The sequence below is a fragment of the Pseudomonas sp. WS 5010 genome (genome assembly GCF_012985565.1).
In the GTDB taxonomy this organism is placed as follows: domain Bacteria; phylum Pseudomonadota; class Gammaproteobacteria; order Pseudomonadales; family Pseudomonadaceae; genus Aquipseudomonas.
In genome coordinates this window covers 57,243-932,405 of sequence record NZ_JAAQWQ010000002.1, presented here as the reverse complement: position 1 = coordinate 932,405, position 875,163 = coordinate 57,243, and the positions used below count along the sequence as shown (strand labels likewise).

710 protein-coding genes, 16 pseudogenes and 3 riboswitches (1 of these 729 cut by a window edge) are annotated in these 875,163 nt (G+C 61.1%); of the genes and pseudogenes, 367 read left to right on the top strand and 359 right to left on the bottom strand.

Annotation, left to right across the window (positions count from 1 at the left end):
* A pseudogene (locus tag HBO11_RS08810) lies at positions 1–181 on the bottom strand (ribonucleotide-diphosphate reductase subunit beta); the annotation flags it as partial.
* Between the two features lie 224 nt (positions 182–405).
* Here HBO11_RS08810 and HBO11_RS08805 point away from each other — a divergent pair.
* Complete coding sequence (locus HBO11_RS08805; protein ID WP_169955301.1) at positions 406–873, top strand: GNAT family N-acetyltransferase; 468 nt, start codon at positions 406–408, stop codon at positions 871–873.
* A 151-nt stretch (positions 874–1,024) separates the two neighbouring features.
* Positions 1,025–4,783, top strand: a complete 3,759-nt coding sequence (locus HBO11_RS08800; protein WP_169955300.1) for a hypothetical protein — start codon at positions 1,025–1,027, stop codon at positions 4,781–4,783.
* Positions 4,784–4,785: 2 nt separating this feature from the next.
* On the opposite strand, the gene HBO11_RS08795 is transcribed toward HBO11_RS08800, so the two are convergent.
* The 8 genes from HBO11_RS08795 to HBO11_RS08760 form a co-directional block, all read right to left on the bottom strand.
* Positions 4,786–5,574 (bottom strand): ABC transporter ATP-binding protein, encoded by a 789-nt coding sequence (locus HBO11_RS08795; RefSeq protein ID WP_169955299.1) that lies wholly within the window; start codon positions 5,572–5,574, stop codon positions 4,786–4,788.
* An 11-nt stretch (positions 5,575–5,585) separates the two neighbouring features.
* A complete protein-coding gene (locus tag HBO11_RS08790) occupies positions 5,586–6,347 on the bottom strand; it encodes an ABC transporter permease (RefSeq protein ID WP_169955298.1) in 762 nt (253 codons plus the stop codon).
* A 9-nt stretch (positions 6,348–6,356) separates the two neighbouring features.
* Positions 6,357–7,118, bottom strand: a complete 762-nt coding sequence (locus HBO11_RS08785; protein WP_169955297.1) for an ABC transporter permease — start codon at positions 7,116–7,118, stop codon at positions 6,357–6,359.
* Between the two features lie 205 nt (positions 7,119–7,323).
* On the bottom strand, positions 7,324–9,786 hold the full coding sequence (locus tag HBO11_RS08780) for a TonB-dependent receptor (protein ID WP_169955296.1): 2,463 nt from the start codon (positions 9,784–9,786) through the stop codon (positions 7,324–7,326).
* A 152-nt stretch (positions 9,787–9,938) separates the two neighbouring features.
* A complete protein-coding gene (locus HBO11_RS08775; protein WP_169955295.1) occupies positions 9,939–12,176 on the bottom strand; it encodes a TonB-dependent receptor in 2,238 nt (745 codons plus the stop codon).
* Positions 12,177–12,481: 305 nt separating this feature from the next.
* Positions 12,482–13,540, bottom strand: coding sequence for an ABC transporter substrate-binding protein (locus HBO11_RS08770; protein ID WP_169955294.1), 1,059 nt, complete (start codon positions 13,538–13,540; stop codon positions 12,482–12,484).
* Between the two features lie 53 nt (positions 13,541–13,593).
* Positions 13,594–14,625 carry an ABC transporter substrate-binding protein gene (locus HBO11_RS08765; protein ID WP_169955293.1) on the bottom strand — a complete coding sequence of 344 codons (1,032 nt, stop codon included), beginning with the start codon at positions 14,623–14,625 and terminating at the stop codon, positions 13,594–13,596.
* Positions 14,626–14,644: 19 nt separating this feature from the next.
* Positions 14,645–15,796 (bottom strand): LLM class flavin-dependent oxidoreductase, encoded by a 1,152-nt coding sequence (locus tag HBO11_RS08760; protein WP_169955292.1) that lies wholly within the window; start codon positions 15,794–15,796, stop codon positions 14,645–14,647.
* Between the two features lie 403 nt (positions 15,797–16,199).
* Here HBO11_RS08760 and HBO11_RS08755 point away from each other — a divergent pair, with 403 nt between their 5' ends.
* From HBO11_RS08755 to HBO11_RS08745, 3 genes are all read left to right on the top strand, one after another.
* Positions 16,200–16,640, top strand: a complete 441-nt coding sequence (locus tag HBO11_RS08755) for a cytochrome c (RefSeq protein ID WP_154842703.1) — start codon at positions 16,200–16,202, stop codon at positions 16,638–16,640.
* A gap of 3 nt (positions 16,641–16,643) precedes the next feature.
* Positions 16,644–18,065, top strand: coding sequence for a cbb3-type cytochrome c oxidase subunit I (locus HBO11_RS08750; protein WP_169955291.1), 1,422 nt, complete (start codon positions 16,644–16,646; stop codon positions 18,063–18,065).
* Positions 18,066–18,137: 72 nt separating this feature from the next.
* Complete coding sequence (locus HBO11_RS08745; protein WP_170058865.1) at positions 18,138–19,979, top strand: VWA domain-containing protein; 1,842 nt, start codon at positions 18,138–18,140, stop codon at positions 19,977–19,979.
* On the opposite strand, the gene HBO11_RS08740 is transcribed toward HBO11_RS08745, so the two are convergent.
* On the bottom strand, positions 19,973–20,173 hold the full coding sequence (locus HBO11_RS08740) for a protein DnrP (RefSeq protein ID WP_169955289.1): 201 nt from the start codon (positions 20,171–20,173) through the stop codon (positions 19,973–19,975). The genes HBO11_RS08745 and HBO11_RS08740 overlap by 7 nt on opposite strands.
* Positions 20,170–20,871, bottom strand: a complete 702-nt coding sequence (locus HBO11_RS08735; RefSeq protein ID WP_170041583.1) for a Crp/Fnr family transcriptional regulator — start codon at positions 20,869–20,871, stop codon at positions 20,170–20,172. Before HBO11_RS08735 ends, HBO11_RS08740 begins: the two co-directional genes overlap by 4 nt.
* A 513-nt stretch (positions 20,872–21,384) precedes the next feature.
* On the opposite strand from HBO11_RS08735, the gene HBO11_RS08730 reads away from it, so the two are divergent.
* On the top strand, positions 21,385–22,572 hold the full coding sequence (locus tag HBO11_RS08730; RefSeq protein ID WP_169955370.1) for an NnrS family protein: 1,188 nt from the start codon (positions 21,385–21,387) through the stop codon (positions 22,570–22,572).
* A 10-nt stretch (positions 22,573–22,582) separates the two neighbouring features.
* Complete coding sequence (locus tag HBO11_RS08725; protein ID WP_169955287.1) at positions 22,583–23,014, top strand: hypothetical protein; 432 nt, start codon at positions 22,583–22,585, stop codon at positions 23,012–23,014.
* A 40-nt stretch (positions 23,015–23,054) separates the two neighbouring features.
* Here the strand turns inward: HBO11_RS08725 and HBO11_RS08720 are convergent.
* A pseudogene (locus HBO11_RS08720) lies at positions 23,055–23,492 on the bottom strand (hemerythrin domain-containing protein); the annotation flags it as partial.
* Between the two features lie 190 nt (positions 23,493–23,682).
* On the opposite strand from HBO11_RS08720, the gene norR reads away from it, so the two are divergent.
* The 7 genes from norR to HBO11_RS08685 all read left to right on the top strand — a co-directional run bounded on the left by norR (position 23,683) and on the right by HBO11_RS08685 (position 30,368).
* On the top strand, positions 23,683–25,200 hold the full coding sequence (norR, locus tag HBO11_RS08715; protein ID WP_169955285.1) for a nitric oxide reductase transcriptional regulator NorR: 1,518 nt from the start codon (positions 23,683–23,685) through the stop codon (positions 25,198–25,200).
* A 100-nt stretch (positions 25,201–25,300) separates the two neighbouring features.
* The gene (gene pdxH, locus HBO11_RS08710; RefSeq protein ID WP_169955284.1) at positions 25,301–25,948 is read left to right on the top strand and encodes a pyridoxamine 5'-phosphate oxidase; all 648 of its coding nucleotides are present in this window, start codon (positions 25,301–25,303) and stop codon (positions 25,946–25,948) included.
* A gap of 92 nt (positions 25,949–26,040) precedes the next feature.
* Positions 26,041–26,595 (top strand): molybdenum cofactor biosynthesis protein B, encoded by a 555-nt coding sequence (gene moaB / locus HBO11_RS08705; RefSeq protein WP_169955283.1) that lies wholly within the window; start codon positions 26,041–26,043, stop codon positions 26,593–26,595.
* Positions 26,592–27,827 (top strand): gephyrin-like molybdotransferase Glp, encoded by a 1,236-nt coding sequence (gene glp / locus HBO11_RS08700; RefSeq protein WP_169955282.1) that lies wholly within the window; start codon positions 26,592–26,594, stop codon positions 27,825–27,827. Before moaB ends, glp begins: the two co-directional genes overlap by 4 nt.
* A 183-nt stretch (positions 27,828–28,010) precedes the next feature.
* Positions 28,011–29,006, top strand: a complete 996-nt coding sequence (locus tag HBO11_RS08695; protein WP_076960737.1) for a peptidase U32 family protein — start codon at positions 28,011–28,013, stop codon at positions 29,004–29,006.
* A gap of 10 nt (positions 29,007–29,016) precedes the next feature.
* Positions 29,017–29,907, top strand: coding sequence for a U32 family peptidase (locus HBO11_RS08690; RefSeq protein ID WP_169955281.1), 891 nt, complete (start codon positions 29,017–29,019; stop codon positions 29,905–29,907).
* Positions 29,901–30,368 carry an SCP2 sterol-binding domain-containing protein gene (locus tag HBO11_RS08685; RefSeq protein ID WP_169955280.1) on the top strand — a complete coding sequence of 156 codons (468 nt, stop codon included), beginning with the start codon at positions 29,901–29,903 and terminating at the stop codon, positions 30,366–30,368. Before HBO11_RS08690 ends, HBO11_RS08685 begins: the two co-directional genes overlap by 7 nt.
* Before the next feature lie 195 nt (positions 30,369–30,563).
* Here HBO11_RS08685 and ampC read toward each other — a convergent pair whose 3' ends face one another.
* The gene (ampC, locus tag HBO11_RS08680; protein WP_170058864.1) at positions 30,564–31,706 is read right to left on the bottom strand and encodes a class C beta-lactamase; all 1,143 of its coding nucleotides are present in this window, start codon (positions 31,704–31,706) and stop codon (positions 30,564–30,566) included.
* Between the two features lie 132 nt (positions 31,707–31,838).
* On the opposite strand from ampC, the gene HBO11_RS08675 reads away from it, so the two are divergent.
* A complete protein-coding gene (locus tag HBO11_RS08675; RefSeq protein WP_169955278.1) occupies positions 31,839–32,717 on the top strand; it encodes a LysR family transcriptional regulator in 879 nt (292 codons plus the stop codon).
* Positions 32,718–33,031: 314 nt separating this feature from the next.
* Here the strand turns inward: HBO11_RS08675 and cysC are convergent, their stop codons facing one another.
* The 4 genes from cysC to HBO11_RS08655 are packed head-to-tail and all read right to left on the bottom strand — an operon-like array spanning position 33,032 to position 39,772.
* Positions 33,032–33,652, bottom strand: a complete 621-nt coding sequence (gene cysC / locus HBO11_RS08670) for an adenylyl-sulfate kinase (RefSeq protein ID WP_169955277.1) — start codon at positions 33,650–33,652, stop codon at positions 33,032–33,034.
* Positions 33,653–33,683: 31 nt separating this feature from the next.
* Positions 33,684–34,691 carry an NAD(P)-dependent alcohol dehydrogenase gene (locus HBO11_RS08665; protein ID WP_169955276.1) on the bottom strand — a complete coding sequence of 336 codons (1,008 nt, stop codon included), beginning with the start codon at positions 34,689–34,691 and terminating at the stop codon, positions 33,684–33,686.
* Between the two features lie 4 nt (positions 34,692–34,695).
* Positions 34,696–38,799, bottom strand: coding sequence for an SDR family oxidoreductase (locus HBO11_RS08660; protein ID WP_169955275.1), 4,104 nt, complete (start codon positions 38,797–38,799; stop codon positions 34,696–34,698).
* Positions 38,800–38,836: 37 nt separating this feature from the next.
* Entirely contained in the window at positions 38,837–39,772 is a 936-nt protein-coding gene (locus HBO11_RS08655; protein WP_169955274.1) for a DMT family transporter, read from the bottom strand.
* Between the two features lie 91 nt (positions 39,773–39,863).
* On the opposite strand from HBO11_RS08655, the gene HBO11_RS08650 reads away from it, so the two are divergent.
* Positions 39,864–40,769 carry a LysR substrate-binding domain-containing protein gene (locus tag HBO11_RS08650; protein WP_169955273.1) on the top strand — a complete coding sequence of 302 codons (906 nt, stop codon included), beginning with the start codon at positions 39,864–39,866 and terminating at the stop codon, positions 40,767–40,769.
* A gap of 92 nt (positions 40,770–40,861) precedes the next feature.
* Here HBO11_RS08650 and HBO11_RS08645 read toward each other — a convergent pair whose 3' ends face one another.
* From HBO11_RS08645 to HBO11_RS08620, 6 genes are all read right to left on the bottom strand, one after another.
* The gene (locus HBO11_RS08645; RefSeq protein WP_170058863.1) at positions 40,862–42,004 is read right to left on the bottom strand and encodes an aromatic ring-hydroxylating dioxygenase subunit alpha; all 1,143 of its coding nucleotides are present in this window, start codon (positions 42,002–42,004) and stop codon (positions 40,862–40,864) included.
* A gap of 40 nt (positions 42,005–42,044) precedes the next feature.
* A complete protein-coding gene (locus HBO11_RS08640; protein WP_169955271.1) occupies positions 42,045–43,148 on the bottom strand; it encodes a mandelate racemase/muconate lactonizing enzyme family protein in 1,104 nt (367 codons plus the stop codon).
* The gene (locus HBO11_RS08635) at positions 43,145–44,515 is read right to left on the bottom strand and encodes an NAD(P)-dependent oxidoreductase (protein WP_169955270.1); all 1,371 of its coding nucleotides are present in this window, start codon (positions 44,513–44,515) and stop codon (positions 43,145–43,147) included. Before HBO11_RS08635 ends, HBO11_RS08640 begins: the two co-directional genes overlap by 4 nt.
* 23 nt (positions 44,516–44,538) lie before the next feature.
* Positions 44,539–45,468, bottom strand: coding sequence for an isopenicillin N synthase family oxygenase (locus tag HBO11_RS08630; RefSeq protein WP_169955269.1), 930 nt, complete (start codon positions 45,466–45,468; stop codon positions 44,539–44,541).
* 13 nt (positions 45,469–45,481) lie between these two features.
* Positions 45,482–46,156: a class I SAM-dependent methyltransferase gene (locus HBO11_RS08625; RefSeq protein ID WP_169955268.1), complete on the bottom strand. Its 675-nt coding sequence runs from the start codon at positions 46,154–46,156 to the stop codon at positions 45,482–45,484.
* A gap of 340 nt (positions 46,157–46,496) precedes the next feature.
* Entirely contained in the window at positions 46,497–47,408 is a 912-nt protein-coding gene (locus HBO11_RS08620) for a LysR substrate-binding domain-containing protein (protein ID WP_169955267.1), read from the bottom strand.
* 431 nt (positions 47,409–47,839) lie between these two features.
* Here HBO11_RS08620 and HBO11_RS08615 point away from each other — a divergent pair, with 431 nt between their 5' ends.
* Positions 47,840–48,529 (top strand): isochorismatase family protein, encoded by a 690-nt coding sequence (locus tag HBO11_RS08615; RefSeq protein ID WP_169955266.1) that lies wholly within the window; start codon positions 47,840–47,842, stop codon positions 48,527–48,529.
* Positions 48,530–48,593: 64 nt separating this feature from the next.
* Complete coding sequence (ycaC, locus tag HBO11_RS08610; protein ID WP_032861405.1) at positions 48,594–49,220, top strand: isochorismate family cysteine hydrolase YcaC; 627 nt, start codon at positions 48,594–48,596, stop codon at positions 49,218–49,220.
* 936 nt (positions 49,221–50,156) lie between these two features.
* Here the strand turns inward: ycaC and HBO11_RS08575 are convergent.
* The 10 genes from HBO11_RS08575 to HBO11_RS08530 all read right to left on the bottom strand — a co-directional run bounded on the left by HBO11_RS08575 (position 50,157) and on the right by HBO11_RS08530 (position 60,969).
* Positions 50,157–51,494 (bottom strand): cation:proton antiporter, encoded by a 1,338-nt coding sequence (locus HBO11_RS08575; protein WP_169955796.1) that lies wholly within the window; start codon positions 51,492–51,494, stop codon positions 50,157–50,159.
* A gap of 24 nt (positions 51,495–51,518) precedes the next feature.
* Positions 51,519–52,991: an amidase gene (locus HBO11_RS08570; protein ID WP_262381010.1), complete on the bottom strand. Its 1,473-nt coding sequence runs from the start codon at positions 52,989–52,991 to the stop codon at positions 51,519–51,521.
* Between the two features lie 5 nt (positions 52,992–52,996).
* Positions 52,997–54,667: a tryptophan 7-halogenase gene (locus HBO11_RS08565; protein WP_169955798.1), complete on the bottom strand. Its 1,671-nt coding sequence runs from the start codon at positions 54,665–54,667 to the stop codon at positions 52,997–52,999.
* 63 nt (positions 54,668–54,730) lie between these two features.
* The gene (locus HBO11_RS08560; protein WP_169955799.1) at positions 54,731–55,372 is read right to left on the bottom strand and encodes a peroxiredoxin-like family protein; all 642 of its coding nucleotides are present in this window, start codon (positions 55,370–55,372) and stop codon (positions 54,731–54,733) included.
* Between the two features lie 19 nt (positions 55,373–55,391).
* Positions 55,392–56,156, bottom strand: a complete 765-nt coding sequence (locus HBO11_RS08555) for a hypothetical protein (protein WP_169955800.1) — start codon at positions 56,154–56,156, stop codon at positions 55,392–55,394.
* A complete protein-coding gene (locus HBO11_RS08550; protein ID WP_169955801.1) occupies positions 56,153–57,790 on the bottom strand; it encodes an FAD-binding oxidoreductase in 1,638 nt (545 codons plus the stop codon). Before HBO11_RS08550 ends, HBO11_RS08555 begins: the two co-directional genes overlap by 4 nt.
* Positions 57,780–58,646, bottom strand: coding sequence for a class I SAM-dependent methyltransferase (locus HBO11_RS08545; RefSeq protein ID WP_169955802.1), 867 nt, complete (start codon positions 58,644–58,646; stop codon positions 57,780–57,782). The genes HBO11_RS08550 and HBO11_RS08545 overlap by 11 nt, the downstream gene beginning before the upstream one ends.
* 34 nt (positions 58,647–58,680) lie before the next feature.
* Complete coding sequence (locus tag HBO11_RS08540; RefSeq protein ID WP_169955803.1) at positions 58,681–59,610, bottom strand: GNAT family N-acetyltransferase; 930 nt, start codon at positions 59,608–59,610, stop codon at positions 58,681–58,683.
* A gap of 50 nt (positions 59,611–59,660) precedes the next feature.
* On the bottom strand, positions 59,661–60,173 hold the full coding sequence (locus tag HBO11_RS08535) for a MarR family transcriptional regulator (RefSeq protein WP_038441617.1): 513 nt from the start codon (positions 60,171–60,173) through the stop codon (positions 59,661–59,663).
* Positions 60,174–60,351: 178 nt separating this feature from the next.
* A complete protein-coding gene (locus tag HBO11_RS08530; RefSeq protein ID WP_169955804.1) occupies positions 60,352–60,969 on the bottom strand; it encodes a LysE family translocator in 618 nt (205 codons plus the stop codon).
* Between the two features lie 106 nt (positions 60,970–61,075).
* On the opposite strand from HBO11_RS08530, the gene HBO11_RS08525 reads away from it, so the two are divergent.
* Positions 61,076–61,528 carry an Lrp/AsnC family transcriptional regulator gene (locus HBO11_RS08525; RefSeq protein WP_169955805.1) on the top strand — a complete coding sequence of 151 codons (453 nt, stop codon included), beginning with the start codon at positions 61,076–61,078 and terminating at the stop codon, positions 61,526–61,528.
* 50 nt (positions 61,529–61,578) lie between these two features.
* Here the strand turns inward: HBO11_RS08525 and tatC are convergent, their stop codons facing one another.
* Genes tatC through tatA form a run of 3 tightly spaced genes read right to left on the bottom strand, consistent with a single transcriptional unit; the run spans position 61,579 to position 62,833 of the window.
* A complete protein-coding gene (gene tatC, locus HBO11_RS08520; RefSeq protein ID WP_169955806.1) occupies positions 61,579–62,325 on the bottom strand; it encodes a twin-arginine translocase subunit TatC in 747 nt (248 codons plus the stop codon).
* Complete coding sequence (gene tatB, locus HBO11_RS08515; RefSeq protein WP_169955807.1) at positions 62,322–62,618, bottom strand: Sec-independent protein translocase protein TatB; 297 nt, start codon at positions 62,616–62,618, stop codon at positions 62,322–62,324. The genes tatC and tatB overlap by 4 nt, the downstream gene beginning before the upstream one ends.
* Entirely contained in the window at positions 62,618–62,833 is a 216-nt protein-coding gene (tatA, locus tag HBO11_RS28800; RefSeq protein ID WP_346266504.1) for a twin-arginine translocase TatA/TatE family subunit, read from the bottom strand. Before tatA ends, tatB begins: the two co-directional genes overlap by 1 nt.
* A gap of 161 nt (positions 62,834–62,994) precedes the next feature.
* Here tatA and gspK point away from each other — a divergent pair, with 161 nt between their 5' ends.
* Entirely contained in the window at positions 62,995–63,960 is a 966-nt protein-coding gene (gene gspK, locus HBO11_RS08505) for a type II secretion system minor pseudopilin GspK (RefSeq protein WP_169955808.1), read from the top strand.
* Positions 63,961–65,186: 1,226 nt separating this feature from the next.
* Here gspK and HBO11_RS08500 read toward each other — a convergent pair.
* From HBO11_RS08500 to HBO11_RS08475, 6 genes are all read right to left on the bottom strand, one after another.
* Entirely contained in the window at positions 65,187–65,915 is a 729-nt protein-coding gene (locus HBO11_RS08500) for a hypothetical protein (RefSeq protein ID WP_169955809.1), read from the bottom strand.
* 16 nt (positions 65,916–65,931) lie between these two features.
* Positions 65,932–68,646, bottom strand: coding sequence for a magnesium-translocating P-type ATPase (gene mgtA, locus HBO11_RS08495; RefSeq protein WP_170058862.1), 2,715 nt, complete (start codon positions 68,644–68,646; stop codon positions 65,932–65,934).
* 207 nt (positions 68,647–68,853) lie between these two features.
* On the bottom strand, positions 68,854–69,138 hold the full coding sequence (locus HBO11_RS08490; RefSeq protein WP_169955811.1) for a hypothetical protein: 285 nt from the start codon (positions 69,136–69,138) through the stop codon (positions 68,854–68,856).
* 308 nt (positions 69,139–69,446) lie between these two features.
* On the bottom strand, positions 69,447–70,058 hold the full coding sequence (locus tag HBO11_RS08485; RefSeq protein WP_169955812.1) for a LysE family transporter: 612 nt from the start codon (positions 70,056–70,058) through the stop codon (positions 69,447–69,449).
* 38 nt (positions 70,059–70,096) lie between these two features.
* On the bottom strand, positions 70,097–70,924 hold the full coding sequence (locus HBO11_RS08480; RefSeq protein WP_169955813.1) for an AraC family transcriptional regulator: 828 nt from the start codon (positions 70,922–70,924) through the stop codon (positions 70,097–70,099).
* Positions 70,925–70,966: 42 nt separating this feature from the next.
* Positions 70,967–72,250 (bottom strand): arsenic transporter, encoded by a 1,284-nt coding sequence (locus HBO11_RS08475; RefSeq protein WP_169955814.1) that lies wholly within the window; start codon positions 72,248–72,250, stop codon positions 70,967–70,969.
* Between the two features lie 139 nt (positions 72,251–72,389).
* On the opposite strand from HBO11_RS08475, the gene HBO11_RS08470 reads away from it, so the two are divergent.
* From HBO11_RS08470 to HBO11_RS08450, 5 genes are all read left to right on the top strand, one after another.
* Positions 72,390–72,605 (top strand): hypothetical protein, encoded by a 216-nt coding sequence (locus HBO11_RS08470; protein ID WP_003212603.1) that lies wholly within the window; start codon positions 72,390–72,392, stop codon positions 72,603–72,605.
* Between the two features lie 116 nt (positions 72,606–72,721).
* Entirely contained in the window at positions 72,722–73,417 is a 696-nt protein-coding gene (locus HBO11_RS08465) for an alpha/beta hydrolase (protein WP_169955815.1), read from the top strand.
* A gap of 114 nt (positions 73,418–73,531) precedes the next feature.
* Positions 73,532–74,227 (top strand): AzlC family ABC transporter permease, encoded by a 696-nt coding sequence (locus tag HBO11_RS08460; RefSeq protein ID WP_057440118.1) that lies wholly within the window; start codon positions 73,532–73,534, stop codon positions 74,225–74,227.
* The gene (locus HBO11_RS08455) at positions 74,224–74,535 is read left to right on the top strand and encodes an AzlD domain-containing protein (RefSeq protein WP_169955816.1); all 312 of its coding nucleotides are present in this window, start codon (positions 74,224–74,226) and stop codon (positions 74,533–74,535) included. The genes HBO11_RS08460 and HBO11_RS08455 overlap by 4 nt, the downstream gene beginning before the upstream one ends.
* Positions 74,536–74,574: 39 nt before the next feature.
* Complete coding sequence (locus HBO11_RS08450) at positions 74,575–74,928, top strand: hypothetical protein (protein ID WP_169955817.1); 354 nt, start codon at positions 74,575–74,577, stop codon at positions 74,926–74,928.
* A gap of 137 nt (positions 74,929–75,065) precedes the next feature.
* Here the strand turns inward: HBO11_RS08450 and HBO11_RS08445 are convergent, their stop codons facing one another.
* The 11 genes from HBO11_RS08445 to HBO11_RS08395 all read right to left on the bottom strand — a co-directional run bounded on the left by HBO11_RS08445 (position 75,066) and on the right by HBO11_RS08395 (position 84,880).
* Complete coding sequence (locus tag HBO11_RS08445; RefSeq protein WP_169955818.1) at positions 75,066–75,770, bottom strand: YoaK family protein; 705 nt, start codon at positions 75,768–75,770, stop codon at positions 75,066–75,068.
* Between the two features lie 80 nt (positions 75,771–75,850).
* A complete protein-coding gene (locus HBO11_RS08440) occupies positions 75,851–77,485 on the bottom strand; it encodes an ABC-F family ATP-binding cassette domain-containing protein (RefSeq protein ID WP_169955819.1) in 1,635 nt (544 codons plus the stop codon).
* Positions 77,486–77,652: 167 nt separating this feature from the next.
* A complete protein-coding gene (locus HBO11_RS08435; protein ID WP_169955820.1) occupies positions 77,653–78,669 on the bottom strand; it encodes a DNA topoisomerase IB in 1,017 nt (338 codons plus the stop codon).
* A 64-nt stretch (positions 78,670–78,733) separates the two neighbouring features.
* Positions 78,734–79,819 carry a molybdenum ABC transporter ATP-binding protein gene (modC, locus tag HBO11_RS08430; RefSeq protein ID WP_169955821.1) on the bottom strand — a complete coding sequence of 362 codons (1,086 nt, stop codon included), beginning with the start codon at positions 79,817–79,819 and terminating at the stop codon, positions 78,734–78,736.
* A complete protein-coding gene (gene modB, locus HBO11_RS08425) occupies positions 79,819–80,499 on the bottom strand; it encodes a molybdate ABC transporter permease subunit (RefSeq protein WP_169955822.1) in 681 nt (226 codons plus the stop codon). Before modB ends, modC begins: the two co-directional genes overlap by 1 nt.
* On the bottom strand, positions 80,500–81,267 hold the full coding sequence (modA, locus tag HBO11_RS08420; protein ID WP_170058059.1) for a molybdate ABC transporter substrate-binding protein: 768 nt from the start codon (positions 81,265–81,267) through the stop codon (positions 80,500–80,502).
* A 110-nt stretch (positions 81,268–81,377) separates the two neighbouring features.
* Entirely contained in the window at positions 81,378–82,442 is a 1,065-nt protein-coding gene (locus HBO11_RS08415; protein WP_169955824.1) for a nitronate monooxygenase, read from the bottom strand.
* A gap of 83 nt (positions 82,443–82,525) precedes the next feature.
* Positions 82,526–83,602, bottom strand: coding sequence for a bifunctional DNA-binding transcriptional regulator/O6-methylguanine-DNA methyltransferase Ada (gene ada / locus HBO11_RS08410; protein ID WP_169955825.1), 1,077 nt, complete (start codon positions 83,600–83,602; stop codon positions 82,526–82,528).
* Positions 83,603–83,689: 87 nt separating this feature from the next.
* On the bottom strand, positions 83,690–84,358 hold the full coding sequence (gene alkB, locus HBO11_RS08405; RefSeq protein ID WP_169955826.1) for a DNA oxidative demethylase AlkB: 669 nt from the start codon (positions 84,356–84,358) through the stop codon (positions 83,690–83,692).
* Between the two features lie 25 nt (positions 84,359–84,383).
* Entirely contained in the window at positions 84,384–84,551 is a 168-nt protein-coding gene (locus HBO11_RS08400; RefSeq protein ID WP_169955827.1) for a hypothetical protein, read from the bottom strand.
* 26 nt (positions 84,552–84,577) lie between these two features.
* Positions 84,578–84,880: a DUF1883 domain-containing protein gene (locus HBO11_RS08395; RefSeq protein ID WP_003173824.1), complete on the bottom strand. Its 303-nt coding sequence runs from the start codon at positions 84,878–84,880 to the stop codon at positions 84,578–84,580.
* Between the two features lie 214 nt (positions 84,881–85,094).
* Here HBO11_RS08395 and HBO11_RS08390 point away from each other — a divergent pair, with 214 nt between their 5' ends.
* From HBO11_RS08390 to HBO11_RS08375, 4 genes are all read left to right on the top strand, one after another.
* Complete coding sequence (locus HBO11_RS08390; RefSeq protein WP_169955828.1) at positions 85,095–85,445, top strand: hypothetical protein; 351 nt, start codon at positions 85,095–85,097, stop codon at positions 85,443–85,445.
* Positions 85,446–85,627: 182 nt separating this feature from the next.
* Positions 85,628–86,278, top strand: coding sequence for a c-type cytochrome (locus HBO11_RS08385; RefSeq protein ID WP_169955829.1), 651 nt, complete (start codon positions 85,628–85,630; stop codon positions 86,276–86,278).
* Complete coding sequence (locus HBO11_RS08380; RefSeq protein ID WP_169955830.1) at positions 86,275–87,198, top strand: c-type cytochrome; 924 nt, start codon at positions 86,275–86,277, stop codon at positions 87,196–87,198. The genes HBO11_RS08385 and HBO11_RS08380 overlap by 4 nt, the downstream gene beginning before the upstream one ends.
* Before the next feature lie 74 nt (positions 87,199–87,272).
* Positions 87,273–87,503, top strand: coding sequence for a hypothetical protein (locus HBO11_RS08375; protein ID WP_169955831.1), 231 nt, complete (start codon positions 87,273–87,275; stop codon positions 87,501–87,503).
* A gap of 9 nt (positions 87,504–87,512) precedes the next feature.
* Here HBO11_RS08375 and HBO11_RS08370 read toward each other — a convergent pair whose 3' ends face one another.
* Positions 87,513–87,794 (bottom strand): hypothetical protein, encoded by a 282-nt coding sequence (locus HBO11_RS08370; protein ID WP_169955832.1) that lies wholly within the window; start codon positions 87,792–87,794, stop codon positions 87,513–87,515.
* Between the two features lie 144 nt (positions 87,795–87,938).
* Positions 87,939–88,124 (bottom strand): hypothetical protein, encoded by a 186-nt coding sequence (locus HBO11_RS08365; RefSeq protein WP_076960784.1) that lies wholly within the window; start codon positions 88,122–88,124, stop codon positions 87,939–87,941.
* Positions 88,125–88,435: 311 nt separating this feature from the next.
* Here HBO11_RS08365 and galU point away from each other — a divergent pair, with 311 nt between their 5' ends.
* Both galU and gorA read left to right on the top strand, forming a co-directional pair.
* The gene (gene galU, locus HBO11_RS08360) at positions 88,436–89,275 is read left to right on the top strand and encodes a UTP--glucose-1-phosphate uridylyltransferase GalU (RefSeq protein WP_029294645.1); all 840 of its coding nucleotides are present in this window, start codon (positions 88,436–88,438) and stop codon (positions 89,273–89,275) included.
* Positions 89,276–89,375: 100 nt separating this feature from the next.
* A complete protein-coding gene (gene gorA / locus HBO11_RS08355; RefSeq protein ID WP_169955833.1) occupies positions 89,376–90,734 on the top strand; it encodes a glutathione-disulfide reductase in 1,359 nt (452 codons plus the stop codon).
* On the opposite strand, the gene HBO11_RS08350 is transcribed toward gorA, so the two are convergent.
* A complete protein-coding gene (locus HBO11_RS08350; protein WP_169955834.1) occupies positions 90,735–91,742 on the bottom strand; it encodes a DNA-binding protein in 1,008 nt (335 codons plus the stop codon).
* Between the two features lie 196 nt (positions 91,743–91,938).
* Between HBO11_RS08350 and HBO11_RS08345 the strand changes: the two genes are divergently transcribed.
* From HBO11_RS08345 to ahpF, 3 genes are all read left to right on the top strand, one after another.
* Entirely contained in the window at positions 91,939–92,871 is a 933-nt protein-coding gene (locus HBO11_RS08345; RefSeq protein WP_169955835.1) for a site-specific integrase, read from the top strand.
* Positions 92,872–93,003: 132 nt separating this feature from the next.
* Positions 93,004–93,567, top strand: a complete 564-nt coding sequence (gene ahpC, locus HBO11_RS08340) for an alkyl hydroperoxide reductase subunit C (protein WP_010210361.1) — start codon at positions 93,004–93,006, stop codon at positions 93,565–93,567.
* A 126-nt stretch (positions 93,568–93,693) separates the two neighbouring features.
* Positions 93,694–95,247 carry an alkyl hydroperoxide reductase subunit F gene (ahpF, locus tag HBO11_RS08335; protein ID WP_169955836.1) on the top strand — a complete coding sequence of 518 codons (1,554 nt, stop codon included), beginning with the start codon at positions 93,694–93,696 and terminating at the stop codon, positions 95,245–95,247.
* Between the two features lie 127 nt (positions 95,248–95,374).
* On the opposite strand, the gene gloA is transcribed toward ahpF, so the two are convergent.
* Entirely contained in the window at positions 95,375–95,896 is a 522-nt protein-coding gene (gene gloA / locus HBO11_RS08330) for a lactoylglutathione lyase (protein ID WP_169955837.1), read from the bottom strand.
* 199 nt (positions 95,897–96,095) lie between these two features.
* Between gloA and HBO11_RS08325 the strand changes: the two genes are divergently transcribed.
* Positions 96,096–96,632 carry a DUF4946 domain-containing protein gene (locus tag HBO11_RS08325; RefSeq protein WP_262381009.1) on the top strand — a complete coding sequence of 179 codons (537 nt, stop codon included), beginning with the start codon at positions 96,096–96,098 and terminating at the stop codon, positions 96,630–96,632.
* Positions 96,633–96,834: 202 nt separating this feature from the next.
* Here the strand turns inward: HBO11_RS08325 and HBO11_RS08320 are convergent, their stop codons facing one another.
* On the bottom strand, positions 96,835–97,200 hold the full coding sequence (locus HBO11_RS08320; RefSeq protein ID WP_038441053.1) for a histone-like nucleoid-structuring protein, MvaT/MvaU family: 366 nt from the start codon (positions 97,198–97,200) through the stop codon (positions 96,835–96,837).
* 198 nt (positions 97,201–97,398) lie between these two features.
* Positions 97,399–98,940 (bottom strand): EAL domain-containing protein, encoded by a 1,542-nt coding sequence (locus HBO11_RS08315; RefSeq protein WP_169955839.1) that lies wholly within the window; start codon positions 98,938–98,940, stop codon positions 97,399–97,401.
* Between the two features lie 366 nt (positions 98,941–99,306).
* Between HBO11_RS08315 and HBO11_RS08310 the strand changes: the two genes are divergently transcribed.
* From HBO11_RS08310 to hppD, 6 genes are all read left to right on the top strand, one after another.
* Positions 99,307–99,870 (top strand): fimbrial protein, encoded by a 564-nt coding sequence (locus tag HBO11_RS08310; RefSeq protein WP_169955840.1) that lies wholly within the window; start codon positions 99,307–99,309, stop codon positions 99,868–99,870.
* Positions 99,871–99,897: 27 nt separating this feature from the next.
* Positions 99,898–100,647, top strand: coding sequence for a fimbria/pilus periplasmic chaperone (locus HBO11_RS08305; RefSeq protein WP_169955841.1), 750 nt, complete (start codon positions 99,898–99,900; stop codon positions 100,645–100,647).
* A gap of 18 nt (positions 100,648–100,665) precedes the next feature.
* A complete protein-coding gene (locus HBO11_RS08300) occupies positions 100,666–103,269 on the top strand; it encodes a fimbria/pilus outer membrane usher protein (RefSeq protein WP_170058861.1) in 2,604 nt (867 codons plus the stop codon).
* Positions 103,266–104,291, top strand: a complete 1,026-nt coding sequence (locus HBO11_RS08295) for a fimbrial protein (RefSeq protein WP_169955844.1) — start codon at positions 103,266–103,268, stop codon at positions 104,289–104,291. Before HBO11_RS08300 ends, HBO11_RS08295 begins: the two co-directional genes overlap by 4 nt.
* The gene (locus HBO11_RS08290; protein ID WP_169955846.1) at positions 104,288–105,007 is read left to right on the top strand and encodes a molecular chaperone; all 720 of its coding nucleotides are present in this window, start codon (positions 104,288–104,290) and stop codon (positions 105,005–105,007) included. Before HBO11_RS08295 ends, HBO11_RS08290 begins: the two co-directional genes overlap by 4 nt.
* A 295-nt stretch (positions 105,008–105,302) precedes the next feature.
* Positions 105,303–106,379, top strand: a complete 1,077-nt coding sequence (gene hppD / locus HBO11_RS08285; RefSeq protein ID WP_057440066.1) for a 4-hydroxyphenylpyruvate dioxygenase — start codon at positions 105,303–105,305, stop codon at positions 106,377–106,379.
* A gap of 119 nt (positions 106,380–106,498) precedes the next feature.
* On the opposite strand, the gene rarD is transcribed toward hppD, so the two are convergent.
* Complete coding sequence (rarD, locus tag HBO11_RS08280) at positions 106,499–107,380, bottom strand: EamA family transporter RarD (RefSeq protein WP_169955848.1); 882 nt, start codon at positions 107,378–107,380, stop codon at positions 106,499–106,501.
* 132 nt (positions 107,381–107,512) lie between these two features.
* Between rarD and HBO11_RS08275 the strand changes: the two genes are divergently transcribed.
* Positions 107,513–107,989, top strand: coding sequence for an Lrp/AsnC family transcriptional regulator (locus HBO11_RS08275; protein WP_169955850.1), 477 nt, complete (start codon positions 107,513–107,515; stop codon positions 107,987–107,989).
* A 33-nt stretch (positions 107,990–108,022) separates the two neighbouring features.
* On the opposite strand, the gene HBO11_RS08270 is transcribed toward HBO11_RS08275, so the two are convergent.
* From HBO11_RS08270 to HBO11_RS08225, 10 genes are all read right to left on the bottom strand, one after another.
* Positions 108,023–109,033, bottom strand: coding sequence for an aldo/keto reductase (locus tag HBO11_RS08270; protein WP_169955852.1), 1,011 nt, complete (start codon positions 109,031–109,033; stop codon positions 108,023–108,025).
* Between the two features lie 54 nt (positions 109,034–109,087).
* Positions 109,088–110,260, bottom strand: coding sequence for an acyl-CoA dehydrogenase family protein (locus tag HBO11_RS08265; RefSeq protein ID WP_169955854.1), 1,173 nt, complete (start codon positions 110,258–110,260; stop codon positions 109,088–109,090).
* Between the two features lie 8 nt (positions 110,261–110,268).
* Positions 110,269–111,909, bottom strand: coding sequence for an ABC transporter ATP-binding protein (locus HBO11_RS08260; protein ID WP_169955856.1), 1,641 nt, complete (start codon positions 111,907–111,909; stop codon positions 110,269–110,271).
* Positions 111,906–112,757: an ABC transporter permease gene (locus HBO11_RS08255; RefSeq protein ID WP_170041523.1), complete on the bottom strand. Its 852-nt coding sequence runs from the start codon at positions 112,755–112,757 to the stop codon at positions 111,906–111,908. Before HBO11_RS08255 ends, HBO11_RS08260 begins: the two co-directional genes overlap by 4 nt.
* The gene (locus HBO11_RS08250; protein WP_169955860.1) at positions 112,754–114,082 is read right to left on the bottom strand and encodes an LLM class flavin-dependent oxidoreductase; all 1,329 of its coding nucleotides are present in this window, start codon (positions 114,080–114,082) and stop codon (positions 112,754–112,756) included. The genes HBO11_RS08255 and HBO11_RS08250 overlap by 4 nt, the downstream gene beginning before the upstream one ends.
* A gap of 14 nt (positions 114,083–114,096) precedes the next feature.
* Entirely contained in the window at positions 114,097–115,365 is a 1,269-nt protein-coding gene (locus HBO11_RS08245; protein ID WP_169955862.1) for an acyl-CoA dehydrogenase family protein, read from the bottom strand.
* A 178-nt stretch (positions 115,366–115,543) separates the two neighbouring features.
* Positions 115,544–116,467, bottom strand: coding sequence for an ABC transporter permease (locus tag HBO11_RS08240; protein WP_169955864.1), 924 nt, complete (start codon positions 116,465–116,467; stop codon positions 115,544–115,546).
* Positions 116,464–118,176, bottom strand: a complete 1,713-nt coding sequence (locus tag HBO11_RS08235) for an ABC transporter substrate-binding protein (protein ID WP_169955866.1) — start codon at positions 118,174–118,176, stop codon at positions 116,464–116,466. Before HBO11_RS08235 ends, HBO11_RS08240 begins: the two co-directional genes overlap by 4 nt.
* Positions 118,177–118,192: 16 nt before the next feature.
* Complete coding sequence (locus HBO11_RS08230) at positions 118,193–120,322, bottom strand: TonB-dependent receptor (protein WP_262381006.1); 2,130 nt, start codon at positions 120,320–120,322, stop codon at positions 118,193–118,195.
* 205 nt (positions 120,323–120,527) lie between these two features.
* Positions 120,528–121,457, bottom strand: a complete 930-nt coding sequence (locus tag HBO11_RS08225; protein ID WP_169955868.1) for a LysR family transcriptional regulator — start codon at positions 121,455–121,457, stop codon at positions 120,528–120,530.
* 100 nt (positions 121,458–121,557) lie between these two features.
* On the opposite strand from HBO11_RS08225, the gene HBO11_RS08220 reads away from it, so the two are divergent.
* A complete protein-coding gene (locus tag HBO11_RS08220; RefSeq protein ID WP_169955870.1) occupies positions 121,558–122,262 on the top strand; it encodes an SDR family oxidoreductase in 705 nt (234 codons plus the stop codon).
* A 117-nt stretch (positions 122,263–122,379) separates the two neighbouring features.
* On the opposite strand, the gene HBO11_RS08215 is transcribed toward HBO11_RS08220, so the two are convergent.
* Positions 122,380–123,690, bottom strand: coding sequence for an MFS transporter (locus HBO11_RS08215; RefSeq protein WP_169955872.1), 1,311 nt, complete (start codon positions 123,688–123,690; stop codon positions 122,380–122,382).
* Between the two features lie 170 nt (positions 123,691–123,860).
* Here HBO11_RS08215 and HBO11_RS08210 point away from each other — a divergent pair, with 170 nt between their 5' ends.
* The 3 genes from HBO11_RS08210 (at position 123,861) to HBO11_RS08200 (ending at position 126,795) form a co-directional block, all read left to right on the top strand.
* A complete protein-coding gene (locus HBO11_RS08210) occupies positions 123,861–124,961 on the top strand; it encodes a sugar diacid recognition domain-containing protein (RefSeq protein ID WP_169955874.1) in 1,101 nt (366 codons plus the stop codon).
* A 112-nt stretch (positions 124,962–125,073) separates the two neighbouring features.
* Positions 125,074–126,222, top strand: a complete 1,149-nt coding sequence (locus tag HBO11_RS08205) for a glycerate kinase (RefSeq protein WP_169955876.1) — start codon at positions 125,074–125,076, stop codon at positions 126,220–126,222.
* Positions 126,223–126,282: 60 nt separating this feature from the next.
* Complete coding sequence (locus HBO11_RS08200) at positions 126,283–126,795, top strand: GNAT family N-acetyltransferase (protein ID WP_169955878.1); 513 nt, start codon at positions 126,283–126,285, stop codon at positions 126,793–126,795.
* On the opposite strand, the gene HBO11_RS08195 is transcribed toward HBO11_RS08200, so the two are convergent.
* Entirely contained in the window at positions 126,783–127,484 is a 702-nt protein-coding gene (locus tag HBO11_RS08195; protein ID WP_169955880.1) for an aspartate/glutamate racemase family protein, read from the bottom strand. The two genes, HBO11_RS08200 and HBO11_RS08195, sit on opposite strands and share 13 nt — an antisense overlap.
* 119 nt (positions 127,485–127,603) lie before the next feature.
* Between HBO11_RS08195 and HBO11_RS08190 the strand changes: the two genes are divergently transcribed.
* Positions 127,604–128,098, top strand: a complete 495-nt coding sequence (locus tag HBO11_RS08190) for a hypothetical protein (protein ID WP_169955882.1) — start codon at positions 127,604–127,606, stop codon at positions 128,096–128,098.
* A 775-nt stretch (positions 128,099–128,873) separates the two neighbouring features.
* On the opposite strand, the gene HBO11_RS08185 is transcribed toward HBO11_RS08190, so the two are convergent.
* Both HBO11_RS08185 and ccoN read right to left on the bottom strand, forming a co-directional pair.
* Positions 128,874–129,095: a cbb3-type cytochrome c oxidase subunit 3 gene (locus tag HBO11_RS08185; protein WP_169952532.1), complete on the bottom strand. Its 222-nt coding sequence runs from the start codon at positions 129,093–129,095 to the stop codon at positions 128,874–128,876.
* A complete protein-coding gene (gene ccoN / locus HBO11_RS08180; RefSeq protein WP_169952531.1) occupies positions 129,095–130,522 on the bottom strand; it encodes a cytochrome-c oxidase, cbb3-type subunit I in 1,428 nt (475 codons plus the stop codon). The genes HBO11_RS08185 and ccoN overlap by 1 nt, the downstream gene beginning before the upstream one ends.
* 239 nt (positions 130,523–130,761) lie before the next feature.
* Here ccoN and HBO11_RS08175 point away from each other — a divergent pair, with 239 nt between their 5' ends.
* Complete coding sequence (locus HBO11_RS08175; protein ID WP_169952530.1) at positions 130,762–132,432, top strand: nitrite/sulfite reductase; 1,671 nt, start codon at positions 130,762–130,764, stop codon at positions 132,430–132,432.
* Positions 132,429–132,956 (top strand): DUF934 domain-containing protein, encoded by a 528-nt coding sequence (locus HBO11_RS08170; RefSeq protein WP_169952529.1) that lies wholly within the window; start codon positions 132,429–132,431, stop codon positions 132,954–132,956. Before HBO11_RS08175 ends, HBO11_RS08170 begins: the two co-directional genes overlap by 4 nt.
* Here HBO11_RS08170 and HBO11_RS08165 read toward each other — a convergent pair.
* Positions 132,928–135,228 (bottom strand): cytochrome c3 family protein, encoded by a 2,301-nt coding sequence (locus HBO11_RS08165; RefSeq protein ID WP_169952528.1) that lies wholly within the window; start codon positions 135,226–135,228, stop codon positions 132,928–132,930. The two genes, HBO11_RS08170 and HBO11_RS08165, sit on opposite strands and share 29 nt — an antisense overlap.
* 193 nt (positions 135,229–135,421) lie before the next feature.
* Between HBO11_RS08165 and HBO11_RS08160 the strand changes: the two genes are divergently transcribed.
* Positions 135,422–136,093, top strand: a complete 672-nt coding sequence (locus tag HBO11_RS08160; protein ID WP_169952527.1) for a DUF3313 domain-containing protein — start codon at positions 135,422–135,424, stop codon at positions 136,091–136,093.
* A 207-nt stretch (positions 136,094–136,300) separates the two neighbouring features.
* On the opposite strand, the gene HBO11_RS08155 is transcribed toward HBO11_RS08160, so the two are convergent.
* The 16 genes from HBO11_RS08155 to HBO11_RS08080 form a co-directional block, all read right to left on the bottom strand.
* A complete protein-coding gene (locus HBO11_RS08155; RefSeq protein ID WP_169952526.1) occupies positions 136,301–138,790 on the bottom strand; it encodes a fused MFS/spermidine synthase in 2,490 nt (829 codons plus the stop codon).
* Positions 138,791–138,970: 180 nt separating this feature from the next.
* The gene (locus HBO11_RS08150; RefSeq protein WP_169952525.1) at positions 138,971–140,557 is read right to left on the bottom strand and encodes an arylsulfatase; all 1,587 of its coding nucleotides are present in this window, start codon (positions 140,555–140,557) and stop codon (positions 138,971–138,973) included.
* Between the two features lie 75 nt (positions 140,558–140,632).
* Complete coding sequence (locus HBO11_RS08145; RefSeq protein ID WP_169952524.1) at positions 140,633–141,634, bottom strand: HAD family hydrolase; 1,002 nt, start codon at positions 141,632–141,634, stop codon at positions 140,633–140,635.
* Complete coding sequence (locus HBO11_RS08140) at positions 141,631–142,686, bottom strand: BatD family protein (protein ID WP_169952523.1); 1,056 nt, start codon at positions 142,684–142,686, stop codon at positions 141,631–141,633. Before HBO11_RS08140 ends, HBO11_RS08145 begins: the two co-directional genes overlap by 4 nt.
* Positions 142,679–144,190: a VWA domain-containing protein gene (locus HBO11_RS08135; protein ID WP_169952522.1), complete on the bottom strand. Its 1,512-nt coding sequence runs from the start codon at positions 144,188–144,190 to the stop codon at positions 142,679–142,681. The genes HBO11_RS08140 and HBO11_RS08135 overlap by 8 nt, the downstream gene beginning before the upstream one ends.
* Complete coding sequence (locus tag HBO11_RS08130) at positions 144,171–145,172, bottom strand: VWA domain-containing protein (protein ID WP_169952521.1); 1,002 nt, start codon at positions 145,170–145,172, stop codon at positions 144,171–144,173. The genes HBO11_RS08135 and HBO11_RS08130 overlap by 20 nt, the downstream gene beginning before the upstream one ends.
* Positions 145,159–145,629, bottom strand: a complete 471-nt coding sequence (locus tag HBO11_RS08125; RefSeq protein ID WP_169952520.1) for a DUF4381 domain-containing protein — start codon at positions 145,627–145,629, stop codon at positions 145,159–145,161. Before HBO11_RS08125 ends, HBO11_RS08130 begins: the two co-directional genes overlap by 14 nt.
* Positions 145,626–146,549 (bottom strand): DUF58 domain-containing protein, encoded by a 924-nt coding sequence (locus tag HBO11_RS08120; protein WP_169952519.1) that lies wholly within the window; start codon positions 146,547–146,549, stop codon positions 145,626–145,628. Before HBO11_RS08120 ends, HBO11_RS08125 begins: the two co-directional genes overlap by 4 nt.
* Positions 146,546–147,520 carry a MoxR family ATPase gene (locus HBO11_RS08115; RefSeq protein ID WP_169952518.1) on the bottom strand — a complete coding sequence of 325 codons (975 nt, stop codon included), beginning with the start codon at positions 147,518–147,520 and terminating at the stop codon, positions 146,546–146,548. Before HBO11_RS08115 ends, HBO11_RS08120 begins: the two co-directional genes overlap by 4 nt.
* Positions 147,521–147,544: 24 nt before the next feature.
* A complete protein-coding gene (locus HBO11_RS08110; protein ID WP_169952517.1) occupies positions 147,545–148,054 on the bottom strand; it encodes a hypothetical protein in 510 nt (169 codons plus the stop codon).
* Positions 148,051–148,782: a DUF2092 domain-containing protein gene (locus HBO11_RS08105; protein WP_169952516.1), complete on the bottom strand. Its 732-nt coding sequence runs from the start codon at positions 148,780–148,782 to the stop codon at positions 148,051–148,053. Before HBO11_RS08105 ends, HBO11_RS08110 begins: the two co-directional genes overlap by 4 nt.
* A gap of 20 nt (positions 148,783–148,802) precedes the next feature.
* Positions 148,803–149,708: a transporter gene (locus HBO11_RS08100; protein ID WP_169952514.1), complete on the bottom strand. Its 906-nt coding sequence runs from the start codon at positions 149,706–149,708 to the stop codon at positions 148,803–148,805.
* 45 nt (positions 149,709–149,753) lie between these two features.
* Positions 149,754–151,154: a DUF1254 domain-containing protein gene (locus HBO11_RS08095; protein WP_169952511.1), complete on the bottom strand. Its 1,401-nt coding sequence runs from the start codon at positions 151,152–151,154 to the stop codon at positions 149,754–149,756.
* Positions 151,155–151,179: 25 nt separating this feature from the next.
* Positions 151,180–152,637, bottom strand: coding sequence for a DUF1254 domain-containing protein (locus tag HBO11_RS08090; RefSeq protein ID WP_169952509.1), 1,458 nt, complete (start codon positions 152,635–152,637; stop codon positions 151,180–151,182).
* 9 nt (positions 152,638–152,646) lie between these two features.
* Positions 152,647–153,408 carry a hypothetical protein gene (locus HBO11_RS08085; RefSeq protein WP_169952507.1) on the bottom strand — a complete coding sequence of 254 codons (762 nt, stop codon included), beginning with the start codon at positions 153,406–153,408 and terminating at the stop codon, positions 152,647–152,649.
* Positions 153,409–153,631: 223 nt separating this feature from the next.
* Positions 153,632–153,988: a response regulator gene (locus HBO11_RS08080; protein WP_169952505.1), complete on the bottom strand. Its 357-nt coding sequence runs from the start codon at positions 153,986–153,988 to the stop codon at positions 153,632–153,634.
* Positions 153,989–154,195: 207 nt separating this feature from the next.
* Here HBO11_RS08080 and HBO11_RS08075 point away from each other — a divergent pair, with 207 nt between their 5' ends.
* The 5 genes from HBO11_RS08075 (at position 154,196) to HBO11_RS08055 (ending at position 160,772) form a co-directional block, all read left to right on the top strand.
* A complete protein-coding gene (locus HBO11_RS08075) occupies positions 154,196–157,696 on the top strand; it encodes a response regulator (protein ID WP_169952502.1) in 3,501 nt (1,166 codons plus the stop codon).
* Positions 157,697–157,711: 15 nt separating this feature from the next.
* Positions 157,712–158,527: a protein-glutamate O-methyltransferase CheR gene (locus HBO11_RS08070; RefSeq protein WP_169952500.1), complete on the top strand. Its 816-nt coding sequence runs from the start codon at positions 157,712–157,714 to the stop codon at positions 158,525–158,527.
* Positions 158,524–159,129, top strand: coding sequence for a chemotaxis protein CheB (locus tag HBO11_RS08065; protein ID WP_169952498.1), 606 nt, complete (start codon positions 158,524–158,526; stop codon positions 159,127–159,129). The genes HBO11_RS08070 and HBO11_RS08065 overlap by 4 nt, the downstream gene beginning before the upstream one ends.
* Positions 159,123–160,316 (top strand): hybrid sensor histidine kinase/response regulator, encoded by a 1,194-nt coding sequence (locus HBO11_RS08060; RefSeq protein WP_169952496.1) that lies wholly within the window; start codon positions 159,123–159,125, stop codon positions 160,314–160,316. Before HBO11_RS08065 ends, HBO11_RS08060 begins: the two co-directional genes overlap by 7 nt.
* 78 nt (positions 160,317–160,394) lie before the next feature.
* The gene (locus HBO11_RS08055; protein ID WP_029290496.1) at positions 160,395–160,772 is read left to right on the top strand and encodes a response regulator; all 378 of its coding nucleotides are present in this window, start codon (positions 160,395–160,397) and stop codon (positions 160,770–160,772) included.
* A 73-nt stretch (positions 160,773–160,845) separates the two neighbouring features.
* On the opposite strand, the gene HBO11_RS08050 is transcribed toward HBO11_RS08055, so the two are convergent.
* The 4 genes from HBO11_RS08050 to HBO11_RS08035 all read right to left on the bottom strand — a co-directional run bounded on the left by HBO11_RS08050 (position 160,846) and on the right by HBO11_RS08035 (position 166,185).
* Positions 160,846–162,516 carry a response regulator gene (locus HBO11_RS08050; RefSeq protein WP_170058860.1) on the bottom strand — a complete coding sequence of 557 codons (1,671 nt, stop codon included), beginning with the start codon at positions 162,514–162,516 and terminating at the stop codon, positions 160,846–160,848.
* Complete coding sequence (locus HBO11_RS08045) at positions 162,513–164,015, bottom strand: ATPase domain-containing protein (RefSeq protein ID WP_169952490.1); 1,503 nt, start codon at positions 164,013–164,015, stop codon at positions 162,513–162,515. Before HBO11_RS08045 ends, HBO11_RS08050 begins: the two co-directional genes overlap by 4 nt.
* Before the next feature lie 142 nt (positions 164,016–164,157).
* Positions 164,158–165,216 carry a tetratricopeptide repeat protein gene (locus HBO11_RS08040; RefSeq protein WP_169952487.1) on the bottom strand — a complete coding sequence of 353 codons (1,059 nt, stop codon included), beginning with the start codon at positions 165,214–165,216 and terminating at the stop codon, positions 164,158–164,160.
* A gap of 75 nt (positions 165,217–165,291) precedes the next feature.
* Positions 165,292–166,185 (bottom strand): bestrophin family protein, encoded by an 894-nt coding sequence (locus HBO11_RS08035; protein WP_169952485.1) that lies wholly within the window; start codon positions 166,183–166,185, stop codon positions 165,292–165,294.
* A gap of 255 nt (positions 166,186–166,440) precedes the next feature.
* Between HBO11_RS08035 and HBO11_RS08030 the strand changes: the two genes are divergently transcribed.
* From HBO11_RS08030 to HBO11_RS08010, 5 genes are read left to right on the top strand one after another with little or no spacing between them, the layout of a single operon-like run.
* Positions 166,441–168,093 carry an AMP-binding protein gene (locus HBO11_RS08030; protein WP_169952483.1) on the top strand — a complete coding sequence of 551 codons (1,653 nt, stop codon included), beginning with the start codon at positions 166,441–166,443 and terminating at the stop codon, positions 168,091–168,093.
* A gap of 21 nt (positions 168,094–168,114) precedes the next feature.
* Entirely contained in the window at positions 168,115–168,882 is a 768-nt protein-coding gene (locus tag HBO11_RS08025; protein WP_169952481.1) for an SDR family NAD(P)-dependent oxidoreductase, read from the top strand.
* 12 nt (positions 168,883–168,894) lie between these two features.
* On the top strand, positions 168,895–170,088 hold the full coding sequence (locus tag HBO11_RS08020) for an acetyl-CoA C-acyltransferase (protein WP_169952479.1): 1,194 nt from the start codon (positions 168,895–168,897) through the stop codon (positions 170,086–170,088).
* Between the two features lie 9 nt (positions 170,089–170,097).
* Positions 170,098–171,225, top strand: coding sequence for an acyl-CoA dehydrogenase (locus HBO11_RS08015; RefSeq protein WP_115128144.1), 1,128 nt, complete (start codon positions 170,098–170,100; stop codon positions 171,223–171,225).
* Between the two features lie 14 nt (positions 171,226–171,239).
* Positions 171,240–172,013: an enoyl-CoA hydratase gene (locus HBO11_RS08010; protein ID WP_169952477.1), complete on the top strand. Its 774-nt coding sequence runs from the start codon at positions 171,240–171,242 to the stop codon at positions 172,011–172,013.
* Positions 172,014–172,079: 66 nt separating this feature from the next.
* Here the strand turns inward: HBO11_RS08010 and HBO11_RS08005 are convergent, their stop codons facing one another.
* Entirely contained in the window at positions 172,080–175,613 is a 3,534-nt protein-coding gene (locus HBO11_RS08005) for a membrane-targeted effector domain-containing toxin (protein WP_170058859.1), read from the bottom strand.
* 266 nt (positions 175,614–175,879) lie between these two features.
* Between HBO11_RS08005 and HBO11_RS08000 the strand changes: the two genes are divergently transcribed.
* Complete coding sequence (locus HBO11_RS08000) at positions 175,880–176,074, top strand: hypothetical protein (RefSeq protein WP_057440092.1); 195 nt, start codon at positions 175,880–175,882, stop codon at positions 176,072–176,074.
* 1 nt (position 176,075) lies between these two features.
* Here HBO11_RS08000 and HBO11_RS07995 read toward each other — a convergent pair whose 3' ends face one another.
* Positions 176,076–176,456 carry a fe2+ zn2+ uptake regulation protein gene (locus tag HBO11_RS07995; protein WP_169952473.1) on the bottom strand — a complete coding sequence of 127 codons (381 nt, stop codon included), beginning with the start codon at positions 176,454–176,456 and terminating at the stop codon, positions 176,076–176,078.
* A 252-nt stretch (positions 176,457–176,708) separates the two neighbouring features.
* Between HBO11_RS07995 and HBO11_RS07990 the strand changes: the two genes are divergently transcribed.
* Complete coding sequence (locus HBO11_RS07990) at positions 176,709–178,997, top strand: acylase (protein ID WP_169952471.1); 2,289 nt, start codon at positions 176,709–176,711, stop codon at positions 178,995–178,997.
* A 5-nt stretch (positions 178,998–179,002) separates the two neighbouring features.
* Here HBO11_RS07990 and HBO11_RS07985 read toward each other — a convergent pair whose 3' ends face one another.
* The 3 genes from HBO11_RS07985 to HBO11_RS07975 form a co-directional block, all read right to left on the bottom strand.
* Positions 179,003–179,527: an AAA family ATPase gene (locus tag HBO11_RS07985; RefSeq protein ID WP_170041626.1), complete on the bottom strand. Its 525-nt coding sequence runs from the start codon at positions 179,525–179,527 to the stop codon at positions 179,003–179,005.
* Positions 179,524–180,087, bottom strand: a complete 564-nt coding sequence (gene pnuC / locus HBO11_RS07980) for a nicotinamide riboside transporter PnuC (protein ID WP_169952469.1) — start codon at positions 180,085–180,087, stop codon at positions 179,524–179,526. Before pnuC ends, HBO11_RS07985 begins: the two co-directional genes overlap by 4 nt.
* Before the next feature lie 104 nt (positions 180,088–180,191).
* Complete coding sequence (locus tag HBO11_RS07975) at positions 180,192–181,826, bottom strand: methyl-accepting chemotaxis protein (protein ID WP_169952467.1); 1,635 nt, start codon at positions 181,824–181,826, stop codon at positions 180,192–180,194.
* A gap of 250 nt (positions 181,827–182,076) precedes the next feature.
* Between HBO11_RS07975 and HBO11_RS07970 the strand changes: the two genes are divergently transcribed.
* Entirely contained in the window at positions 182,077–182,907 is an 831-nt protein-coding gene (locus HBO11_RS07970) for an undecaprenyl-diphosphate phosphatase (protein ID WP_169952464.1), read from the top strand.
* Positions 182,907–183,290 (top strand): DUF1294 domain-containing protein, encoded by a 384-nt coding sequence (locus HBO11_RS07965; RefSeq protein WP_169952859.1) that lies wholly within the window; start codon positions 182,907–182,909, stop codon positions 183,288–183,290. The genes HBO11_RS07970 and HBO11_RS07965 overlap by 1 nt, the downstream gene beginning before the upstream one ends.
* Positions 183,291–183,380: 90 nt before the next feature.
* On the opposite strand, the gene HBO11_RS07960 is transcribed toward HBO11_RS07965, so the two are convergent.
* Positions 183,381–183,731, bottom strand: coding sequence for an MmcQ/YjbR family DNA-binding protein (locus HBO11_RS07960; RefSeq protein WP_057440098.1), 351 nt, complete (start codon positions 183,729–183,731; stop codon positions 183,381–183,383).
* Between the two features lie 11 nt (positions 183,732–183,742).
* The gene (locus HBO11_RS07955; RefSeq protein ID WP_169952462.1) at positions 183,743–184,651 is read right to left on the bottom strand and encodes a LysR substrate-binding domain-containing protein; all 909 of its coding nucleotides are present in this window, start codon (positions 184,649–184,651) and stop codon (positions 183,743–183,745) included.
* A 126-nt stretch (positions 184,652–184,777) separates the two neighbouring features.
* Between HBO11_RS07955 and HBO11_RS07950 the strand changes: the two genes are divergently transcribed.
* Together HBO11_RS07950 and HBO11_RS07945 are read left to right on the top strand one after the other, a co-directional pair.
* On the top strand, positions 184,778–185,389 hold the full coding sequence (locus HBO11_RS07950) for an FMN-dependent NADH-azoreductase (protein WP_169952460.1): 612 nt from the start codon (positions 184,778–184,780) through the stop codon (positions 185,387–185,389).
* Between the two features lie 181 nt (positions 185,390–185,570).
* Entirely contained in the window at positions 185,571–186,608 is a 1,038-nt protein-coding gene (locus tag HBO11_RS07945) for a dienelactone hydrolase (RefSeq protein WP_169952457.1), read from the top strand.
* Here the strand turns inward: HBO11_RS07945 and HBO11_RS07940 are convergent.
* Positions 186,602–187,774 (bottom strand): MFS transporter, encoded by a 1,173-nt coding sequence (locus tag HBO11_RS07940; protein ID WP_170041489.1) that lies wholly within the window; start codon positions 187,772–187,774, stop codon positions 186,602–186,604. The genes HBO11_RS07945 and HBO11_RS07940 overlap by 7 nt on opposite strands.
* A 177-nt stretch (positions 187,775–187,951) precedes the next feature.
* Complete coding sequence (locus HBO11_RS07935; RefSeq protein WP_169957312.1) at positions 187,952–189,538, bottom strand: ABC-F family ATPase; 1,587 nt, start codon at positions 189,536–189,538, stop codon at positions 187,952–187,954.
* Positions 189,539–190,005: 467 nt separating this feature from the next.
* Between HBO11_RS07935 and HBO11_RS07930 the strand changes: the two genes are divergently transcribed.
* Complete coding sequence (locus tag HBO11_RS07930; RefSeq protein ID WP_169957310.1) at positions 190,006–190,818, top strand: class I SAM-dependent methyltransferase; 813 nt, start codon at positions 190,006–190,008, stop codon at positions 190,816–190,818.
* A 118-nt stretch (positions 190,819–190,936) separates the two neighbouring features.
* On the opposite strand, the gene HBO11_RS07925 is transcribed toward HBO11_RS07930, so the two are convergent.
* The gene (locus HBO11_RS07925; protein WP_169957309.1) at positions 190,937–191,335 is read right to left on the bottom strand and encodes a TIGR03067 domain-containing protein; all 399 of its coding nucleotides are present in this window, start codon (positions 191,333–191,335) and stop codon (positions 190,937–190,939) included.
* A 390-nt stretch (positions 191,336–191,725) separates the two neighbouring features.
* Here HBO11_RS07925 and HBO11_RS07920 point away from each other — a divergent pair, with 390 nt between their 5' ends.
* The 4 genes from HBO11_RS07920 (at position 191,726) to HBO11_RS07905 (ending at position 195,951) form a co-directional block, all read left to right on the top strand.
* A complete protein-coding gene (locus tag HBO11_RS07920) occupies positions 191,726–193,069 on the top strand; it encodes a Wzz/FepE/Etk N-terminal domain-containing protein (RefSeq protein WP_169957307.1) in 1,344 nt (447 codons plus the stop codon).
* Between the two features lie 278 nt (positions 193,070–193,347).
* On the top strand, positions 193,348–194,247 hold the full coding sequence (lpxO, locus tag HBO11_RS07915; protein WP_169957305.1) for a lipid A hydroxylase LpxO: 900 nt from the start codon (positions 193,348–193,350) through the stop codon (positions 194,245–194,247).
* Positions 194,248–194,457: 210 nt separating this feature from the next.
* Positions 194,458–194,775, top strand: a complete 318-nt coding sequence (locus tag HBO11_RS07910; RefSeq protein WP_070996253.1) for a hypothetical protein — start codon at positions 194,458–194,460, stop codon at positions 194,773–194,775.
* Between the two features lie 18 nt (positions 194,776–194,793).
* A complete protein-coding gene (locus HBO11_RS07905; protein ID WP_169957297.1) occupies positions 194,794–195,951 on the top strand; it encodes a PQQ-dependent sugar dehydrogenase in 1,158 nt (385 codons plus the stop codon).
* A gap of 7 nt (positions 195,952–195,958) precedes the next feature.
* Here HBO11_RS07905 and HBO11_RS07900 read toward each other — a convergent pair whose 3' ends face one another.
* Together HBO11_RS07900 and HBO11_RS07895 are read right to left on the bottom strand one after the other, a co-directional pair.
* Positions 195,959–196,438, bottom strand: a complete 480-nt coding sequence (locus tag HBO11_RS07900) for a DUF1348 family protein (RefSeq protein WP_169957295.1) — start codon at positions 196,436–196,438, stop codon at positions 195,959–195,961.
* A gap of 44 nt (positions 196,439–196,482) precedes the next feature.
* Positions 196,483–197,046 (bottom strand): TetR/AcrR family transcriptional regulator, encoded by a 564-nt coding sequence (locus HBO11_RS07895; RefSeq protein ID WP_169957294.1) that lies wholly within the window; start codon positions 197,044–197,046, stop codon positions 196,483–196,485.
* Positions 197,047–197,170: 124 nt separating this feature from the next.
* Here HBO11_RS07895 and pssA point away from each other — a divergent pair, with 124 nt between their 5' ends.
* Complete coding sequence (gene pssA, locus HBO11_RS07890) at positions 197,171–198,514, top strand: CDP-diacylglycerol--serine O-phosphatidyltransferase (protein WP_169957292.1); 1,344 nt, start codon at positions 197,171–197,173, stop codon at positions 198,512–198,514.
* On the opposite strand, the gene HBO11_RS07885 is transcribed toward pssA, so the two are convergent.
* From HBO11_RS07885 to efeU, 5 genes are all read right to left on the bottom strand, one after another.
* Positions 198,511–199,713: an MFS transporter gene (locus HBO11_RS07885; protein ID WP_169957290.1), complete on the bottom strand. Its 1,203-nt coding sequence runs from the start codon at positions 199,711–199,713 to the stop codon at positions 198,511–198,513. The two genes, pssA and HBO11_RS07885, sit on opposite strands and share 4 nt — an antisense overlap.
* Before the next feature lie 426 nt (positions 199,714–200,139).
* Positions 200,140–200,952 (bottom strand): iron uptake system protein EfeO, encoded by an 813-nt coding sequence (gene efeO / locus HBO11_RS07880; RefSeq protein ID WP_169951419.1) that lies wholly within the window; start codon positions 200,950–200,952, stop codon positions 200,140–200,142.
* Between the two features lie 27 nt (positions 200,953–200,979).
* Complete coding sequence (gene efeB, locus HBO11_RS07875; RefSeq protein ID WP_169951421.1) at positions 200,980–202,269, bottom strand: iron uptake transporter deferrochelatase/peroxidase subunit; 1,290 nt, start codon at positions 202,267–202,269, stop codon at positions 200,980–200,982.
* Between the two features lie 14 nt (positions 202,270–202,283).
* The gene (efeO, locus tag HBO11_RS07870) at positions 202,284–203,411 is read right to left on the bottom strand and encodes an iron uptake system protein EfeO (protein ID WP_169951955.1); all 1,128 of its coding nucleotides are present in this window, start codon (positions 203,409–203,411) and stop codon (positions 202,284–202,286) included.
* A 78-nt stretch (positions 203,412–203,489) separates the two neighbouring features.
* Positions 203,490–204,323, bottom strand: a complete 834-nt coding sequence (gene efeU, locus HBO11_RS07865) for an iron uptake transporter permease EfeU (protein WP_169951424.1) — start codon at positions 204,321–204,323, stop codon at positions 203,490–203,492.
* Between the two features lie 190 nt (positions 204,324–204,513).
* On the opposite strand from efeU, the gene HBO11_RS07860 reads away from it, so the two are divergent.
* Positions 204,514–205,530: an AraC family transcriptional regulator gene (locus HBO11_RS07860; RefSeq protein ID WP_169951426.1), complete on the top strand. Its 1,017-nt coding sequence runs from the start codon at positions 204,514–204,516 to the stop codon at positions 205,528–205,530.
* A 78-nt stretch (positions 205,531–205,608) separates the two neighbouring features.
* On the opposite strand, the gene HBO11_RS07855 is transcribed toward HBO11_RS07860, so the two are convergent.
* The 4 genes from HBO11_RS07855 to mexE form a co-directional block, all read right to left on the bottom strand.
* On the bottom strand, positions 205,609–206,865 hold the full coding sequence (locus tag HBO11_RS07855) for an MFS transporter (protein WP_169951428.1): 1,257 nt from the start codon (positions 206,863–206,865) through the stop codon (positions 205,609–205,611).
* A 340-nt stretch (positions 206,866–207,205) separates the two neighbouring features.
* Entirely contained in the window at positions 207,206–208,621 is a 1,416-nt protein-coding gene (locus tag HBO11_RS07850; protein ID WP_169951431.1) for a TolC family protein, read from the bottom strand.
* A complete protein-coding gene (locus tag HBO11_RS07845; RefSeq protein ID WP_169951433.1) occupies positions 208,618–211,797 on the bottom strand; it encodes an efflux RND transporter permease subunit in 3,180 nt (1,059 codons plus the stop codon). The genes HBO11_RS07850 and HBO11_RS07845 overlap by 4 nt, the downstream gene beginning before the upstream one ends.
* A 15-nt stretch (positions 211,798–211,812) precedes the next feature.
* Entirely contained in the window at positions 211,813–213,057 is a 1,245-nt protein-coding gene (gene mexE / locus HBO11_RS07840; protein WP_170058858.1) for a multidrug efflux RND transporter periplasmic adaptor subunit MexE, read from the bottom strand.
* A 670-nt stretch (positions 213,058–213,727) separates the two neighbouring features.
* Here mexE and yddG point away from each other — a divergent pair.
* Positions 213,728–214,618 (top strand): aromatic amino acid DMT transporter YddG, encoded by an 891-nt coding sequence (yddG, locus tag HBO11_RS07835; protein WP_169951437.1) that lies wholly within the window; start codon positions 213,728–213,730, stop codon positions 214,616–214,618.
* Here the strand turns inward: yddG and HBO11_RS07830 are convergent.
* From HBO11_RS07830 to HBO11_RS07795, 7 genes and pseudogenes are all read right to left on the bottom strand, one after another.
* Positions 214,615–215,577, bottom strand: coding sequence for an arsenic resistance protein (locus HBO11_RS07830; RefSeq protein WP_169951439.1), 963 nt, complete (start codon positions 215,575–215,577; stop codon positions 214,615–214,617). The two genes, yddG and HBO11_RS07830, sit on opposite strands and share 4 nt — an antisense overlap.
* A gap of 134 nt (positions 215,578–215,711) precedes the next feature.
* Entirely contained in the window at positions 215,712–216,971 is a 1,260-nt protein-coding gene (locus HBO11_RS07825) for a carbohydrate porin (protein WP_169951441.1), read from the bottom strand.
* Between the two features lie 92 nt (positions 216,972–217,063).
* Positions 217,064–219,469 (bottom strand): glucose/quinate/shikimate family membrane-bound PQQ-dependent dehydrogenase, encoded by a 2,406-nt coding sequence (locus HBO11_RS07820; RefSeq protein ID WP_169951443.1) that lies wholly within the window; start codon positions 219,467–219,469, stop codon positions 217,064–217,066.
* A 50-nt stretch (positions 219,470–219,519) separates the two neighbouring features.
* Positions 219,520–220,953, bottom strand: a complete 1,434-nt coding sequence (locus tag HBO11_RS07815; protein WP_169951445.1) for a glycosyltransferase family 39 protein — start codon at positions 220,951–220,953, stop codon at positions 219,520–219,522.
* A complete protein-coding gene (locus HBO11_RS07810) occupies positions 220,953–221,939 on the bottom strand; it encodes a glycosyltransferase (RefSeq protein WP_262381004.1) in 987 nt (328 codons plus the stop codon). The genes HBO11_RS07815 and HBO11_RS07810 overlap by 1 nt, the downstream gene beginning before the upstream one ends.
* A gap of 572 nt (positions 221,940–222,511) precedes the next feature.
* Complete coding sequence (mntP, locus tag HBO11_RS07800) at positions 222,512–223,075, bottom strand: manganese efflux pump MntP (protein WP_170041471.1); 564 nt, start codon at positions 223,073–223,075, stop codon at positions 222,512–222,514.
* A gap of 7 nt (positions 223,076–223,082) precedes the next feature.
* A riboswitch (yybP-ykoY riboswitch) is annotated at positions 223,083–223,252 on the bottom strand.
* A gap of 52 nt (positions 223,253–223,304) precedes the next feature.
* Positions 223,305–224,258, bottom strand: a pseudogene (locus HBO11_RS07795) (ATP-binding protein); the annotation flags it as partial.
* Between HBO11_RS07795 and HBO11_RS07790 the strand changes: the two are divergent.
* Positions 224,250–224,873: pseudogene (locus HBO11_RS07790) on the top strand (sulfatase-like hydrolase/transferase); the annotation flags it as partial. The pseudogenes HBO11_RS07795 and HBO11_RS07790 overlap by 9 nt on opposite strands.
* Positions 224,874–225,436: 563 nt before the next feature.
* On the opposite strand, the gene HBO11_RS07785 reads toward HBO11_RS07790, so the two are convergent.
* From HBO11_RS07785 to HBO11_RS07775, 3 genes are all read right to left on the bottom strand, one after another.
* Positions 225,437–227,902, bottom strand: coding sequence for a TonB-dependent siderophore receptor (locus HBO11_RS07785; protein ID WP_169951451.1), 2,466 nt, complete (start codon positions 227,900–227,902; stop codon positions 225,437–225,439).
* Positions 227,903–227,999: 97 nt separating this feature from the next.
* Positions 228,000–228,962: a FecR family protein gene (locus HBO11_RS07780; protein ID WP_169951453.1), complete on the bottom strand. Its 963-nt coding sequence runs from the start codon at positions 228,960–228,962 to the stop codon at positions 228,000–228,002.
* Positions 228,959–229,474, bottom strand: coding sequence for a sigma-70 family RNA polymerase sigma factor (locus tag HBO11_RS07775; RefSeq protein ID WP_346266485.1), 516 nt, complete (start codon positions 229,472–229,474; stop codon positions 228,959–228,961). Before HBO11_RS07775 ends, HBO11_RS07780 begins: the two co-directional genes overlap by 4 nt.
* Positions 229,475–229,653: 179 nt before the next feature.
* Here HBO11_RS07775 and HBO11_RS07770 point away from each other — a divergent pair, with 179 nt between their 5' ends.
* Entirely contained in the window at positions 229,654–230,208 is a 555-nt protein-coding gene (locus HBO11_RS07770) for an adenylate kinase (protein ID WP_169951458.1), read from the top strand.
* Positions 230,209–230,250: 42 nt separating this feature from the next.
* Here the strand turns inward: HBO11_RS07770 and HBO11_RS07765 are convergent, their stop codons facing one another.
* Positions 230,251–230,814, bottom strand: coding sequence for a recombinase family protein (locus HBO11_RS07765; RefSeq protein WP_169951460.1), 564 nt, complete (start codon positions 230,812–230,814; stop codon positions 230,251–230,253).
* Between the two features lie 318 nt (positions 230,815–231,132).
* Between HBO11_RS07765 and HBO11_RS07760 the strand changes: the two genes are divergently transcribed.
* Positions 231,133–232,200 (top strand): fatty acid desaturase, encoded by a 1,068-nt coding sequence (locus tag HBO11_RS07760; RefSeq protein WP_169951462.1) that lies wholly within the window; start codon positions 231,133–231,135, stop codon positions 232,198–232,200.
* 140 nt (positions 232,201–232,340) lie between these two features.
* Positions 232,341–233,486: a serine hydrolase domain-containing protein gene (locus HBO11_RS07755; protein WP_169951464.1), complete on the top strand. Its 1,146-nt coding sequence runs from the start codon at positions 232,341–232,343 to the stop codon at positions 233,484–233,486.
* A 117-nt stretch (positions 233,487–233,603) separates the two neighbouring features.
* Here the strand turns inward: HBO11_RS07755 and HBO11_RS07750 are convergent, their stop codons facing one another.
* The 5 genes from HBO11_RS07750 to HBO11_RS07730 all read right to left on the bottom strand — a co-directional run bounded on the left by HBO11_RS07750 (position 233,604) and on the right by HBO11_RS07730 (position 240,461).
* The gene (locus HBO11_RS07750) at positions 233,604–236,009 is read right to left on the bottom strand and encodes a TonB-dependent receptor (protein ID WP_169951466.1); all 2,406 of its coding nucleotides are present in this window, start codon (positions 236,007–236,009) and stop codon (positions 233,604–233,606) included.
* Positions 236,010–236,085: 76 nt separating this feature from the next.
* Positions 236,086–237,021, bottom strand: a complete 936-nt coding sequence (locus HBO11_RS07745; RefSeq protein ID WP_169951468.1) for a FecR family protein — start codon at positions 237,019–237,021, stop codon at positions 236,086–236,088.
* Positions 237,022–237,026: 5 nt separating this feature from the next.
* Positions 237,027–237,533: an RNA polymerase sigma factor gene (locus HBO11_RS07740; RefSeq protein ID WP_169951470.1), complete on the bottom strand. Its 507-nt coding sequence runs from the start codon at positions 237,531–237,533 to the stop codon at positions 237,027–237,029.
* Between the two features lie 135 nt (positions 237,534–237,668).
* A complete protein-coding gene (locus tag HBO11_RS07735) occupies positions 237,669–239,081 on the bottom strand; it encodes an amidase (RefSeq protein ID WP_169951472.1) in 1,413 nt (470 codons plus the stop codon).
* Positions 239,082–239,168: 87 nt separating this feature from the next.
* Positions 239,169–240,461: an MFS transporter gene (locus HBO11_RS07730; protein WP_169951474.1), complete on the bottom strand. Its 1,293-nt coding sequence runs from the start codon at positions 240,459–240,461 to the stop codon at positions 239,169–239,171.
* 98 nt (positions 240,462–240,559) lie between these two features.
* On the opposite strand from HBO11_RS07730, the gene HBO11_RS07725 reads away from it, so the two are divergent.
* On the top strand, positions 240,560–241,543 hold the full coding sequence (locus HBO11_RS07725; protein ID WP_169951476.1) for an Lrp/AsnC family transcriptional regulator: 984 nt from the start codon (positions 240,560–240,562) through the stop codon (positions 241,541–241,543).
* 77 nt (positions 241,544–241,620) lie between these two features.
* On the opposite strand, the gene HBO11_RS07720 is transcribed toward HBO11_RS07725, so the two are convergent.
* Entirely contained in the window at positions 241,621–244,059 is a 2,439-nt protein-coding gene (locus HBO11_RS07720) for a membrane-bound PQQ-dependent dehydrogenase, glucose/quinate/shikimate family (RefSeq protein WP_169951478.1), read from the bottom strand.
* Between the two features lie 440 nt (positions 244,060–244,499).
* On the opposite strand from HBO11_RS07720, the gene HBO11_RS07715 reads away from it, so the two are divergent.
* From HBO11_RS07715 to HBO11_RS07695, 5 genes are all read left to right on the top strand, one after another.
* Positions 244,500–245,447: an AraC family transcriptional regulator gene (locus tag HBO11_RS07715; RefSeq protein ID WP_169951480.1), complete on the top strand. Its 948-nt coding sequence runs from the start codon at positions 244,500–244,502 to the stop codon at positions 245,445–245,447.
* A 107-nt stretch (positions 245,448–245,554) separates the two neighbouring features.
* Positions 245,555–246,931 (top strand): Rieske 2Fe-2S domain-containing protein, encoded by a 1,377-nt coding sequence (locus tag HBO11_RS07710; protein ID WP_169951482.1) that lies wholly within the window; start codon positions 245,555–245,557, stop codon positions 246,929–246,931.
* A complete protein-coding gene (gene benB / locus HBO11_RS07705; protein WP_169951484.1) occupies positions 246,928–247,416 on the top strand; it encodes a benzoate 1,2-dioxygenase small subunit in 489 nt (162 codons plus the stop codon). The genes HBO11_RS07710 and benB overlap by 4 nt, the downstream gene beginning before the upstream one ends.
* Positions 247,417–247,426: 10 nt before the next feature.
* Positions 247,427–248,449, top strand: coding sequence for a benzoate 1,2-dioxygenase electron transfer component BenC (gene benC, locus HBO11_RS07700; RefSeq protein WP_169951487.1), 1,023 nt, complete (start codon positions 247,427–247,429; stop codon positions 248,447–248,449).
* 10 nt (positions 248,450–248,459) lie between these two features.
* A complete protein-coding gene (locus HBO11_RS07695) occupies positions 248,460–249,221 on the top strand; it encodes a 1,6-dihydroxycyclohexa-2,4-diene-1-carboxylate dehydrogenase (protein ID WP_169951489.1) in 762 nt (253 codons plus the stop codon).
* 202 nt (positions 249,222–249,423) lie between these two features.
* On the opposite strand, the gene HBO11_RS07690 is transcribed toward HBO11_RS07695, so the two are convergent.
* A complete protein-coding gene (locus HBO11_RS07690; RefSeq protein WP_169951491.1) occupies positions 249,424–254,298 on the bottom strand; it encodes an RHS repeat-associated core domain-containing protein in 4,875 nt (1,624 codons plus the stop codon).
* A gap of 155 nt (positions 254,299–254,453) precedes the next feature.
* On the opposite strand from HBO11_RS07690, the gene HBO11_RS07685 reads away from it, so the two are divergent.
* Positions 254,454–255,398, top strand: a complete 945-nt coding sequence (locus HBO11_RS07685) for a Dyp-type peroxidase (RefSeq protein ID WP_169951960.1) — start codon at positions 254,454–254,456, stop codon at positions 255,396–255,398.
* A gap of 34 nt (positions 255,399–255,432) precedes the next feature.
* Here the strand turns inward: HBO11_RS07685 and HBO11_RS07680 are convergent, their stop codons facing one another.
* A complete protein-coding gene (locus HBO11_RS07680; RefSeq protein ID WP_262376890.1) occupies positions 255,433–256,329 on the bottom strand; it encodes a LysR family transcriptional regulator in 897 nt (298 codons plus the stop codon).
* A gap of 113 nt (positions 256,330–256,442) precedes the next feature.
* Between HBO11_RS07680 and HBO11_RS07675 the strand changes: the two genes are divergently transcribed.
* The 14 genes from HBO11_RS07675 to HBO11_RS07610 all read left to right on the top strand — a co-directional run bounded on the left by HBO11_RS07675 (position 256,443) and on the right by HBO11_RS07610 (position 275,309).
* Positions 256,443–257,309: an alpha/beta hydrolase gene (locus HBO11_RS07675; protein ID WP_169951493.1), complete on the top strand. Its 867-nt coding sequence runs from the start codon at positions 256,443–256,445 to the stop codon at positions 257,307–257,309.
* A 126-nt stretch (positions 257,310–257,435) separates the two neighbouring features.
* Positions 257,436–259,004, top strand: coding sequence for an ABC transporter substrate-binding protein (locus HBO11_RS07670; RefSeq protein WP_169951496.1), 1,569 nt, complete (start codon positions 257,436–257,438; stop codon positions 259,002–259,004).
* 11 nt (positions 259,005–259,015) lie between these two features.
* A complete protein-coding gene (locus HBO11_RS07665; RefSeq protein ID WP_169951498.1) occupies positions 259,016–259,957 on the top strand; it encodes an ABC transporter permease in 942 nt (313 codons plus the stop codon).
* Positions 259,954–260,823, top strand: coding sequence for an ABC transporter permease (locus tag HBO11_RS07660; protein ID WP_169951500.1), 870 nt, complete (start codon positions 259,954–259,956; stop codon positions 260,821–260,823). The genes HBO11_RS07665 and HBO11_RS07660 overlap by 4 nt, the downstream gene beginning before the upstream one ends.
* 2 nt (positions 260,824–260,825) lie before the next feature.
* Complete coding sequence (locus tag HBO11_RS07655; RefSeq protein ID WP_170058857.1) at positions 260,826–262,457, top strand: ABC transporter ATP-binding protein; 1,632 nt, start codon at positions 260,826–260,828, stop codon at positions 262,455–262,457.
* A 130-nt stretch (positions 262,458–262,587) separates the two neighbouring features.
* On the top strand, positions 262,588–263,868 hold the full coding sequence (locus HBO11_RS07650) for an OprD family porin (RefSeq protein WP_169951502.1): 1,281 nt from the start codon (positions 262,588–262,590) through the stop codon (positions 263,866–263,868).
* A 64-nt stretch (positions 263,869–263,932) separates the two neighbouring features.
* Positions 263,933–265,450: a serine hydrolase gene (locus HBO11_RS07645; RefSeq protein ID WP_169951504.1), complete on the top strand. Its 1,518-nt coding sequence runs from the start codon at positions 263,933–263,935 to the stop codon at positions 265,448–265,450.
* On the top strand, positions 265,447–266,772 hold the full coding sequence (locus tag HBO11_RS07640) for an aminotransferase class III-fold pyridoxal phosphate-dependent enzyme (protein WP_169951506.1): 1,326 nt from the start codon (positions 265,447–265,449) through the stop codon (positions 266,770–266,772). The genes HBO11_RS07645 and HBO11_RS07640 overlap by 4 nt, the downstream gene beginning before the upstream one ends.
* A gap of 14 nt (positions 266,773–266,786) precedes the next feature.
* Positions 266,787–268,205 (top strand): aldehyde dehydrogenase family protein, encoded by a 1,419-nt coding sequence (locus HBO11_RS07635; RefSeq protein WP_169951508.1) that lies wholly within the window; start codon positions 266,787–266,789, stop codon positions 268,203–268,205.
* A gap of 508 nt (positions 268,206–268,713) precedes the next feature.
* Entirely contained in the window at positions 268,714–270,984 is a 2,271-nt protein-coding gene (locus HBO11_RS07630) for a TonB-dependent siderophore receptor (RefSeq protein ID WP_222931743.1), read from the top strand.
* Positions 270,985–270,989: 5 nt separating this feature from the next.
* Entirely contained in the window at positions 270,990–272,147 is a 1,158-nt protein-coding gene (locus HBO11_RS07625; RefSeq protein WP_170058856.1) for an ABC transporter substrate-binding protein, read from the top strand.
* Positions 272,144–273,211, top strand: a complete 1,068-nt coding sequence (locus tag HBO11_RS07620) for an iron ABC transporter permease (protein ID WP_169951512.1) — start codon at positions 272,144–272,146, stop codon at positions 273,209–273,211. The genes HBO11_RS07625 and HBO11_RS07620 overlap by 4 nt, the downstream gene beginning before the upstream one ends.
* Entirely contained in the window at positions 273,208–274,014 is an 807-nt protein-coding gene (locus HBO11_RS07615; protein WP_169951514.1) for an ABC transporter ATP-binding protein, read from the top strand. The genes HBO11_RS07620 and HBO11_RS07615 overlap by 4 nt, the downstream gene beginning before the upstream one ends.
* A complete protein-coding gene (locus HBO11_RS07610; protein WP_169951516.1) occupies positions 274,011–275,309 on the top strand; it encodes an LLM class flavin-dependent oxidoreductase in 1,299 nt (432 codons plus the stop codon). Before HBO11_RS07615 ends, HBO11_RS07610 begins: the two co-directional genes overlap by 4 nt.
* A 153-nt stretch (positions 275,310–275,462) precedes the next feature.
* On the opposite strand, the gene HBO11_RS07605 is transcribed toward HBO11_RS07610, so the two are convergent.
* The 9 genes from HBO11_RS07605 to HBO11_RS07565 all read right to left on the bottom strand — a co-directional run bounded on the left by HBO11_RS07605 (position 275,463) and on the right by HBO11_RS07565 (position 286,446).
* The gene (locus HBO11_RS07605) at positions 275,463–276,737 is read right to left on the bottom strand and encodes an FAD-dependent oxidoreductase (protein ID WP_169951518.1); all 1,275 of its coding nucleotides are present in this window, start codon (positions 276,735–276,737) and stop codon (positions 275,463–275,465) included.
* A 296-nt stretch (positions 276,738–277,033) separates the two neighbouring features.
* The gene (locus HBO11_RS07600) at positions 277,034–278,137 is read right to left on the bottom strand and encodes a Glu/Leu/Phe/Val dehydrogenase (protein WP_169951521.1); all 1,104 of its coding nucleotides are present in this window, start codon (positions 278,135–278,137) and stop codon (positions 277,034–277,036) included.
* A gap of 2 nt (positions 278,138–278,139) precedes the next feature.
* Positions 278,140–281,034: a type I polyketide synthase gene (locus HBO11_RS07595; RefSeq protein WP_169951523.1), complete on the bottom strand. Its 2,895-nt coding sequence runs from the start codon at positions 281,032–281,034 to the stop codon at positions 278,140–278,142.
* Positions 281,035–281,047: 13 nt separating this feature from the next.
* A complete protein-coding gene (locus HBO11_RS07590) occupies positions 281,048–281,623 on the bottom strand; it encodes a hypothetical protein (protein ID WP_169951525.1) in 576 nt (191 codons plus the stop codon).
* A 4-nt stretch (positions 281,624–281,627) separates the two neighbouring features.
* Complete coding sequence (locus tag HBO11_RS07585) at positions 281,628–282,656, bottom strand: pyridoxal-phosphate dependent enzyme (protein ID WP_169951527.1); 1,029 nt, start codon at positions 282,654–282,656, stop codon at positions 281,628–281,630.
* Between the two features lie 43 nt (positions 282,657–282,699).
* On the bottom strand, positions 282,700–283,455 hold the full coding sequence (locus HBO11_RS07580; RefSeq protein WP_169951529.1) for an alpha/beta fold hydrolase: 756 nt from the start codon (positions 283,453–283,455) through the stop codon (positions 282,700–282,702).
* On the bottom strand, positions 283,452–285,074 hold the full coding sequence (locus tag HBO11_RS07575) for an AMP-binding protein (protein WP_169951531.1): 1,623 nt from the start codon (positions 285,072–285,074) through the stop codon (positions 283,452–283,454). The genes HBO11_RS07580 and HBO11_RS07575 overlap by 4 nt, the downstream gene beginning before the upstream one ends.
* Entirely contained in the window at positions 285,071–285,334 is a 264-nt protein-coding gene (locus HBO11_RS07570) for a hypothetical protein (protein WP_169951533.1), read from the bottom strand. Before HBO11_RS07570 ends, HBO11_RS07575 begins: the two co-directional genes overlap by 4 nt.
* A gap of 479 nt (positions 285,335–285,813) precedes the next feature.
* Complete coding sequence (locus HBO11_RS07565) at positions 285,814–286,446, bottom strand: TetR/AcrR family transcriptional regulator (RefSeq protein WP_169951535.1); 633 nt, start codon at positions 286,444–286,446, stop codon at positions 285,814–285,816.
* Positions 286,447–286,635: 189 nt separating this feature from the next.
* On the opposite strand from HBO11_RS07565, the gene HBO11_RS07560 reads away from it, so the two are divergent.
* Positions 286,636–288,120 (top strand): DHA2 family efflux MFS transporter permease subunit, encoded by a 1,485-nt coding sequence (locus tag HBO11_RS07560; RefSeq protein ID WP_169951537.1) that lies wholly within the window; start codon positions 286,636–286,638, stop codon positions 288,118–288,120.
* Positions 288,121–288,301: 181 nt separating this feature from the next.
* On the opposite strand, the pseudogene HBO11_RS07555 reads toward HBO11_RS07560, so the two are convergent.
* Positions 288,302–289,001 (bottom strand): annotated as a pseudogene (locus HBO11_RS07555) (integrase family protein); the annotation flags it as partial.
* A gap of 198 nt (positions 289,002–289,199) precedes the next feature.
* Positions 289,200–290,114 carry a LysR family transcriptional regulator gene (locus HBO11_RS07550; RefSeq protein WP_262376887.1) on the bottom strand — a complete coding sequence of 305 codons (915 nt, stop codon included), beginning with the start codon at positions 290,112–290,114 and terminating at the stop codon, positions 289,200–289,202.
* A gap of 247 nt (positions 290,115–290,361) precedes the next feature.
* Here HBO11_RS07550 and HBO11_RS07545 point away from each other — a divergent pair, with 247 nt between their 5' ends.
* From HBO11_RS07545 to pgm, 4 genes are all read left to right on the top strand, one after another.
* Positions 290,362–291,384: a zinc-dependent alcohol dehydrogenase family protein gene (locus tag HBO11_RS07545; RefSeq protein WP_169951539.1), complete on the top strand. Its 1,023-nt coding sequence runs from the start codon at positions 290,362–290,364 to the stop codon at positions 291,382–291,384.
* 689 nt (positions 291,385–292,073) lie between these two features.
* The gene (locus tag HBO11_RS07540) at positions 292,074–293,483 is read left to right on the top strand and encodes a hypothetical protein (protein WP_262381000.1); all 1,410 of its coding nucleotides are present in this window, start codon (positions 292,074–292,076) and stop codon (positions 293,481–293,483) included.
* A gap of 28 nt (positions 293,484–293,511) precedes the next feature.
* Complete coding sequence (locus tag HBO11_RS07535; protein WP_170041439.1) at positions 293,512–294,912, top strand: PLP-dependent aminotransferase family protein; 1,401 nt, start codon at positions 293,512–293,514, stop codon at positions 294,910–294,912.
* 114 nt (positions 294,913–295,026) lie between these two features.
* Positions 295,027–296,673 carry a phosphoglucomutase (alpha-D-glucose-1,6-bisphosphate-dependent) gene (pgm, locus tag HBO11_RS07530; protein WP_169951545.1) on the top strand — a complete coding sequence of 549 codons (1,647 nt, stop codon included), beginning with the start codon at positions 295,027–295,029 and terminating at the stop codon, positions 296,671–296,673.
* Positions 296,674–296,803: 130 nt separating this feature from the next.
* On the opposite strand, the gene HBO11_RS07525 is transcribed toward pgm, so the two are convergent.
* Entirely contained in the window at positions 296,804–297,499 is a 696-nt protein-coding gene (locus tag HBO11_RS07525) for a pirin family protein (protein ID WP_169951547.1), read from the bottom strand.
* A gap of 227 nt (positions 297,500–297,726) precedes the next feature.
* Here HBO11_RS07525 and HBO11_RS07520 point away from each other — a divergent pair, with 227 nt between their 5' ends.
* On the top strand, positions 297,727–300,180 hold the full coding sequence (locus HBO11_RS07520) for a UvrD-helicase domain-containing protein (RefSeq protein ID WP_169951549.1): 2,454 nt from the start codon (positions 297,727–297,729) through the stop codon (positions 300,178–300,180).
* Between the two features lie 46 nt (positions 300,181–300,226).
* Here the strand turns inward: HBO11_RS07520 and HBO11_RS07515 are convergent, their stop codons facing one another.
* Positions 300,227–300,499 carry a DUF1652 domain-containing protein gene (locus HBO11_RS07515; protein ID WP_169951551.1) on the bottom strand — a complete coding sequence of 91 codons (273 nt, stop codon included), beginning with the start codon at positions 300,497–300,499 and terminating at the stop codon, positions 300,227–300,229.
* 257 nt (positions 300,500–300,756) lie between these two features.
* On the opposite strand from HBO11_RS07515, the gene HBO11_RS07510 reads away from it, so the two are divergent.
* Genes HBO11_RS07510 through HBO11_RS07495 form a run of 4 tightly spaced genes read left to right on the top strand, consistent with a single transcriptional unit; the run spans position 300,757 to position 304,546 of the window.
* Entirely contained in the window at positions 300,757–301,581 is an 825-nt protein-coding gene (locus HBO11_RS07510) for a helix-turn-helix domain-containing protein (RefSeq protein ID WP_169951553.1), read from the top strand.
* Positions 301,582–301,630: 49 nt separating this feature from the next.
* The gene (locus HBO11_RS07505) at positions 301,631–303,037 is read left to right on the top strand and encodes an FAD-binding oxidoreductase (protein ID WP_169951555.1); all 1,407 of its coding nucleotides are present in this window, start codon (positions 301,631–301,633) and stop codon (positions 303,035–303,037) included.
* A gap of 27 nt (positions 303,038–303,064) precedes the next feature.
* Positions 303,065–303,406: a cupin domain-containing protein gene (locus tag HBO11_RS07500; protein ID WP_169951558.1), complete on the top strand. Its 342-nt coding sequence runs from the start codon at positions 303,065–303,067 to the stop codon at positions 303,404–303,406.
* A 60-nt stretch (positions 303,407–303,466) separates the two neighbouring features.
* The gene (locus HBO11_RS07495) at positions 303,467–304,546 is read left to right on the top strand and encodes a polyamine ABC transporter substrate-binding protein (protein ID WP_169951560.1); all 1,080 of its coding nucleotides are present in this window, start codon (positions 303,467–303,469) and stop codon (positions 304,544–304,546) included.
* A 294-nt stretch (positions 304,547–304,840) separates the two neighbouring features.
* On the opposite strand, the gene HBO11_RS07490 is transcribed toward HBO11_RS07495, so the two are convergent.
* Positions 304,841–305,635: a helix-turn-helix transcriptional regulator gene (locus HBO11_RS07490; RefSeq protein ID WP_169951562.1), complete on the bottom strand. Its 795-nt coding sequence runs from the start codon at positions 305,633–305,635 to the stop codon at positions 304,841–304,843.
* 213 nt (positions 305,636–305,848) lie between these two features.
* Between HBO11_RS07490 and HBO11_RS07485 the strand changes: the two genes are divergently transcribed.
* The 10 genes from HBO11_RS07485 to HBO11_RS07440 all read left to right on the top strand — a co-directional run bounded on the left by HBO11_RS07485 (position 305,849) and on the right by HBO11_RS07440 (position 323,395).
* Positions 305,849–307,213, top strand: coding sequence for an APC family permease (locus tag HBO11_RS07485; protein ID WP_169951564.1), 1,365 nt, complete (start codon positions 305,849–305,851; stop codon positions 307,211–307,213).
* Positions 307,214–307,222: 9 nt separating this feature from the next.
* Entirely contained in the window at positions 307,223–308,320 is a 1,098-nt protein-coding gene (locus tag HBO11_RS07480) for a P1 family peptidase (protein ID WP_169951566.1), read from the top strand.
* A gap of 425 nt (positions 308,321–308,745) precedes the next feature.
* The gene (locus HBO11_RS07475) at positions 308,746–310,194 is read left to right on the top strand and encodes a serralysin family metalloprotease (protein ID WP_169951568.1); all 1,449 of its coding nucleotides are present in this window, start codon (positions 308,746–308,748) and stop codon (positions 310,192–310,194) included.
* 66 nt (positions 310,195–310,260) lie between these two features.
* On the top strand, positions 310,261–310,635 hold the full coding sequence (locus tag HBO11_RS07470) for an AprI/Inh family metalloprotease inhibitor (protein ID WP_169951571.1): 375 nt from the start codon (positions 310,261–310,263) through the stop codon (positions 310,633–310,635).
* A 177-nt stretch (positions 310,636–310,812) separates the two neighbouring features.
* A complete protein-coding gene (locus tag HBO11_RS07465; protein WP_170058855.1) occupies positions 310,813–312,564 on the top strand; it encodes a type I secretion system permease/ATPase in 1,752 nt (583 codons plus the stop codon).
* Positions 312,561–313,883, top strand: coding sequence for an HlyD family type I secretion periplasmic adaptor subunit (locus HBO11_RS07460; RefSeq protein WP_169951575.1), 1,323 nt, complete (start codon positions 312,561–312,563; stop codon positions 313,881–313,883). Before HBO11_RS07465 ends, HBO11_RS07460 begins: the two co-directional genes overlap by 4 nt.
* A 2-nt stretch (positions 313,884–313,885) precedes the next feature.
* Positions 313,886–315,223: a TolC family outer membrane protein gene (locus tag HBO11_RS07455; protein ID WP_169951577.1), complete on the top strand. Its 1,338-nt coding sequence runs from the start codon at positions 313,886–313,888 to the stop codon at positions 315,221–315,223.
* 135 nt (positions 315,224–315,358) lie between these two features.
* Complete coding sequence (locus HBO11_RS07450) at positions 315,359–318,283, top strand: autotransporter serine protease (RefSeq protein WP_169951965.1); 2,925 nt, start codon at positions 315,359–315,361, stop codon at positions 318,281–318,283.
* Between the two features lie 31 nt (positions 318,284–318,314).
* Complete coding sequence (locus tag HBO11_RS07445; protein ID WP_169951579.1) at positions 318,315–321,446, top strand: autotransporter serine protease; 3,132 nt, start codon at positions 318,315–318,317, stop codon at positions 321,444–321,446.
* Positions 321,447–321,547: 101 nt separating this feature from the next.
* Complete coding sequence (locus HBO11_RS07440) at positions 321,548–323,395, top strand: polyurethanase (protein ID WP_170058854.1); 1,848 nt, start codon at positions 321,548–321,550, stop codon at positions 323,393–323,395.
* Positions 323,396–323,439: 44 nt separating this feature from the next.
* Here HBO11_RS07440 and HBO11_RS07435 read toward each other — a convergent pair whose 3' ends face one another.
* On the bottom strand, positions 323,440–323,664 hold the full coding sequence (locus tag HBO11_RS07435) for a YgdI/YgdR family lipoprotein (protein ID WP_076960938.1): 225 nt from the start codon (positions 323,662–323,664) through the stop codon (positions 323,440–323,442).
* Positions 323,665–323,852: 188 nt separating this feature from the next.
* Between HBO11_RS07435 and HBO11_RS07430 the strand changes: the two genes are divergently transcribed.
* From HBO11_RS07430 to HBO11_RS07420, 3 genes are all read left to right on the top strand, one after another.
* Positions 323,853–325,502, top strand: coding sequence for a VRR-NUC domain-containing protein (locus tag HBO11_RS07430; protein WP_169951583.1), 1,650 nt, complete (start codon positions 323,853–323,855; stop codon positions 325,500–325,502).
* On the top strand, positions 325,499–327,751 hold the full coding sequence (locus HBO11_RS07425; RefSeq protein WP_169951585.1) for an ATP-dependent DNA helicase: 2,253 nt from the start codon (positions 325,499–325,501) through the stop codon (positions 327,749–327,751). The genes HBO11_RS07430 and HBO11_RS07425 overlap by 4 nt, the downstream gene beginning before the upstream one ends.
* A gap of 79 nt (positions 327,752–327,830) precedes the next feature.
* Positions 327,831–328,766, top strand: a complete 936-nt coding sequence (locus tag HBO11_RS07420; RefSeq protein ID WP_169951587.1) for an alpha/beta hydrolase — start codon at positions 327,831–327,833, stop codon at positions 328,764–328,766.
* Positions 328,767–328,769: 3 nt separating this feature from the next.
* On the opposite strand, the gene HBO11_RS07415 is transcribed toward HBO11_RS07420, so the two are convergent.
* From HBO11_RS07415 to HBO11_RS07405, 3 genes are all read right to left on the bottom strand, one after another.
* Positions 328,770–329,207, bottom strand: a complete 438-nt coding sequence (locus HBO11_RS07415; RefSeq protein WP_169951590.1) for a nuclear transport factor 2 family protein — start codon at positions 329,205–329,207, stop codon at positions 328,770–328,772.
* Positions 329,208–329,441: 234 nt separating this feature from the next.
* Positions 329,442–330,392, bottom strand: a complete 951-nt coding sequence (locus HBO11_RS07410; protein WP_169951592.1) for an alpha-E domain-containing protein — start codon at positions 330,390–330,392, stop codon at positions 329,442–329,444.
* 2 nt (positions 330,393–330,394) lie between these two features.
* Positions 330,395–331,804 carry a circularly permuted type 2 ATP-grasp protein gene (locus HBO11_RS07405; protein ID WP_170058853.1) on the bottom strand — a complete coding sequence of 470 codons (1,410 nt, stop codon included), beginning with the start codon at positions 331,802–331,804 and terminating at the stop codon, positions 330,395–330,397.
* Between the two features lie 375 nt (positions 331,805–332,179).
* Here HBO11_RS07405 and HBO11_RS07400 point away from each other — a divergent pair, with 375 nt between their 5' ends.
* From HBO11_RS07400 to HBO11_RS28640, 3 genes are all read left to right on the top strand, one after another.
* A complete protein-coding gene (locus HBO11_RS07400; protein ID WP_169951596.1) occupies positions 332,180–332,725 on the top strand; it encodes a hypothetical protein in 546 nt (181 codons plus the stop codon).
* An 85-nt stretch (positions 332,726–332,810) separates the two neighbouring features.
* Positions 332,811–333,038 (top strand): hypothetical protein, encoded by a 228-nt coding sequence (locus HBO11_RS07395; RefSeq protein WP_169951598.1) that lies wholly within the window; start codon positions 332,811–332,813, stop codon positions 333,036–333,038.
* A gap of 4 nt (positions 333,039–333,042) precedes the next feature.
* Positions 333,043–333,171, top strand: a complete 129-nt coding sequence (locus HBO11_RS28640) for a hypothetical protein (protein WP_262380996.1) — start codon at positions 333,043–333,045, stop codon at positions 333,169–333,171.
* Positions 333,172–333,184: 13 nt separating this feature from the next.
* Here HBO11_RS28640 and HBO11_RS07390 read toward each other — a convergent pair whose 3' ends face one another.
* Complete coding sequence (locus tag HBO11_RS07390; RefSeq protein WP_169951600.1) at positions 333,185–333,628, bottom strand: Lrp/AsnC family transcriptional regulator; 444 nt, start codon at positions 333,626–333,628, stop codon at positions 333,185–333,187.
* Between the two features lie 131 nt (positions 333,629–333,759).
* On the opposite strand from HBO11_RS07390, the gene HBO11_RS07385 reads away from it, so the two are divergent.
* Positions 333,760–334,668 (top strand): DMT family transporter, encoded by a 909-nt coding sequence (locus HBO11_RS07385; protein ID WP_169951603.1) that lies wholly within the window; start codon positions 333,760–333,762, stop codon positions 334,666–334,668.
* 71 nt (positions 334,669–334,739) lie between these two features.
* Here the strand turns inward: HBO11_RS07385 and HBO11_RS07380 are convergent, their stop codons facing one another.
* Positions 334,740–336,743 (bottom strand): U32 family peptidase, encoded by a 2,004-nt coding sequence (locus HBO11_RS07380; protein WP_169951605.1) that lies wholly within the window; start codon positions 336,741–336,743, stop codon positions 334,740–334,742.
* Between the two features lie 94 nt (positions 336,744–336,837).
* A complete protein-coding gene (locus HBO11_RS07375; protein ID WP_169951607.1) occupies positions 336,838–337,212 on the bottom strand; it encodes a RidA family protein in 375 nt (124 codons plus the stop codon).
* A 230-nt stretch (positions 337,213–337,442) separates the two neighbouring features.
* Between HBO11_RS07375 and HBO11_RS07370 the strand changes: the two genes are divergently transcribed.
* From HBO11_RS07370 to HBO11_RS07355, 4 genes are all read left to right on the top strand, one after another.
* Complete coding sequence (locus HBO11_RS07370; RefSeq protein WP_169951610.1) at positions 337,443–337,772, top strand: lysozyme inhibitor LprI family protein; 330 nt, start codon at positions 337,443–337,445, stop codon at positions 337,770–337,772.
* Positions 337,769–338,386: a dTMP kinase gene (locus HBO11_RS07365; RefSeq protein ID WP_169951612.1), complete on the top strand. Its 618-nt coding sequence runs from the start codon at positions 337,769–337,771 to the stop codon at positions 338,384–338,386. The genes HBO11_RS07370 and HBO11_RS07365 overlap by 4 nt, the downstream gene beginning before the upstream one ends.
* Before the next feature lie 257 nt (positions 338,387–338,643).
* Positions 338,644–339,309 carry a TIGR02466 family protein gene (locus HBO11_RS07360; RefSeq protein WP_169951614.1) on the top strand — a complete coding sequence of 222 codons (666 nt, stop codon included), beginning with the start codon at positions 338,644–338,646 and terminating at the stop codon, positions 339,307–339,309.
* A gap of 158 nt (positions 339,310–339,467) precedes the next feature.
* Positions 339,468–340,565, top strand: a complete 1,098-nt coding sequence (locus tag HBO11_RS07355; RefSeq protein ID WP_262381017.1) for an alkene reductase — start codon at positions 339,468–339,470, stop codon at positions 340,563–340,565.
* Positions 340,566–340,611: 46 nt separating this feature from the next.
* Here the strand turns inward: HBO11_RS07355 and HBO11_RS07350 are convergent, their stop codons facing one another.
* Positions 340,612–341,496 (bottom strand): LysR family transcriptional regulator, encoded by an 885-nt coding sequence (locus HBO11_RS07350; RefSeq protein ID WP_169951618.1) that lies wholly within the window; start codon positions 341,494–341,496, stop codon positions 340,612–340,614.
* A 319-nt stretch (positions 341,497–341,815) separates the two neighbouring features.
* Between HBO11_RS07350 and HBO11_RS07345 the strand changes: the two genes are divergently transcribed.
* The 3 genes from HBO11_RS07345 to HBO11_RS07335 all read left to right on the top strand — a co-directional run bounded on the left by HBO11_RS07345 (position 341,816) and on the right by HBO11_RS07335 (position 346,577).
* On the top strand, positions 341,816–342,997 hold the full coding sequence (locus tag HBO11_RS07345; RefSeq protein WP_169951620.1) for an MFS transporter: 1,182 nt from the start codon (positions 341,816–341,818) through the stop codon (positions 342,995–342,997).
* Positions 342,998–343,743: 746 nt separating this feature from the next.
* Positions 343,744–344,775: a hypothetical protein gene (locus HBO11_RS07340; RefSeq protein WP_169951622.1), complete on the top strand. Its 1,032-nt coding sequence runs from the start codon at positions 343,744–343,746 to the stop codon at positions 344,773–344,775.
* A 155-nt stretch (positions 344,776–344,930) separates the two neighbouring features.
* A complete protein-coding gene (locus HBO11_RS07335; RefSeq protein ID WP_169951624.1) occupies positions 344,931–346,577 on the top strand; it encodes an AAA family ATPase in 1,647 nt (548 codons plus the stop codon).
* Between the two features lie 313 nt (positions 346,578–346,890).
* Here the strand turns inward: HBO11_RS07335 and HBO11_RS07330 are convergent, their stop codons facing one another.
* Positions 346,891–352,188: an AAA family ATPase gene (locus HBO11_RS07330; RefSeq protein ID WP_169951626.1), complete on the bottom strand. Its 5,298-nt coding sequence runs from the start codon at positions 352,186–352,188 to the stop codon at positions 346,891–346,893.
* Between the two features lie 454 nt (positions 352,189–352,642).
* On the opposite strand from HBO11_RS07330, the gene HBO11_RS07325 reads away from it, so the two are divergent.
* The 3 genes from HBO11_RS07325 to HBO11_RS07315 are packed head-to-tail and all read left to right on the top strand — an operon-like array spanning position 352,643 to position 359,695.
* Entirely contained in the window at positions 352,643–356,464 is a 3,822-nt protein-coding gene (locus HBO11_RS07325) for a hypothetical protein (protein ID WP_169951628.1), read from the top strand.
* The gene (locus HBO11_RS07320; RefSeq protein WP_169951631.1) at positions 356,451–358,751 is read left to right on the top strand and encodes an AAA family ATPase; all 2,301 of its coding nucleotides are present in this window, start codon (positions 356,451–356,453) and stop codon (positions 358,749–358,751) included. Before HBO11_RS07325 ends, HBO11_RS07320 begins: the two co-directional genes overlap by 14 nt.
* A gap of 2 nt (positions 358,752–358,753) precedes the next feature.
* Positions 358,754–359,695, top strand: a complete 942-nt coding sequence (locus HBO11_RS07315; protein WP_169951634.1) for an HNH endonuclease — start codon at positions 358,754–358,756, stop codon at positions 359,693–359,695.
* A gap of 640 nt (positions 359,696–360,335) precedes the next feature.
* On the opposite strand, the gene HBO11_RS07310 is transcribed toward HBO11_RS07315, so the two are convergent.
* The 6 genes from HBO11_RS07310 to HBO11_RS07285 form a co-directional block, all read right to left on the bottom strand.
* Positions 360,336–360,806: an NUDIX domain-containing protein gene (locus HBO11_RS07310; RefSeq protein ID WP_169951636.1), complete on the bottom strand. Its 471-nt coding sequence runs from the start codon at positions 360,804–360,806 to the stop codon at positions 360,336–360,338.
* A gap of 24 nt (positions 360,807–360,830) precedes the next feature.
* Positions 360,831–361,481: a hypothetical protein gene (locus HBO11_RS07305; RefSeq protein ID WP_169951639.1), complete on the bottom strand. Its 651-nt coding sequence runs from the start codon at positions 361,479–361,481 to the stop codon at positions 360,831–360,833.
* A 3-nt stretch (positions 361,482–361,484) separates the two neighbouring features.
* The gene (locus HBO11_RS07300; RefSeq protein ID WP_169951642.1) at positions 361,485–363,164 is read right to left on the bottom strand and encodes an adenylosuccinate synthetase; all 1,680 of its coding nucleotides are present in this window, start codon (positions 363,162–363,164) and stop codon (positions 361,485–361,487) included.
* Positions 363,165–363,167: 3 nt separating this feature from the next.
* Positions 363,168–363,707, bottom strand: coding sequence for a hypothetical protein (locus HBO11_RS07295; RefSeq protein WP_169951644.1), 540 nt, complete (start codon positions 363,705–363,707; stop codon positions 363,168–363,170).
* 469 nt (positions 363,708–364,176) lie between these two features.
* Positions 364,177–368,124 carry a hypothetical protein gene (locus HBO11_RS07290; protein ID WP_169951648.1) on the bottom strand — a complete coding sequence of 1,316 codons (3,948 nt, stop codon included), beginning with the start codon at positions 368,122–368,124 and terminating at the stop codon, positions 364,177–364,179.
* 330 nt (positions 368,125–368,454) lie between these two features.
* Entirely contained in the window at positions 368,455–369,447 is a 993-nt protein-coding gene (locus HBO11_RS07285; RefSeq protein WP_169951651.1) for a DNA-binding protein, read from the bottom strand.
* Positions 369,448–369,525: 78 nt separating this feature from the next.
* On the opposite strand from HBO11_RS07285, the gene HBO11_RS07280 reads away from it, so the two are divergent.
* The gene (locus HBO11_RS07280; RefSeq protein ID WP_169951654.1) at positions 369,526–370,701 is read left to right on the top strand and encodes a tyrosine-type recombinase/integrase; all 1,176 of its coding nucleotides are present in this window, start codon (positions 369,526–369,528) and stop codon (positions 370,699–370,701) included.
* A 74-nt stretch (positions 370,702–370,775) separates the two neighbouring features.
* Here HBO11_RS07280 and HBO11_RS07275 read toward each other — a convergent pair whose 3' ends face one another.
* On the bottom strand, positions 370,776–371,546 hold the full coding sequence (locus HBO11_RS07275; RefSeq protein WP_169951656.1) for a DUF6602 domain-containing protein: 771 nt from the start codon (positions 371,544–371,546) through the stop codon (positions 370,776–370,778).
* A gap of 172 nt (positions 371,547–371,718) precedes the next feature.
* Positions 371,719–372,417, bottom strand: coding sequence for a hypothetical protein (locus HBO11_RS07270; protein ID WP_169951659.1), 699 nt, complete (start codon positions 372,415–372,417; stop codon positions 371,719–371,721).
* Between the two features lie 439 nt (positions 372,418–372,856).
* Between HBO11_RS07270 and HBO11_RS07265 the strand changes: the two genes are divergently transcribed.
* The 7 genes from HBO11_RS07265 (at position 372,857) to HBO11_RS07235 (ending at position 382,259) form a co-directional block, all read left to right on the top strand.
* A complete protein-coding gene (locus HBO11_RS07265) occupies positions 372,857–373,693 on the top strand; it encodes a WYL domain-containing protein (RefSeq protein WP_169951661.1) in 837 nt (278 codons plus the stop codon).
* Positions 373,675–375,162: a Wadjet anti-phage system protein JetA family protein gene (locus tag HBO11_RS07260; protein WP_169951663.1), complete on the top strand. Its 1,488-nt coding sequence runs from the start codon at positions 373,675–373,677 to the stop codon at positions 375,160–375,162. Before HBO11_RS07265 ends, HBO11_RS07260 begins: the two co-directional genes overlap by 19 nt.
* Before the next feature lie 2 nt (positions 375,163–375,164).
* Positions 375,165–375,839 carry a DUF4194 domain-containing protein gene (locus HBO11_RS07255; RefSeq protein ID WP_169951666.1) on the top strand — a complete coding sequence of 225 codons (675 nt, stop codon included), beginning with the start codon at positions 375,165–375,167 and terminating at the stop codon, positions 375,837–375,839.
* Positions 375,836–379,285 carry an SbcC/MukB-like Walker B domain-containing protein gene (locus HBO11_RS07250; RefSeq protein ID WP_170058852.1) on the top strand — a complete coding sequence of 1,150 codons (3,450 nt, stop codon included), beginning with the start codon at positions 375,836–375,838 and terminating at the stop codon, positions 379,283–379,285. Before HBO11_RS07255 ends, HBO11_RS07250 begins: the two co-directional genes overlap by 4 nt.
* Positions 379,282–380,451 (top strand): Wadjet anti-phage system protein JetD domain-containing protein, encoded by a 1,170-nt coding sequence (locus HBO11_RS07245; RefSeq protein ID WP_169951672.1) that lies wholly within the window; start codon positions 379,282–379,284, stop codon positions 380,449–380,451. The genes HBO11_RS07250 and HBO11_RS07245 overlap by 4 nt, the downstream gene beginning before the upstream one ends.
* A gap of 403 nt (positions 380,452–380,854) precedes the next feature.
* Entirely contained in the window at positions 380,855–381,421 is a 567-nt protein-coding gene (locus tag HBO11_RS07240; RefSeq protein WP_169951674.1) for a hypothetical protein, read from the top strand.
* A gap of 4 nt (positions 381,422–381,425) precedes the next feature.
* The gene (locus tag HBO11_RS07235) at positions 381,426–382,259 is read left to right on the top strand and encodes an ATP F0F1 synthase synthase (RefSeq protein WP_169951676.1); all 834 of its coding nucleotides are present in this window, start codon (positions 381,426–381,428) and stop codon (positions 382,257–382,259) included.
* Positions 382,260–382,484: 225 nt separating this feature from the next.
* On the opposite strand, the gene HBO11_RS07230 is transcribed toward HBO11_RS07235, so the two are convergent.
* The 6 genes from HBO11_RS07230 to HBO11_RS07205 all read right to left on the bottom strand — a co-directional run bounded on the left by HBO11_RS07230 (position 382,485) and on the right by HBO11_RS07205 (position 388,254).
* On the bottom strand, positions 382,485–382,676 hold the full coding sequence (locus tag HBO11_RS07230) for a hypothetical protein (protein ID WP_169951678.1): 192 nt from the start codon (positions 382,674–382,676) through the stop codon (positions 382,485–382,487).
* 134 nt (positions 382,677–382,810) lie between these two features.
* Positions 382,811–383,347: a hypothetical protein gene (locus tag HBO11_RS28630; protein WP_047306840.1), complete on the bottom strand. Its 537-nt coding sequence runs from the start codon at positions 383,345–383,347 to the stop codon at positions 382,811–382,813.
* Positions 383,348–383,846: 499 nt separating this feature from the next.
* Positions 383,847–384,740 carry a TniB family NTP-binding protein gene (locus tag HBO11_RS07220; protein ID WP_169951682.1) on the bottom strand — a complete coding sequence of 298 codons (894 nt, stop codon included), beginning with the start codon at positions 384,738–384,740 and terminating at the stop codon, positions 383,847–383,849.
* 38 nt (positions 384,741–384,778) lie between these two features.
* Positions 384,779–386,587, bottom strand: coding sequence for a Mu transposase C-terminal domain-containing protein (locus HBO11_RS07215; protein ID WP_169951684.1), 1,809 nt, complete (start codon positions 386,585–386,587; stop codon positions 384,779–384,781).
* 298 nt (positions 386,588–386,885) lie between these two features.
* Positions 386,886–387,320 carry a hypothetical protein gene (locus tag HBO11_RS07210; protein WP_169951686.1) on the bottom strand — a complete coding sequence of 145 codons (435 nt, stop codon included), beginning with the start codon at positions 387,318–387,320 and terminating at the stop codon, positions 386,886–386,888.
* Between the two features lie 154 nt (positions 387,321–387,474).
* Entirely contained in the window at positions 387,475–388,254 is a 780-nt protein-coding gene (locus HBO11_RS07205; protein ID WP_169951688.1) for a FadR/GntR family transcriptional regulator, read from the bottom strand.
* A 165-nt stretch (positions 388,255–388,419) separates the two neighbouring features.
* Here HBO11_RS07205 and HBO11_RS07200 point away from each other — a divergent pair, with 165 nt between their 5' ends.
* From HBO11_RS07200 to HBO11_RS07145, 12 genes are all read left to right on the top strand, one after another.
* The gene (locus tag HBO11_RS07200) at positions 388,420–389,730 is read left to right on the top strand and encodes an MFS transporter (protein WP_169951690.1); all 1,311 of its coding nucleotides are present in this window, start codon (positions 388,420–388,422) and stop codon (positions 389,728–389,730) included.
* 15 nt (positions 389,731–389,745) lie between these two features.
* Positions 389,746–390,720, top strand: a complete 975-nt coding sequence (denD, locus tag HBO11_RS07195; RefSeq protein ID WP_169951692.1) for a D-erythronate dehydrogenase — start codon at positions 389,746–389,748, stop codon at positions 390,718–390,720.
* A 20-nt stretch (positions 390,721–390,740) separates the two neighbouring features.
* The gene (otnK, locus tag HBO11_RS07190; RefSeq protein WP_169951694.1) at positions 390,741–392,033 is read left to right on the top strand and encodes a 3-oxo-tetronate kinase; all 1,293 of its coding nucleotides are present in this window, start codon (positions 390,741–390,743) and stop codon (positions 392,031–392,033) included.
* Positions 392,030–392,668, top strand: coding sequence for an aldolase (locus tag HBO11_RS07185; protein WP_169951696.1), 639 nt, complete (start codon positions 392,030–392,032; stop codon positions 392,666–392,668). The genes otnK and HBO11_RS07185 overlap by 4 nt, the downstream gene beginning before the upstream one ends.
* Before the next feature lie 39 nt (positions 392,669–392,707).
* Complete coding sequence (otnI, locus tag HBO11_RS07180; protein ID WP_169951699.1) at positions 392,708–393,544, top strand: 2-oxo-tetronate isomerase; 837 nt, start codon at positions 392,708–392,710, stop codon at positions 393,542–393,544.
* A gap of 108 nt (positions 393,545–393,652) precedes the next feature.
* Positions 393,653–394,378 carry a molecular chaperone gene (locus HBO11_RS07175; protein ID WP_169951701.1) on the top strand — a complete coding sequence of 242 codons (726 nt, stop codon included), beginning with the start codon at positions 393,653–393,655 and terminating at the stop codon, positions 394,376–394,378.
* A 23-nt stretch (positions 394,379–394,401) separates the two neighbouring features.
* Positions 394,402–395,388 carry a fimbrial protein gene (locus HBO11_RS07170; RefSeq protein WP_169951703.1) on the top strand — a complete coding sequence of 329 codons (987 nt, stop codon included), beginning with the start codon at positions 394,402–394,404 and terminating at the stop codon, positions 395,386–395,388.
* Between the two features lie 64 nt (positions 395,389–395,452).
* Positions 395,453–398,263 (top strand): ATP-binding protein, encoded by a 2,811-nt coding sequence (locus HBO11_RS07165; protein WP_169951705.1) that lies wholly within the window; start codon positions 395,453–395,455, stop codon positions 398,261–398,263.
* Positions 398,250–399,443, top strand: a complete 1,194-nt coding sequence (locus HBO11_RS07160; protein ID WP_169951708.1) for an EAL domain-containing protein — start codon at positions 398,250–398,252, stop codon at positions 399,441–399,443. The genes HBO11_RS07165 and HBO11_RS07160 overlap by 14 nt, the downstream gene beginning before the upstream one ends.
* An 82-nt stretch (positions 399,444–399,525) precedes the next feature.
* Positions 399,526–402,708, top strand: coding sequence for a hybrid sensor histidine kinase/response regulator (locus HBO11_RS07155; RefSeq protein WP_169951710.1), 3,183 nt, complete (start codon positions 399,526–399,528; stop codon positions 402,706–402,708).
* Positions 402,709–402,781: 73 nt separating this feature from the next.
* On the top strand, positions 402,782–403,429 hold the full coding sequence (locus HBO11_RS07150; protein ID WP_170041395.1) for a response regulator: 648 nt from the start codon (positions 402,782–402,784) through the stop codon (positions 403,427–403,429).
* 147 nt (positions 403,430–403,576) lie between these two features.
* Positions 403,577–404,149, top strand: coding sequence for a fimbrial protein (locus HBO11_RS07145; RefSeq protein ID WP_170058851.1), 573 nt, complete (start codon positions 403,577–403,579; stop codon positions 404,147–404,149).
* 100 nt (positions 404,150–404,249) lie between these two features.
* On the opposite strand, the gene HBO11_RS07140 is transcribed toward HBO11_RS07145, so the two are convergent.
* A complete protein-coding gene (locus tag HBO11_RS07140) occupies positions 404,250–405,260 on the bottom strand; it encodes a tyrosine-type recombinase/integrase (RefSeq protein ID WP_077747747.1) in 1,011 nt (336 codons plus the stop codon).
* A 186-nt stretch (positions 405,261–405,446) separates the two neighbouring features.
* On the opposite strand from HBO11_RS07140, the gene HBO11_RS07135 reads away from it, so the two are divergent.
* Positions 405,447–406,496, top strand: a complete 1,050-nt coding sequence (locus tag HBO11_RS07135) for a DNA-binding protein (RefSeq protein WP_170058850.1) — start codon at positions 405,447–405,449, stop codon at positions 406,494–406,496.
* Between the two features lie 135 nt (positions 406,497–406,631).
* Positions 406,632–406,901, top strand: a complete 270-nt coding sequence (locus HBO11_RS07130) for a hypothetical protein (protein ID WP_033979952.1) — start codon at positions 406,632–406,634, stop codon at positions 406,899–406,901.
* A gap of 36 nt (positions 406,902–406,937) precedes the next feature.
* Here the strand turns inward: HBO11_RS07130 and HBO11_RS07125 are convergent.
* The 5 genes and pseudogenes from HBO11_RS07125 to HBO11_RS07110 form a co-directional block, all read right to left on the bottom strand.
* Positions 406,938–407,698, bottom strand: a pseudogene (locus HBO11_RS07125) (OprD family outer membrane porin); the annotation flags it as partial.
* Positions 407,699–407,857: 159 nt separating this feature from the next.
* On the bottom strand, positions 407,858–408,190 hold the full coding sequence (locus tag HBO11_RS07120; protein ID WP_033979951.1) for a DUF2790 domain-containing protein: 333 nt from the start codon (positions 408,188–408,190) through the stop codon (positions 407,858–407,860).
* 314 nt (positions 408,191–408,504) lie between these two features.
* Positions 408,505–408,950: pseudogene (locus HBO11_RS28625) on the bottom strand (DDE-type integrase/transposase/recombinase); the annotation flags it as partial.
* Between the two features lie 22 nt (positions 408,951–408,972).
* Positions 408,973–409,218: pseudogene (locus tag HBO11_RS07115) on the bottom strand (transposase); the annotation flags it as partial.
* Between the two features lie 43 nt (positions 409,219–409,261).
* Positions 409,262–409,519 (bottom strand): annotated as a pseudogene (locus tag HBO11_RS07110) (MerR family DNA-binding protein); the annotation flags it as partial.
* Between the two features lie 631 nt (positions 409,520–410,150).
* On the opposite strand from HBO11_RS07110, the gene ltrA reads away from it, so the two are divergent.
* From ltrA to HBO11_RS07100, 3 genes and pseudogenes are all read left to right on the top strand, one after another.
* Entirely contained in the window at positions 410,151–411,635 is a 1,485-nt protein-coding gene (gene ltrA, locus HBO11_RS07105) for a group II intron reverse transcriptase/maturase (RefSeq protein WP_169917227.1), read from the top strand.
* 351 nt (positions 411,636–411,986) lie between these two features.
* Positions 411,987–412,103: pseudogene (locus HBO11_RS28620) on the top strand (type II toxin-antitoxin system RelE/ParE family toxin); the annotation flags it as partial.
* A gap of 195 nt (positions 412,104–412,298) precedes the next feature.
* Complete coding sequence (locus tag HBO11_RS07100; RefSeq protein ID WP_017849619.1) at positions 412,299–412,514, top strand: co-regulatory protein PtrA N-terminal domain-containing protein; 216 nt, start codon at positions 412,299–412,301, stop codon at positions 412,512–412,514.
* 162 nt (positions 412,515–412,676) lie between these two features.
* Here the strand turns inward: HBO11_RS07100 and merR are convergent, their stop codons facing one another.
* Complete coding sequence (merR, locus tag HBO11_RS07095) at positions 412,677–413,117, bottom strand: Hg(II)-responsive transcriptional regulator (RefSeq protein ID WP_003131870.1); 441 nt, start codon at positions 413,115–413,117, stop codon at positions 412,677–412,679.
* 71 nt (positions 413,118–413,188) lie between these two features.
* Here merR and merT point away from each other — a divergent pair, with 71 nt between their 5' ends.
* The 8 genes from merT (at position 413,189) to HBO11_RS07055 (ending at position 417,392) form a co-directional block, all read left to right on the top strand.
* Positions 413,189–413,539, top strand: a complete 351-nt coding sequence (merT, locus tag HBO11_RS07090; RefSeq protein ID WP_017849617.1) for a mercuric ion transporter MerT — start codon at positions 413,189–413,191, stop codon at positions 413,537–413,539.
* A gap of 13 nt (positions 413,540–413,552) precedes the next feature.
* Entirely contained in the window at positions 413,553–413,831 is a 279-nt protein-coding gene (gene merP / locus HBO11_RS07085) for a mercury resistance system periplasmic binding protein MerP (RefSeq protein ID WP_003131880.1), read from the top strand.
* Between the two features lie 12 nt (positions 413,832–413,843).
* Positions 413,844–414,278 (top strand): organomercurial transporter MerC, encoded by a 435-nt coding sequence (gene merC, locus HBO11_RS07080; protein ID WP_003131881.1) that lies wholly within the window; start codon positions 413,844–413,846, stop codon positions 414,276–414,278.
* Positions 414,279–414,310: 32 nt separating this feature from the next.
* Positions 414,311–415,990, top strand: coding sequence for a mercury(II) reductase (gene merA, locus HBO11_RS07075; RefSeq protein ID WP_031633059.1), 1,680 nt, complete (start codon positions 414,311–414,313; stop codon positions 415,988–415,990).
* A 20-nt stretch (positions 415,991–416,010) separates the two neighbouring features.
* Positions 416,011–416,430: a hypothetical protein gene (locus HBO11_RS07070; protein ID WP_017849615.1), complete on the top strand. Its 420-nt coding sequence runs from the start codon at positions 416,011–416,013 to the stop codon at positions 416,428–416,430.
* On the top strand, positions 416,427–416,789 hold the full coding sequence (gene merD, locus HBO11_RS07065) for a mercuric resistance transcriptional repressor MerD (protein ID WP_017849614.1): 363 nt from the start codon (positions 416,427–416,429) through the stop codon (positions 416,787–416,789). The genes HBO11_RS07070 and merD overlap by 4 nt, the downstream gene beginning before the upstream one ends.
* Positions 416,782–417,018, top strand: coding sequence for a broad-spectrum mercury transporter MerE (gene merE / locus HBO11_RS07060; RefSeq protein WP_017849613.1), 237 nt, complete (start codon positions 416,782–416,784; stop codon positions 417,016–417,018). Before merD ends, merE begins: the two co-directional genes overlap by 8 nt.
* Positions 417,019–417,179: 161 nt before the next feature.
* The gene (locus HBO11_RS07055) at positions 417,180–417,392 is read left to right on the top strand and encodes a DUF3330 domain-containing protein (protein ID WP_032805095.1); all 213 of its coding nucleotides are present in this window, start codon (positions 417,180–417,182) and stop codon (positions 417,390–417,392) included.
* A gap of 293 nt (positions 417,393–417,685) precedes the next feature.
* Here HBO11_RS07055 and tnpC read toward each other — a convergent pair whose 3' ends face one another.
* The gene (tnpC, locus tag HBO11_RS07050; protein ID WP_017849612.1) at positions 417,686–418,048 is read right to left on the bottom strand and encodes a Tn3 family transposase post-transcriptional regulator TnpC; all 363 of its coding nucleotides are present in this window, start codon (positions 418,046–418,048) and stop codon (positions 417,686–417,688) included.
* Entirely contained in the window at positions 418,048–421,065 is a 3,018-nt protein-coding gene (locus HBO11_RS07045) for a Tn3 family transposase (RefSeq protein ID WP_026140367.1), read from the bottom strand. Before HBO11_RS07045 ends, tnpC begins: the two co-directional genes overlap by 1 nt.
* 304 nt (positions 421,066–421,369) lie before the next feature.
* On the opposite strand from HBO11_RS07045, the gene HBO11_RS07040 reads away from it, so the two are divergent.
* Together HBO11_RS07040 and HBO11_RS07035 are read left to right on the top strand one after the other, a co-directional pair.
* Positions 421,370–422,116, top strand: coding sequence for a molecular chaperone (locus HBO11_RS07040; protein ID WP_169951715.1), 747 nt, complete (start codon positions 421,370–421,372; stop codon positions 422,114–422,116).
* 79 nt (positions 422,117–422,195) lie between these two features.
* A complete protein-coding gene (locus HBO11_RS07035) occupies positions 422,196–424,730 on the top strand; it encodes a fimbria/pilus outer membrane usher protein (RefSeq protein WP_169951717.1) in 2,535 nt (844 codons plus the stop codon).
* 90 nt (positions 424,731–424,820) lie between these two features.
* Here the strand turns inward: HBO11_RS07035 and HBO11_RS07030 are convergent, their stop codons facing one another.
* From HBO11_RS07030 to HBO11_RS07020, 3 genes are all read right to left on the bottom strand, one after another.
* The gene (locus tag HBO11_RS07030; protein ID WP_169951719.1) at positions 424,821–425,414 is read right to left on the bottom strand and encodes a hypothetical protein; all 594 of its coding nucleotides are present in this window, start codon (positions 425,412–425,414) and stop codon (positions 424,821–424,823) included.
* Positions 425,415–425,437: 23 nt separating this feature from the next.
* The gene (locus HBO11_RS07025; protein WP_169951721.1) at positions 425,438–426,352 is read right to left on the bottom strand and encodes a tyrosine-type recombinase/integrase; all 915 of its coding nucleotides are present in this window, start codon (positions 426,350–426,352) and stop codon (positions 425,438–425,440) included.
* 108 nt (positions 426,353–426,460) lie between these two features.
* On the bottom strand, positions 426,461–427,261 hold the full coding sequence (locus HBO11_RS07020; protein ID WP_169951723.1) for a hypothetical protein: 801 nt from the start codon (positions 427,259–427,261) through the stop codon (positions 426,461–426,463).
* A gap of 451 nt (positions 427,262–427,712) precedes the next feature.
* Between HBO11_RS07020 and arnC the strand changes: the two genes are divergently transcribed.
* The 28 genes from arnC (at position 427,713) to HBO11_RS06880 (ending at position 459,577) form a co-directional block, all read left to right on the top strand.
* Positions 427,713–428,747 (top strand): undecaprenyl-phosphate 4-deoxy-4-formamido-L-arabinose transferase, encoded by a 1,035-nt coding sequence (gene arnC, locus HBO11_RS07015; RefSeq protein ID WP_169951725.1) that lies wholly within the window; start codon positions 427,713–427,715, stop codon positions 428,745–428,747.
* Positions 428,744–430,747, top strand: coding sequence for a bifunctional UDP-4-amino-4-deoxy-L-arabinose formyltransferase/UDP-glucuronic acid oxidase ArnA (gene arnA / locus HBO11_RS07010; protein WP_169951727.1), 2,004 nt, complete (start codon positions 428,744–428,746; stop codon positions 430,745–430,747). The genes arnC and arnA overlap by 4 nt, the downstream gene beginning before the upstream one ends.
* Positions 430,744–431,631 (top strand): 4-deoxy-4-formamido-L-arabinose-phosphoundecaprenol deformylase, encoded by an 888-nt coding sequence (gene arnD / locus HBO11_RS07005; RefSeq protein WP_169951967.1) that lies wholly within the window; start codon positions 430,744–430,746, stop codon positions 431,629–431,631. Before arnA ends, arnD begins: the two co-directional genes overlap by 4 nt.
* Complete coding sequence (arnT, locus tag HBO11_RS07000) at positions 431,628–433,283, top strand: lipid IV(A) 4-amino-4-deoxy-L-arabinosyltransferase (RefSeq protein WP_169951729.1); 1,656 nt, start codon at positions 431,628–431,630, stop codon at positions 433,281–433,283. Before arnD ends, arnT begins: the two co-directional genes overlap by 4 nt.
* On the top strand, positions 433,280–433,627 hold the full coding sequence (gene arnE / locus HBO11_RS06995) for a 4-amino-4-deoxy-L-arabinose-phosphoundecaprenol flippase subunit ArnE (protein WP_169951731.1): 348 nt from the start codon (positions 433,280–433,282) through the stop codon (positions 433,625–433,627). The genes arnT and arnE overlap by 4 nt, the downstream gene beginning before the upstream one ends.
* Positions 433,624–434,028 (top strand): 4-amino-4-deoxy-L-arabinose-phosphoundecaprenol flippase subunit ArnF, encoded by a 405-nt coding sequence (gene arnF / locus HBO11_RS06990; protein WP_169951732.1) that lies wholly within the window; start codon positions 433,624–433,626, stop codon positions 434,026–434,028. Before arnE ends, arnF begins: the two co-directional genes overlap by 4 nt.
* Positions 434,025–435,398 carry a UDP-glucose/GDP-mannose dehydrogenase family protein gene (locus HBO11_RS06985; protein WP_169951734.1) on the top strand — a complete coding sequence of 458 codons (1,374 nt, stop codon included), beginning with the start codon at positions 434,025–434,027 and terminating at the stop codon, positions 435,396–435,398. The genes arnF and HBO11_RS06985 overlap by 4 nt, the downstream gene beginning before the upstream one ends.
* A 3-nt stretch (positions 435,399–435,401) precedes the next feature.
* A complete protein-coding gene (locus HBO11_RS06980; RefSeq protein WP_169951736.1) occupies positions 435,402–437,009 on the top strand; it encodes a glycosyltransferase family 39 protein in 1,608 nt (535 codons plus the stop codon).
* A 205-nt stretch (positions 437,010–437,214) separates the two neighbouring features.
* Positions 437,215–437,382 (top strand): type VI secretion system contractile sheath small subunit, encoded by a 168-nt coding sequence (locus tag HBO11_RS06975; protein WP_262376917.1) that lies wholly within the window; start codon positions 437,215–437,217, stop codon positions 437,380–437,382.
* Between the two features lie 161 nt (positions 437,383–437,543).
* Positions 437,544–438,248: an HPP family protein gene (locus HBO11_RS06970; RefSeq protein WP_169951738.1), complete on the top strand. Its 705-nt coding sequence runs from the start codon at positions 437,544–437,546 to the stop codon at positions 438,246–438,248.
* Between the two features lie 158 nt (positions 438,249–438,406).
* Positions 438,407–439,513: an enoyl-CoA hydratase/isomerase family protein gene (locus HBO11_RS06965; protein ID WP_169951740.1), complete on the top strand. Its 1,107-nt coding sequence runs from the start codon at positions 438,407–438,409 to the stop codon at positions 439,511–439,513.
* 3 nt (positions 439,514–439,516) lie between these two features.
* Positions 439,517–440,668 carry an acyl-CoA dehydrogenase family protein gene (locus HBO11_RS06960; protein ID WP_169951742.1) on the top strand — a complete coding sequence of 384 codons (1,152 nt, stop codon included), beginning with the start codon at positions 439,517–439,519 and terminating at the stop codon, positions 440,666–440,668.
* Between the two features lie 97 nt (positions 440,669–440,765).
* Positions 440,766–441,215 (top strand): SRPBCC family protein, encoded by a 450-nt coding sequence (locus HBO11_RS06955; RefSeq protein ID WP_169951744.1) that lies wholly within the window; start codon positions 440,766–440,768, stop codon positions 441,213–441,215.
* A gap of 166 nt (positions 441,216–441,381) precedes the next feature.
* Entirely contained in the window at positions 441,382–441,828 is a 447-nt protein-coding gene (locus HBO11_RS06950; RefSeq protein WP_169951746.1) for a DUF411 domain-containing protein, read from the top strand.
* A gap of 3 nt (positions 441,829–441,831) precedes the next feature.
* Positions 441,832–442,263, top strand: a complete 432-nt coding sequence (locus HBO11_RS06945) for a YqaA family protein (protein WP_169951748.1) — start codon at positions 441,832–441,834, stop codon at positions 442,261–442,263.
* Positions 442,264–442,360: 97 nt separating this feature from the next.
* The gene (locus HBO11_RS06940; protein ID WP_169951750.1) at positions 442,361–443,374 is read left to right on the top strand and encodes an alpha/beta hydrolase; all 1,014 of its coding nucleotides are present in this window, start codon (positions 442,361–442,363) and stop codon (positions 443,372–443,374) included.
* Positions 443,375–443,398: 24 nt separating this feature from the next.
* Positions 443,399–444,352 (top strand): D-2-hydroxyacid dehydrogenase family protein, encoded by a 954-nt coding sequence (locus tag HBO11_RS06935; protein ID WP_169951753.1) that lies wholly within the window; start codon positions 443,399–443,401, stop codon positions 444,350–444,352.
* 557 nt (positions 444,353–444,909) lie between these two features.
* A complete protein-coding gene (gene glgA / locus HBO11_RS06930; protein WP_169951756.1) occupies positions 444,910–446,469 on the top strand; it encodes a glycogen synthase GlgA in 1,560 nt (519 codons plus the stop codon).
* Positions 446,470–446,483: 14 nt separating this feature from the next.
* Positions 446,484–448,241 (top strand): malto-oligosyltrehalose trehalohydrolase, encoded by a 1,758-nt coding sequence (gene treZ / locus HBO11_RS06925; protein WP_169951758.1) that lies wholly within the window; start codon positions 446,484–446,486, stop codon positions 448,239–448,241.
* On the top strand, positions 448,238–450,322 hold the full coding sequence (gene malQ / locus HBO11_RS06920) for a 4-alpha-glucanotransferase (protein WP_169951760.1): 2,085 nt from the start codon (positions 448,238–448,240) through the stop codon (positions 450,320–450,322). Before treZ ends, malQ begins: the two co-directional genes overlap by 4 nt.
* On the top strand, positions 450,319–453,072 hold the full coding sequence (locus HBO11_RS06915) for a malto-oligosyltrehalose synthase (protein ID WP_169951762.1): 2,754 nt from the start codon (positions 450,319–450,321) through the stop codon (positions 453,070–453,072). Before malQ ends, HBO11_RS06915 begins: the two co-directional genes overlap by 4 nt.
* A 23-nt stretch (positions 453,073–453,095) precedes the next feature.
* A complete protein-coding gene (locus HBO11_RS06910) occupies positions 453,096–453,326 on the top strand; it encodes a DUF2934 domain-containing protein (RefSeq protein ID WP_169951764.1) in 231 nt (76 codons plus the stop codon).
* 163 nt (positions 453,327–453,489) lie between these two features.
* The gene (gene glgX, locus HBO11_RS06905; protein WP_169951766.1) at positions 453,490–455,631 is read left to right on the top strand and encodes a glycogen debranching protein GlgX; all 2,142 of its coding nucleotides are present in this window, start codon (positions 453,490–453,492) and stop codon (positions 455,629–455,631) included.
* A gap of 1 nt (position 455,632) precedes the next feature.
* A complete protein-coding gene (locus tag HBO11_RS06900; protein WP_169951768.1) occupies positions 455,633–456,634 on the top strand; it encodes an acyl-CoA dehydrogenase family protein in 1,002 nt (333 codons plus the stop codon).
* Positions 456,631–457,389 carry a PIG-L family deacetylase gene (locus HBO11_RS06895; protein WP_169951971.1) on the top strand — a complete coding sequence of 253 codons (759 nt, stop codon included), beginning with the start codon at positions 456,631–456,633 and terminating at the stop codon, positions 457,387–457,389. The genes HBO11_RS06900 and HBO11_RS06895 overlap by 4 nt, the downstream gene beginning before the upstream one ends.
* Positions 457,386–457,985: an SAM-dependent methyltransferase gene (locus HBO11_RS06890; protein ID WP_169951770.1), complete on the top strand. Its 600-nt coding sequence runs from the start codon at positions 457,386–457,388 to the stop codon at positions 457,983–457,985. Before HBO11_RS06895 ends, HBO11_RS06890 begins: the two co-directional genes overlap by 4 nt.
* The gene (locus tag HBO11_RS06885; protein ID WP_169951772.1) at positions 457,982–458,641 is read left to right on the top strand and encodes a glycosyltransferase family A protein; all 660 of its coding nucleotides are present in this window, start codon (positions 457,982–457,984) and stop codon (positions 458,639–458,641) included. Before HBO11_RS06890 ends, HBO11_RS06885 begins: the two co-directional genes overlap by 4 nt.
* A gap of 174 nt (positions 458,642–458,815) precedes the next feature.
* Positions 458,816–459,577, top strand: a complete 762-nt coding sequence (locus HBO11_RS06880) for a PIG-L family deacetylase (protein WP_169951973.1) — start codon at positions 458,816–458,818, stop codon at positions 459,575–459,577.
* 37 nt (positions 459,578–459,614) lie between these two features.
* Here the strand turns inward: HBO11_RS06880 and HBO11_RS06875 are convergent, their stop codons facing one another.
* The 5 genes from HBO11_RS06875 to HBO11_RS06855 form a co-directional block, all read right to left on the bottom strand.
* The gene (locus HBO11_RS06875; protein WP_169951774.1) at positions 459,615–463,781 is read right to left on the bottom strand and encodes a hypothetical protein; all 4,167 of its coding nucleotides are present in this window, start codon (positions 463,779–463,781) and stop codon (positions 459,615–459,617) included.
* Between the two features lie 128 nt (positions 463,782–463,909).
* Positions 463,910–466,138 (bottom strand): 1,4-alpha-glucan branching protein GlgB, encoded by a 2,229-nt coding sequence (gene glgB / locus HBO11_RS06870; RefSeq protein ID WP_169951776.1) that lies wholly within the window; start codon positions 466,136–466,138, stop codon positions 463,910–463,912.
* Between the two features lie 43 nt (positions 466,139–466,181).
* Complete coding sequence (treS, locus tag HBO11_RS06865) at positions 466,182–469,496, bottom strand: maltose alpha-D-glucosyltransferase (protein ID WP_169951778.1); 3,315 nt, start codon at positions 469,494–469,496, stop codon at positions 466,182–466,184.
* A gap of 155 nt (positions 469,497–469,651) precedes the next feature.
* Positions 469,652–471,625, bottom strand: coding sequence for an alpha-1,4-glucan--maltose-1-phosphate maltosyltransferase (locus HBO11_RS06860; protein WP_169951780.1), 1,974 nt, complete (start codon positions 471,623–471,625; stop codon positions 469,652–469,654).
* Positions 471,626–471,994: 369 nt separating this feature from the next.
* On the bottom strand, positions 471,995–472,489 hold the full coding sequence (locus HBO11_RS06855) for an MgtC/SapB family protein (RefSeq protein ID WP_169951782.1): 495 nt from the start codon (positions 472,487–472,489) through the stop codon (positions 471,995–471,997).
* Between the two features lie 121 nt (positions 472,490–472,610).
* Between HBO11_RS06855 and HBO11_RS06850 the strand changes: the two genes are divergently transcribed.
* From HBO11_RS06850 to HBO11_RS06830, 5 genes are all read left to right on the top strand, one after another.
* Positions 472,611–472,850 carry a DUF3203 family protein gene (locus HBO11_RS06850; protein ID WP_169951784.1) on the top strand — a complete coding sequence of 80 codons (240 nt, stop codon included), beginning with the start codon at positions 472,611–472,613 and terminating at the stop codon, positions 472,848–472,850.
* Between the two features lie 195 nt (positions 472,851–473,045).
* Positions 473,046–474,461: a cytochrome c oxidase accessory protein CcoG gene (ccoG, locus tag HBO11_RS06845; protein ID WP_169951786.1), complete on the top strand. Its 1,416-nt coding sequence runs from the start codon at positions 473,046–473,048 to the stop codon at positions 474,459–474,461.
* Positions 474,462–474,596: 135 nt separating this feature from the next.
* Positions 474,597–476,006, top strand: a complete 1,410-nt coding sequence (gene mapR / locus HBO11_RS06840) for a GntR family transcriptional regulator MpaR (protein WP_169951788.1) — start codon at positions 474,597–474,599, stop codon at positions 476,004–476,006.
* Between the two features lie 95 nt (positions 476,007–476,101).
* The gene (locus HBO11_RS06835; RefSeq protein ID WP_262380990.1) at positions 476,102–476,563 is read left to right on the top strand and encodes a hypothetical protein; all 462 of its coding nucleotides are present in this window, start codon (positions 476,102–476,104) and stop codon (positions 476,561–476,563) included.
* A gap of 125 nt (positions 476,564–476,688) precedes the next feature.
* On the top strand, positions 476,689–477,834 hold the full coding sequence (locus HBO11_RS06830; RefSeq protein WP_169951790.1) for a GGDEF domain-containing protein: 1,146 nt from the start codon (positions 476,689–476,691) through the stop codon (positions 477,832–477,834).
* 41 nt (positions 477,835–477,875) lie between these two features.
* On the opposite strand, the gene HBO11_RS06825 is transcribed toward HBO11_RS06830, so the two are convergent.
* The 7 genes from HBO11_RS06825 to tpx form a co-directional block, all read right to left on the bottom strand.
* Positions 477,876–478,622: an SDR family oxidoreductase gene (locus HBO11_RS06825; RefSeq protein WP_169951793.1), complete on the bottom strand. Its 747-nt coding sequence runs from the start codon at positions 478,620–478,622 to the stop codon at positions 477,876–477,878.
* Positions 478,623–478,709: 87 nt separating this feature from the next.
* Positions 478,710–480,791, bottom strand: a complete 2,082-nt coding sequence (locus HBO11_RS06820; RefSeq protein ID WP_169951794.1) for an EAL domain-containing protein — start codon at positions 480,789–480,791, stop codon at positions 478,710–478,712.
* Positions 480,792–481,032: 241 nt separating this feature from the next.
* Positions 481,033–482,502 (bottom strand): efflux transporter outer membrane subunit, encoded by a 1,470-nt coding sequence (locus HBO11_RS06815; protein ID WP_169951796.1) that lies wholly within the window; start codon positions 482,500–482,502, stop codon positions 481,033–481,035.
* Positions 482,499–485,606: an efflux RND transporter permease subunit gene (locus HBO11_RS06810; protein WP_169951798.1), complete on the bottom strand. Its 3,108-nt coding sequence runs from the start codon at positions 485,604–485,606 to the stop codon at positions 482,499–482,501. Before HBO11_RS06810 ends, HBO11_RS06815 begins: the two co-directional genes overlap by 4 nt.
* On the bottom strand, positions 485,603–488,704 hold the full coding sequence (locus HBO11_RS06805) for an MdtB/MuxB family multidrug efflux RND transporter permease subunit (RefSeq protein ID WP_169951800.1): 3,102 nt from the start codon (positions 488,702–488,704) through the stop codon (positions 485,603–485,605). The genes HBO11_RS06810 and HBO11_RS06805 overlap by 4 nt, the downstream gene beginning before the upstream one ends.
* Entirely contained in the window at positions 488,701–490,005 is a 1,305-nt protein-coding gene (locus HBO11_RS06800) for an MdtA/MuxA family multidrug efflux RND transporter periplasmic adaptor subunit (protein WP_169951802.1), read from the bottom strand. Before HBO11_RS06800 ends, HBO11_RS06805 begins: the two co-directional genes overlap by 4 nt.
* A gap of 233 nt (positions 490,006–490,238) precedes the next feature.
* Positions 490,239–490,739 carry a thiol peroxidase gene (tpx, locus tag HBO11_RS06795; protein WP_169951804.1) on the bottom strand — a complete coding sequence of 167 codons (501 nt, stop codon included), beginning with the start codon at positions 490,737–490,739 and terminating at the stop codon, positions 490,239–490,241.
* A 166-nt stretch (positions 490,740–490,905) separates the two neighbouring features.
* Between tpx and HBO11_RS06790 the strand changes: the two genes are divergently transcribed.
* From HBO11_RS06790 to HBO11_RS06780, 3 genes are all read left to right on the top strand, one after another.
* Positions 490,906–492,198, top strand: a complete 1,293-nt coding sequence (locus HBO11_RS06790) for a glycosyltransferase (protein WP_169951806.1) — start codon at positions 490,906–490,908, stop codon at positions 492,196–492,198.
* A 72-nt stretch (positions 492,199–492,270) separates the two neighbouring features.
* A complete protein-coding gene (locus tag HBO11_RS06785) occupies positions 492,271–493,176 on the top strand; it encodes an AraC family transcriptional regulator (RefSeq protein ID WP_169951808.1) in 906 nt (301 codons plus the stop codon).
* A gap of 100 nt (positions 493,177–493,276) precedes the next feature.
* Entirely contained in the window at positions 493,277–497,044 is a 3,768-nt protein-coding gene (locus HBO11_RS06780; protein WP_169951810.1) for a hypothetical protein, read from the top strand.
* Between the two features lie 71 nt (positions 497,045–497,115).
* Here HBO11_RS06780 and HBO11_RS06775 read toward each other — a convergent pair whose 3' ends face one another.
* The gene (locus HBO11_RS06775) at positions 497,116–497,388 is read right to left on the bottom strand and encodes a chitin-binding domain-containing protein (RefSeq protein WP_169951812.1); all 273 of its coding nucleotides are present in this window, start codon (positions 497,386–497,388) and stop codon (positions 497,116–497,118) included.
* A 251-nt stretch (positions 497,389–497,639) separates the two neighbouring features.
* On the opposite strand from HBO11_RS06775, the gene HBO11_RS06770 reads away from it, so the two are divergent.
* The 8 genes from HBO11_RS06770 to HBO11_RS06735 all read left to right on the top strand — a co-directional run bounded on the left by HBO11_RS06770 (position 497,640) and on the right by HBO11_RS06735 (position 508,744).
* Positions 497,640–498,950, top strand: coding sequence for a sugar ABC transporter substrate-binding protein (locus HBO11_RS06770; protein WP_169951814.1), 1,311 nt, complete (start codon positions 497,640–497,642; stop codon positions 498,948–498,950).
* Between the two features lie 162 nt (positions 498,951–499,112).
* Entirely contained in the window at positions 499,113–500,000 is an 888-nt protein-coding gene (locus tag HBO11_RS06765) for a sugar ABC transporter permease (RefSeq protein WP_051903031.1), read from the top strand.
* Between the two features lie 10 nt (positions 500,001–500,010).
* Positions 500,011–500,841 (top strand): carbohydrate ABC transporter permease, encoded by an 831-nt coding sequence (locus HBO11_RS06760; protein WP_169951816.1) that lies wholly within the window; start codon positions 500,011–500,013, stop codon positions 500,839–500,841.
* A 27-nt stretch (positions 500,842–500,868) separates the two neighbouring features.
* Positions 500,869–501,972: a sn-glycerol-3-phosphate ABC transporter ATP-binding protein UgpC gene (gene ugpC / locus HBO11_RS06755; RefSeq protein ID WP_169951818.1), complete on the top strand. Its 1,104-nt coding sequence runs from the start codon at positions 500,869–500,871 to the stop codon at positions 501,970–501,972.
* A gap of 17 nt (positions 501,973–501,989) precedes the next feature.
* Positions 501,990–503,462, top strand: a complete 1,473-nt coding sequence (locus HBO11_RS06750; RefSeq protein ID WP_169951820.1) for a mannitol dehydrogenase family protein — start codon at positions 501,990–501,992, stop codon at positions 503,460–503,462.
* Between the two features lie 51 nt (positions 503,463–503,513).
* Positions 503,514–504,995: a xylulokinase gene (xylB, locus tag HBO11_RS06745; protein ID WP_169951822.1), complete on the top strand. Its 1,482-nt coding sequence runs from the start codon at positions 503,514–503,516 to the stop codon at positions 504,993–504,995.
* 12 nt (positions 504,996–505,007) lie between these two features.
* Complete coding sequence (locus tag HBO11_RS06740; protein ID WP_169951824.1) at positions 505,008–505,949, top strand: carbohydrate kinase; 942 nt, start codon at positions 505,008–505,010, stop codon at positions 505,947–505,949.
* A 140-nt stretch (positions 505,950–506,089) separates the two neighbouring features.
* Positions 506,090–508,744, top strand: a complete 2,655-nt coding sequence (locus HBO11_RS06735) for an autotransporter outer membrane beta-barrel domain-containing protein (RefSeq protein WP_169951826.1) — start codon at positions 506,090–506,092, stop codon at positions 508,742–508,744.
* A 4-nt stretch (positions 508,745–508,748) separates the two neighbouring features.
* Here the strand turns inward: HBO11_RS06735 and aqpZ are convergent, their stop codons facing one another.
* The gene (aqpZ, locus tag HBO11_RS06730) at positions 508,749–509,435 is read right to left on the bottom strand and encodes an aquaporin Z (protein ID WP_169951828.1); all 687 of its coding nucleotides are present in this window, start codon (positions 509,433–509,435) and stop codon (positions 508,749–508,751) included.
* Between the two features lie 134 nt (positions 509,436–509,569).
* Here aqpZ and HBO11_RS06725 point away from each other — a divergent pair, with 134 nt between their 5' ends.
* On the top strand, positions 509,570–509,950 hold the full coding sequence (locus tag HBO11_RS06725) for a hypothetical protein (protein WP_169951830.1): 381 nt from the start codon (positions 509,570–509,572) through the stop codon (positions 509,948–509,950).
* Here HBO11_RS06725 and HBO11_RS06720 read toward each other — a convergent pair whose 3' ends face one another.
* On the bottom strand, positions 509,951–510,208 hold the full coding sequence (locus HBO11_RS06720) for a DUF1652 domain-containing protein (RefSeq protein WP_169951832.1): 258 nt from the start codon (positions 510,206–510,208) through the stop codon (positions 509,951–509,953).
* A gap of 246 nt (positions 510,209–510,454) precedes the next feature.
* Between HBO11_RS06720 and eco the strand changes: the two genes are divergently transcribed.
* A complete protein-coding gene (gene eco / locus HBO11_RS06715; protein ID WP_169951834.1) occupies positions 510,455–510,937 on the top strand; it encodes a serine protease inhibitor ecotin in 483 nt (160 codons plus the stop codon).
* A 157-nt stretch (positions 510,938–511,094) separates the two neighbouring features.
* On the opposite strand, the gene ilvA is transcribed toward eco, so the two are convergent.
* The gene (ilvA, locus tag HBO11_RS06710; RefSeq protein ID WP_169951836.1) at positions 511,095–512,141 is read right to left on the bottom strand and encodes a threonine ammonia-lyase, biosynthetic; all 1,047 of its coding nucleotides are present in this window, start codon (positions 512,139–512,141) and stop codon (positions 511,095–511,097) included.
* 250 nt (positions 512,142–512,391) lie between these two features.
* Here ilvA and HBO11_RS06705 point away from each other — a divergent pair, with 250 nt between their 5' ends.
* Positions 512,392–512,592 carry a ParD-like family protein gene (locus tag HBO11_RS06705; protein ID WP_169951839.1) on the top strand — a complete coding sequence of 67 codons (201 nt, stop codon included), beginning with the start codon at positions 512,392–512,394 and terminating at the stop codon, positions 512,590–512,592.
* The gene (map, locus tag HBO11_RS06700; protein WP_169951841.1) at positions 512,592–513,347 is read left to right on the top strand and encodes a type I methionyl aminopeptidase; all 756 of its coding nucleotides are present in this window, start codon (positions 512,592–512,594) and stop codon (positions 513,345–513,347) included. The genes HBO11_RS06705 and map overlap by 1 nt, the downstream gene beginning before the upstream one ends.
* Positions 513,348–513,380: 33 nt before the next feature.
* Here map and HBO11_RS06695 read toward each other — a convergent pair whose 3' ends face one another.
* Both HBO11_RS06695 and HBO11_RS06690 read right to left on the bottom strand, forming a co-directional pair.
* Positions 513,381–514,322, bottom strand: coding sequence for a magnesium transporter CorA family protein (locus HBO11_RS06695; RefSeq protein ID WP_169951979.1), 942 nt, complete (start codon positions 514,320–514,322; stop codon positions 513,381–513,383).
* The gene (locus HBO11_RS06690; protein WP_178123665.1) at positions 514,316–515,902 is read right to left on the bottom strand and encodes a RimK family protein; all 1,587 of its coding nucleotides are present in this window, start codon (positions 515,900–515,902) and stop codon (positions 514,316–514,318) included. Before HBO11_RS06690 ends, HBO11_RS06695 begins: the two co-directional genes overlap by 7 nt.
* 92 nt (positions 515,903–515,994) lie before the next feature.
* Here HBO11_RS06690 and HBO11_RS06685 point away from each other — a divergent pair, with 92 nt between their 5' ends.
* Positions 515,995–517,086, top strand: coding sequence for a GNAT family N-acetyltransferase/peptidase C39 family protein (locus HBO11_RS06685; protein WP_169951843.1), 1,092 nt, complete (start codon positions 515,995–515,997; stop codon positions 517,084–517,086).
* Here the strand turns inward: HBO11_RS06685 and sfnG are convergent.
* The gene (sfnG, locus tag HBO11_RS06680) at positions 517,075–518,187 is read right to left on the bottom strand and encodes a dimethylsulfone monooxygenase SfnG (protein WP_169951845.1); all 1,113 of its coding nucleotides are present in this window, start codon (positions 518,185–518,187) and stop codon (positions 517,075–517,077) included. The genes HBO11_RS06685 and sfnG overlap by 12 nt on opposite strands.
* Before the next feature lie 273 nt (positions 518,188–518,460).
* On the opposite strand from sfnG, the gene HBO11_RS06675 reads away from it, so the two are divergent.
* The gene (locus tag HBO11_RS06675; protein ID WP_029291538.1) at positions 518,461–519,240 is read left to right on the top strand and encodes a TSUP family transporter; all 780 of its coding nucleotides are present in this window, start codon (positions 518,461–518,463) and stop codon (positions 519,238–519,240) included.
* Here the strand turns inward: HBO11_RS06675 and nudC are convergent.
* From nudC to HBO11_RS06655, 4 genes are all read right to left on the bottom strand, one after another.
* On the bottom strand, positions 519,208–520,041 hold the full coding sequence (gene nudC, locus HBO11_RS06670; protein ID WP_169951847.1) for an NAD(+) diphosphatase: 834 nt from the start codon (positions 520,039–520,041) through the stop codon (positions 519,208–519,210). The genes HBO11_RS06675 and nudC overlap by 33 nt on opposite strands.
* A gap of 6 nt (positions 520,042–520,047) precedes the next feature.
* Positions 520,048–520,860, bottom strand: a complete 813-nt coding sequence (locus tag HBO11_RS06665; protein ID WP_169951849.1) for a crotonase/enoyl-CoA hydratase family protein — start codon at positions 520,858–520,860, stop codon at positions 520,048–520,050.
* A gap of 255 nt (positions 520,861–521,115) precedes the next feature.
* On the bottom strand, positions 521,116–522,411 hold the full coding sequence (locus tag HBO11_RS06660) for an ATP-binding protein (RefSeq protein ID WP_169951851.1): 1,296 nt from the start codon (positions 522,409–522,411) through the stop codon (positions 521,116–521,118).
* 4 nt (positions 522,412–522,415) lie between these two features.
* Positions 522,416–523,117 (bottom strand): response regulator transcription factor, encoded by a 702-nt coding sequence (locus tag HBO11_RS06655; RefSeq protein ID WP_169951853.1) that lies wholly within the window; start codon positions 523,115–523,117, stop codon positions 522,416–522,418.
* 198 nt (positions 523,118–523,315) lie between these two features.
* Between HBO11_RS06655 and HBO11_RS06650 the strand changes: the two genes are divergently transcribed.
* The 4 genes from HBO11_RS06650 to HBO11_RS06635 all read left to right on the top strand — a co-directional run bounded on the left by HBO11_RS06650 (position 523,316) and on the right by HBO11_RS06635 (position 528,952).
* Positions 523,316–524,473 (top strand): efflux RND transporter periplasmic adaptor subunit, encoded by a 1,158-nt coding sequence (locus HBO11_RS06650; RefSeq protein WP_169951855.1) that lies wholly within the window; start codon positions 523,316–523,318, stop codon positions 524,471–524,473.
* Positions 524,474–524,491: 18 nt separating this feature from the next.
* On the top strand, positions 524,492–527,584 hold the full coding sequence (locus HBO11_RS06645; RefSeq protein ID WP_169951857.1) for an efflux RND transporter permease subunit: 3,093 nt from the start codon (positions 524,492–524,494) through the stop codon (positions 527,582–527,584).
* 81 nt (positions 527,585–527,665) lie between these two features.
* Positions 527,666–528,307, top strand: a complete 642-nt coding sequence (locus HBO11_RS06640) for a DUF1345 domain-containing protein (protein WP_169951859.1) — start codon at positions 527,666–527,668, stop codon at positions 528,305–528,307.
* Positions 528,308–528,490: 183 nt separating this feature from the next.
* Positions 528,491–528,952: a hypothetical protein gene (locus HBO11_RS06635; RefSeq protein ID WP_169951861.1), complete on the top strand. Its 462-nt coding sequence runs from the start codon at positions 528,491–528,493 to the stop codon at positions 528,950–528,952.
* Positions 528,953–529,016: 64 nt separating this feature from the next.
* On the opposite strand, the gene HBO11_RS06630 is transcribed toward HBO11_RS06635, so the two are convergent.
* From HBO11_RS06630 to HBO11_RS06620, 3 genes are all read right to left on the bottom strand, one after another.
* Entirely contained in the window at positions 529,017–531,281 is a 2,265-nt protein-coding gene (locus tag HBO11_RS06630) for an autotransporter outer membrane beta-barrel domain-containing protein (RefSeq protein WP_169951863.1), read from the bottom strand.
* A 259-nt stretch (positions 531,282–531,540) separates the two neighbouring features.
* Complete coding sequence (locus tag HBO11_RS06625; protein WP_170058849.1) at positions 531,541–533,559, bottom strand: hypothetical protein; 2,019 nt, start codon at positions 533,557–533,559, stop codon at positions 531,541–531,543.
* Positions 533,560–533,754: 195 nt separating this feature from the next.
* On the bottom strand, positions 533,755–534,987 hold the full coding sequence (locus HBO11_RS06620) for a hypothetical protein (protein ID WP_169951867.1): 1,233 nt from the start codon (positions 534,985–534,987) through the stop codon (positions 533,755–533,757).
* Between the two features lie 265 nt (positions 534,988–535,252).
* Between HBO11_RS06620 and HBO11_RS06615 the strand changes: the two genes are divergently transcribed.
* From HBO11_RS06615 to HBO11_RS06595, 5 genes are all read left to right on the top strand, one after another.
* Positions 535,253–536,272, top strand: a complete 1,020-nt coding sequence (locus HBO11_RS06615; RefSeq protein ID WP_169951869.1) for a LacI family DNA-binding transcriptional regulator — start codon at positions 535,253–535,255, stop codon at positions 536,270–536,272.
* 64 nt (positions 536,273–536,336) lie between these two features.
* Positions 536,337–537,119 (top strand): TIM barrel protein, encoded by a 783-nt coding sequence (locus HBO11_RS06610; protein WP_169951871.1) that lies wholly within the window; start codon positions 536,337–536,339, stop codon positions 537,117–537,119.
* The gene (locus tag HBO11_RS06605; RefSeq protein WP_169951874.1) at positions 537,112–538,056 is read left to right on the top strand and encodes a sugar kinase; all 945 of its coding nucleotides are present in this window, start codon (positions 537,112–537,114) and stop codon (positions 538,054–538,056) included. The genes HBO11_RS06610 and HBO11_RS06605 overlap by 8 nt, the downstream gene beginning before the upstream one ends.
* Positions 538,057–538,115: 59 nt before the next feature.
* Positions 538,116–539,411: an MFS transporter gene (locus HBO11_RS06600; protein WP_169951876.1), complete on the top strand. Its 1,296-nt coding sequence runs from the start codon at positions 538,116–538,118 to the stop codon at positions 539,409–539,411.
* Entirely contained in the window at positions 539,411–540,388 is a 978-nt protein-coding gene (locus HBO11_RS06595) for a D-glycerate dehydrogenase (RefSeq protein ID WP_169951878.1), read from the top strand. The genes HBO11_RS06600 and HBO11_RS06595 overlap by 1 nt, the downstream gene beginning before the upstream one ends.
* A 432-nt stretch (positions 540,389–540,820) precedes the next feature.
* Here the strand turns inward: HBO11_RS06595 and HBO11_RS06590 are convergent, their stop codons facing one another.
* Positions 540,821–542,446 (bottom strand): methyl-accepting chemotaxis protein, encoded by a 1,626-nt coding sequence (locus HBO11_RS06590; protein ID WP_169951880.1) that lies wholly within the window; start codon positions 542,444–542,446, stop codon positions 540,821–540,823.
* Positions 542,447–542,680: 234 nt separating this feature from the next.
* Between HBO11_RS06590 and HBO11_RS06585 the strand changes: the two genes are divergently transcribed.
* The 3 genes from HBO11_RS06585 to HBO11_RS06575 are packed head-to-tail and all read left to right on the top strand — an operon-like array spanning position 542,681 to position 545,144.
* A complete protein-coding gene (locus HBO11_RS06585; protein ID WP_169951882.1) occupies positions 542,681–544,108 on the top strand; it encodes a nucleobase:cation symporter-2 family protein in 1,428 nt (475 codons plus the stop codon).
* Between the two features lie 8 nt (positions 544,109–544,116).
* On the top strand, positions 544,117–544,590 hold the full coding sequence (locus HBO11_RS06580; protein WP_169951884.1) for an LEA type 2 family protein: 474 nt from the start codon (positions 544,117–544,119) through the stop codon (positions 544,588–544,590).
* 5 nt (positions 544,591–544,595) lie between these two features.
* A complete protein-coding gene (locus HBO11_RS06575) occupies positions 544,596–545,144 on the top strand; it encodes a GNAT family N-acetyltransferase (protein WP_169951886.1) in 549 nt (182 codons plus the stop codon).
* A gap of 17 nt (positions 545,145–545,161) precedes the next feature.
* Here HBO11_RS06575 and HBO11_RS06570 read toward each other — a convergent pair whose 3' ends face one another.
* Positions 545,162–545,413 carry a hypothetical protein gene (locus HBO11_RS06570; protein WP_038441493.1) on the bottom strand — a complete coding sequence of 84 codons (252 nt, stop codon included), beginning with the start codon at positions 545,411–545,413 and terminating at the stop codon, positions 545,162–545,164.
* Positions 545,414–545,578: 165 nt separating this feature from the next.
* Between HBO11_RS06570 and HBO11_RS06565 the strand changes: the two genes are divergently transcribed.
* Entirely contained in the window at positions 545,579–545,899 is a 321-nt protein-coding gene (locus HBO11_RS06565) for a DUF883 family protein (protein WP_169951888.1), read from the top strand.
* A gap of 39 nt (positions 545,900–545,938) precedes the next feature.
* Here HBO11_RS06565 and HBO11_RS06560 read toward each other — a convergent pair whose 3' ends face one another.
* Positions 545,939–546,970, bottom strand: a complete 1,032-nt coding sequence (locus HBO11_RS06560) for an Ldh family oxidoreductase (RefSeq protein ID WP_169951891.1) — start codon at positions 546,968–546,970, stop codon at positions 545,939–545,941.
* A 129-nt stretch (positions 546,971–547,099) separates the two neighbouring features.
* Here HBO11_RS06560 and HBO11_RS06555 point away from each other — a divergent pair, with 129 nt between their 5' ends.
* The gene (locus HBO11_RS06555; protein WP_169951893.1) at positions 547,100–552,241 is read left to right on the top strand and encodes a DUF6543 domain-containing protein; all 5,142 of its coding nucleotides are present in this window, start codon (positions 547,100–547,102) and stop codon (positions 552,239–552,241) included.
* A gap of 11 nt (positions 552,242–552,252) precedes the next feature.
* Here HBO11_RS06555 and HBO11_RS06550 read toward each other — a convergent pair whose 3' ends face one another.
* Positions 552,253–552,522 carry a PepSY domain-containing protein gene (locus HBO11_RS06550; protein ID WP_169951895.1) on the bottom strand — a complete coding sequence of 90 codons (270 nt, stop codon included), beginning with the start codon at positions 552,520–552,522 and terminating at the stop codon, positions 552,253–552,255.
* Between the two features lie 151 nt (positions 552,523–552,673).
* Between HBO11_RS06550 and HBO11_RS06545 the strand changes: the two genes are divergently transcribed.
* The 7 genes from HBO11_RS06545 (at position 552,674) to HBO11_RS06515 (ending at position 558,703) form a co-directional block, all read left to right on the top strand.
* Positions 552,674–553,672 (top strand): FecR family protein, encoded by a 999-nt coding sequence (locus tag HBO11_RS06545; RefSeq protein ID WP_169951897.1) that lies wholly within the window; start codon positions 552,674–552,676, stop codon positions 553,670–553,672.
* 328 nt (positions 553,673–554,000) lie between these two features.
* Entirely contained in the window at positions 554,001–554,459 is a 459-nt protein-coding gene (locus tag HBO11_RS06540; protein ID WP_169951899.1) for a hypothetical protein, read from the top strand.
* Positions 554,456–555,004, top strand: coding sequence for an adhesin (locus tag HBO11_RS06535; protein WP_169951902.1), 549 nt, complete (start codon positions 554,456–554,458; stop codon positions 555,002–555,004). Before HBO11_RS06540 ends, HBO11_RS06535 begins: the two co-directional genes overlap by 4 nt.
* Positions 555,005–555,072: 68 nt before the next feature.
* A complete protein-coding gene (locus tag HBO11_RS06530; RefSeq protein WP_169951904.1) occupies positions 555,073–555,828 on the top strand; it encodes a hypothetical protein in 756 nt (251 codons plus the stop codon).
* A 59-nt stretch (positions 555,829–555,887) separates the two neighbouring features.
* Entirely contained in the window at positions 555,888–556,568 is a 681-nt protein-coding gene (locus HBO11_RS06525; protein WP_170041332.1) for a C39 family peptidase, read from the top strand.
* A gap of 37 nt (positions 556,569–556,605) precedes the next feature.
* Positions 556,606–557,352, top strand: coding sequence for a hypothetical protein (locus HBO11_RS06520; protein WP_169951910.1), 747 nt, complete (start codon positions 556,606–556,608; stop codon positions 557,350–557,352).
* A 49-nt stretch (positions 557,353–557,401) separates the two neighbouring features.
* Positions 557,402–558,703, top strand: a complete 1,302-nt coding sequence (locus tag HBO11_RS06515; RefSeq protein ID WP_169951912.1) for a hypothetical protein — start codon at positions 557,402–557,404, stop codon at positions 558,701–558,703.
* A gap of 83 nt (positions 558,704–558,786) precedes the next feature.
* Here the strand turns inward: HBO11_RS06515 and HBO11_RS06510 are convergent, their stop codons facing one another.
* Complete coding sequence (locus tag HBO11_RS06510; RefSeq protein ID WP_169951915.1) at positions 558,787–560,112, bottom strand: sigma-54 dependent transcriptional regulator; 1,326 nt, start codon at positions 560,110–560,112, stop codon at positions 558,787–558,789.
* Positions 560,113–560,453: 341 nt separating this feature from the next.
* On the opposite strand from HBO11_RS06510, the gene HBO11_RS06505 reads away from it, so the two are divergent.
* Entirely contained in the window at positions 560,454–560,720 is a 267-nt protein-coding gene (locus tag HBO11_RS06505; protein ID WP_169951918.1) for a hypothetical protein, read from the top strand.
* 216 nt (positions 560,721–560,936) lie between these two features.
* Positions 560,937–562,439, top strand: a complete 1,503-nt coding sequence (nhaB, locus tag HBO11_RS06500; protein ID WP_169951931.1) for a sodium/proton antiporter NhaB — start codon at positions 560,937–560,939, stop codon at positions 562,437–562,439.
* Here the strand turns inward: nhaB and HBO11_RS06495 are convergent.
* Genes HBO11_RS06495 through gnd form a run of 3 tightly spaced genes read right to left on the bottom strand, consistent with a single transcriptional unit; the run spans position 562,427 to position 565,748 of the window.
* A complete protein-coding gene (locus HBO11_RS06495) occupies positions 562,427–563,251 on the bottom strand; it encodes an HAD family hydrolase (protein WP_169951933.1) in 825 nt (274 codons plus the stop codon). The genes nhaB and HBO11_RS06495 overlap by 13 nt on opposite strands.
* Positions 563,248–564,771 carry a glucose-6-phosphate dehydrogenase gene (zwf, locus tag HBO11_RS06490; RefSeq protein WP_169951935.1) on the bottom strand — a complete coding sequence of 508 codons (1,524 nt, stop codon included), beginning with the start codon at positions 564,769–564,771 and terminating at the stop codon, positions 563,248–563,250. The genes HBO11_RS06495 and zwf overlap by 4 nt, the downstream gene beginning before the upstream one ends.
* Entirely contained in the window at positions 564,768–565,748 is a 981-nt protein-coding gene (gnd, locus tag HBO11_RS06485) for a phosphogluconate dehydrogenase (NAD(+)-dependent, decarboxylating) (protein ID WP_169951938.1), read from the bottom strand. The genes zwf and gnd overlap by 4 nt, the downstream gene beginning before the upstream one ends.
* Before the next feature lie 266 nt (positions 565,749–566,014).
* On the opposite strand from gnd, the gene HBO11_RS06480 reads away from it, so the two are divergent.
* From HBO11_RS06480 to HBO11_RS06470, 3 genes are all read left to right on the top strand, one after another.
* A complete protein-coding gene (locus HBO11_RS06480) occupies positions 566,015–566,179 on the top strand; it encodes a DUF6026 family protein (RefSeq protein WP_169951417.1) in 165 nt (54 codons plus the stop codon).
* A gap of 147 nt (positions 566,180–566,326) precedes the next feature.
* Positions 566,327–568,072 carry a phosphoethanolamine transferase CptA gene (locus tag HBO11_RS06475; RefSeq protein ID WP_169951940.1) on the top strand — a complete coding sequence of 582 codons (1,746 nt, stop codon included), beginning with the start codon at positions 566,327–566,329 and terminating at the stop codon, positions 568,070–568,072.
* Positions 568,073–568,206: 134 nt separating this feature from the next.
* Complete coding sequence (locus tag HBO11_RS06470) at positions 568,207–568,428, top strand: hypothetical protein (protein WP_169951942.1); 222 nt, start codon at positions 568,207–568,209, stop codon at positions 568,426–568,428.
* Between the two features lie 43 nt (positions 568,429–568,471).
* On the opposite strand, the gene HBO11_RS06465 is transcribed toward HBO11_RS06470, so the two are convergent.
* The 8 genes from HBO11_RS06465 to HBO11_RS06430 all read right to left on the bottom strand — a co-directional run bounded on the left by HBO11_RS06465 (position 568,472) and on the right by HBO11_RS06430 (position 576,733).
* Positions 568,472–568,963, bottom strand: coding sequence for a GNAT family N-acetyltransferase (locus HBO11_RS06465; protein ID WP_169951944.1), 492 nt, complete (start codon positions 568,961–568,963; stop codon positions 568,472–568,474).
* 150 nt (positions 568,964–569,113) lie between these two features.
* A complete protein-coding gene (gene zapE / locus HBO11_RS06460; protein ID WP_169951945.1) occupies positions 569,114–570,220 on the bottom strand; it encodes a cell division protein ZapE in 1,107 nt (368 codons plus the stop codon).
* Positions 570,217–572,874, bottom strand: coding sequence for an aminopeptidase N (pepN, locus tag HBO11_RS06455; RefSeq protein WP_169951947.1), 2,658 nt, complete (start codon positions 572,872–572,874; stop codon positions 570,217–570,219). The genes zapE and pepN overlap by 4 nt, the downstream gene beginning before the upstream one ends.
* Before the next feature lie 13 nt (positions 572,875–572,887).
* A complete protein-coding gene (locus tag HBO11_RS06450) occupies positions 572,888–573,718 on the bottom strand; it encodes a DUF2797 domain-containing protein (protein ID WP_178121767.1) in 831 nt (276 codons plus the stop codon).
* Positions 573,715–573,975, bottom strand: a complete 261-nt coding sequence (locus HBO11_RS06445) for a DUF1315 family protein (RefSeq protein ID WP_029291449.1) — start codon at positions 573,973–573,975, stop codon at positions 573,715–573,717. The genes HBO11_RS06450 and HBO11_RS06445 overlap by 4 nt, the downstream gene beginning before the upstream one ends.
* A gap of 31 nt (positions 573,976–574,006) precedes the next feature.
* A complete protein-coding gene (locus HBO11_RS06440) occupies positions 574,007–574,876 on the bottom strand; it encodes a rhomboid family intramembrane serine protease (RefSeq protein WP_169951949.1) in 870 nt (289 codons plus the stop codon).
* Complete coding sequence (locus HBO11_RS06435) at positions 574,869–575,846, bottom strand: metallophosphoesterase (protein WP_169951983.1); 978 nt, start codon at positions 575,844–575,846, stop codon at positions 574,869–574,871. The genes HBO11_RS06440 and HBO11_RS06435 overlap by 8 nt, the downstream gene beginning before the upstream one ends.
* Positions 575,843–576,733 carry an NAD(+) kinase gene (locus HBO11_RS06430; RefSeq protein ID WP_010210870.1) on the bottom strand — a complete coding sequence of 297 codons (891 nt, stop codon included), beginning with the start codon at positions 576,731–576,733 and terminating at the stop codon, positions 575,843–575,845. Before HBO11_RS06430 ends, HBO11_RS06435 begins: the two co-directional genes overlap by 4 nt.
* A gap of 154 nt (positions 576,734–576,887) precedes the next feature.
* On the opposite strand from HBO11_RS06430, the gene HBO11_RS06425 reads away from it, so the two are divergent.
* A complete protein-coding gene (locus HBO11_RS06425; protein WP_169951951.1) occupies positions 576,888–577,835 on the top strand; it encodes a DUF1853 family protein in 948 nt (315 codons plus the stop codon).
* 26 nt (positions 577,836–577,861) lie between these two features.
* On the opposite strand, the pseudogene HBO11_RS06420 reads toward HBO11_RS06425, so the two are convergent.
* The 12 genes and pseudogenes from HBO11_RS06420 to cobW all read right to left on the bottom strand — a co-directional run.
* Positions 577,862–578,446 (bottom strand): annotated as a pseudogene (locus HBO11_RS06420) (type VI secretion IcmF C-terminal domain-containing protein); the annotation flags it as partial.
* Positions 578,428–578,604, bottom strand: a complete 177-nt coding sequence (locus HBO11_RS28615; protein ID WP_262380984.1) for a hypothetical protein — start codon at positions 578,602–578,604, stop codon at positions 578,428–578,430. The gene HBO11_RS28615 and the pseudogene HBO11_RS06420, both read right to left, overlap by 19 nt.
* 649 nt (positions 578,605–579,253) lie before the next feature.
* The gene (locus tag HBO11_RS06410) at positions 579,254–579,406 is read right to left on the bottom strand and encodes a PAAR domain-containing protein (RefSeq protein ID WP_346266487.1); all 153 of its coding nucleotides are present in this window, start codon (positions 579,404–579,406) and stop codon (positions 579,254–579,256) included.
* A 273-nt stretch (positions 579,407–579,679) separates the two neighbouring features.
* Positions 579,680–580,459, bottom strand: a complete 780-nt coding sequence (locus HBO11_RS06405) for a hypothetical protein (protein ID WP_169951953.1) — start codon at positions 580,457–580,459, stop codon at positions 579,680–579,682.
* Entirely contained in the window at positions 580,452–582,497 is a 2,046-nt protein-coding gene (locus tag HBO11_RS06400) for a glycoside hydrolase family 19 protein (RefSeq protein ID WP_346266873.1), read from the bottom strand. Before HBO11_RS06400 ends, HBO11_RS06405 begins: the two co-directional genes overlap by 8 nt.
* Before the next feature lie 119 nt (positions 582,498–582,616).
* Positions 582,617–583,504, bottom strand: a complete 888-nt coding sequence (locus HBO11_RS06395) for a hypothetical protein (RefSeq protein WP_169957405.1) — start codon at positions 583,502–583,504, stop codon at positions 582,617–582,619.
* Positions 583,504–586,263 carry a hypothetical protein gene (locus tag HBO11_RS06390; protein ID WP_170058848.1) on the bottom strand — a complete coding sequence of 920 codons (2,760 nt, stop codon included), beginning with the start codon at positions 586,261–586,263 and terminating at the stop codon, positions 583,504–583,506. The genes HBO11_RS06395 and HBO11_RS06390 overlap by 1 nt, the downstream gene beginning before the upstream one ends.
* Positions 586,264–586,293: 30 nt before the next feature.
* Positions 586,294–588,675 (bottom strand): type VI secretion system Vgr family protein, encoded by a 2,382-nt coding sequence (gene vgrG, locus HBO11_RS06385; RefSeq protein ID WP_169953298.1) that lies wholly within the window; start codon positions 588,673–588,675, stop codon positions 586,294–586,296.
* Between the two features lie 75 nt (positions 588,676–588,750).
* Positions 588,751–589,389, bottom strand: a complete 639-nt coding sequence (locus HBO11_RS06380) for a VWA domain-containing protein (RefSeq protein ID WP_169953324.1) — start codon at positions 589,387–589,389, stop codon at positions 588,751–588,753.
* A 53-nt stretch (positions 589,390–589,442) separates the two neighbouring features.
* Positions 589,443–590,441, bottom strand: coding sequence for an AAA family ATPase (locus tag HBO11_RS06375; protein ID WP_169953296.1), 999 nt, complete (start codon positions 590,439–590,441; stop codon positions 589,443–589,445).
* Positions 590,441–594,202 carry a cobaltochelatase subunit CobN gene (gene cobN, locus HBO11_RS06370; protein WP_169953293.1) on the bottom strand — a complete coding sequence of 1,254 codons (3,762 nt, stop codon included), beginning with the start codon at positions 594,200–594,202 and terminating at the stop codon, positions 590,441–590,443. Before cobN ends, HBO11_RS06375 begins: the two co-directional genes overlap by 1 nt.
* Before the next feature lie 3 nt (positions 594,203–594,205).
* A complete protein-coding gene (gene cobW, locus HBO11_RS06365) occupies positions 594,206–595,267 on the bottom strand; it encodes a cobalamin biosynthesis protein CobW (RefSeq protein ID WP_169953291.1) in 1,062 nt (353 codons plus the stop codon).
* 90 nt (positions 595,268–595,357) lie between these two features.
* Positions 595,358–595,560, bottom strand: a riboswitch (cobalamin riboswitch).
* Positions 595,561–596,224: 664 nt separating this feature from the next.
* Here cobW and HBO11_RS06360 point away from each other — a divergent pair.
* The 5 genes from HBO11_RS06360 to cobM all read left to right on the top strand — a co-directional run bounded on the left by HBO11_RS06360 (position 596,225) and on the right by cobM (position 599,428).
* Positions 596,225–596,935 (top strand): hypothetical protein, encoded by a 711-nt coding sequence (locus HBO11_RS06360; RefSeq protein WP_169953289.1) that lies wholly within the window; start codon positions 596,225–596,227, stop codon positions 596,933–596,935.
* 51 nt (positions 596,936–596,986) lie between these two features.
* Positions 596,987–597,194, top strand: a riboswitch (cobalamin riboswitch).
* A gap of 95 nt (positions 597,195–597,289) precedes the next feature.
* The gene (locus tag HBO11_RS06355; protein WP_131696627.1) at positions 597,290–597,478 is read left to right on the top strand and encodes a CbtB-domain containing protein; all 189 of its coding nucleotides are present in this window, start codon (positions 597,290–597,292) and stop codon (positions 597,476–597,478) included.
* Between the two features lie 11 nt (positions 597,479–597,489).
* A complete protein-coding gene (locus tag HBO11_RS06350; protein ID WP_169953287.1) occupies positions 597,490–598,191 on the top strand; it encodes a CbtA family protein in 702 nt (233 codons plus the stop codon).
* Positions 598,188–598,601: a cobalamin biosynthesis protein gene (locus HBO11_RS06345; RefSeq protein WP_169953285.1), complete on the top strand. Its 414-nt coding sequence runs from the start codon at positions 598,188–598,190 to the stop codon at positions 598,599–598,601. The genes HBO11_RS06350 and HBO11_RS06345 overlap by 4 nt, the downstream gene beginning before the upstream one ends.
* 80 nt (positions 598,602–598,681) lie before the next feature.
* Positions 598,682–599,428 carry a precorrin-4 C(11)-methyltransferase gene (gene cobM / locus HBO11_RS06340; RefSeq protein WP_169953283.1) on the top strand — a complete coding sequence of 249 codons (747 nt, stop codon included), beginning with the start codon at positions 598,682–598,684 and terminating at the stop codon, positions 599,426–599,428.
* A 203-nt stretch (positions 599,429–599,631) separates the two neighbouring features.
* Here cobM and nfuA read toward each other — a convergent pair whose 3' ends face one another.
* Both nfuA and HBO11_RS06330 read right to left on the bottom strand, forming a co-directional pair.
* Entirely contained in the window at positions 599,632–600,216 is a 585-nt protein-coding gene (gene nfuA / locus HBO11_RS06335) for a Fe-S biogenesis protein NfuA (protein WP_003190728.1), read from the bottom strand.
* A gap of 86 nt (positions 600,217–600,302) precedes the next feature.
* The gene (locus HBO11_RS06330) at positions 600,303–602,594 is read right to left on the bottom strand and encodes a fatty acid cis/trans isomerase (protein WP_169953281.1); all 2,292 of its coding nucleotides are present in this window, start codon (positions 602,592–602,594) and stop codon (positions 600,303–600,305) included.
* A 165-nt stretch (positions 602,595–602,759) separates the two neighbouring features.
* Here HBO11_RS06330 and metH point away from each other — a divergent pair, with 165 nt between their 5' ends.
* Positions 602,760–606,470 (top strand): methionine synthase, encoded by a 3,711-nt coding sequence (gene metH, locus HBO11_RS06325; protein WP_169953279.1) that lies wholly within the window; start codon positions 602,760–602,762, stop codon positions 606,468–606,470.
* Between the two features lie 98 nt (positions 606,471–606,568).
* On the opposite strand, the gene HBO11_RS06320 is transcribed toward metH, so the two are convergent.
* A complete protein-coding gene (locus tag HBO11_RS06320; protein ID WP_169953277.1) occupies positions 606,569–613,639 on the bottom strand; it encodes an NEL-type E3 ubiquitin ligase domain-containing protein in 7,071 nt (2,356 codons plus the stop codon).
* Positions 613,640–613,753: 114 nt separating this feature from the next.
* Here HBO11_RS06320 and HBO11_RS06315 point away from each other — a divergent pair, with 114 nt between their 5' ends.
* Positions 613,754–613,969 carry a DUF2970 domain-containing protein gene (locus HBO11_RS06315; RefSeq protein WP_169953275.1) on the top strand — a complete coding sequence of 72 codons (216 nt, stop codon included), beginning with the start codon at positions 613,754–613,756 and terminating at the stop codon, positions 613,967–613,969.
* Between the two features lie 6 nt (positions 613,970–613,975).
* On the opposite strand, the gene HBO11_RS06310 is transcribed toward HBO11_RS06315, so the two are convergent.
* Entirely contained in the window at positions 613,976–615,055 is a 1,080-nt protein-coding gene (locus HBO11_RS06310) for an ABC transporter substrate-binding protein (protein ID WP_169953273.1), read from the bottom strand.
* Between the two features lie 452 nt (positions 615,056–615,507).
* Here HBO11_RS06310 and HBO11_RS06305 point away from each other — a divergent pair, with 452 nt between their 5' ends.
* The gene (locus HBO11_RS06305) at positions 615,508–617,166 is read left to right on the top strand and encodes a nitrite/sulfite reductase (protein WP_169953271.1); all 1,659 of its coding nucleotides are present in this window, start codon (positions 615,508–615,510) and stop codon (positions 617,164–617,166) included.
* Positions 617,150–617,644, top strand: a complete 495-nt coding sequence (locus HBO11_RS06300; RefSeq protein WP_169953269.1) for a DUF934 domain-containing protein — start codon at positions 617,150–617,152, stop codon at positions 617,642–617,644. The genes HBO11_RS06305 and HBO11_RS06300 overlap by 17 nt, the downstream gene beginning before the upstream one ends.
* A gap of 122 nt (positions 617,645–617,766) precedes the next feature.
* Here the strand turns inward: HBO11_RS06300 and HBO11_RS06295 are convergent, their stop codons facing one another.
* Positions 617,767–618,324: an NAD(P)H-dependent oxidoreductase gene (locus HBO11_RS06295; protein WP_169953267.1), complete on the bottom strand. Its 558-nt coding sequence runs from the start codon at positions 618,322–618,324 to the stop codon at positions 617,767–617,769.
* A gap of 215 nt (positions 618,325–618,539) precedes the next feature.
* Here HBO11_RS06295 and HBO11_RS06290 point away from each other — a divergent pair, with 215 nt between their 5' ends.
* Entirely contained in the window at positions 618,540–618,764 is a 225-nt protein-coding gene (locus HBO11_RS06290; RefSeq protein WP_169953265.1) for a hypothetical protein, read from the top strand.
* Positions 618,765–618,856: 92 nt separating this feature from the next.
* Complete coding sequence (locus HBO11_RS06285; protein WP_169953263.1) at positions 618,857–619,747, top strand: LysR substrate-binding domain-containing protein; 891 nt, start codon at positions 618,857–618,859, stop codon at positions 619,745–619,747.
* A gap of 3 nt (positions 619,748–619,750) precedes the next feature.
* On the opposite strand, the gene HBO11_RS06280 is transcribed toward HBO11_RS06285, so the two are convergent.
* From HBO11_RS06280 to dnaQ, 3 genes are all read right to left on the bottom strand, one after another.
* On the bottom strand, positions 619,751–620,302 hold the full coding sequence (locus HBO11_RS06280; RefSeq protein ID WP_169953322.1) for a GNAT family N-acetyltransferase: 552 nt from the start codon (positions 620,300–620,302) through the stop codon (positions 619,751–619,753).
* 20 nt (positions 620,303–620,322) lie between these two features.
* Positions 620,323–622,578, bottom strand: a complete 2,256-nt coding sequence (locus tag HBO11_RS06275; protein ID WP_169953262.1) for an Orn/Lys/Arg decarboxylase N-terminal domain-containing protein — start codon at positions 622,576–622,578, stop codon at positions 620,323–620,325.
* Between the two features lie 189 nt (positions 622,579–622,767).
* The gene (dnaQ, locus tag HBO11_RS06270) at positions 622,768–623,508 is read right to left on the bottom strand and encodes a DNA polymerase III subunit epsilon (RefSeq protein ID WP_162947798.1); all 741 of its coding nucleotides are present in this window, start codon (positions 623,506–623,508) and stop codon (positions 622,768–622,770) included.
* Positions 623,509–623,709: 201 nt separating this feature from the next.
* On the opposite strand from dnaQ, the gene HBO11_RS06265 reads away from it, so the two are divergent.
* Entirely contained in the window at positions 623,710–624,015 is a 306-nt protein-coding gene (locus HBO11_RS06265) for a DUF2388 domain-containing protein (protein ID WP_169953260.1), read from the top strand.
* A gap of 19 nt (positions 624,016–624,034) precedes the next feature.
* Positions 624,035–624,976 (top strand): glycerophosphodiester phosphodiesterase family protein, encoded by a 942-nt coding sequence (locus HBO11_RS06260; protein WP_169953258.1) that lies wholly within the window; start codon positions 624,035–624,037, stop codon positions 624,974–624,976.
* A gap of 3 nt (positions 624,977–624,979) precedes the next feature.
* Here the strand turns inward: HBO11_RS06260 and rnhA are convergent, their stop codons facing one another.
* A complete protein-coding gene (gene rnhA, locus HBO11_RS06255; RefSeq protein WP_029291380.1) occupies positions 624,980–625,432 on the bottom strand; it encodes a ribonuclease HI in 453 nt (150 codons plus the stop codon).
* An 85-nt stretch (positions 625,433–625,517) separates the two neighbouring features.
* A complete protein-coding gene (locus HBO11_RS06250; protein ID WP_169953256.1) occupies positions 625,518–626,276 on the bottom strand; it encodes a methyltransferase domain-containing protein in 759 nt (252 codons plus the stop codon).
* A 65-nt stretch (positions 626,277–626,341) separates the two neighbouring features.
* Between HBO11_RS06250 and gloB the strand changes: the two genes are divergently transcribed.
* The 13 genes and pseudogenes from gloB (at position 626,342) to HBO11_RS06190 (ending at position 643,267) form a co-directional block, all read left to right on the top strand.
* The gene (gloB, locus tag HBO11_RS06245) at positions 626,342–627,109 is read left to right on the top strand and encodes a hydroxyacylglutathione hydrolase (protein WP_169953254.1); all 768 of its coding nucleotides are present in this window, start codon (positions 626,342–626,344) and stop codon (positions 627,107–627,109) included.
* Positions 627,110–627,207: 98 nt separating this feature from the next.
* A complete protein-coding gene (locus HBO11_RS06240; RefSeq protein WP_169953252.1) occupies positions 627,208–628,620 on the top strand; it encodes a lytic transglycosylase domain-containing protein in 1,413 nt (470 codons plus the stop codon).
* Between the two features lie 235 nt (positions 628,621–628,855).
* Entirely contained in the window at positions 628,856–630,685 is a 1,830-nt protein-coding gene (locus tag HBO11_RS06235; RefSeq protein WP_169953250.1) for an extracellular solute-binding protein, read from the top strand.
* On the top strand, positions 630,682–632,520 hold the full coding sequence (locus HBO11_RS06230) for an extracellular solute-binding protein (RefSeq protein ID WP_169953248.1): 1,839 nt from the start codon (positions 630,682–630,684) through the stop codon (positions 632,518–632,520). The genes HBO11_RS06235 and HBO11_RS06230 overlap by 4 nt, the downstream gene beginning before the upstream one ends.
* Before the next feature lies 1 nt (position 632,521).
* Positions 632,522–633,595, top strand: a complete 1,074-nt coding sequence (locus HBO11_RS06225) for a microcin C ABC transporter permease YejB (RefSeq protein WP_169953246.1) — start codon at positions 632,522–632,524, stop codon at positions 633,593–633,595.
* A gap of 1 nt (position 633,596) precedes the next feature.
* Positions 633,597–634,616, top strand: coding sequence for an ABC transporter permease (locus HBO11_RS06220; protein WP_029291368.1), 1,020 nt, complete (start codon positions 633,597–633,599; stop codon positions 634,614–634,616).
* 1 nt (position 634,617) lies between these two features.
* Positions 634,618–636,228 carry an ABC transporter ATP-binding protein gene (locus HBO11_RS06215; protein ID WP_169953244.1) on the top strand — a complete coding sequence of 537 codons (1,611 nt, stop codon included), beginning with the start codon at positions 634,618–634,620 and terminating at the stop codon, positions 636,226–636,228.
* A 628-nt stretch (positions 636,229–636,856) separates the two neighbouring features.
* Positions 636,857–637,246 carry a hypothetical protein gene (locus HBO11_RS06210; RefSeq protein WP_169953242.1) on the top strand — a complete coding sequence of 130 codons (390 nt, stop codon included), beginning with the start codon at positions 636,857–636,859 and terminating at the stop codon, positions 637,244–637,246.
* 103 nt (positions 637,247–637,349) lie between these two features.
* Positions 637,350–637,968: pseudogene (locus HBO11_RS28610) on the top strand (DNA adenine methylase); the annotation flags it as partial.
* Between the two features lie 203 nt (positions 637,969–638,171).
* A complete protein-coding gene (locus HBO11_RS06205; RefSeq protein WP_169953240.1) occupies positions 638,172–638,702 on the top strand; it encodes a sigma-70 family RNA polymerase sigma factor in 531 nt (176 codons plus the stop codon).
* A complete protein-coding gene (locus HBO11_RS06200) occupies positions 638,699–639,667 on the top strand; it encodes a FecR domain-containing protein (RefSeq protein WP_169953239.1) in 969 nt (322 codons plus the stop codon). The genes HBO11_RS06205 and HBO11_RS06200 overlap by 4 nt, the downstream gene beginning before the upstream one ends.
* A 133-nt stretch (positions 639,668–639,800) precedes the next feature.
* Complete coding sequence (locus HBO11_RS06195) at positions 639,801–642,269, top strand: TonB-dependent siderophore receptor (protein WP_169953237.1); 2,469 nt, start codon at positions 639,801–639,803, stop codon at positions 642,267–642,269.
* Between the two features lie 176 nt (positions 642,270–642,445).
* Positions 642,446–643,267 carry an AraC family transcriptional regulator gene (locus HBO11_RS06190; RefSeq protein WP_169953235.1) on the top strand — a complete coding sequence of 274 codons (822 nt, stop codon included), beginning with the start codon at positions 642,446–642,448 and terminating at the stop codon, positions 643,265–643,267.
* Between the two features lies 1 nt (position 643,268).
* Here HBO11_RS06190 and HBO11_RS06185 read toward each other — a convergent pair whose 3' ends face one another.
* Complete coding sequence (locus HBO11_RS06185) at positions 643,269–643,856, bottom strand: LysE family translocator (protein WP_169953233.1); 588 nt, start codon at positions 643,854–643,856, stop codon at positions 643,269–643,271.
* Between the two features lie 105 nt (positions 643,857–643,961).
* Entirely contained in the window at positions 643,962–644,558 is a 597-nt protein-coding gene (locus HBO11_RS06180) for an NUDIX domain-containing protein (RefSeq protein ID WP_169953230.1), read from the bottom strand.
* A 186-nt stretch (positions 644,559–644,744) separates the two neighbouring features.
* On the opposite strand from HBO11_RS06180, the gene HBO11_RS06175 reads away from it, so the two are divergent.
* On the top strand, positions 644,745–645,914 hold the full coding sequence (locus tag HBO11_RS06175; protein ID WP_169953227.1) for a GGDEF domain-containing protein: 1,170 nt from the start codon (positions 644,745–644,747) through the stop codon (positions 645,912–645,914).
* Positions 645,915–645,988: 74 nt separating this feature from the next.
* Positions 645,989–646,873 carry an alpha/beta fold hydrolase gene (locus HBO11_RS06170; RefSeq protein WP_169953225.1) on the top strand — a complete coding sequence of 295 codons (885 nt, stop codon included), beginning with the start codon at positions 645,989–645,991 and terminating at the stop codon, positions 646,871–646,873.
* A gap of 243 nt (positions 646,874–647,116) precedes the next feature.
* Here the strand turns inward: HBO11_RS06170 and HBO11_RS06165 are convergent, their stop codons facing one another.
* Positions 647,117–647,326: a DUF3079 domain-containing protein gene (locus tag HBO11_RS06165; RefSeq protein ID WP_169953222.1), complete on the bottom strand. Its 210-nt coding sequence runs from the start codon at positions 647,324–647,326 to the stop codon at positions 647,117–647,119.
* Positions 647,327–647,502: 176 nt separating this feature from the next.
* Between HBO11_RS06165 and HBO11_RS06160 the strand changes: the two genes are divergently transcribed.
* From HBO11_RS06160 to HBO11_RS06145, 4 genes are read left to right on the top strand one after another with little or no spacing between them, the layout of a single operon-like run.
* A complete protein-coding gene (locus tag HBO11_RS06160; RefSeq protein WP_169953220.1) occupies positions 647,503–648,033 on the top strand; it encodes an iron transporter in 531 nt (176 codons plus the stop codon).
* Positions 648,034–648,357 (top strand): cupredoxin domain-containing protein, encoded by a 324-nt coding sequence (locus HBO11_RS06155; RefSeq protein WP_169953218.1) that lies wholly within the window; start codon positions 648,034–648,036, stop codon positions 648,355–648,357.
* A 17-nt stretch (positions 648,358–648,374) separates the two neighbouring features.
* Entirely contained in the window at positions 648,375–649,217 is an 843-nt protein-coding gene (locus HBO11_RS06150; RefSeq protein WP_169953216.1) for an FTR1 family protein, read from the top strand.
* A gap of 32 nt (positions 649,218–649,249) precedes the next feature.
* Positions 649,250–650,575, top strand: coding sequence for a 4Fe-4S binding protein (locus tag HBO11_RS06145; protein WP_169953320.1), 1,326 nt, complete (start codon positions 649,250–649,252; stop codon positions 650,573–650,575).
* A 196-nt stretch (positions 650,576–650,771) separates the two neighbouring features.
* Here HBO11_RS06145 and HBO11_RS06140 read toward each other — a convergent pair whose 3' ends face one another.
* The 13 genes from HBO11_RS06140 to HBO11_RS06080 all read right to left on the bottom strand — a co-directional run bounded on the left by HBO11_RS06140 (position 650,772) and on the right by HBO11_RS06080 (position 668,040).
* Positions 650,772–652,391, bottom strand: coding sequence for a methyl-accepting chemotaxis protein (locus HBO11_RS06140; protein ID WP_169953215.1), 1,620 nt, complete (start codon positions 652,389–652,391; stop codon positions 650,772–650,774).
* Positions 652,392–652,490: 99 nt separating this feature from the next.
* Positions 652,491–653,186, bottom strand: coding sequence for an anaerobic ribonucleoside-triphosphate reductase activating protein (locus HBO11_RS06135; RefSeq protein ID WP_262380983.1), 696 nt, complete (start codon positions 653,184–653,186; stop codon positions 652,491–652,493).
* Complete coding sequence (gene nrdD, locus HBO11_RS06130; RefSeq protein ID WP_029291331.1) at positions 653,183–653,338, bottom strand: anaerobic ribonucleoside-triphosphate reductase; 156 nt, start codon at positions 653,336–653,338, stop codon at positions 653,183–653,185. The genes HBO11_RS06135 and nrdD overlap by 4 nt, the downstream gene beginning before the upstream one ends.
* 46 nt (positions 653,339–653,384) lie before the next feature.
* Positions 653,385–655,385, bottom strand: a complete 2,001-nt coding sequence (locus tag HBO11_RS06125) for a ribonucleoside triphosphate reductase (protein WP_169953213.1) — start codon at positions 655,383–655,385, stop codon at positions 653,385–653,387.
* 96 nt (positions 655,386–655,481) lie between these two features.
* Positions 655,482–656,534: a PDDEXK nuclease domain-containing protein gene (locus tag HBO11_RS06120; protein WP_169953211.1), complete on the bottom strand. Its 1,053-nt coding sequence runs from the start codon at positions 656,532–656,534 to the stop codon at positions 655,482–655,484.
* A 120-nt stretch (positions 656,535–656,654) separates the two neighbouring features.
* A complete protein-coding gene (gene moaA / locus HBO11_RS06115; protein WP_169953209.1) occupies positions 656,655–657,641 on the bottom strand; it encodes a GTP 3',8-cyclase MoaA in 987 nt (328 codons plus the stop codon).
* A 1-nt stretch (position 657,642) separates the two neighbouring features.
* The gene (locus tag HBO11_RS06110) at positions 657,643–658,557 is read right to left on the bottom strand and encodes a peptidylprolyl isomerase (protein ID WP_169953207.1); all 915 of its coding nucleotides are present in this window, start codon (positions 658,555–658,557) and stop codon (positions 657,643–657,645) included.
* Positions 658,558–658,567: 10 nt separating this feature from the next.
* Complete coding sequence (gene narI, locus HBO11_RS06105; RefSeq protein WP_169953205.1) at positions 658,568–659,245, bottom strand: respiratory nitrate reductase subunit gamma; 678 nt, start codon at positions 659,243–659,245, stop codon at positions 658,568–658,570.
* Positions 659,238–659,993, bottom strand: a complete 756-nt coding sequence (gene narJ, locus HBO11_RS06100; RefSeq protein ID WP_170041292.1) for a nitrate reductase molybdenum cofactor assembly chaperone — start codon at positions 659,991–659,993, stop codon at positions 659,238–659,240. The genes narI and narJ overlap by 8 nt, the downstream gene beginning before the upstream one ends.
* Positions 659,994–659,996: 3 nt before the next feature.
* Entirely contained in the window at positions 659,997–661,535 is a 1,539-nt protein-coding gene (gene narH, locus HBO11_RS06095; RefSeq protein WP_029291316.1) for a nitrate reductase subunit beta, read from the bottom strand.
* Between the two features lies 1 nt (position 661,536).
* Entirely contained in the window at positions 661,537–665,310 is a 3,774-nt protein-coding gene (locus tag HBO11_RS06090; RefSeq protein ID WP_169953201.1) for a nitrate reductase subunit alpha, read from the bottom strand.
* A 70-nt stretch (positions 665,311–665,380) separates the two neighbouring features.
* The gene (locus tag HBO11_RS06085) at positions 665,381–666,778 is read right to left on the bottom strand and encodes a NarK family nitrate/nitrite MFS transporter (RefSeq protein ID WP_169953198.1); all 1,398 of its coding nucleotides are present in this window, start codon (positions 666,776–666,778) and stop codon (positions 665,381–665,383) included.
* A complete protein-coding gene (locus HBO11_RS06080) occupies positions 666,775–668,040 on the bottom strand; it encodes a nitrate/nitrite transporter (RefSeq protein ID WP_169953196.1) in 1,266 nt (421 codons plus the stop codon). The genes HBO11_RS06085 and HBO11_RS06080 overlap by 4 nt, the downstream gene beginning before the upstream one ends.
* 310 nt (positions 668,041–668,350) lie before the next feature.
* Here HBO11_RS06080 and HBO11_RS06075 point away from each other — a divergent pair, with 310 nt between their 5' ends.
* The 5 genes and pseudogenes from HBO11_RS06075 to HBO11_RS06055 all read left to right on the top strand — a co-directional run bounded on the left by HBO11_RS06075 (position 668,351) and on the right by HBO11_RS06055 (position 673,428).
* Positions 668,351–670,156, top strand: coding sequence for an ATP-binding protein (locus HBO11_RS06075; protein WP_170041289.1), 1,806 nt, complete (start codon positions 668,351–668,353; stop codon positions 670,154–670,156).
* An 11-nt stretch (positions 670,157–670,167) separates the two neighbouring features.
* Positions 670,168–670,815, top strand: a complete 648-nt coding sequence (gene narL, locus HBO11_RS06070; protein ID WP_169953316.1) for a two-component system response regulator NarL — start codon at positions 670,168–670,170, stop codon at positions 670,813–670,815.
* Positions 670,816–671,250: 435 nt separating this feature from the next.
* A pseudogene (locus HBO11_RS06065) lies at positions 671,251–671,502 on the top strand (LysR family transcriptional regulator); the annotation flags it as partial.
* 47 nt (positions 671,503–671,549) lie between these two features.
* Positions 671,550–672,230, top strand: coding sequence for a Crp/Fnr family transcriptional regulator (locus HBO11_RS06060; protein WP_169953191.1), 681 nt, complete (start codon positions 671,550–671,552; stop codon positions 672,228–672,230).
* 49 nt (positions 672,231–672,279) lie between these two features.
* On the top strand, positions 672,280–673,428 hold the full coding sequence (locus tag HBO11_RS06055; protein ID WP_169953188.1) for a PatB family C-S lyase: 1,149 nt from the start codon (positions 672,280–672,282) through the stop codon (positions 673,426–673,428).
* 56 nt (positions 673,429–673,484) lie between these two features.
* Here HBO11_RS06055 and HBO11_RS06050 read toward each other — a convergent pair whose 3' ends face one another.
* The 5 genes from HBO11_RS06050 to HBO11_RS06030 form a co-directional block, all read right to left on the bottom strand.
* Positions 673,485–673,700 (bottom strand): TOBE domain-containing protein, encoded by a 216-nt coding sequence (locus HBO11_RS06050; protein WP_003173733.1) that lies wholly within the window; start codon positions 673,698–673,700, stop codon positions 673,485–673,487.
* A 220-nt stretch (positions 673,701–673,920) separates the two neighbouring features.
* Positions 673,921–676,311 carry a TonB-dependent receptor gene (locus tag HBO11_RS06045; protein ID WP_169953186.1) on the bottom strand — a complete coding sequence of 797 codons (2,391 nt, stop codon included), beginning with the start codon at positions 676,309–676,311 and terminating at the stop codon, positions 673,921–673,923.
* A 174-nt stretch (positions 676,312–676,485) separates the two neighbouring features.
* The gene (locus tag HBO11_RS06040; RefSeq protein WP_169953183.1) at positions 676,486–677,421 is read right to left on the bottom strand and encodes a FecR domain-containing protein; all 936 of its coding nucleotides are present in this window, start codon (positions 677,419–677,421) and stop codon (positions 676,486–676,488) included.
* Positions 677,418–677,936: a sigma-70 family RNA polymerase sigma factor gene (locus tag HBO11_RS06035; RefSeq protein ID WP_169953181.1), complete on the bottom strand. Its 519-nt coding sequence runs from the start codon at positions 677,934–677,936 to the stop codon at positions 677,418–677,420. Before HBO11_RS06035 ends, HBO11_RS06040 begins: the two co-directional genes overlap by 4 nt.
* 107 nt (positions 677,937–678,043) lie before the next feature.
* Positions 678,044–678,988, bottom strand: a complete 945-nt coding sequence (locus HBO11_RS06030) for a LysR family transcriptional regulator (protein WP_169953178.1) — start codon at positions 678,986–678,988, stop codon at positions 678,044–678,046.
* A 122-nt stretch (positions 678,989–679,110) separates the two neighbouring features.
* On the opposite strand from HBO11_RS06030, the gene HBO11_RS06025 reads away from it, so the two are divergent.
* The 9 genes from HBO11_RS06025 (at position 679,111) to HBO11_RS05985 (ending at position 688,586) form a co-directional block, all read left to right on the top strand.
* A complete protein-coding gene (locus HBO11_RS06025; protein WP_169953175.1) occupies positions 679,111–680,406 on the top strand; it encodes an MFS transporter in 1,296 nt (431 codons plus the stop codon).
* Positions 680,407–680,422: 16 nt separating this feature from the next.
* Positions 680,423–681,607 carry an L-rhamnonate dehydratase gene (rhmD, locus tag HBO11_RS06020; RefSeq protein ID WP_169953174.1) on the top strand — a complete coding sequence of 395 codons (1,185 nt, stop codon included), beginning with the start codon at positions 680,423–680,425 and terminating at the stop codon, positions 681,605–681,607.
* Between the two features lie 11 nt (positions 681,608–681,618).
* Positions 681,619–682,419 carry an HpcH/HpaI aldolase/citrate lyase family protein gene (locus HBO11_RS06015; RefSeq protein ID WP_169953173.1) on the top strand — a complete coding sequence of 267 codons (801 nt, stop codon included), beginning with the start codon at positions 681,619–681,621 and terminating at the stop codon, positions 682,417–682,419.
* A gap of 10 nt (positions 682,420–682,429) precedes the next feature.
* Positions 682,430–683,863 (top strand): aldehyde dehydrogenase, encoded by a 1,434-nt coding sequence (gene aldA, locus HBO11_RS06010; RefSeq protein ID WP_169953172.1) that lies wholly within the window; start codon positions 682,430–682,432, stop codon positions 683,861–683,863.
* Between the two features lie 69 nt (positions 683,864–683,932).
* A complete protein-coding gene (locus tag HBO11_RS06005; RefSeq protein WP_169953171.1) occupies positions 683,933–684,817 on the top strand; it encodes an amidohydrolase family protein in 885 nt (294 codons plus the stop codon).
* Positions 684,817–685,137, top strand: a complete 321-nt coding sequence (gene rhaM, locus HBO11_RS06000; RefSeq protein ID WP_169953170.1) for an L-rhamnose mutarotase — start codon at positions 684,817–684,819, stop codon at positions 685,135–685,137. The genes HBO11_RS06005 and rhaM overlap by 1 nt, the downstream gene beginning before the upstream one ends.
* A gap of 42 nt (positions 685,138–685,179) precedes the next feature.
* Entirely contained in the window at positions 685,180–686,238 is a 1,059-nt protein-coding gene (rhaT, locus tag HBO11_RS05995; protein ID WP_169953169.1) for an L-rhamnose/proton symporter RhaT, read from the top strand.
* A 71-nt stretch (positions 686,239–686,309) separates the two neighbouring features.
* Complete coding sequence (locus HBO11_RS05990; protein ID WP_169953168.1) at positions 686,310–687,080, top strand: SDR family NAD(P)-dependent oxidoreductase; 771 nt, start codon at positions 686,310–686,312, stop codon at positions 687,078–687,080.
* Positions 687,081–687,272: 192 nt separating this feature from the next.
* The gene (locus HBO11_RS05985) at positions 687,273–688,586 is read left to right on the top strand and encodes a carbohydrate porin (RefSeq protein WP_169953167.1); all 1,314 of its coding nucleotides are present in this window, start codon (positions 687,273–687,275) and stop codon (positions 688,584–688,586) included.
* 131 nt (positions 688,587–688,717) lie between these two features.
* Here HBO11_RS05985 and HBO11_RS05980 read toward each other — a convergent pair whose 3' ends face one another.
* A complete protein-coding gene (locus HBO11_RS05980) occupies positions 688,718–689,794 on the bottom strand; it encodes a sigma-54 dependent transcriptional regulator (protein ID WP_169953164.1) in 1,077 nt (358 codons plus the stop codon).
* 403 nt (positions 689,795–690,197) lie between these two features.
* Here HBO11_RS05980 and HBO11_RS05975 point away from each other — a divergent pair, with 403 nt between their 5' ends.
* The 7 genes from HBO11_RS05975 (at position 690,198) to HBO11_RS05945 (ending at position 699,640) form a co-directional block, all read left to right on the top strand.
* Positions 690,198–691,256 carry an ABC transporter substrate-binding protein gene (locus HBO11_RS05975; protein WP_169953162.1) on the top strand — a complete coding sequence of 353 codons (1,059 nt, stop codon included), beginning with the start codon at positions 690,198–690,200 and terminating at the stop codon, positions 691,254–691,256.
* A gap of 14 nt (positions 691,257–691,270) precedes the next feature.
* Positions 691,271–692,494, top strand: a complete 1,224-nt coding sequence (locus HBO11_RS05970; RefSeq protein ID WP_169953160.1) for an alpha/beta fold hydrolase — start codon at positions 691,271–691,273, stop codon at positions 692,492–692,494.
* A gap of 13 nt (positions 692,495–692,507) precedes the next feature.
* Complete coding sequence (locus HBO11_RS05965) at positions 692,508–693,710, top strand: LLM class flavin-dependent oxidoreductase (protein ID WP_169953158.1); 1,203 nt, start codon at positions 692,508–692,510, stop codon at positions 693,708–693,710.
* Between the two features lie 4 nt (positions 693,711–693,714).
* Positions 693,715–695,271 carry an ABC transporter substrate-binding protein gene (locus HBO11_RS05960; RefSeq protein ID WP_169953156.1) on the top strand — a complete coding sequence of 519 codons (1,557 nt, stop codon included), beginning with the start codon at positions 693,715–693,717 and terminating at the stop codon, positions 695,269–695,271.
* 129 nt (positions 695,272–695,400) lie between these two features.
* Complete coding sequence (locus HBO11_RS05955) at positions 695,401–697,962, top strand: TonB-dependent receptor plug domain-containing protein (RefSeq protein ID WP_169953154.1); 2,562 nt, start codon at positions 695,401–695,403, stop codon at positions 697,960–697,962.
* A 12-nt stretch (positions 697,963–697,974) separates the two neighbouring features.
* Positions 697,975–699,063: an LLM class flavin-dependent oxidoreductase gene (locus HBO11_RS05950; protein ID WP_169953152.1), complete on the top strand. Its 1,089-nt coding sequence runs from the start codon at positions 697,975–697,977 to the stop codon at positions 699,061–699,063.
* Between the two features lie 118 nt (positions 699,064–699,181).
* A complete protein-coding gene (locus HBO11_RS05945; protein ID WP_169953150.1) occupies positions 699,182–699,640 on the top strand; it encodes a transposase in 459 nt (152 codons plus the stop codon).
* Between the two features lie 97 nt (positions 699,641–699,737).
* On the opposite strand, the gene HBO11_RS05940 is transcribed toward HBO11_RS05945, so the two are convergent.
* The 7 genes from HBO11_RS05940 to HBO11_RS05910 all read right to left on the bottom strand — a co-directional run bounded on the left by HBO11_RS05940 (position 699,738) and on the right by HBO11_RS05910 (position 708,106).
* Positions 699,738–701,516, bottom strand: coding sequence for an ABC transporter ATP-binding protein (locus HBO11_RS05940; protein ID WP_169953148.1), 1,779 nt, complete (start codon positions 701,514–701,516; stop codon positions 699,738–699,740).
* Positions 701,513–702,349 carry an ABC transporter permease gene (locus tag HBO11_RS05935; RefSeq protein ID WP_169953145.1) on the bottom strand — a complete coding sequence of 279 codons (837 nt, stop codon included), beginning with the start codon at positions 702,347–702,349 and terminating at the stop codon, positions 701,513–701,515. The genes HBO11_RS05940 and HBO11_RS05935 overlap by 4 nt, the downstream gene beginning before the upstream one ends.
* Positions 702,346–703,416, bottom strand: a complete 1,071-nt coding sequence (locus HBO11_RS05930) for an ABC transporter permease (protein ID WP_169953143.1) — start codon at positions 703,414–703,416, stop codon at positions 702,346–702,348. Before HBO11_RS05930 ends, HBO11_RS05935 begins: the two co-directional genes overlap by 4 nt.
* Entirely contained in the window at positions 703,409–704,965 is a 1,557-nt protein-coding gene (locus HBO11_RS05925) for an ABC transporter substrate-binding protein (RefSeq protein WP_169953141.1), read from the bottom strand. The genes HBO11_RS05930 and HBO11_RS05925 overlap by 8 nt, the downstream gene beginning before the upstream one ends.
* Positions 704,966–704,967: 2 nt before the next feature.
* Positions 704,968–706,155 carry an LLM class flavin-dependent oxidoreductase gene (locus HBO11_RS05920; RefSeq protein ID WP_169953139.1) on the bottom strand — a complete coding sequence of 396 codons (1,188 nt, stop codon included), beginning with the start codon at positions 706,153–706,155 and terminating at the stop codon, positions 704,968–704,970.
* A gap of 160 nt (positions 706,156–706,315) precedes the next feature.
* Entirely contained in the window at positions 706,316–707,047 is a 732-nt protein-coding gene (locus HBO11_RS05915; protein ID WP_169953137.1) for a class II aldolase/adducin family protein, read from the bottom strand.
* Positions 707,048–707,062: 15 nt separating this feature from the next.
* Positions 707,063–708,106 carry an ABC transporter substrate-binding protein gene (locus tag HBO11_RS05910; RefSeq protein WP_169953135.1) on the bottom strand — a complete coding sequence of 348 codons (1,044 nt, stop codon included), beginning with the start codon at positions 708,104–708,106 and terminating at the stop codon, positions 707,063–707,065.
* Between the two features lie 351 nt (positions 708,107–708,457).
* Between HBO11_RS05910 and HBO11_RS05905 the strand changes: the two genes are divergently transcribed.
* From HBO11_RS05905 to HBO11_RS05895, 3 genes are all read left to right on the top strand, one after another.
* Positions 708,458–709,690: an acyl-CoA dehydrogenase family protein gene (locus HBO11_RS05905; protein WP_169953132.1), complete on the top strand. Its 1,233-nt coding sequence runs from the start codon at positions 708,458–708,460 to the stop codon at positions 709,688–709,690.
* A gap of 112 nt (positions 709,691–709,802) precedes the next feature.
* Positions 709,803–711,569, top strand: a complete 1,767-nt coding sequence (locus tag HBO11_RS05900) for an ABC transporter ATP-binding protein (RefSeq protein ID WP_169953129.1) — start codon at positions 709,803–709,805, stop codon at positions 711,567–711,569.
* Positions 711,562–713,418, top strand: coding sequence for an ABC transporter ATP-binding protein (locus tag HBO11_RS05895; RefSeq protein ID WP_169953127.1), 1,857 nt, complete (start codon positions 711,562–711,564; stop codon positions 713,416–713,418). Before HBO11_RS05900 ends, HBO11_RS05895 begins: the two co-directional genes overlap by 8 nt.
* A gap of 324 nt (positions 713,419–713,742) precedes the next feature.
* Here HBO11_RS05895 and HBO11_RS05890 read toward each other — a convergent pair whose 3' ends face one another.
* From HBO11_RS05890 to HBO11_RS05880, 3 genes are read right to left on the bottom strand one after another with little or no spacing between them, the layout of a single operon-like run.
* On the bottom strand, positions 713,743–713,997 hold the full coding sequence (locus HBO11_RS05890) for a cytochrome C oxidase subunit IV family protein (RefSeq protein WP_169953125.1): 255 nt from the start codon (positions 713,995–713,997) through the stop codon (positions 713,743–713,745).
* On the bottom strand, positions 713,961–714,527 hold the full coding sequence (locus tag HBO11_RS05885) for a cytochrome c oxidase subunit 3 (protein WP_169953122.1): 567 nt from the start codon (positions 714,525–714,527) through the stop codon (positions 713,961–713,963). Before HBO11_RS05885 ends, HBO11_RS05890 begins: the two co-directional genes overlap by 37 nt.
* On the bottom strand, positions 714,511–715,287 hold the full coding sequence (locus HBO11_RS05880) for a CbbQ/NirQ/NorQ/GpvN family protein (RefSeq protein WP_169953120.1): 777 nt from the start codon (positions 715,285–715,287) through the stop codon (positions 714,511–714,513). The genes HBO11_RS05885 and HBO11_RS05880 overlap by 17 nt, the downstream gene beginning before the upstream one ends.
* 302 nt (positions 715,288–715,589) lie before the next feature.
* Between HBO11_RS05880 and nirS the strand changes: the two genes are divergently transcribed.
* The 11 genes from nirS to HBO11_RS05825 all read left to right on the top strand — a co-directional run bounded on the left by nirS (position 715,590) and on the right by HBO11_RS05825 (position 724,461).
* The gene (gene nirS / locus HBO11_RS05875; RefSeq protein WP_262376912.1) at positions 715,590–717,158 is read left to right on the top strand and encodes a nitrite reductase; all 1,569 of its coding nucleotides are present in this window, start codon (positions 715,590–715,592) and stop codon (positions 717,156–717,158) included.
* 24 nt (positions 717,159–717,182) lie between these two features.
* A complete protein-coding gene (locus HBO11_RS05870; protein WP_169953116.1) occupies positions 717,183–717,497 on the top strand; it encodes a c-type cytochrome in 315 nt (104 codons plus the stop codon).
* Between the two features lie 16 nt (positions 717,498–717,513).
* A complete protein-coding gene (locus HBO11_RS05865; RefSeq protein ID WP_169953114.1) occupies positions 717,514–717,840 on the top strand; it encodes a cytochrome c in 327 nt (108 codons plus the stop codon).
* Positions 717,837–719,009, top strand: a complete 1,173-nt coding sequence (locus HBO11_RS05860) for a cytochrome D1 domain-containing protein (protein WP_169953112.1) — start codon at positions 717,837–717,839, stop codon at positions 719,007–719,009. Before HBO11_RS05865 ends, HBO11_RS05860 begins: the two co-directional genes overlap by 4 nt.
* Before the next feature lies 1 nt (position 719,010).
* Entirely contained in the window at positions 719,011–719,469 is a 459-nt protein-coding gene (locus HBO11_RS05855; RefSeq protein WP_169864180.1) for an Lrp/AsnC family transcriptional regulator, read from the top strand.
* Entirely contained in the window at positions 719,466–719,981 is a 516-nt protein-coding gene (locus HBO11_RS05850; RefSeq protein ID WP_169953109.1) for an AsnC family protein, read from the top strand. Before HBO11_RS05855 ends, HBO11_RS05850 begins: the two co-directional genes overlap by 4 nt.
* Entirely contained in the window at positions 719,974–720,417 is a 444-nt protein-coding gene (locus tag HBO11_RS05845) for an Lrp/AsnC family transcriptional regulator (protein WP_169953107.1), read from the top strand. Before HBO11_RS05850 ends, HBO11_RS05845 begins: the two co-directional genes overlap by 8 nt.
* Entirely contained in the window at positions 720,392–720,910 is a 519-nt protein-coding gene (locus HBO11_RS05840) for an Lrp/AsnC family transcriptional regulator (protein WP_169953105.1), read from the top strand. The genes HBO11_RS05845 and HBO11_RS05840 overlap by 26 nt, the downstream gene beginning before the upstream one ends.
* A gap of 14 nt (positions 720,911–720,924) precedes the next feature.
* Positions 720,925–722,103 (top strand): heme d1 biosynthesis radical SAM protein NirJ, encoded by a 1,179-nt coding sequence (nirJ, locus tag HBO11_RS05835; protein WP_169953103.1) that lies wholly within the window; start codon positions 720,925–720,927, stop codon positions 722,101–722,103.
* 67 nt (positions 722,104–722,170) lie between these two features.
* Positions 722,171–723,004, top strand: coding sequence for a uroporphyrinogen-III C-methyltransferase (gene cobA / locus HBO11_RS05830; protein WP_169953101.1), 834 nt, complete (start codon positions 722,171–722,173; stop codon positions 723,002–723,004).
* Positions 723,001–724,461: a cytochrome D1 domain-containing protein gene (locus HBO11_RS05825; protein ID WP_169953098.1), complete on the top strand. Its 1,461-nt coding sequence runs from the start codon at positions 723,001–723,003 to the stop codon at positions 724,459–724,461. The genes cobA and HBO11_RS05825 overlap by 4 nt, the downstream gene beginning before the upstream one ends.
* A 159-nt stretch (positions 724,462–724,620) precedes the next feature.
* On the opposite strand, the gene HBO11_RS05820 is transcribed toward HBO11_RS05825, so the two are convergent.
* The 3 genes from HBO11_RS05820 to HBO11_RS05810 form a co-directional block, all read right to left on the bottom strand.
* A complete protein-coding gene (locus tag HBO11_RS05820; protein ID WP_169953096.1) occupies positions 724,621–726,063 on the bottom strand; it encodes an outer membrane protein transport protein in 1,443 nt (480 codons plus the stop codon).
* A 98-nt stretch (positions 726,064–726,161) separates the two neighbouring features.
* A complete protein-coding gene (praB, locus tag HBO11_RS05815) occupies positions 726,162–726,671 on the bottom strand; it encodes an alkane oxidation protein activator PraB (protein WP_169953093.1) in 510 nt (169 codons plus the stop codon).
* A gap of 478 nt (positions 726,672–727,149) precedes the next feature.
* Complete coding sequence (locus tag HBO11_RS05810; RefSeq protein ID WP_169953091.1) at positions 727,150–729,252, bottom strand: EAL domain-containing protein; 2,103 nt, start codon at positions 729,250–729,252, stop codon at positions 727,150–727,152.
* 432 nt (positions 729,253–729,684) lie between these two features.
* Here HBO11_RS05810 and HBO11_RS05805 point away from each other — a divergent pair, with 432 nt between their 5' ends.
* Entirely contained in the window at positions 729,685–729,897 is a 213-nt protein-coding gene (locus HBO11_RS05805) for a hypothetical protein (RefSeq protein ID WP_346266482.1), read from the top strand.
* A gap of 32 nt (positions 729,898–729,929) precedes the next feature.
* Positions 729,930–730,268: a DUF6388 family protein gene (locus HBO11_RS05800; protein WP_169953087.1), complete on the top strand. Its 339-nt coding sequence runs from the start codon at positions 729,930–729,932 to the stop codon at positions 730,266–730,268.
* Positions 730,269–730,305: 37 nt separating this feature from the next.
* On the opposite strand, the gene HBO11_RS05795 is transcribed toward HBO11_RS05800, so the two are convergent.
* Both HBO11_RS05795 and HBO11_RS05790 read right to left on the bottom strand, forming a co-directional pair.
* A complete protein-coding gene (locus tag HBO11_RS05795; RefSeq protein ID WP_169953085.1) occupies positions 730,306–731,127 on the bottom strand; it encodes an aldo/keto reductase in 822 nt (273 codons plus the stop codon).
* A 57-nt stretch (positions 731,128–731,184) separates the two neighbouring features.
* On the bottom strand, positions 731,185–732,222 hold the full coding sequence (locus tag HBO11_RS05790) for an AraC family transcriptional regulator (protein ID WP_169953083.1): 1,038 nt from the start codon (positions 732,220–732,222) through the stop codon (positions 731,185–731,187).
* A gap of 217 nt (positions 732,223–732,439) precedes the next feature.
* Between HBO11_RS05790 and HBO11_RS05785 the strand changes: the two genes are divergently transcribed.
* Positions 732,440–733,378 carry a transporter gene (locus HBO11_RS05785; RefSeq protein WP_169953081.1) on the top strand — a complete coding sequence of 313 codons (939 nt, stop codon included), beginning with the start codon at positions 732,440–732,442 and terminating at the stop codon, positions 733,376–733,378.
* 56 nt (positions 733,379–733,434) lie between these two features.
* On the opposite strand, the gene HBO11_RS05780 is transcribed toward HBO11_RS05785, so the two are convergent.
* The 5 genes and pseudogenes from HBO11_RS05780 to HBO11_RS05760 all read right to left on the bottom strand — a co-directional run bounded on the left by HBO11_RS05780 (position 733,435) and on the right by HBO11_RS05760 (position 738,371).
* Positions 733,435–734,646 carry a DSD1 family PLP-dependent enzyme gene (locus tag HBO11_RS05780; protein WP_169953314.1) on the bottom strand — a complete coding sequence of 404 codons (1,212 nt, stop codon included), beginning with the start codon at positions 734,644–734,646 and terminating at the stop codon, positions 733,435–733,437.
* A gap of 68 nt (positions 734,647–734,714) precedes the next feature.
* Positions 734,715–736,043 carry a D-arabinono-1,4-lactone oxidase gene (locus tag HBO11_RS05775; protein ID WP_169953311.1) on the bottom strand — a complete coding sequence of 443 codons (1,329 nt, stop codon included), beginning with the start codon at positions 736,041–736,043 and terminating at the stop codon, positions 734,715–734,717.
* 74 nt (positions 736,044–736,117) lie between these two features.
* Positions 736,118–736,483 carry a c-type cytochrome gene (locus HBO11_RS05770; RefSeq protein ID WP_169953079.1) on the bottom strand — a complete coding sequence of 122 codons (366 nt, stop codon included), beginning with the start codon at positions 736,481–736,483 and terminating at the stop codon, positions 736,118–736,120.
* Positions 736,484–736,637: 154 nt separating this feature from the next.
* Positions 736,638–737,390 carry an outer membrane beta-barrel protein gene (locus tag HBO11_RS05765; protein WP_169953077.1) on the bottom strand — a complete coding sequence of 251 codons (753 nt, stop codon included), beginning with the start codon at positions 737,388–737,390 and terminating at the stop codon, positions 736,638–736,640.
* Positions 737,391–737,538: 148 nt separating this feature from the next.
* Positions 737,539–738,371 (bottom strand): annotated as a pseudogene (locus HBO11_RS05760) (arylamine N-acetyltransferase).
* A gap of 160 nt (positions 738,372–738,531) precedes the next feature.
* Between HBO11_RS05760 and HBO11_RS05755 the strand changes: the two are divergent.
* Positions 738,532–738,774 (top strand): DUF6555 family protein, encoded by a 243-nt coding sequence (locus tag HBO11_RS05755; protein ID WP_169953073.1) that lies wholly within the window; start codon positions 738,532–738,534, stop codon positions 738,772–738,774.
* 74 nt (positions 738,775–738,848) lie between these two features.
* Here the strand turns inward: HBO11_RS05755 and HBO11_RS05750 are convergent, their stop codons facing one another.
* Positions 738,849–739,055 (bottom strand): DUF6021 family protein, encoded by a 207-nt coding sequence (locus tag HBO11_RS05750; protein WP_346266872.1) that lies wholly within the window; start codon positions 739,053–739,055, stop codon positions 738,849–738,851.
* A 150-nt stretch (positions 739,056–739,205) separates the two neighbouring features.
* On the opposite strand from HBO11_RS05750, the gene HBO11_RS05745 reads away from it, so the two are divergent.
* Positions 739,206–739,727 carry a DUF3087 family protein gene (locus tag HBO11_RS05745; protein WP_169953069.1) on the top strand — a complete coding sequence of 174 codons (522 nt, stop codon included), beginning with the start codon at positions 739,206–739,208 and terminating at the stop codon, positions 739,725–739,727.
* A gap of 28 nt (positions 739,728–739,755) precedes the next feature.
* Here HBO11_RS05745 and HBO11_RS05740 read toward each other — a convergent pair whose 3' ends face one another.
* Positions 739,756–740,619 (bottom strand): Dyp-type peroxidase, encoded by an 864-nt coding sequence (locus HBO11_RS05740; RefSeq protein ID WP_169953067.1) that lies wholly within the window; start codon positions 740,617–740,619, stop codon positions 739,756–739,758.
* Between the two features lie 140 nt (positions 740,620–740,759).
* On the opposite strand from HBO11_RS05740, the gene HBO11_RS05735 reads away from it, so the two are divergent.
* A complete protein-coding gene (locus HBO11_RS05735; protein ID WP_169953065.1) occupies positions 740,760–742,385 on the top strand; it encodes an NADP-dependent glyceraldehyde-3-phosphate dehydrogenase in 1,626 nt (541 codons plus the stop codon).
* A gap of 139 nt (positions 742,386–742,524) precedes the next feature.
* Positions 742,525–743,589, top strand: coding sequence for an FUSC family protein (locus tag HBO11_RS05730; RefSeq protein WP_169953063.1), 1,065 nt, complete (start codon positions 742,525–742,527; stop codon positions 743,587–743,589).
* 142 nt (positions 743,590–743,731) lie between these two features.
* Here the strand turns inward: HBO11_RS05730 and HBO11_RS05725 are convergent, their stop codons facing one another.
* The gene (locus HBO11_RS05725) at positions 743,732–744,487 is read right to left on the bottom strand and encodes a TetR/AcrR family transcriptional regulator (RefSeq protein WP_057445041.1); all 756 of its coding nucleotides are present in this window, start codon (positions 744,485–744,487) and stop codon (positions 743,732–743,734) included.
* Between the two features lie 354 nt (positions 744,488–744,841).
* Here HBO11_RS05725 and HBO11_RS05720 point away from each other — a divergent pair, with 354 nt between their 5' ends.
* The 9 genes from HBO11_RS05720 (at position 744,842) to HBO11_RS05680 (ending at position 754,344) form a co-directional block, all read left to right on the top strand.
* Entirely contained in the window at positions 744,842–745,549 is a 708-nt protein-coding gene (locus HBO11_RS05720; RefSeq protein ID WP_169953061.1) for an ABC transporter ATP-binding protein, read from the top strand.
* Positions 745,546–746,745, top strand: coding sequence for an ABC transporter permease (locus HBO11_RS05715; protein WP_169953309.1), 1,200 nt, complete (start codon positions 745,546–745,548; stop codon positions 746,743–746,745). Before HBO11_RS05720 ends, HBO11_RS05715 begins: the two co-directional genes overlap by 4 nt.
* Entirely contained in the window at positions 746,738–748,219 is a 1,482-nt protein-coding gene (locus tag HBO11_RS05710; RefSeq protein WP_169953059.1) for a TolC family protein, read from the top strand. The genes HBO11_RS05715 and HBO11_RS05710 overlap by 8 nt, the downstream gene beginning before the upstream one ends.
* Positions 748,209–749,468, top strand: a complete 1,260-nt coding sequence (locus HBO11_RS05705) for an HlyD family efflux transporter periplasmic adaptor subunit (RefSeq protein ID WP_169953057.1) — start codon at positions 748,209–748,211, stop codon at positions 749,466–749,468. The genes HBO11_RS05710 and HBO11_RS05705 overlap by 11 nt, the downstream gene beginning before the upstream one ends.
* Positions 749,469–749,611: 143 nt before the next feature.
* Complete coding sequence (locus HBO11_RS05700) at positions 749,612–750,796, top strand: aminotransferase class I/II-fold pyridoxal phosphate-dependent enzyme (RefSeq protein WP_169953055.1); 1,185 nt, start codon at positions 749,612–749,614, stop codon at positions 750,794–750,796.
* 43 nt (positions 750,797–750,839) lie between these two features.
* Complete coding sequence (locus tag HBO11_RS05695; RefSeq protein WP_169953053.1) at positions 750,840–752,006, top strand: MFS transporter; 1,167 nt, start codon at positions 750,840–750,842, stop codon at positions 752,004–752,006.
* Position 752,007: 1 nt separating this feature from the next.
* Entirely contained in the window at positions 752,008–752,871 is an 864-nt protein-coding gene (locus tag HBO11_RS05690; protein WP_169953050.1) for a CoA ester lyase, read from the top strand.
* Positions 752,868–753,404 carry a MaoC family dehydratase gene (locus tag HBO11_RS05685; protein WP_169953048.1) on the top strand — a complete coding sequence of 179 codons (537 nt, stop codon included), beginning with the start codon at positions 752,868–752,870 and terminating at the stop codon, positions 753,402–753,404. The genes HBO11_RS05690 and HBO11_RS05685 overlap by 4 nt, the downstream gene beginning before the upstream one ends.
* A gap of 7 nt (positions 753,405–753,411) precedes the next feature.
* Positions 753,412–754,344 carry an ornithine cyclodeaminase family protein gene (locus HBO11_RS05680; RefSeq protein WP_169953046.1) on the top strand — a complete coding sequence of 311 codons (933 nt, stop codon included), beginning with the start codon at positions 753,412–753,414 and terminating at the stop codon, positions 754,342–754,344.
* Here the strand turns inward: HBO11_RS05680 and HBO11_RS05675 are convergent.
* Entirely contained in the window at positions 754,318–755,751 is a 1,434-nt protein-coding gene (locus HBO11_RS05675) for an FAD/NAD(P)-binding protein (protein WP_169953044.1), read from the bottom strand. The two genes, HBO11_RS05680 and HBO11_RS05675, sit on opposite strands and share 27 nt — an antisense overlap.
* A gap of 92 nt (positions 755,752–755,843) precedes the next feature.
* A complete protein-coding gene (locus HBO11_RS05670; protein WP_169953042.1) occupies positions 755,844–756,803 on the bottom strand; it encodes an AMP-binding protein in 960 nt (319 codons plus the stop codon).
* Between the two features lie 316 nt (positions 756,804–757,119).
* Here HBO11_RS05670 and HBO11_RS05665 point away from each other — a divergent pair, with 316 nt between their 5' ends.
* The 4 genes from HBO11_RS05665 (at position 757,120) to nfsB (ending at position 760,402) form a co-directional block, all read left to right on the top strand.
* A complete protein-coding gene (locus HBO11_RS05665) occupies positions 757,120–758,283 on the top strand; it encodes an L-dopachrome tautomerase-related protein (RefSeq protein WP_169953040.1) in 1,164 nt (387 codons plus the stop codon).
* Between the two features lie 46 nt (positions 758,284–758,329).
* Positions 758,330–759,223: a glycine betaine ABC transporter substrate-binding protein gene (locus HBO11_RS05660; RefSeq protein WP_169953038.1), complete on the top strand. Its 894-nt coding sequence runs from the start codon at positions 758,330–758,332 to the stop codon at positions 759,221–759,223.
* Positions 759,224–759,350: 127 nt separating this feature from the next.
* The gene (locus HBO11_RS05655) at positions 759,351–759,662 is read left to right on the top strand and encodes an antibiotic biosynthesis monooxygenase (RefSeq protein ID WP_169953036.1); all 312 of its coding nucleotides are present in this window, start codon (positions 759,351–759,353) and stop codon (positions 759,660–759,662) included.
* Between the two features lie 86 nt (positions 759,663–759,748).
* Positions 759,749–760,402: an oxygen-insensitive NAD(P)H nitroreductase gene (gene nfsB, locus HBO11_RS05650; RefSeq protein ID WP_169953034.1), complete on the top strand. Its 654-nt coding sequence runs from the start codon at positions 759,749–759,751 to the stop codon at positions 760,400–760,402.
* 53 nt (positions 760,403–760,455) lie between these two features.
* Here the strand turns inward: nfsB and HBO11_RS05645 are convergent, their stop codons facing one another.
* Complete coding sequence (locus HBO11_RS05645) at positions 760,456–760,881, bottom strand: ester cyclase (protein WP_169953031.1); 426 nt, start codon at positions 760,879–760,881, stop codon at positions 760,456–760,458.
* Positions 760,882–761,012: 131 nt separating this feature from the next.
* Between HBO11_RS05645 and HBO11_RS05640 the strand changes: the two genes are divergently transcribed.
* On the top strand, positions 761,013–761,906 hold the full coding sequence (locus tag HBO11_RS05640; RefSeq protein ID WP_169953029.1) for a LysR family transcriptional regulator: 894 nt from the start codon (positions 761,013–761,015) through the stop codon (positions 761,904–761,906).
* A 4-nt stretch (positions 761,907–761,910) separates the two neighbouring features.
* Here the strand turns inward: HBO11_RS05640 and HBO11_RS05635 are convergent, their stop codons facing one another.
* Together HBO11_RS05635 and HBO11_RS05630 are read right to left on the bottom strand one after the other, a co-directional pair.
* Positions 761,911–762,852, bottom strand: a complete 942-nt coding sequence (locus HBO11_RS05635; RefSeq protein ID WP_169953026.1) for a p-hydroxyphenylacetate 3-hydroxylase reductase component — start codon at positions 762,850–762,852, stop codon at positions 761,911–761,913.
* Between the two features lie 63 nt (positions 762,853–762,915).
* Positions 762,916–764,085, bottom strand: coding sequence for a p-hydroxyphenylacetate 3-hydroxylase oxygenase component (locus HBO11_RS05630; protein WP_169953023.1), 1,170 nt, complete (start codon positions 764,083–764,085; stop codon positions 762,916–762,918).
* Positions 764,086–764,366: 281 nt separating this feature from the next.
* Between HBO11_RS05630 and HBO11_RS05625 the strand changes: the two genes are divergently transcribed.
* A complete protein-coding gene (locus HBO11_RS05625) occupies positions 764,367–764,912 on the top strand; it encodes a hypothetical protein (RefSeq protein WP_169953021.1) in 546 nt (181 codons plus the stop codon).
* Positions 764,913–765,017: 105 nt separating this feature from the next.
* On the opposite strand, the gene HBO11_RS05620 is transcribed toward HBO11_RS05625, so the two are convergent.
* Positions 765,018–766,109 (bottom strand): NADH:flavin oxidoreductase/NADH oxidase, encoded by a 1,092-nt coding sequence (locus tag HBO11_RS05620; RefSeq protein ID WP_169953018.1) that lies wholly within the window; start codon positions 766,107–766,109, stop codon positions 765,018–765,020.
* 57 nt (positions 766,110–766,166) lie between these two features.
* On the opposite strand from HBO11_RS05620, the gene HBO11_RS05615 reads away from it, so the two are divergent.
* Complete coding sequence (locus HBO11_RS05615; protein ID WP_169953015.1) at positions 766,167–766,502, top strand: helix-turn-helix domain-containing protein; 336 nt, start codon at positions 766,167–766,169, stop codon at positions 766,500–766,502.
* Positions 766,503–766,512: 10 nt separating this feature from the next.
* On the opposite strand, the gene HBO11_RS05610 is transcribed toward HBO11_RS05615, so the two are convergent.
* The 18 genes and pseudogenes from HBO11_RS05610 to HBO11_RS05525 form a co-directional block, all read right to left on the bottom strand.
* Entirely contained in the window at positions 766,513–767,358 is an 846-nt protein-coding gene (locus HBO11_RS05610; RefSeq protein WP_169953013.1) for a transporter, read from the bottom strand.
* A gap of 86 nt (positions 767,359–767,444) precedes the next feature.
* The gene (locus HBO11_RS05605) at positions 767,445–769,544 is read right to left on the bottom strand and encodes a PQQ-dependent dehydrogenase, methanol/ethanol family (protein WP_169953011.1); all 2,100 of its coding nucleotides are present in this window, start codon (positions 769,542–769,544) and stop codon (positions 767,445–767,447) included.
* Positions 769,545–769,657: 113 nt separating this feature from the next.
* On the bottom strand, positions 769,658–770,599 hold the full coding sequence (feaR, locus tag HBO11_RS05600; RefSeq protein ID WP_169953010.1) for a transcriptional regulator FeaR: 942 nt from the start codon (positions 770,597–770,599) through the stop codon (positions 769,658–769,660).
* 80 nt (positions 770,600–770,679) lie between these two features.
* Positions 770,680–773,244, bottom strand: coding sequence for an EAL domain-containing protein (locus HBO11_RS05595; protein WP_169953009.1), 2,565 nt, complete (start codon positions 773,242–773,244; stop codon positions 770,680–770,682).
* A 126-nt stretch (positions 773,245–773,370) separates the two neighbouring features.
* Positions 773,371–775,272, bottom strand: coding sequence for an acyl-CoA synthetase (locus HBO11_RS05590; RefSeq protein ID WP_169953008.1), 1,902 nt, complete (start codon positions 775,270–775,272; stop codon positions 773,371–773,373).
* A gap of 73 nt (positions 775,273–775,345) precedes the next feature.
* Positions 775,346–775,495, bottom strand: a pseudogene (locus HBO11_RS05585) (amidase); the annotation flags it as partial.
* Positions 775,496–775,541: 46 nt separating this feature from the next.
* Positions 775,542–776,213 carry a type II secretion system protein N gene (gene gspN, locus HBO11_RS05580; protein ID WP_169953006.1) on the bottom strand — a complete coding sequence of 224 codons (672 nt, stop codon included), beginning with the start codon at positions 776,211–776,213 and terminating at the stop codon, positions 775,542–775,544.
* Positions 776,210–776,641: a type II secretion system protein GspM gene (gene gspM, locus HBO11_RS05575; RefSeq protein ID WP_169953005.1), complete on the bottom strand. Its 432-nt coding sequence runs from the start codon at positions 776,639–776,641 to the stop codon at positions 776,210–776,212. The genes gspN and gspM overlap by 4 nt, the downstream gene beginning before the upstream one ends.
* Entirely contained in the window at positions 776,638–777,747 is a 1,110-nt protein-coding gene (locus HBO11_RS05570) for a type II secretion system protein GspL (protein ID WP_169953003.1), read from the bottom strand. Before HBO11_RS05570 ends, gspM begins: the two co-directional genes overlap by 4 nt.
* Before the next feature lie 14 nt (positions 777,748–777,761).
* Positions 777,762–778,352: a prepilin-type N-terminal cleavage/methylation domain-containing protein gene (locus tag HBO11_RS05565; protein WP_169953002.1), complete on the bottom strand. Its 591-nt coding sequence runs from the start codon at positions 778,350–778,352 to the stop codon at positions 777,762–777,764.
* Complete coding sequence (locus tag HBO11_RS05560) at positions 778,349–778,714, bottom strand: type II secretion system protein (protein WP_169953000.1); 366 nt, start codon at positions 778,712–778,714, stop codon at positions 778,349–778,351. Before HBO11_RS05560 ends, HBO11_RS05565 begins: the two co-directional genes overlap by 4 nt.
* Positions 778,711–779,160 (bottom strand): type II secretion system minor pseudopilin GspH, encoded by a 450-nt coding sequence (gspH, locus tag HBO11_RS05555; protein ID WP_169952998.1) that lies wholly within the window; start codon positions 779,158–779,160, stop codon positions 778,711–778,713. The genes HBO11_RS05560 and gspH overlap by 4 nt, the downstream gene beginning before the upstream one ends.
* Before the next feature lie 2 nt (positions 779,161–779,162).
* Positions 779,163–779,606: a type II secretion system major pseudopilin GspG gene (gene gspG / locus HBO11_RS05550; protein WP_070994271.1), complete on the bottom strand. Its 444-nt coding sequence runs from the start codon at positions 779,604–779,606 to the stop codon at positions 779,163–779,165.
* 44 nt (positions 779,607–779,650) lie between these two features.
* Positions 779,651–780,853 (bottom strand): type II secretion system inner membrane protein GspF, encoded by a 1,203-nt coding sequence (gene gspF, locus HBO11_RS05545; protein WP_169952997.1) that lies wholly within the window; start codon positions 780,851–780,853, stop codon positions 779,651–779,653.
* Complete coding sequence (locus HBO11_RS05540) at positions 780,853–782,301, bottom strand: ATPase, T2SS/T4P/T4SS family (RefSeq protein ID WP_169953306.1); 1,449 nt, start codon at positions 782,299–782,301, stop codon at positions 780,853–780,855. The genes gspF and HBO11_RS05540 overlap by 1 nt, the downstream gene beginning before the upstream one ends.
* Positions 782,302–782,306: 5 nt before the next feature.
* Positions 782,307–784,250, bottom strand: coding sequence for a type II secretion system secretin GspD (gspD, locus tag HBO11_RS05535; RefSeq protein ID WP_169953303.1), 1,944 nt, complete (start codon positions 784,248–784,250; stop codon positions 782,307–782,309).
* Positions 784,251–784,263: 13 nt separating this feature from the next.
* The gene (locus HBO11_RS05530; protein WP_169952996.1) at positions 784,264–784,707 is read right to left on the bottom strand and encodes a pilus assembly protein PilZ; all 444 of its coding nucleotides are present in this window, start codon (positions 784,705–784,707) and stop codon (positions 784,264–784,266) included.
* The gene (locus HBO11_RS05525; protein ID WP_169952995.1) at positions 784,680–786,332 is read right to left on the bottom strand and encodes a lipoprotein UxpA; all 1,653 of its coding nucleotides are present in this window, start codon (positions 786,330–786,332) and stop codon (positions 784,680–784,682) included. Before HBO11_RS05525 ends, HBO11_RS05530 begins: the two co-directional genes overlap by 28 nt.
* Positions 786,333–786,564: 232 nt before the next feature.
* Here HBO11_RS05525 and HBO11_RS05520 point away from each other — a divergent pair, with 232 nt between their 5' ends.
* Positions 786,565–788,595, top strand: a complete 2,031-nt coding sequence (locus tag HBO11_RS05520) for a PhoX family phosphatase (protein WP_169952994.1) — start codon at positions 786,565–786,567, stop codon at positions 788,593–788,595.
* A gap of 47 nt (positions 788,596–788,642) precedes the next feature.
* Here the strand turns inward: HBO11_RS05520 and HBO11_RS05515 are convergent, their stop codons facing one another.
* Positions 788,643–789,377, bottom strand: a complete 735-nt coding sequence (locus HBO11_RS05515; protein ID WP_169952993.1) for a tellurite resistance TerB family protein — start codon at positions 789,375–789,377, stop codon at positions 788,643–788,645.
* A gap of 295 nt (positions 789,378–789,672) precedes the next feature.
* Between HBO11_RS05515 and HBO11_RS05510 the strand changes: the two genes are divergently transcribed.
* Positions 789,673–789,957 (top strand): hypothetical protein, encoded by a 285-nt coding sequence (locus HBO11_RS05510; protein ID WP_169952992.1) that lies wholly within the window; start codon positions 789,673–789,675, stop codon positions 789,955–789,957.
* Positions 789,958–790,007: 50 nt separating this feature from the next.
* On the opposite strand, the gene HBO11_RS05505 is transcribed toward HBO11_RS05510, so the two are convergent.
* Positions 790,008–790,439, bottom strand: a complete 432-nt coding sequence (locus HBO11_RS05505) for an MAPEG family protein (protein WP_170058847.1) — start codon at positions 790,437–790,439, stop codon at positions 790,008–790,010.
* Positions 790,436–790,747, bottom strand: a complete 312-nt coding sequence (locus HBO11_RS05500; protein ID WP_169952989.1) for a DUF2834 domain-containing protein — start codon at positions 790,745–790,747, stop codon at positions 790,436–790,438. The genes HBO11_RS05505 and HBO11_RS05500 overlap by 4 nt, the downstream gene beginning before the upstream one ends.
* Positions 790,748–790,859: 112 nt before the next feature.
* Here HBO11_RS05500 and HBO11_RS05495 point away from each other — a divergent pair, with 112 nt between their 5' ends.
* Entirely contained in the window at positions 790,860–791,669 is an 810-nt protein-coding gene (locus tag HBO11_RS05495; protein ID WP_169952987.1) for a helix-turn-helix domain-containing protein, read from the top strand.
* A 10-nt stretch (positions 791,670–791,679) separates the two neighbouring features.
* Here the strand turns inward: HBO11_RS05495 and HBO11_RS05490 are convergent, their stop codons facing one another.
* From HBO11_RS05490 to eutH, 5 genes are all read right to left on the bottom strand, one after another.
* Entirely contained in the window at positions 791,680–794,517 is a 2,838-nt protein-coding gene (locus tag HBO11_RS05490) for a TonB-dependent receptor (protein ID WP_169952985.1), read from the bottom strand.
* Positions 794,518–794,613: 96 nt separating this feature from the next.
* Positions 794,614–795,579: a FecR domain-containing protein gene (locus tag HBO11_RS05485; RefSeq protein ID WP_169952983.1), complete on the bottom strand. Its 966-nt coding sequence runs from the start codon at positions 795,577–795,579 to the stop codon at positions 794,614–794,616.
* Positions 795,576–796,082 carry a sigma-70 family RNA polymerase sigma factor gene (locus HBO11_RS05480; RefSeq protein WP_169952982.1) on the bottom strand — a complete coding sequence of 169 codons (507 nt, stop codon included), beginning with the start codon at positions 796,080–796,082 and terminating at the stop codon, positions 795,576–795,578. Before HBO11_RS05480 ends, HBO11_RS05485 begins: the two co-directional genes overlap by 4 nt.
* Positions 796,083–796,998: 916 nt before the next feature.
* Positions 796,999–797,355: a DUF1937 family protein gene (locus HBO11_RS05475; protein ID WP_169952980.1), complete on the bottom strand. Its 357-nt coding sequence runs from the start codon at positions 797,353–797,355 to the stop codon at positions 796,999–797,001.
* Positions 797,356–797,412: 57 nt separating this feature from the next.
* Positions 797,413–798,657: an ethanolamine utilization protein EutH gene (gene eutH, locus HBO11_RS05470; RefSeq protein WP_169952978.1), complete on the bottom strand. Its 1,245-nt coding sequence runs from the start codon at positions 798,655–798,657 to the stop codon at positions 797,413–797,415.
* A gap of 387 nt (positions 798,658–799,044) precedes the next feature.
* Here eutH and HBO11_RS05465 point away from each other — a divergent pair, with 387 nt between their 5' ends.
* The gene (locus tag HBO11_RS05465) at positions 799,045–799,824 is read left to right on the top strand and encodes a DeoR/GlpR family DNA-binding transcription regulator (protein ID WP_169952976.1); all 780 of its coding nucleotides are present in this window, start codon (positions 799,045–799,047) and stop codon (positions 799,822–799,824) included.
* A gap of 4 nt (positions 799,825–799,828) precedes the next feature.
* On the opposite strand, the gene HBO11_RS05460 is transcribed toward HBO11_RS05465, so the two are convergent.
* Genes HBO11_RS05460 through HBO11_RS05450 form a run of 3 tightly spaced genes read right to left on the bottom strand, consistent with a single transcriptional unit; the run spans position 799,829 to position 803,904 of the window.
* On the bottom strand, positions 799,829–801,244 hold the full coding sequence (locus HBO11_RS05460) for a glycerol kinase (protein ID WP_169952974.1): 1,416 nt from the start codon (positions 801,242–801,244) through the stop codon (positions 799,829–799,831).
* Positions 801,245–801,269: 25 nt separating this feature from the next.
* Positions 801,270–802,508 carry an FAD-dependent oxidoreductase gene (locus HBO11_RS05455; protein WP_169952971.1) on the bottom strand — a complete coding sequence of 413 codons (1,239 nt, stop codon included), beginning with the start codon at positions 802,506–802,508 and terminating at the stop codon, positions 801,270–801,272.
* Entirely contained in the window at positions 802,495–803,904 is a 1,410-nt protein-coding gene (locus HBO11_RS05450; RefSeq protein ID WP_169952969.1) for an NAD(P)/FAD-dependent oxidoreductase, read from the bottom strand. The genes HBO11_RS05455 and HBO11_RS05450 overlap by 14 nt, the downstream gene beginning before the upstream one ends.
* Before the next feature lie 591 nt (positions 803,905–804,495).
* Between HBO11_RS05450 and HBO11_RS05445 the strand changes: the two genes are divergently transcribed.
* The 4 genes from HBO11_RS05445 (at position 804,496) to HBO11_RS05430 (ending at position 813,558) form a co-directional block, all read left to right on the top strand.
* Positions 804,496–805,011: a sigma-70 family RNA polymerase sigma factor gene (locus tag HBO11_RS05445; RefSeq protein WP_169952967.1), complete on the top strand. Its 516-nt coding sequence runs from the start codon at positions 804,496–804,498 to the stop codon at positions 805,009–805,011.
* On the top strand, positions 805,008–805,946 hold the full coding sequence (locus HBO11_RS05440) for a FecR family protein (RefSeq protein WP_169952965.1): 939 nt from the start codon (positions 805,008–805,010) through the stop codon (positions 805,944–805,946). Before HBO11_RS05445 ends, HBO11_RS05440 begins: the two co-directional genes overlap by 4 nt.
* Positions 805,947–806,011: 65 nt before the next feature.
* On the top strand, positions 806,012–808,423 hold the full coding sequence (locus HBO11_RS05435) for a TonB-dependent siderophore receptor (RefSeq protein ID WP_169952963.1): 2,412 nt from the start codon (positions 806,012–806,014) through the stop codon (positions 808,421–808,423).
* Between the two features lie 140 nt (positions 808,424–808,563).
* The gene (locus tag HBO11_RS05430) at positions 808,564–813,558 is read left to right on the top strand and encodes a glycosyltransferase (protein WP_169952961.1); all 4,995 of its coding nucleotides are present in this window, start codon (positions 808,564–808,566) and stop codon (positions 813,556–813,558) included.
* 19 nt (positions 813,559–813,577) lie between these two features.
* Here the strand turns inward: HBO11_RS05430 and HBO11_RS05425 are convergent, their stop codons facing one another.
* On the bottom strand, positions 813,578–814,900 hold the full coding sequence (locus tag HBO11_RS05425) for a PLP-dependent aminotransferase family protein (RefSeq protein ID WP_169952959.1): 1,323 nt from the start codon (positions 814,898–814,900) through the stop codon (positions 813,578–813,580).
* Between the two features lie 91 nt (positions 814,901–814,991).
* On the opposite strand from HBO11_RS05425, the gene HBO11_RS05420 reads away from it, so the two are divergent.
* The 5 genes from HBO11_RS05420 (at position 814,992) to HBO11_RS05400 (ending at position 819,786) form a co-directional block, all read left to right on the top strand.
* On the top strand, positions 814,992–815,882 hold the full coding sequence (locus HBO11_RS05420) for a DMT family transporter (protein ID WP_169952957.1): 891 nt from the start codon (positions 814,992–814,994) through the stop codon (positions 815,880–815,882).
* A gap of 52 nt (positions 815,883–815,934) precedes the next feature.
* Positions 815,935–816,429, top strand: a complete 495-nt coding sequence (locus HBO11_RS05415; protein WP_169952955.1) for a PaaI family thioesterase — start codon at positions 815,935–815,937, stop codon at positions 816,427–816,429.
* Between the two features lie 46 nt (positions 816,430–816,475).
* On the top strand, positions 816,476–817,363 hold the full coding sequence (gene yghX / locus HBO11_RS05410) for a YghX family hydrolase (protein WP_169952953.1): 888 nt from the start codon (positions 816,476–816,478) through the stop codon (positions 817,361–817,363).
* Between the two features lie 42 nt (positions 817,364–817,405).
* Entirely contained in the window at positions 817,406–818,329 is a 924-nt protein-coding gene (locus HBO11_RS05405; protein ID WP_169952950.1) for a LysR family transcriptional regulator, read from the top strand.
* Positions 818,330–818,559: 230 nt separating this feature from the next.
* A complete protein-coding gene (locus HBO11_RS05400; RefSeq protein WP_169952948.1) occupies positions 818,560–819,786 on the top strand; it encodes an MFS transporter in 1,227 nt (408 codons plus the stop codon).
* Between the two features lie 44 nt (positions 819,787–819,830).
* Here HBO11_RS05400 and HBO11_RS05395 read toward each other — a convergent pair whose 3' ends face one another.
* The 4 genes from HBO11_RS05395 to HBO11_RS05380 form a co-directional block, all read right to left on the bottom strand.
* Entirely contained in the window at positions 819,831–820,799 is a 969-nt protein-coding gene (locus HBO11_RS05395) for a DUF2931 family protein (protein WP_222931747.1), read from the bottom strand.
* 92 nt (positions 820,800–820,891) lie between these two features.
* A complete protein-coding gene (locus tag HBO11_RS05390) occupies positions 820,892–823,306 on the bottom strand; it encodes a DUF3772 domain-containing protein (protein WP_169952944.1) in 2,415 nt (804 codons plus the stop codon).
* 104 nt (positions 823,307–823,410) lie between these two features.
* On the bottom strand, positions 823,411–825,129 hold the full coding sequence (locus HBO11_RS05385) for a hydrogenase maturation protein (RefSeq protein WP_169952942.1): 1,719 nt from the start codon (positions 825,127–825,129) through the stop codon (positions 823,411–823,413).
* A 162-nt stretch (positions 825,130–825,291) separates the two neighbouring features.
* Entirely contained in the window at positions 825,292–826,173 is an 882-nt protein-coding gene (locus tag HBO11_RS05380) for a LysR substrate-binding domain-containing protein (RefSeq protein ID WP_169952940.1), read from the bottom strand.
* 134 nt (positions 826,174–826,307) lie between these two features.
* Here HBO11_RS05380 and HBO11_RS05375 point away from each other — a divergent pair, with 134 nt between their 5' ends.
* From HBO11_RS05375 to HBO11_RS05365, 3 genes are all read left to right on the top strand, one after another.
* Positions 826,308–826,658, top strand: coding sequence for a RidA family protein (locus HBO11_RS05375; protein ID WP_169952938.1), 351 nt, complete (start codon positions 826,308–826,310; stop codon positions 826,656–826,658).
* 41 nt (positions 826,659–826,699) lie between these two features.
* Positions 826,700–828,091 (top strand): FAD-dependent oxidoreductase, encoded by a 1,392-nt coding sequence (locus HBO11_RS05370; RefSeq protein WP_169952936.1) that lies wholly within the window; start codon positions 826,700–826,702, stop codon positions 828,089–828,091.
* Positions 828,092–828,427: 336 nt separating this feature from the next.
* Positions 828,428–829,771: an MFS transporter gene (locus HBO11_RS05365; RefSeq protein ID WP_169952934.1), complete on the top strand. Its 1,344-nt coding sequence runs from the start codon at positions 828,428–828,430 to the stop codon at positions 829,769–829,771.
* A gap of 106 nt (positions 829,772–829,877) precedes the next feature.
* Here the strand turns inward: HBO11_RS05365 and HBO11_RS05360 are convergent, their stop codons facing one another.
* Positions 829,878–830,813 (bottom strand): AraC family transcriptional regulator, encoded by a 936-nt coding sequence (locus tag HBO11_RS05360; protein WP_169952932.1) that lies wholly within the window; start codon positions 830,811–830,813, stop codon positions 829,878–829,880.
* Positions 830,814–830,975: 162 nt separating this feature from the next.
* Between HBO11_RS05360 and HBO11_RS05355 the strand changes: the two genes are divergently transcribed.
* From HBO11_RS05355 to HBO11_RS05295, 13 genes are all read left to right on the top strand, one after another.
* Complete coding sequence (locus HBO11_RS05355) at positions 830,976–833,000, top strand: TonB-dependent receptor (RefSeq protein ID WP_170058846.1); 2,025 nt, start codon at positions 830,976–830,978, stop codon at positions 832,998–833,000.
* Positions 833,001–833,009: 9 nt separating this feature from the next.
* Positions 833,010–834,275: an MFS transporter gene (locus HBO11_RS05350; RefSeq protein ID WP_170058845.1), complete on the top strand. Its 1,266-nt coding sequence runs from the start codon at positions 833,010–833,012 to the stop codon at positions 834,273–834,275.
* A gap of 18 nt (positions 834,276–834,293) precedes the next feature.
* Positions 834,294–835,394 (top strand): hypothetical protein, encoded by a 1,101-nt coding sequence (locus HBO11_RS05345; RefSeq protein ID WP_169952926.1) that lies wholly within the window; start codon positions 834,294–834,296, stop codon positions 835,392–835,394.
* Positions 835,395–835,437: 43 nt separating this feature from the next.
* Positions 835,438–835,926: a PhzA/PhzB family protein gene (locus tag HBO11_RS05340; RefSeq protein ID WP_169952924.1), complete on the top strand. Its 489-nt coding sequence runs from the start codon at positions 835,438–835,440 to the stop codon at positions 835,924–835,926.
* Positions 835,927–835,949: 23 nt separating this feature from the next.
* Positions 835,950–836,438, top strand: coding sequence for a PhzA/PhzB family protein (locus HBO11_RS05335; RefSeq protein ID WP_169952922.1), 489 nt, complete (start codon positions 835,950–835,952; stop codon positions 836,436–836,438).
* A 23-nt stretch (positions 836,439–836,461) separates the two neighbouring features.
* Positions 836,462–837,679 carry a 3-deoxy-7-phosphoheptulonate synthase gene (locus HBO11_RS05330; RefSeq protein ID WP_169952920.1) on the top strand — a complete coding sequence of 406 codons (1,218 nt, stop codon included), beginning with the start codon at positions 836,462–836,464 and terminating at the stop codon, positions 837,677–837,679.
* A complete protein-coding gene (locus tag HBO11_RS05325; protein ID WP_169952918.1) occupies positions 837,676–838,299 on the top strand; it encodes an isochorismatase family protein in 624 nt (207 codons plus the stop codon). The genes HBO11_RS05330 and HBO11_RS05325 overlap by 4 nt, the downstream gene beginning before the upstream one ends.
* Positions 838,296–840,209: an anthranilate synthase family protein gene (locus HBO11_RS05320; protein WP_169952915.1), complete on the top strand. Its 1,914-nt coding sequence runs from the start codon at positions 838,296–838,298 to the stop codon at positions 840,207–840,209. The genes HBO11_RS05325 and HBO11_RS05320 overlap by 4 nt, the downstream gene beginning before the upstream one ends.
* A gap of 2 nt (positions 840,210–840,211) precedes the next feature.
* Positions 840,212–841,048, top strand: a complete 837-nt coding sequence (locus HBO11_RS05315; protein ID WP_169952913.1) for a PhzF family phenazine biosynthesis protein — start codon at positions 840,212–840,214, stop codon at positions 841,046–841,048.
* A gap of 38 nt (positions 841,049–841,086) precedes the next feature.
* Positions 841,087–841,713 (top strand): phenazine biosynthesis FMN-dependent oxidase PhzG, encoded by a 627-nt coding sequence (gene phzG / locus HBO11_RS05310; RefSeq protein ID WP_275941748.1) that lies wholly within the window; start codon positions 841,087–841,089, stop codon positions 841,711–841,713.
* Between the two features lie 280 nt (positions 841,714–841,993).
* Entirely contained in the window at positions 841,994–843,469 is a 1,476-nt protein-coding gene (locus HBO11_RS05305) for a 4-hydroxyphenylacetate 3-hydroxylase N-terminal domain-containing protein (RefSeq protein ID WP_169952909.1), read from the top strand.
* 145 nt (positions 843,470–843,614) lie between these two features.
* The gene (locus tag HBO11_RS05300) at positions 843,615–844,655 is read left to right on the top strand and encodes an NADP-dependent oxidoreductase (protein ID WP_169952907.1); all 1,041 of its coding nucleotides are present in this window, start codon (positions 843,615–843,617) and stop codon (positions 844,653–844,655) included.
* On the top strand, positions 844,655–845,851 hold the full coding sequence (locus tag HBO11_RS05295) for an MFS transporter (RefSeq protein ID WP_169952905.1): 1,197 nt from the start codon (positions 844,655–844,657) through the stop codon (positions 845,849–845,851). Before HBO11_RS05300 ends, HBO11_RS05295 begins: the two co-directional genes overlap by 1 nt.
* A gap of 188 nt (positions 845,852–846,039) precedes the next feature.
* Here the strand turns inward: HBO11_RS05295 and HBO11_RS05290 are convergent, their stop codons facing one another.
* From HBO11_RS05290 to tssC, 25 genes and pseudogenes are all read right to left on the bottom strand, one after another.
* On the bottom strand, positions 846,040–847,164 hold the full coding sequence (locus HBO11_RS05290; protein WP_169952903.1) for a type VI secretion system ImpA family N-terminal domain-containing protein: 1,125 nt from the start codon (positions 847,162–847,164) through the stop codon (positions 846,040–846,042).
* 22 nt (positions 847,165–847,186) lie between these two features.
* A complete protein-coding gene (gene tssE, locus HBO11_RS05285) occupies positions 847,187–847,627 on the bottom strand; it encodes a type VI secretion system baseplate subunit TssE (protein ID WP_169952901.1) in 441 nt (146 codons plus the stop codon).
* A 3-nt stretch (positions 847,628–847,630) separates the two neighbouring features.
* Complete coding sequence (gene tssJ / locus HBO11_RS05280; RefSeq protein WP_169952899.1) at positions 847,631–848,155, bottom strand: type VI secretion system lipoprotein TssJ; 525 nt, start codon at positions 848,153–848,155, stop codon at positions 847,631–847,633.
* The gene (gene tssG, locus HBO11_RS05275) at positions 848,136–849,233 is read right to left on the bottom strand and encodes a type VI secretion system baseplate subunit TssG (protein WP_169952897.1); all 1,098 of its coding nucleotides are present in this window, start codon (positions 849,231–849,233) and stop codon (positions 848,136–848,138) included. The genes tssJ and tssG overlap by 20 nt, the downstream gene beginning before the upstream one ends.
* Positions 849,197–850,966, bottom strand: a complete 1,770-nt coding sequence (gene tssF, locus HBO11_RS05270; protein ID WP_170057163.1) for a type VI secretion system baseplate subunit TssF — start codon at positions 850,964–850,966, stop codon at positions 849,197–849,199. The genes tssG and tssF overlap by 37 nt, the downstream gene beginning before the upstream one ends.
* A gap of 24 nt (positions 850,967–850,990) precedes the next feature.
* The gene (gene tssA / locus HBO11_RS05265) at positions 850,991–852,568 is read right to left on the bottom strand and encodes a type VI secretion system protein TssA (RefSeq protein WP_169952893.1); all 1,578 of its coding nucleotides are present in this window, start codon (positions 852,566–852,568) and stop codon (positions 850,991–850,993) included.
* Between the two features lie 76 nt (positions 852,569–852,644).
* Positions 852,645–853,925 carry a DUF6396 domain-containing protein gene (locus tag HBO11_RS05260; RefSeq protein WP_169952891.1) on the bottom strand — a complete coding sequence of 427 codons (1,281 nt, stop codon included), beginning with the start codon at positions 853,923–853,925 and terminating at the stop codon, positions 852,645–852,647.
* 23 nt (positions 853,926–853,948) lie between these two features.
* Positions 853,949–854,494, bottom strand: a pseudogene (gene vgrG / locus HBO11_RS05255) (type VI secretion system tip protein VgrG); the annotation flags it as partial.
* Positions 854,495–855,157: 663 nt separating this feature from the next.
* The gene (locus HBO11_RS05250) at positions 855,158–856,393 is read right to left on the bottom strand and encodes a hypothetical protein (protein WP_169952889.1); all 1,236 of its coding nucleotides are present in this window, start codon (positions 856,391–856,393) and stop codon (positions 855,158–855,160) included.
* 2 nt (positions 856,394–856,395) lie between these two features.
* Positions 856,396–856,659, bottom strand: coding sequence for a PAAR domain-containing protein (locus HBO11_RS05245; protein WP_122426824.1), 264 nt, complete (start codon positions 856,657–856,659; stop codon positions 856,396–856,398).
* Positions 856,660–856,800: 141 nt separating this feature from the next.
* Positions 856,801–857,340: a hypothetical protein gene (locus HBO11_RS05240; RefSeq protein ID WP_169952888.1), complete on the bottom strand. Its 540-nt coding sequence runs from the start codon at positions 857,338–857,340 to the stop codon at positions 856,801–856,803.
* Positions 857,337–857,804 carry a hypothetical protein gene (locus HBO11_RS05235; RefSeq protein ID WP_169952887.1) on the bottom strand — a complete coding sequence of 156 codons (468 nt, stop codon included), beginning with the start codon at positions 857,802–857,804 and terminating at the stop codon, positions 857,337–857,339. Before HBO11_RS05235 ends, HBO11_RS05240 begins: the two co-directional genes overlap by 4 nt.
* A gap of 2 nt (positions 857,805–857,806) precedes the next feature.
* Positions 857,807–860,401, bottom strand: a complete 2,595-nt coding sequence (locus tag HBO11_RS05230; RefSeq protein ID WP_169952886.1) for a hypothetical protein — start codon at positions 860,399–860,401, stop codon at positions 857,807–857,809.
* 268 nt (positions 860,402–860,669) lie between these two features.
* On the bottom strand, positions 860,670–861,179 hold the full coding sequence (locus tag HBO11_RS05225) for a hypothetical protein (RefSeq protein ID WP_169952885.1): 510 nt from the start codon (positions 861,177–861,179) through the stop codon (positions 860,670–860,672).
* Positions 861,176–861,406, bottom strand: a complete 231-nt coding sequence (locus tag HBO11_RS05220) for a hypothetical protein (RefSeq protein ID WP_169952884.1) — start codon at positions 861,404–861,406, stop codon at positions 861,176–861,178. Before HBO11_RS05220 ends, HBO11_RS05225 begins: the two co-directional genes overlap by 4 nt.
* Before the next feature lie 83 nt (positions 861,407–861,489).
* Positions 861,490–861,753: a PAAR domain-containing protein gene (locus HBO11_RS05215; RefSeq protein WP_169952883.1), complete on the bottom strand. Its 264-nt coding sequence runs from the start codon at positions 861,751–861,753 to the stop codon at positions 861,490–861,492.
* A 39-nt stretch (positions 861,754–861,792) separates the two neighbouring features.
* Positions 861,793–862,452 carry a hypothetical protein gene (locus HBO11_RS05210; protein WP_169952882.1) on the bottom strand — a complete coding sequence of 220 codons (660 nt, stop codon included), beginning with the start codon at positions 862,450–862,452 and terminating at the stop codon, positions 861,793–861,795.
* On the bottom strand, positions 862,436–865,219 hold the full coding sequence (locus HBO11_RS05205; RefSeq protein ID WP_170058844.1) for a hypothetical protein: 2,784 nt from the start codon (positions 865,217–865,219) through the stop codon (positions 862,436–862,438). The genes HBO11_RS05210 and HBO11_RS05205 overlap by 17 nt, the downstream gene beginning before the upstream one ends.
* Before the next feature lie 30 nt (positions 865,220–865,249).
* A complete protein-coding gene (vgrG, locus tag HBO11_RS05200) occupies positions 865,250–867,628 on the bottom strand; it encodes a type VI secretion system Vgr family protein (RefSeq protein WP_170058843.1) in 2,379 nt (792 codons plus the stop codon).
* A 2-nt stretch (positions 867,629–867,630) separates the two neighbouring features.
* Entirely contained in the window at positions 867,631–870,300 is a 2,670-nt protein-coding gene (tssH, locus tag HBO11_RS05195) for a type VI secretion system ATPase TssH (protein ID WP_170058842.1), read from the bottom strand.
* 155 nt (positions 870,301–870,455) lie between these two features.
* Positions 870,456–870,947: an Hcp family type VI secretion system effector gene (locus HBO11_RS05190; protein WP_065952232.1), complete on the bottom strand. Its 492-nt coding sequence runs from the start codon at positions 870,945–870,947 to the stop codon at positions 870,456–870,458.
* 23 nt (positions 870,948–870,970) lie between these two features.
* Complete coding sequence (locus HBO11_RS05185; protein WP_170058841.1) at positions 870,971–872,689, bottom strand: OmpA family protein; 1,719 nt, start codon at positions 872,687–872,689, stop codon at positions 870,971–870,973.
* A 7-nt stretch (positions 872,690–872,696) separates the two neighbouring features.
* Positions 872,697–873,380, bottom strand: a complete 684-nt coding sequence (tssL, locus tag HBO11_RS05180) for a type VI secretion system protein TssL, short form (RefSeq protein ID WP_169956510.1) — start codon at positions 873,378–873,380, stop codon at positions 872,697–872,699.
* The gene (tssK, locus tag HBO11_RS05175) at positions 873,377–874,732 is read right to left on the bottom strand and encodes a type VI secretion system baseplate subunit TssK (protein WP_169956512.1); all 1,356 of its coding nucleotides are present in this window, start codon (positions 874,730–874,732) and stop codon (positions 873,377–873,379) included. Before tssK ends, tssL begins: the two co-directional genes overlap by 4 nt.
* 23 nt (positions 874,733–874,755) lie before the next feature.
* Positions 874,756–875,163, bottom strand: partial view of a type VI secretion system contractile sheath large subunit gene (gene tssC, locus HBO11_RS05170; RefSeq protein ID WP_169956514.1) — the final stretch only. It continues 1,131 nt past the right edge of the window; the window shows 408 of its 1,539 coding nt (coding positions 1,132–1,539); the start codon falls outside the window, past its right edge — the gene reads right to left on this strand; the stop codon is at positions 874,756–874,758.

The window sequence follows — 875,163 nt, the reverse complement described above, 5'->3', positions numbered from 1 at the left end:
CGGCCTTGGCGCGCACGATGGCGGCGGAGTCATTGGCGGTGACGGCGCGGGCCTCGATGGCGGCGGCGGCACCGGCACCGTCGAGGCGGTCCATGTTGGCTTCGGTGGCGTGGCCGGCGTTGGCGCCACGGATCACGGCTGCACCGGTGTCTTCGGTGTCGACTTCATCCCAACTCAGCATGAAATACTCCTTCCTGGTCTGTTCTGACGGTGTGTGAGGCCGTCCAGAAAACTTGATAATTGCCGGCATCGCACACTATGTAGTGGTCGGCTGCGTGTGTGGGCACACTATATGGTGTGTAGGGAAGCTGGTCAACGCACAAGATGTGCGGTCTTCGGTCGCTGCCCGGCGCAAGATCAGCTATAACGCCTGGGTTTATTGGCCCTGCTCGGAATCTCAAAGGAATGAAAAATCTACTGATCCGCCCAGCCACCCAGGACGACGCCGAGAGCATCTTCCAGGTGCATAAAAACTCCGTCGAAAACCTGTGCACCGCCGACTATGGTGCCGAACAGATCGCCATGTGGCTTGATGGCCGCTCCCCTGAGACTTACCGCCCGGCCATCGCCGCCGGCAACCTGTGGCTGGCCTGCAGCGATGTGCTCCAGGGCTTCGTGGAGATCGAGGGTCTGGAAGTCAGCAAGTTGTTTATTCGTGGCGAGGCGGCCGGGCAGGGGGTGGGTAAGCGCCTGTTGGCCGAGGCTTTGCAGCAGATCGCCGCAGCCGGGCATACCAGCGCCTACCTGGAAGCGACCCTGACCGCCGAAAAATTCTACGCCGCGTGCGGTTTTCGCAAGATTGGCGAAGGCACCTTCAGCCGTGGCAACAGCCCGGTGTCTATCGAGATCATCAAGATGGCGCGCATTCTGTAGTGAGGGGCGCGCTGCATTTGGTAATACCTTGTGGTTTGCTCTCGGATTTGTCTGTCAGGGTGGCATTGCGTCTGGTGCTAGGTTTTATCACTCCAGGAGCCCTTCACATAAAAGGATATTGAATGAACAAAACCTGTTAGCTGGAGTGATTATGCACGTATCGTCCCTGCCCAATACCTTGTCGTTTATTAGACAAAATCAGTCCGCTCAAACCGCCCCTCCAACTTCCCATGAAGAACGTCGAGAACCATCACCGGGGCAACTGACGACGCAGAACGATGTGCCAGACAAGCGCCGCCTGCGTAGGGGAGTACCGGTGGCAGCTGTTCGCGAGACGGGCAGCGCAGATGATTTTTTTTCAAAAGTAGAAAGTGTCAAACAAAGCCAGGGCCGAGAGGCCTATATGCGAGGGTATAACTCACCGGGGTCCGTGCCGCTGCCGGCTGGTTATTCGGATTTGATGAGTAGTTCCGAGTTTTATAAAATGGCATTGCAGCCCGGGGTGACCGATGAGCAATTAGGCATGCTCAAGCACTTGGCCGAAAAGCGCACTATTATCAAAACACAAGAAAGGGTGATGGAGTTTTCGAACGTAGTTTCGGGTAAAGAAACTAAGTTGACACCCATGCCGCAAAGTTATTATCTGGCAATGATTAACCAATCGAGCGACGGAGAGTGTGCGGGCATATCGCACCTGCTGTCCTTGGCGACAAGGGAGGGCAAGGCTGATATTTTCCTGGGCAATATTTACCAGGCGCTGGCTTCTCCTGATACGCCTGAATCTCAAGCATTCTTTGCTGCAATTGCCAGGGCCCAGAAGTACGCCGGGTATGCCGACAAGGCTCATGATCCGGCCACTGACAGGCTCGGGTCTTACAAGTCAATCGTAGCGCAGCTCCTCAAAGCCCCAGCCCCGACGACGTTGATTATTTCCGCCAGTGGGCATCGTCTATCGGCAGGAGTGACGGCGGGAGCGGACGGTAAACGGACCTATTATTACGCCGACCCCAATATTGGTTTGGTCAGGTTTTCTTCTGCCAAGGCATTTGAAAGCGGAATGAAAAAAATCTTTACCGATCCAGATCTGAAAAAGTTAATTAGGCCATACAACAACGATCTGGATAATCCTAAATACAGGTTCAGCGTATTTAATCCAGAGCATGTCTCGGGGATTAGACCGACGTCCATGCGGATGCAACTGGCATATAATGCGCCCTTGGCCGATCTTGATACGATAAAAGTAGTTGATAGTGCGCACCTGCCTTCCTCGGCTGATTTTAGAAAACATGCAAGGCCTGTTGCGGGTATGGAAGCTGCGGTTTATCAAAATGTTCTGGAAAGCGTGGACAACATACATGCCAAGAAAGGTATGGCCCAGTATCACGCCACCTTCGATTCATTGAAAACCGTTCAGGGCTTTATAAAACAGTACCCCGGTTCCCCGTACATTGGCAGCATGCAGGGGCTTGAGCAAAAGTTGCTGCGCACCTTAGCCCAAGCAACCCCACCTCCCGGTTATCCGTACATCGACAAAGAGATGCAGCGCGATCGCCAGTTGTTTGCCACACACCAGGGGGCGGCGCCTCTTGCCAGGATGGCGACACCCACTGTCATCAACAATACGGGGGAAGTGCAGCGCCTTCAGGCCCTCGATGACAGCCAGCCGCCGATCCGTATCGGCACCCTGGATATCAGTCGCGTCGATCTTTACAAAATGGGCATCCATATCCACGGCAAGCCGATAGATGCCCAGCCTGCAGGTGACCCGAATGGCAAGCTGTTGGCCAATAACCTGCAAATTGATTTTGCGCGTTTCAAGGCATGGTCTGGTTCCGGTGATGTCCGGTTCAGTGACCAGGCAACCAAGCTGTTCTTTGAAATTGCGATTCATCGTGATCCGTCCGCTGGACCGCTGATCCCCAGTACCGAAGTGTCGAAGGTGCCTGACAACTTCGAAAAGCAGATGCAGCAAGTGCACAAGATTTCGGCTCAGATTCAAGAGATGGTTCGTACTAAACAAGCGATGCCTGCGAATTTCTTTGATGCAGGTGGGGTGGACAAGTTTGGAAAAACGCGGGCTGCGGGCTTGGGTTTCCAGGCATTCAGTACATTCCAGGGGCTGCGCAGCGCGATAGAGTCTTTTCACAATGGAGACGTGACCCAAGGCAGTATCAGTTTAGGTGCAGTGGCTGCCCAGTACGGGGGCGACGCGATTGGGGCTTCGCTCAACAAGTTGGGGCAAAGTGTCATTCATAAGGCTGCGCCTTCGATCATGGGATTTAAAGCGTCGAGTGTTGGGCAACTGATTGGCAAAGTCGGCACCGGGGCGGGTGCAGCGGTCAGCGTGCCGTTTGATATCTACAGTGCTGTCGATTCCTTTAAAAAGGCCAGTAAGAGCAGCGGTGCTCAAGCCCAGGACCATTATGTTGACGGTGCTTTCGCGGTGGCCAACGCCGCGACCTCGGTAACGTTGGGCGCCGCATTCATGATGGGGGCGGCGTCGGCTGGGCCGGTGGGCCTGGTCGTGGCCGGGACGCTCATGATGAGCCAGATGATTTACCACTCCGTGCGCAGCGTGGAAGACCTGGATAAGGTCACGCCGCTTTCGGGCGAACAAAAGGCCGTCACCGGTGTGAGGGCGTTCCTGGGTCTGGAGCCTGGATTCGATGTGCTCAAGCCTTACCTGCAGACCCAATACACCCACGAAATCGATGAGCAACGCCAAGCTTGCTATAAAGCGTTCCTGAGCGGTGATGCAAAGAACACCTTCGAGCGGGTGGTCTACGGCTCGTCGCAGGTTGAGGTCAAGCAAGTGGACGGCAAAGTCCCACTGACGCCAAGAGTCTGGTTTTCGCCGGTCACCTGGCTGCTGAATCTGATTCCAGTAACCGGCAGGGTCCCGTCGGTGGCGGTTCGTGATGGCACTGACCGGGTAGGCGTGGATGAAAGCTATTCATCATTTAACGGCAAACCGGTCAAACAGGTTGAAGGCGAGTTGGGTGATGGAAAAGCCACGTTATGGGACCTGGGTGGTGGTGATGATTATGTAAGAGGGGTGGAAAACAAACCCAACGTCTTCTTGCTAGGTACCGGCAAGAAAGTGGTCAGTGGCGGGCGCGCTGATGACACGGTGGTCATGAATGCCGATGCACGCCAGACACTGGAGCGGGCGCGGGAGGTCGAGAAAACGGGAAACAAAGATTTCAGTCCCCGGCAAATATCCCTGGAGGGTGGCGAGGGACGTAACACCCTGGTTTTTTCTGGAGAATTAAGTTCTCCACGCGACGATGTTGGAAAGAAAGAAAGTGTCAGCTACGTAGGGCATGTCATTAATCTGAAAGACCATACCGTCTCGGTAAAAACTGAAAAATCCAACACCGAGGGGGTGAAAAAAATCGCCAGTGTGCAGAACTTTTCCAATGTCACCACGGTGAAGAACGGCGAAAGTTATGTTCAAGGTGATGATCAGAATAATTTGCTGACCCTCAATGGCCGCGAGGACATTGCCCGCACAGGCAAGGGGGCCGATGTCGTGGTGATCAATGGGGGGGCCAGGGTGGTCGCTGAAGGCGGCAGCAATACGTACATCATCAATAAGGGGGCAGGCAGTGTTCACATAGAAGACCTGCAGGGCAGTACCGTTCAACTGGACTACACCGACGCCCAAATCTCGGACTGGCAGGTGACGCCCGCGGGGGATCTGAAGGTGACCTTGGACGGCGGCACTGCCGAGCAACGCCGGTCCGTCGAGTTCAAGGGGGCCTTTTCCAATGACCCGAAAGACCAAGGCAAGTCACGGCCAGTATTCATCACCAGCGATGGGGTGATGATGAGTGTCATTGACCCGCGCAAGCCGGGATCATCCACAGGCACGCCACAGATCCAGCGCCTGAAGGTTGCGGCGGGCTGACCTCAGTGGCCTGTCAGCTCCTCCAGCAATTGTCGCTTGTGCTGTTGCAGCACCGCTGAAGCACGATCCCGTGGGTGGGGCAGGTCGACACGGATCTCGTGCTTGATCCGCCCCGGATGGGCGTCCATCACAATCACCCGGTCGCCCAGGTACAGTGCTTCTTCGATGTCATGGGTGACCATCAGCACCGTGCAGCGCTGCTGCACCCAGATGCGCTGCAGTTCCCGTTGCAGGTGCACGCGGGTCAGGGCGTCGAGGGCGCCGAGCGGTTCGTCCAGCAGCAGGACCTTGGGCTTGTTGATCAGCGCCCGGGCAATCGCGGCGCGTTGCGCCATGCCGCCGGACAACTGATGGGGGTACGCATTCTCGAAACCGCTGAGGTTGACCAGGGCGATGTGCTCGGCCACCTGGCGGTTTTTCTCGGCCTGGGGCAGGTCATGGTTTTTCAGGGCCAGGGCGATGTTCTGGCTGACGGTCATCCACGGGAACAACCGGTGGTCCTGGAACACGATGCCGCGCTCCAGGCTGGTGGCGGCGATGCGTTTGCCATCGAGCAGGATATCGCCCTCGTACTCGGCCTCCAGGCCGACAATCAGGCGCAGCAAGGTGGATTTGCCGCAGCCACTGGCGCCGACGATGCTGACGAACTCGCCGGGTTGCACGTCGAGGTGAATATTATGCAGCACCGGCAACGAGCGGCCTTCGATCCGGTAGGCCTTGTTCAGGCCGCGAATCTGCAAGGCGCCGGTTTGCAGGTGCTGGTGTAAGGCGTGGTGAGCGATTGCATTCATGTCAGGGCCTTTCAACGAAGGTGGCGCCAGCGCAGCAGGTGGCGCACGAGGCGGTTAAACAACAGGGTCATGAGGTAGCCGAGCAGGCCGATGCACAACACGCAGAGCACGATGACTTCCATGCGCGAGCCGGCCTCGGCATTCATCATCAAGTTGCCCAGGCCCGCTGCGGAAGACAGGAATAACTCGCTGCCAATCGTCGTGACCCAGGCAAAGGCCAAGGCGTGCAAAACGCCGGTCGCGATACTCGGCAGCGCGGCCGGCAGCAGCACCTGGGTGAAGCGCTGCACGGGGCTCAGCACCAGCACCAGGCCCACTTCGCGGTAACGCTGCTCGACATGGGTAAAGCCCTGCCAGGTGTTCAGCACCATCGGGTAAAACGCGGCCAGGCTGACGATCAGCACCTTGGAGAACTCGCCATTGCCGAACCACATGGCGATGAGCGGGATCCAGCCAAGCATCGGCACCTGGCGAATGCTATGGAACAGCGGCCCGATCAAGCGGTTGGCCACGCTGGACAACGCCATCAGCACCCCCAACGCCACGCCGAACACAATGCCCAGGGCCAGGCCGCTGCTGGTGCGCGCCAGGCTCGCCAGCAGGTTGACCAGCAACTCGCCGTTGCCGAGCATATCCAGCAAGGCCGTGCCAATCGCCGACAGCGGCACGAACGCATAGGCACCGGCCGCGCCCTGGCGCGAGGCGTATTCCCAGGCAAGGACCAGCAGCAGCGGGAGCAACAGCCCGCGGGACTTTTTCAACAGGTTCGTCATAGAGGGCTCCTAGCGCGTCTGCCAGCGAAACAGGCGCTGTTCGATATGGCGCAACAGGTAGTCGATGGCAAAGCCGATCACGCCGGTGACCACCACCCCGACCATCACAATGTCGATGCGCAGCATCTGCCGGGCCATCTCGATCATCTGCCCCAGGCCGCTATCGGCCGCCAGCAACTCGGTGGCCACCAGCACCACCCAGGCGCGGGTCAGGCTGATGCGAAAGCCGGTGATGATCGGCGGCGCGGCGGCGGGCAGGGCCACCAGGCGCACAAAGCTCGGCCAGCGCAGGCGGTACACGTCGGCGACCTCGAAGTAGCTGCGCGGGATGCCCTTGACCCCTTCGCCGGCCGCCAGGGCCACCGGGAAAAACGCGGTCTTGGCCACGATGATGATCTTGAAGGTTTCATCGATGCCAAACAGCAGCACGAACATCGGAATCAAGGCGATGCTGGGGATCTGGCGCAGGGTATGGAACAGCGGCCCGCAATAAGCCTCGACGGTTTTCGACAAAGCCATCAACACGCCAAAGCCCAGGCCACACAGCGAGCCGATAGCAAAGCCAATGCCCAGCCGTGACAGGCTGTTGCCCAGGTGTTCCTGCAACTCGCCGCTGGCCAGCAGATCGGCAAAGGTCTGCAGCACCTGCGCGGGCGGCACCAGCAGGTTGCGCGGGAACAGCCCCAGGTGCGCGACCCACGCCCACACCGCCAGCAAGGCCAGGGGGGAGATCAGCCAGGTAAGAGGGTTCAGTAAGTGATTCAGGCGCATGGCAGGTCTTATTTCAGCGAAGTACCCAGCCACCATCGCAAGACATGTGCCATAAACCCGTAAACCCTGTAGGAGCCCGGCTTGCCGGCGATGGCGCCCTTCTGCCATGCGCAGGGCATGAGGCCGCAATCGCCGGCAAGCCGGCTCCGACAGGGGGAAATGGTGGTTGGGTGCTGCTGTGGCAACACCCGTTCAGCAGTCGCGTCTAGAAGTCGTAACTCACGCTGGTGTAGTAGAACGCGCCCTGGGCACCTTCTGGGCTGGTGATCGAGTAGATCGGCACGCCGTACAACTGCGCGCCATCGGCCTTGTCCGGGTGGCTGTCGAACAGGTTGATCGCGCCTACCGAGACCTTCAGGCCCTTGTCGAAGGTGTACGACAGGTCCACGTCCGTGACCCACTGCGGGCTGTAGGTCTGGTCCAGGCTGGGGTTGGTGGCATTGCGGCTGATCCATTGGCCATAGCGGCGTTGGGCAACCGTCAGGCCCCAGTTCTCATACAGCCAGTTGGCGCTCAGGGTCAGTTTGGTTTCTGGCGTGCCTTCTTCGATCAGGCCCTGGGTGTTGCGCCCGACAATCTGCGATCCCTTGATATTGCCCACGTCGCGCAACGCCGTGATTGTGGTGCGGTTCTTCGCAAAGCCGCTGCTCAGGTTCAGGCGCCCCCATTGCTGCAGGTTCCACTGATAGTTGCCGGTCAGCTCGATACCATCGGTGCGCGTATCGGCGACGTTGGTGTAGAACGCCGCGCTCTGGATATTGGCGTAGGGCGTGCCGGCAAAAATCGGCGTGACCACCGCAGACGGCAGTTGGTCGGAGAGGGTGATGCGGTTGTCGATATTGATCCGGTACGCATCCACCGTCACCGAGGCGTTGTCCAGCGGGCGCCATACCAGGCCCAGGGAGTAGTTGGTGGACTCCTCGGGCTTGAGTGCCTTGCCGCCCAGCAACCGCGCTTCCTGGCTGTCGGCACGCAGGGTGCGTTGCTGCACTTCCACATAGTTGCCGCTGCCGGGCGGCTGTTCCACCACCTGCACGCTGAACGACGACATGCCGCTCTGCACCAGCGACGGCGCGCGGTAGCCGGTGCTGGCGGTGGCGCGCGCGGCGATCTGTGGGGTGAAGTCGTAGCGCAGCGACAGCTTGCCGTTGGTGGTGTCGCCGAAGTCCGAATAGTGCTCGGTACGCACTGCCACCCCGGCCTGGAATTTCTCGGTGACTTGACCTTCGACATCGATATAGGCGCCCAGCACCTTGCGCTCCAGGGACGCGGCATCGACCTGGGTGATGCCCGAGTAATACCCAGGGATGCGGCGCCCGGTGATCGGGTCGACCGTGTTGAACAGCGGCCCGTTCTGCCAGCCCGCCGCATCACCGGCACTCAGTTGGTAGTTCTCCTTGCGCCAGGCCAGGCCGGCGGACAGGGTCAGCGGCTTGAAGAGCAGGTCGGTGGGGAAGTCGCGCACCCAGTCCAGGGTCAGGTTGGTCTGCTCGTTTTCGCGCTGGCCGGTGTAGATATTCGCCGGGCTGTTGGTGCCCCAACTGGGGTTGATCGCATTGCGATCGGTGGATTCGAGCGTGTTGTTACCGTGGTTCAGCGCCAGGTCGAACTTGCCCAGTTGCTCGTGCTCATAGCGCAGGCCGCCGGTCACCGCATAGTCCTGCAGACTGTAGCGCGTCACCGGCAGGCGTCCGTCGGGGTAACGCTGCAACGCGGTACTGCCGTAGTTGCTGCGCAGGGTGGTCGGCGGGTCGAAAAATCCTTCGGCGTCGGTGTTCTTGTGGGCGTAAGTGGCAAACCCATAGGCGGTCAGGCCGTCGCCGACGCCGATTTCACTGTTGGCCACGAAGTTGTACTGGTCGGAGACATTGCCCGAGCCCCAGCGCCAGGTGCGGTAGCGGTTGTTCTGTTCCCGGGGCGTGTTGATGCTGGTGGAACCTTGATAGAAGATCCGGTTGTCGGGGTTGGTGTCGCTGGCCGGATCCTGGCTGCCGGCGTCGAAGCTCAGGGTCAGGAAACCGTCGTTGGGCAGGCTGAAGCCTTTCCAGCCGCTGAGTTTGCGCTGGATACCATCGCCCTTGTCATAGCCGCCAAAACGGTAGCCGACGTTGCCGCCGTCGTCGTTTTCCTTGAGCACGATATTGATCACCCCGGCGATGGCATCCGAGCCGTATTGCGCCGCCGCGCCGTCACGCAGGATCTCCACGCGCTGGATCGCACTCAGGGGGATCAGGCTCAAATCCACCGCCGCTGCGCCCCGGCCATTGACCAGGCTTTGGCGGGTGATATTGGCGCTGCTGTGGCGGCGCTTGCCGTTGACCAGCACCAGCACCTGGTCCGACGCCAGGCCGCGCAGCGACGCGCCTTGGGCGATAGAGCCGGCGAAGGCACCCTGGGGTGACTGCGGGAAATTGAACGACGGCGACAGGGCGGTCAGCGCGCCAGACAGGTCGCTGGCGCCGGTCTCTTGCAGTTGCTCGCTGGACAGCACATCCACCGGCGCGGCGCTTTGCAGGGCGGTCAGGTCGCTGCGGCGGGTGCCCAGTACCACCACGGTGTCGAGGTGGTCGGCCTTGGCCGTGGGTTGGATTGGTGCGGCAATGGCGGGCACGGCAAGGCTGCCCAGGACCAGCGCGATGGCGCCGGCCAGTGGAGTGTGCTGGAACATAAACGTATTCCTTTCAAACAAGGCTGGCCCTCCAAACAATGCAGATCACCTGTAGGAGCCCGGCAAGCCTGCGATGGCGAGCTCAAGGACGCTATCGCAGGCAAGCCTGGCTCCTACAGTGGGTCTGTGTTGTTTGGGAGAGGGGCTTGGGCTTAGAAACGGCTGGTCACGCTCACGCCCACGGTGCGCGGGTCGCCGTAGGTGATCACGTACTGCCCCAGTCCACCGTTTGGCCGGCCATGCACCTGGTAGCGGCGGTCAGTGAGGTTGTTGACGAAGCCGGTGACGCTGAGTTTTTCATCGGCGCTGTACCAGCTCAGGCGGCTATTGACCAGGGTGTAGTGGGGTTGGCTGAGGGTCTTGTCGGCGCTGCTCTGGCGGTCGGCGAGGAAGTATTCCTTGTCGCGGAAACTGGCGTCGGCCCCGGCCACCAACTTGCCGCCGATCTGCAGCGCGATGGTGTAGTCGCCACCCACCGACACCACATTGCGCGGCGAGCGCACAAAGCTGTTGCCGCTGTAGTCACCGGTGACCGCGCCGGTGTTGGGGTTGGTGTTCTTGAAGTCGGTGTATTCGGTATCGAGGAACGACACCGCCGCCCGCAGGTGCAGGGAGTCGGTGGGCTGGCCTTCCAGTTCCAGCTCGGCGCCCTTGACCTTGCCTTTGGCGCCATTGGTCAGGGCCGTGGTCAGCACGCCGTTGTTGACTGTCAGCAGGTTGACCTGAATATCCGAATAGTCGTAGTAGAAAATGTTCGCGTTGGCGGTCAGGCGGCGGTTGAACCACTCGGACTTGACCCCGAACTCATAGGCGTCGAGTTGTTCCGGGTCCACCGTGGTCAACTGCGCCAGGCTGGTGGACAGCCCGGTGTTGAAACCACCGGAACGGAAGCCGTGGGCATAGCGAAAGAACACTCGTACGTTGTCATTGATCCGGTATTCGGGCGTGACATCGTAGGTCCAGGCTTCCCAGGTCTTGTTCTCCTGGCGGCTGCCATTGGTGCCGCTGCCGGCCAGGGGCACCAGCGGGCCGTTGGCGGTATTGCGGGTCAGTTGGGTGAGGTTCAGGTCGATGTCTTTCTTTTCCTGGGTCCAGCGCAGGCCGCCGGTCACGGTGAAGTTGTCGGTGAAGTCGTAGGTCAGGTTGCCAAACAGCGCGTAGCTGTTGGTCTTGTGGTCGTAATTGAGATCCCGCAGGTCGGTCGCGCCATTGATCTGGTTGGAACCGGTGCCATTGGGCGTCGGGCCGGGGGCAATGAAACGTCCGCCGCTGCTGTCCAGGTCTTCGTGGAAGTAGTGCGCACCGGCCAGCCAGCGCAAGGTTTCCTGCTGCGGCGAGGCCAGGCGGATTTCCTGGGAATACTGGGTGTATTTGTTATCGCTGGTGGACGTGCCGTTGACCTCATAAGGCGTGTAGTCGGCATCGCTGCTGGACTGGCCGCGAATGTAGTCATAGGCGCTGATGGAGGTGAGGGTGTAGTCGCCCAGGTGCCAATTGAGGGTCAGGGACGTGCCGTCATGGTTGAGCTTGGAATCGTCCTTGACGTTGAGCGCGATATTACGGCCTTCGGGGCGCTGGTAGCCGACGTTGTAGTAGCGGCCCAGGGTCAGTGCCCCGTTGGAACCGTCGCCCTTGAACTCGCGGCTGTGGATCTTCAGCAGCGCGTCCAGGTCCGGGTTGAGCTGGGCAAGGAACTGCAGGCGCACGGCCTTTTTGTTGACGTCGCCGTAGGTGTGATCGTCCACCAGGTTTTTCTGGAAGCCGTCGCGCTCCTCGGAGTACAGCGAGATCCGCGCGGCGAGTTTTTCGTCCACCAGCGCGCCGCCAAGGGCGCCGCTGAGGATCCTTTCATTCTTGCTGCCAAAGCCGATGGTGCCGAAACCGTCAGTGTCGAACGCGGGTTTTTTCGAAATGATATTCACCGCGCCCGCCGTGGTGTTCTTGCCATACAGGGTGCCCTGGGGCCCGCGCAGGATCTCGATGCGCTCCAGGTCAAACAGCGGGCCGCCGCCGGCAATCGGTGCGTTGAGGTAAACGTCATCGGCATAAATGCCCACTGGGTACACCGTGGCCGCCCCGGTGTCGCCGGTGCCCAGGCCGCGGATGTACCAGCGTGGGCGGCCGTCGCCGTCGGGGTTCTTCGCCGAGGCGTTGGGAATGAAAGTGGTGATGTCGCCCATCGAGCGCACGCCGTCGGCCACGATGCTGGTGCCCTGGACCGCCGACACGGCCACCGGCACCTCTTGCAAGGTCTGCTCCCGGTGTTGCGCGGTGACGGTGACGGTCTTGAGTGCCGGCTCGTTTTCAGTGTCGGCTGCCAGCACGTAATCGCTGCCAGTGAACAGCAATGCGAGCCACAGGCCCTTGGTGATTGGATTAAGTTTGTGCATGTAAATCTCCCCCGGAAAAGTGTCCTTGAAGGGGTTAGAGCAGAGATCGTGCCAATCCCGATACGAGTATTTATGTTGTTGATATTTAAGGATAAAAAGTTTCTGTTTGGACGTGATTAAACGCGGTGAATCCGGGCTGTCGAGGATCCAGCAAAAACTGCGTGGCCGGTGCTGCTGGAGCAGCACAGAAAGTGCTGCGTGGCCAACACTGTAGGAGCCGGCTTGCCGGCGATGGCGCCCTTGAAAGCACTGCATCACTCAGGGGCGTCATCGCCGGCAAGCCGGCTCCTACAGGTTGTGAGGGGTCAGACTGCGACGCGGGAGGTGGAGCCGATGACTTTTTCCAGCACGCTGAAGTCGATCCAGTCGCGCACATCGAAATGCCGTGGGATGAAGTGCCAGCGATGCAGGAAATCGGTGAAGTCCTGCAAGGCCTCGATCGAGCGGGAGTCCAGGGTGGTGCGCAGCCGCCGATGGGCATCCTCGCCATAGGCCGCCGTCACCCAGTACTCGCTGGTGTTCAGCTCCTGGGCGAGAAAGCGCCGGGTCTCGTCGGGATTGGCCCAGGCCCATTGCTCGGTGCGCAATACCGTATCGACAATCTTCACGCTGGCATCGAAATGCTCGTGCAGCAGGTGGGTATCTACCGTCAGCGTACGCGGCGTGCCGTTGTTGCTGCGGATCAACGGGTCCGGGTGAGAGCCGGTATCGACCACCACATGCAAGCCGAACTCATTGGCCAGGTGTACGGCGTGGGCGCCCTTGAGGAAAATCGCATCGATATCGCCGCGCAGCAGGCCGATCAACTCGTTGTTGCGCCGGCTGAAGCGGCTCACCCCGAGGCTGGCCGGGGTGCCGTACACGTACTGGGTCTGGTTGTCGCTGTAGGTGCCGCCGTAGGGATAGTCCACCAACTCCACATCCGCCACGTTCAGGCCTTCGAGCTTGAGCGCGTTTTCCAGGCCGCGCAGGGCCTGGGCGCGGGTGAAGTCGATCTGCACGTTGGCCCACTTGGGCAGGCCGAAGCGCCGGTTTTTCAAGTCGCGCACGCTTCTCACGCCGCTTTCGGCGGTGGTCAGGATCAACTGCACCTCATCGCTCCACGACAGCCCCAGCACACGGGTCTGGACCCCGCTGGAGTAGGCCCAGATCGCCGGGATATTGCCGCCGTGGCGCACCGAGTTCTTCAGGTGATGGTCGTAGTGGGCTTCGCGTACTTCGCGCTCGGTGGACTCGCGCAGGGATTGGATATTGGTGCCAAATGGCTGGAAGGCTTCGGCCAGTCGCCCGGACTGCACCGCAATGCCAAGCCCGGTGGGCACCGGGCTGTGGGTGTACCAGAGAGTATCGAGTGGTTTGCTCATAAAGGTCTTCGTTCAAATCCCTATGCCCTGTAGGAACCCGGCAAGCCGGGCTCCTACAACGATGTCAGGTGGTTGAGGGGCCGCGCATCGATCCAGGCGCGCACATCAAAGCTGTTGGGGATAAAGCGCCAGCGGTGCAGGAACTGCACAAAGTCCTGCAGCGCGGCAATCGCCTGCTCATCCAGGGCCGTATGCAGCCGCAGGTGGGCATCCTCGCCATAGGCGGCGGTGACCCAGTATTCGCTGCTGTTGGTTTCCCGGGCCAGGTAGCGCCGTGTTTCTTGCGGGTGGGTGTGGGCCCATTGCTCGGCGCGCAATACCGAATCGAGGATACCGGTGGCCACATCCAGGTGGTTGTCCAACAGGTTCAGGTCCACCGCCAGGGTGCGCGGCGTGCCGTTGTTGCTGCGGATCAGCGGGTCCGGGTGCGAACCGGTGTCGATCACCGTGTGCAGGCCAAAGTCATGGGCGTGCTGGGCGGCGCTGGCGCCCTTGAGAAAGATCGCATCCACCTCGCCGCGCAGCAGGCCGATCAACTCCAGGTTGCGTTCGGCCAGCGGCGCAGAGACCTGCGTGCCGGCGATGTTGCGCACCGGGCTGTCGCTGAAGGTGCCGCCATACCGGAAGTTCACCAGCTTCACATCGCCGACCTGCAAGCCTCCCAGCGACAGGGCATTTTCCAGGCCGCGCAAGGCCTGGGCGCGGGTGAAATCGATCTGCGCGCCGGACCAGTCGGGCAGGCCGAAAGTGCGGCCCTTGAGGTCCTTGACCGTTTGGATGCCGCTGCCCCGGCGGGTCAGGATCAATTGCACTTCATCGGCCCAGGACAAGCCGATTACCCGGGTCTCGCGGCCCTGGGCACGGGCCCAGATCGCCGGGATATTGCCGCCATGGCGCACCGAGTTGCGCAAGCTGTGATCAAAGTGCGACTCGCGCACGGCCTGGTCGTTGGACTCGCGCAGCGACTGCACCTCGGCGCCCAGGGCGCCGACGGTCTCTTGCAGCCAGCCTTTTTGCACGGCAATCCCCAACCCGGTGGGCACCGGGCAGCGGGTGTACCAGAGGGTATCGAGGTGTTGGCTCATTCAGGGTCTCCCGCAGCAGTCAGGCGCTGGCGCGCAAAGGTTGGGTGGCCGCCTGTCGATGCACCAGCGGCAAGACTTCCTGGCCAATGCGCAGGGCCTCTTCCAGGTGCGGGTTGCCGGCGAGGATAAAGGTCGAGAACCCGGCGTCGCGGTACTCCACCAGGCGCTCGGCAATGTTCTCGTGACTGCCCACCAGGCCCACGGTGGGCCCCGGCTTGGCCTTGGCAAACCCGGCCCACAGGTTGGGGCCGATGATCAGGTCGTCGAAGCGGTCGACATTCTGGTGATAGGCCGTCTGGCGCGCCGCACCCACCGAATCCGAACCGTTGGTGAAACCTTTGGCGAGCACGCTGCCCTGGCCTTCGAGTTTGTCGAACTGGCGGCGCAGGTCTTTCCAGGCCAGCTCTTCGGTCTCCCGGGCAAACAGGTCGACCCGCAGGCCGAAGCGCACGCTGCGCCCCTGTTTGTCGGCCAACTCGCGCACCCGCTCGATATGCGGCTTGAGCTTGTCGATGGGCTCGGCCCAATTGAGGTACACATCGGCATGCCTGGCGGCCACGTCCAGAGCGGCATCGGAGAACCCGGAAAAGTACACCCCCGGTTTGCGCTCATGGTGCAGGCCAGGGGGCAGGGCGCCGTTTTCCAACTGGTAGATATCACCGTCATAGGAGAACTTTTCCTGCTCCCACAGGCCCTGGATGATGTCGAGGAACTCCCCGGTACGTTTGTAGCGCAGGTCGTGTTCGAGGAAATCCCCATTGGCCCGCTGACTGGCCGGGTTGCCACCGGTGATGATGTTCCAGTCCAGGCGGCCCCGGCTCAGGTTCTGCAGGATCGCTGCTTGCTGCGCGGCGTAGGCGGGCAGGGTCCAGGTGGCCTGGAAGGCAATCAGGAACTTGATACGCCGGGTTTCCCGGGCCAGCGCGGCCGCGACGATCCATGGCTCGGGCCCGGTGGGCAGCAATGCCCCTTCGAAGCCGGCCAACTCGGCGGCCTTGGCCACCTGGGCGATGTAGTCGATGTAGGTGAAACCGTCCGGCTCGCCATTGGGCAAGCGCCCCGGGGCGATATGGCCGGGGCGGTATTGCGCATTGCCCCGGTTGTGTTTGTCAGTGGTCAACTGCGGACCATCGGTGCCCAGCGGCAGGCGCCAGAAAAATTCAGTGCTCATGGGTGCTCCTGATTCAGTCATGCAAGGTGCGAGGACCTGTTGCAGCAGCGAGTGCAACGGCCATGCCATGGCGGCTGCGGCCCCTGCGGGCGGGGGGATGCCTGCGGATGGGGGGCAGGAGCGATGTGGGGATTGCGTCTGTAGCAACACCTGAGCAGCAGTGGCTGTTCAGCGGGCAGCACAAAACTTTTGTCGGCGCTGGCTTGCCAGCGATGGCGGTGTATCAGTCGACACAGGTATTGACTGGGCCGCCGCCATCGCCGGCAAGCCGGCTCCTACAGGGGCACGCACGTCTCGACAATCAATACCCGACCAAAACCATCGGCATTTCTTGATCGCCATCAAGCAGCTTTTACCCCCCGGCTTTCTATCATGGCCCCTGCCAAGCAATGAGGAAGCGACCATGTCAGAGACCTTCACCAAGGGCATGGCCAGGAATATCTACTTCGGAGGAAGCGTGTTCTTCTTCCTGATATTCCTGGCCCTGACCTACCACACCGAACAAACCTTTCCCTCGCGCAGTAACCAGGACCAACTCACCGAATCGGTGGTACGCGGCAAGGGCGTCTGGGAGCGCAACAACTGCGTCGGCTGCCACACCCTGCTGGGCGAGGGTGCGTACTTTGCGCCGGAGTTGGGCAATGTGTTCAACCGCCGCGGCGGCGAGGAAGCGTTCAAGCCATTCCTGCACGCCTGGATGAAGATGCAACCCTTGGGCGTTCCCGGCCGGCGTGCGATGCCGCAATTCAACCTTAGCGACCAGGAGGTGGACGATATGGCCGAGTTCCTCAAATGGAGCTCGAAGATCAACACCAATGGCTGGCCGCCAAACAAGGAGGGCTAAGGGATGCGTACCGTCAATCCATATCTGAAATTCCAATCCCAGGCCGTGGCCAAACCCTACTTTGTATTCGCCCTGATCCTGTTCCTGGGCCAGGTGCTGTTCGGTTTGATCATGGGCCTGCAATACGTGGTCGGCGACTTTCTGTTCCCGTTGATCCCCTTCAACGTGGCCCGCATGGTCCACACCAACCTGCTGATCGTCTGGCTGCTGTTCGGGTTCATGGGCGCCGCCTATTACCTGGTGCCGGAAGAGGCCGACCGCGAGTTGCACAGCCCCAAGCTGGCAATCCTGCTGTTCTGGGTGTTCGCCGTCGCCGGCGTGTTGACCATCCTCGGCTACTTGCTGGTGCCCTACGCGGCCCTGGCCAAGCTGACCCACAACGAGTTGTTGCCAACCATGGGCCGGGAGTTCCTGGAGCAGCCGACCATCACCAAGATGGGCATCGTGGTCGTGTGCCTGGGCTTTCTCTACAACATCGGCATGACCCTGCTCAAGGGCCGCAAGACCACGGTGAGCATGGTGATGATGACCGGGCTGATCGGCCTGGCGGTGTTCTTCCTGTTCTCGTTCTACAACCCCGGCAACCTGGCGCGGGACAAGTTCTACTGGTGGTGGGTGGTGCATCTTTGGGTTGAAGGCGTGTGGGAGCTGATCATGGGTTCGATGCTCGCCTTTGTGCTGATCAAGGTCACCGGCGTCGACCGCGAGGTCGTGGAAAAATGGCTGTACGTGATCATCGCCATGGCCCTGATCACCGGGATCATCGGCACCGGTCACCACTTCTTCTGGATCGGCGCGCCCGAGGTGTGGTTGTGGGTCGGCTCGATCTTCTCGGCCCTGGAGCCGCTGCCGTTCCTGGCGATGGTGATGTTCGCCTTCACCATGGTCAAACAGCGCCGGCGCCAGCACCCGAACCGGGCGGCCACGTTGTGGGCCAAGGGCACCACGGTCACCGCGTTCTTCGGCGCCGGGGTCTGGGGGTTCCTGCACACCCTGGCACCGGTCAACTTCTACACCCACGGCACCCAATTGACTGCCGCCCACGGCCACCTGGCGTTCTTCGGCGCCTACGCCATGATTGTGATGACCTTGATCAGCTACGCCATGCCCCGCCTGCGCGGTATCGGTGAAGCACCGGATGCACGCTCCCAGACCCTGGAGATCTGGGGCTTCTGGATGATGGTCCTGTCGATGGTGATGATCACCCTGTTCCTCACCGCTGCCGGTGCCGTGCAGGTCTGGTTGCAACGCTGGCAAGTGGACGGTGTGGCGCTGCCGTTCATGGCCACCATGGACCACCTGACGGTGCTGTTCTGGGCACGGCTGGCCAGTGGCGTGGTGTTCCTGCTGGGCCTGCTCTGCTACCTGTGGAGCTTCCGGCAGCGGGGCAAAGGCTTGGACTCTGCCACCCCCGTGACCGCTTGAGCGGTCAACGTTAATCCCCAAGAGGGCGGCCCGGCAGGTACTGCGGGCCGTTTTACGTCTGGAGTACTTCACATGGCCTTTACCCTTGAGTTGGAAGAGTGGGTCGGCAGTGTCTGGCACCGCTTTATCACCCGTCGCGCCAATGCCGACTTCCCCGAGGCGCGGGTCGATCTGGTCGACCGCCAGCGCAGCCTGGCCCTGTTGTTCCGCGCCCTGGGCGGTGCCCATGGGATAGCCGTGGAAGCCGCCAGCGAGCGCGACCTGCTGCTGCGCCGCAACCTGTTGATGCGCATCGCCGGCACCTGCCGGCAGGCGCCCCTGGCCTCGTGCGACGGCCATCGCCTGCGCCTGCCGGCAAGCCTGGCGGTGTTTCCCTCGGTGGCCCTGAACCTGGAGCTGTACCGCTGGCTGGCGCTGCTGGCCGCCCATGCCGGGCCGATGACCCACTGGGCCCGGGATAACCAGCGCTGGACCTGGCTGCTGTTGCAGCGTTACCCGGCCATGCTCCCCAGCTATCAGCGCCTGGTGGACGCCCACCTGCAATTGCGCCCCGATCCCGCTACCCTCAACCCCGCTGAAGCCGCCGTGGAAAAAGCCTTGCGCAAGGCCCTGCGCGAACCCGGCAGCGTGCGCCAGCTACCCCGCAGCGAGCGCGCCGCCTGGCCGTTGCCGCTGTGGCTGTATCCACCCTTGCACCTGCACAGCCCACAGGCCGCAGATCAGGACGACGAGGGCGACGACCTGACGACGCGGCCTGGCGAACAACAGGGCGCGCCCAAGCAGGCCAACCGGGTCGACGACAACAGCCGCGACGGTGGCCTGTTGGTGGTGCGCCTGGAAAACCTGTTCAGTTGGACCGAGCACGTCGATCTGGACCGCTGGGCCGACGACTCCGAAGACGAAGATGCCGCGCGGGTCGCCGAAGACCTCGACCAGTTGAGCCTGTCACGCCAGCGCGTGCGCAAGAGCGGCGGGCTCAAGCTGCACCTGGATTTGCCGCCGGCCGATGTCGATGACATCCCCCTGGGCGCAGGCATCAAGCTGCCAGAGTGGGACTACCGTCAGCAGCGCCTGCAAGCCAACTTCGTCAACCTGCAACTGCTGCAACCCCGCGACAGCGCGCCCCAGCCGCTGCCGGCTCGCCTGCTGCCCCAGGCCGCGCGTTTGCGCCGCCAGTTCCAGCAACTGCGCACCGACCGCCAATGGCTGCGCCAACAGCCCCAGGGCGCGGAACTGGACCTGCAGGCGTGGCTGGATTTTTATGTCGAGCGCCAGCACGGCGCATGCGCCGAGCGCGGCCTGTTCAAGGAGCAGCGCCGCACCCGGCGCGACTTGGCCTGTTTGCTGCTGGCCGATTTGTCGATGTCCACCGACGCCCATTTGAACGATACGCAAAAGGTCATCGACGTGATCCGCGACAGCCTGCTGCTGTTTGGCGAAAGCCTGGCGGGCCTGGGCGATGCGTTTGCCTTGTATGGCTTTTCGTCCTTGCGTCGCCAGCAGGTGCGCCTGCAACAGCTCAAGTCATTCCAGCAACCCTACGACGACCACATCCGTGGCTGCATCCAGGGCCTGAAACCGGGTTACTACACACGCATGGGCGCCGCCATCCGCCAGGCCACCCAGACCCTGGGCGCCTGTAGACAACGGCGCAAACTGCTGCTGATTGTGACCGATGGCAAGCCCAATGACCTGGACCTGTACGAGGGCCGCTACGGCGTGGAGGACACCCGCCAGGCCGTGCTAGAAGCGCGGCGCCAGGGCCTGGTGCCGTTCTGCATCACGATCGATAAACAGGCCGGGGAGTACCTGCCGTACATGTTCGGCGCCCACGGTTACACCCTGATCCGCCAGCCGGAACAACTGCCGCTGCGCTTGCCGCAGCTCTACCGGCAGTTGACCGAAGATCAGTAAAAGTCCCGGGGCAGCCAGAAGAACATCGTGATGCAGAACACCGCCAGCCCCAGGCAGAACCATTGGAAGCGCTTGAGCCGCCGCGCCTCAAGGCTGGCGGTGGAGACGGGCAGAGGCATGGCGCAGCGTTCGCAGGCCGCGTGGGGTGGCGGGTTGGCATGCTGGCAATACAGGCAGACTCGCGCTGCGCTCATTCAAATTGCTCCAGGCGCAGGCGATCAAGAATGGCGATCTGCCGACCGTCCTGGGTGATGATTTTTTCATCGATCAGCCGGCGAATGATCCGCGAGAACGTCTCCGGCTGGATCGACAAGTGCCCGGCGATCAACTGCTTGGCCATGGGCAGTTCGAACGAACTGTCGACACTGTGCAAGCGCACCAATTGCGTCAGCAAGTAGCGCACCACGCGGTGGGTGGCGTTTTTCAGGGACAGGGTCTCGATCTCGTTGACCCGCTGGTGCAGGCGCACACACAACTTGCCCAGCAGGGCGAAGGTCAGGCGGCTGTTGCTGTGGAGCAGGCGCATATAGGTGGCGTTGGACAGGCGATACAACTGCGTGGGGCACACCGCCTCGGCGCAGGCCACGTAGTTGGGCGTGTCCATCAGCATCATCGCCTCGGCGAAGGTCTGCCGCTCGCCGATCACTTCAAAGACCTTTTCCTGGCCGTCCGGGGTCAGGCGGTAGATCTTCACCGCGCCGGCAATCACAAAGTAAAAGCCATCGGCCGGTTCGCCCTGGCGGAACAGCGGCTCGCCCTTGTCGACACTGAGCAACTGACTGCTGGCCATCAGCTCGTCCATCTGCTCTTCGTTGAGCGGCTCGAACAGGTGATGGCTGCGCAGGATCTGATGATGCACGCGGTGCAGGACCCTCGGCGTGTCGCTGATCATACAAGCCACAACGACAGGCCACTGGCCGCCGCCATCATCGAACCGAGAATCACGAACCAGGCCAGGGGCTGGATGACTTTTTTCATGGGGACTCCGTGGGGGCAGTAATAAGGGATAACCGGCTAGAGCAAGAGCTGGGCCAAGGCACGGGCCGTGTAAAACCTGGGCTGTAGCGCCTACATGGTCAGAATGACCCTGACTGTATGGGTCTTTTTAACCCTCTAATGGTCATTTACACCCTCCTAGGCAACGCTAACCCCCTGTAGGAGCTGGCTTGCCAGCGATGGCATCGCTGCGGTGTACCCACCAGATCGAGGTGTTTGCATCGCAGGCAAGCCAGCTCCTACAGGTGTAGGGCGGCGCACTGGGGCATTCGGCCCGGCCTTTGCAACACTGATTGCGCGACGGCCCCCAGGATAGTGCGCCGCCCAGGAGCCCTGCTTGATCTGCGACAAGGGCCAGGGGCGGGCAATCCCGGATGATCGGGCCGGCAATGACTTGAGGAGTGGTGGTATGCACGTGCTGGATCGACGCAAGGCCATGTCGATAACCCCGTTGTTTCGCCTGGCTTTCCGGCCATTTTTCCTCGGTGGCTGCCTGTTGGCGCTGCTGGCGATTCCCTTGTGGCTACTGGCCCTGGCCGGCGATGCGGGCTGGCAACCGGCGGGTGGCTGGCTGGCGTGGCATCGACATGAACTGCTGTTCGGTTTCGCCCTGGCAATCATCGGCGGGTTCCTGCTGACGGCGGTGCAGACCTGGACCGGCCGCCCCGGCATCAGTGGCGCGCCCCTCGCGGTGCTGGCCGGGTTATGGCTGGGCGCACGCCTGGCGTGGCTGTTCAACCTGCCATGGCCGTTGCTGGCTGTGCTGGAACTGAGCTTTCCCCTGGCGGTCGCCGGGCTGATGGGCTGGACCCTGTGGAAAGTGCGGCAACAACGCAACTACCCGATTGTGCTGGTCCTGCTGCTGTTGACCCTGGCCGATGGCCTGTCCCTGTATGGCCTGCTGCGCGGTGACGAAGGCTGGCAGCGCCAGGCGGTGTTGACCGGGTTGTGGCTGGTGGCGGCGATGATGGGCTTGATCGGCGGGCGGGTGATTCCGTTCTTCACCCAGCGCGGCCTGGGGCGCACTGAAGCAGTGAAGCCCTGGCCGTGGCTGGATTACCTGCTGTTGGCAGGCTCGGCGTTGGTGGCGCTGCTGTATGCCAGCGGTGTGGCGCTGCTGCCCAGCCTTTGGGTTGGCCTGGTGTTTGCCCTGCTGGGGCTCGGTCATCTGCTGCGCCTGGTGCGCTGGCACGACCCAGGCCTGTGGCGCGTGCCGCTGCTGTGGTCGCTGCACCTGGCCTATGCCTGGCTGGCCGTGGCTTGCCTGGGCATGGCGCTGTGGCATTTCGGCGTGCCGCTGAACCCGAGCCTGGCGGTGCATGCGCTGACGGTGGGGGCGATGGGCGGGTTGATCCTGGCGATGATCGCGCGGGTCAGCCTGGGCCATACCGGCCGCCCACTGACGCCACCCAAGGGCATGACCCTGGCCTTCAGCCTATTGAACCTGGCCTGCCTGAGCCGGGTGCTGCTGGTGCTGATCTGGCCGTATGCCGCGCTGTGGCTGGCAGGCCTGTGCTGGACCCTGGGCCTGGGTGTGTATCTATGGCGCTATGCCCCAATGCTGTGGCGTGCGCGGGTTGACGGCCATCCGGGCTAGGAGAACGGGAATGCTCTATTCGTGGTTATTGATCGTGCATCTGCTGGCGGCCATCGCCTTTATCGGCACGCTGTTCTTTGAGGTGGTTATCTGGCACCGCGCCCGTGATGAGCTGGCGTGGTCGGCTCAGTTCACCAGCGACCAGGCGATTGCCCGGCGTTCGCGGCAGGTGCTGCATGGCGTGGTGGTGCTGTTGTATGGCGCGGGCATCGGCTTGGCCTGGCACTACCGCGGCGTGCTGGGCGCGCCCTGGGCCAGCCAGTTTTCGGCGATGTTGAGCCTGAAGATCGTGTTGGCGCTGAGCATCATCGGGCATTACCTGTTGCTCGCGTACTGGCTGACGCAAAAACGCCTGAGCCCGCTGCGGGCGGTGTGGATCCGCCGCAGCATCCTTGGGCATATGGTGCTGATCGTGATCCTGGCCAAGCTGATGCTGCGCTGAGTCCTGTAGGCGCGAACAAGCTCGCGCCTACAGGCAGGGGTCAGGCTGTCAGCGCACGAACAAACAACACGTCATTTTCCAGATGAATATGCTCCAGCAAATCCCCATGAAACACCTCCAGCCCGTGATACAGGGCACGCCAGGTATTGCACGCGTCAGCGGGCGGCTGGATGCGATGGGTCAGCGCCAGCAACTGCTCCAGGGCCTGGCCGTGTTGTTCATGTTCATAGCGCATGACCTGGATCGGCGGCGCGGCCTGGGGACCCATGCCCATTTGCAGCATCGGGAACAGCACCTGTTCCTCCTTGAGCATATGGCCCTCCAGTTCCTGTTCGATATCCCGCAGCAGGTCGGCCAGGCCATTGGGGCACGCCAGGTGATGGCCGTGGACCTGCTCCACACGGCTGGCCAGGCGGATCAGTTCCGGCAGTTGCTCGCGGTGGCGAGCGTGGTAGCGCTCCAGCAAATGTTCGATCAGTTGCGCCTGGGGCAGGCTGTCCGGGGCGATGGTGTTCATCGGCTTTCCTCATCAAGTGAACAGATACACCGCTGATTGCATGCCGTGTGCCATTGCCAACCCATTGAAAAACCGCATTTAATTTTTTGTAGTGGTCAGGATCACCCTGATGCTGCACGGTAGAACCGACCATACAAGGGTAGTAATGACCATGTTGCGTGAAAGTCTGTCGGCCGACCTGATTGTCGAATTGCCCAACGCGGTGCGCCTGCAACGCCTGGTGCAGACCCTGCGCGAATATTTCCATAGCGGCGCCGTGGGCCTGTTGCGCCTGGATGGCGACGACAGCCTGCGTCCGGTGGCCACGGTGGGGCTGGTGCATGAGGCCCTCGGCCGGCGTTTTGTGATTGCCCAGCATCCACGGCTGGCGGCGATCATGGCGTCCCGCGAGCCGACCTGGTTCGAGCCCGACAGCCGCCTGCCGGACCCGTACGACGGGCTGCTGGACACTCAGGTCGGCGAACCGCTGCCGGTGCATGACTGCATGGGCGTGAGCCTGTTCGTCGAGGGCCGGCCCTGGGGCGCGATTACCCTGGATGCCCTGCACGCCGGGACCTTCGACGCCAATGCCCGCGAGCAACTCAAGCGTTGTACGTTGCAGATCGAGGCTGCGGTGCGGGTCACGCGGCTGGAGCAGGAGAACCGCAGCCTGCGCCTGTCACGCCATGAACCGCTGGCGGGTTTGCCCAGGGTCGAAGATGGCGAAATCCTCGGCCAGAGCCCGGTCCTGCACCAGTTGCTCAACGAGCTGGATGTGCTCGCCGATTCGGACCTGCCGGTGTTGCTGCTTGGCGAAACCGGGGTCGGCAAGGAGCTGTTCGCGCGGCGCCTGCATCGCCTGTCGCGGCGCAGTAAAAAGCCGCTGATCCAGGTCAACTGCGCGGCGCTGCCGGAGTCGTTGGCCGAGAGCGAGTTGTTCGGGCATGTCAAAGGCGCGTTCTCCGGCGCCACCAGCGACCGTGCCGGGCGTTTTGACGCGGCCAACGGCGGCACGCTGTTCCTCGATGAAGTGGGCGAGTTGCCGTTGAGTGTGCAGGCCAAACTGCTGCGCACCTTGCAGAACGGTGAGATCCAGCGCCTGGGCGCCGACAAACCGTTGCATGTGGATGTGCGGATCATCGCCGCCACCAACCGCCACCTGCCCGAGAGCATTCGCCAAGGGCTGTTTCGCGCCGACCTGTACCACCGCCTGTCGGTGTACCCGGTGCCGATCCCGGCGTTGCGCGAGCGCGGCCACGATGTGCTGCTGCTGGCGGGGCACTTCCTGGAGCTCAACCGCGCGCGCCTGGGCCTGCGCGGCTTGCGCCTGTCACCGGCAGCCGAGCAGAGCCTGCTTGGTTATGCCTGGCCGGGCAATGTGCGCGAGCTGGAACACGTGATCAGCCGCGCTGCCCTGAAGCAGTTGAGCCGTGGCGGCAATCGCAACCAGATCATGACCCTGGAAGCCGAGCTGCTGGATCTCGACAGCGCCACCTTGGCCCAGGCCCCTGTGCCTGAAGTGCCGGCGCCGGCATTCCAGACCTTGAGCGATGCGGTGGACGACTGCCAGCGCCAGAAGGTGCGCCAGGCCTTGAGCCTGTCTGGCGATAACTGGGCCAGCGCTGCGCGCATGCTCGGCCTGGACTCCAGCAACCTGCACAAACTGGCGCGGCGCCTGGGGCTCAAGTAGCCGGGCTGCGACCCCATGCCGCGGCGCGCAGTTGATCGCGATCAAGGTGCGCAGGGCGTCGGCTGATCAGACTGTGGCGAATTGACCGGAGGTTCGCCCCATGCCCCTTTCCCTGGCACAGATGCGCCGCAACTACACCCTGTACGGTTTGCGGGATGACCTGGTACAGGACGATCCCCTCGTGTTGTTCGGCCAGTGGCTGGAGCAGGCGCGCAAGACCGAAGTGGCGCCGGTGGAGGCCAACAGCATGGCCCTGGCCACGGTCGATGCCCAGGGCCGCGCCCATTGCCGGATCCTCTTGCTCAAGGGCTTTGGTGCCGAGGGCTTTACCTTTTTCGGCCACTACCAGAGCGCCAAGGGCCAGGAACTGGCGAGCAACCCCAGCGCGGCGATGACCTTTTTCTGGCCCGGCCTGGAGCGCCAGGTACGCATCGAAGGCACGGTCGCACGCCTGGAGCCGCAGCTGTCCGACGAGTATTTCCACTCGCGGCCGCTGGCCAGCCAGATCGGCGCCTGGGCGTCGCCGCAAAGCCAGCCCCTGGCCCATCGCGCCGAGCTGGAGGGGCACCTGCGTGATGTCACCCAACGCTTTGCCGGGCAATCACCGCCGCGCCCGGCAGAGTGGGGCGGCTATTGCCTGCAACCCGAGCGCGTGGAGTTCTGGCAAGGCCGCCCCGACCGCCTGCACGACCGCCTCGACTATCGCCGGCACGACGGCACCTGGCAGCGCAGTCGCCTGGCCCCCTGAATCCGCCTAGAGGTACCTCCTCGGAGGAATAGGCCCGCCGGCCTTTGCGGTGCAGGCTGGGGCCATTGCTCATTTATCCCGGGATTTTCACCATGGCACATCTGACTCAACGCAATTTTGTCTCACTGAACATCGCCGTATTGACCATCAGCGATACCCGCAACTTTGACAACGACACCTCCGGGCAAACCCTGTGCGACCGCGTGCAAGGGGCCGGGCATGCGCTGATCGACCGGGCCCTGGTGGTGGACGACATCTACCAGATCCGCGCGCGGATTTCGCAATGGATTGCCGACCCCCAGGTGCAAGTGATCCTCACCACCGGCGGCACCGGCTTTACCGCGCGCGATAACACCCCGCAAGCGGTGCTGCCATTGCTGGACAAGCATGTCGAAGGCTTTGGCGAGCTGTTTCGCCAGGTGTCCCTGCAAGAGATCGGCATGTCGACCCTGCAATCGCGTGCCCTGGCCGGCATGAGCAATGGCGTGCTGGTGTGCTGCATGCCCGGCTCGCCCGGGGCCTGCCGCACGGGCTGGGACAAGATCCTCTTGGGGCAGCTGGACAGCCGCACCGGGCCGTGCAACTTCGCCCCGCACCTCAAGGCCCAAGCCGCGCAAGCGCTGGAACCCTGCGAGGCGCGGTCATGAGCACCTCGGTGTGTGAAAGCGGCGAACTGATCCCGGTGGACGAGGCCATCGAACGCCTGCTGGCCCAGGCACCCCCTCCACCGTCCACCCAGCAGGTGAAAACCGCCCAGGCCCTGGGCCGGGTGCTGGCCAGCGATATCTTTTCCCCGGTCAACCTGCCGGCCTGGGACAACAGTGCCATGGACGGCTACGCGCTGTGCGCCGCCGACCTGCCGGCCGAGGGCGGCTACCTGCGCCTGGCCGGGCGCATCGCCGCTGGCGAGGGCGCAGCCACAGCGTTGAGCAGTGGGCAGACCATGCGCATTTTTACCGGCGCACCCTTGCCGGCCGGGGCTGACACCGTGGTGCCCCAGGAGCGTTGCCGGGTCTACGGCCAACGCATCTGGTGCCCGCCGATGCGCACGGGCGAGCATGTGCGCAAGCAGGGTGAAGAAGTGACCCAGGGCGCCTTGCTGCTGCCGGCCGGCAAGCGCCTGCGCGCCCAGGAGCTGGGCCTGCTGGCGGCGGCCGGGCTGGCCCAGGTCAAGGTCTATCGGCCGTTGCGGGTGTGCCTGTTGAGCAGCGGTGATGAACTGCGCGAGCCGGGCGATCACCTGGCGCCGGGGCAAATCTACAACAGCAATCGCCATTGCCTGGCTGCGCTGCTGCAAGGCTGGGGCGTGGAGGTACATGACTATGGGGTGATGGCCGACGAACTGGCCGTCAGCCGCGATGCGTTGACCCTGGCGTCCTCGGAATGCGACTTGCTGCTGACGTCTGGCGGGGTGTCGGTGGGCGAGGAAGATCACCTCAAGCAGGCGATCAAGGAGCTGGGGCGCGTGGATTTCTGGCGCCTGGCAATCCAGCCGGGCAAACCCCTGGCCTTTGGCGATGTGGCCGGCAAACCGTGGATCGGCTTGCCCGGCAACCCTTCGGCGGCACTGATTACCGCGTTGGTGGTGGTGCGCCCGTTCCTGTTGCGCGCCCAGGGTGTGACTGACGTCACCCCGGTGCCGATGCTGCTGCCCGCCGACTTTACCTGGGCCCAGCGCAACCGCCGCCGCCAATACCTGCGCGCACGCCTGACCCCGGGCATCGACGGCCAGGCGCGGGTCACGCTGCACCCCCGGCAAAGCTCGGCGATGCTCAGCGCAGCGTGCTGGGCCGATGGCCTGGCGATTGTGGAGCGTGAGCAGTTGGTGGAGAAGGGCGGGCTGGTGCGGTTCGTGTCTTTTGCCGAACTGATGCAATAACTGCCGGCGGTGCCGATGGTGGTGATGGTCAATGTGGGAGCGGGCTTGCTCGCGATAGCGGTGGATCAGTCAACATTTAAATTGCCTGACACACCGTAATCGCGAGCAAGCCCGCTCCCACACAAGCCCGCTCCCACAAGGGATATGCGGTGTTGATGATGAATTTTCTGATGAGGATCAACCATGCAACTGGTCTGCCCGGCAGGCAATCTGCCTGCGCTTAAAGCCGCCGTGCGCCAAGGTGCCGATGCGGTGTATGTGGGTTTTCGCGATGACACCAACGCCCGGCATTTTGCCGGGCTGAACATGGACGACAAGCAGTTCGACGGCGCCGTCGCCCACATCCGCCAGCACCAGCGCAAGCTGTATGTGGCGGTCAACACCTACCCGCAGCCCAAGGGCTGGGAGCGCTGGCAACGGGCGGTGGACCGTGCTGCCGACCACGGCGTGGATGCCCTGATTGCCGGCGATCCGGGGGTGCTGCAGTACGCCAGCAGCCGCCATCCGCAGATGGCTTTGCACCTCTCGGTACAGGGGTCGGCGACCCATGCGGCGGCGTTGCAGTTCTACGCCGAGCGCTATGGCATCCGCCGCGCGGTGTTGCCCCGGGTGCTGTCGCTGGCCCAGGTCAAACACGTAGCCGCCAGCAGTTCGGTGCCCATCGAAGTCTTCGGTTTCGGCAGCCTGTGCATCATGGCCGAGGGCCGTTGCCACCTGTCTTCGTATATCACCGGTGAGTCACCGAACCTGTGCGGCGTGTGCTCGCCGGCCAAGGCGGTGCGCTGGAGCGAAGATGCCGACGGCCTGAGCGCGCGCCTGAGCGAAGTGCTGATCGACCGCTACACACCGGACGAACCGGCGGGCTACCCGACCCTGTGCAAGGGCCGTTTCATGGTCGATGGCAAGCGCTTCCATGCCCTCGAAGAACCCACCAGCCTCGATACCCTGGACTTGATCCCCGAGTTGATCGCCATGGGCGTCGAAGCGGTAAAAATCGAAGGCCGCCAGCGCAGCCCGGCGTATGTCGAGCAAGTCACCGGGGTCTGGCGTGCGGCACTGGACGCGCACCGCAGCGCGCCGCAGCGCTTTGTGGTCAAGGACCAGTGGCGCAGCGTGCTGGCCGGTCTATCCGAAGGCAGCCAGACCACCCTGGGCGCCTACCATCGTTCGTGGCAATGAGGAGCCGTACATGAAACTCAGCCTGGGACCGGTGCTGTTTTATTGGGATAAGCAACAACTGGGGCAGTTCTACAGCGAGATGGCCAGCCTGCCGCTGGATGTGATCTACCTGGGGGAAACCGTGTGCTCCAAGCGCCGCGCGTTCAACCTCGACCAGTGGTTGGGCCTGGGCCGCGAATTGCAGTCGGCGGGCCATGCGCAAATCGTGCTGTCGAGCCTGACCCTGATCGAGGCCGCCTCGGAGTTGTCGAGCCTGCGTCGCCTGTGTGACAACGGCGAGGTGTTGGTCGAGGCCAATGACATGGGCGCCGTGCAACTGCTCGCCGAGCGCAAGCTGCCCTTTGTCGGTGGGCCGGCGTTGAATCTGTATAACGGCCATGCCTTGGTGCAACTGCTGGATGCCGGGATGATGCGCTGGGTGCCGCCGGTGGAGTGTTCGGCGGCGCTGATTGGCGATGTGCTGGAGCAGGTGCGTGAACTGGGGCGGCCGTTGCCGCAAGTCGAAGTCTTCGCCTATGGGCATCTGCCCCTGGCCTATTCGGCGCGCTGCTTTACGGCGCGGGCGGAAAACCGGCCCAAGGATGACTGCCAGTTCTGCTGCCTCAACTACCCCGATGGCATGGCCTTGACCAGCCAGGAAGGGCAGGCTCTGTTTACCTTGAATGGTATCCAGACTCTGTCGGCGGAGGTCACCAACCTGCTGGCCGACTACCCGGGGCTGATCAGTTGCGGCGCCGATCTGCTGCGCCTGAGCCCACGGGCGCAAGGCATGGTGGGCATCGTCGAAGCCTTTGACCGGGTCCGCCAGGGCGCCACGCCGCCGGTGTTTGTCGAAGGCTGCAATGGCTACTGGCATGGCCAGGCCGGGATGTTGCGGGTCGAGGAGGTGGGACTGTGCTGAATCGCAAGCAATGGCTGCTCAAGGGCGCCGACCGCTTACTGCCGTTGATGCGCAAGGTGCCGTTCGTGGTGCAGCGCCTGGCCTTGCAACAGGCGCTGAACCGCTGCCTGGCCGAACCTTTGCGCGATGGCGGTTTTGAACTGCTGCGCGGGCGCTGGATGTGCCTGCGCATTCCCGACCTGGGCTTGCGCTGGTACTTGACCCTGGGTCGCGACGGACTGCGCATCGCCGAACAGGCCCAGGCCCAGGTGACCATCAGCGGCAACTGGCGCGAGTTCCTGTTATTGGCCAGCCGCCAGGAGGATCCGGATACCTTGTTCTTCCGCCGGCGGTTGGTGATCGAGGGTGACACGGAGCTGGGTTTGAGCCTGAAGAATCTGATCGACAGCCTCGACCCAGACGTGTTGCCGCCCTGGTTGTGGCGCAACCTGGAACGAGCCGGCAAGGGCCTGGCCGCCTGAAGATCAAGCCCACGTAGCTGCGCCCCTGTGGGAGTGGGCAAGCCCTAATGCCAGTCAGTCAAGCGCAGATCCCCTGTGGGAGCGGGCTTGCTCGCGAAAGCAGTGTGTCAGTCACCGGATATGTCGACTGAGCCACCGCCATCGCGGGCAAGCCCGCTCCCACATTGGCAAGATGACGGGTTAAAAAAAGCTGGGCTATTGCTCCATGGCCTGCAGGATCGCGTGGGCGGCTTTCACCCGCTCGGCATTGGGGTAGTTCTTGTTCGCCAGGATCACCACGCCGATGCCTCTGCTCGGTACATAAGCGATATAGGCGCCAAAACCGCCGGTCGAGCCGGTCTTGTTCGCCAGGGTATTGGCGCGCAACGGCTGTGCCGGGGTCAGCCAGTGGACCGGGTGCGGCTCCATGGCCATGGGTGTGGAATTGCCGTCGACCAAGGCGTCAACACTCAGCGGGTAGGCGTACATCTCCCAACCAAGGCCCTGGGTGGTAGTGCCCACGGTGTAGTAACCGGTATGCGTGGTAGCGATGGCCTGTTGCAGCGGCTGCTCCAGTGACGTCGGGTCCATGTTCAGCGCCATGTAGCGGGCCAGGTCTGCCGGGCTGGTCTTCACCCCATAGGCTTCGCTGTCCAACGCTCCGGGGCTGACGCGCACCGGCTTGCCGGCCTTGTCGTAGCCTTGGGCATACAAGCCCATCTGGGGCTTGGGCACCTTGAGATAGGTGTGCTTGAGGCCGAGCTTGGGCAGCAGGGTCTGTTCCATCGCCACGTCGAACGGTTGCTGCAGGCTCTGCGCCGCCAGATAGCCGAACAGGCCCAGGCTGGGGTTGGAGTACTGGCGGTGGGTGCCGGGGGCGAAAGTGGCTTTCCAGTGCTGGAAGTAGCCGATCATCTGCTGCGCATTGTCCGCCTCGCCGGGGAACTGCAACGGCAGCCCGCCTGCGGTGTAGGTGCCCAGGTCAAGTACGCTGATGTGCTCGAACTGGCTGGCGCGCAAGGCTGGCAAGTAGTCGCTGGCCGGGGCGGAGAGCTTCAACTTACCGGTGGCCTGGGCATAGCCGGCCAGGGTCGCGGTGAAGGTCTTGCTGACCGAGCCGATCTCGAACAGGGTGTTTTCGCTGACGGGCTGCTGGCTGTCCTGCGCGGCGACACCGTAGTTAAAGTATCGGGCCTTGCCGTCCTGCACGATGGCGACAGCCAGGCCTGGGATTGCCTGCTGCTGCATCAGCGGCTTGACGGTGGCGTCCACCACCTGGCGCAGGTCGGTGGCGGCCAGGCAGTTGCCGGCGCCGAGCAAGAGGCTGAGAATCGTGACGTTGCGCACGTGTTGGTACATGATGAGGTCGCTTCCTTGAGGATTGTCGGGGGAATCACGGCCTGCGCAGGCGCCGCCAAGATAGGCAGTTTGCCGGTCCCGGACAACCGATGATATCTCGCACCAGTCATTAGAAAAATTTGGGTTAAGACCATGTTGCGTTCCCATTTACCCCTTAACGCACTGCGCGCGTTCGAAGCCTCTGCCAGGCATTTGAGCTTTACCCGGGCGGCCATCGAGTTGTGCGTGACCCAGGCGGCGGTCAGTCACCAGGTCAAGAGCCTGGAGGCCCAACTCAACGTCACCCTGTTCAAGCGCCTGCCCCGTGGCCTCATGCTCACCCGCGAAGGGGAGACGCTGTTGCCGGTATTGCGCGAGTCCTTCGATCGCATCGCCCAGACCCTGGGCCAGTTCCAGGCCGGGCATTACCGCGAGGTGCTGACGGTGGGCGCGGTGGGCACGTTTGCGGTGGGCTGGCTGCTGCCGCGCCTGGCGGATTTCCAGGCGCGCTACCCGTTTATCGACCTGCGTTTGTCGACCCACAACAACCGCGTGGATGTGGCGGCTGAAGGCCTGGATTATGCGATCCGCTTCGGCGCCGGCGCGTGGCATGGCACCCACGCCTGTGAGTTGCTGGCGGCGCCGCTGACCGTACTGTGCGTACCGGCGATTGCCCGCCAATTGCAAGGCCCGGGCGATGTGTTGAAGCACACGCTGTTGCGCTCTTACCGGGCGGATGAATGGAGCCTGTGGTTCCAGGCCGCGGGCTTGCCCGCCGACACCCTGGTGCCGCGCACCATAGTGTTCGACTCGTCCCTGGCGATGATGGAAGCGGCCTTGCAGGGCAATGGCGTGGCCCTGGCGCCGGCACTGATGTTCTCCCGCCAACTGGCCCAGGACGTGATCCGCCAGCCGTTCGACGTGGGCATCACCACGGGTAGCTACTGGCTGACGCGCCTGCAATCACGCGCCGAAACCCCGGCGATGCAGGCGTTCAAGCAATGGTTGTTGGAGCAGGTGACGGGCCTGTAGGTACCTGGCTTGCCGGACGCCATCGCTGGCAAGCCAGCTCCTGCACTGGGGGGGCCGTTCGTCGATTCAAGCCGGCCCTTGGGCCGGACTGAGACAAGTCCTAGGGGTTGCCCCGACCCTTCTAACTCCTATTGCGCCCCCCATCAACTGACCTCTACTTGCGGTGCGTAAAGTGTCATGGTGGTGGTTTTCTTTCGTGAATTACGCCAGTTGGCGCGGTTCATCGTGACCATGGCCACGGCGACCATAAGACCGGTCTCAAACACCAGGCGAGGGTCAATACGCCTCAGTTGGCAGGGGTGGCCATTGGTGGGTCAAGTCCACAGCCGTTGGCGCAGGACAAACGTCTCGATGGTGTGGGCGGCGTGTTCGATCGAGGTGTTGGCGCTGTCAATCACGATGTCGGGGGCTACCGGGCGCTCGTAAGGTGAGTCAATGCCGGTGAAGTGCTTGATCAGGCCTTTGCGGGCCTTGGCATAAAGGCCCTTGGGGTCGCGCTGTTCGAGGACCGGCAGCGGTGCGTCGATGAAGATTTCAATAAAGTCGCCAGGGGCGAACAGCGCCCTGGCCATGCGTCTTTCCTGTTCGAAGGGCGAGATCAGGCACACCAGGGTGATGACCCCGGCATCCACCATCAACCTGCCGACCTCGGCGGTGCGTCGGATGTTTTCCTTGCGGTCGCTGTCGGCAAAGCCCAGGTCGGCGGTCAAGCCCTGGCGCAGGCGGTCGCCGTCGAGCAGGCAGGTGTGCAGCTGTTTCGCGTGCAGGCTGGCCTGCACGCAATTGGCAATACAGGACTTGCCGGCGCCCGACATCCCGGTGAACCACAACAGCAATGAGCGATGCCCTTTAAGGTTGCATTGGGCCTGGCGCTCGACATCGAACGGGTGGGGCACCAGGTCCGGGGTTTCCTGGGGGCGAGCGAAGGGAGGCATCAGGGGCATCTCCTGGGGGCGCGCACGCCAGTCAAAACTCGATCACCGCGCGGTAGCGCACAGTGTTGTTGCGTAGGGCGTCGAGGGCCTGGTTGATCTGCGCCGTGGGAAAAATATCCACCAGGGGCCACACATGATGTTCGCTGGCAAATTCCAGCATCTTGAGCATGTCGTGGCGCCCGCCGACGTTGGCAGTGCTGACGGTCAGGGTCTTGTAGGTCATGGCCGCAATATCCAGCGTGACCGGGCCGGGCATCCCGGCAAAGCACAGGGTGCCGTGGGGGCGCAGCAGGGCGATGGCGCGCTCCCAGTCCTGGTCGTTGGAGGCGGTGACCAGCAGGAAGTCCAGGGTGTTTTCCTGGGCCTGCAAGGTGGCCGGGTCCAGGCCGTGGAAATGACGGGCCCCCAACTGCAAGGCCTGGGTTTTTTTGCTGGTGGAACTCGACAGTGCGGTGACGGTGCAGCCGAACTTGGCCGCAAACTGGATGGCCAGGTGGCCGAGCCCACCGATGCCCAGCACCCCCACGCGCATGCCCGGGCGGGTGCCGCGCAGCAGCGCGGTGAACACGGTCTGCCCGGCGCAGAACAACGGCGCAGCCACATGGGAGGGCAGGTTGTCGGGGATCGGGAACACGAACCGGCTGTCGCAGGTCATGAAGTCGGCAAACCCGCCTTTTTGCCCATCGGCGCAGGTCGCCACCACCGCCGCACAGTGTTGCTCCTCGCCCTTGAGGCACCATTCGCACGCCAGGCAGGCGCCCTTGTACCAGCCCACGCCAACGCGCTGGCCGGCAGCCAGGTGGGTGACCGCCGAGCCGCAACGCACCACCCGCCCCACGACCTCGTGGCCGCACACTTGAGGGTATTGGGAGGCTTCGCCCCAATGGCCTTCAATCAGGTGCAGGTCACTGGTGCAGGCGCCGCAATGGGTCACCTGGATTTCCACGTCGTTGGCCCCCGGGTCCGGGCGCGGGTAGGTGAAAGGTTCCAGTGGCGAGCCCGGGCCATAGGCGGCCCAGCCGTGGGTGGTGCGTGTCATGGGGTCACTCCTGTGTAAGGGTTAAGGCCGCGAGATAGTGCTGGGTCCATTCGGCGTCGATTACCGGGCACTTGAGGTGATCGAGCAGCAGCGGCGGTGGCGGGTGGAAGTGGCTGAAGTCGTCGATGATCATTTCCAGGATCAGCAGCGTGCGTTGCAGCACGGCCTGGCCCGGGGCCTGCGCCTTGAGTCGGGCTTGCCATTGCGCCAGGGGTAGGGGCGCGAACTGTGCGTGGCCCAGCAGCGTTTGCATCCAGGCGCATAGCTGCGTCCAGGGCAGGTTCGGTGCTGGGTTGTACAGGTGCTGGAGCGGCGGCAAACCCAGGGCCTGGCCGTGGAGGGCGGTGTGGGTGAACACCTGTGCGACATAGTCCACGGGGGTCAGGTTCAGCGACCAATGGGCTTCGTCAGGCCAGGCCTTGAGCGCCAGGCAGCTGCGAATCAGCAGCCCCACATAGTCTTCCTGGTTGATCGATGAACCACTGCCCGGGTTGGCGGGGGCGCTGATGTCACCGCAGCGCAGGATGTTCAGGCACAGCCCACGGCTTTGGCAAAAACCCAGCGCGAGTTGTTCGGCCACCAGCTTGGCGCGGTTATAGCCGGTGGAGGGGACCGGCTCTGGCAGGGTCGAGGCGAACACCACGGCCGCACCGCTTGCGGCGGCCAGGCCCAATACCTCGACTACGCCACCGACGTTGGTCTGGGCCAGGCGTTCATAACTTTTTAGCCAGTTGACGTCGGCGGCGCAGTGAATGATGCAGTCCACTTCCTGGCACAGGCTTTGATACGCCGCGCTCGACATGCCCAACCGTGGTTGCGCCAGGTCCCCGGCCAGGCCCACGACCCGTGCGCTGCCAGGTGTCAGGCCTAGTTCGGCGATGCGCCGCTGGGCCTGGGCCGGATCATCGGCGCGCACCAGGCACAACACCGTCTGCACCCCGGCGCTGTGTTGCAGCTCGGCAACCACCCTGCGCCCCAGATACCCGGTGGCGCCGGTGACCAGCAGCGTGCGTCGGGCCAGGCGGGGTGGCACCTGGGGCAGGTTCGCCACGGCCGTGTTCAAGTGCGCCAGATAACGCTTGGCGTGTGCCGCGACCGAAAAGGCCACTTCCAAAAGCGGCGCGCCTTGCAGCCGATGGGCCAACTGCCGGCTGATCCCGGCCAATGTCGAGTCACGGGTGATGTCGGCAATCGTCAGGTCGGTGTCGAACGCGCGGTTGATGCGATTGATCAAGTCCAGCAGCAACAGGCTGCCGCCAATCTCGATAAAGTCGCTGTCCGGCCCCAGGGTGACGCCTTGCAGGTTCATGCAGCGCGCCCATAACCGGGCCAGGCGGGTTTGCAGCGGCGTCAACGGCGGTTGCTCGTCGGCCAGCGGTGTCAGTGGCTGTTGCAGCAGGGCCTGGGCGCCCAGGCGCTTCTGGCTGGCACCTGCCGGAATCGAGGCGGCCAAAAAATACCCCAGCGGCACGCTGAAGGCGGGCAGGTGCTGGCCCGCCCACTGGCGCAGGGCGCCGGGAGTGGGGGGCTTGCCGGAGTCCACGGCGCAGATAAACGCTACCAGCTGCAAGTCCGGGCCTTCGCCACGGGTGGTGACCAGGGCGCTGCGCACCTCGGGATGGGCCATCAACACGCGCTCGACGTCGGCGCTGAAGATCTTGAAGCCGCGCACCTTGAGGTGGGTGGTCGCGCGCCCGATCAGGTAGACCTCGCCGGCCTCGTCCAGGCGGACTCTGTCGCCGGTGCGCAGCAGCCGCGGGGCCAGCGCTGGGCACTCCTGGGCCAGTGGGTTGGCCACGAATGCGCTGCGGTTGGCCGCATCGTCCTCCAGGTAGCCGACGCTGAGCCCCGGGGTCTGCACGTACAGTTCGCCGTGGCCACCCAGTGGGGTGCAATCGAGGGCCGGGTCGAGCACGTAGGCCTGGGTGCCAGGGGTCCATTGCAGATGGCCGTCGGGGGCGACTAACGCGACGTCGCCCGCTTCATTGGAGCCATACAGGTCGATCACCCGGCAATTGGGCAGGCAGCGCACCAGGTTCTGCCGCGTGGACGGCGGCAGTTGTTCGCCGCTTAGCCACAGGCACCGCACGCCGGCAAAGGCCTGTTTGAACGCGGGCTCATCGTGCATCAGGCCTGCGGCCAGGCTGGGGGTGATCATCAATTGGCTAAGCTGGCCATGCTCGACGAATGCCCGCAGGGCCTGGGGGTCGAGCACCATGGCGTCGGGCATCAGGCACACGGTGGCGCCGCTGAAAATCGGGTAATACACATACCCGGCCATCCAGGCGTTGAGGCCCACCCGATCACCCGGGCGGATGTGCTGTTGCCACAACGCCAGGGAGTCCAGGCGGCCGTGCTCGCCGATGGTGACGATCTTCGCCGTGCCGGTGGTGCCGGACGTGAGCAGGCCGTAGGCCAGGTCATTTGCCCCCGGTACCCGGTGGGGCAAGGTGGCGGGCCGGGCGGGCGTGGCGGGCAGTTCATCGAACACCAGGCTGGGGTAGCCGGGCGGCAGGTCATTGAGGCTGCTGCTGTCGCCGATCACCACCACCGGCCGCAGATTGGCCAGGGCCTTGGCAGTGGCCTCCAGCCCATACCAATGGGGGATGTCGAGGTAGGGCCAGCCCAGCAGGCTGCACGCGGTCATGCTGATCAGGCTGCGCAGGTCCTTGTCCAGGCGGATCGCCACCCAGCCGCCGTGGGCACACTGGCTCGACAGGCGCTCGGCCAGCGTCACGGCATGGGCGTGTAGCTGCCGCGCATTTAGCTGCCTGTGGGGCGTCATCGCGACCAGGCTTTCGGGAGCCTGCTCCAGCAGGCGCAAGAAGTGTTGCTGCCATGACAGGCCCGGTGCGATGGCCGCACTGGCGTAGCGGTTGCTGGCGATTTGGCGTGCGCGGCTGTGCAGGCTTGCGTTGCGCGCGAGGGTGGCCAACTGAGCACTGATTCGCGGCCCCTGTGCAGCAGGGGTGTTTGGCTCGAGGGTAATCAGTGGCAGGCCAAGGGCCCTGGCCGAGGCCGTATCCGGGGCCACCAGGCACAGGAACCGCTGGCGCGCCTGCTCGGGCGAGCAATAGGTCAAGTGCTCGTTGGCCGTCAGCAGCACCAGCGGCCCGTCCTGCAACAGCGCCAGTTCACGCAGGGTCTGGTCGCTCAGGGTGTGGCTGGCGCTGTCCAGCAGCCAAAGGGCATAGTCGTCGGGCAAATGCGCCGCCAGTTGCAGGGCGCGCTGGCACTGCTCGTCGGTGTGGGCCAGTAACAGCACCTGGAGCCGCGTGGTGGCGGGTTCATGCAGGCACTTGAGGTGATCGGCTGTATCAGCCTGGCGTTGCCAGGTGGCGCACAGCTGGAAAAACCGATAAGTCACCTGCTTGTCCCGGGCCGTCTGTTCGACGATAGGTGGGAAATCCATGGCCGGGTGCGTCACCTGGGCGAACCCGCACGAGCGCTCGGCGTCATCATGCCAGCCCTTGAAAAACTGCCATTGCGCGACCTGTTCCGGCTGCCACGCCAACAGCCTTGGGGAATACTCGATGCCGGCAAAATCGCAGAAGCGCAGCAGGGTGCCCTGGGGGTCTGCCATCAAGTCGGCGTCACTGTCCAGGTACAGCACGTGATCGCTGGGGCAATGCTCCAGTACCAAACCATGAATGCGTGCCAGTTCATCGAAACCCGACTCGTCGGCATCGAAATAGGTGGTGCCGCCGCCCTGGCTGACGCGATACAGCGACTGCATGACCGCCAGCGGCTGGCGCACCAGGAACACATGCTTGAATGCGGTCAACCAGGCGCCATCGATGGCCTGGAAGTCGAAGAAATAGGCGATCTCCTTGGCACATTGCAGGTGCTGGGGTTCGGCCGGACGTTGGCTCAGCAGGGCCAGCGCCTGGCTGTAGTGGGTGATCCCCGCAGGGCCTTGCGCGGCCTGGCGGTTGCGCTCGATCAGCGCATGCTTTGCCGGGAAGTGTCGGGCCAGGAACGGCTCCGACAGTTGTTCATGCAGCACCTTCACGCCCGGGTGTTGCATCACGGCGCGCTCGAAGGCGGTTGAGCGGCTCCTGGAAACGGCCCACACAATCACATTGGGCAGATGAGATGACGTCAGCATAAACAGCTCCTGGGCAGGGCCTGTGCACGTGAGGTATCTACAGCTCGCCAGCGGGTTTTTTCAGCGCAAGGAAACCCGAGAGCAGAATGAGGACCAGGCCGGTGGCGGTTCGGCCGTTGAGCATTTCGTTGAACAGCAGGGCGCCCCAGGCGATGGCGAAAATCAGGTAGGTGTAGTCAAACGCGCCGATGATCGAGGTCTCGCCAATTTGATAGGCCTTGGCGATCCCGATGCTGACCAGCACCATCAACACCGCCAATACGATCATGATCCACCAGTCGGCCTGGCCCATGGCCGACCAGCCGCCGATCAGGAAGCGCCAACCTTCATTGCTCGGGAAATGCGGGCCGGTCTGCATCACCACCAGGCTGCCGAGCACACCGATCACCAGCAGCGCGGCATTCATGGCCAGTGCCAGCAGCATGGGGTCCTCATCGGCACATTTGCCCTTGGTCACCACCACGGCGAGGGCGTACAGGATGGCGGCGAGTACCGGCAGCAGGGCATAGGTATTGAATTCTTCGGTGCTCGGCGCCAGGGTGATCAAGACCCCGACAAAACCCAGGCCGATCGCCAGCCATTTGCGCAGGGTCACGTCTTCCTTCAGTGAAAGGGCCGCGAACAACGCAATGAACAGGGGCGTGGTGTAGATTGCCAGGGCAGCGATGGTCAGGCTGATAAAGGGCAGGGCGCCGTAAAAGGCGATCCACATCAACGACAGCAGCAGGCTTCTTATCACCACCCACAGCGGGGACAGTGGGCGCAACTGCGCGGCGCCGCGCATGTGCACCACTAACGCCAGCAGAATGGCGCAGGCCAGGACGGAGCGGATCACATACAATTGCCACATTGAAGTATCGGGACTGGTCGCCTTGATGATGGCGTCTGACACCGACAGCAAAAATACCGAACCCACCACGATAAGAATGCTTTGTCGGTTATCGGTGGCGGTTATCGTAGTGCTTCCAGACATGAGTTTTCCTTGATTGGCCTGCAGTAAGGATTTTGGGTGAGCACTGGTTGTATTTAAAGTGACTTATGGTTACGCAGAAGGACTGAAAATTATGGATAATTTCAAACGCTCACTGCCTCCACTGTCCAGCCTTGTGCCTTTTGAAGCGGCGGCGCGACTTGAGAGCTTTTCCAAAGCCTCAGAAGAGTTGCACCTGACCCAGGCAGCCATCAGCAAACAGGTCCGTGCCCTCGAAGAATTTCTCGGTGTTGCTTTGTTTACCCGTAGAAACCGCGCGGTGTTCCTCACGGCGGCGGGGGTCGAATTTCGCGATACCGTGCGCACCGCCTTCCTGGGCATTGCGTCGCAAGCCGAAGACCTGAAAAAAGGCCGGGACAACAGCGAAGTGGTGCTGGTAGCGCAACTGTGCGAAGCCTTTTATTGGCTGACTCCCAATATTCCCGCGTTGCACAACAAGCACCCCGAGATCGAGGTGCGGCTTAACGCATCGACCCAGCCCATTACCGAAACCGCGGATAAATTTGATATCGCCATCCAGACCTCGGGCCGGGCATCTGGTGACCACACGCGGTTGTTTACCTTGAGCGACGAAATCTACCCGGTGTGCAGCCCCCGTTATCTCGCGTCCTTTGGCAGTACATCACTGGCCCTGGCAGACCTGGCCAACCTGCCGCTGCTGCACCATGTCGCGGTGCCGCAGGACTGGAGCACCTGGAACGATTGGTTGCTGGAGTACGGCATCAAGCTGGGCGACCCCAAGGGCAAGTTCTTCGACAGCTATCCGGTGATGATGCAGGCCTGCGTCGCGGGCTTCGGTTTTGCCCTGGGGTGGCGCAGGACCACTGAAAGAATGCTGGCCAGCGGTGAGCTGGTGCGGCCCTTTGCGCAATCGACCCACTTGCCGCAAGCCCTGAGCGTCTACAAGTGGCGAGACGCCAACCTGGGCCCGGCAGCCCGGCAGTTGCTGGAATGGTTGAAGTCGTCGTTCGCCGACTGAGGCTAAGCGCTGCCCAGCACATGGGGGGAGCGTTTGTGCCCTGGCTGAACCGGCAAGCCGGCTCAGTCAGGGGGCATCGGCCTACACGGGGCTTAGCGATCTTCGGCGAGCAGCAGGCCGAGGGCTGCCCGGGTTTTTTTCTGGATGTCATGCACGGCGTGTTCGCTGTTGGCGCCCAGGCCTGGGTCGACGATAAAGCGCCCCTGCTGGTAGCCATCACTGCTCAAGCCGCGCTGCACGCTGGCGCACAGCGGCACATCTTCTTCACGAATCACCGCCACAAAGTCGATGACTTCCTGTTCTTCGCGCGTGGGGGTGGCCGCCTCGCAGAACCATTCGACCACCTGCACGGTGTGATCCACCGCGAGCGGGATGTGATGCAGCACATTCATATAGCCTCCTGGGTAAACCTCCAGGCAAAAATTCGGCCATAGGTACCAGGCGCCAAACTGGCGGGACTGGGCTGAGGTCTGCTTCATCGTATATCCCTGGTTCTCACCGCTGTCGTGGCTGACATGGGCGTGGTAATGCTCATGGATCGCCACGTGGTAGCTCTTCAGGTCCAGGGTGGCCATGGACAGCGTCGGGTGGCACATCGGGCAGTGATAACACTCCGAATAGTTCTCCACCGAAACCTTCCAGTTCGACTGCACGCTGTAGTCCTTGGAGTAGGCATGGACCAAGCGTTCCGGTGCGGGGGCGAACGCGCGGATGGAGTCCTCCAGGCCGGGCAGCAGGGTTTGCATGGAGGCGCAGTGGCTGTCGAAGTTGATAAAGATAAACCCGCAAAATACCTCAAGGCGGATGGGTGCGAGTTGCACCTGCGCGGTGCTGAAGTTCTTGACGTGTTCGGACTTGCGCGCACTGATCAGTTGGCCCTGGGTGTTGTAGGCCCAGGCATGGTAAGGGCAGGTCAGCAGCCCGGGCACATGCCCGCGGCCCTCCACGAGCCGATGTGCACGGTGCTGGCACACATTGTGGAAGGCCTTGAAGGCGCCATCCTGGTCCTTGACCACCAGGGCACTCTGGCGGCCCAGGTCGCGTACGTAATAGTCGCCGACCTGGGCCAGGGCTGACACGTGGCATACGTACTGCCAGGTCTTGCAGAAAATCAGCTGCATTTCCTGCTCGAACAGCCCGCTGTCCACATAGTGTTCGCTGGGCAAGGTGAAGGATGCAAAGGGGTCGGCGGCAAAGCCTCGAGCCAGGTGCGGGGACGATGGGGCGCTGGACATGGAACCTCCATGGATCAACGGGGATAAAGGGGTGGGGGGCTCAGCTGTACTGGGCGAGCGCCGATTCGAAACACCGGGGGTCAAGGTCAAGCCCCAGCCCCGGCCTGTCCTGCACATAGGCGCGGCCCTGGCGAATATCGAACCCGCCCGCGGCCAGTTGCACATCGTGGTGGCGGCAACAGTTCCAGCTCGCACGATGAAAACGCGCCGGCGTCGCGGTGGCCAGGTGCATGACGGCGCTGTCGGACACCAGCGTGCCGCCGACGTCCTCGATGTTCATCTGGATCCCGTGATGGAGGCAGAAGTCGCGCAGTTGCCGGGCCTTGGTCAAGCCGCCGACCCGGCCGATTTTCAGCCCGATGACCTGGGTGATGTTATGGCGCTGGGCGTACACCAGGTCGGCCAGGGTCACGATGGACTCATCCAGGATGATCGGGTTGCGGGTCAGCTCGCGCACGGCGCGGCATTGGTCCATGGATTCACAGGGCTGTTCGAAACACACCGTGGGATCCTGCACGCTGTTCATCACCGCGACGGCATCGGCCACCGTCCAGGCGCGATTGACATCGAAGGTGATCACCTCGCCCGGCAGGCGTTGCTCGATCAGGCTGTTGATCCGCGCGACATCCTCCACGACACCGGTACCCACCTTGCACGAATGGGTACGATAACCCTGCTGGCGGGCGGCTTGCAGGTGCGTCGCCATGTGCTCGGGATCACCTGTGGGGATGCTGCTCTGCAAGGCAATCGAGGCCTGGAATTTGCCTCCCAGCAAGGCATACACCGGCAACTGGCAGTGCTTGCCCAGAATGTCCCAGCAGGCCAGGTCAATGGCCGCTTTTACATAGGGGTGCCCGGGCAGCATGACGTCCATGCGCTCGTTGATCTGCTCCAGGTACAGCGGGTTCTCCCCCAGCAGGTGCGGCGCCAGTTCCGCGATCCCCGCCCGTACGCCTTTGGCATAGGCCGGCAGGTAGGTGGCGCCCCATGGGCAGCTTTCACCCACCCCCTGCAAGCCGCTGTCGGTACCGATCACCACCACGGTGGAGTCCAGCGCGGCATAGTGCAGGCGCCCGCCGCTGAGGCTGTATTTTTCCTTGAGCGGCACATCGAACTGATAGACCTTGATCGACGTTATTTTCATGGCGCACATACCCCCTCGGCGAGGGCCAGGCCCGGTATCCGGCGTGGGATGGCCGCATCCAGGATCGATTGTTGGAAGATCCGGTTGATCACGCTCAGTTGCAGCGCGTGGCGTTTTTGCTCGACCACCGCGATGCTGTCGAAACACGGCTCGTAGCTGTCCAGGTGTTCGGCCACCCAGCTGGGGCCACAGCTCCAGTTGACCACCTGGGTGATCAGCGTCGGTGACAGGCCCATGGCGCTGCCGATCTCAGCCGCTTCGCCAAGGATGACCCGGTTGATGCAAGCGAGAAACTCCACCAGGTGCGCCGCCAGCTTGATCTTCTGATTGTCGGTAAAGGTGATGCCGCAATGGAACGCGTGCGGCAGGGTGGGGGTGATGCGACCGAAGGCATCCTCGGTAAAGGCGCCGCTATGGCGGTAGGCGCGATTGGCTCCGTAGGGCGAGGGCGCCTGGAAGCCCGGCAGGGCAAGGGCAATGCGATTTTCCTGTTCGCTCAAGGCGGCGATCTTGACGTGATTGTCCTGGCTGTCGAACTGTGCGCCTGCCTGTCGATAACGCTCAGCGACGATGCGCCCCAACGGCATCGCCACTCCCAGCTCATCGGCCAGCGCCTCGGTGAGGTTCATGTCCTTGACCGTGATCTCCAGGGTGCAGGAATGGTCATAGCTGGCGTCGAGCATAAAGGGGGTCAACTGGTTGCTGACAAAGCAGTTGCCACGGGAGGTCTTGACGAAATCCCACAGCCAATGCAGCGGGATCTCATGGGCCCTGGCCAATACCAGTAACTCGGCCCACACGGCGGTCGCAGCGTAGAACAGTAGGTTGGTCAGCAGCTTGACGGACTGCCCGGCGCCGATCTCGCCCACGTAAAACGCCTTGCGGCCCATGGTCTCCAACACGTTGCGGCTCAATTGATAACCGCGCTCATCGCCCCCGATGTAAAAGCACACGTTGGCGAAATCCACCCCCATGTGCGACAGGTTGCTGACCGGGGCTTCCAGGCTGTAGATGGATTTTTGCCGGGCCAGCCCGGCGATGTAGCGGGTGTTGTGGTAGTCGGTGGTGGAGGTGTCGATCCACACCGAATGCGCCGCCATCCCGGCCAGCGCGCCGTGCGGCCCGGTCATGTTTTCCAGTACATGATGGGGCAGAGGCAGGCAGGTCACGACCACCTCACAGCCACTGGCGCACAGTGCCGGGGTGGCCTTCCAGCAGGCACCGGCGGCGATCACCGAGCGTGCGTGTGCCGCGTCGATGTCATACACCTGCACGGCGTAGCCGGCGTGCAGCAGGCGCTCCACCAGGGGGCGGCCCATATTTCCGACGCCGATGAAGGCGATTTTGCTTGGCGTTGCGCTGTCCATATCGCTTCTCCTGTGGGGCTGCTTCAAGCGAACTCGCGCGCCCTGCCGGCGCCCTGGCCGGACACCCAGATGGAATTAAAGTTGTCGAGCATCACCTGTTGGCAGGCGACCGTTGCGTCGCCGCCCAGGGGCGTGAACACCGCATCGATGTTCGGGTACACAAAAAACGGCAACGACACTCTGGCGGTGCTGGCGCGGTGGATGACCTGGTGCGGTGTACTGGTGAACAGGCCGTTGCTCCACTTCATCAACATATCGCCGAGATTGACCACCACCTCGTGTTTGCGGCACGGCACGTCGATCCAGCGCCCCTGGGAAAACGCACTGAGGGCGCAGGCATCTCGCGGGTCCTGGAACAGCAAGGTGAACATGCCGTTATCGGTGTGCTTGCCCGCGCCGCTGCCCGACGGCGGGTAATACAGGGCGCGCTGGATCAACACCGGGTCGGAAAAAAAGCCCTGGAAAAATTCGCCATCCAGCCCCAGGGACCGGGCCAGGCCGCGCAACAGCGCGGGCACTACACGGCTCATTACTTCGTGTTGCAGAGCCAGCATGGCCATGGCAAATCCGGGCGCCTGGTCGTCGCTGGGCAGCAGGTTTGGCCCGGTAAAAGGCAAGTCGCAGGCCGGTGCTTCCCGGCCCATGTCGAAATGCTGCTTGCGGTCGGGGCCGGTGGGCGCATGCAGGGTCTCGCCAAACGTATCGACATACCCACGGCACGTCTTGGGGCTGACTACTTGGCGGTCCTGGCCGAACTGCTTTTTGATCGACAGTGGCAGCGCAAAGAACTGGCGCGCCGTGGCCAAGGCATCCTCTATCAACGAGAGCCGGATACCATGATCGGCCAGGTAGAAGAATCCATCATTGACGCAACAATCGCGCAAACGGCTGACTTCATAATCTGCTTGGGTCGATGCAAGGCGCTCAAGGGAGATACTTTTGAGCACATCCATGTTCGACTCCTGATTATTTGTTGACGGCGAACGCCAAGTAGTGGGCTTGCACGTCGTTTAAGTAAGCAGCGTTCATAAAGGAGGGCAGTGCACAAAGTTGTGCAGAGGCGGTTAACTTGTCCAGGAATTTGTCAAAGTGTTCGTCTTGATAAAAACTACAGCGAGTACTGAACAGAATCACTCCACCCTGAGTGGTAATGCGCATAAGTTCATGGATCGCCTCGATGGGTAAGTGGCCCTGGATAAACGCACCGCAACAAAAGGTCGCGTCATACTGGTTATCTGCAATCAATGGATTGTATTCCGTAAGGTCCACCCCGCCATACAGTCTGGCGTAGGCCTGGGTCTTGTGCGCCAGGTGGGTCATGGCCGGCGACAGGTCACACCCGTCTACCGGCGCAAACCCCCGTAGCATCAGCTCTTTACCCACCAGGCCAGTGCCGCAGCAGGCATCCATGATACGCAGCGACTGGCGCTCCCGCGGGGCTCGGTGCAATGAGTCGAAGAGATCTGCGAGCATGCTGGGGCCGCAGTAATTTTCTTCAGAGACATCATTGTCATAATCGGCTGACCAGGTCTCGTAGTAGTTCTTTAGACGCGAATAGTCACGACCAAAGTTGAGTGCCTGATTCACGGAAGTTAATGGTGCAATTGCGACGCCATTGCTTGCATAGTTTTCGCTGGCCATTCTGTATTCTCCGGAAAAATGTTTTTCTGGTTGAATTAGTTAATGGTACTGCGTGGGGTGTTCATTCTTGTTCGGTAACTACGATGGTGTAAAGCGGGGGATAGACGACTTATCCTACAAAATGCGCGACATGGTTAACTGGTCGTTATACATAACGTTTATTGCGCTGATGTAATTCCCCCCACTGGCGTCCAGTCACAGACGCCGGGGGCGATCAAGGGAGGTTGCCCGGGGTGCAGTGCTTTTCACGCCGTGGGAGGTACGCAGGATGTGGGCCGAGCAGGGGGCCTGGAAACACGGTTGGTGGTCGCGGTCACACTTCCTCACCTTGGGCGCGGCCTCAGCTGTGCTGCTGTTGCTGCGCGGCAAACGCCTGCGCCAGAAAGTCGATCAACGTGCGCACCGACGGCAACAGCCCCCTCCTTGAAGGGAAGACGGCGGTGATCACGCCTTCGGTGGGGCGCCAATCGGGGAGCAGGCTGATCAGGCGCCCGTGTCTGATCTCATCCTCGACCACCGCCAGCGGCAGGTTGGCGACCCCCACGCCCTGGAGCACCGCGCTTTTCAGGGTGGGCATGTCATCGCTGATCAGCCGTGGTGCGTGGCAGATCTCGGCCGTCTCGCCTGCTGGCCCGGTCAGGCCCCAGACGTACTGCGCTGTCGGGTTGCCCCAGCAGATGGTCGGCAGTCCTGACAAATCGGCAGGGACCAGGGGCCGTGGATGCTCCTGTAAAAACCCCGGGCTCGCTACCAGCACCTGGGTGCTCCTGGCGAGCAGCTTCATCACCAGGTCGCTGCTTTCCAAAGGTGGAAAGCACAGGTTCAGCGCAATGTCATAGCCCTCGCTGATCACATCGACCTTACGGTTGAAACTCTTCACGTTGAGCTCGACGCTGGGGCACTGCGCCATGAACTGGCCCAGCATCGGCGCCACCCAGTAATTGAGCAGGGCGGTGGTGCAACTCAGGCGAATCACCCCACGCGGCTCGGCCTTGTTGAAGGCGATCAGGTCCTCGGCCGACTCCGCCTCGGCGGTCATCGCCACGCAGTGGCGGTAATAGGCCAGGCCAATGTCGGTGACCTGGAACTGCCGGGTCGAGCGCTGTATCAAGCGTGCCCCCAGCCGCGCCTCCAACTGGCTGACCCGGCGGCTCAAGGTCGACTTGGGCATGTTGAGTGCCCGACCGGCCGCCGCGAAGCCACCATGCTCCACCACCTTGGCGTAGAGGAAGAGTTCATTCAGGTCGAACATGCGCATCGTTCCAATTTTGAGATGGTGAAGTCTAATTCAACCACTACCGAACACCTAGAGTGATGACTAAGGTGGAGCCGCTGTTTGTTTAAGGCCACACACGCGCAGTGAATCACGGTAGCGGTAGGGGGCATATGGGCTGGCACTTGATGGGCAGGACTGGCTCGGGTGGGCATGAGCATTGGCTCCGTTGGGGGTAAATCTGCAGGAATGCAAAAAATGATCGCTTTGCGCTAACAAAAATCGTTGTGCGAAGGCGTTCCATTGTTGGAATTGTCAGCTGTCGCCAGGCGCTTCGAGGCCTGAGGTCCGAAAGCGAACGAACCTGGCGAGTCGTAACCCATTCATATCTGCACAGGACGTGCAGAGCCTGCCGGGCATTTGGCAGGCAGTAATGCCAGGGAGGTTCATCCACGCAAGAGGAAATGCAAATGAGCGCTTCAGGTAACGCTGCAAACTTTAATGGTCAGAAGCCGACGATTGACCCCACCGACACCGCCATGTTGCTGATCGACCACCAGAGTGGCCTGTTCCAGATCGTCAAGGACATTGATATTCCTCAATTGCGCGCCAATGCCATTGCCTTGGCCAAGGCCGCGACTCTGCTGAAAATCCCGGTCATCACCACCGCTTCAGTGCCCCAGGGGCCGAACGGCCCGTTGATCCCGGAGATCCACGAGGCGGCGCCCCATGCCCAGTACGTGGCCCGGCGCGGCGAGATCAATGCCTGGGATAACCCCGAGTTCCACGCGGCGGTCAAGGCCACCGGCAAGAAGACCCTGGTGATTGCCGGCACCCTGACCAGCGTGTGCCTGGCGTTTCCGTCCATCGCGGCGGTGCATGAAGGCTACAAGGTGTTCGCCGTAGTCGACGCGTCGGGCAACCACTCGAAACTGGCCACCGACCTGACCGTCGCGCGCCTGGCCCAGGCCGGCGTGGTGCCGATCGACATCATGGGCACCCTGTCGGAACTGCAAGGCTCGTGGAACCGTCCGGATGCCCAGGAGTGGGCGAACGTCTACACCCAGGCCATGCCGCACTACCAGCTGCTGATCGAGAGCTACATCAAGGCCCAGGAAGTGGCAAACAATCACGAAGAGCTAGACTCCCAGCGCAAGTAAATACGGCTGACCTTCCCCGGTGCGGTCCATTTGGGCAAGCACCTTTTTTATCAGGAGCATCATGATGTCTAAACCTTACGTTCGCCTGGACAAAGACAACGCAGCTGTCCTGCTGGTTGACCACCAGGCTGGCTTGCTGTCACTGGTCCGCGATATCGAGCCCGACAAGTTCAAGAACAACGTCCTGGCCCTGGCTGACCTGGCCAAATACTTCAAGCTGCCGACCATCCTCACCACCAGCTTCGAAACCGGCCCCAACGGCCCGCTGGTGCCCGAGCTCAAGGCCCTGTTCCCGGACGCGCCGTACATTGCCCGCCCTGGGCAGATCAACGCCTGGGACAACGAAGACTTCGTCAAGGCCATCAAGGCCACCGGCAAGAAGCAACTGATCATCGCTGGCGTGGTGACCGAGGTGTGCGTGGCGTTCCCGGCACTGTCGGCCCTGGCCGAAGGCTATGACGTGTTTGTGGTGACCGATGCCTCCGGCACTTTCAACGAACTGACCCAGCAATCGGCCTGGGCCCGCATGACCGCCAACGGCGCCCAACTGATGACCTGGTTCGGCCTGGCGTGCGAGCTGCACCGCGACTGGCGCAACGATATCGAAGGCCTGGGGACCTTGTTCTCCAACCACATCCCGGACTATCGCAACCTGTTCACCAGCTACAACGCGTTGACCGAGGGCAAGTAAGCCCCAGCCCCCACCTCCTGTAGGAGCCGGCTTGCCGGCGAAAATCGTCAACGATAATGCGGGCAACCTGCAGAAACGCAGCCAGTTTGCGTTTTTCGTTGGCAAGCCAGCTCCTACAAAAAGCCGGGGCTCATCTGACCCTGTAGGAGCCGGCTTGCCGGCGAAAAACGTCAACGATAATGCGGGCAACCTGCAGAAACGCAGCCAGTTTGCGTTTTTCGCTGGCAAGCCAGCTCCTACAAAAAGCCGGGGCTCATCTGACTCTGTAGGAGCCGGCTTACCGGCGAAAATCGTCGACGATAATACGGGCAACCTGCAGAAACGCAGCCAGTTTGCGTTTTTCGCTGGCAAGCCAGCTCCTACAAAAAGCCGGGGCTCATCTGACTCTGTAGGAGCCGGCTTGCCGGCGAAAATCGTCAACGATAATGCGGGCAACCTGCAGAAACGTAGCCAATTTGCGTTTTTCGCTGGCAAGCCAGCTCCTACAAAAAGCCGGGGCTCATCTGACTCTGTAGGAGCCGGCTTGCCGGCAAAAAACGTCAACGATAATGCGGGCAACCTGCAGAAACGCAGCCAGTTTGCGTTTTTCGCTGGCAAGCCAGCTCCTACAAAAAGCCGGGGCTCATCTGACCCTGTAGGAGCCGGCTTGCCGGCGAAAATCGTCAACGATAATGCGGGCAACCTACAGAAACGTAGCCAATTTGCGTTTTTCGCTGGCAAGCCAGCTCCTACAAAAAGCCGGGGCTCATCTGACTCTGTAGGAGCCGGCTTGCCGGCGAAAATCGTCAACGATAATGCGGGCAACCTGAAGAAACGCAGTCAGTTTGCGTTTTTCGCTGGCAAGCCAGCTCCTACAAAAAGCCGGGGCTCATCTGACTCTGTAGGAGCCGGCTTGCCGGCGAAAATCGTCGACGATGACGCCGGGTGTCAGGTCTCTTATTTCACCGCAGCTTGGCCCATCGGTACGCGACGCTCCTCGCTCGTCAGCATGCGGATCAGGGGCGAGGCGATAAAGGTACTGATGATGGCCATGATCACCAGCATGGTGAAGTACTCCTTGGGCAACACGCCCAGGTCATAGCCCACGTTGAGCACCACCAGTTCCATCAGCGCCCGGGTGTTCATGCACACGCCGATCAGCGCGCTGTTGCGCGGTGTCTCGCCCAGCCAGCGGCTGGCGCCGTAGGCCCCGAAGAATTTACTGGCGAACGCCACCAGGCACACCAAAAAGCAATTGAGCAGCGCCGTGTCGCCGTTGAGCGAGCCGATGTCGGTGCGCAGGCCGGTGTAGGCAAAGAACACCGGCAGGAAAAACGCATTGACCAGGCCACTGACCTTGGCATTCCACTGTGTGACGAAGGGGCGGTGGGTGTGCAAAGCGACGCCGATGATAAAGCCGCCAATAATCGAAAATACGCCGATCAGGTTGGTAATCACCGCACTGCCAAACAGCACGATCAGCATCAGGGAAATACCCTGGGCCGACAGCGGTTTGCGCTCCAGGTCGCCGATGATCCAGCGCAGCACCAAGGGCCGCACCACCCACAGCACCAGCACGATAAACACGGCCAGCGCAAGGATCCTGCCCAGGGAGGCCCACACGCTGAAGTTGGACGCGATGATCGACGTCACCCCACCGAGGATCAGCCAGCCGCACACATCATCGATGGCGGCCGCGCCAATCGTCAGGGTGGCCACGCGGGAGCGGGACAGCCCCAGTTCCATGAAGATCCGACCGAGGATCGGCAGGGCGGTGATCGACAGCGCCGTGGCAAAAAACAGCTGGAAGGCCAGCAGCGGTGGCTTGTCGCCGACGATCTGTTGCCAGAAATACTCGGCCACCAGGAAGCCACTGGCAAACGGCACCAGCAGCCCACCCAGGCTGATCGCCATGATCGAGCGTTTACGCCCCTTGAGGTGGGCGCCGAATTCAAATTCCAGGCCCACCTGGAACATCAACAGAATCAGGCCGACCTGGGCCGTGGCGACAAAGGCGGTGGAGGTTTGCGGCACAAAGATACTGCTGAGCAGCTCCGGGAAAAAATAGCCCAGCAGGCTCGGGCCCAGGACCAGCCCGGCGAGAATTTCCCCGGCCACCGGGGTTTGCCCCAGGCAGCGGGTGCTGAGCCAGGAAATCAGGCGGCTGGCGCTGAAAATCACGATCAGTTGGATCAGGAACAACAGGGTCAAATGCTCGGCCTGGGAACCCACGGCCGATTGCCCGCCCGCAGGCGCAGGGGCTTGTAGCGTGATAGCGCTGGTGTTGGTTTGCATGGGGATGTCCTAGTACTTGAGGTGTCAGAGCGGGGGCTTGCGCCAGCCGCCGAATTCCATTTCCAGAAAGCGCGCGGCGTCCAGTAACAACGCGTCCTGTCCCAGCCCGGCGACCAGTTGCACGGCCACCGGGCAGCCCTCGTCGAGGCGCCCCATGGGCACGCAAAGGGCCGGGAAACCGAGCACATTGAACAGCGCGCAATAGCCGATATCGAACGGGCGCTTCAGGGCACTGCCATGCGCCGGCGCCACGGTCGGCGTGGCGGGCAGCACCAGCATGCTCTGGCCGTCGAACAGCCCGGCCAGGGCCTGCTGCAAATGATCGCGCTGCTTGAGGAACCGCGAGAGCCCGGGGTTGCCTAGCCGATCGCCGCAACTGTCCATCAGGCTGGCGAGCAGTGGCCCCCGGGAAAACTGCGGCTTGCCGGCGAGGGCGGCATACAACGCCCGTGGATAATTCAGTGGCTGCCCATCCCCGAGGTAGTCGGCCAGGTGGATGCGGGTCTCGCACTTGAGCACGGCCAGCCAGATAAAAAAGGCGTTGGCAAAACACCCTTCATTCCAGGCTTGCACATCCACGCCCTGGTCTGCATAGCGCTGGCCGGTCTCGATCACCGCCGCCGTCACGGCGGGCGAGAGTGGCGTACCCCACTTCAGAGGGTCCGGCAGGCACACGAACACGCGCTTGAGCGTTGTCGCCCGGGCCGGTTGTTGATAGTCCGAGTGGATATTGCGGTCGATTCCGTCGCTGCCCGCGATGACTTCCAGCACGGCGCCCAGGTCCTCTGCGTAGCGGCACAACGGGCCGGCCGCAAAGTGGCTGGCAACGGCCTGGGACACCGGCAGCGACACGCGGTGTTCGTCCAGCGGCAGATGCCCGCTCAGCGGCACCAGCCCCCGCGATGGCTTCAAGCCAAAGATCCCATTGAACGCCGCCGGGATCCGGATCGAGCCGCCACCGTCGGTGCCCAGGGCAAAGGGCACGCATCCGCTGGCCACCAGCACCGAGTCGCCGCCGCTGCTGCCACCGGCGGTGCGCGAGGTGTCGTAGGGGTTGAGTGTGCGGCCATATACCAGGTTGTCCGTCTCGGGCCACAGGGCCATTTCGGCCTGATTGCCCAGGGCCAGGGGGATGGCGCCGGCGGCCATCAGCCGTGCGGCCACCGTGGCGGTGCTGTGGGCGCGGGTGTTGCGGCGCAGGCGTGAGCCGCAGGTCTTGGGCTGCCCCGCAAGGCCCAGGCCCTCCTTCATGGAGAAGGGCACGCCATGCAAGCGTCCCAGTGGCCGCCCCTCAAGCACATCATTTCCGGCCTGGCGAGCGGCGTCGCGGGCCGCCGCGAACAGGTCGACCGCCATCGCATTGCACAGTGGCTGGACCTGCTCCAGGCGCGCAATGCATTGCTCGATCAGCTCCACGGGGGAAATCTGTTTGCCGCGGATCAACCCCGCCAGTTGCACGGCACTCAGTTCCAACAGGTCTGCCCCAACCTGCGCCATGCCGTTCATCCGCGAGGTACCAGGTCGAGGAAGCCACCTTCTTTGCCAAACGGCGACTTGAGCAGCTCCGGCGACTCGCCATATTTGTAGAACAGCGAAGGCCGCAGGCGCAGGACCGCCGCCCGTGCCAGGTCCTGCACGGCGCCACAGCCATGGCGCAGTAGCAACGTGAGGTGACGTGCCGACAGCGACCACTTGACCATTTTCATCAGCCGCACCCGCAGCAGTGCCGAGCGCAGGTAATAGTTGGATGCGTAGATCGGCCGTGCGCGGTTTTCGGCCTTGTACAGGTCGAAGTTGATGGTGCGCGAGTAAAGGTTGGGCATCATCGTCGGGCTCAAGCCCGGGTTGGAGCGGCGGATCTCTTGCAGCAGGCAGGCAAACGGCAGCGGCGAGGGTTGCATCTCGCGGGTATAGCGCGGCAGCAGGTCGGCAAACTGCTGGGCCTGGTGACCATCGAGAAAGTCCCCGGTCATGTACATCGGCAGCACCACATGGAAGTACGCCATGTTGGCGAACAGCAGGGTCCAGCCCATCATGAACGGGTCGTCCATCACCTCGTACCACTTGCTCCAGGTGTCCTGCAGGGCCAGTTGCGCCTGGATATGCGATTCCAGGCAGTTGACGTAGGCGGGCGTGAGGCTGCCATGGATGTCCTTCTCGATCATCGCCGCCACCTGCGGGATCTGCTGCGCCACATAGGCCAGCCCGGCGCTGTTGGCCGGGTCGAAGGTAAAGGCCGCGTCACCCAGCAGGAACCAGCCTTCGGTCGAGTAGTACTGCCGCGCCTCGTACATGTAGTTGTGCATGGCCTGGGTATCGACCAACTGGCCCGACTCGATCAGCTCGGTGATGACCGGGTGGTCGGCCATGACCTTGTTTTTGAAGGCCTCCAGGGTGCTGATTTTTTCCTCGATCATGTCTGGGCGGTAGGTGATACCGATGCTGATCATCTCGTTGCCATCATCGCTGCGCATCGGGATCATCCAGATCCAGTAGCCCTTGCCGTAGAAATGGTGAGTCACGTAGTACGGGTCGTAACAGTGATGCTTGTCCTTGTGCGCGGTGATGCTGGACAAGATGCTGCGGTCGAAGTCCTTGAGCCTGAGCCAGAAGGTACTGCGCTGGTAGGTCGCCTCTTTGTGCAGCTTGAGCTTTTTTGCCATGAAGCGATTGCGGCCTGTGGCGTCCACCACCCAGTCGGCGGTCAGTTGCTGTTGCTCGTCGGCGGCGCTGCGCAGGGTCAGTAGATGGGTGGCGTGCTCGCCGGCGTTGAGGTCGACGGCGGTGACGTCGGCCTCGATCATGTCTACTTGATGCTCGCCGACGATCTGGCGCAGGTCCTTGTCGAAACTGAAGCGGTTGAGGTTGTAGGCCGGCATGCGGATCACGCCGGGTGCCTCGTGGACCACGTAGTTGCGGCACTCGGGGTTGTTGCGCAGCTTCAGGTAGTAGGTCAGGCCGTACTTGTGGTAGTGCTTTTCTTCCAGCAGGCGCCCCAGCCCCAGGCCCTTGAAGAAGTGGGTGGTCAACTCGACCGTGGACTCGCCGACGATCGGGCGCTTGCGGTCCGGGCGCCCGATCAGGATGACTTCGACACCCGGTAGCCTTTTCTTGAAGTACAGCGCGGCCAGGTGACCGGCGACGCCGGCCCCCATGATTGCGATTCGTTTCATGTCGTCAGTCCCTGAACAAGTGGGGTCGCCGAAGGCGTGGGTGCCTTCGGCGAGCGTTGCCGGTTATGCGCGGCTGGCGGCCGTGATCAATACCTGTGGCTCTACCCGTTGCGAGTAGTCCACGTTGACGAAGGCGGCGCGGATCAGCCCGTCCTGGCCGATCACAAAGGCGCTGGCCATCGGCAGGGTCAGGGCGTCGGAGCCGTTGAACAGCTTGAGGTCGGCGCCCAGGGAGCGGTAGACCTCATCCAGTTCGTCTTCGAGCTTAAACACGATGCCGTACTGGCGCGCCAACTGGTTGTCGGCATCGCTGAGCAACAGGTAGTCGAGGCCGAGGGCTTCACGGGTCTTGCGCGAGAACTGCGGGGTCTGCGCCGACACCGCCACCAGGGTGGCGCCCGAGGCCGCCAGGTCCGCGACCATTTGCTGGTAGGCCGTCAACGCCTGCCCGCAGAAGGGGCACCACAGGCCTCGGTAGAACACCAGCACCAGCGGGCCTTTTTTCAGCAGTTGATTGAGGTCCACATCCTGCTCATCAGCATCCTTGAGCACCGCCAGGGGCGCCTTGTCGTTGGCCTTCAGGGCCTTGTCGTCCAGATGGCTGTCGAGCAGCGTCTGCAGCGATGCCTGGAACTTGTGCAGGACCTCGGCAGGCAGCTGGGCCATCTGGTCCTTGACGGTTTGTAGCTTTTCCTTGAGCGACATGGGTGACTCCTGTTCACGGCTATTGAGAGAGGCTGCGGGTAGCCCGGGTAAAAATCCTGCTGGCGGCTTTGCCGCTGGGTGGGTAGCGCTCGAACAAATCCCGCACCCAGTCCGGGCGGGTCTTGCTGGCGTCGTTGATCCAGTTGGCCACCGAGTCCTGGGCGTATTTGTCGGTTTCATCGAGCATGGCAATCAGCAGTGGCTCGGCGATTTGCGGCTCGCTCTTGAGTTGGGCGATGTGTTCGCACCAAACCCCGCGCGGGCGCAGGATTTCCACGCAGAAACGGCGGATCAGCGGGTCGTCGCTGCGGGCATGGCCGCGTAGTAGCACCAGCGCCGCCGCCAGGTCCTGGGCCAGCAGCGGTCGCAAGGCAATCCAGGCCCATTCGCGCACCCCAAAGTGCGGGTCGGTGGCGAACTGGAACTGGCTCAGCAAGGCCTGTTCCAGCTCGCTGTGGCGTTCGCAATAAGCGTTGGCGAAGGCGGCCCAACTGCGCACGGTGTCCGAAGGATGCTCCAGCAGCAGGCGCCAGGTCTGCTCGCGCAAGGGCAGGGCGGTGCTTTCCAGCCACTGCCCCAGCGCCAGGCCCAGGCCGGCGACTTTCTTGGAAATGCCCAGCGCCTGGCTGGCCTGGGCTGCGCCGAGCAGTGTTTGGGCCAGGGTAGGCTCCAACTGCGGGGCAATGGCGCGCGCCAGCGCCACCTGGTCAACGGCCAGGCATTCGCCCAGGTTGCGCGTGGCCAGGCGGCCCTGGTCAATCAGGTCTTTGCGTTCTTCACTCATATCGATACCACCGACGCGGTCGTGGGCTGTTCAGGGGTTGGGCTGGCGGCGCAATAGCGCCCCGGGGAAAGCAGGTTGTCGGGATCCAGTGCCGCCTTGATCCGCGCCCCAAGTTGCCAGGCGGGCCCCTGGGAGTCAGTCAACAGGTGCATGAAGCTGGCGGGCACGCGATACGGCAACACACCCAGCGCCTTGCCTTCGGCAAACAGCTGGCGATAGCACTCGTGGGCACGGGCCGAGGCTTGGGCGTGCGTGCGGTCGAACAGCAGCGGCACGGTGCAGTCAATGGCACGGCTCGACAGGCTGGTCAGCGTCACCGGGCAAGGCATTTGCTGTTGGCGGCACCGACGCTGCAGGGTGCGCACAAAGTCGGCGACTTCCTGGGTCTTGAGCGGCAGGATCGGCGCGTACCAGATCAGCCCGCAGTTATCCCGTGCCGGGTTCAGCGGCGCATCGGGCAGCGGCTTGGCGCCGGCGGTGTAGGCCAGCGGCAAGGCCACTTCGCTGGGCTGGCCTTCCATCAGGTCGATGCCTTGCAGCATTTTGCCCAGGGTCAGTTGCCAGCGCCGGGACCAGCCACCGGGCAGATACCCCAGCAGGCGCCGTGCCGCAGTCAATTGGCCCCGGGTCTTGAACAGCGATTTGCTGGCGAAGGGCTCAAGCTCAATGCTGATCATGCGTTTGAGCGAGGCGTGCTGCGCCTTCTGGCAATAGATCGAACCCACGCCCATCCACGCGGGCAGGCCCAGGGCATCGGCGGCGGCCCGTTGCTGTTCTTCGCTCATGCCCACCACCTGGGTGTCTTCACTGGCCATGGTGAGCAGCCGCGTACGGTTCATCAGGTTGATGCCGCCGATCTGCCCGGGGGCCAGGTCAAGCATGCGCTTGATACCCGCCAGGGCTGCTTCCAGCCCTTGTTCTTCATCCACCCAGAAGTAAAACGGCTGGATAACCTCGGGCTTGCGCACCAGGGCAATCGACATTTGCGTCACCACGCCCAGCCCGCTCTGGCTGAACAGGCCGTCGAGGTACGGCCCCACGCCCCATTTGAAACAGGGCGCGCTGCCTCCCAGGGCCATGGGCGAGCGGTACAAGGTTCCGTCTGCCAGCACCGCTTCAAGGCCCAGTACCGCCTGGAAATGGTCGGTATGGGGGGTGATGCCGAAGCCTCGCTCAAGGGCATTGCCGAGCACGCTGCAGGTCGGGCCGGCGCCGGTGACTGGCGTCATCCAGGGCAGGTTGTGCTCCTGCAGGTAGCGAGCGAGGTCGCCCTGGGTCACCCCTGGCTCCAGGGTCACCACCGACAGCGCCTCATCGAACGCCAGAATCCGGTTCATTGCGCTCAAGTCCATCAGCACGCAGCGGGCGTCGGTGGTCGAAGCGGTGCCGTAGCCCCAGTTGTGCCCGGTGCTGATCGGGTGCACGGCAACCCCATAGCGCCGGGCGATCGCCATGCACGCCGAAACTTGCTCGGTGCAGCGTGGCGCAATCACCACACTGGCATACGCGGCGGAGCACATGGTGTCTTGCTGGAAGCGCTCGATGCTTGCCGGGTCGACGCGCACCCCCGCGTCACCGAGCACCTCGCGCCACTGCTGCTGGGCGAGCGTCAGGTGGGCGGATTCAAAAGGCACTGGCCAAGCCTCCGAGGCGCAGGAACAGGCGCAACTGGTTCACATCCGCCTGGCGACTGGCGGGCAGCGCACTGTAGCGGCGGCGGAACTCGGGTTTGAGCACCCTGACGCAACGGCGCTTGGGCGTGCGGATCACCATCATCAACGGGCTGAACGCGGTGCTGTAGACCTTGGCGCAAGGGCCCAGGTAGCTGGCGGCCAGGGTCTGGAATTCTTCCAGGGAGAACGCGGCCAGCAGCGAATTGCGGTAGTCCAGCAGGGTTTCGGCGTCTGCGCCGTCGCTGGCGCGCTCGACAAAGTAGTCGACGGACTCGATGGTTTTCAGGCGCCCGAAGTCATTCAGGTAGATCGCCCGGTCATTGCGCAGCACCCGGGAGATATTGCGAAAAGTGCCTTCCAACTGGCCGAGGTTTTCCAGGTGATGCAGGGCCATCGACGAGATCACCACATCCACGCTGCGGTCAGCGATCGTGGCGAGCCGGGTCATGTCATCTGCAATCAGCTGGACGTTGTCGATGCCTTGCTGGTGGCACGCTTCACGGGCCACCTCCAGCATATTCTGCGACAGGTCCATGCCGATGAATTCGGCCCGTGGGTTGAGCCGTGCCACTTGCAGCAACAGGGCCGCCGGGCCGCAGCCGATGTCCAGCACCACGTCGCCGGGCTTGATCAGCGCGCACATCTGCGCACAGTGATAAAGGTGGGTGCCGGACAAGGCCTGGCCCTGGGCGGCGCTGTCGGCGTAGGACGCCACACTCTGCTGCTGTTCCATGACCAACGCAGGCTCGGGTATACGCTCGAAGGGCTGCTTGATCGTTATTTCTCTGAATATCGCGCGCAGCAATCCGCTGTCCATACTGCTTCCTCCATGAAATGACGTTTGAACGTGCTTACGCCAGGGCCAGCGCCCGCTGGATCCGTGGCGACAGGTTGCGGCCATGCACGCCGCAGCGGGCCATATGGGTCAGCACTTCGTGCGCGTCCCAGTGGCGTACGCTGCCGGTGGCGGGCAGGCGGATGTGGGCGTAGTCGCTGCGGCAGAAAAAATCGAAGAAGTGCGTGCGCTGGCCTTCCACGGCAAACCCCAGGGAGGGACGCTGATAGGCCTGCTGGAATATCGCCGGCGCTTCGCCCAGGTCCAGCGACAGGGGCAGCGACAAGGCGTTGTTGAGCTTGGTGTAGGGCTGCACCCGGCCCATGGGCGAGAAGAACAGCACATTGCGATAAAACGCCCCCGCCCGTGGGTGCACGGCGATCAGCAGCCGCTGCACCCCGCGAAAATGCATGGCCCAGCGAAACATCGCGTTGTAGAGCATCAACGGCACACCCTTGCCGCGATACCCGGCGGCCACGGCCAGGGTGCCGACCTCGGCCAGCCGCCCGCCCGCCAGGCGTTGCAGCACCACCTCATTGCCATGCACCTCTTCCAGGGGCAGGCCGAGCATGGAGTCTTCGATCAACGACACCGTGCCGACGATCTGTCGGTCCTTGATCGCCACGAAGGTGGTAGTGCTGGGCAGCAGATGAAACGCGCAAAAGCGCATGCCGGCCCGGCACACCGTAGAGATACCGCGCCGCGCATAGCTGTCGTTGACCAGGCGCAACGCCTCTTCGAGTTCGAACAGGCTTTGCACCGGGCGAAACTCAAAGCCTTCGATGGCCAGGGGATGGCGGGCGATACGCTGGATAAACAGGCGCCGATACAGCGCCGGGGGAATGTAGCGCTCCAGGGAAACCATGCTGTGGCGGATGACATCGACGCCACTGTGAATGCGTGGCTTCCTGCCGAAATTGGTCATCACTCGTTGACTGTGCAGCATCAAACACCTCCTTGTGTGACTACCGCGATTGAAGCAATTGACGCCCGGGCCTAATGCCCATCCGGTAGTTGCTGGGACAGCGCGTGGCTGGCCGAGATGCAATAGATCGACTCGGACAACGCCTGGCGCTGTTCAAGGCTCAAGCCCTGGATGATGCCGCTGATCCAATCGGTGTGTTCGGCAAACACCTCATCGACCACTCGCTTACCGTCGGCGGTCAGGCTGATGATCAGCTTGCGCCGGTCGGTAGGGTCGGTCTTGCGCTTGATAAAGCCGTCGCCCTGCAGGCCATCGAGCAAGCCGGTCACGGTGCCGGTGGTGATCGACAGGCGCGTCGCCAATTCCAGTGGCGACAGTTTCCCGCCGGCGCTCTTGAGGGTGAGCATGATGACGAAGCGGCCCTCCGACAGGTTGTAGCGGGCCAGGCGGATGGCACACACACGATTGATCGCGGCCGCAGCCGACAGCAGCTCGAAGCACAGCTTGACGCTGTCCCTGACCTCGGCTGGCACCCCGTCAAGCTCGCGCAGCATGATGTGGTGTTTGTTCTCTAAAATATTCATAAGGCGCAGTTTATCTTGGCGCCTTACTAAGTCAACATTTTGTTTATTCTTCGTTGCAAGCACGGGGCAGGGCGCTTCGATCGGCAAGGTTTGTGGTGCAAAACCACAGTGAGTATGTTTGAGGCGGATGCCAGTTTTTGGGCGAGCATTGTCAGTGGCCGGCAACTACTGACCGCGCTCAACCGAGGAGTTCTTCGCCGAGCAGCACCCCGGCAATCACGATCATTGCCGCGCCCGAAACGCCGCTGACATAGCGCGCGGCAACCGGACGTGCCTGCAACACGGCCTGCGCGCCAAACCCCACTAGCAGGTAGACCACCGCACAGCTGAGGGTATGAATCAGCCCTAGCAGCACCATCTGCAGCGACACCGGCCAGGTGGCGCCAGGCTCGGTGAACTGGGGCAACAGCGCGAGGAACAGCAGGAAAACCTTGGGGTTCAGTCCACTGATGCACAACCCCTTGAGCATCCAGCGCTGCCAGCTATTGGCCTCCCGGCTGGCGTGCGCATGGGGTGTGGCAGGGTGGGCCAGCATATTGATGCCGAGCCACAGCAAGTAGCCGGCCCCGGCAACCGTCAGCACTGACAGCGCAGCAGGGTGACGGGTCACCAGGCTACCCACGCCGCCCGCCACGACCAGGGTGGCAAGTAAGTGGCCGCACAGCAGCCCAGCCACCGCGGGGATGACCCTGCGCCCCTTCAAGCCCGCCGAAATCGCGTAGGCCCAATCGGCGCCGGGCGTCAGCACAAACAGAATCGACACTGCCCAAAAGGCAAGCACAGCGGTCCACGTCATTGTTTCGTTCTCCCTGTAGGAATGTGCAGGAAGAATAATGAAATGCAGTTAGAATTTGCTTTCAAAGATACCTGGCACAAGGCCTTGAATTGGGAGAATCTTCTAAGTGGACCGAATTGATCGAAAGATTCTCTGCGAGCTGCAAAAAGACGGGCGCCTGTCGGTCACCGAGCTTGCCGACCGTGTGGGGCTGAGCCTTTCCCCGTGCCATCGACGGGTCAAGGCCCTGGAGGAGTCCGGGGTGCTGCTCGGCTACCGCGCCTTGCTGGACCCCGGCGCAGTCGGCCTGAACTTCTCGGCAATGGTCTTTGTCACCCTGCGCGAAGGCGACCGGCCCGCAGTGGCGGCCTTTGAAGCGGCGTTGCTGGAAATTGCCCAGGTAGTGGATGCCCAGCGCCTGTTCGGCGAGCCGGATTACCTGCTGCATGTGATCACCCAGGATCTGCCGGCCTTTCAACGGCTCTACGATGAGAGCCTGTCGACACTGCCCAACGTGCAGCGCCTGACTTCGACCCTGGTGATGAAACGGGTGATCCAGGACCGTCCGCTACCGTTGTGATCATGGCGTAGCGCCTCATTGGTGCGGCGCTCCCATGCGCCGTGAGGCCCCTACGTCACCTCGGTGCGCGGCTTGCTCACCGACCGGCTGGCCAGCAGCCCCAGCTCGAACAGAATCCACATCGGCACCGCCAGCATGGTTTGCGAAAACACATCGGGCGGGGTCAGCAGCATGCCCACCACAAAGCAGCCGACGATCACATAGGGCCGGCTCTTTTGCAGGGTCTGGACATCGGTAATCCCGGCCCAGATCACCAAGAAGGTGGCCACCGGGATTTCAAAGGCCAAGCCGAACGCCAGCAACAGCGCGAGGATGAAGTCCAGGTACAGGGCGATATCGGTCATCATCGCCACGCCGTCCGGGGTCACGCTGGTAAAGAAGCCGAACATCATCGGGAACACCAGGAAAAACGCAAACGCCATGCCCGCGTAAAACAGCACTACGCTGGCGGCCAGCAGCCAGGCGGCGGTGCGGCGTTCCTGGCGGTACACCGCTGGCGCGATCATGCCCCAGGCCTGGTGCAGCAACAGCGGCATGCTGATGAACAGGGCGATCATCATGGTCAGCTTGAGCGGCGCCAGAAACGGCGAGGTCACCCCGGTGGCAATCATGGTTGCGCCGCTGGGCAGGAAATCGCGCAACGGCTGCGAGACGAAACTGTAGAGCTGCTGCGCAAAGGGGAACAACGCGCAAAACACCAGGAGGATCGCCAGGACGCAGCGCACCAGGCGCGAGCGCAGCCGGGTCAGGTGGCCGGTCACCGACAGGCGCGGGGCAGGCAAGGGCAGGTCGCTCATGGGGCAGGTTGTCCTGGGGAGGTGATGGTGGCTGGCGGCGGCGGGGCCTCCAGGCGGATACCGTCGCGCAGTTGCTGCTCCAGTTGCCGCAAGGGTTGCTGGTCGATGCTCTGCAACAGGTGCTCGTGGTCCAGTTCCTGGGTGACCTGGGCCTTGAGCGTATTCATCGCCCGCTTGGCCCGGCCCAGCCACAGCCCGGCATTGCGCGCGGCAATCGGCAGGCGTTCGGGGCCCAGCACCAGCAGAGCCACCAGGCCCACCAGCAGCAGTTCGCTAAACCCGATATCGAACATCAGTGTTTGCTGTCTGCAGGTCGCTGAGGTTCGCCTTGCACCTCAAGGCTGGTCTTTTGCGCCGCCTGGGCGCCGGGCTCGTTGCCCATGGAGGAGCGAAAGCCCTTGATGGCCTCACCCACATCACTGCCCAGGCCCTTGAGGCGCCGGGTGCCGAACAGCATCACCACGATCAGCAGCACGATGACCAGTTGCCAAATCCCTATACCACCCATAACGCCACTCCAAGCCATTGATTTGAAATATGAAGGCGCAGTTTGCCGAGGCTTTATGACGGCGCGGTGACGTTTTTGCGGGAATTGTGTGAGCCTGCCACCTGGTTGAAACATCCACTGTGTTGACTGTCGCCAGGATCTACATAAAAGGTGGCTGGGCAATGGACAGAAATCGGCAGCAGGGGGCGGCGTTGTTGATGGTGCTGGTGGCCCTGGCGATGCTGGCGGGCGGCATGGCCTGGATGGTCGAGCAGGGGCGCCAGCAGGTCGACAGCGTGCGTCTGGTGCAGCAGCGCGTGCAGGCGCGGGCGATCGAGCGGGCGGCGCTGGCCTTTACCGAGCAGGCCCTGCAAGACCCGTTGTGGCGCGCCAGCCCGTTGTTCTGGCAGGCCATGCGCGGGCAGCCGCTGGCTTATGACTTCAAGGGGGGCAAGGCGAGCATTCAGATTCGCGACCTGCACACCTGCTTCAACGTCAACGCGCTGATCGGCCCTGAAGCCGAGCGTGCCCAGCGTCAATTGGTGCATTTGCTGGGGGCGGACATGGCCGCCGAACGCCTGGCCCAGACCCTGGCCGACTGGCTCGACGCCGACCAGCAGACCCGCCTGCAAGGTGCCGAAAGCAACGAATACCTGCGCCAGTCGCCACCGCGCCTGGCGGCCAATCAACGCATGCGCGATATCAGCGAGCTGAACCTGCTGGCGCTGCCCGACCCACTGCGGGCGTTGCGCTACCCGCAGTTATGCAGCCTGGACGAGACCGCCGGCTGGCGCCTGAACGCCAATGCGCTGAACCTGGAAATGCTGCCGCTGCTGGATGCGTTGTACGAGGGCGAAGTGTCGCGTTCGGTGCTGACCCGCCTGGTCAGCGCCCGCCCGGCGGGGGGCTATCGCGATGCAGGCGAACTGCGCCAGGCGCTGGGGGCGATGGATGACGCGATGTTTGAGCGTTTGAGCGAAGGTCTGCAGCTCAATGGTGACCACTTCCTGCTGCAACTGGACATCGACCTGGATGGCCAGCGGTTTCGCAGCCAGTACCGTGTCGAAGCGCAGGGCGTGGTGAAATGGCATGCGCGAGTGCCGGCGCAGGGCATGTTACTGCGCTCGCGGGAGCCTTTGCCGTTATAGCGCGATAGCCCAGGCAGTGTAAGCGTTGGCTTGCCCGCGATGACGGTGGTGCAGTTACCATTTTTGCCGGCTGGTAGACCGCTGTCGCAGGCAAGCTCCCCCATGGATCTGCCCGGTTGTAGATTTTGAGTGCAGCATGAACCCTGTAGGAGCTGTCGAGCTTTAGCGAGGCGGCGATAGCGGTGGCCCAGCCAACATCAATGCCAGCCATACCGTCGCCATCGCAGCCTCGCTGGGGCTCGACAGCTCCTACATTATTTTTTGCCCGGCTGGCATGACGTGTTCGCTGTAGGTCGCCAGCGTCAAGGGTCCGCAGATCCCGATGAACCCTGTAGGAGCTGTCGAGCCCCAGCGAGGCGGCGATAGCGGTGGTTCAGCCAACATCAATGCCAGCCATGCCGCCGCCATCGCAGCCTCGCTGGGGCTCGACAGCTCCTACATTATTTTTGCTCGGTTGGCATGACGTGTTCGCTGTAGGTCGCCAGCGTCAATGCTCCGCAGATCCCGCAAACCCCAATGAACCCTGTAGGAGCTGTCGAGCTTTAGCGAGGCTGCGATAGCGGTGGCCCAGCCAACATTCGTGCCAGCCATACCGCCGCCATCGCAGCCTCGCTAAAGCTCGACAGCTCCTACATTATTTTTGCCCGGCTGGCATGACGTGTTCGCTGTAGGCCGCCAGCGTCAAGGATCCGCAGATCCCGCAACCCCCAATGAACCCTGTAGGAGCTGTCGAGCTTTAGCGAGGCGGCGATAGCGGTGGCCCAGCCAACATCAATGCCAGCCATACCGCCGCCATCGCCGCCTCGCCGGGGCTCGACATCTCCTACATTATTTTTGCCCAGCTGGCATGACGTGTTCGCTGTAGGCCGCCAGCGTCAAGGGTCCGCAGATCCCGGATGAACCCTGTAGGAGCTGTCGAGCTTTAGCGAGGCGGCGATAGCGGTGGCCCAGCCAACATCAATGCCAGCCATGCCGCCGCCATCGCCGCCTCGCCGGGGCTCGACAGCTCCTACATTATTTTTGCCCGGCTGGCATGACGTGTTCGCTGTAGGCCGCCAGCGTCAAGGATCCGCAGATCCCGCAAACCCCGATGAACCCTGTAGGAGCTGTCGAGCCTTAGCGAGGCGGCGATAGCGGTGGCTCAGCCAACATCAATGCCAGCCATGCCGCCGCTATCGCAGCCTCGCTGGGCGAGACAGCTCCTACATTGATTTCCCTCCGGTGTTTCAGAACCGCAGGGTAGCCCCCGTCGTCAGCCAGCGGTCGCGATCCCCGGTCAGGTTGTGCCCGACCACCAGGTCCACATCCACTTGCTGACCCAGATGCACTCGCGGCCCGGCTTGCCAGGCCTGGTCGCCGCCTTGCTGGCCATAGCGTTCTGCCAATAGCGTCAATGAGTCCGCCAAGCGGTATTCCAGGCCTGTGCCCCAGGTCAGTCGGTGGTTTTGTTCGCCATTGTCATAGGCATGGGCCCAGCCGGCATTGAGGTTCAAGCTCAGTGTCTCGAACGCTTGCCAGGTCAGCGGCAGGCCCAGGTCGGCGCCGTCGAACGGATGCCGGCGGTCCAGCGCGATATGCGCCGCCGCCGCCCAGGCGATCTCCACGCCCGCATCCTGCCAGGCCCACAATGAACCCTTGAGTTGCGGGCTGAGCTGGGTCTGCTCAGGGTCATCCTCGAGGGCCGTGCCCCATTGCAGGTTGGGCAATGCCCTCGACGTACAGGCTGTAGAGAGCGTGGTGCGCTGTGTTGAACGGGTGTAGCCGGCGTCGACATTGCATTCGCCGGGGGCGTTGATGGCGCCATCATCGACCACGTAGGAACCGCCTGCGGCGAACGCCTTGGACACCAGGCCAACGGCCAGGGTCGCGCCGATAAAGACCAGGTTGCGGCGCAGCGCTCGTTGCCGCGACGCCGGCAGCCACTCGAAGGCAGCCAGGAAGGTGTGTTTGTGCATGGGATTATGCTCCGGCTCAGTACCACTGCTTGAAGCGGCGGATGTAGATCGTCTTCATCAGTTGTGCCACGCAGCAGTAGGCGAGCAAGGTGCCGACCAGCCAAGGGAAGTACGCCCACGGCAACGGTTGCAGACCCACGATCGTGCCCAGGGGCGAGAAGGGCACATAGATCCCCAGGGCGATGACCAGGCTGGTCATCAGCAACACCGGCCAGGCGGCGGTGCTCTGGAAGAACGGGATCTTGCGGGTGCGCAGCATGTGCACCACCAGGGTCTGGGAGAGCAGCCCCTCGACGAACCAACCGGACTGGAACAGGGTCTGCATTTCCACACTATTGGCCGAGAACACGTACCACATCAGGGCAAAGGTGGTGATGTCGAAGATCGACGAGGTCGGCCCGATCCAGATCATGAAGCGCCCGATGTTCTGCGCGTCCCACTTGCGTGGCTTGGCCAGGTATTCCTTGTCCATCTTGTCCCACGGCAGGGCCAGTTGGGAGATGTCGTACATCAGGTTTTGCAGGAGCAGGTGGATCGCCAGCATCGGCATGAAAGGAATGAACGCACTGGCCACCAGCACCGAAAACACGTTGCCGAAGTTGGAGCTGGCCGTCATGTTCAGGTACTTCATGATATTGCCGAAGGTCTCGCGGCCTTTAAGCACACCTTCTTCGAGGACCATCAGGCTCTTTTCCAGGAGGATGATATCGGCCGATTCCTTGGCAATATCGGTCGCGCTGTCCACCGAGATGCCGACGTCGGCATCGCGCAGGGCGGGTGCATCGTTGATGCCGTCGCCGAGGAAGCCCACGGTGTGACCATTGGACTGCAAGGCCTTGAGCACCCGGGACTTTTGCAGCGGGGTCAGCTTGGCGAACACCGTGCGTTGTTCGACCTGCTGCTTGAGGGTGGCATCGTCCATGGCTTCGATGTCCACACCCAGCAGTGGTTCGCCGGGTTCCAGGCCGACCTGGCGGCAGATGGTGCGGGTGACCACGGCGTTATCGCCGGTCAGCACTTTGACCGCGACCCCGATCTCTTGCAGCGCGGCAATCGCCGGGCCGGCGGTTTCCTTCGGCGGATCGAGGAAGGTCAGGAAACCGTGGATCACCAGGTTGCGTTCATCGGCGGGAGTGTACTGCTGGCGCGCCAGGGCCTTGGGAATATTGCGGGTGGCCACCACCAGCACGCGGAAACCGTCCTCGTTGAACTCGTTGGCGGTGCGCAGCAATTCCTGGCGACGACCCTCGTCCAGGGCCACGGCGCTAGCGCCTTCCATCACATGGGTGGCAATGCCGAGCATTTCTTCCACGGCGCCCTTGCACACCAGCAGGTGATCGCCGTGGCTGTCCTTGACCACAATCGACAGGCGCCGGCGCACAAAGTCGAAGGGCAGTTCATCGACCTTGCTGTAGGCAAACGGCACCTGGAACTTGGGGTTGTGCTGGGAGAACGCGAGCACCGCCTGATCCATCAGGTTCTTCATGCCGCTTTGGTGATGGCTGTTGAGCCAGGCCAGGGACAGCACCTGGTCGTCCCGCTGGCCGAAGGCGTTGACGTGGTGCTCGAGGATGATTTTGTCCTGGGTCAGGGTGCCGGTCTTGTCGGTGCACAGCACGTCCATCGAACCGAAGTTCTGGATCGCGTTGAGGCGCTTGACCACCACTTTGCGCTTGGCCATGGCATTCGCACCCTTGGCCAGGTTGGCGCTGACGATCATCGGCAGCATTTCCGGGGTCAGCCCCACGGCCACCGCCAGGGCAAACAGGAACGCGTCGCCCCAATCGCCCTTGGTAAAGCCGTTGAGGAAAAACACGATGGGCACCATCACCAGCATGAAGCGGATCAGCAGCCAGCTGACGCTGTTCACCCCACGGTCAAAGGCGGTTTGCACCCGGGAGCCGACGATGGCCTTGGCCAGCGAACCGAAATAGGTACGCGGCCCGGTCGCCACGACCACCGCCCGGGCGCGGCCGCTGACCACGTTGGTGCCCATGAAGCAGATGTTGGGCAGGTCCAGCAGGTTGCTCTGGTCCGGCGCTTGAAGCGTGGCGGATTTTTGCGTGACGTCGCCCAGGGTGTCGTACTTTTCTACCGGCAAGGCTTCGCCGGTCAGCACGGCCTGGCTGATAAACAGGTCGCGGGAGTCGATCAGGCGGATGTCGGCCGGGATCATGTCGCCGGCCGACAGTTGCACGATATCGCCGGCCACCAGTTCACGCATCGGCACTTCACGCAGGGTGGGCTTGGCGCCGACCTGCTCGCGACGCAGCACGCTGGCGGTGGTGCGTACCATGGCCTTGAGGGCTTCGGCGGATTTTGCCGAGCGGTGTTCCTGCCAGAAGCGCAGCAGGCTGCTCAGGGCGACCATGGTCATGATGATAATGACCTTGGTCAGGTCCACTTCTTCACCGGCGCGCAGCGGCAGCCAGTAGTCGGTGACAAAGCTGATCACCGCGAGGGTCAGCAGTACGTAGATAAACGGGTTGTTCAGGGCCTGGAGGAACTGCACCACCGCGTGGGGCGGCTTGTCGTGGGCCACCTCGTTATAGCCTTCGCGTTGCAGGCGGGCGCTGGCATCCAGTTCGGTCAGGCCGTCCTTGGTTGCCCGGACATTGGCCAGGGTCGCTGCCAGGCCGTTTTGCGCTTCGCGGGCGGCACGCATCGACAATTTGCTGTCGTGGGCGGTGCTGTTTTTGTTTGCAAGTTGCGTGGTTTTTACGGAGCTCATGATTTTTACTCCTGTCGACATACCCGTTACTTGCCGTCAGGCAGGCGAACACAGGCACGCCGAGTCGCAGTTTTTGCGATCGGGTCTAATAACTTTAACGAGGCGAGTTAATTAACGGGCGCGCAGAAAACTACGGCTGGCTTAGTTCGCAAGGAACGCCAGTTAATTAATTGACCAATAATCAGGAAGTTGCTGTTTCCAGTCGGCTTATGCCGCGCGCGCGCTCAGGCTCAGGCGCACTTGGGCAAGCCGGCTGGAAACGTTCCGTCTCTGCGGATCTTGAGGGTCGGCATGGTCCCAATGCTGGACCAGATGGCCGGTGGTGGGGCACAGGCGCCAGTGCGCCTGCAGGTGTTGCACATTGATACGCGGGGAGGGGGAAGCCAAGGCCAGGCGCACCGGGGCAACGCCCATGGAAGCACGGCACAGCTTGGTACGCAGGGCTGAGGCCAGCGTGCGTACATCAGGTAGAACAAGGGTCTGGAAATTCATAACACACCTCGGGACCGGACTGCGCCGGCTCAAGGCAGTTACGTTGGAGCATCAAGCTCTAGCGCAGCTTACCCGGCCTGGAAGGCGAGTCCCGTCATTACTCTGGGTTTGGCGCCCGCCCCCTGTATTCACGGGGAGCGGACAGCGACTAGATACTGTGTCCATTGGCTTCTTTTGTGAGGTTGAAAAAAGGCCCTAGTTGCAGGCACGGGCAATTTACTCAGGCAGGCAGGGGATGTCAATCTGTAATGAACTTGTTTGTTGTCCGTTCAGACTTTATTCAGATTGGCCTGATTGGCTATATAAGTTCATAGACTGTATGCGGCCAATAGTGCGAGATAAATCAGTACTAAGCCGCAGGCACCATGACTGACCCGCTGCCAAGTTGCCGAGGCGTTCTTTCGCAAGACATTGACCAAGCCTGCAATCAAAAAACACGACAGGATCGAGGCCAGCATAAAACCGGCGAAGAACACCAGGGTCTGGCCATGACTCGGCGTGGCGCCGACGATGCCTGACAAGGCACTCCCCAGGGCGCCCCAATACACGATGTTCTTGGGGTTGGCCAACGAGATGGCGGCCCCCACCATCAGCGCATTGCGCCCGGTGCTGGGCGGTGCGCTGTCGGGTTGCGGCAACTGCCAGGCATCTTGCAGGCTGCGCAGGCCGAGCCAGGCCAGGTACAGCGCGCAAACGGCGGTCAGCGGCACACGTACCGCTTCGTGCTGGATCAGCAGGGCCATGCCGGTCAGGCCGATTACCGCCCAGGTCGCATCGCCCACCAGCGAGCCTATTTGCACCAGCAACGCTGGGGTGAACCCATGCAACAGGCCGCGGCGCAGGGTTTCCGCCAGCACCGCGCCAGGGGACAGGCAAAACACAAAGCCGAATACCAGTGCGCAAAAAAAGATCGTCAACATCGCCATCCCCATAACTGCCATCGCCGGCAAGCCGGCTCCTACAGGTCAGTCTGAGGCTGGGGGCACGCAGGGGTCTTGGACCAGATTGCGCTCTGATAGCGGCCAGGGGTAATCCCGTACGCCGCACGGAAGTGCCGGTTGAGATGGCTCTGGTCGGCAAAGCCCAGGTCATGGGCAACCTCGGCGGCGCTCAGGCCGCTGCGCAGCAAGCCTTTCGCGCGGCGGGTACGCAGTTGCATGGCCCACTGGCGGGGGCTCAGGCCGGTTTCTTTCTGGAAGGTGCGCAATACGTGGAATTTCGACAGGCCCAACTCGTCACCCAGGGCGTCCAGTGCCACACCCTGATGCAACTGCGCGGCGAGCAACTCCTGGGCCTGGGCGACTAGCCGTGACCCGGCGCTGGCGCCATCCGGCAGGCGCACACCACTGAGCTTGACCACCTCGCCCAGCAGCACCACCAGGGCATCTTCGTTCAGCCCCCGCAGCAGCGGGTCGGCGCTCAGCGCGCCCTTGGCGGCGTGTGCCAGTTGCGCCGCCAGGGAGGGGGCAAAACACAGCGCGCGATCAAACTCCAGGTGGGCCAGCCCCAGGTCGTCGGCCAGGCGATCGGCACCGGCGTACAGGCTGACAAAGTGCCAGGGCGCCCCCTCGGCAGCACCGCCGCCCTGGATCTGGCCAGGGTTGTACAGGGTGATGCTGCCGGGCCCGGCCTCGAAAGTGCGGCGCTCCAGCCACACCTGTTCGGTGCCCACCAGGTTGACGCCAATCACGCATTCGTCGTGGCTATGGCGGGCAAACGTCAGGCCGCTGCAGGTGGTGCTGCTGATTTCGTAATGGCCCAGCCAGGCGTGGTGCGGGGAACTCATGGGGTGGGCTCAGTGGCGGCGGGTGCGGCAAAGCATACCTGTTTAGATACTCAGGCGCAGGGCCAGCGCGGCCAGGGTGATCAGCAGCACCGGCAGCGTCAGCACGATGCCGACCTTGAAGTAATAGCCCCAGGTGATCCGGATGCCCTTGCGCGCCAGGATATGCAGCCAGAGCAAGGTTGCCAGGCTCCCAATGGGCGTGATTTTAGGCCCCAGGTCGCTGCCGATCACATTGGCGTAGATCATTGCCTCCTTGACCACGCCCACGGCATGGCTGGCCTCGATCGACAGCGCGCCGATCAGCACCGTCGGCAGGTTGTTCATCACCGAAGACAGCAGCGCCGTCAGCAAGCCGGTGCCCAGGGCGGCGCCCCACACGCCGTAATTGGCGAAGGCGTCGAGCCAGGTGGCCAGGTACGTGGTCAGCCCGGCGTTGCGCAGGCCGTACACCACCAGGTACATGCCCAGGGAAAAAATCACGATCTGCCAGGGCGCTTCCTTGAGTACCTTGCGCGTGGAGATCTTGTGGCCTTTGGCGGCGATCACCAGCAGGAGCAGGGCGCAGGCGGCCGAGATGGCACTGATGGGAATGCCCAGGGGCTCGAGGGCAAAGCAGCCGACCAGCAGAATGCCCAGCACCCACCAGGCAGCGTGGAAGGTTGCCGGGTCATGAATCGCGCTGGCCGGCTCGGGCAGGTCGGCGGGGTCATAACTGTGCGGGATATCGCGCCGGAAGAACCACAGCAGCACCGCCAGGGTCGCGGCGACGCTGACCAGGTTGACCGGCACCATCACCGCTGCGTACTGGTTGAAGCCGATGTTGAAATAGTCTGCCGAAACGATATTCACCAGGTTGGAGACCACCAGCGGCAGGCTGGCGGTGTCGGCGATAAACCCTGCACCCATCACGAAGGCCAGGGTAGCAGCGGGTGAGAAGCGCAGGGCCAGGAGCATCGACATGACAATCGGCGTGAGGATCAGGGCCGCCCCGTCATTGGCGAACAGCGCCGAGACCAGCGCCCCCAGCAACACCATATAGGCAAACAGCCGGCGGCCCCGGCCCCGTCCCCAGCGCGCCACATGCAACGCGGCCCAGGCAAAAAAGCCGGCCTCGTCGAGGATCAGGCTGATGATGATCAGGGCGACGAAGGTGCCGGTGGCGTTCCAGATGATCTGCCACACCACCGGGATATCCGCCAGGCTGATCACGCCACAGGCCAGGGCGAGGATCGCGCCCATGGTTGCACTCCAGCCTACGCCAAGACCCTTGGGTTGCCAGATGACCAGGACAATGGTGAACAGGAAGATGGCGAGGGCAGCAAGCATCAAGGCATTCTCTGTGGGGGGGATTCGACGTTTGATTGACCTGTGACAAGGTACCGAGGTTCTGTGCCAAGTGGTTGAAATTAAAATGAAACACAACTGTCCTAAAGTGCCCGCCATTGGTGATAAAGGAAGTAACGGTGTGACCCGTGCCACTCGCAACCTGCGCAAGACCCTCGATTCTGTCGCGGACAACAACGAAACCGCGGCTTTTGACTTGATGCGCGCCGTCGAAAAACTCAGCGATGAAGTGCTGCGTCAGCGCCTGCTCAACACCATTCACCGCCTTAACCAGGATGCCCATGAACTGCGTGAGGCCCGGGATGCGGTAGAGCGGGTGTCGGTCAAGCTGGCCTGATAATGGCACGTAGCCGTTCGGCGATTGGGGGGTGACGATCGAGCCGGCTGCGCTGACACTGGGCATGGTCGCGGTTGTCCGCAAGACCCCATGCTCAATCCACAGGAAGTCATCGAATGAGTGAAAAACCGGCAATTGTCCTGGTACACGGCTTTTGGGGCGGCGCAGCCCATTGGAGCCGAGTGATCGTCGAACTGCAGAAAAAGGGCTATCGCGACTTGCACGCGGTGGAAATTCCCCTGACTTCATTGGCCGACGACGCCGAACGCACACGCAAGATGGTGGCCCAGGTCAAGGGGCCGGTGTTGTTGGTCGGGCATTCCTATGGGGGCGCGGTCATTTCCCAGGCAGGCAACGAGCCCAACGTCCAGGGCCTGGTGTTTATTGCCGCGTTTGCCCCGGATGCGGGGGAAAGTCCGGGCGCAATCACCCAGCAACACCTGCCCGAGGCCGCCGCCAACCTGGTGCCGGACAGCGATGGCTACCTGTGGGTCAAGCCCGAGTTGTTCCATGAGAGCTTCTGCCAGGACTTGCCGCAGTCAGAGGGCGACGTGCTGGGAATTACGCAGAAGGCGCCCCTGGCCAGTACCTTTGGCGATGAAGTGAGCAATCCGGCCTGGAAGAACAAGCCGTCGTGGTATCAGGTGTCCACCCAGGACCACATGATTCACCCCGATAACCAGGTACGCATGGCCGAGCGCATCAAGCCCCGGGAGATTCTCACGCTGGACGCCAGTCACGCCTCGCTGGCCTCCAGGGCAGGCGAAGTGGCGGCATTTATCGACAAGGCCGCCACGGCCCTGCAGCCATAAATCAGGCAGGCAACATTCCTTCCTGGCGTCGGGGTGTTGCCTGCAAGATCGTTCAAGACAATCCTGTTTGGCGCTGCCATGCTTGCCGACTGTCTGTCGATGAGCCTGTTGTCCATGCCTACTGCCTTGCCGCATTACGCCTTCGCCCGTGGCGCGATTGCGATTATTCCCCTGTCGTTGGCGTGCGCCCCGTGGGGCCTGCTCGCCGGTTCCCTGGCGATTGACGCTCAATTCACCCCGCTGGAAAGCCAGGGCCTGTCGGCCATTGTGTTTGCCGGTGCCGCACAGTTGGTGGCGATTGGCATGGTCAAGAGCGGCGCGAGCCTGATCGCCATTTTGCTCACCACCTTGCTGCTGACCTCCCAGCACTTGCTGTATGGCATGCATATGCGTAGCACCCTGTCGCCCTTGCCGGCGCGCTGGCGCATGAGCCTGGGCTTTTTGCTGACCGACGAATTCTTCGCCCTGGTCAGCCAATACGACCGCCAGACCTTCAACCGCTGGTATGCCCTGGGCGTGGGCCTGACGTTCTACGTGGCCTGGAACCTGTTCACCCTGGCCGGCATCGTGCTCGGCAAGAGCATCCCCAACCTCGATCAACTGGGCCTGGAGTTCTCCATCGCCGCGACCTTCATCGCCTTGATCACCCCGGTTGTGCGTGATGTGCCGACGGTGGTGTGCGTGGCAGTGGCCCTGCTGTTTTCGGTGCTGCTCAGCTACTGGCACTGGGAGTCGGCGGTGGTGGTGTCGGGGTTGTTGGGGATGAGCGCAGGGTATGCCTGCAAACGCTTGGGAGTGGGGCAGCGATGATTTTTGTGATGATTATCGGCATGGGCCTGGCGGTGTTTTTCAACCGTTATCTGTTTCTTGAACCGCGCTTGCCGGTGCGCCTGAACCGCGGCGCCCGGGAGTTTCTCGGGTTCGCGGTACCCGGCATGTTGACGGCGATCTGCGGGCCGATCATTTTCCTCGCCGAGCACAAGCTCAACCTGAGCCCCACCAACCCCTACCTGCTGGCCGGGATCTGTGCGGTGGCCCTGATGTTCTGGACCCGCAGCGTGTTGACCACGGTGCTGTTGAGCATGGCGCTGTTCTATCTGTTTCGCTGGTTGTTGTAGGCAGTGGTACAGTCGCGTTTTTTTCAAGGAAGCGATGGCATGCGGAAGGTGGTGATAGGTGCGTTGGTCGTGGCGGCGCTGGCCGGTTGCGCAGGTTCGAAGATGAAAGACGCACGCGCTGGCGCGCCCTATAAAACCCTGGCGTCTGATAAGGCGGCCCTGGTCGTAGCCCAATGCATCCAGTTTGGCTGGCAGGACGAGGCGGTATTCGGCGTCGACGCCGGCGGCTTCATGGAGCCTGCGCAAGGCGGTGGCCATACGGTGTACACCACGGGCGGTGACTACTTTGTCGATGTGCGCAGCGCCGGTACCAGCACCACGGTCAGTTACTACGCAGTGCAGGACAATTGGGCCGCCAAGCGCCGTCTGGCCGCCTTGGCGACCTGCCTGTAGGTTGTTTCTTTAGAAATCTTCAGAAATGCCCAGCGGACACTGCGCCGGCTTTGTCTTAAAATGCCAGCGCTTGCCCGACATGATGGCTCTTTACCAGTACATGGATGTCGAGGCCTAAATGTCGGGCAGGCACCTTTTCAACGTGGCATATAGCCCAGGTGCCAGCGCCGCGGAATCTTCAGCGACACCAGGCCCAGCAGCGCCGACAGCAGGCCGCTGACCAACAGTGCCCGGATCCCCATCTGGTGCTCCAGCACAGCACCGATCACCGCGCCGACAAACATCCCGGCCCAGGGAATCAACTGCACGCGCCAGCCATTGCGGCGCTCCCCCAGCATCCAGCGCCCCAGGCCGCGACCGAAACGCGACAACGCGCCGGTCACGTAAGTCAGCCCCACGGGCAAGCCATTGACCTGTTCCACCGCCGCATTGAGCATGCCCATGGCAATGATCGCAGCCAGCACTGCCGGCAACTGCTCGGCCATCGGCCACGCCGCGGCGCCGCATAATAGCGTGGCAATACACAGCAACAACGGCAGCGCATGGCGCTTGCTCACGCGGCTGATGATCACCCCCAGCGCATTGCCCAGGATAAACGTTGCCACCAACAGGGTGAGGCGCCCGGTCAGCCCCAGGTCACCCTCACTGATTGCCACCGCCAGCCGCGTGGTGTTGCCGCTCATGAACGAGACAAAATCGCCACTGGCCATGAAACCGATGGCGTCGGTCATGCCGGCCAGCACCGAAAGGCTGGCCACCAGCGTCAGGCCGATGCGCCCCCGCCATTTGTGCTGGTGCTGCAAGGCAGTATTGACCATGGGCTTAGGGGAAGAGGGCAGCACGGCGAGAGGTTCCTCTATGAGATTATCCGGCCACTACCGTAGGACGCTTTCCGGTTGACTGCAATGACTTGGCACATCCTTCAGTTCACTTCCAAGCGCCAGCCCATGACGTCCCAGCTCAGAACGTGAGTCGGCGCCAGTGCCTTGAGAAACGCTGCGTCATGGGAGACCGCAATCAGCGCCCCGGTAAACCCCTGTAAAGCCTGTTCGAAGGCCATCACCGACTCCAGGTCCAGATGGTTGGTCGGCTCATCCAGGAGCAGCAATTGCGCGGGAACCTTGCGCCATAAGGCAATCGCCATGGCAGCCTTCAAGCGCTCGCCACCGCTGAGCTGGCCGATGGGCTGGGTGACGCGCCATGCATCCAGTTGCAACAGCGCCAGACGGGTGCGCAGTTCGGCTTCGGCCATTGGCGTGTCCATCAATTTCAGTTGCTCGACGATCGACTGCTGGTCATCGAGCAGGGTCAAGTGCTGGTCGAGATAGGCGCTGGGTACATGAACCGTGCATGCGCCGCTGACAGGTTGCCAATGCCCCGCCAGCAGCTTGAGCAGGGTGGACTTGCCGCAGCCATTGGGCCCGTGGACCGCAACCCGGACCGGCCCGCACAGGCTCGCGTTGATCAGGGTGCTCGGCGCGCGGGGATCGAGCCAGGGCAACTGGCAGTCGGTCAAGGTTGCCACTTGGCGGCCCGCCGGCAGGGGTGTGCCGGGCAAGGCAAGGAAGGTCGGCGTTTGGTCCACCACCCGTTCGTGGGCCGTGCGCACGCGTTCGTTCAAGGCCTGCTTGTGCTGCACATGGGCGCTGCGCACGTTGCTGACGATTTCATTGGCGGCGCCTTTCCAGCGGGATTTGGTGAAGGCATCGACATTGGCGGTCTCTGCATGTTTACGGGCACTGGCGGCGTGGCGCTGGAAACTGTCGATAGCCTTTTTCAGGCGCTGGTGCTCGCGCCGCCGATCCAGCCGGGCATGTTCCAGGGCGGCCTGAGCGGCCTGTTGCTCGGCATCACGCTGCGCCCGATAGTCATCGTAGTTGCCGCCATAGAGCCGGGCCCCGAGGGGCGACAGTTCGATGATCCGCCCCAGGGTATTGAGCAGGCGTCGGTCGTGGCTGACCACCACCAAGCCGCCGCGCCAGGCGCCAAGGGTCGCCAGCAGCCAATCGCGGCCGGCACTGTCGAGGTGGTTGGTGGGTTCGTCGAGGATCAGCAACTGCGGCGCGCCCAGCAGGCCACCAATCAGGGCGATCCTGGCCAGTTGTCCACCGCTGAGTTGGCCGGCGGGCTGATCGGGGTCGATCTCGGCCAGACCGGCGCCGTCCAGGGCCTGGCGCAGGCGTTCGGCCAGGTCCCAGCGATCATCGATCACTTCCAGGTCGTCGGCCTGCGCGCGTCCCGCGGCCAGGCGCTCAAGTGCCGCCAGAATAGGCGCGCAACCGCAGACCTGGGCCACAGTCTGCCCCGGTAACAGCTCAATGCTTTGTGGGACATAGGCGATACGCGCCGAGGATTTGATAACCCCATGGGATGGCTCAAGCACGCCGGCCAGCAGGCGCGCCAACACACTCTTGCCCATGCCATTCCGGCCGACAATCCCGGTCGGGGTGCAATCGATGGACAGGTTGAGGTCTTCCAGCAAAGTCTCGCCATCGGCGAACTGAAAACCCAGGTGATGCAAGGAAACAAGTACAGGCAGCCGGTTGACGTCAGTCATCAGCACCTCCAGAACAATGTGGCACAAGCCAACAAGCGCGCCAGGCGGCTCGTTGCGTTTACATGTTGGAAGGCTTAGTTGTTCACGTCGGCGGTCGTCCTGCAGTCGGGAGGGATTGGTAGCCTAGCGCAGTTCAGTCATTTTTCCTACATCGGTGGCGTCAGTGCCTACAGTTGCTCAAGAAACATCGCCAACCCCACTTCTTCGGCTTTCAAGCCCTTGCGCACCCTGGGCCTGGGCAGTTTCGCCAGGCCGCCCAGGCTGAAGTGCTCCAGCACGGCCGGGTGGATGTAGCATTTGCGGCACACCGCCGGGGTATTGCCCAGTTGCCGGGCGACATTCTTGACCATCTCCACCACATGCCGTTTTGCATCCGACTCCGGTTGCCATGCCAGTTCGCGCAACACGGCCAGGGCCAGGGCACTGCCGGCCCAGGTGCGGTAGTCCTTGGCGGTAAAGTCGGCGCCGGTGAGGCTGTGCAGGTAGGCGTTGACGTCGGTGGAGCTGACGGTATGCCGCTCGCCGTTCTCGTCCAGGTACTGGAACAGGTTCTGCCCCGGCAACTCCAGGCAGCGCTTGAGCACGGTGGCCAGGCGCCGGTCCTTGATACTGACCTGGTGCTCGACGCCGCTCTTGCCACGGAACTGGAACTGGATTTCGCTGCCCTTGATATCCACGTGGCGGGTACGCAGGGTGGTCAGGCCATAGGAGCGGTTATCGCGGGCGTACTGGCTGTTGCCGACGCGGATCAGCGTGGCATCGAGCAACAGCACGACGGTGGCCAGGACCTTCTCGCGGTTGAAGCCCGGCGCATCGATTTGCGCTTGTAGCTGCTTGCGCAATTTGGGCAGCGCGTTGCCGAACTGCTGCAGGCGCGAATACTTGTCGCTGTCGCGCACTTCACGCCAGCGTGGGTGATAACGGTATTGCTTGCGACCACGGGCATCGCGGCCGGTGGCCTGTAGATGGCCCTTGGGGTCGGCGCAGATCCACACATCGGTATAGGCCGGCGGGATGGCCAGGGCGTTGATGCGCTGGATTTCGTCGGCGTCGCTGATGCGCTGGCCGTCGCTCTGGAAGTACTGGAACTTGCCCCGCAGTTTACGGCGGCTCAGGCCCGGCTGACTGTCGTCAACGTAGTGCAGGTCACGGGGCAGGTCGACGGGCAGGGTGGAGTCGGGCATGGCAGAGTCCTTGGCAACAAATCAGGCCGGTATGCCTGATTGACCGCAGCACCGGGCCGTGCGTTCAAGCCAGTACGGCGACCGCCTTGATCTGTGCCCATAACGCCTGGCCGGGATGCACTTGCAACTGGTCCCGGGAATAACGGGTGATGCGCGCCAGCAGCGGCGTACCCGCCGCGTCGAGCCGTACCAGCACATGCGCACTGTTATCGGCAGGGATCTCCTGGGTCACGGTCACGGGCAAGCAATTGAGGATACTGCTGTGCTCCCCAGGTTGCAGGCTGAGGCTCACGTCCCGGGCCTGGACCTTGAACCGCAAGTGTTTGCCCAGCTCCAGCGGCGCGTGGGCTACGCGCATTTGCAGTGGGCTGTCGGGCAATTGCAGGGTCAGCAGTTGGTAATGGGCGTCATGCTCGCTGACCGTGCCGTTGATCACCACGCCGGCATCGTCGCCCAGGGCCAGCGGCAGGTCGAGCCGCGCCAGAGTCTCGCCAATCGGCCCGCTGGCCAGGGCCTTGCCCTCACTGAGCAGGACAATATGATCGGCCAGGCGCGCCACTTCATCCTGGGCATGGCTGACGTACAGCACCGGGATTTCCAGTTGATCGTGCAGGCGTTCCAGGTAGGGCAGGATCTCGCCTTTGCGCTGGCTGTCGAGGGCGGCCAGGGGTTCGTCCATCAGCAATAGCTGCGGGCTGGTGAGCAGGGCGCGGGCGATGCCTACGCGTTGGCGCTCACCGCCGGACAAATGCTGGGGGTGGCGATCCAGCAGGTGGCCGATCCCCAGCAAGTGCGTGGCGTGGGCCATGTCCACGCGACGCTGGGCCTTGGGGATCCGCTTGAGGCCGAACTCCAGGTTGGCCAGCACCGACAGGTGGGGAAACAGGCTGGCTTCTTGAAACACATAACCCAGGGCGCGCTTGTGCGGCGGCACAAACACGCCGTTGCGGCTGTCTTGCCAGACCTGATCGTTGATTTGCACAAATCCATCGCCGGCCCGTTCCAGCCCGGCAATGCAGCGCAGGCACGTGGTCTTGCCCGAACCCGAATGCCCGTAGAGCGCGGTGACGCCGCGCCCTGGCAGCTTGAGGTCCACGTCCAGGGCAAATCCGGAGTAGTGCAGTTGCAGGCGCACCTCAATCATCGACATCAGCTCCAACCCGCTTTGGTTTTACGGCTGGAGTAGAGCGCCAGCAACACCAGGAAAGAAAACACCACCATGGCCCCGGCCAGCCAGTGGGCTTGGGCGTATTCCATGGCTTCGACGTGGTCGTAGATCTGCACCGAGACCACGCGGGTCTTGTCGGGGATATTGCCGCCGATCATCAGCACCACGCCAAACTCGCCCACGGTATGGGCGAAGCCGAGGATCGACGCGGTGATAAAGCCGGGACGGGCCAGCGGCAGGATCACCGTGAAAAATGTATCCCAGGGATTGGCCCGCAACGTCGCGGCAACTTCCAGGGGACGGCTGCCGATGGCCGAGAACGCGTTTTGCAACGGTTGCACTACAAACGGCATGGAATAGATCACCGAGCCAATCACCAGGCCGGCGAAGCTGAACGTCAGGGTGCCCAGGCCCAGCCATTGGGTGAACTGCCCGAGGTAGCCATGGGGACCCATGGTCAGCAGCAGGTAGAAGCCAATCACCGTCGGCGGCAGCACCAGGGGCAGGGCGACCACCGCGCCAATCGGCCCGCGCCACCAGGAACGGGTGTGCGACAGCCACAGAGCGATGGGAGTGCCGATAATCAGCAGAATCACGGTGGTCAGCGACGCCAGTTTCAGGGTCAGCCAGATCGCGGAAAAATCGGCACTCGATAGTGGCATTTACAGTTGATAACCGTAGGATTTGATAACGGCAGCGGCTTTCGGCCCCTTGAGGTAGTCAACCAGTGCCTTGGCGGCCGGGTTGTCCTTGCCTTTGTTGAGGATCACCGCGTCCTGTTTGATTGGGTCATGCATCTCGCCCGGCACGATCCACGCCGAGCCGCTGCTGACTTTGCCGTCTTTATAGATTTGCGACAAGGCGACAAAGCCCAACTCGGCATTGCCGGTGGACACAAACTGATAGGCCTGGGTGATGTTCTGGCCTTCGACCAGCTTGCTCTTGACCTTGTCGGTCAGGCCCAGCTTGGCCAGGACCTGGGTAGCCGCGAGGCCGTAGGGTGCGGCTTTCGGGTTGGCGATGGACAGGTGCTGGTATTCATTTTTTTGCAGCACCGCGCCCTTGGCATCCACATAACCTTCCTTGGCCGACCACAGCGCCAGGGTGCCCACGGCATAGGTGAAGCGCGAGCCCTTGACGGTGTCGCCTTCGCTTTCGAGCTTTTGCGGGGTGGTGTCGTCGGCGCTGAGGAACACTTCAAACGGCGCGCCGTTCTTGATCTGGGTATAGAACTGCCCGGTGGCCCCGTAGGCGGCGACCAGTTTGTGCCCGGTGTCTTTTTCGAAGTCGGCGGCGATCGCCTGGATCGGCGCGGTGAAGTTGGCGGCGACGGCCACTTGCACTTCATCGGCGTGGGCTGTGCCCAAGGTAAAGAGGGCGATCAGGGTGGCCAGGCCGGTGGGGGCCAGGCGTTGGGCGCGAATCATCATGAAGCAGCTCCTTGGGGTGCCGACGTGGCGGCTTGTTATAGTTAATCGCTATGTATGGGAATATATAGCGGTTCGCCATCGTCGGTACAGTGCAAAGTTGTCTCAGGGGTCTAGCCCTTGTTGAGTTGCGCCAGCGCCTGGCGGGCCAGGCTCAGGGTCAGCTCGCGGGTGGACAGGTCTTGCCCCAGGCGCAGCGCCTGGCCGGCCCACAGGCTGCTGAAGTCGGCTGCATCCAGGGCGCGCAACGGCAGCAATGCACCACCGGCCAAGGGAAACGCCGGGGCGGTGGGATTGATTGGCCCAAGTTCGCGCATCACGCGATTGATGATCCCCCGCGCCGGGCGGCCGGTGAACAGGTTGGTCAGTGCCGTTTCGCTGGCCTGGGCGCTGTGCAATGCCTGATGGTGGGCGGGGGTGATAGTGGCTTCGGGCGTGAACAGATAGGCCGTGCCGATCTGCACCGCCGAGGCGCCGAGGGCGAACGCGGCAACCATGCCCCGCGCATCGCCAATCCCGCCGGCGGCGATTACCGGCACGCTGACTGCATCGACGATCTGCGGCACCAGGGCCATTGTGCCGATCTGGCTGGTGAGGCGGTCGCTGAGAAACATCCCGCGATGCCCCCCGGCCTCATACCCCATGGCGATGATTGCATCGCAGCCGTGCTGCTCCAGCCAGATCGCCTCCTCGACGGTGGTGGCGGACGACAGCACTTTTGCCCCGGTGGCCTTGACCCGGTCCAGCAGCGCTTTTTCCGGCAGGCCAAAGTGGAAGCTGACGACTTCCGGGCGGAATTCTTCCACCACCTCGCAGCTGGCATTGTCGAACGGTGCGCGGTTGGAGAGCGGGGTGGGCGCGTCAAAATCTGCACCCAGCTCACGGTAGTAGGGCTCCAGCAAATCCTTCCACTGGCGATCCCGCTCGGGGTTGGGGGCCGGTGGCCGGTGGCAGAAGAAGTTGACGTTCAAGGGGCGGGCGCTGGCCTGGGCAATGGTGGTCAACGCCTGGCGCAGTTGCTCGATGCTGAGTGTGGCCGTGGGCATCGAGCCCAGCGCCCCGGCCTGGCTCGCGGCGATCACCATCTCGGGGCTGGTGCTGCCGGCCATGGGCGCCTGGATGATCGGCAATTCAATGCCCAGCAGGTCGAGAATGCGGGTGTCTGGCCAGGTGCTCATGGATCGCTTCTCCAATGATGGAACGCTCAGGAAGGGCTGCCCGGCCCTTTTAACAGGGCCGGCCGGGGCAAGGCCAGTCTGTATTATTCACTGGACGCCGGCTGTGGTTCATGCGGGGTGTGGCGTTCGCGCTGGAGCAACAGCTGTTTGCGCTCCACGCCCCAACGGTAACCCGATAGATGGCCATCGCTGCGTACCACGCGGTGGCAGGGAATCGCCACGGCCAGGCTGTTGGCGCCGCACGCCTGGGCAACGGCACGAAAGGCGCTGGGTGCGCCGATGCGCTTGGCAATCTCGGCGTAGCTGGCGGTGCTGCCCACCGGGATTTCCCGCAGTGCCTGCCAGACCCGCTCCTGGAAGGCGGTGCCGCGCAGGTCCAGGGGCAGGTTCAGGCCCAGGGCAGGCGCCTCGATAAACCCCACCACCTGGGCAATCAACTGTTCAAAGCCGGGGTCGGCACCGATCACATTGGCCTGCGGGAACTGGTCTTGCAGGTCGCGCGCCAGTTGGTCCGGGTCGTCACCCAGGAGGATCGCGCAGACCCCGCGATTGCTCTGCGCCACCAGAATCGCCCCCAGGGAACACTCGCCGACGGCAAAGTGAATATCGTTATGGATGCCACCGGCTTTGTAGTCGCTGGGCTTCATGCCGAGCAACTGGTCGGCTGACGCGTAGAAGCGGCTGTTGGAGTTGAAACCCGCGTCGTACAGCGCATCGGTCACCGACTGGCTGTCCTGCAGGTGCGCCCTGACCTTGCGTGAGCGATGGGCGCGGGCATAGCCCCGGGGTGTCAGCCCGGTCAGGGTCTTGAACACGCGGTGGAAGTGGAACGGGCTCAAGCCGGCGCCGTTGGCCAGGTCTTCCAGGGCGGGCAGGGTCTGGGCCTGTTCGATATGACGGCAGGCGGCGGCAATCAGGTGCGCATGGCGTTGCGCAACCTGGGTCTGGTCGGCCGAGGTGCGTTTGTTGGGGCGGTACCCGGCGGCTTCGGCTTGCTGCGGTGTGTCGAAAAACTCGACATTCTTGCGCAGTGGCTGACGTGCGCTGCTGCTGGGGCGGCAATACACGCCGGTGGTCTTGACCCCGTAGACGAAGGTCAGGTCGGCCGTGGCGTCGCGGGCGACAATGGCTGCCCAGCGCAGATCATCTTCAGTGCTCATGGCAATAGCTCGGCAATGGATCAGTGGCCAGGATAATAAACCGGGGGCGCCCGGGCACTCCGTTGCTTGCGGTGGAATTCACCGGGGTCAGCCGGCCCTGCGAAACGTCAGGTTGATCCGTTGCGGCCCCATGCGCGGGTGCACGCCTTCCTTGATCGGCAGCACCCCATGAAAGCGCAGGCGATCGACGCCGCCCCAGACCGCTACGTCGCCATGGAACAGCGAGATCTTTTGTGTCTTGTCACTGCGCTGATGGCCGCCAAACAGAAACACCGCCGCCAGCCCCAGGGACAATGAGACCACCGGGGCGCTGTAGTCGCGCTCGTTCTTGTCTTGATGCAGGGACATTCTGGCGCCGGGTACATAGCGGTTGATCAGGCAGGCGTCGGGTGCAAAGCCGTCGAAGCCGGCAGCCCTGGCCGCGTCGATCGCCAGTTCGCGCAGCACGGCCGGCATGCTCGGCCAGGGTTGTTGGCGCTCGGGGTCCAGAGGGCTGTAGCGATAGCCCTGGCGGTCGGTGGTCCAGCCCAGTTCGCCGCAACTGCTCAGGGCTGCCGACATGGTAAAGCCACCGGGGGTGACCATCTGCCGGAACGGTGACTGGCCGAGGACGGCACGAAGCTCGGGCAATACACGCTCAAGCCAGGGCAGGGCATAGCCCCTGAGGACGTAGGATTGTTCGCCGATTTGCTCGCGACGGGCCGGTTGTTGCAAGGCCTCGTCGCTGAACAGGTCACCCGTGGAATCAGGTTGCACAATCACTCCGCTGCTGGTCGTAGTTTTACAGGGCCTTGCTCACGGTGATCTCAGTGATTTCGTCACTGGCATCGTGAATTTTCGCCAAGGCCTCTTGGGCCTCTTCGATGCTCGCCGCGTGCAGTTGGGCAAATTCGAAGCGGCGTTCGCCGTTGAGTTTGTACTTGATGACGTATTTGGTGGTTTGAGTCACGGTGATTCCTGTGGCTTGGGTGGCAATCAGCTGAGTTTGGTGCTGGTGCGGCGAACAATGCGGATCTTATGGGACAACGCTGGCTTGCGGGTAACGCTGATGGCACGGCGCGTCACCACATCCAGGGTGATGTTCCAGAACCCGGTGCTTGGCGCGGTGATCTTGGCCGGGAACTTGTCGAAGGCGCCACCGTGATAAGTGTGGCGACCGCCATTTTTGAAGCTGCGAAAATTCGCATCGCTCATCAGGCGGATATTGCAGGTCTGGGAGCATTCAATGACGACAATATCCCCTTCGTTCAAGTGTTCGCGCTGGTGGATGAATTTCATGGGGGGGTGTCTCCAGAAGGGCTTTTTCTGAAAAATCAGAACGATACGTAGGTTAAGATGGAGTTTATCAGCCCCAGCACGTTTATTATCGGGTCGTCGTCGACGTCTTCGACAATTTAAAACAGTTATTTACCGATATATCAGGGATAAATCCTACGTGGGCGGGAGAAAAATACCATCTCCGCTGTCGTAGGGTCTTTATCGGAGGTTTTGTATGAAGTGGAGTGTATTGGTTCTGGCCCTGGCAATAGGTGGATGTGCTTCGGTTTCAGACATCAAGCAGACACCGCCAACCCTGGCGGTTATCTCCGGGAAAAAACCGCAGGAATACGCGGCGTGTGTGGTGCAGAAACTGTCGTCGACCCGTCGTCCGCCGCAGATCGAGCCTCACAAGGAAGGTGTGCGGGTGATTGTGCCGCAGAAGTTTTCGGCTGACCCATCGGCCATTTTCGAGATTGAAGACCGCTCCAGCGGTAGCAGCATCAAGCTCTACGAGAGCATGTCCAATGTGCCGATTCGTCCGGGTGACGTGAAAAAAGCTGCGGAAGACTGTATTTCCGGCTGAGTCCACGCCGCCGCTCATACGCGATCAACTCCGATCAAAAAGCCCGGCCTGCGGTTGCAGTGCCGGGCTTTTTATTGTCGGCAATTTCTTACATGGCGGTTGTGACTGTCGGCTCATTACCCTACCATTTGTAGGCTTATGCATTGTAGGTCTAAGCATATAACTATAAAAATGGAGTCGTGATGATGTCTGTGGAGAGAGTGTTGATGGGTGGCGTCTTGCTACTCATGCTCGGCAGCGCGCAGGCGCTGGAGGGCAACAAGATATTCAGTGAAGGTGGCGCGCAGCCTGGCGCGGCGGCGTGCATGGCATGCCACGGGGCGGATGGCCTGGGGTTGGCTGCTGCGGGTTTTCCGAGGCTTGCGGGGTTGCCGGCGGCTTATTTGAGCAAGCAACTGCATGATTTCAAGAGTGGCACGCGCAGCAACCCGGTGATGACGTCGCTGGCCAAGGCGCTTACCGAGGAAGAAATCGCGGCGGTGACCCAGACACTGGCGGCGATGCCGGCACCTGCCGTGGCCGTCGGCCATCGTAGTGCTACGCCGAACAGTCCAGCTGCAAAACTGGCGCTGCAAGGCGCCTGGGAACGGCAGATTCCGGCGTGCGTCAGCTGTCATGGCCCCTCGGGCGTGGGGGTTGGCGAGGCGTTCCCGCCGCTGTCCGGGCAGTCCGCGGCCTACCTGGCTGCCCAGCTCAATGCCTGGCGCGGTGGCACTCGGCACAACGACCCCAATGACCTGATGGGGCACGTGGCCAAATCCCTGACGGATGACGAAGTGCAGGGTATCGCCAATTACTTCGCCTCCTTGCCTGGCCAGGAGGTCAAGCCATGAAGAATCTGTCATTTGCACCCGTGTTGGCCGCGTTGATCAGTGTGCCGGCGTTGGCCGCACCGATTGCCATGGAAGATCAGTCGCAACTGCAGGTGCCGGCTGCGGTGCCCGCCGCCAAGGCGTTCCAGCCGCCCCAGGAAAGCGAACTGCCTGACAACGCCTACGGCAAGCTGGTGATGCAGGGCTATGCGTTGTTCGTCGATACCAAGCGCCTGGCGCCGCAGTTTGTCGGCAACGGCCTCAATTGCAGCAACTGTCACCTGGATCAGGGGCGCCTGGCCAATTCCACGCCCCTGTGGGGGGCGTACCCTATGTACCCGGCGTACCGTAAGAAGAATGACAAGGTCAACTCCTTTGCCGAGCGCCTGCAGGGCTGTTTCCAGTTCAGCATGGATGGCGGCACGCCACCGGCAGCGGACAGCCATGAGATTGCCGCGCTGTCGACCTATGCCTACTGGCTAGCGAGCAAGGCACCCTTGGGCGTGGAGTTGCCGGGGCGTGGTTACCCGGAGGTGCCACAACCGGCCAAAGGCTACAACCTCGCGCAGGGTGCCGAGGTGTACAAGGCGCAATGTGCGGTGTGCCATGGCGCCGAAGGGCAGGGGCAGAAGGTGGGCGACAGCTACGTGATGCCACCGTTGTGGGGTAAGGATTCCTACAACTGGGGCGCCGGTATGCATCGGGTCAACACCGCAGCGTCCTTCATCAAGCACAACATGCCGCTGGGCAAGGGCGGCAGCTTGAGCGACCAGCAGGCCTGGGACGTAGCGGCCTATGTCAACCGCCATGAGCGCCCGCAGGATCCGCGCCTGGTAGATGGCTCGGTGGAGAAAACCCGCGTGAAGTTCCATGCCAATGATGGGGTGAACCTGTACGGGCAAACGGTAGACGGCGTGCTGATTGGCCAAGGCATCCGTTAAACTGTTGCCTGAACACAACAAATGCCGCTCAAGCCCCGGGGTTTGAGCGGCATTGTCATTCTGGAAAAGCAATTATGAAACGTGAGCGCGTCAAAGAGCGGCATGCAGAGGGTCATATCTCTGCGACCCATGTGATTCAAAATCCGGCCAATTCGGGGGAGTGGATCGTGTTTTTCAAGAAAAGCGGCGGGCGCAGCTTTTTCCTGGTGGATGACCAGGACGAGGTCGAATCCTTTGAAAAACTCGATGACCTGATCGACACCATTCGCAGCCTCGGCATCAAGTTCGCCGAGATTCACATGTAGCCGCCCAGCTTACTTGCAGACCACCACTACACTGCGACCCTTGAAGTTGCCCACATCGGCGCCCAGGGTCTTGTCGCTTTCCTTCAAGGCTGGCGTGCCTTCGGTGCCGACGATGCGGTAACCGGTGCCGGCGCAGGAGGCATCGGCCTTTTCGTAGCAACTGGCCCAGGAATTGGCCTCGCCCGAACAGTCAATGGTCAGGCCTTGTTCGCCGTTTTTCAGGTAAATGTCGGAAGTGGTGGTGCAGCCGGCGAGCGCCAGTACCGAGGTCAGTGCCAGGATCTTGTTCATGTAAGGTTCGTCGTTGAGAAGTGTTAAGGGGCGCGCTGACACTGTTGTGGGGCGTTTCAGCGAGATTATAGCGAACGGCCATCAAGGTACAGACAATCACAAAAAAGCCCCGTTCACCGGGGCTTCATGCGCAACCGCAGAGGCTTATTTGCCCTTGGGTCGCTTGCTCGACGCGTGGCCGGCTTCATCCACAAATACTTCGGCTACCGCAATCGCCTGGCTTTCGGTGGCGAATACGCCGGCAACGCTGTCGCCGTGAAAGTTGATCAGGTGCCAGCCGTCTGCTCGCTTGGTGATCAGGTAGCCGTTTACGCCTTTGGGTTCTGACATCTATTAACAATCTCGTGGTCTGGTGTTCAAGCTGGCAATGATAGCGCCAAATGCCATGGGGGCGCGTAAGTTGTTGCAGGTCAGTGCCGAACCCCATAAAGCGTGCTAAAAAGGATATGGCCCTTTGAAATCAGGGGATGCTGGGTTTTCTCCGGTGCCGTTGGGGCCGCTTGTTTGAACATGGGCGGAACTAACGCCGACATTTTTTCTCTATGTTGACATCGCAACGCCAGCAGCGCCCATTGTAAGGTGGCTGCGGCCTGATTAGACTGCGCCGAATTTCGTACGCACAGCCCTTATTAAGGACTTATATGATCAAGAAATGCTTGTTCCCAGCAGCCGGTTACGGCACTCGCTTCCTGCCAGCGACCAAGGCCATGCCTAAAGAAATGCTGCCGGTGGTAAACAAGCCACTGATCCAGTACGGCGTCGAAGAGGCACTGGATGCCGGCCTGAACGAAATCTCCATCGTCACCGGTCGTGGCAAGCGCGCCCTGGAAGACCACTTTGACATCAGCTATGAACTGGAAAACCAGATCAAGGGCACCGACAAGGAAAAATACCTGGTCGGTATCCGCAAGCTGCTCGACGAGTGCTCGTTCTCCTACACCCGTCAAACCCAGATGAAAGGTCTTGGTCATGCCATCCTCACCGGTCGCCCGCTGATCGGTGACGAACCGTTTGCCGTGGTCCTGGCGGACGACCTGTGCGTGAACCTGGAAGGCGACGGCGTCTTGACCCAGATGGTCAAGCTGTACCAGAAATACCGCTGCACCATCGTTGCAGTGCAGGAAGTCGATCCTTCGGAAACCAACAAGTACGGCGTGATCGCTGGCGACGACATTGGCGATGGCCTGATCCGTGTGCGCGACATGGTCGAGAAGCCAGCGCCGGAAGATGCCCCGTCGAACCTGGCGATCATCGGTCGCTACATCCTGACCCCGGATATCTTCAAGCTGATCGAAGAAACCGAGCCAGGCAAGGGCGGCGAAATCCAGATCACCGACGCATTGTTGAAGCAGGCCAAGGACGGTTGCGTCATTGCCTACAAGTTCAAGGGTCGTCGTTTTGACTGCGGTGGCGCCGAAGGCTACATCGAGGCGACCAACTTCTGCTACGAGCACTTCTACAAGACTGGCAAGGCTTACTGATTAAGCATGGCCTGTTGAGTCTCAAGAAAGCCACCTTCGGGTGGCTTTCTGGTTTTTTGGGTACAAGCGGGTATCCTGATGCCCTGCCGAGGAGAGTGAAATGGCCTACGATTTTGATCTTTATGTAATTGGCGCCGGTTCCGGTGGCGTTCGGGCGGCACGCTTTGCCGCAGGGTTTGGCGCGAAGGTCGCCGTGGCGGAAAGCCGCTACCTGGGCGGGACGTGTGTGAATGTGGGCTGTGTGCCGAAAAAGCTGCTGGTCTATGGCGCGCACTTTGCCGAAGACTTCGAGCAGGCCAGCGGTTTTGGCTGGTCCCTGGGCGAGGCGGACTTTGATTGGGCGACGCTGATCGCCAACAAGGACCGCGAGATCAATCGCCTCAATGGCATCTACCGCAACCTGCTGGTCAACAGTGGCGTGACCCTTCACGAAGGCCACGCGCGCCTGACCGGGGCGCACGAGGTCGAGATCAATGGAGAGCGCTTCACCGCCAAGAATATCTTGATCGCCACTGGCGGCTGGCCGCAGATTCCCGAGATTCCGGGGCACGAGCACGCTATTGGCTCCAATGAGGCGTTCTTCCTTAAAGAGCTGCCCAAGCGTGTGCTGGTGGTGGGCGGTGGTTATATTGCGGTGGAGTTTGCCGGGATTTTCCATGGCCTGGGCGCACAGACATCGCTGCTGTATCGCGGCGATCTGTTCCTGCGTGGCTTCGATGGTGCGGTGCGCAAGCATTTGCAGGAAGAACTGACCAAGCGCGGCCTGGACCTGCAATTCAACGCCGATATCGCGCGTATCGACAAACAGGCCGATGGCAGCCTCAAGGCCACCCTGAAGGACGGTCGTGTGTTGGAGGCCGATTGCGTGTTCTACGCCACCGGGCGGCGTCCGATGTTGGACAACCTGGGCCTGGAGCACACCGGGGTCAAGCTGGACGAGCGTGGTTTTGTCGCGGTCGACGACCTGTACCAGACCGCCGAGCCTTCGATCCTGGCCATTGGCGACGTGATCGGTCGCGTGCAGTTGACGCCTGTGGCATTGGCCGAAGGCATGGCCGTGGCGCGTCGCCTGTTCAAGCCTGAGCAATACCGCCCGGTAGACTACGCGATGATCCCGACGGCGGTGTTCAGCCTGCCGAACATCGGCACCGTAGGCTTGAGCGAAGAGCAGGCTAGGGCCGATGGGCATAACGTGCAGATCTTCGAAAGCCGCTTCCGGCCGATGAAGTTGACCCTGACCGAGTGCCAGGAGCGCACCCTGATGAAGCTGGTGGTCGATGCCGACACCGACAAGGTGTTGGGTTGCCACATGGTTGGGCCGGAGGCGGGCGAGATCGTCCAGGGCCTGGCGATCGCCCTCAAGGCGGGGGCGACCAAGCAGCATTTCGACGAGACCATCGGCGTGCATCCTACGGCGGCGGAAGAATTCGTCACCATGCGCACGCCAGTGGCTGGCTGATCAGGCCTGGGCCGCTGCCTCTGGCGTCGTTGCAACGACGGCAGCCAGGCGCAGCGCCTCGATGGTGGCCTGGGCCTTGATCAGGTCCAGTTCCACGGCTTTGTAGCTGTGCTGTTGCTCGGCCAGTGCCTCCTGGCGTGACTGGCTGTCCAGCACCGCTACCCGCAGGCGCTCCTGGAGCAGGGTGCGTTCGCTGTCGATCACGCTCACCTGTTCGCTCAGCTTGAGTTGCTGGGCCTGAGCCTTGCGGCTTTGCTCCTGCAGGGCAGCCAATTCCTTCGCCGTAACCCGGTGTTCAATCAATAGCCGCTCATTGTCGCGATGCAGTTGGGTGATCTCGTCCTGGCGCACCAGGGCGCTCTGCTGTGCCTGGCGCAATTCAGCCTGCAGTTGTTGCAGCTGGCCTTCGTGGCGGCGCTGCTCCTGTTCGCGCTGATCCTTGATGGCATTGCGGTAGTGCTCAAGGGCATCGCGGGCGTGCAGGTGCTTTTCTTCCAGCGAACGAATCTGTTCGTCCTTGTCCGAGAGCCGTAGCTCGTAGTCGCTGCACGCCTGGCTAAGCCCGGCGTTACGGGTTTGCTCGGTCTGCAGGCTGGTGCTGGCGGTTTGCAGCGCGGCGCTTTCTTCGGCGAGGGCGGTGCCCTGGATATCAAATTGCTGCTGGAGTTGGCTGTGTGCGGCTTCAAGCGCTTCTACCTGGGCGAGCAGGGCGCTTTTTTGCTGTTCGAACTGGGCCAGGGCCAGGTCGATGGGCTCCTGGGCTTTCTCTTTCAGGCGCTGGGCCAGGCGTGTCACCAGTTCGCCGAGCTCGTCGTCGATGGGGGCTTCGGTGATGGTGAGGCGGGTTTCGCTCTCGTCGAGCTCTTTTAAATAGCGGTGAATGGTGGTTTTCGAGCCGGTATTACCCATTTCGATGCGCACCGCATCAATGCTGGGGTTTTCGCCGCGGGCGAGAATTGCCATGCGTGCCGTTTGAACTACTGCTTTGTTGATGCCACCGCGTGCCATGGGGTCTCCGTCGATTTGATACTGTGGTATGTATTATGTACATACATACTATATCACGAATAAAAACACGTTGAAATTCATCATTTAACAGGTGGGATATTGGCGTATTATCCCGTGTCATGACTTGCCGGACTCTCTCCGGGCGCAGTTCCCGTACACCAACCTCTGTAGGAGCCGGCTTGCCGGCGATCGCGGCATGAGTGAACTAGATCGATACCTGAACGCCGCCACCCGCGATAACACCCGTCGCAGCTATCGCGCTGCCATCGAGCACTTTGAGGTGAGTTGGGGCGGCTTCCTGCCCGCCACCAGCGACAGCGTGGCGCGATACCTGGTGGCCTATGCCGGGATGCTCGCGGTCAATACGCTGAAACTGCGGCTCTCGGCGCTGGCGCAATGGCACACCAGCCAGGGTTTTCCCGATCCGACCAAGGCGCCGGTGGTGCGCAAGGTGCTCAAGGGCATCCGCGCCTTGCACCCGGCCCAGGAAAAACAGGCCGAACCCTTGCAGCTCCAGCATCTGGAGCAGGTGGTCGGCTGGCTTGAGCGTGATGCCGAGCAGGCGCGGGCAGAGGGCGATCGACCGCGCTGGCTGCGTGCCAAGCGCGACACGGCCTTGATCCTGCTGGGCTTTTGGCGCGGCTTTCGCAGTGATGAGCTGTGCCGTTTGCAGATCGAGCATGTCCAGGCGGTACCAAGCGCGGGCATCACCCTGTACCTGCCGCGCAGCAAGAGCGACCGCGAGAACCTCGGCCAGACCTATCAAACCCCGGCGCTGCTGCGGCTGTGCCCGGTACAGGCCTATAGCGAATGGCTGAGTGCCTCGGCCCTGGTGCGCGGCCCGCTGTTTCGCGGGATCGATCGCTGGGGCAACCTGGGTGAGGAGGGGTTGCATGCCAACAGCGTGATCCCGCTGCTGCGCCAGGCCCTCGGGCGGGCCGGCATTGCCGCCGAGCAATACACCAGCCACTCCCTGCGCCGTGGCTTTGCCACCTGGGCCCATCGCAGCGGCTGGGATTTGAAGTCGCTGATGACGTATGTCGGCTGGAAGGACATGAAGTCAGCCATGCGCTATGTTGAAGCGACGCCCTTTCTTGGCATGACTCAGGCCCGCGAACCGCTGCTTTAAGATTTCTTCTATTAATACAGCTGGTTGATAGCCAAAACCAATCGCAAGCATCAGGTTTGCCAATGAGCCATCGGCGATGAGACTGGGTAGGATTCACCCATCAACTTACTAACCCCTGACGGAGAGTCAACGATGCCTATCATCAACAGCCAAGTAAAACCGTTCAAAGCCACCGCTTACAAAAACGGCAACTTCGTAGACGTGTCGGACGCTGACCTGAAAGGCAAGTGGTCTGTCGTGTTCTTCTACCCAGCCGACTTCACTTTCGTCTGCCCAACCGAACTGGAAGACCTGGCTGACAACTACGCCGAATTCCAGAAACTGGGCGTCGAGATCTACAGCGTGTCCACCGACACCCACTTTGCCCACGCTGCCTGGCACAACACCTCGCCAGCCATCGGCAAGATCCAGTACACCATGATTGGCGACCCGACCCTGACCATCTCCCGCAACTTCGACGTGCTGATCGAAGAAGCTGGCCTGGCAGACCGTGGCACCTTCGTGATCAACCCTGAAGGCCAGATCAAGATCGTTGAGCTGAACGACGGCGGTGTTGGTCGTGACGCTTCAGAACTGCTGCGCAAAATCAAGGCGGCCCAGTACGTTGCTGCCCACCCAGGCGAAGTGTGCCCAGCCAAGTGGAAAGAAGGCGAGGCTACCCTGGCTCCGTCCCTGGACCTGGTCGGCAAGATCTAAGTCTGTGAAGTATCAAGGGCGGATTGCCGCACCTTAAGTAAGCTGCACCGCCCTCAAAAACGCCCGGGCGAGATTCGCTCGGGCGTTTTTTTTTACCGAATTGATTTGAAATAGGAAATCGCCCGTATGTTGGACGCCAATCTTAAAGCTCAGTTGAAGTCATACCTGGAACGGGTCACCCAGCCGATCGAGATCGTCGCCTCCCTCGACGACGGTGCGAAATCCCAGGAAATGCTTGCCCTTTTGCAGGACGTAACCAGCCTCACCACGCTGATTAGCCTGAAAACCGATGGCAATGACGCGCGCAAGCCATCGTTCTCCATCAACCGCCCGGGTGCCGATATCAGCCTGCGTTTTGCCGGCATCCCCATGGGTCATGAATTCACTTCGTTGGTGCTGGCCCTGCTGCAAGTCGGTGGCCACCCGTCGAAGGCCAGTGTCGAAGTGATTGAGCAGATTCGCAGCCTGAAAGGCGAGTTCAGCTTCGAGACTTACTTCTCGCTGTCCTGCCAGAACTGCCCGGACGTGGTCCAGGCGCTGAACCTGATGGCTGTGCTCAACCCGAACATCCGCCACGTCGCTATCGACGGCGCACTGTTCCAGGCTGAAGTCGACGAGCGCCAGGTCATGGCAGTGCCCAGCGTCTACCTCAACGGTGTGAACTTCGGCCAGGGCCGCATGGGCCTGGAAGAAATTCTCGCCAAGCTCGACACCAGCGGTATCGAAAAAGCGGCCGAGAAAATCAGCGCCAAGGACGCCTTTGATGTACTCGTCGTCGGTGGTGGCCCGGCAGGTTCTGCCGCGGCTATCTACGCCGCGCGTAAAGGTATCCGCACGGGGGTGGCCGCCGAGCGTTTTGGTGGGCAAGTGCTGGACACCATGTCCATCGAGAACTTTATCTCGGTACAGGAAACCGAAGGCCCGAAACTGGCCAGCGCCCTGGAAGCCCACGTGCGTCAGTACGACGTGGACATCATGAACCTACAGCGCGCCAGCAGCCTGATCCCGGCGAAAAATCCCGGTGAGCTGCACGAAATTCGCTTCGAGAGCGGGGCGACCCTCAAGTCCAAGACCGTGATCCTGGCCACCGGCGCGCGCTGGCGTGAAATGGGCGTGCCGGGCGAGCAGGAGTACAAGGCCAAGGGTGTGTGTTTCTGCCCACACTGCGATGGCCCGCTGTTCAAGGGTAAGCGCGTGGCGGTGATCGGCGGCGGTAACTCCGGTGTTGAAGCGGCCATCGACCTGGCCGGTATTGTCAGCCATGTCACGTTGCTCGAGTTCGACAGCAAGTTGCGCGCCGACGCGGTATTGCAGCGCAAGCTCTACAGCCTGCCGAACGTTGACGTGATCACCAGTGCGCTGACCAGCGAGGTCAAGGGTGATGGCCAGAAAGTCACCGGCCTGGCCTACAAGGACCGCGATACCGGCGAGTTCAAGACCATCGACCTGGAAGGCATCTTTGTGCAGATCGGTTTGCTGCCCAACACCGATTGGCTCAAGGGCACGGTGGAGTTGTCGCCCCGTGGCGAGATCATTGTCGATGCCCGTGGCGAGACGTCACTGCCAGGCGTGTTTGCCGCAGGTGACGTGACTACGGTGCCGTACAAGCAGATCGTGATTGCGGTGGGCGAGGGCGCCAAGGCTTCCTTGAGTGCTTTTGATCACCTGATCCGAGCGTAAGGCCTGAAACTAAAAAACCCATGAGAGATCATGGGTTTTTTGTGGCCGTTGCTTTTGTGGGCGCTGGCTTGCCTGCGGTGCAGGCAAACACCACGGTGATACCCTCCTGCTGGGGCATCAAGCCGGTTTACAGCGGTGCTGGCTGGATGATCTCAACCCAGTACGCGTCCGGGTCCTTGATAAACGCCAGGCTTTTCATGCGCCCATCCGTCAGGCGCTTCTGGAAGTCACAGCCCAACGCTTCAAACCGCTCGCAGGCCGCCACGATATCCGGCACCGAAATGCAGATATGGCCAAACCCGCGCGGGTCGGTGTTGCCATTGTGGTAGGCAAAGTCGGCATCGTTCTCGGTGCCGTGGTTGTGGGTCAGTTCCAGGATGCCCGGGATCGACTTCATCCACTGGGTACGTGCGGCGGCATCGGCTGGGATCTGCGCCTTGTCGACCAGGGCGAGGAAGTACAGGCTGAATTCGGCTTCCGGGAAGTCGCGCTTCTCAACCAGGGAAAAACCCAAGACGCGGGTGTAGAAGTCCAACGACTTGGTGATGTCCTTGACCCGCAGCATGGTGTGGTTGAACACGAAGTTCGCAGTGGCGGTGTCGGGTTGGGCGGTGACGCCCGGGAAGGTGTTCAATTCGTGCAGGCTCATGGGCCCTCCAGAAAAAATGGGGCAGACGCGGCTCGTGACTTGAGCGGTCCTTTGGCTTGCGGCTGACAGGCATCCGTGCAGCCGGGCCATGATACGCAAGCCGCGCCAGCCACGCCAAATGAAAAAGCTGACGCGGGCCTTGCGACTATCCTACGTGCAGGCTCAAACTTTGCGGCTTGAACTCCGAGTGTTTTTTGCAATGAGCCGACTGAACAAACCGCTGTTGAGCACCGTGTGCCTGATCTTGGCCAGCACTGCTGTATTGGCGGCAGATCCCGAGATTCACTGGCCCAGCGGTTGGCAGGTGGAGGAAGTGGTGGCGGATGCCGATGCACCGGCCACGCCGTCGCCGGTATCTCGCCAACGTGCGATAAAGAACAACGAAAACGGCGAGACACAGATGGTCATGGAGCTGACGGGCACCCCGATCGAGCCTGGGCATGTGGTCAATCTGCAAGGTGTGCTGCTGGAAATGCGCAAGTCCATCCAGAAGGACTTTGCCCGCAGTGGTTATCAAAGTGTCTGCAACAAGATGCACCCGACTACCTTGAGTCATCTTGAGGCCCTGGAAACTACCTGCGTGATTACCGAGAATGGTCGGCATGTGCTCTCGCAAACACTGGTAGGCGCTGTTGATGCGAATAAGGCCTATGTTTTTTCATACGCCGGGCAAGCTCAAGCCTATGAGTCGAGCAAGGAAGAAGTCAGTGAGGTACGTGCAAGCCTGAAACTTTGATGGGCGATGGCTAGATGCCTGACATGGCGCAGTTACAAAAAAACACATAACTATAAGGGCGCAGCGTACAGCCACTGGTCGGTGAATTTGTACCAAGTGGAATGTGTTTAGAAGTCCACGTTCCAAAGCCACGGGCCGCGAAATCGCAGTGCACAAACAAAAAAGCCCCGCATCTGCGAGGCTTTTTATTAGTGCGCCGGTATTAGCCGCGCAACCAGGAATCTACAGTGGCTGCGCCATACTGTTCTTTCCAGGCCTTCAGGCCGCGGTGGTTGCCGCCCTTGGTTTCAATCAGTTCGCCAGTGTGTGGGTTGTGATACACCTTGACCACGCGTGCGCGGCGGGTTTTAGGTGCGGCTGCCGCTTGGATTCCCGATTTGCCCGGGTTTGGATCAAGGATGGAGATGATGTCACGCAGGCTCTTGCCGTAGGTTTTCATCAGCCCTTGAAGCTTTTCTTCAAATTCGATTTCTTTCTTCAAGCCAGCATCGTTCTTCAGGGATTCCAGCTGGGCGAGCTGCTCTTGAAGGGCTTTTTCTGCGGCACGAAATTCGGCGAGTCTGGACAAAATATTTACTCCAATAGTGTATTTGGCTGATACCAACTGTAAACAAAGCTATAAGCCAAGAGCCTCAGCATGACTCGGTAAAAGTGGCTCTCCTGCCGATTCAGCACAGGCAGGAAAAATTGTAGTAGTTAATGAGCCACGAGTAAATCATGTCCTTTGTATAAATAACAATATTTCATGATGATGCTAGATCGATATTCAAGCACCACGCAAAGACTTAATGAATGCGTCAAAAGGCACTGGGCGGCCAAACAGGTAACCTTGCAAAAAGTCCACGCCTTGCGCTGCCAGATAATCGCATTGCTCTTGGGTTTCCACGCCTTCGGCGACGATGCCCAAGTCAAGCTTGCCCGATAACTCGATGATGCTATCGAGTATATGCCGCGATAAAGCATCGGCCCCGATCATTGCCACAAAGCTTTGATCAATCTTCAAGTAGTCAACATTGAAGTTGCGCAAATAACCCAGGCTGGAGTGGCCGGTGCCGAAGTCATCAATGGCGATCATCACCCCCAGTTCGTGCAGGGCCTGGAACAGCTGGCGGGTCACGTCGGTGGGCTCGATCAGTTCGCGTTCGGTCAGCTCCAGGGTCAACAGGACTTGCCCGGGCTGGAAGGCCGCGAGAAATTCCCGACAGTCCTGCACCAACTCCAGGTCCTGGCAGTGCCGGGCGGTGATATTGATCCCCACATGGAAATTACCGCCCAGGCGATCGGCATGGGGTGCCAGCTGTGTGGCCACCTGGCGCATCAATGCCCGGGTCATGGGCACAATCAGCCCTGAATGCTCGGCCAGGGGAATAAACAGGTCCGGGCGAACCAGGCCTTCTTTTGGATGCTTCCAGCGCATCAGCACTTCACAGCCGGCCCATTGCAGGTTGTCACCGCGCACCACCGGTTGGTAATAGGGCACGAATTCATTGGCGCCCAGCGCCCGCTGCAGTTCATGGGTCGGTGCGCTGGAGCGCTTTTGCAGCCAGTGCGCGAGCACGCCGGCCAATACGCCGAAAAACACCAGCAGGCTGAACAGTGGCGGGTACCGGGCTTGCATGTAACGCCAGACTTCCCCTTCGGGCATGCCGGCTTCCACGCTGTAGGCGTAACGCTGGGAGTCGAGGTGGTGATGGGCCACGGCAAACACCGGTAGCGCAGTGTCGCGCACTTTGCCGTCGCTACCCAGCCAATTGGGCCCGACCTGCAATACCAGGTCGGCATAACGGCTGATCAGGCGCAGGGCGTTTGTCAGGTGGTAACCGTCAATCGAGGCAAACGCCGCTTTGTCGCCGTCCACCAGCCGATAAACCAACAAGGCGGTATCGGGGGTGACGGGGTTGCCCTTCATCAGCCACAGGCGACCATTGACGTAATCGTCCGGGTTGACCGGTGACACATAGTCGCCGCCAAACAACGAGCTGCAATAAATGGACTTTTTAAACGACAGGGTGGTTGCACGGACAAAGGGGCGCCGGGTGACTTGCTCGCGCAGCGCCAGTTTTGCCGCATTGTCACAGTCCTGGCCCGCCAGCGGCAGTAGGTCCTGGGCGGCGAGGGCAGTGTTGTCGAGCATCAGGTCGAATTGGCGCACGGCCTCGATAGCCGTCTGCGCGGTGCTGTTTTCCAGGGTGCGCTGGGCCTGCAGGTACAGGATCACCACCCCTAGCAGAATCGGCAGCATGCCGCACAGGACCGTGATCAAGTAGCGGGCGGCGCGCTTGCGCGGGCCTTTGATGGTGAGTGGCATTTACGCGGCCTGTAGCAGAATGAGGGAGGGGCCTGGCAACGGCTACAGGCGAGGCGTCAGATACACGAATGAAATGATAGTTGCCCTATGGAAATAAGCACTTTAAACGCGTTGACCTAGCTACTTGGCCAGTTGTGCGTGTTTTTCAACCTTGCCAAACCTTGCAACATATTTTGACGAGGAAAAGCTGATTGGTCTATTGCGTTATTGCCTGGATCAATGCTTGTCAAAAAAACTGCAGCCCCATATAGACGCTGCATTCAAAAACCAACTCTTTCGCGTCATCAAGCCCAAATTGCGCGGGCGGGCTTATGCCTGCGTGGCGTTTGAGCGGGGCTCGATCTAACACATAGGAACACGTGCGTAATGAAAAACAATGTCCTGGCCATTGCCCTGCTGCTTGCTTGTGGTTTCGTCATACCTACGGCCTCTGCTGCCGACGGCACCATCACCCTGACCGGCGAAATCACCGGCACCACCTGCACCATCAGCGGTGGAACCGGCGGTGCCCCAGGCTCCGGGGCGAACTTCCCGGTAGTCCTCGACAAGGTCCAGGCCAGCGCCCTGTCCACGGCGGGGGCAACCGCCAGCTCCAAACCGTTCTTTATCTACGTGGGCGGCGGCGCCAGTTGCGCAGATGCGACCAAAGTGGCGGTGCTGTATGAGAGCACCAGCCCGGCCATCAACCCGGCCACGGGCAACTTGCGCAATACCGCGCCCAAGACTGCGGCGGCCAAAGTGGAAGTGCAAATTGTCGACGGTGCAACCCAAAGGCCCATGGATTTGCGCAGCGGCCACGCCTCGACCACGGCCACGGTCACCGGCGGGCTGGCGACCATGCCCTTTGCGGCACGTTACATCGCCACCGGCGGCGCGGCGGGAGTCGGGCTGGTGACTACGGCGGTGCAGTACTCGGTGATCTTTCCCTGATCGCCTGAAAAATCGAGGGTACGCAGCATGGGTTGCCTATCACGCCTAAAGGTTGCGCTGTGCCTGTGCCTGGCCTTCGCGCAGGCACAGGCCGGGGTGATCCTAAGTGGTACACGCCAGGTCTACGCCGAGGCGCGCAGGGAAATCACCGTACAGGTGCGCAACGATGATCAACAGGCCGCACGCCTGGTGCAGGTGTGGATGGACGACGGTGATGCACGGCAGTTGGCGGAACACAGTGAGGTACCGTTCAGCATCAGCCCGCCGGTGTTTCGCCTGGACCCGGGCAAGAGCCAGTCCATACGCCTGGCCTATACCCGGGAGCCGCTGGCCGGGGACAGGGAGTCGCTGTTCTGGCTCAACGTGCTGGAGGTGCCGCCCCAGGCCCGACCGGCGCAAACCGAGGCCGAGGAGGAGCGCCAGAACCAGCTGCGGTTTGCCTTTCGCATTCGCACCAAGGTGTTTTTCCGGCCCCAGGGCCTGACGGGCAACGCCCATGATGCGCCGGGGCAACTGACCTGGACCTTGCATACCGGCAAGCCGGCGGTGCTGCGGGTAACCAACCCGTCGCCCTTCCATGTGACATTCCATGAGGTCGCGCTGGTGATGGGCGGCCAAGCGGTGCCCACCGACCAGCAAGGCATGGTCGCGCCCTATGCCAGCCTCGACCTTGCCCTGCCTCCTCTGGTGCAGACGGTGCCCGCCGACGCCCGGGTGCAATTCCAGTACATCGACGATTTCGGTGGTTTCTCCGTGCCGCGCTGGGCGCCTCTTTAGTAACGCGAAGCCTGACTTATGTTTTTTTACCTGCAACGGTGGGCGCGGGGGTGTATTGCCCTGCGTGCCCTGTACTTTCCCGCAATGGTGGTGGCCTTGATCTGCCCCGAGGTCCTGGCAGCTTCGGTCACCTTCGACCTTGAGGCGTTTTCCAGTGGCCTTGCAGCGGGCGTGGATATTTCCCGCTTCAACCGCCACGACACCCTGGCGCCCGGCAAGTACCGGGTCGATGTACTGCTCAACGGCGCGCCTGCCGGGCGCCATGCGTTGGACTTTATTGCGGTGCAGGACGACGTCGTGCCGTGCCTGGACTGGCCGCTGTTGACCCGACTGGGCGTGGCGCCAAACCAGCCCGTCTCCCCAGGCCCATTGTGCGGGGATCTTGGCCAATGGATCCCCATGGCCTCCAGCAGCGTCGATAGCGGTGCGTTGCAGCTGGCCCTAAGCGTGCCCCAGCTCTACCTGACCCCGACGGCCCGTGATGCCATCGACCCCCGCCAATGGGACGAAGGCATCAATGCCGGCTTGCTCAGCTACAACTTCAGCGCCTCAACCATGACCGCCGGCAGTGGCGAAGACCGGGCCTACCTGGGGCTCAACACCGGCCTCAACCTCGGCAGTTGGCGTTTGCGCCACCAGGGCGCGCAGGCCTGGAACTCGCGAAGCGGTGCCGAGCGCTACCAAAGCAGCGCGATCTATGTGCAACGCAGCCTCGCGGCCTGGCAATCGCGCCTGACCCTGGGCGACAGCTTCAGCAGCGGGCAGATCCTGGAGAGTACCCGCATGCGTGGCCTCAGCCTGGGCACCGACGAGCAAATGCTGGCGCCTTCGCAACAGGGTTATGCGCCAGTGGTGCGAGGAATGGCCGACAGCAACGCCACCGTCACCGTCAGTCAGAACGGCTATACGCTCTACGAAACCACCGTGGCCCCCGGTCCGTTTGTGATCAGCGACCTGTACCCCACAGGTGGCGGCGACCTGAGCGTCAGCGTCAAGGAAATCGACGGTCGCCAATACAGTTACAGCGTGCCGTTTTCCGTGGCACCGCACCTGCTGCGGCGCAGCGCCAGCCGGTACGGCATGACCCTGGGCCAGGTCCGCCAGAATGGCGTCGAGGGCCGGGCCCCCCTGGCGTTTGAAGGGACACTCCAGCATGGTCTGCTGGACGACCTGACGCTGTATGGCGGCAGCAGTTTTTCTGAAGGTTACGCCCAGGGCAAAGCGGGTGTGGCGCTGAATACCACCCTGGGTGCATTTTCGCTGGACGCCACCGATTCGCGCACGCATGTCCCTGGGCAGGGGGTGCTGTCGGGGCAGAACGTCGGCCTGGGCTTCGACCGGCAACTGTCGCAAACCGGTACGCACCTGGTATTGGGCGCCTATCGTTTTTCCACCGAGGGCTACCTGAACCTCACCGACGCAGTCAATGTGCGGGAGCTGGGGCGCCGGGGCCAGGATATTGGCAGCTACGCCCGGCAAAAGACGCGCCTGGACCTGACCATCAGCCAGCAGGCGGGGGCGGGCACCCTGGGGTTCTATGCCAGTTCGACCCAATACTGGGGCCCGCGCCTGGGGCGCGAAACCGCATATCACCTGAGTTATGGCGCCAGTTGGCGCCGCCTCAACTGGAACCTCAGCGCCCAGCGTTCGCGGGTCCAAGCCCCAGACCGGAGCAATCATCAAGACGAACACGCGCCGGTATTGCTGGCCCGTTCGGATAACGCCGGCCACGTCGATAATCGCGTGATGCTGACAGTGTCCCTGCCCCTGGGCAGCAGCCCGCGCGCACCGAGCCTGACCAGCACCTTGACTCGCAGTACCGGAGGCAGTCGCGGCAGCCAGCAACAACTGGGCATCAACGGCATGCTCGATGATGACGCCACGCTCAACTACGGCATCGCCGGCACCCGCGCCTCGGCCGAGGGGGCGAGCCAGGGCAGTGTCAATGCCTATGCTGGGTACAACGCCAGCACGGCCGCCCTGCGGCTGGGGTATGGGCAGAACCGCGACAGCAGCCAGCTTTCATTGAGCGCCGACGGCGGCCTGGTGGCCCATGCAGACGGCCTGACGTTCTCGCACTACCTCGGCGAGGCGGCCGCCCTGGTCCATGTGCCCGCTGCCCAGGGTGCACGGTTGAGCAATGGCAATCACCTGCGGGTCGACCGCAACGGCTACGCCGTGGTGCCGTCGCTGCGGGCGTTCCAGGCCAATACCGTGGGTATCGACCCCGAGGGCAGCGCCTATGACGTGGAACTGCAAGAGACCAGCCAACGCATCGTGCCCACCGCCGGGGCCATCGCCCGCTTGCGCTTTGCCACGGTGGTCGGGCGGGCAGTGGTGGTCAAGGCCCTGCGCGAGAACGGCAAGCCGTTGCCATTCGCCGCCCAGGTGTTTGATGAGCACGGCAGCGAAGTCGGGGTGATTGGCCAGGCCAGCAAGGCCTTTGTCAGGGGCATTGCCGAGCAGGGCACGCTCACTGTGAAGTGGAGCGAGACCGCCGCTGACCGTTGCTACATCCACTATCGCCTGCAACCCCAGGCAACGCGGCGCCAAGCCCACGCCGACCTGTTGCAAGGGCAATGCGTAGGCGTGGCGGCCGGGCGCGAGGTGACCGCACGATGAGCGCCAAGGCATGCCTTCTTGGCCTGCTCGCGCTGCTGGCCGCCGCCGAGGTGCACGCCAATGCCAGTTGCACGCCCGCGCCCCCCGTGGCGCTTTCGATTGCCTCCATCAGCGTGCCGGCTAACCCCCGGGTGGGCCAAGTGCTGGGCGACCCCCAGGGCTATGCGCTGCAATCCCCAGACGCGCAGGATTGCACCTATGGCGTGGGCGTGAGCGTGGATCATTGGTCGTATATCAGCGTGGCAAGGAACATGCGCTTTACTGGCAAGTATTTTGGCCTCTCCGGGTTATCGCTGCCGATCTTTACCACCGGCCTGCAAGGTGTGGGCTATGGCTTGATGGCACAGGACCGCGATGGCGGTGAATGGAAAAGCATCAATCAAGGCGTGTCGATCCTGCGCGGGCCGCTACGTCCCGGCCTGGCCTCCTGGGGCGTGCGCGTGCGCGTGGTGTTTTTTGTCACCGGTGCGATCCAGGGTGGGGTGGTATTCGCGCAGCCCTTTGCAGAGTTCAGGGTCCATCCTGATTTTCACGCGGTCCATTTGTTCACCTTCGCCACCGTGGTGGTGGGGCCGCCGTTGAAACCTACCTGTTCGGTATCCACACCCTCGGTGCCGATCGATCTGGGCAGCGTGGCAGCCACCGCGTTCACCGGCGTGGGCAGCGTCGCCGGTGGTGCTAGCCGCGAGATTGAGTTGCAGTGCGCGGGCGGCACAGGGGGCAGGCTGGATGTGTGGGTGACACTCACCGACCAAACTCAACCGGCCAACCGTGGCGAGCGCCTGACGCTGACGCAAGATTCCACCGCCCGTGGCCTCGCCCTGCAACTGCTGCACGGCAACGCCGTCGTCAGCTACGGGCCGGACGCCAGTGGTATTGGCAACCCCAACCAATGGTCGGCCGGCAGTACGGGCAATGGCACGGTTCGCATACCGCTGACGGCGCGGTACCTGCAAACCGAGCCTACCGTGCATCCCGGCACGGCCAAGGGACTGGCCACCTTTACCTTGAGCTACCGATGAGCGGGGCCTGGGCACGTCTGGCAGCGGGCGTACTGGGTTGGCTGCTGGCCTGGAGTGCCCATGGGGAAATCGTGCTTGACCGCACCCGCCTGATTTACCCCGCAGCCGTGGGCCAGGTCACGCTCAACCTGAGCAATGAGGCGGATAACCCACGGCTGGTACAGGTCTGGATTGACGCAGGCGACCCCCTGGTGCGCCCTGAATACAGTGACGTACCGTTCACCGTGACCCCGCCGATCCTGCGCATGGACGCCGGCCAGGCCCAGGCGTTGCGCGTGGCCTATGATGGCGAGCCGGCGCAGGGGGGCGTGGAGCAGGTGTATTGGCTCAACGTACTGGGTATCCCGCCGCAGACGGATGTGTCCCACAGCGTGCAGTTCGCCTTGCGCAGCCGCATCAAACTGTTCCTGCGCCCGCCACTGTTGCCAGGGCGAGCGGAGGATGCCGTCGAAGGCCTGGAGTGGCGCTTGCCCAAGGCGGGCACTCTGCATGTGCACAACGCCAGTGCCTACCATGTGAGCTTGACCAGCATTGTGCTGGGGAGCGAGGGGCGCCAGTACCGCAACGATGACCCGCCGATGCTTGCCCCCCGATCCAGTGCAATCGTTACCTTGCATGGCGCGCCAGGGCAGGCGTCGGTCGCGGCGCTGGTGCACTTCACCACCCTGGACGACCATGGCAACACCCGCACTCATGTAGCGCACACTGTGCAATAAACCCCTTGCGTCCGTACGGGCATAAGGATTTGATAAGGAATACGGACAAAGCTGTTTACGCTGTGTAGAATCCGTTTACGCATACAAGAATAAGCGCCTGTTTCCATGCAGGCCTCGTCCGTCAGAGACGCCCGTAAGAGAATGACTCAACCATGAAGCTACTCGGGTTCCAACTCATCTACGGTGACTTCCTCGCCCGCAGCGTGCGGGGCATTTCCTGTGCGCCACCTGCCCACCTCATCCTTGCTGGCAATTAATTTACTTAATTCTAAAAAAGATGATGAGGCGCCAAATCATGGCAGATCTATACGAAAACCCAATGGGCCTGATGGGCTTTGAATTTATCGAATTCGCATCGCCGACCCCGGGCACCCTGGAGCCGATCTTCGAGATCATGGGCTTCACCAAGGTGGCAACCCACCGCTCGAAAAACGTGCACCTGTACCGCCAGGGCGCGATCAACCTGATCCTCAACAACGAACCCCACAGCATCGCTTCGTACTTTGCCGCCGAGCACGGTCCATCGGTGTGCGGCATGGCGTTTCGCGTCAAGGATTCGCAACAGGCCTACACCCGCGCCCTGGAACTCGGTGCCCAGCCGATCCATATCGAAACCGGCCCGATGGAACTGAACCTGCCGGCCATCAAGGGCATCGGCGGCTCGCCGCTGTACCTGATCGACCGTTTCGGTGAAGGCAACTCGATCTACGATATCGACTTCGTGTTTATCGAAGGCGTGGACCGCAACCCGGTGGGCGCCGGCCTCAAGGTCATCGACCACCTGACCCACAACGTCTATCGGGGGCGCATGGTCTACTGGGCCAACTTCTACGAGAAGCTGTTCAACTTCCGTGAAGCGCGCTACTTCGACATCAAGGGCGAATACACCGGCCTGACCTCCAAGGCCATGAGCGCCCCGGATGGCATGATCCGCATCCCGTTGAACGAGGAGTCGTCCAAGGGCGCAGGCCAGATCGAAGAGTTCCTGATGCAGTTCAACGGCGAAGGCATCCAGCACGTGGCGTTCCTCACCGACGACCTGATCAAGACCTGGGACGCGTTGAAGAAGATCGGCATGCGCTTTATGACTGCGCCGCCGGACACCTACTACGAAATGCTCGAAGGCCGCCTGCCAAACCACGGCGAACCGGTGGAGCAGTTGCAGTCGCGGGGTATCTTGCTGGACGGCTCGTCCGTGGCCGGCGACAAGCGCCTGCTGCTGCAGATCTTCTCGGAAACCCTGATGGGCCCGGTGTTCTTCGAGTTCATCCAGCGCAAGGGTGACGACGGCTTCGGCGAAGGCAACTTCAAGGCCCTGTTCGAATCCATCGAGCGTGACCAGGTTCGTCGTGGCGTACTGACCACCGACTGACATGGCTTTTTGTAGGAGCGAGCTTGCTCGCGATGGACGTCAACGATAACGCGTACTGCCTGAGGTGGCGCGGTGTCTTTGAGTCCTTCGCGAGCAAGCTCGCTCCTGCAGTTATTGGGTCAGGCTCTACGCTGGCGCATCAGGTGCTTGAAACCCTCGAACACCAGCACCATCACCGCCAGCCAGATCGGGATGTAGGTCAGCCATTCACCCGGCCCGATGCTTTCCCCCAGCAGCAACGCCACCCCCAGCAACAGCACCGGCTCCACATAGCTGAGCAGGCCAAACAGGCTGAACGCCAACAAGCGGCTGGCGATGATGTAGCACACCAACGCCGAAGCACTGATCAGCCCGAGCATCGGGATCAACCCATATAGCCCTTTGTGTGCATCCAGCACGGCGAAGCCCTGTTCGCCACTTTGGACAAACCACAGCGCCACCGGCAGCATCAGCGCCATGTCCAGCCACAGGCCGCCCAGGTGGTCGGTCGCCAGGCGTTTGCGCAGCACGAAGTAGATGGGGTAACCGATGATCACCAGCAGCGTGGCCCAGGAGAAGCCGCCCACCTGGTACAGCTCGTTGAGCACGCCAATCGCCGCGAACACCACCGCGATCAGTTGCAGCCGCGAGAGCTTTTCGCCATACACCAGGCGCCCGGTCAGGACCATGGTCAGCGGCAGCAGGAAGTAGCCCAGGGACACATCCAGGCTGCGGCCGTTAAGCGGCGCCCACATAAACAGCCACAGTTGCACGCCCAGTAGCACCGACGACAGCACAATCCCACCGATCAATCGTGGCTTGCCCGCGAGCAATCGCAGCAGTTCCCACACTTGGCGCCACTCACCGCTGACCACCATGAACACGGTCATGCACGGCACGGTCAGCAACATGCGCCAACCGAAAATCTCCAGGCCACTCAATGGCGTGAGCAGTGATGTGAAGTAATACATCACGGCAAACAACACCGAGGCCGCTACCGATAAAACAACGCCTTTAGACACGCAGTCCTCGCCAAACCGATTCAAACAAAAGAGGGGGAATTTCAGGTGGGAATATATTGCTTTTGAGGTGAGACGTTTGCTCTGTTTTGCGGCATCTTATGGGAAATTTTCTCACGCCCAAGGTTCGCCAGCATGCCCGTCAGCCCCCAGCCGCCCCTGGATGATTTCGACCGCGCGATTCTCAAGCACCTGCAACGCGACAACACCACCGCACTGCGGGTGATTGGCGAGCAGGTCAACCTGTCGACCGCAGCGGTACAGCGGCGCATCAAACGCATGGAGCAGAGTGGGGCGATCATCGCGAATACGGCGGTGATCAATCAGGATGCAGTGGGCAAGCCGATCACGATCCTGGTGGAGGTGCACGCCGAGCGCACCCATATCGAAGACCTCGATGTGCTCAAGGTGCAGATGTCGATCCCCGAGGTGCAGCAGTGCTATTACGTCACCGGCGATGCCGACTTCATGCTGGTGATCGTGGTGGAAACCATGAAGGCCTACGAAACCCTGGCCCGCACGCTGTTCTACGAGAACCGCAATATCAAATGGTTTCGCAGCATCGTGGTGATGGACCGGGTCAAGGTCAGCCTGGATGTGCCGCTGGGTTGATGTGGGAGCAGGCAAGCCAGCTCCCACAGGGGGTCAGGGGCGGTGAATGCGCCCCGAGACAAAGTGCCCTACATCATTGAACCCCGGTGTCGACGCATGCCCCGGCGTCACCAGTGAGTCAATAAACGCCTCATCCTCGGCACTGATCTTCACATCGAGCGCCCCGGTATAGGCATCCCACTGCGCCTCGGTGCGCGGCCCGACAATCGCCGAGCTGACCGCCTGGTTGTTCAAGACCCAGGCAATCGCAAACTCGACAATCCCCACGCCACGGCCCTGGGTGTATTGCTGGATCTGTTGGGCAATGCGCAGTGACTCCACGCGCCATTCGGTTTCCAGGATGCGTTTGTCCTGGCGTGCGGCGCGGCTGCCGGCTTCGGGGCTGATATCCGGTGCGTACTTGCCACTGAGCACGCCACGCGCCAGTGGGCTGTAGGGCATCACGCCCAGGCCATAGGCCGCCGCGGCGGTGATCTGCTCCACCTCGGCCTGGCGGTTGACGATGTTGTACAGCGGCTGGCTGATGATCGGCCGGTCGACCCCCAGGCGCTCGGCCACGCGCACCACTTCGGCGATGCGCCAGCCGCGATAGTTGGACAGCCCCCAGTAACGGATCTTGCCCTGGCGGATCAGGTCGCCGATCGCCGAAATGGTGACTTCCAGTGGGGTGTCGTGGTCTTCGCGGTGCAGGTAGTAGATGTCCAGGTAATCGGTGTCGAGGCGGGTGAGGCTGGCTTCCAGCGCGTTGAAAATGCGCTTGCGGTTCAGGCCGCTGCGGTTGGGCAGGCCGTCCGGCGGGCCAAAGCCGACTTTGGAGGCGACGACCCAGTCGGCGCGATGGCGGCTGATGGCTTCACCGACGATTTCCTCGGAGCGCCCGCCGGTGTAGACGTCGGCGGTATCGATGAAGTTGATGCCCTGGTCCCAGGCCTTGTCGATGATCCGCAGCGAGTCTTCGGTGTTGGTCTGTTCGCCAAACATCATGGTGCCCAGGGTCAGTGCGCTGACCTTGAGCCCGGACTGGCCCAGTGTGCGGTAAATCATGGTGAACTCCTCAAAAGCGCAGACAGTTGCTATGCAATACCAGAGAGCAAGGCTCTAGAACAAGCCCGACGTCGGTGGCTCGGTGCCCTTGAGCCGATAGGCGCCGACCACCGCGGCTTTCCAGTGCCGGGGATTGTGGTTGGCCACGGTGCGCGCATTGCGCCAGTGCCGGTCGAGGTTATGGCTGCGCCCGGTGGTGGAGGCGCCGCCGACGTCGAACAGCAGCTCGCCAGCCTTGAGTGCCGACTCGGCGGCGATGTATTGGGCCTGGGCCACATCGATGGCTGCGCGGGTCACGGCCTCATGGCTCAACTCCTCGGCCCAGGCCGCGTCGAGGGTGTCGGCGGCGCGCAACACCACCGCTTCGGCGGCAAACGCACGGGCCGAGATCTCACCCACGGAAAACTCCACATAGGGGTCGTCCACCGAGCGGCTGGCGCTGCTGTGCTTGATCGGCCGCGCATGGTCCCTTGCAAAGGCCACCGCATCGTTCAAGGCATTGCGCGCGATGCCGGCCTGCACCGCGCCGAGGAACAGTTGCAGGAACGGTGTGATGATCGAACGCTGGCCTTCCTCCACCACCCGCGTGCGGATTTCCTCGCGGCGCACCAGCACGTTGTTCAGGCGCGTGGTGCCGCTGGCGGTCAGGCGCTGGCCCATGGCGTCGAAATCATCCACCAGCTCCAGGCCTTCGCGGTCGCGGGGCACCACGAACGACACTGGCTCGTCGTTTTCATCCAGCGCCACCGCGCTGACCCAGTCGGCATACAGCGCGCCCGTGCTGTAGTACTTGCTGCCATTGGCGCGAAAGTGCTCGCCCTGGGGCACAATCCGCGCGCTGACCTGGCCGTTGGCGCCACCGATTTCCCAGCCGGCATTGCCGAACACCTCGCCCTGCAAGTAGTGGGCAAACCACAGCTGGCGCTCGGCTTCGGACTTCTGCACCAGCAGGCTTTCGATAAAGGCAAAGCTGGGGCGCAGGGACTGGGCGATATTGGAGTCCACCGCCGCCAGGTCGATGACGAACTGCACCACCTCGCGCACGCTGGACTCGCTGCCGCCGTAGCGCTGGGGAATACGCAGGGTCAGCAGGCGCGCTGCGGCCAGTTGGCGGATCTGCTCATGGGGCAGTTGCCGGGTGCGCTCGCGTTCGGCGGCGCCCTCGGCGATCTGCGGCAATAACACAGCGGCACGCTGCAACAGCTCTGGCACGGACAAAAAGCTCATGACAATCCTTATATGGCAATGGCGTAGGTAATGAAGTGGTGCTCGGGCACCGGGGCGGGCCGGTCGATCTGCGGGATGGCATCGAGCAGGGCGCGGGTGTAGGCATGCTGCGGGTGGTCAAACACATCGCGCACAGGGCCGCTTTCCACCACCTCGCCGTCCTTCATCACCAGCACCCGTTCGCTGACCTGGTTGATCACCCCCAGGTCGTGGGAGATGAACAGGCAGGCCAGTTTCAGGCGTGACTTGAGGTCGGCCAGCAACGCGAGGATCTGCGCCTGCACCGACACATCCAGGGCCGACACCGGCTCGTCGCACACCAGCACCTGGGGGTTGGGCGCCAGCGCCCGGGCAATGGCGATGCGTTGGCGCTGGCCGCCGGAAAGCTCCAGGGGGCGGCGCTCGAGCACGCTGGCGTCCAGGCGCACCAGTTGCAGCAGCTCCAGGGTGCGCGCCGGCCATTCGCGGCGGGGCAGGCCGGCCACCTGCAACGCCTCGTTAAGCACGCGGGCCACGGTGTAGCGCGGGTCGAACGAGCTTTGCGGGTCCTGGAACACCACCTGGATGCGTTGGCGCAGTTGGCGCCGTTGTTGATCGTTCAGGGCGCTCCAGGGCCGGCCGTTGAGCCACACATCGCCGGCGTCCGGGCGCTCCAGGCCCAACAGCATGCGGGTGAGGGTGGTCTTGCCGCTGCCGGACTCGCCGACAATTCCCAGGGTTTCCCCGGCGCGCAGGCTGAAGCTGGCGTTGTGCACTGCAACATGGGGCTGGCCGTCGGGGCCGATAAAGGTTTTTTGCAGGTTGCGCGCCTCGATCAACGGCAGGTCGAAGCGCTCGGCGCTGGCCACTTTCGGCGCCGCCAGGGCCGGGCGCTGGAAATGCACCGCTCGCCCGGCCCGCAGTAGCGACTGGGTGTAGGGATGCTGCGGGTCATGCAGGATCGCCTCCACCGGGCCTTGCTCGACAATCACCCCGTGATGCATCACCGCCACCCGGTCCGCCAGGCGCGACACCACCGCCAGGTCGTGGCTGACCACCAGCATCGCCATGGCCTGGGAACGCAGGGACTCCAACAGCGCCAGGACCTGGGCCTGCACCGTGGCGTCCAGCGCCGTGGTCGGTTCATCGGCAATCAGCAGGCGCGGGCCGGCGGCAATCGCCGAAGCGATCAGCGCCCGTTGGCGCAGGCCGCCCGACAGTTGATGGGGGTACTGCAAGGCGCGCAACTCGGGCTGCGGCACGCCGACCGCGCGCAGCAGTTCGATGACCCGTGCCTGGCGCTCATCGCGACCCAGTGGCGTGTGCAGGCGCAGCGGTTCGGTAATTTCCTTGCCTACCGGGCGCAGCGGGTCGAGGGAGCCGAGGGCGTCCTGCATCACAAAGCCGATCTGCGCACCGCGCAAGGTTTGCCAGGCGCGGTCGTCCAACTGGCGCAGGTCGGTGCCGGCAAACGCCAGGCGCGCGGCCTGTACCCGTGAGCCTTCGCCGCTCAGGCCGCTGAGGGTGCGCGAGGTGACAGTCTTGCCCGAGCCGGACTCGCCCACCAGCGCCAGGCATTCACCGGCGGCCAGGCTGAACGATATGCCCTTGATAATCGGCGTGTGGCCAAACTGTACCCGCAGGTCTTGTACCTCCACTAACGTACTCATCGGGATTTACCTTCGCTGCGCGCCAGCCAGTCCCGGCCAAGGGCGGTGATCGACACCACCGTCAGGATGATCGCCACACTCGGCCAGGCGACCAGCCACCAGGCATTGGCCAGGTAGTTGCGGCCCATGGCGAGCATCGAACCCCATTCCGGCGCGGGCGGCGAGGCGCCAAAGCCGAGGAAGCTCAGCGCCGCGCCGGTGATGATGTTGTGGCCGATGCCAATGGTGGCGAGGATCAGGATCGGCTTGATCGCATTGGGTAGCACATGCCGCAACACCACGGCTGCGCGATGCCGGCCGAGGGTGGTAGCGGCTTCGACGTAGGGTGCATCGCGCACCACCAGGGTCTGCGCGCGCACCATCCGCGCAAAGCGCGGGATGCTCGCCACGCCCACTGCAATCAGGGTGATCCACAGGCCCTGGCCCCAGAACGTGATGATCACCAGGGCCAACAGCAGGTCGGGAAAGGCCAGCAAAACGTCGATCAGGCGCATGATCGCGCCATCCACCAGGCGCGGGCCGAGGCCGGCCGCCAAGCCGAGGATGATCCCGGCGCCCAGGCCGATGGCCGTGGACACCAGGCCCATCAACAGTGAAGGGCGCACCCCGTGGATCAAGCGGGCGAGTACATCGCGCCCGTTTTCATCGGTGCCCAGCCAGTGGCTGGCGCTGGGTGGCAGGTAGGCGTTGCGGGCGGCGGCGGCCAGGGGGTCGACGCCGGTCAGCCAATGCGGCACGAGCGCCGCGATCAACAAGCCAATCACAAACAGCCAGGCCAGTGACAGGCCGGGGCGAAAGGTGCTCGGCAGCGCCAAGGGCAAGCGCCAGGGCAGGGTATAGGTGCTCATGCCCGGCTCCTCGCATACTGACTCTGTGGGTACGGCAACCCCAAGTGCTCACGCAGCGTGCTGCCACTGTACTCATGGCGAAATACCCCGCGCTTGCGCAGCAGCGGCACCACTTCATCGACAAATACCTCGACCCCCGAGGGAAACATGTCCGGCATGATGTTGAAGCCATCGGCGGCGCCCGCGAGGAACCAGTGTTCGAGGGTGTCGGCCACCTGTTCCGGGGTGCCCACCAGCAGGCGATGGCCGACCAGGATGCGCCGCGACAGTTCGCGCACCGTCAGGCCTTCGCGGCGGGCCAGGTTGAGTTGGGCTTCGAGAAACCCCTGGGAGCCTTTCTCATAGGTGCCCACTTCACCGATCCGCGCCCACGGCAGCGGCGCATCCAACTGCAGTTCCTCGGCGGGGATGCCGATCCGCGCGGCCACTTGCTGAATCAGGCCATGTTCGCCATGGTAGGCATTGAGTTGATCAAAGCGCGCATGGGCTTCGGCCTCGCTGCTGCCGATCACCGTGGACAGGCCCGGCATGATTTTCAGGTGCTCGGGGTTGCGCCCCCATTGGCGCGCGCGCTGCTTCATGTCGCGGTAGAAGTACTGGCCATCTTCCAGGCTGGTCTGGGTGGTGAAAATCGCATCGGCATACCGCGAACCCAGGGCCTTGCCACCCTCCGATGAGCCCGCCTGCACCAGCACCGGCCGGCCCTGGGGCGAGCGGGGCAGGTTCAGCGGGCCCTTGATGGAAAAATGCCGGCCGACAAAGTCCTGGCTGTGGATCTTGTCGGGATGTGCGTAGCGGCCGTTGCCGGCATCGCCGATGATCGCGTCGTCTTCCCAGCTGTCCCAGAGCTTGCACGCGATGTCGATGAATTCTTCGGCGCGGGCGTAGCGCTCCCCGTGTTGCAACTGGTTGGCCAGGCCGAAATTCTGCGCGGCGGCGTCAGTGGCGTTGGTCACCACGTTCCAGGCTGCGCGGCCGCCGCTGATATGGTCCAGGGAGGCGAAGCGCCGCGCCAGGTTGTAGGGGTCGTTGTAGGTGCTGGAGGCGGTGGCGATCACCCCGATGTGCTGCGTGGCCAGGGCCACGGCGGTCAGCAGGAGGGTCGGTTCCAGGCGGCCTACCGGTTGCGTGGCCACATCGCCCGCCAGGGCCGGGCCGTCGGCGAGGAAGATCGCATCCAGGCAGCCACGTTCCGAGATGCGCGCGATAGTGCGGTAGTACTCCACATCCAGGTAGGCATCGGCCGGCACTTCGCCGACGCGCCAGGCCGCCGCGTGGGCGCCGAAACCGAGGATGTTCATGCCAATGCTCATGTGCTTTTTCATGCGGGTTCCTGGGGTTAGACGGCGCTGGCTTCATCGCGGGCGCTGGCATGCTCGGGGTGGTCGGCCACGGCCTGTTCCTGGGCGGCGCGCCAGGCGGCAGCGGGGCTGACATCGTTGAGGTAGAAGTCGCCCAGGGCCCGCTCGCGGTAGATCGCCGGGTTGTGCGAGGCCAGGGTGCGGGCATTGCGCCAATGCCGGTCAAGGCGGCGCACCTGGCTGGTGGCCGAGGCGCCGCCGACTTCGAACAGCAGGCTGGTGGCCTCCAGCACCAGCGGCAGGATCACTTGCTGTGCCTGGTAGGTGCGCACATCCGCATCGACGTATTGCGCCTCGCTGATGGAGCCGTCGAGCACCGCCTCATGGGTGCTTTGCAGCACCTGCGCGGTGGCCTGTACCAGGCTGTCGGCGGCATAGGACAGGCTCGACAGCTTGCCGATCACCCGCTGCACCAGCGGGTCCAGGCGCGGGCTGGATTGCCCGGGGATGCCAAACGCGCGGGTGCGGCCCTGGACAAAATCGACGGCGTCGCGCAACGCGGCGCGGGCGATCCCGGCCAGGGTCGCGAGGTGGAACAGCTGGTAAAACGCCGAGATATACGATTCGGCGCGCAGCTCGCCGGGCTTGAAGCGCCGCAGTACCTGATGCTCGGGCACCGCCACCTGCTCAAAGCGCGTGGTGCCGCTACCGCTCAGGCGCTGGCCAAAACCGTCCCAGTCATCCACGCGGGTCACGCCGGGCGCATCGGTGGGCACCACCACGCTGATAAAGTCGGGCCCGTCGGCGGCGGCCACGGCGATCCAGTCGGCATACAAGGTGCCGGTGCAGTAGTACTTCTGGCCGTCCAGTTGCCAGCCTTCGGCGGTGGGTTTGAGCGTCACCGAGTTGGTGGTGGTGTCACTGCGCTCGGCCATGGCTGCGCCCCACAATTGCCCGGCGACCACCTTGGGGAACCAGTACGCCTGGGACTCGGGGTCCTGGCTCACCAGCCGGCCCTCGACGAAGCCAAAATGCGCGCGCACGATCTGTGGCAGGTTCGAGTCGGCGCTGCCCAACTCGATCAGCAGGGCGAACAACTCCGGCAGGCTGGCGCCCAGGCCGCCCTGGCTGCGGGGCACGCCCAGGCCGCCCTGGCTGCGGGGCACGCGCAGGGCGCCGAAACCTGCGGTTTTCAGCCAATCGACGGCGTCGAAGGCCAGGGTGCGTTCTTGCTCGCGTTGCACCGCGCCCTGGGCAATACGCTGGAAAACCGGGGCGAAGCGTTCGTGCAGTGGGGTGTCGCTCATGTTCGGTTCCTTACTTGAATACAGTATCTGAAGCTGTCGGTGATCCACTGTAGGAGCGGGCTTGCCCGCGATGACGGTGTATCAGTCAACTATTTATCAACTGACCCTCCGCTATCGCGGGCAAGCCCGCTCCTACACAAGCCCGCTCCCACATAAAGCAGCCTGTGTGAATCAGCCGTCATCGCGGTTTAACCCGTGGATCAATCAACCCGTTGAGTACATCCACCAACAGGTTCACCACCACATAAACCAGTGCCGCCAACAAGGTGATCCCCAGCACCACCGGCGCATCCTTGGCCACGGCTGCATCAAGCATCATTCGCCCGATACCCTGGCGGGCGAACAGCATTTCCGTGACCACCGCACCCCCCAGCAGGCTGGCGAAGATGAACCCGGACAAGGTCACCAGCGGCACCAGCGCATGGCGCAATGCGTGGCGCAGGCGCACGGCGGTCTGCGACAGGCCGCGGGCACGGGCCATGGCGATAAAGGGTTGTTCGAGGATGTCTTCCAGTTCCTGGCGCAGCACCTGGCTAAGCATCCCGGCAATCGGCAGGGCCAGGGCCAGGGTCGGCAGGATCAGGGTTTGCCAGCCGTTGGAGCCGGCTGGCGGCAACACCGGCCACTGGAACGAAAACACCAGCAACAGCAAAATCCCCAGCACGAATGACGGCGATGACGACAGCACCAGCTCGCTGGCCGAAGCCACGCGACGCACCCAGGGGTTGCGCTTGGCGGTAAGCACGGCGCTGGCCAGCGCCAGGCCGATAGCCAGCAGGGCGGCACTCAGGGCCAGTTGCAGCGTCGCGCCAATCTGCTTGCCGATGGCCTCGGTGACGGGAATGCGCAAGCGGTACGACTCGCCGAAATCACCGTGGGCGATCCGCCCCATATAGCGCCCGTATTGCACCCACAACGGTTGGTCAAAGCCGTATTCCTCACGGACCTGGGCCAGTTGCTGCGGGGTGGGGATGGCGTCCGGTCCGCCGAGAATCGCCAGCACCGGGTCGCCGGCACTGAAATGGATGGCAACGAAGGTCAGGGTGGCCGCGCCCCACAGCACGCCCACACCGGCCAGTAGTCGAGCGGCAAGCCGTTTCATGGTGCCTCCTGGTCCAGCCAGACGCTGGTAAAAAATGGGGTGTTGTGCACGGTGTCGAAAATCAAGCCCTTGACCGCCGTGCGATAGGCAATCAGCACCTGGCTCTCGAAGTCCGGCACCGCCGGCACCACTTCGGTCAGGCGTTGTTGCGCGGCGCTGTACAGGGCTTGCAGTTGCACCGGGTCATGGGAGCGGCGGGCGTCGCTGAGCAACTGGTCCAGGCGCGGGTCGCTGAGGTTGCTGAGGTTGTTGCCGCTTTTGCTTGGCGAGGCGCGCGAGTCGCTGTGGTACAGGATGTACAGGCCGTCGGGGGTGTTGGTGTGCCAATAGCCGCCGCCGATGGCGTCGTAGTTGCCCGCCGTGCGGCGGTCGGTGAGCTGGGCCAGGGGCATCATTTCGATAATGAACTGCATGCCGACTTTCTTGGCATCCGCCTGCACCGCCACCGCGACGCTGCTGGGGAACGGCGGGCTTTCAAAACCCAGCAAGTGCGCCGATAGGCGCCGGCCGTCCTTGACCCGATAGCCCTCGGCATCGCGTTGGGTCCAGCCGGCGTCGTCCAGTTGGCGGTTGGCGGCGTCGACGTCGTATTTCAATACGTCGCGGTAGGCCGGGTCGTAGAACGGCGTGTTCACCGCCAGGTAATCGCTCTTGGGCAAGAACTCACCGAACCCGGCAATCCAGGCCAGGCCGTCACGGTCGATGGCCTGGGCGATGGCCTTGCGCACCCGTACATCGTCGAATGGAAAGCGCAGGGTATTGAACGTGAGGCTGCGGTAAGGGCTGGCCATGCGGATCCGGTTGCGCACCACCAGGTTCTGCGAAGCACGCATCGCCGCGGTATTTTGCGCCGGTGCATCCAGGGTGAAGTCCGAGCGTTTGGATTGCAGGGTGCTGTAGCGGGTCATGGCCTCGGGGACGATGCTCAGCTCGATACGGTCCAGGTAAGCCGGGCCAATGTGCCGGGTCACCGGCGGTGCCCAGTGGTAATCGGCGCGCTTGATAAAGGTCGCGCCTTGTTCGCGGGTATAGCTTTGCAGCACGAACGGCCCGGATCCGATGGGGTGCTCGGCGATGCTCTTGGGCGCTTCGCGGATCTGTTTGGGCGAGACCATGCTCAGCCACGACTGCGCCAGCACATACAAAAACGGCGAGTAAGGCTCGCGCAGGTGCGCCTCAAAGGTGTAGTCGTCGATGATCCGGCCATCGACGTAGGGCGCGATGTACGCCGCCGCCAGCGGTGATTTGGTGGCCGGGTCGCGCATATGCTCCAGGTTGACCCGCAGCGCCTGGGCGTTGAATTTTTCGCCGTCGCTGAAGGTCACGTCGTCGCGCAAATGGAAGGTGTAGGTCTTGCCATCCTCTGAGACGTCCCAGGACTTGGCCAGCCAGGGCGAGAGCTTGCCGTTTTCGTCCTGGTACAGCAGGCAGTCGTAGACGATGCGCGCCAGCCATTGCACGTTGCCGTGGTAGCTGGAATGCACATCGAAGGTGCCGGTATCCAGCGCGGCCGACACGCGCAGGGTGCCGCCCGGCGTGCCCTGGCGGGTTTCGTGGTAGTCGCTGGGGTCGTAGCTGAGCAGGCCCTGGGCGTCCAGGTGGCCGTCCACCCGCTGCACCGAGCTGGGCGGTGGGGCGTCCGGCGAGCAGGCGCCCACCAGCAGCAACCCCAGGAGCAGGGCGTACCTGCTCCAGTGATTGATCGGCATCGTCAAGGCTCCCACCTTAGAAGTTGAACGCCACGCCGGTGAATGCGCCAAAGCCGTCCCCCGGATACAGCGCGGCAACGTCCTTGCCCTGGGCGTCATAGATCGGCTGGATGGCGGTGACGTAGTTCTGGTCGGTGAGGTTTTTCACGTCCAGGTACACCTGCCATTTCTTGCTCGGGGCTTCATACCCCAGCTTGGCGCCGAAAATCGTGTAGGAGGGCGCATACAGGGTGTTGGCGTAGTCCACGGCGGTACTCGATACCGAGCGCACATTGACCCCGGCGTAGAACCCGTCCGGATGGCGGTATTGCAGCTCGGCCTGGTACACGTGCTTGGGCAGCCCCGGCAGCTCGTTGGAGCCAAAGCGCGCGTCGTTGCGGTAGTAGAAGTCGTTGAGGGTGTAGGCCTGGCGCAGGCTGACGGTTTCGCCGCGCGCGCTTTGCCACAGCGCGGTATCCAGGCCGGCTTCGATGCCCTGGTGGATGGTCGGGCTGGCGTTGGACGTGGAGTTGACCGCCGCCGTGGTACGGGTGGCCGGAATCACTTCGACGGTGAGCAGTTCATCCTTGATCCACGAGCGGTACACCGCCAGGCTGCCATCGAAAATCCCGGCTTTGCCGCGCACGCCGAACTCAACGGTATTGGCCTTCTGCTCGGTGAGGGTCTTGGCGTAGTTGCTGGCCACCCCGGAGCCCGACGACGACCAACTGCTGGGCGGGTCGATGGAGCGGCTGACGTTGCCGAACACCTGGAAGTCCGGCGTGATCTCGTAGCGCAGGCCCAGGCGCGGCGCGACGTTCCAGCTGTCGTAGTCGTAGTGGTCCGGGTAGGGCGAGGTATTGGCGCGGTCCGAGTAGCGCACCTCGATATCGCGCTTGATCTGGCTCAACGACAGGCCGGTGGACAGCCATAGGCGGTCGGTCAGTTGCAGGTCATTGCCGGCGGCAAACACGCGGTCGAACGAGCCGGTGTAGCGTGCCTGTTTCTGCAAGGCGCCGTAGGTGCTGGAGGCCGGGTTGCCGTTGTAGGTCTTGACCCCGGCCTGCAGGTGCTGGGTGCTGGTCAGGCTCAGGGAGGTGTTGCTGGTGTGCCCCTGGATCTGGTCGCTGCGGTTATAGGTCAGCGACAGGTTCAGGTCGCGCCAGTCCCAGTAGTTGGGGTTGACCGTGCTCTTGCGGTACAGCACCTGGGGATAGTTGTGATAGACCAGGCCAAAATCCAGGGTGGCGTCATCGTCGAAGGTATAGGTGGTCTTGCTGCCGACCCAGGTCGAACCACGCTTGGTCGAATCATCGCGGCTGGCCAGGGCCACCGGGTTGGTTTGCGACGAGTCGTGCTTGAGCTGGGCCTTGGTCAGGGTGCCGGAGCTTTCGTGATACTCCTCGCGGTAGCGTACGAACAGGCGGGTTTCCAGCTTGGGGTTGAAGCGGTAGCCGAAGTTGGTGACCACGCCTTTGGCCTTGGTGAAGGTCCAGTCCTGGTAACCGTCGCGTTCGGAGTTGCTCAGGCTGACGTAGTAGTCGCCGTTGTCCACCACGCCGCCGGTGCTCAGTTGTTGCTTGCGCCAGCCAAAACTGCCGGCCTCCAAGCGCACGTGATTGCCCGGCGCAGTCAGGCCGGAGTTGGTCACCATATTGATCGCGCCACCCAACGACAGCGCGCCGTACTGGAAGGCATTGGCCCCGCGCAGCACTTCGGTGTAGTCCAGGCCCTGGGTTTCCAGCAGCTCATACGGCGTGCCGCCGGAGCCGGTCAGGGCCAGGCCGTCGAACAGGAACTTGGTGCCTTCGCGAAAATACCCCGGCGAGGTATTGGCCCCGGAGCCACGGATGGAAATCTTGATTGCATCGTTGCCACCCGCCGACTGCGCATACACGCCGGGCTGATAGGCGAGGGTGTCTTCCAGTGTTGCCGAGCGGCCGCGTTCGACGTCAGCGGCCTTGACCAGGCTGACGCCGCCGGCCACCTCGTCGAGCTTAAGCTGGGCTTCTTCGCTGGCGGTGACCTTGCTGGCCTGCACCGTTACGGTCTGCAGGCGCGAATCTTCGGCGTGGGCCCATTGGGCGGCGAGGATCAAGGTTAGGGCGCTGACGGTTTTAAACGAACTGGAGGCGAGTGGCGGCAGAGGCCTTGAGATCAACTTCAATTGTGCATTCCCTGTGATTGGCTACGAGTGGAGGCGAGTTTCTATTCGTATAGTCAATCTCTGGCAGGGATAGAGCAGAAAGCATGCCAAGCGCCAAAGCGGGTTTTTGCGGGGTATTTGGTTTTAATCAGCGGGTCTCTTATGCCAAAAAACCACACCTGTGTTGAACTGCTGTTGGATTTTGAACAGTGCCGAGGGGCCCGCGCTAGAGCGTTTTTGCCCTGTGTTGCGCTGATTCGGCGAGCAATTCGCCAGCGCGCGCCTGCAAGAAGCGATGCAGGACTTTGACCCGCTCCGACACTTGCAGGCGATGGGGGCACATCAGGTTGAAGGGCGTGGGTTCGCCTTGCCATTCGCCGAACAACGGCACCAGGCGCCCGGCCTTGATATCGCCGGCCACGTCCAGGTTCGCCTTGTAGGCAATACCGTGGCCGGCCAGGGCCCAGCGCCGCACGATTTCCCCGTCATCACTGAGGTAATCGCCGCCCACTTCGACCTCCTCAAGCAGCGTGCCCTGGCGAAAATACCAGGTGCTGTTGGCCCGGCCCTGGCGCATGTAGCGCAGGGTGCTGTGCTGCGCCAGCTCGGCCGGCACCTGGGGTGTGCCGTGGCGCGCCAGGTACGCGGGGCTGGCGCAGGCGATACGGCGGTGATCGGCGACCACCGGCAGCGCCACCAGGCTTGAATCCCTTGGCACGCCAAAGCGCAGGGCGATGTCCACGGTTTCGCGGAACAGGTCGGCGTTGCTGTCGTTAAGCAGCAATTGCAGGCGGATATTCGGGTGCTCGCGCTTGAACTGATCCAGCCAACCGAGCAGTACATTGCGCCCGAAATCCGAGGGCGCGGACAGTTGCAGCAAGCCGCTGAGGCTCTGGCCGTGTTGCTTGATCGCCTGTTCGCCTTCCGCCAGGGCTTCCAGGGCCACCCGCACGCTGTCCAGGTAGCGCCGGCCTTCTTCGGTGAGGCGCATGCTGCGTGTGGAGCGGGCCAGCAGGCGCATGCCCAGGCGGGTTTCCAGGCGTTTGAGGGCAATGCTGGCGGCGGCCGGGGTCAGGCTAAGGCTGCGGGCGGCCGCCGAGAGGCTGCCACTGTCGGCGGTGCGTACAAACACTTCCAGGTCGAGGATTGAGCTCATTTGTAAAAATCCCTTAAAGATCCTGTCGTTTTACCGGGATTTTTCCGCGATTGCCAAGCTGGGAAGATGAACGCTCATTTTTCCGCACGAGGCAGTTCCCATGACATCTCCCCTCAAGGGCAAAACCGTGGTGGTGATTGGCGGTAGCAGCGGCATTGGTGCCGAAGTCGCCCAACAGGCGGCATCCCGTGGCGCGCAGGTGGTACTGGCTGGGCGACGCCTTACGTCGACGGTCGACAACGGCGTGCGCAGCGAGCCGGTGGACGTCACCGACAGCGCCTCCCTGCAACGTCTGTTCGAAGCGGTGGGGCGTTTTGACCACCTGGTGTTCACCTCAGGCCCTGCGGTCCAGGCCAAACACCTGCAGGACACCGACCTGCCACTGGCCCAGGACAACTTCAATGTGAAGCTCTGGGGCGCCTTGCGCGCAATCCAACAGGCGCTGCCTTTTCTCGACGAGCGCGGCAGCATCGTCCTGACCTCGGGGCAGTTGGGGCGCAAGCTGGTTCCGGGGCAATTTATCAAGGTTGGCATCAATGCCGCGACCGAAGCGTTGGGCAAGCAGTTGGCCAAGGAGCTGGCGCCACGGCGGGTCAACGTGGTCAGCCCTGGGGTGATCGACACGCCGGCATACGCGGGGATGCCTGAGGAACAGCGTCAGGGCATGTTCGCCAAGGTGGGCGGGGCGTTGCCGGTAGGGCGGGTGGGGCAGGCGGAGGAAGTGGCGGCGGGTTATTTGATGGCCATGGAGAATGGCTTTATCACTGGCAGCGTGATCGATATCGACGGCGGTGGGTTGCTGTAAACACCGAACCCAATGTGGGAGCGGGCTTGCCCGCGATGGCGGCGTGTCAGTCAATATATAGGCTGACTGATCCACCGCTATCGCGGGCAAGCCCGCTCCCACATTTTTTGTGCCGTGTCAGGCCTTCAGGGTACGGGTCATGCGCAGCGCCAGCACACTACCCGCGACGATCACCGCCGCCAGCAGGTACAGCGCCAGGTCGGTGGAGCCGGTCGCATCCTTCACAAACCCCACCACATACGGGCTTAAAAAGCCCGCCATCTGGCCCATGGAGTTGATCAATGCCAGGCCGCCCGCGGCCGCGCCGGCGCTGAGCATGGCGGTAGGCACCGGCCAGAACATCGGCAGGCCGGTGAGGGCGCCCATGGTGGCGATGGTCAGGCCAAGGATGGCAATGGCCGGGGTGGTGGCGAAGTTCACCGCGATGATCAGGCCGACAGCGCCCATCAGCATCGGTACCACCAGGTGCCAGCGGCGCTCTTTGCGCAGGTCGGCAGAGCGGCCCACCAGCAGCATGAATACCGCCGCCAGCAAATAGGGGATCGCACTGAGCCAGCCGATCACCAGGTTATCGCTAAAGCCCATATTCTTGATGATCGACGGCAGCCAGAAGTTGATGGCGTACACGCCGCTCTGGATGCAGAAGTAGATCAGGCCGAACGCCCAGATCGCCGGGTTCTTGAATACTTCCAGCAGCGAATCAGTGGTGGTCTTGGGCTTGTTGGCCAGGTCGGTGGCCTGGTCGGCCTCGAGCACTGCGCGCTCATGGGCGGTCAGCCACTTGGCGTTGGCGAAGCTGTCGCTGAGCAGGAAGTAGGCGAGGGCACCGAGGATCACCGTCGGCACACCTTGCAGCAGGAACATCCACTGCCAGCCCGCGAGACCGCCCTGGCCCGCCGCGAAGTGGTTGAGGATCCAGCCGGAGAACGGGCTGCCGAGCAGGCCCGACACCGGGATCGCGGACATGAACAGCGCCATGATCCGCCCACGGCGGAAGGTCGGGAACCACTGCGAGAGGTACAGCACCACGCCCGGGAAGAAGCCCGCTTCAGCGGCACCGGTAAACAGGCGCAAGGTGTAGAAGTGCGTCGGTGTGGTCACAAACAGCAGGCAGGCAGACAGGGTGCCCCAGGTGATCATCATCAGCGCAATCCAGCGCCTGGGACCGAACTTGGTCAGCGCCAGGTTGCTCGGCACGCCACACAGCACGTAGCCGATAAAGAAAATCCCGGCGCCGAGGCCGTACACGGTCTCGCTGAACTTCAAGGCGTCGAGCATCTGCAGCTTGGCAAAGCCGACGTTGACGCGGTCCAGGTAGTTGAACAGGTAGCAGATGAAAATGAAGGGGATCAGGCGCAGGGTGATGCGCTTGTAGACGGCGTTTTTGTCGTCATCGTTGGCCAGGGTAGCGGCGGCGCTCTGTGACATGGCGTTCTCTCTTTATTATGATTTTTCGCGATGCGAGGGTAACGTTGATCGCCCCAAGAGTCTCGGTCACGGGACGGTGTCGTGTCTTTGTGCCCCCGCACAGCGATCCATCCATTGCGCTGTGCCTTTGAACAATCGCTTAATGCAGCGCTTTCAAGGAATTTAGCCCCATGTTCGAACTCGATCATGACCTGGCGCAGGATATCGTCAATCGCACGATGGCCATTTTGCCCTACAACGTTAACGTCATGGACAGCCAGGGCCTGATCCTCGGCAGCGGCGAGCCGGAGCGCATCAATACCCGTCATGAAGGCGCGCAATTGGTGTTGGCCAACGGTCGCGTGGTGGAAATCGACAGCCAGACCGCCAAGCACCTCAAGGGCGTGGCGCCGGGGATCAACCTGCCGCTGCTGCATGACCAGCGTCTGATCGGGGTGCTGGGCATCAGCGGTGAACCGCAGTTGCTGCGCACTTATGCCGAACTGGTGCGCATGACTGCCGAGATGCTGGTCAGCCAGCGCCATCAGCAGGCGGAGCAGCAGTGGCGGCGCCAACGCTGTGATGATCTGCTGGCGTTGCTGCTGGCCGACAGCGGCGAATCGCCGCGCCTGGTGGACGAGGCCCAGCAACTGGGGCTCAAGCCGCAGTTGCCGCGAACCCCCTATCTGTTTGAGCTGGGCCCGGGCCAGACCGCCGAAGCCCTGGCTGCCTGGCTGGCTTCGCGTTATCCGGACAGCTGGTGCGTCAGCAGCGCACAGTTTTCGTTGCTGTGGTGTCGCCCGGCAGCGGTGCCGATGGACAACCCGCGCCTGCTGGAAAAACTCGAGGCCTCGGGCTGGAACATCCTGCGGGTGGCCGTCGGTGGCCAGGCCGACGGGTTGGCCGGCTTGCGCCGCTGTTATCGGCGGGTGGCGGACTTGCTCGCCTATGGCCGCGATGTGCTGCCGCAGTCGCGCCTGCTGACCCTCAATCGCTACCGGTTGCCGGTGATGCTCTGGCGCCATCGCAACGACGATGCCCTCGACGAACTGCTTAACCCATTGCGCAAGGTCCTGGCCAAGGACGCCAACGGCCAACTGCAGGCGACGCTGCGCAGTTGGTGTGAGCACGACGGGCAAAGCCAGGCCTGTGCCGATGCATTGGGCATCCACCGCAACAGCCTGCGCTACCGCATGGAGCGCATCGCCGAATTGAGCGGTGTCGACCCGTTGACCTTAGATGGCATGCTCGCGCTGTACCTGGGCGTGCAACTGCTGCCCCAAACCCCTTAGGAGGCGCTTTTGTAGAAATGAACAACAAACCCCAGCCGCGCTTGTGCATCGGACAGGCGTCATTGCCGGTGCCAACTGGCAGCATGGGCGTCATAAAAATCGGAGAAAGCCCATGAAAGTCATCATCGCCCCCGACTCGTTCAAGGACAGCCTGAGTGCCGAAGGCGTGGCCCAGGCCATTGCCGAAGGCCTGGCTGAGGTTTGGCCGCAGGCCGAACTGATCCAGTGCCCGATGGCGGACGGCGGTGAAGGCACGGTGGAGTCGGTGCTCGCGGCCTGCCATGGCCAGTTGCGCAGTTGCACTGTGCAAGGCCCGTTGGGCGGCGCCGTTGAGGCGCGCTGGGGCTGGTTGGCCGAAAGTGCCACGGCAATCATCGAAATGGCCGAAGCCAGCGGCCTGCAACTGGTCCCGCGGGAGCAGCGCGATGCCTGTTCCAGCAGCACCTTTGGCACTGGTGAGCTGATCCGCGCCGCCCTGGATGCCGGTGCCCGGCGGATCATCCTGGCGATTGGCGGCAGTGCCACCAATGACGGCGGCGCCGGTGCCATGCAGGCCCTTGGCGTGCAACTGCTCGACGCCCAAGGCCACAGCCTGGCGCGTGGCGGCCTGGCCCTGGCGCGCCTGGCACGGATCAATCTTGAGCAGTTGGACCCGCGCCTGGCCCAGGTGCGTTTCGATATCGCCGCCGACGTCAACAACCCCCTGTGCGGCCCCCACGGTGCCTCGGCGATTTTCGGCCCGCAAAAAGGCGCCAACCCACACCAGGTCGAGCAGCTGGACCAGGCCCTCGGACACTTCGCCGACCACTGCGCCGAAGTCTTGCCCCGGGACGTGCGCGACGAGCCGGGCAGCGGCGCGGCCGGTGGCCTGGGCTTTGCCGCCAAGGCCTTCCTCGGCGCTAGGTTTCGTGCAGGCGTGGAGGTGGTCGCCGACCTGGTGGGCCTGGAACACGCCATGCGCGGCGCCGACCTGGTGATCACCGGCGAAGGCCGCTTCGACGCCCAGACCCTGCGCGGTAAAACCCCGTTTGGCGTGGCGCGGGTGGCCAAGCAACAGGGTGTTGCGGTGATCGTTATCGCCGGCACGCTGGGCGAGGGCTACGAGCAGATGTATGCCCATGGCGTCGACGCCGCGTTTGCCTTGCCTGGCGGGCCGATGAGCCTGGAGCAGGCCTGCAGCGAAGCGCCGCGGTTGCTGCGTGAGCGGGCGGCGGACATTGCGCGAGTGTGGCGCTTGGGCGCGCAGCGCAGTGGCGGATGACAGCGCTTGTTATCGCCGCCTACACTGATCGGCCACTTGTCTTTCAAAGGATGAAACACAATGCCTACACATGACACCAATATCGTGATCCAGCGCTTTGCCGAAAGCCATCTTCAAGGCATGCATGCGCTCTACAACGATCCGGCCGTGTGCCGTCAGGTGCTGCAGATGCCGTTCCAGTCGCTGGAGGTGTGGCGCAAGCGCCTGGCCGATACCAATGAGCGACTGCTCAGGCTGGTGGCGGTGCAGGCGGGTGAGGTGCTTGGCAGTTGCACCCTGGAGCAGTACGCGCGCAGTCGGCAAAGCCATGTCGGCAGCATCGGCATGGGGGTGGCGGTGGCCTGGCAGGGCAAGGGGGTGGGCACCCAGTTGCTGGGCGCGGCGCTGGAGGTGGCCGACAACTGGATGAACCTGCACCGGGTGGAACTGACGGTGTATGTCGACAACGAGCCGGCCCAGGCGTTGTACCGCAAGTTCGGTTTCGAGACTGAAGGCCGGCTGCGCGATTACGCCGTGCGCGACGGCGTATTTGTCGATGCCCTGAGCATGGCCCGCCTGCGTCAGACCGCCTGATCGCCCAGGGCAAACGCCACCGCAGCCTGCGCATGCAGCAAGGTGGTGTCCAGCAGTGGCAGCTCGCTGTGCTCAGGCTTGATCAGCAGGCCGATCTCGGTACACCCCAGGATAATCGCCTGGGCGCCACGGGCCGCGAGGTTGGCGATGGCCTGCTGGTAAACCTGGCGTGAGGCTTCGTTGATCACTCCGACGCACAACTCTTCATAAATGATCCGGTGCACGGCGTGGCGTTCTGCTGCGTCGGGCACCAGCACGTGCAAGCCCTGGGCTGCCAGGCGCGCCTTGAGAAAATCCTGTTCCATGGTAAACGCCGTGCCCAGCAGGCCAACGGTCAGGGTCTGGGCCTTGACCGCCGCCGCGCCCGCCGCATCGGCAATGTGCAGGAACGGCACCGACACGCCAGCTTCGATCTGCGGCGCCACCAGATGCATGGTGTTGGTACACAGCACGATGCAGTCCGCGCCACCGGCTTGCAGGCGGCGTGCGGCGTCTTGCAGGATCAGCGCCGCGTCATCCCAGCGCCCGGCGTGCTGGGCTTGTTCCACCGGGCCGAAGTCGACGCTGTACAGCAGGATTTGTGCCGAGCGCAGCGGCCCCAACCGGTCGCGTACCTGCTGGTTGATGATCCGGTAATACTCGGCGCTGGACTCCCAGCTCATGCCGCCGATAAGGCCGATGGTGCGCATGCAAAGCTCCTCAAGCTGTTGGGCGAAAGCTACACCTTACCCAACACGCGAGCGTTAGTCATACGCGCCGGTGCAGCATCTGCCATGATCGTTGTTTGCAGCCCCCGAGGAACACCGCAATGGACGATGTACAGCAATTGGGCGAGATGCTTCGTCATTACGCCGACAGCGAAGCGCACAAGCGCCAGCAGTTCGAGGTGCAGTCAGCCCGCTGGACCCAGAAAATCACTGAGCTGTACGGCGAGATCGAGCAGTGGTTGGCGCCGGTCAAGAGTGATGGTTTGCTGGAGGTTCAGCGTGAGGCTTATGTGGCGTCTGGCCCAAGCGTGCCGGTGGAGACTTCGACCTTCAAGACCGAGAAACTGACCATTCATATCGCGGGCAAACCGGTGGAGTTTGTGCCGGATGTGATGGGGGCGGGTGGGTTGATTTCGTTGTCGGTCATGGGGCTGACCGCGGCCCGTTACGGCAGCATATCCCTCGTGCTGCTGCCGGGGTCCAATGATTGGTTGTGGAAGAAAACCAATGGCTTGAAAGACCCGGACACCTTTGCCTTCGATGCCAACTTCCTGGCCTTGCAGTTGCAGAGCCTGATTCCGCGCGAACGCGGCTGATCCCCAGGCAAATGTGGGAGCAGGCTTGTGTGGGCTTGTGTGGGAGCGGGCTTGCCCGCGATAGCGGTGTGTCAGGCAAGTATTCCTGACCTGATATACCGCCATCGCGGCATGAGTATTTAGACCACTCTTTTCTGGGTTTGTGTACATATCCGTTGCTGCGGTCACGGCGGCTATTGGTTCCGCCCTTACGGCGGGTCACTTTTGGAAAAGAGCCCGGAGTGCCGGCCCAGCCAAAAGTAACCAAAAGGGCTCTTGCCCCACCACTCGGCACCTCGCCCAGGCTCGGATGACGGGCAGCGTGGTTTAACGGGGCGCCTAAGATCAAAATCACAAGCAAAGCGGCCTGACAGCCGACCTGATCGTCAAGGCGTGCGCGTACCCCTGTAGGAGCTGGCTTGCCTGCGATGGTCGTTAACGATGACGAATGAATACCAGATACTCTGATGTGTTCTTTCGGGCGTCATCGCAGGCAAGCCAGCTCCTACAGGGGAATGCAGCTTCGCGCTCTGGTTCTGCTGTTGCTGTTGCTCTGCTTTTGATCTGGCTTTTGATCTTAGGTGCCCCGTCAAACCACGATGGCCGCAGGCAGGTATTGCGCAGTGGGCACCCCGGCATGGATGCCGGGGTAGCCGCGACACCTCCATGACCGCAGCAACGGATATGTACTCACACCCAACTACAAAAAAAGAGCGAGTTGTGTAGACACCTATGGCCATCGCGGGCAAGCCCGCTCCCACACAAGCCCGCTCCCACAAAAAGCCAACACCGAGCTTTAGAGCTCGACATTACCCCAGCCCGGCTTGGCCTCCTCAGGTGCCACCGCCTTGACCTGTTTGCCCGTCGCCAGCTCCACCCGCCGCGCCACTTCCGGGTCGTCGGCAAACGGAATCAAGCTCGCCTCATCCAAGGTTTCCCCCGATTGCCCGCGCAGGCAGTACTCCACGGCGCCATACAGGCAGATCACCGCCGCCAGGTTGAAAATGACCTCCCACATCAGGCGATCTGCGCATCATTGTGCGCCACCTTCAGGTCGGCCACCCGTACGGTGCGCCAGGTGTTGTAGGCCATCAGCAACATGCCGCCAAGGAAGAACACCCCACCGGCAAACCGCACCACAAACCCCGGGTGGCTGGCCTGCAAGGCCTCTACGAACGAGTAGGTGAGGGTGCCGTCGTCGTTGACCGCCCGCCACATCAGGCCCTGGGTGATGCCGTTGACCCACATCGAGGCGATGTACAGCACCGTGCCGATGGTTGCCAGCCAGAAGTGCAGGTTGATCAGCGGCACGCTGTACATCTGCTCGCGACCGAAGACTTTCGGGATCATGTGGTACAGCGAGCCAAAGGTGATCATCGCCACCCAACCCAGGGCACCCGCGTGAACGTGGCCGATGGTCCAGTCGGTGTAGTGGGACAGGGCGTTGACCGTCTTGATCGCCATCATCGGCCCCTCAAAGGTCGACATGCCGTAGAACGCCAGCGACAACACCAGAAAGCGCAGGATCGGGTCGGTGCGCAATTTATGCCAGGCGCCCGACAGGGTCATCATGCCGTTGATCATCCCGCCCCAGCTGGGCGCCAGCAGGATCAGCGACATGGCCATGCCCAACGACTGCGCCCAGTCCGGCAGCGCGGTGTAGTGCAGGTGGTGGGGCCCCGCCCAGATATACAGGGTGATCAGCGCCCAGAAGTGCACGATGGACAGGCGATAGGAATACACCGGCCGCCCGACCTGCTTGGGCACGAAGTAATACATCATTCCCAGGAACCCGGTGGTCAGGAAGAACCCCACCGCGTTGTGCCCGTACCACCACTGCACCATGGCGTCGGTGGCGCCGGAATACACCGGGTAGGACTTGAACCAGTCCACCGGGATCGACAGGTGGTTGACCACATGCAGCATGGCGATCACCACGATAAACGCGCCGAAGAACCAGTTGCCGACGTAGATGTGCTGGGTCTTGCGCTGCACCACGGTGGTGAAGAACACAATGGCGTAGGCTACCCACACCACGGTCATCCACACCGCGCCGGAGAATTCGATCTCGGCGTATTCCTTGGTGGTGGTGTAGCCCAGGGGCAGGGTGATCAGCATGATCACAATCACCGACTGCCAACCCCAGAACGTAAAGGCGGCGAGCCAGTCGCTATACAGGCGCACCTGGCAGGTACGTTGCACCGCGTAGTAGCTGGCGGCAAATTGCGCGCTACCGGCAAAGCCGAAAATCACCAGGCTGGTGTGCAGTGGCCGCAAGCGGCCAAAGGTGGTCCAGGGCAGGTCCAGGTTCATGTCCGGCCACACCAGTTGGGAGGCGATCCATACGCCCATGGCCATGCCGATAACGCCCCATACCACGGTGGCGATGACGAATTGACGGACAACCTTATAGTTATAGGCCTGCCCGGTTGATGCTGTGCTCATGGTCAGTCTTCCACGGTTTCAAGTCCCGGGCACTGTAGGAAATCCATGAAAAACAAAACAGGCTCAGAAAAACTACATTAATACGGATCAGAATATATCCCTTAAAACATGGGGCATTGCCAGGCTGATATGGTTTTTTAGTTTTTAGCTGAATCTGTGACGCATTGAGCTGTAAGTGCATAGTCGCTCCCATAGAAACCGCTGCCGTCGAGCGCGGTCAGCCATGATGAGGTAGCGAGATGTATCGGTACGATGAGTACGACCGGGCCCTGGTCTTGGAGCGTGTGGCGCAGTTTCGTGATCAGGTCGAACGGTTTGTCGCTGGCGACCTGAGCGAAGAAGAATTCCTGCCGCTGCGCCTGCAAAACGGCCTGTACCTGCAAAAACATGCCTATATGCTGCGGGTGGCGATCCCCTACGGCACCCTCGGTGCGCAGCAGTTACGCACCCTGGCGAGCATTGCCCGGGATTACGATCGCGGCTACGGCCACTTCACCACGCGCCAGAACATGCAGTTCAACTGGATCGAGTTGCAGCAGGTGCCTGACATCCTCCAGCGCCTGGCCGAAGTCGACATGCATGCGATCCAGACCTCCGGCAACTGCGTGCGCAACATCACCACCGAAGCCTTTGCCGGGGTGGCCGCCGACGAGTTGCTGGACCCGCGCCCGCTCGCGGAAATCCTGCGGCAATGGTCGACCATCAACCCCGAGTTCCTGTTCTTGCCGCGCAAGTTCAAGATCGCCATCTGCTCGGCGCGCCAGGATCGGGCGGCGATCATGATGCATGACATCGGCCTCTATCTTTACCAGGACGCCGGCGGCCACATGCTGTTGCGCGTACTGGTAGGCGGCGGCCTTGGGCGCACGCCGATCCTCGGCTTGCAGATTCGCGATGGCTTGCCCTGGCAGCACCTGCTGTCGTACGTCGAGGCGGTGCTGCGCGTGTACAACCGCCATGGCCGGCGCGATAACAAGTACAAGGCGCGGATCAAGATCCTGGTCAAGGCCCTGGGCATCGAGGCGTTTTCCCGGGAGGTGGAGGAGGAGTGGCAACACCTGCGCGACGGCCCGGCGCAATTGACCGAGGATGAGTACCAGCGCGTGGCCTCGGCCTTTGTACCACCGCATTATCAGGCGCTGCCCGACACCGACCTGGACTTTGGCACACACATGGCTGACAGCCCGGCGTTCGCGCGCTGGGTGACACGTAACGTGCAGCCCCACAAAGTGCCGGGCTACAGCAGTGTGGTGCTGTCCACCAAGCCGGGGATTGCCGCGCCGCCGGGCGACGTGACGGCCGAGCAGATGGACGCCGTGGCGCAGTGGGCCGAGCAGTTCGGCTTTGGCGAAATCCGCATCGCCCATGAACAGAACATCGTACTGCCGGATGTGCCCAAGGCGTGGCTGCATGCGTTGTGGTCCCTGGCCTGCGAGCAGGGCCTGGGCAGCGCCAATGTCGGCTTGCTGACCGACATCATCGCCTGCCCCGGCGGCGACTTCTGTGCCCTGGCCAACGCCAAGTCGATCCCCATCGCCCAGGCGATCCAGCAGCGCTTCGACAACCTCGACTACCTGCATGACCTGGGCGATATCAGCCTGAATATCTCCGGCTGCATCAATGCCTGTGGGCATCACCACATCGGCAATATCGGCATCCTGGGCGTCGATAAAAATGGCAGCGAGTGGTACCAGATCACCCTGGGCGGCGCCCAGGGCAAGGCCAGTGCGCTGGGCAAGGTGATTGGCCCTTCGTTCAGCGCCGCACAGATCCCGGATGTGATCTCACGCCTGATCGCCACCTACGTCCGCTACCGGGAGAGCGACGAACCCTTTATCGACACCGTGCAACGCATCGGCCTGGAGCCGTTCAAGGAGCGGGTGTATGGCAGCGTGGTGCAACCGGTATGAACAATCTGCTGAGCCTGGAACAGGGCGTGGCCCGTATCAAGCAGGATGACCCCTGGACCCTGGTGCGCGACGCCACTGGACCGCTGCCCGATGGCCCGTTGATCCTGCCGCTGGCCCTGTGGCTGAGCCGGCGTATTGCGCCAGAGCCGCCGCAGGACGCGGTGTGGCTCGGCCCGGACGATGAAGTCGAACACCTGCAGCCGTGGCTGGAGGTGTTGCCGCTGATTGCCCTGGACTTCCCCAGCTTTCGCGATGGCCGGGCCTACAGCCAGGCCTATCTGCTGCGCACGCGCATGGGCTGGCAGGGGGAGTTGCGGGCGGTGGGGGATGTGCTGCGCGACCAACTGAGCCATATGCGCCAGTGTGGTTTCGACGGGTTCGCCGTGCGCGAGGACAAGTCGGCCGTCGACGCACTCAAGGGCCTGGCGGGCATGAGCGTGAGCTATGGCCGCTCGGTGATTGAGCCGCGGCCGCTGTTTCGGCGGCGGCAGGTGCTTACTTCAATGCCGGGTCGCCAGGATTGAGTTTTTTCCAGCCCTGCATCACCACTTGCGCCTTGGGTTCCTGATTGTTCTCCAGGTAGTACTGGATCAGCGACAGCCGCGCGTTACGGTTATACGGTTGGCGCTGGAGCAGTGCTTCCAACTGCTGGCAGGCCTTGTCGACCTGACCACCGTCGTGCAACGCCACCGCCAGCACAAAGCTGTACTGCCCGTTGCCCGGTTCCAGGCGGGCGGCTTCGCGCAAGTGCGTCAGCGCCGACGGCGTATGGCCCTGGCGAATCAGCATCAACCCTTGGGTATGTTGCAGCAGCGCGGCCTCGGGATGTTGCTTGAGGTTTTCGGCAACCAGGCGGCGGGCTTCTTCGCCCCGGCCATTGGCCTCCAGCCACTGTGCGAGGGTCACCAGCGCCGGGTAGAAGTCCGGGTCGCGCAGCAGCGCCGTGCGCAGTTGGGCTTCGACCAGGCCGGCGCGCCCGCTGGCCTGGTACAGCATGGCCAGGTTGAGGTTGGCTTCGGCGCGCTCTTGCAGGCTCCGTTGCACGTTCTCGTATTCACCGATGGCCTGTTCCCAGGCCGGGCCCAGGCCTTGCGCTGCGACGCTGAGCAGATCCCGCGCGGCGAGAATGCGCACCGCCCGCACCGGGTCCTTGAGCAAGGGGCGATACAGCGCCACGCGCTCGGCAGGCGGCAGCAAGGCGCTGGCCGCCCGAAGCGCACTCTCGCGCACCTGTGGGGCAGGGTGGCCCAGGTCTTTGGTCGCCAGCTTCAACGCCTGCTCACTGGGGTAGTTGGGCAACTCGGCCAGCAGCGTGGCGCGTTGGATCGCCGGCAGGTTGCTGCGCGCCAATTGCTCATACAACGCGTGTGCCGCACCCGGCTGGCCGCCGCGAATCAGCGCCAGGCTTTCGTCGTAGCGTGGGGCCTGGAGTGTCTGGCTGTGGTCCCACAGTTTGAATTGTGCACTGATCTTGTCGCCGGCCTTGCCCTGGTGGCAGCTCAGGCAGGCGTCCGGGGTGCCGAGCCTGGCGGCGCGCTCGGGGTTGGGGATGCTGAAGCTGTGGTCATGGCGAAAGTCGTTGCCCATGTAGAACTTGCCGGGCATATGACAATCGACGCAAAACGAGCCAGGCTGCCCGGCGACATGGCGCGTGTGTTCCGGCGCTTCGTAATTCCTGGCCTGCAACCCGCGGCCATCTACCGAGGCAACCGCAGTCTTGCCCGCCGTGTTGTGACATTGCAGGCACACACCGTTGCCGGGGGCCTTCAACTGGTTGCTATGGGGGTTATGGCAGTCGGTGCAGCGCACGCCCTTGTCGGCCATCTTGCTCTGGGCGAAGGAGCCGTGCTCAAACACTTCGTCCTTGATCTTGCCGTCCAGGGCATACAACTCGCGGGTCAGCACGCTGGGCAGGTAGTCATCCATCAGGCGCTTGCCCACGGTATAGCCGTCACCCAGTGGGGCGCGGCGTGCATGGCAGCGGGCGCAGGTTTCAAGCTCGACGGTGGCGTCCTTGTCCTTCAAGTCCACGGCAAAGCCTGCATGCAACAGGTCGCCTTTCTTCGCTGCCCATTGCATATGGTTCGAGGCCGGGCCATGGCAGGCCTGGCAGCCGACACCGAGGCTGTTCCACTGGCTGTCGAAGCGGTTGTTGGGCGCATCGAAATTGCGCTGGTAGCCGGTGGTGTGGCATTCCACGCACATGAAGTTGGCGTTTTGACTCGGCTTGCTCCAGTGCAACGGGTTCTTGAAGTTCACGCCCTGGCCGGGATAGAGGTGGAACCAGCGGTTTTTTTCGGTATCCCAGGCTACGCCCAAGGCCTGCAAGCGTCCGTCGCCGACCTCGATCAGGTACTGCTGCAAAGGGGCGATGCCGAAGGTGTAGGCGACCTTGAAGTCGGCAGGCTTGCCATCGACCCCCGGGGTGTTGACCCAGAACTCATCGCCCCGGCGCAGGAAGCGAGTGGTTTCGCCTTCGCCCTGGAACGAGGCATTGTTGAAATCGGCCGGTACCGTCTGGGGGGTTGCCTGCTGCATTGCCAGTTGATGGTGAGAACCTTGCCAGTCCTTGGCCTGGGGTTGATGGCAGCCCTGGCATTGCTGCTCGTCCACCATGTGCGCAGGCGGCGTCGGCGGTTTAGCCACAACAGCCACCGGTGTGGGCGCCGGCAGCGGCAGCTTGGGCGTACTGGCCTGGAGGAACAGCCAGATCGCGGCCATCGCCAGTAGCAAAACGGCAATCAACAGTGGGTAGAGATAACGACGGGATGAATCACGGTGGTTGACCTTGGGCATGCGACTTCCGATGTCCGATGCATTGACGCTCTATGGCGTGCTTAAGCTGTGTGCAGCTTTGACGCAGGTCAGGGCCCTGTCAAATCAGGGGTGTGAAATAAGCCGCACTTATGTGCCAGTAGTAGGATATTTTTCCAGAGTTGGCTATACCTGTTACTTCACGTTTCGACGATAAACGCCAAGGAGTTGCGCCATGAAGCTAGGGCTCATGATCAGTACGCTGTGTATTGCCTCACTCGGGGTGACCGGGTGTGCAAGTAAAGTCCCGCAGCCGGATGAGTATTCGGGATTTCTGTCCGACTACAGCCAGTTGCGCGAAGCCAAGTCGCCGTCGGGCGCAGAGGTGATGCGCTGGGTCGATCCCAAGCTCAATCTGAACCGCTACACCTCGGTGTATATCGAGCCGACTCAATTTTTCCCCAAGCCCCAGGCCACCGCGCAAATCCCCGAAGACACCTTGCGCAGCATCAACGAGTACTACAACCAGGCGCTCAAGCGTGAGCTGGTCAAGTCCCTGCCATTGGCCAACGCCCCGGGCCCTGGGGTGATTGTGGTGCGGGCGGCGATCACAGCGGTCAGCCGCAAGACCGAAAGCCTCAAGCCGTACGAGTACATTCCAGTCGCCCTGGTGGCAGCCGCGGTGAGCACCGGCACCGGGATTCGTGACCAGGAAACCACCCTGGGCACCGAGGCGCAGTTTCTCGATGGCGACAGTGGCCGGGTGATCGCCCAGGTCGTGCGCAAAGGCACGGGCAAGCCTTTGGACAACGATACCCAGGTGATGAAAGCGGCGGATGTGAAGGCGGTGATGGATGGCTGGGCGGCGGATCTGCACCAGTCCTACCTCAAGCTCAAGGCCAAGTAACCCACCCAACGCCTACAGGGAATGGGGCTTCGCGCTCCAGCTCTGCTTTTGATCCTGATCTTGGGCGCCCCGGCATGGATACCGGGGTAGCCGCGACACGCCCATGAGTGGCCGTTATCGCAGCAATGGATATGTGCACAAGCCCAAGAACCACTACACAGTTGTGTAGATACTCATGCTCATGGGCGGCAAGCCAGCCCCCACCCATCAATCCCCGACAAACCACCGGTAATACGGATTGGCCCCATCCTCCTGCAACACCTGGCGGATATCCCGGCCCCAGGCCGCACGATCACCGTCATAGGCGTGCAGGCTGGCGCGGTAGAACTGCATCAGGCGTTGTTGTTCGGCCTCCAGGGTGCGCAGCAATGCCCCATCGGCATTCAGCAAGGGCGCAGGCACTCGCAAGTCGAGCAAGGCCGGCAACACCCGCTTGATCTCCTGGCTGCGCACCCACGGGGCATATTCGATACGCGGCTGGTCATCGGTGACGGCCAGGGCCTGCCCGGCAAAGCGCTCCAGCCCGTTGCGATCGGTAACCCAGGTCGCCAGCAGGGTCGCGGCCGAATCAATGCCAACCTCGGCCAGGGCGCTGCGCACCGGGGCTTGCTCGAAGCGCTGGCGAATACGCGTGGCGTCCAGCTCGATTGGCTCCATGGAGCCCACCAACATCATCTCGTGGAACTCGCTGGTCCACAGCGTGGCGTAGGGGAACACGTCGAGGAAGCTGCGCACCAATGATTGCGAGTCTTCGATGTTCTGCGTCGGCAGCGGTAGCCACTGGGCCAGCAGGCCGTGTTTTTCCAGGCGCCGCGCGGCCAGTTGGTAGAAGTCGCGCGAGTACAGGTTGACCACGCCGGCGGCGGAGGGCGGTGGTGGTTCCAGGGTGATCAAGTCATAGGCCTGGGGGCTGCGCAGCAGTTCCTGGCGACCGTCGCGCAAGCGCACCTGCACGCCGGAATCGCTGGCAGCGTTGTAGTTGCCCTTGAACAGCGGCGCCGCTTGCACCACAGCAGGCAGCAGTTCTGCGACGACCCGTTGCTCCAGCCCCGGATAACGCAACAGTGCGCCGGCAGTGATGCCGGTGCCAAAGCCGATCACCAGCGCCGCACGGGGCTCGGCGTTATGGATCAGCAACGGCAGCAGGGCCTGGATGCGCATATAGCGCAGGGACGGCATGGCGTCGCCGGTGTTGGACACGCCCTGGATGTACAGGCGCTGAAAGGCCCGCGTGCCCTTGCCCTGGGTGACCACCGCGACGGTCGCGCCACGGCCTTCCTGGTAAAACGCCAGGCTGGCATTGCGTGCGCCGGGCAGCAGGTTGGCCAGGCGGTCCACCGGGGTCAGCAGGGCCGCGGCCAATGACAGCAGGCCGATGGCCACCACGGCCTGGCGGCGACCTTTTTTCACCCCATGGCCACGGCGCACCGCGATGTAGCCCACCACGCCGGCAATCACCGCCAGCAGGCCCAGGGTGCGCACCAGGCCGAGCCAGGGGATCAGCACAAAACCGCAGAGCATCACCCCGACAATCCCGCCCAGGGTGTTGAACGCCACCACCGCGCCCACGTCCCGGCCTACCTGCGCGCCGCCCACACTCAGGCGCAGCGCCAGGGGAAACGCCGCGCCGAGCAACAAGGTGGGCACAAACACAATGCACAAGGCGGCCATTGCAAAGCGTGCGCTCATGCCTGGCAATTCGCCGCCACCGAAGCTCAGTACCAGCGCTTCAGCCTGGGTTTGCAGGAGCACCAGCCAACGGCCCAGCAAGGCGATTTCCAGCAGGGCCACCAACCCGGCACCGGCAATCAGCAGACCGAAGACGCCCCACGGATCGCGAATGCGTGCGACCCGGCGCGCCATCAGTTGGCTGCCGATAAACAGCCCGGCCAGGTAGGTAGCCAGCACCACGGCAAAGGCATAGGTGCGGGTACTCATGAATTGCACGATGGACTGCGACCAGACCACTTCATAACCCAGGGCCACGCCGCCGGCGATGGCATACAGCACCAGCGCCAGGCGCGCCGGTTGGGTCTTGGACGGGGCATTGACCGACGTTGCGCGATGGCGCACGTACAACAAGGCGCCGACGGCGGCGAGCAGGTTGAGCAAGGCGGCCACCAGGGCACTGCCGCGCACGCCAAAGGTGGCGATCAGCACAAAGGCCGTGAGCAAGGTGCCAACGATGGCCCCGGCGGTGTTGGCCGCATACAGCCGGCCACCGGCCTGGCCCAGGTCCTTGGCATCGGCGTTGAGGGCGCGCACCAGCACCGGCAGCGTGCCGCCCATCAACAGCGCAGGCAGGCCCACCAGGGCGAAAGGCAGGACCCAGGCCAACAGGCCGATGCGCTGTTCCAGCCAGGCAAACGGGCTGGCGGCCATGCCCAGGGCCAGCGTGGCGCTGACTCCGAGCACGGCGACGAGAATTTCCAGAGCGGCGTAAAGCACCAGCGGCCGTGCGAGCCGATCGGCCCAGCGGCCAAACAGCCAGCTACCCAGGGCCAGCCCGGCAAAGAAGGCACTGATCCCGGTGGTGATGGCATAGACCTCGACCCCAACCACCAGTGACAGCTGCTTGATCCAGAGCACCTGGAACACCAGAGCGGCGCTGCCGGAGATGAACAGCAGCAGGGCGGGGATCAGCAGGGTGGAGGTCTGGAGACGGGCCAGGGGTTGGCTGGCAGTGCGTGAAGACATTGCAGATTGCCTTGTTCAAAGGGAACAAATATTTCAAAACTGGCGAAGATGCCCGGTGCAAACCGGGTTTAGTGTGGGAGCGGGCTTGCCCGCGATAGTGCAGTGTCAATCAATGCATTAGGTGACTGATCCACCGCTATCGCGGGCAAGCCCGCTCCCACACAAGCCCGCTCCGACCTTTTACTGCGCCGGCGCTGCCTTCATTTTCTCGGCAATTTTCGCATCCACCGCCGCGCGAATCTGGTCGATGCTGAAGCTCGCCGGTTTCTGGCTGGGTGGGTACTCGATGAAGGTTTCGAGGAAGGCCGCCGATTTGGTCACCGCGACGCCCGCCAGGTACACGTTCTTGGTGCTCCAGTCGTAATACTGGTCAGACACCACGTCCGCCCGCTCGTACGGGTCCATGCGCAAGTTGAGGATCTTCGGCACCCGCAGGCACACGAACGGCTCGCTCCAGACCCGGAAACCGCCAGGCTGGCGTTGTTCGCAGAACACCACTTTCCAGTTGTCGAAGCGCATCGATACCAGCACCCCGTCGTCGTTGAAGTAGTAGAACTCGTTGCGTGCGCCTTTAGGTTGCTGGCCGGTCAGGTAGGGCAGTTGGTTGAAGCCGTCCAGGTGCACTTTGAAGTTGGCGCCGCCCGCGACCGGGGCCCAGCCTTTGAGCAGCTTGTCCTTGACCTCGGTATCGCCGGCCGCCGCGAGCAGGGTCGGGAACCAGTCCATGCCCGAGAGCATTTCGTTGGAGACTTCGCCGCCCTTGATCTTGCCCGGCCAGCGAATGATCGCCGGCACCCGGTAGGCGCCTTCCCAGTTGGAGTTCTTCTCGTTGCGAAACGGCGTGGTTGCCGCGTCCGGCCAGGAGAACTGGTTGGGCCCGTTATCGGTGGTGTAGACCACGATGGTGTTGTCGGCGATTTTCAGGTCGTCGAGGGTCTGCAGGAGTTTGCCGACGTCACCATCGTGCTCCAGCATGCCATCGGCGTACTCGTTGCCGGGCATGCCGCTCTGGCCCTTCATCGAGTCGCGCACGTGGGTGAACACGTGCATGCGCGTGGTGTTCATCCAGACAAAGAACGGCTTGTCGGCCTCGGCCTGTTTCTTGATGAACGCCTGGGCGGCGGCGGTGGTTTCGTCGTCGATGGTTTCCATGCGCTTGGTGGTCAAGGCGCCGGTGTCTTCGATCTTGCCGTCGGCAAAGCTGTGGATCACCCCGCGTGGGGTGTTGGCCTTGACGAAGGCTGCGTCGTCCTTGGGCCAGTAAGGGCGTTCCGGCTCTTCTTCGGCATTGAGGTGGTACAGGTTGCCGAAGAACTCATCGAAACCATGGTTGGTGGGCAGGTACTCATCGCGGTCGCCCAAGTGGTTCTTGCCGAATTGCCCGGTGGCGTAGCCCTGGGACTTGAGCGCCTGGGCGATGGTGATGTCGCGCTTTTGCAGGCCTACCGGTGCACCGGGAATGCCGACCTTGGACAAGCCAGTGCGCAACGGCGTCTGGCCGGTAATAAAGGACGAGCGCCCGGCGGTGCAACTGTTCTCCGCGTAATAGTCGGTGAACATCATGCCTTCCTTGGCGATACGGTCGATGTTCGGGGTCTTGTAGCCCACGACGCCCATGGAATAGGCGCTGATATTGGTTTGCCCGATGTCATCGCCGAATATCACCAGGATATTCGGCTTTTCGGCGGCCAGGGCTGTCGCCCCGACCCCCATCACTGAAACCGCCACCAGGGCCAGTTTCGGTAGCCACTTGCATATGCGAGTCATGAGACCTGCTCCTTTATCGGCTTGAGTCGCACTGCTGCGACCAACGTTTACTACAGTCCATCGCGACGTCTTTGCTTATTGCACCTGCTTTTGCACAACCGGCTCGAACGGGTAGATACGCCGCCAGTCGGCGGCCATATCGACCACGGTCCAACCCTTTGTATTGGCCTCGTCCAGGGCCTTGTCCAGGCGCCCCACCGAAGAGTTGCGGTCATACGCCCACTCCCGCGCAGCGTCGGTGTGGTGCACCAGCCCCATGAAACGTTTCCCCGCGCCTGCCGCCGTCCATTGCAGCATCTGCAAGTCGCCGTCGGAGTTGCCGAAGGCGAGGATCGGTCGCCGGCCAATCACCGCATCGATGCTTTCCGGCTTACCCGGGCCATCGTCGTTATGGGCCAGCTTGGCGGTACGCAGGATCTGCGGCTTGCCGTCGTTGATCTGGAACTGCGTGACGAAGCTGCTGCCGATCACCTGTTCCGGCGGTACGCCATAGACCACGTCGGCAAAGGCGCGCATGAAGGCGGTGTCGCCGCCGGACACGATGTAGGTCTTAAATTGCTGGCTGCGCAGGTAGTCGAGCATTTCCAGCATCGGCTGGTAGATCATCTCGGTGTAGGGCTTGCCGGTTTTCGGATGGCGGGCCTGGGTCAGCCAGGCCTTGGCATTGGCGATAAAGGTCTCGGTGCTGATCCCGGTATGGGTCGCACCGATGATTTTCAGCAGGCCGTCCATGCCGCTCTGGGCCAGGGCCTGGTGGTCGTTTTCCAGCACGGCCTTGAACGGTTGGGTGGTTTTCCAGTCCGGGTGCTGGGGCGCCAGGCGCTTGATTTCATCGAACGCGAACAGCACCTGGAAGTACGCCGGCTGCTCGGTCCACAGGGTACCGTCGTTGTCGAACACGGCGATGCGCTCGGCGGGCTTGACGTAGTCCGTCGAACCTTCGGCGGTCACGGCCTGGACGAATTCGATGATGTGCTGTTTGCTCGGTCCTTCATTCCATGATGGCAGCGGGTCGCTGGCCCATGCGGGAAAGCTCAGGCACAGCAGCAGGGGCAGGGAGCGGCGCAGAGACGTCATGGGAAATCCTTTTCGCGACGGGGGTTCAGTGGTAGCAAGCGTAGTCGACGGCAGACCCGGCGCAATGTCGCCCAGGCGCGGCGCCACAGTGCTGGCAGCCGTGGCCAGAGCGAGTGGCCGAGGTAGCCGGCCAATAGCAGCAGCACCAGCGCCGCGCTCCAGGCCAGGCCGTGGCGCGACAGTTGCCAGCGCGTGTGTTGGCCCAAGTCCTTGAGGTCCTGGGCGATCGAAAAGGTCGGGCGGTAGTCGCTGCCAGCCAGGGCTTCGACGCTGATGGCGGGCAACTGCGCCACTTGCAGGCGATGGTTGCGGCTGTCCCACCATTTCACGCTGATGGCCGGTAACTGGTAATGGCCGCCCTGTTCGACCCGGTATACCCAACGGTCCACGCGCTGGCCGCCGCTGACAGTACCGCGCCCGTCGTCCAGGTTGCTGATCAGCGCCGCCTGCGGGTAAGCGCGCAGGCCTTCGATCGAGGCTTGAGGCGGCGCCGGCAAGGACAGCGCCGGGGTGTTGTCGGCTTGCAGGGTGAGGGTGCGGGTCAGGCTGTCGCCCACCTTCAGCGGTGTGGCCGAGGTGCTGAGGTGTTGGCTCAGGCGCACCCCTTCGGCCACCAGCAGGTTCTCGCCGGGGTTGAATCCGGGTGGCAGCGTGGCCTTGAACGCCAGTGGCGCGCTGTGCGCAGTCAGAGGGGCGCTGGCCTGACCGGGTTGGGCGCTGACGGCCAGGGACGGCACGTTGAACTGCTGTGCCACGTTGGGAGTGATGCGGTAGCGATAGCGCATGCCATAGAAGTTCTGGCCGTCGATCACCTGGGTCAGGTGCTCGGCCTCGCCCCCCGGTGCCTCGACCCGGGCGCCCGGCAATTGCAGGGCGGGCAGGCTGGCGGCAGTGGTGAACCAGGTGTCGGTCAGCACGTCCACCTGCAACTGCGCTTGCTCGCCCACCATCACTGCCGGGCCGGGCAGCAGTTGCACGTGCACCTTGAGTTGCGGCTCGCCGGCCATGAGCTGTGTGCAGAACAGCAGGCCGAGCAGGGCAGGCTTATTCATGGGCGCCGCCCTGGTCTTGCAGGCTGAATTTGCGCCGCAGGAAGTTGGCCGGCGAGGTGGTCAGGTTCTGCAACCACAGGGCGTCACTGCTGGCTTGTTCGGTCTGCACCGCCTTGGTTTGGCCCTTGCCGGGCGTCTTGTCGAACTTGATCGCGTCGGGCTTGACCTCGGGGGCGTTGTCGGCGGCGCTTTCGGTGTCTTTTTTCAGGGCCATGGCCAATGCCAGGTTGGCACTGGCCTCGGGGAACTGTGGCTGGCGCTGCAAGGCTTGCTGGTAGGCGCTGATGGCCTGGTCGAACTTGAAGCGGCGCACATGGATATTGCCCAGGTAGAACGCCGCCTGCGCGCTGTCGAGTTGGGCGAAGGTGGCCTGGGCCAGATCGTAGTCGGCGGCGTTATAGGCCGCGATGCCTTTCCAGTAGGGGTCGACAAACAGGCGGGCGGCGGCGGGGTAGTGGTGGTGCTCGAAGGCCCAGCGCCCTTGTTGATCGGCTGTCAGAAAAGCATCGGCCAGCCCGTTGGCCTGGGCCGGCGCGGGTTGCAGGAACAGGCCCAGCATCACCACGGCGGCCCAATTCAGGCTCCAGCCCCGGCGCACGCCGAACAGTGCCACCAGCAACAGCGGCCAACACAGCCAGTAGCCTTCGTCTTTCCATTGCAGGGCGCGCTGTTGTTCATCGGCCGCCTGGAAGTGCTGCTGCGCGTGCAGCTCCACCCAGTCCAGGTCGTCGTCATTGAGGGTCAAGCTGCCCAGCGGCGCATCGGTGGCGGCGGCCAGTTGCTTCAAGGCCGGGGCGTCGAAACTGCCGGGGTTGCTGCCCACCGCCAGGACCAACACTTGCAGCGGGCTGTCGGCCAACAGGGGCTTGAGCCGCGGCAGTTGGGCGACGTCGGCCCCGTCGCTGAGCAGCAGCAGGGTGCCGGGGGATTTTTCTGCGTCGAGCAGGCGCCTGGCTTGCTCGATGACCGCAGCCACGTCCTTGCCCGGCCGTGTGATCAGTTCGCTGGCGAGGGCCTGGATAAAGCTGTCCAGCAGCGCCGGGTCATCGGTGGGCGGCAACACCAGGTGCGCGCTGCCGGCGTAGACGATCAGTGCGGTTCTTGCGCCTTTGCGCCGCGCAACCAGGTCATGCACCTTGTGTTTGGCCGCTTCCAGGCGGGTGGGCGGCACGTCGATGTTGTCCATGGACGGGGACAGGTCGAGGGCAATGATCAACGGTGCGCGATTCTCCAGGAAAGCCGGTCGGTCCTGCTCCCAGGTCGGCCCGGCAGCGGCGAGGGCGCCGAGCACCAGCAACGCACTGGCCAGGTGCACCGGGCGCAGGCGATGGGTATCGCTGGGCGTGAGCAACAGGTGCGGCAACAGGTGCGGGGCGATATTGCCGCGCAGGCGGCGTTGCAGGTCGCGGTTACGCCGCCAGAGCAGGGGCAGCAGCACGCCGATCAAGGCCAGTAGCAGCCAGGCGGGGCGCAGGAAGTGCAAGTCACTGAGGTTGAACGCCATCCGGCACCTCCCGTCTGGTGCGGTACGGCCATGCTGCAGCGATCAGGTGGTATACGGCGAACACACTCAAGGCTGCGCCCAGGGGCAGCCAGAACAGATCGCGCTTGGGTTGGTGGCTGAGGGTCTGGACCTGATGGGGGGTGAGCTGGTCGAGGGTGCTGTAGATCTGGTCCAGGGTGTCGCGGTTTTCTGCACGGAAATAGCGCCCGCCGGTGGCGTCGGCAATCTGTTGCAAGGCGCCCAGGTTGACCTTGGCCTCGCCCGACGCGCCGGGGTCGCCAATGCCGATGGTATGGATTACCACGCCTTTGGCCGCAGCCATGCTGGCGGCGTGGTCCGGGGTGATTGCGCTGCTGGTGTCGTTGCCGTCGGTGAGCAGGATCAGCACTTTCTCCTGCTCGTGGGCCGCGTCCAGCAGCTTCAAGCTCAGGCCGATGGCATCGCCAATGGCCGTGTTGGGCCCGGCCATGCCGATGCCGCTGTCATCGAGCAGCAGCGCGAGGCTGGCATGGTCCAGGGTCAGCGGTGCCTGGGGGTAGGCGCCGCTGCCAAACAGGATCAGGCCCAGGCGGTCATCCTTGCGCCGCTGGATAAACCCCTGCACCACCTGTTTGACTGCGGCCAGGCGGTCAATCTTCTGGCCGCTGGCGTCGGTGAAGTCCTGGGTCTGCATGGACTGGGAAATATCGATGGCCAGCATCAGGTCGCGCACCGGCTGTTGGCGTTCGATAGGTTTTTCTACCCAGACCGGGCGCGCCACGGCCAGCACCAGAAGGGCCCAGACCAGCAGGTTGAGCAGCAGTTGCCCGCGATTGCTGCGGCTGCCGCTGGCTGCCGGGGCTTGCCCCACCGCGCGGCTCATCCCGGCGAAAAACGGCACCCGCACCGCGCTGCGCGCCTCGTGGTAGGCGGGCAGGTAACGCCAGGCCAGCCAGGGCGCTGGCAGCAGGAGCAACAACCAGGGGTAATCAAGCTGCCACATGATGCCCCTCCACCCAGGTTCGGCACTGGGCCAGCAGGCGTGCACGCTGTTCGGCGCCCAGCGCCTCGGGCGGCGCGTAAGCCAGTTCGGCCAGTTGCCGGCTGAGGTCCGCCGGCACCTGCCCAGCGCCATGGCGTTGCAGGAAGGCTTGCCAGTCGGCGCCACTCAAGGTCGGCACGCGTTGCAGCTCTTCGGGGGCCAGGGGCATCGACAGCGCCACGCGCTTGAGTAACACCGGCAGTTCCCGTAGATCCTCCAGCGCATCCAGGCGGGCCAGGGCCTCACGGCGATAGGCATTGCGGCGCCACGCAAGCCAGGCCCTGGCCGCCCACACCAGCAGGCCGAGGATCAGCAGGCCGAGCAGCAGCCACCAACCCCAGGTCTGCGGCCAGTAGCTGACGGGCGCGGGCAAGCCCAGCTCTTGCAGCTGTTCGATGCTCGGCACCTGGGCGTTCAACGGCGCCTGCCCAGTTCGTCGCGCAATTGCTCGGCGGCGGGCAGGGCGCTGCTGAACATCAGCACGGGCACCTGGCTGCGCCGCAACAGGTTGGCGACATCCTTGAGGCGGCCGCCGAGAAAATCCCCCAGGGGTTGGCGCACCTGCTGTTGTTGCACGGCCAATTCCACCTGCAACTGGCCCTGGGTCACGCGCAGTTGGCCACTTTTGGGCACGTTGAGGGCCAGCGGATCGTAGACCTGCAAGGCGAGCACATCGTTATGGGCCGACAGCTGGCGCAGCAGTTGCAGGGTGCGCGGCCCGGCGCCGGCAAAGTCGCTGACGATGCAGATCAAATGGTCATGCCCGGCCAGCGCCAGGCAATGCTGCAAGACCTTGTCCAGTTGCCCGTCGCCCTCATGGTCCGGATTGCGCGCATTGAGCGCCTGGTTGTGCTGCACGATACGGCTGCACAGGGCCTCGACCCGCTTGCGGCTGCGCAACGGGGCCACGGCGTCGATGCGCTCATCGTTGAACACCACGCCGCCGACCCGGTCGCCTGCGTTGAATACCATCCACGCGGCGAGCGCCGCCAGTTCGGCGGCGACGGCTGATTTGAAGCTGCGCACCGAGCCAAAGAACATCGACATGCGCTGGTCGACCACGATCAAGGCCGGGCGGTCGCGCTCTTCGGTAAAGGCGCGCACCACCGGCTTGCCGGTGCGCAGCGAGGCGCGCCAGTCGAGGTGGCGCAGGTCGTCACCGGGCTGGTAGCGCCGCAGTTCATCGAAGTTCAGGCCGCGCCCGCGCAGGCGTGACGCATGGTTGCCCGCCAGGATGCTGCCCTGGGGCTGGCGTGCCACAAAACTCAAGCCCCGTGCCTGGAACTGCAGGGCCATCAACTGCCCGAGGGACACGTAGACCTGACCGTCGGCGTTCATGCCGGGATCGCCACTTTGGCCAGCAGGCGGTCGAGCACCTGATCGGCACTGACTCCATCGGCCACCGCGTCGTAGCTCAGTTGCAGGCGATGGCGCAGTACTGGATGCACCACCGCTTGCACGTTGGCCGGGGTGACGAATGCCTGGCCCTGCAACCAGGCATCGGCGCGTGCGCAGCGGTCCAGGCCGATGCCGCCACGGGGGCTGGCGCCGAGGCTGATCCAGCGTGCCAGGTCCGGGTCGTAGTCGCCGGGATGGCGGGTGGCGTTGATCAGGTCGATCAGGTAGCGGTCGATGGCCGGCGCGACCTGCACGGCGCTGACTTCCCGGCGAGCGGCGAAGATCACCTCTTGTGCCAGGTTGAAGCCCTGAGTGACAGGGGCGTCGCCTGCCTGTTCTTCGGCCCGCAGCAAGCGCAGCACCTGGCTTTCATCGTCGGCGCTGGGGTAGTCGAGGAGGATTTTCAGCAAAAAGCGGTCCATCTGCGCTTCCGGCAGTGGGTAGGTGCCTTCCTGTTCGATGGGGTTCTGGGTGGCGACCACGATAAACAGTTCGGGCAGCGCGTGGCTGGCGCCGGCCACGGTGATTTGCCGCTCTTCCATGGCTTCGAGCAGGGCGGCCTGGACCTTGGCCGGGGCGCGGTTGATTTCATCAGCCAGGATCAGGTTGCCGAACAAGGGGCCGGGCTGGAAACGGATCTGGTTCTGCCCGTCCACCTGGTGCAGCACCTCGGCGCCGGTGATGTCCGAAGGCAGCAGGTCGGGGGTGAACTGGATCCGGCTCATCTGCGCGTCGAGGTGCCTGGCCAGGGCCTTGACCGTGCGGGTCTTGGCCAGCCCCGGCAGGCTTTCCAGCAGCAGGTGACCGTTGGCCAGCAGGCCCAGGAGGATCTGCCGGATAACCTGGTCCTGGCCCAGCACGCTTTCGGCGATGCTGGCTTGCAGGGCGTTAAGATCGTTGAGCGCTGTCATCACAATCATCCTTGAAGCATTGGATCACCAGGGTGCGGCGACCACGATGTACTGCACGGAACTGCCGACGTACTGCGGTTGGTACCAGGTCGGCCCGCAATGCTGGTAGGCCACGCCATTGGCGATGACCGACACGCAATCGACCGGCACCGTGTTGACCCGCGTGCCGATGGCCAGGATCGTCGCGGTGGTGGCGCCGATCACGGCGGCCGTGGCCCAGGGGTGATACCAATCATCCGGCGGCGGTGGTGGCGGTGGTGGCGGCGGTGGCATCGGGTAAGGATGCGGCCCAGGCCCTGGTCCCGGCCCGGGATACGGATGCGGCCCCGGCTGCGGGTGTGGCTCGGGATGAGGCGGCATGGGCCGGGGCGCCGGCATCGGGTGCGGCGGCGGTGGATGGAAACCGCCACCGCCATGGGGCACGACGAAGGTCCGTGCGCCACCACCGCCGCGCATCTGCCAGGCGTGGGCGGTCAGCGGGTTGAACAGGGTCAGCAGCAAGCTGGCAGTGAGCACCGCCGCCATGGGCTTCATGGTTGTGCTCCTGCGGGGGCCAGGGGGATTGCCCGGGCACCGGCTGGCGGGGTGAATTCAAAGTCGCGGTCGTTGCTCGGGGCGTCCAGCTGCCAGCGATAGTCGACGCTGTGGCGCGGCTGCCCGGCGCTGTCGCGGCGGCTGATCACCAGGCGGCACGGCAGTGGCTGCGGGCCCTGGCGCACCCACAGTTGCCAGTCGATGTCCGGTTGGCGATAGGCGTAGTGATCGCATACCTGGCCATTGAGGGTCTGGCTGTCGATCCATAGTGCGTCGCTCAGACCGGCGGCCTTGGCGGTAGTGGCGTCCCAACGGAACAGGTCGGCCAGGGGCAGTTCGATGCCGTACCGTTCACTTAATTGGGCGAGCAGGCTGGCGATATCCGTGGGAGCGGCCTGCTCGGTGAAGTAGCCGCTGCGGCTGTCGTAGAGGGTGAAGCGCTGGCCGTTATAGAACAGGCTGCGGCGCTCGCCATTGCGTTCCACCTGCACCCGCAGCTTGTCGGGCTGCCTGGCCTGCAGGTGAGTCTGGTGATTGAACTCGATGACCTGGCCGCTCTCCAGGACCTGGTCGGTGCGGCTGTCGGTATCGAGCCGTAACTGCTGCACGCTGCGCAGATAGCTGCCCATCTGCTCCAGGGCGGCCAGGGCCTTGGGCTCCAGTTCGCCGGCCACGGCACCGCCGCTGACAAGCAGCAGGCCCAGCAACATACGATGAAAGCGCGACATGGCGTACCTCACGAATGCGATTACCAGACGTATTGCATGCGCAAGGTCCAGGTGTTCACGTCGGGCGAGCCGCGTCGCTCGGCAATGGTGTCGGAATAGGCCAGCAACCCGCCGAATTGCGGCGTGAGCATAAAGCCCAGGCTTGCCCCCAACAGGCCGTTTTCCTGCTTGTTGTCCTGCCAGATGCCGTCGATCTTGCTTTCACCACCCCGGCTGTAGGTGGCATCCAGCGAGGCCCAGAGCGCGCGATTGATGGTGTAGCTGTAGTGACCCTCGATGGCGTACAGCGGCTTTTGCTCCAGCTTGCTGTCGCCGTGGTACTCGTCGTTGTCGCCAAACAGCGAGACCCAGGTATTGATCTCAAGCCAAGTGGGGCCCAACGGCGTGCCGAAGCCCAGTTCTGGCTTGACCACCCAGCGGTTGGCGCCGATGTTGATCACGCGGTCCTTGTCATAGTCACCGGTGGGCACGGTGACCCACAGGGCACCGGTCAGGAAGGTCTCGGGTTTCCAGCTGGCGAACTCCGCCGCCGTGAGGGCCGGGCCGCCGAAGATGTTATGGGCGAACACCACCTGGGCATCGCCCATGCCGCCGTTGTGCTTGGTGCCATCGAAGAAGCGCGCGTTATCGAAGGACGCCGAAACATCGGCATAGGGCTGGATAAACTGGATGGCACTGTTACGCCCGTCGATGCCAAACGAGCGCGCGTAGCGCAACAGATACACATCGGCGTTGAGCGACAGGCCATCGATGGGCAGCGTGGTGTCGATGGGGGTGTTGGTGTCCACCCGGTTGTAGTAGCCGAACAGCATATTCAGATCGGTAGGGGTGTTCTGCCAATCCCTGGCATTGTCCGCAACACTTATCCCTGGCACCAGCGCCAGCGTGGCGGCGGCGAATGCACTCAGTCGACTGCGTGAAACCATGGCGCTACTCCTTGTCTGGGCCTGATGTCAGGGGTGTCGGGGCGGTTATTTCACCGGGGTCAGCGCCGGTAGTTTCCACTGGCCGTTACCCACCTCAGGCTTGGGCAGGTAAATGCGCAGTACGGCGTAGAACGGACCGGGTGGTGCTGGCAGCCAGTTGCTTTGTTCGGCTTTGGGCGGTTCGTGATGCTGGACCTTGAGCGTCAGGCCGCCATCGGCATCGAGCTTGAGCTGGGGCAACATCCGCGAGTTGATCAGGTAGCGTTTCTTGTGGTTTGCCACCAGCAGCTTGTTTTTGCCGTTGTACATGGTCAGTGACCAGAACGCGTCGGCGGGCGGCAGTTGACCCTTGGCAAAGTGCAGGGTGTAGCTGTGCTTGGCGCCGTTGGCCGGCTTGCCCTCGCTGTCGACGAAGTAGCCCATGTAGGCGGCCTCATCGGTGGAGTTGCCGAAAATCCCCATGTCGGCACCGGCGTAGCGGTACAGGTAATTGTTTTGCAGGTGGTCGCGGCTGCCGAACAGGTCACCGCTGGCCACTTGATGGGTGTCGACCTTGTCTTTCTTGAAGGTGGCGAACTCGGCCTTGCCATCGGCGATCCCGTCTTCCAGGGCCTTGCGTTGTTCGGCGCTCAACTGGGCAACCTTGAACGGCGCGCCAGGGGCGATCCCGATCTTGGCAAAACGCGCCAGCAGCTCTTTTTCACTGTCCTGGGGCGCGGCGAAGGCCAGCATGAAGTTCAGGTAGCGGAACAACTGCGGGCTGTCGCTCATCTCGGCGACCGGTTTGGGCCACTCGATCTTCGCCACCTTGGCCGGCGCTGCCTGTTTGACGTAGCCGCTCAGGGGCTGGACCTTGTAGCCGGCCTGGATCTGCTTGACCTTGGCCAGGTCCTTGTCATCGAACAACTGGGTGCGATACAGGGCGTAGGCGATATTGCTTTCGCTGTAGACCACACGGTCCACATCCACCGGTTGCTGGCCCTTCCAGTCGGGCCCGGCGACCATGTAGTGCCCGCCATTGTTGCCGGTGCTGCGGGTGCCCAGGTAGGCGAAGTTCTGCGTATAGAGGTCGATCAACTGCACGGAGTAATAGCGGTTGTCCTCGATTTTCGGCAGGGTCAGCACCATCGGCTCGCGGCGCAGGTCCAGCCAGACAAAGGAGTAGGGGGTGTCCGAATTGGGGGTGACGAAGGCCGTGTCCTTGGGGGTGAAAACCTTGGCGGTGTTGCCGATGTGGTTGAACGGCGCCTTGAAGTTGGCGCCGCCCTTGTCCACCGCCTGGGTGTAGAGGGTCTTGTACATTTCCACTACCGGGAAGCCATACAGGTACGCTTCCTTGGCAATGGCCCGGGCTTCGCCGGGGGAGGCGGTAAAGTCCGCCCAGGCGCCGGTACTCAGCAGTATCGAGAGGCTCGCCAGCAGCAGGCGCGTCGGTTTTCCAATCATGTTGGTGCGTCCTTCCTTCAAACCGTCAGGGAACAGGGGTGATGTCGTCGAGCTTCCAGCGCTTGTCGAAGTAGGCCTCGGTAGGGGCATACAAGCGGAAGTAGCTGAACCAGTGTTTGCCCGGCAGAGTTTGCACCCAGTTGTTCTCGAAGTCTTTTGGCGCGGTGGGGCCAAAGTACAAATCCACCGAACCGTCGGGATTTTTCTTCAGGTCCTGGCGAGAAGACAGGTCGGCCTTGCGTTGCGGGTTGTCGATCAGGCAGCGGCTGTCGATGTCGTACACCGTCATCGACCAGAACTGCTTGGCCGGTGGGTTGGCGCCCACGTGCAGTTTGTAGTGCTTGGCGCCATCGAGCCATTGGCCCTTCTGGTCGGTGTAGGCGCCGAGATAGGTCTGGCCCAGGCCCGGAGTCTTGGAGACCATGCCCTTGGTGTTGGTCACCGCTTCATAGAACCAGGCGCTGCGCTCCCATAATTGGTCGTAGAAGGTCACGCGCTGGGAGGGGGCGGCGATGTTCAGCACCGTATCCCACTGGCGGTCCGGCCAGTACTGGGCCTGGGGGAAGCGCTTGGCGAAGGCGTTGGCCTTGGCGATCAACTCGCCCATCTGCGCACCTTGCTCCAGGGCCTGGCGCTGGTGCTCGTTGGGGTTGAACGGCCGGTCTTTCTCAATGCCCAGGCTGGCGAGCATGGCCATGTAGAAACGGTCGCGCTCGTTGACTGGCTCCTTCTGGATGATCCCGTGCAGGCGCTCCCAGTACGCCATGCCGCGCGGCTGGGTGCCGGACCACGGCTTGCCAGCGGGTGACAGCAAGCGCGTTTTGCCAGGGTTGGCGCGCTGGGCGTAGGGGTACATGCGAAATTGCTCGACCAGGGCCTTGCCCTTGGCCGGGTCGGGGTCGAGCACGCGAAAGCCCACCAGCACGTTCATCGTTTGCGACTTGGCCAGGTAATACTTGCCCGCATCGGCGGGCGGTTCGTGGCCCGGTGGCAGCACCAGGTACTTGCCGCCCTTGCCTTGGTCCGGGCCGGTCTGGCCCATATCGATGATTGCGCGCTGCCAGAAGTCGCCAATGCCGCCGGCGGTAGGCCCCGGTGGCAACTCGATCACCAGCGGGCCGGTCTCGTTGAGGTCGACAAACCCCAGGATATACGGGGTGGTGGCATTGGCCGTGATCACCCCGAGCTTGTCTTCGTAGGTGGTGAGCACCATCAGGTCGCCACTGCGCGCGCCGAGCTTGGTACTGAATTCGTCCTGCCATTGGGCGTAGGACACCAGCGGCAGAGCCCAGAGAAAACTCTGGGTGGCCTGTTGGAAATCCAGCTCGCCGTACAGCTTGGCGATTTCACTGTGGGCGGGCAATTCGCCCTCCATGGTGATCGGGCCGATGCGGGTGTCGAGGGTCTGGGCGTGCACGCCCACGCCACAACTGGCGGACAGAGCCAGGAGGGTGAAGCCGGCATTGCGCATCAGGGCCTGCATAAATCGTCCTTATTTCCCGAAAGTCACGTTGATCCCGGCGAACAGGGTGAACTGCGGCAGGCCATCGCCCTTGCGCGCCACCGTCCACTGCGGCTCGACGTAGGCGTTGAGAATATTGCTGCCGGCTTTCCAGGCCTTGCCCGCACCAAAGCCGATGGGGATGTAGTGGGTGTCGTTCTTCAGGTCGAAGGTCCAGGTGCCCGTGGAGCGCAGGTACCAGCCCTTGGGCAGGTTATGGATGATGAAGGGCTGGAAGGTCGCGCTTTCCACGTGGGCCCGGTCGCGGTCGCCGGCAAACGAGCTCTGGTACTGCACCAGCGCGCCCAGCAGGCCACGGGGCGAGGCGTCGATGGCCACGGCTGCCAGGCCGGCCTGCCATTTGCCGGTGCCCAGTTCATCGTGCTCGGCAGTCGGCGCGGTGAGCTGCGGGCCGATGCCCAACTGCACACCTTCGGTCTTGAGCAGGAAGATATCGAACAGGTTCAGGTCACCGATGCCGGTGCTGTAGCCGCTATGGGGATCGGGGCGAGTGCTCAGGGGCAGGGTGGCGCGCAGCAGTTGGGGCACGCCGATAAAGTCCGAGGGGGCAATGGGCAGGGTGCCGCGCAGCAACACGTCATTGGTATGGGCATTGGTGTCGTACAGCCTGGGGGTGTAGTAGTCCTGCAAGTTGGCGCCGGGTGCCATGTTGAGCGGGTTGTTGCTCTTGTTGGCGGTTTCGGCGTTATCGGCCTGGGCAGAACACGCGGGCAACAGTAAAGCGGCCAACATACATGCTGGAAGTCGCGGTGCTGTGAACATGATGATTCCCCAGTTCCTTGGTCACTGACCCGATAGCGCTTTCGTAGGGCTGCCGGTAGTCCTTATTCGAAAACCTGGTAGGACATGTCGTTTGAAGCTAGCAGTTAAATTCAGACTCGCTAGTCACTCGAACGAATTAATGACTTTGTGTGGGGGCAATCACGGTTTGTTTGCGGGGATACGGGGGGGTGAGTCAACCCAGCATGCTTTTGACTTTATCGCGCAGTTGATCGATGGAGAATGGCTTGGCAATCATCTGCACACCTGCGGGCAGCTCAATGTTTTCGGCATAGCCACTGGCAAGCAGGATGGGCAGGCTTGGGCGCAATGTGCGTGTTCGCTGCGCCAGCTCCTTGCCATTCATGCCCGGCAGGCCCCAGTCGGTCATCATCAGGTCGATCACATGGATGTTGTCTTCTATGAATACCAGGGCGGCTTCGGCGTGTTCAGCCTCGAGCACCTTGAACTCCAGTTCTTCGAGCACATCGACGATCAACATGCGCACGATGGCATCGTCTTCGACGACAAGGATGGTGGAGGCAGCGGACATAATGAGGGTTCCCAGATGATGGTGTTAACGAGACCATCCTCTAGTGAGTTGCGTCGATCCCGGCAAGTTCCCCAAGCGGGGTGGGTATTGTGCCGATAATCCGGCGCAATGTCCTGAGTGTGTCGTTGAAATACGTCATAAACGTAGCCCTTACCGACGATTTTGGGGCAAACTCCCGGTTTTTCCGCTCTTGGCCAAGGCACGCCCATGACTCCCGCATCGTCCGTCGATGAAAACAGTTTCCGCAAACTCCTGAGCCGTAACGTGGCCTTGCCATTGGGCGTGGGTGTGCTCAGCGCGGTGTTTTTCGTGTGCCTGATCACCTACCTGCTATCGGTGATCCAGTGGGTGGAGCACACCGATCGGGTGATCAATAACCTCAATGAAACCGCGAAACTGACCGTCGACCAGGAAACCGGCATGCGCGGTTTCCTGATTACCGGGGATGAGCATTTTCTCGACCCCTACGAAGTGGCCAAGCCACGGATCATTTCCGACCTGCGCAATTTGCAGGCGCTGGTGGCGGATAACCCCCAGCAAGTGGACCGACTCAAGCGCCTGGAGTCGCTGCAACTGGAGTGGAACAACTACGCCCAGACGATGATTGACCTGCAACGGCAGAACGGTGATTACCGTGGCGCGGTGAAAGCCGGGAGGGGTAAGCGCCTGACCGACGAAATTCGCAAGGAATACGACGCCGCGGTTGCCATGGAGCAGCAGTTTCGCATCGACCGCAATGAGGACGTGACTCGCACCACAGTCCTGAGCGTGACCTTCTACCTGCTGTTTGTGCTGGGCCTGAGTGGTTTCCTGGCCTACGTCGGCAGAAAGAATCTGATGGTGCTTTCCGACAGTTACAGCGCCAACTTGGCCTCGCAGATGAAGATCGCCAAGCGCCTGGAACAGCAGGCCTGGCTGCGCAACGGGCAGACCGAGCTGGCCGAACAGGTGCTTGGCCAACTGACCCTGAACCTGCTGGGGCGCAATATTTTGCAATTCTGTGCCCAGTACATGGGCTCGGTGGTGGCTGCGCTGTATGTGCGCGAAGAACATGGCGGCCTCAAGCGTGTGGCCGCGTATGGCTTTTCCCGGGAGCAGGAGCAGCAGGAGCAGGCGATCTACCGCGATGAGGGGATCGTCGGCCAGGCGGCACAGCAGCACCGTTTGATTCGCCTGGACGATGTGCCGGTGGATTACTTCAAGGTCAGCTCGGGCCTGGGTGATGGCGCGCCGCGTAGCGTGCTGGTGGTGCCGACCAGTGATGATGACCGGGTCAATGGGGTGATCGAGCTGGGCTTCTTGCGCCCCCTGGACGACCGCGATGTGGAGCTGCTGGAGCTGATCGCGGGCAATATCGGCACCTCCATCGAGGCGGCGCGCTATCGTCAGCGCTTGCAGGAAGTGCTGGCCGAGACCCAGCAGCTCAACGAAGAGTTGCAAGTGCAGCAAGAAGAGCTCAAGACCGCCAACGAGGAACTCGAAGAGCAGTCGCGCATTCTCAAGGAATCCCAGGCGCACCTGGAAACCCAGCAGGCGGAGCTGGAGCAGACCAACGAGCAATTGGCCGAGCAGACCCAGATCCTTGCCGACCAGCGCGACGCCATGGACCGCAAGAATGTCGAGCTCAATCGCGTGCAGGTCGAGCTGGAGGACCGCGCCGACGAGTTGCAGCGCTCCAGCAAGTACAAGTCCGAGTTCCTCGCCAACATGTCCCATGAACTGCGCACGCCGCTCAACAGTTCGCTGATCCTGGCCAAGCTGCTGGCGGAAAACTCCGAGGAAAACCTCAGTGCCGAACAGGTCAAGTTTGCCGAGTCGATTTACTCGGCGGGCAACGACCTGCTTAACCTGATCAATGACATCCTGGACATTGCCAAGGTCGAGGCCGGCAAGCTCGATATGCGTCCCGAGAACACCAGCGTGGCACGCCTGGTCGAGGGCCTGCGCGGGATGTTCGAGCCTATGGCCCGCGACCGCAAGCTGGGTTTCCAGGTGGAAGTGCAGGCCGGCGCGCCGCTGATGCTGTTCACCGACCGCCAGCGCCTGGAACAGATCCTCAAGAACCTGCTGTCCAACGCGGTCAAGTTCACCGAGAAGGGCCAGGTCAGCCTGACCATTTCCCGCCAGCCGGGGGAGGGCATTGCCTTTACCGTGCGCGATTCCGGCATTGGCATCGCGCCCGACCAGCAGCAAAGCATCTTCGAAGCCTTCCGCCAGGCCGACGGCACCACCAACCGCCGCTATGGCGGCACCGGCCTGGGGCTGTCGATTTCCCGCGACCTGGCGACCTTGCTCGGCGGCTACATCAACGTCACCAGCGAGCCGGGCCAGGGCAGCATTTTTACCCTGGTGCTGCCAGAGCAGTACGTGGAGCGCGACGAAGACGCGCCGCTTATCGAGCAGCCGCGGGCCATGGTGGCCGCCCCGGCCCCTGTGGCGCCGGTACGGGTTTCACCGTTGCCGGTGGCGGATGAAGCGTTGATCCCGCGCTTTGCCGACGACCGCGAGCAGGCACCGTTCGTTACCCGTTGCATCCTGGTGGTGGAAGATGAGCCGAACTTTGCGCGCATCCTCTTCGACCTGGCCCATGAGCTGGGTTACCACTGCCTGGTGGCCCATGGTGCGGACGAGGGCTATAGCCTCGCCGAACAGTACCTGCCCGACGCGATCCTCTTGGACATGCGCCTGCCTGACCACTCCGGGCTCACCGTGCTGCAACGCCTCAAGGAACACGCCGAGACCCGGCATATCCCGGTGCATGTGATTTCCGTGGAGGATCGCGTGGAAGCCGCCATGCACATGGGCGCCATCGGCTATGCGGTCAAGCCCACCACCCGCGAAGAGCTCAAGGACGTATTTGCGCGCCTGGAGGCCAAGCTGACGCAGAAGGTCAAGCGCATCCTGCTGGTGGAAGACGATGATTTGCAGCGCGACAGCATCGCGCGCCTGATCGGTGATGACGACATTGAAATCACCGCTGTTGGCTTCGCCCAGGAGGCCTTGGACCTGCTGCGCAGCACGGTGTACGACTGCATGATCATCGACCTCAAGCTGCCGGACATGCTCGGCAACGAGTTGCTCAAGCGCATGGCCACCGAGGATATCTGCTCGTTCCCGCCGGTGATTGTCTACACCGGGCGCAACCTGACCCGCGACGAAGAGGCAGAACTGCGCAAGTATTCACGCTCGATCATCATCAAGGGCGCCCGTTCGCCGGAACGGTTGCTGGATGAAGTGACACTCTTTCTGCACAAAGTCGAATCCCAGCTGTCCCAGGAACGACAGAAGATGCTCAAGACCGCCCGCAGCCGCGACAAGGTCTTCGAGGGGCGCAAGGTGCTGCTGGTGGACGACGATGTGCGCAATATCTTCGCCCTCACCAGCGCCCTGGAGCACAAGGGCGCGATTGTGGTCATTGGCCGCAACGGCCGTGAGGCGATCGAGAGGCTCAATGAGGTCGAGGACATCGACCTGGTATTGATGGACGTGATGATGCCGGAGATGGATGGCTACGAGGCCACCGCCTTGATCCGCCAGGACCCGCGCTGGCGCAAGCTGCCGATCATCGCGGTGACGGCCAAGGCCATGAAGGACGATCAGGAGCGCTGCCTCGCGGCGGGCTCCAACGACTACCTGGCCAAGCCGATTGACCTGGACCGGCTGTTTTCGCTGATCCGGGTGTGGTTGCCCAAGATGGAACGCATTTAAGTGGAAATACACTAAGTGGATCGAAGTAATGATATTGAACTGCGCTTGCTGATCGAGGCGATTTACCTCAAGTACAGCTATGACTTTCGCGACTATTCCGGGGCTTCGGTCAAGCGCCGTGTGGCCCACGCCTTGCGCCAGTTCGACTGCAAGACCATCTCGGCCTTGCAGGAGCGGGTGCTACACGATCCCACGGCGTTCATGCAGTTGCTGCAGTTCCTGACCATCCCGGTCAGCGAGATGTTTCGCGACCCATCGCACTTTTTGGCGATTCGCCAGGAAGTGGTGCCGCTGCTCAAGACCTACCCGTCGATCAAGATCTGGATCGCCGGCTGCAGCACCGGGGAGGAGGTGTATTCGATGGCCATCCTGCTGCGCGAGGAAGGCTTGCTGGAACGCACTATCATTTACGCCACCGATATCAACCCCAATTCCCTGGAGAAGGCCAAGCAGGGGATCTTTTCCCTGGAAAACGTGCGTGCCTACACCCACAACTACCAGCAGGCCGGAGGGCAGCGTTCGTTTGCCGACTACTACACGGCAGCCTACGATTACGCGATCTTCGACAAGACCCTGCGCGAGAACGTAACGTTCGCCGACCACAGCCTGGCGACCGATAGCGTATTTTCGGAAACTCAATTGATTTCATGTCGTAACGTACTGATTTATTTCAATAAAAAATTGCAGGATCGGGCGTTTGGGTTGTTTCATGAGTCGCTGTGTCATCGCGGCTTCCTGGTGCTGGGCAGTAAGGAAACCCTGGATTTCTCCGCCTACAGCAAGCAATTCGAACCCTTGGTCAAGCAAGAACGGATCTACCGCAAATCATGAACCAAGCAACTGCCAGCCCGGCCCGTGTGTCGGGTGTCCAAGCCATTGTCGTTGGCGCATCCGCCGGTGGGGTCGAGGCGTTGCTGAGTATTTTCGGGGCCTTGGCGCCTGGGTTCGACCTGCCGATCATTGCCGTACTGCACCTGCCGGATGAGCGGCGCAGCCAGTTGGCCGAGGTGTTTGACCGGCGCGTGGCAATGCATGTGGTGGAGGCGCGGGACAAGGAGATGATCCAGCCCGGCACCCTGTATTTTGCCGGCCCCGGCTACCACCTGTCGGTGGAGCAGGACCGCAGCCTGTCCTTGAGCCAGGAAGAGCGCGTGCATCACTCGCGCCCGGCCATTGACTATCTGTTCGAGTCGGCCGCCGATGCCTATGGCCCGCATCTGCTGGCGATCCTTTTGACCGGCGCCAACCAGGACGGCGCGCGTGGCCTGGCCCACGTCAAGCTGCGTGGCGGCACCACCGTGGTCCAGGACCCTGCCGAGGCCCGGGTGGCGGTGATGCCCAAGGCGGCACTGGCATTGCATGCACCTGACCAAATTCTTACCTTGAGCCGGATTGGCGCTTTGCTGGCTTCCCTGGAATCTTCCCCATGTTAAGTACTATCCAGGCCAAACTGCTGATCGTCGACGATCTGCCGGAAAACCTGCTGGCCCTTGAGGCACTGATCAAGCGCGAGGACCGCCAGGTCTACAAGGCATTGAGCGCGGACGAAGCCTTGTCGCTGCTGCTCGAGCATGAGTTCGCCATGGCTATTCTCGACGTGCAGATGCCCGGCATGAACGGCTTCGAACTGGCCGAGATGATGCGTGGCACCGAAAAGACCAAGAACATTCCCATCGTGTTTGTAAGTGCCGCCGGTCGTGAGCTCAATTACGCCTTCAAGGGCTACGAGAGTGGCGCGGTGGATTTCCTGCACAAGCCCCTGGACATCCACGCGGTCAAGAGCAAGGTCAATGTATTCGTCGACCTGCACCGCCAGAGCAAGGCCATGAAGCAGCAGGTCGAAGCCCTGGAGCAAAGCCGGCGCGAGCAGGAGTTGTTGCTCAACCGCCTGCAGGCGACCCAGGCCGAGCTGGAGCAGGCGGTGCGCATGCGCGATGACTTCATGTCCATCGTCGCCCATGAGGTGCGTACGCCCCTCAACGGCCTGATCCTGGAGACCCAGTTGCGCAAGATGCACCTGGCTCGGGACAACGCCGCTGCCTTTACCCTGGACAAGATGCACGCCATGGTCGATCGCGATGAACGGCAGATCCAGAGCCTGATCCGCTTGATCGAAGACATGCTCGATGTGTCGCGGATCCGCACCGGCAAGCTGTCGATCCGCCCGGGGCAGTTCGACCTGGCGCAGTTGGTGCGTAACCTGCTGGAGAACTTTGCCCCGCAAGTGGCGGCGGCCGAGTCGTCGGTGCAACTGGATGCGCCGCAGCCGGTGGAGGGCAAGTGGGATGAGTTTCGCATCGAGCAGGTGGTGTCCAACCTGTTGACCAACGCCCTGCGCTACGGCGCCAAGAGCCCGGTGGCGGTACGGGTGTATGCCGAACATGGCGAGGCCAGGGTGGAAGTCCGGGACCGCGGGATCGGTATCAGCGAAGACAACCAGAAGCGGATTTTCCAGCAGTTCGAGCGCGTATCGGCCAACCATGCGGTGGCCGGGCTTGGCCTTGGGCTGTTTATCTCCGAACAGATCGTTGCGGCCCACGGCGGCACGATTGAAGTCGAGAGCCAGATAGGAGAGGGCGCATTGTTCCGTGTGTGCCTGCCCCTGGGGGCCGGGGCGTGAAATCAATCGTCACCCCGACGCAACCTCTGCGTGACCCTATGGTCGTATCAGCAGCAATTGACCGGACAAAGGCTTCCCATGAGTGAAGATGCGCAAGATGTTGTACTGATCGTCGAGGATGACGAGTCGATCATGTTCGTGCTGGGCGAGTACCTCGCGGGCCTTGGGTACCGGGTTCTCAAGGCCATCGACGGCGAGCAGGCTTTCGAAATCCTCGCTTCCAAGCCGCACCTGGACCTGATGGTGACTGACTATCGACTGCCTGGCGGGATTTCCGGGGTGCAGATCGCTGAGCCTGCGATCAAGCTGCGGCCGGAATTGAAGGTGATCTTTATCAGCGGTTACCCGCAGGAGATCCTCGACTGCAACAGCCCGATCACCCGTAACGCGCCGATCCTGGCCAAGCCGTTTGATCTGGATACGCTGCATGAGCATATCCAGCGGCTGCTGGCCTGAAGCTTCAGGCGCGTGCTGGCAGGTCCTGACCGTGCAGCGACGCGGGAGCGTTTTTTGCAAATGCCCCCGCATGTCAGGCCTGAATCATCTCCCGCACCTTCGCCGTCAACAGGTCGAAGGTAAAGGGCTTGGTGATCAACTGCATGCCCGGGTCCAGGAACCCGCCGCGCACCGCCGCGTGCTCGGCATAGCCGGTAATGAACAACACCCTCAGGTCCGGACGGATCTGCCGGCCGATCTCCGCCAATTGGCGGCCGTTCATGCCCGGCAAGCCCACATCGCTGATCATCAGGTCAATGCGCTGGCTGGATTCGATAATCGGTAGCGCACTGTCGGCATCTCCCGCCTCGACAAAGGCATAGCCCAGCTCACTCAGTACCTGGCTCACCAACACCCGTACCGCCGGGTCATCCTCGACAATCAGCACACACTCGCCGGCGTTGGCAAACGGCAGCAATGCCGGGTCCTGCGGGGAATCGGCAGTGACTTCACCGACAAACCTGGGCAGGAACAGGCTCACCGTGGTGCCTTTGCCGACCTCACTGTGGATGATCACATGGCCACGGGACTGGCGGGCGAACCCGTAGATCATCGACAGGCCCAGGCCGGTGCCCTGGCCGATGGGTTTGGTGGTGAAGAACGGGTCGAAGGCGCGGCTGATCACGTTTTCCGGCATGCCGCAGCCGGTGTCGCTGACGTTCAGCTCCACGTAGTCGCCCGGGGTCAGGGTGCCGTAGGCGGCGGTGAATACGTTATCGAGGTGGCGATTGCGCGTTTCGACCACCAGTCGACCGCCGTCAGGCATGGCGTCGCGGGCATTCAGCGCCAGGTTGAGCAGGGCGCTTTCCAGCTGATTGGGGTCGGCTTCGGCGGTCCACAGCTGCCCGCTCAATTGCATCTCCAGCACGATGCTTTCATTGAGGCTGCGTTGCAGCAATTCGCCCATGGACGTCACCAACTGGTTGATTTCCACCGGCTTGGAGTCCAGCGACTGGCGGCGGGAAAACGCCAGCAGGCGGTGGGTCAGGCCGGCGGCGCGGTTGGCCGAGGTCACGCCCAGGTCGATCAGGCTGTCGAGGTCGTCCAGGCGGCCCCGGGCCAGGCGCCGGCGCAGCAGTTCGAGGCTGCCGATAATCCCGGTAAGCATGTTGTTGAAGTCGTGGGCGATACCGCCGGTCAACTGGCCCACGGCTTCCATTTTTTGTGACTGGCGCAAGGCTTCTTCGTTACTGCGCAGTTGCGCAGTGTGTTCTTCGACTTGCTGTTCGAGGGTTTCGAGAGTGCGTTGCAGGCGCAGTTCGCTCTGGCTCAGGTCGATCAGGCGGTCGCGGGCTTCGTATTGCCGTCGGCGCCCGCGCAGGGCGGTGGTCACCAGGCTGATCAGCGTCACCGGGTGAAACGGCCGCTCCAGTAAGGTGATGTTGCCCAGCCTGGCGCTCAAGTGGGATGAGGCGTTCTGTTCGGTGCCGCCATGGTGGGTCATCAGGACGATGGGCAGGTCCGACCAGGCTGGCTGCTGGTGCAGATAGTCCAGCAGCGGTTCCAGCCCGACCCCGTGCAAGGCTTCGGCGGCGATGATCAGCAGGCCCGCGCCCTGTTCCAGTTCGTCGCAGAGCATGGGCAGGTTGGGGGCGGCGATACCGCTGAAACCTGCCTCGTTGAGCATCATCAGCGCCAGCGAGCTGTCCCGTCCCAAGGGCGCGAGAATGATCGCGCGCTCGGAAACGGCCGGCAGGCTACTCACAAGCTCTCATCCTTGAGCAGCGGCTTGCCGGCACCCATGTAGGTGGGCACTCCGCGCAGCACGCCCTGGAAGGCTTCGAGGGGTTCGCCGATGGTCATGCCACGGCTGGCGATGCGGTATTCGCGGATGGTCGATTCATGGCTGCCGGTGCGTTTCTTGATGATGGAAATTGCCCGTCGTACCTTGCCCAGTGCTTCGAAGTAGCGCAATAGGATCACCGTGTCTGCCAGGTAGGTGATATCCACCGGCGCTTGCATGTCGCCGACCAGGCCGTGCTGGGCCACGGTCATGAAGGTCGCTGCGCCACGGCGGTTGAGGTACAGCAACAGCTCGTGCATGTGCAGCACCAGGGCGTTTTCCTCAGGCATCGCTGCCTGGTAGCCGTTGATGCTGTCGATGACCACGGTCTTGATCTGGCGCTCATCCACGCAACGCCGCACCCGGTGGGAAAACTCGCCGGGCGACAGCTCGGCGGCATCCACCTGCTCGATCAGCAGGTTGCCGGTGGCTTGCAGGGCGGCCAGGTCAATGCCCATGTTTTTCATGCGGTCGAACAGCAGGCCCAGCTCTTCATCGAAGATAAACAGCGCGGCCTTTTCGCCACGGGCCACTGCTGCTGCGGCGAAGATCATCGAGATCAAGGATTTGCCGGTACCGGCAGGGCCGAGGATCAGGGTGCTGGAGCCGGTCTCGATCCCGCCGCCGAGCAGCGCATCCATCTCGCGAATGCCGCTGGTCAGGGTCTGGCGGCTGTAACCGCTGCGGTGCTCGGCCGCCACCAGGCGGGGGAACACATGCACGCCATCTTCCATAATGGTGAAGTCGTGAAAGCCCCCACGGTACTTCTGGCCACGGTACTTCACCACCCGTACCCGGCGTCGTTCCGCGCCGTAGTTGGGGGTCAGTTCTTCCAGGCGGATTACCCCGTGGGCCACGCTGTGTACGGTTTTATCCAGGGATTCGGTGGTCAGGTCGTCCAGCAGCAGCACGGTGGCTTCGTAACGCACGAAGTAGTGCTTGATCGCCAGGATCTGCCTTCGATAGCGCAACGAGCTTTGGGCCAGCAGGCGGATTTCCGAGAGGCTGTCGATCACCACGCGGGTGGGCTTGACCCGTTCTACCACCTCGAAGATCTGCCGGGTGGCCTCGCCCAGCTCAAGGTCGGAGGAGTACAGCAGGCTTTGCTGATGCTCGGCATTGAGCAGGCTTTCAGGTGGGGTCAGTTCAAAGATATGGATGTGCTCATCCAGGTCCCAGCCGTGGGACTTGGCGCCCTGGCGCAGCTCGCGCTCGGTTTCCGACAGGGTGATATACAGCGATCGTTCCCCGGCCTTGGCGCCGGCCTGGAGAAACTGCAGGGCCACGGTGGTCTTGCCGGTGCCGGGCTCACCTTCGAGCAGGAACAGATGGCTACGCGATAGCCCCCCGGCAAGAATGTCATCAAGACCTTCGATGCCGGTGGCCGCCTTTGCTGTGAACAGCTCTTTGGATGTAGACAAGAAGTGCCCTCGGGTCACGTATAAGTTGAGGGGCGCGCCGGTCAAGGCGCGCCATATTCACTTGACCGTTGGGCTGTGGGGCGGTTCAACGTTTTCTTGTTTTTGTGCAAGGCAGTCCACAGATTTCAATGCCTGGCGCGCGTCACAGGCCTTGTTGCAGGGCCGGATCGTCCGGGTTTTGCTGCTCCAGCTGGGCCAGCAGCACCTGCACGTTCTGCAACTGGCCGCTTTCTTTCCAATAGTTGATCAACAGCACCCGCGCCTTGCGGTTGGCCGGGTGGCGCTGGACGATTTCTTCCAACTGGCGCTGGGCGGCTTCCAGTTCCTCCTGGTCGTGCAGGGTGGTGGCCAGGTCGTAGCGGTAATCCTGGTTGTCGGGTTCCAGCTCCACCGCCTTGGACAGGCCCAGCAGCGCGTACTCGCGCTCGCCATGGTGCAGCAGCCACATGCCCAGGGCATGTTGCAGGTAGGCTGACTCGGGGTGGGCTTGCAACTGGGTGGCGAGCACCTGGCGCGAGTCATCGACCTTGCCCTGTCTGTCCAGCAGCTCGATGCGCGCGACCACTGCCGGCAGGTTCTGCGGATCCAGGCGCAATGCCTGTTCCAGGGCATGTTGCGCCTCGGGCAGCAGGGCGCTGTGAATGTACAGGCGTGCCAGCTGGATCCAGCCTTCGGGGCTTTCAGGCTGGGTCTTGAGGTACTTCACATATTCATCCAGCACCAGCTGCAAGGGGCCGAAGTACAGGCCCAGGGTGTCGGGCGACAGGCCCAGCAGGGCATTGGCGGCGGCAAACCGTACGCTTTGTTCGTCATCATCGAGCAATGGGCCGAGCAACAGGGTGCGCTGGCCGCTGGGCACCAGGCCGACGATGCTGGCGATGGCCGCCTGGCGCACCAGGGGGGATTCGTGGCTCAGGTCCTTGTCCGCCAGCTTCAAGGCCTGGGGGCTTGGGTAGTTGTGCAATTCGCCGTGCAGGGCGGCGCGGCGGATGTCGGAGAGGTCCGGCCGGCCCAGTTGCTGATACAACACGCGCGCGGCGCCAGGCTCGCCGTTATGTGCCTGTTTCAGGGCCTTGGAGTAACCGTGGGCAACAGCCGGCGGGACGGACACGCTGGGGGTGCGGGAGAAATACCAAAAGATCAGTGCGACAAACAACAGGGCGCTCAGGCCGATGATCGCGTAACGGCGTGACTTTGACATGCAGGCGTCCGAAAGCTGGGCAGCTAGTGCAAAGTGGTCAGCTTCGGTCAGACACCGACGAGTGTCAAACCTGTGTCACGTCAGTACGTAGTCCACGGGCTCCAGGGGCGCCGGCAGGGTGGTTTCGCCGAGAGCCGCGAGGATCTCCCGCTCCAGGGTACGCACGATGGCATTGCACGGCAGGTCGTTTTCATCGAAGCCAAAAGGGTCTTCGAGATCGTCGCCGATCTCATCCAGGCCAAAGAAGGTGTAGCTGACAATGGCGGTGAAAATCGGCGTTAGCCAGCCCAGGGGCTCGGCCATGGCAAACGGCAGGAGGATGCAGAACAGATAGATGGTGCGGTGCAGCAGCAAGGTGTAGGGAAAGGGCAGCGGCGTGCTCTTGATCCGCTCGCAGGCAGCCTGTACCTGGCTCAGGCCGACCAGGCGGGTTTCCAGCTGGGTGTAGCGCCAGTCGCTGATCCGCCCCTGTTGCGCGGCGTCCGAGCAGTGGGCCCCGAGGGTTTGCAGGATGCGGTCGGGCGGGTTCGGGTGGCGGGGTTCCACGTTGATCCACGGCTTGATGGCACTGGCTTCGTCTTCCAGGCGCAGGCGCGCCACCAGGCCGTGGGCAAAGCCGCACAGGCCGCGCAACAGGCATTCGCGCTCGCCGGGCAGGGTAAAAACCTGGCTCTCACGGATCAGCGAGCGGATTTCAATGACCATCTGCCCCAATTGCTTGCGGCCTTCCCACCAGCGGTCGTAGCAGGCGTTGTTGCGAAAACTCATGAAGATCGACAGCGACAGCCCCAGCAGGGTGAACGGCGTGGCGTTGACCTTGGAGAAATAGGCTGGGTGCAGGGTTTCCACCAACACGATCACCGAGGCCAGCAGCGTGACCAGCAGGCTGCGCAGGGCAATGCGCTTGGCAATCGAGCCCTTGAGGGAGAACAGGATGCCGAACAGGTTGGGTTTGGGGCGAACAATCATCGAGGGGGCTTCTTCGGTGGCGCAGGCCCTCAGATTAGAAGCTGGTGGGCGGGGCGTCCAATCGCTTGGGTTGACCGGCTGATTGTTGGCCTCTATGACCCAACGGTTTGTTCCACGGCGCCATTGGCCAAACCAGTCAGCCACATTGAAAGCTTTGACCATTGTCCATGCGCCGCTCTGGCGCCACTATTTGCGCAGCTTCACCCCGCAAAAGCACGCCCCCCAAAACAACAAAAGACACAGGGATTTGCCACGATGCGCGATTATTTGGCTGCGACCACCCAGTTCAACTACCAGCAAACCGTCGAGGCCGCACTGGCCGGCCACCTGCAAGGGCTCAATGCCTGCGTCGAATGCTGTGACCGGCACGTGCTGCCGGGGCGCATTGCCTTGTTCTGGGAGGGCAAGGATGGTCGTAGCGCCACCGTCACCTTCAGCGAGTTGCAGGATCAGGCCGCGCGTTTGGCCAACTTCCTCCTGGCCCAGGGCGTCAAGCGTGGCGACAAGGTGGCCGGCCTGTTGCCGCGCACTGCTGAATTGCTGGTGACGGTGCTTGCCACCTGGCGCATCGGCGCGGTCTACCAGCCGCTGTTCACCGCGTTCGGCCCCAAGGCCATCGAACACCGTTTGAACAGCTCCGGCGCGGCGCTGGTGGTGACCGACGCGGTCAACCGCAGCAAGCTGGCCGAAGTCACCGACTGCCCGACCATCGTCACCGTGGCCGGCGCCAAGGGCGAAGGCATTGTGCGCGGCGATTTCAGTTTCTGGGCCGAGTTGCCCAACTATTCGAATGTGTGCGAACCGGTGTTGCTGGGCGCAGACGATCCGTTCCTGCTGATGTTCACCTCTGGCACCACCGGCCCGTCGAAGGCCCTGGCCGTGCCGCTCAAGGCCCTGGTCGCGTTCCAGAGCTACACCCGTGACGCCGTGGACCTGCGCCCCGAAGATGCGTTCTGGAACGTCGCCGATCCGGGCTGGGCCTATGGCATCTACTTCGGTGTGACCGGGCCACTGTCCATGGGGCATCCGATCACCTTCTACGATGGCCCGTTCACCCTGGAAAGCACCTGCCGGGTCATCAATAAGTACGGGATCACCAACCTTACCGGCTCGCCGACGGCCTACCGCCTGCTGATCGCCGGTGGCGAGCAGTTCGCGCGCTCGATCAAGGGCCGGTTGCGCATTGTCAGCAGCGCTGGCGAGCCGTTGAACCCGGAAGTGATCCGCTGGTTTGCCGATAACCTGGGTGTGACTATCCACGACCACTACGGCCAGACCGAACTGGGCATGGTCCTGTGCAACCACCACGGCCTGGAACACCCGGTGCATGTCGGCTCGGCCGGCTTTGCCTCGCCGGGGCACCGCATCGTGGTGCTGGACGACAACCACCAGGAATTGCCCGCCGGCCAGCCGGGCATCCTGGCGATCGACCGCGAGCAGTCACCCATGTGCTGGTTCGAAGGCTACGACGGGGTCAAGACCAAGGCCTTCGTCGGCAAGTACTACTTGAGCGGCGACACCGTGGAGTTGAACCCCGATGGCAGCATCAGTTTTGTCGGGCGCAGTGACGATGTGATCACCACTTCCGGCTACCGCGTGGGGCCGTTCGATGTGGAAAGCGCCTTGGTCGAGCACCCGGCGGTGATCGAAGCCGCGGTGGTCGGCAAGCCGGACGCCGAGCGCACCGAACTGGTCAAGGCCTTCGTGGTGATCAACAGCCAGTACCGCGCCGACGCCGAGTTGGCCGAGGAACTGCGCCAGCATGTGCGCAAGCGCCTGGCGGCCCACGCCTACCCACGGGAAATCGAATTTGTCAGCGACCTGCCCAAGACCCCGAGCGGCAAGCTGCAACGGTTTATTTTGCGTAACCAGGAAATCGCCAAGGTCCAGGCAGCGACCACGGCTTGATCCCTCTTCAAGGAAACAATGATGCAGATTGAGAACAAGGTATTTATGGTCAGCGGTGGCGCTTCGGGCCTCGGCGCGGCCACTGCCCAGATGCTGGTGGCGGCGGGCGCCAAGGTGATGCTGGTGGACCTGAACGCCGACGCCGTGGCGGCCCAGGCTGCAAAGCTGGGCTCGCAGGCGCGCAGCGTGGTGGCGGATATCAGCCAGGAAGCCGCCGCCGAAGCGGCAGTACAAGCAACGGTTGCAGCGTTTGGCGGCCTGCATGGGCTGATCAACTGCGCAGGCGTGGTGCGTGGCGAGAAAATCCTCGGCAAGAACGGCCCGCATGGGTTGGCCAGCTTTGCCCAGGTGATCAATGTCAACCTGGTCGGCAGTTTCAACCTGCTGCGCCTGGCGGCGGCGGCGATTGCCGAAACCCCGGCCGATGCCGACGGTGAGCGCGGCGTGATCATCAACACCGCTTCGGTGGCGGCCTTCGACGGGCAGATCGGCCAGGCTGCGTATGCGGCGTCCAAGGGCGCGATTGCCAGCCTGACCCTGCCGGCCGCCCGTGAACTGGCGCGCTTCGGCATCCGCGTGATGACCATCGCCCCGGGCATCTTTGAAACGCCGATGATGGCCGGCATGACCCCGGAAGTTCGCGATTCCCTGGCCGCCGGTGTGCCGTTCCCGCCACGCCTGGGCAAGCCGGCCGAGTACGCCGCGCTGGTCCGGCACATCATTGAAAACAGCATGCTCAATGGCGAGGTGATCCGTCTTGACGGTGCCTTGCGCATGGCGGCCAAGTAAGGAGGATTTGTCATGACTCAGCTCCACGATCCCATTGTTATTGTCAGCGCCGTACGCACACCCATGGGCGGCTTCCAGGGCGAACTCAAGGGCCTGACCGCGCCGCAACTGGGCGCCGCCGCGATTCGCGCTGCCGTCGAGCGCGCCGGTATCGCCCACGACGCCGTGGATGAAGTGCTGTTCGGTTGCGTGCTGCCCGCAGGTCTCGGTCAGGCGCCGGCACGCCAGGCAGCGCTGGGGGCCGGCCTGGATAAATCGACACGTTGTACCACCCTCAACAAGATGTGCGGTTCGGGCATGCAAGCGACGATTCTCGCCCATGACTCGCTGCTGGCCGGCAGCGTGCAGGTGGTGATTGCAGGCGGTATGGAGAGCATGTCCAACGCACCTTACCTGCTGGACCGTGCGCGCAGCGGCTACCGCATGGGCCATGGCCGGGTCCTGGACCATATGTTCCTCGATGGCCTCGAAGACGCTTATGACAAGGGCCGCCTGATGGGCACCTTTGCCGAGGATTGTGCCGAAGCCAATGGCTTTACTCGCGAAGCCCAGGATGCCTTTGCCATTGCCTCGCTGACCCGCGCGCAGCAGGCGATCAGTGCCGGGCGCTTCAGCGCCGAGATCGTCCCGGTGCAGGTCACCGTGGGCAAGGAACAAAAGACCATCACTGACGACGAGCAGCCGCCCAAGGCGCGCCTGGACAAGATCGCCACCTTGAAGCCGGCGTTCCGCGAAGGCGGCACGGTGACGGCGGCCAACTCCAGCTCGATCTCCGACGGTGCGGCGGCTTTGCTTTTGATGCGCCAGTCCGAAGCGCAAAAGCGCGGGCTCAAGCCCCTGGCAGTGATCCACGGCCACGCGGCCTTTGCCGATGAGCCAGGGCTGTTTCCGGTGGCACCGGTGGGGGCGATTCGCAAGCTGATGAGCAAGACCGGCTGGAGCCTGGGTGACGTCGACCTGTTCGAGATTAACGAGGCCTTTGCCGTGGTCAGCCTGGTGACCATGAGCAAGCTGGAAATCCCCCACGACAAGGTCAACATCCACGGTGGCGCGTGCGCCCTGGGGCATCCGATTGGCGCATCCGGTGCGCGGATCCTCGTGACCCTGCTTTCGGCGCTGCGCCAGCGGGGCCTCAAGCGCGGCGTTGCCGCCATCTGCATCGGCGGCGGTGAAGCCACGGCCATGGCTATCGAGTGCCTGGATTAAGGAAACTATATGTTGCCCAATGACGAACAACTGCAAATCAGCGATGCGGCCCGGCAATTCGCCCAGGAGCGGCTCAAACCGTTCGCTGCCGAGTGGGACCGCGAGCATCGCTTCCCCAGGGAGGCTATCGCTGAGATGGCCGAGCTGGGCTTTTTCGGCATGCTCGTGCCGGAACAGTGGGGCGGCTGCGACACTGGGTACCTGGCGTATGCCATGGCCCTGGAAGAGGTTGCGGCCGGTGATGGCGCCTGCTCGACCATCATGAGCGTGCACAATTCGGTGGGCTGCGTGCCCATCCTCAAGTTCGGCAATGACCAGCAGAAAGAACAATTCCTCAAGCCCCTGGCCAGCGGCGCGATGCTCGGTGCGTTTGCCCTGACCGAGCCCCAGGCCGGGTCCGATGCCAGCAGCCTGAAGACCCGCGCGCGCCTGGAGGGCGATCACTACGTGCTCAATGGCTGCAAACAGTTCATCACCTCCGGGCAGAACGCCGGGGTGGTGATTGTGTTTGCCGTGACCGATCCTGCGGCCGGCAAGCGTGGGATCAGCGCGTTTATCGTGCCCACCGACTCGCCTGGCTACACCGTCGCGCGGGTCGAGGACAAGCTTGGCCAGCATGCATCCGACACCTGCCAGATTCTGTTTGAGGATGTGAAGGTGCCGGTCGCCAACCGCCTGGGCGAGGAGGGCGAAGGCTACAAAATCGCTCTGGCTAACCTTGAGGGCGGTCGCGTGGGCATTGCCTCGCAATCGGTGGGCATGGCCCGCGCCGCGTTTGAAGCGGCCCGTGATTACGCCCGCGAGCGGGAAAGCTTCGGCAAGCCGCTGATCGAGCACCAGGCCGTGGCGTTTCGCCTGGCGGACATGGCCACCCAGATCGCCGTGGCCCGGCAGATGGTGCACTACGCCGCCGCCCTGCGCGACAGCGGCAAGCCTGCGCTGGTGGAGGCGTCCATGGCCAAGCTGTTTGCCTCGGAAATGGCTGAGAAAGTCTGTTCTGCCGCCTTGCAAACCCTGGGCGGATACGGTTACCTGAGCGACTTCCCGCTGGAGCGGATCTACCGTGATGTGCGGGTCTGCCAGATTTATGAAGGCACCAGTGATATTCAGCGCATGGTCATTTCGCGCAATCTTTGAAGAGGAACGGATCGATGAGTTACGAAACCATTTTGCTCGACGTTCAAGGCCGTGTCGGGCTGATTACCCTCAATCGCCCGCAAGCGCTGAATGCCTTGAACGCGCAATTGGTCAGCGAAGTGAACCAGGCCCTGGACAGCCTGGAAGCCAATCCCGAGATCGGCTGCATCGTGTTGACCGGCTCCAAGAAAGCCTTTGCCGCTGGCGCCGATATCAAGGAAATGGCCGAGCTGACCTACCCGCAGATCTACCTCGACGACCTGTTCAGCGACAGCGACCGTGTGGCCAACCGCCGCAAGCCGATCATCGCGGCGGTCAACGGTTTTGCCCTGGGTGGCGGCTGCGAACTGGCGTTGATGTGCGACTTTATCCTGGCCGGCGATACGGCCAAGTTCGGCCAGCCGGAAGTCAACCTCGGCGTCCTGCCGGGCATGGGCGGCACCCAGCGCCTGACCCGTGCGGTGGGCAAGGCCAAGGCCATGGAAATGTGCCTGACCGGGCGTTTTATCGATGCGGTGGAGGCCGAGCGTTGCGGCATCGTCGCGCGGATTGTGCCGGCGGACGAACTGCTGGACGAGGCGCTCAAGGTTGCGGCGCTGATCGCCAGCAAATCGGTACCGATCAGCATGATGGTCAAGGAAAGCGTGAACCGCGCTTTTGAAGTCAGCCTTTCGGAAGGTGTGCGTTTTGAGCGCCGGGTGTTCCACGCAGCCTTTGCCACTCAGGATCAGAAGGAAGGCATGGCCGCGTTCGTGGCCAAGCGCACTCCAGAGTTCAAGGACAAGTAATGCGTGGGTAGAATCATCTGAAATACAGGTCCGGCGTAGGACCTGTGTTTCATATCTATATGCTGATCAAGGTTGGGGGTGCCTGACCTGAAACGAGATTGTCAGGTCTCCCATCGGAGTCGTCGGACCCGGTACGTGGCCCGGTGGCACAACAAACGTATTGGTCAATCCATCGCTGGGACCGGTCATTTTTTTTGGAAAAATGCCGATGCTCAGGCCTCCAGTCAATTCAGCCATGCCGGGCACCCCCAACTGGGTATTTGTATGGAACCGGCCGACCAAGGCGATCCACTTCTCACCGCCGCTGGTTGCCTTGATGGTTTGTGCGGCGTAATAGTTGAATCGTTCGAGCCGCTCCTTGGCATCAGCAACGCTGTATTCTTTTGTGGAGAGTGTTGGGTTATATCGTTGTGTTAAATAGACATGGTCCAGAGGAAGCACCTCTATGCCATTTTCTTCGAACTTGCGTTTAAGCTCTTCAAAGTTCGGTTGGGTGCGTTTCTGGTTTGTATCCCCAAGCCAGCCAATACCGTCGTCCCTGATGCCTGAAGGGTAATCCGCCACGCCTTCGATATAGACCCTTTTTACTTTTTGCCGAACGAATAAATCCATGTTGTCGTAGAGGAGTTGGAAGCTGGCCCTTTCTCCATGGTTCTCTCCAAACACCAGGCCATCGGATGCCTGTAATCCTTTGGTGATTACTTCTGATGCTGGAACGGGGGTGGGGATAGATGGAATCGCAGGCCGTGGTGGGATGTTGCCTGCATTTGCCGAGTTGAAGTAGGCATGCATATCGCTCTCAAATTTCAACGCGGTATCGACTAATGCATTTTGGCTTGAGAAGTGCTCACCCTGCCATTTTCCCTTCATGCTGAGTGCGTAATCCCCGCTGGGTAGTGCTTTTGGCGGCGGCGGTGGGGCTGCTGGGTAGACCTTGCGCCAGATTCGTTGCAGCGGGTTGTAGCGCCGAGAGTGTGGATGATGCAGGGTGAGCCAATCACGATTGACTGGCATCAACGTGTTCAAGGGGGTGAAATCTTCAAGAGGGCTGCCATAGGCCTGTTGGGTACCTTCATCGTAGGCGTACCATTTGCCCTGTTGCTGCACCGCGAGCGTGTCGCCGGATTGGTCGGCGTACTTGAATGTGCCTGTTGCTGCAGCGTCGTATTTTTGGCTGGCGGCCACCAAGTCATAGCTGTCTGCGCTGCCCCGCAGCGCTTGTATCTTATGGGCTGCTCCCTTGGCGCCCGTTTTGGCGAGTCGCGCTGTGCCCATCAGCAAGTCTCCTACGCCGCTCAGAGGGTTCAGGACCTCGATAGCGCTGACGCCAATCGCTCTTGCCAGTCCCAGTGCCTTGGCCGTGCTGGACGTTGCCGTCGATACCACTTTCCCTGCCCTGGCAGACGTTGCCGCGCCTGCGGTCAGAAAACCCAGCAGGTCCAGCCCCAAATCCATCACGCCGTCGGCGTAGTTGCCCTGTTGAAAGTTGACAATGGCCGATCTCAGCGGAATCAGGTTCAACAGCAATTCATTGACCTTGTCTCGCGAGGCTTGCTCCTCGTCAAAGGTGGTGACCCCCCGCGCCTGTTTGAGCACGTCTGCGTTATCCAGGTCAAAGGCCTCGACAAACGCATCAGCGATATCCTGCGTCCTGACGCTGGAAAAACTCTGTGGCGGCAACGCACTGCCGGGAGTTGCGTCCAGCCGCGCTGGGCGTTCGGCATCGCCGATGTTGAACTCCTCTGTTCTATGGAGCCTGTTGGCGTTACGGAACTCTGTCAGCGACAGTTTTCCCCGGGCGATAGCACCTTTTGCCAGATCAACTTCATACACGATTGGAGGGTTATCGCGTCCGACTTTGATCAGCATTTTTTTGCTTTTTGAAGTGAGGGCGGGCGGCGAAAAAAAATCCGTCGCGATGGTATACGTCCTTTCTTGATAGAAGTGGATCTCCCCCGACTCAAGGTTTTTACGATCGGCTAACGGTAACTGGGCAATCATGTGTTTTATCGCGGTTTTAATGCCTTGTTTTTGTACGCTGATAGTGTCGTCGAATGCTGTTTTGAAACTGTCGAATACGTTGACTTTCTCGCGCGCGTTAAGGCTGTCGATCGGGATGCGACTGTCCGTCGCTTTCCATTTGGGAACGTCGTGATGGTCCATCATCGCGATGTCCAGCATCGAGTAGGTGCCCTGATGAATCTTGGCGCTGCGAAAGTAATAATCAGCCTTGATACATTTTTCTTCGAAGGGAATGCCTTTGCCAAATTGTTGCTCAAGCTTGGCCAGCGCGATTTGCTTCAGGTCGGGTATTGGCGTGCGCAGCTGGCTCGAAGCAGTTGCCCGCTCATCCAGTTGCTGGTTGAAGTCGCTGCGGGCGCGTTCGATTTCAGCGCTGCTGTAAAGGCTGTCATCTTTTTTATCGAGAACGCCGTTGGCAACCGCCCAGTCAATTAACACAGCCGTTTGGGTTGCATCGTAAACAGATGCATCGCTGGCATCGGCGATGCTCATGACCTGGGCGTAACTCATCTGTGGCGTAACGCCTGGTGTGCTGGCTTCTATCTTTGCCACCGCCAGGTGAAAGCTGGCCCAGGACTGGCTGCCATAGGTCACTTTGTCAGGGATATCCTTGACCAGGAACTGAGGTGCAAGACGCGCCAGCAACAGATGCGCTCCCAGTTGAGCGGTCGCCATGGTGGCCTTGCCGGTCGTGACCAGATGGTTGCGCAGGGCGTTGACAATAGAGGAGGGCGACTTGCCCCAATGTTGCTCCTGGGCGAGGTCAAAGCCTGCGACTGTATTTCTCTGGGGGTGGCTGATGGATTCTGAATCGAGCCCCAGGTTGATTGCTGTCAACACGTAGTCGCGGGTGCTGCTTGGTGTCTGGACACCGTTAAGATGAGTTTGGATTGCCTGCCCCAGCGCTTGCCCGCGGGGTGACTGGATAAGTTTTTCCAGCGCCTGGCCGGGGTCCTGGAGTTCGGCCCCGGACAACGGCACGGCGTCGGCAAGATAACCCAGCGGCCCGGCGCGATGGTCTATCAAGGGGAGGTCTGATAAGCCTGCCGAGTTGGTCGTGAAGAGCGTAAGGACAGACTGCTGTTGCGAAACGCTCAGGGGTAAAGGCCAGGACAGTCCACCACCGTAATTGCCGTATGGCGGCTGCAACGCCTGAATTGCCATAGCTTTAGCCAGGTCCGACAATTCGGTTCGGGTACGCGGCAGTCTGACGTCGCTCTTTATCAAGAACCGTTCAAGGTCGACGGTGGTTGTATCCCGGGAAGGTTGTTGCTGAACATACGAAGAGTCGACGTCAGGGGTAAACGTCACCCCGGCCAACGCTGACGCCACGGCTTGCGCGTCGGCTTCGGGTGCCAGGCCTTGGGCCGCCTGGTCAAGAAGCTGCGTCAGGGATTGCCAGTTACGCTGGTCCCCAAGGGCCCGCTTCAGGTCGGGGCTGCGGGTTTCTGCCTGGGTAGGTGGCGTGTTGTGCACGACGGTTGATGGCTCAACCGCTGCCTGGAGCGCCCTGGGGGAAGGGGATATTCCGTTTGTCGCAAAACCTGGAGTGAAAGGTATTACTGCAATTGGGGGCATCGCGGTTCACCTGTGTGGGACGACACTTCTGAAAGCATTCAGGCCTTCAGTTTTCCCAGGCTAAGTGGCGAAGCTGGTCCGATTTATCCCACGGTGAATTGTCAACAGAGATAACTGCCAGGTGATCGGGTGCAAGACAAGCCAAAGTGGCTGATCGCCTGTAACATGAATTCACGCCCACCCTGAGTCATCCCCGAAATAGGGTATGCCCTTGGCATGGCTTGCGATAAACAGTGGATACAACTTTCAGGTTTCAGGAACCCGTCATGACCCAGAAGCAACGCTTGATTTACTCGATTCTAATTTCCCTGGTCGTCCTCGGCACGATGTTTGGCCTGTCCTATTTGCAGAACATCGGCGCCATCAGTGAGAAGACGTTCCAGTACATCGCCATTGCCGTGGCAGTGATTGTGGTGGTGATCAACGGCATCATGCGCCGCAAGGTCAAGCCCAACCTGTAAGTCAGGCACCGGAATCCAGGACCTTCACAGCCTCTTCATGGAGGCTGTAGCTTTTATCGCTGTTGAGGGTGATCAAGCCCTCGCTGCACAGGCGCTTGAGCACCTCGCGCACACTGAGAAACGATAACGGGATGCCCAGTTCCAGCAAATGGCTGTGCACGCCCCGTACCCCCAGCGAGCGGCCGTTGTCGGCTGCCGTGAGCAGGGCGTCGATGACTTTCAGCCGGATCAGGCTGGTGCGCAACCCAAAACACTTGAGCAGATGCCGGATGCGTTGGTTGCCTTGATGCTCGGTTGCCTTGGCGAAGGCTTGGGTATCCGCGCCGAAAGCGGCGTCGTGTGCCATAAAATGTCCGTCCGTGGGCAGTTGCGGGTTGTACATGCAAAAACTCCTTATCAGAGCCTGATCAGGAAAATGATGGTGCTCTTAGTTAATAAGACGTATGAGCCGCGCAAATCATGAAGTCCAACCTGTATAAATTTTGTCAGTATCACGTCTGTCACATTCCTGGCGCCGGTAAATAAGCCGCGCGCGGCCTAAATTTCTGCGGATTTCTACGTCTCTATCCATGGGCTGGCATTGGCGAGTCGGCCCCGCCTTGGGCGTTCAATTTGGCTTGATGATGGGGTCTGCGTGATTATTTCCAACGGGTTGTCCAGGGTTTGCGTGGCGGGTGTGTTGCTGGGGGTGAGCCTGTGTGCGACGGCCCGCCAGGTGAGCGACGTGCAGGCGGGTGCGCTGAGCGCCGATATCCGCCGCACCGGGTTTGGTATCCCGCATATCCGCGCCAACGATGAGCGAGGCCTGGGGTATGGCATCGGCTATGCCTACGCGCAGGACAACCTGTGCCTGTTGGCCAACGAAGTGGTGACGGTCAATGGCCAGCGCGCTCGCTACTTCGGTGCCGAGCAGGCGACCCTGGAAGAGCGCAACAACCTGACCAGCGATGTGTTCTTTACTTGGCTCAATACGCCCGAAGCAGTGACGGCATTCTGGAAGGCTCAGACCCCGCAGATGCAGCAGCGTCTTGCAGGTTATGTGGCGGGGTACAACCGTTACCTGCAAGAACGCGGGACAAAGGACCGGCCGATGCAGTGCCAGGGCGCCTGGGTGCGGCCAATCACTACCAATGACCTGGTCAAGCTGACCCGCAGGTTGTTGGTGGAAGGTGGGGTGGGGCAATTTGCCGAGGCCTTGGCGGGGGCGACACCGCCCCAGCCAGGCGTGGCGGTGCAGGGCAATGTGCGAGCGTTTGAGGTCGCCACCTTGAAGCAGCAGCGTTTTGCCCTGGATCGCGGCAGCAACGCCGTGGCGGTGGGCAGCGAGCGCTCGTTCAATGGGCGCGGCATGTTATTGGCCAATCCGCACTTTCCATGGATCGGCGGCATGCGCTTTTATCAGATGCACCTGACCATCCCTGGCCAGTTGGATGTAATGGGCGCCGCCTTGCCGGGCCTGCCGGTGGTCAATATCGGCTTCAACCAGCATGTGGCCTGGACCCATACGGTGGACACATCCAAGCATTTCACCCTGTATCGCCTGACCCTGGACCCGAAGGACCCAACCCGCTACTTGCTTGACGGCAAGTCGATCCCCCTGCAGAAAACCCAGGTGACCGTGCAGGTCAAGGGCGCCGAGCCCCACACCCAAACGGTCTACAGTTCGCAGTTCGGGCCGGTGGTGCAATGGCCGGGCAAGCTCGACTGGAACGGGCAATACGCTTTCAGCCTGCGTGATGCCAACCTGGGTAATGACCGCGTACTGCAGCAGTGGTACGCGATGAACCAGGCCCGCAGCCTCAAGGACTTGCAAGCCTCGGTACACCGCCTGCAAGGCATTCCCTGGGTCAACACCCTGGCAGCGGACGATCAGGGGCAGAGCCTGTACATGAACCTGTCGGTGGTACCGAACGTCAGTGCAAAAAAACTCGAGCAATGCAGCGACCCGCGTGCTGGTCTGCAGATGATCATGCTCGACGGTGCCCACAGTGCCTGCGCCTGGGATATCGACCCGCGCGCGGCGCAGCCGGGGATCTTCGCCGCTGATCAACTGCCGCAGCTGGAACGCCGGGATTACGTACAGCACTCCAATGATTCGGCCTGGATGGCCAACCCCAAGGCGCCGCTGGCCGGCTTCTCGCCGGTGATCAGCCAGGATCACATAGCCCTGGGCGCCCGTTCGCGTTTTGCCTTGCAGCGCTTGCAGGACCTGGACAAACAGCCGATCACCATCGCCGACCTGCAACATATGGTGCTGGACAACCAGGTGTACCTGGCCGGCCAGGTGATGCCGGATTTGCTCAAGTTCTGCGCGCAACAGACGGATGAAACCCTGAAACCCCTGTGCACCCGCCTCAAGGACTGGGACCAGAAAGCCAACCTCGACAGCGGCCTGGGCCTGGTGCATTTCATCCAGGTCATGGAGCACATGCAGCAAGTGCCGGATGTGTGGCGCGTTGCGTTCGACCCGGATCACGCGCAAACCACCCCACGCGGCTTGCTCATCGAACAGCCGCAGGTGACCAAGGCATTGCGTGAGGCGATGCTGGCGTCAATCGCCCAAGTGAGCGAGTCGGGCTTGCAGGAGGGCGCGCGCTGGGGCGATATCCAGGTCTCGGGCAGCACGCCGATGCATGGCGGGCCGCAGGAGCTGGGCATCTACAACGCCATGCAAAGCGTGCCGAGGGCAGATGGCAAGCGCGAGGTGGTCAGCGGCAGCAGTTACTTGCAGATTGTCACTTTCGACGAGCAGGGGCCCAAGGCCGAAGGCGTGTTGGCGTTCTCGCTGTCCAGCGATCCGGCGTCGCCTCACTTCAAGGACCAGACCCAGGCGTTTTCCGCGAAAAAACTCAGCCCGTTGCCGTTTACCGAGCAGCAGATCAAGGCTGATCCGCAGTATCAACGGCAGGTGATCCACGAGTAGGGGATTTAGTCGGCGAGCAGGCGCGTCACGGCGGCAAAGGCCTGGTCATGCCGCGCCTGCCAATCCCCGCCAATCACCTTGAAGGGCTGGTGATGCTGCTCCAGCCAGTCGCGGCTGGCCTGGAAGAAGGCCTGGCGGTCTGCCAGGTCTGGCTGGCAGCGCTGGCCATCGGCGGTCCAGCCAATGCCTTCGGGCGACAGCAGCAGGTGCAGGTCGTAGTGGCGGGCCAGCAGCGCCTCATCGAGCCATGCCGGGGCATCGCCAAACAGGGTCAGGCTCCAGAGCTTGTTGGTCAGCAAGTGGGTGTCGAGGATCAACAGTTGCGGCTGCCGGGCGCGGCCGGCATCTTCCCAGGCCAGTTGGCCACGGGCGATGTCCGGGATGTCGGCCAGGGTCGTGTCACGCTGGTAATGGTCGATGAAATAGCGCACATATTCGCCCACCAGCACCGCGCCGAAATGCGCTTGCAGCTGCTCGGCCAGCCAGCTCTTACCGCTGGACTCGGGGCCTGCCATCACCAGCACCTTCATGTGCGCAACGCCGGGTCGGCGCGCCATTCGCGCCAGCCTTGCACGGCAATCACGGTGAACAAGGCGTAGAGCGCGGCTGTCAGGTACAGCCCTTTGTAGACAAACAGACCGACAAAAATCACATCGACCACAATCCACAGCGCCCAGCATTGCACGCGTTTTTGCGCCATCCACATCTGCGCCACCAGGCTGAAACCGGTCAGGGCGGCATCCAGCCAGGGTTGCGCGGCATCGGTCCAGTGGGCCATGGCAGCGCCCAGCAACAGGCTGCCCACGGCGCCAATGGTCAGGCTCAGGAGGATGGCCTGGCCGCCAAGGCGGGTGACCTGGCGCCCTTGCTTGACCTCGCCGGCGCGGGTCCACTGCCACCAACCGTAGACTTGCAGGCCGGCGTAGACCACTTGCAGCAGCATGTCCGAATACAGCTTCACTTCGAAGAACACCCAGGTGTACAGCAGCACCATGACCAGGCCGATCGGCCAGCACCATGGGTTCTGCTTGACCGTCAGCCAGACGGCAATCACCCCCAGCGCGGCGGCAAACAGTTCAAGCCCGGACATGGGATTCCTTGGAAGAGTCGAAGAGGAGGGCGATTGTACCCAACCTCCCAGGCAAATGCAGAACCCCTGTAGGCGCTGGCAAGCCAGCCCCTACACAGTGGGCGTTAGACCTTGAACTGGCGCAGCAGGCCGTTGAGCTCTTCGCTCAAGTCCTTCAGGTGCACGCTGGCCACACTCGACTGCTGGGCTGCCAGCGCAGTGCTGTGGGACAGGCCGGCAGCCTGGGTCACGTTCTGGTTGATGTCTTCCACCACATGGGCCTGTTGCAGGGTTGCGCTGGCAATCGAGGCGTTGAGGCCGTTGAGGTTGCGCAGGGCCTGGCCGATGGCATTCAGGCTGGCGCCCGCCTGGCCGGCTTGTTCGATGGTCAATTGCGAGGCCTGGTGGCTGTCGCTGATCACCTTGACTGCCGCTTCGGAATGCCCTTGCAGGCGTTCGATCATGCTCTGGATTTCGGCGGTGGACTTTTGCGTACGCTGGGCCAGCAGGCGCACCTCATCGGCAACCACGGCAAAACCACGGCCCTGTTCGCCAGCGCGGGCGGCTTCGATGGCGGCGTTGAGGGCCAGCAGGTTGGTCTGGTCGGCAATCGAGCGAATCACCTCCAGCACCCCGCCAATCTGCGTGCTTTCGGTGGACAGGGTGCGGATCACTTCCACCGCCTGGCTGATGGTGCCGGACAGCGCGTCGATCTGTTGCAGGCTGCCGTCGATATTGACCTGGCCCTGTTCGGCCTGGGTCTGGGCATCGCGCATTTCGCTGGCGGCGTGTTCGGCATTCTTGGCCACGTCCTGCACGCCGTAAGTCACTTCGTTAATAGCGGTGGCCACCAACTCCATCTGCTGGGACTGCTGCTGGCTGCGGTCATGGGCCTGGCTGGCGTTGCTGCCCAGTTCGGCGGACGACTGGCCCAGGGCATTGGCGCACACCTGCAACTGGCTGACCACCTGGCGCAGCTTGGCAGTGAAGGTGTTGAAGTGCCGCGACAGTTGCGTGACCTCGTCCTGGCCATGGGTGTCAAGGCTGCGGGTCAGGTCGCTTTCACCGCTGGCGATGTTGGCCATGGCATGCACCGCTTCTTGCAGCGGGCGCACGATGCTGCGGGCAATCAGCACCACCAGCAGGGCCATGATCAGCGCAATGCCCAGGCCGATCAGCGAGGCTTCCCACACCTGGCCACGGAACTGTGCCTGCACATCATCTACATAGACGCCGGAGCCGATGATCCAGCCCCAGGGTTCGAACAACTGGATATAAGAGGTCTTGGCCACGGGCTCAGCCGCGCCAGGTTTCGGCCAACGGTAATCGACCATGCCGGCGCCCTTGGCCTTGGCCAGGGTGACGAATTCGTTGAACACCGCAAAACCGTCCGGATCACGGATGGCCGAGAGGTTCTGGCCGTCAAGCTTGGGGTTGGCCGGGTGCATGATCATCACCGGCGTCAGGTCATTGATCCAGAAATAGTCATCCTGGTCATAGCGCAGCCCGCGCACCACGCTCAGGGCTTGCTTCTGCGCGGCTTCGCGGGTCAGTACGCCGGTGGTTTCGAGGCTGTGATAAAAATTCAGAATCCCGCTGGCGGTCTGTACCACATGCTGGGTCTGCTGGCTCTTGGCCTGGTAGAGGTCGTTGTGGATCTGCTTGAGCATCAGCAAACCCAGGGTCAGCAACATCAACACGGCGACTATCAGGATCATCCAGAGGCGCCGGCTGATCGACATATTGCGCAAACTATTCATAGTCTTGTCACTCCGCGTTCTTATAATTTTCGGTGCTGCGTTGATCAGCCAGTGATAACGCGAAGCGAAATCCGGGCTTGTCTGATAGGCTTTCGGCCCGGAATCAAAAAACCTGAGTGCTGCCTGATTTTTCACAGAATTTTTGCAGTTCAGCCTTGATCCTGCGCGCGGCCTTGCAGCGTGCTCATCGTTAGTGAACACCTAGAAAATATCAACGAGGCATGCCGTCGCATGACCTTTTGGGGGAATAATGGATCTTTGGACCGCCTTTCAGGCACTGATACTTGGCATTGTCGAAGGGCTGACGGAGTTCTTGCCGATCTCCAGTACCGGGCACCAGATTATCGTCGCCGATTTGCTCGACTTCGGTGGCGAACGCGCCATGGCGTTCAACATCATCATTCAACTGGGCGCCATCCTGGCGGTGGTCTGGGAGTTCCGGCGCAAGATCCTTGACGTGGTGACCGGCCTGCCGACCCAGCGCAACGCCCAGCGCTTTACCATCAACCTGCTGATCGCCTTCCTGCCGGCGGTGGTGCTGGGGGTGATTTTTGCCGACCTGATCCACGAATACCTGTTCAACCCGATCACCGTGGCCACTGCGCTGGTGATCGGTGGGGTGATCATGTTGTGGGCCGAGCGCCGCGAGCATGTCATCCATGCCGAAACCGTCGATGACATCACCTGGAAAGACGCCTTGAAAGTCGGCTTTGCCCAGTGCCTGGCGATGATTCCGGGCACGTCGCGTTCCGGTTCGACCATCATCGGCGGCCTGCTGTTCGGCCTGTCGCGCAAGACGGCGACCGAGTTCTCGTTCTTCCTGGCAATGCCAACCATGGTCGGCGCGGCGGTGTATTCGGGCTACAAGTACCGTGAGCTGTTCCAGCCTGCGGACCTGCCGGTGTTCGCCCTCGGCTTTGTGGTCTCGTTCATCTTCGCGATGATTGCGGTGCGCGGTCTGCTCAAGTTCATCGCCAGCCACAGCTACGCAGTGTTTGCCTGGTACCGCATTGCGTTCGGCTTGCTGATCCTGGCCACCTGGCAGTTCGGCTGGATTGACTGGGCGGCGGCCAAGGCGTGATGACCATCCAGCATCCGCGCTTCAAGGCCCTGGTGTTTGTGCTGTTGTGTGCCGTGCCGTTGTTTGGCGCGGCACTGCTGGCGTATCGCGGGGTGTCGCTGATCCCGCTGGCGGCCTATGGGCTGGTCAGTGTGGTGACGTTTTGCTTGTACTGGAGCGACAAGCGCAAGGCCCAGAGCGACAGCTGGCGCACCCCGGAAAAGATCCTGCACGCGATGGAGCTGGCCGGTGGCTGGCCCGGTGCGTTGGTGGCACAGCAGGTGTTTCGCCACAAGACGCGCAAGGTGTCGTATCAGGTGGTGTTCTGGTTGATCGTGGTGCTGCACCAGGTGTTCTGGATCGATCAGTTGTTTCTGGGTGGCACGCTGCTGGCGGTCTTCTAGCTGTGTGGGGCTTGGGAGCGAAGCTGCGCTCCCACAGGGGTATGTGCATGTCTCGATGATCAAGTTGTGTGCAAGACGACCTGGACTGGCTTACTCGTCCAGCCTCAGGCCGATCTGCGTACGCTTGGGCAGTTTGCTCACCACCAACTGGTGGGAGCGCTGCAGCAAACCGCGCAACTCCTCGCCGCCCAGCGGGTAGGGCAGTTGCATGATGATCCACTGCGCGCGTGCCAGGTACGGCGCCGGGTGGATGCCCGGGCGGTCCACGTGGCCGAGGAACAGCTCCTTGTCGACCTTGAACGCCAGGGAGTCACCCCGCAGGTTCTGCAACGCGAACATCTTGTTGCCGGCAATCGAGAACACCCGCACTCCACCCCATTTGTAATCCTCGCGCGCACCGGGCAGGCCCAGGCAGAACTGGGCGACGTCGTCTTCGGTCATGATCCGGGTGTTCATATCAGGCGATCTCCGCAATTGTTGAAGGCGTGGGCCAAAAAGTCGATCCAGGCGCGCACCGCTGGGGATACGCCGCGTCGGTGCGGGTACACCGCTTGCAGCCAGCCGCCAGGCAGTGACCATTCGGGTAGCAATTGCACCAGCTGGCCGGTTTCCAACTCCTGCTCGCAATACATCATCGGCAGCACGGTGAAGCCCAAGCCGGCGAGGGCGCTGGCCTTGCGCACCAGGAAGTCGTCGATGCCCAGGCGTGCCTCCATGGCCAGGTCGGTGGCATTGCCGGCAGGGTCGAGCATGCGCAGGTGGACCATGCGGTCGGCTTCCAGGGCGCCCAATACCGGCAGGTGCTTGAGGTCGGCCGGGGTGTTGATCTGATGGCCACGCACAAACTCGGGGCTGGCGACCATGGCCGTCTGCGCCTGACGCAGGCGGCGGGTCACCAGCAGCGGGTCTTCGTCCCCCAGTTCGCGCACGCGCAGGGCCACGTCCACGCCCTCGGCTACCAGGTCGACGCGACGATTGATCAGCATCATCTCCAATTGCACCAGCGGGTGGGCTGCGAGAAATTGCGCCACCACCGTCGGCAGGATTTCGTGGGCCAGGCCCACCGGGCAACTGACGCGCAGGCGGCCACGGGGCTCGCTGGACATGTTGGCCACGGCTTCGTCGGCCATTTCCGCTTCCAGCAGCATCGCCTGGCAATGCCCCAGGTAGCGTTCGCCGACGGCGGTCAGGGTCAGTTGCCGGGTGGTGCGCTGCAACAGGCGGGCGCCGAGGCGTTCCTCCAGTTCGGCAATGCGCCGTGACAGCCGCGACTTGGGGATCCCCAGCAGCCGGCCAGCGGCCGCGAAGCCACCGGCTTCCACCACCTTGGCGAAATAGTAGAGGTCATTGAGGTCTTGCATGTTGGGCCTATTGTCCTGTCAGTGGGACGAACTATCGCATTTTAACCGGCTAATCGGCTATTGGGTTGATCTGTAGGATTCTCTCCATCAGATCGCCCGGTGGCGGTCCTCACTTGGAGATCCCACATGAAACTCTTGCATATCGATTCCAGCATCCTCGGCGACAACTCGGTATCCCGTCAGTTGAGCCGCGAAGTGGTCAAGGCCTGGCAAGCGGCCGAGCCGGGTGTGGAAGTCACCTACCGCGACTTGGCCAGCGAAGGGATCAACCATTTTTCCGGGATCACCCTGGGCGCCCTGGGCACCGCTGCCGAACTGCGTGATGCGGTGCAGAAGCACGAAGCCGACCTGAGCGCCTCGACCCTGGCCGAGTTCCTGGCGGCCGACGCGGTGGTCATCGCCGCGCCGATGTACAACTTCACCATCCCCACCCAACTCAAGGCCTGGATCGACCGCATTGCTGTTGCCGGCCAGACGTTCCGCTACACCGAAGCCGGCCCGCAAGGCCTGTGCGGCAACAAGAAAGTCATCGTGGTCTCCACCGCCGGTGGCCTGCACGTGGGCCAGCCGACCGGTGTGGCGCACGAGGATTACTTGAAGGTGCTGCTGGGCTTCTTCGGCATTACCGACGTTGAGTTCGTACGTGCCCACGGCCTGGCCTATGGTGACGAAGCACGCAGCAAGGCGCTGAACGACGCCAATGCGCAGATCAGCGAGCAACTGTTCGTCGCTGCGTAGGAGATTTCACCGCGGCTCGCTATCAATCTGATTCGAGGCGCCTAAACTCTGTATTCTGCTGACCTGAAAACCAGCGGATTACGGAGTTTTTTGTTTTGGGTGGGCGAATCTGGCGCAGGTTATGCAACACAGGGCCATACCGCCCACTCGCAGGCGTCACGCAGCACAGGTGGACATCCCCATGATGCGTCTTTGTGCAGTCTTGCTGGTTTCCCTGTTCGGCGGCCTCGTTCCAGTGCACGCCGCCGTGGCCCCGCACCCCCATTGGAGCGTGGGCTATCACCGCATGAGCTTTCTCGACCCGCTGGATTCGCAGCCGATGAAAGCCATCGCCTTTTATCCGTCCACCGGCCGCGAACATATCAGCCAGGTGGGCGCCTATCGCGTCGCCGCCACCGAGGATGCCAAGGTCGCCATTGGCCGTTTCCCGCTGCTGATGTTGTCCCATGGCAACACCGGCACACCCCTGGCCTTGCACGATTTGGCGACGTCGCTGGCGCGCAAGGGGTTTGTGGTGGTGGCGGTGCTGCATCCTGGCGACAACTACAAGGACCACAGCCGCCTGGGCACCTTGAGCAACCTGTATGGCCGCCCGATCCAGATTTCGGCAGCGATTAGCGCCACCTTGGGCGACCCAATGCTGTCGCCGTTCGTCAATGTCGACCAGGTGGGCGTGATCGGCTATTCGGCGGGCGGCGAGACGGCGCTGATCCTGGCCGGGGCCAAGCCGGATTTCGAGCGTTTGCGCCGCTATTGCATGGAACGCCCCGAAGACCGTGACGCTTGCACGACCAAGGGCGAGCTGGTGGTCGACCGCGATGACCTGCAACCCCAGGCCGACTCCCGGATCCATGCGTTGATGCTCATGGCCCCGCTGAGCCTGATGTTTGGTCGGCACACCCTGGGCGACGTGCATGTGCCGGTGCTGCTGTATAGCGGCGACGGTGACAAGCTGGTGGCCGTGGATAAAAACGCCGCCGCCCTGGCGCGCAAGCTGCCGCAGCCGCCGGATTTCAAGCTGTTGGCCGGGGCCGGGCACTTTATCTTCATGGCTCCTTGCGATGATGAGCAGTTGGCGCTGATGCCGGCGCTGTGTACGGATGCCGATGGGGTGGACCGCGAGGGCATTCACCGTGACCTGATTTCCGAGGCCGGGCGTTTTTTCGGGCGCACCCTTGGCCAGCACTCGCGGGCCGGCCTACAGACCGCCGATCAATAGGCCCGGCGCATCAGCAGCAGGGTCAGGCCCAGGCCTGTGACGGACAGTAGCGCCGCGCCAAAGAAAATCCACGAGTAGCCCAGGTTCAACGCCACCGCGCCCATCAACGGCCCGGCAATCGCCAGCGCCAGGTCAAAAAACACCGCATAGGCACTCAGCCCCGCGCCCCGGCTGCTGTTGGGCACCTGTTTGATAGCTTCGACGCCCAATGCCGGGTACACCAGGGACAGGCCAAAGCCGGTGAGGCCGGCGCCGACCAGGGCGATGGCGGGAGAGGGTGCGAGCCATAGCAGGGCCAGGCCGAGGGTTTCCAGGGTCATGCAGGCAATCGCTGCGCGAAACCCGCCAAAGCGGTTGATGCTGGAGATAAACAGCAGGCGCGAGAGGATAAAGCAGATGCCAAACACCGTCAGGCACCAGGCGGCGCCGGTCCAGCCGCGGCTCAGGTAGAACAGGGTAATGAAGGTGGTCAGGGTGCCGTAGCCAATGGATGCCAGGCACAGGCTGGCGCCAAACGGCGCAATCCGCCCGAACACCGCCCAGAACGGCAGGCGCTCGCCGCGCACCACCGGCACCGAGGGCTTTTTGCGAATCAGCACCAGGCCCAGCCCGGCCAGCACCGCCAGCGCGATACCGAGGCTGTTGTAGCCATATTGCGCAACCATCACCACACCCAGCGGCGCACCAATGGCGATAGCGCCGTAGGACGCGATGCCGTTCCAGGAGATCGAGCGGGCGGTGTGTTCGGCGCCGACCTGGCCCATGCACCAACTGATAGTGCCGACACCGATCAGGCCCTGGGCCACGCCCAGCAGCACGCGGCCGACAATCAGAATTCCCAGGCTTAGATTGGGCAGGCTTTGCAGCGCAGTGGCGAGCAGGGTCAAGACGCCGCTGAGCAGGATGCCGCTCAAGCCGAGCACAATCGCGCGCTTGGTGCCGACGTTGTCCGACATGCGCCCGGCCATGGGCCGGCTGAGGAGGGTGGCCAGGTACTGCGAACCGATGGTGATGCCCGCCACTACCGCACTGAAGCCCAGTTGTTCATGGACGTAGCCGGGAATCACCGCAATCGGCAGGCCGATGCAGATAAACGCGATAAAGGTATAGAAGACGATGGAGACGATCTGCAGGGTGATCGACAGGGAGCTGGGGGCGGCAGGCATGGAGGCTCATTCGCGGCAGGGCGGTGAGCGCATCATGGCAAGGGCTGGGGAGAAAAGGAAGCAGGCTAACAATCATCGGCTGGACGCTCCGTTGGTCGAGCCTGGAAATGCAAAAAGCCCCGTCACTGCTGACGGGGCTTTTACTTGCAGCGTGTAGCCAGCCGCTATTGGCTGCCCTTAAAACACCACGCCCTGGCTACGCAGGTAGTCGTCATAGGTGCCGCTGAAGTCGATCACGCCGCTTGGGCTCAGCTCGATGATGCGAGTGGCCAGGGACGATACGAACTCACGGTCGTGGCTGACGAAGATCAGCGTGCCCGGGTAGTTCTCCAGCGCCAGGTTCAGCGCCTCGATGGATTCCATGTCCAAGTGGTTGGTCGGTTCATCCATGACCAGCACGTTGGGCTTTTGCAGGATCAGCTTGCCGAACAGCATGCGACCTTGCTCACCACCGGAGATGACCTTGACCGACTTGAGGATCTCGTCGTTGGAGAACAGCATGCGGCCGAGGGTGCCGCGGATCACTTGTTCGCCCTGGGCCCACTGGCCCATCCAGTCGAACAAGGTGACGTCGTCTTCGAAGTCGTGGGCATGGTCCTGGGCGTAGTAGCCCAGCTCAGCCGCGTCGGTCCACTTCACGCTGCCGGCGTCCGGGGTCAGTTCGTTGACCAGGGTGCGCAGCAGGGTGGTCTTGCCGATACCGTTCGGGCCGATGATCGCCACGCGCTCGCCCGCTTCAACCTGGAAGCTGAAGTCCTTGAACAGGGTCTTGCCGTCAAAGCCCTTGGCCATGTGCTCGACGATGACCGCCTGGCGATGCAGCTTCTTGGTCTGCTCGAAGCGGATGAACGGGCTCACACGGCTCGAAGGCTTGACCTCGGCCAGCTGGATCTTGTCGATCGCCTTGGCGCGGGAAGTGGCCTGCTTGGCTTTCGAGGCGTTGGCCGAGAAACGGCTGACGAACGATTGCAGTTCGGAGATCTGCGCTTTCTTCTTGGCGTTGTCCGACAGCAACTGCTCGCGGGACTGGGTGGCCACGGTCATGTACTCATCGTAGTTGCCCGGGAACAGGCGCAGCTCGCCGTAGTCCAGGTCAGCCATGTGCGTGCACACGCTGTTCAGGAAGTGACGGTCGTGAGAGATGATGATCATCAGGCTGTTACGCTGGGTCAGGACGTTTTCCAGCCAGCGGATGGTGTTGATGTCCAGGTGGTTCGTCGGTTCGTCGAGCAGCAGCACTTCCGGATCCGAGAACAACGCCTGGGCCAGCAGTACGCGCAGCTTCCAGCCTGGGGACACTTCGCTCATCGGGCCGAAGTGCTGCTCGATGCCGATACCCAGGCCCAGCAGCAGTTCACCGGCACGGGATTCGGCGGTGTAGCCGTCCATTTCGGCGAATTCGGTTTCCAGCTCGGCCACGGCCATGCCGTCTTCTTCGCTCATTTCCGGCAGCGAGTAGATGCGATCGCGCTCGGCCTTGACCTTCCACAGCTCTTCGTGACCCATGATCACGGTGTCGATCACGTTGAATTCTTCGTAGGCGAACTGATCCTGGCGCAGCTTACCCAGGCGCACGTTCGGTTCCAGCATGACCTGGCCGCCGGACGGGTCGAGGTCGCCACCGAGGATTTTCATGAAGGTCGACTTGCCGCAACCGTTGGCACCGATCAAACCATAACGGTTACCGGCGCCGAACTTGACCGAGACGTTCTCAAACAGCGGCTTGGCGCCGAACTGCATGGTGATGTTAGCTGTGGAGATCAATTACTTTACCTATCAATAGCTTGGGGTGCGCTTATTTGGGCCGGGACCCATTCGGAGCCCGGGCCAACGGGCATGCGTCAACAGCGACATCAAGGCGTGAAGCCCAGTCGCCGAGCAGAAAATATGGGGTGCATGTTGGAATTTGGCGCGCATTGTCGCATATGTGAGGCGCGAGTTATATGACAGGCAGGCTTGTCCGGCGCCAAGAAGTGCGGCGCGGGTCTTTTCTGGCGGGAAATTCTACAAAATTCATCGAGTTGTATCGAAATTGTATCGATTGTCAGGTTTGTGGTTGATAACAGTTGAACATCCAATGGCCGTGGATTAAGTTTCCACCGTTCGCCCTGCAGTGATGGCTCTTTACCGGTTCAAGGATGGCGAGGCTGTCGGTGCGGGGCGAACCACCTTCTTTTTTTGACGGCGCTCATTGCCATCCTGTTGCGCACGCTCAATGGTTTGGAGACGCAATGGACACGCTGTCTGCTCAACAGGCGATCGCCAGTAACAAGGCCGCCTGGAACGAATCCGCCGAACACCATAAAACCACCGAGCACTGGCAAGGCCTGCTCGCCGGCGTCGGCGAGCCCGACTTCAGCTGCCTGGATCCCACCCTGACCTCAGTGTTGTTGCAGGTGGGCATACAGGGTCGGGACGCCGTGCAACTGGGCTGCAACAACGGCCGTGAGAGCCTGTCGCTGTATGGGCTTGGCGCCCGCAGTGTGGTCGGGGTCGACCAGTCCGATGCGTTTCTGGCGCAGGCGGCGGAACTGGCCAGCCGCTCGCCGCATGCACCTGAATTTATCGAAGCCGATGTTCATCATTTGCCCGAGCGTGTGTTGGGGCGGTTTGATATCGCCCTGATCACCATCGGCGTGCTGGGTTGGATGCCAGATATCGGGCTGTTTATGCGGCATGTTGCCAGCACCCTGAAAGAGGGGGGCACGCTGGTGATCTACGAGACCCATCCATTCCTGGAAGTGTTCGACCCCGAAGCGGCCAACCCGATGCTGCCGGCCACCTCCTACTTTCGCCGCGAGCCTTTTGTGCAGAACGAGGCAATCGTCTATGAAGGCACCAGCAAAAGTGCCGCCGCCACGTCCTACTGGTTTGTGCATACCCTGGGGGAGACTGTCAGCGCGGCCATCGCGGCAGGGCTGCAGATCAGTCATTTGCAGGAATACCCGCACTCCAATCGCGAAGAGCTGTACGACCGGTACGAAAACCAGGCCGCGCAATTGCCCATGTGCTACACGCTGACTGCGGTAAAACGCTCGGCCTGAAGGCAAAAAAAAGGCCCGCTGGGGCGGCGGGCCAAGGGATTCATCTGAGGAGTTGGGTTTAACCTAACGCGTCAAAGGTGAACACTTTGTGAAAATCCTGTCGCAAAAACCTGCCTGCTCAAGACCTGCGCACAAACGTGCGCATGGTTTGCCCTGGCGTCGTACTGAAACGCGTTGGCCGGGGCATGCCTTCATCCGCTGCGATGAACACGAAGTGCCTGTCATCCAAGGTGTAGCTGGCCGGCAGGCATTTGCCGGCGTCGGCCCCTATGGAATCTATCCAAGTGATGCTTTTGGGCGTGGTGCTGGCGTCCAGGCTAAAACACCCCTCTAGCAGTACGTTGCCGTCGACGGTCTCGACCCGGAATCGATCACCGTCAATCGTGGTCAGCGCACCTGGCGCACTGTGCTCGTCCGGTGGATTAATGACACCACTGTCTTCCAGGGCAATTTGTTCCCAGGTGCCTTGCAGGGCCTGTCTATCCAGTTGCGTTGGGCTCGATATGGGTGATGGCATCAAAAGCTCCTTTTATTGATGGGCCGGGCAGGGCGGTTTGTCTACCAGCCAATTTTTTTAAAAACTGGCATGGAGCTTTCTGCAAGAAATGTCTCAAAAAAGCCAAGTAGTTGAGTTCTCCCCCTTGCAAGCAGCGATTTTGACATATCGTAAGAACGATGCTGCTCGATATGTCGTCTACGCTGATCAATGTCATGGACGACATTGATTTTTGTGAAGGAAAACAAACTCCATGCGATAGGGATTTTTTCAGTGACTAAATGGTCGGATGACCGTTGTCTCGTGTCGTACGAGCCATATACAGGGCGTTGTCCCTGCATTTTCAGTTGGTTATTCAGATCTATCGTGTAGTGGACAGCCAGCGTCCACTTTTTGAAGGGTGTCCCCATTTTGAATAGAACTCCCCAGGTGCACGCCCCCGTGGTGTCTGACGAAATTGATTTATTTGAGCTGTTTCACTCGATTTGGCGGCAGAAGAAACTGGTCATCGGCTGTACCTTCTTTGCCGGCCTGCTTGGTGTTGGCTACGCGCTGCTCGCTCCCCGTGAGTACCAGGTCAGCAGCGTGCTGAGGCCGGCAGCTATCAATGAACTGGACGCACTCAATCGTTCCGAGGTCTACAAGTTGCCACCGGCGGACGCGCTGGCCAAAGTGGGCGCGCAGTTGGATTCGTACGACGCGCGACTGAGCTTCTTCAAAGCCAACCCGGCGTTGTTCCAGGCGTTTCAGGAGCCGGGCCGCAGCCTTGAGCAGAGTTTCGAAGCGTTCAACCGCAACTCGATCAAGCTGATCCTGCCCGACCCGAAGAAAGCAGATTCCCTCAGTAGCTATATCCGTCTTGAGCTGCAATACCCCACCGATATAGACGGGGTCGCGATTCTCAACGGTTTTGTCGACTACGCCATTGCAGCCGAGCGCGAGCAAGTGGGCGCCGATCTCAAGGTGATCGTCAACAACCGCCTTACCGAGCTCAAGGGCAAGATTGACGCAGCGCGCGCCAATTATGAAACCGACAAGGAATCGAAGATCGCCAAGCTGCTGGAGGGCGACAAGCTCAAGCGCGCACAGCTTGAAGACGAACTCAGCGCCCTGCGCCTACAGATGAAAATGCAGCGTTCCAACCGCCTGGCAGAGTTGAACGAGGCCATCTCGATTGCCAAGTCCATGGGCATCAAGAACCCGACCACGCCGTCGTCCATGGCCGATGCCGGGCGTAGTGGCACAAGCCAGGTGATGCGCACCGAGGTCAACAACCAGCAGATTCCCCTGTACTTCCTCGGCACCGACGCCCTGGAAGCCGAGCGCACGGCCCTGCAGCAGCGTACCAGTGATGACTTCACCAACAACCGCGTCGCCGAAATCGGCAAGGAACTGCAGTTGCTGGAGGTCAATCGCCAGGTCGAGGTGATGAAGCGTCGGGGCAATGAAGATATTTTCCTGCAGGATGTCGAGCCCTTGCGCGCTGAAGTGGCGCGCCTGCGCAGCCTGAATATCGATATGAGCGCCTTGAAACTGGTGACCATTGACCGGCGCGCCCAGGAGCCCCTGAGCCCGGTCAAGCCGAAGAAAATCCTGGTGGTTGCGTTGAGCCTGGTGGGCGGTTTGCTGCTGGGGATATTGATCGCGCTGGTTCGCCATCTGGTGCTGGCACGCGGCAAGCCAGTGGCCTATTCGCCCCTGGACGACGACCGCTTTACCAAGCGCGAACGCAAGGATGACCAGCCACTGGGCTGAGTCACGCCGCTCCTTTGCCGGGCTGCGTCGCAGCCCGCAAGACCCGCCACCCCGCGTCCGAGGTGGCGCGGCTATACAGTTGGAAGACACCTTTTCACAATTCTTAGTTAACCTTTGGTTACAATCTATGGCTAAAATAACTGCCATTGGCCACTATCCGAACTGTCTCCAAGGCACTCGTGGGCTGTTAACGAATTGTGATTTCAGGTGCTGCATTTTCCCTCCCTGGCCCGGCCTGGAGGAGCAGCCTGTACTCTTCTGACATGTGACGAATTCCCGTGAAACTCATCATTGTTGCTCTCTACGTTGTCTCCATCGCGTATGTCCATCTGCGTGGCCGGGTGCGACATAAGCTGGGCCGTCAATTAAGCGACCACTCGACCTTCCTCGCCCCGGTCAATTGCTTCCTTTACCTATTCTCCAAACTGCCCGGCCGCCCGTATCTCTCGCCCAGCGATTTCCCCGACCTGAGCCCGCTCCAGGAGCACTGGCAGGAGATTCGCGAGGAGGGCCAGAACCTGATGCGCGCCGGTGAGATCAAGCGCTCGGACCAATACAACGACGTGGGTTTCAACTCGTTTTTCAAATCGGGCTGGAAACGTTTCTACCTCAAGTGGTACGGCGACAGCCATCCTTCGGCCATGAAGCTGTGCCCGCGTACTACGGAGCTTGTGCAAAGCATCGGTTCGATCAAGGCCGCGATGTTTGCTGAATTGCCTCCAGGCTCGAAATTGGTGCGCCATCGCGATCCTTATGCTGGCTCCTACCGTTACCACCTGGGGTTGGATACACCCAACGATCCAGGCTGCTATATCAACGTGGACGGTGAAAACTATCACTGGCGCGACGGCGAGGCGGTGATGTTTGACGAGACTTACATTCACTACGCCGAAAACACCACCCAGCAAAACCGCATCATCTTGTTCTGCGATATTGAGCGACCGATGAAATACCGTTGGGCTGCGGCGTTCAATCGCTGGTTCAGCCGCAATGTCATGGCCGCCGCCGGCTCGCCCAATGATGCCGGGGACAAGACCGGCGGCTTGAACCGCGCCTTTACCCGCCTGTACAAGATCCGCCTGCGCGGCAAGGAGCTGAAAAAGCGTAACCGCACCCGGTATTACCTGGAGAAGTGGGCGATCTTTGCTGGTTTGGCAGTGATTTTCATATTGATCTGAGAGTAAGGCCCCTTGCCACTGGCAGGGGCTACTCAGGCGGCTGGGTCCCCAGTTTCTGCCCTATCTTCTTGCTGAGCCGCTGCCGGTTGGCGTAGGGGCATTCGAAAAGCCGTGTTACACCTGCATGGAAAGTATTTGGTTACCAAATCCGAACCCAGGGCGTAGCGTGTTATCGAATGCAGGTATTCCTCACCCTACAGAGGTTTTGTCATGAACAGCCGTACGCGCAGCCTTGTAGTGCTGGCCCTGGGCCTTGCCTTGAGTGGCGGGGTGCAGGCGCAGAACCTGCCCGGCAACAACAACCCGTATAACAGCCCGATCAAACGGGCCAATCCCAACAGCATGCAGGGCACCCAGCCCAATACGCCCGCCACCCGCGGTACCTACACCGCGCCGGTGCCTCGGCCGCCGACCCTGGAAAATGGCGGTATCGGCAACCGCTATCCGCAACGTGATGCAGCACCTGCACGTCCCGCCACCCAACCTTCAGCCCCGACGCAAGATGCCAATGGCAATCGCCGGCCCTGAACGCAAGGAACCCACGGTATGTTTCTACGCACAACTCTTTTAGCGACCTGCTGCGCCAGCGCCCTGGCAAGCGCGTTGCCCGCGTTGGCCGCCGAGACCCGGCAGTTCCCCAGCGAGCAAGGCAGTATCACCGCGACCCCGATTGTCAAAGGCCTGGACCACCCATGGGCGGTGGCGTTTTTACCCGACAAACAGGGCTTTTTGGTCACCGAACGGCCGGGCGCGCTACGTTTTGTGGGCAGTGATGGCAAATTGTCCGCGCCGCTGAGTGGCGTGCCGCAAGCCTGGGCCAAGGGGCAGGGCGGTTTGCTGGATGTGGTGTTGTCACCGGATTTCAAGGAGGACCGCTTGGTCTACCTGTCCTACGCCGAAGGGGGTGGCAAGGGCGGTACGGCCGGCACGGCGGTAGGGCGTGGCCGCTTGAGCGACGACCTGAGCGGCCTCAGGGACTTCCAGGTGATCCTGCGCCAGGAGCCCAAGCTCTCCACCGGCAACCATTTTGGCTCGCGCCTGGTGTTTGACCGCGATGGCTACCTGTTTGTGACCCTGGGCGAGAACAATGATCGCCCGACGGCCCAGGACCTGGACAAGTTGCAGGGCAAGGTAGTGCGGATCTACCCCGACGGCCGCGTACCGGATGACAACCCGTTTGTCGGCCAGCCAGGAGCGCGGCCGGAAATCTGGTCCTATGGCCAGCGCAACCCCCAGGGCGCTGCGCTGAACCCGTGGACCGGCACTCTTTGGGAAAACGAACATGGCCCACGCGGCGGTGATGAGATCAATATCATCGAACGTGGCAAGAACTACGGCTGGCCCTTGGCGACCCATGGCATCAACTATTCCTTGCTGCCGATTCCCGAGGCCAAGGGCAAGACTGCCGAAGGCACGGTCGGGCCCCATCATGTGTGGGAAAAGTCACCGGCCATCAGCGGCATGGCGTTCTACGACGCCGACCGCTTCAAGGCCTGGCAGCACAACCTGTTTATCGGCGCCCTGGCCAGCCAGGAGCTGATCCGCCTGCAGTTCGACGGCGACAAGGTGGTCCACGAAGAGCGCCTGCTGGGCGAGTTGAAGGCGCGCATCCGCGATGTACGCCAGGGCCCGGATGGCTTCCTGTACGTACTCACGGATGAGGATGATGGCGTGTTGTACCAGGTGGGCTTGAAGCAGGATTGACCGGCTCCTACAGCCCCAGTTCAGACAGCCCCGGATGATCATCCGGGCGCCGTCCCAGGGGCCAGTGGAATTTGCGTTCGCTTTCCTTGATCGGCATGTCATTGATGCACGCATGCCGATTGGACATCAGGCCGTCCTGGTCAAACTCCCAATTCTCGTTGCCGTAGGAGCGGAACCAGTTACCGCAATCGTCGTGCCATTCATAGGCATAACGCACCGCGATGCGGTTGCCGGTAAACGCCCATAGCTCCTTGATCAAGCGGTAGTCCAGTTCCCTGGCCCATTTGCGGGTGAGAAAATCCTTGGCCTGCTCGCGGTTATGGGCGAACTCGGCGCGATTGCGCCACTTTGTGTCCAGGGTGTAGGCCAGCGACACGCGCTGCGGATCGCGGGAGTTCCAGCCGTCTTCGGCGAGACGGATCTTTTCAATGGCCGATTGCTCGGTAAAGGGCGGCAAGGGCGGACGCACGTGTGCATTGGCGGTCATTTGACTGCTCCTTTGGATCGTTAGTTGTTAAACCCAGACAACTTTCAAAGTGCCAATAAGTCCTGCGCCATGCATTGCGCATTATCAGCGGCGGTGACATCGCCCATGATCAGGGCGATGGTAATGGCGCCATCGACCAGGATCAGCAGTTGCGCGGCCTGCTTCTCCGGGGCCGGGGTGCCATGGGCCTTGCACAGTTCAAGCAGGTACTCGAACAGTTTCTGTTTGTGCGCCTTGGCCAGTAAGCGAACCGGGTCTTGCGGGTTGCCGGTCTCGCCGCTGGTATTGATAAAGGCGCAACCGCGAAAGTCCGCAGAGCCGAACCAGGCCTTGAGGGCGCTGAACACGCCGAGCAAACGGGCGCCGCTGCCGGCGTATTGCTCGACCTCGCTGCGCAGCCACAGCAGCCAACGCGCGTCGCGCCGCTGCAGGGCGGCGATCACCAGTTCGTCCTTATTGGCAAAGTAGCGGTAGATACTCTTCCTGGAGACACCGGCGGTTTTCACCAGCAGATCCATGCCGGTGGCTGCAATGCCATGCCGGTAGATCAACTTTTCGGTGACGTCCAGGATAATCTCGCGGGTTTCATTGTTGGCCATATCGTTCATGTTGCGAACAGTAGAACGATCGTTCTTCTTGGTCAATCAATTATTTTCAGCGGCCCGTGGGCAGACCTGGGGACCCCCATGGTGTAAGCTCTCGGGCTCTTCGGATTCGATCATTGCGAGCCCTATGCCGTCGTTATTCAAACGTTCCCTGTTGCCCAAATTGCGCGGTTTTCCCCTGAGCACCGATGCGATCGAGGTGCTGTCTGGCGCTGCCGAGTTTCGCCGCTGCCTGTTGGAGAAAATCGCCCAGGCCCAGCACCGTATCTACATCGTCGCCCTGTACTTGCAACAGGACGAAGCGGGCCAGGAGGTGTTTGACGCGCTGCATGCCGCCAAGGCCGCACGGCCCGGGCTGGATATCGTGGTGATGGTCGACTGGCTGCGCGCCCAGCGCGGGCTGATCGGCGCGGGCAAGCAGCCGGGCAACAGCGCCTGGTACCAGGCGATGACCCTGTCACACCCGACGCAAGTGCCGGTGTACGGCGTGCCGGTGCAGACCCGCGAGCTGTTCGGCGTGCTGCACCTCAAGGGTTTTGTGATCGACGACAGTGTGCTGTACAGCGGCGCCAGCTTGAACAATGTGTACCTGCACAAGTTCGACAAATACCGCTTCGACCGTTATCACCTGATCCACAGCAAGCCCCTGGCCGACTCCCTGCAACACCTGGTGGAACACGGCCTGGTGGCGTCCAAGGCGGTGCACCGCCTGGACCTGCCCAACCTGCCCAGTACCCGCAGCCTGCGCAATGACATCGGCGACCTGCGCAGCCGTCTCAAGCACGCGACCTATGACACCACGGCCGGCCAGGCGGGCATTGGCGGGTTGTCGGTCAGCCCGCTGCTGGGGGTGGGCAAGAACAACCCGCTGAGCCGGGTGATCTGCGAGCTGATCGCCAGTGCCCAGCAGCAGTTGACCATCTGCACCCCGTATTTCAACCTGCCGCTGCCAGTCACCCGGGAAATCAACCGCGCGCTGGCCCGGGGGGTGAAGATCGACATCATCGTCGGCGACAAGACCGCCAACGACTTCTACATCCCGCCCAGCGAACCCTTCAGGATCATCGCCGCGCTGCCCTATCTCTACGAGATCAGCCTGCGCCGCTTTGCCAAGCGCCACCAGCGCATGATCGACAGCGGCCAGCTCAACCTGCATCTGTGGCGCGACGGGGAAAACACCTATCACCTCAAGGGCATGTGGGTCGACGAACGCTATACCTTGCTCACCGGCAACAACCTCAACCCCCGGGCTTTCCGCCTGGACCTGGAAAACGCCTTGCTGATCGACGATCCCCAGGGCCAGTGGCTGGCACCACGGCGTGGCGAGCTTGCGCAGATTTTCCAGCACACCACGCGGATCCAGGGCTACCAGCAGTTGCAGACGCTGGTGGATTACCCCGAGGCCGTCGGCAAGTTTTTGCGCCGGGTCAGCCGGGTACGGGTCGAGCGGTTGTTGTATCGGATTCTCTAGTGGCGCGGTGCCGGCCAGATCGCTATGAGCAGCAGCAGGGCAGCGGCCACCAGGTACGGTAGCCGCGGCTCGACGGCATAGATCAGAGTCCCGGCCAGGGGCCCGACCACCACGCCCAAGCCTTGTGCGGCACCCACCGACCCGGCAGTAGCGCCTTGTTCCGAGGCTTCCACTGCGTTGGCCGCCAGTGCGGCGAACGATGGGAAGATCCAGCCCATGCCGGCCGCCGAGACGAAGAAACACAGCCAGAGGATCCACGCGGTATCGGCGAACATACTGCCGGCAAAGCCCAGGGCGGAAACAGTGGCGCCGACGCGGATCATCCGCAATGGCGGCCATTCGAGCTTGCGCACCAGCAATTGCGAGCAGATCAAGGCCAGGCCGACCATCGTCAGGGCAATCCCGGCGGTTTGTGCGGCATCGGCCGGGTTCATTTTCAGGCGGTCGAGGGCGAAAAAGCCCACGGTGATCTGGGCGATAGACACACAGAGCATGGCGGCAAAGGCCACCACCAGGGGCCGGCGCAGGCGTGGGTCAGAGAGGTTGACGGCCTTGGGTGGTTGCTTGAGGTGCAGTTCCTGGCGCGGCAGTTTCACCAGCAACACCAGGAAGCCGAGCATCGGCAACAGCGCCATGGCATAGAACGGCAGGCTCAGGCTGTAGCGGGCCAGCAGCGCGGCAACCGCCGGCCCTAGCACCAGGCCGCAGGCGTTGGCCGCCCCCAGCGAGGCCATGGCCTTGGCGCGGTGGGCCGGCTCGATATTGTCGGCGATCAACGCATAGCCGCCCACCGGGATTGCGGCGTAGAACACCCCGATCAACCCGCGCCCGAGCACCAGCCCGATAAACGCCAGCATGGCCGAGGGCAGTAATTGCAGGGACGCGTCGATAAACACGCACAGCGCCCAGTACGCCAGGGTGAAACCGCCCGTGCCCAGCAGCAGCACGCGCCGGCGCCCCAGGCGATCACTGGCCTGGCCCCAAGGCCGCGCCAGCAACATCCAGATCACCCCGGACACCGTCACCGCCGCCCCCGCCTGCCACGTCGCCAGCCCCAGCACCCGGGCGATGGGGCCAATCAGCGAGACAAACGCCATCATCGCCATGGTGCAGGCCATGTTGGCGATCAGCAGGGGACGCAGGTTGAACGACACAGAGGTGGGCAAGGCAGCATCGATGCTAGTGGCTGAATCGGGCATGGGGAATCTTCCGTGAGTGGGATCAATGGAACGTTATAGGTAAGACGGTTAAACGCACAGCGCGATTAACCTAGATGATAGGGATCTACAGCTTTGGGAGTGGGGTTGCTTGTGATGGCGGTGGTTCAGCCACCCATCTTGGATGACTGACACACCGCCATCGCAGGCAAGCCAGCTCCCACGTTTGATTTGCGGTGTGGCCCAAGTTTCAGCACCGACGAACATCCCCTGTGGGAGCGGGCTTGCTCGCGATCGCGGTGGTTCAGCCACTGTTTCCGGTGACTGACACACCGCCATCGCAGGCAAGCCAGCTCCCACATTTGATTGGCGGTGTGGCGAATATTTTCTGCTCGCTGAGCCCCCCTGTGGGAGCGGGCTTGCCCGCGATGGCGGTGTGTCAGGCTCAGAGCCGCTACCGTCGAGGTATCAGTTCAACCCCAGCTTGCCCCGCAGGGTCGACAGGTCTTCGGCCAGGGTATTGACCGGGCCGACCAGGGCCTTGCGGTCGTTTTCCTTGACCTTGTCATAGGTTTCAAAACCGCCATCGGCCGTCTTGTATTTGGCCAGGATGGTGTCCACCGTGGCGAAGTTCTTGTCGACCTTGGCCAAAAACGCCTTGTCCTGCTGTTCGATCTGCCCACGGAACAGGTCGACGATCTTCTTCGCCCCGTCAATGTTGCCCTGGAAGTCATACAGGTCGGTGTGGCTGTAGCGGTCCTCTTCGCCGGAGATCTTGGTGGCGGCCACTTCTTCGAGCAACGCGGCAGCGCCGCCGACGACTTTTTCCGGCGGGAAAGTCAGGCCGGCAACGCGGGTTTGCAGGTCTTTGACGTCCTTGTTCAAGCCATCGGCAAGGGCGCCCAGGCCCTGGGTGCTGTTCTCGGCGAACAGGCTGTATTCAATACGGTGGAAACCGGTGAAATCCTCGGCCTTCACGCCTTTTTCGTGATCGTCGACCCGTGAGTCGATCGAGGCATCGAGGTCGCTGAACAGCTCGGCGATCGGCTCGATGGACTCATAGTGCACACGGGTCGGCGCATAGAGTTTTTTCGCGGTGGCCAGGTCGCCTTTTTTCACCGCGTCGGTAAAGGCCTGGGTCTGGGTCACCAGTTCATCAATCTTGTCGGTGACATAAATCTTGTAGTCCGACACCGGACCCACCAGGTCCAGGGGCGCCGTCGCGGCAAAGGCTGCGAGCGGAGAAAGGGTCAACAACAACGCAAGAGACGACTTTTTCATGGGACGGTTTCCGCTGTGGGGAGGGGGTTAGGTGTTGGCAGTGGTGTGCAGCAAGGTGCGGCCGATAAAGTCCTTGGGCCCGGTGACCCCCGGCAGCGTGAAGAAGTAGCCGCCGCCCACCGGCTTGAGGTACTCCTCCAGAGGCTCGCCATTGAGCCGGGTTTGCACAGTAATGAAGCCTTTCTCCAGGTCTGCCTGGTAGCAGATAAACAACAGGCCCATGTCCAGCTGGCCGTTCTTGTTGACGCCATTGGAGTAGTTGAACGGCCGGCGCAGGATCAGGTTGGCCTGGGTCGACGCTGTGCGCGGGTTGGCCAGGCGGATATGCGCATCGAGCTTGGTCAGTTTGCCTTCTGGGTCCTTGCTGTAGTCGGGCACCTGGGCTTCGCTGTGACCGTCCATGGGCGCGCCGCTGGTCTTGATCCTGCCGATGATGCTCTGCTGTTCCTGCAAGGGCGTGCGGTCCCAGCGTTCGACGAAGTTGCGGATGATCCGCACCGCCTGGTAGCTGCCATGGGCGGCCCAGGCGGGCTCGTCACTGCCGGGCTGGACCCAGACCAGTTGGTCCATGGCCTTGGCGTCGTTGGAGTCCGGGTTGGCCGAGCCATCGCGAAAGCCCAGGAAGTTGCGCGCACTCTGTGCCGGCTGCCCGGCGCGGGCAGGGGCCTGGGGCGGTACGCTGCCTTCCTGTTTCCAGCGCACCAGCAGCAGGTCCGGCAGGTTTTTCACGATATCGCGCAGGGCGTGGATATTGGTATCGGGGGTGTTGGAACTCAACTGCAGGCTCAGGTCGCCGTGGCACTGCGCCGGTTCCAGGGCATCGTTGGGGAAGCCGACCATGCGGGTCAGGCGCTTGGGCTTGGCGGCGGCCAGGCCGAAACGCTCGTCGAACAACGACGCGCCCACCGACACGGTAATCGTCAGGTTATCCGGGGTGACCACCGGGCCGAGGATCCCGGAGTCGGTGGGCGGCAGTTTCGGGTCGACTTGCGGCACGCTGCCACCGGTCATCAAAAAGCTGATGCGCTCGTTGAGCGTGCGAAACAGCCGCTCCAGGTCCTCGCGGTCGCTGGCCAATACATCGAACGCCACTAGCATGCCGCAGGCCGGTCGCGGGGTGACGATACCGCTCTGGTGCTTGCCGTGGAAGGCATGGTGGTCCTGGGTTTTTTCGCTGCTGGGGGCAGCGGTGACCTGGGCCGCGCCGGCCGCCATCGCCGGGCAACTGAGGCTGCTGCCGGCAATTGCCGCGCCGGTGGCGGCCATGCCCAGCAACACACGGCGGCGCTGGGCGTTGAACTGTTCTGAATCACTCATCTATTTGGTCGTCTTCACTTAAGGCCGGAGAGGCCAAGGGCTGGGTCGATTCCATCGAGTGCGGCGGCCAGAGCCTTGGCCTTGTCGGCGATCTGCTTGCGCTGATCGGCGGTAACGCTGTCATAGGTGGGGTAGTGGCCATCGACCTGCAGGCCGTCGAGTTGCGCGGCGAAAGCGTTGATCGCGCTATCGATCCCCGGCAACAGGTCGGCGGCGGACTTGCCCAGCAGCGGCCGCATCAGGTCCACCACTTTGCGCGTCACCGTAAGGTTGGCGGCAAAGCCATTGAGGTCGAGGTGGCTGTAGCGCTCCTCTTCGCCACTGGCGGCGCGCACGTCGGCCAGGCTGTTGAGGTTGCGCACCAGGATGCTCACCAGTTGCTCGGGCGGCAGCGACTGTGCGAGCAGCTGTTGCTTGAGGGTGGTGACATCGGCCAGCAGGCGCTGGGCAATCGGTGCCAGGCCGTCGAGGCTGTGTTGCGCGAACAGGCCGTACTCCAGGCGATGGAAGCCGCTGAAGGCCGGGTCCTGTTCGCGTTTTTCGAAGTAATCGGCGCGGGCATTGATCGCGTTGTCCAACTCGGCCAGGCGCTGGGCGGCCGGGGCCAGTCGTTGGTAAGCCTCGCGAGCCGGCAGGTACAGGGCCTGGGCTTGGCTCAGGTCGCCGGCGGCAATCGCCTGTTGGAGGGCGCTGACGGTCTTGATCAAGGCGCCACCCTGGGTGTTCAGATACACGCGAAACTCCGACAGCGGGCCGACAAAGGCCACCATCGACGGCTTGGCTTTGGCCTGGGCGTCGGACTCGGCGGTCGGCGTTACGTGCAGGGTGCCGCGCGGGTTGCTCAACAGGCCGCAGGTGATGGCGTAGTCGCCCGGCAGCAGGTTGGCGTTGATCACCTGGCTCAAGCCAGGCGCAATGTTTTCGCGCTCTTCGACCACCAGCACGCCGTCGAGGATTTCCCACTCCACCGCGCGATCCGAGCGATTGATGATGCGAAAACTCGCACGGCCTGCCGGCACCGTCAGGGCGTTGGGCTCGCAGGCGTGGGCATGGATGATCACGGCGATTTCGTTGTGATTGACCTGGCGCTTGGCCGCGGCCAATTGCGAGGCGTAGTAGAACAGGCCGCCGGCGGCGATCATCACGATCACCGAACCGGCGACCGCCCAACGCAAGGCGCGGGGTGGCGAGGCAGGGGCTTGGTTTGGCAAGGGACGACCTTACTGGCTGGAAACGGAAGAGGGGGTGGCCGGCGCGGCGGGCATGAAGAACATCACCAGCGCCAGCACCAGGTAAATCAGGTAGGCGCCCAGGGTGCTGACGGTCGGCGCGTCCTGATAGCCGAACATGCCGGCCAGCACCGAGCCCAGCGGGCCATCCATCGGTAGCGTCGCGCTGAAATCGAACAGTACAGTCTGCAAGTGGTTCCACACCCCGGCTTCATGCAGGGCCTGCACCGAGTTGGCGAGGATGCCGGCGGCTACCACCAGGATGAACAGCCCGGTCCAGCGAAAGAACGCACCAAGGTTCAGGCGCATGCTGCCGCTGTAGATCAAGACTCCCACGACAATCGCCAGCACCAGGCCGAGCAGGGCGCCGATGGGCGCGGCCGGGCCTTCGCTCTGCTGGAACACTGCCAGCAGGAAGAACACCGTTTCCAGGCCTTCGCGGGCTACGGCGAAAAACACCATGGCAATCAGCGCAATCACCTGGTTGCGTGAGCCGGCCAGGGCATGATCCAGGGATTGGTGCAGGGAATGCTTGATCGAGCGCGCGACCTTGCGCATCCAGAACACCATGGAACTGAGAATGCCCACGGCCACCAGGCCGACAACGCCTTCGAACAGTTCTTGCTGCTTTTGCGGGAACTCGGCGCTGACCAACTCCAGCCCACCGCCGACCAGCAGGGCCAGGGCGGCTGCCAGAAATACGCCGATCCACACCGCCGGCATCCATTGGCCACGGCCGGTCTGTTGCAGGTAGCTGGCGATGATGCCAACGATCAATGCGGCTTCAATGCCTTCGCGCAGCATGATGAGAAAGGGGACGAGCATCGGGCACCGCAACGTAATTAGTTAGGGTGCTAAGTTGTAACATAATGATACTCATTACTAAACAGCGGATCTTGACGTTTTCTGAACACGGCCTGAACAGCCGCCTAAGTCGTTGCAGCGTGGGGTATGTGTTCCTTATCAAGCCCACACGCTCCTACAATGGCCGACCTACAAGATTGAGCCCTGGCCCATGTCGGAAAAAGACACAATCTCCATCCACCTGGTTCGTGAAGCCCTGTTGCAGAGTTGCGCCCCCGGTGCGGCGACGCGGGAGGCCCTGAACAAGGTCGGGATCGAGCCTGCTTTGCTGGAGCAGCCTGCCGCCCGCGTCCCGGCGCTGGCGTACGCGCGGCTCTGGCGCTTGCTGGCACGGCGTCGGGATGATGAGTTTTTTGGCATGGACCCGCGCAAGCTCAAGTCCGGCAGCCTGGGGTTCCTGTGTCGCGCGTCCATGGCCCAGCCTACCCTGGGCGAGGCCCTGGAAACCGGCCTGGGCTTCCTGTCGTTGATGCTCGAGCACCTGCCCGCGCAATTGGTGCGCCAGCAAAGCCTGGCGGAAATCGTCTTGCTGGAGCCCGAACCCGAACCGCGACGGGCGTTCACCTATTTTTGCTACTGGATGATCGTCCACGGCGTCGCCTGCTGGCTGGCCGGGCGACGCATCCCGATCCTGGCCATTGAATTGCGCTGCCCGCAACCGGACTTCTGCGACGACTACCAGGTGATGTTCTCCGACAACCTGCGCTTTGATCGCACGCGTACACGCATGATCTTTTCTGCCGACTGCCTCGACCTGCCGGTCAAGCGCAGCCCCGAGGAACTCAAGCGCTTCCTGGCCCAGGCGCCGGCCAACATCCTGGTCAAATACCGCGACCCCGACAGCCTGGCGATGCGCATCAAGCATGACCTGCGCCGACGCCCGGCCCAACAGTGGCCGGAAACCGAAAGCCTGGCCCAGGTGTTGTGCATGTCCGCCTCGACCCTGCGCCGGCGCCTGGCGGAAGAAGGGCAAACCTACCAGGGCCTGAAGGACAGCGTGCGCAAGGAACTGGCGGTTGTGTGGCTGGCCGAGGCCGATATCAGCTTCGCCGAGATCGCCAGCCGCCTGGGTTTCGCCGATGTGAGTTCGTTCTACAAGGCCTTTCGCAAATGGTCGGGCTCCAATCCCGGGCATTACCGCAGCTTGATTCTTAATGATGCTACGTAGGGCGTAATGGCGCGGATAAGGCTCAGTTAAAACTCCAAGCCGGCTTTCAATAGTGAGCCTGCAGAGGCTCTAGGAAATCTAGGGCGATTCAATCTTCTGGTTATTTAAACGGGTTTTTCGGCCACCTATCAGCAATGTGATGCTCACACCCAGCAAACCAAAAAAACAGGTTGCCGCAACTATAATTAAAGTCAATGAGAAGCCATATACATCTAATAGTCCGCCGAAAACGGTATAGGAGATACCAATAATCACCGAGTTGACTAGATTGGCAACAGAGAGACAGGAAGCTCGGATGCGTGAATCGACATTATCATGGATATATGTTTCATATGACGTCTCATATATCGCTGGGAGCGACATAATTAGAAGAAAGCTCGCGATTGAAGTGGTCGTTCCAATATTCAATGATAAAATGAAAAGAAGCAAAGTAACGGCAAGGGTGGTAGTGAAGGCAATTGCACCGAGAGAAAACCTGGCGCAAATAAAGCCAGCGCCCATGAACATTACTGCTGATATGGCTTCAACTCCAGCATAGATGCCGGCAATTATAGGTACTTCTAAGCCCTGAATGGAGAAAAATGGTTGGCCATAGATAAACAAAGGGATCGTTGAAAGCTCGAATAAAGCATATCCAATAAATAAAGGTATAAGAAAAGCGCCGTTTTTAGAGCGGAAGAAATTAATTAGCGCAGTAAAAAGACCCTCTGTATTTTTACTGCTCATGCCCCTTTCTTTATTGGTGTTCAGTGAGACAGGTGGAAGTTTGATTTCGGGGATTAATGTTACAGTCAGCGCTCCAATAAGCTTTGATATTGCAAAAAAAATATAAACACAGTTCCAAGACCATGTGTCTTGTAGTACACCGCCAAGAAGCATGGACAAGCCTAATGAAACCGCACCAATGGCACGGGCGCGAGATAATATCTTGGGGTAATCTTCAGCTCGATTTTCTGCCAGTAAGTTATCATACAATAATGCCCTGTCTGAACCGGAGCTCATGGCAATACTGGCACCGAATAGGCAAAATATAATTGCGAAAGGAATAAAGGAAGAGAACAGTAAAAAGCCAACGCCGCTTATAAATAATCCTAAGAAGCCTATTATAAGCGAAAATTTACGACCGTATCGATCTGCGAGTAAGCCAGATGGGATTTCCAATGCGACAGAAGAGAAGAATAAAAAAGATTGAAGAATACCTATTTCTCCTTGTGTGATTCCAAGTTGCAATAGGTAGAGCACAAATAAGCTTCTCTGAACATCCAGATTCAAAAATATCGACAATGAATAATATAAGTTGTCGTTTTTATTTTTTAAAAAATTGAATGAGCCCATTTTTATTTGAACGCCTGTCTTTTAATTCAAAAGTCTTGAAGCTTAAGGGGCGTACATCTCCTTTTGAAGGGGTGATTCTTGCTAAATGCTGAAAAAGCTGGCCAAGTCATGATAATGGGAGAACTGGCAGCTTCGATTTGAGCGCAGCAATAATAAGAATTTTTACCTTGCAGCCAAGTGCTGCACGGTACTAGGAAATTACTTACCAGGGACTTCTTGTTTAACTTACAGAAATAACTTTCAATATTTTAGGGCGCGCCAAACAAAAAAAGCCCCGTGACCGAATGGACCACGGGGCTAAAAATTGGCTGGATGCGACCAACCAAAGGAGCTCTTTACATCACTTTGCGCTGGCGACCACCGTCTCCGGCTGCCAGCCACCCCCCAATGCCTTGTAGATCGCCACGATGCCGCGATACAGGTCTACTTCGGCCAGGGCCTGGGCGTCTTCGGCCAGCAGGCGTTCACGTTGGGCGTCGAGCAGTACGAGGAAGTCGGCAGTGCCTTCGCGGTAGCGGATTTCGGCCAGGTCGGCCGCGGCACGGCTGGATTCGCTCTGGCGGATCAGCGAGACCAGGCGCTGCTGGCGCTTGCCGTAGTCGCTGAAGGCATTCTCTGACTCTTCCAACGCTAGCAATACTTGCTGCTCGTAGGTGGCCAGGGCGCCGTCGGCTTCGGCATCGGCGCCGCGCAGGCGGGCGCGTACGCTGCCCAAGTCAAAGGCGGCCCAGGTGATGCTCGGGCCCAGGGCCCAGGCGTTGGCGGCGGAGGAACCGATCTGCGAGCCACGGCCAGCGGTAAACCCAAGGAAACCACTGAGGCTGACCCGTGGAAACAAGTCGGCCTTGGCCACGCCGATACGTGCGGTAGCGGCGGCCAGTTTGCGTTCGGCACTGAGAATGTCCGGGCGCCGTTGCAGCAGTTGCCCCGGGTCGCCAATCGGCAAGGCCTTGGCAATTGCCGGCAGGTTGGCCGGGCTCAGGTCCACGCTGAGTTTGTCCGGGCGCTGGCCGAGGAGGGTGGCGATGCGATTGCGCTCGCGCACTTGCTCGGCCTGCAATTGCGGCACGCTGGCTTCGACCGCTGCCAGGCGTGCATCGGCACGTACCACGTCCAGTTGGTCGCCGACGCCGGCATCGCGCAGGCTTTCGGTGATGGTGCGCGAATCCTGCTGGTTCTTCAGGTTGGCCAGGGCGATTTTTTCCCGCAGTTGCGCACCGCGCAGTTGGCCGTAGGCGTCTACCAGTTCGGCAATCAGGCTGACTTGCAGTTGGTAGAGGTCGGCTTCGGCGGCTTGCTGGTCGGCGTCGCTGGCTTCGAGATTGCGCTGGATGCGGCCAAACAGGTCCAATTCCCAGGCCATATCCAGGCCCAGGTCATAGCGCTCGCTATTGACCCGGCGGGTGGTCTGGCCAGGGATCTGGCCCTTGGCCAAGTCGCTGCTGGCGCGGCTGGTGATGGTCGGCATCGCGTCATTGCTGGCGTCATCACGAATCGCCCGGGCGGCCCGCAGGCGGGCAAACGCGACCCGCAGGTCCCGGTTGCCGCTCAACGATTGGCTGACCAGTTGGTTGAGGATCGGGTCTTCGAATTGCTGCCACCAGATGCCTTCGAACTTGGCGTGGTCGTATTGCTTGGCATCGGCGGCGGCCGTGATGTTGGCCGCCTCCAGTTGCTGGGTTTTATAGTCCGGGCCCACGGCACAGGCGGCGAGCGCCAATACCAACAGGCTCGGCAGGAACACTTTCACATTCATTGCTGTGTCTCCAGCTGGAAGGCCTTGGCCGCTTTGCGCGCTTGGCTGCGCTCCACATAGCGGCGGATCAACACGTAGAACACCGGCGTCAGCAACAGGCCGAAGAAGGTCACACCGATCATCCCGGAGAACACCGCCACACCCATGGCATGACGCATCTCGGCACCGGCGCCGCTGGAGAACACCAGGGGCACCACGCCCATGATGAAAGCGAACGAGGTCATCAGGATCGGCCGCAGACGCAGGCGGCAGGCTTCCAGCACCGCAGCCAGCGGGTCGAGGCCTTCTTCCTGTTTATCCTTGGCGAATTCGACGATCAGGATCGCGTTCTTACAGGCCAGGCCCACCAGTACGATCAAGCCGATCTGGGTAAAGATGTTGTTGTCGCCACCGGACAGAATCACCCCGGTGATGGCCGACAGCAGGGTCATCGGTACGATCAGGATCACCGCCAGTGGCAAGCTCCAGCTTTCGTATTGGGCGGCCAGTACCAGGAACGCCAGCAGTACGCAGAGCGGGAACACGAACAGCGCGGTATTGCCCGAGAGGATTTGCTGATACGTCAGGTCAGTCCACTCGTAGGTCATGCCGTTGGGCAGTTCTTCTTTGAGCAGTTTCTCGATCGCCGCCTCCGCCTGGCCCGAGCTGTAGCCGGGGGCGGCGTTGCCGTTGATCTCGGCGGTGATAAAGCCGTTGTAGTGCATCACACGGTCCGGCCCCGAGGTGTCGCTGACCTTGATGAAGGTCGCCAGCGGGATCATCTCGCCCTTGTTGTTGCGCACTTTCAACTGGCCGATCTGGTCCTGGTCCAGGCGGAACTGCTGTTCAGCCTGCACGTTGACCTGGTAGGTACGGCCAAAGCGGTTGAAGTCGTTGGCATACAACGAGCCCAGGTAGATTTGCAGGGTGTCGAAGATGTCGCTGATCGCCACGCCGTGGGTCTTGGCCTTTTCCCGGTCGATAGCAGCATCGACCTGGGGCACGTTGACCGTGTAGCTGGTGAACAGGCCAAACAGTTCCGGCACGTTGTGGCTCTTGGCGATGACGTTCTGCACTTCTTTGTACAGCTCTTCATAGCCCAGGTTGCCACGGTCTTCGACTTGCAGGCGGAACCCACCGATGGTGCCCAGGCCCTGTACCGGCGGCGGTGGGAAGATCGCCATGTAGGCTTCCTGGATGTCGGCGTACTTGCCGTTCAGCGCCCCGGCAATCGCCCCGGCGGACATGCTGGGGTCCTTGCGCTCGCCGAACGGTTTCAAGGTCACGAACACAATGCCGCTGTTGGGGCTGTTGGTGAACCCGTTGATCGACAGGCCCGGGAAAGCGATGGCGCTTTCGACGCCGGGCTGTTTCAAGGCGATGTCAGACATGCGCTTGATCACGTTTTCGGTGCGGTCTAGGCTCGCGGCGTCCGGCAGTTGGGCGAAGGCCACCAGGTATTGCTTGTCCTGGGCCGGTACGAAACCGGTGGGCGTGTGGGCAAACCCGAAGAAGGTCAGCACCATCAGGCCGCCATACACGAACAGCGCGATACCGGTGCCACGGATCACCCGGCGCACGGTGCCGACATAGCCATGGCTGGCCTTTTCAAAGAAGCGGTTGAACGGGCGGAACAGCCAGCCACCGAAGAGCTTGTCGAGGAACCTGGAGAACCGGTCTTTTGGCGCGTCATGGCTGCGCAGCAAGACTGCGGCAAGGGCCGGCGACAGGGTCAGGGAGTTGAATGCCGAGATCACGGTCGAGATGGCGATGGTCAAGGCAAACTGCTTATAGAACTGCCCGGTCAAGCCGCTGATAAAGGCGGCCGGGATAAACACCGCACACAGCACCAGCGCCGTGGCAATGATCGGCCCGGTCACTTCGCTCATGGCTTTTTCCGTGGCCGGGAAGGGCTCCAGGCCCAGCTCGATATTACGTTCGACGTTCTCCACCACCACGATGGCGTCGTCCACCACGATCCCGATGGCCAACACCAGGCCGAACAGCGACAGCGCATTGAGGGAAAAGCCGAACAAGTGCATCACCGCAAAGGTGCCGATCAGCGACACCGGCACTGCGACCAGGGGGATGATCGACGCACGCCAGGTCTGCAGGAACAGGATCACCACCAGCACTACCAGGATCAACGCCTCGAACAAGGTGTGCACCACCGCCTCGATCGAGCCGCGCACAAACACGGTCGGGTCGTAGGCGATGCGGTAATCCATGCCTTCGGGGAAGCTCTTTTTCAGCTCGGCCATTTTGCTGCGCACATCATTGGAGATGTCGATGGCATTGGAGCCCGGGCGCTGGAAGATCGGAATCGCCACCGCCGGCTGATTGTCGATCAGCGAGCGCAGGGCATATTGGCTGGAGCCCAGCTCAACGCGGGCGATGTCCTTGAGGCGCGTGATCTCACCGTTGTCGCCGGCGCGAATCACGATGTTTTCGAACTCTTCCTCGGTGACCAGGCGGCCCTGGGTATTGACCGACAACTGGAAGCTGGTGTCGTTGGGCGCAGGTTGCGCGCCCAGGGCACCGGCGGCCACCTGACGGTTCTGTTCGCGAATCGCGGTTACCACATCCGTGGCGGTCAGGTTGCGTGAGGCGGTCTTGTTCGGATCCAGCCACACCCGCAGCGAGTAATCGCCCATGCCGAACAGCTGCACATCACCCACGCCGCCCAGCCGCGCCAACTCATCCTTGATATTGAGGATCGCGTAGTTGGACAGGTACAGCATGTCGTAGCGTTGGTCCGGGGAGGTCAAGTGCACGACCATGGTCAGGTCGGGGGAGGCCTTGTCCACGGTGATACCAATGCGTGTCACTTCCTCAGGCAGTTTGGGCTGAGTGCGCGTCACACGGTTTTGCACCTGCACTTGCGCGTTATCCAGGTCGGTGCCCAGGGCGAAGGTGATGGTCAGGGTGAGCTTGCCGTCGGCGGTCGACTGCGAGGACATATAGAGCATGTTCTCGACGCCGGTGATCGCCTGTTCCAGCGGCGAGGCCACGGTTTCACCGATGACCTTGGGGTTGGCGCCGGGGAAGTTGGCGCGCACCACCACGGTCGGCGGTACCACTTCCGGGTATTCGCTGATCGGCAGTTGGAACAGCGAGATTGCACCGGCGATCAGGATCAGCAGCGATAGCACCGCTGCGAAGATCGGCCGCGATATGAAGAACTTGGAAAAATTCATCTGGTGTGTAGTCCCTTAACCGCGTGGAGTCGCGACACTGGCGAGCTTGGGCGCGGTTTTATCCGGCGCCACTTGCTCCAGGTTGCTGGCTTCAAGCGCTTGTCGTTGTTGGGCCAGGGCGGCGAGGGTTGCCTGGCTGGCCATCGGGATGGTTTCTGGGGCAACCGGCGAACCCGGACGTACCCGCTGCAGGCCCTTGACGATAATGGTGTCGTCCTTGCTCAGGCCGCTGCGCACGATGCGCAAGCCTTCGATCTTCGGCCCCAGTTCCACGGCGCGGTAGGCGGACTTGTTGTCGGCGTCCATCACTAGCACAAACTTCTTGCCAAGGTCAGTGCCCACGGCTTCGTCGGTGATCAGCACGGCGGAGTAGGTGCCGCTGCCGACCAACTTGAGGCGCGCATACAGGCCGGGGGTGAAACGCCCGTCGCTGTTGTCGAACACCGCGCGCCCACGGATGGTGCCGGTGGCGGGGTTGACCTGGTTGTCGACAAAGTTCATCTGGCCCAGGCGCGGGTTGCCGTCTTCATTGGACAGGCCCAGGTATACCGGGGTGGTGGCGCCGCGACGGCCCTGGCGCGCCAGCTCGGTGTACTTGAGGTACACGCGCTCGTCAGCATCGAAGTAGGCATAGACCTTGTCGGTGGAGACCACGCTGGTCAGCTCGGTGACATCGGCGGTGACCAGGTTGCCGGCGGTGATCGCGGCGCGGCTGACACGGCCACTGATGGGCGAGGTGACACGGGTGAAACTCAGGTTCAGGCGGGCCAGGTCCAGTTGCGCCTGGATTCCGGCCACGGCAGCACGGGCTTCCTGGGCGGCGGTGGTACGCGAGTCGGCCAGCTCGGCAGAAATCGCATTGCTCTGGCGCAGGCGCTCGCCACGCTGGGCTTCATTGTCACTGCGCGAAGCAGCGGCTTTGGTCTGTTGAAGCTGGGCTTCCAGGCGGCGCACTTCAGCCTGGAATGGACGCGGGTCGATCTGGAACAGCAGGTCGCCTTTTTTTACCAGCGCGCCTTCGGTGAAGGCGACCTGGTCGATCTGGCCTGATACACGCGGGCGGATCTGTACGGTTTCCGGGGCTTCGAGGCGGCCGGTGAACTCGTCCCATTCATTGACCGGTTGTTCCAGGACCTTGGCAACGCTGACTTTGCTGGCGGGCATGGCGGCCGCTTGCTCGGGGGCCTTGCCGCATGCGCTCATCACCAGCACGGCCAAAAGGGCCAGGGGATAGCGCAAATGTTTGAGTGACTGTTCCATGAGGTGCATCCGCCAATGTATTTGAGATGGGCGGATCATGCTCGGCAGTGTGCTATCTCACGAATCGAATGAAACAAAGGTAACTATCATTCGGAATGATATAAGCGCCAGCCAAGCCCTCTAGCATGGGGCTTTCGTTAGGGTGCTATCAATCCCGTTAATGACAAGACACTGTTGCGCGAACTGCAACCAACCAAACAGCCTTGCCCTGAAGTGATCCCCCTGTAGGAGCGGGCTTGCCCGCTCCTACATTTGAATTGTGGTATGGCCACATTTTTCTGCTCGCTGAGTTCCTACTGTGGGAGCGGGCTTGCCCGCGATGGCGGCTGTTCAGTCACTATTTTTGGCGGCTGACCCACCACCATCGCGGGCAAGCCCGCTCCTACATTTGAATTGTGGTATGGCCACAATTTTCTACTCGCTGAGTTCCCACTGTGGGAGCGGGCTTGCCCGCGATGGCGGTAGGTCAAGTAAGGATGTGGCGGCTGACCCACCGCCATCGCAGGCAAGCCCGCTCCTACAGTTGATGTGTGGCGTGGTCATGATTTCTGCTCTCAATGAGATTGCTTGGTTGTGGTTCCTACAAGGAGACAAGCAATACCCCAGCGTGTACCGTTGCGGCCTTTGTGCCGCAGGTGCTGTGGCTGTGGACATTCTCAGAGAGGCATCCATGCAGATCAGGGGGGAGCGGGCCGCGACGGTGTGTGGTTTGGTCGCGATTGTTTTATGGAGCACCGCCGCCGGTTTGATCCGCAGTGTCAGTGAACTGTTCGGGCCCTTGGGGGGCGCGGCGCTGATCTACACGGTAGGCGCGATACTGCTGCTGGCCTGGCTGGGACGGCCGCGCCTGCGCGCCACGTCCTGGCGCTACCTGATCATGGGCAGCGGGTTGTTCGTGGCCTACGAGGTCTGCCTGTCCCTGGCCCTGGGTTTTGCCAGCAACCGCAACCAGGCGATTGAGCTGGGGGTGGTGAACTACCTCTGGCCGTGTCTGACGGTGTTGTTGGCAATCGTCATGAATGGCCAGCGAGCGCGCTGGATTATCGTGCCAGGCTCGGCGCTGGCGCTGTTTGGCATCCTGTGGGTGGTCAGTGGCGATGGCCTGGCATTGGCAACCATCGTCGCCAATGTGCAATCCAACCCCCTGAGCTACAGCCTGGCCCTGGGCTGTGCGATCACCTTTGCCTTGTATTGCAACGTCACGCGGCGCTACGCCGGCGGGCAGAACCTGGTGGTGTTGTTTTTCATCCTGACGGCGGCGCTGCTATGGGCAAAATTCGCCTTCAGTGCCCAAGTGCTGCCGGCTTTTACCTTGGGGAGCAGCCTGGAATTGCTCGCCACGGGCATCGCCATGGCGGGCGGCTATGCGCTGTGGAATATCGGTATCCTGCGCGGCAACCTGACCTTGCTGGCGACCGCGTCCTATGGCGCGCCGGTGCTGTCGTCGGCCTTTGCAGCGCTATGGCTGGGCGCTCACCTCACCCCGCAGTTCTGGCAGGGTGCGGTGCTGGTGACCGCGGGCTCGCTGGTGTGCTGGCACGCGACACGGGCGCAACCCTAGCGGCTGCGCCAGACCAGGGCCGGGATCACCCGGATATAGACCAGCTCGAACACCAACTCGATCAAGGTCTGGGTGATGACGGCGGCGGCGGCCAGGGCGCGGATATCTTCCGGCAGGGCCAGCGCCAGCGGCAAGACCACCAGTGAGTTGCGGGTCGCGCTGCTGAACGTGACCGCGCGCGCGGTGCTTGCCGGCAAGCGAAAGGCCCACGCCGTGAGTGCCCCGACCACGGGCGCCAACAGCATAAAGCCTAAGTAAACCGGCACCACCGGCAACAACTGCTCGATCTGCTGCGCGACAAACGCGATCTGCGAGCCAATCACCACGATCAGCACCGCCGCCATGGCCGGCACTGGCATCCATGCCCAGCCATCATTCCAGCGCTCGAGCAGGCGCGAGTGCCGGGCGCCCGCGCAGGTCAGCACCGCCAGCAGCAGTGGCGCCACGATCAGCAGCAAAAAGGCCTCGACAAACGGGCCGATAGAAATCGCCACCGCTGCGTCACCGGAAGGTATCAGCGCCAGGTACAACGGCAGCAGGGCCAGTTGCAGCAACAGCAACACCGGGGTGGCGGCCAGCGTCAGCCGCGCGTCGCCTTTGCCAATGTGGGTAAACACCACCACGTAGTCGATGCACGGCGTCAGCAGCACCAGCAACGCGCCGATCAGGATGGCCGGGCGCTCGTTCAAACCACGGGTCAAGCCCCAGACCAGCAGCGGGATCAACACGAAGTTGGCGATCAGCAGCGCCGCCATAAAGCGTTTATTGGCCAGCCCCTGGCGCAGTTGCAGAAACGGGATCTGCAGGAACATGGCGTACATCAGCACGGCGATTGCCGGGGTTACCAGGGCGCCAAGCCCCGCTGCGGCCTGCGGGGCGAGCAGGCCACCGAGCGCGGCGCCGATAACGGCGACAAGGTAGACGGGGATCTGGTTCTGCTCAAGTTGTTCTCGGGTCACGGGGTGTCCTTGTCACGGGGGGCTGTGCGCGCCGTGCAGGGTAACCGAAACCAGGCACTCATTTTTGACTGAGTGCCGCCACCGAAAGCCCGGACGCGACGAAGGTCAAATCCGACTGCCTGGAAGTCAGCACTTCAGAACGTCGCCTTCACCTGCAGTCCCAGTATCAGCGCATTGTCAATCTGCTTTGCGGCGAACGCCCCTGGCTCAATGATGTATTGCACATCCGGGCGCAGGGTCAGCCAGGGCGTGGCCTGGTAGCCGTAGCTCAGTTCGAGCAATTGTTCGGCACTGTCAAGGTTTGGCAAGGCACTGTCTTGGGCTTGGGCGGCCTGTTGCAGCACATCGCGGCTGCGCGGGTTGGGTACGGCGCGGCCGTACCCCAGGGCTACGGTGTCCCGTGGTCGGCTGGCGAACGGCTTGTACAGCACCAGGCCGGCGCCATACCAGCGACTGAACGGCGAGGCCGCCTTGCTGGCGGCCGAGTATTGGCCGAACGCATGCAAGGTCCGGCCCTCTGAGGCCTGGGAGTTCCACAGGGCCTGGTCGACCAGCAGATAATGGCCGCCGCGCCCGCTGACGTACTTGGCGCTGCCAATGCGCTGCACGTTGGAGCTGTCGTAGTAGTAGCCAAGCTTGTATTCGCCGGGCAGATCGCTGGCGTGCTTGTAGACCAGCTCGATGGGCACCACGGTGCCGGTCGTGTGCTTGGGCCCCAGGTGCCAGGCGCGGCTGGAGTTGCCGTTGCTTTGCGGGTCGACATTGAACGCCGCCACGCGTAATTGCCAGGCCGGCGAGAAGTCATACTTCACCCGTGCGCCCAGGTGAGCGTTGGGGTAGTTGGTCCAACCGCTGCCGCCGGACATGTTCAGGGGGTGCCCGCAGAAACCGGCGTTCATGAAGTTGCACAGGATCCCGCTGTCGAGGCCGCCCAGGTCGTTGCCCATGGCCATGTAGCCGAGCTTGAGGTTCAGGGCGGGCGTGAACAGGGTGCGCTCATAACTCAGTTCGGTCAGACGGGTGTAGAGCCCGCCGTAGTTTTCCTGGATCGGCAGGCGGTTGCCCACCAGGTCTTCGGAGGCGCTGTTGCCACGCCGGTCGTTGATCGTCAGTTGGATCTTGTCGCCGTTGTGCAGGCCATACAATTTGCCCAGGTCCAGTTGCACGCCAAGCTTGATGTTTTGCGAGTAGCGCGCCGAACGATGCTGGCCGCCATTGGCGTTATAGGCGGTTTCGCCGCTGTAGTCGCCGGTGAACTTGATACCTTGCTCGTCGAGCTGATGGCGCAGGCCACCCCAGTCAACGGTGAGGGGGCTGCCGTAGGCGGGCAGCGTGGCGCCCAGCAGCAGGCTGGCGAGCAGGCGCAGAGACAGAGTATTAAACGCGGGGGACATGCGGGGTCTTCCTGGAAAAATCACGATACCTGTGGGAGCCGTGCAGCCCGGCTCCCACATTCAAATGGCGGCGCATCAGCGCCGCGCGGGGCTCAAGGCAGGGCGTAGGCGATCACGTAGTCGCCACGGTCGGTGGATTGGCGCGCGCCGCCCGCAGTGATGACCACATACTGTTTGCCGGTTTTTGGCGACACATAGGTCATTGGCCCACCCTGGCTACCCACGGGCAGGCGGGCTTTCCAGGCTTCTTCGCCATTGGCGCTGTTGAAGGCGCGCAGGTAGAAGTCCTGGGTGCCGGCGATAAACACCAGGCCGCCTTGGGTCGACAGAGTGCCGCCCAAGGTCGGCAGGCCAACCTTGATCGGCAGGTGCATGCGTATACCCAGCGGGCCGGTGTCTTCAACGGTGCCGACCGGTACTTGCCAGGCAATCTGCCGGGTCTTCATGTCGATGGCGGTGAGGGTGCCGAACGGTGGCGCCTGGCACGGAATGCCGGCCACCGACAGGAAGCGGTTTTTGTTCACCGCGTAAGGCGTGCCCTTGAGCGGCACCGCGCCCATGCCGGTGTTCAACGCCTCGCCACCGGAGGAAGCCGGGGCCTTGTTTTGCGAGGGGATCATCTGGATCCACAGGCCCAGGCGCATGTCGTTGACGAAGATAAAACCATGCACCGGGTCGGTGGAGATACTGCCCCAGTTCATTCCGCCCAGGGAGCCGGGGAAGCTCAGTGATTTATCGGTGCCCGGTGCGGTGTACAGGCCGTCGTAGCGCATGCTCTTGAAGTCGATGCGGCACAGCAGCTGGTCATAGGGGGTTGCGCCCCACATGTCCGCTTCGCTCAGGGTCTGCGCGCCGATCTGTGGCATGCCCACGGACCTAGGCTGGGTGGGCGAGTACGGTTCATTGGGAATGTCCGCAGCCTTGACTGGCACCTCTTGTACCTCGGTCAACGGCTTGCCGGTAGCGCGATCGAGTACATAGATCTGCCCGGCCTTGGTGCCGATCACCACGGCGGGTACGGTCTTGCCGTCGGCCTGGGGGAAGTCGATCAGGCTCGGTTGCATCGGCAAGTCGAAGTCCCAGAGGTCATTGTGGACGGTCTGGTACACCCACTTTTCGGCACCGGTGGAGGCGTCCAGTGCCAGCACCGAGGCGCCGTACTTGTGATTGAGCTGGGTGCGCTCCACACCATAGATATCGGTGGAGGAACTGCCCATCGGCAGGAATACCGTGTTCATCAGCGGGTCATAGGACATCGGCGCCCAGCTGTTGGGGGTGCTGCGCACATAGGTGCTGCCGGCAGCGGGGGCCTGCTTGTCTTCAGGGGTGCCCGGGTCGAATGCCCAGCGCATCTGCCCGCTGATCACATCAAAACCACGTATCACGCCGCCCGGCATATCGGTCTGGACGTTATCGGCGACGCGCCCGCCAACCACTACGGTGGTGCCGGCGATCAATGGCGCGGAGGACAGCTGGTAATAGCTGTCCGGCACATTGCCCAGGCCGGCTTTCAAATCCACTTGGCCGTGGTTGCCAAAGTCCTCGCAGAACTCGCCGGTATCGGCATCCACTGCAATCAATCGAGCATCGATGGTATTGGTCAGCAGGCGCCGCTGGCACTGCGCACCGGCCGGCACGCTGGCGGCAATGATCGGCGAGCTGTTGGCCTGGGTTGGCTGGGCGATGGGGGCGGTGGCATCGAAATAGGCCATGCCACGGCAGCGCTGCCACACCGCCGACTGGGCGTTGATGGTGTTCTTCCACAGCTCTTTGCCGGTGTCGGCATCCAGCGCGATCAGGTTGTTATGGGGCGTGCAGATAAACACCTTGTTGCCGATCTGCAAGGGTGTGAGTTGATCTTCGGCGCCATTGCCGTCGCTGATGGCCACATCACCGGTGTGATAGGTCCAGGCCACCTTAAGCTTGTCGACGTTGGTGCGATTGATCTGGTCCAGCGCTGCAAAACGGCTGCCGCCTTCGGTGTTGCCGTAGTGCGCCCAGTCCTTCTGCGCCTCTGCCGGGGCCACGGGGGTCAAGCCCGGGCCCTTACCGTTGGGCGCGACACTGGGGTGGGCGACAAACATATTGCCCGCCGCCACGGCCAATGCCAGCGCCAGCACGCCCGCCACGCTGAAGGCGCCACGGCGGGTGCCCGGTGCCAGCAACGGATAGGCCAGCGCCACCGCAAGACCAATGGCGGCGAACATGAACAACCGCGAAAACAGTGGCCAGAACACCAGGCCTACATCCACCACAGCCCACACGGCAGTGCCAAGCAAAAATGCGGCGAACAACCAGGCACCTGCTCGTTTGCGCTTGGCAATCAACAGGCCGGAAATGGCCATGGCCACGCCGCCGATCAGGAAGTAGCCGGAGCCGCCCAGGCTCAGCAGTTTTGCGCCGCCGACGGCCAACGCCACGCCGAGCAGGGCGATGATTACGCCCAAGCCCAGCAACAGGAATCGAGAGGCGCCAGCGGCGCGGGGTGTGTGTTTCATGTCGAAAAACCCGAGGGTGATGGTCCAGGGGAGTAATGATAGCAAGCTAATTAACTGCTTGGTACATTTTGTATGGCATTTACAGATCCTGTGCCGCATTTAAACAACACACTCTGGCTGGCCCGCAGTTGTTCGACGCAGTTCAACGGCTGCAACCCCTGGAGACCGCGCTTGAGGTCACGTTCGCGGCGGGCGATGTAGAACGTCCGGTCATCGGGCAGGCTGCTCAAGTCGTCGATCTGGCGCGCCTGGCCCTTTGTGTAGAACTCTCCCGAATAGGAGCGGCGGCCCCAGTAGTAAAGGCTTCCCGGCGCGCTGGCTTGCAGTTGCTGCCAGGCGTAGGCGAGGTCGCGCTGGTTGTTGGGCCGATCAAAGGCACGGCCATCGATTGCGGCAATCGGCAGCCACACAGGCAAGAGCAGTGCCAGCATCAGTCCAGTGACCACTTTCCCGGTGCTCCAGCGCGCCTGATTGAGCGCCCCTGCCAGTAACAGGCTCCAGGCCGGTAGGGCCGGCAACAGGTAAGTCCACAGGATATTGCCGGAGAACGTGAAAAAGGCCGGGGTTGCCAGGGCCCACAGGGTGATGAACGCGTAGTAGCGTCCCGACAGTACCGAGCGGCGAAAGCCAATGTAGAGCGCGGGTAGCAGCAGGGTCCACGGGAAAAACGCCAGCAGCAGATCCAGCCAGATAGCACCGATTGGCCGGGCATGGGCACTGCCGTACAAGTCGCCGGCCCAATCGCTGACGACATAGCGCTTCCAATGCTCGCCCACGAGGAAGTAATCAAGAAAGCCGGGGGTGCGTTGTTCGGCAAGCAGGTACCAGGGCACGGCGATCAGCAGCATCAGCAAAACGCCGGTGAGCCAGGGCAAGCGCAAAAAAGCGCGCCACTGGCGATAACCAACGGTCCAGGCGAACGCGGGAATGGCGACCAAGACCACTGCCAATGGCCCCTTCGCCAACAGGCCAAGACCCAGGCCGGCGAATCCTGCCAGCGCCCACCGCCGGTCGCCTTGTGCCGCGCCGCGCCAAAAGCCGTAGGTGGCCAGCAGGACCGAGAAACTCAGTGCCGGATCAGTCAGCACCACCCCCGCTGACAGCAGGCCGAGGGTCGAGCTGGAAAAGATAATCGCCGCCAGCACGGCGGTTTTTTCATCCGCTTGCTCACGGGCAAAACGAATGATGATCAGGCAACTGGCCACATGAAACAGCCACGCCGGAACACGAATCGCGAATTCATTGATGCCCAGCCACTGCATGGCCAGCGCCTGGCTCCAGAACGACAGCGGCGGCTTGCCCCAAAACGGCACATCTACCTCGAACAGCGGGGTTACCCAGTTACCGAGTACCAGCATCTTGCGCGCCATTTCTGCATAGCGGGCCTCTGAGGTGTCCATCAGCGGGTAGAGCCCCAGGCTTGCCAGGCGCAGGCCCAAAATGGCGATCAATAGCAGCCATAGCGTACGGGTCGTCATAGTCATCAGCGGTTTTCTTGTTCGCGAGGGTGTGTGGGGCAGGTGTGTTCCGGGCGTTCGGGGGTTTCGCCGAGCAGCCTGTCGAGCAGGTAGATGGGACGCTGCCTGACCTCGCTCAATGTGGCGCCCAGGTATTCGCCGATCATCGCAATGCCCAGGGCGATGAACGCGGCGATGCCCATGATCACGTGATGGGAACTGAAGGTGTTGACGCTCACCTGATAGATGATCAGGACCAGGGTCGCGATGAAAATCACCAGGCTGAGCAGGCTGAACCAGCGCAACGGCTTGCGCGAGAGGGCCAACACACCTTCGATACCCAGGTCGATCAGCGCCAGCGGCCCCCATTTACTGAGGCCGGCGCTGCGTGGTTCACGGTCGTAGGGCAGCTCGATGGTATTGAACCCCAGCCAACTGATCAGGCCCTTCATGAACCGTGTGCGCTCGGGCATGCATCGCAGCGCTGCCAGGGGCGCAGGGCCAATCAGGCGGAAGTCGCTGACGTCGGCAGGCACATCAAACTTGTCGGCCAGGAAGTTCATCAGTTTGTAGTAGAGATGGGCACTGATACGTTTGCTTGACGTATCAGACAGTCGAGTGCGGCGCTGCATATTGACGATATCGCTGCCAGTCAGCCAATGATGAACCATTAATGGAATAAGTTCGGGTGGGTCTTGCAGGTCTGCGTCAATAAATAACAATCCATTGCCACCGGCATAATCAATACCGGCGACCATCGCCGCTTCCTTGCCGAAGTTGCGGCTCAGGTTCAGGCAGCGAACCCCCGGTACCCGGCAATAACCCGCCAGCAGCGCCAGTGTTTCATCGCGACTGCCGTCGTTTACATACAACACTTCATGGCGAATGGTTAATGTGTCCAGCACAGCCATTAATCGTTTATGAAAGAGTGGCAGTACCTTGGCTTCGTTATAACAGCAGACAACCACACTGAGCAGCGGGCGCAGAGGGCGCTCAGGTCTTGATGGGTTCATGGCGAAAGCTCCAGTGCTGATTGATTCGGTATGTGAGCAACGTCAGGGCGAGGGTGGTCAGCCCTTGCATCAGCCATAGGTGCCGGGGCCAGAGCGCCAGCAGCAAGGCCATCAGCCCCAGGTTTGCCGCGTTATAGGCGAGGGCCGTGATGCAAAAGCGCAACCATTGATAAGTATCGGGTGGGCGGGGGGGTGTGAACGTCCAGCGTTTGTTGCCTTGGTAACTTACGGCGGTGCCGATTAGTCCACCCAGTAAAGTCGCTATTAATGCCGGTAGCGCCAACGACAATAACAAAAGTGTTAGGTAGTGAGCGCCGGTGGCAAGTACTCCAACTGTCAAATAACAAGGTAGTCGCGCGCAGGTGTTGTGGGACGCAGGGGCTGTCATCGAGAGAGTTACACGTATTCAAGAGTCTGTATGGTGCTGACTTTAACGACTCATGAATGTGCAAATGTGAAAAAGATGTTTGAAGTGGCTCATATTGCCAAAGTGTAATTTTAGTGTTGGCTAGTTGTTATAAGTCACCTATAGAAAGGGGCAGTCGGTCCCTTTCTATAGGAAAGATGGAGGATTAGACCGACAGGTGCTCATACAAAATCGTTGCACCCACAATCATCAGCACGACCCCGCCCACGATCTCTGCACGTTTGCCGAACATCGTGCCGAGGACCCGGCCGAGCATCACACCAATGGTGACCATGGTCATGGTCGCCAGGCCGATGGCGGCAGCGGCCACCCAGATGTTCACATCGACAAACGCCAGGCCGACGCCCACCGCGAGGGCATCGATGCTGGTGGCAAATGCGGTGACGGCAAGGACCAGGAAGGAGTGCTGGGCGCTTTTCTCTTCGGCCTCGTCTTCGTGCTTGAGGCCGTTGTAAATCATGTGCAGGCCCAGTACCACCAGCAAGGTGAAGGCGATCCAGTGGTCCCAGTCTGCCACCCAGCGCGTGGCGGCCTGGCCGATCAGCCAGCCGATAATCGGGGTGATCGCTTCGATGACGCCGAAAATCAAACCGGTACGCAGCGCTTCCGACAGGCGTGGTTTGTGCAGGCTGGAGCCTTTGCCGATCGCGGCGGCAAAGGCGTCGGTGGACATGGCCAGGGCCAGGAGAATGAGGGAAACAGGATTCACGGGCGCTCTTCCAGTCGGGCTATGAGTCAACGACACAACCACACGCCCGACTTTAGGCATGGATGTGTCGCTGGTCTCACCAACCAAAAGGTGTTCGTACCACGGCAGGTTGCCGAGAATGTTGATACGAACGCTTGCGAAAGACTCGCAAGCAGGCTACTCCCCAACGAGGTGCGGAATCTTATGCGGGCAAACATGAAAAAAACGTCAAAACCGCCCCGCGGGCTGCTCAACCTCTCTGAAGCGGCGCGCCCTCGTTGATCCGCAGTTCAGCGCACAGCCCGCCCTGGGGCAGGTTGTACAGCTGCAAGGTGCTGCCGATTTTGCTGACGATCATCTGCACAATCGCCAGGCCCAGCCCGGCGCCATTGGCATGCCCCTGGCTGTAGAACCGCTCGAACAGGCGCGCATATTGACCTTCGTCGATACCCGGGCCGGCGTCCTCGACACTGATGTACACCGCCCCCGACGCCTGCGGCTGCACCTGCACGCGGACCTCGCTGCCGGGTGGGGCGAAGTTCAGCGCATTGGTCACCAGATTCTGCAGGGCGATCGCCAGGGCGACGGGGTCGGTCTTGACCAGGCAGTGGTGGTCGCTGTCGAGGATCAACTCGATACCTTTTGCCAGCGCCAGGGGCGTCAGTTCGGCCAGTTCCTCACGCACCAGCGCGGTCAGTTCCACATCGCATCGATCGGGGTTGGCCAGGCGCGGCTCGATACGCGCCATGGTCAGCAACTGGCTGGCAATGCGTGTGGCGCGGTCGACGGCGCTGACCAGGAACTCGAGAGCTTCCTCCCGTTGTTGTGGGGTGCTGGCCAACTGGGCGTTCTGCGCATGGATCCGCAGGATCGCCAGGGGCGTGCGCAATTCGTGGGCCGCATCGGCGATAAAACGGCGCTCCCGCGCCAGCAGGTTGTCGATCTGTTGCAACAGGCGATTGAGCGCGGTCTGCATGGGCTCCAGGTCGTGGGGCAGGGGGCGCAGGTTGAGCGGCTTGAGGGTTTCGGTATTGCGGCCACGGATGGTGTGGGCCATTGCGCGTAACGGCTGCAACCCCCAACCGATGGTCAGCCAGATCAAGGCGGCCAACAGCGGCACGCCAATCACACTGGGCCACAGCGTATGGCCGACGATGCGCTGGATCAGGTCCTGGCGGATGTCATCCCGCTCGCCCACCCAGATCTGTTTTTCTACGACACGCTCAAGGCCGGGCAGGCGCAGTTCGATGAGCAGCAGGTGCGCGAGCATTATCCGGTGGTTGCCCATTACCTGGGCGTGGACCGCCCAGACCCGCAAAGCCTGACGTTCGAGCGTGAGCAAAAGGCGCAGCCGTACCGGCTTGGCACCACGCCGAACGTGATGTTTGTGATGCTTGAATCCCTTGGCACCAGTGCGGTCGGCGCCTATGGCAACCCTCTGGACCCGACGCCAAACCTCGACCGGCTGGCGAGCCAGAGCTGGTTCTTCAAGCATTTCTATGTGCCGGTCACCGGCACCGCAAAGACTGTGTGGGCGAGCATCACGGGCGTACCGGATGTCACGCGTCAGGAGACGGCGACCCGCCACCCTCTGATCACTCGCCAGCACACGCTGATCAACGCTTTCACCGATTACCAGAAGCTGTACATGATTGGCGGTAACGCCGGGTGGGCCAATATCAATGCGTTGATCCAGCAAAGTATCGATGGCGTGCGCTTGTATGAAGAACGCGACTGGCAGTCGCCGCGAGTGGATGTGTGGGGCATCTCCGATCTGGACCTGTTCAAGGAAAGCGACCGGATCCTGCGCGATCTGCCCCAGGGAATGTAGCGGCGCAAAACCCCGAGCAATTCCAACGCCTGGTCGACCTGACCCGGGGCCTGCATGAAAGCGCGCGGTTGATGCTGTACCGCAATGTGCGCTGATGGCGGCTAGTAGACCGCTATCGCCGGCAAGCCAGCCCCCACATTTGATTGGTGATGTGGCGCAGATTCTCAGCCCTGCCGCGCCCCCTGTAGGAGCCGGCTTGCCGGCGATGGCAGTGGTTCAGCCGCAGCATCCGGTGGCTGGTAGACCGCTATCGCCGGCAAGCCGGCTCCTACATTTGATTGGTGATGTGGCGCAGATTCTCAGCCCTGCCGCGCACCCCCTGTAGGAGCGGGCTTGCCCGCGATGGCGGTGGTTCAGCCGCAGCATGCGGTGGCTGGTAGACCGCTATCGCCGGCAAGCCAGCTCCTACATTTGATTGGTGATGTGGCGCAGATTCTCAGCCCTGCCGCACCCCCTGTAGGAGCGGGCTTGCCCGCGATGGCGGTGGTTCGTGGTAGACCGCCATTGCAGGCAATCCAGCTTGGGGTCTGTGCGAAATCTCCTGCTGGTGCTTAGAAGGAGTATTTGGCCGTTACCGTGAAGTTACGCGGGTCACCAAACACGTCGTACGGGCTCCAGGTCGAGTTGCTGGCGATGCCCTGGTAGTACTTTTTGTCGAAGACGTTATTGATGTTCAGTTGGGTATCCAGATGTTTATTCACCTGGTAACCCGCCATCAGTCCGACCAAGGCGTAGGCATCCTGTTCGATATGGAACTTGCCAAACACGTTGCTGCCTTTGTTGAACGTTGCGCTCTGGCTATAGAGGTTGGCACCGATGCGCCACTGGCTCGTGTCGCCTTGCAGATGGTAGGTGGTATTGGCCTTGAACATATGGCGCGGGACGTCGGTGTCGAACAGGCTGCCTTCCTTGCTCTTGTCCGCATCCTTTTCGTACTTGGCCTGGGCGAAGGTATAGCCGGCAGCCACTTGCCAGTTGGGCGTCAGGGCGCCGTTGATCTCAAGTTCCAGTCCCTGGCTGCGCACCTTGCCGGCGGCTTCATAACAGCTGTAGCTGCCGGCGGGGATCACTCGGCAGACACTGGCGTCGGCCACTTCCGCTGCACGGTTGAGCTGGTCGATCTGGAACAGCGAAGCGCTGGCGTTCAGCGCGCCGCCGAAGTACTCGCCCTTGATGCCCACTTCGTAGTTTTCGCCGGTGATCGGCTTGATCCCGGCACCTTCACCGTTCTTCTCGGTCTGGGGCTGGAAGATGTCGGTGTAGCTGGCATACACCGAGTGGTTGTCGTCCAGGTCATAGATAACCCCGGCATAGCGGGTGACGTGGCGCACTTCCCGGGTTTTGCCCGAGGTGTAGTACTGGTCGTTGGTCTGGTCATAGATCGAGGTGGCGTCGTACCAGTCCAGGCGCGCGCCGAGAATGACTTTCAGCGGGTCGGCCAGGTTCCAGCGAGTGGTCAGGTAGAGACCTTCCTGATCCACTTTGTCATTGAGGGAGTAAACGTCCGGAACGGTCGGTCTAGCCAGGCCCTTGGGGCTGAAGCCGTTGATGTCCGGCACGCTGATGAACACGTGGCCGCCGGTGGCCTCGGTCTTGAGCTGGCGCTTGCTGGCGCCCACCACCAATTCATGCTGGCGACCTAGCAGCGAGAAAGGTCCGCTGGCGAAAAAATCATAGGTGGACTGATCAAAATCACGGCCCTGGTTGAAGACGCGCTGGCGGTAGGTGGCGTCGTTGTTGCGTTCGAGGACGGCGCCCATCATCTTGAATTCCGACCAGTTCTTCGAGGCGCCCAGGTGCAGGCGCCAGTCGTTGTCGAAGCGCTGGTCCAGTTCGACGAACACCGTCTTATTGTCGACGTCCTGGTGCGACCAGCTATAGCCGAAGGTCTTGGAGCGCGAGAAGCCCATATGGCTGCCATCCGGATTCACCGGCAAGCCGCCCCAGTTGATGTTGTTATTGTCGTTCTGGTCGGACGCCCCCACGGTCAGGGTCGTGCTGTCGCTCAGGTCGAACTCGCTGATGCCGTAGAACACGCCGCGTTCGCGCCCGGCGTAATCCTGATAGCTGTCCTTGTCGTTGTAGGCGCCGACAAAGCGCCCGCGTACCGTGCCGCTGGCGTTGACCGGGCCGGAAACATCCAGCTCGCTGCGGTAGTTGTCCCAACTGCCGGCACTGCCACTGATACTGGCCTGGAATTCCTTGGTGGGGCGTTTGCGTACCATGTTGATGGCGGCCGACGGATTGCCGGCGCCCTGCATCATGCCGGTGGCGCCGCGCACCACTTCGACGCGGTCGTAGGGGGCCAGGTCGGCAGTGGCGACCCAGTCGGCGTTGTAAGTGGTGGGCAGGCCGTCAAACATCAGGTTGGTGATGGGGAAACCACGGGCGAAATACTCACTGTTGGCCGGGCGCGAGGCCGACAAGCGCAGCCCGGGCGTGGCCTGGACCACATCGTCAAGGCTGCGCATGCCCTGGTCGTCCATGCGCTGGCGGGTGATCACCGTCACCGACTGCGGCGTCTCGCGCAGGGACAACGGCAGCTTGGTTGCAGTCTGCATCGCCCCTGTGGTGTAGGAACCGCTGTTTTCAGTGGTCGAGCCCAGGGCCAGGCCGCTGACGGTGGTCGCGCCCAGTTCAACAGCGCCGGTGGCTTGGCTGCGCGGTATCAGCAGGTAGTTGCCGCTGGCATTGCGCGTAACGGCCAGACCACTGTCAACCAGCAGGCGGTCCAGACCCTCATGCACCCCATAGTCACCCCGCAGCGCCGGCGCGCGCTTGCCCTGCACCAGGGCCGGATCAAAGGGCAGGGTGATCCCCGCTACCTGGGCGAAGCTGTTGAGCGACTCTTCCAGCGCCCCCGCAGCCAGGTCGTAGTGGCGGCTATCGGCCTGTTCGGCCTGCACGGCAAAGCTGGCCAGCACCAGGCTGCTCATGCCACCCAGCAAAATGCTCTGGAGGGTGAGCGCAAGAACGCTGCGTTGCAGGGGCCGGGGGGGATTCAAAGGGTGGGACATGAACGGTAAGCTCCTTTCGAATGACGAGGTGTATTGCCTGTCTGTCGAAGGGCTTGGCAAAACCCGTAAAAGTTTTTGCGATTTTTTCTCATCCGGCTTAACGAGCGAGGACACGGGTCCAAAGCGGGGTGAAGCGCTCGATGCGCACCGGCAGCGAATCACCCAGGGCACTCAAGGCACGGTCGATGTCGTCGAGCTGGAACACGCCCGACACCTCCAACTGCGCGACGGCCGGGTCACAGTGCAACCAGCCGTGGCGATAACGCGCCAGTTCGGCGGTCAGGTCGTGCAGGCGCATGCGTTTGGCCACCAACTGTCCACGGGTCCAGGCGCTGGCGTTGAGGGGGCTGGCTTCGACACGGTGGCTGCCGCTGGCATCAATCAGGTATTGCTCACCGGCAGCGACCTGGATCGGCTCGCCTTTTCCATGAATGGCCACCACGCCGTCCTCGACCCGCAGGCGCGTGCCATGCGGCTCGTCACGCACCGCAAAGGCGGTACCGATGGCTTGCAGCTGCGCATGCCGGCTGCTGACCCAGAAGCTGCGGCGCCCGCCGGGTGCGGCACTGTCCTTGCCGGTGTCGATGAAAATCTCGCCACGCCGCAGGGTGATCAGCCGGCGCTGGGCGCTGAATTGCACATCCACCGTACTGGCGGTGTTCAGTTGCAGGCGGGTGCCGTCAGCCAGCAGGAACTGGCGTCGTTCGCCGACCCCAGTGGCATAGTCCGCGCCCCAGGGCACCAGCGTGCTGTCGCGCAGCGACCAGCCGGTAACGCCGCTGGCAAGCAGCCCCATGCCCAGCAGCTTGAGCGCTTGGCGCCGGCTGCGCTGCCCGCTGTTCAGGCGCTCCAGCGTGTCCAGTGCCACGCTGCCGGGCAGCGCGGCCAGGCTCTGGAAGGGCGTGTCGATTTTTTGCAGCGCTTGCCAGGCGGTTTCATGCAGCGCATCGGCCTGGCGCCAGCGTTGGCAGGCTGCCAGGACCTCGGGGGTGGCGCCGCTGGATTCGATCCGCACCAACCAACCGATCGCCTGATCGAGCACGCCATCAGGAACGCTCATCGTTGCGCCAGGTAGCAGTGGCGAATGGCAGTGGCCATGTACTTCTCCACCGAGCTGAGGCTGATCGCCAGGCGCTCGGCGATGTCCTTGTAGCTGAGGCCTTCGAGCCGCGACATCAGGAAGGCCATGCGCACTTTGGGCCGCAGGCCATCGAGCAGGGCGTCGACGCGCACCAGGGTTTCCAACAGAATCAGTTGCGATTCCGGCGACGGCACCCCAGCTTCCGGCAGGTGGGCAATGGCTTGCAGGTAAGCCCGCTCGACCCGTTGGCGGCGCACGCGATCCACCAGCAACCCATGGGCCACTGTGCTCAGCCACGCCCGTGGCTGACGCAACTCCTGCAACCGCTGCGGCTTGCCGAGGATGTGCACAAAGGTGTCCTGGGCCAGGTCGGCAGCGTTGTCGCCGTGACGCAGTCGCTTGCGCAACCAGTCCAGCAACCAGGCGTGATGATCGATGTACAGCGCGCGGATATCGGCGTGAGGGGCTGAAGGAGTGGGTGGCGACGACACGAAAAGCCTCCGCGCGATAACTGAATGCATTTGAGAATTTGTCGCATCTTAGTGCGGGGCGACGGGGTTCAGCAAGAACAAAAGGGGACAGATCCATTTAATTAAACAGATCCCCCCCATTCCCGCTGCGTGGATAAAACTCGTAGACTCCAAAGCCGCTTACATTCATGGAGAGAACAGTGCGCATCTATATCACCGGCGCTTCGTGTGCAGGCGTCACGACCTTGGGGCAAACCCTTGCAGCGTCGTTGGGCGTACCCCATGTCGATGTGGACGACTTTTACTGGTTACCCACCAATCCGCCTTTCACAACCAAGCGACCACCCAACGAGCGCGTCTGTTTGATCAAGCGAACACTTGGCGATCAAGGCTGGGTGTTGACCGGCTCTGCTGATGGCTGGGGAGAAGCGCTTATCAGCCATGCCAGCCTGATCGTCTTTGTGACGACACCCACACCTGTGCGCCTTCAGCGCCTGGACCTGCGTGAAAAGGCGCGTTTTGGCGAGCGCATTGCCCAAGGTGGCGATATGCATGAAATACATATCGCCTTTCGCGAGTGGGCCTCGCAGTATGACGACCCACTTTTTAGCGGACGCAATCGAGCGCGGCATGAGGCGTGGATTTCAAGGCAGGTGGTGCCGGTGTTGCCTATCAACGGGGAGAGCGCTGCCGAGCACATGGTTGCGGATGTGCTGCATGCGGTTTCGCAAATAGCCCAGGAGCCGGTCATTTAAGGTCCATGCCATGGACTCTTCATTATGTGACTGACAAGTCCGCTATGTAGATTTCAAGTACCGATAAAGTGTCTGGCGACTGATTTCAAAATCGCGCGCTAGTTTAGATTTACTTTCTCCCGCACAGGCACGGTCAATTAAACTTACAACCTGATTGTCGGACAGTTTTTTCTTGCGCCCTCTATAAACTCCCCGCATCTTTGCGCGGGCAATGCCTATTGCCTGTCTTTCCATCGTCGCAGTGCGTTCGAACTCTGCGATCATCTCCATTACCGCAATGATGGGCTCCATAACTTCAAGGCAGTCGTGTCGGAAAACCAGGTTTTCGCTCAAAAATTCCAGGTTTACCTGCTTTTCAATCAACCGGCGAATCAGGGTACACAGTTGCTCGATGCTGGAGGTGAGCGCTGCCATGCTGTCGACAACCACGGTATCCCCGCACTGTGTATAGCGAATCAGCCGTTCAAGGCCTGGGCGATTTGCGGCATTGTCTGCAGCCTCATCGCAAAACACTGCGTCAAATACATCATGGCTCGTTTTTTTCTCCGCGCTACCCTCGGATTCTTGTAGAGAGAGCCGGAAATATTTGATGCGATGCAATCTCATAGTGCCTCCTTGGCAATACTTGTACGCAGTTGTTTTATCCTTGTACAAACTGTAACTAAATTATTAAAACTTACACAAATTCCTGTAACACTGAGCTCGCCCAAAATACACAGTTGCAAAGAATTGAACTTATCTTATCATTTTGAAGCTTGGAATGATCCTAACAAGTTTTCCGTAAACAGTCGATTTCATATTTATTGAGCGGTGCGCGTGAATTCGCGCAGTGAATTTGAATGTCTACTGTTTTATCGCTCAAACAATTGATGTGACCGGCTTGACGAAGCTGGTAATTCCCCGATGCAAGCAGAGGATGAATGGATGAAGGTCTTGGAAGAAGCCATCGAAATTGATCGCCTAAATACCGATCAGGAAAAGATTGATCATGTAACCCGGCGCATTACCGAACATGGGAACGACCTACGCAAGCGCTACCCGATCCTGCAGCATCAGGATGCTCTGGGAGCGAGTGTCATGGTGTTTTCCCTGGTAGGCATGGTGGTCACGGGAGGGCTCTATATCAAGGGTTTTATCCCTGGCTGGATGTGTATTTTTATTAACGCGCTGCTGACTTCTTTTATTCATGAAATCGAACATGATTTGATTCATCGGCTTTATTTCAGAAAAAAACCGCTGGCCCATAATGCCATGATGTTTTTTTGCTGGTTGGCGCGACCGGGAATGCCCAGCCCGTGGTTAAGACGCAGCCTGCACTTTCATCACCATAAAGAATCCGGAACTGACTCGGATGTCGAGGCCTGGATCACTACCAGTGGTAGCCCTTGGGGAATCCTGCGGTTGTTGAAACTGATGGATGGATTTGTCTTTGGTTTCCTAAACGCGGTTTTTGCTCCGGGATGGCGGCAAAAGGTAAGATTGTTAGGCAAAATCATTCGACTCAACACACCGTTCGGCCTTGTGTACTGGGGGTGCTGGTATGTGTTCCTCGGCTACCACCTGTATGTCTGGCTTGGGTCAATCAGCGGGGCGCAGGTTCATAGTTCTGCGGCAACGCTGGCGCTAATGGAGGTGGTCAATAATGTAGTCGTCATTCTTATCGCTCCAAACCTGATAAGGCAGTTCTGCCTGTTCTTTGTAAGTTCAAATATGCATTACTATGGCGACGTCGCCCCGCGTAATGCGTTACAACAAACCCAGGTAATGAACCCTTGGTGGTTGTGGCCGTTCCAGATGTTCTGTTTTAACTTTGGCAGCACGCACAGTATTCATCACTTCGTTGTGAGGGACCCGTTCTATCTGCGTCAGATGACGGCGCCTTATGCCCATAAAGTCATGGCGCAGGCAGGTGTCAGGTTCAATGACTTCGGCACATACAAGCGTGCGAACCGTTTTTCCCTGGATCACTCGCAAACACGGTCGCGCGGGTGAAGTTCGCGAAAAGTATTATCAGCTGATAGTTACGGCCCAGCCGTAATCCGTAAATGGGGCTGCCAGGCGGCATGTTTCTTGTCGCCTGGCAACTTTGTTAATGCTCAATAGCAATACTTCAAATGCGAGGAGTCTGAGGTATGAAGGCACAAGGGATGTGTGCAAAACAGTTCGAAGCGGTCAAGCAGGCTTTCGAGCAGATGTTTGATGATCCGCAGGAGCGTGGAGCCGGGCTTTGCGTGCAGGTAGGCGGGGAGATGGTCGTCGACCTGTGGGCCGGTATGGCGGATCAAGAGGGCACCCAGCCGTGGACGCGCGATACATTGGCCAATACCTTCTGCGTAGTAAAGCCCTATGTGGCGGTGGCGGTGCTGATGTTGGTCGAGCAGGGCAAGCTGGAGCTGGATGCACCCGTGGCCCGTTACTGGCCTGAGTTCGCCCAGAGCGGCAAAGCCCGGGTGACCTTGCGTCAGGTGATGAATCACACCGCGGGCCTGCCGGCGCTGCGCGCCCCCGACCACAACCCCATGATGTTTGACTGGGAACACATGATACGGGTGCTGGAGGCCGAGCCGCTGTGGTGGGAGCCGGGAACCGACCTGGGGTACGGCACCACCACCTTTGGCTGGATACTCGGTGAGTTGATTCGTCGGGTGGACGGCCGCGATGCCTGCGTCTTTATCCATGACGAGATTCTGGACCCTCATGACCTGGACGTTCACCTTGGCGTGGACGAACAGCACTTTCATCGTATCGCCCGGTTCGACAGTGCCACCGGGCGAGTCGGCGATCCTTACTCGCAAGCGTTGCGAGCAGTGCTGAAAAACCAGCCATCGCACATCGCGACATATGCCTTCACCAATCCCGGAATGGTGCCCAGACGCACCAGCGACCCTCGCTGGTGGGCCTATCGCCAACCGGCTGTGTGTGGACACGGTACCGCTCACGGCCTCGCCGGTTTCTACAGTGCATTGCTGGCGGGAAACTTTATCGGGCGCGAAATGCTCCGTGAGTTCACCCAAGAGCACAGTCACGGCATGGATCGCTCATGGATGCGCCCAATGCGCTACGGCCTGGGTTGCATGCTGGAGCAGCAAGTCGACCCGACGGCTTCCCTTGCAATGGGCCCCCGCGCCTTTGGTCATCTGGGCCTTGGCGGCCCGGTGAGTTTTGCCGATCCCGACAGTCGCGTGAGCTTTGGTTTTGTCACCACGACCTCGGGCAGCCATACGATGATTGATCCGCGTCCTGGCCGGCTATCCGCGCTTGTTTATGCGGCGCTTTGAAGGGGCGTTCATTTATCAGTTGCCTTTGCAGCTCGTCACTTGAGGATAAGGTCGACAAACTCGCGCCCTATCTATCCTGCTCATGTCCGTCCTTGGACATGAGCGTCGAGCCGCTTCTTAGAAGCTGTAGCGGGCAGTCAGTTTGAAGTTACGCGGGTCGCCGTAGACGTCATACGGTTCATAGCCGCCGTTGGCGATGCTGACGTAGTAGGTACGGTCGAACAGGTTGTTTACGTTGACCTGCAAATCCAGTTGCTCGCTGGCCTTGTAGCCTGCCACCAGGCCGGCCACGGTGTACGAGCCCTGCCGGTTTTGCCATGCACTGGTACCGCTGCCCCCTGCGGTGCGGATCTGGCTCTGCTGATAAACATCACCGCCAATGCGCCAGCGTTGCAGGTCGCCGGGCAGGGTGTAGAGGGTGGACAGCTTGAATAGCTGGCGCGGCAGCCGGCGGTTGAAGTCCTGGCCTTCCAGGGTTGCAGTGGCGTCGTTGACGTACTTCGTCTGGGTGTAGGTGTACCCGCCGGCCAGTTGCCAGTTTTCGCTCAGGGCGCCCTGGATTTCCAGGTCCACACCGCGGCTGCGCACCAGGCCGGAAGACTCATAGCACTCACTGTTGGCGGTTGCACCGCAGCCTTTGACATCCGGCAATTGCTGGGCGCGGTTCTTCTGGTCAATCTGGAAAACCGCCAGGCTGGCGTTCAGTGCGCCATCAAAGTATTCGCCCTTGATACCCACCTCGTAGTTCTCGCCCACGATAGGCACCACCACTTGTCCACCGAGGCCTTTCTCGGTCTGTGGCTTGAAGATATCTGTGTAGCTGACATAGACCGAGTGATTGGTGTCCAGGTCATAGACCAGCCCGGCATAGCGGGTCAGATTGCGCGTGACCTTGTAGCTGCTGGCAGGGTTTGCCCTGCTTTGGAATTCGTACCAGTCCAGACGGCCGCCGAGAATCAGCGACAGCGGGTCGGTCAAGCGCAGGCGGGTGCTGGTATAGAGGCTGTCCTGAGTCGTCGTCTCGAGACGGCCGTCGGGGCCTTTGACGATAGTGGGCTTGGTGTGGCCACGCGGGTCCCACGCGAACAGATCGACGTTGCTGTCGATGAACCTTTCCCAAATCTTACCGGTACGATAATCCAGCTGGCGCTTGCTGACGCCCACGGTGAAGTCATGTTCCTGGCCCAGTAGCTGGAAGGGGCCGCTGAGGGCCAGGTCATAGCCTTTCTCTTTCTGCTCCATGGCTTGCGTCCATAGATAGTGGCGGTTGTATCCCCATATGGAGGAGGCCAGCACGTCGGTGTTGGTCATCGACTGCATGGCTGCCATGCGCAGCTTCCAGTCATTGGCGAAACCATGCTCTAGGGTCGCGAAATACCCGGTGGTGCGGTTGTCCATGTATTCATAGTCATGCCCCAGGAACGTGTCCCGGGGTAGTCCTAGATGACCACCGCCACGGGCCATGGGCAAACCGCCCCAGACGTAGTTGGTGTAGTCCTTCTGCCGGTAGGCCCCCAGCGTCAGCGTGGTGGTATCCGTCAGGTCGGCGTCCACGACGCCGTAGTACAGATCGGCGTCGCTCTCTACCGACTCGCGAAAGCTTTTCGAGTCCTGCCGCGAGAGCACCGTACGGGCACGCAAGGTGCCGCTTTCGTTGAGCGGGCCGCCAATGTCCAGGGTGCTGCTGTAATCGTCCCAACTGCCGGCACTGCCGGTGAGCACGGCCTGGAATTTGTGGGTCGGGCGCTTGCGCACCAGGTTGATCGCCCCAGCCGGGCTGCCCGCGCCCTGGGCCAGGCCGGTGGCGCCACGCACGATTTCCACCCGGTCATACATGGCCAGATTGGCTTCGCTGCTGGGCAGGTAGGTGAGGAAACTGGTGGGAAAGCCGTCGTACATAATGGTGTCGACGTCGAACCCGCGCGCGCTGAACGTGGGTCGCCCAACGCCGCCGGAGTTATTCAGGAAAAAGCCCGGTGCGCTTTGGGCCACATCGCTGATGGTGGTCATGGCTTTGTCGTCTATGCGTTTGCGCGTGACCACGCTGACCGACTGCGGCGTTTCCCGCAAGGTCAAGGGGAGCTTGGTGGCGGTCTGCATGGCCCCGGTGGTGTAGGAGCCGGTGTTCTCGGTGGTTTCACCCATCTGCTGGCCGACGATTGCCGTCTCCCCCAATTGCAGGGTGCTGCTCGATTCGGGGGCCTTTTCCAGCATCACGCTGTTTGCGCCGGTCGTGCGCCAGGTCAAGCCGCTGCCTTTCAAGACGTCAGCCAGTGCCGCTTCTGGCTCTTTGGGGCCGACGACTCCAAGGCTGTTCTTGCCGACTACCAGCGTGCCATCAAAAATCACCTGTAAACCGCTTTGAGCAGCCAGGCGGTTCAGCGCGCTCGCCAGGGGTTGCGGTGCAATGTTGAAAGAGTGAGGGGCAGCCACTGCCAGGCCGGATATCAGCACGCACAAGAGGGCGAGCGGGGCGGCGGACAACGATTTTATGTGCAGCCCTTCAGGTAACGGATGGTGCATCAGTGGTCTCCCTAATACGAAGCATTATCGTTCTAGGGAAGGAAGACGGCTGACACGCCAACACCCGTAAAAATAGTCAAGTCTTGGAGGAGATCACCAGCAGATAGTCGGTGTAGCGCTCGATCTTGAGGGCAAAGACGTTCTCCAGCGTCGTCAGGCCCTCGTCCAGGTCGTTGAGCTGAAAGGTGCCGCTGACCTTGAGTGCGCCCAGGCGCGAGTCCCGCAGCACTATGATTCCCGGACGATAGCGTTCGAGTTGCTCAAGCACCTGCGCCAGCGGTGTCAGCTCGAAGACCAGGCGACCTTGCTCCCAGGCCAGCATCGTGTCGACGTCCACACGCTGCTTGGCGCCCAGGCCATCGGCACGCCCGCCAACGGTCTCGCCAGCGCCGAGCGTCACCTTGTCAGGCTCGCCCGTGACGGCCACACGCCCGCGGCGCACCGTGACATCCACGTGCTCTGCATCACGGCGCACGGCGTAGATCGTGCCCAGGGCCGTCGCGCTCAAGGCTCCCGCCTGCACACTGAAGGGCCGCTGCGGGTCCGGCTTCACGTCGAACACGGCCTCGCCTTTGCGCAGGGTAATGCGCCGCCCATCGTCAGTGAATTTCACATCAACGGCGCTGTTGGCATTCAAGGTGATCTGCGAACCATCAGCTAGCACGACCTGTCGACGTTCACCGGTGCCGGTGTAATAGTCGGCATCCAATGCCATTCGTTGCGCCCATGTCACGCCGAGCCCGAGCACCAACGACGCCGCGATACCCATTGCCCACAGGCGACGCGCGGACGGCTGTGCCGAAGCAGCAGGCTGGGCCAGATGCGCACTTAAGCTCCACATCCGACGCGCTTCGACAAACGCCTGCTGATGCTCCGGCGCCTGTTCGCACCATGCCCGCGCCGCCGCTACATCCGATGGCTGCACCGAACCCGAGGTGAGGCGAATCACCCACGCGTGGGCAGTGCGCTGGATTTCGCTGAGGGATGGCGTGGTGTGGGGTTGATCATGCATACCGGCTATCGTTGCAGGCATTGGCTGAGAAAGTCGAGCGCAATAGCCAATTGTTTTTCCACCGTACTGACCGAGACCTGCAGTTGCAGGGCCACTTCCTTGTGTGGCAGGTTTTGCAGCCGACACAGCGTGAATATCTCCTGGCACTGGGTAGGCAAGCGGTGCAGAGCGTGAGCCATCGCGGCCAGTTCTTGTTGCGCGACCACCACATCGAACAGCGCCGGGCTCTCGCCGGTCACCTCGTAGAGGTAGGCGGTGCCTTCGTCGAGGCGCTCTCGCGTCTGCCTGCTGCGCGCATGATCAATCGCCAAGTTGCGCGCAACTTTAAAGATAAAGCCGCGTAGATTGAGCACCGGCTTGCGGGGTGGCTGGCGGAGCAGGCGCAGGTAGGTTTCCTGGGTCAGATCGGCCGCAGTCTCAGGATTGCGCAACTGACGATGAAGAAACGAACGCAACTCGGTGGCATGGGCCCGAAACGCCACCTCAAGCTCTTCGGTGGTCATGCTCGACATTAGCAGAGATCACGCAGAGGAAAGTCCTGCACTTTAATGATAGTGCTTCGCATTAACAATCTTTTCTTGGGCTGCCATCTCGATCGGCCTGTGACTGGGACTGGTCGTTTTGGGCGATTGCTGTTTGTACCTGGTTTAAAGCCCCCATCGCTCAAGCTCAGGCGTGCGCCCGTCAAGTAAAAGCGAAGGCGCCATGGCGCTCGCTGTTTTCAGCAAGTGCATATCTGTAAATACCGGGCCTAGCAGCTGCACGCCAATCGGCATCTGGGCCTCATCGAATCCGGCGGGCAGGGCGATTGCCGGAGTGCCCAGGTAATTACTGGCTCGGCTGAACTTGCCAATACTGGCGTGATTGGCGTCCTCGTCATCCAGGGGCAAGGCACCGTGGCTGCTGACAGGCATCAACAACACCCCGGATGAGCCGATCGCGCGGGTGAATGCCGCGGCTGTCGTTGCACGCTGCGCAACGGCGTGTTCGTAGGCATCACGGCTGATATCCGCACCCGCCAGGATTCGATTGCGTACCACCTTCCAGAGTAGCTGCGCGGGGTCATGGGCCAGGTGCCCAAACTCGCGATAGCCCTCATAAGCAATGATCATCGAGTTGCATTCGGAAAGCTGAGCGATATCCAACTCAACATTGGGAGCCCAGCTTTCGAGCGTCCAGCCGGCCGCGTTCAGATTGCCCAAGGCCTGGTCCCATACCCGGCGGGTGCCAATGGACAGCGCACTGGGGAACGCACTCTGGTCCAGTACGAATATGGTGCCAGGCTTGGTGGGCACCCACTCACTGGCAAGTTCAGCCTGAACCTTCAACCCATTGCCCGTATACGGGCTGGCAATGATGGCGGTGAGCGCATGCGCGTCGTTTACGTCGCGGGCGATTGGGCCCAGCACATCCAGGCTGGGAGCCAGTGGAACGACACCGTCCAGGCTGATGAGGCCGCTGGACGGTTTGAAGCCAACCAAATGATTAAGCGATGCGGGAGCTCGTATCGATCCGCCGGTATCGCCACCGACGGCAATCGGTACCAGCCCGGCCGCGACAGAGACCGCCGCGCCTGAAGAGGACCCGCCCGGGGCGCGATGCAACTTGGCGTCCCAGGGGTTCCAGGGCGTGCCTCGGGTCGGGTTCTGCCCGGATAAGCCGAAGGCAAATTCGGTCATCTGGGTCTTGCCGACGATAACCATTCCCGCCGCCTGTAATCGTTGCGCGACGGCGCTGGTCGCGGAACTGATAGTGGTCAGGCGGCTTAACGAACCTGCCGAGGCCAGGGTGTTGGCGATTTCGATGTTGTCTTTGATGGCAACCGGCACGCCATGCAATGGGCTCAAGGGTTGGCCTGTATCGAGTGCACTGTCGGCGGCATCGGCGGCCGCCAAGGCTTGCTCTGCGAACACTATCGTGAAGGCGTTAAGCGCGCTGCTGCGTGCAATACGGTCCAGAAAGTATTGCGTGACGGCGCGCGAGGTGATCTGCCGGGTAGCGATCAGATGGGCAATCTGCAGGGCAGTCTGGAAACAAAGGGCTTCGGATCGTTCGCACATAATTTCTGGATTCTAAGATTTGTGAGTCGGTATCCCCGTGTTCGACGGGCGTTGACGGGGATCGCATCGCGTTGTTCGAGCCAGTGCCTATTTCAGTGGTTTTCCGGCGGTCTCTGGCATTTTGATGAAGGTCAGAAGGGTGAGCGCGGCGCCTGCGAGCACGTAATAGAAGAACCAGCTCTCTTGGCCGTGGCTCTGCAGCCAAGTCAGCAGGTATGGCGTAGTACCGCCGAGCAAGGCCACCATCAGGTTGTAGGGCGCACCAATACCGACGGCGCGAACGCTGCTCGGGAATTGTTCAGACATGATGGCTGGGGCGATCGAGGTATAAAGCGCGTAGAGCAACAGGCCGAACAGCTCCACCATCAGGATCGACGAGAACGTCGGCTGCATGTTGGTGATAATCGGGTAGAAGAACAGCAGGTAACCCAGGGCAAAAACGATCAGTTGCGGCTTGCGCCCGAACTTGTCTGAGAGCATGCCGAACAGTGGGTGCACGAGCATGAACGCAATCATGGCAACCGTATTTGCCGCAAAGGCTGTCGAGGACTCCACGTGCAGTGCTCGGATGGCATAGGTGGGGATGTAGATAACGAACAGGTAGAAGGCAAATGTGCTGAGGATCGAAAAGCCGACAATTCGCAGGGTCTCGCGCGGATAATCCCGCAGCAGGGTGCGTAGGGGTTGCTTCTCTACCTTTTTAGCCGGTTGCGAGGTGCAGGCTTCGGTTTCAGGCACCGACATACGCAGCCAAATACCAGCGACACCGCCCAAGGCACCGAGCAAGAACGGTATGCGCCAGCCGAACTCTCTCATCTGTTCGTCGGTGAGCAGGGTAGTAAGGGCCCAGCCGATCGCCGATGCGGTCAGAATGCCTGCGGCGGAACTGAAGAAGACAAAGCTGGAAAAGAAGCCGCGACGGTGGTCTGGCGCTAACTCGGCCAGGTAAGTAGAGGCCGACGCGTATTCACCGCCCAACGACAAACCCTGCATCAGTCGTGCAACCACCAGCAACACCGGCGCTAGCAGCCCGATCTGCTCATAGGTGGGGGTAATGCCGATCATCAGTGAGCCGCCAGCCATCAACATGATGGTGACGCCCAATGCTGATTTGCGGCCATAGCGATCAGAGTAGATCCCCAGCGCCCAACCACCGATTGGACGCATGAAGAAACCTACGGCGAAAATAGCGAAAGTCGCCAGCAGGGACGCCGTTTCGTCAGTTTTCGGAAAAAACTGTGTAGAAAAGAACACCGCGAACGACGCATAGATCGTCCAGTCGAACCACTCCACCGCGTTCCCAATGCTGCCAGCCGCAATTTTGCGCGCGATTGATACCTGCGGCTTTACCGCTTGGGACGTTTGAGTCGCATAATTCATTGGCTTGTGCCTTTGGTTTTTGAATTGTAATTATTTTTAGACATTTGCTGGTTTGTTTTGTTTTAATTTGGCCACTTGAGCGAAGGTATTGTAAGAATATGGTCTCGTCAACCGTTGAGTCGGATGAAAAAAGACATTTTGCGCTGGATGAAACCGATCTGGCCTGCCTGGTTGCACTACAGGCAAACCCCCGTGGCACTTGGCGGGATTTGAGTGCGTGCTGCGATGTGGCCGAGCGGACGCTTTCGCGTCGCCTGCAACGTTTGATGGACAGTGGATATATCCGGGTGATCGGCGAGCTTGATCCGGTTGTCGTCGGGAGTGGCCCGGTGCTGCATGCGTGGATTCGGGTAGCCGACGGGCGGCAGAAGGAAGTAGCGGAGCACTTGGCGCAACTGGCACAGACGCAGGTGGTGATGGCGACAACTGGAGAGTTCGACATCTTCACCGAGATCAATTTGCCGAATGTGGAAGCGCTGTCTGACATGGTGGTGCGAGCGTTGCCGCTGGTGCCGGGAGTAAGGCAGGTTCAATCGCAGGTGGTGCTCAGATCGTTCCGACGAGCGAGTCGCTGGCGGATTGACGGTTCGGTGCCTACTGAACCGGTGCTGGCCGGGCCTGTGAGCCTGAATGCCGATGAGATGCGGCTACTGGGCGCGTTAATGCTCGATGGAAGGGCCAGCCTGGGCGTGCTTGCCCAAACCTGTGGCGTCAGTGAACCGAAGGTTCAGCGGATGCTGAGTGGGCTGGTCGACAGTAATGCCCTGACCTTTCGTGTGGAGCTTGAACCGCTGTTGGTTGGCTATGGGGTAGAGGCGATCCTGTCGTTACAAACCCGACCGGGTGCGGCAGATGGCATTGCCCTGGAGCTGGCAAAGGATGAGCACACGCGTTGCCTGTTCGGTACCAGCGGACGTTCGCAGTTGTTTTGGCATGTGTTGTGTCGTGATATTCATGATCTGTGGGCCGTTTCAACGGCGCGGATGGGGTCCCTGGAGGGGATCATTTCTTGTGAGACCAACACGGTGGTCAGAGCCTATAAAAGGGCAGGGCGAGTGCGTCGCGGGCTTATGGTTGAGTAGTGTCCAGGCCTGCCTCCCAGCCAGCAAAAATAATCCCCGAAACCGGGGATTATTTTTAGACGGCACTAACCAACGATTTATGGTTTATCGGCGCTCTCTGGCAGCGCATACGCAATGATGTAGTCACCCACATCCGGCGAATGGCTCATGCCACCCGCCGAGATCACCACATACTGCTTGCCGGTGGCCGGTGACTTGTAGATCAGCGGTGCCGCAACCGCACCCACTGGCAGGCGGGCTTTCCACACCTCTTTACCGGTGGCCGACTCAAGAGCCCGCAGGTAGTAGTCCTGGGTGCCGGCAAAGAACACCAGCCCCGAGGCCGTCGAGGTCGGGCCCCCCAGCGTTGGCATGCCCAGCGGGATCGGCAGGTGGGTTTTGATACCCAGCGGGCCGGTATCCTGCACGGTGCCCAACGGAACCTGCCAGACCAGTTTCTGCGTGTTCAGGTCGATGGCACTCATGCTGCCAAATGGCGGGGTGTTGCACGGCACGCCCAGGGGCGACTGGAGGATGTCGATTTTCACCCCACCATAGATGCCGGCAACTTGTGGGCGAATGGTGCCCATGAAGCCAGGCACTTCATCGGTCGAGACTTTGAACTTCTTGGTGTTTTCCTTGGTAACCAGCGCCATGCGCAAAGGGACGCGCATGTCGTTGACGAACATCATGCCGGTGTTTTCGTCGATAGAGATGCCACCCCAGTTCATGCCGCCCAGCAAGCCCGGCCATTCGATGTAGGGCTTTTCAGTTGGCGGGGTGAAGGGCCCTACGTAAACGGAGTCCTTGAACATGATCCGGCAGTACAGTTGGTCGAAGGTGCTTACGCCCCACATGGACTTTTCGGTCAGTGGCTCGGCACCAATCACCGGCATGCCTACCGAATGGGGTTGCGTCGGCGACAGGTGCTCGCCTTCGGCCGCTGGCGAAGTAGGCACCGCCCGCTCCTGAACTTCAGTGACCGGTTGGCCGGTGCGGCGATCCAGGACAAAGATATTGCCGGTTTTGGTGGTCTGGATAAGCACCGGCGTTTTTTCGCCCTGGGCGTTCTTGATGTCGTACAGCACAGGTTGGGAGGGTAGGTCGTAGTCCCACACATCGTGGTGAACGGTCTGGTAAACCCATTGGGTTTTGCCGGTCGAAGCATCGACGGCGACGACAGCCGAGCCATACTTTTCCTTGGCCTGGTTGCGGTCGCCACCCCAATAGTCAGGCGGACCGTTACCGGTGGGCAGGTAGACCAGGTTCAATGCCTTGTCGTAGGTAGGAATGGTCCAGACATTGGGGGTTTCCAGGGTGAACTCTTGGTCGCCAGCGGTTGCATCCTGGCCCTCAGGCGCACCAATGTCCCATGCCCACACCAGCGCGCCGGTCAGCACGTCGAAGGCACGCACAGCGCCAGAAGGCTCTTTGGCGACGATGTCACGCACCCAGCCGCCGACCACGGTGAGATGGCCCATGACCACCGGCAGCGATGTGGGGTGATAGCGCTTGCTGTTCTCGGTCGGGCCCATGCCTTTTTTCAGGTCGACGTAACCCTTGTCGCCAAAGTTCGCGCACAGGCTGCCGGTGTGCGCATCAAGGGCAAACAAACGGGCATCCACAGACGACACCAGAATGCGCTGACGGCATTGTTGCTGGTCGCCGTACGACGTTTTGACTTCAGCGCTCAGACTGTCGTCCTTATCGATGTCGTAATAGCCCACGCCACGGCAAGTTACGTGCTCTGCGCTGCTGGCATGGGGATCGAACTTCCAGATCGGCTTGCCAGTATCGCCGTCGAGGGCGGTGATCAGGTTTTCCGGCGTGCACGAATACAAGACGTTGCCGATCTGCAGCGGAGTGTTTTCGTCCACACCGGCGCCGCCCCCTGTGGTTCTGCGGCCGGTTCGGTAGATCCAGGCAACTTGCAGGTCCTTGACGTTTTGCGGGGTGATTTGGTTGAACGGCGCAAAGCGGGTGCCTGATGCACTACGGCCAAAGGATGCCCAGTTTTCGGACGCCGAGGCGGGCTCCGTGGGTGCGGGCGCAGCCTTCGCGGCGACTGGATTGGAAATCGCACCGTGCGGATAGAACGCCGCCACAAACGTTGCGATCAGCCCCGCAAACACAACGAGCCCCATGCCGTTGGCCAAACGCCGGGCGCGTGATGAAGTGGTGGGGAACGTAGCGCCGACCCATAGGCTGAGCGCCAGGACAATTGCCGGAACGACCAGGCGCGGCAGCAGTTCCCAGTAACTGAACTGGCCCACTTCGTAAAACGCCCAGGCACAGGTTGCCAAGGCGATGATGACTGAAAGGGCAAGGCCTATCCCTTTGCGCAAGAACATCAGCGCCGCCAGCAGCAAATACGCCAGCCCCGCGATCAAGTAGTAACTCGAGCCGCCCAGCGCAACCAGTTTGAAACCGCCGTAAATCATTGCCAGCGCTACGAGCAGCACAAGCAAGCAAAACAGCACCCTCGCGGTCGTGCCAAGTGCAACTTTGCGAGTTTTGGGTTGATGATCATCCGTCATTTTTTTAATACGTTCCGTTAGTCAATGGAAAGTGCACGCAATCAATGTGCAGGGGGCAAGGCATTCAAACGGCAGCAGGCAGTCGCGCTGATCGGGGCTGGCGGGGAGGGGGTAGTCAATCGACGCGGGCGCCGCCGAGGGCTCTAGGAAAGGGGGTTTGGCGTTGGATCGCCTTATAAGAGTTAGCGCGTTATGGCTGCCTGGAAATTGCGCGCAGTTTAGGCGCAGGGTTTTTCCGGATAAATACTCAAGGTAGAAAAGCATTATTGATGAAACAGTAACAATGGACTGCATGCGCTGCGTGATCGCCGGCCTGGTGCGGACTACCGAGTCGCGAAAAGCTCACCATACCTTAAGGGTATCCATTTAGACCTTATCCATATTGGACGCTCGCGACATCACGCCTCAGCCTGAGGCCAATAACTATAAAGAGGCGCACCATGACCGTGCTATTGAGTGAGCGCAGCCAGATTTTCCAGGGTGCCGATGCCTACGCCGTGTCGGATTATGTCAACCAGCACGTGGGCAACCACTGTATCCGTCTGCCGCCCAAGGGCCGGCCCCTGGCGAGTATCAGCCACCGGACCTTTTCCAGCCTGGACCTGTGCCGTATCAGCTATGGCGCGCCGGTGCAGGTGACGTCGGTGGCGCTGGAAACCATCTATCACTTGCAGATCCTGCTGAGCGGGCACTGCCGCTCCAATTCCCGGGGCAACGCGCAGGTCTTCGGGCCGGGGGAGATCCTGCTGATCAATCCGGATGACCCGGTGGACCTGACCTATTCCGCCGATTGCGAGAAATTCATCATCAAGTTGCCGGTGCGCCTGCTGGAAAATGCTTGCCTGGCGCAGCACTGGACGCTGCCACAACCGGGTATTCGTTTTGCGGCGGCGCGCCATGCGCTGAGTGAGATGGATGGTTTTCTACAGTTACTGGGGCTGATCTGCCATGAGGCGGAAAACGCCGTCGAGCCGCAAGTGCAGGACCTGTATGAGCGGATTGTCGCCAACAAGCTGTTGGCGCTGCTGGCCAGCAATGTGTTGCGGGTGGTGCCCCAGGCGGCGCATGGCGGTGGTTTCGAGGCGGTGCGCGAGTTTATCGAGGAGCACCTGGGCGAGGACATCGGTATCGAGCAATTGATGGCGGTGGCCAAGGTCAGCGAGCGGTCGCTGTATAGCCTGTTTGCGCGCCAGGTCGGCCTGTCGCCCCGTGATTATGTGCGCCGGCGCAAGCTGGAGCGGGTGCATGCGCGTTTGCAACTGAGCAGTGCGCGCAGTGTGACGGAAGTGGCGCTGGACCATGGCTTCATGCACCTGGGGCGGTTCTCCGAGGCCTATCGCAAACGCTTTGGCGAGCTGCCTTCGCAGACCTGGAAGCGCCATCGCTAAGCGGCTCGCGCCAGCCGGATACTGATGTGCAGGAAGCGGATATTGAGGAGTGGGAGGAGCACGTACGGTGAGGGCGCCTGATACAAGAACAACGGAGGGCCTGCCCCATGACCACTACACTCGACCGCCTCGCTGCACAATTGCGCGAGTCCGTTCAGGAAGATCCCGCTACCGGGGTATTTCGCTGCCGCCGCGACATTTTTACCGACCCCGACCTGTTCGCCCTGGAGATGCAGCACATCTTCGAAGGCGGCTGGCTGTACCTGGCCCATGAAAGCCAGGTGCCGGCAATCAACGACTACTACACCACCTGGATCGGCCGCCAGCCGGTGGTCATCACCCGCGACAAACAGGGTACTTTGCATGGCCTGGTCAACGCCTGTGCCCACCGTGGCGCCATGCTGTGCCGGCGCAAACAGGGCAACAAGGGCTCATTTACCTGCCCATTCCACGGCTGGACCTTCAGCAACGCCGGCAAGCTGCTCAAGGTCAAGGACGGCAAGACCGGCGCCTACCCGGACAGCTTCGACTGCGACGGCTCCCACGACCTCACGCGTCTGGCGCGCTTTGAAAACTACCGTGGCTTTCTGTTCGGCAGCCTCAGCGAGGCGGTGCCGCAACTGAGTGATTACCTGGGCGAGACCCGGGTCATCATCGACCAGATGGTCGACCAGGCCCCCCTGGGCCTGGAGGTACTGCGCGGCAGTTCCTCGTATGTCTACGACGGCAACTGGAAGCTGCAGATCGAGAACGGCGCCGACGGTTACCACGTCAGCTCCGTGCACTGGAACTACTCGGCGACCATGGGCCGGCGCAACTACGAGGCCGAAGGCACGCGCACGGTCGATGCCAATGGCTGGTCGAAAAGCCTGGGCGGCGTCTACGCCTTCGATCACGGGCATATCCTGCTGTGGACGCGCCTGCTCAACCCCGAGGTGCGCCCGGTGCATGCCCACCGCGCGGCACTGGCCGAGCGCCTGGGCCAGGCGCGTGCGGACTTTATTGTCGACCAGACCCGCAACCTGTGCCTCTACCCCAATGTGTACCTGATGGATCAGTTCTCCACGCAGATCCGTGTGGTGCGGCCCCTCGCGGTGGACAAGACCGAAGTGACGATCTATTGCATGGCGCCAATTGGCGAAAGCGCCGAGGAGCGGGCAACGCGGATCCGCCAGTACGAAGACTTCTTTAACGTCAGCGGCATGGGCACGCCGGATGACCTGGAAGAGTTCCGCGCCTGCCAGACCGGCTACCAGGGCGCGACCACCCTGTGGAATGACCTGAGCCGTGGCGCCAAGCAGTGGGTGGAAGGGGCCGACGACAACGCCAGGGCCATGGGCATGCACCCGCAATTGAGCGGGGGCAAAACCGAAGACGAAGGCTTGTTCGTGCGCCAGCATGCGCATTGGGCCGCAAGCCTGCAGCGTGCAATAGAACGTGAACAGCCAGGCCTGATCGCCAGCGACCGGGAGGTGCAGCCATGAGCCTGTCCCGTGACTGCCTGCTGGACTTTCTGTACCGCGAGGCGCGGCTGCTGGATGACCGCCAGTGGGATGAGTGGCTGGCGTGTTATTCGCCCAAGGTGCAATTCTGGATGCCCGCCTGGGACGACTACGACACCCTCACCGAAGACCCGCAACGCGAAATCTCGCTGATCTACTACCCCAGCCGCGATGGCCTGGAAGACCGCATCTTCCGGATCAAGACCGAACGCTCCAGCGCCAGCACGCCCGAGCCGCGCACCGTGCACTTGCTCTGCAACCTCGAAGTGCTGGCCGACGATGGCGCCCAGGTGCAACTGCGTTTCAACTGGCACACCCTCAGCCACCGCTACAAGACCACCGACAGTTATTTCGGCACCTCCTTCTATAGCCTGGACATCCGCGGCGAGCAGCCGCTGATCACGCACAAGAAGGTGGTGCTGAAAAACGATTACATCCACCAGGTCATCGACATCTACCACATCTGAGGACACCGCCATGACGTATGCCATTGCCCTGAACTTCGAAGATGGGGTTACCCGTTTTATCGACTGCAAGGTGGGGGAGAAGGTGCTCGATGCTGCTTTCCGCCAACGCATCAACCTGCCCATGGACTGCTCGGACGGTGTCTGTGGCACGTGCAAGTGCCGTTGTGAAACCGGCGCCTATGACTTGGGCGATGACTATATCGAACACGCCCTGAGCGCGAATGAAGCCCAGGAGCGCCAGGTACTGACCTGCCAGATGGTGCCGCAGTCCGATTGCGTGATTGCCGTGCCGGTACCGTCCAGCGCGTGCAAGACCGGCACCACGCAGTTCGTCGCGACGCTGGCCAGCATCACGCGCCACGCCGATGCCGCACTGCAGGTGAGTTTCGAACTGGATCAGGCGCCGGTGTTTCTACCCGGCCAGTACGTGAACATCGGCGTGCCCGACAGCGGGCAGACGCGCTCCTATTCATTCAGCAGCCGCCCTGGCGACACGCACGCCAGTTTTCTGATCAAGCATGTACCGGGCGGGTTGATGAGCAGTTGGCTGGAGCGCGCCCAGCCGGGCGACAGCGTGCCGATGACCGGGCCGTTGGGCAGTTTTTACCTGCGTGAGGTGCACAGGCCGCTGCTGTTATTGGCCGGTGGCACCGGCCTGGCGCCGTTCCTGTCGATGCTTGAAGTGCTGGCCCTGCGGGGGGAAAGCCGGCCGATCACGCTGATCTATGGGGTGACGCGGGATCAGGACCTGGTGCTGGTCGAGGCCCTGGAGGCCTTCGCTGCGCGGTTGCCCAACCTCACGCTTGTCACCTGCGTGGCCGATCCGCAGACCGCGCACCCGCGCCAGGGGTATGTCACCCAGCATATGGCCGGCGACGTTCTCAACGATGGTGATGTCGACGTTTACCTGTGCGGGCCGCCGCCGATGGTCGATGCGGTGCGCGAACACCTCAAGCAGCAAGGCGTGAGCCCGGCCAGCTTCCATTACGAAAAATTCACCGCCAATGCCATGGCCAACTGCGATGCCGCCTGAGGAAACCAGCATGAATCTACGTTTTGACACCAAGGTTGCGCTGGTCACCGGTGCCGCCCAGGGCATCGGCCGGCGCGTCGCCGAGCGTTTGCTGGCGGAGGGCGCCTGGGTGGTCGCAATCGATCGCTCGGAACTGGTGCACGAGTTGCAGCATGCCCGGGCGCTGACCCTCATCGCCGACCTGGAGCAGCATGCCGAGTGTGCCCAGGTGATGGCCGCCGCCAAGGTGCGTTTCGGGCGCATCGATATCCTCATCAACAACGTCGGCGGGACCATCTGGGCCAAGCCCTTCGAGTATTACGCCGAGGCGCAAATCGAGGCCGAAGTGCGCCGTTCGCTGTTCCCCACGCTGTGGTGCTGCCATTGCGTGCTGCCCTACATGCTGGAGCAGGGCAGTGGCGCCATCGTCAATGTGTCGTCGGTCGCCACACGGGGGGTCAATCGCGTGCCGTATGGCGCGGCCAAGGGTGGAGTGAATGCCTTGACCGCCTGCCTGGCCCTGGAAACCGCCGGCAGCGGCATCCGCGTCAACGCCACTGCACCCGGCGGCACCGAAGCACCGCCCCGGCGCATCCCGCGCAATAACCAGCCGCAGAGCGCGCAGGAGCGCGCGTGGTACCAAAAAATCGTCGACCAGACCCTGGATAGCAGCCCGATGAAGCGTTACGGCAGCATCGACGAACAAGTGGGCGCGATCCTGTTCCTGGCCTCTGACGAGGCCTCCTACATCACCGGCGTGACCTTGCCGGTAGGAGGGGGCGACCTTGGTTGATTTGCCTTTTACCTGCAGGGTCTGCCGTGCCACTGGCTTGGGCATTCGAATACGCAATGTGACGGCGCGCTCAAACTACCGCAGCGACCTCAATGAGAACCGGCTGAACCTCCGTTACACCTGGACGCAGCTTTAAACCCTGAAAGAGCAGGGCCCCTGGCCTTGCTCGGTCAGTTTTTTGCAAGGCGCAGGGTGTACCGAATCATCTACCTTTACTGGTCAACCACAACCCCCTGAAACTGCCGAAGGGCAACCAAGTAATATCACCGATGAATGTATCGGCAAACTGAGCGGGCTCAGACTCAAGGACCCCCAGACCTCCCAGGACCCCCGAGGTCACGAACGAAAGCGTATTTACATCACCGGTATCGAACAGACTCGAAGTCCCCCGGGGGTGCAGTAGTGACGCATCGTTGTAGCGGACCTGCCAATTCACGGTTGGGCGGGGGAATGATTTTGCCCAGACGCGCTCCATTCCTCGGATTAGCCGCGACTGCCTGAGGGTGCCGGTCACGGCGTTTGATGTCTTGCTCATGAGGTTCCTGGCGACTGCTGGGAGAGACCGCCCCAGATACGCGCCAACCCTCACAACTTTCGCTGCCAGTGTGGTCAGCCCTGCTGCTGCTCCGGTGCTCAGGGATATCCAGGCCAGGATGCCGGAGGCCGCGGAATTGGTGTCCTGGATAACCACTGAGGCAATACCGGTCGCGAGCGAAGTGGCGGCGAGCCCAACAATCGCCGCCGTCAGTAACAGTGCCGTCCCTCCTGTCATCACGGCGGTCAATACACCGACCGCGCCCCACAGGTACGTATGAATCAAAGATCCTCCTTCGCCCAAGCCCTCCGGACCAGGCAGGTCGTCCCCCCAAATCGCCCGTAATTGCTTATCCACGGAAAAATGCCCGGTGGGGTCCTGATAATTGACCGGGTCCCCTTCGGCACAATAGCCATACAGATTGGGTCCACCCTTACCGAACGGGCTGAGGTCATCCTGGGTAAGAAACTGCATGCTGGATGCGTCATACCAGCGTTCGCCTGTGCCCAGCGGGTATTGGCCGGTGGTGCTGTCACGGTATTCGCCGTTGAAGCCCAGTACCGAGTCGGGCTCATCCGAAAAATGCTCGCCGTAGGCGGTATAGGCATGATGCTTGAGGGTCTGGGCCTGGACATCGTAGCTGACCAACACGCTGCCGTTGAGATCCCGCAGTTCAAACAGTGTTCTGTCGACCCCGGAGCGCTTGATTTGTTGGACCGTACAGGCGGCGCTGCCGGGGTTGAGGTTGCGGCTGTTGTCGTTACTGGCGGTGGCGTAATCCCCGCAAGCCTTGAGGCCGTCGTAGATCACTTGACTTGGCTCGTCACCGCCATTACGGGTCATCAGGCGTTTGGACGGGTCATAGCTATAACGCGCACTGCCAGCCTGGATGAGCCGCCCGAGCCAGTCATAGCTGTATTTTTTGCCCGTCTGGTCCTGGGTTACCCGTCCCGCTGCGTCATAACTCAAACTGGCAGACGCGATGTAGTCCGCGTGGCTGTTCTTGACTGTTGTAAGGCGGTAGCCATTGGCAGCGTCGTAGGTATAGGTTGCGGTGTTTTTCGCGGTGCCGATGGTGGTGATGCGGGTAAGCACGTTACCCAGTGCATCGTAGGTAAATTCCTGTTTGTCGATCTCCTTGTTCTTCGGCGTCCTTGGCCGCCAGACGCCAGTGGTGGTACAGGACTTGACCCGGCCGCCCGGCGTATAGGTCAGGCTGCGGGAGCCGAGGAGGGTGGCGCCCTGTTTCAATTGGGCCGATTTCAATTTGTCATCGGCGTAATAAGTTTGCTCCAGCAGGAGGTCAACTTTACCGGGGAGTATGAATTGGCGGCTGGTCTCACGTTGTTGCGGATCGTGGGTGTACTTCACATGGAATGTGATGGGGGAAGTGGGCTCAAGGTTGTAGGGGCCGGCAACGACTTCCTCCTGAAACAGCCCTTGATCATCGTAAATGTGGTCAGTGGTGTAGTGAAAGTTATTGCTGGCATAGCGCTGCCCGTTAGTCTTGTAGAGAAACAGTGTCTGGTTACTGAGTACGTCGGTACTGTCCAGCAAGCGCCCATTCATTGAGTGGGTGTAGAGCACTTCCTTGCTTTGACCTGGCTCGGTTTGCACCTGTTGCCGGGTGATACTGAGATAGAGGTCATGGTTGTACTGGAGGAACTGTTGGCCCTCGGTCGCCGTGGCAATACCTTGTGTGCCATAGGCGTAGGTAAAGGTGTTTTGCGCGCTGGCATCTGCGGTACTGGTCTTGGCCAGGCGATTGCCCAGCTCCTTGATGTAGTCATGCTTGAGCACGCGGCCGTCGGCGGTAGCAGTGGTCGCGGGTACTGTGCTTGTGCCGCTATAGGTGTAAGTCTCGGTGCAAGAGCCGCGTGTCAGCGAGGTTACCCGGCCCCAAGTGTCGAAGCTGCGCTTGCCCAGGACCTGCCGTTTGCCACCGGACTCAAGCTCGATTTGTGTGGCGTCCCTGAATAGCCAGTGCTGCGGGTAGGTGTAGTGGTAGGTATAGATGAAGGGCACGTCGAGCAACCCACGGCCTTTTTCGCTGCGCCGTTCACTCAGCAGGCGACCATTGGCATCGTAGATGTAGTTGATGGTGATAATTCCGAACTCGCTGTCGGTAACCAACTGTTTAATTTGCTTGGCCCGATTGTAACTGGCTGTCTGGGTTTGAAAGACGGCGCCGTTCTGGCCTTTCCATTCAATTTTCTTGATGGTTTCATCCGAGTTGTACGTCGTCACGGTGGTGTGCTTGTCGGCGGCCTTGCCGGTCCATTGCGTACGGGTCATGGCGACGGGGTCATATTGATTGAAGTCTTCCCGGCCATCGCTGTAGTGCTGGCTGCTGACTTCATTCCAGTCGTCGTATCGCATCTCTTGCCATTGGATGAGCTGGGTCCCGTGCCGGTCATAATCAAAACTTGATGTCCGTAGCTCACGTCCCAGGCTGTCATAGGTAACGGCCTTGGTTTGCTTACGCAGGTTACCTTCCAGCAAGTATTCACTCACCAACCGATCCTGCCCGTCGTATTGGGTCAAGTGGGTTTTTCCGTTGGGCTCGGTGACTTTCACTTGCCCGGGCGCGGGGTAAGCATAGGTGGTGACTTGGCGATACGTGGTGCTGTGCGCGCAGACGGTCAGGCTGAGTAACTGCCCGTATTGGCTATAGGTAAACTCGGTGCGATTGCCATCAGCGTCGACTTGGCGCAGGAGGCGGCCACTGAGGGTGCTTTGGGTTTGTGAAGACGTACGGGTCTTGCCGGTTGTGTCGGTGTCGGTGGTCGTGGTGGTCAGTTCGGTGTTACCAACCCCTCCCAGTGTGTAGTCAAAGGTGCGTATTGGATCGGTCTGCACGGGGCGTCGGTCCTTGGTCCCCAGGGTGCTCTGGGTAAGGGTCTTCACGCGACCCTTGCGAAAGTCGTCACCTTCGAAGTATTCGATAAGCTGGCCGATGAGTGCTGCATTGTAGTTCAGTTCGCTGGCGAGACTACCTTGTAAGGTACTGATGATTTTAGATTCGCTTAGATTGGGTATTTGTTTATAGGCGTGGTATTTAAAGGTGAAAATATTTAATAGTTGGGGGAATGTCCCTGGCAGCAGTTCTGGAATTATTGCCAGCAGCCCTGGATCGTCGACGATTTCAGTATCAACGTAAGTGGAAGGAAACAGCTGGGTGGGGAGTGTCAGGATAGGCGTCCATGATTCATCAGGCTCTTTGTCGGTCTGCTGCTCGGAAGTTAATGCGATCTGATTCAGCAAGTTTGTTAAGGTAGTCTCGCTCTCAGTAGATCTAATTTCACCTTTTTCTGGGGCAGGTATGTAGTCCACTACTGTAGTTACTCTTTCTTGTCGATTTCTGACAAGTGCAGAGTGGGTATTGAAGCGGTTTTCGTTTTTCTCTTCCCGACTCTTGCCGGCCTTGCTGTATATCGTCGATGTCGTGCGACTTAGTAGTTCTTCTTGCACAGTCATCGTGTATTTTTTTTGTGTTTGTGCCGCCCCTTGTACGAGCACTTCGGAGGTGACGTTGTGCTGTTCATTGTAGTTATAGGTCGTGGTGCGAATGGCCGGCACGCCCTCGCTCATGATCGTGCGGTAGTGATCCGGGTCCTGGCGCTGGTACACATAGGTGGTCACCACCGGTGTCCCGCCGCCATTGGGCGTCAGGGTATGGGTGCTGACACAGGGCAGGGCAGATAGCTTGGGGTTGTCCGGGAAGGTCAGTCCGTTGTCCTGATACTCCACCTGCTCCTGCAGCCCGTCAAAGCTGGTGATGTTGGTCAGCAGCCAGCCACAGGTCGGGTGATCGAGGTACTCGAAACTGCTTTTGATATCTGCTGCGAGGCTGACGGATTTAAGGGCATAATTCTCGATGGCCAGGCTGTAGCTCAGGGTTTCGGCGGCGTCGTCGGGCCAGAACGTCAACGTGGCCGAACTGATGACCGGCGTGGCGGCCGGGTCCCCTGGGGTGTATTGCACCTTGAGCAGGCTGCGGGTGGCGTCGCGGATTTCGGTCAACTGGATCTGGTAGTAGGTTGCGCCGCCGATCACATGGGCGGTGGTCATCCAGCTCAGGGTCACGCTGTTGTAACCATCGGTGGTCAGGGACTCGGGGACGTAGATGCCGGTATCTGGCAGCAGTACCAGCACTTCCTTGCGGCCACCTTTGCGGTGCACGGTCAACTTGCCGTTGTTCCATTGCGCAATCACGGCGGATTGCTTCAAATCTTTATCCTTTTCCACCGTCAACACTTCACCGGAATGCATCGTGAGCTTCTTGTGCTTTTCACTGTAGGTGGTCATGGCATAGAACCAGCCATCCCCCAGCGCTGCCTCGTTATTGACCACGGGCGTATTGTGCAGGCTCATTTCGATCACCGGCCCGTTGCCGGCATTGCCCGTCAGCGACGGCAAGGGCACGTAAACCTCAAACAACCCCGTGCGTGGGTCCACGACATTGCGCTTTTGCGTGGTGGCATTGAAGATCGGATCGTTTTCGTCGTCGGTTGGGTCGGTGCCCATGGGGTTGTGCGCCATCATCCTCTCCTTGATTTTTACTCTGTTCAAAAACTACGCGACGGCGAACGCGCACATAACTGTCAAATCTCACAGTCGTTTATATCGTTTAGTAATGGGTGTAGGATTTTTTACTCTCTCCTTTAACCGTGGAGCTGCGTGTGGAATCCGTCACGATGAACCCGAATATTGAACCTCAGGCTGTGTGCACTCCGATCACCCGCGCGGCCATTTTTATGGTCGCCACACTTGCTCCCGGTAGCGATGCGGCCAGGACGGTACGCCAGTGGTGCGGCGATATCGCCGCCCTTACGCGCTCCGTGGGCAAGCGCGTGCCCGACGGTAGCCTGACCTGTGTCTGCGGCTTCGGCTCGACGGCCTGGGACGCGCTGTTCGGCAACCCACGCCCGGCGTCCCTGCATCCGTTTCAGGCAGTTGGCGTAGCGGGGCGCATGGCGGTTGCCACGCCTGGGGATGTGTTGCTGCACATTCGCGCCGAGCGCATGGACCTGTGTTTTGAACTGGCCACGCAAATCATGGCGGCCCTGGGGGATGCGGTGGTCGTGGTGGATGAGGTCCAGGGATTTCGCAATTTCGACATGCGCAGCATCATCGGGTTTGTCGATGGCACCGAGAACCCGACCGGGCGCAAGGCTGTCGGTTTCACCATCGTCGCTGACGAAGACCCGGCGTTCAGTGGCGGCAGCTATGTGCTGGTGCAAAAGTACCTGCACAACATGGGCGCCTGGAACGCGTTGTCCACCGAGGCCCAGGAGCGGGTGATCGGGCGTACCAAACTGGCGGATATCGAACTGGCGGATGAGGCCAAGCCGAGCAACTCCCACAGTGCCTTGACCACCATCACCGAGGATGGCGAGGAAGTGAAGATCCTGCGCGACAACATGCCCTTCGGCCGGCCGGGAGCGGGGGAGTTCGGCACCTATTTCATTGGCTATGCGCGCACGCCGCAGCCGCTGGAGCTGATGCTGGAGAACATGTTTGTCGGCCGGCCTGCCGGCAACTATGACCGGCTGCTGGATTTCAGTACGGCGGTCACCGGTGGCTTGTTTTTTGTGCCGTCCGCGGATCTGCTGGAAGAACTGGCCGAGCGTGAGCCTTAGGGGCGGCCACGCTCGGCAATCTGCCAGGTAAGGCTCACTTCGCCACTGCCTGCATCAGCAACTTGCGAATCTCCCCGGTAATCGCACTTTTGGTGCCTTGCTCCAGAATCCCCACCCGGCGTACTGCCAAGTCCCCCGGCAGCGGCAGTACGCGCAGGCTGGGGTCTTTGTGCCAGTCAAAGTTCTTCAACAGCGGCACGATTGCCACACCGACTTGCTGGCGGACCAGGTCGGCGATACCGATGATCGAGTTCAGTTCGAGGATTTCCAGCGGCTCGACCGATTCACTCTTGATGATCGATTGCACCTTGCGGCCTACGGCGGTGGACCGGTCATAGCGAATGAACGGCTGGGTCCTGAGCAATTCCACGGCGTCGTTGATACCCGCGGTCTGCGCGGTGTTGGCGAGCATGACGATGGGCTCGTTGTAGAGCAGGGTCCAGCTCAAGCCGTCGAAGTTTTGCCGCGCCGTCTCGATCAACAACGCCGCGTCGAGCTTGGCGGCGTGTACCAGGTTGACCACCTCGTCGGAGCGGGCAGTCATCAGGTTGACCGAGATGCGCGGGTGCAGCTTTTTCAGTTGCACCAGGCAATTGGCGAGCAGACCCATGCCGGAGGTAATACCGCCGATGGACACTTCGCCCTCCATGGCCATGCCATCGGGCGCCTCGGCGATCATTTGCTCGTAGTCCGCCAACAGGCGCTTGGCCTTGGGCAGCAACAACACGCCATCGCGGCTGAGCTTGATCTGCCGCTGGCTGCGGTCGAACAGTGGCCGGCGCATCTCTTCTTCGAGGGCGCGCATTTGCTGGCCGACAGCGGCATTGGTCAGGGCCACCCGGTCGGCGGCGGCGGCGAAACTGCCGTATTCGGCGACGGCGATAAACGTCTTGAAGAAGCGAATGTTGCTCATGGGCAGGCCCGTGGTCATGGGTGTGCCTGAATCGTAAAGGTTTTGTTTACTCAGGTTAAAGTTAAATTAGTTTTTCTTTTTATAGGGCCCGGCCAATACTCAAGCCCGAACTGACTCGGCGAACTTACCCAATGAGCAATCCAGATATCAGCCCTGAACACGCAGCATTGCGTGCTGCAAAGAACGTGTATCACCTCGGCGCGACCACCGTGTACTCCCATCACGGGGACAGCCGGTTTGCCTACACCCTCTATGTGCCTGAAGCCATCGAGGACAGCACCCGGCCAGTCGACCTGGTGGTGTCGCTGCACGGTTCAACCCGTGCGATGGAGATTTACCGCAATGGCTTCGCCGAATTTGGCCGCTGGAACGATTGCGTGATCCTGTCGCCGCTGTTCCCGGTCGGCGTGCTGGGGGACGGCAATGGCGATGGCTACAAGCAGATGGTGGAAGGCGATATCCGCTACGACCAGGTGTTGCTCGACATGATCGCCAATGTCGGCAAGCGCTACGGCCGCCGCTTTGAAACCTTCGCGCTGTTCGGCTATTCCGGTGGGGGGCAATTCACCCATCGCTTCTGCTACCTGCACCCCGAGAAACTCTGGGCGGCGTCCATCGGTGCACCGGGCTCGGTGACCCTGCTCGATGCCGATCAGGACTGGTGGGTCGGCGTGCGGGACTTTGCCACGCGCTTCGGCAAGCCGCTGAACCTGCCAGCCTTGCAGCGCTTGCCGGTGCACATGGTGGTGGGTGATTCAGACCTCGAAACCTGGGAAATCACCCACCGTGAAGGTGGCAAACACTACATGGCCGGTGCCAACGCTGCCGGGCGCACGCGACCTGAGCGCCTGGCCACCTTGAAGGCGAGCTTCGAAGCCGCCGGCGTGCAGGTGCACTTTGACTTGCTGCCCAACGTCGCGCACCAGGGCGTCAAGGCCATGCCGGCCGCCCAGGACTTTTTTGCCAAGGTGTTGCGCCACAAGCGCAGCCTGGGCTGATACACCGTAGGTAGATGCACTCAGAACAGACCGTATAACAATAACCAAGGATTCACTCATTCTGATGCCGGTCCTGCCTTGGCCCTCGCCACTGACCGGAAAATTTCTTCAAGGAGTCTTTCTCCCGTGAATAGTTACGTAAAGACGGCAGTGGCCGTTGCGATGTCGGCGTGCGCCTTTTCCATGGCCGTTGCCCAAGACCAGGTCATCAGTGTCGGCATCAACGGTGATATCCGCAGCAGCGACCCAGGGGTCAACCGGGACGACAATACCGACGCGGTGATGATGCATATCGTCGAAGGCTTGGTGGCATACCGCGAAGACACCAGCATCGCACCGATGCTGGCCAGTGCGGTTGCCGTCTCGGCCGATGGCCTGCGCTACACCTTTACCCTGCGCGACGGCGTTCTCTTCCAGAACGGCCAGCCATTGACGGCCAAGCAGGTGCAATGGACCTGGCAGCGCTACCTCGATCCCAAGACCCAGTGGCGTTGCCTGGCGGAGTTCGATGGGCGCGGCGCGGCCAAGATCGTCGATGTCTCAAGCCCAGACCCGAAAACCGTGGTGTTCACCCTGGACCAGGCCAATGGCTTGTTCCTGGCCGCCATGGCCCGTCCGGATTGTGCCGGCAGCGGCATCCTGCACCCAGACTCCCTGGCCGCCGATGGCAGTTGGCGCGCACCGATTGGCACCGGCCCGTTCACCCTGGGCAAATGGCAGAAGGGCCAGTACGTCGAACTGGATCGCTTCAAGCAATACACCCCGCGTGCCGAAGGCGAGGCGGACGGTTACACCGGCAATAAGCAGGCGTTTGTCGACACCGTGCGCTTCCAGGTGATCCCCGATGCAGCCTCGGCCAAGGCCGCGCTGCTGTCAGGTGGCGTGGACCTGCTGCCGGACGTGACCGCGATGGATGCCGCGCAACTCAAGCAGGTCAAGAACCTGCAGATCCAGGTCAGCCCGATCATGACCATCAGCGGCCTGTTGTTCCAGACCCGCGACCCGTTGCTCAAGGATGTGCGCATCCGGCGCGCGGTGGCCTTGTCCCTGGATTACGCGCAGATGGTGGCGGCGTTGTCCGATGGCTTGTCGGTGGTCAACAACTCAGTGATTCCCACCGCGAGCCCTTACTACGACGGCATCGCGCACCAGGGTTACACCTACAACCTCGACGAGGCCCGGCGCTTGTTGAAAGAGGCCGGCTACCGCGGGGAAAAAATCCGCATGCTGGTCAACAAGCGCTACCCGCAGATGTTCGACATGGGCTTGCTCAGCCAAGCCATGACCCAGGCAGCAGGGCTGAACATCGAGATGGAAACCCTGGAGTGGGGCACGCAGCTGGAGCGTTACCAGAGCGGTAGCTACCAAATGATGTCGTTCTCCTATTCGGGGCGTTTCGATGCGGCGCAAAGCTACGAATCGGTGATCGGCGACAAGGACAAGGAGCCGCGTAAAGTCTGGGACAACCCCCAGGCCCTGGCGATTTTGCGCGAGGCCCAGCGGGAAGTTGACCCTGCCAAGCGCCGGCCACTGTTCGACCAGCTGCACACGCTGATGCTCAAGGATGTGCCCATGGTGGTCATCTACAACGGCACTGCCATCGGCGCCATGGGTAAGCGCGTTGAGGGTTATCGTTCCTGGCCCGTTGCCAAGCCGCGCCTGTGGGGCGTGAAGCTGGCCGACACTTCCAAGTAAGGCGTAGCGCTATGTTTCGATTCATATTGCACAGGCTCGGCATGGCGGTGCCGACCCTGTTGCTGATCTCGGTGATTGTATTTGCCTTGATCCGCCTGATCCCCGGCGACCCGGCACTGTTGATGCTGGGTGACATGGCCGACCCGCAAAGCCTGGCCGACATGCGCAGCAGCCTGGGCCTGGACCACTCAGTGGTGACCCAGTACCTGATCTGGATCAAGTCGGTGCTCAGTGGCGACCTTGGGGTGTCCATCAGCAGCCGTCAGCCGGTGCTGGAGTTGCTGGTCGAGCGTTTCAGCGTCAGTGCGACCGTGGTGCTGGTGGCGGTGTTGCTGGCGACCCTGCTCGCGGTGCCGGTGGGCTTGCTCGCAGCCTGGAAGCAAAACAGTGCGATGGACCTGGGGCTGGTTGCGACGGCAACGTTGTTGCTGTCGGTGCCGAGCTTCTGGTTGGGCTTGCTGCTGCTGTATGTCTTCGGCATTCAGTTGGGCTGGTTGCCGGTGATCGGTTACGTCGGCTTCGCCACCGACCCTATGAAGGCGCTGACCTATGTGGTGCTGCCGATCATCACCCTGACGCTGGTGGAGTTCGGCGCCATCGCCCGGATGGCCCGGGCCAGCACCATCGAGGTGCTACGCCTGGAGTACATCGCCCATGCCCGGGCCAAGGGCTTGTCGGAAAGCGCGGTGCTGTGGCGACACGCCTTGCGCAACGCATTTGCGCCGACCTGGACCTTGATTGGCCTGATCCTGGGCAACCTGCTCGGCGGCATTGCGGTGCTGGAAACCGTGTTCACCTTGCCCGGCATCGGCCGGTTGATGGTCGATGCGATCTTCTCCCGCGACTACCCGGTGCTGCAGGGGTGCCTGCTGCTGGTCACCTGCATCTATGTGTTGGTCAACCTGTTGGTGGATCTGCTGTATCCGCTGTTCGATCCAAGGGTGAAGCTATGAACCTCAAGACTCCTGCCGTGCCCACCGTGGCGGTGATCTCGCCTCGGCGGCGCCGGCGTTACCCGCCGCTCAATGCCCTGATCGGCGGCAGCTTGCTCGCGGTCCTGGTGTTACTGGCATTGCTCGGCGTGGTGTGGACGCCTTACGACCCGCTCAAGTTGGACCTGCTCTCACGCCTGCACGCACCGAGTGCCGTGCATTGGCTTGGCACCGACGAGTTTGGCCGCGATGTGTTCAGCCGCCTGATCATTGGCGCGCGTACCAGCCTGTGGATCAGCCTGCTCTCGGTCAGCGTGGCGGTGATCTGCGGCACGGTGATCGGCATGCTCGCCGGTTACCTGCGCGGCTGGACCGACCGGGTGCTGATGATGCTCAACGACGCGCTGCTGGCGTTCCCCGGCATCCTCATGGCCCTGGGCATCATGGCGATTGTCGGCGCCAGCCAGTACGGCATCGTGCTCGCCCTGGGCATCGCCTACACCCCATCGGTGGTGCGGGTGGTGCGCGGCAGCGTGTTGTCACTGCGTGAGCTGGAGTTCATCGAGGCTTCGCGGGTGATCGGCAACTCCGAGCTGTACACCATGTTCCGCCACATCACCCCCAACTGCCTGGCGCCCCTGTGTGTACTGGCCACCAGCATGTTTGGCTGGGCGTTGCTCTCGGAGAGCGCGTTGAGCTTCCTCGGCCTCGGGGTGCCACCGCCGGCCGCGACCTGGGGCAGCATGCTCTCGGCAAGCCGCACCTATATCTCGACGGCGCCGTGGCTGGGGATCTTCCCGGGCATCTTTATCAGCCTGACGTTGCTGGCTATCAATCTGTTCGGCGATGCCTTGCGTGATCGTCTCGACCCGCGCATGAGGAAATGAGCATGAGCGCTCCAGTGCCTTTACTGGCCGTTGAAAATCTGCAGATTCGCGTTGGCGTGGACGGTCCGCTGGCCGTCGACGACTTCAGCTTCACCATGGCCCCGGGCGAAATCGTCGCACTGGTGGGCGAGTCTGGCAGCGGCAAGACCATGGCCGCCCGCGCCGCCATTGGCTTGCTGCCGGCGCCCATGCAAGTGTGCGGCGGGCGCATCCTGTTCCAGGGGCAAGCGCTGGACAGCAGTGATGCCAAGGCCATGCGTGCGGTGCGTGGTGCGCGGATCGGCATGGTGTTCCAGGAGCCGATGGTCTCGCTCAACCCCGCGCTGACCATTGGCCGGCAGATGAGCGAGGCGCTCAAGCTGCATACCGCGCTGGATGCGGCGACGATCCACGGGCGCTGCATCGCCATGCTGCAACGCATCGGCATCAAGGACGGCGAAAAATGCCTGGCATCCTACCCGCACCAATTCTCCGGCGGCATGCGCCAACGCATCATGCTGGCTTCGGTGATGTTGCTGCGCCCGGCGCTGCTGATCGCCGACGAACCGACCACGGCCCTGGACTGCCTGGCGCAACTGGACGTGATCGAGTTGATGCTGGAGCTGACCCGCGAGCAGGGCACCGCGATCCTGTTCATCAGCCACGACCTGTCCCTGGTGGCGCGGTATGCCCATAAAGTGGTGGTGATGCGCTCGGGCAAGGCGGTGGAGCAGGGCCGTATCGAAGACATCCTCTTTGCCCCCAAGGCTGAATACACCCGGCAGTTGCTCGAAGCGCTGCCCCGGCGTGGGACGCTGGGGCCATTGCCGGCGGCCGACAGCCCGTTGCTGCAGGTCCGGGATGTGTGTATCGAGCACCCGGGGCCACGGAGTTTCTGGGGGCGCAGCGTGCCCAAGCGCGTGGTGCACTCGGTGAACCTGAACATTGCGCCGGGCGAGACCCTGGCCCTGGTCGGTGGCAGCGGTTCGGGCAAGACCACCCTGGGGCGTGCGGTCGTCGGGTTGGTCAACCCGTGCGCCGGGGCGATTCTGTTCCAGGGCGTGGATATCCTCAACGCCGCCAACCGCGCGCATCGCCTGCAATGCCAGATGATCTTCCAGGACCCGTATTCGTCCCTCGACCCGCGCATGACGGTCGGCCAGATCCTCGCCGAGCCGCTGCGCCATGAGCCGGCCCTGACGGCCGCGCAAAAACGCCAGCGGGTCACCGACACCCTGGTCGACGTGGGCTTGCCCGAACAGTTTCGCGAGCGCTTTGCCCATCAACTCTCCGGCGGTCAACGCCAGCGCGTGGCGATCGGCCGGGCGCTGGTGCGCCGGCCCAAGCTGGTGATTGCCGACGAGCCGATTTCGGCGTTGGACATGACCATCCAGAAACAGATCCTCGAACTGTTCGAGCGTCTGCAACGCCAATATGGTTTTGCCTGCCTGTTCATCTCCCACGACCTCTCGGCGGTGGAGCGCATCGCCCACCGCGTGGCGGTGATGAACCAGGGCGAGGTGGTCGAAATGGGCCCGCGTGACACGATTTTCGACACCCCGCAACACCCTTACACCCGCCGGCTACTTGCGGCGGCCAGCCCCTTGGAGAAACGCGCGGACGGCAGCTACCGCCTCCGTGCCAGTGTGATTTAGGTACTGCTGCACCCCAGGCCACGGCATCAAAACCCAACCCTTCGCAAATCGCCGATTTGCGAAGCGGGCGAAGCCATGGCCGAAGAAAACAAAAACAACCCCACTCAACCTGTCTGCCAGGAACCTACACATGAATAACCGCATCAACAAAGTCGTCGCCAGTGCCAGCGTCATGGGGGCCGGTTTCATGCCCCTGTTTGCCCAGGCCGACTTCATCGCCGACAGCAAAGCCGCGCTGGAATTGAAGAACTACTACTTCAACCGCGACTACCGCGAATCCAGCGGGCAGAACAAGCGTGCCGAATGGGCACAGGGTTTTATCCTTAAGCTCGAGTCGGGTTTTACCGACGGTACGGTGGGCTTTGGCCTGGACGCGGTCGGGATGTTGGGCATCAAGCTCGATTCGAGCCCGGACAACTCCGGCACCGGGCTGCTGGCGCGCTCCAGCATGGCCGAGCCCGGCGCTCCCAGCTACGCCCGCCGAGCCCATGACAACTACTCCAAACTTGGCCTCACCGGCAAGGCGCGCCTGGCCAAGAGCGAGTTGCGCGTGGGTTACATGGTGCCAGACCTGCCGACCCTGCAGCCGAACCTGAGCCGCCTGTTCCCGCAGAGTTTCAGCGGCACGGCACTCACCTCCAAGGACATCGACAAGCTGACCCTGACCGCCGGTCAACTGGATCAGGTCAAGCAGCGCGACTCGACCCACTACGAGGACATGGGGCTTACCAGCCAATACGGCGCCTACAAAAGCAGCGCCAAGAGCGATGAATTCCGCTTCGCCGGCGGCGAATACGCACTCACGCCGACGACCTTCGTGACTTACCAGTACGCACAATTGGAAAGCCTGTACCAACAGCATTACCTGGGCTTGAAAAACAGCCTCAAGTGGGGCCCGGGCACCCTGAAGACGGACATCCGCTACTTCAGCGCCAGCGAAGACGCCGCCGCCCTGGCCGGCAAGGTGGATAACCGGGCGCTGAGCACGCGCATCGGCTATGGCCTGTACGGCCACAACCTCAGTGGCGGTTACCAGGAGCAGTACGGTTCGACGCCGTTCACCTATGTGGACGGTACCAACACTTACCTGTTCAGCGAGTACCAACTGGCCAACTTCTCCCAGACCCGCGAGCGCGTGTGGCATGCCCGCTACGACTATGACTTCGCTGCGCTGGGCATTCCGGGCCTGCTGTTCTCCACGCGTTACGCCAAGGGCGATAACGCCAAGGTCATCGGCTTTGACGGCGAAGGGCGCGAGTGGGAGAGGGACTTGAGCCTGGGCTATGTGGTGCAGAGCGGTACGTTCAAGGACGTATCGCTGCGTTGGCAGAACGCCAGCGCCACCAGCAACTTCGCCCGTGACACCAACGAAAACCGAGTGATCCTGGGCTACACCGTGGCGCTCTGGTAGCGGTAATGGCGTGCAACAGCAGCCTGTTGCACGCCCAAGCAGTGCAAATGAGGGGATAGATCAGATGACGAGTTTGCCGTTGCGCCGGGCACTGCCCAGTCAACAACGTGTATCGGCGCGTGGCGTGAGTGATTTCATCGATGCGGTGAACGCTGCGGGCCTGGAGTTACACAGTTTCATGCTGTACCGCGATGGCGCGGTAGTGGCCGAAGCGTTCTGGGCGCCTTATAGCGCCGCACGCTTGCATGTTCAGCACTCGGCGACCAAAAGCTGGGTGTCCATGGCGGTCGGGCTGTTGGTGGATGACGGTGTGTTGTCGCTGGATGCCAAGGTGGTGGACTTTTTTGCCGCCGATTGCCCGGCCTCCATCAGCGCTAACCTGGCGGCCATGACCGTACGGGATCTGCTGACCATGCGCACCGGGCATCGCCAGGGCATCTCCGGTGGCGCCTGGCGCGGGCGCACTGACAGTTGGGTGCGGTTGTTCCTCAATGAGCCGGTCGAAGACCCGCCAGGGCAGCGGTTCATCTATAGCAGTGCGTCGAGCTTCATGCTCTCGGCGATTGTCAGTGTGGTCAGCGGCCAGACGGCGTACGCCCTGTGTAACGCGCGCATCTTCCAGCCCATGGGCATGGGGCCCATCGAGTGGGACCTTGCACCGGGCGGCTTCAACACCGGGGGCAACGGCCTCAGTTGCCGCACCGAGGACTTGCTCAAGTTCGGCGTGCTGCACTTGCAACAAGGCCATTGGGAGGGGCAGCAATTGCTGTCCCGGGAATGGGTGGCCGACGCGACCCGTGGGCATGTCGACGATGTATGGATGGGCGCCTTCGATGGCAAGCGCTACCTGGGCCGTGACGAGTCGAGCGACGCGGCTGTCACGCGCCGCGAAGGCTACGGCTACCAGTGGTGGATGACCCTGCACGGTGGTTACTACGCCTCCGGAGTGTTTGGCCAGCAGTGCATCGTGTTACCGCGCCATAACGCGGTGATTGCCTTCACCGCCGGGCTGGCGCTGGGCGAGCGGCGCTTGCACAGCCTGCTGTGGGAGCATCTGGTGCCGGCGCTGGGTGTGCCCACTGACGGCGCGACGGATGCCGGGTTGGCGGCGCTGCTGGCGCGGCAACAGCGGCCCGTCATGTCTGGCGCCGCGAGTTCGCCGCGCCAGGCCGAATTCAGTGGCACGTTCGTCATGCAGGCCAACGAAGACCAGGTCAGCGAAGTGCGCCTGGAGTTTGGCCCAGAGCATTGTGATTTCTACCTCACCGACCCCCGTGGCACCCATTGCATTCGTGCCGGGCTCGTGGCCGGCATCGAAAGCCGGACCAGCATGACCGGCCACTATCTGCATCACCAATACCAGCCGGAGCTCACCCCGGTGGTGGCGCAGGCGCGCTGGACCGAAGCGGGGGTGTTGAGCATGACCTGGCAGTTTGTCGAGACGGCGTTTTGTGACCGGGTCACCTGCCGTATCGAACACGGCAGGTTGTCTGTGGACCGCAGCGTCAACGTTAACGCAGGCCCGTTGCAGCGCCCGACGCTGACCGGCCATCCCATCATTGCTTTGCAGGAGTCTCTATGAACGATCTTTCCCAGCCTTCAGCGCGCGTGAATCGCGGGTTCTGGGCGCCATTCACGCCGATGCGCCAGTTCCAGCAACAGCCGATGATGTTCGCCAGTGCCGATGGCATGTACTACACCACCACCGACGGGCGCCGTGTACTCGATGCAATGGCCGGGCTGTGGTGCGTCAATGCCGGGCACGGCCAGCCGAAAATCGTCGAGGCGATTCGCGAAGCGGCGGGGCGCCTGGACTTTGTCTCGTCATTCAAGATGAGCCACCCCCAGGCCCTGGAGATGGCCGAGCGCCTGATCGACGTCAGCCCCGCCGGCATGGAGCAGGTGTTTTTCACCAACTCAGGGTCTGAAGCGGTGGACACCGCGCTGAAGATCGCGCGGGCCTTTCACCAGGCGCGTGGCGATTGCCGCCGGACCAAGTTTATCGGGCGCGCCAAGGGCTACCATGGCATGGGCTTCGGCGGGCTGTCGGTCTCTGGTATCGGCCGTCAGAAGCGTGACTTTGGCCCACTGCTGGGCGAGGTCTCGCACCTGCCGTTGCCCTATGACGCCGGCATGCGTTTCAGCGTCGGGCAGCCGCAACAGGGCGCCAGTTACGCCGACGCGTTGACACAGTTGTTGGATATCCAGGACCCGAGCACCGTGGCCGCCGTGATCGTCGAGCCCGTGACCGGCTCCGGCGGCGTTTATCCGCCGCCCCTGGGCTATTTGCAACGTTTGCGCGAGATCTGCACGCGGCACGGCGTGCTGCTGATTTTCGACGAGGTGATCACCGGCTTTGGCCGCGTCGGCGCCCCCTTTGCCGCGCAAGCCTTCGGCGTGCTCCCGGACCTGATCACCACGGCCAAAGGCCTGACCAACGGCGCGGTGCCCATGGGCGGCGTACTGGTCAGCGGTGCGGTGTATGAGGCGTTCATGGCCGGGCCGGCCAATGTTATCGAACTGATGCACGGCTACACCTATTCAGCGCACCCGCTGGCGTGCGCAGCCGGGTTGGCGACCCTTGAGGTGCATCGCGAATTGGGCATCAACCAACACGTCAACGCCGTGAGTGGGCTGTGGCAGTCGAGTGCACTTGCGCTGCAGGGCGTCGGCGCGGTGCTGGACGTACGTGCTATCGGCCTGCTCTGCGCCGTTGAACTCGAGCCGCGCCCAGGGTTTCCAGGCGCACGGGGCAGCGAAGTTGCGCAGTGGTGCTTCGAGAATGGCGTACTGGTGCGCGGCTCGGGCGACACAATTGTGATTTCGCCGCCACTGCTCATCAGCCCGCAGGAGATTGCCCTGGTGTTCGACACCCTGGGCAGCGCCCTGAAACACGTTGCCTGAAGGGAGTGCAAGGGATGTCGGATCTGTTTGAGTTCTACATTGACGGCGCCTGGGTCAAGCCCCACGGCACCACCATCGAATCCGTGGTAAACCCGCGCACCGAGCAGGTGCTGGCACGCATCATCCTTGGCGACAGCCATGACCTGGAGCGTGCGGTCGGCGCGGCCAGGCAAGCGTTTGCGGGGTTCGCCGCCAGTTCGCTCAAGGCGCGTATCGAACTGCTGCAACGCATTATCGAAGCCTACGAGCGCCACAGCGAAGCGTTGATCGAAGCGGTTCACCTGGAGATGGGCGCGCCGCTGTCCCTGGCCCGCAGCGCCCATGTGCCGGCTGGCCTGGGCCACCTGATGCAGGCATTGGAAGTGTTGCGCGAGTACCGCTTCGAACGGCGCCTGGGCAGCACCCTGGTGGTGCGCGAGCCCATCGGCGTGTGCGGCCTGATTACGCCCTGGAACTGGCCACTCAATCAACTCACCTGCAAGCTCGCGCCAGCGCTGGCGGTGGGCTGCACCGTGGTGCTCAAACCCAGCGAGCGTGCGCCGTTGTCAGCCCGGATCATTGCCCAGGTGCTGCATGAGGCCGAGGTGCCCGCAGGGGTATTCAACCTGGTCAACGGCGACGGCCCGGGGGTGGGCGCTGCGCTGGCGCGCCATGCGGAGGTGGACATGGTGTCTTTCACCGGCTCCACCCGCGCCGGCGTTGCAGTGGCCCAGGCGGCGGCACAGACGGTCAAGCGAGTGTCCCAGGAGCTGGGCGGCAAATCCGCCAATATCCTGCTCGACGATGCCAGCCTGCCCAGCGCAGTGCGCCATGGGGTGTTGGGCTGCATGCGTAACAGCGGCCAATCGTGCAATGCACCGACACGCCTGTTGGTGCCGCGTGCACAGCAACAGGCGGTGATTGAGATTGCCCAGCACGTGCTCGCGCAGATGTGTTACGACGACAGCAACCCGAGCACGGCCATTGGCCCTATCGCCAACGCCATGCAGTACGAACGGGTACAGCACATGATCGCCCAGGCCATTGCCCAAGGGTCGCGATTGGTCGCCGGGGGGCCAGGTCGGCCTGAAGGCGTTGAGTGTGGCTACTACGTGCAGCCGACGATATTTGCAGATGTCACCCCGGACATGCTGGTGGCGCGTGAGGAAATCTTCGGCCCGGTCCTGGCAATCATCCCGTATGACAGCGAAGCCGAGGCCATCGCCATCGCCAACGACAGCCCCTACGGCCTGTCCGGTTACGTCACCTCGGCCAGCCTTGAACGCAGCCTGGGGATTGCCCGTCAACTGCGTACCGGCATGGTCCACCTCAATGGCGCCCGCGCCGACCAGGCTGCACCGTTTGGCGGCTACAAGCAGTCGGGCAACGGCCGCGAGTGGGGGGAGTGTGGGTTTGATGAGTATCTGGAGAGTAAGTCGTTGTTTGGCTACTAGCGGTTTGCGCAGGCGTTTTTCAGAGGCTGTCAGAATCGCCGAAGAACATTTTGACTAGGCTCTAGCGCTGTGTTCTCAGGCAGATAAGTTTCAGATATGCCCCCGTTTTGCCCCCAGGTGTATCAGGTTCTTGAGTGGCGATTTCCGACAGAATGTCGTCGTTGATCGCTCATCAAAGGGTGGCCCGGGCACGCTACGCGGTGGTAAGCATCACCAAGTTCATGCATGTCTTGGATCACCCCATGATATTGAACTGTTGGCCAATGGGCATCGACATGATGCCTTATCCCTTCTGCGGAAAATGGTGGCTTTGGGGGCATTTTCACATCGTTGCGCAGGCGCGGCAGCACCCTCGTTGCACGGGTCCATACAAGTCCCGCCCGGTAATTGAGCTGCAGTGGTTACACAGGCACGCAAGGCACAGTTAATGTTACTTCTCATTTACATTGACTGTCAGTCAGTCAGTGGATAGGATTTGCCTCCCAATCCGCTTGACGCCGTGTACAGAATGAACAACTGGCCGCTGATTCATCCCTCTCCATGCTCGAAACCAAACTACTTTTTCCGCACCGCCCAGCAGTGTGCGGTGATCGCCTCTGCGCTAACCCTGTGTGCTTATCAAATGGCTCACGCTGATGACCTTGCGCAGCGCACGACCGAGAATGATCCAATCCCACCCGTTGCAGGTGTGGTCACCTTGCCGGCCACCAGTGTCACTGGGGTGAGCACCAAGGGAGGCGAATCCGGTCTCGTACACGGTTATGTTGCGGAACAATCCGGGTTGGGCAGCAAGACCGACACTTCGATCCTGGAAATTCCTCAATCCGTGTCGGTAGTCACGCGCGAGCAGATGGATACCCAGCAAATAAAAACGACCAGCCAGGCACTGCGCTATACGGCAGGCGCCAATAGCGAAAAATACGGGGCCTTCGGAGATCAGCTCGACTTCACAAAAATCCGCGGCGTCGAAGCCGATTACTATTTGGACGGGCTGCGCTTAATCAGTAACCCTGGCAGTTGGTCGCCCCAGGTCGATCCCTACACACTGGAGCGTGTCGAAGTATTGCGAGGACCGTCGTCCTATCTTTATGGGCAATCAACCGGCGGAGGCATAGTCAACCAGGTAACTCGCAAGCCCCAAGAGGTGGAGTCGCATGAGGTCACGACACAATTTGGCAGCTTCGGCCGTACGTTTCTTGGCGTGGATTCAACCGGTCCACTCGACAGTGACAGGACGCTGCTCTATCGCTTTACCGCGACAGGGTTGAAGGCGAATGACCAGATCGAAGATGTACACCACAAAAGGCTCTATCTTGCGCCTTCGCTGACGTGGCAGCCGACGGAGCAAACCTCTTGGACTGTCCAGCTTGTTCACTCTCGGGAGCCCGAAATACCGAACTACAACTCTTTGCCAGCCAATCTGCTTGGGCTGAATAAAAGTCCCTATCCATCAATAGATCGGGACAGGAACTACCGGGATATGTCGTTTGATGACTCGTCCCGTGAACAGAATTACATCAGCTCCAACTTCACCCACTCTTTCGACAACGACTGGAAGGTGACGAGCACTATGCGCTACATGCATATCGCCTCGGATTTGCAAAGAAGCGTTGTCTACGGGTATTCGGTGGTCAATGGCAAGCCACTGCTAAAAAACACTTATGAGATTTCCCCTTCCAGTTCCAATACGTTCTCGATGGACAACTATGTCAGTGGCAGCCTCCAGCTCGGGCCTACTAAGCACGACGTTATCGTGGGTGCCGATTTTGCCTCGGGCACTGTAACCAGTGCCCTCTATAGCAGTGGTCCTTATCTTGTTGACCCCTACGGCTCGGACTATCGCCCGCATGTCAAACCAGACTTCACGGCAAGCCGCGCAGCACCTTGGTCCGAGAAACAGGAGTTCGATCGCTTGGGCGTCTATGTACAGGATCAGATTTCTTATGACCGATGGCGTCTGACGTTGGGCACACGCTACGATAAATCCGAAACAGACGACGTGACGCGAAGTTATTCCCCTACTTCGGTCTCCACCAAGATGAACAACGGGAAGTGGTCGGGGCGAACAGGCCTGAGTTACCAGTTTGATAACGGCATTTCTCCCTATGTGAGCTATGCCACGTCTTTTAATCCGTTGATAGGCAGCGGTTACAACGGGAGTGCGTTCGTCCCGACTGAAACGACACAAACGGAGATAGGCATCAAGTTTCACCCCGCCGACTCCAGAACATTGCTGACGGCCGCCATTTACAATCTGGAACAGACCAACGTCAAAACCGCCGATGCGGCCCATCTGGGGTTCAACACCCAGGCGGGCAAGGTGCGCAGCCGTGGTGTCGATCTTTCAGCCACTGCCGAGCTAGTCGAAAATCTTAATCTGCTTGCCAGTTACAGTTACCTGGATAACGCCTTGGTCCAGGATACGACCTACCAAGGCAACAGCCTGACACAAACCCCCCGACACAGCGCTGCCCTGTGGCTTGATTACCTCATAGGGCGCGGATCTTTGTCCGGCCTGAAAATCGGAGCAGGCTCGCGTTACCTGGGCGCGTCGTACGGCGATCCAGCGAACACGTTCAAGGTTCCGGCGGTCACGCTTTTTGATCTGGCGTTGAACTATGAACTTGGTTCAATTGAGCCTTCGCTTGAAGGCGCTTCGCTGGCGCTCAACGTCAGCAACCTGACTAACAAGGAATACGTCGCAAGTTGTACCTCGGCCCTGTATTGCTTTGTCGGGCAGGATCGCACGGCCACCACTTCTCTCACTTACCGCTGGTGAGCCAAATGGGCGATGTTCTGTATTCAAGGCGCCGTGTTCTGGGGCGCCTGATGGCGGCTGGAATGTTGATCAGCCTTTCTCGAAGTCTCACCGCTGCGCCCGCACGTGTGTCATTCAAGGATGTTGCTGACCGTGATGTACGCGTAGATCGACCTGTGGAGCGGGTGCTGCTGGGGGATGGCACGCAGGCTTACGTCTTGGCGGTGCTGCTTCCGGACCGGCCATTTGCTGATGTTGTGGGTTGGGGCGAGAACTTCAAGGCTGCGGACCTGGATGGCTATCGGGCATATCTGCGGAAGTTTCCCGAGATGGGCCGCATTCCATCGTTTCCGGCCGCGACGCTTGACTCCATTGGTAGCGAATTAGCGATTTCGTTGGCGCCGGACGTGGTGATCATGAACCTCAGTTCAAAGGCCGCCGCCGAGTCGTCGGGCCTGATGGCACGGTTGACACAGGTGGGCATTCCGATCGTGTTCGTTGATTTTCGCACCAAGATGTTTGATAACACCGTGCGAAGCGTGCAGATCCTCGGTGCACTGCTTGGGCGAACCGATCGTGCCGACGAATTCCTGCGTTTTCGCCAAGAGCAGATCGAACGTGTCACGGTGCCATTGGAAAACGTTCGAACGCGGCCTCGTGTAATGGTCGAGCGTGCCGCAGGTCTGTATGACGACTGCTGCCTGACTTACGGCGAAGGCAATTTCGGTGAGCTTGTGACAGTCGCTGGAGGCGACAACCTCGGTTCCCATTTCCTGCACAGTACTTTTGGTACCTTGCATCCCGAGCAGGTTATTGCCAGCGACCCGGATGTCATCCTGGTGACCGGCGCAAATTGGTCGCTTTATTCGCCTGCGGGAGACTGGGTCAACCTCGGACCCGGCGCCGACTCCGCGCAAGGGCTCGTGCGTTTGCGCCGGTTGATGCGCCGGCCGGCATATCGTTCGTTGTCGGCGGTGAAGGCGGGGAGGGTCCACGCCATCTGGCATCCCTTCTATGACAATCCGTATTACTTTGTCGCACTGCAGCGGATAGCAAAGTGGCTTCATCCCGAACTCTTCGCATCGCTGGATCCGGACGCTACGTTTCGCGAGTTCCACGCGCGTTTTCTTCCGGTTCCTTATCAGCCCGGTTATTGGCTGAGCCTGGATGGAGCATCACTATGACGAAGCAAGCCATCGGCACACAGGCCGAACTCACCCGCGGGCGGAGCTTATACAGCCGCCTGGCGAAACGCCGCTTGAGCATGATCGTCGGCATTGGCCTGCTTACCCTTGTGTTTTTCATGATCGACCTTTCCATAGGCCCGGCGCATTACAGGTTGATGGAGCTGCTGTCCGTCTTGATGCAAGACGCGTCGTCGAGCCAGGTGAGCGTGATACTTTGGGACATCCGACTACCCGTGGCGCTATCGGCTCTGGTCGTCGGCGCGAGTCTGTCGATTGCGGGTTTGCAAATGCAGACAGTGCTCGGCAACCCCCTGGCGAGCCCGTTCACCTTGGGCTTGTCGGCCGCGGCGAGTTTTGGCGCCGCACTCGGTCTGATATTGGGGGTAAGCGTTCTGCCTGCTTCGGCTGTCGCCTACGCCATCCCCGTCAATGCGTTCCTCGTTTCGATGGCAGCGGCCTTGTTCATTCATCGCCTGAGTCGCAAACGCGGTATCACCACCGAAATGATCATACTGTTGGGCACGACCCTGGTCTTCACGTTCTCGGCACTGCTGGAGGCGCTGCAGTACATCGGTCCCGAACAGGCGCTGTCTGCTGTCGTCTTCTGGACAATGGGCAGTCTTTCGCGTGCTACGTGGCCCAAGCTCGGCATCATGAGTGTCATTCTCGTGATCGTATCGTTTACGTTCGCCCGCCAGTCCTGGGCGTTGACGGCATTACAACTCGGAGAGGCCCGGGCGACGGCTTTGGGGATTCCCGTAGCGCGCCTGCGCCTGCGCGGCATTCTGCTCAGCAGTCTGCTCGCCTCTATCTGCGTCTCTTTTGTGGGCACCATCGGGTTCGTTGGATTGGTGGGGCCGCATATTGCCCGAATGCTGGTAGGCGAGGACCAGCGCTTTCTCCTTCCGGCCTCTGCGCTATGTGGGGCATGCATGCTGTCGGCGGCCTCGGTACTGAGCAAATCGCTGGTCGCCGGGCAAACCCTGCCGATTGGAATAGTGACATCCCTGGTGGGCGTGCCCTTGTTTTTTGCGTTGATTCTGCGAGCGAAGACGCGATGACTGCACTGCTCAACATCGCTGACGTGTCGGTAGCCTTCGACGGCCATGCGGTATTGCAGAACGTCAGCTTCGGGCCCGTGGCAGCGGGTAGCATCACGGCGCTGCTGGGTTCGAACGCTGCCGGTAAGTCCACGCTGCTGCGCCGGATTGCGGGCGAGTTGGGTGGCGCAGGCACCGTGACTGTGGCAGGGCAGGCTGTCGAGACCTGGTCCATTCATCATCGCAACCGCCCCGCACACGTCCCCCAGGATATTTCCATGAACTCCTCGCTGCGAGTGTTTGAAGCAGTGCTGCTTGCGAGCAAGCAGGGCAGCGGCTGGGGCGTTGATGGCAGTGAGTTGGATGAGGTTACCCGTATGCTCCAGACGCTGGAGATTAACGTGCTCGCCGACCGCGAGCTGGCCGCATTGAGCGGTGGCCAACGGCAACTTGTATCGATTGCCCAGGCAATGATCCGCGCACCCAGTGTCTTGTTACTGGATGAACCCACGAGCGCACTGGATTTGCAAAACCAGTTCGATGTGCTCGATTTATTGCGTCGGTTGGCGCGAGCGCGCTCGATGTGCGTCGTCATGGCCATTCACGACATCAATCACGCATTGCGCTTCGCGGACCACGTGGTGGTCCTTCATCAAGGGCGGGTGCATGCCACCGGCCGCCCCCTCGATGTCCTGACACCGGCGTTGCTGGAAAAAGTCTACGGCGTGCAAGCGCGCCTCGAATACTGCTCGCAAGGGGCTCCATTCCTGATTGTGGATCGGTCTTTGCGAGCACCGAATTCCATGTCGAGCACCCTACAATGACCAGACCACTCAAGAAACTCATCCTGTTGGCCATGCCCAGCATTCATGCCGGTGCTTGGCGCTATCCGGGTGCCATACCCGACTTCCACAGACGCTTCGAGCACATGAAGTGGTTCGCCAGAATCCTTGAGAAGGGTCGGTTTGATGGGCTCTTTCTGCCTGACTCACTTGCGGTTCGCGCAGGTTCCGTCGACACGCTCATGCGAAGCTCCAGCGTGGTTACGCTTGATCCATTGACACTGCTTCCGGCGTTGGCGGCAGTGACGCGGCACATCGGGCTGATCGCAACCGCCAGTACCACCTATAACGAACCGTACATGCTCGCGCGCCGCCTGGCCTCACTGGATGTCATCAGTGCAGGTAGGGCTGGGTGGAATCTGGTCACGTCGAGTAATCCGAACGAGGCAGCCAACTTCGGCGCGCAGTCCCACCTTGAGCATGGCGCAAGGTACCGCCGCGCCCGAGAGTTCTCGCAGGTGATGGAGGGGCTTTGGGAAAGCTGGGAGGCGGATGCCTTCTGCATGGATGCAGCCAATGGCATCTACTTTGATCCTGCCAAGCTGCATACACTCAATCACCAAGGCCCTCACTTCGCGGTGAAAGGCCCGCTCAATGTAGCTCGACCTGTTCAGGGGCGCCCCGTCATAGTACAAGCCGGTGCGTCCGAAGCGGGGCGGCAGATTGCGGCAGAAACGGCCGAAGTCATTTTTACTTATCAGACCGATCTTGCATCTGCGCAGGTTTTCTATGCTGACATGCGATCACGAGCTATGGCAGCAGGCCGCACGGATGCGGTGAAAATCGTTCCCGCAGTCCTTGTCGTATTAGGCGACAATCTTGAGCAGGCGCAACGCAAAAGATCGAGGCTGGATGAGCTGGTAGATGATCAGAGTTGCCTCGCGACGCTCTCCATTGCGTTGGGGCACGACATTTCTGCCTACGATCCGGCAGGCCCACTGCCTGAAATACCCGAGAGCAATGCGAGCAAGAGCGGCCGTGATCGTGTGGTGCGGCTCGCGGCGCGGGAAAACTTGAGCGTTCTTGAGTTGGCAAGGCGGGTCTGCGGTTACCAGGGCCTGGAAATGGTGGGGACCGCCGAAATGGTCGCTGACCAGATGGCACTGTGGCTGCAGCAGGAGGCCGCCGATGGATTCAACGTCATGTTCTCCCACCTACCGGGAGGCGCGAGCGAGTTCGTGGCGCAGGTCGTTCCGCTCCTGCAGAAGCGCGGGCTGCTCAGAAGGCGTTACGAAGGGCGCTGCTTCCGGGAAAACCTGGGCCTGGTCAAGCCGTAGCCTGGTTGTTCTTTGGGCGGTACTTCAGGGGCTGTTGGCGTGCAGGGTGAACGGTGCCCTTGCCTGGAAGCAGGGCACCTACCGGTGTTGACGATGCGCAGACGAAAGGGAGAGCACCAACCGCGCTTCGTAGTGGGCCCCGTTTTAGCGCTGTTACGTTGAAGGTTCGAACAGCCCATCACGAGTGGACGAGAATATATCCAGGTCGTGCTGATACCGGGTGTGCCCATCGACAGCCAGTTCAACCAATATACGTCCAAACAATGGCGCGTATTTGAAGGCTCGGCCTGACTCCATAACGCACATCGAGGCGCCGGCATGGAATGACTGCTGGCCGGGTGCCGTCGGGATACGCCCGATCACCAGCTTGCCGTCCGGGCTCATCGAGTAAAGGCATGTCCCCGCATGCTGGTATTGAGTGGCGTCGACGGCATTGGGGGCAATCAGTTGATCCAGGTGCGTAACGAGTTCCTCCATCAATCTCGGGTTCACGCCCGGTTGAATTGCTGACGGCGCATCGTAAGTGTCGTAGGTGTAGTCGGCGCTCATTTTTACCATGTTGTGCCGGTCTGGCGAGAAGTCCAGGGGTGGGAAGCCGTAAAACGTACCTTGGTCGCTTGCATCGATATTCCCGAACTCAAACCAGATAGGAATCTTCGGAGGGTTTTCCTTGAGTGGCCAATAGGCGTAACTCATCTTCCAGATCTTCCAACCGGGCGCTTGCTTGAGACCAAAGCCCTTCAACACCGAATCTGCCCATACTCCCGGGCAAGTGATCAAATGTTTTCCGTGGACGGTCACGGAGCGACCATCAGCCTCAGTCAGCAGCGTATAGCCAGCCTGGTCCTTAAGAGGGGCGACCTGGATCACGGCATGCTTATCCAATACGTGCAGGAGGTCCGTCTGCCGGGCGGCGAATAGAAAAGTCCTGGCCGCTTCCTGCACGTTGATGGACGCGCTTGCCGCTTGCACCAGGCCTACGTAGTCGTCAGGCATGGCTGCCAGATTGAACATCGGAAATCTTTTGTGAATAGCGGCGGGGGAGTCCAGGTATTCGTAGGGCATGCCCATGCTATCCATGGTGTGTTTGATGTGTTGCACGTTACCTTCGGTAGTCATCGGCGCATCCCGATGGCCAAAGAAGATAAGGTCGTCCGAAGCAAGCAGGTTTTTTCCGCTCGCGCGCTGCAGTTCTGTCCATATTGCAAGTGACGCTTCGGCCAGCCGGGCTTCGGACTCGTTGTCTTGCATCAAGCGGAACATTCGCTCCAGGCCTTTGGAACTATTGGTGTCGTTGCCTATTCCGTACTGATCGACAACCAATGTTTTTAATCCTCTGGCTGTCGCATAGTAAGCGCTGGCGAGACCGAGTATTCCTCCGCCGATGATTAATACATCGTAGTGTGTCTCTGGCGTATTGGGGGACATCGTATCTTCCTGATAATTAGAGTGGGCGACAAAAGACGTCACTGCAATTAGTTATATTTTGGGGTTCGTCAGGTAATCGAGCGGCGTTATACGCGCGTGGGTCGTAGTGACTCGGTTGTAATGGAAGTCCCGGTTACTGCGTGATGCGTCAAGCAAATTAAATACGTTGGAAGAATGGCTCTTCCAGATAAGTTGGGTATGTGCGAGATCTTTAAAGTTTAAATGCTTGTGATGGGCCAGCGGTGCCGCCAAGTTATAACAAACCCACAGCTATCCCCTTCATTGTCCTCTTATGTCTAAACCGCGAAGCTGCGCGCGTCTATATCAGCGTGGATAGACGGATCGTGCCGTTGGGATACGTCGAGGTCTACATTATTTCCGGCATGAAAATAGGTTCGCGATAACAGTGTGGGAATATTGCATCCCAGCAGTTCTGCCCGTTTGATCAACTCGCCGGTCTTAGTACCGATCAATGCCCCTGTATAGTTGTTTGCCTGATCCTGTGTCATCGCACGAAAAACATCAGGGAACGATCGCTCGATGCTGTCACAGATAACCGCTCCGGCGTTGCTTACATAATCAGGAACATAACCAACCCCACGCGCCAGAAGCCTCGCTTCTGCTTGAGTACTGTCAAACGGTGTGTTGGAGCTACTGATAACCCAGCGCGCGCGTATACGTTCAACCGTGGGCAGATCAAGGATTCTGGAGAGGGACGCAATGCACAGCACATCCGGGGCGCTTGACCAGAAATCCTCCTCGCTCAACATGCACAGGCCGGCCGGAATATCGCTAATGGGCTTTACGTCGAAGCCGATCACGTTGTACCCATGGGCGAGACATTGCCTGGCAACTTCAAAGCCCACCTTGCCCATGCCGTGAATGGCTACAAGAGGCGTTCCGTTGATTCTCGGAGAGCACTTCAGTACCGCCTTCAGGGCACTCCAGACACCAAATCCGGTGGCAATTGACGTGCTGATCTGAGGGCTGTCCATGGCATCCAGAATCCACGGGGTGGATTTTCTCAGGTACGTCATATGCGCACTGCTTGTATTGATGTCACACCCTGTGTACATCGAGCCGGCATAGCGGTTCAGGGTTTCTCCGATGGCATCGAATACGTGTGGGGCCTCATCAGGTAGCGCACTGCTATTTACGACGATTTTCCCGCCGCTGAAGCCGGTTCGATAAAAACCATGTTTCAGATCCATCGCACTTGCCAACATGATTGCTTCATCTTTTTGATGTGACAGTGTTTTATATCGACTCCAACGGATACCTCCATTGCTGGGCATCGCATGCCGGTGGGGCGAGCAGGCGATGGTGAATGAACTCTGACTGTCTACCACTACAGTTTCGACTTCATAGACACCGAACGTTGGATGAGTGATGGTTGCCATGACTATGCGTTCCCTTCTTTAGGATGAATGTGAATGCTGTTAGCGGCGCCGGCATCCGTCAGGCATGTACATAGGCCCGACGGTGTGGGATCAGCCAGGAAGTCAGATACGTTCAACACGACCCCGAGTTCGGAGTCTGCAAATGCAATCAGTTGGAACGCCGCCAAGGAATCCCCGCCATCGTCACTGAACAACTGATACTGGCTGGATGGAGGCGTCCCGGTGACCTTCTCCCAAAGTGCGGCAGCGGCCTGTGCAACGGTGTTGTACCTTCGCGACTCAGGCTGCTGTGCGGGTTCGGCCGTACGAGGTGTGCTGCCCTGCGTCTCAAGCGTCACGCCGTGACGTTGTCGGTCGAAGGGGTAGGGCGTTAACGGGATGGTTCTGGCCGGCAGGTTCCACGACGGGCGCCAGTCAATGTCCACACCGGCCATCCAGATTTTCTGAAGCGCGGTATGCCACACCTCATGCTCTGGCGATTTGTCTCGCTCGCCACGCATCGTGCGAATCGCGGTGTCTCGCGGCCGCAGTGCCATTGTCAAGGCCGTCAAGGTCGTGCCGGGGCCCACTTCGACAAATAGCGTCCCTTCACGAACCGCAATGGTGGTAAGCGCCTCCAGGTATCTCACCGGCTCACGCGCGTGCCGCGCCCAGTAGGCTCCGTCGAGGCGGTCTGACGAGTCGAATGCTGTGCCGTGCAGGGTCGAGTGGAAGCGAATATCCGAAGGCGCCGCCTTGGCGGTCGGCGCGGCGGCTGCCAGTTCGTCCAGGATGGGGGCCATCATGGACGAGTGAAACCCATGGGATACCGTCAAACCACGGCAACGTATGCCGAGGCTGGTCAATGAGCGCTGTATGCGCTCGATCGCGGCCTTGGTACCGGAGAGAACGCAGGCCTCTGTGGCGTTGACGGCGGCTAGCGAAACGTCGTCCGCGAGCCAATCCCGGCAGGCTTGCTCACTCATGGAGACGGCGAGCATGGAGCCAGCTGGCAATTCAGACATCAACCTGCCCCGTCGAGCAGCGAACAGCAGTGCTTCTTCGGCGGTCAGCATTCCGGCGATGCAGGCGCCTGCGATTTCGCCCACGCTGTGACCGACGATTGCGTCAGGTACGACGCCGTGCCGAATGAGGAACCGGGCCATCGCGATTTGAACTGCAACGAGCGCGGGCTGTGCCGTCGCGGTATCGGTCAGGTCGGTGTCAGCATTTCCATCCAGCAGGAAGGAGACATCGACATCCGCTTGTTCTCGCAGCAGACGTACCAAGGCATGAAGATCACTTGCGAAATGTCGGTTCGACTTGGCCAGGCCGGTGGCCATGCCGAGGAACTGACTGCCCTGGCCCGGGAACTGGAAAACGATGTCCGGCTTGCGGCGGCCGGTATCGCGTACCGGGTCAGCGACCTGCAGTGCGCCGTCCTTGTCCGCACACAAGGTTGCGCGATACCTGAGCGCTCGACGCGTGGTTTGGGCGCTCCACGCCGTGCGGTCCGCGGGGAGCCCGGCGAGTTCTGCGCGGTAGGCCCGTATCAGCCTGTGGCAGGCAGCCTCGCTTTGCCCGGTTACGGGAATGACTGAAGGAAAATCGGTCGCGGCGGTCGTCGTCTCATCGAGAGCTTGTGGCGAACGCGCCAGCACTACGTGCGCATTTGTCCCGCCGATTCCAAAAGCACTGACCCCAATGGCGCTGCGACTATCCGTTGTATGCCACGGCTCAGCGATTGCGGGAAAGTAAAACGGGCTGGTATCCAATGCTATCGAAGGGTTTACCTCGTCCATGTGGATCTGTGGCGCTATGAAACCATGCTGGATCTGGAGCACGGCCTTGATCAGCCCTGCCATCCCCGCGCATGTTTCCAGGTGCCCTACGTTGGCCTTCACTGAGCCAAGTGCGCAGGAGTTGTGTCCTTTCCCGGGCATTGCAAACAGGTCGTTCAATGCGTTGAACTCAATGGGATCACCGGCAATTGTCCCGGTCCCGTGCGCCTCCATCGCCCGCATGTCCATGGGCGTGAGATGGGCATCGAGCATGGCCGCGCTGATCACGCGTCGTTGTCCGTCGACGCTGGTGGTGGTGAAACCCACCTTGCGGGCGCCATCGTTGTTGACGGCGCAGCCTTTGATTACGGCTAACACGCGTTGCCCCTCAGCGAGCGCCAGGGATAACGGTTTCAGAACCACTAGCGCGACACCGCTGCCAAACACCGTCCCTGTCGCTTTGCTGGAGAAAGGCATGCAGTGGCCATTCTGTGCGTAGATCATGCCTCGCTGAGTCCGGTAAGGCGCACGTTGCGGAAACCGCAACGTGCATCCACCGGCCAGCGCTACTCGACATCGCCCTGCGCGTAAGGCCTCGACGGCCTCTGCGACGGCGACGAGCGATGTAGCGCAGGCTGCCTGCACACCGAGTACCGGCCCCTCTATGCCCAGGTGCCACGCCGCCCGCGTGACCAAGTAGTCCTTATCATTGGTAATTTGCAGCTCGAACCCTGACGGCTGGAATTTTTCCATGAGGTCGGACGCTTGCAAGTGGCCAAGGTAGGCTGAGCTACTGCAGCCGGCAAACAAACCGGTGTCGGGCATTTGCCCGGGTTTGATACCGCTATGCTCGAGCGCATGCCACGCGCACTCGAGGAATAGTCGGTGCTGAGGGTCCATCAAGGCTGCATCACGATGACCCACGCCAAAAAACGTGGCATCGAATGACAGTACGTTGTCATTCAACGGTGCGGCAAATGGCATGGTCTGCGCATCGGTAGGCGTATCACCGAGTTCGATTACCGACTCGACGCCGTTCACCAGGTTGTGCCAGTACTGCTCAAGGGTGTTGGCGCCAGGAAACCTGCAAGCCATACCAATGACTGCAATGTCGCGGTCCACGTGCTGATCGTACATGCGACCTCCGAATTCAATCAGTCGTGTATCCGCGGCGTACCCGGCCCTGAATCGCTTCGTCGGCCGCTTCGATCGGAATCAGCAATACAAAGGCCCGATAGCGCTCGCGCGGGACCTCTTGATACAGTTGCCGTACCCCAATCATCCCGGTCACCTCACCGGTGACACCGGTGGCAAACAATGATTGCCATCGCCCTTGCCAAATGGCGGATGAATTCCAGACCCCCGCTGTCTCGATTCTGCCCAAGCGTGTATCTGCGGTTTCCCGATAATAGGAGATCACGTCTTTATCCAGGCTTGCGATCTTCCAACCTTCGCCGCTGATGGTGCCGATTTCGACGCCGTCATCCCCGATCCATCGATCAATATGCGAGTTGACATCGCCCACAGTGGGCCTGTCGTCAGCCTGTGCCTTGAACTGAATATCGCTGAGTTCAAGCAGTGGCAGCATGACGAAGCGATCGGTGCCTATGCGCTCTGCAACAATCTGCCGGGCTTTGTTGAGCCCGTCGGGAAGGTCCAACTGAGCTCTGGCCAGATCGGCCAGGCTCACCAGATTTGACATCATGTCCTGTTCATTAATGGGCATAGCATTAGCTCCTTGTCGTTTGACGCTCGTTATCGAGCAACTGCCGGCCCCGCTCGCGGTCGGCGTCGCTGCCGGCGTCGGGGAAGATGGTGACTACACTGGCCTCCTTGTCGAGTTCAGAGGCGACGTTACACGCGACGATCCAGTTGGCCGCGGCCGAACCGCCAATTGGGATGCCGGTTTCCTCGAAGAACCGGAACATGGCTTTGAGAGACTCCTCATGTGAGACGGTCTGGAACGGCACTTCGTAGGGAATCAACGAGACAAACGGTTGCCGGAACCCGAAACCAAATCCTCCTGCGCCTGCGAATCTGGCAGTTCGGTTTGGAGGTTCCATTGTGCCAAATGGCAGTTCGCGAGGCGTGCACCCGACGACGCGCAGGTCCTGGTTTTGCTGCGCCAGCGCTGCGTATACGCCGGCAAGCGTACCTCCAGTGCCGATGGCTGCTACCCAGGCATCGGGGCGTCGGCCGTCGAGCTGACGGCAGATCTCGGCGCCGGTGTGATACTGATGCACCGATGTGTTTACCAAGTTCAGATGCTGGGATAGCAAGGTCCAGCCTGGCTCCGTGCAGGCGATCTGCTGGCTGCGGGCGATGATGCCAAGCAGAAAATGGCTGCTGTCCACCTTCGTGACAATCGCGTTGCTATCGCTCAAGGATTGAAGCAATACCTCTGGCGCTGAGTCGGGTATCACCACGTGCACGGGCAGGCCGCATAGATGCCCCAAATGAGCTAAAGCCTTGGCCATGTTGCCACCCGACGAATCAAGAAGCTTGAGCGGGCCCTGATCAAAGTCGTGAGCATTGATCGCATCACAAAACAAGCCGAAGGCCACGCGATCCTTGATCGACCCGGAAGGGTTCTTCGACTCCAGCTTGGCGAAGATTCGACCTCCGTTCTGTGGCCCCGGCACTTCCACGAGCGGGGTGTTTCCCAGCGACGCACTGAAGTCCCTGAGTTGGGGAAACATATCCAGCGCTTTGGCAGGGCTGGGAGCTGCTGATTGAGCATTGAAAAGGTCGAAATCCATGACAAATTTCCCATTACGCGTTTGGGTTGAATGAACGTAGAGGTCACGCCGTACGAGAGGGGCCCAGGATGGTGTCCACTACCAACGGCTCATTGCCGAGAAAGTAGAAGTGCCCGCCTGGAAAAACCTCTAGCACTGGATGTTTGGGCAGCAATTGAGACCACTCGAAGAACTGCTTTCTGTCGATCAACGGATCGTTGTCGCCCGCGAATAGGCGGGTCGTGGGCAAGTCACCCACCGGCAACTTCGCAAGCTTTTGAAGAAGCGCCAGGTCTTGACGAACAGCTGAAGCAACAACCGTCTGAGCGGTGTCAGCGGAGGTGCTCAACTCGGGCACTTCGCCAAGCCCCATCGCACGCTCTGCAAGCTGGTCGACATCCTGCTGTGATTGAAGGATTGTCTGCAGCGACACCGGTGCCATCTGAGACGACAGGATGAGTTGAGCCACCCTGAATCTCGACGATGCCAGGGAGGACGCTATATGCAGTGCGAGCAAGGCGCCCATGCTGTGCCCAAAGAGTGTGGTGGGCGCGATGCCAAGAAGACTGGCCAACCCCCTCATGCAGCGTTGGATAGCTGCGTGTGGGTCGCTCCAGTTCACTGTCGCGTTGCTCGTGCCTGGTTGAGGGTATTGCATTATTACGAGGTCCACGTCCGCAGGCAGGTGGTCTCGCCACGCTCTATAGAACTCGCAACTACCGCCAGCGTGAGGGAACACAACCAGTTGATGTCGCACAGGCACTGAGGCCGCGAAGCTAAATCTAATGGCACCTTCGGCCTGGGCTTGTATGAGCTTCATAGCTCACCCGACCCGGATGCTTGTGCTTCGCTTTGGCGCTCGCCGTAGATTTGAGCGCGTAGAGACGCGCGGTCAATTTTGCCGATGCCTTTGCGCGGAATCGCCTCTATCAGGACTAGCCTCTCCGGCAGTTTGAATTGCGCTATACCAACAATCTCCAGGTGCCGTCGGACTTCGGATAACGAAAGCTGTTCTCCTTCGTGCACTACGGCAAACAGGCAAGGCACTTCGCCGAAGCGCTGGTCGGATATACCCACCACCGCGACGTCCTGGATCTTCGCGTGCTGTTTAGTAAGCGCTTCAATCTCTTCCGGGCTGAATTTTTCTCCACCGCGATTGATTGAGTCGGTCAATCGCCCATCGATATAGACGTTGCCCGCCGAATCAAGGTGGGCCATGTCGCCGGTTCGGTAATACCCGTCTTGCGTGAAGGCGCGGGAAGTCGCCAGCGGATTGTTGAAATACGAAGATATGGTGTAGGGGCCGCGGGTGATTAATTCACCTGATTGGCCAAGCGGGACCGGCGTGCCGTCGCTGTCCACAATCAGGACCTCATCTTGCTCGGACAACGGGCGGCCCTGTGAGTTGAATCGGACGCTGTCCGAATCAGTCTCGCGGGTGAAGCAAAGAAGCCCTTCGCTCATCCCGTAGCACTGCTGGATACGCATCCCTAACCTTGATTCAGCAAGGGCTGCGAGATCAGCAGGCAGGCGCGACCCACCGACTTGAATGTGCCTTAATGTCTGAGGTGCAATCCCTTGCTGATTCACTCGATCAAGCCACTGGGCCAGTAATGCTGGAACCAGCGTCGAATGTGTTACTTCATGGTTTGTGATCAGTCTCAAAGCCGTTTGCGCGGACGTGTCCGGGGACAGAACCACGGTTCCCCCGCAAAGGAGGGTGCCGAGAATGCCCGGGCAGTTGATGACAAAACCGTGAGATATGGGCAGCACCGCCAGATAGGAGGAGGAGTGACTGAGTTCGAATACCCGGCAAGCTTCAGCGATCATGTAGCTGTAGCCTGCGTTTTTTCTAGCGATGGGCTTCGGGAGTCCTGTCGTCCCGCTCGACAGCAGCATCATCGCTGTATCTTCTGCACCCATCTGTGTCGCGCGCAGTTCATGCGCTGACGCGTTGTCACATGACGCTGAGCAGAATTCCCTGAGCGCTAGCCAGTCTGAATTGTCGCCGTTGTCAGGCTCATCAATAAGACCCAGCACCACGTCCAAACCTTCTTCACGACTTACAGTGCTGGCCACACCCACTGCGCTGAAGCGACGGTTACCTTTGGTCATGGCCATGACACGAGGCCTGACCATTTTCAGGACGTGTCGCAATTCTTGTTCGCGATAGGCGGGAAGGAGTGGCACTGGAGCCGCGCCGGTTATCAGCGTCGCAAGCATCAAGATGACAGCATCGGCGCAGTTGGGTAACTGAAACGCGACATGATCGCCTTTCGAGATGCCTAGGGCTCGCAGCCGTGCGGCTGTAGAGGCAACTCGCGACTTCAATTGCGCATAGGAAATAATTTCGCCATCGGCAATTAAAGCAGGTGCATCTCCGCCCTTGTTTAGGACCACGGCCAACTGTTCGTTCAGTGATGCAGGATGAGGACTCATTTCGTACCCCCGGCACGAAGGCCGTCAGTTGCGTGTGCTGACTCGATCAGTCGCTCAAGCTCTCGCAAGGTATGGTCATGCGTATCCCAAAGCGAAAATCCGCCACATCCCAACTGCTCCAGCATCAGTTGCAGCTCCAGCGTTTCCGCCGAGCTCAGGCCCAGATCAGTGCGCAGCCTCCAGTCACCGGCGGCTGACGCGAGCAGCTCGGGCGGTAACCCTATTTCCTTCAGCAGCACAATTACCTGTGTCGACGTCATTCCTTGAACTCCAGATTAATCCTTAATGAGAATTATTAACTCATGACTGCCGGTCAGTCAACAAGGCGTTTATGAGTTTTTTTGGGTCGCAGGAAATGAAGGGGGCAACACAGGATTCGCGGCTTTTGTGAGTTCTACCGAAGAAGGCGAAGTGGTACGCAGGCAAGTGCTGCGCCTTGAGCCTGGGACGAGCGTTAATGTAGGTCGCGATTACAGCGAATCGGCGAGGACTTGAGTTAGCGCGGATCGCTGCAACGCCCGACGGGCACGAGAACGACGAATTGACGCTGGATATGGGGGCGGACGCAGCGACGAACCTGAATCGCCTGGGCGGAAAAACGCCACTGACGCCGATAAAACGATCACGTAACGTTCCGCAAGGTCAGGGAAGAGGCGGCCACCGGGGTTAAAGCGGAGTCGATAGGTGCCGCTTTGGAGATAACGCTTGCCACTGATTTTCAACATCAGCCGCCGGGCTTTCAGTTGGACTCCTCAGCCACGTTAATCAGGCGAAGGCATACGGAGGTAACATCACGAGCAAATTGCTCACAATCGGTGCCCTCATTAGCGATCGCATCATCGGTGACCCCATGCACGCCGGCATAGATTATCAAGGCCGTGATTCGGGGCTGATCAAATCGCCAGGTGCCTGCTTCATTGCCTCCCAGCAGAATGTCTTGCAACTGTTCCAGGATGGCATTTTTTTCTTGATTGCTACGATTGTGGTGATGGTGGTTTGTGTAAACGATGTCGTGCGTTCTATACGTTTCGACATAGGCAATAACGTTTGTATGGATCCAGGTGCGCAGGCGCGCCAGCCAATCTCCGGGAGCGCACTTATCCACCTCTTCCTCAAGACGACGCAGAAACTGCGCGGTGTAACGTTGCCCCATCGCTTCAAGCAACTCATTTTTGGAAGAAAAGTAAATATAAAAAGTACCCTTCGCTACCTGCGCCAGTTCGGCGATCCCGTCAATGGTAGTGGCTTCGACGCCCTGTGCTAAAAACAGCGTTTCTGCGGCGGCCATCAATTCATCGAGGCGTATGTGCGCAGGCTTGGTTCGCGGCGTTTTCGAGGTAGGTGGCTCGACTTGGCTTTTCTTATATTTCATCGCTGTTTGGGGCCCTGCATAAAAGTTGACTGGCTAGGAGAGGAAGAGGCATCTGTACGAGCCTTTCAGCCCTGACTATCGGTCGGTCAATTGTATCTTGGCGACGCCATCAAGCGAAGTCTTCTTATTGACTGACTGTCAGTCAGTGGATAGGATCAAGGTAAGTTCCTTAACGTAAGTTGGACTCCGATGCGCAAATATCGAATTCACGCCTTGGTCGCTGCCGCCTATCTCGGAACATTTCTCGCGACGCTGGACATCAGCATCGTCAACGTCGCACTGCCTACCCTTCAGACAGCGTTACAAACTGACTTGGCGGGTCTTCAATGGGTCGTCAACATCTACGCAGTCGCATTGTCCGCGGTGATGCTATCTGCCGGACCTCTTGGTGATCGCTATGGGCACAAACGGGTTTGGCTTGGTAGCGTTTTGCTCTTTGTGGTTGGATCGGTCATCTGCTCGCTGGCTAGCCAACTGCCGATGCTTTTGTGGGGGCGAGCTGTCCAAGGCGTTGCTGGCGCTATGCTTATACCGGGGGCAATGCCGATTCTGGCTCACGCATTCCCTGATCCCGGCCAGCGGGCGCGGGCGATTGGCGGGTGGTCCGCTTTTAGCGCACTCGCGTTGATTTGCGGGCCGTTAGTGGGGGGGATATTGGTCGAGCGTGTCGGGTGGCAGAGCATTTTCCTGGTCAATGTCCCGCTTGGCATTCTGGCAACTGTGCTGGGTGCGTATGGTATTCCCGAGCGCAAGCATCTCGATCACGCGGCGTTCGATCCAGCAGGGCAGGCGCTTAGCATGCTATGGCTGGGGGCACTCAGCTATGGCCTCATTGGAATCGGGGAACATGGCAGTTCGCCCGATAGGGTTTTAATCCCTTTGCTTACTGCCGCAGTGGGCTTCATCGCATTCGTATGGGTTGAGTTGCGCGTCGAACGGCCTCTGTTTCCGATCAAATTATTCCGTAGTCGCCCGCTGGTGCTGGCCAATCTGGCGTCGTTTATTCTCGGCTTCTCCAGTTACAGCAGCCTCTTCTTTTTGTCCCTTTTTCTCCAGCAAGTACAGGGGAGCAGCCCGGAGATTACTGGTTGGAAACTAATGCCGCAGTTCGTCATGATGGCACTGGCCTCCTTGTTTTTCGGGCGATTCGTGGCGTGGTTCTCGATGAAGTTCCTGATGGTCACAGGTTATGCGCTGATAGGTCTGGCCTTGTGCGCCATGGTCGTTTTCAATCCATGGACTCCCTATCTCGGGATTGGATTGATCCTTGCCGTACTGGGTTTTGGAACAGGGTTATCAGTACCCGCAACCGGCATGATGGTCATGGGCTGCGTCCCGCCTGAACGTGCCGGCATTGCATCCGCGACAATGAACGCCTTGAGGCAGACCGGAATGGCTTTGGGAATCGCTATTTTAGGTAGCACCATGAGTGTTTATGCGGTCAATAGGCTTACTGTTGAAATACAAGACAGTGGGCCAAGTCATGCAGCTAATTTGGCTCGGCGAGCGATAGTGGACCATGTTTTTCCGTCGACTCAGCCCTGGGTTGTCGATCTTTACAGGTCAGCGATGGCGGGTGGCTTTGGTCTCGTCATGATCTGCGCAGGCCTGGCATGCCTGGCGATATCAGGTCTGCTGTTTTTCTTTTTTACTCATAGGCCTGCGGATGCTTGAACTCGTGGAGCGGGGGGCTATTAGAAACGGAAACTTACGAACGCCCCTGCGCAAAACGCCAGAAAGCCGTGTGTTCAGTTTGTACCGGATCTGCCCTGCTGACTTTCGCGATAACGAGACTTATCTGAGTAACCTGCACAGCTCCCGCGCCTCTTCAGATGTCTGTTAAGTCTTTCGGTAAGTAAACCGGTGAGACGAACACCCAGCCTTTGCCTTCTTCATCCACCACGCGGATTCTATGTAGCTCGCGTAACAGAACCAAGGCTTGCTCAGGCAACGGCACTATGTGTTTGCTTTTGTCCAGGTGTTTGGTCTTGCTCACCACATAACGCCAATCGGCGCCCACCCAGTCGACATCTTCCCAGCGCATCTGAACCAGTTCGCCTGGGCGGACCGGTAACATGACCAGCAGGCGCATTGCGGCGGCAACGCTGCCGTCGTTGCAGTCATCAAGGCGTAGAAGAAACCTGCCTAGATCGGCCGGCCGTTCGTTCGCCGGGTTGCTGGTGACGACATGGCGGATCTTCAATTCCTCAATGTTGCTGAGCGCTACGTTGCGATCAATCCAGCCGCGCCCTTCAGCAAACCCCAGGACGGCGCGGATGATGGTGCGCACACGCCGGGCCATCGCCAGTGTGCGCTGGCGGCGCAGCTCGGTAATGATCGTGGCGTGCGCCGCGGGCAATGTCGCGCGCCTCCTTGAGACCAATGTCGGGGTATGCGCCGATGGAGAAGCGGTTTTCCTTGCCATGCAGGCGATACTTCAATCGCCAAACCTTGGAAGGGGATTTTCCGACCTTGCTCGACGCCCTTACCGCCAAGTAGAGCCCAGGGACTTCGCCATCGGCGTGTTTGCCGGGTTCGGTCAGCGAGCGGATCAAGGTATCGCTGAGTTTTCGTTTGAAAACAACCGCATTATCTGGAGCGTCGGTGGGGGCATCCTTTTAAGGAACCGGAATTTGCCCCCAGTTATGCCCCTATGAGTCGTGGAATCCATCGGATTTAGACAGACGGAAGTAGACTTAAATTATCAATAAGTCGTTGTTATAAACGCTTTTATGGAATTTAGTGGAATTGCATTACAGGCTATCGGGGTCGCCAAAGAACATCTGAATCCGCGACCGCAACCACCGCTCCCCCGGATCATTATCCTGGGAGCCGCGCCACGCCATGTGCAGTTCAAAGCTGCGCACCGGCAACGGCGGGTCTTCGGCGCGCAGGCCGCCGGCGGCGGTCAGGGCTTCGGCGGTGTAGTCGGGGACGGTCGCCAGGATGTCGGTGCCGGCCAGTAGGGTGCCCAGGCCGTTGAATTGCGGGACCGCGAGCACCACATGGCGTTTGCGGTCAAGTTTCTCCAGCTCTTCATCAATAAACCCGCTGAGATCGCCGGCAAACGAGACCAGGGCGTGGGGGCGGGCGCAGAAGTCGTCCAGGCTCAGGGCGCCGGGTACGCTGTCGGCGCGCAACAGTTTGGGCAGGCTGCGGCGCAGCAGTTTGCGCTTGGCGTTGGCCGGCAGGTCGGCGGTGTAGCTGACGCCAATGGAGATCTCCCCGGAGGCCAGCAGGCCCGGCATCAGGATGTAGTTGACGCGACGGATCACCAGCACGATGCCCGGCGCTTCGGCGCGCAGGCGCTTGAGCAGTGGCGGCAGCAGGGCGAACTCGACGTCGTCCGACAGGCCGATGCGAAACACTGCGGTGCTGGTGGCCGGGTCGAACTCGGCGGCGCGGCTGACGGCGGTGGAAATCGAATCCAGGGCCGGCGACAGCAGGGCGAAAATCTCCACGGCTCGGGCCGTGGGCTCCATGCTGCGCCCGGTCCGCACAAACAGCGGGTCATCGAACAGCCCGCGCAAGCGCGACAAGGCAGCGCTGATGGCCGGCTGGCCGAGGAACAATTTCTCGGCCGCGCGGGTCACACTGCGCTCATGCATCAAGGTTTCGAATACGATCAACAGGTTCAGGTCGACACGACGCAGGTCGTTACGGTTCATCTTGTGTCCTGGCAGATTCAGCGAACTTGACGTGAACGGCCACATGATAACAATGGCCGGCGTGAATCTTACGGGGAAAGGCTGGTACTCTGCACCGGCTAATTCAGATTTCCTACGCTGCCTGGTGTTTTTTCCTAGGCGGTGGAATCAATGACAGACATGACGACTATTAATGGCGACCGGTGGCCTTGCCCCGAAAGCCCAGATAAAGTTCATGGCATTAGAGGTTACTTTGGCGAGGTTTGCGATGTCCCGCACGATCCGTTTTCACAAGTTTGGTCCGGCCGAGGTGCTCAAGTGCGAAGAGCATGAAGCCACGTTGCCCGCACCGGGCGAAGTGCAGGTGCGTGTCGAGGCGATTGGCATCAGTTGGTACGACATTCTCTGGCGCCAGAACCTGGCGTCGTCCCACGCCCGGCTGCCTTCCGGTCTTGGCCATGAAATGGCCGGCGTGGTCGTGGCGCTGGGCGAGGGCGTCGAGGACCTGGCGGTGGGCGACAAGGTCGCTAGCTTCCCGGCCGAAAGCCCCAATGATTACCCGGTATATGGCGAGTTGATTGTGCTGCCCCGTTCGGCCCTGACCCGTTACCCGGACGTATTGAGCCCGGTGCAGGCCAGCGTGCATTACACGCCACTGTTGATTGCCTACTTTGCCTATATCGACCTGGCGCGGGCCAAGCCTGGGCAGTTCGCCCTGGTCACCGATGCCAGCCATTGTGCCGGGCCTTCGTTCGTGCAATTGGGCAAGGCCCTGGGGGTGCGGGTGATCGCGGCCACCAAATCACCGGACGAGCGCGAGTACCTGCTGTCCCTGGGCGCCGAAAAGGTCATCGTCACCGAAGAGCAGGACTTGCTGATGCAAATCAACAAGTTCACCGATGGGCGCGGCGTGGATGTGGTGTTCGACGGCCTGGGTGGCCCGCAGATGTCGCTGCTGGGCGATGTGCTCGCGCCACGTGGCAGCCTGGTGTTGTATGGCCTGCAAGGCGGCAACCAGACGCCATTCCCGGCCTGCGCCGCGTTCCAGAAGAACATCCAGTTCTTTGTGCACTGCATCGGCAACTTCACCGGCAAGCCGGAGCTGGGCATCGCCCAGGACCAGGCTGCGCTGCAACGGGCGCTACGTGAGATCAACCAATTGACTGCCGACGGGCTGCTGATACCCCTCAAGACCCGGGTATTTGCCTTCAGCGAATTTGTCGATGCACACCGCTATATGGACGAATGCCCATGTCGCGAGCGGGTGGCGTTGCAGGTTGAAGCCGTTTGATCTGTGGGAATGTTCGTAATCGGACATTCCGCCTACGCTGCCCATGGGGCAAATACGCCATTTGAAAGGACAGTACCTACGCCCTTGGCACCAGGACTGTCACCGTTTCCCCCCTGTAAAACCTGCCTTTTAAGCCGCCGCCGCCCTGAATCCCAGAGCCGCGGCATTTTGCGTGGGCCCCGCAACAAGTGCCAAGCTGTTGATCTGCACTGGTTTTTACGCTGAGTCTGTATCTTTTAATCATCAAGCAAGCGCTGATAATTGCCCGGTCACTTTCATCTCAAGGACTGAGCAATGATTGCAGAAAACAAATCACAACAGCGGTTCGCTGTAACTAGTAAGTCGCCTTGTATGCCGGGCAAAGGATGTTGGTCGGTAGATAGAGTGCGAACTAAATCCGGTAGTTTCCCTGCGCTGTATATGTCAGACCATTCTTGATTGTCTGAGTTAAATTCCACTAGGAAGCTGTAAGACCGTTCCTAGGCTGGCCAACAGGCCGGTGTAGGGGCTTTCTTCAACAGCTGATGGCATCTTCGCAGGGATGTTCCGACTGGCGCTTTGTTGTGCGGTGCTAACATTTAGCTATCAGCCTTAGTCGCAACAGGCGTCAACTCCAAGCAAACCGCAGGACGGACAGGCACGCCTAACTGCTTGCCCGGAACTGACAGTTAACTTCAGGTAGTAAAGCTATGAGCGCTATTCACGAACAAGCCATGAATTATGTTTACCAGCAAGTATTGCAACGCTTACAGGGCTACTTCTCGCGAGCGGAGCGAACTGCACTTCAATTATTGATTCAGCGGTTGATTGTGGCGGCAGGCGGCATCGAACAGATCGGTGACTACAAAGTATTGGTCGCCCATGGGGGCGGCAGAGGCAGCAGTTATGCATTGGCCTTCCTGCGTGCCGCCCAATTGACCATCGCCGGCCGGGCGCCGAGGAGTTTCCAGTTGCGCGTCGCAACCCTGCGGCATACGGGAATGACGCAAGCCGCGCTGGACAGCATTCATCGTGGCTACAGCGCATTGTTTTTCCATGACGACCCCCGGGTCGAGCTGATGATGGTGGAAAACCAGGAGGTCTTGCCCTTCAACCACCTGCGTCCGGCTTCGACAACTGGGCAGGATATCGGCCGGCGCAATATGTTGATGGTCGGGCATAGGAGTTGCGGGGATATTCGCACCAGCCTGTGTAACGATGGCTACTTGTCCCTGGGGGATTTCTATCGGCGCATTACCGCCTGGGACGGTGGGGTGCACGCCCTGGTCAGCAGTGATTCGCCGCGCAAGCAAAACCAATACCTGGCGTGGCTGGTCAAGACTACCCGTGCGGCGGGCATGAAAGGTCACTCTGGCCGGCCCCTGGCGCTCACCGCCCTGTTTACTCGCATGGACGATTGCAGCGTTGGCTATTACCGCGATGTGTATGGCGAGTACTATGCGGCACAGGATGCATCTTCCAAGGAAGTGCATCGCCACCTGGCCTACATCGGCGTCGCCGACCTGTTATGCACCGGGGAGCTGGACTGCACCGCATTGCTCAACGATTTCATGGGTTACAAGCAAGATGAGTTTGCCTTTCAGTTCAGCACCCCGGCCTACGCCAACCCATTGATGATGGCGCACATGCATGGCCTGCACGCCGAAGTGTTGCTGGGCATTGACTATCAGCAGGGCGTCAGAGGGTTTATCGAACAGGCCACAGGTTTTATGCGCCGCAAAAGAATCCCCGAACTGCTGATTGCCCAAGCCGGTACTCCGGACGGGCGCATGCTGGCGACGACTTACGCGCGCGAGTTTTTTGGCCTGGAAGAAAGCCAATTGGTCTGCCTGTTGTTTTCACCGTTTATCCAACAAGGCCAGCGGCTGGAAGCGTTCTTGCGCCGCTGCCACCCCGGCATGCTGGTGGCGCTGCCCGAACTGCACAAAGCCCTGGAGGGCAAGGCGTCGGCCGAATTGATCCAGCATTGGATTGTCGATACCAGCGGTTTGCCGCTGGCGTTGTTGCAGCATTTGTACCGCAACGATCTGGCGGCCAATGCCGCCTGCATCAACAGCGAGGAGCCGGTCACAGGGCCGCACGGCGTGCCAGGACGCTGAAGGTGGGTGTGCGACGGCAGAAAACGTCATGAGTGAGGACAAGCAGGCAGACTTCGCCTATCAGGCCGTGTATCGCTACATGATCAACCTGATCAATGAAGTGGGCGGTGAGGCGAGGGTCAAGCTGCCGTCGTTGCGACACCTGGCCGAGCGTTTGAGCGTGTCGATTTCCACCATTCAATACGCTTATTCGCTGCTGGAAAAGGAGGGCAGGGTGTACTCGGTGGCCAAGTCCGGTTACTACGCCTTGCCCATTGCCAGCACCACCCCGTGCTGCACCGCCGGTGATTTGCTCGAGCGCCTGTATGCCGGGGCGCGCAGGCCGGGGATGTTGGTGCTCAGTGCCGATGAGCCGGCGCAGCTGCTGTCCTTGGACGGCCCATTGCTGCAATTGGAGCGTGAGCTGGTGCGCCAGTACCCGCGCCAGTTGCAGCCCTATTCCCAGCCCTGTGGGATCTGGGAACTGCGTGCGGCTTTGGCGGCGCGCTACACCCGTTCGCCTACACGATGCTGGCAGGCGGATGACGTCTATATCGGCGCTGACCTGCGGGGCGTGCTGGCCATCCTGATCGAAGTCCTGGCCCTCAAAGGGGCGGCGGTGCTGGTGGAGTCGCCGTGTGACTGGCTCGTGCTGCGGCTGCTGCAAGACGCCGAAGTGCGGGTGATCGAGTGGCCGTGCAACGAGCAGGGACGGCTGGACCTTGCGTATCTGGAGCAGCAGTTGCGTAGCGAGGGCGTGCAACTGGCATTGTTATCCTCGACCCCCGGCCTGGCCACCGGCAAAGCCTTGACCCTGGCCGAGCAGGCGCAACTGGCAGGATTGCTGGAGCAACATGGCTGTTGGCTGCTGGAGAACGACATCCATGGCGGCTTGGAATTCGAGGCGTGCGCCGGCTACTTGCGGGACCTGGTGAATCCTGAGCGGCTGATGGTGTTTTCTACCTTCGAGAAACTCATGGGCCCGGAAGCGCCCTATGGTTACCTGCTGTCGCGGCACATGAGCACGCAATTGCAGCGCCAGTTCCTGTTGCGCGCGTTTCGTTTGTCGTCCATTCGCCAGCGGGCGATTGCCCGGCTGGACCACAATGGCCGCCTGGACCAGCACTTGCTGGAGCTGCGCGCACTGCTCAAGGAACACGCGGCAGCGATGCACAAGCGTCTGGAGCAGCATCTGGGCGAGCGCGTGACATACCGCCAGCCCCAGGCAGGCGCCACCTATTGGTTGCGCTCGACCGAGGCTGTGGATATGCGCCGGGTATTCCAGAACATGCTGGCGCGCCAGGTGGTGATCGCCCCTGGTGAGTTGTTCAGTGTCAGTGGCCTGTACCAGCAGCACTTTCGTTTGAGTCATGTGTTCAGCTCCCACCATAGCCTGGACCTGGTCCTGGAAGAGTTGGCGCGGGCACTCAAGCAGGGGCAGAATGGATGATTTGGTGTTGCGGGAAATATCCCTAATTATTGTGGGATAGATACCGTCGCATGGCGGTCGAACTCCCAGTAAACTGCATTCCTTTTCCGAATCCTTCTTTTCAGAGGTTTTTGCATGACTCTCAGTCCTTTTGCGGGCAAACCGGCACCGGCTCAATTGCTGGTGGACATCCCGCGACTGGTAACGGCCTATTACACCGGCCAGCCCGATGCAGCAATCTCCACTCAGCGCGTGGCATTTGGTACCTCCGGGCACCGTGGCAGCTCTTTTGACTTGAGCTTCAACGAATGGCACGTGCTCGCCATCAGTCAGGCCATTTGCCTGTACCGCGAGGCGCAAGGTATCAATGGCCCGCTGTTTGTCGGCCTCGACACCCATGCGCTGTCCACCCCGGCGGGCGCCAGTGCGCTGGAAGTACTGGCGGCCAACGGCGTGCATGTAATGCTCGCCGAGGGCGATGAATACACACCCACCCCGGCGATTTCCCACGCCATCATCTGCTACAACCGTGGCCGCACCAGCGGGCTGGCGGATGGCATTGTCATCACCCCGTCCCACAACCCGCCCCAGAGCGGCGGCTATAAGTACAACCCGCCCAACGGTGGCCCGGCCGATACCCATGTCACCAAGTGGATCGAGGCCAAGGCCAACGAGCTGCTGGCGGCCAAACTGGCCGGGGTCAAGCGCATTACCCACGCGCAGGCGTTGAAAGCCGACACCACCCACCGCCATGACTACCTCAACACCTACGTGGCCGACCTGATCAATGTGATCGACATGGACGCCATCCGCAGTGCCGATCTGCGCCTGGGCGTGGATCCGCTGGGCGGAGCCGGGGTGCGCTACTGGTCGGCCATCGCCGAGCACTACCGTTTGAACCTGGAAGTGGTGAACACCGAGGTCGACCCGACTTTCCGCTTCATGAGCGTGGATTGGGACGGCCAGATTCGCATGGACCCATCCTCCAGCTATGCGATGCAAGGCCTGATCGGCCTCAAGGACCGCTTCGACGTGGCATTTGCCTGCGACCCGGACCACGACCGTCACGGCATCGTTACCCCGTCGGGCGGGCTGTTGGCGCCGAACAACTACCTGGCCGTGTCCATCGACTACCTGTTCCAGAACCGTCCCCAGTGGCGTGCTGATGCTGCCGTTGGCAAGACCGTGGTCAGCAGTGGCTTGATCGACCGCGTGGCCGCGCGCATTGGCCGGCGCCTGTACGAAGTGCCGGTGGGCTTCAAGTGGTTTGCCGATGGCCTGTTCGAAGGCTCGCTGGGCTTTGGCGGCGAAGAAAGCGCGGGGGCTTCGTTTTTGCGTAAGGATGGCACTGTCTGGAGCACGGACAAGGATGGCTTGATCCCGGCCTTGCTGGCCGCGGAAATGACCTCGCGCAAAGGCCAGGACCCAAGCCAGATCTACCGTGGCCTGACCGACGCCCTGGGCGAACCCTTCGCCATTCGTGTGGATGCCAAGGCCACGCCGGCGCAGAAGGCGCTACTGGGCAAGCTGGCGCCGGCGCAGGTCACGTCCACGCAGTTGGCCGGGGAAAGCATCCAGCAGATCCTCAGCCATGCACCGGGTAACGACCAGGCGATTGGCGGGCTGAAAGTCATGACCGAAAACGGCTGGTTTGCCGCACGGCCATCGGGCACCGAGGATATCTACAAGATCTATGCCGAGAGCTTCATTGGCGAAGATCACCTCAAGCGCCTGGTGGAAGAGGCGCAGGTGTTGGTGGACGGCGCCATCACCCCGAACTGACACACAGTTGTAAAAAATGTGGGAGCGGGCTTGCCCGCGATGGCGGTGGATCAGTCAATGAATCGGTGACTGACCCAACGCCATCGCGGGCAAGCCCGCTCCCACAGTTTGTTTAGTGCCTGGCTTGGGATCAGGCCAGGTCCACCAGCACCACTTCGCTGTCTTCGAGCGCGGTCACTCGCAGCACGCGTTCATCCTCTACCGCAACGCCGTCCCGCGCCTGCGCTCGCAAGCCATTCACATCGATCACCCCAGTGGCCGGCACCAGATACGCGCGGCGTCCTGCATCCAGGTGATACTCGGCACTTTCCCCGGCCTTCAGGTTGGCCGCCACCAGGCGCGCGTCGGCACGGATCCGCAGGCTTTGATTGTCGCCGTGCTTGCCGCTGGCCAAGGTCACGAAGCCTTCGCGCTCGCCCTTGGGAAACGGCTTGGCACCCCAGGAAGGGGGCAAACCCGCTTCATTGGGAATGATCCAGATCTGGAAAATCTTGGTTGCCGTGGCTTCCAGGTTGTATTCACTGTGGGCTATCCCGGTGCCAGCGCTCATTACCTGTACGTCGCCAGCCTCGGTGCGGCCTTTGTTGCCCAGGTTGTCCGCGTGGCTTATGGCACCTTCACGTACATAGGTGATGATTTCCATATCCCGATGCGGATGCTGGGGGAAACCGGTACCGGGCGCGATGATGTCGTCGTTCCACACCCGCAGGTTGCCCCAGTGCATACGCTTAGGGTCATGGTACTCAGCGAATGAAAAGTGGTGATGGGCATCCAGCCAACCGTGATTGGCAGCGCCCAGGGAGGTAAAAGGTCGAAGTTCAAGCATGATCGTCTCCTGTTGATGGGCCTATCTTCTATCAGAGCATCATCGATAAAAAGCGTAAAAAATGCCTTATTTCAATCAAATTATTCGATTGGTTTGTGGTCGCGAGAACTCGACCCGATCTTCACTTCATCGCCTAACCACATGAAGCCAAAGCAATTGGCTGGAACTGTCGGAGGTTTCCGGCGACCATAGCGTCTCTGTCCGCTCAAGCCCCCGCAGGAGTCCGCGTGCCGCAACACACCCCCGATCTGCCCCCCGAACTGCGCCCGCTGGCGCAAATGCCGCTATTCAAGCGCCTGGCTGCCCGGCTGTTTGGCCATGGTTTAACGCGCCTGCGGGCCCAGCATCGTTTTTCGTGGCTGCATGGCCAGGCCGACGGGTTTCGCAGCGGGCATGAGGCGGGCGTGGAGTATGGCTACCAGGAGGGCAGGCGCGATGGCATCGAGGAAGGGCGCCAGGTCCTGTTGATCCGTGACTATCGCAGCGATGAGCATCGCGTCCCGGGTGTCGACGACAGCCTGTTCGACGATTGGCGCCTGCCACTGACCGCGGAGCTAAAAAAACGTATCAAGGCCGATGTGGCGCGCCTGCTACCGGCCCATGCGCAGCCCAGCGCAGCCCAGTGGAAGATGATCTTCAGCGACACCCCATCCACTTCGGTGATTGCCGGTGCCGGTGCCGGCAAGTCCACGTCGCTGGTCCTGCGGATCCTGCTGCTGACGCATTACCTGGGCTTTGAGCTGAGCTCCATGACCGTGGTGACCTTCACCCGTGAATCGCGCAAGGACTTCATCAACAAGCTCATGCAGATTCTCCAGCTGTGGGGCCAACCCCTTGGTTTGAAAGAAGCCCAGGCTGTGGTGCGCACGTTTCACTCGCGCATCCTGCCCATGGTCCGCAGCCTGCCGGGCTTAGAGCGGTTGCAGGCGTTCGAGAACCTGCACCACGGTACGTACGACGAGGAGGCCGATAGCAACCCCTTCGACCTGCGCATCAACGATGCCCAACGCCAGCAACTCAACGCCTGTTATCACGGGCTCCATGGTCGGCATGCGCGCTTTCGCGAGCTGATGGCGCCCATGGCCCGCCACGCCCTGCAGCTCAAGGAGCTGGAGCGCGACCACCCGGATGTACAAAAGCGCGTGGCGGTTACCGAGTTGGCAGCCAAGCGCGACGAAGAGCTGTGCGATGTGATCGAGGACCTGTGGTTGCGCGCCGGCGCATGGCCGATCCAGGGCATCGAGCCAAACCGCCAGAGCGTTGAAATCAATGGTGCGCCGTTCCATTGCCATGGCTACTGCGCCGAACTGGATGCCTGGGTGGTGCTGGGTTTCGACTCCCGGGAAAACCCGCAGATTGCCCGCCCTGGGGCCAAGCTGTCGGTACGCGCGGAATGGGCGGTCAAGCGCACCTTGTTTCAAGCTTTCTGTCGTAAGCCATTGATATGGATAGATAGCTACGAGTCATCCAGTCGCCTGTTGAGCAGCCTGGCGGCAGATACCACCTCGGGGCCGGGGTTTGATTACAAGGTCAAGGGTGAACTGGCTTCGGCGCCGCTGCTGGATTGTTTCGTCACCGCCGCCGGGTTTATCGAAAACCTCGGCCTGGACGTGCCCACGGCTGTAGGCCAGATGAGCTTTGCCAAGGATGACCCGGATCGCGGCTTCTTCGAGGCCCTGGGTATTTTCTGGAAGGCCCTGGAAGATCACCTGCTGGACCAGTCGCCGCCGATCATGACCTATAACCGCATGTTTTCGCTGTTTGGCGAGAACACCCCGGAAAACCTCAAGTTGCTCAACGATGGGCTGTTGCGCCCGCTGTCGCACTTGATGATCGACGAATTCCAGGATGTCTCGCCGCAGATCGTCTCGTGGATCCGCGCCAGCCTGCGCGAAATCCGCAGTCGTGGGCCGGCGATGCATGTGGGGCGCGGTGCCCAGCATTCCTCGCTGCTCTGCGTGGGTGATGACTGGCAGTCGATCTATGGCTGGCGCGGCAGCTCGCCCAAATACTTCATGGAGTTCAACAAGGAGTTCCCGTCACCGGCCACCACTCGGGTGATGCTCGGGGAGAACTTTCGTAGTCACCAGCACATCATCGATGCGGCCGAACACATCGTTAAAGCCGCACCGGCGATCAGCGGCAAAAAGGCCAAGGCCAGCGGCGTAGATCGGGCATTGGTGCCGGTACAGGTGCTTGATCGCGACGAGGCAGCCTTGGCCCAGCAGTTGTTGGCGCACTATCAGCGTGGCGAATCGGTATTGATGTTGTATCGAAAAGGTAGCGATAAGCTATTGATTCAAGAGCATATTCAAACTGTAGTTAATCTTGATTCTAGCTTGCCGCCCGCCATGCGCCGCCTCAAGCAACTGACCTACCACAGCGCCAAGGGCCTACAGGCGGATGCGGTGTTTCTGCTCGGCGATTGCCAGCACCTGACCCGCTCGCCGTACAAGAACCAGGTGTACCGCATGGCGGGCCTGGGCAAGGACGGTGATGCCGAGCCCTATGACAATGCGCAAAAAGACGAGGTGCTGCGCCTGGCCTATGTCGGGATTACCCGGGCGGTGAGCCATTGCTATTGGTATGTCGAAGGGCAGGATGGCCAGGGCACGAATGCGCCGAAGGCGTCGGATCGGGTGGTGGGGAGCAAGGCGTTCTTCGATGACCGCCGCCGTTAGATCCCTGTAGGAGCTGCCTCGCGAAGCGAAACAGCCCCTACGCAGTTCAGGCCTGCCGCAGTTGCGGGCGCACAAACGAGTCCAGCTCAGCCTCGATTGCCTCGATAATCCGCTCCACATCCGTGGCGTTCATCACCGTGGCGCAAGGAATGCCGGCGATGGCAATCAGGGTTTCGCCACTCTCTCGGTCAAACAATCGCGCGATCATGCTGCCAGGCGCGTCCATGCTGCCTTCAAAGCCAACCGGGTGAAAGTGCCAGCGCATCAACTGGCATGCATTGGGGAACGTCACTTTGTTCATGTTGCCAACCTTGTTCATTGAGCACTTCCTTTAGCTCGCGGCAAGGGCGTCAGGTCCATCAATAGTCCTGACGGTGAAGCTTAAAAAATAGCACTCGCTGGCAATAAGTACCGGGGTTTTTTCTGTCCGTTCGGCGCTTCCTTGCGAGAAGTTTGACGTGGGTCATGTCTTACAAATGCTTAGGCAAAAGGCCATTACTTAAAACTGTCAATTGGCCATTGAAGCACCCGGTAAAGTTGTGCAAGCTCCAGGCTTTAGCCGTTTTCGAGTGTTGTATGCCACAGACCGTCCCGGCCGATTGCCCGCAACAGACCCAAGCGACTGCCGACGTGGTATTGCGCCATCACTTGTGTTGGAAGCACCGCGACCTGGACGGGGTAATGGCGCACTATCACCCGGATATCCAGTACCACGACTTCTTCCAGAACCGCGTAGTGTGCTTCGACCAGTTGCGTGAGTACCTGCAAGCCAGCATGCCGCGCGACCCCGACGAGGCGATTGAGCACACCGATCGCATCCGCACCGACGGCGATACCGCATTTATCCAGTATCGCGTGACCTTGCGCGGTGGCCAGGGCCTGGTGTCGTTTCGCACCAGTGAGGCGATTACCGTACGTGACGGGCTGATCTGGCGCGTCAACGAATACGCGTCCCTGGTGCACGAGCCCGCCACCAGCCGTTCCCAGTCCCAGGCCACACGGCCGACCGTCAGCCGCCTGGGCCTGTCGCCCCAGCAACTGAGCTACCTGGCCAACGATTTGCAGCAGTACTTCCAGCGCCAGCAACCCTATCTCGACCCCGAACTGGACCTGCAACGGGTGGCCAAGGAATGTGGCTACAGCCGCAACCAGATTTCCTACCTGCTCAACCAGGTGCTGGGGCAGAGCTTCTACCGCTACGTCAACCAGGCCCGCCTGCAACATTTGCTGGCGGCACTGGATGGCGCCACGCCGCCGATCCGCATTGATGAGCTGGCATTTGCCGCCGGTTTCAACTCGTTGTCGGCGTTCTACAGCTGTTTCCGCCAGCACACCGGCCTGTCGCCCAAGGCCTACGTCAAACAAATTTCCCTGCGTGCACGCGCGCAAGACGACGACTGAAGCCAGGCACTAGGATCACGCCATCGACGTTTGGTGGTGGAGTTTCAGCATGCCGGCATGGCGCAAGATCAGTTTATGGATGGACCAGCTGCAAGAGCCGCTGGAGGCGCGTGCGTCCCTCGGGCAGGACCTGGATGTCGATGTGGCCATTATTGGCGCCGGCTACACCGGGTTGTGGACCGCTTATTACCTCAAGCGCCATGCACCGCAGCTCAAGGTGGTGATCGTCGAGGCACAGACCGCGGGCTTCGGAGCCTCCGGGCGCAACGGCGGTTGGCTGATGGGCAACCTCCTGGGCGAAGACCGCTTGCTGGCGGGGTTGCCTGCCGAGCAGCGCCGGGCCTCGTTTGATCTGCTGCACGGCATCCCCGATGAAGTCGGGCAGGTGTTGCAGCGCGAAGGCATCGACTGCGACTACCGCAAGGGCGGGGCCCTGCACTGCGCCGCCCGTTACCCCGAGCAGGAAGCCAGCCTGCGCGAATACCTGGCCAAGCTCCATGGCCAAGGCCTGACCGACGATGACTACCGCTGGCTCAGCCCCGAGCAACTGGCCGGGCAGATCCGCATTGCCTCGGCCTATGGCGCGGTCTACACGCCCCATGTGGCGACGATCCACCCAGCCAAGCTGGTGCGCGGGTTGGCGCGGGTGGTCGAGGCCATGGGCGTGGCGATCTACGAAAACAGCCCGGTCACCCATTGGCAGTCCGGCAGCCTGCGCACCGACAAAGCCCAGGTCCGAGCCTCGTGGGTGGTGCCGGCGGTAGAAGGCTATGCGCCGACGCTCAAGCCCCTGGGGCGCTATCAACTGCCGGTGCAGAGCCTGATCGTTGCGACCGAACCGCTGCCGGCCAGTACTTGGGAAGAAATCGGCCTGAACCAGGGCCAGGCCTTTGGTGAAAGCAGCCGCCAGGTCACTTACGGCCAGCGCACCGCCGATAACCGCTTGGTATTCGGTGCCCGCGGCGGCTATCAGTTTGCCGGCAAGCTGCGCCACAACTTCGACCTCACCGACAGCGAAGTGGAACTGCGCCGCTACCTGTTCTGCGAGCTGTTTCCGCAACTCAAGCACGTGCGCGTGACCCACTCCTGGGGCGGCAACCTCGGTATGTCGCGGCGCTTTCGGCCGCACATGCTGTGCGACCAGCAGAGCGGCATCGCCTTGTCCGGCGGGTATGGCGGGGAGGGCGTGGGCGCCAGCAACCTGGGCGGGCGGACCCTGGCCGACCTGATCCTGGGGCGTGACACGCCGCTGGTCCAGCAGCCGTGGGTGCTGCGTGATGGCGGCCTGACGGCGCTCAAGGGCTGGGAGCCGGAGCCATGCCGCTGGCTGGGCTACAACGCGATCATCCGCAGCTTTGTCCATGAGGACCAGACCCTCGCCGACCCGAACACCGCGCCCTGGCGGCGCAAGCTGGCCAGCGGGATGGCCGGCTTCATGGAAGGTTTCATGCACTAAGTCGCTTCATTCACCACAGGTATGACCATGAGCATTACCCAGTTCAAAGACACCCTTAACCGCCATCTGCCGGACTCCAGTCCGGTCGCCGTGCCCCTGGGCACCCCGGTCGCCGTGGCCTCCACCCTCAGCGTGGAACGCAACGATGGCGTCGAAACCGGCATCTGGGAATGCACCCCGGGCCGCTGGCGGCGCCAGATCGTGGCGCAGGAGTTCTGCCACTTCATCCAGGGCCGCTGCACGTTCACCCCCGATGACGGCGAAACCCTGCATATCGAAGCCGGCGATGCACTGATGTTGCCGGCCAACAGCACGGGGATCTGGGATATCCAGGAGACCGTGCGCAAGACCTATGTGTTGATCCTCTAATCTTTTGATCCTTGATCGCCTGCCATAAAAACAGCCCTATAACCGCCAGGAAATCGAACCATGAGACCCATTGCCCTGTTGCCCTTGATGTTAGTGGCCTCCCTGACCCAGGCCGCCGAAACGGTGAAAATCTACAACTGGTCGAGCTACATCGCGCCGGACACCACCAAGAACTTCCAGAAGGAAACCGGGATCGGTTTCAGCTATGACGTGTACGACAGCAACGAGACCCTGGACGGCAAGTTGATGACCGGCAACTCGGGCTATGACGTGGTGTTCCCGTCCAACCACTTCATGGCCCGGCAGATCCAGGGCGGGGCCCTGAAAAAGCTCGACAAGAGCCAGTTGCCGAACTGGAAAAACCTCAACCCGGTGCTGCTCAAGGCCCTGCAAACCAACGACCCGGGCAATGAGCATGGCTTCCCGTACCTGTGGGGCAGCACTGGCATCGGCTACAACATCGACAAGGTCAAGGCAGTGTTGGGCGAGGATGCGCCGGTCGACTCCTGGGACTTGATCTTCAAGCCCCAATACATGGAAAAACTCAGCAAATGCGGGGTGGCGATCCTCGACAACGGCCCGGAACTGCTGCCGATCGCCCTGAACTACCTGGGCTTGCCTCATCACAGCAAGAACCCCGAGGACTATAAAAAAGCCGAGGCGCTGCTGATCAAGGTGCGGCCGTACATTGCCTACTTCCACTCCTCGAAATACACCGGCGACCTGGCCAACGGCGACATCTGCGTGGCGGTTGGCTTCTCGGGTGACGTGCTGCAGGCCGAAAGCCGCGCCAAGGAAGCCAAGAATGGCGTGAAGATTGGCTACAACATTCCCAAGGAAGGCGCTGCGATCTGGTTCGACATGGTCGCCATGCCCGCCGACGCCCCGGATGAAAAGGCCGGTTATGCCTTCATGAACTACCTGCTGCGCCCGGACGTGATGGCCGACATCACCAACTTCGTGCACTACGCCAACGGCAACAGCGCCGCCGACAGCCTGGTAGACCCGGTGATCAAGAGCGACACCAAGGTGTACCCGAGCGAAGAAATGATGGGCAAGCTATTCGCCCTTGAAGCCATGCCGATGAAGATCGACCGCATTCGTACGCGGATCTGGAACACCATCCGTACCGGGCGTTAGATACCTGTGACTGATCTGCCGCCATCGCGGGCAAGCCCGCTCCTACAGGGGATCTCGGTTGGGCACAGGACTTTGCACACCACACACCAACTGTAGGAGCTGGCTTGCCAGCGATGGCGGTAGGCCAGTCAACACATCCTTACATGATCTACCGCCATCGCGGGCAAGCCCGCTCCTACACGAGATCTCGGTTGGGCACAGGACTTTGCACATACCACACACCAACTGTAGGAGCTGGCTTGTCGGGTCGCCGCATCGCTGCGATAGCGGTGGACCAGTCGATACATGGCCTGCCTATGGGTTATCCAGGTCATGCCCCAACGACTGGATAAACAACGAAAACAGCTCCGGCTGCGACGAGATATCCAGCTTGGCGTAGAGGTGGCGTCGATGCACCTTGACCGTGTCCGGCGAGATGCTCAGGCGTTCGGCCATGGCCTTGGACGAGAACCCGCGCAATACCAGGCGGGCGATTTCCAGTTCGCGCTCGGACAACACCCCGCTGCCAAAATGGCTCAACGCATCGCGGATCTGGCTGGCCATGGCCGCGCCGGCCGGTGCGCGCTGGGTGCTCTGCTGCCAATGTTGCTGCATCAAGGGCAGCACCCACGCCGCCAGCAGTGTCAGTAACCCGGTTTCCGTGGCGGTAAACACGCGCTGCATCCCCAACGACAACGACAAGGTGCCCACCCCGGGCAGCTGCAGGATGAATTGCACCTCATCCTCCAGCACGTTGTCGTGAAAGTAATTGAGGAAGTACTCACTCTGGCGGAAATGGTCCGGTGCCACCTCTTCGAGGCGATACACGCCACTGGCGTAACCTTCGCGGCAGGCCTGGAAGAACGGGTCGAGCAAGTACAAGCCATTGAGGTATACCAGCATCGACGCCGGCTTGCTGGTGGGCTGCGCGTCGTATTCCTCCAGCGCCTGGGGCGGCCCATCCATCGGGTAGAAGATCGCCAGGGCGTTATCGAAGGCCAGGTTCTGGTGCAGCAGCAACACCAGTTGCTTCCAGAAACGCTCGGTGCCAATTTGCGACACGGTGCGACCCAGGCCCGCATGCATGCCGATTTCCCTGAACAGGCTCATGTGATGGGTTCCGATGGCTGAAAGATCGGCCAAGGGTTCGGCTTTTGCACGAGCCCGTCAAGGGGAGTACTCCAATAGGGGAATTGGCGGGCGCCGGCACAGCGCCTAGATTCCCTGGCATTCAGCGGGAAACATATCCCGCACCCGCTTTCCCTTTTTCGTTTCTGCCTCAACCAGCTTTCCAATAAAAAGAACAACCATGAGGATAACGACATGAGCGCAACCCCCGCACCCGATGGCGTGCTGAAACCTACCTTGAGTATGTTCGATGTGGTGGCCATTACCGTTTCGGCGGTAACTCCGGCCAGTTCCGTATTTGTGATTGCACCGTTTGCGATCCAGCAAGCCGGCAGCGGGGTGTTCCTGGCGTTTGTGATGGCTGGGCTGCTGGCGCTGATGTTCGCCTTTTGCTACGCGGAGCTTGGGCGCGCCCATAACAGTGCCGGTGGCGAGTATGTGTATGCCAAGCGCGTGTTCGGCGGCATGGCCGGCTACGCGACCTTCCTGACAGTGCTGGTGATGCTGTTGTTTATCCCGCCGGTGCTGGCCACCGGCGCGGCGACCTACCTCAACAACGCCCTGGGCACGACATTCGATTCACAAACCGTGGCCCTGGTGATTGTGGTGTGCAGTTACGCCCTGGGCATTCTCAATATCAAGCTCAACGCCTGGATCACCGGCACCTGCCTGCTGCTGGAAGTGGCGGCGTTGCTGGTGATCGTATTTATTGGCTTCGGCAACCCGGTGCAGCCGGCCAGTGTGCTGTTCCAACCGCAGATCGTCGAAAACGGCGTGCTGCACCTGGCGCCCTGGGCGCTGGTGATCGGCGCGGTGGGCATCGGCCTGTTCTCGTTCAACGGCTACGGCCCGGCGGTGCTGCTGGCCGAAGACATGAAATGCGGCGGCAAGGGCGTGCACAAGGCGGTCCTGTGGTCCCTGGGCCTGGTGGTGGTGATCGAGTTGGTGCCGATCACCGCGCTGTTGATCGGCGCGCCCTCCCTGAGCGAGATGATCAGCAGCCCGGACCCGATCGGCTACTTGCTGACCAGCCATGGCAATGAAACCCTGTCACGCCTGGTCAGCGCCGGGATCTTCCTCTCGGTGTTCAACGCCATCGTCGCCATCGTGATCCAGATCGGCCGGGTGGTGTTCAGCAGTGGTCGCGATGCGCTGTGGACGCCGACCATCAACAAACTGTTCACCCGCATCCACCCGCGCTGGGATTCGCCATGGCTGGCCACGCTGTTCCTGGCGATACCTTCGGCACTGCTCAGCTTCAGCTCCAACCTGGCAGACCTGACGTCCTTCAGCGTGTTGTTGATCATGCTGGTGTACCTGATCGTGGCCCTGAGCGCGCTGATGAGCCGGGTGCTGTTGCGCGACCGCGAGCACCCGTACCGCATGCCCCTGTGGCCGGTGCCGGCGTTGCTGGCCGTGGCGGGCGCGGGTTATCTGTTGTTTACCTTGTTTATCGCGGCCTCCATGCGCGACATCATGATTATCATCGGCCTGTTGGCAATGTCGGTGATCCTCTATTGCATCAGCGGCCGGTCGAGTCCGGCGTTTCAGAAACTGTAAGGAGTGGTTATGCGCGCACGTCAATTGGGCATTACGTTGGGGTTGGGCACGCCCGGCGAATTGAATGCGATTACCGACGTCCCCGGGGTTCGGGTCGGCCACAGCACGCTCAAGGAGCAGATCGACGGCAAGCAGGTGCGCACCGGGGTCACATTGATCCAGCCGCGGGCCGGTGCGGCGCGGCTACAACCGTGTTTTGCCGGGTACCACGTGCTCAATGGCAACGGCGACGCCACGGGCCTTGAGTGGATCGGCGAAGCCGGGCTGCTGACGACGCCCCTGGCGATCACCAACACCCACAGTATCGGCATTGTGCGCGACACCCTGATTGCCCTGGAGCGCGACAGCCTGGCGGACCCGGCGGTGTACTGGTGCATGCCAGTGGTGATGGAAACCTACGACGGCCTGCTCAACGATATCTGGGGCCAGCACATCGGCCCCGAACATGTGCTGCAAGCCATGGCGAGCGCGGAGTCCGGCCCGGTGCAAGAGGGCGCCGTGGGCGGCGGCACCGGGATGATCTGCCATGAGTTCAAGGGCGGCATCGGCAGCGCCTCGCGCAAGCTGGCGGTGGAGCAGGGCGGCTGGACCGTTGGCGTGCTGGTGCAGGCCAACCACGGCAAGCGCCAGGAGCTGCGGGTGGATGGCTATCCGGTGGGGCGCCACCTGATGGACATTGCCTCGCCGTTTGCCGACCGGGGCACCCCGGGCATGGGCTCGATCGTGGTAATTATCGCCACCGATGCACCGTTGCTGCCGCACCAGTGCCAGCGCCTGGCGCAACGCGCATCCATCGGCATTGCCCGCACCGGCGGCGGCACCGAGGACTCCAGTGGCGATCTGTTCCTGGCGTTTGCCACCGGCAATCACCACCTGCCGCCGGCAGATTACGGGCGCAAGGACTTGCCCCTGAGCACAACCTTGAGCATGGTCAATAACGATCATATTTCGCCCTTGTTCAGCGCCGCGGCCGAGGCGGTGGAAGAGGCGATCATCAACGCGATCCTCGCCGGGGAAGACATGACCACCGCCGATGGCGTGCTGGTGCCGGGGCTGGATGGGCAGACGCTGCTGGAGGCACTGCGCCAGACGGGCTGGCATGGGTAAGCCTGAGGCCGCTATCACCTTGTAGTTGCCGGCTTGCCGGCGCTGGCTGTCAATAATAAAACAGTGGCTATTTAATATTTGCGAATGACACGGTGGCACTTTTAAAGTGCCGCCCAATCAATATATTGGATCCATTACGCAATAAGTGTGACCCGTCTGGCATTTAATTATTTAGCACTATTTAATATTTAAATAGCCGATTCTCCGTCTCTCGCCCCAAAACGAAGAATATAAACACTTAATTCCCAATGTTTGCAGCCGTTATTCCGTCCATGAACTTTTCCAACAAAAAAATCACTGGACGTGTGATTTCGAATTGTGTCAGTTTTCTTTCGCCTTCATAAGAGGCGAGTGATAGGACGATCTCGCCCGAGAGCGTCATATCGGACAAAAACTGTTCCACTTGCAAACAAGGAAGTACGTTTATGTCGAAAGTAAAAGACAAAGCTATTGTCTCGGCAGCTCAAGCAAGTAGTGCCTATTCACAAATCGATAGCTTTAGCCATTTGTATGACCGTGGCGGCAACCTCACGGTCAATGGCAAACCTTCGTTCTCTGTCGACCAGGCAGCCGACCATTTGCTGCGCGAAAACGCGGCATACCGGGACGTTGACGGCAACGGCAGGATCGATCTGACCTACACCTTCCTGACCCAGGCTTCCTCGGCGACCATGAACAAGCATGGTATCTCCGGGTTCAGCCAGTTCAGCAACCTGCAAAAAGGCCAGGCCGTACTGGCCATGCAATCCTGGGCCGATGTGGCCAATGTCACCTTCACCGAGAAAGCCTCGGGCGGCGACTTCCACATGACCTTCGGCAACTACAGCGCAGGCCAGGACGGCGCCGCGGCCTTTGCCTACCTGCCCGGCACCAATGAGAAGTACCACACGAGCGGCACGGATGGCACCTCGTGGTACCTGATCAACAACAGCTACACCGCCAATATCAACCCTGGCCTGAACAACTACGGGCGCCAAACCCTGACCCACGAGATCGGCCATACCCTGGGCCTGGATCACCCTGGCGACTACAACGCCGGGACCGGCAACCCGTCCTACAAGGACGCGGACTACGGCCAGGACACCCGTGGCTACAGCGTCATGAGCTACTGGGGTGAAAACAACACCAACCAGAACTTCACCAAAGGCGGGGTCGAGGCTTATGCGTCCGGCCCACTGATCGACGATATCGCGGCGATCCAGAAGCTCTACGGCGCCAACTTCAACACCCGTGCCGGTGACACCACCTACGGCTTCAACTCCAACACCGGGCGTGATCACCTCAGCGCCACGTCCAATGCCGACAAGCTGGTGTTCTCGGTGTGGGACGGCGGTGGCAACGACACCCTGGACTTCTCCGGCTTTACCCAGAACCAGAAAATCAACCTCAACGAGACTTCGTTCTCCGACGTGGGCGGCCTGGTGGGTAACGTGTCGATCGCCCAGGGCGTGACCGTGGAAAACGCCTTCGGTGGCTCGGGCAACGACCTGCTGATCGGCAACGCAGTGGCCAACACCCTCAAGGGTGGTGCCGGCAATGACCTGATCTACGGCGGTGGCGGTGCCGACAAACTGTGGGGCGGTGCGGGTTCGGACACCTTTGTGTTCGGTGCCAGCTCTGACTCCCGGCCAGGTGCGGCGGACCAGATCCTCGACTTCACCTCAGGTTCGGACAAGATCGACCTGACCGGCATCACCAAGGGCAGCGGCCTGCATTTCGTCAACGCCTTTACCGGCGCTGCCGGCGATGCCGTGCTGACCTACGCCTCGGGTACCAACCTGGGCACGTTGGCGGTGGACTTCTCTGGGCACGGGGTGGCGGATTTCCTCGTCACCACCGTGGGCCAGGCGGCCTATAGCGACATCGTGGCTTGATCAAGGCGTAACGAAGGGCGGCGCCCCGGCGCCGCTCTTTCCTTGCAACAGCCCCGTAAACGGGTAATGGTGATGACTATTTTTCGCAATGCAATCGCCTGGGTGATCCCGGCATTGCTCGTGTCGGCAGGAGCCAACGCAATGGCAAGCAGTCTTGTTTTACCCAGCACCGCGCAACTGGCTGGGCACTGGCAACTACACCAGCAGGAGCAGGTGTGCGAGCTGGATCTGATCGCCCAGCCCAATAGCCTGGCGGGTGATATTGAGTGCGCGCAACAGTGGCTGGGGCAAAAACCCCTGACGTGGCTGCCCACCCCGGATGGCATCTGGCTAATGAATGCCGAGGGCACCGGTATTACTCATTTGAATCGGCAGAAAGAAGGCGAATATACCGCGCGTTCTGCTTCTGGATTAGAGCTGTTACTGCAACGCACACAATAATTAACTATTACAGTTATATGCTTATAACTACCAGGTATAGAGCTGTTTGTTGGTCGTGACCTATATCCACCTGTCACTTCCAGCGCATTAAACACTATTGAAATAGTTGCCCGCCCCATCCATTGGGGCGCCCGGCAGACTATCGCGCGTATTTCAGCCCAGGGAAGATCAGGCAACATGGCGAAGACCACTCCCACTGCACCACTGTTTAAAGCCCTCGGCGATTATAAAAGTATCCTGATCAGCGTCGGTTGCTTCACCGCGCTGATCAATCTGTTGATGCTGGCGCCGTCCATTTACATGCTGCAAGTGTATGACCGGGTCCTGTCATCGCAGAACGAAACCACCTTGGTGATGTTGACCCTGATGGTCGTAGGTTTCTTTGCTTTTATCGGCACCCTGGAAGTGGTGCGCAGCTTTATCGTGATCCGCATCGGCAGCCAGTTGGAGCGCCGCTTCAACCTGCAGGTATACAAGGCCGCCTTCGAGCGCAACCTGCAACGGGGCGAAGGCCATGCTGGGCAATCGCTCGGGGATTTGACCCATATCCGCCAGTTCCTCACCGGGCCGGCGTTGTTTGCGTTCTTCGATGCGCCGTGGTTCCCGATCTATTTGCTGGTGATCTTTTTGTTCAACGTGTGGCTGGGGGTGTTGGCCACGGCCGGCGCCGTGCTGTTGATCGCCCTGGCATGCCTGAACGAATACCTGACCAAAAAAACCTTGCGCGAAGCCAGCGGCTACTCGCAGCAGTCCACCCAATTGGCCACCAGCCACTTGCACAACGCCGAGACCATCCAGGCCATGGGCATGCTGGGGGCGCTGCGCAGTCGCTGGTTCCAGGTGCATTCGCAATTCCTCGGCCTGCAAAACCGGGCCAGCGACACCGGTTCGGTGATCAGCTCCCTGAGCAAATCCCTGCGCCTGCTCCTGCAGTCGTTGGTGTTGGGGCTGGGTGCGTTGCTGGTGATCAAGGGCCAGATGACCGCCGGGATGATGATTGCCGGCACTATCCTGATGGGCCGGGTGTTGAGCCCGATCGACCAGTTGATTGCGGTGTGGAAGCAATGGAGTTCGGCCAAGCTGGCCTATCAACGCCTCGATGAGCTGTTGCAGGAGTTCCCGCCCGGGGCGCAGGCCATGGCGTTGCCGGCGCCCAAGGGCCAAGTGAGTTTCGAGCAGGTCACTGCCGGGCCGCCGGGGCGGCGGGTGGCGACGTTGCATCAGGTCAGCTTCAACCTCGCGGCCGGTGAAGTGCTGGGCGTGTTGGGGGCCTCCGGGTCCGGCAAGTCGACGTTGGCGCGAGTACTGGTGGGCGTGTGGCCGACCCTGGCGGGCACGGTGCGCCTGGACGGCGCCGATATCCATCGCTGGGACCGCGACGACCTCGGGCCCCATGTCGGCTACCTGCCCCAGGACATCGAGCTGTTCAGCGGCAGCATCGCCGACAACATCGCGCGCTTTCGCCAGGCTGACCCCGAGTGGGTGGTGCAAGCCGCGCAGCAAGCCGGGGTGCATGACCTGATCCTGCGTTTGCCCCAGGGCTACGACACGGTGTTGGGCGACGACGGCAGCGGCCTGTCCGGTGGGCAGAAACAACGGGTGGCCCTGGCCCGCGCACTGTATGGCGGGCCGCGCCTGATCGTGCTCGACGAACCCAACTCCAACCTCGACACCGTGGGCGAGGCCGCCCTGGCCAGCGCCATCATGCAGATGAAAGCCCAGGGCAGCAGCGTGATCCTGGTGACCCACCGCTCCTCGGCCCTGGCCCAGGCCGACAAGCTGTTGGTACTCAACGAAGGCCGCCTGCAAGCGTTTGGCCCCAGCCAGGAGGTGCTGCGGGCGCTGTCCGGGCAAGCGGAGCCACCCCGTGAAAAGGCCGGCGTCAGCTTGAACCGTCAATATCCTGCGGCAAGGAATCCAGGCCAATGAATACCGATAACAGCCTGCCACTCGAGCAGACCTTTCCCGAGCGCGATGCGCGCTTTTTCTCCCGCCTGGGCTGGGTGATGACGGTGGTTGGCGCCGGCGGATTCTTCCTCTGGGCCAGCCTCGCGCCGCTGGACCAGGGGATCCCGGTGCAGGGCACGGTGGTGGTGTCCGGCAAGCGCAAGGCCGTGCAAACCCTGAGCCCCGGCGTCGTCAGCCGGATCCTGGTGCGCGAAGGCGAGGTGGTCAAACAGGGCCAGCCGTTGTTTCGCCTCGACCCGACCCAAAGCCAGGCCGACGTACATTCCCTGCAAGCCCAATACCGCATGGCCTGGGCCAGCGTCGCCCGTTGGCAGAGCGAGCGCGACAGCTTGCCGGCGGTGGCCTTTCCGGCTGAACTGAGTAGCGCCCCCGATCCTGCGCTGGCGTTGGTGCTCGAAGGCCAGCGCCAGCTGTTCAGCAGCCGGCGCGACGCCTTTGCCCGCGAGCAATCCGGGATCCGCGCCAGTATCGAAGGCGCCAGCGCCCAGCTCAACGGCATGCGCCGCGCCCGCACCGACCTCAGCGCCCAGGCGCAATCTCTGCGTGATCAACTGGCCAACCTGCAACCCCTGGCCGACAACGGCTATATCCCGCGCAACCGCCTGCTGGAGTACCAGCGCCAACTGTCCCAGGTGCAGCAGGACCTGGCGCAGAACAGCGGCGAAAGCGGGCGCCTGGAGCAGGGCATCCTCGAATCGCGCCTCAAGTTGCAACAGCACAGCGAGGAGTACCAGAAGGAGGTCCGCAGCCAGTTGGCCGACGCGCAACTGCGCAGCCTGACCCTGGAGCAGCAACTGACCTCTGCTGGCTTTGACCTGCAACACAGTGAAATCAACGCACCGGCCGATGGCATCGCGGTCAACCTCGGCGTGCATACCATCGGTGCGGTGGTGCGGGCCGGGGAGACCCTGCTGGAAATCGTGCCCCAGGACACGCGCCTGGAAGTGGAAGGGCGCCTGCCGGTGAACCTGGTGGACAAGGTCGGCAGCCATCTGCCGGTCGATATCCTGTTCACCGCCTTCAACCAGAGCCGTACACCCCGGGTGCCAGGGGAGGTGAGCCTGATCTCCGCCGACCAGTTGCTCGACGAAAAAACCGGTGCGCCGTATTACGTGCTGCGCACCACGGTCAGCGATGTCGCCCTGGAAAAACTCCAGGGTTTGGTGATCAAGCCCGGCATGCCCGCCGAGATGTTTGTGCGCACCGGCGAGCGCTCGCTGCTCAACTACCTGTTCAAGCCGCTGCTCGACCGTGCCGGCTCGGCGTTGACCGAGGAATGAGCATGAAACCAGTGTTCATCGCCTTGCTAATGGCGTGCAGCAGCGCCCAGGCCGCCATGGGCCCGTTCGATGTGTATGAACAGGCGCTGCGCAATGATCCGGTGTTCCTCGGTGCAATCAAGGAGCGTGACGCCGGCCTGGAAAACCGCACCATCGGCCGCGCTGGCCTGTTGCCAAGGCTGTCGTACAACTACAACAAGGGCCGCAACAACTCCCAGGCCAACCTGCCCGATGGCCGTGGTGGCCACTATCACGACGACCGCAACTACAACAGTTTCGGCTCGACCTTCACCCTGCAACAGCCGCTGTTCGACTACGAAGCCTATGCCAACTACCGCAAGGGCGTGGCCCAGGCGCTGTTTGCCGACGAGAGTTTTCGCGACAAGAGCCAGGCGCTGTTGGTGCGGGTGCTGACCTATTACACCCAGGCACTGTTCGCCCAGGACCAGATCGACATCGCCCGGGCCAAAAAGAAGGCCTACGAGCAACAGTTCCAGCAGAACCAGCACCTGTTCCAGCAAGGCGAGGGCACGCGTACCGATATTCTGGAGGCCGAGTCCCGTTACGAACTGGCCACCGCCGAAGAAATCCAGGCGCTCGACGAGCAGGATGCGTCACTGCGCGAACTGGGGGCGCTGCTCGGCGTACAGAGCGTCGATATTGCCGACCTGGCGCCTCTGAACCACGACTTTGCTGCCTTCACCCTGGCCCCGGCCAACTACGACAGCTGGCACGAACTGGCGCTGACCAACAACCCGACCCTGGCCTCCCAGCGCCAGGCCGTGGAGGTGGCGCGCTATGAGGTGGAACGCAACCGCGCCGGGCACTTGCCGCGCATCACCGCGTACGCCAGTTCGCGCCAGCAGGAGTCCGACAGCGGCAACACCTACAACCAGCGCTACGACACCAACACCATCGGCATTGAAGTCAGCGTGCCGTTGTATGCCGGTGGCGGCGTCGCGGCGTCCACCCGCCAGGCCAGCCGCTCCATGGAGCAGGCCGAATATGAGCTGGAGGGCAAGACCCGCGAGACCCTGATCGAGCTGCGGCGCCAGTTCAGCGCCTGCCTGTCGGGGGTGAGCAAGCTGCGCGCCTATCAAAAGGCCCTGGCCTCTGCCGAAGCGCTGGTGGTGTCGACCAAGCAAAGCATCCTGGGTGGCGAGCGGGTCAACCTCGATGCCCTCAACGCCGAACAGCAGCTGTACAGCACCCGTCGCGACCTGGCCCAGGCCCGTTACGACTATTTGATGGCCTGGACCAAATTGCACTACTACGCGGGCAACCTGCGCGACACCGACCTGGCCAAGGTCGACGAAGCCTTCGGCCCGGCCCAACGCTGACCCTGTAGGAGCCGGCTTGCCGGCGATAAGGCCGTTGAGCCCGCCATCGCCGGCACGCCCGCTCCTACAGGCTGATAAACACAATAAAAAGAGGAAGTCTGGGTGAACGCAAAACAACGAAGCTATCACTGCGTCATGCTGTGTGGCCTGGCCAGCCTGGGTACCGCCCAGGCCGCGCCCTATGTGGAGACCGGCAAGCTGGGCGACCCCGCCAGTTGGCGCTCGACGGAATACCAGCGGGACTGGGGCCTGGGGCGCATGCAGGCCGATCAGGCTTACGCCGCGGGGATCAGCGGTGCCGGGGTGAAGATCGGTGCGCTGGACTCGGGCTTTGATGCCAGCCACCCGCAAGCCTCCCCGGAGCGCTTCCACCCGGTGACCGCCAGCGGCACTTATGTGGATGGCAGCCCGTTTTCCACCACCGGCGCCCTGAACCCCAACAACGACTCCCACGGCACCCACGTCACCGGCACCATGGGGGCGGCGCGGGACGGCAGCGGCATGCATGGCGTGGCCTACAACGCGCAGATTTATGTGGGCAACACCAATGCCAACGACAGCTTCCTGTTTGGCCCGACGCCCGACCCCCAGTACTTCAAGGCGGTGTACAGCGCCATGGTCGATTCCGGGGTGCGCGCGATCAACAACAGCTGGGGCAGCCAGCCCAAGGATGTCAGCTACCAGACCCTGGGCGACCTGCACGCGGCCTACGCCCAGCACTTTAACCAGGGCACCTGGCTGGACGCCGCCGCCGATGTGGCCCGCGCCGGGGTGATCAATGTGTTCAGCGCCGGCAACAGCGGCTATGCCAACGCCAGCGTGCGCTCGGCCTTGCCTTACTTTGAACCGCAGCTGGAAGGCCACTGGCTGGCGGTGTCCGGCCTGGACAAGGCCAATAACCAGAAATACAACCAGTGCGGCATCGCCAAGTACTGGTGTATTGCCACCCCGGGTGCGCTGATCGACAGCACCGTTCCTGGCGGCGGCTATGGGATCAAGTCCGGCACCTCGATGTCGGCACCCCACGCCACTGGTGCGTTGGCGCTGGTGATGGAACGCTACCCGTACCTGAACAACGAGCAGGCCTTGCAGGTGTTGCTGACGACGGCCACGCAGCTGGACGGTTCGGTGACCGACGCGCCGAACGCCAAGGTCGGCTGGGGCGTGCCGGACCTTGGCCGGGCGATGCATGGGCCGGGGCAGTTGCTGGGTGCCATGGACGTCAATCTGGCGGCCGGGCAGGGCGATGTGTGGAGCAATGGCATCTCCGACAAGGCGCTGCTGCAACGCCAGGCCGAAGACAGCGCCGAGCGCCTGGCTTGGCAACAGACCGTGCAGGACAAGGGCTGGGGAAATGGTCCGGGGGTCGGCGCCAGCCAGCAGGAACAGACCGACTACGCAGTGGGCATGGCCCGGGATGCGGCGGCGGCCCAGCGCATTTACCAAGGCAGTTTGATCAAGTCCGGCGCCGGTAGCCTGGTGCTCAGCGGCGACAGTACCTATCGCGGCCCGACCACGGTCAATGGGGGTGTGTTGAAGGTCGAGGGTGCGCTGACCTCGGCGGTCACGGTCAACCCTGGCGGGACCTTGGGCGGCTCCGGGCGTATCGGCGCGTTGCAGGCCAATAGCGGCAGCGTGATTGCGCCGGGCAATTCCATCGGCACCTTGAATGTGACTGGGGATGTGCGCTTCGACGCCGGATCCACCTATGCGGTGGAGCTGTCGAATGCCAGCAGTGATCGCATTGTTGCGGGCGGCAAGGCCACCCTCAACGGCGGCACCGTGACCCTGGCCCTGGAAAACAGCCCGACCTTGCTCAGCCAGCCCGAGGCGCAAAGCCTGATCGGTCGCCAGTACAACATCTTGCAGGCGGCGGGTGGGGTCACCGGCAGTTTCGGTGCGGTATTGCCCAACTACCTGTTCCTCGGTGGCAACCTCGACTACAGCGCCAATGGCGTGCAACTGGCTATCGCGCGCAATGACGCAAGCTTTGCCAGCGTCGCGGCGACCCGCAATCAGCGCGCCGTGGCCGCTGCAGCCGAGCAGTTGGGGGCCGGCAACCCGGTGTATGAAAGCGTGCTGAGTGCCGACTCCAGTGTGGTGGCCCGCCAGGCCTTCCAGCAGTTGTCCGGCGAGATCTACCCGGCAGTCGGCGCGATGTTGATCAATGACAGCCGCCATGTGCGCGATGCCGTCGGTGAGCGCCTGCGCCATGTGCCTGCCACCGGCGAAAGCAACCTGTGGATCAAGGCCCTCGGCGCCTGGGGCAAGGCCGACAGCAGCAGTGAATATGCTGGTTACACCCGCTCTATCGGCGGCATGCTGCTGGGGGTCGATGGCCAATGGGACGAACAGACCCGCGTCGGTGTGATGGCGGGCTACAGCGACAGCTCGCTGAACATGGGCGATGGCACGCATGCGTCGGCCGATGTCGACAGCTATCACCTGGGCACCTACGCCGGGCGTGAGCTGGGCAACTGGCGTGTGAGTGTGGGCGGCGCCTACAGCTGGCATCGCGGCGATGTGCAGCGCGACCTGCAATACGCTGACGTCAGCGCCAAGCAAAAAGCCAAGCTGGATGAGCGCAGCCTGCAGGTGTTCACCGAGGCGGCCTACCGCTTGGACCTGCAAGCGCTGGCCCTGGAACCGTTTGCCAACCTGGCCTATGTGCACCTGGACAGCGAAAGTTTCCATGAGACAGGCGATGGCGCCGCCCTGCAACGGGGCAGTGATCGCCGCGATGCGACCCTCGGCACCCTGGGCCTGCGCGCCCTCAAGACCCTGCCTCTGAATGACCGCCAGCAGTTGGAACTCTCCGGCTCGCTCGGCTGGCAGCACAGCCTCACGCCGGTTGAATCCGAGGAACACCTGGCGTTCGTCGCAGGCGGCCCCTCGTTTGCCGTGCGCAGCACACCGCTTCAGCGCGACGCCGCGCTGGTGGGCTTGAAGGCCAGCCTGGCACTGAGTGACACCACACGGGTCAACCTCGACTACAACGGCCAACTGGGGTCGAAGGAGAACAACCAGGGCGTGGGCCTGAGCCTGGACTGGCAGTTCTGAAGCGGCGCCAACAAAAAGAACAACAAACGCAATGAAACTAAGGAAGGTCACCGTGAACGCAAAACAACGAGGGTTTCACTCCGCCATCCCAACAGGCCCGGGCTACCCGCTCAAGGCCTTGAGTCGCGTGCCATACGGCGCGTTGCTGTGTTGCCTGGCCAGCCTGGGTACCGCCCAGGCCGCACCCTACGTCGAAACCGGCAAGCTGGGGGATGTCGCCAGTTGGCGCAGCAATGAGTTCAAGGCCGATTGGGGCCTGGGCGCAGTCAATGCCGATGTGGCATATGCCGCCGGTTACAGCGGCAAGGGCGTGAAGCTGGGGATTTTCGACCAGCCGGTATACGCCCTGCATCCTGAGTTCTCCAGCCCGGGCAAGGTACAGACCCTGGTCACTGAAGGGATCCGCCAGTACACCGACCCGTATATCCCGGTGAAGGCCGGTGACCCGTTCCGCTACGACGGCACACCGTCCCTGGGTTCCAACGGCAAGCTGGGCGACCACGGCACCCATGTCGGGGGCATTGCCGCTGGCGACCGTAACGGCGGGCCGATGCACGGTGTGGCCTACAACGCACAGATCCTCAGCGCCGAGAACGGCGACCCCGGCCCCGAAGACGGGATCATCCTGGGTAACGACGGTGCGGTGTACCAGGCCGGTTGGGACAGCCTGGTGGCCAACGGCGCACGCATCATCAATAACAGCTGGGGCATCGGCATTGGCGATCAGTTTGCCAAGGGAGGCAAGGACCCGGCGTTCCCCCATTTTGCTCTCAGCGATGCGCAGGCGCAGTTCGACCAGATCAAGCCGCTGTTGGGCACCGCACCAGGCGGGGCTTATACCGGTGCGATCAACGCGGCGCGCAGCGGGGTGCTGACGATCTTCGCAGCCGGCAACGACTACAACCTGAACAACCCCGATGCGATCTCCGGCCTGGCGTATTTTGTGCCCGAGATCGCGCCCAATTGGCTGTCGGTGGCCGCATTGCAACGCAACCCGGATGCCAACAGCCCCAACCCCTATGTGATCAGCACCTTCTCGTCGCGCTGTGGCTATGCCGCCAGCTTCTGCGTGTCGGCGCCGGGCACGGCGATCTACAGCTCGGTGATGGTGGGCACCACGGTCGATAACATGACCCTGGGCTGGAACAACAAAAACGGCACCTCCATGGCTGCGCCCCATGTGGCAGGCGCCGCCGCCGTGTTGATGGAGCGTTTCCCGTACATGAGCGGCGAGCAGATTTCCACGCTGCTCAAGACCACCGCCACCGACCTTGGCGCACCGGGCATCGACGCACTGTACGGCTGGGGCATGATCAACCTGGGCAAGGCGGTCAGCGGACCGGGAATGTTTATCACCGCCGAGGATATCCCGGCCGATTTCCGTATCGACGGTGGCTATGGCAGCGGCCAGTTTGTTGCGGACTTGCCGGGGGTTGGGGCGGTAGTTGACGCCGGCAAGCCCACCCAGCGCGTGTGTGACGATGTGCACTGCGGGCGGGATGTGTGGAGCAATGACATTGCCGGTCACGGCGGCTTGACCAAGCAGGGCATTGGGACGCTGGTGCTGACCGGCAACAACACCTACAGCGGGCCAACCCTGGTCAATCAAGGCCTGTTGGCGGTCAATGGCTCGCTGGCATCGCAGGTCACGGTGAGTAACAGCGGGGTGTTGGGCGGCTCCGGCAGCATCGGCGCGCTGCACGCGAAAAGCGGCGGTACGGTCGCGCCAGGTAACTCCATCGGCACCTTGAACGTGGCTGGGGATGTCAACTTCGACGCGGGTTCTACCTATGCGGTGGAGCTGTCCACTACCAGCAGCGACCGCATCGTCGCCGGTGGCAAGGCCACCCTCAACGGCGGCACCGTGACCCTGGCCCTGGAAAACAGCCCGACCTTGCTCAGCCAGCCCGAGGCGCAAAGCCTGATCGGTCGCCAGTACAACATCCTGCAGGCGGCCGGGGGAATTACCGGCACCTTTGCCTCGGTACTGCCCAACTACCTGTTTGTCGGCGGCAACCTGAACTACGGCGCCAACGGCGTGCAGCTGGATGTTGCGCGCACGGCCAACAGCTTCGCCAGTGTCGCGGCGACCGATAACCAACGCGCGGTGGCGGTGGCGGCCGAGCAACTGGGCGCGGGTAACGGGGTGTATGAAAGCCTGCTGCTGGCACCGAGTGCGGCCTCGGCGCAAGGGGCGTTCCAACAGTTGTCGGGTGAAATCTACCCGGCCCTGGAAACCGCGCTGGTCAATGACAACCGCTACCTGCGTGAAGCGGTGGGCGAGCGCCTGCAACAGGGTGAAATGGGCACCTCGCCACAAACCATCGACACGCGTGGCAACGTCTGGGTCAAGGCCCTTGGCGCCTGGGGTAAAACCGACAGCGCCAGCGAGACGGCGGGCTACACCACCTCCATCGGCGGCCTGCTGGCGGGTGTGGACGGTGCGCTGGACGAAGACACACGCCTGGGCCTGGTCGCCGGTTACAGCGATACCTCGCTGAACATGGGCGATGGCACCCATTCGCGGGCATCGGTGGACAGCTACCACTTTGGCGCCTATGCCGGTCACGACATCGGCGCCTGGCGCCTGAGCGGCGGGGCGACCTACAGCTGGCACCGCGCTGATGTGAAACGTGAGCTGCAATACGGCGAAGTCGCCGGCAAGCAGAAAGCCAAGGTCGATGCCCGTAGCACCCAGCTCTTCACCGAAGCGGCTTATCGCCTGAACCTGCAACCGCTGGCGCTGGAGCCGTTCGCCAACCTGGCCTATGTGCATCTGGACAGCGACGGCTTCGGCGAGAAAGGCGATGCAGCAGCGCTCAAGGGCGGCGATGACACCCGCGACCTGGTGCTCAGCACCCTCGGCGTGCGGGCGTTGAAGACCTTCAACCTCAGCGACCATCAGGCGTTGGACGTTTCCGGCACCCTGGGCTGGCAGCACAACCTCAGCGCCACCGATTCCGAGCGCCACCTGGCGTTTGCTTCAGGCAGTACCGCGTTTGCCGTGGAAAGCTCGCCGATGGTGCGCGACGCGGCCTTGGTCGGCGCGCGCGCCAGCCTGGCGCTGACCAAGGATGCGCGGGTGAACTTCGACTACAACGGCCTGCTGGCCAGCAAGGAGAAAATCCACGGCGTGGGCTTGAGCCTCGACTGGGCCTTCTAAACACCGCAGCTCCAAACGGTGGGAGCAGGTTTGCTCCCACCGTTACAGCATTCCAACTGTTTTGGCTTTCTCGACAATTCCAACAAAAGAGAGGCAATACCATGGGTGTCTATGACTACAAAAACCTTACTACCGAGGACTCCAAAGCACTGTTCGCCGATGCCATGGCGATCACCTTGTATTCCTACCACAACCTGGATAACGGCTTTGCCGTGGGGTACCAGCAACACGGCCTGGGCCTGGGTTTGCCGGCCACCCTGGTGCAGGCCTTGATTGGCAGCACCCATTCCCAAGGCGTGATTCCCGGGATCCCGTGGAACCCCGACTCGGAAAAGGCCGCCCTCGACGCCGTGCAAAAGGCCGGCTGGACGCCCATCAGCGCCAGCACCCTTGAGTATGGCGGCAAGGTCGACGCCCGGGGCACGTTCTTTGGCGAAAAAGCCGGTTATACCAGCGCCCAGGTCGAGGTCCTGGGCAAGTACGATGACGCCGGCAAACTGCTGGAAATCGGCATCGGCTTCCGTGGGACTTCGGGCCCCAGGGAAAACCTGATCCTTGATTCCATCGGCGATGTGATCAGTGACTTGTTGGCAGCGTTCGGCCCTGCGGACTATGCGAAAAACTACGCGGGCCAAGCGTTTGGCACCTTGCTTGGCAAAGTCGCCGCGTATGCCAGCGCACAGGGGCTCAGCGGCCAGGATGTGGTGGTCAGCGGCCATAGCCTCGGTGGCCTGGCAGTCAACAGCATGGCGGATTTGAGCAACGACAACTGGGCGGGGTTCTACCAGGACGCCAACTACGTGGCCTATGCCTCGCCGACCCAGAGCAGCAGCGACAAGGTGCTGAACATCGGCTACGAAAACGACCCGGTCTATCGCGCCCTCGACGGCTCCTCGTTCACGGGGTCCTCGCTTTGGGCCCACGATAAACCCCACGAATCCAGCGCCGATAACATCGTCAGCTTCAACGACCACTACGCCTCGACACTGTGGAACATCCTGCCGTTTTCCATCCTCAACCTGCCGACATGGATCTCACATTTACCCACCGGTTATGGCGACGGCATGAGCCGCATCCTTGAATCCAAGTTCTATGACCTGACCAGCCGTGATTCGACAATCATCGTCGCCAACCTATCGGACCCGGCGCGCGCCACTACCTGGGTGCAAGACCTCAACCGCAATGCCGAAGCGCACAAGGGCAGCACGTTCATCATCGGCAGCGACGGCAATGACCTGATCCAGGGCGGCCGGGGCAACGACTACCTGGAAGGCCGCGAAGGCAACGATACTTTCCGTGATGGCGGCGGCTACAACATCATGTTGGGCGGCAAGGGGTTCAACACCCTGGACCTGCAGCAGTCACTGAAAAACGTCGAGGTGGCCAACGACGGTGCAGGCACCCTGTATGTCCGCGACGGCCAAGGCGGCATCAGCATGACCCGTGACATGGGCGCGATAGTGAGCAAGGAAAGCTATCTGTTGCTGTTCAGCAAGGAGGTGACCCACAGCGTGACCGACAAGGGGTTGCTGGCGGGTAAGGACCTGACGGCCTACGCGGCATCGCTCAAGGGCGATGCCGGTGCCAATGTGCTCAAGGCCGGCGATGGCGGGCAGTGGTTGTTTGGCCTGGACGGCAATGACCATCTGATCGGCGGCAAAGGCAACGATGTGCTGGTCGGCGGGGCTGGCAATGACCTGCTGGAGGCGGGCGGCGGGCGCAATACCTTCCTGTTCGACGGCGACTTTGGCCAGGACCGGATCCTGGGCTACCAGTCGACAGACAAGTTGGTGTTCATGGGGGTGGCGGGGGTGGACGGGCAGTACAACTACCTCGACCATGCCAAGGCGGTGGGCAGCGATACGCTGCTGACGTTTGGCGATAACTCGGTGACGTTGGTGGGGGTCGGGCTTGGCAGCCTGTCGGCAGAGGCGTTCGTCATCACCTGAAACAACCCGTAGGAGCCGGCTAGCCGGCTCCTACGGTTATGCGGTCAGTCTTCCTTGCGCACGGTTGCGACATCCGCCGCCTTGACCCGTACGCGCTTGCCGGCGATATCGGTGAATTCGTAGAAACCATCGGGTGTCTTGGCATTCGGCGTGTCTGTGGTCAGGTACTGAGTACCGTTCTGCAAGGTCACGACGGTCGGCGTCGAGCAACCGGCCAATGCCAGAAACGTCAGTACGGCCAGCGGCAGGCCCCAGTTCTTCATGTTCATAACCCTTACTCTCATCCTTCGAAAACCCCGTGCTCAACGGCTGCGGGCAACAAATGTTACGCGGATCCCCCCCCATCTGATCACTTTTATGCAAAAAGTTGCGTGCGCCACTGATCTATTAGCCATTGCAACGCAAGCCTTGGGACGGCACTCTGTATGCATAACCAGTGTTTGTCCAAGTGCCCGTCATGTCCAATCCCCTCGAAGACCCGTTCTACTACCTGCATAACTTCCGGCAAGTGCTCGACTGGCTGGGCCAGCGCTATGCCGATGTGCTGGACGAACAGGAGCAGCGCTTCATGGCGCAGTTCGCCCAGTTGCCGCAACCGGCCCAGGCGTTGCTGGTGCGCATGGTGATGCGCAAGGGCGTGCATTTTCGGGCGAGCAAGCTCAACTACGGCGAGATCGGCCCGGTTGACGTGGCCGTGCAGCCGTTGCTGGCCCACGGTTGGGTCAGCGAGCAGGGCCTGCTGTCGCTTGATGAGCTGTGGGGGCAGTTGCAAAAAGGCGAGGTACTGCAAGCGTTCAAGCCATGGATCGAGCAGCCCAGGGGCAAGAAGTCCGATTGGCTGCCCGGCCTGTCCAGCCAGTTCACCGAGCCGCGTACGTTTGCGCAGTGGTCCCCGCAGTTGGACGAGCGCCTGTACAGCCTCACGGTGATGGATCTATGTGAGCGCCTGCGCCTGATGTTCTTCGGCAACCTGTACCAGGACTGGTCGGAGTTTGTCTTGGCGGACCTGGGGATCTACACCTACGAAAAGGTCGAGTTCTGCGCCGAATCCCGCGGGCTGCGCCATCGCGACGATGTATCTGGCCTGCTGTTCCTGCACCAATGCCAGCAGGCGTTCGAGGCGGGCGAACCATTGGAGGCTGTGCTGGCGCAGATTGCCACCCTGGCCACCGATAACCCCTGGCTGGAAAAACGTCGGGCCAAGCTGCTGTTCCAGGTTGGCCAGCATTGCGAGCGGCTCGCCGAACTGGCCCTGGCCGAGGTGATCTACCGCGATTGTGCCTACCCCGGCGCTCGTGCACGGCTGATCCGCGTACTGGAGCGCCAGGAGGATTTCGCCCAGGCCATGGCCCTGGCACTGGAGGCCCAGGCCGCGCCACAAAGCGCGGCCGAGCAGCAGCACCTGTTGCGGGTTTTGCCGCGGTTGCGGCGCAAGCTGGGCGAGCCGGCGTTGCCCAAGCCCAAACCCCAGGTGATCCAGCGCCTGGACCTGGAACTGCCGTTCCCGCAACCGTTGGCGGCCGTGGAGTTCTGCGTGCAGGCGCATTTGGGAGATGAAGAGGGGCCGGTGCACTACGTGGAGAACACCCTGGCCAACTCGCTGTTCGGGCTGTTGTGCTGGCCGGCGATCTTCGCGCCGTTGCCCGGCTCGTTCTTTCACCCGTTCCAGCGCGGGCCGGTGGATTTGCACAGTGAGGACTTCCAGCAGCGCCGCGCCGAGCTATTTGCCGTGTGCCTGGACCAACTGCACGACGAGCGCTACAAAACCACGATCCGCCAGCGCTACGTCGAAAAGTGGGGGATCCAGTCGCCCTTTGTATTTTGGAATGTGTTGAGCGAAGAGCTGCTCGAGCAGGCGCTCGATTGCCTGCCCGCCGCGCACCTGCGGCACTGGTTCGACCGGTTGTTGTTGGATATCCGCGCCAATCGCGCCGGGATGCCGGACCTGATCCAGTTCTGGCCGGCGCAAAAAACCTATCGCATGATCGAAGTCAAAGGCCCGGGCGACCGCCTGCAGGACAACCAATTGCGCTGGCTGGAGTTCTGTAGCGAACACCAGATGCCGGTCACCGTGTGTTACGTACGCTGGGCGGAGCAGGGCGCTTGAGCTACACCGTTGCCGTACGGGCACTGTGCGAGTTCACGGCCAAGGTGGGTGACCTCGATCTGCGGTTTACCCCCTCGCCCAGTGCCCAGGAAGGCATGCTCGGCCATCGCACCGTGGCCTCCCGACGCAGTGCGCACTACCAGAGTGAAGTGGCCCTGGAAGGTCTCTACCAACAGTTGACCGTGCGCGGCCGCGCTGATGGCTATGATCCGGATCGCAATGTGCTGGAAGAGGTCAAGACCTACCGTGGCGACCTGGATGCGCAACCGGCCAACCACCGGCAACTGCACTGGGCCCAGGCCAAGGTCTATGGCTGGCTGATGTGCTGCAAGCTGGGGATACCTGAGATCGAGCTGGCGCTGGTGTATTTCGATATCGTCAGCGAGCGCGAAACCGTGATCCGCCAGGTGTGTGCGGTTGATGAGCTGGAGACGTTCTTCAATCGCCAGTGTGGGTTGTTCCTCGACTGGGCCGAGCAACAGGCACAGCGGCGCCTGGCCCGCGATACCGCGACCAAGGCCCTGGCCTTTCCCCACGCGGGCTTTCGCCTGGGCCAGCGGACCCTCGCCGAGTCGGTGTACAAGGCCGTCAGCACCGGGCGCTGCCTGATGGCGCAGGCGCCCACGGGGATCGGTAAAACCATTGGCACGGTGTTCCCGGTGCTCAAGGCCATGGCGCCGCAGCAGTTGGACAAGCTGTTCTTTCTCACGGCCAAGACCCCTGGCCGCAAACTGGCGCTGGACGCGGTGCAGATACTGCACGCAAGTGCCGACCTGCCGCTGCACGTGCTGGAGCTGGTGGCGCGGGACAAGGCCTGCGAGCACCTGGACAAGGCCTGTCATGGCGATTCCTGCCCGCTGGCCAAGGGCTTTTATGATCGCCTTCCAGCCGCGCGCGAAGCGGCGGCCAGGGTGCGCCTACTGGATCAACGCACTCTGCGCGAGGTGGCGCTGGCCCATGAGGTGTGCCCGTATTACCTGAGCCAGGAAATGGCGCGCTGGTGCGACATGGTCGTCGCCGACTACAACTATTACTTCGATTTTGGCGCAATGCTGTTTGGCCTGGCCCAGCTCAACCAATGGCGGGTCGCGGTGCTGGTGGACGAAGCCCATAACCTGGTGGAGCGGGGCCGCGCAATGTATAGCGCCGACCTTGATCAATTTGCCCTGAAGACCGTGCGCGACAGCGCCCCCGAGCCGTTGCGCAAACCGTTGCAGCGGCTCAACCGTGAATGGAACGCGCTGCACAAAGAGCAGGTCACGGTGTATCAGGCCTATCCGAGCAAACCGGACAAGCTGTTGCAGGCCTTGGCCCTGTGCACCAGCGCCATGGGCGAGTATTTCAACGATCACCCGCAGGCGCTCACGGGCGAACTGCAAGGCTTTTACTTCGAAGCCTTGCAGTTCGCCAAGGTGGCGGAGCTGTTCAACGAGCAGTTTATTTTTGATATCAGCCAGCGCGACCCACTGGCCAAGCGTCGCTTCTCGCGCTTGAGCCTGCGTAATGTGGTGCCGGCCGAGTTTATCCGCCCACGCTTGACGGCCGCCCGCAGCAGCGTGCTGTTTTCCGCGACCCTCAGCCCCCGGCATTACTACGCCGACCTGCTGGGCCTGCCGGCGGATACCGCGTGGGTCGACGTGGAATCGCCCTTCGATGCCGCACAGTTGCAGGTGCGCATCATCGACCGCATCTCCACGCGCTTTGTGCATCGTCAGGCGTCCCTGGCGCCCATCGTCGCAGTGATCGCCGAGCAGTTTGAACGCACGCCGGGCAACTACCTGGCGTTTTTCAGCAGCTTCGATTACCAGCAGCAAGTGGCGCAATTGTTGGCCGAGCGGCATCCGTCGATCCCAACCTGGCATCAATCGCGGGGCATGGCCGAGGCCGAACGCCAGGCGTTCCTTGACCAGTTCACCCAGCACAGCCAGGGCGTGGGGTTCGCCGTGCTGGGCGGGGCGTTCGGCGAGGGTATCGACTTGCCGGGCGCGCGCCTGATCGGGGCTTTTATCGCCACCCTGGGCCTGGCGCAACTCAATCCGGTCAACGAGCAAATGAAGCTGCGCATGGGCGCAATCTTCGGTGCGGGGTACGACTACACCTACCTGTATCCCGGGATCCAGAAGGTGGTACAGGCGGCCGGCCGGGTGATTCGCACCCAGCAGGACCAAGGGGTAGTGATGCTGATCGATGACCGTTTTGCCGAACCCAAGGTGCGGCCACTGCTGCCGCGCTGGTGGTCGGTGACCTGAGGTATTTGCCCCATCAATGATGCTGGCGCAGGCCGTACCGCTGGGGCAATCTGCAGCAGTCCCCTGATGGAGCGGTGCGATGAGTGCTATCGAACAACAGACGATCCAGGTCAACGGTATTCAATTGTGCCTGCACATCGCCGGCCCCGAGAGCGGCCAGCCGGTGTGGCTGCTCCACGGCTTTCCCGAGTGCTGGCACTCCTGGCGCCAGCAGATACCGGCGCTGACTGCCGCTGGCTATCGCGTGTTCGTGCCGCAGATGCGTGGCTACGGGCACAGCAGCGCCCCCGCAGCCATTGCGGACTACGACCTGCTGACCCTGTGCGCGGATATCCAGGGTGCCATGGACCTGTTCGGGCATCGTCGGGTGGTGATGGTCGGCCATGACTGGGGCGCGGTGGTGGCCTGGCACCTGGCCTTGTTGGAGCCGCAGCGCATCAGCGCCCTGGTCACGATGTCGGTGCCCTTCGCCGGTCGTTCCCGCAGGCCGGTGATCGAGATCATGCGCGAGCTGTATGCCGAGCGGTTCAACTACATCCTGTATTTCCAGGAACCCGGCGTGGCCGAACAGGAGCTGGAGGCGGATATCGAGCGCAGCTTGCGCCTGTTTATGCAGGACCAGGATGTATTCCTGCAGCAAAAACCGGCCACCGCAACCTTGCTGGAAGGTGTTGCATTGCCTGGCGCCTTGCCGGCCTGGTGCAGCCAGCACGACCTGGATATTTATGTACAAACCTTCGCCAAGGGCTTTCGCGGGCCGTTGAACTGGTACCGCAACTTTGAGCGCAACTGGCAGCGCACCGAGTTCCTGGCGGGCCGGCAAGTGCTGCAACCGACGTTGTTCCTGATCGGCGACCGTGATCCTGTGGGGGTGTTTGAGGCTCATACGCTCAAGCGCATGCCCCAGGTGGTGCCGCAGTTGCAGCAGCAGGTACTGGCCAACTGCGGGCACTGGATCCAGGTGGAGCAGGGCGCGCAGGTCAACGCCCGGCTGCTGGAGTTCCTCGGGCGCTGAGGATCAGCCCTTGGCCTTGGCCTTGGCCAGGAACGGCGCCAGGCGCCGGCCCATTTCTTCACCCAGGGCCTGTAGCCCGCTCAAGGGGCGGACCATCACTTCAAACTCGATGATTTGCCCCTGTTCGTTGAAGCGGATCAGGTCGATGCCCTTGAGCTGCTTGTCGCCCACCCGCGCGCTGAACTCCAGCACTACGTTGTGGCCGTCGGCGCTGGCCAGTTCGCGGTGGTACTGGAAGTCTTCAAACACGGTAAACACAGTGTTGAGAATCATCGACACCACGGGCGCGCCGGGGTAGGGGGTATGCGCCATGGGCGAGCGAAACACGGCATCCGGCGCCAGCAGTTCGGGCAGGGCTTTGAGGTCGGCGGTGGCCAGCATGGTGTGCCAGCGCTTTAGGGTATGGGCGGCCGGGCTGGATAATTGCAGAGCTTCGGACATGGTCTGTACCTGTTCTTATGAGTGTCTGGCAACCATAAGAGCAGCCGCGAGATGGGATCAATGATCCAAACTGACAGTTATATGCCTGGAACAAACATCGCGCCTGTGGGAGCGGGCTTGCCCGCGATGGCGGTGTATCAGTCGATAAATCTATTGGCTGACCTGCCGCCATCGCCGGCAAGCCAGCTCCCACAGGAGAACGCGCACGGCTGTCAGGCTGGGGGGATGTGGGGGTTACACCACCTCCAGGTAGGAGCTGTGGATCGCCCGCGCCAGTTCGCGCACGGTGTCGATAAACTCGGTCAGCCGGCTGTGCAGGCCTTCTTCGAGAATCTCATCGATACCGGTGTAGCGCAGCCGCGCTTCAAACTCCGCCGCCAGGCGCTGGGCCGTGCGGCCGTAGCTGCCCGGCAGGTCGGCGAGGATATGGCTCAACTCCTCGATACACGCATGCAATGAGCGCGGCACATCGCTGCGCAGCAGCAGCAACTCCGACACCGAACGCGCATTCAGCGCATTGGGGTACAGCTCGGTGTAGGCCTCGAACGACGACAAGGCACGCAGCAGGGCGCTCCACTGGTAGTAGCCGCGGGCGGACAGGTCGCTGACTTCTTCGGATTCCTCGCCGAACATCTCGTAACGCGCATCCAGCAGGCGCAAGGTGTTGTCGGCGCGCTCGACAAAGGTGCCCAGGCGGATAAAACGATAGGCATCGTTGCGCATGATGGTGCCGGACGTGGCCCCCCGGAACAGGTGCGAACGCTGCTTGACCCAGTCACAGAAGTGGCTGATGCCATGGCGCGCCAGGCCGCCGGCGGCGATGCTGCGCATTTCCAGCCAGGTGGCGTTGAGGTTTTCCCACATGTCGGCGGTGATCCGCCCACGTACCGCGTGGGCATTGCCCCGGGCGGCGCGCAGGCAGTTGTAGATACTGGCCGGGTTTTCTTCGTCTAGGGCGAAAAAGTGCAGCATGCGCTCGGCGTCCAGTTGTTGATGGCGCTCCAGGTAGTTGTCCAGGGTGCCACTGCTGAGCAGCGACATCGCCAGTTCATCCAGGCCATCACTGCGCCCGGCCTGGGGCATCAGCGACAGCGAATAACTGACCTCCAGCATGCGCGCCAGGTTCTCTGCGCGTTCCAGGTAGCGCGACATCCAATACAGATCTGCGGCGGTTCTACTCAGCATACTCAGCCCTCCACCACCCAGGTGTCCTTGGTTCCGCCGCCTTGCGACGAGTTGACGATCAATGAGCCTTCACGCAATGCCACCCGGGTCAGGCCGCCTGGTACCAGGCGGGTCTCCTTGCCCGACAGCACGAACGGGCGCAGGTCGATATGCCGTGGCGCGATGCCGTTTTCGACAAAGGTCGGGCAGGTGGACAGGCTCAGGGTCGGTTGGGCGATATAGGCATGGGGCCGGGCCTTGATCCGTTGGCGGAAGTCCTCGATCTCGGCCGCCGAGGCGGCTGGGCCCACCAGCATGCCGTAGCCGCCGGAGCCCTGGGTTTCCTTGACCACCAGATCGGGCAAGTGCGCCAGTACGTGGGACAGTTCATCGGGTTTGCGGCACTGGAAGGTGGGTACGTTTTGCAACACCGGTTCCTCATCCAGATAGAAGCGAATCATCTCTGGCACATAGGGGTAGATGGATTTGTCGTCGGCCACCCCGGTGCCGATGGCATTGGCCAGCACCACATTGCCGGCGCAGTAGGCGGCCACCAGGCCGGGCACGCCGAGCATGGATTCGGGGTTGAAAGCCTGGGGATCGAGGAAGGCGTCGTCGATGCGCCGGTAGATCACATCCACGGGTTTCGGGCCGTCGGTGGTGCGCATGAACACCTTGAGGTCGTGCACGAACAGGTCGGCACCTTCGACCAACTCGACGCCCATCTCCCGGGCGAGGAACGCGTGTTCGAAAAACGCGCTGTTAAAGCGCCCGGGGGTCAGCACCACCACATTGGGGCTGTCCAGGCGGCTGGCGCTTTTCAGGGTCTTGAGCAGCAGGTTGGGATAGTGGTCCACCGGCGCGATGCGCTGCTTGGCAAATACTTCCGGGAACAGGCGCATCATCATCTTGCGGTCTTCGAGCATGTAGCTCACGCCGCTGGGGGTGCGCAGGTTGTCTTCGAGGACGTAATACGTACCGTCGCCATCGCGCACCAGGTCGACACCGGAGATGTGCGAATAGATATCACGGTGCAGGTCGAGGCCGATAATGGCCTTTTGATAGCCTTCATTGCCCAGCACCTGCTCGGCGGGAATGATCCCGGCCTTGATAATGCGCTGGTCGTGATAGATATCGGCGAGGAACATGTTCAGCGCATTGACCCGCTGGATACAGCCACGTTCGATCACGCTCCACTCACTGGCGGGAATGCTGCGCGGGATGATGTCGAAGGGGATCAGGCGCTCGGTGTCTTGCTCGTCACCGTACAGGGTGAAAGTGATCCCGGCGCGGTGGAACAATAGGTCGGCCTCGCGGCGGCGCTGGGCCAGCAGTTCCGGCGGCGTGTTGGCCAGCCAGCGGGAAAAATCCTGGTAGTGCGCACGGCACACGCCATTTGCGTCATTCATTTCATCGAAGAAAGATCGAGCCATTCCAATTACCTTGTCAGTGCCGGGTAAAACGCTGCAGGCACTGCCGCTTTAGAAAACGCATTGTTATGAGCCCGTGGCTTTTGGCGCCAACGGACCTTGTCCTTACTTTCTTGTGGAGTCGGCTCTGAGTCGGGGGGTAACAGTTGCTCCTGTGTTCACCCTGGCAAGTAGGCAGTAGCAGGAGTAAAGCAATGGCTGTGCCGCAAGCGTGTTTATTGGGATTACACGATGTATCAGCCCGTTACTGGAGCGGCCTGGGCAAGCGTGGTGCGTGATAGGCGCAGCATTTGCTTCATAACGGTGCAGGCGATTGACCTGAACTTCGGGCACCGCCGGTTCTTCTAAGTGGATTACGCCCTCTGAGGAATATCGATTGTGCCCAGGATCATCTCCCCGCACAGCCCGGAATCGGCGCTGGCCGACCACACCGAACACAACGCGAAGATCTTCGGCTCGCCCAAGGACCGGTTGGATTTCTATCGTCGGGAAATCCAGTACGAAACCACCATCCTCGCCAACCGTACCGATGCCTACCTGACGGCGCAGTCATTCCTGGTGATTGCCTTTGTGTCCTGCATGGGCAACCTCAACCCGGAGTGGGGCAAGCTGTTTACCCTGGTGGTGCCGCTGATGTTGTCGATGCTTGGCGTGTTCAGCTCGCTCAATGCCTGGCCGGGCATCCGGGCGGCCTACGACATCATTGACCATTGGCACTTCAAGCAGAGCGAACTGTTGCGCAGCGAGCCGGTGATGGGCCTGGCCTACGATGAGTCGCCGCTGTTCTGCGAGACCGAGTCGTCGCACAAAGGCTATCGCAAGTCATTGCTGTTTTCCGTGCGCACGCCGTGGTTGTTCACCGTGTTCTGGATGCTGCTGGCAGCGTTTGCGTTCTATATCCAGGTAGACAACCCGGGGGGGTGACCATTGATCAGCATGGGGCTTGCGCAATGAACTTCATCCCGCCGCGCGGCACCTTAACCTTACACCAACGAATAAAGAGGTTCCCATGAGCACCAATGACAGCCAAGACCTGCAAACCCGCGGCAGGAACGATCCAGCCATCGCTGACGATGCCCGCAAAGTGCCCACTCCAAGCAACGGGGCCAAGGCTCCCAAGGACCCGCAACCCGCCACCGACAAGGTGGCCAGGGACAACGAGTACAGTCCGGACTTCAAGCCCGAACGCGAACCCAAGCCCAAGACCGACGCTGACATTGATACCCAGGGCGGCTAGGGCCATGCATACCCCAACCGAAGAGGAGCCGATCAATGACCCGGGCAATGAAGACCCCGGATCGTTGATGGATGATGCGCAGGTGCCGCTGGTTGATGGGGATGACGCCCCAGAAGAGGTCAGCTCCGATTGATCTATACCGCCTTCTACGCGCCATCCAAGGGCGGCAACCGACGCTTGACCGGGGTTTTCTTGACGATGGCGGTGTTGGTCTCGGCATAGCCGTTGAGCCGGTCAAGCAAGGTATCCAACTGGTCCATGGTGCGCACGTGCAGCCGTGCGATAAAACAGTCGTCGCCGGTGACTTTGTCGCACTCGGTAAACTGCGGTATTGCCTGGATCTGCCGCTCCACTTCCTGTAATTGGCCGGGCAGGGGGCGGATGCGCACGATGGCTTGCAGCAAATAGCCGAAGTGTTTGGGGTCGATATCCACCGTATAGCCCTTCAGAACACCGCGTTCCTCCAGGCGTCGCAATCGCTCGCCAACGCTGGGCGAGGACAGGCCGGTAATCCCCGCCAGGGTCTTGAGCGTGCAGCGTGAGTCGTCCATCAGGGCGGCAATCAGTTGTTGGTCAATAACATCAATCATCCTGGGCTCCTTAACCAAACCTGCTATTTCACCTAATAAGAATAGGCGCTGACTACCTTTGGCCTTATTCAGGCGCTGGAGCCTGATCGACGCAGATTGCCATAATTTAGCCTCATTCGAGGAGCTTAATCATGGACACATCCATACGTCGCGGCTCATGGGAAATGGTCGGTGCCATGCTGATCTCCGGCACGATCGGCTGGTTCGTGCTGGTGTCTGGCGTGCCGGTCATTGAGGTGGTGTTCTGGCGTTGCGTCATTGGCGCCTTGACCCTGTTGCTGGTGTGCTGGCGCCTGGGGTATTTGCGCAGTACATGGCTGAGTTATTCAACACTCGGCTGGGCCATGTTGAGCGGCGTGGCCATCGTGGGTAACTGGCTGTTGCTGTTTGCGTCTTATGCCAAGGCGTCGATTGCCATCAGCACGGCGGTCTATAACGTTCAGCCATTTATGCTGGTGATCCTCGCGGCGCTGTTGCTTGGCGAGAAAATCACCGTACAGAAGCTGGCGTGGCTGAGCGTGTCATTCATGGGCATGTTGGCTATCGTCACCGCCCATGGCGAGCAGCAGGGCAGCGGTGATCAATACCTGTGGGGCGTGGCCCAGGCGCTGGGCGCGGCCCTTTTGTATGCCATCGCTGCACTGATCATCAAGCGCCTGAAGGCTGTGCCGCCCCATCTGCTGGCGCTGATTCAAGTGAGTACCGGTGCAGTGCTGTTGGTGCCGCTGGTTTCGTGGCACAGCCTTTGGGCGCCGGTTGATGCCTGGGCGGCGCTGTTGACACTGGGGGTGGTGCACACCGGCCTGATGTATGTGCTGCTCTATGGTGCGATTCAAAAGCTGCCGACGGCATTGACCGGGGCGCTGTCGTTCATCTACCCGATTGCGGCGATCCTGGTTGACTGGATGGCCTACGGGCATCGTCTGGGCTGGGCCCAATGGCTGGGCGTTGCGGCAATATTGCTAGCGGCGGCGGGGTTGCAGCGAGGCTGGTGGTGGCGTGCTGAACACGATCTGCCGCCATCCAGGCGCCCCTTGTAGGAGCCGGCTTGCCGGCGATAGCGCCTTCCAGATCGCCATCGCCGGCAAGCCGGCTCCTACAAGGGTGTGGGTCAGTGCGGTGCGCGGGGAATGGTCTTGAGCAGGTCCGCCGGGCTGATATGCCCCACGACCTGCTGCTGCACACCGCTGCCCGGCAACGGCAGGTCGAGGATATGGCCCTTGATCTTGCCCACCACGTGCATTTCACAAGGTTTGCAGTCGAATTTCAGGGTCAGTACTTCGTCGCCATGAATCAGCTGCATCGGCGCGACCTTGGTCCGTACGCCGGTCACGCCCTTGGCCTGCTTGGGGCACAGGTTGAAGGAGAAACGCAGGCAGTGCTTGGTGATCATCACCGGCACTTCACCGGTTTCTTCGTGGGCCTCGTAGGCCGCGTCGATCAACTTCACGCCGTGGCGGTGATAGAAATCGCGGGCCTTCTGGTTGTAGACGTTGGCCAGGAACGACAGGTGCGATTCCGGGTACACCGGCGGCGGTGTGGTTTCGGCCTTGCGACCACCACGGGGGTGGGCCTCGACACGGGCCACGGTCAGCGCTTCGATCACATCGCGGCGCAAGGCCTTGAGTTGCGAGTTGGGAATGAAGTACGCCTGCGGCGCATCCAGCTCGATCGCCGTGGCGTGATACTGGGTGGTGCCCAGTTGGCCAAGCAGGTCGCGCAGGGTGTCCAGTGCCTGTTCCGGCTTGTTGGCCACGCCGAACGGGCCGGGCAGGGTGGTGCTGGCGCTCACGCCTTCTTCACTGGTGGCGGTCAGTTGCAGTTGGTCTTCGCGCAGGCACGCCTGCCAGGACACGCCAATCCGGCGCTCGGCCGAGGTCTTGAGCAACGCTTGCTGCCAGTTATGGTCGAGGTTGCGGTTGAGCGGGTGATTCGGTCGTAGTTGATGCAGGCCCGCCGGCATTTCGTTGGGCTCGACACGGTAGCGGTAGCGCTTTTCGCCGTCTTCTTCGAACTCGCCTTTAGGCTCGGCGATATTGGCGCGAAAACCTACGACTTCGCGCTTGATCAGCACGTTCAGGCCGTCACCGTTGGACAGCGGCTCGTGGGTGATTACCTGCAAGTCGCGTTTGCCGGCTTTTTCCACCACACCTACCGGCAAGCCGGTAAAGGTCGGGGTGTCGAAGGCGCCGATATCGATCTTGCGGTCGCTGACGAAGTAGTCGGTGCTGCCGCGGTGGAAGGTCTTTTCCGGGTCTGGCAGGAAGAAATGCGCGGTACGGCCGCTGGAGGCGCGGGCCAGGTCCGGGCGGTCTTCGAGGATTTCGTCCAGGCGCTGGCGGTAATAGGCGGTGATGTTCTTCACATAGCCCATGTCTTTGTAGCGGCCCTCGATCTTGAACGAGCGCACGCCGGCATCCACCAGGGCGCGCAGGTTGGCGCTCTGGTTGTTGTCTTTCATCGACAACAGGTGTTTTTCAAAGGCGACGACGCGGCCCTGGTCATCCTTGAGGGTGTAGGGCAGGCGGCAGGCCTGGGAGCAGTCGCCACGGTTGGCGCTACGGCCGTTTTGCGCGTGGGAAATATTGCACTGCCCGGAGAACGCCACGCACAACGCGCCGTGGATGAAGAACTCGATGGCGGCATCGGTTTCATCGGCAATCGCACGGATTTCCTGAAGGTTCAGCTCGCGGGCCAGCACCAGTTGGGAGAACCCGGCCTGGTCGAGGAACTTGGCCCGGTTCAGGGTGCGGATGTCGGTCTGGGTGCTGGCATGCAGCTCGATGGGCGGGATATCCAGTTCCATCACGCCCAGGTCCTGGACGATCAACGCATCAACCCCGGCATCGTACAACTGGTGGATCAGCTTGCGCGCTGGCTCCAGTTCGTCGTCATGCAGGATGGTGTTGATGGTGGTGAACACGCGGGCATGGTAACGACGGGCGAACTCCACCAGTTGGGCGATCTCGCTCACGTCGTTGCAGGCGTTGTGGCGCGCACCGAAGCTCGGGCCGCCGATATACACAGCGTCGGCGCCGTGCAGGATAGCCTCGCGCGCGATGGCGACATCGCGGGCAGGGCTGAGCAATTCCAGATGATGCTTGGGCAAGGACATAGTTTTTTTAGTCAGGCTTGTCACGGTTGAGGTGCGCATTGTAGCCGTGAATCGCCTGACCGGCACCCGCTGGATGCCCAATAACCTGCCGGGCTCAGCCCTTGGCGGCCATCGCCGTGACTTCCACGCGCATGCCTTCGACCGCCAATGCGGCCACGCCAACAGCCGCACGCACCGGCCAGGGTTTGCCGAAGAAGCGCTTGTACACCTCGTTGAATGCGGCGCGGTCGGCCATGTCAGTGAGGTAGATGGTCAAGTGCATGACCCGGTCCATGGAACTACCTGCACGTTCAAGGGCGACCTTGAGGGCTTGCAAGGTGCATTCACTTTGCACGGTGATATCGCCCAGCTCCAGGCTGCCATCGGCACGCACGGGGATTTGGGTGGAGACCAGGATGCCGTTGAAGCCGATCACGTCGGATGAGATGGAATCGGGGTCGAGGTCGGGGGTGTAGTCTAGGTGGCTCATGGGGGCTCTTTTATTCAAGAAGTGGATCAGGCCGGCAGTTTACCCGGGGGCAACGTGTGCCACAGCTGATTTGAGAGTTAGATGATGTCGAAAGCGGCTGGCTAAAATGCCACTATTGCGCACAAGTACTTTGCTGGCCTGGACATTGGAGCTTTAAAGGCATGAAGGTTAAACATTATCCATCAAGGCTTATCCTAGTAGGCGAACCGAATACCGTTAGGAACCCCCTCATGCATTTATTTATCCGAGCGGCGCTGTTGCCAGTGGCCATTTTTGTCCTCGACGCACACGCCCAGACGGGACCTTCGTTCAAGTGCAGCGCGAACTTGAGCAGCTCAATAGAGACGCTGATCTGCGCCAGCGAAGCGCTTAGCGCCCTTGATCGCCAAATGGCGAGCACCTACAGCGCCGCGCTGAAAAAGGCCGGTAGCCAGGCCAAGATGCTCAAGGCCGAACAACGTGGCTGGATCAAGGGCCGCAACGACTGCTGGAAGGCTGACGACAAACAGGCCTGCGTGCGCGACAGTTACAAGCAGCGGTTGGTTGAACTGCAGCAATGAATCGTCTGCTGTTTGTTGCTCTGGATGGGCCCAAGGGCACCGGCAAAACCACACTGTTGGAAGCCGTTACCAAAGCACTAAGGGCGGACAACAAAAAGGTCATCCGACTGTGCGAGAAAAAAAGCGATCCCTTTAGACGGGAAACAATGGCCCTCGTTAACACGCTGGTCAGAAATCCCTCGCGGGACCTGGAGTGGGAGATTTGTGAACGCCTCGCGGACAGCCGTGCGTGGATTTCTCAACACGTCCTGGCTAAACAGCTACCCGGTAGCATTGTGTTGATTGATCGCTGGTACCCATCCGATGCAGCGTTTCGCCGCATAGTGCCGTTTGCAGAGGTTCTGCAATTGAACATTGACCGAAACGTGCAAGTACCGGACTTGCATGTGGGGATTGTCACCGCACCTGGGGTTTCATGGGCGAGGGCTGCGGCGCGACGGCGTGGGCTGAGCAGCACGGTGATCCATAGGTTGGAAGAACATGTGGCGTGTACCGAGGCGTTCGAGCGAGCGGTTGCGAATCACGGTTGGGTTTTATGTCGGAATGAAGGATCGATCGAAGACGCAACAAGGCAGGTGGTTGCTGAGATCTATAGAGTACTTAGTGTCTCGTGATTACTTTGGAAGTATAGGTTTACCGTATCCAGAGTATTTTGTGGTGTTTGCCGGGTTAACACGGGAGCCGGTCTTGTTTCTGTTGATAATTACCTGCGAACTTCGCGCGATTGAGGCGTGATCGTTAGCCGCGGGATGAAAGCTGATCAACTTATGTAGTTTGACTGAAGTCCATAAATTTTTAACAAAGGTTTACATATGTGCTTTAGTTCGTCAGGTAAGGTCTGCTGCAATTAACGCAACTTGGTCGACGCTCAATGCACTCCAGCAATAACCCGGTAAACCCTGAGCTGATAAACATCAGGCGACTGTTTGCAACTCCCCTGGCCTGTCTCCAGTACCCCGATGCAGAAGAACTCAATGCAGAGCTCAAAACCCTGATCACCTGTCGCATGGCGAGCGATCAGGGCGGCACGCAGCGTAGTAACGACGGCGGCTGGCAGTCGGCCAGCGACTTCCCGGAATGGGGCGGGCAGGCCTGCGATGCGTTGGTCGGCTTTGCCAAGGAGTTCGCCACTCAACTGACGGCGGTGCATAGCGAGCAGTACGGCTTAACTGAACCGAGTTTTGCATGGAAACTCAATGCCTGGGTAAACGTTAACCAGGCGGGCCACAGCAATGCGTTGCATGGCCACCCGGGGGCATTTTGGTCGGGGGTTTATTGGGTGGATGCGGGCGGGCGAGAGGAGGATCCGGCTGTTGGCGGTGACCTGGAGTTTATCGACCCACGCGGTATGGTTGCATCGACCTACAATCCTGCGTTGCGCATGAGAGTGGAAGATTGTCTTACCGCCGGTTTTAGTACGACTTATGCCGCTACCAGCGGAACGTTCATTATGTTCCCGTCGTGGCTGATGCATTCCGTAAGACGTTTTGAAGGGACGCGTCCGCGTATTTCTATTGCCTTTAATTTTGGCGCTTGAGTTACCCACCTTCTTTTGATCATGCTGGCTTTGCGTCTGCCTACCATCGCATTATCCGGATTCACCGGAATATATTTCCCGAACTGAGTCGATTATCAAGAAATCCCCTCATAGATATTCTGTGGTCATTGGCACCACCGACTATCTACGAGGAGACACTGATGTCCACACTTTTTACCCCTGGCGTTGTTGGCCAACTGCACACCCCCAACCGTGTAGTCATGGCGCCCATGACTCGCTCGCGCAGTACCCAGCCTGGCGATGTGCCGAACGCCATGAACGCGGTGTATTACGCACAGCGGGCGTCGGCCGCGCTCATTGTTACTGAAGCCACGCAGATCTCGCCCCAGGGCAAGGGCTATTCATTCACCCCAGGTATTTACAGTGACGAACAGGTCGCCGGCTGGCGCCTGGTGACCGATGCGGTGCATGCCGCTGGCGGGCGAATTTTCCTGCAGTTGTGGCATGTAGGGCGTATGTCGCACCCTGATTTCCACAATGGCCAATTGCCGGTCGCGCCGTCTGCAATTGCGTTTGACGGTAGCATCTGGAAAGTGGACGCCGAATCGGCTGTCGGCAGTATGGCCCCGTGCCCGACACCACGGGCGCTGGAGCGTAACGAAATCCACGCCATCGTCGACGATTATCGTAAGGCTGCGCGTAATGCCATGACCGCGGGTTTCGACGGTGTCGAAGTGCATGGGGCCAACGGCTACCTGATCGACCAGTTCCTACGTACCACGTCTAATGTTCGTACAGATGAGTACGGCGGATCGCGCGAGAACCGCCTGCGCTTTCTCAAGGAAGTCATGGATGCAGTGATTGATGAAGTGGGAGCCGCCCGTACGGCGATCCGCGTTGCGCCGTTTCTCACGGCACGTGGCATGGCGTGCCCGGACATTCTGCCCACCTTGTTGGAAGCAACCAGCTATTTGCAAGGCAAGGGCATTGCCTACCTGCACCTGGTCGAAGCGGACTGGGATGATGCCCCCAAGTTTCCCGAGGACTTCCGCCAAGCCGTGCGCGAGCGCTTTCGCAATGCGATTGTGGTGGCCGGTAAGTACGACCTGGAACTCGCAGAATGGGTCCTGGAAAAAGGCTACGCAGATTATGTTGCCTTCGGACGCAAGTTTGTCGCCAATCCGGATCTGCCTCTGCGGCTGGAGAAGGGGTACCCGTTAGCGGGTCTCGAAGGTGCCGAGCTATTTGGCGGTACTGAACGTGGCTACTCGGATTTTTCCGCCTGGGCTCAGTAGGGCGCAAGCTCTCAGGTCAGCTCTGAAACATCTCCTTGGAGCGCGCTCAAGTTGCCAGCTTCAAGGAGATTTCGTCCATCAGCAGTTTGACCCGGCGCGGCACTACGTGGCCGGAAGGGTAGACAATCTGCAAGTCCACGCCCGGCAGAGAGTAGCTCTCCAGCACCTCGACCAGTCGGCCTGCGTCCAAGTCATCACGCACATCGATGTAGGACTTGATACAGATGCCGTGACCGGCCAGGCACCACTGGCGCACCTGATCACCGTCATTGGCAATACGCCTGCCCGACACCAGCACCTTGAACGTACGGCCATCGGCGCGGAACTGCCATTCACGGTGGATGCTGCTGCCAAAGCGCATCAGGATGCACTGCTGTTGCGCCAGGTCCGATGGGTGTTGGGGCGTGCCGTGGGCCGTGAGATAAGCGGGGGATGCACACACGACCCTACGGCCCTCGCTGAGCTTTCTGACGCGCAGGGTGCTGTCGGACAGGGCGCCATATCGAATGGCGAAATCAATCCCTTGCCCCGCGAGATCCAGGTAGCCATCGGTCAGGTTCAGGTCGAGGCTGACGTTGGGATGCGCCTGCAGAAAGTCATCAAGGATCGGCACGATGCGGTTGCGGCCCAGGTCGACGGGGACGCTCAGGCGTATCAGGCCCGAGATCCTTTCGGTGCCCAGTTTGATATTGCTCTCGATGTCTTCAGCTTCGGCGAGCAGGCGCCGGGCGCCCTCCATCAGCATCCGTCCTTCGTCCGTCAGGCTGATCGAACGTGTCGTACGGGTCAGCAGGGTTGCGCCGTAGTGCCTTTCCAGAGCCCCGAGCCGTTCCGACACAGACGTGGGCGAAAGTCCGACCTCGCGGCCTGCCGCCGACAATCCGCCTTTCTCGACAATCAATAAAAACAGCGCGAGGTTCTCGAAGAGCATTATCCGGATTTCCCTGAATATGATTGTGCTTTTGAATGGATTCTACGCCTTGGGCTTCAAGGATATCGTTTCTGCATTCACTCTTGAGGAACGACATCGTGCATATCGATCACGTCACCCTACGAACCCGCGACCTTCGCGCTATCCGCGACTTCCTGATTCAAGTCTTTGACCTGGAGGAGGGCACTCGCCCCCACGAAATCCGTGGCAGCGGATTTTTTTGCGCACCCCGGGCGGGCAGTTGCTAGAGACCGTTTTCCCTGGCCCCTCTTCTGAAAACAGCTGGTAGCCCCCCAACCGCACCCGTGGAGAAACACCGATGACTGACTCAACCAAAATGCCTTTTCAAGTATGGATCCTCACGCTGGCGGCGTTCGCCATTGGTACGGCGGAGTTTGTGATCGCCGGTATCCTGCCGCAAGTGGCTGAAAGCCTGGCGATCAGCGAAGGCCAGACAGGATCGTTGATCACTGCCTATGCCCTATCCATTGTCGTGGGGGGGCCTTTGCTGACCCTGTGGCTATCGCGCTTTGAGAAACGCAATGTGTTACTGGGGTTGATGGTGCTGTTTATCGTCGACAACCTGATCACCGCGCTCAGCCAGGATTACACCGTGCTGCTGATCAGCCGTGTCCTGGCCGGCCTGACCCAAGGCCCGTTTTATGGGATCGGCGCGGTAGTTGCCACGCGTTTGGTCGCGCCGCAGATGGCGGGGCGTGCCGTGGGCCAAATGTTTGCTGGCCTGACCCTGGCCAATGTACTGGGTGTGCCGGCAGGGGCGTGGATTGGCAATGCGCTGGGGTGGCACGCAGCGTTTTTTGTGGTCGCGGCATTGGGGGCAGTGGCAGCCGTGGCGATTGCCACTAACATCGAGCGACAAGGACAGGAAAAGGCCGTCTCCGTGATGGGGCAACTGGCTGGGCTACGTGACCGTAACTTGTTGGCGAGCCTGCTGATTACCGTTCTCAGTTGGGTTGGCTTCATGACGTTCTACGGTTACGTGGCGCCCTTTGCCGAGCAAGTTGCAAGCATCGATCGCGGTAACGTCACGTGGGTGTTGATGATCGTTGGGATTGGCCTGGTCATCGGCAATAGCCTGGGTGGCAGGACCGCCGATGCCAACCTGCGTCTGTCGCTGATTGGCTGGCCTTTGGCGATGATCGCGTCGCTGGTCGTGGCGTACCTAGTGTCGAGCAACCCATACGCGTTTCTGTTGGCTGTTTTTGCCTTTGGTGTAACCTCATTTGCCAATGTCCCGGCGCTGCAGATGCGGGTGATGAACTACGGCGGTACAGCGCCGGAGTTGGCAGCCACGGCGAATATCTCGGCGTTCAATGTTGCCAACGCCCTGGGTGGCATGATTGGTGGCGCAGTCATCGACAGCCATTTCGGTGCACAAGCGATTCCATTTGCGGCGGCGATTATTCCTATCGTCGGTGTGTTGTTTATCCTGACCCAAGAGCGCAAGGGCCCAACTGCAGCGGTTTCGTTGTTTAAGTGATCAACAAGGGCGTCCCGTTCAGTTCACCTTCGGTGCGCAACGTTCAGCGTGCGAACGATCTGGAGTTGCGTATCTGTCAGGCTGCGGTAACGAGTGCGGGTCGGGACGAGCATTGATGATATGGCTCTCGAAGCGCCTCTAGGCTTGTACAAGCAGCGGTAGTCGTTGACCTGAAGAGAACCTGCATTGAATCAGTTTCATCGACAGCCACTTGATTTAACATAATATACATTATGCGAACCGTCCTATACGGAGCTGGGGGGCTCTTGTCGAGATTGTTTAAATATGCGAATAAACAGCTAAATATGAAACGGCTGCAAAATCAGCCCCTTAGTGACCTCCGCTCACTGCATCTAGAAAAATATTATTTAAATATGCGCATCAGCTTCATGCCGGGATCGGAAATCCTTAAACGCTAGCGTGAGAATCGAGTCTGGTGTCCTTCGTCGCGGGATCTGTTTGTAGATCACAGGTCAGGCAATCGTTTGATCTCTCAAAGGTCTAGCGTTGATCTTGCCGTATCCATCGTACCTAATCGACCTGTATGAACAGCGCTTCCAGGAATGTCACCAGCCACGACGCTGTGTGAAATCTGCAGCGTTCAGCGTTCAGCGTGGAGTTGGTAGTTGGTAGTTGGTGCAAAGATTTCAACTGCTGCCATCCGTGGTACCTCGACACCACGTACGCGCCTTGACGATAATGGGTTTGCCGACCATCGCTCATCCCATTCCCAGAGAATAATCATCATGGACGACTCGCAGAATACTTCCGCTGAACCCACCACGAAGTTTACCTCCAAGATGCCTGAACAGTTTGGTATCCAAGCAAGAGGCTTTACTGATGCCGACACGGCAACACGCCTTGCCACAATCGTTGGCGAAGCCGTGCGTGCACTGGGTGGGAAATTCGATTTGAGCGGCCTCGACGGCGTAACGCTTGCCGTCGACTACAACCAAGCTTTGCTCGATCTGGATCGCGGGTACGAAACGAACTACAAGCTGACCGCTACTAACTCGCACGTTGTAGGAGTTGCCATGACGCCTGGCGTTTTGCGTAACGGTGCTTTGAAGTCGCACATTGTCCTAAATGCACACCATATTTCGCCTCTTACTGACCTGGAAGACGCCCAAGGTCGAGATCATGCAATCCATATTTTGGCCCATGAGTGCGGGCATGTTGAAGTTACTAATGCGTTCGACCGCTGCTTCCCTAACGTGCTACTCCGTCAGAAAAATGGGTCGATTCTGGAACAAATGCAGTGGCAAGTAATTTTTGCCGTGTGGGACGAATTTGCGGTCACGTCCATTTCTGCTGGTTTTGGAGAAAGCCAGACTGAAGCCTATGAAAACACGTTTATCAACGACTTAGCTCAAGCTGACAAACGCTCCAATAGACTGATTTTGAACTACAGAGAGCATGGTTCAGTTGATCAGATTCTAGGTGAGATATACGGGTGCTACGGCGACGTTCTAAAGTTCGCTGCCTACCACTTGGGTAACCTCGAAGGTTTGGGAATTCGTTGGCAGGACTCTGAAAAAACGGCCTCAACTCTCAAAGATCATTGGTTTTTGCCATATTTTGAGCGCTTACAAGCTGCCTGTCTCGAAATTGCGAAAGACTATGGTGAGTGGAAAAATAAGGCCTGCTTTACTCTAATTGCAGACATCATCGATGACTTGGTTGAAAGAGCCGGTTTGTTGATAGAACCCATGGAGGATGATCGTTTCTGGGTGGATATCCCCTATACTCCTGAAACAGATCCCCTCCTCTGCAAATAACCTATGAGAATAGCTCAACTAAACATCTATTTAGTTGAGTTATATATTGATTTGCCGTACGGGCAACTATTAAAGACCAAGGAATGATGCATTAAGTGGTTGCCCTCCTCCAAACGGCGTTCACAACGCCCACACAGCCTGTAGGCCCATCATTGATGAAGCTTCAAAGTATTAGTTATCGCGGTATTCGTGCGCTCAATGCTAGCATCAATCCTTACAAAGCCGATATCCCAAAAGATACCGTTAATTTCGTGATTCCTTTTGCCGAGTTTGAAGTTGGTGATGTGAATGTATTTATTGGCGAAAACGGTTCTGGAAAATCCTCTGTCATCGATATGATCCGGGCCTCCTCCTTTCCCGAGATACTCGCCACCCTTGTTAGGGAAAATCCGATCGGATATTGCCCGCCCGCCTATTGCCTGAGCTTTAAAAATGGCCATCGTTCCATTTATAGCTTTCCGTTTGCCCCATTCGATTTGAATCTGCCTGTCGATTTTGCTGGCTGTGAGACCTATTTTGTTCGAGGGTCGTTAATTGAGCAAACCGAACAGGATTTGCACAAGTATGATCCCGCCCAGCACAAGAAACTTCCTCCTCCTTTTCTACGCGAGGACCAACTGCACTATCGACACTGTGGGCAAGTTATACCGGTTATCGATACGCATTGCGTAGAAGAGCTCAATCGAGCCCGGGCCGACTTGGCGGGGCTGGCAGACCGAAGCAAAGATTTCAACGATCCCGGACTGCGTTATGTGGATGACAACTCCTTGATCGACTGTGGTGACGGTACGGTAAAGGTATGCTTGGGTGACGACAGCGATGTCTTCAATCGCATCCCTGTGCAGTGTTTCCCTTCGGGATGGCAATCTTACGCCGCAACGGCCGCTTGGTTGGTTACGCGCCCTAAGGACTCCATCTGCCTGATCGAAGAGCCAGAAGTTCATCTCCACCCCAAACTGCAACGCCTGCTTTTACGTCGTCTATTAGCCATTGCCGAGCAAAACGTGCTTCAACTGTTTATTAGCACGCATTCCGCAGCGCTCATCAATAGCCTTGGCGCCAACGCTGATCGTAAGGTGAGCGTGAAATTATTCCAAACTACAAATGGTTTCGTTGAGCCGGCACTTGATTTGGCACCTACGCTCGACGCCTTGGGCTATAAGGCCTCGGACATTCTGCAGAGCAACTGTGTAATTTGGGTTGAAGGTCCTTCCGACCGGATTTACCTTAATTATTGGATCAAAGGGCACAATGTTGACCTGTTCGAAGGTGTCCACTACACGATCATGTTCTACGGCGGGCGGCTTTTCAGCCACGTTTCTGGGGCTGAAGCTTCCGAGGAAGCACTAGATGACGGAGAAGCGATCGACGACTTCATTTCGCTCAGATGCATAAACCGGCATTCAGCTATTGTGTTTGACAGTGACAAAGCAAGCGCCGACTCGCCTCTTTCGGAGACAAAGCTCCGATTGCAGAAAGAGTTCGGGAGCCAAGCATGGGTTACCCAGGGACGAGAAATAGAAAATTATCTGGACGAAGGGTTACTGTTCAACAGCATCAAAGCGGCCCACAAGCACGCAACTAACATGCTTCAGTCCGGTCAGTGGGCGAATCTGCTGAAATATGAGATAGCCCCTGAACCGAATCAGGCCAGCCAGAAACCACGCACAGCCAACAAAGTAAAAGTTGCCCGGGATTACGTTAAAACCAATCCAAAGGTGGATTTTACTCCACTAGACTTACGTAAGCGCATCACCCACCTCTGTGATTTTATTGTACGGTCCAATCATTACGACCTATGAAAAACCGGCATGGGGAGCTGATCCAAAGGGCACTGCAATCAGTGCCCTGCCCTCACCTACTGATTAACAGTCAACACTGTTATTTCTGAGATTCAAGCGGACAGCACGAGATTTCAGTCATAAGCGATTGTGGATGTGCTGACGCGGCTGCCGACACATCATGCGAGCGAGATTGGGCAACTGTTGCCGCGTCAGTGGTTGCCGGCCTGACTTACGCAAGGTGAGTTGGGCGGACGCTTACCTGGATTTGCGCGGCCGTTAACACCATTCAACTACCGCCGGTGCTGGGGACACACTTTCTGCCCTAAAACAGTCAACAAACTTTGCGAACCGCCCTGAACGCTTCGCTCTGCTCCAAAGCAGCACTTCTCCGGTCGCCAAGATCAATCAGAGCATCGAGTATGCGTAGCAAGCCTAGTGACTGGTCTTGATCCAGCGGGAAATATTTATCTGCAAGGCGTTGGACCACGGCGGCTATGCGGGCCGGTAGTGTCGTGCCCGTCCAGCTGCCTTGCGCCAATTCAAGTGAATCAAGAGCAGCTGATACCTGCCGAATGAACATATCCAAGGGATAGGCGTCGCCCGCGCGCTCGCAGAGGACCAAGAACTTGCCCATTACATATGATGACCAACCGACGGAGGCCATTATTTTTGTAATCAGCGGCATGATGACCGCGATCTGTGACCAGTCGCCGTTGGCGAATCGACTTGCTCCTGGAGCGTTCTCAACCGTTATGAATAGCAATGCTTCGACGAGTCGCGGTAGAGCATCACCATAGACAGAGCCGTCATTTCGCTTGGAAAACGCTGCATCACCGATGAGTCTGTCGGCGCACATCTCCAGCAGTGGCAGTGTATTGGAAGGAATGTTAGCCGCATCCACAACGTAACGGAGAGTCAAGGATTGGGCGATACGACTCAGCATTTGAAGCGCATTCCGCTCTGTCACCAAGAAAGGCGTCAAGCAGGCATCGATAAACCACCGCTGGTCTACCTGACATGCCGAGCGAACAATCAAATCGCTGAGTGTGTTGTGCCATACGTACCCGTCCGGGTGACGTTTATTTCTACCTGCAGGCTCAGGTGGGATCAACCGCGCAGTGGTCCATCCTGCAAGGCCGCCAAGCGCAGATTGCCAGTAGTCTCGATAAGAATCGGAAGCGCACCAACGCTCGACAGGGAAAAATCCGAAGATGCTCGCGGCGAAATGCCAATCAAAGGATGGGTCAGGATCTCGCAAAATCTGATCGTCTCCTTCCTCCCAATCTTCATTAGTAAGTCGTGAGATCTGCTCCCATGCTTCCGGCATGGCCGGAAACTGTGAGGGAAGCGTCTGCAAAAGTGCTTCCTGGGCAAGCAACAGACTCTGTTCGCGGCTCTCATGATCTTTCGAGTGATCATGACCACCTTCCTGAGTCCATACTGACCGCCAGCGGGTGGCCATACGCATGGCTAATTGAGCGGCCACCCAGGTTACTTCCAACTCACCATCCCGTAGCAAGCCCGCGAATGCCAGGGCGGAAATGTCCTCAAGCGGATGTGCAGTTAGCTCGATCAGTAGAGTTACTGCGTCTGGGGTCGGCTCTTCAGTTTGCCGCTGGTGGACCAACGCCACAATGAGGTGGTTAAACGGATGCCATGGAACCCGCGAGCCATTGAGGGGCAGCTCCTGCATGTTCAGGACTCGCCCCATGACTGTCCATGCCCAGTCATGGTCGTCACCTTCCTGAGCGCCAAAGCGTATAACGCACGCGGCGATACCAGAAATGGCACTCTGCAACGCATGGTCGCCTACGTCGTAGCGCACATCAAACATGTCATCGACATCATACTGCTTGGCAAATGCAATCGCGTTCACCAGATTCAAGCGAGACTGTAGGGAGTTTTTCTCCAGTGATTGGGTTGCCCAGTCAAGAACGCTTTGGGCACGAAGGAAGGCGTCCGCCTCTTTTATACGTGTCTGCTGTTCTGCATCCAACGGAACCGGAGACTCATAAGCGATTCCCTGCAATCCTGATTTCGTGAAGACGGGTTGGTAGTTGTCTCTATCTCCTTGGCCGGCCCACTGAGTTGCTAGCTCCAATAACCGCTTGGTGGTGGATGTATTTATAGCGTCCTCTTCAAATTCGAAAGGTAGATTGCTAGGGAAAGCAGCCAATGCCGTTCGGAAACGTGCACGCAACTGACCATCGCTCGCCATGGCAAAAACCGTTGCTAACTGCTGCACATTGCGAGTCCGGCTTTGCCGTGTCTTTAGAAAGTCTTGAGCCTTGGCCTTGTCGCCCGTCAAGCGTGAATGCAGGCCAAGCCCGAAGATGTCAATGTCCAAGGTGGGCGTTTGGACCAAGCGCTTAATGTCATGCTGCCAGAGCCTTTGGCAACCTACCAATGCCAGGGTGGTTTCTGACACATGCAGCGTTTCAAGCGCAATCACCAAGGCTAATCCAAGCGTAGCGATGCATTCCGAGTCTTGTACCAGCACGCGGATAAGGTCGTCAGTCGCCCGGCCTTGTTCAAGCTGTCGGTATGCCCAATAGCTCATTGCCAGAAATGCGCATTCCAGTGGTGCCGCCGTCAATTGGCCCTGAGACCAGCTGTAAACAGGCCAATCACCCCAGAATGTCTGCTTGCCCCAGGGGAATTCCACGACGACTGGCAAGGGTGTCTTCATGTCACCCCGTAGCGCATGGACTTGCCGCCACCCCGTCACCGCGTGGTTGGCCATATCTGTGATGAGCCCCAGCGCGCTATCTGGCGCGTGGGCAAAAAGGCTGGCAAAGGGCTCATGCAGCGCAGACGTGTCAGTATAAAAACCGTGGTATTTCCTGATGCCGATGTCATCAAGCTTAGGCAGTTGTTGGCCCAAAGAATAAAACGCGTGGTCAAGCAGCTGTTGTTGCTTACGGGTTCGGTCTGCTTCAGGGATTGCTCGTATGGCTTTCCTGCGCTCCATACGCCGTTGGTTTTCCTCTTCCTCACGCGCAAAGCTGTCACCTGGAAGCTCTTCTAGTAACTCTGACTTTGCCAGTGTAACGATGGCTTCTGGTGCGACGGTAGCCATGATGTGGGCGTAAGCCATTAGGTTTCCGTACGCGTCATCACGTGAGTGCTCGGTTTCTGCAGCACGTTTATAAAGTTCAATAGCAGCGTCTGGGAATGTCGGCGCGCTTCGTAGAATCGCCCGACGTAGTGTTGCTGCGAGCTGGCCAGTGGCCTCGCGTCCGAGATCGTTCCATTTACCATCGTCTAAATCGGCACGGCCGCTATTTTCCAGTTGCAATAGCCATTGGCTGCTTTGAGCCACGATGCCAGCAGTGCGCTTATTGGGGTGGTTAGCCCACATATTCAGCCACACCTCAAAGACCTCCGCGGCATGCAGTATCAGACGCCCGGGCAATGTAGCGGCAACTGACAACATCCAATCTATTAGTCGCCCCCAGCTTCTGACATCAGAGGGCCAACCCAGCATGTGGGCTATCCGGATGGAGTCCTCCCCGTCCTCGGCACTTCCTGCACGCCCAAGGATTACAGGATTAGGGATCGCATGTTCTGCCTGGAACCACACGAGCAGCTTTTCAAGCAGCTGAAAATTGGCTTCCTGCATGACCGAAGTAAATTCTGCCTGCGCGCCTGGTACCATGAAGGCTGCGGTAAATGGTGGAGCGGTCAGCCAGACTCTTCGCCATTGCGGTCTCAATGGCTTTCTCTCCAGTAAGCGATACCCTTTCGTCCAACGCCCGGAACTGCTCAGGCTCTGCTGGGCCAACAACCCCACCACTCGGCCCAGCAAGGGTGGTTCGCCGGATGCGGCGATCGCGTCGTGCCAATCAGGCCCGAGGTCGACCAACAATCGATAAAATGCCCACTCAAAGAAAATGTCGTGGGTAAAGGAGACGGCCGCTCCATCGTCTTGGTCGCGAACAATGAGGTCGACCTTGAGCGAGGCCAGCTGGGCAATAGTGCTTGGCTCCAATCTCCGAAGCCGAATGCTTTTTCCCAGCTCACCGACACCTTTTTCCGCTAGGTCAATAATGGCCCGCCGGCGTACGTCAGCAGAGTCAGGTGACGCATCGTAGCCGGCGCGCGACCACCAAGCTGCGATCAAATCGATTTCTGTCTGGGGAGCTGAGCCTTGAGTTGTGGTGCTGTCCCTTGCCAGCACGGCGGCGAAGAACGGTCTGCGTGCGATTTCCTTGACCACAGACGAACTGCTTAACAGTGAACGGAGTGCTGGAAGCTGGTCTGCCAGTTGATTGGCCTCTCCGTCCGAGAAGGCTTTTACGAGGACATCGCCAATCCCATCTTCTTGATAGAAGCTGCTCGGAAACCAAGCTCGGTAGGGTTCCATGCCTTGGTCTCGGGAGGTCGCTAGGACTTTCCAATCGCTGAGGCTGTCATGGGTTTCGATGACCCTCAGCAAATCGGTAATGACACCCTTCTGATCTGGCCGAACCCTATCAATGCCATCAATAAACAAGATCGGCGTTCCCGCGCTACCAATTTCTGCGAGTATTTCTTCTGCGGTATGCCGTAGGCCCAGCATTGCTGAGAAGGCAGACCAACTGTTGCCGAGTAAACGGTCTGACTTGAGGAACAGTAACGGCCCCTTAGCGGATGCCCTCTTGGCGAACTGCTTTAAAGCCACAGACTTGCCACAGCCTGGCAAGCCGGTGAGATTCACTAGCCGAAACTTCTCTAGACGCGCATCAATCTCCTCGCAGACGCTGGGACGCTCGACGTGGCACCCGCCTATGGTTTCCAGGATATCGGCCATGCCCTCAGAGGAAAACCGTTGAACCAGGTCAAGGTCAGCGACGTAGCTCGGCGCGCAACGGAGCAATACGACGCCCCGTAATTGCTGTACAAGCGTTGCACGGGTCCATTTTCTAGCCTGACCAGATCCATCGCTTGCAAGCCGGCACAACCGATCGAACATCAGCTCCGCTAAGCCGCCCTGATCATTCGCGATTAAGCCCTGTAACTGAGTTACTACGGCGCCTCGATTGATTCCGCCCTCGCCGAGCCCATCGATACGTAGCGCGACAAGGTGCTGATAGAAAGCTACTTCCTCGTCGTCTGTTTTGGACTCGGTAAGGGGGCCCAGTTCTATGCGCATTTCCCTCTCCGCCGCGGCGGCACTTCCTCCGGTTGCAAAGCGCCTAGCGAAATCCTTTCCGCGGACATCAGCTCGGGCCCAATCAATCAACCGATTGATTGAGCGGTAGCTTTGCATTGCCACATGCTCGGTCACAAAGCCATATGTATCTCGGCCTACCTGAAAAGCCGGCAACCGTCGGGTTGCTGCTGCGGCAGCCATGGTGTTGAGGAAGTCCGAATTGCTCGCAGCTGCTGTGAGCCGCAGCGAGCGCTTTATTTGCAGGGCAAGCACTCGGTGGCCGATCTCATCCTCTAACTCCACGACAAGATCATCCATCGGGTGATCGGCCGCCTGCTGCACCGCAACGGACCTGACCACTCCTGTGCACCCAGCAGCATGCCCTTCGAGCAATAGCGCAGCAAGGTAGTAAGCAACCACCAAGTCTTCGTAATTGAATCCTGCGCCACCGGTGAGCTCCGTGGAGGTGGATTGACTATTGCTACCTGCAGTCATGAAGGGACCTATCGATGTTGAAGTGCGGGGTTTGCCAGCGAGGGAGCGCTAGGTGATGCTCAGTCAAACACTTGTCGAGCTGACGTCCTAACCCAGTGTTACAGTGAGGGCTAATTCATGAATTGTAGGGTGTTGTGAATCCAGCTGTCAGTGGGCTTCTAAGAACCATGAAGCGGCGGCACTTGCGCTATTTCGAGTCTGAAGCTGAGATCGGCTTTTATCACCGTAGCGGTTTAGCGGCCAGTTCATGCCTGAGCGGGCAAACTACCATCGGCAGCGGAGAAATAGGTGTGAATGCTCCGCGCTCCCAGGCTATCGCCTGACTGCTCGAATTGCGCCATGCAGCTAGGATATCATTGCGCCACCTATCTAAAGTGCCAGCTGTCAAGGACCAACGGCCCTTCACGCAGCGCGCCAAGCGGATAAACATCTCCCCCTTTTCGGCAGGGACGCTATGCCTCCAGTACCACTCAATCGACGTTTCCGACTCATTCCAGAAACCTATCAGAAAGACGATCGCCCACTGGGAGAAATGTGGCTCGGTGTTGCGCAAGGGGAATTGACCACATGGGAAGAGCTCTTCTACGACTATCGTGTGGTTATTCTTGCTGAGGCCGGGGCGGGCAAAACCTACGAATTGGAATGGGCGGCCCGGCATTTGAGTGATCGCGGACGGGCGGCGTTCTTCATTCGCATCGAAGACCTCACGAACAGCTTTGAGACAGCCTTTGAAGTGGGCACAGCGGAGGCGTTCGCAGCTTGGTTGGACGGTGCCGATGAAGCTTGGTTCTTTCTCGACTCTGTAGATGAGATCCGCCTGACGGAGGCACGGGCGTTCGAGCAGGCCTTGCGCAGCTTTGCCAGCCGGGTTGGACTGGCTGGCCAGCGCGCACACGTCTATGTGTCGAGCCGACCCTATGCTTGGCGGCCGCAGCGCGACCGCGCGCTGCTCGAAGAACTGCTTCCTTTTGACAACCAAACGACTGAACTGAGTCGCCAAGCATCCAACGCTTCCGTGACGGACACGCAGGTATTGAGCGACGGCTACTCGGCGACCACCACCGAAAACCCACTACCCGCCCTGCAACTCTATCAGTTAACCTCGCTTGAGACGGAGGATATCCGGACATTTGCCGAATACAGCGGTGTATCGGACACGACTTTGTTCTTGGAGGAATTAGAGCGAGGTAACCTCTTCCCCCTGGCTCGACTGCCGTTTGACCTACGCGACCTTATCGGCACTTGGAATGTCGAACATGCCCTTGCTGACCGGTTAACGATCTTGCAGGAAAGTGTGAGGCGCCAGTTGAGCCAAGCCGCCTCGAACATCCCCTCCCTCACGCTGCCTCGCATGGAGGAAGGCGCGCAGTTATTGGCCCTCTGCGTCGTTTTGACGGGTGTTTCAAATTTGCGGTTGCAAGGGACAGCAACCGATGAGGCCATCCAGCCGGGCGATTTACTCAAAGACTGGTCTCCCTTAGAGCTCAGCACGTTGTTGACCAGTGGGATTTTTGGCGAGCCGGTCTACGGCGAAGTCCGCTTTCGCCATCGCGAGATCCGAGAATTGTTGGCGGCACGCTGGATCAGCAATCGACTGGGCAGTGAAGCCAACCGCAGCCACATAGACCAATGGCTCTTTCGCTCACGCTACGGGACTACCGTTCTCAGTTCGCGACTGCGCCCGCTGTTGCCCTGGTTGATTCTGTTCGATGGGGCTATCCGAGACCGTATCATTGCGGAGTACCCTGAAGTGGTCCTCGAGGGTGGCGACGCGGCCGCTTTGCCCCTCACGGCGCGTGAAGAGACGTTGTCGCGCGTGATCGAGCACATCACTGACGTGACCTCTTCGCTTCAGGGACTGGATAACTCCGCTATCGTGAGAATCGCTCGTCCAGATCTGGAACCCCTCACGCTCAAACTGATTGAAAAGCACGTCGGGAATGACGATGTGATGTTCATTCTGGGGCGCTTGGTCTGGCAGGGGAAAATGAGCCAATGCGTCGAGCCATTGGCGAGCATCGCCTCAGATCCAGCCCGTGGCGTGTATGCACGACTCGTGTCGGTGAGAGCGGTAGCTAGCCTGGCTGGCGTGGGGCGATTTCTTCAACTATGGCAAGCGATCTTAAGCGCAGAGGGATCGATCCCACGAGTCATTTTTGCAGAGTTGGTCGCGCATGCGCCGCCCCTGCTGGAATCACTCGATCTTATTCTGAAAACGCTCTCCCGATCGAGCAAGCAGGAACGGTACGATTCCACTGGGCTCGCCATCAATTTGGCCGAGTTCGTTCAGCGCCTGGACCTCACCGAACAGCCCGATCCAGCCGACCTGTTGCACAGGTTTGCTGACGGCTTGCTTGCGTACCTGAAGCGGGAACCGCATTTTGAGCGTGGTGAATGCTCGGTGTCGAAGGCGTTTCACTGGCTGATGCCAATCGCCTTAAAGTGCATTGAACAGCTCATCAAACGGCGCGCACCGGCCGCCTTGTCCCCGACGTCGCTGGCGCTCCTGGCGGCTGTCCCCGCGTTGATGGACTGGCATGGCGAGGAAATCCAGGGTGAGAAGCAGACATTGGCCGCCTTGATTCCAGAATGGCATGAGTTGAATGATGCGCTGTTTTGGTGGACCGTTGCGGAGTGCCGCGGGCAGAAAGCACAGACTGGCCAGAGTCTCAAAGATGATTGGCCGGTGACTTGGCCCGGACATTTCTGGGCGTTTGATGCGGCCAGTTTCCCCAGAACCCTGGCCTGGATACAGGAGCGGCCGCTGGTAGATGACCAGTATGTGGCCCTTGCTCGGGCGCACCGCACCTACACGGAAAATGGCAAGCCTCAGCCTTGGCATGATCAACTGCTGACTGCAACGGGTCACTCGCCAGCGCTGCAGGCGACCCTACAGATCATGCTCAATCCTTCGCCTGATCCGGCGACGCTGCAATATCAAACACAGGAAAGACGCTATCAGCAGCAGCATGCGCGACGGCAGGCCAAAGAGCGTAAAGAGTGGGACGCCTTTGTCGCCGATCTGAAGGCAAACCCCGCTATCGTCCGCCGCTCCCCGGTGTTGCAAGCGAATGAAATAAGCAGTATCCAAGCGCACCTGCTAGAACATATTCGGGAAGGCCGCGGGCTGTCGAAGCGATCGGAAGGCAGTAACTGGACGGTGTTGATTCCGGAATTCGGCTCCGAGGTGGCCGAAGCCTACCGGGATGCCACTACCGGGTTTTGGCGTGGCTATCAGCCACGAACGCGATCGGAGGGAGCGGCACCCAATAGTATTCCATACGCGGTCGTGTTCGGTTTGGCGGGCCTTGATATTGAGCTCGAAAACGAAGACGCCGTTACCCGCCTGAGCGACGCTGAGGTGGAGTCGGCAATGCGTTATGCGCTTTGGGAGATCAATGGCTTTCCTCGCTGGTTCGAAGCGCTCTATCGACTCCACCCCGCCGCGGCGGCAAAGATCCTCAGCCCGGAAATCGAGTGGGAGCTTTCCACCAGTGTCGCCGCACAGCCCTCCTACTATGTACTGCACGACCTGGTCTACCACGCACCGGGGCTCCACGCTGATTTGGCGTCTACGCTCTATCGCTGGCTCTCGAAATACCAGGTGTTGAATCACGATTGCCTGCGTTACAGCCGCGTCATCATGACCGCCGGTGGCATTCAGGCCGCAGACATTGCCGTGCTGGCCACGGAGAAACTCGCCGACCCTGCAACACCACTAGAACAAAGGCCTGTCTGGCACGCGATTCGAACAGACGTAGATCCCACTCGTTCACTCCCAGCGTTGAAGGTGCTAGTCAAGGAGGGCTCCGCCCAGGACAACGCGCTGTTTGGCGAGGTCTTTAGCGTGGCGCTGTTGGGCGGACGACGAGATGCGGTACAAAGCATCGGCACCTTCAAAATGCCCAGTTATTTGAAGGACTTGTACCTGCTCGTTCACGGCGTGGTTAGGGTCGCGGATGATCTGGACCGCACGGGCAAAGGGGTGTACTCCCCAACGCTTCGCGACGATGCGCAAGATGCACGAGAGCGTCTATTTAGTATGCTCAGCGAATTGCCGAGTGAGATGACCTATCGCGCGATTCTCGAGCTGGCCGACATACACCCCGCTCCGCATTTTCGCGCCTACATGCGCTCGTGTGCCCGACAGCGCGCAATAGCTGACGGAGACATGCAGCCGTGGCGCGTAGCGCAAGTCGCCCGAGCAGCTAAGCGACTCGTTCTACCAGGCACCGTCAACAGTTCCCTGCCGGAAGCCTCCCATGCAACGCATTGAGCGCCCAGACCAGCCGCCCACCGTCCTTATGTCTCCGGAGGCTCAGGCATCGCGAAAAGCGATGCTCGAGTTCTGGCAGCTGGGTCCTGAACGTCGGGCGCAAACCAGCGTGCCCGTGATCGGGTATAGCTCAGAAGAGCCACAGCTGCGGGATGCACTCGCCGCCATGAGTGGGCATCGGTGCGCGTTCTGCGAGGCCAGCGATGGTCTGCAGGTCTACCGGTTCCGCCCGGTCGGCAACGCGTTGCCGTTGGCCAAGTCAAGTGATGCCCACTTGTACTACCTGTGGCTGGCGGATGCCTGGCACAACCTGCTACCCATCTGCGCTGGCTGCGTGCCGATTGAACCCCATTTTCCGGTCCGCGGAGCACGCTGCCCGCTGCCTAGCGTCGAGCAGGTGCAAACCTACGTCGCCAGAGGCAATGGGATATGGTCTTGGGGCGCGCCCAATGAGCGTGCGCAACTGCTGGATCCCGCACAGGAACCACAGTTTACCAAGCACCTTATCCCGACGTTGGACGGTGAGTTGCTCCCCGGCACACCCCGCGGTGAAGCGACCATCTATACGTTTGACCTGAATAGGTCCGAACGGCGCGACCAGCGCTACCACACCTATGAATCGCGCCTGGATGATCTTCAGGCGTTCCTCGCAGCCTCAAGCCAAGCCGGCATTGAACCGATCTTGGATTTTACCGATCTAGAGTTCGGAGGTACCTGGTATCTGCTGTTGCGCCGCCTGCTTAACCATGTCCCGATGACCGGAATAGCCCGCAACCTCTCCGCCAGTCAGATAGCGCCCGCCCTCCAACGACTGGCGCAATCGACCGACGCCGCGGCAATCTTCGAGCAATCGCTGCTCACGCTGCGGCGCGAGGACATAAGACTCCGGGCAAGCGGCAGGCGGGCCATGGCCCCGAACCCGGCTAAAGATTCCGTCTGCGCGATCCAGATCAACAACTTCAAAGCCATTGAACAGTTGGAGCTCAACCTCAAGGAGCACTCGGCGCGTACCGCAGATGGCAAGATCAAGCCTGTACCGTCTCTGGTGATACTGGGGGAGAATGCGACCGGCAAGAGCTCCATTCTTGAGGCTATCGCCTTGACGCTCGTGCCGGCGGCGGTGCGCAATGCCCTGGCCGTGCCGTGGTCCGATTTGGTCATCGATCCCTCGCAGCTCGGGATTGAGCGGAGCTATCAAGCGGGCCACGCCCAAATCCGCATCGGTCTGACCAATCAACACTGGGTGACACTGAGCATTGACCACCATACCCACCTTCACGAGAGCAGTCTGGGCAACCAGCAGGTCCCGGTTTTCGCTTACGGTGCATTTCGTCGATTCACCCGCACCAGCCCGCGCGCCACCACCCATGCGCATGTCCGTAATCTGTTCGACGGCACCATGCTGCCCAATCCCGAGCCGTGGCTGATCGCGCTGCGGCAAGACAGGTTCGACATGGTGATTCGCACGCTGCGTGACGTGCTCGCCGTGGAGGGCGATTTCGACGTCATCCAACGCAACCCGGGAAGCCGCGACTTACGGGTGGTCACCGCAGTAACGGAGTTGGACGGTACGACACGGTACAACCGCACGCCCTTTCATGCGGTGTCGTCAGGCTACCGGTCAATGCTGGCGATGATCTGCGACATCATGAAAGGGCTCATGAGCCCTGCCGTTTACCCTGAATTCGAAAGCTTCCAGTCGGCACGCGGGGTTGTGCTGATCGACGAAATCGAGGCTCACTTGCATCCGCGCTGGAAGGTCCAGGTGATGTCGCGCCTGCGTGCTGCCTTGCCCAATATCACGTTCATCGTGACCACCCATGATCCACTGTGCCTGCGCGGCATGGAGGACGGAGAAGTGGCGGTGTTGCAGCGCATTCCGACGTCGGAAAGCCAGGTTGAAAGCCAGTTGCCGATAATCATTGAGAGCATGGAAGGGCTGCCTTCGGTGGCGAACCTGCGGCTGGAACAGCTGTTGACATCGGACTTCTTCCAGATGCTCTCCACCGATGATGCGCATACCGACCGCCGGCTGGCCATGATCGCCGATTTGGTCGGTGCTCGTGCTCGAGGTGAAGTACTAACTGCCGAGGATGAGCGGGTGTTAAACAGCTTTCGCAACGACATAGCTAGCGCGCTACCAATCGGTTCGAGTGAAGTCCACCAGATCATCCAAGAGGCCGTAGCGGAATATCTCTCCAAGCGACGTATCGCGAGCAGCCAGACACTGCGCAGATTACGTCGAGAGGCGAAGGACGAAATATTGGCTGCGCTGGAGAGGTTTTGATCATGCGCCGTGTTCATCGCGCCTCCGTTGCCGCACCGGCTTCGTTGCAGCCAGGCGGAGGCGGTGCCGCAGAGCTGATCCGTGCCAGGACGCACATCGCCCGCCCGATTCTGGCAGGTGCAACGAAAAAGAGCTTCGAGTACGCCGCCTACAAAAAGGATGATGTGCGTACGGCCTTGGACCAATTATTCCACGGTAAGTGTGCCTATTGTGAGACCTTCTACGCGGCCTCGGCGCCGGTGGATATTGAGCACTACCGACCCAAGGGGGGCGTATCGGAAGAACCAGCCCATGGCGGGTATTGGTGGATCGCCATGCAATGGGAAAACCTGCTGCCCTCTTGCATCGACTGCAATCGGAAACGTGGACAGAGAATCGTTGAGGCTTCGACCAGCCTCGGTGTCCTTGCTTCCACGGCCTCGATCAGCTGGCGCCAGTCGGGTAAGCATGACAGCTTCCCTCTGGCCCATACCGGCGTGCGGTCCACGGCGGAGGCAACCGACTTTTCCAGGGAGCACCCACTGCTCATCAATCCTTGCGAAGATGATCCCGCCACCTATCTGATGCACATCATCGATCCCGCCCTGCCCACCGGTCTGCTCGTGCCCGTTGGCAATCCGCAACAGCAAGCGCGCGGAGCAGTCTCGATACAGACCTATGGGTTGAACCGACTCAAACTCTTTGAAGACCGAAACCGGTTACTGCGGGCGCTGGAGTTTTTGGGCGACCTGGTTATCGAGCTGACAGAAACGATCGCCGACCTGGAGACGCCCGCGGTCCAGCATCGGCTGATCGGTACGCCAGCGTTCCGCGTCAGTGCACGCCTGCGCTTGCTGCGTGACCGACTACTTGCAGAGCTCAAGGCGGCCACCGCGCCGGAGGCGCCGTATGCCACTATGGCCAATGCTTGGCTAGAGCAATTTAAGCTTCGCTTCATCCATTAAGAAGGGGCTCATGCGGCGGACGCCATGCGAGGCCGGCCGACGTCGTACGCTAGAGCCGGTGCCACCGGCGCGACACGCGGCAAGCGATCAGCGCTTTACAGATAAGTTTTCCCGTTTTCCAATTGTCCACGATCCATGGAATGTGGACACCTGGAGCGTGAACAGGTCAGAATGTCAAGCACGTTTTGGCTGGAGCCGCGTTCAGTCCTAGGCGTGAGTGGCGGCCGCCAGCGGGAGGAAAACGTGGCGAACCTCCCCATGCCCACCTGTTAAAACTCTGCCCTACAGCGCTGGCGGGCGATAGCTGGCGGGTGCTGGGCGAGACTTGCGGTTTGCTGGACGGCGTATGTGCGTGGGCCGCGACGAGGCAACAGTCTGCCCGAAACACAGCTGAGGACGGTCAGGTGTCCGGCGCATCAACGATGCCATCGCCCTAACACAAGATGTCCATCGCAGGGCGGTATTGCCTTGCGAGCACACTTGGCTCGCGCAGAAGAACACGGTCATGGTCATCCTCTGCCGGTTGACCCACGGCCTTACCGCAGACCAGCTGTGTCATGGTCTCTTCCTTGTATGACCTAACGCCGAATGGAGAGCTTACGCGGGGTTCGCGCGCCCATTAAGCAAAGCCGTTTCTAACCTAGACGGATTTATCAGGTTCCATGAGTAAGGCTTGGCCAAACAAGATCGGCAGATCAGGTGGCAGAATTTCTTCGGTGCTAGCCATTAGCTCACTTTCTGACCACCACCTTATTTCACATACAGCGTCGCGCTCCTGGGGGCTCCATTTTGTAGTCGAGCAATGTTCGGCATCCGCATGCACCACATAATAATTTTCGACCGCGAGCACGTGCTCTCCGTCCGACATTTGCCAGAGGAACTCCTTGCGTGCCACGCAGCGACCAATGGACTGAGCATCGATGCCGGTCTCCTCATGAAGCTCACGCACTGCCGCTGCCTCAAAAGACTCATCACCTATCAGTGCTCCACCAGGGGTCGCCCAGTAGCTCTTCCCCGCCAAGGCCCCAGTATTGTAGTGGATCCTAAGAAGCAACAGTCGGTGGGAGGGACTGACAAGCATGATTCGGGAAGCTAAACGGCGTCGCAGCATAACTCCCCCGATGGATAGATAGCGCTAACGAATGACTTCCAGTACTTCACTGCCCTTCATACGCCGAACTTCCACTACATAGTCAGCAATGTCGGGAACGGAGTAATCGACAACCAGCTCGACAACATTTTTAGCCGGCCTGCCTGAACGCTTCACAGGGTAATCAGGAACTCTACGAAAGATCTCCGTATCGCGACGATGCGGAATTGGCCATGTGTTGCCCGAGTTCATGTGGCACAGCCATATTTTTTCAACATAGGCGGGAATGAAGGCCGCCGAGTTCAGCGTCAGAACATCGTGTTCGAGCTTGCGGTAATCACGTGCACCGAGCAGACGATGCAATCGTTCCTCTTCGACCCAGAAAAAGACCTTGTCGTTGATCAGTTCATACCACTGCTTTGGCGTTGTCCCATTCGTGAGAGCCTTTAACAACCGGCCCTCGGGCATCGGCTTCTGATCACGAAGCACAATGTTAGAAGGATGACCTGCCTTTACATCCATTTTCTCGCCACGATGCTCGCTTTCAAACCGTGCGCGTTCGCCACCTTCTATTTCAAGATGATCAAGGACAGCGCTAGTACTCATCAGCCCACGGTCTTGAATGCTCTCCCATGCCCCGCGCTCAGCCATATGGTAGACCCGAGGGTATAGTTCGATCAGTTTCTCCAAGTTCATCTGTCATCTCCTGCCAGAGCGTGCAGTCCAATTGCGCCGATCGATGAGAGATCGTAGATCACTGGCATCTGGATCTCGGGAAAACCTAGTGTTTATCAGCGAGACAGGTGCTTGGGAAACGCGCTCCAATTCCTCCACAAATTTGATCGTGTCTGGATCGAGCTGCTCGAACCTACGTGCCTTACTGTTCGTTGACTTAAGGTAATCCGCAAATGTCAGTACGATGTCGGTGGGAGCGTTCAGCGCGCACGCGTTCCGGAACTGATCCCACTCGAACCAGCCGACACGTCTGTTGCGGCGCGTTGTAGATGTTTTCTCAGCAGCGTTTAAAACTTCGGCTTCGAGACCCGCGAATTCGGCAATTTCATCGAAGGTCGTTGGAAGCTTAAGAGTTCCAGATGTGTGGCCACTATCTCCGTCAGGATCGCCCACTCGAATTGGCATTGGCCGAATAACCATGAGGATCTTACGAATTCTGCTGGGCGATATTCCTGCCTCTGCAAGGCATCCTGCAACGTTGGTGTCTCTCGACGTCACATAGGGGAACTCGCCGTGAAAAATGCTCAATCCGCTACCCTGTGTTCCCTCCAACAGGATGGAATGACCATTGCGGTACGCCTCCTCCAGCCTGTCTGAAGTGGAGCCGTGATAACACCCCGGAGTGCCAACATATGGACGGAGCTCTTCGACGTCCCGGGCAAGCCTAATCGTTGTTTTACCTCTGCTCAAAATGCGTCTTGCGGCCGCAGCTCCACTCCCACTTCCGGTAGACGCAATGGTTGAAACCAAATGCGCTTTCTCCGCTTCAATGTCTTCGTCTTCAATGATGGTGGCCTGAGGATCGATGAACAACCGGTCAACGTCGATACCGCACTCCTCGATCTCCTTTAGGAGTCCCGATAATCGGATAGTCATGCCGGGGCCAAGGAGCAGTCGCGCGGTCACATCACGCGATCCTGAGGGCAGATGGTGATATGTGTAGGGGCCGGCGGAACTGGCCACGGTGTGCCCTGCGTTGGGCCCCCCGACCCGAACCATCACATCATATTCACGAGCCAGGTAGGCAACGATGTTTCCTTTCCCCTCGCTTCCATACTGCCCGCCGATGAGAACGTCCACGCATCTAATTTCGGGCGGTGTGAATAGGTGCAAGCGGGCGGCTACCCGTACCAGGGTGTCCTTTGAGTCAGAGCGTTCTGTGTATATACGAACATCTGCATCTTCCTTGAGCGCGTTGATCTCCTCCGGGTCTATGAGTTGATTGACCTGGTCATAAGGCGCAACATTAGTTTCACCTTCAACTCTTTTTCCGTAGCGCTCCTGAAGCGTGTTGTCACTCGCATAAAGGTGGACATGCACCAGATTTGCACCGAAGGTCTCTCGAAACTGCAGTACTTGCGCCAGCGTATCCAGATGATCTACGACCAATGGCCGGTCATCTTGCTCATCCGCGCAAATTTCCTTTGTTTCAACGAGCATCCACTGTGCATGCTGGGTATCGTCCAGCTCTCGTCGTCGATCAATAAACGTAGGCTGATCCATGCTGAAGCTCCACTCGGCATCTTGAAGCTCTCGGCGATCACGAACCACAACGAAGTTGAATTCCTTTTCCAATAGATGAGCCAACTCACTTTTGCCACTACAGGTTTTTCCACTGATCACTACGATCTGCCGAGTCTCCATGCGCTACTTCTCCCAGAGTTCCATTATCTGACTTGCGATTTCAGCGGCAGTATGTGTTCCGGTATCAAAAATCTTGTCCGCCATTCTTCCTAGCGAACGCGCACTTTGTTCATTGGGATGCCCCACGCTTGCCTGATACTCCGCCAGATGACTTGGGCCACGCTCAGCGTATCTTTTCTGCAAAACAGACTCCGCCGCGACAATGTGAACGTGCATCACCGCACCCCCGAAATTGAGCCTGAACAACTCCAACTGTCGGGGCTTGCGGACAGCATCAAGCAACCAATTGTCTACATCCGGTTGACTATGAATTGCCGGCTTTGCCACTGATTCTATGAGCCAGGAAAAATTGGTGGACCTGTCCAGACTGTCGCCGAATTCCTGAAGGTTATGACGGTCACATCGCTCGTTCCGGGCAACTAGCTGTCCTCGCAAAAACGAACCACTGCTGATTGGCAAAAACTCAAAATATTCCTGTAGAGCTGCAGAAACTGATGTTTTTCCACTGGCCATCGGGCCACTTATCAAAAGTAGTCGCTTCACGTATGACGATCCCTGTCTGAAATATTTGATGTCTTCAGAAGCGTAGCTTGGTTAGTCAGGTGGATACGATTTTTTAAAAAATCGCCCAATCTCATAAGTTCATCACTCAGAATGCGAACCGTTGTCGCAACTGACGATGTGGAACGCAGACCTACTGCCTTCCCTACTCTTCAAGATCAACAAAACTAACAAACCCTCTCAGCCACGATCTTGGAGAGCTTGCGTTTTGGGTCAAACAACGTGGTGCGGATGAGGTTGGCAGAAACGTGCGCGGAGCGATGGCAATGATCAGCAAGAACGAAAAATTCATTAATATGACGAGTGTCACAACGCCAGATTATGTGGGGCACGAGTTTGGCAGGCTAGCCGGGCCTTGTTGGCCCGATTGAACGACATCTATTGACGTCACTTGCCCTCGTCTTCCAGGACGCGGAGCCTCCTCGGAGATAGCTAGGGGGCCTTTAATGCATTACTTTCCCGGTGTTGAATCTGCCGCGGCTCCTCGACTCCTGGTTTTTTTGGGGGCTCGCGGCTTGGAGGCTCTCGCCTCGTCACGATCGCTGTTCTTGCGCAGTTTTGCCGCTTTCGCCGCATCTGATACATCCAGTACCAGCACCGACGTCGTGGTAACCAGCTCTGGCGGCAGATGATTCTCCAAGGCAGCCTTCAACGCTTCAGCAGTAGTCGGTTTAGGACCCGCCGGGGGGAGCGTGACACCGAGAGCCTTACCGAACCAAAAGATCACATAAATGCCTTGCCCCGCAGTGCTGTTCGCCAGCGAATAGGTCTGAAGCTGACCACTATGCCCGTACCAAAGATGGCTATGATTCGTCCGTTTCGCTTCAATCGGCACGGCCAAATTGCCGTGTGTGATTAACATGTCAGCCCGCGTCCCTCCAGAAGATGCCGCTTCACAGAGGACCTCAAAACTACCGAAATAGCCCAGTTTGTCCCGGAGCTTGCCGGCCAACACGTCGCGACAATCATTCTCTACTTTCGGCGCGTTGTTGTCCCAGAAGAGCTTCCAAGGGTTGTGCGGCGAGGGCTGCATGTCGGCGGCAATTTCTTCGAGCACAATCAGCACTAACGCCTTCAGATCCTGGGCATCGACCGGGCCTTTACCGTCGAGTACTTTCGACAGATCCCTTGGGGAGACAAGCTTCTGAGTTTGAGAGCGGACATCCCTTCTGTAGAGCTCAAGTTCATGCCTGATTGTGTCAATCCACCGAGTGCCTTCGGCGTGGGCGACCAACTCCAGGAGGGCCGCCTCGACCCCTGGTTCCTCCGACAACGATATGGCCTTCAGCACTTTCACAGTGTCTGGCCACAGTCGCTCGAAATAGCCCTGCATCAGAGGGGTGCGCAGGAACAGGAACTGCAGCAAGAGGCAGCTAACTGCTAGAGTCGACGGCGACGTGCGCCAGTAGCCGCGCTGGGGGTATCCTTCGACGATGACCCGGTGAATGATGAAGTCATCTGCCTTGGCTAGGGCTCGCACGAAATCACCACTGAACAAGTCCGGTCGCAGACAGACGCTGAAATAGGTCCATCGAAGGCGGTCAGCGCACTGGGGATCGGTGCTAGTGGTCAAAGCACTGCCCGCATCGCCTTGCTCCGACCAACTGCGCAGGACCTCATTGATCAGTGGTGTCAGTGCCACCTCGTCCAGGTTGAGTTCAGCCAGCCGAAGAACGCTATCTAATAGGCGCCCCGTCAGCCTATCGGGCTGCTGCAATGCTGCTTGTGCTGCCCACGCATGTAGCGCTGAGTGAGCTGCGTGATCACCTAGCTTGTACAAGAGCGAAGACCAGTTCACATCCTTCCTGTCTGCCAACTGGTGGAGAGGGAGTGGATCCACTGTCAGCGATTGGTTGAGGCGCTCAATACAATACGATTCCAAGCGTGTCTGTAGATACGCATCCCTCATCGACCCCGCGGCGAACAAGATCTGAAGGATGCGCGGCGTCGGTACGGATGAGAGATCCTGCCCACTCTCCAAGAGGATTGAGGCAGATGCCACAGTGACAATCCCCCGGTGTTCCACTTGCTCGTCCGTCGCCATCACACCAGCGAGCCCCATGAGGACAGACTGTGCCAGCGAGTCTCCGAATGCCTGTTGGAGCGCTTCGATGCCACTGACGCGGACGGAGGCGATGGGGCGACTGCCACAATAGATTTCCGCACCCCAGTACAAAGCATCTTGGACCTCTCCTGCTGCGACCGAGGATGGCTTCAGTTGCCATTCAGCTATCTGACGGATCAGCCTGTGTTCAACGCTATCCAAGTGGTGCGCTTGCAACTCCAACTCCTCTTCAGCGTGTAATCGAACGCCTTCAAGGACTGCTTCAACAGTGGCAGAGGCAGGACTCTCGTGTAGCAAAGGGGCCAGCCAGACCGGCGCCGGCTTCCCTCGTTGGAGGGTCCAGGTGGAAACCTGTCGGCCGACGTACTGTGCGCCAACGCTGGCGATGAGCAACTCAGCGTTCAGCATCTGGCTCACCAGCTTGTCAGTTGCCTTCAAGCCGATCGCGTGCAGCCCCATAGCCATCGACCCGCTATCTGCTACGTCCTGATTCATGACGAAAAGGAGCGCTTGCAGTACATCATCCAAAGTTTTCCGACCTGTCAGCCATTCCTCGGCAGCCTTTTTGAAGGTTGATTCGGCGCCGGTGATTAGACCTGTCGCGACCATCATGTGAGCGAATTCAGTCACCGTTACCTCATGGCTCGACATGACAGCGATGCAGAGCACCGAGGCGAATTTGTGCTCCTGCGAGTCAACGCCAGCCTGGAGCCGCCACCGTTTAGGCACATCGAGGATCAACGGTCGCCATAGGTGAGGTACGGCCACATGCCAAGCGATATCCCTGATCGAATATGCGACGCCGGCAACGCGTCCCTCTTCCTGTCTACTCCGCGTACTGAGTGCTTCATCGACCCTTTGGAGGCTCGCCAAGACCTTGTCCACATCAGCGACAGCCAGTTGTCCCGAAGGGATAGCGCAGAAAAGTTGCGCAATGGTGCGCAAGTTTCCGCTCTGCTGTTCCCCAGCGTCGTGGAGTTCATCGATCCGAGCCCAGATGCTCGCCACAGAAGGCGCCGCACAGTGGAGCCAGGCCGTAACGGCTTCCTGGCGGCACCACTGCGCAGCGCTTTGCCGGAACACGATGCTCCAACAGGCCTCGGCGGTGCCTGCCAGAGGGGAACCAGCGGATAACGCCTCCAGCATCATGCTGAGTCTGTGCGCTGAGTTCTCTGATTGCAGCAGGTCAATGACCATCTCCGAGAGGTCGGGGGTGATGAGTCCCACGGTGCAGATCTGTGCCGGCCCCCACTGATCCGGAGTCCATCGGAAGAACGGATCGCGTGATCCAACATCCTTCAGCAGGACGAGTCGGGAAGCGAGGGGAAGCTTCGCCGCATCGCCATGTAGCAATAGCGTTTCTGGGTCCCGCTCGACCAGTCGTTTAGCTTCATGCAGCGCGCCCTCGTTGACCAGGTGGCACGTGAACCATGCATACAGCGCCTTCAGGCCTTCTGAGGCTAAACCATCTGCAGACACCAAGAGCGCCACTGCGCGTTCGATGTGGAGTCTCGCACCACCCAGGCCGCCGGTCACTAATCGGGCAAGATACCGACCGGCAAGAAACTCCTGGATGCTGCGATGAAAGGGCAAGAAGTCCTCGCCCTTTTTGATGAACAGTGCAGTGTCCAAGACAATGTCACGATCGGTGCCGTCCAGGCCAGCTTCATGAGTGGCAAGCGTTGTGCCCTCGGCCAGACTCGATCGCTGCAGTCCATGTTTTCCCGCCAGAAGCAGGGTCAGAAAGATGCGACCGGCGTAGTCCAAGACCACATGGGGTGTAGGAGCGACGCCAGGCACGTCTTCTGCCTTGGTCAGATTGTGCTCGCTTGCAAAGTGCAGCGCTCCCGATTCGTACAGCTCGAAGCGAGTGATGGAAGGCAGCCGCTCAGGCTTCACACTCATGAGAAATTTTAGCCCCAGCGGTGTCATTACAAACGGCGTTGAGCGGAGCGCCTGGAGGGTAGCAAGGAGTGCCACGGGATTTGAGCAGCCGAACGCACCCAACACGGCGACGACTTCCTCTTCACTGAGCGGTTGGAGCTGAGCCACCACGGGGGCAACATCGAGAGCCGCCAGTTCGCTGCCGAACGCCCTGCTGAGTTTTCCACCCGCGTTCCAATCCTCTGCCCTACAGCTCACTCGCCATCGCACTGCCGGGGTGCGCCTCAAGCCCTTCGCAATGTTTACGGCTTCCTGAATGGAGACCTCATCAATGGCGTCGATAAAAATGGTGTGCCCACTGACCAGGTCTTCACTGCTAAAACAGAAAGCTGGCTCGCAGGATGCCGCCTCTTGGCGAGCAAAATGCTCGAGCGCTACGGTTTTGCCCATGCCGGGCGCTCCCAGTAAAACCACGTAGGGCGCATTTGCCAGATCACTTAACCGCTGGGCGTCTGCGTACTCTTCAGGTCCTGAGGATATCGAGATGAGCCGATCAAGAGGGGCTATTGTCATTGCGAAACGAACCGAGCAGCGAAGGAGGCGTCATCATACTAGATGGTCATGTCACGACCCCACGCCTCGACTGGGCGTTTTCCAGCGTTCAACCAAAAGCCCCTCCCTTTTTTGATCTTCCCGCACCCTGTCAAAGGTTGCCCGACTCACGTCCCGGTCCATAGCACGGGCTTGAGTAGTATCCAGCGCTTGCTGCTGGCCAGCGCCTCATCGAGCCTTTGGCGCCGGTTTGCCGGGCCGCCGTGGGCGTTCCGATCCGGAATAACTGTTGCTCGTCGCCAACTGTTCGCTCAACGTCTCGGCCCGGGCCTGCGCCGCCGCAGCCTGTTCGCGGGCGCTGGCCAACTCCGCTTCGGCGCGCTGCAGGCGTTGCTGCAGGTCGTGGCGCTGTTCAGCCGCGTCAGCGCCCACCTGGCGGTTCTGCTCCAACTGGTGGTGCAGGGCGTGGACTTGAGTCTGGGCGGTGGCGCGTTGCTCGCGAGCCTCGGCGAATTCACGCTGGCTGGCGAGCAACGTCTGCTGCTGGACCTGCAGGCGGCCATTGACCTCCTTAAGCTGGGCGCTCGCTGCTTTGCTTTCCTCGCGGGCCCGATCAATCTCGCGAAACGCCCGGTCCTCTACGTCGCGGGTGTAGCGTTGCTGCTCGAGGCGCGCCTGCTCAGCCAGCAACTGGCTTTCCTGCAGTTGCTGGCGGGCCTCGTCGCGCTGACCGAGCAGTTCCTCACGCTGCTGGCGCAGGTCGTCTATCTGCGTCAAGCGCTGGGTTAACAGTTGCTCCAAGTCGGAGAGCCGGGTCTCAGCTGCCTTGCGGGCGGCCAGGGCCTCGGCCGTTTGCTGGCGAGCCTGCGCGGCGTCCAGTCGGGCCCGGGTTTCAATGGCCGCCAACTGCTCGCGCTCTTCGGCCAGCACTTGGCGCTGGCCAGCAAGTGATTGTTCAACCACGCCTTGGGCCAGCGTGGTTGCCTGCTGCCAGATGGCAACAAAAGCCTGCGCCACTTCCGCCGGCAATCCCGGCAGGCGTGTCTCGCCGCGCAGGCGCCCGGCCAACTGTTCCCACCACTGATCGAGCAAGGTGCCAACCCGCGCCGGGCTGCCCCGGCCGAGTTCCAAGCGTACGCGCTCGACCGTCGGCCGCTCGCCGCGGGCCAACACCGCATCGGCTGCGGCAAACACGTCGGTTTCCGGTACCCCTATCGCCATGTCTCACCTCTGGCTATCTTAGATCTGATAATTAAAGATTATCCGACGTTATTTTTTAAATACTGGAATTATAATACGTTGAACGTAATAGAAATTACAGATCAGTTGGCCTTGGTCGACGAATCGCCGCTGGACCTGCACGTTCTCGCCGAAAACGCCCAGCACGCTGCGGCCGCGTTTTTCGCCGCCGGCACGGCGGCCAACACCGTGCGCAGCTACCGCAGCGCCCTGACCTACTGGTCGGCCTGGCTGCAACTGCGCTACGGCCACGTGCTGGGCGATGCGCCACTCCCCGCGACCGTGGCCGTGCAGTTCGTCCTCGACCACTTGGCCCGGCCGTTGGCCGACGGTACCTGGGCGCACCTGCTGCCGCCGGCGATCGACGCGGCGCTGGTGGCCGCCCGGGTTAAGGGCGGACTGGGGGCGCTGGCCTTCAATACCGTCAGTCACCGCCTTTCGGTGCTCGGCAAATGGCATCGGCTCAACGGCTGGGACAATCCGTGCGAAGAACCGGCGTTGAAGACCTTGCTGCGCGACGCGCGCAAGGCGCAATCGCGCCAGGGTGTGACGGTGCGCAAGAAAACCGCGATCGTGCTCGAGCCGTTACAGGCGCTGCTCGCCACCTGTAGCGACGGTGTGCGCGGCGTGCGGGATCGCGCCCTGCTGTTGCTGGCCTGGAGTGGTGGCGGTCGACGGCGGTCCGAGGTGGTCGGCCTGCAGATCGGCGACGTGCGCCAACTGGATGTCGACACCTGGCTGTATGCCCTCGGCACCACCAAGACCGACACCGGCGGGGTGCGCCGTGAGAAGCCGCTGCGCGGCCCGGCAGCGCAGGCCCTCGCTGCCTGGCTGGCGGCGGCACCTGCTGACAGTGGGCCGCTGTTCCGCCGGCTGTACAAAGGTGACAAGGTCGGCACCACTGCGCTGTCAGCGGACCAAGTCGCACGCATTGTCCAACGCCGCGCCCAATTGGCCGGGTTGGACGGCGATTGGGCGGCGCACAGTTTAAGGTCGGGGTTTATCACCGAGGCCGGGCGCCAGGGCGTGCCGCTCGGCGACGTGATGGCCATGACTGAACATCGCAGTGTCACCACGGTGATGGGTTACTTTCAGGCAGGCGCCCTGCTCGACAGTCGGGCCAGTCAACTCCTCGGACCGACACCGGTCGCGAGCGAACCTGCGCCAGAACCAGCAGCCGGGTCAAAGGGGGCGAGCGCCTACTGCTTGTCAGCCATGACGAACGCGGGAGACTGAGGCGGTTGCGCCGCTGATCGATAGGTCTGGTGGAGAGATAAAGCCACGTAGGCAGGTGCTGCGTACACCTGAAGTTACATGGGGAACAAGTCGATGGCGAAAATGTTCCTGCTGGGAGTACTGCTGTGGTAGGCCGCTCGCGGCACCAACAAATTCGCCGGCAGACCACGGCTCAGGTGGAGTTCGACGCAGGCATACACTGAGAGGAAGAACCGCTCCAGCGCATTGATCGCGGTACCTTCGTGATCCTCGTAGAAATACGAGAGATAGCCCATGGCATCGCGGTCGTGGATAACCATGTCTCTCTGCAAATGGTAGGAATGGTCCAGACCGGTGATTTCGTCCGGGAGGAACTGGAAAGTATCGTGATCGAACTCCTGATAGTTGCCTGGGTGGCGAAATGAGCGAAAGTGCCTGCTGACAGCCCCCAACGTCGGAGCGTTGAACATGAACAAGTATGTCCTCGCCTGCAGTCGCAGGCTTTGGAAGCTCTGGAAATAGCGAATCACCTCATGAAACCCGGCCCGGTTGATCGAGGTTTTTACTTCGATAATGGCAATCACCGCCTCCGCCGGCACCACAACCAACCCCCCTGCTCGATAGAACGGGGCATACCGGTGCGAGTCGTAAATCAGAATGTCGCACTGCTTGGATAAGCCGCCCGCGCTGTCGATGATGAAGCCCTGCTCCACACTGACCGCCCCCGGCAGGTGGTCTTTAAGGAACTGGCGAAGTACCGCTTCGGCCAGTGCGCCAGTGGTCGGGTTGTGCCGGGTGATGTACACCTTGGCCTGGGCGATCTTGCTGTACAGTTCCTGACTCGCATGATCAAAGTAATGGCTCATGCCATCCTCCTCTAAAGGTAAGTCGCAAAGCTGACGGCTGCCGGTGACTATGTCCCGTCAATTGCAGGCATGGCGCACCATCTCGACGAGGCGCCGCCGCGCTGGCAGTTGAACACCCGCAGCGGTTCATCCTGCGGCGCCAACGAAGTGGCTTCCAGGAATCACGCGGGACTCAAAGATCGAAGATCCGAGAACCGCAAGCATCCACGCGGAAATTTGACCAGGCCCGCTGGCCTTGGCGCATTTCCTTTAGTCCGTTTTCACCAAATCGCGCAAGAATCTGCGCGAATAGCTGAGAAGGCTCCAGTACTTCCAGCAGCCGGTAGGTGACCAGCGGTCGGAGTGAAGCCTGATGCTCCAGGGTGGGATCGTGAAATTGACCTGCGTGCTCGATCAGCGCATGCCCCTCGACGCCCGCCTCCGGGTGGTGGATCAGTGACAGCGCATAGCGAAGCTGCGGATGTGAGGCCTGAAGACTCAAGATGGTGAGCAAACAGTTTTGCCAACAGAACGTGGGCTGAGTGAGCATCGGCTTCCTGGCGTGCAGTTCGCGGATGAACGTCGGCGAAGACGTCACCTGACCTGTAATGTCAATTCCCTGGAGGAACGCCTCCGGAAGCAGTGAGGTTTTCCTGTAGTTGAAGGCTTCGGCTTTCCCGGTGTGAGTATCCACGATTCGGTAATGCTGGGCCTTGAAGCTACCCTGGGCTCGGGCTTCGGCCTGTTTCAACGACGTAAACCGGCCGATCGGAAGTGGTGCAGCACCGTTGACGTACAGATCAAAGCGGCCAGCGCGATTAACTCCTTCCTCCGAAGTGGTGCCCGCTCCAGCCGTCGACCACCACTTGCTCATCCATTTCAACACCATCATCTCTCCCACCAGACGCCAGCGCTGGCACCGGTTAGTCGCCAATTTTTCAGAACGCTGAAATTAACACGGTGTTGCTCTTACGGCACCGAGCGAGCATCTGTCGTTCACGACGCATTCCAAACGTGAACCAGGTCGTCGTGCTGCATGTGAGTAATGTCCACCACCAGTAGTGGACGCTCGGCAAGCGCGCTATTCGCGGCTCCGTCAATCGCGGCGCAAAGAGTTGTAGGCCCAGAAGACCTTGTGCGGCCATTGGATATGAAGCTCAAGCGCTGGTTCAACTGCAGCCTTCTCCTCGCCGAAGCGGACATCTGAAGCAGAGGCAGTGCCTCATGAAGGAATAGCTTACATTTATTGTAATTTACAATAAATGTAAGCTACAGTTTTTGTAAGAATGCTCCCATCACTGTTTTATCTGCTCTGAGGCAAGCCAGTACCTATGTCCAAAGAACCCATTCAGCGTTCCGAGTTACTCAAAACGCTTCTCCTATGGGGAGGTCGGCTCGGCAACGCACGTCTGCGTGAGCTGCTGGGCATGAAAGTCACCCGTGTCAGCCAACTTATAAGTGAATTTCACAATGAGCACCCTGGCTGGATGGCGTGGGACACTATTTCTCGCAGCTATCGAGCTACCCCGGCGGCCTACCGCAGCAAGCTCGATGCATCTGCGTCACTGGGTCAGTATTTATCTCTGGTTGGCATTTCCCACACCCAAGGCGAGTCGTCCAACGCACGAACGCTCTGGAATGCCTTTCCCGATCTTTCCGTTCCTCCGGTGCGCATCTTTGCCCAGGTCACAGAAGCAGTGGAGCTCTCACGCCAGATACAAATCAATTACCGATCCATGGGTAATCCCAAACCCCACCAACGTAAGATCTCCCCACACAGTGTCATCCGTGCAGGGCGCAGATGGCACGTCCGCGCATTCTGTTCGACCAGACAAGAATTTCGAGACTTTGCCCTCGGCCGGATTGATTCTCCCAAGTTATTGGATATGCCCAGCGAGCGGACGGCGAACGAAGATCTGGCCTGGAACACCCTGCTCGACGTCCGATTGATCGCTCATCCGGGGTTGAACCAGGAACAGCAGGACATGATTCGCTTCGAATACTTCTCAAGTACTGCCGCCCGCGTGGAGCGGTGCCGTGCCGCAATGGTTTCGTATTTTATTCAGGACTTGCGGGCAGCCACCGATCCTTCCAAGCAGTTGCCCCCCGAATTCCAGTTGGCGGTGGAGAACATGGAGGATCTACGAAAATGGATGTTCAAAGTCTAGGTGGTGTTGGGTCAAGGCTGTTCGAAAGAATCCCCGACCGGCTATTCAGCCCATTGGCCTCACCCAACCGGCACGAATTCTGGTCGCTTCTCTGTTACCTGTATCGTCGCCGATTTGGCCCGGACGCGCCGCTCCCGCCCAGCCATGGGTTCGTACAGCGCGAAATTCTCCAAGACGTCGAAGACCACATCCGCTACGCGCCCAAATGGCAGCCTGAGGAAGGGGACGATCCTGACCTAAGCCTGGATCAACGAGCCTCCAACTACTTCCGGCGTTTGTTGCAGGCAGGCTGGTTTCGGACTGAAAAATACGGGCTGGCTCAAACCATATCGATGGCGCCGCCCGTCAGCCAGATGCTCACCCTGCTCATCGACTTTGCAGACAAAGACCCCGTCTTCGTGTCCGGGAAAATCCGCTCCATCGATGCGTTAATTACCCAGGTCCTGAACGAAGACGGAGGTGGCGACCTGTTCCGCGAGGCTGCTGAGCAATGCCGGAATCTGCTGATCTACATCCGTACCACCGGCACCAACGTTCGTGACCTGATGGCATCGATCTCGACCCAGGGAACAACCGCCGAGTACGCGCGAAAATTCTTTCGCGACTATGTCGTCAACATGTTCATCGGGGACTACAAGGAATTACGCACCCAGGAGCATCCACTGTCCAAGCGTCCGCAGATTCTGCAAGCGGTAGAGGAGCTTTCCACTCGGCCAGAACACCGCACCCGGCTCATGGATTGGTACACCACCCGCCTGGCCAACGGAGATCAAGCCAAAGCCGACTCGGCGTTCGAACGTGACCTTCGGCGCCTGGAGGAACTGAATCGGGTTGAGGAATACCTGGAGCGGCTGGACGATGAGGTCAGGAGTGCTAACAAACGTGCATTGATCGTCCTGCAGTATCGACTGCAGTCCATTCGCCCGATTGATGATCTTCTACGGCAGGCGATCGATGGCCTGCTGGCCAGGGGCCCGGACGACGGGTTCGAGGGGCCTCAGGACACCTGGCCCCAGGTCTTTGCGCCTGACGGGTTGTTGTCCGCATCGAGACTTGCTCAACAACGCAAGGAAAACCAACGCCCTCCTCCCTCCGCCCTTCGACAAGCGGTGCTCTCAGAGCATACGCGGGCAGTCGGCAATCTGGTGCGGCGTGCACAAGAACGCAGACGCATTACCCCGGCAAAGCTGCGTGCGTACGCCAAATCAGCCCTTGGCCAACACGACAAGGTCAGCAGCCAGGATCTGCCCGTGGGAAGCATCGAAGATCTGCGCGCCTACCAAAGCTTCAACAGCCTGGCGACAGCCTTGAAGTCAAAAATTGCGTCATCCGCCATGCAGGCCCGCAGGCAGATACCTGGTCTCGATGTGATCTACGACGAAGAAGGCTCAAGCGAACACCCGTACCTAGTGGCGCAGTCCTTCGAGATTCGCCTGCGTAAACCCTCCCCAGCCGACAAGAAGGATTAGCCATGAACAGCCACTGGCAAGATCTGGCAAGCAATTCAAACGGATACTACGAAGAAGATGACTTCGCCGTGGCAGCCTACCGACTGCTGGCGGAACAGGTGATTTACCACGCGGACCTCAAGAGTCGAAAAGCCTTTGGGATCATCGAACAGTACGAGCGGCACATCGCCAAGGTACTGGCCCCCCTGGCAGTGACCGTTGGTGTAGATCGTCAGTTGATGTTCGCTTATGCGATCCCTCAGCATCCCAGTCCGACTTCGGCGACAGTTCCTCAGACTTTGTTTGCCCTGGTGCTGCGGGGGCTTTACGAAGAAGGCATGCGCGCTGGCCAGATCTCTGACGAAAGCGGTGAAATTATCTGCGACTTCATTGAGCTGCAGGAGAAATACCGGCTTATGACCGGCCGCGAGCTCCCGCCAAAAGGCGAGCTTGAGTCCCTGATTCGTACAGCGCGACGTTGGGGCATCGTGCGCCGTTTGGAAGCGGGTGACAGCCATTTATCCGGTATCAACATCGATTCAGAAGATGGCGGTATCGCCATTCGTCCGGCAATTCGGGTGATTCTCGGGGAGTCGGCCTTGCAGCAGCTTGCTCTTTGGGGTGCCCCGGATAGCACCGGAGCACTGCCGCCAGAGAACATCGACGCAGAACAACCCAGTCAGGAAGACATCCAATGAAGCGCCTTGAGAGCATCAAGCTGGTCCAGTTTCTACTGTACGAAAGCGAGCAATTCCGCGTTGGGGAAACGAGTGGAATTTTCGGCCCTAATGGCAGTGGCAAAAGCTCGGCGCTAGATGCCGTGCAGATCGCCATGTTTGGGGCCAACAAAAACTTGATGGCCTTCAACGCGCAAGCCGACTCTACTGGCACCAAACAAACACGTACCTTGCGCTCTTACTGTCTGGGCCAATACGGAGATGAGATCACCGAGTGCGCTCGGCCCAACGCAACCACCTACATCACGCTGACCTGGAGAAACAGCGAGACAGGAGAACCTACCACTACCGGTATCTGCATCGAAGCCTCACTTGATAGTGAAGATGCGAAGGTTTTAGGCCGTTATGTAGTCAATGGTGTGGAGCTGGCAATGGCCGACCACCTCCAGACCGTAGATGGAGGTACGACTCCCCTGCCATGGAACAGCTTTCGTAGTCGTTTGATGGAGCGCGCGAAGATAACCGGGGAAAACCCTTTCTATGATGATGCCACAAGCTTCACCAAGCAGATCCTCTTCGCGCTAAGAGGAAAGGCCGGTCAGCCGTCTTACGATGCCTTCATCCGCGCCTTCCGTTTTGCGTTACGGATGAAGTTCGATAAATCGGTGGATCAAATCGTTCGCGGCGACGTGTTGGAGAATAGGCCCACCAACATAAAAAAATTCAAAGCTATCGTCGATACCTTCAAGCATCTCAACCTGCTCATCGAGACGGTAGAAAAGAAGATCGCCGATGGCAAAAAAGTCGCCAGCCATTATCTCAATGCACAGACCAAACTACGCCAGGCAGCCTCGTGGCGTGGCCTCGCTGCGATCGCCAAAGAAGAGGAAGCTCAACTCGCATGCGAAGTCGCCCACGACGAACTTGAGAAGGCTACGCAGACCACAAAGCGCCTCAAGGCGACCAGCCAGCGGTTGGACGAAGCGTTGATCGCATCAGAATCCGAAATTAAACATCTGGCGGCACGCCAGCAGCTTCATGCAGCGCACAAGGAAAACGCCGATGCTCAGTTGGGCCAGGAAAATGCTCGACGCCTGTTAACCAGCAGTACTCAGGTTCTTCATGAAGAACTTAAGAAAGTCTGCGCAGCGCTTGATACCGCCGCACAATCACCGCATCTGGTAGAGCTCCGCGAACAGATGCTTGCGCTGTCCAGCCGTGTCCAACTCTATGTTGCAACGCCTGGCCTCGTAGGCACGGCAGCCTTACAAACGCCTTTGCAGGACATGGCCGTCTTAGGTAAGGAGATCAGTTCAAGCTTGAAAGCTATTGATCTGGACCTGTCGACTCAAGCGACCGAAATCAATGAGCGTATCCAGGTACTGGAAGGTTCATTGGAGCGCTCCAAAAAAGGACAAGCACCTCTGAGCCGAGACGCACAGACCCTCCTGAAAGAGCTGCAGGACGAGGGCCTGAATCCAATTCCAGTATGCGATCTGGTAAAGGTAAAGGACAGCCGCTGGCAACCGGCAATTGAGGCGTATCTGAGTAAAAACACCGAGGCCCTGTTACTGCCTGAAGATCAGGAAGAGCAAGCATTCGGGATCTACCGAGAGCTGAAAGGACGCCGGGCGGTTTACGGCGTGAAGATCGTTCGAAGTCACCAGGTAAAAACCGCCCCGATCAACCAGAAGGGACTCGTTGCGGAACTGATCGAAGGTTCAAACCCGATTGCGGTCGCGTACCTGCGCGCTCTGCTCGGTAACCTGAAGCGGGCCGATGAAACCAGCGAAGCGCTTCAGGGCGATCGAACCCTCACCATGGACGGTATGTACGTCAGCCCGCGGGACTTTGAACGCCTCAGACTCGATGACCAGAACCTGCGGATTGGTTCTGGCACCCAAGGCCAAGCTGAACGGCTCCGGGCAGAAATGGCGCAAGCCACGCTCAACCTCAGAAAGATTCAGGATCAGGCCGCCGCCATCAAGCGCACAATGGAGCTCACGGACGACTTGGCCAGCTCAACGACCAGCCGGCTGATTCTCAGTTTCGCCACTTCGCACGAGGAAGCCGTCCGTCAAAGTGAGTTGGCCGATCAACGTGTCGCCAATATTGCCGACGCAGAATATCTTGAGATCTGCGAGCGAATTGACACTCTGCAAACGGCTCTGATCCAACTGAAGGCTGATGCTAAAAAAGCGATTGCAGAAGCCGCGGCGTGCGAGTCTCGACTCGAAGGATTGGGCCGCATATATGAGAGCAGCAAGCTGCGGCTTGAGCAGTGCATGTTATTCAAAGAACAATGCAGGGATCAGGTAGATTACGACGCCGACTTCGTGGCAATCGAATGGGGCAAACTCATCGAGCGCTTCGACTCGCCGCAGGCCATGGTCAACCACTGCAGTTCGGAGTCTGAAAGGAGTGAAAAGGAAGGCCAAAAGCAAGGTGGCATCGCTCGAAATAACCTTTGGACTTACCTGCAGGAACATCACGAGGTCCTTCCTGAAAGCGATCTTGAGGATTGGCGCATAGCCAAAGTCTGGATTGATAGCCATATCCAGAAGCTTGAAGTCACCGAACTTCCCGAGCATAAAGCACAAGCGGAAGATGCCTACAGAGCGTCACAGGAAACTTTCCGCCGGGACGTGGCGATCGCGTTGAACACGAACCTTGAATTTCTTCGTCACACCTTTGATCGGCTTAACGCGGCGCTGCGTAGCACCCCACCGTTCACCAACGGAGAACGTTACCAGTTCATGTACAAGGTCCGCCCCCACCTCAAGCCGTTGCTCGATTTCATTAAAAATGTGGCCGATTTCGGGGTCGATGGAGGGCTCTTCGGGGAGATCGGTGGCATCCCTCCCCAGTTCGAAGAGCTCCTGCGTGACAAGACTGCTGTCGGCAACTCAGGGGGTAAAAGTCCTTTGGATGACTACCGTGAGTTCTATGAATTCGATGTCCGCATCGAGCAAGTAGACCCGGATGGAGTGACAACAAAAACTATCGGCCACCTAAGTAAGCGGATCGGCCCTGGCTCAGGCGGTGAACATCGCGCCCCGCTGTATGTCATCGCCGGTGCTGGCCTGTGGTCGGCGTACCGCATGGATCACGGGGCGAACGATGGCTTGAGGTTGATCATGCTGGATGAAGCGTTCGACAAGATGGACACTTCTAACATCGTGGCGACGATGAAGTATTTGCAGGAGCTTGACCTGCAGGTGCTGCTCGCTAGTCCGGGCGAGAACCTCGGCGTCCTGAACGCTTTTCTCGACAGCTACTTTGAGATTCAAAAAGATCCCATACGCCATGCGGTTCAGGTTGATCGCGTTGAGGTAACTGAAGCGATGCGAGATCAATTCCGCGAGGATCTCTGGGAGTTTCATCCTGAACTGGTCGAACAGGAAATCGCAGCGATGCGGCCCCAGCCGGCGACCCCACAGGCCCCACTCGATGGAGCGACCCAATGATGGAAGAAGAAATTGCCCACGGGCTTCTCCTCAAGCTTCTGAAGGCGGGCAACAAAGCTACAGCAGGGATACGTCAGCGCGTACCCGCATTGACCGCTTCCCAGATCAAGCCCTACAGCTCGCTCAGAAACTGGCACCAGAAACAGCAATGCGAGGAAGTGTTCCTTGCTGCTCGGGACGCCGGGGCAATCACCTTCGTACGCGATAAACTCAATCCAGCGGATGGGCTGATCGAGCGAATAGATCTGCTCGATATCGTTGTCCTTGCCCTATTCCTCAAGCAAACCACTCATGCAGACGTGATGGCCGAAGCAAAATCGTTACTGGCACCGTATCTGGCGCAGCACGATGTGCTCGAGGAAGTCATCGGAAAATGGGCACGCATGGCAACCGTCCGTGGATGGGGGCCGGCGGACGCCGCCGACTGGATAGAAGCGATCACCGTCATGGATCAGTGCTCGCGCGCCCAGAGCGTGGCCTTGTCTTCGGTTCGTGAAACCAGCGCCCGACTGCTTCGGAACAGCAAGCGGATCGAGCAACTGACCGTCCCACTGGATGTCCTGCTGCAAGGTTCTCTTGACGCAGCTCCTAGGACACCGGCTGAGGTATGGCAAGAGCTCGGGCTATTCAAAGAGGAGCAGCCCGTATTGCTTGCCGGCAATGTAGAGATCGTGAGGGGGCGTGTCACAGCAGTGCTCGACGAGCCCTACACAGGATTGCCCGCCAGTGCCGTTCGGGCAGTCTCAGGCTCGGTGGAAGCCGTGCTCACCATCGAGAACCTGACGACATTCCATACCGAAGCCAAACGTCATGCCGATAGCCCCAAACTGCTGATTTACACCGCCGGTATGCCCTCGCCAGCGTGGCGAGAAATGTACCAGAGGTTACTTTCCGGCATTGCAACGGGCACTCCGATCCATCATTGGGGGGATGTCGACGAAGGTGGGTTTCGCATAGCGGCTACGCTGGCCAAGACATCGGCAGCGGCGGGACATAAACTCAACCCTCATTTAATGAGCCCTGATGACGTGCCTTTCGACCTCAGAAGGCCAGCCTCCAAGCGGACACTAAAGAGAATGAAGCATTTCGCTGAACTGGCTGGTTGGAGCGATCTTAGCGAGGCTGTACTGGCTGCAGGTTTCACGGTGGAGCAGGAAGCTCTGTAGCGGAAGATTCTCGGGTAACGTCGGCGCTAGGATGATCGGGGCCAATGGCTTGGCGATTTACTATCGCGATATTGACGTTCCTGTTGCTAGGCTTTAGAGCGCCGACTATCTCAACCATATGCCGCATTAGTCGCCGTATGGGTAAAGACCGAGCCTGGGACACTGATTTACAGCACGCAGCCAACGCTTAGCGGTTTCCGTAAGTGGCACCCACTGCACAACAGGGGCAGTCCCGCCAACGCCCCAATGCCAGAGAGAGCGGTGTTCGCCAGAAACCGTATTGCCTCTCGCTAGACTTGGTGACGTATTCGGTGTGGACGTGGAGCATGGCTATTTGATACCGTCCAAAGCCCTATCTCGCAACTGTCGACATCCACAGTCGACGTCACGCACCGGAGATGCCATGGAATGGCCGAAATTCGACCTCAACGTTCCTTTCCGGTTGTTATTGACCTTCAATGCGACGTCTCTCCTGGTGATCGTATTTTTGGTTCAGAAGGGTTACGTGCTGGGGTATTTTTTTCCTGAGCATGCCCTTGTTGTTGCGCTTGCCAATTTCGTGTCGTACGCCCTCTATTTCTGCGTCCCCGTATTGCTCACCGGCTTAAGCTTGGTGCTCAGTTCATCGCTGGGCAAGGATGAGTTCAAACCAGGCCAAGTTGATTCGATTGATCATGCCAACAACAGTTTTTTGCCAAGTTACCTCGGTTATTTCTTCGTGGCGCTCAGCGTTCCGAATTGGGAAACCCTGCTTTTTGTATACGGCGTTCTGTTTGTTTTTACCTACCGGTCGCAAGCGCTGTATTTTAATCCGCTGTTTTTATTATACGGCTACGAGTTCTACAACATCACCACCACAGCGCGTGCGTCAATTTTCCTGATTTCACGCACAAGGTATAAGTTGCCGGCTGACGTAGTGATCGAAAAAGCTTATCGAATCAATGACTATACGTTCATAGAAAAAGGCTAAGCATATGGATTATGTACTGGTAAAGGTGAAAAAACTCAGAAGAAAACCATTCTTCAAGTTGATTTCTGACTACACGCTTTTCGACGACTTGGGTATCGATCCCGCCGCTTGTGTGGACTACAACCCTGATCACAATCTGGACGAGGATTCCTGGTTCAAAGTTGAGCAATTCTCCGCCCAAGCGTTTTGTATCGAGATGGTGAAAGGCGACTTTGATGCCAAGGAATATGACGACTTAGCCAAACGGCTGTTCAATGACATCTCCTACATAGTAGCGAACCAAGGGGAAGACTTCTATTTTCAGAAAGTCACGCCTTCACTTTTTCTCAAACGGAAGACCGTGGTATTCGGCGAGGTTGCGGAGATTGAGGAATCCCAGAGTCGCTTAGTGATTAATGCCCAGCCGGATGCCGTCTACCTCAAGGCTTCTGACACCCTCATCTTCAGAAATCTGGCCACCATTTCCAGCATTTTTCCCGGGATCGATGAACTGTACAAAGAGGCAACGCAAGATGAGGTTGAACAGTTTCTTGAAAAGCCCTTTATTACCCTGTCCAACGATTTTGCGGCGGAAAAGGTTTCCAAACCGAATCGCAAGCGCATTGCCTTGGCGATGGCGACGTTAGAGGCGTTACCCGAACAAGATAAAGCAGGAATGCTGACCTACATTGATGGCTACTGCGGTCAGCAACTCGTCTTTGATGCCAACAGTGGCCAGTTCGAAATCTCGACGGACAACGAACTGAAGCTACTGATTTATGGCATTGAACAACGGTTCTATACCACCCAATTCGGTCAAGAGAAGCGACTGGCCAACTCAGTTCAGGCCCTTGGCTAATGGGGCCGAGACGATGCATACATCTGATCAGGCAATACGGAGGACCACCGTTTTTCCCGCACACCCTCGCCCACGGGAGAGTCGACGCGCCAAGGAGAAGAGCGAAACGGATTCCCAGCCTGATGGCAGCAGCCGGTGAAAGCGGATGGAGAACGACCAGTCATAGCCGACGAATGTACCGATGCCAAGCTCCCGCCAAACGACGGCTAGGCATCTCAGATTCGATCACCCTTTTATGGCGGTCTGATCCCGAATTACGCACGCCAGCTCCTTGAGGACATGCACCATCCGCGAACGTTCGCGCGGATCCTGCCCAGCTACGCTCTCGGCCAGCCGTTCGGGCTGCTCGAGCAAGCGCTCCAGCGCGTCCAAGTCATTGGCATTTAGCTCCAGTTCAATCGACAATTTGCGCGTCATGACGCCACCTCTCACAAAAATAATACAAGTTTCTGTCGACTACCCTGCTGGCGATAGTTGTACCTTAACCTCCATTTTCGTCGCGGTGCCAAACCGCTCTTGTACGCTACCCAGCTACCAGATGCTCGGTTGGCTTAGCCTTCTAGCAGATAGCCAAAATGTGTACGCAGAGGAGCATACCAGCTCTCCGAACGCTGCTGAAACCAAGCCAGATAGCTGGGTTCTCGCACCGCTTCGTAAAGCAATGACCGCCAGAGTTGCTCAATACGCGGGTTGCTTGGTTCCCCCCGCCCGAGAAACCAGATGCGTGCGCACTGCGGCAACTTCAGAAATAATCCGAGCAAGGCAAACATGGCCATACGAACTTGAGGATCATGTTCACCTATGTCCAGGCACAAAAAAGGCGCACAGCCGGCGTCTGGCGGTAGATTAGAGTGCAATGAGCACCATGATTTGATGTTCAACAGTTGGGCGATGTACGAGCGTTGATCAAACGGATAACTTCGCTTCTTGCCGATAATCGCTAAGATATCCGTCATAACCAACTCAATCTGGGCAATCTTTGCGGTAAGCTTCACATTGCCAATGGTAACCGTTTCGAGTTTCACACAAGACAGATACCAGTATTGAAAATACCACGCCATAAGTCCCAGTTTCTCGAACGTCGTCATTCGAAAGTTGACTCGTCGATTGCTAGGTCGAATATCACTCTCCGTCAAAATGTTTAGCGACGAATAGAATTGAATAAACGAAAAAAGAGCTTTTGCCGCTGAAGTACTTTCACTGGCGTGTAATAGGCAGCCATGCACGGGGCATACGCTTAACCACCAATAGAACCAAGTAATCCTCAGCGTGGGGCGTAGACCGCTGCGAAAGTCATCAAGGAGGCAACGCTCGCAAAACTGCACACGTTTTGCAGGCGGTGCTTTAAGCCAATCACCTGGTAGCGGAAAGAGCCGCCTCAAGAACTCGTCAGACAGGCCCAAAGCCAGGGCTAACTCCTCTAGGACGGCGACGCCTATAGGCTCATCTGCGTCCGTATTCTCCCAGTGTTCGAGACACCCAACAGCGCGCCTAAAGGGGGCGGGATTGTAGCTGCGCAATCCCCGGTTCAGCCACGCCGAAAAAGCCTCATTAGGCACCGGTTTTAGCAGGCCGCCAAAGTGTGCGTTACTCCTCATCATCGAACCGATGGTGATACGGCGGAATATCAATAGCCTTCTCTAGGCAAGCCAAATCGATTCGTTCCTTCCCGTCCAAAATGGCCCACGCAGCTCCCCGGGTGATGCATTTGACAACGTTATCGGTCATGCCGTCCGTGGCGCTTAGCAGAAACTTTACCTTCTCTTGCTGCCACAATTCCGAAGGGTACCTCAATGGTAGCGTTCCTTCATACGAGGTGAGGAATGCTCTGAAGCTGTCGTTTTGTTTCCACGGAGGCAAGTCGTAAATTTGAAAACGTCGCTCCAACTGAGCATCGCTCTTTATAGCATGCACTGCATCGTCAACACCGAAGGCGATGATTGACAGTGACATCGGCGGGCTGCTCAACGCTCTAAGGAAGGCCAAATTTTTTCGTTGGTCGATCCGTCCGACATTGAGGAGATTGTGCAGCTCATCAATCAACAGCAGGCGCAAGTTCCTCAAATGAGCCAGCCTGCAAAAAGCTTGGGAAACCAAGCCGTTCCGGATTTTGCCAATCGGCACGCCAAGCGCCTCACCGATAGTGTCCTCGAAACTATTCAACGTTGGGTCTGGCGCGAGACTAAATGCAATGCAGCTACAAGCCTCCGCATTTCTTTTCCGGATGACCTCTAGGTCCAACTCGATTTTTTTAAGAAGACTGGTTTTGCCCATGCCAGCCCGCCCAGAAATCAGCATGCACTGTGCTTGAATTCTCGGAGGCATCTCATAGAGTGCCCTGGCGGTAGCCCGGAGCAAAGCCACTTGGGGGTGATTAACCCAGCGATCCTCATAGATAGCGCTGATCCGTTGCTTATCCTTGAGTAATACGAGCGAGCGGCGCGCTGGTAAAATGTGCTCTAGGTTCAAGTCAGCTTCCATCGACGCGCACCTCGTCAGGATAGACGATAAAGAGTTCACTACTCGACTTCATAAGGCTCAGGCTTAACACTGTAATCCAGCGACTCAGGGCAATCGGGGTCAACAGTTACCTGGTTCAGCGGGTGACCAGGATCGGCTATGCGACTTCGCTTTCTCTCCCTCACCTTTCGCGCTTCTTTGCTTCTTGTCACGGCTGTGTTAACCAGTGTTTCGTTCTTTGCAATCAAGCTAAAAACTTCCTTGGCGGGAACTCTACGCTCGCTATCACCTCTTAGCTTGGCTCTTAATCGCTTAAATTCTGAAAGCGATGTATTGGGTAATCTGAGATCCGCATATCCCAATTCTATGTAGTTAGGTTCACCGGCAGGGAGAATCCAAATCTTGCTTATCGATTCCGGATCGTAACGCACAATGCACTTCGCTCCAATATCAAAGCGCCTTAAAGTCGTTGAATAATAATCAACATTGTGCAGCCTTACGCCTGCTCTGCCGATTACCCTTTTCTTGAAAGGCATAAAGTCGATTAGCAGGCGCAATTGATCTTCAATTATCGACGGATAGTGAAAACTCCCATCCTTTTTTTTTAAATGACTTTCCCACTTATATAGCGGCGAGCAGCCTATTGCTGAGTGTGATGTCTTGTGATAGATCTCCGTCTGGCGAATAAACCATTCTCTAAACTCAGGGAACGTCAAGGCAGCGTACTTTTCGCTTTTGTAGTTCTTCTTATCCGCCACCGAGGACATAGTGGTGCCCGGCAAAAAATGAATCTTCCCCATAAGCGTACCGATCAGTCTTTCAATATGCGCTCCATTGTGAGGGACCCCCTTAGGCCTGAAGGTCAAATCGATGCCATACTGCCGACAACTATCGGATAAATTCTTTGACCTGAATTCCTTAGCATTATCGACATGAATTCTTTTTGGTACGCCATAGAAGGGATATTCGCTATCGGCAAGGCCGTAGCTTTTTAACCAGCGCTCCTTGGGCAAGACCAAATGAGAGATGCATAACGCCACCGACATCCCCGATGGATAGGACAAAGACAAATAAAATCCGAGCACAACTCGCGTATATACATCAATAGCCATAGTGACCCAAGGGCGCATCAGCGGTAATAACTGGTCGCTGTCGACGATAATACAATCGACAAGGGCATGATCTATCTGAATCAGATCTAGGGGGGCTTCAGGTTGTATTTTCCCTCCACGAACTTCGTAAACCTGACGCGCGGCTTTCGAGCCCGATTTCTTGGCCAGTAGCGAGCGAGGCCTACGCTCTCTTATCCTGCTAGCTATCGTGGCGGCGCTCGGTGCCCGGATGGACATTGCCCGGCAGCGTTCCACTACTTTTTCGATGATGCTTTTGGACGTCACCCCAGGACCTCTATAGCACTCATCAATAGTTGATTGGATGAGATCTTCGGCGTCCGCTTCAATCAGCTTGCTCCCCTTGGACCTGCCGCGCAGCTGCGGAAGCAGGCTCAATGGACCCACACTCATATCCATTCTGGCCAAGAGCCTGCGCACCTGAGATGCACTCAACCCTAGTGTTGCAGTGCATCGTTCCATATCTTGCCTGGACAGATGGCGCTTGCCGGCCATCGGAGACAAGACGTTAAAACGGTCTGATGCCAGCCGAAGGTCTTCCTCTTTTATTGCTTCGATGGGACTCGGGCTTTGTGTCTGGGCGACTTCATGATCCGGGTCGGTAGCTTTCTTTTTCAACTCGCATGTGATTTCTCCCGGCGAGAGAAAGACTGTTTCTCCGGTAACAATATCCCTTGCCTGTATTTTGTTCGACGAAATAGCAGCGACGATTTCCAGCTGTTTATCGCGAACCAACACAAGAACTCCAGGGTTTATGCTTATTTGTTGCATGGTGTGCACCCACAACAAAGCGATACATTGCTAAATCTAGTTAAATATGCGTTTTTTTCAAAATTTCGATGTCGCCGCTCGGAAGCTTTCTACAAAAATCTTATTTTTCAGATGGTTATGAATAACGCAGATTAAGTTAATCTCGACAGGGGCTCTGGAGGCTGCTTTTCATTAAGCGACCTAGAACCACTGCGTGCCAGATTCAAAAGCAGCCTCCGTCGCCGGCGCTGACCTGCCTTCGTTTGAGTCTTGGGCCATCTGACGTTTACGGCGAGTCAGCACACCGTTCACCAACACTGTGATGAAATCGATATCGTTGCCCGTCGTAACGCAGTACTGGGAAACAAGAGCCCGGGCCGCCGACCTTGACATCAGGCCAACCATTACTGCCTTTGCTAGCGAGAAACTCAGCGGCGCCGCTTTCTTTGAGCATGAGTTTCCAGTGGCCGTCAGACTGCTGACTGACTAGATAAAATCCAGTACCCGCTTGCCCATAACAGTAAGTGCTGCCTTCGGTAATCAACGCATCCGGCCGGCCGTCACCGTTCAGGTCCTCAACCAATTCCATGGTTACCGGCGTGTAGCTACCTGTTGTCTCGATTTCGCACTCCGACGTCTCTTGGTTAAATCCAGCAGCGCGGAATGCTTTTAACTGCTCGCTACGCGGTAGTTCATCCGCCAGCGCCGTAGCACTGGTCACGAAACATGCCACCCACAGACCTGACGTAAGCCTTCCCCGCATATAGATCGTCCCTATATGATGCCAAACGTTTAGCTATGCTCTTGACTATAACTAAACTAAATGACTGTTTAGTTTAGTTATAATAATCCACTCACACTCCTAAGCTAAAATGCTAACCCTTCCTCGCCCCCGGACTCTGCCAAAACGCAGGATCAGCACTCTTGAGCCGCTCAACCGCATTATTGATATGCTCCAGCGCCGCCTGGCGCGCGGCTTGCGGGTCGCGTGCGGCAATGGCGGCGTACACCGCAAAGTGCTCGGCCCGGACGGTCTTGGCCAGGTCGCGGCGGCGCTCTTCGTTGGAGCGGGTGATGCGGATCGCTTCTTTGATGAACTGCGCGATGAATTCGTGCAATGACGGATACAGCGGATTGCCGGTCGCCTTGGAAATGGAGTGATGGAACGCCAAGTCCTCCTCAACCCCGTCGCGACTCCCCTGCTCGGCCGTATCAATGGCCTTCAGCGCCTGGTGGATCGCTTCCAGTTGCGCCGGTGAGTGCCGTTGCGCCGCCAGTGCCGCCGCTTCGCCTTCGATGCCACGGCGTAGTTCGGTGACGCGCAACACCGCCTCGATTGACCCGCCCACATCCAGGTCAATGGTGAACGCCTTGATGTGCGCACCTTCGCTGACCACCGTGCCGCTGCCCTGGCGCACCTCCACCAGGCCGGCTGACTTGAGGCGTGAAATGGCCTCACGGATAACCGTCCGGCTCACGCCGAAGCGCTCGGCGAGTACGGGCTCGGTGGGCAGGCGATCGCCCGGCAGTGCTTCACCGTTGGCGATGTAGGCCTTGAGGGCCGCCGTCACCTGGTCGGACAGTGTGCCCTTGGCGGAGTCCTTGAGGACGCCCAGCGCATCGGCACTACAGGAAGACTTGTCAGCAGTGGGCATAGAAAGCTCTGGCTCAAATCTGTGAAAGGTACTGCATTTTAGACCCGGCGTCCCCTGGGGATTTAGTCGTTGAATTCGTATGACGTATTATGATAAAAAACGCCCCATCATGTAATCCGACACACACAACGCCACCCACTATAAAAATAAGGATGGGGGAAACACATGACTGAGTCAGTGATTCAAACCAGTACTGCCGTACCCGCAGATCGCTTCGAGAACCTGGCGTATCGCAAAGTGGCGTGGCGGATCATGCCGCTGTTGCTGCTGTGCTATCTGGTCGCCTACCTGGACCGGGTGAACGTCGGTTTCGCCAAGTTGCAGATGTCTGACGATTTGCAGTTTTCCGAAGCCGTCTACGGCCTCGGTGCAGGGATCTTCTTCATTGCCTACTTCCTCGTCGAGGTGCCCAGCAACCTGATCCTGCATCGCGTCGGCGCGCGCTTGTGGATCGCCCGCATCATGATCACCTGGGGCATCATCTCCTCGGCCATGGCCCTGGTGACCACGCCGACATCCTTCTACATCATGCGTTTCCTGCTGGGGATTGCCGAGGCCGGGTTCTATCCGGGTGTCATCCTGTATCTGTCCTATTGGTTCCCGACCCACCGCCGCGGCAAGATGTACGCCCTGTTTGCCACCGCTGTGCCGCTGTCCGGGCTGATTGGCGCGCCGCTGTCCGGCTGGATCATGAGCGCGTTCAACGGTATGCATGGATATGCCGGCTGGCAATGGCTGTTCTTCCTTGAAGGGCTGCCCTCGATTGCCGTCGGTTTCCTCGTGGTGTTCTGCCTCAGCGACCGGATCTCCAGCGCCGGCTGGCTCACCCGCGAAGAGAAAACCCTGCTGCAGGCACGCATTGACGCCGAAGCCGTCGGCCACCAGAAACACAGCCTTAAAGAGGTGTTCCTGCAACCGCGTATCTGGCTGTTGACGGCCATCTACTTCTGCATGATCGCCGGGTTCTACACCGTCGGTTTCTGGTTGCCGACCCTTATCCGCCAGGCCGGCGTCAGCGATGTGTTTGAGGTGGGCATGCTCACCGCCATCCCGTACGCCGCCGCGGCAGTCACCATGATCGTGGTTTCACGCAGTGCCGACCGGCTGCGCGAACGGCGCTGGCACCTGGCGCTGACCGCCGTGCTCGGGGGTATCGGCCTGTTCATCTCCGCCACCTGGAGCGACAACTTTACCGTGTCGATGATCGGCCTGACCCTGGGCTCGATGGGGGCCATGAGCACCCTGCCCTTGTTCTGGAGCCTGCCGACAGCCTTCCTCGGCGGCACGGCTGCCGCTGCTGGTATTGCGCTGATCAACTCCTGGGGCAACCTGGCGGGCTTTGTCTCGCCGTACCTGATGGGCTTCCTCAAGGACCTGACCCACAGCACCACAATCGGCATGTACGTGATGGCGAGCGCCCTGTTCCTCGGCGCCCTGCTGGTCTTCAGAATTCCCGGAAAACTCGTCAACCGCTGACGTTTGGAGTAACTCATGAATATTCTCGTGACCGGTGCAGCCGGCTTCCTCGGCCGGCGCCTGATCGAAGCGCTGCTGCTGCGTGGTTCGCTCACCGACCGCACTGGCCAGTCGCGGCCCATCGGGCAGATCGTCGCCTTCGACATGGTCGAACTCACAGGGATCGCTGATCCCCGGGTCAAAGTGGTGTGTGGCGATATCGCCAACGCGCAAGTGCTGGAAAGCCTGATCGATGCCAACACAGACAGCATCTTCCATTTGGCTGCGGTGGTTTCCAGCCAGGCCGAAGGCGACTTTGAATTGGGCATGCGCATCAACTTCAGCGCAACCCAGAACATGCTGGAGCGCGTGCGCCAGCTCGGTACGTGCCCCAAATGGGTGATGACCAGCTCTGTCGCGGTGTTCGGCGGACAGTTGCCGGAACAGGTGCCGGATAATCAGGTCTGGGCGCCGCAAAGCTCCTACGGCACGCAAAAAGCCATGAACGACTTGCTGCTCGCCGACTACAGCCGGCGCGCCTTCGTCGATGGTCGCAGCCTGCGCATGCCGACCATCGTGGTGCGCCCAGGCAAACCCAACCTGGCGGCCTCCAGCTTCGCCAGCGGGATTATCCGCGAGCCGCTCAACGGCCAACCCAGCGTGTGTCCGGTACCCCTCGACACCCGCCTGTGGCTGATGTCGCCGGCACAGGCCATTGGCAACCTGATTCATGGCCATGAACTGGGTGGCGAGCAACTGGTCCAGGGCCGGGTGATCAACATGCCGGGCCTGTCGATCACCGTTGAGCGCATGATCGATGCCCTGCGCCAGACCGCCGGTGCGCAAGTGGCCGAACGGATTCGCATGGAGCCCAACCAGGCGATCGAGCGCATTGTCGGCTCCTGGCCCGGCGCCTTTTGCGCCACCTACTCCCGGGACCTGGGCTTTACCGCAGACGAGCATTTCACTGATGTGATCGAGCAATTCATCCATGAATACCAGCCCGGCTAAACCCGATTGAGGAGCGCACCATGTTGAACGCCCCTGCCCGGCCGCTGCTGGGCTGCATTGCCGACGATTTCACCGGAGCCACGGACCTGGCCAACATGCTGGTGCGCGGCGGCATGCGTACTGTGCAGAGCATCGGCATACCCGCTGCCGATGTCGCCAGCCAGCTCGACGCCGATGCAATCGTCATTGCCCTCAAGTCACGCACGGTGCCGGCCGCCGATGCCGTCGCCCAGTCCCTCGAAGCGCTGCACTGGCTGCGCGAGCGTGGCTGCGAGCAGATATTTTTCAAATACTGCTCGACCTTCGACTCCACGGCGGCCGGCAATATCGGCCAGGTCAGCGACGCCTTGCTGGACGCGCTGGGTAGCGATTTCACCCTCGCCTGCCCGGCGTTCCCGGAAAACGGGCGCACGGTGTTTCGCGGGCACTTGTTCGTGCAAGACCAATTGCTCAGCGAGTCGGGCATGCAGCATCACCCGCTGACGCCAATGACTGACGCCAACCTGGTTCGCGTGTTGCAGGCGCAGACCCAAGGCAAGGTCGGCCTGTTGCGCTATGACAGCGTGGCCGGCGGCGTCGAGAGCATCCGCGCGCGCATCGCTCAGTTGCGCGCCGACGGGGTCAGCATGGCTGTCGCCGATGCCCTGTGCGATACCGATCTCTATCTGCTGGGCGAGGCCTGTGCGCAGTTGCCGCTGCTCACTGGCGGTTCCGGGTTGGCCCTGGGCTTGCCGGGCAACTTTCGGCGTGCCGGTAAATTGCGCACGCTGGACGCTACACAAGTGCCCGCCGTCAAAGGCGCTGAGGTGGTGCTTGCGGGCAGCGCTTCCCAGGCCACCAGGGGGCAGGTCGCGAATTGGTTGCAGGCAGGTCGCCCGGCCTTGCGTATCGACCCGCTGGCATTGGCGGCGGGAAAACCGGTGGTCGAGGAGGCGCTGGCCTTCGCCGCCGACCATGCGCAAACTGTGCTGATCTACGCCACCAACACGGCCGCTGAGGTCAAGGCGGTCCAGCGCGAATTAGGCGCCGAGCGTGCGGGGCACCTGGTGGAGCAAGCCATGGGGCGGATCGCCAGCGGGCTGCGCGAGGCCGGTGTGCGGCGCTTTGTGGTCGCCGGCGGGGAAACCTCGGGCGCCGTGGTCCAGGCGCTGAATATCCAGCTATTGCAGATCGGCGCGCAAATCGACCCAGGGGTGCCCGCCTGCGTCAGCACGCCCGGGGAACCCCTGGCACTGGCGCTCAAGTCGGGTAACTTCGGCGGTGTGGATTTCTTCGACAAGGCCCTCAAGCAACTGGCAGGAGTTCGGACATGAGCAACGAAAATACCCTGCGTGAAGAGATCTGTGACGTCGGCGCTTCGTTGTACACCCGTGGCTACACGGTGGGCAGCGCCGGCAATATCAGCGCGCGCCTGGAGGACGGCTGGTTGATCACGCCCACGGACGCATGCCTGGGGCGTCTCGACCCGGCGGCGATTGCCAAGGTCAACCTGGCCGGGGAATGGGTCAGTGGCGACAAACCGTCCAAGACCCTGGCCCTGCACCGTCAGGTCTACGATCGCAACCCTGGGGTGGGGGGTGTGGTCCACACCCACTCGACCCATCTGCTGGCGTTGACGCTGTCCGGGGTCTGGCAGGAGGATACAATCCTGCCGCCGTTGACCCCTTACCAAGTGATGAAAGTCGGGCGCATCCCGCAGATCGCCTATGAGCGCCCCGGCTCTCCCAGTGTGGCCGAGCGGGTGGCGCAGCTGGCCAACCGTGTGCGCGGGGTGATGCTTGAGCGCCTCGGGCCGGTGATCTGGGAAAGCTCGGTGTCCAAAGCCAGCTATGCCCTGGAAGAATTGGAAGAAACCGCACGCCTGTGGCTGATGACCGATCCGCGCCCCGCTCCCCTGCCCCAGTCGGCACTGGATGAGTTGCACGCGGCCTTTGGTGTTCAGTGGTAACACCGGCCATACGATTGATTGTTCACCCCTGGAGTCTTCATGCCTCGTTTCGCTGCCAACCTCAGCATGCTTTACCCCGAACATGATTTTCTCGACCGTTTTGCCGCCGCCGCTGCCGATGGTTTCCAGGCCGTGGAATACATGTTCCCCTACGCCTACCCCACGCAACAGTTGAAACAACGGCTCGACGACAATGGTCTGGTCCAGGCCCTGTTCAACGCGCCGCCCGGCGATGTTGCGGCGGGCGAGAAAGGCACCGTGTCCCTGCCTGGTCGTGAATCGGAGTTTCGCTCAGGTTTCGACCAGGCCCTGGAATATGCCGCCGTCCTGGGCAACGACCGCATTCACGTAATGGCCGGGCTGCTGGCAAACGAAGCGGATCGCGCCAGGCACCAGCAAACCTACCTGGAAAACCTCGGCTACGCGGCCACACAAGCCGCCAAGAGCGGCGTCACTGTGTTGCTGGAGCCGATCAACACCCGGGACATACCGGGGTTTTTCCTCAATCACCAGCATCAGGCGCACGCCATCTGTAAAGCCGTCGGCCATGCCAACCTGAAAGTCCAGTTCGACATCTACCATTGCCAGATTGTCGAGGGCGACGTGGCGACGAAGCTGCGTCAGGACTTCGCCGGTATCGGCCACATCCAGATCGCGGGCGTGCCGGATCGCCACGAGCCGGACCTGCATAACGAGCTGAACTATCCCTATCTGTTCGAACTGATCGACCAACTGGGCTATACCGGCTGGGTGGGTTGCGAATACCGGCCGCGCGGCAACACATCCAAGGGCCTGCAATGGCTGCGTGATTGGCAGGCACGCCCAAACAAGAGCGTCACTTTCGGCGCAGACAAGCAGAACGCGCCCCAGCCCTGAGCCTGCAAATGTGGCTTTTAAGAATCGCCTGAGAGAATCCCCAGCGCCCACCTCCTAACATGAGCCCCGAAGCCATTCCAAACCTATCCAGGGAAGCTGCGGGCCCTCATGTCACCACTCAAGCATTTGCCATTCTGCCGGTCCCTGCTCTGGATCAGTGCGCTGCTTGCAGCGCTGCTGGCCCTGGCGCCCTGCGCGCAGGCGACGGTCAAGATTGAAGGCACGCGCCTGATCTACTTTGGCCAATATAAAGAAGCCAGCATCAACATCGTCAATCAGTCTCCCGGCGAACTGGTGGTGCAAAGCTCGGTCACCCGCGAGGACGATGATGCAACTTCGCCGGTGCCCTTTGCCGTGGTTCAGCCGCTGGTTCGCCTGGATGCTCAACAGCATCACCTGCTGCGTATTCTGTATGCCGGCGAAGGCTTGCCCGACGACGTGGAATCGATGTTCTTGCTCAACGTCATGGAAATCCCGCTGAAGCCGCAAGCCACCGACAGCGTGCAATTTGCCGTGCGCCAGCGTCTCAAGCTGTTCTATCGCCCGCCTGGGCTTGTCGGCAGCTCGTCAGAGGCGGTGCCCCGCTTGATGTGGGAGCGCACCGATGGGCAGTCCATAGCGGTCACCAATCCGAGTGCGTTTCACCTGTCCCTGATCGATGTGCAAATCGACGCCGGCGGCCAGGTTCAGGCGCTGGATGACTACGCATTGCTCAAGCCCGGGGAACGCAAAGTCTTCAGTGCCAAGGCCCCCATCAGCGCCGGGAGCCAAATCAACTTTACCGAAATCACCGATATCGGCTTGCAGGCCCGCCATCGTGCGGCCCTCAAGTGATGGTTCGTGGGGAACACCGACCTATGTCACACCTTAAATACCTGCTCCTGGCCACCTTGCTTGCCTGCGCCGCCCTCCCCGCTACCAGCTATGCGCTGGCCTGTCGGGTGGACGGTAGCGGTTCTGTCGCTGACACCGCGCCCCTGGGCACGGCATTGGCAGTAGCGGCCGATGCGCCGGATGGCACGATTATCTGGGAGTCGGGCCCACGCTCGGTGAACGTGATTTGCAAGGATGACTTTGAGCATGGCCGCGAAGAAGTGTTTTTTTACCTGAACCCGGCAAGCGTCAGTATCGGTCAGGGCATTCGTGCCGGGATTCGCTATAACTCGGTGCCGATCACCCAAAGCAGTGGCAAGTACGGTACTGGGTTCTACTCCGACCGCGGTTGCAACTTGTCAAACTGCGTCGGTTGGGACAAGGCCCGGTTCACCCTCAACTTCAGCGTGTTTATCGAGAAATTTGGTACCACGCCGCAAAACGGCCAGGCCAGTACCCTGTCGCAATACCGGGTCTTTCAACTGGACGGTATTACGGGGCTCAACAACCGCCCCAACAGCAACCTCAATTACATCGTCACCGGCGTCAACGACATCCGCTTCGTGCCCTGCACGCCAGACCTGACGATCACGCCCAACGTGGTGAACTTTCCCAAGCCCTCGCGCAAGGCGCAGATCGGCGAGGTGGCAAGCACCGCCACCTTCAGCTTGAGCCTGCGCAAAGCCTGCGACACCCCGTATACGGTGAGCGCGCGCTTCGCCACCACCCCGGGCGGCGGGAACGTGATCAATGGCCTGTTGGTGCCGGCCAATAACAGTTCCGTGGGCATTTCGTTGGCCTGGGACTATACCAATCAGCATCTGCCCTTTAATGAATGGTTCCCCCTGGCCCGAATGAATGGTGCTAATCAGACCTTCCGCCAAGACTTCAGGGCGGACTTGAAGTGGCGCAGCCTGCCCATTCCCGGCGCGTTCGATGCGGCGGTCGTGGTCGATATGTTCTACAAGTAACGGCACCGGCGCTTTTAAGGATCGTCTTATGCCCAGGCGCTGGGCGGCCGATTAAAATCCGCCGATGCGATTTAAAAGTTATCTGTTGCAGATCAATCCCGTCCTGTCCCGACCCGAAGCAGCCAGAAGGCTGCTTCGTCTTTTCGCCACCGTGTTGCTGGTTGGCATCTTGAGCGGTGTCTATACGTTTCTGCTCTCCACCTTCAACAATGACATCTCCCAGCGGCGCGGCTATATGAGCAGCGCCATTGCCGAGGCGCATACCTTCTTCACCACCCGTGAAGCGCTGCTTGAAAGCCTGAGCCTGTCGGCGGTGCGCAAATCCGCGCAGGCCAAGGCCCAGGTCTACCCGGCCGTGGGCGAAGAGCAGCGCCTGCTGCTGGGCAACACGCCAAGCCATCAGTGGAGCATCTGGCTGACCTCGCGCATGCGCAGTTACCTGAAGACCAAGCAGGTCAACCTGCTCTACGTGACCGCCGGCCCCGATCCGCAACTGACCCGGCTCTACGACTCCACGCCCCAGGTACTGCCGTTTTCCCAGTGCATGCTCAATCGCCTGCGGGCGCTGAAGAAGCACAACCCGTTGGACCCCGGCGAACTCTGGCTCAGCGACCAGACCGAAGGCCATTCCCACCTCTACCTGTTCACTCTGCTGGATGAGCGCGACCCCGACTCCGGCTGGCTGGGCCTGGAGATGGAAAGCCATGAAGTGTCCACGACCCTCAATGACCAGAGTGCGGGCGAATTCATGATGCTCAACTCCCAGGGCATGCTGGTGTTTACCAATAGCCACGACCCACGGCTGGACCAGTCCCTGCTCAAGCCCAAGGGAGAGAATTTTTTCGGTTTTGTCGGCGGTGGCCTGGTGCCGGATCACCTGGTGATTCGCAAGCAATTGAAGTCGTCGGACTGGCAACTGATGTATTCGATCAACTTGCGTGATGTGGTGCGCGGATTATGGCGCGAACTGCTTGGATCGCTGGTGTTTTGCCTGTTCAGCGTGACCCTGATCTGGCTGGTGATGCGCCGGGTCAATCAACGCTTCATCATCCCGTCGATCAATGGCATCCAGGCGCTGATCGAAAGCGAGGCCTTCGGGCGCGACGTGATCCAGACCGCGCCGGTGGCGTTGTGCGTGCTGCGTCGCACCGACGGCCAGGTGGTGCTGGAAAACACCCTGGCCCAGCAGTGGCTGGGCACCGGCCTGGAGCGTGAAGCGCTGTGCGCCGGCTGGATCCGCCAGGCCTTCGATGGCACCTCCTGCGGGCATTCGGATTACTTCGAGACCGTCGACGGCCGCCACCTTTACCTCAGCAGCGCGCCCACCCGCTATAGAGGTGAGGACGTGCTGTTTTGTGCATTCAGCGACATCAGTGCGCGCAAACAAGTGGAAGCGGCCCTGGAAGAAGCGCGGCAATCAGCGGATGCGGCGAATGCCGCGAAAACCCTGTTCCTGGCGACCATGAGCCACGAGATCCGCACACCGCTGTACGGCGTGCTGGGCACCCTGGAATTGCTGGCCCGCACTCAGCTCGATGCCCAGCAAAAAGACTACCTGCATGCCATAGAGGGTTCTTCGGCCACGTTGCTGCAACTGATCTGTGATGTGCTGGATGTGTCGAAGATCGAGGCCGGGCAGTTGGCGTTGGAGCTGAGCGAGTTCTCGCCCCTGGACCTGGTCAATGAAATCATCCAGGGCTATGCCGCGGCCGCCAGGGGCAAGGGTTTGCAGCTCTACGCCTGCTTTGATCCCAAGCTGCCCGAGCGGCTGATGGGCGATGTCACGCGCCTGCGGCAGATCCTCAACAACCTGTTGAACAACGCGGTGAAATTCACCGACTACGGGCGCGTGGTTCTGCGGGTCAAGTTGCTTGACCGCGACGACGAGCGCTCCAGCGTGCTGTGGCAAGTGTCCGACACCGGCAAAGGCATTGCCCAGGAAGACCAGGCGATGATTTTCGAGCCGTTCTATCAAAGCGAAGGCAATACCAACGTGGTGGCCGGCACCGGGCTTGGCCTGCCGATATGCCAGCGCCTGACGCAATTGATGAACGGGCATATCCGCATGGTCAGCGAGCTGGGCCTGGGCAGCAGTTTCAGCCTGACCCTGCCGCTGGAAGTGGCGCACTGTGCGCCCATGAGCAGCTTGCTTGCCGAGACTGTCTATGTGGTCTCGCCGATTCCCGAACTCGCTCAATCGATCAGCGGCTGGCTGCGCCGCTGGGGCGCCCGGGCCCAGACCGGCCAGCCGACCCACCCCGATGGCCAACTGCTGCTGGAGCTGCACCCCGGCGCCATCGAACAACCCCTGGTGCCCGATTGGCCGGGGCCGGTAATCCTGGTCAGTAGCAACAGCGGCAATGGCCAGCAACCCGAGACCGGTACGTGGCACGCCAACCTCAACCAATTGAGTGCGATTCACCAGGCGGTCAGCCAGGCCCAGGGATTGTGGGTCGCCCGGGTCGATGAGCAGGCGCAAAAGCGTGAACTGCGCAAGCTCAACCTGCATGTGCTGGTGGCCGAGGACAACGTTATCAATCAATTGATTTTGCGCGATCAGCTTGAGGAACTTGGGTGCACCGTGGAATTGGCCTGCGATGGTCATGAAGCGCTGCAGCTGTGCAAGGCCTCACACTTCGATGTGGTACTGACGGATGTGAATATGCCCAGAGTCAACGGTTACGAATTAGCCAGGCAGTTGCGCAGCCAAGGTTGCGCGCTGCCCATCATCGGCGCGACTGCCAACGCCATGCGCGGCGAGGCCGACCTGTGCCTGGCCGCCGGAATGAACCATTGCCTGGTCAAACCCTTTGCGTTGCGGGCCCTCTTCAACTACCTGGAGCCTTACGCACGGATCCCCCATGAAGCCCTATAGTATTTTGATCGTCGAGGACCATCCCCTGCAGCACCTGTACCTGCAGAACCTGCTCAATGAATTGGGTGACTTCCTGCTGGAGGCTGCCCAGGATGGGAACGAGGCGCTGGAGCGCCTGCGCCAGCGTGATTTCGACCTGGTACTGACGGATCTGCTGATGCCGGGCATGGACGGTGTGCAGTTTATCCAGAGCCTGGCGACCCTGCGTTGCAAGCCCGCCCTGGCTATCATGAGTGCCGCGTCCCGGCGGATGTTGATGGCGGCCAGCCTGGTGGCGAAAAATCTCGATGTGAAAGTCATCGGGCTGATTTCCAAGCCGGTCGCCGCTGATGCGCTGCGCAGCCTGGTCAGCCAGCTCAACCACAAGGACCGCAGCCCTTCCCCACCGGCCGCGACGGCCCCGGCGATTGACCGGCATACGCTCATCCAGGCCATGGGCAACGGGCAAGTCCAGGCCTGGTTCCAACCGAAAAAATCCCTGGCCAACGGCCGGATCGTCGCTGCCGAAGCGCTGGTGCGCTGGATGCACCCCGCACAAGGGGTACTGTTGCCCGCGGCGTTTTTGCCGGCGATCAAGGCCTTCGACCTGGAGGAGCGTCTGTTGTGGCTGGTGCTCAAGCAAGCGATCCATGCCCAGGAGCGCTGGCGCCAGCGCGGGTATGAGATTCCGGTATCGATCAACTTGCCGACCCACCTGCTCAACAGCCATGACTTGGCAGACCGCCTGCTGGCGTTTGTCCTGGAGCATCAGGGCATCCCGGGGATGATCTGCTTCGAGCTGATGGAATGCTCGGTGCCCCAGGACATCAGCAACTTCTACGCCGGTGCCTGCCGCCTGCGGATCAAGGGATTTGGCCTGTCCCAGGACGATTTCGGCAAAGGCTACAGCTCTTACCTGAACCTGGTCTCGACCCCGTTTACCGAACTGAAGATCGACCAGGCGCTGGTGCAGGGTTGCCATGATAACGAGGGCATGGCTTCGGCCCTGGCCAGCATCATCGCACTGGGCCGCAAACTGGGGCTGACCGTCGTCGCCGAAGGAGTCGAAACACCCCAGCAACTGGCGCTGCTGCGCAAAATCGACTGCACCCAGGTCCAGGGCTTCCTGATCTCTCACGCGGTGTCGTCAGAACAATTTCAGCAACTGTTGAACAATGATGGCCCTGCGACATCTCATTAGCCCGCGGCCTGGATTTGTCTAACCTGTATAAGGAGTAAACTCCATCCAGCGCCGATTCTTCATCCGCCTGCGAAAACCTTCCATGAAGCACAACAACGCGATCCTCGAAGCATTCACCCGCAGCTCACTGCGCTTGAACAAAGGGCTGATGGTGGTGCTCGGCGTCGCGTTGCTGCTGGCAGGCACCAGTTACTGGGCACTGCAGCGGATCATCGATGCACAGTACGCTGCCGTGGGTTTTCATTTTGCGCGGCTGATGGAAAACATCCAGGAACAGGAAGTCTTCCTCCGGACCCTGGCGCAGCCGGCTATCCAACGCGAGTTGACCAGCGACAAGAACGTCCAGGCCAGCCTCCAGAGCCAACGCCTGGACGCCCACACCACCCGTTATGAAGGCCGCGAGTTCGCGTTTTCGGTGCCCTTCAGCGCGCGGTTCGAGGCACAACGGGTCACGCCCGTCGAACAGCAGAAGATCTTTGCCCTCGGCGTGCACCTGGCCAGCTACTACAGTGCGTTCTGGTCATCGTCGCCCTACGCTTCGCCCCATGTCTTTATCTTCAACCGCCTGGTCAACTACGACATGGCAGTGCCTGCGGTCGGCTACCAGCGAGGCGGCAAAACCCCATTCAACGGCCCGTCCCCCGAGCAGGCCGAGGCCGTGCGGCAAAGGCTCGGCCAGTTGCACCGAGTGGACGAGCGCCTTTACTGGGAGGCCTACACCCCATCCGGCACGCCCCCTGCGGCCCCTCAGTTATTGGCGTATGTGGCGGTGACCCTCAACCCTCAGGTATTGCGCGCCGGCCAAGGCGATAACCCGGTGATGGTTGCCACCCTGCTGGACATGGCGCACGTCAACGATGTGGAACGCACCATGGAGTCGTCCATCTATGACCGGTTCACCCTGATCTCCCCGGCCGGCCAGACGTTGACTGGCCCCCAGGCCATGGCGTCGTCCCTGGGCGAAGGGCTGAATTTTCGCGCTGAAGGCCTGGAGTTCAAGATCACCCACAATACTGAGTCGCAGTGGACGGCGATCTACGGGATCAGCTACAAGCATTTTTTCCGCTATGCCCTGTGGCCACTGACGAGCCTTGCGCTATTTGTGTGTGCGGTACTGGCGATTGCCTGGGCGGGCAACCGCTGGTACCGCAAGCACGTGATTCGCCCGGCGCGCCAAGCCCATGAGCGCATTGCCGAAAGCGTGGCGTTCAGCCGGGTGATCATTGACACCGCGCCCACCGGCCTGTGTGTGGTGGGCCGCGCGGATGGCCAGGTATTGATCGAGAACCAGCGCGCCCAGCAATGGCCCGGCACCGCCAGGCTGGTGGCGGCCCTCAGCCGTTCCCACGACAGCGCCGACAGTGGCGAAACCCACCTGGAAATCGAGGGCCGGCACTTGCAGGTGGGCTTCGTCTCCACCCGTTACCAGGGCCAGGATGTGCGCCTGTATGCATTCAACGACGTCACCCGGCACATCGAGGACGCCCTGGCCCTGGAAGACGCCCGGCGCGCCGCCGATGCGGCCAATGAAGCCAAGACGCTGTTCCTGGCCACCATGAGCCATGAAATCCGCACGCCTTTGTACGGGGTGCTCGGCACCCTGGAACTGCTCGGGTTGACGCCCCTGGACCCGCGCCAGAAAACCTACCTGCACACCATTCAGCGCTCGTCTGCCACGCTGTTCCAACTGATCAGTGATGTGCTCGATGTGTCGAAAATCGAATCCGGGCAGATGGCAATCGAATCCATCGAGTTTTGCCCACTGGACATGCTCGAAGACACCCTGCACACCTACGCAGCCTTCGCCCAGCGCAAGGGCCTGCAACTGTACGGCTGCATCGATGCGCAGTTACCCGATTGCGTGGTCGGCGACCCGATGCGTATCCGCCAGATCCTCAACAATCTGGTGAGCAATGCCATCAAGTTTACCGACATAGGCCGCGTGGTGATTCGTGCCAGGGCGATGCGCCGGGGCAACGATCGCGTCGACCTGGAGTGGCAAGTGACCGACTCCGGCGTGGGCATCAGCCAGGCGCAGCAGGCCAAGCTGTTCGACTTGTTCTACCAGGCCCCGGACACCGCCGGCCAAGGCGGCGCCGGGCTTGGCCTGCCGATTTGCCGCTGGCTGGCCGAGATGATGGATGGCCAGATCAAGGTGGTCAGCGAACCCGGCCTGGGCAGCAGCTTCACCCTGAAGATGAGCTTGCCGACAGGCCGTGGCGAGCTGCCGGGGCTGCCGCCCATTGAACCAAGCACCACACCGGTGCAGGTGCTGGCGCCCGTGCGCGAGTTGGCCGAGTCGCTGTGCGACTGGCTCAGCCGCCTGGGCATCCAGGCCTCGGTGGCAGCGCTGCCCCTGGCCCAACAAAGCGAGCTAGCGGTGCTGGTCGAGATGCTGCCCGCAGGCCCGCCGCGGCCCTGGTCCGGGCCACGGGTGTTGTGTGTGCCGGGTGCACACAGCCCGCCGCTGCACACCGCCCAAGGCTGGGAAGTGGATATGCATGACGTGCGCGCCATTGCGGCGGTGGTTTCACTGGCGCAACGGGGTAAACAGGAGGCCGTGCTGCACGCCGAACAACAGAGTGCCGGGCAGTTGCAGCTGCGCATCCTGGTGGCTGAGGACAACCCGGTGAACCAGGCCATCATCCAGGAACAGCTGCAAGCGTTGGGCTGCACGGTAACCCTGGCGGACAACGGCGAGCAGGCCATGCACCTATGGCAACCCCAGGCCTTCGACCTGGTGCTGACGGACGTCAATATGCCGTTGATGAATGGCTATGAACTGGCCCGCACCCTCAGGGAGCACGATCCGCAACTGCCGATCATCGGTGTCACCGCCAATGCCATGCGCGAGGAAGGCCAGCGTTGCCTGGCGGTCGGGATGAATGCCTGGCTGGTCAAGCCCTTGAGCCTGCAAACCCTGCGTGCGCAGTTGATCAAACTGTGCAAACCCACGGTACGCGCCGAGCCGGCGGTAATTGACACGGTGCAGATGTCAGACAAAATGCGCCCGCTGTTTATCAGCAGTGTGCAGCACGATCTGCAGCGCATCAGCGCCGCACTCGAGCAACGTGATTGCCGGGGCCTGGCCGAAACCTTGCATTCGGTGGCCGGCGCCTTGGGGGCGGTGCAGGCACTCGACCTGGCCCAGGCGTGTATCGAACTGGAAAGCCAGTTGGCCGGCGGCCGGCTCAGTACCACGCTGGAGCTTGAGACAAAACAGGTCATGACTCGGCTGTCAGCCTTGCTCGGGGCACAGCTATGAGCACATTGCACCGCCTGGCGCGCAAGCGCTTGGGACCACCTCACTTACTGAACCAGCATTACGGGCCCGCCTTATGAAAACATTCACTGTGGTTATTGCAGACGATCACCCCATCGTGCTCCTGGGGGTGCGAGAACTCGTCGAGCGAGACGAGCGCTTTGAAGTCGTCGGTGAAGCGATCTGTTCGGCGGGCCTCATCGGCCTGCTTGAGCAGCAGCCCGTCGACATCGTGATTACCGATTACAACATGCCCGGCGATTCGCCCTACGGTGATGGCTTGAAACTGGTGGAGTACCTCAAGCGACACTTCCCCGAGGTGCAGATTCTGATCCTGACCATGATTTCCAACCATCTGATCCTGACCCGCCTGCAAGAGTTGGGGGTGGTTGGGGTAATCCAGAAAAGCCAGTTGCACACCGAAATCCAGGTCGCCCTCAAGTCCATTGCGCAACAGGCGCTGTATCGCAGCCTGGAGCCGGCCAAGACCTCGGTGATCGAGTCAATGACTGCCATTGATGCACGCTTCTCGACGCTATCGCCGAAGGAGTTCGAGATATTGCGTTTATTCATTTCGGGCAAAAGTGTCAGTGATATCGCGCGCAGCCAGAATAGAAGCTCAAAGACTATCAGTGCGCAAAAAATTTCGGCCATGCGCAAACTTGAAGTCAGCAGTGATCAGGATTTATTAACTTACTGCCTGGAGCAGAATATCTTCAACTAGTTCGCACTTTATCAAGTAGTGCCATTTTTAACTAACTCGCGCTGTAGTGCTTTATAAGAATCGTCTTATTCTCTCTAAGGCACAAATTCACTATTGTTCGTTGGCAGTTTCAACCCGCCTCTACAACCAACACTAACGGACATCATCATGAAGAAGTTTTCCCTGGCCCTTATCGCTGTGTCAGTTATTGCCGCCAGCGGCAGTGCGTTTGCCGAAACTACCCCGGGTACGGGTACCCCGGGCGGCGGCGGCAAAATCACCTTCACCGGTTTGATCAACAACGACGCTTGCTCGGTTGACGGTGCCAACGCTGATCGCGTGATCTCCGTCGACATGGGCACCGTCTCCATCAAAGACATGGGCACTGCTGAAAACCCGGCCTCGGGCCGTGTGACCGCCAAGGACTTCAACCTCAGCGTGAACTGCAACCTGGGCACTAAAGTGGCGATGATCTTTGACGCCAAAAGTGGTGGTTCAGGCCTGGTGACTGGTAAAAAAGTCCTCGCCCTGACCCCTGGTAACGGCAGCGCAAGCAACGTCGGTATCGCACTGCTCGACAGCACTGGCGCGCTGATCGACCTCAGCTCCCCGGCCACCGCTCGTATCGAAAGCGCCATGCACGGCCAAGGTGCCGTAGGCGGCGACGCAACCTTGAGCTTTGCTGCGGCCTACGTGGGGGCGTGCCGAGATAAGCCAAAAATTAGGACATTCGTTCTGTAAGTAACTGTTTTTAAGGGAACTGCTCATGTGCTGCGGAAGGACGGTCGAGAATAGAGGGTGGCCACTTGGGATTCTAACCAGCCCTGCTTACAAACCTTGGCTACGGTTTGCGTCGTAATAACGAGCCAGCCGCATTCTCCTCGAAAGCTCCAGCTTCCTCGATATAGCCGTGTACGGTGCCATCGTGCCGCCAGCCACCCTGTCGTTTGATCTCAAGGAAATCCGCCCCAGCCCGATGCGCACTGGTAGCCAGTCCCCGACGCAGACTGTGGCTGCTCAGTTCGGGCACATACAACAGCCCTGCGGCTTCGGCACGTGCCGTCAGGATGGTATTCACGCTGCCCTCGTGCAGTGCCACCTCGCCGAGTACGCCCCAGCGGCTGATGCGCCGGAACAGTGGCCCCTGAACGATCTGAGCCGCGTCCAACCACCGGCGTAGCGCTGTCGCGGGGCAGCAGATGCTGTCGCCGTATGGGATCGCCTTGTCGAGTCCCTCGCCCTCCTGATCGGTCTTGGAACGGGGCAGCGTGATCCGTAGACCTTCCTGCTCCCACTCGAGGTATTGCATCTCCAGCGTGACCAATTCGCTGCGCCGGAACGCACCAAAATACCCGACCTGGAGCAGTGCACTGTCCCGCAGTGTCGCCAGTCCGTCGAGCGTGTTCAGGTGCACCACGATGCGTTCGAGATCCTCTAGGACCAGGGCCTTGGCTTTTTGTCGAGGCCGCCCGTTCACCCGCTCAATACCGCGCAAGGTTTTGCCCACGGTGGCGCTGGCGGTAGGGTCAGGAAAACCCTGATAACGGTGCCATTGCGACAGCGCCGTGAGGCGCAGGGCCAGGGTGCGCGGGTTCAATACTTCCGCAAAAGACAATAGATAACGAATCAGCGCGGCTTCATCGCACGGCAGCACGCCGCCCCAGGCGAGAAAGTGGCGAATGGCCGAGCGGTAGGTGCGCCGGGTGTTGTCGGTTGTCGCGGCGGCGAGAAAACGCTGATGTTGCTCAGCCAATTGTTCGGGGGTGGTGAGCGTACCGGGGGTACGCGCAAGTACTGTCGGCTCTTCGTGCCGCCTGGTGGGGAGGTTTTCGTCATTATTGCCGGCTGTCATCACGAAGCGCCTGTTTAGGCCATGTGTACCGCAGATTATAGACACAACCCTCGATCGCGATGACTTAACTCACGATAACCGCGCTTATCGTGGGTCAACTGACGGTCTCAGTCGGCTGAACTATTCTGTACTTAAATCGAGGTATTACGTTTTCCATAATACGGTACGAAAAAATCCGAGGTGTTCATGGCCCGTTCCGGCGTCCTCTACCTGCATGTTGCCCAGGCGGCCACCCAACTGGTGGCTGCGGGCCACAACCCCATCATTGACAGCATCCGCGTCGCCCTGGGTGGGACGGGCAGCAAAAGCACGATTGCTCCGTTGTTAAAGCGTTGGAAAGCCGCGCATCCCGGCACGCTGGCCCAGGCCGAACTGGGATTGCCCGCGGAGCTGGTCCTGGCGCTGAAAGGACTGTACGAAAAAGTTCAGGCGGAGGCGGCCGTCCAACTCCAGCAGGCCGTAGCGGCTCACCAGGCAGAGGCCGACGCGTTGCAGGAACAGTTGCAGCAGGCATTCGTCGAGCGCGACGCGCAACTCAGCGTTCAGGAGCAGCAGGCCCAGGCACTTGCCGTAGCCACTACGCGCAGCCAGGGGCTGGCTGACACCCTGCAGCGTCAGGAGATCGCCCTGGCCAGCCTGGGCAGTGAAAAGACCGGGCTCGAACAACGTCTGGCTGACCGCGCCGCCGAGGCGGCCGCACTGACCCGGCAACTGCAACAAGCGCGGGAGCAGTTTGAGCACTACCAGGCATCGGTCGCGCAACAACGCAGCGACGAGCGCCAGGCCACTGAGCAACGCCAGCAGCGCCTGGAACACGAATTGGCAGCGCTCCGGCAGCGTCTGCTCGCGCAGCAAACCCGCCTGGGCGAACTGCAGGCGCAGGAACAACGCCTGGTGCAGGACCATGATCGTCTAGAGAGCACCCTGCTCACGACGCAAGCGACGCTCGCGCAGAGTCAGATTGCGCATGAACACGTCTTACTTCAATTCACCGACTTGCAACAGTCGCATCAGGCACTGGAGCAGCGCCATGGCCAAGGTGAGCAGCGTTTGGCTGAGACGCGGACTTACCTGGCCGTCAATGAACGGGAGCGAAGCCTGCTGGCGGAACGCTTAAGCCAAACTGAAAGCCAATTGAGCCAGTTGGCCACAGAAAAGCAGCTTCTCGTGCAAGACAACGCGGTGCTGTCAAGCCAGCTCGCAGAGTCCAGAGCGATGAAGCCGAAGACTTGTTGACCGAAAAAGGCGCCTACCTCAGGCGCCTGAAACCATCCTCCAAACCAAAGGAGCCAAACAGGAGGACAGTGGAGCAATCAACTCTTCAATACACAGCCTGGCTGGAAACCAAGGTCGTAGATGAGGAGAGTCGCCATGCGTAACGCCATTACCTACACCGTCCTTGCTACCTTCATAGCCCTTGGAACTGTTGCCACGGGATTTGCCGAACAGGCCAAAGCCCCCGCCCAAAGCAGTGCCGAGACAAATAAGGGTGAGGACATGCACATGATGGACGGCAACCATATGCCGATGATGGACATGCAGGAAATGTCCAAGATGATGAAAAACTGCAATACAATGATGGAGAACATGAACCAACACATTGGAATGGAGTCCCCGAAGGGCGATAGCAAGGCACAATAGCGATCTGGTTCACGTCGGCCGTCTCCGTCCCTCGCCGGTGTGCGCCCCGACACGGAGGCCGACCTTGCCGCTCCAGATATCGTTCTCAAAACTGCCGAGGAGCTGCTTCCCCTCATCGACGGCCTTGTAGTAATTCAAACCACCGACCAAGGCGACATCATCTGCAAGCGGGTAGCTCCAGGTAGTGCCGGTATAGTATTGGTTTCAGGCATCCTTGAGACAACTGGTGTAAAGGCTGAAGCCAAGGTTGTCGTTGGGTGTGTAATCACCGCCGACTATCCACGGAGAGCCGACTTCGCCTGCGTAGAAGGTTGCAAAATCATCCCGCATGCTGCTGGAGCTGGGTTGGCTCATCGCGTGCAGGCGTCCGCCCTGTAGCACCAAGCCCTCGACACTGGTGTTGTATGCGGTGACGCCGCGGAAGCTTTCCGGAAGCAGTCGCGAATCGCCGTACTGCACGACAGGCGTGACAGGGAAGACATCGCCTACTTTGATTTCAGTGTCCAGGAAACGGGTCTTTACGGCGCCGCCGAGCTTGGAGTAATTGTCCTCGGCCTGGCCGAGCCCGACTCGAATCGGCCTATGACTCCGTGGGCCCATTCTTCCGAGTAGCCATTTCCTGTACTGCTGGACTGGCCTTTGCGAAAATCACGGTTGAAGTAGAAATTTCGATTGAGGATGCTCAGGCTGCTGCCTTCGATGAATCCCTCGCCTTTTTCCTCGGCGGCCATTGCAGCCTGCGCAGCGCTGATGCTCAAGACGATCTGAGAAAGTCCCAACAGGGCCTTGTTGTTCATAAACGCTCTTGATGTTTTGGCAGATTTTTCATTGTGCGGTTGTGTATATGCCGAAGCGCGCCGGGCATAGCCGGGTGCGCTTCTTACATACTTCCACATGCAAAATAACGTCAGGGTGACGTGAAAATTACTTTTCCGTCAGCAACACGTCAACAATGCTCAGTGCTGGCTCCTGCAGTCCGTTCCTGATACGCGGTACTCCAGAATATGCAGGTTTCCGCTCGAATCCTCGTAGGTCATTTGCGCAGGCATCACATCGCAGTTGCCATTGGTCGACGTGACGTGAATGACCTTGGCGATGTCGAGCTTCATGCCATAGCGGTAGTGAGTGACTTCTGGCGGGTTCTTGCCTTGGGCGCTAGCGTATTCGCGCATGGATTGCTCGTTGGCCTGGATCATCTTACCGTACAGGCGATCGGAACTGCCATCGGCCCATACGGTGGATGACAGCAGAGTCGCACTCACTATCAGCAGCAGTCTTAGGTGTTTCATAACGGCGATCTCCTCTCGGGTTTTCGATCCACGATTCAACTCTACCTCCGTAGTTAAGTACGGAATCAAGGAGGGAGGAGATGAAGGTCCTGGTTTATGGCGCCGAGATAAGATGGTAGGGCTTAAGTACACTTTCGTCGGGTAACAGCAGCGCATTACTGCGCCACCGCCCCCAAAGAACCGGGCATGAGAGTCGCGCCTCATCCGGCTCAAGTCTTTCGTCAGCACCATGGTCTAGTACCGGGCAATCAATCCACGTCTATCGCAGCTCGACGTTGGGCAAAGTAAGACGACCACGCAGGATCACAGGGATTGGCCAAGTTACGTAGTGCCGTTTCTCGATCCGGCTTAGGTATGTGCGCCACGTAATCACGCTTGATCGTCTTCACGAAGCTCTCGGCCATGCCGTTGCTCTGCGGGCTGCGAACTGGGGGGTCACCGGCTGCAAGCCGATCTGTCGAGCAAACAGGCACGTCTGGTCGGCGGTGTACGCCGAGCCGTTATCGCTTAGCCATTGCACCGGCGTGGCGGGCAGTTGATCACCGAAGCGCCTCTCCACGCTTTCCAGCATCAAGTCGCGGATATCATCGCCGCTGTACCCGGTCGGGCTCGCGACCTAGCCGATGGCCTCGCGATCACAGCAGTCCAGGGCGAAGGTTACGCTCAATTTGGCTCCGTCCTCGCAGCGGAACTCAAAGCCGTCCGAGCACCAACGCGTATCGCTGGTTTGCACCGCAATACGGCCTTCGTGCCGACGCGGCACGCCGGGCTGTTTTCGTAGACAGATTCAGCAGCGGTTGCAGGTGCTCGCCGCACTGGATCACCCAGCGCGCCAGGGTTTGGCGGGGGATATCGACGCCGTGACGACCGAGGATTTTTTTGAAGCGGTGCAGCGGCAGACCATCGACGTATTTGGTGATCAACAGCATCGCCAGGACGCTAGGACTGGCCATGCTCTTTTCGATCAGTTGAGCCGGTTTGTCGGCGGTGACCGGTGCGGCTTCACAGCCGCGGCAGCCGTAGACCTTGTCCGCTGGTTCCCTTCACAACCACTGGCCAACGCAGAGCGTTTTATCCATGCAGCGAAACGATTAGCGGACAGGAAACGGTCCCGTGGCTCGCACAACAGTCGTGAACCAGTTGCACCAAAACAGACTCGATCCGTCGCAGATCCGCGAGCTTGCCACGCACATCCCCAAGCTTCTGCTCGGCGAGCACGCGCGCTTCATCACAGTGAGCGCCGTCATCGAGCCTCAACAGCCCGGCCACTTCTTCGAGGCTAAAGCCCAGCCGTTGCGCGGACTTTACGAATTTCACCCGGGCGACATCGGGGGTTGGGGAGCAATGGAACTGTGCGACCTGAGGTCGTCTGAATTTCTGTTTTACTGGAGAGTTTTCTCCCGATGAAACCGGTTGTTCCATCAACCGTTTCCTACCTGGACATGCGGGGCCGGTAACAGCCCGGTGTGAAGCTCTGGGGACAATGTACCCGCCGATTTTCGGTACGCCTACCCGCGAGGGGAAGCGGAATCTACCAGCACAAAGGTGGCGAGGGGCTAGGAACGAGCGGCTACGACCAACATATGTGAACCTCTGTTAAACGTCGTCATGCTCAACAAGCCAAATGTGCTGACAGGCTTGAACCAAAACGGTACGCGGCCAGGTATGAACCCCTTGATTCCTGGGTCATCATGGACAGTAGGCCGCCGGCGAACAGGAGGGGTCCGCCCCGCTCAGAAATTCAGGCGGAACAGGGTAAGCCCGTAGTGCCGCCGGAAACGGCAGGCGAACCGTAAGGAACGCTGTGGGTGCTGCGGGTAGAGGAATGCGGAAAAAGCGAAGGCCGGCCTGTAATGGGCGGGATACGGGCTGAAACATTGCTCGACGCGAAAGTGGGCAGACTTCCGTATGGTCATTCATGGCGAGAGAACTTGATTAATCGTTACTCGAAGGAAAGCAGATGACGGCTATTGGTAGCGCTGCGAAAACAGATGCGATCGGTACTGGTGCACCTTCGCACGCTGAAAGGATGTGGCTTCAGGCTAACTGGGGCCTCATCAAAGAAGAAGTGAAACGACTCCAGGCGCGTATCGCTAAGGCAACAATGGAAGGCAGATGGGGCAAGGTGAAAGCCCTGCAACACCTGCTGACCCGCTCGCACAGCGGCAAGATGTTAGCTGTCAAACGAGTGACAGAAAATCGTGGCAAGAGAACGCCGGGCGTCGATGGCAAAATCTGGTCGACCCCGGCGGCCAAGTGGAGCGGGATGGAGTCAATGCGACATCGCAGCTACCGTGCGTTGCCGCTTCGACGTATTTACATCCCCAAGAGCAATGGCCAGAAGCGTCCGCTCGGAATTCCCCGCATGCTCTGCAGATCGATGCAGGCACTGTGGAAGCTGGCTCTGGAACCTGTTTCAGAAAGCTTGGCGGATCCAAACTCTTATGGGTTTCGGCCCAACCGCTCGACCGCTGACGCCATCGAATATTGTTTCATCACGCTGGCCAAACGTACGTCGCCAGTGTGGGTACTTGAGGGTGATATCCGTGGCTGTTTCGATAACTTTAGCCACGAATGGATGCTCAAGAACATACCGATGGATAAGACGATCCTGCGGCGATGGCTTCAGGCTGGGTTTATCGATGAAGGAACTCTGTTTGCGACGCAGGCCGGTACCCCGCAGGGGGGAATCATTTCGCCGGTGATCGCAAATATGGCGTTAGACGGACTGGAAGCGGCAGTGCATGCAAGCGTGGGACCGACGAAACGCGCGCGCGAAAAGTCCAAGATAAACGTCGTCAGATATGCTGATGATTTTGTTGTGACTGGAATCTCGAAAGAAATTCTAGAGCACAGCGTTCTCCCGGCGGTCAGGCGGTTCATGGCCATCCGGGGACTGGAACTCTCGGAAGAGAAAACCAAGATCACTCACATTGCTGAGGGTTTTGATTTCCTTGGGCAGAACGTACGCAAGTACCAAGGTAAGCTGCTCATCAAACCGGCCAACAAGAGCGTGAAGGCGCTGCTGGCCAAGGTTAGGGAAGTCGTAAAGAACAACAAGAGTGCCACACAGGCGAATCTGATCCTACAGCTCAACCCGATCATTCGCGGTTGGGCGATGTATCACCGCCATGTGGTATCCAAGTCTCTATTCTCATCGATAGATGCTCAAATTTGGCGTCTCTTATGGACATGGGCCATGCGTCGGCATCCCAATAAAGGCTCGGGCTGGGTAAGACGGAAGTATTTCCACACCGAGGGGTACCAAAACTGGGTATTTGCAGCGCAAACCAAAGTCGGGGGCATTGTCCAACGATGGTGGCTTTTTCGCGCTTCGACGATTCCAATCGTTCGGCACGTCAAAATACGTGGTTTGGCTAACCCCTTTGATTCTGCGTGGTCGTCTTACTTTGCCCGACGTCGAGCCGCGATGGACGTTGATTAATTGCCCGGTACCAGACGATGGTGCCGTTGAACGGCTTGAGCCGGATGAGGGGCGACTCTCATGTCCGGTTCTTAGGGGACGGCGGCGCAGTAATGCGCTGCTGTTACCCGACGAAAACCAACGTAAGCCGAATTAGAGTTCGTTTTACTCGTCAGCGACTGCGAATTAACGAACTTTGATTCGTGAGAAAGGTTTATTGCACTGATTTTCGGGTGTTGGTGACCTTTCCTCGCGATAGCGGAAACGGTTTCATAAAACGGTCGTTTTTCGAAACTATCCAGACGTTGCAAGGGTTTGCGGGGCAGCGACTGAGCTTAAGTGCACTTTCTGTTCCGTTGCTCCCCCAACCCCTATTTCCAGCAGCGAGGTGATGAATTCGTTTTGCTGTTGTGCGGCGGCGACAAAAGCAGCCAAAGCCGTGATATTGAAGCGGCTAAAAAACTCGCCAGCGAGTGGAGGTCAGAATGAGCGAAAAAATTTACGACTACGACCCAGCAGCAGCCCTAGACGGCCCTGAAGCAATCGCCGTCTTCATGGCGGAGCCCTGCCATTTCCTCTCAGCGCCATAATCCAGGACCTTCATCTCCTCTCTCCTTGATTCCGTACTTAACTACGGAGGTAGAGTTGAATCGTGGATCGAAAACCCGAGAGGAGATCGCCGTTATGAAACACCTAAGACTGCTGCTGGTAGTGGGTGCGACTCTGCTGTCATCCACCGTATGGGCCGAGGGCGGGAGCGACCGAGCGATTGAGCGAATTGCTGCACGCGAGAGGGCTGAAGCGACCCTGGTGGCGGAAACCGTCAAGGAGATTAAGCAACTGGGCCCCACGGCGGCAGGCCGTAGCGAAGCGCAGCCCGCCTGTCCGCCTGCAAAGTAGAGCCTGTGCTACTCGACCAGATGCAACGTGAGCCCACTCTGCTGAGGCGCGAGGGCAAATAGCAATACCAAACTGTGCCCTTTGCAAGTGCTCCTTTGGCCATTCAGCGGCGCTCATTGAGCGCCGCTTTTTTCTAAGCGCAAGCCGACCAACAGGGGCGCCTTACGCAACGGGAAATCCTCGGTTAACGCCCGAGTTGTCCCCATGCAGCGAAACGATCAGCGGACAGGAAACAGTCCCGTGGCTCGCACAACAGTCGTGAACCAGTTGCTCCAAAACTGACTCGATCCGTCGCAGATCCGCGAGCTTGCCACGCACATCCCCAAGCTTCTGCTCGGCGAGCACACGCGCTTCATCGCAGTGAGCACCGTCATCCAGCCTCAACAGCCCGGCCACTTCATCGAGGCTAAAGCCCAGCCGTTGCGCGGATTTAACGAATTTCACCCGGGCGACATCCGCCTCACCGTAACGGCGAATGCTGCCGTAGGGCTTGTCCGGTTCGGGTAACAGCGCCTTGCGTTGATAGAACCGGATGGTTTCCACGTTGACCCCGGCCGCCTTGGCGAAAGCGCCAATGGTCAGGCTTTCCAAATTGTTTTTCATACCGCTTGATTCCGTACATGACTACGGGACTAACCTTAAACCATCGATCAAATGCTCGAAAGGAGAAATGCATGTCTGAACCATCAAACGGGCGCGCCCCTCTTGTCGCCGGGGGGCTTGCGGCGATTCTCGCCTCGGCTTGCTGTCTCGGGCCGCTGATTCTGATCGCACTGGGATTCAGCGGGGCCTGGATCGGTAACCTGACCGTGCTGGAACCGTACCGCCCGCTCTTCATCGGCGCGGCACTGGTGGCGCTGTTCTTCGCCTACCGGCGCATTTTCCGCCCCGCTCAAGCCTGCGCACCGGGCGAGGTCTGCGCCATCCCTCAGGTACGTACCTCCTACAAGCTGCTGTACTGGCTGGTGGCGGCCTTGGTGCTGGTCGCGCTCGGCTTCCCCTACATCCTTCCCTTGTTCTACTGATCAGGAGTTCACCATGAGAAAACTGCTCGCATCCTTAGCCCTCGCCAGCCTGGTCGCCACACCCGTCTGGGCGGCCACGCAGACCGTCACCCTGGCGGTGCCGGGCATGACCTGCGCCGCCTGCCCGATTACGGTGAAGACGGCGTTGACCAAGGTCGATGGCGTGACCAAGGCTGAGGTGAGTTTCGAGAACCGCGAGGCCATCGTCACCTTCGACGATACCAAGACCAATGCCCTGGCGCTGACTAAGGCGACCGAGGACGCTGGCTATCCGTCCAGCGTCAAGCAATAGGAGGGACTTCCGATGGCAAATCCTCTCAATCTGTTCACGCGGATCGGTGACAAAGCCGGCTCCGTCGGCGTGCTGATTTCTGCCATAGGCTGCGCCATGTGCTTTCCCGCCCTTGCTAGTCTGGGGGCCGCGTTCGGTCTGGGCTTTTTGAGCCAGTGGGAAGGCCTGTTCATCACCACGCTGCTGCCTCTGTTTGCTGGACTGGCTCTGCTCGTCAATGCCCTCGGCTGGCTCAATCATCGGCAGTGGCGACGGACTGCGCTCGGCCTGATCGGTCCTACCCTGGTACTGGCAGCGGTATTTTTTATGCGGGCTTATGGCTGGCGGAGCGGTTGGCTGCTCTATATCGGCCTGGCCCTCATGTTTGGGGTGTCGATATGGGATCTCGTGTCGCCCGCTCATCGCCGTTGTGGGCCGGATGCCTGTCCGACGCCGCCAAACCAGTGAACCTGACAAGAGACGATCTAATGAGTAACGAAATGACCGAACTGAAAATCATTGGTATGACCTGCGCCTCCTGTGTCGTGCATGTGAAAGAGGCCTTGGAGAAGATTCCGGGCGTGCATCGGGCGGATGTTTCCTACGCCAGCGGGAAGGCCGAACTGAAGGTCGACGAGGGCGCAAGCCGTGAGCAGATGCAGGCCGCTGTCGAGGCCCTGGGGTATCGAGCGGCGTTCGAAGACGCCATGGTACAAGCCCGTCCTGGCCTGCTCGATAAGGCACGGGGTTGGTTGAGCAGCACTGACGCCGGGAAAGAGGGCGACAAGCTCCACGTCGCGGTCATCGGCAGTGGTGGCGCCGCCATGGCGGCCGCGCTCAAGGCGGTGGAAGGCGGTGCCCGCGTCACCCTGATCGAGCGCGGCATCATCGGCGGCACCTGCGTCAACGTGGGCTGCGTGCCCTCCAAGATCATGATTCGTGCCGCGCATGTGGCCCATCTGCGCCGCGAGAGCCCGTTCGACGCCGGGCTTTCCGCCATGACGCCGACCGTCCTACGCGAACGTCTGCTCGCGCAGCAACAAGACCGTGTCGCCGAACTGCGCCACGCCAAGTACGAAAGCATCCTGGAGAGCACGCCGGCGATCAGCGTGCTGCGCGGCACCGCCCGTTTCCAGGACGGCCACACGCTCAGCGTGAAACTGGCCGAGGGTGGCGAGCACATCGTAGCCTTCGACCGCTGCCTGGTCGCCACCGGCGCAAGCGCGGCCGTTCCACCGATTCCAGGACTGAAAGACACGCCGTACTGGACCTCAGACCAGGCACTGGCGAGCGATACAATCCCTAAGCGGCTCGCCGTGATCGGCGCCTCCGTAGTGGCAGTGGAACTGGCGCAGGCCTTCGCCCGGCTGGGTAGCGAGGTCACGATCCTGGCACGCAGTGCGATGTTCTTCCACGAAGACCCGGCCATCGGCGCGGCGGTGACGGAGGCCTTCCGTATGGAGGGCATCGAAGTGCTGGAGCAAACGCAAGCCAGCCAGGTGTCCCACGCCAACGGCGAGTTCGTACTGGCCACCAACCATGGTGAGTTACGTGCCGACCAACTGCTCGTCGCCACCGGCCGCACGCCCAATACCCAGGGCCTGAACCTGGAAGCGGCCGACGTGCAGCTGGACGAGCGCGGCGGCATCCAGATCGACGAGCGCATGCGCACCAGCGCAGCGGATATCTATGCGGCCGGCGACTGCACCGACCAACCGCAGTTCGTCTACGTCGCGGCAGCGGCTGGCACCCGCGCGGCAATCAACATGACCGGCGGCGAGGCCAAGCTCAATCTCGACGTCATGCCGGCCGTGGTGTTCACCGATCCGCAAGTGGCCACCGTCGGCTACAGCGAAGCCGAAGCGCAGCACGCCGGGATCGAAACCGACAGCCGCACCTTGACCCTGGACAACGTGCCGCGCGCGTTGGCCAACTTCGACACGCGGGGTTTCATCAAGTTGGTTGCCGAAGCGGGCTCCGGCCGACTGCTGGGAGTGCAGGCTGTGGCCCCGGAAGCAGGAGAACTGATCCAGACGGCGGTACTCGCCATCCGCAACCGTATGACCGTGCAGGAATTGGCTGACCAGTTGTTCCCCTACCTGACGATGGTCGAGGGACTGAAACTCGCCGCACAGACCTTTAACAAAGACGTCAAACAATTGTCCTGCTGCGCAGGGTAATGAGAGAGGGAGGTTGAAACATGAGCAACACGGCAGACGATCTCGGTAGGTGCGACAGCCTACGCAAGACATGGCAGTTGGTCAGCTTCTGGGGCCTGCCTGCCGTCGTGGCGACGATAGCGATTGTTCTGTCTAATCGACGCCCCGCGTTGTTCCTGGCAGCAGGCGCCGCGCTGGCCGTGATGGGCGGCGCCTGCCTGGTCAACGCCACGCGTTGTCGCCGCCTTCACTGCTACATAACGGGGCCTCACTTCCTGTTGCTCGCAGTTGGTGCGCTATTGGCTTATGTGTTTGACCAAAACGGCGAGCATCTCTCCAGGTTGTGGCTGCTACTGGCTCTGGGAGCTGCACCGTTGCTCATCTGGCTACCTGAGCGCCTAGCCGGAAGGAAATATCTGAGCGCCCCAGTTTGCGGTGAAGGTCGGGAGTGTCGGCGATGAATGCCTACTCCATATCCAGATTGGCCGAGGACGCGGGCGTCAGTGTCCATATAGTCCGAGATTATATGCTGCGCGGCTTGCTGCACCCCGCGCGGCGCACGGAAAGCGGTTACGGCATTTTCGATGAGCGGTCCCTGGCGCGGCTGTGCTTCGTACGTGCCGCCTTTGAGTCCGGTATCGGGCTCGACGAATTGGCGCGGCTCTGTCGAGCGCTCGATGCAGACGATAGTACCGATGTGATCGGGTGTATCGACCGCTTGCTTGGGCAAATCGCGACCCGGCTGGCAGCTTTAGACGCAGTGAAAACGGAGTTGGCCGGGCTGACTCATCGTGCCATCGAAGGTCACACCCATGCGTAATACCAACCAATCCGAATCAATCAAGATGCCCCGCTGGCACGCCTACACGTGGGGTGTGCTCGCCGCGCTCACTTGCCCCTGCCATCTGCCGGTGCTGGCATTACTGCTCTCGGGGACTGCGGCCGGGGCCTTCGTCAGCGAGCATTGGAGCCTCGCGACGCTCGTGCTGACGGTTCTCTTCGTCCTCTTCCTGAGAGCGGCTCTACGGGCCTTTCGGAAGCGGGCGTGACCCGCTCGGAGCACGGCGCGGTCTCCGCTGCCGAGTTGCGGCAGGCTTGGGAGCGTTGGGAATTGTTGCTGCACTGCCAGCCGCAGGTCGATCTGCGCGCAGGTTCGATCGCAGGTGTGGAAGAGTTACTAGGTTTTCTTGGACGATGGAGAAACCCCATCATGAACGCAAACGACACCCCCACTATCAGTTGCTGCGAATGTTGCAAGGAAATTTCCCTTGACGCCGCACTGACGCCGGAAGGTACCGAGTACGTCGTGCACTTCTGTGGCCTTGAATGCTATCAGCGCTTCATATCGCGCGCGGATAAGAGAGCGGCATCCGAGCCTGATCACCCCTGCACACCAGAGGTCAGTACCCGTCACGACGACTAATCTTTGCCTCTGGAAAGTGGCTCTGGTTTTTTTTAGAAAGCGTGAGTCCATTGAGATTTAATGCAAGTCCGCTCGTGGCTAATGTAAGCCCGAAGGCTTCGTCAGTAGTTTTATCTAGGCCGATGCCCGGGAGGATGGCAGCGTGCCTACAGGGCGTCAAAACCGGCTACCCAGAGTCAAATTCACCCCACAGTACAGCGATGCTATAGAGTTACTCGTCAGTCCTGCAGCATCAGTTTTACTCTGCACCTCCATTGTATTCAGTCTGCCGGCAGCCCATTTGCACGAATAGTCTAGTCCTGATAGTCAGGAGCAAGCGCTGCCAAAGGAGCAACGTGTTTAGAACCCGCCTGCAAGCATGAACATAAAGCAGAAATATCCTCTTGAAGGGCCATCGCCTGCGCCCAAATACTGTCGACATCACTGGTAGCCACAGTGAGGGGGAAACCTTCCAGTACCGTCATGGCCATGCCATGCAGGCGTAGGAAGTCTTCTCGAATGCTGCCGACCCCTCCGATTTCAGCAAGGCAGGCATCCAGCCGGTCGACCAAGTTGAGCAACTGAGCGGTGTCGTAGCTTGCACGCAGAGAGTCGAGTACCTTGGTATCGACGTCCCCATAAGGTGTCACGCGGAACGAAGCTGGCGGGATATGCATCAGTTCGTCACCTCAACGTTGCTGTCAGACATCTGTTTCGCACGCATTGATCCCGCAGCCTGCTGGAAAATGGAATCCTTGATCCAGGGTTCCGGTGGGCGTTTGAGTTTCAGGTTGAACTCCCCAAAACGTTTGACATTGCTGGTTAGGTAGGGGCTGAGAAACGATACGTCGTCGTCAGTGAACTGCCAGCCATCACGGGCGAGCTTCTGCAGGATGCGCATCATGTCCACGGTGTTCTGCAGGATCACCGACGAGGCCACCATGTCGTTGTAGCGCAGGCGTTTCTGTTGCTCGTCCGGATCGTTTTCGGCGATCACGTCACCGCCAAAGGACAGCCACTTAGAGAAGCCGTTGTAGGACTCGATCTTATTGGTGTTGGCGGTGACTTCCTGGCGCAACTCGCGGCTGCCGATCCAGTTGAGTAGGAAGATCGTCCGGATCACACTGCCCAGCGCTTGCGCGGCATGATAGAGCTTGTTGCGCCGACTGTAGGAGCCAAGTTTGCGCAGCAGCATAGGTGAGGAAATCTTGCCGGCCTGGATTGACAACGCGACCTGCATCAGATCCTGCCAGTGGGTTTCGATCAGGTGCCAGTCGGCGGTGTCGGTGAACAGACGGTTGATGTGTTTATACGAAACGCCGCGATCTGGCCGGCACATCACCAGGTCGCGCCAGTTGCGGATACGCGGCATCAGATTGATGCCCAGCAGATGAGTGAAGGCGAACACCGTGGCCGACTGGCCCTGGGTGTCAGAGTACACCGTATCGGGTTCGACGCTGAGGTCGACCTTGAGCAACCCCTCAATCACATAGATTGCCTCCCAGATACCAGGCGGGATGAAGTGCTGGAACACCGCGATGTAGTTATTGGCCACGTGTCGGTACGCCACGGCCCCCATCTTGCGATAGCGGAAGTGGTAGCCGGCCAGCAGATTGTCGTCATAGAAGTCGAACTGCGTACCGTCCGCGGCCACCGCCTTGCCATCGCCCCAGAGCTTGGGCAGGTCAAGTTGCAGATAGAGTTCCACCAGCTCGCGGTTAGCCTTGTCTAACTTCTCAAGCGAGAGATGGCGGCGATTCGTATAGGACAGCATGTGCGGCGTGACATTACCGGCCAGATGCCGTGCGGCCTGGTTGGGGCCAAGGTTGCAGCCCATGGCGAAGATCGTCATCAGGTAGCGCTCGGCCGGTTCTTTGAGCTTTGGCTCGTTGCCGGACATCGGCCCGAAATGCCGAGTGAACTGAATCCAATGCTCAATGTTGGCCATGATGTCGAGCACGTGCCTGGCCGGCATGCGCTGCATAAGCGCCGTCTGTAGCGAGATGGCCGAAGGCGGGATGTCCCGCGCTATCACTCGGCGTAGCACCGGTTCGCCGGCTTCATTGATCGATACGTCACCTCGGCAAGAAGGGAATTTTTCATCCAGATGCTGCGCGGTTTCCTCCAGCTGAATCTTGAGGGAGGCGACAAACTCCTTCGCCGTGCCAGGCAGCCCCACCTTTTCGCAGTAGGCCGGTAGACGATGGAAACATTCTTCCCAGGGCAGCAACTGCTTACGGTAGTCGGCGAAAGATTCCGACCCCAGCACGCACATATCACCCGAGCGCAGCTCACTGGCCAGGTAAGAGAACACGCAGACTTCCAGATAGCGCCGGTTGGTAGGTGGCCCTTCACTGGCAGGACGACGCACGACCTTAACCCAGCGCTCCGACGCAAACGACAAGTCGACATGCTCGTCGATCCACTCGCGGTGTAGATTTTCGCTGTCCTGGATGAGCTGAAGCGCCTGGATAAGTGAGCGATCCTGAGTCGTGGGTTCCAGTTGAAGAAGGTGGCTCAGACGGAACAACAGCGAGCGATGGGACTTGAAGTGCTTCCAGATCAGCGGCAGGTAGTTGTTACCGCCCGTAGCCTGGACTTCGGCGCAAGTCTCGCGCAACCGATCCAGGTTGCCATCGGGAGAGAGGAATTCCCGGATCAGACTGCCAGCCTCCTGGTCATCCGGTTCCTGAACAAGAATCTGCACCACGCCATCCAGGGTGGCCGCCAGTTGCTCCAGCTTCTGGCGTTGCCGCGCCTGGATTTGCTCCAACTCCTCCTTGGCGCGTTTGTGGATCGTCGAAATCCGTCGGATGAACATCTCGGCCAGGTGATCCCGAGTTCGCACCCGCATCCGATAGATCAAGGCCAGCATCAGTGTGTAGCGTTTCGGCAGCGAGCAGTCCTTCAGCTCGGCGACGTCCGACGCGGCGGCTTGGGTGGCGAAGTGGCGGATCTTAGCATCGACGACCCCCTCAAGAATGGCATCCAGATCTCCGAAGCTCTCTAACCACGCCAGGTGGTCGATCAACACCTCCAGGTGCTTGCGGGAAGGCTTCTTGGGTGCCTGCTTGAGTGCGTTGAAGTCACTCTGCCGACGCCCGAAATCCGTGTCGAGCAGCTCCTTTAGCTTGTAGATCACCTCGATTGGCGCTCGGAGCACGATCAGGTTGAAGGTAACTTCCTGAGCACTCGCCAAAGCGGTTTCTGCGATGTTGTTGAGCGTCGAATAAGCCGGAAGCTCATAGCCACGCTGAATCAGCTCATCAAGCATGGCATTAATGAGATCGACTCGCTGCTCAAGCACTACAGCGCAGTCACGTGCGATTTCCTCAGTGATCGCTAGCCCGTCGCTGCTATAGAAGGGTGTAACCTGCAGGTACTGCCGAACCGCCGCTTGGTGTCGGTAAAGGGTGCGGGGGTTGCTGTAGCGCGGAGCTATTCGTGCGCCGTAGCGAAGGCATTGTCGGACATGACTGATGAGCTCCTGAGGAAGCTCCTCGAACGGAACAAAATAGTGTAGCTGCTGAAACACCTTTAGTTGGATTGCCAGCCCAATCGATAGCGCTGGACTCTTAGCGGTGTTATTGACCCATTCGATCTCTGAATCAGACAGGGAATAGCATCGATGCAGCTCCTTAGCTGGCAACTGACTGGGCAAGAGCGGGTAGGCTGTCCTTTCCACCGAAGCCATTGAGTTCATCCCCCAAGTAAGGCAAAACATCAGCATAGACGGCTAGTCAGGCGGGGGATGACCAGCAATCAAGAACTCAATAAATTTCCTTTTAGTTCAATATCTTGCAGAACGAATGTCCTAATTTTTGCCTTATCTCGGCATAACCCCTACGTCACCACCGGTGCAGCCGGTGCCTCCACCGCGGGTCGTGGTGACGCCACCCTGCCGTTCATCCTGCAATACGAATAAACGACACGCAGCGCCTGTCACGCGCGAGGCCTTCGGGCCTCGCCATTTATTCGACCACCAAACGGTAGACATCATGTTGCCTCGTTCCATTGCAGCAGGCCTCGGGCTGCTGACCCTGCTTATGGCGACCCAGGCTGCCGCGAGCATTTCACTGAGTGCCACCCGTATCGTCTTCGATGGCGATCACAAGGAGGCCAATATCACCGTGCGCAACGGTAACCAGGACGTATTGATTCAATCCTGGGTCGACACCAACGATGCGCAAGCCAGTGCTGCACCCTTCGCGGTAACCCCGCCACTGGCACGCATATTTGCCAAGGAGCAGCAGTTGCTGCGAATTCTTTACCAGGGTGCCGGGATGCCAACGGATCGTGAGTCCGTGGTCTGGCTCAATGTGCAAGAGATTCCCCAGGCCGCCGCCTCCGACAACACGTTGCAGTTGGCGGTACGCCAGCGCATCAAGGTGTTTTTCCGCCCAGCGGGGTTGCCAGGTAGCGCGCTGTCGGCGCCCGCGCAACTGCAGTGGCAATTGCAAAAGCGCAGCGCTGACTCGCTGCTGACGGTCAAGAACCCGACGCTGTATCACGTGTCCATGGCCGACATACAACTGCAGGCCGGTAAACAAACAGAACTGGCTGCCGACTCGACAATGATTGCGCCGGGTGCCGAAAAACAGTTCAGCGTTAAACAACTCAATAGTCACGATGCTGTGCAGTTGTCTTTTTCCAGTATTAACGACTATGGCGCACAAGATAAATACACCGCACAACTTTCCACGCGTCTGACAGCCAAGGCCATTGAGGCGCGCACCAAGCAATAAGCATTTCCCTTAAACCCTTCAGGTTCGATTCGAGTGCGTACTCGCGTGCCTCGCCTGTCCGATAAGCAGGGATGATTGCATGTTTTTTCTTTTAGGCAGCAGGCCCAATCATTACATATCAAGCGAGCGCACTTTACGCGCGTCGACAACTTGCACGCTGTCACTGGCCATTCTTGCCGGTTCGCCCGCTTGGGCCGTTGCCGATGAACCGTCCCTGGAAGTGTTCAACACCACTTTTTTGCAAGGTGCACAATCGTCGGTCGACCTGCAGCAACTGCTCTCGGCCAACAGCGTGCTGCCTGGCAACTACCGGGTCGACCTGTACAGCAATGAGGTGTTGGTGGGCCGGCGTGACATCGACTTCAAACGCAACCCGCAGACCGGCCGGGTCGATCCCTGCCTGACCCTGGATCTGCTCAAGCAACTGGGCATCGACATGCCCCTCTTGCAGGCCCAGGGCAAGCTCGACCCCAACCAGCCCCAGGACTGCTACGACCTGCCGACGCTGATCGACCAGGCGACCTTGCGCTATGACGCCAGTCGCCTGCGCCTGGCGGCGAGCATTCCGCAGGTCGCGATGCAACGGGGCATGCGCGGTTATGTCGACCCAGAGCTTTGGGACGACGGCGTGCCGGCGGCGTTTATCAACTATCAACTCAACAGCAGCCGCACAGGCGGCGACTATGAAACGCGCATCAACAACAACCTGGGGCTGCGCAATGGTATCAACCTGGGGGGCTGGCGGCTGCGTAACGAGTCGAACCTGAGCAGCGGTACCGGGCGCCCGAGCAATTTCACCAGCAACCGCAGCTATGTGCAGCATGACGTGACTGTGCTCAAGGGGCAGTTCAGTGCCGGCGAGATTTTTTCCGATACCGACCTGTTCGACAGCGTCCGCTACCGTGGCCTGAAACTGGCGTCCGACGAAGGCATGCGCGCCGACAGCGAGCGCGGTTATGCGCCGGTGATCCGTGGTGTAGCGCAAACCAACGCCACCGTAGAAATCCGCCAGAACGACTACATCCTGTACACCGCCAACGTCGCGCCCGGGCCCTTCGAGATCAACGACATCTACCCCAGCGGCTCGAACGGCGACCTGGAAATCACCATCATCGAGGCCGACGGCCGTCGTCACGTGAGCACCCAGGCGTTCTCCAGCCTGCCGATCATGGTGCGTGAAGGCCAGGTCAAATACAGCGTGTCGGCCGGTAAATTCAGCAGCAATGCTGACGGCTTGGCGAGCCCGCAATTTGTCAGCAGCACCCTCGCCTACGGTCTCACCAGCAACCTGAGCGCGATTGTCGGCCTGCAAGCCAGTGAAGACTACAAGGCGTTCTCCCTGGGAGTGGGCCGCAACACATCGCTGGGCGCCGTGTCCATGGACGTCACTCACTCGTCGAGCGCCGCCCAAGGGCAAACGACCCAGGGCAACAGTGTGCGTGCGTTATATGCCAAGACCTTTGCCGGCACCGACACCAACTTCACCCTCGCCGCGTATCGTTACTCGACCGAGGGTTACCGCACCCTGACCGACCACGTCGAGGACACCAGCGAAGAGGCCGTCAAGCGCACCGGCAACTCGAAAACCCGTACCGACCTGACCATCAACCAGAGTCTGGGGCGCAACCGTGAGTTCGGCAGCCTCTACGTGAACGCCACTGACCAACGCTATTGGAACCGTGGCGGCTCCCAGAGCTTTTCAGCTGGCTACAACAACAACTGGGGCGACCTGAGCTACAACCTGGGCGTGACCCGCACCAAACAGATCGCCAGCTGGGGCGCACCCGACTCCGACACGCAGTTCAACCTGTCTGTTTCGTTCCCCTTGGGCAGCCAGCCCCGGGCGCCGCGCGCGTTCGTCACCAGCAGCACCCAGCGAGGCGATACCAGCACCCAGGCCGGTATCAACGGTTATGTGGCCGATACCAGCGATGTGTTCTATTCGGTGCAGGCCGGCCATAGCAGTACGGGCGGCCAATCGGGATCGGCCAACATCAACAGCCGCACCTCCATGGCCGATATCAGCCTGGGGTACAGCCAGGGGCGTGGTTACGACTCGCAAAACCTTAACGTTGCCGGTTCGGTGGTGGCCCACGCCGGTGGTATCAACCTTGGGCAGACTGTCAGCGAAACCTTCGCCCTGGCCCAGGTGCCGGGCATCAGCGGGGCAAAGATCAGCAGCTACAGCGGGGTTGAAACCGGGCGCAACGGCTATGCAGTTATCCCCTCGACACAACCTTATCGAGTGAACTGGATCAGCCTCGACACCCGCGACCTGGGCGGCGACATCGAAATCACCCAAGCCACGCAGCAACTGGTGCCACGCCGTGGGGCCGTAGTATTGGCCCGCTACAGCGGCAAAAGCGGGCGGCGCGTGCTGTTTGAACTGTTTGATGCACAGCACCAGCGCATGACGTTTGGCGCCTCCCTGGAAGACGCCAGCGGCAAGCAATTGGCCATCGCCGACCCCAGCGGCAATGCCTTGGTGCTGGTTGAAGAAGACCAGGGCAGCCTGACGATCAAGTGGGGTGACCAGCAATGTACGGCGCCGTACGCCCTGCCCGCGCAAAACAGGGCGTTGAACTACGAGCGCCAGGCATTGACATGCCAATAAGCCGTAGCCCTTGTCGAGGGCGACACCGCTCAAATCTGCGATAGCGGCTCGACAGCGCCTGCACTTGATCTGCGGGGTTGTGCCTATCCCCTACTCTGGTTTGGATGGGCGATATTCCATGATGGTCTCATGGTGTATTTTGCCGCCTTCGTAGGTGATGGTTCGCTTCACATACATCGGCGAAGGCTCCAGGGGCTCAGGCAGTGTCTTGTCTCTCCTGAACAGGCCTTCAGACAAGATATTGACCCCCAGCGCACCCCCGAGAAAGCCCACAAACACGCCGATCATATCGACAATTTTAGCCATGATGGTGTATAGCGTTTCGCCATCATCCTCTTGCCTCTGCTGGTCTTTTTTTTGCGCGCATTCCTGGTTCTGAGCCTTGAGCGCAGCGCATTTTTTTTCGTCGGTATCGGCTTGCAGGCGCTGGTTCATTTGCGCTGTTTCTTGGGACTCAGCTTGCCGCTGCTCTTTGAAATCCATGTATTTGAACCACGAAACACCAGGCGGGACCATAGAAACAACCACCAGAATCAACCCCAGGTAGATATTCTGTTTCGCCGCCGTGATGCCCTTAAAGACCTTGCCGGAACGTACCCGCCACCCGATCAAAAAGGCGATCGCACCCCAGCCGCTCAGTGCAAGCAGCGTCGTCCACCAAAAATCATTAATGCTTGTAGTCATGCTTACTTCCTGAGTCTGAAAAATCAAAGATCAAACCGATCAATCGCCCGCCGCCGCTCGTTGTCATCGCGCACGTCGTAGCTGGCGGTGGTCTGGATATTGGTGTGGTGCGCCAGTTTCTGCGCAATCGACAAGTCATGCTCCTCGATCACCCGGGTAATGAATGATCGCCGGAAATCATGGGGCATGATCTTCACGCCCACCTGCTCGCCGCGTTGGCGGGCGATGTAGTAAATCGCATGTTTGGTAATGCGTTCGCGGGTGATGTGGCTGCCACGGCGGATGCGGTTGAACAGGAAGCTATCGTCCTGTTCCCCGTCCTTTAGATGCTCGCGGCGAAATTCCAGCCAGGCCTGCAACTTGGCAAACGCCCAGGCTGGCGCGTACTTGACCAGTTCCTTGTTGCCCTTGCCGATCACCCGCAGGCTGCGCTCTGCAAAGTTCACCTGGGCCAGGTCGAGGTTGACCGACTCTGACTTGCGCATCCCCGAGCCATAGAGGATTGCGATCACTGCCGCATCCCGCAGGCCCTGGGGCCTTGGATCGGCAGCGCAGACGTCCATCAGTTCGCGGATCAAGGTGCGGCGCAGGTTGCGTCCCTGGCTCAGGCGCGTGCCGGCGGTGGCTTTGACCGAGCGCATCTTCAGCAGGTGTTCCTGGCTGATCAGGCTGATGCGCCAGGCTTCGTTCATCACCCCGCGCACGGCGTTGACATACAGCGATGAGGTGTTGGGCGCGTACCCGTCTTCACGTAACACGGCGACCAGGGCCATCACGTGTTCGGGTTGCAACAGATGCCAGTCGATATCTTCCAGGTTGATCTCTTCGAAACCCAGGCGGTCGGCGGCGTCTTGCAGCACGTAGCGCATGGTCAATTGGCTGGAGGGCGCCAGGCGCGCGAGATAAAGGGTCAGGGGGTTGCGGGAAATCTCAGTCAAAATAGATCAGCCTTGAGATTAAATATCGAGACTAAGCCTATGTTTAATCTCGGTATTTATTGGTTTGGCGAGCGCCGAGTCTAACGCAGGTCGGCGCCGCATACCAAACTAGGGCTCATCCTCGGCCGGTGCCGGGCTCTGCTGCTGGCTCCAGTCGGCGTCCTGTTTTTGCATCAGCGCAAACCACTGCTGGCGCATGAAAACCAGCAGCTTGGCGGGCGCCTTGGCGAAGTCTTGCTCGTCGTTGTAGCAGCCTGGCAATGGCAGGTCGGTGCCCTGCTCCTGGTATTGACTGACCAGGGCCTGCTGCGCGGCAACCGTGCAATCGGTGGGCAGCGGCATACCGCGCAGCGCGCCGGCCTCCTCGTCCCACCAACTGGCGCCGTAGCGGTCGACCCCACGCAGCCCGTACTTGTGCGCCTTGCCGATGTGCATGATCAGCTTGAACTCACGGGGGCTGACATCACTGGTGCAGGTGCGTGAATAGCCCACGGTCACCTGGCTCAGACCGTCACCCAGCAGGTCGGTGACGCGGGTCGCGGCGTTATCGAAGTGCAGGCCGGCGTCGAACTCGCAGCGCTGCACATCGTCATGCAGCATCCACAGGCGCTTGGGGCGATCCCCTTCCAACAGGTACTGCGCGGCATAGATCGACGCCGATTGCGTGCCGTCGTCATCGCGCTCGCCTGCTTCCTGCTCGGCCAGTACCAGCAGGTTATGACCCTGGCGGTCATCCCAGCTATACGCTGCCACTTGCTTGCCCTGCACCTCGACCCCGGGCGGAACCTGGGCCAGCGGCGTCAGGCTCACTTGCTCGGCAGCGCCCGCAGTATGGGCAGCCCCCAGGGTCATCCACATCACTATCAACACCGGCCTTAACTGGCCCCGTAAAAACTGCACGCTATTCATCCGACTACCCTGGCAAGAGACCGCCTACTTTACCGGCACTTGCAGGGTGTTGCTGAGAAGATTGTTCAATCGCCATGGATTGCCAACCCGATTAAATCAGCGCGAATACGCACTAAAGCACTTACGGATTAGGACTACGTGTAAACAGTTATCGTTTGTCTGCGTTCTTTATTGTCTAGCTGAACACTAGCTGTCTGCCCACCAAATAAACGAGTTTTTCATCTGCCTTTCATATTCGCTGGACAAATTTGCGCTTAATCTTGGCCGCAATACTTGGGGCAAGCCGGGTTTTGCTGACTAACTCCTTGATAATGCTTTACCTTTGGCCGTTATGGGCTTTACTCAGGGTGGCTCTGCACGCGGCTCTTTTTTATTGAACTGCCTGCACTTTCATCCGCTGTTTGTTGTCATCTCTACGCTCAAAGTTGCTCTAACCCGAGGTCATGAATCTTTGAAACCCTACCCTATTCATTGCGTGTCGATCGTTATCCCGGTCTACAACGAAGAACAGAGCCTGCCCGAACTGCTGCGCCGTACCCGTGCGGCATGCGAGCAGTTGGCCTATGCGTACGAAATCATCCTGGTGGACGACGGCAGCCGCGACAGTTCCGCCCAACTGCTGGAAGACGCGGCAAGCGAGCCCGGCAGCCATGTGGTAGCGGTGATCCTCAATCGCAACTACGGCCAGCACGCCGCGATCATGGCCGGGTTTGAACAATGCCGGGGCGAGGTGGTGATTACCCTCGATGCCGACCTGCAAAACCCGCCCGAAGAGATTCCACGCCTGGTCGAGCAAGCCGCCCTGGGTTACGACGTGGTCGCGACCGTGCGCAACAATCGCCAGGACTCGGCCTTTCGCCGCTGGCCTTCGCGCCTGATCAACCTGGCCGTGCAGCGCTCGACCGGCGTGGCCATGACCGACTACGGCTGCATGCTGCGTGCCTACCGGCGCACCATCGTCGACGCCATGCTCGCCTGCCGTGAGCGCAGCACCTTTATCCCGATCCTGGCCAACGGCTTCGCGCGCCATACCACGGAAATCCTGGTGCACCACGCCGAGCGCGAACACGGCGAATCCAAATACAGCGCCATGCGCCTGATCAGCCTGATGTTCGACCTGCTGACGTGCATGACCACCACGCCCCTGCGCCTGCTGTCCATCGTCGGTTTCAGCCTGGCGGCCCTGGGTATGTTGTTTGCCTTTGCCCTGATCGTCATGCGCCTGGCCTTTGGTGCCGATTGGGCCGGCGATGGCCTGTTCGTGCTGTTCGCCGTGCTGTTTGTGTTTACTGGCGGGCAGTTCATCGGCATGGGCCTGCTGGGTGAATACCTGGGACGCATGTACAGCGATGTGCGCGCCCGCCCCCGCTTCTTTATTGAAAAGGTGCTGCGCAACGAGCCGACAGCCCCTGCGCCAGCGGTCATCGTTGATGGCCTGCCCTCTTCCCAATCGTCCACTTCCTCTTCCAGTCAGGTTTCGTCATGAGTTCAAAAGCTGTTGTCTTCGCGTACCACGACATTGGCTGTGCAGGCATCGAAGCCCTGCTCGCCACGGGCTACCAGATTGCTGCCGTGTTCACCCATGCCGATGATCCCAAGGAAAACACCTTCTACGGCTCGGTCGCCCAGCTGTGCGCGCGCCACGGCATCCCGGTGCACGCGCCGGAAGACGCCAACCACCCGCTGTGGGTCGAGCGTGTGGCCAAGCTCAACCCGGACTTCATTTTCTCGTTCTACTACCGCAACCTGCTGGGCGAAGCGCTGTTGGCCACCGCGCGCCAGGGCGCATTCAACCTGCACGGTTCGCTGCTGCCCAAGTACCGTGGCCGCGCGCCGGCCAACTGGGTGCTGGTCAATGGCGAAACCGAAACCGGCGTGACCCTGCACCGCATGGTCAAGCGTGCCGATGCCGGCGCGATTCTCGCCCAGCAAAAAGTCATGATCGAACGCAGCGACACCGGCCTGACACTCCACGCCAAGCTGCGCGAGGCCGCCACCCAATTGCTGCGTGACGCGCTGCCGCAACTGGCCCAGGGCAAGTTGAGCGAAACCGCCCAGGACGAAAGCCAGGCCACCTGCTTTGGCCGCCGCACCCCGGCAGACGGCAAGCTCGTATGGAGCAAGCCCGCAGAAGAATTGTTCAACCTGGTGCGTGCCGTGACCCAACCGTACCCCGGCGCGTTCTGTGCGGTGGGCGAGCACAAGCTGATCGTGTGGCAAGCCGAAGTGCTCAAGGGCAATGAAGGCCAGGCGCCGGGGCGCGTGATCAGCGTCAACCCGCTGCGCATTGCCTGCGGTGAAGACTCCCTGGTCATCAACTTTGGCCAGCGCAATGACCACGGCCTGTACCTGACCGGCCCGGCTCTGGCCGATGAACTGGGCCTGGTGGACGGCTCGATCCTGCGCGGCGCTGAGTCGGGCGGTAAACCACGGCGCACCCGCGTGCTGATCCTGGGAGTCAACGGCTTTATCGGCAACCACCTGTCCGAGCGCCTGCTGCGCGATGATCGCTACGAGGTCTACGGCCTGGACATCGGCTCCGACGCCATCGAACGCCTGCGCAGCCACCCCAACTTCCATTATGTGGAAGGCGATATCAGCATTCACTCCGAGTGGATCGAGTACCACATCAAGAAATGCGACGTGGTCCTGCCGCTGGTGGCCATCGCCACGCCCATCGAATACACCCGCAACCCGTTGCGTGTGTTCGAGCTGGATTTTGAAGAAAACCTCAAGCTGGTGCGCTACTGCGTCAAGTACAACAAACGCGTGATTTTCCCGTCGACCTCTGAAGTCTATGGCATGTGCCAGGACCAGAATTTCGACGAAGACACCTCCAACCTGGTGGTGGGGCCGATCAACAAGCAGCGCTGGATCTACTCGGTCTCCAAGCAACTGCTGGACCGGGTGATCTGGGCCTATGGCGCCAAAGGCCTGAATTTCACCCTGTTTCGCCCCTTCAACTGGATGGGCCCGCGCCTGGATCGCCTGGATTCGGCCCGCATCGGCAGCTCCCGGGCCATTACCCAGTTGATCCTCAACCTGGTGGAAGGCACGCCAATCCGCCTGTTTGACGGTGGCGAGCAGAAACGCTGCTTCACCGACATTGCCGACGGCATCGAGGCCCTGGCGCGGATCATCGACAACGATAACGACGCGTGCAACGGCCAGATCATCAACATCGGCAACCCGGACAACGAAGCGAGCATCCGCCAGTTGGGCGAAGAACTGCTGCGTCAGTTCGAGGCCCACCCGTTGCGCGGTAACTTCCCGCCATTCGCCGGGTTCCGTGATGTCGAAAGCAAGGCGTTCTATGGCACTGGCTATCAGGACGTGGCGCACCGCAAGCCGAGCATTGCCAACGCCAAGCGCCTGCTGGACTGGGAGCCGAGCGTGCAGATGAGCGAGACCATCGGCAACACCCTGGACTTCTTCCTGCGTGAAGCGATGCTGGAAATCGCCCAGTCCAGCGAAGCAGGCAAATAATGAAGGCAGGTCTGCGCATCGACGTCGACACCTACCGCGGCACCCGTGATGGCGTGCCACGGTTGCTGGAGTTGCTGGATGAGGCCGGGATCAAGGCGACGTTTTTCTTCAGTGTCGGTCCGGACAATATGGGGCGGCATTTGTGGCGCCTGATCCGCCCGCAGTTCCTGTGGAAGATGCTGCGCTCCAACGCGGCCGGGTTGTACGGCTGGGACATCCTGCTGGCCGGCACTGCCTGGCCGGGCAAGCCGATTGGCCGCGACCTGGGACACCTGATGCGCCAGGCCAAGGCCGCCGGGCACGAAGTAGGCCTGCATGCCTGGGATCACCATGGCTGGCAGGCCAATGCCGGGCGCTGGAGCGATGCGCAGTTGGTGGAGCAGGTACGCCGTGGGCTCGACACGTTGGGCGATATTCTCGGCGCCCCGGTGCAGTGTTCCGCTGCCGCCGGCTGGCGTGCCGATGAGCGGGTGGTGCAGGCCAAGCAAGGCTTTGGCTTGCGTTACAACAGCGATTGTCGCGGCACCGGCCTGTTCCGTCCGATCCTCGCCGATGGCCGCGCCGGCACGCCGCAGATCCCGGTAGACCTGCCGACCTTCGACGAAGTGGTCGGGCCCCAGGTCGCGGTCAAGGACTTCAACGGCTTCATTCTTGATCGGTTCACCGAATCGACACTCAACGTCTATACGATCCACGCAGAAGTCGAAGGGATTCTTATGGCTAATGAATTTCGCCAGTTGCTCGCCCAGGCAGGGCAGCGCGGCATCCAATTCCAGCCCTTGGGCAACCTGTTGCCGGCCGATCCGGCGAGCTTGCCCCTGGCGCATCTGACACGCGGCGTACTCAGTGGCCGCGAAGGCTGGCTGGGAGTGCAACAGGCATGATCCGACGTTGGGCCCTGCCCCTGCTCCTACTGGCCTTCGGCCTGTGTTACCTGCTGCCGATGGTCACCCATGGCCTATGGATCCCGGACGAAACCCGCTACGCGCAGATCAGCCAGGAAATGCTGCTGACCGGCAAATGGGCGTCGCCGCACTTCATGGGCATCCGCTATTTCGAAAAACCGGCGGCCGGTTACTGGATGATCGCCCTCGGCCAGGCCCTGTTCGGGCAAAACCTGTTCGGCGTACGCGTGGCCTCTGCGCTGGCCACGGGCTTGAGCATCCTTTTGGTGTACTTCATGGCCCGGCGCCTGTGGAACGATCCACGCAAGAGCCTGGTCAGCAGCGTGCTGTACATGAGTTTTGTCAGCGTGGCGATGTCGGGGGGCTACGCCAACCTCGACCCGCAGTTCAGCTTCTGGGTCAACCTCAGCGGCGTGGCCTTGTGGCTGTGCATCGACAGCCACAGCCGGCGGGCGCGCCTAGGCGCCTGGGCCCTGTTGGGGTTTGCCTGCGCCATGGGCTTCATGACCAAGGGCTTTTTGGCCTGGCTGCTGCCGGTATTGATCGCCCTGCCCTACATGATCTGGCAAAAGCGCTTGCGTGAGCTGCTGGCCTACGGCCTGGTGGCGGTGGCTGTGGCGATTGTGGTCAGCCTGCCCTGGGCGCTGATGGTGCATGCCCAGGAGCCCGACTACTGGAACTTCTTTTTCTGGCACGAACACATTCAGCGCTTTGCCGGTGAAGATGCCCAGCACGAAGAAGCCTGGTGGTACTACCTGCCGTTGCTGGCCGCATTCAGCCTGCCATGGCTGGCCCTGTTGCCCTCCACCCTGAAACAGGCGTGGCAGGAAAAACGTGCGCACACCACTGGCTTCCTGTTGTTGTGGTTGCTGATGCCCCTGGCGTTTTTCAGCCTGAGCAAGGGCAAGCTGCCGGCTTACATCTTGCCGTGCCTGCTGCCTTTGGCATTGCTGATGGGCCATACCCTGGCCGACAAACTGGCGCAGGCCCGTGGCCGGGTGTTGCAAGTCAATGGCTGGCTCAACCTGATCCTCGGGGTGCTGGGCCTGCTGGCAATTGTATATTTCCAGCTGAAAAAGCCGATCTATGCCCACCAGCAGGAACTGTCGAGCCTGGTGCTGGTGTTTATCGTGTTGCTGGGCTGGATTATCGTCAATCTGCTACAGGCGGCGCGCCCGCTGCGCCTGTGGGCGGCGCCGGCCCTGGGCAGTTGGTTGCTGGTGGCCCTGGTGCCTGCGGCGTTGCCGCACTCGGTGGTGAATAACAAGACCCCGGACCAGTTCATTATTGATCACGCCCAGGAACTGGCAGGTACCAATCGTTTGCTGAGCAACGACCTGGGCGCAGCGGCCGCCCTGGCGTGGCGGCTCAAGCGCCCGGATGTGACGCTTTACGACACCCTGGGCGAAGTCAAATACGGCCTGGCCTACCCTGACAGCGCCGCGCGCCGGGTCGACACCACACAAGTCCAGCAATGGATGACCGAGGCCCGCAAACAGGGCTCGGTGGGCGTGGTGATGCGCGTCAAGGGCGAGAGTGAAGTGCGTGAAGTCGAGTTGCTGCCCAGCGATGGCCAGCGCTACGAGCAAGGCAACATGGTGATCCTGGTGTTCCCGCAGGTGGCGCCTTGATCAGCCTGCTGCTGCTCCTGGCCGCGTGCCTGCTGACCTGCATGGGCCAGATCGCGCAAAAGTATGCCGTGGAAGGCTGGCGTGGCCAGCCTGCGGGCTGGGGCGTGAAACTGCACTCGCCCTGGCTGTGGCTGGCGCTGCTGTGCCTGGGCCTGGGCCTGCTGGTGTGGCTGCTGGTGCTGCAACGCCTGGAAGTGGGAATTGCCTACCCGATGCTCAGCCTGAATTTTGTACTGATCACCCTGGTGGCGCGCTTTGTGTTCCATGAGCCGGTAGACCGCCGCCACTGGGTCGGCGTGGCCCTGGTGATGGGCGGCGTGCTGCTGCTGGGAGGCCAGGTATGAGCCGGTTGCGCGGTTTCACCCTGGCGTTGTCCAGCGTGGCGCTGGTCAGCGCGGCCCAGTTGGGCATGCGCTGGAGCATGACACGCTTGCCATTGCCCGCCGACTGGCTCACCGCGCCCATGGTTGATCCCGTGGCCTTGGGCGTGGTGGCCCTGGCCATCGTGGCCTACGCCCTGTCGATGCTCTGCTGGCTTGGTGCGCTACAGCACTTGCCCCTGGGCCGCGCCTATTCGTTGCTGAGTATCAGCTACGTCCTGGTGTACCTGCTGGCCGCCAGCCTGCCCGGCTTCAACGAACCCTTTTCCCTGTCACGGACCTTGGGGGTGGCACTGGTCATCCTCGGCGTTTTGACCATCAACTCCCGTCGTATCGGCAATACAAGCCCCAGGAATGCCCCATGAAAATCAGCGTATTTGGTAGTGGTTACGTTGGCCTGGTACAGGCCACCGTATTGGCCGAGGTCGGTCACGATGTGATCTGCATGGACGTTGACGAAAACAAGGTGCGTCTGCTGCAACAGGGCCATGTGAGCATTTTCGAGCCGGGGCTTGCCAGCCTGGTCCGGGAAAACCTGGAAAACGGCCGATTGACCTTTACCAGCCAGGAAAAGCTCGCGGTCGAGCATGGCGAAGTCTTGTTTATCGCGGTCGGCACGCCCTCGGACGAGGACGGCTCGGCAGACTTGAAGTACGTACTGTCGGTGGGTGATGCGGTGGCCCGGCATCGTGTCGAGCCGGTGATCCTGGTGGAGAAATCCACGGTCCCGGTGGGCACCGGCGACACCCTGCGGGCCCATATCGACAAGGCCCTGGCTGGGCGCAGTCTGGTGTTCGATATCGTCTCCAACCCGGAATTCCTCAAGGAAGGCTCCGCCGTGGCTGACTGCCGGCGCCCCGACCGGATCATCATCGGCTGCGAGCGCGAAGAAGTGCGCGAGGTGATGCGTGACCTATACGCGCCGTTCAACCGCAACCACGACCGCATCATCTTCATGGACGTGCGCAGCGCCGAGCTGACCAAGTACGCCGCCAACTGCATGCTGGCCACCAAGATCAGCTTTATCAACCAGATCGCCGAACTGGCCGAGCACCTGGGGGCCGATATCGAGTCGGTGCGCCTGGGCATCGGTGCCGATTCGCGGATCGGCTACCACTTTATCTACCCTGGTTGCGGCTACGGCGGCTCGTGCTTTCCCAAGGACATGCGCGCGCTGATCCACAGTGCCCGCCAAGCCAACTGCTCCAGCGACCTGCTGGAAGCGGTGGAAGCCATCAACCAGCGCCAGAAAAGCAAACTGTTCGAGCGTATCCGGGCGTTCTACAAGGGCGAGTTGCGCGGCAAGACGTTTGCCTTGTGGGGCCTGGCGTTCAAGCCCAACACCGACGACATGCGCGACGCGCCGAGCCGGGTACTGATGGAGTCGCTCTGGGCCGCCGGGGCCAACGTACGGGCCTTCGACCCCGAGGCCATGCAGGAAACCCAGAAGCTCTACGGCGATGACCCGCGCCTGATGCTGATGGGCACCCCGGAATCGACCCTGGGCGGCGCCGACGCCTTGATCGTCTGCACCGAGTGGCAGCAGTTCAAGGCACCGGATTTCGACCTGCTGCACGCGCGCCTCAAGGCGCCGGTGATCTTTGACGGGCGCAACCTGTATGACGCCGAGCGCCTGGCGCGCAAGGGCTTTGACTACTTCCCCATGGGCCGTGGGCAGTCTTGCGAGTTGCCGATCCCCCAGCAACAGTGGGTGCCACGGTTGCTGGAGGCCTGAGGCGTGGACTCGCTGCTCGCGCCTGCCTTGCGTCGCCAGTCCTGGGGCGTCGGGCTGCTGGCCCTGTTGCTGTTTGTCGCCGGTAACTGGGACCAGGCAATTATCGGTTTCGACTCGCGCTTCGTGCTGTTCGCCCAGGAAATGCTGCGCCACGGGCCGGGGTTTTTCCCCACCACCTATGGCCAGCCATATGCCGATTACCTCTCGACCTCGACCCTGCTGACCTGGCTGTTGTCGCTGCCCCTGGGGCGCGTCACCAGCCTTAGTGCGTGGCTGCCGACGGCCATCGCTGCGGCGGTCATCGTTGCCCTGGTCTACCGCCTGACGGCGCCCTACTCCCGGCGTTGGGCGCTGCTGAGCATCGCGTTGCTGTTACTCAGCAGCACGTTTATCAGCGAAACCCGCTCGGTTTCCCTGGACCAGATGCTGGCGGCGGTGACCCTGGCGGTGTTTTACCTGGGCTATGCCCATGATCATTTCGCCAGCCCCCGGCGCCTGCCGTGGCTGTTACTCCTGTTGCTGCTGGGGTTTGCCATTCGCGGGCCCATCGGCCTGGTGATCCCCACTGGGGTGTTGTGCAGCTATTACCTGCTCAACCGCCAATGGCGGCCGTTGTTCAGCTTCGGCCTGCTGGCCCTGGCGTTGCTGGTGGCGTGCGTGGGCTTGCTGTTGTTGCTGGCCAAGCTCAGTGGCGGCGAGGCCTTTATGCAGGACGTGATCCGCATGCAGTTCCTCGGACGCATGGATGGCCGCGAAGGCTCCAGCAGCGTGCTGTATTACTTCAGCAGTTCCCTGGGCAATTACGCCCCGGCGTACCCGCTGGCCCTGTTGACGCTGCTGGCGGTGCTGCAAAGAGGCCGGCGCGCGTCCGATAGCGGCTGGCAACTGCTGCTGGGATGCATCGCAGCGGGGTTGATCGTGATGCTGGGCCTGTCGATCCCCGAGGCGAAGAAAGCCCGCTATGTGTTACCGATGATGCCCATGGTGGCGATCATCGCCGCGTATCCGTTTCATCGGGCCGATGGGCGCCTGTTCAAGGGGCTACGGCGCTTGATGCTGGGGTTATGGGCACTGGCTCCGGGTTTACTGGTCGGTGCGCTGCTGGTGGCCCGGCATCGTTTTGGCGCGCAGGTGGAGCATTTCCAGGGCGCGCTGGGCCTATTGATCGGCTTGCAGGTCGTTGTCGTCGGGATGCTTGTGAAGTGGCGCTGGCGCCCTGTGGGGCCGGCGTTTTGCGCGGTGCTGGCGGTGTGGAGCGTGTACATCCTGGTGGTCGAACCCCTGGAACGCCGCCTTTATGACACCCGCACCTTTGCCCGCGAGGCGCAGGCGCTGATTCGCCAGGACCCCGCGCCGCTGGTGTTGCATGGCCTGGGCAAAGACGCCAAGGCCATCAAATTCATGGTCAATGTGGAGTGTGACCGGGTGCCACTGTTCACCCAGGCACCTGCCGACCTCGCAGCGCTGCCGGCGCCGGCGTGGCTGGTGATGGACAAGGCGCAATTCGATGGCCTGGAGGAGCCGCGCTGGCGCGGATTAACGCCGGTGCTTGTCGGGCAGTTCGATAAAAACCCCTATGTGCTGCTGCATCTGGAGCCGCTTGCGCCTTGAGTGTGAGTCCTCAAGAAAGCTCCTACGTTTGTATCCGTAAATGCCGGTAGCGGTTCCCCTACCGGCTCTCTGACCCCACCGGTAAACTCGTTTTACATTTGCGCCACCATTCGCGCCACATCGTTACTGCCCTCAGAGGACCGCTGCCGTGCCTGACGAGCAATTGCCTGTTGCTGCCGAGCCTGTACACGTCGGCTATATCCCGCTGCCCACCCTCGACCGCCTGATGGAACTGCGGGACGCCCTGGTCGCACTCAAGGGGCCGTTGGCCAGCGACCCACAGTTGCGGGAAAGCGTGCACAAATCGCTGATCAATGCCGAGAACCACGAGCGTGTCCTGGGCAAGGTCTGCTCAGGGCCCCGGTGGGCTTGATGCAAAATTACTGCACTTAACCTGCATTAATATGCATTGGCGCCAGTGTTGATTGATCGGCACACTGCGCCGGTTCCTCCCCCAAATGTTGGAACTTTCGAAGGGCTTTACGGGAAACCGCAAAGCCCTTTTTTTGCCTTTCAAGATCGGACTGCCCCGCAATGCTCGCTCGCTGGTTCCCCGCTGCCATCAATACCCGTCCCGCCGAATGGAGTCGTGCCGCCATCGGCATGGCCCTGGGCACCCTGTTTACCGTATGGCTCTGTGCCCAGGTGTATGGCCTGGAAGTGGCCATGCACCTGCTGGGCCCGCTGGGCGCCTCCGCCGTGCTGTTGTTTGCGGTGTCATCGGGGGCCCTCGCCCAGCCATGGTCGATTATTGGCAGCTATCTATGCGCCAGTGTGGTGGCCTTGCTGGTGGCCCGCGTCTTGGGCCGGACCCTGGGCAGCGCCTGTCTCGCGGCGGGCATGGCGTTGATCCTGATGTGCTGGCTGCGTTGCCTGCACCCGCCTTCCGGTGGATTGGCCATGACCCTGGTGCTGGCCGACCCGGCCACCATCGCCCTGGGCTGGCAGGAAGTCGGCCCGGTCATGCTCGGCGCTGGCACCTTGCTGCTGTCGGCCCTGGCCTACAACAACCTGACCCGCACCCGTTACCCCAAGGGCCCGGCTGAAACCCCAGTGGTGGTGCCGACGCCGTCCCCAGAGGTGGATGCAAAAATCACCGCCGCAGACCTGGAACAAGCGTTGGCGCAAATGGAGCAGTTTTTTGACGTTACCCCCAGCGAACTGGAGGAACTGATCCATATCGCCGAAGACCATGCCCGCCGCCGCAGTATCAGCCAGGTGCTGGCCAGCCGGGTCTAGCCAAGCCTGCCCAGTTTTTTATCGAATGCCTCGCTGCATAAATGCAAAGATGACCTGCAGGATTCCGGCTTGTACTGGGCAAATTTGCACTGGTACGATCCGGAGATGGTTCGTCCGCGAACACTTTGATAAAGAACAATAAAAGCAGGGAGTTACAGATGACTGCTCAGGCTCAGTCCCAGGCGACACGCAGCACCGAGTCCTCCCAGGACAGCGTCCTGGCCGAAGTACGCAACCACATCGGCCACCTGACCCTCAACCGCCCCGCCGGCCTCAACGCCATCACCCTGGACATGGTCCGCAGCCTCTCGGCGCATTTGCGCGCCTGGGCCGATGCGCCCGAGGTGCACGCTGTGGTGTTGCGCGGCGCCGGTGAAAAGGCCTTCTGCGCCGGTGGCGATATCCGCTCGCTGTACGACAGCTTCAAGAGCGGCGACACCCTGCACGAAGACTTCTTCGTCGAGGAATATGCCCTCGACCTGGCCATCCATCACTACCGCAAGCCGATCCTCGCCCTGATGGACGGCTTTGTCCTGGGCGGCGGCATGGGCCTGGTCCAGGGTGCCGACCTGCGGGTAGTCACCGAGCGCAGCCGCCTGGCCATGCCGGAAGTGGCCATCGGTTATTTCCCGGATGTGGGCGGCAGCTACTTCCTGCCGCGCATTCCCGGCGAACTGGGGATTTACCTGGGCGTGACCGGGGTGCAGATTCGCGCCGCCGACGCTTTGTATTGCGGGCTGGCTGATTGGTACCTGGACAGCGCCAGGCTGGCGGAGCTGGACCACAAACTCGACCACCTGCAATGGCACGACTCGCCACTCAAGGACCTGCAAGGCCTGCTGGCCAAGCTCGCCGTGCAACAATTGCCGGATGCGCCGCTGGCGGCCCTGCGCCCGGCCATCGACCACTTCTTTGCCCAGCCCGACGTACCGAGCATCGTCGAACAGCTGCAACAAGTGACCGTTGCCGACAGCCATGAATGGGCCGTGAGCACAGCGCAACTGATGCACACCCGCTCGCCATTGGCCATGGCGGTGACCCTGCAGATGCTGCGACGGGGACGGCACCTGGCGCTGGAAGACTGCTTTGCCCTGGAACTGCACCTGGACCGCCAGTGGTTCGCCCGTGGCGACCTGATCGAAGGTGTACGCGCATTGTTGATCGACAAGGACAAAGCCCCGCGCTGGAACCCGCCAACGTTGGCGGCACTGGACCAGCGCCATGTCGACAGCTTCTTCCAAGACTTCGCGAAGAACGGGAACTAACTCATGCAAGATATTGAATTTACAGAAGAACAAGTCATGATCCGCGACATGGCGCGCGACTTTGCCCGTGGCGAAATCGCCCCCCATGCCCAGGCCTGGGAAAAAGCCGGCTGGATCGACGACGGCCTGGTAGCCAAGATGGGCGAACTGGGACTGTTGGGCATGGTGGTGCCGGAAGAATGGGGCGGCACTTATGTGGACTACGTGGCCTATGCCCTGGCCGTCGAGGAGATTTCTGCGGGTGACGGTGCAGTAGGCGCACTGATGAGTATCCATAATTCAGTGGGTTGCGGCCCAATCCTCAACTACGGCACACCTGCGCAAAAAGAGACTTGGTTGGCCGAGCTGGCCAGCGGCCAGGCCATCGGTTGTTTCTGCCTGACCGAACCCCAGGCCGGCTCCGAAGCCCACAACCTGCGCACTCGCGCCGAACTGCGCGATGGCCAGTGGGTGATCAACGGCGCCAAACAGTTCGTTAGCAACGGCAAACGCGCCAAGCTGGCGATTGTGTTTGCCGTGACCGACCCGGAGCTGGGCAAGAAAGGTATTTCGGCGTTCCTGGTGCCCACCGCTACCCCAGGCTTCACCGTGGACCGTACCGAACACAAGATGGGCATCCGTGCCTCGGACACCTGCGCGGTAACCCTTAGCCAGTGCAGCGTGCCCGAGGCCAACCTGCTCGGCGAGCGCGGCAAGGGCCTGGCCATTGCCCTGTCCAACCTCGAAGGTGGGCGCATCGGCATCGCCGCCCAGGCCTTGGGCATCGCCCGTGCAGCCTTTGAAGCCGCATTGGCCTACGCCCGTGACCGGGTGCAGTTCGACAAGGCCATCATCGAGCACCAGAGCGTGGCCAACCTGCTGGCTGACATGCAGACCCGCCTCAATGCCGCACGGCTGCTGATCCTGCATGCCGCGCGTTTGCGCAGTGCCGCCAAACCGTGCCTGTCCGAAGCCTCCCAGGCCAAGCTATTCGCGTCGGAAATGGCCGAGAAGGTCTGCTCATCTGCGATGCAGATCCATGGCGGCTATGGCTACCTGGAAGACTACCCGGTGGAGCGTTACTACCGGGATGCGCGGATTACGCAGATTTATGAGGGCACCAGTGAGATCCAGCGCCTGGTGATTGCTCGGGAGCTGAAGAACTATCAGCTATAGGCCTTGCTGCGAACCCGTCGAAAAAGCCTGAAGACTCCCGTGCGTTGTACGGGAGTGCGACTATTCTGACAGTTCCTAGCCACACAGGAGGTGTGTCATGAATGCAGTCGAGCACCCGCTCCGCGTCGAGCGAATCAGCCAGGAACGCTACATCCAAGCCCCTATCGAAGCCGTCTACGACTACGTGACCCAGCCGGATCGCTGGCATGAATGGCATCCCACGTCCCTGGGCGCGGACACCGGCACCAGCGGTTCACTGCCTGCCGGTCAGCGCTTCACCGAGACGATCGACCTACTGGGGGTACGTGTACCCATGAGCTACCGGGTGCAAATCGCCGTGCCGCCCCGGGAATTCAAGACCGTGTTCACCTCCCTTGCGGTCGATGGCAGCATTCATTACTTACTCCAGCCTCAAGGTAGCGGCACTTTGTTCACCCGGGTGCTGAGCTATGAGACCGAACTGCAGCTGCGCACCTTGCAAACGCGCATGGTAGAGCTGTCGGAGCAGGCCATGGACCAGCTCAAGCAGCGCCTGGAATCGTCCTGAACTGACAAAATTGTCATCTTTGCCTCAGTTGGCTGACAGCTGCGCACCTTAAGCTGCGGGGTTGTCGCGTGTCCGTATAATTTCGAAACATAACCACCTCACCTGATTCGCAAAAGCGCGGACAATGCGCCCTCTTTGCGCACTCCGTAACCGATGGGACCTGTCTATGAAAACCACCCTGCGCCTGACTTTGCTGTCCGCCCTGTTCATGACCACCCTGGCCCAGGCCGCCGAACTGATCCCGATTGACGTGCACCGCGATGCCAACTGCGGTTGCTGCAAGAAATGGATCAGCCACCTTGAAAGCAACGGATTCAAGGTCAACGACCATGTGGAAGCGGACATGAGTTCGGTCAAGCAGCGCCTGGGCGTGGCGCCGCGCCTGGCGTCCTGCCACACCGCCGTGATCGACGGCAAATTCGTCGAAGGCCACGTGCCTGCTGATCAGGTGCTGGCCCTGCGCAAACGTGAGGACTTGCTGGGCATCGCCGCCCCAGGCATGCCCATGGGCTCGCCGGGCATGGAAATGGATGGCATGAGCGACGCCTATCAAGTCATCGGCCTGACCCGCGAAGGTAAAGATGTAGTGGTAGCCCAATACCCGGCCCACTGATCAATGCTCGCTGGGTATGCCGGGCTATTTTTCAGCGCCTTTGGCGCGGCAACGCTGTTACCACTGCAATCGGAAGCGGTACTGGTCGCGCTGCTGCTCAACGGCAACTACGCGGTGTGGTTGCTGCTCGGGATCGCGACCCTGGGCAACGTCCTGGGTTCGCTGGTCAACTGGCTGCTGGGCCGCTCGGTCGAGCTGTTCAAGGATCGACGCTGGTTCCCGCTAAGCGCCGCGCAGTTGGAAAAGTCCCGCGGCCATTATCGCCGCTGGGGGCATTGGTCACTGCTGCTCAGTTGGGTGCCGATCATCGGCGACCCGCTGACCCTGGTGGCCGGGGTGATGAAGGAGCCGCTGTGGCGTTTTGTGCTGATCGTCAGCCTGGCCAAGGCGGCCCGGTATGCGGTGGTGGCAATGCTTACGTTGCATTGGATGTAAGCAATGTGCGTTGCTGCACTGGGCCTGCGGCGACGGGTTAATCCCCGCTTAATCCCCCCGCCACAGCATCCGGGAGCATCGTCCCTGGAGCTTTCCCATGCCGCTGACACGTTCGTTTCTCCTTGCCGGCCTGCTGGCCACCTGCGCCCTCCCTGCCTTGGCAGCCACGCAAAACCCAAGCTACGGCCCGCAGTTGCAAGGTTTCCAATACCCATACCCGGTCGAACATTTCGATTTCCAGTCCCAGGGCCAAGCAGTGCAAATGGGCTATATGGACGTGCCGGCCAAAGGCCCCGCCAATGGCCGCAGCGTGGTGTTGATGCATGGCAAGAACTTCTGCGGCGCGACCTGGGAGGCGTCGATCAAGGCCCTGAGCGAGGCCGGCTACCGGGTGATCGCACCGGACCAGATCGGCTTCTGCACCTCCACCAAGCCTGAGCACTACCAGTACAGCTTCCAGCAGTTGGCAATCAACACCCATCAACTCCTGCAAAAACTCGGCATTCCCAAGGCGACCCTGGTCGGCCATTCCACCGGTGGCATGCTGGCTACCCGCTATGCCCTGCTTTACCCCACACAAACCGAGCAACTGGCGCTGGTCAACCCGATCGGCCTGGAAGACTGGAAAGCCCTGGGCGTGCCCTATCGCAGCGTCGACCAATGGTATGAGCGCGAACTGAAACTGAGCGCCGACGGCGTGCGCGAGTACGAGCGCAAGACCTACTACGACGGGCGCTGGAAGCCTGAATACGAGCGTTGGGTGGACATGCTCGTCGGCCTGAACCAGGGCCCGGGCCATAAGCGGGTGGCGTGGAATTCGGCGTTGATTTACGACATGATCTTCACCCAGCCGGTGTACTACGAGTTCAAGGACCTGCAGGTCCCGACCCTGCTACTGATCGGTACGTCCGATATCACCGCCATCGGCAGTGATAGCGCGCCGCCCGAGGTCAAGGCCAAGATCGGCCGGTACAACGAATTGGGCAAGCAAGTGGCCAAGCTCATTCCCCACTCGACCCTGGTGGAGTTCCCGGGCCTGGGCCACGCACCACAAATGGAAGAACCCGCGCGCTTCCACCAGGCGCTGCTGCAAGGGCTCAAGGCGCTCTAATTCCCACTAAGCGAGGCACCGTGCATGTCAGTTCAGATCGCAGTCATTGATGATTGGCAAGATGTGGCCCGCGACGTGGTGGACTGGTCCGCCCTGGAGGCGATCGGCCAAGTGCATTTCCTTCACGACTACCCTGCCGACACCGCCACCTTGATCGCACGCTTGCAGGGTTTTGCGGTGATTTGCGTGATGCGCGAGCGCACAGTGTTTGACCAGGCGCTGCTGCAAGGGCTGCCGGGGCTCAAGTTGCTGGTCACCGGCGGCATGCGCAATGCCGCCATCGACCTTGGCGCCGCCAAGGCCCTGGGTATCCAGGTGTGGGGCACCGACAGCTACAAACACGCGGCACCGGAGCTGACCTGGGCCCTGATCATGGCCTCCACCCGCAATCTGCTGGCCGAAGCGAGCTCCTTGCGTGCCGGCCAGTGGCAGCAAGGGCTGGGCGGTGATCTGCATGGCCAGACCCTGGGTATCCTCGGGCTGGGCAGTATCGGCCAGCGTGTCGCGCAGTTTGGCCAGGTGTTTGGCATGCGCGTGATCGCCTGGAGTGAAAACCTCACTGCGCAACGCGCCGCCGCTGTAGGCGTGACCTGGGTCAGCAAGCGCGAACTGTTCGAACAGGCCGACGTGCTGTCGATTCACCTGGTACTCAGCGAGCGCAGCCGCGGCATGGTGGATGCCCAGGCCCTGGGCTGGATGAAACCCGGCGCGCGCCTGGTGAACACGGCGCGCGGGCCGATCGTCGATGAGGCGGCCCTGATCGAGGCGCTGCGCGATGGGCGGCTGGCGGGCGCGGCACTGGATGTGTTCGAGCAGGAGCCCTTGCCGGTCGACCACCCGTTTCGCCATCTGCCCAACGTGCTGGCCACCCCCCATGTGGGTTATGTCAGCGCGCACAACTACCGGCAGTTCTATGGGCAGATGATCGAGGATATCCAGGCGTGGGCCAGTGGGCGGGTCTTGCGCAGCCTGACATGATAAATAGCCTCACATATATCCATCAAGATATTGATTTATATGGATATTAACTCTTAATAAATCACTTTAAGTAACATCCCGCACCACTATCGAGCAGCCCAACCCCGATGCCCCATCAAGAGGCGATCCCCCGGTAGGAGCCGGCTTGCCGGCGATGAAGCCCTCAGCAGCGACGCACTCCCCACGGTCGCCATCACCGGCAAGCCGGCTCCTGCAAGGGAGGCGCCTGCCTGAAAAATAATATTGTCCTACAAAATTATCCTACAAGCCTTGCAGGCTCTGGTCTGTGTCCTAGACTGATGACCGATGGGTCACGATCAGAACAAAAGCCCCCGCAATAAATCGAAACTTTCCAACTCTGCCGTAGGTCAGGTTTAAGGTAGGACGCACGCTACCGGCGCCAGCCGGACGTCCGCCCATCCAATCTATTTATCAGTTCGGTGCAATTGGCATAAGCCTTGCCAGTCTGTGCAGTGCTAGTGCGCGTGACCGCAGGACGCGGTTGACTTTCGCTGAGGGCGCCAGGCTCTCGGCTGACCAACACATGGGAGAGAACAATGATCAGTGCCGCTTCGGGAATTCAGGGACAGCGTTTCAGTCAGCCGGTCGATGGGCCAACCGCCTTGGTTGACCTGCCCGGCGCAGTGCGGCCGGTCTCGTCTCAAAACCCCAATCGCAAGAAAGTGCTGTTTGTGACCTCGGAGCTGGCCGACCTGGTGAAAACCGGTGGCCTGGGCGATGTATCCGCTGCCCTGCCCCGTGCCATGGCCCACCTGCACGATGTGCGGGTGCTGATTCCGGGCTACCGCCAGGTGCTGGACAGCGACAACCCGATCCACATCATCGGCGAGTTGGGCGGGCATGCCGCGCTGCCGCCGTGCAAGATCGGGCGCATGGACCTCAAGGACGGCCTGGTCATCTATGTACTGATCTGCCCCGAACTGTACGAGCGTGAAGGCACGCCCTATGGCGCCAACAATGGTCGCGACTGGCCCGACAACCACATCCGCTTCGCCCGCCTGGGCCTGGCCGCCGCCGATATTGCCGCCAACCTTGCGCAAATCCATTGGTGCCCGGACCTGGTGCACGCCCATGACTGGCCAGCCGGCCTGGCCCCGGCGTACATGCACTGGCGTGGGTCACGCACCCCTACGCTGTTTACCATCCATAACCTGGCCTACCAGGGTGTGGTCAGCCTGGCCTCGTGCCCGGAACTGGGGATTCCCGAACATGCCTTGCAACAAGAAGGCATGGAATTCTACGGCAAGATGTCGTTTCTCAAGGCCGGCATGGCGTATTCCAGTCACATCACCACGGTCAGCGCCACCTATGCCCGGGAAATCACCACGCCCGAGTTCGGCTGCGGCCTGGATGGCTTTCTCGCCAGCAAGACCCAGCAAGGTCTGCTCAGTGGTATCCCCAACGGCATCGATGAAAGCTGGGAATCGTCCACCGACCCGCACCTGGATCACCCATTCAATATCGGCGACTGGCAAGGCAAGGCGGTCAACGCCAGCCATGTGCGCAAGCTGTTTGGCCTGGACGAGTCCACCGGCCCCCTGTTTGCCGTGGTCTCGCGCCTGGTGTACCAGAAAGGCCTGGACCTGACCGAAGCCGTCGCCGGGTTTATCGTGGAAAACGGCGGGCAAATTGCCATTATCGGCCGTGGCGAGCCGGAAGAAGAACAGGCCATGCGCGCCCTGGCCCTGCGATTCCCCGGCCGCATCGGTGTGCGCATCGGCTTCAACGAAACCGACGCGCGCCGCATGTTTGCCGGCAGCGACTTCTTGTTGATGCCCTCGCGCTACGAGCCCTGCGGCTTGAGCCAGATGTACGCCCAGCGGTTCGGCTCGCTGCCGGTGGCGCGCAATACCGGTGGCCTGGCAGACACTATTGAAGACGGCGTGACCGGCTTTCTGTTCGACGAATCCACCGTACAAAGCTACGAAGCCGCCCTCGCCCGTGCCTTCAAGGTGTTTGCCTTCCCAGGCCTGCTCAACGCCATGCGCTGCCGGGCCATGGCCGCGCCGTTCAACTGGTGCCAGGCGGTGGAACCCTATGCCGAACTTTACGAGCAACTGGTAGCGAAAGCGCTGGGAAAATCAGGGAAAGTATAAAGAGGTCAGGATAGATGCCGTTACGGACTCTGGAAACATGGCCCCACGGCGCGATCATGCAGGATGCGCAACACACCCGCTTCGCCCTGTGGGCACCTGACGCGTTCTATGTCAGCGTTGAGCTGCATGACGGACAGTCGCTGCCCATGCAGCCCCAGGCAGAGGGCTGGTTTGTCGCCTACGTGCGCTGTGGGGCGGGCACCCGCTACCACTACAACATCGATGGCAAGCTGGATGTGCCGGACCCGGCCTCGCGCCTCCAATACGCAGGTGTGCAGGGTGACAGCGTGGTGGTCGATCCCCTGGCCTACCCCTGGCGCCACGGCACCTGGCAAGGCCGGCCCTGGCATGAAGCGGTGATCTACGAGCTGCATGTGGGGATACTCGGGGGCTACGCCGCAGTGGAGCAGCACTTGCCGCGCCTGGCGAAACTGGGCGTCACCGCCATCGAACTGATGCCCTTGGCGCAGTATCCCGGCGAGCGCAATTGGGGTTACGACGGGGTCCTGCCCTACGCACCGCAAGCGTCCCTGGGCACGCCGGAGCAGTTGAAACAGCTGGTCGACAGTGCCCACGAGCATGGCCTGGCGGTGATCCTCGATGTGGTCTACAACCACTTCGGCCCCGACGGCAATTACCTGGGCCAGTACGCCAAGGGCTTTTTCCACGAAGACACCCACACCCCCTGGGGCGCCGGGATCGACTTTGGCCGCCGCGAAGTGCGCGACTTCTTTATCGACAACGCCCTGATGTGGCTCCTCGAATACCGCTTCGATGGCCTGCGCCTGGATGCGGTGCATGCCATCAACGACCCCTCGTTCCTAAAGGAGCTGGCCCAACGGGTGCGTGAGCAGGTCGACCCGGCGCGCCATGTGTGGCTGGTCCTGGAAAACGAATTCAATCAGGCCAGCCTGTTGCAGCAAGGCTTCGATGCGCAATGGAACGATGACGGGCATAACGCCTTGCATGTGCTGTTGACCGGCGAGACCGACGCCTACTACGCCGATTTTGCCGACGACCCCACCGCCAAGCTGGCCCGCTGCCTGGGCGAAGGGTTTATCTACCAAGGCCAGACCACGCGCCACGGTACCCGACGCGGCGAGCCCAGCGGGCATTTGCCCCCCAGTGCCTTTGTGCTGTTTTTGCAGAATCACGACCAGATCGGCAACCGTGCGCTCGGCGAGCGCCTGCACCAGTTGTGTTCGCCCCAGGCGTTGCAGGCAGCGACCGTGCTGCTATTGATGTCGCCGATGATCCCGCTGTTGTTCATGGGGGATGAAGTCAACGCCGAGCAGCCCTTCCTGTTCTTTACCGACCATCACGGCGAGCTGGCCGAGGCGGTGCGCGAAGGCCGGCGCAACGAATTTGCTGATTTTGCCGCCTTCAGTGATCCCCAGCGCCGCGCGCAGATTCCCGACCCCAACGCGCTACAGACTTTCGAACGCTCCATACCCCGGTTTACCCAGGCACCTGCTGCGCTATACCGGCAACTGCTGGGCCTGCGCCAGCAGCATATCGTGCCGCACCTGCCCGGCAGCACCGCCCTCGGCGCCCAGGTCCTGGGCCAGGGCGCGGTGTCTGCACGCTGGCGCCTGGGCAATGGCAGCGTATTGCAGATCGACCTCAACCTGGGGCCGGCCACCCTGCAGCCCCCGGCCGCTATCGGCCAACTGTTCAGCACCAGCAACGACCCCGCGTTACTCACGCCCTTCTCTGCCCGCGTCAGCTTGGCGCCGGGTGACACCTCATCATCTGTTGGAGAGCACTCTTGAGCGAAGCGCAATTGGAAATACTCGCCAGCCGTGCGGGCCTGGCGGTGGACTGGATCGACGCCAACGGCCGGCCGCAACATGTCAGCGCCGACGCGCTGCGTGCCGTGCTCCATGGCCTTGGCCACCCCGCCGACACCGACGCCGCCATCGCCGCCAGCCTGCAAGAGCTGGAGCGCGTGCAGCAGGATCGGCACCTGGCGCCGCTGTTGACCGTGGACGTGGGCGCAGGCCTGGACCTGGCCGCCTACTTTGCTCCGGGTACGCCGTGCCAGGCTCATCTGGAGGACGGCAGTACCCGGGACCTTGCGCTGGATGCCCAGGCCACGCTGCCTGGCGTGTTGCCCGTGGGCTATCACCGGGTGCAGATCGCCGATCAATCCTTCACCCTAGCCGTGGCCCCTGAACGTTGTTTCACTGTCGCCGAGGCGGTGGACAGCCAGCCTGCCCGCGCCTGGGGCCTGAGTGCCCAGTTGTATGCCCTGCGCCGCAGTGGCGACGGTGGGTTTGGCGACACCCAGGCCCTGGAACAACTGGCTCGCGCTGCCGCTGAGCGGGGTGTCGACGCCCTGGCGATCAGCCCGCTGCATGCCATGTTCAGTGCCGATACCGAGCGCTATAGCCCTTATTCGCCGTCCAGCCGCCTGTTTCTCAATAGCCTGTATGCGTCCCCCGGTTGCATCCTCGGCGAACGCGCCGTGCACAGCGCCATCGAGGCCACGGGACTGGCCGACGAGCTGCACGAACTGGAACAACAAAGCCTGATCGACTGGCCCGCCGCCGCCAAGGCCAAGCAACGCCTGCTGCGCGCCCTGTACGAGGACTTTCGCCAGGGCGAGCACCCGCAGCAGGCGGACTTTCTCAGTTTTCGCGAGGCCGGTGGCGAGGCCCTGGAAAACCACTGCCGCTTCGAAGCCTTGCAGGCCGCGCGCGCCGCCAACGGTGAAAGCCTCGACTGGCGCCAGTGGCCCGAGGACTGGCGCGACCCCGCCAGCGCTGCGCTGGCGCAATTCGCCGCCGAACAGGGCGAAGCGATCGGTTTCTATGCCTTCAACCAATGGCTGATCGCCCGCTGCCTGGCGCGCGCCCAACAGGCCGCCCGCGGCAGTGGCATGGGCATCGGCCTGATTGCCGACCTGGCCGTGGGTGCCGATGGCGCCGGCAGCCAGGCCTGGAGCCGTCAGGATGAGCTGCTGGCCGACCTGACCGTGGGCGCGCCACCGGATATCCTCAACCGTGCCGGCCAGGGCTGGGGCATCTCCGCGTTTTCTCCTGAAGGCCTGAAGCGCAACGGCTTTCGCGCATTTATCGAAATGCTGCGGGCCAACTTCGCCCATGCCGGCGGCCTGCGGATCGACCATGTGATGGGCCTGCAACGGCTGTGGGTCATCCCCCGGGATGCTTCACCCAAACAAGGCGCGTACCTGTATTACCCGGTAGACGACCTGCTGCGCCTGCTGGCCTTGGAGTCCAGCCGCCACCAGGCGATTGTGCTGGGCGAAGACCTGGGCACGGTGCCCGAGGGCCTGCGGGAAAAACTCAGCGCCCGTGCCATGCTCGGCATGCGCGTGCTGTTGTTCGAGCAGGACCATGGCGGGCGCTTCACGCCGATCCTCGACTGGCCGGACAACGCCCTGGCTACCACCAGCACTCACGACCTGCCGACACTCAATGGTTGGTGGCACAGCCGCGATATCGACTGGAATGTGCAACTGGGGCTGATCGACGTGCCCACGGTGGAGCAATGGAGCGAGCACCGCCAGCGCGAGCGCGAGTCACTGCGCCAGGCCTTGGTGCAAGACCCGCAGAACTTTCGCGATGAGCTGCGCAACGAAACTGACCACATACTCGATGCCAGCGTGCGCTACCTCGGTCACACCCGTGCGCCCCTGGTACTGCTGCCCCTGGAGGATGCCCTGGGCGTCGAGGAACAGGCCAACCTGCCCGGCACCATCGACACCCACCCCAACTGGCGCCGACGCCTGCCGGGGGACGCCGCGCAGCTGCTCGACGATGAAAACGCCGCGCGCCGCCTGGAGTTGCTGGCGGTGGCGCGCAATCAGGCCCTGGAGCGTGACCGATGAGCGCCGTCTTGCTCCGGGCTACCCAACGCCTGCAATTTCACAAGGGTTTTACCCTGGATGATGCGGTGCCGCTGGTGCCGTATTTCGCCAGCCTGGGCATCAGCCACCTGTACGCTTCGCCCCTGCTCAAGGCCCGCGCCGGCTCGATGCATGGCTACGATGTGGTCGACCCGACCACCGTCAACCCGGAACTGGGCGGCGAACCCGCCTTGCGTCGCCTGGTAGCGGCCCTGCGCGTGCACGGCATGGGCCTGATTCTGGACATCGTGTCCAACCACATGGCCGTCGGCGGCAGCGACAACCCCTGGTGGCTGGACCTGCTGGAATGGGGGCGCCTGAGCCCCTACAGCGAATTCTTCGACATCCAGTGGCATTCACCGGACCCGCTGCTCAAGGGCCAACTGCTGATGCCCTTCCTTGGCAGCGACTACGGCGAAGCCTTGCAAAGTGGCAACCTGCCCCTGCGGTTTGACCCGGCCCAGGGCAGCTTTTTTGTCGAGCACTACGAACACCGCTTCCCGATCTGCCCCAGTGACTACGGCGATATCCTGCGCGCCCATGCCCCGCTCAAAGCGCTGGCCGACCGTTTCAGCGCCCTGGCCTATCAGGCCGATGCCTGGCCCCTGGCGGGCGAGCTTAAACAGCAACTGGCACAACAGGCCCGCGACCCACTGACCCTGGCAGCCATCGAGCATGCCCTGCAATGGTTCGACGGGCGCCAGCGCGCAGGTTTTTTGCGCCTGCATCAACTGCTGGAACAGCAAGCCTATCGCCTGGCCAGTTGGCGCACGGCGGCGGATGACATCAACTGGCGGCGCTTTTTCGACGTCAACGAGCTCGGTGGCCTGCGGGTGGAACGGACCACTGTATTCGAGGCCACCCACAGCAAGATTTTCCAGCTGATCAGCGAAGGCCTGGTGGATGGCCTGCGCATCGACCATATCGACGGCCTGGCCGATCCACGGGGCTACTGCCGCAAGTTGCGGCGGCGCGTGGATGGGTTGTCGCCGACCCGGCACTTGCCGATTTTTGTCGAGAAGATCCTCGGCGCCGGCGAAACCCTGCGCGAAGACTGGCGGGTCGATGGCACCACCGGCTATGAGTTCATGAACCAGGTGTCGCTGATGCAGCATGATCCCCAGGGATTCGAGGCCTTGGCCCAGCTCTGGAGCGAGGCTACCGAGCGGCCTTCGGCGTTTATCGAGGAAGCCTGGCTGGCCCGGCAACAAATCCTCAACGGCTCCCTCGCCGGGGATTTTGAAAGCGTGGCCCAGGCCCTGCTGCAAGTGGCCCGCGCGGATGTGATGAGTCGCGACCTGACCCTGGGTGCAATCCGCCGCGCCTTGCAGGAACTGGTCGTGCATTTCCCGGTGTACCGCACCTATATCAGCGCAGGTGGCCGTAGCGCCGCGGACGAGCGCGTGTTCCAACAGGCCCTGGCCGGCGCCCGTGGGACCTTGAGCGAAGCTGACTGGCCGGTGCTCGACTACCTGCAACAGTGGCTCGGCGGGCAACCCTGGCGCGAGCGCCCGGTGGGGCAACCGCGCAAGATCCTCAAGCACGCCTGCGTGCGCTTCCAGCAACTGACCTCGCCGGCAGCCGCCAAGGCGGTGGAAGACACGGCCTTCTACCGCTCGGCAGTGTTGCTCTCACGCAATGACGTGGGCTTCAGTACCGAACAGTTCAGCGCGCCCCTGGCCGACTTCCATGCCGCCAACCAGCAGCGCCTGCACACCTTCCCCGATAACCTGCTGGCCACCGCCACCCACGATCACAAGCGCGGCGAAGACAGCCGCGCGCGCCTGGCGGTGCTCAGCGAGTGCGCACCGTGGTATGCCGAGCAGGTGCAGCAGTGGCGCCGGCTGGCGGCGCCCCTGCGCGACGATCCGGCCATCCCCTCGGCCGGTGATGAGCTGATCCTGTATCAGGTGCTGCTGGGCAGTTGGCCCCTGGACCTGGGCATTGAGAACACCGGCAACTATCAGCAGCGCCTCTGGCAGTGGCAACAAAAGGCCCTGCGCGAAGCCAAGCTGCACAGCAGTTGGAGCGCCCCCAACGATGTTTATGAGCAAGGTGTCGAAGCCTTCCTCAGCCGCTTGCTGCTCGACCCCGCCGGTCTGACCTTGCGCACGGCGATCCACGCGGCAGCCGAGGCCATCGCCCCTGCCGGCGCGTTGAACGGGCTGGCGCAATCCTTGCTGCGCAACACCGTGCCAGGCGTGCCAGACCTGTACCAGGGCGACGAATTCTGGGACTTGAGCCTGGTGGACCCGGACAACCGTCGGGCGGTGGATTTCAGTGCCCGGCAACAGGCACTGGCGGCAACACCCGATGCCTTGCTTGAGCACTGGCGTGACGGCCACCTCAAGCAGGCGTTGATTGCCCAGGTCTTGAACCTGCGCAAGGCCCACCCGCTGCTGTTTGCCAGGGGGCGCTATGTACCGCTGCAAGTGCTGGGCCGGCATGCCCAACGGGTTGTCGCCTTCAGCCGTGAGTACCAGGGGCAATGGCTGTTGGTGGTGGTACCGCGCTGGACCCACGCCCTGCTTGAAAACAGCGCCCAGCCCTGGGTGGATGCGCAGGTTTGGGGCGATACCCGGATCACATTACCGTTCGACGCCACGCTGCGAAATTGGAAGGGACTTTTGCAAACAGGCGCAGTCACACCCAACAAGGAGCTACTGATCAGCGCTGCCCTGGGGGATCTCCCGGTGAATGTCTTTATCCATTCTGACGATCAAGAAAGCTGAAATTTTCTGTGAGGAGCATTGCGATGAGCACCGAAGACAAGCGCGTTCGTGAATTCGCGTATCAGATCTGGGAGTCCGAAGGTAAGCCCGAAGGCCAGGAAGCCCGCCATTGGGAAATGGCCCGCAAGTTGGCTGAAGCCGAGGCTCTGACGCCTAGTAAACCCAAGGCCGGCGCCAAGGCCAAGGCCAAGCCGCCAGCGGAAAAACCCGCCGCCGCGAAAAAGCCTCGAGCCCCACGCAAACCCGCCGGCTGACCCCACCTGTAGGAGCCGGCTTGCCGGCGATAGGTCTCCATCAAGCACCACCCGAGACGCTATCCCCGGCCACCCGGCTGCTACAAAAAATGCTCGATTATTGATCTGACCTGATGTCAGCACGGCCCCGTTCGGCCCGGAAAAACTTTGCAGGAGCAACACCATGAGCAAGACACCCGATACCGAGCCATCGCGGATTCGTGAAGGGCTGCCCTTCCCCCTTGGCGCGACCTGGGACGGTCTGGGGGTCAATTTCGCACTGTTCTCGGCCAACGCCACCAAGGTCGAGCTGTGCCTGTTCGACGATACCGGTGAAGTCGAGCTGGAGCGTATCGAACTGCCGGAGTACACCGACGAGACATTCCACGGCTACTTGCCCGACGCCCACCCGGGGCTGATTTATGGCTACCGCGTATATGGTGCCTACGACCCGGCCAATGGCCATCGCTTCAACCACCATAAATTGCTGATCGACCCCTATGCCAAGCAGTTGGTGGGCGAACTCAAGTGGTCCGAAGCGCTGTTTGGCTACACCATCGGCCACCCGGATGCCGACCTGAGTTTCGATGAACGCGACAGCGCGCCCTTCGTGCCCAAATGCAAAGTTATCGACCCGGCCCATACTTGGGGCAACGACCAGCCGGTACGCACGCCGTGGGACCGCACGATCATCTACGAAACCCATCTGCGCGGTATCAGCATGCGCCATCCGTCCGTGCCCGAGGCGGTGCGCGGCACCTGCGCCGGGTTGATGGTCGACGATGTGCTCAAGCACATCCGCCAACTGGGTGTGTCATCGGTGGAACTGCTGCCGATCCACGCCTTCGTCAATGACCAGCACCTGCTGCAAAAAGGCATGACCAACTACTGGGGCTACAACAGCATCGCCTTCTTTGCCCCCGACCCGCGCTACCTGGCCAGCGGCAAGATCGCCGAGTTCAAGGAAATGGTCGCGCACCTGCACGAAGCCAAGCTGGAGGTGATCCTCGATGTGGTCTACAACCACACCGCCGAAGGCAACGAGCAAGGCCCGACCCTGTCGATGCGCGGCATCGACAATGCCTCCTACTACCGGTTGATGCCCGATGACAAACGCTTCTATATCAACGATTCCGGCACCGGCAATACCCTGGACCTGAGCCACCCTTGCGTACTGCAAATGGTCACCGACTCCTTGCGCTACTGGGCCACGGAGATGCATGTAGATGGTTTCCGCTTTGACCTGGCGACCATTCTGGGGCGTTATCACGATGGTTTTGATGAGCGTCACAGCTTCCTTGTCGCCTGCCGCCAGGACCCGGTGCTGCGCCAGGTAAAAATGATCGCCGAGCCTTGGGATGTGGGCCCAGGCGGTTATCAGGTGGGCAACTTCCCGCCTGGCTGGGTGGAATGGAATGACCGTTTCCGCGACACCGTGCGCGCCTTCTGGAAAGGCGATGACGGACAGTTGGCTGACTTTGCCGGGCGCATGACCGCTTCCGGCGAGATGTTCAACCAGCGCGGGCGCCGGCCCTACAGCTCGGTGAATTTCATCACCGCCCATGACGGTTTCACCCTGCACGACCTGGTGTCCTACAACGACAAGCACAACGAGGCCAATGACGAGAACAATCAGGACGGCAGCAATAACAACCTGTCGTGGAACCACGGCGTCGAAGGCCCGACCGAAGACCCCGAGATCAACGCGCTGCGCCTGCGCCAGATGCGCAACTTCTTCGCCACCCTGTTGCTGGCCCAGGGCACGCCAATGCTGGTGGCCGGGGATGAGTTCGCCCGCACCCAGCACGGCAACAACAATGCCTACTGCCAGGACAGCGAAATCGGCTGGGTCAACTGGGAGCTGGATGAAGATGGCAAATCCCTGCTCAAGTTCGTCAAGCGCCTGATCAAGCTGCGCCTGGCCTACCCTATCCTGCGGCGCGGGCGCTTCCTGGTGGGTGACTACAACGAAGACATCGGGGTCAAGGACGTGACCTGGCTGGCTCCTGACGGCAACGAAATGACCATCGAACAATGGGAAGACAGCCAGGGCCGCTGCCTGGGCATGTTGATGGATGGGCGCGCCCAGGAAACCGGGATCCGCCGGCCCGGGTCCGACGCTACCTTGTTGCTGGTGGTGAATGCGCACCACGACCTGGTGAATTTCCGCTTGCCCCAGGTACCGGATGGCGGCTTCTGGACCTGCATGGTCGACACCAACCAACCGGCCGTACGCGGCCAGGAACGTTTCGATTTTGACCACGAATATGCGGTGACCGGGCGCTCGTTGCTGCTATTTGAACTGCAACATGAGCAAGAGGTGTGAAATGGCTCTACACGGGTTTTTGCAACGCAATCCCCAGGGACTGGCCGACACCCAAGGCCTTGGCCAGACCCTGAGGGCCCTGGTGGATGCGGGCCTCGACCAACTGCCGCGCCCCGGTAGCGGGCAGACGCTGCTGCGCTTCAGCGAACTGGCCCAGGTGGCCGGCCACGACCTGAGCCTGTGCAAGCTGTTTGAAGGGCACACCGATGCACTGGCGATCATGGCCGAGCTCGACAGCCCGGCCCCACCTGCCGGTAGCACCTGGGGCATGTGGGCCGCCGAGCCGCCGACGGCACGGGTGCAGGTTCGGCGTGAGGGCTCGCAGTGGCTGCTGCATGGGCGCAAGGCCTGGTGCTCCGGGGCGGCGGTGGTCAGCCACGGGTTGTTGACTGCCTGGGATGAACAGGCGCGCCAGCAGTTGGTTGCAGTGTCGATGGACCAGCCGGGTGTCCAGGTGACCGGTGAAGGCTGGCAAGCCGTGGGCATGGGCGCGTGCGCCAGTGTCGAAGTGCGGTTCGAGAATGCCGTGGCGCTGGCCGTGGGCGAGCCAGGGGATTACCTGCAACGCCCAGGGTTCTGGCAAGGAGGGGTTGGCATCGCCGCCTGCTGGTACGGCGCGGCGCAGCGCTTGGCCGAGGCCCTGCGCGAACACTGTGACCGTCGTGCAGAACCCCATGCCCTGGCCCATCTGGGTGCGGTGGACATGGCCTTGTTCGCCGCCGCCACGGTGCTGCGCAGCGCTGCGCGGCAGATCGACGAGCAACCCCAGGCCAACGCCCAGTTGCTGGCGCGCCGGACGCGGGCAGTGATTGAAGCGGCGGCCAACGAAGTCATCCATCACGTCGGCAGGGCCATGGGAGCCGGGCCCTATTGCCAGGACCGGCACTTCGCGCAATTGATCGCAGACCTGCCGGTGTACTTGCGCCAAAGCCATGCCGAGCGGGACCTGGCAGCGCTCGGCGAGCAACTGTCGAGCGCAGCTGGCGGGACATGGCAACTATGAAAGCCAACCCGATTGTCGGCCAAGGCACGCCCCTGCGCGCCTGGCAAGGCTCTGCCCGTGTCGCCGGCCTGCCTTTGATCAGCGTGGCGCAACTGGTGCCTGAAGGTTGCCGCGCGGTGATCATCGCGCCCCATCCGGATGATGAAGTACTGGGCTGCGGCGGTTTGTTACAAGGCTTGGCGGCGTTGGGCCGCGAGTTGCTGCTGGTTTCAGTCACGGACGGTTGCGCCAGCCATCCGGGCTCAACCCGTTGGCCAAGGCAACGCCTGCGCGAGGTTCGTCCCCGTGAGTCGGCCGAGGCCCTGCAGCGCCTGGGTTGGCCGCAGCAACGCCTGAGCTGGTTGCGCGGCGGTTTTTCCGACAGCCAGGTGCAGGCGCGCGAACCTGCGCTGACGGCGTTTATCCAGCAGCACCTGCAACCCGAAGACGTGGTGTTCACCACCTGGCGCGAAGACGGCCATTGCGACCACGAAGCGGTTGGCCGCGCCAGTGCCCAGGCGGCCCGGGCAGTCGGCGCGCGCCTGATCGAGCTACCGGTGTGGACCTGGCACTGGGCAACCCCCGAGGACCCACGGGTACCCTGGCACCGCGCGCACAAGATTGCCCTGGCACCCGCGGCCGTGGCCCGCAAGCGCCACGCCCTGCACGCGTTCACCAGCCAACTGGAAGGCGACCCGCAGGTCGACCTGCCGCCCGTCTTGCCGCCCCATGTGCTGGAGCGGCTGTTGCAACCTTTTGAAGTGGTGTTTCTATGAGTGTGGCCACGGCTTACTTCGACCAGCTGTTTGTCGACAACGACGACCCCTGGGCCTTCCGCCAGCGCTGGTACGAGCAGCGCAAGCGCGCCTTGACCCTGGCGCTGCTGACCCGGCCGCGCTACGCCTCGATTTTCGAACCCGGCTGCGCCAATGGCGAATTGAGCGCCGAACTGGCAACGCGCTGTGAGCGCCTGCTGTGCTGCGACACCGCTACGGCGGCGGTAGCCCTCGCGCAAGCGCGCCTGCAGGAGTTTGCCCACGCCCAGGTCGAGCGGCTGCGCTTGCCTGCACAGTGGCCGCAAGGCTCGTTCGAACTGATCGTCCTCAGCGAGTGGTGCTACTACCTTGATCATGACGATTTGTGCGTGCTGATCGATCAGGCCCTGGGCGCACTCAGCCCGGATGGCCAGGTCCTGGCCTGCCACTGGCGAGCGCCCATCGACGGTTGCCCGCAAACCGCCGAACAGGTCCACCAACTGCTGCACCAACGCCTGGGCATGTCGCGCGTGGCGCAGGTGGCTGACAGTGATTTCCTACTCGACCTGTGGTCTCGCGAAAGCGCCTCGGTCGCCCATCTTGAGGGGCTGCGATGATCGGCATTCTGATTCCGGTGCATAACGAAGAGGCGCTGCTGGCCGAGTGCCTGAAAGCCGCGATGATCGCCGCCAGCCATCCGGGACTGCTCGGTGAGCAGGTACAGATACTGGTGGTGCTCGACAGTTGTACCGATGGCAGCGCCGCCATTGCCGAGGCGTTCGGGGTACACAGCCTGAGCGTTGCGGCACGCAATGTCGGCCAGGTGCGTGGAATCGGTGCGCGGCATCTGTTGAACCAGGGCGCGCGCTGGATTTCCTGCACCGATGCCGACAGCCGCGTGGCGGGCGATTGGCTGGTGGCGCAACTGGCCCTGGGGGTGGATGCAGTCTGTGGCACGGTCACGGTGGATGCCTGGAGCGACGGTTTCGACGAGGCGGCGCAGATCCGCTACCACCAGGCCTATCAGGCCAGTGACGGGCACCGGCACATTCATGGGGCCAACCTCGGCGTCAGCGCCGGCGCCTACGTGCGCGCTGGCGGGTTTGAGCCCCTGGCCTGCCATGAGGACGTGCAACTGGTGCGCCAACTGGAGCGTTGCGGCGCAACCATAGCTTGGAGCCATGCCCCACAAGTCATCACCAGCGCCCGCTTGGACTGCCGCGCACAGGGAGGCTTTGGCGACTATTTGAAAGGCTTGATGTTGCCATCTTGAAAAACTTACAACTTTGCCCGGCGAAATCCGGGTGATGAACAATACTCAAGCACGGCAATCTTAGGATTCGGAATGCCAGCGTGCCGCACCGGCCATGAGGCCGGCGCGACAAAAAGGAGAGTCGACCCGGCCACGGGGCACGACCTGCATTACCAGGACAAGGACGTAACATTGATCAATCCCGCCACTTTGAACGACGTTCGCCGCACGCCGGCGCAAATCTGGAACAGCGCGCCGCAATTGGCGCAAATCCCCACCATCAGCCCTTCCCTACTGGTGCCTCCTGGCTCGCGAGTGGTGGTGGTGGCGCCGCATCCGGGTGACGAAGTGCTGGCCTGTGGCGGTTTGCTGCAACTGCTCAGCGCCCTCGACTATCCCTTGAAACTGATCTCGATCACCGACGGCAGCGCCAGCCATCCGGGCTCCAACCAGTGGTCGGCACAGCGCTTGAGCGTGTTCCGGCCCCAGGAGAGTGTCGAGGCCCTGCGCCGCCTCGGCTTGCCCATGCATAGCCTGAAGTGGATTCGCGGGGGCTTTTGCGACAACGCCCTGGCGGGCCGCGAACAGCTCTTGAGCCAATTTATCGCCCGCTACCTGCAACCCGGTGACGTCGTATTCACCACCTGGCGCAATGATGGCAATGACGACCACGATGCCGTCGGCCGTGCCACCGCCATCGCCTGCGCGCTGACCGGCGCGCGCCTGCTGGAGCTGCCGATCTGGGCCTGGCACTGGCCCGCCCGCGAAGCCGGGCGCATGCCCTGGCAGTGCGCGCGCAAGATACGCCTCGACACCTGGAGCGTGGCGCGCAAACGCCACGCGGCCCATGCCTACGCCAGCCAGTTGCTCGGCGACCCTTTGATCGGCCTGGCGCCGATGCTGCCCCCGGTGCTGCTGGAGCGCATGCGCGTACCCTACGAGATTGTGTTTCTGTAATGCCTTGGAGCACCACGCCACACGGCGTTACGCAGTCCTATTGAAACACCTGCGCCTCGCCATCGACGGTGGCGCGGATCCAGCGTGGCTCCATGGGGTCGCTCCACACCGAGCGCGGCGGCGTGCCCCCGTCGCTGATCAGGATGCGCCGGCCCGACTGGCTCCACTCCTGCATCCGCGCCTTGAATTGGGCCGGATAGTCCGCGGCCTTGCAGGAGATGCCGGCCCACGGGTCGACCACCCACGCCTCGTCCCATTCCGGCCCCGTGAAGCCTTTGCTGCGCGGCTGGCCGGGCGGCCCGCCGACCACGGCGAATGTATGCCCCTTGACCTGGGCGATCCGCGCATTGCCGCCACTGGCGTTGATCGTATCCACCGCCACCTTGGCCATCTGGTCGCAATTGCCGGCACCGGTCTTGAGGACCATTTGCGAATAGTTGGGCGCCCCAGTGCGGGTGTAGAGCCAGCCCACCATCTCCGTGGCTGTCTGGCTGCGAACGACCTCTGCGGGAAGGCCGGGAACCTGTTGATTGGCCGACCTTATGCCCGTGGCCTGGAACTGCTCCTCAACCGCTTTGCTGCCGCCCTGTGCATATAAATGGTTCTGCTGTTCGGTCGGCAACAGGGCGAAGTCCGCCGGTTTGTTGATCGGCGAGAGCCGCACCGGTTTTGCCGCAACCACCACATGCCCAGGGTTGCTCCCGGCGGCATACACCCCCATCAAGACTTCACGCTGCTTTTCGGGGGGAAGTGCGCGCAGGACCTTGACCAAGTGGTCGATTTCCGCAGGCGACATGGGCTCATCCGCGACAATTTTCTTGATCAGGGTCTCAAGGCTGGGCAGTACCACTAGCGGGTTATCCGGCAGTCCCTGCGCCACAAAGCTGTAGACATCCTTGTAGTGGTCGTACCGGCGGATGAACTCCAGGTCCAGTGGGCCACTGCGGGTCAGGCGATGAAAGTCCAGCTTGCCGGTGCCGTCCAGCGGCGCGAAGAAATACACCCCGGTATCGCCCTCGACCATCACGTATTGCTGGCCAGCATGGTCGATCTTGAGCCCTCTGACGACGCGCTGATCGTTGCTCAAATCGCTGATGGCATCCATTTTGATCACCAGCGTTTCCTGATTGAGCGCCCGGGGCACGCCGAAGTCGTCGTAACCAAAGTCCGGCTCATTGACCACGGTGCCAGAGGTACGGTTTTTGTAGGTGACAGGCTGGGTGCTGGCCATCGGCAGCAGTTCCTGGTTGCCTGCTTCGTTGACGCGGTAGCGACGGTGTTCGTGAATCACCGTGCGTGGCCCTTTCACCGGGCCCGCGCCAGGAATCAGGCGGCGATGCTCCAGGGCCTGGGCGTCCTGAAATATCGGAGTGCCGCCAGGTTCGATTTGCTTGGTGTAGCACAGGTCACCCAGATCGCGCTTGAAACGCCGGCCCCCGACACCACAGGTCAATACGAAGCCTTCAAATGGCTCGGTATCGCTGGGGCCGCCCAGTTTGATCAGGCTCTCGGGGTTTTTCGGGCGATAACGATAGACGTCATCACCGACCACCACATCGCTGTGCGTGCGCCGATGCAGGACGCGGGCCTGGTCACTGGTGATGCCTTCGGCCACCCGTACAGTCTGGCCTGGCGCCAGGGGCCTGGCGGTCAGGGGGATTTGCTGGGTGATGTCGTAACGGCCTCTGCCAGGCAGTTCAAGGGCGGCCGATTGTCTGAATTTCGCAATGCCGGCCTGGACCTCCTTGAGTTGGAGGCTCCCGTGCTTCATCAGACGGTTCCCGACGCTGTTCAGCGCGGGCATCACCGGGTCCAGGGGGTTGAGATTGCGCGCCACGGAAACCGCGAACTTCTTCACCAGGGGCGCAAATTTTGGCAGCAGTGCGCGCACGCCGATCTTGCCGGCCTGGGACAGCAGGCGCACCGAGCCTGCTGCCAGCTTGCCCGCCGGGCTGGCGAAGGTCAGTAGCCCATCGACCACCAGCTCCATGATGCCCTGCTTGGTGTTGCCGTTGACCAGGTTCTCAATACCACTCCAGAACGGAATAACCATTTGGCCGACGCCTTTGACCCGCTCCCAGAATGCTTCATCGTTTTTATGCGCTGCGCTTTCCCGGGCGGGGTCCGACGCGGCCCATTGCTTGAGCGTGTCCTCATCGACATAAAACAGATCCGTGGTAATGGCCTTGGCAATGGCGACCGAACGCTCGGAGTCAAAGGTGCGCGGCACCAAACTTTTGGATGGGTTTCCCGTCGCGGCGAAGTGCGCAAGCTGTTGCGGCACCACGATCGAAAAACTCTTGGGTCTAGGCCCCTTGCCTGCCGTGTAGGCGGCCCACTGCTGCTTGAACTCGGCCCGGCTGTCGGGGCGGGTATTGCGCACCACCAACTCTTCGCTAGGCACGCCGTCTGCGGCGTGCTCAACAGAGATGAAGTCCTTGCCATAGCTTTTGTCCGCAGGATTGTAGGCCTCCAGGATCGGCTGCAAGTCGTCGCGGCGCCGGGCGATGCCCTTGAGCGGATTGATTTCGTAGTAGTTTGTCTGGCCGTCATGCACGGCCTTGAGAATAAACGCCGGGCGTGTCACGGCGGCCCGTTTCTCTTCATCCGTCTCATGGCCGGGGCCGGGCTTTGTGCGCAGGGCAAACACGGTGACGTCACCCTGCTCAAGCGCTGTGCGATCCTTTATGGGCAACTGGGTCAGTTGGCTGCGGATAAGTTGTGAATAGGCAACCTTGGTGTCGGCCAGGTATTGGTCAAACTTGCCCTGGAACTGATCTTCGTCATACACAGGGTATTGATAGCGGATGTCCGAGGGGGTGATTTTCTCACCGCTCATGTGCCGGTACAGGGCAAAAATCGGGCTGATCATGCTCAGCAGTTCGGTACGCGAGGTACCCTTCTCCATGCGCTCGAAATAATCCTTGCGCATCGGCACATCGGCTGCCATTTGCTGGGTTGCCGCGACCACCCGATCAAGATGGGCATCAAACGCCGTGACCGCCTTGTTGATGTCCTCCTGCAAATAGCTGTCTTTGTGCGCGATTACCCCCTGCACCACCGCCCAATCCAGGGTCGCCGGGATACGGGTCGATGTGATAAGCGCCCACTGGGCGTCGGTGGTGGCTTGTTCGCTGAACTTGCCCGGCAGGTCAACCAGCTCCTGGAAGCCCATGCTGCGCGACGAACCGGGCCGGATCGCCTCCGCCAAACTGACGCCGTGCTGGAAATTCACCCACACTGCCGATCCCTGATACGCAAGGTCGGCGGGCACATCACGTACGGAAAAATCGGCCGGGAACCGGGCGCGCAGAACGTAGGCCGCCAGATGCGCCTGGTCGGCGGACAACTGCCTGGAGTCGACCAGGTGCTGGCGAAATTGCGTCTTGATCGCCGGATAGCTTTGGTTCGCCAGGTCACGTGAAGCCAGATCAAAACCGGCAATATGCCCAGGTTTGCGCCCGTGCAATGGGTCCAGGCTCAAGGTCAGGGCCTTCACCAGCAACTTGACCTTTACCTGGGGAGCAATCACCCCATCGAGGGGAAACGGCGCGCCGCCCAGGTGCCTCAACAACTGTTCAAGCAGCGCCTTGGCCTGGGGGGATTTGAGTATTAGCTCGAGCACGGCGGCCGGCGTGCCCTGGGCTTTGGCCAGGGCCTGTGGCGAGAGGCCCTCGGTCAACAGGCTGAGCAGGGGCTTTTTAGACGTGGCCTCCTGCTCGGCGACCCATGCCGCGATAGCGGGCTCAGTGCTCGGTTGCAGTAAACCGTCCACATCAGTGGCCCCATCATCCAGGCCCAGGGCCATTTCGCTGCGGGCATCTTGCGTGGCATCAAGCGCCGCCTGCACTTGCGCAGGCGTCTTCGGATCGGCCGGCACAACCCCATAGAACCTGAGCATGTTGTCCAGCCGATTGGTGCCTGGCTGGGTGGAGCCGTTGGGCGGGATCAACGGTGAATCTTTGTTGAGGAACAGGCTTTTATTCAGATCGCCGCCGGGGCCGTCCGATGTTTTGAGTTGGTGTAGCACCCGAGATATTTCGTCCAGATCCGCCAGTTTTCCGCGCAGTTGCGCCTGGTAAGAATCGGCTGCTTGCGTGGTCGGCTGCACTAGCGCCAGGCCGGAACTGGCCTGGGCGTTGGCCGGCTGCACGTGAGAAAGAGCGACAGCGGGAGGTGGGGCATTCAGGTGGACAGACGTCATGGCCTTTCGCCTCTGGCAAGGATACACAGACACCCTTGTGTGGAGCGCCTGTAAGAAGATGCTCCAGAGGATTGGTAACAACGTTCGTCAGATCATCCCAAGGAGCCGGCTGGCCGGCTCCTTGGGTTTCATTCCTGGCCCAGGATCAGCACCCCCAGTGGCGGTAGATTCAACGCCAGTGACACCGGCTGCCCATGGCGCGGCTCGTCCTGGGTAAAGACTTCACCGCCATTGCCGTAGTTGGAGCCGGAATAGGTGTCGGCATCACTGTTGATCAGCTCTTTCCAAGTGCCAGCAAAAGGCACGCCCACCGTGTACGCCTCGCGGGGCACCGGGGTGAAGTTGGCCACCACCAGCACCGCCTTGCCGTCCTTGCTCCAGCGCAGCCAGGCATAGACGCTGTTGATCGCGTCGTCGCCAATCAGCCACTGGAAGCCCTGGGGCGCGGCGTCCTGCTCGTGCAGCGCCGGCTCTTCGCGGTACAGGCGGTTGAGATCGCCCACCAGTTTTTGCACGCCGCGGTGCTCCGGGTATTGCAGCAGGTACCAGTCCAGTTGCTGGTCGTGGTTCCACTCGCGCCACTGGCCGAATTCACAGCCCATGAACAATAGCTTTTTGCCGGGGTGCATCCACATGAAGCTCAGGTAGGCCCGCAGGTTGGCGAATTTCTGCCAGCGGTCGCCGGGCATCTTGTCGATCAACGAGTGTTTGCCGTGCACCACTTCATCGTGGGAAATGGGCAGCACAAAACGTTCGGACCAGGCGTACACCAGGCCGAAACTCAGCTCATTGTGGTGATGGGCGCGGTACACCGGGTCTTGCTGGATGTAATGCAGCGAGTCGTGCATCCAGCCCATGTTCCATTTGTAGTTGAAGCCCAGGCCGCCCTGCTGGGTCGGCTGGCTGACGCCCGGCCAGGCCGTGGACTCCTCGGCGATCACCAGGGCGCCGGGGGCTTCCAGGGCCACCACGTCATTCAAATGCCGCAGGAAGTCGATGGCTTCGAGGTTCTCGCGCCCACCGTGGCGGTTGGGCACCCACTCGCCGGCCTTGCGTGAATAGTCGCGATACAGCATCGACGCCACCGCATCCACCCGCAGCCCATCGATATGGAAATGCTTGAGCCAGTGCAGCGCCGAGGCCAGCATAAAACCGTGGACTTCGGTGCGCCCCAGGTTGTAGATCAGCGTGTCCCAATCCTGGTGGAAACCTTCCAGCGGGTTGCCGTACTCGTACAGCGCAGTGCCGTCGAACTGGGCCAGGCCGTGGGTATCGGTGGGAAAATGCGCCGGCACCCAGTCGAGAATGATGCCGATGCCTGCCTGGTGGCAGGCGTTGACGAAGGCGCCAAACTCATCCGGTGAGCCGAAGCGCGCGCTGGGCGCAAATTGCGACAGCGGCTGGTAGCCCCACGAACCACCGAAGGGATGCTCCATGATCGGCATCAGTTCGATATGGGTAAACCCCAGTTGCTGCACATAGGGGATCAGCCGCTCGCCCAGCTCGCGCCAGCCGTATTGGCGTGACACTTCGCCCAATTCGTCGAGCTCGCACTGCCAGGAACCCACGTGCAGTTCATAGATCGACAACGGCGCACTGGGCGCCTGGCGTTCGCCACGGGTTCGCATCCAGGCTTCATCTGCCCAGTCCACTTGCAACGGCGCGGCGACTTTCGACGCCGTGTCGGGCGGCAACTGCGTGGCCAGGGCCATGGGGTCGGCCTTGAGCGGCAGGATGCCGCTGGCGCCGAGGATTTCGTATTTGTAGGCGGCGCCCGGATGCAGGCGCGGGATAAAGATCTCCCAGACCCCGGCGGGATGCCGCAGGCGCATCGGGTGGCGGCGCCCGTCCCAGATATTGAAGTCGCCGACCACCGAAACCCTGCGGGCATTGGGTGCCCACACGGCAAAACGCACGCCCTGGATACCCTCGACACTCATTACCTGGGCGCCCAGGCAACTGCTCAGGTCGCGGTGATTGCCCTCGGCAAACAGGTACAGGTCCATCTCGCCGAGCAACTGGCCGAAGCTGTAGGGGTCTTCGGTGATCTGCTCGCCGCCGGCCCATTGGATCTTCAGCAGGTAGCCCTGGCGCGTGGAGAAATGCCCGATAAACAAGCCAGGGACTGGGGTCGCGTCGAGGCTGCCGAGCACATCGCCGCTGTCGCGGGCCAGCACCAGGACGCTCAAGGCTTCCGGCAGGAATGCACGGATAACCTGGCCGCCCTGCTCATCGTCATGGGGGCCGAGGATCGCAAAAGGATCCGGATGTTCGGCACGCACCAGGGCTTCGATATCCTTGGGCGCAGGCATGACAGCGAACTTCGATTGCAGCGGTTCTTTATGTGTAAAGCTCATGGTTTCTCCCACCTTGACGTTCGCGCGCTTGGACTGAACGTCATTAATAACCTTGCAATAACCCGTGCAATCCGCGTAAGGGCACCGCCAACCAGGTCGGGCGGTTCTCTGCCTCGTAGGCCACTTCATACGCAGCCTTCTCCAGGCTGAACAGTGCCAGTGCCGCATCCGCCCCTTTGGCATCCTGCCAGCCATGCGCCAGTGTAGACGTAGCCTGTTGATACGCCTGGATAAATGCCTGGCGCGCTTCACTCAGGTAACGATCGGCGACACGCTGGCGTGCCGCATCGGCGTCGGCCGAGTGATCCAGCCCCTGCCCTTGCACATTCAGGGCCATGGCGCCGGCATAGTCGAACGAGCGCAGTACGCCGCTGACGTCCTTGTACGGGCTGTGCTTGCCCCGGCGCTCGTGCAGCGGCCGTGCAGGTTCGCCTTCGAAGTCGATCAGGTAGGCATCGCCCTTGACCACCAGCACCTGGCCCAGATGCAAATCACCATGGACCCGGATACGCAAGCCGCCCACCGTGGCTTTCGCCAGGTCCTGCACATGGCTGGCAATCGCCTTTTTTTGCCCCAGCAGTTGAGTGACCAACGCCTGGTCGGCGGGGTTCAATTGGGTTTGATGCTGTTTGAGCAACTGCAAGGCGCGTTCAATCTGCGCCCCCACCTGTTTGGCCCAGCCCTGGCTGTCCTTGACCGAGGTGACTTCAGGCTTGAAGTCCGGGTTGGCCGTTGGCGCGGCCAGCACCTGGTGCATTTCCCCCAGCCGCTGGCCGAGCAACCCGGCAAAATCTGCCAGTTCACCCAGGGCGTTGTAGTGTTGCTCCTGCTCGGAGATCGCTTCGGCCAGCTCGTCGCGGATCGCCCGCTCGAGGTTGTTCTGGGTCCAGGCCCAGGCGTCGCCCTGGTTACTGAGATAGCCCTGGGCAATCATCAACAGATTGTCCTCACCCGCCGCATCGCGCCGGATCACCGAGCCCAGCAATGGCGAGATATGCCTGTAGCCGGCGGCGGTCAGGTAGGCGCCCATTTCCAGTTCCGGGTGAACCCCGGCGCTGACTTTGCGGATCAACTTGAGCACCAGGCTTTCGCCGACCACCACCGAACTGTTGGACTGCTCGGCCGCCAGGTAACGCACTTGCAACTCATCGCCTACCGGCAACTCGGCCAAGTGCGGGGTGGGTTCGAAACGAATCTCGCCGTCGTTACTGCTGAGCACCGTTTGGGCGCGCAGGCCGTCGATGACGGCACGGATATAGCTGTCGAGGCTGAAGGCATCGGTGATCAGGCCCACCTGGCGCACCCGGCGCACCCGGGCCAGGGCCAGTTGTTGCGGCAAGGCACTGGTGAACTGGTCTTCGCCGAGCAAGCCGAATGGCAGTTGGTAACGGCTGGTCTGCCCGCCGCTGGTCACTTCAATCTCGCTGAGCAATACCGGATGCTGGGCATCGCCAAAGCGCACGCCATAGGCGATATGCACGCGGTCGATGGCCGAGTCTTTATTGGCAAACCAGCGCCGGTTGGGCAGCCAGCTGGGCAACGAGGTCTGCTCCAGGGTGGTGCGGCACGGCGTTTCGAGCAACTCTTCGAGGCGTTTTTTCAGGACCAGGGTTGTGAAGTCCGGCAGGCTCTGGGCCGGTTCCACATGCCAGCTGGGCATCTGGTTTTCGGTAGCCAGCACGAACCAGTAGAAGCCATAAGGAGGCAGGGTCAGGAGAAAATTCAGCTGGCCAATGGGCGGGAAGGCGTTGCCGCCGAGCATTTCCACCGGAACCATGCCGGCAAAGGCTGACAGGTCCAGCTCCGCCGCCTGGGCCGTGCGCGACACGTTGGCCACGCACAGGATGATTTCGTGCTTGCCATCGACGCCGGTGTATTCGCGGGTGTAGGCCAGGATCCGGCGGTTGCTCGGTGAGAGCATTTTCAGGCTGCCGCGCCCGAAGGCCTTGGACTGCTTGCGGATCGCCAGCATGCGGCGGGTCCAGTTCAGCAGCGAATGGGGGTCCTGGGCCTGGGTTTCGACGTTGACCGACTGGTAGCCGTAGAGCGGGTCCATGATCGGTGGCAGCACCAAGCTGGCCGGGTCGGCACGGGAAAACCCGCCGTTGCGGTCGATGGACCATTGCATCGGCGTACGCACGCCGTCGCGGTCGCCGAGGTAGATGTTGTCGCCCATGCCGATTTCATCACCGTAATACAGGGTCGGTGTGCCGGGCATCGACAGCAGCAGGCTGTTGAGCAGCTCGATGCGGCGCCGGTCGCGTTCCATCAGTGGCGCCAGGCGCCGGCGAATCCCCAGGTTGATGCGCGCGCGGCGGTCGGCGGCGTAGTAGTTCCACAGGTAGTCGCGCTCCTTGTCGGTGACCATTTCCAGGGTCAGCTCATCATGGTTGCGCAGGAAAATCGCCCATTGGCAGTTGGCGGGAATTTCCGGGGTCTGGCGCAGGATATCGGTGATCGGGAAGCGATCTTCCTGGGCCAGCGCCATGTACATGCGCGGCATCAGCGGGAAGTGGAAGGCCATGTGGCATTCATCGCCGTCGTCGCCCTTCTGGTCGCCAAAGTACAGCTGGGTATCTTCCGGCCATTGGTTGGCTTCGGCCAGCAGCATGCGGTCGGGGTAGTTGGCGTCGATCTCGGCACGGATCTGCTTGAGTACATCGTGGGTTTCGGGGAGGTTTTCGTTGTTGGTGCCGTCGCGCTCGATCAGGTAAGGAATCGCGTCCAGGCGCAGGCCGTCGATGCCCATGTCCAGCCAGTAGCGCATCACCGACAGCACGGCCTTCATGACTTGCGGGTTGTCGAAGTTGAGGTCCGGCTGGTGGGAATAGAAGCGGTGCCAGAAGTACTGGCCGGCGACCGGGTCCCAGGTCCAGTTGGACTTTTCGGTGTCGAGGAAAATGATGCGGGTGCCGTCGTATTTCTGCTCGTCGTCAGACCACACGTAGAAATCCCGCGCGCTGGAGCCAGGCTTGGCCTTGCGCGCGCGCTGGAACCACGGGTGCTGGTCGGAGGTGTGGTTGATCACCAGTTCCGTGATCACCCGCAGGCCGCGCTTGTGCGCCTCGGCGATAAAGCGCTTGGCGTCGGCCATGGTCCCGTAGTCGCTGTGCACGCCACGGTATTCGGCGATGTCATAGCCATCGTCACGGCGTGGCGAGGGATAGAACGGCAGCAGCCAGATGGTGTTCACGCCCAGGTCGGCGATGTAGTCGAGTTTGGCGATCAGCCCGGGGAAGTCACCGATGCCGTCGTTGTTGGAGTCGAAATAGGATTTGACGTGAACCTGGTAAATCACCGCGTCCTTGTACCAGAGCGGGTCTTTGATAAAGGTGGCAGCCTTGGGTTTCTTCGCCATTGGAAACTCCTGGAAAATTCAAAAAAATTGACAGACAGGACTTGGTCAATGTGGGAGTGGGCTTGCCCGCGATAGCGCTGGATCAGTTGATGGATACGTGACTGACACACTGCTATCGCGGGCAAGCCCGCTCCCACATTCGATCGCCGCCAGCATCAAGACTGGGTGACGCGCCAGATGCCAAACGGCATATGGGGCTCGATGCGCATCCATTGGGTCTTGCCGTACCAGGTCCAGCGATGGCCAGTCATCAGGTCTTCGCCCTGCACCTGGGCGTCGTCCGGCAGGCCCATCTCCCACAGCGGCAACTCAAAATGCGCCTCCTGGGGGTTGAACGGGTCGAGGCTGACGGCGATCAGGATGAAGTTGCTGCCATCCTCGCTGCGCTTGCCGAAGTACAGGATGTTGTCGTTGAAGGCGTTGTAGAGCGTCAGGCCCAGGTGTGTCTGCAGCGGCGGGTTTTGCCGGCGGATGCGGTTGAGCTGGGCGATCTCGGCGATGATGTTGCCGGGGGCGCTGAAGTCCCGGGGGCGGATCTCGTACTTTTCCGAGTCCAGGTATTCTTCCTTGCCCGGCACTGGCGCGCTTTCACACAGTTCAAAGCCCGAGTACATCCCCCACAGGCCCGAGCCCATGGTGGCCAGTGCAGCGCGGATCAAAAAGCCCGGGCGCCCGGATTCATGCAGAAAGCCTGGGTTGATGTCCGGTGTATTGACGAAAAAGTTCGGCCGGTAGCACTCACGCCAGGGCGACTGGTTGAGTTGGGTGAAGTACTCGCTGAGTTCGGCCTTGGTGTTGCGCCAGGTGAAGTAGGTGTAGCTCTGGGAGTAACCGACCTTGCCCAAGCGCGCCATCATCGCCGGGGTGGTAAAGGCCTCGGCAAGGAAGATCACCTCGGGGTGCTGGGCCCGTACGTCGCTGATCAGCCATTGCCAAAACGGCAGCGGCTTGGTGTGGGGGTTGTCGACGCGGAAGGTCTTGACCCCCTCCTCGACCCAGCCCAGCACGATATCGCGCAACTCCAACCACAGGCTGGGGATCGCATCGGCGGCATAGAAGTCAACGTTGACGATGTCCTGGTATTTTTTTGGCGGGTTTTCCGCGTATTTGATCGTGCCGTCCGGGCGCCAGTTGAACCAACCTGGGTGTTGCTTGAGCCACGGGTGGTCCTGGGAGCACTGGATGGCAAAGTCCAGGGCGATCTCCAGGCCATGCTCGGCGGCGGCGGCTACCAGGCGGCGGAAATCTTCGCGGGTGCCCAGTTGCGAATGGATCGCGTCGTGGCCGCCCTCCTCGCTGCCAATCGCATAGGGGCTGCCGGGATCCTCGGGGCCGGCGCTCAGGGAGTTGTTCTTGCCCTTGCGGTGGCTGCGGCCGATGGGGTGGATCGGCGGGAAGTACAGCACGTCAAAGCCCATGTCGTGGATCATCGCCAGGCGCGAATGCACGTCATTGAACGTGCCGTGGCGCGTCGGGTCATCGGTGATCGAGCGCGGGAACAGCTCGTACCAACTGGCAAACAGCGCTTGGGGGCGCTCCACATCCAGTGGATACACCGGGCTGATGCTCAAGTAGGGGCGCAAATCGGCCTGGGCCATCAGCTGTGCACTGTGTTCGTGCAAAAACAGCGCGACCTGCTCGGTTTCCAGCAGCCCGGACAGTTGGTGATGCAGTTGCTGCAAGTGCTCCTGCAGCTCACCTTCACTGCGTTCAGCGGCTTGCAAGACCTGCTGGCGGCCTTCCTGCAGCTCCAGGCTGACAGGAACCCCGGCGGTGTGTTTTTTACCCAGTTCGTAGCAGAAACTGGCGAAATGATCGATCCAGGCCTCGATGCAATAGTGGTGCGGGCCCTGCTGGCTTACACCAAAGGTGCCTTCCCAGGTGTTGTTGCCCTTGTCTGCCATGACCGCGCTGTGCCAGTTGTCTTCACTCAACGACCGCCAGCGAATCAACACGGCCAACTGGTCATGCCCGTCGGCGAATACCTTGCTGGTAACGTGGATGGCTTGCCCTTGCACGGCCTTGACCGCGAATGCACCGGCATCAATCACCGGCATGGTGTCTTCAATGGCGATCCTGGGCAGCAACAGTGCCTGGGACAGCGGTAATACGGGTATTTCAGCCGTCATCGAGCATCTCCCCTTACGCCCCATGGACGCTCTTGTGCTTGATTGTCTGTGCAGCAGGCGGGCTCTTCCCGGGCGGGCCGTATAAGGTCCGAGCCCGGTGGCCGACGGAAAGTTCAGATGGATGTGCCGCCACCGGGCGGGAATCAATCGGCCATGGCGGTTGTCCACCGATTGAGCAAAGCACAAACGAGGCCACCGCGATGAATATCCCGATTCCTGCCCAAACCCCTGACCCGAACATTGATAAGCCTACCTTGCCGCCGACCGAGCCAGAGCCGATTCCTCAACAAGAGCCGCCGCAAAGCGTGCCTCCGGCAAAGGAAGAACCGCCGACAACGATACCGCCGGTTATCGTGTAGGCGCCCGCAACTAGGGCTTGTCCAGCAGCTTCACAATCCTTGGCATCACGCTGAACACCGCTAGCGTCAGCACGGTGCTCAGTACCGCGGTGGACTCCTTGCCCAGCCCCGCCGCCACCCCGATGGCGGCGGTCATCCACAAGCCGGCTGCGGTGGTCAGGCCCTTGACGTGCTGGCCGGCCTCTTCCTCCTTGCCCTTGAGGATCGTCCCTGCGCCCAGGAAGCCGATGCCGGCGATCACCCCCTGCACCACCCGGCTCATGGCGTCGGCCTGGGAACCGCCCATCTGCGGCACCAGCACAAACAAGGCCGCACCCATCGCCACCAGCATATGGGTGCGCACGCCGGCGGCCTTGCCTTTTTGTTCGCGCTCAAACCCCAGGATGCCCCCCAGAATCGCGGCAATCAGCAGGCGCACGGTGATTTGCGTGAGTTGCCGCGCATCGCCGATATCGGCGAATTCTCTTTGCAGGGTTTGCCAGACTTCTTGCCACCAGGCGTCCATGGTCCTGTCCTTTTCGTAGGGGGGATAAAGGATGGACAGCAACGACCGCCAGTCAGTTGCGCCGAACCATTGGCCCGTGTGCGTCACCTAACGAACAGCACCGATCAACCAGGAGAAGACCATGCCCGTACGTATCGAAAACCAGACCTGCTACTTCAAGATCGACGACAGCGGTGAAGAGCAACGCCTAAGCGTGCTGGAGGTGACGGTGATTACCGACAGCGAAAAATCGATGTCGGCAGTCGAAATCGACGGCCAGCGCATCTACATCACCGAGGCACAAGCCGACGCCCTGACCGTCGCCGGCGCCATTGACGGGCGCAAGCACCTCAAGGCCAGCGCGGGTGATTCGGTGATTTGATTGATCTGGATCAGCATGCCGCGTGCACTGTTGATCCAGGCACCGGCCCCACGGCTTGCGGGGTGCTGCACATTGTCGCAGCGCCGGCGCAAAAACCCATCTGATCCGCTTTTTATCGATTTACCTGAGTCTGTTATGCAAACAGATCGCGTCGCATAGTTCATCTGCCTGATGGAGGCTGATGAGCGAAAGACCATGAGCGATAGAATCCCCGTCCGATTAGTAGAACATTTCGAGCCTGCACATCCAAAGAAGATGAAGGCCAAATCCAGCGACAACCAGATCCATACCCGCAGTTTCACCGGCCTGTTCCGCACCTTGCGCGTAAGCGGTGCAGGCTTTCTGTTCCTCGCGTTTTTTGGCACTGTGTGGCTGAACTGGGACTCACGCCAGGCCGTGCTGTGGGACTTGGCTGAAAGCAAGTTCCATATTTTTGGCGCGACCTTCTGGCCCCAGGACTTCATCCTGTTGTCGGCGCTGTTGATCATCTGTGCCTTTGGCCTGTTTGCGATCACCGTGTTTGCCGGCCGCGTCTGGTGTGGCTACACCTGCCCGCAAAGTTCGTTTACCTGGCTGTTCATGTGGTGCGAGAAGGTCACCGAAGGCGAGCGAAACCAAAGGATCAAGCTGCAGGCCGCGCCCTGGGGCGTGAACAAACTGGCGCGCCGGGCCGCCAAGCACACGCTGTGGCTGGCGATCAGTGTGCTGACCGGCCTGACCTTTGTCGGCTACTTCACGCCGATCAGGCCCTTGGCCGAAGAGCTGCTGACTTGGCAGATGGGCGGTGTCAGCCTGTTCTGGGTGCTGTTTTTTACTGGCGCCACCTACATCAATGCCGGCTGGCTGCGCGAGGCGGTGTGCATGCACATGTGCCCCTATGCGCGGTTTCAGAGCGTGATGTTCGACAAGGACACCCTGACCATTTCCTACGACGCTGCCCGTGGCGAAAGCCGTGGCCCGCGCAAGCGCGAGGTGAACCCGGCGGACGTTGGCCTGGGCGACTGCATCGACTGCCAGTTGTGCGTGCAGGTCTGCCCTACCGGCATCGATATCCGCGACGGCCTGCAAATGGAATGCATCGGCTGCGCGGCGTGTATCGATGCCTGTGATTCGATCATGGACAAGATGGGCTATGCGCGAGGCTTGGTGGGCTATACCTCCGAGCATCAGTTGCAAGGCGGCAAGACCCACCTGCTGCGGCCACGCTTGATCGGCTACAGTGCGGTGCTGCTGGTGATGATTGCGGCCCTGGTGATGGCATTGGTGCAGCGGCCGATGGTGTCGCTGGACGTGACCAAGGACCGCGGGATGTTCCGCGAGAACAGCCAGGGGCTGATCGAGAACATCTACAGCCTGAAGATCATCAACAAGACCCAACAGCGCCAGGACTACCGCCTGGAACTGGTGGATGGCGAGGGCTTTGAGCTGCAAGGCAAGACCGAAGTCAGCCTGGCGCCCGGGGAAATCACCGATGTGCCGGTGTCGGTGGCGCTGACCAGTGACAAACCGACCAGCAGCTCGCAAACCATCCGCTTCAAGGTGACGGATAGGGATGAACCAAGTGTTTATAGTGTCGCCGACAGCCGTTTTGTGGCGCCGCTGAACCGCTGAGCCCGCAAGCCCCCCCCTGTGGGAGCGGGCTTGCCCGCGATTACGCTGTGTCAGTCAAACTATCGGCTACTGACACACCGCCATCGCGGGCAAGCCCGCTCCCACGTTTTGACCTGTGTAGAACCTAGGATCACGATGAAACGCTACGAGAAATTTGCCGACGACATCGCTGAACTGATCCGCTCCGGCGTCCTCGGACCGGGCCAGCGCGTGCCGTCGGTGCGCTATGCCAGCCAGACTTACGGCGTCAGCCCGTCCACGGTGTTCCAGGCCTATTACCTGTTGGAGCGCCGTGGCCTGATCCGGGCGCGGCCGCGTTCAGGGTATTTCGTCAATACCCATGCGCCCAGCCCGTTCTCGGAGCCGGCGGTCAGCGCCCATGTCCACGAATCCACCGAGGTGGACGTCAGTGAGCTGGTGTTTTCGGTGCTCGATTCGATCAAGGATCCGCAAACCGTGCCCTTTGGCTCGGCCTTCCCCAGCCCGACGCTGTTCCCCCTGCAACGCCTGGCCCGCTCCCTGGCCAGCGCCAGCCGCGAGATGGACCCGCGCATGGTGGTCACCGATATGTCGCCGGGCAACCCGCAACTGCGCCGGCAAATCGCCCTGCGCTACATGGTCGGTGGCCTGATGCTGCCCATGGAAGAACTGCTGATCACCAACGGCGCCCTCGAAGCGCTGAACCTGTGCCTGCAAGCAGTTACCGAACCGGGCGACCTGGTAGCCATCGAGGCCCCGGCGTTTTATGCCTGCCTGCAAGTGCTGGAACGCCTGAAGCTCAAGGCGGTGGAAATCCCCGTGCATCCGCGCGATGGCATTGACCTCAAGGTGCTGGCCCAGACCCTGGAACGCTACCCGATCAAGGCTTGCTGGTGCATGACCAGCTTCCAGAACCCCATGGGCGCCACCATGCCAGAGGCCAAGAAGCAGGAGTTGGTCGAGTTACTGCGTGGGCATCAGGTGCCGCTGATCGAAGACGATGTGTACGCCGAGTTGTACTACGGCCAACAGGCGCCCAAACCCGCCAAGGCCTTCGACACAGAAGGCCTGGTGATGCACTGCGGCTCCTTCGCCAAGAGCCTGGCCCCCGGCTACCGCGTCGGCTGGGTGGCCGCGGGCCGCTATGCGCAGAAGATCGAACGCTTGAAATTGATGACCTCGCTGTGTGCCTCGATGCCGGCCCAGGCGGCGATTGCCGACTACTTGCAACACGGCGGCTACGACCGGCACCTGCGCAAACTGCGCTATGCCCTGGAAGAACAGCAAAGCGCGATGCTCGCCGCCATCGGCCGTTACTTCCCGGCGCAGACCCGGGTCAGCCAACCCGCCGGCGGCTACTTCCTGTGGCTGGAATTGCCGGAGCAGACCGACTCGTTGAAGCTGTTCCAGATGGCCCTGGCCCAGGGCATCAGCATTGCGCCGGGGCCGATCTTTTCACCGACCCAGCGTTTTCGTAACTGCATCCGTCTGAACTACGGCAGCCCTTGGGACGAGTCGGCGGAAAAGGCCATGGAGACGCTAGGGCGGATTGTCCGTTCGTTTTGAAAGACACCTTGAAATAGATCAGCCAGCCGCTGCCGTAGGAAGGCACCCTCCGGCAGTTTAGGATCAGCCTCTTTTTCCTGAAGAACAGAGGCGCCATGAAAAATACCCTACTGCCATTTTTTTCTTTTCCACTGCCCATCCCGCCCCATTACATGCGTGTCGCAGAGCAGCGCGAAGTTCGCCAATTGACTGCGCCAATGGGACGCCCTGCCGGGGATCACCGCTCGGCAGAGAGGATTATTGAACAGAGTTCGGTGCTCAGGTGCTACCTCGAGGGGAACGACCGCTGGCAACTGGAGCTTGACCTCAAACGGCACGTGGGTGACTGGACGCACGCCAATCCCGACCCGGATGCGCGCGCCAATGCAGCCTATGATCTGGACAAGGTGCTGCGCTTTATCGACAACCTGGACGAGTGCAAGCTCAAAGGCAGCGAGGAGCGCAACGGCAAGATCGACGGTTTTTCCGACTTGGGTGTGGTCATCCTGCCCAACTCGGAGGCTGACCGCCTGGACCAGTTTGCCCGCAAAGGCTACCCGGTGTTGCACTCCTTCTAAGGGTGGCCCGCTATTGAGGCGCTGGCCGGGACTTGCGCACTTCAGAGACAAACGCATAGTGGCAGCCGGCCAGCTCAGCTAGACTTGCGCACAGAGTCACTTCTAGAAACGCTGTGTGAGATTCCATGGTCGCTCATACCCCCACGCTTTTTGCCTGTGTCGCGTTAGTGGCGACGATCATGGCGTTTTGTCTGATTCTGGTCGGCCAGTTCAACCAGCGTGATGGCTTGCTCACCATTGGCGTCGGTTTGTTGGCCCATGCCTTGGCCTACATTGGCTACAGCTCCTACGGGCATGCCCCATTGTGGTTTACCTACGGTGCCGCCAATACATTGTTGGCGGTGGCGCTGGCTTTTTATGGGGCGAGTTTATTTCGCATCGTTGAGCTGCCAGTGCCCTGGTGGCGGGTATTCGCCCCCGCTGGGTTGATGCTGGTGCTGATGGCAAGCCTGATCGAAACCCTGGAACCGCGCATGCTCGCTGCCACGCTGGTTTTGATGGTGCAGTGCGCGTTGATCATCCACTGGACGCGCCGCTACATCCCGGCCCATGGCCGTGCAAGGATGTTGCTGATCATTGGTTCGAGCATCAGCCTGATTGGCTTGGGCATGCGCGTGGTGGCTGTGCTCGGCGGAGGTGCTGCCCAGATGCGTTATGACGTCAGCAACCTCAAGCAAACCATCTCGGTCAGCATCGGCACGTTCACCGCAATGATGATTTCTCTGGGGTTGGTGCTACTGGCCAAAGAACGCAGCGAGTCACTGCTTCAGCATCTGGCCCAGCGCGATGTGCTGACGGGTATTCTCAATCGTCGCGCCATCCTTGAGCAGTTTTCCACCGAACTGGAACGTGCGCGCCTGGGCAATGCCTACCTGGCGGTGGCGATGGTCGACATAGATCACTTCAAACAGATCAACGATGTATATGGGCATCTGGCCGGTGATGAGATGATTCGCCACTGTGTCTGCCATCTGACCCAGCGCCTTCGGCATTCCGACAGTATTGGTCGGTATGGCGGCGAGGAGTTTTTGCTATTGCTGCCAGGCACCAGTCCCGAAGGAGCCATCAGTGTCCTCGATCAACTGCGCGCCTCCCTGGCCGAGGCGCCGGCGCATTTTGGGGGGGCAAGCATTGAACTGCGCATCAGTATCGGGGTTTGTTGTGTAGTGCCAGAGCACGCTGATACCACCGCCAGCCTGCTTGCCAGGGCCGATGCCGCGCTGTACGAGGCCAAGGGCCTGGGACGCAATACGTTGCGGCTGGTGCATTGACGCCCCGCTTGCCAGAGGCGTCCTGCCAACAACGGCGTCGGTTAGCGGCCGCCGCCAAGGTCAATAAAGGTCCCGGTGGCATAGGACGCCTTGTCCGACAGCAGCCAGACAATCGCTTCCGCCACTTCATCCGGGCGCCCGCCACGGGCCATGGGAATTCCCGATTCAAGCTTGCTGACCCGATCCGGATCGCCGCTCAAGGCATGGAAGTCGGTGAAGATGTAGCCAGGGCGTACCGCATTGACCCGAATCCCCTCGCCCGCCACTTCCTTGGACAGGCCAATGGTGAAGCTGTCCAGCGCACCCTTGGACGCTGCGTAGTCGACATACTCGCCGGGGGCACCAATGCGCGAGGCTACCGACGAGACATTGACGATGCTACCGCCCTGCCCGCCATGCTTGGGCGACATGCGCAGCAGCGCATGCTTGGCACACAGGATCGGCCCCAGCACATTGGTCCTGAGGGTTTTCAGGATGCGGAACTCGGACATCTCCTCGACCCGCGACTTATGCCCCACCGTGCCGGCGTTGTTGACCAGCGCGGTGACACGACCCAGCTCGGCGTCGACGCGATTGAACAGACTGATCACTTCGTCTTCGATGCTCACGTCGGCGCGCACCGCAATGGCCTGGGCGCCCAAGGCGCGCACCTGCTCCAGCACGCCCAGCGCGGCTTGTTCATCGGATTGGAAGTTGATGCAGATGCGATAGCCCTGCCGGGCCGCCAACAAGGCCGTGGCGGCCCCGATCCCACGACTGCCGCCGGTAATGATGACGACTTTGTCCATGTGTGCTGACTCCCCATTCAACGTGAGCTGTTGGATCCAAGAATACCTGTGCCTGCCAGGTTTTGCATGGACCGGGGTCAATTGATCTCAGGGTCGGGTGAGCCGTTCCTTGGCCTCGATCGCGCTCATGAAGGTATCCGGCGGCAGCGGGTGGCCCAGGTGGTAGCCTTGCAACGAGTCGCAGCCCAGGCGCGTGAGGAAGGTCTGCTGCACATCGGTCTCCACTCCTTCGGCGACGATGCGCAGGCCGAGGGCCTGGCCCAGGGCGACAATGGCCGAGACGATGGCCGCATCGTCACTGTCATGCTCCAGGTCCCGCACAAAACCGCGGTCGATTTTCAGCTCGTTGGCCGGCAGGCGCTTGAGGTACATCAGGCTCGAGTAGCCGGTACCAAAGTCGTCGATGGACAGGTCCACGCCCATCTCCGAGAGCTGCTGCAACACCGTCATGCTGGCATCGGCATCGCTCATGGCCGTGGTTTCGGTGATTTCCAGGGTCAGGCTATTGGCCGGCAACTGGTGGCGTTGCAGGGCGTTGGCCACACTGGCGACCAACCCCGCATGGCAGAACTGCAGGGCCGACAGGTTGACCGCGATGCGCCAGTCACGATAACCCTGGGCAAACCACACCTGCATTTGCCGGCACGCTTCGTTGAGCACCCAGTCGCCGATGGCGATGATCACCCCGGTCTTTTCCGCAAGTTCGATGAACTTGTCCGGCAGCAACAGCCCATGTTGCGGGTGTTCCCAGCGCAACAGGGCCTCGGCCCCGATGGCGCGGCCGCTGAGCGCGTCGAACTTGGGTTGGTAAAACAGGCGCAGTTGCTGTTTTTCCACCGCATTGCGCAGATCCTGCAACAGTTGCAGTTGGCGGCGCGCGTTGGTGTTCATCGACATATCGAAAAAGCTGTAGCCGTTCTTGCCCATGCTCTTGGCGTGATACATCGCCGCATCGGCATTCATCAACAGTTCCTGGGGGGTTGCGCCGTTTCCAGGAAACAGGGCAATGCCGACGCTGGCGGAGATGTTCAAGTCATGCTCGGCCACCCGGAACGATTGGTTGATCAGCCCCACCTGGCGCTCGGCCAGGCGCAGCGCATCGTCGGGTTGGCTCAATTGCACCAGCAGCACGAACTCATCGCCGCCGATCCGCGCCAGGGTGTCCTGGCTGCGCAAGTCTTCCCGCAGGCGCAGGCCCACCTCGCGCAACAACTGGTCGCCCAGATGGTGGCCAAAGGCATCGTTGACTGGCTTGAAACCGTCCAGGTCGATAAACATCAGGGCAAAACAGCCGCCCTGCTCCGCCACCAGTTGCGTGGCCTGCTGAATGCGATCGGCCAGCAGCGTGCGGTTGGGCAGGCCGGTGAGTGTGTCGTGCAGGGCCAGGTGGGTGAGTTCCTGGTTGGCCAGGGTCAGGGAGTCGGCCAATATCGCGGTGCGCGCCTCCAGGCGGGCGTCAAGCAACGAGGTCAACAGGGCGATGGCCAGCACTGCCAGGGTGGTCACCAGCACCAGATTATCCAGGCCGCTACCGCTCAGGCCGTCCACCGCCGCCCCGCAGAAACTGCCATCGGCAAAACGTGCCGCCGCCATGCCGGTGTAATGCATGCCGACAATGGCCACGCCCATTACCACCGCCGCCCCGCCCCGTGCCAGGCGCACATAGGGGGTGTTGCGCCGCAGGTTGAAGGCAATCCACAAGGCGGCCGCCGAAGCGCCGACGGCGATCAGCAGCGAGACGCCGAACAGGGTTGGGTCGTAGTCGATCCCCGGCATCATGCGCAAGGCGGCCATGCCGGTGTAGTGCATGGTGCTGATACCCGCGCCCATGATCAGGGCGCCAAAGCCCAGTTGCCAGGCCGGCAGGCGCGGTTGGTTGACCAGCCACAGGGCGAAGCCACTGGACAGGACGGCGATCAACAGCGACAGCGCCGTTATGCCGATGTCGTAGCCCAGGGTAATGGGCAGGCGAAACGCCAGCATTCCGATAAAATGCATCGACCACACACCAATCCCCATGGCCAGGGCGCCGCCGGTCATCCACAGGTACACGGTCCGACCTTTGGCCGTGGCGATACGGCCGCTCAGGTCCAGGGCAGTATAGGAAGCGAGGATCGCCACTAACAGGGAGATCAGGACCAGTGCGGGGGAATAACTGCCGGTAAGCATGGGACTTCTCGTGGCTGACGATACGAACGGCGTCCATGCCGTGGAAAAGTCGCAGATTGTAGCGAGAATAATTCTTGTACAGGTGGAATATTGTCACAAGGCCATTACTGAAAATGTATGGCCTAGGGGGGGGCAAAACTACGCCCTGTGGGGGCGGGCTTGCCCGCGATGGCGTCAGTAATAACACCTGAGGGTTTATCAGCTGTTCATCCGTTATCGTTGACGACCATCGCCTACAGGGTCAGGGTTTCTCTTGCGGCTCCAACTGGCCATCCCAGCCGCCGCCCAGCGCTGCGATCAGCTGCACACTGGCCACCAGGCGGGTCTGCAGCAAGGTCAGCACGGTGCGTTCGTTGCTCAATGCCGTGGCCTGGACGTTTACCACATCCAGGTAGGCAATCAGGCCCGCCTTGTACTGGTTCTGGGTCAGGCGCAGGGATTCGCGTGCCGACTCCAGGGCTTCGTTGCTCACGCCCGCCTCATCTTCCAGGACCTTAAGCTGGACCATGTAGTTTTCCACCTCGCGGAAACCGTCGAGCACGGTCTGGCGATACTTGGCCACGGTTTCGTCGTAGGACGCTTCGGCGCGGTCGACTTCGGCCGAGCGCTGCCCGCCGTCGAACAGGGTCATCGCCAGTTTCGGCCCCACCGACCAGAAACGGTTCGGCAGGCTGATCCAATCGGCGTAAGTGCTGCTGGAATAACCACCGGCCAGGCTCAGGGTCAGGTCCGGGTAGTAGGCGGTTTTCGCCACGCCGATATTGGCGTTGGCGGCGATCACCGCGCGTTCGGCCGAGGCGATGTCCGGGCGGCGCTCCAGCAGTTGCGATGGCAGGTTGGCAGGGATCTGCGGCAAGGCGGGAATGTCCTTGCTTACCGCCAAATTGAAGGTGGCCGGCGCTTCGCCGATCAACACTGCAATGGCGTTTTCCAGCTGCGCACGCTGCCAGATCAGGTCGATCAGGCTGGCCTGGGTGCTTTTGAGCTGGGTTTGGGCCTGGGCCACCGCGTCCTTGCCGGACACGCCGGCGCGGTACTGGTTCTGGGTCATTTGCAGCGAGCGCTGGTAGGTCTCGACGGTGGATTGCAGCAAGCGCGTCTGTTCGTCCATGACCCGCAATTGCAGGTAGTTCTGTACCAACTCCGACTGCTGGCTCAGGCGCATGGCGGCCAGGTCAGCGGCGCTAGCTTGCTCGCTGGCGTTGCTGGCCTCCAGGCCACGGCGCAGTTTGCCCCAGATATCGGCTTCCCAGCTCACGCCCAACTGGGTGTTGAGGGTGTCGCGGATACCGCTGCTGGAGCTGCTCAAGCTCGCATTGCTGCTGCCGGTGCCCTGGCTCGCGCGGGTTTTCCCGGCGCTCAGGTCGACGGTGGGGAAGAATGCGCCACGGGAACTGCGGGCGGTGGCCTGGGCCTGGCGGTAGCGGGCTTCGGCCTGGGCCACGGTCTGGTTGGCGTTGTTGAGCTTGTCCACCAGGCTGTTGAGTTGTGGGTCGCCATACAACTCCCACCAGGCGCCACGGGCCAGGGCATCGCTGGGCGCGGCCTGGCGCCAGCCCTGGGCTTCTTTGTACTGCGCCGGCTCGGCGACTGGCGGGCGTTGGTAATCAGGGCCGATGGCACAGGCGCTAAGGAGCATGGCGCACACAACTGTAGGCGCAAGCTTGCTCGCGAAAAACCGCAGGCCGCTACAAAGGGTTGGGTTGGTCATAACGGAGTGTCCAGGGCAGCATCGGTACGCACCCCACGCCAGCCGTTGAAACGGTGGCGCAGGCGGTCGAGATAGAGGTAAACCACCGGGGTGGTGTAAAGGGTCAGGATCTGGCTGAAGACCAGGCCGCCGATAATGGTCAGGCCCAGGGGCTGGCGCATTTCCGCGCCTTCGGCGGTGCTCAGCAACAAGGGCAAGGCCCCGAGGATCGCCGCCAGGGTGGTCATCAGGATTGGCCGCAAGCGCAGCAAGCAAGCGCTGCGAATCGATTCCAGGGGCTGCATGCCTTCCTTGCGCTCCAGTTGCAGCGCCAGGTCGATCATCAGGATCGCGTTTTTCTTCACCACACCGATCAGCAAGAACAGGCCCAGCAGCGAGATCAGGCTGAACTCGCCGCCCAGCACGTAGATCGACAACAGCGCGCCGACCCCGGCCGACGGCAGGGTCGAGAGAATGGTCAGTGGGTGGATGTAGCTCTCATACAGAATCCCCAGCACCAGGTACACCGCCACCAACGCGCCGAGGATCATGAACGGCTGGCTTTTCTGGGTGGCGGCAAAGGCGTCGGCGGTGCCGGCCATCTTGGCGATCACGTCTTCCGGTAAGCCGACCTTGGCGATCGCCCGCTCGATGGCAGCCGTGCCCTGCTCTACCGTGACCCCGGGGGCCATGTCGAAGGCGATGTCTTCGGAGGCAAATTGCCCCTCGTGGCTGACGCGGTCGTCGGCCAGGCTGTTTTCGTAGTGGGCGATGGTCGACAGTGGAATTCGCGCGCCATCAGCGGTAATCACCTGCACCTGGTTAAGGGTGATCGGGTCCTGGGCGTATTTCGGATTGACCTCCATCACCACCCGATATTGGTTGAGGCTGTCATAGATGGTGGAAATCTGCCGCTGGCTGTAGGCGTTGTTCAGCACCGAGGTGACCATGTTCATGTCCACGCCCAGGCGCTTGGCCTGGTCGCGATCGACAATCAGCGTCACCTGCTGCGCCCCGCGCCCTTCACGAGCGTCGATGGCGGTCAGCTCCGGCAGCTCGCGCAGCGCGGCGACCACTTTCGGGTACCACAGGCGCAAGGCGGCCAGGTCGCCACTTTGCAGGATGTAGGAATATTGCGAGGACGTCTGGTCGCGGCCGCCGCCAAATTGCAGGTCCTGGTCGGCCATCAGCATCAAGCGGCCGCCGGGTACCAGCGGCACGGTTTTGCGCAGGCGCTCGATCACCGCCTGGGCCGACAACTTGCGTTCCTTGATCGGCTTGAGGCGCACCAGCATCACCGCGTTGTTGGTACCGTTGCTGCCACCGATAAAACCGGCCACGCTTTCCACCGCCGGGTCTTGCAACACGGCTTTGCGGAAGATCTCCATCTTCGGCTGCATGACACTGAATGACAGGCCATCATCGCCGCGCACAAAACCGATCAGTTGCCCGGTGTCCTGTTGCGGCATGAAGGTTTTGGGCACCACCACATACAGCGCGATATTCACCCCGATGGTGACGAACAGGCTGAGCAGGGTCAGGCGCTTGTGCCGCAGCACCCAGTCGAGGCTTTTGGCATAACCCGAAACCATATGGTCGTTGACCTTCTGGCTCCAGCGCTGCAAGCCGGTCTGCTGGCCTTTGACATGGGGCTTGAGCCAGCGCGCGCAGAGCATCGGGGTCAGGGTTAGCGAGACCACCAGCGACACGATGATCGCCGCCGCCAGGGTGATGGAAAACTCACGGAACAGGCTGGTGACAATCCCGCCCATAAACAGGATCGACAGGAACACCGCCACCAGCGACACGTTCATCGACAACAGGGTGAAGCCGACCTCCTTGGCTCCCAGGTACGCCGCTTTCATCGGCGCGATGCCGTCGTCGATATGCCGCGAGATGTTCTCCAGCACCACGATGGCATCGTCCACCACCAGGCCGGTGGCGAGGATCAGGGCCATCAGCGACAGGTTGTTCAGGGAAAACCCATACAGGTACATGATCGCAAAGGTGCCCACCAGCGACACCGGCACCGCCAGGGTCGGGATCAGCGAGGCCCGGAAGTTACCGAGGAACAGGTACACCACCAGGATCACCAGGGCCACGGCAATCAGCAGGGTCATTTCCGCTTCATGCAGGGTGGCGGTAATCACCGGCGAGCGGTCCATGGCCAGGTTGAGCTTGACGCTGGACGGCAACACCGCCTGCAACGCCGGCAACTGGGCCTTGATCTGCTTGACAGTCTCGATGATGTTGGCGCCGGACTGGCGGTTGATCACCAGCAATACCGCCGAGTCGTTGTTGAAGAAACCACTGTTGTAGCGGTCTTCCACGCCGTCGCTGATCTTGGCCACGTCACTGAGGCGCAACGCCGCGCCGTCCTGGTAGCGGATCAACAGCGGCTCATAGTCCTTGGCTTTTTCCAGTTGGTCATTGGCCTGGATCTGCCAGTTGCGCTCGCCATCTTCCACCGAGCCCTTGGGCCTGCGTACGTTGGCGTTGGCGATGGTGTCGCGCACCTCGTCCAGGGACACGCCGTACTGGTCGAGGGCCTTGGGCTCCAGTTCGATACGCACCGCCGGAAGGGAGCTGCCGCCGATCTGCACTTCGCCCACACCCGGCACCTGGGACAGGCTTTGCGAGAGGATGGTGGACGCCAAATCGTAGAGCTGGCCCTTGGGCAATACGTCCGAGGTCAGCGACAGCACCATGATCGGTGCCTGGGACGGGTTGATCTTGCGGTAGGTGGGCATGCTGCGCATGCCGCTGGGCAACAGGTTGCGCGAGGCATTGATCGCGGCCTGCACTTCTCGCGCCGCGCCGTTGATATCGCGGTCGGAGTCGAATGCCAGGATCACCCGGGTCGAGCCCTGGCTGGACGAACTGCTCAGGGTGGTGACCCCGGCAATCGCACCGAATGAGCGCTCCAGCGGCGTGGCCACGGTAGACGCCATCACTTCCGGGCTGGCGCCAGGCAGGCTGGCAGAGACCACAATCACCGGGAAGTCGATCTGCGGCAATGGCGACACCGGCAGCAGGCTGAAACTGACACCGCCCAGCAACATGATCGCCAGGCTCAGCAACATGGTGGCTACCGGCCGGCGAATAAAAGGTCCGGACAGGTTCATGGCTCAACCGGCTCCAGCGCGTCCGGGGTCTTGCGCCAGCGACGGCCAAGGCGGTCGAAGTACAGATAGATCACCGGCGTGGTAAACAGCGTGAGGATCTGGCTCAGCAGCAAGCCGCCGACCATCACCAGGCCCAGGGGCTGGCGCAACTCGGCGCCGGAGCCGGTGGCCAGCATCAACGGCACCGCACCGAACAATGCCGCGAGGGTGGTCATCAGGATCGGCCTGAAGCGCAGCAGTGCAGCCTGGTAGATCGCGGTCTGCGGGTCCAGGCCCTGGTTGCGTTCGGCGTCGAGGGCGAAGTCGATCATCATGATCGCGTTCTTTTTCACGATGCCGATCAGCAGGATGATGCCGATGATCGCAATCATCCCCAGGTCATTGCCCGTGAGCAGCAGCGCCAACAGGGCCCCCACCGCTGCCGACGGCAAGGTCGAGAGGATGGTGATCGGGTGGATGTAGCTCTCGTACAGCACGCCAAGCACGATGTACATGGTCACCACCGCCGCGAGGATCAGCAGCAAGGTGCTCGACAGCGACGCTTCGAACGCCTGGGCAGCCCCCTGGAACTGAGTCTGCACGCCGACCGGCATGCCGATGTCCTTCTGTACCTGGTTGATCAGCTCCACGCCCTTGCCCAGGGCCACGCCGGGTGCCAGGTTGAACGACATCATCACCGCCGGGAACTGGCCGATATGGGTAATCGCCAACTGCGCCTGGCGCTGCTCGATGCGGGCCAGGCTCGACAGGCGCACCTGGCCGCCATCGGTGGTCTTCACGTGGATCTGGTTCAGCGCGTCCGGCCCCAGGCTTTCGCCGGATTGGGCCTGCAACACCACGCGGTACTGGCTGGCCTGGGTGTAGATCGTGGAAATCTGCCGCTGGCCGAAGGCGTCATACAGCGCGTCGGTGATATTGGCCACCGACACCCCCAGGCGCGAGGCCGCATCGCGGTCGATCACCATGTACACCTGCAAGCCTTTGTCCTGCAGGTCGCTGGCCACATCGGTGAGTTCCGGGTACTGGCTCAGGGCCTGCACCAGCTTGCCGCTCCACAGGGCCAGTAGCTCGGCATCCGGGGAGGACATGCTGAACTGGTATTGGGTGCGGCTGACACGGTCTTCGATGGTCAGGTCCTGCACCGGCTGCATGAACAGGCGGATGCCTACCAGTTTGTCCAGCGTCGGTTGCAGGCGTGCAATCACCTCGACAGCGCTCAAGTCCCGCTCTTTATGGGGCTTGAGGTTGATCAGCAGGCGGCCACTGTTGAGGGTGGCGTTATCGCCATCGACGCCAATGTAGGAAGACAGGCTTTCCACCGCAGGATCTTCGAGGATGATCTTCGCCAGTTCCTGCTGGCGCTGGCTCATGGCCGCGAAGGAAATCGACTGCGGCGCCTCGGAAATACCCTGGATCACCCCGGTGTCCTGCACCGGGAAGAAACCCTTGGGCACTACCAGGTACAGCACCACTGTCAGGCCCAGGGTGGCGATGGCCACCAGCAGGGTCAGTGGCTGGTGCTTGAGCACCCACTGCAGCTTGCGGCCGTAGGCGGCGACCAGCCAGTCGATCCAGGCGCCGCTGGCCTTGTAGAAGCGCCCCTGTTCTTCTTCCTTGGGTTCGCGCTTGAGCAGGCGCGCGCACATCATTGGCGTCAGGGTCAGGGACACCACCAGGGAAATCAGGATCGCCACGGCCAGGGTGATGGCAAATTCGCGGAACAAGCGCCCGACCACATCGGCCATGAACAGCAACGGGATCAATACCGCAATCAGCGACAGCGTCAGGGAAACCAGGGTGAAGCCGATCTGCTTGGCGCCCTTGAGCGCGGCGGCCAGCGGCGTCTCGCCTTCCTCGATATAGCGGGAGATGTTTTCCAGCATCACGATGGCATCGTCCACCACAAACCCGGTGGCGATGGTCAGGGCCATCAGGGTCAGGTTATTGATGGAGAAGCCGGCCAGGTACATCACGCCAAAGGTGCCGACCAGGGACAACGGCACGGCAATCGACGGGATGATGGTGGCGCTGAAACGGCGCAGGAACAGGAACGTGACCATCACCACCAGGGCAATGGCGATCAGCAATTCATGCTGCACATCGGTGACCGAGGCGCGGATGGTCTGGGTGCGGTCGGTGAGTACCGTCACGTCAAGGCCGGCCGGCAGGTTGTCGGTGATGCTTGGCAGCAGCGCCTTGATCCGGTCCACCACCTCAATCACGTTGGCCCCCGGCTGGCGCTGGATGTTCAGCAGCACCGCCTGGTTTTCATTGGCCCAGGCGGCGAGGCGTTCGTTTTCTGCGCCATCGACGATTTGCGCGACGTCTTTAAGGCGCAGCGGTGCGCCGTTGCTGTAGGCCAGGATCAGTTCGGCATACTGCTCGGGCGATACCAACTGGTCGTTGGCATCGAGCATCGACACCCGGGTCGGGCCGTCGAAGTTACCCTTGGGCTGGTTGACGTTGGAGGCGGCGATCAGGCTGCGCACGTCCGCCAGGTTCAAGCCATTGGCGGCCAGGGCCTCGGGGTTGACCTTGATCCGCACCGCCTGGCGCTGGCCGCCGGCGATGCTGACCATGCCCACGCCACTGATCTGCGCGATTTTTTGCGCCATGCGCGTATCGACCAGGTCGTTGAGCTTGGGCAACAGCATGGTCTTGGAGGCGATGGCCAGGGTCAGGACCGGGGTATCGGCCGGGTTGACCTTGTTGTACACCGGTGGCGCCGGCAGGTCCGAGGGCAGCAGGTTACTGGCCGCGTTGATCGCCGCCTGCACCTGTTGCTCGGCCACGTCCATATTGACGTCGAGGTTAAAGCGCAGGGTCAGCACCGAGGCCCCGCCGGAACTGGTGGACGCCATCTGCGTGAGGCCGGGCATTTGCCCGAACTGGCGCTCCAGGGGCGCGGTGACCGCGCTGGTCATCACGTCCGGGCTGGCGCCGGGGTACAGGGTCATGACACGGATGGTCGGGTAATCCACCTGGGGCAAGGCCGACACCGGCATCAGGCGATAGGCAATCAGGCCGGCCAGGACAATGGCCAGCATGCTCAGGGTGGTGGCGACGGGCCTGAGGATGAACAGCCGTGACAGGTTCATGCGCCGGCCTTTTGCGCCTTGCCGGCGTCAGCCGCCGGGCTGCCTTCGCCTTTCGCCGCGGGTTTGCCCTGCAAATGTTCGGTTGGGGTGGTCGGGACCAGGTTGCTGTCGTTGACCACTTCGATGTCGGTGCCGTCCTTCAGGCGGTCGGTGCCTTCGAGCACCACGCGATCGCCTGCGGCCAGGCCTTCCTTGACCACGGTGTTCTGGCCATCGGTCTCCCCAATCACCAAGGTGCGGATCTTGACTTTCTTGTCACCGTCCAGGGCATAAACAAAGGTGCCGTTGGTGCCGAACTGGATCGCCGCCGAGGGAACCAGCACCACGTTTTTCAGGGTGTCGGCCAACAGGCGCACATTGACGAATTGGTTGGGGAACAGCACCTGGTCCTGGTTATCGAAGCGGGCCTTGAATTTCAGGGTGCCGGTGGCGACATCGATCTGGTTGTCCAGGCTCTGCAATACGCCGGAGGCTTGCAGTTGCAGGTCGCCACGGTCCCAGGCCTGCACCGGTAGCTTGTTGCCGCTGCGGTAGCGGGCCAGGACGGTTTGCAGGCTGTTCTCCGGCAAGGTGAATGCCACGCTGATCGGCTGGGTCTGGGTGATGATCGCCAGGGCGGTGGTGTCATTGGCCGCCACCAGGTTGCCGACGTCCAGCTGGCGCAGGCCGACACGCCCGGAAATCGGTGCGCGGATCTTGGTGAATTCCAGGTTGAGCTTGGCGTCATCCACCGCGCCCTGGTTGGTCTTGACCGTGCCCTGGTATTGCAGGACCAGCGCAGCGGCGGTGTCCAAAGTCTGCTTGGCGATACTGTCCTGTTCATACAGGCCGCGATAACGCTCGAGGTCGACCTGGGCGTTCTTCAATTGGGCCTGGTTTTGCAGCAGCGTGCCCTGGGCCTGGAGCAAGGCGTTCTGGTAGCTGCGCGGGTCGATTTCTGCCAGCAGGTCGCCGGCCTTGACCATCTGCCCCTCTTCAAAGGCGATCTTGACCAGCTCTCCCCCCACCCGGCTGCGCACATTGATGGTGTTCAGCGCCGTCACAGTGCCCAGCGCCTTGTAGTACACCGGGAAATCCCCAGTGATCGCGGGCGCGACACGCACGGGTACCGCAGCACCTGAGCCGCCGAAGCCGGGACGCATCATCCCCGTCTTGCTGGTCCGGGCTGCCGGGGCCTCTTTCTGGGCGGCGCCGGTCGGCCAGAACTTCCAGCACAGCACGGCAACAACCAACAGGACGAGCAAGCCAAACAGCCAGCGGCGGGAACTACGGGGGGACGATTGCATGGATTGATCAACCATTGGATGCGAGGGCTTCTACTGTGGGAGGCTGAAAGATAAGCACTGGGGCGCGTTTAGAAAAGCGCCTTTACCGGCTATTTACCTTCGCGCTTACAAACATTTACTTTTCGAAGTGAAATGTCAGCAATTTGGGCTAAACCGCTGAAGCACAAATAAAAACGGCCTGGACTAGGCCAGGCCGCAAGCATGCATCATACGTGTTACTGCAAAGCGACAGTAACGCGCAGCCGCAATTACTTCAGTACAGCCAGAGCCGCTTCGTAGTTTGGCTCGTGGGCGATTTCGCCAACCAGCTCGCTGTGCAGCACCTTGTCGTTTTCGTCCAGTACCACCACGGCGCGGGCGGTCAGGCCCTTGAGGGCGCCGTCGGCAATGGAAACACCGTAGTCAACGGCAAAATCGGCGCTGCGAAAGTCCGACAGGTTCTTCACGTTTTCCAGGCCTTCGGCACCGCAAAAACGGGCCTGGGCGAATGGCAGGTCGGTGGAGATGCACAGTACAACGGTGTTGTTCAGCTCGTTGGCCTGGGCGTTGAACTTGCGCACCGACGTGGCGCAGGTCGGGGTGTCAACGCTTGGGAAGATGTTCAGTACTTTGCGCTTGCCGGCGAAAGTCGCCAGGGTGACGTCCGACAGATCGCCTGCGGTCAGGGAAAAGTCGAGGGCCTGGGTACCGATTTGCGGCAACTCGCCTTCAACCTGGACTGGGTTGCCTTTGAGGGTGACTTGAGCCATGAACGGAATCCTTATGCTGGGTTGGATGAAACGAATTCGAGAGGCAGAAGTTAACCACAAAGTTCGATTTACACCTATGGCCGTCACAAATTGTCATGACAGCGCCTGGGCCGACGGCTGTGGTTTAATTGCGCCGCTTTTGCCCTGCCCTTGAAGGAGTTCGTCGTTGAAGAATCAGCCTGCCACCCAAGTCCTGGTCATCGGTTACGTCTGGCCGGAGCCTCGCTCCTCGGCAGCTGGCGGACATATGATGCAGATTTTGCAGAGCTTTCTTTCGCAAGGCTGGGAAGTAACCTTCAGCAGCCCAGCCGCTATCGGTGAACACAAGGCCGACCTCGCGGCACTGGGTATTCGCGAATGCGCTATCGAGCTCAATAACCGCAGTTTCGACGACTTTATCCGTGAACTGGCCCCGGATATCGTGCTGTTCGATCGTTTCATGATGGAGGAGCAGTTCGGCTGGCGCGTAGAGAAGCATTGCCCGCAGGCCTTGCGCGTGCTGGAGACTTCGGATTTGCAGAGCCTGCGCGATGCCCGCCAGCAGCGCCTCAAGGATTACCTCAAGCATCAGCCGGATGCTGACGATTTCAGCCCGTTATTCGCCCAGGTCCTGGACCAAGAGTTCCAGAGGATGGCCGACACCGACCTGGCCAAGCGCGAGATCGCCGCGATCTACCGCTGTGATATCAGCCTGATGATTTCCGACGTCGAGATCCAACTGCTCACCGAGCACTTCAAGGTGCCGGCCGCCCTGCTCCACTGGTGCCCGTTGATGATCGAGGCGCCCAGCCAGGCGTTTATTCCTTATGAAGAGCGCGCGCACTTCCTGAGTATCGGCAACTTCCGCCACGCACCCAACTGGGATGCGGTGCTCTGGATGAAAAACAGCCTCTGGCCGTTGATTCGCCAGCAGCTCCCCGGCGCCCAACTGCATATCTATGGGGCCTACACGCCGCCCAAGGCCACTGCGCTGCATAACCCGGCGCAAGGCTTCCATGTGATGAACTGGGCCGAGGACGCGCTGCAAGTGATGTCGGCGGCGCGCATCTGCCTGGCCCCGCTGCGCTTCGGTGCCGGGATCAAGGGCAAACTGGCCGATGCCATGCTCTGCGGCACCCCCAGTATCACCACTTCCATCGGCGCCGAAGGCATGGGCGACGGGCAACCCTGGCCGGGGATGATCGCCCAGAGCGCCACGGCCTTGGCCGCTGCTGCCGTGGCCCTGTACGCAGATCGGCAAGCCTGGACCGAGGCCCAGGCACATGGCGAGCAACTGCTGGCCCGTCGCTATGCCCCGCACAACCACGGCCCGGCCTTGGTCGAGCGCCTGCAACACTGCCTGGGCGAGCTGGCGCAACATCGGCGCGACAACTTTACCGGCAGCATGCTGCGCCACCATCTGCACAAAAGTACCCAATACATGGCGCAGTGGATCGAGGCAAAAAACCGCCCCGTTTAAACAGCGGCGCTGGCGAGGTGACGTGCAACGGGGCATTATCGGCTGCGCAACCACAATAAAAGCGACGCCAGCATGAGCCGAGCAACGCGCATCACCGACCCTTCCTACGAGTTGATGGACGACCACAACGGCCTGTCCATCATCTATCGCCAGCATGGTTTCCCCTGCCCCCTGGTGCGCTGGCACTTTCATAAGGAGTATGAGCTGCACTTGATTGTCGCCAGTTCCGGCAAGGTGTTTATCGGCGACTATATCGGCAACTTCTACCCGCAAAGCCTGTTCCTCACCGGTCCCAACCTGCCCCACAACTGGATCAGCCAGGTGGAGGAAGGCGAAGTGATCACCAAGCGCGACATGCTGGTGAATTTCACCGATCAGTTGCTGGAGGACGGCAGCCAGGTCTTCACCGAGTTCAAGAGCCTGGCGCCCTTGCTGGAGCGCGCGCAGTACGGCATCGAATTTCGCTGCAAGAACACCATCGCCCAGGCCATGACCCTGATGCAACGCATCGAGGATGCCCAGGGCATGGCGCGGCTGGGGCACTTCTTTGTGTTGCTGGAGGCACTCTGTGCCTGTGAGGACTACCTGGTGCTGTCAGGAGGGACTACAGCGCAGTTGGCCGATGAACACAGCATCGACCGGACCAACCGCGCGGTGGACTACATCTTTGCCCACTACGCCCGCGAACTGTCCCTGGAAGAAGTCGCGCAGTACCTGGGGATGAAACCCACCTACTTTTCCCGGGTGTTCAAACAGGCCACCGGGCGCACCTTCGTCGAGTTCGTCAACCGCCTGCGCATCAGCAAATCCTGCGAGTTGCTGGCCGTGGGCGACAAGGCCGTGACCGATGTGTGCTTTGAGTCGGGGTTCAACAACATCTCCAATTTCAACCGGCGCTTCCAGCAGCTCAAAGGCATGACGCCCTCACACTACCGGCGCTTGGCAGTGCAGCGCCTGACGGAACAGAACCTGGCCTGACAGCGACCACTCGTCGCCACTGTCAATTTTGACAGTTATATGCAGCAGCACCTTGGGTGTGTGATGTCCGTGGCCAGTTACCTCTGCACACGGAGCACCCATGATGAAGAACACCGAGTCATCCAACCCGAGCACTTTGCCCTGCCTCCCGGACCCAAGCGTTATCGACGACCTGGACCCGCCTGACGTCAGCGATGCGGTGCGCACGCTGCCAGACGCGGTGCTCGGCCTGGGGATACGCCACACCGAGCCGTGGCTGACCGTGCATTTCCCGCGCTGGACCCAATTGACTGTCGGCGATAGGTTGAACTTCTTCATGGGCAGCAACCGCTTTGCCCTTGTGTCGACGGAAATCCGCGATGAGGATCTGGACAAGACGTCGGTGGCGTTGGTGATTCTCCCGCCATTGGTGCCACTGGGTTATACCTACCCGTGTTTTTACGAGGTCATCCGCAGGGGCAGCGGCACCACCAGCAGCTCGCCCTACGAAACCTGGTATGTCAAGCGCACTCGCCCCGGCGGGGTCAGTAAAGATCCCGGGCTGGCGTATCACACGGAACTGGTGATACACCTGCCACCCGACCTGGAAGGCGGCGTGATAGACCCCCATCGCGCCGCCGAAGGGGTGGAAATGACGATCGACCCTTACCCTAACCTGACCGAAGGCGACACCGTCGAGGTGTATTGGAACGGTTACCCCATTTCCTTGAGGCTTGATGCCGAGCATGTCGCCGGCATCAAGCCGATCACCGTATTGGTCCCGGAATCAATCATCCTGCTGGGCGGCAGTGGGGTGGTGACTATTCGCTTCCGGGCCTACGACAAGGTGTTCAACTTTTCCGGGGAAACCCAGCAATGGTCGAAGGCGGTCACGGTCGTCAGCGACCTGGACCCTTACCTGCTTGACGCTCCGCATTTTGTAGTGGACGGGGACTCCGTTATCGACGTCAACCTCGACATCCACAACGACTTCAATATCGAAATGGTGGTACCGCGGCGCCTGCCCAATGGCGCCTCGACCCCTACAGGCGCGTTGATCGTAGTGACGTTGCGAGGCGCCGATGCCGATGGCCTGCCGTTCGAAAGGACCCTGCCCGCGTTTGCAGCACGCATTGGCCTGTCGTCGTCCGTCGCCGTGGCCCCCCAATACCTGCAGGCGGTGCTCAACGGCCACCTGCAAATCGAGTACAAGCTGACCACGGCCACGGGCGTGTTCCTCGCCTCCTCCCGACGCCTGAATATCACGGTGTTCGGCACCAGGAGCTCGATGCCGCCGATGATCATCGAGCAAAACGAGGGCGGCAACATTGTCCCGGACCATCCTTTTATCAAGGCGATTTTCCCGCGTTACACCCCATACGACCGCAACTACAGCGTGACCCTGCGCATGGAAGCCGTGCGCCCAGGCGGCGGCCTGGTGGTCTACGAAGAAACCCTGTTGGCCGGCGCCGAGCCGCCTCCGGAGCGTTTTCGCATTGTGCTCAAGGAGAATTTCGATCGCTTCGTCGGGCTGGGCACCGTACGGGTGTACTACCTGGTCGACACCGGCACCCTGGGTATCCTGAGCCCCAGTATTCAGACGGTGCGCATGTCAGAGGTGCTGGAAGTCACCTTTGGCCCCCGCTATGCCGATCTGCCATCGCCCCTGATGCAATATGTCGATGAGTTCAACAACCTGGACCCGGCGCGCATCAAAGGTGGTCAGTTGCAGGTAACCCTGCCCTACACGCGCACCGCCAGTGGCGACATTCTGCGCTGGACACTGTTGGGCGCGACCAGCAACGGCACTGCCAGCGATGAGATACGCCTCAACAATGCAACGGCGGGCAAGCCGGTGGTATTCACCCTGGAAGAGGCGTTGATCCGTGCCAGCGAAAATGGCGAGCTGCGCCTGAGCTATTCGCTGGTGCCTGCAAGCGGTGGCGCCACGCTCTACTCGGACGTGTTAGTGGTCACGGTGGGTGCGGCCCTGGACCTGTTGCGCCCAGAGGTATTGCAAGCCCAGCGCTATCCCGACCAACTGTTGCCGGAGGCGGCGCTGAACGGTGCGACCATCACCGTCACCTACCCGCAAATGCTGCCCAGTCACCGTATCCAGGCCTGCTGGAGCGGTATCCCGCAATTGGGCACCTATTGCGAAACCAAGGATGGCAACACCTCCAGGACCCTGCATTTCGAGGTGCCGGCAGAGGTCATCGGGGCCAACCTCAGCGAATACGGGCGTTACATTCAGGTGCAGTACTTTGTATTGCTGGGTGCCCACCAAAAACCTTCGCCGGTATTGAGCCTGAATCTGTTGGCGCCGGTACTGCCCCTGCCCTATATCGAAGGTCATACCAGCAGCGTGCTGAACCTCAGCAACCTGGTCGGCTCCGAGCGCGCCATGGTTGATCGCTGGAACTTTATCAACCGCAATCAACGCATGTGGTTTGAACTGCGCGGCACCTCTGCCAATGACACGCCCTTTGTTGCCGTGCTCTACGACGGTGACCTGGTGACCTACAACGGCGAACAGATCGGGATCCGCCCCCAGGCGCCGGTGGCGCAATTGCGCCAGCTCAAGGACGGCTCACAACTTGTGATGCGCTTTGGGGTGACGTTTGACCAATCGACCGCACAGGCCAATGCACTGTGGTTCCCGGAACGCCGTTACACCGTGCAGGCCATTCCCGCCGAATTTCCAGTGCCCCGAGTGCTCGAGGCCACGGGTTCGGGAGCCGCGGTAATCCTGACACCGCTCAATGCGCAAAACGGGGCGACGGTAGAGGTGGCCTACAGCCCGATGTACACCACCGACAGCCTCACCCTGGAGGTTCTGGGTGGCAGCGGGTCAGGGTCGGTGCAACTGGGGCCGAAAAATGGCGAAGCCGATGGCACGGTGACTTTCAGCCTGCCGGCCGCGTTGATTGCCGCCAATCTGGACAATCGCGACAGCGTGTTCACCGTGCAGTATTCCGTCTTGCGCAACGGCGTGCGCCGTTCGTCAACGGTGTTGAGCGTGACCCTCAAAGCCATTCCGGTGACTGAGCTGAAAAAAACCGTGCTGCGGATCGACGAGGCCGTCAGCGGTGTACTGGATGTGGGCGAACTGGCCGGCAACGCCACGGCAACCGTAGGTACCTGGCCACTTATTGCCAGGGACCAGCCCGTCTGGCTGCGCTTGCTCGGCAACCGGCCCAACGGTGCGGCCCACAACCTGACCCTGTTGGACGGTTCCTACGGCGACCGGGTGACCTCTGGCTGGTTGAGCCTTGGGTATCACCAGCAAACCATCCTCAATAGCTACCTGTCGGACCTGGGCAACAACAGCCAACTGACCCTGCAATTTAAGGTGGCGTTCAACAACAGCACCGAAGAGTCGCGGGCAATTGAGTTCCCGCCGGTCATTTACACCATCCGCAGCCGGATGATCACCGACGAGACGACCTTTACCGGCTCCTTCCTCAATGGTTGGCTCAGCCAGTGGCCCAATACCGGGATCCGCCGCGAGGCAAACGGCAATTACTACCTGCAAGCCGCCCCCTACCCCGGCAGTGGTGTGAGGATTTACAAAACCTTCACCCCCGCCGCAGTGGGCTACTATCGGGTAAGTTTGCGCTTCAGGATCAGCAAGTTCGCGGATATCGGCGGGCCGACCAGTGTATTTATTCATATAGGCAACTTGACCAAGAACGTGGCGATACCCAGCATCAATACGTGGTTGTATGCCGATGTGTATATGGGATATTTGCCAGGCCAGCCATTTGAGGCGTCAATTGCCATAACTAATCCGTCAACCGAGGGTATCTACGATTTTGACGACATCATCATCCAGCAGCGGCCTTATCCAAGTCAAATAACCCTGGAGCAGGAAGACGGGGTCGACTGATCTACTACTCACCCCCTGAAAACACAAGGCCCCCAGTGAAAACACTGGGGGCCTTGTGGGTTTACACGGGCTTACTCACATTGTCTAGTCGCTTCGTTGAACTCTTTGCCGGCCGGGCAAGTGTAGCGATAAATCGTATATTTCTTAGTGTTTGGATTATACACGCAGCGGTAATACCCACCGGCGATTTCGACACTTTTGAAATACCCCTCACGTACGCATTGATCAAAATTACCGGAAGAAGGTGACTGCCCTGTGCATGCACTGACAAACAGTGCGACGACCATGCCAAGAGCAACTTTGTAGAGCCAGTTAATGTCGGGTCTTACGGTGGAATAGTTCATGAACATATCCTCGGTTGGTTGTGCACAACAATTAACCCTTGATTCCTTTAGATCGTCTACTGTCAAAAGTAACAGGTCACCCATGGCACCCACCAAGCAGTGCAAAAAAGTATCAGTGCAAGTGTGTCCAAGGATTTGTCACCGGGCCTGCACAAGGCTGTAATCAACGCACACTCTTCCTGCTGCCCTGGAAGACACAACAACAATAACTGTCCTTCTGCAGCCCTCTGGGCGCAGATACGGAGTGCGCGATGAAGTTCCCAGCAAAAGCCCTGCTTGCCTGTACCTGTATGACCCTCAGCGCCGTCAGCCTGGGTGCACAAACCCTGACCATTGCCACCGTCAACAACAGCGACATGATCCGCATGCAAAAGCTCTCGAAAACCTTCGAGGCCGAGCATCCGGACATCAAGTTGAACTGGGTGGTGCTCGAAGAAAACGTGCTGCGCCAACGCCTGACCACCGACATCGCCACCCAGGGCGGGCAGTTCGATGTGCTGACCATCGGCATGTACGAAGCTGCACTCTGGGGCGCCAAGGGCTGGCTGGAGCCGATGAAGGACCTGCCGGCGTCCTACGACCTGGACGATGTGTTCCCATCAGTGCGCGACGGCCTGTCCGTCAAGGGCACGCTGTACGCCCTGCCGTTCTATGCCGAAAGCTCCATTACCTACTACCGCAGCGACCTGTTCAAGGCCGCCGGGCTGAGCATGCCGGAGCATCCGACCTGGGTGCAGATTGGCCAGTTTGCCGAAAAACTCACCGACAAGAGCAAGGAGCAATACGGCCTGTGCCTGCGCGGCAAGGCCGGTTGGGGGGAGAACATGGCGCTGATCAGCACCCTGGCCAATGGCTATGGCGCGCGCTGGTTCGATGAGAAATGGCAACCCGAATTCAATGGCCCTGAGTGGAAGGATGCGCTGAATTTCTACGTCGACAACATGAAGAAGTCCGGCCCACCGGGCGCTTCCAGCAACGGTTTCAATGAAAACCTGGCGCTGTTCAACAGCGGCAAGTGCGCGATCTGGGTGGACGCCAGCGTCGCCGGTTCGTTTGTCACCGACAAGACCCAGAGCAAGGTCGCCGAGCATGTCGGCTTCACCTTTGCCCCGCAACAGGTCACCGACAAGGGCACTTCGTGGCTGTATTCCTGGTCGCTGGCGATCCCCACCAGTTCCAAGGCCAAGGACGCGGCCAAGGTCTTCAGTGCCTGGGCGACGTCCAAGGAGTACGGCGCGCTGGTGGCCAAGACCGATGGCATCGCCAACGTACCGCCAGGCACCCGCGCCTCGACCTACAGCGAGCAATACATGCAGGCCGCGCCCTTTGCCAAGGTGACGCTGGAGTCGTTGAAAGTCGCAGACCCGACCAAACCGACCCTCAAGCCCGTGCCCTATGTCGGCATCCAGTTGGTGACCATTCCCGAGTTCCAGGCCATTGGCACCCAGGTGGGCAAGTTCTTCGCCGGCGCCCTGACCGGCCAGCAGACAGTCGACCAGGCCCTGGCTGCCGCGCAAACCACCACCGAGCGGGAAATGAAGCGTGCCGGCTACCCCAAATAGCCCAGGCTCACCCTCGTAAATGTAGGAGCTGGCTTGCCTGCGATAGCGGTCGATCAGTTAACTGATTTATCCACTGACAGGCCGCCATCGCAGGCAAGCCAGCTCCTACATTGACCGCACTCCAAGGCTGATTCTGTTTGCCTCCAATGGGTTCTGATTGTCATGAATACGTCTAAAAGCCGCCTGCTCAACCCCGGCTGGTTCCTCGTCAGCCCCTCGGTGGCCCTGTTGCTGCTGTGGATGATCGTGCCGCTGGGCATGACCCTGTATTTTTCGCTGATCCGTTACAACCTGCTCTACCCCGGCGAAAACCAATTCGTGGGCCTGGAGAACTTCACCTACTTCGTCACCGATTCCGGCTTTTTGCCCGGTGCCACCAACACCCTGTTGCTGGTCGGCAGCGTGCTGCTGATCAGTGTGGTGCTGGGGGTGTTGATCAGTGCCTTGCTGGAGGCCAGCGAGTTTTTCGGCCGGGGGCTGGTGCGGGTGTTGTTGATCTCGCCGTTCTTCATCATGCCCACGGTCGGTGCGCTGATCTGGAAGAACCTGATTTTCCACCCGGTGTCCGGCGTACTGGCGGCGGTGTGGAAGTTGTTTGGCGCGCAGCCGGTGGACTGGCTGGCGCACTACCCGCTGCTGTCGATCATCATCATTGTGTCCTGGCAATGGCTGCCCTTCGCGATCCTGATCCTGATGACCGCCATGCAGTCCCTGGACCAGGAACAGAAAGAAGCCGCGCGCCTGGACGGTGCCGGCCCGATTGCGATCTTCTGGCACCTGACCCTACCGCACCTGGCCCGGCCCATTGCCGTGGTGGTGATGATCGAGACCATCTTCCTGCTCTCGGTATTCGCTGAAATCTTCACCACCACCAACGGCGGCCCCGGCTACGCCTCGACCAACCTCGCCTACCTGATCTACAACCAGGCGCTGGTGCAGTTCGACGTGGGCATGGCCTCGGCCGGCGGCTTGATTGCCGTGGTCATTGCCAATATCGCGGCGATCATCCTGGTGCGGATGCTCGGCAAAAACCTGACTGACAAGCCTTGAGGGCCGCGCCATGACGCTTCAACAATCCCGCCGCCTGCAAAGCCTGTTGCTCGGCACCCTGGCCTGGGCCATCGCGATCGTGATTTTCTTCCCGATCTTCTGGATGGTGCTCACCAGTTTCAAGACCGAAATCGACGCGTTTGCCACACCGCCGCAGTTCGTTTTCACGCCCACCCTGGAGAACTACCTGCACATCAATGAGCGCAGCAATTACCTAAGCTTCGCCTGGAACTCCGTGGTGATTTCCTTCAGCGCCACCGCCTTGTGCCTGCTGATTGCAGTGCCGGCGGCCTACTCCATGGCGTTCTACGAAACCCAGCGCACCAAGGGCACGTTGCTGTGGATGCTGTCGACCAAGATGCTGCCACCGGTGGGCGTGCTGATGCCCATTTACCTGCTGGCCAAGAGCATGGGCCTTTTGGATACGCGCATCGCGCTGATCATCATCTACACCCTGATCAACCTGCCGATTGTGGTGTGGATGGTTTACACCTACTTCAAGGACATCCCCAAGGACATCCTCGAAGCCGCGCGCCTGGATGGCGCCACCTTGTTGCAGGAAATGCTGCGGGTGCTGCTGCCCATCGCCAAGGGCGGCCTGGCGTCCACCGTGTTGCTGTCGCTGATCCTGTGCTGGAACGAGGCGTTCTGGTCGCTGAACCTGACCTCCTCGAATGCCGCACCGTTGACCGCGCTGATCGCCTCCTACTCCAGCCCCGAAGGTTTGTTCTGGGCCAAATTATCTGCCGTCTCGACCCTGGCCTGCGCGCCGATCCTGATCTTCGGCTGGATCAGCCAGAAGCAACTGGTGCGCGGCTTGTCCTTTGGCGCAGTGAAATAACGACCCCTTATAAAAAGGAGGCCCATCATGGCCAACCTGAAAATCACCAATCTGCAAAAAGGCTTCGAAGGTTTCTCCATCATCAAGGGCATCGACCTGCAAGTGAACGACAAGGAGTTCGTGGTATTCGTCGGGCCGTCGGGCTGTGGCAAGTCGACCCTGCTGCGCCTGATTGCCGGCCTTGAGGAAGTGACTGAGGGCACCATCGAACTGGATGGCCGCGATATCACCGAAGTGACCCCGGCCAAGCGCGACCTGGCCATGGTGTTCCAGACCTACGCCCTGTACCCGCATATGAGCGTGCGCAAGAACATGTCGTTTGCCCTGGACCTGGCCGGCGTCGACAAAACAATCGTCGACAGTAAAGTCAGTGAAGCGGCACGCATCCTGGAGCTGGGTCCACTGTTGGAGCGCAAGCCCAAGCAGCTGTCTGGCGGCCAGCGTCAGCGCGTGGCCATTGGCCGGGCGATTGTGCGTAACCCGAAAATCTTCCTGTTCGACGAGCCGCTGTCCAACCTCGACGCCGCCCTGCGCGTGCAAATGCGCCTGGAGCTGGCGCGCCTGCATAAAGAACTGCAAGCCACCATGATTTACGTGACCCACGACCAGGTCGAAGCCATGACCCTGGCCGACAAGGTGGTGGTACTCAACAGCGGGCGCATCGAACAGGTCGGCTCGCCGCTGGAGCTGTATCACCAGCCGGCCAACCTGTTTGTCGCAGGCTTTCTGGGTACGCCGAAAATGGGTTTTCTCAAGGGCCAGGTCACCCGGATCGAGGGCCAGGGCTGCGACGTGCAACTGGACGCCGGCACCCTGATCAGCCTGCCCTTGAGCAGCGCCAGCTTGCGCGTGGGCAGTGCGGTGACCCTGGGCATCCGCCCCGAGCACCTGGAACTGGCCGCGCCGGGCGATACCACCCTGACCGTCACCGCCGACGTGGGCGAACGCCTGGGCAGCGACACGTTCTGCCATGTGCTCACCACCAGCGGCGAGCCGCTGACCATGCGGATCCGTGGCGACATGGCCAGCCAGTATGGCGAGACCCTGCAACTGCACCTGGACCCGGCGCACTGCCATCTGTTTGACACCGACGGTGTGGCCGTGGCCCGCCCACTGCGCGCTGCCGCCTGATTTCGCGAGATTTTCTGATGAAACTCAATAAGCAAAACCTCACGCAGCTGTCGCCCGAAGTGCGCCTGCCCGCCTACACCATCGCCGATACGCGCCAGGGCATCGCCCATATCGGCGTCGGCGGTTTCCACCGTGCGCACCAGGCGTATTACACCGATGCCCTGATGAACACCGGCGACGGCCTGGACTGGAGCATCTGCGGCATCGGCCTGCGGGCCGAAGACCGCAAGGCGCGCGATGACCTGGCGGGCCAGGATTATCTGTTTACCCTGTACGAACTGGGCGATACCGACGACACCGAAGTACGAGTGATCGGTGCCATCAGCGACATGCTGCTGGCACAGGACGGCGCCCAGGCCTTGATCGACAAGCTGGCCAGCCCTGCAATCCGCATCGTCTCGCTGACCATCACCGAGGGCGGCTACTGCATCGACGATAGCAACGGTGAGTTCATGGCCCACCTGCCGCAGATCCAGCATGACCTGGCCCACCCCGACGCCCCCCAAACCGTGTTCGGTTTTATCTGCGCAGCCCTGACCCAGCGCCGGGCGGCGGGCGTGCCTGCCTTTACCGTGATGTCCTGCGATAACCTGCCGCACAACGGCGCCGTGACTCGCAAGGCGCTGCTGGCGTTCGCCGCATTGCGCGATGCCGAGCTGCATGACTGGATCAAGGAGCATGTGAGTTTCCCCAACGCGATGGTCGACCGCATCACACCGATGACCAGCACCGCGCACCGTTTGCAACTGCATGATGAACACGGCATCGACGATGCCTGGCCGGTGGTGTGCGAACCCTTTGTGCAATGGGTGCTGGAAGACAAGTTCGTCAACGGCCGCCCGGCCTGGGAACAGGTGGGTGTGCAATTCACCGACGACGTCACGCCGTATGAAGAAATGAAGATCGGCCTGCTCAACGGCAGCCATCTGGCCCTGACTTACCTAGGGTTTCTCAAGGGCTACCGGTTTGTCCACGAGACCATGAACGACCCGCTGTTTGTCGCGTATATGCGCGCCTATATGGACCTGGACGTGACCCCCAACCTGGCGCCGGTGCCGGGCATTGACCTGGGCGAGTACAAGCAGACCCTGGTGGACCGCTTCTCCAACCAGGCGATTGCCGACCAGTTGGAGCGGGTGTGTTCCGATGGCTCCTCGAAGTTTCCCAAGTTCACCGTGCCAACCATCAACCGCCTGATTGCCGAGGGCCGCGACACCGAGCGGGCGGCACTGGTGGTGGCAGCCTGGGCTTTGTACCTGCAAGGCGTCGACGAGAACGGCGTGCGCTACCGCATCCCCGACCCCCGCGCCGACTTCTGCCGGGCGCTGGTGGCGGATGACGCCTCGATCAGCCAGCGCTTGTTGGGTGTGGAAGAGATTTTTGGCACGGCGATTCCCAATTCGCCTGAGTTTGTGGCAGCGTTCGAGCGGTGTTTTGTCAGTTTGCGCGATAACGGTGTCACAAAGACCTTGAAACGACTTACCGACTGAAGAACCCCACATTGCTCGGGTTTTCACCCTGTTTTCTGCTGAGTAACCACCATGCCCCGCCAATCTCTGTTTCTTGGTATCGACTGCGGCACCCAAGGCACCAAGGCCATCGTCCTCGACGCCGCCAGCGGCCGGGTGCTGGGCCTGGGCGCCGCGACCCACAGCCTGATCAGCGGCGCCAATGGCCGGCGCGAGCAAGACACCACGCAATGGCTGGACGCCTTTACCCAAGCCACCCACCGCGCCTTGCAGCAAGCCGGCGTGGACGGCCAGGACATTCTCGGCATCGGCGTGTCCGGCCAGCAACATGGCCTGGTGCTGCTCGATGAGCAGGGCCAGGTGCTGCGCCCGGCCAAGCTGTGGTGCGACACCGAGACCAGCGCCGAAAACCTGCGATTGTTGCACTACCTGGGCGGTGAAAGCGGCTCCCTGGAGCGCCTCGGGGTGGCGATTGCGCCGGGCTACACCGTGTCCAAGCTGTTATGGACCCTGGAGCAACACCCGGATGTGTTCGCACGCGTCGCCCATATCCTGTTGCCCCACGACTACCTCAATTATTGGCTCACCGGCCGAGCCTGCGCCGAGTATGGCGACGCCTCGGGCACCGGCTATTTCAATGTCCGCACCCGGCAATGGGACCTGCCATTGCTGCGGCATATCGACCCCAGCGGGCGCCTGGAAGCGGCGCTGCCAACCCTGATAGAAGCCAATCAGGCGCTGGGCACTGTGCTGCCGGCCATCGCCAAGCGCCTGGGGATCAACCCCGGGGCCATTGTGTCCAGTGGCGGCGGCGACAATATGATGGGGGCGATCGGCACCGGCAATATCAAGCCTGGAGTGTTTACCATGAGCCTCGGTTCGTCGGGCACCCTGTATGCGTTTGCCGATCAGCCGACTGTCAGCGCCCAGGCCGCGGTGGCGACATTCTGTTCCTCCAGCGGCGGCTGGCTGCCGCTGATCTGCACCATGAACCTGACCAATGCCACCGGGGTCATCCGTGAGCTGTTCGAGCTGGACCTGGTGGCGTTCAACGCCCTGGTGGCCCAGGCGCCGATTGGCGCCGAGGGCGTCTGCATGCTGCCGTTTCTCAATGGCGAGCGCGTACCCGCCCTGCCCCACGCCACCGGCAGCCTGCACGGCCTGACCATGACCAACCTGACCCGTGGCAACCTGTGCCGCGCGGTGGTCGAAGGCACCACCTTTGGCTTGCGCCAAGGCCTGGACCTGTTGCGCCAGACCGGCCTGCAAAGCCACAGTATCCGCCTGATCGGCGGCGGCTCGAAAAGCCCGGTGTGGCGGCAGATGGTCGCCGATATCATGGACACCGAAGTGATCTGTACCGAACAAAGCGAAGCGGCAGCCCTGGGCGCGGCGATCCAGGCCGCGTGGTGCCAGTCCGGCGAAAGCCTGGAGGGGCTGTGCGCGCGGTGCGTGAGTGTCGACCCGGCCAGTCGCACCCAGCCCGTCGCCGCCAGCGTCAGGGCGTACCAGCAGGCCTATGAACGCTATCAACAGCATGTGGCAACCCTTTAAGAGCGAATAATTATGTATCTGGTGTGTGGCGAAGCGCTGTTTGATTTTTTCAGCCAGGAGGATCCCAGCGGGCAGGCCTCCAAAGTCAATTTCAAGGCGCTTGCCGGCGGTTCGCCGTTCAACGTGGCGGTGGGGCTGCGCCGTTTGGGGATCGAGGCCGGGCTGTTCGCCGGGTTGTCCAGCGACTACCTGGGCCAGCGCCTGCGCCAGGTGCTCGAGGATGAAGGGGTACACGACGAGTACCTGTTGGAGTTTGCCGCGCCGACCACCCTGGCGATGGTCGCCGTGGGTGCCAACGGCTCGCCGCAGTACAGCTTTCGCGGCGAAGGCTGTGCCGACCGGCAGTTGCAGATCGAGCATTTGCCCGCCCTCGATGCGCAGGTACGCGGCCTGCATTTTGGTTCGTTTTCGTTGGTGGTGCAGCCGGTCGCCGATAGCCTGCTGGCCCTGGCCCGCCGGGAAAGCGGCAAGCGCCTGATCAGTCTCGACCCGAATGTACGCCTGAATCCCGAGCCGGATATCGAGGTATGGCGCCAGCGCGTGGCCGAGTGGGTGCAGCATGCCGACCTGATCAAGGTCAGCGATGAAGACCTGCACCTACTCTACCCAGGCCAGGCCCCCGAAAGCGTGCTGCAAGGCTGGTTGCAGCAGCGCTGCCAACTGGTGTTCCTGACCCGTGGCGGCGATGGCGCGAGCGTGTTCAGCCGCCAGCATGGCAGTTGGTCGGCACCGGCCGTCAAAGTGGTGATGGTCGATACCGTGGGCGCTGGCGATACCTTCCAGGCGGCCTTGATCGCCTGGCTTACCGAGCAGCAGTTGGATTCGGTTGAGGGGGTGCAGGGGCTGGCCCGGGAACAGATCGACAGCATGCTCAAGTTCGCCATTCGCGCCGCCGCGCTGACCTGTGGCAAGACCGGGCCAGACCTGCCCTATCGCCAGCAATTAAACGCTTAGATACAGGCATAACTGCACAGTGCTATCACTGCAGGCCACGGATTTCGTGGCTTTCAGCCTTGCCTTAAACATTGCGATTCATCCCAGGCTGTACTAGACCCTAGTTACGTATATTTTTCCTACATGGGCAGGGATGATCGATGAGCAATGAACGGACTTTTTTCAAGCCAGCCGTTTTTGTAGTCGGCATTCTTTCACTCCAGACTCCTGCCCAGGCCGCATGCGTCCTCACCCCAGGCAGTGGCGACGACAGCTATACCTGCGACAGCGGCACCTCGGCAGGCGGCCTGACCGACGTATCCGGCAACAACAGCCTGACGCTGCCCACGGGGGGCTCCGGCACCGTCAATGGCAATGTGCTGTTCGGGCCGGGCGTCGATGGGGTCCAGATGAACTCCGGCAGCATCGTCGGCTCGGTGACCCAGGGCGACGGCGCCGATCGCTTCCAGATCAACGCCGGGACCGTCACCGGGGCAGTCTCCCAGGGCAACGGCATCGATGACTTTGTGATGGGCGGCGGGCAGATCCAGTCCCTGGCCCAGGGCGATGGGCGCGACACCTTCACCATGACCGGCGGCACCATCGTCGGCGCCTTTGAAGACGGCGATGTGGCCAGCCAGAGCGCCGGGACCATCGGCCGGGTGGACATGAAGCTGGACAACAACATCTATGACCTGTCCGGTGGCGCAATCCTCGGCAACCTGGTGACTGGCTTTGGCACCGACCGGATCAGCGTGTCCGGCGGCACCATTGGCGGCAACATCAGTGTCAGTGGCGGCAACGACACCCTTCTCGTCAGCGGCGGCGTGATCAACGGCGAGATCCGCGCCAGCCTCGGCAACGACACCTTCGAGTGGCGTTCGGGCGGCGTGATCAAGTCTGCGGTGCTGATGGGCGACGGTGACGACACGGCATTGCTGGCCAACCTCAACGAAACCCTGCTTGGCAGCACCCCCTCGATTGACGGTGGCCTGGGCAATGATCGCTTGGCCTTCGACAACACCACCTCAGGCAATGCTGGCCGCTATATCGGCTGGGAAACCTTCGACCTCAACAATGGCTCGCGCCTGGACCTGACGCAGGATCTGTTCCTGGGGGACAACACCAGCGGCACCGGGGTGTTGTCCATCGATAACAGCAGTGTGCTGGCGGTGACCCAAGGCAGTATCCGGCCCTACACCGCAGGCCAGTTGGCCACCCTGAACAATGCCGGGACCATCGACATGGCCAGCGCCAGCAACAGCGCCACGGATTCGTTGACGGTGCACGGCAACTATGTCGGTAACAACGGCCAGTTGTGGCTGCAAACGGTGTTGGGCGACGAGACCTCGGCCACCGACAAGCTGGTGGTGTCCCAGGGCACGATCGGCGGTAACACCCAGTTGGCCGTGAGCAACCTGGGCGGCCTGGGTGGGTTGACCCGCAACAATGGGATTGAAGTGGTGCAGGCGCTCAATGGCGCGACCAGCAGCAGCGACGCGTTTGCCCTCAAAGGCGCGGTGTCGGCCGGGGCCTATGAGTACTTCCTGTTCAAGGGCGGCGTGACGGCCGGTTCGGAGAACAGTTGGTATCTACGCTCTTCCGTGGTGGCCGTGCAGCCACCCGCCGTGCCCACGCCGCCGGTGGTGCCACCGGTGATCGTGCCAGAACCCCCTATCCCGGCCGTGCCTCCGGTGGTCGGCCCCGACGAGCCTTTGGTCGAACCCCCTACCGCGCAGCCCGTGGCTCCCGTCGAGCCTGCGCCGCCACCACCAACCCAGGTCCCGGCCGAGGTCTCGCCAACCCCTGCCGACTCCACGCCGCCCTTGCCCACCGCCGTGGCCGGCGCCGAGCCGATCCCGCTGTATCGCGTCGAGGTGCCGGTGTACTCGGTGGTGGTTCCGGCGGCCCAGCGCATGACCTTGCAGGCGCTTGGCACGTTCCATGACCGCCAGGGCGAGCAAAGCCTGTTGGGCGAGACCGGTACCGCCCCGGCTGGCTGGGGCCGGGCCTATGGCAGTGACTTCAAGCAGAGTTGGTCCGGCACGGTGTCGCCGAGTTTCGACGGTTCCGTCAAGGGTTATCAGGTGGGCCATGATCTCTATGCCTGGGCCACCGATGGCGGGCAACTCCAGCGCCTGGGGCTGTTTATCGGGCAAAGCCGCCTGCAGGGTGACGTCAAAGGCTTTGCCCTGGGTTTTGAAGACCAGCGTTCCGGGCAAGTCAAACTCACCGGCGACAACGTCGGTGCTTACTGGACGTTGACCGATCCCAAGGGCTGGTACGTAGACCTGGTGGCCATGGGCACGCGCCTGGACGGTGACAACAAATCCGAGCGCGGGATAAAGATGGATACCAAAGGCCATGCGCTGGCCCTGTCTGCGGAGGCGGGCTACCCGTTCGCCGTTTCCGCGAACTGGGTGGTGGAGCCACAGGCCCAGGTGATCCACCAACAGATTGACCTCGACCGCCAGAATGACGGGATCTCCAGTGTGTCCTTCGACTCCCAGGATTACTGGACCGGGCGCGTGGGTGCCCGCTTGAAAGGTCGCTACCTGCTGCAAGACACCCCCGTTGAACCCTACCTGCGGGTCAACGCCTGGCGCACGTTCGGTGGCAGCGACACGGTGACTTACGATGACATTGATCGGATCAAGACTGACCACAAGTCAGCCTATGCCGATCTGGGCGTCGGCGTGGTCGCCAAACTGTCCGCCAGCGTCAGCGTGTACGTAGCCGCCGACTACAGCACCCAACTGGACACCAACACCCTGGAGGGCGTGAGCGGCAACACCGGCATCCGCATGAGCTGGTAGCGGCTCACGGCCGCTCCCGCACGGCCCTGGCCACCATGGCCCCAAGGATGCCCCCGGCCAGGGGCACCAGCCAGAACAGCCAGAGTTGCTTCAGGTAATCGGCGCCGGCAAACAGTGCCGGGCCGGTGCTGCGGGCCGGGTTGACCGAGGTGTTGGTCACGGGGATCGACACCAGGTGAATCAGGGTCAGCGTCAAGCCGATGGCTATCGGCGCAAACCCGGGCGCGGCCCCGGGCGCTGTCACCCGCATGACGATAAACACCAGGAAGAAGGTGCCCACGCTTTCCACCACCACCGCGGCCAGCAGGCTGTACTGCCCCGGGCTCAAGGCGCCATAGCCATTGGCGGCGAACTCGCCGATTTCAAACCCCGGCCGGCCACTGGCGACCAGCGCGAGGATCGCCGCCGCTACCGTCGCCCCGGCGACCTGGGCAATGATGTAGGGCAACACATCCATTGCCGGTAGACGCCCTGCGACCCACAAGCCAACTGTGATCGCCGGGTTGAAATGCGCACCACTGATACTACCTACCGCGTAGGACATGGTCAGCACACTCAGGCCAAACGCCAGCGCTACCCCCGCAAACCCGATGCCCAGGCCGGGAAACGCGGCCGACAGGATGGCGCTGCCACAGCCGCCGAACGTCAACCAGAAGGTGCCGAGAAACTCTGCTGCGATTTTTTGTTGCACGCACTACCTCAGCCACTGCCGACAGATTTGGCGAAACACTAGCAGCGAGATGGGAACGTGCCGTATCGGATTTGTCTGAGGCTTGCCGCACAGCTTATTCTTGGGCCCTTCTGAAACGGCCGAAAGGACTCGCCATGCGCCTCAGCTTCCACTCACTCGCCACCTTCACTGCCGTGCTATGCCTGGCCCTGGCGATTGCCTGGGGTGTGCGGCCCGACCTGCTGCTGTGGCTCTGGGGGGTGCAATACACCGATGCCAGCGGCCTGGTGGCGCGCCGCAATGCCATGCTGTTCCTGGCAATCGGCATCATGTTTTATCGCCTGCGTCATACCGCCCCGTCACCCACGCGCAGCGCGCTGGTGTCCGGCTTTATTGTCGGTTGCCTGGGGTTGGCCGCACTGGGGATGGGCGAATGGCTCAAGGGGCATGCTGGCCCGGGGATTCTGTTGGCCGTGGGCACGGAGCTGGTGCTGGGCCTGGGGTTTATCCAGGCCCGCAAACCCAACGTGGGCTGATCAGTAGAGCCTGGCGCCGGCCCTGCGCGGGGCGGGTGCGTGGGCGTGATGGAGGTCTCCACGCAGCGTCGTGATCAAGTTACAGATGGCACGACTGCTGTCGAGTTTATCGGCCTGGATGCCGGTGACAGTCATGTTGGTGCCATCGTCGTCGTAGATTCTGATGGTCAACGACGCATCCTGGGCCTTGATGCATTCACAACGCCTGGGCAGGAAGCTTCCTTCAATAAGGCCGCGTAGTTCCAATTCCGAAAGCATGGCTGAACCTCTCCTTTTTTTGAGACTGCCAATGAATTTTTATAGATATCAATAGTCTGACCGCTGCCTTGCCAACCCTGGCAGGCACGTTCCATTGCAAAGCCTACTCCTTGTGTTTTTTGGCGTAGGATCCTTTCCTCATAAGCACCAGCAACCCTTATATAAGTTGCTGCTGGTTTGCACGGCCGGACGTTGGCGTGCAGCGTGGCAGTGACCGTTTCAGCGCCCCCAAGATAAGGACGTCCCATGACTTCTTCTGCACTCAACATCCTTTGCGTACTGGCCATGAGCATGTTGGCCGCCCAGACCCATGCCGCCAAGCTTGAAGATATCGCGCCCTACCCCAAGGCCGATGCCGGGCAGGTTCGCCAGGTCATCCACTTGCCCGCAAAGCCCCAGGAGCAGGACTTCAAGGTCGAAATCCTCGCCGGTAAAACCTTGCCTGTGGACTGCAACCAACAGCGACTGGGTGGTGTACTGGAAGAGAAAAACCTCGAGGGCTGGGGTTATCCGTTCTACCGCCTGGAGAAGGTCAGCGGCCCCATGAGCACCATGATGGCCTGCCCCGACGGCAAGACCCGCGAGGACTTTGTACCGGTGGTCGGCGACGGTTTTGTGCTGCGCTACAACAGCAAGTTACCCATCGTTATATATGTTCCAAAAGATGTCGAAGTGCGTTACCGCATCTGGTCGGCATCGAGCACCGTCGAGAAGGCCAGCGTGCAGTAGCGCCTCACATCAGATGTAGGAGCGGGCTTGCTCGCGAAAGCAGTGGGTCAGTCAACATCAATGTTTGCTGGGCCGACGCCTTCGCGGCGATGCGGCGATCCGACAAGCCCGCTCCCACAATGGACGAGGTGTAGTTGCTGGCGCCATCGTAGCCTCGCTAACGCTCGACAACGCCTACATTCAGGCTGTGCTGTTGCGCCGCCACTCGCTCAGCCACGTGGCGCAGGCTATCGAAGTTGATGTTGGCCCCGGAGTTGATCGCCACCAGCGTCTGCCCCCGGGCCCCGGTGCGTGTCACATAGCGGCGGATCCCGGCAACCGCCAGGGCACCGGAGGGCTCGGTGATGGAGCGAGTGTCGTCGTAGATCAGCTTGATCGCGCTGCACAGTTCATCGTTGCTGACGGTGATCACTTCATCGACATGCTCGCGGCAGATTTCAAAGCCGTAGGCGCCGATCTGCGCCACTGCGGTGCCATCGGCAAAGCTGTCGACGCTGGGCAATATCACCCGCTCGCCTGCACGCAAGGCCGCCAGCAGGCAACTTGAGCCTTCAGGCTCCACGCCTATGACCCGCACTTGCGGGCGCAAATACTTGATGTAGGCCGCGATGCCGGCGATCAAGCCACCACCGCCCACGGGCACGAAGATCGCGTCCAGTGCACCTTGTTGCTGGCGCAGGATTTCCATGGCAACGGTGCCCTGCCCCGCGATCACGTCGGGATCATCGAACGGCGACACAAAGGTCGCGCCCGACTGTTCGGCCAACTGCAACGCGTGGGCCAGGGCGAACGGGAAACTGGCGCCGTGCAACACCGCGTCGGCGCCCCGCGAACGCACGCCAAGTACTTTCAATTCGGGTGTGGTGCTGGGCATCACAATCGTCGCCTTGATCCCCAGCTCGCGCGCCGCCAATGCCACGCCCTGGGCATGGTTGCCTGCCGAGGCGGTGATCACCCCGCAGGCTTTTTGCGCCTCGCCAAGCTGCACCAGCTTGTTGTAGGCGCCGCGAATCTTGAAGGAAAACGTCGGCTGCAGGTCTTCGCGCTTGAGCAGGATCTGATTGCCAAGCAACGCCGACAGCGCCGGGGCGGCCTGCAACGGCGTGCGTACCGCCAGGTCGTAGACCGGCGCGGCGAGGATTTTCTTCACGTAATGCTCAAGCAATCCATCGTCGGCGGTGGACTGCGGCAGCGGGCTACTCATGGGTGTCTCCTGGCGTTTGACAGAGCCCTGGAGACGGAAAAACAAAACCCGCCTCTAGGGCGGGTTTGGGTACAGCCGAACGCTATCCCGCCAAATGAGGAATGGCGGTAATAATGCTTGGCTGGGAACGATAGGTTTGTAATGTCATGCAACAAAACTAACCGCCGGTCCTGGGCAAGTCAACACCGGGGTTTACGAGCAATATACGAAACGTATACGCTTTGTATATAAACTCTACACAGTGAACCCCATGGGCATCGTCAAGATCACCGACCAACTGCATGAACAAATCCGACTGGCCAGCGCCACGATGGACCGCTCCATCAACGCCCAGGCAGAGTTCTGGATCAAGATCGGCCTGCTGGCCGAACTCAATCCGCACCTGGCCTACAACGACCTGATCAACAAACTGTTGCTCGACAAACCCGACCTGATCCGGGGGCGCAGCTGATGATCAAGACCCCTGCACAGATTGCCGTGATGCGCGAAGCCGGGCGCCTGCTGGGCCAGGTGTTCACCCTGCTCGACAACCGGGTCGCGGCCGGCCAGACCACCCTGGAACTGGATGCAGCCGTCGAGGCATTTATCCGCCAGGACCTGCAAGCCCGCCCCGCCAGCCTGGGGCAGTACGACTACCCCTTCAGCATCAACACCTCCATCAACGAGGTGGTGTGCCATGGCATGCCAAGTGCCAAGGACGTGTTGAAGGATGGCGATATCGTCAATATCGACATCACCCTGGAAAAAGGCGGCTTTATCGCCGACTCCAGCAAGATGTACATGATCGGAGCCGTCGCGCCCAAGGCCCGGCGCCTGGTGGAGCAGACCTTCGAGGCGATGTGGGCCGGTATCCGCCAGGTCAAGCCCGGCGCCCGCCTGGGGGATATCGGCCATGCGATCCAGAGCCACGCCCAGGCCAATGGCTACAGTGTGGTGCGCGAGTATTGCGGGCATGGGATTGGCCGGGAAATGCATGAAGAGCCGCAAATCCTGCACTTCGGCCGCCCAGGCACCGGCCTGACCCTGCGCGAAGGCATGGTGTTCACCATCGAGCCGATGCTCAACCAGGGCAGCGCCAAGGTGCGCAGCCTCAAGGATGGCTGGACCGTGGTGACCCGTGACAACAGCCTGTCGGCCCAGTGGGAACATACGGTGGCCGTCACCGCAGAGGGTTTTGAAGTGTTGACCCTGCAGGCCGGCGCCTAAGCCCGCCTGCACCGGCGCGAATGCGGGGCCCGGTCACCCCGCTTTGCCGCCGCCCTTGGCAATCCGCCGCAGCCCCAGCACCATCCCCGCCGCGCCCAACGCCATTGCCAGCAAAAACAACGGGTACGCCACCCACCACGGCGTCCCCGCCGTCATCATGCTGAACTCGGACATGCCACCAATGCTGGCGATCAGATTCAGCGGCAGGAACACCACGTTGATCAGCGTCAGCTTGCGCAGCAGGTTGTTCATGCTGTTGTTCATCAGGTTGCCCCGGGCATCGATCAGCCCGGAGAACACGTTGGAGTAGATCTCCGCCTGCTTGTAGCACTGGTTGTTCTCGATGATCAGGTCGTCGATCAGGCCCAGGGTCTGCGCGCTGAAGTGTTCTTTTTCGCCGTGGTTGCGCAAGCGCGTCAAGACCGCGCCATTACTGTGCAGCGCGTTGATGTAATAGATCAGGCTCTCGCTGAGGCTGAACATCTGCATCAGGTGGCGATTGCTCATGGAGGCGTTGAACTGCTGCTGCAACTCGCGGGCGACCAGCTTGATCACCTTGAGGTGGCCCAGGTAGTGGTGGATGTTGTTCAGCAGCAGGTCCAGCAACACGTCCAGCGGTGTATGCAGCGGTCGGCGCGCGCCGAGGCCCGACAACTGGCTGTCGTCGGTAGCAATCACCAGCAGGCGGTCGGGGGAAAACAGCAAGCCACAGGACGACACTTCAAACACCAGGTTGCTGCCCCCGGAGTAGTTTTGCGGGCGCTTCCAGATCAGAAACAGGTTGTCTGGGTGGAATTCGATGCGCGACACCTCGTCCGGGTCCAGTGCCGACGCCAGCGCGTGCTCATCGACTTTATAGCGCTCGCGCAGCAATTCACGCTCATCGCTGTCGGGATTGTTGAACAGCAGGATCTCGGCATTGTCGCGCTCGGTGCGGCGCAGCGCGCCCTCGTTGAGCTCAAAGCAGATCACCAGACCTGGCCCTGGCGTTTGAGCTCCAGGCGGCGCACGAACTCTTCCAGCACCAGGGAGTACAGGTCGTCCTGCAAGTAGGCGTCTTCGATCCCGGCGTCCATGTTCGGGTTGTCGTTGACCTCGATCACCACCACTTTGTCGCCGGACTGCTTCAAGTCCACGCCGTACAAGCCATCGCCGATCAGGTTGGCGGTCTTGACTGCCAGTTCCACGACGGCCTTGGGGGCCTCGTGCACCGCCAGGGTCCGGCATTCGCCGTTGATATCCTGGCCGATGGCCTTGTGGTTGTAGATCTGCCAGTGGCCCTTGGACATGAAATATTGGCAAGCAAAGATCGGCTTGCGGTTGAGTACGCCAATGCGCCAGTCGTACTCGGTATAGAAAAACTCCTGGGCCAGTAGCAGCACCGAGTGTTCGAACAGCTCGGCCGTGGCGGCCAGCAACGCCTCCTGGCTTTCCACTTTGATCACCCCTCGGGAGAAACAACCGTCGGGGATTTTCAGCACCAGGGGGAAGCCCAGGCGCTCGCCGACCCGTTCGAAATCTTGCGGTCGCTCCTTGTACAGAATTTCGGTGGCGGGCATGCCCAACTGATGGCTCTTGAGCATATCCGTGAGGTAGACCTTATTGGTACAGCGCAGGATCGACGCCGGGTCATCCATTACCACCAGCCCTTCACTCTCGGCTTTCTTGGCGAAGCGGTAGGTATGGTTGTCGACACTGGTCGTCTCACGAATCAACAAGGCGTCGTATTCGGCCAGCCGCGCGTAGTCCTTGCGTTCGATCAGCTCCACATCGATCCCCAGGCCCTTGCCCACCCGCACGAAATTTTCCAGGGCCTTGGCATTGGACGGCGGCAATTGCTCCTGGGGATCATGCAGGATCGCCAGGTCATAACGGGCCAGCCGCCGCGAACGGGGTTGGCGCCAGATCCGGCGACTGAAGTTGTCCAGGGCATGGGCGAATTGATCTTCCTGATCATCGCGCAACTTATGTAAGACTCCAGACTTGATACCTTCGATATGCCAGCCGTTATGTTTACGAAACTCAACTAACAGGATCGGACACGGGAAAGCCTCAAATAACTGCCGGGCCAAATCCTGCAACGGTTCAATATTGGTCCGACCGAAATAAAGTGTCAGGGTAAAACCTTCGGTATTGCTGTAAAGGTGATGACTCAACGCTTTATCGAGGGTTTTATCCAGGTCATCCAGGGCCAGGCCATACAAGGATTTCTTTGTCAGCTCGCTGATGGTGCGCACCGACGGAATCACCTTGTGCCCCCGCGCCTCGGCCAGCAGCGAGCAGTAGTAACCATGCCCCAGGTACTTGTAGCTGCGGCACAGGTTGATCACCTGGACCCGTTTGCCCGCCTCGTTTTCCCGGGAGTGTTCGAGGTATTCCTGGGCGGTGACTATATCTTCGCTAGGGAAGTACGAGGCCCAGTCTTCCTTGCGTTCAACAATAATCACGACTTGGCTTGGGCTCTTGGGCGGGGTAGAAAAATATCCGCTGGAAGTTATTGTCGCCGCGACGGTTTGCTCGGATACTTCTCGCCAATGACTTTGTACCGCTGACATATTGATTGATCCGCTAGAGAACTTGACCTTTTCTATTAAGCACGATCTTTCACAGAAGTCTCGTTTAGTTACGCAACTTTTACGGCGGTTATATGACTCTTTCCTTTCGCGTTGCAACCCTCGAAGACTTGCCAGCATTGGTAATGTTGGAGCAGCACTGTTTCACCACTGACCGGCTGTCTGCCCGCAGTTTCCAGTGGATGATCAGCCGTGCCCACGCGCAGTTGCTGGTGGCCGAAAATGCCGGGCAATTGGTCGGTTATGCCCTGGTGCTGTTCCATCGCGGCACCTCGTTGGCGCGCCTGTACTCCCTGGCCATTGCCGCGCCGGCCCGGGGCATGGGCCTGGGCCGGCAGTTGCTGGCGCGCATCGAAGCCTGCGCCGTGGCCCACGACTGTGCGTACCTGCGCCTTGAGGTGCGCACCGATAACCCAGGCGCCATCGCGTTGTATGAGCGCGCTGGCTACCGGCGTTTTGCCCTGATTAACGACTATTACGCCGACCATACCGACGCCCTGCGCCTGGAAAAACGCATCCTCCAGCCCGCGCACGCCCGCGCCTTGAGTGTCCCCTACTATCAGCAGACCACTGACTTTACCTGCGGCGCCGCCTGTTTGCTGATGGCCATGGGTGCCCTGTTACCTGGGCGTGAGTCACTGCGCCGCGAAGAACTGCAGATCTGGCGCGAAGCAACCACCGTGTTCATGACCGCCGGCCACGGCGGTTGCAGCCCCCAGGGCCTGGCCCTGGCCGCGTGGCGCCGGGGGTTTGCTGTACGCATGCAGGTCAACGTGCGTGGGCCGCTGTTTCTCGATGGCGTGCGCAACCTGCATAAAAAAGAGGTGATGCGCCTGGTGCATGAGGGATTCGCGGATGAGTTGGCCCGCAGTAATGTGCAGCAGGTATTTGGCGGTGCGCTGGACCTGCCGCAGGTCCTGGACGACGGCGGTCAGCCGCTGGTGCTGATCAGCAGTTACCGGCTGACGCGCTCCAAGTCACCGCATTGGGTGATCGTGACCGACTGCGATCAAGAGTTTGTCTACCTGCATGATCCCGACGTGGACCATAGCCAGCACCGCCAGCCCATGGACTGCCAGCACCTGCCGGTCAGCCATGGGGAGTTCGAGCGGATGTGCCGCTTTGGCAACAACCAACTGCGTGCGGCGGTGGTGCTATACCGGTAACGCCGTCGCCCTGGCGCTGCCGGCCGCCGCAGCCTTGGCTTCCAGCTCGCGCACCAGGGGCAGCACGCGCTGGCCAAAATACGCCACCTCCTCCTGAAAATGCAGGAAGCCCGCCAGCACCAGGTCCACCCCCACCGCCTTGAGCGCGACGATGCGCTCGGCGATCTGCCGGGGCGTGCCGATCAGGTTGGTCTTGAAACCGTCGTTGTACTGCACCAGGTCAGCGAAGCTGGACTTGGCCCAGTTGCCCTCACCTTCGGGCGACGCCTTGCCTGCTTGCCTGGCCGCATCACCAAAGGCGTTGACCGCGTCCGGGTCGGCCTTGTCGATGATTTCGGCCAACACCGCCTGGGCCTCTTCTTCGGTGTCACGGGCGATCACAAATGCGTTGACCCCGATCTTGACCGAATGGTTATTGGCGGCGGCCTTGGCCCGGATGTCATCGACCTGGGCCTTGATCCCCTGCGGCGTATTGCCGTTGGTGAAATACCAGTCCGACACCCGCGCCGCCATATCCCGTGCCGCACGGGAGCTGCCACCCTGGAAAATCTCCGGGTGCGGTTGCCCCAGGGGCTTGGGCTTGAGGGTGTAATTGTTGAAGCGGTAGAAATCACCCTTGAAGGTAAAGTCATCCTTGGTCCAGATGCCCTTCAGGGCGCGGATGAATTCTTCGGAGCGCCGATAGCGCTCGTCATGCTCCAGCCAGTGCTCGCCAATGGCCTGGAACTCGCCCTTGAACCAGCCGCTGACGATGTTCACCGCCACCCGGCCATCGGTCAGTTGATCGATGGTGGCCAGCTGCTTGGCCGCCAACGCCGGCTGCCAGGGGCCCGGCAGGATCGCCGCGATCACCTTCAGTGTGCGGGTGGCGGCTAGCAGCGCGTGGCTGAAGGCCACGGATTCATGCTGGTATTCGGCACCGTAGCCGGCGGTGAAGCGGATTTGCGTCAAGGCGTACTCAAACCCTGCCTCCTCGGCCAGTTGGGCCAGTTTGCGGTTGTAGTCGATGCCCCAGTCGGTACGTTGTTCGACCTTGCTGACCACCAGGCCACCACTGACATTGGGCACCCAATAGGCAAATTTCACGGCTTGCTGAGTCATGGCTCGGTACCTCGCACACAAAGATTGTGCAAGTGGTGGAGCAGCAAGCGTGCCAGTGTGGGCCAAGCCACGCGGCACGGGCGTTTGGACCCTGCGTGCCTGGGCCGGGCAATGTTGCCTTGGTGGATGGTTTGTTGGATCACTGTTGCTGGCACAACACCTACCTCACCTGCGCGGGTGTGTCGCAACAGTCGCCCTGACAATCGGTTATAGGTAAGCTATCGGACTTTCGCGCAGCCCCTTTCTGCGCCTCGCCGAAAATAAGTCGCCTCCATGCCTTTTGAACTCAGCGTTGACCTCACCACCCTGGCCATCCTCGCCGTGGTTGCCTTTATTGCCGGTTTTATCGACGCCATTGCCGGCGGTGGCGGCTTGCTCACCACCCCGGCCCTGCTCACCGCCGGCATGCCGCCCCACCTGGTGCTGGGCACCAACAAACTGAGTTCGACCTTCGGCTCGGCCACCGCCAGCTTTACCTTCTACCGGCGCAAGCTGTTCCACCCGCGCCAATGGGTGCATGCCATCGTCGGCACGCTGGTCGGCGCGCTGGTTGGGGCCGTCGTTGCCCATTACTTGCCCGCCGAGTGGCTGAACAAGATGCTGCCGGTGATCGTCTTTGCCTGCGGCATCTACCTGTTGTTTGGCGGCACGCCCAAGGCGCCGCTGGACGCCGATGCGCCGATCAAGAAGAAATGGCAGTCGACCCAAGGCTTCGGCCTGGGTTTCTATGATGGTGTGGCGGGCCCCGGCACCGGGGCGTTCTGGACCGTCAGCACGCTGCTGATGTACCCGGTGGACCTGGTCAAGGCCAGCGGCGTGGCGCGCAGCATGAACTTCGTCAGCAACGCGGCGGCGTTATCGGTGTTTATCTTCAACGGTTCGGTGGACTGGATTGTCGGCCTGAGCATGGGCCTGTCGGTGATGGTGGGCGCGTTCTTTGGCGCTCGCAGTGCCATCAGCGGCGGCGCCAAATTCATTCGCCCGGTGTTTATCACCGTGGTCCTCGGCCTGACCGTGCGCCTAGCCTGGCAGCACTGGTTCAGCGTGGCCTAGACGGCGCGCCACATACAGGTCGATGAGGTAGCGGGCAATCGAGCGCGAGGCCGGCAGCGGCGGCAACTGGTGGATGTTGAACCACTGCGCATCTTCAATCTCATCGGCCTGGGGCACGATCTCGCCCCCGGCGTACTCGGCGTGAAAGCCCAGCATCATGGAATGGGGGAACGGCCAGCACTGGCTGCCCACGTACTGGATGTTCTGCACTTCAACCTGCACTTCCTCGCGCACTTCGCGGATCAGGCAGTCTTCGGCAGACTCCCCGGGCTCGGCAAACCCGGCCAGGGTGCTGTAGACCCCAGTGACGAAACGCGGCGAACGGGCCAGCAGAATCTCATCGCCACGGGTGATCAGCACAATCATGCTCGGTGAAATACGCGGGTAACTGCGCAGGTCGCACGCCTTGCAGAACATCGCGCGCTCGCGGGGTACCTGCACCATCGCCTGCCCGCAACTGCCGCAAAAGCGGTGCTCGCGGGCCCAGGTGCCGATTTGTGCGGCATAGCCCAGGACTTTGTACAGGCGGTGATCGCCTTGCAGCATAAACGCCCGCAAGCCTTGCCAGCGGCAACCTGGCACGTCGCCGGGGCTGTTCAGCTCCAGCAGATACACAGGCTCGCCGTCCAGATGGCCAATGCCATGCTCGGCCAACACCGGCAGGTCCTGGCGCTTGAGCCACTCCCTGGGAAACAGCGGCCCGTTGTCATCCACCAAAAAGCCTTCGCGGCTGCGGGCCACAGCCCAGCCACCGGGGGCGTCGTTGTCCAGCAGCGTTGTGGTAATCCAGCCTGGGGTCATGTTCAGTCAATCCACGAATTCGGGTTTCTGCTTACTCATATGGGCCGCAATGGCCACGCGCAGGTCGTTGGATTGCAACATAGCAGCGTTCCAGGTGGCAACGTATTCCAGGCCGTCGTTGATGCTGTGGTCACGCATGTAGCTGATCATGGCCTTGGTGCCGGTCACGGCAATCGGCGATTTGGCGGCGATTTGCGCGGCAAGGTCCATCACCCCGGCCAGCAGGCTTGCGTGGTCGGCAAAGGTCCGGTTGACCAGGCCGATGCTGCGCGCTTCTTCGGCGCCAAAGGTGCGCCCGGTGTAGGCCAGTTCGCGCAGCATGCCGTCGCCGATGATGCGTGGCAGGCGTTGCAGGGTGCCGACGTCGGCGGCCATGCCGATGTCGATTTCCTTGATCGAGAATTGCGCATCGTCAGCGGCGTAACGCATGTCGCAGGCGCTGATCAGGTCGATGGCGCCGCCGATGCAGTAGCCCTGGATCGCCGCCAGCACCGGCTTGCGGCAGTTATCCACGGCGTTGAACGAGGCTTGCAGTTGCAGGATCTTGCGCCGCAGCAGGCGCGCATTGCGCCCCACGTCCTTGCCAAACTCATTGGCCACCGAGGCCAGCATCATCAGGTCGATGCCCGAGGAAAAATGCTTGCCGGCGCCGCTCAACACCACCGCGCGCACCGCGTCGGTATCGTCGATCCATTGGAAAATCTCGATGATTTCGCTCCAGAACGCCGCGTTCATGGCGTTGATTTTTTCTGGGCGATTGATCTGCACATGGGCGACGTTGCCGTGGAGTTCGACGACAAAGGCTTGGTATTCGGACATGGCAGTGATCCTTGGCTGGCGGCTGATAAGGGCCGAACTATAGCAAGGGTGCGTCAGGGGCGGTAAGGCTGCGCATATGCCAAAAGCAGGACTGCAGAAAAACACCCATCAATGTGGCAGCGGGCTTGTGTGGGAGCGGGCTTGCTCGCGAAAGCAGTGGGTCAGTCAACATCAATGTTCGCTGGGCCGACGTCTTCGCGGCGATGCGGCGATCCGACAAGCCCGCTCCCACACAAGCCCGCTCTAGACAGACAGTCAGGTAGGCAGCCACAGGCGCAGGCGTGCGCCGCCCAGTGGCGAGGCCTGGGCGGTGAGTGTGCCGCCCTGTGCTTCGACGGCCCGGCGGCTGATCGCCAGGCCCAGGCCGAAGCCACCGGTGGCGCGGTCGCGGCTGCGGTCCAGGCGGTAGAACGGTTCGAAAATCCGCGCACGCTGCTCTTCGGGGATGCCGATGCCGTCGTCATCCACCCAGATTTCGCAGCCCTTGGCGCAGACCTTGACGCCAATCTGGATGCGTCGCTCGCAATAGCGCATGGCATTGCGCAGCAGGTTTTGCAGGGCGCGGGCGGTGAGGCGTGGGTCGAGGGTAAAACGCTCCACCGCGCAGTCCAGCACCACATCAATCACAATCTCGGGGTTCTCCAGTTCGTCGTCGATGCTGCCCAGGATGCTGTCGATAAACTCATCCAGCACCACTTCCACCCGCTCGGGCAGTTGTGCCGGGTTTTGCAGGCGGCTGTAGGACAGCAGCTCCAGCACCAACTCATCCAGCTCGCGGATGTGCGCCACCAGGCCTTGCAGGCGTTCGCGGCTGGCGGCCGGTTGGTCTTCGGACAGCGCCAGGGCCAGGCCGAAGTCCAGGCGGGTCAGCGGGGTACGCAGTTCGTGGGACACGGCGTTGAGCAAGTCACGCTGCTGGTTGAGCAGGTGTTCGATGTCATTGGCCATGGTGTCGAACACCGCCGCCAGGCTGCCGATGTTGGAGCTGGGCGGAATGTGTGTGCGTTCTTCCAGATGACCACGGCCCAGTTGCGCGGCTGTGGCCTTGAGGCGTTCCAGGTCGCGCCAGTGCGGGCGCAGCCACAGCAACAGGCCCCCCAGCAGCGCCGCGCCGATCAGTACGTTCATGGTCCAGTACAGCAGGTTCATGTCCAGCGGGTCGGGCGGGATGGTCAGCTTGACCGCCAATTGGTCATTGAGCGGCGAGCTGATTTCTTCCATCCAGCCCCACTCCCCCAGGCGGATGACCGGTTTGCCCTGCTCCAGCAACCGCTCCTCGGCCGGCGTATAGCGGGCATCCTGGCGATGCAGCAATTGCACCTTCAAGGGCGCAAAGTCCCGGGCCAACTGGTCGGTGACCTCGGACCAGCGCTCCACCGGCCGGCTGTGGTACTGACGCACGATCAGGCTCTGCAAGCCCCGGGATTGCTCGAGGTTGTAGTTCATGTAGCGATGATGGAAGACCTCGATGATGCCCATGGGAATCAGGTAGATCGCCGCGCTGTAGGTCACGATGGTCAGCAGGTAGAGACGGATCAGGAGCCGGAACATGCTGTCAGCATTCCCACTCGGAACGGCTGAACAGGTAACCCTTGCCCCACACCGTCTTGATCTTGCGCGCCTCGCCGGCATGGTCGTCGAACTTGCGCCGCAGCTTGGAAATGGCCACATCCACCGAGCGGTCGGTGCCGTTGAACTCGATGCCCCGCAGGCGCTGCAGGATCTGGTCGCGGCTGAGCACTTCACCGGCATGCCGGGCCAGCACCACCAACAGGTTGTATTCACCGCTGGACAGCTCCACCGCCTGGCCGCGCCAGGTCACGGCGCGCTCCGACAGGTCGATGCACAGGTTGCCCATGATGATCTGGTCATTGGCCGCCTGTGGCTCGCTGAGGCTGCTGCGGCGCAACAGAGTGCGCACCCGGGCCAGCAGCACCCGTGGCTCGCAGGGTTTGGTCACGTAGTCATCGGCGCCCATCTCCAGGCCCAGCACCTGGTCATGGCTGTCATCGCGGGCGGTGAGCATCAGGATCGGCAGGCCGGCCGAGTCGGCGCGCAGCAGGCGGCAGACTTGCAGGCCATCCAGGCCCGGCAGCATCAGGTCGAGGATCACCAGGTCCGGCGGGTTGAGCCTGGCCCGCTCGCGTACGTGGTCGCCACGGCTGAGCACATTGACGTGATAGCCATTGCGTTCAAGGTAACTGGCAATCAGCTCGGACAGCGCGGCGTCGTCTTCGACCAGGAGGATGTTGGGCATGGTGCTTCCAAATAATACAGTTTCACATTAGATCGTCATTGATCAGAAGAGCTTGTTAGGATCCACGGCCGTGAAGGATATACGCAGGCGCCTCGGCGTGCGCCGTACCTTACATTTCTTCACACACCACCTACACAGCTTCACAGCACCGAGCCGGGGGCGTCCGTAGGATGCGCCAGTCAATATTGGGATAAGAGCATGTCAAAGAATCTGTTTGCGCCGTTTTGCCTGCTGGCACTGACGTTGGCCCTGGGTGCCTGTGGCAACTCTGCGGACGACGCCCCGCAAATGCCCCTGGCCAAGGTACGGATCGAAACCCTCGAAGCCAAACCCCTGTCCATCAGCAGCGAGCTGAGCGGACGGATTGCCGCGCCACGCATTGCCGAAGTGCGCGCCCGGGTCGCAGGCGTGGTGTTGCAACGGGTGTTCAACGAAGGCCATGACGTCAAACAGGGCGACGTGCTGTTCCGTATTGACCCGGCGCCGTTCAAGGCCGACCTCGACAGTGCCCAGGCCAGCCTGCGCAAGGCTGAGGCCAATGCCTTCCAGGCGCGTCTGCAAGAGCAGCGCTATAGCCAACTAGTCGAAGGCAATGCCATCAGCGCCCAGGACTACGACAACGCCCGCGCCGCCGCCCGGCAAACGGCCGCTGAGGTCGCGGCCAACCAGGCAGCGGTGCAGCGTGCCAAGCTCAACCTCGGCTATGCCACCGTCACCGCGCCGATCTCCGGGCGTATCGGCCGTGCGCTGGTGACCGAAGGCGCGCTGGTGGGCCAGAACGAAGCCACGCCCATGGCCGTGATCCAGCAGTTGGACCCGATCCACGCCGACCTCACCCAGTCCACCCGCGAACTCAATGACCTGCGCCGCGCCTTCCGCGCCGGGCATTTGAAGCAAGTGGGCCAAAACCAGGCCAAGGCCACGCTGATTCAGGATGACGGCAGCCTCTACCCGCTGCCGGGCAAGTTGCTGTTCGCGGAAATCTCCGTAGACCCCGGCACCGGGCAGATCATCCTGCGCAGCGAATTCCCCAACCCGGACCTCGACCTGTTGCCCGGCAGCTTTATCCGTGTACGCCTGGAGCAGGCCGTCGACCAGCAAGGCCTGAGCGTGCCGCAGCGCGCAATCACCCGCGACAGCGCCGGTATCCCCATGGTGTTGCTGGTGGATGCCGAGCAGAACGTCAGCCAGCAACCGGTGGAATTGGGCGCAGCGGTCAATGATCGTTGGGTGGTCAACAGCGGCTTGAAGGCCGGGGACCGCATCATCGTCGAAGGCCTGCAACATGCGCGCCCCGGTGAAAAAGTCGAAGTGGATGCCAGCACCGCGCCTGTCGCCCAGGCAGCCGGCCAGTAATCATAGGGATCAGAGACAATGCCGCAGTTCTTTATTGACCGCCCGATCTTCGCCTGGGTGGTCGCCCTGTTTATCCTGCTGGCCGGCGCCCTCGCCATCCCGCAGTTGCCCGTGGCGCAGTACCCCAACGTCGCGCCACCGAAAGTGGAAATCTATGCGACGTACCCCGGTGCGTCGGCGCAGACCCTGGACGAAAGCGTGGTCAGCCTGATCGAGCAGGAGCTCAACGGGGCCGACCACCTGTTGTATTTCGAATCCCAGAGCAGCCTCGGCTCGGCCACCATCACCGCGACCTTCCAGCCGGGAACCAACCCGGAAATGGCCCAGGTCGACGTGCAGAACCGCCTCAAAGCCGTAGAGCCGCGCTTGCCGCAAGCGGTGACCCAGCAAGGCCTGCAGGTGGAAAAAGTGTCTGCCGGCTTCCTGCTGTTGGTAACCCTGACCTCCAGTGACGGCAAGCTCGACGACGTGGCGCTCAGCGACTACCTGGCGCGCAACGTGATGAACGAGCTCAAGCGCCTGGACGGTGTGGGCAAGGCGCAACTGTATGGCGCCGAGCGGGCGATGCGGATCTGGATCGATCCGCAGAAACTCATTGGTTTCAACCTGACCCCGGCCGACGTCAACGCCGCGATTACCGCGCAGAACGCCCAGGTTTCGGCCGGCAGCATCGGTGATTTGCCAGGCACCAATACCCAGGAAATCACCGCGTCGATTCTGGTCAAGGGCCAGCTCTCCACCCCCGCCGAATTTGCCGACATTGTGCTCAAGGCCAACCCGGACGGTTCCACCGTGCGCATTGGCGACGTCGCGCGGGTCGAGGTCGGCAGCCAGGAGTACCAGTTCTCCACGCGGTTGAACGGCAAGCCTTCCACCGCCGTCAGCGTGCAGCTGTCGCCCGGCGCCAATGCCTTGAGCACCGCGACCCTGGTGCGGGCGAAGATGGATGAGCTGTCGCGCTACTTCCCGGCCAACGTCGAGTACAAGATCCCGTACGACACCTCGCCGTTCGTCAAGGTCTCGATCACCAAGGTGATCTACACCCTGCTGGAGGCGATGGCGCTGGTGTTTGCGGTGATGTTCCTGTTCCTGCAGAACATCCGCTACACCCTGATCCCGACGCTGGTGGTGCCGATTGCACTGATGGGCACCTTCGCCACCATGCTGTTGCTGGGTTTCTCGATCAACGTGCTGACCATGTTCGGCATGGTGCTGGCCATCGGCATCCTGGTGGACGATGCGATTGTGGTGGTGGAGAACGTCGAGCGGATCATGGTCACGGAGGGCCTGTCGCCCAAGGAAGCCACACGCAAGGCCATGGGCCAGATTACCGGGGCGATCATCGGCATTACCCTGGTGCTGGTGGCGGTGTTCCTGCCGATGGCGTTTATGCCGGGTTCGGTGGGGGTGATCTACCAGCAGTTCTCGCTGTCGATGGCCACCTCGATCCTGTTCTCGGCGTTTCTTGCCCTGTCCTTGACCCCGGCCCTGTGCGCCACGTTGCTCAAGCCAATTGCCAAGGGCGAGCACCATGCCAAGGGCGGGTTCTTTGGTTGGTTCAACCGGCGCTTTGAACAACTGACCGACCGCTACGAAGGCTGGGTCGCCTATGCCCTCAAGCGCAGCGGCCGCTACCTGCTGATCTACCTGGTCTTGCTGGTGGGCCTGGGCTTCCTGTTCAGCCGCCTGCCCGCCTCGTTCCTGCCAGTGGAAGACCAGGGGTATACGATCACGGATATCCAGTTGCCGCCGGGCGCGAGCAAGAACCGTACGGTGCTGGTGGCCGAGCAGATCGAGGCGCACAACGCCACCGAGCCGGGCGTCGGTGATACGACGATGATCATGGGCTTCAGCTTCTCCGGCTCCGGGCAGAACGCGGCGCTGGCGTTTACCACGCTCAAGGACTGGTCCGAGCGCAGCAGCGACGATTCGGCGGCCTCGATTGCCGATCGCGCCAACATGGCCTTTACCGAACTCAAGGATGCGATGGCCTATGCCGTGCTGCCGCCACCGGTGGACGGCCTGGGCACCTCCAGCGGCTTTGAGTTCCGTTTGCAGGACCGTGGCGGCGTGGGCCATGCCGCGTTGATGGCGGCGCGTACCGAGCTGCTGGCGGCGGCGGAAAAAAGCCCGATCCTGGCCAATGTGCGCGAAAGCGCCCTGGCCGAGGCGCCGCAAGTGCAGTTGGAGGTGGACCGCAAGCGGGCCAACGCCCTGGGCGTGTCGTTTGCCGATGTGGGCAATATCCTGTCCTCGGCCGTTGGCTCGGCCTATATCAACGACTTCCCCAACCAGGGCCGCATGCAGCGCGTGGTGGTGCAGGCCGAAGGCGACCAGCGCAGCCAGGTCGAAGACCTGATGAAGATCCATGTGCGCAACAACGCCGGGAAAATGGTGCCGCTGTCGGCGTTTGTCCAAGCGCGCTGGGTCCAGGGCCCGGCGCAGTTGACCCGTTACAACGGTTACCCGGCCATCGCTATTTCGGGTGAAGCTTCACCGGGTCATAGCACCGGCGAGGCAATGGAAGAAATCCAGCGTCTGGTCAGCCAATTGCCAGCGGGCCTGGGCCAGGAATGGACCGGGTTGTCGTTGCAGGAGCGCTTGTCGGGTTCCCAGGCGCCGCTGCTGCTGATGCTGTCGCTGCTGGTGGTGTTCCTGTGCCTGGCAGCGCTGTATGAAAGCTGGTCGATCCCCACTTCGGTGCTGCTGGTGGTGCCACTGGGGGTATTGGGCGCGGTCATGGCGGTGTCACTGCGCGGCATGCCCAACGATGTGTTCTTCAAGGTCGGCCTGATCACGATCATCGGACTGTCAGCGAAAAACGCGATCCTGATCATCGAGTTTGCCAAGGACTTGTATGACCAGGGCGAAGACTTGGTCGAGGCGACATTGAAGGCTGCTCGCTTGCGTCTGCGACCGATCATCATGACTTCGCTGGCGTTTATCCTGGGCGTGGTGCCGTTGGCGATTGCCACCGGCGCCAGTTCGGCGAGCCAGCAGGCGATTGGTACTGGGGTGATCGGCGGGATGATCACTGCGACGCTGGCGGTGGTGTTTGTGCCGGTGTTCTTTGTGGTCGTCATGAAACTGGTGCGCAAACGCAAAGATTGATACCCCCCCTGTAGGGGCCGGCAAGCCGGCTCCTACGGGAATAGGCTATGGTGCTCACATGTCCTGTGTTTGTGAGCCATCATGCCTTTTCTCGCCCGTACCCACCCTCGCCTGTCCGCTGCCGCCGTCCTGGGACTGGCAATCGGCATCCTGGCGCCCGTCGACTCAATCCTCAGCAAAATCCTGATCGGCTGGAACGTCGGGGTCTGGACCTACCTGGTGCTGATGCTGCGCCTGACCATCCGTGCCAAGGCCGAAGACGTCAAGCGCATCGCCGAGGTCGAGGATGAAAACGCCGGCCTGGTGCTGTTCATGGTGTGCATTGCGGCGATTGCGAGCCTAGCCACCATTGCGGTTGGCCTGGCCGGCAGCAAGGGCCTGGACACGACCGAACGCCTATTGCATTACGGTTTTACCGGGGTGACGGTGATTGGTTCGTGGTTGCTGATCGGGGTGATTTTCAGCGTGCACTACGCCCGCCTCTATTACACCTGGGAGGGCAAGGAACCGGCGCTGCGCTTTGCCGAAGGGCTACTGACCCCCAACTACTGGGACTTCCTGTACTTCTCCTTCACTATCGGCGTTGCCGTGCAGACCTCGGATGTGGGGGTGGCTACCCGGACCATGCGCAAAGTGGTGTTGGGGCAATCGTTGATCGGTTTTTTGTTCAATACGGCGATCCTGGGTTTTTCGATCAACATCGCGGCGGGGTTGTTCGGTTAGTCTAAGTGCCAAAGAGTATTAACAGCAGCGTGCTTAGATTGTCATTAGATCATTCATAAGTCGTTGTCTTCGTATACTGTTAGTTCTGACAGTTTACAGCGCAGGTGCGGTGCTATTTCATGACCAGACAGAGCCGTCAACATCTCTGTTACTCGCACAATCATCAGCGATGGAGAAGCGATCATGACCGAACAAGCGCAACAGTTGACCCCCGAGCAAAAAAAATTGCTTTACCCCAGGCTCCTTCTTGCAACTGGCACATTCGATGCACGTATCGATAATATGCCGCTCCACTTTCAGACCTTGAGACTGGTGCATGACCATGAAGCGGCCATCTACCGCCTTGACGCGCGACATGCTGATAACTCAATCACATTGAAAAAAATCACGATTGGGCTGCCCGACACCGTTCGTCAGGGGCAGGAGTTAGAGCTGGATAAGTGGCAGATCAATAAAGTCAGTGTCTGGTATTCCATTGAGGGCGGTCCGAATCCTAACTCCATGCGGTGTTCCACGGGAACTTTGACCGTTAGACGCTTGCAAGCAGGCACTGTCAAGTTCGGCGGTGAATTGAACGGTACCACCGATCCGGATGAAAACGGCAACAGGCATACAATACACGTCAACTTTGATCTAGCCAGTTGATCGCTTATGCAAGAGAAAAAAACGCCCGTATCCTTCGATACGGGCGTTAATAAGCGTCCTGTTTTTACCAGCTGTAGCGCATACCTACGTTGGCGCCCCAAGGCTGCTCGACCCGGCCGCCACTGCTGTGCTCAAGGTCTGCGTGCAGTTGCAGGTTCTGCGACAACTTCACCGCAACCCCTGCGCCGAACTCAGTGCGTGAACCTGACAGGTCGTTGTTGAACACATTGTTGTTCACCTTGACCTTATTGTTGTTGGCAAACTCATGCACCATCGCTGCCCGCAGGTACGGCTGGACGACACTGCCACTGTCGAGCTGGATATCACGCCCAATCGTCGCGCCGGCCTTGGCCATGATCGAACGGGTGCGCTCGCCATCGGCGTGCAGGCCATTGTCCAGGTTGTAATTGGCACCCTGGATGACCACGGTGGACAATTGTGCATACGGTTCGACGAAGTAGCCGTCATCGAGCTTGATGTTGCGCCCGAACTCTGCCGACAGACCGCCACCGGTGTTGGCGTACTTGCCCTTGGACTTGGTACCGTCGCTCATGCCGACCTTGGACTCGTTGTTGAAGCGGTTGAGCTTGGCCACGGCGTCAAAGTACAGGCCACTTTCCTCATCCAGCCAGGTGGCATAGGCACCCACGTAGTAGCTTTTCACGGTGCCGGACGTACCGCGCTTGAGGTTCAGGTCCGAGGTACTGTGACCGGCCATCACACCTACCAGCCACTGGCTGTCGGCCAACGGCATGTCGGCACCCAGGGTGAAGCCTTGCTGGTTCTGGTCATAGCCCACACCAGTGCTCTCGGCCACCTTGTACTTGTTGCCGTAACCGCGCATCCACACACCCGCCTGACCAGGCTCGAAACGCAGTTCGCCCATGCGCGTACGCAATGAGGTCGCCTCGCCGTACCAGACGGTCGGTGCGGTGTTGAACAGCGCCATCACCGAGCGGGTGGACGGGCTGATCACACGGTTTTCCGGGTCGAGGAACCAGTCGGTGCCGTCCTTTTTCAGGCCGTAGGAGTAGGCGCCCACGTCGACGAAATCATTGGCCAGGGAGAACTGCGCGTCCCCGCCTTCGGTGTGCACGATACGAATCGCTTCAGGGTTGAGCGGCTCCACGCCAGTGGCCTCAAGCAGCAGGCTGTGGTTGCCGTTGGCTTGGCCATTGATATTCAGGAAGTCGGTGATACCCCGGGCAAAATCGGTGCCCATGACAAAGGTGCCTTTACCGTCGAGGCTGTCCAGGTCCAACTGATAGAACGCGTCGCTGTCGCCGAACTTCACCGTACCGCCGGCCAGGTTCAAGGCACCCACCTGGCTGTCGCCGGTCAACTCCCAGTAGGACTGGTCGCCGATGTTCAGGCTGCTGACATTGTGCAACTGGCCCGTCAGCCCGGCGTTGTTGTCGAGGTTCAGGTGCGCGGTGCTGCCGTCCTCGACAATGATATTGCCGTTCAAGCGGCTGTTGTCGACGTTCATGCTCGCCTGGGCGCCGCCGTTGACTTCCAGCAACGTGCCATTGCCGCCGATCAGGGTCGAACCATTGCGCACGTCGATTTCAACGTCCATCGGCTCGCCAGGCTCACCTTCGACAACAATGGCCGAGCCGCTGCGGCCTTCGACGCTGGAATTGTCCAGCACCAGCTTGCCGGCAGTGGTGCTGCCAAGGTTGTTGGTGAACAGCACGCCATTCTTGCCGCCGATGATGCTGCTCTGGCTGGCAGTCGCCGTTGCACCATCAAGCAACACGCCATAGCTGTCGGCGCCAGTGCCTTCGACCACGGTGTTCTGGTTGAAATGCAACTCGGCGTTGCCGTTGGCTATTGCGCCACCCTTTACACCGCGGATGATGCTGTTGAACACCTGGGCAATGCCGCCCGTTTGCGAGTTGAAGCTCTGGAACACTTGCAGGCCGACAACGGTGTTGCTGTTGATGGAGCTGTCACGAATGATGGCTGTGCTGTCATCCAGGCGCACCGCGCCCCATGTCGAGTTGTTGGAATTGACCGTGGCACCGTTAATACTGACGGAGGAGCCCTGTGTCGCGCGGATATCCTCGATCAGGCTGCCGGGATTGACATTCAGCGTCGAATCGTTGGCCAGGATATGGCCCGCACGGGCGCCGTTCATGGTCAGCTCGGACTTTTGATCGAGTTGCCAGTGATTTGTCGGTTCATCGGCGCCAATGACCTTGGACTCGCCAATCAGATGGCCGGCTTGCACATTGGTTTGCACTGCCGCAAACAGCAGGACAGTCATGGCTGGGACTTTCATCATCTTGCTCAAGGGTTTGAGCTCGAAGTTAATGGGTGCTGACATCGGGTTCACTCTCTGGGGTAGAGCCACTAAAAACGGCTTGGCTCGTTCCCCGCGGAATGAGGCCTCACCTGTACAGCGCAGAGGTTACGTAGTGAACATACCGACGACTGTAGGACTAATCTGAACGAGCAGTGTTAATCGGCAGCGCAGATGCATGGAAAGTGGCGCCCCCGGCAGACGGAACCGTCTAAACGCGCCAATCCAAGGCTTGCAGACGCACAAAAGGGAAGCCTGGCTTCCCTTTTGTGCTTGCAGCGGTTTATTGACTTATCAGAGTGGTTCCCAGGCTAGCCGGTACGCCATCACAGAATGAGTCAGGGTTGGAGAATACCGTGTATACCTCGGCCAGTTCGCCGCGACCGAGTCCCCCACCTGCCACGCCCGTGGTGTAGGTGACCTCGCACGGCCCAAACGCCACTTGAGCCAGGAACGGACGGTAGATGATATTTACCTCAATACCGTTGGCCACCTCGGCAGCGGTCAAGGGCGGGGTTGTAATAGTCAGTGTAAATGGCCCTGACGGATGCCCTGGGCGTTCGCTGGTAATGGTGATCGTAACATCCACGGTATTGCCCACTACCAGTCTTGCATCGCCCGGGATCAACACAGTGGCAGCCAGTACCGGTGGCGAGCCAGGCTGGATTTGTACCAGCGACTGACAGTTCCATTCATCAAACACGAGGCGCTGATACCTTGCAGGTGCCAGCTCCACCGTCACGGCATCGATCACATTGACCATGGTCACGGGCGATGGGTTTTCATTGGTGGTGCCGGGGCCAATCACAGAGTAGCTGACCGGTTGCATATTGTTGCCGTGGCGCGCCACTACGTCCCAGGGAATGGTAAACGTCGCGTCGGCGCCGGGAACTGTAGTGCTTAAAGGGAACGGCCCGACACGCTCTCTGGAGGTGCCCCAATACAGGTAAAACTCATTAGCTGCATGAGGCAGCGCCGCAATGATCCAAAGGGGGATCACAATAGTGACAGGCAGGTTCGCATCCCCAATGCGCAGGGTGTTCAACTCGTTGGAGTTGGCACCAAACACTTGCGGCGGGTTCAGCCCAGGGTTCACATCGCCTGGCTCCAGTGTGCCCGGCAGGACCGGCCCTTCGACCGACAAATCGAGCTGCAGGGTTTTATCCGGCGAGGTGAAGAACACACCGTTGCGCTCGATCCGGTAACGCACATTTACCGTCTGCGGGCCCAGCGTCGCGGTATAGGCGGCCTTGATTGCGTCATTCATATTATTGAACACCACCGGGAAACCAGTGAGCTCGGTAGTTTGCGGGCCAAAGGGCTCGGCTTCCCATTGCGTCTCGAACTTGTCCAGCCCGGTCACGAAATTAACATACTGCTCAATATGCAGATCGATCCCTTGCACATAGTCCGCAATGCTGAGCAGGTCATCAGTGCTGCCGTTACGAGGGGCAGGCGCAAGTGGCAGGAACGGCGCCAATGGCACGGGATCGGCCAACAACGAAACCGTACGAAACTCATTGAACGACGGGCGACTGACGTTCCCTGCACGGTCCCTGATGGTGTAGAAAAAGTAATAGAGACCACTCAAGGTGATCAGGCTGGCTGGCAGGAAAAAAGTGCTCGACGCAGGTGGCGGCAGCATAGGCACACCTGGACCACTGACCAAATACTCGGGCCGAGGGTCCATGACCGGGCTGTAGTACACGTCAATTTCGTCCCCCGCTTCAAACCGTCCGGGCTGCGGCCCGAAACTGTTTGCCAGGATACGCACCTCCACGCCGCCCTGGTTGATCAGGAAAGCATTGTTGATAACCGTACCCGGCGGGGCATTGACTAACACTGGAGCGGTCGGCTGTTCACGGGACGCCGCTACGGCGTAGGGCGCAATGAGGTCAACCCGGAATGCGGCGGGGTTGGACTCATCCCTCGCAGGACCCGGTACACCACTGGCATTACGGTATTGCGTGACTTTGAGTTCATAAAAGCCATGGGCGAACTCAAACTCGGGAGCCGGAGCAGGAACAAATCTATCGATTATTGCCGGCACGGGGTTCAAGTTGATCTGGAAGGGGGGCACGAAGGTGGTCCAACTGGGCACCGTATCTGTGGTTCTGCGAATTTCGACACTCAGCCAGTCGGTGCGCAATGAAATCAGCCCGGTTCGCAGTTGAAGGGTTATACCCGCACGTGCAACGGCTACCGGGATGAGCCCGGTTGCATCATCCAATGCTTCTGCAATCGTGGGGGCATCAATAACGAACGGCGCTGGTGTAATGGTGACGTCAGGGTTGCTGCTCATATCAGTCTCTCCTTAGTACTTAATGTAGGCGTCGCACAAACACTCATTAGGTGGCCAAGCCGTCATCGCCCGATACTTGAGTGATTGCCTGGTGACTGAAATCGCAGCAACACTCTCTCCAGCGCGTAAAACACGCGGCCAAACAAACCACCTTTCGAATTACCCATCTGTTGTTAAAGCAAACGTGTAGGGTGTTCAGTCCTCGGGGCCATTGCCGTCAATCCAGCAATAAATAGGCGTGGGCGGTGGCGGTGAGGTGGGCACCACGCGGTCGAACTCCACATAGCGCGAAGAAGAACGGCCGATCACCACGCCGCCCCTGGACACCGTGTAACTGGCCTCGCCGCCGGCGTTTTTTTTCAGGGGCCGAATCACGCGCTCGACATCCAGAATCCAGAAGGTATAGCCCGCCGCATCGGCGACCCCATCCCAATAATGCGTGAGGGTTTCCACGATATTGGGGTCCGGATTGACATCCGGGTACTTGCCATACCCCTGGAACCGCAGCGTGATCAGGTCGCCAGCGTGTATGTCGGCGTGAGGCGCGACATGCACCTCGACTCTCAACCAGATCGCAGGTTGGGTGCTGCAGGTCAGGAAACGGTTTGGATGCGACTCCGCCTGCGGGAAACTGGGCCGAGGGTACCTGGACGGCGGCAGGCCGGTTTGCAGCTCCGCTTGCTCCACCTGTGAAAACAGCGGATTGACGTTGCCTGCGCGGTCCTTCAGGCGATAGAAGCAGAAGATCCAGCGCGCGCCCGGGAAACTGCGGAACACGGCGCTGGGCACATTCACGAATATACGGCCGGTGGCGCTGGTCAGCGGCGCTGAAACCAGGGTAGGCGCGCCGGTTGGCAAGGTGTTCATATCTGAAAAATACATCAGCACCTGATCACCCACCTCACGATCCAGATAGTCCTTGGGGATTTCCATGGGCACCAGGGGGTTGGCAACCAGGTAGGCCTCGGTGATCGGATCGATGGGAAAAATGGGCGGTGGCAGCAACGCCCCCCCACCGGGTGCATCGCGGTCGATCCTGATGGTCACAACCTCGGAGGCATCAACGCTGGGGCTGTTCGGCGTGCGGTTATGGATGCGAAACCGCAGATCAACAATTGCACTGTTGAGCAGGAATGCCTGAGGTATCTGCAGGGCGTAGGGAAAGTCGGCAGGCGTCATCGGGTTAGGCAGCAAAATCGGCGGCGTATCCAAGGGCCGGGCACCGCGAACGTTCCACTCGAACACCAGATACTGATCTCTGCCCGGACCGGGTAAAAACGCCCAGGGCGTCGGAATCTCAAGCTGCAGATCAGCGAAATAAAACTGTGCCGGCAGCAACCCATCAGGCAGCGCGTCGACGACGATAGGCGCTTCAATCAACAGGATGCCGCCTGGGCCATTGGATTGGCCAGCATTGTGGGTGCTCATCAAAACCTCCCATCACCTAGACACGCGCCAGGGCGTCGATGGATCACGGCGCTTGCGGCTCAGTTGGGATAATTGAACACGTCCAGCAGCGCTGCGGATACTGTCAGAACTAACAGGTCGGCTCGCCGCTCGTCGGTTTCACGCCGCCGGTTTTGGCAGTGTTCCAGCAAAGATTTTCTTGACGAAAGGGGCTGGCTGGTGTTTTCTGAAACCGGTTTCAATGCCCAGCGCACTGCCACCTCACACTAATAAGAAAGGCCCCGCCGTGACTTCATTCTCCGCCGCCCAACGCAGCCGCGTGACCATGCTTGATGTAGCCGAACGCGCCGGCGTCTCCAAGGCCAGCGTGTCGCGTTTTATCGGCGATGACCGCGCCCTGCTCTCCGACGCCATCGCCCTGCGCATCGAGCAGGCCATCGATGAGCTCGGCTACCGCCCCAACCAGATGGCCCGAGGCCTGAAACGTGGGCGCACGCGCCTGATCGGCATGCTGGTGGCCGATATCCGCAACCCCTATTCGATTGCCGTGATGCATGGCGTGGAAACCGCCTGCCGCCAGCACGGCTACAGCCTGGTGGTGTGCAACACCGACCGCGATGACGAGCAGGAGCGCCAGCACCTGGCAGCCCTGCGCGCCTATAACATCGAAGGCTTGATCGTGAACACCCTGGGCCATCACCTCGAACAACTGCTGGAACTGCAACGGGAAATGCCCCTGGTGCTGGTGGACCGCAAGGTCGACGCCCTGCACAGCGACCTGGTAGGCCTGGACAACCCACTGGCCGTGGGCATGGCGCTGGACCACCTGGAACACCAGGGCTACCGGGATATCTTGCTGGTCAGCGAGGCGGCCGATGGCACCAGTTCGCGGGTTGAGCGTATGGAGAGTTTCCAGGCCCAGATCCGCCGTCGCAAAAAAATGCGCGGCGCCGTATTGGAAATAGACCGCGACCTGCCCCACCGCTTGCAGACGTTTCTTGGCGCAGGCCAAGCCGGGCCCAAAGCGTTGTTCTGTGCCAACGGCATTGCCGCGCTGGCCTGTACCAAAGCCCTGCGCGAACTGGGTTGCCGATTGTTCGAGGACGTGGGCTTGCTCGCCCTGGATGATCTGGAATGGTACCCGCTGGTGGGCAGCGGCATCACCGCCCTGGCCCAGCCGACCGAAGCCATTGGCGCCAGTGCTTTTGAGTGCTTGCTCAAGCGCTTGCGCGGCGATACCGCGCCGACCCGTTCGGTGGATTTTGCCCCGCAACTGATCGTCCGAGGCTCAACCCAACCCGTGTAGGCATAACCGCCTGCACGAGCATTTTTTTATCTTCAAATGAAACCGGTTTCAGAGATCAATAACAATGCACAGATACCCCGTTTCCATCAGCCTTTCCAGCTACGGCGCCGACCTGGTGCGCCAGCGCGGCCAACTGAGTTTTGTCGACCTGCTGGCCGCCGCCGGCGCCACGCGCATTGAATGGCGTGAAGAACTGCTGACCACCGAACAGCCCGCTGAACTGGCGCAAGCCGCCGCAGCGCAAGGCCTGGAGTGTGTATTTTCCTCGCCCCTGGAACTGTGGGTGGCCGGGCGGGCGCAAGCCAACGCCGAGCTTGCCGCCACCCTCGACCGCGCCCAGGCGTTCGGTGCGCGCTGGTTGAAGGTGTCCCTTGGTTACTTCACCGACACCAACGACCTGCACAGCCTCAGCGCCTTGCTCAATCGCCACCCGGTGCGCTTGCTGGTGGAAAACGACCAGACCCTGCACGGCGGGCGCATCGAGCCGCTGCAACGTTTCTTCGATGAAGCCGAGCGCCTGGCGGTACCGGTGAAAATGACCTTCGATATCGGCAACTGGCACTGGCAGGACCAATCGGCGCGCACCGCTGCGCGCCTGCTGGGCCGCCATGTCGACTACCTGCACTGCAAGGCCGTAGAGCGTCGCGCCGACGGCAAGCTGGTGGCATTGCCGCCGGCCACCGCCGACCTGCATCTGTGGGAACAATTGCTGCAACTGATGCCCCAAGGTATCAGCCGCGCGGTGGAATTCCCGCTGCAAGGCGCAGACCTGGTGGCGGTCACCACCGTGCAGGTCGCCGCCCTCACCCACCTTGGCCAACCGCGTGTGGAGAATGCCCATGTCTGAGATCGATATCCTCTCGTTCGGCGAGACCATGGCGATGTTCGTCGCCGAACAAACCGGTGACCTGGCCCAGGTCGGTCACTTTGAAAAACGCATTGCCGGCGCCGACAGCAATGTGGCGATCGGCTTGTCGCGCCTGGGCTTCAATGTGGCTTGGCTGAGCCGTGTGGGGGATGATTCATTGGGCCGTTTTGTGGTCGATACCCTAGAACGCGAAGGCCTGGATTGCCGGCATGTGGCGGTCGATCCGGCGCACCCCACCGGCTTTCAGCTCAAGTCGCGGGAAGAGCGCGGCGACGATCCCAAGGTCGAGTATTTCCGTCGTGGCTCGGCGGCCAGTCACCTGTCCAGCGCCGTGATCACTCCACAGTTGCTAAAAGCACGGCACCTGCACGCCACCGGGATTCCGCCAGCATTGTCGGACGCCACCGCCGAGCTGTCGCGCGAGTTGATGAGCCAGATGCGCGCGGCAGGCCGCAGTGTGTCGTTCGACCCTAACCTGCGCCCGTCACTTTGGCCCAGCGAGCAGAAAATGATCCGCGAAATCAACGCCCTGGCCTGCCTGGCCCACTGGGTATTGCCGGGGCTGAGCGAAGGTCGCCTGCTGACCGGCTTCGAAGACCCGGCGGATATTGCCGCCTTCTACCTCGACCAGGGTGTGGAAGCGGTGGCGATCAAGCTCGGGCCCCACGGCGCTTACTACCGTAGCCATCTGGACCAAGGGTTTGTCGCCGCCGTGCCGGTGGCCAAGGTGGTGGACACGGTGGGCGCCGGTGATGGTTTTGCCGTGGGCATGATCAGCGCCCTCCTCGAAAACCTCAGCTTTGCCCAGGCGGTACAGCGCGCCAACTGGATCGGCAGCCGCGCAGTACAGAGTCGTGGCGATATGGAAGGCCTGCCCATGCGCGCCGACCTGCCAGCCCTGCAAAAGGCCGGCTGACCCCCGGCGCTAAACCCGTTACCTGTTGCCACAACTACAACAAGCTCAGGAGCAAACCCATGACGACCAAACTCGCCACCCGCCGCTGGTGGTACATCATGCCCATCGTGTTCATCACCTACAGCCTGGCGTACCTGGACCGCGCCAACTATGGCTTCGCCGCCGCCTCCGGGATGGCCGAAGACCTGATGATTACCCCGGGCATGTCCTCGCTGCTCGGCGCGCTGTTCTTCCTCGGCTACTTCTTCTTCCAGGTGCCGGGGGCGATCTATGCCCAACGGCGTAGCGTCAAGAAGCTGATTTTTGTCAGCCTGATCCTCTGGGGCGGCCTGGCCACGCTGACCGGCATCGTGTCCAACGCCTACATGCTGATCGCCATCCGCTTCCTGCTCGGGGTGGTCGAGGCCGCCGTGATGCCGGCGATGCTGGTGTACCTGTGCCATTGGTTCACCCGTGCCGAACGCTCGCGGGCCAATACCTTCCTGATCCTCGGCAACCCGGTGACCATGCTGTGGATGTCGGTGGTGTCCGGCTACCTGGTGCAGCATTACAGCTGGCGCTGGATGTTTATCATCGAAGGCCTGCCGGCGGTGTTCTGGGCCTTTATCTGGTGGCGCCTGGCCGATGAGCGCCCAGCCGATGCCAAGTGGCTGAACGCCGGCGAGAAGCACGACCTGGAAACCGCCCTGGCCGCCGAGCAGGTTGGGCTCAAGGCGGTGAAAAACTACGCCGAAGCGTTCCGCTCGCCACAGGTGATCATCCTCGCGCTGCAGTTCTTTTGCTGGAGCATCGGCGTGTACGGCTTTGTGCTGTGGCTGCCGTCGATCCTCAAGGCCGGCTTGCAGATGGACATGGTCGAAGCCGGCTGGCTTTCGGCGTTGCCGTACCTGGCGGCGGTGATTGGCATGCTCGTGGTGTCCTGGGGCTCGGACAAGCTGCAAAAGCGTAAACGTTTCGTGTGGCCACCGCTGCTGATCGCTTCCGTGGCGTTTTATGGCTCCTACCTGCTGGGGGCCGAGCATTTCTGGTGGTCCTACACCCTGCTGGTGATTGCTGGCGCCTGCATGTATGCGCCCTACGGGCCGTTTTTTGCGATCGTCCCGGAAATCCTCCCGGCCAACGTTGCCGGGGGCGCCATGGCGCTGATCAACAGCATGGGCGCGCTGGGTTCGTTTGGCGGTTCGTACCTGGTGGGCTATCTCAACAGCAGCACCGGCTCGCCCGGTGCGTCCTACCTGCTGATGAGCGGCGCGTTGCTGCTGTCGGTGGTACTGACGATTTTTCTCAAGACCGGTGCCCGTGAGCCGTCCCCGGCAGCACCGTTGCACTCCCTGGATTTGAAGGTAAGAACCTGATGAAAAAACATGTCGTGCTGTACAAAAAACTCTCCGCGCCGCTGATGGCCCGCCTGCACGAGGCGGCCACCGTGACCCTGATCGAAAGCCTCGACGCCACGGGCCTGGCGCAACTGCGTGAGGCATTGCCCACCGCCCACGGCCTGCTGGGCGCCAGCTTGCGCCTGGATGCGCAACTGCTGGACCTGGCGCCGCGCCTGGAGGCAGTGGCCAGTGTTTCGGTGGGCGTCGATAACTACGACATCGACTACCTGACCCAACGCGGCATTTTGCTCAGCAACACCCCGGATGTACTCACCGAAACCACCGCCGACACCGGCTTTGCCCTGATCCTCGCCGCCGCCCGACGCGTGGTGGAGCTGGCCAACATGGTGCGCGCCGGCAACTGGAACCAGAACATCGGCCCGTTGCACTTTGGCAGCGATGTACACGGCAAGACCCTGGGCATCATTGGCATGGGGCGCATTGGTGAAGCCCTGGCACAGCGCGGGCATTTTGGCTTTGGCATGCCGGTGATCTATCACAGCCACTCCCCCAAGCCTGCGGTGGAACAGCGCTTCGGCGCGCAATACCGCAGCTTGCCCGACCTGTTGCAGCAAGCCGACTTTGTATGCCTGACCTTGCCGTTGACCGCCGAGACCCAGGGGCTGATTGGTGCCAGGGAATTCGCGCTCATGGGCCCGGAGACGATCTTTATCAACATCTCCCGGGGCAAGGTGGTGGACGAGGCGGCGCTGGTAGAAGCGCTGCAACAGCGTACGATCCGCGCGGCGGGGCTGGATGTGTTCGAGCGTGAACCGTTGAACCATGACTCGCCGCTACTGCGCTTGAACAATGTGGTGGCGACGCCGCACATCGGCTCTGCCACCCATGAAACGCGGGAAGCGATGGCGCGGTGTGCCGTGGATAATCTGCTGGCGGCACTGGCGGGAGAACGACCGAAAAACCTGGTCAATCCCGGCGTATGGAAAGCCTGACAGCTCGACCAAATGGCGTGTGCCAGCCACCGCCATCGCGGGCAAGCCCGCTCCTACAGGGGATCTTCATCGGGGCAAAAGTCTGGGCCACACCACCAATCAAGTGTAGGAGCTGGCTTGCCTGCGATAGCGGTATGCCAGCCACCGCAAACAGTGGCTGAGCCACCGCCATCGCGGGCAAGCCCGCTCCCACAGGGGATGTTCGTCAGGGCAGAAGTCTGGGCCACACCACCAATCACGTGTAGGAGCTGGCTTGCCTGCGATAGCGGTATGCCAGCCACCGCAAACAGTGGCTGAGCCACCGCCATCGCGGGCAAGCCCGCTCCCACAGGGGATCTTCATTGGGGCAGAAGTTTGGGTCACACCACAAATCAGAGGTAGGAGCTGGCTTGCCTGCGATAGCGGTATGCCAGGCACCCAAGCCTTCCCTGCTTAGATAACAAACCGCGCCACCATCGCATTCAAATCCACTGCCAGGCGCGACAGTTCGTGACTGGCGGCGCTGGTCTGGTGGGCGCCGGCCGCCGATTGGGTGGCCAGGTCGCGGATGTTCACCAGGTTGCGGTCCACTTCGCGCGATACCTGGGCCTGTTCTTCGGACGCGCTGGCGATCACCAGGTTGCGCTCGTTGATCAGGCTGATGGACTGGGTGATCTGCTCCAGTGCCACACCCGCCGCGCGGGCCATTTCCAGGGTGCTTTGGGTGCGCTGGTTGCTCTGTTGCATGGACTGCACCGCCTCACCCGTGCCGTTCTGGATGCCGGCGACCATTTTTTCGATCTCCTGGGTCGACTGCTGGGTGCGGTGGGCCAGGGCGCGCACTTCATCGGCCACCACGGCAAACCCGCGCCCGGCTTCACCGGCGCGTGCGGCTTCGATGGCGGCGTTGAGGGCCAGCAGGTTGGTTTGTTCGGCAATCGCCCGAATAACATCCAGCACCTTGCCGATATCGCGGCCCTGGGTCGCCAGGCCTTCGATCAACACCGAGGTGTTCTGCACGTCCTGGGTCATGGTCTGGATCGCGCCCACGGTTTCCACCACGCGGTCGCGCCCTTCCCGTGCGGCCTGGTTGGACTGGGTCGAGGCCTCGGAGGTGGACACCGCATTACGCGCCACTTCTTCCACGGCAGCGGTCATTTCATTGACGGCGGTGGCGGCCTGGTCGATTTCATTGTTCTGTTGCTGCAAGCCCTTGGAGGCTTCCTCAGTCACCGCGCTCAGCTCTTCGGCGGCGGACGCCAATTGCGTCGCCGAGCCGGCGATATGCTGGATGGTCTGGCGCAGGTTGCCCTGCATGGTCGCCAGGGCGCTGATCAGCCGCGCAGGCTCATCCTGGCCATCATCCTCAATAACCTTACTCAGGTCGCCGCTGGAGATGGTCTCGGCGGCTGCCACCGCCTTGCGCAAGGGTGTGACAATGCTGCGGGTCAGCAGCCAGGCGAGCAATACGGTCATCAGCGCCGCGACCACCGACACCACGATAATCCCGCTGATCGCATCGCGGTAGCTGCGCCCGGCGTCGTCCCCGGCCTGCTTGGCATCGGCAGCGTTGATCGCAATCAACTTGTTGAGCTGTTCACCCATCTGATCGGTGCCGTCCTTGATCCGACTGTTGATCAGGGCCCGCATCTCCTCGACCTTGTTCTGCTGGGACAACGTCAGCATTTCAGCCTGGGCTTTAAGGTAGTTGTCCAACGTCACCGCAAAAGTCTTGTAAAGCGCCGCTTCTTCGGCGCCGGCCGGCATCGCGGCGTAACCCGCCTGGGCTTGGCGGGCCTTGTCGACCAGGACATCAATGCGCGCCTGGGCATCTTGCAGGGCGCCAGGCTCGCGGTTGACCAGCACCCGGAACGACAGAATGCGCAGGCGTAATACGCTCTCGGTCATATTGGCCAGGTAGCCGACACTCGGCAGCTGGTTGGCGCCCATGTCCAGCGCGGCCTGGCGAATCAGGGTCATGCGGTTGACGGCAAACACCCCCAGAACAATCACAAGCAACGCAATAAACGCAAAACCGAGAAACGCCCGAGGTGCGATATTCAAATTACGGAGGGACATAGGAAAGCTCTCAAAGAGGGATGGCTGCGAGCGTCCTTGCCGCGACACGGTCACTTAGCGTCAACGCACCGAGATGACTGTTCGGCGCCACTGTTATAAGGGTTGTGTGGGCCTATAAGAGGTATCGGCCGGCTTGAGGCTTTTTGCACAAACCGGAGAAATATATTTTCACACTTTTGACAGTGGGCGCTTTCTGGCATCCTGCGCCTCCATTTTCTGACCCGAGCACGTATCTTGTCTGACGCTCAAGCCCCCCGCCCCCGTTATAAATCGGACCTGATCTATGGTCTGGAAGACCGCCCGCACTTCACGGCAGCGATTTTTGCCGCCCTGCAGCATGTGCTCGCCAGCTTCGTCGGGATCATTACCCCGACCCTGATCGTCGGCGGCGTACTGGGCCTGGAAAGCGAAGTGCCCTACCTGGTCAGCATGGCGCTGTTCGTCTCCGGCCTGGGCACCTTTGTCCAGGCGCGACGTTTCGGCCCGGTGGGTTCGGGCTTGCTGTGCCTGCAAGGCACCAGCTTTTCCTTTATCAGCGTGATCCTCAGTGCCGGCTTCATGGTCAAGGCCCGGGGCGGCGGCACCGAGGAGATTCTCTCGACGATCTTCGGCATCTGCTTCTTCGCCGCATTTATCGAAGTGGTGCTCAGCCAGTTCATCGGCAAATTGCGCAAGCTGATCACCCCGGTGGTGACCGGCACCATCATCACCTTGATGGGCCTGTCGCTGATCAAGGTCGCCGTGACCGACATGGCAGGCGGCTACGGGGCCGCGGACCTGGGCGCAGCGGGCAATATGGGGCTCGCGGCCCTGGTGCTGCTGACCATCGTGGTGCTCAACCGCTTCAATAACCCGTTCCTGCGCCTGGGCTCGATTGTCATCGGCCTGACATTGGGGTTTGTGGTGGCCTGGTGGCTGGGGCGCGTTGACTTGGCGGCATTGCCCCAAGTGCCGCTGATCAGCGTTCCGGTGCCGTTCAAGTACGGGTTCTCGTTCGACTGGGTGGCGTTTATCCCGGTGGCGGTGATCTTCCTGATTTCGCCCCTGGAAGCGGCCGGTGACCTGACCGCCAACTCGATGATTTCCCAGCAGCCGGTCAAGGGCCCGCTGTATATCAAGCGCATCAAGTCCGGCCTGCTGGCGGACGGCCTGAACTCGGTGATGGCCGCCACCTTCAACAGCCTGCCGATGGTGACCTTCGCGCAGAACAACGGGGTGATCCAGTTGACCGGCGTGGCCAGCCGCTATGTGGCGTATTTCATTGCCGGCCTGCTGGTGTTGCTGGGCCTGTTCCCGATGATTGGCGCGGTGCTGCAACTGATGCCCAAGCCGGTGTTGGGCGGCGCGACCCTGATCATGTTCGGTACGGTGGCGGTGGCCGGGATCAAGATCCTCGCCGAGGCCGGGCTGCATCGGCGCAATGTGCTGATCGTGGCGATTTCCCTGGGCATGGGCCTGGGCGTGGCGGCGGTGCCGGAAGTGCTGCGCGAACTGCCCAAGGCCTTGCATAACATCTTCGAGTCGCCGATTACCGTGGGTGCGTTCTGTGCGATCCTGCTGAACATTTTCCTGCCTGAAGAGTTCATAGAGCTGGAAGAAGATGAATTTGACCCGGAAGCCTCTACCCTCAAAGTGATGCAGGACCCGGAACCGACCAAATAGGAACCCTTATGCGCAGATTGATCGGCCTGACCCTGTCTTTGATATTGCTCAGCCTGAGCGCCTGCGCCTTGTTCCCCAACCGTGACCCGCTGCATATCAATGTGGTGGGCATCGAGCCGCTGCAAAGCCAGGACCTGGAAGTGCGCTTTGCAATCAAGCTGCGGGTGCAGAACCCCAACGACACGGCCATCGACTACAACGGCGTGGCCCTGGACCTGGAGGTCAATGGCCGGCCGCTGGCGGCTGGGGTCGCTGATCAACAGGGATCCATCCCGCGCTTCTCCGAGACGGTTCTGACCGTCCCGGTCAGCGTTTCAGCGTTTTCGGTATTGCGCCAGACCCTGGGCCTGAGCCAGACCCAGACCCAGAGTCTGAACAACCTGCCCTATGTACTGCGCGGCAAGCTGGCAGGCGGGTTGTTTGGCACGATGCGCTTTGTCGATCGCGGTACCCTGGACCTGCCCAACACCGTGACTTGGTAAATAGCATGGACACCTTGCCTACCCTGTACACCGAACGCCTGATCCTGCAGCCGCTGACCCTGGACGATGCCGAGGGCATACAGCAGCAGTTTCCCCACTGGGAAGTGGTGCGCTACCTCAATGCCCTGGTGCCCTGGCCCTACCCGGCCGACGGTGCGCGCAGCTACCTGGAACAGGTGGCTTTGCCTGCCATGGCCCAGGGGCGCGAGTGGCATTGGTCGATCCGCCTGCGCGAGACGCCCGAACGGTTGATCGGCAACGTGAGCCTGATGGATGAGCAAGACAACAACCGTGGCTTCTGGCTCGGGCCGCAATGGCAGGGCCAGGGGTTGATGAGCGAAGCCAGCGCGGCAGTGACCGCGTATTGGTTCAAGGTGCTTGGGCGACCCGTGCTGCGGGTGCCCAAGGCGGCGCCGAACCTGGGCTCACGCAGGCTTAGCGAAAAAACCGGGATGCGCTTGATCCGCACGCAAGAAGGACAGTTCGTGGAGGGGGCGTTCCCCAAGGACATCTGGGAAATCACCCGCGAAGAGTGGCTCAAACAACAGCTGTAGGCACCGGCCAGCCCGGCCTACTTGGCGGCCATCAGGCGGTTGACTTCGCTGCGTACCATGTTGGCAAATTCCGGTGGCGACATACCGTCCAGTTCCGAACGCACCCATTCGGCCCATTTGCCCTTGCGCTTGGCGCGCTCGCCAAACAGCCGCGCGCCCTCGCCCTTGGCCTTGCCCAGGTTGCTTTGCCACAAGTCATACAGACGGGACTTTTCGTCTTCAAGCGCCGCACGCTCGGCTAAGGGCTTGTTGGCCAGATTGAAGCTCATGTGGAATTACCTGCTGCACAAATAGGTGACATCTTACACTGTAGGTGGAAAGGTCCGAATTCGGATTTTGCATAGACTCAGTAACCCACGAAAAAAAACTGCAACTTTTGCCGTGCTGCAAGACTCCATTGTTCACTGCCCACTTACCCCGCAAGGAGCTACTCAATGGCCCGTAAAACCGCCGCCCAAGCTGTCGAAGAGCAAATCAAGGACCAGGCGTTCAGCGAACTCCAGGCCCTGATCGAAGAATCCGACAAACTGCTCAAGAGCAGCGCGTCGCTGGTGGGAGAAGAAGGTGAAACCCTGCGCGAACAGGTCGCGATAAAGCTCAAGCAGGCCCTGGACTCGGTATCCAGCGTGCGCGAGCGCAGCAAGCCGGTGGTGGATGCCACCGAAACCTATATCGGTGGCCACCCTTGGCAGACCGTGGCGATTTCCGCAGGCTTCGGCCTAGTAGTGGGCCTGCTGCTGGGCCGTCGCAACTGATCGACAACACGGCTGGCGCGGCTCAGCCCGCGCCCGCCATCAGCCTTGCGCCAACGCGCGCAACCGCGCCAGCTCATCCCCATCCAACATAATCCCTTCCAGCGCGGCCTTGTCCCGTGCGCGATGACGCCGATCGCCCGGCAGACGCCGCAACCCCGCCGCATGCATCTGCCGCACTAGTTCCTGGCTGCGTTGGGCGAAGTCTTGCCCGGCGGTTTTGCTCGGGTCGATCACGATCAACAACTGGCCGGTCCAGGGCGTCTTGGCGCCGGGGTGGTTGGACCAGTCGAATTCAAACGAAAAATTCCCCCCGGTCAAGGCCCCCGCCAGCAGCTCGACCATCATCGACAACGCCGAGCCCTTGTGCCCGCCAAACGGCAACAACGCACCGCCTTCGAGGATCGCCCTGGGGTCCTGGGTCGGCTGGCCCAGGCTGTCGACACCGGTGCCCGGCGGCACCCGTTCGCCCTTGCCCGCGGCGATCTGCACATCGCCATGGGCGATGGCGCTGGTGGCCAGGTCAAACACAATCGGCGGCCCATCTGCGCGTGGGGCGGCAAACGCGATGGGATTGGTACCGAACAAGGGCCGATCCGCACCGTGGGGCACCACGCAGGTCATGCTATTGACCACACTCAGGGCGACCAGGCCTTCTTCGGCAAACGGTTCGACATCCGGCCACAGGGCGGCAAAGTGATGAGAATTACGAATCGCGAGTACGGCGATCCCGGCGCTGCGGGCTTTTGCCACCAATAATGGGCGGGCGGCAGCCAAGGCCGGTTGGGCAAACCCATTGGCGGCGTCTACCCGCACGAAGCCCGAGGCAACATCCTCGACCAGCGGCACCGCCTGGCCATTGACCCAGCCGCTGTCCAGGGTCGAGACATAGCCCGGTATGCGAAACACCCCATGGCTATGAGCCCCATCCTGCTCGGCGCGGGCGCAGTTGTCGGCCAGTACGCTGGCAACCTCATGCGAGGCCCCATGACGGGTAAAAATAGCCTTGAGTAGAGTCACAAGTTCAGTGAAGCCGATTGAAGTATTCACTGCGGTAATGGGAGTGGCTGACATCTGAAGCTCCAGAATTGTTATTGGAAGGGGCAACAGCCTGCTGGATTCAGCTGCTTGATTAACAACGCGTGACAAGTGAGCTGTCAACCACCGTTGCGGTTTCAAGCCTATTTATTTAGGGCCCTGCGGATGCCCGCCACGCCTAGGCTCGATGCCTTCTATAACCTGCACCGAGCCTTTGCGATGGACGACCTGCAACTCCCCTACTTTTTCCCCGAGGCCATGCGCCTGGCCAAGCGCCTGAATGAGCGCGAACGCCAGCGCGATATCGGCGATCAAGATCGCCAGTTCCTGCGCAATCTGTTCTTTGCCAGCGCCACCGGCCGTAAAGCCCAATCCCCGCCGATGATCGCCGAGCGCTTGCTGCTCAACTGCCCAGGCAAGGAACCGATTGAACTGGCCGGGGCATTCGCGATGGGTTCCGAGGGCGACTACAGCGCGGTTTTTTTCTATGGCCCGCAGACCGGACTGGAGAAATTCAGTGATTACGGGCAATTGTCGCAAGCACTGAAAACCAGGCTGGGCGATGAGCACAAACGTGGCGAGCTATTGCATTTCCTGTCCATTGGCCAACGCGCAGATTTCAGCTTTGCGGCCGGTTCTACGCTCACTCGGCAACTGATCGAGGGCAACGTATTCGACGAACAAAAAGCCTGCATCGAGCGTTACCAACAACTGAATGTGCAGGCAATGCTCGATCAATTGGGCCAGTTGCCGTTATTGGAGACGTTGCTGGACCAACTGCTGAACAGCACGTTGCGCAAAGCCTTTCCCAACGCTGATCAACACAAGACCCATGTCTTTTTGTATGCCCTGGCGGCCTCCCCTACGGAGCAGGACCGCTGGGTCGACGCGCTGCGCCTGCGCGATGCCCTGCTGTTGTTTTATCGCCAGCAGTCCTGGCCCGTAGGCCTGCGCCGGGAGTTCGTGAACCCTGAGGTGGCAGCGACCCAGGGCACCAACACACTGTGGGAAGAGGGGCTGAAACAAGCCTCGCGCCAGCTACATCTGTTCCTCCTCAACTCAATAGAGACCTACTGGAACGCTGACATCCATCCCGGGCAGTCGAGGCGCGAGTACTTCGCCCAGGCGATGAGCGACAAATCCAGGGTCGATCTGCTGTTCAAGCGCCAGGAGGATGTGATTTCGGCGCAACAGTGGCAAGAATTGCAAGCGCTTTACCTGGAGGGCAACCGCCGGGGAACAATCCCTATCGAGAAAGTCCGGCTATGGGAGTACCCACCCCATTTTGTCGAGTTGGCCAGTACGCTGGTGATTACCGATAGCCTTAACTGTCTCTACACCCAATCCAAGGGCTTGCAAGTACTTGCAAGCTATGACGACTTGCAGGCAACGCTCAAGGCAATGGCCCAGGCGAGGGGGCATGAAGATGATTTTTTCGGCTTCCTGGGATTGGAGGAACGGGCGCGGTTCATAGGTTTTAAACATCCACAGATCAGTTTGGCCTCTATCAATGGCCCGGTATTCAACACCTTGTTTGAAGGCATCATCAACAAGCAGCGGCAGAACCTCGAGTATTGCCTGGATATCTACCGGCGTAACCTGGGGACGGTCAATGCCTATGCCCTGCTTGATCACGGCCTGGATATCCGTGCCATGCTTGACCATCGTCTACTGGGACTGGGTGCCAAGGGTCGGTGGAGCACTCACCCATCGCCACCTTCGGTACCCGCTGAAAGGGCGCGACTGACAATCCGCAAACTGCACAGCCTGGTCAACGCACAGGGCGATCTGATAGCGCGGATTCCCAACCTTGAGACGCTGATTACCGACCAACTGCGCCGCACCTTCAACCTCTCTGCCGGGATCGCCCTGGATCCGGCAAACCTCTACATCAGCCGCTATGCCACCCATGCCGACGCTCAGGAACGCCGGACGCCCCAAGCCAGCCAGAGCATCCTGGCCCATTGCATCGCCCGGCTGAAGGGAGAGGCACAGGCCATTCCTGACTCTGCGCAGTACGGCGTGTACGGGCCACGGAACCACGGCCTGGCAGCAAAACGGCCGGAACTGAGCATTGCTCGACTCAATAGCATGCTCACCCAGTGGTTGCTCGTGCTAAACCTCCAGGCCGTCGCCCAGACTCCCCGCGCGGGCCTGGAGGCATTGATCCCCACGCTGGCACACAGCATGGCAGTGGGGATTCTTGAAGAGGCTAGTCTCAGACTGCTCGATAAAACCCTGGACGAACGTGATGTCGGCATCCTGCGGGCCGTCCTCAAACCGGACAACACCAGCACACGCCAGCCTCTGACCTTGAACGGCTTCACACCCGAAGCCTTCACCCTGTCGCTGCTGGCGAAAGGCCAAACCACCTTGCGTCAATTGGCCAACTGTTTTGTGCTGACCGAGCGCGGCGGGCTTGATCAGCATCACTCCGGACATGCGTTGTTGTGGACGCCCGCCACCGGCGTGGAAGCCTTTACTACGATCAGTTACCTGCGCGACGCATTGGCGCACCGGCTGAACGACTCGGCCCTACGCCTGAGCCTGCTGGAAAACCTGGACGCGCTTAAGCGGCTCCCCCATCAACGCTATGAGCTGGGACCGCTTCAATCAATCAGAGAACCGGTGCTGCATAGGTGCCAGCGATCGTGGATCGATCAACACATCGCCCAGCGCCAACACACTCTGGCGTTCAAGACCAATGCCCAGTCATTGGTCCAGGCGCTCGGCGAGGTGCAGCGCCAACTGCCGGCCAATAATCTGCAGCGCGCTATCGATATCGCCCGCTGGGCTGAACTCAGGCATTCGCTGCCCGACAGGCTCGGGGCCGCGCCGGCCAGGGAACAAAGACGCCACGCGGAGATTCTCGAGCAATATCGCGTCAGTACGTTGCATGGCCGGGACTATCTTTATGAGCTCCGGTCATTGCGCCAGCATGTGTCGGATCGCCTTAACGAAATGCTCGTCGATTACTCGCTGTTTGCCGATGGGGTGCAGATCGTTCCCAAGCTGGCCCTGGCAGGGCTACGCCAGAGCCTGCTGGATTTCGCCATGAACCCCGCCAGCCTGCAAAGTGCCAGGTTCGATGTGGTCTGCACGTCTGCCGACCTTACGGAAACCGTGGTGCGCCAGATGCTGACCCAGTTGAAAATCCACGATGACTACCACACCTACCTGGCGCGACACCTGGCTGGCGGTGCGCCCGGAATCGAGCAGCGGCGCAGGGACTTCAGCCAGCAACTGCCGTGGCAGCTGCTGCAGCATGCCCATGCCCTGAAATTACAGGAGCGCCTGTCAGACCGAGGCTTGGACCTGATCCAACAGGTTGTCGACATGCCAGACGCGATTGCCCGCGCGTCGGTTGCAGGCGCGAGCGCCATCATCAGGCCGCTTGAGCTGCTAGCCACGGCCGGTGCCACGCGCGCGCCCGTGCTCGGCCTCTACCTTATTAGCGCAGGACGCGAGGGGATCCAGGTGTTGTATGCACCCTATCACCCGACACTGAGCTTTACCGAGTTTGAAAGCGAAGCGCAGTTTCTTGAAGCCCTGAACCTGCCGGGTGCCTTGCAAGACTGCGTCCTCAATCGCTTGGCCGCGCCTCAGGACGCGACCTATCGCAATCTGCTGGCCAGCACGCTGGGGAGAGATTCGGAAATCACCCTGGACTTCAATCCAATCCAGGGCAACCTGTTCAGCCAGCTGTTCGACGACAATCGGCAACTGCTCCTCAAGTGGCTCGGCGTCCAATGGGTCGAGGGGGCGCAGGCCGAATGGGAAACCGTCAAGCAGGTGCTCAGCGGTTCTGCCGAGAGTGTGCTGAGTTTGCTGCCTGGCAAGCTGGCGCTGCCGTGGAATATCTGGCGCAGCATTTCGTTGTTCATGGACTCCGCCGAAGCATTGCAAGACCATCATTGGCGCCGGGCCTTACAGACGTTTATCGAAGGCATTGCGCAAATGGCGTCACTGGCTCAGCAATTGCACGACGCGCAGTCATTGCTCTTCGATCCCGAGCAGCAAACGCCCCAGGCTGCGCCGCAGACCTTTGTGAAATGGCCGGGACTGGACATCACCGCCCCACAACGCACCCAGCTTGCACCCAGCGAAGTGAGTGATGTGGCCCTGGTGAACATGAACAAGAATGAGCTCAACGGTACTTACCAGCATCAAGGGGCCGCCTATATTCCGTTGGCTGGCAAGGTGTACAAGGCGCTGTCTCTGGGGAACGACTGGCGCATTCGCACACCCGATCAAAACGGCCCCTTCATACATCGCAACAGCGCCGGGCAATGGGCGATCGACACCCGCGGCAATATCGCACGCTATGGCCAGGCTTTTGGTCGCCTGCTGGATCGCAGGGAAATCCGGGCGTCAGCGCGCAGGACAATGAATATCGAGGCTGTCGGGATGAGGGCCATTCGCCAACTGTGCCCTGATCGGGCCAGGATGATTGTCGAGGCGATCGACCTGGCAACTTTTTATGTGCAGAACTGCAAGTTGAACCTGGCCTTGCTGGAGCCTGGGGTAGCGCCGGTCACGCGTATCCATCGCTTCGTCAATGAGTTCTTTGGCATTGATATCGACACCGATCAGGGCCCGCAAGTGGTTGATCCACTCCTGGTGCAAAAGCTGCATCGTATCGTCGATCTGATCCTGGCAGCGCTGTTGGACCCCAAGCTCAGCGCGCTTGATTCCAAGCGTTTCGTGGCCGGTTCTCATCGAACGGACCCACACGGCAATTGGGGGTTCACTATCGATAAAGATCCTGATCGGCGGATTTACTTGTCCGAGCATTTTTTTGCACCGCCTTTGAGCATTTATGACAACTGCCTGCCCGACCATTTCGACTGGGCGGCCCATGCGCGGGCGACGCTGCTGATTCATGAGTTGAGCCATGTGGTTGCTGAGACAGCCGATGCAGCGTACCTGGACTCCGTGGCGCCGTTTTCCGACCTGATCGAGACGTTGACAGAGGCCGGGCGCACTCTGTCTGGCGCCCTGAAAAAACAGCAATCCCAAAGCTACTCGCGCAGGACACCCGTGGGCCAGCTATTCAAGTTTGCGGACGTGAGCGGCACGCTATGGAGCGACTTCGGACAAGCCTCAGACACCGAGTACATCAGGGATCAGATACTTCGCACCACCGGGGGCGCGAATTTGGGCAACGCAAGGGGGATTTTCATGAGCAACCTGGCAAGGCGAGTCGACACCATGCTGGATAATGCCGACTCGGTGGCGTTCATGATCAGTAACCTGGGACGTCAGTTAGACCCAGTGCCCTCCAGTCGAAGGGCATCGCTGGACTGATCCCGCGGGGATCAGTCCTTTTGATCGCGCAGTACATTGCCCGAGGCGCCGTCGATGCGTGCTTCATAAACGATACCGTCAGCCTTGCGACCTTTTACTTCCCAGTAACCGTCGTTATCAGCTTCGGCCTGGTAGACCTCGATGTAACCGGCCTTGGTCTTGGCGGTTTCAATGGCTTTCTCGATGGTGATCCAACCTGCCCCGGGTTTGTCGGCCAGGGCGGCGCCAGCGCCGAGCAAGGTGGCAGTGGCAAGCATGGCGGTGAGGGTTTTCTTCAGCATTTTCTTACTCCGTTAGAGAGAATGACTTACAGATCCAGATTTTTAGGGTGTTTGGACCCCGAATTAGTTCCACATTGATGCTCATTCGCCATGATGGCTGTTCTCGGCACCCTGCCGGGAAGGTTAGAATGTAGGAAATCAGGAAGCACCAATGACCGAGCAACCCCTTTCAGAAGCTGACTACGACGCAATCACCGATGCCGCCGCGCATTGGTGCATGCGCCTGCACGCTTTTGATTGCACAGAGGCCGAGCGCCAGGCGTTCGAGCAATGGCACGACGCACATCCCCTGCATGCGTTCGAATATGCGGCCATGCTGGAAATCTGGGATGTAGCCGACCATTTGCCCCGCAGTAACGAACCCGCCCCGCCCCTGGCGCTGGTTCCACCGCCCAGCCGCTGGCGCAAGTATGCCGTGGCTGCCGCCATCTCTCTGGTGGCGTTGCCCCTGGCCGCCTTCACTGGCTGGGAAGCCGGTTGGCTGCCCAGTTCCTATGAGCATTACGCCGCCGAAAACGGCCTGCGCCAAGTGACACTGGCCGACGGCAGCGTCGTGGAACTGAACCTGGGCACCGAGCTGGTCTACAGCAACTATAAAAACGAGCGCCGGGCCACCCTGAAAAAAGGCGAGGCGTTCTTCAGCGTCAGCCACGACCGCGAGCATCCGTTTGTGGTGCGCGCCGGCAGCGGGCAGATCCGTGTGACAGGCACCCAGTTCAACGTCTGGAAGTATGACGAGCAGGTGCGGGTCATGCTGCTGGAGGGCTCGGTTAAGATCACCAGCGATGCCAGCCACAGCGGGCTGAACCTCACACCCGGGATGCAGGCCAGCTACAACCGTGGTGATGCGCAACCGCAGCTACAGGCATTCTCCCCCCACGACCCGGCACTGGCCTGGCGCACGGGCAAGTTGATCCTCGACAACCTGGCACTGGTAGATGCCTTGCCCCTGATCAACCGCTACCTGGGCAAACCGGTGATGCTGGCCGATACCGGCACCGGCAATATCCGTATTGGCGGGATCTACGATGTCCATGAAGTTACCCATCTGGTGTCCTCCCTGCCCAAGGTGCTGCCGGTCTACCTGACCCAGAACCAGGATGGCAACACCGTGCTCAATTCGATCCCACGCAAAACTCCCAAACGCTAAACAGCAATCGCTCCCCAAGGGATTGCTCGCGCCATGATGTCCACTTTTGAAACACCCACCGCCGCGCAAGCGCCCTGCGGCTGCGGATTCATCGATTGGTCATCAATAGTGTTGCGCTGCTGAAACACCCCTTTCGCCCTGCCTGCCCATGCCAGGTGCCGGTCATCCGCTGGCGTCCTGTTTCATAGCTGATACACCTTTGCACCTGACTGCCCTGCCATACATCCCAAGCCTTTGAAAAAGCTGGAAATATAAAAAACGGCACAGCTCCTGCTCTATTCCCTACAGCGCTGTTTAGGGTCAGCGTCATAGAACAAGGAATGATGCCGTGGCAACTCTCAATCAAGGCTCCATAGGCCTACTGCTGATCAGCTGTGTACTCAGCGCCAGTGTGAGCCTGCCCGCCTCTGCGCAGGACGGCATCATCGTTACAGGTCGCAATGTGCAAGGGTTCATGGTCGGTCGGCCTGCGTTTGGCAAGGACCCGTACCCTTCCACCGCCAACGCCAACCCCAGCCAACAGATCCTGCGCGCTACTGGCAGCGAACTCAGCGATAACGATTTCGCCGGTGTCAGCAGCGGCTCGACCATCACCCGCGCCATCCTGCCTAACGGCGACCTCCCCGGCTTGAGCAATACCCTGGGCAACAGCTCGACTGGCCTGGGCGCCGGTGCCGCGGCCGGGCATGCCAGCGGCAATACCCTGGGCGGGCAGATCAGCGGCTCGATCGAGCGCGGCCTGGCACCGCTCAACAACATTGGCGCGATGATGGGGGTCCAGCCATGAATCGCGCGTGGCTGTTACTCAGCGTACTCGGCTGTTCGGCGGCCATGGCCGACAGCAGCAACCAGGCCTCGATCGACAATACCGGCAAGCAGTACACCGGTGTGCTGTCGGTCAACCAGGCCGCCGGCAATCAACAACAGCAGATCAACAGTCGGGCGATCAGCCTCGGTGGCCAGGCCAGCGAGGCGCTGATCCAGAAACTCGACGGCAAGGTTGACCCCGCCCTGAACGCCAGCGCGGCGATCCAGGGCAGCTCATTTAGCAATGGCAACGGCATCCTGGGCGTCAACCAGGCGGCCGGCGCCAATAACCAGATGATCAATGCGGTGCGGATCAGCACAGGTCCGCAAAGCATCGATGACAGCGTCCTGTCGCAACAGAACATGACGTTGTTACCAGACTCACGATCCCCCTCTACCACTGGCAGCCGCCAGGTCGTTACCAGCGACCAGGCCTTCACCGGCAGCCGTGGAGTGGTACAGGTGAATCAGAGTGCAGGGGTGGGGAACCGAATGGCTAACACCCTCGGCGTGACTATCAAGTAACCCCTTGATAGGTGTTTGTTAGACCGTACCAACACTTAACCAACTAATTAGAAGCAAGGAGATACACCATGAAACCTACAATGGCTCTCAAACCACTGGTTTTCGCTCTGGCTGCGCTCATGGCTGTTGCTGCACAGGCAGGTCCTGCCGAAAAATGGAAACCAACCCCAGCGCCAACCGGCACCGTGGCCGCTGCCGTGACCGACACCCAAGTGAGCAAGGACAACAAGTTCGACGACACCAAGACCCTCAACAACGCAGGGGCCAACGGTTCGCTGAGCAGCAGCAAAGGCAACCTGGGCGCCAACATCGCGGCGGGTTCGGGCAACCAGCAAGATAACGCTGCGGCAATCACCAGCAGCGCTGATGATGATATTAAAAGTACCTTCGCTTTGGCCGATATCTATCAAGAAAGCAAAGACAACAAGTTCACCAACAAAGGCACGCAAAACAACGCTTCGCTGGTCAACTCGGCCAACAACAGCTCCGGCAACGTCGGGGTCAACGTGGCGGCCGGTCAAGGCAACCAACAGAAAAACAACCTGGCAATCGTGACGGCTGACGGCAAAAACGTCGCGGCTGCCTCGAACACCGAACAAGTGTCCCTGGATAACCACTTCCTCAACGAAGCGGCCTCCAAACACAGCTACAAGCCTCAGTATGTGGTCAACAACGCTGGCCTGCTCAACTCCGCCAACAACGCCTCGGGCAACATCGGCGTGAACGTGGCAGCGGGTTCGGGCAACCAACAAAGCAACACCCTCACCCTGGGCAGCGGCTGCACCGTCTGCGCAGCGGGCACTGGCAGCAAACTGGCGTTCTGATGCAACGGGGCCTTGGCAACAAGGCCCTTTTTATTTCCAGTGTCCATCAGGTCATGATCATGCGCCTCGCGACGCTTTGCCTTCTGTTATTGCTCGCCGGCCCCTCGTGGGCAGGGCAAATGGCGATTTCCGCCATGCCCGGCGGTGCAGTGATTTTCAAGAAGGTCGAGAGCATCCGCGAACGCCGGTTCGCCAACCTGGTGGAACAGAAAACCGATTTCAGCTGTGGTGCTGCGGCACTCGCTACCATCCTGCGCCAGGCCTATTGGCTGGACGTGGATGAAGAACACATCATCAAGGGCATGCTGATCAACGCTGACCAGGACCTGGTACGCACCCAGGGCTTTTCCATGCTGGACATGAAGCGTTATCTGGAAAGCATCGGCATGCGCGCCCGGGGCTACAAGATCGGACCCGACACCCTGCTGACGGTGAAGATCCCGGTGGTGGTGCTGGTGGAGATCCGTGGCTACAAGCACTTTGTGGTGATGCAGCGGGCTGAAAAAGACTGGGTCTACATCGGCGATCCGGTACTGGGCAACAAGCGCCTTTCGCGGGATGACTTCCTCGCAGGCTGGAATGGCATCGTCTTCGCCGTACTCGGTGAAGGCTATGACAAGACCAACGCCCTGCTCGATCCCCCCACGCCGTTGACCGCCAAGACCAAAATGAACGAGTTCCGGCCCGTGGGCGACGCCGAGCTGATGGACTTCGGTTTCATCCAGAGCGACTTCTTCTAGAAGCGCCATAAGGGGCAGGATGCCCCAGGAGCAGATGATGAACACTTCCCGTTGGCTCACGGCCCTGTGCCTGGCAGCCTCGATGCCTGCTTATGCCTCATCGGCGTTCAAGCCCATTGAAATGAACGACGCGGAACTGGCTGAACTGCGCGGCCGCTTCGTGATGCCGGGGCGGATTGTCAGTTTCGGCATTGTCATGAGCACCACCTGGACCAATGCGGCGGGTGACACCAGTACGGTGAGCGCCAACATGCATATCGACTCGTCCACGATCACCCCGCAATTCTATGTGCAATCCACCGGCTCGGTGGGTAACGGCACCAACCGCGACCCGGGCACCGGCACCGTGGTCGGTGGCGCCGGGCTGGGCAGCGGCCAGGGCGTGACCCAGACCGTACGCGCCGCAGGCGATGGCAACACGGCGTACAACAACGTCGGGATCAATGTCAGTGAAAACGGCCTGTCGCCGGCCAACGTCGCGCAATCAGGGCATGCGTTGCTGGCGGGCGGCTCGTTCACCACAGACAGCGCGGCGGGCCGGGTCAGTGTGTCCGCCAACAATGGCGGCGTGCAAATGGCCATCGCAGCCCATAACAACCAGGGTAATGCGTTGCAGCAGATCGGCGGCGGCAACGTGCTGCAAGGCACGGTTTTGCAAGGCAACAGCAACTTCGTCAATAACATGACCCAGCTCAACGTCGCGCTTGGCAGCAATGGCCTGAGCGCCGGGGCATTGAACTGCAATCTGGATCAACTCAAGGGCCTACGCACACTCGGTTATTGAACTACGCTGACCCTCGACACTTACGCATTAGAAAAGGACGGCTTATTTCATGCATCGATCGTTATCACTACGTGCCGTTGTCTGTTTAAGTACGCTCTTGCCGGCGAGTCTGTTGTACGCAGCGCCAGACGCGGATATCGAAACCCTCAAACAAGAACTGCTGGAGCTCAAGCAGCGCTACGAAGTACAACAAAAGGCCCTGGCGGTCCTCGAGCAACGGGTACGCCAGGTAGAAGACCAGCCCGCGACGCCAGCCCCCAAACGCCTGGCCAAGTCGCCGGCAGACTTCAAGCAGAGCGGCAGCACCGTGGCCGCCAGCGGCGCCAAGGACAGCAAGGGCGCTGCAGCCGGCGGCAGTTCCTATGGGCAATCGCTCAAGGATGATTCAGAGCCAGCACAAAGCGTGAGTAACTTGTATAACGAAGCCAGCGGTTTCTTCGGCAACGGCAAGTTCAGTTTTGAAACCGGCATCACCTACGCCCGCTACGACGCCCGACAGTTGACCCTCAACGGCTTCCTGGCGCTGGATTCGATCTTCCTCGGCAATATCAACCTGGACCGCATCAAGGCGGATAACTGGACCCTGGACTTGACCGGGCGCTACAACCTCGACAACCGCTGGCAGTTCGACGTCAACGTGCCAGTGGTGTACCGCGAGTCGACCTACCAGTCCGGTGGCGCCAGTGGCGGTGACCCGCAGGCCACTTCCGAAGAGAGCGTGAGCCGGGATCCGACCATCGGCGACGTCAACTTCGGGATTGCCTACAAGTTCCTCGACGAATCGCCGACGATGCCCGATGCCGTGGTGTCGGTCCGCGTCAAAGCCCCCACCGGCAAGGAGCCTTTCGGGATCAAGCTGGTGCGCTCGACGGCCAACGACAACCTGTACGTGCCGGAGAACCTGCCCACCGGCAACGGCGTATGGTCGATCACCCCGGGGCTCTCCCTGGTCAAGACCTTCGACCCGGCCGTGCTGTTCGGTTCGATTTCCTACACCCACAATTTCGAGGGCTCGTTTGACGACATTAGCAGTGACGTCAACCAGAACATCGGTGGCAAAGTGCGCCTGGGCGACAGCTTCCAGTTGGGCGTGGGGGTGGCGTTTGCCCTCAACGAGCGCATGAGTATGTCGTTCTCGGTGTCGGACCTGATCCAGCGCAAGAGCAAGCTCAAGCCTGATGGCGGTGATTGGCAGTCGATTGTGTCCAGTGACGCCAATGCCGGGTATTTCAACGTCGGCATGACCATTGCCGCCAGCGAAAACCTCACCATCGTGCCCAACCTGGCTATCGGCATGACCGATGACGCACCAGACTTCACCTTCAGCCTGAAATTCCCGTACTACTTCTAAACGCTCCTACAGGGAATGGTGAGTTTGAGAAAAGGAAAAGCCCCGCCGCGATAAGGGTCGCGACGGGGCTTTTTTTACCCGCCCTAGCGGATCTGGTGTTTGTGCAGCAACCGGTAGAAAGTCGGCCGGGAAACCCCCAGCACCCGTGCGGCAACGCTCAGGTTGTCGCTATGGCGGTTCAGCACATCGCACAACGCCTGGCGTTCGGCGCGGTGCTTGTAGTCTTCCAGTGTCGCCATGGGCAGCACGATTGCCTGCTGGCTTTGCAAACCCAGGTCGGCCGCTTCGATTTGCCGCCCTTCGGCCAGCACCAGGCCACGCCGCACCCGGTTCGCCAGCTCGCGTACATTGCCCGGCCAACCATGCTTGCCCATGGCGACCAACGCGTCCTCGCTGAAACTGCGCGGCCGGCGCCCGGTCTCCTGGCTGTAGAACCTGGAAAAATGATTGGCCAGCATCCCCACATCGCCATGCCGCTCGCGCAACGGTGCGGTGACCACTTGCAGGACATTGAGCCGGTAGTACAAATCTTCACGGAAGGTGCCCTTCTCGATAGCCGCTTCCAGGTCGACGTGAGTCGCCGCCAGCACCCTGACATCCACCGGGATCGGCTGGCTGCCACCCACCCGCTCGATATGCTTTTCCTGGAGAAAGCGCAACAGGTTGGCTTGCAACTCCATCGGCAGGTCACCGATCTCATCGAGGAACAGCGTGCCACCATTTGCCGCTTCGATGCGGCCGATCTTGCGTTGATGGGCGCCGGTGAATGCGCCCTTTTCATGGCCAAACAGTTCGGACTGGATCAAATGCTCGGGGATCGCCCCGCAATTGATCGCCACAAAGGGCTTGGCGTGTCGCTGGGATTGGCGGTGCAGGGTCTTGGCCACCAGTTCCTTGCCGGTGCCGCTGTCGCCACGGATCAAAATCGGCGACTCGGTGGGCGCCAGTTTCGCCAGCAGCTTGCGCAACTCGCGGATCGGCCGGCTATCACCCAACAGCTCATGCTCCGGCTCGTCCACATGGGTCACGCCTTTGCCCCTAAGCCTCGCCATGCCAAAGGCGCGGCCCAGGGTGACCTGGACGCGCGACACATCGAACGGCAAGGTATGGAAGTCAAAAAACCATTCGCACACAAAGTCGCCAACATTTTGCAGGCGCAGCATCTCGGGGCTGAGCACGGCAATCCATTCGGTGCCGCTGCGACTGATCAGTTCCTTGACCGCTTCGGGCCGCTGCAGGTGAAAAGGCTGCAGGCGCAACAGCCCTACATCACAGGTTCGCTCGCCCAGCGCCTCCAGGGCACAGCTGTCGACATCCCAGCCAGCCGCCCGCAAACCAGGCAATAACTGGTGGCAGTCGTCACAGGGATCGACCACAAGCAAGCGACGCAGGGCTGGTGTAACGACCATGACTATTCCTTGGCGTCAAAATCATTAAAGTTATTTAGAAACAACAGTTTGGGCGAGCTGCTCATAACCCTAGCAAGATCTTGACACTACCCTTGTATCGTTTCGCGATAAAACCCTCACCGATACAGCGTTTAGCGATCAAGCCCCGCGACGAACACTACTGCAATCTTTCATTCACCTTTCAAAATCACGCCTTACATGACGTTAATCACGAAAAGTTGAATTTTCTTGCTCTAACATGTGACCCGTACCCTGTCATCGTGCATCAGTACAGGTACTAGCCGAACGGTAAGCCCAACCGACGGCACATCTTTTGATTGGGCACTTAGAGAGAAGACCCCATGAACGCCCCGCTCCGTTTCAACGAAGCACTGCTGATCGCCGGCCATGCCTTTGAACCCTTTCAATGCGTAGCCTGGGCACTACAAGACGGTACTGGCGCACTTAGCCTGGCCGTAATCGACCGCACCGAAACCCGCATCGGGCGCACACTGATTTCCAGCAGCACCTACTCCGATCCAGAGCAACTGGAAGCCCTGCTGCTGCAAGCCCGCGCCGAATTGAATGGCGAAGGTTATCAACTTCAATCCTGGGCAATGCCCAAGTAAGTTAACGCAGCTACTGCGACATACCGTCGCTTCTTATATCGGCTGCAACTTGTTAAGACTATTAAACCCGTGGCGAGTGAGTTCACCCCTCGCCACGGGTTTTGCGTGCCTGAAACTTTCGTATCGCCCTTCTTTATATAGCAGCCATGCCATGATCACTTGATCTTCCAGTGAGCCTCGGGCACCTTGCGCACTTCTCGCCCCCAGGAGCACCCCATGTCCGGATCAATGGCCCAGGCCTTCGCCCATAACTTCCTTGGGCACTCGCCTCGTTGGTACAAGGCCTGCATTCTCGCGTTCCTGATCCTCAACCCCTTGGTGCTCTGGGTATTCGGCCCGGTGACGGCCGGCTGGCTGCTAGTGGCCCAGTTCATTTTCACCCTGGCCATGGCGCTGCACTGCTACCCGTTGATGCCCGGCGGGCTGTTGATGGTCGAGGCGCTGTTGCTGCGCATGACCACGCCCCAGGCGCTGTACGACGAGTTGCTGCATAACTTCCCGGTGATCCTGCTGCTGATGTTCATGGTGGCCGGTATCTACTTTATGAAGGACTTGCTGCTGTTCCTGTTTTCGCGCCTGCTGCTGGGCGTACGCTCCAAGGCGCTGCTGGGGCTGATGTTCTGCTTTTTGTCGGCCTTCCTGTCCGCCTTTCTCGATGCCTTGACGGTGACTGCGGTGATTATCAGTGCCGCGGTGGGCTTCTATTCGGTGTATCACCGCGTGGCATCGGGCAATGATCCGCGCCAGGACAGCCAGTACAGCGACGATCGCCATCTGCCCAGCTTGCACCACGCCGACCTTGAGCAATTTCGCGCCTTCCTGCGCAGCCTGTTGATGCACGGCGCCGTCGGTACCGCCCTCGGCGGTGTGTGTACCTTGGTAGGCGAGCCACAGAACCTGTTGATCGGCCATGAGATGGGCTGGAATTTCAGCCAGTTCTTCCAGCGCATTGCCCCGGTATCGCTGCCGGTGCTGGTAGCGGGCCTGGTCACCTGCGTGCTGCTGGAAAAACTGCGCTGGTTTGGCTACGGCACGCTACTGCCGGACAACGTGCGCCAGGTGCTGGCCGATTACGCCCGTGAAGACAACGCCGAACGCACCCCACGCCAGCGGGCAGCGCTGATTGTCCAGGGCCTGGCTGCACTGATCCTGATCGCCGGCCTGGCCTTTCATGTCGCCGAGGTTGGCTTGATCGGCCTGCTGGTGATCGTGCTGATCACCGCCTTTACCGGGATTACCGAAGAACATCGCATCGGCAATGCCTTCAAGGACGCCCTGCCCTTTACCGCGTTGCTGGTGGTGTTTTTCGCGGTGGTCGCGGTGATTCATGATCAGCAGCTATTTACCCCATTGATCCAATGGGTACTGGCACTGCCCGCCGAACAACAGCCGGGCATGCTGTTTATTGCCAATGGCCTGTTATCCGCCATCAGCGACAACGTGTTCGTGGCGACGATCTATATCACCGAGGTCAAGCAGGCGTTTGTGTCCGGCCATATGAGCCGCGAGCATTTCGAGACCCTGGCCATTGCGATCAACACCGGGACCAACCTGCCCAGCGTGGCGACACCCAATGGCCAGGCGGCATTCCTGTTTTTGCTGACGTCGGCGATTGCGCCGCTGATCCGCCTGTCCTACGGGCGCATGGTGTGGATGGCGCTGCCGTACACCGTGGTGATGGGCGTGCTGGGCTGGTATGCGGTCAGTTACTGGCTGTGAAGGATAAACCGCTCAATTGCCTGGGCGGCGCCGTCCTCGATATTGCTGCCGGTGACCACATCGGCCTGACGCTTGACCGCCTCTTCGGCCTGGCCCATGGCAATCGATAACCCGGCCACCTGAAACATCGCCGGGTCATTGCCGCCATCGCCGATGGCCGCTGTGTGCTCCAGCGCCACGCCAAGATGAGCGGCCAGGGTTTTCAGGGCATCGCCCTTGTTGGCCTGCATCGCGGTGATATCGAGATACACCGGCTGCGAACGCGAGACCTGGGCCAGGCCTGCGACCTTGGGCTGCAGCTGCGCCTCCAGTTCAATCAACAACTGGGCATTAGCGCTGGCGGCGACGATCTTGTCGATCCGCCCCAGGACCGGCCCGAAACTCTCCACCACCACCGGCGCATAGCCCAAGCCATGCTGTTCCCGAGGCACCATGGGGCCCGCAGGATCACGCAGCAGCCAGTCGCCATCGGCAAACACCCAGATTTCTACTTCGGGTTGATCGCCTAACAGCGCCAACGTGATCAACGCGGCTTCTTCTGGCAGATGGTGCGCGACCAGGATGCTGCCATCGGGGTTGACGAGGGTGCCGCCATTGAACCCGGCCGTGGGCACGTCGACGCCCAATGCTTCGATCTGCTGCAACATCGCCCTGGGCGGCCGCCCGGTGGCCAGGCTGAAAAACACCCCGGCCTCGCGCAGCGCGCGCACGGCGTCGATGGTGCGCTGGCTGAGGCTGTGATCGGGCAACAACAAGGTGCCGTCCATATCACTCAACAAAAAACGGATGGGTTGAATCGCGGCCTCACTCATCCGAGGCTATGCCAGGCGCGGCCATCGCGAGCCAGTAACTCATCTGCCGCCGCCGGGCCATCTTCGCCGGCCTTGTAGGCCTGGATCCCGTCGTCTTCCTTCCATGCATCGAGAAACGGCTGCACCGCACGCCAGCCGTTTTCGATGTTGTCCGCGCGCTGGAACAGCGTCTGGTCACCGGTCAGGCAGTCGTAGATCAGGGTTTCGTAGCCGGTGGACGGCTGCATCTCGAAGAAATCCTTGTAGGCAAAGCCCAGTTGGATGTTGGCCATGTCCAGGGTCGGCCCGGGCTTTTTCGCCAGCAGGTCGAACCACATGCCTTCATTGGGCTGGATCTGGATCTTCAAGTAGGTCGGCTTGAGTTCATCGACGTCGGTGTCGCGAAACTGCGCATAGGGCGCCGGCTTGAAGCAGATTACGATTTCGGTGTCGCGCACGCTCATGCGCTTGCCGGTGCGCAGGTAGAACGGCACGCCGACCCAACGCCAGTTATCGATCATCACCTTGAGGGCCACGAAGGTCTCGGTGCTACTGTCCGGCGCCACATTGGCCTCTTGCCGATAGCCAGGCAGCGCCTTGCCGCCGATCTCGCCCGCCGTGTACTGGCCGCGTACCGAGTTGGCCCGTGCATCCTCCAGGGACCAGGGGCGCACCGCGCCAATCACCTTGGCCTTCTCGCCGCGTACCGCGTCGGCGCCAAAGGCGGCCGGTGGCTCCATGGCAATCATTGCCAACAGCTGAAACAGGTGGTTGGGCACCATATCGCGCAGGGTGCCCGTGTTCTCGAAGAAACTGCCCCGGGTTTCCACGCCGACCGTTTCGGCAGCGGTGATCTGCACGTGGTCAATGTAGTGGTTGTTCCAGAACGCTTCGAACAGCACGTTGGAAAAACGGCTGATCAGGATGTTCTGTACCGTTTCCTTGCCCAGGTAATGGTCAATGCGATAGATCTGCTTTTCGCTCATGACCTTGAGCAGGCAGGCGTTCAGCGCCTCGGCGGTGGCCAGGTCGGAGCCGAACGGCTTTTCGATCACCACGCGGCGGAAAGCCTCGGGGCTTTCCTCCAGCAGGTTGGCCCGGCCCAGGCGCTGCACCACTTCACTGAAGAAGCGCGGCGCGGTGGCCAGGTAGAACACCGCGTTGCCAGTGCCGCTGCCGGCGATTTTGCTGGCGATGTCGGCATAGGTGCCGTCGTCCAGGAAATCGCCCTGCACGTAGCTGATGCCCTTGGCCAACTGGGCCCACAATTGTGGGTCCAGTGCATGTTCGGCATTGCCCTTGACCTTGCTCGCGGCTTCGGTGCGGATGAAGTCTTCGAGTTTCTTGGCGAAGTCGGCATCGCTGATAGCGTTGTGATCCACCCCGACAATCCGCAGGCCCTCGCCCAGCAGGCCATCGCGACTGAGGTTGTACAGCGCCGGCATCAGCAGGCGCTTGACCAGGTCGCCATGGGCGCCGAACAGGAACAAGGTGGTGGGTGGAGCGGGTTCGGCCTTGGGTTTCTTGCCGTTGGCCGTCATTTTTTGGAAGTCTCCACATGGCCGCCGAAGCCAAAGCGCATGGCCGACAGCAGCTTGTCACCGTAGGTGCTTTGCTGGCGCGAACGGAACCGGGCGAACAACGAGTTGGACAGCACCGGTACCGGTACCGATTGCTCCATGGCCGCTTCGATGGTCCAGCGCCCTTCGCCGCTGTCGGCCACGGAACCGGAGTAACCGTCGAGCTTGGGGTCGGTCGCCAGGGCATCGGCCGTCAGGTCCAGCAACCAGGAGGATACGACGCTGCCACGGCGCCAGACTTCGGCGATATCGGCCACGTTCAGGTCAAAACGCTGTTCTGGCGGCAGGTTTTCCGAGTTCTTGGTCTTGAGAATGTCAAAACCTTCGGCAAACGCCTGCATCATTCCGTACTCGATGCCGTTGTGGATCATCTTCACGAAGTGCCCGGAACCGGCCGGGCCTGCGTGGATATAGCCACGCTCGGCACGGTCGTCGGTGGCGGTACGGTCCTTGGTGCGCGGGATGTCGCCCAGGCCCGGGGCCAGGGTGGCGAAGATCGGGTCCAGGTGCTTGACGGTCTCGGCGTCGCCACCAATCATCATGCAGTAGCCACGCTCCAGGCCCCACACGCCACCGGAAGTGCCGACGTCGATGTAGTGCAGGCCCTTTTGCGCCAGGGCCTTGCCGCGACGCACGTCATCCTTGTAGAAGGTGTTGCCGCCGTCGATGATGACATCGCCGGGCTCCATCAATTGGCTCAGGTCGTTGATCGTGGTTTCAGTGGGTTCGCCCGCCGGCAACATGACCCAGACGGCCCGCGGCTTTTGCAGGCCGGCCACCAGGGCGGCCAGATCGGCAACGCCGGTCGCGCCCTCTTCACTCAAGCCTTTGACGAATGCTTCATTGCGGTCGTAGACCACGGTGGTATGCCCATTGAGCATCAAGCGGCGCGCAATATTCCCGCCCATGCGGCCTAGTCCAATAATCCCCAGTTGCATGTATTGATGCTCCCAACTACAAATAAAAAAATGTGTGACACAGTTTATAGCGCAATGACGAATTAGTCCGGCGCCAATCGCACTAGTTTCATCAGAAAAAGAGGCCATCGTTTCACCATCACCGCCTGAAAAGTCACAACGACCCTGAAAAATAAAAAAGTTCCATTGAGCTGAAAAAGAAATCAGAATCGCCCCCTGACTCCTGCCGAGGGCCTCGACTCAAGCGCTCTGGCACCGCGACACACCGGCTATTTGCGAGGTAAGCAATGCGCACTGCACAGATGACACGCCCGCCACAGACCCTCTACGTCACCGTCCGCCGCGACGAGTTGCGCCAGTTGAAAGACGAGCGTGAACAGTTGCAACAGGAAGTCATCCGTCTGCGCGCGCAGTTGCAGGCCCAGCTCGCGAATCAAGCCATCAGTTGCTGAGCCCTTGTAGGCGCTGGCCTGCCGGCGCCTTAAAGGATCGTTCCCTCAGATCCAACTCACGAAGTTTTCACCAGCCCTTCCCGATAATCCTCCGCCAGAACGCCGCCTCACGCATGGGCGGTGGTAATTATTGGGTTGGAGCGCTGCATGGCGATGTTCAAACGCAGCACGAAGTCTGCAAAAGGGTTTGATTGGGCAGGTTTTGGCTGGATGTTCCTGTTTTTCTGGTATTTCTCAGGCATTACCCAACTGCTGATCCAACTGACCGGCACCTCCGGTTTCAGTGGCTTCCGCCAGGCGTTCTTCATGAGCGCGCTGTGGTTGGCACCCATGCTGCTATTCCCACGTCGCGCCCGGTTGCTGGCCGGTTTGATCGGTGTTGTGTTGTGGGCCTGTTCCATGGCCAGCCTGGGCTATTTCTTTATTTACCAGCAGGAATTTTCCCAGAGCGTCATCTTCATCATGTTCGAGTCGAACATCTCTGAAGCCGGCGAGTACGCCACCCAGTATTTTGCCTGGTGGATCGTACTGGCCTTCATTGCGCACACCGCCCTGGCCATCTTCCTCTGGACCCGCATACGCCCGGTCTACCTGCCCCGGGGCCGGGCGATGGTCGCAGCCACCGCCATAGTGCTGGCGATCGTCGGTTATCCGCTGGCCAAGCAGATCGCTACCAACGACACCCTGGAGCGGGCCATCGATGGTTTCGAAACCCGTGTCGAACCTGCAGTGCCATGGCAGATGATCGTCGCCTATCGTCGCTACACCCAGCAGTTGAACAACATGCAGGGCATGCTCGACAACGTCAGCAAGATCCCGCCCCTGAGCAACTTCAAGGACAGCATGGCCGGCCAACCGTCGACGCTTGTGTTGGTGATCGGCGAGTCCACCAACCGCCAGCGCATGAGCCTCTACGGCTATCCCCGCAAGACCACGCCGGAGCTGGACAAGCTGCGTGACCAACTGGACGTGTTCGACAACGTCATCACCCCGCGCCCCTATACCATCGAGGCGCTGCAACAGGTGCTGACCTTTGCCGACGAAGAGCATCCAGACCTGTACCTCAAGACCCCATCCATCGTCAGCATGATGAAACAGGCCGGCTACAAGACTTTCTGGATCACCAACCAGCAGACCATGACCAAGCGCAACACCATGCTCACGACGTTCTCCGAGCAGGCCGACGAGCAGGTGTACCTCAACAACAACCGCAACCAGAACGCCCGCCAGTACGATGGCGACGTGCTGGAGCCGTTCTCCAAGGCCCTCGCCGACAAGGCCGAGCGCAAGCTGATCGTGGTTCACCTGCTGGGCACCCACATGAGCTACCAGTACCGCTACCCGCCAAGCTTCGACACTTTTACCGACCGCCAGGGCGTGCCGGACGGCGTGCGTGACGACCAGTTGCCGACCTACAACAGCTATGACAATGCGGTGCGCTACAACGACTTCGTGGTGTCGAGCCTGATCAAGGATTACGCCAAGACCGACCCCAATGGGTTCCTGCTGTACCTGTCCGACCACGGCGAGGATGTGTTCGACTCGGCAGGCCACGACACCCTGGGCCGCAACGAGGGCAAGCCGACGGCGCCGATGTACACCATCCCCTTCATGACCTGGGCCTCGCCGAAGTGGCGCGCCACCCACGACTGGAATATGCAGGGTGATGTGCAACGTCCGTACAGCAGTTCGCAGTTGATTCACACCTGGGCTGACCTGGCCGGCTTGAGCTTCGACGAACTGGACCGCAGCCGCAGCCTGGTCAGTGATAGCTTCAAGCCACGGCCGTTGCTGATTGGCGATCCCTACCAGCGTCCGCAGAAGGCCTTGATCGACTTCAGTCTGATCAAGCCCAAGGCCAATACCGGCACCCAGAATGTGGTGCTGAAGTAAACGACCCCGCCCCTCACGTTAACTCTGGAGGGGCGTGACGTTAACCCGCACTTAATAAGCGTCCTACAAACTATTCCCATAAATCTGATCAGGGACGGTGCAGATACCGGTCACTTTTAATGGGAATACATGCGATGAAACTTTCCATCTTGATGCTCACCGGCCTGTTGGGCCTGACCTCGGCTGCGGCCTTCGCTGAAGGCGGCGGGGAACGCGTGAAGGAGCACTTCAACAACTTCAGCTTCGTCCAGAAGCAAATCCACGGCGATGCCGAACAGACCGCGGCTGCCGATGCCAAGGGCACTGAATCCGGATCGGCCGAACAGGCGCGGGACGCCGAGCAACCCAAGAGCTAACCCCACCCCCGATCATTCCCACGCAGAGCGTGGGAATGATCCGTTAGAGGACCTTGCTCCAGAACAGCATGCGGCCATGGGCCGGGTCGAAGATTGAGTCGTCGAACCCAAACTTGCGGTACGACGCCTGTGCCACGGCATTACCTTCCAACACTTCCAGGGTGATCTTGCAGCAACCACGCTGGCGGGCGATTTCCTCGACCTTTTGCAACATTTTCTGGCTCAGGCCCAGCCCCCGGAATGCTTCCTTGACGACCACGTCATGCACGTTGACCAGCGGCCGGCAGGCAAAGGTCGAGAACCCCTCGAAACAGTTCACCAACCCGGCCGGCTCCCCGCCGACAAAGGCCAGCACGCTGAACGCATGGGGGCGCTTGGCCAGTTCCGCCGGCAACTGTTGCAGCAGGTCGGCGGACAAGGCGTGGCCGCCGCCCATGGGGTCTTGTGCATAGTGGTTGAGCAACAGGCCAAGGGCCTCGGCGTGCACGGGGTTGCTGTAGCTGGCTTGCAGTACCAGTATTTCTGCGGCTTCCATTTCCTTCCTCGATAACTGCCCGGCAGGGATGAGCTCCCCGCAAAAGCTCGATTGTAAGCGCGGTGTAGGCGTTAGATGAAGGAGATTAACTACAAGTTGGCGCGGGAAAAAGCCAACAAGTAAACGCCAGTGAGCATGGGCAAATAGCCATCACCGACCAAAACGTTGCAACTGCATCTCTTGCAAACGACTGAGGGTGCGGCGGAATGCAAATTCCAGGTAACCCTCGGTGTATAGCTCAGCCAAGGGCACCTTGGCTTCGATGTACAGCGCCACCTTGCGGTCGTAGCACTCATCGACCAGGGCGATAAACCGCCGCACGCTGTCGTCGTGCACCGACAGCGCCGGCAACTCACGGTCGCCCGCCTCCACGCGCTGGGCGCCATCCTCGGTACCACGGGCAATCCGTCCAGGGCGTGTCGAGGCGCTCAAGCCGGGGACTTCGCCCAGTAAAATGGCACGATAGCGATCACACAACAGCATGAAATCCATGGCTGCCAACGGTTGCTCGCACAGGTCAGCGTAGCGGCACCACAGGATGTTTTCGCTGGACCGCACCGTGGCAATCACACGCGAGCCCACGTTCACTGGTGCACTGCTTAAGGCCTGGCCTTTGCTCAAATCCTCAAAGACCCTGGCCAACGCCTCGGGTTGATCCACCCAATAGCGCTGCACGGCCGTGCCCGGATGCAAACGGTGATCTTCACTGCCATCAACCGCCACCACCTGCATATGCGCCTGGATCGCCTCGATAGCCGGCACGAAGCGCTCGCGGTTGAACCCATCGGCGTACAACTGCCCTGGCGGCTGGTTGGACGTGCAGACCATCACCACCCCTTCGTCGAACATTACCTGGAACAGGCGCCCGAGGATGATTGCGTCGCCAATGTCATTGACGAACAGTTCGTCGAAACACAGTACCCGCACCTCGCGACTCAACTCGCGGGCCAGCGCCTGCAACGGGTCCGGGGTGCCGGTCAATTGGAACAGGCGTTGATGGACCCAGCCCATGAAGTGATGAAAGTGCTGGCGTCGCGCAGGCACCCGCAGGCTCTGGTGGAACTGATCCATCAGCCAGGTCTTGCCCCGCCCCACCGGCCCCCACAGATAAACCCCGGTGACCGGTGCGTCGGCGGCTTGGTGCAACGCCGCATGGCAGGCCTGCAACGCCTCAACCGCTCGGCGTTGCGCGTCGTCAGCCACAAAACCATCGGCCAGGGCCTGTTGGTAGGCAGCCAGCGGTGAGTCAGGCGTCATGCGAGGCTTTTACTGACCACCTCGAACACATCGCTGGACAGCTCGCCCGAACCGCGGATGCGCTCCAGTTCCGCCTTCATCAGCGCCTGGCGGGCGCTGTCGTATTTGCGCCAGCGGGTCAACGGCGCCAACTGCCGCGAGGCAATCTGCGGGTTGAAGGCATTCAGCTCGATGACCAGGTCCGCCAGGAAGCGATAGCCCGAGCCATCGGCCGCGTGGAAGTTGATCAGGTTCTGCCCGGCGAAGGCGCCGACCAGCGCGCGGACCTTGTTCGGGTTCTTGATATTGAACGCCGGGTGCTGCATCAGCGCCTTGACCCGCGCGAGCCCGCCCGGCAACACGCTGCCGGCCTGGACGCTGAACCATTGGTCCATGACCAGCGGGTTGTCCTTGAAGTTCTCGGCAAACACTTGCAGGGCCTTGGCCTTCTCGGCGTCGAACGGCGAGTTGACCAGCACCGCCAGTGCCGTCAGGCGTTCGGTCATGTTGTCACACGCGTCGAACTGCTCCAGGGTTGCGGCCAGCACTTCTGGCTTGCCGCTGAGCATCAAGTACGACAGCGCGATGTTCTGCAGGGCGCGGCGCGCGAAGTGCTCTGCCGAGGCCACGTAAGGCGTGTTGCGCGACAGGTCGCGGTTGGCCTGGTAGCGCAGCCACAAGCCTTCGAACAGTTGGTCGGCCAACTGCTGGCGCGCAAACTCGCGGGCGGCGTGGATCGCGTCGACGTCAGCCACTTCGCTGATTTCGGTCAGGTAGGCCTCGCCCGGCAACGACAACATTTCCGCGACCATGGCCTGGTCCAGGCTTTCATCGCTCAGCACGCTACGCAGTGCGTTGACCAACCGTTGATCGAGCACCAGGGCCTGGCCCTGCTGGTGTTGGCCGATCAGGTCCTGCAACACCTGCACCGCCAGTTGCTGGCCCGCCTCCCAGCGATTGAAACCGTCACTGTCGTGCTGCATCAGGAACATCAACTGGTCACGGCTGTAGGGGAAGCTCAGCTTCACCGGTGCCGAGAAGCCGCGCAACAGCGACGGCAACGGCTGTTCGGCGATATCGACGAAGGTGAATGTCTGCTCGGCTTCAGTCACCGACAATACCCGCGAGGTGCCCTGCGCAGCGGCTTCACCGACCAGACGCAACGGTAGGTCGACGCCCTTGGCATCCAGCAGGCCCAGGGCCACGGGAATCACGAACGGCAGTTTTTCCACATTGTCCGGGGTTTGCGGGCAGCTCTGGCGCAAGGTCAGGCTGTAGGTTTTGGCGCCAGCGTCGTAGGACTCGCTCACCACCAGGCGTGGGGTGCCGGCCTGGCTGTACCAGCGCTTGAACTGGGTCAGGTCGGCGCCGTTGGCATCTTCCATGGCCTTGATGAAGTCGTCGCAGGTCACGGCCTGGCCGTCGTGGCGCTCAAAGTACAGGTCGCTGCCTTTGCGGAAACCCTCGGCACCGAGCAAGGTGTGGATCATGCCGACTACTTCCGAACCCTTTTCGTACACGGTCAGGGTGTAGAAGTTGGAAATCTCGATAAAGCTGTCCGGGCGCACGGCGTGGGCCATCGGCCCTGCATCTTCAGCGAATTGGTGAGTGCGCAGGTAGGCCACATCCTGGATACGCTTGACGGTGGCCGAGTTCATGTCGGCGGAGAAGTGCGAATCGCGGAATACCGTGAAACCTTCCTTGAGCGACAGCTGGAACCAGTCGCGGCAGGTCACGCGGTTGCCCGACCAGTTGTGGAAGTATTCGTGGGCGACGATGGCTTCTACCCGCTGGTGCGCGGCGTCGGTCGCGGTTTCGGCGCGGGCCAGCACGGCGCTGGAGTTGAAGATGTTCAGGCCCTTGTTTTCCATGGCGCCCATGTTGAAATCGTTGACCGCGACGATCATGAAGATATCCAGGTCGTATTCGCGACCGTAGACCTCTTCATCCCAGCGCATGGACTTCTTCAGGCTGTTCATGGCGTGCTGGCACTTGTCGATGTTTTCCGGCTCGACATAGATGCGCAGTGCGACGGTGCGCTGGCTCATGGTGGTGAAGGTGTCTTCGACGCACCACAGGTCGCCGGCCACCAGGGCGAACAGGTAGGCCGGTTTCTTGAACGGGTCTTCCCAGGTCGCCCAGTGCCGGCCGTCTTCGCCGGGGCCGCTGGCAATCGGGTTGCCGTTGGACAGCAACACCGGATAGCTGTGTTGCTCGGCGATCACGGTGGTGGTGAACGTGCTCATCACGTCCGGGCGGTCCAGGTAGTAGGTGATCTTGCGAAAACCTTCGGCCTCGCATTGGGTGCAGAACATGCCGCCGGACTTGTACAAGCCTTCCAGGGCGGTGTTGGTTTGCGGGTGGATGCGCACGCTGGTGTCGACCGTGAAGCGCTCGCTGGTCGGTTGCAACGTCAGATGGCTGTCGCTCAACTGGTAGTCGGCGGCGCTCAGTTCCTGGTCACCCAGGGCCACGCTCAGCAGTTCCAACTGCTGGCCATCGAGTACCAGCGGCGGCAGGCCGGTGCCGCGCTCGGGATTGCGGCGCATCACCAGCTGCGCGTGGACCAGGCTATGGTCCTCGAACAACTCGAAGGTCAGGTGGGTCTCGTCGATCAGGTACTCGGGCGCCTGATAGTCCTTCAGGTAAATCATCTTCGGTTGTTCGGTGCGCATGCGTGAAATCCTTCTACTGATGCACGGCGAGCTGGTAAGCCGTGTATTTACGAATATTGATAACGCCGGTATCGAAGATCAGGTATTGGCCCTTGATCCCCAGCAGCGTGCCTTCGGCAATCGGGTTCTTGTCCAGGTTGAAGCTGACGATCTTGGTTGGATATTGCTCCACCGGGTAGCGGATTTCGAGGGGCTCGATATCGGTTACCGGTTGGATGGCCTGCAGGCCGAAGCGTTCCTGCAATTGCAGCAGGCCGTCGGCGCAGGAGACGAACAGCTCGTCGCGAACCTGCGTAAGGTCTACCGCTGCCGCGTCACCCTTGAGCAAGGCGCGCCAGTTGGTCTTGTCGGCGACCTGGCTGCGCAGCACATCTTCGACAAAGCCCGATTGCTGACGCGTGGCCACGCGCATGATCGGCAATGCCTGGCTCGCGCCCTGGTCCAGCCAGCGCGCGGGCAATTGGGTGGCGCGGGTGATGCCGACCTTGATCCCCGACGAGTTCGCCAGGTACACCACATGGTCGGTCATGCAGAATTTTTCGCCCCAGGCCGGATCGCGGCAGGTGCCGGCATCGAAATGGCAGCGCTCGGGGCTCATGATGCACAGGTCGCACTGGGCCAGCTTGGTCATGCACGGGTAGCAATAGCCCTGGCTGAAGCTGGTCTTGGTCTTGCGCCCGCAGTGGGTGCAGTGGATCGCACCGAGGTATTCCAGGCGCACATGAGTGCCAATCAACGGATTGACCGGCACCTCGGTGTCGCCCAGGCGAAAAGCGTATTGAACGGTCGGCGAACCCAGTTGCGCCGACATCTTGCTGACTGCACCACGGCCAATCTCAATCAATGGATGGCATCCGACTTGAACAGGATGTTTTCCACCGGGGTCGACTTCGATTGGCATTCCTGCGGCCCCATGTAGCCGGTGCGCTGGTCTTCCGGCAGGTTTTGCAGCTCCCAGGCGATCATCGCCTGCAACGACAGCTCACGCTGTTCGGCGGTGAGCTTGCGGCCATCGGACCATTTGCCGATTTCCACGGCGAGCTTGAGGCTCTGGTAGATATCCGGGGTGATGTTTTCGATCATTTCAGCAAAAGAGGACATAAGACTCTTCCTTTAAATAATGGGCAGAGATTCAAGCGTTACGTTTATGGCGGCTGTACAACCCGCCGAGCAAACCGGTGATGCAACCCGCCACCAGGCCGCCGACATGGGCCGCATTGGCGATTTCGCCGAAGCCGATCATCGAGACCAGGCCCGACAGGCACAGCACCAACCACACCAGCATCATTACCAGCACGCCACGCGGCAGGCGATACGCCGGGTTGGGCGCGAGCATCTGGTAGATCCAGCAATGGCCGAGCAAGCCGTACAACACGCCAGACAAGCCGCCGAACAGGCCCGGGCCGCCAAAGGTGTATTGCGCGTAGTTGGAGGCCAGGCTGAACAGCAACGTCAGGCCCAGCAGGTTGATACTGCCTTGGCGCGCCTCGATCCGCCGCCCCAGTTCCCAGTACCACATGCCATTCATCGCCAGGTGGAGGATGCCGAAATGGATCAGCATCGGCGTCACCAACCGCCACCACTGCCCCGCCGCCAGGCTGTCGGCCAGGGGCGTGAAGTACAGGTATTCACCGGCCACGTGGAAATTCAGGAACGTCAGCCAGCTCATGGCTTGCAGGTTGTCGCCAAGCATCGTGACCGCACCGACGATCAGGCTCAGCAGCAACACACCCGCGGTCAGTGGGCTGTGGCGCAACTGCTGGAGAAAACCGGCGCGCTTGGCTACCGGTTCCTGGGGAATATCCAGCTGCTGGTGCGGATCGCCGGCAGGGAAACGCTGATACAGGCTGCGCACGTCTTCGCTGATCGCGTCCGGCACCCAGAGCACCTGCTCGCCGGCCTCTTCGCTGACGCGATGGGGCACCTGCATGCGCTGCAACAGTTTGACGAATCCAGCCAGGTCAACCGTCAGCGGCAAGCGTAAAACGGCCACGTTACTCATGAAGCACCTCAGGGCGCTCGACATCGACCCATACGAACTTGTTGGGGTCCAGGCAGGTTTCCTGATCCAGGCGATACGCCACCAGCTTGCCGTAGAGCACCGCGCTGTAGTCCAGGCAGGCCAGGTTCGGGCGGATCGGCGCCGGTTTGCCACTGCGCCAGTAGTGGCCGACAAACAGCAGCGGCTCATCCACCCCATAGCGCAGCAGGGAGTTTTTCTCGGTCGAGGACAACGGCGTACGGGCCACCGGGTCGGGCAAGGCATCGGGCTGGAACACAATATCGCCGTAGGTCTTCGGGTCGTCTTCCCAGAACTTGGTGCGAAAGAACGAACGGGTCAGGCCATCGCCACCGGTCAGCGTCAGGCCGTCCGGCAGGCGCATATCGGTGCCGCGCAGCAGGCGATCGAAGGCATTGCAGGCAAAGCTGCCCGGCACCGCCGCCGCCTGCAGGAAATGCTCGTCGATACAGCCGTCGGGGAACTGCCCGCGCAGCGGTTCGATCAGCCCCGCATCCCAGCAGGCGTGCACCACGCGAAAACGCCCGGCGTCGACAAACAACGGCATGTCGTAGAACCAGCCGAGGAAGTCATGCCAGTCGCCGGGGTGGTGTTCAAACTGGGTCAGGGTCTCGTGGATCAGCCGCGCGTGGCGTGGCGAATGTTCACGCACGTACTGCTTGCCACTGCCGGGCGGCGCCAGGGTGCTCCAGCCCAGGGCGTTGAACTCATGGTTGCCCATGATGCACAGCGCCTGGCCGGCTTCGGCCATGTCGTGGACGATATGCAGTGCCTCGCGGATGCGCGGGCCACGGTCGATGATATCGCCCAGGAACACCGCCATGCGGGAGGGATGGCGCCAGGTGCCGCCCTGCTTGTGGTAACCCATCTGGTCGAGCAGGTGCTCAAGGGTATGAGCGCAACCGTGCACGTCACCAATCAGGTCGTAGCTACGCGCGGGATCGAGCATCAGTCGCCTCCACCCCCCAAGCGGCTGCCCCAGCCCAGCTTGGTGCGGCACACTTCGTAGTAGTTGTGATCCAGCGGGTGGATCAACCGCAGCTTCTGCGCTTTTTTGCTCACGGTGATGGTGTCACCGGGGGCGCAGGTGAAGTGGTTCTGCCCGTCACAGGAGACTTGCGGGTAGATCTGCATGTCTTTGGAGACCACGATTTTCAGCTCACTGTTGCCATCGACCACAATCGGCCGGCTCGACAACATATGGGGGTACATCGGCACGATCACAATGGCATCGAGCTTGGGATGCATGATCGGCCCGCCGGCCGACAGCGCATAGGCCGTGGAACCGGTGGGCGTGGCGACGATCAGGCCGTCGGCCTTCTGGCTGCAAACGAACTGGCCGTCGATGTACAGCTCGAACTCGATCATCCGCGTCGACTTGCCGGGGTGCAGCACCACATCGTTGAGGGCATCGCCCTGGCCGATGGCTTCGCCATGGCGGCGCACTTCGGCTTGCAGCAGGAAGCGGTTTTCTACCAGGTAGTGGCCGTCCAGCACCTTGGCCACTTCGACTTCCAGGTCGTCAGGGCGGATATCGGTGAGGAACCCCAGGCTGCCCCGGTTGATCCCCAGCACCGGCACGTTATGCCGCGCCAGGGCCCGGGCGGCGCCCAGCAGGCTGCCGTCGCCGCCGACCACGATCACCATATCGCAGACTTCACCGAGCATCTTGCGCGATGAGGTCTGCAGGCCGTGGCCCGGCAGAATCTCGGCGATGGTGTCTTCGAGGATCACATGCAGGTGGCGCTCAAGCAGAAACTTTTTCAGCCGGCGGACCGTGTCCAGAACCTGGGTACTGCCCAGGCGACCGATGATGCCGATATTGCGAAATTGCTCCATGGGGCTCCTGCAGGGTTTGGGTCTGGCAAAAAGAACGATTATGGGCGAAAGGCCGCATTAGACAAAATCCTTTGTCGCCACGGGGCCCAGACGACAACGGTTCTCAACACCCGCCACGGTCCCGCAGCGAGTAGGAAACAGCTATGCTCGGACCATGAATCCGTTTCCCGACCTGCAGTACCTGCCCCGTCAATTGCGTCATCCCGAAGTGCGGGACCTGGCGTGGGTGATTCTCGCCCCGCCGATGCTGGAACAAACACCCTGGCCGCAACGCCATCCCCTGGCCGGCAGCGATTGGGTGCAGCAACCCGCGGCACTGGAACAATGGCTGCGGCAACTGGACCAGGACAGCAGCCACCTGCTGCATTGGCTGAGCCTGGCACGTACCCGGCGCCTGGGCCTGTATTACGAACGCCTGTGGCAATTTGCCGTGCAACACGCGCCCGGCGTGGAATTACTCGCGGCCAACCTGCCTATCCGCCAGGCCGGCCATACCCTGGGGGAGCTGGACATGCTGCTGCGCGACCGTGACGGCGTGCATCATCTGGAACTGGCGATCAAGCTCTACCTGGGCCCGCAAGAGGGCGACGGCCGTGATACCGCGCAATGGCTGGGCCCCGGTTGTCACGACCGCCTGGACCGCAAGCTGGCCCATCTGGCCGACCATCAACTGCCCATCTCGGCGAGCGCGCAAAGCCGGCAGATGCTGGCAGCCCTGGATATTAGGGATTTCACCGCCCATCTGTGGCTCGGCGGCTACCTGCTGTACCCCTGGCCCGGCGAGGCCGAACCGCCCCTCGGCGCCCATCCACAGCATCTGCGTGGGAGCTGGTTGCATCAGCGCGATTGGCTGGCTTTTATCAATGCCAGCCCGCCGGGCCGCTGGCAACCCCTGCCCCGCCATGCCTGGCTCGCGCCGGCGCATTACCCGGCAGGGGAAATCTGGAGTGAGGAGCAGATGCAGCGCTGGCTGGCCGACCTTGATCCGATGGCGCCGGCGCAACTGTTGGTGCGCATGACGCACAACGGTGAGGATTGGCAGGAAGCGGAGCGGCTGTTTCTGGTGGCGGATCTTTGGCCGAATGTACCGGGGACCACCTAAGCTCCACGGCGCCATACTCAGTGGGCTCAAGTGTCATTTGAGCTGAGAAATATCTGTTGCGGCACCTTGAAGCCTCTCAACTTGAGCAACGCCAGTGGTACCGCATCCAATTCCGTGCGCAGGTGCCAGGTCAGGCTCAAGCCATCCGGCGCCTTGAGCAGCAGGCGATAGCGGCTGTGATTGTCGTCCAACGGCGTGACCTGGGCGTTTCCCAGCCAGCGGATCAGGTCCCAGGTATCAGAGTAGTCGCCGAACAGACGCTCGCCGGCATGCACGCTGGTCCAGCTCAGGCTCACGCCCGGATAGTCGCTGTGGCCCGGCCAGTGGAAGCGCTGCCAACTTTCCTTCTAGTTGAAATACTGGTGCCGGTCGCCGTTGAGGATGAAGGTGGTCTGCACCACATCGCGCACCGCTTTGCCTTGCAGCTCGAAACTCAGCCCCATGCCGCCGTCGGTGTAGAGCACATCGGCGAGGTCGCTGAGCTGGTTGATGGCGCTGAGAAACGCCGGGTTGAAACGTAACTCTTGGCGATGACGTAGGTCCACAACCCACTGACTGCCCTCCTTGCGCAACACGCCGCTCAATTGCCGCTTTAGAAACTGCTCGATGCGCCAAGCGGGGTTGGCGGCCAGGTGCTAGCCATAGAACTGCCAAAGCGTGGGTGACAGGGTTTGCCAGAGGCCTGGCACAACACCAGGGCGGAGGATTCGACGTTGGCCAGGGTTTTGACCAGCAGATCAGCGTCGGCTTTGTCCGGACGGGCCAGCATCAGGTGGGCCTTGAGCTGGTCGTAGGTCTGCCGGGCGCGTTCAGCGCGCTCGGAATGGTCCGGTTGCAGCTTGACCAGCGCGTTGAGTTGCTGACGAAGATCGGCGGTGGTTGGATCGCGAATCAGACGCTTGCTTTAATAGCCTTAGTAACGCCTGCTCAAGAGTGTCATCCGCATCGCCTGCTATCCGGCTGTGACGCGACACAGTTTGACCTTTCCTGGACGGCTGGGCCGTGATCGCCTTGACCTCGCCGCGCAAGGAACCGAGTAGTGTCGTTACCGACGCATCCAGTTCGCTCAAAGCTGTGTGTAGACTTACACCCAGTACCTGCAGCACACGCCGACCGCACCAAATTTTTTGGATTAAATCCTCTTCACGTGCCTTATCCCACCCATCAGCGACCTGCTGTTGAACGAAATACAGCAACACACGCCCGAAGCTCAGTAAGCACCAACACAAGAGCGGCTACACCAAAGCCATGCCCCAGAAATTCGCGGGATGCTCCCGTAACGATTGAGTACCGAACAAAAACGTCCTAAACACCAAGCAGCAAAAGCAGCAGTGGCAGTAGGCCTAACCAAAGCCAACCCCTAGGCTGCGAAGGTCGTGGCGACGGTGCTGGGACTTGATCCAATCTGACCGGCATTACTAACTCGCACTCACTTGAGGCAAAGAAGAAATCAAGGTGCAGCCACACGCGCAACGATGCCCATGAAACGCGACCGGAATGCCGTGGTCGTGAAACGCTGGATGGCCCTCGGCAATCTCCGTTCGACCATGGCCGGGGATCAGACAGTCCACCGGGTCGGGCACCAATGCCTCTGAAATTCATGACAGTGGATCCTGATAGAACAGTGTCGCCGCCAGTTGTTTTGTCACCTATGCGGATAACGTTTTTCATGTTTAATCTCTCTCACGAAGCAATTAAATTACTTACCTTGCGCAGGAGCCACATCTGTCAAACACATTTAAAACCCAAGAGCAATCATCGTTATACGCTTTTAAACATATTGCTTGGCGCATACCATTACGAGCCGAAAACAGCCACCAAACTAACCTCACAGAGCCTACAAATCATTGTCTTTCCGAAAAAGCTATTGACTTACATTGCATCCATTTTTGGACCCTTTTTACTTTTGTGACAAATGAAACTTTGCACCAACCTGCCATGGATTGCTCCACTGCTACCTCATCACCCTTAATCAAGTACACTCTGCTCGGCTCCTGTATCACGGGCTCAGTATCAGAACCATATAAAAACGACTTTTCTTTAACCACACCGCTAATGGGCACAGGCATTCCTGCCACCTCAAACAAAATTGATCGCACAGCTTTACTGACTGAAATCTTATCCTTATAAGGGTATACGTAAGATAACTCCCCAACATTATCTTTCATATCTCCACCCATATCAAAAAAACCTGACCGCAACTCGTCTCTAACTAAAGCGCCGCCTTCAAAAACAAACACACTCACATCATAAACATCACTTATAACATCCCATGCTCTCGGCGCTTCCACACTGTGTATTACAAAAAACATTTCTTCGCTCGCTGCACTCACAAAAATAGCGAAGGCATCATTGATTTTTCCTTTTGTTCCTGCGTATGGAAACTCATACACCAGCCTTGATTTTTCAGATTTGGATAATGAGTAAATTGCGATACCATCAGGATCGCGTGACAACTGCCCCTCCTCCGTAGGAGTCTTTGTAAAAACGAAGCATACTGTTGAACCATTAAAATCCATAGGTTGATAAGCTTGCCCGCCCCCAAGATCATCGCATGTGCGGCCAAACACCGCAGCCGGCAAAACTAAAACACAGAGAATCATAAAAGTTAGTAACTTAAACATTTTTAGTACACTCAGTTTCAAAGTGATGAAAGAAAATAGGTGTAATATCTCGTTTGTATTGTTGCCGCTCAGGCAAACCCGCCAATCCGACATTAATAGGTCGCGTCACAGCAATTACGGCAGCGTTCTCAGACAGAGAAGTATCTTCGGCAATTAACGCAATATTTTTTCCTTGCCAAAACCATAGAGCAGTCTCTATAGCTACCGCAAAGTCGCTCTCTAAAAGTTCCGGCATTACATCAATTTTAAGCCCCGTTTCTTTGGCGCACTTTTTGTACGTCTCATAATGAGTAAGATGTATCAATCCTCGACCTCTAAAATCCTTTCCTGGCTGTTCGGTGCTTCCGTAGCAGTGCACACCATATGCAGCATCGTTCCCCAGAAAATTCTCATCTATCCACTTTAACTTCTCCTCTTTACTGACAAATCTGAGTCCCACCCTAGAGAAACCTGCATTGATTACCGTCGGAGAAAGCTTATAAAGCTTATCAGCTGTGTAGGTTCTTCTTGAGTAATTCAGCGACTCTCGAAAACTCACAAACCCCCCTGTCTCCTTCTTTGCTTGAGCCAATAAATGTGTGATTTGGACGCAACTATTTACACCATATTTATTGAACATACTCCTGGAAGCGCCCACCATTGCACTAATGAATTCAGGGTTGACAGCATTGCCGCATATATCCTCAAAAAATCCTCTCGTTAAATTGATCATGGCGCCGCATTTTTTGCAATTCAGAACCCCCTGCACACTAATAAATAAGTGATTAACTAATCCCACCGGATGCAAGTGATAAACCCGGCCATCCACCGGCAACCCCACTTCCGGTGCCACCTCATTCCACCAACTGATCTCCTTGATCCGCTCCTTCTCCGCCACCCAGTTCAAAAGTGGAGTCGAGCCGCTATGCCCCAGTACATCGTCCAGTGCATCCCACTTGTAAGGTTCGTGGCGCCACTCGCTTTCGTAGTGGATGACCAGTTGCGACAACGACTGCGCGTGCGCCGGTAAAGCAATTGCTGCCTGTAACTCTTCAGCCGTCACCACTCCATCACGGTCTCGATCGATGATGTCGTACAGGCGATTCTTCATTCGTCCTTCATCAGACTTATCGGCCAAGTTACCGTAGCGTTCGAGTTGCTCCTGACTGAAACGGCCTACGGCCCGAAAAAAGGACGCCAGGGTTTGCCGAGGGGAGTCATAGTTGAAGACGACGTCGTAGCCCTCCCACGACCATGGACCGAACCACGGTGTAACGCCCACTTCTTCACGCACCCAACCATCGAGTAACACACCGTTCTCGTCGTGGAATAGCCCATCAAGCCGATACCAGTTGCAGGCGCTTCGATCTGGCGCTGCGGTGACTACGATTTTTTTGTCTGCCGGCAGGCCATCAATCAGGCTTTTGGGCACCCGCAGATCAGCATCACTGGGCGTGCCGGCAGCGCTGAGTGTGGGTGGTTGTGTGGCGTTGAAACGCTCCTGATGCGTCACCACTGCGGTGCCCTTGGAGAATTTCAGCCAGGTCTTGCTGGCGGCGGGCAGTCGATGGGTCCAGGCACGGCTTGCCTCGATAAATGGCTCCACGTGGTCGGCACTGAACACTTCCAGGTGCAGCTTCTTTTCCGGGTGCTCGGCATTGCCGCCTTGATACTCACCAATGTGTCCGATCAAATCGCCCGCCTTGATCGGGATGGGCTGATCGAGCACCACGATGCGGTCGGCTAGCGGTTCCGGGGCGCCTTCCAGCGAGTTGAAATGAACGTATTGATTAACACGCTCCAACTTGCGGAACGGACCTTCACCGCTCACGGTAACTTCCGTGCCGTCGGGTAACTCCATAAGGACGGAGCTGCTGGTGTTGGCTTCTGCGCGGACGCGCAGTGAAGGCGTCGCTTTGACCCGATACTCATCTCCGACGACGGGGACCAGATAATCAACCGAAAGGAAACCGAGCAGTGAGCCGTCGGCTTTTTTCAGCACATCTGGCCCGTTAGTGCTTTCCAGCTTGCGGTATTCACCCTCCCCACTGACGGTCACTTCGGAATCCTTTCAAAAACTCCAGACTCATCAAACCGCGTCTACAATACGCACCACTAAAAAGCGCCAGCACCAACCGCTCCTGCAACACGAGGCAAAAACTTAGCCATTTCACACCATCAATTAGAATTAATACGCTCAATCACTCTTAACGGAATTAACCTTTCCTTTCCAGCCTCCCCCATCAAACTAACATATTGCTTATAATATACCCTCGACTGTTCTTTGTCGGACGACCATAATACATCAGCAATATTTAACTTGAGAACAACTCTACCAGGAGCAACTGCCTCTACCCTTTTCAATATTTCATACGCCATCACTTCCTCACCAGCGAACGCCAACGCGTAGCCAATATCATTGTACGCAACTACAGTAGATCTGCCGACAGGAGAATCCACAAGCAACTGCTGGATTCGCTCACCCCCAAGATAGGCCTTTATTGCATCTACATCTGCATCACTCAGGCGATCTCGAACAACACTACTTGCCAGAGATATAGAGTCCATCGACTTTCCAGCCTCAAGCTCAAGCATTTTCACACTGGCAATTTTACGCTTTGAGTACCAAAAGTGGCTTCTAACTCCACCCTCTAAACGCCCTTCATAACCGGACAAATTTCTGGAGAATTCCGCCTGCCTTACTATTAAGCCTGGATTTCCCTGAGTATAAACGAAAGTCTCATATTGGGTCCCCTCAATACCAACACCAGAATGCTGAACGTTCCAAGCACAAGTAAATAGAAAATAACTTTCCTTTCCTTTTACAGCATAAGCATCAACTAGCGCAGCTTCCCCACCCTCAGGCTCGCACACATCGGGAATATGGTACTGCACTCCATTTTTACCTGACAGGCGGCCTTTTATAGTTCGGCCACGCTCGCCATCCATCGACACGAACTCAACTGTCTGGGCATCATGGAAGCTTGGATTTAAAGAATAGCTCCCACCTTCAGCACAAATTGACGCCGAACATCCAAACAGCACGAATAAAAAAAGCTTACCCATTAAGAATTCAGCTCCAACTCAACCATGCTCCGCAACTCATTAAAAAGAGAAACACGTTCCTCCAACCCAATCACACCCCCATTCACTCGTCTCGAAACATCTGCAACATGCTCAGCAATTCTTTCTTCAGTTCTCAATACGTACGAACGCTCAATCACATCATTCATTCCACTCATGCTCCACCAGACAAAAGCTGACTCAACCCCATACTTCAAATCGGTGACTATTAAATCTGGGTTATCCAGAAAATCTCTAGGATCGGAAGGGTCTTTTTGATTATGTATACGAGAATACTCACGATAATTGTTTTTTCCAGTCAACTGAATAATTCCTCGTCCGCGATATTTATATCCTTCTTGGCTTGTCTCATCTCCATTACCATTCCTATTGGCATAAACATAACTTCCTAAATTAGTTGAATTATTGGCATACATGCCTGAATCACTCCAAAGTTTAGGGCGAAGTCTCGGCAAAGAAACACACTCATCCTTTGAATCATCGTAGCCGGCTTGATTATTTCGACAGCCAAAAATTTTCCTCATGCGAACTGGTGTATAGCTCAAGTTTTCTTCCCGCACCTTAAACCCACTTTCGTGACCAACCTGCGCCAACAGATGCGAAACTCTAAGAGGAGTATTAACACTATATAATTTTGCATATTTATTTAAGACAGGCAATATTGCATCACAATAAGAGTCTTCTATAGTAGATCTCGCTTTTTTTAGCATGGCACGGGTTATTAGTTGACGTTCAGAGGCTGCAGCAAAGTAACTAAGCATGCCTATCGGATGCAGATGATAAACCTGGCCGTGTTTCGGCAATCCAACTCCCTCCGCCACCTCATTCCACCAACTGATCTCCTTGATCCGCTCCTTCTCCGCCACCCAGTTCAAAAGTGGAGTCGAGCCGCTATGCCCCAGTACATCGTCCAGCGCATCCCACTTGTAAGGTTCGTGGCGCCACTCGCTTTCGTAGTGGATGACCAGTTGCGACAACGACTGCGCGTGCGCCGGTAAAGCAATCGCTGCCTGTAACTCTTCAGCCGTCACCACTCCATCACGGTCTCGATCGATGATGTCGTACAGGCGATTCTTCATTCGTCCTTCATCAGACTTATCGGCCAAGTTACCGTAGCGTTCGAGTTGCTCCTGACTGAAACGGCCTACGGCCCGAAAAAAGGACGCCAGGGTTTGCCGAGGGGAGTCATAGTTGAAGACGATGTCGTAGCCCTCCCACGACCATGGACTGAACCATGGTGTAACGCCCACTTCTTCACGCACCCAACCATCAAGTAACACACCGTTCTCGTCGTGGAATAGCCCATCAAGTCGATACCAGTTGCAGGCGCTTCGATCTGGCGTTGCGGTGACTACGATTTTTTTGTCTGCCGGCAGGCCATCAATCAGGCTTTTGGGCACCCGCAGATCAGCATCACTGGGCGTGCTGGCAGCGCTGAGTGTGGGTGGTTGTGTGGCGTTGAAACGCTCTTGATGCGTCACCACTGCGGTGCCCTTGGAGAATTTCAGCCAGGTCTTGCTGGCGGCGGGCAGTCGCTGGGCCCAGGCACGGCTTGCCTCGATAAATGGCTCCACGTGGTCGGCACTGAACACTTCCAGGTGCAGCTTCTTTTCCGGGTGCTCGGCATTGCCGCCTTGATACTCGCCAATGTGTCCGATCAAATCGCCCGCCTTGATCGGGAAGGGCTGATCGAGCACCACGATGCGGTCAGCTAGCGGTTCCGGGGCGCCTTCCAGCGAGTTGAAATGAACGTATTGATTAACACGCTCCAACTTGCGGAACGGACCTTCACCGCTCACGGTAACTTCCGTGCCGTCGGGTAATTCCATAAGGACGGCGCTTCTGGTGTTGGCTTCTGCGCGGACGCGCAGTGAAGGCGTCGCTTTGACCCGATACTCATCTCCGACGACGGGGACCAGATAATCAACCGAAAGGAAACCGAGCAGTGAGCCGTCGGCTTTTTTCAGTATATCTGGCCCGTTAGTGCTTTCCAGCTTGCGGTATTCACCCTCCCCGCTGACGGTCACTTCTGCGCCCTGTGGCAGCAGCGCCAATACCTTGCCGACCCGCGCCTGGTTACGCACATTCAGGCCACGTTGCTCAGGAGGACCTGTGCGTACATCACTAACCGTCATCTTGACCCGCCGAGTCTGCCCCTCGGGCCAAAATGCCGGACGGAGGATGGAAGGGTCATTCCGATAAACCGCCCAGTCCTGCAAGTGCATATACAGGCTATAAAAGATTAGGCTCGGCGGTACGTCGGGGCTCCCTTCAATCTGGGGTGCTTGGAGGCGATGGCGGACCAGCACAAAGTTACGTGAAAATGGCTTGGGTACACACAGTTCTTCAGTGAAGTAAGTGGTGGTCGGCGAGCGTTCATCGATGCGGTAGGCCACCACGTCGCCGTCGGCCAGGCAATGCACGCTGGATTGATCCAAGGTACCGGCCGTGCCGCCGTCGAAATGCACCCCGCCGTGCCACAGGCCATTGCGGCCCAATGGGTAGTAGCCCGTAGCGGCCTTGGCCATTTGGGTTAATTGAAGCAGTGAGTTGCTTTTGCCCTTAAAGGGATGGCACCAATTTTTCAACGGTTGCAGTGTATTGGCATTTGTTTGCGTTAACGCGGGAGCCTCTTCCAACGGTATCTGCGGCGCTGCTGAAGTCAATGCAACCGGCACATAAACCTGCGCCTTGCGGCCAGGGTTTAGAAGGTTAAAAAACACAGAGAACAAGTTAGCCATGATGTGATTCGCTCCTGGTTCGCAAAGGAATCAGCCAGAGAAATCCACAGGCCCGTTGGCCTTGGATTTATGCTCGGTCAATTGAGGGAGCTGCGGCATATCCAGAGCTTGTTGGGCTGGGGCCAGTAAGTCGAAGTACGCCGACTTGACGAGGTAGTCCCCCTGAGTCCCGTACTCGATACTGCTCGGATTGAGGGTGATGTAGCTGCCCCCTGCGTTGAGGGTGATCTTCTTTTTCGCCGTGATATGAATCTCGTCCTCGGTACTGGTGATCTCCAAGCCGTGACGCGCGAGTAACTCCAGCTTGTCGTTTTGCGCCTGGATCTTTACCGCCCCCTGATTAGCGATCAGCTTGATCCCCAGCTTGCGCACAAACAGGCTCATCCCTTGACCCACGCCGATAAACAGCCGCTTGACCACGCTGATATCTGCCTCGGCCCCGGCGTTGATCATGAGGTCGTGTTGCGCGGCCAGTTGCAGGTGCTGGCCGCTGGTCATGGCAACACCATCAGGCGCGCTGATCATCAGCACGGACGACTTGAGTTGCTCTAGGTGTTGCTTGAGAAACTTCAACTGCGCCTGTACATCGGCGGGATCTGCGTGGGCTTCCTGGGCGTCTACCGACAACCCATCCAACTGTTCGCCCGCCTGCTGGAGTCGACCAACCGCTGCGCTCATTTCAAGCATTTGGCCCTGCGCTTTGGGCTGTGCGTCAGCGCTGATGAAGATGCCCCTGCCCGCACGAATGGCGGCATGACCATCGGTACGCAATTCGGCTCCCTGGCCTCGCGGTTGGCGCTCACCATCCACCAAATGCCCAAGGTTGAGCTGGCTCTTGCCACTGTGCTCGGTACTCAGCTTGACGTGCTCCTGCCCCCGCGTGTCGTCCATGCGCAGTTTGTTGTTCGCCGGGGTGCGCAGGACGTTGCGTTTGTAGTTGCGCAAGGTCACGTGGTCGACGTGCTGACTGTCGTGCAGGGCGTGGGCGATGTAGGGGCGGTCGGGGTCGCCTTGTTCGAAGGCCACCGCCACTTCGGTGCCGGCAATCAGCGGTAGGTGCAAGCCGTGGGTGTCGCCGGCATAGGACCGGGCCAGGCGTAGCCAGAGGCTTTCCTGACCCGGCGTCCAGCTGTCGCGGTCGAACAGGAACTGCACCCGGTAGCGCCCTTCCAGGTCGATATGAGCATAGGGGTCGTTGGCCTGGTTGCTGGTGACGCGGGCGGGGATACTGCCAGCGATCAGAGGTTTGTCCTTGAGTGCCGGGCGAAAGCACACGCTTTCTGAGTAGGGGATGGCCTCAAAGGTGGCGATGAAGCTGCTGTCACGGGCGGCGGTGGTTGTCAGGCCGGTGATCACCGCTCCAGGTGTAAAAGCCTGGGGCGCACCGCCGGTGACTTTGAGCACCTGGCCCGGCGCCAGGGTGGCGCTGCTGGTGACGCCGTTGAGTTGGGTCTGATCGTTGAGGTAGCGTTCGTGGCGCAGGCGCGCGTAGAAATAGCCGCTTTCGCTGAGCAGGTCTTCGTCCTGATCCAGCCGGTCGCCGAGGGCTTTGTAGGGTTCGGCGTAGTGGTAGGCCTCGCCGTAGGTGGTTTTGGCGCCGCGGGTCTGGTCAATGTCGCCGTTCAGGTGCGCGCGGGCGTCGCGGTGGTGGTAGGCGCGAAAATGCACCTGTTGCTCGACTACCTGATGGTTGGATTGCAGGTTCCACACGCTGTCCTGGTCGCTGCTGCTGAGGCCGGATTGTGGGTGGTAAGGCAGTTCGACGTTGAACTGGTAGAGGCGTTGATCGTCGCAGAACTCGACCACATCAATGCGCAGGCGCTCGTCACTGGTGAAGCGGTACCAGATACCCACTTGCGCCAGCAGGCGGGTGATGAAGGCCAGGTCGCTTTCGCCGTGTTGCATGACCTGTTCGCGCTTGGGGTAGTCGCGTTTGAGGCTGAAGAGAAAGTCTTGGCCTTCAAAGTCGTGGCGGCTGCGCAGGATGCTTTCGACGATTTGCGGCACCGATTGGTGCTGGTAGATGCGGAACTGACGGCTGCGCGCGAGCAGGGCCAGGCGTGGTTGCAAGGTGATTGCATAACTGGCCTGGTCGTTGGAGCCGGACTGGCGCTTGAAGCTGGTGATCACGCCGTGCAGGGTGCGCAGGGGTTTGATCGGGGGTGGCGTCAAAACTAACAAGGGCAGCTTTTTCGGCGGCGCGTGCAGGCTGAAACAGACGTCTTGGCCGAGCAGGGTTTCGGCGGGGAGGTCGCGTTCGGTGCTGGTGAATTCGATGTGATAGGAGAATGGTTCGCTTAGCCGCTCCTGACCTTCGAAGGCGAGGACGTCCAGCGAGGCAGGAACGTTGCGCACCCATAGCGTGTGTCGGCAGTGATCGAAAAAAACGCTCGGTAATACGCTGGAAGTCATCCCTTTACTCCTGAACGCGAGAGAGCTCAGAGAGTAAAGATTTGTTATCGGCGAATAATGTCGGAAGATTCGACTTTACAAGAAGGGTGCTTCCGGAATCTGATTGAGCGTCGACAGGCTATCGATATGTCGATACTCCACCTGCAACCCGGCCGCCAGCTCCTGAGCCTTGCCCAACCGAATCGGCCCACGTTCGATATCAATCAGCAGCCCTGGGCAATCCAATTGCGGCCATCCGGCAATCGCTTTCAGCCGCCCATCCGTAATCACTAACACACGCTGCTGCTCAGCCGGATACCGCTTGCGCCGCGCCGCCAGCCAATGCCCAGCCTCGGTCAACGCCGCCAGCAGCGGCGTACCACCGCCCGCGCCCAACTGATCCAGCCAGCCCGCCAAGCCTTTCGCTGCTTTCAACCCCTGTACCTGCCACTTCGGCGCCTGCCCGCTGGCCGTCAGCAATGCCATACGTGCGCGCTGTCGATAAGCATCGTCAAACAGCTGGGCCAGCAAGCCCTTGGCGTCGGTTAATGCACGATGCCGCCGGGTGGAGGCCGACGCATCCACGATCACCAGCCACAACTCATGGGCCGAACAGCTGCGCAGGTGATAGCGCAGGTCTTCACGAGATTGCGGCCGCCCCCCCAGCAGGGTGCCCGGCCAGTTGACCGAGCCCTGCTGCGCGCTGCGCGCCTTGCCCTGGCGGCCCCTGTCCAGTCGCCCTGCTTTGGGACGGGCATCCGCCCCCGTATCAGGTCGGGGGCGGATGCCTAGGGCTTTTTTGGCCAGCTAGGCACTTCTCGGCGAGCACCCGTGGGCAATGCGGGTGCGGGCATTTCGCCCCATTGGCCCTGGCCCGACGCGCTATCTGAAGGCTGGGGCGCCTGGCCCTGATCGGACCTGCCTGCAGGCGGTGCTTGCTCCTGGCGACGATGGCGCAAGGCAAATTCGGCAACGGCCTCTATATCTTCTTCAGCGATGGCCGCAACCCCACGCCACGCCGCATGGGCCCGCGCGCCGCGCAACCACACCAGATCGGCACGCAGGCCGTCGACACCAGCGGCAAAGCAGCGCTCGGTAATCTGTGCCAGGGCCTGGTCATCCAGGGCGATGCTTTCCAGGCGTGCACGGGCCTGGGTGCAACGCGCGCGCAGCGCCGCTTGCTGGTCAGCCCACTGCGCGCAGAACGCGCCGGGGTCGCTATCGAAATCCAGGCGCCGGCGAATGATCTGCCCGCGCTCGGCCGGCAAAGTCTGCCCGCTCAATGCCACGTTGAAACCAAACCGATCCAGCAACTGCGGACGCAATTCACCCTCCTCCGGGTTCATCGTGCCGATCAGCACAAAACGCGCCGAGTGCCGGTGGGAGATGCCATCGCGCTCGATCAGGTTGGTGCCACTGGCGGCGACGTCGAGCAACAAGTCCACCAGGTGATCGGGCAGCAGGTTGACTTCATCCACGTACAACACGCCGCCGTCAGCCTTGGCCAGCACGCCCGGGGAAAACTGCGCACGGCCTTCGCTCAGCGCCGCATCCAGGTCCAGGGTGCCGACCAAACGCTCTTCGGTGGCGCCCAACGGCAAGGTGACGAACTGCCCGCTGGCCAACAGGTCCGCCAAGCCACGGGCCAGGGTGGACTTGGCCATGCCGCGCGGGCCTTCGATCAGCACGCCACCGATCTTCGGGTCGATGGCGGTCAGGCACAGGGCAAGCTTCAGGTCGTCGGCGCCGACCACTGCCGACAGTGGGAAATGGGGGATGTCAGTCATCAACTGTCTTCTTCTATGTCCAGCAACAGGTTTTCCAATGCCTCGCGGTAGGCCCCCGGCTCCTGCCACATGCCACGCTGCTGGGCTTCCAGCATGCGCTCGGTCATGTCGCGCAAGGCGTCGGGGTTGTGCTGTTGCACAAACGCCCGGGTGTCGGGGTCGAGCAGGTAGGCATCGGCCAGCAGTGCATATTGGTGATCGTCGATCAGCGCAGTAGTGGCGTCAAAGGCAAACAGATTGTCCACCGTTGCCGCCATCTCGAACGCGCCTTTGTAGCCGTGGCGCTTGACCCCTTCGATCCACTTGGGATTGGCCGCGCGGGAGCGGATCACCCGGTTCAGCTCTTCCTTCAGCGTGCGGATCTTCGGCAGGTCCGGCTGGCTGTGATCGCCATGATAGCTGGCAGCCTTGCTGCCACTGAGGGTTTCCACGGCCGCGAGCATGCCGCCCTGGAATTGGTAGTAGTCATTGGAGTCGAGCAAGTCGTGCTCGCGGTTGTCCTGGTTCTGCAACACGGCCTGCACCTGGCTCAGGCGCTGGGCGAACTGTTCACGGGCCGCAGTGCCTTCATCAGAGCCACCATAGGCGTAGCCACCCCAATTGAGGTAGACCTCGGCCAGGTCTGCGCGGCTTTGCCACAGGCGAGCGTCAATCGCGCCCTGCACGCCCGCGCCATAGGCACCGGGCTTGGCCCCGAAAATGCGCCAGCCGGCCTGCCTGGCCGCAGCCTCTTCATCCAGGCCAGACTTGCGCAGCGCCTCGCGCTCGCTGCGCACCTTAGCCGCCAGGGGGTTTAGGTCGTCCGGTTCATCCAGCGCCGCGACCGCCTGCACCGCAGCATCGAACAAGCGGATCAGGTTGGCGAAGGCATCGCGGAAGAACCCGGACACCCGCAACGTAACGTCAACTCGCGGGCGGTCAAGCAAGCTGATGGGCAGGATTTCAAAGTCATCGACACGCTGGCTGCCCGTGGCCCATACCGGTCGCACGCCCATCAACGCCATGGCCTGGGCGATGTCGTCACCGCCGGTGCGCATGGTCGCGGTGCCCCACACCGAAAGCCCGAGCTGGCGCAGATGGTCACCATGGTCCTGCAGGTGCCGCTCAAGCATCAGGTTGGCGGACTGGAAGCCGATACGCCAGGCAGTGGTGGTGGGCAGGTTACGCACATCGACGGTGAAAAAGTTACGCCCGGTCGGCAGCACATCGAGGCGCCCACGGCTCGGTGCGCCGCTAGGCCCCGCCGGTACGAAACGACCGTCCAAGGCATCCAGCAAGCCGCGCATTTCCGCCGGGCCACAGGCATCCAGGCGCGGTGCGACGACGATGCGCAGGCTTTCGACCACGGATTTCACATCTTCCCAGCCGGGCTCCTCAAGCTGTTCGAGGGGCCCTTCCAGTGCCTGTTCGATCAACCGCGCCGCGTACAGCTCCAGACGCTCGCGGGTATCGCCGGCGGTGCGCCACAACTGCCCGTCGATCTTCTGCAACACGTCGGGGCGGCGCCCGGTCCAGGGTTCGGCCAGGGCGCAATCGAGCGGGTCAAAGCCCAGCTCGAAGGCCTTGGCCAACACGCGCAGCAGGCTTGATTGCGGGCCGCGCCCGTCGCCACGCGGGATGCGCAGCAGGGCCAACAAGGTATCGATACGCAGGCGCCCCTCGGGCGATTCGCCAAAGATATGCAGGCCGTCGCGGATCTGCGATTCCTTCAGGTCACACAGGTAGGTGTCCAGGCGCGGCAGCCACACGGCAGCGTCGGCCTCGTTATCCAGCGCAAGCTCCTGATCGATGCGGGTTTCGCGCACCAGCTTGAGGATGTCCTTTTGCAGCTCCAGGGCCCGTCGCGGGTCGAGCAACTGCGCTTCGTAATACTCATCCGCCAACAGTTCCAGGTTACGCAGCGGGCCGTAAGTCTCGGCGCGGGTCAGCGGCGGCATCAAGTGATCGATGATCACCGCCTGGGTGCGGCGCTTGGCCTGGGCCCCCTCGCCCGGGTCGTTGACGATAAACGGGTAGATATTGGGCAGCGGCCCCAGCAACGCATCCGGCCAGCAGTTCTCCGACAGCCCGACGCCTTTGCCCGGCAGCCATTCCAGGTTGCCATGCTTGCCCACGTGGATCACGCCGTGGGCGCCGTAGGTGTGGCGCAGCCAGAAATAAAACGCCAGGTAAGCGTGGGGCGGTACCAGGTCCGGGTCGTGGTACACCGCGCTGGCATCCACCTGGTAACCCCGCGCCGGCTGGATGCCGACAAAGGTCAGGCCCAGGCGCAGGCCGGCGATCATCATGCGCCCATCGCGGCACATCGGATCGTTATGGGGCGTGCCCCAGCGTTCCAGCACAGCCTGGCGGTTGGCCTCGGGCAAGCGATTGAACATCGCCTGGTAATCGTCCAGCCCCAGGCTTTGATGGCAGGGGCGCAGGTCGAGGCTGTCGAGGTCGTTGGTCACACCGCCGAGCAGCTCGTGGATCAAGGCGGTGCCGCTGTCCGGCAACGTGAGCGGCAGCGGATAACCCTTGGCTTGCAGGGCACGCAGGATATTCAAGGCCGCAGCCGGCGTATCCAGGCCCACGCCGTTACCGATGCGCCCGTCGCGCGTCGGGTAGTTGGCCAGGATCAGGGCGATGCGTTTTTCTGCATTCGGCACCCGGGCCAGTTCGACCCAGCGCCGCGCCAGTTCGGCCACAAAGTCCATGCGTTCGGGGGCTGCGCGGTAGCACACCACGTCCGACTGGCTGCGCTCGCTGCGCCAGGCCAGGTCCTTGAAGCTGATCGGGCGGCTGATGATGCGCCCGTCCAGTTCCGGCAAGGCAATGTGCATCGCCAGGTCGCGCGGGCCAAGGCCTTGTTCGCTGGCTTCCCAACCGGGTTGGTTGTCCTGGGCGCAGATGGCCTGGATCACCGGGATATTGCGGCGAAACGGCCGCAAATGGGGCGTTTCCGGGCTGGATTGGGCAAAGCCGGTGGTGTTCAGTATCACCGCCGCCTGCACCTCATCCAGCAGATCCTCGACCACCGTCAGGCAGCCGGGCTCCTTCAAACTGGCCACCGCCATTGGCAGCGGATTCAGGCCCGCCGCCTGCAAGCGCTGGCAGAACACGTCGATAAAAGCGGTATTGGCCGCCTGCAAGTGCGAGCGGTAGAACAGCACCGCTGCCACCGGCCAATCGGTGCTCCAGTCCGCCTGCCAGTCACTGAGGCGCGCATTGGCGATGCGGGGGTGATAAATCGCCGTGCGCGGCAGGGTTTGCGGTTCGGCCCAGGGGTAATCGCGGCCCAGGTAGCTACTGGCCAGGCAGCGATAGAAATCCAGCGCATTCCCCAGCCCGCCCTGGCGCAGAAAATGCCACAGGCGCTCACGCGCCTGCGCATCCACGGTGCTCAGGCCGCTGAGTTCGGGGTCGGGACGGTCATCCCCCGGCACCAGGATCAACTGCACGCCCTGCCCGGCCAACTCCACCAGGCGCTGGATACCGTAGCGCCAGTAGCCGATGCCGCCATGCAGGGATATCAGGATGACCTTGGCGTGGCGCAACACCTCGTCCACATACAGGTCCACCGACGCGTGATTCTGCACCTGCATCGGGTTGGCCAGGCGCAGGCTCGGGTAGTCGTCGGGCAGTTGCTGGGCGGCTTCGGCCAACAGCGCCACGCTGGAATCACCGCTGCACAGGATCACAAGCTCGGCGGGGGTCTGTCCAAGGTCGGCGATGTTGTCATCGGAGACGAAGCCACCGGGCTGGGTCCTGAGCAGATGCATGGGTTAAACGCTGAGGGCAGCGCGCAATTGCGCTTCCAGGCCTGCTGCGTCCAGGTCCTGGCCGATCAGCACCAGACGCGTGATGCGTGCTTCGTCAGCCCCCCAGGCGCGGTCGAAGTGCTTGTCAAAGCGCGTACCCACGCCCTGGATCAACAGGCGCATCGGCTTGTTGGGGATCGCGGCGAAGCCTTTGACCCGCAGAATGCCGTGCTGCACCACCAATTGCGTCAGGGCGTCGAGCAGCAGCGCTTCATCAGCCTGTGGCAGGTCGATGGAGATGGAATCGAACGCATCGTGATCGTGGTCGTCTTCACCTTCGTGGTGATGATCGTGATGGCTATGGCGCCCGTCGATATGCTCCTCGGAGCCGGCGCCCAGGCCAATTAACACGTCCAGGGGCAGGCGGCCGCTGCTGGCCTCGACGATTTTCACTGCTGGCGGCAGTTCTTCGGCGACTTCCAGGCGTACACGGGCCAGGTCTTCGGGGCTGATCAGGTCGGTTTTATTGAGGATCACCAGGTCGGCGCTGGCCAGTTGGTCGGCGAACAGCTCGTGCAGTGGCGATTCGTGGTCCAGGTTGGGGTCGAGTTTGCGCATGGCGTCGACCTGGTCGGGGAATGCGGCGAAGGTGCCGGCGGCTACGGCCGGGCTGTCGACCACGGTGATCACCGCGTCAACCGTGCAGGCACTGCGGATTTCCGGCCACTGGAAGGCCTGGACCAACGGCTTGGGCAGGGCCAGGCCGGAGGTTTCGATGAGGATATGGTCGAGGTCGCCACGGCGCGCCACCAGTTCACGCATCACCGGGAAGAACTCTTCCTGCACGGTGCAGCACAGGCAGCCGTTGGCCAGTTCGTAGACACGGCCGTTGGCTTCTTCTTCGGTGCAACCGATGGAGCACTGCTTGAGGATCTCGCCGTCGATGCCCAGTTCGCCGAATTCGTTGACGATCACCGCAATGCGCCGGCCCTGGGCGTTGTCCAGCATGTGGCGCAGCAAGGTGGTTTTGCCCGAGCCGAGAAAGCCGGTGACGATAGTGACGGGGAGTTTGGCCAGTGTTTTCATCGGATGCCCTTTGGGGCGGGCATACGGGACGACTGGCCCTGCGGCGGCGCAGGTGCTGGATTCGTCACCGGATCACCCCGCCCGGTTGAAATGGAAAATCGGTTGCGAGGCAGGTCTCCTGGCTTGGGGCTTGCTGGCCTTGCGGCTGGCGCTGGCTGCGCCTTCCCGCCTGGTACAGGCAGTGGCGTGGCAGTCAGATAAACCCTTTACAGTTGCGGGGGCAGCCGCGGCTTGAACCGCGTTCCCTTCTTAGCTTCGGCCGCAGCCGAAGAACCTCGAAGGTGCAAGGCTACGCAGTGCCCGGCAACTGGTCAACGTCGCGCAGCTAAACGCATCTAGTGACTCAAGGGTGCACCTCACCTCTGGGGACCCAAAGTGAAACCGTCACGCCGCGAACACTACATAACTATCGCACCTCTCACCAACCCACTGAATACACTGTATATGCATCCACGTTAGCTGGAACGATGACAATCAATTCAACAGAAAACGCAATTCAACCAATATCACTCGCTATAACGCCTAAAATCAATAACCTCCCATCTTTGCCGACACTGAACAATGATGTTTCCCACCGTACTTTGTCGTAGACATCAACCCATAGTATTTCTGATAGACCCTGACCTGGCAGGAGACCAGATCGACGTTATGACATGGACAATTTTGACTATACGTTTGCTCATGCCTGCCCCCTAATCGCCTTTTCAGGAGCGTTACTAGCCAGCACTACAAAGACCTGTACGTAGTGCAGACCGTAAAAGCACCTTATGTAAAAGCCCGCCTTGAATCCAGCCTGGCTATCCAGTCCATACGAGTTAAAGAGGTGCTGTAATTTAATGAAATCCATTTCGCAGTCAGCATGAGGAACAGCAGCCTTGAAAAACATCACTCACTCTCAAGGCAGCTTTCCAAACAATCCAACCCCAAGCCCACCTATTCAATGGGGATACAAACACGATGAAGTCTTCAGCAAGCATTCAACCCAGTGCGCCTATGCTTAACGCACCTCGCACTACACTCCCCAAAGACGCTTCTCCCACCTTAGCACCGACACAAAACATCTCATCGGACATTCCGTATTTTGAGAGCTACACCCACTCGATGCTGGCCGAAAAACTACTGGCCCATTTCATAGATTTGGAAGTCCCAGGCGCTAAAACATCCAACAGCTTTCGCTTGGATGAGCTTAAAAGTATGGCGAGAGGCAAACTACACGACGGACGAGATGCCACACAAGAGCAAGTAGAGCTTGCAAAGCAGGTCATCAACCGCCCAGAACTAGTCAAGTCACTCTTTGGTTCGCACTCCGGTAATGTGACCTGGGACCAAGTCGCTCTTATCGCTGGAGACTTCAAAAGTCTCAGCGATGCAGCCCTGCTGGACCAAGCGAGAATTTACTTTCGCGAATTTGCCAAAGGTCCCAAAGATCATTATGTAAACTTTAACGAACTGCGAGAGGCCGCACGCCAAACAAGAAGCACCCGCCATTTTTCGTACAATGCAACCAAAGTTGCCCAAGAACTTCTTAAGCGGCCTGACCTGCTTTGGGATTTGGATACAAAGCCTGTCTCGCTCTCACGTCCAAGCAAACCAGACAACAGATTTGGGTTGGGCAGTATTTTTTACTCAGAAGATTGGGTTTCCACGTCACCGCGTCGCCCTGGCTGATCAGGCAGGCGTCAATTCGTCTATTTGACGCCCGCCCTCTGGCCATGCTCTCCTACACATCTTGTTTCGGGTGCCCTTTACAGGGTGAAACGGGAAACCGGTCAATCATGCATGCATGACCAGTCCGGTGCTGCCCCCGCAACGGTAAGCGAGCGAAGCGTCACAGCCACTGTGCTTTTGGCATGGGAAGGCGATGCTTTCAGGACTCAGGAGAGCCCCCTCGCAAGCCCGGAGACCGGCCCGAAAAATCAAATAACAAACCCGCGGTGGGCGGGCGCTGTTCAGAACCCTGCGTGCCCGGCTCGCGGGGTTTTCATGCGCTCGTGTCACCCTGCCACTCGAAAGGGACGTGCCATGTCGATCATCAGCAGCACCTCACACACCGCCAGCAGCTCCGCCACCTTGAGCCAACGCCTGACCGCCGCGATCGGCGCGGCGATCCTCGGTGCATGCCTGGTGTATTTCGCCGGGTTCTCGCATATCGAGGCCGTGCACAACGCTGCCCACGATACGCGCCACAGCGCCGCCTTCCCGTGCCACTGAGACCTGCCGCCATGATCAAGCGAATTGCGCAAACCGCAGGTTTCACTGGCCTGCTGGCCGCCCTGTTGCTGACCCTGCTGCAGAGCTTCTGGGTGGCCCCGTTGATCCTGCAGGCGGAAACCTTCGAAAACGCCCCTGCCGCGACCGAGGTACATGAGCATGCGCCTGGCGCTGCGGCCCACAGCCACGACGCCGAGGCCTGGGAGCCGGAAAATGGCTGGCAGCGCGTGCTCTCCACCACTGGCGGCAACCTGGTGGTCGCCGTAGGTTTTGCACTGATGCTCGCCGGCCTCTACACCCTGCGTGCCCCGACTCGCACCGCCCAGGGCCTGCTCTGGGGCCTGGCCGGCTACGCCACCTTTGTGTTGGCGCCGACCCTCGGCCTGCCACCGGAGCTGCCCGGCACCGCTGCGGCGGACCTGGCGCAACGGCAGATCTGGTGGATCGGCACTGCAGCCTCCACTGCCGCCGGCATTGCGCTGATTGTGTTTGGTCGCAACTGGCTGCTGAAGATCCTCGGCGTGGCCATCCTGGCGGTGCCCCATGTGGTTGGCGCGCCACAGCCCGAAGTGCACTCGATGCTCGCCCCAGAAGCTCTGGAAGCACAGTTCAAGATCGCTTCGCAGCTGACCAACGTTGCGTTCTGGCTGGCCCTGGGCCTGATCAGTGCCTGGTTGTTCCGGCGTAACCGCGACGATCAGTACTCGGCATGACAACGGCCAACACCCGGCCGGCCCTTGTGGTCGGCCTGGGTTGCCAGAGTGGTTGCAGCGTCGAGGCGTTATTGGCGCTGTTCAATGAAGCCTTGGCTGGCGCAGGGATCGACCCTCGGCACATCAGCGCACTGGCGAGTATCGACCGCAAGCAGGATGAGCCGGGTTTACTGGCCCTGGCCGCCAGCCTGGGGTTGCCGCTGAAGTTTTTCAGTGCCCAGCAACTGGCGAGCCATGAAGCGCAACTGAGCCACCGCTCTGCCGTCGCCTTTGCCCATACCGGCTGCCATGGCATCGCTGAAAGCGCGGCCCTGGCCCTGGCCACGCAGCTGGCCCAGCGCCCTGCCCGCCTGTTGATCAACCGCCAGAAAAGCCCGCAAGCCACCTTTGCATTGGCGTGCGCCGGCTGAATTCCCGATAATCCCCGTCCTTGATCATGAGCGGTCTTCATCTACAGCCCGCCTTGCCCGCTTTTTCACAGGAATGTCCCATGACCGTCTACTTCATCGGCGCAGGCCCCGGCGACCCGGAACTGATTACCGTCAAAGGCCAGCGGCTGATCCGCAGTTGCCCGGTGATTATCTATGCCGGCTCCCTGGTGCCTGCCGCGGTGCTTGAAGGCCATCAGGCCCAGTTGGTGGTCAACAGTGCCGAACTGCACCTGGAGCAGATCATTGACTTGATCAAGGACGCCCACGAAAAAGGCCAGGACGTAGCGCGTGTGCACTCCGGCGATCCAAGCCTGTATGGCGCGATTGGCGAGCAAATCCGTCATTTGCGCCAGCTGGGGATTGCCTTCCAAATCATTCCAGGGGTGACTGCGGTGGCCGCGTGTGCCGCGCTGCTGGAGGCGGAGCTGACTTTGCCGGATATCGCCCAAAGCGTGATCCTGACCCGCTATGCCGACAAAACCACGATGCCTGCGGGGGAATCCTTCGACAGCCTGGCCAGCCATGGCACCACCATGGCGGTGCACTTGGGGGTCAATCACCTGGAGAAAATCGTCGCCGAACTGCTGCCACATTATGGTGCGGATTGCCCGATTGCCGTGGTGCACCGGGCAACGTGGCCGGATCAGGACTGGGCCATTGGCACCTTGGCGGACATTGTCGAAAAGGTCGCGGCGAAGGGGTTCCGGCGCACCGCGCTGATTGTGGTGGGCCGGGTGCTGGCCAGCGACGGCTTTAGCGAATCCTCGCTGTATCGCGCAGGCCATGCCCACCTCTACCGGCCCTGACACCACGCAAGACAACCTGTGGGAGCTGGCTTGCCTGCGGTAGCGGTGAAACAGTCGATAGATAAGTCGCCTGGCACAGCGTCATCGCGGGCAAGCCCGCTCCTACAGTTGATTCTCTTTGTTAGATAGCTCGTGTAACTCATTAATTTAAATCAATAAAAAACGGCGCTCACGGGCGCCGTTTTTTGTTTGCAGCGAACGCCTTAGTAGTAGGCGTTTTCTTTCTGCGTATGGTCAGTCACGTCACGTACGCCCTTGAGCTCGGGAATCCGCTCCAGCAACGTACGCTCGATGCCCTCACGCAAGGTCACGTCGGCCTGGCCGCAGCCCTGGCAGCCGCCACCGAACTTGAGCACGGCGATGCCGTCATCCACCACGTCGATCAGGCTGACCTGGCCGCCATGGCTCGCCAGGCCCGGGTTGATCTCGGTTTGCAGGTAGTAGTTGATGCGCTCGTTGACCGGGCTGTCGGCGTTGACGTTCGGCACCTTGGCGTTGGGCGCCTTGATGGTCAGTTGGCCGCCCATGCGATCGGTGGCGTAGTCGACCACCGCATCATCCAGGAACGCTTCGCTGAAGGCGTCGATGTACGCAGTGAAGCTCTTGAGCCCCAGGGCGGTGTCTTCAGGCTTTTCTTCGCCCGGCTTGCAGTAGGCAATGCACGTCTCTGCGTACTGGGTGCCAGGCTGGGTAATGAAGACGCGGATGCCGATACCCGGGGTGTTCTGCTTGGACAGCAGGTCAGCCAGGTAATCGTGGGCGGCGTCGGTAATGGTTATGGCAGTCATGGGAACTCCTCACAGGCTTGCTGGCAGTTTACGCCAATCGCCTCGGCGGTACAAAGTCCTAGTATTTTTGTCAGGCAAATCCATATTTACAGGTTCTCGTAGCGATTCATATCCAGCACACCCTCTTCCACCGGCGTGGTTTCACGGACGTACTGCGATAAATCGTGGAAATACTCCCAGAACTGCGGGTGGCTGCGGCGAATGCCCCAGCGCTCGACAATCCGTTCAAAACGCTTGGCGTCCCTGGCCCGCTCCATGTCCTCGACGAACTCAGGCACATCCTCGGCCGGCACGTTGAAGATGAAGTTGGGGTAGCTGCTGAGCACGCCCGGGTAGATCGTCAGGGTATCCAGGCCCGGCTGATAGCGATAAGCCTCGCCCAGCATAAACGCCACGTTACTGTGGGCACGGTTGCGCAGCAGGCTGTAGACCTCGCGTTTGCCGCTGCGGGTCTGGATGCGCAGCATAGTGGCTTCCGGCAATTGTTCGATCACCTTGAGCCCGGCCGCCGGCCTGGAGGTCAGGCGGCTGAGGGTTTGTTCGGCATCGCGCAGTTGCGGGTCGATACCAGGACGCGAGCAATAGGCGCTGATGCAACGGTTGATCGGATCCGGGCTGGCATTCAAATCGCCATAACGGGCAAGCAACTGGTTGGCAAAGTCGCGCTTGGGGTCCTGCGGGTCCAGTTTCAGGCCGGTGGGCTTGTCGTTGTCGATGGCCTCATAGTCCAGCCACAGCTTGACCTTGCCGCTGTTCTGGTACCAGTCATCGAGGTACCCATCGCGCGAGTCCGCCGGCATCAGGCGCAGGAAGTTCTGTTCGGCGCCATTACGGATCAGGTCGAAATACAGGCGGGTCTGGGCCTGGTGCGAGACGTTGCCAAACACGTCGAAATTGACCGCCAACTGGTAATAGGTGCGTTCCAGCAACGGATAATCGAACAACCACAGCGTCTGTGGCACTTCGCCAATCAGGCCTTTGGTCACAGAAGCGCTGTCGAAATGGCGGAAGATGCTCAGCAACGCGTTGTTATTGCCCTCCCATAGGCTCGACCAGCCTGGCGCCGGCAGGTCGGCGTAGTTGTCGCGACGCAGGGCCTCATATTCATTGCGTTTGTCGCGATAGGCCAGCCATAGGCCCAACACACTGCCCACGTCATCGTTCTGCCCCGGCATCGCCAGCAACGGCGTGGCCTGGCCGCGATAACGCGCATCGGTGATGTACAGGTCGTGTTCCGGGTCCTGGAACAGGGTCCAGAAGTTGTCGCGGATCACGTCCGTGGCAATCTGCCCACGGCACACCGGCCCGCGAATGAAGGTGCGCACGAAGTATTCGGCGTTATCCAGCATGAACTGGTAGCGCGCCTTGGCCGGGATCGCCTCGAACGTTTCAAACGGATTGGCCCGACGGCCAGGGCCGTAGCCGGGCAGCGCCACTACCTGCCAGTCGCCGCTGTAGAACAGCGCCTTGATCCGCGCCATCTTCGCCGCACTGAACGGGTACGTGATGTGGGTCTTGTGCACGATCACCCCTTGCACCGGCCACAGGCGGTAGTACACCTGGGTGCCGGGGTCGTCATTCGGGCGACGGGTGTTGATCAGGTCGATGGGCTGGCCGCTGGGCGTACGCGAGCGTACCCACTGGAAAAAATTCCCCGGCTCACCGCCCTCGAAATAGATATGGGCGAGGAACAGGTGTTCGAATAACCAACGCGCCACCAGGCTTTCCCGGGCGCCGGGCTGGTTCAGCAGGTTTTCCCATTGCTGTACCTGCAAGGCTTCCTGGGCGCTGGGCGCCAGGCCCTGCTCATCAATGGGCGCACCGGACGCCAGCCAGCGTTGCAGGGTCTGGTATTGCTGGTCGGTCAGGCCGGTGACGGCCAGGGGCATGCCTTCCTTGGGGTGCGCGCCGGCGTAGGCGTCGAACTCCCCCGGTAGCGGGCACATGTTTTGGCGGTTGAGGCCCAGCACAATCTCATCGGGCAGCTTGGCATTGGGCGCCAATGGGGTGTTATGGCCCAGTTCCAGCATGCGCGCCATCAGCGCCGCCTGGCTGCCCTGGGCATCCAGTACCGAGGCAAACCCCTGGCGCTGCCAGGCGGCCTTGCCAAAGGCGTCATAAAACAGCCGGGTCGGCTGCGCAGCCTGGCTGCGCTCGCCGTCGTACACCGGCACTTTGCTCGCGCCGCGTGCCGCGCCTTCGCCACTGCCCAGGTTGAGCTGGCAGGCGGAGTCGTAGCAGGCGTGGCAGGCCACGCACTTCTCGGTGAAAATCGGTTGGATATCGCGGGTATAGGAAAACGCCGGGGCGGGTCCGTTGGCCTGTGCTAGGCAGGCGACCAGTGCCAAGACGGCGCTGGTGATGAGGCGAAATGACATGTATCCGGTCCCGATTCAATGCGTGCGCTGAAAAATTGCCGCGATTCTACCGATGTCGGCCCGCTATCAACATGAGCGATATTCATGCAAAACCCAGGCAGGCTCTAAAAGCACACAGGTTTGCTATGATCCACGCCCTCCGTAATGCCTGATTAGAGTAGTCCCATGTCCGATCGTAGCACTCGCCTGCAAGCCCTCCACCAAGCCCTCAAGGAACGCATCCTGATCCTCGATGGCGGCATGGGCACGATGATCCAGAGCTACAAGCTGGAGGAAGAGGACTACCGTGGCAAACGCTTCGCCGACTGGCCCAGCGACGTCAAGGGCAACAATGACCTGTTGATCCTGAGCCGCCCGGACGTGATCGGCGGGATCGAGAAAGCGTACCTGGATGCCGGTGCCGATATCCTCGAGACCAACACCTTCAACGCCACCCAGGTGTCCCAGGCCGACTACGGCATGGAGGCCCTGGCCTACGAGTTGAACCTGGAAGGCGCACGCCTGGCCCGCCGGGTCGCCGACGCCAAGACCCTCGAGACCCCCGACAAGCCGCGCTTCGTCGCCGGCGTACTCGGCCCGACCAGCCGCACCTGCTCGCTGTCGCCCGACGTGAACAACCCCGGCTACCGCAACGTCACCTTCGATGAACTGGTGGAGAACTACACCGAAGCCACCAAAGGCCTGATCGAAGGCGGTGCGGACATGATCCTCATCGAAACCATCTTCGACACCCTCAACGCCAAGGCCGCGATCTTCGCCGTGCAGGGCGTGTACGAAGAACTCGGCGTCGAGTTGCCGATCATGATTTCCGGGACCATCACCGATGCCTCCGGGCGCACCCTGTCAGGCCAGACCACCGAAGCGTTCTGGAACTCCATCAGCCACGCCAAGCCGATTTCCGTGGGTTTGAACTGTGCCCTGGGTGCCAGTGAGTTGCGGCCATACCTGGAAGAACTGTCGAACAAGGCCAACACCTACGTTTCCGCGCACCCCAACGCCGGCCTGCCCAACGAGTTCGGCGAGTACGACGAGTTGCCAGCGCAAACCGCCAAGGTCATCGAAGAGTTCGCCCAAAGCGGCTTCCTCAATATCGTCGGCGGCTGCTGCGGCACCACGCCGGGGCATATCGAGGCCATCGCCAAGGCCGTGGCCGGCTACGCGCCGCGCCAGATCCCGGACATTCCCAAGGCCTGCCGCCTGTCGGGCCTGGAGCCGTTCACCATCGATCGCCAGTCGTTGTTCGTCAACGTCGGCGAACGCACGAACATCACCGGTTCCGCCAAGTTCGCCCGGCTGATCCGCGAGGACAACTACACCGAAGCCCTGGAAGTCGCCCTGCAGCAAGTGGAAGCCGGCGCCCAGGTGATCGACATCAACATGGACGAGGGCATGCTCGATTCGAAGAAGGCCATGGTGACCTTCCTCAATCTGATTGCCGGCGAGCCGGATATCTCCCGCGTGCCGATCATGATCGACTCCTCCAAGTGGGAAGTGATCGAAGCCGGCCTCAAGTGCATCCAGGGCAAGGGCATCGTCAACTCCATCAGCATGAAGGAAGGCGTCGAGCAGTTCATCCACCACGCCAAGCTGTGCAAGCGCTACGGCGCGGCGGTGGTGGTAATGGCGTTCGACGAAGCCGGCCAGGCCGACACCGAGGCGCGCAAGAAAGAGATCTGCAAGCGCTCCTACGACATTCTGGTCAATGAAGTGGGCTTCCCCCCCGAAGACATCATCTTCGACCCGAACATCTTCGCCGTGGCCACCGGCATCGAAGAGCACAACAACTACGCCGTCGACTTTATCAACGCCTGTGCCTACATCCGCGACGAGCTGCCGTATGCGCTGACCTCCGGTGGTGTGTCCAACGTGTCGTTCTCGTTCCGGGGCAACAACCCGGTGCGCGAGGCGATCCACTCGGTGTTCCTGCTGTATGCGATCCGCAACGGCCTGACCATGGGCATCGTCAACGCCGGCCAACTGGAGATCTACGACCAGATCCCGGCCGAGCTGCGTGACGCCGTGGAAGACGTGGTGCTCAACCGCACGCCGGACGGCACCGACGCCCTCCTCGCCATCGCCGACAAGTACAAGGGCGACGGCAGCGTCAAGGAAGCCGAGACCGAGGAATGGCGTGGCTGGGAAGTTAACAAGCGCCTGGAACACGCGCTGGTCAAGGGCATTACCACCCATATCGTCGAAGACACCGAAGAATCCCGGCAATCGTTCGCGCGCCCGATCGAGGTGATCGAAGGCCCGCTGATGTCCGGCATGAACATCGTCGGCGACCTGTTTGGCGCCGGTAAAATGTTCCTGCCCCAGGTGGTGAAGTCGGCACGGGTGATGAAGCAGGCCGTGGCGCACTTGATCCCGTTTATCGAACTGGAAAAAGGCGACAAGCCGGAAGCCAAGGGCAAGATCCTCATGGCGACGGTCAAGGGCGACGTACACGATATCGGCAAGAACATTGTCGGCGTGGTGCTCGGATGCAACGGCTACGACATCGTCGACCTGGGCGTGATGGTGCCCGCCGAGAAGATCCTGCAGGTGGCCAAGGAGCAGAAGTGCGACATTATCGGCCTGTCCGGGCTGATCACCCCGTCCCTGGATGAAATGGTGCACGTGGCCCGCGAGATGCAGCGCCAGGACTTCCACCTGCCGCTGATGATCGGTGGCGCTACCACCTCCAAGGCGCACACGGCGGTGAAAATCGAGCCCAAGTACAGCAATGACGCGGTGATCTACGTGACCGACGCCTCGCGTGCGGTGGGCGTGGCCACGCAGTTGCTGTCCAAGGAGCTGAAGGCCGGGTTTGTCGAGAAGACCCGCCTGGAATACATCGACGTGCGCGAGCGCACCTCCAACCGCAGCGCCCGCACCGAACGCCTGAGCTACGCGGCGGCCATCGCCAAGAAGCCACAGTTCGACTGGAGCACCTACACCCCGGTCAAGCCTAAGTTTACCGGGGCCAAGGTGCTGGACAATATCGACCTCAAGGTGCTGGCCGAATACATCGACTGGACGCCGTTCTTTATTTCCTGGGACCTGGCCGGCAAGTTCCCGCGCATCCTCACCGATGAGGTGGTGGGTGAAGCCGCCACCGCGCTGTACGCCGACGCCCAGGAAATGCTCAAGAAGCTGATCGACGAACAACTCATCAGCGCCCGCGCGGTGTTCGGCTTCTGGCCGACCAACCAGGTGCAGGAGGATGACCTGGAGCTGTACGGCGACGATGGCCAGCCGATTGCCAAGCTGCATCACCTGCGCCAGCAGATCATCAAGACTGACGGCAAGCCGAACTTCTCCCTGGCCGACTTTGTGGCGCCCAAGGACAGCGGCGTGACCGACTACATCGGAGGCTTTATCACCACCGCCGGCATCGGCGCCGAGGAAGTGGCCAAGGCCTACCAGGATGCGGGCGACGACTACAACTCGATCATGGTCAAGGCCCTGGCCGACCGCCTGGCCGAGGCCTGCGCCGAATGGCTGCACCAGCAAGTGCGTAAAGACTACTGGGGCTATGCCAAGGATGAAGAGCTGGACAACGAGGCGCTGATCAAGGAGCAGTACAGCGGTATCCGCCCTGCCCCCGGCTACCCGGCGTGCCCGGATCACACCGAGAAGGCCCAGTTGTTCCAACTGCTCGACCCCCAGGCTCGCGAGATGCACGCGGGCCGCAGCGGCGTGTTCCTCACCGAGCACTACGCGATGTTCCCGGCGGCGGCGGTCAGCGGCTGGTACTTCGCCCACCCGCAGGCGCAGTACTTTGCCGTGGGCAAGATCGACAAGGACCAGGTGACGAGCTACACCGCCCGTAAAGACCAGGACCTGGCCGTGACCGAGCGCTGGCTCGCACCGAACCTGGGTTACGACAACTGACCGGCTTTTTGTAGAAGCGAGCTGACAAGGGCGACGCGGCGCCCTTGGTTTTTTCACGAGCAAGTTCGCACCTGCAGTAGAGCGACATGCGGCTGTGCTTATAGGTTGAGTGCTGCGCGCTCCTGCTGGGTAAGGCGGATCGCCAGCGCCGCGCGCTGCTCCTTGATCCAGGTGCCCAGCACGGCATAGTCGCGCAGGTAATCCGCACCATTGTCAGGGTAGCGCGCATCCAGCGCGTCGGTCTTGTGCTCCAGCTCGCGGGCCAGGGCTGCGAAGTTCGTGGCGTATTTTTTCTTCAGATAGTTACGCCAATACTCAAGGCCCACCAGCCTTTCTTCATAGCCCACTGCGCTTTCGCCTTGCACAATCGTCCCATAGGCTCGATCCAGGTCGGCCGGCGTCACCTGCGACAATTCGCTGTACAGCATGCCGGCGGGTTGCCGGGGCAGTTCCAGGCGCGCCGCCAGCCCAATGCGCAACGCCAGGCGGATCTCTGCCGGGTCGATATCCGGACGGCTCTCGACAGTAGCCTTGGCGATGCCTTCCACGGCCTCCAGGCGGAGCATGCTACGGGCGAATTTCAGCAGCGTGGCACCGTCCTGCCCACGCTCGGCGATTTTTAGCGCATCAAACTCCAGGACCCGGGTTTCCAGGGCATTGAACATCAGGATCCGCCCATCGCCGCAGGTGACGTCCGGCATCATCGCCGTCGCCCGGGCAAACAGGTCGCGGCGCATGGCCGGGTTTTGGCTGATGGCTTCCAGTACCTTCCACACGCGCTGTGTCAGTTCGGCACGCGCCTCCAGGAAGTCCTCGGTATTGCGCAGTTGCGAGAGGGTGAAGAAAAAATCGACGCTGCCTTCCTGGGCCCTGAGTTCGTCCCAGATCCGGTGTTTTGACGAGTGTGCTGGCACGTCAGTAAACCATTGGGCCTTTTGCACCGGGGCCGTTTCGATATCCGGGTGGTTCAGCGAGTAGTCAGGTGAGTCAAAAGCCTCTTGTTCGTCGCGCTCCCAATACTCCAGAAGCATGACTTCAAGCTGCTCGGTGGAAAACCCCAGGCCGTTGCCGGTCTGGGCCAGATACTCCTGCAAGCGTTCACAGCTTGGCTGGTCCAGGCGGTTGCCCGATAGGTTGGTCCCCGCCATCAACAAATTACGTTGCGGCTCGAACGCCTCATCCGGCAGGGTCTCGATCCAGTTGTCACCCAGGTCCAGGGTGCGCAGGCGTGGCAACTCGAGCACTGTCATCGGCCAGTCGTCCAGCAAGTTGCGTTGCAGGTACAGGCTGTCGAGCCGCAGCAGGCCGCTTACGTCCAGCTCACTGAGAATATTGTCACCCAGGTCCAGCCATTCGAGCTCGGGCATCTGCGCCAGATTGGCCTGCAGCTGCGCCGCGTTCTGCAGTTCATTGCGGCCCAGGTCCAGCCGACGCAGAGCGCGGAACTCACTGAGTGCCTCGGGCAACGCGCGCAAGCCATTGTTGCTGAGCGTCAAGCTGCGCACATGGCTGAAGGCGCGCAGGAAGCCGTTGGAGCCCTCGGCCGTGAGTCGCACGCGGTTCAGGTTCAGCTCGCTGACGTGGGCGAAATATTGAGGCAACGTCGGCAAATCGCCGATAGACAGCCCGGAAAGATCCAGGCGTTCCACCCCATTCACTCCCGGCCCCACAGACCCGGCGCGCAGGCTGTAGCGCCAGCTCTCCAGCAGCCGATCCGCTGCACGCCGCCGGTCCAACGCGCTGATCCAGCCGCCGTCCAGGTACCCATGCACATCAATCCATTCATTGAGCAGCGGCACCCATTGCGCATACTGCGCTTCCCATTGCGCCAGGCGCTCGTGGATCTGCATCGTTTCCAGGCCGTCGGCGCGTAACTCTTCGATATATGCCGCTGCTTGCGTGGCGTCCAGTGCCGGGTCCAGGCGTTGCAGGCGCGCCGCGGGCAGCAGCTCGGCGGTTGTGGGCGGCAGCGCAGCCAGCAAATCGGGGCGGCGCAACGCATCCTCGGAAAAATACTCCGGCTCGCCCCCGGTCATACCCTGGGCCAGAAGCTCGCGGGGGATGCCCAGGGGGCTTTCCAGCGGGGCGGCCGGATTCTCGCGGGCGTAGCGTCGCGCAAACACCCGGGCTTCTGCGCGGGCCGTCGCACTCAAGCGACAGCCGCGCAAGTCGGTATTGGACAGCAGGAAGTCATGCCCTTGCAGCGCCGCCTCGGGGATCGAGGTCACAGCGCTGTGGCTCAAGTCCAGGCTGCGCAACGGCAGTGCAAGCACACCCTCGGGCCACTCGCTGAGCGCGCTATGGCTCAGGTCGAGGGTGCGCAGTTCGCGCAGCGCACTCACGTCCAGGCGGCTGATGGGGTTGTAGGGCAGTCGCAGCGATACCAGGCCGGTCAACCGGTTCAACCCCGCCTGGATCGGGGCCGTAATGACCAGCCAGTTATGGGACAGGTCCAGATGGCGCAATGAAGGGCATTGGCCCAGCGCCGAGGGCAGATCGGTCAGATTGTTGCGGGCCAGGCCCAGACTGTCGAGTTGGGGGAAGTGGCCAAGCCAGGTATTGATGCCTTCCAGCGACACGCCTATGTCACTCAGGTTCAGGCTGCGCACATGGGTAAACCCCACGGCGGGCAACTTAGGCAAATCAATCAGGTTGGCGCCTGACAGGTCCAGCATCGCGGCACCAGCAGGCGCCTGGCCCTCGCCAACAATGCGCGGCTCCAGGCCTTCGAGCCAGCAATCAAGGAGTTTTTGCGACGCCACCTGCCGCTCGACCTCAACCCTGCCAATGTTTGAATCGCGATCAGACCATTGCTCAAGGTCATCGACCAACTGGCGGTGTTCTTCGCGCACACTGTTGACGCTCTCCAGACGCTGGCGGGAAGTCAGCCCGCGCGTTTTGAAACTGGCCAAGACACGCTCGACAAAACCCGGGCCACCGGACTGCAGGCTGCCCAGGGCGCCTTCGCAGTAGGCCTGGACCAGCCGCAGCTCTTCGACCAGATGGGCCGGGTTGTCATGCAGGTACGCATATACCCGCATGAACTCCTCAGGTTCAAAGGCCGACCAGTTCATATGCAGGCCGCGCCACAAGCGTTGATGCCCGGTAAACAGTGGCGCAGGCAAGGAGCGCAACGGAGTCTGGGCCACATCCAGAAACTCCATGTGCTCAAGTTCCAGACAGCCTTGCGGCCAGGTTTCCAAGAGCCCGGACACGGTTAAACGGCGCAACGCGCTCAACCCGCGGACATCCAGGGTTTGCAGGTTGCCGGCCAGGGATAACTGGCGCAGTTCAGGCATGCGTTCAAGCGGGCGCAGCACTTGTGCTGAATAAGTGAGCGACGGGCCGCTAAGCGACAGTTGGGTGATGCTGGGAGCACTCGCCAAATGCTCTGTCAGCGCGTCGAGGTGCTCGGGACGCACATCCAGTTGCAAATGCCGCACGTTGGGAAACGGCCGCAGTAAGCGGCTGGATTCCTGGGCAAGAAATCTGCTCCCGGTGAGGTTCAGGGTGCGGACATGGGAAAAGTCGGCGTGCCACTCGGGCAGCGCCTGCTCCCCTCGTAGACTTAGGGTGCTATCGGCCGGACTGTCCCGATCAAAGCCCTGGCGCCAGCAATCGATGAGGTCGTCAACCGTGCGCTGGCGACTCTCATATGCCCCCGCCCATTGCTCAAGGGTCGCGCGCAAGGCCGTCAATTCGCGCTGGCGGTTGGCAAACAACCGCCAGATTTGCGCATTGCTCTCGCCGTCGCGTCGGCGCGCAGCTATCAGCGCCTGAGCCTGGGACTCGCTGATATTCGGATACACGCTACGGGCATGGGCGATCAACGCGTCGTCCATGGCGAACAGCCCGCCCCTTCCCGACAGTTCATACCCCAGGCGCCCGCTCGACAGGCGCCAAGCAGGCCTAGAGCGCGGCGTGCGCAGCTTGAGCATCTCCCGGGCGATGAGCTCGCGCTGCCCACTGGCATAGGTCGCCAGCACCTGCTGCAAATCTGCGGCCTGGCCGGTCAGCCCCAACGACCTGCACGCCTCATCGGGCAACGCGTCGATGATCGACTGGAAAAGATTGCGTCCATGGGCAGGCGCGCTATTGAGTGCGCGGCCGCCTGCATCAAAGGCCTGGAAGCCCTCGCCGCTGCTGACCAGGTATCGGCGCACAACAGCGTGCTCCGGGCCAATGCTGTCCAGTAAAGGACCGTGAATGCCCTCCAAACGCATCTCAAGGCGCACACCTGGGGGCCATCCGGGCAGGCGCGCGAGGCCCTGCAAGGCGAGTCGGTCACTGTCGGCATTGGCCAGCCGGTCACGGTGCAGGCCGCTGAGCGCCCGGCTCAAGCGCGCCTGCTGCAAACTGATACGAGCCTGGTGGTCGAGCCGCGCGCTGACATGCCCACTGTCTTGCAGGCGCCTGAGTTCCTGTGGGCTGGCGCGGTTGAGCAACTCATCGAGAGCACGCCTGGACAGCGCGGGAAACCGTCGCTGCAGTGGCCTGCTGTCGCTCATGGGCGCGCCATTCCCCTGTAGCCGGGCGTCGAACAGCGCCGTCTGCCGTTGCAGGGCATAGTCCGCCAGGCGCTCATTGAAGGCTTGTTCCCTCGGCTTGCCGCTGCCCAGCAAAGCGGTGATTTCCTGCTCGTCAAGGCCGCTCAGAACCACCTGGGCGAGCCTGCCTTGCTGCACATCGGCGCGGCTGATTTTCAGGGTCGGACGACTATCGTCCAACGACAACGGGCTGCCATAGCAAACCGAGCGCCCTGTCGGCTCCAGGCGCGCGCCTTCCCACTCATCAGTCACGGGCACCCCAAGTGGGTCACCACGCTGTGGCGTGCCCAACAGGCGCCAGGCCTGCTCCTCGCCCAGCCTGGTCGATACCGGCTGGCTGCGCTCAACGATGGCGACTGCCTCAAATACCTCCAGCACCCGCCCGGGAGGCCAGCCGGGCATTTCCACGGTGAGGGGCAACGCATACTCATGGCGGTCCTGCAGGCCGGTGCCGCGGCGCAGGCGCTCGATCAATTCGCCAACGTCCTGGTCGGCCCTGAACCGCTCCAGGGTATCGGCCAGCACGGCGGGCACCGGCAAACCGTCCAGATGCACTTTGCGCAGCAGATCGTCGTGCACACCGCTGACGTTGCCAACCACCCTCAAGGTTTCATCCGAGAAACCCTCGGTAATCGGCCCCAATCGCCGCAGCAGGGTCAGGCGGTCCCAGGTCAGGGGGCGCTCATGGCTATGCCGCCACGCCCCGGCCCCGTTGTGTTCGAGGAGCGGCTGGTACGCCAGCGGATCGCGCGGGTGTTTTATCCGCCATTGCTTGAGCTGCGGGTCAAAGGTCTTTTCGTAGAGCACGTTATCGATCTGCACATGGAGTTTGCCATCGACCTCGTACTGCCCCAGGGCATTGGCCTGACTGCCAGGTGCCAGGGCGGCTTCACTTGGGTACGCGCCCAGGTCGGGTTTCCATAAGCGGACCCGGCCATCCGGTAGCTTCACCGGGACCAGGCCTTCGATAACCGGCTCATGCCTCAACGCGCTCAGGGCCTTTCCGCCCACCGCAGTCACGCCAAGCAACGCAAGGTTTTGCGCCAGGTCGATCAAGTGCGCCCTGGCCGCCCTGCGATCGCCCTCGGCCCACAGCTGCGAAGCCTCGAACACCTCTTTCAACAACTGCTCAGCCATCACGGCCATCATCAGCTCCCCTAGCACTGGCACAAACCCCACCAGCGCACTCAAGCCGAACATCCCGATGTTGAGCAGCATGGCCAGTTTGCGCGTTCGCACCCCGGCGTCGACATCTGCGGTGGGCACGGCATGGCCGGCGGCATCGGCGAGGCACTTGTCCTGGTGCCGCTCATACAGGTAGGTCCACAGGTCCACTTTGTCGCTACCAAATACCTGGTTTTTGAAAGCCAGCGCCACGGGCGCCAAATAGGGGTCCGGGTTGGGCACCTGCGGGGCCAGGGGCAAGGGCGGAAAATTCTTCAGTTTGAACGGGGTTACCTGGCTGAGCAGTTCATAGAACTGGCCGATGCCGGGGAAGTTCGTGCCGATTTTCTCGCGCAGGGTGGCTTCTGGCGCATCCTCGGTGAACTGACTGAAGTAATGCGGGCGCTCGGCATAATCGACGAACTGACTGAAAAAAGCCTGATAGGCCGTGGGGCGCTCCACACGGGTCGAGGCTGAGCCTGGCGTGCTGAAGCGTTGCTTCAAGGTCGCCAGCAGTTGCGCATGATCGCTATAGCGCTTAAGAGGCTGGTATGGGTCCTGAGGGATATACAGGATTGGCGAATCGACATGCTCATCATCGAAGGCCAGAAACAGCACGCAACCGGTCATGCGCAACTTCATCAAGCCCAGGTCGCAGAGCCATACCGGTTGCCCCCCCATCTGCGGCGCGCGTTCGCCGGCGATCACCGATAGCACCATGCGGTAATCGTCTTGGGTAATGTCCTCGTGCAACAGGGCCAACTCGGCCGCCGCCCGCATCGCGGCCTTTTGGCTGGCAATGAATTGTTGGCGCAGGGTGGTTTCGTGGGTGGAAAAAAAGTCCGCGAGGTAGGCCTGGTACTGCCCGCCCAGATCAAGGCGGCGGCACAGCCCTATGAACTGATAGACCGTGAGGCTCCCCAATCGGACCGGCAGCAACGGGGCGACGGCGGCGCCAGGCGATGACACCTGCCAGCGAAAACCCGACGATGAATGAAAGGCCCCCTCTGCGGACTCGGACTCTTCGAAGTTGTGCAGCGCTGCCTGCAGCAGCTCCAGCTGCAAAAAGTCGTAGGTTCGCGCTTCAAGGTTCAGATCGGTGATGTGCAGGGCCTTTCGCAGGCTCAGCCAAGTGGCGACGTGGGGGGCCAAGGTAACGTCGTACTGCTCCTTGAGCGCCTGGAGCAGCAGCGGCCTGGCAAACGTGTCGATGTCCTGCAAGGCAGACAGGCTTTGGTCCAGAGCCGTCTGGGCGGTAAAACTTGCGATAAAACAGTCGTGCAATAGCTCGCGCTGCTCGGGTGTCGCATGCCAATAGGCTGGCGGCAGCGGGCTGTGGTTGTGCTTGAGGGCCATGCGGCGTGAGGTTGTGCTATCGATCAACCATTGCGGCGTGGCGCTGATCAATAACGGGCGATGGATGCTGGGCGTTGCCGGCAATGGGGGCAAGTCGGTCATGATGCGGCTCCGGGAAAAGGAGGCCCAGCACACCATGGGGGTCACGGCCAATCGCGGTAACTACGTCTATCCTGTTGGGAGCAGCAACTCCCCCCAGACCTCGCAGGAGGACTCATGGACGACCCGAACAACAAACCGCCGACCTTCTGGCAGATGCTTCATAGCGTGATGGCTGCTGCATTTGGCGTGCAGAGCGGGAAGAACCGCGCGCGGGATTTTACCCATGGCAAGCCCAGCCATTTTGTCGTGCTGGGCATTTTGTTTACCGCCGTATTTGCCCTGGCGCTCTTTGCCATCGTCAAGCTGGTGCTGCATCTGGCCGGGGTCTAGGCCCGGTCACTTCAACAGCAACTGCATGCTGAAGGGGTATTGGTAGGCCGCAGGCTTGCCCTGGGCCGACAGTGCACGAAAATCCACACCGTCGCCCTCGTGGTTACGCAGGTCCAGCAAGCGCTGGGCCTGTGGCCCGTCAATCAGTTGGAACAGTTTCACCTGGCGCTCGCGCCCGCCATGGCTTTGGATGTCCACGCCCACGGCATCGTCGTGCAGCAGCACCATGGCCCAGCCACCGACCGTAAAGTGCCCGGCCACCAGCGCACTGATCCGCCCTTGCAGCCGCGCCTGGAGGACATCGGGAGAGCTGTTGATCGCGCTGAACAACACGTCCTTGCCGGGTGCACGGCCACTGCCATTCAAGGCCTGCATGGCGCCGAGGGCCATTTCATCATTGGCCGACCAGACCAGGGTAGCCCGGGGGTAGCGCTTGAACATCTGGGTCGCCTGCTCGAATGCGCGCTGGCGGCTCCATTCGCCATACACCAACTGGCGCAGATGCACTTCGGGATGTTCGCGCAAGGCCCGCTGCAAGCCCTGCTCGCGCGCCTGAGAGGTCGGTGTGTACTTGGCGCCGGAAAACGCCAGCAACTCAAGGGTGCCACCGGACGGCACACGGCCATGTTGACGCAGCAGCTCCTTGAGCATCAGGTACCCGCCCTCCTCGTCGTTGGTCGTGAGGCTGCCCATCCAGTTCGGGTACTTCCCGGCGTCCAGCAGTTGCATCTGGTTCGGGGTCAGGGCGTTATTGACCAACAGTAGCTTGACCTGGCTACCCTGGGCCATGCGCAGGATCTGCGGGGCGATGTACTGCTCGTTGACCAGCACCAGGTAATCCGGGCGCTGCGGGCCCTGCAATGCTTCGCGGGCCTGCAGCAAGGTGTTTTGCGGATCACGCTCGGAATAACGCACGCGTAAATCCAGGCCGAGGTCCTTGGCCGCGGCCTGCATGAATTGCGCATAGCTGATCCAGAAGGTTTCAGTAGACAGACCTGGGTTGAGAAACACCACCGACGTTGCATGGGCCATCGTCCCGAACGCCATCCCCACCCACCACAAGCACCCGCAGAGAACCTTCAACATTACTGCCCGAACCCCGGAAATTGACAGATCATAATAGTGGCAATAAGCCTTTTGATCTTGGCTATTTAACGGCAGATCGGACAGTTTGGTGGCGATCAGTTCCCTTTACTGATGGCTGACCCAGAACACGGCGGTGGAAACCACCAGGATAATCAGGAACAGAATCGCCCAGGCGTCCACGGTACTGTCGGGTTTACGGGCTTTGGTTGGATTGCTCATCGCATCGCCTCTTGTCGGTTTTATGGCTGATTGCATTAAGACTCGTCCACAGTAAAGTCGATGATTGCCCGCATGACAAATGTGGGTATCGCGATAACCGTTCTCATTAGTCGATTTGGTTCTTTGCATATACTAAAACATCACTTTTGCGCATAAACGCAAGCTGGTATCGTGCGCCGGCTCCGTTGGGAGTGCGCGGCCGTGCGCGCAGATTTGCCGAGAACAGGACCTATATGTACGTATACGACGAATACGATCAGCGCATCATCGAGGACCGCGTCAAGCAGTTCCGTGATCAGACCCGACGCTATCTGGCAGGTGAACTGAGCGAAGAAGAGTTCCGCCCTCTGCGCCTGCAAAATGGCCTTTACGTTCAGCGCTTTGCGCCGATGCTGCGGGTGGCCGTGCCTTACGGCCAACTGACTTCGCGCCAGACGCGCATGATGGCCAAGATCGCCCGTGACTTCGACAAGGGCTACGCCCATATCAGCACCCGCCAGAACGTGCAGTTCAACTGGCCGGCCCTGGAAGACGTGCCGGACATCCTGGCTGAACTGGCCACCGTGCAGATGCACGCCATTCAGACCAGCGGTAACTGCCTGCGCAACGTGACCACCGACCAGTTCGCTGGCGTGGCCGCCGATGAAGTGATCGACCCGCGCCCCTGGTGCGAGATTGTTCGTCAGTGGACCACGTTCCACCCGGAATTTGCCTACCTGCCGCGTAAATTCAAGATCGCCATCAATGGTTCGACGTCTGACCGCGCCGCGATCGAAGTCCACGACATCGGCCTGGAGCCGGTGTACAACGCCGCAGGCGAACTGGGCTTCCGCGTCCTGGTGGGCGGCGGCCTGGGGCGTACCCCGGTGGTCGGCGCGTTCATCAATGAATTTTTGCCTTGGCAAGACCTGTTGAGCTACCTCGACGCCATCCTGCGTGTGTACAACCGCTATGGCCGCCGTGACAACAAGTACAAGGCGCGCATCAAGATCCTGGTCAAGGCCCTCACCCCCGAGGTGTTTGCCCAGAAGGTCGACGCCGAGATGGAGCACCTGCGCGGCGGCCAGACCACTCTGACCGACGCCGAAGTGCATCGGGTGGCCAAGCACTTCGTCGATCCGCACTACAAGGCCCTGGGCAACCAGGCTGCCGAACTGGCGGCGCTCGACCAGCAGCACCCAGGCTTTGCCCGCTGGCGCACGCGCAACACCCTGGCGCACAAGCAGCCGGGGTATGTCGCAGTGACCCTGTCGCTCAAACCGACCGGGGTAGCGCCTGGCGATATCACCGACAAGCAACTGGACGCCGTTGCCGACCTGGCCGACCGCTACAGCTTTGGCCAACTGCGCACCTCCCACGAGCAGAACATCATCCTTGCGGACGTTGAACAGAGCCAATTGTTCACCCTATGGGGCGAGCTGCGCGAAGGTGGTTTCGCCACGCCGAACATCGGCCTGCTGACCGATATCATCTGCTGCCCGGGTGGCGACTTCTGCTCCCTGGCCAACGCCAAGTCAATTCCCATTGCCGAATCGATCCAGCGCCGTTTCGACGACCTGGACTACCTGTTCGACATTGGCGAGCTGGACTTGAACATCTCCGGCTGCATGAACGCCTGTGGCCACCACCACGTCGGCCACATCGGCATCCTCGGGGTGGACAAGAAAGGCGAAGAATTCTACCAAGTGTCCCTGGGTGGCAGCGCCAGCCGCGATGCGAGCCTGGGTAAGATCCTCGGCCCATCCTTCGCCCAGGAAGCCATGCCCGAGGTGATCGGCAAGCTGATCGACGTCTACGTCGAGCAGCGCACCGAAGATGAGCGCTTCATCGACACCTACCAGCGCATCGGCATTGACCTGTTCAAGGAGCGCGTCTATGCAGCGAATCATTAAGAACAACCAAGTCGTCGACGAAACCTGGCACCTGCTGCCCAAGGATGCGTCGTTCGATGGCATCTCCAACTGTGACGACCTGATCGTGCCGCTGGCCTTGTGGCGTGAACACGGACACGCCCTCAAGGCCCGTGATGGTGGCCTGGGCGTGTGGCTGGACGCCGATGAAGAAGCCGAAGAGATTGGCGCCGACGTGGAACACTTCCAGGTCATCGCCCTGAACTTCCCGGCCTTCACCGACGGGCGCAACTACTCCAACGCGCGCCTGCTGCGTGACCGTTATGGCTACAAGGGCGAACTGCGGGCGATTGGCGATGTGCTGCGCGACCAGCTGTTCTACCTGCACCGCTGCGGGTTTGACGCCTACGCCTTGCGCGCCGACAAAGACCCGTATGAAGCGCTGGAAAGCCTCAAGGACTTCTCGGTGACGTACCAGGCGGCTACGGATGAACCGTTGCCGCTATTCCGTCGTCGCTAGACCCTGATGCGAAACAAAAAGCCCCGAAACCTGGCTCGCAGGTTTCGGGGCTTTTTTATGCGCGGCGCAAGGGCCCTGGGCGCGAGGGCGAAACCGGCCTAGCAGGCAACGGGCAGATCTGCTCAGCCCTTCTGCTTGGCGACCCAGCGACCGTAGGCATCGATGAACGCCTGCAGGAACGGCTGGGTTTTCTCCGACAGCTTGCCCGACTCATCAAACGCACTGCCCGCGCCACCCAGGTAGGCTTCCGGCTGCTGCATGCACGGCACATCCAGAAACACCAGGGACTGGCGCAAATGATGGTTGGCACCAAAGCCACCAATCGCCCCCGGCGAAACGCTGATGACCGCACCTGGCTTGCCGCTCCAGACGCTCTTGCCGTATGGGCGCGAGCCTACATCAATGGCATTTTTCAAGGCCGCCGGCACCGAACGGTTGTATTCAGGAGTGACGAACAGCACCCCATCGGCCGCCGCCACCTGCTGGCGGAACGTGGTGTAGGCCGCAGGCGGCGTTGCGCTATCAAGGTCTTCGTTGTAGAGCGGCAATTCGCCAAGTTCGACGATGCTGAGCTTGAGGTTGGCCGGCGCCAACTGCGCCAATGCCTGGGCGACCTTGCGGTTGATCGACTCTTTTCTCAAGCTGCCGACCAGTACGGCAATCGTGTAGACCTTGCTCATGGGGCCTTCCTGACATCTGACTAAGGGAATTTGTAGTTATAGAGCCTTCGCCGGGCGATCACCAGCAGGTAGTAGCCAATCGGCGGATGTTTTTGTTTGTAGGAAAAATAAGCGGAATATCAACGAATAGTATTTTTTCTATGTAGGTAAACTACCCGCGTTAAAGACGGTCTACAGAACCGCAAATCGGTGTTTTCTCCAGAGGTTCTAAACAGATGGCAGCAGTACTTGTCGGACAATTCCATGCTCGTGACGCGGAAGGCCGCGTTTATTCCGTGCATGAATTCCAGGACTCCACTCCGTCGGACGGTGGTTCAGAACCTGTAATCTCCTACAAACTGGCGATTGGTGACCGGGTCACCAAAGTTGATGACAACACCTTCGTCCTGGTTCAGTCGCAGATCTCCCTGACCCGCGAACCCGAAAACACGCCTGTTTGATCAGGCTGTGCCTCCAGGCAGAAGTCATATGAACGGAGTTGGGTTAGGATTCACCCGGTGAATCCCTTACCTGCTGAACATGGACTTCATGCATGCGTTTACGTCATATCGAAGTGATTCAAGCCATTTTGCAGACCGGACACCTCGGCACCGCCGCCGAATGGTTGCAATTGGCTGTGTCCGATGTGGACGCCACCCTCAAGGACGCTGAACAGCAACTGGGCTTCATGCTGTTCGCCAGCGTCCGCGGACGGTTGCAGGCCACCCGTGAAACCCTGGCCATGCAGGCACAGATCGCCCACCTCTACGAGGCCCTGGAACCGATCCAGCGCCTGGCCAGCAGCCTCAAGCACCATCACGCCCCGCCGTTGCGCACGCTGTGTACGCCGCCCTTGGCCAACCAACTGCTGCCGCAAAGCATCGCGTTGTTGCGCCGCCGTTTCCAGGACACGCCCTGCAACCTTTCCAGCCAACCGACCCGTGACATCGTCAAGAGCCTGTTGCTGCATGAGGCCGACCTGGGCCTGAGCCTGCATGACCCCGAACACCCGCAAATCACCAGCACCGTGCTGGCCCAAGGCAAGCTGCAACTGCTGGCGCCCCATGGCTGGCTCAAGCCACGGCAGAAATACATCGCCCTGCAAGAACTGGCCGGCCAGTCGATGATCGGCCTGGAGGGCCAGGACCCGCTGAGCCAGTTGCTGGACAGTAAGTTGCAAGCGCTGCGGCCGTTGCCAGTGATCCAGACACGGGTGCAGACCTACCAGATGATGCGCAGCATGGTCGAGGCCGGCGAAGGGCTGGCGGTGGTCGATCCGTTCACTGCCAGCGGCGCGCGGGAGGCGGGGCTGGATACCTGCCCGCTGTCACCGCCGATCCTGGTGAGCCTGTATGGGTTGACGGTCAGGGACAGCAGCCCGAGCCCGGCGCTGAATGCATTGCTGGAGATTGTCACGCAGAAGGCCCAAGACCTGCTGTCTTGAGTGTCAGCTGAACAAGCGATACCAGAAAATCGCCACTTCCCGCGTCTGTGGATCAATCCCGCGATAACGCAGGTGGTCGATACCGCCCATGACGTAGCCGCTGCGTTCATACAATCGGCACGCTCCCAGGTTATTGTTCTGGGTCTCCAGCATCATCCCCGGCAGGTTTTTCTTGCGGCTCCAGAACTGCGCCACATCAAGCAGGGCCTTGGCCACGCCATGCCGGCGGGCTGGGAGCACCACCGCCAACTCATCGACATGGGCATAACCGTTCCAATTGGTACTGACGACGATATGGCCCACCGGTCGATCATCCAGGTACGCCATGAATACCGCGCTGTCGCTGGCATTGCGGTAGCTGGCGAACTCCTCGGGGTCGATGCCGTAGCATTTGCGGTACGGCAAAATCTGCTCCACCGCCCACTGATCGACAGGCTTGCCCAGTTCGGGCGTGCCATACACGCACACCTCGAAGCTGAAATCATTGCCCCATACGTAGGCGTCAAATCCCTCGTCGGCGACTCGTACACTGAGCCCCGGGTACTTCGGATTCATTACAGCTTGCATAACCATCCTTAACACTTGATGCAATCGACGGTGTAACAACGACCGTTGCCGTCGTCTTCGTGTTGTAAGCCATGCACATCGGCGACAAACCCTGGGAAACTGCTATCGAACTCCCGGGCAAAGGCCAGGTAGTCAATGATCGATCGCGTCGACTCGGTAAAGCGCTCCCCCGGCATGATCAGCGGAATGCCTGGCGGATAAGGCACCAGCATCACGGCTGCGATACGCCCTGGCAAGGCATCGATGGACACGGCCTCGACTTCACCGCGCACCAACTGGTCATAGGCATCGGCCGGCTTCATGGCGATTTCCGGTAACACCGTGTACATGCGCTTGAGGTGCTTGGCCGTGGCGTTGCTGCGATAGCAGCCGTGCAATTGGTCGCACAAATCCTGCAAGCCCATGCCCTGATAGCGTGCCGGGCCTTGCTGGAACACCGATGGCAGGCAACTGGCCAGGCTGATATTGGCGTCGTAGCTGCGCTTGAACTCCAGCAGTTCGGTGAGCAGGGTACTCCACTTGCCTTTGGTAATGCCCATGGAGAACAACACCAGGAACGAATACAACCCGGTTTTTTCCACCACCAGGCCACGCTCCCAGAGGAATTTACTGACTACCGCTGCCGGAATGCCGCAGTCACTCAAGGCGCCACCCGCCGTCAAGCCGGGCATGACCAGGGTGACCTTGATCGGGTCGAGCAACACATAGTCTTCGGCGATATCCCCAAAGCCATGCCAGTCGGCCTCCGGCTGCAACAACCAGTCAGCGGTCGCGACCCGGTCGATACCGGCCACCGAGGGCGGTTGCCAGATGGAAAACCACCAATCATCGGCGGCGATGTGCTGGCGCAAATTGGCCAGGGCCCGGCGAAAGCTCAGGGCCTCATCGAACATTTCCTGAAGCAGCGAACGCCCGGCGGGCCCTTCCATCATGGCCGACGCCACATCCAGCGAGGCGATGATGCTGTACTGCGGCGAGGTAGAGATGTGCATCATGAACGCCTCATTGAAACGATCACGATCCAATTGCCGCGCCCCGCCGTCCTGCACATGGATCATCGACGCCTGGCTGAACGCCGCCAGCAACTTGTGGGTCGAGTGCGTGGTGAACACCAGCGGGCTGTCGGGCGTGCGCGAGGTACCCATGCCATAGCGCCCGGCGAAAAACTCGTGAAAGGCCGCGTAGGCGTACCAGGCCTCGTCAAAGTGCAGGACTTCGACGCTGTTGCCCAATTGCTGCTTGATCAGCTCGGCGTTGTAACACAGGCCGTCGTAGGTCGAGTTGGTCACCACCGCCAGCTTGACCTTGGGCTCGCGACCGCGGGTCAAGGGGCTGGCCTCGATCTTTGCGCGAATCGATTCGCGGCTGAACTCGGTCAGCGGGATCGGACCGATAATCCCCAGTTCATTGCGCTCCGGGCACAAGAACAGGGGGATCGCGCCGGTCATGATGATCGAATGCAGCACCGACTTATGGCAATTGCGGTCCACCAGCACCAGGTCATCGCGCCCGACCATGGAGTGCCAGACGATCTTGTTGGCGGTGGAGGTGCCGTTGATCACAAAGAATGTGTGGTCGGCGCCAAAGTTGCGCGCCGCGCGGGCTTCGGCTTCGGCCAGGGGCCCGGTGTGATCCAGCAGGGAGCCCAGTTCCGGCACTGACACCGACAGGTCCGAACGCAGGGTATTTTCCCCAAAGAACTGATGAAACGCCTGCCCCACCGGGCTTTTGCGATAGGCCACGCCGCCACCGTGGCCGGGGGTATGCCAGGAGTAATTGGAGTCGGCTGTGTGTTGCACCAGGGCCTTGAAGAATGGCGGCAACAGGCCATCGAGGTAAGTGCGCGCCGCCCGGGCCACCTGCCGGGCAAGGAACGGCACCGTGTCCTCGAACAGGTAGAGAATGCCGCGCAGTTGGTTGAGCTCGCTCATGGCATCGGCCGGGGCATTTTCCAGGGTGACTTGCTCGCCCAGGGCAAAGATCGGCAGGTTGGGCGCGCGCAGGCGTGCCAGTCGGATCAGCTCCACCATATTTTGCAGCAGATGGGTATTTTCCCCGGCGCCTTCAGCGGCGATCAGCATGCACGCCAGGCCATGATGGGTCGACGCCACCAGCCGGCCTTCGGCATAGTCCACAGCGGAAAAGATGCTGAAACCCTCTTGCTCCAACTCCCGGGCGATACCCCGGACCCGATCACCGGCGACGGTGTCGGCCTTGATGTCGCGGTGCACGATCAGGATCGGGAACTTCAGGTCTTTGTACATGAGGGCTTGGCGTCCTGAGGGCGATGTACTCAGGGTAGAAGCTGGGAGCGAATGTGGCGAATGGAGATAAGGTTTTTGTGGGAGCGGGCTTGCCCGCGATTGCGGTGTGACAGTCAGCGCATTCGTTACTGATCCACCGCCATCGCGGGCAAGCCCGCTCCCACACTTTCAGGCCGTGATGAGCCCGACTCAGTGTTGGGTCAACTGGGTCCACAAGGCTGGCGCACCCGCCGATTTGGCGATGGCTTCCAGGCGTGCCGCGTGCTCGGCCATGTCCTGCTCGCTGGCACGGATGATGGTGGTGGGCTTTCGATCTGCCGGCAGACGGCGGATTTCCGAAGGCCGGTTGCCCGAACCCTCGGCCGAACCGTTGCCGTCGGAGGCGTTGCCGGCCAGGGACAGGCTGGTCTGCCCGCCGGTCATGGTCAGGTAGACGTCCGCAAGGATCTCGGAGTCGAGCAACGCGCCGTGCAGTTCACGGCCAGAGTTGTCGACGCCATAGCGTTTGCACAAGGCATCGAGGCTGTTGCGCTGGCCCGGGTGGCGCTCACGGGCCATCATCAGGGTGTCGAGGATCGAGCAATGACGGGTGATGTCGGCCCGATCCGTCTGGCCCATCAGGGCGAATTCGTTGTTGATGAAGCCAACGTCGAACGCCGCGTTATGGATGATCAACTGCGCGCCATTGATGAACTCGAAAAACTCATCGGCGACTTCCGCAAAGCGCGGCTTGCCCACCAGGAATTCGTTGGTGATGCCGTGGACGCCAATGGCGCCTTCGTCACTTTCCCGGTCCGGTTGCAGGTACACGTGGAAATGCCGACCGGTGAGGCGGCGGCCCATCAGTTCGACACAGCCGATTTCAATGATCCGGTGGCCATCGGTCACCGGCATGCCGGTGGTTTCGGTATCGAGTACAACGGATCGGATGGCCATCAGGGTTCAGCTCTCAACGGTGTGTGTATTTCAAGGGCCGGGATATTAGCACGCTCTATAACCCAAGCGCCCCATGGACAGCCACCTTGCACCCTGGTCCAACAGTTTTTTACAAGGTTTAGCAAAGCTTGCGCAGTTTGCCTGCACCGCCCTTGTTAGCCTGCGCCGCTCCTTTCTATGCGTAAAAACCAGCCCATGCTCAAGCCAAAACACCTGCTCGCCCTGTGCCTGATCGGCGCCGCCACTGCCCAGGCCACCAGCTTTGTGATGACCACCGACGCCTTGGTCAGCCTCTCGATGAGTGCCACCAAAGGCACCAGCAGCAGCTTCAAGGATGACAAGGTCGTACTGGCGGCAAAGGACGATGCGGCAGCGTTTGTCGCCAGCCAGGGCAAGGTACGCGGCGTTCAGTTGGAATCGGCATTGCAGCATATTCGCCGCACCCTGCCGGATTTACGCGATACTGACGAGCAACTCGCCGGTGCGATCCTGATTCTGTGATAGATGAACGCAAACACCCATGATTGATACCCGATATCCCGTTGTACTGCTGGTCACCAGCCTTCTTTTGGCAGGTTGCGCATCCCCGCCCGCCGCCACTGGTCAACTGCCGCAGATCGTCGCCCATCGCGGGGGCACGGCGGACTTCCCGGAAAATACCTTGCTGGCTATCGACCAGGCCTTGGCCAATAACGTGGATGTGCTATGGCTCACGGTGCAGTTGAGCCTGGACCAGGTACCCGTGTTGTATCGACCGACAGACCTGAGCGCCAATACCGACGGCACCGGCGCCGTGGCCGGAAAAACCCTGGCCCAGTTGCAACAGCTCAATGCCGGCTGGCAATTCAAGCAGGACGGGGCCAATGGCCAGGTGACCTACCCCTACCGTACCCGTCCCGTGCCGCTGCCTTCATTGCAGCAAGCGTTGACCGTAATCCCGGCTACCACGCCGATCATCCTCGATATGAAAGCCCTGCCCGCCGACACCCAGGCCAGGGCCGTGGCCCGGGTACTGGAGCAAAACCATGCGTGGGGCCGGGTGTTGATCTACTCCACGGACGCCAGCTACCAACACGCGTTTGCCCAGTACCCCCAGGCCCGCCTGTTCGAATCCAGGGACCGAACACGCGACCGCTTGGCCAACGTCGCCCTGGCCCACAACTGCCAGCCCGCCCCCGAAGCGGGAAGTTGGGTGGCGTTTGAGTATCAGCGCAAGGTCGAGCTGGTGGAAACCTTCACCCTTGGGGAAGCACGCTCACCGGTGAATGCCAAGCTATGGACAAGGCCTGCCATCGACTGTTTCCAGTCCAGGGGCAAGGTACATATCCTGGCGATTGGCATTAACACCCAAGATGATTATCGAGCAGCGGCGTGCCGTAAAATCGATGCGGTGCTGGTGGATTCGCCCCGCGCGATGCGAGGCGTGAAGCAGCAGCTCGAATGGCCGCTGCAGTGTGACTGACGGTCAGCTCTGCTTGTAACCGCGCACTTCATCCACGCCGCGATTGGCCAACTGGTCGGCCCGCTCGTTGCCTGGGTGACCGATATGCCCGCGTACCCACTTCCAGGTGATGTTGTGGCGGTTGCACTGCTCATCCAGCAACTGCCACAGGTCGGCGTTTTTTACCGGCTCTTTGGCGGCAGTTTTCCAGCCGCGCTTTTTCCAGTTGACCATCCACTCGTTGATGCCTTTCATCACGTATTGCGAGTCCGTCACCAGCAATACATCGCAACGGCGCTTGAGCTCTTCCAGACCGCGAATGGCGCCCATCAGTTCCATGCGGTTATTGGTGGTGTTGGCTTCGCCGCCCCACAACTCCTTCTCCACGCCCTTGCACACCAGCAAGGCGCCCCAGCCGCCAGGACCAGGATTGCCCTTGCAGGCGCCGTCGGTAAAGAGTTCTACGCTATCGGTCATTACGCTATCCATCAAAGCGGGTTGCCGGTAATCGACCGGCAGCTCCCGAGGTCGAACACTGCGACCTGAATTCCAGAAAAGTGATTTATGGCTCGCTGGAGCGACGGTTGACCTTGGCCAGGGGCATCGGCACCAACTTGCCCATGGGCTCGCGCCGTACCTGGCTCACCGGCCGCAGCCCGACCACGATCTTGCGGGCCACCAGCAGGTAGAAACCGCCGCCGGACAACTGCCAGGCCCCAGCCCGGCGCTCCCAGCCAGCCAAACGGCCCTGCCACTTGGGCGAGGCAAGCGGCGGACGATAGCACCCGAAGCGGCGTTTCTCCAGCGCGAAGCCCAGCAGGTTCAACCAGTCACTGACCCGCGAGGGCGAGATGCAGCGGGCCTGGCGCAGCGCATCATGGGCGAAGACGTGCCGCAGGCCCCATGAACTCCAGGGGTTGATACCAACGATCAACAAATGGCCGCCCGGGCGCACGGCGCTCGCCGCTTCACGCAGCAAGCCATGGGGCGACAGGCAAAAATCCAGGCCATGCTGCATCACCACTACATCGGCAGCATGCTCGCTCAAGGGCCAGGCCTGTTCCTCGCAGACAATCTCGACCCCCGGCAACGGCGCGCCCAGGCGTACATTGCGCTGCACCTGGGGCGCAGGCGGCGGATTCTGGGCCGAAGGGCCGTAGTGCACCAGGTAGCCGCCAAAGAAGCGCTCCAGCTCTTCTTCGAGCATAAGCCGCTCTTGTTCCAGCAGAAATTGCCCGATCGGCCCGGACAGCCACTCACGGGCTGCGCTGATCAAGGCCAGCCACTCGGGATCGGCCTGGGCGAACGCTTTATCAGTCATTGCATTCTCCAACTCGCCAAGACGTTCTAAGATGCACCAATGTGTTCAGCTTGGCGAATAGAAGAATGATACAGATCAGTGCCCTGCCCGCCTTCACCGATAACTACATCTGGTTGTTACAAGACCATGGCAGCCATCGCTGCGCGGTGGTCGATCCCGGTGACGCCGCGCCAGTGGTGGCGTGGCTCAAACAGTATCCAGACTGGACCCTCAGTGACATCCTGGTGACCCACCATCACCACGACCATGTCGGCGGTGTGGAGCAGCTCAAGCAAGTCTCGGGCGCCACGGTGTATGGCCCGGCCAACGAAAAGATCCCGGCCCGTGACGTCGCGCTCAACGATAACGACCGTATCCAGGTGCTGGGCTGGGACCTCGATGTGTTCGCCGTGCCCGGACATACCTTGGGACATATAGCCTTTTATCATCACGGCTTGCTGTTCTGCGGCGACACCCTCTTCGCCGCCGGCTGCGGGCGTTTGTTCGAGGGCACGCCAGAACAGATGTACAACTCCCTGGAACGCCTGGCCGCCCTGCCAGTTGATACGCTGGTGTACTGCACCCACGAATACACACAAAGTAACCTGCGCTTTGCTCAGGCCGTGGAACCGAATAACGCAGATATCGCCGAACGCGTGGCAAAAGTCGGCGAACTGCGGGCAGCCGGCAAGATGACCTTACCGTCGACCCTGGCCCTGGAAAAATTGACTAACCCTTTTTTACGTACCGCGGAAACATCCGTTAAACAAAAAGCGGACGAGCGGAATGGCCGCGACAACCGCCCTGGGAGCGAGGTGTTTGCTAGCTTGCGGGCTTGGAAAGATACGTTCTAAGCAGACAGGTTCTGATACGAAATTTCTGAATGGTTGACCGGAACCAAAGCGCTTTCTAGAATCGCCCGACATTTTTGCCCGGAACTAACTTCCAGCCAATGTCGTCATCTATTCGTAAATCCAACCATTCAGACGCATTGACCCGCCTGGCTCAAGCCATTGCGGTGGCCGTTTCCGCAACTCTGGCGGGCTGCCAAACCACTCATTTCGCTGCACAATCCACCGTGCAACCCAAACCCGTTTTTACTGCCAAGATCAAGCAAAAACCCCTGTGGCTCTCAGAGAAGCCAAGCCCGCAGGTGCCCCAGGATGTCTGGGAGCGCATGCGCCAGGGGTTTCAATTGCAGGACGGTGTCGGCGTCAACCCGCGTATCGAGCAACAGCGCCTGTGGTTCGCCAGCAACCCATCGTTCCTGGAGAACGCCGGCGAACGCGGCAGCCTCTATATTCACTACATCGTCGAACGCCTTGAAGAACGCAACATGCCCCTGGAGCTGGCGCTGCTGCCAGTGATTGAAAGTGCCTACAACCCAATGGCCTATTCGCGCAGCGATGCGGTCGGCCTGTGGCAGTTCATCCCCTCCACCGGACGCTACTTCAACCTGCGCCAGACCCGCGCCTATGATGGCCGCCGCGATATCACCGCCTCCACCACCGCCGCCCTGGACTATCTGACGCGTCTGCATGACATGTTCAACGGCGACTGGCTGCTGGCCCTGGCGGCCTATAACGCCGGTGAAGGCACGGTCAGCCGGGCCATCGAGCGCAACGAGAAACTCGGCCTGCCCACCGACTACTGGAACCTGCCGCTGCCCCAGGAAACCAAGGACTACGTGCCCAAGTTCCTGGCGCTGTCCCAAGTGGTGCTGGCCCCTGAGGCCTACGGCGTCAACCTGAACCCGATTGCCAACACGCCGTACTTCGAGATGGTTGAAGTCAAGCAAAGCATGGACCTGTCCCGGGTCGCCGCGCTGGCCGAGATCGACGAAGACGAACTGTTCCAGCTCAACCCGGCCTTCAAGCAACGCACCACCCTGGATGGCCCCCAGCATTTGCTGGTGCCCACTTCCAAGGCGCAATTGCTGGCCAGTAGCCTGTCCTCGATGAACCCCGAGGAATTGTTGAGCCTGCGCCCGAAAAAGCCAGTGTTTGACGAAGTCGAGCACAAGGCCGTGGCCGGCCGTTCGCGCAGCTACAAGGTCAAGAGCGGCGACAACCTGACGCTGATTGCCAAGGCCAACAAGGTCGACGTGCATGACCTGCAGCGTTGGAACAAGCTCAATGGCCAGGCCTTGAAAGTCGGCCAGACCCTGGTGATGCAGGACACCCGCAAGCTGGTGGCCAAGGCTGGCGGCAAGAAGCCGGTGCAGTACAAGGTCAAGAAAGGTGACTCGCTGTACATGGTTGCCAAGCGCTTCAACGTCGAGATGCAACATCTCAAGCGCTGGAACCCTCGCACTGGCCAGGCGTTGAAGCCGGGGCAGATGCTGGTGGTTTCCGGACCAAGATAAACCAAGCGCAAGCAGGCTTGTTCGGGAGCTGGCTGGCCTGCGCTTGCATCGACGCGGTGTAACTGATTCACCGCGGTGCGTGCATCGCAGGCAAGCCAGCTCCCACATTTGATCTGTGCATCGCTCAAGATCCCGCCGCGCCTGAAAATGGCCTTTTCAACAGTCTTTTTCCAAGTGGAACAAGCTGTTACTGTACCGATCATAAAGCCCAAGCCGCCCGGATCGGATCTCTGACTTGAAGCGTCCCCTCCTTCTACTAATAAGTCTGGCCTTGAGCTTTTGCGCGAATGCGACCATTACCGAAAACCACGGTTATGCGCAGTTCGGTACGCTCAAGTACCCGGCCAAATTCACCCACTTCGATTGGGTAAACCCCGCAGCGCCCAAGGGCGGCACCTTGCGGGTCATGGCCTTTGGCACGTTTGACACCCTCAATCCCTATACTTTCAAAGGCTCTAGCCCGGTCTCCACCGCCAATTTCCTGCAATACGGGGTCAATGAGCTCAACGAGCCGCTGATGGTTGGCACCGGCCAGTACGCGCCGTCCGGCGACGAGCCCACGTCCAGCTACGGCCTGATTGCCCGATCGGTGGAGTACAGCGAAGACCGCAGTTGGGTGGTGTTCAACCTGCGCCCGCAAGCGCGTTTCCATGACGGCAAGCCCATTACCGCCGACGACGTGGCGTTTTCCTACCGCACGTTGCTGACCGAAGGCCATCCGCAATACCGCACCAACCTGCAGGAAGTGGCCCGGGTGGATGTACTCAACCCCCACCGCATTCGCTTCGTGTTCAAGCGCGCCGGCAACCCGTTGCTGATCCTGCGCCTGGGCGAGTTGCCGGTGCTGCCCCAGCATTACTGGAAAAACCGCGACTTCAAGGCCACCACCTTCGAGCCGCCGCTAGGCAGCGGGCCCTACCGGATCAGCCAGGTCCAACCGGGCCGGCAATTGGTGTTCGAGCGGGTCAAGGACTATTGGGGCAAGGACCTGCCGGTCAATCGCGGTTTCTACAACTACGACAAGGTCGAAGTCGAGTTCTACCGCGACAGCGACGTGGCCTTCGAAGCATTCAAAGCCGGCGAGTTCGACATTTACATCGAACACCAGGCCAAGAACTGGGCCAATGGCTACAACTTCCCGGCAGTCAATCGCGGCGACGTGATCAAGGCGCAAATTGCCCACCAGATCCCGACCCAGAGCCAGGGCCTGTTCATGAACAGCCGGCGCGCCACTTTCAGCCAGGCCAAGGTGCGCGAAGCGCTGGGGCTGATGTTCGATTTCGAGTGGACCAACCGCACCCTATTCAGCGGCGCCTATAAACGCACCCTGAGCTACTACCCCAACAGCGAATTCTCCGCCAGCGGCCTGCCGGTGGGCCATGAATGGCTGATGCTCTCACCCTACCGCGAGCAACTGCCGGCCAATCTGTTTACCCAGGCCTTCAGCCTGCCGCAGACCGAGGGGCGCGGCATCCCCCGGGAAACCTTGCGCCGTGCCCTCGGCCTACTGGCCGAAGGTGGCTGGAAACTTTCCGGGCAACGCCTGCTCAACAGCGATGGGCAGCCGCTGCGGTTTGAAATCCTGCTGGTCAACCCGAACCTGGAGCGCATCCTGCAACCGTATGTGGAAAACCTGCGCAGTATCGGCGTCGATGCGCGCTTGCGCACCGTGGACCGTGCGCAGTACAAGCAGCGCCTCGACCAGTTCGACTTCGACATGATCCTGATGACCCTCAACCAGACCCTCAGCCCCGGCCTTGAGCAGTGGCAGTACTTCCACTCCAGCCAGGCCGGGATCAAGGGCAGCAAGAACTACGCGGGCATCGCCAACCCGGTGGTCGATCACCTGCTCGAGCAGTTGCTCGCCGCCCAAACCCGCGACCAGCAAGTCGCCGCCGGCCGGGCCCTGGATCGGGTCCTATTGTGGCAGCACTACAGTATTCCCAATTGGTATCTCAACTATCATCGCCTGGCGTACCGTAACCGGTTCGCCTTCGTGACCACGCCGCCCTACAGCCTGGGCCTGAGCGCGTGGTGGCTGAAAGCATCGGAGAAACCCCAATGATGGCTTTGCGTACTGCGATTATCAGTGGCCTGCTGCTGTGCACCCAGGCTGTTGCTGCCCCTCAACATGCCTTGACCCTGTATGACGAGCCGCCCAAGTACCCGGCCAACTTCAAGCACGTCGACTACGTCAACCCGGACGCGCCCAAGGGCGGCACCTTCCGTGAGTCGGCCATGGGCAGCTTCGACAGCCTCAACCCGTTTATCAGCAAGGGCGTGCCGGCCGATAACATCACCCTGGTCTACGACACCCTGGCGCAGCAGGGCCTGGACGAGCCCATCACCGAATATGGCCTGATCGCCGGCAAGATCGAAAAAGCTCCGGATAACAGCTGGGTGCGTTTTTACCTGCGGCCCGAAGCGCGCTTCCACGATGGCCATCCAGTACGTGCCGAAGATGTGGTGTTCACCTTTGAAACCCTGATCAAGCAAGGCACGCCGATCTACCGCACCTACTACGCCGACGTCGCCGAAGTGGTGGCCGAAGACCCGCTGCGGGTGTTGTTCAAGTTCAAGCACACCAGCAACCGTGAGCTGCCGTTGATCCTTGGCCAGTTGCCGGTGCTGCCCAAGCACTGGTGGGCCGGCCGTGATTTTGCCAAGAGCAGCCTGGAGGTCCCGCTGGGCAGCGGGCCGTACAAAGTGGCCGAGGTCAAGCCGGGGCGCTCGATCCGCTACGAGCGGGTCAAGGACTACTGGGGCAAGGACCTGCCGATCAACAAGGGCCTGTACAACTTCGATTACCGCATCAGCGATTACTACCGCGATAACACCGTGGCCCTGGAGGCGCTCAAGGCTGGGCAGTTCGATTACTGGCAGGAAATGACGGCCAAAAACTGGGCCAATGCCTACAACGTCCCGGCCGTGGCCGAAGGCCGGCTGATCAAGGAAGAACTGCCCAACGGCAATCCCACCGGGATGCAGGGTTTTGTGTTCAATATCCGCAAGCCAATGTTCCAGGACGTGCGGGTGCGCAAGGCTATCAGCCTGTTGATGGACTTTGAATGGACCAACAAGCAGCTGTTCAACGGCGCCTACACCCGCACCCGCAGCTATTTTGAAAACTCGGACATGGCCGCCACCGGCCTGCCGGGCCCGGCCGAGCTGGCGATTCTCGAACCGCTGCGCGGCAGGATCCCGCCGCAAGCCTTCACCCAGGCCTTCGCTCCACCGAAAACCGATGCCAGCGGCATGATCCGCACCCAGCAGCGCGAAGCCTACCAACTGTTGCAGGAAGCCGGCTGGCGCATCGTTGACGACAAGATGGTCGACACCACCGGCAAGCCGGTGAGCATCGAGTTCATGCTGTTCCAGACTGACTTCGAGCGCGTCCTGCTGCCCTTCAAGCGTAACCTGGCAGACCTGGGCATCGAGCTGGTGATCCGCCGGGTCGATGTCTCGCAGTACGTCAACCGCGTGCGCTCGCGGGATTTCGACATGATGGTCGGCAGCTTCCCACAGTCCTCGTCACCGGGTAACGAGCAGCGTGAATTCTGGCAATCGGGCAGTGCCGACAACCCCGGCAGCCGCAACTACATCGGCCTCAAGGACCCGGCCATCGACGAATTGGTGGAACAGTTGATCAACGCCGACTCACGCAACAGCCTGGTGGCCCACGCCAAGGCCCTGGATCGGGTACTGCAGTTTGGCTACTACGTGATCCCCAACTGGCATATCAAAACCTACCGCGTGGCCTATTGGAATCACCTCGGCCACCCCAAGGTCCCGCCGCGCTACGACGTAGGCATCAACACCTGGTGGATCAAACCCGACACACCGCCGGCCACAACGCCACCCATCGACACCAGCGCCGACCCGGCGAGTGGAGGCGACTGACATGCTGGCTTATATTTTTCGCAGGTTGCTGCTGATCATCCCGACGCTGTTCGGCATTTTGCTGATCAACTTTGTCATCATCCAGGCCGCGCCCGGCGGCCCGGTGGAGCAAATGATCGCCAAGCTCGAAGGCTTTGAAGGCGCCACCAGCCGCATCGCCGGTGGCGGTGCCGAAGTGTCGGTGGCCGGCTCCAGCTACAGGGGGGCCCAGGGCCTGGACCCGACGCTGATCAAGGAAATCGAAAAGATGTACGGCTTCGACAAGTCGGCGCCGGAACGCTTGTGGATCATGGTCAAGAACTACGCCCAGCTGGATTTTGGCGACAGCTTCTTTCGCGATGCCAAGGTCATCGACCTGATCAAGGAGAAGATGCCGGTGTCCATCTCCCTCGGGCTGTGGAGCACTCTGATCATGTACCTGGTGTCGATCCCCCTGGGGATCGCCAAGGCCACCCGCCATGGCAGCCATTTTGACGTATGGACCAGTTCGGCAATCATCGTCGGCTATGCGATCCCGGCGTTCCTGTTTGCCATCCTGTTGATCGTGGTGTTTGCCGGTGGCAGCTATTTCGACTGGTTTCCGCTACGCGGGCTGACGTCCAACAACTTCGAGGAGCTGAGCTGGGGCGCCAAGATCCTCGACTACTTCTGGCACCTGGCGCTACCGGTCACGGCCCTGGTGATCGGTAACTTCGCCACCATGACCCTGCTGACCAAGAACAGCTTTCTCGACGAAATCAACAAGCAGTACGTAATCACCGCCAAGGCCAAGGGCCTGACCAATCACCGCGTGCTCTACGGCCACGTGTTCCGCAACGCCATGCTGCTGGTGATCGCCGGGTTCCCTTCGGCCTTTATCGGCATCTTCTTTACCGGCTCGCTGCTGGTGGAGGTGATTTTCTCCCTCGACGGCCTGGGCCTGATGAGTTTTGAAGCGGCGATCAATCGCGATTACCCGGTGGTGTTCGGCACCCTGTTTATCTTCACCCTGCTAGGCCTGGTGGTGAAACTGATTGGCGATTTGACCTACACCCTGGTCGACCCACGCATCGACTTCGAAAGCCGGGAGCATTGAGATGAATCTATCCCCCCTCAATCGCCGCCGCTTCGAACGCTTCAAGGCCAACAAACGCGGCTGGTGGTCGCTGTGGCTGTTCCTGATCCTGTTTGGCCTGAGCCTGGGAGCCGAGTTGATCGCCAACGACAAGCCGCTGGCCGTGCATTACGACGGCGACTGGTACTTCCCGGCGCTCAAGCGCTACCCAGAAACCACCTTCGGCGGCGAATTCCCCCTGGAAGCCAACTACAAAAGCCCGTACATCCGCGAACTGCTCAAGGCCAAGGATGCCTGGACGCTCTGGGCGCCGATCCCCTACAGCTACCAGAGCATCAATTACGACCTGAAAGTCCCGGCCCCGGCCCCGCCGTCGGCCGACAACCTGCTGGGCACCGACGACCAGGGCCGCGACGTGCTCGCACGGGTGATCTATGGCTTTCGGGTCTCGGTGCTGTTTGCCCTGACCCTCACGGTATTGAGTTCGATCATCGGCGTGGCGGCCGGGGCCTTGCAGGGGTTCTATGGCGGCTGGGTCGACCTGGCCGGCCAGCGCTTCCTGGAAATCTGGTCCGGGCTGCCGGTGCTGTACCTGCTGATCATCCTTGCCAGCTTCGTGCAACCGAACTTCTGGTGGCTGCTGGGGATCATGCTGCTGTTTTCCTGGATGAGCCTGGTGGACGTGGTGCGCGCCGAGTTCCTGCGCGGGCGCAACCTGGAATACGTGCGCGCGGCCCGGGCCCTGGGCATGCAGAACGGCGCGATCATGTTCCGCCATATCCTGCCCAACGCCATGGTCTCGACCATGACCTTCATGCCTTTCATCCTCACCGGCGCGATTGGCACCCTGACTGCCCTGGACTTCCTGGGCTTCGGCCTGCCCGCCGGCTCGCCATCCCTGGGCGAGTTGGTGGCCCAGGGCAAATCCAACCTGCAGGCGCCATGGCTGGGCATCAGCGCCTTTGCGGTGCTGGCGATCATGCTGAGTTTGCTGGTGTTTATCGGCGAGTCCGCTCGCGATGCCTTCGACCCGAGGAAATGAGATGAATCAGGACAATCTGATCGAAGTCCGCGACCTCAGCGTCGAGTTCGTCACCGGCGAGCAGCATCAGCGCGTGGTGGAAAACATCAGCTTCGATATTCGCCGTGGTGAAACCCTGGCCCTGGTCGGCGAAAGCGGTTCCGGCAAATCGGTGACCGCCCACTCGATCCTGCGCCTGTTGCCCTACCCCCTGGCGCGGCATCCATCCGGCACCATCGAGTATGCCGGGCAGGATCTGCTGACCCTGAAAGAAAAGCCCTTGCGCCAGATTCGCGGCAACCGCATTGCGATGATCTTCCAGGAGCCGATGACCTCGCTGAACCCGCTGCACTCCATCGAAAAGCAGATCAACGAAGTGCTGGGCCTGCACAAGGGCCTGACCGGCAAGGCCGCGACCCTGCGCACCCTGGAGCTACTGGACCTGGTGGGCATCCCCGAACCGCACAAGCGCCTCAAGGCCCTGCCCCATGAATTGTCTGGCGGCCAGCGCCAGCGGGTGATGATCGCCATGGCCCTGGCCAACGAGCCGGAACTGCTGATCGCCGACGAGCCGACCACCGCCCTGGACGTGACCGTGCAGTTGAAGATCCTCGAACTGCTCAAGGAGTTGCAGGCGCGCCTGGGCATGGCGCTGCTGCTGATCAGCCATGACTTGAACCTGGTGCGGCGCATTGCCCACCGCGTGTGTGTGATGCAGCGCGGTTGCATTGTCGAGCAGGCGTCCTGTGAGGCGCTGTTCCGCTCCCCGCAGCACCCTTACACCCAGGAACTGCTGGCCGCCGAGCCCAGTGGCGGGCCGGCGACCAATGCGATTGGCCCGCCGCTGCTGGAAGTCGACGACCTCAAGGTCTGGTTCCCGATCAAAAAAGGCTTTTTGCGCAACACCGTCGACTACGTCAAGGCCGTGGACGGTATCCACTTCAGCCTGCCCCAGGGCCAGACCCTGGGCATTGTCGGTGAAAGCGGCTCGGGCAAATCCACCCTCGGCCTGGCGATCCTGCGGCTGATCGGCAGCAAGGGCGGGATCCGTTTTGAAGGCCAGCAACTGGACCAACTGACCCAACAACAGGTACGGCCATTGCGCCGGGAAATGCAGGTGGTGTTCCAGGACCCGTTTGGCAGCCTGAGCCCACGCATGTGCGTCAGCGAGATCGTCGGCGAAGGCTTGCGCATCCATAAGATCGGCACCGCTGGCGAACAGGAAGCGGCGATTATCGCGGCGCTCAAGGAAGTGGGGCTGGACCCGCAGACCCGCCACCGTTACCCCCACGAATTCTCCGGCGGCCAACGCCAACGCATCGCCATCGCCCGCGCCCTGGTGCTCAAGCCACGCCTGATCCTGCTGGACGAACCGACCTCGGCCCTGGACCGCACGGTACAGCGCCAGGTGGTGGAACTGCTGCGCAACCTGCAAGCCAAGTACAACCTGACCTACCTGTTCATCAGCCACGACCTGGCGGTGGTCAAGGCCCTGAGCCATCAGTTGATGGTGGTCAAGCAGGGCCAGGTGGTGGAACAGGGGGATGCCAAGACGATCTTCGCCGATCCGCAGCATGCCTATACCCGGCAGCTGCTGGAGGCCGCGTTCCTGGTGCCGACTTCGCGTATCTGATCTGGCTTGATGCTGGGGGGGGCGGGATCCACCGCTGCCTCCCACACTTGATGTTTAGGACTGAGATAAATACCAGGGGCGGTGCGAGATAAACCTGGGACACTCCGGGATAAAACGGTCCATGGTGAGCGGAGTTCTGAAATAGAGTTGCAGCCAGTGCAATGAAAATGACCACGCTACGTAACGAGGCCGCCGCCAAACCGTCGATACCGGCACCGACAAACGCACGGGCGAAATCAGAACCGCCCAGGTGACGCTGGTGCGCACCACCGACGCGGCAGGAAAACCGATCACGTTCCGCACGGACCCAGGCTTTAACCATGCCCCTGGTACCGGGTTGGCGGACATGTTCAAACGCAAACAAGAGGCCGCCTAGGAGACTGCAATGATCACTGTCGAACTCAATAGCCCCCGCCTGCCGGAGCTGCTGATGCGCAGCATTGCCGCCGAGCTGGCCAGCCAGACCAACGCTGAAAGAGACGAATGGTAGGGAATTTGCTCGAAACAACAGCCTGGCCTGTCAATTTTGACAGTAGCCGGCTTTCCATTAGTGTTGTGTCATCTCTCCTGCAGTGCCTCATTTTTGCAGGCAATACTCACGAATCCAGTTTTGGCAAGGAGAGCGAGCATGGCAAAGCCTACTACAACGACTAATTACACTGGCGTCATTACATCAATTGGTGACTACCCTCAGATAGCTATAGTTTGGGGAGAGCCAGAAAAACCTCCTACGAAGTCTGCGGTCGTAAAACCCGATGGAGGAAGTAAAGATGTGATTTTCGATATAGGTTCCAACTATGGACCGGAGGATTTTGATGGCGACGCTATAGATCCATTTCCTTTACCAGACGAACCGAGTGTTATTACAAAGTCCGATTTAGGACGGCCCACTGTGGAAGGCTCTATATCACCCTGGCCTAGCTTGCGCAGTAGTTACTTTAAGGTAGGAGATCGAGTGAGCTTTATCATCACAGATGGACCTTTAGGCGCTATACCTAATTCATTACGGAAAATTTAGTCACTTTTAACCGGCAGTTTTCTAAAAAACATCAACACTTTTTAAACTCGTTTAAAAGCCCTGGGCCACTCATTGGCCCAGGCTGTGCGCATCACTTCCAGCCAGCGCACTGTTCTTCCTACGGCCGGTACCGGCAGACGTCGAAGTGCTAAATGACGTTAACGGCGATCTAATCAACCTTTACCGAGTTGTACAGAACCAACTGGAAGAGTTTGTCAGGCAGTTCAAGTAGGCTTTGTCGAGCCGCCAGGTGTTTAAGTGGTTGCAAATAACCAGACCGGGAACGCTGACTGATATCCAGCGGGCCGCCAGATTCTATTACCTACAGCAGTCTGCCCTCGGGGGCCGCGTTGATGGTCAGACCTACGGTACGGCGACTACCACGTCACCAGGACTGAACTTGCTACGGAGCGAGGAGACTCTATCAGCAGCGCATCTTGGCTGGCAGGAGGTAATGAAGAAGTATGACCGTGAACATACGCTGTTCTACTACGACCCTCCGTACTGGCAGACGCGGGGCTAGGGTGTTCCTTTCGGTCTGGAACAGTATGAGGCCATTATTAGCCTCAATGATCATCCTGACATTCGCAGGGTATTTGCCGGCTTTCACATGGAGAGTACCGATATCAAGTACACGGTCGGGGGGTGGTGCGGGGAGTGATGCAAAGGAGGTTCTGATCTTTAGCTGGGATATTCAGGCCGAGCCTGCCGGCCTGTTTTGATATTCTGTTGCAATGGGTGCAAAAAAATCTGAAGTCATTTATCTCAGATTAAAGCGCGAGTTTTTCGCGCTCGGCATCAATTTGATCTGTGCAGATCTGCAGGCAACCTCTTTCGCAAAAGCAAACCAATATCATTTGCGCTGGCCGCAGGCCTTTGCTTTAATCGCGACCAATTCCTATTCACGTCATGGCATCAGCGCCGGTTGGATATTGTGTCGACTTCCCCCACGCCATTCAGTCAGCTCTACGGCAGCCACCACTCCTGGCTGCTCGGCCTGTTGCGCCGGCGCCTGAGCAATCGCTGGGATGCCGCCGACCTGGCGCAAGACACCTTTATCCGCGTCCTCAAGCGCCCGCCCGACCAGGCCGACGCCGTGCGTGAGCGCTCCTACCTGGCAACCATCGCCCGAGGCCTGTGCATCGACCATTGGCGCCGCCGTCAACTGGAACAGGCCTGGCTGCAAAGCCTCGCCGAGCGCCCGCAAGCGGTACAGCCATCGCCGGAACAGCGGGCGATCATCGTCGAAACCCTGTACGAAGTAGACGCCATGCTCGCGCGCCTGCCGCGCAAGGTCAGCGACGCCTTCCTGCTGGCGCAACTGCATGGCCTGACCTACAAGCAAATCGCCGTGCAACTGGGGGTCTGTGAGCGCATGGTGAAAAAATACATGGCCCAGGCGCTGTTGCACTGCGCGGTGCTGGAAGCCGAACTCGACGGGTTGCTGGTGGAATGAACTCCAGCGCAAAACTCAGTCACGCCAGCCTGCAGCAGGCAGCCCAATGGTATGTGCGCCTGCAAGACCCGCAAGGCGACAGCCAGGCGCAGCAGCATTGGCAAATATGGCTGGGGCAGAACCCCGAGCACCAGGCCGCCTGGCGTTACGTCGAGCGCGTCAGCCAACGCTTCGCGCCCCTGACCGACGAACCCATCGGCGCTGGCCGCGCGCTGCGCAGCAGCCGGCGGCAAACCCTCAAAACGCTACTGGTGCTGGGCGCAGGTTCAGCATTGACCTGGGGCACCTGGCGCAGCACCGCCCTGCCCCGGGTGGTCGGCGGCTGGAGCGCCGACTACGCCACGGCCAGCGGCGAGATCCGCGATGCCGTGCTCACCGACGGTACCCATATCTGGCTCAACGCCCTGAGCGCCATGGACGTGCGGTTCGACGCCCGGCAGCGCCTGCTGCAACTGCGTTTTGGCGAAGTGCTGATCGACACCGCCAAGGACCTCCAGCGCCCGTTCCTGGTCGACACCGAGCACGGCCGCCTGCGCGCCCTGGGCACCCGCTTCAGTGTGTTGCAAGGCGAGGACGGCACCCACCTGAATGTCTTCGACGGCCGGGTAGAAGTGCGCACCGCCGATAGCCAGCAGGTGCGCATTATCGAGACCGGGCAACAGGCGGTGTTCGATCGGCGCACGATCCGCAGTACGGTCGCGGCATCCGCCACCCGCGAGGCATGGAGCCGGGGTGTGCTGCTGGCCGACAACCTGCCCCTGGGCCAATTGATTGGCGAACTGAACCGCTACCGGCCCGGCCACCTGGGTTGTGATCCGGCCGTGGCCCACCTGCCAGTGATGGGCTCCTTCCCGCTCAAGGACAGCGAGCATGCGTTGCGGCTGCTGGAGGCGGCGTTGCCGATCCAGGTAGACAGAGTGCTGCCGTGGTGGGTCAACGTAGGCCCCAGACACACCGCCCTGTAGGAGCTGGCTTGCCGCTTCCTACAAAAGATTGATCGGGACAACATTTTTTCACTCCCGCAGTTCCCCTTTTCGACGTTCGTTCGGTTAACCCAGCAGACGCTTTCACATTCGCCGAATCCGTAGGGAACCTTCCATGCCGCAACCCGCTGCTTTCACGCTGCGCCCCCTGGCGCTGGCCATCACCGCGACCCTGCTCTGCCTGGGCCCGCTCAATGTGCAGGCGGTGGAAACGCCGTCTACCCAGCAAACCACGCGCAGCTACAACATCGGCGCTGGGTCGCTGGTCAGCGTGCTGAATCGCTTTGCCGAGCAGTCCGGGGGGTTTATCGCCGGCCACAACAGCCTGGCAGCCGGGAAGACCAGCCCTGGACTCAGTGGCAGCTACACCCCGGCCGCCGGGTTGCAGCGGTTATTGCAAGGCAGCGGTTTGCAGGCCCAGCCCCAGGGCGAGAATGGCTATGTGCTGGAACTGGCGCCGCTCAATACCGGCGAACTGGAGCTGGGCGCCACCACCATCTCCGGCGTGGCCCTGGGTGCCACCACCGAAGACAGCCACTCCTACACCACCGGCTCGATGGCCTCGGCCACCGGCCTGCCGCTGTCGATCCGCGAGACACCGCAGTCGGTCACCGTGATCACCCGCCAGCAGATGGATGACCAGGGTTCCAACAACATCGCCGACACCCTGCGCCGCGCCCCTGGCGTCAGCGTGCAGAACTACGACAGCGAGCGCTGGGAGTTCTCCAGCCGCGGCCTGCCGATCACCAACTTCCAGTACGACGGCGTCAACTCCACCTATGACGGTGTGTATGACTACGGCACCACCAGTACCGACATGGCGGTGTACGACCACCTGGAAATCATCAAGGGCTCATCGGGCCTGATGAGCGGCTCGGGCGACCCTTCGGCCACGGTCAACCTGATCCGCAAAAAGCCCACCAAGGACTTCAAGGCCTCGGTCACCGGCACTGTGGGTTCCTGGGACAACTACCGCACCGAAGGCGATATCTCCGGGCCGCTGACCGAGTCGGGCAATGTGCGCGGGCGCTTTGTCGGGGTTTACCAGGATCGCTCGTCGTACCTGGACCACTACCAGCACACCAAGGACATTGCCTACGGCATCCTCGAAGCCGATCTGACCCCCGACACCCTGCTGACCTTCGGCATCGACCAGCAGGACACCCGCTCCCGTGGCGCCAGCTGGACCGGGTTCCCGATGTATTTCAGCAATGGCAATCGCACGAATTTCTCGCGCTCGTTCAACCCGGCTGCCGACTGGAGCCGCCGCGACTTCCAGAACCAGACGATCTTCGCCTCGGTCCAGCAAAAGCTGGCCAACGACTGGTCGCTCAAAGTCAGCCTGGACCGCAAGCGCAGCCAGCACGACACCCTGCTCGCCTCCGCCAGCGGTGGCAACCCGGACCAGGTTACCGGCGAAGGCATGTACATGTTCATGGGCAAGTACAAGGGCGACCAGGTGCAGAACACCCTCGACGTCAACCTCAACGGCCCGTTCAGCCTGTTTGGCCGCGAGCATGAGTTGATCATGGGCTTTATGGCGACCCGTTCAAAACAGGATGTGCCGGTCTACGGCTCGATCTACCCGCCAGTGGGCGGCAGCATCTATGACTGGCGTGGCGAATACGCCAAGCCGGACATCCCGCGCAGCGGCCAGAACGATATTGTGCAACGCCAGACCGGCGCCTACCTGGCGACCCGCCTCAAACCTACCGATGACCTGTCGGTGATCCTGGGTACCCGCGTCAGCAATTTCAGCAACACCGACACCACCGACTTCTACGCTGCAACGACCGCCGACGCCCGCAGCAGCTACAAGCAAACCGGGGTGGTGACGCCCTACGCCGGGGTGGTCTACGACCTCAACGATATCTGGTCGGTGTACAGCAGCTACACCAAGATCTACCGGCCACAGAACAGCAAGGACGCCGATCGCAAGTTGCTCGACGCAATCGAAGGCGACACCTACGAAGCCGGGCTCAAGGCGGCCTTTTTCGATGGCCGCCTGAATGCCAGCTTCGCCGCGTTCCGCATCGAACAGGACAATGTCGCGCAATACGTCTCGGGCTTTGAAGGCGACTCGATCTATCGCCCGATTGCCGGTGCCACCACCAAGGGCTTTGAAGTGGAACTGGCCGGCGAAGTGCTGGACGGCTGGAATGTCTCGGCCGGCTACACCTACCAGCACACCCGCGATGCCAACGACGATTACGTCTACAGCTCGGTGCTGCAAACCACCACGCCGCAACAAGTGGTGCGCCTGTTCAACACCTACCGCCTGCCTGGCGCGCTGGACAAGGTGACGCTCGGTGCCGGGGTCAACTGGCAGAGCGAGTTCTTCGGCAATGTGTTCCAGCCCAACCCGAATGACACGGTCAACTTCGGCCAATACACACGCATCACCCAGGACAGCTACTACCTGGTAGACCTGATGGCGCGCTATCGCTTCAACGAGCACCTGAGTGCCACCTTGAACGTGAAAAATGCCCTGGATAAAAAGTACTACACCGGCCTGGGCAACTTCGGTACCGGCTTCTACGGCGAGCCGCGCAGCCTGCAACTGGCGACGCGCTGGGACTTCTAAGCCCTGGATACGCCCCCTAAAAATGTAGGAGCTGGCTTGCCTGCGATGGCGGTAGAGCAGTCGCCAAATCCCCCGACTGAACCACCGCCATCGCAGGCAAACCGGATCCTACATAAGGTCGGCGCTGTATTTATGTGCAATCATCGGGCTCCTACAAGATCTTCGGAGATTGCATCATGTCGCTGCCCGACCTGGCCGCCCCACGCTTCTGGCGTGATGCCAGCCTGCCGTTTATCGAGGCGCGCACCATCGATGACGGGCGCAAGGTCTGCTACACCCGGCATGCCCACGATCATTTCTCGATTGGTGCGATCACCGCCGGGCAGAGCCTGTATATCCATGGCCCGGACACGTTCCAAATCCATACCGGCACCGTGGTGCTGATGAACCCCGGCGACGTGCACGCCTGCAATCCCATCGACGACCAGCCCTGGTCGTATCACATGCTCTATATCGACACCCCCTGGCTGACCGACCTGCAACACCAGTTGGGGTTTGCCTGCGACTTGGACTTTCGCCGCTTCAGCACCACCCATACCGATGACCCGCTGCTGTTTGCCGGCCTGCTTGAGCTGTACGCCGTGCTGACCGACGAGCACGCCGAACAGCTGCACAAACACAGTGCCGTGGTGAGTTTTTTCACTGAGGTACAGCTGCGCCTGAACCCCGCTGCGACGCGGCTACGGGAGGTCAATCACAAGCTCGAACGCGCCGCCGAGTACATCCGCGAACATTGCACCGAGGCGCTGAAACTCGACGAGATCTGCCAGGCTGCGCAGCTGTCGCCGTCGTACCTGATCCGTGCGTTCAAGCAGTCTTACGGGATGACACCCCATGCATTCCTGGTCAACCAGCGGATCCAGTTTGCCCGCAACCAACTGCGCAACGGCCAGTTGATTGCCGATGTGGCACTGGCCGCAGGCTTTGCCGACCAGGCGCACTTCCAGCGCACGTTCAAGCAACACCTGGCCGCCACGCCTGGGCAATATCGCGGCTGACTCAGCCCAGCAACAGGTACGCCACACTGAGCACCAGCAACAGCGCCATCGCCCGGTTGAACAGGCGCATGCCTCGGGCATTGCTCAGGTAACGACGCAAGAACGTGCCCACATACGACCAGCACGCCACCGACAGGTAGCAAATCACCAGGTACACCGCCGCCAGTTGCCAGACCCGCGTGGCCTCGCCATCGGCCGCAAACAGCCCCATGCCCGCCACGCACGCCAGCCAGGCCTTGGGGTTGAGCCATTGCATGACCGCGCCATACAACATCGACGGCGCAACGCCGGCCTCTTGGGCATCCAGCCGGCCGTCATCGATCGCCAGCTTGTAGGCCATGTACAGCAGGAATACCACCCCACCCCACTGGATGCCCTGGGTCAAGATCGGCCAACGCACCAGCAGTTCGTGCAGGCCCAGGCCGATCAATACCAACAACACCGTGAACCCCAGCGCCGCGCCGGCCACGTGCTTCTGGCTGGCGACAAAACCAAAGCGCGCACCCGAGCCAAGGGCGACGATATTGACGGGGCCGGGGGTGATAGAGGTCGCCAGGGCGAAGGCGGCCATGGACATGAGCACACTCATTGCACTTCCTTTTTGTAATGACAGGGGGACGAGGCCTGTACGCTACGTTCCTGTAGCCAGTGCGTATTGAAGAAAATGCCCCTGTAGGCGCCGGCAAGCCGGCGTCTACGCAAGCGTCAGGGTCGCCTTGAGCAGCCGCAGCTCCAGGTATTGCAGGAGCATGATGGTCTTGCCATCGACAATCTCTCCGCGCGTTACCATGGCGATGGCCTCGTCAAACCCCAGCTCCAGCACGTCGATATCCTCGCCTTCCTCTTCAAGCCCGCCGCCCTCGCCCACACGGTCGCCGGGTTGGTACTCACCGATAAAGAAATGAATGCGCTCGGTCACCGAACCCGGGCTCATGAATGCCGAGTAGATTTTCTCGACATGGCCGATGCGGTAGCCGGTCTCTTCCTCGGCTTCCAGGCGGATACGCTCCTCAGGGCTGGCGTTGTCCAGCAGGCCCGCGGCGGTTTCGATCAGGTAGCCGTCGTGGCCATTGACGAAGGTCGGCATGCGGAACTGGCGAATCAGCAACACCGTGCGCTGCAAGGTGTTGTACAAGAGGATGGTCGCACCATTGCCACGGTCGTACACCTCGCGGGTCTGGGCTTGCCAGCTGCCATCGCGGCGGCGCAGGTCGAAGCTGTACTTTTTCAGCAGGTACCAGTTGTCCGAGAGCAGCTCTTCGCCGGTGATGCGTACGGGGCTGTTGTCCATGGGAAGTCCTTTTGGTCGCAGGGGGGGCGCAGCATGTCGGGGACGTGCGCTCAGCGTCAAGCTGTCCTTAGGCCAGCATTGATCCGCGTTATCCGGCTACAATTGCGCCCTTTCTGCACCGGATGACCGCTTTGGCGTGTGTCTGCCGGGGGTTATCTCGACAGTGCATCTTGCGGGGTCAAGGACATGATGCTGCACATACCGACGCTCTTGATGGTCGCGGTCTTCGTTTTTTGCCTGATGGGCCTGCTCACTGTCCACGCCTGGCACCGTGTGCGCGAGCCCACCCTGGGCTATTTGGGGGTGATGCTGTTGCTGGCGTCCCTCGGCACCGCCTTGATCGTGGTGCGCGGCGTGGGCGTGGATTTTGTCGCGCTGGTCCTGGGCAATGTGGTGCTGTTGCTCAGCGCCGCCATGAACTGGACCGCCATGCGCCTGTTCGTCCATGGCAAGCCGCACCTGCCGGGCATCCTCGCAGGCCCGGCGCTGTGGCTGGTGATGTGCCTGGTGCCACCGTTTTATGGCTCGATGTCCAGCCGGGTGACCCTGTACTCCCTGGTAGCCGCCAGCTATGGCGTGCTGTCGGCGCTGGAGTTGTGGCGCCATCGCCGACACCTGGAAGTGGCCTATCTGCCGGCGGTGGGGCTGATGCTGTTTCACACGACGTTTTACTGCGTGCGCGCAGTGATCGACCCCGGCATGCCGATCAAGAATGAAAACACGCTGGTGGGCGAAGGCGTGCCGTTCTTCTCGTTCATGTTGTTCGAATCGATGCTGTATGCGATCGGCATCGCCTACGTCACCCTGGCGATGGTCAAGGAGCGCGCCGAGCTCAACTTCAAGGCCGCCGCCTTCACCGACGTACTGACCGGTATCGACAATCGCCGGGCCTTCATGCTGCATGGCGAAAAACTTCTGGCCGACAGCCAGCAACACGGCAAGCCGGTGACTTTGCTGTTATGCGACCTCGACTATTTCAAGCGCCTCAACGACAGTTTCGGGCACCCCATGGGCGACCAGGCGTTGATTGCCTTCAGCCAACTGACCTCGTCGATCCTGCGCAAGCACGATCTGTTCGCGCGCATCGGCGGCGAAGAGTTTGCCTGCCTGCTGGCCGATACCGATGAGCAAGGCGCCGTGCAGGTCGCCGAACGCATTCGCCAGCGGTTTGCCGAACTGGACCTGCTGGCGCCGGGGTTCCTCAGTGTGAGTATCGGGGTGGTGACCACCACTGCGGGCTGCCACGATCTGTCGCGGCTGTTGTCCCAGGCAGACCAGGCGCTGTACCGCGCCAAGGACCAGGGACGCAACCGCGTGCAGACCGCCTGCAACACTTTGCAAGCAATCGCTCCCTGACGGCTGTCTGAATAATCCCTTCACTGGCAAGGCATCTGGTAAAAATCCTGCTTTGCGCCTGTCCTGGAACCGCCATGTCCTCACGTTTTCTCTCACGCCTGCGTCTGCGCTGGCTGCCCCTGCTGTGCATGGCACTGCTGATCCTGGGCCTGCCGGTGGGGTGCAATGTGCTGCAACACAAGGAGCGGGAACTGGTGTTTCGTATCGAGCCCGGTACTGCCAGTTGGTATCGCGGCCTGCCCAGCGATGTGCAGGAGTTCGAACTCAAGCCGGCCAGCTTCAAGTCCGGGCAGAGCCTGCATGGCTGGTGGTGGCCGGCGGCGAAAAAAGACGCGCCGGCGATCCTCTACCTGCACGGGGTGCGCTGGAACCTCACCGGCCAGTTGTTTCGCATCGAGCAACTGCACGCCCAGGGCTACTCCGTGCTGGCCATCGACTACCGGGGCTTTGGCCAGAGCCGGGGCGACCTGCCATCAGAAACCAGCGTTTACCAGGATGCACGGATTGCCTGGGAGCGCTTCCAGGTGCTGCAACCGGACCCGGGCAAGCGCCTGATCTACGGCCACTCCCTGGGCGGCGCCGTAGCCATCGACCTGGCGGCCGAACTGGGTCAGCAGGCCGCCGCGCAACAGCTGCCGCCACCGGTACGTGGGCTGGTGATCGAATCCACCTTTACCTCCCTGGCCGATGTTGCGGCGGCGGTGGCCAACACCTCGCTGCCGGTGCGCTGGTTGCTGTCGCAGAAGTTTGATTCCATCGACAAAATCGCCGATATCCACATGCCCTTGCTGGTGGTACACGGCCTCGATGACCGCTACGTACCGCCGCGTTTCAGCCAGCAATTATTTGATGCCGCCCAAGAGCCCAAGCATTTGCTGCTGGTGCCGGGAGCCAGCCACAACAACAGCCTGAGCCTGGGGGGGCGCAGCTATCGCCAGGCACTGCAGGGTTTGCTGTAAAAGTGCGAATCCGGCACCGATTTCAACGATGCGTGTCAAGCGCAAGCCGCGCGCCAAAAGGCTTGCAAATGATCCTGATCAAATATTGACCGCAGCTAGAATCGCCAGTGCTGCCGGGGCCACGCAAGGTTATCCACAGAGATACCCACGGTTTTCGTGGACAACTCTTTTTGCATTTAACCGTTTTTTATCCGCCACCACCTGCGTACCCGGCAACGGCGCCGCACATTGCCCCCTTCGCGGTCAGTTGCCCTGCGGCACCTTATCCGTGGCAATCGGCAACTCAATGCCCCAGTCGCCATGCAGGTACCAGTCCTCGCCGATCATCTCGGCCGGATGCATGGTGCGGTCGGCGCCGTTGCCGCAGGCCAGCGCAGTGGTCGCGCAATAACGGTCGCAGCCCCAGCAGATACGCTCGGGGTGTTTGGGGTTGAGCGGGAACGGCTTGGCCATGAGTAGGCTCCACAGCGGTGGGCGGTGATTTGATCCTACGGCCAGCGCCTGCCCACAGCCTTGACCAACGTCAAGAATGGTTGTGGCCACAGACCTGGAAACTTGACGGGAATCATTATTATTTACAGCAAAGCTTTCTAGACTCGGCTTCTCATTTGCCCTGTCAGGAAACACCCATGCGCATCCCCTTCACGCTGTCACTGGCCCTGCTGCTGTCGACTGGCGCGGCCGTCGCCAAGGAATACCCGATCGGCGAGCCACAAATGTGTCCCGGCCTGGAAGTCGGCGCGGTCTATCTGCAACCCATCGAAATGGCGCCACCGGGCATGATGCGCGCCACTGCCGATTCGGATGTGCACCTGGAGGCCGACATCCGCGCCACCGCCGACAACCAGCAGGGCTTCCAGGAAGGCAGTTTCGTACCCTACCTGAACGTAACGTTCCGCCTGCAGAAACAAGGCGGTGCCAGCCCGATCATCGGTGAATTCCACGCCATGGTGGCCAACGACGGGCCGCACTACGGCGACAACGTCAAACTGCTCGGCCCTGGCAAATACCAACTGACCTTCACGGTGATGCCGCCCAGCGGTCATGGCTCACTGGGGCGGCATACCGACAAGGAAACCGGCGTAGCCCCTTGGTTCGAGCGCTGCGAAGTGCATTACGAATTCGTCTATGCGGGGATCGGCAAGAAAGGCGGTTACTGAATGCGCAATCCCCTCGCCCTGTGCGCGCTGCTGGCCTGTGGCACGGCTCTGGCAGCGCCCTTGCCCACCTATGAATTAACCCTGCAAGACGGCCACTTCAACCCGGCGCAACTCAAGGTGGCGGCCGGCCAGCGCTTCAAGATCGTGCTGAAGAATATCGGCCAGGGCCCGGCCGAGTTCGAGAGCACGCCGCTGCGCGTGGAAAAAGTGCTGTCGCCGGGGGTGACCACCTTTGTCGTGATCCACCCGCTCAAGCCCGGCGCCTATCCGTTTTTCGACGAATTCAACTCACAGCTGCCCGAGGGCAGCATCCTCGCCGAATAACGGCCCGGGAGCATTAGATGAATCAATCGATGTTTATCGTCTGGCGAGAAAGCGTCGAGGCGTTGCTGGTGATCGGCATTCTCCAGGCCTGGATCAGCCAACAGCCCGAGGGCTCGCGCCTGGGGCGCTTCCTGTGGGCCGGCGTGGCGCTGGGCCTGCTGTGTTCCGCCGGGTTGGCCGGTTTGATGCTGTGGGCCGGCGAAGCCATGAGCGGCCCCAGCGGCGAATGGTTCCAGGCCGGCATGACCTTGCTGGCAAGCCTGTTGATGGTACAGATGGTGTTCTGGATGCACCGCCACGGGCCAAACCTGCGCCATACCCTGCTGCGCGACGCCGACCAGCGCGCGGCGCGCCAGGGCGGCCTGGGGTTGTTGTTGCTGGCGTTGTTGGCGGTCAGCCGCGAAGGCAGCGAAAGCGTGGTGTTCCTGTACGGTGCCGGTGCCCAGCTACACGGCCCGGCACTGGGCCTGTTCGCCGTTGGCGGCGTGCTCGGCCTGGTGTTGGCCGGGCTGACGGTGATGCTGCTGCGCAGCACGCGGCGGCTGATCTCCTGGTCGCGGTTTTTTGCTCTCAGCGAGGTGCTGTTGCTGCTGTTGGCGGCTGCCCTGCTGGTGGCCGCCGTGGAACGTATTGGCGGGCAGCTGTTGGCCATGGACATGCCCGATTGGGTCTACACCCTGGTGGGCGAAGCCTGGTGGGACAGCACTGCCCTGCTCAGTGACAGCCACGGCCTGGGCGCAGTGCTCGCCGGCTTTGCCGGGTACCGCGCGACGCCCAGCGCAGTCACCCTGCTGGTGCTGGCAGGCTATTGGCTGCTGGTCGGCCAAGGGCTGTATCGCGCCCGACGAGCGCCGTTGTGAACAGCCCCTGGCTGCAACGCCTGGGGGATGGCATGCGCCGCCATGGGCGGTTGATTCGCGGCGTGCAATGGGCGGTAGTGCTGTTCTACGCAGGACTGCTGGTCGTGCCCGCGTTGCTCGCGCTGCCCAGCAGCCAGGCGCGCCTGCTGGACAACCTGACCCTACTGGCACAGTTCCTGTTCTGGGGTGTGTGGTGGCCGTTCGTGGTGCTGTCCATCGTGCTGTTTGGCCGTGTGTGGTGCGGCGTGCTCTGCCCCGAAGGCTCCTTGAGCGAATGGGCCAGCCGCCATGGGCGCGGCCTGGGTATCCCCAACTGGATCCGCTGGGGCGGCTGGCCTACCGTGGGTTTCTGCCTGACCACCCTCTACGGCCAACTGATCAGTGTGTACGACTACGCCCAGGCCGCCTTGCTGATCCTCGGCGGCTCAACGGTGGCCGCAGTGCTGGTGGGCCTGCTGTTTGTGCGCGGCAAACGGGTGTGGTGCCGCTACCTGTGCCCGGTCAGCGGTGTTTTCGCCCTGCTCGCGCGCCTGGCGCCGGTGCACTTCCAGGTCGACGAGCAACGCTGGAAAGCCAACGACGGCCCGCGCCTGCCCTTGCCCAACTGCGCGCCGCTGCTGGACATCCGCCGCCTGCAAGGCGCCAGCGATTGCCACGCGTGCGGGCGCTGTAGCGGGCAACGCGGCGCGGTGCAGTTGATTGCCCGCTCGTGCAACAACGAAATCCTCCAGGCCCCGCGCAAACCCGCGCAGCCCTGGGATACGCGCTTGTTGCTATTTGGAGTGATCGGCCTGGCGATGGGCGCCTTCCAGTGGACCGTCAGCCCTTGGTTCATCACGTTCAAACAGTTCGTCGCACAGTGGCTGGTGGAACACGATTGGCTATGGCCGTTGCAGGACAGCGCGCCCTGGTGGTTGTTGACTCATTATCCCCAGGCCAACGACAGCTTCAGTTGGCTGGATGGCTTTTGCATCGTCGTGTACCTGGGCGCCAGCAGCCTGTTGATCGGCGGCGCATTGATGGGGCTGGTGCGCCTGGCCGCAGGCTTGAGTGGGGACCGTGCACGGTATTGGGCCCTGGCGCTGACCTTGACGCCCCTTGGCGGTGCGGGGCTGTTCCTCGGGCTGTCGGCAACCACGGTGAAGTTGTTGCGTTATGAAGGGTTGTTACTGGAATGGGTGCAACCGGCGCGCGGCGCATTGCTGGCCGGGGCTGTCGCTTGGTGTGTGTGGCTGGCGTGGCAACAGTTGGCCGACACACCCTTGGCGCGACGCTGCGCGGCCTCGGCTTGCCTGCTACTGGCTAATGGGCTGGTGGCGTATGGCTGGTGGCTACAGTTCTGGGGCTGGAGCCTGTAGAACACCGTTCAATTAAGCGAACGCGATGCTCAAAGCAGCGAAGATCAAATGTGGGAGCGGGCTTGTCGGATCGCCGCATCGCCGCGAAGGCGTCGGCCCAGCAACCATTGATGTTGACTGACCCACTGCTTTCGCGAGCAAGCCCGCTCCCACAGGGGATCTGCGCTTAACTGAACGACATTAGGGAGGCCCCGCGCTAAACGCGGAACCTGGCGACCGTCAGGTGCAACTCGCTGGCCATCTGTGCCAATTCATGCCCCGCCGTATCGGTATGCCGGGCCCCCAGCAACACCTGCTCGGACAGGTTGCGAATGCCCACCAGGTTGCGATCCACCTCCCGCGCCACCAGTGCCTGCTCTTCAGTGGCGCTGGCGATCATCAGGTTGCGTTCGTTGATCTGCGAGATCGACTGGGTAATCGCTTCCAGGGCTTCGCCCGAACGCTGTGCCACGCCCAAGGTGGCCCGTACCAGGTCACTGCTGCCCTGCATCGCGGTCACGGCCTGTTCGGTGTCTTGGCGGATATTGCCGATCATCTGCTCGATCTCCTGGGTCGAGGCCTGGGTGCGATGGGCCAGGGCCCGCACCTCATCGGCCACCACCGCAAACCCGCGCCCGGCGTCCCCGGCCCGTGCCGCTTCGATGGCCGCGTTGAGCGCCAGCAGGTTGGTCTGGTCGGCAATGCTGCGGATTACTTCCAGCACGCCACTGATGTCCTGCACCCGCCCGGCCAGTTGCTGGATCCGCACCGAGGTGCCACTGACGCCGTCGGCCAGGGTGTTGATCGAGGCGACCGTTTCCTGCACTTGATCGCGCCCCAACTGGGCGGTCTGCGCCGACAAGCGCGAGGCTTCACTGGTGCTCACCGCATTGCGCGCCACTTCATCGACCGCCGCCGTCATCTCGTTGACCGCCGTGGCGGCCTGTTCGATCTCCATGCCTTGCAACTGCAAGCTGCTGCTGGTCTGGCTGCTGACCGCGCTCAACTCCTCGGAAGAGCTGGCCACACGATCCACTGACGCGGCGATCTGGCGCACCATTTCGTTGAGGTTGTGCTGCATCTGCTGCATGTTTTTCATCACGCTGCCGTCAGCGCTGCCCGCCGTTGGTACCGGGGTGGTCAGGTCGCCCTGGGCAATCTGGCTCAACACACGGGCGGCCTCGTCGGGCTCACCGCCCAGGGGCCGGGTCACGCTGCGGGTGACAATCACCGCTGCCGCCACCACCAGGGCCACGCACAGCAGGAACAGCCCGAGCATGTTGCGCCGTGCCTCGCTGTACAGGGTCTGCGCCGCGTGTTCGCGCTCGGTAAAGATCTGCCCCTGCAGGGCCATCATCGCCTCCAGGCTCTTGAAGACGGCCTGCTCGGCAGGTTGTACGTTCTGCTTGAGCTGCGCCACACCCTCGGCATGGGCGCCCTGGCGGATCAGCGCCTGCACCTGGGTAAAGGCGTCGACATAGGCTTCGCGGCGCTGTTTCAGATCGGCATAGGCCGCCTGGCCCGTCGGCGTGTTGAACAATGGCTCCAACTGGGTGAAGGCATCGGTGATGCGTTGCCGGGTGGAGGCAATGGCCTGTTGCGCGGCCTGGTTGTCCTGGTCGATCAGCAAGTCACGGGTGTTGCGGCCGTTGTCGCGCACACCGGTGGCAATCACCATGATCGGGGCGATTTTCGGCCAGTCCTGCTGCACGATCAGCTCCGACTGTTGCTTGAGGGTGCCCAGGTCATGCAAGGCATAGAACGCCATGCCAGCCAGGGCCAAGGGTGCGATGGCAAAGCCGATCGCGATGCGGCGGGCGGTGGTTAATCGAGTCATGTCATAAGCTCCCTGATGAATACCTGCCCACGAGGGGCAGCATCTTTGATAATCCGGTGGGAGTTCAATCGCCACGCTTGAAAGGGCTCCGCGAAGGGATCAGCCCCGTAAAACAAATGCCGGGAACAATGCCCGCATTTTCTCCCATAGTTCAGGCAGCAAGGCCTGTGCCGAAACGCTCGGCAGTTGCTCATCGAGCATGCGCGCGGTGCGCACCAACTGTACGGCGAAGCGCTTGACTCCCCGTTCCTGCAAACGCTGGGCCAGCTGCAACAGGCGCTGCGGGTCGATCAGGTGCCAATGCACGGTGGTGCGGCATTCATAGTCCACGCCGCTGTGCAGCAGCAGGTCGAGGCTGCGCCAATTGGCGGCGCCGCTGCCCTTGACCTGGGTGATCAACTGGCAGTCCTCGGCCAGGGCCTTGACGTCGAAGCCAACCCAGTCGGCATGGGCCAGGGCATGGCCGAATGCACTGGGCTTGATCCCGGCACTGTGCAGGCCGATACGAAAACCCATCTCGCGCACTTCGTCCATGGCGGCCGGCAGGCCTTCCTGCAAGGTCGGTTCACCACCGCTGAACACCACGGCGTCCAGCAGGTCCTGGCGGCGTTGCAGAAACAGCAAAACCCGGCGCCAATCCACCTCATCGCTGCCGCGAGGGGGGATCAAGTCCGGGTTATGGCAATACCGACAGCGCCAGGCACAACCCTGGCAAAACAGCACGCAGGCGAGCATGCCGGGGTAGTCGAGGGTGGTCAGGGGCACCATGCCCCCGACCCGTAGCGCTCGACTCATTGGCGCCCGGCCGCAGCGGCACTTTCGGTAAAGTGCGCGCGCTCACGGTGCTCCGATTGTTTGCCGGGGTTAAAGGCCGAAACCGGTCGGTGGTAACCCATGACACGGGTCCAGACTTCACAGCGTTGGCGTTGTGGCTGGGTGGTTTGCATGGTGAATCTCCTTGGGGTTGGAATACGTTGGGCCCTTGGCCGGCTCCTACAGGGTTTTGTCGAGGGCTATAACCTCGTCGCACTTTGGGCAGAATTCATGTTCGCCTGCCAGGTAGCCGTGTACCGGGCAGATGGAGAACGTCGGCGTCACCGTCAGGTACGGCAGGCGGAAGCGCCCCAGGGCCTTGCGGACCAGTTGCTTGCAGGCCTGGGCCGAGGAAATCTGTTCGGCCATGTACAGGTGCAGCACGGTGCCGCCGGTGTATTTGCACTGCAGCTCGTCCTGCAGCTCCAGGGCTTCGAAGGGGTCTTCGGTGTAGCCCACCGGCAGTTGCGAAGAGTTGGTGTAATACGGCGCGTCGAGGCTGCCGGCCTGGAGGATCGCGGGGAAGCGCTTGAGGTCTTCCTTGGCAAACCGGTAGGTGGTGCCTTCGGCCGGCGTGGCTTCCAGGTTGTACAGGTGGCCGGTGTCTTCCTGGAAGCGCAGCAACGTGGCGCGCACATGGTCCAGCACCTGCAACGCAAACTCGCGGCCACGGGCGGTATGCGTGCCCTCCTCGTCCCCGGTGAAGTTGCGCAGCATCTCGTGCATGCCATTGAGGCCGATGGTGGAGAAGTGATTGCGCAAAGTGCCCAGGTAGCGCTTGGTGTAGGGATACAGACCGGCGTCCATGTGGTGCTGGATCACCTTGCGCTTGACCTCCAGGCTCTCCATCGCCAGTTCCATCAAGTAGTCCAGGCGCTGCAGCAGGCCACTGGTGTCGCCCTTGAACAGGTAACCCAGGCGCGCGCAGTTGATCGTCACCACGCCCAATGAACCGGTCTGCTCCGCCGAGCCGAACAACCCGCCGCCACGCTTGAGCAACTCGCGCACGTCCAACTGCAAGCGGCAGCACATCGAGCGCACCTGGTTGGGCTGCATATCCGAGTTGAGGAAGTTCTGGAAGTACGGCAGGCCGTAGCGCGCGGTCATCTCGAACAGTCGGTCGGCGTTTTCACTGTCCCACGGGAAGTCATGGGTGATGTTGTAGGTGGGGATCGGGAAAGTGAACACCCGACCCTTGGCGTCACCCGCCTGCATCACTTCGATATAGGCGCGGTTGATCAGCTCCATTTCCGCTTGCAGGTCACCGTAGGCAAACGGCATTTCTTCGCCACCGATGATCGGGATCTGCTCGCGCAAATCCTCGGGGCAAACCCAGTCGAACGTCAGGTTGGTAAACGGCGTTTGCGTGCCCCAGCGCGACGGCACGTTGAGGTTGTAGATGAACTCCTGCACCGCCTGGCGGATCTCGGGGAACGTCAGTTGGTCCTTGCGCACAAAGGGCGCCAGGTAGGTGTCGAACGAGCTGAACGCCTGGGCGCCGGCCCACTCGTTCTGCAGGGTGCCGAGGAAGTTGACCATCTGCCCCAGGGCACTGCCCAGGTGCTTGGGCGGCCCGGCTTCGACGCGGCCGGGCACGCCATTGAGGCCTTCGTGCAGCAGGGTGCGCAGGGACCAGCCGGCGCAGTAGCCAGCGAGCATGTCCAGGTCATGGATATGCAAGTCCGCCTCGCGATGGGCCTGGCCGATCTCCTGGCTGTAGACCTCGTCCAGCCAGTAATTGGCGGTGACCTTGCCCGACACATTAAGCACCAGCCCGCCCAGGGAATAGCCCTGGTTGGCATTGGCCTGCACCCGCCAGTCTTCACGGTCGAGGTACTCGTTCATCGACGTAGCGACCTCCACCAGGGTCTTGCGATCCCGGCGCAGGCGCCCATGCTGCTCGCGGTAGACGATATAGGCGCGCATCGCCATAAAGTACCCGGCATCCATCAAGACCCGCTCGACACTGTCCTGGATCTGCTCCACATCCAGCCGGGTGATCCCACGCAACCGGGCGAGCACCGCGCCCAACAACAGGTCGACCTCGGCATCCTGATACTCGCCGGTGGCGTTACCGGCGGCGATCATCGCCTGGCGGATTTTCTCGGCGTCAAAGGCGACCTGAGTGCCATCGCGCTTGTGTAGGCGGGTACTGACCAGCGGGCTTGAGGTGATCTGCATTGGGGGCTCCAAACACTACATATAGATTTAATAGTTCGTATAAACACAATATGCAGTGATGGTACGCAGTGAACAGGGACTTGCAATTGATCAGGGTCAAGTTTGCGAAGACGTATCGTCACAGGCCAGTTCACGTTCAATCTGTTCAATGCTGGGCAAGCTGATTTGGAGTTCTGCCGGGAGGGAGTCGACCAACTGGTACTCCGCCACCCCGATGGGTCGAGCGCTGTCACGCAAGGCATATTCAGCCACTATCTTGTTTTTGCTTTTGCACAGCAGCAGGCCAATGGTGGGGCTGTCTTGTGGGTGCTTGAGTTGGGCATCCACGGCCGCGAGGTAAAAACCCAACTGCCCCAGATGCTCTGGTTTGAACTTGCCGGCCTTGAGTTCGATAGCGACGTAACAGCGCAGTTTCAGGTGATAAAACAGCAGGTCAATAAAGAACTCCTCGCCGCCCACATCCAGCAGCACCTGCTTGCCGACAAAGGCAAAGCCTGCCCCCAACTCCAGTAGAAAGTCGGTGACATGCTTGATCAGTGCGCTTTCGATCTCGCGCTCCTGCGCGTCCAGGGTCAGTCCCAGAAAGTCGAAACGGTAAGGATCTTTCAGCGACTCACGGGCCAGGTCCGACTGGGGCTTGGGCAGCAGGGTTTCGAAGTTGCTGACAGCATTGCCACTGCGCTCGAGCAAACGAGTCTCGATCTGCATGACCAGAATGTTGCGTGACCAGTTGTGTTCAATGGCTTGGGCGGCGTACCAGCGGCGGGTTTCGGGGCCGGGTAGCTTATCGAGCAGCGCTAATTGGTGATACCAAGGCAATTGTGCAAGCACCCCTTGCACAAACTCAGCGTCCGGCCAGGCTTCAGCAAATGCACGCATGTACTTGAGGTTACGCGGCGAAAAACCTTTCATATCAGGAAAAGCCGAACGCAAATCCCGCGCCAGACGCTCAATGACTTTGGCTCCCCACCCCTGCTGCGCCTGTCGGGTCAATATGTCCTGGCCAATCTGCCAGTACAGCAGCACCAGCTCGCGGTTTACCGCCAGGGATGCACGAATCTGGGCAGAGTGGATGCGGTTTTTCAGTTCTTTCAACCAGTCGCCATATCCCTCAGGTGGTGTGGTGAGGCCATCATCTGATCGATTCATTCCGGGTTCCTTGTCGATATTGCACGTTGTAGAAACCGGCAATGGTAACGACCGAAAAAAGCCACGCGGGCCAGCACAATGCCCTTGATACAAAACAATGGGAACTACTGTTGGCCAGCCTCACCCCCCACTCATATTCATAAACCGCACCACCTGCACCTCGCCCTGCCCCGTGAAGTCATGCCTCAACGGCTTGCCCCGCAACGCCTTGTGCAGTGCCTCCACCAGCGGCCGGTCGTCCAGCGGGTAGCGGCGCAACAACGCACGAAAATCCACCGCATTGTCCTGCCCCAGGCACAGCAGCAACTGCCCTTCCACTGTCATCCGCACCCGGTTGCAACTGGCACAGAAGTTATGGGAGTTGGGCGAGATAAAGCCTATGCGCGTGTGCGGATGCCGGGCCAGGCGTACGTAGCGCGCCGGGCCGCCGCTGTTTTCGGTGCTGTCGAGTAAGCCATGATGCTCGGCGATCACCGCCCGCACCTGCTCGCTGGAGCAAAAGGATTCGCCCCGCGAGCGCCCCACATCCCCCAGCGGCATCTCTTCGATAAAGCTGATATCGATGCCCTGGTCGATGGCGTACTGCACCAGCGCCGGGACTTCATCGAAGTTGCGTCCCTTCATCACCACGCAGTTGAGCTTGACCCGCTCGAACCCGGCATCCTGCGCCGCCTCGATGCCGTCCAGTACCTGGCGCAGGTCACCGTTGCGGGTGATCGCGCGAAAGCGTTCGGGATCGAGGCTGTCGAGGCTGATGTTCATGCGCTTGACTCCGGCCTCCACCAGCGGCCGCGCCAGGCGGCCCAGTTGCGAGCCGTTGCTGGTCATCACCAGTTCACGCAGGCCGGGCAACGCAGCGATATGGCGGCACAGCTCGACAATGCCCGGACGGATCAGCGGTTCGCCCCCCGTCAGGCGGATCTTGCGCACACCCTGGCTGACGAACACCGTCGCCAGCCGTTGCAGTTCCTCCAGGGTCAGCACCTGCTGGCGCGGCAGGAAGGTCATGTTTTTCGCCATGCAATACACACAGCGAAAATCACAACGATCGGTCACCGACAGCCGCAGGTAGTCAATGGAACGGCCCACACCATCCACCAGGCTCATGTCACTGCACCAACGGCGAGTCGGCGCCCTGCAACGCGATGCCACGCACATCGGCCGCGCCAATCAGGGTTTGCAGGTATTGCACCAGAGCCTTCTGCCACACCCCTTGCTGCAACTGGGTGCGGATCGCCGTGGCCACCGCCTCGTACGGCAGCGGCTGGCCTTCGATGCGCTGATCGACGCAGATCACATGCCAGCCGTAGCGACTTTCCAGAGGCTTACTGGCCAACCCCGGTGCCAAGGTGAACAACTGACGCTCCAACTCCGGCACGGTCTGGCCCTTGCTGACTTGCCCGAGCGAGCCGCCCTGGGCCTTGGACGGGCACGCCGAATACTTCAGCGCCAGTTCGCCAAAGGCACCGGGCGACTCTTCCAGGCTCAGCAACAGCACCTCGGCCTGGGCATGGGCCTGATGGCGCGCCTCGGCATCGTCCGGCGCACACTCCAGCAAAATATGCCGCACGGCCAGCAACGGCGCGCTGTGAAAGCGCCCGCGATTGCTCTCGAAGTAGCGCACACAGGTGGCCTCATTGCAGTCCGGCACCGTCACTTCGCGCTCCAGCAACAGGCGGGTCGCCGCCTCTTCCTCGTTCTCGCCGGCGCCGACTTGCAGTTGCACACCCAGCTCGCGGATCCGCTGCTGCAACAGCTCACGGATCACCAGCGCGCGGGCGGCGAGAAACACCGCCTCCTCGCGGCTTTCGGCCGGGTGATATTGCAACTCCTGGGCCATGTTTTCCGGGGTGATCAGCACCCCGTTGACGCTGACAATCGGCCATTCCTGCTCGCTGCTGGCGATCAGTTGCGGCTCAACCGCCACCTCGACCTCGGGCACCACCACGTCCACAGCCTTGGCCGAAGAACTGCAACCGCCACCGCCACCACCGCCGCCACCACATCCGCATCCTGTAGTCATGACGTTCTCCTCACTTCTGCCGCACGATTTGATAACGACGACCCAGGTACCAGATCGGCGCGCTGACCATATGCACCAGCCGGGTAAACGGGAACAACACAAACAGGGTCAGGCCCAGCGCCACGTGCAACTTGTAGATCAGGCTGACCGGGGCAATCGAAGCTGCCGCTTCCACCGGCCGCAGCAGCACCACGTTCTGCGCCCAGTCCGCGAGCATCACCATCACCGAGCCGTCCATATGCCCGGTCGAGGCGACGATGGTCAGCAAGCCCAGCACCAGCTGCGCCAGCAACACCAGCAGGATCAGGATGTCCGACGGGCTTGACGTAGCCCGAACCCGTGGGTCGGTGAGGCGGCGCTTGACCAGCATCAGCAGGCCCACCAGGCACAGCAGGCCGAAGAAGCCCCCGGAGACCATCGCCAGCAGTTGCTTGTGCTCGGTGCTGATCACATGGTGATAGATCGACGCCGGGGTCAGCAGGCCGACAAAATGCCCGGCCAGCACGAACAGCACGCCGATATGGAAGAAGTTGCTCGCCACGCGCATCCCACGGTTATTGAGCATCTGGCTGGAGCCGGCCTTCCAGGTGTACTGGGACAGGTCAAACCGCGCCCAACTGCCCAACAGGCAAATGGCCAGGGCGACATACGGATACACGCCAAATACCAGCAAATTCCACTTAGACATTACCCACCTCCTTGGCTGGCACGGCGGCCAGCCCTTCGTGCTGAAAATCCACCCAGTGCAAGGGCACTGCACTTTCTTCGCGGGCCTTGCCCGGTGCGCTGGGCATTGCGCTGCAACGGTCCTGCTGCTCGGCCTGCATAAAGTCCACGGCCTCCTCTTCCCAGACCTTGTCCAGGGCTTCGAGGGAGTCGTCGCGTACTTCGGCGGCAACCTGGGCACGCAACTCGGCAATCGCCTGGTGCGGTTCGGCGCCGCTGATCTGCAACAGCGCACGGAAGCAGCTGGCGTAAGCGCTTTCACGCTCATCCAGGCGCGCCGCCAGCAGGGCCAGCAGGTGCGCCACATCCGCCAGGCCCTCGCGGGCCTCGATGTCTTCGCGGGTGGACAAAAACTCCAGGTACAGCGGGATGTAGTCCGGCAGCTCCTTGACACCGATGGCAAACCCGGCCTCCTGATACTGGGCCATCATGTCGACCATGGCCTGGCCACGGTCCCGCGACTCGCCATGCACGTGTTCGAACAACAGCAGCGACAGCGAGCGGCCCCGGCCGAACAGCGCGCCGTAGTGCTCCTGGCCATCCATCAGGTCATTGCTGCAGATCAGCTCCAACAGTTCGAACAACGCGCCACGTTGCTTGGGGCTGATTTCCCGCGATTCGATAATCGCCTGCTCCAGTTCGTCGCGGCCGTTCACCAGGGTTTCGGTGGGATAGTCGAGCAGCAACGAGATCACTTTAAGAATGCGCATGGCTCAGTCCTCCCAGATCTGGACGGTTTTCAGCACGTCGCGGCGGTTGGCCTTCTTGGCGCCGAACATGTTGGTGTCGGAGCTGCCACTGCAGCCGCTGCCGAAGCTGAAACCACAGCCGGAACGCTCGGCAAACGCATCGCTCATCGCGTCTTCACGGTGCGCGCTGGGCACCACAAACCGGTCCTCGTAGTTGGCAATCGCCAGGTAGCGGTACATCTCTTCCACCTGGGCCACGCTCAGGTCCACGTCGGCCAGCACTTGCAGGTCCTCGACGCCGTCCACTTGCTGCGAGCGCTTGAAGGCGCGCATGGCCAGCAGGCGTTTCAGCGCACGCTTGACCGGCTTTTCGTCACCGGCAGTCAGCATGTTGGCCAGGTAACGCAGGGGGATGCGCAGGCTGTCGACATCCGGGATCACCCCGTTCATGCCCACGGTGCCGGCGGCAGCTGCGTTCTGGATCGGCGAGAGTGGCGGCACGTACCAGACCATCGGCAAGGTGCGGTATTCCGGGTGCAGCGGCAGTGCGAGTTTCCAGTCCACGGCCATTTTGTACACCGGCGAACGCTGGGCCGAGTCGATCACCGACTGCGGTACACCATCGGCCAGGGCCTGGCGGATCACCGCCGGGTCATTCGGGTCGAGGAAGATTTCCAACTGCTTCTCGTACAGGTCGTGCTCGTTGGCGGTGCTGGCGACTTCGCTGATGCGGTCGGCGTCATACAGCAGCACACCGAGGTAGCGGATGCGCCCGACGCAGGTTTCCGCGCAGACGGTAGGCATACCGGCTTCGATCCGGGGGTAGCAGAAGATGCACTTCTCGGATTTGCCGCTCTTCCAGTTGAAGTAGATTTTCTTGTACGGGCAGCCGCTGATGCACATGCGCCAGCCGCGGCATTTTTCCTGGTCGATCAGCACGATGCCGTCTTCTTCACGCTTGTAGATCGCGCCGCTGGGGCACGACGCCGCGCACGCAGGGTTCAGGCAGTGCTCGCACAGGCGCGGCAGGTACATCATGAAAGTATTTTCGTACTCGCCATAAATGTCGGCCTGGATCTGGTCGAAGTTCTTGTCCTTGCGGCGCTTGGCGAACTCGGTGCCGAGGATTTCTTCCCAGTTGGGGCCCCACTCGATTTTTTCCATGCGCTTGCCGGACACCACCGAACGCGGGCGTGCGGTCGGTTGGTGCTCGCCCAAAGGCGCGGTGTGCAGGTGCTGGTAGTCGAAGTCGAACGGCTCGTAGTAGTCGTCCAGGCTCGGCAGGTCCGGGTTGGCAAAGATGTTCGCCAGCACGCGGAACTTGCCGCCGATGCGCGGGTTGATCGAGCCGTTGGCGTTGCGGATCCAGCCGCCCTTCCACTTGTCCTGGTTTTCCCACTCCTTGGGGTAGCCGATGCCCGGCTTGGATTCAACGTTGTTGAACCACGCGTATTCCATGCCTTCGCGGCTGGTCCACACGTTTTTGCAGGTGATCGAGCAGGTGTGGCAGCCGATGCACTTGTCCAGGTTCAGGACCATGCCGATTTGTGAGCGGATCTTCATCTCAGTTCTCCTCGATATCGGTCGGCAATGGACGCGGCAGATCATCACCGCTGGAACCATCGAGCCAATCGACCTTGACCATCTTGCGCACCACCACGAATTCATCGCGGTTGCAGCCGACTGTGCCGTAATAGTTGAAACCGTAGGCCTGCTGGGCATAGCCACCGATCATATGGGTCGGCTTGAGCACCACGCGGGTCACCGAGTTGTGGTGGCCGCCGCGGGTCTTGGTGGTTTCCGAACCCGGTACGTTCACGATGCGTTCCTGGGCGTGGTACATCATCACCATGCCTTCCTTGACCCGCTGGCTGACCACCGCACGGGCGGTCAGCGCGCCGTTGACGTTGAAGCACTCGATCCAGTCGTTGTCCTCGATCCCGGCGCGCTTGGCGTCGATTTCCGAGAGCCACACAATCGGGCCGCCACGGCTCAAGGTGAGCATCAGCAGGTTGTCGCTGTAGGTGCTGTGGATCCCCCATTTCTGGTGCGGCGTGATCCAGTTCAGGACGATTTCGGTCTCGCCATTGCTGCGCTTGTCCTTCACTCCTTCGATGGTGCGGGTGTTGACCGGTGGCCGGTAGCTCATCAGTTGCTCGCCGAACGCCTGCATCCACGGGTGATCCTGGTAGAACTGCTGGCGGCCGGTGATGGTGCGCCATGGGATGTTTTCATGGACGTTGGTGTAGCCGGCGTTGTAGCTCACGTGCTCGTCTTCCAGGCCCGACCAGGTGGGGCTGGAGATGATCTTGCGCGGCTGCGCCTGGATATCGCGGAAGCGGATCGCTTCGTGGGCCTTGGAAATCGCCAGGTGGCTGTGGTCGATGCCGGTGAATTCCGACAGCGCCGCCCAGGCCTTCAAGGCGACCTTGCCGTTGGTTTCCGGAGCCAGGGACAGAATCACCTCGGCCGCATCAATTGCCGTGTCGATTTTTGGCCGGCCGTGGCTGATGCCCGCGTCACCTTCGTGGTGGTTGAGTTCGCCAAGGAACTCGACTTCCTCGTCGGTATTCCAGTTGATGCCCTTGCCACCGTTGCCGAGTTTTTCCAACATCGGGCCCAGCGATGAGAACTGCTTGTAGATGTTCGGGTAATCCCGTTCCACCACCGCCATGTTCGGCGCATTCTTGCCCGGTACCGGCGCCACGCCGGCGCTTTTCCAGTCAGTGCCGCCAAACGGCTGGGCCAGTTCACCAACGCTGTCATGCATCAACGGCACGGTCACCAGGTCTTGCTCCACGCCAAGGTGGCCGACCGACATGGCCGAGAACGCCTTGGCGATGCCTTTGTAGATTTCCCAGTCCGAACGCGATTCCCACGCCGGATCAATCGCCGCCGACAGCGGGTGAATGAACGGGTGCATGTCCGAGGTGTTCATGTCGTCTTTTTCGTACCATGTTGCAGTCGGCAACACGATGTCGGAATACACGCAGGTCGAGGACATGCGGAAGTCCAGGGTGGTCACCAGGTCGAGCTTGCCGATGGCGCCGTCTTCGACCCACTCGGCCTCGGTTGGCTTGCATTCGGTGCTGTGGCCGATGTCTTCGTTCATCACCCCGTTCTTGGTGCCGAGCAGGTACTTGAGCATGTACTCGTGGCCCTTGCCCGACGAACCGAGCAAGTTGGAACGCCAGATAAACATGTTGCGCGGGAAGTTCACCGGGCTGTCCGGCTGCTCGCAGGCAAAGCGCAGGCTGCCGTCCTGCCAGGATTTGACCACGTAGTCTTTGGGGTCCATACCGGCTGCCGCCGCGTCGCGGCAGATGTGCAACGGGTTGGTATTGAGTTGGGGTGCGCTGGGCAACCAGCCGGCGCGTTCGGCGCGGATGTTGTAGTCCAGGGCGTGCTCGGGGAACTGCGACTTGTCGGCCAACGGCGAGAGGATGTCGTGCATGCTCATCTTCTCGTGGCGCCATTGCGAGCTGTGGCCGTAGAAGAAGCTGGTGCCGTTCATCTGGCGCGGCGGACGGTTCCAGTCCAGGCCGAATGCCAGGGGCAGCCAGCCGCATTGCGGCCGCAGTTTTTCCTGGCCCACGTAGTGCGCCCAACCGCCGCCGGTCTGGCCGACACAACCGCAGAGCATGAGCATATTGATCAGCCCGCGGTAGTTCATGTCCATGTGGTACCAGTGGTTCATTGCCGCGCCGACGATGATCATCGAGCGCCCACGGGTCTTGTCGGCGTTGTCGGCAAACTCACGGGCGATCTGGATCGCCTTCTCGCGGCTGACCCCGGTGATTGCTTCCTGCCAGGCTGGCGTGCCCGGTACGCTGGCATCGTTGTAGTCCTTGGCCACGTTGCTGCCGCCCAGGCCACGGTCGATGGCCAGGTTGGCCGCCGACAGGTCGAACACCGTCGCCACTTTGGCCACCGTGCCATCGGCCAGGGTCACGCTGTGCACCGGCACCCGACGGAACTGCACGGCGTCGCCGGCCACGTGCTGGAAGTAGTCGTGGGCTTCACCGGCAAAATACGGGAACGCCACTTCGGCGACGTCCTCGCCGATCAGGCTCAGCTTGAGGTCGATCTCGCGGCCTTCACCGCCTTCTTTGGCCAGGATGTTCCACTTGCCCTTCTCGCCCCAGCGATAGCCGATGGCGCCTTGTGGCGAGACCAGTTCGCCGCTTTCGTCGAGGGCGATGGTTTTCCATTCCGGGTTGTTGTCCTGGCCCAGGTTGTCCACCAGGTCCGAGGCGCGCAGGAAGCGGTCCGGCTGGAAGCCTGCGCCCGGGGCGAAGCCGGTCATGGGCTTGAGCATTACCAGCACCGGCAAGTCGGTGTAGCGCTTGGCGTATTCGGTGAAGTACGCGCTCGGTTTATCCAGGTGAAATTCCTTGAAGATCACATGGTTGAAGGCCTGGGCCAGTGCCGCGTCGGTGCCCTGCTTGGGGTTGAGCCACAGGTCGGTGAGCTTGGCTACTTCCGAATAGTCAGGCGTGATGGCCACGGTCTTGGTGCCCTTGTAGCGCACCTCGGTGAAGAAGTGCGCGTCCGGGGTCCGGGTCTGCGGGACGTTCGAGCCCCAGGCGATGATGTAGTTGGAGTTGTACCAGTCGGCCGATTCCGGCACGTCGGTCTGCTCGCCCCAGACCATCGGCGAGGCTGGCGGCAGGTCGCAGTACCAGTCATAGAAGCTCAGGCACACGCCGCCGATCAGCGACAGGTAACGCGAACCTGCGGCGTAGCTGACCATGGACATGGCCGGGATCGGCGAGAAGCCGACGATGCGGTCCGGGCCGTATTGCTTGATGGTGTAGACGTTGGACGCGGCGATGATTTCGTTGACTTCATCCCAGTTGGAGCGGATGAAGCCGCCCATGCCACGCTTGCTTTTATAGGAGTCGGCCTTGGCCTTGTCCTCGACAATGCTCGCCCAGGCCTCGACCGGCGACAGGGTCAGGCGCGCCTCGCGCCACAGCTTGAGCAATGGCTTGCGGATCTTCGGGTACTTCAGGCGGTTGGCGCTGTAGATGTACCAGCTGTAGCTCGCGCCACGGGGACAGCCGCGCGGCTCGTGGTTAGGCAGGTCGTTGCGGGTACGCGGGTAGTCGGTCTGCTGGGTTTCCCAGGTGATCAGGCCGTTCTTCACGTAGATCTTCCACGAGCACGAGCCGGTGCAGTTCACCCCGTGGGTGGAGCGCACGATCTTGTCGTACTGCCAGCGCGAACGGTAGACGTTCTCCCAGTCGCGGGACTCCTTGCGGGTCTCGCCGTGACCTTCGGAGAATTCGTCTTGCTTGCGATTGAAGAACCGCAGTTGATCGAGTAAATGACTCATGGTGCTTTCCTCTCAGGCTTGCTGCGGGGTTCTGTGCCCCGCCCACGCAAGGTTTGAATTCGGGGTCGACTCAGCAGGGGGTCTCGGCGCCTTTGCGCGCATACCACCACCAGGTCACGACGATGCAGGTCAGGTAGAAGCCGACAAACATGTAGAACGCCATGGCCGGGCTGCCGGTGTAGGCCATGGACGAGCCAAAGGTCTTGGGGATGAAGAACGCACCGAAGGCGCCCATGGCCGAGCTGAAGCCCAGCACGGCGGCCGACTCCTTGCTGGCATCCTTGAGGGCTTGCTCACGCACGGCGGCGGGTTTGCCGGCGCTGGCTTTTTCATGCTGGGTGCGGAAGATCACCGGGATCATGCGGAAGGTGGAGCCGTTGCCGATGCCGGTGGTGATGAACAGCAGCATGAACATGCCGAGGAAGCCGTAGAAGCTGCCGCCCTCGCCGTTCAGGGGCAAAAAGTGCAGGACGCCGAACACCATCACGATCATCAGCACGAAGTTCCACAAGGTCACCCGCGCACCGCCCAGCTTGTCGGCCAGCCAGCCGCCCAATGGGCGTACCAGGGCACCTACCAGCGGGCCGAGGAACGCGAATTTCAGGGCGTTGACGTCCGGGAACGAGGTCTTGATCAGCATCGGGAAGGCGGCCGAAAAGCCAATGAAGGAACCGAAGGTCGCCAGGTACAACCAGCACATCAGCCAGTTGTGCTTGCGCTTGAAGATCACCGCCTGCTCGCTGAACGAAGCGCGGGCGCTGGACAGGTCATTCATGCCGAACCAGGCAAACAGGGTCACGGTGATGATGAACGGCACCCAAATAAACCCGGCGTTCTGTAGCCACAACTGGCTGCCGTCTTCCAGGGTTTGCGGCTGGCCGCCGAGCAGGCCGAACACGCCGAAGGTAATCACCAGCGGCACGCAGAACTGCATCACCGACACGCCCAGGTTACCCAGGCCGGCGTTCAGGCCCAGGGCCGTGCCTTGCTGGGACTTGGGGTAGAAGAAGCTGATGTTGGACATGCTCGAGGCGAAGTTGCCGCCACCGAAGCCGCACAGCAGCGCGATCAATACAAACACGCTGTAGGAGGTGCTCGGGTCTTGTACCGCGAAGCCCATCCACAGTGATGGAATCAGCAGCGACGCGGTGCTCAGGGCCGTCCAGCGGCGGCCACCGAAGATCGGCACCATGAACGAATAGAACACGCGCAACGTGGCGCCAGACAGGCCCGGCAACGCCGCCAGCCAGAACAACTGGTCGGTAGTGAAGCTGAAGCCGATGGCGTTCAGGCGCACGATCACCGTGCTCCACACCATCCACACAGCGAAGGCCAACAGCAGCGCCGGGATCGAGATCCACAGGTTACGGGTCGCGGTCTGCTTGCCGCTGGCGCCCCAGAACGCCGGGTCTTCAGGGCGCCAGTCGTGGATCACCGGGCCCGAGTCGGGCTTTTGCGCGATAGTCATGCGGATTCTCCTTGGAGAGGCTGGGCCGCCGCTTTACCAAGCAGCGGTTGCTTGCGGATTTCGCTGAAGTACATCCAGGTCAGGGATACCCAGACCACGCCGTACATCAACATGAAGCAGGAGGAGCGCACGCCGGTGAGGTCCACCAGGGCGCCGAACATGATCGGCAGGACAAAGCCGCCAAGGCCGCCCGCCAGGCCGACGATGCCGGACACCGCGCCCATGTTTTGCGGGTAGTCATTGGCGATGTACTTGAACACCGAGGCCTTGCCGAAGGCGAAGGCGATGCCCATCACAAACAGCAGCACGGTGAACAGGGTGGCATTGAGGCCGATATGAAAATCCAGCGGGCCGTTGACGGTCTGCACCTGCAATTGGGTCTGCGGGTAGCTGAGCAGGAACAGGCAGATCCAGCTGACCCACAACACCCACCAGGTCACGCTCTGTGCGCCCCAGCGGTCGGACATCCAGCCGCCCACAGCGCGCAGCACGCCACCGGGCAGGGAAAAACACGCGGCCAACAGCGCAGCGCTTTGCAGGCTGAAGCCGTATTCCTGCACGTAGTACTTGGTCGCCCACAGCGCCAGGGCCACGTAGCCACCGAACACAATCGAGTAGTACTGGCAGTAGCGCCACACGGCCGGGTCCTTGAGGCACAGCAGTTGTTCGCGCAAGGTGGCGCCACCGGCACTGCGGTGGGCCTTGTTCTCGCTGGTGAGGAACCAGAACAGCAGCGCGGTGATAAACAAGATTGCGCTGAACACCTTTGGCACCAGGTGCCAGGTACCCAGGGCGATCAGCGCCGGCGCCAGAAACTTGGTCACCGCCGCCCCCGCGTTACCAGCGCCGAACACGCCCATGGCAAAGCCCTGGTTGTCCTTGTCGAACCACTTGGCGACGTAGGCGATGCCCACCGAAAACGAGCCGCCGGCCAGGCCGACAAACAGCCCCAGCACGAGGAATTGCCAGAAGGCGGTGGCGTAGGTGATCAGGTACAGCGGCAGCACGCAGGCGAGCATCAAGACAAAGAACACGATGCGCCCGCCGAAGCGGTCAGTCAGCAGGCCCAGGGGCAGGCGCACCAGGGAGCCGGTCAGTACCGGGGTGGCGGCCAGCAGGCCGAACTGGGTTTCGTTGAGTTGCAGCAGCTCTTTGATCGGCACGCCGAGCACGGCGAACATCATCCAGACCATAAAGCACACGGTGAAGGCCAGTGTACTCATGCCCAGCACCAGGCCCTGTCTTACACGGGGTTGAGTCACAGTTTGCGCTCCCAGAAGTGATTCCATGAGCGCAGGTTAGGGGCGACGTCCTCCAGGAACTTGACCCAGATCAACGTCCACCTGGGGGGTATTGGCCTATGCTTGGCCCATCTACCTCTTAAGAGGTAGACCAAATAACAAGAGAAAGTCTTTATTTATCAATGGATTGGTCTCTTGTGCCGGCTTTTTCCCGTGGGAGGGTTCGCCGGCAACTCTTTAGAGGTAGTGCGCCAGGGAATGCAGAATCCAATACTGTTTCCTATGCCAGGTGCCGCCATGCTGTTGTCCTTACCCCTTCGATTACGCCGTGATGTTTAACTGGCTGCGCAGCTCCCTGCCCGCACGCGCCGGTGTCGCGGTGATCCTGATTGCGATCCTGGCCCTGGCCAGTTCCCTGAGCGCCGGGCTGATCGCCTGGTTCAGCCAGGGCGACGGCGCGGCCATCAACACCGCAGGCTCGGTGCGCATGGAGACCTACCACCTGAGCTGGAAACTCGCCGACCACGCCCCCGCCGACGAGATCCTGGCCATCACCCAGAGCCTGCAACGGCGCCTGGACAGCCAATCCTTGAAAGCGGTGCTCGAAGACGGCCCCCACAGCGCCCTGCAACAGAGCTACCGGCAGATCCAGCAACACTGGAACCAGGAACTGCGCCCGGCCATCGAGCGCGGCGACGGCGCGCTCTTTCGCGAGCGCGCACCGGCCTTTGTCGAGCAACTGAACCAGTTCGTCAGCCTGTTGCAGCAACAGAGTGAGCACAAACAAGGCTGGCAACAGCTGATCCAGGGCCTGGCGCTGTTCAGCACCCTGATCATCCTGCTGCTGGGGCTGTATGAATTGCAGTACGGCGTGGTCACGCCCTTGAAGGAACTGGTGGACGCCACCCGGCGCTTTCGTGAGGGTGATTACCAGACCCGGGTCAATCACCGCTCCCAGGACGAACTGGGGCAACTGGCCCTGAGCTTCAACACCCTGGCCGAAACCATCGAGCAATCCCATCGCACCCTGGAAAGCCAGGTGCAGCACAAAACCCTCAACCTGCAACAGGCCAACGCCGCCCTGGAACTGCTCTACGAGAGCAGCCGCAGCCTGGCCACGCGCCTGGCCAACGCCGAAGGCCTCGACGAATTGATCCGGCGTTTCCAGAAACGCCTGCCGGGCCTGCGCCTGTCGCTGTGCCTGCAAGGGCACTTCCTCGCCCCGGCGCAGCAGATGCTCGCGCTGCATGGCGGCAACAGCCGCAACGTCTGCGCCATCGGTGACTGCGCCACCTGCGAGCGCCACCACGTGGCCCCGCCCCAGGTGTTCAGCATCAGCAACCAGGGCGCGGAACTGGGCGAACTCAAGGCGCATTTTGTCGACGGCCATGCCCCCCAAGCCTGGGAGCAACAACTGATCCAGGCCCTGGCCAACCTGATTGGCACCTCGCTGTCCCTCAAGCGCCAGCGCGAGCAGGACCACCGTTTATTGCTGCTGGACGAACGCACCATCATCGCCCGCGAGCTGCATGATTCCCTGGCCCAGGCCCTGTCCTATATGAAGCTGCAAGTCAGCCGCATGCAGACCCTGCTGCGCCGCGACGAACCCAAGGCCACCCTGGAAACCGTCACCGGTGAACTGCGCGAAGGCCTGAACAACGCCTACCGGCAATTGCGTGAGTTGCTCACCACCTTTCGCCTGCAAATCCACGATGCCGGGCTGGTCCAGGAGCTCAAAGACACCGCCGAGGAGTTCTCGCGGCGTGGCGAATTCCAGGTGCACCTGCATGTGGATGCCCTGGCCTTCCAACTGTCGGCCAGTGAACAGATCCACCTGTTGCAGGTAACCCGCGAAGCGCTGTCCAACTGCCTGCGCCATGCCCACGCCGAAAACGCCTGGCTGCAACTGCGCCAGAACGGCGAAACCGTGAGCCTGAGCATTGAAGACGATGGCCGCGGCTTCAGCGAGCCGGTGGACCAGCGCGAACACCACGGCCTGACCATCATGGACGAACGGGCTCGCAGCCTGCACGGTCAACTGGACATTTCCTCCCGCGAGCCCCAGGGCACCCGGGTGCACTTGCTGTTTCGCCCGGAATTCCTCGGGCACTCTTTACCAGAAGGTAGCTTGTCATGAACACGGCGCTCATCACCCCATCTGTACGCCACCGCATCCTGCTCGTCGACGACCACCCGATGATGCGCCACGGCATGCGCCAGATGCTCGAACTGGAAGACGACCTGCACGTGGTGGGCGAAGCCGGCAATGGCGAGGAAGCCCTGGGCCTGATCGAGTCGCTGCAACCGGACCTGGTGCTGCTGGACAACAACATGCCGCAGATGAACGGCCTGGAAACCCTGCGCCAGCTGCGGGCCATGGCCTATGGCGGCAAGGTCTTGCTGTTTACCGTGTCCGATGCCGAAGACGACATCCGCGACGCCCTGCGCCTGGATGCCAACGGCTACCTGCTCAAGGACATGGAGCCGGAACTGCTGATCCAGTACATCCGCGATGCGCTGCACGGCGCCCTGGTGATCAGCCCCGGCCTGACCCGGGTGCTGGCCCAGGCCTTGCGCTCGCCCCAGCCCCACGCGGCGGTGGAACTGACCGAACGCGAGCGGCAGGTGTTGAAGACCATTGCCGGGGGCTATAGCAACAAGGTGATCGGGCACAAGCTGGGGATTACCGAGGGCACGGTGAAAGTGCATGTGAAGAATCTGCTGCACAAACTGGGGCTGCGCTCGCGGGTGGAAGCGGCGGTTTGGGCGATGGAGCATTTGCGTCAGGCTGGGTAGGGACTGATGCACCGCCATCGCAGCATAGGTATCTACACATCTCTTTAGTGATTCTCAGGGTTGTGTACATATCCGTTGCTGCGGTCACGGCTACTATTGGTTCCGCCCTTACGGCGGCTCACTTTGGAAGAGCGCCAAAGGAAGCAAAGCGCTCTTGCCCCACCACTCGGAGCCTGGCCCAGGCCCGGCGGGCAAGCCATTCCCCTGTGGGAGTGGGCTTGCCCGCGATGGCGCCCGCAAGAAAACATCAGAGTGTCAGGCATTCATTTTTCATCGTTAACGACCATCGCGAGCAAGCCCGCTCCCACAGGAGCACGCGTGCAATTTGAAGATCAGGTCGGCTCTAAGGCCGCCTCGCTTTCACCGTCAACGCCCCCACTCACCGTCCCCACCATCACCATCACCGGAGGCCGCTGCGCCAATATCACCCACGCCATCAGCATCGCCAGCTACGGCACGATTATCGGCTGTGTCAGTGCCGGCAGCGGCGCCGCGCTGGTGCCCCGGGGGATCTACGAGCAATATCGCCAGGGCGCCAACTGGCAAGGCCGTGAGTTCGCGGAACTGAAGCGCATCGACAACCGGTTTTACTGGCATGCCAACGCAGGTTGCCATCCGGCGCGCGATGCATTTTCGGCACTGCTGCAGGGCCACTGCCTCCACGGGGCTACCTCCAACGAGGCATAGGCCCCACAGGCCTCACGCTCTACCATGGGCGGGAGCGGAGGTACGCCATGCTGACCCACCCATCCATCGTTTTAACCCTACGCCGGCATCATCTGTTCAGCCCGTTGCCGGAGAAGATTTTCCAGGACATCTGCACCCTGGCCAATCTCAAGCGCTTGCCCGCCCACATCACCTTGATGCACCAGGGCGACCCCGCCGAGCGGTTTTTCCTGCTGGTCAGCGGCCAGATCAAGTTGCACCGGGTCACCGGCGAAGGCCAGGAACATCTGGTGGAGGTCATTCGCCCCGGCCAGACCTTTGCCGAAGCCCTGCTGTTCAGCCAGGCCAAGGCCTACCCGGTAAGTGCCACGGCGCTCAAGGACAGCGTGCTGGTGAGTATCGAGGGCCATCATTACCGCAAGGCCCTGGAGGACCAGCCGCAGATCTGCCTGGCGATCCTCGGCACCATGAGCATCCACCTGCATCAGCGCCTCAAGGACATCGACACCCTGAGCCTGGCCAATGCCAGTCGCCGGGTCATCAACTTCCTGGTCCAGGAGCGCGATCTGGCCAGCGGAGATGTGGTGCTGCAAGTGCCCAAGCGCCTGGTAGCCTCCAAACTGGGGATTCAGCCAGAGACGTTTTCGCGGATTCTGCATCGTTTGGTTGACGCCGGCCTGATCGAGGTGCAACGGCGCACCATCCGCATCCTGTGCGAGGAGCAGTTGATGACCTATCAGGCCGGCTGACTTAGAATCGACGCGATTCTTCGCCCGCCTTCCTGACACGAGCGCCCCCATGAGCTTTGATTTCGACACGATCCACCCTCGCCTCGGCACCGGCAGCACCAAGTGGAGCCGCTACCCCGAAGACGTCTTGCCGATGTGGATTGCCGACATGGACATCGCCGCCCCACCGGCGATCCTCACGGCCCTGCACGCGCGCCTGGACCAGCAAATGCTCGGCTACAGCGTTGCCCGGCCAGAAGTGCGCGAAGCGATAATCAGCGACCTGTGGGACAAGTACGCCTGGCGCGTGCAGCCCGATGAACTGTTATTCCTGCCGGGCGTCGAGCCGGGTTTCAACATGGCCCTGCACGCCTTTGTCCAACCGGGCCAGTCGGTGGTCTTGCAGACTCCCAACTACGCGCCGCTGCGCCATGCGGCCGGCAACTGGAACCTGCCGAAGATCGAAGTGCCGTTTGAACTGAGCGCCCAGGGCGAATACCTCACCCCCCTGCCCGCCTTGCGCCAGGCCTTGAAAGGTGCCGGTGCCTTGCTGTTGAGCAACCCCCACAACCCCCTGGGCAAGGTGTTCGCCCGCGAGGAATTGCTGGCGGTGGCCACTGCCTGCCTGGAACAGGGCACGCTGATTATCTCTGACGAAATCCATGCCGAGCTGTGCTTTGACGGGCGCCGGCATATCCCCACCGCATCGCTGAGCGCAGAGATCGCCCGGCGCACCATTACCCTGATGTCGGCCAGCAAGGCCTACAACGTCGCCGGCCTGAAGACCTGCTTTGCGATTGTCCAGGATCCAGTCATCCGCGAGCGCTTCAACAAGGCGCGCTGCGGCATGGTCGACAGTGTCAGCCCCCTGGGTCTGGAAGCCACCTGGGCGGCGTACAGCCAATGCGGTGAATGGTTGAAGGCGTTGCTGACGTACTTGCAAGGCAACCGCGACTACCTGCTGGATGCAGTGCAAAAACGCCTGCCGGGGGTGACCATGCATGCCCCGCAAGGCACTTACCTGGCCTGGCTCGATTGCAGCGCCCTGGGCCTGGAAGACCCGCAGCGGTTTTTCCTGGAGCAGGCCAAGGTAGGCTTGAGTGCAGGCGTGGAATTTGGCGATGACAGCCAGCAGTTCGTGCGCTTGAACTTCGGCTGCCCGCGGGCGTTGCTCGAAGAAGGTATTTCACGCCTGGAACGCAGCCTGAAAAACCGCTGAACACCCGTGTAGGCGCAGGCTTGCCGGCGCCTATAAAGGTATGCGCAGGTTTGGGTTCAGAGCTTGGCGATGGACACTTCGGTGGATTTGACGAAGGCAATCACTTCGCTGCCCACCTTCAATTCTAGGTCGCGCACCGAACGGGTGGTGATCACCGAAGTGACAATCCCGGACGCGGTCTGCACGTCGATTTCGGACACCACCTCGCCCAGCAGAATTTCCTTGATCACGCCCTTGAACTGGTTGCGCACGTTGATCGCTTTGATGGTCATGTCGGTTTTCCTTTTACGGTTGGGTCAATCCGCACGAATGCGCAGGCCCTCAAAATGCGCCATTCGCACCAACAACAAAAGGAATAAATAACTATTTATTTATTCCATATTTGCATATGCAAAGCCCTGTAGGAGCCGGCTTGCCGGCGATGGGGCCCGTGAATCATGTGCTGAGTTCAAGGACGCCATCGCCGGCAAGCCGGCTCCTACATGGGTTTGGTCAAAAACCTACTGTTGCCGACACCAGCCATGTGCGCGGCGTAGACAGGGTCAGGCCAGGCGCGCTGTCGCTGGAGGTTGCAGCCGAGGCCCAATAGGTGGTGTCCAGCACGTTCTCCACGGTAGCGCGCAGGGTCACCGGGTTTTCCTTGACCTTGAAGGTATAGCGCGCCCCCAGGTCATAGCGTTCCCAGTTGTCGATTTTCTGCTGGTTGGCTGCATCCAGGTACTGCGCGCCGGTGTGGATCGCCCGGGCGGTCAGGGTCAGGCCTTGCAGGCGCGGGATGTCCCATTCGGCCCCCAGGTTGACGTTGGCAATCGGCGAACCGGTGCCGCGCTTGCCGTCAGTCAGGCCCTGGGCGGTCTTGGTCTGTTCGCTGTCGAGCAGCATCACCCCGCCGAGCAGGCGCACGCCCGCCAGGGGCTCGCCAAACACGTTCAATTCCACACCCTGGTTGCGCAACTCGCCGTTGGGTTTGAAGAAGCCCTGGCTGTCGATGCCATAGGCCGGCTGCTTGATCTGGAACACGCTGGCGGTCAGGCCAAAGCTGCCCATGTCGTACTTGGCGCCGACTTCCACCTGCTTGCTCTTGGTCGGCGGGAAGATCGCGTTTTCATTGCGCACCCCACTCGAAGGCGCGGTCTCGCCCTGGCTCAAGCCCTCCATGTAGTTGGTGTACAGGGACAACTGGTCGGTGACTTTCACCACCAGGCCCAGGGCCGGCGAGGTCGCCTGTTCGTCGTACTCCGGCTGATCCTTGATGCCATTGCTCCAGGAGGTGACCTGGACCTTTTGCAGGCGCGCGCCGAGGGTCAGCAGCACGCGCTCATCGAACAACGCCAGGGTGTCGGCCAGGGCCAGGCTGGTGAAGCGGTTTTCGGTGTGGGTGCTGGTGTCCCAACGCACAGCCTGGCCTGGGTGGGGCAAGACCACCGGGTGGTAGAGATTGCTCTTGCCGGGGGTGTAGCGCTCGCCGGCATTGTCGAAATCCATATTGAACTGATTGAGGCTGACATTGAGGGTGTGCCCCACCGGGCCGGTGTCGAACCAACTGCGCGCACCGACAGTGACGGTCTTGACGTCTTCGTCGCGGCGGAAACTGCGCGGCACTACGGTGAAGTCGCCGTTGCTCTGGGTCGCCTGCACGCCATGGCGCAGGAAGTCGTAGTTGCCTTTGCGTGCGCCGGCAGCGGCGTAGACCATCAGTGAATCGCTGACATCGAACTCGCCACGCACCGCGCCAAAAGTGTCCTTGGTATGGGAATAAGTCCAGGACTGGGCGAAGTTGTCGCGGATATCGCGGGCCTTGGGCATCACGCTACCCTTGGCGATCTCCACGCGTTCCTGGGGTGCGTCGGCGGTGCGTTCCTGGCGCCCGAGGTCGAGGGACAGGCGCACCCGCTCCTTGCGATAGTCGAGGCCGATCACCGTCATTTCGCGGTCGACCTCCTGATGGTCCCACTCGGTATCGCCGGCTTGCTTCACGCCATTGAAGCGCACGCCAAACTGCTGCTCATCGCCAAACCGCCGGCCGATATCCACCGCGCCACCGAACTGCCCCGCCGAGGCATAACTGCCGGTGAACTCGGTGAGCGGTGTGTCGGCGGCGCGCTTGGGCTCGATATTGATCCCGCCGCCGATACTGCCCCGGGGCGCAATGCCACCGAGCAAGGCACCGGGGCCCTTGAGGATATCGACGCGTTCGACCATTTCCATGTCGATGGCGTAGGTCGGCAGCACGCCGTACAGGCCGCCGTAGGACACATCACTGTTGAACAAGCTGAAACCGCGCACCGAGAACTGCTCGAAACGCCCACCCGCCGGGTTGGTGATGCGCACCGAAGGGTCACTGGCAACCATCTCGCCGAGGGTGCGCGCCTGCAGGTTTTTCACGGCCTTGGCGGTATAGGAGGTGAGGTTGAACGGCGTATCCATAAAATCGCCGTCGCCGAGCATGCCCTGCGCACCTTTGCGCGTGACCTGGTCACCGGCGTAGGTTTGGGCGACGGGTGTGTTCGCCACCCCAAGAATCGAGGTGGCTGGCAACTGATAGGCATCGCCCTGGGGGGCGGGGATCAGGGTGTAGGCACGCTCGCCCACTGCCTGCAATTGCAGGCCCGAGCCTTGCAGCAGCCGGGCGAAACCTTCCTCGACGGCAAACTCACCAGAGATCCCGGCGCTTTGGCGGCCACTGACCAGGGCCGGGTCCACCGACAGATTGACCCCGGCCAACCCGGCAAAGCGGGTCAAGGCACTGCCCAGGCTACCGCCGGGCACTTGGTAACTGCGCCGGGCCGCGTCCTCGGCCCAGCTCACAGGAATGAACAACGGGCTGGCACTCAGGCTCAGCACCAGACTCAGGCGCAACAACGATGGCGGGACGACGGGCATTAAAAGGCTCTCTGTTTTCGTTCACTTGCCTTGGATGACAGGCGAGACGAAAAAAAGGGACACGGTCTTACCCTGTGGGAGCGGGCTTGCCCGCGATGGCTGAGTGTCAGTCGATACATGGGGTGACTGATGCACCGCGATCGCGGGCAAGCCCGCTCCCACATTGGGGGGTGGTCAAACCGGGGTTTTGCGCGATGCCAGCGTGACCCAATAACGGGTGCGAAACTGCACGTGTAGCCCGTGGGTGGTGGCCAGCAGGCTGAGGATGCGGTCGGTGTCGTCCAGGCGGAAACTGCCGGTCACGCGCAGGGTTTCCAGGCGCGGGTCCCAACGCAGCACGCCCGGGCGATAGCGATCCAACTCGCGCAGGAAATCGCCCAGCCCTTGGTTCTGCGCGGTCAGCACCCCATCGCGCCAGCCCAGTTGCAGCACGTCGAACGGCAGCGGCGCGCCCAACCCCGACGGTTGTAAGCGTATTTGTTGCGCGCTGTGCAGCCAGGTACTACGCCCCGATCCATCTTGCACTTGCACCTGGCCCTTGAGCACCGACACCAGGCACGCGTCCGCCAGTTGGCGCACGCAAACCTCGGCCTGGCTGGCGATGACCTGGCCATAGCGGGTGTGTACGGTCAGCGCCGACGGGCCAGGCACATTCAGCGCCATCTCGCCATCGACCAGGGTCAGGCGTCGCCGAGGAAGGTCCACATCCACCGCGCTGGCGGTGTTCAGTTGCAGGGCGCTGCCATCGGCCAACGGCACGCGTTTGCGCTCGCCGGTGGCGGTATGCAGGTCGGCACGCCACACGTCGATGGGCAACTGGCGACTGAGCAACCAGGCCGCCGGCACCAGTGCCGCGACGCCCAGGGCGCGCTTGAGCACCGCGCGCCGGCCAGGTTGCGGGCGGTCGAGGCTGGCCATGGCCAGGGAGGATGGCAACTCGGCAAACCGCTGGCGCAGCAACTGCGCCTTTTGCCAGGCTTGTTCGTGCTGGGGGTGACTGTCGCGCCATTGCTGCAAACCGTCATGGTCACGCTCGCCGGCCGTGCCGGATTCCAGCAACGCCAACCACTGCGCGGCTGCCCGCGCTACATCCGGTGCGGTGCGGCTCACAGTTCCACCAGTAGGCAATGTTCGTAGGCCTGGGCCATATAACGCTTGACCGTACGTTCCGAAACCTTGAGACGCTCGGCAATCTCCCGATAGCCCAGGCCTTCGAGCTGGCTCCAGAGGAACGCCCGGCGCACCGGGGCCGCCAGGCCGTCGAGCAGTTCGTCCAGGGCGTGCAGGGTTTCCAGCAGCAACCAACGCTGCTCCGGCGAGGGAGCGCAGTCTTCGGGCAAGCGTGCCAGGGCATTCAAGTACGCCTGCTCCAGGCTGCGGCGCTGATGAAAATTGACCAGGAGGCGCTTGCCCACTGTCACCAGATAGGCCCGTGGTTCCTGCAATTGCGCCACCGGCTGGGCGCTGGCCAGTACCCTCAGGAACGTATCCTGACTCAGGTCGGCAGCATCCCAGGCATTGCCCAGGCGCCGGCGCAGCCAGCTTTCCAGCCAGCTGCGGTGGTCGCGGTACAAGGTGCTCAGGCTGGGTTCGGCGGTGATCGTTGGCGATACAGCATCATTCATGGCAAGCGAACCCTGGGCGGCGCGAGTGAGTCTCAAATGAGATTCATTCTATTTAATATCCCTGGCGCATACCATGTTCTTTTTCCCGGATAGACGGGCGGAGGCGGTTAATCAAGCGCCCTGGCCTTGTAACGCAGCAAATCTATAAACAACCCCAACTCACGGCTCACCGGTTCACCCTTGCGCAGCAAGATGCCAAATGGCGCAAGCGTCACCTCCAGCTCCACCGGTAACTGCACCACCAGGCCCATCTTCAGGTAATCGCGCAGTGCGCTTTCGGAAAGCACCATGATCGCGTCGGTCAGTTGGATCAGTTGCTGCATGGAATACACCGAGCTGCATTCAATGATGTCCGCCGGCAGCGGCAGGGCCAGGTGCTGCAACGCTTCGTCAAAACCGATGCGTGCCGGGCTGCTTTCCGGTTGCAGGATCCACGGCCAGTCGCTGACCAACTCGGCCAACGGCAGGCTCGCGCGCTGCGCCAGCGGGTGCCCGGCGTGCACCACCACCAGCAAGCGCTCGTTGCCCAGCGGCTCGAAGCTGTAGTGTTCGCTGTCGGTGGCGGCGTTGCGCCGGGCGATGGCCAGGTCGATGCGCCCCTGTTCCAGTAACTGGATCACCTGGTCGCTGGTGTCGCCCATGATGCGGATGCGCAGTTGCGGGTTGAGGGATTTGATCTGCGCAATCGAGTCCATCACCAGGTCCGGCGCGGCGCCCATGATGGTGCCGATTGCCAGGTAGCCATAACCGCCCTGCTGGCGCGCCATCAGGTCTTCGGCACAGCGGTCGAGGCCGCTGAGGGCCGATTCGGCAAAACGGATCAACTCCTTGCCCAGCGCCGTCGGGCGCATGCCACGGGGCAGGCGCTCGAACAGGTCACAGGCAAACATGTCCTCGATCTCGCGCAGCATGCGGGTGGCAGCCGGCTGCGACATGTTCAGGGCCTGGGAGGCACGGTGCAGGTTCTGGCTGGAGCTCAAGGCCACCAGCATATGCAGATGCTTGTAGCGCAGGCGGTTGAACAGGCTGCGGGAAATCAGCGGACTACTCATTTTTTTCCTTGTTATCGATACCCTGAGGTTATCGCTTGTAAGCGAGATTCGATTTGTAGCGCATTGCTCGGCCGCCGTACAGTCCGGCCCATAAGAACAAAGCCTTACAAAAGGATTTCCAGATGACCACCCTGCCCGCGTCCCTGCTCGCCAAGATTTCCTGGCGGCTCCTGCCCTTCTTGCTGCTGATGTACATCATGGCCTTCCTCGACCGCGCCAACGTCGGGTTCGCCAAACAAGCCTTCCAGGCCGACACCGGTCTGAGCGACGCAGCCTTCGCCTTTGGCGCCGGGGTGTTTTTTGTTGGCTACGCGTTGCTCGAAGTACCGAGCAACCTGATCCTGCATCGCGTCGGCGCCCGCCTGTGGATGTGCCGGATCATGGTCAGTTGGGGCCTGGTCTCGGCGGCCATGGTGTTTGCCCATAACGAAACCAGCTTCTACATCCTGCGCTTCCTGCTGGGCGTGGCCGAAGCCGGTTTTTTCCCCGGCGTGATCCTCTACCTCACCTATTGGTTTCCCCAGGCCGCGCGTGGCAAGGCCATGGGCTTCTTCTATTTTGGCGCGCCGCTGGCCTTTATTTTTGGCAGCCCGCTGTCTGGCCTGCTCCTGGAAATGGACGGTTTCGTCGGCCTGCACGGCTGGCAGTGGCTGTTCGCCGTGGAAGGCCTGATGGCTTCGGCGGTGGGCATCTGGGCCTATTGGTACCTGGACAATCGCCCCGCCGACGCCAAGTGGCTGAGCCTTGAAGAGCGCCGCCAGATCCAGGACCTGCTGGATGCAGAAGACCAGCACAAAGGCTCCCATGGCCGCAGCCTGCTCGGCGTGCTGTGCCAGCCGTCGGTGCTGTACCTGTGCCTGATCTACCTGCTGATCCAGGCCAGTGTCTACGGCGTGGTGTTTTACCTGCCAACCCAGGTCAGTGGCCTGCTCGGCACCAAGGTCGGCCTGATGGTCGGGTTGGTCTCGGCGATTCCCTGGGTCTGCGCGCTGTTCGCCGCGTGGTGGATCCCCGGTTATTCGGACCGCAGCGGCGAGCGCCGGCGTACCGCGTCCCTGACCCTGGTGATGGCCGCCGCCGGCATCGCCTGCTCGGTCACCTTCGCCAACCCGTTGCTGGGCATGCTCGCCCTGTGCTTTGCCGCCAGCGGATTCATCGCGGTGCAGCCGGTGTTCTGGACCTTCCCCTCCAGCTACCTGGCCGGTAGCGCGGCGGCGGCGGGCATTGCCCTGATCAACTCCTTTGGCGCACTGGGCGGGTTTATCGCGCCGGTCCTGAAAAACTGGGCGGAAACCGCCTTCCACTCCCCGGCAGCCGGCCTGTACCTACTGTCTGCCACCACGGTACTGGCTGCATTGCTGGTGCTGGGTATCCACTCCCCCGGCCACACAGCGTCGAACACGCCGGCCACTGTTTAACTCCAGGAGTCACACCATGGGCAACATCACCATCAAACACGTGCGCGCCTTTGTCTTGCGTGGCGGCGGCGCGGATTACCACGACCAGGCCGACGGCCACTGGATCGACGACCACATCGCCACACCCATGAGCAAATACCCCGAGTACCGCCAGAGCCGCCGCAGTTTCGGCATCAACGTGCTCGGCACGTTGGTCGTGGAAGTAGAAGCCAGCGACGGCACTGTCGGGTTTGCCGTGACCACCGGCGGCGAGCCTGCGGCCTATATCGTCGAGAAACACCTGGCGCGCTTCCTTGAGGGCGCGCGGGTGACCGATATCGAGAAAATCTGGGACCAGATGTACCAGTCCACCCTGTACTACGGGCGCAAGGGCCTGGTGATCAACACCATCTCCGGGGTCGACCTGGCGCTGTGGGACCTGCTCGGCAAGATCCGCCAGGAACCGGTGCATCAATTGCTAGGCGGCGCCGTGCGCGATGAATTGCAGTTCTACGCCACCGGCGCGCGCCCGGACCTGGCGCAGAAGATGGGTTTTATCGGCGGCAAGATGCCCCTGCACCACGGCCCGGCCGAAGGTGAGGAAGGCCTGCGCAAGAACCTCGAAGAGCTGGCGAGCATGCGTGAACGGGTCGGCCCGGACTTCTGGCTGATGCTCGACTGCTGGATGAGCCTGGACCTGAACTACGCCACCAAACTGGCGATTGGCGCCCACGAATACGGCCTGAAATGGATTGAAGAGGCCCTGTCCCCCGACGATTACTGGGGCTACGCGGCCCTGCGCAATAACGTGCCCAAGGGCATGCTGGTCACCACCGGCGAACACGAAGCGACCCGCTGGGGCTTTCGCATGCTCCTGGAAATGGGCTGCTGCGACATTATCCAGCCGGATGTGGGCTGGTGCGGCGGCCTGACCGAATTGGTGAAAATCTCCGCCCTGGCCGATGCGCACAACGCCATGGTGGTGCCGCACGGTTCCTCGGTCTACAGCTACCACTTCGTCGCCACCCGCCAGAACAGCCCGTTTGCCGAATTTTTGATGATGGCGCCCAAGGCCGACGAAGTGGTGCCGATGTTCCACCCGCAACTGCTCGGCGAACCGGTCCCGGTCAATGGCCGCATGCGTTTGTCGGTGCTCGACAAGCCAGGCTTCGGCGTAGACCTGAACCCTGATTGCCAACTGCATCGTCCATATAACCGCTAAGGAGCCTCGCCATGCACATGCCTCATAACGCGTTCAAGGCCGGCCTGCGCCAGGACGCCAGCCAATACGGGATCTGGGCCGGTTTCGCCAGCGGCTACGGCGCGGAAATCGTCGCCAGTACCGGGTACGACTGGATGCTGATCGACGGCGAGCACGCGCCCAATACCGTGCCCAGTGTGCTCAGCCAATTGCAGGCGGTGGCGCCCTACAACACCGCGCCCGTGGTGCGTGCGGTCAGCGGCGATGCCAACCTGATCAAGCAACTGCTGGATATCGGCGCGCAGACCCTGATGATCCCCATGGTCGAAACCGCCGAGCAGGCCCAGGCCCTGGTGCGCGCCATGCGTTATCCGCCCCACGGTATACGTGGCGTGGGCGGCGGCCTGACCCGCGCCACGCGCTGGGATGGCGTCGAGAACTACCTCACCACCGCCCACCAGGAGCTGTGCCTGATCGTGCAGGTGGAGTCGCGCCTGGGCGTGGAAAACGTCGAGGCGATTGCCGCAGTCGAAGGGGTGGATGCGGTCTTTATCGGCCCCGCCGACCTGTCCATCGGCCTCGGCCATGCGGGCAACCCTGGCCACCCCCAAGTGCAGGAACGCATCCAGCACGCGGTTAACGCCACCCTGGCGGCGGGCAAGGCCTGCGGCATCCTCGCGCCCAATGAAGAAGACGCGCGCCGCTACCAGGCGTGGGGCTGTCGCTTCATTGCGGTGGCGATCGATATCAGCCTGCTGCGCCAGAGCGCCCTGAGCACCCTTGCCCGCTACCGCCCTGCCGCCGACGCGAAAGCGCCGTCGCGCACATACTGAGGAGCCTGCCATGTCATCCGTTCCGGTCTACCAGAACTTCATCAACGGCCGCTTTACCCCAAGCAGCGCCCACATCGACGTGCTCAACCCCGCCACCGGCGCGCTGCTGTCCAAAGTGCCGGCCGCCACTGCCGAGGATGTCGACCAGGCCCTGGCCGCCGCCCGCGCCGCGCAACAGGACTGGGCGCGCAAACCGGCCGTCGAACGTGCCGGGCACTTGCGGCGCATCGCCGCCAAGCTGCGGGAAAACGTCGCCCACCTGGCCCGCACCATCACTCTGGAACAGGGCAAGATCAGCAGCCTGGCTGAGGTTGAAGTCAACTTCACCGCCGACTACCTCGACTACATGGCCGAATGGGCGCGCCGCATCGAAGGCGAGATCATCACCAGCGACCGGCCCAACGAAAACATCTTCCTGTTCCGCAAGCCCCTGGGCGTGGTAGCGGGGATCCTGCCATGGAACTTCCCGTTCTTCCTCATCGCCCGCAAGATGGCCCCGGCGCTGTTGACCGGCAATACCATCGTGATCAAGCCCAGCGAAGAAACGCCGAACAACTGCTTTGAATTCGCCCGGCTGGTGGCCGAGACGGACCTGCCGGCGGGGGTGTTCAACGTGGTGTGTGGCGACGGCCAGGTCGGCGGCGCCCTCACCGCCCACAAGGGCGTGGACATGATCAGCTTTACCGGCAGCGTCGCCACCGGCTCGCGGATCATGACCGCCGCAGCACCCAACATCACCAAGCTCAACCTGGAGCTGGGTGGCAAGGCGCCGGCGATTGTCCTGGCCGATGCCGACCTGGAACTGGCGGTCAAGGCCATCCGTGATTCGCGGATCATCAACAGCGGCCAGGTGTGCAACTGCGCCGAACGGGTGTACGTGCAGCGCAGCGTCGCCGACCAGTTTATCGAGCGCATCAGCGCGGCGATGGCCGCCACCCGCTACGGCGACCCACTGGCCCAGGCCGATGTGGAGATGGGCCCGCTGATCAACCGCCAGGGCCTGGACAACGTCAACCGCAAGGTGCGCACCGCCCTCGCCCAGGGCGCAAGCCTGGTCACGGGCGGACAGATTGCCGACCTCGGCGCAGGCTTTCACTTCCAGCCCACGGTATTGGCCGGTGGCCGCGCCGACATGGATATCATGCGCGAAGAAATCTTCGGTCCGGTGCTGCCCGTCCAAATCATCGACGACCTCGACGAAGCCATCGCCCTGGCCAACGACTGCGACTATGGCCTGACCTCCTCGATCTACACCCGTGACCTGGGCAAGGCCATGCATGCGGTGCGCGAGTTGGCCTTTGGCGAAACCTACGTCAACCGCGAGAACTTCGAGGCGATGCAGGGCTTCCATGCCGGCGTGCGCAAATCCGGGATCGGCGGCGCCGATGGCAAGCACGGCCTGTACGAATACACCCATACCCATGTGGTGTACCTGCAGAGCTGAGGTGGGGCAACGGGCGCCGACACGCGAGTGCCGGCCCCAACAACCACCCCTTCCAACAAGGATTACGCAATGAGCATTGCCAACCTCTACAACGGCCCGATCATCGACAGCCACCTGCACCTGTTCGACCCACGCCGCCCCCAGGGCATCCCGTGGCCCGAGCCGGGCAACCGTTTGTACGCCGCGCATCTGCCCGAGGATTACTGGGCATTGGCCGCCGAACACCAGGTGATCGGCGCAATCGCCGTGGAAGCCAGCCCGTGGCGCGACGACAACCATTGGTTGCTGCAAACCCTGCGCAGTGACCCTCGGATGCTTGGCTTTGTCGGCAATCTCGACCCGCTGCACCCACAATTTGCCGGCGACCTTGCCGCGCTCGCCTACGAGCCGCTGTTCCTGGGCCTGCGCTACGGCAACCTGTGGCAGCGTGATTTGCTGGTGGACCAAACCCGTCCAGGGTTCATCGACGGCCTGCGCCAGCTCGCCGATTGCGGGCGGTGCCTGGACAGCGCCAACCCTGAGCCACGATTGATCAAGGGCCTGCTGCACCTGAGCGATGCCCTGCCGCAACTGCGCATCATTGTCGATCACCTGCCCAATGCCCAGGTCCCTGCGGGCCAGGAAGCGGCCTACCACGCCGACCTGCTGCGCTTGGCCGAACGGCCCAATGTGTTCGCCAAACTGGCAGAAATCCCCCAGCACGGGCCCGACGGCTTGATCGTCGACACCGCGTTCTACAACGACCGCCTGGCCGTGCTGTGGGACGCGTTTGGTGAAGACCGCTGCTTCTTCGGCAGCGACTGGCCCAACAGCGACCACCTGGCCGATTTCGCCGCCACCCTGGGCCTGGTCAAACGCTGCATGGCTGATCAGCCCCAGGCCGTGCAGGAAAAATTCTTCCTGCACAACGCCGTGCGTATCTACAGCCCGACACTGCCACCTGGAGGCCTCTGATGCCGACCCGTGCCTTTCGCATGAACCTCAACCCCGGCATGGCTGCCGAGTACCGCCGGCGCCATGAGCAGATCTGGCCGGAACTGGCCCAGGCCCTGCGCGATGCCGGCGTGCTGGACTACCGGATCTTCCTCGACACGTCCACCAACGCGCTGTTCGCCGTATTGACCCATACCGATGAGCACGGCCTGGACGCCCTGCCCGGTACCGCGCTGATGCAACGCTGGTGGCAATACATGCAAGACATCATGCCCAGCCACGCGGATAACGCACCGGTCAGCGTGGATCTTGAACCGATGTTCAGCCTTACGCCCGACTGAGCCATTGGCTCCTCATCACAACAATAAAAAGGATTCGAACACGTGGAAATCATTCTCCTCGGTGTGATTCTGCATTTGATCGGTGGCTTTGCCTCCGGCAGTTTCTACATCCCCTACAAAAAAGTTGGTGGCTGGGCCTGGGAAAGCTACTGGATCACCGGCGGCCTGGTGTCGTGGCTGATCGTGCCGCTGATTGCCGCGCAATTGACCGTGCCCGGCTGGGTCGAAATCCTGCGCAACGCCGACACCAGCACCCTGCTCTGGACCTATATGTTCGGCGTGCTGTGGGGCATCGGCGGGCTGACGTTCGGCCTGACCATGCGCTACCTGGGGCTGTCTTTGGGCATGTCGCTGATCATGGGCCTGACCTCGGCCCTCGGCGCCCTGATGCCCGCCTTGTACCGCGACCTGTTCACCCACGAGACAGAGGGCACCCTGACCTCGATGCTTGCCTCACAAGGCGGGCATTGGGTGCTGTGGGGCGTGGCCGTGTCGCTGATCGGCATCGCGGTGTGCGGCAAGGCCGGGCTGATCAAGGAACGGGAAGTGTCCCAGGCGGTAAAGTTCGCCAGCGTCAGCGAGTTCGCCCTGGGCAAGGGCATGCTGGTGGCGGTGATTTCCGGGGTCTTGAGCGCCTGCTTCAGCTACGGTATTTCCGCCGGGCGCCCACTGGCCGCCGCCGCCGTGGAACATGGCGCCAACAGCCTGTTCCAGAACAACGTGACGTTCATGGTGATCATGTGGGGTGGGCTGACCACCAACGGCATCTGGTGCCTGTGGCTGAACTGGCGCAACCGCACGTTCCACAACTACACCGACCGCAACGCCCCGCTATTGCGCAACTACCTGCTGGTGGCGTGCGCCGGGACCTTGTGGTTCTTGCAATTCTTTTTCTACGGCATGGGCGAAAGCCGCCTGCAGAACGACGCCAGCTCGTGGGTGTTGCACATGTCTTTCATCATCATTGTGTCCAATTGCTGGGGCCTCTACTTTCGCGAATGGCACGGCACCAGCACGGCCAACAAGGGCGTGCTGGTGGCCGGGATCGCGGTGATCCTCGGCGCCATTGCCATGGTTGGCTACGGTAATTACCTCGGCTGAGGCCGCAATGCCTTTTTGTCGGGGCGAGCTTGCTCCTACAACAGCGTTATATTTTTTCCAGGAGATTTCCCATGTTGCTAGCAGACAAAACCGTGATCATCACCGGCGCCTCCCGTGGCATCGGCCGCGCTGCCGCCCGCGAATGTGCACGCCAGGGCGCCCGTGTGGTGATCGGCCATAGCGCCAGCACGCAAGGCACCCAGGCCGCGCTGTCGTTGATCGAGGAGATCCGCGCATTCGGTGGCCAGGCCATTGAAGTAGGCGGTGATGCCGCCGACCCGGACACCGGCGACAAGCTGGTGGCGGGGGCAGTCGAGGCCTTCGGCAGTGTCGATGTGTTCGTCAACAACGCCGGGATCTGCCCGTTCCATTCGTTCCTCGACATGCCGCGCGAGGTCTACCTCAAGACAGTCAATACCAACCTCAACGGCGCCTACTTCGCCGTGCAGGCGGCGGCCAACCAGATGAAGAACCAGGGCCGTGGCGGCGCGATCATTGCCGTCAGTTCCATCAGCGCCCTGGTAGGTGGCGGCATGCAGACCCACTACACCCCGACGAAGGCCGGCCTGCATTCGTTGATGCAATCCTGCGCCATCGCCCTGGGGCCGTATGGCATTCGCTGCAACTCGGTACTGCCGGGCACCATCGCCACCGACATCAACAAGCAAGACCTGGCTGACGCAGAAAAACTCGCCTACATGACCTCCCGCACACCCCTGGGCCGCCTGGGCGAACCGGACGACGTCGCCGGGCCGATCGTGTTCCTGGCCTCGGACATGGCGCGCTACGTAACCGGCGCCTCGTTGCTGGTGGATGGCGGGTTGTTCGTCAACTTGCAGTAACCCCCGACACCGCCCCCACACACCAAAGATCCAATGTGGGAGCGGGCTTGCTCGCAATAGCAGTGTGTCAGTCAGCCGATTCATCACTGAACCACCGCCATCGCGAGCCAGCCCTCTCCCACACTGGAGGTCTGTGTGTACCTGGAATTTGTGTTTTACCCCGGATAACAACAATAAAACCAAGGAGCACTCATGCGCATCAACCTCCCCCTGGCCCTGCTATGCAGCACGGTTTCCACCTGCGCCCTGAGCGCCGGCCTGCTGGACCCTGCCTCCCCGGCCATGCTCGGCGACTGGAACGGCCTGCGCCCGCAGCTCGCCGAACAGGGCTATGACTTCACCCTCAAATACGTCGGCGAAGTGGGCTCCAACCTCGGCGGCGGCTATGACTCCCATATGACTGCGCGCTGGAGCGATCAACTGATCCTCGGCGTAACCATGGACCTGCAAAAACTCTGGGGCTGGCAGGACGCAACCTTGCGCATCGGCATCGGCGAGCGCCATGGCAAGGACATTACCAATGACCGCGTACATCACCCCGACGCCACCGGCCTGACCTCGACCATGGAAGTGTTCGGCGGCGGCAATGCCTGGCGCCTGTCACAGTTCTGGTACGAGCAGAAGTTCTTCGCGCGCAAGCTGGCCGTGAAACTGGGGCGCTTCGGCCATGGCGAGGACTTTGACCAGTTCCCCTGCGAGTTCCAGAACGTGACCCTGTGCGGTTCCCAGGAAGGCAACTGGAATGGCGTGTGGAACAGTTTCCCCATCAGCCAATGGGCGGTGCGTGCCAAATACCAGTTCACCGACGTGTTCGCGGTGCAGGTTGGCGCCTACGACAAAAACCCTGGCAACGCCGAGGCGAGCAATGGCTTCAAGCCGTTCATCAGCGGCTCCCAAGGCACCAGCTTCCCTGTCGAAGCCATCTGGAAGGGGCGCATCGGCGGCCTGAGTTCGGAATACCACGCCGGCTACTACTACGCCAATGCCGACACCCAGGACATGCTCAAGGACGCTGACGGCAACTATGCAGCCAGCAGCCAGAAACCCTACCGGATGTATTCGAGCAATTCCGGCTGGTGGTTGTCGGGCCAACAGCAACTGACCACTGTCGATGGCAACAACAAACGTGGGCTCAACGTGTTTGCCAACCTTGCCATGAACGACCCGGACAAAAGCATGATCAAGAGCCTGGTGCAGGTCGGCCTGATCTACCGGGGCCCCTTCGACGCGCGGCCGCATGACACTTTTGGCGTCGGTGCGTCGAAACTTAAGGTCAGTGACCGCTATACCGACAACACCCAGGCACTCAACGCACGCACGGGTGTGACGGGCATAGGGGATCTGCCTGAACAGCGGCGCGAATACAGCTACGAGGTCAACTACGGCGTGCAGGCCACCCAATGGCTGATGGTGCGGCCTAACCTGCAGTATGTGAAATATCCGGGTGGGGTGACGCAAACCCGTGGAGCGGTGGTGGGTGGGGTGCAGTTTATTGCCGATTTCTGAGGGTTGGGGGAATGCAAAATTGCATCCCCCTTGCAGGAGCGGGTTTACCAGCGATAGCGGTCAGTCAACCAATACCGCCATCGCGGGCAAGCCCGCTCCCACAGGTTCGGCTGCCAGGCGGCCCAACCTCATCACTGCCCCTCAAGCAGCGCCGGCTTGCCCAACTCCCCTATCTTCTCCAGCCGCGCCCGCACGATATTGCGGCTGATATTGAGCAAGCGCCCGGTCTGCAATTGGTTGCCATGGCAGTAGCGATACGCTGCACGAAACACGGTTTCTTCAATGTGCTCGTAAAGGTCCGGGATGTTCTGCTCGAACAGTGCATTGAGCGCCGCTTCCAGGTCCACCGGGCCGCTGGGGGCCGGCAGGGCGTGGTTGGCTTCGTCCTGGCGGATGCCGGACGAGCGCATGTCCACCAGGTGCAGGTCCGCAGGCTGCACCCGTTGGTTGCGGCACACCAGCAAGGCGTGGTGGATGGCGTTCTCCAGTTCGCGAATGTTGCCCGGCCAGCTGTGCTCGAGCATTTTGCGCTCGGCTTCCGGGCTCAGGCTTGCGCGGTTGTAGCCCAGGCGCTGGCAATGTTCTTCGAGGAAAAACTCCGCCAGGGGCAGGATGTCGCCGGGGCGTTCGCGCAGTGGCGGCAGGCGGATGGTCGCGACGTGCAGGCGGTAGAACAGATCCTCGCGAAAATGCCCGGCGACCACCGCGTCGGCCAGGTTGACGTTGGTGGCGGCCACCAGGCGCACATTGATCGGGATCGGCGTGCGCGAGCCCAGGCGCACCACTTCGCGCTCCTGCAACACCCGCAGTAACTTGACCTGCATGTTCAACGGCAAATCGCCAATTTCATCGAGGAACAACGTGCCGCCGTTGGCCGCTTCGAACCAACCGGCCTTATGGGTGGTGGCGCCGGTGAACGCACCTTTTTCATGGCCGAACAACTCGCTCTCCACCAGGGTTTCGGCAAAGGCCCCGCAGTTCACCGCCACAAACGGTTCGCGGCCGCGCCGGCTCAGGTTATGGATGTGCCGCGCCACCAGTTCCTTGCCGGTGCCCGTTTCGCCAATGATCAAGGTATTGGCCTCGCTGGGCGCCAGGCGCTCGATCCGCGCCAGCAATTCCTGGGAGCGCGGGTCCTTGAACACCAGCACGGTGGCACGCACCGACTTGGTCAATTCGCGGGCATTGGGATGAGTGATCAACGACATGGTGCATTCCTGGCAATAAAAGCGCGTGCTCAATAGTGCATGAAGTTTTCTAGACCATTTAATTATTAATTCGTATTTATATATTCCCATTTCGCATATACCAACACTGCACGCCACGGCTGCTGCTGGAGCAGCAACCGGCCAGCAGTTGCCTGTCTATCCATCAACAACCGGGCGTGCGCCAGCGCCCCGCGCCAAACGCTACAGGCCACGGTTGTTGGGGCTCTGATGGCATTCGAGCGACGCTGGCATGCAATCTGCTCTCTCCCTGCCAACACCCTCCCCTGGAGGAGCCGGCTTGCCGGCGATGGCGTGCGGTTAAACGCTGCAAGGCTCAACGGCCTCATCGCCGGCAAGCCGGGCTTCTACCAGGGCAGGTCTTCAAATTGGCAGGGGAATTTCGATGAATAAATGGATCGCCGCATTGTTCGCTGTGCTGGTCAGCACGCTCGCGCTGGCGCAGCCGCCAGCCTCGGTAAAAATCGCCATCGTCGCCTACACCCAGGGCGGCAAGCCGGTATTCGGTGGGATCGCCGGGCGGGTGATCGAGGATGGCTGGCTGGAAACGCAACTGCGCGAGCGCGGGGTCAAGCTGCAATGGATCGCCCTGCCCCACGCCGGCGCCGGCCCGCAGATCAACGAAGGCTTCAGCAACAACACCCTGGACTTCGCCGTGCGCGGTGACCTGCCCTCGGTGATCGCCGGAGCCGGTGGCGTGCCGGGCAAGTTGATCGTGCCCGGCGGCAGCGGCAATAACATCTACCTGGTGGTGCCCGCCGGCTCCAGCGCCAACAGCATCGAGGACCTCAAGGGCAAGCGCCTGGCCCTGCACCGTGGCCGCCCCTGGGAGTTTGCCTTCAGTAACTTCCTGGCGAGCAAGGGCCTCAAGCTCGACGACTTCAAGATCGCCAACCTCAACCCGCAAGTCGGCGCGGCGGCGGTGTCGGCCGGCAAGGTCGATGCAGCGGTGCTGTTGAGCGAGGCCTATGCCCTGGAAGACAAGGGCGTGGGCAAGATCATCTGGTCGACCAAGCAAGGCAGCAACGACTGGCGGCTGATCTCCGACCTGTGGGGCACCGACGCCTTTGTGCAGCAGCACCCGGATATCACCCAATTGCTCGCCACGGCCTGGGTCAAGGCTGCCTGGTGGATTTCCCAGACGCAGAACCAGGACGCCTATTACCAATTGTCTTCGCGCGCCGGCACCGCTGAAAGCGTGCTGCGCCGTGACGACCAGGACGACCCGGTGGCCTGGCAAGAACGCTGGGCGCCGAAAAGCGACGCGCAGCTCAAGGCCCACTACCAGGCGCTGACGGCCTACGCCCTGGCCAACCACCTGATCCGCGACCACTACGACATCAGCCCGTCCCTGGCCACCGGCTTTACCCGCCAGGCCCTGATCGACCTGCAACTCACCGACTACTGGCCTGCCCTGCGTGGCCAGGTCAGCACCCAACCTTGATAGGGAAATTACCGATGAATCTGCCCCGCTCCTTCGCCTTCGGCCTCAGCATCCTGGCACTGTCCATGAGCGCCCTGGCCGCCGACGTGCACCCGCCCAAGCCCGACCCACTGCAAGGCGATGGCCGTGTCTCGGCGTTCTACACCTGGGAAAAAGTCATCCCGGCCACCCCCGGCAAACTGCTGCGCAGCGAACCCTTGGAAAAAACCCTGAGCCTGCCCAATGCCGCCAGTGCCCAGCGCATTCTCTATACCTCCACCGATGGCATCGATAACAAAACCCCGGTGGTGGTCTCCGGCACCCTGTTCCTGCCCAAGGGCAAGGCTCCGGCCGGCGGCTGGCCGGTGGCCAGTTGGGGGCATGGCACGGTCGGGGTCGCTGATGTATGCGCGCCGTCGTGGCAGGGCCGTTCGTACCGTGACGTGCAGTACCTCAGCCGCTGGCTGGATGAAGGGTTTGCCGTGGTCGCCACCGATTATCAGGGCCTGGGCGTCCCCGGCGGACATCCGTTGCTGAACAATCGCATGGCCGCCTACGGCATTCTCGATGCGGCCAAGGCCGTGGTGGCGGGCGTGCCTGGGCTGGCGAACAAGGTGCTGATTGTCGGCCAGTCCCAGGGCGGCGCCGGCGCGTTTGCCTCGGCCGCATATGCCGCCACCTATGCGCCCGACCTTGGGGTCAAGGGCAGCATCGGCACCGGGGTGATCTACACCGTCGGCGCGAAAAACGTGGGTGAACAGGACCCCAACAAGGTCGACGCGTCCCTGGCCTACGGCTTCTATACCTTGCTCGCGGCCCAGCAATATGACCCGAGCATCGACCCCCGGGACTTCTATACCGACAAGGCCCTGCCGCTGTTCGAGCAGGCGCGCACCAGTTGCCTCGCGGCTCTGGTCAGCGACGTCGAAGGCATCGGCCTGACCCCGGCCAACGCGAAGAAGGACTACCAGGGCAAGCAGCTCGCTCCGTGGCTGGCGCAAGTGTCGTACCCCACCCTGAAAACCGCACAGCCGGTATTTATCGGCACCGGCGCCGAGGACAAGACCCCGGCGGCGTCCACCCAAGTGGCACTGATGCAGGACGCGTGCAAAGCCGGCTCCATCGTCGAGGGCCACCTGTACAAGGGCCTGGGCCACAGCCCGACGGTCAATGCCTCGCTGAAGGACTCCGTGCCCTTCGCCCACAAGGTCATCAACGACCAACCGATCACGCCGATCTGCAATCCCAGCGTGCAATAAGCCGGAGGTTTTCATGAGCATCGAATTTTTCACCCGCCTGCCACTGCACGGCGAGACCCAGTTTTTGCCCGGCGACCCGCGCAACCGTGGCGACTGGCATCGGGGCGGCGCCAGTACCGGCGCGGTGTCCGGCTTCAGCGTCGGCGATCACTTCACTTATATCGACTACCTCGGGCAAATCGCCAAGGCCGCCGAAATCAATGGCTTTGGCGGCGCGCTGATGGTCAACGCGCCCACCGGCGAAGAACCGTGGACCGTGTGCTCGCTGCTGGCCCGGGAAACCCGCACCCTGCAGTTTGTCACGGCGTTCCAGCCCTACCACTACACCCCGTGGGTCGCGGTGCAACAGGCTGCCACCTACCAGCGCGCCACCGGCAACCGCCTGGTGTGGAACATCATCAACGGCGGTTCGGACGCCATCCAGCGCCAGGTCGGCGATTTCAGCGACCACGACGAACGCTATGAGCGCGCCACCGAGTTCATGGATGTGGTCAAGGGCTACTGGCACAACGAGACCTTCCACTACGACGGCAAGTTCTACAAGGCCGATGGTGGCGGGCTGCGCGGGCCGTTGAAGAAGGCCGAGCTGCCGCTGATCTGCACCGCCGGCTCGTCCATCGCCGCCCGCGAGTTTGCCGCCAAGCATGCCGATTTCTACCTGATGCGCGCCGAGCATCCCGATGAAATCGCGGCATTGATCGCAGACTTGCGCGAGCGCGCCTTGAGGTGGGGGCGCACGGATATCCGCTTTGGCCTATCGATTGACGTCATCACCCGCGAAACCGAGGAACTGGCGCGCACCGAAGCCAAGCGTTTCTTCGACGAGGGCATCGCCCGTGGCGCGGTCAAGGCCGTGGCCGCCCACGCGGGCCTGCGCACCGCGCGCAAGTTGAGCTACGAGCAAGGCTTTGCCGAGAAAAACGAAACCCAGGGCTTCGAGGACTTTTTTATCCATCCCAATGTGTGGACTGGCTTCGGCTACATCGGCATCCCGCCTGGCTGCGCGCTGGTGGGCAGCTACGAGAACGTGGTGGCGCGGATCCGTGAGTACAACGCCATTGGCATCGACCTGTTCTTCCTTGCCGGCTACCCGCACCTGGAAGAAGCCTATCGCCTGGGCGAGCACATCCTGCCGCACTTTCGCAATGAACGCGCCGAACTAAGCCGCGCCCCGGAACCCGTGCGCGCGCTGCACTCGGCCAATGGAGGAGCCTGACACCATGACCTTACTGCTCAGCCGCCGGGACTTTCTCGGCTACAGCGCCACCGTCGGCGGCGGCCTGCTGCTGGCCGGTTGCGGTCCCGCCGACACACCGGCAGCCGGCATTGCCAATGACCAGCCGCGTTACGGTGGGCGCCTGCGCCTGGGGATCCTCGACGGCAACCAGAGCGGCAACCTCGATGCCCACAAGCCCATTGGCAGCGGCATCGTGCGCGGCTTTGCGCTGTACAGCAAACTGTGGGAATGGGACGAGCAGATGCAACCGCGCCTGGCCCTGGCCGAGCTGGCAGAGCCGAATGCCGACGCCAGCGCGTGGACCCTGCGCCTGCGCCCGGGCCTGGAGTTTCACAATGGCAAGACCATCGACGCCGATGACCTGATCTTCTCGATCCGCCGCCTCACCGACCCGCAGCTGGCTTCGCCCTATGCCGCGCTGTTGCACTGGGTGGACCGCGACAACCTGGTCAAGCTCGACAACCGTACCGTGCGCCTGAGCTTTCGCGACGGGCGCAGCTACCTGCCGCTGGCGGAAACCTGGGTCAACTTCGGCGGGATCGTGCCGGTGGATTACCACCCCGTCACCAACCCGGTGGGTGCCGGGCCCTACAAACTCAAGAGTTTCACCCCCGGCCAGCGCTCGCTGTTTACCCGTTTCGAGAACTACTACAAGGACGGCAAGCCCTACGCCGACGAGCTGGAAATCATCGACTTCAAGGATCAGGTGTCACGCCTGGCCGCCCTGCGCGCCGGGCAGATCGACATGGCCAACGTGCTGCCCACCGAGCAGTTGCCGATCCTGGCCAAGGACCCGCGCCTGCAGGTGATCAAATCGGTGAGCGGCAATTGGCTGTCGTTCGATATGAACCTGGACAAGCCGCCGTTCAACGACCCCAGGGTGCGCGAAGCCTTGCGCCTGATGGCCGACCGCGAAGAACTGGTGCGCCGCGCCCTCAACGGCCAGGGCCGGGTGGCCAATGACCTGTATGCGCCCAGCGACCCGACCTTCAACCACAGCCTCGACCCGCGCCCCTACGACCCGCAACGGGCAGCGCAACTGCTCAAGGCAGCGGGCCAGGAGAACCTTGAAGTGGAGCTGATCACCACGCCCGGCACCGGTTTGAGTTCGGCCCTGGTGCTGGCCGAACAAGCCAAGCGCATTGGCGTGACCCTCAAGGTCAAGCAGGTGGACCTGGCGACCTTCCAGGGCCCGCAGAAAAACGACTGGGCGCTGAGCACCGGCGGCAGCATCGGCGCGCCGTTCCTCGCCAGTGCGATTCACACCGATGCACCGTTTGCGGTGTCCAATAAAACCCACTTCCACGACCCGCAGTTCAGCGAACTGTTCCTGGCCGCCATGGCCCAGCCCGATCTGGAAAAACGCAAGGCACTGGTGCATCAGGTGCAGCAGATCCAGTACGAGCGCGGTGGCATGTTGATCTGGGGCTATGCCGACCTGCTCGACGGCGTGTCCACCCGCGTTGGCGGCGCACAGGCCGAAGAGTCGCTGTTCAGCACCTGGCGCTTTGAAAAACTCTGGCTCAAAGACAGCGCCTGACGCCCCTGTAGGAGCCGGCTTGCCGGCGATGGCGTCCTTGAAAACACAGCAAACCTCAAGGGCCTCATCGCCGGCAAGCCGGCTCCTACAGGGGGCCATCCTTTTATTTTTTGATGAGGCATTTTTGCCATGCACGCTATCGCCTTGCGTTTACCCCTGCTGCTGGTGGCAGGCCTGCCAATCCAGGCCTTTGCCGCCGATACCCAACTGCAAACCGTAACCGTGCAGGCCAGTGCCAGCGCGTCCGAGGACGACGCCCTGCCCACCCGCCCACCGACCTCGGTCTATGGCGGCACCGAAACCAAGGTGCTCGACACGCCACGCTCAGTTGTGCAGATCAATGCCGAGCAGTTGGCCAACGACTCGATCCGCAGCGCCGACGACCTGGTCAAATATGCCCCCGGCATCACCCGCGGCGGTGGGCAGAACGCCGGGATTGCCCCGCAGTTCCGCGCCCAGGGCTCGGAAGTGTTCCAGGATGGCCAACGCGCTTATGGCGTGCGCCATCCGGCCAATTTCAACGCCTATGAAGGCGCCGATATCGTTGCCGGGCCTTCGTCGGTGACCTATGGCTCGGTGTCCGGCAGTGGCGGCTACGTCAACTACCTGAGCAAGAAACCCGACTTCAACCAGTTCAAGACCAGGCTCAGCGGCGAAGTGGGCTCGTGGATACCCGATGGCACCTCACGCAGCAGCGGCAAGTTCAGTGTCGATAACACCGGCCCGCTCAGCGACAACCTGGCCTATCGCCTGAGTATCACCAAGCAGCGCCAGGAGGATTTCTACGACAACGTCGACAACAATTTCGACGCGTTCTACGGTGCCCTGGCCTGGCGCAATGAAAATGTGCGGGTGGACTGGAACGCCAGCTACGACGATTACTACGACTACAACATCACCCACGGCTGGAACCGCGCAACCCAGGACCTTGTGGACCACGGCAAGTATTACGCCGGCCGCGCCACGCCGATTATCCAGAACGGCAACACCCTGTGGTCGCCGGTCCTGGCCTCGGGGGCCGCCGATGCCCCGACCCTGGGCTGGGTGCAGCGCCAGCGCAATGCCCAGGGCCAATACGCCGTGGTCGATGGCAGCTTCCAGAATGCCTCGCCCAACACCCAGGCCAACCCCGGCAGCCTGCGCGGCTGGGTATATGACCCCACGTTGGCAGGCAATGGCGAACGCTCGTTATCGTCGCAAACCGGGCAACGCAAGGAGGACGAAAGCAGCTCCCGGCGCTTTACCACGCAACTGCGCATCGAGGCCGACCTGTCGCCGACCATCACCGTCGCCAACAGCACGTTCTACCAGCGCTCCCGGGACACCACCGACGCGGTGGGCGCGTTCCAGGTGCAGTCCAAAGACAATATCTTCGACAACCGCTTTGAGTTTCGCTCACGCAATGAAACCCGCCTCGGCCCCTGGACCCTGCGCGATGACAGCAACAGCGGGCTGATTTACCGCCGTGAGTCCAACCAGTCGATTGCCGCCAACAACAGCTTCGGCTCGACCATCAACGCCTATGACCTGACCCAAAACCCGTCCGGCAAGAACCCCGGCGACCTGCTGGGCCTGACCGGTGCCAACCCGGGCGGCGGCAATGGGGCGTGGATCGGCCAACCGGGCGTCGCGCAATACTCCAACTACTACGGCTGGTTGAGCCTGCCGGCGATGTTCCCGGCCGGGCATGGGTTGTACGCCGAGTCGGTAGCGCCCTACACCGCCGAAAGCACCTGGGTCACCAAAACCCTGTTCAGCCAGCACAACCTCAAATATGGCGATTACCTGGGCTTGAATATCGGCGCCAGCCGCAGCTGGATCGAAGCCGAGATCGAGAACCCGTTCGTGCTGGCCGGTGGCAATCGGCGTCAGGACAGCGACAACTACCGCCTGTTTGCCTTCCAGGTCAGCCCCTACGTCAAGCCCACGGACAACACCACGCTCTACTACACCTTCGACCGTTCGCTGGCCGTCAACACCGGGTTCTTTTCCAACGGCCTGGGCTGGGGCAGCGGCACTGGCGCCAACCAGCTCAACCCGCTGGCGTTCCAGAGCCTGAGCGTGTTGCACGAAGTGGGGGTCAAGGTCGAGGCCGTGCCCAACGAGCTGTTCATGACCCTGGCCGCCTTCAAGCAGGCCCGGGACCAGGCGCCCGACAGCAATAACAACATTGCCAGGCTGATCATCAAAGGCGTCGAGGCCACCGTGCGCTACCAGCCCGACGAGCATCTGCGCAGCGGCCTGAACCTGTCCAAGCTCAATGCCTACAACGAATTCACCTCCCAGGCCGGCTTTGCCTCCGCCGGGTTCATCCCCGACAACGGCACCGTGTTTGGCGATAACAACAGCCTCAACCAGCGCGCGTCCGGGCGCTTTGATGCGGTGCAGATCCCCGAATACACCGCCAGTGGCTATGTGGATTATCGCTTCGACTCGGGCTTGGGTGCCGAACTGTCCGGCTGGTGGACCAGCAGTTGGTACTTGAACCTGAGCAAGACCGTGAAGATCCCCAACGAATACAACCTCGACCTTGCCGTGTACTACCGCCAGCCGCAGTGGAGCACCACCTTGCGCGTGCTGAACCTGACCAACGAGCTGAACTTCGTCAGCGGCCTGGCCGGTTCCACCAATACCTTTTTGCAACCCATGCCTGGCCGCACGCTGCTGGCCCAGGTCGACTATCAGTTCTGACCGGAGCACCCCATGTCCATTGAATTTGTCGGCATGATTTTCCCTCGCCAGTGGTCCGAGACCCGTGGCGTTCGCAGCCCCGACTTTGACCTCGATTTTATCCGCCACCATGCGCGCGCCCATGAGCATGCGGGCTTTGACCGCGTGCTGATCGCCAGCGGCCCCGGCAGCGCCGACAGCTTGCAGATCGCCGCGTATGCGGCGGCCCACACCGAGCGCCTGGGTTTCATGATCGCCCACCGGCCGGGCCTGACCCCGCCGACGGTCGCCGCCCGCTCATTCGCCACCCTGGATCACACCACCGGTGGCGGGCGAATCCGCCTGCACGCGATTACCGGGATCACCGCCGAACCCCAGGAAGGTGACTTCCTGCTGGACAAGACCGCGCGCTACAAACGCACCGATGAGTACTTGGAGATTGTGCGGCGCACCTGGACCGCCGAAGAGCCGTTCGACTTCGAGGGCGAGTACTTCAACATCAAGGGCGCGTTCTCGCCGGTCAAGCCCTTGCAGCAGCCCCATATCCCAATCTCGTTTGGCGGCTCGTCGGACATTGCCTATCAGATTGCGGTCAAGCATGCGGACCTCTACGCGCTGTGGGGCGAACCGTTGAGCGGCGTCGCCGAACAGATCGGCAAGCTCAAGGCCGCCGCCAGCGCGGCGGGGGTGCAGGCGCCACGGGTGAGTTTGTCGGTGCGCCTGATCCTGGGCGCGACCGAGGAACTGGCATGGCAACGGGCCGAGCAGATCCTCGCGCAGATCAAGGCCAACCCGCAGTTTGCCGCAGGCAGCCCGTGGCAGAAACGGATCAAGGGCACCGGCTCCGAACGCCTGCTGGCCGCCGCCGCCCAGGGCGACCGCCACGACCGCGCCCTATGGATGCCCACCGCCACCGCTGTCGGTGCCTACGGCGACACCACCGCCCTGGTCGGCACCCCGGAAACCGTGGCCCAGGCGTTGCTCGACTATGTGGACCTGGGAGTGACGACCTTTCTCAACCGGGGATACGACCCGTTGTACGACACAGTGGATTACGGACGCTGGATCATTCCGGCGGTGCGTGAAGAGGTACGGCGGCGGCAAGCCGCATATGCATTGTAGGAGCCGGCTTGCCGGCGATTGCGCCCTCACGGACACATCCTGCGTCAATGCCACACCTCACTCTTGCATTCCCCGCACTAGCCTTTCCCTTCTGTATTTCCAACAGGAGGACAAAGGATTGTCCACACTTCCTCACGCTAAAAATCTGCGCAATGGCCGCTATTCTCAATCTGGTCAGATCTACCTACTTACCGCCGTCACTCAACATCGCGCACCGGTCTTTGCCGACTGGTGTGTTGGCCGATTGGTTGTGCATGAATTTCGCCACGCACAGATCGAAGGCCTCGCCGACTCCCTGGCCTGGGTGGTGATGCCTGATCATTTTCATTGGCTGATCGAACTCAAGCAAAGCACTCTCCCTGCGCTGATGCTTGCCACCAAATCCCGCAGCGCTCGCGCGGTGAACGCGCGTATGGGCCGGTCAGGTCGGTTCTGGCAGAAGGGTTTCCATGATCGAGCGATTCGCCGTGAGGAGGACCTTGCGACAGTCGCCCGCTACATCGTCGCCAACCCGTTGAGGGCCGGGTTGGTAACGCGGGTGCATGATTATCCGTTGTGGGACGCGATATGGATTTGAATGTACCGACGCGATCGCCGGCAAGCCGGCTCCTACAGGAGTATGCATTTCCATTGTAGGAGCCGGCTTGCCGGCGATCACCGCGCAGCGGTGCCCATCAGCCCAATGTCGGCGAATGCTCAAGCAACGTGCGGGTATACGCCGCCTGGGGCTGGTCCAGCACCTGGTCCACCGCGCCCTGCTCCACTACCCGCCCCGCTTTCAGCACCAGCACCCGGTCGGCAATCGCCCGTACCACGCCCAGGTCGTGGGTCACGAACAGCAACGTCAAGCCGTCACGCTGTAGTTGGCGCAGCAGGTCGAGGATCGAGGCTTGTACCGAGACATCCAGCGCCGAGGTGATTTCATCGCAGATCAGCAGGGTCGGCTCACACAGCAGGGCCCGGGCAATGGCCACGCGCTGGCGTTCGCCGCCCGACAGGCTGTGGGGATACAGGTCGGCCACCGAGGCTGCCAGCGAGACACGCTTGAGTACGCCATGCACTCGTTCGCGGGCAGCTTGGCCGTTGATCGCGAAAAAGTGCTGCAGCGGTGCGCTGAGGGTCTGGTACACGGTTTGCCGGGGATTCAAGGCGCGGTACGGGTTCTGGAAGATGTATTGGATCTGGTGGCGCAGCCCCGCGTCCCGTTGCCTCGCCTGGAGGGGCAAGGGGCGCCCGGCATAATGCAGCTCGCCCTCGGCGTTCTCGCCAAGACCGGCGACGGCCCGGGCCAGGCTGGTCTTGCCGGAGCCCGACTCACCCACCAGCGCCAGGCATTCGCCCGGGCGCAGTTGCAACGACACCTCGAACAACACCTGGCGGTCATAGGCGACGTTCAGGCCGGATACCTCCAGCAACGGCGCAGCGGTTTGCCCATGACTGTCGGCAATCGGTGTCAGGACAATGACCTGCGGCGGTTGGTCATGGGGGTCGAAACAGGCCACCGTGTGGCCCTGCGCAAACGCCTGCAACGCAGGCTCGGCCAGCGCGCAACGTGGGCCAAAACGCGCGCAGCGCGGGCCGAAACCACAGCCCTGGGGGCGTTGCCCAGGCGCTGGGGCGTGGCCGGCGATGGCCTGTAATTCGCGGCGCCCGGCCACATCGGGGATCGCCGCCAACAAGCCTCGGGTATACGGATGGGACGGCAGGCTGAACAGTGCGGCGCGGCTGGCGGATTCGACGATACGCCCGGCATACATGACCATCACCCGGTCCACCAGATCCTTGATCACCGCCAGGTCATGGGACACATACACCGCCGCCACGCCCTGGCTTTTGCACAGCCGGCGCAACGTGGCGAGGATGTGCGCCTGGGTGCTGACGTCCAGGGCCGTGGTCGGCTCATCCAGCACAATCAGGCGCGGGCGCAGGACGAAGGCCAGCGCCAGCATCACCCGCTGTTGCTGACCACCGGACAATTGATGGGGAAAGCGCCGCAGGAACTCATGGTCGCCGGGCAAGCCCACGTCGACCAGGGTCTGGGCAATGCGCTGCTGTTGTGTGGCGCGATCGAGAGGGCGTTGATGGGCGGCCAGGGTTTCGGCCAACAACGTGCCAATGCGCAACGCCGGGTTCAGCGCGGTGGCAGGGTCCTGGGCAACGTAGCCGATCAGGCTGCCACGGGCCTGGCGCAAGGCTTCGCCGTGCAGCTCCAACAAGGCCTGGCCGGCCACCTGCACCTGCCCGCCAACGATGCGTGCGCCGCGCCGGGCATGGGCCAGCAAGGCCGTGGCCAGGGTGGTCTTGCCCGAGCCGGACTCCCCCACCAGGCCCAGAATTTCACCGGCCTGCAGGGTGAAGGACACCCCGGACACCACATCCACCTGGCCCGGCAGTTCCACCCGCAAGTCCTGGACCTGCAACACCCGGGTGTCGATTTCGGTAATGGCGTTCATGGCTGTTTTTCTCCCATCCGCGCACTGCTGCGGCCGATGCCTTCGGCGAGGATATTGGTGCCGTAGGCAAATACGCCGATCAGCAGCGCCGGCGCGAGCACGGCCCAGGGCTGGACCAGCAACCCGGCCTGGTTTTCGTTGATCATCAGGCCCCAGTCCGCCGTCGGCGGGGCCACGCCATAGCCGAGGAAGCTTAGGCCCGAGAGCATGCCTACACCCCAGGTCAGCATGTTGCCCAAATGCACCAACAACGGCGTGAGGATGTTCGGCAGGATCTCCTGGAACAGAATGCGCCGTCGGGAATAGCCCATCATCTGCGCCGCCTCGACAAACTCCTGCCCCGCCACGGCCACCGCGCTGGCCCGCGCCAGGCGGATCACCCCAGGGATGAACGCGATCGACACCGTGAGCACAATCAGCCAGGGCGCACGCCCGAGCATCGACACGATCAACAGCACCAGGATCAGGTCGGGAAACGCCAGGCAGACGTCTGCCGACCAGGTAATCAACTGATCCAGGCGCCGCCGCGACAGGCCCGCGAGCAAGCCCAGGGTGGTACCGATGGCCAGGGCGATGACCGCCGCGGCCACTGACATCCACAACACCGACAGGCCGCCACTGAGCAAGCGCGACAGCACATCGTGACCAAGAAAGTCGTAGCCCAGCCAGGCCCCACCGGCCGGCGCACCGTACACCGGGCCGACCATGTCCGTCGGGCCGTGCGGTGCCAACAGGGGGCCGACCAGGGCCACGGCCACCACCAGCAGGGTAATCACCAAACCTTTGCGGGCCTGGGGTTCAGCCAGCCAGCGCCAAGTGCCAGGGGTCGTCATGCATCACCTCGGGAGCGCCGCCACCACGGGGTAATGCCCCGGCGGTTGCGCTGGATCATGGTCACACGGCGGGCCGTGCGCAGTTTGGGGGTCAGCAGCACCGTCAATAGGTCGGCCAGCAGATTGATCAGCACCACCGCCAGGGTGATCACCAGCACAATGGCCTGGATCATCGGCAGGTCGCGCATCTGGATCGCCGCATTGAGGGCAGTGCCGATGCCGGGGTAGCTGAAGATCACCTCGGCCAGCACCGCGCCGCCGATCAGCGTGCGCAGGGTCAGGGCCACACCCTGGATCGCCGGCACCAGGGCATTGGGCAAGGTGTGGCACCAGACAATGCGCCACCTGGGAATGCCGCGCAGGCGCGCGGCGATCACGTAGTCGGATTCCAGCGCGTCAATCAGCGCCGCGCGCACCATGCGCGTCAGATAAGGCAGCGCCGACAGGCTCAGGGCCAACACCGGCAGGATCAGGAACTTAAGTTGGCGCCATAGCGACAGGTCCGGATCGAGGATCGACACGGCCGGCAGCCAGCCCATATGGGGCATGGAAAACAGCAGCACCAGGCCGATGGCCAGGAGAAACCCCGGCGTGGCCTTGAGGAAAATCAACAGCGACAGGCTCCAGCGGTCCAGGGTGCTGTCCCGGCGCAAAGCCAGGGACACGCCAAGCACCAGGGCTACCGGCACCACCAGCGCGATCACCCCGGCAAGCAACGCCAGGGTGTAGCCAAACCGCCCCCAGAGGATGCTGGCCACCGGCGCGTTGGAGTCCAGCGACACCCCCAGTTCACCGCTCAAGGCGGCGCCCAGCCAGCGCACGTATTGCCAGAGGATCGGCTGGTCCAGGCCCAGTTGGCGTTGCAGGGTAAGGATACTTTCCAGCGGCGCATCCGGGCCGAGGATCACCCGCGCCGGGTCGGATGGCAGTGCCTGGGTGGCGATAAACACCACCAGGCTGATGACCCAGGCGGTAAGCAGGCCGTAGCCCAGGCGCCCGATAAACCAGGACAGCCAGGCCGGTGTACGTGGGGCGCGGTGTGGGGTAACGCAGGACGACTCAGACATGGTTCAACCACAACTCATCAAAGCGCCAGGAGGCAAAGGTAGTCTGTTCCGGGCCCAGCCCGCCAACCCGTACCGAGGCGGCATCCAGCACATCGTTGAAGCCCCAGATCAGCAGGCCACCGCGCTCGTGCTGGATCTGCTGGGCCTCGTGCACCAGGCCTTTGCGCAGCGCCAGGTCGGGTTGGGCCAGGGCCTGACGGTACAGGTCGGCGAAACGGGGGTCATGGAAGTTGCTGCGGTTGTAGATCGCCAGGGGCGCGTCGTTGTGCAACGCCGACGCCAGGAAACCCCGGGCCGGGGTCGAGCCGGGCGACACTTGCCATTGTTCCCGCTGCGGGCCGTTGAATACCGCGCCGTCAACCTGGGTCACGCGCACCTCGACCCCGGCCTTTTTTGCCTGCTGGGCGAACACCAGTGCCGCATTGACGCCGGGGCCCGGGGTGCTGGTCAGTTCCACGCGCAGATCGCTTTGCCCGGCCTGGCGCAGCAGTGAACGCGCTTGCTCCAGGTCATACGGGCGCTGGGCCAGCGTGTGGTTGTAGGTCGGGTCGTGGGGCGAATACAGGTCGTTGGCGATTCGCCCAAAGCCGTTGAGGCCACGGTCCACCAGTTCCTGGCGATCGGCCAACAAGCGGAAGGCCTGGCGCACCCGCACATCGTCAAACGGTGGCTTGGCCAGGTTGAGGTTCAAACCGGTAAACGAGGTACTTGGCGAGACACACAGGCTCAACCGCGCATCGGCCTTGAGCAAGGCGCTGTGTTCAGCCTGCACCCCACTGGCCACGTCAATTTGCCCGGCGCGCAGGGCTGCGACGCGCGACACCTGATCCTTGAATTCAATGATTTCCAGCTCGTCGGCGTATGGCTGGCCGGGCTTGTAGTAGTTTTCAAAGCGGCTGTAGAGCGAGCGCTGGCCAGGAACAAAACGCTTGAGCTTGTAGGGCCCGGCGCCGACCGGGTTGGTCACCGGGTCGTAGTCGGTGGGGACAATGCCGCCAAAGCTGATCAGGGTTTCATCCAGGGGGAAAAAGCTTTGCCCCTGCTTGAAGCGGATTTCGATGGTGCGCTCATCGAGCTTGCGCAAGGCATTGCGGTCAATCGCCCCCACCAGCCCGGCAAACGGTGACGCCAGCTTGGGATCGGTCAGGCGCAGCAGCGAGAACAGCATGTCATCGGCGCCAATGGTCTTGCCGTGATGAAACTCCAGGCCCGGCTTGATGCGGATGGTCCAGGCGCTGGCATCGGCATTGGGCTCGGCGAATTCGGCCAGGGCCAGGCGGGTGCTGACGTCGGTGTTCCACTCCCAGAACTTGCTGTACAGCGCCCAGCCCCGGATGATCCCGCCACCCACCGGCTTGTGGGCATCGAGGTTGCCGGACTGGTCGCCGTCGATAATGCCGATACGCAGGCGTCCGCCACTCACCGGCTTGCTCGACAGCAGCACCGCGCCCTGGCTGGCCGGGCCTGCGTCGCAGCCACCGAGCAGCAAACCGCCGCCCAGCGCCAGGCTGCTGCCGAGGAAGGCTCGGCGGGAAAATCCATCACCCATACTCAGGCCTCATCCAGCTGCACGAGCTTGTGGGTGACGCCCAGACGCGGCACGTCAAAGCCGTGGTCCAGCTCCAGCAGCGGGAACAACAGGTCCGCCACGCGGTGCGCTTCGTCGATCAGCGGGAAACCGGAAAGGATAAAGGCCGAGGTACCCTGGGCCTCGTACTCGCGGATACGCTCGGCAACCTGCTCGGCGCTGCCCACCAGGTAAGTGCCCGCCGCAGGGCCGAGGATATTGAAGCCAAACAGGCTTGGGCCGAGCCATACATTGGGGTAGATCTCCAGGTCGCGGGCGGTGGGCAGGCGGCCCGCACGAATGGTCTCGAGGTTGCGCTGGGTCTGTGGATCGTCGCTGTGGAACTCATCGAAGCTGACGCCGGCCGGCAACTGGCGTTCGATGGCGTTGCGTGCGGTTTGCAGCGAGGTGCGTTGCAGCAGTTTCTCGGCGTGGGCCCACGCCTCTTCTTCGGTCTCGCGCACGATGATTTGCAGGCGCGTGCCAAAGGTCAGTTCGCGGCCGATTTTTGCGGCTTCGGCGGCCACCTTGCGAAACTTGTCGCCCAGCTTGGGCGGGGTATTGGCAAAACTCAGGTAGACGTCGAGCAACTGCACCGAATGGGCCACGCCGGGCCCGGAAGTACCGGCGCCCCACAAGGGGATCCCGGGTTTCTGGCGCGGCGGATGCCAGCCACCCAAAGGATGATTGGCGGCGCCGGGGGCACGGGGGGCGAGCTTGACGTACTGGCCGTCGAAACCGCTGGTATCGCCGGCGTAGAAACCCTGGAACGCCCGCCAGTATTCGAGGCTGAAGGCATAGCGTTCGTCGTGGGGGTAATGCACGCCGAGGGTGGCCAGGCCGGCGTCGTTGCCGTTGACCACGTTGAACAGCAGGCGGCCGTTGGAGAACTGATCGAAGGTCAACGCCCACTTGGCCAGGACCGCCGGCGACAGCTCGCCGGGGTGTTGCGCCACCAGAAAACGCAGGCGCTGGGTCGCGTCGATCAGCGAGGCGGCGACCACCAGGCTTTCGTTGGGGCTGGAGCCGAGCAGCGAACCGTAGAAGCCCAGGCGGTCACTGGCGATGGCCAGCTGCTTGAGGTGTTCGAAGTCGGTTTTCCAGCGGCCTTCGGGCTCCCAAGGGTATGGCCCATCGGGGGTGGTGAGGTACCAGAGGATTTTTACAGCCATGGCAAAGTGTCCTTGAAAACATTCTATAAAACGCCAGGCAATCGGCGTTCGGCATACCGGCTTCATCGCTGGCAAGCCAGCTCCTACAAAGGTGATGCGACGCCGGCCCACTGTAGGAGCCGGCTTGCCGGCGATAGCGGTAAACCAGCTACCACAAGGGTCAGGTGCGGCGGTCGATGGCCGGGACCAGGCCCAGGGCCGTGGCTTGCTCATACAGGCCGCTCATTTTCCATTGCTGGGTCAGCACCCCAGGGCCGTAGGCGCGGGAGCCACCCAGGGCGTCGGCGAGCAATTGCAGTTGCGCGCCCTCCTCCAGCAACACAATGAATTCTGCGGTGGCGCGCAGGCCCTGCTTGCCCCACACCGTGGCGCCGCCGTTGGCTTCGAGGATCGCCAGGTTGAAAGGGTTCTCGGCGATTTTGTCGAGGATGAAGTCCACTTCCTGCTGGCGTCGGTCGATGTACACCGGCAGCTCGCGGGCCAGTTGGTAACGCTGCACCGGCACGTAGTGGAACGGCAAGGTGCGGTGGGTCTGGGCCCAGGCGCCGAGGTACGGCGAGTGCACGTGGGACACGGTGGTCACGTCCGGGTGCTGCTCGAACAGCTTGGTGTAGCGCCCTGCCCCGCCCTTGCCATTGCCGTAGATCAGGTTGCCGGCAAAGTCGCTGACCGTGGCCTGTAGCGGCTTGCGGTAGTTCCAGGGCCCACCGTAGTTGACGGACACCAGCAGCTCTTCGCCGGGTACGCGCTCGACAAAGCCGACCGTGCCATTGGCGGTGATGGTGTTGGTTTCGCGGAACACGGTGAAGGCCTCTTCGGCTTCCAGCAGCACCTTGTCGATGAAGTCTTGCAGGGGCTGGCTGATGGGTTGAGCGAGGACAATCGCAGTCATGGGGTTTCTCCAGGTTCAGGCGCGGCGCTTGGCCAACAGTTCATGGGCAGCTTGCAGGGGGCGCGGGTCGACCCAGTCGGCGATGGCGAAATCGCGCTCCAGGAAGCCGTGCAGGTAGAGGAAATCTTTCTGGACGCCGAGAAACTCCAGACGCTGGGCCGACAAATCCGGCGCCAATGTGGTGTGGAAGTCGCCGCGATAGGCCTCGGCCACACCGGCACTGCCGGCGCGGGTTTCTTCTTCGAGGATGGCGTTCAGGGCCTCACGGTTGTTCGCCGCCCAGTCGGCGGCGCCAAGGGTTTGCGCGAGGAAGCGCACCACCAGGTCGAAATGGTTGTCCAGCAGGTCCTGGTGGACCGTGATCGGGCGTGGCGTGCCGTTGTTGATGCGGTAGCGCGGCTCGGCGATCAGGTCCAGGTCAATGCCCACCACCAACCCCAGGCGGCGCGCGGCATCGGCGGCCGATGCGCCCTTGACGTACACCGCATCCACCTCGCCACGCACCAGGTAATCCAGGCCGGACCACAGGCGCTGCAAACCCTGCTGCGGGTCGGGCGCCTGTTGTTGGTCCTGCAACGCCACTTCCACCAGCTGTACATCGTCAAAGCCCAGGCCGGCCAGGCTCAGCGCGCCTTTGTAGCCATGCAGGCTCATGGCCCGGGCGATGCTGCCGGGACGGTTGTCGCCCCAGGCCGGCAGCGCCAGGCGCTTGCCTTTGAGGTCTGCGGGGCGGCTGATGCCGGAGTCCGGGCGGACCAGGATGGTTTGCCACTCTTCAATCCAGGTCAGGCCGATCAGCCGGCTTGGTGCACCACCCGCGCGGGCGGCCAATGCCGGGACGTTGCCGCCTTCGCGAAACAGTCCCGGCAGGTCGTGATCGTAATGGTGACGGCCCAGTTGACGAGCCTCCTGCAATGTGGCGACCGGCAGGCCGTCGGCAGCGAATTCCTCGCTCAACCAACCCAGCTTGTAGGCGATCCCGGAAGCGGTCGGCACCGGGCAACGGGTGAACCAGATCTGCTCCAGGGTGGGCGTGGGCAAGACAGCGCAAAGGGTCATAGGCAGCTCCATTGAATTGGGCAAGGCAGTTGCCGGGAGCTATTGCAGAGGCCGTGCCAAATGGCCAAAGCCCCGCTGCGCAAGGGCTTGGCGCAAACGTCAGGCAGAGGGCTGCTGGCCTGCCAACAGCACTGCTGCTGACCCAGCAGCCGGCGTGACGCGGTTGCTGCTCCAGCAACACCCCGCCCGCCGCAAGCCCGCATTTAGGCGTTGGCGCAGAACTTGCTCAAGCCCCTTCAACACCGCACTCCCCTGTAGGAGCCGGCTTGCCGGCGATGGCGTTATCAAGGACGCCATCGCCGGCAAGCCGGCTCCTACAGGGGGCGGGATCTAGCATAAGGATGAGTAGCAATGACCACGTTTGAACAGGCACCCACGCGCCAACTGCACAGCGAGGCTGAGGCCATCGCCGTCGCCCGGGAGATCGCCCTGGAGATCGCCCGGATCGCCGCCGACCCCCAGCAAAACGGCCAACTGCCTTGGCGCCAGGCCCAGCTGTTGTCCGAAAGCGGCCTGACCGCCATCGGCGTGCCCAAGGCCTTTGGCGGGCTGGGTGCCTCGGTGCAGACCATCGTCGAAACCGTACGCCTGGTCTCGGTGGCCGATGGCGGCGTCGGCCAGTTGCTGCAAATCCATAACGTGATGCTGCGCGGGATTTTCAGCGGCTACAGCGACGCCGTGCGCGATCGACTGATTGCCGATGTACTGGCCGGCAAACGTTTCGGCAACGCCCTGGCGGAAGTGGGCGGGAAAAACAAGTTCGCCCTCAAGACCCGCGTCGAACGCCGCGCCGACGGTAAGCTGGTGCTCAATGGCAGCAAGTTCTACTCCACCGGTTCCTACCTCGCCGAGTGGATCTCGCTGACCGCAGCCAGTGACGATGGCGGCGCCAGCGTGCTGCTCAACCGCAATACCCCGGGCCTGACCCTGCTCGATGACTGGGAGGCCTTCGGCCAAAAAAATTCGGTCAGTGGTACCGTGCGCTTTGACGCTATCGAACTGGACGAAGCCTTCGTCTCGCAACGCAAGGGCCCGATGAAACGCACCGGGCTGACCTTCCCGCAGATCCTCCACGCCGCCATCGACACCGGGATTGCGGCCGGCGCGCTGGGCGCCGCCGTCGATTACCTCAAGCACAACGCCCGGCCATGGGTGGAAAGCGGCGTGGACCACGCCAATGAAGAACCGCACATCATCAAGCAGGTCGGCGAGTACGCCGTGGCCTTGCGCGCGGCCGAGTCACTGTTGCGCGACGCCGCGCGGGTGTTCGACCAGCATGAACTGGACCCGGAAAACAAAGAGCTGCAAGACGAGTTGATCCTGTCGGTGGCCACTGCGCGGGCGCATTCGGACGCTGCTTCGCTGAAGATCTCCAGTGATATTTTCTCGCTGCTGGGCGCCAGCTCGTCCCTGAGCAAATGGAACCTGGACCGCTTCTGGCGCAATGCCCGGGTGCACACCACCCATGACCCGATCCGCTGGCGCTTGCACCACGTGGGCAACTACTACCTCAACGGCGTGGACCCGGGCGAATACACCGCGATCCTCAATGCCAAGCAGACCCAGGGCGCTACCACCCGCTAACCCCCTCCCTGTAGGAGCCGGCTTGCCGGCGATGGCGCCCTTGAACCGGCGCATGGCTTGCGGGCCCGATCGCTGGCAAGCCAGCTCCTACAGGGTTTTGATTGAGCTTTTCATGAGCGAAAAACATCCTCTTTTACGCAGCCTGGCGATCTACCGGGAGATGCCCTGGCGCTTCTGCCTGGTGGCCGCGCTGTATGTGGCGATCAACCTCGGGCTGGTCTGGCAGCAGTGGCTGATCGGCCATGCGGTCAACGATGTCAGCGCCGGGCACGCGGTGGTACGCCAGGCGGATGGCAGCCTCGACGCCAGCCTTGGCTGGTACTGGCTGGGGTTGATGCTGGCCGTGGCGCTGGGGCGCGGGGTGTTGCAATACGCGGCCAGCGTGCTGTCCCTGGTGCTCAGCCAGGAGCTGCTGACGCGCCTGCGTGAGCGCATTCTCGACCAGGTGCAGAACCTGCACCTGGGCTATCACTGGCAACACGGCATGGGCGAGATGATCACCCGTACCACCCGCGATGCCGACAAGGTGCGCGATGCGCTGATCAGCTTTTGGCGCCAGGTGGTAGAAACACCGCTGGTGGTGCTGGCCACGGTGGGCTTGTTGAGCTGGTATCACCCGCTGCTGGGCCTGGTGCCGCTGCTGTTGACCGTCACCGGCCTGTGGATTTTCGTGCGCCAGACCGAGCGCCTGGTGAGCCTGGATCGCGCCGTGGGCGCGGCCTACGACCGGGTCAACCAGGACCTGAGCGAAGGCATCGGTGGGGTGCGGGTGATCAAGTCATTTGCCCTGGAGCAGCAGCGCATCAACGGCTTCTCCAGCCAGGTGGCAGTGTTTGCCAGCCTCGCACGCCAAGCCCTGGCCTATTCCAGCTCGCGCATCCCCCTGCCCCAGGCGGTGGTCGCGTTCGGCCATGTGTGGATCCTGGTGTACGGCGCCCATCTGGTGGCGGCCGGGCAGTTGAACATCGGTGAACTGGTGACCTCACTGCTGATCGCCACCACCCTGGTGTTTCGTATCGAGGGCATTGGCCGGGTGATGCAAACCTTCGCCGACGCCCGGGCCAGTGCCGAACGCATCTGGCAGTTGCTCGACGCGCCGCTGGCAATTGGCGACGGCAGCGCGAGCCTGCCCGCCAGCCCCCTGGGCTTGCGCCTGGAGCACGTCAGCGTCAGCGCGCCGGGGGGTGGCCGCGACATTTTGCAGGATTGCTCGCTGACCTTGCAGCCTGGGGAAATCGTCGCCCTGGTGGGCGCCACCGGTACCGGCAAGAGCCTGCTGGCCAGCCTGTTGCCGCGCCTGACCGACGTCAGTGCCGGGCGCGTGCTGCTGGGTTCGGCGCAGGACGGTTGGCAGGATATCCGCAGCCTGAACCTCGCACAGTTGCGTCGCCGCGTGCATGTGGTGCCCCAGGAGAGTTTCCTGTTTGCCGGCAGCCTGGCGGCCAACCTGCGCCTGAGCGCACCCAGCGCCACCGATGAACAACTGCACGCGGCGCTGCGCATGGCAGCAGCCGATGACGTCTTGCAGCGCTTGCCCCAGGGCCTGGAAACACCCCTGGGCGATCGCGGCGTCACCTTGTCGGGCGGTCAGCGTCAACGCCTGTGCCTGGCGCGGGCGCTGCTCGGTGCGCCAGACATTCTGTGCCTGGACGACGCCACCAGCGCCCTCGATGCAATCAGCGAGCGCCTGGTGCTGCACAACCTGCGGCAACTGCGCGGCACCACGGTGCTGGTGATCTCCAGCAAGCTCTCGACCATCCTCCTGGCCGACCGGGTGCTGATGCTCGAAGGCGGCAAGATCGCCGCCGAGGGACCCCATGCCCAGCTGCAACACACCAACGCGCACTACCGCGACCTGCTAGGGATCGACCATGGCTAATCCAATCGCCGGCAAAGCCTTGAGCGATATCGAAATCGAAGAAATGCTTGCCAAAAAGGCCCTGGACCGCAGCATGTTCAAGCGCCTGCTGCCGTTGCTGCAGCCGATCCGCCGGCAGATCCTGGCAGTGATCGGCATTGAAGTGCTGCTGGTGTTCACCGTGTTCCTGCGCCCCTGGTTTGTGCGTGAACTGCTGGACCGCGGCCTGGTACAACAAGCCGAGCACTGGTTGCTGGATGAGCGCCTGGTGCTGTGGCTGGGCCTCGGGTTGGCCGCCAGTTGGCTGCTGCGTTTCCTGTTGGCCGGGGTGTCGCAGTTCGTCGCCGGGGGCGCGGCGATTGGGGTGCTCAACGCCCTGCGCGTGCGGGTGTTTGCCCATGTCCAGGGCTTGAGTGTCAGCTACTTCGACCAGACCCGGGCCGGGCGCATCATTTCCCGGGTCGATCGCGATGTGGATGCCCTCGAACCGCTGCTGATCCAGGGCCCGCCAGAACTGCTCGGGGCCCTGCTGCGGTGTGGGCTGGCCTCGGTGATGCTGTGGCGCATCGACCCGCGCTTCTTCCTCAGCCTGGTGGCGACGGTACCGCTGCTGGTGTTGGCGACCTGGAGCTTCAAGCGGATATCCCAGCGCAACTGGGCCAGGGTCGCGGAAAACCGCAGCCGCTTTACCGCACACCTGGTGGAAAGCGTCAGCGGCGTACGCCTGTTGCAACAGTGCGCCCAGCAAGGGCCGAACCTGCGGCGCTATCGTGGCCTGCTGGATGACTTCAACCACGCCTTGATTCGCGGCAGCTTGCGCTCCAGCTGGTTTGCGCCGTTTACCGCGCTGCTCAGCTCGGCGGGGATTGCCGTGCTGTTGCTGGTGGGCGCCTATGGCCTGGCGGCGGGTGATGTGACCGTGGGCCAGGTCGCGGAGAGCCTGTTTTATGTGTTCTTGTTCCTCGGGCCGTTGCAGGAGCTGTCCGACCTGTTCGAGCGCTACGCCACGGGGTCGGCCAGTGCCCAGCGGATTTTCCTGCTGCTCGATACCCGGGCGCAGATCACCGACTGCGCCGCGCCTGCCACCTTGGCGCGGGCGCGGGGTGAAGTGCACTTCCAGGGGGTGGGGTTCAGCTATACGCCGGGGGCGCAGGCACCGGTGATCAACAATCTCGACCTGCACATCCCCGCCGGCCAAGTGCTGGCGATTGTCGGCCCTTCCGGGCATGGCAAAAGTACCTTGGTGCAACTGCTGACGCGCTTCTACGAGGTACAGACGGGGGCGGTGCTGCTTGACGGCATCGATGTGCGCGAACTGGCGCAACACACCCTGCGGCGCAACGTCGGGGTGGTGCTGCAGGACAACGTGTTGTTCAGCGGCAGCATCCTCGACAACCTGCGCCTGGCGGCACCGGACGCCGATGACAGCCGACTGATCGCCGCAGCCCGCGAACTGGGCGCCGACGAAGTGCTGGAGCGACTGCCCCATCAATATCACACCGAAGTCGGCCCACTGGGTGCACACCTGAGTCACGGCCAGCGGCAACTGGTGTGCCTGGTACGCGCGTACCTGGCGGATCCTGCGGTGCTGGTGCTGGACGAGGCGACGTCGGCGGTGGATATCCATACCGAGCGGCGCATCCAGCGGGCCTTGCGACGGTTGTGCGAGGGGCGCACGGCAATCATCATCGCCCACCGCCTGGCGACGATTCGGGATGCGGATCGCATTGCGGTGGTACGGCATGGACAGGTGGTGGAGCTTGGGCCGCATCGGCAGCTGATTGAACAAGGGGGGGCGTATGCGGCGTTGTACCAGTCGTATCTGCGAGGCGCGCAAGGGGTGGTGCCCGTGGCGGAAACCGTGATATAGGCGCGGGCAAGCCCGCTCCCACAGGGGGGCTCACTTGGGCAGAGAATTTGGCCACAGCACAAATCACACGTGGGAGCTGGCTTGCCGGCGATGGCGGTGGGTCAGGCAGTATGTTCTTCGGCTGATGTACCGCTATCGCGGGCAAGCCCGCTCCTACAGGGGGCGCTGGCTTGGGCAGAGAATTTGGCCACACTGCAAATCACATGTGGGAGCTGGCTTGCCGGCGATGGCGGTGGGTCAGGCAGTATGTTCTTCGGCTGATGTATTGCTATCGCGGGCAAGCCCACAGGTAAGCGGCGCGGCAGTTTCGATAAATGTGCGCCCTTAATGCATCACCACAATCCCCATCACCAATACCACCGGCCAGGCCAACATCGCGGCCCGCCACCCCGGGGGCGCATGCCGCAGTTCCATAAACCCATCGGTAATCATCCAGGCCTTGGCCACTGCTGCCAACACCACTATCCACCACAGCCCCGCAGCGCCCGACATGACCGTGCCTACGCTCAGCAGCACCAACGCGCCCCAGCAGGCCAGCAGCCTCACAACACGTACACCAGGGGAAACAACACCACCCATACCAGATCCACCATGTGCCAATAGAGCACCCCTGACTCGAACCCCGACTGGCGCCCCGGTCCATAAGCCCCACGCCAGCAGTGCAACGCCAGCCATGCCAGGATCACCATCCCCAACAGGACATGCAGGAAGTGAAACCCGGTCAGAATCCAGTACAGGGTAAAGAACGTGCTGTGCTCCAGCCCCAGTCCGGCAGCGGCCAGGTGCCCGTACTCGCCAAGCTTGATCCACACATACACCACCGCCACCGACAGCCCCAACAGCAATAACCCACTTGCCCGCCGAGGCTGGCCGGCAAGCAGTTGTTGCTGCGCCAACGCCGCCAGCAGGCCGGCTGTCAGCAGGCTCAGGGTCATAGCCAGGCCGGTGGAGGTATCCAGCTGTGCGCGGCCTTCGGCAAAGGCTTGGGGCTGGAGCATCTGGGCCGCCGCAAAGGCGAGGATCAGCAGCGCAAACACCGAGAGTTCGGCGAGGATGAAGAACCACATCGCCAGGTCGCCCGGCAGGCGCCGTTCAACTGAAGTGAACATCAACCACGTCCATCAGGGCCGCAACGGTTTGCGGATCATCGCTCAGCGCTTCAGCCAGGCACGCCATGCACGCTTCACGCGGGTGCATGCCAGCGGCAATCAGGCGCGCGGTGAAGATCAGCAGGCGCGTCGACGCCACCTCTTCCAGATCATGCTGGTCCAGCCGGCGCAAGGCCTGCCCCAGGCGTACCACCTGGGCCGCCAGGGCGCTGTCTACCTGGGCTTCGCGGGCGACGATGCGTTCTTCTTCCAGGGGCGACGGATAGCCAAAACGCATCGCGACGAAGCGCTGGCGGGTGCTGGGTTTCATGCCTTTGAGCAGGTTCTGGTAACCGGGGTTGTAAGACACCACCAGCATGAACGACGGCGGCGCCTTGAGGACTTCGCCCGTGCGTTCCAGGAACAGCTCGCGACGGTCATCGGCCACCGGGTGCAGGACCACGGCGGTGTCCTGGCGCGCCTCGACCACTTCGTCCAGGTAGCAGATACCCCCTTCACGCACCGCGCGGGTTAGCGGGCCATCCTGCCACCAGGTGCCCTGGGCGCCGATCAGGTGACGGCCGATCAGGTCGGCGGCGCTGAGGTCGTCGTGGCAGGCCACGGTGTACAGCGGCAGTTGCAGACGATGAGCCATATGCTGGACGAAGCGGGTCTTGCCGCAGCCGGTGGGGCCCTTGATCAACACTGGCATGCGGTGGCGCCAGGCGTGTTCGAACAACTCATGCTCGTTGTTGACGGCTTGGTAGAAGGGTTCGGTCATGGTGCACCTTGCATGGGCAACGGGTTTGACGGCCACGCTACGGGGCCCTGCGACAACCTGGCAAGCCGTACTCAAGGCAAACTTGATCGCCGTCAAGCGGTCATTCACCCGCCTCGACATAGTCTCTGCTGGCACTAAGAACCTGCGTTCTACCCGGATCGCAAAGGTCTTGCCTGAGGAGAGATGGAATGCTGACTCGCAACAAAACACCCTTCGTACTGACGCTGGCCAGGCTCAGCTGCGCGCTGGCCCTGGCCCTCTCAACGCAGGCCTTCGCGGCTGCACCTGCACCGGCGACGGCCATGGTCAAGAGCCCCGGCGCACCCGACTTGAGCCAAGCCGAGTTCGATGCCTCGAAGCAGATCTACTTCGAGCGCTGCGCCGGCTGCCACGGTGTGTTGCGCAAGGGCGCCACCGGCAAGCCGCTGACCCCGGACATCACCCAGGCCCGGGGCCAGGCGTATCTGGAAGCCTTGATCACCTACGGCTCCCCCGCCGGCATGCCGAACTGGGGCACCTCCAATGCGCTGACCAAGGCGCAGATCACCAGCATGGCAACCTTCATCCAGCACACCGCGCCGACGCCGCCGGAATGGGGCATGGCCGAAACCCTCAAGACCTGGAAGGTACTGGTCAAGCCCCAAGACCGCCCGAAGAAGCAGCTCAACACGCTGAACCTGGAAAACCTGTTCTCCGTCACCCTGCGTGACGACGGCAAAATCGCCCTGATCGACGGCGACAGCAAAAAAATCGTCAAACTCATCGACACCGGCTACGCCGTGCATATCTCGCGGATCTCTGCTTCGGGCCGCTACCTGCTGGTGATCGGCCGTGACGCCAAGATCGACATGATCGACCTGTGGCCCGCCGAGCCGACCAAGGTCGCCGAGATCAAGGTGGGCATCGAGGCCCGCTCGGTGGAGACCTCCAAGTTCAAGGGCTATGAAGACAAGTACGCGATTGCCGGTTCCTACTGGCCGCCGCAGTTCACCATCATGGACGGCGAGACCCTGGAGCCCAAGCAGATCGTCTCGACCCGTGGCATGACCGTGGACAAACAGGAGTACCACCCTGAACCGCGTGTGGCGGCGATCATCGCCTCCCACGAATGGCCGGAGTTCATCGTCAACGTCAAGGAAACCGGCAAGGTGATGCTGGTCAACTACCAGGACATCAAGAACCTCACCATCACCACCATCGACGCCGCGCCTTTCTTGCATGACGGCGGTTGGGACAGCACCCACCGCTACTTCATGACGGCCGCGAACAACTCCAACAAGGTCGCGGTGATCGACTCCAAGGAGCGCAAGCTCACCGCCCTGGTGGATGTGGGCAAGACCCCGCACCCCGGTCGTGGCGCCAACTTTGTGCACCCGCAATATGGTCCGGTATGGGCCACCAGCCACTTGGGTGACGGTGGGGTTTCGGTGATCGGCACCGACCCGGTCAAGCATCCGCAGTACGCCTGGAAGCAGGTGACCTCGCTCAATGGCCAGGGCGGTGGCTCGCTGTTTATCAAGACCCACCCCAACTCGCGGCACCTGTACGTCGACACCACCCTCAACCCCGACACCAAGCTCAGCCAGTCGGTGGCCGTGTTCAATATCGACAAGCTCGACGCCGGCTACACCGTGCTGCCGATTGCCCAATGGTCGGGCATCAAGCAAGGCGCCCTGCGCGTGGTGCAGCCGGAATACAACAAGGCGGGCGATGAAGTGTGGTTCTCGGTGTGGAACGGCCAGGAAGAGGAGTCGGCGCTGGTGGTGGTCGATGACAAGACCCTCAAGCTCAAGAACGTGATCAAGGACAAGCGCCTGATTACCCCGACCGGCAAGTTCAATGTCTACAACACCCAATTCGACATTTATTGAGCTTCATCAACAAGAGGCAACCCAATGAAAAATATCCTGCTTGCACTCGCGGCCCTGGGCGCGGCGTTGAGCCTGTCCACGGCCGTTGCCGAGGATGGTGCGGCGCTGTTCAAGAGCAAACCCTGCGCTGCCTGCCACACCATCGACAGCAAGATGGTGGGGCCGGCGCTCAAGGAAGTCGCGGCAAAAAATGCCGGCGTCAAGGACGCTGACAAAACCTTGGCCAGCCACATCAAGAACGGTACCCAGGGTAACTGGGGACCGATTCCGATGCCGGCCAACCCCGTCACCGACGCCGAAGCCCTGACCCTCGCCCAATGGGTGTTGAGCCTGAAATAAGCACAAGGAGCACGCCATGCAAGTCTCGATGATCGGTTCGGCCATGGCGTTGCTTTTCCTCATTCCCGCGCCGGTGCACGGAGCACCGGCGCCTGCGCGCCAGGTCCAGCTGGAACACCTGCTGACCCAGGACTGCGGGGCCTGTCACGGCCTGCACCTGACCGGTGGCCTGGGCCCGGCCCTGACGCCCCAAGCCCTGGCCGGGCAGACCCGCGATGCCCTGATTGCCACCGTGACCTATGGCCGCCCTGCCCTGGCGATGCCTGGCTGGGCGCCGTTGCTCAATGCCGGCGAAATTGCCTGGCTGGTGGATCGCCTCCTGCAAGGAACCCCTGCGCCATGATCCGTCCCCTGTTTGTGTGCATTGCCGGCCTGTTGCTCACGGCCTGTGTCCAGCCACCGCTACGCGGCACCGGCGACCTGGGCCTGGTGGTAGAGCGTGCCAGCGGCAGCCTGCTGATTATCGACAGCAGCCACCAGGCGCGCCTGGCCCGGGTCGAGGGGCTGGGGGATCTGTCCCACGCCTCGGCGGTGTTCTCCCGGGACCAGCGCTACGCCTACCTCTTTGGCCGGGACGGCGGGTTGACCAAGATTGACCTGCTGACCCAGCGCATCGACCAACGCCTGATCCAGGGCGGCAACAGCATCGGCGGCGCGATCAGCCAGGATGGGCGCCTGATTGCGGTCTCCAACTACCAACCGGGCGGGGTCAAGGTGTTCGACGCGGTGACCCTGCAACAGGTGGCCGATATCCCGGCCACGCCCGTGGCCGACGGCAAACGCTCGCGGGTGGTGGGCCTGGTGGATGCGCCAGGGCAGCGCTTTGTGTTCAGCCTGTTTGATACCGACGAGATCTGGAGCGCCGATTTCAGCCAGGGCAACACCCCGGCCATCACCCGCTTCAGCGGTATTGGCCGCCAGCCCTATGACGCGCTGATCACTGCCGATGGCCGTTACTACATGGCCGGTTTGTTTGGCGAGGACGGCATGGCCCAGCTCGACCTGTGGCACCCCGAACTGGGGGTCAAGCGCGTGCTGGCCGATTACGGTCGCGGCCAGGAAAAACTGCCGGTGTACAAGATGCCGCATCTGGAAGGCTGGGCCGTGGCCGACAACCAGGCGTTCGTGCCCGCCGTGGGCCGGCACCAGGTGCTGGTGATGGACGCACGCACCTGGCAGCAGACCGCCGCCATCGCCGTGGCCGGCCAGCCGATTTTTGTCACCGCACGGCCTGATGGGCGCCAGTTGTGGGTCAACTTCGCCTACCCCGACAACGATCGGGTGCAGGTACTCGACAGTGAAACCCACCAGGTGGTCGCGGACCTGCGCCCCGGCCCCGGTGTGCTGCACATGGAATTCACCGGGCGCGGTGAGCAGCTGTGGTTGTCGGTTCGCGACGGCCAGCAGGTGCAGGTCTGGGATCCTTATCGTTTGACCTTGCTCAAGACCCTGCCGGCCGACAGCCCCAGCGGCATCTTCTTCAGCAGCCGCGCGCAAAAAATGGGGTACTGAGATGGAACTGGATGAACTGACCGCACGCCTGATCGACCGCTATCAACACGGCATGCCGCTGTGTGCCGAGCCTTACCTGGAAATGGCGCAAACCCTGGGTTGCAGCGAGCGCGAGCTGATGGCCTGCCTGCAACGCCTGGAACTGGCGGGCGCGCTGTCGCGGGTCGGGCCGGTGTTCGATCACAGCCGTGCCGGCGCCAGTACCCTCGCCGCCCTGGCTGTGCCCGCCGAGCGCCTGGAGCAAGTGGCGGCGCGCATCAGCCGCTACCCCGAGGTCAATCACAACTACGCCCGCGAACATCACTACAACCTGTGGTTTGTGCTGACCGGGCCTAATCGCCGCCATCTGGAACAGATCCTGGAAGAGCTGGAAAAGGACACCGGCCTGATCCCCCTGGACCTGCCCATGCTTACCTCCTACCGCATCGACCTGGGTTTCGCCCTGGGAGTCCACCCGTGATCGCGCCGCTGAACCATGAACAATTGCTTGACCTGCGCCAGTGCCTGGAGCGCGGGCTGCCGCGCGTGTCGCGGCCCTATGAAGACCTCGCCGAGCAGATCGGAGCCCATCACCTGCAAGTGCTCAAGCAGATGCAGCAATGGCAGGAACAGGGTCTGTTCCGCCGCGTCGGCCTGGTGCTCAACCACCGCGCCCTGGGCTATGTGGCCAATGCGATGCTGGTGCTGGATGTGCCCGATGCACTGATCGATGAAGTCGGCCAGCGCCTGGGCCGCGCGCCGGGCATCACCCTTTGCTACCAGCGGCCACGGCGCTTGCCGCACTGGCGCTACAACCTGTTCTGCATGGTGCACGGGCGTGAACGCGCAGCGGTACAGGCGCAGATCGAGGCGCTGCTGCAACAGCATCTGCTCAGCGACCTGCCCCACCACCTGCTGTTCAGCACGCGCATGTTCAAGCAATGCGGCGGGCGTTTTGCGCCGCCGCCGTCACAGGTATGGGCCCATGGATGAACTCGACCGGCAACTGATCAACCGCCTGCAACGGGGCCTGCCGCTGGTGCGTGACCCATGGCAGGCAGTGGCTGATGAGCTACGCAGCACGCCCGACGCGTTGCTCGACCGCCTGCACCTGCTGCTCGAAGACGGCGTGCTGACGCGCTTCGGGCCGATGTTCGACATCGAGCGCCTGGGGGGCGCGTTCACCCTGGCCGCCCTTGCGGTGCCCGAATCACGTTTTGAAGAGGTCGCGGCGCAACTCAACGACCTGCCGCAAGTGGCCCACAACTACCGGCGCGAGCATCCCTGGAACATGTGGTTTGTGCTGGCCTGCGCAACCTGCGACGACCTCGACCAGACCCTGGCGCATATCCACACCCTGACCGGGCTTGAGGTGCTTAACCTGCCCAAGGAGCAAACCTACCATGTCGGCCTGTATTTCCCGGTTTGACGAGAACCTGGCCCAGCGCCTGATCCATTTGACCGAAGCCGGCCTGCCGCTGGTGGAAGACCCCTGGACCTGGCTCGCCGAGCAACTGGGCATCAGCGTCGAATCGACCCTGGACCTGCTCAAGCGCCTGCAAGGGGAAGGCGCCATCCGCCGGATCGCCGCCGTGCCCAATCACTATCGCCTGGGCTACCGCCACAACGGCATGACCGTGTGGGATGTGTGCGACGAACAGATGCCGCGCCTGGGCGAGCTGATCGGCGCCCAGCCCTTTGTCAGCCACTGCTACCGCCGCCCCCGGCGCGCGGATTGGCCGTACAACCTGTTCGCCATGGTGCATGGGCGCAGCCGTGAAGAAATCGACAGTTACCGCGAACACCTGCGCTTCCTGCTGGGCGATGCCAGCCGGGCGGACGAGATGCTGGTGAGCAGTCGCATCCTGAAAAAAACCGGCTTGCGCCTGAGCTCTCCCCTCGCTCCTGCACGTGCGCGCTGAAGAAGGAACATCTTATGCTTAGGATCAGTCATTACCTGCGCACCCTGGCCGGTCAATGCCCACCACCGCGCAGCGCCAAACCGGGCAGCCAGCGCGCGCCGGTGGTGATCTGGAACCTGCTGCGCCGTTGCAACCTGACCTGCAAGCACTGCTATGCCACCAGCGCCGACAGCGTGTTCCGCGATGAACTGGACACCGAGGCCGCACTGAAGGTGATCGATGACCTGCACGAGGCCGGGGTCAAGGTGTTGATTCTCTCGGGCGGCGAACCCCTGCTGCGCGAGGACCTGTTCCAACTCAGCGCCTATGCCCGTGCCAAGGGTTTTTTTGTTGCGCTGTCGAGCAATGGCACGCTGATCGATGAAGGCAACATCCAGCAGATCGCCGCCGCACGCTTTGACTATGTGGGCATCAGCATCGATGGCTTGAAGGCCACCCACGATGCATTCCGCCAATGCGAAGGTAGTTTCGAGCGCTCGATGCACGCCATCAACCTGTGCCGCCAGGCGGGTATCCGCGTCGGCCTGCGCACGACCCTGACCCAGGAAAACCACGCGCAGCTCCCGCAATTGCTGGCCTTGATGCGGGAATACGATGTGCAGAAGTTTTACCTCTCGCACCTCAACTACAGTGGGCGCGGCAAACGCAGCCGGCAACTGGACGCGCACCAGCAGATGAGCCGCGAGGCCATGCTGATGATTTTCCAGCAGGCCTGGGACGACATCCAGAATGGCGTGGCCAGTGATTTTGTCAGCGGCAACAACGACGCCGACGCCGTGTTGTTGCTGCAATGGGTGCACCAGCACCTGCCGGAACACTACCCGCAACTTGAACACCTGCTGCATGCCTGGGGCGGCAATGCCTCGGGCAGCGGCATTGCCAATATCGACAACACCGGCGAAGTGCACCCGGACACTTACTGGTGGCAATACTCGGTGGGCAATGTGCGCCACACCTCGTTCCGCGAGATCTGGCTGGAGCGCCCCGACCCGTTGCTGCTGCGCCTGCGCCAATACCCACGCCAGATCGGTGGCCGTTGTACCGAGTGCCGCTGGCTGGGGATCTGCAACGGCAACACGCGCACCCGCGCCTGGGCCGACGGCGACCTCTGGGGCCCGGACCCCGGTTGCTACCTCAGCGATGCAGAGATCGCCCGTACACCGCCCACCTTGATTCCTTGCTCGGCACGCTGAACCACCGGCCGGCCACCTGGTGACACAACCGGGGGCCGCCAACCTGATGATGAACCAAGGAAGTCTCATGCACTCATCCCACGCATTACCCTCCGTGCTGCACAGCCCCTTCCACCCCGGCGAAGTCGCCCTGGTCGGCGCCGGCCCCGGTGACCCGCGCCTGCTCACCCTGCGCGCCTGGAGCCTGCTGATGCAGGCCGATGCGGTGGTGTTCGATCGCCTGATCAGTGCCGATCTGCTGGCCCTGATCCCACTGACCTGCGCCCGGCATTACGTGGGCAAGGCCAGCGGTTATCACAGCCTGCCCCAGGCGCAGATCAACGAACTGCTGGCCGAACTGGCCCAGCAGGGGCAGCGGGTGGTGCGACTCAAGGGCGGCGACCCGTTCGTGTTTGGCCGCGGTGCCGAAGAGCTGGAGTACCTGCTGGCGCAAGGTGTGTCGTGCCAGGTGGTGCCCGGCATCACGGCGGCATCCGGTTGCAGCGCCTATGCGGGCATCCCGCTGACCCATCGTGACCTGGTCAACTCGTGCCGCTTTGTCACCGGGCATTTGCAGCGCGACGGCGAATTGAAGCTGCCCTGGGACAGCCTCGCCGACGGCAGCCAGACCCTGGTGTTCTACATGGGCCTGTCGAACCTGGCGATGATCGCCGAGCGCCTGATCGGTGCCGGCCTGCCCGGCGACACGCCAGCGGCGCTGATCTGCAACGGCGCCCGCGCCGACCAGCAGGTGCATCGCGGCACCCTGCGCCTGCTGCCAGCCCTGGCGCTGATGTGCGAGCCCGGCGTGCCGACCTTGACGGTGATCGGGCAGGTGGTCGACCTGTTTGCCGACGCCGCCCTGCACTACCCCGCCAGCCTTGTGCCCGGCCACTTCGCGGCGTCCAGGGTGGCGGTATGAAACGCCTGTGGCTGGTGCCGCTGCTCTGGGCCAGCGCCGCCCACGGCGCACCGGATGCCGCCGCCGATTACCAGCAGCATTGCCAAAGCTGCCATGGCCCCAACCGGGTCGGCAGCAGCGGCCCGGCGTTGTTGCCCGAGAGCCTGGGGCGAATCAAGCCGGCCGAGATGCGCCAGGTGATCGAACACGGCCGCCCGGCCAGCCAGATGGCGGCATTCGCGCCGCTGCTGACGGCGCAACAGATCGACGCGCTGGTGAGTTTTCTGCAACAGCCGCCGGCCACCCCCGCGACCTGGAACGAACAGGATATCCGTAGCAGCCATCGCCAATTGGCCGACCTCAGCCAACTGCCGAGCACCCCGCAACACCACGCCGACCCGCTGAACCTGTTTGTGGTGGTGGAGTCCGGCGACCATCACATCGATATTCTCGACGGTGATCGCTTTGAAGTGCTCGACCGCTTTGCCTCGCACTTTGCCGTACATGGCGGGCCGAAATTTTCTCCGGACGGGCGTTTTGTGTACTTTGCTTCGCGCGACGGCTGGATCAGCCTGTATGACCTGCACAACCTCAAGTTGATCGCCGAGGTCCGCGCCGGGCTCAATACCCGCAACCTCGCGGTGAGCAAGGACGGGCGCTGGGTGCTGGTGGGCAATTACCTGCCGGGCAACCTGGTGGTGCTGGATGCGCGCGATCTGTCGCTGGTCAAGACCTTACCGACAAACTCGCGGGTCAGCGCGGTGTACACCGCTCCTCCGCGCAACAGCTTTATCGTCGCCCTCAAGGATGTGAATGAGGTTTGGGAGTTGTCCTATGCGGCGCCCAGCCCGAGCTTCGAACCCCGGCGCATCCAGGCCCAGGATGTGCTCGATGACTTCTCCTTTTCACCTGACTATCGCCAACTGCTCGCCACCTCGCGCAAGGCCGGCGGCGGGCAAGTGATCGACCTCGACTCCGGGCAGGTGATCACCGACATTGCGCTGGCCGGCATGCCGCACCTGGGCTCGGGGACTTACTGGCAGCGCAACGGGCAGTGGGTGTTTGCCACGCCGAATATCAGCAAGGGGCAGATTTCGGTGCTGGACCTCAAGACCTGGAAGCTGATCAAACAGATCCCCACCCTCGGGCCGGGGTTCTTTATGCGCAGCCACAGCAACTCGCGCTATGTGTGGAGTGATGTGTTTTTTGCGCCCGGCAATGATGCGATCCACTTGATCGACAAGCAGACCCTGGAAATCGCCCACACCTTGCGGCCCATGCCGGGCAAGACGGCGGCGCACGTGGAGTTCACCCGGGATGGGCGTTACCTGCTGTTGAGCATCTGGGATCGCGAGGGTGCGTTGATCGTGTATGACAGCCAGACGCTGCAGGAGGTCAAGCGGATTCCCATGAACAAGCCTTCGGGCAAGTACAACGTGGGGAACAAGATCGAGTTTGCTGAGGGGACTTCACATTGATGTGGGGGTGGGTGACTGGCGATAGCGGTGTACCCGCCAAGAGGGATGGTGAGTGGGCTGCAGCTATCGCGGGCAAGCCCGCTCCCACAGGGGATCTGCTTGGCCACACCACCGACCCACTGTAGGAGCTGGCTAGCCCGTTCTCGCAGGGGATCTCGCTCAGAAGGCGTAGGTAGCCCCCAGGCTAAGCACTTCGCCTTTGATCTGGGCTTTTCCCTCTAGCGACGCGGCGCCAAGACGGTCAATGTTCTTGGTCTTGAGCTTGACACTTTGCACAAACTGCCGCGAATAAGCGCCGTCGATGCTCAAGCCCGGAATCGCCCGGATGTGGTAGCCAAAACCCAGGGACGCAAATACCCGATCACCATCCGGGATCCGTGGGTCGCGGGTGGAGTTGGGGGTTGGGGTCTGGTCAAATGCCACGCCGCTGCGCAGGGTGAAGTCGTCGGTGAGGGCGTAGTCGCCACCGATGGCGTACGTCCAGGTGTTTTTGTAGTTGTACGGAATCGATACCAGGGTGCTGCCATCCGACTTCAAGGTCAGCGCCTTGAACGATGACCATTGGGTCCAGGTGGCACTCAGGCCCAGGGTCAAGCGCTCAGAAAACCGGTGGACCCAGTCCAGGGACGCATTGGCCGGGATGTCCAACTGTGCCGAGGCATTGGCACCACCGGGATACAGATGCAGGCCCGGATAGGCCAGTTCGACCAGGGTCTTGCCATCGAGTACCGGGGTGGTCATCAGGTCCCTGGAAAGTGCATCGGCGTGGATATTGTATTTACCCTCCAGCTTGTTACTGATCTTGGCGTGGTAGTTCAGGCCGAAGGTGTCGTGCAACGTCGGCTTCCAGGCCATGCCGGCAAACCAGCCCAGGGAGGTGTTGTCGACCTTGACCCGCATCAAGGCGCTGCCCTGGCCCGCCGGAAAGGGAATGTTGCCCAGGTCCGGCGACTGCGCGGCGGCGGCATACAGGTCGACGTTCTGGCTCACGAAGCCTTTGGTGTGCTGCACAATCGCACCGCCGCCCACGGCAAACTGCTCATTGACCTTGAACGATAACGAACCGGTCAGGCCCACGGTTTCGATCTTGGTGTCCACCGCAAAGTCGCGGCCTTTCCAATCTTCGTCCCACGTCGTGCGTGCGCCCATGGGCACCACTTGGCTCAGGCCGAAGGCAAAGCGCTCGTTGAGCGGTATCACCACAAAGCCGCTCGGCACCCAGGCGTCGAAGCCGCCTTGGCCACCGTTGCCAGTACGGGGGGTGGACGTCGTGAGGCCAGTGTCCGGGTCGAACACCGTGCTGGACGCCGGATTGCCCATGTAGTCATGTGCCGAGCCTTTGTATTTGATGTCGATGTCGGCGTAGTTGAGGGTGAACTGCGAGATGCTCTGGTCAATAAATGCCATCGCCGCCGGGTTGTTGTAGGCCGCCGAGGGATCGTTCTGGAACATCGCCCCTCCACCGAACGCCCGCCCCCAGCCGGCAGTACTGGCCGTCGGCGTCATGAATGCGCCCGCCTGGACCTGACTGCCCCCGGCCATCAGCCCAGCCCACATTGCCAGGCCGAGGCATACCCGGGCCTGCTGCTTCTTGTCACTCATGCTCGACTCCTTTTTGTTATCCGCCGTACAACAGGCGCCTCTATCGAGGCGCCTGCCTTTCACGGGTGATCAGCCCTTTGCACCAGAGAGTGAGTTGCTCACGGCCCTACGCTGAGCGTCGGCACCCTGACGCTCAAGGATTGGACGGCGCAGTTGCCGGACAGCGGTTGGTTTTTACCGGTCAGGGTGCGGGTCGCCTGGTCCCATTCACCATTCAACGTACCCGCGCCGCAGTTGGATGCCGGGAATGCCACGGTCCAGCCCACGTTTGACACGGTGCCAGTGCCGGTGCCGGTGCTCGCGTTATAGCTGGTGGCGGTCAACACCCAGCCAGGAGACGGAATGTTTTTCAGCTTCGGCAGATTGCACAGGCCACCGCCGGTCAATGTGGCCGACGTCACGGTGGCGACACCACCGCTGACATTGCCGCCGAACACGATGCCGCACGAAATGGGAGCTCCCAGGGAAGATGGCGACGTTACAACAATGGTGCCTGGATCAGTGGTAAACGGGCCTTCCGGGGTGATCGACACAGCGCTGGCCATGGAAGCTGCGCCAAACAACAGAGCAAAGGAACTTATACAAACGAGGGTCTTCAAGCTTTTCATTATTTTTCCTCACATAAATAGCGAACTAAGTCGCCGGGATAATGGCCATGATCAAGCGCCCACGGTAAACCGCAAGACGCTCTTTCCAGCCAAATTCAAATTCAACTAACGATATACTTACACTTGTTTAAGCAACAACTTCCCGAGTCAAAGCCGCATTGAGTCCGCCGTAATGATTAATCGGCAGATCACTAAAAGCCAAACTTTGCGCAGGTGTAACTTAAAATCCTTGCGCGCCTCAAATGCCATGCCTGCCGCACTAAAAGCCAAGGCATAGACACTGAGCAAGGACACAGCCATTAAGTAAGTTTCAATTTAAAATTCTTTTTCAAAATTCGTATTAAATAATCTACCTGAAAAAACGCCGCACACCAGAGGGCATTTTCCATTTGCGACTAGTCCTACGAATTAGCTGTGTATGCAGTAGGAAGACCCATTAAAGCGGACACTTCAATACGCGGGTTATATGTAGAAGGATTTATACGCCGGCCTGCGCATTACCATTGGCCGCACATTTGCGCACAAAGTCTTGTACCCCGTCACAGGGCAATGCTTTGCTGAAATACCAGCCCTGGATAATCAGCTCTGCCCCGGCGTGGCCCCTGCCCGACTGCACGAAGGCCAATTGCTCGGCCGTTTCCACCCCTTCAACCACCACTCCCAGGTTCAGCGCTTCGCAAAAGCGCAACATGCCGATCAATACCTGGGCGCCCTTGGGGTCCTGCTGGGCCACGACAAAGCTGCGGTCGATCTTGATGTAGTCCACCGGGAACTGGTGCAGATAACTCAGCGCGGAAAACCCGGTGCCAAAGTCGTCGATATAGACCTTGGCCCCAATGCCCTGCAGTTTTTCGATCATCTGCCGGGTCATCTGAATGTCGCCCACCAGCGCATCCTCGGTAATCTCCACCGACACCTGGCCGTTGGCCTGGGACAGGATTTGCACCAGTTGCCGGCCATACGCCGGGGCGGTCAGGGTGGCACTGGAGACATTGATGGTGATCGGCAGCGCAAAGCCGATTTTCTGCCACTTCAGGTATTGGCGTACGGCCTGGGAGGCGACCCACAAGTCCACGTCCGGCATCAACCGGGCCTGGGCCAGCCACTGGAGGAACTCCCAGGGCGAGTGCACCTTGCCTTGGCCATCGCGGGCCCGCATCAGTGCTTCGCAGCCAGTGCACAGGCCCGTCAGGCAGGACACCTGGGGTTGGTACTCCAGGTAGAACTCGTAGTCGCTGATCTGCTGGATCCTGCTCAATTCAATGGCCTGGCGTGCCAGCGCCTTGTGCGACGCCAGCACCGGGTCCAGTTCCAGCAGGCGGCCTTTTTCTTCGAGCCCGTGAAAGGTCATGTCAAATGACTTGAGGTAAACCGTACCGCCCTCTTGCGCCTGGCGATGGATCGCGCGCACGTAGGGCGCATAGACGAGCGTGCCCAAGCCCAGCAGCACCAGTTGCAGCGCCACCGCAGCCAGGTCGCCCTGGGTGCTCAGGTAGGCATTGAGCAGCACCGGCGCGGTAAATGGCACGCTGGCCACCGCAGGCGAGACCCAGCCGGCCTGCACCACCAGTAACGCCAATACCGTGTTGATCACCGGCACGGCTAAAAAGGGTATGAACAGGCGCGGGTTGAGGATGATCGGCAAGCCGAACAGCAACACTTCGCTGACGTTGAACAGTGACAGCGGCAGGCTGGCCACTGCCAGCAGGCGCATGGATTGGGTCTTGGAAAACAGCAGGATCGCCAGCAACAGGCACAGGGAACCGCCAGCGCCACCAATAAAGGCAAAGCAGCCCAGCAGGCCGCCGTTCAACAGGTACAGGATCGGTTCCCCCGCCGCCAGCGCCGTGCTGTTGAGCACCACGGCCTGGTCCAGTGCGTCAAACAGCGGTTGCATCGCATACACACCATGGATGCCAAAAAACCACAGCAGCGAGTTAATCGCCGTGACAAACATCCCGCTGCCATAAGGCGACTGCAACGCATCAAGCATTACCGGGCCCTGGAACTGCACCACATGGGGTACCTGCAACAGCAACGACAAGATCACCACCAGCAGCAATGCGGTGATTGCCCCTGGCACCACCATGTTGACGGTGCCCTTGAGGTTGTGCCCCACCAGGTCTTCGTTGACCAGGCGGGTCCAGCGCCACCGATGCAGCCAGGCAATCGCCGGGACATTGATCAGTGGCGAAGCAATGGCAATAAACAGAACGAAGGTTGCCGACGCCCGTGGAAAATCGCGCAGGACAAAGGTCGCAATGACCACATGCGCCAGGCACAGGAAGGCCACCGGCAACTGTGGCAAGCGGTGCTGGATCGCCAGCATATAGCCGATGGAAGCCGCCACCAGCAGCGGGATCACTGAACTGATCTTGGCGTGCAGGCCCGCCAGGAAGGCCACCAGCGGCGGGGGAAAATCGAGGATACGCGCACATTCAGACAACAGCAGGAACCCTGCCGAAACCAGCAGGCACGGCAAGATCCATAGCAAGCCTTCGCGGATGGCCCGCAACGACTCTGTGCTCGCCAAAGCCGCCAGGCGCCGGGTGAAGAAGAGTTTGAACAGCGTTTGCGCCATGATTATCTCCTTGCCCTGGGGCCATCCCAGCGGGGCCAGCCCCTCGACCAGAGTCTTCAACGATGGCTTAACGCTACACGTGCAGGCCGCGAAAATGAAAGGACTTTGCCGCGTCTGGCGGCAATGCGCCGTCTTGCGGGGCCAGTTGGCGTGCAGACAAGGGTGTAATTTCCTACGCTTTTTGAAACAATAGTGCGCTTACGGGCCTTGCGCCCACGCGTCTGGAGCAGGTTTTCGGAACCAACTACAGCCCGCACAGGTCATCAGCTTCGTGGGTCTGTCGACCCCCAGGCCGGTATCGAACGACTCGAGCCACGGACCACTTTTACACCCAAGGGGTCGGTACGCCGACTGCCCCAGGGATCTCAGGGAGATGTATTGAACATGCAACGCAGGATTTCAAATCGCGCACGACCTCTGGTTTTCACTGTAGTGCTCTGGTTGTGTGGGGTCGCCGTACTGTTTTTGATCAAGGCCGCGGTCGAAGCCGTCGAAGGGCCTATCAGCAAAACCTGGGTCGACTTGACCCTGGTGCTCGCTGCGTACCTGTTTTTCTTTATGCTCGATCCGCTGCAACAGTGGACGGCCAATCGCCTGCGTAAACGCGCCCGCCGCAAGAGCCGCTACGAACAAGCCTCGTCCTGAGGTCGGGCAACCTGTACTGCTGGAGTAACCCCTTGTCTGAACCTGGCGAAAACCTTCGGCTTGCCCTGGATATTTTCCTGGAGCAGCGCCCCGAGCTGCGCGCCGAACTGGACACGCTGAACCCCCTGGCCGCCCAGGCCAAGCGCGAAACCATGGCCCAATACCGTGCCGAACGCCTGCACGAAGCCTTTGAGGCCGAGGCCGAGGCGCAGAACCTGTTCGCCTGGGAGCTGACGCTGCAGCTGATCAGCCAGTCGCCGCAGGAGTTCGAGACCAAGCGCCTGGAAGTGCATAAGGAAGTGGCCCAGATGGCAGGCCTGGAGTGGGCTGAGTACTGTCAGTTACATGGCCTGGCTGACCGTAGCGGGTAACCTTTGCGGGCAGCGAAAACGGCATCGCGTCGCGACATCACACCATTGCCAGCGGATGCTTGCGTATCGGCGCACCGAATACCCGGTCGATGGCGTCCAGGTCATGCTCGTCGAGCACCAGCCTGGCCGCCGCCGCGTTGAGGCGCACGTGCTCGGGGGTCACGGCCTTGGGGATGGCGATAACGCCGTCCTGGCGCAATACCCACGCCAGGGCAACCTGGGCCGGTGTCACCCCATGGCGACGGGCAATCTGCTTGAGGGTGGGGCTGGCCAGCAGCTGGCCACCCTGGGCGATTGGGCAGTACGCCATCAACGGCAGGTTGTGTTGTTGCCACCAGGGCAACAGGTCGAACTCGATGCCGCGTTGTTCGATGTTGTAGAGCACCTGATTGGTGGCGCAGGCAGGTGATGCCAACTCTTGAAGGTCCGAGACGTCGAAGTTGGACACACCCCAGCGCCCGATTTTGCCGGCGTCACGCAGCCGTTCAAAGGCTTCAACCGTTTCTGCAAGGGGGTATTGCCCGCGCCAGTGCAGGAGGTACAAGTCGATGTGGTCGGTACCCAGGCGCTTGAGGCTGGCTTCGCAGGCGCGGGGAATCCCGGCTTTGCTGGCGTTGTGGGGGTAGACCTTGCTGACCAGGAACACCTGCTCGCGGCGCCCCTGGATCGCCTGCCCGACCACTTCTTCAGCACCGCCCTCGCCGTACATCTCGGCGGTGTCGATCAGGGTCATGCCTTCGTCGATGCCCAGTTGCAGCGCAGCGACTTGTGCCGTTCGCTGTCCAGGGTCTTCACCCATACGCCAAGTGCCTTGGCCGATGACCGGAACCGGGGTACCCGCCAGATCGATGGTGCGCATGCCAACCTCCAGATAAGTGTGCGTTGCCCTAATGTGGCACTGAGCGGGCTGCGGGGTTCAATGCAAATCCGTGGGCATGCCCCGAAACGCACTGGGGCTGAGCCCCGTCCAGCGCTTGAACGCTCGGCGAAAACTGCGTACGTCACTGTAGCCGACCTCTTGGGTAATACGCTCGATGGACAACCCGGGGTTGCCCAGCAGCCCCATGGTGCGGGAGCGACGTACCTGTTCGAGCAAGGCTTCGAACGTCAGCCCATGGTCGGTCAGGCGCCGGCGCAGGGTGCGCCCGCTCATGTTCAGGTCACGGGCAACTTTTTCTAGCTGGCTGCCCTGCAAGTCGCGGGAAATGGCGCGTTCCACCGCTTGGATCAGGTCCATTTTGCGGTGCAGTTCGGCACTTTCCAGTTCCAGCAGGCCAAGGGCCTGACGCAATGCCAGGGCATGGTGGTTGGGCAACGGCACATCAAGCCACCGGGTCTCCAGGACCATGCGGTTATGCAGGCAGCCAAAGCGCACATCGTCACCGAACAAACGCTGGTACTCGCCGGCATACACCGGCGGCGCATGCATGAATTCCATGCGCAATGGCTTGAACTCGCTGCCCACCAGGGTGCGACCGTAGATCATGAGGCTGGCGAAGAACTCCTCGGCGGCAAACACCTGGACCTCGGCATAAGGCAACAGGCATTCGACATCCACCATGACCTCCTGCGTGCCTTCATGGGTGCGTGAGGTGGCGATACCGCCGGAGGTGTGCTGGTGGCGCTCGCCCACGGCAAAGGCATCGCGCAAGGTCTTGCACAACGAGATGACATGCCCCAGCAGGCCCAGGGTGCCCAGCACGTTCTGATTGCCGACACACAGGCCCAGGCCCTGCTCGGGCAGGATCTTGAGGGCACGCTGGATCATCGCCACCGCCTGGCGATAGGAAATGCGTAGCGCCGGGTCTTCCAGGTCGGCCAGGGTAAACCCCAGGCCACGGCACAGATGCTCGGCATTGGCGCCCTTCTGCGCCACGACCTGCCCCAGGGTCTGCAGGAGAAAAGGCGACACCAGCGCCAATTCGTAGTGTGGATCAACGGTTTTGCTGTGCATGGATCTGCGATTCCCGACTCTATGCCCGGTTATTGTTTTAGAAACATCCTGACAATCATAGGTGCTTGCAAGGCTCGCCGCACTCTGAATGAACGGTGTCCGGCAAAGCCCCCTTATGTGGCCGCCAATACCCTGCCCACTGGGGCGCCAAGGGCTTATTTGTATGGGCCAGGCCCCGGTGAGGGCCGACCTTCCAACAATAATAATGAGCCCAGCCATGAACCCAACCCGCGCGCTTGCCCCCCTGCCCCTTGCCCTGGCCCTTATCAGCCTGCCGACCCTGGCCACGGAGGGCGGCGTGGACAATATCGGTACCGGTACCGATGGCTTTTACATCCTGCCCCTGGATGTCGATCACCTGCCGGACCACATGTTCGCCTTCAACCTTTACTACAACCACTATGAAGCGACGAAACTGGACATCAGCTCCCTGGGGGGCAAAGTAGCGCAGGTAAAGATCCGCTCGGACGCGATCATCCCGCGCCTGGACTACCTGAGCCCGCTGCGGGTGTTTGGCGGGCGGCTGGGCGGCTACATTGCCCAGCCATACCTCAAGCAACAAGTGGCGCTGTTCGGCATGTCGGACCAACGCGAAAGCATGGGCGACACCACCATCGCGTCGATCATCCTGTGGGACCTGGGCACAAACCTGACCCTGGGCGCCGCCGTGGAAATCACTGTGCCTACCGGTGAGTACGATGCCTCGCGCCTAGCCAACACCAGCAACAACTTCTACACCTACAAGCCGCTGGTGTCGGTGACATGGCTACCCAACGAGCGCACTGAACTGTCGATCAAGACCACCTACAGCTTCAACCAGGAAAACCACGACACCGACTACCGCTCCGGGCAGATTTTCCACTTCGACTACTCGGCCAGCTACAAAGTGAGCGACAACGTCAGCCTGGGCATCAATGGCTACTATCTCAAGCAGACGACTGACGATAAGCAGTACGGGCGCACTGTCACCACTATCTACGGCGAAGACGTCGACGATGGGGTGCGGGGCCAGGTGTTTGCGGTGGGGCCGGCGGTGTACTTCACCTTTCTCAAGTACGCCAGTGCGGAGATCCGCTGGGCCAAGGAATATGATGTAGAGAACCGGCCGCAAGGCGACATGTTGTGGGCCAAGCTAACGATCCCGTTTGCGTTGTAGCCGCCCTGCAACAAGGCCTTTGCCACAGGCCGGTTCCTACACAGGCATGCGCAGTTTCAACCCGTGTAGACCGGCCAGCTGTCGACAATTTTGCCGCCGCGCACCGCCAGCAGATCGCCAAACTGCAACAGCACCGACTCAGTCTGAGTCGGGCGCAAGAACACCTGATCGTCGATGTTCAAGCCAACCCCCGGCGAACCATTGACCATCTCCTGATTGGAGCTGCGGCCATACAAGCCATTACTTTGCAGCCCCAGGGGCGACTCGAACTCAGCCATCCAGTTACCGCCATAGATAAAGAACGTCGCGCACTGGTTGCGATCCCACCAAGACAGTAACCGGGACTTGTCGTCCAGCGCCGGGATGTTGACCGCGCCGGTGCTCTTGAGCACCGGCGTGGCGATGTAGGCCGCCGGGACGTGCTCGCTGAGGGAGGGCAAATCATAATGCGTGGGTTTGAGCATGGCGGTGCCCACAGAGACTTCGCTGCTCAACTGCTCCTGCTCATGCATCCCATAGCTGGGGCTGCCAGCGGTATTGAGCGTCAGGCCATCACGCCACAACGCGGCAAACTGCTGGCGGGTAAAGTCGACAAAACCGTGGTAACGCTGCATGACCTTGTCGAACAACGCCTGGGGCGAGCCCAGGATGCCCGGCACGCCCATGCCGACAAACGGGTCATAGCCCATGAACCCTGCAAACTCCAGATGCTGGGGATGCGCACTGATCAGTCCGAGCATCTGCCCCAACACTGCGTTATCGCTGATACCGCCGCGATGCAGGCCCACATCCAGCTCGATATTGATCCGCAGCCGTGTGCCCAGGCCCTGGGCCAGCGCCAGGTATTGCTGCAGGCGCTGTGGCGTATCCAGCAGCCACTGCAATTGCCGGGCGGGGTCGAAAGGCCCCTGGTGCCCTTGATAAAACAGCTCGGCAGAACGCACCGGCAACGGCTTGCCCAGCAGGATCTCGGCGTCGGGGAACACCTGGGCATCATGGTTCAGAAAGGGTTGGTGAAACGACATCAGGCGCTGTGTGCCGGCGCGCTGGGCAATGTAGGCCAACAGCCCCGGCGCAGGCAGGGATTTTTCCACCAGCCGCAGGTGCTTGCCGCCGCGCCGCACTGATTGCATCACGATGTCGATGTTGTGATCCAGACGATCCAGGTCAATCAGCAACACCGGACGCATCGGCCCATGGGCCTTGAGCTGCTGGTTCAACTGGCGAAAATACGCGCTGTACGGCGCGCCCCGATCAGCCGGACGCAGCAGCGCCGCGCCCGCCACCAGCAAGGCTCCGGCGCCGAGGGTGCCTGCCATGAAGTTTCTGCGGTTCATCAGGCAACTCCCAGGATGGATGACAGGTGCGCGTTAAGGAACTTGCCGCCGGGATCGAGGGCCTGGCGCACCCGCGCGAACTCATTCCAGCGCGGATACAGGCCCTGCAAGGTGCGGGCATTGAGGCTATGCAATTTGCCCCAGTGCGGCCGGCCGGCGTATTTCCAGAAGATCGGCTCGACCGCGGCGAAGAAGTTGTGATGGTCCATGGTGTAGTGCTGGTGCACCGAGATCGAACAACTGTCGCGGCCTTCAAACATGCTCAGGGGAATATCGTCGGCCTTGACGTAGCGGTACTCGATGGGAAACCAGGTACGCAGGTCCTTGTCGCGGATCAACTTGAGGATTTCCCGCAGGCAGGCCGGGCCATGTTCGGCGGGCACCGAATACTCCATCTCGTTGAAACGCACATTGCGCACGTTGGCGTAGACCTCGAACGATTCGGCCACCCGGTCCTGGAAGCTGGCGAAATAGCGCAGGCTGTTGAGCAGTGTGCGGCGGGTTGCGGGGAAGTCGCTGGCATATTTGTCGAGGTTTTCGATTATCGACACGAACTCATTGCCGCCCGCCTCTGCCGGGTCGATTGGCGGGGTCGGGGCTTCGCTGGTTTCGTTGAGGGCGATGGACAACGCGTAGTCGGAATGGGTCACCACCAGCATCTCCCAGTGCTGGTTCTCCCGGGTGTTGTTTGCCACGTCCTCCAACAGCTCCTCGGTGCGGGCGATCCATTGGCGCTCCCGCAGGCGATAAGGCGTGCGGTTTTGCATGCGCACGCGGGTGGCCACGCCAAGCGCGCCCAGGGACACTCGGGCGACGTTGAACACCTCGTGTTCCCGCCCAGCGTCGCACTCCAGCACCTCGCCCTGGGCCGTCACCAGTTGCAGGCCGGTGACACCGGCAGAATACGAGGTAAAACCGACCCCGGTGCCATGGGTCGAGGTGGAAATGGCGCCGGCCAGGGTCTGGTAGTCGATATCTGCCATGTTCGGCAGCGCCTGGCCGACCGCCTTGAGCGCAGGCCCCATACGGGACATGGGCGTACCGGCGGCAAAGGTGGCTTGCAGGCTGCCGGGGTCGTGATCGAGCAAACCATTGAAAAAACTCAGCGACAGTAACGTGCCATCTGTCGGTACCAAGGCGCTGAATGAATGGCCCGAACCCACCGGGCGGACCTTGCCCGGGGCGTGGCGGATGACCTGCACCAACTCATCCAGGTCCTTGGGCGCCAGGCGCTCCAGGGGCAGGCAGGCTTGTGCACCCGACCAGTTGCGCCACGGGATCAAGCGCGGCGCCCGGGCCAACTGGGCCAGCGCCGGGTTGCTGCTGATTGCCAGGAACGCGCCGACTGCGGCCGAACGCTGCAACAGTTGCCTGCGTGAAAGCACCATCACCTACCCCATTATTATTGAATGTGAACACCGGCCATGAAGCTGATCAGCCCCAGGAACTGCTCCTCGGAACACTGCATGCACAGACCCATCGGCGGCATGCCGTGGTAGCCGTTGAGGGTATGGTCCAGCAGCGTGTCTGCGCCCTGGGCAACACGTGGGGCCCAGGCCTGGCTGTCGCCGGTCAGTGGCGCGCCGGATGCAGGGTTGGCGTGACAGAGTTTGCAACTGGTGTCGTAGAGCCGGGCCAGCGCCAGGTCGGTGGGCACGGCGTTGCTCGCCGTGGCGGGCGGGGGATGTTGCGGTTTGTCGTTACAGGCTGACAGCAGGCCCAGCAAGGCCAGCAGCAACCCCATGCGACGGGGGGTTGTAGACCACATAGCCACCCTCTCTTGTTGTGTGAACAGCAGGGTTCACACTAAGTCAGTGGCGGCGCGGTGTTGAGGGTATTGGGGGACACAAAGGGGGGCTTGGGCGGACAGGGTCGGGCGACCGGCGCTCCATCACAGACCGCCGGCGCCCGCGACAACTGGCTTAGAACGCCAGGCCGACCTTGAAGCCGTACTCATCGCGCTTGAGCTTGGTGTTATCGGCTACTTCGGAATCCTCATCGAGCTTGTACTCGGTGCGGGTGTAATACAGGCCGGCCATCACTGGCAGGTCGCCGTTCTGGTTCATCAGCAGGCTGACTTCGGCGTAGGGATTGGTGCGGTCCTTGAGGTCCACGGTGTCGCTGCCGATGCCGTCGACCTTGAGCTTGGCGCGGCCGTCGAGGGTGTGGCGCGCACCCAGTTCGACGCGCATGGTCATGCTGTCGAACTGATGGTTGTAACCCACCGCCGCCTTGGCAAACGGCGACTTGCTGGTGAGTTTCATGTCGTAGTCGCCAGAGTCCGGCTCATAACGGGTCCAGCTGTAGCCACCACCGACCAGCACATCGACGAAGTTGCGCGCATCCAGGGCGGCGCGCCAGCCCAGATCGAGATCGGCCTGGCCGTCTTTGAGCTTGTTGTCACTTTTCTTGCCGAACTTGGCGTCTACACCGGCCTGGTAGATGAAGCCGGATTCGGCAGTCAGCTTGTTGCCGAAGTTATAGAACACCCCGGCTTGCGGCATATGGTCCTTTTCGCTTTCGCTACCGCCTTCGAGCTTGAAGTCGTTGTAGCTGCCCAGGATACCGAAGGTGGAAATCGGGTCGGTGGACGGTGCAGCAAAAACCACGGCCGGCGCGGCAACCAGGGCCAGGACCGAAGAATTCTTGAGGATTTTTCCGAATAGTCTGGACATCGTTTTACATCTCCTTTTGAGGTGGGCAAATTATTCAGGAATCGGTTCGAACCCCCTGTTTTGCAAAAGGTTCGATTTAATTTGCCTTGGATTCGGAGGTAAAACGCTTCAGCGAAGGCTCTAGATCAAGCCTCTATACAAATCCGCATCAAGTCTGGGCCAATATTTGCGCCAGTCGCAGGCGTAGTTGCGGGTGTTCGGGTACGCGCAAACCAAACGCCTGCTGCAGCAGCGCCAACAGTTCGTCGACATCGCTGATCGTGCGTTTCTCGCTGTCGCGGCCCAGGTGATGAACCGCGTAGTTGCCATTGTTCAAGGTGCGGCGCAGCCCCGGTGCGATCAACGCCACTTTCAACTGCCTGCGAAATGGCGAGTCGGGGTGAGTGGAGACATACCAGTTGCCCACTTCATAGTCGTAGTGCGACTGCGACTGCAGGTCGAATACGTACAGCCCACGCCACTCCTCGCCTACCTGGGCCCACAGGGTGTAGCTGCCGGCATTCAAGGTCAGGCGATAGGGTTCATGGGCGGTGGCCTGTGGCGCCAGGTTGTCCAGTTGCAAGGGGCTGCTTGGCACCATGCCACCAAACCCGACATCGCTGATGTAGCGCACACCCTCAAGGGTCACCAGGCTCAGGCGATGGGTGCGCGCGGTATGCGCATCAGGCGGCCCGCCGATCACCACCCGACCGGTGATTCCTCGCGCCTCGAAGCCCAGCTCTTGCAACAAGGCCAGGAACATCTGGTTCAGTTCATAGCAATAACCCCCCGCCCGTCGAACAGGACTTTTTGCTCGATGCTGGCCAGGTCAAGGGGCACCGGCAGGTGTGACAGGACCGAGAGGTTCTCGAAGGCGAAGGTACTGACATGGCGCAATTGCAACTGCGCCAGGGTCGCCAATGTGGGCGCGGGCGGGGTGTCATACCCCAGGCGTTGCAGGTACAGGCGGCTGTGGGTCAGGCTCGGTGAATCCTGGGACATGGCGCGATCCTTGGGCGCGGGGCGAAGGTTCCACTAATACCCGTAACCGTTGCCGCTGCCAATACTGATCTGTGGCAATGGGTCGTAGGGATGTGGCACAAACTTTCTGAACCTTTCTGAACCTAATTGCATCAACTCCATATCAAAACAGGGAGGCAATATGGGCACGGCAACGATCTACACCATCCACTACAGGCTGCACGGCGAACCCAAGTCCTTTGTGGTGCGGGCGGAGGTGATGAACAACGCCGAGGCATGGCATTGGGCCAGCTGTGATGCGGGAGTGGCCCATGTCGGGCGTATTGGCCGTCCTGGCCATGAGCGCACCAAGAAGACTACCCGGCCATGGGCGGAGAAATACGGCATCACCGAGGTTACCTGGCTCGCGCCCAAGCATTTGTAGGGGATGGTTTGTCGGCGATGGGCAATAGCCAAAGGGCCTCATCGCCGACAAGCCGGCGCCTACAGTTGTGGGGGCTATTTGGGTTTCAGGTTGCCCAGGGGGTCATAGGCCGGCTGCTTGCCGGCTTTGTGCTGCTTGTCCAGCGGGGCAATGGCCGGGCCGACGGGGTCAACCTGCGGGTCGGCCACGTCCGGGGAGTCTGGATCAAAACCCAGGTCGTGCTGGTCACTGGCGTGTTCCGAGGAATGCGGGCCAGCGGGCTTTTTCGATTGTTCAGTCACAGCCATCTCCTTCGCTTTGCTCACGATGCACACATTTCTTAGAGAAAACCCCGACCGCCATGGTTCAACTTTCTCACGCCCGCCGACAAACCGTGAGAAGATGCCGCGCCGCGCAATACCCCTACTTAGCTCATGGAGACTGCCCCCCGCATGTTTGAGATCAAACCTGTCGATCCGCAAACCTATCGCCAGCAGACCCGCCGCAGCACGTTGATCGTCGCGGTGATCTTCATCGCCCTGGCCATGCTGTTGTCGAGCCTGGCGGTGATGTTGTTTGGCGAGCCTGGCGGCGACAACTTTCGCTTCAATGTCGGCGGTGTGGTGGCGGGTGTGGTGCTGACCATCGCCCTGGTACGTGGCCCGCTCTGGTCACAGGCTTGGCTCGCGCCGGCGATCTATGGCTGGCAGCTCAAGCGCAGCCTGATGCGGGTGACCAATGTGATGCACAAGGTGACCGAGCGGGTACAGGCCAACGATCCGACGGCGATGAAGCTGCTGCGGTTCTATCACCTGGGGCTGACGCAAATGCACGAGCTGGACGCCAATACCAGCGCCCAGGCACAACTGGTCGCCGAGGCCGAGAAACATAAGGCGCAGATGAAGGCGCTGGGGATCAAGGCCGAGCAAACACGCCTGGATCCAGCGTGGTTGAAGGCCTTGAAGGACAGCTGATCGCTAGCCGCTCTCGGCGGCAAGCGGGTCAGGCGCAGATCGCGCTAAGGTCCAGGTGCCCGTCCTTGAGTGGCGGGCACCAGTAGTAACCACCGGTCAACGGCGTGCTGATGCGGTACAGGCCGTCGACAATCCCGTCTTCCAGGCCGCTCATGCGGCGCAACTGGGCTTCAAAGGCATCGAAGGAATGGCCGAACGCGAGGAACATCAACCCCGCCTGGCCGTTTTCGGCCCAGGGCATGGAGCGGCGCACCACAAAGGCCTCGGGGGTAAAGCTCTCCTGGGCGGTGCGCTTGACGTGGGCCGACTCGGGGGCGTCGTCCAGCTCTTCGTTATCGCCATGGCGACGCCCGATGATGTGGTCACGCTCCTCGGCCGGTAAGGCGGCGAACCCGTCCAGGTCATGTTGCCACTGCTGGATCGCGGCAAAGCTGGCGCCGCTGCCGGCGACGGCGGCTTCGATTGCCGCGTCGTCGTGGGGGTTTTCGGTGCCGTCTTCGTAGTCGGTCAGGTCAAAACCGGTCTTGTAGCGGAAACCTTCAGTCATCTGCACCAGGCGAAACGCCGGCGCCAGGGCCTTTTCAAAGGCCCGGCTGCGCAACAGCAATTCACCACGGTCTTCACCATGCAGCCAGCACCACAGCGCCTGCTGGGTGGACGGGTTGTTGGCACCGGGCGCCGAAACGTGTGGGAAGCTGCGCAGCCCTTCGATGCGGGCGCCGAGTGCATTGACCAGCGGCTCACCCAACCCCACCACCACTGCCGAGTCGGCCAACTGTACCAACGCGTCGAGCGCAGCCGGCACCGCGTCGATGGACTCGATGGCAAAAAACAGATGGCGTGCCTGCAACGGCACCGGTGCGGCAAGAATGCCCGGCTGGTACTGACTCATATGAACTCCTTCAAGAAAGCCGCGTAGTTTACCCGGCACAGCCCCACTGTGCGTAGGGAAATACGTGTAAGCCTTGCAACAGAGCCCTCGGATGGAGGAATCTCTGACTCAAGCTGTGCAACCACTCCAGGGGTAGCGACATGACCACCAATCACCTGCTTGCCAATCTGTTTCCCACCGCCAATGACATTCCCGAGCAATTTCGCCTCGCCGCCCCCATCGAACAGCGCGACTACCTGGTCGACGGCCAGTTGCGCATCTGGAACGGTCCCTTGGCCCAGGTGCGCAGCCCGGTCCAGTTGGCGGGCGCTGACGGCGACACGCCAGTGATTATCGGCAGCACGCCCTTGCTGGACGCCGAAACCGCCCTGCTCGCCCTCGACGCAGCAGTGCGGGCCTATGATCGTGGCCAGGGTCAATGGCCTACGATGCGGGTGGTCGAGCGGATCCAGCATGTCGAGGCGTTTTTGCGGCGCATGCGCGAACAGCGCGATGCCGTGGTGAAACTGCTGATGTGGGAAATCGGCAAGAACCTCAAGGATTCACAGAAAGAGTTCGACCGCACCTGTGACTACATCACCGACACCATCAACGCCCTCAAGGAGCTGGACCGCCGCTCCAGCCGCTTCGAGCTGGAACAGGACACCCTGGGGCAGATCCGCCGCGTGCCCATGGGCGTGGCGCTGTGCATGGGCCCTTACAACTACCCGCTCAATGAAACCTTCACCACGCTGATCCCGGCGCTGATCATGGGCAACACCGTGGTGTTCAAGCCGGCCAAGCTCGGCGTGCTATTGATCCGCCCGTTACTGGAAGCGTTCCGCGACAGCTTCCCGGCCGGGGTCATCAATGTGATCTATGGCAGCGGGCGGGAAACCGTCAGTGCGCTGATGGCCAGCGGCAAGGTGGATATCTTTGCGTTTATCGGCACCAACAAGGCGGCCAGTGATTTGAAGAAGCTGCACCCGCGCCCCCATCGCCTGCGTGCAGCCCTGGGGTTGGATGCGAAAAACCCCGGCATCGTGCTGCCAGAGGTCGACCTGGATAACGCAGTCAACGAAGCACTCACCGGTTCGCTGTCTTTCAACGGCCAGCGCTGCACCGCATTGAAAATCCTGTTTGTGCATGAGTCAGTGGTCGAGCGCTTCATCGAGAAATTCAACCAGAAACTCGCCACCCTCAAGCCGGGCATGCCATGGGAGGACGGCGTCTCACTGACGCCGGTGCCGGAAGTGGGCAAGGTGGATTACCTCAACGGCCTGGTGGCCGATGCCGTGCAACACGGGGCCAGGGTGGTGAACGCCAACGGCGGTGCCAGCCGTGGCTCGTTCTTCTACCCGGCGGTGCTGTACCCGGTGAACCCGCAGATGCGCGTGTATCACGAGGAGCAGTTCGGCCCGGTGGTACCGATCGTGCCCTACCGCGACCTGGACACGGTGATCGACTACGTCCTGGAATCGGACTTCGGCCAACAGCTGAGTATCTTCGGCACCGACCCGGCACACGTCGGGCGCCTGGTGGACACCTTCGCCAACCAGGTGGGCCGGATCAATATCAACGCCCAATGCCAGCGCGGCCCCGACACGTTCCCGTTCAATGGCCGCAAGAACTCGGCCGAGGGCACGCTGTCGGTGCATGACGCCCTGCGGGTGTTCTCGATTCGCACCCTGGTGGCAACCAAGTTCCAGGACAACAACAAAGCACTGATCAGCGATATCATTCGCGACCGGGCGTCGAGCTTCTTGACCACCGACTATATTTTCTAAACTGCTCCCATGTCGGAGCGGGCTTGCCCGCGATGCAGGCGCCTCGGTGTATCAGTTGCTCCGGGGTGATGCTATCGCAGGCAAGCCAGCTCCCACATTGGACCGCATAACATCTAAAGATGAGGCCTGCTTAAGCCCGATGAATCTGCCGCCCTTCGCCCGCCGCCTGTTGCGGCCCCTGCTCGACCCATATCGCCGCTATCGCCATGCCAAACTGATCCACGCCGTACGGGTTTCCATCGGCCTGCTCGCGACCATCCTGCTGACCACCGGTATCAACCTGCCCCATGGTGAATGGGCCTCGGTGACCATGCTGGTGGTGATTGGCGGCTTGCAGCACCACGGCAATATCGGCAAGAAAGCCGTGGAACGGGCCTACGGCACGTTGATCGGTGCCAGTGTGGGCCTGTTGCTGGTAGCGCAACAGGCGTACTTCGGCCAGCCATTGTTGACGTACCTGTTGATGTCGGTGGTGTGTGGCTTCTTTTCCTATCACGCCATCGGCAAGGGTGGGTACACCGCGTTGCTATCGGGGATCACGGTATTTATCGTCGCCGGCCACGGGGATAACCCGCTGTCCGATGGCCTGTGGCGTACGGTCGACATTTTGATCGGCATTGCCCTGGCCCTGGCGTTTTCCTTCGCCCTGCCGCTGTATGCGGTGTATTCCTGGCGCTACAACCTGGCCAGCGCCCTGCGCGATTGCGCCGCGATCTACAGCCGGATCATCAGTGGCCAATCGGTTACCGATGATGAGCATCTCAAGCTGCTCAATCGTTTGAATGCGGCAATGTTGCAACTGCGTTCGCTGATGCCCTCGGTGTCCAAGGAGGTGCGGATTTCCATGACCGAGCTGGATGCGATCCAACGCCACCTGCGGATGTGCATCAGCACCCTGGAAATACTTGGCAATACGCGCCCCGATCCACGGGATGAACAGGCGATGGCGCGCTTGCAGCTGGCACTCAAGGCCGAGCATCGGCAGATTCGCGTGCAGTTGATCGGGATGGCGCGGGCCCTGCAATCGGGAGCCACGCAACGCTTGGAACGAACCAACCTTGCTGCGCCTGATCCTCAAGCCCCCCTGGAGGCTCCAGTGCACAGCGCGTTGGATGGCTATCGGCTATTGACCGCGCAACTGGCGGCAAATGTCGACGCGATGCACGCCCGGTTGGCGAAAAGCGCCAAGGCGTGGAAGATCTGAAAAAACGTTGTGAATTAATATTGGATCCACATTTTTTTCACGTTTTATTCACATCCGCAGACGTACTGTGAAGCCTCATCCGTTACAAACGTTGCATATCAAGCCCGCCGCCCCAGCGGGCTTTTTTTTGCGTGCCATTTGATCAGCGCGCGACTTTGCCCGTTGCCGGCAGCGCGGACTGGCCACGAATCGCCCGCTGGGTATCAAGCACCCGCGCCAGCGCCGTTTCGGCTTCCGGGCTTTGCTGCGGTACACGAATGGCCGCCGAGACCAGCGTGATCAGCTTGGCCATCACCTCCGCATCCGTAGCCGGGCGCCCCAGGCTCATGGAGTTCATCAGCAGGCGCAGTTCGGTGCCGGCCATCACCCCGGAAATCGCCTTCAAGGCAAATTGCAGGCGCACCCCCAGCTCATTGCGCGGCAGGTCGGGCAGTGCCAGGGCGAAGGCTTCAAAGAAGCGCTGGAACACCGGCTGGTAGTGGACCTTGAGGTATTCCTGGATAAACGGCGACGTATCGCTATAGACCCGGCCAAGGAAGCGGATGAAAGAGCGCCCTTCGCCGCTGGCCGGATCACTGCGCTCCAGGCCCATGGCCGGGGCGAACAGCACGCCGAGCAAGGTATCGCAATCGAGCGGGCCGTCAGACTCTGCCTCGCAGCGGGCAAGCAATTCCAGGCGCTGCTCGTTGAGCGGCTCCAGGCGTTGCATGAGTAATGTTTTCATCAGGGAGTCCTTGTCCCCGAAATGATAATTTACCGCGGCGAGGTTGACCTGAGCCTTCTCAGTGATTTGCCGCAATAACACGGCGTCGTAGCCGTATTTGATGAAGAGAGCCTCTGTCGCATCCAGCAGTCGAGTCTTGGTTACATTTGGAGCGCTGAGTTTCTTCGCGACCATATAAGTTCCACGGGGGAAATATGTTTTAAAAAAAAATTTGATTTTTTATACCGGGGCGGGTGCTCGAAAGCAAGTAGTGACACTGCACCATACTATCCAAACGCACTGATGGTTACCCTCGCAACGGTTTGCCAAGGGTTGGCCCGGGCGTTTTCAAGCCACCGGTATCGGCTCTAGCAGCAGAAAAACCGCTCTATCTCTGTGGCTGGCGAAGCCGCTGGATCACGGTTACTATTCAAACAATATTTTTAAAACAAGAATAAAAACCAGCTGTTGGCAGCCGCCACGCAGGCCCTGAAGATGTTACAAAAATTTTCAGGAGCAGGTCGGATTGCCGCAGCGCAAGGCGTAGTCATGATGACAGATACCCCAACGCTCCCAGGCTTTATTTCCCTGCAAGGCATCGGTAAAAGCTATCAATTGGCCGGACAGCACCTGGCCATTCTCAATGATGTCAGCCTGTCCATCGCCCGTGGAGACAGCTGCGGCATCCTCGGCGCTTCGGGCTCCGGCAAAAGCACTCTGCTCAATATCCTCGGCCTGCTGGACCTGCCCGACTGCGGCGCCTATCGCTTCGCCGACCATGACATTTTCCACGCAACGCCAGATCAACTGGCCGCGATCCGCAACCAACAGATCGGCTTTGTGTTCCAGAGCTTCAACCTGCTGCCGCGCCTCAGCGCCCTGGATAACGTCGCCCTGCCCCTGGCCTATCGCGGTGTGTCGCGCCAGGAATCGGTGGCGCGGGCCCTCCATATGCTTGAGCAGGTAGGCCTGGCCGAACGGGCCCACCACCGCCCCGCCGACCTGTCCGGCGGCCAGCGCCAGCGGGTGGCCATTGCCCGGGCGCTGGTGGGCGCACCGGCGGTGATTCTGGCTGACGAACCCACCGGCAACCTCGACAGCCACACCGCCCAGGACATCATGGACCTGCTGCTGGCCCTGAACCGCGAGCAGGGTGTCACCTTGATCATCGTCACCCACGACGCGCATATCGCCGCACGCCTGAGGCGCCAGATCCTGGTGCGCAACGGCGTGGTCCATGAGGCTGAATGCGTATGAGCCTGCGGGTCGAACAGAGCCTGAGCCAGTTGTTGCATGAAGCATTTGTCAGCCTGCGAACCCTGGGCAAGCGCTCGATCCTGGCCTTGCTGGGGATCGTCATCGGCAGTTCATCGGTGGTCGCGCTGATCAATATCGGGCATAACGCCGCCGAAGATGCGGCGATGATTTTCAAGGACATGGGCACCGACACCCTGGTGGCGCAGTTCCCACCCAAGGGCAACAGCACCGCGCATATGCCCACCCGCCTCAATCTGCAAGCCGTACGCGAGGCGGTGCCGGGCATCGCCCACATCGGCGCGATTTCCTCGTTCAGCGGGCCGGTCGTCTTTCATGGCCGCACCACCAACGCCGGCTTGGTTGGTAGCACCCCAGGTCTCAAGGACGCCATGCGCCTGGTGCTGCGTGAAGGGCGCTTCCTGTCCGAATTCGACAGCGGCGAAACCTTCGCGGTGATCGGCGACCAGATCGCCCAGGCGTTAAGCGCGCCCGGTGACCCGTTGCGCCTGGGCGACCGGGTGCGGGTCAACGACTATCTGTTCCTCATCATCGGCATCCTGCAGAACCAGCCACGGTCGATGCTGATCCCGGTGCAAACCAACGAGTCACTGTTCATCCCTGCCCCAGGCATGCTGCGCATCTATTCCTCACCCCAGGTCGGCAGCGTGGTCCTGCGCGCTGCAGCCGGCCAGGACATGGAGCGCATCGCGGCAGGCGCCACCAAGGCCTTGGGCGCGCAACTCACGGAGCACACCGTCGAGATCCAGATCCCCCAGCAAATGATCGACGGCATGACCCGGCAAAGCCGCACATTCGCCTATCTGCTGCTGGCCTTGGGCGCCATCTCCCTGGTGGGCGGCGGGGTCGGCGTGATGAATGTGATGCTGATGAATGTCTCGGAACGCCGCCGGGAAATCGGCATCCGCATGGCCCTTGGCGCTCGCCAGCGCGACATCCGCAACCTGTTCCTGCTCGAAGCCGTCACCCTCACCGCCGTCGGCGCACTGTGTGGCGCGGTACTGGGCATGGGGGCAGCCTATCTATACGCCTGGCTGTCGGGCTGGCAGTTTTCCCTGGCCGTGTTGGCGCTGCCCCTGGGAGTGGGCAGTACGTTGCTGGTGGGGTTGTTTTTTGGGATCTACCCGGCCGTTTCGGCGTCACGCTTGCAGCCGGTGGAGGCCCTGCGCGATGAATAAGCCCTTGTTGTGGCTGATGGCCCTGCTGAGCCTGCCCTGCGTGGCCGCCGATATCGTGATCCGCCCTTCAGCGCCGACCACCACGCGCAGCGGCTATGAGCGCAGTGTCTCGCTCAATGCCCAGCTCACTACCCTGACCCTGGGCGACGCGGTGTACCTGGGCCTGCGCAACAACCCGGCGATTCGCAGCGCGTACCTGCAACGGGTGGCGCAGAAGTTCGACCTGCGGGTGGCCGAAGATGCCTTCAACCCCAAGCTGGTGCTCAACAGTACCTACCGCACCACCCAAGGCAGCGACGACCGCGCCCGCAATGCCAACCTGTCACCTACCACCAGCTTGCTCGGCGAGTACGGCACCCGCCTGAGCATGGGCTGGACCCAGCAACTGAACAACGCCAACCGCGCCGGGCGCTACCGCAGCGATGGCCTGGACCTGGCCATCATCCAGCCGCTGATGCGCGGCGCCGGCTGGGACGCCACCACCGCCCCGCTGCGCCTGTCACGCCTGTCCGAGCAGGCCAACCGCCTGAACCTCAAGGCCAACGTCGCACAGACCATCAGCCAGATCATCGCCACCTACCGCGACTTGCTGCGTGCCCAGGAGCAACTGAGCATCACCCAGGAAGCGCTCAAGCGCTCCAACACCCTGCTGGACGTAAACAAGGCACTGATCAATGCCGGGCGCATGGCCGAGTTCGAAATCGTGCAGACCGAGGCCGACATCGCCTCCCAGCAACTGGGGGTCGAGGAAGCCCAGAACCAGCTGGACATGAGCCGCCTGGCGTTACTGCGCCTGCTGGCCCTGGACCTGGCGACCCCGATCCGTGCCACCGAAGCCCTGGAAGCCACACGCATGGACATCGACAAGCGCGAGGCCTTCAACCTCGCGCAAAACCAGCAGCCCGAATATCTCCAGGCGTTGCTGGGCAGCCAACAGGCCGACCTCAACCTGGTACTGGCCAAGGATTCCGGGCGCTGGCAGGTCGACCTGGTGGGCGGCGCCAATCAGATCCGGGCCAACACGGACAACGACGCCGGCAGCACCAGCAACCGCCGCTGGGACAGTTACGCCGGGGTCCAGGTGCGCATTCCCATCGGCGATATCAGTACCCGCCAGGCCGAAGTCCGCGCACGGGTCGATGTGGAAAACCAGGCGATCCTGATCACCGACGCGCGCCAGGAACTGGAGCGCAGCGTCAATAACGTGGTACGCGACCTTGGCACCCGCTGGCGCCAGTATGAAATTGCCCAGCGGGCCGTGGACCTGTCCCGGCGCAAGATCGAGATCGAGCGCGACAAACTCGCCGCCGGGCGCTCCACCAACTTCCAGGTGCTGAGCTTCGAAGCGGACTTGCGCAACGCCGAGAACGCCCGTCTCAACGCCCTGATTGCTTACCTCAATGCGCAGACCCAGCTCGACCTGACGCTGGGCATGACCTTGGAAAGTTGGGAAATTGCCCTTAATGACTACTAGAAAAGCCCTGCTGGGCGCTGGACTGTTGATACTGCTGGGCGCGGGCGGATTCGTACTGCTGAGTCGCACAACGCCCGCCGCCAACCAGACCGCTACGGCCGAGCAATGGCAGGAGGTCAAGAGCGACGTCCTGGTGCATCAGATCGGCCTGGTCGGCAAGATCGAACCGGAAGCCACCGTCATCCTGACCGCGCCCTTTGATGGCAACGTGCAAGCCAACCTGGTGCAAGAGGGTCAGCGGGTCGAAACCGGCCAGGTCCTGTTGCGCATGGACCCGGCCACCCTGGAAGTACAACTGCGCGAAGCGCTCTCCGCGCAGCTCAAGGCCCGGCGTACCGTGCAGGAAATGCAGGACTGGGACAGCGGCCCCACCGTCAGCCGCGCCCGGCGCAGCCTGCGCACCTCGCAAATGAGTGCCGACAACACCCAGCGCAAACTGGTTGAAAGCGACAGCCTGTTCAAGCGCGGCATCATCCCGCGCAACGAACTGGACGACCTCAAGCAACAGGCCCAACAGCAACAGTTGGATCTGATCGCCGCGCGCAGTGAACTGCAAACGGCCCTCGAACAGGGCAAGGGCGAGTACCGCCAGATTGCGGATATGGAGCTGACCAATGCCACGGTCAAGTACGAAGCCCTGCGCAAACTGCTCGACGGCCAGGAGCTCAAGGCGCCGTTTTCCGGGATCGTCGTGCCCCCACCGGGCAGCTCCACCCCCCAAGGCGGCGCCAGCAACAACGCGCCGGTACAGGCGGGGAGCAAGGTGAGCCAGGGCCAGGTGCTGTTCGGGTTGGCCAATATCGAACGCCTGAAAATCGTTGCCAAAGTCTCGGAACTGGATATCAACCAGCTGCATCAGGGCCAGCCGGTGGAAGTCATGGGCGACGGGTTTGATGGCGAGCGCCTGAGCGGCTCAGTCAGCGTGGTCAGCGGCCTGGCGATCGCCAATGACAGCCAGGGCAGTGCGCAATTCCCGGTGACCTTGTCCATACCCAAACTGACTGAGAAACAGCTGCAAAGGGTCCGCCTGGGCATGAGCGCACGCCTGACCATCGTGACCTACAACAATGCCCAGGCGATCATCGTGCCGGCCCAGGCGATCAGCCAGGGGGACGACGGACTTTCGGTGCAATATCGGGCTGCCATGAACCAGCCGGTGGAGCGGGTGAAAATCACCACGGGACAATCGACAGCCCAAGGGGTGGAAGTGTTCGGGCTCAAGCCTGGGTTTATCAAAACGGGCTTGTGAAGCCCTGTGCACGGTGCCGGAAAAACATTTGAGGAATTTGCCTACGCAAATACAGGAAAATTACCGCCTCATAACATATTGTAAAAAAATACTCCTTAGAAAAGTATGGTCATCCGTTTTGCCTTGGGCGACAGGTGCGCAATATGAATCGTTATTCAAACATCAAAAAAATGCTGGCCGGCGGTGATTTATTTTGGAGTCGAACACAAGAAGCCCGAATGAGCGCAATTGTCGCCGATAACCTCGGGGACGGTTTCATGCAAGTCGATGACCACAAATTCATAAACATGTGCTCTTACTCCTACCTTGGCCTGGACTCCAATATCGAAATCTTGAAGGGCGCAATAGCTGCACTAGACTCGTCGCAAACCTTAAACTCCTCCACTTCCCGCGTTCGAATTTGTTTACCTCTATTGGAAGAGGCAGAACTTGCACTGTCAGATCTGTTCTGCGTCGAGGTGCTGACGACGGTTTCATGCGCTTCGGCCGCCGCAGCAATGCTTCCTTTACTTGCTGCAGGTGTATTTACACAAAATATCCCGCCGCTAATGGTCTTTGACCAATCCGCACACTTCTGCTTGAGCTTGATGAAAGCCGTTTGTGCAGATGAATCCGAAGTCATGACAGCACCGCACAATGACTTGAACTTCCTGGAAGACTGCTGCAAGCAAAAGCAACGGGTTGCTTACATCGCGGATGGCGTCTATAGCACGGGAGGATGCGCCAATATATCGGAACTAATGACCCTGCAAGACAAGTACGGCTTATTTGTTCTGTATGACGAAGCTCATGGCCTGTCGGCACAGGGCGTAAATGGCTGCGGATTAGCTCTCAATACAATGGGCGCACTCAACAGCAATACCATGATAATTGCATCATTGAACAAGGGCTTTGGTGCATCTGGCGGGGCGATCTTCTTTGATGCGTCGATTAGCAAATCTGCCTTATTGCGATTTGGCGGCCCTCTCTCTTGGTCCCAACGAATCAACACAGCTGGTTTGGGTGCAATCATCGCGTCCGCAAAAATACATAAATCCACAGAACTGCAACGCCTGCAAAACAAATTGACGACCAATATCCAACTGTTCGACACCCACATCAAGACCACCTTGGCAGGAGATGGATTACCTATCAGGTTGATTCCCATGAGTGATGAGCAACATGCAATCACCACTGCGACAAAACTCATGAAGCTTGGATTTTATACCTCACCGTTATTTTATCCTGTCGTTCCCAGATCAACTCCAGGCCTGCGCGTCATGCTCAGGGCAAACCTGGCCTCAGACAACTTAAAACAGTTTTGCACAGCGGTAAACTCAATACTGTAGAGGCAACCCAGTACCTTAGGACGTCGTAATAAAGGGAATTTACATGTCATCATCCACCCAGCGGGTACTCCTTCTCGCATGTTGCACGACCATAATCGCCCAGCTTGGTGTAACACTGTATATACCTGCAACAACCCAACTCGCCCCGCAACTGAATATAGAAGAAGCAAAGGGTTATAAAATTCTACTATTTTATTTGGGTGGCGCTGTACTACCGATAGCTTTTATGTCACGCCTCATTCGCAGTTTCGGGCGCTACACTGCAGTTCTCGTTTGCTGCGCAATCTTACTCGTAGGTAGCGCGCTGTCTTTATTCAGTTTTGGCCCCGAGGCATTCTTTTTCTCCCGATTCACGCAAGGTTTAGGTGCTGGTGGAGGTGCTCTGATCGGCCGGGCACTGTTAACGGACATCTCATCAGGGGCGGCCCTTGCGAAAAACCTGTCTGTATTATCCTATTCATTTATTCTTGCACTTATCGGCGGGCAAGTAGTGGGCGGCTTCCTGGTGTCAAGCCTTAACTGGATTGCGCTGCCATGCCTAATGATCATCGCAGTGATACTTATCAGCGCACTAGCGCTTAACATACGCAGCCACCTTTACAAACTGGACACACTAGTAAAAGAATCCGCATTAACGCCGAAATACTATGCCATTGCAACCCAGCCCAGCTTCTATCTACCCGTCATTTTAGGAGGCTGCGGCTATGGGATTTTTATTGTCTATCAAGGTATCGGAGCGTACGTATTTCATTCCAACTTCCGCTGGAATAGCGCCGACTATGGCACCTTCGGCTTGTGGCTGGGGCTGGCCTATTACTTAGGTGCATTCACTGTAAGGCGAGCCTTGAGTGCTGTCAGTGTTTGCCAATTATCAATTTTTGGCGCCTGCCTATTAGTCGCCTCGAGCAGCGTGTTGTTTTTGGCCGCCTGGCAAAACATGTCAATCCACTTGGTTATTGGCGGCTACTTGGTTATTTGGTACGCCCAGGCGACGCTCTACCCATGTACAGCAGCCATGGCAGTAAACGGGTTACCCGGCGCCAACCCAATGATGCTATTTAGCTTCCTACAACAATTGGTAGCATTAACATTTGGCGCTCTTGCGACTTTTTTTATCCCTTACGGTATTCAAACTGTGGCACTGCTCACGGCATGCCTCGGTGGACTTGGTGTAGTCACGGCACTTCTCATTCTGAAAAGAGAGGCTTGATATGGACACATTGACTAGAAGTTGGCTATGCATGCCCGCGAGCCAAAAGCATATAGAACGGAAAATCATTGAATCTAAAGCCGACATCGTATTATTGGACTTGGAAGACTCAGTCCCCATGTGCAAAAAGCAATTTGCACGCGAGCAACTGCTGGCATTGGACCACTCTATTCGCAACCGACGTAATCTAGCGATAAGAGTTAACACACTCACCAAATCCGAAGGCATCAGAGACCTGGTTTTCTTGTTGGACCACAACATCACCCCCGAATATTTAATCATCCCCAAAGTAGAGTCAGCCGGCGAACTGAAAGTCCTTAATGAATTGACATGCGCTACTGGCCAACGAGTAAAAACCTTTGCAATCATCGAAACGTTAAAAGGATTGCGCTGCATCGACTCCATTATCAATGAAAGAACAAGCCTGCGCGGCTTGATTTTAGGTAGTGCTGACCTCTCATCAGAGATCAATTTCAAAATTGCAGAGCGCGCACTTACCCAAATCAAGTGCGATATAGCCATCGCCGCCCTCAGCATGGGGCTAATGGTCATTGACTCGCCCTGTTTCAAACTGAACAACGAAAAAGCGCTGAGAGCAGAAATCGAACTGGCCAAAGAATTTGACTATTCGGGGAAAATTGCCATTCATCCAACTCAGGTAGAACTGATAAATAGATTATTTACCCCGACAGCAATCGAACTGAAAAAAGCACGAGCCATTATCAAATGCCTCGAAGCAGCCGAACCAACAACAGCAATATCCACCTTAGATGGGGAAATGCTCGGCCCTCCTTTCGAAATCATGGCCCGCAGGCTTTTGGCAATTAACGAATCGCTCTCAAGAACCAATAGGAAGCCAGCATGAACATCAATCAATCGCTCCCCGGCAGCAAGGCACTAAGTAAACTAACCAAAGTCGGTCCCGGACGCTATCGTGAGGATCATGGGCTTGGCTTCGAAGACTTTATCATTGGCGACATATTTGAACACCGGCCAGGCCGCACGGTGACAGAAGCGGATAACGTCTGGATGTCGTTAATCTGTATGAATAACCACCCCACCCACATCAATGCAGAATATGCAAAACAAACCGAATTTGGGCAAATACTGGTATCGAGCCTGGTGACCTTTTCAATTGTTGGCGGGATGAGCCTGGCGAGCACGAGCGCGAAAGCAATTGCCAATTTGGGCTGGGATAATGTCCGTCTGATAGCCCCGGTTTTTGTTGGCGATACCTTGTATGCAGAAAGCGAAGTCATCCACAAACGCCCCTCCGCCAGTCGCCCCGGGCAAGGCATAGTTACGGTCCGGACAAAAGGGCTCAAGGCCAACGGGCAAATATGTTTATCCTACGAGCGCAGCTTTCTGATTGCTCTCGACCAAGTACCCTTGGGGTGAGTGGCCTATGAAAATCCTCGATGAGTCTTTGATAAAAAACACCCTCAGTATGGAAGAGGCGATTGACGTACTCCGTGAAAACTATCGGTCATACAGCAGTTCAAGCGACAACAACCCTGCGCGAACTATCGTGAGAGTCCAGGAAAAACATGCAACATTTGGAGTAATGCCCTACTACTCTCACGCTCACAATCTATTTATGGTGAAGATTGTATCTCATCACTTGCTCAACAAAGCCTATGGACGACCATCTATAGGTGGAGTGATTGTTATACAAGATGGCGCTACAGGGCAGATAAAAGCCCAAATGGATGCAGCAGCCATAACCGCTCTACGCACCGGTGCCACTGCAGGATTGGCGACTGATTTGCTGGCAATGGCCCACTCCAAAAAAGTTGCCGTCATCGGCGCAGGTGCTCAGGCAATGGCGGTATTTGAGGCTGTGTTGAGCGTCAGAAAGATAAAGCAGGTGGCCGTCTGCTCTACAAGCCAGGCAAGTACAGAGCGTTTTATAGCTGACGCAAAAAACCGGTTCGTCCGTGAGATTGAATACATCAGCCACCATAGCGTGCGCCAGGCAGTCTCAGGCGCCGACATCATCTGCACGGCGACCACTTGCGCAGCCCCCTTGTTCTCTGCCTGCGACGTAGCAAAGGGCGCCCATATAAACGCGATAGGCAAGCACACACTGGTGTCGCGTGAGTTCCCGTTGGAGCTTCTGCACCGGGCGATCTTAATGGTGGAGGATCGAAAAGCCGCGATTGAAGAGGCTGGGGATTATCACCAAAACTCAATATCCATTGCTCAAATGCTGAACAGCCAGTATGCCGTTCACCAACGCGAGACCACGATTTTTTCTTCGGTCGGGACGGCTTTTCAGGACGCGTGCATCTGCATCGCAATCCTGAAGAAGCTAAAGGTGGTAAGCGGAGGCTCCTAAACGACATGCCAGTGCCTTGGCCTGGATTGCCACATCCGTCACCGCCGTGCTCTCCCACCACATCCCACGCAGCGGTGGGCCCATGGCGAAGAGTCGCTCACTGGCCACTCCCTGCGCGTCCAGCACCGCCCCCGAGGCATCCGCTGCGATCCCCAACGCCAATGGCCCGGGTTTGATCAAGCCGCGTGCCAGCAGTTGCCGGGGCAAAGGCCGGGCCACGCGGCGCCAGTCATATTCGATCCCGCTGGAGTTGATCAACGCCGCGCCACTGACGTGGGTGATGTGCTGTTCGCCCCGACGGCGCAGGCGCAGGGTCACCACGCCGTTTACTGTGGGCTCCAGGCCCAGGAACGACGCAGCATGGATCCGCAGGCGCCCTTGCTCGTGCAACCGCGCCACCAACTCCGCACTCAGGGGTGGCGAGCGATGGTGATGGCTCTCCCACCAGGGTCGCACATGGCGCACGAACTGGCGTTTCTGGCGTTCGCTGGCCTGGCTCCACAAACGGCCGATATGGGCACGCACGGTATCCAGTGGCGCTTGCCAGTCGATGCCCTGGGCCTGGGCGCTGTGGCATTGACGGCGCACTGCCCGCAGTAATTGCAGCGGGCTGCGCAGGCGGTGATCTTCAGCGAGAAAATCCGCCCAGGCCGGTGGTTGTCGGCGCACATGGGGCAACAGGCCATGGCGCGAAAAGATCTCGATCGGCCCGCGATGGCCGGCCTGCTCCAGGGACACCACGGCATCGACCATGGTCAGGCCGGAGCCGATGATCAGCACCGTCGACTGGGGGTCCAGTTGCGTCATCGCCTGCACATCCCACGGGTCAACCGCCGCCGCATTCAAGCCGCTGGATTGGGTTTGTGGCGTGCGCGCCGCGGGGAACATCCCCGTGGCCAGTACCGCCTGGGCGCCGCGCAATTGCTGGCCGTCATCCAGGGTCAGGCGCACACCCACCGGCTCCACCTGCACGTCGACGACCTCGGCGCGAACATGCTCCACCGTCGACGCCGACCCCGCCCGGGCCTGCGCCAGGCGCTGCTGCGCGTACAGGCCAAAAATCCCCCGGGGTGGGAACAGCTCGCTCACAGGCACATGTTGCTGGTCCGACTCTGGCCAGCCGCCGGCAGCGATGTACTCGGTCAACCACTGGGTCAAGTCATCGGCGTTGTCCGGGTCCACGCTCATTCGCGCCGCGTTGCCATTGAGGGTGTGTCCCAGCTCCACCGCGCTATAGGCTTCACCGCGCCCAAGCTCCGGGCGCGGCTCGATCACCAGAATCTGCCGGGTGCCAGGCAAACGCAGCAACTGCACGGCCAGCATCGTGCCGCTCAGCCCCCCACCGATGATCAGCACATCGGCGTTGCGGATGGCCTTTGTCGCCTGTCCGCGTTCGGTTTCACTCATGTAAATGCGCCCTTACCGTATGCCCGGATAAATTTCATGCCAATTGCCTGGCGCCCAACACCTGGGACGCCGCCGTGTGATGCATTGCCCGATCATGCACTATCGCGTTTGAGTTCATCCAGCCATTGACCGCCTTGGCGCACACTGGAGGCCTGCCAGATAAACTGCAACCGCTGCAAACCCAGGCGCCGTCGCAGCTGGTTTCTGATCAACTGGTGCAGGCCGCTCTGCGGGTGGGCTAGGGCCCAGTCGTGCAAGCGCCGGCGCCAGGTACTGCGGGGCTCAAGGCTGCCTTGGATCTCGTCAGCCAGGTGCTGCAACCTGGCCGGCGACAACAGCAAACCGGTGGGCGCCACCTCGCTGCGGTCACGCCGGGCAGAGCCGGGACTTTGCGCAAAAGCCAGGCCCTGGCCGCTGTTGAGCCATTGTTCGAACAGCACCGCCAGGCCACCTTGCCAGTGCGTGCCCTCCTCGCTCCATAACGCGGTTTCGCCGCTGGGCTGCCACCAACGATTCAGGCGTTGCAGCGCCTCCACCGGGCCGATCAGCCGGGCGAAGCCAACCACCTCGCTGCCAGGCACTTGCTGATCGCTGATCAACACCTGCGGGGCGGCGCTGCTACCAACGACCATGAGCCAATGCTGCAACTGCTGACGGTCCGGGACATAGGCATGGCTGGGGCGCACCCGCCAGATTTGCCCGTGCAGCGCACTGGGTTGCAGGGTGTCAGACAGCGTCAACACCTGCCCGCCAATGGCCTGGGCCGCCAGGGCCAGCAGCAACAGATTGGGCTCGAAGGGCCCGCTCACCACCAACCGCGAATACTCGCCAAACCCGTGCTGGCGCAACCCATCGGCCAGGCGCTCCACATCACGCAGGGCATCGATCCAGCGCCAGGCATACCACCGGCCATGCCGCTTGTGGCGCAACGCGCAGTGCAACGGGCGGACCTGGGCCCAGCGCTGCAATTGCTCCAGGGCCTCGGGCAGGCCCGTTACCCACTCGGCGGGCCATTTCACAGCCTGCGCTGGTCGTAGTTTATGCACGCTCATAGGGACTGCTCCTATCGTTGGAAGGCGCGTGCGGTGGTCCGTGCTCCGCGGTCTTGCGTTAAACAGCCAGGCAAGCGCCGTTGCAGGAGTCACGCCAAGATTGAAAACCCCTTGAGTCCTTGCATCGCAATGGCCGCGTGAACACTCCACTGCCCCGTAAACCAGCAAACTGTTGATTGACTGTTGGCTGGCAAACAACACCTGCACTTTCTCGATTGCGATGAAACTGTTAGCGCCATTAGTGGCTTTTTCCACATGCCGGGAACGCACACCATGGGCCACAACGCGCCCTTACCTGCTGATCCTGGAGCTCTTCATGCACCTCAAGCACCCCTTTATCTGGTCGGCCCTGGCCCTGACGATTGCCCTCGACAGCCATGCGGCCCAGCGCTCGTCGTTGCCCAGTGAACAAACCGTTGGCGTCATCGAGCAGGTGTTCGCTTTCCACGACGCCATGCCTACTGGCGTTAGCGTTGCCGAAAACGGGCGGATTTTTGTCAACTTTCCACGATGGGGCGACGCGGTGCCATTCACCGTTGGTGAACTGCGCAATGGCGAGGTCGTGCCCTATCCTGACCTGGCGATGAACCAGGCCAACCCGAACGACCCGGCCAAGGGTTTTATCAGCGTGCAAAGTGTGGTGGCCGATGGTCGCGGGCGTATCTGGATCCTGGATACTGCCGCCCCCGGCTTCGCATCGCCAACACCAGGCGGCGCCAAGCTGGTGGCCGTCGACCTGGCCAGCAATAAAGTGGTCAAGACCCTGGTCTTCCCGAAAAACGTGATGCTGCCCAGCACCTACGTCAACGACATGCGCTTTGACTTTCGGGTGGGGGACGAAGGCGTGATCTATATCACCGACTCCTCGCTCAGCGGTCCCGGGGCGATCATCGTCATGGACATTGCCAGCGGTACCGCCATCCGCCGCCTCAGTGGCGCCACCTCGACCTCCGTAGATCCGACCTTCGTACCCAAGGTCGAAGGCCAGGTCTTACAGGTTCGCAACGCCGACGGCAGCACCCGGCCCTTTGCAGTAGCGTCCGATGGCATCGCCCTGTCGGCTGACGGCCAGACCTTGTACTTCTGCCCGCTGTCCAGCCGCCATCTGTACTCGGTACCGACCGCGCTGCTGCGGGATCCTTCGGTCAGCGAAACGCGGCTCGACATGGCAGTCCAGGACCTGGGCGAAAAAGGCGCCTCCGATGGGCTTGAGGCAGACGCTTCCGGAGCCCTCTATGCCGGCGACTATGAACACAACAGCGTGCGCAAACGCCTGGCGAATGGGCAGTGGCAGACCATCGTCCACGACCCGCGTGTGCTCTGGCCCGACACCCTGTCGATCGGCCCCGACGGCTATCTGTATTTCATGGCCAACCAGTTGCATCGCCAGGGCATTTTTCACGCAGGCAAGGATCTGCGCCAGAAACCCTACAGCCTGCTGCGGGTGAAGATTGACGCGGCGCCGGCGCCCACGCGCTAGGCAACGGACCAGCCCCCTCACCGCTCATCATCCTGAAGGCACAACCATGGGTAAAACCACACCAAGGCGTCCGGGTAAAAAACTGCCCGTGACCCATCAAGACTTCGCCCGGGCCAACATCGCCAACGGCTCACGGCGTGTACGGCTGGGCGTCACCGACCTGTCGTTCCACCGCGCTACTGCAGCGGTAGTCGCGCAGGTCATGCAACACATGGGCCTGACCGTGGAGCGCCAATATGCCCTGCACGAAGACAACTTCAAGCGACTGCGCGAAGGCACGATCGACATGATTGCCTCAGCCTGGATTCCTTTCAGCCACGGGATCTACAAGCAGACGATCGACGCGGTGACGCCTACCCGTGAACTGGGCCTGCATTACGAGCCCTATGCATTGTGGGGGGTGCCTGACTACGTGAACGAGCACGAAGTGGCCTCCATCGAGGACCTGCTCAAACCTCAAGTCCGCGCCCGGATGAACCCACTGATCCAGGGCATCGGGCCAGGCGCCGGGATTACCCGGTTCTCGCTGAAAATCATGGACGAGTACGGCTTGGGCCGCGCCGGGTACCTGTTCCGTACAGGCACCCAGGATGATTGCATTGACGCCTTTGAGGCCCTGTATCGCCAGCGGCGATGGGGCATCGTCCCGCTGTGGCATCCACAGTTCCTGCATCATCGCTATCACATCCGCGACCTCAAGGACCCCAAGGGTTTGCTCGGCAGCGTCGACCGCGCCGTGCTGCTGGCGCGCGAGGATCGCCTGGCGCTGCTGACGACCGCCGAGATCCAGGTGCTGGACAATATTCGCCTGTCGAACACCATCGTTGCCGAGCTCGACGATGCCTTCAATCGTGGCGAACAGTCGGCTGACGAAGCCGCGAGCGACTGGCTGGCAAGGCACCCTCAAACCTTGCGTGGCTGGTTGGCGCCGCTGGCCTGAACAGGCGCGTCTTTCGATGCACTTCACGCATTCTGAATTCGCCACGGGCGGGCTACAAGCCTTTGTCCACGGGGAATAACTTGGCGTTGCAGGCTTTCTGCAATGCCCTACCAATGAGGAATCCACCATGCTCTATCTAGTGTTCAGCGGCACCATCAAAGCCGGTAAACAGGCCGAGTTTTTCCGTGATGTAGCCGCCGTTTCGCAAAAGCTCACGCACCAGCATGACAAGGCCGTGGTTTATCAGTGGCACCAGGACGAAGAGAACCCCAACAAGTTTTTCCTCAATGAACAATGGCAAAGCGTCGAGGACCTGCACGCGCATTTTGAAACCCTCTACAAGGCCTTCGGCCCGGCCAAGCCTACCGAGCGCCTGCCGGCGAAGATCCTCGCCTACCTGGATGAGGCACAAGTGAATTTCTACCAGGCCATTGCCTGAAAGCAGCCCGGTCCACCCCCGCTTCAAGGGGGTGGACACCACAGCAACTCAATTCAAAACCTTCAGCTAACAGAGGGGATCTAATGATGGACATGCTCACGCTTTCCAAACGCCGATACACCGCCAAACTCTTCGATGCTTCACGCAAGATTCCCAAAACCACCCTGGAGCCCTTGCTGGAACAACTGCGCAACAGTCCCTCGTCGGTCAACTCGCAACCCTGGCACTTTGTGATCGCTGAAAGTGAGCACGCTAAGGCGCGCATTGCCCACAGTGTGGAAGGTGCCTTTGGCTTCAACCAGGCAAAAATCCTCGACGCCTCCCATGTGCTGGTGCTGTGTACCCGCACCCAGATGTCCGAGGAGTACCTGCAGGCCTTGCTCAGTCAAGAGGCCAGCGATGGGCGCTTTCACGACGCGCAAGCCAAGGCAGGCCAGGACCGAGGACGACGCAACTTTGTCAACCTGCATCGCTACGACCTCAAGGACGTCCAGCACTGGATGGAAAAACAAACGTATCTGGCCCTGGGTACCCTGTTACTGGGGGCTGCGGCACTGGACCTTGATGCAACACCCATGGAAGGTTTCGACAGCAAGGTGCTGGATACCGAACTGGGCCTGCGCGAACGCGGGTTTACCAGCACAGTCGTGGTGAGCCTGGGTTATCGCAGCAACGAAGACTTCAACGCGCGCCTGTCAAAGTCCCGGTTGCCTGCCCAGGTTCTGTTCGATTTTATCTGATCGCCGTGACAATCAGCGCGCTTGCGCGGGGCCCGGCAGCCCCGCGCAAAGTGCTAGGCGCCGTTGGTAAAAATGCCGAGCTGCCTGGCCATGAACAGCTCATTGCGCTCGACGATTTCCTCGACCACCTTGCCTTGGGCATTGAAGCGAAAATAGGTCAGCGCGCTCCAGGCCAAGTCCTTGCCGCTCACATCAAAGCCATGCCAGGTGTTCGAGCCCTTGGCGTGATGCATCAGCGCTACCACCACCACATCGCCGGCCACGACCTCTTTCTGGAAGGTGGTCACGATCGAGTCGTAGCGCTCGGTGACGTTCAGGCGCAAGGCCTGTTTGAAAGGTTCGACACCGATGATAGGCGCCGGGCAATCGGGGCGATGAACCACCACATCATCGGCAAAAAACTGCGCGACACGCTCAACATCCTTCCCATCGACGCAATACTTGAAGTACTTCTTCACTGTATCCAGATTCTTGCTCATTTCGACTCCGATCAAGTTTTTCCCTGCACCCAACGGCTAGACTGCCTGGGGCAAAAAAAGGTTAACCGGCACCACACACCCGAAAAACTCTGTAGATGGAAAACACACTTGCGCGCAGCGGAGCAATGCTGATGGATCGCTGGACCGAATATGAGTTGTTTGTAAAGGTCGTGGAACTGGGCAGCGTGACCAAGGCCGCCGACGCCCTGGACCTGTCCAGTGCCGCCGCCAGCCGGCACCTGGCGGCCTTGGAGAATCGCCTGGGCGTGCGGCTGATAGAACGCAGTACCCGGCGCCTGTTCGTCACCGAAGTCGGCCAGGCGTTCTATACCCAGTCCAAGGCGGCCCTCACGGCGATGCAAGGTGCGACCGAGGCGGTCAGCGCAAGCAAAAACCATCCGGCCGGGGTGTTGCGCGTGACCGCGTCCTTGTCCCTGTGCCTGCAACACATCCTGCCGCTGGTGCCCAGGTTCAAGGCGCAATATCCGGATGTGCGCCTGGATATCGTGGCCGAGAACCGCTACCACGACATCATCGACGACAACATCGACGTCGCCCTGCGCACCCGTGACAGCGAGCCCGACTCCAGCCTGGTGATCCGCCGCCTGACCGACACCCGTCGCCTGCTGGCCGCAGCGCCAGACTACCTCGAGCGCTGCGGCCACCCGGAACACCCACAGGCCCTGGCTGACCACCCACTGTTGCTCTACACCTATGCCAGCGATCCCTACGAGCTGACTTTCCAGCGCAACGACCAGACCATCACCGTACCCGTCACTCCTGCGCTGGAGTCCAACGACGGTTATCTGTTGCGCTCCTTGGCGCTGCAAGGCCTGGGCATCCTCGCACAGCCTACCTACGTGATACACGACGATATCGTCGCCGGGCGCCTGGTGCCGGTCTTGTGCGACTGGCACCTGCCCCGCCTGGAAATCAACCTGGTCTATCCCTCACGACGCCACCTGCCGGCCAAGACCCGCGTGTTTATCGACTTTATCGTCAAGCATTTCCAGCACCTGGACTGAGCAATCAGTGCTGGATCACCGCCTTGAGCACCGTCTTGAAGGTCTCCAACTGCTCATCGCTGAATTGGCTGAAGACCTGGTCCTGCTGCTCGCGGGCGATGGTCCACAGCGACTCGGTTTCGTCGATGCCCTTGGGGGTGAGTTTGACCCGCTCCTGATCGTCGCGTACCAACGCCTTGCGCTTGAGGTTGTTCACCGCCTCTTCGATCTCGCGTGCCGGCATTGCCACTTCGCGCTGCAACTGGGCCAGGCTCAGGCCAGCGTCGTTCTCCAGCACCATCAGCATCCGCGCCTCACTGGTGCGCAGGCCGGTGCTCAGTTGGCGCGGTTGGTAGCTGGCCTGATAGGCCCGCAGTGCCTGGGTCATCAGGTAGTAAAGGTTATGGCTCAGGCGGCCCTGGAAATGACTGCTCGGTGCCTGGCCTTCCTCGCGCTTGGTCATGCGGGTGTGCGGCAGCACCATGGAATAGGCGCCCTGGTGATACAGCAGGGGCGAGCGACCACAGTCGTCGAACGCGACCACTTTGCCAATCATGATCCAGTGGTCACCCCCGTCTACCTGCTGGTACTTCTCACACTCAAAGCGTGCCGAGCAGTCAGCCAGAATCGGCGCGCCGCCCTCGCCGGCCTGGTACTCGACTTCGGCAAAGCGATCCTCCTTGGGCCGGGCGAAGTTGTTGGACAAGTCGATCTGATCGGCGGCCAGCACGTTCACCGCAAAGTGGCTGGCAGTCTCGAACACTTCGTGGCTGGTCGAGCGTTTATCGATGCTCCACAGGATCAGCGGCGGGTCCAGGGACACCGAGTTGAAGCTGTTGGCGGTCACACCGACTTTGCGCCCGCTGGCATCAGCCGCCGTAACCACCGTGACACCGGTGGCGAAATTGCCCAGGGCGCGGCGAAACGCGCGGGTATCGAATGCGCTGCTTGGATTTTCAATAGACATGCAAGACTCCCGGGCAGGCCGATGGCCCTGCCCTGATTGTTCTTATAGGTAAAGAGTGGTCGGTCAGACCATTGTCGGGTCCGGCTCCAGGCCCATCAGTTCACGCCCCAGGATCTGTGCGCAAACGTCGTAGTCGGTATAGGCATGCGCCCCGGTGAGATGAGCGTCGCGGAACAACCGTTGCAACTCGTTGGATTCAAACCAGGCGCCACCGCCTGCCGCCTCCATCAACCGGTCCACCGCCTGGATGCACATTTTGGTGGCGTAGCCCTGGTTGGTCCGCCAGAACGCCAGGGTGCCGCGACTCGGGTACTCGTGGCGTTCGCTGTGCTCGGCGATCTCCTCCCAGCTCTTTTCCAGCAACGCCCGGGCAGCGGCCACCTGGTGGGTAGACTCGGCCAGGCGCATCAGTGCAGGGGTCGCTGCGCCGACCGCCGCACCCGTGTAGGCACGCACACGGTTTTTGGTTTTTTCGCGGAACACCTCGAGCATGCGCTCGGCGATCCCCAGGCTGACGGTAGAGAAGCCGCTGGCAAAATACGGACGGTACGGGGCGAAGAAAATCCTGCTGTCGGGGTACAGGCCAAAGCCGGCCGACTGGCCTTCCATCATGTCCCTGGCCTTCTGGATACGGTGCTCGGGGACGAAGGCCTGGTCGACGATCAAGGTCTTGCTGCCGCTGCCACGCATGCCCACGGCAAACCAGTCGTCACGAATCGTGTAGTCACTGCGCGGCAGCACGGCGAAGCAATAATCCTGGGTGCCTTGGGCATTTTTGCGACGAAAGCCCATGATCGCCCACTCGGCATGGTCACACCCCGAACTCCAGCCCATCTCGCCGCTGAAGGTCACGCCACCTTGCACTTCTTCGGTACGACCGAACGGCGCGATACTGCTGCTGGCGGTTGCGTCGGGGTCTGTGCCCCAGACCTCGTCCTGCAACTTTGCCGCAAACATTGCCATCTGATGGCTGTGAGTACACAGCAGGCTCATCGCCCACGCGGTGCTCGCGCAAGCGCCGGCCAACAGCGCGATGCACTGGGCAAACTGCGGCAGTGAAATTTCCATGCCACCGTATTTTTTTGGCAAAAACGCGCGATGCATGCTGATCCCCTTGAGCAACGCGATGTTCTCGGCAGGCACGCTCCGATCATGCTCGGCGGTGAAGGCATTGGCAGCAATGGTGGGCAAGACCGACTTGAGGTCTTCCAGCAGAGGATTTGGCTTTTTCATGGGTGCTCTCTTTATTATTGGATATCCCCATTCCTGGCCAGCCTGCACCCCGCTCACGGGACAGGAGGCTTAAAACAACCGGGAACGTTCGTAACGACGCGACCAGTATGTGGCGCTTGGTCGCAGCGCAAAATGCACGTTCCGGATGGAAGATTGTACTTTTCATGGCCGTCATGAAAGGTCACTGGATAAGCAGACACCTGTGAAATATGACAGTAGACGTTTAAGGCACACCAGCCTTAGCTTGGCATCGACAGTTACTTAAAAGATTGGGTGCTGAGATGAACCACAAACAACTTTATGAATTCAGAGATATGGACGGTGCTGGCAACCCTGAAGTTGTAATGTCTCGCTATGACGAAGGCAATTATAACTTGGATGCCCCCAATGCCCGCGTAGTGATCTATTCGAGTAATGACAACTGGCAGTACGACGCGGTTGGCGGGACCAATGATGCAGATGGCGACGGAAAACATGACGACGAGGATAGAAGCTATTACATAAATGCCGCCAACTTTGTAACGCAGATGGTCACATTGAGCCCATTCCATGAGGGCAAGCGACTGTTTGACCGTATCTTGATTGCCTTTGATGGCAGCAATGTAAAAGATGTCAACATCATGCACTTTAATAAAGGCAACCGAGACCTTACCCGGCCTGACTTTACCGTGACCGCGGCAAATCCAGATCAATATTGGAGTTACCGCAGCATTATCGCCACAAGTCGAAAAGATGCCGACGGCGATGGAGATATCGATCTGGACGATGATCTGATTTACCGCCGGCTAGCGACATCCTTCGCGTCAATGCGAAATTTGAAACCGTAGTTATTGTAGGAGCTGGCTTGCCGGCGAAAAAAACCAGGCACCGCATTCATCCTGGTGCCCAGTGATATCGTTGACGACCATCGCCGGCAAGCCAGCTCCTACAGCTTAGCGATAGCGCTCAAGCCAATGCGCGTAAGGCGCCGGCAGGGTCCAGGAGGCCTTGTCCACCCCCAATTCCTTGGCGGCAAAGTACGCCCAGTGTGGGTCGGCCAGGTGTGCACGGCCCACGGAGACCAGGTCCAGATGACCAGCCTGTAGCGCTCCTTCGGCCAACTGCGGCGTACCAAAACCCCACGCCGAGGTGACCGGCAGACCGGCTTCGCGGCGCACGCGCTCGGCGATTGGGCCCATGAACGCCGGGCCCCAGGGGATATTGGTGTCGGGGATGGTGAAGCCAACGCTGACGCTCAACAGATCCAGGCCGCCATCTTTGAAACGACGGGCCAATTGAATGGATTCTTCCAGGGTCTGTTCGTCGCGCCCGTCATATTCGATAACCCCGAAACGCGCGGTCAACGGTAGGTTTTCCGGCCAGACTGCACGCACGGCCGCCAGGGTTTCCAGCATGAAGCGGCTGCGGTTGTCGAGGCTGCCGCCGTAGGCATCGGTGCGCTGGTTGGAGTGCTCGGAAAAGAAGCTCTGGCCCAGGTAACCGTGGGCGAAATGCAGTTCGATCCACTCAAAGCCAGCGTCACGGGCACGGCGTGCGGCATCGACGAAGTCTTGCTGTACCCGGGCGATGTCTTCCAGGGTCATGGCCTGGGGGACTTTCGGCAGGTTGGCACCAAACGCGATGGCCGAAGGTGCCAGGGTTTGCCAGCCACGGGCGTCGTCTGCGGGGATATGGTCGTCACCTTCCCATGGGCGATTGGCGCTGGCCTTGCGCCCGGCGTGGGCGATCTGGATACCGGGCACCGAGCCTGCCGCCTTGATCGCTTGCACCATGGGCACAAAGGCTTGGGCATGGGCATCGCTCCAGATCCCCGCGCAACCTGGAGTGATCCGACCTTCAGGGGCCACGGCGGTCGCCTCGACCACCACCAGGCCAGCGCCGCCCCGGGCCAAACCGGCAAGGTGGACGTGATGCCAGTCGTTGACCAGGCCGTCTTCGGCCATGTATTGGCACATCGGCGGAATGGCGATGCGATTGCGCAACGTAACGTCTTTGAGCGTGAAGGGTTCGAATAATACAGACATGAAAAACTCCTGAAACGAGGGTAACGTTTGATTCGATAGTTCGATCTTAATCGAACTATGGTAATCAATGCCAGCCCTGTTATCATTCGCTTCATGCGAGCCTTTAAACACCCCTCCCCCGAAGACCTGACCCTTGAACGCCTGCTCTACGCGTTGAGTGACCCTGTGCGCCTGGACATCGTGCGCTGCCTGGCCGGGGTGGAAGAAGCCAGTTGCGGCGAGCTGGACGGCGGGCGGCCGAAGTCCAGCATGTCTCACCACTTCCGGGTTTTGCGTGACGCCGGGCTGGTGCATACGCGCAGCGTGGGCACCACCCATATGAACTCGTTGCGGGCCGATGTGTTGGCTGAGCGATTTCCAGGGTTGCTTGAGAGCATCCTCTCCCAACAATAAGGCCCCGGTGTCAGTAGAAATACGCCAGGCGAAACTGCAGCGAATTGTCGATCTTCACCCCTTCGCGCACCGATGTGTCATGCATCAATTGCCCTAATACCTGTACTTGCTTGCCCAACATCGTGGCCACGGTAAAGCCCAGCGTGCCATTGCTGCGGCTGGTAGCCAGGGTTTGATGGTCCAGCGTCTCGCGTGCGCCCCAATTGTGGCGATAGGACACAGCCGCATATGTCTCGGGGGTGAAGTTGTAGCGCAGGTGGTTGTGCAGTTGCAGCAGCGGGTCCTTCTTGGCATCGGTGGCGCGCTGCTCGCCGTAGAACTCGGTCTCGGCAATCACATCCCAGGTGATTTTGTCGGTCAGCCCCTTGATGTAGCCCACCTGGAAATCCAGGGCCCAACGGTTGCTGCTCAGGGCAAATCCCTGGTTCTTGTCGCTGCCCGTGGGCGCGGTGACAAACGCCGACCAACCCAGGTGTTCGTTATTGGCCAGGTCCGCAATGGTCCACACCGTACCGCCAAACGTGATGTCGCCCAATCCCGAGTTCTTGCTGTCGCTGGCGCCGATCTTCTGGTAGCCGAAGGGAATGACGATCTGCGGGTCCCAGGTCAGGCCGGTGTTGAAGAACTCGGTGAAGTGGATCAGGCGCAACACGCCCACGGTCATGTCCAGGTCAAGGTTGTCGGCGACTTTCTTGCCGCCGGAGTAAACCTTGTCACCCCGCGGGTTCTGCTGGTACAGCACCACCACATCGGTGCCTTGGGGCAAGGCCGTGTAGTCGCCGGGGTCCGGCTTGACGTCGGCGTGGGCCAAGGGAACCAGGCTCAAGAGCAGGGTCAGGATGCTAAGTGTTTTCATGGCAAGTACCGTTATTGTTATTGGAGGCAACACTCGGCCATGGCGCCGCCCAAAGGCGTCGCCTGGCACACATGAGATAAACGGGATCAGTGAGCGGCGCTGAGATCGGCCTGCAGATCCTGGGTACGCTTGACCAGGTATTGGCGCAGCAACTCCATGTCTTCGCGCTGCAAAATGTCGGAGAAGTTCGGCATGCCTTTATTGATCAACGCGCCGCTGACAAAGGCTGGAAATGCCGCATGCTTGTTGTCATCCAGGTAGCGCAGGTCTGGCACCACCCCGCCGCTGATCGCGTTCAGGCCATGGCAGCCGGCGCACAGGCCGTTGAACATGTCACGGGCCTGGGCCAGTTGCGCCGGTGTCGCCGTGAGTACCTGGCGGGTAGTCGGCAGCACTGGCGCGGCCTTGGGCGGTGGCAGCTGGCCTGTGGCACCCAGTTTGAAGGCAATCACCCGCGACTCGGCCCGCACCTTGCCCTTGTTGGTCAGCGGGCCGGTCAGCAGCGGCAGGATCCCGCCCCAACCCACGGAAAACGCCACGTACTGCTCGCCGTTGACCGTATAGGTAACCGGCCCCGCCATCACGCCGGAGTTGGCCCGGTGCTCCCACAGTGGCTTGCCGGTATCGGCGCGGTAGGCCACCACCCGCCCATCGGCCGTGCCCTGGAACACCAGGTTGCCAGCCGTGGCGAGGGTGCCGCCGTTGCCGGCGCTGACGTAGGGTTGCTTCCAGGCAGCTTCTTGCTTGACCGGATCCCAGGCAATCAGCTCACCGCTCCAGGCATCACGGATCTGGTTGAGGGCTTTCGGGTCTTCCGGCAGGTCCGGCACATCCAGGCCAAAGTTGACCACCGATTTATTCGGCAAGAACTGCGGGGCCTTGGCCGCCTTCAATTCGGCCAGGGTGTACTGCGCCGGAATGTACACGTAGCCGGTCTTCGGACTGTAGGACATGGGGTGCCAATTGTGCCCGCCGAGGAAACTCGGCTGCACCACCTTCGGCTCCTTGGAATAGTCCGCTGCGCCGGTAAGGATCGGCCGCCCGGTTTGCAGGTCGATGCCACTGGCCCAATTCACGGGCACGAAGTTCTTCGCCGACAGCAGTTTGCCGTTGGTGCGATCCAGGACATAGAAGAAGCCGTTTTTCGGCGCCTGCATGATCACCTTGCGCACGCTGCCCTCAATCTGGATATCGGCGAGGATCATGTGCTGGGTCGCGGTAAAGTCCCACTGGTCCTGCGGGGTGACCTGATAGTGCCAGACGTACTCGCCGGTATCCGGGCGCAGCGCCAGGATCGACGACACATACAGGTTGTCGCCCTTGCCATTGCTGCGAAACCGATAGTTCCACGGCGAGCCATTGCCAGTCCCCACGTAGAGCAGGTCCAGTTGCGGGTCGTAGGCCATCGAGTCCCAGACTGTGCCGCCACCGCCCCACTTGACCCAACCGTCGCCATCCCAGGTGCTCATGGCCTTGGCCATCGCCGCATTTTCTGCTGGCAGCTTGGGGTCGCCCGGCACAGTGTAGAAGCGCCACACTTGCTTGCCGGTATCGGCGTCGTAGGCGGTGACGTAGCCGCGCACACCGAATTCGGCGCCGCCGTTGCCGATCAATACCTTGCCCTTGACGATGCGCGGCGCGCCGGTGATGGAGTAGCTTTTGCTGCGATCGATGATGGTGTCGACGCTCCACACCGGCTGGCCAGTGCCCGCATCCAGCGCAATCAGGCGCCCATCGAAACTGCCCACATAGACCTTGCCCTGCCACACTGCCACGCCGCGATTGACCGGGCCGCAGCAGCCTTGGCTGAGGTTTTCGGCGGGTACTTTCGGATCGTACTTCCACAGCAACTCGCCGGTGGCGGCATTGATCGCATAAACGATGCTGAAGGCCCCCGTGGTGTACATCACCCCGTCGACCACCAGCGGCGTGGCCTCGGTGCCGCTGTCGATATCCAGCTTGGTGGTCCAGGCCATGCCCAACTGCCCGACATTACCGGCATTCACGCGGTCCAACGGGCTGTAGCGTTGCTCATCGTAGGTGCGGCCGTGGCTCATCCAGTTACCAGGCTCACGGTCGGCGGCGATGATGCGCGGCCCATCGACCTGGGCCGGGCCGGCCAGGGCCAGGGTGGCGAATGCGGTCGCCAGCAAAGGCATGCCTAGGCGCAGGCTGCGTATTTTCATTGTTATTGTTCTCCAACATTAATCGGATCTGGCCACTCTATTAGAGGGCCTGCCACGCCCGCCCACTTGACTGAGGCTGCCAAAGCCCTTGGCATTCCCTGCCAAGGCGCTGCCTATGCCGGCTGCTGGCGAAAGTCCCGGGGCGCATGTTGGAAATGCCGCTTGAACGCCCGACTGAAATGCGCGGCGTCGACAAACCCCCACTTGAAGGCGATCTGGGTGATCGACTCATGTCGCAAATCGCGGGCGCGCAGGTCCTGTGCCACCCGCTCCAGGCGGCGCTGCTGGATGTAGCGCGCAATACTTTCATGGCGCTGCTCGAACAACCGGTAAAGCTGGCGCACCGAGACATTCAGGTGCCGCGCCAGGTATTCGGGGCCAAGGTCGGTCTCTTGCAGGGAGGCTTCCACCAGGCGCGTGGCCAGGCCATAAATATCGTTATGGCCCACGCAGGCAAAGCCCGGCTGGCCCTCGGCGCGCTCGTCCAGGCCGGCAGCCGCCAGGCCGATCAAGGCCTGCTCTACGGCCGAGCCATCGTTCTCGCCGCCATAACCTTCACTCAGTTGCGCGTCCTCCAGGGAGCGCACCAGTGCACGAATCGTATGGGTGGCGACGCTATTGCGCGCCAGCTTGCCAAACAGCCGCTGCTGGCCGAATTGCCGGGCGACCTCGGCGCGCGACAGATGCACCGAGGTATTTTGCACCAGCCCCTGGGGCTCGATCTCGAAGGCCTGGGCCGAGTCCACCAGGGCGATATCGTCCGGCCCCAGATCGATGACCCGGTGCTGCTGGCGGATGCGCTGATGGCCGCTGCCCTGCAGGATCAGAAAACAGTGGCGGTCATCGTCCCCATCGCCGTGGGTGTGCTGGCGGCTGATCAGCCCGGCATTGGTGCGGATATGTGCCAACTCCAGGCCACACACGTCCTGGCCGTGGACGCTGCCAATGAACAGACTGTGTCGATCTGAACGTGCGGTGCTGAAATTGCCGCATACCGCACGCAAGTCACGATTCCAGTTGGCGAACTCAACGCAAGGGTTCAACAAGGCAGGCATACCCCCTCCCACAGACCGTTTATAGTTATATTGTTAACATATTATCTATATGCGGTCAGTGCAAGCAGGGCAAGGGGCTGCTAGTCAGTGCGGCCGGTGATCAACGCACTGATTGCCTGGGCATTCACCGGCACGCTGAGGTAAAAACCCTGCGCCTCATCGCACTGCACATCCTTCAGTGCCTTGAGCTGGTCGATGGTTTCCACGCCTTCGGCGGTCACCGTCAGCGAGAGCGCGCGGCCCAGGCCGACAATCGCCTGGATGATCGATTGATCGCCACCGCTGGCGGTCAGGCCACCAACAAAGCTGCGGTCGATCTTCAGCCCGTCGAAGGGGAATGAACGCAGATAACTCAACGACGAATAGCCGGTGCCAAAGTCGTCCATCAGCAGGCGCACACCCAGGGCCTTGAGGCCTTGCATGGTGCTCAAGGCGACCTTTTCGTCGTTGAGCATCACACTTTCGGTCAACTCCAACTCCAGTCGCGCCGGGTTCAAGCCCGTCTCCACCAGCACCGCCTTGACCCGCGCCACCAAGTGCCCGCGCTGGAACTCGGTGGAGGACAGGTTGACCGAGATCATCACATCGTCAGGCCAGCCAGCGGCCGCCTGGCAGGCCGCGTGCAGCACCCAGTTGCTCAATGGCAGGATCAGCCCGGTTTCTTCGGCGATAGGAATAAACACATCAGGGCCCAGCAGCCCGCGCCGCGGATGCTGCCAGCGCACCAAGGCCTCGGCGCCGGCCAGGCGCTTGCCTTCGATACGGTAGCGCGGCTGGAAATCCAGGCGCAGTTCGCCGTTCTTGATCGCATGGCGTAGATCGGCTTCCAGCTGGCGCCGCTCGATAATGCGTGCGTTCATGTCGCCCGCATAAAAACGCCAGGTATTGCGCCCGCTTTCCTTGGCTTCGTAGAGCGCGATATCGGCGTAGCGCAGCAGCTCTTCGGCCAGGGTCGCATCCGCCGGCGCCATGGCAATGCCGATGCTGGCGCTGATAAACACTTCATGCTCGGTGATATGAAACGGTAGCTCGATACAGTCGATCAGCCGCCGGCAGAGGCCTTCCACCTCCAACTGCGAACTCATGCCCGCCACCACCAACATAAATTCATCGCCCCCAATGCGCGCCACCAGGTCGTCACCGCGCAGGCAGCCCTGCAAGCGCCGGGACACCTGGTTAAGCACCTCATCGCCAGCGGCGTGGCCCAGCAGGTCATTGACCGGCTTGAAGCGGTCAAGGTCGATACTGAGCATCACCAACGGCCTTTCCAGGGTCGGCACCGCCTTGAGCTTGCCCTCGAGAAATTCCTGCATGCGCGTACGGTTGGCCAGGCCCGTCAAGGCATCGTGTTGCGACAGGTACTCGATACGCCGCCGGGCCTCGACCTCTTCGGTGATGTCACTGGCGGTGCCCCGATAGCCCTGGCCGGGGATCTCGCGCACCGACAACCGGCAGATACGCGGCTCGCCTTCACCCGACAGGTAGTTGCACTGCACGATGGCATTCGGGCGATGGGCGTGGTCCTTGAACCAGCTGGACAACAGGCCCTGATCCGAGGCCAGCAGCTCATCCGCCGCCGTCCCCAGGCAGTTGGCCCCTTTGAGGCCGGTGATCACGTCGAAACGCTCCGACAGGTAGGTAAACCGCAAGTGGGTATCCACTTCCCAGATCCAGTCGGAGGCCGCTTCGGCCACATCGCGAAAGCGCTCCTCGCTGACCACCAGCGCCGCGCGACTGGCTTGCAGGGTGGCGTAGTTACTGTCCATGATCCGCGCGGCGGCGGTGCTGCGGCGCTGGATAACCCAGGCCATCAGGGCGAAGATCAGGCCGGCGAACGTGACCAGCGGCACGACCAGCACCAGCAACTGGTGCCCCGGGTCGTCCGAGGTCCATTGCACAACGCCGGCATGGTCCCGCAGGCTCAGGCTCGGTGCGCCCGCCGCTACCCTGCCAGCCGGGGCAACCTGCAGACCTTGCACACCAAAGTCCTGGCCCAATGCGGCCAAGCGTTGCGGCGCGAGCTTGGCAATGAAGATCAACACAGAGGCCGGGCCGCTATCGGCCTTCACGCTCGGATCGGTGCCCGGCGTCAGCGCTGCGGCGGCCAACACCGCAGGTGTCCCGTCGGCCTGTACCAGCCGGGTCACCGACTGGCTGTTGGCGGCAGCCTGCCGGGCCTGGGCCAGCAGGGGCTCGATGGGTATGTGCAGCCAATCCTGCACGGCAACGGTCTGCAACTGGCCGTCAACCACCGAGTACACCGTGCGCCCGGCTGGATCGACAACAAACACCCCCTCGAAACCCAGGTCGGCAAACAGCGTCGAACCCAGGTTTTGCCGCCCAAACGCCCAATCCACATCCACCTGCTGATGCAGGTGTGTGTAGGCGTCCCCCCAAAACGCGTAGTCCTTGACCGTAGAGGCGGCGATGCGCTCAACCGACAGCAAGGCGTTTTCGATATCGATCCGGCTGTGCTCGCTGGCATCCTGATTCAGATGATCGGCAATGGACACCAGCAGCACCCCGACCAGCAAAAACATGGCCAGTAGCAGCAGTGAACAGGCGAGCAGATAAGCCCGTGCGGTAGAGAGATTGGAAACCTTGCCTTCCAGCGACGACTTGGGGCCAACGTTGAGCTTTTCCATAGCGCTCCAGGCGCCAGGGCGCCCTAACAACCCGCACCGAAAACCACACGACGCACACGCAGGTGCGCGACTGCCTGCCCATAGACGATAGACAACTTTTGCGCTTCGAACAGCCCGAAAACCGCCCTATGCGCAATGCACCACATAACGCACGGCAAACCCGCCCAGGCGCTGATCCAATTGCTCGCGCTGGATCGCGCTAAGGTTTGGCACATGAATATCCACGCGCTGCCCGTGGCGCTCGTCACTGTGGGCTTCCACCCGGCTTGCCGCCGCGACCTGCCACACCTCATCTTCGAACACCCGCCGGATCGCATCCAGGCGCAAAGCGGGCTTGAAGGTCTTGCCCACGGCGGTCAGCGGAATCTGCTCCACCAACCAGATGTTCTTGGGCACCGCCGCACGTTCATGAATGTGCTGTGTGGCGTGCTCCAGCAACTGGGCCTCGCTAGCGTGCTCGCCGGCCTTGAGCTGCACATACACCACCGGCAGTTCCCCGGCCCTGATATCCGGCTTGCCGACTGCGGCGGCCAGCGCTACGCACGGATGGCGATGCAGCGCCTCTTCGATCATCTGCGGGTCGATATTATGGCCACCGCGAATAATCAAATCCTTGCTGCGACCGGTCAGCCAGATATAGCCATCGGCATCGATGCGCCCCAGGTCGCCGGTATTGAACCAGTCACCATCCAGCCAGATACCTGCGTTCTTGTCCGCTTGCAGATAGCCCTTGAACACCGTCGGGCCGCGCAGGCACAGGGTCCCCGGCTCATCGGTCGCGGCGTCACGCCAATAATTGCCGGCGCTGTCGAGCACCACGATCTTGACCTGGCAATACGGCAGGCGCAGGCCAATGGAACCGGGCCGGCGCTCGCCCTCATAAGGGTTGCAGGCTGTGGCGCAGGTGCCTTCGGTCAAGCCATAACCTTCGATGATGCGCAGCCCCGTGCGGGCTTCGAACTGGCGGATCAGTTCCACCGGCATTGGCGCTGCACCGCAGAGCGCAAAGCGCAGGCTGGAAACGTCGATACCGTCATTTGGGATCTGCAGCAGTGCCGCATAGATGGTGGGCACCCCACTGAAACTGCTGACCCGGTAGCGCTCCACCAGCTTCCAGAAGTCCTTGATCAAGGCCGGGTTACGGTAACCCTGGGGCCCGGCCAGCAACACCTGGGCTCCGTAATGGAATGCGGCGAGACCGGTGACCATCACCCCATTGACGTGAAACAGCGGTAACCCGCATAGCAGCACGTCGTCCGGTACGTAGCGCCCATGCAAGCCAATGATCTTGGCCATCGCCACTTCGTTGAAGTGGCTGTGGGGGGCCAGTTTCGGGGTGCCAGTGGTGCCGCCCGTGTGAAAGTAGGAGGCGATATCGTCCGGCTGGATAACCCGCCCGCTTTCCAGGTGATCGGCCGGGGCGGCGGCTAGCAGTTCATCGAAGTCCAGGACGCCTGCGGGCATCGGTGGCCGCTGGGCTCTTACAGCGCTGCGTTGCGGCTCCGGCAACAGGTTGGCGAGGTCGACCGTCACAATCGTGGGCATCTGTGGCAAAAAGTCTGCCAGGGCCGCCACTTTCTGCCATAGGTCGGTACCGGGGAACGGTGCCAGTGTGACCAGCACCGAGGTATTGGAAGCACGGATCAGCTCTGCAATGTGCTCAGGCTCAAGCAACGGGTTGATCGCATTGACGATCCCCGCCGCCTCTGCACCCCAAATCACAAAGTGCGTCTGCGGCAAGTTAGGCAGCAGGAAAGATACCGCCTGGCCCGGGCGCAAGCCCAGACGATGCAAGGCGTTGGCGGTTTGTGTGACCTTGGCAAAAAGCTCGGCATAGCTGATACGCCAGGGCTGATCCTCGATGCTGCCCGTCGGTAGAAAACACAAGGCTGGCAGATCGGCAAAGCGTTCGGCGGCACGCTGCAACAACTCATAGGTACTGCCAGGCAAGTCGCGCTCGGCCAACGGGTATTGTTGCTCGAAGACTTGGATGTCGCTCAACCGGGCAAGGGAAACAGGACTGTTCATGGGTTTAATGTTCTTCCGTGTTTTTTACAAAGGGCGCCAGGGTCGTGTGCTGGCACTGCTCGGTGAAACGCAGCAGACCCGGATCCAGCAACCCCTTCTGCTCACTGCAAAGTTGCGCTGCCAAATCCAAGGCCCCAGCGTAGACCACGGTTTTGCACAACTCCAGTGGGTCGGCCTCGACATGCACGCCCAACTGCACCAGGCGCCCTACCGCCTGGGCCACGTGGGGATGTAGCCAAAGGTCGGCTCGAGTCCCGGCAAAACGGCGCCTACTGGACTAACGGTTTACCCAGCACCTTGCTGAAGCTTTGTGCAGCCGGTTGCAGCCACCGCGCCTGCACCAGCAACGGGGTCACGGCGGCCCCCGGTTCAATCTGCCCGTCCACCTGCACGCGCTGGGAGTCGACTTGGATCTTGAAATGGTGCTCGGCCGCCAGTTGCAGGTCCGCCAGCAATCGCAGGCCATCCCTGCACTGCAACTCGATCCGGGTATTGCCCAGCTTGACCAGCCACGGGCTCAACAGCGCCAGGTCGTGCCCCAGCAATTCACCGTCGGTGTTACGGCAACCCGCTCCGGCGCCATTGACCTGCAATCGCCCGTCCCAACGCCCGTCCAGCACGAACATCGGTGGCGGCAAGGCGCTGACCGCACGCGGGGCCAGTTGCGCCTGCCAGTTCCACGGCCAGCCATGGATCGACAGCTCCCAGATGCGTTGCGCAAAGCGCAGGTTCACCTGCGCCGCCCACGGACGGATGTTCCAGTCCACCGGCGCCAGGGCACCGACGCGCGCTGCGCGGCCAGTCCACAGGCTGCCCACCACGCCGCTGGGCTGCCAGCCGGTCGGCCAGGGCAGCTGGCGGGCAACGAAGGCGGCCGGCAGCTCCAGCAGCACGGTCAGGCTGAACACCACAATCGCCCACAGGATCACCGCGCGACTCATGGCCGCGCCGCCACTTCCAGGCTGAAGGCATAGCCCTGGCCGCCACCCTGCTCCAGGCTCCACTGCACGGGTCGCCCACCCTGCTCCTGCACCGTCCGCAGCAGCAGTTGCAGGGCCTGGGGCCCCGGCAGCTCGCCTTGCAATTGCCAGCGATCGCCTTGCTGTTCAACGCGGGTCAGCACCCATTGGCGCGACACCGCCAGGGCCTGCCACTGTTCGTTGGAAAACGCCGCTGGCGGTACCAGTGCGCCGGCCTGTTGCGCCAACGCCTGCCACTGGCGTGCATCCTGCCAGGCCGCCAGCAGCGGCCGGGTCAACAGCACCAGCAGCAACAGCACGACGGTCGACCAGCCAGCCAACAGGCCATAGCGGCGCTTGGGCGGCAGTTGGTTGAAGTGGGCCAGGTACTCCTGCATCCGGGCTTTCATGGTTGTTCTCCCAGATCAAAACTCAGGTGCAATTGACCGGCGACACTTTGCGCCTCGTCAGTCCATTGCGCGCCGGCAGCCTGGGCCATGGCCTGCCATTCGCCGGGCAGCGGCCGGGGGCCATTGCCGCGCAAGGCCAGGCGCCAACGGCTGCCGTCAAACTCGATGCGCGACACCGACCAGCCTGGCTGCTGTTGCAGCCAGCCGGAGAGCGCCTGCTCCAGGGCGACGATCTGTTGCTGGCGCACCTGCCAGTCGCTCGCCTCGCCCTGCACTCGCGCCAGCGCCACGCGCGCCTGTTGCGGGTTGTTGGCAGGCCCGGCCAGCGCCCGGACCTGGGCTTTCCAAACATCAACCTGGCGCAGGCTCTGCACCAGATACACCGCGCCCCAACACGCCGCCAGCGCCACGCAAGCCAGCAGCAAGCGGCGCTGTACGCCGCTCATCAGTGGCGCTCGAGTCACCCGTGTGCGCGGCCCCCGCGTGCCTTCCAGCACACTGGGCAACTGCTCCAGGCGCGCCAGGCGTGACGGCCAGTCGCCCTCTTGGGTCTCGCCAGGCAGGTCGCGCCAGGCCTGGGGCAGGCGCTCACCCAATACCGGCGGCCACACCAACCATTGCCGGGAATGCGCCTTGAGGTAGCGCACCGATTCGCGCCGCCACTCCACTACCTGCCCTGGCTCTGCTGGCGGCAACAACTGCAAATCCGCCCAGCCATGGGTGATGTGCAGCCCCAGCGCAGCACACTCGGCCAGCCATTGCTGGACCTGCTCGCGATGCATCACCAACAACTCCAACTGCCCGGCCTCGCGGGACAGGCAACTGACCAGCAACGCTTCGGCGGGCTGCTGCGCATATTCTTCAAACAATTGCGGCCATTCGTGACGCTTGAGCCCCGGCGGCGCCGGCAGGCAGAAATGGCTGCAATCGAGCGCTGGAATAATCAAGGCGCCCGGCAGTTGCAGCAGTGCGGACGGTGGCGGCCAGGTGCCGCTTGCGCAAGCCTGTTGCGCGCTGTAGTGCAACCACTGCCAGCGGCCCTCGGCGGTGGCCGGCGGGCGCACCAGCAACCATTCCCGTGGCTTGGCCCGCAGACGCTCAAACATGCCTGCGCTCCGGCTCATGGCTGGGTATCGGGCAAGGCGAAAGTACAGACATAAGGGGCTCCATGGTGCTCGAACTCGATCCGCACGCCGCGATTGGGCTGGGCGGCAACAGTAGAAGGAAAGGCCAGCCAGCGCGTGCCCTGGTAAAAACTGAATGTGGCGCGCTCGACCGGCGCCAATGACGCCTTGAGTTCCCAGCGCGGCTTGTCGGCGGCGTACAGGTCGGCCGAGACCAACAGGTTCAAGCGCTGCTGGCGCGCATCGAACAGCAGGCGCTGGCGTTGCACGCGCGACGCGCCCTCGGCCGGCGGCCAGGCGCCCAGGGCCACCCACTGCAGTTGCCCAAGGCTCGGCTGCCACTCCAGCCAGGCCAGGTCCAGGGGCAAGCGCTGCTCGTACAACTGGCGCAACACCAAGGCGTCGAAGCGGCGCTCCAGGGCCATGCAGAACTCCAATACCTGAGGTTCGCTGCCCGGCTCCTCCAGACGCTCACGCACTTTGACCCAGCCATTGACCAAGGCCGCCAGCAACACCCCGACCACCGCCGTGAGGGCCATCGCCACCAATAGCTCGATGAGGGTCAAGCCGCGCTGCGCCGCCTTCATGGACGCACCAGGAACAGGCTGAACTGACCCAGGGGCTGACGCTGCTGGGGATCGGCAAATAAGCTCAACTCACCCCGGCGCAAGCGATTGACCCCGGTATTGCCCAGGGTCAGTTGCCAATGACAGGTGGCATTCCCCTGGCGCAACTCGCCGCTCACTGCATTGATCTGCGGCCAGTACTGCTCCACGCCAAACCGCGTTTCCAGCTCCCGTGCGCACAAACTGCCGAGGCGATGTTGCGCCACGGCCTGGTGGGTAGCGATGCGCTGGCGCAACAGCTGGCTGACCATCACCGCCATCAACGCGGCAATCCCCAGGGCGACCATGACTTCAAGCAAGGTAAAACCACGCTGGCGCTTCATGGCAGGGTCGCGATATGCAAGGTGTTGTCTGCTTGCCATTGCCAGCGCTCGCGGCCCTCGGCCCAGCGCCAGGTCAGTGATACCGGGCGGGCCAGCCCCGATGGGGTGAACATCACCTGGGGCTCGCGGCTCACCGGCCAGTCAGGTTGCAAGCCGGCTGGCCAGGGTGCGCCGCGCGACGCTTGGACCTGCCACCCAGGCGCTGCGCGCCCGGCCTGCCAGCGCACAAACTCCGGGCTGCGACCGTTCCAGCGCAAGCCCAGCAACTGCCCGGCATGCCGGGCCTGGGCGGCCTGGCTGCGCGCTTCGCTGGCCAGTTGAGCCAGGGCCTGGCGCATCGGCGCCTGGCCGGCATCCAGATAGGCCACCCCCAGGGCGCTGAACAAGCCGACGATCAACAACACCACCAGCATTTCCAGGAGCGAAAACCCGCGACTGCGCTGCATGCCTAGAGGTCCCAGTTACCGATATCGGCATCGGTGCCTTCGCCGCCTTGCTGGCCGTCGGCTCCCAGTGAGAACAGATCCACCCGCCCATGCTGCCCAGGCGTGCGGTAGCCATAGGCATTGCCCCATGGGTCCTCGGGCAGGCGGCGGATGTAGCCGTCGGCACGCCAACTGCGCGGCAAGGGCTCCAGGCTCGGCTTGCTGACCAGCGCCTGCAAACCCTGCTCGGAGGTGGGGAACCGCAGGTTGTCGAGGCGGTACATGTCCAGTGCCTGCTCCAGGGTCGCCAGGTCGGCCAGGGCCTTCTGGCGCATGGCTTTGTCCTGGCTGCCAAGCACGCTGGGGGCGACCACCGCGATCAGCAGGCCGATGATAAAAATCACCACCATGATTTCCATCAGGGTGAAGCCGCGTTCGCGACGCTTGACCGCACGATTGCCAGGCATGGCGTGCTTTTCCATTTCATGTTCTCCGTTTTCAGGTTGTCTGTTCAAAGGCTCAGGCCCTGATTGAGCTGCATGATCGGCAACAGCACCGCCAGCACGATGAACAGCACCACCGCGCCCATCAGCAGAATCATCAGGGGTTCGAATAACGCCAGCAGCAGGTCGACCTGGCGCGCAAACCCACGCTCCTGGTTGTCGGCGACGCGCTCCAGCATGTCGGGCAAGGTGCCGCTGGCCTCGCCGCTGGCGACCATGTTCAGTAGCATCGGCGGGAAATGCCCACTGGCACTGAGGGCGCGGTACAGGGTCACACCGCCTTCGACCTGTTCACGCACCGCTACCAGGGACTGGTGGATCTGCCGGTTGCCGACCGTAGCGGTGGCCACCTCCAGGGACTCGAGCAACGGCACGCCACTGCCGAGCAGAATCGCCAGGCTGCGCGAGACCCGCGCGCTTTCCAGCACCGACAGCAGCACACCAATGCGTGGCAAGCGCAACGCCAGGCTGTCGCGACGCAAACGCCATACCGCCTGGCGCAGCAACACCCGCGCGCCCAGCGCCAGCAGCAAGCCCAGCCCCAGCAACCACGGGCCGAGCATCACCAGGCCCTCGCTGGCGCCGATCAGCACCCGGGTAATCAGCGGCAGGCTTTGCCCGGTGTGGCTGAACTGCTCGGTGAGCTTGGGCACCACAAAAGTCATCAGGCCGATCACCACCGCCAGCGACACCAGGATCAACACCGCCGGGTAGATCAACGCCGTGCGCGCCTTGTGCCGTTGTTTCTGCACCTGTTCCAGGTGCTCGGCCAACCGCTCCAGCACCGGCGCCAATTTGCCCGAGCGCTCGCCGGCCTCGACCAGTGCGCAATACAGCGTATTGAACTGCCCACCCTGGCGGCGCAGGCTCTGGGCCAGGCTCAAGCCTTCGCCCAGGGCGCCGCGCACCGCCACCAGCAGGTTGCGAATCGCCGGTTCCGCCAACTGGCGTTCCAGGGTGGCCAAGGCATCCACCAAGGGGATACCAGCGCTCAACAGCGTGGCCAACTGGCGGGTCAACTCGCACAGCTGTCCATGGTTCAAGCGTTGCCCGCGCGGGCTCGACAGGCTTGCGCCCTGCACCTGCAACTCACGGGCAAACAGGCCCTGCTCGCGCAGCAGTTGCCGGGCATGGCGCTCGCTTTCTGCCTGGATGCTGGCTTTGCGGCGATTGCCGCGCAGGTCCAGCGCCTGGTAGCGGTAGGTCGGCATCAGTCGCGCACCGCACGCAGGACCTGCTCCAGGCTGGTTTCGCCACGGCGCAGGCATTCGGTGGCCATGGCGGTCAGGCTCTGGCGCTTGTCGGCGAGGTATTCGTGCATGGCCGCTTCGCTGGCGCCGTCGTACAGCAGGCTGATCAAGCCGGCATCCAGGGTGATGAATTCATAGAGGCCGATCCGCCCGTGATAGCCACTGCCCTGGCAGTCGTCGCAGCCCTGGGGGTGAAAGCTCTGATCCAGCGTCGCCAGCTCCGGCCACAACTGGCGCTCGGCGGCCTGCAACGGCGCCGGCGTTGCGCAATGGCACAGGCGCCGCACCAGACGCTGGGCCATCACGCCCTTGAGGCTGGAGGCGATCAAAAAGGGCTCGATGCCCATGTCGCGCAACCGCGTGACGGCGCCCACCGCGCTGTTGGTGTGCAGCGTCGACAGCACCAGGTGCCCGGTAAGGCTGGCCTGCACGGCGATCTGTGCAGTCTCCTGGTCACGGATTTCGCCGAGCATGATCACGTCCGGGTCCTGGCGCAGGATCGCCCGCAGGCCGCTGGCGAAAGTCATGCCGGCGCGCGGGTTGATCGCGGTCTGGCCGATGCCGGTAATCGCGTATTCCACCGGGTCTTCGACGGTGAGGATGTTGCACGAGCCGTCGTTCAGCGCATTGAGGCTGGCATACAGCGTGGTGGTCTTGCCCGAGCCGGTGGGCCCGGTGCTCAGCAAGATCCCGTTGGGCCGCGACAGGCAAGCGCGCAGGGCCTGCTCGACGGCAGCGGGCATGCCCAGGTTGTTCAGGTCCAGCAGGTTGGCCTGTTTGTCCAGTACGCGCATTACCACGCGCTCGCCGTGGATGCCGGGCAAGGTCGACACCCGGATATCCACCTCGCGCCCGCCGGAGCGCAAGGTGATGCGCCCGTCCTGGGGCTGGCGCTTCTCAGCGATATCCAGGCGCGCCATGACCTTGATCCGCGACACCAACATGGCCGACAAGGCCCGTGGCGGGCGCAGGATTTCGCGCAGATGGCCGTCCACCCGCAGGCGCACCACCAGGCTCTGCTCGAAGGTCTCGATATGGATATCCGAGGCGCGCAAGCGCAGGCCTTCGGCGAACAGGCCGTTGATCAGGCGGATCACCGGCGCTTCGTTGTCACTCTCCAACAGGTCTTCGATCCGTGGCAGTTCGTTGATCAGGCTGTCGAGATCGACCTGCTCGCCGATGCCCTCGATCAACGCCGCCGTGGCCGACTCCCCGGCCTGGTACAAGGCCCCCAGGCGCAGTTCGTATTGCGCCGGGTCGAGGTGCTCGACCAGCGTCGGCAGGCCATGCACGCGCAATACTTCCTGCAAGGCGTCGGTGTCGACATCCTCGCGCAGGCACAGGGTCCAGCCCTGCGCACCCGGAGCCCGCGCCAAGCCCGCCTGGCGCGCCAGTCGATAGGGCAACAACGTACTCACCACACGCCCTCGTCGAGGCGCTCGCGGCTGGCCGGGAACAGGCGCAGCAAGGCGTTGTTATCGGAGATCGCGGGCAATGCCAGGTTCGAGTTGGCCTTGAGGTTGCGGTATTTCTCGCTGCTCAATTGGGCCAGGGTCTCGCCGTCGCGCATGATCCGCGGGCGGATGAACACCATCAGGTTCTGCTTGGTGCGCTGGCTGGCGTTGGAGCGAAACAGCCGCCCGACCCCTGGGATATCGCCGAGCCACGGCACACGCTGGTCACTGTTCTTGGCTTCGTCGCCGATCAGCCCGCCGAGCACCACCAGGCCGTTGTCTTCGACCATGACCTTGGTCTTGATCTCGCGCTTGTTGGTGATCACATCGCTGGCGCCGGTGCTGTCGGCAATCGACGAGACCTCTTGCACAATGTCCAGGCGCACGGTGTTGTCGATATTGATCTGCGGCTTGATCCGCAGCTTGATCCCCACTTCCTTGCGCTCGATGGTCTGGTAGGGGTTGGTGTTGTTCTGCGTTACCGAGCCCGTCACAAACGGTACTTCCTGGCCGACCAGAATCGATGCTTCGGCGTTGTCCAGAGTCAGCAGGGTCGGGGTCGAGAGCAGGTTGAAGCCACTTTCGCTCTTCAGCGCATTGAGCAGTGCGAGGAAGTTCAGTCCGCCGCCGTTGAGCTTGCCAAAGCCTGCGGTGGCGCCGGGCACATTGGCCAACAGCTTGCCCAGGCCTGCGGTGTCGCCGCTGGCAGCGGCGCCCGCCAGGCCGGCGATGCTCGTCCCGCCGTTGGTAAAGTTCACCGCGCCGCCGCCAAAGGAATCGCCCAAAAACAGCCATTGCACACCCAGTTCCTGGGCGCGGGTGTCGGAGACTTCGGCGATGATTGCTTCCACCACCACTTGGGCGCGGCGGATATCCAGTTGTTCGACGATGGTGCGGTAGGCGGCGATTTCGCTGTCCGGGCCGACCATCACCACGGCGTTGGTGCCCTCCTCAGACTCCATGCGAATCCCCGAGGCGCTGACCGCCATCTGCTTGGGCGCGCCTTCCGTGGGCACGCCCTCGCCTCCGGCGCCTGGGGTGTCCTGGCTCAAGCCGCGCAACACCTTGACCACTTCGGCGGCATTGGCATGACGCAGGTACATCACCACGGTGTTCGATGGACGCAAGGCAGTCTGCGGCTGATCCAATTGCTTGAGCAGCGCACGCACCCGTTGGCGGCTGTCGGCACTGCCGCGCACCAGCAACGCATTGCTGCGCGGGTCGGCAACCACCTGCGCGCCATCGGCGCCCTGCTCGCGGGCCAGCAGGCGGGTCATCAATTGCGCGGTGTCGTTGGCGCTGGCGTTGACCAGGGGCAGCACTTCCAGGGGTTCCTGGCTGACCTGGTCGAGTTGCTGCAACAGCGCGTCGATACGGTCAAGGTTGCTGCGCCAGTCGGTGATCACCAACAAGTTGGCCGACGGGTACGGGCTGATCACTCCCACCCGAGGGTCAATCAGCGGCTTGAGGATATTGAGCATCTGTTCACTGGCGGCGTTGCGCACGCTGAATACCCGGGTGGCCATGCCATCGTTGGCTTGCACGGCCTGGCGCGCAGACTCCACCGGTACCGGCTCCAGGCGCGCGGCCTGGTCCGGCACGATCTTCACGCTGCCATTGGGCAGGTTGACCGCAGCAAAACCCTGGGCGCGCAACTGGGCGAGGAAGATGTCGTAGATGGCCTCGCTGCCGAGCATATCCAGGCTGCGCACCGTGACCTTGCCCTTGACCCGTGGGTCGATGATGAAGGTGGTGTTGGTGATGCGCGATACGCTGTCGATGAAGTCGGTGAGTTCGGTGTCGATGAAGTTCACTTCATACAAGGCCGGCGCTTCTTCGGCGTGGGCCGGGGTCACGCTCAAGGCCAGGCACAGTGCGCTCAGGCCCAGGCATTTATTGATCATGTGCATCGTCGGTTCATTCCTTGCGCTTGAGGCCGATCACCGGTCGCTCAGTCGGCCATGGCAAGCGCTCGCGCTGCCCTTGATTGTCGAAAATCAGCCCGCGTTCATCGATGTCCTGCAAGACGATGCCCGGGGCCAGGCGCTGACCCAGGGTCAGCGTGCGTTCTTGTTGCTGATAGCGCAGCACCAGGACCGTGGCGCGCAACGGCGTGGCCTTGAGGCTGCCCAGGTAATCAACCTTGAGCGTGGTCAACGGCAGGTCGTCGCTGGGTGCCTGGCGCGGTGTCCAGTGGCTGCTCAACAAGTCGGCAACCGGCGCCGCTGGCGCGTAAGACACGACCGGCTGGGCGATGCCGTGCCACAGTTGCAACACACATTGCGCTGCGAGCCAGGCCAGCAGTGTTGCCAGCAACAGGTTGCCCCCACGGCTCAACTGACCAGGCTCCGTGGATGCCATCCCGGATGCCCCTGCACGTAGCGCACATCCGGCAGTTGCAACGGCGCCAGTTGCCAGTCCGCCGGCTGCTCGCGCAACCAGCCTTCGAGGTGTTGCCACAGCGGTTGCCCGGCATCGGCGGCAAAGCCCAGGCCAAAGGTGCGGCAGGTGCCGAGCGGTTCGGCAAACTCACTGACCCGCTTGCCGCCAGGGCTATAGGTGACCTGCCAGGGCTGGCCGAGCCAGCGCGGCAGGTCCTGGCTGTTATCCAGCAGCAGTGGCTCGCCAAACAGTTGCTCGGCGCCGTTTTCCAGGACCTGGCGCACCTGCTGCGCCGGGACATCCACGACCGGCGCTGGGTAACTGGCACTCAGGCTGATCAGGTGTTCGCGGGTAATCATCTGGCCGCGGGCCAGGGGGCTGTCGTAGCGCAGCCCTGGCAGCAGCACTGCGCTCTTGGGCTCGCGGACCAGGGCCTGGTGCAACAGGCGATCCCAACTGCCGGCGCGCACATCGCGGCGCCAGAGGTTTTCCGGGGCCTTGGCCAGGGGTTGGTCGAGCCAGGCGGCGTGGGCGGCGCGCTGTTGTTGCAAGCGTGGTTGCAGGCGCTGGGCGTGGGCCTGGGCGGTAGCGTCCAACGCGCTGGCCTGGGCGGGAAAGAAGCGCGCATCGAAGCGCCATTGCCCCGCCTGCGCCTGGCAGCGGATGCGGAAGGCGCCGCTGGCCCGGGTCCCGCCCAGCACCACCGGTACGCGCTTGCCGGAGCTTTGCAGGATTTCTACCGGCTGCGGCCACAGGTCCTGGCCACGGGCGCACAACATCAAGTCCACCTGGCCCAGGCGCTCGGCCAGCCAGAACCCCGGCCCGGTGCCGACATCGGCCAGGGCCACCACCAGGTCGGCTTCCTCACGGGCCTGGGCAAGCACCGGTTGCAGGCTGTGCAACCACTGTTTCAAGGAGGCTTGCTGGTCCCGCGCATAAGGGTCGGTGATGCCGACTACGGCGATGCGCACGCCGCCCCGGCGGAACACCTGCATGCCTGGGGTGGCCAGGCGTTGCGCACTGGCGCTGGCCAGCCCGGCGCCGAGTACCGGGTGGCCGAATTGCTGGTACAGGCCCTGGCATTGTTCGGGCCACAGCACGCGTTCATCGCTGCTGACCCGCACTTCACTGCCGAGCAATTGGCTGCCCTGGACCCCGGACAGGCCACGGGTCAGGTACGCCAGGCCGCTGCCGTTCCAGCACTGGCCGTTTTCCAGGGTCAGGCTATTCTCAGGCCCTGCCTCATCACGCAGGCGTTGCAACACGGCACCGAGTACCGCGTAGCCACCGGTTTGCACATCGTCACTTAAGGAGGCATCCAGCAGGCCATCCAACTGGCTACCGTCAGCCTGGCGAAAACGCGCATTGGCCCCGGTGATCCACGGCGCCTGGCCGATCCGTGTTGCCGGCCCCAGGCGTGTGGCGGGCACCACCGGGCGACCCGGCAGGCGTGCATCGAGGGTGTCGGCGATATACAGCAGGTCGACCGGCTGGCTGTCCGCAGGCCCCGCCGCAGCCCCCAGGCTAGAGCAGCCGGCCAGCCACGGCGCACAGGCCCCCAGCGTCATCCATCCCAATACATCGCGCCGCACCATTGAAGCCATTGTTCTCTCACCCTAGGGCTAACTCTGCTTTAAGGGCGGCATAGTGGGGGTCAATTAATGACGGTTTAATGTCAGTTTTTTAACAGGAGTGAAATATGCATCCTTGTAACAAAAGGAAATAAAAGAAATACACTTAAATACATTTTTAACAAAACCGACCGCGAATCATCACATTCGACTCTTAGAGTTCGGGCTCCTTTCAAAAATCGTGATCTACAAAGGACCTGATGAAATGAGTCGAGAGACTGGCGACAACCAGAATCGCAACCTGAGCCTCAATGAGCCGATGGAATCGGTACTCACTGCCTACCTGAGCCGCCGCAGTGTGGTACGGGGCGGACTCGGCGCCGCGATCGCCATGATTGCCGGCACCGGCCTGACGGGCTGCTTTGACAGCGGCGGTGGCTCTGACCACGACACCCCGACCGAGCCCACCAAACCTGCGCTGAAGCTGGGTTTCAACTCGATCCCCGGCTCGCGCACCGACGGCTGCACCGTGGCCGCCGGCTACACCGCGCACATCCTCGCGCCATGGGGCACGCCGCTCAACAGCAATGCGGCACCGTGGAAAAGCGATGGTACCAATACCTCGACCGACCAGGCCAACTCGGTCGGCATGAACCACGATGGCATGCGTTTCTTCCCGATCAATGGCAGCTCCACTGACGGCCTGATCGCGATCAACCACGAATACATCGAACAGTCCGAACTGCACCCCAACGGCGCGACCCTGATCGGCGGCGTACGCCCGGTGGAAGAAGTGCGCAAGGAAATCAACGCCCACGGCGCGGGCGTGATGCGCGTGACTAAAGTCAACGGCCGCTGGCAGGTGATGGAAAACGACCCGCTGAACCGTCGCTTCACCTCGGCCACGCTGATGGACCTGGCGGGCCCGATGAAAGGCACCGAGCACGTCAAGACCAAGTTCTCGCCGACCGGCACCCAGACCCGCGGCACCAACAACAACTGCGGCAATGGCTACACACCGTGGGGCACCTACCTGACTTGCGAAGAAAACTGGCCAGGGATTTTCGTCAACCGCAGCGGCAACCGCCCGGCCGACCAGGTGCGCATCGGCGTGGGCACCAGCAACGGCAACTATCGCTGGGAAAGCGTCGCGGGTGACCCGAGCGAAGTGAACGGCGAGTTCAGCCGTTTCAACGTCACCCCAAGCGGCGCCACGGCCACCGACGACTACCGCAACGAAGCCAGCACCTATGGCTACATCGTCGAGATCGACCCGTACAACGCCGCGACCCGTGCGGTGAAACGCACCGCGCTCGGCCGTTTCCGCCATGAAGGTTGCTGGCCGGGCCTGACCACCGCCGGCAAGCCAGTGGTGTTCTATAGCGGCGATGACTCGCAGAACGAGTACCTGTACAAATTCGTCTCCACCGCGTTGTGGGACCCGGCAGACGCCAACCCCAGCGACCGCCTGGCCACCGGCGCCAAGTACATGGACAGCGGCAAACTCTACGTGGCGCGCTTCAATGCCGACGGCAGCGGCAACTGGTTGCTGCTCGACGTGGCCAGCCCGACGCTCGATGGCAGTACCCTGGGCGCGAAGTTCACCGACCTGCCGGGGATCATCCTCAACACCCGCGGCGCGGCCGACGCCCTGGGCGCCACGCCGATGGACCGTCCGGAATGGACCTCGGTCAACCCGCTCAATGGCGACGTGTACCTGACGCTCACCAACAACACCAGCCGTACCGTGGCCAACGCCGCCAACCCGCGGGTGAACAACAAGCACGGGCACATCATCCGCTGGCATGACGCCGACAACCAAGTGGCCTTCACCTGGGACATCTTTGTATTTGGCGCCAACGCTGCCGGCACTCCGGACCTCAACCGCTCGGGCCTGACCGCACTGAACCAATTCGCCAGCCCCGACGGCATGACCTTCGACAGCCGTGGCGTGATGTGGATCCAGACCGACAACGGCGAAAAAACCCTGACCGACTACACCAACGACCAGATGCTGGTGGTGATTCCCACCAATATGGTCGACGCCCAGGGCAAGCAAGTGCCGGTCAACGCACAGAACCAGGCAGACCTGCGGCGCTTCTTCGTTGGGCCCAATGGTTCGGAAGTGACCGGGGTGACCTTCACGCCGGACAACAAGACGGTGTTTATCAACATCCAGCATCCAAGCAACTGGCCGTCCACTAACGTGGCAACCGACGTCACCGTCGGCAAGGTACGGGCGCGGGCGTCCACGGTGGTGATCCAGCGGGCAGATGGGGGGGAATTGGCGATCTGACCAACATGCAGGAGCCAGCCAGGCTCCTGCTTCGCTGTCTTTGTGGATCAGGCCTGTTGGGCTTGCTGTTCAAGGTGCAGTTGCAATTCAGGCTTGATACCCAGGGCATCGGCCAATTCATTGAGGTAGTTGCGCTCGGTGACCTGCTGGTCATCCACCAGCATCACACTGGCCAGGTAGACCTCGGCGGCCACCGCCGGGTCATTGGCATATTCGGCAAAGTCGGTTGCATCCAAGGGCTTGGCGACTTGAGCGTCGAGCCATTGTTGCAAGTCCGGATCGTCGGTGTGGCGCCCGATCTCCTGGGAGATCAACGCCTTTTCCTTCTCATCAATCCGCCCATCCGCCTTGGCCGCCGCGATCAATGCGCGCAGTACCGCATGGCTATGGGCCTCGACCTCGGCGCCAGAGAGTTGATCAACCGTCTGCAAGGCCTGCTGCGGCGCAGAGGCCTGCTGGCGTTGCCAGGCTTGATACGCCTGGAATGCCATCATCCCCAACGACGCCAGGGCCGCATAGTTGGTGCCGCCGCTACGGGTCTGGCTCGAACCGCCCGCCTGGGTCCCGCCCAACATACCGCCCAGGCCACCGAGCAGATCGCCCAGGCCGCCACCGCCCGACGCAGAAGGAGCGGAGCCGCCGCCCCGGAGCAATCCACCGAGCAGGCCGCCCAACCCACCGAGCCCTCCCGCGCCGCCCTGGGGTGCCGCCGAACCGCCTTGCTGGGACATCGAGGCTTGACCTGCACGTAGCAGTTGTTCCAGTAGAGCACTGGTGTTCATGGTATCGCCCTCCTATGGGCTGTGCGCCAGACAACCAACAATAGTCCCTGGCGCCTATAACGCCAAGACCGCCCAGCAGGCGCTGGTTTGCCGAGCTGACTGGCCCCCCGCAAACCCGGCGCAGGCCTGTGGAAACCGTGAGAATTGTTCAGATTCAGCGCGCCACGGCTTGCGGTGAACGTCAGCCCGCCCGTGGGGTCGGAAATATAAGGGCACGGCCTCAATCGGCCTGGCCTTGAGCGCGAGCATCCACAGATTTGCGGTGCCGCGAACCCTCACAGAAGGAGACGCTGACATGGTCACTCACTTCAAGGTCGCAGGGCACCTCGCTTGCGGCCATCACGGCAATAACCTCACGTCCACGGTGGAACTGAACCGGGTCAAATGCCGCACCTGCCGCAACACCGATGCCTATAAGGAAGCCCGCCGCAACCAGCGCAACGCGTCCCGCCGTGCATCGCGCAAAGCCAAGTCCAACACCGCCAGCAATGATTGGCGCAGCGCCTGGACCCAACGCCTGACCGCCCTGCCCGGCCTGCAACGCCTGCCACGCGGTTTCAGCCGCCAGGCCTTCGTCTAGCCCCTATAGGAGCCGGCTTGCCGGCGATCGCGGCGTATCCGGTCGATACCCTATCGAATAGGCAACAGCGCCGCACCGATCAACCCCGCCAACCCCAAGAGGCACGCCAGGCCAACGCCATAGGCCAGGGTGCGCCAGGGTTGGCGGCGGCCCAGGCACAGCAAGGTATGCAGTACCCGCGCGACGGTGAACAGGCCGAACAGCCAGGCCGTCGCGGCGGCGTTGGTATCCAGCGCCAGGCATAACCCGCCGAGGACGAAAAACAGCGGAATGTTTTCCAGGTCATTGGCCCAGGCTTTCGCCGCCCGGCTGACCGGCGCAAGCTCCTGCGCAATGGCCGGGCGCTGGAAGAAACCGGCATCCTCAGGATTGCTGAACGCACGGTGCCGGAGGCGGAAAAAGCCCTGGTAACAGGAGATCGCCAACATCTTGATGAACAACACCAGCACACACAGGGCAAACAGATGCACGAGGCTGGTCATCGCCGGTCCCTGGCAAAGCCGTGGACCACGATATACAGCAGCGGCCCCACCGAGACAAAGATCGCCGTCAGCAGCCAATACGGCAGCACACTGGCCAGCGACCGGCCCTTGGCGCGGGCGTCGCGGTACATCCACACACACGCCAGGGCCGCCATCAGGTACAGGTCGATCACCACCTGGGCGGTGTCGGGCCTGGATAGCAGCTCAAGGCCAAACGCCAGCAGCGACTGCTCGGCCCAGAGCAAGGTGCCCAGGGTGTACAGGGAAAACGCCAACAGGCTGGCAAGGGCGATATAGGGTCTGTGCATAGGGTCCACCACGCAGGATTGGGCAAGCCGCAGATTAGTGATAACGTCGCCGCCATCTCAATGACCTGCGAGGTCATGGACGCCCCCCGCCCCGCCCTGCCAGAGTCCATCCATGAACCGCCCACCATTCCCCCGCGCCAACCCCGAGACCGACGCCGGTACGCAACTGCGGCTGTTGCGCCGCCAGGCGAAGTTGAGCCAATTGCAGCTGGCGCTGATCAGCGGTATTTCCCAGCGCCACCTGAGTTGCATCGAAACCGGCCGCGCCAAGGCCAGCCCTGGCACCTTGCATAACCTGCTCAGCGCCCTCGAGGTGCCCCTGGAGCAGTGCAACAGCCTGTTCCTCGCAGCCGGCTACGCCCCGCGCTACGAAGCCACGCCGCTCGCCGCGCCGGCAATGGATGCCATTCGGGATGCCATCAGCCACGTGCTGAAGGCCAACAACCCGGCGCCGGCCATCGTGCTCGGGAGCCACTGGCAAGTGCTCGCCGCCAACGCCAGCACCCAGGTGCTGTTCGACCTGGTGGGTTTGGCGCCAGACGCGGCACAAGGCCTGAACCTGCTGACCACCCTGCTGCAACCGGGTGGCCTGGGCGACTACCTGCTCAATGCCGACGAGATCCGCAACCTCGCCTGGCAACGGGCTGCCCGTGAAGCATTGGGCAACCCGACCCTGGCCACGCTGCTGGAAAGCCTGCCGGTGCCGCAAGGCTCGACCCCCCTGGCCAATGAACTGCCGCCACTGGTGCTGACCCGCGTCAATTCGCGCCATGGCGAGCTGGACTTCATGTCCACCTTCACCACCTTCGGCATGCCCCAGGACATCACCGTCACCTCATTGCGCATCGAGCACCTGATCCCGGCCAATCCCCACACTTGGCAGGTGATGACCGCGGCCTACGAACACTCCCTGAGCCGCTAGGCGCCGCTGATCAGAACTTGGTCACCACCCCCATGCGCAACGTACGCCCCGGTGCCGGCATGAAGCTCTGGGCCAGCGGGTCCAGGTAGTAACGATTGGTCAGGTTATCCAGCGACACGTTGAACTGGGTGTGGTCTTGCCATTTGTAGTCAAGGAACAGGTCCACCAGCGCCACTTCGCGGTAGACCAGTTGCGGCGTGGTGGCGCCGGTCTGCCAGGATTTGTCGGCGGTGACGGTCGGGCCCGAGGTGTAGGTCAGGCGCCCGCCCACGGTCAGGGCCTGGTCAAAGAAGCGCAGGCCCGTGGTCAGGTTGCCGGCGACCCGCGGCGGGTTCTGGGTATTGGTGTACGAGCCCATGAAGCTGCCTGGGGTGCAGTTGGGGGTGTTGTCAAGCTTCTGCCAGCGAGTGGAACTGGCCCGCAGGCGCGCGGCGAAGGCCGAGTCGCAGGTTTCGGTCTTGAGGTAATAGGTCGACGACAGGTCGGCAAAGACCCAGCCGGCATCGTATTTCGATTGCAGTTCCAGGCCGCTGGTCTTGAAGCTGTCGGTATTGCTGAAGTTCATCAGGCCCATCAGGCCGGGGCTTGGGTCGTAGTAACGGGTCACGTAGTTCTTGATGGTGTTGTTGAAGTACGCCAGCTTGATCGCCGCCGTGTCGTTGTCCGCCAGCAGGCCTTTTTGCAGGGTGCTTGCGCCGATTTCCCAGTTGCTCGAACGCTCCGGTTTCAGGCCCTTGCCAGGCATGGTCTGCAAGGTGCCCTGGCTGGTTTCGAACAACGAGGGCATGCGCAGGCCCTGGGTGTACGAGGCGTAGATGAAGGTATCGGGCGCGATCTCGTAGTTGATGCCGATGGCCGGCGAAAAGGCGCCCTTGCTGTCGCGCTGCTTGCCCGAATAGGTGTAGCCGGTGACCACTTCGCCCACCTGCGACGGATAGACCCGTGTGCCAACGCCCCCGTAGTCGTTGTAGCGCGGGCCATCGAACGGGTTGTTGGTATCGCTGAACACAATCCCGTTGTTCAGGCGCGGGTCGGTGGCATCGGTGTATTGGCCGTTGGCGTCGGGGAACCACAGCATATTGCCGTAGCTGCCCGGCTTGATCACGTTCACGTAGCGCAACTCCCGTTCCTCGCGTTGGGCGGTGGCGTGCGGCACATGATCCTTGGTGCGGTAGTAGGTATAGCGCCCGCCGCCCCACACCGTCAGCTCGTCAACCGGCTTGTACTCCAGCTTGCCGTTGAGGCTGAACTCCTTGCGCGAACCATCACGCAGGCTGCGGTTGGCGTTGATATCGTTCTGTGTGGTGACCACGCTCTTTTGCGGCTGCAGCTCCTCGAGCTGGAACGAGCCGCCCAGGTCCAGTTTGAAATCGCCATAGTGCGTGTCAAAACGCGAGGTATTGGCCAGCTCGCCCCCGATGCGCCGGTCGTGCTGGCGCGTCCAGTTGCGGTCCGAACGATAGGCCTGGGATTTGGGCGCCAGCACCGAGGTCAACTGGCTGGTCTTGGCATCGGTCATCCACAGGCTGGTCGTCAGGTCCACCAGCATATTGCCCGTGGGCAGGTAGTGATAACGGGCGGTGTAGGTGTCGATCTTGGTGCTGCCGCGCGGATACTGGTAGATACCGCCGGTGCCGAAACGGAAGATGTCCGAGGGCATAATCTCGCCTATGCGTCCATCGTAACGACTGTAGCCGAAGTCGAAAGTGTGGTCGTCGGCCGGGCGCAGGGTGGTCTTGAGCAGGATCGACTCGGTCTCTGCCGAGGAGTTGAGCACCTCTTCGCCGGCGTTGTAGGTGGTGGCCACCGTCATGTTTTCGCGGCCATAGCGGTCAAAGGTGCGGTAGCGGTCCTGGCCGTGCTTGCCGGAGAAGTAGTTGCCCTGGTTGCGATGGGCGTAGGCGGCCACCACATCGAACAGATCGTGGGTATAGGCAAACGCCGCGCTGCCCGATTCCGAGTCGGAACCGAACAGGCCGCCACGGTTCTGGTGCGGCTCGGAGTACAGGTTCTCGGTGGTCGAATGGCCGTTGCGCGAGGCCGGCTCGACGCCGTTGTTCCACAGATCGCCCTTCAGGCGCAGGCCCACGTTCTTGCCGTCACGCAGGATGTCATCGACCCCCAGGGTGCGGATCGCCACCGTGCCGCCGATGGCGCTGGACGTCAGACTGGGGCCTTTGTCGATGGCGACATCGCTGATCAGGTCGGGGTCGATGTAGCTGCGCTGTTGCGTGCCCGCATAGCCGCGATAGACATCCAGCGCCTGTTGCGAACCGTCGACCGTGACCGCCACCCGGCTTTGCCCCTGGATCCCGCGGATATTCACATCCAGGCCACCGCCATTGCGGCTGTCACCCACCTGCACCCCCGGTTGGCCCTTAAGCAGGTCGCCGACGGAGATCACGCCAAAGCGGCGCACTTCTTCGTTGGAGATATACACCGACGAACGTGGCGCGGTGTACACCGCTTTTTTCTCGAGGTCATCGCCAGTGACTTTCTGCGACGGCAGCACCAACGCACTGGTCGCTGGATGCAGTTCGAAGCTGCCATCGGCCTGGCGCTGAAAACTCAAGCCGGTGCCTGCCAGCAACTGCGCCAGGCCGGCCTCGGTGCTGAAATCTCCGTGCAGGCCGTTGCTGCGTTTGCCCGCCGTCAGCGTCGAACTGCCCGCCATGCTGATACCCGCCTGCACGCCGAAACGCGAGAGTGCCTGGTCCAGCGGGCCGGCTTCGATGCTGTAGGGTTGGCGCTCGGCCTGGGCGAAAACTGCCGTGCTGTACAGCGGTTGCAGGCTGAGTAACAGCAGACCCAATGTGCGGGTGCGCAAGACACTTGCGGGAGAAATCATGCAGGGCTCCTAGAGGTGAAGGCCCACCTGTTTCGGTGGGTTATCCCTCTAGGCCAAGCGAGTTTTGAAAACTACGCAGAGAACGTAAATAAATGTTCAGGCCGGCACCACAGTCACCCAATAGCGGGTACGCCGCTCGATACGCACCGGCAGTGCATGGGCCACCAACGCCAGCGCGGCATCGGTGTCGTCGAGCTGGAAGCTGCCAGTCACGCGCAACCCCGCGACCTGCTCGCTGCATCGCAAGACGCCCGGCCGGTAACGGGACAACTCGGCCAGCAGCACATCCAGGCGCATGCGCTCGGCAGGCAGAATCCCGCGCAGCCAGGCCTGGGCCAGAAATCCATCGGTTTGCCGTGGCGTACCCACACCCTGGCGATCGACCTGGGTCTGCCAGCCTGCCGCTACTGATACCGGTGCCGGGTGGCGCGGCGAACTCACCTCCACCAGCCCGCGCAATACGGTAATCCACGTGCCCTGCTGATCATGGCGCACCAGCAGATTGGCATCGTGGCTGCGCAGCAGCGCATCCGCTGTGAGCAGTTGCAGTGGGCGCGACTCAACGCGCGCATCCAGCGCCACCTCGCCCTCGATCAACTGCACGCGGCGCAGCTGCGCGCTAAAGTCCAGGCTGACAGCGCTGGCAGTGTTCAACCACAGAGAACTGCCATCGGCCAGGGTCCAGCGGCGGCGCTCGCCGGTAGCCGTGCGGTAGGTGGCAAAGGCTGCGCGCAGAAGGGTCGATTCCGCGCCCTGCCAGGACAAACCACCGAGCAAGCCCAACCCCAGCAAGCACTTGAGCACCTGCCGGCGCCGCGCCGGATCAGCCCCGGCTGCCTCCAGCGCGCGTCGTGCGGTGACATCCGCCAACAGGCTGGCCCCCGGCTGAAGCATCAGCGGCAAGCTGGCGACGCGTTGCCAAGCGTATTCGTGCTCGGCACTTGCCTGGCGCCAATGCTGCAACGCCTGTTGCTCGTCCGGGCTCATCATCCCGGACTGCAACCGGACGATCCAGTCGATGGCCGTCTCGCGGACTTTCGGTGCAACCGGCTTGCCATTCATTCGAAACGGCTCGCGTAGCACACACTGAAAGCCTTGCCCATCGCCCGCTGCACCTGGGCCACGCTCAAGTTCAACTGCGTGGCGATCTGCGGGTACGTCAGGCCGTCGAGCTGGGACAAAAAGAAGATCTTGCGCACCTGCATCGACAGCCCCACCAGCAGCGAGTCCAGCTGTAGCAAGGTCTCGATCATCAAGTAACGGGTTTCGGGCGACGGCTCCTCACCTTCCGGACGGGCGGCGAGCGCCTCCAGGTAAGCCCGCTCAATCGCCTGGCGCCGCCAGCGGTTAATCAGCAAGCCATTGGCGATCGCGGCCAGAAATGCCATGGGCTGGCGCAGCTCCCGCACGTCCTGCTGCGTGCGCAACACCCGAATGAACGTGTCGTGCGCCAGGTCCTCGGCATCGGCGCTGTGCCCCAGGCGACGCCGCAACCAGCCGCGCAGCCAGAGATGGTGACGGGTGTAGAGTTGTTCGACGGGCGAGACGAGACTGTCGTCGTACATGTCAGGTCCAATGAGCAGTTAATGATAATACTTCTCATTTTAATATCCTGACCTGACGCTTGTACAGTCTCGACTGCTAACACTGTTATCTGTGGGGGCCATTCCTGACCCACCGCTATCGCGGGCAAGCCCGCTCCCACAGGGGGGGCTCGGCTGGGCACAACATTTGCGCTACATCGCAAATCAAATGTAGGAGCGGGCTTGCCCGCGATGGCGGTGGGTCAGGTTAGAAATACTTGACTGACACACCGCCATCGCGGGCAAGCCCGCTCCCACAGGGGGGGGCTCGGCTGGGCACAACATTTGCGCTACATCGCAGATCAAATGTAGGAGCGGGCTTGCCCGCTCCCACAGGGGGGCTCGGCTGGGCACAATATTTGCGCTACATCGCAAATCAAATGTAGGAGCGGGCTTGCCCGCGATGGCAGTGGGTCAGGTTAGAAATACTTGACTGACACACCGCTATCGCGGGCAAGCCCGCTCCCACAGGGGGGCTCGGCTGGGCACAACATTTGCGCTACATCGCAAATCAAATGTAGGAGCGGGCTTGCCCGCGATGGCGGTGGGTCAGGTTAGAAATACTTGACTGACACACCGCTATCGCGGGCAAGCCCGCTCCAACAGGGGCGGTCGGCTGGGCATAAAATTTGCGCTACATCGCAAATCAAATGTAGGAGCGGGCTTGCCCGCGATGGCGGTGGGTCAGGTTAGAAATACTTGACTGACACACCGCTATCGCGGGCAAGCCCGCTCCCACAGGGGATCTCGGCTGGGTACAACATTTGCGCTACATCGCAAATCAAATGTAGGAACGGGCTTGCCCGCGATGGCGGTGGGTCAGGTTAGAAATACTTGACTGACACACTGTCATCGCGGGCAAGCCCGCTCCCACAAGGGTTTTGCGTTGCCGGGGGAATTAGTTGAACTCGGCGCGGACCTCGGACCACAAGCTGACCTTCTGCCCACGGTTCTTGAAGAATTCGATCTCGCGCTTGATCCCGGAACTCAGGTCCCAGCCCGGCAGGTCAAGGATGATCAGTTCTTCCATCATGTCCATGAACAGCGCATCCACCGGCGCCCACAGCTTGCCGATGGTGGCGCTGTCCTTGCCTTCGAACGCGAGGTTGATCGGGTGCGACATGGACACCTGGCTGAACACCCCATGACCCGACTCGATGATGATGGCCGCCACCTTGTTGCACTGGATAAAACGCTCGTGGGTCACTGACGCATCGGCATGGCTGTAGGGGCAGGCCAGAAAAATCTTTCTCATTGTTACCTCAAGGCAATGCAAGGGCGCGCGCCCTTGCCGTGGATTAAAGAGTCAGGGTCACACCGCCTGCGCAGCCGGCACGCCGGCCTCATCGGCCTCTTCGCGCTCGCGTTCCTGCGCTTCGTAACGCTGGGCGGCGGGCACCGAGATCTTGATCGCGATCGCCACTGCGAGCAGGCCGCCAAACAACTTGGCCAGCAGGATCGGCATGATCAGCGTCGGCTGGAAGTTCGCGGTAAAGGCCAGGTGGTCGCCAATGGTGGCCTGCGCACAGACACCCAGGGCCACACACAAGACCTTGTCCCGGGCATTCATCTTCTTGAACAGGTGGTAGACCGCGATGATGTTGGCAAACACCATGACAAACGCCGCTGCGCCATCGGCTGACAACCCGATGTGCTTGCCCAGCACTTCCATGGGTTTCTTGCAGTAGCGGTTGAACAGGTAGCAGATCGGGAACGTACCGGCGAGCATGATGCCGATGTAGCCGGCAATCTCGATGGCACGGAACAGCTCCTTCTCGTCGGCGAACATCGGGTCGAAGCCCCACACACCGAAGTTCTTCATGAAGAACCCGGTGAAGTGCTCGACGATGGCCAGCGCCAGGACGATCTTGATAAAGGCATCCATCAACTTACCGAACACCAGGAACCCGGCCACCATCCACGCCGCCCGGTAGCGCAGGCCGGCGGCCAGCAGGAAGCAGAACACAAACAATGGCGCGAGCAAGCGCACGCAGTCGACAAACCCCAGGCTCAGGTAATGCAGGGCCGGCGAGGTGGTGGAAACGATATCCCGCACCGGCAGGTTGAAGGCGGTGATCATCATCAACGAGGCAAGCACCGCAAACGGGATGCTGATCAAACCGGCCATGGCCCCCAGCGCCAGGTACTTGTGGTCCTTGCGTTCGAGCATCATCAGGCCGACCGGGATCAGGTAGACGATGGTCGCGCCGGAGGTATAGCCAACGATCATGGCGGTGATCCACATGTCGCGGTTCGCTGCCAGGGCATCGGCCAACTGGTAGCCGCCCATGTCCACGGCGATGATCGACAGCGCCGCAATCGACACGTCGGAACCCATCGCGCCGAAGTACGGCCCCAGTGCGACCTCGATGAATTTGGACAGGTACGGGATCGCCACCATGATGCCCGCCTGCGCCAGGAACACCGGGCCAATGGAGTGGATGCCGTTGACAAACTCCTTGCCCAGGCCGCTGTCCGGCTTGATCACGGATGCAAACGCGCCAACCACCGCGCCGATCATGATCAGGTAAATAACGTAATTGCCGAATTCCGCCATTGCTTTCGCTCCATCTGTACTGAATCAATTGTTGTTGTAGGAGTACGCCCCAGTTCGGTCGCTCCATTGGCCAAACGCGTTTTACAGCCCCATTTGTGGCGCTTTCACACCCTATTACTAACCACTTCCCATGCCAATCGTGTGTTTTTTGTGGTTTTGCGGGTTAAACACACTGGAATCGGTCAACTCTATTGCGTAATCTCTGATCACACCTTTCAAGGCAGCGGACTCTACGGCCGTGAACGGCAAACGCCAATACCAAGTTCACACCACCCCCACTGGCGCCCACCCGCCCCGCCGCCTACTGGCGGGGCATCATTTGAGTGCCTCGGTAACAGCACTGCGCCGCCGTGGCGCATTCACGTAGCATCAAGAGGATGGTTGCCCATGCGCCCCAATGAAAGACGCCAACATATCCTTGAACTGCTACGCCAGCGTGAACGCATCTCGGTCGACGAGTTGGCGCGCACCCTCGGCACTTCGCAAGAGACCATTCGCCGCGACCTCACGGCCCTGGCCGAAGATGGCCAGGTCACCAAGTTCCATGGCGGCGCCTCGCTGCCGCCCAGCGGCGAGCACGAGAACGCCTTCCAGACCCGGATGAATGAATTCTCCCAGGAGAAACGTGCAGTGGCGCGCTTCGCCGCCGGGCTCTATGCGCCGGGCGACAGCCTGCTGATCGATACCGGTACCACCACCCTGTTCTTTGCCCGTGAACTGGCAAGGCTCAACCGCATCACCGTGATCACCAACTCCTTGTTGATCGCCGCCGCCATTGGCGCCAGCGGTAATCGCGTGTTCATGATCGGCGGCGAATACCGCCCCGAATCGGAACAGAACATCGGCGCCCTGGCCATGGAGCAGATCGCCCGGTTCAACGCTGAGCATGCGGTGGTCACCATTGGCGCCTTGAACACCGACGGCGCCTTTGACTTTTCCATCGAGGAAGCGGAGATCACCCGCGCCATGATCGCCCGCACGCGCTACCTCACGGTGATTGCCGACTCCTCGAAAATGGGCAAGCGTGCGCTGTTCCAGGTATTCCCCCTGGAGCGCATCGACCGCCTGATCATCGACCGCAAACCCTTGGGCGAACTGGCCAAGGCCCTGGCCGAAGCCCAGGTTGAAGTCCTGGAAGCCCCTGCCCTGACCCGGCCGGAGTGGTAAGCGCTCAGCGCCAGTCGCGGCAGCGCGTCACCGCATCGCTGAACGTGGCCCGCCACTGCTGGGCCTGGGCGGCACTGACTTTGGGGTGATAGCTGGTGCTGGTATTGCGCGGCGGCTTGAGCGCCACGCCGAGGCCTTTGGCTGCCAGCGCTGCGCAGCCGAATGCGGTCAGCTCATCGAAGCGCTGGGTGACGATGCAGCGCTGCAAGGCATCGGCGAGAAACTGCGCAAAATAGGGGCTGCGCGCCAGGCCGCCATCGATGGACAGGTGATCGGTGACGCTGAGAAACCCGTCCATTGCGCTGATCACTTCCACACTGCGCAATGCCACACCCTCAAGCACGGCCTGGCACATATCCTGGCGCGTGGTGCTGCCATTCATGCCGACCCACAGGGCTGCCGCGCTGCGGTCCCAGTGCGGGCAAGCGAGGCCGGACAACGCCGGCACAAACGCCAGTTGGCGGCCAATGGCCGGTGCTTCGTCGAATGCCGCCAGCTCCGAAAAATCGCTGAACAAGCCAAGCCGCCCGGCCCATTCCACGGCTGCGCTGGCATCGTAGACACCACCGTCCATGGCGTAAGTGGGCTTGCCGTCGATCTGCCAGGCGATGGTCGCCAGCAGGCCCTTTTCCGGGGCGCGGATGATCTGCTCGCCGGTCACGGTCAGGGCAAACGCCCCGGTCCCGTAGGTGATCTTGGCGTCGCCCTCATTGCGGCAACCATGGCCGTAGAGCGAGGCTTGCTGGTCGACAATCGAGGCGGTGACCGGCGTGGCGCCGATCTCGCCAAAGTGCCCGACGGTGTCGCGGATCTGCGGCAGGGTTTCCATGGGCACGCCAAACAGCTCGCAGAGCTGGCTGTCCCACTGCCCGGTCGCCAGGTTCATCAGCGAGGTGCGCGAAGCGGTGGTGACGTCCGTGGCGAAGACCCCGGTCAGGCGGTCGAGAAAGTACGCATCGGTGGTGCCCAGGCGCAGCCGCCCGGCGCGCAATGCGCTCTGCGCGGCTGGCAGGTTGCGCACGATCCAGGCCAGCTTGCTCGCCGAGAAATACGGGTCCAGGGGCAAACCCGCACGCTCCAGGGTCAGGGCCTCGCCGCCGTCGCCGCGCAACTGGGCGATTTCGGCCCAGGTGCGATTGTCTTGCCAGACGATCACCGGGGATAACGGCTCGCCGGTCTGGGCGTCCCACGCCAGGCAACTCTCGCCCTGGTTGGCAAGGCCGATGGCGTCCACCTGGCCGGTGGCCTCCAGGCAACGCTGCAGGTTACTGAGCAGCTCCAGTGGATCGTGCTCCACCCAACCAGGATGGGGATGGTGTTGCTGATGGCGCAACGAGAGCTGGATATCAGCTGACCCATTGTCACTCACCACCAACACGCGGGTGCTGGTGGTGCCTTGATCGAGCGCGGCAATCCGCATGTTTAAGACTCCTCGGCAGGTCTTGTTATTGGCCGACAAAGTCGACTTCGAGTTGCTGTACGCCCTGGGGCAGCTTGAGGCTGGCGATGGGTATCAATATCCGCCGCTCGGGCAGCGAACTGCCGGCGCGGGCCCAGATTTCCTGGCCATCGGCCCGTACCACCAGGCGCCCTTTCACCCCACGGTTGACCCGCAGTTGCAGGTGCTGCATACCGGCCACTGTGGACGGGCTCAGGCGTTGCGGCACGCAGAGCTTCAAGGCGCCCTTGCAGGCGATCTCGATGCTCGGCGCAGCAGGCGGCAGTTGCCCCTGCAGATCGCGGGCGATCATCGTAGCGATCTTATGGCCTTCGCGAAACGACCAACCTGCCGTCTCGACGGGGCGCAGCAGATTCCCCGCGGCAAAGTAGGCCGGATCGGAACAGCGCCCGTATTGATCGACATGCGGGCCGCCGCTTTTCGGGTCCAGCCGCAGCTCGCTCAGGCGCACCAGGCTCGACTCGGGAGTGAACTGGCCGGTAAGCAGCACGCCGTCACAATCGAAGGTCTGGGTCTGCCCATCGGCCAGGCGCACCGTTGCGCCCTCTACCCGCCCGGTGCCGTGGATTGCCAGAAGTTGTGCACCGAAATGCATCGGCACCCCGCACAACCGCGGAAACAGCGACAGCGGCCAGCGCGCCGTGGCCCGCAGGTTGGCCTCGATCATCGCCACCGGTTGGATTCCGGCACGCCGGCAACTCATGACCGCCGACAGGCTGACCAGCTCGGTGCCGACGATCAGCGGACGCTCAAAGGGCTTGAGATGCTCCAGGTACAGGTAGGACTGGAACGCGCCGGTATTGATCACCCCCAGCGGGCGATCGCCGCCCAGCAGGCGCGCCGAGCGTGGTGTTTCCCGGGCCCCGGTGGCAATCAGCACGCGTCGCGCCTGGATCACCCTGGCGCCCTCCGGGCTCACCAGTTCCAGCCGCCCGCCCAGGCCCATCTGCGTCACCGAGTGCTTGACGCGAATCTGCACCCCGGCCTTCAACGCCTGCGCGACGTTTTTGCGCGCATAGCCAGGCCCTGTATAGACGCGGCCGTATTCGCGCAAACCAAAGGGCGGGTGCCCACAATGACGTGGGATACCACCCGCCTCGGGCTCACGCTCAAACACCACCACCGTGCCAACGCCCAGCTTGCGCAGGGTCATCGCCGCCGACAGCCCCGACGGCCCGCCACCGATAATCGCGACATCAATGTTTTCGACTTCAATGGGCTTCATGACAAACACCTGTGGCAAGGGGAATGGCCAGGTGGCCAGCGCTCAGCTCGGCCACCCGCGCCCCACAATAAAAGCCCTGGCAGCGCCCCATGCAGGCCCGCGTGCGGCGTTTCAGGCCGCCCAGGTCACCGGGCGGCAGCGCGCTGGCCAAGGCATTCTGGATTTCCCGCTGGGTCACCATTTCACAGTGGCAGACGATTTCGCCGTAGCCCGGCCGGTGGTAATCGCGGGGCAAATGTTCGGCGAGATTGGGCAGCACCGGCCATTGCAGGATTGAGGCGGGGACTGGCGTGTGCTCGCGCTGATACAGGCTGAACACGTGCCGGGCAATGCCCAGCGCCGCCGTCAGGCCGGTGGAGCGGATGCCGCCGACGCTGATCCAGTTCTTACCTTCGACCCGCTGCACCCGATACTCTTTCTTTTCCGTGGCCGGGCGCAGCGCGGCATAGGTGGCGGTGACCGGCATACCGTCGAGCGCAGGAATCCGCTCGACGGCCGCGTCCACCAACTGGCGCAGCACGTCGCTGTCCAGGCCTGCGTGCAGGCGGTCTTCCTGTTCTTCGGCGGTAGGCCCCACCAACAAATTGCCGTAGACGGTGCGGGTCAGGACGATGCCCTTGGTACGCTCGTTGGGCACCGGCAGGATGATGTTGCCCAGGTAGCGCGCGGCCGCCTTGTCGAACACCACGAACTGGCCTTTGCGCGGGTGGATGGAGAAGCTCGACGCACCCAGCAACTGTTGCTCCAGTACATCGCCGAACAAGCCGGCGCAGTTGATGATCGTGCGTCCCCGGATAAACCCGTTGGTGGTCTCCAGGGCCCACAGTTCGCCATCGAAATAACCGCCGTTGACCTCGGTATTGAAGCGCACCTGTGCCCCATGCGTCATGGCCTGGAGTAGATACCCAAGCGGCGCCGACCACGGATCGATAAGAAATTCACCAGGCACCTGGACCGCCCCCAGGGCGCTTTGGGCCAGGTGCGGTTCAAGGCTGCGCACCCGCTCGCGGCCGATCAGGCTGACATCGGCAATCCCATTGGCGTGTGCCTGTTCGACGATGCCGTGCAGCTTGTCCAGGTCATCCTCGTTCCAGGCCACCACCAGCGCGCCGGTCTTGAGCAGCGGCAGCGACATGTTCTGGTGGATGTCCAGGTATTCCTGGTAGCCGTCCTGCATGCATTGCAGCTCCAGGCTGCCGGTTGGCGCATCGAAGCCGGTGTGCAGGATCGCGCTGTTGCCTTTGCTCGCACCAGAGAGGATGTCCGGGCTTTTTTCCAGCAACAGCACCCGCGCGCCCTCCAGGGTAAAGCGCCGGACCATCGCGCATCCCACAACGCCACCGCCGACAACGATGACGTCGTAGATGCCGCTCTGGTTCGGGAAGGGTTTCGTCATTATCAAGCCTATGGGTGAAGTAAGCGCAGAGGTTGCCGTGAGTGGGTGCAGGGCATATGCCACTGACCGAAACGGGGTTGGAATGACCGATTGGCCATCACGGTTCCCTCACTGCCCAAGGACTGCGCGCCAAGGCATGCAGCCGCCGCCATGCCAGCGCCTAATGTTTATGGGTACCCGGGCTTTAAACACAACGTGGAAAAGGCTGACCGGTTCGGTGCACACAGAGCTGATTCTGTCAAAAAGACGTTACTGTCGATTCGCTCAATACGCGAAAAGCGCTACATAAATACACAACCACTTAGAGCGAAGTTACTTTTCAACACTTTTTAGGCATGACCCCGACCGCTATTCCACGGCCATATCGCGCTCAGAGCGCGATACTCAGTCAAAAAAACCAACAAATATTGACCGATACGCAAAATTATCCACATTAAATTCGCCGACCGACGAGGTAAGGCCGTCTTTTCTCGAGTCCTTCTATAAAAGACGTTGAACGGGCCGGTTCTGAGACCGAGGCCCCCTCGCCCATTGCAGCCGCCAGTCAGAAACAACTAGAATAAGATTAATTCCCACTTACGAATTTTTCGCATGAAACCAGCCCAGCCCGCCGAAGCCGCGACGCTTGAAGCCCTGTACCGCGGCTACCACGGCTGGTTGCTGAGCTGGCTGCGCCGGCGCGTGAATTGCTCCCAGCACGCGGCAGACGTGGCACATGACACGTTCATCCGCCTGCTGTCGGCCAGCCCCTACGTGGCGCCCCGCGAGCCCCAGGCCTATCTCGCCACGGTGGCCCGCCGCCTGTTGATGGACAGCAATCGCCGACGCCGCCTGGAGCGGGCCTATCAGGAAGAACTGGAACGCTGCGCCCAGTACCTTGAGCAAGCGCCCTCGCCCGAGCAGATCCTGCAGGCGGTACAGGTGCTCGAAGCGATTGACCGGGCCCTGGCGCGGATGAAGCCACGGATCCGCGAGACCTTTATCCTGCGCCACCTCGATGGCCTGGATCAGGCCCAGATCGCCGAGCGCCTCGGGGTTTCGGTGCGCACCGTGCAACAGGACCTGGTGGAAGCCCTGCTGGCCTGCGACGCGTGCGCCCAGGCATGACCCCGGCCATCCTGCGCCAGGCTGCCGAGTGGCTGGTGCGCCTCGACCATCAGCCCGATGCCGCCAGCCAACAGGCTTTCCACGCCTGGCTGGCCGCCGACCCGCAACATCCATTGGCGGTTGCGCGCTTGCAGGGCCACCTGTCGCCGCTCAAGCAGGCGCCGGCCCGATCCGCGTTGCGCCGGGCGCGCCAACAGCCGAAGGCGATCAAGGGCCTGGCCCTCACCCTGTTAATCGGCCTGTTTGCCCTGCCGGCCTATCAGTACAGCCAGCGCGGCTACCTGTTCGCCGACCTCAGCAGCGCCAGCGGCCAGTGGCAGCAACAACGCCTGGCCGATGGCAGTGCCCTGCAACTGGATGGTGGTTCGGCGGTGGACCTGCACTTCGACGCCCACCAACGGCGCATACGCCTGCTGCGCGGTGAGTTGCTGGTGGACGTGGCCAAGGATGCCCAGCGCCCGTTCTATGTCGACACCCCGCAAGGCAGCATTCGCGCCCTGGGCACGCGTTTTATCGTCGAGCGCAGCGGCGATGCGACGGTGGTCAGGATGCTCGAATCGTCCACTCGCATCGACAGCGGCACCCAACAATTGACCCTCAACCCCGGCCAGCAGGTGCGCCTGGAGGCAAGCGGCCCAGGGCCGGTGGAAAAATTCGATGCCCGCGCCCACGAGGCCGCCTGGAACACCCACCAATTGCTGGCCAACGACGAGCCCCTGGCGGATGTGCTGGAGCGCCTGGGACGGCATCGCAGCGGCCTGTTGCTGTTCGATCGCCAGGCCCTGCAAGGCTTGCGGGTCACGGTCATGCTGCCGGTCGACGACCCGGCGCGGGCCTTGCGCCTGCTCCAGCGCACGCTGCCGATCGAAGTCAGCAACTACACACCGTGGGTCACCCGTGTGTCCTTGAAAAACAGCGCGAATAATTCTCAATAAAGTCTGCGTGTTTTCGGTTTTGCCGCGTCCTTTCCTTGGCCAACATCCAAAGGAGCACCGATTACATGTCTTCCAACCCATCCTCCCGTGGCAGCCTGCTGCTGGCCAGCCGCCTGCTGTTTGGCTGCCTGCCGCTGGCATTACCGGCCATTGCCTACGCGCAGCAACAGGTCCAGGCCTTCGATATCGCCCCAGGCCCCCTCGGCGAAGTGCTCAGCCGCTATGCCCAGGCCGCAGGCACGCCGATAGCCTTCCAGTCGCAACAAGTGGCCGGCCTGAGCAGTGCAGGCGTGCGCGGCAGTTACAACGTAGTGGATGGCTTTGCCAAGGTGTTGGAAGGCACCGGCTTTGCGGCGCAAGCCAGCGCCGATGGCTACCAGTTGCAGGCCTTGACCGAGGCCAGCGGCACCCTGGCACTGGCTGCCACCCAGGTCACCTCCAACCAGTTGGGCACCGTCACCGAGGGCACCGGCTCCTACACTCCGGGCACCATTGCCACCGCCACACGCCTGGTCTTGACGCCCAGGGAGACCCCGCAGTCGATCACCGTGATCACCCGCCAACACATGGACGACTTCGGCCTCAACGCCATTGACGATGTGATGCGCCACACCCCCGGCATCACCGTGTCGACCTACGACAGCGAGCGCACCAACTACTTCGCCCGTGGGTTTTCCATCGAAAACTTCCAGTACGACGGCATCCCCACCCTGCGCAACTCGGCCTACTCGTCCGGCCAGACCCTGACCGACATGGCGATCTACGACCGAGTGGAGATCCTGAAAGGTGCCACCGGCCTGCTGACCGGTGCAGGCGCGCCGGGGGCGACCTTGAACCTGATCCGTAAAAAGCCCACCCGTGACTTCAAGGCCAGCATCGAACTGGGTGCCGGCAGCTGGGACAACTACCGCTCCCAGGTCGATGTCAGCGGGCCGCTGACCGACAGCGGCAATATCCGCGGGCGCGCCGTGGCGGCCTATCAGGACAAGCATTCGTTCATGGAGCGCTACCAGCGCAAGACCAGCGTCTACTTCGGCTCACTGGAAGCGGATCTTGACGACGACACCTTGCTGACCGTGGGTTTTGACTATCAGGACAACGACCCCATGGGCTCGGGCTGGTCCGGCAGCCGCCCGCTGTTCAACACCAAGGGCGACCGCATCGACGTCAAGCGCTCCTACAACAACGGCGCCAAGTGGAGCCGCTGGGAGCAATACAACCGGGGCGCCTTCGCCACCCTGGAGCGCAGCTTCGCCAATGGCTGGGTAGCCAAGGCGCAAGTGACCCACCAACTCAGCGGCTACCACGCGCCCCTGGGCTCGATACAGAGCGCGCCGAATCCCGACACCGGCCTGTCCACGGTCTACGCCAATAAATTCACCGGCCAGACCCGTGCCAATGCCGCCGATGTGTACCTCAGCGGCCCCTTCAGCCTGCTGGGGCGCGAGCATGAACTGGTAGTGGGTGGTTCGGCCTCCAACTCCCACTGGAAAGGCAAGGACTACGGCAGCCCCAAACACGCCAACGGCAATGTGGTGGACTTCTGGAACTTCGATGGCAACTTTGCCGAACCCGACTGGGGCGCCCCCACCTACGTCAACGACCTGACCACCCGCCAAAGCGCTGGCTACATGACCTCGCGCTTCAATCTGGCCGACCCGCTGAACCTGTTCCTCGGCGCCCGCGTCGCCAACTACAAGCTGCGCGGCACCGACGACTCCACCGAAACCGGGCGCCTGGTGCCCTACGCCGGCGTGACTTACGACCTGAACGAAAACTTCACCGCCTACGCCAGCTACACCGACATCTTCATGCCGGAAAGCTACAACCGCGACCGCAACAACAAGCTGCTGGAACCCTCCGAAGGCAAGAACTACGAAGGCGGCATCAAGGGTGAATTCTTCGGCGGCCGGCTCAACACCAGCCTGGCCTACTTTGAAGTGCACCAGAGCAACCGCGCAGAAGCCGACGCCGAATACAACGCCGCGCCGACCAACCCGTCATTGGGCTATGCCACCAAGGGCATCGAAGCCAAGACCAAGGGCTTGGAGGCCGAAATGTCCGGTGAACTGCTGCCCGGCTGGCAGGCCCAGGCTGGCTACACCCACAAGATCATCCGTGACCAAAGTGGGCAGAAGGTCTCGACCTGGGAGCCCGAGGACCAACTCAGCTTCTACACCACCTACAAACTCAAGGGCCCACTGGACCGCTTGACCGTGGGCGGCGGCGCGCGCTGGCAGAACCGAAGCTGGCAGGAACTGTACAACCGCTACAAGGCCAAGAACGAGGAGTTTGCCCAGCAAGCCTACTGGCTGGTGGATGTGATGGCGCGTTACCAGGTCACCGAAAACCTGTCGGCGACGCTGAACCTGAACAACGCGTTCGACAAGAAGTACTACACCAATATCGGCTTCTACAACACCGCCTATTACGGCGATCCGCGCAACGTGATGCTGACGACCCGCTGGGATTTCTGATCAGAACATAGTTGAAACATAAGGAAAGTCATCGGCTGCCAAAACAAGGGAATCAACCTGGGGCAAACCGCTACACAAGGCTAACGCCCGGTAGCGGTTGACACCCAGGCCCATTCCCGAACTTTGAGGCAGCAATCCTTATGAGCAGTATTTCCCAGCCCAGCCCTGCGCAGCGCCCCCCACGCCAGCTACTCAATCTGCCTGTCACGCCGTTGCCCTCGCGGCACAAGCGTGAAACTCCCACCCCATCTGAATCAGCAGAACATCCTCGCACCGTGGGTGATCGCGCATTGGCGACGGCGTATAGCTCGGCATTACTGGAGGTCGCCAATCGCCAAAAGAATGTGACGATCAACACGATTGCTCCCGACTCCACATTCGGCCAGTGGTGGGCACAACTGCAAAATGCCTTCAAGTCGCCCGACGTCCGTCAGTGGCTTGAAGAAAAAGGCATCAACACCCGCTCGATCACCCTCCACCCGGAGTCAGGAACGCTCTCTTTCAAGCGCCAGCACTACCTTGACCCCGAACAGAAGCGCCACACAGTCGGGCTCGACGACGCACGCTGGGCAGCCATCAGTGGGCCCATCCTGCAGGCCGGCAAAGTCATTGCGGCGGGCCACACTGACACGACGTTCTCGCCCCCCGCAAGCGATATCCATGACCCGGTTCCCTATTGGCTGGTCGGGCACTTTTACAATGAGCGGCTGGACCTGACGGGCCCGTCGATGCGCCTGCGTGCTGAACAAATCGATCAACAGCAAGGCTTTACCAAGCTCGATCCCACCACCAGCGCCGATTTGATCAAGGCGCGCAGCGACAGCGCTCTGTACGTGCAAAAAGCGCACTTGGGGGATATTGGTAGCCGCCATCAAGCCATCGCCGAGCTTCGTCACCTGGCGTCTGGCGTCGAATCCGGCAGCGAATATGTGGGGCAAATCCAGAATGCGCTGACCAAAACGATGATCGACCTGCCGGCCGACAGCACTTACCAACCCAGCACCAGCGGCCAACCCAATAGGGTCAGCCTGCTGCAGTTTATCCAAGACCATGGCTGGGATATCCCGACCGATCACGCACAACTGGTCAACCTTGCCAGCGCCCTAGCCACGCCCCCCCCCAAGGCTGCGAGCAATGGCAACCTGGGTGGCGCGCTGGCCTGGCCCGTATCGCTTGACCAGGACAGCCAGGAACAATTGCAGTCGGATATACGCGCAGGCCAGTTCGGCGATCTGACCCTGCGGCCCTTTCACCGTGTGCTGGATTATCTGCTGCAAGGCAGGCAAGTCTCGCCTCAAGAGCAGAGTAATCCACGCCTGTTGATTGATACCTTGATCAATTCTGCCCGAGGCCAGGCACTGGGCAGTGCCATCCAAGCCACCTTCGCGGCTCGCGCCGTCAAAGGCAGTGCCGCTGATTGGCTGCTGGCGGCCTTGAACGTGGAGAGCACCAGCGCACCCACCGGCCAAGTACCCGGCGAGATCGCGGGCTACCGGCTGGTTTCGCCCGGCAACGTCGGTAAGTCGGCCGCCACGGTCTGCGAGGAATTGGCCGCGCACCTGCTGGCCCAGGGGCGTGCAGCCTCGCCCGCGCAAGCCACGCTTCAAGCCCATCTGCTACTGGCCAGCCGGGCGCCGGCGTTCCTGGTCAAGGACATTCCGGAGCAGGTAGTGGTGGGAACCCACAGTTGGGTCAGCCTGGCCACGGCAACCGCGCGCATTGAAGCAAAAGCCCCCGGGGCAACGGCGACGATGAGCTATGCGCAGATCATGCTCGACGCGGGTACAGCGCCCATCACGGAAGAAGAACGGCAGGTGGAATACAGGGCCCAGAGCGAGGCGATCAAAGACTGGGGGGCAGCCAGCGGCATGGGTTACCCCGTGACGCCCGCCGCAATAACTGCCGTGCGCGAGGCATTCAGCGCGCAAGTGCGCGAACTCAAGGAGGCCTCCGAAACCCAACTGCCGCCCATGCCCACCACCAAAGCCATTGCCCTGGAACAGCTCAAGCATGCGCTGCCGGAGATGGACCCGGCACTCTTCGACAAAAAATGCATTACCTCGCAGCCCGCCAGCAGGTTTTTCCCCGGCCCCTACTCGATCCTGGACCTGTATATCGACGGTCGCGGGCTCAACGGGGCACCCGACTCGGCGGACAACTGGGGAGAGACCGGCCGTGCCTTTGTAAGGGACCAGACGTATGGCACCATCAACATTGAGCCTGATGGCAAACCTGCGGCGTGGGTTTGCTCATCGACTGCGATCAACCTCAACGAGGTCATGCCCAAGCTCAAAAACCTGGCGCGCCCCTTGGAAGTGTTCAAAAGGACATTTGCCGACTACGCCAACGACGTCAAAAAAACCACGGCTACCCAGATCAAGCTACTGATTTCCAAACTGCCGCTCACCGACAGGCAGAACCTGGAATTCGGAAAAATAACCATCAGCAAGGAGATGCGCTACACACGGGACGATCAGCCCATTCAGGTTGAACCGGGTGTTGTCCTGGTCAAGACCGAACGCAACGGTAGCGTCATGACCTATGCCATTGATCGCTTGAAGGGCACGGTGACCCGGCGGCCAGACCAGAGTTACAAGGAGTACGCTCCCCAGAGCAGTTTCATGCATTCCTCTGGCGGTAAAAGATTCGATGCAATAACACCCTCGGGTCAGTACGCAGCGGGCATAACCCAGGAAACCCCAGGTGTAGAAGACGCCCCCAATAGCTTCAGCAGTGCCAGGACCCGCTACATTGCTGATGCCTTGATCAAGGACATGGAACTGCCTGCTGTAGAACGCTATGCCAAGGGCGCCACCACCTTTGATACGGAAGTACCGACCTATAAGATCCTTGAAGAGATTGCGCTCAATCTCATTCCCTTCAGGTCGGCCATCAAGAACTTTATCGAGGGCAACATCGGCAGCGGCATTGTCGATCTGGCGTTTGATATCTTCGGTTTTGCAATCGGCCTGGGGCCGGCAGCCAAAGGCGCAAAAGCCCTTGCCACCGGGGCATCGGCCCTGTCGAAACTGGGGCGTACCGGGCAGATCATTGGGCGCGCGGCGGTTGGTGCGCTCAATCCAGTAGGGGGTATCGATGACTTGGCGCGCTCTGTCGTAAGCCTGGGGCGTACCGCCCACAAGGGCGTCAAATCCTTGCGCGGCAGCTACCGCAGTGTGAACCTGCTGGAACTGGCAAAAAAACCTGACATTGCCGAAGGCACCTACAAAGCAGCCAGCGGCGCACTTGAAAACAAGGCCCTGGCCAAGTTCGATGAGGCGAGCCAAAAGTGGTATGCCTTTGACCCTCGCACGCAACAGGCGTACGGCAAATCACTGGACCATTTCGTCGTTGATACGCCCAGGTTAAACGACCCCAACAGCTTGCCGGCCATCGGCGCCGAGGTGGCAAAGACCGCCAGCCAGCAGCACGGTCTGGCAGCAACCGGTACGTTCCGGGTTGGGCAAGAGACAGTCGAGGGGAACGTCGTACTGTTCCAGGGCAACTGGCATCAATACGACGTGCTCAAGAAAAGAGCCTTTGGCCCCCCACTGAATGATTTCAAACCCAGCCGGGTGGCCGCCAATGGTGAGGTGAAATCGCTCAATACCGACCTATTGGGCTACGAAATCAAACATATCGCGGCGGATGAGCTCAGGACTAAAGGGCTGCAAGGCAATGTCTACACGGGCCAGAGCCATAAGGAATACGTCAGGGTCGATGGTGCGTTTTATGAGTCGCGTTTGAAAGAGGGACAGCGGGTCATCGTCCACCCCGGCGGCGCGGGCGCGGATATCCCCGTGCAGGATCTGGGCATGGCTGGGTGGGCCCCCACATCCAGGGCCAACCAGTTGCTGGGAGGGGCCGGCAGCGCGCCAACACCCTGGAAACTTGGCGACAGTACGTATGTAGTGCCAATGGACGATATCAAGGCAACGGGCAACCCAGCGTCGCCCTATGCCATCAACTACATGGGCGAAGACCAGAGTGTCAGCTTCAATAGCTCCATCGGTACATGGAAAGCCACCCGCCTATTGAGCGGCGCTGAACGGCCAAACCATCTCTACTACTGGAGAACCGGCAAAGGCAAATGGCAGCGGGGAACCATCGATGAGCTTAAAAAAGCCAAGCGGATCGACGCACACAACTACCATTTTGTTGAGGCCCCCGCGCCGATCACGATAAATGTCCCCAAAGATGTTCAGCCTTTACCCAAAGAACTGCATTATTTCTGGGCTGGCCAGGACATCCCCGCCAACCTGGTCGACAACATGGCCAACAATGCAAGCAAAGCGTGGGGGTATAAATCTGTGCTGCATGTGGATGCCGATAACCCAGCGGTTTTTCAACAGATAAAAAGCAAACTGCAAAGCAAGGCCCCTGGCCTGACGGTGATGAACCTCAATGAAGACGAGGTTTTCAAACAGCTGAAAAACGGCGAACTGTATAACTACTTTCGCCAAGGCCAGGGGAAAAACCTGGCCGCCGCGTCGGATGTTGCACGCTATCCCATCATGAATAAATACGGTGGCATTTATCTCGATACCGATGATGTCATTCAAGCTGACATCGGCAATACGCTACTAAAAGCGGGCGCCAATGATGTCCTCCTGAATAAACCTGTGGCCCATAGCCTCACTGACTACCACCCGTTCTACAACACCAGTAACTTTGCAACGCAGCCTGGCAACCCTGTCATTACCGATATGATCGCCGAAATGAACCAGCGGTTTTCCGCCAACAAGCCCTACTTCGCAGCCAATCGCCCCACCGTTACCCGAGGGTCAAATGGGCAGGTGCAATACACCCCTGAGTTCAACGCCTATGAGCGCAAAATCTTTCAGACGGTGGGCCCCAATTTGTTTAACGACGTACTTAAATCGAAAAGACCGGACATGTACGACCTGGGTTTCGATGGCATTGCCAAAGAATCAAAAGTTGTCGATAACAAAGTCGTCTCATCCGGGCCGGTGGTCAACATTGAAGCGCGCCTGCGCCAGTTTTACACGAGCAAGGGCATTGTCCCTTCCGAGCTGTTGGGCCTGCGGATCAAGCAAATGAAGGAGCACTACTACCCGCTGTTCCATCAGTTCAAGGTCAAAGTAGGCGCCGAACACTCCTGGATCGACGGCTGAGACCGCGTGCGGCGGGTGGTTACTCAACCACCCGCCGTACCTTGAGCAACGCCGCGCGCAACGCGCTCTTGTCCACCGAGCCCAACGCCAGCCTGATTGCATGGGGCACATGCCCTGACACCGCAAACGGCTCGGCAGTGGACACCGAAACACCCTCCTGCGCCAACGCCATGGTGACCTGATCCGCCCGGGCATCCTCCCCCAACGGCAGCCATAAAAAATACGACGAGGGATGGCTGATGTACTCCACCCCCGCCAGCACCTCAGCCGCCAGCGCCTGCCGGGCCTGGGCGTCCTGGCGTTTTTGTACCTCCAGTTGGAGTACCGTGCCGTCCTCGATCCAGCCGGTGGCGATGGCCGTCATTACCCCCGGCGCATTCCACACCGTGGCCATGACCGTCCTTTCCAGCGCCGCAACCCACGCCAGTGGCGCCACGACGAACCCCACCCGCAGGCCGGTGGCGACACTCTTGGACAGCCCACCCACGTACACCGTGCGCTCCGGCGCCAGGTGCGCCAAGGGCGGTGGCGCGTGCTCGACGAGGAAGGCATAGGCGGCGTCTTCGATCAGGATCAGCTCGTGTTCGCGGGCGATGCGCACCAGTGCCTCACGCTGGTCGAGCCCCAGCACCCAGCCCAGGGGGTTGTGCAAGGTCGGCATGCAGTACAGCGCGCGCACCGGGCGTCGGCGACACAGCTGTTGCAGCACCGCCAGGTCCGGCCCGCGCGGCGTGACCGGGATCGCAACGAGCTCCAGGTGCAAGGTCTCGGCCAGCACCTTGAAACCGGAATAGGTCAAGGCATCCACCGCCACCACATCGCCGGGCTTGAGCAACGCCATCATGCTCACCGCCAGGCCATGCTGGGCCCCGCTGACCACCAGCACCTGCTCGGCCGCGACACTCAGGCCACGGTGCAGCAGATGCCGCGCCATCACCGCCCGCTCATGGACGCGCCCGGCATGGGGCTGGTAACGCAGCAGCGCTTCCAGGTCGCCAGACAACGCCAATTGGCGCAAGGCCGTGCGCAGCAGGTCGGCCTGGCCGGGCAAGGACGGGTAGTTGAAATTCAGATCGAGCATGCCCGCCGCCACCGCCATTTGCCCACTGCCTTGGCCGGGCGCCAGGGCAATTTCCCGCACAAAAGTGCCACGCCCGGTCTCGCCGCTGACCAGGCCCATGGCCTCCAGTTCGCTGTACACCCGGCTGGCCGTGACCAGGGCCAGGCCATGGGTGGTCGCCAATTGGCGGTGGGTCGGCAGGCGGGTGCCGGGCACCAGGGTTCCAGCACGGATATCCCTGGCAAAAGCATCCACCAGGGACTTGTAGCGGGCACGGGGCATGGGCGATGTATCCATGACAATTTTTTGATTGTCGCAATCTTCAGCCCTAGGATGCCCGAAACGCAACCCTCCCCTGTCGAGCGCCCCCTGCATGGAACAAACGTCCCGGACCATCCCCCCCGAACATAGCCGCAGCGGCTGGATCAATGGCTTGATCGGCGTGCTGATTTTCAGCGGCTCGCTGCCCGCCACCCGCTTGGCGGTGCTGGAATTCGAACCGGTGTTCCTGACCGTGGCCAGGGCGAGCATTGCCGCGGTGCTGGGCCTGTGCCTGTTGTGGCTGTTGCGGGAACGTCGCCCCGCGCGCAACCAGTGGGGGCCGTTGCTGATTGTCGCCCTGGGGGTGGTGATTGGCTTCCCGTTGCTCACCGCCTTGGCCTTGCAGTATGTGACCTCGGCCCACTCCATCGTGTTTATCGGCCTGCTGCCCCTGGCCACCGCGGTGTTCGGTGTGCTGCGCGGCGGCGAGCGACCGCACCCGGTGTTCTGGCTGTTTTCGATCCTGGGCAGCCTGCTGGTGGTGGGCTATGCCCTGGCCCAGGGCCTGAACGCCGCCCCCGCCGGCGACCTGCTGATGCTATTGGCGGTGCTGGTGTGCGGGCTGGGATATGCCGAAGGGGCCAAGCTGGCACGCACCCTCGGCGGCTGGCAGGTGATCTGCTGGGCGCTGGTGGTTTCGCTGCCGGTGGTCGCGCCCCTGACCTTGCTCCTGGCCCCCGCCTCCTTCACCGGCATCAGCCTGGCGGCGTGGATAAGCCTGGGTTACGTGGCGCTGTTCAGCATGTTGATCGGATTTGTGTTCTGGTATCGCGGGCTGGCCCAGGGCGGCATTGCGGCGGTCGGGCAGTTGCAGTTGCTGCAGCCGTTCTTCGGCCTGGCGCTGGCGGCCAGCCTGCTGCATGAACCGGTGAGCCTGGGCATGCTCGCCGTGACCGTGGCGGTGATTGCCTGCGTGGCCTTGGCTAAGAAGTTTGCGCGATAGGGGCGTGGGCCTTTAGGCTCATGGATTGGCCCAAGAACAATAAGGATGCACGATGCACACCCCTTCCCTGCAAGACACCACGGCGCCGGACGGCGTCTGCTACGGCTGTGGCCCCAGCAACGCCCACGGGCTGCATATCAAGAGCCGCTGGGATGCGGACGGTGTGCATATCGTCGCCGAGCACCTGCCCGACGCCCAATACTGCGGCTGGCCCGACCTGGTCTACGGCGGCCTGATCGCCATGTTGGTCGACTGCCACTCCAACTGGACCGCCATGGCCTATCACTACCGTGCCGAACAGCGCACACCTGGCGAGTTGCCGCGTATCGACTGCGTGACCGGCAACCTCGGCATCAAATTCATCAAGCCCACCCCCATGGGCGTGCCGCTGACCTTGCGCGCGAAGGTCGAGGGTGAGGTCGGGCGCAAGAGCCGCGTGATCTGCGAGGTGTACGCCGATGGCGTGCTGACGGCGATTGGCGACTCGATCTTCGTGCGTGTCGATACCGGGCGCCTGGCCGATACGGCCCATGGCCGCCAGGCCTGAGAATGGTCTACATTCAACGCCACGTGCCGAAAAAAGGAACCTGACGATGACGCGCCTGACCGCTAAAGACTTCGCCCCTGAGCTGCTGGAGCTCTACGACGGCTATGCCCACGGCAAGATCAACCGTCGCGAGTTTCTCGACCGCGCGGCCCTGTTCACCTTTGGCGGCCTGACCGCCTCGGCACTGCTGGCTTCCCTGAGCCCCAACTACGCCCTGGCCGAGCAGGTGAAATTCACCGACCCGGACATCGTTGCCGACTACATCACCTACCCCTCGCCCAAGGGCAACGGCGCGGTACGCGGCTACCTGGTCCGCCCGGCGAAGGCCACAGGCAAGCTGCCGGCGGTGGTGGTGGTCCACGAAAACCGTGGGCTCAACCCCTATATCGAAGACGTCGCCCGGCGCCTGGGCAAAGCCGGGTTTATCGCCCTGGCGCCCGATGGCCTGAGTTCGGTGGGCGGCTACCCCGGCAATGATGAAAAAGGCGTGGCGCTGCAACAGACCGTCGACCCGACCAAGCTGATGAATGACTTCTTCGCCGCTATCGAATGGCTGATGCATCACGACGCCAGCACCGGCAAAGTCGGCATCACGGGCTTCTGCTACGGCGGTGGCGTGACCAACGCCGCGGCTGTGGCCTACCCGGAACTGGGCGCGGCCGTATCGTTCTATGGGCGCCAACCTGACACCAGGGACGTGCCGAAAATCAAGGCGCCGATCATGTTGCACTTTGGCGAACTGGACACACGGATCAACGAAGGCTGGCCGGCTTATGAAACCGCCTTGAAAGCCGCAGGCACGACCTATGAAGCCTACATCTACAAGGGCGCCAACCACGGCTTCCATAACGACTCGACCCCACGCTACGACGAGGCTGCGGCGAGCCTGGCCTGGGAACGCACCTTGGGCTGGTTCCGTAAGTACCTCGTGTAATCACACCGCCCCCTGATCAATTCAAATCAAGAAGCAGCAGACATGATCGAAACCCGCCTGCTACGCCAGTTCATCGCTGTGGCTGAAGAACTGCACTTTCACAGGGCCGCCATGCGCCTGCACATGGCCCAGCCCCCTCTGAGCCAGGCCATCAATCGCCTGGAGGGCAAGCTGGGGTTCAGTCTGTTTACCCGTAGCAAGCGCGGGGTAAAACTGACCCCAGCCGGTGGCGCATTCCTCGACGCCGCCTATGGCACCCTCAAGGCGTTGGCGCTGGGCATCGAAAACGCGCGCCAGGTGGCGCAGGGTATCGCCGGTAAACTCACGGTGACTGCCGTGTCGATCACCTACTACGAGCCACTGCTCGATAGCCTGCGCCGGTTCCGCGAGACGTTCCCAAAGGTGCAATTGATCATCAAGCAGATGCCTTCTGCCAGCCAGGCCCAGGCCATTGCGTCGGGGGAAGCGGATATTGCCTTCATACGCAAATTGCCGATGGCCGCACCAAACATTGCGTCGCGCCTGTTGCTGGATGAGCAGATCGTGATGGCCCTGCCGGCCGATCACCCCAAGGCCGGCGACGGCCAGATCGACTTGCGGGACTTCGCCGGCGAAGACTTTGTGTTCACCCCTCAAGCCCTGGGCAGCGGTTATCACAGCCAGCTTATCGCCCTGTGCGAGGCCGCCGGCTTTTACCCTCGGGTGGTACAGGAGGCCGTGCAGCTCCATACGCTGATCGGCCTGGTCGCCTGTGGCTTCGGCGTTGCCCTGGTTCCGGAGTCGATTGCCAACTCGATCCTGCGCGACAAGGTCGTGTTTCGTCGCATCGCCCCGGTAAGCGCTTTCCCCAACCCAGCCATCGGCCTGTACCTGAGCTGGAACACCGACAACCCATCACCGTTGCTGGACAGTTTTATCGCCCTGCTCGACTTCAGCGCCACTGCTGTGCCTTCGACCACCGATTAGTCGCTGCCCGTGAGCGTGCCACGGCATTAGCACCGCAGAGACGGGTGATCGCTGGCGCTGGCGAGTCGAATCGGGGGCTGGACATGTCAAAACCGTGGGTCGCATTGATTGCAGTGATGATGACTATCAAACCGAGCGGCCTGTTTAATTGGCAACGCTGATTCCTATAATCGCCTCCACATTCTTCCCCGGCCTGGCTTCAGGCTGCATTCCCCCCGGATCTTCGCCCCATGCCAAGCGCTAGCCAGGCCCCTCATAGCCTTCCCGAACATAATCAACAGAGCGTCAAACAGCAGTGGCTGGCGATTCTCTCGGTTGCCGTGGGGGCCTTTGCCCTGGTGACCAGTGAGTTTCTGCCGGTGGGCGTGCTCAATGATGTCGCCAGTGACCTGGGCATCAGTGCCGGCCACGCCGGTTTGATGGTGACCCTGCCCGGCATCATGGCCGCCCTCGCCGCGCCCTTGCTGTCGGTCAGCATTGGCACCATGGACCGTCGCTATCTGCTGATCGGCCTGACGCTGATCATGATCATTGCCAACTCGGTGGTGGCGTTGGCCAGTGATTTTGGCCTGCTGCTGTTCGGCCGTGTGCTGCTGGGCATCAGCATCGGTGGTTTCTGGGCCACCGCCATCGCCCTCAGCGGCCGCCTGGCGCCCAGGGGTGTGGGCGTTGCCCAGGCCACTTCGATCATCATGGTCGGCGTGACCCTCGCCACCGTGCTGGGCGTGCCGGTAGGCACCTGGCTGAGCGGCCTGATGGGCTGGCGCATGACGTTCCTGATCACCGCACTGATGGGCGTACCGGTACTCCTGGCGCAGATTTTCCTGCTGCCACGACTCAATCCGGAGAAGGCCATTCGCGTCAGCGACCTGCCCGCCTTGTTTATCAACCCCCAAGCGCGGGTCGGCTTGATCGCGGTGTTGCTGATCGGCCTGGCGCACTTTGCCGCGTACACCTACGTTGCGCCCTTCTTCAAGCACAGTGCCGGCTTCGATGGACCAACGATTGGCTCGTTGCTGCTGTTGTTTGGCGTGGCCGGGGTGATGGGCAATATCTTTGCCGGTTTTGCTGCCAACCGCAGCGTACGCCACACCCTGTTGCTGGTGGCGCTGATGATCGGCACCAGCACTGCGCTGTTCCCCCATTTCGCCACCGGCATGACCGGCGCAGCCATGCTGATCGCGCTCTGGGGCTTCGCCTTTGGTGCCTTTCCGGCCTGCGCCAGTATCTGGATGTTTGTCGTGGCGCCCAAGGATGTCGAACGCGGCATGCCGCTGTTCGTTGCGTTGTTCCAGGTGATCATTGCCCTGGGCTCGTTCTTTGGCGGGCGGATCGTCGACCAACTGGGCAGCTCGGTGCTGCTGAGCCTCGCCACAGTGCTGGTGGGCTTGGGTTTTGTGACGGTGTTGGTGCTGGGGCGCAATGTCAGCAACAGCCTTGCGGCCCAGCCCTGCTAGCTGGCTGAGCATTGCAGTGGGGCTCTCCCATCGGCCGGGGGAGCCTACTCGATCCTGCGAGACAGCCTGACGTTGGCTTTGCCGATGGGCAACTCCTGCGCGCCCGACCTCAATGCCAGGGAAACCCTGGTGTTTTGCGCGTCAACCTTCACCACCAGGTCGATATCTTTTTGCTTGCCCAGTTTCTGGAAAGCCTCAAGGATTTCTTCTTCATCGAAGGCGTCAATCCACACGCCATACCGGCCGTTTCCATTGCGCCAATAGAGGCCACAGAACTTTGGGATGGCCCTTTTGGCGTAGTGGTTATCCTGTAGATCCTTTGCGAATAAATTTTCCTGCTCGCCGTTGTAGGCACTGAAGCCAAAATCGAGCCACTCGCCCTTCTCCAGGACAACCACCGGTCTCCAGCTATATTTCTCCCGGTAGACGCCATAGATTTCTGGCGCAGGATAGCCTTGCGTCAGTATTTTTTGCCGGATTTGCGGGCTGAAGGTCTTATAGGAAGGATCATTGAGCATGCGCTCTGCATAGCCGTCTTTAAACATGTACTGGGCATTGCTGTAGGCGCTTTGCTTGGTAATGGTTGTAGCCTGCGCCTGAAAGGCCCCGACTTCCTTCTGATGCCCCGCTCCGCTCAGCCACAGCACCACCCGGCCCTGTGGCGCCAAGCCCACGACAAAGGTGCTGTAGGTGTCTTTTTTATGGGTGTCCTGATCGATAAAGCCCTCATCCAAGAGGCGCTTGATCGCGTCTTTGTCCAAGGCCCAGTGACCGCTATAGAACGTGCGCTCCACCAGCGAGTACCAGGTAAATTCCAGCTGATAGGGCACGCCCTTTTTTTCGATCGCGGTGGTCATCGTTCCGCCCTGGCTGCCCCAGCCGGTGTTCTGCGTGCCCCAGATCGCATCAAAACCGTAGGTAAAACCCTCAGCGATTATGGCGCCACGGTAAACCTCCATCGGGTATTCCTGTGGCGCAGATACCGTTCCCGTCCAGCTGTAGGTTTCTGGCATGTCTTTACTCTTGCACGCGGCCATCGAAAAACAGAACAACAGCGCAGCAATCACAGTTATCGGGGTTTTTATTGTCACGCAGCGCTACCTCGTCATGGCTTTACAGGAACATCGCCCGCCACTGCGCTTCCCTCTCCCGGAACCAATACCAAGCTCTGGGGCGAAGACAACGTAATGCCCATTTCCTGAAGGCGCGCAAGCAGGATGAACAGCAAGTCACTGCGGGTACCGGACACCGAGCGCGGGCTGTTGACGTAGCCGCTGACCCCAATGATCAGGCCGTCCCTGGCCAGGTCCTTGAACGTGACCGAGGGTGCCGGCGTATCGAGAATCGCCTCGTGCTCGGTAAACGACTGCATCAGCAGTTCGCGAACCTTCAATACATCGGTATCCAGCGGCAACGTGAGGGTAATGCCCACCACGCCCAGGGCGTTGCCCATGGTGACGTTGCGCACGTTTTGCGAGATGAATTGCGAGTTCGGCACGATCACCGTCGAGCGGTCGGACATCTGGATCTCGGTGGCCCTGACGTTGATCCGCCGAATATCGCCCTCCACGCCCCCCAGGCTGACCCAATCGCCAACCTTCACCGGCCGCTCCGTGAGCAGGATCAGCCCGGAGATGAAGTTCTGCACAATCGCCTGCAAGCCGAAGCCGATGCCCACCGACAAGGCACTGACCACCCAGGTCAGGCTGGTCAGGTTGATCCGCAGGATCGACATCACCAACAGAGTCAGCAGCACAAAGCCCAGGTAACCCACCAGGGTCACCAGGGAGGCGCGCATGCCGGCGTCCATGTTGGTTTCCGGCAGCAGCCGCTCGCTCAGCCAGCGCTTCAAGGTGCGCACGGCGAACAGCCCGATGACAAACATCAGCAGCGCAATGAGGATGTCCTGGGGAATGATGTGCAGGTTGCCCAGGGTCTTGCTGGACTCGCCCAGTTGGCTGAAGCCCTGGAGCAATTCGCTGGGGCTGGAGCCTGCCGGAAGGAAAGCCGCCATCACGGCGGTGAGCAGCAGCAATGTACGGCCAACGCCCGCCAGCACCGTACAGGCCTGGGCCTGGTGCCGTGGCGACAGCCCCAGGGCATTGGCCAGTGCCAGGCCGCTGGGCTGCTTGGGCGAAAGCAGGGTTTCGCAGACGTCGCCGAAAAAGGCGATCAGCAGGTAGGCCGACGCCGCCACGACGCTGACCCACAGCAGCTTGACGGTAAGGAAGTAGGCCAGGGACAGATACCCGGTGAACAACGCGAGGACAATCACCGCCACCCAGATCGACGCCACAAAGGGCAGCATACCGGCGAGCCCGCCCGGGCGCGGCAGCTCGAGTTTTTTGCGCACATGGCGCACGCGCAACATCGCGGCGATAAAGATCAACGCGGTGGTCAGGGCCGTCAGGCCATTGAGCGCCACGGTCAGCGCCAGGCTGGCGCCAGTGACGTTGTTGATGCGCTCCTCGGTGGCCACCAGCATCAGCGCCACCGCCAGAATCGCCGGGAAAGGCCCCAGGGCACTGGCGATTTCATCGGCAATGGCCGGTAACCGCCAGGACGGTCGCGGCAGCATCAGCAAGGCGCGGCCAAGGCCCGCAATAAACGCACAGAACGTGGCCAGGGTGACCAGGTGATCGGAAAGCCGGGCCAGGTTTTCGCTCAACACCGCGTTGCTCTCCAGCCCCCAGCGCATCAGCGAGACCGCCCCCATGATCGTCAGGATCGACGACAACCCCACCGCCACCGCCAACGTACTACGCCGCAGGCGCCCCTCCGGCAGCCAGCGGATCATTGCCCAGGTGAGCAGATGCTCCAGCAGTCGCCGGCCGAAACTCCAGATCAGCACCGCCGCCAGCAGTGTGCTGAAAAACGCCCAGCGGTTCTCGGGGCTGACGGCACTCTTGAGGGCGACGATACCTTCGGCCTTGAGGTTGTCCAGGCGTTGCAGGTCCTCGCTGGTGGGGCGGATCAGGGTCGACCAGAAGGTGGGGCTGAAGGGCGAGTCGGTACGTGAAGTGACTTGGGAGTTGAACAGATTGCGCCGCAGGTTGACGATCTGCGCGGCGAGGTCGCGGCTCGTCTGGCTCAGTTGCTTGGCCTGCTGCTCATCCTCAAGCAGGCTGTTCTTCTTGCGGGTCAGGGCATCCCGTTGCTCGGTGAGGCTCTGCGCTTCGCCGGGCTGGGCCGCGCCCAATACCTTGAGTTGATCGTCAAGGCGCTCCATCTCGGTGGCGCGCACCGTGAGCAAGGCCGCGGCCAGCTGTTGCACCTGCAGCGCACCCTGCCGAAACTCCGCCAGCTTTTCGTCACTGGTACTGACCGGCACGCTCTGGCGAATCAGCTCAAGCTGCTGGCTGAGCTGCTTGAGGTCGGCGTCTTCGGGCAACAGCGGCAAACTGTCGACGACCTCGACTGGCGCCGGTGTGGCGCCCGCCTCTGCCCATCCCGCCGGGCTGATAGCCAAAACCATGGCCAGCAAGGCCTGGCAGATGACGCCCCTATAAATTCGCCGCATCAACAATTCACCCTTTCTGTCTTTTTTCCATTGGCATTATGGACCGCCAGGGCCGAAAGGAAATTCCGCCCTGGCGGCAAAAGAGTAGATGCGGGGTGTTCCTCTCAGTCAACCAGCGTGGCCTTGGGCACCAATGCCCACGGCGCCATCAAGCGCTGCGGGGTCTGGCAGGTCTTGCGCTTGAACACGAAGTTGCGGCACTTCTCGGCGAACTGTTGGCGGTTTTCCACCATGTCCAAGCGCATCTGTGCCAGCTCGTTTTCGCGCAAGTGTGCAATCTGCTCCAGGTCCATCTGGGCTTTACGCGCGCGATGCAGGGCGTACTTTTCATCGGTCAACGCGTCGCTGGCCTGTTGCAGCAACCATGAGCCAAATGCCCGTGGGCAGCGTGGGCCGATATCCTGGATCATCCCCCACTGGCGGCCCTGGAAGGCGCTGATCGGCAGGCATTGCTCGACGAGCCTGTGGGCGATTTCACTGCCGACCGCGCGCGGCAGGCTGTAGGTCCAGTATTCGGAGCCATACAGGCCCATGGTCTTGTAATGCGGATTGAGCACCACCCCCGCCCGGGCGAATACGACATCGGCCGCCAGCGCCAGCATCACACCGCCGGCTCCGGCGCTGCCTGTCAGGCCACTGACCACCAGTTGCCGGGCTGTCAGCAGTTCCTGGCAGACATCGTCGATAGCCTGGATGTTGGCCCAGGCCTCCAGCCCCGGCACCTCGGCGGCCTGAATCACGTTGAGGTGCACACCATTGGAAAAACTCCCACGCCCGCCCCGGACCAGCAGCACCTGGGTGTCCCGCGCCTTGGCCCAGCGCAGTGCCGCGACGAGGCGCTGGCACTGTTCGGTGCTCATGGCACCGTTGTAGAACTCAAAGGTCAATTCGCCAACGTGACCGGACTCTTGATAACGAATCGGTTGATACGCCATCTCATCGAACCCTTGGTGGGCAATCGAGCCGTCCAGTACCGGTACACCCGCCAGTTGCCCAGCCAGCACGTGACGGGCCGGCAACTTGAAGGTTTCCTCGCCGGGCTGGGCCTTGCGCTTGAGCGAGCCGACCCACAGGCTATGATCACCGGCCGCGACCAATACCGCGTCATCCTGTACCGCAAGGATTTCCCCCGCCGTACCCCGGCGCGAATCCAGATGCGCGTCATACAGGTAATACTGGCCGCCAGCGAGGCTCGCCAACACACCGGGCTGGCCGTCGGCGGCGTCGATGGTGCGTTTGATGAACCGGGCGCAGTCGTACCAACTGAAGGTGCGGTCAGCTTGCTTCATGTTCGGCTGCAAACGCCCGATGACGTCAGGTTGCGTGTAGTCGAGGGGCACCGGCACGAAACCGCGGGCGAATTTTTCTACTACATCGCGGATGCAATAGATCGCCGCGTCACTCACCGCGCCGTTGTACAGCTCGGATTTACGCACGTCGGCGGGCATGTCGAATTCACAGGTCGACCAGATCGGGCCGGCGTCCATTTCCTCCACCGCCTGCAAGGCCGTGACGCCCCAGCGCTTGACCTGCTGGGTGATGGCCCAGTCCAGTGCGCTGGCGCCACGGTCGCCGACAATCCCCGGATGAATGATCACCACCGGGCGATCCGGATTGCTCCAGAGCTGCTGCGGCACCCGGTCCTTGAGAAACGGGCAGATCACCAGGTCCGCCGCCGATTCCTCGATCTGCCGGCAGACCGTGGCTTCATCGGTGAACAGCACCACACTGGGCACATGGCCCAACTGGCGCAAATCCAGCCAGGCCCGTTGGGTCAAGCCGTTGAACGCCGACGACAACAACATAATCTTCAATGACTGCATGACTGACTCTTCCTTGAGAATGCATGGCCGCAGGCTCCTTGAGCCATCCTTGGCCTTTTATGGAAACCCAAGGGTAGAGGGAGTGTCAGGAAGGGTAGATGACCGAGATCAATCTTGTGTCAGCCAGTGGTTGATCGGCTGCGGGGGTTGCCACGCAGGGCATCAATCGTGCCCGTCCAGCCCTTCTCGAACCAGGTCCAGAAAGGTCGTCAGGATACGCCGGGAGCTCTGCGCGCGCAGGCACACCAATGTCTCGGTGAACTGGCGCTGACAATCGATGATCGGCAACCCGCGAAGCCTGGAGTCCGAGCCCAATTCGGCCGCAGAAACGACACCGACGCCCATGCCAATGGCTACCGCCTCGCGCGCGGCTTCACGCCCCTCCACTTCGATCGCCTTGCGAATGCGCAAGCCCGCCGTCGCCATCTCTTCCTCGAGGGACAGCCGCGTGACCGAGCCCTGCTCGCGTAAAACCATGGGAGTGTTGTCCAGGTCGGCCAGGCAAACCGATTCACGCTGGGCCCAGGGGTGGTCATGCGCCACGAACACAAGCATGGGATCGCTGCGCAGATGCAGCGTCAGCAGGCGATCGTCGTCGATGCTGCGCCCCAGCAAGGCGATGTCTGCCTGATGGCCGAACAATCGCTGCAGGACCTCATCGGTATTGGCGGTCTCAATCTTCACATCCACACCTGGGTATCGGCTGCAGAAGCGAGAGACATAGGGCAAGACATGCACCGGCGCATCCACGGCCAGGTTCAGCGTGCCCGTCGACAAGGTGCGGTAGTCCGTCAGCATGTCGTGGGCATCGATACTGATATCGAACAGGCGCTGAGTCAGGCCGAACAGCCGCTCGCCCACCTCCGTAAGGCGCACCAGGCGCTTGTCGCGGTAGAACACCATCACCCCGTAGTAGTCCTCGAGCTTGCGAACCTGGTCTGACACCGCAGGTTGGGACAGGCACAGCTGGTTGGCCGCCCGGGTGAAGCTGCCGTTCATCGCGACCGCATGGAAGGCCTTGAGCTGTGTATGGGAGATCGTCATTGCAGCACCTATCTATAGTTTCAGCTTATTCATGCATACGCTAAATCGATTTCATTTATGGAAAATAAACTGCAAGCATGTTTTTCACAAGATGCCCAAGCCGTTACGCCCCAGCCGCTTACAAGGAATGCGCTATGGAAGTTGAACGTTTCGCTGTATCAAAACGCCGTTCGGACATGGTCCGCTACAACCATCACCTGTACATCGGTGGGCAGGTTGCCCAAGACCTCGGGGGAGATATCCAAGCGCAGACCCTTGAAGTGCTCCTGGGTATCGAACAACTTCTGCTCAGTGCCGGCAGTAGCCGCGAGCGGGTCCTTTCGGTGCGCATTCTGCTCGCCGATCGCGAGGACTATGCAGGGCTGAACAGGATCTGGGATGAGTTTTTTCCTGCCGGCCACGCACCCACCCGTGCCTGCACCCTGGCGCAATTGATCGACCCCGGCTGGCGCGTGGAAATGATCGTAGTCGCTGCGTGCGACTGATTCATAAACCTGCCTCGTAACGATCCAACGGAGACGACCCTATGCGCCCCTACTGGCTGGACCAGGCCTTAAAACATCAACCCGCTGCGCCTTGCCCGCCCCTGCGCCAGAACACGCGCGCCGACGTCTGCATCGTTGGCGCAGGCTATACCGGGCTGTGGACTGCCATCATGCTCAAGGAGCAGAACCCCGAGCTTGACGTGGCGATTGTCGAGGCCGATATCTGCGGCGCCGGTGCCAGTGGGCGCAATGGCGGGTGCGCACTGTCCTGGTCGGCCAAGTACTTCACCCTGGAGCGCTTGTTCGGCACCCAAGAGGCAATACGCCTGGTCCAGGAGTCGGAGCAAAGCATCTACGCCATCGGCCGCTTTTGCGACAAGTACGCGGTCGATGCCGAGTACCGTCTCGACGGTACGCTCTACACGGCGACCAACCGTGCGCAGATCGGCTCCACCGACGGGGTGATCGCCGCGCTGGAACGCAACGGTATCAACTCGTTTTCCAAATGTGCGTTGCCCGATGCACAACGCCTGGCTGGCTCGACCCGCCACCTTGAGGGCTGGTTCTCGCCAGCGGCGGCCAGCGTACAGCCGGGCAAGCTGGTCCGCGGGCTGCGCCGAGTGGCCCTGGACCTGGGCGTGCGTATTTATGAAAGCTCGCCAATGACCCGCCTGGAAGAAGGCGCACCAGCCATCATCCATACCCCCAACGGGAGCGTAACGTGCGACCGGGTCGTGTTGGCGATGAACGCCTGGATGGCCAGGGCTTTTCCACAATTCGCGCGTTCTGTGGCGATCGTTTCCAGCGACATGATCATCACCGAGCCACGGCCTGACCTGCTGGAAAAAATCGGCCTGACCAACGGCGTCACGGTTCTGGACTCGCGGATATTCGTCCACTATTACCACAACACCCCGGACGGTCGGATCATGCTCGGCAAAGGTGGCAACACCTTCGCGTATGGCGGACGTATCCTGCCGGTGTTCGACCAACCGTCGCCCTATGCAGGACTGTTGCGCAACACACTCAAGGATTTTTTTCCGGACTTCGCCGACGTCGGTATTGCCGCCACCTGGAATGGCCCCTCCGACAGATCAGTCACGGGGCTGCCGTTCTTCGGCCGCATGGGCTCAAGAGGCAATGTCTTCTATGGCTTCGGCTATTCCGGCAGCGGCGTTGGCCCTTGCCATATGGGCGGGCAGATCCTCTCGTCACTGGTGCTGGGCCTGGACAACCCGTGGACGCGCTCGCCACTGCTGCAAGGCCCGCTAGGCCACTTCCCTCCCGAACCGATCCGCTACCTCGGCTCCCTGATGGTGCGCAACGCCATTCGGCGTAAAGAGCATGCCGAAGACCACAACCGGCACCCTCGTCGATTCGATGTGCATCTGGCCAAATTCGCTGCCGCCGCCGGCAAGGCCGACAAGGGTTGACCCACCTCAGTCAGCCCGCATAACAGGCACCACAACGATCTTAGCCACCGTTTCAGCGATGGCTTTATCGGCTCCATGCATCACTCCTCACAACAATAATATTGCTGGAGAAGATCATGACCCACACTGCGTTTGGATATGCACCTCTACTGCCCCCCCGAGCCTTCAGCAGGCCCTGCCTGCTGGCGACAAGGCGCCCTTTACCACTGACAGCCTGACTCCATTCTCACGGCCATCTGATCGATGCCGTGGGCCTGGACGGGCTCGTACCGCAAAAACAAAAACAAAAAAATCCTCTTTTGCGCTGTCTGGCACCTTTTACGGGATCAGAACACCATGAACAAAAATAATCCGTCGGTCCTTGCAAGCAGTTGGCACTCCCTCAAGCGTTGGCGCGTGCAGGTTTTCCTGATCACTTGGGTGGCTTATGCCGCCTTCTACTTCACCCGCAAGGCGTTCTCCGTCGCCAAGCTTGGTATTGGCGAAGACCCAGGCTTTATGCTCGAAAAGACCATGATGGCCAACCTCGACGCCCTCTATCTGGCCGCCTACGCCATAGGTCAGTTTCTCTGGGGAAACTTCTCGGACCGTTTCGGCCCCAGGATCGTAGTTTTGAGCGGCCTGGCCATTTCGGCGGGGGCAGCGCTCCTGATGGGGACCTACGCCACCCTGCCGATCTTCGCGTCTTGCATGATCATTCAGGGTCTTGCGCAATCGACCGGGTGGTCAGGCTTGTGCAAGAACGTCAGCAGCTTCTTCAGTACGGGAGAACGCGGCCGCGTACTTGGCTACTGGAGCACCTCCTACGCCTTTGGCGGCTTGGTGGCTACCCCATTTGCCGGCTGGTGGGCTTACCAGGTCTATCACGACTGGCGCGTAGCGTTCATCAGCAGCGCGATCGTGGTGCTGGTGGCGACCGTGCTGTTCTTTTTCCTGCAACGCAACTGTCCGGAAGACGTAGGCCTGCCGGCTGTAGAAGTCGAGCTCGAACCGGTCAGTAACGTCGTAGTACCACGGGAAAGCATGTGGGCCGGTTTACGGATCGTGATGAAGAATCGTACGGTATTGGTGCTCGGCCTTGCCTACTTCATGCTCAAGCCCGCCCGTTACGCGATCCTGCTGTGGGGACCGGTGATTATCTACGAGCGCATGCCCGAGATCGGCAAGGTAGCCTCTGCAATCGTGCCTACCTCTTTTGAGCTTGCGGGTTTAGTCGGCCCCATCCTCATCGGTATTGCATCGGATAAATACTTCGGTGCGCGTCGTGTGCCCGCCTGTGTCCTTAGCCTGGTTCTGCTGACTATCTGCCTGGCGCTGTTTGTTCCCGCGATGCAAAGCGGCAGCCTGTACATGGTGGTCGGCCTGCTATTTATGATGGGCCTGACACTCTACGGGCCGGACTCGATGATCTGTGGCTCGGCGGCGATTGACTTCGGCAGCAAGCACGGCGCGGCTTCGGCTGCCGGCTTCGTCAATGGTTGTGGTTCGGTCGGTGCGGTTTTGGGCGGCTTGCTGCCGGGTTACTTCGACACCATCACCGTATTCCTGGTGTTCACCGCCACGGCCCTGCTGGCCAGCCTGATGCTGGTGCCATTTTGGAACAGCCGGCCAAAGACCGTGGAAAACCCGCAGTTGGTCTCAACCCCGACGCCGCCGGCCAGGGTCAGCACTGCCTCTTGATCGCCAACCCTGCAAGACCCAAGCGCAGGCATGGAGACGGTCGCCTTGGCCTGCTCCGGCCATGCGTCAGGCCTGGCCTATGAGGCACTTGGGGCCGCAGGACCGGTCATTTTGCCTGGCGCAATGATTTGGGGGTGCGCCCGTAATACTTTTCAAACGCAGCGCTGAAGCTCGAAAGGTGTTGAAACCCGACCTTGTACGCCACCGTAGACACATACATGCCCGACTCCAGCAGCTCCCTGGCCTTTGCCATGCGGATATCCGTGAGCATGCGATAAGGGCTGGTGCCAAACACCTTGCGAAAGCCCTGTTTAAGCTTGAATTCATTGGTGCTCAACGTAGCGCACAGATACCCGACGGTTAATTGCCGATCGAATTGGCTCATCAGGATATCCCGTGCGCTCAGCATCAAATCCTGGTCTTTTGCGCGGATCTTGTCCTCTACAGGCGTTGGCGCGGGGGCAAGCGGGCGGATCTGCTCCGACAGCAACCCGAGTGCGGCAATGTGGATATCGAGCAGCCCTCCAGCCTGGTCGTGCAGATGGACCAATGAATCGGCCAGCCTCTGGGTGGCCGCACCGTGCTTGCCGCAAAATAAATGGTTGGCCGACAGGTCCTTGGCATTGTCCAACAGCAAGTATTCCAAGCCGTACCGCTGCAGCAGTGGCGCCTTGGCCACCAGACGCAACTGGCGGATAGCCTGTTTGGCCGGATAACACCGCTCTCCCCGCAAACTGCCGTAGGTGGCGACGGTACTATGGCCGCCTATGAAGTCGTAACGCTGCCCGTCCATACCGGTACTGCTCGATTGTCCGGACAACGCAATCGCCACCGTCAGGGCACGCTCCCCTTCAAACGACCCAACTTCCACCAGGTCAAAGTTTGGATTGAAACTGGAGTAGGTCACTGCCAGGCCATCCTCGAATGTCAGCGAGTCACTGAAGCAGGTTCCCAGGCTTTCCGGTAACTGGGAGCGACGCCAAGGCGATTGCCCCAGGCGAGAAGGTGCGGCCCTGTCCGTGGAAGAAAACCGATAGCTCATTTTCATCATTCCTTGTGTTGCGCTTACCCAATGACGGGGGGAGATCTCCGAAATGCCAAACAGATAATCCGGACCTCCAAAAAAGTGTAACAAGATTTATTCGCATTGGCATCCTATAGTGGCCCGACCTTAATTAGCGCCTATTTCGGGCCTGGCTACCACATGAATTATGCCCCTGACTCGGTGCTGCGCACCGTTTTCATTGCGTTGTCTGCCCTTGCCTGCCCGGCAGCTGTTTATGCACAAACCGCGTCGGACTCTGCCGAAAATGCAACCAGCATCGCCCTCCCCTCCGTGGTGGTGACGGCCGACAAGATTGAGCGGCCGCTGGAAATGGTACCCGCCAGTGTCGCGGTGATTGATGGCCAGGATCTTGAGCAATCGAGCATCACGACTATGGAGCAACTGGAGGGTCGCATTGGCGGGTTGTCTTTCCAGCCCTTTGGCCAGGCCGGTATGAAAGCACCGGTGATGCGCGGCGTGACGGCCGGTATCCACTCCTATTCTTCCTCGGTACTGCTGCTGGTCGATGACGTTCCCACATTGATGGCACAGGGCTTCGAGAACAGCCTCCTAGATGTGGATCGTGTCGAAGTACTGCGTGGACCGCAGTCCACCTTGTACGGGCGCAATGCAGAGACCGGCGTGGTCGCCATCCACAGCCAGCAGATGGAAGATACCCCACGGGCCACGGTAACGACCGAGCTGGGCAGCCGGGACAAGCGGGACGTGCGCTTCGCCTTGAGTGGCCCGCTGGTTGCCAACACCTTGTATGGCAGCGTTTCCGGCTCGATCGCACGGCAGTCCGGGTTCATTCATAACACCTATACGGGCGGGGATGAGGACCATACCCACCACAAATACCTGAACCTGGGACTGCGCTGGACCCCAACCGACGCCGATGAAGTGGTCACCCGTTACACCCGTCAGGATTACAACGATGGTGCGGCGCTCTGGGGCAATGCCGGCCAGCCCAGCGACCGCGTTGCATCCACCACGCCCAGCTGGAACCGCTCCCTGGGCCAGACCTTCTCGATCAATGCCTCGCACCTGTTCGATACGGGCCTGCGCCTGCGCTCCATCACTGCCTACAACGACTACCAGGACAAGGTCCTGCAAGACTCCGACTTCATGCCGGTAGAACGCCTGTACATCGGGCGCGACAACCATATGCGCACCCTGTCGCAGGAGTTCCGGGTGGAGGGGCAACTGGGGCGGGCCGACTGGTTAGTAGGCCTATACGGTGATCACGGTAACAACGACTTGCGCAACTTTGCCCTGCGCAGCCCCGTCTTCTCTGATTATGGCGGCCGCTTGAAGACAGATTCGGTGGCCCTGTTCACCCACTGGAATGTGCCGCTCAACGATGACTGGAGCGTTTCGGCGGGCGCGCGCATCGAGCGCATGTCGGCAGGCATCACCCCCACCGGTGGTGGACACAGCAGCCAGGACTGGACCTATGTCTCGCCGAAGCTGAGCCTGCAGTACCAGATCAATGCCTCCAACCAGTGGTACATCAGTGCCAGCCGAGGGGTACGCGCCGGCGGCTATAACATCTTTGTTTCCAGGCTCAACTACCCCTCTTATTCGCCGGAAGATATCTGGTCCTACGAGACCGGCCTCAAAGGCTGGGCGCTGGACAAACAGCTGCGTTACTCCCTCGCGGCCTACGTGATGAAAATCGACAACATGCAAGTGCAAATGCAGCCGGCGGTGGGCGTGATCTACACCGCCAGCGCCGCCAAGGCGACGTCCAAGGGCGTAGAGCTGGACCTGGACTATCTGCTCGGTGCCGGCTGGCAAGTGACCACAGGCGTGGCCTTCAACCACACCACTTACGACAGTTTTCAGGACGGTGCGACCAACTACGCGGGCAACTACAACACCTTTGCCCCCCGACTGAATGGCCATGTAGACCTGCGCTACACCGCGCCACAGAGATGGTATGCCCAAGGCAGCGTGGTGGGCACCAGCAAGATCTACCTGGATGCCGGCAACCGTTACGAACGCAATGGCTACGGCCTGCTGAATCTGGTGGTGGGCTATCCCTTCGGCCAGTGGGAAGTGGCGGCTTATGCCAACAACACGCTCAATAAGAAGTACGACGCCGAAGGTTACAACGCCGGCTACTACACCATCTACAGCCCGCCACGTGAAGTCGGCGCGCGACTGACCTGGCGCATGTGAGGCGTGGTGATGAACACAACTTTCTGGTGGCCACGACAGCTGCTGATCGGCTGGATCAACCTCGCCCTGACGGCACCGTTGATTTATCTGTTCATCGGCCTGCCGTTGGTGATGCGCGAACACGGCTGGAGCGCTACACAAATTGGCCTGATGCAGATGACGGGGTTGCCGGCGCTGGGCAAGTTCCTGCTGGCGACACCCATCGACCGCTGGCAGGTAGGCCGGAACAATTATCGCAATTGGGGAATGCTGCTGGGCGTGGGTTACATCGCCACCCTGCTGTTGCTGGGCCTCCATGATTTGGCTGAGACACCATTTGCCCTGTTGTTCGTGCTAGCCATGGCGGTCAGCCTCTTCGGTACCTGGGTCGATTTGCCCATCAACGCGCTGGCCATCCGGATGCTGCCGCAAACCCAGCGCATGCAGGCCGGTGCGATTCGTTCAACAGCCACCTCGCTGGCGGCAATCATCGGCGGTGGCCTGATGCTGATCCTGCACAGCCGTACAGGTTGGGCCGCGCCCTTGTACGTTTTGTCTCTCGGGGTGCTTTCGGCAGTGCTGCTGCTCCCGCTGCTGCGAACACCGACCACCCTTGCCTGCCCTGTTCCCGAAGAGCGCGACGCCTTTATATCCAGGCCCAGCATGGGGCAATGGCTGGCGTGGTTTACACAACCCGGGCACCGCACCTGGACCGTATTGCTGATCTTGTATTTCCCGTTGATCGGCACCGTCTGGGTGTTCCTCAAGCCGTTGATGCTCGACCAGGGTTTCAGCCCTGAACGCATTGCACAGATTGTCGGCGTGGGTGGCGGGGTGGTCGCCGCTTTCTCCAGCCTGGCCGGGAGCTATGTATCGCGAAAGTGGGGAGTGCGCGTTGCGTTGCCCTTGTTTGCGGCCGGCAACCTGCTGACGCTGGGCACGCTGGCCGCCAGCACGCTGCTTTGCTGGGGGCCTGACGCAATGGCCGTCGCGGCGTTGCTGGTGGCCCTGATGATGGGCGCCAGCGGCGGCCTGGTGTTCGGTTTGATGATGTACCACGTACGGCCCGGGCTGTCGGCGCTGGACTACGGCATCCAGTCGAGTCTGTTCGTAGCAGGTCGCACGCTGCTGCCGATTCTCGCCGGCGTGTTACTGGACCACACCGGTTACAGCGGCCTGTTCGGCTGCCTGCTGGCCGCCCTTGGCCTGATGCTGGCCTACCTGCTCGGCTGTAGCCTGCGCGCCCCGCGCAAACCCGCCAGCCAAACACCCTCACCCACACAGTCGGTTGAATAAACTCAAGGAGATGACCCGATGCAAGAGCTGAAAGCGCCGAGCACCCTCGCTCAACTGATACCCCTTGAGCGCGTCCGTGAAGTTGCCGCCCGCCACGCGTTGAACGCCGACCAGCAAGGTGTGCTGGCCGCCGAAGTGGTGGAGGCGCTGACCTGCGCCGGTTTTTCCCGCTACTTCGTGCCAAGGGAACAGGGCGGGCACCCCGGCACCTTCGTCGAACTGTCACAGCGCATCGTGGCTGTGGCCAAGGCATGCCCTTCTGCTGCCTGGTGCGCCATCATCCAGGCGGTCGTGGGGCGCATGGCAGCCTACCTTCCAGTGGCTGCACAACAGCAAATCTGGGGAGACAGCCAGGACGTACGCATTTGTGCCTCGTTCCGCTCCACCGGCAAGGTCGAGGCCGTCGCCCAGGGCTGGCGCTTGACGGGAACATGGCACTACCTCTCGGGCGTTGATTTCGCTGATTGGGCTTTGCTGTGCATTGAGGTCGATGACGGGGAGCAACGCTTCGCCGCCATTCCCGCCGGCACCTGGCAAGTCCTCGACAATTGGCAAACCCTGGGCATGCGGGGCACAGGCAGTCACTCGATCATCCTGGACGCAGTGGTTGTACCGACGCATATGACCTTCGCCAGAACCGACTTGATGAAAGGTGGTTCCCGCCACGCCCAGGGCCCGCAGTACCGGGCCTCACCGATTGCCGCCGATGCCCAGCTGTTTTTGGCCTGTGGCCTGGGGGCCGGCTGGCAGTGCCTTGAGCAATGGCGTGACAGCCTCCCCAGCGAGGCAGTGGGTGAAGTGGCCATGGCCTATGCCAGCGCGGAAGCTGCACTGGAGACCTGCGGCCTGTTGCTGCACAACAGTTGCCAGGCGATTGACCAGGGTGAGTTATCACCACTGCAAATCGGACGTTGCGCCCGTGATGCGAGCTTCGCTGCACAACTGCTTCTGGACGCCGTCAACCGCATCTTCCGCCTGAGCGGCGCCCAAGCCCACTTCAGCAGCAATCTGGTGCAGAAAAGCTGGCGTGACGTGCAAACGCTGACGTCGCACATCGCGTTAAGGCCTGACTTCAATTTCATCGGCTATACCCGGCATGCCCTGGCGAACAGGCCGTAGCGCAATGCCCGCCAGGACAGCGGTAGACAGGGAGGCTTACATCATGCAGGACACCTCACCAATGACAGGCTTCGCAAACCACCTGCAGTTGCGTCGGATCAATCGCGCAACCGTCGAGCGCTACATGCACATGAAGGGCGCCGAACGGCTGCAACGCCACAACTTGTTCAGCGAGGACGGCTGCGGCGGAAACTGGACCACGGCTACCGGAGAGCCCCTGGTTTTCCAGGGCCACGAAAGCCTGGCACGCCTTGCCGTATGGCTCGAGCAATGTTTTCCCGACTGGGAATGGCACAACATACGGATCTTCGAAACCGACGACCCCAACCACCTCTGGGTGGAGTGCGACGGGCGCGGCAAGGTGCTGATCCCGGGCTATCCGCCAGGCTACTGCGAGAACCACTACCTGCACTCATTCGAACTCGATAACGGCAGGATCAAGCGCAACCGCGAGTTCATGAACCCTGTGCCCAAGCTGCACGCACTAGGCATAGCCATGCCGCAAATAAAGCGCGACGGCATTCCCGTCTAAATACCATCAAAGGAGTATTGATGATGCCAGACACAACTAACCAAGCCGACTTCAGTGGCGCCTCCGATCTTCGCGAGAAGAATCGCGTCACCGTTGCAACCTACATGAATACCAAGGGCCAGGATCGCCTGCGTCGACATGAGTTGTTCGTCGAAGATGGCAGTGGCGGTCTATGGACGACGGATACCGGCGCACCGATCGTGATCAGCGGTAAACAGAAACTCGCGGAACATGCGGTCTGGTCGCTCAAGTGTTTTCCGGACTGGGAATGGTACGACATCAAGATCTTCGGTACCGACGACCCCAATCACTTCTGGGTCGAGTGCAAAGGCCACGGCAAGATCCTCTTCCCCGGTTACCCGGACGGCTATTACGAAAACCACTTCCTGCATTCCTTCGAGCTGGATGACGGCAAGATCAAGCGTAATCGCGAGTTCATGAACGTCTTCCAGCAACTGCGCGCACTAAGTATTACGGTGCCGCAAATCAAACGCGAAGGTATTCCCACCTGATAGCCAGCCAAGCAGGGTCAATAATGGACGATTTATTGCAACGCGTGCAGCGCTGCGAGGTGCTGCAGCAACCCGACTGGGACGATCCGTCGTGCCTGCGCAAGGTTCAGGAGTGCCTGCGGGCCAGCCCGGCGTTGATCCGGGTTGGCGATACCCTGGCACTGCGTGCACAGCTTGCCCGTGTCGCCACGGGCGAGGCGCTGGTGATGCAGTGCGGCGACTGCGCCGAAGACATCGACGACCACCAGGTACACAGCGTGACACGCAAGACCGCACTGCTTGAGACGCTCGCCGGGGCGCTGCAAAAGGCCGGGGGCCGCCCGGTAATCCGGGTCGGGCGGATTGCCGGGCAATATGCCAAGCCTCGATCCAAGCCCCATGAACAGGTCGGCGAACAGCTGCTGCCGGTGTATCGCGGCGATATGGTCAACGGTCATGCGGCGAATGCCAGACAGCGTCAGGCCAACCCACAGCGGATCCTCAAGGGCTATGCATCGGCGCGCAACATCATGCGTCACCTGGGCTGGGACGCCCCGCGCGATCTTGATAAAGGCGCCCCGCCGGTGTGGACCAGTCACGAGATGCTGTTGCTCGACTACGAGCTGTCGATGTTGCGCAAGGATCACCAGCACCGGGCCTACCTGGGGTCGACCCATTGGCCTTGGATTGGCGAGCGCACCCGACAGTTGAACGGCGCGCATGTGGCGCTGCTCAGCCAGGTGCTCAACCCGGTGGCCTGCAAAGTCGGCCCGCAGATGGGTCGCGAGCAGTTGCTGGGGCTTTGCGAACGGCTCGACCCGCAACGCGAGCCAGGACGGTTGACGTTGATTGCGCGAATGGGCGCACAGGCCGTCGGCGAACGCCTACCGTCGCTGGTAGAAACGGTACGTGCAGCCGGCCATCCGGTGATCTGGTTGAGCGATCCGATGCATGGCAACACTATCGTCGCCCCTTGCGGCAACAAGACCCGCATGGTGCAAACCATTAGCGAGGAAATCTGCACCTTCAAGCATGCCGTGACTTCAGCCGGTGGCGTGGCCGCCGGCCTTCACCTGGAAACCACCCCCGACAACGTCAGCGAATGCGCGACAGACGCGGCAGGTTTGCTCCAGGTCAGCCGCCACTACACCAGTCTCTGCGACCCACGCCTCAATCCCCAGCAGGCACTCGCCGCAGTGATGGCCTGGAACGGCTGGCAAGCAGCCCCCACTGCAAACTTCCCACTGGAGACTGTCGCATGACCGGCATTCCAAACATCGTCCCGTATGCCCTACCCACCTCCCGCGACCTGCCTGTCAACCTCGCACAATGGCGTATCGACCCCGAGCGCGCCGTACTGTTGGTGCATGACATGCAACGCTACTTCCTACGGCCCTTGCCCGACGCCCTGCGTGAAGAAGTGGTGGGCAACGCCGCGCGCATTTGCCAGTGGGCGGCTGACAACGGCGTGCCGGTGGCCTACACCGCCCAGCCTGGCAGCATGAGCGAAGCGCAACGCGGGCTGCTCAAGGACTTCTGGGGGCCCGGCATGCAGGCCAGCGCCACTGACCGCGAGGTGGTCGACGCCCTGACGCCCAAGCCTGGCGACTGGCTGCTGACTAAGTGGCGCTACAGTGCGTTCTTCAACTCCGACCTGCTGGAGCGGATGCACGCCAATGAGCGCGATCAGTTGATCCTGTGCGGGGTGTATGCCCATGTCGGGGTGCTGATCTCGACCGTAGATGCCTACTCCAACGATATCCAGCCGTTCCTCGTGGCCGACGCTATTGCCGACTTCAGCAAGGAACACCACTGGATGGCCATCGAATACGCCGCCAGCCGCTGTGCCATGGTCGTCACCACTGACGAGGTGGTGTCATGAGCCAAGCCGCCGCCCGCCTTATGGAGCGCATCCTGCAACCGGCGCCCGAGCCGTTTGCCCTGCTGTACCGGCCGGAGTCCGGCGGCCAGGGACTGCTGGACGTGTTGATAGGCGAGATGTCGCAGCCCACGGTCCTGGCCGATATCGACTTGCCCGCCACCTCGATCGGCGCGCCTCGCCTGGATGTATTGACGCTGATTCCCTACCGCCAGATTGCCGAGCGTGGCTTTGACGCCGTGGACGATCAGTCGCCATTGCTGGCGATGAAAATCACCGAACAGCAGCCCATCGGCATCGAACAGCTACTGGGGCTGCTGCCCGACGTGCCCATCCAGTTGAACAACGAGCGCTTCGACCTCAGCGACGCAAGCTACGCCGAGATCGTCAGCCAGGTGATCACCAACGAAATCGGCTGCGGTGAAGGCGCAAACTTCGTGATCAAGCGCACCTTCCTCGCCGAGATCAGCGAATACGGACCAGCCAGTGCCCTGTCGTTCTTTCGTCATCTGCTAGAGCGGGAGAAAGGTGTCTATTGGACATTTATCATCCACACCGGCAACCGCACCTTCGTCGGTGCATCCCCCGAGCGCCATATCAGCGTCAAGGAGGGGCTTGCGGTGATGAACCCCATCAGCGGTACTTATCGCTATCCGCCCGCCGGTCCCAACCTGGCAGAGGTCATGGAGTTTTTGGCCGACCGCAAGGAAGCCGACGAGCTGTACATGGTGGTCGACGAAGAACTGAAAATGATGGCGCGCATTTGTGACGACGGCGGCCGCGTGCTCGGTCCTTACCTCAAGGAAATGGCCCACCTGGCCCACACCGAATACTTCATCGAAGGCAAGACCCGGCGCGATGTACGCGAAATCCTGCGCGAAACCCTGTTCGCCCCTACCGTCACCGGCAGTCCACTGGAAAGCGCCTGCCGGGTCATTCAACGCTATGAGCCACAAGGCCGGAGGTACTACAGCGGCATGGCTGCGCTGATCGGCAGCGACGGCAAGGGGGGGCGTACTCTGGATTCGGCGATCCTGATTCGCACCGCCGACATCGATGGCAACGGCCAGGTGCAGATCAGCGTGGGCTCGACCATCGTGCGCCACTCTGATCCAGTGACCGAAGCTGCCGAAAGCCGGGCCAAGGCCGCCGGGCTGATTAGCGCATTGAAAAACCAGGCGCCCTCGCGCTTCGGTAGCCACCTGCAGGTGCGGGCGGCTTTGGCCAGCCGCAATGCCTACGTTTCCAACTTCTGGCTGATGGACAGCCAGCAACGGCAACAGACCCATGCCGATTTTAACGGGCGCCAGGTGTTGATCGTCGACGCGGAAGACACCTTCACCTCGATGATCGCCAAGCAACTTCGTGCCCTGGGTCTGGTGGTAACGGTGTGCAGCTTGCGCGACGAATACAGCTTTGATGGTTATGACCTGGTGATCATGGGCCCAGGCCCCGGTAACCCGAGCGATACCCAACTGCCAAAAATCGACCATTTGCACGTGGCCATCCGCTCCTTGCTGCGTCAGCAGCGACCGTTCCTCGCGGTGTGCCTGAGTCATCAGGTGCTGAGTCTGTGCCTGGGCCTGGAGCTGCAACGCAGAGCCATTCCCAACCAGGGCGTGCAAAAACAGATCGACCTGTTTGGCCACGCCGAACGGGTCGGTTTCTATAACACCTTCGCCGCCCAGAGCAGCAGTGACCGCCTGGACATCAACGGCATCGGAACCGTCGAAATCAGCCGCGACAGCGAGACCGGGGAAGTACATGCCCTGCGTGGGCCATCGTTTGCATCCATGCAGTTTCATGCCGAGTCGCTGCTGACCCAGGAAGGCCCACGCATCATCGCCGACCTGCTACGCCATGCCCTCCTCCACACACCTGTCGACAGCAGCGCTTCGGCCGCCGGGAGATAACCATGCACCAATACGTCATCATCGACGCCTTTGCCAGCGTCCCTCTGGAAGGCAATCCGGTCGCGGTGTTCTTTGACGCCGATGACTTGTCGTCCACGCAAATGCAACGTATCGCCCGCGAGATGAACCTGTCGGAAACCACCTTCGTGCTCAAGCCGCGCAACGGTGGCGATGCGTTGATCCGGATTTTCACCCCGGTCAACGAACTGCCGTTTGCCGGCCATCCATTACTGGGTACCGCTATTGCGTTGGGTGCGCAGACCGACAATCACCGGCTGTACCTGGAAACCCGGATGGGCACCATCACTTTTGAACTGGAGCGCCACAACACCAGTGTCATCGCCGCCAGCATGGACCAGCCCATACCGACCTGGACCACCTTGGGACGCGATGCGCAATTGCTCAGCGCCTTGGGGATCAGCGGCTCGACCTTTCCTATCGAGATCTATCACAACGGCCCGCGCCATGTGTTTGTCGGCTTGCCGGATATTGCCGCGCTGTCAGCGCTGCACCCCGACCATCGTGCCCTTGCCAGCTTCCATGACATGGCCATCAACTGCTTTGCCGGCGCAGGGCGGCAGTGGCGCAGCCGGATGTTCTCACCGGCCTATGGCGTGGTCGAGGATGCCGCCACCGGCTCTGCGGCCGGGCCCTTGGCAATTCACCTGGCACGCCACGGCCAGATCGAGTTCGGCCAGCAGATCGAGATTCTGCAGGGCGTGGAAATCGGCCGGCCGTCGCTGATGTTCGCCAGGGCTGAGGGCCGGGCCGATCAACTGACTCGGGTTGAAGTATCGGGCAATGGCGTCACGTTCGGCCGGGGGACCATCGTGCTATGAACCCTTCACTACAAGGCAAGCCCCTGCTGGGCAAAGGTATGTCGGAGTCTCTCACCGGCACGCTGGATGCGCCGTTTCCCGAGTACCAGACGCTGCCCGCCGATCCCATGGTCGTGCTGGCCAACTGGTTGGAGCGTGCACGCCGCGTGGGCATCCGCGAACCTCGGGCGCTGGCTCTGGCCACCGCCGACAGCCAGGGCCGGCCATCGACACGCATCATCGTGATCAGCGAAATCAGTACGCGTGGCCTGGTGTTCGCCACCCATGCCGGCAGCCAGAAAGGGCGCGAACTACTGGAGAATCCCTGGGCCTCGGGGGTGCTGTATTGGCGTGAAACCAGTCAGCAGATCATTTTCAATGGTATCGCCGAGCAGCTTTCGTCGGAGCGCGCCGACGCACAGTGGCAGAGTCGGCCCTATGCAACCCACCCCATGTCGGTGGCCTCGCGCCAGAGTGAAGAACTCATCGATATTGAGTCGTTGCGCGCGCAAGCCCAGCGTCTGGCACTAGTCGGCGGCCCGCTGCCACGCCCACCCGGATATTGCCTGTTCGAGTTGTGCCTTGAGTCAATTGAGTTCTGGGCCAACGGCAGCGGGCGGATGCATGAGCGGCTGCGCTATGACCGCTGCGCCGAAGGCTGGAAACATCGCCGGCTACAGCCGTAGGACAGTGCAATAAACACGCTTTGAAATACCGGGTTGCTGCAACTTCGAACACATTGCACGAACTTCAATATTCATGACACCCGGTCAACAAGACAAGAGTCCGGGTGGGAAACAACGCGTACTCGAAATGCCAAACAGAGAATCCGGATCGCCAAAGTCTGTAACGACATTAATTCCCATCTGAATCTTATAGTGGCGCTAGAACGTTGTCCTTGATCCAGCGCTAGACAGCGGGCCAGAGCCTACGCAAACAACGTTGAACATTACTGAGGTTGCTACCATGCCAGATCTGCAAAACAAGCGTAAATATCTGAAAAGTGCAGAATCCTTCAAAGCTTCACTGCGTGATGACCGCACTGTTATTTATCAAGGCCAAGTTGTTGAAGATGTGACTACACACTTCTCTACGGCTGGCGGCATATCGCAAGTTGCAGAAATCTACGAGGAACAGTTCAGCGGTAAACACGACGACATTCTGACGTACGTACGCCCGGACGGTTACCTGGCCTCTTCTGCCTATATGCCCCCCAGAAACAAAGCAGACTTGGCGTCGCGACGCCGCGCAATCATGTACGTTGCGCAAAAAACCTGGGGCACCCACTGCCGTAGCCTGGACATGATCGCCAGCTTCGCCGTGGGCATGATGGGACATCTGCCGACATTCAGGAAAAAATGCCCCGAGTACGCAGAAAACATCACCGATTACCATGACTACGCCGAGCGCAACAGCCTGTATTTGTCCGAGGCCATTGTTGACCCTCAAGGCTATCGGGCACGGACCCACGGCACCGACCTCAACCTGCCGCCGCCCGATCGTGCGGTGATGCGGATCAACAAGCAAAACGCCGAGGGCATCTGGATCAGCGGCGTCAAAGGCGTGGGCACGGTAGCACCGCAATCCAATGAAATATTTGTCGGCAGTTTGCACCCCGCAGCGCCCGACGAGTCATTCTGGGCCTACGTCCCTGCCGATGCGCCGGGGGTGAAGATTTTCTGCCGGGAGATTGTCTCCCAGCCCCACGCCAGCGCCTACGACCACCCGCTCACGTCCAAAGGCGAAGAAGCCGAGGCGATGGTGGTATTCGATAACGTGTTCATTCCACGCTGGCGAATCATGGCGGCAAACGTCCCAGAACTGGCCAACGCCGGCTTCTTCAACCTGTGGACCTCATACAGCCATTGGTACACGCTGGTGCGTCTGGAAACCAAGGCGGACCTTTACGCCGGACTGGCCAAGGTGATCATGGAAGTCCTGGGCCTTGAGGGTATTGCGGTGGTTCGCCAGCGGGTCAGCGAAATAGTGCAGTTTTCAGAAATACTCAAAGGCATGTGCATCGCGTCCATCGAAACGGCCGAGATGTCCGACGGCGACATACTGCTGCCTGGCCCCAACGCACTGGCCGCCGGACGGGTATTTGCCATGGAAAAACTGCCCCGGGTGCTGCATCTGCTCAGAGAGCTGTGCGGACAAGGCCTGATCCTCAGGTTCAACGAGAAAGACTTGGCCGCCGACGCCGCCTTTGGCCAGAAGTTCTCCTGGTTTCTTGACACGCAAAGCGTGGGCGCCAGAGAGAAGAACCTGCTGATGAATCTGGTGTGGGACGTGGCCGCCAGTGAGCACTCCACACGGGCGTTGGTGTTTGAAGAGCAGCACGCACTCAGCGAGCCCCTGCTGCGCGATCGCCTGGTGCTGGACTACGACTACCACCAAAGCACCAGCCTGATACGCCGCATGGTGGGGCTCAACGCCAAATAGACCAACTGCCGCGCAGGCGCCGCGCAATGAGCCCGGCGCTCGATCAGCGTTGCCCGCCTTGCGGCCTCTGGCATCTCGTAGTTTCCAACCTTCAACGGCTACACCGCCCCAGGAACCTCCAAATGAATACAGCAGGAGCCCGTTCATGACGGAACAAACACTCAAAGCGCGCGAGGTCAAACTACTCGGTTACAACTCACGCGCACTCAAGGCCGAACATTTTGCGGTGGTCGAAACCGCGCTTGCAGCACCCGGCCCCGGGCAAGTACTGGTGCGCAACCGCTGGTTTCGTGTCTCTATCTCTACCCGCTTGATGGCCGAAGCGGGTGCCGAGGAGGTAAAGGGCATTCCCTTTCCACCACTCAAGCCTGGCGACACGCTCGCCGATGGCGCCATTGGCGAGGTGGTACAGGTCGGCGCCGGCGTTGATCTGAGCATCGGCAGCCTGGTCATGCATCCTTTGGGGTGGCGCGATTATGCAATGGTGCCGGTCGCACAATGCACGTACATCGACAGCCCGGTCGTTGACCCCGCCGCGTGGCTCGGGCATGGCTGGACCGCCTTTGCCGCGCTGGTCAAGGGCGTGCAAGTGCGTCCGGGCGATACGGTCTTTGTCACCAGCGGTGCAGGCGCGATTGGCTCAATGGCCGGGCAAATCGCCCGACTGCTGGGTGCTACGCGAGTCATCGGCACGACCAGCAACCAGGAGAAAGCCCGCTGGATGCAGGCGCAGTTGGGTTATGACGCGGTGGTCACACGCGAAGGCGAGCCAATCCGCGAGCAACTGGCCCGCGTTGCTCCAGAGGGTATTGACGTTATCGTCGACATGGTCGGCGGCGAACAACTGGCGGCCGCGCTGGAGATCGCCCGGCACGGTGCACGTTGTGTATTGCTCGGTGCAGTGTCAGCGGAACTGAACCCCCACAGCGCAACCCTGAAGGCACCGGTGGAGCTCGACACCTTCCAGCTGATTCTCAAGGGCGTGACGATACGCGGTTTCAGTGCCGACGAAGAGGCACCAGAAATGTTTGACGCCTGGATCCGGCAACTGGCGCTGTGGCAGCGCGGCAGCGGTATTCGGATTGCCCACACATTGGTCAAAGGCCTGGACCAGGCACCGCTGGCGTTGCAAGAAGCCTGCGCGGGCCACCTCAAGAGCCTGGTCCTGGTGGAGTTGGAACAGTGATGGACACCTCAACCGTTTCACCTCAAGTCAATACCACCGCGGCGCAATCATGGCTGCTGTGGGTGGGTTTTATCCTGGTGTCGCTGAACCTGCGGCTGATCTTCACAACAGTTGGCCCATTGTTGGAGAACCTGCAACTTGGCTTTACCTCCACCTTGCTGGTGACGACCTTACCTCTGGCACTGCTGGGTCTGTTCTCCATGGCCGGCGTAAGGTTGCGACACTGGCTGGGAGAGGAGCGTGCGCTGTTTTTCGCGCTGATCCTGCTGAGCATCGGTTGCAGCGTTCGCGGGCTGGGTGAGTCCGGGCTGATCGTGGGCACCGTAGTGGGCAGTGTGGGTATTGCCGTGATGAACGTGATCATGCCCGTGCTCGCACGAAAACGCTTCGGTCCGCAACGCATGGGTATGGTGATGGGGATCTATGCATTGATGCTTGGAGCCGGTGCGGTACTGGGTGCCAGCGTTTCGCTGCCGCTGTTCCAATGGCTGGGGGCTGATCGCGCCTCGGCGTTCCACGCCCTCGGGCTCTGGGCCGTCCCGGCCTTGCTGGCCTTGTTACTGTGGTTGCCACAGTTGCGGCACGCCGCGCACCATGGGTTGGGCAGCGGTCATAGCGGGCCGAGCGTTAACGTTTATCGCAACCCCACGGCCTGGGCAATCACGCTGTTTTTCGGACTGCAAGTGCTGAACCTGTTCGTGTTTCTGCCGTGGATGCCCACCCTACTCAGGGACCGTGGCACCGATGTGGCTACTGCGGCGCTGATTTTCTCGGTCTCGCAACTGAGCCTGATGGTCGCCAGTTTTTTCACGCCTTTGCTGGCTGCGCGCACCCAGGACCATCGCCCGCACATCACTTCAGTCATCCTGTTGTGCCTGGCCGGAACACTGGGGTTGATGTATGCGCCTTTGCCCAGCGCCATCGTGTGGGCCGGTGTGCTCGGCTTCGGGCAAGGTGCCGGGCTTTCTCTGGGGACGTTCCTGTTCGTTGCCAAGGCCGCCAGCATCGACACCGCCACGCGTATTTCGGCCATGGCGCAAACGGTGGGTTATCTGATTGCCGTCGCGGGGCCCCTGGTAGTCGGGGCACTCTATCAACACAGTGGAGACTGGAACCTGCCGGTGTTGTTGCTGGTGGGGATTTTGCTGATTGAATTGATCGTGGCGCTGCCGGCGGGGCGTAACGTCAAGGTGTGAGCCTTCGGAGCGGGATTTTGCGCAGATCTCGCTCCAACCGGGGGCGCTGCTTGAAGTATTGCCCCTGCGAAGTTGGGCTAACGCTTGGGCAGGGTAATGCGGTTCGGGTGGCCTCGGCCACAGCCAAGAGCCATTGCGCGCTGAAAGGAAAGGAGCTCGCCTTGCAGGTGAACACTTGGGTCGGCACTTTATGATCGACCACTTTCCCCCGCCAATGCGGTCTGCTCACAGGCACCCACCTGCGGTACCAGTTGGATATCCACACGCCGATTAACGGTACGTCCGGCCTCGGTCGCATTGCTGGCGATAGGCTGTTTGGCCGCCAAGCCCTGCACCGCGAAACAACTGTCGGCGATGTCGCCCATCTGCTGCATCCAGTCGCGCACGGCTGAGGCGCGGGCGTGGGACAGGGCCAGGTTTTGTTCCACAGGTCCGGTCGCATCGGTATGCCCTGCGATCACGATCAGCCAGCCCGGTTGGGCTTTGATACCGACCAGGGCATTGATCAGTACTTTGGTCGAGCCTGGCTTCAGGATTGCGCTGCCGGCATCGAACAGCGACAGGCTGTCCAATCGCACGGGTTCGGGCATGAGGGGTGGACGGTCTTGATTTGTCAGCCATATCTGCCAACCAAGTCCCGCGAGCAAGGCGATAATCAGCATCCCGGCAAACAGCCACAAGGCCAGACGCCGCCTGCGTGGCTCCACGTCAGGGGGAGGCATGATCACCACAGGTTTCACCAATGTCGGTGTCATCACTCTAACGGGATCCAGCACTATTTCGCCCGATGCATAGCGCTGTTCAAGGCGCTGGATAAGGCTGCCCACCTGGTAGCGCAGAGCCTGCAATGTCTGCAGAGGATTCGCCGCCTGAGAAAGTAAACGCGCATGCAAACGTGCCAGCTCGGTGTCCAGTTGAACCAACGCGGACACACTGTGGGCGGTCATCGCCATGCTGCGCATCAGCGGTTGCAACTGATCGAACAACCACCCCAGCAGGTCCGGACGCACCGACGCCATCGGCGGCCACAGGCGTGCCCACTCGCGGCTCAGGGCTTCCAGCAACACCACGCCCTGGGTGATGCCCTCCAGCCCATGACGCTGACCGCATGCCAAGGTGTAAAAACATGCGGTTTGAAGGTCGGCGCCATTATGTTGGAACAGCGCCAGGCAGCTTTGCTCCACCTTGGCCCAGTCCACATCCGGGCAAGCAGGATGGCTGAGCTTGGCCAATTCCTCACGCAATACCGTAAATTCACTGAAGCCGCGCGGATCACCGCCGACTCGAATACGCATCTCAAACAACGCCGTCATTGGCTTCCCTTCCGTTCTAGGTTCAAGGCTTGGTCAGGTAGTGCTGTCGCTTCAAGTGACGCACCAGCACTTTGCCCTCGGGCGCCAGGGTGGTGCCGAAGCTCATGTGCTGCCCATCTTTGAGTTGCGCGTCCAGGGCATACTCCAGATGCCCCGGCAGCGTCTGGGGCTGCAGTTCGATGGAGACCGCTGCCAGACGCGGTTCGTACTTGAGCAGGGTGGCGGTCATGGTGCCGATCAAGCCATGGGCCGTGGCGGGCAATCCCTGCAGGATCAGGCCCATGTCCGGCAGCCCGTAATCGGGCAGATGGCTGAGCGCACCGGCGCGGCTGTTGAGGATCCGCTGCAGGTTGTCCAGCACCGAGAGGGCGTGCTGGTCTTCCTCACTGACCTGATGCAGATCCAACTCACCGTCGAAATTTTGCAGCAGCATTTCGTACAGCGAGGGGTTGTACTCGGTCATGGTTCAGTCCTTTGCCAAGGGCCGCAGGGTCAAGCGATTATCCCCCAGCTCGATGACCCGAGCCCGATCCGGGTCCAGGTCATCACGGGTCAACGTCAGGCGCCAGGTGTTCAACTGGGTATCAGGGCTGCGAAACAACGCCACCACCGTGACGAACTGCGCGTCCTTGTCCATCGGCACATTCAACTGCGCGCCTTCCTCGGGCTTCACCACCACCGAGCGTTTGTCCAACAACGCGCTCGCCAGCAGTTGATTGTCATCGCCCAGCAGCCCGTCGTAGGTGGCCTGCTCTACCGCCTTGCTGTCGCGCAATTGATACACCCGCACCAGGGTCGGCACCGACAAGGCGCTCATGTCCGTGGCAGAGGTGTTCAACGCCGCGCGTGCACTGAAATCCAGATGCAGGGTTTTCACCTGCTTGTAGAAGATCGCCTTGGTAGTGGATGCCGTGCCATCCGCAACGGTCTGGGCCAGACCACACCCGCCGAGAGCCGCGAATATCACCAGACTAAAAACGGTACGCAACATGCTGTGTTTCCCTATTGTGGGGATTAATCGAAAGGCCTTGGTAGCGGCCCAGGTTGATCGTGAGAGTGTCGTGTTCGGCCACCTGCCAAGCATCGCTTCCCAAACCCAGCACCCCGGTCATGCCCAACCGAATAGGGGCTTGCCCCAGCACCGGTGCGGGCAGGCTGTGCACTGGCAATGACAACTGCAGTTTCGCCGTGCAGCGCCACCCGAGGTACACGCGCAGCAGCACCAGCAGATCGCTGTACAACTCACCACCGGGCAACCAGCCGATGGCTTCCTGCGTGTCTTCTGTGTAGAGCGTCAGCCGCAGTTGGCTGTTGGCATCAAGGCCAACGCTGCCCAACGGCGTCCCCTGGGACAAGCTCACTGGACGTTGGCGGGAAAGGCTGGCCGGATGTTCCAACGCAATTTTTTGTGGCCAATGCGGGGTCACCTGCGCCTGGGTGTTGGGCGCCAGTAACTTGACCAGCGCGGTGATGCCCTCGGCATTACGTGTGGGCAGGCGCATCACACTGAGCAGGGCCAGAAAACGCGAGACCGGCGTGGCGATCTGCTGGGCGGTGCCAGGAATCCCTAAGCCGATCAGCCCCAACAGGCATTGCGAGGTGGCATCGGTGCCGCCTGCTTCGAAAGTCGCCGGGTAGGAATACTTGCGCCAGATCCGGTAGAACTGGGTGAAGATCCGGTGGTTGAAAATATCCAGGAAGGCTTCCAACGCTTCATGCCCTTCCCGGCGCTGCGCGATGTCATCCAAAAACACCGTCGGCATCGGCGAGTCGACGCCGTACAACCCGAGCAGACGAGTGCGTACTGTCGCCGGCCGTTCCGGATGAGCGACATCGGTTTCAATCGACTTCAACTCGCTGGCTGGAAAGCCCATACCCGGATCAGGCCGAAAGCGCACCGCATCATCAGCCGGGTGCGCGGTACTGCCCAAAGGCGGATGACCGGGCAGAGCCTGCTCCAGCAACTGGCAAAAGCGGTACAGGTTAGCCTCGGCTACTTGGTCCTGCAGGGCGTCGAGCAGGCCGCCGGCTTTCAGCCGGGAATACGCTGACTGTGGTTCTCGTTCCATCGCAGGCACTTTCCAGTAGGTTGCAGGATCAGCGTGAGCTGGGTGTACAGATGAATGTCGGCATACAAGGAGAAGAAGCGATTGAGCATCTCGCCGAACAGGCTGATGTCGCCCTCCCCCGAAAAGCCATTGGCATCCAGGGTGATTTCGATATCCACCCCACGCAGCAGAAAGCCCTTCTCGAAACGCTGCACCAAATGATGTTTGACCTCGACGATCGCCGCCAAACGACGGCGATTCAGTTCACTGCCGGTCCAGTCGTACAGCGCCAAGGTGCCGCGCAGCACCTCGGCGTTGTCGAGCATCGGTAAGAAGTTCGAGCCCAGGTGACTGAGCACCCGCCAGTGAAAGCGGTCGCGGTTCGGCGGGTAACACGGCAAGGTCGGCGCACACAGATTGCGCACGCGCAAACCGGCCTGGGTGGACTGCACCACCGTATCGAGCAAGGTGCTTTGCAGTGCCTTGCGCGGCAACTGGCCGTGGGTGCCGGTCAAGCGCAATGACAGGCTTTCACGCTCGCGCAGGCGGTCCTTGTCAAAACCCTCGCCGCCGAGGATCAACCAGGTGTCATGCAAACCATTCGCTGCGCGCTTCAGGCGTGTATGGAAGTAGCGTTCTGGGGCATCAAAGCGCAGCATGCCGCCCTTGTGACGAAAGCTGGTGAACGGCACGTAGTCCTGGCGCTCGGCGTTCCTCGACGCAGTGACCCGGTCCACCGAATAGATCTCTGTATGGCCGTCCTGCAATCGCATCGGGCGTAGCAAGTAGTCGGTTTGCAAGGGCGCCAGGGTCAGCGGGTCGGCCTCCAGCGCAAACAGATTGATCACCGGTACCGCGTGCAGGCGGATGTGCTCGCTGCTCAAGTCGAAGTTGGCTGGCCAGGGTTCACGCAACACCACTTCAAGTTCGAACCAGGCCGTGCCAGGCGCAATCTTCAACTGCTCCAGGCCGCACAAGGTCACGAACATGAATTTTTCACGGAAACTGAAATATTCCAACAGCAACTGGTAACCGCTGAAGGCGCTGTCGCCCTTTGGCCACAGCCGGTCTTCATCGGCAAAGCCCTTGGGCGCAAAATGCGCGGTCAGTGGCTGGCGCTCGGTCTGGCCGGGCCAGCGCACATACATCGCTTGTGCATTCAGGGTCAGCGCCTGATGCAACGCGCTGGCCAGCGGCGTATCGGCATTCAGGTATAGCGGCAAACGGCTGAGGTCGATCAGGCTCCAGTCAGTCAACGCCCCACAGGCAAAGCGCAGCCGCAACACCGAGCGACCATCCATTTCATGACCGCGCGCCACCGATTCCAGCGCCAGCGGTCGCAGGGTCAAGTCCTGGGTGGTGGTGTAACGGCAACGGGTGCGTTGCGGGCCGATCGGCTGCGACAGCACCTCAAACCCCTGAGTGATCAACTCGCTACGTTTCATCTGCGTCAGTTCAGGCACCAGTTCAACCACCGACAGCGATGGAATGGTGCGCAGGTAATGCGGCCACAGCAGGCTGACCAGGCCTTCGGTCAGTTCCGGCAGGTCGTCGTCGAGTTTTTCGCGCAAGCGGCCCATCAAGAATGCGAAGCCCTCGAACAGGCGCTCCACATAGGGATCCTGCGCTCCCGGTTTGTCCAGATTGAGCTGCGCCGCCCGATCCGGGAACGCGTCCGCGAACTCCTTGCCGGCCTCGCGCAGGTAGCGCATTTCGGCATCGAAGTAGCGCAGTGTCAGATTGTCCATGTTCACAGAAAGAATCCTGATGTAGGAGGGTTAGCCGCAAAGCACTGCGGCGCGTACCGGATCGATGGCTACCAACGCCGCCAGCAAAGCTTCCATGCGCCGCGCCAGGGTGGGTTTGTCGGCGTCATTGCGCTGGGCTTTCACCCGCAGCAGTTTGAGCAGCCGCGCTTTGACCTCGAAATTCAGCTCGGGCTCCCACTCGGCCAAGGCGTGACGTTGCGCCGTGGCGTCCAGTTCGGCCAACAGATGGATGGCCAGGTCGCTCTTGCTGTACTGCTCGGCCACCCGCGCCATCAACAGGCGCAGCAACCAGCGTTGGCGCCCGGTGTGGATACCGGGGCGTGCGGCCAGCCAGGCCAGTGCCTGATCCACGCCGTCGCTGTCAGCCTGGGCCACGGCCTCGCCTTCCAGGGACAGGATGTCGGTATCGCCAGTGGCCGGTGCCGCCGAGGGTACGGGCAACCATTGCTGGGGCTGGTTGCCGCTGACGTGCTGGGCGATCCACTCGCGGGTGGTTTCGTCGGCAAACGGGCTGCCGTCGCTCCAGCACAGCACCTCCAGACCCGGCAGGCGTTCAAGGAACATGCCCAGGTCACGCTTGGCGATATCGGCCCAGCGATCCTGCGGCGTGGGTTGTTTGCTCAGGGCCTGATACAAGAACCACTGCAGGTCCAGCCAGAAATGGTTCACGCCCTCCGCATAGATCCGCTCGACCTGCTCGATCAACTCCGACCAGTTCTGTTGCAGGTACAAACGTTTGAGCTGTGCCCGGTATTCACCGCGCGGCGGCGCCAAACGCGTGTTGCCGTTAGCCTCCTGCGGGGGTGTCTGATGCACGGTGTCCCAACGCAAGCTCTTCATCAACCGATGAGCCGCCAGCCAACCCAGAGGTTGCTCACGCAGGTAGCCCGCCAATGCCCGACCGCTGTCCAATAGATCACGCCCGGACTTGATCTGCGGCGCTGGCGCATGCGCAGTTGACTCATGGCTGGCGGTGTTCTGCGGCACCAACGCGTCCATGCCGCCGGACTGCGCCAGCCTCGCGGACAAGGCGGCATACAATGGCGCCAAATCAGGGCGTTGCTCCTGCGGCCACACATTCAGTCCGCGCTCCAGCCAGGCCAGTGCTGCGGCGGTGCGCTCGGCCTCGGCCTTGACCACTTCCGGGTACAGCGACAGCGTGTCGAGCACCTTGCCACCGGCCAACCATTCCAGGGCCATTTTGCGGCTGTTGGGGCGGATAGGCAGCACCGCATCGGCAAAGCGTTCCACCAACGCCGCCAGCAGGCTGAGACCATCGGCCAGGCCGACTTCGCCGTCCTTGTGCAAGCGTGCCCACAGGTAATAGGTGGCAACGCGCAGGTCCTTGCAGCTGTGGGTCAACAGCTTCTGCGCCAGTTGGGCGACTTGCTCGGCATCGGCGCCCGAGAGCTTGTTGACCTCTTCGCGCATGCGCTGGAAGTCATCGTCGTAGCCGGGGTCTTCGCCGACGGGGGAGTCGGTGCTGATGGGCTGCAACCAGGGTTGCCATTGGGCGGCCTGTTCGCGGGCGACGGACAACGCGTCGCGCTCGCCGAGGCAGCGGGCGATTAAGGTGCGTAGGCTCATTCAGGCCCTCCATTTTCCGTACACATCAGGGACACCGACCCATCGAGGGGCAATCCGACAATCAGATATCCGGGCGTCATCCGAGCAGCCTCCACTCAACAATTTCGTCCTCGACCGTTGTGGTGTCGGTTCGCAGGAAGCGGCGATGGTGACGCTCGACATTTTGCAACGGCAGGATTTCACCCTCTTCAAAATGGCGGATCGTGCCGCCCTGCAAGCTGGCTTGCGAGGCGTCGGTGAGGCGCGAGGCTTGCCAGTAACCGGTATGCGGGCAGGCCTGGCCGCTTTGGCAGGTCGGTGCGGGGCTGCTGGCCTTGATGAACGCGGGTGAGCCCGGCACGGGTTTGCCGGTGGCCGGTTCAAGCAACTTGGCTTGGGCCAGTTTGTTGATCAGCGCGTCGGTTGGTTTTGGCGGCGCTACATTGGCCAGGCGGGCTTCCAGCCATTGCAGCTTGCCGTCCCATAGCGGCAGTTTGGCCGGGGGCAAGGGGACGATGTCGTTGATTTCTGGGACTTTGGGGTCAGCGTAGGAATATCTTGCAAGCACACGCCAGATTTTCTCGTAACGCTCAGAACGTTCAAGGTCCTCCGGTTGACCGAGGTAATACAATTCATCTGTGGGTTGTACACGGAACCCCTTTGAAAGATGGGATGCTGAGTTACTGTTGCCAGCAACCACCCCTAGCTGGAATGACTCTAGAGCGTTTTGATAATCCCCCTCATCTTGAAAATAAACAGCCAGAGCAACAGCTGCTTTTCCGTCACCCTGCTCGGCAGCACAGCGATACATCTGGAGCGCAATCTTTGGGGCAATATCGATAGGCTCAAGTTTTTCGCCAACATAGTACTGAGCTTGGGCATTGCCCTGGTCAGCCGCTTTTCGGAAGTAGCGCAATGACATAGCTACATCTTGGTTAAGTCCGGCTGAGCCATTTTTCAGGAAGAGACCGATAAAGTAGTACCCCGTCGCAACATCCACATCAATCAATTGCTGGCTCAGCCGTAAATGCTCCTCGCCGCTGAGCGTGAAATCACCTCGCATGGAACCATTCTGCAGATTGATGTTGGCTTTGAAATGGCCATTCTCTGCAGCGATGCGATATAGGCGCGCGATCTCGGCATTGACAGTTTTATCCTGCTTCAGCTGGTTGTTTTTTTGTAACCAGCGAGCGTACTGGAACAGCACATCAGCCTCAGCAGACGACGCGGGAATATTGTCATGAATGCAGTTGAAGGCTAGGTTTTCCTTAATCTCATTAAGCGGGTTCACGCTAGGTTCCTTGTTCAAAAAAGTGGAGGCTCCGCTGGTTTCCCAGACCGTGAGCAGCAGCGTTGACAACAAGAGGATTCGCCGCATCAATCGAGGTCCTTTAGGGTGGCTTCGCCCTGCTCGAAAGCGATGGCTACCTCGGTGCCGGCAATCAGCGGTAAATGCAGGCCGTGGGTGTCGCCGGCGTAGGGCCGGGCCAGGCGTAGCCACACGCTTTCTTCACCGGCCTTCCAGCTGTCGCGATCGAACAGGAAATTCACCCGGTAGCGCCCTTCCAGGTCGATATGGGCGTAGGGGTCGTTGGCCTGTGGGCTGGTGACACGGGCTGGGACGGTGCCGGCGATTTGCGGTTTTTCCTTCAGTTCTGGACGAAAGCACACCGTTTCTGAATAGGGCATGGCCTGGAAGGTGGCTTCAAAGCTCTGGTCACGGGCGGCCTTGGTCGTCAGGCCGGTGATCACCGCGCCCGGCGTAAAGGCCTGGGGCGCACCGCCGGAGACCTTGAGCACCTGGCCCGGCGCCAGGCCCGCGCGGCGCAAAGGGCCGAGCAAACTATTCAGACTGTTTTCTAGAATCAGGGGGGTGACACGTGACGGCAGCAGGCAGCCCACAGGCTGGCTATCGCGCTCCTCCTGAGACCATGCGCTGTCGCCCACCTGCCATAGGTGCAACGGCAACTGCCAACGCAACGCACGGGCCAGGGTTTGCAGGCGACGGGCACCGGCGCTCATGGCGGCTGCATCGGTGCATTGGTCTTTGCTCAATGCCCATACCACCCCATTGAGCGCACGCCCACGCCACTGCAAAAGCAACGACTCTTGGGGGTCACCTTGGACGCTGCCGGCCCACAGCAGCACGGTGTTTTGCCCTTCCAGCCAACGCTGCTCGCTCAACCCTGGGGCAATCGCCTCAATCTGCTCAGGCTCACCGACCACCAATAAGAGTCGAACTTTGCGCCGCCAGAAGAAGCCATAGCGTTCTCGAAGATAAGCACCATTGGGAACGGCACTTTGCGCAACCTGAGCAACGTGAGGTTTAGGACGGGCCGCTTGCGGCTGGAGGTTCTTTGCGTCCTGCTTGCGATACGCCGAACGCCCCAGCTCACGGCCCAGCAAGTGGTAACCCAGCAGAAACAGCACCACTATCAACGTGGTTGCAGCGATCGCCAGCAGCCAAAAGGACTGGCGTTCGCTGCCAGGCTGAATACCCAACCAGTCCGGGTAGCGCCATACCATCACCCCCAGCAGCGTGCCAGCCAACAACAGCATGCCAGCCAGCACCCAGAAGCCTACAATGCGTCGAAACTGCATTCGAGATCCCTATTTCGAAAGCGGCAGCACAGGCGTCATCGCTGTGCTCCAGAGCCCTGCATCAGTGCAGCCGCTCCCGCTGAAAATAAACTGCGGCCCAGCGCCGCCCTGCATGGTTTGTGTTGCAGCGGCAATGGCCAGCCACGGTGCGGCTTTGCCTGAGTAGCCCAGCGATATGTCCAAGTCCTGGATTCCTTGGTCACGCGTCACCGACATGGGCGCCTCACCCAGTACGGCGTTTATCGCCGCATGACGTTGAGCATCTATTCCTGCCCGCCAAACATGGCGCACCGATTTCGCATCCACCGGTCCCCAGTTCAAGGCTTGCGTCACGGCGTAGTGCAACGCTTCAGTCGATGGTTGCTGTTCAAGCTCCGGGCGATGCAGAACAGCCACAGGAGGCAAAGTCGTTTGCGTCAAACGGTTGCCAAGCAGCAACCCCACAACCACCTCCCCTGTTGCCTCGGGCTGCTTCGGTGCGAAGTGCACTGCAATCACCAGCAGCAGTGCCTGATCGTCGCTACGCTCATCGAGCCACTGGTCCAGCGCGGGCAAACCACGCCCCTCCAAGGCGACGAACGTCTGACGGATACCCGAATTACGCAAAGCCTGTTGCCATACACGGTCCCATGCGCGATCCAGCAAGCCGCTCTCGACCTCCAGCAACACTGCCAGCGGCGTTTCACCGGGTAACTGCTTTTTTAAGGACGGCGCCAATTCGGAAAACAACTGCCCCAGCGTGCGCAGCAATGCAGGCTCGGGATCTTCATTTACATCGCCAGCCAAACGGCTGTGACGTAGCGTTACGTTGTCCCGACGGGATGGTTGCGCCTTTAGGGCTTTGATACCCCCGAGCAACGCATCCAGTTGTGCTGCAGGGCTTTCGTCCGGTTTGCGCAAGGCGGTATGCAGACTTACGCTCAGTACATCCAGGGCATGTCGCCCTTGACGGACTCTCTGCATCAAATCGTGCTCACGGGCCTCATCCCAACCATCCGCCGCATGTTGCTGGCCGAGATACAGCAGCACCCTTGCGGAACTCAGCACACACCAGCCCAGAAACGGGATGCCCAAGGCCAATCCCCAGAACATAGGCGGCTGCTGGCTTACCGGTGCCGTACTGAACAGCAACGCACCCCCTCCTCCCAACAACAGGACGAGCACCAACAGACCAAGCCACCGCCACATACGAGGACGGGCCGGCCGAAGCGCCAGGGCCGGCACCTGATCCATCCTGACCGGCATGGTTAGCTGGCACCTGCAACGGGCAGCGATGAAATCAACGTACAGCCACACGCACAGGCGTGCCCTTCAAAGGCTATCGGGATGCCGTTGTCACGGAAGACCGGGTGGCCCTCGGAAATTTCAGTACGGCCATGGCCTGGGATTGGGCAGTCCACGGGGTCACCTTCACGGGCGACGCCGATACCGCCGAATTTCATGGTGATGGAACCGGAGAGGACTTCGCCTTCGCCGGTTGTTTTGTCGCCTATGCGGATGATGCCTTTCATGCAATACACCTCTTTAAAAGACCAATAAAACAATAACCTTGGAGCGCAAAATTTAGACCCAACACACTCGCAAAGTTAAAAAGAAAACTTATACTTAACACCACCTCCACGAATTTATACACCCCACGTTTAAACACCAAATCATTTGGTTACACACCCCAAAGCATCGTCAACATCACACTCCAAGTGGGGAATCACTTTCTCAAGATCGTCTACATATATTTTTTCACATGACACTTGTACAGCCGAACCTTTAGATGTATCAGAAACCACTACTCCTGCACTTCTCGCACCACTTCCAACACCTTCACCATCGTAGTTACTATAAAGACCATACACATAAGAGCCGATTTGAAATTTAATCACCTTGTAGTCAACCTGATAGCGAACAAAGTGGTTTGACTTGAAAGCATCAAAAACAAAACCTGCCTCAGGAAAAACAAGCTCTATATTTTTTTCTCGACCAAAGCGGTACTGAACCCCAGCCAACGCCCCATCCACATAGTTTGGACAGAGTGCCAGGTATCTTCCTCCATCAACTTGACACTGAAATAATGCGACGCCGCCGTCACAAATTTTTTCCGGCATTGCCCATATTGGGCCAGCCCATAACATTGCAAAAAAGAAAACTACGTTTTCAACTAGAAAACCAGACGCACTTAAGCGCGCTAGCCAAATCAATGGCCCGCAACCCGGCTGGAAATTGGAAATTCCAGACCATCAATATCCGCATGAGCCCCACATACTCCCAACCCAAGCGCGGTCGGGTCAACGCCACCCGAAGACACTTTCAATAGATCGTATTTTTTTTCTATAAGCACCAGACCAAACTTTGAATCATACTCTAACGCACCACCTTTAACAGCCATCTGAAAAGCAAGGGAACAAACATGCTGGTCGGCTTGAGTACTATAAAGCTCAACAAAATAACCAGACGAATTCTTCCTGACTTTCAAGGTATCTCTAAAGCTATTCGAGCAACTCTCTTCCGACCCGACATAAGTGCAAAAACTGCTATCCTTAGAATATTCACCAGTCCAAGTAATATCGAGGCCAGCTTTTGCCCCCTCCCCGCCCCTCGCTTTAGCCGAAGCAAAGACGACAGCGAGAACGCAGGTTAAGAAAAAAGACCATCCACTTTTCATTTCTATTTGCCTCCCCTTAGATAACGAGCTCTTTGTCGCCCCTTTTCGTACTGCGCCAACTCCGGAGTCTCCTCAATATAACGTGCCAGCGACTCCGGATCATTTCCTGAAAAATAAGGCAACTGCCTAGACCATATACTTCCTTGATGATATGTAAAATCCACCGCAACGTCTCTAATCCTTTCATTCAATTCATTCCATTTTGGCGAATTTTGAACTGCCACTGATTCATATCTTCGTACGGCCGCAGCCTCGTATGCAGGGTACAAAACCTCCTCAAACAGAACTATTTGCTCCTGATGAGAAATCGCCCCAAAAACATCGCGATTCTGCTTCACAAAAGCTTGAGCACTTGGCCCAGAAAGTGTCGCACCTAAAGAAAAATTTTCCGCAGCCGCACTATCAAAACCGGCCTCAATTAGCTGTGAATAAACTTGAGACCTAGTTCGATGTCGCATATCATAACCACGCCCGAGTGTAACCCCCGACTTACCGGCAGGCCAATGCAACTTCCGGCTAAAATATAAACTATCAGCCAAATCATTACCCTCAGCATCAAATGTAACTTGCCCACTTCGCACGGTCAGCCGCCCCCATTCCACTGCTGCATAAAAATTCCCCAGCAAGCCGATAGCATGTAAGTGATGCACCTTCCCATCTGCTGGCAAACCAACCCTATCCGCAACTTCCTCCCACCAACTCAGCTGTTTAATCCGTTCCTTCTCCGCCAGCCAATTAGTATGCGGAGTCGAACCGCCGTGACCAAACATCTCATCCAACCCATCCCACTTCTGCGGCTTGTAATACCACTCACTTTCGCAACATATAATTAGCTGCGAGATTGATTGGGCCTGAGCAGGTATTCGAATTGCCGCTTGTATTTCCTCAGCGGTCATTTTCTTATTGCCATCACGATCAATGATGTGGCATAGCCGCTCCTTTATCGGCCCTGAGTCCCCAGCATCAGCTAACGCGCCATAGCGTTGGAGTTGCTGATCCGTGAAACGCTTAAGTGATCGAAGGAACGCCGCCATAAAGGCGGGAGCAGAGGTATAATCCGTGATGACAGCATAGCCTTGCCATTCCCATGGACTGACCCACGGGGTAATGCCCACTTCCTCGCACACCCAGCCACTCAATAGCTTGTTGTCGGCATCGTTGAGAAGCTGATTAAGGCGATACCAGTTGTAAGCCTTGTGCCCTGCAGTTGCAGGTACTGTAATTTTTTCTGCAGTAGGCAAGCTATCAAGTAGGCTTTTTGGGATCAATAAATCCGCACCGCTTACTGCGTCGGCCGTACTTAAGGTGGGTAGTTGTTTGGTGCTGAAATGGTCTTGATGGGCCACCACAGGAGTGCCCTTGACAAGCTTCAACCAAGTTTTACTCGTGTCGGGCAGATTCTTCGCCCAACATTGGCAATCCTTGATGAATTTCTCCATATCCTCTTCGCTAAACACCTCGAGATGCAGCTTCTTTTCGGGCTTATCAGCGGCATAGTTCTGGTACCACCCGATGTGACCGATTAGCTCTCCGGCCTTGATCGGAATCGGCTCATCAAGCACACTCACGCGGTCATATTGGGGGGTACGCAGACTTTGTAACGACTTAAAATAGACGTACTGAGTGACGTGCTCCAGCTTTCGAAATTTACCCTCACCGCTGATCTTGACTTGCGTTCCGGCCGGTAACTTTTGACCAATGGTTTTACTTTGAGCCGTCGCGTCGACATGGACGTTCAAGTCATTCTTGAGGCGATACTCTCCCCCCTCAATCGACTCCAGGCGGTCGAAATCAAGATACCCAAGCAACGAGCCATCTTGGTTCTGTAGGTAATTTGGCCCTACAGAATTTTCCAGTTTACGGAAATCACCTTCGCCGCTGACTATCACTTCTGCTCCTCGCGGCAGAAGATCAAGTACTTTGCCTTGGTGCGACCGATTACGCACATTAAGGCCGTGCTGCTCGGAAGGCCCAGCGCGAACATCTTTAGCGGTCTCCGGGACGAAACGAACTGTACTCTCCGGCCAAAAGGCTGGCCGGGCGATGGTTAAATCGCCTTCGTAGGCCGTCCCGTCTTGCAGATGCATGTACAAACTGTAGAAAAATAGACTGGGAGGAGACTTCGGCTCTCCCTCAATCGCTGGTGGCTCAAGACGGTGACGAACCAACACAAAGTTACGGGAGTAAGGCTTCATCACATGCAGCTTATTGACGATATAAACTGTTCTTGCTGAGTTCTTATCAATACGGTAAGCCACCACCTCGCCATCGGCCAGACAACGCACACTGGCATCCTTCGGAACTCCAGTGCCGTTATCAAAATGCACGCCGCCATGCCAAAGCCCACCCACTCCCAGTGGATATGAACCCGCCGCCGCATTGGCCAACTGCGTTAGTTGCTGTAGTGGAGTGCTCTTATCCTTGAAGGGATGACTCCAATTTTTTATTGCCTCAGGTCGCAACTGGGCAGTCACCGGCGGATGATTTCGGGCGGGCTTTCCATCAGACGTCGGATAGAGCGGTACCTGCGACCCCTTAGTTTGCGAGTCACTGGAACTAAATATATTAGCAAGCCGTTTGAAAACGCCATCAGCCATGGTGTGTTCGCTCCTGGTTATGAAAAGATGTCATCACCTTTCAACGCTATTGCTCTCTATAGCCGCCATGCGTCCACGAATACCCCCGTATTTTATTTAAGCCCCCCGTATTACCGTATTTCAAAATGCGCCCCTCAACGTCCCGCTCAATCGGATCAAAAATAATTTCACCAATAGTAACTTCACCTCCTACCAGCTTCGCATCACGAATACGAATCGAGCCTTCATACTCATACCAAGATGATACTTCTTTTATATAACCACCAGCCTATCCAGACGAATCATATATAACAGCCGAAAATATTACCGCCTCGCCCTCGCCATCTTTTCGCTCATAACTTCTGTGCATATAAATCACAACAAATCCAAACTCTTCATCCCACAAGTAAATAGGATGTAGATCATTAATCCGCCCTTTCCTTAACTCAGCACTTTCAAAAATATCAAAATCAAATGGCATATATGTCAAGCACTGACTGTCCAGCTTTATTTGACTCAGAGGTAGTTTGACGTCTCTTGGTCTCAAAACAGAAAAAGGCCTGGGCGGATACTGGTTGAATTCCCGAAACACACTTAACTCTGATATTTTTCGCCCAGTCTCATTAGCTTTCAAACTAGTCAAGCAGCGCATAGCTGACAAGCCATCGCCCGTCCCACTCGATACTTCGCCAGCAATCACCTCGGATAAAACATCGTTACCAACGCCGTGAAATGCAGCGCTACAACTCATCGAAAAAGTCAACCCCGCCAGCAATACCCACGACAACGTGCTCTTCATTGCGTGACCTCAATTACATTCGGAGTGTATTTACCAACATGTAAATGATGGTGATGCCCATCAAAATGAAGCGTTCGCGGAAGCAGCTTTAATTTTCCACCTTTCTTATACTTCCAAGCATACTGGGTTTGCCAACCGAACTTATCCCAGAACATAAGCGGCTGCTGGCTTACCGGTGCCGTACTGAACAGCAGCGCGCGCCCTCCCCCCAACAACAGGAACAGCATCAACAGCCCAAGCCACCGCCATATACGAGGACCGGCTGGCCGAAGCGCCAGAGCCGGTACCTGGTCCATCCTGACCGGCATGACTAGCTGGCACCTGCAACAGGCAGCGATGAAATCAACGTAAAGCCGCAGGCACAGGCGTGCCCTTCAAAGGCAATCGGGATGCCATTGTCACGGAAGGCCGGGTGACCCTCGGAGATTTCAGTACGGCCATGGCCTGGGATTGGGCAGTCCACGTGGTCACCTTCACGGGCGACGCCGATACCGCCGAATTTCATGGTGATGGAACCGGAGAGGACTTCGCCTTCGCCGGTTGTTTTGTCACCTATGCGGATGATTCCTTTCATGCATTACTCCTATGTAAAATACTAATCAGCCAAACAAATTTATTTACTAATCCAGATCCCATCCACGAACTCCAGAAGCTCAGAGCGCGAAATTGAATCCAGATCTTCCACGCGAAGAAGTTTACCGAATTGACTTCCAACATCATTCGTTTTTATTTTCATAGAACCCCTATAATTCATGATATAGGCGGGCAAAAAACAATATGGGGCGGACTGGTTGTTTGTAGGCTGCTTTAGCAATGTTACAAATACACTTTCACGCAATTTAACAACATCAACTTTCTCACACAAAGGATGCGAAGCCATTATGTCAAAAATACTGGATGGATCTTTCCCCAATGCCTCTACGGTGAATTCCTTCCCAAGATACAACCTTTGGATTTCACGCTCGCCGGTCACGGATGCCCCGCCAATCAACCAACCGGTATTATCATGAGAAGTACACTTACAGTCGCACGCGATTAGAAACACACCTTTTTCCTTGCGATTCCAAGATATGGATGCTCGCGGAGCCTCGCATGCCGCTAAGATATTCTTCCCTTCACTGCCGACATCCATAGAGCACTCACCTGAAAAATTACAAACAGCCTCACCCTCAATATCTAAAACATGAGGCTCCTGCGCCCACACTGCCAATGGCACCGTCCCGAAAAGCACAGAAGATACAATCAACCCTAAAGCGTTATATATCACAGACATGCCTTCCTCTTATATCTGCTACAAGATGAAAATTTTTATTATCTCGCCTGGTCGAATACTCACCAACACTAGCTAAATACGGATACCCTTCGATAATCCCCATCCTTCGACTCATTGCATCTGCCTTCCAACGACTAGACGCACTCTTCGCTCTTTCTTGAACGCATATCCGAAGTAACTCCTCTTGAGTCCCAGGATTCTCAGCCTTCACCCGTACGCCGATATTCGAAAGTGTATCCCCCTTATCAAACCCACCTTGCTGAACACATAAGTCATACAAAGCAACATAAGACATCACATCAACAGAAGTCATGATCACGGGAGACAAGCGTCGCATTTCCTTAATGCAACCCAGCACATTAGAGTGATACTCAGCAGCAGCACGCAGCTGAACCTCTTGAAAATCAGGAACATCCCCCAAGGATAAAAATAACTGCTTCCAGCCAGCCTTATTAGTCCGAAGAATATTCCTTACCCATGACAACTGAGCTTCCTTGTCCGAATTCACTATAGCGGTTTTTAATGTTTCGTAATTCGTTCCATCCGGAAAACAATCAGCAAATTTAGCACCATCTTTTCTGAGCATTTTAAGCAATACCGGCCCAAGAGTCCCTTGTCCAAAATTCCACTGAATCAGACCAAATGATGTCCCCTGCTTATCAAAATCATCTGCCAACGCATGATAATCAAGCGCACTACGCCCCTCATATCCCCCGCTAACTTTAAGCGCCAACTCGATAGCCTCACGTAGAGGCATGCATGGGGAACTGTTGTAAAAACTCCCCATCAAACCTATCGGGTGCAAGTGATAGACCTTCCCATCAGCCGGCAAACCAACTTTCTCCGCCACTTCATCCCACCAACTAAGCTGTTTGATCCGCTCCTTCTCCGCCAACCAATTAATATGGGGAGTCGAGCCACCATGACCAAACATCTCATCTAATCCATCCCACTTTTGCGGTTTGTAATACCACTCGCTCTCGCAACAGATAATTAACCGCGAGATCGACTGGGCGTGAGCAGGTATTTGAATTGCCGCTTGTATTTCCTCGGCGGTCATTTTCTTATTGCCATCACGATCAATGATGTCGTACAGCCGCTCCTTCATCTGCCCTGAGTCCCCTGCATCAGCTAACGCGCCATAGCGTTGGAGTTGCTGATCCGTGAAACGCTTAAGTGATCGAAGGAACGCCGCCATAAAGGCAGGAACAGAGGTATAGTCCGTGATGACAGCATAGCCATGCCATTCCCATGGACTGACCCATGGGGTAACGCCCACCTCCTCGCGCACCCAGCCGTTCAATAGCTTGTTGTCCGTATCGTTGAGAAGCTGATTAAGACGATACCAGTTGTAAGCCTTGCACCCTTCCGTTGCAGGTACTGTAATTTTTTCTGCAGTAGGCAAGCTATCAAGTAGGCTTTTTGGAATCAATAAATCCCCACCGCTTACTGCGTCGGCCGTACTTAAGGTGGGTAGTTGCTTGGTGCTGAAATGGTCTTGATGGGCCACCACGGGTGTTCCCTTGACCAACTTCAACCAAGTCTTACTCGTGGCGGGTAACTTCGGTGCCCACTCGCGGCACTCCCTAATGAATTGATCTACATCCTCTTCGCTAAAAACCTCGAGATGCAGCTTCTTTTCCGGTTTATCAGCGGCATAGTCCTGGTACCACCCGATGTGACCGATTAGTTCTCCGGCCTTGATCGGGATCGGCTCGTCAAGCACATTCACGCAGTCATATCGGGGCGTACGCAGACTTTGTAGCGACTTGAAATAGACGTATTGAGTGACATGCTCCAACTTTCGAAATTCACCTTCACCACTGACCTTGACTTGAGTTCCGGCTGGCAGCTTTTGGCCAATGGTTTTACTTTTAGGTGTCGCGTCGACATGGACGTTCAACTGATTATTGAGGCGATACTCTCCCCCCTCAACCGACTCCAGACGGTCGAAGTCAATGTACCCAAGCAACGAGCCATCCTTGTTCAGCAGGTGACTTGGCCCCAAAAACTTTCCCAGTTTACGAAAATCCCCCTCGCCGCTGATCGTTACCTGCGCTCCCCTCGGCAGAAAACCGAGCACTTTGCCTTGGTGCGCTCGATGACGAACATTAAGTCCATACTGTTCGGGAGTTCCGGTACTTACATCTTTCGCGGTCTCCGGAACGAAACAAATTTTACTCTCCGGCCAAAAGGAGGGTCGGTCAATGGTTAAATCACCTTCGTAGGTCGCCCCGTCTTGCAAGTGCATGTACAAACTGTAGAAAAATAGACTGCGAGGAGGAGACTCCGTCTCTCCCTCAATCGCAGGTGGCTCAAGTCGGTGACGGACGAGTACAAAGTTACGAGAGTAAGGCTTCATCAAATGCAGTTTATTGACGACATAAACTGTTTTTGCTGAGTTCCGATCAATACAGTAGGCCACCACCTCACCGTCGGCGATACAGTGCACACTGGCTTTATCTAAACTGCTCAACGTACCGCTGTCAAAATGCACACCGCCATGCCAAAGACCGCCCACTCCCAGCGGGTATGAACCCGACGCTGCATTGGCCAGCTGCGTTAGTTGCTCTAGCGGATTGCTCTTTTCCTTGAACGGGTGGCTCCAATTTTTTATTGCCTCAGGTCGCAACTTGGCAGTCACTGGCCCCATATTTCGGAGCCGCTTTCCATCCGGCGTCAAATAGAGCGGCTCCTGCGAACCCTCCGATTTCGAATCACTGGGGCTAAATATATTGGCAAGCCGTTTGAAAACACCATCAACCATGGTGCGCTCCCTCCTGGTCACGAAAAGAAGTCATCCCGAGAAAACCGTCGAACTCAAAGAGTCAGCGTCATACTCAGTCACCGGGGGAAGTTGTGGCATCTGCGCTACTTGTTTGGCAGCCCCCACTACGTACTCGTAGCTCGCCGACTTGACGATGTAATCCCCTTCGGTGCCCGACTCGATGCTGAACGGGTCCAAGGTGATGTAGCTGCCACCCGCATTAAGGATGATTTTCTTCTTGGCCGTAATGCGGATCTCGTCCTCTGTACTGCTGATCTCCAGCCCATGGCGTGCGATCAACTCCAGTTTGTCGTTCTGTGCCTGGATGCTCACCGGCCCTTGGTTGGCAATCAGCTTGATGCCCAGCTTGCGCACGAACACGCTTAGCCCCTGTCCCACACCCATGAACAGGCGCTTGACCACGCTGATATCGGCTTGCCCGCCGGCGTTCAACATCAGGTTGTGCTCAGCGGCTAGTTGCAGATGCTGGCCGCTGGTCAGTGCGATGCCCTGTGGGGCGCTGAGCAGCAGTACCGCCGATTTGAGCTGTTCCAGGTCTTTCTGCAGCAGATTCAGTTGCGCCTGCACATCCGCCGGATCGGCATGGCTGGCTTCGGCATCCACCGAGAGCGCCTGCAACTGCTCACCGGCCTGCTGCAATCGGCCCACGGCGGCGTTCATCTCCAGCATTGGCCCCTGCGCGCGGCGCTGGGCGTCGGCACTGATAAACAGGCCTTTGCCGCCACGGATCGCGGCATGCCCATCGGTGCGCAGTTCCGCGCCCTCCCCGCGAGGCTGGCGCTCGGCATCCACCAGATGGCCAAGGTTGAGCTGGCTCTTGCCGCTGTGTTCGGTGCTGAGTTTGAGGTGCTCCTGCCCGCGGGTGTCGTCCATGCGCAGTTTGTTGTTGGCCGGGGTGCGCAACACGTTGCGCTTGTCGTTGCGCAGGGTAACGTGGTCCACATGCTGGCTGTCGTGCAGGGCATGGGCGATGTAGGGCCGGTCCGGGTCGCCTTGCTCGAAGGCCACCGCCACTTCGGTGCCTGCAATCAGCGGTAAATGCAGGCCATGGGTGTCGCCGGCGTAGGGCCGGGCCAGGCGTAGCCAGACGCTTTCCTCACCAGCCTTCCAGCTGTCGCGATCGAACAGGAAGTTCACCCGGTAGCGCCCTTCCAGGTCGATATGGGCGTAGGGGTCGTTGGCCTGTGGGCTGGTGATGCGGGCCGGGACAGTGCCCGCGATTTGCGGTTTTTCCTTCAGTTCTGGACGAAAGCACACCGTTTCTGAATAGGGCATGGCCTGGAAGATGGCCTCAAAGCTGCTGTCGCGGGAGGCCTTGGTAGTCAGGCCGATGATCACCGCACCCGGCGTGAAGGCCTGAGGCGCACCGCCGGAGACCTTGAGCACCTGGCCCGGCGCCAAGGTGGCGCTGCTGCTGATGCCGCTGAGTTGGGTCTGCCCATTCAGGTAACGTTCGTGACGCAGACGCGCATAGAAGTAGCCGCTTTCGCCTTCCAGGTCTTCGTCCTGGGACTGCGCATCGCCGAGTACGCGGTAGGGTTCAGCGTAGTGGTAGGCCTCGCCATAGGTGGTAGTCGCGCCCCGGCTCTGGTCGATTTCGCCGCTCAGGTGGGCGCCGGCATCGCGGTGATGGTAAGCCCGGAAATGCACCTGCTGCTCGACCACTTCGTGGCTCGATTGCAGTTGCCACACCGCATCCTGGCCGCTGCTGCCCAGCCCGGATTGCGGGCGAAGGGGCAGCTCGATGTCGAACTGATAGTGGCGTTGATCGTCGCGAAACTCGACCACATCGATGCCCAAACGCTCGTCGCTGGTGAAGCGGTACCAGATGCCGACCTCGGCCAGCAGGCGGGCAATAAAGACCAGGTCGCTTTCACCGTATTGCATGACCTGTTCGCGCTTGGGGTAGTCGCGTTTGAGGATGAACAGAAAGTCCTGACCTTCCAAGCCGTGGCGGTTACGCAAGATGCTTTCGACGATCTCCGGCACCGATTGGTGCTGGTAGATGCGAAACTGCCGGCCACGACCGAGCAGGGCCAGGCGTGGCTGCAGGGTGATCGCATAGGTGGCCTGGTCATTGGAGCCGGACTGACGCTTGAAGCCGGTGACCACACCCTGCAGGGTGCGCAGCGGTTTGACCTCTGGCGCGCTGAACCCGGCGACCGGCAGCTTTTGCGGTGCGGCGTGCAGGCTGAAGCTGGCGTCCTGGCCGAGCATACTTTCCGCAGCCAGGTCACGCTCGGTGCTGGTGAATTCCACGCGATAGGTGAAAGGTTGGCTCAGGTGTTCTTGACCTTCAAAGGCCAGAACATCGAGCCTGGCCTCAACGTTGCGCACACTCAGCGTATGCCGGCTATGGTCGAAGAAGTTTTGCAATCCATCAAGCATGCTCACACCTCCAGCGCAACGGGCTGAGCCGTGTCTTGAACATCGGTGAATTGCAGGCTGATGCCTTCGTCGTCGCTATAGCCGAGGCGCACGCCGTGGGTACGTTGCTGCGCCGCGCGGCGCTCCAGCAATTGCTGGCTAAGCACCGGCAGGATTTGCTCGTTGAGCAGGCTGTCGATGTTGCGTGCGCCTGAATCGGGCAGCAGGCAGGCGGCAACCAGCGCGTCATTCAGGGCGTCGTCAATCTGACAGTCCAGGCCGTAATGGCGCTGCAGGCGCTTGGCGACCTGGGCCAGCTTGATCGCCACGATGCGCTTGAGTGCATCGGCCTGCAGCGGGCGATAGATCAGGGTTTGAAAGCGTGCCAGCAACGCGGGTTGGAAGTGCTCACTCAGGATAGGACGCAGCAGTTCATGCAGCACGCTGTCCGGTGCGTCAGGTTGTTCCTGCACACAGGTTTGCAGCAGGTCGCTGCCGAGGTTGGAGGTCATGAGGATGACGGTGTTGCGAAAGTCGATCTCGCGCCCTTCGCCATCGCGCATGAAGCCGCGATCAAAGACCTGGTAGAACAGATTGAGCACGTCGCGATGGGCCTTTTCCACCTCGTCGAGCAGCACGACGCTGTAGGGCCGTTGGCGCACGGCTTCGGTAAGCACACCGCCCTGACCATAACCGACGTAGCCGGGCGGTGAGCCCTTGAGTTGGCTGACGGTGTGGGCTTCCTGGTATTCGGAAAAGTTGAGGGTGATCAGTGATTTTTCGCCGCCGAACAGGCTGTCGGCCAGGGCCTGGGCGGTTTCGGTTTTGCCCACGCCGCTGGTGCCGACCAGCAGGAACACGCCCAGCGGCGCCTTGTCATCGGTGAGGCCAGTTTTGGCCGCGCGCAAGCGCTGGGCCATAGCGCTCAAGGCCAGTGCTTGCCCGATGACACGCTCGCCCAGTTGCTGCTCCAGCATCAGCAGGTTCGCCTGTTCGTCCTTGAGCAAACTGGCCAGCGGCACCCCGGTCCAATCCGCAATGACTTCCGCTACGCTACGTGCGTCGACGTCCAGAGACAGCAGAGGTTGATTGCCCTGGACATCGCTCAACTGTCGTTGCAGCTCCGCGCAGGTCTCTAGCTGCAACGGCTGCTCTTGACGCGCATCGATCAGTTGCTGGGTCAGGTCAAGTTCTTGCCGATATTGCTGCTCCAGGTCGATGTATTGGCGTTGCAGCTCGGCGTGTTGGGCGGCAATCACCGCCAGGCGTTCATTGGCACCATGCCCGCCAAGGCGCTGATCCTGTTCCAGCGCCTGGCCCTCCAGCTCCAAGGCCACTTGCCGGGCACTCAGGCGGATCAACGCCTGCGGTTCGCAGTCCAGGCTCATGCGCACTCGGGCGCTGGCGGTGTCCAGCAGGTCGACCGCTTTATCGGGCAACTGGCGACCGGTGAGGTAGCGGCGCGACAGGCTGACCGCAGCCTGCACGGCCGCATCCTGAATGTGCACGCCATGATGAGTGGCGTAGCGCCCTTTGAGGCCACGCAACATCAGGCTGGCGTTGGCATCATCCGGCTCATCGACCTTGACCATCTGAAAGCGCCTTTCCAAGGCCGCATCGCGCTCGAAGTACTGTTTGTACTCGCTCCAGGTGGTCGCAGCGATGGTGCGCAACTCACCTCGGGCCAAGGCGGGCTTGAGCAGGTTGGCCGCGTCGGCGCCGCCAGCCTGGTTGCCGGCACCGATCAGGGTATGGGCTTCGTCAATGAACAACAGCACCGGTTCTTCAGACTGTTGCACCGCGTCGATCACGTTTTTCAGCCGTTGTTCAAACTCGCCTTTGACGCCTGCGCCAGCTTGCAATAAGCCAAGGTCAAGGGTGCGCACACTGACTGATTTGAGACTGTCGGGCACCATACCGTGGGCGATGCTCAACGCCAGGCCTTCGACCAGTGCGGTCTTGCCGACACCGGGCTCGCCCACCAGAATCGGGTTGTTCTTGCGACGGCGGCTGAGGATGTCGATGACCTGGCGGATTTCGTCGTCACGGCCAAACACCGGGTCGATCTGCCCTTGCGCTGCCTTGGCAGTGAGGTCGTGGGTGAACCTGTCCAGCACCGCCTGCAACGCCTCCACTTTTTTCGTTGCGCTGGGTGGGAGTATGGCGAGCTCACCTGAAGACGTTTCGGGATCGCTTGGCTCGACTGCCCCCTGCACTTCAGGGCGTTCCTCGGACGATTGATCCAACAGCACCAAGAGGCGCTGCAACTGAGCCTCACTGAGGCTGAGCAGTGGCCATGCGGCTTCACACACCAACAAGCTGGGCGTTTCCATCAACGCGCTCAGCAGGTGTACGGAACGCAAGCTGTCGTTGTTGTCGTCCAGCGAGGCCCGCAACCAGGCGTTTTTGATCAGTTGCTGCAATGGCTCCGACAGTTGCGGCTTGCTCTGCACGCTGCGAGGTAGTTGATCAATGTGTTCAAGCAGCCCGTACCACAGCGTCTCCATATTCCATTCGTAACGACGCGCGATCACGGTCAGGTCACCGTCTCCCTGCCCCAGCAACTTGAGCAGCCAGTGTTCAATGGTGATCTGTGCGTGCGCACGGTTTTGGCACAGCGAGGCCGCTGCACTCAATGCCTGGGCGCAGTAGGGGTTGAGGCGGCGAAGCAAGCGAGTGGAATTGGGTGCCATACGGTTACATCCTTGTGCGGGGATCAGGGTGTGTCGTCGATAAAACCAGCCGGGGTTGTGCAACTCGATGTGTTTGGCTGAACGCCCGCGAACGGACGCTCAACCCAGCACACCGGCAGCCAGCAGGCGAAAGCACGCCTGCGGCTCCGTGCTTATCACGCGCTTTGGCGTTCGTTCCACGAATCGGAGTGGATGATGTTGCCGTCCTTGTAGGTCCAGGTGACCTTTTCGTAACGCAACTCGACCTGCTCCAGGTGGTTGTGCTTCTCTTTGGCTGGGTCTTTGACGTCGTGCATTTTCGGTGCGACTTTCACCACCTTGACGTTTTCCAGTTTGGTGATGAAATACTCGACTTCTTCCCCGGCGTCGTCGATGCGATACCACTTGAACTCAGCACTCTTGAGGGTTTGCCCGGTGGTCACGGCCTTGTAAAGGTAAGGGCTGGACGAATCGATTTCCTTGGAAAACAGAAACGGGGTATGTACGCGCGTCCCGGTCAACTTGCCGGTGTTGTTGTCGGTGGGGATGTACAGGCTGTGGTCCTGGGCAACCACTTCGATGCTGCCTTCGCGCTTTTGCACGTCCACCGAACCTTTGATGCTTGCGCCGCCGTCGTCTTGCAGCCAGAGGTAAACGGGAATTGCCATGTGAAGCTCCTTTTCTTGGAAATTTAACTGTCGCGGGATACGACAGAGGGTTGCCTGTCCGGCTCCGCGGTAGAGAGCACACACGCCCCTGCCTCCGGTACCAGACGGATATCTACGCGGCGATTGGCTGCACGCCCCGCTTCGGTGTCGTTACTGGCGATCGGCTGGCTGGCGCCGAAGCCCTGCACCGCAAAACAGCTGTCGGGCATGCCGCCCATCTGCTGCATCCAGGCATGCACGGCGGCGGCACGGGCGTGAGATAGCCGAAGGTTGTTATGTGAGTCGCCGGTAGCGTCGGTATGCCCGGCGATCACGATCAGCCAGCCTGGCTGCGCCTTGATGCCGACCAGCGCATTGATTAGGACTTTGGTCGAATCCGGCTTGAGCTGGGCACTGCCGGTAGCGAATAGCGACAGGCTGTCCAGCCGTACGGGGTTGGCAATTCGCGTGGGCGGTGTGGTCGACGGTGGCTCAACATGCGCGGCCAGCACTGCCAGCAACGGGGCGCGCAGGCGTTCGCCGCGGTACAGGCCCAGGCCGAATGCCAAGGGCACGCCGTGCCGGTAGTAAGCGTCCAGGCGCTGGGCATCCTGGCGAAGGACGGTTACCGCGTCTTCACGCCAAAGAAACCCGCGCTGCTCACGCTGAGTCGGCTGTGGAATGGCCGCATAACGCCGTAGATCGTCACTGACCTGACGCACCAACAAGGTGTTCTGCCACGCTGAGCTTGCGAGTGCGACTACACCTGCGACGGCGAATAACCACACTGCTGCAATGCTTGCGCGATGTACCGGGGAGCGCAGCGGACCGAGCGGGAACAGGCTGAGCAACGCGTCCGGGAACGGCAAGACCGCATCCGTCACCACCGGCCTGTTGTCAATCAGCGCCACTTTGCTGCGTAACCATTGCTGCCACAGGCTCCCTTTCACGGCATAAGGCAATGCCGGCACCAACTTGACTGCGCAGATAGTTGCCAAACCTGGAGAGCTGCGAGTGCCGAGGTGTGGCAGCACGGCGTCATGCAGCCAGGCCACAACGCTGTTCAGCTGCACACTCGCGTGCATCCGAGCCGCCTGTATGGACGAGCCAGTGATTTGCTGCTGCCACTCATCCAAACTGACGCAGGCCCCCGCATCACGCACACGGGCCTCGGCCTGGCCGTTGTTCCAACTGAACCAAGGCTCCTCGCCCTGCAAGGTTTGCAGGTAGCTCACCAGCAACAGCGGCAGCGCAATGCCGCGCTTGCGTGCCAAGGCCACCTGGTGATTGAAGGCACGCACTTGACCGGCGAGTACGGCGTCATCGCTATGGGCGCCGGGGTTGACGGTGAACATCACGCCAAGTTGCCCTCCCCAGCCTGGGCGCAAGGCCAGGACGCTATCGGTGACGACCGGCAGCTGCTTCAGGCTGGGCACGCGCACATAGCAACCTTGCTCGGTGACACGCAGGGCCAAATGCTCGGCTGGAACAATGCCGAATAGGCCCTCCAGGCCATCACCGCAAACCAGCACGACGGGGTGACGGAACGACGCCGCAGGCAGGGCCATGTTATCGGCCAGGCGTACCGACCCGCGCTGCCGTTCGACACGGTGACGCAGCGATACCCAGGCCCACGCAACACAACACACGGCTATCAACACGCCGAGGGCACGTACCCATATCGCGAGCGGAATGATGGCCAGCAAAGCCAGGACCAGTGCCCCTGCCCACAGGTAAAGTATTCGATACAGGTTGAAGGTCATCTGGCCCTCACGCCTGATCAGGCAAGAGCGAGGCAATTGCGCCGCTCAATAGGTGATCCATTCCCCACCATGTGGCCGCAAGCAACATCCCCACGGCCACTACATGGACCAGAGGTGAGCGCAGCCAAGCCAGGCCTGCGATCAGCTCAATGCCGTTCGCCTGGGTTATCAGGCTTTGACTGACCCGAAGTGGAGTGATCCGTGCACTGAGATCAACCAATAACTGCTCACGCTCGGGATCACTCAGATCACGATAGCGCCCACGAAACCCCAACATCAGTACCCGTTGAAAGGCCGTCAGCACCTGCCGATCGGGCGCAGGCTCGCGCAAGACGTCGCGCATGTCCTCGTACAGAAACTCGCCCGCCTGATGGCGATTAAAGAACTTGGTCTGCAACGGTTCGCTGGCCCAGGAGGCGTGCGCGTCACCTTCGGCGCAAGTGAGCACGGTTTCATCCAGCAACGCGCACTGAGCATGACTGATGTGGTCTATGCTGCGTTGGCTCAGGCCCGCCAGTTTCAACTGCTGCCGAACGTGTTCAACCTGCTCAACACAAAGTTGCGACAGGTCCTGGCTGCGCGGCATGGAGGCGCCTTGGCGCAACTCGACCACCAACAGGTAGGTGTCCTGCAACAGCGCATCGATATCCACAGCCACTGCTGTGTGTTCTTTGGAAGCCGTCAGGTTCATGAGCGCAGCACCGCAAACAGTTCAAGTTTCACGTCGGCCAAGGTGCTTGGCACATAGAAAGCGCATACCCCTTCGTCCAGCACCGCCTGCCCCTTTGAATGATCAAGGTCCAGCGCGAAATACTGGTTTTCCAGACGCAATGGAATCGCCGCCGGTACATGGCTGAGGGATTGCAGCGGAATACCGTCGAGCGCCGCGTTGACCAGGTAATTGACCTCGTCCGGCGTACCGATCTTGCACAGACGTGGGAACTGGTCCTGCAGCTGCGCCGCCGGTAGTCGGCAGCGCACCGACAGATAGAAATCAGCACCATCACGCTCGCGCAGCCGAGGGTCGTTCAACGTGACCTGCCAGCGATTGGCGCCATGCTCCTCCAGCTCCAAAGCAATGACCCGCGACGGCAGGCTGGCTTCAAGCAACAGGGAAATGGTGTGCATCAATGGTGGGAACACCGTCTCCAAAGACTCGTGCCGGTAAGCTGGAATCTTGTCGATATCGTGCTCCAATGAGAACGTCAGCAGACTGCCGGCCAGCTTTATCACCTGCTGATAGACCTGCTCGGGGTGCCGTGCGGGAAATGCCTGAAGATCCGCCAATACCGGCTGATAGGTATTCAAGGCATTGAGCAACCAGAACAGCGATACATCAGCCACAGCAAAGTCGGCCATGCGCTGGTTGCTTTCCCGGCGCATGCCCATAAGCCGTTGCCGCTTGGCCGATAGCTGCGTCAACAGGTTGTCCAACTGGTTCAACAACCCTGCATGGGCAGCGAAGCTCAATAGCGGCGGCACATAGGCAGGATCCAGGCTCCAGGCGCCCTGCCCATCACGCACCAGACGCGCGACCGGGCACGTCAGGTAATCAGCGTTGTCGTCACTGTGCAGACGCAGGCTAAGCGCGTGCTCCAGCACACTGATCGACTGCACCTCGTCGGCATAAATGTCCTGCACCTCGCGCCACGACTGGCGATAGCGCATCGGTCGATCAACTCTGCCACCCTCAAACAAGCAGTTGTTGCCGTTGGCCTGCTCCAGCGGCAAGGCCAAATGCAACAACGCTTCCTGATCATCGTCAGCCAGTAACTGCGCCAGCTCCAAGGCAAGAGGCAGGCGGTCCACCTGCTCAGTGTCAATCCACGTACCATCCGGCATTCGCACGCGCAGTCGAGTCGCCTTGAGTTTGCCCAGTCGCAAAGCCTGCGGGTCAAACTCAACGGCCTGGACACCCCAAGGGTGCGCCAGGGTCAGTTGAGCGAACCGCTCGTTAGTCCAAGCCTCCCAGCGCGCCTGCTGCTGGAATTGCTGCGGACACAGCAACGCCCCGGCGGCCCATAGAGGGCGATCGATCTTCATGGCATCGTTTCCCTACGACTGAATCAGGCTTTGGCCTTGGGCATCTGCGAAACCAGCGACAGATTCACGTCCATGCCCTCGACTTGGAAGTGCGGCACGGCGTACAACTTGATACGGAAGAAGCCGGGGTTATCCTCAATGTCTTCAACCGTCACCTTCGCATCCCGCAGCGGGTGCGAGGCTTGCAGGTCATCGCCCGGATCAGTCATTTCAGTCACCAGCCCGCCGATCCATTTGTTCAGCTCAAGCTCCAGCAGGCGACGATCCTTGGTGGTGCCGATGTTTTCGCGCTGGATCAGCTTCAGGTAGTGGGCTATGCGAGACAGCAGGAAGATGTAAGGCAGGCGCGCGTTGATGCGGCTGTTGGCGGTGGCGTCGGCCGTGTCGTACAACGCGGGCTTTTGCGCAGAATTAGCCGAGAAGAAGCACGC

Bases quoted from the DNA above. Each gene is read 5' to 3' on its own strand.
- HBO11_RS07655 (WP_170058857.1), top strand. From the start codon at position 260,826: ATGAGCGCTCCAGTGCCTTTACTGGCCGTTGAAAATCTGCAGATTCGC.
- HBO11_RS07285 (WP_169951651.1), bottom strand. From the start codon at position 369,447: ATGGCGATAGGGGTACCGGAAACCGACGTGTTTGCCGCAGCCGATGCG.
- HBO11_RS08765 (WP_169955293.1), bottom strand. From the start codon at position 14,625: ATGAGCCAACACCTCGATACCCTCTGGTACACCCGCTGCCCGGTGCCC.
- HBO11_RS07825 (WP_169951441.1), bottom strand. From the start codon at position 216,971: ATGTCCCCCGCGTTTAATACTCTGTCTCTGCGCCTGCTCGCCAGCCTG.
- HBO11_RS06360 (WP_169953289.1), top strand. From the start codon at position 596,225: ATGAAGTCTTCAGCAAGCATTCAACCCAGTGCGCCTATGCTTAACGCA.
- HBO11_RS08055 (WP_029290496.1), top strand. From the start codon at position 160,395: ATGAGTGAAGATGCGCAAGATGTTGTACTGATCGTCGAGGATGACGAG.
- HBO11_RS07860 (WP_169951426.1), top strand. From the start codon at position 204,514: ATGTCGGAAAAAGACACAATCTCCATCCACCTGGTTCGTGAAGCCCTG.
- HBO11_RS08370 (WP_169955832.1), bottom strand. From the start codon at position 87,794: ATGAACAAGATCCTGGCACTGACCTCGGTACTGGCGCTCGCCGGCTGC.
- HBO11_RS05405 (WP_169952950.1), top strand. From the start codon at position 817,406: ATGATCGAAACCCGCCTGCTACGCCAGTTCATCGCTGTGGCTGAAGAA.
- HBO11_RS08570 (WP_262381010.1), bottom strand. From the start codon at position 52,991: ATGGCGCAGGTTGGGGCAGACCTGTTGGAACTGAGTGCCGTGCAACTG.
- HBO11_RS05290 (WP_169952903.1), bottom strand. From the start codon at position 847,164: ATGACGGCGTTGTTTGAGATGCGTATTCGAGTCGGCGGTGATCCGCGC.
- HBO11_RS06390 (WP_170058848.1), bottom strand. From the start codon at position 586,263: ATGGCTAACTTGTTCTCTGTGTTTTTTAACCTTCTAAACCCTGGCCGC.
- zapE (WP_169951945.1), bottom strand. From the start codon at position 570,220: ATGACGCCTGACTCACCGCTGGCTGCCTACCAACAGGCCCTGGCCGAT.
- HBO11_RS05315 (WP_169952913.1), top strand. From the start codon at position 840,212: ATGCACCAATACGTCATCATCGACGCCTTTGCCAGCGTCCCTCTGGAA.
- HBO11_RS08415 (WP_169955824.1), bottom strand. From the start codon at position 82,442: ATGAGCACCTGGCCAGACACCCGCATTCTCGACCTGCTGGGCATTGAA.
- HBO11_RS08175 (WP_169952530.1), top strand. From the start codon at position 130,762: ATGTATCGGTACGATGAGTACGACCGGGCCCTGGTCTTGGAGCGTGTG.
- HBO11_RS08545 (WP_169955802.1), bottom strand. From the start codon at position 58,646: ATGGACAGCGGATTGCTGCGCGCGATATTCAGAGAAATAACGATCAAG.
- HBO11_RS07465 (WP_170058855.1), top strand. From the start codon at position 310,813: ATGGCGAAGACCACTCCCACTGCACCACTGTTTAAAGCCCTCGGCGAT.
- HBO11_RS05295 (WP_169952905.1), top strand. From the start codon at position 844,655: ATGGACACCTCAACCGTTTCACCTCAAGTCAATACCACCGCGGCGCAA.
- HBO11_RS08395 (WP_003173824.1), bottom strand. From the start codon at position 84,880: ATGAAATTCATCCACCAGCGCGAACACTTGAACGAAGGGGATATTGTC.
- tpx (WP_169951804.1), bottom strand. From the start codon at position 490,739: ATGGCTCAAGTCACCCTCAAAGGCAACCCAGTCCAGGTTGAAGGCGAG.
- HBO11_RS07720 (WP_169951478.1), bottom strand. From the start codon at position 244,059: ATGACGGATGATCATCAACCCAAAACTCGCAAAGTTGCACTTGGCACG.
- HBO11_RS05440 (WP_169952965.1), top strand. From the start codon at position 805,008: ATGACCCCGGCCATCCTGCGCCAGGCTGCCGAGTGGCTGGTGCGCCTC.
- HBO11_RS08275 (WP_169955850.1), top strand. From the start codon at position 107,513: ATGCCCGTCAGCCCCCAGCCGCCCCTGGATGATTTCGACCGCGCGATT.
- HBO11_RS07550 (WP_262376887.1), bottom strand. From the start codon at position 290,114: ATGAACCGTAACGACCTGCGTCGTGTCGACCTGAACCTGTTGATCGTA.
- HBO11_RS06890 (WP_169951770.1), top strand. From the start codon at position 457,386: ATGAGTGTGGCCACGGCTTACTTCGACCAGCTGTTTGTCGACAACGAC.
- HBO11_RS06350 (WP_169953287.1), top strand. From the start codon at position 597,490: ATGATCAAGCGAATTGCGCAAACCGCAGGTTTCACTGGCCTGCTGGCC.
- HBO11_RS07360 (WP_169951614.1), top strand. From the start codon at position 338,644: ATGCACTCCAGCAATAACCCGGTAAACCCTGAGCTGATAAACATCAGG.
- HBO11_RS08155 (WP_169952526.1), bottom strand. From the start codon at position 138,790: ATGTCTTCACGCACTGCCAGCCAACCCCTGGCCCGTCTCCAGACCTCC.
- HBO11_RS07240 (WP_169951674.1), top strand. From the start codon at position 380,855: ATGGAATGGCCGAAATTCGACCTCAACGTTCCTTTCCGGTTGTTATTG.
- HBO11_RS07950 (WP_169952460.1), top strand. From the start codon at position 184,778: ATGAAACTCTTGCATATCGATTCCAGCATCCTCGGCGACAACTCGGTA.
- HBO11_RS06015 (WP_169953173.1), top strand. From the start codon at position 681,619: ATGCACATGCCTCATAACGCGTTCAAGGCCGGCCTGCGCCAGGACGCC.
- gorA (WP_169955833.1), top strand. From the start codon at position 89,376: ATGGCCTACGATTTTGATCTTTATGTAATTGGCGCCGGTTCCGGTGGC.
- phzG (WP_275941748.1), top strand. From the start codon at position 841,087: ATGTCGGAGTCTCTCACCGGCACGCTGGATGCGCCGTTTCCCGAGTAC.
- gspK (WP_169955808.1), top strand. From the start codon at position 62,995: ATGGACAGAAATCGGCAGCAGGGGGCGGCGTTGTTGATGGTGCTGGTG.
- ahpC (WP_010210361.1), top strand. From the start codon at position 93,004: ATGCCTATCATCAACAGCCAAGTAAAACCGTTCAAAGCCACCGCTTAC.
- gspF (WP_169952997.1), bottom strand. From the start codon at position 780,853: ATGCCGACCTACCGCTACCAGGCGCTGGACCTGCGCGGCAATCGCCGC.
- HBO11_RS06510 (WP_169951915.1), bottom strand. From the start codon at position 560,112: ATGGTCGTTACACCAGCCCTGCGTCGCTTGCTTGTGGTCGATCCCTGT.
- pepN (WP_169951947.1), bottom strand. From the start codon at position 572,874: ATGCGCACCGAACAACCGAAGATGATTTACCTGAAGGACTATCAGGCG.
- HBO11_RS05625 (WP_169953021.1), top strand. From the start codon at position 764,367: ATGAACCACAAACAACTTTATGAATTCAGAGATATGGACGGTGCTGGC.
- tssJ (WP_169952899.1), bottom strand. From the start codon at position 848,155: ATGTTGCGTACCGTTTTTAGTCTGGTGATATTCGCGGCTCTCGGCGGG.
- gspG (WP_070994271.1), bottom strand. From the start codon at position 779,606: ATGCCTGGCAATCGTGCGGTCAAGCGTCGCGAACGCGGCTTCACCCTG.
- arnT (WP_169951729.1), top strand. From the start codon at position 431,628: ATGATCCGACGTTGGGCCCTGCCCCTGCTCCTACTGGCCTTCGGCCTG.
- HBO11_RS07905 (WP_169957297.1), top strand. From the start codon at position 194,794: ATGTTTCTACGCACAACTCTTTTAGCGACCTGCTGCGCCAGCGCCCTG.
- HBO11_RS07535 (WP_170041439.1), top strand. From the start codon at position 293,512: ATGAGTGAGGACAAGCAGGCAGACTTCGCCTATCAGGCCGTGTATCGC.
- HBO11_RS05460 (WP_169952974.1), bottom strand. From the start codon at position 801,244: ATGCGGATTGCCGCGCTCGATCAAGGCACCACCAGCACCCGCGTGTTG.
- galU (WP_029294645.1), top strand. From the start codon at position 88,436: ATGATCAAGAAATGCTTGTTCCCAGCAGCCGGTTACGGCACTCGCTTC.
- HBO11_RS05795 (WP_169953085.1), bottom strand. From the start codon at position 731,127: ATGCGCACCATCGATCTGGCGGGTACCCCGGTTCCGGTCATCGGCCAA.
- HBO11_RS08235 (WP_169955866.1), bottom strand. From the start codon at position 118,176: ATGCCGATCAATCACTGGAGCAGGTACGCCCTGCTCCTGGGGTTGCTG.
- HBO11_RS05925 (WP_169953141.1), bottom strand. From the start codon at position 704,965: ATGGGTGATGGATTTTCCCGCCGAGCCTTCCTCGGCAGCAGCCTGGCG.
- HBO11_RS07725 (WP_169951476.1), top strand. From the start codon at position 240,560: ATGGTCTCGTCAACCGTTGAGTCGGATGAAAAAAGACATTTTGCGCTG.
- HBO11_RS06210 (WP_169953242.1), top strand. From the start codon at position 636,857: ATGGCAAAGCCTACTACAACGACTAATTACACTGGCGTCATTACATCA.
- HBO11_RS08615 (WP_169955266.1), top strand. From the start codon at position 47,840: ATGAGCGCTTCAGGTAACGCTGCAAACTTTAATGGTCAGAAGCCGACG.
- HBO11_RS06160 (WP_169953220.1), top strand. From the start codon at position 647,503: ATGCGCATCCCCTTCACGCTGTCACTGGCCCTGCTGCTGTCGACTGGC.
- HBO11_RS08450 (WP_169955817.1), top strand. From the start codon at position 74,575: ATGCGGAAGGTGGTGATAGGTGCGTTGGTCGTGGCGGCGCTGGCCGGT.
- benB (WP_169951484.1), top strand. From the start codon at position 246,928: ATGAGCCTGTCCCGTGACTGCCTGCTGGACTTTCTGTACCGCGAGGCG.
- HBO11_RS06850 (WP_169951784.1), top strand. From the start codon at position 472,611: ATGCCCGTACGTATCGAAAACCAGACCTGCTACTTCAAGATCGACGAC.
- HBO11_RS07750 (WP_169951466.1), bottom strand. From the start codon at position 236,009: ATGCACCATCCGTTACCTGAAGGGCTGCACATAAAATCGTTGTCCGCC.
- HBO11_RS06425 (WP_169951951.1), top strand. From the start codon at position 576,888: ATGAATCCGTTTCCCGACCTGCAGTACCTGCCCCGTCAATTGCGTCAT.
- HBO11_RS05910 (WP_169953135.1), bottom strand. From the start codon at position 708,106: ATGACCCTTTGCGCTGTCTTGCCCACGCCCACCCTGGAGCAGATCTGG.
- HBO11_RS07640 (WP_169951506.1), top strand. From the start codon at position 265,447: ATGAACGATCTTTCCCAGCCTTCAGCGCGCGTGAATCGCGGGTTCTGG.
- HBO11_RS05605 (WP_169953011.1), bottom strand. From the start codon at position 769,544: ATGAAAATACGCAGCCTGCGCCTAGGCATGCCTTTGCTGGCGACCGCA.
- HBO11_RS06805 (WP_169951800.1), bottom strand. From the start codon at position 488,704: ATGAACCTGTCACGGCTGTTCATCCTCAGGCCCGTCGCCACCACCCTG.
- HBO11_RS05370 (WP_169952936.1), top strand. From the start codon at position 826,700: ATGCGCCCCTACTGGCTGGACCAGGCCTTAAAACATCAACCCGCTGCG.
- HBO11_RS06630 (WP_169951863.1), bottom strand. From the start codon at position 531,281: ATGTCAGCACCCATTAACTTCGAGCTCAAACCCTTGAGCAAGATGATG.
- HBO11_RS08315 (WP_169955839.1), bottom strand. From the start codon at position 98,940: ATGCCACTCACCATCAAAGGCCCGCGCAAGCGCGCCGCCCGCTACTTG.
- merP (WP_003131880.1), top strand. From the start codon at position 413,553: ATGAGAAAACTGCTCGCATCCTTAGCCCTCGCCAGCCTGGTCGCCACA.
- HBO11_RS07815 (WP_169951445.1), bottom strand. From the start codon at position 220,953: ATGACTATGACGACCCGTACGCTATGGCTGCTATTGATCGCCATTTTG.
- HBO11_RS05635 (WP_169953026.1), bottom strand. From the start codon at position 762,852: ATGTCTATTGAAAATCCAAGCAGCGCATTCGATACCCGCGCGTTTCGC.
- HBO11_RS05840 (WP_169953105.1), top strand. From the start codon at position 720,392: ATGTCGGCCTGTATTTCCCGGTTTGACGAGAACCTGGCCCAGCGCCTG.
- HBO11_RS08775 (WP_169955295.1), bottom strand. From the start codon at position 12,176: ATGCACAAACTTAATCCAATCACCAAGGGCCTGTGGCTCGCATTGCTG.
- HBO11_RS08770 (WP_169955294.1), bottom strand. From the start codon at position 13,540: ATGAGCAAACCACTCGATACTCTCTGGTACACCCACAGCCCGGTGCCC.
- merR (WP_003131870.1), bottom strand. From the start codon at position 413,117: ATGAAAAACAATTTGGAAAGCCTGACCATTGGCGCTTTCGCCAAGGCG.
- HBO11_RS07850 (WP_169951431.1), bottom strand. From the start codon at position 208,621: ATGAATGTGAAAGTGTTCCTGCCGAGCCTGTTGGTATTGGCGCTCGCC.
- HBO11_RS06660 (WP_169951851.1), bottom strand. From the start codon at position 522,411: ATGTTCCGGCTCCTGATCCGTCTCTACCTGCTGACCATCGTGACCTAC.
- moaB (WP_169955283.1), top strand. From the start codon at position 26,041: ATGGCACATCTGACTCAACGCAATTTTGTCTCACTGAACATCGCCGTA.
- HBO11_RS05710 (WP_169953059.1), top strand. From the start codon at position 746,738: ATGAATAAGCCCTTGTTGTGGCTGATGGCCCTGCTGAGCCTGCCCTGC.
- HBO11_RS05305 (WP_169952909.1), top strand. From the start codon at position 841,994: ATGCCAGATCTGCAAAACAAGCGTAAATATCTGAAAAGTGCAGAATCC.
- HBO11_RS06780 (WP_169951810.1), top strand. From the start codon at position 493,277: ATGATGAAGAACACCGAGTCATCCAACCCGAGCACTTTGCCCTGCCTC.
- HBO11_RS07440 (WP_170058854.1), top strand. From the start codon at position 321,548: ATGGGTGTCTATGACTACAAAAACCTTACTACCGAGGACTCCAAAGCA.
- efeB (WP_169951421.1), bottom strand. From the start codon at position 202,269: ATGAGTGATTCAGAACAGTTCAACGCCCAGCGCCGCCGTGTGTTGCTG.
- HBO11_RS05640 (WP_169953029.1), top strand. From the start codon at position 761,013: ATGGATCGCTGGACCGAATATGAGTTGTTTGTAAAGGTCGTGGAACTG.
- zwf (WP_169951935.1), bottom strand. From the start codon at position 564,771: ATGACGGCCAACGGCAAGAAACCCAAGGCCGAACCCGCTCCACCCACC.
- HBO11_RS07650 (WP_169951502.1), top strand. From the start codon at position 262,588: ATGAATAACCGCATCAACAAAGTCGTCGCCAGTGCCAGCGTCATGGGG.
- gloB (WP_169953254.1), top strand. From the start codon at position 626,342: ATGATACAGATCAGTGCCCTGCCCGCCTTCACCGATAACTACATCTGG.
- HBO11_RS05220 (WP_169952884.1), bottom strand. From the start codon at position 861,406: ATGCTGTTCCTGTTGTTGGGGGGAGGGCGCGCGCTGCTGTTCAGTACG.
- HBO11_RS07955 (WP_169952462.1), bottom strand. From the start codon at position 184,651: ATGCAAGACCTCAATGACCTCTACTATTTCGCCAAGGTGGTGGAAGCC.
- treZ (WP_169951758.1), top strand. From the start codon at position 446,484: ATGCCGTTACGGACTCTGGAAACATGGCCCCACGGCGCGATCATGCAG.
- HBO11_RS07500 (WP_169951558.1), top strand. From the start codon at position 303,065: ATGAGCATTACCCAGTTCAAAGACACCCTTAACCGCCATCTGCCGGAC.
- yddG (WP_169951437.1), top strand. From the start codon at position 213,728: ATGCAGATCAGGGGGGAGCGGGCCGCGACGGTGTGTGGTTTGGTCGCG.
- HBO11_RS07070 (WP_017849615.1), top strand. From the start codon at position 416,011: ATGAGCAACACGGCAGACGATCTCGGTAGGTGCGACAGCCTACGCAAG.
- HBO11_RS07145 (WP_170058851.1), top strand. From the start codon at position 403,577: ATGAAGAAGTTTTCCCTGGCCCTTATCGCTGTGTCAGTTATTGCCGCC.
- HBO11_RS08635 (WP_169955270.1), bottom strand. From the start codon at position 44,515: ATGGACAGCGCAACGCCAAGCAAAATCGCCTTCATCGGCGTCGGAAAT.
- HBO11_RS07100 (WP_017849619.1), top strand. From the start codon at position 412,299: ATGAAACACCTAAGACTGCTGCTGGTAGTGGGTGCGACTCTGCTGTCA.
- HBO11_RS06430 (WP_010210870.1), bottom strand. From the start codon at position 576,733: ATGGAGCAATTTCGCAATATCGGCATCATCGGTCGCCTGGGCAGTACC.
- HBO11_RS08620 (WP_169955267.1), bottom strand. From the start codon at position 47,408: ATGTTCGACCTGAATGAACTCTTCCTCTACGCCAAGGTGGTGGAGCAT.
- HBO11_RS06935 (WP_169951753.1), top strand. From the start codon at position 443,399: ATGTCAGTTCAGATCGCAGTCATTGATGATTGGCAAGATGTGGCCCGC.
- HBO11_RS06220 (WP_029291368.1), top strand. From the start codon at position 633,597: ATGAATCTATCCCCCCTCAATCGCCGCCGCTTCGAACGCTTCAAGGCC.
- HBO11_RS07755 (WP_169951464.1), top strand. From the start codon at position 232,341: ATGAAGGCACAAGGGATGTGTGCAAAACAGTTCGAAGCGGTCAAGCAG.
- map (WP_169951841.1), top strand. From the start codon at position 512,592: ATGATCAAGACCCCTGCACAGATTGCCGTGATGCGCGAAGCCGGGCGC.
- HBO11_RS07315 (WP_169951634.1), top strand. From the start codon at position 358,754: ATGCGCCGTGTTCATCGCGCCTCCGTTGCCGCACCGGCTTCGTTGCAG.
- otnK (WP_169951694.1), top strand. From the start codon at position 390,741: ATGTTGAACGCCCCTGCCCGGCCGCTGCTGGGCTGCATTGCCGACGAT.
- HBO11_RS07975 (WP_169952467.1), bottom strand. From the start codon at position 181,826: ATGAATAGTTTGCGCAATATGTCGATCAGCCGGCGCCTCTGGATGATC.
- HBO11_RS08760 (WP_169955292.1), bottom strand. From the start codon at position 15,796: ATGAGCACTGAATTTTTCTGGCGCCTGCCGCTGGGCACCGATGGTCCG.
- HBO11_RS05770 (WP_169953079.1), bottom strand. From the start codon at position 736,483: ATGTGGTCTACAACCCCCCGTCGCATGGGGTTGCTGCTGGCCTTGCTG.
- nirS (WP_262376912.1), top strand. From the start codon at position 715,590: ATGGTCAAGAGCCCCGGCGCACCCGACTTGAGCCAAGCCGAGTTCGAT.
- rhaM (WP_169953170.1), top strand. From the start codon at position 684,817: ATGCCGACCCGTGCCTTTCGCATGAACCTCAACCCCGGCATGGCTGCC.
- HBO11_RS07675 (WP_169951493.1), top strand. From the start codon at position 256,443: ATGAGCAATCCAGATATCAGCCCTGAACACGCAGCATTGCGTGCTGCA.
- HBO11_RS08245 (WP_169955862.1), bottom strand. From the start codon at position 115,365: ATGAGCGACACCCCACTGCACGAACGCTTCGCCCCGGTTTTCCAGCGT.
- efeU (WP_169951424.1), bottom strand. From the start codon at position 204,323: ATGCTCGTCCCCTTTCTCATCATGCTGCGCGAAGGCATTGAAGCCGCA.
- HBO11_RS08795 (WP_169955299.1), bottom strand. From the start codon at position 5,574: ATGAATGCAATCGCTCACCACGCCTTACACCAGCACCTGCAAACCGGC.
- HBO11_RS07610 (WP_169951516.1), top strand. From the start codon at position 274,011: ATGACCAGACCACTCAAGAAACTCATCCTGTTGGCCATGCCCAGCATT.
- HBO11_RS08790 (WP_169955298.1), bottom strand. From the start codon at position 6,347: ATGACGAACCTGTTGAAAAAGTCCCGCGGGCTGTTGCTCCCGCTGCTG.
- HBO11_RS08485 (WP_169955812.1), bottom strand. From the start codon at position 70,058: ATGTTGACGATCTTTTTTTGCGCACTGGTATTCGGCTTTGTGTTTTGC.
- HBO11_RS08645 (WP_170058863.1), bottom strand. From the start codon at position 42,004: ATGTCCAGCGCCCCATCGTCCCCGCACCTGGCTCGAGGCTTTGCCGCC.
- nfsB (WP_169953034.1), top strand. From the start codon at position 759,749: ATGGACATGCTCACGCTTTCCAAACGCCGATACACCGCCAAACTCTTC.
- HBO11_RS06960 (WP_169951742.1), top strand. From the start codon at position 439,517: ATGCAAGATATTGAATTTACAGAAGAACAAGTCATGATCCGCGACATG.
- HBO11_RS05330 (WP_169952920.1), top strand. From the start codon at position 836,462: ATGGACGATTTATTGCAACGCGTGCAGCGCTGCGAGGTGCTGCAGCAA.
- HBO11_RS07695 (WP_169951489.1), top strand. From the start codon at position 248,460: ATGAATCTACGTTTTGACACCAAGGTTGCGCTGGTCACCGGTGCCGCC.
- HBO11_RS06090 (WP_169953201.1), bottom strand. From the start codon at position 665,310: ATGAGTCATTTACTCGATCAACTGCGGTTCTTCAATCGCAAGCAAGAC.
- tssG (WP_169952897.1), bottom strand. From the start codon at position 849,233: ATGGAACGAGAACCACAGTCAGCGTATTCCCGGCTGAAAGCCGGCGGC.
- HBO11_RS05505 (WP_170058847.1), bottom strand. From the start codon at position 790,439: ATGACCAGCCTCGTGCATCTGTTTGCCCTGTGTGTGCTGGTGTTGTTC.
- HBO11_RS06765 (WP_051903031.1), top strand. From the start codon at position 499,113: ATGAATACGTCTAAAAGCCGCCTGCTCAACCCCGGCTGGTTCCTCGTC.
- HBO11_RS07885 (WP_169957290.1), bottom strand. From the start codon at position 199,713: ATGCCCGATTCAGCCACTAGCATCGATGCTGCCTTGCCCACCTCTGTG.
- HBO11_RS08530 (WP_169955804.1), bottom strand. From the start codon at position 60,969: ATGACGTGGACCGCTGTGCTTGCCTTTTGGGCAGTGTCGATTCTGTTT.
- HBO11_RS05455 (WP_169952971.1), bottom strand. From the start codon at position 802,508: ATGAAGCCCATTGAAGTCGAAAACATTGATGTCGCGATTATCGGTGGC.
- HBO11_RS08535 (WP_038441617.1), bottom strand. From the start codon at position 60,173: ATGAATATTTTAGAGAACAAACACCACATCATGCTGCGCGAGCTTGAC.
- HBO11_RS05595 (WP_169953009.1), bottom strand. From the start codon at position 773,244: ATGGAAAAGCTCAACGTTGGCCCCAAGTCGTCGCTGGAAGGCAAGGTT.
- HBO11_RS05670 (WP_169953042.1), bottom strand. From the start codon at position 756,803: ATGAGCGTGCATAAACTACGACCAGCGCAGGCTGTGAAATGGCCCGCC.
- nudC (WP_169951847.1), bottom strand. From the start codon at position 520,041: ATGACCCCAGGCTGGATTACCACAACGCTGCTGGACAACGACGCCCCC.
- HBO11_RS06835 (WP_262380990.1), top strand. From the start codon at position 476,102: ATGAAAAATACCCTACTGCCATTTTTTTCTTTTCCACTGCCCATCCCG.
- HBO11_RS05950 (WP_169953152.1), top strand. From the start codon at position 697,975: ATGTCCATTGAATTTGTCGGCATGATTTTCCCTCGCCAGTGGTCCGAG.
- HBO11_RS07600 (WP_169951521.1), bottom strand. From the start codon at position 278,137: ATGGCAACCATCACTCATCCAACGTTCGGTGTCTATGAAGTCGAAACT.
- HBO11_RS08150 (WP_169952525.1), bottom strand. From the start codon at position 140,557: ATGACTCGCATATGCAAGTGGCTACCGAAACTGGCCCTGGTGGCGGTT.
- HBO11_RS06750 (WP_169951820.1), top strand. From the start codon at position 501,990: ATGAAACTCAATAAGCAAAACCTCACGCAGCTGTCGCCCGAAGTGCGC.
- HBO11_RS07350 (WP_169951618.1), bottom strand. From the start codon at position 341,496: ATGCTCTTCGAGAACCTCGCGCTGTTTTTATTGATTGTCGAGAAAGGC.
- HBO11_RS07340 (WP_169951622.1), top strand. From the start codon at position 343,744: ATGGACGACTCGCAGAATACTTCCGCTGAACCCACCACGAAGTTTACC.
- HBO11_RS07245 (WP_169951672.1), top strand. From the start codon at position 379,282: ATGATGGAAGAAGAAATTGCCCACGGGCTTCTCCTCAAGCTTCTGAAG.
- HBO11_RS08270 (WP_169955852.1), bottom strand. From the start codon at position 109,033: ATGATTTACCGCACACTGGGCCAGTCCGGGCTCAAGGTCAGCGCACTG.
- gspM (WP_169953005.1), bottom strand. From the start codon at position 776,641: ATGAAAGCCCGGATGCAGGAGTACCTGGCCCACTTCAACCAACTGCCG.
- HBO11_RS05350 (WP_170058845.1), top strand. From the start codon at position 833,010: ATGAACACAACTTTCTGGTGGCCACGACAGCTGCTGATCGGCTGGATC.
- HBO11_RS05390 (WP_169952944.1), bottom strand. From the start codon at position 823,306: ATGCGGCGAATTTATAGGGGCGTCATCTGCCAGGCCTTGCTGGCCATG.
- HBO11_RS08020 (WP_169952479.1), top strand. From the start codon at position 168,895: ATGACTCAGCTCCACGATCCCATTGTTATTGTCAGCGCCGTACGCACA.
- HBO11_RS08655 (WP_169955274.1), bottom strand. From the start codon at position 39,772: ATGTCTGGAAGCACTACGATAACCGCCACCGATAACCGACAAAGCATT.
- HBO11_RS05935 (WP_169953145.1), bottom strand. From the start codon at position 702,349: ATGACGACCCCTGGCACTTGGCGCTGGCTGGCTGAACCCCAGGCCCGC.
- cysC (WP_169955277.1), bottom strand. From the start codon at position 33,652: ATGCCTCCCTTCGCTCGCCCCCAGGAAACCCCGGACCTGGTGCCCCAC.
- mgtA (WP_170058862.1), bottom strand. From the start codon at position 68,646: ATGAGCTCCGTAAAAACCACGCAACTTGCAAACAAAAACAGCACCGCC.
- HBO11_RS05230 (WP_169952886.1), bottom strand. From the start codon at position 860,401: ATGGCTGATGGCGTTTTCAAACGGCTTGCTAATATATTTAGTTCCAGT.
- HBO11_RS07635 (WP_169951508.1), top strand. From the start codon at position 266,787: ATGTCGGATCTGTTTGAGTTCTACATTGACGGCGCCTGGGTCAAGCCC.
- HBO11_RS06215 (WP_169953244.1), top strand. From the start codon at position 634,618: ATGAATCAGGACAATCTGATCGAAGTCCGCGACCTCAGCGTCGAGTTC.
- HBO11_RS07895 (WP_169957294.1), bottom strand. From the start codon at position 197,046: ATGAACGATATGGCCAACAATGAAACCCGCGAGATTATCCTGGACGTC.
- HBO11_RS06760 (WP_169951816.1), top strand. From the start codon at position 500,011: ATGACGCTTCAACAATCCCGCCGCCTGCAAAGCCTGTTGCTCGGCACC.
- ccoG (WP_169951786.1), top strand. From the start codon at position 473,046: ATGAGCGATAGAATCCCCGTCCGATTAGTAGAACATTTCGAGCCTGCA.
- HBO11_RS05905 (WP_169953132.1), top strand. From the start codon at position 708,458: ATGACCACGTTTGAACAGGCACCCACGCGCCAACTGCACAGCGAGGCT.
- HBO11_RS06950 (WP_169951746.1), top strand. From the start codon at position 441,382: ATGAAAACCACCCTGCGCCTGACTTTGCTGTCCGCCCTGTTCATGACC.
- HBO11_RS06545 (WP_169951897.1), top strand. From the start codon at position 552,674: ATGACCGAGCAACCCCTTTCAGAAGCTGACTACGACGCAATCACCGAT.
- HBO11_RS08560 (WP_169955799.1), bottom strand. From the start codon at position 55,372: ATGTCGCTCAAGGAAAAGCTACAAACCGTCAAGGACCAGATGGCCCAG.
- HBO11_RS08100 (WP_169952514.1), bottom strand. From the start codon at position 149,708: ATGGTTTCACGCAGTCGACTGAGTGCATTCGCCGCCGCCACGCTGGCG.
- HBO11_RS08800 (WP_169955300.1), top strand. From the start codon at position 1,025: ATGCACGTATCGTCCCTGCCCAATACCTTGTCGTTTATTAGACAAAAT.
- HBO11_RS06505 (WP_169951918.1), top strand. From the start codon at position 560,454: ATGAACGCCCCGCTCCGTTTCAACGAAGCACTGCTGATCGCCGGCCAT.
- HBO11_RS06085 (WP_169953198.1), bottom strand. From the start codon at position 666,778: ATGACTATCGCGCAAAAGCCCGACTCGGGCCCGGTGATCCACGACTGG.
- HBO11_RS07390 (WP_169951600.1), bottom strand. From the start codon at position 333,628: ATGATTGATGTTATTGACCAACAACTGATTGCCGCCCTGATGGACGAC.
- HBO11_RS05970 (WP_169953160.1), top strand. From the start codon at position 691,271: ATGAATCTGCCCCGCTCCTTCGCCTTCGGCCTCAGCATCCTGGCACTG.
- denD (WP_169951692.1), top strand. From the start codon at position 389,746: ATGAATATTCTCGTGACCGGTGCAGCCGGCTTCCTCGGCCGGCGCCTG.
- glgA (WP_169951756.1), top strand. From the start codon at position 444,910: ATGATCAGTGCCGCTTCGGGAATTCAGGGACAGCGTTTCAGTCAGCCG.
- HBO11_RS08145 (WP_169952524.1), bottom strand. From the start codon at position 141,634: ATGACGTCTCTGCGCCGCTCCCTGCCCCTGCTGCTGTGCCTGAGCTTT.
- HBO11_RS07590 (WP_169951525.1), bottom strand. From the start codon at position 281,623: ATGCCCATTAATGAACAGGACATGATGTCAAATCTGGTGAGCCTGGCC.
- ltrA (WP_169917227.1), top strand. From the start codon at position 410,151: ATGACGGCTATTGGTAGCGCTGCGAAAACAGATGCGATCGGTACTGGT.
- HBO11_RS08035 (WP_169952485.1), bottom strand. From the start codon at position 166,185: ATGATTGTTCGCCCCAAACCCAACCTGTTCGGCATCCTGTTCTCCCTC.
- HBO11_RS07820 (WP_169951443.1), bottom strand. From the start codon at position 219,469: ATGAAACACACACCCCGCGCCGCTGGCGCCTCTCGATTCCTGTTGCTG.
- cobW (WP_169953291.1), bottom strand. From the start codon at position 595,267: ATGAAAACACTGGCCAAACTCCCCGTCACTATCGTCACCGGCTTTCTC.
- HBO11_RS07685 (WP_169951960.1), top strand. From the start codon at position 254,454: ATGAACCCGAATATTGAACCTCAGGCTGTGTGCACTCCGATCACCCGC.
- HBO11_RS08040 (WP_169952487.1), bottom strand. From the start codon at position 165,216: ATGTCAAAGTCACGCCGTTACGCGATCATCGGCCTGAGCGCCCTGTTG.
- HBO11_RS05530 (WP_169952996.1), bottom strand. From the start codon at position 784,707: ATGGCATCCACGGAGCCTGGTCAGTTGAGCCGTGGGGGCAACCTGTTG.
- HBO11_RS08115 (WP_169952518.1), bottom strand. From the start codon at position 147,520: ATGACAGCGCTCAACGATCTTAACGCCCTGCAAGCCAGCATCGCCGAA.
- HBO11_RS05190 (WP_065952232.1), bottom strand. From the start codon at position 870,947: ATGGCAATTCCCGTTTACCTCTGGCTGCAAGACGACGGCGGCGCAAGC.
- HBO11_RS07620 (WP_169951512.1), top strand. From the start codon at position 272,144: ATGACGAAGCAAGCCATCGGCACACAGGCCGAACTCACCCGCGGGCGG.
- HBO11_RS08640 (WP_169955271.1), bottom strand. From the start codon at position 43,148: ATGAAAATAACGTCGATCAAGGTCTATCAGTTCGATGTGCCGCTCAAG.
- HBO11_RS05755 (WP_169953073.1), top strand. From the start codon at position 738,532: ATGGGCACGGCAACGATCTACACCATCCACTACAGGCTGCACGGCGAA.
- HBO11_RS05210 (WP_169952882.1), bottom strand. From the start codon at position 862,452: ATGTCTGTGATATATAACGCTTTAGGGTTGATTGTATCTTCTGTGCTT.
- HBO11_RS07680 (WP_262376890.1), bottom strand. From the start codon at position 256,329: ATGACCACGGGCCTGCCCATGAGCAACATTCGCTTCTTCAAGACGTTT.
- merD (WP_017849614.1), top strand. From the start codon at position 416,427: ATGAATGCCTACTCCATATCCAGATTGGCCGAGGACGCGGGCGTCAGT.
- HBO11_RS06320 (WP_169953277.1), bottom strand. From the start codon at position 613,639: ATGACCGACTTGCCCCCATTGCCGGCAACGCCCAGCATCCATCGCCCG.
- HBO11_RS07570 (WP_169951533.1), bottom strand. From the start codon at position 285,334: ATGACGTCGACACAGGTAATTGTGCTGCTGAAGGAAATAGGGTTACCG.
- merT (WP_017849617.1), top strand. From the start codon at position 413,189: ATGTCTGAACCATCAAACGGGCGCGCCCCTCTTGTCGCCGGGGGGCTT.
- HBO11_RS05655 (WP_169953036.1), top strand. From the start codon at position 759,351: ATGCTCTATCTAGTGTTCAGCGGCACCATCAAAGCCGGTAAACAGGCC.
- HBO11_RS07030 (WP_169951719.1), bottom strand. From the start codon at position 425,414: ATGACTACAAGCATTAATGATTTTTGGTGGACGACGCTGCTTGCACTG.
- HBO11_RS06560 (WP_169951891.1), bottom strand. From the start codon at position 546,970: ATGTCAGCCACTCCCATTACCGCAGTGAATACTTCAATCGGCTTCACT.
- HBO11_RS06685 (WP_169951843.1), top strand. From the start codon at position 515,995: ATGACTCTTTCCTTTCGCGTTGCAACCCTCGAAGACTTGCCAGCATTG.
- eco (WP_169951834.1), top strand. From the start codon at position 510,455: ATGACTTCTTCTGCACTCAACATCCTTTGCGTACTGGCCATGAGCATG.
- HBO11_RS08165 (WP_169952528.1), bottom strand. From the start codon at position 135,228: ATGCCCAAGGTCAACCACCGTGATTCATCCCGTCGTTATCTCTACCCA.
- HBO11_RS08365 (WP_076960784.1), bottom strand. From the start codon at position 88,124: ATGTCAGAACCCAAAGGCGTAAACGGCTACCTGATCACCAAGCGAGCA.
- HBO11_RS07595 (WP_169951523.1), bottom strand. From the start codon at position 281,034: ATGTACGATCAGCACGTGGACCGCGACATTGCAGTCATTGGTATGGCT.
- narI (WP_169953205.1), bottom strand. From the start codon at position 659,245: ATGTCTAAGTGGAATTTGCTGGTATTTGGCGTGTATCCGTATGTCGCC.
- HBO11_RS07575 (WP_169951531.1), bottom strand. From the start codon at position 285,074: ATGAGTCCTCATCCTGCATCACTGAACGAACAGTTGGCCGTGGTCCTA.
- HBO11_RS07495 (WP_169951560.1), top strand. From the start codon at position 303,467: ATGAGACCCATTGCCCTGTTGCCCTTGATGTTAGTGGCCTCCCTGACC.
- HBO11_RS07560 (WP_169951537.1), top strand. From the start codon at position 286,636: ATGCGCAAATATCGAATTCACGCCTTGGTCGCTGCCGCCTATCTCGGA.
- HBO11_RS06395 (WP_169957405.1), bottom strand. From the start codon at position 583,504: ATGGGTAAGCTTTTTTTATTCGTGCTGTTTGGATGTTCGGCGTCAATT.
- merA (WP_031633059.1), top strand. From the start codon at position 414,311: ATGACCGAACTGAAAATCATTGGTATGACCTGCGCCTCCTGTGTCGTG.
- tnpC (WP_017849612.1), bottom strand. From the start codon at position 418,048: ATGCATATCCCGCCAGCTTCGTTCCGCGTGACACCTTATGGGGACGTC.
- ugpC (WP_169951818.1), top strand. From the start codon at position 500,869: ATGGCCAACCTGAAAATCACCAATCTGCAAAAAGGCTTCGAAGGTTTC.
- HBO11_RS08065 (WP_169952498.1), top strand. From the start codon at position 158,524: ATGAACCAAGCAACTGCCAGCCCGGCCCGTGTGTCGGGTGTCCAAGCC.
- tssA (WP_169952893.1), bottom strand. From the start codon at position 852,568: ATGAGCCTACGCACCTTAATCGCCCGCTGCCTCGGCGAGCGCGACGCG.
- HBO11_RS08435 (WP_169955820.1), bottom strand. From the start codon at position 78,669: ATGCCCGACTCCACCCTGCCCGTCGACCTGCCCCGTGACCTGCACTAC.
- HBO11_RS08015 (WP_115128144.1), top strand. From the start codon at position 170,098: ATGTTGCCCAATGACGAACAACTGCAAATCAGCGATGCGGCCCGGCAA.
- HBO11_RS06555 (WP_169951893.1), top strand. From the start codon at position 547,100: ATGCCCGCCACGCCTAGGCTCGATGCCTTCTATAACCTGCACCGAGCC.
- HBO11_RS05715 (WP_169953309.1), top strand. From the start codon at position 745,546: ATGAGCCTGCGGGTCGAACAGAGCCTGAGCCAGTTGTTGCATGAAGCA.
- HBO11_RS05225 (WP_169952885.1), bottom strand. From the start codon at position 861,179: ATGAAGAGCACGTTGTCGTGGGTATTGCTGGCGGGGTTGACTTTTTCG.
- HBO11_RS08195 (WP_169955880.1), bottom strand. From the start codon at position 127,484: ATGCGCACCATCGGCCTTATCGGCGGCATGAGCTGGGAGTCCAGCGCC.
- HBO11_RS06195 (WP_169953237.1), top strand. From the start codon at position 639,801: ATGCCGCAACCCGCTGCTTTCACGCTGCGCCCCCTGGCGCTGGCCATC.
- HBO11_RS06705 (WP_169951839.1), top strand. From the start codon at position 512,392: ATGGGCATCGTCAAGATCACCGACCAACTGCATGAACAAATCCGACTG.
- HBO11_RS05425 (WP_169952959.1), bottom strand. From the start codon at position 814,900: ATGCCCCGTGCCCGCTACAAGTCCCTGGTGGATGCTTTTGCCAGGGAT.
- HBO11_RS07585 (WP_169951527.1), bottom strand. From the start codon at position 282,656: ATGGATTTCGACCTTTTCAATGCTCAATCAGCAGCTCCCAGCCCTGCC.
- HBO11_RS05825 (WP_169953098.1), top strand. From the start codon at position 723,001: ATGAAACGCCTGTGGCTGGTGCCGCTGCTCTGGGCCAGCGCCGCCCAC.
- HBO11_RS06120 (WP_169953211.1), bottom strand. From the start codon at position 656,534: ATGAATCGATCAGATGATGGCCTCACCACACCACCTGAGGGATATGGC.
- tssE (WP_169952901.1), bottom strand. From the start codon at position 847,627: ATGACCGAGTACAACCCCTCGCTGTACGAAATGCTGCTGCAAAATTTC.
- HBO11_RS06535 (WP_169951902.1), top strand. From the start codon at position 554,456: ATGAATCGCGCGTGGCTGTTACTCAGCGTACTCGGCTGTTCGGCGGCC.
- hppD (WP_057440066.1), top strand. From the start codon at position 105,303: ATGGCAGATCTATACGAAAACCCAATGGGCCTGATGGGCTTTGAATTT.
- HBO11_RS07385 (WP_169951603.1), top strand. From the start codon at position 333,760: ATGGACACATCCATACGTCGCGGCTCATGGGAAATGGTCGGTGCCATG.
- HBO11_RS06045 (WP_169953186.1), bottom strand. From the start codon at position 676,311: ATGCCCGTCGTCCCGCCATCGTTGTTGCGCCTGAGTCTGGTGCTGAGC.
- HBO11_RS07275 (WP_169951656.1), bottom strand. From the start codon at position 371,546: ATGAGCCATTACTTTGATCATGCGAGTCAGGAACTGTACAGCAAGATC.
- HBO11_RS06580 (WP_169951884.1), top strand. From the start codon at position 544,117: ATGCGCAGATTGATCGGCCTGACCCTGTCTTTGATATTGCTCAGCCTG.
- HBO11_RS08220 (WP_169955870.1), top strand. From the start codon at position 121,558: ATGACATCTCCCCTCAAGGGCAAAACCGTGGTGGTGATTGGCGGTAGC.
- HBO11_RS06470 (WP_169951942.1), top strand. From the start codon at position 568,207: ATGAAACTTTCCATCTTGATGCTCACCGGCCTGTTGGGCCTGACCTCG.
- HBO11_RS07615 (WP_169951514.1), top strand. From the start codon at position 273,208: ATGACTGCACTGCTCAACATCGCTGACGTGTCGGTAGCCTTCGACGGC.
- nrdD (WP_029291331.1), bottom strand. From the start codon at position 653,338: ATGCAAACCACCCAGCCACAACGCCAACGCTGTGAAGTCTGGACCCGT.
- HBO11_RS06520 (WP_169951910.1), top strand. From the start codon at position 556,606: ATGAACACTTCCCGTTGGCTCACGGCCCTGTGCCTGGCAGCCTCGATG.
- glgB (WP_169951776.1), bottom strand. From the start codon at position 466,138: ATGAGCTTTACACATAAAGAACCGCTGCAATCGAAGTTCGCTGTCATG.
- HBO11_RS08130 (WP_169952521.1), bottom strand. From the start codon at position 145,172: ATGTGGCAGCTTGATTACCCCTGGTTGTTGCTCCTGCTGCCAGCGCCC.
- HBO11_RS05345 (WP_169952926.1), top strand. From the start codon at position 834,294: ATGCAAGAGCTGAAAGCGCCGAGCACCCTCGCTCAACTGATACCCCTT.
- arnF (WP_169951732.1), top strand. From the start codon at position 433,624: ATGAGCCGGTTGCGCGGTTTCACCCTGGCGTTGTCCAGCGTGGCGCTG.
- HBO11_RS06025 (WP_169953175.1), top strand. From the start codon at position 679,111: ATGACCACCCTGCCCGCGTCCCTGCTCGCCAAGATTTCCTGGCGGCTC.
- HBO11_RS06240 (WP_169953252.1), top strand. From the start codon at position 627,208: ATGTCGTCATCTATTCGTAAATCCAACCATTCAGACGCATTGACCCGC.
- HBO11_RS06030 (WP_169953178.1), bottom strand. From the start codon at position 678,988: ATGAGTAGTCCGCTGATTTCCCGCAGCCTGTTCAACCGCCTGCGCTAC.
- HBO11_RS06300 (WP_169953269.1), top strand. From the start codon at position 617,150: ATGCAGCGAATCATTAAGAACAACCAAGTCGTCGACGAAACCTGGCAC.
- HBO11_RS06035 (WP_169953181.1), bottom strand. From the start codon at position 677,936: ATGAATGATGCTGTATCGCCAACGATCACCGCCGAACCCAGCCTGAGC.
- HBO11_RS07925 (WP_169957309.1), bottom strand. From the start codon at position 191,335: ATGCCATCACCCATATCGAGCCCAACGCAACTGGATAGACAGGCCCTG.
- rhmD (WP_169953174.1), top strand. From the start codon at position 680,423: ATGGGCAACATCACCATCAAACACGTGCGCGCCTTTGTCTTGCGTGGC.
- HBO11_RS05245 (WP_122426824.1), bottom strand. From the start codon at position 856,659: ATGAAAGGCATCATCCGCATAGGCGACAAAACAACCGGCGAAGGCGAA.
- HBO11_RS06355 (WP_131696627.1), top strand. From the start codon at position 597,290: ATGTCGATCATCAGCAGCACCTCACACACCGCCAGCAGCTCCGCCACC.
- HBO11_RS06605 (WP_169951874.1), top strand. From the start codon at position 537,112: ATGTCTGAGATCGATATCCTCTCGTTCGGCGAGACCATGGCGATGTTC.
- HBO11_RS07765 (WP_169951460.1), bottom strand. From the start codon at position 230,814: ATGAGATTGCATCGCATCAAATATTTCCGGCTCTCTCTACAAGAATCC.
- HBO11_RS05855 (WP_169864180.1), top strand. From the start codon at position 719,011: ATGGAACTGGATGAACTGACCGCACGCCTGATCGACCGCTATCAACAC.
- HBO11_RS06900 (WP_169951768.1), top strand. From the start codon at position 455,633: ATGGCTCTACACGGGTTTTTGCAACGCAATCCCCAGGGACTGGCCGAC.
- HBO11_RS07160 (WP_169951708.1), top strand. From the start codon at position 398,250: ATGAAGCCCTATAGTATTTTGATCGTCGAGGACCATCCCCTGCAGCAC.
- HBO11_RS06565 (WP_169951888.1), top strand. From the start codon at position 545,579: ATGGCCCGTAAAACCGCCGCCCAAGCTGTCGAAGAGCAAATCAAGGAC.
- HBO11_RS05955 (WP_169953154.1), top strand. From the start codon at position 695,401: ATGCACGCTATCGCCTTGCGTTTACCCCTGCTGCTGGTGGCAGGCCTG.
- HBO11_RS06515 (WP_169951912.1), top strand. From the start codon at position 557,402: ATGCATCGATCGTTATCACTACGTGCCGTTGTCTGTTTAAGTACGCTC.
- HBO11_RS05675 (WP_169953044.1), bottom strand. From the start codon at position 755,751: ATGAGTGAAACCGAACGCGGACAGGCGACAAAGGCCATCCGCAACGCC.
- HBO11_RS08210 (WP_169955874.1), top strand. From the start codon at position 123,861: ATGTTCGAACTCGATCATGACCTGGCGCAGGATATCGTCAATCGCACG.
- HBO11_RS05860 (WP_169953112.1), top strand. From the start codon at position 717,837: ATGATCCGTCCCCTGTTTGTGTGCATTGCCGGCCTGTTGCTCACGGCC.
- HBO11_RS07760 (WP_169951462.1), top strand. From the start codon at position 231,133: ATGAAGGTCTTGGAAGAAGCCATCGAAATTGATCGCCTAAATACCGAT.
- HBO11_RS06310 (WP_169953273.1), bottom strand. From the start codon at position 615,055: ATGTTGAAGGTTCTCTGCGGGTGCTTGTGGTGGGTGGGGATGGCGTTC.
- HBO11_RS08490 (WP_169955811.1), bottom strand. From the start codon at position 69,138: ATGAATTTCCAGACCCTTGTTCTACCTGATGTACGCACGCTGGCCTCA.
- treS (WP_169951778.1), bottom strand. From the start codon at position 469,496: ATGGCGAAGAAACCCAAGGCTGCCACCTTTATCAAAGACCCGCTCTGG.
- HBO11_RS06855 (WP_169951782.1), bottom strand. From the start codon at position 472,489: ATGGACGCCTGGTGGCAAGAAGTCTGGCAAACCCTGCAAAGAGAATTC.
- HBO11_RS05590 (WP_169953008.1), bottom strand. From the start codon at position 775,272: ATGAACAGTCCTGTTTCCCTTGCCCGGTTGAGCGACATCCAAGTCTTC.
- HBO11_RS05515 (WP_169952993.1), bottom strand. From the start codon at position 789,377: ATGAACACCAGTGCTCTACTGGAACAACTGCTACGTGCAGGTCAAGCC.
- HBO11_RS08465 (WP_169955815.1), top strand. From the start codon at position 72,722: ATGAGTGAAAAACCGGCAATTGTCCTGGTACACGGCTTTTGGGGCGGC.
- HBO11_RS28630 (WP_047306840.1), bottom strand. From the start codon at position 383,347: ATGACGACGTTCGAGAAACTGGGACTTATGGCGTGGTATTTTCAATAC.
- HBO11_RS07630 (WP_222931743.1), top strand. From the start codon at position 268,714: ATGAACAACTGGCCGCTGATTCATCCCTCTCCATGCTCGAAACCAAAC.
- HBO11_RS06125 (WP_169953213.1), bottom strand. From the start codon at position 655,385: ATGCAGATCACCTCAAGCCCGCTGGTCAGTACCCGCCTACACAAGCGC.
- HBO11_RS05965 (WP_169953158.1), top strand. From the start codon at position 692,508: ATGAGCATCGAATTTTTCACCCGCCTGCCACTGCACGGCGAGACCCAG.
- HBO11_RS05380 (WP_169952940.1), bottom strand. From the start codon at position 826,173: ATGACGATCTCCCATACACAGCTCAAGGCCTTCCATGCGGTCGCGATG.
- HBO11_RS07140 (WP_077747747.1), bottom strand. From the start codon at position 405,260: ATGACAGCCGGCAATAATGACGAAAACCTCCCCACCAGGCGGCACGAA.
- HBO11_RS05520 (WP_169952994.1), top strand. From the start codon at position 786,565: ATGAGTCGAGAGACTGGCGACAACCAGAATCGCAACCTGAGCCTCAAT.
- HBO11_RS06675 (WP_029291538.1), top strand. From the start codon at position 518,461: ATGCCTTTTGAACTCAGCGTTGACCTCACCACCCTGGCCATCCTCGCC.
- HBO11_RS08135 (WP_169952522.1), bottom strand. From the start codon at position 144,190: ATGGCGTTCAACCTCAGTGACTTGCACTTCCTGCGCCCCGCCTGGCTG.
- tatC (WP_169955806.1), bottom strand. From the start codon at position 62,325: ATGAGCGACCTGCCCTTGCCTGCCCCGCGCCTGTCGGTGACCGGCCAC.
- HBO11_RS06725 (WP_169951830.1), top strand. From the start codon at position 509,570: ATGCGCCTCAGCTTCCACTCACTCGCCACCTTCACTGCCGTGCTATGC.
- HBO11_RS06495 (WP_169951933.1), bottom strand. From the start codon at position 563,251: ATGAGTGAGGCCGCGATTCAACCCATCCGTTTTTTGTTGAGTGATATG.
- modC (WP_169955821.1), bottom strand. From the start codon at position 79,819: ATGTCGATGATTGAGGTGCGCCTGCAACTGCACTACTCCGGATTTGCC.
- HBO11_RS06985 (WP_169951734.1), top strand. From the start codon at position 434,025: ATGAAAATCAGCGTATTTGGTAGTGGTTACGTTGGCCTGGTACAGGCC.
- HBO11_RS08160 (WP_169952527.1), top strand. From the start codon at position 135,422: ATGAAGCTAGGGCTCATGATCAGTACGCTGTGTATTGCCTCACTCGGG.
- HBO11_RS06180 (WP_169953230.1), bottom strand. From the start codon at position 644,558: ATGGACAACAGCCCCGTACGCATCACCGGCGAAGAGCTGCTCTCGGAC.
- HBO11_RS05615 (WP_169953015.1), top strand. From the start codon at position 766,167: ATGGTAATCAATGCCAGCCCTGTTATCATTCGCTTCATGCGAGCCTTT.
- HBO11_RS08480 (WP_169955813.1), bottom strand. From the start codon at position 70,924: ATGAGTTCCCCGCACCACGCCTGGCTGGGCCATTACGAAATCAGCAGC.
- HBO11_RS07370 (WP_169951610.1), top strand. From the start codon at position 337,443: ATGCATTTATTTATCCGAGCGGCGCTGTTGCCAGTGGCCATTTTTGTC.
- HBO11_RS08690 (WP_169955281.1), top strand. From the start codon at position 29,017: ATGAAACTCAGCCTGGGACCGGTGCTGTTTTATTGGGATAAGCAACAA.
- HBO11_RS07715 (WP_169951480.1), top strand. From the start codon at position 244,500: ATGACCGTGCTATTGAGTGAGCGCAGCCAGATTTTCCAGGGTGCCGAT.
- HBO11_RS05765 (WP_169953077.1), bottom strand. From the start codon at position 737,390: ATGTCCAGACTATTCGGAAAAATCCTCAAGAATTCTTCGGTCCTGGCC.
- gloA (WP_169955837.1), bottom strand. From the start codon at position 95,896: ATGAGCCTGCACGAATTGAACACCTTCCCGGGCGTCACCGCCCAACCC.
- HBO11_RS06165 (WP_169953222.1), bottom strand. From the start codon at position 647,326: ATGGCCAAGCCGTTCCCGCTCAACCCCAAACACCCCGAGCGTATCTGC.
- HBO11_RS06595 (WP_169951878.1), top strand. From the start codon at position 539,411: ATGAAAAAACATGTCGTGCTGTACAAAAAACTCTCCGCGCCGCTGATG.
- HBO11_RS06440 (WP_169951949.1), bottom strand. From the start codon at position 574,876: ATGAGTAACGTGGCCGTTTTACGCTTGCCGCTGACGGTTGACCTGGCT.
- HBO11_RS06275 (WP_169953262.1), bottom strand. From the start codon at position 622,578: ATGTACAAAGACCTGAAGTTCCCGATCCTGATCGTGCACCGCGACATC.
- HBO11_RS05485 (WP_169952983.1), bottom strand. From the start codon at position 795,579: ATGAATGGCAAGCCGGTTGCACCGAAAGTCCGCGAGACGGCCATCGAC.
- HBO11_RS07810 (WP_262381004.1), bottom strand. From the start codon at position 221,939: ATGAACCCATCAAGACCTGAGCGCCCTCTGCGCCCGCTGCTCAGTGTG.
- aldA (WP_169953172.1), top strand. From the start codon at position 682,430: ATGTCATCCGTTCCGGTCTACCAGAACTTCATCAACGGCCGCTTTACC.
- HBO11_RS08540 (WP_169955803.1), bottom strand. From the start codon at position 59,610: ATGCTGCACAGTCAACGAGTGATGACCAATTTCGGCAGGAAGCCACGC.
- HBO11_RS06145 (WP_169953320.1), top strand. From the start codon at position 649,250: ATGCGCCGCCATGGGCGGTTGATTCGCGGCGTGCAATGGGCGGTAGTG.
- HBO11_RS06050 (WP_003173733.1), bottom strand. From the start codon at position 673,700: ATGACCATCAAAGCGATCAACGTGCGCAACCAGTTCAAGGGCGTGATC.
- HBO11_RS08225 (WP_169955868.1), bottom strand. From the start codon at position 121,457: ATGAGCTCAATCCTCGACCTGGAAGTGTTTGTACGCACCGCCGACAGT.
- gspN (WP_169953006.1), bottom strand. From the start codon at position 776,213: ATGAGTCGCGCGGTGATCCTGTGGGCGATTGTGGTGTTCAGCCTGACC.
- norR (WP_169955285.1), top strand. From the start codon at position 23,683: ATGTTGCGTGAAAGTCTGTCGGCCGACCTGATTGTCGAATTGCCCAAC.
- narH (WP_029291316.1), bottom strand. From the start codon at position 661,535: ATGAAGATCCGCTCACAAATCGGCATGGTCCTGAACCTGGACAAGTGC.
- HBO11_RS08345 (WP_169955835.1), top strand. From the start codon at position 91,939: ATGAGTGAACTAGATCGATACCTGAACGCCGCCACCCGCGATAACACC.
- HBO11_RS05215 (WP_169952883.1), bottom strand. From the start codon at position 861,753: ATGAAAGGAATCATCCGCATAGGTGACAAAACAACCGGCGAAGGCGAA.
- HBO11_RS06315 (WP_169953275.1), top strand. From the start codon at position 613,754: ATGGACGACCCGAACAACAAACCGCCGACCTTCTGGCAGATGCTTCAT.
- HBO11_RS08185 (WP_169952532.1), bottom strand. From the start codon at position 129,095: ATGTGGGAGGTCATTTTCAACCTGGCGGCGGTGATCTGCCTGTATGGC.
- mexE (WP_170058858.1), bottom strand. From the start codon at position 213,057: ATGGAACAGTCACTCAAACATTTGCGCTATCCCCTGGCCCTTTTGGCC.
- HBO11_RS08630 (WP_169955269.1), bottom strand. From the start codon at position 45,468: ATGGATGTGCTCAAAAGTATCTCCCTTGAGCGCCTTGCATCGACCCAA.
- HBO11_RS07220 (WP_169951682.1), bottom strand. From the start codon at position 384,740: ATGGAAGCTGACTTGAACCTAGAGCACATTTTACCAGCGCGCCGCTCG.
- HBO11_RS07265 (WP_169951661.1), top strand. From the start codon at position 372,857: ATGTCCAAAGAACCCATTCAGCGTTCCGAGTTACTCAAAACGCTTCTC.
- HBO11_RS06550 (WP_169951895.1), bottom strand. From the start codon at position 552,522: ATGCTGAAGAAAACCCTCACCGCCATGCTTGCCACTGCCACCTTGCTC.
- HBO11_RS05885 (WP_169953122.1), bottom strand. From the start codon at position 714,527: ATGTTCACTTCAGTTGAACGGCGCCTGCCGGGCGACCTGGCGATGTGG.
- HBO11_RS05790 (WP_169953083.1), bottom strand. From the start codon at position 732,222: ATGCACAGCAAAACCGTTGATCCACACTACGAATTGGCGCTGGTGTCG.
- HBO11_RS05820 (WP_169953096.1), bottom strand. From the start codon at position 726,063: ATGAGTGACAAGAAGCAGCAGGCCCGGGTATGCCTCGGCCTGGCAATG.
- HBO11_RS07605 (WP_169951518.1), bottom strand. From the start codon at position 276,737: ATGTCCCCCAATACGCCAGAGACACACTACGATGTATTAATCATCGGC.
- HBO11_RS06055 (WP_169953188.1), top strand. From the start codon at position 672,280: ATGAGCTTTGATTTCGACACGATCCACCCTCGCCTCGGCACCGGCAGC.
- HBO11_RS06075 (WP_170041289.1), top strand. From the start codon at position 668,351: ATGTTTAACTGGCTGCGCAGCTCCCTGCCCGCACGCGCCGGTGTCGCG.
- xylB (WP_169951822.1), top strand. From the start codon at position 503,514: ATGCCCCGCCAATCTCTGTTTCTTGGTATCGACTGCGGCACCCAAGGC.
- nhaB (WP_169951931.1), top strand. From the start codon at position 560,937: ATGTCCGGATCAATGGCCCAGGCCTTCGCCCATAACTTCCTTGGGCAC.
- HBO11_RS06060 (WP_169953191.1), top strand. From the start codon at position 671,550: ATGCTGACCCACCCATCCATCGTTTTAACCCTACGCCGGCATCATCTG.
- cobN (WP_169953293.1), bottom strand. From the start codon at position 594,202: ATGCATCTGCTCAGGACCCAGCCCGGTGGCTTCGTCTCCGATGACAAC.
- HBO11_RS05385 (WP_169952942.1), bottom strand. From the start codon at position 825,129: ATGCAGTCATTGAAGATTATGTTGTTGTCGTCGGCGTTCAACGGCTTG.
- HBO11_RS07540 (WP_262381000.1), top strand. From the start codon at position 292,074: ATGAGCGCTATTCACGAACAAGCCATGAATTATGTTTACCAGCAAGTA.
- HBO11_RS08105 (WP_169952516.1), bottom strand. From the start codon at position 148,782: ATGTCGCGCTTTCATCGTATGTTGCTGGGCCTGCTGCTTGTCAGCGGC.
- HBO11_RS08575 (WP_169955796.1), bottom strand. From the start codon at position 51,494: ATGCAAACCAACACCAGCGCTATCACGCTACAAGCCCCTGCGCCTGCG.
- glgX (WP_169951766.1), top strand. From the start codon at position 453,490: ATGAGCAAGACACCCGATACCGAGCCATCGCGGATTCGTGAAGGGCTG.
- HBO11_RS07480 (WP_169951566.1), top strand. From the start codon at position 307,223: ATGCGCGCACGTCAATTGGGCATTACGTTGGGGTTGGGCACGCCCGGC.
- ahpF (WP_169955836.1), top strand. From the start codon at position 93,694: ATGTTGGACGCCAATCTTAAAGCTCAGTTGAAGTCATACCTGGAACGG.
- vgrG (WP_169953298.1), bottom strand. From the start codon at position 588,675: ATGACTTCCAGCGTATTACCGAGCGTTTTTTTCGATCACTGCCGACAC.
- HBO11_RS07525 (WP_169951547.1), bottom strand. From the start codon at position 297,499: ATGCTTGAACTTCGACCTTTTACCTCCCTGGGCGCTGCCAATCACGGT.
- gspD (WP_169953303.1), bottom strand. From the start codon at position 784,250: ATGATCAATAAATGCCTGGGCCTGAGCGCACTGTGCCTGGCCTTGAGC.
- HBO11_RS08325 (WP_262381009.1), top strand. From the start codon at position 96,096: ATGAGCCGACTGAACAAACCGCTGTTGAGCACCGTGTGCCTGATCTTG.
- HBO11_RS08375 (WP_169955831.1), top strand. From the start codon at position 87,273: ATGAAACGTGAGCGCGTCAAAGAGCGGCATGCAGAGGGTCATATCTCT.
- HBO11_RS06815 (WP_169951796.1), bottom strand. From the start codon at position 482,502: ATGACCAACCCAACCCTTTGTAGCGGCCTGCGGTTTTTCGCGAGCAAG.
- HBO11_RS08110 (WP_169952517.1), bottom strand. From the start codon at position 148,054: ATGAAGCCCATGGCGGCGGTGCTCACTGCCAGCTTGCTGCTGACCCTG.
- HBO11_RS06150 (WP_169953216.1), top strand. From the start codon at position 648,375: ATGAATCAATCGATGTTTATCGTCTGGCGAGAAAGCGTCGAGGCGTTG.
- modB (WP_169955822.1), bottom strand. From the start codon at position 80,499: ATGCCACTATCGAGTGCCGATTTTTCCGCGATCTGGCTGACCCTGAAA.
- ilvA (WP_169951836.1), bottom strand. From the start codon at position 512,141: ATGAGTAGCCCGCTGCCGCAGTCCACCGCCGACGATGGATTGCTTGAG.
- HBO11_RS07545 (WP_169951539.1), top strand. From the start codon at position 290,362: ATGTCCCGCACGATCCGTTTTCACAAGTTTGGTCCGGCCGAGGTGCTC.
- HBO11_RS05720 (WP_169953061.1), top strand. From the start codon at position 744,842: ATGATGACAGATACCCCAACGCTCCCAGGCTTTATTTCCCTGCAAGGC.
- HBO11_RS08215 (WP_169955872.1), bottom strand. From the start codon at position 123,690: ATGTCACAGAGCGCCGCCGCTACCCTGGCCAACGATGACGACAAAAAC.
- HBO11_RS05300 (WP_169952907.1), top strand. From the start codon at position 843,615: ATGACGGAACAAACACTCAAAGCGCGCGAGGTCAAACTACTCGGTTAC.
- HBO11_RS05705 (WP_169953057.1), top strand. From the start codon at position 748,209: ATGACTACTAGAAAAGCCCTGCTGGGCGCTGGACTGTTGATACTGCTG.
- HBO11_RS06940 (WP_169951750.1), top strand. From the start codon at position 442,361: ATGCCGCTGACACGTTCGTTTCTCCTTGCCGGCCTGCTGGCCACCTGC.
- HBO11_RS05895 (WP_169953127.1), top strand. From the start codon at position 711,562: ATGGCTAATCCAATCGCCGGCAAAGCCTTGAGCGATATCGAAATCGAA.
- HBO11_RS06290 (WP_169953265.1), top strand. From the start codon at position 618,540: ATGGCAGCAGTACTTGTCGGACAATTCCATGCTCGTGACGCGGAAGGC.
- HBO11_RS07405 (WP_170058853.1), bottom strand. From the start codon at position 331,804: ATGGCTCGATCTTTCTTCGATGAAATGAATGACGCAAATGGCGTGTGC.
- HBO11_RS07335 (WP_169951624.1), top strand. From the start codon at position 344,931: ATGAAGCTTCAAAGTATTAGTTATCGCGGTATTCGTGCGCTCAATGCT.
- HBO11_RS07300 (WP_169951642.1), bottom strand. From the start codon at position 363,164: ATGGAGACTCGGCAGATCGTAGTGATCAGTGGAAAAACCTGTAGTGGC.
- HBO11_RS08305 (WP_169955841.1), top strand. From the start codon at position 99,898: ATGGGTTGCCTATCACGCCTAAAGGTTGCGCTGTGCCTGTGCCTGGCC.
- gspH (WP_169952998.1), bottom strand. From the start codon at position 779,160: ATGCAGCGCAGTCGCGGGTTTTCGCTCCTGGAAATGCTGGTGGTGTTG.
- HBO11_RS06690 (WP_178123665.1), bottom strand. From the start codon at position 515,902: ATGTCAGCGGTACAAAGTCATTGGCGAGAAGTATCCGAGCAAACCGTC.
- HBO11_RS05445 (WP_169952967.1), top strand. From the start codon at position 804,496: ATGAAACCAGCCCAGCCCGCCGAAGCCGCGACGCTTGAAGCCCTGTAC.
- HBO11_RS08440 (WP_169955819.1), bottom strand. From the start codon at position 77,485: ATGACTGACGTCAACCGGCTGCCTGTACTTGTTTCCTTGCATCACCTG.
- ada (WP_169955825.1), bottom strand. From the start codon at position 83,602: ATGAGCACTGAAGATGATCTGCGCTGGGCAGCCATTGTCGCCCGCGAC.
- HBO11_RS05665 (WP_169953040.1), top strand. From the start codon at position 757,120: ATGCACCTCAAGCACCCCTTTATCTGGTCGGCCCTGGCCCTGACGATT.
- HBO11_RS07045 (WP_026140367.1), bottom strand. From the start codon at position 421,065: ATGGCTTCGGTGGAAAGGACAGCCTACCCGCTCTTGCCCAGTCAGTTG.
- HBO11_RS08205 (WP_169955876.1), top strand. From the start codon at position 125,074: ATGAAAGTCATCATCGCCCCCGACTCGTTCAAGGACAGCCTGAGTGCC.
- HBO11_RS08455 (WP_169955816.1), top strand. From the start codon at position 74,224: ATGATTTTTGTGATGATTATCGGCATGGGCCTGGCGGTGTTTTTCAAC.
- HBO11_RS05745 (WP_169953069.1), top strand. From the start codon at position 739,206: ATGTTTGAGATCAAACCTGTCGATCCGCAAACCTATCGCCAGCAGACC.
- HBO11_RS07040 (WP_169951715.1), top strand. From the start codon at position 421,370: ATGTTGCCTCGTTCCATTGCAGCAGGCCTCGGGCTGCTGACCCTGCTT.
- HBO11_RS05525 (WP_169952995.1), bottom strand. From the start codon at position 786,332: ATGGCTTCAATGGTGCGGCGCGATGTATTGGGATGGATGACGCTGGGG.
- HBO11_RS05645 (WP_169953031.1), bottom strand. From the start codon at position 760,881: ATGAGCAAGAATCTGGATACAGTGAAGAAGTACTTCAAGTATTGCGTC.
- benC (WP_169951487.1), top strand. From the start codon at position 247,427: ATGACGTATGCCATTGCCCTGAACTTCGAAGATGGGGTTACCCGTTTT.
- HBO11_RS07505 (WP_169951555.1), top strand. From the start codon at position 301,631: ATGCCGGCATGGCGCAAGATCAGTTTATGGATGGACCAGCTGCAAGAG.
- HBO11_RS07200 (WP_169951690.1), top strand. From the start codon at position 388,420: ATGACTGAGTCAGTGATTCAAACCAGTACTGCCGTACCCGCAGATCGC.
- HBO11_RS08380 (WP_169955830.1), top strand. From the start codon at position 86,275: ATGAAGAATCTGTCATTTGCACCCGTGTTGGCCGCGTTGATCAGTGTG.
- HBO11_RS06295 (WP_169953267.1), bottom strand. From the start codon at position 618,324: ATGAGCAAGGTCTACACGATTGCCGTACTGGTCGGCAGCTTGAGAAAA.
- HBO11_RS06140 (WP_169953215.1), bottom strand. From the start codon at position 652,391: ATGACTCGATTAACCACCGCCCGCCGCATCGCGATCGGCTTTGCCATC.
- cobM (WP_169953283.1), top strand. From the start codon at position 598,682: ATGACCGTCTACTTCATCGGCGCAGGCCCCGGCGACCCGGAACTGATT.
- HBO11_RS06910 (WP_169951764.1), top strand. From the start codon at position 453,096: ATGAGCACCGAAGACAAGCGCGTTCGTGAATTCGCGTATCAGATCTGG.
- mapR (WP_169951788.1), top strand. From the start codon at position 474,597: ATGAAACGCTACGAGAAATTTGCCGACGACATCGCTGAACTGATCCGC.
- HBO11_RS07175 (WP_169951701.1), top strand. From the start codon at position 393,653: ATGTCACCACTCAAGCATTTGCCATTCTGCCGGTCCCTGCTCTGGATC.
- HBO11_RS05940 (WP_169953148.1), bottom strand. From the start codon at position 701,516: ATGAACGCCATTACCGAAATCGACACCCGGGTGTTGCAGGTCCAGGAC.
- HBO11_RS06280 (WP_169953322.1), bottom strand. From the start codon at position 620,302: ATGAATCCGAAGTACCCGGGGCTCAGTGTACGAGTCGCCGACGAGGGA.
- HBO11_RS06225 (WP_169953246.1), top strand. From the start codon at position 632,522: ATGCTGGCTTATATTTTTCGCAGGTTGCTGCTGATCATCCCGACGCTG.
- HBO11_RS06625 (WP_170058849.1), bottom strand. From the start codon at position 533,559: ATGAGCAGCAACCCTGACGTCACCATTACACCAGCGCCGTTCGTTATT.
- HBO11_RS05570 (WP_169953003.1), bottom strand. From the start codon at position 777,747: ATGTTTGAGCGTCTGCGGGCCAAGCCACGGGAATGGTTGCTGGTGCGC.
- HBO11_RS05785 (WP_169953081.1), top strand. From the start codon at position 732,440: ATGAACCCAACCCGCGCGCTTGCCCCCCTGCCCCTTGCCCTGGCCCTT.
- HBO11_RS07345 (WP_169951620.1), top strand. From the start codon at position 341,816: ATGACTGACTCAACCAAAATGCCTTTTCAAGTATGGATCCTCACGCTG.
- HBO11_RS05235 (WP_169952887.1), bottom strand. From the start codon at position 857,804: ATGAAAAGTGGATGGTCTTTTTTCTTAACCTGCGTTCTCGCTGTCGTC.
- HBO11_RS05685 (WP_169953048.1), top strand. From the start codon at position 752,868: ATGAACATCAATCAATCGCTCCCCGGCAGCAAGGCACTAAGTAAACTA.
- HBO11_RS08090 (WP_169952509.1), bottom strand. From the start codon at position 152,637: ATGCAGGCCCTGATGCGCAATGCCGGCTTCACCCTCCTGGCTCTGTCC.
- HBO11_RS08075 (WP_169952502.1), top strand. From the start codon at position 154,196: ATGACTCCCGCATCGTCCGTCGATGAAAACAGTTTCCGCAAACTCCTG.
- HBO11_RS05630 (WP_169953023.1), bottom strand. From the start codon at position 764,085: ATGAAAAAGCCAAATCCTCTGCTGGAAGACCTCAAGTCGGTCTTGCCC.
- HBO11_RS05870 (WP_169953116.1), top strand. From the start codon at position 717,183: ATGAAAAATATCCTGCTTGCACTCGCGGCCCTGGGCGCGGCGTTGAGC.
- HBO11_RS08025 (WP_169952481.1), top strand. From the start codon at position 168,115: ATGCAGATTGAGAACAAGGTATTTATGGTCAGCGGTGGCGCTTCGGGC.
- gnd (WP_169951938.1), bottom strand. From the start codon at position 565,748: ATGCAACTGGGGATTATTGGACTAGGCCGCATGGGCGGGAATATTGCG.
- nfuA (WP_003190728.1), bottom strand. From the start codon at position 600,216: ATGACTGCCATAACCATTACCGACGCCGCCCACGATTACCTGGCTGAC.
- HBO11_RS05185 (WP_170058841.1), bottom strand. From the start codon at position 872,689: ATGACCTTCAACCTGTATCGAATACTTTACCTGTGGGCAGGGGCACTG.
- HBO11_RS07185 (WP_169951696.1), top strand. From the start codon at position 392,030: ATGAGCAACGAAAATACCCTGCGTGAAGAGATCTGTGACGTCGGCGCT.
- HBO11_RS08265 (WP_169955854.1), bottom strand. From the start codon at position 110,260: ATGAGCTTTTTGTCCGTGCCAGAGCTGTTGCAGCGTGCCGCTGTGTTA.
- glp (WP_169955282.1), top strand. From the start codon at position 26,592: ATGAGCACCTCGGTGTGTGAAAGCGGCGAACTGATCCCGGTGGACGAG.
- HBO11_RS08260 (WP_169955856.1), bottom strand. From the start codon at position 111,909: ATGAGTACGTTAGTGGAGGTACAAGACCTGCGGGTACAGTTTGGCCAC.
- moaA (WP_169953209.1), bottom strand. From the start codon at position 657,641: ATGAGCCTGGTGGATGGTGTGGGCCGTTCCATTGACTACCTGCGGCTG.
- HBO11_RS07930 (WP_169957310.1), top strand. From the start codon at position 190,006: ATGGACACGCTGTCTGCTCAACAGGCGATCGCCAGTAACAAGGCCGCC.
- HBO11_RS08725 (WP_169955287.1), top strand. From the start codon at position 22,583: ATGCTCTATTCGTGGTTATTGATCGTGCATCTGCTGGCGGCCATCGCC.
- HBO11_RS08240 (WP_169955864.1), bottom strand. From the start codon at position 116,467: ATGAAACGGCTTGCCGCTCGACTACTGGCCGGTGTGGGCGTGCTGTGG.
- praB (WP_169953093.1), bottom strand. From the start codon at position 726,671: ATGAAAAGCTTGAAGACCCTCGTTTGTATAAGTTCCTTTGCTCTGTTG.
- HBO11_RS07960 (WP_057440098.1), bottom strand. From the start codon at position 183,731: ATGACCGAAGACGACGTCGCCCAGTTCTGCCTGGGCCTGCCCGGTGCG.
- HBO11_RS07330 (WP_169951626.1), bottom strand. From the start codon at position 352,188: ATGACTGCAGGTAGCAATAGTCAATCCACCTCCACGGAGCTCACCGGT.
- HBO11_RS07785 (WP_169951451.1), bottom strand. From the start codon at position 227,902: ATGTCCCACCCTTTGAATCCCCCCCGGCCCCTGCAACGCAGCGTTCTT.
- HBO11_RS06005 (WP_169953171.1), top strand. From the start codon at position 683,933: ATGAGCATTGCCAACCTCTACAACGGCCCGATCATCGACAGCCACCTG.
- HBO11_RS08290 (WP_169955846.1), top strand. From the start codon at position 104,288: ATGAGCGGGGCCTGGGCACGTCTGGCAGCGGGCGTACTGGGTTGGCTG.
- HBO11_RS06620 (WP_169951867.1), bottom strand. From the start codon at position 534,987: ATGAGCACCCACAATGCTGGCCAATCCAATGGCCCAGGCGGCATCCTG.
- HBO11_RS07395 (WP_169951598.1), top strand. From the start codon at position 332,811: ATGAGCACCAATGACAGCCAAGACCTGCAAACCCGCGGCAGGAACGAT.
- HBO11_RS05985 (WP_169953167.1), top strand. From the start codon at position 687,273: ATGCGCATCAACCTCCCCCTGGCCCTGCTATGCAGCACGGTTTCCACC.
- HBO11_RS08555 (WP_169955800.1), bottom strand. From the start codon at position 56,156: ATGAGTGAAGAACGCAAAGACCTGATTGACCAGGGCCGCCTGGCCACG.
- HBO11_RS07660 (WP_169951500.1), top strand. From the start codon at position 259,954: ATGAACCTCAAGACTCCTGCCGTGCCCACCGTGGCGGTGATCTCGCCT.
- HBO11_RS07130 (WP_033979952.1), top strand. From the start codon at position 406,632: ATGCGTAACGCCATTACCTACACCGTCCTTGCTACCTTCATAGCCCTT.
- HBO11_RS06825 (WP_169951793.1), bottom strand. From the start codon at position 478,622: ATGGACAAAGTCGTCATCATTACCGGCGGCAGTCGTGGGATCGGGGCC.
- HBO11_RS08310 (WP_169955840.1), top strand. From the start codon at position 99,307: ATGAAAAACAATGTCCTGGCCATTGCCCTGCTGCTTGCTTGTGGTTTC.
- HBO11_RS07260 (WP_169951663.1), top strand. From the start codon at position 373,675: ATGGATGTTCAAAGTCTAGGTGGTGTTGGGTCAAGGCTGTTCGAAAGA.
- sfnG (WP_169951845.1), bottom strand. From the start codon at position 518,187: ATGACTCAGCAAGCCGTGAAATTTGCCTATTGGGTGCCCAATGTCAGT.
- modA (WP_170058059.1), bottom strand. From the start codon at position 81,267: ATGATGATTCGCGCCCAACGCCTGGCCCCCACCGGCCTGGCCACCCTG.
- HBO11_RS07455 (WP_169951577.1), top strand. From the start codon at position 313,886: ATGAAACCAGTGTTCATCGCCTTGCTAATGGCGTGCAGCAGCGCCCAG.
- HBO11_RS07485 (WP_169951564.1), top strand. From the start codon at position 305,849: ATGAGCGCAACCCCCGCACCCGATGGCGTGCTGAAACCTACCTTGAGT.
- HBO11_RS07375 (WP_169951607.1), bottom strand. From the start codon at position 337,212: ATGAGCCACCTAGACTACACCCCCGACCTCGACCCCGATTCCATCTCA.
- HBO11_RS05375 (WP_169952938.1), top strand. From the start codon at position 826,308: ATGGAAGTTGAACGTTTCGCTGTATCAAAACGCCGTTCGGACATGGTC.
- HBO11_RS07055 (WP_032805095.1), top strand. From the start codon at position 417,180: ATGAACGCAAACGACACCCCCACTATCAGTTGCTGCGAATGTTGCAAG.
- tssH (WP_170058842.1), bottom strand. From the start codon at position 870,300: ATGGCACCCAATTCCACTCGCTTGCTTCGCCGCCTCAACCCCTACTGC.
- HBO11_RS07900 (WP_169957295.1), bottom strand. From the start codon at position 196,438: ATGACCGCCAATGCACACGTGCGTCCGCCCTTGCCGCCCTTTACCGAG.
- HBO11_RS07745 (WP_169951468.1), bottom strand. From the start codon at position 237,021: ATGCATGATCAACCCCACACCACGCCATCCCTCAGCGAAATCCAGCGC.
- HBO11_RS08460 (WP_057440118.1), top strand. From the start codon at position 73,532: ATGCCTACTGCCTTGCCGCATTACGCCTTCGCCCGTGGCGCGATTGCG.
- HBO11_RS07150 (WP_170041395.1), top strand. From the start codon at position 402,782: ATGAAAACATTCACTGTGGTTATTGCAGACGATCACCCCATCGTGCTC.
- HBO11_RS08695 (WP_076960737.1), top strand. From the start codon at position 28,011: ATGCAACTGGTCTGCCCGGCAGGCAATCTGCCTGCGCTTAAAGCCGCC.
- HBO11_RS06720 (WP_169951832.1), bottom strand. From the start codon at position 510,208: ATGCTTTCGGAATTGGAACTACGCGGCCTTATTGAAGGAAGCTTCCTG.
- HBO11_RS05325 (WP_169952918.1), top strand. From the start codon at position 837,676: ATGACCGGCATTCCAAACATCGTCCCGTATGCCCTACCCACCTCCCGC.
- HBO11_RS07995 (WP_169952473.1), bottom strand. From the start codon at position 176,456: ATGTACAACCCGCAACTGCCCACGGACGGACATTTTATGGCACACGAC.
- HBO11_RS08805 (WP_169955301.1), top strand. From the start codon at position 406: ATGAAAAATCTACTGATCCGCCCAGCCACCCAGGACGACGCCGAGAGC.
- HBO11_RS07475 (WP_169951568.1), top strand. From the start codon at position 308,746: ATGTCGAAAGTAAAAGACAAAGCTATTGTCTCGGCAGCTCAAGCAAGT.
- HBO11_RS05930 (WP_169953143.1), bottom strand. From the start codon at position 703,416: ATGTCTGAGTCGTCCTGCGTTACCCCACACCGCGCCCCACGTACACCG.
- HBO11_RS07020 (WP_169951723.1), bottom strand. From the start codon at position 427,261: ATGAATAGCGTGCAGTTTTTACGGGGCCAGTTAAGGCCGGTGTTGATA.
- HBO11_RS08085 (WP_169952507.1), bottom strand. From the start codon at position 153,408: ATGTTGGCCGCTTTACTGTTGCCCGCGTGTTCTGCCCAGGCCGATAAC.
- HBO11_RS05475 (WP_169952980.1), bottom strand. From the start codon at position 797,355: ATGAGAAAGATTTTTCTGGCCTGCCCCTACAGCCATGCCGATGCGTCA.
- HBO11_RS07270 (WP_169951659.1), bottom strand. From the start codon at position 372,417: ATGATGGTGTTGAAATGGATGAGCAAGTGGTGGTCGACGGCTGGAGCG.
- HBO11_RS07965 (WP_169952859.1), top strand. From the start codon at position 182,907: ATGACCATCCAGCATCCGCGCTTCAAGGCCCTGGTGTTTGTGCTGTTG.
- nirJ (WP_169953103.1), top strand. From the start codon at position 720,925: ATGCTTAGGATCAGTCATTACCTGCGCACCCTGGCCGGTCAATGCCCA.
- HBO11_RS05920 (WP_169953139.1), bottom strand. From the start codon at position 706,155: ATGGCTGTAAAAATCCTCTGGTACCTCACCACCCCCGATGGGCCATAC.
- HBO11_RS07170 (WP_169951703.1), top strand. From the start codon at position 394,402: ATGTCACACCTTAAATACCTGCTCCTGGCCACCTTGCTTGCCTGCGCC.
- HBO11_RS07255 (WP_169951666.1), top strand. From the start codon at position 375,165: ATGAACAGCCACTGGCAAGATCTGGCAAGCAATTCAAACGGATACTAC.
- HBO11_RS07970 (WP_169952464.1), top strand. From the start codon at position 182,077: ATGGATCTTTGGACCGCCTTTCAGGCACTGATACTTGGCATTGTCGAA.
- HBO11_RS06860 (WP_169951780.1), bottom strand. From the start codon at position 471,625: ATGACGGCTGAAATACCCGTATTACCGCTGTCCCAGGCACTGTTGCTG.
- HBO11_RS06830 (WP_169951790.1), top strand. From the start codon at position 476,689: ATGGTCGCTCATACCCCCACGCTTTTTGCCTGTGTCGCGTTAGTGGCG.
- HBO11_RS05980 (WP_169953164.1), bottom strand. From the start codon at position 689,794: ATGTCGTTGATCACTCATCCCAATGCCCGCGAATTGACCAAGTCGGTG.
- HBO11_RS08740 (WP_169955289.1), bottom strand. From the start codon at position 20,173: ATGAGCGCAGCGCGAGTCTGCCTGTATTGCCAGCATGCCAACCCGCCA.
- HBO11_RS06155 (WP_169953218.1), top strand. From the start codon at position 648,034: ATGCGCAATCCCCTCGCCCTGTGCGCGCTGCTGGCCTGTGGCACGGCT.
- HBO11_RS06740 (WP_169951824.1), top strand. From the start codon at position 505,008: ATGTATCTGGTGTGTGGCGAAGCGCTGTTTGATTTTTTCAGCCAGGAG.
- feaR (WP_169953010.1), bottom strand. From the start codon at position 770,599: ATGCCTGCCTTGTTGAACCCTTGCGTTGAGTTCGCCAACTGGAATCGT.
- HBO11_RS08785 (WP_169955297.1), bottom strand. From the start codon at position 7,118: ATGCGCCTGAATCACTTACTGAACCCTCTTACCTGGCTGATCTCCCCC.
- HBO11_RS08350 (WP_169955834.1), bottom strand. From the start codon at position 91,742: ATGGCACGCGGTGGCATCAACAAAGCAGTAGTTCAAACGGCACGCATG.
- HBO11_RS28640 (WP_262380996.1), top strand. From the start codon at position 333,043: ATGCATACCCCAACCGAAGAGGAGCCGATCAATGACCCGGGCAATGAA.
- HBO11_RS05900 (WP_169953129.1), top strand. From the start codon at position 709,803: ATGAGCGAAAAACATCCTCTTTTACGCAGCCTGGCGATCTACCGGGAG.
- HBO11_RS07415 (WP_169951590.1), bottom strand. From the start codon at position 329,207: ATGTCCGAAGCTCTGCAATTATCCAGCCCGGCCGCCCATACCCTAAAG.
- arnA (WP_169951727.1), top strand. From the start codon at position 428,744: ATGAGTTCAAAAGCTGTTGTCTTCGCGTACCACGACATTGGCTGTGCA.
- HBO11_RS06875 (WP_169951774.1), bottom strand. From the start codon at position 463,781: ATGACGTCTGTCCACCTGAATGCCCCACCTCCCGCTGTCGCTCTTTCT.
- HBO11_RS08030 (WP_169952483.1), top strand. From the start codon at position 166,441: ATGCGCGATTATTTGGCTGCGACCACCCAGTTCAACTACCAGCAAACC.
- HBO11_RS05340 (WP_169952924.1), top strand. From the start codon at position 835,438: ATGCAGGACACCTCACCAATGACAGGCTTCGCAAACCACCTGCAGTTG.
- HBO11_RS07780 (WP_169951453.1), bottom strand. From the start codon at position 228,962: ATGAGCGTTCCTGATGGCGTGCTCGATCAGGCGATCGGTTGGTTGGTG.
- HBO11_RS05730 (WP_169953063.1), top strand. From the start codon at position 742,525: ATGAATCTGCCGCCCTTCGCCCGCCGCCTGTTGCGGCCCCTGCTCGAC.
- HBO11_RS07460 (WP_169951575.1), top strand. From the start codon at position 312,561: ATGAATACCGATAACAGCCTGCCACTCGAGCAGACCTTTCCCGAGCGC.
- HBO11_RS05320 (WP_169952915.1), top strand. From the start codon at position 838,296: ATGAGCCAAGCCGCCGCCCGCCTTATGGAGCGCATCCTGCAACCGGCG.
- HBO11_RS28615 (WP_262380984.1), bottom strand. From the start codon at position 578,604: ATGCTGGCCCGTCCGGACAAAGCCGACGCTGATCTGCTGGTCAAAACC.
- HBO11_RS05740 (WP_169953067.1), bottom strand. From the start codon at position 740,619: ATGAGTCAGTACCAGCCGGGCATTCTTGCCGCACCGGTGCCGTTGCAG.
- HBO11_RS07325 (WP_169951628.1), top strand. From the start codon at position 352,643: ATGCCTCCAGTACCACTCAATCGACGTTTCCGACTCATTCCAGAAACC.
- HBO11_RS05415 (WP_169952955.1), top strand. From the start codon at position 815,935: ATGCACACCCCTTCCCTGCAAGACACCACGGCGCCGGACGGCGTCTGC.
- HBO11_RS08660 (WP_169955275.1), bottom strand. From the start codon at position 38,799: ATGCTGACGTCATCTCATCTGCCCAATGTGATTGTGTGGGCCGTTTCC.
- HBO11_RS07855 (WP_169951428.1), bottom strand. From the start codon at position 206,865: ATGGGCTCATTCAATTTTTTAAAAAATAAAAACGACAACTTATATTAT.
- HBO11_RS07645 (WP_169951504.1), top strand. From the start codon at position 263,933: ATGACGAGTTTGCCGTTGCGCCGGGCACTGCCCAGTCAACAACGTGTA.
- HBO11_RS07940 (WP_170041489.1), bottom strand. From the start codon at position 187,774: ATGCCTGCCGCCCCCAGCTCCCTGTCGATCACCCTGCAGATCGTCTCC.
- HBO11_RS08475 (WP_169955814.1), bottom strand. From the start codon at position 72,250: ATGCTTGCTGCCCTCGCCATCTTCCTGTTCACCATTGTCCTGGTCATC.
- HBO11_RS06190 (WP_169953235.1), top strand. From the start codon at position 642,446: ATGTCGCTGCCCGACCTGGCCGCCCCACGCTTCTGGCGTGATGCCAGC.
- HBO11_RS08675 (WP_169955278.1), top strand. From the start codon at position 31,839: ATGTTGCGTTCCCATTTACCCCTTAACGCACTGCGCGCGTTCGAAGCC.
- tatB (WP_169955807.1), bottom strand. From the start codon at position 62,618: ATGTTCGATATCGGGTTTAGCGAACTGCTGCTGGTGGGCCTGGTGGCT.
- HBO11_RS08730 (WP_169955370.1), top strand. From the start codon at position 21,385: ATGCACGTGCTGGATCGACGCAAGGCCATGTCGATAACCCCGTTGTTT.
- HBO11_RS05700 (WP_169953055.1), top strand. From the start codon at position 749,612: ATGAATCGTTATTCAAACATCAAAAAAATGCTGGCCGGCGGTGATTTA.
- HBO11_RS06330 (WP_169953281.1), bottom strand. From the start codon at position 602,594: ATGTCATTTCGCCTCATCACCAGCGCCGTCTTGGCACTGGTCGCCTGC.
- HBO11_RS06525 (WP_170041332.1), top strand. From the start codon at position 555,888: ATGCGCCTCGCGACGCTTTGCCTTCTGTTATTGCTCGCCGGCCCCTCG.
- HBO11_RS07235 (WP_169951676.1), top strand. From the start codon at position 381,426: ATGGATTATGTACTGGTAAAGGTGAAAAAACTCAGAAGAAAACCATTC.
- HBO11_RS07435 (WP_076960938.1), bottom strand. From the start codon at position 323,664: ATGAACATGAAGAACTGGGGCCTGCCGCTGGCCGTACTGACGTTTCTG.
- HBO11_RS08120 (WP_169952519.1), bottom strand. From the start codon at position 146,549: ATGAACGCCGACGGTCAGGTCTACGTGTCCCTCGGGCAGTTGATGGCC.
- vgrG (WP_170058843.1), bottom strand. From the start codon at position 867,628: ATGCTTGATGGATTGCAAAACTTCTTCGACCATAGCCGGCATACGCTG.
- HBO11_RS05565 (WP_169953002.1), bottom strand. From the start codon at position 778,352: ATGAAGGCGGCGCAGCGCGGCTTGACCCTCATCGAGCTATTGGTGGCG.
- HBO11_RS07985 (WP_170041626.1), bottom strand. From the start codon at position 179,527: ATGAAGGTGCTGGTGATGGCAGGCCCCGAGTCCAGCGGTAAGAGCTGG.
- HBO11_RS07380 (WP_169951605.1), bottom strand. From the start codon at position 336,743: ATGTCCTTGCCCAAGCATCATCTGGAATTGCTCAGCCCTGCCCGCGAT.
- HBO11_RS08190 (WP_169955882.1), top strand. From the start codon at position 127,604: ATGGACGATGTACAGCAATTGGGCGAGATGCTTCGTCATTACGCCGAC.
- HBO11_RS05975 (WP_169953162.1), top strand. From the start codon at position 690,198: ATGAATAAATGGATCGCCGCATTGTTCGCTGTGCTGGTCAGCACGCTC.
- HBO11_RS07305 (WP_169951639.1), bottom strand. From the start codon at position 361,481: ATGAACTTGGAGAAACTGATCGAACTATACCCTCGGGTCTACCATATG.
- HBO11_RS08625 (WP_169955268.1), bottom strand. From the start codon at position 46,156: ATGGCCAGCGAAAACTATGCAAGCAATGGCGTCGCAATTGCACCATTA.
- HBO11_RS08250 (WP_169955860.1), bottom strand. From the start codon at position 114,082: ATGAAAAAGCACATGAGCATTGGCATGAACATCCTCGGTTTCGGCGCC.
- HBO11_RS06200 (WP_169953239.1), top strand. From the start codon at position 638,699: ATGAACTCCAGCGCAAAACTCAGTCACGCCAGCCTGCAGCAGGCAGCC.
- HBO11_RS07290 (WP_169951648.1), bottom strand. From the start codon at position 368,124: ATGGGCAAAACCGTAGCGCTCGAGCATTTTGCTCGCCAAGAGGCGGCA.
- HBO11_RS08500 (WP_169955809.1), bottom strand. From the start codon at position 65,915: ATGCACAAACACACCTTCCTGGCTGCCTTCGAGTGGCTGCCGGCGTCG.
- HBO11_RS06915 (WP_169951762.1), top strand. From the start codon at position 450,319: ATGAGCGCCGTCTTGCTCCGGGCTACCCAACGCCTGCAATTTCACAAG.
- yghX (WP_169952953.1), top strand. From the start codon at position 816,476: ATGACGCGCCTGACCGCTAAAGACTTCGCCCCTGAGCTGCTGGAGCTC.
- pssA (WP_169957292.1), top strand. From the start codon at position 197,171: ATGCCGTCGTTATTCAAACGTTCCCTGTTGCCCAAATTGCGCGGTTTT.
- HBO11_RS08390 (WP_169955828.1), top strand. From the start codon at position 85,095: ATGAAGTGGAGTGTATTGGTTCTGGCCCTGGCAATAGGTGGATGTGCT.
- HBO11_RS05335 (WP_169952922.1), top strand. From the start codon at position 835,950: ATGCCAGACACAACTAACCAAGCCGACTTCAGTGGCGCCTCCGATCTT.
- HBO11_RS08735 (WP_170041583.1), bottom strand. From the start codon at position 20,871: ATGATCAGCGACACGCCGAGGGTCCTGCACCGCGTGCATCATCAGATC.
- HBO11_RS06820 (WP_169951794.1), bottom strand. From the start codon at position 480,791: ATGCTTACCGGCAGTTATTCCCCCGCACTGGTCCTGATCTCCCTGTTA.
- HBO11_RS08095 (WP_169952511.1), bottom strand. From the start codon at position 151,154: ATGATTGGAAAACCGACGCGCCTGCTGCTGGCGAGCCTCTCGATACTG.
- HBO11_RS07735 (WP_169951472.1), bottom strand. From the start codon at position 239,081: ATGTGCGAACGATCCGAAGCCCTTTGTTTCCAGACTGCCCTGCAGATT.
- HBO11_RS05865 (WP_169953114.1), top strand. From the start codon at position 717,514: ATGCAAGTCTCGATGATCGGTTCGGCCATGGCGTTGCTTTTCCTCATT.
- pgm (WP_169951545.1), top strand. From the start codon at position 295,027: ATGACTCTCAGTCCTTTTGCGGGCAAACCGGCACCGGCTCAATTGCTG.
- pdxH (WP_169955284.1), top strand. From the start codon at position 25,301: ATGCCCCTTTCCCTGGCACAGATGCGCCGCAACTACACCCTGTACGGT.
- HBO11_RS06530 (WP_169951904.1), top strand. From the start codon at position 555,073: ATGAAACCTACAATGGCTCTCAAACCACTGGTTTTCGCTCTGGCTGCG.
- HBO11_RS05510 (WP_169952992.1), top strand. From the start codon at position 789,673: ATGGTCACTCACTTCAAGGTCGCAGGGCACCTCGCTTGCGGCCATCAC.
- HBO11_RS06650 (WP_169951855.1), top strand. From the start codon at position 523,316: ATGTCAAAGAATCTGTTTGCGCCGTTTTGCCTGCTGGCACTGACGTTG.
- HBO11_RS06405 (WP_169951953.1), bottom strand. From the start codon at position 580,459: ATGTTTAAGTTACTAACTTTTATGATTCTCTGTGTTTTAGTTTTGCCG.
- HBO11_RS05465 (WP_169952976.1), top strand. From the start codon at position 799,045: ATGCGCCCCAATGAAAGACGCCAACATATCCTTGAACTGCTACGCCAG.
- tssK (WP_169956512.1), bottom strand. From the start codon at position 874,732: ATGAAGATCGATCGCCCTCTATGGGCCGCCGGGGCGTTGCTGTGTCCG.
- HBO11_RS07510 (WP_169951553.1), top strand. From the start codon at position 300,757: ATGCCACAGACCGTCCCGGCCGATTGCCCGCAACAGACCCAAGCGACT.
- HBO11_RS07490 (WP_169951562.1), bottom strand. From the start codon at position 305,635: ATGAGCCTGTTCAGGGAAATCGGCATGCATGCGGGCCTGGGTCGCACC.
- HBO11_RS06775 (WP_169951812.1), bottom strand. From the start codon at position 497,388: ATGAACTATTCCACCGTAAGACCCGACATTAACTGGCTCTACAAAGTT.
- HBO11_RS05450 (WP_169952969.1), bottom strand. From the start codon at position 803,904: ATGACGAAACCCTTCCCGAACCAGAGCGGCATCTACGACGTCATCGTT.
- HBO11_RS05430 (WP_169952961.1), top strand. From the start codon at position 808,564: ATGAGCAGTATTTCCCAGCCCAGCCCTGCGCAGCGCCCCCCACGCCAG.
- HBO11_RS07155 (WP_169951710.1), top strand. From the start codon at position 399,526: ATGAAGCACAACAACGCGATCCTCGAAGCATTCACCCGCAGCTCACTG.
- HBO11_RS05735 (WP_169953065.1), top strand. From the start codon at position 740,760: ATGACCACCAATCACCTGCTTGCCAATCTGTTTCCCACCGCCAATGAC.
- HBO11_RS07410 (WP_169951592.1), bottom strand. From the start codon at position 330,392: ATGCTGAGTAGAACCGCCGCAGATCTGTATTGGATGTCGCGCTACCTG.
- HBO11_RS07690 (WP_169951491.1), bottom strand. From the start codon at position 254,298: ATGGCGCACAACCCCATGGGCACCGACCCAACCGACGACGAAAACGAT.
- HBO11_RS05960 (WP_169953156.1), top strand. From the start codon at position 693,715: ATGACCTTACTGCTCAGCCGCCGGGACTTTCTCGGCTACAGCGCCACC.
- HBO11_RS06465 (WP_169951944.1), bottom strand. From the start codon at position 568,963: ATGGAAGCCGCAGAAATACTGGTACTGCAAGCCAGCTACAGCAACCCC.
- HBO11_RS05660 (WP_169953038.1), top strand. From the start codon at position 758,330: ATGGGTAAAACCACACCAAGGCGTCCGGGTAAAAAACTGCCCGTGACC.
- HBO11_RS06885 (WP_169951772.1), top strand. From the start codon at position 457,982: ATGATCGGCATTCTGATTCCGGTGCATAACGAAGAGGCGCTGCTGGCC.
- HBO11_RS06305 (WP_169953271.1), top strand. From the start codon at position 615,508: ATGTACGTATACGACGAATACGATCAGCGCATCATCGAGGACCGCGTC.
- efeO (WP_169951419.1), bottom strand. From the start codon at position 200,952: ATGAAAAAGTCGTCTCTTGCGTTGTTGTTGACCCTTTCTCCGCTCGCA.
- HBO11_RS07035 (WP_169951717.1), top strand. From the start codon at position 422,196: ATGTTTTTTCTTTTAGGCAGCAGGCCCAATCATTACATATCAAGCGAG.
- HBO11_RS05725 (WP_057445041.1), bottom strand. From the start codon at position 744,487: ATGGTCGCGAAGAAACTCAGCGCTCCAAATGTAACCAAGACTCGACTG.
- HBO11_RS06175 (WP_169953227.1), top strand. From the start codon at position 644,745: ATGATGCTGCACATACCGACGCTCTTGATGGTCGCGGTCTTCGTTTTT.
- HBO11_RS05395 (WP_222931747.1), bottom strand. From the start codon at position 820,799: ATGCCAGAAACCTACAGCTGGACGGGAACGGTATCTGCGCCACAGGAA.
- HBO11_RS08300 (WP_170058861.1), top strand. From the start codon at position 100,666: ATGTTTTTTTACCTGCAACGGTGGGCGCGGGGGTGTATTGCCCTGCGT.
- HBO11_RS08005 (WP_170058859.1), bottom strand. From the start codon at position 175,613: ATGCCCCCAATTGCAGTAATACCTTTCACTCCAGGTTTTGCGACAAAC.
- ycaC (WP_032861405.1), top strand. From the start codon at position 48,594: ATGTCTAAACCTTACGTTCGCCTGGACAAAGACAACGCAGCTGTCCTG.
- HBO11_RS07740 (WP_169951470.1), bottom strand. From the start codon at position 237,533: ATGTCGAGCATGACCACCGAAGAGCTTGAGGTGGCGTTTCGGGCCCAT.
- ccoN (WP_169952531.1), bottom strand. From the start codon at position 130,522: ATGAGCACAGCATCAACCGGGCAGGCCTATAACTATAAGGTTGTCCGT.
- HBO11_RS08295 (WP_169955844.1), top strand. From the start codon at position 103,266: ATGAGCGCCAAGGCATGCCTTCTTGGCCTGCTCGCGCTGCTGGCCGCC.
- pnuC (WP_169952469.1), bottom strand. From the start codon at position 180,087: ATGTCCGGGCTTGAACTGTTTGCCGCCGCGCTGGGGGTGATTGCCGTC.
- HBO11_RS07430 (WP_169951583.1), top strand. From the start codon at position 323,853: ATGTCCAATCCCCTCGAAGACCCGTTCTACTACCTGCATAACTTCCGG.
- HBO11_RS07710 (WP_169951482.1), top strand. From the start codon at position 245,555: ATGACCACTACACTCGACCGCCTCGCTGCACAATTGCGCGAGTCCGTT.
- HBO11_RS05495 (WP_169952987.1), top strand. From the start codon at position 790,860: ATGAACCGCCCACCATTCCCCCGCGCCAACCCCGAGACCGACGCCGGT.
- HBO11_RS05915 (WP_169953137.1), bottom strand. From the start codon at position 707,047: ATGACTGCGATTGTCCTCGCTCAACCCATCAGCCAGCCCCTGCAAGAC.
- HBO11_RS05810 (WP_169953091.1), bottom strand. From the start codon at position 729,252: ATGGCGCAAACGCTGTTCAAACTCTTCTTCACCCGGCGCCTGGCGGCT.
- HBO11_RS06810 (WP_169951798.1), bottom strand. From the start codon at position 485,606: ATGAACCTGTCCGGACCTTTTATTCGCCGGCCGGTAGCCACCATGTTG.
- HBO11_RS05400 (WP_169952948.1), top strand. From the start codon at position 818,560: ATGCCAAGCGCTAGCCAGGCCCCTCATAGCCTTCCCGAACATAATCAA.
- HBO11_RS06640 (WP_169951859.1), top strand. From the start codon at position 527,666: ATGCCTTTTCTCGCCCGTACCCACCCTCGCCTGTCCGCTGCCGCCGTC.
- HBO11_RS06135 (WP_262380983.1), bottom strand. From the start codon at position 653,186: ATGAGTCGAGCGCTACGGGTCGGGGGCATGGTGCCCCTGACCACCCTC.
- merC (WP_003131881.1), top strand. From the start codon at position 413,844: ATGGCAAATCCTCTCAATCTGTTCACGCGGATCGGTGACAAAGCCGGC.
- HBO11_RS08080 (WP_169952505.1), bottom strand. From the start codon at position 153,988: ATGTCCGCTGCCTCCACCATCCTTGTCGTCGAAGACGATGCCATCGTG.
- HBO11_RS06735 (WP_169951826.1), top strand. From the start codon at position 506,090: ATGAGCAATGAACGGACTTTTTTCAAGCCAGCCGTTTTTGTAGTCGGC.
- HBO11_RS06965 (WP_169951740.1), top strand. From the start codon at position 438,407: ATGACTGCTCAGGCTCAGTCCCAGGCGACACGCAGCACCGAGTCCTCC.
- HBO11_RS07625 (WP_170058856.1), top strand. From the start codon at position 270,990: ATGGGCGATGTTCTGTATTCAAGGCGCCGTGTTCTGGGGCGCCTGATG.
- HBO11_RS05990 (WP_169953168.1), top strand. From the start codon at position 686,310: ATGTTGCTAGCAGACAAAACCGTGATCATCACCGGCGCCTCCCGTGGC.
- HBO11_RS06895 (WP_169951971.1), top strand. From the start codon at position 456,631: ATGAAAGCCAACCCGATTGTCGGCCAAGGCACGCCCCTGCGCGCCTGG.
- HBO11_RS08000 (WP_057440092.1), top strand. From the start codon at position 175,880: ATGACCCAGAAGCAACGCTTGATTTACTCGATTCTAATTTCCCTGGTC.
- HBO11_RS08665 (WP_169955276.1), bottom strand. From the start codon at position 34,691: ATGACACGCACCACCCACGGCTGGGCCGCCTATGGCCCGGGCTCGCCA.
- HBO11_RS05560 (WP_169953000.1), bottom strand. From the start codon at position 778,714: ATGAAGCGCCAGCGTGGTTTTACCTTGCTTGAAGTCATGGTCGCCCTG.
- HBO11_RS07565 (WP_169951535.1), bottom strand. From the start codon at position 286,446: ATGAAATATAAGAAAAGCCAAGTCGAGCCACCTACCTCGAAAACGCCG.
- HBO11_RS05480 (WP_169952982.1), bottom strand. From the start codon at position 796,082: ATGTACGACGACAGTCTCGTCTCGCCCGTCGAACAACTCTACACCCGT.
- tatA (WP_346266504.1), bottom strand. From the start codon at position 62,833: ATGGGTGGTATAGGGATTTGGCAACTGGTCATCGTGCTGCTGATCGTG.
- HBO11_RS05355 (WP_170058846.1), top strand. From the start codon at position 830,976: ATGAATTATGCCCCTGACTCGGTGCTGCGCACCGTTTTCATTGCGTTG.
- HBO11_RS06575 (WP_169951886.1), top strand. From the start codon at position 544,596: ATGGACACCTTGCCTACCCTGTACACCGAACGCCTGATCCTGCAGCCG.
- HBO11_RS06945 (WP_169951748.1), top strand. From the start codon at position 441,832: ATGCTCGCTGGGTATGCCGGGCTATTTTTCAGCGCCTTTGGCGCGGCA.
- HBO11_RS08255 (WP_170041523.1), bottom strand. From the start codon at position 112,757: ATGAGCACCTATACCCTGCCCTGGCGCTTGCCCTTGGCGCTGCCGAGC.
- HBO11_RS06185 (WP_169953233.1), bottom strand. From the start codon at position 643,856: ATGAGTGTGCTCATGTCCATGGCCGCCTTCGCCCTGGCGACCTCTATC.
- ampC (WP_170058864.1), bottom strand. From the start codon at position 31,706: ATGTACCAACACGTGCGCAACGTCACGATTCTCAGCCTCTTGCTCGGC.
- HBO11_RS06645 (WP_169951857.1), top strand. From the start codon at position 524,492: ATGCCGCAGTTCTTTATTGACCGCCCGATCTTCGCCTGGGTGGTCGCC.
- HBO11_RS06635 (WP_169951861.1), top strand. From the start codon at position 528,491: ATGACCGAACAAGCGCAACAGTTGACCCCCGAGCAAAAAAAATTGCTT.
- metH (WP_169953279.1), top strand. From the start codon at position 602,760: ATGTCCGATCGTAGCACTCGCCTGCAAGCCCTCCACCAAGCCCTCAAG.
- HBO11_RS06475 (WP_169951940.1), top strand. From the start codon at position 566,327: ATGGCGATGTTCAAACGCAGCACGAAGTCTGCAAAAGGGTTTGATTGG.
- HBO11_RS06110 (WP_169953207.1), bottom strand. From the start codon at position 658,557: ATGACTACAGGATGCGGATGTGGTGGCGGCGGTGGTGGCGGTGGCGGT.
- HBO11_RS08010 (WP_169952477.1), top strand. From the start codon at position 171,240: ATGAGTTACGAAACCATTTTGCTCGACGTTCAAGGCCGTGTCGGGCTG.
- HBO11_RS07250 (WP_170058852.1), top strand. From the start codon at position 375,836: ATGAAGCGCCTTGAGAGCATCAAGCTGGTCCAGTTTCTACTGTACGAA.
- narJ (WP_170041292.1), bottom strand. From the start codon at position 659,993: ATGCGCATTCTTAAAGTGATCTCGTTGCTGCTCGACTATCCCACCGAA.
- HBO11_RS07165 (WP_169951705.1), top strand. From the start codon at position 395,453: ATGCGATTTAAAAGTTATCTGTTGCAGATCAATCCCGTCCTGTCCCGA.
- HBO11_RS07120 (WP_033979951.1), bottom strand. From the start codon at position 408,190: ATGAAACACCTAAGACTGCTGCTGATAGTGAGTGCGACTCTGCTGTCA.
- HBO11_RS07910 (WP_070996253.1), top strand. From the start codon at position 194,458: ATGAACAGCCGTACGCGCAGCCTTGTAGTGCTGGCCCTGGGCCTTGCC.
- HBO11_RS07420 (WP_169951587.1), top strand. From the start codon at position 327,831: ATGAGTGCTATCGAACAACAGACGATCCAGGTCAACGGTATTCAATTG.
- HBO11_RS06800 (WP_169951802.1), bottom strand. From the start codon at position 490,005: ATGGTTGATCAATCCATGCAATCGTCCCCCCGTAGTTCCCGCCGCTGG.
- HBO11_RS06480 (WP_169951417.1), top strand. From the start codon at position 566,015: ATGCGCACTGCACAGATGACACGCCCGCCACAGACCCTCTACGTCACC.
- HBO11_RS05435 (WP_169952963.1), top strand. From the start codon at position 806,012: ATGTCTTCCAACCCATCCTCCCGTGGCAGCCTGCTGCTGGCCAGCCGC.
- HBO11_RS05250 (WP_169952889.1), bottom strand. From the start codon at position 856,393: ATGCCGGTCAGGATGGATCAGGTGCCGGCCCTGGCGCTTCGGCCGGCC.
- HBO11_RS06770 (WP_169951814.1), top strand. From the start codon at position 497,640: ATGAAGTTCCCAGCAAAAGCCCTGCTTGCCTGTACCTGTATGACCCTC.
- HBO11_RS08745 (WP_170058865.1), top strand. From the start codon at position 18,138: ATGGCCTTTACCCTTGAGTTGGAAGAGTGGGTCGGCAGTGTCTGGCAC.
- HBO11_RS06785 (WP_169951808.1), top strand. From the start codon at position 492,271: ATGAGCCGAGCAACGCGCATCACCGACCCTTCCTACGAGTTGATGGAC.
- HBO11_RS06570 (WP_038441493.1), bottom strand. From the start codon at position 545,413: ATGAGCTTCAATCTGGCCAACAAGCCCTTAGCCGAGCGTGCGGCGCTT.
- HBO11_RS05420 (WP_169952957.1), top strand. From the start codon at position 814,992: ATGGAACAAACGTCCCGGACCATCCCCCCCGAACATAGCCGCAGCGGC.
- HBO11_RS06655 (WP_169951853.1), bottom strand. From the start codon at position 523,117: ATGCCCAACATCCTCCTGGTCGAAGACGACGCCGCGCTGTCCGAGCTG.
- HBO11_RS07470 (WP_169951571.1), top strand. From the start codon at position 310,261: ATGGTGATGACTATTTTTCGCAATGCAATCGCCTGGGTGATCCCGGCA.
- HBO11_RS05260 (WP_169952891.1), bottom strand. From the start codon at position 853,925: ATGCGGCGAATCCTCTTGTTGTCAACGCTGCTGCTCACGGTCTGGGAA.
- HBO11_RS07665 (WP_169951498.1), top strand. From the start codon at position 259,016: ATGTTTCGATTCATATTGCACAGGCTCGGCATGGCGGTGCCGACCCTG.
- eutH (WP_169952978.1), bottom strand. From the start codon at position 798,657: ATGGCGGAATTCGGCAATTACGTTATTTACCTGATCATGATCGGCGCG.
- HBO11_RS06590 (WP_169951880.1), bottom strand. From the start codon at position 542,446: ATGTCCCTCCGTAATTTGAATATCGCACCTCGGGCGTTTCTCGGTTTT.
- HBO11_RS08060 (WP_169952496.1), top strand. From the start codon at position 159,123: ATGTTAAGTACTATCCAGGCCAAACTGCTGATCGTCGACGATCTGCCG.
- HBO11_RS06260 (WP_169953258.1), top strand. From the start codon at position 624,035: ATGATTGATACCCGATATCCCGTTGTACTGCTGGTCACCAGCCTTCTT.
- HBO11_RS05690 (WP_169953050.1), top strand. From the start codon at position 752,008: ATGGACACATTGACTAGAAGTTGGCTATGCATGCCCGCGAGCCAAAAG.
- HBO11_RS07515 (WP_169951551.1), bottom strand. From the start codon at position 300,499: ATGAACAAGGTTGGCAACATGAACAAAGTGACGTTCCCCAATGCATGC.
- HBO11_RS07945 (WP_169952457.1), top strand. From the start codon at position 185,571: ATGATGCGTCTTTGTGCAGTCTTGCTGGTTTCCCTGTTCGGCGGCCTC.
- otnI (WP_169951699.1), top strand. From the start codon at position 392,708: ATGCCTCGTTTCGCTGCCAACCTCAGCATGCTTTACCCCGAACATGAT.
- HBO11_RS05490 (WP_169952985.1), bottom strand. From the start codon at position 794,517: ATGATTTCTCCCGCAAGTGTCTTGCGCACCCGCACATTGGGTCTGCTG.
- HBO11_RS06445 (WP_029291449.1), bottom strand. From the start codon at position 573,975: ATGTCCTCTTTTGCTGAAATGATCGAAAACATCACCCCGGATATCTAC.
- cobA (WP_169953101.1), top strand. From the start codon at position 722,171: ATGCACTCATCCCACGCATTACCCTCCGTGCTGCACAGCCCCTTCCAC.
- HBO11_RS05845 (WP_169953107.1), top strand. From the start codon at position 719,974: ATGGATGAACTCGACCGGCAACTGATCAACCGCCTGCAACGGGGCCTG.
- HBO11_RS08565 (WP_169955798.1), bottom strand. From the start codon at position 54,667: ATGAAACGAATCGCAATCATGGGGGCCGGCGTCGCCGGTCACCTGGCC.
- HBO11_RS07365 (WP_169951612.1), top strand. From the start codon at position 337,769: ATGAATCGTCTGCTGTTTGTTGCTCTGGATGGGCCCAAGGGCACCGGC.
- HBO11_RS08755 (WP_154842703.1), top strand. From the start codon at position 16,200: ATGTCAGAGACCTTCACCAAGGGCATGGCCAGGAATATCTACTTCGGA.
- HBO11_RS07445 (WP_169951579.1), top strand. From the start codon at position 318,315: ATGAAACTAAGGAAGGTCACCGTGAACGCAAAACAACGAGGGTTTCAC.
- HBO11_RS08200 (WP_169955878.1), top strand. From the start codon at position 126,283: ATGCCTACACATGACACCAATATCGTGATCCAGCGCTTTGCCGAAAGC.
- HBO11_RS06375 (WP_169953296.1), bottom strand. From the start codon at position 590,441: ATGACTGACATCCCCCATTTCCCACTGTCGGCAGTGGTCGGCGCCGAC.
- tssL (WP_169956510.1), bottom strand. From the start codon at position 873,380: ATGAACCTGACGGCTTCCAAAGAACACACAGCAGTGGCTGTGGATATC.
- HBO11_RS05205 (WP_170058844.1), bottom strand. From the start codon at position 865,219: ATGGTTGATGGTGTTTTCAAACGGCTTGCCAATATATTTAGCCCCAGT.
- HBO11_RS05360 (WP_169952932.1), bottom strand. From the start codon at position 830,813: ATGAGCTATCGGTTTTCTTCCACGGACAGGGCCGCACCTTCTCGCCTG.
- HBO11_RS06955 (WP_169951744.1), top strand. From the start codon at position 440,766: ATGAATGCAGTCGAGCACCCGCTCCGCGTCGAGCGAATCAGCCAGGAA.
- HBO11_RS06970 (WP_169951738.1), top strand. From the start codon at position 437,544: ATGCTCGCTCGCTGGTTCCCCGCTGCCATCAATACCCGTCCCGCCGAA.
- HBO11_RS06610 (WP_169951871.1), top strand. From the start codon at position 536,337: ATGCACAGATACCCCGTTTCCATCAGCCTTTCCAGCTACGGCGCCGAC.
- HBO11_RS06250 (WP_169953256.1), bottom strand. From the start codon at position 626,276: ATGACTGATAAAGCGTTCGCCCAGGCCGATCCCGAGTGGCTGGCCTTG.
- HBO11_RS05500 (WP_169952989.1), bottom strand. From the start codon at position 790,747: ATGCACAGACCCTATATCGCCCTTGCCAGCCTGTTGGCGTTTTCCCTG.
- HBO11_RS06170 (WP_169953225.1), top strand. From the start codon at position 645,989: ATGTCCTCACGTTTTCTCTCACGCCTGCGTCTGCGCTGGCTGCCCCTG.
- efeO (WP_169951955.1), bottom strand. From the start codon at position 203,411: ATGATCGCCGCCGGCGGCCTGTTCTACTACGCCTCGCAATTGGCCGCG.
- HBO11_RS08140 (WP_169952523.1), bottom strand. From the start codon at position 142,686: ATGAATAAGCCTGCCCTGCTCGGCCTGCTGTTCTGCACACAGCTCATG.
- HBO11_RS06230 (WP_169953248.1), top strand. From the start codon at position 630,682: ATGATGGCTTTGCGTACTGCGATTATCAGTGGCCTGCTGCTGTGCACC.
- HBO11_RS08650 (WP_169955273.1), top strand. From the start codon at position 39,864: ATGGATAATTTCAAACGCTCACTGCCTCCACTGTCCAGCCTTGTGCCT.
- HBO11_RS07320 (WP_169951631.1), top strand. From the start codon at position 356,451: ATGCAACGCATTGAGCGCCCAGACCAGCCGCCCACCGTCCTTATGTCT.
- merE (WP_017849613.1), top strand. From the start codon at position 416,782: ATGCGTAATACCAACCAATCCGAATCAATCAAGATGCCCCGCTGGCAC.
- HBO11_RS05680 (WP_169953046.1), top strand. From the start codon at position 753,412: ATGAAAATCCTCGATGAGTCTTTGATAAAAAACACCCTCAGTATGGAA.
- HBO11_RS05890 (WP_169953125.1), bottom strand. From the start codon at position 713,997: ATGGGTGGTGTTGTTTCCCCTGGTGTACGTGTTGTGAGGCTGCTGGCC.
- HBO11_RS07135 (WP_170058850.1), top strand. From the start codon at position 405,447: ATGGCCCGTTCCGGCGTCCTCTACCTGCATGTTGCCCAGGCGGCCACC.
- HBO11_RS06600 (WP_169951876.1), top strand. From the start codon at position 538,116: ATGACGACCAAACTCGCCACCCGCCGCTGGTGGTACATCATGCCCATC.
- HBO11_RS06665 (WP_169951849.1), bottom strand. From the start codon at position 520,860: ATGTCCGAATACCAAGCCTTTGTCGTCGAACTCCACGGCAACGTCGCC.
- HBO11_RS05880 (WP_169953120.1), bottom strand. From the start codon at position 715,287: ATGACCGAACCCTTCTACCAAGCCGTCAACAACGAGCATGAGTTGTTC.
- HBO11_RS05620 (WP_169953018.1), bottom strand. From the start codon at position 766,109: ATGTCTGTATTATTCGAACCCTTCACGCTCAAAGACGTTACGTTGCGC.
- HBO11_RS07310 (WP_169951636.1), bottom strand. From the start codon at position 360,806: ATGCTGCGACGCCGTTTAGCTTCCCGAATCATGCTTGTCAGTCCCTCC.
- HBO11_RS07730 (WP_169951474.1), bottom strand. From the start codon at position 240,461: ATGAATTATGCGACTCAAACGTCCCAAGCGGTAAAGCCGCAGGTATCA.
- HBO11_RS08170 (WP_169952529.1), top strand. From the start codon at position 132,429: ATGAACAATCTGCTGAGCCTGGAACAGGGCGTGGCCCGTATCAAGCAG.
- HBO11_RS07845 (WP_169951433.1), bottom strand. From the start codon at position 211,797: ATGAATTTTTCCAAGTTCTTCATATCGCGGCCGATCTTCGCAGCGGTG.
- HBO11_RS07230 (WP_169951678.1), bottom strand. From the start codon at position 382,676: ATGACGCGCAAATTGTCGATTGAACTGGAGCTAAATGCCAATGACTTG.
- HBO11_RS06345 (WP_169953285.1), top strand. From the start codon at position 598,188: ATGACAACGGCCAACACCCGGCCGGCCCTTGTGGTCGGCCTGGGTTGC.
- HBO11_RS06285 (WP_169953263.1), top strand. From the start codon at position 618,857: ATGCGTTTACGTCATATCGAAGTGATTCAAGCCATTTTGCAGACCGGA.
- HBO11_RS07450 (WP_169951965.1), top strand. From the start codon at position 315,359: ATGCTGTGTGGCCTGGCCAGCCTGGGTACCGCCCAGGCCGCGCCCTAT.
- HBO11_RS05695 (WP_169953053.1), top strand. From the start codon at position 750,840: ATGTCATCATCCACCCAGCGGGTACTCCTTCTCGCATGTTGCACGACC.
- HBO11_RS07205 (WP_169951688.1), bottom strand. From the start codon at position 388,254: ATGCCCACTGCTGACAAGTCTTCCTGTAGTGCCGATGCGCTGGGCGTC.
- HBO11_RS06265 (WP_169953260.1), top strand. From the start codon at position 623,710: ATGCTCAAGCCAAAACACCTGCTCGCCCTGTGCCTGATCGGCGCCGCC.
- HBO11_RS05610 (WP_169953013.1), bottom strand. From the start codon at position 767,358: ATGAAAACACTTAGCATCCTGACCCTGCTCTTGAGCCTGGTTCCCTTG.
- HBO11_RS08385 (WP_169955829.1), top strand. From the start codon at position 85,628: ATGATGTCTGTGGAGAGAGTGTTGATGGGTGGCGTCTTGCTACTCATG.
- HBO11_RS08780 (WP_169955296.1), bottom strand. From the start codon at position 9,786: ATGTTCCAGCACACTCCACTGGCCGGCGCCATCGCGCTGGTCCTGGGC.
- HBO11_RS08750 (WP_169955291.1), top strand. From the start codon at position 16,644: ATGCGTACCGTCAATCCATATCTGAAATTCCAATCCCAGGCCGTGGCC.
- HBO11_RS05365 (WP_169952934.1), top strand. From the start codon at position 828,428: ATGAACAAAAATAATCCGTCGGTCCTTGCAAGCAGTTGGCACTCCCTC.
- rnhA (WP_029291380.1), bottom strand. From the start codon at position 625,432: ATGACCGATAGCGTAGAACTCTTTACCGACGGCGCCTGCAAGGGCAAT.
- HBO11_RS07580 (WP_169951529.1), bottom strand. From the start codon at position 283,455: ATGAAGCTCATACAAGCCCAGGCCGAAGGTGCCATTAGATTTAGCTTC.